The 902503-nt window shown below is 67.0% G+C and carries 824 protein-coding genes, 7 tRNA genes, 3 rRNA genes, 1 other RNA gene, 13 pseudogenes and 5 riboswitches (2 of these 853 only partly in view); of the genes and pseudogenes, 459 read left to right on the forward strand and 389 right to left on the reverse strand.

The window, feature by feature from the left end; translation table 11 throughout:
- Both PHLH3_RS01095 and PHLH3_RS01100 read left to right on the forward strand, forming a co-directional pair.
- Nucleotides 1–1100 carry the 3' portion of a uroporphyrinogen-III C-methyltransferase gene (locus tag PHLH3_RS01095; RefSeq protein ID WP_213627671.1) on the forward strand. Its footprint begins 61 nt before the window's first position, so only the last 1100 of its 1161 coding nucleotides appear in the window; its start codon lies off the left edge, out of view; it ends in the stop codon at nt 1098–1100.
- Entirely contained in the window at nt 1097–2329 is a 1233-nt protein-coding gene (locus PHLH3_RS01100; protein WP_213627673.1) for a heme biosynthesis HemY N-terminal domain-containing protein, read from the forward strand. The genes PHLH3_RS01095 and PHLH3_RS01100 overlap by 4 nt, the downstream gene beginning before the upstream one ends.
- Nucleotides 2330–2359: 30 nt before the next feature.
- Here the strand turns inward: PHLH3_RS01100 and PHLH3_RS01105 are convergent, their stop codons facing one another.
- Nucleotides 2360–3436: a sorbosone dehydrogenase family protein gene (locus tag PHLH3_RS01105; RefSeq protein WP_213627675.1), complete on the reverse strand. Its 1077-nt coding sequence runs from the start codon at nt 3434–3436 to the stop codon at nt 2360–2362.
- 105 nt (nt 3437–3541) lie between these two features.
- On the opposite strand from PHLH3_RS01105, the gene PHLH3_RS01110 reads away from it, so the two are divergent.
- Both PHLH3_RS01110 and rsd read left to right on the forward strand, forming a co-directional pair.
- A complete protein-coding gene (locus PHLH3_RS01110) occupies nt 3542–4033 on the forward strand; it encodes a disulfide bond formation protein B (protein ID WP_213627677.1) in 492 nt (163 codons plus the stop codon).
- 285 nt (nt 4034–4318) lie between these two features.
- Nucleotides 4319–4783 carry a sigma D regulator gene (rsd, locus tag PHLH3_RS01115; protein WP_213627679.1) on the forward strand — a complete coding sequence of 155 codons (465 nt, stop codon included), beginning with the start codon at nt 4319–4321 and terminating at the stop codon, nt 4781–4783.
- A 1-nt stretch (nt 4784) separates the two neighbouring features.
- On the opposite strand, the gene PHLH3_RS01120 is transcribed toward rsd, so the two are convergent.
- Entirely contained in the window at nt 4785–5426 is a 642-nt protein-coding gene (locus PHLH3_RS01120; RefSeq protein ID WP_213627681.1) for an FKBP-type peptidyl-prolyl cis-trans isomerase, read from the reverse strand.
- A 126-nt stretch (nt 5427–5552) separates the two neighbouring features.
- Between PHLH3_RS01120 and PHLH3_RS01125 the strand changes: the two genes are divergently transcribed.
- The gene (locus tag PHLH3_RS01125) at nt 5553–6602 is read left to right on the forward strand and encodes an AlgP family protein (RefSeq protein WP_213627683.1); all 1050 of its coding nucleotides are present in this window, start codon (nt 5553–5555) and stop codon (nt 6600–6602) included.
- Here PHLH3_RS01125 and PHLH3_RS01130 read toward each other — a convergent pair.
- Nucleotides 6599–7108 carry a TIGR02444 family protein gene (locus PHLH3_RS01130; RefSeq protein WP_244862964.1) on the reverse strand — a complete coding sequence of 170 codons (510 nt, stop codon included), beginning with the start codon at nt 7106–7108 and terminating at the stop codon, nt 6599–6601. The two genes, PHLH3_RS01125 and PHLH3_RS01130, sit on opposite strands and share 4 nt — an antisense overlap.
- A 1-nt stretch (nt 7109) precedes the next feature.
- On the opposite strand from PHLH3_RS01130, the gene PHLH3_RS01135 reads away from it, so the two are divergent.
- From PHLH3_RS01135 to PHLH3_RS01150, 4 genes are all read left to right on the forward strand, one after another.
- On the forward strand, nt 7110–9023 hold the full coding sequence (locus tag PHLH3_RS01135) for an ATP-binding cassette domain-containing protein (RefSeq protein ID WP_213627685.1): 1914 nt from the start codon (nt 7110–7112) through the stop codon (nt 9021–9023).
- Nucleotides 9023–9562, forward strand: a complete 540-nt coding sequence (locus tag PHLH3_RS01140) for a mechanosensitive ion channel family protein (RefSeq protein ID WP_111261152.1) — start codon at nt 9023–9025, stop codon at nt 9560–9562. The genes PHLH3_RS01135 and PHLH3_RS01140 overlap by 1 nt, the downstream gene beginning before the upstream one ends.
- A 79-nt stretch (nt 9563–9641) precedes the next feature.
- A complete protein-coding gene (gene rhtB, locus PHLH3_RS01145; RefSeq protein WP_173176701.1) occupies nt 9642–10274 on the forward strand; it encodes a homoserine/homoserine lactone efflux protein in 633 nt (210 codons plus the stop codon).
- Nucleotides 10275–10361: 87 nt separating this feature from the next.
- The gene (locus PHLH3_RS01150) at nt 10362–10700 is read left to right on the forward strand and encodes an enhanced serine sensitivity protein SseB C-terminal domain-containing protein (protein WP_213627687.1); all 339 of its coding nucleotides are present in this window, start codon (nt 10362–10364) and stop codon (nt 10698–10700) included.
- Between the two features lie 44 nt (nt 10701–10744).
- On the opposite strand, the gene PHLH3_RS01155 is transcribed toward PHLH3_RS01150, so the two are convergent.
- From PHLH3_RS01155 to PHLH3_RS01170, 4 genes are read right to left on the reverse strand one after another with little or no spacing between them, the layout of a single operon-like run.
- Nucleotides 10745–11482 carry a penicillin-binding protein activator LpoB gene (locus tag PHLH3_RS01155; RefSeq protein WP_213627689.1) on the reverse strand — a complete coding sequence of 246 codons (738 nt, stop codon included), beginning with the start codon at nt 11480–11482 and terminating at the stop codon, nt 10745–10747.
- Between the two features lies 1 nt (nt 11483).
- Nucleotides 11484–12077, reverse strand: coding sequence for a penicillin-binding protein activator LpoB (lpoB, locus tag PHLH3_RS01160; protein ID WP_213627691.1), 594 nt, complete (start codon nt 12075–12077; stop codon nt 11484–11486).
- Between the two features lie 20 nt (nt 12078–12097).
- Nucleotides 12098–12457, reverse strand: a complete 360-nt coding sequence (locus tag PHLH3_RS01165; protein WP_173176695.1) for a YcfL family protein — start codon at nt 12455–12457, stop codon at nt 12098–12100.
- A gap of 9 nt (nt 12458–12466) precedes the next feature.
- Nucleotides 12467–13861 (reverse strand): hypothetical protein, encoded by a 1395-nt coding sequence (locus PHLH3_RS01170; RefSeq protein ID WP_213627693.1) that lies wholly within the window; start codon nt 13859–13861, stop codon nt 12467–12469.
- Nucleotides 13862–14133: 272 nt separating this feature from the next.
- Here PHLH3_RS01170 and PHLH3_RS01175 point away from each other — a divergent pair, with 272 nt between their 5' ends.
- Entirely contained in the window at nt 14134–14586 is a 453-nt protein-coding gene (locus PHLH3_RS01175; protein WP_111261145.1) for a YaiI/YqxD family protein, read from the forward strand.
- Between the two features lie 6 nt (nt 14587–14592).
- Here the strand turns inward: PHLH3_RS01175 and PHLH3_RS01180 are convergent, their stop codons facing one another.
- From PHLH3_RS01180 to PHLH3_RS01190, 3 genes are all read right to left on the reverse strand, one after another.
- A complete protein-coding gene (locus PHLH3_RS01180) occupies nt 14593–15063 on the reverse strand; it encodes a thioesterase family protein (RefSeq protein WP_213627695.1) in 471 nt (156 codons plus the stop codon).
- 135 nt (nt 15064–15198) lie between these two features.
- Nucleotides 15199–15864 (reverse strand): isoprenoid biosynthesis glyoxalase ElbB, encoded by a 666-nt coding sequence (gene elbB, locus PHLH3_RS01185; protein ID WP_213627697.1) that lies wholly within the window; start codon nt 15862–15864, stop codon nt 15199–15201.
- 13 nt (nt 15865–15877) lie between these two features.
- Nucleotides 15878–16711 carry a dienelactone hydrolase family protein gene (locus tag PHLH3_RS01190; RefSeq protein ID WP_213627699.1) on the reverse strand — a complete coding sequence of 278 codons (834 nt, stop codon included), beginning with the start codon at nt 16709–16711 and terminating at the stop codon, nt 15878–15880.
- A gap of 118 nt (nt 16712–16829) precedes the next feature.
- Here PHLH3_RS01190 and PHLH3_RS01195 point away from each other — a divergent pair, with 118 nt between their 5' ends.
- On the forward strand, nt 16830–18065 hold the full coding sequence (locus PHLH3_RS01195; RefSeq protein ID WP_213627701.1) for a sterol desaturase family protein: 1236 nt from the start codon (nt 16830–16832) through the stop codon (nt 18063–18065).
- 15 nt (nt 18066–18080) lie between these two features.
- Here PHLH3_RS01195 and PHLH3_RS01200 read toward each other — a convergent pair whose 3' ends face one another.
- Nucleotides 18081–18671, reverse strand: coding sequence for a DedA family protein (locus tag PHLH3_RS01200; RefSeq protein ID WP_213630379.1), 591 nt, complete (start codon nt 18669–18671; stop codon nt 18081–18083).
- Between the two features lie 235 nt (nt 18672–18906).
- Here PHLH3_RS01200 and hemB point away from each other — a divergent pair, with 235 nt between their 5' ends.
- Both hemB and ppk1 read left to right on the forward strand, forming a co-directional pair.
- The gene (gene hemB / locus PHLH3_RS01205) at nt 18907–19920 is read left to right on the forward strand and encodes a porphobilinogen synthase (protein ID WP_213627703.1); all 1014 of its coding nucleotides are present in this window, start codon (nt 18907–18909) and stop codon (nt 19918–19920) included.
- 19 nt (nt 19921–19939) lie between these two features.
- Nucleotides 19940–22150 (forward strand): polyphosphate kinase 1, encoded by a 2211-nt coding sequence (gene ppk1, locus PHLH3_RS01210; RefSeq protein WP_213627705.1) that lies wholly within the window; start codon nt 19940–19942, stop codon nt 22148–22150.
- Between the two features lie 73 nt (nt 22151–22223).
- Here the strand turns inward: ppk1 and ppx are convergent, their stop codons facing one another.
- A complete protein-coding gene (gene ppx, locus PHLH3_RS01215; RefSeq protein WP_111261137.1) occupies nt 22224–23729 on the reverse strand; it encodes an exopolyphosphatase in 1506 nt (501 codons plus the stop codon).
- Nucleotides 23730–24091: 362 nt separating this feature from the next.
- Here ppx and trxA (PHLH3_RS01220) point away from each other — a divergent pair, with 362 nt between their 5' ends.
- From trxA (PHLH3_RS01220) to PHLH3_RS01240, 5 genes are all read left to right on the forward strand, one after another.
- A complete protein-coding gene (gene trxA, locus PHLH3_RS01220; protein WP_021218198.1) occupies nt 24092–24418 on the forward strand; it encodes a thioredoxin TrxA in 327 nt (108 codons plus the stop codon).
- A 260-nt stretch (nt 24419–24678) separates the two neighbouring features.
- Entirely contained in the window at nt 24679–25938 is a 1260-nt protein-coding gene (gene rho, locus PHLH3_RS01225) for a transcription termination factor Rho (protein WP_173176681.1), read from the forward strand.
- Nucleotides 25939–26070: 132 nt separating this feature from the next.
- Nucleotides 26071–27537, forward strand: coding sequence for a 4-hydroxy-3-polyprenylbenzoate decarboxylase (gene ubiD / locus PHLH3_RS01230; RefSeq protein WP_213627707.1), 1467 nt, complete (start codon nt 26071–26073; stop codon nt 27535–27537).
- On the forward strand, nt 27537–28505 hold the full coding sequence (locus tag PHLH3_RS01235) for a CDP-6-deoxy-delta-3,4-glucoseen reductase (RefSeq protein WP_213627709.1): 969 nt from the start codon (nt 27537–27539) through the stop codon (nt 28503–28505). The genes ubiD and PHLH3_RS01235 overlap by 1 nt, the downstream gene beginning before the upstream one ends.
- Before the next feature lie 302 nt (nt 28506–28807).
- Nucleotides 28808–31999, forward strand: coding sequence for a discoidin domain-containing protein (locus PHLH3_RS01240; RefSeq protein WP_244862965.1), 3192 nt, complete (start codon nt 28808–28810; stop codon nt 31997–31999).
- Between the two features lie 241 nt (nt 32000–32240).
- Here PHLH3_RS01240 and PHLH3_RS01245 read toward each other — a convergent pair whose 3' ends face one another.
- Complete coding sequence (locus tag PHLH3_RS01245) at nt 32241–33137, reverse strand: LysR substrate-binding domain-containing protein (RefSeq protein WP_213627711.1); 897 nt, start codon at nt 33135–33137, stop codon at nt 32241–32243.
- A gap of 213 nt (nt 33138–33350) precedes the next feature.
- Here PHLH3_RS01245 and PHLH3_RS01250 point away from each other — a divergent pair, with 213 nt between their 5' ends.
- The 5 genes from PHLH3_RS01250 (at nt 33351) to PHLH3_RS01270 (ending at nt 38787) form a co-directional block, all read left to right on the forward strand.
- Complete coding sequence (locus PHLH3_RS01250) at nt 33351–34469, forward strand: ABC transporter ATP-binding protein (protein WP_213627713.1); 1119 nt, start codon at nt 33351–33353, stop codon at nt 34467–34469.
- Nucleotides 34470–34483: 14 nt separating this feature from the next.
- The gene (locus tag PHLH3_RS01255; RefSeq protein ID WP_213627715.1) at nt 34484–35410 is read left to right on the forward strand and encodes an ABC transporter permease; all 927 of its coding nucleotides are present in this window, start codon (nt 34484–34486) and stop codon (nt 35408–35410) included.
- The gene (locus PHLH3_RS01260; protein ID WP_213627717.1) at nt 35410–36210 is read left to right on the forward strand and encodes an ABC transporter permease; all 801 of its coding nucleotides are present in this window, start codon (nt 35410–35412) and stop codon (nt 36208–36210) included. The genes PHLH3_RS01255 and PHLH3_RS01260 overlap by 1 nt, the downstream gene beginning before the upstream one ends.
- Nucleotides 36211–36227: 17 nt before the next feature.
- On the forward strand, nt 36228–37262 hold the full coding sequence (locus PHLH3_RS01265; protein WP_213627719.1) for an extracellular solute-binding protein: 1035 nt from the start codon (nt 36228–36230) through the stop codon (nt 37260–37262).
- 64 nt (nt 37263–37326) lie between these two features.
- Nucleotides 37327–38787, forward strand: a complete 1461-nt coding sequence (locus PHLH3_RS01270; RefSeq protein ID WP_213627721.1) for an amidase — start codon at nt 37327–37329, stop codon at nt 38785–38787.
- A 66-nt stretch (nt 38788–38853) separates the two neighbouring features.
- On the opposite strand, the gene PHLH3_RS01275 is transcribed toward PHLH3_RS01270, so the two are convergent.
- A complete protein-coding gene (locus PHLH3_RS01275) occupies nt 38854–39831 on the reverse strand; it encodes an NADPH:quinone oxidoreductase family protein (protein ID WP_213627723.1) in 978 nt (325 codons plus the stop codon).
- A gap of 190 nt (nt 39832–40021) precedes the next feature.
- Between PHLH3_RS01275 and PHLH3_RS01280 the strand changes: the two genes are divergently transcribed.
- Entirely contained in the window at nt 40022–40444 is a 423-nt protein-coding gene (locus PHLH3_RS01280) for a flagellar basal body-associated FliL family protein (protein WP_173176660.1), read from the forward strand.
- A 13-nt stretch (nt 40445–40457) separates the two neighbouring features.
- On the opposite strand, the gene PHLH3_RS01285 is transcribed toward PHLH3_RS01280, so the two are convergent.
- On the reverse strand, nt 40458–40907 hold the full coding sequence (locus PHLH3_RS01285; protein ID WP_173176658.1) for an EVE domain-containing protein: 450 nt from the start codon (nt 40905–40907) through the stop codon (nt 40458–40460).
- 201 nt (nt 40908–41108) lie between these two features.
- Between PHLH3_RS01285 and PHLH3_RS30600 the strand changes: the two genes are divergently transcribed.
- Complete coding sequence (locus PHLH3_RS30600; protein ID WP_021218212.1) at nt 41109–41237, forward strand: hypothetical protein; 129 nt, start codon at nt 41109–41111, stop codon at nt 41235–41237.
- A 35-nt stretch (nt 41238–41272) separates the two neighbouring features.
- On the opposite strand, the gene PHLH3_RS01290 is transcribed toward PHLH3_RS30600, so the two are convergent.
- The 4 genes from PHLH3_RS01290 to PHLH3_RS01305 form a co-directional block, all read right to left on the reverse strand.
- Nucleotides 41273–41878, reverse strand: a complete 606-nt coding sequence (locus tag PHLH3_RS01290) for a 5-formyltetrahydrofolate cyclo-ligase (protein WP_173176650.1) — start codon at nt 41876–41878, stop codon at nt 41273–41275.
- 8 nt (nt 41879–41886) lie between these two features.
- Nucleotides 41887–42065: non-coding RNA, 6S RNA (gene ssrS, locus PHLH3_RS01295), on the reverse strand.
- Nucleotides 42066–42099: 34 nt separating this feature from the next.
- Nucleotides 42100–42414, reverse strand: a complete 315-nt coding sequence (locus PHLH3_RS01300) for a cell division protein ZapA (RefSeq protein ID WP_111261123.1) — start codon at nt 42412–42414, stop codon at nt 42100–42102.
- Nucleotides 42411–42620 (reverse strand): TIGR02449 family protein, encoded by a 210-nt coding sequence (locus tag PHLH3_RS01305; RefSeq protein ID WP_111261122.1) that lies wholly within the window; start codon nt 42618–42620, stop codon nt 42411–42413. Before PHLH3_RS01305 ends, PHLH3_RS01300 begins: the two co-directional genes overlap by 4 nt.
- A gap of 157 nt (nt 42621–42777) precedes the next feature.
- Between PHLH3_RS01305 and PHLH3_RS01310 the strand changes: the two genes are divergently transcribed.
- From PHLH3_RS01310 to gcvP, 10 genes are all read left to right on the forward strand, one after another.
- Nucleotides 42778–43341 (forward strand): YecA family protein, encoded by a 564-nt coding sequence (locus tag PHLH3_RS01310; protein WP_111261121.1) that lies wholly within the window; start codon nt 42778–42780, stop codon nt 43339–43341.
- A gap of 43 nt (nt 43342–43384) precedes the next feature.
- Nucleotides 43385–44719 carry a Xaa-Pro aminopeptidase gene (gene pepP, locus PHLH3_RS01315; RefSeq protein WP_173176648.1) on the forward strand — a complete coding sequence of 445 codons (1335 nt, stop codon included), beginning with the start codon at nt 43385–43387 and terminating at the stop codon, nt 44717–44719.
- The gene (gene ubiH / locus PHLH3_RS01320; RefSeq protein WP_213627725.1) at nt 44719–45903 is read left to right on the forward strand and encodes a 2-octaprenyl-6-methoxyphenyl hydroxylase; all 1185 of its coding nucleotides are present in this window, start codon (nt 44719–44721) and stop codon (nt 45901–45903) included. Before pepP ends, ubiH begins: the two co-directional genes overlap by 1 nt.
- A gap of 8 nt (nt 45904–45911) precedes the next feature.
- A complete protein-coding gene (locus tag PHLH3_RS01325; RefSeq protein ID WP_213627727.1) occupies nt 45912–46394 on the forward strand; it encodes a DUF4442 domain-containing protein in 483 nt (160 codons plus the stop codon).
- Between the two features lie 9 nt (nt 46395–46403).
- Nucleotides 46404–47621: a 2-octaprenyl-3-methyl-6-methoxy-1,4-benzoquinol hydroxylase gene (locus PHLH3_RS01330; protein WP_213627729.1), complete on the forward strand. Its 1218-nt coding sequence runs from the start codon at nt 46404–46406 to the stop codon at nt 47619–47621.
- A 117-nt stretch (nt 47622–47738) separates the two neighbouring features.
- Nucleotides 47739–48740, forward strand: a complete 1002-nt coding sequence (locus PHLH3_RS01335; RefSeq protein WP_213627731.1) for an extracellular solute-binding protein — start codon at nt 47739–47741, stop codon at nt 48738–48740.
- 67 nt (nt 48741–48807) lie between these two features.
- Complete coding sequence (locus tag PHLH3_RS01340; protein WP_213627733.1) at nt 48808–50427, forward strand: iron ABC transporter permease; 1620 nt, start codon at nt 48808–48810, stop codon at nt 50425–50427.
- Between the two features lie 189 nt (nt 50428–50616).
- Complete coding sequence (gene gcvT, locus PHLH3_RS01345; RefSeq protein ID WP_111261114.1) at nt 50617–51699, forward strand: glycine cleavage system aminomethyltransferase GcvT; 1083 nt, start codon at nt 50617–50619, stop codon at nt 51697–51699.
- A 46-nt stretch (nt 51700–51745) separates the two neighbouring features.
- Nucleotides 51746–52135, forward strand: a complete 390-nt coding sequence (gene gcvH / locus PHLH3_RS01350) for a glycine cleavage system protein GcvH (protein ID WP_111261113.1) — start codon at nt 51746–51748, stop codon at nt 52133–52135.
- Between the two features lie 130 nt (nt 52136–52265).
- Nucleotides 52266–55142, forward strand: coding sequence for an aminomethyl-transferring glycine dehydrogenase (gcvP, locus tag PHLH3_RS01355; RefSeq protein ID WP_213627735.1), 2877 nt, complete (start codon nt 52266–52268; stop codon nt 55140–55142).
- A 160-nt stretch (nt 55143–55302) separates the two neighbouring features.
- Here gcvP and PHLH3_RS01360 read toward each other — a convergent pair whose 3' ends face one another.
- The 4 genes from PHLH3_RS01360 to PHLH3_RS01375 form a co-directional block, all read right to left on the reverse strand.
- Nucleotides 55303–55527: a hypothetical protein gene (locus PHLH3_RS01360; protein ID WP_213627736.1), complete on the reverse strand. Its 225-nt coding sequence runs from the start codon at nt 55525–55527 to the stop codon at nt 55303–55305.
- A gap of 228 nt (nt 55528–55755) precedes the next feature.
- Nucleotides 55756–56058: a DUF2388 domain-containing protein gene (locus PHLH3_RS01365; protein ID WP_213627738.1), complete on the reverse strand. Its 303-nt coding sequence runs from the start codon at nt 56056–56058 to the stop codon at nt 55756–55758.
- A gap of 130 nt (nt 56059–56188) precedes the next feature.
- Nucleotides 56189–58513 (reverse strand): multiheme c-type cytochrome, encoded by a 2325-nt coding sequence (locus PHLH3_RS01370; protein ID WP_213627740.1) that lies wholly within the window; start codon nt 58511–58513, stop codon nt 56189–56191.
- Nucleotides 58514–58618: 105 nt separating this feature from the next.
- A complete protein-coding gene (locus PHLH3_RS01375) occupies nt 58619–58891 on the reverse strand; it encodes a hypothetical protein (protein ID WP_173176630.1) in 273 nt (90 codons plus the stop codon).
- Nucleotides 58892–59154: 263 nt separating this feature from the next.
- Here PHLH3_RS01375 and PHLH3_RS01380 point away from each other — a divergent pair, with 263 nt between their 5' ends.
- Nucleotides 59155–59937: an XRE family transcriptional regulator gene (locus PHLH3_RS01380; RefSeq protein WP_213627742.1), complete on the forward strand. Its 783-nt coding sequence runs from the start codon at nt 59155–59157 to the stop codon at nt 59935–59937.
- Nucleotides 59938–60078: 141 nt separating this feature from the next.
- On the opposite strand, the gene PHLH3_RS01385 is transcribed toward PHLH3_RS01380, so the two are convergent.
- A complete protein-coding gene (locus PHLH3_RS01385; protein ID WP_213627744.1) occupies nt 60079–61008 on the reverse strand; it encodes a LysR substrate-binding domain-containing protein in 930 nt (309 codons plus the stop codon).
- A 179-nt stretch (nt 61009–61187) separates the two neighbouring features.
- On the opposite strand from PHLH3_RS01385, the gene PHLH3_RS01390 reads away from it, so the two are divergent.
- The 8 genes and pseudogenes from PHLH3_RS01390 (at nt 61188) to PHLH3_RS01425 (ending at nt 69844) form a co-directional block, all read left to right on the forward strand.
- Nucleotides 61188–62807 (forward strand): 5-guanidino-2-oxopentanoate decarboxylase, encoded by a 1620-nt coding sequence (locus PHLH3_RS01390; RefSeq protein WP_213627746.1) that lies wholly within the window; start codon nt 61188–61190, stop codon nt 62805–62807.
- 11 nt (nt 62808–62818) lie between these two features.
- Nucleotides 62819–63604: pseudogene (locus tag PHLH3_RS01395) on the forward strand (ATP-binding cassette domain-containing protein); the annotation flags it as partial.
- A gap of 48 nt (nt 63605–63652) precedes the next feature.
- Complete coding sequence (locus tag PHLH3_RS01400; RefSeq protein WP_213627750.1) at nt 63653–64429, forward strand: transporter substrate-binding domain-containing protein; 777 nt, start codon at nt 63653–63655, stop codon at nt 64427–64429.
- A 34-nt stretch (nt 64430–64463) separates the two neighbouring features.
- On the forward strand, nt 64464–65177 hold the full coding sequence (locus tag PHLH3_RS01405; RefSeq protein ID WP_213627752.1) for an ABC transporter permease subunit: 714 nt from the start codon (nt 64464–64466) through the stop codon (nt 65175–65177).
- 8 nt (nt 65178–65185) lie between these two features.
- Complete coding sequence (locus PHLH3_RS01410; RefSeq protein ID WP_213627754.1) at nt 65186–65875, forward strand: ABC transporter permease subunit; 690 nt, start codon at nt 65186–65188, stop codon at nt 65873–65875.
- A 31-nt stretch (nt 65876–65906) separates the two neighbouring features.
- Nucleotides 65907–67088: an aminotransferase class I/II-fold pyridoxal phosphate-dependent enzyme gene (locus tag PHLH3_RS01415; protein WP_213627756.1), complete on the forward strand. Its 1182-nt coding sequence runs from the start codon at nt 65907–65909 to the stop codon at nt 67086–67088.
- A gap of 86 nt (nt 67089–67174) precedes the next feature.
- Entirely contained in the window at nt 67175–68920 is a 1746-nt protein-coding gene (locus PHLH3_RS01420) for an amidohydrolase (protein WP_213627758.1), read from the forward strand.
- 3 nt (nt 68921–68923) lie between these two features.
- Nucleotides 68924–69844: a GTP-binding protein gene (locus tag PHLH3_RS01425; RefSeq protein WP_213627760.1), complete on the forward strand. Its 921-nt coding sequence runs from the start codon at nt 68924–68926 to the stop codon at nt 69842–69844.
- Nucleotides 69845–69848: 4 nt separating this feature from the next.
- Here the strand turns inward: PHLH3_RS01425 and PHLH3_RS01430 are convergent, their stop codons facing one another.
- Nucleotides 69849–70907 (reverse strand): polyamine ABC transporter substrate-binding protein, encoded by a 1059-nt coding sequence (locus PHLH3_RS01430; RefSeq protein WP_213627762.1) that lies wholly within the window; start codon nt 70905–70907, stop codon nt 69849–69851.
- A gap of 198 nt (nt 70908–71105) precedes the next feature.
- Nucleotides 71106–72482: a glutamine synthetase family protein gene (locus PHLH3_RS01435; RefSeq protein ID WP_111263696.1), complete on the reverse strand. Its 1377-nt coding sequence runs from the start codon at nt 72480–72482 to the stop codon at nt 71106–71108.
- Between the two features lie 276 nt (nt 72483–72758).
- Between PHLH3_RS01435 and PHLH3_RS01440 the strand changes: the two genes are divergently transcribed.
- From PHLH3_RS01440 to PHLH3_RS01480, 9 genes are all read left to right on the forward strand, one after another.
- Nucleotides 72759–73511 (forward strand): gamma-glutamyl-gamma-aminobutyrate hydrolase family protein, encoded by a 753-nt coding sequence (locus tag PHLH3_RS01440; RefSeq protein ID WP_213627764.1) that lies wholly within the window; start codon nt 72759–72761, stop codon nt 73509–73511.
- A gap of 42 nt (nt 73512–73553) precedes the next feature.
- Nucleotides 73554–74912, forward strand: a complete 1359-nt coding sequence (locus PHLH3_RS01445) for a glutamine synthetase family protein (RefSeq protein ID WP_111263694.1) — start codon at nt 73554–73556, stop codon at nt 74910–74912.
- A gap of 64 nt (nt 74913–74976) precedes the next feature.
- Nucleotides 74977–76347, forward strand: a complete 1371-nt coding sequence (locus tag PHLH3_RS01450; RefSeq protein ID WP_173176597.1) for an aspartate aminotransferase family protein — start codon at nt 74977–74979, stop codon at nt 76345–76347.
- A 148-nt stretch (nt 76348–76495) separates the two neighbouring features.
- On the forward strand, nt 76496–77596 hold the full coding sequence (locus PHLH3_RS01455) for a polyamine ABC transporter substrate-binding protein (RefSeq protein WP_213627766.1): 1101 nt from the start codon (nt 76496–76498) through the stop codon (nt 77594–77596).
- Nucleotides 77597–77710: 114 nt separating this feature from the next.
- The gene (locus PHLH3_RS01460) at nt 77711–78751 is read left to right on the forward strand and encodes a polyamine ABC transporter substrate-binding protein (RefSeq protein WP_244863046.1); all 1041 of its coding nucleotides are present in this window, start codon (nt 77711–77713) and stop codon (nt 78749–78751) included.
- A 74-nt stretch (nt 78752–78825) separates the two neighbouring features.
- On the forward strand, nt 78826–79917 hold the full coding sequence (locus PHLH3_RS01465; protein ID WP_213627770.1) for a polyamine ABC transporter substrate-binding protein: 1092 nt from the start codon (nt 78826–78828) through the stop codon (nt 79915–79917).
- Between the two features lie 145 nt (nt 79918–80062).
- A complete protein-coding gene (gene potA / locus PHLH3_RS01470) occupies nt 80063–81205 on the forward strand; it encodes a polyamine ABC transporter ATP-binding protein (protein ID WP_213627772.1) in 1143 nt (380 codons plus the stop codon).
- 23 nt (nt 81206–81228) lie between these two features.
- Nucleotides 81229–82110: an ABC transporter permease subunit gene (locus PHLH3_RS01475; protein WP_173176769.1), complete on the forward strand. Its 882-nt coding sequence runs from the start codon at nt 81229–81231 to the stop codon at nt 82108–82110.
- Nucleotides 82107–82991 (forward strand): ABC transporter permease subunit, encoded by an 885-nt coding sequence (locus PHLH3_RS01480; protein ID WP_213627774.1) that lies wholly within the window; start codon nt 82107–82109, stop codon nt 82989–82991. Before PHLH3_RS01475 ends, PHLH3_RS01480 begins: the two co-directional genes overlap by 4 nt.
- Nucleotides 82992–83102: 111 nt before the next feature.
- On the opposite strand, the gene PHLH3_RS01485 is transcribed toward PHLH3_RS01480, so the two are convergent.
- The 13 genes from PHLH3_RS01485 to PHLH3_RS01545 all read right to left on the reverse strand — a co-directional run bounded on the left by PHLH3_RS01485 (nt 83103) and on the right by PHLH3_RS01545 (nt 98000).
- Nucleotides 83103–84755, reverse strand: coding sequence for a GMC family oxidoreductase N-terminal domain-containing protein (locus PHLH3_RS01485; RefSeq protein WP_213627776.1), 1653 nt, complete (start codon nt 84753–84755; stop codon nt 83103–83105).
- A 48-nt stretch (nt 84756–84803) separates the two neighbouring features.
- A complete protein-coding gene (locus tag PHLH3_RS01490) occupies nt 84804–85640 on the reverse strand; it encodes an ABC transporter ATP-binding protein (protein WP_213627778.1) in 837 nt (278 codons plus the stop codon).
- A complete protein-coding gene (locus PHLH3_RS01495; protein ID WP_213627780.1) occupies nt 85628–86431 on the reverse strand; it encodes an ABC transporter permease in 804 nt (267 codons plus the stop codon). The genes PHLH3_RS01490 and PHLH3_RS01495 overlap by 13 nt, the downstream gene beginning before the upstream one ends.
- 10 nt (nt 86432–86441) lie before the next feature.
- Nucleotides 86442–87425 carry an ABC transporter substrate-binding protein gene (locus PHLH3_RS01500; protein ID WP_213627782.1) on the reverse strand — a complete coding sequence of 328 codons (984 nt, stop codon included), beginning with the start codon at nt 87423–87425 and terminating at the stop codon, nt 86442–86444.
- A 355-nt stretch (nt 87426–87780) separates the two neighbouring features.
- Entirely contained in the window at nt 87781–89163 is a 1383-nt protein-coding gene (locus tag PHLH3_RS01505; protein WP_213627784.1) for an aspartate aminotransferase family protein, read from the reverse strand.
- A gap of 16 nt (nt 89164–89179) precedes the next feature.
- On the reverse strand, nt 89180–90613 hold the full coding sequence (locus PHLH3_RS01510; protein WP_213627786.1) for an APC family permease: 1434 nt from the start codon (nt 90611–90613) through the stop codon (nt 89180–89182).
- A 122-nt stretch (nt 90614–90735) separates the two neighbouring features.
- Nucleotides 90736–91788 (reverse strand): ABC transporter substrate-binding protein, encoded by a 1053-nt coding sequence (locus PHLH3_RS01515; RefSeq protein ID WP_213627788.1) that lies wholly within the window; start codon nt 91786–91788, stop codon nt 90736–90738.
- Between the two features lie 146 nt (nt 91789–91934).
- A complete protein-coding gene (locus PHLH3_RS01520; protein ID WP_213627790.1) occupies nt 91935–93425 on the reverse strand; it encodes an aldehyde dehydrogenase in 1491 nt (496 codons plus the stop codon).
- A 425-nt stretch (nt 93426–93850) separates the two neighbouring features.
- Nucleotides 93851–94297: a GNAT family N-acetyltransferase gene (locus tag PHLH3_RS01525; protein ID WP_213627791.1), complete on the reverse strand. Its 447-nt coding sequence runs from the start codon at nt 94295–94297 to the stop codon at nt 93851–93853.
- Nucleotides 94298–94381: 84 nt separating this feature from the next.
- Nucleotides 94382–95545 carry an acetylornithine deacetylase gene (gene argE, locus PHLH3_RS01530; protein WP_213627792.1) on the reverse strand — a complete coding sequence of 388 codons (1164 nt, stop codon included), beginning with the start codon at nt 95543–95545 and terminating at the stop codon, nt 94382–94384.
- The gene (locus PHLH3_RS01535) at nt 95538–96215 is read right to left on the reverse strand and encodes a DUF1028 domain-containing protein (protein WP_213627793.1); all 678 of its coding nucleotides are present in this window, start codon (nt 96213–96215) and stop codon (nt 95538–95540) included. Before PHLH3_RS01535 ends, argE begins: the two co-directional genes overlap by 8 nt.
- Nucleotides 96216–96225: 10 nt before the next feature.
- Complete coding sequence (locus PHLH3_RS01540) at nt 96226–96654, reverse strand: RidA family protein (protein ID WP_173176567.1); 429 nt, start codon at nt 96652–96654, stop codon at nt 96226–96228.
- Nucleotides 96654–98000, reverse strand: coding sequence for an NAD(P)/FAD-dependent oxidoreductase (locus PHLH3_RS01545; protein ID WP_213627794.1), 1347 nt, complete (start codon nt 97998–98000; stop codon nt 96654–96656). Before PHLH3_RS01545 ends, PHLH3_RS01540 begins: the two co-directional genes overlap by 1 nt.
- A gap of 328 nt (nt 98001–98328) precedes the next feature.
- On the opposite strand from PHLH3_RS01545, the gene PHLH3_RS01550 reads away from it, so the two are divergent.
- Nucleotides 98329–99258 (forward strand): LysR substrate-binding domain-containing protein, encoded by a 930-nt coding sequence (locus tag PHLH3_RS01550; protein ID WP_213627795.1) that lies wholly within the window; start codon nt 98329–98331, stop codon nt 99256–99258.
- A 169-nt stretch (nt 99259–99427) separates the two neighbouring features.
- On the opposite strand, the gene PHLH3_RS01555 is transcribed toward PHLH3_RS01550, so the two are convergent.
- Genes PHLH3_RS01555 through PHLH3_RS01575 form a run of 5 tightly spaced genes read right to left on the reverse strand, consistent with a single transcriptional unit; the run spans nt 99428 to nt 104513 of the window.
- Nucleotides 99428–100525, reverse strand: coding sequence for a P1 family peptidase (locus PHLH3_RS01555; RefSeq protein WP_213627796.1), 1098 nt, complete (start codon nt 100523–100525; stop codon nt 99428–99430).
- A complete protein-coding gene (locus PHLH3_RS01560) occupies nt 100518–101381 on the reverse strand; it encodes an ABC transporter permease (protein ID WP_173175257.1) in 864 nt (287 codons plus the stop codon). The genes PHLH3_RS01555 and PHLH3_RS01560 overlap by 8 nt, the downstream gene beginning before the upstream one ends.
- Nucleotides 101378–102283, reverse strand: coding sequence for an ABC transporter permease (locus PHLH3_RS01565; RefSeq protein ID WP_244862966.1), 906 nt, complete (start codon nt 102281–102283; stop codon nt 101378–101380). Before PHLH3_RS01565 ends, PHLH3_RS01560 begins: the two co-directional genes overlap by 4 nt.
- Nucleotides 102280–103410, reverse strand: coding sequence for an ABC transporter ATP-binding protein (locus PHLH3_RS01570; protein WP_213627797.1), 1131 nt, complete (start codon nt 103408–103410; stop codon nt 102280–102282). The genes PHLH3_RS01565 and PHLH3_RS01570 overlap by 4 nt, the downstream gene beginning before the upstream one ends.
- A gap of 44 nt (nt 103411–103454) precedes the next feature.
- Entirely contained in the window at nt 103455–104513 is a 1059-nt protein-coding gene (locus PHLH3_RS01575) for a spermidine/putrescine ABC transporter substrate-binding protein (RefSeq protein WP_213627798.1), read from the reverse strand.
- A gap of 196 nt (nt 104514–104709) precedes the next feature.
- Between PHLH3_RS01575 and PHLH3_RS01580 the strand changes: the two genes are divergently transcribed.
- Nucleotides 104710–105543: a MurR/RpiR family transcriptional regulator gene (locus tag PHLH3_RS01580; protein WP_173175243.1), complete on the forward strand. Its 834-nt coding sequence runs from the start codon at nt 104710–104712 to the stop codon at nt 105541–105543.
- Nucleotides 105544–105809: 266 nt separating this feature from the next.
- Here PHLH3_RS01580 and PHLH3_RS01585 read toward each other — a convergent pair whose 3' ends face one another.
- Nucleotides 105810–108191: a penicillin acylase family protein gene (locus PHLH3_RS01585; RefSeq protein WP_213627800.1), complete on the reverse strand. Its 2382-nt coding sequence runs from the start codon at nt 108189–108191 to the stop codon at nt 105810–105812.
- Between the two features lie 107 nt (nt 108192–108298).
- Here PHLH3_RS01585 and PHLH3_RS01590 point away from each other — a divergent pair, with 107 nt between their 5' ends.
- Nucleotides 108299–109318, forward strand: a complete 1020-nt coding sequence (locus PHLH3_RS01590; protein WP_173175239.1) for an AraC family transcriptional regulator — start codon at nt 108299–108301, stop codon at nt 109316–109318.
- 115 nt (nt 109319–109433) lie between these two features.
- Nucleotides 109434–110225: a transporter substrate-binding domain-containing protein gene (locus tag PHLH3_RS01595; RefSeq protein WP_213627802.1), complete on the forward strand. Its 792-nt coding sequence runs from the start codon at nt 109434–109436 to the stop codon at nt 110223–110225.
- 7 nt (nt 110226–110232) lie between these two features.
- On the opposite strand, the gene PHLH3_RS01600 is transcribed toward PHLH3_RS01595, so the two are convergent.
- Nucleotides 110233–110814 (reverse strand): DUF6436 domain-containing protein, encoded by a 582-nt coding sequence (locus tag PHLH3_RS01600; RefSeq protein ID WP_213627804.1) that lies wholly within the window; start codon nt 110812–110814, stop codon nt 110233–110235.
- Nucleotides 110815–110947: 133 nt separating this feature from the next.
- Between PHLH3_RS01600 and PHLH3_RS01605 the strand changes: the two genes are divergently transcribed.
- On the forward strand, nt 110948–111892 hold the full coding sequence (locus tag PHLH3_RS01605) for an alpha/beta hydrolase (RefSeq protein WP_213627806.1): 945 nt from the start codon (nt 110948–110950) through the stop codon (nt 111890–111892).
- 63 nt (nt 111893–111955) lie between these two features.
- On the opposite strand, the gene PHLH3_RS01610 is transcribed toward PHLH3_RS01605, so the two are convergent.
- Complete coding sequence (locus PHLH3_RS01610) at nt 111956–112723, reverse strand: DUF2059 domain-containing protein (protein ID WP_111264507.1); 768 nt, start codon at nt 112721–112723, stop codon at nt 111956–111958.
- Between the two features lie 239 nt (nt 112724–112962).
- Between PHLH3_RS01610 and PHLH3_RS01615 the strand changes: the two genes are divergently transcribed.
- A complete protein-coding gene (locus PHLH3_RS01615; RefSeq protein ID WP_213627807.1) occupies nt 112963–113586 on the forward strand; it encodes a 2OG-Fe(II) oxygenase in 624 nt (207 codons plus the stop codon).
- Between the two features lie 12 nt (nt 113587–113598).
- On the opposite strand, the gene PHLH3_RS01620 is transcribed toward PHLH3_RS01615, so the two are convergent.
- Nucleotides 113599–114156: a DUF6160 family protein gene (locus PHLH3_RS01620; RefSeq protein ID WP_213627809.1), complete on the reverse strand. Its 558-nt coding sequence runs from the start codon at nt 114154–114156 to the stop codon at nt 113599–113601.
- A 192-nt stretch (nt 114157–114348) separates the two neighbouring features.
- Between PHLH3_RS01620 and PHLH3_RS01625 the strand changes: the two genes are divergently transcribed.
- Nucleotides 114349–114846 (forward strand): DUF523 domain-containing protein, encoded by a 498-nt coding sequence (locus PHLH3_RS01625; protein ID WP_213627811.1) that lies wholly within the window; start codon nt 114349–114351, stop codon nt 114844–114846.
- Here the strand turns inward: PHLH3_RS01625 and PHLH3_RS01630 are convergent.
- On the reverse strand, nt 114843–115505 hold the full coding sequence (locus tag PHLH3_RS01630; protein WP_213627813.1) for a transporter substrate-binding domain-containing protein: 663 nt from the start codon (nt 115503–115505) through the stop codon (nt 114843–114845). The two genes, PHLH3_RS01625 and PHLH3_RS01630, sit on opposite strands and share 4 nt — an antisense overlap.
- A gap of 137 nt (nt 115506–115642) precedes the next feature.
- On the opposite strand from PHLH3_RS01630, the gene PHLH3_RS01635 reads away from it, so the two are divergent.
- On the forward strand, nt 115643–116077 hold the full coding sequence (locus tag PHLH3_RS01635; RefSeq protein ID WP_173175223.1) for a DUF4399 domain-containing protein: 435 nt from the start codon (nt 115643–115645) through the stop codon (nt 116075–116077).
- Nucleotides 116078–116595: 518 nt separating this feature from the next.
- Here PHLH3_RS01635 and serA read toward each other — a convergent pair.
- Complete coding sequence (gene serA / locus PHLH3_RS01640; protein WP_111263505.1) at nt 116596–117825, reverse strand: phosphoglycerate dehydrogenase; 1230 nt, start codon at nt 117823–117825, stop codon at nt 116596–116598.
- A gap of 177 nt (nt 117826–118002) precedes the next feature.
- Between serA and PHLH3_RS01645 the strand changes: the two genes are divergently transcribed.
- From PHLH3_RS01645 to PHLH3_RS01660, 4 genes are all read left to right on the forward strand, one after another.
- Nucleotides 118003–119394: an FAD-binding oxidoreductase gene (locus PHLH3_RS01645; protein WP_213627816.1), complete on the forward strand. Its 1392-nt coding sequence runs from the start codon at nt 118003–118005 to the stop codon at nt 119392–119394.
- 146 nt (nt 119395–119540) lie between these two features.
- Nucleotides 119541–120206, forward strand: a complete 666-nt coding sequence (locus PHLH3_RS01650) for a fumarylacetoacetate hydrolase family protein (protein WP_213627818.1) — start codon at nt 119541–119543, stop codon at nt 120204–120206.
- 69 nt (nt 120207–120275) lie between these two features.
- The gene (locus tag PHLH3_RS01655) at nt 120276–121193 is read left to right on the forward strand and encodes an SdiA-regulated domain-containing protein (RefSeq protein ID WP_173175217.1); all 918 of its coding nucleotides are present in this window, start codon (nt 120276–120278) and stop codon (nt 121191–121193) included.
- A 93-nt stretch (nt 121194–121286) separates the two neighbouring features.
- Nucleotides 121287–121634, forward strand: a complete 348-nt coding sequence (locus PHLH3_RS01660; protein ID WP_213627820.1) for a NirD/YgiW/YdeI family stress tolerance protein — start codon at nt 121287–121289, stop codon at nt 121632–121634.
- Between the two features lie 178 nt (nt 121635–121812).
- Here the strand turns inward: PHLH3_RS01660 and PHLH3_RS01665 are convergent, their stop codons facing one another.
- From PHLH3_RS01665 to PHLH3_RS01695, 7 genes are all read right to left on the reverse strand, one after another.
- Nucleotides 121813–122844, reverse strand: coding sequence for a histone deacetylase family protein (locus PHLH3_RS01665; RefSeq protein WP_213627822.1), 1032 nt, complete (start codon nt 122842–122844; stop codon nt 121813–121815).
- 38 nt (nt 122845–122882) lie between these two features.
- On the reverse strand, nt 122883–124241 hold the full coding sequence (locus PHLH3_RS01670; RefSeq protein WP_213627824.1) for an APC family permease: 1359 nt from the start codon (nt 124239–124241) through the stop codon (nt 122883–122885).
- Between the two features lie 273 nt (nt 124242–124514).
- Nucleotides 124515–125558 carry an extracellular solute-binding protein gene (locus tag PHLH3_RS01675; protein WP_213627826.1) on the reverse strand — a complete coding sequence of 348 codons (1044 nt, stop codon included), beginning with the start codon at nt 125556–125558 and terminating at the stop codon, nt 124515–124517.
- Nucleotides 125559–125575: 17 nt separating this feature from the next.
- A complete protein-coding gene (locus tag PHLH3_RS01680; protein WP_213627828.1) occupies nt 125576–126364 on the reverse strand; it encodes an ABC transporter permease in 789 nt (262 codons plus the stop codon).
- Nucleotides 126361–127275, reverse strand: a complete 915-nt coding sequence (locus PHLH3_RS01685) for an ABC transporter permease (RefSeq protein WP_213627830.1) — start codon at nt 127273–127275, stop codon at nt 126361–126363. Before PHLH3_RS01685 ends, PHLH3_RS01680 begins: the two co-directional genes overlap by 4 nt.
- On the reverse strand, nt 127272–128321 hold the full coding sequence (locus tag PHLH3_RS01690) for an ABC transporter ATP-binding protein (protein WP_213627832.1): 1050 nt from the start codon (nt 128319–128321) through the stop codon (nt 127272–127274). Before PHLH3_RS01690 ends, PHLH3_RS01685 begins: the two co-directional genes overlap by 4 nt.
- A 345-nt stretch (nt 128322–128666) precedes the next feature.
- Nucleotides 128667–129647, reverse strand: coding sequence for an AraC family transcriptional regulator (locus PHLH3_RS01695; RefSeq protein ID WP_244862967.1), 981 nt, complete (start codon nt 129645–129647; stop codon nt 128667–128669).
- Nucleotides 129648–129807: 160 nt separating this feature from the next.
- Between PHLH3_RS01695 and PHLH3_RS01700 the strand changes: the two genes are divergently transcribed.
- Nucleotides 129808–130731 (forward strand): SdiA-regulated domain-containing protein, encoded by a 924-nt coding sequence (locus PHLH3_RS01700; RefSeq protein ID WP_213627836.1) that lies wholly within the window; start codon nt 129808–129810, stop codon nt 130729–130731.
- Nucleotides 130732–130783: 52 nt separating this feature from the next.
- Here PHLH3_RS01700 and PHLH3_RS01705 read toward each other — a convergent pair whose 3' ends face one another.
- The gene (locus PHLH3_RS01705) at nt 130784–132025 is read right to left on the reverse strand and encodes a tetratricopeptide repeat protein (protein WP_213627838.1); all 1242 of its coding nucleotides are present in this window, start codon (nt 132023–132025) and stop codon (nt 130784–130786) included.
- A gap of 146 nt (nt 132026–132171) precedes the next feature.
- Nucleotides 132172–132843, reverse strand: coding sequence for a ribose-5-phosphate isomerase RpiA (gene rpiA, locus PHLH3_RS01710; RefSeq protein WP_213627840.1), 672 nt, complete (start codon nt 132841–132843; stop codon nt 132172–132174).
- A 75-nt stretch (nt 132844–132918) separates the two neighbouring features.
- On the opposite strand from rpiA, the gene ilvA (PHLH3_RS01715) reads away from it, so the two are divergent.
- Genes ilvA (PHLH3_RS01715) through PHLH3_RS01730 form a run of 4 tightly spaced genes read left to right on the forward strand, consistent with a single transcriptional unit; the run spans nt 132919 to nt 136722 of the window.
- Nucleotides 132919–134499 carry a threonine ammonia-lyase, biosynthetic gene (gene ilvA / locus PHLH3_RS01715; RefSeq protein ID WP_213627842.1) on the forward strand — a complete coding sequence of 527 codons (1581 nt, stop codon included), beginning with the start codon at nt 132919–132921 and terminating at the stop codon, nt 134497–134499.
- Nucleotides 134500–134549: 50 nt separating this feature from the next.
- The gene (locus tag PHLH3_RS01720) at nt 134550–134993 is read left to right on the forward strand and encodes a DUF2269 family protein (RefSeq protein WP_213627844.1); all 444 of its coding nucleotides are present in this window, start codon (nt 134550–134552) and stop codon (nt 134991–134993) included.
- Nucleotides 134994–134995: 2 nt separating this feature from the next.
- Entirely contained in the window at nt 134996–136252 is a 1257-nt protein-coding gene (locus PHLH3_RS01725) for an SDR family oxidoreductase (RefSeq protein ID WP_213627846.1), read from the forward strand.
- Complete coding sequence (locus tag PHLH3_RS01730; RefSeq protein ID WP_213627848.1) at nt 136249–136722, forward strand: DUF2269 domain-containing protein; 474 nt, start codon at nt 136249–136251, stop codon at nt 136720–136722. Before PHLH3_RS01725 ends, PHLH3_RS01730 begins: the two co-directional genes overlap by 4 nt.
- 6 nt (nt 136723–136728) lie before the next feature.
- Here PHLH3_RS01730 and PHLH3_RS01735 read toward each other — a convergent pair whose 3' ends face one another.
- Nucleotides 136729–137382, reverse strand: coding sequence for an HAD family hydrolase (locus PHLH3_RS01735; RefSeq protein WP_213627850.1), 654 nt, complete (start codon nt 137380–137382; stop codon nt 136729–136731).
- Between the two features lie 144 nt (nt 137383–137526).
- On the opposite strand from PHLH3_RS01735, the gene PHLH3_RS01740 reads away from it, so the two are divergent.
- From PHLH3_RS01740 to PHLH3_RS01750, 3 genes and pseudogenes are all read left to right on the forward strand, one after another.
- The gene (locus PHLH3_RS01740) at nt 137527–138006 is read left to right on the forward strand and encodes an RNA pyrophosphohydrolase (RefSeq protein ID WP_111263513.1); all 480 of its coding nucleotides are present in this window, start codon (nt 137527–137529) and stop codon (nt 138004–138006) included.
- 22 nt (nt 138007–138028) lie between these two features.
- Complete coding sequence (ptsP, locus tag PHLH3_RS01745) at nt 138029–140308, forward strand: phosphoenolpyruvate--protein phosphotransferase (RefSeq protein WP_111263487.1); 2280 nt, start codon at nt 138029–138031, stop codon at nt 140306–140308.
- A gap of 73 nt (nt 140309–140381) precedes the next feature.
- A pseudogene (locus PHLH3_RS01750) lies at nt 140382–141415 on the forward strand (diguanylate cyclase).
- Here PHLH3_RS01750 and PHLH3_RS01755 read toward each other — a convergent pair.
- Nucleotides 141412–142158 (reverse strand): NRDE family protein, encoded by a 747-nt coding sequence (locus tag PHLH3_RS01755; RefSeq protein ID WP_173175173.1) that lies wholly within the window; start codon nt 142156–142158, stop codon nt 141412–141414. The pseudogene PHLH3_RS01750 and the gene PHLH3_RS01755 overlap by 4 nt on opposite strands.
- A 118-nt stretch (nt 142159–142276) precedes the next feature.
- Here PHLH3_RS01755 and PHLH3_RS01760 point away from each other — a divergent pair, with 118 nt between their 5' ends.
- Genes PHLH3_RS01760 through PHLH3_RS01770 form a run of 3 tightly spaced genes read left to right on the forward strand, consistent with a single transcriptional unit; the run spans nt 142277 to nt 144660 of the window.
- Complete coding sequence (locus PHLH3_RS01760) at nt 142277–143059, forward strand: sulfite exporter TauE/SafE family protein (RefSeq protein WP_173175165.1); 783 nt, start codon at nt 142277–142279, stop codon at nt 143057–143059.
- A gap of 9 nt (nt 143060–143068) precedes the next feature.
- Complete coding sequence (gene lgt / locus PHLH3_RS01765; protein ID WP_173175163.1) at nt 143069–143869, forward strand: prolipoprotein diacylglyceryl transferase; 801 nt, start codon at nt 143069–143071, stop codon at nt 143867–143869.
- Entirely contained in the window at nt 143866–144660 is a 795-nt protein-coding gene (locus tag PHLH3_RS01770; protein WP_213627852.1) for a thymidylate synthase, read from the forward strand. Before lgt ends, PHLH3_RS01770 begins: the two co-directional genes overlap by 4 nt.
- A 150-nt stretch (nt 144661–144810) precedes the next feature.
- On the opposite strand, the gene PHLH3_RS01775 is transcribed toward PHLH3_RS01770, so the two are convergent.
- The 3 genes from PHLH3_RS01775 to PHLH3_RS01785 all read right to left on the reverse strand — a co-directional run bounded on the left by PHLH3_RS01775 (nt 144811) and on the right by PHLH3_RS01785 (nt 148807).
- A complete protein-coding gene (locus PHLH3_RS01775; RefSeq protein WP_213627854.1) occupies nt 144811–146178 on the reverse strand; it encodes a GTPase/DUF3482 domain-containing protein in 1368 nt (455 codons plus the stop codon).
- Nucleotides 146171–147559, reverse strand: coding sequence for a DUF2868 domain-containing protein (locus PHLH3_RS01780; RefSeq protein WP_213627856.1), 1389 nt, complete (start codon nt 147557–147559; stop codon nt 146171–146173). The genes PHLH3_RS01775 and PHLH3_RS01780 overlap by 8 nt, the downstream gene beginning before the upstream one ends.
- A gap of 96 nt (nt 147560–147655) precedes the next feature.
- Nucleotides 147656–148807: a glycerophosphodiester phosphodiesterase gene (locus PHLH3_RS01785; RefSeq protein WP_213627858.1), complete on the reverse strand. Its 1152-nt coding sequence runs from the start codon at nt 148805–148807 to the stop codon at nt 147656–147658.
- Nucleotides 148808–148964: 157 nt separating this feature from the next.
- Here PHLH3_RS01785 and PHLH3_RS01790 point away from each other — a divergent pair, with 157 nt between their 5' ends.
- Nucleotides 148965–149477 carry a dihydrofolate reductase gene (locus PHLH3_RS01790; protein WP_173175153.1) on the forward strand — a complete coding sequence of 171 codons (513 nt, stop codon included), beginning with the start codon at nt 148965–148967 and terminating at the stop codon, nt 149475–149477.
- 88 nt (nt 149478–149565) lie between these two features.
- On the opposite strand, the gene PHLH3_RS01795 is transcribed toward PHLH3_RS01790, so the two are convergent.
- The 6 genes from PHLH3_RS01795 to PHLH3_RS01820 form a co-directional block, all read right to left on the reverse strand.
- Nucleotides 149566–150024: a metallophosphoesterase family protein gene (locus PHLH3_RS01795; protein ID WP_244863047.1), complete on the reverse strand. Its 459-nt coding sequence runs from the start codon at nt 150022–150024 to the stop codon at nt 149566–149568.
- A 43-nt stretch (nt 150025–150067) separates the two neighbouring features.
- On the reverse strand, nt 150068–151447 hold the full coding sequence (locus tag PHLH3_RS01800) for a uracil-xanthine permease family protein (protein WP_213627862.1): 1380 nt from the start codon (nt 151445–151447) through the stop codon (nt 150068–150070).
- Nucleotides 151448–151787: 340 nt separating this feature from the next.
- Nucleotides 151788–153629, reverse strand: a complete 1842-nt coding sequence (gene ilvD, locus PHLH3_RS01805) for a dihydroxy-acid dehydratase (protein WP_213627864.1) — start codon at nt 153627–153629, stop codon at nt 151788–151790.
- A gap of 245 nt (nt 153630–153874) precedes the next feature.
- On the reverse strand, nt 153875–155905 hold the full coding sequence (locus PHLH3_RS01810; protein ID WP_213627867.1) for a hemopexin repeat-containing protein: 2031 nt from the start codon (nt 155903–155905) through the stop codon (nt 153875–153877).
- Nucleotides 155906–156095: 190 nt separating this feature from the next.
- Complete coding sequence (locus PHLH3_RS01815; RefSeq protein WP_213627869.1) at nt 156096–157292, reverse strand: class I SAM-dependent rRNA methyltransferase; 1197 nt, start codon at nt 157290–157292, stop codon at nt 156096–156098.
- Nucleotides 157293–157367: 75 nt separating this feature from the next.
- Complete coding sequence (locus PHLH3_RS01820) at nt 157368–157907, reverse strand: type 1 glutamine amidotransferase domain-containing protein (protein ID WP_213627871.1); 540 nt, start codon at nt 157905–157907, stop codon at nt 157368–157370.
- 189 nt (nt 157908–158096) lie between these two features.
- Between PHLH3_RS01820 and PHLH3_RS01825 the strand changes: the two genes are divergently transcribed.
- The 5 genes from PHLH3_RS01825 (at nt 158097) to PHLH3_RS01845 (ending at nt 162738) form a co-directional block, all read left to right on the forward strand.
- Nucleotides 158097–158909 (forward strand): HDOD domain-containing protein, encoded by an 813-nt coding sequence (locus PHLH3_RS01825; protein ID WP_213630383.1) that lies wholly within the window; start codon nt 158097–158099, stop codon nt 158907–158909.
- Nucleotides 158910–158939: 30 nt separating this feature from the next.
- Complete coding sequence (gene mutM / locus PHLH3_RS01830) at nt 158940–159752, forward strand: bifunctional DNA-formamidopyrimidine glycosylase/DNA-(apurinic or apyrimidinic site) lyase (RefSeq protein ID WP_213627873.1); 813 nt, start codon at nt 158940–158942, stop codon at nt 159750–159752.
- A gap of 50 nt (nt 159753–159802) precedes the next feature.
- Entirely contained in the window at nt 159803–160381 is a 579-nt protein-coding gene (locus tag PHLH3_RS01835; protein ID WP_213627875.1) for a lysophospholipid acyltransferase family protein, read from the forward strand.
- Nucleotides 160382–160458: 77 nt separating this feature from the next.
- A complete protein-coding gene (locus PHLH3_RS01840; RefSeq protein ID WP_173175126.1) occupies nt 160459–160797 on the forward strand; it encodes a multidrug transporter in 339 nt (112 codons plus the stop codon).
- A 111-nt stretch (nt 160798–160908) separates the two neighbouring features.
- The gene (locus PHLH3_RS01845) at nt 160909–162738 is read left to right on the forward strand and encodes a Na/Pi symporter (RefSeq protein ID WP_244862969.1); all 1830 of its coding nucleotides are present in this window, start codon (nt 160909–160911) and stop codon (nt 162736–162738) included.
- Between the two features lie 10 nt (nt 162739–162748).
- Here the strand turns inward: PHLH3_RS01845 and ggt are convergent, their stop codons facing one another.
- The 6 genes from ggt to PHLH3_RS01875 form a co-directional block, all read right to left on the reverse strand.
- Nucleotides 162749–164455: a gamma-glutamyltransferase gene (gene ggt / locus PHLH3_RS01850; RefSeq protein WP_213627879.1), complete on the reverse strand. Its 1707-nt coding sequence runs from the start codon at nt 164453–164455 to the stop codon at nt 162749–162751.
- Between the two features lie 4 nt (nt 164456–164459).
- Nucleotides 164460–164711, reverse strand: coding sequence for a YfhL family 4Fe-4S dicluster ferredoxin (locus PHLH3_RS01855; RefSeq protein WP_111264445.1), 252 nt, complete (start codon nt 164709–164711; stop codon nt 164460–164462).
- A 116-nt stretch (nt 164712–164827) separates the two neighbouring features.
- Nucleotides 164828–165307, reverse strand: coding sequence for a pantetheine-phosphate adenylyltransferase (gene coaD, locus PHLH3_RS01860; RefSeq protein ID WP_213627881.1), 480 nt, complete (start codon nt 165305–165307; stop codon nt 164828–164830).
- A gap of 92 nt (nt 165308–165399) precedes the next feature.
- The gene (locus PHLH3_RS01865; RefSeq protein WP_213627883.1) at nt 165400–166995 is read right to left on the reverse strand and encodes a GMC family oxidoreductase; all 1596 of its coding nucleotides are present in this window, start codon (nt 166993–166995) and stop codon (nt 165400–165402) included.
- An 85-nt stretch (nt 166996–167080) separates the two neighbouring features.
- On the reverse strand, nt 167081–167626 hold the full coding sequence (locus tag PHLH3_RS01870; protein ID WP_173175119.1) for a twin-arginine translocation pathway signal protein: 546 nt from the start codon (nt 167624–167626) through the stop codon (nt 167081–167083).
- Nucleotides 167627–167661: 35 nt separating this feature from the next.
- Complete coding sequence (locus tag PHLH3_RS01875; RefSeq protein ID WP_213627885.1) at nt 167662–169092, reverse strand: coniferyl aldehyde dehydrogenase; 1431 nt, start codon at nt 169090–169092, stop codon at nt 167662–167664.
- A 274-nt stretch (nt 169093–169366) separates the two neighbouring features.
- On the opposite strand from PHLH3_RS01875, the gene PHLH3_RS01880 reads away from it, so the two are divergent.
- Nucleotides 169367–170032 carry a TetR/AcrR family transcriptional regulator gene (locus PHLH3_RS01880; RefSeq protein WP_111264450.1) on the forward strand — a complete coding sequence of 222 codons (666 nt, stop codon included), beginning with the start codon at nt 169367–169369 and terminating at the stop codon, nt 170030–170032.
- Here PHLH3_RS01880 and PHLH3_RS01885 read toward each other — a convergent pair.
- The 4 genes from PHLH3_RS01885 to PHLH3_RS01900 are packed head-to-tail and all read right to left on the reverse strand — an operon-like array spanning nt 170029 to nt 174437.
- Nucleotides 170029–171012, reverse strand: a complete 984-nt coding sequence (locus PHLH3_RS01885) for a hydrolase (RefSeq protein WP_213627887.1) — start codon at nt 171010–171012, stop codon at nt 170029–170031. The genes PHLH3_RS01880 and PHLH3_RS01885 overlap by 4 nt on opposite strands.
- The gene (gene rsmD / locus PHLH3_RS01890; protein WP_213627889.1) at nt 171009–171608 is read right to left on the reverse strand and encodes a 16S rRNA (guanine(966)-N(2))-methyltransferase RsmD; all 600 of its coding nucleotides are present in this window, start codon (nt 171606–171608) and stop codon (nt 171009–171011) included. Before rsmD ends, PHLH3_RS01885 begins: the two co-directional genes overlap by 4 nt.
- Nucleotides 171608–173089 (reverse strand): pitrilysin family protein, encoded by a 1482-nt coding sequence (locus PHLH3_RS01895; RefSeq protein ID WP_213627891.1) that lies wholly within the window; start codon nt 173087–173089, stop codon nt 171608–171610. The genes rsmD and PHLH3_RS01895 overlap by 1 nt, the downstream gene beginning before the upstream one ends.
- The gene (locus PHLH3_RS01900) at nt 173082–174437 is read right to left on the reverse strand and encodes a pitrilysin family protein (RefSeq protein WP_213627893.1); all 1356 of its coding nucleotides are present in this window, start codon (nt 174435–174437) and stop codon (nt 173082–173084) included. The genes PHLH3_RS01895 and PHLH3_RS01900 overlap by 8 nt, the downstream gene beginning before the upstream one ends.
- 141 nt (nt 174438–174578) lie before the next feature.
- On the opposite strand from PHLH3_RS01900, the gene ftsY reads away from it, so the two are divergent.
- The 5 genes from ftsY to PHLH3_RS01925 all read left to right on the forward strand — a co-directional run bounded on the left by ftsY (nt 174579) and on the right by PHLH3_RS01925 (nt 179339).
- Complete coding sequence (gene ftsY / locus PHLH3_RS01905) at nt 174579–176024, forward strand: signal recognition particle-docking protein FtsY (protein WP_213627895.1); 1446 nt, start codon at nt 174579–174581, stop codon at nt 176022–176024.
- The gene (gene ftsE / locus PHLH3_RS01910) at nt 176021–176689 is read left to right on the forward strand and encodes a cell division ATP-binding protein FtsE (protein ID WP_021218338.1); all 669 of its coding nucleotides are present in this window, start codon (nt 176021–176023) and stop codon (nt 176687–176689) included. The genes ftsY and ftsE overlap by 4 nt, the downstream gene beginning before the upstream one ends.
- Nucleotides 176689–177708, forward strand: coding sequence for a permease-like cell division protein FtsX (gene ftsX, locus PHLH3_RS01915; RefSeq protein ID WP_213627897.1), 1020 nt, complete (start codon nt 176689–176691; stop codon nt 177706–177708). The genes ftsE and ftsX overlap by 1 nt, the downstream gene beginning before the upstream one ends.
- A 112-nt stretch (nt 177709–177820) precedes the next feature.
- Nucleotides 177821–178675, forward strand: a complete 855-nt coding sequence (gene rpoH / locus PHLH3_RS01920; protein ID WP_213627899.1) for an RNA polymerase sigma factor RpoH — start codon at nt 177821–177823, stop codon at nt 178673–178675.
- A 58-nt stretch (nt 178676–178733) separates the two neighbouring features.
- Nucleotides 178734–179339 (forward strand): hypothetical protein, encoded by a 606-nt coding sequence (locus tag PHLH3_RS01925; RefSeq protein ID WP_213627901.1) that lies wholly within the window; start codon nt 178734–178736, stop codon nt 179337–179339.
- On the opposite strand, the gene mtgA is transcribed toward PHLH3_RS01925, so the two are convergent.
- Nucleotides 179340–180050, reverse strand: coding sequence for a monofunctional biosynthetic peptidoglycan transglycosylase (gene mtgA / locus PHLH3_RS01930; protein ID WP_213627902.1), 711 nt, complete (start codon nt 180048–180050; stop codon nt 179340–179342). It abuts the gene before it with no gap.
- A 69-nt stretch (nt 180051–180119) separates the two neighbouring features.
- On the opposite strand from mtgA, the gene PHLH3_RS01935 reads away from it, so the two are divergent.
- From PHLH3_RS01935 to PHLH3_RS01955, 5 genes are all read left to right on the forward strand, one after another.
- Entirely contained in the window at nt 180120–180497 is a 378-nt protein-coding gene (locus tag PHLH3_RS01935) for a DUF423 domain-containing protein (RefSeq protein WP_213627904.1), read from the forward strand.
- Nucleotides 180498–180611: 114 nt separating this feature from the next.
- Nucleotides 180612–180812: a sulfur carrier protein ThiS gene (gene thiS, locus PHLH3_RS01940; protein ID WP_111262615.1), complete on the forward strand. Its 201-nt coding sequence runs from the start codon at nt 180612–180614 to the stop codon at nt 180810–180812.
- Between the two features lie 20 nt (nt 180813–180832).
- A complete protein-coding gene (locus PHLH3_RS01945; protein ID WP_213627906.1) occupies nt 180833–181627 on the forward strand; it encodes a thiazole synthase in 795 nt (264 codons plus the stop codon).
- An 8-nt stretch (nt 181628–181635) separates the two neighbouring features.
- Nucleotides 181636–182352, forward strand: a complete 717-nt coding sequence (gene trmB, locus PHLH3_RS01950; RefSeq protein WP_213627908.1) for a tRNA (guanosine(46)-N7)-methyltransferase TrmB — start codon at nt 181636–181638, stop codon at nt 182350–182352.
- Nucleotides 182353–182528: 176 nt separating this feature from the next.
- Nucleotides 182529–183872: a DUF1329 domain-containing protein gene (locus tag PHLH3_RS01955; protein ID WP_213627910.1), complete on the forward strand. Its 1344-nt coding sequence runs from the start codon at nt 182529–182531 to the stop codon at nt 183870–183872.
- A gap of 102 nt (nt 183873–183974) precedes the next feature.
- Here the strand turns inward: PHLH3_RS01955 and PHLH3_RS01960 are convergent, their stop codons facing one another.
- The 13 genes from PHLH3_RS01960 to PHLH3_RS02020 all read right to left on the reverse strand — a co-directional run bounded on the left by PHLH3_RS01960 (nt 183975) and on the right by PHLH3_RS02020 (nt 194702).
- Nucleotides 183975–184229: a hypothetical protein gene (locus tag PHLH3_RS01960; protein ID WP_213627912.1), complete on the reverse strand. Its 255-nt coding sequence runs from the start codon at nt 184227–184229 to the stop codon at nt 183975–183977.
- 55 nt (nt 184230–184284) lie between these two features.
- Nucleotides 184285–184608, reverse strand: a complete 324-nt coding sequence (locus tag PHLH3_RS01965; RefSeq protein ID WP_213627914.1) for a DUF3392 domain-containing protein — start codon at nt 184606–184608, stop codon at nt 184285–184287.
- 17 nt (nt 184609–184625) lie between these two features.
- Nucleotides 184626–185783, reverse strand: a complete 1158-nt coding sequence (hemW, locus tag PHLH3_RS01970) for a radical SAM family heme chaperone HemW (protein WP_244862970.1) — start codon at nt 185781–185783, stop codon at nt 184626–184628.
- A 53-nt stretch (nt 185784–185836) separates the two neighbouring features.
- The gene (gene rdgB / locus PHLH3_RS01975; protein WP_213627918.1) at nt 185837–186430 is read right to left on the reverse strand and encodes an RdgB/HAM1 family non-canonical purine NTP pyrophosphatase; all 594 of its coding nucleotides are present in this window, start codon (nt 186428–186430) and stop codon (nt 185837–185839) included.
- Complete coding sequence (locus tag PHLH3_RS01980; RefSeq protein WP_213627920.1) at nt 186427–186846, reverse strand: DUF4426 domain-containing protein; 420 nt, start codon at nt 186844–186846, stop codon at nt 186427–186429. The genes rdgB and PHLH3_RS01980 overlap by 4 nt, the downstream gene beginning before the upstream one ends.
- A gap of 15 nt (nt 186847–186861) precedes the next feature.
- Nucleotides 186862–187482 carry a methionine biosynthesis protein MetW gene (gene metW, locus PHLH3_RS01985; protein ID WP_213627922.1) on the reverse strand — a complete coding sequence of 207 codons (621 nt, stop codon included), beginning with the start codon at nt 187480–187482 and terminating at the stop codon, nt 186862–186864.
- Between the two features lie 10 nt (nt 187483–187492).
- Nucleotides 187493–188632, reverse strand: coding sequence for a homoserine O-acetyltransferase (locus PHLH3_RS01990; protein WP_213627924.1), 1140 nt, complete (start codon nt 188630–188632; stop codon nt 187493–187495).
- Between the two features lie 100 nt (nt 188633–188732).
- A complete protein-coding gene (locus tag PHLH3_RS01995; RefSeq protein ID WP_213627926.1) occupies nt 188733–190712 on the reverse strand; it encodes a dynamin-like GTPase family protein in 1980 nt (659 codons plus the stop codon).
- 198 nt (nt 190713–190910) lie between these two features.
- Nucleotides 190911–191207: a DUF167 domain-containing protein gene (locus PHLH3_RS02000; protein WP_213627928.1), complete on the reverse strand. Its 297-nt coding sequence runs from the start codon at nt 191205–191207 to the stop codon at nt 190911–190913.
- Nucleotides 191207–191800 (reverse strand): YggT family protein, encoded by a 594-nt coding sequence (locus PHLH3_RS02005; protein ID WP_173175076.1) that lies wholly within the window; start codon nt 191798–191800, stop codon nt 191207–191209. Before PHLH3_RS02005 ends, PHLH3_RS02000 begins: the two co-directional genes overlap by 1 nt.
- A gap of 150 nt (nt 191801–191950) precedes the next feature.
- Nucleotides 191951–193168: a hypothetical protein gene (locus PHLH3_RS02010; RefSeq protein WP_213627930.1), complete on the reverse strand. Its 1218-nt coding sequence runs from the start codon at nt 193166–193168 to the stop codon at nt 191951–191953.
- Nucleotides 193169–193173: 5 nt separating this feature from the next.
- Nucleotides 193174–193992, reverse strand: a complete 819-nt coding sequence (gene proC / locus PHLH3_RS02015; protein WP_213627932.1) for a pyrroline-5-carboxylate reductase — start codon at nt 193990–193992, stop codon at nt 193174–193176.
- Between the two features lie 14 nt (nt 193993–194006).
- The gene (locus PHLH3_RS02020; protein WP_213627934.1) at nt 194007–194702 is read right to left on the reverse strand and encodes a YggS family pyridoxal phosphate-dependent enzyme; all 696 of its coding nucleotides are present in this window, start codon (nt 194700–194702) and stop codon (nt 194007–194009) included.
- Between the two features lie 68 nt (nt 194703–194770).
- On the opposite strand from PHLH3_RS02020, the gene pilT reads away from it, so the two are divergent.
- Together pilT and PHLH3_RS02030 are read left to right on the forward strand one after the other, a co-directional pair.
- Nucleotides 194771–195805, forward strand: coding sequence for a type IV pilus twitching motility protein PilT (gene pilT, locus PHLH3_RS02025; RefSeq protein ID WP_111262598.1), 1035 nt, complete (start codon nt 194771–194773; stop codon nt 195803–195805).
- A 129-nt stretch (nt 195806–195934) separates the two neighbouring features.
- On the forward strand, nt 195935–197080 hold the full coding sequence (locus PHLH3_RS02030; protein WP_111262597.1) for a PilT/PilU family type 4a pilus ATPase: 1146 nt from the start codon (nt 195935–195937) through the stop codon (nt 197078–197080).
- Here the strand turns inward: PHLH3_RS02030 and PHLH3_RS02035 are convergent.
- Together PHLH3_RS02035 and PHLH3_RS02040 are read right to left on the reverse strand one after the other, a co-directional pair.
- Nucleotides 197013–198506, reverse strand: a complete 1494-nt coding sequence (locus PHLH3_RS02035; RefSeq protein ID WP_213627936.1) for a UdgX family uracil-DNA binding protein — start codon at nt 198504–198506, stop codon at nt 197013–197015. The genes PHLH3_RS02030 and PHLH3_RS02035 overlap by 68 nt on opposite strands.
- Nucleotides 198506–199720, reverse strand: a complete 1215-nt coding sequence (locus PHLH3_RS02040; protein ID WP_213627938.1) for a putative DNA modification/repair radical SAM protein — start codon at nt 199718–199720, stop codon at nt 198506–198508. The genes PHLH3_RS02035 and PHLH3_RS02040 overlap by 1 nt, the downstream gene beginning before the upstream one ends.
- Nucleotides 199721–199821: 101 nt before the next feature.
- On the opposite strand from PHLH3_RS02040, the gene PHLH3_RS02045 reads away from it, so the two are divergent.
- The 3 genes from PHLH3_RS02045 to PHLH3_RS02055 all read left to right on the forward strand — a co-directional run bounded on the left by PHLH3_RS02045 (nt 199822) and on the right by PHLH3_RS02055 (nt 202890).
- Complete coding sequence (locus tag PHLH3_RS02045) at nt 199822–200217, forward strand: TM2 domain-containing protein (RefSeq protein WP_173175068.1); 396 nt, start codon at nt 199822–199824, stop codon at nt 200215–200217.
- A 112-nt stretch (nt 200218–200329) separates the two neighbouring features.
- Nucleotides 200330–201709 (forward strand): pyridoxal-phosphate dependent enzyme, encoded by a 1380-nt coding sequence (locus tag PHLH3_RS02050; RefSeq protein WP_213627940.1) that lies wholly within the window; start codon nt 200330–200332, stop codon nt 201707–201709.
- The gene (locus PHLH3_RS02055; RefSeq protein WP_213627942.1) at nt 201706–202890 is read left to right on the forward strand and encodes a PLP-dependent aspartate aminotransferase family protein; all 1185 of its coding nucleotides are present in this window, start codon (nt 201706–201708) and stop codon (nt 202888–202890) included. The genes PHLH3_RS02050 and PHLH3_RS02055 overlap by 4 nt, the downstream gene beginning before the upstream one ends.
- Nucleotides 202891–202943: 53 nt before the next feature.
- On the opposite strand, the gene PHLH3_RS02060 is transcribed toward PHLH3_RS02055, so the two are convergent.
- The 7 genes from PHLH3_RS02060 to gshB all read right to left on the reverse strand — a co-directional run bounded on the left by PHLH3_RS02060 (nt 202944) and on the right by gshB (nt 208794).
- Nucleotides 202944–204215: a dihydroorotase gene (locus tag PHLH3_RS02060; RefSeq protein ID WP_213627944.1), complete on the reverse strand. Its 1272-nt coding sequence runs from the start codon at nt 204213–204215 to the stop codon at nt 202944–202946.
- Nucleotides 204215–205222 (reverse strand): aspartate carbamoyltransferase catalytic subunit, encoded by a 1008-nt coding sequence (locus PHLH3_RS02065; RefSeq protein ID WP_173175060.1) that lies wholly within the window; start codon nt 205220–205222, stop codon nt 204215–204217. The genes PHLH3_RS02060 and PHLH3_RS02065 overlap by 1 nt, the downstream gene beginning before the upstream one ends.
- A gap of 26 nt (nt 205223–205248) precedes the next feature.
- Entirely contained in the window at nt 205249–205761 is a 513-nt protein-coding gene (gene pyrR, locus PHLH3_RS02070) for a bifunctional pyr operon transcriptional regulator/uracil phosphoribosyltransferase PyrR (protein WP_213627946.1), read from the reverse strand.
- A 12-nt stretch (nt 205762–205773) separates the two neighbouring features.
- The gene (ruvX, locus tag PHLH3_RS02075; protein ID WP_213630385.1) at nt 205774–206214 is read right to left on the reverse strand and encodes a Holliday junction resolvase RuvX; all 441 of its coding nucleotides are present in this window, start codon (nt 206212–206214) and stop codon (nt 205774–205776) included.
- The gene (locus PHLH3_RS02080) at nt 206211–206780 is read right to left on the reverse strand and encodes a YqgE/AlgH family protein (RefSeq protein ID WP_173175056.1); all 570 of its coding nucleotides are present in this window, start codon (nt 206778–206780) and stop codon (nt 206211–206213) included. Before PHLH3_RS02080 ends, ruvX begins: the two co-directional genes overlap by 4 nt.
- A 61-nt stretch (nt 206781–206841) precedes the next feature.
- Nucleotides 206842–207735 carry an energy transducer TonB gene (locus tag PHLH3_RS02085; protein ID WP_213627948.1) on the reverse strand — a complete coding sequence of 298 codons (894 nt, stop codon included), beginning with the start codon at nt 207733–207735 and terminating at the stop codon, nt 206842–206844.
- Nucleotides 207736–207822: 87 nt separating this feature from the next.
- Nucleotides 207823–208794 carry a glutathione synthase gene (gene gshB, locus PHLH3_RS02090; RefSeq protein ID WP_213627950.1) on the reverse strand — a complete coding sequence of 324 codons (972 nt, stop codon included), beginning with the start codon at nt 208792–208794 and terminating at the stop codon, nt 207823–207825.
- A 270-nt stretch (nt 208795–209064) separates the two neighbouring features.
- On the opposite strand from gshB, the gene pilG reads away from it, so the two are divergent.
- The 8 genes and pseudogenes from pilG (at nt 209065) to PHLH3_RS02130 (ending at nt 223077) form a co-directional block, all read left to right on the forward strand.
- Complete coding sequence (gene pilG / locus PHLH3_RS02095; protein WP_021218373.1) at nt 209065–209472, forward strand: twitching motility response regulator PilG; 408 nt, start codon at nt 209065–209067, stop codon at nt 209470–209472.
- A 48-nt stretch (nt 209473–209520) separates the two neighbouring features.
- A complete protein-coding gene (gene pilH / locus PHLH3_RS02100) occupies nt 209521–209886 on the forward strand; it encodes a twitching motility response regulator PilH (protein ID WP_003458790.1) in 366 nt (121 codons plus the stop codon).
- 48 nt (nt 209887–209934) lie between these two features.
- Nucleotides 209935–210471 (forward strand): chemotaxis protein CheW, encoded by a 537-nt coding sequence (locus tag PHLH3_RS02105; protein ID WP_173175050.1) that lies wholly within the window; start codon nt 209935–209937, stop codon nt 210469–210471.
- 191 nt (nt 210472–210662) lie between these two features.
- Nucleotides 210663–212711, forward strand: a complete 2049-nt coding sequence (locus PHLH3_RS02110; protein WP_111262586.1) for a methyl-accepting chemotaxis protein — start codon at nt 210663–210665, stop codon at nt 212709–212711.
- Between the two features lie 62 nt (nt 212712–212773).
- A pseudogene (locus PHLH3_RS02115) lies at nt 212774–213633 on the forward strand (CheR family methyltransferase).
- A 9-nt stretch (nt 213634–213642) separates the two neighbouring features.
- Nucleotides 213643–221538: an Hpt domain-containing protein gene (locus tag PHLH3_RS02120; protein ID WP_213627952.1), complete on the forward strand. Its 7896-nt coding sequence runs from the start codon at nt 213643–213645 to the stop codon at nt 221536–221538.
- The gene (locus PHLH3_RS02125) at nt 221531–222550 is read left to right on the forward strand and encodes a chemotaxis protein CheB (protein ID WP_213627954.1); all 1020 of its coding nucleotides are present in this window, start codon (nt 221531–221533) and stop codon (nt 222548–222550) included. Before PHLH3_RS02120 ends, PHLH3_RS02125 begins: the two co-directional genes overlap by 8 nt.
- A gap of 56 nt (nt 222551–222606) precedes the next feature.
- Nucleotides 222607–223077 carry a chemotaxis protein CheW gene (locus PHLH3_RS02130; protein WP_213627956.1) on the forward strand — a complete coding sequence of 157 codons (471 nt, stop codon included), beginning with the start codon at nt 222607–222609 and terminating at the stop codon, nt 223075–223077.
- An 87-nt stretch (nt 223078–223164) separates the two neighbouring features.
- Here the strand turns inward: PHLH3_RS02130 and PHLH3_RS02135 are convergent, their stop codons facing one another.
- The gene (locus tag PHLH3_RS02135) at nt 223165–223884 is read right to left on the reverse strand and encodes a 16S rRNA (uracil(1498)-N(3))-methyltransferase (protein WP_213627958.1); all 720 of its coding nucleotides are present in this window, start codon (nt 223882–223884) and stop codon (nt 223165–223167) included.
- 83 nt (nt 223885–223967) lie between these two features.
- Nucleotides 223968–225374, reverse strand: coding sequence for an adenosylmethionine--8-amino-7-oxononanoate transaminase (locus PHLH3_RS02140; RefSeq protein WP_213627960.1), 1407 nt, complete (start codon nt 225372–225374; stop codon nt 223968–223970).
- A gap of 169 nt (nt 225375–225543) precedes the next feature.
- On the opposite strand from PHLH3_RS02140, the gene PHLH3_RS02145 reads away from it, so the two are divergent.
- The 3 genes from PHLH3_RS02145 (at nt 225544) to PHLH3_RS02155 (ending at nt 228398) form a co-directional block, all read left to right on the forward strand.
- The gene (locus tag PHLH3_RS02145) at nt 225544–227022 is read left to right on the forward strand and encodes a flavin monoamine oxidase family protein (protein WP_173175038.1); all 1479 of its coding nucleotides are present in this window, start codon (nt 225544–225546) and stop codon (nt 227020–227022) included.
- Between the two features lie 218 nt (nt 227023–227240).
- Nucleotides 227241–227795: a cytochrome b gene (locus PHLH3_RS02150; protein WP_173175036.1), complete on the forward strand. Its 555-nt coding sequence runs from the start codon at nt 227241–227243 to the stop codon at nt 227793–227795.
- 27 nt (nt 227796–227822) lie between these two features.
- Nucleotides 227823–228398, forward strand: a complete 576-nt coding sequence (locus PHLH3_RS02155) for a YceI family protein (protein ID WP_021218384.1) — start codon at nt 227823–227825, stop codon at nt 228396–228398.
- Nucleotides 228399–228565: 167 nt separating this feature from the next.
- On the opposite strand, the gene PHLH3_RS02160 is transcribed toward PHLH3_RS02155, so the two are convergent.
- From PHLH3_RS02160 to ahcY, 6 genes are all read right to left on the reverse strand, one after another.
- Entirely contained in the window at nt 228566–230422 is a 1857-nt protein-coding gene (locus PHLH3_RS02160; RefSeq protein ID WP_213627962.1) for a DEAD/DEAH box helicase, read from the reverse strand.
- Nucleotides 230423–230589: 167 nt separating this feature from the next.
- A complete protein-coding gene (locus tag PHLH3_RS02165; RefSeq protein WP_213627964.1) occupies nt 230590–231369 on the reverse strand; it encodes a transporter substrate-binding domain-containing protein in 780 nt (259 codons plus the stop codon).
- A gap of 60 nt (nt 231370–231429) precedes the next feature.
- The gene (locus PHLH3_RS02170) at nt 231430–232146 is read right to left on the reverse strand and encodes a DUF3142 domain-containing protein (protein ID WP_213627966.1); all 717 of its coding nucleotides are present in this window, start codon (nt 232144–232146) and stop codon (nt 231430–231432) included.
- 7 nt (nt 232147–232153) lie between these two features.
- Entirely contained in the window at nt 232154–234379 is a 2226-nt protein-coding gene (locus PHLH3_RS02175) for a hypothetical protein (RefSeq protein WP_213627968.1), read from the reverse strand.
- A 52-nt stretch (nt 234380–234431) separates the two neighbouring features.
- Entirely contained in the window at nt 234432–235277 is an 846-nt protein-coding gene (metF, locus tag PHLH3_RS02180; protein WP_213627970.1) for a methylenetetrahydrofolate reductase [NAD(P)H], read from the reverse strand.
- 102 nt (nt 235278–235379) lie between these two features.
- The gene (gene ahcY / locus PHLH3_RS02185) at nt 235380–236789 is read right to left on the reverse strand and encodes an adenosylhomocysteinase (RefSeq protein WP_213627972.1); all 1410 of its coding nucleotides are present in this window, start codon (nt 236787–236789) and stop codon (nt 235380–235382) included.
- 21 nt (nt 236790–236810) lie between these two features.
- Nucleotides 236811–236904: riboswitch (S-adenosyl-L-homocysteine riboswitch) on the reverse strand.
- 178 nt (nt 236905–237082) lie between these two features.
- Here ahcY and PHLH3_RS02190 point away from each other — a divergent pair.
- Nucleotides 237083–237472, forward strand: a complete 390-nt coding sequence (locus PHLH3_RS02190) for a hotdog domain-containing protein (RefSeq protein ID WP_173175022.1) — start codon at nt 237083–237085, stop codon at nt 237470–237472.
- 3 nt (nt 237473–237475) lie between these two features.
- On the opposite strand, the gene PHLH3_RS30605 is transcribed toward PHLH3_RS02190, so the two are convergent.
- Nucleotides 237476–238384 carry a YgcG family protein gene (locus PHLH3_RS30605; RefSeq protein ID WP_213627974.1) on the reverse strand — a complete coding sequence of 303 codons (909 nt, stop codon included), beginning with the start codon at nt 238382–238384 and terminating at the stop codon, nt 237476–237478.
- A 2-nt stretch (nt 238385–238386) separates the two neighbouring features.
- The gene (locus PHLH3_RS02200) at nt 238387–238986 is read right to left on the reverse strand and encodes a LemA family protein (RefSeq protein WP_213627976.1); all 600 of its coding nucleotides are present in this window, start codon (nt 238984–238986) and stop codon (nt 238387–238389) included.
- A gap of 164 nt (nt 238987–239150) precedes the next feature.
- Here PHLH3_RS02200 and PHLH3_RS02205 point away from each other — a divergent pair, with 164 nt between their 5' ends.
- A complete protein-coding gene (locus tag PHLH3_RS02205) occupies nt 239151–239537 on the forward strand; it encodes an MAPEG family protein (protein ID WP_173175016.1) in 387 nt (128 codons plus the stop codon).
- A gap of 16 nt (nt 239538–239553) precedes the next feature.
- Here PHLH3_RS02205 and PHLH3_RS02210 read toward each other — a convergent pair whose 3' ends face one another.
- Nucleotides 239554–239940 carry a DUF1090 domain-containing protein gene (locus tag PHLH3_RS02210; protein WP_213627978.1) on the reverse strand — a complete coding sequence of 129 codons (387 nt, stop codon included), beginning with the start codon at nt 239938–239940 and terminating at the stop codon, nt 239554–239556.
- Between the two features lie 174 nt (nt 239941–240114).
- On the opposite strand from PHLH3_RS02210, the gene PHLH3_RS02215 reads away from it, so the two are divergent.
- Nucleotides 240115–240564 (forward strand): cytochrome c, encoded by a 450-nt coding sequence (locus tag PHLH3_RS02215; RefSeq protein WP_173175012.1) that lies wholly within the window; start codon nt 240115–240117, stop codon nt 240562–240564.
- Here the strand turns inward: PHLH3_RS02215 and ligB are convergent.
- From ligB to PHLH3_RS02240, 5 genes are all read right to left on the reverse strand, one after another.
- Nucleotides 240558–242261: an NAD-dependent DNA ligase LigB gene (ligB, locus tag PHLH3_RS02220; protein WP_213627980.1), complete on the reverse strand. Its 1704-nt coding sequence runs from the start codon at nt 242259–242261 to the stop codon at nt 240558–240560. The genes PHLH3_RS02215 and ligB overlap by 7 nt on opposite strands.
- Nucleotides 242262–242559: 298 nt before the next feature.
- Nucleotides 242560–242823 (reverse strand): hypothetical protein, encoded by a 264-nt coding sequence (locus PHLH3_RS02225; RefSeq protein WP_173175008.1) that lies wholly within the window; start codon nt 242821–242823, stop codon nt 242560–242562.
- A gap of 242 nt (nt 242824–243065) precedes the next feature.
- A complete protein-coding gene (gene metK / locus PHLH3_RS02230) occupies nt 243066–244256 on the reverse strand; it encodes a methionine adenosyltransferase (protein WP_173175006.1) in 1191 nt (396 codons plus the stop codon).
- Between the two features lie 12 nt (nt 244257–244268).
- A complete protein-coding gene (locus tag PHLH3_RS02235; RefSeq protein WP_213627982.1) occupies nt 244269–245273 on the reverse strand; it encodes a metalloregulator ArsR/SmtB family transcription factor in 1005 nt (334 codons plus the stop codon).
- Nucleotides 245274–245349: 76 nt separating this feature from the next.
- Nucleotides 245350–246231 carry a LysR family transcriptional regulator gene (locus PHLH3_RS02240; RefSeq protein WP_213627984.1) on the reverse strand — a complete coding sequence of 294 codons (882 nt, stop codon included), beginning with the start codon at nt 246229–246231 and terminating at the stop codon, nt 245350–245352.
- Between the two features lie 106 nt (nt 246232–246337).
- Between PHLH3_RS02240 and PHLH3_RS02245 the strand changes: the two genes are divergently transcribed.
- The 7 genes from PHLH3_RS02245 (at nt 246338) to fba (ending at nt 253749) form a co-directional block, all read left to right on the forward strand.
- Entirely contained in the window at nt 246338–247471 is a 1134-nt protein-coding gene (locus tag PHLH3_RS02245; RefSeq protein WP_213627986.1) for a TDT family transporter, read from the forward strand.
- 113 nt (nt 247472–247584) lie between these two features.
- On the forward strand, nt 247585–249582 hold the full coding sequence (gene tkt / locus PHLH3_RS02250) for a transketolase (protein WP_213627988.1): 1998 nt from the start codon (nt 247585–247587) through the stop codon (nt 249580–249582).
- A gap of 93 nt (nt 249583–249675) precedes the next feature.
- Nucleotides 249676–250743, forward strand: a complete 1068-nt coding sequence (gene epd / locus PHLH3_RS02255; protein ID WP_213627990.1) for an erythrose-4-phosphate dehydrogenase — start codon at nt 249676–249678, stop codon at nt 250741–250743.
- Nucleotides 250744–250747: 4 nt separating this feature from the next.
- The gene (locus tag PHLH3_RS02260) at nt 250748–251911 is read left to right on the forward strand and encodes a phosphoglycerate kinase (protein ID WP_213627992.1); all 1164 of its coding nucleotides are present in this window, start codon (nt 250748–250750) and stop codon (nt 251909–251911) included.
- 68 nt (nt 251912–251979) lie between these two features.
- Nucleotides 251980–252174, forward strand: coding sequence for a hypothetical protein (locus PHLH3_RS02265; protein WP_213627994.1), 195 nt, complete (start codon nt 251980–251982; stop codon nt 252172–252174).
- A 42-nt stretch (nt 252175–252216) separates the two neighbouring features.
- Nucleotides 252217–252534, forward strand: coding sequence for an MliC family protein (locus tag PHLH3_RS02270; RefSeq protein WP_173174991.1), 318 nt, complete (start codon nt 252217–252219; stop codon nt 252532–252534).
- 150 nt (nt 252535–252684) lie between these two features.
- Nucleotides 252685–253749: a class II fructose-bisphosphate aldolase gene (fba, locus tag PHLH3_RS02275; RefSeq protein ID WP_173174988.1), complete on the forward strand. Its 1065-nt coding sequence runs from the start codon at nt 252685–252687 to the stop codon at nt 253747–253749.
- A gap of 79 nt (nt 253750–253828) precedes the next feature.
- Here the strand turns inward: fba and PHLH3_RS02280 are convergent, their stop codons facing one another.
- Nucleotides 253829–254518, reverse strand: a complete 690-nt coding sequence (locus PHLH3_RS02280; RefSeq protein ID WP_213627996.1) for a polysaccharide lyase family 7 protein — start codon at nt 254516–254518, stop codon at nt 253829–253831.
- A gap of 508 nt (nt 254519–255026) precedes the next feature.
- Between PHLH3_RS02280 and PHLH3_RS02285 the strand changes: the two genes are divergently transcribed.
- Nucleotides 255027–255527, forward strand: coding sequence for a M48 family metallopeptidase (locus PHLH3_RS02285; RefSeq protein WP_213627998.1), 501 nt, complete (start codon nt 255027–255029; stop codon nt 255525–255527).
- Nucleotides 255528–255772: 245 nt separating this feature from the next.
- A complete protein-coding gene (locus tag PHLH3_RS02290) occupies nt 255773–256525 on the forward strand; it encodes a transporter substrate-binding domain-containing protein (protein WP_213628000.1) in 753 nt (250 codons plus the stop codon).
- A 6-nt stretch (nt 256526–256531) separates the two neighbouring features.
- On the opposite strand, the gene PHLH3_RS02295 is transcribed toward PHLH3_RS02290, so the two are convergent.
- The gene (locus tag PHLH3_RS02295) at nt 256532–256789 is read right to left on the reverse strand and encodes a DUF1652 domain-containing protein (RefSeq protein WP_213628002.1); all 258 of its coding nucleotides are present in this window, start codon (nt 256787–256789) and stop codon (nt 256532–256534) included.
- Nucleotides 256790–257019: 230 nt separating this feature from the next.
- Here PHLH3_RS02295 and PHLH3_RS02300 point away from each other — a divergent pair, with 230 nt between their 5' ends.
- Together PHLH3_RS02300 and PHLH3_RS02305 are read left to right on the forward strand one after the other, a co-directional pair.
- Nucleotides 257020–257826, forward strand: coding sequence for an HDOD domain-containing protein (locus tag PHLH3_RS02300; protein WP_244862971.1), 807 nt, complete (start codon nt 257020–257022; stop codon nt 257824–257826).
- Nucleotides 257827–258017: 191 nt separating this feature from the next.
- Entirely contained in the window at nt 258018–260045 is a 2028-nt protein-coding gene (locus tag PHLH3_RS02305) for a methyl-accepting chemotaxis protein (protein ID WP_213628004.1), read from the forward strand.
- Nucleotides 260046–260084: 39 nt separating this feature from the next.
- Here PHLH3_RS02305 and PHLH3_RS02310 read toward each other — a convergent pair whose 3' ends face one another.
- Nucleotides 260085–260318 carry a DUF1127 domain-containing protein gene (locus PHLH3_RS02310; RefSeq protein WP_213628012.1) on the reverse strand — a complete coding sequence of 78 codons (234 nt, stop codon included), beginning with the start codon at nt 260316–260318 and terminating at the stop codon, nt 260085–260087.
- A gap of 179 nt (nt 260319–260497) precedes the next feature.
- On the opposite strand from PHLH3_RS02310, the gene PHLH3_RS02315 reads away from it, so the two are divergent.
- Nucleotides 260498–261967 (forward strand): PLP-dependent aminotransferase family protein, encoded by a 1470-nt coding sequence (locus tag PHLH3_RS02315; protein WP_213628014.1) that lies wholly within the window; start codon nt 260498–260500, stop codon nt 261965–261967.
- Between the two features lie 112 nt (nt 261968–262079).
- The gene (locus PHLH3_RS02320) at nt 262080–262529 is read left to right on the forward strand and encodes a transposase (RefSeq protein WP_213628016.1); all 450 of its coding nucleotides are present in this window, start codon (nt 262080–262082) and stop codon (nt 262527–262529) included.
- 167 nt (nt 262530–262696) lie between these two features.
- Here the strand turns inward: PHLH3_RS02320 and yccS are convergent, their stop codons facing one another.
- Both yccS and PHLH3_RS02330 read right to left on the reverse strand, forming a co-directional pair.
- A complete protein-coding gene (gene yccS, locus PHLH3_RS02325) occupies nt 262697–264874 on the reverse strand; it encodes a YccS family putative transporter (protein WP_213628018.1) in 2178 nt (725 codons plus the stop codon).
- 155 nt (nt 264875–265029) lie between these two features.
- Nucleotides 265030–266208: an NAD(P)/FAD-dependent oxidoreductase gene (locus PHLH3_RS02330; protein ID WP_213628020.1), complete on the reverse strand. Its 1179-nt coding sequence runs from the start codon at nt 266206–266208 to the stop codon at nt 265030–265032.
- 153 nt (nt 266209–266361) lie between these two features.
- Here PHLH3_RS02330 and PHLH3_RS02335 point away from each other — a divergent pair, with 153 nt between their 5' ends.
- Nucleotides 266362–267096, forward strand: coding sequence for a transporter substrate-binding domain-containing protein (locus tag PHLH3_RS02335; RefSeq protein WP_173174964.1), 735 nt, complete (start codon nt 266362–266364; stop codon nt 267094–267096).
- Here the strand turns inward: PHLH3_RS02335 and PHLH3_RS02340 are convergent.
- The 3 genes from PHLH3_RS02340 to mdtD form a co-directional block, all read right to left on the reverse strand.
- Nucleotides 267093–268331: a diguanylate cyclase gene (locus PHLH3_RS02340; RefSeq protein ID WP_111259636.1), complete on the reverse strand. Its 1239-nt coding sequence runs from the start codon at nt 268329–268331 to the stop codon at nt 267093–267095. The two genes, PHLH3_RS02335 and PHLH3_RS02340, sit on opposite strands and share 4 nt — an antisense overlap.
- Nucleotides 268332–268401: 70 nt before the next feature.
- Complete coding sequence (dbpA, locus tag PHLH3_RS02345; RefSeq protein WP_213628023.1) at nt 268402–269784, reverse strand: ATP-dependent RNA helicase DbpA; 1383 nt, start codon at nt 269782–269784, stop codon at nt 268402–268404.
- 83 nt (nt 269785–269867) lie between these two features.
- Nucleotides 269868–271283: a multidrug transporter subunit MdtD gene (gene mdtD / locus PHLH3_RS02350; protein ID WP_173174951.1), complete on the reverse strand. Its 1416-nt coding sequence runs from the start codon at nt 271281–271283 to the stop codon at nt 269868–269870.
- 126 nt (nt 271284–271409) lie between these two features.
- Here mdtD and torT point away from each other — a divergent pair, with 126 nt between their 5' ends.
- Nucleotides 271410–272441, forward strand: a complete 1032-nt coding sequence (gene torT / locus PHLH3_RS02355) for a TMAO reductase system periplasmic protein TorT (RefSeq protein WP_213628025.1) — start codon at nt 271410–271412, stop codon at nt 272439–272441.
- A gap of 70 nt (nt 272442–272511) precedes the next feature.
- On the opposite strand, the gene betA is transcribed toward torT, so the two are convergent.
- Both betA and betB read right to left on the reverse strand, forming a co-directional pair.
- Nucleotides 272512–274203: a choline dehydrogenase gene (betA, locus tag PHLH3_RS02360; RefSeq protein WP_173174947.1), complete on the reverse strand. Its 1692-nt coding sequence runs from the start codon at nt 274201–274203 to the stop codon at nt 272512–272514.
- 77 nt (nt 274204–274280) lie between these two features.
- Nucleotides 274281–275753 (reverse strand): betaine-aldehyde dehydrogenase, encoded by a 1473-nt coding sequence (gene betB, locus PHLH3_RS02365; RefSeq protein ID WP_213628027.1) that lies wholly within the window; start codon nt 275751–275753, stop codon nt 274281–274283.
- A gap of 362 nt (nt 275754–276115) precedes the next feature.
- Here betB and PHLH3_RS02370 point away from each other — a divergent pair, with 362 nt between their 5' ends.
- Nucleotides 276116–277651 (forward strand): BCCT family transporter, encoded by a 1536-nt coding sequence (locus PHLH3_RS02370; protein ID WP_213630387.1) that lies wholly within the window; start codon nt 276116–276118, stop codon nt 277649–277651.
- Nucleotides 277652–277765: 114 nt separating this feature from the next.
- Here the strand turns inward: PHLH3_RS02370 and betI are convergent, their stop codons facing one another.
- From betI to PHLH3_RS02400, 6 genes are all read right to left on the reverse strand, one after another.
- Complete coding sequence (betI, locus tag PHLH3_RS02375) at nt 277766–278368, reverse strand: transcriptional regulator BetI (protein WP_173174936.1); 603 nt, start codon at nt 278366–278368, stop codon at nt 277766–277768.
- A gap of 204 nt (nt 278369–278572) precedes the next feature.
- Nucleotides 278573–279430, reverse strand: coding sequence for a glycine betaine ABC transporter substrate-binding protein (locus tag PHLH3_RS02380; protein WP_173174934.1), 858 nt, complete (start codon nt 279428–279430; stop codon nt 278573–278575).
- A 132-nt stretch (nt 279431–279562) separates the two neighbouring features.
- Nucleotides 279563–280507, reverse strand: a complete 945-nt coding sequence (locus PHLH3_RS02385) for a choline ABC transporter substrate-binding protein (protein WP_111259628.1) — start codon at nt 280505–280507, stop codon at nt 279563–279565.
- 50 nt (nt 280508–280557) lie between these two features.
- Complete coding sequence (locus tag PHLH3_RS02390) at nt 280558–281442, reverse strand: proline/glycine betaine ABC transporter permease (protein WP_213628029.1); 885 nt, start codon at nt 281440–281442, stop codon at nt 280558–280560.
- A 2-nt stretch (nt 281443–281444) separates the two neighbouring features.
- On the reverse strand, nt 281445–282641 hold the full coding sequence (locus PHLH3_RS02395) for a glycine betaine/L-proline ABC transporter ATP-binding protein (RefSeq protein ID WP_111259626.1): 1197 nt from the start codon (nt 282639–282641) through the stop codon (nt 281445–281447).
- A gap of 672 nt (nt 282642–283313) precedes the next feature.
- A complete protein-coding gene (locus PHLH3_RS02400; RefSeq protein WP_213628031.1) occupies nt 283314–284252 on the reverse strand; it encodes a choline ABC transporter substrate-binding protein in 939 nt (312 codons plus the stop codon).
- Between the two features lie 269 nt (nt 284253–284521).
- On the opposite strand from PHLH3_RS02400, the gene PHLH3_RS02405 reads away from it, so the two are divergent.
- Entirely contained in the window at nt 284522–285898 is a 1377-nt protein-coding gene (locus tag PHLH3_RS02405; RefSeq protein WP_173174929.1) for an L-serine ammonia-lyase, read from the forward strand.
- Between the two features lie 415 nt (nt 285899–286313).
- On the forward strand, nt 286314–287414 hold the full coding sequence (locus PHLH3_RS02410; RefSeq protein WP_111259623.1) for a GlxA family transcriptional regulator: 1101 nt from the start codon (nt 286314–286316) through the stop codon (nt 287412–287414).
- 295 nt (nt 287415–287709) lie between these two features.
- Here the strand turns inward: PHLH3_RS02410 and PHLH3_RS02415 are convergent, their stop codons facing one another.
- From PHLH3_RS02415 to PHLH3_RS02450, 8 genes and pseudogenes are all read right to left on the reverse strand, one after another.
- Nucleotides 287710–287955: a hypothetical protein gene (locus PHLH3_RS02415; RefSeq protein ID WP_111259622.1), complete on the reverse strand. Its 246-nt coding sequence runs from the start codon at nt 287953–287955 to the stop codon at nt 287710–287712.
- Between the two features lie 31 nt (nt 287956–287986).
- The gene (locus PHLH3_RS02420; RefSeq protein WP_213628033.1) at nt 287987–288766 is read right to left on the reverse strand and encodes an electron transfer flavoprotein subunit beta; all 780 of its coding nucleotides are present in this window, start codon (nt 288764–288766) and stop codon (nt 287987–287989) included.
- On the reverse strand, nt 288756–289988 hold the full coding sequence (locus PHLH3_RS02425) for an electron transfer flavoprotein subunit alpha/FixB family protein (RefSeq protein ID WP_213628035.1): 1233 nt from the start codon (nt 289986–289988) through the stop codon (nt 288756–288758). The genes PHLH3_RS02420 and PHLH3_RS02425 overlap by 11 nt, the downstream gene beginning before the upstream one ends.
- 46 nt (nt 289989–290034) lie before the next feature.
- Nucleotides 290035–291998 (reverse strand): annotated as a pseudogene (gene dgcB, locus PHLH3_RS02430) (dimethylglycine demethylation protein DgcB).
- A gap of 111 nt (nt 291999–292109) precedes the next feature.
- Nucleotides 292110–294170: a dimethylglycine demethylation protein DgcA gene (gene dgcA, locus PHLH3_RS02435; protein WP_173174921.1), complete on the reverse strand. Its 2061-nt coding sequence runs from the start codon at nt 294168–294170 to the stop codon at nt 292110–292112.
- 16 nt (nt 294171–294186) lie between these two features.
- Nucleotides 294187–294717, reverse strand: coding sequence for a 4-vinyl reductase (locus tag PHLH3_RS02440; RefSeq protein WP_213628037.1), 531 nt, complete (start codon nt 294715–294717; stop codon nt 294187–294189).
- A 147-nt stretch (nt 294718–294864) separates the two neighbouring features.
- Nucleotides 294865–295842 (reverse strand): dipeptidase, encoded by a 978-nt coding sequence (locus tag PHLH3_RS02445; protein ID WP_213628039.1) that lies wholly within the window; start codon nt 295840–295842, stop codon nt 294865–294867.
- Between the two features lie 217 nt (nt 295843–296059).
- Entirely contained in the window at nt 296060–297070 is a 1011-nt protein-coding gene (locus PHLH3_RS02450; RefSeq protein ID WP_213628041.1) for a GlxA family transcriptional regulator, read from the reverse strand.
- 240 nt (nt 297071–297310) lie between these two features.
- On the opposite strand from PHLH3_RS02450, the gene choX reads away from it, so the two are divergent.
- The 4 genes and pseudogenes from choX (at nt 297311) to PHLH3_RS02470 (ending at nt 300807) form a co-directional block, all read left to right on the forward strand.
- Entirely contained in the window at nt 297311–298249 is a 939-nt protein-coding gene (choX, locus tag PHLH3_RS02455) for a choline ABC transporter substrate-binding protein (protein WP_213628043.1), read from the forward strand.
- A gap of 91 nt (nt 298250–298340) precedes the next feature.
- Nucleotides 298341–299228, forward strand: coding sequence for a 3-keto-5-aminohexanoate cleavage protein (locus PHLH3_RS02460; protein WP_213628044.1), 888 nt, complete (start codon nt 298341–298343; stop codon nt 299226–299228).
- Nucleotides 299229–299291: 63 nt separating this feature from the next.
- Nucleotides 299292–300256 (forward strand): annotated as a pseudogene (locus PHLH3_RS02465) (L-carnitine dehydrogenase).
- Nucleotides 300257–300327: 71 nt separating this feature from the next.
- A complete protein-coding gene (locus PHLH3_RS02470) occupies nt 300328–300807 on the forward strand; it encodes a thioesterase family protein (protein WP_213628046.1) in 480 nt (159 codons plus the stop codon).
- A 15-nt stretch (nt 300808–300822) separates the two neighbouring features.
- On the opposite strand, the gene PHLH3_RS02475 is transcribed toward PHLH3_RS02470, so the two are convergent.
- Nucleotides 300823–301449, reverse strand: a complete 627-nt coding sequence (locus PHLH3_RS02475) for a response regulator transcription factor (protein WP_111259609.1) — start codon at nt 301447–301449, stop codon at nt 300823–300825.
- A 530-nt stretch (nt 301450–301979) separates the two neighbouring features.
- Here PHLH3_RS02475 and PHLH3_RS02480 point away from each other — a divergent pair.
- Nucleotides 301980–305564: a transporter substrate-binding domain-containing protein gene (locus tag PHLH3_RS02480; RefSeq protein ID WP_213628049.1), complete on the forward strand. Its 3585-nt coding sequence runs from the start codon at nt 301980–301982 to the stop codon at nt 305562–305564.
- A 13-nt stretch (nt 305565–305577) separates the two neighbouring features.
- Here the strand turns inward: PHLH3_RS02480 and PHLH3_RS02485 are convergent, their stop codons facing one another.
- Complete coding sequence (locus tag PHLH3_RS02485) at nt 305578–306786, reverse strand: EAL domain-containing response regulator (RefSeq protein ID WP_213628051.1); 1209 nt, start codon at nt 306784–306786, stop codon at nt 305578–305580.
- A 167-nt stretch (nt 306787–306953) separates the two neighbouring features.
- Between PHLH3_RS02485 and PHLH3_RS02490 the strand changes: the two genes are divergently transcribed.
- The 3 genes from PHLH3_RS02490 to PHLH3_RS02500 all read left to right on the forward strand — a co-directional run bounded on the left by PHLH3_RS02490 (nt 306954) and on the right by PHLH3_RS02500 (nt 311345).
- Entirely contained in the window at nt 306954–307589 is a 636-nt protein-coding gene (locus tag PHLH3_RS02490) for a response regulator (RefSeq protein WP_213628053.1), read from the forward strand.
- A gap of 301 nt (nt 307590–307890) precedes the next feature.
- Entirely contained in the window at nt 307891–308625 is a 735-nt protein-coding gene (locus PHLH3_RS02495) for a fimbria/pilus periplasmic chaperone (RefSeq protein ID WP_213628055.1), read from the forward strand.
- A 167-nt stretch (nt 308626–308792) separates the two neighbouring features.
- Nucleotides 308793–311345, forward strand: coding sequence for a fimbria/pilus outer membrane usher protein (locus PHLH3_RS02500; RefSeq protein ID WP_244862972.1), 2553 nt, complete (start codon nt 308793–308795; stop codon nt 311343–311345).
- Between the two features lie 351 nt (nt 311346–311696).
- On the opposite strand, the gene PHLH3_RS02505 is transcribed toward PHLH3_RS02500, so the two are convergent.
- Nucleotides 311697–312005: a hypothetical protein gene (locus tag PHLH3_RS02505; protein ID WP_213628059.1), complete on the reverse strand. Its 309-nt coding sequence runs from the start codon at nt 312003–312005 to the stop codon at nt 311697–311699.
- Nucleotides 312006–312537: 532 nt separating this feature from the next.
- Here PHLH3_RS02505 and PHLH3_RS02510 point away from each other — a divergent pair.
- The gene (locus PHLH3_RS02510) at nt 312538–312915 is read left to right on the forward strand and encodes an NUDIX domain-containing protein (protein WP_213628061.1); all 378 of its coding nucleotides are present in this window, start codon (nt 312538–312540) and stop codon (nt 312913–312915) included.
- Nucleotides 312916–313168: 253 nt separating this feature from the next.
- On the opposite strand, the gene gbcA is transcribed toward PHLH3_RS02510, so the two are convergent.
- On the reverse strand, nt 313169–314458 hold the full coding sequence (gene gbcA, locus PHLH3_RS02515) for a glycine-betaine demethylase subunit GbcA (protein WP_213628063.1): 1290 nt from the start codon (nt 314456–314458) through the stop codon (nt 313169–313171).
- Between the two features lie 348 nt (nt 314459–314806).
- Between gbcA and gbcB the strand changes: the two genes are divergently transcribed.
- The gene (gene gbcB, locus PHLH3_RS02520) at nt 314807–315910 is read left to right on the forward strand and encodes a glycine-betaine demethylase subunit GbcB (RefSeq protein ID WP_173174890.1); all 1104 of its coding nucleotides are present in this window, start codon (nt 314807–314809) and stop codon (nt 315908–315910) included.
- A gap of 808 nt (nt 315911–316718) precedes the next feature.
- Here the strand turns inward: gbcB and PHLH3_RS02525 are convergent.
- Complete coding sequence (locus tag PHLH3_RS02525; RefSeq protein ID WP_213628065.1) at nt 316719–317762, reverse strand: low specificity L-threonine aldolase; 1044 nt, start codon at nt 317760–317762, stop codon at nt 316719–316721.
- Nucleotides 317763–317995: 233 nt separating this feature from the next.
- Between PHLH3_RS02525 and PHLH3_RS02530 the strand changes: the two genes are divergently transcribed.
- Nucleotides 317996–318295, forward strand: coding sequence for a hypothetical protein (locus PHLH3_RS02530; RefSeq protein WP_173174886.1), 300 nt, complete (start codon nt 317996–317998; stop codon nt 318293–318295).
- A gap of 159 nt (nt 318296–318454) precedes the next feature.
- Here PHLH3_RS02530 and PHLH3_RS02535 read toward each other — a convergent pair whose 3' ends face one another.
- The gene (locus tag PHLH3_RS02535; RefSeq protein WP_173174884.1) at nt 318455–318760 is read right to left on the reverse strand and encodes an NIPSNAP family protein; all 306 of its coding nucleotides are present in this window, start codon (nt 318758–318760) and stop codon (nt 318455–318457) included.
- Nucleotides 318761–319263: 503 nt separating this feature from the next.
- Between PHLH3_RS02535 and glyA (PHLH3_RS02540) the strand changes: the two genes are divergently transcribed.
- From glyA (PHLH3_RS02540) to fdhA, 7 genes are all read left to right on the forward strand, one after another.
- Nucleotides 319264–320517: a serine hydroxymethyltransferase gene (gene glyA, locus PHLH3_RS02540; RefSeq protein ID WP_213628067.1), complete on the forward strand. Its 1254-nt coding sequence runs from the start codon at nt 319264–319266 to the stop codon at nt 320515–320517.
- Between the two features lie 15 nt (nt 320518–320532).
- Entirely contained in the window at nt 320533–321783 is a 1251-nt protein-coding gene (locus PHLH3_RS02545) for a sarcosine oxidase subunit beta family protein (protein WP_173177467.1), read from the forward strand.
- Nucleotides 321784–321794: 11 nt separating this feature from the next.
- Complete coding sequence (locus PHLH3_RS02550; protein WP_213628069.1) at nt 321795–322121, forward strand: sarcosine oxidase subunit delta; 327 nt, start codon at nt 321795–321797, stop codon at nt 322119–322121.
- Nucleotides 322118–325138 (forward strand): sarcosine oxidase subunit alpha, encoded by a 3021-nt coding sequence (locus PHLH3_RS02555; RefSeq protein ID WP_213628071.1) that lies wholly within the window; start codon nt 322118–322120, stop codon nt 325136–325138. The genes PHLH3_RS02550 and PHLH3_RS02555 overlap by 4 nt, the downstream gene beginning before the upstream one ends.
- Nucleotides 325139–325195: 57 nt before the next feature.
- On the forward strand, nt 325196–325837 hold the full coding sequence (gene soxG, locus PHLH3_RS02560; RefSeq protein ID WP_173177473.1) for a sarcosine oxidase subunit gamma family protein: 642 nt from the start codon (nt 325196–325198) through the stop codon (nt 325835–325837).
- Nucleotides 325838–325945: 108 nt separating this feature from the next.
- Complete coding sequence (gene purU / locus PHLH3_RS02565) at nt 325946–326803, forward strand: formyltetrahydrofolate deformylase (protein ID WP_213628073.1); 858 nt, start codon at nt 325946–325948, stop codon at nt 326801–326803.
- A 188-nt stretch (nt 326804–326991) separates the two neighbouring features.
- A complete protein-coding gene (gene fdhA / locus PHLH3_RS02570) occupies nt 326992–328191 on the forward strand; it encodes a formaldehyde dehydrogenase, glutathione-independent (RefSeq protein WP_173177477.1) in 1200 nt (399 codons plus the stop codon).
- A gap of 224 nt (nt 328192–328415) precedes the next feature.
- Here the strand turns inward: fdhA and betT are convergent.
- Nucleotides 328416–330373 (reverse strand): annotated as a pseudogene (gene betT / locus PHLH3_RS02575) (choline transporter BetT).
- Between the two features lie 304 nt (nt 330374–330677).
- The gene (locus PHLH3_RS02580) at nt 330678–331571 is read right to left on the reverse strand and encodes an acyltransferase (RefSeq protein ID WP_173177479.1); all 894 of its coding nucleotides are present in this window, start codon (nt 331569–331571) and stop codon (nt 330678–330680) included.
- Nucleotides 331572–331735: 164 nt separating this feature from the next.
- On the opposite strand from PHLH3_RS02580, the gene PHLH3_RS02585 reads away from it, so the two are divergent.
- The 4 genes from PHLH3_RS02585 to creC all read left to right on the forward strand — a co-directional run bounded on the left by PHLH3_RS02585 (nt 331736) and on the right by creC (nt 335794).
- On the forward strand, nt 331736–332992 hold the full coding sequence (locus tag PHLH3_RS02585) for an HD-GYP domain-containing protein (protein WP_213628075.1): 1257 nt from the start codon (nt 331736–331738) through the stop codon (nt 332990–332992).
- Nucleotides 332993–333052: 60 nt separating this feature from the next.
- Nucleotides 333053–333571, forward strand: coding sequence for an ATP-dependent zinc protease (locus PHLH3_RS02590; RefSeq protein WP_213628076.1), 519 nt, complete (start codon nt 333053–333055; stop codon nt 333569–333571).
- 92 nt (nt 333572–333663) lie between these two features.
- Nucleotides 333664–334356, forward strand: a complete 693-nt coding sequence (gene creB, locus PHLH3_RS02595) for a two-component system response regulator CreB (protein ID WP_213628078.1) — start codon at nt 333664–333666, stop codon at nt 334354–334356.
- Between the two features lie 13 nt (nt 334357–334369).
- The gene (gene creC, locus PHLH3_RS02600) at nt 334370–335794 is read left to right on the forward strand and encodes a two-component system sensor histidine kinase CreC (RefSeq protein WP_213628080.1); all 1425 of its coding nucleotides are present in this window, start codon (nt 334370–334372) and stop codon (nt 335792–335794) included.
- A 145-nt stretch (nt 335795–335939) separates the two neighbouring features.
- Here creC and PHLH3_RS02605 read toward each other — a convergent pair whose 3' ends face one another.
- On the reverse strand, nt 335940–336662 hold the full coding sequence (locus tag PHLH3_RS02605; protein WP_213628082.1) for a hypothetical protein: 723 nt from the start codon (nt 336660–336662) through the stop codon (nt 335940–335942).
- A gap of 143 nt (nt 336663–336805) precedes the next feature.
- Between PHLH3_RS02605 and PHLH3_RS02610 the strand changes: the two genes are divergently transcribed.
- From PHLH3_RS02610 to PHLH3_RS02630, 5 genes are all read left to right on the forward strand, one after another.
- Nucleotides 336806–337243, forward strand: coding sequence for a CBS domain-containing protein (locus PHLH3_RS02610; RefSeq protein ID WP_021217056.1), 438 nt, complete (start codon nt 336806–336808; stop codon nt 337241–337243).
- Nucleotides 337244–337593: 350 nt separating this feature from the next.
- Nucleotides 337594–338946 (forward strand): cell envelope integrity protein CreD, encoded by a 1353-nt coding sequence (gene creD, locus PHLH3_RS02615; protein WP_213628091.1) that lies wholly within the window; start codon nt 337594–337596, stop codon nt 338944–338946.
- A gap of 55 nt (nt 338947–339001) precedes the next feature.
- A complete protein-coding gene (locus tag PHLH3_RS02620) occupies nt 339002–339328 on the forward strand; it encodes a hypothetical protein (protein ID WP_244862973.1) in 327 nt (108 codons plus the stop codon).
- A complete protein-coding gene (locus PHLH3_RS02625) occupies nt 339318–339485 on the forward strand; it encodes a hypothetical protein (protein WP_173177495.1) in 168 nt (55 codons plus the stop codon). The genes PHLH3_RS02620 and PHLH3_RS02625 overlap by 11 nt, the downstream gene beginning before the upstream one ends.
- A 198-nt stretch (nt 339486–339683) precedes the next feature.
- Nucleotides 339684–341759, forward strand: a complete 2076-nt coding sequence (locus PHLH3_RS02630; RefSeq protein ID WP_213630389.1) for a TonB-dependent siderophore receptor — start codon at nt 339684–339686, stop codon at nt 341757–341759.
- Between the two features lie 175 nt (nt 341760–341934).
- On the opposite strand, the gene PHLH3_RS02635 is transcribed toward PHLH3_RS02630, so the two are convergent.
- The 8 genes from PHLH3_RS02635 to PHLH3_RS02670 form a co-directional block, all read right to left on the reverse strand.
- Complete coding sequence (locus PHLH3_RS02635) at nt 341935–342885, reverse strand: lyase (protein ID WP_213628095.1); 951 nt, start codon at nt 342883–342885, stop codon at nt 341935–341937.
- A gap of 77 nt (nt 342886–342962) precedes the next feature.
- A complete protein-coding gene (locus PHLH3_RS02640) occupies nt 342963–343127 on the reverse strand; it encodes a hypothetical protein (protein WP_213628097.1) in 165 nt (54 codons plus the stop codon).
- Complete coding sequence (locus PHLH3_RS02645) at nt 343124–344245, reverse strand: PepSY-associated TM helix domain-containing protein (RefSeq protein WP_213628099.1); 1122 nt, start codon at nt 344243–344245, stop codon at nt 343124–343126. Before PHLH3_RS02645 ends, PHLH3_RS02640 begins: the two co-directional genes overlap by 4 nt.
- A gap of 67 nt (nt 344246–344312) precedes the next feature.
- Complete coding sequence (locus PHLH3_RS02650) at nt 344313–346754, reverse strand: TonB-dependent siderophore receptor (protein ID WP_213628101.1); 2442 nt, start codon at nt 346752–346754, stop codon at nt 344313–344315.
- A gap of 155 nt (nt 346755–346909) precedes the next feature.
- Complete coding sequence (locus PHLH3_RS02655; protein ID WP_213628102.1) at nt 346910–347860, reverse strand: FecR family protein; 951 nt, start codon at nt 347858–347860, stop codon at nt 346910–346912.
- Entirely contained in the window at nt 347857–348375 is a 519-nt protein-coding gene (locus tag PHLH3_RS02660; RefSeq protein ID WP_173177506.1) for an RNA polymerase sigma factor, read from the reverse strand. Before PHLH3_RS02660 ends, PHLH3_RS02655 begins: the two co-directional genes overlap by 4 nt.
- 128 nt (nt 348376–348503) lie before the next feature.
- A complete protein-coding gene (locus PHLH3_RS02665) occupies nt 348504–349214 on the reverse strand; it encodes a 3'-5' exonuclease (RefSeq protein WP_213628104.1) in 711 nt (236 codons plus the stop codon).
- On the reverse strand, nt 349211–351145 hold the full coding sequence (locus PHLH3_RS02670) for a putative nucleotidyltransferase substrate binding domain-containing protein (protein ID WP_213628113.1): 1935 nt from the start codon (nt 351143–351145) through the stop codon (nt 349211–349213). The genes PHLH3_RS02665 and PHLH3_RS02670 overlap by 4 nt, the downstream gene beginning before the upstream one ends.
- Before the next feature lie 294 nt (nt 351146–351439).
- Here PHLH3_RS02670 and PHLH3_RS02675 point away from each other — a divergent pair, with 294 nt between their 5' ends.
- The 4 genes from PHLH3_RS02675 to PHLH3_RS02690 all read left to right on the forward strand — a co-directional run bounded on the left by PHLH3_RS02675 (nt 351440) and on the right by PHLH3_RS02690 (nt 353584).
- Nucleotides 351440–351943 (forward strand): response regulator, encoded by a 504-nt coding sequence (locus PHLH3_RS02675; protein ID WP_213628114.1) that lies wholly within the window; start codon nt 351440–351442, stop codon nt 351941–351943.
- A 172-nt stretch (nt 351944–352115) separates the two neighbouring features.
- Nucleotides 352116–352547 (forward strand): PaaI family thioesterase, encoded by a 432-nt coding sequence (locus PHLH3_RS02680; protein ID WP_213628115.1) that lies wholly within the window; start codon nt 352116–352118, stop codon nt 352545–352547.
- On the forward strand, nt 352547–352954 hold the full coding sequence (locus PHLH3_RS02685; protein WP_213628116.1) for a PaaI family thioesterase: 408 nt from the start codon (nt 352547–352549) through the stop codon (nt 352952–352954). The genes PHLH3_RS02680 and PHLH3_RS02685 overlap by 1 nt, the downstream gene beginning before the upstream one ends.
- A 63-nt stretch (nt 352955–353017) precedes the next feature.
- Complete coding sequence (locus tag PHLH3_RS02690) at nt 353018–353584, forward strand: TetR/AcrR family transcriptional regulator (RefSeq protein ID WP_213628117.1); 567 nt, start codon at nt 353018–353020, stop codon at nt 353582–353584.
- A gap of 63 nt (nt 353585–353647) precedes the next feature.
- Here PHLH3_RS02690 and PHLH3_RS02695 read toward each other — a convergent pair whose 3' ends face one another.
- The gene (locus tag PHLH3_RS02695) at nt 353648–355825 is read right to left on the reverse strand and encodes a malate synthase G (RefSeq protein WP_213628118.1); all 2178 of its coding nucleotides are present in this window, start codon (nt 355823–355825) and stop codon (nt 353648–353650) included.
- A gap of 314 nt (nt 355826–356139) precedes the next feature.
- Here PHLH3_RS02695 and PHLH3_RS02700 point away from each other — a divergent pair, with 314 nt between their 5' ends.
- Together PHLH3_RS02700 and PHLH3_RS02705 are read left to right on the forward strand one after the other, a co-directional pair.
- Nucleotides 356140–356586 carry a GNAT family N-acetyltransferase gene (locus PHLH3_RS02700; RefSeq protein WP_111259569.1) on the forward strand — a complete coding sequence of 149 codons (447 nt, stop codon included), beginning with the start codon at nt 356140–356142 and terminating at the stop codon, nt 356584–356586.
- Between the two features lie 29 nt (nt 356587–356615).
- Entirely contained in the window at nt 356616–357137 is a 522-nt protein-coding gene (locus tag PHLH3_RS02705) for a glycine cleavage system protein R (RefSeq protein ID WP_173177527.1), read from the forward strand.
- Between the two features lie 213 nt (nt 357138–357350).
- Here PHLH3_RS02705 and rarD read toward each other — a convergent pair whose 3' ends face one another.
- The 5 genes from rarD to PHLH3_RS02730 all read right to left on the reverse strand — a co-directional run bounded on the left by rarD (nt 357351) and on the right by PHLH3_RS02730 (nt 361333).
- Entirely contained in the window at nt 357351–358241 is an 891-nt protein-coding gene (gene rarD / locus PHLH3_RS02710) for an EamA family transporter RarD (protein WP_213628119.1), read from the reverse strand.
- A gap of 161 nt (nt 358242–358402) precedes the next feature.
- Nucleotides 358403–359377 carry a serine/threonine protein kinase gene (locus tag PHLH3_RS02715; protein WP_173177537.1) on the reverse strand — a complete coding sequence of 325 codons (975 nt, stop codon included), beginning with the start codon at nt 359375–359377 and terminating at the stop codon, nt 358403–358405.
- A gap of 73 nt (nt 359378–359450) precedes the next feature.
- Nucleotides 359451–360215 carry a TOBE domain-containing protein gene (locus PHLH3_RS02720; RefSeq protein ID WP_213630391.1) on the reverse strand — a complete coding sequence of 255 codons (765 nt, stop codon included), beginning with the start codon at nt 360213–360215 and terminating at the stop codon, nt 359451–359453.
- A gap of 68 nt (nt 360216–360283) precedes the next feature.
- Nucleotides 360284–361018, reverse strand: coding sequence for a ComF family protein (locus tag PHLH3_RS02725; RefSeq protein WP_213628120.1), 735 nt, complete (start codon nt 361016–361018; stop codon nt 360284–360286).
- Nucleotides 361019–361039: 21 nt separating this feature from the next.
- Nucleotides 361040–361333 carry a hypothetical protein gene (locus PHLH3_RS02730; protein WP_111259563.1) on the reverse strand — a complete coding sequence of 98 codons (294 nt, stop codon included), beginning with the start codon at nt 361331–361333 and terminating at the stop codon, nt 361040–361042.
- Nucleotides 361334–361551: 218 nt separating this feature from the next.
- Between PHLH3_RS02730 and bioB the strand changes: the two genes are divergently transcribed.
- The 11 genes from bioB (at nt 361552) to PHLH3_RS02785 (ending at nt 374569) form a co-directional block, all read left to right on the forward strand.
- Nucleotides 361552–362607 carry a biotin synthase BioB gene (bioB, locus tag PHLH3_RS02735; RefSeq protein ID WP_173177541.1) on the forward strand — a complete coding sequence of 352 codons (1056 nt, stop codon included), beginning with the start codon at nt 361552–361554 and terminating at the stop codon, nt 362605–362607.
- Nucleotides 362608–362700: 93 nt separating this feature from the next.
- Nucleotides 362701–363882: an 8-amino-7-oxononanoate synthase gene (gene bioF / locus PHLH3_RS02740; protein WP_213628121.1), complete on the forward strand. Its 1182-nt coding sequence runs from the start codon at nt 362701–362703 to the stop codon at nt 363880–363882.
- A complete protein-coding gene (locus PHLH3_RS02745; RefSeq protein WP_213628122.1) occupies nt 363875–364600 on the forward strand; it encodes an alpha/beta fold hydrolase in 726 nt (241 codons plus the stop codon). Before bioF ends, PHLH3_RS02745 begins: the two co-directional genes overlap by 8 nt.
- The gene (bioC, locus tag PHLH3_RS02750; protein WP_213628123.1) at nt 364593–365423 is read left to right on the forward strand and encodes a malonyl-ACP O-methyltransferase BioC; all 831 of its coding nucleotides are present in this window, start codon (nt 364593–364595) and stop codon (nt 365421–365423) included. Before PHLH3_RS02745 ends, bioC begins: the two co-directional genes overlap by 8 nt.
- Entirely contained in the window at nt 365424–366107 is a 684-nt protein-coding gene (bioD, locus tag PHLH3_RS02755; RefSeq protein WP_213628124.1) for a dethiobiotin synthase, read from the forward strand. It begins immediately after the preceding gene.
- 90 nt (nt 366108–366197) lie between these two features.
- Nucleotides 366198–366467 carry a pyrroloquinoline quinone biosynthesis protein PqqE gene (locus PHLH3_RS02760; RefSeq protein ID WP_111259557.1) on the forward strand — a complete coding sequence of 90 codons (270 nt, stop codon included), beginning with the start codon at nt 366198–366200 and terminating at the stop codon, nt 366465–366467.
- Between the two features lie 57 nt (nt 366468–366524).
- Complete coding sequence (locus tag PHLH3_RS02765) at nt 366525–367226, forward strand: putative metalloprotease CJM1_0395 family protein (RefSeq protein WP_213628125.1); 702 nt, start codon at nt 366525–366527, stop codon at nt 367224–367226.
- A gap of 166 nt (nt 367227–367392) precedes the next feature.
- Nucleotides 367393–369198 (forward strand): phenylacyl-CoA dehydrogenase, encoded by a 1806-nt coding sequence (locus tag PHLH3_RS02770; RefSeq protein WP_213628126.1) that lies wholly within the window; start codon nt 367393–367395, stop codon nt 369196–369198.
- 191 nt (nt 369199–369389) lie between these two features.
- The gene (locus PHLH3_RS02775; protein WP_213628127.1) at nt 369390–370682 is read left to right on the forward strand and encodes a GGDEF domain-containing protein; all 1293 of its coding nucleotides are present in this window, start codon (nt 369390–369392) and stop codon (nt 370680–370682) included.
- A gap of 117 nt (nt 370683–370799) precedes the next feature.
- Nucleotides 370800–372596, forward strand: a complete 1797-nt coding sequence (locus PHLH3_RS02780; RefSeq protein ID WP_213628128.1) for an acyl-CoA dehydrogenase C-terminal domain-containing protein — start codon at nt 370800–370802, stop codon at nt 372594–372596.
- 194 nt (nt 372597–372790) lie between these two features.
- Nucleotides 372791–374569 carry an acyl-CoA dehydrogenase C-terminal domain-containing protein gene (locus tag PHLH3_RS02785; RefSeq protein ID WP_173177559.1) on the forward strand — a complete coding sequence of 593 codons (1779 nt, stop codon included), beginning with the start codon at nt 372791–372793 and terminating at the stop codon, nt 374567–374569.
- Nucleotides 374570–374831: 262 nt separating this feature from the next.
- On the opposite strand, the gene PHLH3_RS02790 is transcribed toward PHLH3_RS02785, so the two are convergent.
- On the reverse strand, nt 374832–375485 hold the full coding sequence (locus PHLH3_RS02790; protein ID WP_213630393.1) for an endonuclease: 654 nt from the start codon (nt 375483–375485) through the stop codon (nt 374832–374834).
- Nucleotides 375486–375891: 406 nt separating this feature from the next.
- Nucleotides 375892–376782, reverse strand: coding sequence for a LysR substrate-binding domain-containing protein (locus PHLH3_RS02795; protein WP_111259551.1), 891 nt, complete (start codon nt 376780–376782; stop codon nt 375892–375894).
- Nucleotides 376783–376884: 102 nt separating this feature from the next.
- Here PHLH3_RS02795 and PHLH3_RS02800 point away from each other — a divergent pair, with 102 nt between their 5' ends.
- Genes PHLH3_RS02800 through PHLH3_RS02815 form a run of 4 tightly spaced genes read left to right on the forward strand, consistent with a single transcriptional unit; the run spans nt 376885 to nt 379714 of the window.
- Nucleotides 376885–377583 (forward strand): MOSC domain-containing protein, encoded by a 699-nt coding sequence (locus PHLH3_RS02800; RefSeq protein ID WP_213628130.1) that lies wholly within the window; start codon nt 376885–376887, stop codon nt 377581–377583.
- Nucleotides 377580–377819: a hypothetical protein gene (locus PHLH3_RS02805; RefSeq protein ID WP_213628132.1), complete on the forward strand. Its 240-nt coding sequence runs from the start codon at nt 377580–377582 to the stop codon at nt 377817–377819. Before PHLH3_RS02800 ends, PHLH3_RS02805 begins: the two co-directional genes overlap by 4 nt.
- Nucleotides 377812–379008: an acetylornithine transaminase gene (locus PHLH3_RS02810; RefSeq protein ID WP_213628134.1), complete on the forward strand. Its 1197-nt coding sequence runs from the start codon at nt 377812–377814 to the stop codon at nt 379006–379008. Before PHLH3_RS02805 ends, PHLH3_RS02810 begins: the two co-directional genes overlap by 8 nt.
- 1 nt (nt 379009) lies before the next feature.
- Complete coding sequence (locus tag PHLH3_RS02815) at nt 379010–379714, forward strand: type 1 glutamine amidotransferase (protein ID WP_213628136.1); 705 nt, start codon at nt 379010–379012, stop codon at nt 379712–379714.
- 214 nt (nt 379715–379928) lie between these two features.
- Here the strand turns inward: PHLH3_RS02815 and PHLH3_RS02820 are convergent, their stop codons facing one another.
- Both PHLH3_RS02820 and PHLH3_RS02825 read right to left on the reverse strand, forming a co-directional pair.
- Nucleotides 379929–380717: a carbon-nitrogen hydrolase family protein gene (locus PHLH3_RS02820; protein ID WP_213628138.1), complete on the reverse strand. Its 789-nt coding sequence runs from the start codon at nt 380715–380717 to the stop codon at nt 379929–379931.
- A 14-nt stretch (nt 380718–380731) separates the two neighbouring features.
- Nucleotides 380732–382414 (reverse strand): NAD(P)/FAD-dependent oxidoreductase, encoded by a 1683-nt coding sequence (locus PHLH3_RS02825; RefSeq protein ID WP_213628141.1) that lies wholly within the window; start codon nt 382412–382414, stop codon nt 380732–380734.
- 289 nt (nt 382415–382703) lie between these two features.
- On the opposite strand from PHLH3_RS02825, the gene PHLH3_RS02830 reads away from it, so the two are divergent.
- On the forward strand, nt 382704–383696 hold the full coding sequence (locus PHLH3_RS02830) for a fimbrial protein (protein WP_213628143.1): 993 nt from the start codon (nt 382704–382706) through the stop codon (nt 383694–383696).
- An 8-nt stretch (nt 383697–383704) separates the two neighbouring features.
- Here the strand turns inward: PHLH3_RS02830 and PHLH3_RS02835 are convergent, their stop codons facing one another.
- On the reverse strand, nt 383705–384178 hold the full coding sequence (locus tag PHLH3_RS02835; protein WP_213628145.1) for an Lrp/AsnC family transcriptional regulator: 474 nt from the start codon (nt 384176–384178) through the stop codon (nt 383705–383707).
- Nucleotides 384179–384389: 211 nt separating this feature from the next.
- On the opposite strand from PHLH3_RS02835, the gene PHLH3_RS02840 reads away from it, so the two are divergent.
- Nucleotides 384390–385358 carry a fimbrial protein gene (locus PHLH3_RS02840; RefSeq protein ID WP_213628147.1) on the forward strand — a complete coding sequence of 323 codons (969 nt, stop codon included), beginning with the start codon at nt 384390–384392 and terminating at the stop codon, nt 385356–385358.
- 6 nt (nt 385359–385364) lie between these two features.
- Here the strand turns inward: PHLH3_RS02840 and PHLH3_RS02845 are convergent, their stop codons facing one another.
- Nucleotides 385365–386399 (reverse strand): AraC family transcriptional regulator, encoded by a 1035-nt coding sequence (locus tag PHLH3_RS02845; protein WP_213628149.1) that lies wholly within the window; start codon nt 386397–386399, stop codon nt 385365–385367.
- Between the two features lie 8 nt (nt 386400–386407).
- Nucleotides 386408–387325 (reverse strand): GGDEF domain-containing protein, encoded by a 918-nt coding sequence (locus PHLH3_RS02850; protein WP_107329735.1) that lies wholly within the window; start codon nt 387323–387325, stop codon nt 386408–386410.
- A gap of 433 nt (nt 387326–387758) precedes the next feature.
- Between PHLH3_RS02850 and PHLH3_RS02855 the strand changes: the two genes are divergently transcribed.
- From PHLH3_RS02855 to PHLH3_RS02890, 8 genes are all read left to right on the forward strand, one after another.
- Nucleotides 387759–390287 carry a TonB-dependent receptor gene (locus tag PHLH3_RS02855; protein WP_213628151.1) on the forward strand — a complete coding sequence of 843 codons (2529 nt, stop codon included), beginning with the start codon at nt 387759–387761 and terminating at the stop codon, nt 390285–390287.
- A gap of 57 nt (nt 390288–390344) precedes the next feature.
- The gene (locus PHLH3_RS02860; protein WP_213628153.1) at nt 390345–392270 is read left to right on the forward strand and encodes a phytase; all 1926 of its coding nucleotides are present in this window, start codon (nt 390345–390347) and stop codon (nt 392268–392270) included.
- A gap of 74 nt (nt 392271–392344) precedes the next feature.
- On the forward strand, nt 392345–393049 hold the full coding sequence (gene tolQ / locus PHLH3_RS02865) for a protein TolQ (protein WP_213628155.1): 705 nt from the start codon (nt 392345–392347) through the stop codon (nt 393047–393049).
- Between the two features lie 8 nt (nt 393050–393057).
- A complete protein-coding gene (tolR, locus tag PHLH3_RS02870; protein ID WP_044412031.1) occupies nt 393058–393504 on the forward strand; it encodes a protein TolR in 447 nt (148 codons plus the stop codon).
- The gene (locus PHLH3_RS02875; RefSeq protein ID WP_213628157.1) at nt 393501–394325 is read left to right on the forward strand and encodes a TonB family protein; all 825 of its coding nucleotides are present in this window, start codon (nt 393501–393503) and stop codon (nt 394323–394325) included. The genes tolR and PHLH3_RS02875 overlap by 4 nt, the downstream gene beginning before the upstream one ends.
- Before the next feature lie 36 nt (nt 394326–394361).
- On the forward strand, nt 394362–396320 hold the full coding sequence (locus PHLH3_RS02880) for a PhoX family phosphatase (RefSeq protein ID WP_213628159.1): 1959 nt from the start codon (nt 394362–394364) through the stop codon (nt 396318–396320).
- A gap of 672 nt (nt 396321–396992) precedes the next feature.
- On the forward strand, nt 396993–398183 hold the full coding sequence (locus PHLH3_RS02885; protein WP_213628160.1) for a diguanylate cyclase: 1191 nt from the start codon (nt 396993–396995) through the stop codon (nt 398181–398183).
- Nucleotides 398184–398391: 208 nt separating this feature from the next.
- Nucleotides 398392–399162 (forward strand): hypothetical protein, encoded by a 771-nt coding sequence (locus tag PHLH3_RS02890; protein WP_213628161.1) that lies wholly within the window; start codon nt 398392–398394, stop codon nt 399160–399162.
- Here the strand turns inward: PHLH3_RS02890 and PHLH3_RS02895 are convergent.
- Both PHLH3_RS02895 and PHLH3_RS02900 read right to left on the reverse strand, forming a co-directional pair.
- Nucleotides 399153–399473 (reverse strand): DUF2388 domain-containing protein, encoded by a 321-nt coding sequence (locus PHLH3_RS02895; RefSeq protein ID WP_213628162.1) that lies wholly within the window; start codon nt 399471–399473, stop codon nt 399153–399155. The genes PHLH3_RS02890 and PHLH3_RS02895 overlap by 10 nt on opposite strands.
- A gap of 22 nt (nt 399474–399495) precedes the next feature.
- Complete coding sequence (locus tag PHLH3_RS02900) at nt 399496–400017, reverse strand: tetratricopeptide repeat protein (RefSeq protein ID WP_213628163.1); 522 nt, start codon at nt 400015–400017, stop codon at nt 399496–399498.
- 193 nt (nt 400018–400210) lie between these two features.
- On the opposite strand from PHLH3_RS02900, the gene PHLH3_RS02905 reads away from it, so the two are divergent.
- From PHLH3_RS02905 to PHLH3_RS02915, 3 genes are all read left to right on the forward strand, one after another.
- Nucleotides 400211–401500: an FAD-binding oxidoreductase gene (locus tag PHLH3_RS02905; protein WP_213628164.1), complete on the forward strand. Its 1290-nt coding sequence runs from the start codon at nt 400211–400213 to the stop codon at nt 401498–401500.
- A 24-nt stretch (nt 401501–401524) separates the two neighbouring features.
- Nucleotides 401525–402082: an XRE family transcriptional regulator gene (locus tag PHLH3_RS02910; RefSeq protein ID WP_213628165.1), complete on the forward strand. Its 558-nt coding sequence runs from the start codon at nt 401525–401527 to the stop codon at nt 402080–402082.
- Between the two features lie 165 nt (nt 402083–402247).
- On the forward strand, nt 402248–403600 hold the full coding sequence (locus tag PHLH3_RS02915; protein WP_213628166.1) for a glutamine synthetase family protein: 1353 nt from the start codon (nt 402248–402250) through the stop codon (nt 403598–403600).
- A 95-nt stretch (nt 403601–403695) separates the two neighbouring features.
- On the opposite strand, the gene PHLH3_RS02920 is transcribed toward PHLH3_RS02915, so the two are convergent.
- Together PHLH3_RS02920 and PHLH3_RS02925 are read right to left on the reverse strand one after the other, a co-directional pair.
- Nucleotides 403696–404667, reverse strand: a complete 972-nt coding sequence (locus PHLH3_RS02920; RefSeq protein ID WP_213624885.1) for an IS110 family transposase — start codon at nt 404665–404667, stop codon at nt 403696–403698.
- Between the two features lie 322 nt (nt 404668–404989).
- Nucleotides 404990–405889 carry a LysR family transcriptional regulator gene (locus PHLH3_RS02925; protein ID WP_213628167.1) on the reverse strand — a complete coding sequence of 300 codons (900 nt, stop codon included), beginning with the start codon at nt 405887–405889 and terminating at the stop codon, nt 404990–404992.
- Nucleotides 405890–405998: 109 nt separating this feature from the next.
- Between PHLH3_RS02925 and PHLH3_RS02930 the strand changes: the two genes are divergently transcribed.
- Together PHLH3_RS02930 and speB are read left to right on the forward strand one after the other, a co-directional pair.
- A complete protein-coding gene (locus tag PHLH3_RS02930; protein ID WP_213628168.1) occupies nt 405999–407081 on the forward strand; it encodes a polyamine ABC transporter substrate-binding protein in 1083 nt (360 codons plus the stop codon).
- A 43-nt stretch (nt 407082–407124) separates the two neighbouring features.
- On the forward strand, nt 407125–408087 hold the full coding sequence (speB, locus tag PHLH3_RS02935) for an agmatinase (protein ID WP_213628169.1): 963 nt from the start codon (nt 407125–407127) through the stop codon (nt 408085–408087).
- Nucleotides 408088–408418: 331 nt separating this feature from the next.
- Here speB and PHLH3_RS02940 read toward each other — a convergent pair whose 3' ends face one another.
- From PHLH3_RS02940 to PHLH3_RS02950, 3 genes and pseudogenes are all read right to left on the reverse strand, one after another.
- Nucleotides 408419–409981, reverse strand: coding sequence for an acyl CoA:acetate/3-ketoacid CoA transferase (locus tag PHLH3_RS02940; protein ID WP_213628170.1), 1563 nt, complete (start codon nt 409979–409981; stop codon nt 408419–408421).
- A 136-nt stretch (nt 409982–410117) separates the two neighbouring features.
- The gene (locus tag PHLH3_RS02945; RefSeq protein WP_213628171.1) at nt 410118–411503 is read right to left on the reverse strand and encodes a GntP family permease; all 1386 of its coding nucleotides are present in this window, start codon (nt 411501–411503) and stop codon (nt 410118–410120) included.
- 677 nt (nt 411504–412180) lie between these two features.
- Nucleotides 412181–413646, reverse strand: a pseudogene (locus PHLH3_RS02950) (sigma 54-interacting transcriptional regulator).
- Between the two features lie 129 nt (nt 413647–413775).
- Between PHLH3_RS02950 and PHLH3_RS02955 the strand changes: the two are divergent.
- Nucleotides 413776–413934 (forward strand): YqaE/Pmp3 family membrane protein, encoded by a 159-nt coding sequence (locus PHLH3_RS02955; protein ID WP_009615518.1) that lies wholly within the window; start codon nt 413776–413778, stop codon nt 413932–413934.
- A 92-nt stretch (nt 413935–414026) separates the two neighbouring features.
- Here PHLH3_RS02955 and PHLH3_RS02960 read toward each other — a convergent pair whose 3' ends face one another.
- The 10 genes and pseudogenes from PHLH3_RS02960 to rpsU all read right to left on the reverse strand — a co-directional run bounded on the left by PHLH3_RS02960 (nt 414027) and on the right by rpsU (nt 427818).
- Nucleotides 414027–414497 carry a phage antirepressor gene (locus PHLH3_RS02960; RefSeq protein ID WP_173177614.1) on the reverse strand — a complete coding sequence of 157 codons (471 nt, stop codon included), beginning with the start codon at nt 414495–414497 and terminating at the stop codon, nt 414027–414029.
- A 582-nt stretch (nt 414498–415079) separates the two neighbouring features.
- Nucleotides 415080–415925: a hypothetical protein gene (locus tag PHLH3_RS02965; protein ID WP_213628172.1), complete on the reverse strand. Its 846-nt coding sequence runs from the start codon at nt 415923–415925 to the stop codon at nt 415080–415082.
- Entirely contained in the window at nt 415925–418117 is a 2193-nt protein-coding gene (locus PHLH3_RS02970; RefSeq protein ID WP_213628173.1) for an AAA family ATPase, read from the reverse strand. Before PHLH3_RS02970 ends, PHLH3_RS02965 begins: the two co-directional genes overlap by 1 nt.
- Before the next feature lie 127 nt (nt 418118–418244).
- Nucleotides 418245–418628: a hypothetical protein gene (locus PHLH3_RS30610; protein ID WP_213628174.1), complete on the reverse strand. Its 384-nt coding sequence runs from the start codon at nt 418626–418628 to the stop codon at nt 418245–418247.
- Nucleotides 418609–419333, reverse strand: a pseudogene (locus PHLH3_RS02980) (nuclease-related domain-containing protein). The gene PHLH3_RS30610 and the pseudogene PHLH3_RS02980 overlap by 20 nt, the downstream one beginning before the upstream one ends.
- A gap of 250 nt (nt 419334–419583) precedes the next feature.
- Nucleotides 419584–419660: transfer RNA gene (locus PHLH3_RS02985), tRNA-Ile, on the reverse strand.
- 16 nt (nt 419661–419676) lie between these two features.
- On the reverse strand, nt 419677–423411 hold the full coding sequence (locus PHLH3_RS02990) for an EAL domain-containing protein (protein WP_213628175.1): 3735 nt from the start codon (nt 423409–423411) through the stop codon (nt 419677–419679).
- A 102-nt stretch (nt 423412–423513) separates the two neighbouring features.
- Nucleotides 423514–425364 (reverse strand): RNA polymerase sigma factor RpoD, encoded by a 1851-nt coding sequence (gene rpoD / locus PHLH3_RS02995; protein ID WP_111262271.1) that lies wholly within the window; start codon nt 425362–425364, stop codon nt 423514–423516.
- 67 nt (nt 425365–425431) lie between these two features.
- A complete protein-coding gene (gene dnaG / locus PHLH3_RS03000; protein WP_213628176.1) occupies nt 425432–427408 on the reverse strand; it encodes a DNA primase in 1977 nt (658 codons plus the stop codon).
- Nucleotides 427409–427602: 194 nt separating this feature from the next.
- Complete coding sequence (gene rpsU, locus PHLH3_RS03005; protein WP_003085057.1) at nt 427603–427818, reverse strand: 30S ribosomal protein S21; 216 nt, start codon at nt 427816–427818, stop codon at nt 427603–427605.
- A 204-nt stretch (nt 427819–428022) separates the two neighbouring features.
- On the opposite strand from rpsU, the gene tsaD reads away from it, so the two are divergent.
- Nucleotides 428023–429048: a tRNA (adenosine(37)-N6)-threonylcarbamoyltransferase complex transferase subunit TsaD gene (gene tsaD, locus PHLH3_RS03010; RefSeq protein ID WP_173177636.1), complete on the forward strand. Its 1026-nt coding sequence runs from the start codon at nt 428023–428025 to the stop codon at nt 429046–429048.
- A gap of 54 nt (nt 429049–429102) precedes the next feature.
- On the opposite strand, the gene plsY is transcribed toward tsaD, so the two are convergent.
- Nucleotides 429103–429672 carry a glycerol-3-phosphate 1-O-acyltransferase PlsY gene (gene plsY / locus PHLH3_RS03015; RefSeq protein ID WP_111262268.1) on the reverse strand — a complete coding sequence of 190 codons (570 nt, stop codon included), beginning with the start codon at nt 429670–429672 and terminating at the stop codon, nt 429103–429105.
- 52 nt (nt 429673–429724) lie between these two features.
- On the opposite strand from plsY, the gene folB reads away from it, so the two are divergent.
- Together folB and folK are read left to right on the forward strand one after the other, a co-directional pair.
- Complete coding sequence (gene folB / locus PHLH3_RS03020; RefSeq protein WP_213628177.1) at nt 429725–430078, forward strand: dihydroneopterin aldolase; 354 nt, start codon at nt 429725–429727, stop codon at nt 430076–430078.
- Complete coding sequence (gene folK, locus PHLH3_RS03025) at nt 430069–430611, forward strand: 2-amino-4-hydroxy-6-hydroxymethyldihydropteridine diphosphokinase (protein ID WP_213628178.1); 543 nt, start codon at nt 430069–430071, stop codon at nt 430609–430611. The genes folB and folK overlap by 10 nt, the downstream gene beginning before the upstream one ends.
- On the opposite strand, the gene PHLH3_RS03030 is transcribed toward folK, so the two are convergent.
- From PHLH3_RS03030 to PHLH3_RS03085, 12 genes are all read right to left on the reverse strand, one after another.
- Complete coding sequence (locus PHLH3_RS03030; protein ID WP_213628179.1) at nt 430584–431816, reverse strand: multifunctional CCA addition/repair protein; 1233 nt, start codon at nt 431814–431816, stop codon at nt 430584–430586. The genes folK and PHLH3_RS03030 overlap by 28 nt on opposite strands.
- On the reverse strand, nt 431782–432363 hold the full coding sequence (locus tag PHLH3_RS03035) for a hypothetical protein (RefSeq protein ID WP_236206260.1): 582 nt from the start codon (nt 432361–432363) through the stop codon (nt 431782–431784). Before PHLH3_RS03035 ends, PHLH3_RS03030 begins: the two co-directional genes overlap by 35 nt.
- A 59-nt stretch (nt 432364–432422) precedes the next feature.
- Nucleotides 432423–433988, reverse strand: a complete 1566-nt coding sequence (locus PHLH3_RS03040; RefSeq protein ID WP_111262263.1) for a SpoVR family protein — start codon at nt 433986–433988, stop codon at nt 432423–432425.
- A 10-nt stretch (nt 433989–433998) separates the two neighbouring features.
- Nucleotides 433999–435270, reverse strand: a complete 1272-nt coding sequence (locus tag PHLH3_RS03045; RefSeq protein WP_173177646.1) for a YeaH/YhbH family protein — start codon at nt 435268–435270, stop codon at nt 433999–434001.
- A 112-nt stretch (nt 435271–435382) separates the two neighbouring features.
- On the reverse strand, nt 435383–437305 hold the full coding sequence (locus PHLH3_RS03050; RefSeq protein WP_111262261.1) for a PrkA family serine protein kinase: 1923 nt from the start codon (nt 437303–437305) through the stop codon (nt 435383–435385).
- Between the two features lie 279 nt (nt 437306–437584).
- The gene (gene glpE / locus PHLH3_RS03055; RefSeq protein ID WP_213628180.1) at nt 437585–437914 is read right to left on the reverse strand and encodes a thiosulfate sulfurtransferase GlpE; all 330 of its coding nucleotides are present in this window, start codon (nt 437912–437914) and stop codon (nt 437585–437587) included.
- On the reverse strand, nt 437911–438735 hold the full coding sequence (locus PHLH3_RS03060; protein WP_213628181.1) for a symmetrical bis(5'-nucleosyl)-tetraphosphatase: 825 nt from the start codon (nt 438733–438735) through the stop codon (nt 437911–437913). Before PHLH3_RS03060 ends, glpE begins: the two co-directional genes overlap by 4 nt.
- A 12-nt stretch (nt 438736–438747) precedes the next feature.
- Nucleotides 438748–439128 (reverse strand): Co2+/Mg2+ efflux protein ApaG, encoded by a 381-nt coding sequence (gene apaG / locus PHLH3_RS03065; protein WP_111262258.1) that lies wholly within the window; start codon nt 439126–439128, stop codon nt 438748–438750.
- A 38-nt stretch (nt 439129–439166) separates the two neighbouring features.
- Nucleotides 439167–439970 carry a 16S rRNA (adenine(1518)-N(6)/adenine(1519)-N(6))-dimethyltransferase RsmA gene (gene rsmA, locus PHLH3_RS03070; protein WP_213628182.1) on the reverse strand — a complete coding sequence of 268 codons (804 nt, stop codon included), beginning with the start codon at nt 439968–439970 and terminating at the stop codon, nt 439167–439169.
- Nucleotides 439971–440088: 118 nt separating this feature from the next.
- Complete coding sequence (pdxA, locus tag PHLH3_RS03075; protein WP_213628183.1) at nt 440089–441078, reverse strand: 4-hydroxythreonine-4-phosphate dehydrogenase PdxA; 990 nt, start codon at nt 441076–441078, stop codon at nt 440089–440091.
- A gap of 78 nt (nt 441079–441156) precedes the next feature.
- The gene (locus PHLH3_RS03080) at nt 441157–442449 is read right to left on the reverse strand and encodes a peptidylprolyl isomerase (protein WP_213628184.1); all 1293 of its coding nucleotides are present in this window, start codon (nt 442447–442449) and stop codon (nt 441157–441159) included.
- Entirely contained in the window at nt 442430–445207 is a 2778-nt protein-coding gene (locus PHLH3_RS03085) for an LPS-assembly protein LptD (RefSeq protein ID WP_213628185.1), read from the reverse strand. Before PHLH3_RS03085 ends, PHLH3_RS03080 begins: the two co-directional genes overlap by 20 nt.
- Before the next feature lie 127 nt (nt 445208–445334).
- Here PHLH3_RS03085 and PHLH3_RS03090 point away from each other — a divergent pair, with 127 nt between their 5' ends.
- From PHLH3_RS03090 to PHLH3_RS03100, 3 genes and pseudogenes are all read left to right on the forward strand, one after another.
- On the forward strand, nt 445335–446360 hold the full coding sequence (locus PHLH3_RS03090; RefSeq protein ID WP_213628186.1) for a phosphotransferase: 1026 nt from the start codon (nt 445335–445337) through the stop codon (nt 446358–446360).
- Nucleotides 446357–447030, forward strand: a pseudogene (gene murU, locus PHLH3_RS03095) (N-acetylmuramate alpha-1-phosphate uridylyltransferase MurU). Before PHLH3_RS03090 ends, murU begins: the two are co-directional and overlap by 4 nt.
- Nucleotide 447031: 1 nt before the next feature.
- The gene (locus PHLH3_RS03100) at nt 447032–447799 is read left to right on the forward strand and encodes a TerB family tellurite resistance protein (RefSeq protein ID WP_213628187.1); all 768 of its coding nucleotides are present in this window, start codon (nt 447032–447034) and stop codon (nt 447797–447799) included.
- A 1-nt stretch (nt 447800) separates the two neighbouring features.
- Here the strand turns inward: PHLH3_RS03100 and PHLH3_RS03105 are convergent, their stop codons facing one another.
- Nucleotides 447801–448853, reverse strand: coding sequence for an alpha/beta hydrolase family protein (locus PHLH3_RS03105; RefSeq protein ID WP_213628188.1), 1053 nt, complete (start codon nt 448851–448853; stop codon nt 447801–447803).
- A gap of 144 nt (nt 448854–448997) precedes the next feature.
- Here PHLH3_RS03105 and PHLH3_RS03110 point away from each other — a divergent pair, with 144 nt between their 5' ends.
- From PHLH3_RS03110 to trpC, 12 genes are all read left to right on the forward strand, one after another.
- Nucleotides 448998–451397 (forward strand): sensor histidine kinase, encoded by a 2400-nt coding sequence (locus tag PHLH3_RS03110; RefSeq protein WP_213628189.1) that lies wholly within the window; start codon nt 448998–449000, stop codon nt 451395–451397.
- A complete protein-coding gene (locus PHLH3_RS03115) occupies nt 451394–452023 on the forward strand; it encodes a response regulator transcription factor (RefSeq protein ID WP_173179812.1) in 630 nt (209 codons plus the stop codon). The genes PHLH3_RS03110 and PHLH3_RS03115 overlap by 4 nt, the downstream gene beginning before the upstream one ends.
- 153 nt (nt 452024–452176) lie before the next feature.
- Nucleotides 452177–453286 (forward strand): ABC transporter ATP-binding protein, encoded by a 1110-nt coding sequence (locus PHLH3_RS03120; protein ID WP_173179814.1) that lies wholly within the window; start codon nt 452177–452179, stop codon nt 453284–453286.
- A 52-nt stretch (nt 453287–453338) separates the two neighbouring features.
- Entirely contained in the window at nt 453339–454370 is a 1032-nt protein-coding gene (locus tag PHLH3_RS03125; RefSeq protein ID WP_213628190.1) for an ABC transporter substrate-binding protein, read from the forward strand.
- Between the two features lie 69 nt (nt 454371–454439).
- The gene (locus tag PHLH3_RS03130) at nt 454440–455672 is read left to right on the forward strand and encodes an ABC transporter permease (protein ID WP_213628191.1); all 1233 of its coding nucleotides are present in this window, start codon (nt 454440–454442) and stop codon (nt 455670–455672) included.
- Between the two features lie 11 nt (nt 455673–455683).
- On the forward strand, nt 455684–456511 hold the full coding sequence (locus tag PHLH3_RS03135) for an ABC transporter permease (RefSeq protein ID WP_021221606.1): 828 nt from the start codon (nt 455684–455686) through the stop codon (nt 456509–456511).
- Nucleotides 456512–456647: 136 nt separating this feature from the next.
- Nucleotides 456648–457316 (forward strand): ribulose-phosphate 3-epimerase, encoded by a 669-nt coding sequence (gene rpe / locus PHLH3_RS03140; RefSeq protein ID WP_173179818.1) that lies wholly within the window; start codon nt 456648–456650, stop codon nt 457314–457316.
- Nucleotides 457316–458155 (forward strand): phosphoglycolate phosphatase, encoded by an 840-nt coding sequence (locus PHLH3_RS03145; protein ID WP_213628192.1) that lies wholly within the window; start codon nt 457316–457318, stop codon nt 458153–458155. Before rpe ends, PHLH3_RS03145 begins: the two co-directional genes overlap by 1 nt.
- A gap of 90 nt (nt 458156–458245) precedes the next feature.
- Entirely contained in the window at nt 458246–459733 is a 1488-nt protein-coding gene (gene trpE, locus PHLH3_RS03150) for an anthranilate synthase component I (protein ID WP_213628193.1), read from the forward strand.
- Nucleotides 459734–459743: 10 nt separating this feature from the next.
- The gene (locus tag PHLH3_RS03155; RefSeq protein WP_173179824.1) at nt 459744–460337 is read left to right on the forward strand and encodes an aminodeoxychorismate/anthranilate synthase component II; all 594 of its coding nucleotides are present in this window, start codon (nt 459744–459746) and stop codon (nt 460335–460337) included.
- A gap of 1 nt (nt 460338) precedes the next feature.
- On the forward strand, nt 460339–461388 hold the full coding sequence (gene trpD, locus PHLH3_RS03160) for an anthranilate phosphoribosyltransferase (protein ID WP_213628194.1): 1050 nt from the start codon (nt 460339–460341) through the stop codon (nt 461386–461388).
- The gene (gene trpC, locus PHLH3_RS03165; RefSeq protein ID WP_213628195.1) at nt 461385–462221 is read left to right on the forward strand and encodes an indole-3-glycerol phosphate synthase TrpC; all 837 of its coding nucleotides are present in this window, start codon (nt 461385–461387) and stop codon (nt 462219–462221) included. The genes trpD and trpC overlap by 4 nt, the downstream gene beginning before the upstream one ends.
- 53 nt (nt 462222–462274) lie before the next feature.
- Here trpC and crp read toward each other — a convergent pair whose 3' ends face one another.
- Nucleotides 462275–462919, reverse strand: coding sequence for a cAMP-activated global transcriptional regulator CRP (gene crp / locus PHLH3_RS03170; protein ID WP_021221613.1), 645 nt, complete (start codon nt 462917–462919; stop codon nt 462275–462277).
- A gap of 239 nt (nt 462920–463158) precedes the next feature.
- Between crp and PHLH3_RS03175 the strand changes: the two genes are divergently transcribed.
- Both PHLH3_RS03175 and speD read left to right on the forward strand, forming a co-directional pair.
- A complete protein-coding gene (locus tag PHLH3_RS03175; RefSeq protein WP_213628196.1) occupies nt 463159–463581 on the forward strand; it encodes an OsmC family protein in 423 nt (140 codons plus the stop codon).
- Nucleotides 463582–463807: 226 nt separating this feature from the next.
- Nucleotides 463808–464602 (forward strand): adenosylmethionine decarboxylase, encoded by a 795-nt coding sequence (gene speD, locus PHLH3_RS03180; protein ID WP_111262235.1) that lies wholly within the window; start codon nt 463808–463810, stop codon nt 464600–464602.
- Nucleotides 464603–464729: 127 nt separating this feature from the next.
- Here the strand turns inward: speD and coq7 are convergent, their stop codons facing one another.
- The 3 genes from coq7 to PHLH3_RS03195 form a co-directional block, all read right to left on the reverse strand.
- On the reverse strand, nt 464730–465377 hold the full coding sequence (gene coq7, locus PHLH3_RS03185; protein WP_111262234.1) for a 2-polyprenyl-3-methyl-6-methoxy-1,4-benzoquinone monooxygenase: 648 nt from the start codon (nt 465375–465377) through the stop codon (nt 464730–464732).
- Nucleotides 465378–465445: 68 nt separating this feature from the next.
- Nucleotides 465446–466255: a formylglycine-generating enzyme family protein gene (locus PHLH3_RS03190; RefSeq protein WP_213628197.1), complete on the reverse strand. Its 810-nt coding sequence runs from the start codon at nt 466253–466255 to the stop codon at nt 465446–465448.
- A complete protein-coding gene (locus tag PHLH3_RS03195) occupies nt 466255–466593 on the reverse strand; it encodes a histidine triad nucleotide-binding protein (protein ID WP_213628198.1) in 339 nt (112 codons plus the stop codon). The genes PHLH3_RS03190 and PHLH3_RS03195 overlap by 1 nt, the downstream gene beginning before the upstream one ends.
- An 89-nt stretch (nt 466594–466682) precedes the next feature.
- Between PHLH3_RS03195 and PHLH3_RS03200 the strand changes: the two genes are divergently transcribed.
- The gene (locus PHLH3_RS03200) at nt 466683–468164 is read left to right on the forward strand and encodes an AAA family ATPase (protein WP_213628199.1); all 1482 of its coding nucleotides are present in this window, start codon (nt 466683–466685) and stop codon (nt 468162–468164) included.
- A 40-nt stretch (nt 468165–468204) separates the two neighbouring features.
- Here PHLH3_RS03200 and PHLH3_RS03205 read toward each other — a convergent pair whose 3' ends face one another.
- The 5 genes from PHLH3_RS03205 to hemJ all read right to left on the reverse strand — a co-directional run bounded on the left by PHLH3_RS03205 (nt 468205) and on the right by hemJ (nt 472933).
- A complete protein-coding gene (locus tag PHLH3_RS03205; protein ID WP_213628200.1) occupies nt 468205–468993 on the reverse strand; it encodes an SDR family oxidoreductase in 789 nt (262 codons plus the stop codon).
- Between the two features lie 53 nt (nt 468994–469046).
- The gene (locus PHLH3_RS03210) at nt 469047–470159 is read right to left on the reverse strand and encodes a DUF805 domain-containing protein (RefSeq protein ID WP_213628201.1); all 1113 of its coding nucleotides are present in this window, start codon (nt 470157–470159) and stop codon (nt 469047–469049) included.
- 96 nt (nt 470160–470255) lie between these two features.
- The gene (locus tag PHLH3_RS03215) at nt 470256–471518 is read right to left on the reverse strand and encodes an alanine racemase (RefSeq protein WP_213628202.1); all 1263 of its coding nucleotides are present in this window, start codon (nt 471516–471518) and stop codon (nt 470256–470258) included.
- The gene (locus PHLH3_RS03220; RefSeq protein WP_213628203.1) at nt 471515–472477 is read right to left on the reverse strand and encodes a nitronate monooxygenase family protein; all 963 of its coding nucleotides are present in this window, start codon (nt 472475–472477) and stop codon (nt 471515–471517) included. Before PHLH3_RS03220 ends, PHLH3_RS03215 begins: the two co-directional genes overlap by 4 nt.
- A 30-nt stretch (nt 472478–472507) precedes the next feature.
- On the reverse strand, nt 472508–472933 hold the full coding sequence (hemJ, locus tag PHLH3_RS03225; RefSeq protein ID WP_213628204.1) for a protoporphyrinogen oxidase HemJ: 426 nt from the start codon (nt 472931–472933) through the stop codon (nt 472508–472510).
- Between the two features lie 50 nt (nt 472934–472983).
- Between hemJ and PHLH3_RS03230 the strand changes: the two genes are divergently transcribed.
- The 3 genes from PHLH3_RS03230 to erpA all read left to right on the forward strand — a co-directional run bounded on the left by PHLH3_RS03230 (nt 472984) and on the right by erpA (nt 474701).
- Nucleotides 472984–473850, forward strand: a complete 867-nt coding sequence (locus PHLH3_RS03230; protein ID WP_244862974.1) for a DUF6776 family protein — start codon at nt 472984–472986, stop codon at nt 473848–473850.
- 5 nt (nt 473851–473855) lie between these two features.
- On the forward strand, nt 473856–474269 hold the full coding sequence (locus tag PHLH3_RS03235; protein ID WP_173179845.1) for a polymer-forming cytoskeletal protein: 414 nt from the start codon (nt 473856–473858) through the stop codon (nt 474267–474269).
- Nucleotides 474270–474350: 81 nt separating this feature from the next.
- Nucleotides 474351–474701 carry an iron-sulfur cluster insertion protein ErpA gene (gene erpA / locus PHLH3_RS03240; RefSeq protein ID WP_111262226.1) on the forward strand — a complete coding sequence of 117 codons (351 nt, stop codon included), beginning with the start codon at nt 474351–474353 and terminating at the stop codon, nt 474699–474701.
- 63 nt (nt 474702–474764) lie between these two features.
- Here the strand turns inward: erpA and PHLH3_RS03245 are convergent, their stop codons facing one another.
- Together PHLH3_RS03245 and PHLH3_RS03250 are read right to left on the reverse strand one after the other, a co-directional pair.
- On the reverse strand, nt 474765–475856 hold the full coding sequence (locus PHLH3_RS03245) for an anhydro-N-acetylmuramic acid kinase (protein WP_213628205.1): 1092 nt from the start codon (nt 475854–475856) through the stop codon (nt 474765–474767).
- Nucleotides 475857–475860: 4 nt separating this feature from the next.
- Nucleotides 475861–477297, reverse strand: coding sequence for a peptidoglycan DD-metalloendopeptidase family protein (locus tag PHLH3_RS03250; RefSeq protein WP_213628206.1), 1437 nt, complete (start codon nt 477295–477297; stop codon nt 475861–475863).
- A 180-nt stretch (nt 477298–477477) separates the two neighbouring features.
- Between PHLH3_RS03250 and tyrS the strand changes: the two genes are divergently transcribed.
- From tyrS to PHLH3_RS03525, 55 genes are all read left to right on the forward strand, one after another.
- Nucleotides 477478–478677: a tyrosine--tRNA ligase gene (tyrS, locus tag PHLH3_RS03255; RefSeq protein ID WP_213628207.1), complete on the forward strand. Its 1200-nt coding sequence runs from the start codon at nt 477478–477480 to the stop codon at nt 478675–478677.
- Between the two features lie 551 nt (nt 478678–479228).
- Nucleotides 479229–480765 (forward strand): 16S ribosomal RNA (locus PHLH3_RS03260).
- Between the two features lie 95 nt (nt 480766–480860).
- A tRNA-Ile gene (locus PHLH3_RS03265) sits at nt 480861–480937 on the forward strand.
- Nucleotides 480938–480964: 27 nt separating this feature from the next.
- A tRNA-Ala gene (locus PHLH3_RS03270) sits at nt 480965–481040 on the forward strand.
- Nucleotides 481041–481274: 234 nt separating this feature from the next.
- Nucleotides 481275–484165 (forward strand): 23S ribosomal RNA (locus tag PHLH3_RS03275).
- 131 nt (nt 484166–484296) lie between these two features.
- Nucleotides 484297–484412: ribosomal RNA gene (gene rrf / locus PHLH3_RS03280) — 5S ribosomal RNA — on the forward strand.
- Together the 16S, 23S and 5S rRNA genes with 2 tRNA genes alongside form the textbook arrangement of a ribosomal RNA operon.
- 187 nt (nt 484413–484599) lie before the next feature.
- Nucleotides 484600–485556 carry a bifunctional biotin--[acetyl-CoA-carboxylase] ligase/biotin operon repressor BirA gene (gene birA, locus PHLH3_RS03285; protein ID WP_213628208.1) on the forward strand — a complete coding sequence of 319 codons (957 nt, stop codon included), beginning with the start codon at nt 484600–484602 and terminating at the stop codon, nt 485554–485556.
- A complete protein-coding gene (locus tag PHLH3_RS03290) occupies nt 485546–486292 on the forward strand; it encodes a pantothenate kinase (protein WP_213628209.1) in 747 nt (248 codons plus the stop codon). The genes birA and PHLH3_RS03290 overlap by 11 nt, the downstream gene beginning before the upstream one ends.
- 8 nt (nt 486293–486300) lie before the next feature.
- On the forward strand, nt 486301–486984 hold the full coding sequence (locus PHLH3_RS03295) for an SPOR domain-containing protein (RefSeq protein WP_213628210.1): 684 nt from the start codon (nt 486301–486303) through the stop codon (nt 486982–486984).
- 143 nt (nt 486985–487127) lie between these two features.
- A tRNA-Tyr gene (locus PHLH3_RS03300) sits at nt 487128–487212 on the forward strand.
- 25 nt (nt 487213–487237) lie between these two features.
- A tRNA-Gly gene (locus tag PHLH3_RS03305) sits at nt 487238–487311 on the forward strand.
- A 26-nt stretch (nt 487312–487337) separates the two neighbouring features.
- Nucleotides 487338–487413: transfer RNA gene (locus PHLH3_RS03310), tRNA-Thr, on the forward strand.
- A gap of 85 nt (nt 487414–487498) precedes the next feature.
- Nucleotides 487499–488692, forward strand: a complete 1194-nt coding sequence (gene tuf, locus PHLH3_RS03315) for an elongation factor Tu (protein ID WP_175384238.1) — start codon at nt 487499–487501, stop codon at nt 488690–488692.
- Nucleotides 488693–488745: 53 nt separating this feature from the next.
- Nucleotides 488746–488821: transfer RNA gene (locus PHLH3_RS03320), tRNA-Trp, on the forward strand.
- 46 nt (nt 488822–488867) lie between these two features.
- Nucleotides 488868–489236: a preprotein translocase subunit SecE gene (gene secE, locus PHLH3_RS03325; protein ID WP_021217006.1), complete on the forward strand. Its 369-nt coding sequence runs from the start codon at nt 488868–488870 to the stop codon at nt 489234–489236.
- Between the two features lie 9 nt (nt 489237–489245).
- Nucleotides 489246–489779: a transcription termination/antitermination protein NusG gene (gene nusG / locus PHLH3_RS03330; RefSeq protein WP_111261967.1), complete on the forward strand. Its 534-nt coding sequence runs from the start codon at nt 489246–489248 to the stop codon at nt 489777–489779.
- Between the two features lie 118 nt (nt 489780–489897).
- Nucleotides 489898–490329, forward strand: coding sequence for a 50S ribosomal protein L11 (gene rplK, locus PHLH3_RS03335; protein ID WP_173180337.1), 432 nt, complete (start codon nt 489898–489900; stop codon nt 490327–490329).
- The gene (rplA, locus tag PHLH3_RS03340; RefSeq protein WP_111261965.1) at nt 490330–491025 is read left to right on the forward strand and encodes a 50S ribosomal protein L1; all 696 of its coding nucleotides are present in this window, start codon (nt 490330–490332) and stop codon (nt 491023–491025) included.
- 210 nt (nt 491026–491235) lie between these two features.
- Nucleotides 491236–491736: a 50S ribosomal protein L10 gene (gene rplJ / locus PHLH3_RS03345; protein ID WP_021217010.1), complete on the forward strand. Its 501-nt coding sequence runs from the start codon at nt 491236–491238 to the stop codon at nt 491734–491736.
- An 82-nt stretch (nt 491737–491818) separates the two neighbouring features.
- Nucleotides 491819–492187 carry a 50S ribosomal protein L7/L12 gene (gene rplL, locus PHLH3_RS03350; protein ID WP_111261964.1) on the forward strand — a complete coding sequence of 123 codons (369 nt, stop codon included), beginning with the start codon at nt 491819–491821 and terminating at the stop codon, nt 492185–492187.
- Nucleotides 492188–492404: 217 nt separating this feature from the next.
- Nucleotides 492405–496478 (forward strand): DNA-directed RNA polymerase subunit beta, encoded by a 4074-nt coding sequence (gene rpoB / locus PHLH3_RS03355; RefSeq protein WP_173180336.1) that lies wholly within the window; start codon nt 492405–492407, stop codon nt 496476–496478.
- Nucleotides 496479–496544: 66 nt separating this feature from the next.
- Complete coding sequence (rpoC, locus tag PHLH3_RS03360; protein ID WP_111261962.1) at nt 496545–500744, forward strand: DNA-directed RNA polymerase subunit beta'; 4200 nt, start codon at nt 496545–496547, stop codon at nt 500742–500744.
- A 155-nt stretch (nt 500745–500899) separates the two neighbouring features.
- Nucleotides 500900–501271, forward strand: coding sequence for a 30S ribosomal protein S12 (rpsL, locus tag PHLH3_RS03365; RefSeq protein WP_021217014.1), 372 nt, complete (start codon nt 500900–500902; stop codon nt 501269–501271).
- A gap of 110 nt (nt 501272–501381) precedes the next feature.
- Complete coding sequence (rpsG, locus tag PHLH3_RS03370) at nt 501382–501852, forward strand: 30S ribosomal protein S7 (protein WP_111261961.1); 471 nt, start codon at nt 501382–501384, stop codon at nt 501850–501852.
- A gap of 30 nt (nt 501853–501882) precedes the next feature.
- Nucleotides 501883–504012, forward strand: a complete 2130-nt coding sequence (gene fusA / locus PHLH3_RS03375; protein ID WP_213628211.1) for an elongation factor G — start codon at nt 501883–501885, stop codon at nt 504010–504012.
- A 30-nt stretch (nt 504013–504042) separates the two neighbouring features.
- A complete protein-coding gene (gene tuf, locus PHLH3_RS03380; protein ID WP_175384238.1) occupies nt 504043–505236 on the forward strand; it encodes an elongation factor Tu in 1194 nt (397 codons plus the stop codon).
- Between the two features lie 154 nt (nt 505237–505390).
- Nucleotides 505391–505702 carry a 30S ribosomal protein S10 gene (rpsJ, locus tag PHLH3_RS03385; protein ID WP_003243886.1) on the forward strand — a complete coding sequence of 104 codons (312 nt, stop codon included), beginning with the start codon at nt 505391–505393 and terminating at the stop codon, nt 505700–505702.
- An 85-nt stretch (nt 505703–505787) separates the two neighbouring features.
- A complete protein-coding gene (gene rplC / locus PHLH3_RS03390) occupies nt 505788–506423 on the forward strand; it encodes a 50S ribosomal protein L3 (protein ID WP_213628212.1) in 636 nt (211 codons plus the stop codon).
- A 14-nt stretch (nt 506424–506437) separates the two neighbouring features.
- Entirely contained in the window at nt 506438–507040 is a 603-nt protein-coding gene (gene rplD / locus PHLH3_RS03395; RefSeq protein ID WP_111261958.1) for a 50S ribosomal protein L4, read from the forward strand.
- Nucleotides 507037–507336 (forward strand): 50S ribosomal protein L23, encoded by a 300-nt coding sequence (gene rplW / locus PHLH3_RS03400; protein ID WP_213628213.1) that lies wholly within the window; start codon nt 507037–507039, stop codon nt 507334–507336. Before rplD ends, rplW begins: the two co-directional genes overlap by 4 nt.
- 11 nt (nt 507337–507347) lie before the next feature.
- On the forward strand, nt 507348–508169 hold the full coding sequence (gene rplB / locus PHLH3_RS03405) for a 50S ribosomal protein L2 (protein ID WP_213628214.1): 822 nt from the start codon (nt 507348–507350) through the stop codon (nt 508167–508169).
- A 14-nt stretch (nt 508170–508183) separates the two neighbouring features.
- Nucleotides 508184–508459, forward strand: a complete 276-nt coding sequence (rpsS, locus tag PHLH3_RS03410; RefSeq protein ID WP_016490535.1) for a 30S ribosomal protein S19 — start codon at nt 508184–508186, stop codon at nt 508457–508459.
- Between the two features lie 13 nt (nt 508460–508472).
- The gene (rplV, locus tag PHLH3_RS03415) at nt 508473–508805 is read left to right on the forward strand and encodes a 50S ribosomal protein L22 (protein WP_007161246.1); all 333 of its coding nucleotides are present in this window, start codon (nt 508473–508475) and stop codon (nt 508803–508805) included.
- A gap of 13 nt (nt 508806–508818) precedes the next feature.
- Nucleotides 508819–509505: a 30S ribosomal protein S3 gene (gene rpsC, locus PHLH3_RS03420; RefSeq protein WP_016490536.1), complete on the forward strand. Its 687-nt coding sequence runs from the start codon at nt 508819–508821 to the stop codon at nt 509503–509505.
- Nucleotides 509506–509517: 12 nt separating this feature from the next.
- Nucleotides 509518–509931 (forward strand): 50S ribosomal protein L16, encoded by a 414-nt coding sequence (gene rplP / locus PHLH3_RS03425; protein ID WP_111261956.1) that lies wholly within the window; start codon nt 509518–509520, stop codon nt 509929–509931.
- The gene (rpmC, locus tag PHLH3_RS03430; RefSeq protein WP_016490538.1) at nt 509931–510122 is read left to right on the forward strand and encodes a 50S ribosomal protein L29; all 192 of its coding nucleotides are present in this window, start codon (nt 509931–509933) and stop codon (nt 510120–510122) included. Before rplP ends, rpmC begins: the two co-directional genes overlap by 1 nt.
- A gap of 2 nt (nt 510123–510124) precedes the next feature.
- Nucleotides 510125–510391, forward strand: a complete 267-nt coding sequence (gene rpsQ, locus PHLH3_RS03435) for a 30S ribosomal protein S17 (RefSeq protein WP_021219597.1) — start codon at nt 510125–510127, stop codon at nt 510389–510391.
- Nucleotides 510392–510413: 22 nt separating this feature from the next.
- A complete protein-coding gene (rplN, locus tag PHLH3_RS03440; protein WP_003448734.1) occupies nt 510414–510782 on the forward strand; it encodes a 50S ribosomal protein L14 in 369 nt (122 codons plus the stop codon).
- Between the two features lie 12 nt (nt 510783–510794).
- Nucleotides 510795–511109: a 50S ribosomal protein L24 gene (rplX, locus tag PHLH3_RS03445; protein ID WP_021219598.1), complete on the forward strand. Its 315-nt coding sequence runs from the start codon at nt 510795–510797 to the stop codon at nt 511107–511109.
- Between the two features lie 20 nt (nt 511110–511129).
- The gene (gene rplE / locus PHLH3_RS03450) at nt 511130–511669 is read left to right on the forward strand and encodes a 50S ribosomal protein L5 (protein WP_021219599.1); all 540 of its coding nucleotides are present in this window, start codon (nt 511130–511132) and stop codon (nt 511667–511669) included.
- A 13-nt stretch (nt 511670–511682) separates the two neighbouring features.
- Complete coding sequence (gene rpsN / locus PHLH3_RS03455; RefSeq protein WP_111261954.1) at nt 511683–511988, forward strand: 30S ribosomal protein S14; 306 nt, start codon at nt 511683–511685, stop codon at nt 511986–511988.
- Between the two features lie 194 nt (nt 511989–512182).
- Entirely contained in the window at nt 512183–512575 is a 393-nt protein-coding gene (rpsH, locus tag PHLH3_RS03460; protein ID WP_111261953.1) for a 30S ribosomal protein S8, read from the forward strand.
- Between the two features lie 12 nt (nt 512576–512587).
- Nucleotides 512588–513121, forward strand: a complete 534-nt coding sequence (rplF, locus tag PHLH3_RS03465) for a 50S ribosomal protein L6 (RefSeq protein WP_021219602.1) — start codon at nt 512588–512590, stop codon at nt 513119–513121.
- A 10-nt stretch (nt 513122–513131) separates the two neighbouring features.
- Nucleotides 513132–513482, forward strand: a complete 351-nt coding sequence (gene rplR / locus PHLH3_RS03470; protein WP_021219603.1) for a 50S ribosomal protein L18 — start codon at nt 513132–513134, stop codon at nt 513480–513482.
- A 3-nt stretch (nt 513483–513485) separates the two neighbouring features.
- Nucleotides 513486–513986: a 30S ribosomal protein S5 gene (rpsE, locus tag PHLH3_RS03475; RefSeq protein ID WP_111261952.1), complete on the forward strand. Its 501-nt coding sequence runs from the start codon at nt 513486–513488 to the stop codon at nt 513984–513986.
- Between the two features lie 2 nt (nt 513987–513988).
- A complete protein-coding gene (gene rpmD, locus PHLH3_RS03480; protein WP_016490545.1) occupies nt 513989–514165 on the forward strand; it encodes a 50S ribosomal protein L30 in 177 nt (58 codons plus the stop codon).
- Between the two features lie 3 nt (nt 514166–514168).
- Nucleotides 514169–514603, forward strand: a complete 435-nt coding sequence (gene rplO / locus PHLH3_RS03485; RefSeq protein ID WP_111261951.1) for a 50S ribosomal protein L15 — start codon at nt 514169–514171, stop codon at nt 514601–514603.
- Entirely contained in the window at nt 514604–515932 is a 1329-nt protein-coding gene (gene secY / locus PHLH3_RS03490) for a preprotein translocase subunit SecY (protein ID WP_111261950.1), read from the forward strand.
- A 30-nt stretch (nt 515933–515962) separates the two neighbouring features.
- Nucleotides 515963–516079, forward strand: coding sequence for a 50S ribosomal protein L36 (gene rpmJ, locus PHLH3_RS03495; protein ID WP_014854209.1), 117 nt, complete (start codon nt 515963–515965; stop codon nt 516077–516079).
- A 133-nt stretch (nt 516080–516212) separates the two neighbouring features.
- Complete coding sequence (rpsM, locus tag PHLH3_RS03500) at nt 516213–516569, forward strand: 30S ribosomal protein S13 (protein ID WP_111261949.1); 357 nt, start codon at nt 516213–516215, stop codon at nt 516567–516569.
- 30 nt (nt 516570–516599) lie between these two features.
- Nucleotides 516600–516989, forward strand: a complete 390-nt coding sequence (gene rpsK / locus PHLH3_RS03505) for a 30S ribosomal protein S11 (protein WP_003093689.1) — start codon at nt 516600–516602, stop codon at nt 516987–516989.
- A 16-nt stretch (nt 516990–517005) separates the two neighbouring features.
- Nucleotides 517006–517626, forward strand: a complete 621-nt coding sequence (rpsD, locus tag PHLH3_RS03510) for a 30S ribosomal protein S4 (protein ID WP_111261948.1) — start codon at nt 517006–517008, stop codon at nt 517624–517626.
- 22 nt (nt 517627–517648) lie between these two features.
- A complete protein-coding gene (rpoA, locus tag PHLH3_RS03515; RefSeq protein WP_021219610.1) occupies nt 517649–518650 on the forward strand; it encodes a DNA-directed RNA polymerase subunit alpha in 1002 nt (333 codons plus the stop codon).
- Nucleotides 518651–518692: 42 nt separating this feature from the next.
- Nucleotides 518693–519082 (forward strand): 50S ribosomal protein L17, encoded by a 390-nt coding sequence (gene rplQ, locus PHLH3_RS03520; RefSeq protein WP_021219611.1) that lies wholly within the window; start codon nt 518693–518695, stop codon nt 519080–519082.
- A 238-nt stretch (nt 519083–519320) separates the two neighbouring features.
- Nucleotides 519321–520769, forward strand: a complete 1449-nt coding sequence (locus tag PHLH3_RS03525) for a catalase (RefSeq protein ID WP_213628215.1) — start codon at nt 519321–519323, stop codon at nt 520767–520769.
- 99 nt (nt 520770–520868) lie between these two features.
- Here PHLH3_RS03525 and uvrA read toward each other — a convergent pair whose 3' ends face one another.
- Nucleotides 520869–523703, reverse strand: a complete 2835-nt coding sequence (uvrA, locus tag PHLH3_RS03530; RefSeq protein ID WP_213628216.1) for an excinuclease ABC subunit UvrA — start codon at nt 523701–523703, stop codon at nt 520869–520871.
- Nucleotides 523704–523911: 208 nt separating this feature from the next.
- Here uvrA and PHLH3_RS03535 point away from each other — a divergent pair, with 208 nt between their 5' ends.
- The 3 genes from PHLH3_RS03535 (at nt 523912) to PHLH3_RS03545 (ending at nt 527388) form a co-directional block, all read left to right on the forward strand.
- A complete protein-coding gene (locus tag PHLH3_RS03535; protein ID WP_173178834.1) occupies nt 523912–525306 on the forward strand; it encodes an MFS transporter in 1395 nt (464 codons plus the stop codon).
- A 9-nt stretch (nt 525307–525315) separates the two neighbouring features.
- Nucleotides 525316–525807, forward strand: a complete 492-nt coding sequence (locus PHLH3_RS03540; protein ID WP_173178835.1) for a single-stranded DNA-binding protein — start codon at nt 525316–525318, stop codon at nt 525805–525807.
- 246 nt (nt 525808–526053) lie between these two features.
- Nucleotides 526054–527388: a hypothetical protein gene (locus PHLH3_RS03545; RefSeq protein WP_213628217.1), complete on the forward strand. Its 1335-nt coding sequence runs from the start codon at nt 526054–526056 to the stop codon at nt 527386–527388.
- On the opposite strand, the gene PHLH3_RS03550 is transcribed toward PHLH3_RS03545, so the two are convergent.
- The 8 genes from PHLH3_RS03550 to cobG form a co-directional block, all read right to left on the reverse strand.
- Complete coding sequence (locus PHLH3_RS03550) at nt 527376–528587, reverse strand: PepSY domain-containing protein (RefSeq protein WP_213628218.1); 1212 nt, start codon at nt 528585–528587, stop codon at nt 527376–527378. The genes PHLH3_RS03545 and PHLH3_RS03550 overlap by 13 nt on opposite strands.
- 75 nt (nt 528588–528662) lie before the next feature.
- Nucleotides 528663–531071 (reverse strand): TonB-dependent siderophore receptor, encoded by a 2409-nt coding sequence (locus PHLH3_RS03555; protein WP_213628219.1) that lies wholly within the window; start codon nt 531069–531071, stop codon nt 528663–528665.
- Between the two features lie 153 nt (nt 531072–531224).
- Entirely contained in the window at nt 531225–532208 is a 984-nt protein-coding gene (locus tag PHLH3_RS03560) for a FecR family protein (protein ID WP_213628220.1), read from the reverse strand.
- Complete coding sequence (locus PHLH3_RS03565; RefSeq protein ID WP_213628221.1) at nt 532205–532705, reverse strand: sigma-70 family RNA polymerase sigma factor; 501 nt, start codon at nt 532703–532705, stop codon at nt 532205–532207. The genes PHLH3_RS03560 and PHLH3_RS03565 overlap by 4 nt, the downstream gene beginning before the upstream one ends.
- A 148-nt stretch (nt 532706–532853) precedes the next feature.
- Complete coding sequence (gene cobJ, locus PHLH3_RS03570; protein WP_213628222.1) at nt 532854–534509, reverse strand: precorrin-3B C(17)-methyltransferase; 1656 nt, start codon at nt 534507–534509, stop codon at nt 532854–532856.
- Nucleotides 534509–535270 carry a precorrin-2 C(20)-methyltransferase gene (locus PHLH3_RS03575; RefSeq protein ID WP_213628223.1) on the reverse strand — a complete coding sequence of 254 codons (762 nt, stop codon included), beginning with the start codon at nt 535268–535270 and terminating at the stop codon, nt 534509–534511. Before PHLH3_RS03575 ends, cobJ begins: the two co-directional genes overlap by 1 nt.
- Nucleotides 535270–535896: a precorrin-8X methylmutase gene (locus PHLH3_RS03580; RefSeq protein WP_213628224.1), complete on the reverse strand. Its 627-nt coding sequence runs from the start codon at nt 535894–535896 to the stop codon at nt 535270–535272. Before PHLH3_RS03580 ends, PHLH3_RS03575 begins: the two co-directional genes overlap by 1 nt.
- Entirely contained in the window at nt 535893–537233 is a 1341-nt protein-coding gene (gene cobG / locus PHLH3_RS03585) for a precorrin-3B synthase (protein ID WP_244862975.1), read from the reverse strand. The genes PHLH3_RS03580 and cobG overlap by 4 nt, the downstream gene beginning before the upstream one ends.
- 84 nt (nt 537234–537317) lie before the next feature.
- Nucleotides 537318–537508: riboswitch (cobalamin riboswitch) on the reverse strand.
- Between the two features lie 81 nt (nt 537509–537589).
- Between cobG and cbiE the strand changes: the two genes are divergently transcribed.
- The 5 genes from cbiE (at nt 537590) to PHLH3_RS03610 (ending at nt 541563) form a co-directional block, all read left to right on the forward strand.
- Nucleotides 537590–538795 (forward strand): precorrin-6y C5,15-methyltransferase (decarboxylating) subunit CbiE, encoded by a 1206-nt coding sequence (gene cbiE / locus PHLH3_RS03590; protein ID WP_213628226.1) that lies wholly within the window; start codon nt 537590–537592, stop codon nt 538793–538795.
- A gap of 59 nt (nt 538796–538854) precedes the next feature.
- Nucleotides 538855–539952 carry a cobalt-precorrin-5B (C(1))-methyltransferase gene (locus PHLH3_RS03595; protein ID WP_213628227.1) on the forward strand — a complete coding sequence of 366 codons (1098 nt, stop codon included), beginning with the start codon at nt 538855–538857 and terminating at the stop codon, nt 539950–539952.
- Nucleotides 539949–540680: a cobalt-precorrin-6A reductase gene (locus PHLH3_RS03600; RefSeq protein ID WP_213628228.1), complete on the forward strand. Its 732-nt coding sequence runs from the start codon at nt 539949–539951 to the stop codon at nt 540678–540680. The genes PHLH3_RS03595 and PHLH3_RS03600 overlap by 4 nt, the downstream gene beginning before the upstream one ends.
- On the forward strand, nt 540677–541393 hold the full coding sequence (locus PHLH3_RS03605) for a (2Fe-2S) ferredoxin domain-containing protein (protein WP_213628229.1): 717 nt from the start codon (nt 540677–540679) through the stop codon (nt 541391–541393). Before PHLH3_RS03600 ends, PHLH3_RS03605 begins: the two co-directional genes overlap by 4 nt.
- Nucleotides 541394–541455: 62 nt before the next feature.
- On the forward strand, nt 541456–541563 hold the full coding sequence (locus PHLH3_RS03610; RefSeq protein WP_213628230.1) for a type II toxin-antitoxin system CcdA family antitoxin: 108 nt from the start codon (nt 541456–541458) through the stop codon (nt 541561–541563).
- On the opposite strand, the gene PHLH3_RS03615 is transcribed toward PHLH3_RS03610, so the two are convergent.
- From PHLH3_RS03615 to PHLH3_RS03630, 4 genes are all read right to left on the reverse strand, one after another.
- Nucleotides 541564–542706: an MFS transporter gene (locus PHLH3_RS03615; protein WP_213628231.1), complete on the reverse strand. Its 1143-nt coding sequence runs from the start codon at nt 542704–542706 to the stop codon at nt 541564–541566. It lies immediately after the preceding gene.
- A gap of 120 nt (nt 542707–542826) precedes the next feature.
- Nucleotides 542827–543207 carry a hypothetical protein gene (locus PHLH3_RS03620; RefSeq protein WP_197970209.1) on the reverse strand — a complete coding sequence of 127 codons (381 nt, stop codon included), beginning with the start codon at nt 543205–543207 and terminating at the stop codon, nt 542827–542829.
- Nucleotides 543208–543404: 197 nt separating this feature from the next.
- Nucleotides 543405–544037: a VWA domain-containing protein gene (locus tag PHLH3_RS03625; RefSeq protein WP_213628232.1), complete on the reverse strand. Its 633-nt coding sequence runs from the start codon at nt 544035–544037 to the stop codon at nt 543405–543407.
- A gap of 20 nt (nt 544038–544057) precedes the next feature.
- On the reverse strand, nt 544058–545056 hold the full coding sequence (locus tag PHLH3_RS03630) for an AAA family ATPase (RefSeq protein ID WP_213628233.1): 999 nt from the start codon (nt 545054–545056) through the stop codon (nt 544058–544060).
- Nucleotides 545057–545578: 522 nt separating this feature from the next.
- Between PHLH3_RS03630 and PHLH3_RS03635 the strand changes: the two genes are divergently transcribed.
- Nucleotides 545579–546667, forward strand: coding sequence for a 3-deoxy-7-phosphoheptulonate synthase (locus tag PHLH3_RS03635; protein WP_213628234.1), 1089 nt, complete (start codon nt 545579–545581; stop codon nt 546665–546667).
- A 235-nt stretch (nt 546668–546902) separates the two neighbouring features.
- Here PHLH3_RS03635 and cobN read toward each other — a convergent pair whose 3' ends face one another.
- Nucleotides 546903–550637, reverse strand: coding sequence for a cobaltochelatase subunit CobN (gene cobN / locus PHLH3_RS03640; RefSeq protein WP_213628235.1), 3735 nt, complete (start codon nt 550635–550637; stop codon nt 546903–546905).
- Nucleotides 550638–550699: 62 nt separating this feature from the next.
- Nucleotides 550700–551752: a cobalamin biosynthesis protein CobW gene (cobW, locus tag PHLH3_RS03645; protein WP_213628236.1), complete on the reverse strand. Its 1053-nt coding sequence runs from the start codon at nt 551750–551752 to the stop codon at nt 550700–550702.
- Nucleotides 551753–551847: 95 nt separating this feature from the next.
- Nucleotides 551848–552042: riboswitch (cobalamin riboswitch) on the reverse strand.
- Between the two features lie 58 nt (nt 552043–552100).
- A riboswitch (cobalamin riboswitch) is annotated at nt 552101–552313 on the forward strand.
- Nucleotides 552314–552412: 99 nt separating this feature from the next.
- On the opposite strand from cobW, the gene PHLH3_RS03650 reads away from it, so the two are divergent.
- The 6 genes from PHLH3_RS03650 to PHLH3_RS03675 all read left to right on the forward strand — a co-directional run bounded on the left by PHLH3_RS03650 (nt 552413) and on the right by PHLH3_RS03675 (nt 556562).
- Entirely contained in the window at nt 552413–552595 is a 183-nt protein-coding gene (locus PHLH3_RS03650) for a CbtB-domain containing protein (protein ID WP_021219636.1), read from the forward strand.
- Between the two features lie 11 nt (nt 552596–552606).
- Nucleotides 552607–553314: a CbtA family protein gene (locus PHLH3_RS03655; RefSeq protein ID WP_213628237.1), complete on the forward strand. Its 708-nt coding sequence runs from the start codon at nt 552607–552609 to the stop codon at nt 553312–553314.
- A 73-nt stretch (nt 553315–553387) separates the two neighbouring features.
- Nucleotides 553388–553798: a cobalamin biosynthesis protein gene (locus tag PHLH3_RS03660; protein WP_213628238.1), complete on the forward strand. Its 411-nt coding sequence runs from the start codon at nt 553388–553390 to the stop codon at nt 553796–553798.
- Entirely contained in the window at nt 553795–554559 is a 765-nt protein-coding gene (gene cobM, locus PHLH3_RS03665; RefSeq protein ID WP_213628239.1) for a precorrin-4 C(11)-methyltransferase, read from the forward strand. Before PHLH3_RS03660 ends, cobM begins: the two co-directional genes overlap by 4 nt.
- A gap of 196 nt (nt 554560–554755) precedes the next feature.
- Entirely contained in the window at nt 554756–555640 is an 885-nt protein-coding gene (locus tag PHLH3_RS03670; RefSeq protein ID WP_173178859.1) for a sugar nucleotide-binding protein, read from the forward strand.
- Entirely contained in the window at nt 555633–556562 is a 930-nt protein-coding gene (locus PHLH3_RS03675) for an NAD-dependent epimerase/dehydratase family protein (RefSeq protein WP_213628240.1), read from the forward strand. Before PHLH3_RS03670 ends, PHLH3_RS03675 begins: the two co-directional genes overlap by 8 nt.
- Before the next feature lie 105 nt (nt 556563–556667).
- On the opposite strand, the gene PHLH3_RS03680 is transcribed toward PHLH3_RS03675, so the two are convergent.
- From PHLH3_RS03680 to PHLH3_RS03700, 5 genes are all read right to left on the reverse strand, one after another.
- A complete protein-coding gene (locus PHLH3_RS03680; protein ID WP_213628241.1) occupies nt 556668–557360 on the reverse strand; it encodes an OmpW family outer membrane protein in 693 nt (230 codons plus the stop codon).
- A gap of 114 nt (nt 557361–557474) precedes the next feature.
- A complete protein-coding gene (locus PHLH3_RS03685; protein ID WP_173178862.1) occupies nt 557475–558002 on the reverse strand; it encodes a DUF3299 domain-containing protein in 528 nt (175 codons plus the stop codon).
- Nucleotides 558003–558009: 7 nt separating this feature from the next.
- Complete coding sequence (locus PHLH3_RS03690; RefSeq protein WP_213628242.1) at nt 558010–559272, reverse strand: ABC transporter permease; 1263 nt, start codon at nt 559270–559272, stop codon at nt 558010–558012.
- Nucleotide 559273: 1 nt separating this feature from the next.
- Nucleotides 559274–559981, reverse strand: a complete 708-nt coding sequence (locus PHLH3_RS03695) for an ABC transporter ATP-binding protein (protein ID WP_213628243.1) — start codon at nt 559979–559981, stop codon at nt 559274–559276.
- Between the two features lie 38 nt (nt 559982–560019).
- Entirely contained in the window at nt 560020–560616 is a 597-nt protein-coding gene (locus tag PHLH3_RS03700) for a DUF2796 domain-containing protein (RefSeq protein WP_173178865.1), read from the reverse strand.
- 128 nt (nt 560617–560744) lie between these two features.
- Here PHLH3_RS03700 and PHLH3_RS03705 point away from each other — a divergent pair, with 128 nt between their 5' ends.
- Nucleotides 560745–561095, forward strand: coding sequence for a hypothetical protein (locus PHLH3_RS03705; RefSeq protein ID WP_213628244.1), 351 nt, complete (start codon nt 560745–560747; stop codon nt 561093–561095).
- Nucleotides 561096–561208: 113 nt separating this feature from the next.
- Here PHLH3_RS03705 and trxA (PHLH3_RS03710) read toward each other — a convergent pair whose 3' ends face one another.
- The 3 genes from trxA (PHLH3_RS03710) to PHLH3_RS03720 all read right to left on the reverse strand — a co-directional run bounded on the left by trxA (PHLH3_RS03710) (nt 561209) and on the right by PHLH3_RS03720 (nt 563240).
- Nucleotides 561209–562078: a thioredoxin gene (gene trxA / locus PHLH3_RS03710; protein ID WP_213628245.1), complete on the reverse strand. Its 870-nt coding sequence runs from the start codon at nt 562076–562078 to the stop codon at nt 561209–561211.
- A 74-nt stretch (nt 562079–562152) separates the two neighbouring features.
- Complete coding sequence (locus PHLH3_RS03715) at nt 562153–562806, reverse strand: 50S ribosomal protein L11 methyltransferase (protein WP_213628246.1); 654 nt, start codon at nt 562804–562806, stop codon at nt 562153–562155.
- Nucleotides 562803–563240 carry a YbaY family lipoprotein gene (locus PHLH3_RS03720; RefSeq protein ID WP_213628247.1) on the reverse strand — a complete coding sequence of 146 codons (438 nt, stop codon included), beginning with the start codon at nt 563238–563240 and terminating at the stop codon, nt 562803–562805. Before PHLH3_RS03720 ends, PHLH3_RS03715 begins: the two co-directional genes overlap by 4 nt.
- A gap of 123 nt (nt 563241–563363) precedes the next feature.
- Here PHLH3_RS03720 and nrdR point away from each other — a divergent pair, with 123 nt between their 5' ends.
- From nrdR to PHLH3_RS03785, 12 genes are all read left to right on the forward strand, one after another.
- Nucleotides 563364–563828 carry a transcriptional regulator NrdR gene (gene nrdR, locus PHLH3_RS03725; protein WP_031287756.1) on the forward strand — a complete coding sequence of 155 codons (465 nt, stop codon included), beginning with the start codon at nt 563364–563366 and terminating at the stop codon, nt 563826–563828.
- 3 nt (nt 563829–563831) lie between these two features.
- Nucleotides 563832–564941: a bifunctional diaminohydroxyphosphoribosylaminopyrimidine deaminase/5-amino-6-(5-phosphoribosylamino)uracil reductase RibD gene (ribD, locus tag PHLH3_RS03730; protein WP_213628248.1), complete on the forward strand. Its 1110-nt coding sequence runs from the start codon at nt 563832–563834 to the stop codon at nt 564939–564941.
- Between the two features lie 167 nt (nt 564942–565108).
- A riboswitch (FMN riboswitch) is annotated at nt 565109–565283 on the forward strand.
- 210 nt (nt 565284–565493) lie between these two features.
- Nucleotides 565494–566156: a riboflavin synthase gene (locus PHLH3_RS03735; protein WP_173178871.1), complete on the forward strand. Its 663-nt coding sequence runs from the start codon at nt 565494–565496 to the stop codon at nt 566154–566156.
- A gap of 18 nt (nt 566157–566174) precedes the next feature.
- Complete coding sequence (gene ribBA / locus PHLH3_RS03740; RefSeq protein WP_173178872.1) at nt 566175–567269, forward strand: bifunctional 3,4-dihydroxy-2-butanone-4-phosphate synthase/GTP cyclohydrolase II; 1095 nt, start codon at nt 566175–566177, stop codon at nt 567267–567269.
- 61 nt (nt 567270–567330) lie between these two features.
- Nucleotides 567331–567807, forward strand: a complete 477-nt coding sequence (ribE, locus tag PHLH3_RS03745) for a 6,7-dimethyl-8-ribityllumazine synthase (RefSeq protein ID WP_111260678.1) — start codon at nt 567331–567333, stop codon at nt 567805–567807.
- A gap of 14 nt (nt 567808–567821) precedes the next feature.
- Nucleotides 567822–568295: a transcription antitermination factor NusB gene (gene nusB / locus PHLH3_RS03750; protein WP_111260731.1), complete on the forward strand. Its 474-nt coding sequence runs from the start codon at nt 567822–567824 to the stop codon at nt 568293–568295.
- 19 nt (nt 568296–568314) lie between these two features.
- Nucleotides 568315–569283 carry a thiamine-phosphate kinase gene (thiL, locus tag PHLH3_RS03755; protein ID WP_213628249.1) on the forward strand — a complete coding sequence of 323 codons (969 nt, stop codon included), beginning with the start codon at nt 568315–568317 and terminating at the stop codon, nt 569281–569283.
- The gene (locus tag PHLH3_RS03760; protein WP_173178875.1) at nt 569276–569779 is read left to right on the forward strand and encodes a phosphatidylglycerophosphatase A; all 504 of its coding nucleotides are present in this window, start codon (nt 569276–569278) and stop codon (nt 569777–569779) included. The genes thiL and PHLH3_RS03760 overlap by 8 nt, the downstream gene beginning before the upstream one ends.
- A gap of 802 nt (nt 569780–570581) precedes the next feature.
- A complete protein-coding gene (locus PHLH3_RS03770; RefSeq protein WP_213628250.1) occupies nt 570582–571232 on the forward strand; it encodes a TIGR02281 family clan AA aspartic protease in 651 nt (216 codons plus the stop codon).
- A 130-nt stretch (nt 571233–571362) separates the two neighbouring features.
- Nucleotides 571363–571977 (forward strand): GTP cyclohydrolase II, encoded by a 615-nt coding sequence (ribA, locus tag PHLH3_RS03775; protein WP_111260683.1) that lies wholly within the window; start codon nt 571363–571365, stop codon nt 571975–571977.
- Complete coding sequence (locus tag PHLH3_RS03780) at nt 571974–572393, forward strand: MFS transporter (protein ID WP_173178878.1); 420 nt, start codon at nt 571974–571976, stop codon at nt 572391–572393. Before ribA ends, PHLH3_RS03780 begins: the two co-directional genes overlap by 4 nt.
- Nucleotides 572393–573190, forward strand: coding sequence for a cobalamin-binding protein (locus PHLH3_RS03785; RefSeq protein WP_213628251.1), 798 nt, complete (start codon nt 572393–572395; stop codon nt 573188–573190). Before PHLH3_RS03780 ends, PHLH3_RS03785 begins: the two co-directional genes overlap by 1 nt.
- 193 nt (nt 573191–573383) lie before the next feature.
- On the opposite strand, the gene PHLH3_RS03790 is transcribed toward PHLH3_RS03785, so the two are convergent.
- Entirely contained in the window at nt 573384–574043 is a 660-nt protein-coding gene (locus tag PHLH3_RS03790) for a response regulator (RefSeq protein ID WP_213628252.1), read from the reverse strand.
- 13 nt (nt 574044–574056) lie between these two features.
- Nucleotides 574057–577455 (reverse strand): ATP-binding protein, encoded by a 3399-nt coding sequence (locus tag PHLH3_RS03795; RefSeq protein ID WP_213628253.1) that lies wholly within the window; start codon nt 577453–577455, stop codon nt 574057–574059.
- 290 nt (nt 577456–577745) lie between these two features.
- On the opposite strand from PHLH3_RS03795, the gene urtA reads away from it, so the two are divergent.
- From urtA to PHLH3_RS03840, 9 genes are all read left to right on the forward strand, one after another.
- Entirely contained in the window at nt 577746–578993 is a 1248-nt protein-coding gene (urtA, locus tag PHLH3_RS03800; RefSeq protein ID WP_031287761.1) for an urea ABC transporter substrate-binding protein, read from the forward strand.
- Between the two features lie 151 nt (nt 578994–579144).
- Nucleotides 579145–580062: an urea ABC transporter permease subunit UrtB gene (gene urtB, locus PHLH3_RS03805; RefSeq protein WP_111260688.1), complete on the forward strand. Its 918-nt coding sequence runs from the start codon at nt 579145–579147 to the stop codon at nt 580060–580062.
- Nucleotides 580063–580072: 10 nt separating this feature from the next.
- Nucleotides 580073–581251 (forward strand): urea ABC transporter permease subunit UrtC, encoded by a 1179-nt coding sequence (urtC, locus tag PHLH3_RS03810; RefSeq protein ID WP_213628254.1) that lies wholly within the window; start codon nt 580073–580075, stop codon nt 581249–581251.
- The gene (urtD, locus tag PHLH3_RS03815) at nt 581248–582006 is read left to right on the forward strand and encodes an urea ABC transporter ATP-binding protein UrtD (RefSeq protein WP_173178883.1); all 759 of its coding nucleotides are present in this window, start codon (nt 581248–581250) and stop codon (nt 582004–582006) included. Before urtC ends, urtD begins: the two co-directional genes overlap by 4 nt.
- 33 nt (nt 582007–582039) lie before the next feature.
- Nucleotides 582040–582729, forward strand: a complete 690-nt coding sequence (urtE, locus tag PHLH3_RS03820; RefSeq protein ID WP_173178884.1) for an urea ABC transporter ATP-binding subunit UrtE — start codon at nt 582040–582042, stop codon at nt 582727–582729.
- Nucleotides 582730–582973: 244 nt separating this feature from the next.
- A complete protein-coding gene (gene fmdA, locus PHLH3_RS03825; protein WP_213628255.1) occupies nt 582974–584203 on the forward strand; it encodes a formamidase in 1230 nt (409 codons plus the stop codon).
- Between the two features lie 85 nt (nt 584204–584288).
- Nucleotides 584289–584636, forward strand: a complete 348-nt coding sequence (locus PHLH3_RS03830) for a zinc ribbon domain-containing protein (protein WP_213628256.1) — start codon at nt 584289–584291, stop codon at nt 584634–584636.
- 16 nt (nt 584637–584652) lie between these two features.
- Nucleotides 584653–585696 carry an aliphatic amidase gene (locus tag PHLH3_RS03835; RefSeq protein ID WP_213628257.1) on the forward strand — a complete coding sequence of 348 codons (1044 nt, stop codon included), beginning with the start codon at nt 584653–584655 and terminating at the stop codon, nt 585694–585696.
- Between the two features lie 63 nt (nt 585697–585759).
- Nucleotides 585760–586803: an AAA family ATPase gene (locus PHLH3_RS03840; RefSeq protein WP_213628258.1), complete on the forward strand. Its 1044-nt coding sequence runs from the start codon at nt 585760–585762 to the stop codon at nt 586801–586803.
- Here PHLH3_RS03840 and PHLH3_RS03845 read toward each other — a convergent pair whose 3' ends face one another.
- The 3 genes from PHLH3_RS03845 to PHLH3_RS03855 form a co-directional block, all read right to left on the reverse strand.
- A complete protein-coding gene (locus PHLH3_RS03845) occupies nt 586804–588771 on the reverse strand; it encodes a TonB-dependent receptor (RefSeq protein ID WP_213628259.1) in 1968 nt (655 codons plus the stop codon).
- 329 nt (nt 588772–589100) lie between these two features.
- A complete protein-coding gene (gene dxs / locus PHLH3_RS03850) occupies nt 589101–591005 on the reverse strand; it encodes a 1-deoxy-D-xylulose-5-phosphate synthase (RefSeq protein ID WP_213628260.1) in 1905 nt (634 codons plus the stop codon).
- 37 nt (nt 591006–591042) lie between these two features.
- The gene (locus tag PHLH3_RS03855; RefSeq protein ID WP_213628261.1) at nt 591043–592260 is read right to left on the reverse strand and encodes an MFS transporter; all 1218 of its coding nucleotides are present in this window, start codon (nt 592258–592260) and stop codon (nt 591043–591045) included.
- A gap of 93 nt (nt 592261–592353) precedes the next feature.
- On the opposite strand from PHLH3_RS03855, the gene PHLH3_RS03860 reads away from it, so the two are divergent.
- Nucleotides 592354–592803, forward strand: coding sequence for a helix-turn-helix domain-containing protein (locus tag PHLH3_RS03860; protein WP_213628262.1), 450 nt, complete (start codon nt 592354–592356; stop codon nt 592801–592803).
- Nucleotides 592804–592847: 44 nt separating this feature from the next.
- Here PHLH3_RS03860 and PHLH3_RS03865 read toward each other — a convergent pair whose 3' ends face one another.
- The 3 genes from PHLH3_RS03865 to PHLH3_RS03875 form a co-directional block, all read right to left on the reverse strand.
- Nucleotides 592848–593048 (reverse strand): hypothetical protein, encoded by a 201-nt coding sequence (locus tag PHLH3_RS03865; protein WP_213628263.1) that lies wholly within the window; start codon nt 593046–593048, stop codon nt 592848–592850.
- A gap of 223 nt (nt 593049–593271) precedes the next feature.
- Nucleotides 593272–593721, reverse strand: a complete 450-nt coding sequence (locus tag PHLH3_RS03870; RefSeq protein WP_213628264.1) for a BRO family protein — start codon at nt 593719–593721, stop codon at nt 593272–593274.
- Nucleotides 593722–594797: 1076 nt separating this feature from the next.
- On the reverse strand, nt 594798–598067 hold the full coding sequence (locus tag PHLH3_RS03875; RefSeq protein WP_213628265.1) for a carboxyl transferase domain-containing protein: 3270 nt from the start codon (nt 598065–598067) through the stop codon (nt 594798–594800).
- Nucleotides 598068–598297: 230 nt separating this feature from the next.
- On the opposite strand from PHLH3_RS03875, the gene PHLH3_RS03880 reads away from it, so the two are divergent.
- Nucleotides 598298–599194: a phosphatase PAP2 family protein gene (locus PHLH3_RS03880; protein WP_213628266.1), complete on the forward strand. Its 897-nt coding sequence runs from the start codon at nt 598298–598300 to the stop codon at nt 599192–599194.
- Nucleotides 599195–599269: 75 nt separating this feature from the next.
- Here PHLH3_RS03880 and PHLH3_RS03885 read toward each other — a convergent pair whose 3' ends face one another.
- From PHLH3_RS03885 to PHLH3_RS03905, 5 genes are all read right to left on the reverse strand, one after another.
- Nucleotides 599270–599659, reverse strand: a complete 390-nt coding sequence (locus tag PHLH3_RS03885; RefSeq protein ID WP_173180079.1) for a cupin domain-containing protein — start codon at nt 599657–599659, stop codon at nt 599270–599272.
- A 135-nt stretch (nt 599660–599794) separates the two neighbouring features.
- Nucleotides 599795–600682, reverse strand: a complete 888-nt coding sequence (ispA, locus tag PHLH3_RS03890; RefSeq protein WP_213628267.1) for a (2E,6E)-farnesyl diphosphate synthase — start codon at nt 600680–600682, stop codon at nt 599795–599797.
- Nucleotides 600679–600921, reverse strand: a complete 243-nt coding sequence (locus PHLH3_RS03895; RefSeq protein ID WP_173180093.1) for an exodeoxyribonuclease VII small subunit — start codon at nt 600919–600921, stop codon at nt 600679–600681. Before PHLH3_RS03895 ends, ispA begins: the two co-directional genes overlap by 4 nt.
- A gap of 308 nt (nt 600922–601229) precedes the next feature.
- Entirely contained in the window at nt 601230–601988 is a 759-nt protein-coding gene (locus tag PHLH3_RS03900) for a sulfite exporter TauE/SafE family protein (protein WP_213628268.1), read from the reverse strand.
- Nucleotides 601989–602068: 80 nt separating this feature from the next.
- Complete coding sequence (locus PHLH3_RS03905; protein WP_213628269.1) at nt 602069–602323, reverse strand: DUF2790 domain-containing protein; 255 nt, start codon at nt 602321–602323, stop codon at nt 602069–602071.
- A 270-nt stretch (nt 602324–602593) separates the two neighbouring features.
- Between PHLH3_RS03905 and PHLH3_RS03910 the strand changes: the two genes are divergently transcribed.
- From PHLH3_RS03910 to PHLH3_RS03945, 8 genes are read left to right on the forward strand one after another with little or no spacing between them, the layout of a single operon-like run.
- A complete protein-coding gene (locus PHLH3_RS03910; protein WP_213628270.1) occupies nt 602594–603613 on the forward strand; it encodes a 3-oxoacyl-[acyl-carrier-protein] synthase III C-terminal domain-containing protein in 1020 nt (339 codons plus the stop codon).
- A complete protein-coding gene (locus PHLH3_RS03915; RefSeq protein ID WP_213628271.1) occupies nt 603614–604621 on the forward strand; it encodes an NAD(P)-dependent oxidoreductase in 1008 nt (335 codons plus the stop codon).
- Nucleotides 604618–605472 (forward strand): MBL fold metallo-hydrolase, encoded by an 855-nt coding sequence (locus PHLH3_RS03920; protein WP_213628272.1) that lies wholly within the window; start codon nt 604618–604620, stop codon nt 605470–605472. Before PHLH3_RS03915 ends, PHLH3_RS03920 begins: the two co-directional genes overlap by 4 nt.
- Nucleotides 605462–606820 carry a F390 synthetase-related protein gene (locus PHLH3_RS03925; RefSeq protein ID WP_213628273.1) on the forward strand — a complete coding sequence of 453 codons (1359 nt, stop codon included), beginning with the start codon at nt 605462–605464 and terminating at the stop codon, nt 606818–606820. The genes PHLH3_RS03920 and PHLH3_RS03925 overlap by 11 nt, the downstream gene beginning before the upstream one ends.
- Nucleotides 606808–607962 carry an ATP-grasp domain-containing protein gene (locus PHLH3_RS03930; RefSeq protein ID WP_213628274.1) on the forward strand — a complete coding sequence of 385 codons (1155 nt, stop codon included), beginning with the start codon at nt 606808–606810 and terminating at the stop codon, nt 607960–607962. The genes PHLH3_RS03925 and PHLH3_RS03930 overlap by 13 nt, the downstream gene beginning before the upstream one ends.
- Nucleotides 607959–609095, forward strand: a complete 1137-nt coding sequence (locus PHLH3_RS03935; protein WP_213628275.1) for a hypothetical protein — start codon at nt 607959–607961, stop codon at nt 609093–609095. The genes PHLH3_RS03930 and PHLH3_RS03935 overlap by 4 nt, the downstream gene beginning before the upstream one ends.
- Entirely contained in the window at nt 609092–609913 is an 822-nt protein-coding gene (locus PHLH3_RS03940; protein ID WP_213628276.1) for a Rieske 2Fe-2S domain-containing protein, read from the forward strand. Before PHLH3_RS03935 ends, PHLH3_RS03940 begins: the two co-directional genes overlap by 4 nt.
- On the forward strand, nt 609889–610092 hold the full coding sequence (locus PHLH3_RS03945; RefSeq protein ID WP_213628277.1) for a hypothetical protein: 204 nt from the start codon (nt 609889–609891) through the stop codon (nt 610090–610092). Before PHLH3_RS03940 ends, PHLH3_RS03945 begins: the two co-directional genes overlap by 25 nt.
- Before the next feature lie 100 nt (nt 610093–610192).
- Here the strand turns inward: PHLH3_RS03945 and PHLH3_RS03950 are convergent, their stop codons facing one another.
- Nucleotides 610193–610564, reverse strand: coding sequence for a DUF3592 domain-containing protein (locus PHLH3_RS03950; RefSeq protein ID WP_213628278.1), 372 nt, complete (start codon nt 610562–610564; stop codon nt 610193–610195).
- Between the two features lie 457 nt (nt 610565–611021).
- Between PHLH3_RS03950 and PHLH3_RS03955 the strand changes: the two genes are divergently transcribed.
- A complete protein-coding gene (locus PHLH3_RS03955; protein WP_213628279.1) occupies nt 611022–612779 on the forward strand; it encodes a restriction endonuclease in 1758 nt (585 codons plus the stop codon).
- Nucleotides 612780–612835: 56 nt separating this feature from the next.
- Here the strand turns inward: PHLH3_RS03955 and PHLH3_RS03960 are convergent, their stop codons facing one another.
- The 12 genes from PHLH3_RS03960 to PHLH3_RS04010 form a co-directional block, all read right to left on the reverse strand.
- Entirely contained in the window at nt 612836–613951 is a 1116-nt protein-coding gene (locus PHLH3_RS03960) for a tyrosine-type recombinase/integrase (protein WP_244863048.1), read from the reverse strand.
- Complete coding sequence (locus PHLH3_RS30255; RefSeq protein WP_244862976.1) at nt 613852–614196, reverse strand: hypothetical protein; 345 nt, start codon at nt 614194–614196, stop codon at nt 613852–613854. The genes PHLH3_RS03960 and PHLH3_RS30255 overlap by 100 nt, the downstream gene beginning before the upstream one ends.
- Nucleotides 614193–615188 (reverse strand): phosphoadenosine phosphosulfate reductase family protein, encoded by a 996-nt coding sequence (locus tag PHLH3_RS03965; RefSeq protein WP_213628281.1) that lies wholly within the window; start codon nt 615186–615188, stop codon nt 614193–614195. The genes PHLH3_RS30255 and PHLH3_RS03965 overlap by 4 nt, the downstream gene beginning before the upstream one ends.
- Nucleotides 615185–616930 carry a DNA cytosine methyltransferase gene (locus tag PHLH3_RS03970; RefSeq protein ID WP_213628282.1) on the reverse strand — a complete coding sequence of 582 codons (1746 nt, stop codon included), beginning with the start codon at nt 616928–616930 and terminating at the stop codon, nt 615185–615187. Before PHLH3_RS03970 ends, PHLH3_RS03965 begins: the two co-directional genes overlap by 4 nt.
- A complete protein-coding gene (locus tag PHLH3_RS03975; RefSeq protein WP_213628283.1) occupies nt 616927–617472 on the reverse strand; it encodes a phosphohydrolase in 546 nt (181 codons plus the stop codon). The genes PHLH3_RS03970 and PHLH3_RS03975 overlap by 4 nt, the downstream gene beginning before the upstream one ends.
- Nucleotides 617469–618113 carry a hypothetical protein gene (locus PHLH3_RS03980; RefSeq protein ID WP_213628284.1) on the reverse strand — a complete coding sequence of 215 codons (645 nt, stop codon included), beginning with the start codon at nt 618111–618113 and terminating at the stop codon, nt 617469–617471. The genes PHLH3_RS03975 and PHLH3_RS03980 overlap by 4 nt, the downstream gene beginning before the upstream one ends.
- Nucleotides 618114–618299: 186 nt before the next feature.
- Complete coding sequence (locus PHLH3_RS03985) at nt 618300–618539, reverse strand: pyocin activator PrtN family protein (protein ID WP_213628285.1); 240 nt, start codon at nt 618537–618539, stop codon at nt 618300–618302.
- Nucleotides 618536–618781: a hypothetical protein gene (locus tag PHLH3_RS03990; protein ID WP_213628286.1), complete on the reverse strand. Its 246-nt coding sequence runs from the start codon at nt 618779–618781 to the stop codon at nt 618536–618538. Before PHLH3_RS03990 ends, PHLH3_RS03985 begins: the two co-directional genes overlap by 4 nt.
- Nucleotides 618778–619023: a hypothetical protein gene (locus tag PHLH3_RS03995; protein ID WP_213628287.1), complete on the reverse strand. Its 246-nt coding sequence runs from the start codon at nt 619021–619023 to the stop codon at nt 618778–618780. Before PHLH3_RS03995 ends, PHLH3_RS03990 begins: the two co-directional genes overlap by 4 nt.
- Nucleotides 619020–619289: a phage antirepressor KilAC domain-containing protein gene (locus tag PHLH3_RS04000; protein WP_213628288.1), complete on the reverse strand. Its 270-nt coding sequence runs from the start codon at nt 619287–619289 to the stop codon at nt 619020–619022. The genes PHLH3_RS03995 and PHLH3_RS04000 overlap by 4 nt, the downstream gene beginning before the upstream one ends.
- 9 nt (nt 619290–619298) lie before the next feature.
- Nucleotides 619299–619835, reverse strand: a complete 537-nt coding sequence (locus PHLH3_RS04005) for a hypothetical protein (protein WP_213628289.1) — start codon at nt 619833–619835, stop codon at nt 619299–619301.
- 319 nt (nt 619836–620154) lie between these two features.
- A complete protein-coding gene (locus PHLH3_RS04010) occupies nt 620155–620922 on the reverse strand; it encodes a helix-turn-helix transcriptional regulator (RefSeq protein WP_021222547.1) in 768 nt (255 codons plus the stop codon).
- A 116-nt stretch (nt 620923–621038) separates the two neighbouring features.
- On the opposite strand from PHLH3_RS04010, the gene PHLH3_RS04015 reads away from it, so the two are divergent.
- The 5 genes and pseudogenes from PHLH3_RS04015 (at nt 621039) to PHLH3_RS04035 (ending at nt 625719) form a co-directional block, all read left to right on the forward strand.
- On the forward strand, nt 621039–621242 hold the full coding sequence (locus PHLH3_RS04015) for a Cro/CI family transcriptional regulator (RefSeq protein ID WP_213628290.1): 204 nt from the start codon (nt 621039–621041) through the stop codon (nt 621240–621242).
- A 163-nt stretch (nt 621243–621405) separates the two neighbouring features.
- Nucleotides 621406–621893: pseudogene (locus tag PHLH3_RS04020) on the forward strand (phage regulatory CII family protein).
- The gene (locus tag PHLH3_RS04025; RefSeq protein ID WP_213628291.1) at nt 621886–622095 is read left to right on the forward strand and encodes a TraR/DksA C4-type zinc finger protein; all 210 of its coding nucleotides are present in this window, start codon (nt 621886–621888) and stop codon (nt 622093–622095) included. The pseudogene PHLH3_RS04020 and the gene PHLH3_RS04025 overlap by 8 nt, the downstream one beginning before the upstream one ends.
- Entirely contained in the window at nt 622086–624845 is a 2760-nt protein-coding gene (locus PHLH3_RS04030) for a bifunctional DNA primase/polymerase (protein ID WP_213628292.1), read from the forward strand. Before PHLH3_RS04025 ends, PHLH3_RS04030 begins: the two co-directional genes overlap by 10 nt.
- A gap of 325 nt (nt 624846–625170) precedes the next feature.
- Nucleotides 625171–625719, forward strand: coding sequence for a hypothetical protein (locus tag PHLH3_RS04035; protein ID WP_213628293.1), 549 nt, complete (start codon nt 625171–625173; stop codon nt 625717–625719).
- Between the two features lie 207 nt (nt 625720–625926).
- Here PHLH3_RS04035 and PHLH3_RS04040 read toward each other — a convergent pair whose 3' ends face one another.
- Nucleotides 625927–626292 (reverse strand): hypothetical protein, encoded by a 366-nt coding sequence (locus PHLH3_RS04040; protein WP_213628294.1) that lies wholly within the window; start codon nt 626290–626292, stop codon nt 625927–625929.
- A gap of 110 nt (nt 626293–626402) precedes the next feature.
- On the opposite strand from PHLH3_RS04040, the gene PHLH3_RS04045 reads away from it, so the two are divergent.
- Nucleotides 626403–626732: a phage holin family protein gene (locus tag PHLH3_RS04045; RefSeq protein WP_213628295.1), complete on the forward strand. Its 330-nt coding sequence runs from the start codon at nt 626403–626405 to the stop codon at nt 626730–626732.
- A gap of 79 nt (nt 626733–626811) precedes the next feature.
- On the opposite strand, the gene PHLH3_RS04050 is transcribed toward PHLH3_RS04045, so the two are convergent.
- The gene (locus PHLH3_RS04050; RefSeq protein ID WP_213628296.1) at nt 626812–627777 is read right to left on the reverse strand and encodes a hypothetical protein; all 966 of its coding nucleotides are present in this window, start codon (nt 627775–627777) and stop codon (nt 626812–626814) included.
- Between the two features lie 116 nt (nt 627778–627893).
- On the opposite strand from PHLH3_RS04050, the gene PHLH3_RS04055 reads away from it, so the two are divergent.
- From PHLH3_RS04055 to PHLH3_RS30260, 22 genes are all read left to right on the forward strand, one after another.
- Nucleotides 627894–628676, forward strand: a complete 783-nt coding sequence (locus PHLH3_RS04055; protein ID WP_213628297.1) for a hypothetical protein — start codon at nt 627894–627896, stop codon at nt 628674–628676.
- A gap of 164 nt (nt 628677–628840) precedes the next feature.
- On the forward strand, nt 628841–629431 hold the full coding sequence (locus tag PHLH3_RS04060) for a terminase small subunit (protein WP_213628298.1): 591 nt from the start codon (nt 628841–628843) through the stop codon (nt 629429–629431).
- A gap of 1 nt (nt 629432) precedes the next feature.
- Nucleotides 629433–631421, forward strand: coding sequence for a phage terminase large subunit family protein (locus PHLH3_RS04065; RefSeq protein ID WP_213628299.1), 1989 nt, complete (start codon nt 629433–629435; stop codon nt 631419–631421).
- 2 nt (nt 631422–631423) lie between these two features.
- Nucleotides 631424–631651, forward strand: coding sequence for a hypothetical protein (locus PHLH3_RS04070; RefSeq protein WP_021222559.1), 228 nt, complete (start codon nt 631424–631426; stop codon nt 631649–631651).
- Complete coding sequence (locus PHLH3_RS04075) at nt 631651–633105, forward strand: phage portal protein (RefSeq protein WP_213628300.1); 1455 nt, start codon at nt 631651–631653, stop codon at nt 633103–633105. Before PHLH3_RS04070 ends, PHLH3_RS04075 begins: the two co-directional genes overlap by 1 nt.
- Entirely contained in the window at nt 633102–634295 is a 1194-nt protein-coding gene (locus PHLH3_RS04080; protein WP_213628301.1) for a head maturation protease, ClpP-related, read from the forward strand. The genes PHLH3_RS04075 and PHLH3_RS04080 overlap by 4 nt, the downstream gene beginning before the upstream one ends.
- The gene (locus tag PHLH3_RS04085) at nt 634292–634927 is read left to right on the forward strand and encodes a head decoration protein (RefSeq protein ID WP_213628302.1); all 636 of its coding nucleotides are present in this window, start codon (nt 634292–634294) and stop codon (nt 634925–634927) included. The genes PHLH3_RS04080 and PHLH3_RS04085 overlap by 4 nt, the downstream gene beginning before the upstream one ends.
- Nucleotides 634928–634992: 65 nt before the next feature.
- On the forward strand, nt 634993–635982 hold the full coding sequence (locus PHLH3_RS04090) for a major capsid protein (protein WP_213628303.1): 990 nt from the start codon (nt 634993–634995) through the stop codon (nt 635980–635982).
- Nucleotides 635979–636290 (forward strand): hypothetical protein, encoded by a 312-nt coding sequence (locus PHLH3_RS04095; protein ID WP_213628304.1) that lies wholly within the window; start codon nt 635979–635981, stop codon nt 636288–636290. The genes PHLH3_RS04090 and PHLH3_RS04095 overlap by 4 nt, the downstream gene beginning before the upstream one ends.
- On the forward strand, nt 636290–636730 hold the full coding sequence (locus PHLH3_RS04100) for a hypothetical protein (RefSeq protein ID WP_213628305.1): 441 nt from the start codon (nt 636290–636292) through the stop codon (nt 636728–636730). The genes PHLH3_RS04095 and PHLH3_RS04100 overlap by 1 nt, the downstream gene beginning before the upstream one ends.
- Nucleotides 636731–636784: 54 nt before the next feature.
- Nucleotides 636785–636985: a hypothetical protein gene (locus tag PHLH3_RS04105; RefSeq protein WP_213628306.1), complete on the forward strand. Its 201-nt coding sequence runs from the start codon at nt 636785–636787 to the stop codon at nt 636983–636985.
- 24 nt (nt 636986–637009) lie between these two features.
- Nucleotides 637010–637762, forward strand: a complete 753-nt coding sequence (locus PHLH3_RS04110; RefSeq protein WP_213628307.1) for a hypothetical protein — start codon at nt 637010–637012, stop codon at nt 637760–637762.
- A gap of 679 nt (nt 637763–638441) precedes the next feature.
- Complete coding sequence (locus PHLH3_RS04115) at nt 638442–641708, forward strand: tape measure protein (protein ID WP_213628308.1); 3267 nt, start codon at nt 638442–638444, stop codon at nt 641706–641708.
- Nucleotides 641708–642109 carry a hypothetical protein gene (locus tag PHLH3_RS04120; RefSeq protein ID WP_213628309.1) on the forward strand — a complete coding sequence of 134 codons (402 nt, stop codon included), beginning with the start codon at nt 641708–641710 and terminating at the stop codon, nt 642107–642109. Before PHLH3_RS04115 ends, PHLH3_RS04120 begins: the two co-directional genes overlap by 1 nt.
- Nucleotides 642110–642879: 770 nt before the next feature.
- On the forward strand, nt 642880–646464 hold the full coding sequence (locus tag PHLH3_RS04125; protein ID WP_213628310.1) for a hypothetical protein: 3585 nt from the start codon (nt 642880–642882) through the stop codon (nt 646462–646464).
- Between the two features lie 211 nt (nt 646465–646675).
- Nucleotides 646676–647473 carry a hypothetical protein gene (locus PHLH3_RS04130; RefSeq protein WP_213628311.1) on the forward strand — a complete coding sequence of 266 codons (798 nt, stop codon included), beginning with the start codon at nt 646676–646678 and terminating at the stop codon, nt 647471–647473.
- 252 nt (nt 647474–647725) lie between these two features.
- Complete coding sequence (locus PHLH3_RS04135) at nt 647726–648244, forward strand: hypothetical protein (RefSeq protein WP_213628312.1); 519 nt, start codon at nt 647726–647728, stop codon at nt 648242–648244.
- Nucleotides 648245–650005 (forward strand): hypothetical protein, encoded by a 1761-nt coding sequence (locus PHLH3_RS04140; RefSeq protein ID WP_213628313.1) that lies wholly within the window; start codon nt 648245–648247, stop codon nt 650003–650005.
- Between the two features lies 1 nt (nt 650006).
- Nucleotides 650007–650243 carry a hypothetical protein gene (locus PHLH3_RS04145; RefSeq protein WP_213628314.1) on the forward strand — a complete coding sequence of 79 codons (237 nt, stop codon included), beginning with the start codon at nt 650007–650009 and terminating at the stop codon, nt 650241–650243.
- A gap of 294 nt (nt 650244–650537) precedes the next feature.
- On the forward strand, nt 650538–651083 hold the full coding sequence (locus PHLH3_RS04150) for a glycoside hydrolase family 19 protein (RefSeq protein WP_213628315.1): 546 nt from the start codon (nt 650538–650540) through the stop codon (nt 651081–651083).
- A complete protein-coding gene (locus tag PHLH3_RS04155) occupies nt 651080–651445 on the forward strand; it encodes a hypothetical protein (RefSeq protein ID WP_244862977.1) in 366 nt (121 codons plus the stop codon). Before PHLH3_RS04150 ends, PHLH3_RS04155 begins: the two co-directional genes overlap by 4 nt.
- A complete protein-coding gene (locus PHLH3_RS30260; RefSeq protein ID WP_244862978.1) occupies nt 651442–651705 on the forward strand; it encodes a hypothetical protein in 264 nt (87 codons plus the stop codon). Before PHLH3_RS04155 ends, PHLH3_RS30260 begins: the two co-directional genes overlap by 4 nt.
- A 143-nt stretch (nt 651706–651848) precedes the next feature.
- On the opposite strand, the gene PHLH3_RS30615 is transcribed toward PHLH3_RS30260, so the two are convergent.
- The 5 genes from PHLH3_RS30615 to PHLH3_RS04175 form a co-directional block, all read right to left on the reverse strand.
- On the reverse strand, nt 651849–651980 hold the full coding sequence (locus tag PHLH3_RS30615; RefSeq protein WP_280527451.1) for a hypothetical protein: 132 nt from the start codon (nt 651978–651980) through the stop codon (nt 651849–651851).
- A 191-nt stretch (nt 651981–652171) separates the two neighbouring features.
- The gene (locus PHLH3_RS04160) at nt 652172–653827 is read right to left on the reverse strand and encodes a methyl-accepting chemotaxis protein (RefSeq protein ID WP_213628316.1); all 1656 of its coding nucleotides are present in this window, start codon (nt 653825–653827) and stop codon (nt 652172–652174) included.
- Between the two features lie 402 nt (nt 653828–654229).
- Nucleotides 654230–655369, reverse strand: coding sequence for a calcium-binding protein (locus PHLH3_RS04165; protein ID WP_213628317.1), 1140 nt, complete (start codon nt 655367–655369; stop codon nt 654230–654232).
- Between the two features lie 101 nt (nt 655370–655470).
- On the reverse strand, nt 655471–656175 hold the full coding sequence (locus PHLH3_RS04170; RefSeq protein WP_213628318.1) for a hypothetical protein: 705 nt from the start codon (nt 656173–656175) through the stop codon (nt 655471–655473).
- 76 nt (nt 656176–656251) lie between these two features.
- Nucleotides 656252–656911 carry an SOS response-associated peptidase gene (locus PHLH3_RS04175; protein ID WP_213628319.1) on the reverse strand — a complete coding sequence of 220 codons (660 nt, stop codon included), beginning with the start codon at nt 656909–656911 and terminating at the stop codon, nt 656252–656254.
- A 102-nt stretch (nt 656912–657013) separates the two neighbouring features.
- On the opposite strand from PHLH3_RS04175, the gene PHLH3_RS04180 reads away from it, so the two are divergent.
- Complete coding sequence (locus PHLH3_RS04180) at nt 657014–657235, forward strand: hypothetical protein (RefSeq protein WP_213628320.1); 222 nt, start codon at nt 657014–657016, stop codon at nt 657233–657235.
- A 300-nt stretch (nt 657236–657535) separates the two neighbouring features.
- On the opposite strand, the gene PHLH3_RS04185 is transcribed toward PHLH3_RS04180, so the two are convergent.
- The 4 genes from PHLH3_RS04185 to PHLH3_RS04200 all read right to left on the reverse strand — a co-directional run bounded on the left by PHLH3_RS04185 (nt 657536) and on the right by PHLH3_RS04200 (nt 660689).
- Nucleotides 657536–657739, reverse strand: coding sequence for a hypothetical protein (locus tag PHLH3_RS04185; protein WP_213628321.1), 204 nt, complete (start codon nt 657737–657739; stop codon nt 657536–657538).
- An 856-nt stretch (nt 657740–658595) separates the two neighbouring features.
- Nucleotides 658596–659123, reverse strand: coding sequence for an inorganic diphosphatase (gene ppa, locus PHLH3_RS04190; RefSeq protein WP_173180098.1), 528 nt, complete (start codon nt 659121–659123; stop codon nt 658596–658598).
- A 77-nt stretch (nt 659124–659200) separates the two neighbouring features.
- Complete coding sequence (locus tag PHLH3_RS04195) at nt 659201–660019, reverse strand: M90 family metallopeptidase (RefSeq protein ID WP_213628322.1); 819 nt, start codon at nt 660017–660019, stop codon at nt 659201–659203.
- 4 nt (nt 660020–660023) lie between these two features.
- The gene (locus PHLH3_RS04200) at nt 660024–660689 is read right to left on the reverse strand and encodes a DedA family protein (RefSeq protein ID WP_173180102.1); all 666 of its coding nucleotides are present in this window, start codon (nt 660687–660689) and stop codon (nt 660024–660026) included.
- 152 nt (nt 660690–660841) lie between these two features.
- On the opposite strand from PHLH3_RS04200, the gene PHLH3_RS04205 reads away from it, so the two are divergent.
- A complete protein-coding gene (locus PHLH3_RS04205) occupies nt 660842–662434 on the forward strand; it encodes a protein kinase (protein WP_213628323.1) in 1593 nt (530 codons plus the stop codon).
- A 21-nt stretch (nt 662435–662455) separates the two neighbouring features.
- On the opposite strand, the gene PHLH3_RS04210 is transcribed toward PHLH3_RS04205, so the two are convergent.
- Nucleotides 662456–662914 carry a GNAT family N-acetyltransferase gene (locus tag PHLH3_RS04210; RefSeq protein ID WP_111260722.1) on the reverse strand — a complete coding sequence of 153 codons (459 nt, stop codon included), beginning with the start codon at nt 662912–662914 and terminating at the stop codon, nt 662456–662458.
- A 193-nt stretch (nt 662915–663107) separates the two neighbouring features.
- Here PHLH3_RS04210 and PHLH3_RS04215 point away from each other — a divergent pair, with 193 nt between their 5' ends.
- Nucleotides 663108–665240, forward strand: a complete 2133-nt coding sequence (locus PHLH3_RS04215) for an acetyl-CoA hydrolase/transferase C-terminal domain-containing protein (protein WP_213628324.1) — start codon at nt 663108–663110, stop codon at nt 665238–665240.
- An 8-nt stretch (nt 665241–665248) separates the two neighbouring features.
- Here the strand turns inward: PHLH3_RS04215 and PHLH3_RS04220 are convergent, their stop codons facing one another.
- Nucleotides 665249–666250, reverse strand: a complete 1002-nt coding sequence (locus PHLH3_RS04220; RefSeq protein WP_213628325.1) for a diaminopimelate epimerase — start codon at nt 666248–666250, stop codon at nt 665249–665251.
- A gap of 178 nt (nt 666251–666428) precedes the next feature.
- Between PHLH3_RS04220 and PHLH3_RS04225 the strand changes: the two genes are divergently transcribed.
- From PHLH3_RS04225 to PHLH3_RS04235, 3 genes are all read left to right on the forward strand, one after another.
- Nucleotides 666429–666812 carry a DUF2946 domain-containing protein gene (locus PHLH3_RS04225; protein ID WP_213628326.1) on the forward strand — a complete coding sequence of 128 codons (384 nt, stop codon included), beginning with the start codon at nt 666429–666431 and terminating at the stop codon, nt 666810–666812.
- 106 nt (nt 666813–666918) lie between these two features.
- Nucleotides 666919–669063, forward strand: coding sequence for a TonB-dependent copper receptor (locus tag PHLH3_RS04230; protein ID WP_213628327.1), 2145 nt, complete (start codon nt 666919–666921; stop codon nt 669061–669063).
- Nucleotides 669064–669119: 56 nt separating this feature from the next.
- Nucleotides 669120–669887 carry an alpha/beta fold hydrolase gene (locus PHLH3_RS04235; protein ID WP_213628328.1) on the forward strand — a complete coding sequence of 256 codons (768 nt, stop codon included), beginning with the start codon at nt 669120–669122 and terminating at the stop codon, nt 669885–669887.
- A gap of 3 nt (nt 669888–669890) precedes the next feature.
- On the opposite strand, the gene PHLH3_RS04240 is transcribed toward PHLH3_RS04235, so the two are convergent.
- A complete protein-coding gene (locus PHLH3_RS04240) occupies nt 669891–670361 on the reverse strand; it encodes a hypothetical protein (protein ID WP_213628329.1) in 471 nt (156 codons plus the stop codon).
- 231 nt (nt 670362–670592) lie between these two features.
- Here PHLH3_RS04240 and PHLH3_RS04245 point away from each other — a divergent pair, with 231 nt between their 5' ends.
- Complete coding sequence (locus PHLH3_RS04245) at nt 670593–672551, forward strand: UvrD-helicase domain-containing protein (RefSeq protein ID WP_213628330.1); 1959 nt, start codon at nt 670593–670595, stop codon at nt 672549–672551.
- Nucleotides 672552–672962: 411 nt separating this feature from the next.
- Nucleotides 672963–673856, forward strand: a complete 894-nt coding sequence (locus PHLH3_RS04250) for a LysR family transcriptional regulator (RefSeq protein ID WP_213628331.1) — start codon at nt 672963–672965, stop codon at nt 673854–673856.
- 16 nt (nt 673857–673872) lie between these two features.
- On the opposite strand, the gene PHLH3_RS04255 is transcribed toward PHLH3_RS04250, so the two are convergent.
- The 11 genes from PHLH3_RS04255 to PHLH3_RS04305 all read right to left on the reverse strand — a co-directional run bounded on the left by PHLH3_RS04255 (nt 673873) and on the right by PHLH3_RS04305 (nt 686189).
- Entirely contained in the window at nt 673873–674481 is a 609-nt protein-coding gene (locus PHLH3_RS04255) for an isochorismatase family protein (protein ID WP_213628332.1), read from the reverse strand.
- 67 nt (nt 674482–674548) lie between these two features.
- Nucleotides 674549–675565: an alpha/beta hydrolase gene (locus PHLH3_RS04260; protein ID WP_213628333.1), complete on the reverse strand. Its 1017-nt coding sequence runs from the start codon at nt 675563–675565 to the stop codon at nt 674549–674551.
- A 356-nt stretch (nt 675566–675921) separates the two neighbouring features.
- On the reverse strand, nt 675922–676344 hold the full coding sequence (locus tag PHLH3_RS04265; protein ID WP_213630399.1) for a hypothetical protein: 423 nt from the start codon (nt 676342–676344) through the stop codon (nt 675922–675924).
- 141 nt (nt 676345–676485) lie between these two features.
- Nucleotides 676486–676863 (reverse strand): response regulator, encoded by a 378-nt coding sequence (locus PHLH3_RS04270; RefSeq protein ID WP_213628334.1) that lies wholly within the window; start codon nt 676861–676863, stop codon nt 676486–676488.
- Nucleotides 676864–676887: 24 nt separating this feature from the next.
- Nucleotides 676888–678330 (reverse strand): ATPase domain-containing protein, encoded by a 1443-nt coding sequence (locus tag PHLH3_RS04275; protein ID WP_213628335.1) that lies wholly within the window; start codon nt 678328–678330, stop codon nt 676888–676890.
- 193 nt (nt 678331–678523) lie between these two features.
- A complete protein-coding gene (locus PHLH3_RS04280) occupies nt 678524–679669 on the reverse strand; it encodes an ATP-binding protein (RefSeq protein WP_213628336.1) in 1146 nt (381 codons plus the stop codon).
- A 92-nt stretch (nt 679670–679761) separates the two neighbouring features.
- Entirely contained in the window at nt 679762–680457 is a 696-nt protein-coding gene (locus PHLH3_RS04285) for a glutathione S-transferase N-terminal domain-containing protein (protein WP_213628337.1), read from the reverse strand.
- Between the two features lie 300 nt (nt 680458–680757).
- Nucleotides 680758–681573: an ethanolamine ammonia-lyase subunit EutC gene (gene eutC / locus PHLH3_RS04290; protein WP_213628338.1), complete on the reverse strand. Its 816-nt coding sequence runs from the start codon at nt 681571–681573 to the stop codon at nt 680758–680760.
- Between the two features lie 10 nt (nt 681574–681583).
- The gene (locus PHLH3_RS04295; RefSeq protein WP_213628339.1) at nt 681584–682978 is read right to left on the reverse strand and encodes an ethanolamine ammonia-lyase subunit EutB; all 1395 of its coding nucleotides are present in this window, start codon (nt 682976–682978) and stop codon (nt 681584–681586) included.
- A gap of 56 nt (nt 682979–683034) precedes the next feature.
- Nucleotides 683035–684405 carry an ethanolamine permease gene (gene eat / locus PHLH3_RS04300; protein ID WP_213628340.1) on the reverse strand — a complete coding sequence of 457 codons (1371 nt, stop codon included), beginning with the start codon at nt 684403–684405 and terminating at the stop codon, nt 683035–683037.
- A 263-nt stretch (nt 684406–684668) separates the two neighbouring features.
- Nucleotides 684669–686189 (reverse strand): aldehyde dehydrogenase family protein, encoded by a 1521-nt coding sequence (locus tag PHLH3_RS04305; RefSeq protein ID WP_213628341.1) that lies wholly within the window; start codon nt 686187–686189, stop codon nt 684669–684671.
- A gap of 317 nt (nt 686190–686506) precedes the next feature.
- Between PHLH3_RS04305 and PHLH3_RS04310 the strand changes: the two genes are divergently transcribed.
- Entirely contained in the window at nt 686507–688408 is a 1902-nt protein-coding gene (locus PHLH3_RS04310) for a sigma-54-dependent Fis family transcriptional regulator (RefSeq protein ID WP_213628342.1), read from the forward strand.
- 204 nt (nt 688409–688612) lie between these two features.
- Here PHLH3_RS04310 and phnX read toward each other — a convergent pair whose 3' ends face one another.
- From phnX to PHLH3_RS04325, 3 genes are all read right to left on the reverse strand, one after another.
- A complete protein-coding gene (gene phnX, locus PHLH3_RS04315) occupies nt 688613–689440 on the reverse strand; it encodes a phosphonoacetaldehyde hydrolase (protein ID WP_213628343.1) in 828 nt (275 codons plus the stop codon).
- Nucleotides 689441–689463: 23 nt separating this feature from the next.
- Complete coding sequence (locus tag PHLH3_RS04320) at nt 689464–690810, reverse strand: MFS transporter (protein ID WP_213628344.1); 1347 nt, start codon at nt 690808–690810, stop codon at nt 689464–689466.
- Between the two features lie 220 nt (nt 690811–691030).
- Nucleotides 691031–692200 (reverse strand): 2-aminoethylphosphonate--pyruvate transaminase, encoded by a 1170-nt coding sequence (locus PHLH3_RS04325; RefSeq protein ID WP_213628345.1) that lies wholly within the window; start codon nt 692198–692200, stop codon nt 691031–691033.
- Between the two features lie 120 nt (nt 692201–692320).
- On the opposite strand from PHLH3_RS04325, the gene PHLH3_RS04330 reads away from it, so the two are divergent.
- The 5 genes and pseudogenes from PHLH3_RS04330 to PHLH3_RS04350 form a co-directional block, all read left to right on the forward strand.
- Entirely contained in the window at nt 692321–693199 is an 879-nt protein-coding gene (locus PHLH3_RS04330) for a LysR substrate-binding domain-containing protein (protein ID WP_213628346.1), read from the forward strand.
- Between the two features lie 171 nt (nt 693200–693370).
- Entirely contained in the window at nt 693371–694588 is a 1218-nt protein-coding gene (locus tag PHLH3_RS04335) for a glycosyltransferase family 4 protein (RefSeq protein ID WP_213628347.1), read from the forward strand.
- Nucleotides 694589–694760: 172 nt separating this feature from the next.
- Entirely contained in the window at nt 694761–696113 is a 1353-nt protein-coding gene (gene mpl / locus PHLH3_RS04340; RefSeq protein ID WP_213628348.1) for a UDP-N-acetylmuramate:L-alanyl-gamma-D-glutamyl-meso-diaminopimelate ligase, read from the forward strand.
- Between the two features lie 10 nt (nt 696114–696123).
- On the forward strand, nt 696124–696756 hold the full coding sequence (gene ubiX / locus PHLH3_RS04345; RefSeq protein ID WP_173178464.1) for a flavin prenyltransferase UbiX: 633 nt from the start codon (nt 696124–696126) through the stop codon (nt 696754–696756).
- Nucleotides 696749–697045 (forward strand): annotated as a pseudogene (locus PHLH3_RS04350) (YceK/YidQ family lipoprotein); the annotation flags it as partial. The gene ubiX and the pseudogene PHLH3_RS04350, both read left to right, overlap by 8 nt.
- Nucleotides 697046–697179: 134 nt before the next feature.
- Here PHLH3_RS04350 and PHLH3_RS04355 read toward each other — a convergent pair.
- The 7 genes and pseudogenes from PHLH3_RS04355 to PHLH3_RS04385 all read right to left on the reverse strand — a co-directional run bounded on the left by PHLH3_RS04355 (nt 697180) and on the right by PHLH3_RS04385 (nt 702582).
- A complete protein-coding gene (locus PHLH3_RS04355) occupies nt 697180–697647 on the reverse strand; it encodes a YbaK/EbsC family protein (RefSeq protein ID WP_173178466.1) in 468 nt (155 codons plus the stop codon).
- 25 nt (nt 697648–697672) lie between these two features.
- Entirely contained in the window at nt 697673–698539 is an 867-nt protein-coding gene (locus PHLH3_RS04360; protein WP_213628349.1) for an MBL fold metallo-hydrolase, read from the reverse strand.
- A gap of 59 nt (nt 698540–698598) precedes the next feature.
- Complete coding sequence (locus PHLH3_RS04365) at nt 698599–699210, reverse strand: class I SAM-dependent methyltransferase (RefSeq protein WP_173178468.1); 612 nt, start codon at nt 699208–699210, stop codon at nt 698599–698601.
- A gap of 100 nt (nt 699211–699310) precedes the next feature.
- Nucleotides 699311–699952, reverse strand: a complete 642-nt coding sequence (locus PHLH3_RS04370; protein ID WP_213628350.1) for an oxidoreductase — start codon at nt 699950–699952, stop codon at nt 699311–699313.
- 28 nt (nt 699953–699980) lie between these two features.
- Complete coding sequence (locus PHLH3_RS04375) at nt 699981–701708, reverse strand: C13 family peptidase (protein ID WP_213628351.1); 1728 nt, start codon at nt 701706–701708, stop codon at nt 699981–699983.
- Between the two features lie 144 nt (nt 701709–701852).
- Nucleotides 701853–702011: pseudogene (locus PHLH3_RS30265) on the reverse strand (TM2 domain-containing protein); the annotation flags it as partial.
- A 115-nt stretch (nt 702012–702126) separates the two neighbouring features.
- Nucleotides 702127–702582, reverse strand: a complete 456-nt coding sequence (locus tag PHLH3_RS04385; RefSeq protein WP_111261524.1) for a MaoC family dehydratase — start codon at nt 702580–702582, stop codon at nt 702127–702129.
- Nucleotides 702583–702827: 245 nt separating this feature from the next.
- Between PHLH3_RS04385 and PHLH3_RS04390 the strand changes: the two genes are divergently transcribed.
- Genes PHLH3_RS04390 through PHLH3_RS04400 form a run of 3 tightly spaced genes read left to right on the forward strand, consistent with a single transcriptional unit; the run spans nt 702828 to nt 704504 of the window.
- On the forward strand, nt 702828–703190 hold the full coding sequence (locus tag PHLH3_RS04390; protein ID WP_111261523.1) for a CidA/LrgA family protein: 363 nt from the start codon (nt 702828–702830) through the stop codon (nt 703188–703190).
- The gene (locus tag PHLH3_RS04395) at nt 703187–703903 is read left to right on the forward strand and encodes an LrgB family protein (protein WP_213628352.1); all 717 of its coding nucleotides are present in this window, start codon (nt 703187–703189) and stop codon (nt 703901–703903) included. The genes PHLH3_RS04390 and PHLH3_RS04395 overlap by 4 nt, the downstream gene beginning before the upstream one ends.
- A 10-nt stretch (nt 703904–703913) precedes the next feature.
- Nucleotides 703914–704504, forward strand: a complete 591-nt coding sequence (locus tag PHLH3_RS04400) for an LON peptidase substrate-binding domain-containing protein (RefSeq protein ID WP_173178471.1) — start codon at nt 703914–703916, stop codon at nt 704502–704504.
- Between the two features lie 50 nt (nt 704505–704554).
- Here PHLH3_RS04400 and PHLH3_RS04405 read toward each other — a convergent pair whose 3' ends face one another.
- Both PHLH3_RS04405 and PHLH3_RS04410 read right to left on the reverse strand, forming a co-directional pair.
- On the reverse strand, nt 704555–705874 hold the full coding sequence (locus tag PHLH3_RS04405; protein WP_173178472.1) for a bifunctional DedA family/phosphatase PAP2 family protein: 1320 nt from the start codon (nt 705872–705874) through the stop codon (nt 704555–704557).
- Nucleotides 705871–706581, reverse strand: a complete 711-nt coding sequence (locus PHLH3_RS04410) for a DNA-3-methyladenine glycosylase (protein WP_213628353.1) — start codon at nt 706579–706581, stop codon at nt 705871–705873. Before PHLH3_RS04410 ends, PHLH3_RS04405 begins: the two co-directional genes overlap by 4 nt.
- 114 nt (nt 706582–706695) lie before the next feature.
- Here PHLH3_RS04410 and PHLH3_RS04415 point away from each other — a divergent pair, with 114 nt between their 5' ends.
- The gene (locus PHLH3_RS04415; RefSeq protein ID WP_213628354.1) at nt 706696–707547 is read left to right on the forward strand and encodes a class I SAM-dependent methyltransferase; all 852 of its coding nucleotides are present in this window, start codon (nt 706696–706698) and stop codon (nt 707545–707547) included.
- A gap of 238 nt (nt 707548–707785) precedes the next feature.
- On the opposite strand, the gene PHLH3_RS04420 is transcribed toward PHLH3_RS04415, so the two are convergent.
- Nucleotides 707786–709012 (reverse strand): alpha/beta hydrolase, encoded by a 1227-nt coding sequence (locus tag PHLH3_RS04420; RefSeq protein WP_213628355.1) that lies wholly within the window; start codon nt 709010–709012, stop codon nt 707786–707788.
- Nucleotides 709013–709311: 299 nt separating this feature from the next.
- Between PHLH3_RS04420 and PHLH3_RS04425 the strand changes: the two genes are divergently transcribed.
- The 11 genes from PHLH3_RS04425 to lipB all read left to right on the forward strand — a co-directional run bounded on the left by PHLH3_RS04425 (nt 709312) and on the right by lipB (nt 719374).
- Nucleotides 709312–710577, forward strand: a complete 1266-nt coding sequence (locus tag PHLH3_RS04425) for a glutamate-5-semialdehyde dehydrogenase (protein ID WP_173178476.1) — start codon at nt 709312–709314, stop codon at nt 710575–710577.
- Entirely contained in the window at nt 710577–711221 is a 645-nt protein-coding gene (gene nadD / locus PHLH3_RS04430; RefSeq protein WP_111261516.1) for a nicotinate-nucleotide adenylyltransferase, read from the forward strand. Before PHLH3_RS04425 ends, nadD begins: the two co-directional genes overlap by 1 nt.
- A 21-nt stretch (nt 711222–711242) precedes the next feature.
- Complete coding sequence (gene rsfS / locus PHLH3_RS04435; protein ID WP_111261536.1) at nt 711243–711596, forward strand: ribosome silencing factor; 354 nt, start codon at nt 711243–711245, stop codon at nt 711594–711596.
- Between the two features lie 12 nt (nt 711597–711608).
- Complete coding sequence (gene rlmH, locus PHLH3_RS04440; protein WP_173178477.1) at nt 711609–712076, forward strand: 23S rRNA (pseudouridine(1915)-N(3))-methyltransferase RlmH; 468 nt, start codon at nt 711609–711611, stop codon at nt 712074–712076.
- A gap of 9 nt (nt 712077–712085) precedes the next feature.
- Entirely contained in the window at nt 712086–713987 is a 1902-nt protein-coding gene (mrdA, locus tag PHLH3_RS04445; protein WP_213628356.1) for a penicillin-binding protein 2, read from the forward strand.
- A 38-nt stretch (nt 713988–714025) separates the two neighbouring features.
- Nucleotides 714026–715129: a rod shape-determining protein RodA gene (rodA, locus tag PHLH3_RS04450; RefSeq protein WP_173178514.1), complete on the forward strand. Its 1104-nt coding sequence runs from the start codon at nt 714026–714028 to the stop codon at nt 715127–715129.
- A gap of 14 nt (nt 715130–715143) precedes the next feature.
- Complete coding sequence (gene mltB / locus PHLH3_RS04455; protein WP_213628357.1) at nt 715144–716148, forward strand: lytic murein transglycosylase B; 1005 nt, start codon at nt 715144–715146, stop codon at nt 716146–716148.
- 3 nt (nt 716149–716151) lie between these two features.
- Nucleotides 716152–717156, forward strand: a complete 1005-nt coding sequence (locus PHLH3_RS04460) for a septal ring lytic transglycosylase RlpA family protein (RefSeq protein ID WP_111261511.1) — start codon at nt 716152–716154, stop codon at nt 717154–717156.
- A gap of 58 nt (nt 717157–717214) precedes the next feature.
- Nucleotides 717215–718378, forward strand: a complete 1164-nt coding sequence (locus PHLH3_RS04465) for a D-alanyl-D-alanine carboxypeptidase family protein (protein ID WP_173178480.1) — start codon at nt 717215–717217, stop codon at nt 718376–718378.
- A gap of 94 nt (nt 718379–718472) precedes the next feature.
- The gene (locus tag PHLH3_RS04470; RefSeq protein ID WP_111261509.1) at nt 718473–718754 is read left to right on the forward strand and encodes a DUF493 domain-containing protein; all 282 of its coding nucleotides are present in this window, start codon (nt 718473–718475) and stop codon (nt 718752–718754) included.
- A complete protein-coding gene (lipB, locus tag PHLH3_RS04475; RefSeq protein ID WP_213628358.1) occupies nt 718754–719374 on the forward strand; it encodes a lipoyl(octanoyl) transferase LipB in 621 nt (206 codons plus the stop codon). The genes PHLH3_RS04470 and lipB overlap by 1 nt, the downstream gene beginning before the upstream one ends.
- A gap of 101 nt (nt 719375–719475) precedes the next feature.
- Here lipB and lipA read toward each other — a convergent pair whose 3' ends face one another.
- The 6 genes from lipA to leuS form a co-directional block, all read right to left on the reverse strand.
- Entirely contained in the window at nt 719476–720528 is a 1053-nt protein-coding gene (gene lipA, locus PHLH3_RS04480; protein ID WP_111261507.1) for a lipoyl synthase, read from the reverse strand.
- A 182-nt stretch (nt 720529–720710) separates the two neighbouring features.
- On the reverse strand, nt 720711–722012 hold the full coding sequence (locus PHLH3_RS04485) for a lytic murein transglycosylase (protein ID WP_213628359.1): 1302 nt from the start codon (nt 722010–722012) through the stop codon (nt 720711–720713).
- A 56-nt stretch (nt 722013–722068) separates the two neighbouring features.
- Nucleotides 722069–722221, reverse strand: a complete 153-nt coding sequence (arfA, locus tag PHLH3_RS04490) for an alternative ribosome rescue factor ArfA (RefSeq protein ID WP_044410741.1) — start codon at nt 722219–722221, stop codon at nt 722069–722071.
- 75 nt (nt 722222–722296) lie between these two features.
- Nucleotides 722297–723334, reverse strand: coding sequence for a DNA polymerase III subunit delta (gene holA / locus PHLH3_RS04495; RefSeq protein WP_213628360.1), 1038 nt, complete (start codon nt 723332–723334; stop codon nt 722297–722299).
- A 44-nt stretch (nt 723335–723378) separates the two neighbouring features.
- Nucleotides 723379–723984, reverse strand: a complete 606-nt coding sequence (gene lptE / locus PHLH3_RS04500) for an LPS assembly lipoprotein LptE (protein WP_213628361.1) — start codon at nt 723982–723984, stop codon at nt 723379–723381.
- 60 nt (nt 723985–724044) lie between these two features.
- Nucleotides 724045–726666 (reverse strand): leucine--tRNA ligase, encoded by a 2622-nt coding sequence (gene leuS / locus PHLH3_RS04505; protein WP_213628362.1) that lies wholly within the window; start codon nt 726664–726666, stop codon nt 724045–724047.
- Nucleotides 726667–726907: 241 nt separating this feature from the next.
- Here leuS and PHLH3_RS04510 point away from each other — a divergent pair, with 241 nt between their 5' ends.
- Together PHLH3_RS04510 and PHLH3_RS04515 are read left to right on the forward strand one after the other, a co-directional pair.
- Entirely contained in the window at nt 726908–727351 is a 444-nt protein-coding gene (locus PHLH3_RS04510) for a hypothetical protein (protein WP_213628363.1), read from the forward strand.
- A gap of 28 nt (nt 727352–727379) precedes the next feature.
- Nucleotides 727380–728141 (forward strand): YdcF family protein, encoded by a 762-nt coding sequence (locus PHLH3_RS04515; RefSeq protein ID WP_213628364.1) that lies wholly within the window; start codon nt 727380–727382, stop codon nt 728139–728141.
- Between the two features lie 56 nt (nt 728142–728197).
- Here the strand turns inward: PHLH3_RS04515 and lnt are convergent, their stop codons facing one another.
- The 5 genes from lnt to miaB form a co-directional block, all read right to left on the reverse strand.
- Nucleotides 728198–729718 (reverse strand): apolipoprotein N-acyltransferase, encoded by a 1521-nt coding sequence (gene lnt, locus PHLH3_RS04520; protein WP_213628365.1) that lies wholly within the window; start codon nt 729716–729718, stop codon nt 728198–728200.
- A gap of 102 nt (nt 729719–729820) precedes the next feature.
- Nucleotides 729821–730660, reverse strand: a complete 840-nt coding sequence (locus PHLH3_RS04525) for an HlyC/CorC family transporter (RefSeq protein WP_173178490.1) — start codon at nt 730658–730660, stop codon at nt 729821–729823.
- Between the two features lie 22 nt (nt 730661–730682).
- Nucleotides 730683–731141 (reverse strand): rRNA maturation RNase YbeY, encoded by a 459-nt coding sequence (gene ybeY / locus PHLH3_RS04530; RefSeq protein ID WP_213628366.1) that lies wholly within the window; start codon nt 731139–731141, stop codon nt 730683–730685.
- Entirely contained in the window at nt 731134–732156 is a 1023-nt protein-coding gene (locus PHLH3_RS04535) for a PhoH family protein (RefSeq protein ID WP_213628367.1), read from the reverse strand. The genes ybeY and PHLH3_RS04535 overlap by 8 nt, the downstream gene beginning before the upstream one ends.
- A 90-nt stretch (nt 732157–732246) precedes the next feature.
- Nucleotides 732247–733587, reverse strand: coding sequence for a tRNA (N6-isopentenyl adenosine(37)-C2)-methylthiotransferase MiaB (gene miaB, locus PHLH3_RS04540; protein WP_213628368.1), 1341 nt, complete (start codon nt 733585–733587; stop codon nt 732247–732249).
- A gap of 128 nt (nt 733588–733715) precedes the next feature.
- Between miaB and PHLH3_RS04545 the strand changes: the two genes are divergently transcribed.
- Nucleotides 733716–734045 carry a DUF1820 family protein gene (locus tag PHLH3_RS04545; protein ID WP_111261495.1) on the forward strand — a complete coding sequence of 110 codons (330 nt, stop codon included), beginning with the start codon at nt 733716–733718 and terminating at the stop codon, nt 734043–734045.
- A gap of 312 nt (nt 734046–734357) precedes the next feature.
- Here the strand turns inward: PHLH3_RS04545 and PHLH3_RS04550 are convergent, their stop codons facing one another.
- The 4 genes from PHLH3_RS04550 to PHLH3_RS04565 form a co-directional block, all read right to left on the reverse strand.
- Nucleotides 734358–734906: a tetratricopeptide repeat protein gene (locus PHLH3_RS04550; protein ID WP_111261494.1), complete on the reverse strand. Its 549-nt coding sequence runs from the start codon at nt 734904–734906 to the stop codon at nt 734358–734360.
- 176 nt (nt 734907–735082) lie between these two features.
- Nucleotides 735083–736372: a glutamate-1-semialdehyde 2,1-aminomutase gene (gene hemL, locus PHLH3_RS04555; RefSeq protein ID WP_111261493.1), complete on the reverse strand. Its 1290-nt coding sequence runs from the start codon at nt 736370–736372 to the stop codon at nt 735083–735085.
- Nucleotides 736373–736410: 38 nt separating this feature from the next.
- Complete coding sequence (thiE, locus tag PHLH3_RS04560; protein ID WP_213628369.1) at nt 736411–737040, reverse strand: thiamine phosphate synthase; 630 nt, start codon at nt 737038–737040, stop codon at nt 736411–736413.
- Nucleotides 737037–737834 (reverse strand): hydroxymethylpyrimidine/phosphomethylpyrimidine kinase, encoded by a 798-nt coding sequence (locus tag PHLH3_RS04565; protein ID WP_213628370.1) that lies wholly within the window; start codon nt 737832–737834, stop codon nt 737037–737039. Before PHLH3_RS04565 ends, thiE begins: the two co-directional genes overlap by 4 nt.
- 299 nt (nt 737835–738133) lie before the next feature.
- Between PHLH3_RS04565 and PHLH3_RS04570 the strand changes: the two genes are divergently transcribed.
- The 3 genes from PHLH3_RS04570 to PHLH3_RS04580 all read left to right on the forward strand — a co-directional run bounded on the left by PHLH3_RS04570 (nt 738134) and on the right by PHLH3_RS04580 (nt 742929).
- A complete protein-coding gene (locus PHLH3_RS04570) occupies nt 738134–740527 on the forward strand; it encodes a hybrid sensor histidine kinase/response regulator (RefSeq protein ID WP_173178496.1) in 2394 nt (797 codons plus the stop codon).
- Between the two features lie 106 nt (nt 740528–740633).
- Nucleotides 740634–741269: a TetR/AcrR family transcriptional regulator gene (locus PHLH3_RS04575; RefSeq protein ID WP_213628371.1), complete on the forward strand. Its 636-nt coding sequence runs from the start codon at nt 740634–740636 to the stop codon at nt 741267–741269.
- Between the two features lie 10 nt (nt 741270–741279).
- Nucleotides 741280–742929, forward strand: a complete 1650-nt coding sequence (locus tag PHLH3_RS04580; protein WP_213628372.1) for an acyl-CoA dehydrogenase family protein — start codon at nt 741280–741282, stop codon at nt 742927–742929.
- Nucleotides 742930–742987: 58 nt separating this feature from the next.
- Here PHLH3_RS04580 and PHLH3_RS04585 read toward each other — a convergent pair whose 3' ends face one another.
- Nucleotides 742988–743713 (reverse strand): hypothetical protein, encoded by a 726-nt coding sequence (locus tag PHLH3_RS04585; protein WP_213628373.1) that lies wholly within the window; start codon nt 743711–743713, stop codon nt 742988–742990.
- A 144-nt stretch (nt 743714–743857) separates the two neighbouring features.
- Between PHLH3_RS04585 and amn the strand changes: the two genes are divergently transcribed.
- Nucleotides 743858–745339: an AMP nucleosidase gene (amn, locus tag PHLH3_RS04590; protein ID WP_213628374.1), complete on the forward strand. Its 1482-nt coding sequence runs from the start codon at nt 743858–743860 to the stop codon at nt 745337–745339.
- 230 nt (nt 745340–745569) lie between these two features.
- Here amn and PHLH3_RS04595 read toward each other — a convergent pair whose 3' ends face one another.
- Nucleotides 745570–746625 carry an MBL fold metallo-hydrolase gene (locus tag PHLH3_RS04595; protein WP_213628375.1) on the reverse strand — a complete coding sequence of 352 codons (1056 nt, stop codon included), beginning with the start codon at nt 746623–746625 and terminating at the stop codon, nt 745570–745572.
- 152 nt (nt 746626–746777) lie between these two features.
- On the opposite strand from PHLH3_RS04595, the gene PHLH3_RS04600 reads away from it, so the two are divergent.
- Nucleotides 746778–747347, forward strand: coding sequence for a pseudouridine synthase (locus PHLH3_RS04600; protein WP_213630401.1), 570 nt, complete (start codon nt 746778–746780; stop codon nt 747345–747347).
- A gap of 16 nt (nt 747348–747363) precedes the next feature.
- Here the strand turns inward: PHLH3_RS04600 and PHLH3_RS04605 are convergent, their stop codons facing one another.
- The 7 genes from PHLH3_RS04605 to PHLH3_RS04635 form a co-directional block, all read right to left on the reverse strand.
- Nucleotides 747364–747756 (reverse strand): globin, encoded by a 393-nt coding sequence (locus PHLH3_RS04605; protein WP_173178501.1) that lies wholly within the window; start codon nt 747754–747756, stop codon nt 747364–747366.
- 74 nt (nt 747757–747830) lie between these two features.
- On the reverse strand, nt 747831–748034 hold the full coding sequence (locus PHLH3_RS04610; protein ID WP_021221994.1) for a DUF2788 domain-containing protein: 204 nt from the start codon (nt 748032–748034) through the stop codon (nt 747831–747833).
- 189 nt (nt 748035–748223) lie between these two features.
- Entirely contained in the window at nt 748224–748703 is a 480-nt protein-coding gene (locus PHLH3_RS04615) for an Lrp/AsnC family transcriptional regulator (RefSeq protein WP_111261483.1), read from the reverse strand.
- Nucleotides 748704–749150: 447 nt separating this feature from the next.
- Nucleotides 749151–749570, reverse strand: coding sequence for an MAPEG family protein (locus PHLH3_RS04620; RefSeq protein WP_213628376.1), 420 nt, complete (start codon nt 749568–749570; stop codon nt 749151–749153).
- Between the two features lie 97 nt (nt 749571–749667).
- A complete protein-coding gene (locus tag PHLH3_RS04625) occupies nt 749668–750561 on the reverse strand; it encodes a cation diffusion facilitator family transporter (protein ID WP_213628377.1) in 894 nt (297 codons plus the stop codon).
- Nucleotides 750558–751061, reverse strand: a complete 504-nt coding sequence (locus tag PHLH3_RS04630) for a DinB family protein (RefSeq protein ID WP_244862979.1) — start codon at nt 751059–751061, stop codon at nt 750558–750560. Before PHLH3_RS04630 ends, PHLH3_RS04625 begins: the two co-directional genes overlap by 4 nt.
- The gene (locus PHLH3_RS04635) at nt 751061–751480 is read right to left on the reverse strand and encodes a polyribonucleotide nucleotidyltransferase (protein ID WP_111261479.1); all 420 of its coding nucleotides are present in this window, start codon (nt 751478–751480) and stop codon (nt 751061–751063) included. Before PHLH3_RS04635 ends, PHLH3_RS04630 begins: the two co-directional genes overlap by 1 nt.
- A gap of 129 nt (nt 751481–751609) precedes the next feature.
- On the opposite strand from PHLH3_RS04635, the gene hrpB reads away from it, so the two are divergent.
- Complete coding sequence (gene hrpB, locus PHLH3_RS04640) at nt 751610–754141, forward strand: ATP-dependent helicase HrpB (protein WP_213628378.1); 2532 nt, start codon at nt 751610–751612, stop codon at nt 754139–754141.
- Nucleotides 754142–754150: 9 nt separating this feature from the next.
- Here the strand turns inward: hrpB and PHLH3_RS04645 are convergent, their stop codons facing one another.
- Nucleotides 754151–754591, reverse strand: coding sequence for a hypothetical protein (locus tag PHLH3_RS04645; RefSeq protein ID WP_213628379.1), 441 nt, complete (start codon nt 754589–754591; stop codon nt 754151–754153).
- 268 nt (nt 754592–754859) lie between these two features.
- Nucleotides 754860–755941, reverse strand: a pseudogene (locus PHLH3_RS04650) (endonuclease/exonuclease/phosphatase family protein).
- 252 nt (nt 755942–756193) lie between these two features.
- Between PHLH3_RS04650 and PHLH3_RS04655 the strand changes: the two are divergent.
- Nucleotides 756194–756997: a transporter substrate-binding domain-containing protein gene (locus tag PHLH3_RS04655; RefSeq protein ID WP_213628380.1), complete on the forward strand. Its 804-nt coding sequence runs from the start codon at nt 756194–756196 to the stop codon at nt 756995–756997.
- Here the strand turns inward: PHLH3_RS04655 and PHLH3_RS04660 are convergent.
- The 4 genes from PHLH3_RS04660 to PHLH3_RS04675 all read right to left on the reverse strand — a co-directional run bounded on the left by PHLH3_RS04660 (nt 756991) and on the right by PHLH3_RS04675 (nt 759296).
- Nucleotides 756991–757422 carry a VOC family protein gene (locus tag PHLH3_RS04660; protein WP_213628381.1) on the reverse strand — a complete coding sequence of 144 codons (432 nt, stop codon included), beginning with the start codon at nt 757420–757422 and terminating at the stop codon, nt 756991–756993. The genes PHLH3_RS04655 and PHLH3_RS04660 overlap by 7 nt on opposite strands.
- Nucleotides 757423–757468: 46 nt before the next feature.
- Entirely contained in the window at nt 757469–758131 is a 663-nt protein-coding gene (locus PHLH3_RS04665) for a hypothetical protein (protein ID WP_213628382.1), read from the reverse strand.
- A 77-nt stretch (nt 758132–758208) separates the two neighbouring features.
- Nucleotides 758209–758727 (reverse strand): metal-dependent hydrolase, encoded by a 519-nt coding sequence (locus tag PHLH3_RS04670; protein WP_213628383.1) that lies wholly within the window; start codon nt 758725–758727, stop codon nt 758209–758211.
- Nucleotides 758724–759296 carry a cysteine hydrolase family protein gene (locus PHLH3_RS04675; RefSeq protein WP_213628384.1) on the reverse strand — a complete coding sequence of 191 codons (573 nt, stop codon included), beginning with the start codon at nt 759294–759296 and terminating at the stop codon, nt 758724–758726. Before PHLH3_RS04675 ends, PHLH3_RS04670 begins: the two co-directional genes overlap by 4 nt.
- Before the next feature lie 220 nt (nt 759297–759516).
- On the opposite strand from PHLH3_RS04675, the gene PHLH3_RS04680 reads away from it, so the two are divergent.
- The gene (locus PHLH3_RS04680) at nt 759517–759990 is read left to right on the forward strand and encodes an NYN domain-containing protein (RefSeq protein ID WP_213628385.1); all 474 of its coding nucleotides are present in this window, start codon (nt 759517–759519) and stop codon (nt 759988–759990) included.
- Between the two features lie 34 nt (nt 759991–760024).
- The gene (locus PHLH3_RS04685) at nt 760025–760627 is read left to right on the forward strand and encodes a 3'-5' exonuclease (RefSeq protein ID WP_213628386.1); all 603 of its coding nucleotides are present in this window, start codon (nt 760025–760027) and stop codon (nt 760625–760627) included.
- 352 nt (nt 760628–760979) lie between these two features.
- On the opposite strand, the gene PHLH3_RS04690 is transcribed toward PHLH3_RS04685, so the two are convergent.
- Nucleotides 760980–761453 (reverse strand): Lrp/AsnC family transcriptional regulator, encoded by a 474-nt coding sequence (locus PHLH3_RS04690; protein ID WP_111261469.1) that lies wholly within the window; start codon nt 761451–761453, stop codon nt 760980–760982.
- A gap of 159 nt (nt 761454–761612) precedes the next feature.
- Between PHLH3_RS04690 and yedA the strand changes: the two genes are divergently transcribed.
- From yedA to PHLH3_RS04730, 8 genes are all read left to right on the forward strand, one after another.
- Complete coding sequence (yedA, locus tag PHLH3_RS04695) at nt 761613–762518, forward strand: drug/metabolite exporter YedA (protein ID WP_213628387.1); 906 nt, start codon at nt 761613–761615, stop codon at nt 762516–762518.
- A gap of 88 nt (nt 762519–762606) precedes the next feature.
- Nucleotides 762607–763932 carry a DEAD/DEAH box helicase gene (locus PHLH3_RS04700; RefSeq protein WP_213628388.1) on the forward strand — a complete coding sequence of 442 codons (1326 nt, stop codon included), beginning with the start codon at nt 762607–762609 and terminating at the stop codon, nt 763930–763932.
- A 208-nt stretch (nt 763933–764140) separates the two neighbouring features.
- A complete protein-coding gene (locus PHLH3_RS04705) occupies nt 764141–764971 on the forward strand; it encodes a helix-turn-helix transcriptional regulator (RefSeq protein WP_213630405.1) in 831 nt (276 codons plus the stop codon).
- Nucleotides 764972–765632: 661 nt separating this feature from the next.
- Nucleotides 765633–766751, forward strand: a complete 1119-nt coding sequence (locus PHLH3_RS04710; RefSeq protein ID WP_213628389.1) for an ABC transporter ATP-binding protein — start codon at nt 765633–765635, stop codon at nt 766749–766751.
- 86 nt (nt 766752–766837) lie between these two features.
- Entirely contained in the window at nt 766838–767977 is a 1140-nt protein-coding gene (locus tag PHLH3_RS04715; RefSeq protein ID WP_213628390.1) for a spermidine/putrescine ABC transporter substrate-binding protein, read from the forward strand.
- 106 nt (nt 767978–768083) lie between these two features.
- Nucleotides 768084–768995, forward strand: a complete 912-nt coding sequence (locus PHLH3_RS04720) for an ABC transporter permease (protein WP_213628391.1) — start codon at nt 768084–768086, stop codon at nt 768993–768995.
- A 1-nt stretch (nt 768996) separates the two neighbouring features.
- Nucleotides 768997–769809 carry an ABC transporter permease gene (locus PHLH3_RS04725; RefSeq protein ID WP_213628392.1) on the forward strand — a complete coding sequence of 271 codons (813 nt, stop codon included), beginning with the start codon at nt 768997–768999 and terminating at the stop codon, nt 769807–769809.
- 18 nt (nt 769810–769827) lie between these two features.
- The gene (locus tag PHLH3_RS04730) at nt 769828–771297 is read left to right on the forward strand and encodes an aldehyde dehydrogenase family protein (RefSeq protein WP_213628393.1); all 1470 of its coding nucleotides are present in this window, start codon (nt 769828–769830) and stop codon (nt 771295–771297) included.
- Nucleotides 771298–771620: 323 nt separating this feature from the next.
- Here PHLH3_RS04730 and PHLH3_RS04735 read toward each other — a convergent pair whose 3' ends face one another.
- The 12 genes from PHLH3_RS04735 to PHLH3_RS04790 form a co-directional block, all read right to left on the reverse strand.
- On the reverse strand, nt 771621–772088 hold the full coding sequence (locus PHLH3_RS04735) for a PAS domain-containing protein (protein WP_213628394.1): 468 nt from the start codon (nt 772086–772088) through the stop codon (nt 771621–771623).
- 3 nt (nt 772089–772091) lie between these two features.
- Complete coding sequence (locus tag PHLH3_RS04740; RefSeq protein ID WP_111261460.1) at nt 772092–773099, reverse strand: response regulator; 1008 nt, start codon at nt 773097–773099, stop codon at nt 772092–772094.
- Nucleotides 773100–773186: 87 nt separating this feature from the next.
- On the reverse strand, nt 773187–773552 hold the full coding sequence (locus PHLH3_RS04745) for a VOC family protein (protein WP_173173563.1): 366 nt from the start codon (nt 773550–773552) through the stop codon (nt 773187–773189).
- A 245-nt stretch (nt 773553–773797) separates the two neighbouring features.
- Nucleotides 773798–774400 carry an N-acetyltransferase gene (locus PHLH3_RS04750; protein WP_213628395.1) on the reverse strand — a complete coding sequence of 201 codons (603 nt, stop codon included), beginning with the start codon at nt 774398–774400 and terminating at the stop codon, nt 773798–773800.
- A gap of 121 nt (nt 774401–774521) precedes the next feature.
- Nucleotides 774522–775898: an amidohydrolase family protein gene (locus PHLH3_RS04755; protein WP_213628396.1), complete on the reverse strand. Its 1377-nt coding sequence runs from the start codon at nt 775896–775898 to the stop codon at nt 774522–774524.
- Between the two features lie 21 nt (nt 775899–775919).
- Nucleotides 775920–777260: a nucleobase:cation symporter-2 family protein gene (locus PHLH3_RS04760; protein ID WP_213628397.1), complete on the reverse strand. Its 1341-nt coding sequence runs from the start codon at nt 777258–777260 to the stop codon at nt 775920–775922.
- A gap of 103 nt (nt 777261–777363) precedes the next feature.
- Nucleotides 777364–778398 (reverse strand): GTP-binding protein, encoded by a 1035-nt coding sequence (locus PHLH3_RS04765; RefSeq protein WP_213628398.1) that lies wholly within the window; start codon nt 778396–778398, stop codon nt 777364–777366.
- Complete coding sequence (locus PHLH3_RS04770; RefSeq protein ID WP_213628399.1) at nt 778395–779015, reverse strand: UbiX family flavin prenyltransferase; 621 nt, start codon at nt 779013–779015, stop codon at nt 778395–778397. The genes PHLH3_RS04765 and PHLH3_RS04770 overlap by 4 nt, the downstream gene beginning before the upstream one ends.
- Nucleotides 779012–780409, reverse strand: coding sequence for a UbiD family decarboxylase (locus PHLH3_RS04775; RefSeq protein ID WP_213628400.1), 1398 nt, complete (start codon nt 780407–780409; stop codon nt 779012–779014). Before PHLH3_RS04775 ends, PHLH3_RS04770 begins: the two co-directional genes overlap by 4 nt.
- A 118-nt stretch (nt 780410–780527) precedes the next feature.
- Nucleotides 780528–781433, reverse strand: a complete 906-nt coding sequence (locus PHLH3_RS04780) for an amidohydrolase family protein (protein ID WP_043245036.1) — start codon at nt 781431–781433, stop codon at nt 780528–780530.
- Between the two features lie 4 nt (nt 781434–781437).
- A complete protein-coding gene (locus PHLH3_RS04785) occupies nt 781438–782367 on the reverse strand; it encodes an amidohydrolase family protein (protein WP_021217540.1) in 930 nt (309 codons plus the stop codon).
- Between the two features lie 494 nt (nt 782368–782861).
- Nucleotides 782862–783761: a LysR substrate-binding domain-containing protein gene (locus PHLH3_RS04790; RefSeq protein ID WP_213628401.1), complete on the reverse strand. Its 900-nt coding sequence runs from the start codon at nt 783759–783761 to the stop codon at nt 782862–782864.
- Between the two features lie 122 nt (nt 783762–783883).
- Here PHLH3_RS04790 and PHLH3_RS04795 point away from each other — a divergent pair, with 122 nt between their 5' ends.
- Genes PHLH3_RS04795 through PHLH3_RS04805 form a run of 3 tightly spaced genes read left to right on the forward strand, consistent with a single transcriptional unit; the run spans nt 783884 to nt 787502 of the window.
- The gene (locus tag PHLH3_RS04795) at nt 783884–784351 is read left to right on the forward strand and encodes a (2Fe-2S)-binding protein (protein ID WP_213628402.1); all 468 of its coding nucleotides are present in this window, start codon (nt 783884–783886) and stop codon (nt 784349–784351) included.
- Complete coding sequence (locus PHLH3_RS04800) at nt 784348–786558, forward strand: molybdopterin cofactor-binding domain-containing protein (RefSeq protein ID WP_213628403.1); 2211 nt, start codon at nt 784348–784350, stop codon at nt 786556–786558. The genes PHLH3_RS04795 and PHLH3_RS04800 overlap by 4 nt, the downstream gene beginning before the upstream one ends.
- Nucleotides 786559–786590: 32 nt before the next feature.
- Nucleotides 786591–787502, forward strand: coding sequence for a LysR substrate-binding domain-containing protein (locus PHLH3_RS04805; protein WP_043245042.1), 912 nt, complete (start codon nt 786591–786593; stop codon nt 787500–787502).
- A 1-nt stretch (nt 787503) separates the two neighbouring features.
- On the opposite strand, the gene PHLH3_RS04810 is transcribed toward PHLH3_RS04805, so the two are convergent.
- The 3 genes from PHLH3_RS04810 to PHLH3_RS04820 all read right to left on the reverse strand — a co-directional run bounded on the left by PHLH3_RS04810 (nt 787504) and on the right by PHLH3_RS04820 (nt 790459).
- Entirely contained in the window at nt 787504–788736 is a 1233-nt protein-coding gene (locus PHLH3_RS04810) for a TIGR03862 family flavoprotein (RefSeq protein ID WP_213628404.1), read from the reverse strand.
- Nucleotides 788737–788825: 89 nt separating this feature from the next.
- Nucleotides 788826–789338 (reverse strand): NINE protein, encoded by a 513-nt coding sequence (locus PHLH3_RS04815; protein WP_213628405.1) that lies wholly within the window; start codon nt 789336–789338, stop codon nt 788826–788828.
- Nucleotides 789339–789538: 200 nt separating this feature from the next.
- The gene (locus tag PHLH3_RS04820) at nt 789539–790459 is read right to left on the reverse strand and encodes a histone deacetylase (RefSeq protein WP_213628406.1); all 921 of its coding nucleotides are present in this window, start codon (nt 790457–790459) and stop codon (nt 789539–789541) included.
- A 93-nt stretch (nt 790460–790552) separates the two neighbouring features.
- On the opposite strand from PHLH3_RS04820, the gene PHLH3_RS04825 reads away from it, so the two are divergent.
- From PHLH3_RS04825 to PHLH3_RS04835, 3 genes are all read left to right on the forward strand, one after another.
- Complete coding sequence (locus PHLH3_RS04825; RefSeq protein WP_213628407.1) at nt 790553–791110, forward strand: GNAT family N-acetyltransferase; 558 nt, start codon at nt 790553–790555, stop codon at nt 791108–791110.
- A 246-nt stretch (nt 791111–791356) separates the two neighbouring features.
- Complete coding sequence (gene tesB / locus PHLH3_RS04830) at nt 791357–792226, forward strand: acyl-CoA thioesterase II (protein ID WP_173173537.1); 870 nt, start codon at nt 791357–791359, stop codon at nt 792224–792226.
- Between the two features lie 341 nt (nt 792227–792567).
- Nucleotides 792568–793539, forward strand: coding sequence for an IS110 family transposase (locus PHLH3_RS04835; RefSeq protein WP_213627307.1), 972 nt, complete (start codon nt 792568–792570; stop codon nt 793537–793539).
- A gap of 133 nt (nt 793540–793672) precedes the next feature.
- Here the strand turns inward: PHLH3_RS04835 and PHLH3_RS04840 are convergent, their stop codons facing one another.
- Entirely contained in the window at nt 793673–794155 is a 483-nt protein-coding gene (locus PHLH3_RS04840; protein ID WP_213628408.1) for a Bro-N domain-containing protein, read from the reverse strand.
- Nucleotides 794156–794954: 799 nt separating this feature from the next.
- Between PHLH3_RS04840 and PHLH3_RS04845 the strand changes: the two genes are divergently transcribed.
- The 7 genes from PHLH3_RS04845 to PHLH3_RS04875 all read left to right on the forward strand — a co-directional run bounded on the left by PHLH3_RS04845 (nt 794955) and on the right by PHLH3_RS04875 (nt 801436).
- On the forward strand, nt 794955–795407 hold the full coding sequence (locus tag PHLH3_RS04845) for a spore coat U domain-containing protein (RefSeq protein WP_244862980.1): 453 nt from the start codon (nt 794955–794957) through the stop codon (nt 795405–795407).
- Between the two features lie 76 nt (nt 795408–795483).
- Nucleotides 795484–796011 carry a spore coat U domain-containing protein gene (locus PHLH3_RS04850; RefSeq protein ID WP_213628410.1) on the forward strand — a complete coding sequence of 176 codons (528 nt, stop codon included), beginning with the start codon at nt 795484–795486 and terminating at the stop codon, nt 796009–796011.
- Nucleotides 796011–796559 carry a spore coat U domain-containing protein gene (locus PHLH3_RS04855; protein ID WP_213628411.1) on the forward strand — a complete coding sequence of 183 codons (549 nt, stop codon included), beginning with the start codon at nt 796011–796013 and terminating at the stop codon, nt 796557–796559. The genes PHLH3_RS04850 and PHLH3_RS04855 overlap by 1 nt, the downstream gene beginning before the upstream one ends.
- 13 nt (nt 796560–796572) lie before the next feature.
- On the forward strand, nt 796573–797361 hold the full coding sequence (locus PHLH3_RS04860) for a molecular chaperone (RefSeq protein ID WP_244862981.1): 789 nt from the start codon (nt 796573–796575) through the stop codon (nt 797359–797361).
- A gap of 25 nt (nt 797362–797386) precedes the next feature.
- Nucleotides 797387–799795, forward strand: a complete 2409-nt coding sequence (locus tag PHLH3_RS04865) for a fimbria/pilus outer membrane usher protein (protein ID WP_213628412.1) — start codon at nt 797387–797389, stop codon at nt 799793–799795.
- 23 nt (nt 799796–799818) lie between these two features.
- Nucleotides 799819–800790, forward strand: coding sequence for a spore coat protein U domain-containing protein (locus PHLH3_RS04870; RefSeq protein ID WP_213628413.1), 972 nt, complete (start codon nt 799819–799821; stop codon nt 800788–800790).
- Nucleotides 800791–800845: 55 nt separating this feature from the next.
- Nucleotides 800846–801436, forward strand: coding sequence for an HAD family hydrolase (locus tag PHLH3_RS04875; protein WP_213628414.1), 591 nt, complete (start codon nt 800846–800848; stop codon nt 801434–801436).
- 136 nt (nt 801437–801572) lie between these two features.
- Here the strand turns inward: PHLH3_RS04875 and PHLH3_RS04880 are convergent, their stop codons facing one another.
- From PHLH3_RS04880 to PHLH3_RS04895, 4 genes are all read right to left on the reverse strand, one after another.
- A complete protein-coding gene (locus PHLH3_RS04880; protein ID WP_213628415.1) occupies nt 801573–802442 on the reverse strand; it encodes a neutral zinc metallopeptidase in 870 nt (289 codons plus the stop codon).
- A 68-nt stretch (nt 802443–802510) separates the two neighbouring features.
- On the reverse strand, nt 802511–803365 hold the full coding sequence (locus tag PHLH3_RS04885) for a PhzF family phenazine biosynthesis protein (RefSeq protein WP_213628416.1): 855 nt from the start codon (nt 803363–803365) through the stop codon (nt 802511–802513).
- A 59-nt stretch (nt 803366–803424) separates the two neighbouring features.
- Nucleotides 803425–803862: a DUF411 domain-containing protein gene (locus PHLH3_RS04890; RefSeq protein ID WP_173173515.1), complete on the reverse strand. Its 438-nt coding sequence runs from the start codon at nt 803860–803862 to the stop codon at nt 803425–803427.
- A gap of 320 nt (nt 803863–804182) precedes the next feature.
- Complete coding sequence (locus PHLH3_RS04895; RefSeq protein ID WP_173173513.1) at nt 804183–804692, reverse strand: DUF4136 domain-containing protein; 510 nt, start codon at nt 804690–804692, stop codon at nt 804183–804185.
- A gap of 139 nt (nt 804693–804831) precedes the next feature.
- Here PHLH3_RS04895 and PHLH3_RS04900 point away from each other — a divergent pair, with 139 nt between their 5' ends.
- The 4 genes from PHLH3_RS04900 (at nt 804832) to ilvA (PHLH3_RS04915) (ending at nt 808404) form a co-directional block, all read left to right on the forward strand.
- Entirely contained in the window at nt 804832–805353 is a 522-nt protein-coding gene (locus PHLH3_RS04900) for a DUF4345 domain-containing protein (RefSeq protein WP_213628417.1), read from the forward strand.
- Nucleotides 805354–805447: 94 nt separating this feature from the next.
- Nucleotides 805448–806269, forward strand: a complete 822-nt coding sequence (locus PHLH3_RS04905; RefSeq protein WP_213628418.1) for an HDOD domain-containing protein — start codon at nt 805448–805450, stop codon at nt 806267–806269.
- Nucleotides 806270–806464: 195 nt separating this feature from the next.
- The gene (locus tag PHLH3_RS04910; protein WP_213628419.1) at nt 806465–806881 is read left to right on the forward strand and encodes a DUF4440 domain-containing protein; all 417 of its coding nucleotides are present in this window, start codon (nt 806465–806467) and stop codon (nt 806879–806881) included.
- Nucleotides 806878–808404, forward strand: a complete 1527-nt coding sequence (gene ilvA, locus PHLH3_RS04915; RefSeq protein WP_213628420.1) for a threonine ammonia-lyase, biosynthetic — start codon at nt 806878–806880, stop codon at nt 808402–808404. Before PHLH3_RS04910 ends, ilvA (PHLH3_RS04915) begins: the two co-directional genes overlap by 4 nt.
- A 333-nt stretch (nt 808405–808737) precedes the next feature.
- Here ilvA (PHLH3_RS04915) and trmA read toward each other — a convergent pair whose 3' ends face one another.
- Nucleotides 808738–809832, reverse strand: coding sequence for a tRNA (uridine(54)-C5)-methyltransferase TrmA (trmA, locus tag PHLH3_RS04920; RefSeq protein WP_213628421.1), 1095 nt, complete (start codon nt 809830–809832; stop codon nt 808738–808740).
- Entirely contained in the window at nt 809832–811124 is a 1293-nt protein-coding gene (locus PHLH3_RS04925) for an NCS2 family permease (RefSeq protein WP_213628422.1), read from the reverse strand. Before PHLH3_RS04925 ends, trmA begins: the two co-directional genes overlap by 1 nt.
- A gap of 292 nt (nt 811125–811416) precedes the next feature.
- Between PHLH3_RS04925 and PHLH3_RS04930 the strand changes: the two genes are divergently transcribed.
- Genes PHLH3_RS04930 through PHLH3_RS04940 form a run of 3 tightly spaced genes read left to right on the forward strand, consistent with a single transcriptional unit; the run spans nt 811417 to nt 815137 of the window.
- A complete protein-coding gene (locus PHLH3_RS04930) occupies nt 811417–811947 on the forward strand; it encodes a (2Fe-2S)-binding protein (RefSeq protein WP_043244520.1) in 531 nt (176 codons plus the stop codon).
- Complete coding sequence (locus tag PHLH3_RS04935; protein WP_213628423.1) at nt 811944–812933, forward strand: xanthine dehydrogenase family protein subunit M; 990 nt, start codon at nt 811944–811946, stop codon at nt 812931–812933. Before PHLH3_RS04930 ends, PHLH3_RS04935 begins: the two co-directional genes overlap by 4 nt.
- Nucleotides 812930–815137, forward strand: a complete 2208-nt coding sequence (locus PHLH3_RS04940) for a xanthine dehydrogenase family protein molybdopterin-binding subunit (RefSeq protein ID WP_213628424.1) — start codon at nt 812930–812932, stop codon at nt 815135–815137. Before PHLH3_RS04935 ends, PHLH3_RS04940 begins: the two co-directional genes overlap by 4 nt.
- Here PHLH3_RS04940 and PHLH3_RS04945 read toward each other — a convergent pair whose 3' ends face one another.
- Nucleotides 815138–816355: an MFS transporter gene (locus PHLH3_RS04945; RefSeq protein ID WP_213628425.1), complete on the reverse strand. Its 1218-nt coding sequence runs from the start codon at nt 816353–816355 to the stop codon at nt 815138–815140.
- A 280-nt stretch (nt 816356–816635) separates the two neighbouring features.
- On the opposite strand from PHLH3_RS04945, the gene PHLH3_RS04950 reads away from it, so the two are divergent.
- From PHLH3_RS04950 to PHLH3_RS04985, 8 genes are all read left to right on the forward strand, one after another.
- Nucleotides 816636–819467: a xanthine dehydrogenase family protein molybdopterin-binding subunit gene (locus PHLH3_RS04950; RefSeq protein ID WP_213628426.1), complete on the forward strand. Its 2832-nt coding sequence runs from the start codon at nt 816636–816638 to the stop codon at nt 819465–819467.
- Nucleotides 819460–819999 carry a (2Fe-2S)-binding protein gene (locus PHLH3_RS04955; protein WP_173173490.1) on the forward strand — a complete coding sequence of 180 codons (540 nt, stop codon included), beginning with the start codon at nt 819460–819462 and terminating at the stop codon, nt 819997–819999. The genes PHLH3_RS04950 and PHLH3_RS04955 overlap by 8 nt, the downstream gene beginning before the upstream one ends.
- Before the next feature lies 1 nt (nt 820000).
- Entirely contained in the window at nt 820001–821224 is a 1224-nt protein-coding gene (locus PHLH3_RS04960) for a cytochrome c (protein WP_213628427.1), read from the forward strand.
- Nucleotides 821225–821226: 2 nt separating this feature from the next.
- A complete protein-coding gene (locus PHLH3_RS04965) occupies nt 821227–822198 on the forward strand; it encodes an XdhC family protein (RefSeq protein ID WP_213628428.1) in 972 nt (323 codons plus the stop codon).
- 129 nt (nt 822199–822327) lie between these two features.
- Nucleotides 822328–822915, forward strand: a complete 588-nt coding sequence (locus PHLH3_RS04970) for a nucleotidyltransferase family protein (protein ID WP_213628429.1) — start codon at nt 822328–822330, stop codon at nt 822913–822915.
- Between the two features lie 378 nt (nt 822916–823293).
- Nucleotides 823294–824739: a cytochrome ubiquinol oxidase subunit I gene (locus tag PHLH3_RS04975; protein ID WP_213628430.1), complete on the forward strand. Its 1446-nt coding sequence runs from the start codon at nt 823294–823296 to the stop codon at nt 824737–824739.
- Between the two features lie 2 nt (nt 824740–824741).
- Entirely contained in the window at nt 824742–825749 is a 1008-nt protein-coding gene (gene cydB / locus PHLH3_RS04980) for a cytochrome d ubiquinol oxidase subunit II (RefSeq protein WP_173173479.1), read from the forward strand.
- A gap of 17 nt (nt 825750–825766) precedes the next feature.
- On the forward strand, nt 825767–825913 hold the full coding sequence (locus PHLH3_RS04985; RefSeq protein ID WP_173173477.1) for a DUF2474 domain-containing protein: 147 nt from the start codon (nt 825767–825769) through the stop codon (nt 825911–825913).
- Nucleotides 825914–826178: 265 nt separating this feature from the next.
- On the opposite strand, the gene PHLH3_RS04990 is transcribed toward PHLH3_RS04985, so the two are convergent.
- Nucleotides 826179–827303, reverse strand: coding sequence for a class I SAM-dependent methyltransferase (locus tag PHLH3_RS04990; RefSeq protein ID WP_213628431.1), 1125 nt, complete (start codon nt 827301–827303; stop codon nt 826179–826181).
- A gap of 327 nt (nt 827304–827630) precedes the next feature.
- Between PHLH3_RS04990 and PHLH3_RS04995 the strand changes: the two genes are divergently transcribed.
- A complete protein-coding gene (locus tag PHLH3_RS04995) occupies nt 827631–828623 on the forward strand; it encodes a TRAP transporter substrate-binding protein (RefSeq protein WP_173173473.1) in 993 nt (330 codons plus the stop codon).
- Between the two features lie 84 nt (nt 828624–828707).
- A complete protein-coding gene (locus tag PHLH3_RS05000; protein WP_213628432.1) occupies nt 828708–829484 on the forward strand; it encodes a ferredoxin--NADP reductase in 777 nt (258 codons plus the stop codon).
- A 165-nt stretch (nt 829485–829649) separates the two neighbouring features.
- Here PHLH3_RS05000 and PHLH3_RS05005 read toward each other — a convergent pair whose 3' ends face one another.
- Nucleotides 829650–829895, reverse strand: a complete 246-nt coding sequence (locus tag PHLH3_RS05005; protein ID WP_173173469.1) for a cbb3-type cytochrome c oxidase subunit 3 — start codon at nt 829893–829895, stop codon at nt 829650–829652.
- A 10-nt stretch (nt 829896–829905) separates the two neighbouring features.
- Nucleotides 829906–831330, reverse strand: a complete 1425-nt coding sequence (gene ccoN / locus PHLH3_RS05010; protein ID WP_213628433.1) for a cytochrome-c oxidase, cbb3-type subunit I — start codon at nt 831328–831330, stop codon at nt 829906–829908.
- Nucleotides 831331–831618: 288 nt separating this feature from the next.
- Here ccoN and PHLH3_RS05015 point away from each other — a divergent pair, with 288 nt between their 5' ends.
- The 3 genes from PHLH3_RS05015 (at nt 831619) to PHLH3_RS05025 (ending at nt 835617) form a co-directional block, all read left to right on the forward strand.
- Complete coding sequence (locus PHLH3_RS05015; RefSeq protein ID WP_213628434.1) at nt 831619–833289, forward strand: nitrite/sulfite reductase; 1671 nt, start codon at nt 831619–831621, stop codon at nt 833287–833289.
- Nucleotides 833286–833768: a DUF934 domain-containing protein gene (locus tag PHLH3_RS05020; protein ID WP_213628435.1), complete on the forward strand. Its 483-nt coding sequence runs from the start codon at nt 833286–833288 to the stop codon at nt 833766–833768. The genes PHLH3_RS05015 and PHLH3_RS05020 overlap by 4 nt, the downstream gene beginning before the upstream one ends.
- A gap of 286 nt (nt 833769–834054) precedes the next feature.
- Complete coding sequence (locus tag PHLH3_RS05025) at nt 834055–835617, forward strand: TerC family protein (protein ID WP_213628436.1); 1563 nt, start codon at nt 834055–834057, stop codon at nt 835615–835617.
- A gap of 54 nt (nt 835618–835671) precedes the next feature.
- Here the strand turns inward: PHLH3_RS05025 and mscL are convergent, their stop codons facing one another.
- A complete protein-coding gene (gene mscL / locus PHLH3_RS05030; protein ID WP_173173459.1) occupies nt 835672–836094 on the reverse strand; it encodes a large-conductance mechanosensitive channel protein MscL in 423 nt (140 codons plus the stop codon).
- Between the two features lie 63 nt (nt 836095–836157).
- Nucleotides 836158–836445, reverse strand: a complete 288-nt coding sequence (locus PHLH3_RS05035) for a DUF1272 domain-containing protein (protein ID WP_173173458.1) — start codon at nt 836443–836445, stop codon at nt 836158–836160.
- Between the two features lie 155 nt (nt 836446–836600).
- Here PHLH3_RS05035 and PHLH3_RS05040 point away from each other — a divergent pair, with 155 nt between their 5' ends.
- Nucleotides 836601–836840: a DUF465 domain-containing protein gene (locus tag PHLH3_RS05040; protein WP_111259693.1), complete on the forward strand. Its 240-nt coding sequence runs from the start codon at nt 836601–836603 to the stop codon at nt 836838–836840.
- Nucleotides 836841–836951: 111 nt separating this feature from the next.
- Here the strand turns inward: PHLH3_RS05040 and PHLH3_RS05045 are convergent, their stop codons facing one another.
- Nucleotides 836952–837287 (reverse strand): hypothetical protein, encoded by a 336-nt coding sequence (locus PHLH3_RS05045; RefSeq protein ID WP_213628437.1) that lies wholly within the window; start codon nt 837285–837287, stop codon nt 836952–836954.
- On the opposite strand from PHLH3_RS05045, the gene radA reads away from it, so the two are divergent.
- Nucleotides 837268–838629 carry a DNA repair protein RadA gene (gene radA / locus PHLH3_RS05050; protein WP_021218793.1) on the forward strand — a complete coding sequence of 454 codons (1362 nt, stop codon included), beginning with the start codon at nt 837268–837270 and terminating at the stop codon, nt 838627–838629. The two genes, PHLH3_RS05045 and radA, sit on opposite strands and share 20 nt — an antisense overlap.
- A gap of 3 nt (nt 838630–838632) precedes the next feature.
- Here the strand turns inward: radA and PHLH3_RS05055 are convergent, their stop codons facing one another.
- From PHLH3_RS05055 to PHLH3_RS05065, 3 genes are read right to left on the reverse strand one after another with little or no spacing between them, the layout of a single operon-like run.
- A complete protein-coding gene (locus PHLH3_RS05055) occupies nt 838633–839001 on the reverse strand; it encodes a PilZ domain-containing protein (RefSeq protein ID WP_173173454.1) in 369 nt (122 codons plus the stop codon).
- A 53-nt stretch (nt 839002–839054) separates the two neighbouring features.
- Nucleotides 839055–841226: a hypothetical protein gene (locus PHLH3_RS05060; protein ID WP_213628438.1), complete on the reverse strand. Its 2172-nt coding sequence runs from the start codon at nt 841224–841226 to the stop codon at nt 839055–839057.
- A complete protein-coding gene (locus PHLH3_RS05065) occupies nt 841213–842421 on the reverse strand; it encodes a DUF3142 domain-containing protein (RefSeq protein ID WP_213628439.1) in 1209 nt (402 codons plus the stop codon). Before PHLH3_RS05065 ends, PHLH3_RS05060 begins: the two co-directional genes overlap by 14 nt.
- A 219-nt stretch (nt 842422–842640) precedes the next feature.
- Here PHLH3_RS05065 and PHLH3_RS05070 point away from each other — a divergent pair, with 219 nt between their 5' ends.
- From PHLH3_RS05070 to PHLH3_RS05100, 7 genes are all read left to right on the forward strand, one after another.
- Complete coding sequence (locus PHLH3_RS05070) at nt 842641–843147, forward strand: DUF3015 domain-containing protein (protein ID WP_213628440.1); 507 nt, start codon at nt 842641–842643, stop codon at nt 843145–843147.
- A gap of 357 nt (nt 843148–843504) precedes the next feature.
- On the forward strand, nt 843505–845571 hold the full coding sequence (locus PHLH3_RS05075; protein ID WP_173173448.1) for a carbon starvation CstA family protein: 2067 nt from the start codon (nt 843505–843507) through the stop codon (nt 845569–845571).
- 13 nt (nt 845572–845584) lie between these two features.
- Nucleotides 845585–845788 (forward strand): YbdD/YjiX family protein, encoded by a 204-nt coding sequence (locus PHLH3_RS05080; protein ID WP_021218787.1) that lies wholly within the window; start codon nt 845585–845587, stop codon nt 845786–845788.
- Nucleotides 845789–845952: 164 nt separating this feature from the next.
- The gene (yjiA, locus tag PHLH3_RS05085; protein ID WP_213628441.1) at nt 845953–846927 is read left to right on the forward strand and encodes a GTPase; all 975 of its coding nucleotides are present in this window, start codon (nt 845953–845955) and stop codon (nt 846925–846927) included.
- Between the two features lie 89 nt (nt 846928–847016).
- Complete coding sequence (locus tag PHLH3_RS05090) at nt 847017–847532, forward strand: sigma-70 family RNA polymerase sigma factor (protein WP_213628442.1); 516 nt, start codon at nt 847017–847019, stop codon at nt 847530–847532.
- Complete coding sequence (locus PHLH3_RS05095) at nt 847529–848476, forward strand: FecR domain-containing protein (RefSeq protein ID WP_213628443.1); 948 nt, start codon at nt 847529–847531, stop codon at nt 848474–848476. The genes PHLH3_RS05090 and PHLH3_RS05095 overlap by 4 nt, the downstream gene beginning before the upstream one ends.
- Before the next feature lie 65 nt (nt 848477–848541).
- The gene (locus PHLH3_RS05100) at nt 848542–850929 is read left to right on the forward strand and encodes a TonB-dependent receptor (RefSeq protein WP_213628444.1); all 2388 of its coding nucleotides are present in this window, start codon (nt 848542–848544) and stop codon (nt 850927–850929) included.
- 405 nt (nt 850930–851334) lie between these two features.
- On the opposite strand, the gene glyA (PHLH3_RS05105) is transcribed toward PHLH3_RS05100, so the two are convergent.
- The 3 genes from glyA (PHLH3_RS05105) to PHLH3_RS05115 form a co-directional block, all read right to left on the reverse strand.
- Nucleotides 851335–852588 carry a serine hydroxymethyltransferase gene (gene glyA, locus PHLH3_RS05105; protein ID WP_173173438.1) on the reverse strand — a complete coding sequence of 418 codons (1254 nt, stop codon included), beginning with the start codon at nt 852586–852588 and terminating at the stop codon, nt 851335–851337.
- 100 nt (nt 852589–852688) lie between these two features.
- A complete protein-coding gene (locus tag PHLH3_RS05110; protein ID WP_213628445.1) occupies nt 852689–854569 on the reverse strand; it encodes a hypothetical protein in 1881 nt (626 codons plus the stop codon).
- A 347-nt stretch (nt 854570–854916) separates the two neighbouring features.
- Nucleotides 854917–855612, reverse strand: coding sequence for a DUF4241 domain-containing protein (locus PHLH3_RS05115; RefSeq protein ID WP_213628446.1), 696 nt, complete (start codon nt 855610–855612; stop codon nt 854917–854919).
- A gap of 186 nt (nt 855613–855798) precedes the next feature.
- Here PHLH3_RS05115 and PHLH3_RS05120 point away from each other — a divergent pair, with 186 nt between their 5' ends.
- Complete coding sequence (locus PHLH3_RS05120; protein WP_213628447.1) at nt 855799–856443, forward strand: DUF6348 family protein; 645 nt, start codon at nt 855799–855801, stop codon at nt 856441–856443.
- A 74-nt stretch (nt 856444–856517) separates the two neighbouring features.
- On the opposite strand, the gene PHLH3_RS05125 is transcribed toward PHLH3_RS05120, so the two are convergent.
- The 3 genes from PHLH3_RS05125 to PHLH3_RS05135 form a co-directional block, all read right to left on the reverse strand.
- Nucleotides 856518–856889, reverse strand: coding sequence for a hypothetical protein (locus PHLH3_RS05125; RefSeq protein ID WP_111259707.1), 372 nt, complete (start codon nt 856887–856889; stop codon nt 856518–856520).
- Nucleotides 856890–856929: 40 nt separating this feature from the next.
- Entirely contained in the window at nt 856930–857307 is a 378-nt protein-coding gene (locus PHLH3_RS05130) for a hypothetical protein (protein WP_213628448.1), read from the reverse strand.
- A gap of 345 nt (nt 857308–857652) precedes the next feature.
- A complete protein-coding gene (locus PHLH3_RS05135) occupies nt 857653–861774 on the reverse strand; it encodes a bifunctional diguanylate cyclase/phosphodiesterase (protein ID WP_213630409.1) in 4122 nt (1373 codons plus the stop codon).
- A 329-nt stretch (nt 861775–862103) separates the two neighbouring features.
- Here PHLH3_RS05135 and ettA point away from each other — a divergent pair, with 329 nt between their 5' ends.
- Nucleotides 862104–863771 carry an energy-dependent translational throttle protein EttA gene (ettA, locus tag PHLH3_RS05140; RefSeq protein ID WP_213628449.1) on the forward strand — a complete coding sequence of 556 codons (1668 nt, stop codon included), beginning with the start codon at nt 862104–862106 and terminating at the stop codon, nt 863769–863771.
- 84 nt (nt 863772–863855) lie between these two features.
- On the opposite strand, the gene PHLH3_RS05145 is transcribed toward ettA, so the two are convergent.
- Nucleotides 863856–864260, reverse strand: coding sequence for a hypothetical protein (locus PHLH3_RS05145; RefSeq protein WP_173173426.1), 405 nt, complete (start codon nt 864258–864260; stop codon nt 863856–863858).
- Nucleotides 864261–864613: 353 nt separating this feature from the next.
- On the opposite strand from PHLH3_RS05145, the gene gdhA reads away from it, so the two are divergent.
- Complete coding sequence (gdhA, locus tag PHLH3_RS05150; protein WP_213628450.1) at nt 864614–865948, forward strand: NADP-specific glutamate dehydrogenase; 1335 nt, start codon at nt 864614–864616, stop codon at nt 865946–865948.
- Nucleotides 865949–866036: 88 nt separating this feature from the next.
- On the opposite strand, the gene PHLH3_RS05155 is transcribed toward gdhA, so the two are convergent.
- The 13 genes from PHLH3_RS05155 to PHLH3_RS05215 form a co-directional block, all read right to left on the reverse strand.
- Nucleotides 866037–867572 (reverse strand): amino acid ABC transporter permease/ATP-binding protein, encoded by a 1536-nt coding sequence (locus PHLH3_RS05155; RefSeq protein ID WP_213628451.1) that lies wholly within the window; start codon nt 867570–867572, stop codon nt 866037–866039.
- 84 nt (nt 867573–867656) lie between these two features.
- Complete coding sequence (locus PHLH3_RS05160; protein WP_213628452.1) at nt 867657–868457, reverse strand: ABC transporter substrate-binding protein; 801 nt, start codon at nt 868455–868457, stop codon at nt 867657–867659.
- Nucleotides 868458–868492: 35 nt separating this feature from the next.
- On the reverse strand, nt 868493–869545 hold the full coding sequence (locus tag PHLH3_RS05165) for an isopenicillin N synthase family oxygenase (protein ID WP_173173420.1): 1053 nt from the start codon (nt 869543–869545) through the stop codon (nt 868493–868495).
- 14 nt (nt 869546–869559) lie between these two features.
- A complete protein-coding gene (locus PHLH3_RS05170) occupies nt 869560–870399 on the reverse strand; it encodes a TIM barrel protein (RefSeq protein WP_213628453.1) in 840 nt (279 codons plus the stop codon).
- 732 nt (nt 870400–871131) lie between these two features.
- Complete coding sequence (locus tag PHLH3_RS05175) at nt 871132–871503, reverse strand: hypothetical protein (protein WP_213628454.1); 372 nt, start codon at nt 871501–871503, stop codon at nt 871132–871134.
- A 113-nt stretch (nt 871504–871616) separates the two neighbouring features.
- Entirely contained in the window at nt 871617–872642 is a 1026-nt protein-coding gene (rtcA, locus tag PHLH3_RS05180) for an RNA 3'-terminal phosphate cyclase (protein WP_213628455.1), read from the reverse strand.
- The gene (locus tag PHLH3_RS05185; RefSeq protein WP_213628456.1) at nt 872639–873520 is read right to left on the reverse strand and encodes a hypothetical protein; all 882 of its coding nucleotides are present in this window, start codon (nt 873518–873520) and stop codon (nt 872639–872641) included. The genes rtcA and PHLH3_RS05185 overlap by 4 nt, the downstream gene beginning before the upstream one ends.
- 29 nt (nt 873521–873549) lie before the next feature.
- Nucleotides 873550–874929 (reverse strand): hypothetical protein, encoded by a 1380-nt coding sequence (locus tag PHLH3_RS05190; protein WP_213628457.1) that lies wholly within the window; start codon nt 874927–874929, stop codon nt 873550–873552.
- A gap of 47 nt (nt 874930–874976) precedes the next feature.
- A complete protein-coding gene (locus tag PHLH3_RS05195) occupies nt 874977–875888 on the reverse strand; it encodes a hypothetical protein (RefSeq protein WP_213628458.1) in 912 nt (303 codons plus the stop codon).
- 29 nt (nt 875889–875917) lie between these two features.
- Nucleotides 875918–876715: a nucleotidyltransferase domain-containing protein gene (locus PHLH3_RS05200; protein ID WP_213628459.1), complete on the reverse strand. Its 798-nt coding sequence runs from the start codon at nt 876713–876715 to the stop codon at nt 875918–875920.
- Nucleotides 876716–876736: 21 nt separating this feature from the next.
- Nucleotides 876737–877315 carry a hypothetical protein gene (locus tag PHLH3_RS05205; protein ID WP_213628460.1) on the reverse strand — a complete coding sequence of 193 codons (579 nt, stop codon included), beginning with the start codon at nt 877313–877315 and terminating at the stop codon, nt 876737–876739.
- Between the two features lie 54 nt (nt 877316–877369).
- Nucleotides 877370–878593 carry an RtcB family protein gene (locus tag PHLH3_RS05210; RefSeq protein WP_213628461.1) on the reverse strand — a complete coding sequence of 408 codons (1224 nt, stop codon included), beginning with the start codon at nt 878591–878593 and terminating at the stop codon, nt 877370–877372.
- 660 nt (nt 878594–879253) lie between these two features.
- A complete protein-coding gene (locus PHLH3_RS05215) occupies nt 879254–880804 on the reverse strand; it encodes a TROVE domain-containing protein (RefSeq protein WP_213628462.1) in 1551 nt (516 codons plus the stop codon).
- 241 nt (nt 880805–881045) lie between these two features.
- On the opposite strand from PHLH3_RS05215, the gene PHLH3_RS05220 reads away from it, so the two are divergent.
- From PHLH3_RS05220 to PHLH3_RS05230, 3 genes are all read left to right on the forward strand, one after another.
- Nucleotides 881046–881654 carry a YiiX family permuted papain-like enzyme gene (locus PHLH3_RS05220; RefSeq protein WP_244862982.1) on the forward strand — a complete coding sequence of 203 codons (609 nt, stop codon included), beginning with the start codon at nt 881046–881048 and terminating at the stop codon, nt 881652–881654.
- 2 nt (nt 881655–881656) lie between these two features.
- Entirely contained in the window at nt 881657–883261 is a 1605-nt protein-coding gene (gene rtcR / locus PHLH3_RS05225; RefSeq protein ID WP_213628464.1) for an RNA repair transcriptional activator RtcR, read from the forward strand.
- Nucleotides 883262–883586: 325 nt separating this feature from the next.
- Complete coding sequence (locus tag PHLH3_RS05230) at nt 883587–884510, forward strand: SMI1/KNR4 family protein (RefSeq protein ID WP_213628465.1); 924 nt, start codon at nt 883587–883589, stop codon at nt 884508–884510.
- Here the strand turns inward: PHLH3_RS05230 and PHLH3_RS05235 are convergent.
- Nucleotides 884504–886309: a DUF4105 domain-containing protein gene (locus tag PHLH3_RS05235; protein ID WP_213630411.1), complete on the reverse strand. Its 1806-nt coding sequence runs from the start codon at nt 886307–886309 to the stop codon at nt 884504–884506. The two genes, PHLH3_RS05230 and PHLH3_RS05235, sit on opposite strands and share 7 nt — an antisense overlap.
- Nucleotides 886310–886574: 265 nt before the next feature.
- Between PHLH3_RS05235 and PHLH3_RS05240 the strand changes: the two genes are divergently transcribed.
- From PHLH3_RS05240 to PHLH3_RS05260, 5 genes are all read left to right on the forward strand, one after another.
- Nucleotides 886575–889088 (forward strand): ATP-binding protein, encoded by a 2514-nt coding sequence (locus PHLH3_RS05240; RefSeq protein ID WP_173173408.1) that lies wholly within the window; start codon nt 886575–886577, stop codon nt 889086–889088.
- A gap of 211 nt (nt 889089–889299) precedes the next feature.
- Nucleotides 889300–889641 (forward strand): hypothetical protein, encoded by a 342-nt coding sequence (locus PHLH3_RS05245; protein ID WP_213628466.1) that lies wholly within the window; start codon nt 889300–889302, stop codon nt 889639–889641.
- 195 nt (nt 889642–889836) lie between these two features.
- Nucleotides 889837–890331 carry a TIGR00645 family protein gene (locus PHLH3_RS05250; protein WP_173173406.1) on the forward strand — a complete coding sequence of 165 codons (495 nt, stop codon included), beginning with the start codon at nt 889837–889839 and terminating at the stop codon, nt 890329–890331.
- Between the two features lie 133 nt (nt 890332–890464).
- Nucleotides 890465–890770 carry a DUF6482 family protein gene (locus PHLH3_RS05255; protein WP_111259733.1) on the forward strand — a complete coding sequence of 102 codons (306 nt, stop codon included), beginning with the start codon at nt 890465–890467 and terminating at the stop codon, nt 890768–890770.
- Nucleotides 890771–890843: 73 nt separating this feature from the next.
- Nucleotides 890844–891461 (forward strand): FKBP-type peptidyl-prolyl cis-trans isomerase, encoded by a 618-nt coding sequence (locus tag PHLH3_RS05260; RefSeq protein WP_111259734.1) that lies wholly within the window; start codon nt 890844–890846, stop codon nt 891459–891461.
- A 135-nt stretch (nt 891462–891596) separates the two neighbouring features.
- Here PHLH3_RS05260 and PHLH3_RS05265 read toward each other — a convergent pair whose 3' ends face one another.
- On the reverse strand, nt 891597–891845 hold the full coding sequence (locus PHLH3_RS05265) for a hypothetical protein (RefSeq protein WP_213628467.1): 249 nt from the start codon (nt 891843–891845) through the stop codon (nt 891597–891599).
- 207 nt (nt 891846–892052) lie between these two features.
- On the reverse strand, nt 892053–893021 hold the full coding sequence (locus PHLH3_RS05270; protein ID WP_213628468.1) for a polyprenyl synthetase family protein: 969 nt from the start codon (nt 893019–893021) through the stop codon (nt 892053–892055).
- A gap of 244 nt (nt 893022–893265) precedes the next feature.
- Between PHLH3_RS05270 and rplU the strand changes: the two genes are divergently transcribed.
- The 5 genes from rplU (at nt 893266) to PHLH3_RS05295 (ending at nt 896892) form a co-directional block, all read left to right on the forward strand.
- Nucleotides 893266–893577: a 50S ribosomal protein L21 gene (rplU, locus tag PHLH3_RS05275; protein WP_021219380.1), complete on the forward strand. Its 312-nt coding sequence runs from the start codon at nt 893266–893268 to the stop codon at nt 893575–893577.
- Nucleotides 893578–893602: 25 nt separating this feature from the next.
- Nucleotides 893603–893860: a 50S ribosomal protein L27 gene (gene rpmA / locus PHLH3_RS05280; protein WP_111259737.1), complete on the forward strand. Its 258-nt coding sequence runs from the start codon at nt 893603–893605 to the stop codon at nt 893858–893860.
- 141 nt (nt 893861–894001) lie between these two features.
- A complete protein-coding gene (gene cgtA, locus PHLH3_RS05285) occupies nt 894002–895222 on the forward strand; it encodes an Obg family GTPase CgtA (RefSeq protein WP_213628469.1) in 1221 nt (406 codons plus the stop codon).
- Nucleotides 895223–895302: 80 nt separating this feature from the next.
- A complete protein-coding gene (proB, locus tag PHLH3_RS05290) occupies nt 895303–896421 on the forward strand; it encodes a glutamate 5-kinase (RefSeq protein WP_173173398.1) in 1119 nt (372 codons plus the stop codon).
- Between the two features lie 12 nt (nt 896422–896433).
- Nucleotides 896434–896892, forward strand: coding sequence for a CreA family protein (locus tag PHLH3_RS05295; RefSeq protein ID WP_111259740.1), 459 nt, complete (start codon nt 896434–896436; stop codon nt 896890–896892).
- A gap of 118 nt (nt 896893–897010) precedes the next feature.
- On the opposite strand, the gene rpsT is transcribed toward PHLH3_RS05295, so the two are convergent.
- Nucleotides 897011–897286, reverse strand: coding sequence for a 30S ribosomal protein S20 (gene rpsT, locus PHLH3_RS05300; protein ID WP_111259741.1), 276 nt, complete (start codon nt 897284–897286; stop codon nt 897011–897013).
- 252 nt (nt 897287–897538) lie between these two features.
- Here rpsT and murJ point away from each other — a divergent pair, with 252 nt between their 5' ends.
- The 3 genes from murJ to ileS form a co-directional block, all read left to right on the forward strand.
- Nucleotides 897539–899074 (forward strand): murein biosynthesis integral membrane protein MurJ, encoded by a 1536-nt coding sequence (murJ, locus tag PHLH3_RS05305; RefSeq protein WP_173173392.1) that lies wholly within the window; start codon nt 897539–897541, stop codon nt 899072–899074.
- Between the two features lie 117 nt (nt 899075–899191).
- On the forward strand, nt 899192–900130 hold the full coding sequence (gene ribF / locus PHLH3_RS05310; RefSeq protein ID WP_213628470.1) for a bifunctional riboflavin kinase/FAD synthetase: 939 nt from the start codon (nt 899192–899194) through the stop codon (nt 900128–900130).
- Nucleotides 900131–900145: 15 nt separating this feature from the next.
- On the forward strand, nt 900146–902503 hold the 5' portion of the coding sequence (gene ileS / locus PHLH3_RS05315; RefSeq protein ID WP_213628471.1) for an isoleucine--tRNA ligase. 477 nt of this gene lie beyond the right edge of the window; only the first 2358 of its 2835 coding nucleotides appear in the window; its start codon is at nt 900146–900148; its stop codon lies beyond the right edge, outside the window.

Raw genomic sequence — 902503 nt, forward strand, 5'->3', positions numbered from 1 at the left:
CTGCCACCGCCAAGCCGGCTTCCCGGGGCGGTGGCCTGGCCATCCTGGCATTGCTGGTGGGCGCCGCCGGCGTCGCCGTCGCCGGTTGGAGCCTGTGGCAGATACGCAGCCTCGAGGCTCGCGACCAGCAGCAGCTGAGCATGGTCGAGGACGCCCGTGGCCAGGCCCAGTCCCTGCAGCAGCGCGAGAAGAAGCTCACCGAGCGCCTCGACCAGCTGCCCAGCGCCGAAGAGCTGGACGAGCGCCGCCGCCTGCTGGCCGACCTGCAGGGCGACCAGCAACGCCTGAGCCAGCGCCTGGAGACCGTTCTCGGTGCCAGCCGCAAGGACTGGCGCCTGGCCGAGGCCGAGCACCTGTTGCGCCTGGCCAGCCTGCGTCTCTCAGCGCTGCAGGACATCACCAGCGCCAAGGCCCTGGTGGAAGCGGCCGACGACATCCTCCGCGAGCAGGACGACCCCGCCGCGTTCGCCGCCCGCGAGCAGCTTTCGCGCAGCCTCGAGGCGCTGCGTACCACGGCGCAACCGGACCGCACCGGGCTGTTCCTGCAACTCGGCGCGCTGCGCGAGCAGGCCATCCAGCTCAGCCCCCTGGCACCGGCCTTCGAGGACAAGGGCGGCGTGCTGCGCAACATGGCCGCCGACGGCGACGGTGGCAGCTGGTGGGCCGAGTGGCTGGAAAAGCTCTCCCACTACTTCCGCATCCAGTTCGACGCCGACCAGAACATCAAGCCGCTGCTCGCCGGGCAAGGGCTGTCCCAGGTGCGCCTGGCGCTGTCGCTCGCCCTGGAGCAGGCGCAGTGGGCGGCACTGCACGGCAAGACCCAGGTCTATCGCCAGTCGCTGAAGCAGGCGCGTGACGTGCTGGATTCGCAGTTCAACGCCGAGAACCCGGAGAGCCGTGCATTGCTGGCGCGCATCGACGAACTCGCCACCCAGCCGGTCGAAGTGAAGACGCCCGACCTCGGTGCTTCCCTCGAAGCGCTCCAGGCCTACCTGCAGCGCAGCCAGCGCCTGGCCGATCCGAAGGCCGCTGCGGCGCCCGAGGCCGACCCGTCGCAGGACCCCGAAGCGGCGCCGCCGGTGGAGGGCCAGGGCCAATGAGACGGATCATCCTCGTCCTGCTGCTCCTGGCCGCTGCGGGCACCCTGGTGGGCATGGCCGTGGTCCAGCATCCCGGCTACGTACTCTTCGCCTACAAGGGCTTCCGCTACGAGTCCAGCCTCTGGGCCTTCCTCGCCCTGGTCGCCGTGGTGGTGCTGCTGCTCTGGCTGGTGCGCGCGCTGCTGACCCTGGTGTTCGTCTCCGGCGGCGTGGTCAACCCCTGGTCCCGGCGCAATGCCCGCCGTCGGGTGCGCCTGGCCTCCGAGCAAGGCCTGCTGGACCTGGCCGAAGGCCGTTGGGCCCGCGCCCTGCGCCACCTGCGCCGTGCCGCCGAGGCCGATCCGCAGCCGTTGATGTACTACCTCGGTGCGGCCCGTGCGGCCAACCGCATCGGCCAGTACGAGGAGAGCGACCAGCTCCTCGAGCGCGCCCTGGAACGCCAGCCGCAGGCCGAACTGGCCATCGCCCTGGCCCATGCCGAACTGCAACAGGAGCGTGGCGAGACCGATGCCGCGCTGGAGACCCTCAAGGTCATGCAGGAGCGCCATCCGCGCCATCACCAGGTGCTGCGCCAGTTGCTCCAGCTGCATCGCCAGCGCGGTGACTCGGCGGCCCTGGTCGGCCTGCTGCCCGACCTGCGCAAGAACAAGGCGCTACCGGAATCCGAACTCAACCAGCTGGAGCTGAGCGTGTGGAGCGACCGCCTGGTGCACGCCGGGCAGGCCGGCCTCAACGAGGGCGAGACCGCGCTCAACCCGCTGATCCAGGCCTGGCAGCATCTTTCCGCCGCGCAGCGCGCCGAGCCACGCCTGGTGCTGGCGTTCGCGGACCAGCTGCGTCACCTGGGGGCCGAGCCCGAGGCCGAGGAGGCGGTGCGCATCGCCCTCAAGCGTGGCTATGACGACGCCCTGGTGCGCTTCTACGGACGCCTGCGTGGCGCCGATCCGGCGCGCCAGCTGCAGACCGCCGAAGCCTTCCTCAAGGACCACCCGACCGACCCGGCGCTGTTCCTCACCCTGGGCCGGCTGTGCCTGCAGAACAGCCTGTGGGGCAAGGCGCGGGAGTATTTCGATACCGGCCTGAGCTTCTCCCGCGAGCCGGAACTCTGCGCCGAGCAGGCACGCCTGCTGGCGCAGATGGGCGAGCTGGAACGCAGCAACCAGTTGTTCCAGGAAGGCCTGGTGCAGCACCTGCCCGCCCTGCCCCTGCCCGGCGAACGCGTCGCCTGATGTCGCGCCGCCGCCCTGGCGGCGCGTCTCTCACGAACCCTCGTAGCTGATGCGGTAGATGGCTCCGGCCTGGTCGTCACTGACCAGCAGCGAGCCATCCGGCGCCACCAGCACGTCCGCCGGGCGCCCCCAGACCTCGCCATCCTCCAGCCAGCCTTCGGCGAACACGCTCTGGCGCTTGAGGCTGCCGTCGTCGTTCAGTTCCACGCGCTTGATGCGGTAGCCGATCTTCTCGCTGCGGTTCCACGAGCCGTGCTCGGCGATGAACAGGTTGTCGCGGTACTCCGCCGGGAACTGGCCGCCGGTGTAGAAGCGCAGCCCGAGCGGCGCCACGTGCGGGCCGAGCCTGGCGACCGGGGCGACGAAATCCTCGCAGGGGCGTGTGCCGAACTCGGGGTCGGCGACGTTGCCGGCGTGGCAGTAGGGAAAGCCGAAGTGCTGGTTGGGTGCGGTGATGCGGTTGAGTTCGCAGTCCGGCATGTCATCGCCGAGCAGGTCGCGGCCGTTGTCGCTGAACCACAGCTCGCCGGTCTTCGGATGCCAGTCGAACCCCACGGTATTGCGGATGCCCCGGGCCACCCGTTCCAGGCCGCTGCCGTCGGGGTTCATGCGGTGCAGTGCGGCGTAGCGATCGGGGTCGCGTTCGCAGACGTTGCAGGGCGCACCCACCGGCACGTAGAGCTTGCCGTCGGGGCCGAAGGCGATGAACTTCCAGCCGTGATGGGTCTCGGCGGGGAAGGCCGGGCCGACCTGCTCGGGTTGCGGTGGCGCATCCAGATGCGTCTCGATGTCGCGCAGGCGCAGGATGCGGCTGATCGCCGAGACATACAGGTCACCCTTGTGGAAGGCTACGCCGACCGGCATCTGCAGCCCGCTGGCGAGGGTGCGTACGCGGCCGCTGGTGATGTCCAGCGCGTAGACCTTGCCGGCGGCATTGCTGCCCACGAACAGCGTGCCGTTGGCGCCCCAGGCCATCTCTCGGGCACTGGGCAACCGGTCGCTGAGGACTTCGATGCGAAACCCTGGCGGCAGGCGGATCCTGTCCAGGGGCAGTTGCGCCTGGGCCAGCAGGGACATGAAAAGCAGCAGGGCGAGTAACCGACGCATGGCGTTCTTCTCTGGATGGGTACCCGCTGCAGACTAGACGGTCGCCTTGAAAGGCCAATGGGCTTCCTCTACCGTATCGGCCTCTCATCACTCCTCGGAGCCGCCATGACCCTGGCCAGCCCCCGTTCCCTGTTCTTCGCCGCCTTCCTCGCCTGTGTCGCCGTCATGGGCGGTGCGCTCTACCTGGAACACGCGATGGGCCTGGAGCCCTGCCCCCTGTGCATCGTGCAGCGCATCTTCATCATTCTCTTCGGCGTGGTCTGCCTGATCGCCGCACTGCACGCGCCCCAGGCCCGAGGCCGTCGCGTCTACGCCGGGCTGGCATTGCTGTTCGCCGCCGGTGGCGCCGCGACCGCCGGCCGCCAGGTCTGGCTACAGGGCGTGCCCGCGGACCAGCTTCCGGCCTGCCTGCCGAGCCTGGAATACATGATGGATGCGCTGCCCTTCCAGGAAATCATCAAGCTGATGCTGCACGGCACGGCCGACTGCGCCGAAGTCACCTGGACCCTGTTCGGCATGAGTATTCCCGAGTGGAGCCTGCTGGCGTTCGCCGGCTGCATCCTCTTCTCGCTCTACCAGATGCTGCGTCGCGCCTGATCGCACCACCCGCCGCGCCTGGCTTGCAGCCGGGTGCGCGTTCTCGTCGCACCCTCCCGCCCCTGATGCACAAGCCGCGCCGGCTCTGGCGCGACGATTAAACGCTCGTATGAAATTTTCTCGACGAGGTGCCTTGCTGGCAGGCAGGCACGGGCATAATCTGGCCCGCACGCGACGCCGGAAAGTTGCCACTTCCGCGCCGTCTTCCCCGTTTTTGCGCCGATCGACAAAAAACCGTCTCGGAGCAGACGAACAAAGCATTACCGAAAGGGAAGCGAGGACATCATGCTCGAAAGTTGCCAGAACGCTCAGGAACGTTGGGGTGGGGTACACCAGTTGATCGACCGCTGGTTGCTGGAGCGCCAGGAACTGGTCAGGGTCTTCACCAGCGTCAGCGACAGACCCGAGGCACCTGCGGTGGAAGACCTGCAGGGGTTCTGCGAAGTACTGGTCGACTACGTGTCGGCGGGGCACTTCGAGGTCTACGAACAACTGCTCAACGAGGCCAAGGCCTTTGGCGACCAGCGCGGCCTGGATCTCGCCAAGCAGATCTACCCCCGTATCGAAGCCATCACCGAGGTCGCGTTGAGCTTCAACGACTGCTGCGACGGCAGTGCCAGCCGCGAAGTCTGCCTGGCCACCGAGCTCAAGCGCCTCGGTCCATTGCTGCACGAGCGCTTCGAACTGGAGGACTGCCTCATCGAGGTGCTGCACAACGCCCACCAGAACCAGGGCGCGCAGCTCGCGTGATTCAGCGGACCTCGAGCAGCTCGAGGTCGAACACCAGGGGCGCGTGGGGTGGAATCAGGTCCCCCGCGCCTTCCGCCCCATAGGCCTGGGCCGAGGGAATCACCAGGCGCCACTTCGCCCCTACCGGCATCTCCTGCAACGCATCCCGCCAGCCGGCGATCACGCTGTCGAGGCGGAACCATTGCGGCCCGTCGCTCTCGTCGAACACGCTGCCGTCGGCCAACTGCCCGCGATAGTTCACCCGCACCTGCGAATGCGCGCCCGGTTTCGCGCCGCTGCCGGCCCGCAGCTCGGTCACCAGCACGCCATCCTTCAACTCGCGCACACCGTACTTGCCGCGTTCCAGCGCGATGAAGCGCTTCTCCGCGGCGATGGCTTTCTGCGTGTCCTGGCCGTTGCGTTCGAGGGTCGTCTCATGGGCGTCGAGCAGCTGTTCCATGCGCTGCGCATCGAGCTCCGGCTTCTCGCCGCGATAGGCCTGGGCGAGCCCGCGCAGCAGTGAGTCCAACTGCAGGTCCGGTGCTTCCTGGCGCAACCGTTCCCCCAGTTTCACGCCCATGCTGTAGGCGAGATCCTTCTGCTCGTCGGCGGCTTGAAGAGGCAGAGCGAAGAGGCAGAAAAGCAGGGAGGCGAGGATGCGCATCGGGCGTTCTCCAGGAGCGGAATGCGGGCGATTATGCCAGCCATGCAGTTTGGAATAACGGGGAACTAGCGATGGCTCAAACAGGCGTCTAGTATGGGCGCAACCACGTCCGCCCGGAGGCGCACCATGTCGGCCAAGAAGAAGCCCGTAAGCACCCCGCTGCACCTGCTGCAGCAACTTTCCCACAGCCTGATCGAACACCTCGAAAACGCCTGTAGCCAAGCGTTGGTCGATGCCGAAAAACTGCTCACCAAACTGGAGAAGCAACGCGGCAAGGCCCAGGAAAAACTCCACGGTGCGCGGACCAAGCTGCAGGATGCTGCCAAGGCCGGCAAAGCGAAGGCGCAAGCCAAATCCAAGGAAGCCGTCGCGGAGCTGGAAAGCCTGCTCGACGCACTTAAGGCCCGCCAGGCCGAGACCCGCTCCTACATCGCCGACCTCAAGCGCGACTCCCAGGAAAGCCTGAAGATCGCCCAGGGCGTCGGCAAGGTGAAAGAGGCCGCTGCCAAGGCGCTGGTCGCTCGTGAAGCCAAGGCCAAGCCCGCTGCCGCCAAACCGGCCGCCAAGGCCGCGCCGAAAGCCGCCGCCAAACCCGCTGCCAAACCTGCCGCGAAAGCACCGGCCAAGGCTGCCGCAAGCAAACCCGCTGCTGCCAAGCCTGCCGCCAAACCTGCTGCGAAAGCCCCGGCCAAAGTGGCTGCTGCCAAGCCCGCCGCCGCCAAGGCTCCGGTGAAAGCCGCTGCCAAACCGGCGGCCAAGCCTGCCGCGAAAGCGCCGGCCAAGGCCGTCGCCAGCAAGCCTGCCGCTACCGCGAAACCCGCTGCCAAGCCGGCTGCTAAACCGGCCGCCAAGCCCGCTGCCAAGGCGCCGGCGAAAGCCGCAGCGAAACCCGCTGCTACCAAGCCCGCTGCCGCGGCGAAACCTGCAGCCAAGCCTGTCGCCGCCAAGCCGGCAGCTGCCAAGTCCGCCGCCAAGGCTCCGGCCAAGCCGGCTGCGAAGCCGGCACCCAAGGCCGCTGCCAAACCCGCTGCCAAGCCTGCCGCGAAGGCCCCGGCCAAGCCCGCCGCCCCGGCGAGCGCACCGGTCGCCAAGCCTGCCGCACCGGCTCCTACCGCTGCTGCCACGCCGGCTCCGTCGGCTGCCAACGGCGCAGCGCCGACCACGCCTTCGGCTTAAGCCTCGAGGGCCGCGACGCGCAGCGATTGCAGCGCGTCGCGGTCACTCCCCCCCGCCTTTCCGGCCAGTCCCTCCAGCCATTCCATGTCATGCCCAGCGGCCTCCGGCCAGGGCGCGGCAGCCTGCTCCAGGCGGGCCAGCAGACGACGCTCGGCATCCAGCTCCAGCCGTTTCACCGCCTCGCGCAACGTGCGCAGTTCCTCGTCCATGGCCGCCGCTTCGCGCCATCCACGCCTCAGCGCACGCAAGGGCTCCACGACCTCCCGTTGCCAGGGTTCGGCGATCAGGCGCAGCTGTTCCTCGCGGGCATCGTCGTGCCTGACGCCCCGGCGCGCGAGCCAGGCGCCGGCCAGCAGCAGGCAGACATCGGCACCCTGTTCCTGCAGGCGCAGGCAGGCATCTTCGACGCCCGGACGGGCGTAGAGATCAAGGGCGAAACTCCATAGATCGGGGGCATGGCGCATACCGGGCGGTGGGGGAATGAAGCTGATAAACTCCGCCGCCATTATGATCCGACTCCAGAACCTCACACTACAGCGTGGTCCTCAGCGCCTGCTCGAAGGCGCCGAACTGACCCTGCACACCGGCCAGAAGGTCGGCCTCATCGGCGCCAACGGTGCCGGCAAATCCAGCCTCTTCGCCCTGCTGCGCGGCGAGCTCGGCCCCGACGCGGGCGACTGCTTCGTGCCGGCCGACTGGCGCATCGCACACATGCGCCAGGAGGTGGACACCCTCGACCGCCTGGCGGTGGACTATGTCCTCGACGGCGACGCGCACCTGCGACGCGTGCAGGCCGAGCTGGCCGCCGCCGAGGCGGGCCATGACGGCACCGCCATCGCCCGCCTGCACATCGAGCTGGACAGTGCCGACGGCTACACCGCCGATGCCCGCGCGCGCAAGCTGCTGGCCGGCCTGGGCTTCACCAGCGAGCAGATGGACCGCCGCGTCGGCGACTTCTCCGGTGGTTGGCGCATGCGCCTGAACCTGGCCCAGGCGCTGATGTGCCCGTCCGAACTGCTGTTGCTCGACGAGCCCACCAACCACCTGGACCTCGACGCCATCCTCTGGCTGGAGGAGTGGCTCAAGGGCTACCCCGGCACCCTGCTGCTGATCTCCCACGACCGTGACTTCCTCGATGCGGTGGTGGACAACGTCGCCCACCTGGAACAGCAGAAGCTGACCCTCTACCGCGGCGGCTACTCGGCCTTCGAGCGCACCCGCGCCGAGCGCCTGGCGCAGCAGCAGCAGGCCTACGAGAAGCAGCAGGCCCAGCGTGCGCACATGGAGAAGTACATCGCCCGCTTCAAGGCCCAGGCCACCAAGGCCCGCCAGGCGCAGAGCCGGATCAAGGCCCTTGAGCGCCTGGAGGAACTGGCGCCTGCGCACGTCGACTCGCCCTTCGACTTCGTCTTCCGCGAGGCCGACAAGATCTCCAGCCCGCTGCTGGACGTCGCCGAAGGCCAGCTCGGCTACGGCGACAAGGTGGTGCTGCAGCAGGTCAAGCTGCAGCTCGTCCCCGGTGCGCGCATCGGCCTGCTCGGCCCCAACGGCGCGGGCAAGTCCACCCTGATCAAGACCCTTTCCGGTGAGCTGGCGCCTGTCGCCGGGCGCCTGGCACGGGGCGAGAACCTCGCCATCGGCTACTTCGCCCAGCACCAGCTGGACTCCCTCGATCCCAAGGCCAGCCCGCTGCTGCACCTGCAGCGCCTGGCACCGACCGAGCGCGAACAGACCCTGCGCGACTTCCTCGGCGGCTTCGACTTCCGTGGCGATCGCTGCGACGAGCCGGTGCTGAATTTCTCCGGTGGCGAGAAGGCGCGCCTGGCCCTGGCGCTGATCGCCTGGCAGAAACCCAACCTGCTGCTGCTCGACGAACCGACCAACCACCTGGACCTGGAGATGCGCCTCGCGCTGACCATGGCCCTGCAGGAGTTCGCCGGCGCGGTGCTGGTGGTCTCCCACGATCGCCACCTGCTCAAGAGCACCACCGACGAGTTCCTCCTGGTGGCCGACGGCCGCATCCAGCCCTTCGAGGGCGACCTCGACGACTACGCCCGCTGGCTGGTCGACTACCGCGCCCGCCAGGCCCCTGCCAGCACCCCCGCCGCCGGTGCCGGCACGGGCACCGACAAGCGCGCCCAGCGCCAGGCCGCCGCCGCGCTGCGCCAGCAACTGGCCCCGCACAAGCGCGAGGCCGAGAAGCTGGAGAAGGAGCTCGGCACCCTGCACGAGAAGCTCGCCGCCGTTGAGTCCCGCCTGGGCGACTCCGGCCTCTACGAGGCCTCGCGCAAGGACGAACTGCGCGACCTGCTCGCCGAACAGGCCAGGCTCAAGGCCCGCGAAGGCGAGCTGGAGGAGAAGTGGCTGGAGGCGCTGGAGCTCCTGGAAAACCTGCAGAGCCAACTGGAGGCGAGTGACTGATGGAAGACCTGGTGCTGTTGACGGCCTGGAGCGAACCCCTGATCCGAGCGGCGCAGGTGCTGCTCATCCTGATTCTCGCCTGGCTCGTGCAGCGCATCGTCACCCGTGGCATCACCCGCCTCGGCGCGCGTTATCCACAGCTGCCCCAGGAGCTCCTGCTGCCCCTGCGCGGCCTGCTGCGCTGGCTGATCCTGGGCAGCGCCTTCATGCTGGTGCTGGAGCGTCTCGGGGTTTCCGCCGAGGTGCTGTGGACGGCGCTGACCGGCTTCACCGCCGTCGCCGCGGTGGCCTTCTTCGCCATCTGGAGCGTGCTCTCGAACATGTTCTGCGCGGTGCTGATCTTCTCCCTCGGCCCGTTCCGCCTGGGCGATGTGGTGGAGGTCGTGGAGAGCGCCGACAAGCCCGGCGTGAAGGGCCGCGTGGTGGCCATCAACCTCTTCTACACCACCCTGCAGGACCTCGGTGAAAGCGCCGACGGCGCCCTGGTGCAGGTGCCCAACAGCCTGTTCTTCCAGAAGGCGGTGCGTCGCTGGCGCTGAGCCGCCGGCCGGGGCTGGGCAGCGCAAAGCGCAGCGGGTAGTCTGCTCGGCCCCCCTTCCGTTTTCCGAGGTTCACGCCATGGCCATGCACACCTGGCTCGCTTTCCTGGTCGCCTGCTGGGTGATCAGCCTCTCGCCCGGCGCGGGCGCCATCGCCTCCATGTCCTCCGGGCTGCAATACGGGTTCCTGCGCGGCTACTGGAACGCCATCGGCCTGCAGCTGGGCCTGGCCCTGCAGATCGCCATCGTCGCCGCCGGTGTCGGCGCCATCCTCGCCACCTCGGCCATGGCCTTCAGCGCGATCAAGTGGTTCGGCGTCGTGTACCTCGTCTACCTGGCCGTCCGCCAATGGCGCGCGCTGCCCAGCGACTTGTCCGCCGACTCCGCCGAACGGCCCCTTGGCCGGCCGCTGACCATGGTGCTGCGCGGCTTCCTGGTGAACGTCAGCAACCCCAAGGCGATCGTCTTCATGCTCGCCGTGCTGCCGCAGTTCATCGACCCCCATGCGCCGCTGGTGCAGCAGTACCTGGTGATGGGCGCGACCATGATCACCGTCGACCTGATCGTCATGGCCGGCTACACCGGGCTGGCCGCCAAGGTCCTGCGCGTGCTGCGCTCGCCGCGCCAGCAGCGGTCCATGAACCGCGGCTTCGCCGTGCTCTTCGTCGGCGCCGCCGCGCTGCTGGCCACCGTGCGTCGCGTCCCGGCGTGATCCAGTCGATGGCCTGAACGTGACCCGGCGCCGCGACAAGGTGGCGCACGGGCACTAGGCTGCCGGTCTTCCCAAAGGAGCATCGGCATGCCGCCATCCAACAGCCGGGACGGGGTCTATGGCGACTCGCCGGACCTCGCCATCGCCCCCCTGCGACACCCTCCGCTGGAGCAGGCCCTGAGCGCCGCCTGTGGCGAGCTCGACATCCACGAAGCCTTCCTCGCCGCCCTGCGCGACCCCGCGCTCGGCCCGCAGCCGCGCCTGCTGCTGGGCGTTTCCGGCACCGACCTGGCCGGGCGCCGCCGCCTCGCCGCGCTGGTGGCCGAGTTGCTGCCCGACGACATCGAACTCGACCTCATCGAGCTGGAGGACGACAACCTGTCCCAGGCCCTGCGCGAATGCTGCGAGGCGTTCTACCGGCGCTGAGCCTTGGCAGCGGCAAAAGAAAAGCGGCCCGCAGGCCGCTTGCCTCAATGCAGGATCTTCGCTGGTTCGTCCGGTGGCAGCGCCCCGTAGCGCCCGCTGTCGGTCACTGCCGCCGGGCCCACGCCGAGCTGCTCCTGCAGCTGCCGGGCGACATCTTCGCCCAGGGCCTTCGACACCTCGCGCACCACGCGCCCGCGGTTGGGGGTGACGCGCCTGTCGCCGCCCTTCACCAGCTTCACGTCCTGGGCTTCACCCATCGCGGTGAAGGCGGCCTTCACTTCGTGGGTGCGGGTGTCGATGAGGCTGAAGTCGGCCACCAGGGTCAGGCCCAGCACCGTGGAGTAGGTGTCGGTGTTGTCGATGGCGTTGACGTCCTGGCGGAAGTCGGCGTCCGAGAGCGAGCCGAACAGCACGTAGTCCGCGCCCTGGAACTGGCCCTGGGCGATACGCCCGATCACGTCGTGCAGGCCTTCGTTGTCGCTGCCGTAGGGGCGCCCCTGGACCAGCTGGAAGGTGCCGGACTTGAGGATCTCGCCCTTGATGTCGCCGGTGAATTTGCGCAGCTCGCCGCGCTCGATGTAGCTGTAGGTGCCTTCCTCTTCCGAGTAGCTGCTGGAGGCGCTGCCGGAGAAGCCGCTCACCTGCGAGGCACTCTGGGCGTTCACCGTGTGGATGTACTCGCGGACGCGTTCCTCGAAGGCGAGGTCGGTCACCGCCACCTTGGGTGCCGCGTGGCTGGCCAGTGCCAGGCTGGCGACGAACAGGCCGATCAATGCGCGCATATCAACGCTCCGTGGTCTTGCGGATTTCCTTCTCGTCCATCCATTCGGCCAGGCCGCTCTCGACGTCGACGAGCTGCAGGCTGAACTTGTAGAAGACGTCCTTGTAGTCGCTGCTGCGCTTGACGATGGAGCTGATGGAGCCCTCCAGGCGGTACTTGGCGGCGATCATGTTGCCGGTCTTGGCGATGGTGGAGTTCTTGTACAGGCCGCTCTGGTTCTGCAGCTTCAGCTGGTCGACCTGGCTCTGCATGTCGGTGTTGTCGCTGGCGAAGCGTGCGGTGCCGGACTTCAGCAGCTGGGTCTTGATCGAGGTGGTGATCTCGCGGGTGTCGATGTACTCGCTGGTCTTGTTCTTCACGTCGTAGACCTGGATCACCGGGCGGCCCTGGAGCACGCCGGACTGGGCCAGCGAGCGGGTCATGGACTCGGCGATCATCTGCAGGTCGGTGGAGCCGAACTCGTTGGTGATCAGCTCGACGGCCTTGCTGTCGCCATAGCTGATGTTGCCGCCGCCGAGTACCGGCGAGGGGTTGTTGGCGCAGCCGGCGGCGGCCAGGGCGAAGGCGGCGATGCAGGTGGTGCGGACAAGGCGCATGGGGATTCGCTCTCTCGTGATCAGTCGGGGGTGTTCATTTCAAGGCGGAAGTCGGTCGCCTTGGGTACGGGGGCAATGGCCGGCAGGACGGTGGTCTGGGTGCCGTAGATCGGCAAGGCCTTCCAGCTCTCCTCGTCGGCGACGGGGAAGCCGTCGCTGTCGAGCCAGGCGAAGCGGTAGTAGAGGGTGCGGTTGTGGCTGGAGGTATTGGTCAGCTTCACCTTGACGGTGAGGAAGCCGTTCTCGCGGGCCACCCGCATGGTGTCCACTTCGATGTCTTCGACATCGCCCATGGGCGCCACCTTGCTGGAGGCGGTTTCGCGGCCGGAGCAGCCGGCCAGCAGGGCCAGGGCGAGCCCGGCGACGAGCAGATTGCGCATGTGTGTTCCTCAGGGTGTCTGGTTGCTGGCCACGGCGCGGACGCCGGGTGTGGTCGGGGTGACGGCGCCCTGGGCGTAGACCTGGCCGGCCACCAGGCGCAGCGGGACCACCTGGTGGGGCCGATCGATCTTCAGGGTGAATTCGCGCACGCCATGGGCGGTGGGCAGGGCCAGGCGGTGCTCGCCCATGGCCAGGCGCAACCGTGCGACGCCGATGCTGCCGGGCAGGGTGCGCCAGGTGCGCTCGTCGGCCCCTTCGCTGGCCACCGACATGATGCCGACGGCCAGGCTGGCGAGGGCGTTGCCGTTGTCGTTGAGCTGCTTCTGCAGGGCGCCCCGGGTCACCGCGCGCACGGTGGTGCGCAGGATGATGCCGGGCATGTCGTCGCGCAGGGCGCGGTGCGACATGGCGCGCACGCTGCTGAGTTCGGTGAGGGCGGTGGGTGTGCCATCCACCTCGACGAAGGCCGGCGCCGGGGTGCTGGTGTCGTCGCGCAGCAGCGGGAAGGACACGGTGCTGATGATCATCCCGGACTCCAGGGGCACCGGCAGCGGGATGCGCAACGAGTCGCGGGCCGGCGCCAGGCCGCTCTGCAGCACCAGCAGCACGTCGCTGCCGGCGTCCGCCGCAGGCGTTGCGTCCAGGTCCAGGAGGGCCTGTTCCAGCAGCGGCGTGCCGGGGCGCAGTTCGGCGGCCTGGCGATAGCCGGGGGCGGCCAGGCCCTTTTCGCCCAGGGCCTCGTAGACGAACCCGGCGAGGTAGTGGCTGAAGGCGCTCTGGTAGCTGTTCTTCAGGTTGACCACGTCGGGGGCATCGAGCGAGGCCACCGGGTAGCCGCGCAGGTCTTCGAAGCGGGTGCTGATGCCCTGGCGCTCGGCCTCTTCCTCGCTGTCGAGGTACTGCCGGTCGCGCAGCTCGGCGATCAGTGCTTCGCGTTCGTGGGTCTTGCGGATCTCGGTACGGGCGGCGTCGAAGTCGCTGACGGCCAGGTCGTTGAGGGCCATCTGCGTGGTGAGCATGACCTTCTCGTAGTCGTAGCCCTCGTAGCGACGCACCCGGTCGTTGGCGAGGAAGGCGCCGGCCTGCCCCAGGTAGCGCGAAGGGTCGGCCTTCATCGCCTCTTCCCACTGGAAGACGATGCGGTCGGCCTGGCGCCAGGCGGCCTGGCTGCCGACGAGGTCGCCACGTGCACGCAGCAGCTCGCCCTTTTCGAAGTAGTAGAGGAGGTCCTTGTCCTCGCCGCCGTTGTTGGCTTCCAGCGTGCCGAGGGCGGCGTCCACGTCGCCACGGGCGAGGTGCTGGCTGGTGGCGGTGAGTTCGCTTTCGTAGCTGCGCAGGACCGAGCAGCCGGCAAGCTGCAGGGCGAAGCAGGCCGCCAGGGCGGTGAGGGCGCGGGATGCCATGGGTTCCTCGTCGAGTCCTTGATACTGCCAGCCGTTTCCAGCTGATCCAGGCGTGCAATGGCATGTGGCGGCTTCCTGCCAATCCCCGCATGGGCCTTCCCGGGGCACCGGAGGTGCGGGAAGGGCGGGCGATTATAGGGGAATATCGGCGAAAATAGATGGCTCAATGAGATCATTTTGATCTCGCAGGCGCTGCGGCATGGTGGCGCAGCGAGCATCCGCAGGGGGGGCTGGCATACTGCGCGCCCGCAACCTTTCCGGAGCCCAAGCCCATGCGTGTGTGGATCGACGCCGACGCCTGCCCCCGTGCTGCCAAGGACCAGGTCATCAAGTTCGCCCTCAAGCGCAAGTTCGAGGTGGTGCTGGTGGCCGGGCAGAGCCAGGTGAAGCCGGCCTTCGCCTGCGTGCGCCTGGTGGTGGTGCCGAGCGGGCCGGATGCGGCGGACGATCACCTGGTGGAGCAGGCCGAGCCGGGCGACCTGGTGATCTGCAGCGACGTGCCGCTGGCCGACCGGCTGGTGAAGAAGGGCGTCGCCGCGCTGGATCCGCGTGGCCGCGAATTCGACGAGCGCAACATGGGTGAGCGGCTGGCGGTGCGCAACCTGTTCACCGACCTGCGCGACCAGGGGCAGATGGGGGGTGGCCAGGCCGCTTACAGCGACAAGGACCGCCAGGCGTTCTCCAACTCGCTGGACCGGCTGCTGACCCGCCTCGCCCGGGGCTGAACGCCCTCAGCCGCAGAGGTAGGTGCCGGTGCCGACGGCCACCAGGGTGCCGTCGTCGGCGTGCAGTTCCGAGCGCACCACCGCGACCTTGTTGCCCGAGCGCAACAGCACCGCCGTGGCGGTGAAGGCGCGGCCGCGCCCCGGGCGCAGGTAGTCGATACGCAGGTCGATGGTGCCGAGCTTGGACAGCCGCTCCATGCGTTCGGCGGTGGACAGGCCCTGGTGGCGTTCGAAGGCGCCGATCAGCGCCATGGCGCCGCCGGTGACGTCCAGCAGCGAGGAGATCACCCCGCCATGGAGGATGCCGTGGACGAAGTTGCCGATCAGTTCGTCCTTCATCGGCAGGTGCATGGTCACCTGCTCCTGCGACAGCACGCCGAGCTGGATGCCGAGTACCTGGTTGAAGGGGATGCGTTCGAAGAAGCGCCGGACCGCCTGTTGCAGTTCCGGGGTCAGGACGAAGTCGTTGTCGCTCATGCTGCACCTGCGTCGGGGTCGAGAGTGCGACGCTGACGCAGCGCGGGGCGCTTGAACAGGGGCGCGGCCCAAATGGCACGCGGATTGGCGGGAGCGGCTTGCAGTGGCGGGCGGCCAGGGCCGCCCGCCTGGCCGTCAGTGGTCGGCGTGGGTCAGTTCGAGCACGCGGTCGACCAGCTTGTAGATGCCCGAGGCGGCTTCGCTGATGGACTGGGCGAGCATGTAGGCGGGGGTGGTGACCAGTTTGCGTGCCTTGTCCTCGACTATCTCGCTGACCACGCACTCGACGTGCTCGGCGCCCATCTTCTCCAGCGCACCGGCGGTGTCGGCGTCGGTGCCGATGGTGCAGGTGACGCCTGCGCCATAGATCTTCGCGGCCATGGCCGGGGCGATGCAGATCAGCCCCACCGGCTTGCCGGCGTCGGCGAAGCCCTGGGCGGCGGCCAGGACGTCGGGCTGCACGCTGCAGTCGGCGCCGCTGAGGGCGAAGTCGGAGAGGTTCTTCGCCGCGCCGAAGCCGCCGGGGATGATCAGGGCGTCGTAGTCCTCGGCCTTGAGTTCACGGACGTCCTTCACCGCGCCACGGGCGATGCGTGCGGACTCGGTGAGCACGTTGCGGCTCTCGGGCATCTCCTCGCCGGTGAGGTGGTTGATCACGTGGTGCTGGGCGATGTTGGGTGCGAAGCACTGCGCCAGTGCGCCGCGTTGGTCCAGGCGCAGCAGGGTGATCACGCTCTCGTGGATCTCCGCGCCGTCGTACACGCCGCAGCCGGAAAGAATCACAGCAACTTTCTTGTTCATAGCGTTCTCCGCTTCACTGGGCCGCCTTCAGGTTCTCCTGGAGGAACGCCTGGGCATGCTGGTGGGCATCCTCGGCCAGCCTGGGTTGGTAGGTATTCAGGTCGCTGCGCTGGTCGAACACGTGGTCGGCCCCGCCGTATTGCACCAGTTGCAGTTGTTCGAGTTCGAGCCCGTCTATAGCTGATAGACACTGAAGGTGGTCAGTGATTCTGTCCTTGCCACCGAGAAACATCAGCACCGGCAGGTCGCGCCCCTTGCCCTGGCGCAGGTGCGCGGGGAATCCACAGTAAGGGTAGAAGGCGATGACGCCGCGCACACCGTCCAGCGCCTGCTGGCCGATGCGGGGGAAGCCATGGCCGGCGCCGCCGTCGTAGGCGAGTGCATCGAGGATGCTCCAGCCGCCGTGGGAGTAGCCGAGCAGGGCCATGCGCCGGTGATCCAGGCGGGGCATCGAGCGGGCGAGGTCGAGGGCGGCGTAGACGTCCAGCGCACGCTCGTTGCCCCACAGCAGCTTGCCGTCGCAGACCGGATGCCAGTCATGGATGCCGCGTGCGCCCAGGCTGTCGACGAAGAGCAATGCGTAGCCCTGGGGCAGCAGCCATTTCTTCACGTTCTCGACGAAGCCCGGGCTTTGCCCGCTGCAGCCGTGGAACACCAGCACGGTGGGAAAGGGGCCTTCGCCTGCCGGGGTGAACAGGCTGAGGTGGGGCGCCAGGCGCTCGCGCGCGGACGCCAGGTCGTCGGCGGCCGGCAGCAGCGCGGCGCGATAGGGATAGAGTCCCAGGAGGGCGGCCGTGGCGATCAGGATCAGCAGGATGGAAAAGGTGCGTCGTGTGGTTATGCGCATGTGTCGTCATATGCCGGTTGGGCTGGCATGCGGCGCCAGGGGCCCCGGAGAGGCGCGGGCGTAGCATCGAGCCTGGCAATCCTAGTCCCTTGATCGGCATAACGATACGGCTGACATCATGAATTACGTCCTCTACGCGGTCCCCTTCTTCTTCCTGCTGATCGGCATCGAGCTGCTCGCCGATCGTTGGCGCGGGGTGCGCACCTACCGCACCGCCGATGCCATCAACAGCCTCAGCGCCGGGGTGCTGTCCACCACCAGCGGGCTGCTGACCAAGGCGGTGGGGGTGCTCACCTACACCTATGCCTGGCAGCACCTGGCGCTGTTCGAGTTGCGCGCGGACAGCCCCTGGGTCTGGCTGTTCGCCTTCGTCTTCTACGACTTCTGCTACTACTGGAACCACCGCCTGGGCCACGAGCGCAACGTGCTCTGGGCCGCGCACTCGGTGCACCACCAGAGCGAGGAGTACAACCTCTCGACGGCGCTGCGCCAGACCAGTACCGGCTTCCTCTTCGGCTGGATCTTCTACCTGCCGATGGCGGTGGCCGGCGTGCCGCCGCTGGTGTTCCTGACGGTGGCCGCGCTCAACCTGCTCTACCAGTTCTGGGTGCACACGCGCCATGTGCCGAAGCTCGGCTGGTTCGAGTGGTTCTTCATCAGCCCCTCGAACCACCGCGTCCACCATGCGCAGAACGCGGTCTACATGGACCGCAACTACGGTGGCGTCTTCATTCTCTGGGATCGCTTGTTCGGCACCTTCCAGGAGGAGCTGGACGAGGAACCGGTGGTGTTCGGCGTGACCACTCCCCTGGCCAGCTGGAACCCGATCTGGGCCAACCTGCAGTTCTACTCGGTGCTCTGGCGGGACGCGGTGCGCGCCGGGTCCTGGTGGGATCGCTTGCGCATCTGGTTCATGCGCACCGGCTGGCGACCCGCGGATGTGGCGCTCAAGTACCCGCAGGCCAAGCCGGACCTGAGCCGTTTCAGCAAGTTCGAGGTGCCGCTGTCGGGCGGGCGCACCCTGTATGCGGCGCTGCAGTTCGTCGGTTACCTGGTGGGTGGCAGCTACCTGCTGGGGGCGGGCGACGGCTTGCCGCTGGGCGCCGTGCTGCTGGGCTGGGGCTGGTTGGCGTTCGGCCTGTTCGTCATCGGTGCGTGGCTGGAAAACCGGCCCTGGGCATTGCGCCTGGAGTTGGCGCGGCTGGCGGCTAACGTGCCGGTGCTATGGCTGGCGGGGGGGCTTGGCATGCTGCCGGCCAGCCCGTCGGCCTGGCTGGTGCTGGGGGTGCACGGCCTGGCCAGCGTGCTGGCGCTGGTCGCGCTGGGGCGGCGCGAGGCGGCGCTGGCGGTCTGAGTCGGGAGTGATGGGCTACGGCTGCGGAGGCTGGTCGGCGTTCGCCTTGGCTTCGCGGCTGTTGCGCAGCCGGCGGCGCAGCCAGAGCAGGCCGCCGATCACCACCAGCACGCCGAGCACCATCAGCTCGTAGCGCTTGAGGTTGCCCAGCATGCCTTCGAGCACGGCACCGAAGTGGAAGGCGGCGAAGCCCAGGGCCAGGGCCCAGACGATGGCGCCGATGCCGTTGAGGATCAGGTAGCGCAGCGGCGGGTAGCCGGACAGGCCGATGGCCACTGGCATCACGGTGCGCAGGCCGTAGACGAAGCGGAAGCTCAGCACCCAGATGTCCGGGTGGCGACGGATGTGCTCCAGGGCCTTGTCGCCCATGGCCTGCCAGCGCGGGCGACGGGCGAGGATCTGCCGGCCCTTGTGGCGGCCGAGGTAGTACCACAGCTGGTCGCCGGCATAGCTGCCGAAGAACGCCGTCATCACCACCAGGTTGATATCCATGTAGCCGCGGAACGCGAGAAAGCCGGCCAGGACCAGGATGGTCTCGCCCTCGAAGAAGGTGCCGAGGAAGAGGGCGAAGTAGCCGAAATCCTGGAGGAATTGTTGCAGCATCAGTTAGGCAGCGCGGCAAAAATGAACGCGAAGCCTAACCGGGTTGGCGCTGCGGGAAAAGCTCTAAAGGGTGGCGAACCGCCAGTCGAGGGTCGACTGGTTCACGGCCAGCCCTCGTGGGGCCTCGGAAATTTCGTCGAACGCGACAGAGCGTCGCTGTCATGCATTGTTACCATTCGGTCATAATTGCCGCTTATAAATGTCGCACTGTGTCCTCCTTTGGACCCTGGAGTCTGTCGTGAGCTTTACCCCCGCCAATCGCCTGTTCCCCGCTACCCGCCTGCGCCGCAATCGCCGTGATGACTTCTCCCGCCGCCTGGTGCGTGAAAACACCCTGACCGTCGACGACCTGATCCTCCCGGTGTTCGTGCTGGACGGCGAGAACCGCCGTGAAGCGGTGCCCTCGATGCCGGGCGTCGAGCGCCTGTCCATCGACCTGCTGCTGGAAGCCGCGGCCGGCTGGGTGGCCCTGGGCATCCCCGCGCTGGCGCTGTTCCCGGTGACACCGCTGGAGCGCAAGTCGCTCGACGGCGCCGAGGCGTGGAACCCGGACGGCATCGCCCAGCGCGCCATCCGTGCCCTGCGCGAGCGCTTCCCGGAACTGGGCGTGATCAGCGACGTGGCCCTGGACCCCTTCACCACCCATGGCCAGGACGGCATCCTCGACGCCGACGGTTACGTGCAGAACGACATCACCGTGGACGCCCTGGTCAAGCAGGCGCTGTCCCACGCCGAGGCCGGCGCCCAGGTGGTCGCGCCCTCGGACATGATGGACGGCCGCATCCAGGCGATCCGCGAAGCGCTGGAGCTGGCCGACTTCCCCAACGTGCGGATCATGGCCTACTCGGCCAAGTACGCCAGTGCCTACTACGGGCCCTTCCGTGATGCCGTGGGCTCGGCCGCCAACCTCGGCAAGGCCAACAAGGCCAGCTACCAGATGGACCCGGCCAACGGCGACGAGGCCCTGCACGAAGTGGCGGCAGACCTCGCCGAAGGCGCCGACATGGTCATGGTCAAGCCGGGCATGCCTTACCTGGACATCGTCTGGCGCGTGAAGGATGCCTTCCGCGTACCGACCTTCGCCTACCATGTCAGCGGCGAGTACGCCATGCACATGGCGGCCATCCAGAACGGCTGGCTGAGCGAGGCGGTCATACTCGAATCGCTGACCGCATTCAAACGTGCGGGCGCTGATGGCATCCTTACCTACTTCGCCGTGCGTGCCGCAGAAATGCTCAAGGCGGGAGCCTGACTCCCCAGCAGGAAACCAGATGAACACCGATGGACTGAACCAAGCGTCGAACCCCGAACAAGAGCCCGTGCCGGAGCAGCCGGTCGCCGAGGCCCCCGCCCCGGCTCCCGTGGAGACTCCGCCGCCGGCCCCCGCGCCGGCTCCGGTGATCCCGGGCCTGGATGACAGCAGCCTGTACATCCACCGGGAGCTGTCGCAGCTGCAGTTCAACATCCGTGTCCTGGAGCAGGCGCTCGACGAGTCCTACCCGCTGCTCGAGCGCCTGAAGTTCCTGCTGATCTTCTCCAGCAACCTCGACGAGTTCTTCGAGATCCGTGCCGCCGGCCTGAAGAAGCAGATCACCTTCGCCCGCGAACAGGCGGGTGCCGACGGCCTGCTGCCGCACCAGGCGCTGGCCCGTATCAGCGAGCTGGTGCACGAACAGGTGGCGCGCCAGTACAGCATCCTCAACGACGTGCTGCTGCCGGAGCTGGCCAAGCACCAGGTCAGCTTCATCCGCCGGCGCTACTGGACGCCCAAGCTCAAGACCTGGGTGCGCCGCTACTTCCGCGACGAGATCGCGCCGATCATCAGCCCCATCGGCCTCGACCCGACGCACCCCTTCCCGCTGCTGGTGAACAAGAGCCTCAACTTCATCGTCGAGCTGGAGGGTGTCGATGCCTTCGGCCGTGACTCGGGCCTGGCGATCATCCCGGCGCCGCGCCTGCTGCCGCGCGTGATCCGCGTCCCCGAGGAGATCAGCGGCCCCGGCGACAACTTCGTGTTCCTGTCGTCGATGATCCACGCCCATGCCGACGACCTGTTCCCCGGCATGAAGGTGAAGGGTTGCTACCAGTTCCGCCTGACCCGTAACGCCGATCTTTCGGTGGACACCGAGGACGTCGAGGACCTGGCCCGCGCCCTGCGCGGCGAGCTGTTCTCGCGCCGCTACGGCGATGCGGTGCGCCTGGAGGTGGCCGACACCTGCCCGAAACACCTGTCCGACTACCTGCTCAAGCAGTTCGGCCTGGCCGAGAGCGAGCTGTACCAGGTCAACGGCCCGGTCAACCTGACCCGCCTGTTCAGCATCACAGGGCTGGACAGCCACCCCGAACTGCAGCACCCGAGCTTCACCCCGGTGATCCCCAAGCTGCTGCAGAAGGCCGAGAACCTGTTCAGCGTGGTGGGTAAGCAGGACATCCTGCTGCTGCACCCCTTCGAGTCCTTTACCCCGGTGGTGGACTTCCTGCGCCAGGCGGCCAAGGACCCCAACGTCCTGGCCATCAAGCAGACGCTGTACCGCGCCGGTGCCAACTCCGAGATCGTCGACGCCCTGGTGGAAGCGGCACGCAACGGCAAGGAGGTCACCGCGGTGATCGAGCTGCGCGCGCGCTTCGACGAGGAATCCAACCTGCAGCTGGCCAGCCGCCTGCAGGCTGCCGGCGCCGTGGTGATCTACGGCGTGGTCGGCTTCAAGACCCACGCCAAGATGATGCTCATCCTGCGCCGCGAGGATGGCGAGCTGCGCCGCTATGCCCACCTGGGCACCGGCAACTACCACGCCGGCAACGCGCGCCTGTACACCGACTACAGCATGCTCACCGCCGACGACGCGCTCTGCGAGGACTTGCACAAGCTGTTCAACCAGCTGATCGGCATGGGCAAGACGCTGCGCATGAAGAAGCTACTGCACGCGCCCTTCACCCTGAAGAAGTCGTTGCTGGACATGATCGCCAAGGAGGCCCTGCACGCCACCGAAGGTAAGCCGGCGCACATCATGGCCAAGGTCAACTCGCTGACCGACCCGAAGGTCATCCGCGCGCTGTACAAGGCCAGCCAGAGCGGCGTGAAGATCGACCTGGTGGTGCGTGGCATGTGCTGCCTGCGCCCGGGCATCCCCGGCGTCTCGCACAACATCCAGGTGCGCTCGATCATCGGCCGCTTCCTCGAACACAGCCGCATCTACTACTTCCTCAATGGTGGTGACGAGCTGCTCTATCTCTCCAGTGCCGACTGGATGGAGCGCAACCTCGACATGCGCGTGGAGACCTGCTTCCCGGTGGAGGGCAAGAAGCTCATCACCCGGGTCAAGAAGGAGCTGGAGACCTACCTCGCCGACAACACGCACAGCTGGGCCCTGCAGCCCGACGGTCGCTACCTGCGCAACAGCCCCAGCGGCAACCAGAACCCGCGCAGCGCCCAGGCCATCCTGCTGGACAAGCTGCTCAACCCGCCGGTCAGCGCGCGCTGACCGGCCACTGGACCGCACCAACGAAAACGGGGCCCCCTGGCCCCGTTTCGCTGTCCGCTTCCGGCGTCTCGCTTCAGCTCACCTGCAGGGTGAAGTCGATGCGTTTCAGCCAGGTGGCTTCCTGTTCGAAGTCCGCCTGGGTCAGCGGGTTGGCCGCCAGCCAGTTCTCGGGGAACTGCACGTCCAGGCTCTGCGGGCCCACCTTCAGGCGGACCTGGGGGGTCTCCTGGCTGGTGCGGATGTGGTGGAAGAGGATGGCGAAGCGCAGCAGCACGCAAAGGCGGATGAGCTTGACGCCCTCGTCGCCGAACTCGGCGAACTTGTCCTTGGGGATGTTGCGGCGATGGCCACGGACCAGCAGCGCGAGCATCTGCTGGTCCTGGCGGGAGAAGCCCGGCAGGTCCGAGTGCTCGATCAGGTAGGCGCCGTGCTTGTGGTACTGGTAGTGGGCGATGTCCATGCCGATCTCGTGGACACGGGCGCCCCAGACCAGCAGGTCGCGGTGCCACTCGTCGTCCAGCTCCCAGGCGTCCGCCACCTGCTCCAGCGCTTCCAGTGCCTTGGCCTCGACGCGGGCCGCCTGCTCGGCGTCGGCGTGGCAGCGCTCCATCAGCGCGCTGAGGGTGCGTTCGCGCACGTCCTCGTGGTGGTGGCGGCCCAGCAGGTCGTAGAGCACGCCTTCGCGCAGGGCGCCTTCGGAATGGGTCATGTGCTTGAGTTCGAGGGCATCGAAGATGGCCTCGAGGATCGCCAGCCCGGCCGGGAAGATGGCACGGCGATCGGGCTTGATGCCGTCGAGTTCGAGCTTCTCCACCTCGCCCAGCTTGAACAGCTTGCGCTTGAGCCAGGCCAGGCCTTCCGGGTTGACCTCGCCACTGCCCATGCCGGCCGCCTGGATCGCCAGGCCGACGGCGCGAATGGTGCCCGAGGCGCCCACCGCCTGTTGCCAGCCGAGGCGGCGCAGGCTGTATTCGATGCCCATCAGCTCCAGGCGCGCGGCGGTGTAGGCCTGGGCGTAGCGGGCGGGGGTGATCTTGCCATCGCGGAAATAGCGCTGCGTGTAGCTCACGCAGCCCATCTGCAGGCTCTCGCGCAGCTGCGACTCGAAGCGCTGGCCGATGATGAACTCGGTGCTGCCGCCGCCGATATCGGCGACCAGGCGCTTGCCGGGGGTGTCGGCGATGCTATGGGACACCCCCAGGTAGATGAGGCGGGCTTCCTCGCGGCCGGAGATCACTTCCACCGGGTGGCCGAGGATGGCCTCGGCGCGGCGGATGAACTCGGCGCGGTTGCGCGCCTCGCGCAGGGCGTTGGTGCCGACGATGCGCACCGCGCCCTCGGGCAGGCTGTTGGTCATCTGGGCGAAGCGGCGCAGGCAGTCGAGGCCGCGCTGCATGGCTTCCTCGCTGAGCATGCGCTCGTCATCCAGGCCGGCGGCGAGCTGCACCTTGTCGCCGAGGCGCTCGAGGATGCGGATCTCCCCGTGATCGGCCTTGGCCAGCACCATGTGGAAGCTGTTGGAGCCCAGGTCGATGGCTGCGATCAGGGAAGGGGTTTCGGCGCGACGGGTCGAGGGCATGGTCTTGGTGTCTCGTTTCTGAACGGCGCCATCCTGCCACGATCGTCACGTTGCGCCAACGCGAGTCGTGGAACGCTCGTGCAAGGGAATGGCAGGCGGCGTCACAGAATGCCACGGAGAAGTTTCCGCTTCATGACGGCCGCCTCCTTACTATAGGCGGCGCCCCGCCTCCCGGTGGCGGTGTTCGCGAAGGCTCCGGCACAGGGCGATAAATGGCCGCGGCGGATTGACGCGCAGGCGGTTATCCATCAGTTTTCCAACGCACCTCCATAGGAAGGCTCAATCGCCAGCGGCTTTCGGTCCGGGGAAAGCCGGGCTATGATGGCCGCCAATTTCCGCATCCGAATCCACGGAGAACATCCATGAGCGAACTCATCTCCCACGTTAGCGACGCCAGCTTCGAGCAGGACGTGCTCAAGGCCGAAGGCGCTGTGCTGGTCGATTACTGGGCCGAGTGGTGTGGCCCGTGCAAGATGATCGCCCCCGTCCTCGACGAGATTGCCAAGGACTACCAGGGCAAGCTGAAGATCTGCAAGCTGAACATCGACGAGAACCAGGACACCCCGCCGAAATACGGCGTACGCGGTATCCCGACCCTGATGCTGTTCAAGAACGGCAACGTCGAGGCGACCAAGGTCGGCGCCCTGTCCAAGTCCCAGCTGGCGGCCTTCCTCGACGCCAACATCTGAGTCCCGTCGGGTGCCCGGCGAGCCTTCGGACCGCAACGAGAAACCCCGCAATCTGCGGGGTTTTTTGTTGAATCGGTACTAGACGCCCCCGGATGCGGGTGTTAAATTCGGGTCCGCAGCGTCATTCCGTTGCCCTTCGCAAGCCGCCGCCGACGCATTCCAAATCGAATAAGCACAGCGATCCTGTCGCCTCTCCGCGGCGCGGCCTCTAAAGCTCAACGCTTTCCTTCCTTCTCAATTTTCGTACTTACGTCATTCCTATGAATCTGACCGAACTCAAGCAAAAGCCGATTGCCGAACTGCTGGAAATGGCCGAACAGATGGGCCTCGAGAACATGGCCCGTTCGCGCAAGCAGGACGTGATCTTCGCCCTGCTGAAGAAGCATTCCAAAGGCGGCGAGGAAATCTCCGGTGACGGCGTGCTGGAGATTCTCCAGGACGGTTTTGGCTTCCTGCGCTCCGCGGACTCCTCCTACCTGGCCGGCCCTGACGACATCTACGTCTCGCCCAGCCAGATCCGCCGCTTCAACCTGCGTACCGGCGACACCATCATCGGCAAGATCCGCCCGCCGAAAGAAGGCGAGCGCTACTTCGCCCTGCTGAAGGTTGACTCGATCAACTTCGACCGCCCGGAAAACGCCAAGAACAAGATCCTGTTCGAGAACCTGACGCCCCTGTTCCCCAACGAGCGCCTGAAGATGGAAGCCGGCAACGGTTCCACCGAAGACCTCACCGGCCGCGTGATCGACCTCTGCGCGCCGATCGGCAAGGGCCAGCGCGGCCTGATCGTCGCCCCGCCGAAAGCGGGCAAGACCATCATGCTGCAGAACATCGCGGCCAACATCACCCGCAACAACCCCGAGTGCCACCTGATCGTCCTGCTGATCGACGAGCGCCCGGAAGAAGTGACCGAGATGCAGCGCACCGTGCGCGGCGAAGTGGTCGCCTCCACCTTCGACGAACCGCCGACCCGCCACGTGCAGGTCGCCGAGATGGTGATCGAGAAGGCCAAGCGCCTGGTCGAGCACAAGAAGGACGTGGTCATCCTGCTGGACTCCATCACCCGCCTGGCGCGTGCCTACAACACCGTGATCCCCAGCTCCGGCAAGGTGCTCACCGGTGGTGTCGACGCCCATGCCCTGGAGAAGCCCAAGCGCTTCTTCGGTGCCGCCCGTAACATCGAGGAAGGCGGTTCGCTGACCATCATCGCCACCGCGCTGGTCGAGACCGGCTCGAAGATGGACGAGGTGATCTACGAGGAGTTCAAGGGCACCGGCAACATGGAGCTGCCGCTGGACCGCCGCATCGCCGAGAAGCGCGTGTTCCCCGCCATCAACATCAACAAGTCCGGTACCCGCCGCGAAGAGCTGCTGACCGCCGAGGACGAACTGCAGCGCATGTGGATCCTGCGCAAGCTGCTGCACCCGATGGACGAGATCGCCGCCATCGAGTTCCTGCTCGACAAGCTCAAGGACACCAAGACCAACGACGAATTCTTCATGTCCATGAAGCGCAAGTAAGGTCGGGTTGGTACCAGGAAGGCCGGGGAAACCCGGCCTTCGCGTTTCTGCGATTCGTCGTGGCCTTCTGAATAACCCAGTTCGGCGCTAAACTTTGCGCCCCGACCTGCACGCCCCATGCGAGGCTCAAGCATGCAGTATCGCGATCTGCGCGAATTCATCAGCGGCCTGGAACAGCGTGGCGAGCTCAAGCGCGTCACCGCCCCGGTCTCGCCGATCCTGGAAATGACCGAAATCTGCGACCGCACCCTGCGCAAGCAAGGCCCGGCGCTGCTCTTCGAGAACCCCACCGGCCATGACATCCCCGTGCTCGGCAACCTGTTCGGCACGCCCGGGCGCGTGGCCCTCGGCATGGGTGCGGACGACGTCTCCGAGCTGCGCGAGATCGGCAAGCTGCTGGCCTTCCTCAAGGAGCCCGAGCCGCCCAAGGGGCTGAAGGACGCCTGGTCCAAGCTGCCGATCTTCAAGAAGGTCATCAGCATGGCGCCCAAGGTCCTCAAGGATGCCCCCTGCCATGAAGTGATCGAGGAAGGCGACGACGTCGACCTCGGCAAGCTGCCGATCCAGCACTGCTGGCCGGGCGACGTGGCGCCGCTGATCACCTGGGGCCTGACCATCACCCGCGGCCCCAACAAGGAGCGGCAGAACCTCGGCATCTACCGCCAGCAGGTGATCGGCCGCAACAAGGTCATCATGCGCTGGCTCAGCCACCGGGGCGGCGCGCTGGACTACCGCGAGTGGTGCCAGAAGCACCCGGACACGCCCTACCCCGTCTGCGTCGCCCTCGGTGCCGACCCGGCGACCATCCTCGGCGCGGTGACCCCGGTGCCGGACACCCTCTCCGAGTACGCTTTCGCCGGCCTGCTGCGCGGCCACCGCACCGAGCTGGTCAAGGCCATCGGCTCCGACCTGCAGGTCCCGGCCAGTGCCGAGATCGTGCTGGAAGGCGTGATCCATCCCGGCGAGACGGCCCCGGAAGGCCCCTACGGCGACCACACCGGCTACTACAACGAGGTCGACACCTTCCCGGTGTTCACCGTCGAGCGCATCACCCGGCGCCGCAAGCCCATCTACCACAGCACCTACACCGGCCGCCCGCCGGACGAGCCGGCCATTCTAGGCGTGGCGCTGAACGAAGTCTTCGTGCCGATCCTGCAGAAGCAGTTCCCCGAGATCACCGACTTCTACCTGCCGCCCGAAGGCTGCTCCTACCGCATGGCGGTGGTGACCATGAAGAAGCAGTACCCCGGCCACGCCAAGCGCGTGATGCTCGGCGTCTGGTCCTTCCTGCGCCAGTTCATGTACACCAAGTTCGTCATCGTCACCGACGACGACATCGATGCCCGCGACTGGAACGACGTGATCTGGGCCATCACCACCCGCATGGACCCCAAGCGCGACACCGTGATGATCGACAACACCCCCATCGACTACCTGGACTTCGCCTCGCCCATCTCCGGCCTCGGCTCCAAGATGGGCCTGGACGCCACCCACAAGTGGCCGGGCGAGACCACCCGCGAATGGGGCCGGGCCATCGTCAAGGACGAGGCGGTGACCCGCCGCGTCGACGACATCTGGTCCAGCCTGGGTATCGACTGATGCGGGTCACGCTGCAACCCTCCGGCGCGGTCCTGGAGATCCAGGCCGGCGAGAACATCCTCGCGGCGGCCCGGCGCCTCGGCTACGAGTGCCCGCAGAGCTGCCGCAACGGCAACTGCCACATCTGCGCGGCCCTGCTGGTCGAGGGCCGCGTGCGCCAGGCCGGCGTCGAGCTCGACCACGGCGAACTCTTCACCTGCCTGGCCGAACCCCTGGAAGACTGCGTGCTGCATTGGGACGGCGTGCTCGCTCCCGGCGAGCTGCCGGTGCGCATGCTCAACTGCCAGGTCAGCGCCTGCATCGATGCCGGTGGCGACGTGTGGCGCGTGCGCCTGCGCGCCCCGGCCGGCAAGCCGCCGCGCTACCACGCCGGGCAATACCTGCTGATCGCGCGCGAGGATGGCGAATCCTCGGCCTTCTCCCTGGCCTCCGCGCCCAGCGAAGGGCGCGATATCGAGCTGCACATCCTCGCCCGCGAGCCCAGCGCCCAGGCCCTGCTGGCGCAGTTGCAGCGCACCGGCATCGCCCGGGTGCAGATGCCTTTCGGCGACACCCACCTCGCCGAGCTTCCCGAAGGCCCGCTGGTATTGATCGCCGCCGGCACCGGCATGGCGCAGATGCACAGCCTGATCGAGCATTGCCGCGCCACGGGATTCAGGCACCCGGTGCACCTGTACTGGGGCGCGCGACGGCCGGAGGACTTCTACGAACTGCCGCACTGGGCGCAATGGCAGGGCCTCGACAACCTGACCCTGCACCAGGTGGTCAGCGATGCCTGTGGCTGGCAGGGCCGTTGCGGGCTGCTGCACGAAGCGGTGCGCCAGGACTTCCCCGACCTCAAGCCGCTGCATGTCTACGCCAGCGGCTCGCCGGCCATGGTCTACGCCACCCTCGACGCCCTGGTGGCGGCGGGGATGGACGCCCACCAGATGCGTGCCGACGTCTTCGCCTACGCCCCCCGGCCGTGAGGCCCGCGCCAACCACCGTGCCGCGAGCCCCGTCACCCACGACGGGGCGATGAGACGCGCAGCGCCTCCTTACCTCTCCGTCGCGGCCCTGAGCCGCCAGGGCTGGCGCGATGCCAGCCCCGGCGTCCGCGCCTGGCCGGCCTAGGACAGGTACGAAAACACCGCCCGATCATGTACGGCCATACGCGCCCTGCCTATGATCGCGGCTGCCGGCAAAACTCCCTATCTCATCACTCGCGCGGCCGCTCCAGCGGTCCTGTTCGCCTGGCCTCGTGCCGCGCCGTGACTACCGAGGAACAGTTATGTCGAGCTTCCGATTGAACGCCCTTTCCCGCGCCACCCGACGATGGAGTGCCAGCCTGGGAGCGGCCCTGCTTCTGCCGGGCGGCATGGCGCTGGCCGATGACAGCCAGCACGGCATCGAGTCCGTCATCCAGGGTCATTTCATCAACCTCCAGTTGCCGGGCGCCAGGGCGACCCCGTTCAGCGTCGCCGAGGCCGGAACCGAGCAACTGGAGCGGGAAACCGGGATGCGCGTCCGCAGTCTCGCCCCGCAGCTCGGCGATGCATTCAAGGACCTGCGGGTCATGACCGGGCAACTGGAGGGACGTGCCCGCACCCTGAGCGCCCCTGGGGAAATGACGTTGGCCGCGCGGCCCGATGGCAGCTTCATCGCCCTGTTGCCGGACGCCAACGCCATCATCCGCGGCGACGCCAACGGCCAGCAGTCGTTGATCCACCTCGACCCCGGGGCGGCCTTTGACCCGTCGAGCATCGACTACATCGCCAATGACGGCAGCGAGCCGCCAGCCCAGAAGGAATCACGCAGCGGCCTGCGCAGTTTCCAGGTCGACCGCAACGTCCAGGGCGAAACCGTGATCGACCTGCTGGCCGGGTTCTCCCAGGCCGCCGCCGACTATATCGGTGACCACGAAGCCTACGCCCTGGTCCAGGTAGCCTCGGTCAACCGCGCCTTGCAACAGTCCAAGGTGCAGGGCGTGCGCCTGCGCCTGGTGGGCACTCAAGTTGTGCCAAAGGATGTCGCCATCACCAGCCCCAACGTGAATCAGGTGCGCAACGTCTTCGCCGAAGGCATGCGCCGCTACAGCCCGGACGTGGTCGCCAGCTTCGTCGTTGGCATCCCCGGGGAGAACACCGCTGTGGGTTGGGGCCAGCTACCCGGGCGCTACACCATCAACTCCATCAAATCGTCCACCGTGTTCCGCCACGAACTGGCCCACAACATCGGCGGTAGCCACTGCTCCGATGGCAGCCACTACCGCTTCGGTTACAACAACGGTCGGGTCGGCACTATCCTCTGCGGCAACCATGTGGGCTATTTCTCCAACCCGGACGTCAAGGACAGCCGCGGCGTGCCGCTGGGCAACGCGACAACCGCCAACATGGCCCGGGTCTGGCGGGAAAACGCGGCGCGGATGTCGGCCTACAGCCCGTCCGTGGTGCCCCTCGAAGAGGAACGAGGCACCTCGATCCTCAGCCAGAAGGTCAGCCTGAGCAGCGGCCAGACGCGCTACTTCCCGGTGGATGTCCCCGAAGGCACCCGGCGCCTGGTGTTCAGCGTGGTGGACGGCGAACTCACCGAGAAGGCCGGTCAGGTCCAGCTGCTGCTCAAGCGCGGCGCCCAGCCCAGTGGCACCAGCTACGACTACCGCTCGGTACGCAACCACAACGTCTCCCTGGGGGTGAACGACCCGCAGCCGGGGCGCTGGTACCTGGCGATCAACACCGACAACCGCGCCACCCAGGACCAGGTGCTCGAAGCCCACGCCTACGGCCTCACCCAGGACACCGCCCAGGGCCGCTACCTGAAATTCGTCGCCACCTCGGCGGTGGACGGCCAGGACAGCGCCAGCGTCGCCGAACTGCTGCTGGTGGATGCCAAGGGCAAGGCCCTGCCCCGCAATAGCTGGAAGGTCATGTCCACCAGCAGCGCGGTGCCTGGCGCAGCGGTCGGCAACCACGCCATCGACGGCAACCCCAACTCCTACTGGAGCACGGCGGCGGGGGCGCGCTACCCCCATGAAATACTGATCGACCTGGGAGCCGACAGCCGTTTCTCGCAACTGCACTACCTGCCGCGCCAGGACGCCGGCCTGAGCGGCAACATCAAGGGCTACCAGGTCTACGGCAGCAGCAGCTTCAACGGCGGCTGGACCCTGCTGGCCGACGGCGAATTCAGCGCCGACAACGAGGTCAAGGCTGCGTCCCTCAAGCCCGTGAATGCCGGTGAACCTCCGGTAGCGGTGATCAGCGGCAAGACCGAAGCCAACGCCGGGGACAGGATCGTCCTCGATGCCTCGGCCTCCAGCGATCCCCAGGGCAATGCCCTGAGCTTCGCCTGGGAAGCCTCGCCGCGCCTGGACTTCGACTACGACGGCGCGCGCATCAGCTTCACCGCGCCCGAGCTGCAGGAAGACACCCGCTACCGTTTCACCCTGACCCTGAGCAACGGCAAGCAGAGCAGCAGCCGGACCCACGAGGTGCTGGTCAAGGGCCAGGCCGCCATCGCCAGCTGCAAGCCGGAATGGACGCTCAGAGGCACTTACGTCGGCAACGATGTGGTGCAGTGGAAAGGTCGTCAGTACCAGGCTCGCTGGTGGACCTCCGGCGCCGAGCCGGGCCTGGCCAGCACCACCGGCCCGGACGGCGCCGGCAAGGTCTGGCGTGACCTGGGCCCCTGCCAGGGCGGCGGCGAGAAACCGGTCGAGCCACCGGTGGAGGAAGTCAAACCGCCGGTGGCCGTGATCGGCGGTACCAGCCAGGCCAAGCCGGGCGAAACGGTCTACCTCAACGCCAGCGGGTCCAGCGACCCGGCGGGCCTGAAGCTCAGCTACAGCTGGAGCGTCAACCCTAGCGTCGCCTTTGAAGCCGCTGGCGACCTGATGAAGTTCGTCGCCCCGAGGGCTGCCCAGGACGTGATCTACAACGTCAGCCTGACGGTGAACAACGGCAAGCACAGCGCTACCCGAGTGCATCAGGTCAAGGTGCTGGCCGAGACGCCGGAAACGGTCAAGCCGCCGGTGGCGAGCATCGCCGGCGTCAGCCAGGCCAAGGGAGGTGAAACGGTGACCCTGGATGCCGCGGGCTCCAGCGATCCGGCCGGCCTGGCGCTGAGCTACCAATGGACCGTGACGCCCAGCGTCGCCTTCCAGGCCTCGGGGTCGAAACTGACCTTTGTCGCGCCCAAGAGCGACAAGGACACCAGCTACCGCTTCACCCTGAACCTGGGCAACGGCAGCCACACGGTCAGCCGCGACCATAGCGTAACCGTGCTGGCCGACAGCGTGGAAACGCCAGCCGGTTGCCTGGGCGCCTGGAGCCGTCAAGGTACCTACCTGGCCAACGACAAGGTCAGCCACAACGGCCGCTACTACATCGCCCGCTGGTGGACCAAAGGCAACGAGCCGTCTGCTGCCACTGTCGGTGGCGAAGGCAGTGGCAAGGTCTGGAGGGATGTGGGCGCCTGCAACTGACGCGGGCCGGTGACCGGTCGCGCAGCCAGGCGCTGTGCGACCGGTCCATCCGGGCCCCGGGCCTGTGGCATCCATCGATGTCGCCGACCCGGGGCTCACCGAATCCGGCATAAGCCGGGCGGCCCGTAGGATGGGTAGAGCGAAGCGAAACCCATGCGGTAAGCACGGGCAGGGTGCTCGCCGGGAAGGCCGCTTGATGGGTTTCGTACCTCTACCCATCCTACGATCAACCGGCCGGGGATCACGCCAGCTCGGGGAATTCCGCGCGCAACTCGGCCGCGAGCCACCCCAGGAACCACTGGATATCGGCACTGACCTCTTCGGTCGGCAGCAGCGCCTGGTAGCTCTCCAGCGGCGCCAGCAGCGACACGGGGCGTACCAGCAGGCCGGCGGCCAGTTCCTGGCTCACCAGCACCTCATTGGCCAGGGCGATGCCGTGGCCCTTCTCGGCCATGCTCAGCGCGTGGTCGTTGCTCACGTAGAGCACGTCGGAACTGACCCGTACGGCGCAGCCGACGGCCGCCAGCCAGGCGTTCCACCATTCACCGTCGTCCACATGGATCAGCTTGTGCCGCGCCAGCTCGTCGGCTCCTGCGATCGGGCCGTGGGCGGCCAGGTACTGCGGCGAGCACACCGGGAACACATTGGGTTGCAGCAGGGTGGCCCGGCATTGCGGGTACTGTCCGGGCATGCCGTAGACGATGCCGAGGTCGGCGCCCTGGCCGTCCACGGCGGTGAAGGTGGGGTTGGGCTCGATGGCGATCTTCAGGCCCGGGCGCAGCTGCCGCAGCGACTCCATGCGCGGCATCAGCCAGCGCTTGGCGAAGGCCGGCACGGCGAGGATGCGCAACCAGCGCGGGGCGTCGCTGGCCGCCACCTCGGCGCCGGCCTCGGCGATCTGCCGCAGCGCCCGCGACACCTTGGCGTGGTAGCGCCGCCCGGCCTCGGTGAGCAGCACGCCGCGCGGCGTGCGTTCCAGCAACTGCACGCCGAGCCAGTCCTCCAGCAGGCGCACATGGCGGCCGATGGCCGGCTGGGTGACGTGCAGCGCCCGCGATGCGGCGACATAGCTGCCGAGGCGGGCAGCGGCCTCGAAGGCGCGCAGGGCGTTGAGCGGCGGCAGGCGTGGTTCGGCCATCACGGGGCTCCTGGCTGTTAATTTTATTAACAGCCAATGTAAGGAAATTGAAGTTTCCTGTCGCGGGTATTTGGCCGAGTATCCGGGCCAGGTAGCGCCGCAACGACAACAGGCGCGCCCGTTCCGCCCGCTCGCCACGAGCACTCAGTCCTGCCCAGAACAACTAGAAGTCCCGCCAGCGGACCCTCGCGGCGCGGACACGGAGGTAAGGCCATGAACGCCCTGCATGCAGTGCAGACCGCGGCGGTATCCATCCGCGCGGTACGCAAGGTCTACGGCGATCCCCAGTCCGGGCCCGTCGCCCTCAGGCACGTCGACCTGGAAATCCGTGACAACGAGTTCTTCACGCTGCTCGGCCCGTCCGGTTGCGGCAAGACCACCCTGCTGCGGATGATCGCCGGCTTCGAATACCCCAGCGCCGGCAGCATCCACCTCTATGGCGAGGACATCGCCGACCTGCCTCCCTACGCGCGCCCGGTCAACACGGTGTTCCAGCACTACGCGCTGTTCCCGCACATGACCATCGCCCAGAACCTCGCCTTCGGCCTGGAATCCCAGCCGCTGGGCCGGGCCATGAGCCGTGCCCAGGTCGCCGGGCGCGTGGCCGAGATGCTCGCCCTGGTGCAGATGGAGCGCTTCGCCGATCGTCGCCCGACGCAGCTGTCCGGCGGCCAGCAGCAACGCGTCGCCCTGGCCCGCGCCCTGGCGCCGCACCCCCGGGTTCTGCTGCTGGACGAGCCGCTCTCGGCCCTCGACCTCAAGCTGCGCCAGGCGATGCGCGAGGAACTTAAGGTGATCCAGGCGAAGACTGGCATCACCTTCATCTTCGTCACCCACGACCAGGAAGAGGCCCTGACCCTGTCCGACCGCATCGCGGTGTTCTCGGAGGGCCAGGTGCAACAGGTCGGCACCCCGCAGGAAATCTACGAGCGCCCGCGCAATCGCTTCGTCGCCGACTTCATCGGCGAGACCAACTTCCTCGATGCCCAGGTGCTGGGCCTCGAGGGCGACCAGGCGCTGTGCCAGGGGCCGGGCGGGCAACCGTTCCGGGCCGAGACCGTGGCAGGCGTGCTGCCGGGCAGCCGGGTCAGCCTGTCGATCCGCCCCGAGCGCGTGCACCTGGGGGCCGTCGATACCGCCGGCGCGTTGCCCTGCCGGGTGGAGGCGCAGGTCTACCTGGGCACCGACCTGCAGTACCAGGTGAGCCTCGACGACGGCACGCGCCTGACCGTGCGCATGCCCAACAGCCAGGTCCGCCACCGGCGCTTCGGTGTCGGCGAGCGCGCCGCGCTGCAGTTCGAGAACGGCAGCGCCAGCGTCCTGCTGGACTGAGCCCGGAGGCCTCCATGCATCGATCCACCCTCACCGGCGCCGCCCTCCACGAGCGCCGGCAATCCCTGCGCCACCTGCTCGGCGTGAGCCCGGCACTGCTCGCCATCGGCCTGTTCCTGATCGTCCCCATCCTGCTGGTGGTCGGTTACTCGCTGATGGAGGCCAACCCCTATGGCGGGGTCGAGCCGGTGTTCAGCACCGAGTCCTACCTGTCGCTGCTGTTCGAGCGGCAACTGGACGACAGCCTGGCCTTCGTCGACTCCTACCTGCTGATCGCCCTGCGCTCCATCGGCATCGCCGCGGCGACCACCCTGGTCACGCTGCTGATCGGCTTCCCGGTGGCGGTGTGGCTGGCCATGCAGCCACCCCACAAGCGCGGCCTGCTGATCTTCCTCATCACGGTGCCGTTCTGGGCCAACCTGCTGATCCGCACCTACGCCTGGATCCTGCTGCTGCGCGAGACCGGCGTGGTCAATGGCGCGCTGATGGGGCTCGGCGTGCTCGACCGGCCGCTGCAACTGCTGTACACCGACGGCGCGGTGCTGCTGGGGCTGGTGTACACCTATGCGCCCTTCGTGGTGCTGCCGATCTACGCGACCCTGGAGAAGATGGACATGCGCCTGCTGGAAGCGGCCCAGGACCTTTATGCGGGCCGCTGGCGCACGCTGCGCAAGGTGGTGCTGCCCATCGCGCGGCCGGGCATCCTCGCCGGCGCCATCCTCACCTTCGTGCCCTGCCTCGGCGCCATGGTGGCACCGGAGCTGCTCGGCGGCGGCACGCGGATGATGCTCGGCAACCTGATCTTCCGGCAGTTCAGTGACGCCCGTAACTGGCCCTTCGGCTCCGCCCTGGCCCTGGTGCTGATGGCCGCGGTGATGCTGGTGCTGACCCTCTACGCGCTGCGTGCCGAGCGCGTGCGCATCGCCCGGGGAGGTGTGTGATGAAGCTGTTCGAGCGTCGCCTCGGCGTGCACCACTTCCCCGGTTTCGGCGGCTTCAGCCTGCTGTTCTATCTCTACCTCTATGCGCCGATCCTGGTGCTGGTGGTGCTGTCGTTCAACGCCAACCAGTCGGCCACGGTGTGGAGCGGCTTCAGCCTCGACTGGTACCGCGCCGCCTTCGCCAACCAGGCGCTGCGCCAGGCCGCTGGCAACAGCCTGCTGATCGCCCTGTGCGCCAGCCTGATCGCCACCGTCATCGCCACCCTGGCGGCCCTGGCCACCTCGCGCGGCGCACGCTTCAAGGGGCTGCGGCTGTCGATGGGGGCGATCATGCTGCCGCTGGTGCTGCCCGAGATCGTGGTTGGCGTCGCCACCCTGGCGCTGTTCTCCACCCTCGGCCTGTCCCTGGGCTACGGCAACCTGATCATCGCCCACACGGTGTTCTGCATCCCCTTCGCCTACCTGCCGATCCGCGCCCGGCTCAACGACATGGACCTGTCCCTGGAGCAGGCCGCCGCGGACCTCTACGCCGGGCCCTGGCGCACCCTGCGCAAGGTCACCCTGCCGCTGCTGATGCCGGGGATCCTCTCCGGGCTGATGCTGGCCTTCATCGTCTCGCTGGATAACTTCGTGATCTCGATGATGGTCTCCCAGGCCGGCACCACCACCCTGCCGATCTTCATCTTCGGCCTGCTGCGCATGGGCGTGACGCCCGACGTGAACGCCGTGTCGACGCTGATCCTCGGCGTTTCCGTGCTCTTCGTGACCCTGTCCTGGCTGCTTGGCCGGACAAGAACCTGACCCTGGAGAATTGACGCATGAAAAAGCTGATCGCTGTTCTGGGTGCTTCGCTGGGCCTCGCCCTGGCTGCCGATGCGCAGGCCGCCGGTACGCTCAACGTCATCAGTTGGAGCGGCTATTTCTCGCCGCAGATCCTGGAGAAGTTCGAAAAGGAGAGCGGCATCAAGGTCACGGTGGACTCCTACGACTCCAACGAGACGCTGCTGGCCAAGCTCAAGCAGGGCGGTGCCGGCTACGACGTCGCCATTCCCTCGCACCAGTTCGTGCCGATCCTGATCCAGGAGCAGTTGCTGGAGCGCTTCGAACCCGGCCAGGAGGCCTACTACCAGGGCTTCACAGCCAACCTGCAGAAGCCCGCCTGGGACCCGCAGGGCGCCTATGCCGCGCCCTTCATCTGGGGCACCACCAGCGTGGTGGTCAACCGCGAGCGCTACCAGGGCGAGGCGGACAGCTACGCACTGCTGTTCAAGCCGCCGGCGGAGCTGCAGGGGCGCATCAACATGTTCGACTCGGTCAGCGAGGTGATCGACACCGCCAGCCTCTACCTGGGCATCCCGCTGTGCAGCGAGGACCCCAAGCAGATGCAGCAGGTGCTGGCGCTGCTCAAGGAACAGAAGCCCCATGTGCGCACCTACAGCTCAAAGGCCGGTGCCATCCGCGAGAGCCTGGCGGCCGGCGAGCTGGACATGTCCATGTTCTGGGGCGGCTCGTCGCTGCGCGCGCGGGAGATGAGGCCGAGCCTCGAGTACCTGTACCCGAAGGAAGGCGTGATGGCCTGGGTGGACAACCTGGTGATCCCCAAGGGCGCTCGCAACCTGGATAACGCCAAGGCCTTCATCGCCTTCCTCAGCCAGCCGGAGAACGCCGCGCTGACGCAGAACTTCCTCAAGCACCAGAGCCCGGTGCAAGGCGTCGAGCCCTTCCTCGAGCCCGGCCTCAAGGACGCCCCGGAGCTGCACATCCCCGAAGGCACCAAGGTGGTGTTCAGCCAGACCTGCGGTGCCGGTGCCATCCGCCTGGCCGATCGCCTGTGGACCAGCCTGATGCGTTGATGAACGACGCCCCCGCCGTCGTGGGGGCGCATAACGAAAACGAGACGGAACGAGATCACTGCCCATGAGTCATGCAAGCCCGATCAGCGAGCTGGTGCGCCTGCCGGCCGCCGAGCTGGCCGAGCGCATCCGCGCACGCGATGTGTCCTGCCGCGAGGTGATGCTGGATTACCTGGCCCAGATCGAACGCTTCAACCCGGCGGTCAATGCGCTGGTCAGCCTGCAACCGGCCGAGGCGTTGCTGGCCCAGGCCGATGAACGCGATGCCGAGCTGGCGCGGGGCCTCTACCGGGGCTGGATGCACGGTCTGCCCCATGCGGTGAAGGACCTGTCGGCGGTCAGGGGCATCACCACCACCTACGGCTCGCCCTTGTTCCGCGACCACGTGCCGGCACGTGACGGCATCATGGCCGAGCGCCTGCGCGCGGCCGGGGCGATCTTCATCGGCAAGAGCAACACGCCGGAATTCGGCCTCGGCTCGCAGAGCTACAACCCGCTGTTCGGCGCTACCGGCTGCGCCTTCGACCCCACCCGCACGGCCGGCGGCAGCAGCGGAGGCGCCGCCGCTGCGCTGGCGCTGCACCTGGTGCCGGTGGCCGATGGCAGCGACATGATGGGCTCGCTGCGCAACCCGGCGGCGTTCAATAACGTCATCGGCTTCCGCCCGTCCCAGGGTCGCGTGCCTTTCGACGACAGCGCCGACCTGTTCTTCGACCAGCTCGGCTACGAGGGGCCGATGGGCCGCACCGTGCGCGACGTGGCCCTGCTGCTCTCGGTGCAGGCCGGTGGCGATGCGCGCGCACCGCTGTCCATCGCCGCTGGCGGCGAGGTTTTCGCCGGTTCGCTGCAGCGCGACTTCAGGGGCGCTCGCCTGGGCTGGCTGGGCGATCTCGACGGCCAGTTGCCGATGCAGCGCGGCGTGCTGGAACTGTGCCGCACCGCCCTGAAGGACTTCGAGGCACTGGGCTGCGTGGTGGAGGAGACGAGCCTGGGCTTTTCCCGCGAGCGGCTCTGGGACACCTGGCTGACCCTGCGTCACTGGCTGGTGGCCGGCGGCCTGGCGGCGGCCTACGAGGACCCGGCGAAACGCGCATTGCTCAAGCCCGAAGCCTGCTGGGAGGTGGAAAACGGCCTGCGCCTGAGCGGCCAGCAGGTCTACCGCGCCTCGGCCGCCCGCAGCGACTGGTATCGCGTGGTGAGCCGGCTGTTCGAGCGTTTCGATTTCCTGTTGCTGCCCAGCGCCCAGGTCTTCCCCTTCGACAAGGCGCAGCACTGGCCTAAGGCGATCGAGGGCGTGGCGATGGATACCTATCACCGCTGGATGGAGGTGGTGATCCCCGGGACCCTGTCGGGCTGCCCGGTGGCCAACGTGCAGGCGGGGTTCAACACGGACGGCTTGCCGATGGGGCTGCAGATCATCGGCCCGCACCAGAAGGACCTGGCGGTGCTGCAACTGGCCCATGCCTACGAACAGGCCAGCGACTGGTTCCGCCGGCGTCCGTCGCCGTTGCTGGCGGCGGGCTGAGACGCCCGGAAAGAAAAGGGCCCGCTCCCGTTTCGTGGCGGGGCGGGCCCAGTACTGCCCGGTTGCCTAGCGGACCTTGACGACCACCTTGCCCACCGCCTTGCGCTGGCCGAGGGCATTGATGGCGTCGGCGGACTGCTCCAGCGGGAACACCTGGGAGACCAGCGGCTTGAGCTTGCCTTCGGCATGCCAGGCGAACAGTTGCTGGAAGTTGGCCAGGTTGTCCTGGGGCTGGCGCTGGGCGAAGGAGCCCCAGAACACGCCGACCACCGAGGCGCCCTTGAGCAGGGTCAGGTTCACCGGCAGCTCGGGGATGCGGCCGCTGGCGAAGCCGACCACCAGCAGGCGGCCGTTCCAGGCGATGGAGCGGATGGCCTCGTCGAACAGGTCGCCGCCGACCGGGTCGTAGATCACGTCCGCGCCCTGGCCGCCGGTCAGCTCCTTGACCTTCTCCTTGAGGCTGGACTCGCTGTAGTTGATCAGCAGGTCGGCGCCTGCGGCCTTGGCCACTTCCAGTTTCTCGGCGCTGCTGGCGGCGGCGATCACCCTGGCGCCCATGGCCTTGCCGATCTCCACCGCCGCCAGGCCGACGCCACCGGAGGCGCCCAGCACCAGCAGGGTCTCGCCCGGCTGCAGGTTGGCGCGCTGCTTGAGGGCGTGCATGGAGGTGCCGTAGGTCATGCCGAAGGCGGCGGCGGAATTGAAGTCGATGCCCTTGGGGATCGGCATCACGTTGTAGCCGGGCACGGCCACCTGCTCGGCGAAGCTGCCCCAGCCGGTCAGCGCCATGACCCGGTCACCGGGCTTGAGGTGGGTGATCTTCTCGCCGACGGCGGCGACGGTGCCGGCCGCTTCGCCACCCGGGGAGAAGGGGAACGGCGGCTTGAACTGGTACTTGCCTTCGATGATCAAGGTGTCGGGGAAGTTGACGCCGGCGGCATGCACGTCGATCAGCACTTCGTTCTTCTTCGGCTCGGGGCTGGCAACCTCTTCGAGCACCAGGGTTTCGGCTGGGCCGAAGGCTTTGCACAGGACGGCTTTCATGGACGCTTCCTCAACGTGGATGCCGGCGCGAAGGGCGCGGCAGGTTGGCCTGATGGCTTGGCAGTGTAGGTAGCCGGCCCGGTGGGTCAACGAGCATGGCCCGGCCTGATAGCCATGCATAAGCATCGGGCTTGGGCCGGCGCGCGGGTCTGGCTATGCTAGGCGGCATGCCTCCTCAGGAATGATCCCCGTGAAAACCACCCTCGCACTGCTGCTGGCCCTGCTCATCCCCTTCGCCGCCCTGGCCAACGAGGAGAAGGAAGAACCCAAGGAGGGCGAGGCTGCCGCCCCGAAGGTCGCCTATGTCGGCCTGACGCCGGCGCTGGTGGGCAACTACGGTGCGGGCCCCAAGCTCAAGTACTACAAGGCCGATATCTCCCTGCAGGTGGCCGGGGCGGACGCCGCCAAGTCGGTGGAGTACCACGAGCCGCTGATCCGCAATCAGCTGGTGATGCTGTTCGCCCAGCAGACCGACGAGAGCCTGGCCACGCCCGATAGCAAAGAGAAACTGCGCCAGGAGGCGCTCAAGCAGGTCCAGCAGGTGCTGCAGCAGGAAGAGGGCAAGCCGCTGGTGGACGACCTGCTGTTCAACAACCTGATCATCCAGCCCTGACCCGGGCTCGCGTTCAGCGCAGCGCGAGCACCGCCTGCCATTCCTCGTCGCGCACCGGCATCACCGAGAGGCGCGACCCCTTCTGCACCAGCGGCATCGCCTCCAGCGCGGCCTGGGCCCTCAGCGTCGCCAGCGGGATGACCGTCGGGAAGGCCTCGACGAACTCGACGTCCAGCGCGCTCCAGGGGTTCTTCTCGTGGCTGGCCTTGGCATCGAAGTAATGGCTGCCGGGGTCCAGCGCCGTCGGGTCCGGGTAAGTGGCGCCGACGATGCGGGCGATCCCGGCGATGCCCGGTTCCGGGCAGCTGGAGTGGTAGAAGAAGAACAGTTCGCCCTCTTGCATGGCACGCATGAAGTTGCGTGCCTGGTAGTTGCGCACGCCGTCCCAGCGCGCGCGGCCCAGCCGCTGCAGGTCGTGGATCGACAGTTCGTCGGGTTCTGATTTCATCAACCAGTAAGGCATGAACTTTGCTCCTGACGTCCGGTCCTTGTCGCGGACGAAAAATCATCAACTGGCCGACGGTCGGCTGGCGTCATAAATTGCGTGTTCCCCAGCGTTGCCGGAGAATGCCGCACTTTAAGCCGCAGACCACTCGCGGCCCATAACTAAAAGCAACCGCCGCAAGTCATCGCGGAACGTTTGCCTTGAAGGGGGAGGCAATCGATGAAACGCAAACCCGATCTTCTCTGGGTACTGGTCATACTCTTCGGCCTGGGCGTGGTTACCACGGGTTACACCCAGAGCCTGTGGGAGCAGCGCCAAGGCGCGCCTGTCAGCATCCAGCAGCCCTGATTCTCCGACGGCGCCGCAAGGAATGCGGTGCCGCCTCAGTTCCCGCGATACCAGCCCCCGTCCGTCACCGTCGCCTGCAGGCGCACGTCCCAGCTCGCCAAGGGCAACCGATCCACCTTCTGGCATTCATGGGCCAGGCCCAGCAGCGTCGGCTTCTGCCAATTTTTGCGCCGTGCGCGATAGGCCAGGCTGCGGTCGTAGAAACCGCCGCCCATCCCCAGGCGCCCGCCGTCCTCGTCGAATCCCACCAGCGGCAGCAGGACCAGGTCCAGCGTCCACACCGGGCGCTGCTGCGACCCATTGGCGCGGGGTTCGAGTATGCGGAAACGGTTGCGCACCAGTTTCTCGCCCGGACGCAGGCGCTGGAACACCATGCGCGTGGGCGGCCAGGCCTTGAGCACGGGCAGGTAGGTGGCCTTGCCGCGCTTCTGTGCCTCGCGCAGCAAGGGGCGCGGGTCGATCTCGCCGTCTTCCGGCAGGTATAGCGCCACATGGCGGGCACGGCGGAACAGCGGATGCTGGGCGAGCTGGCGGTAGAGGTCGCGGGCGGCGCGTTTCTGTTCGAGAGGGGACAGGGTGCGGCGTGTCTGCCTGAGCAGGCGCCGCAGGGCCGGGCGGGAGAGAGTGCCGGCGCTGATCATGAAGGGTACGACTCCCCGGTTATGCCGCTGTCGGTTTAGCCCTTGAACCCGAAAGTTCAAGGTGGAGGTTGCAGGAGGCGTTAAGGCTTTCCGTCAGGCGGACATGCACACCGGCCCCACTTACAACCCCCGTGGTTGTGCGTATCGGCTCAGGGACATCACCGACTGGCAAACACACCAGGGAGCTGCCGGCGAGTATACCCCAAGAGAAGGCTCTGGCGTCAGGCTTCGTGACCATCCGGATCAGCGGCCAGGGCATGGTCGACACGCTCGAGCAGGTCGCGCACGCGCTCGCGGGTCGAGGTGGCTTCCTGGTCCAGGCGCTCCTGCTTGTGCAGCAGTTCGTGGGTGATGTTGAGGGCGGCCATCACGGCGACGCGGTCGGCGCCTATGACTTTGCCGCTGGTGCGGATCTCGCGCATCTTGCCGTCGAGGTAGCGGGCGGCGCTTTCCAGGTTGGCGCGCTCGTCCGAGGGGCAGGCGATGCAGTATTCCTTGTCGAGGATGTGGACGGTGACGGTGTTCGGCTGGGTCATGAATCCTGCTCCAGGGCTTTCAGGCGCGAAATCATCGCTTCGACCTTCAGCCGGGCCATTTCGTTCTTTTCGATCAGATGAGCGCGTTCTTCTTTCCAGGCCTTTTCAGCCGCCTGCAGTTGCCGGTTTTGCGACTTGAGCTGCTCAACGCGCTGGATCAGGAGCTCCAGCTTGGCGGTGAGGGCTTGCAGTTCCGCGTCTTCCATGGGCTCTCTACTTGGGCGATGAATGGTCGGACTATATAGGATCGGCCCGATCCAGGGTCAAACCCGTCGGCGGCGGTCGATGGTCTTGGCGCGCGTGCCGATGCTAGGATACGAGGCCGTCATTCTAGTGATTGCGCCCTCTGGCGCCTAGCCACCCATGCCCAGTTCCAATTCCCCGTATTCCGCCTTCGCCACCCTGCTCGCCACCAGCGGTCAGCCCGTCTCTCCCGCCGAGCTTCACGGCCTCCTGCTGGGGCGCAGCTGCGCCGGCGCGGGCTTCGACGCCGAGCCCTGGCTGGAGGATGCCGCCGAGCTGCTCGGCAGCGCCCCGCAGGACAACCTGCGCCAGGCCCTGATCGGCCTGCAGGAGATGGTCAAGGACGAACTCACCGGCAGCGAGATGGCCGTCGTGCTGCTGCTGCCCGACGACGAAACGCCGCTGGCCGACCGCGCCGCCGCCCTCGGCCAGTGGTGCCAGGGCTTCCTCGGCGGCTTCGGCCTGACCGCACGCGAAGGCGCGCTGTCCGGCGAGGCGGTCGAAGTGCTCCAGGATCTTGCCTCCATCGCCCAGGTGCAGAGCGCCCTGGAAGACTCCGAGGACGGCGAGACCGACTATATGGAAGTGATGGAGTACCTGCGCGTGGCGCCCCTGCTGCTGTTCAGCGAGTGCGCCAGGAAGCCCGCGCCGGTGGCTCCGGCGCCGAAAACCTCTCTGCATTGAACCCGCGTCACGGGCGCATGGGCGCCCCTTGTAAGGAGCGCGCATGACCCGTATCCCGAAGTCCGAATTCGCCCGTCGTCGCAAGGCCCTCATGGCGCAGATGGTGCCCAACAGCATCGCCATCCTGCCTGCGGCGCCGGTGCACATCCGCAATCGCGACGTCGAGCACGTGTACCGCCAGGACAGCGACTTCCAGTACCTCAGCGGCTTCCCCGAGCCCGAAGCGGTGCTGGTGCTGATCCCCGGGCGCGAGCACGGCGAATACGTGCTCTTCTGCCGCGAGCGTGACCCCGAGCGCGAGCTGTGGGACGGCCTGCGTGCCGGCCAGGATGGCGCCATCAGCGAATACGGCGCCGACGACGCGTTCCCCATCGGCGACATCGACGACATCCTCCCCGGCCTCATCGAGGGGCGCGAGCGCGTCTACTACTCCATCGGCACCAATCCCGAGTTCGACCAGCACCTGATGGAGTGGGTCAACGTGATCCGTTCCAAGGCCCGCCAGGGCGCCCAGCCGCCGAACGAGTTCGTCGCCCTCGACCACCTGCTGCACGACATGCGCCTGTACAAGTCGGCGGCCGAGATCAAGGTCATGCGCGAGGCCGGCGAGGTCTCCGCCCGCGCCCACGTGCGCGCCATGCAGGCCGCCCGCGCCGGCCTCTACGAATACAGCCTGGAAGCCGAGCTGGAATACGAGTTCCGCAAGGGCGGCGCGAAGATGCCGGCCTACGGCTCCATCGTCGCTGCCGGCAAGAACGCCTGCATCCTCCACTACCGCGAGAACGACGCGCTGCTCAAGGACGGTGACCTGGTGCTGATCGACGCCGCCTGCGAGCTCGACTGCTACGCCAGCGACATCACCCGCACCTTCCCCGTCAGCGGCCGCTTCAGCCCCGAGCAGAAGGCCATCTACGAGCTGGTGCTGGCCTCCCAGGAAGCCGCCTTCCTCGAAATCGCCCCCGGCAAGCACTGGAACGAAGCCCATGAGGCCACCGTGCGCGTGATCACCGCGGGCCTGGTCGAGCTCGGCCTGCTGCAGGGCGATGTCGACGAGCTGATCGCCAGCGAAGCCTACAAGCCCTTCTACATGCACCGCGCCGGCCACTGGCTGGGCATGGACGTGCACGACGTCGGCGAATACAAGGTCGGTGGCGAATGGCGCGTGCTGGAACCCGGCATGGCCATGACCGTCGAGCCGGGCATCTACATCGCCGTCGACAACCAGGACGTGCCGAAGAAGTGGCGCGGCATCGGCGTGCGCATCGAGGACGACGTGGTGGTGACCAAGAAGGGCTGCGAGATCCTCACCGGTGGCGTACCCAAGACGGTCGCCGAAATCGAGGCCCTGATGGCCGCCGCACGAACCGAGGCCGCGTGATGCAACGTACCCAACTGGCGATCATCGGCGGCGGCCTCGTGGGCGCCAGCCTGGCCCTGGCCCTGCAGGAAGGCGCCAAGGCGCGCGGCTGGAAGATCACCCTGATCGAACCCTTCGCCCCCGGTGACAGTTACCAGCCCAGCTACGACGCGCGCTCCTCGGCGCTGTCGTTCGGCACCCGGCAGATCTACGAGCGCCTCGGCCTGTGGCAGGCCATCGCCCGCCGCGCCGAGCCCATCCTGCAGATCCACGTGTCCGACCGTGGCCGCTTCGGCGCCGCGCGCCTGGCCGCCATCGAGGAGGGCGTCCCGGCGCTTGGCTACGTGGTGGAGAACGCCTGGCTCGGCCAGTGCCTCTGGCAGGCGCTGGACGCCGAGGTGGTGAGCTGGCGCTGCCCCGCCGAAGTGGTGCGCATGGAGCCCCTGGCGGACGGCTATCGCCTCAGCCTCAACGATGAAACCCAGCTCGACTGCGACCTGGCGGTACTGGCCGACGGCGGCCGCTCCGGGCTGCGCGAGCAACTGGGCATCGGCGTCAAGCGCAACCCCTATGGGCAGACCGCGCTGATCGCCAACGTCAGCCCGATGGAAGCCCATCGCGGGCAGGCCTTCGAGCGCTTCACCGACGAAGGCCCGATGGCTCTGCTGCCGCTCGCGGAAAACCGCTGCGCGCTGGTCTGGACCCGTCCGGGCAAGGACGCCGAGCGTCTTTCCCGTCTCGACGACCGCGCCTTCCTCGCCGAACTGCAGGCAGCCTTCGGTTATCGCCTGGGCGCCTTCGGCCAGGTGGGCGCGCGGCACCTCTACCCGCTGACCCTGGTGGAAGCCGAGGAGCAGGTGCGCGCCAACCTCGTGGTGCTCGGCAACGCCGCCCACAGCCTGCACCCCATTGCCGGCCAGGGCTACAACCTGTCCCTGCGCGACACCGTGGCCCTGGCCGAGACGCTGCTGGCCAGCACGGCGCCCCTGGGCGATTTCGCCACCCTGCAGGGCTACCTCGACAGCCAGCGCCTGGACCAGGACCTCACCGTCGGCTTCTCCGACCAGGTGACGCGCCTGTTTTCCAACAAGGAGCCGCTGCTGGCCACCGGGCGCAACCTGGGCCTGCTGGGGCTCGACCTGCTGCCCCCGGCCAAGCGCTGGTTCGCCCGCCAGGCCATGGGCCTGGGCACCCGCCCCCTCTGAGCCGCGCGATGCAGGACCGTCGAATGGCGCGCAAGGCGCGCTTCCTGCGCTGGGCGCTGAACATCTACCCGCCCTACCTCGGTGCGGGTGTGCGCGTGCGGCAGATCAGCGCAGACTTCCGTCTGGTACGAGTCAAACTGGCGCTGGGCTGGTACAACCGCAACTACGTCGGCACCCAGTTCGGCGGTTCGCTCTACAGCATGACCGATCCCTTCTTCATGCTGATGCTGATGAACCTGCTCGGACGCGACTACATCGTCTGGGACAAGGCCGCCAGCATCGACTTCGTCTCCCCCGGCAAGGGCCCGGTCTACGCCGAGTTCCGCATCGACGACGCGCTGCTGGCGCGCATCCGCCAGCACACCGCCGATGGTGAAAAATACCTGCCCGAGCTGCACGTCGACGTGCGCGACGGTGAAGGCACCCTGGTCGCCAGGGTGCACAAGACCCTCTATGTGCGGCTCAAGCCGCGCGCGCGGCAAGCCGCCTAAGGAATGCACATGCAAGCGGATCTGATCATCGTCGGTGCCGGCATGGTGGGCAGTGCCCTCGGCCTGGCGCTCAAGGACAGCGGCCTGGAGATCATCCTGATCGACGGCAGCCCCCTGAGCATCAAGCCCTTCGACGCCGAGGCCGCCTTCGAGCCACGGGTCAGCGCCCTGTCCGCCGCCAGCCAGCGCATCCTCCAGCGCCTCGGTGCCTGGGACGGCGTCGCCGCGCGCCGCGCCAGCCCCTATGGCGAGATGCAGGTCTGGGACGGCTCCGGCACCGGCAACATCCACTTCTCCGCCGCCAGCGTGCATGCCGAGGTGCTTGGCCACATCGTCGAGAACCGGGTGATCCAGGAAGCCCTGCTGGAGCCGCTGCACGACAGCGGCGTCGGCCTGCTGCCCAACGCCCGCCTGGAGCGCCTGCGGCGTTCCGGAGACGACTGGCTGCTGACCCTGGTGGATGGCCGCGAGCTGCGCGCCCCGCTGGTGATCGCCGCCGATGGTGCCAATTCCGCCGTGCGCCGCCTGGCCGGCTGCGCCACCCGCGAGTGGGATTACCTGCACCACGCCATCGTCACCAGCGTGCGCTGCGAACAGCCGCACCACCGCACCGCCTGGCAGCGCTTCACCGACGACGGCCCGCTGGCCTTCCTGCCGCTGGATCGCCAGGGCGACGAACACTGGTGCTCCATCGTCTGGTCCACCACGCCCGAGCAGGCCACGCGCCTGATGGCCCTGGACGACGAGGCTTTCCGCGTCGAGCTGGGCAAGGCCTTCGAGCATCGCCTGGGCCGCATCGAGGCCGCCGATCCGCGCCTGTGCATCCCGCTGCGCCAGCGCCACGCCAAGCGCTACGTGGAGCCGGGCCTGGCCCTGGTCGGCGATGCCGCCCACACCATCCACCCGCTGGCCGGGCAGGGCGTCAACCTCGGCTTCCTCGACGCCGCGGTGCTGGCCGAGGTGCTGCTGCACGCCCATGGCCGTGGCGAGCGCCTGGCCGATGAGCGCGTGCTCAGCCGCTTCGAGCGCCGGCGCATGCCGCACAACCTGGGGATGATGGCGGCGATGGAAGGCTTCCAGCGCCTGTTCCAGGCCGACCCGCTGCCGCTGCGCTGGCTGCGCAACGCGGGGCTCGACCTGGTCGACGGCCTGCCCGAGGCCAAGGCCCTGTTCGTGCGCCAGGCCCTGGGCCTTTCCGGCGACCTGCCGGAGCTCGCCCGCGTCTGACCTCCCCGGGTCGCGCGCGCGGCCCGGGCGAAACACCTCGTCATACAAAGCGCCGTCGGATGCCAACTGAGGTTGATTATCATCTGGCTCCTTTTGTCCATCGCGAGGCATTCGCAAATGAAGGCGCGCAACTCCCTGCTCACGCTCCTGGCCGTCGGCCTGGGCGCTACCTCCGTCCAGGCAGCCGATGAAGTGGTGGTCTATTCGTCGCGAATCGACGAGTTGATCAAGCCGGTGTTCGATGCCTACACCGCGAAGACCGGCGTCCCCATCAGGTTCATCACCGACAAGGAAGCCCCGCTGATGCAGCGCATCAAGGCCGAGGGCGAGAACGGCGTGGCCGACCTGCTGCTCACCGTCGACGGCGGCAATCTCTGGCAGGCCGAGCAGATGGGCATCCTGCAGCCCTTCAGCTCCCCCACCATCAAGGCCAACATCCCCGCGCAGTACCGCTCCGGCACCGACAGCTGGACCGGCCTCTCGCTGCGCGCGCGCACCATCGTCTACTCCACCGAGCGGGTGAAGCAGGAGGAGCTCTCCACCTACGAGGCCCTGGCCGATTCCAAATGGGAAGGCCGCCTGTGCCTGCGCTCTTCGAAGAAGGTCTACAACCAGTCGCTGACCGCCACCCTGATCGAGGCGCGCGGCGCCACCGAGGCCGAGAAGGTGCTCAAGGGCTGGGTCGCCAACCTGGCCACCGACCCCTTCGCCGACGACAACGCGGTGATCCAGGCGGTGGACGCCGGCCAGTGTGACGTGGGCATCGTCAACACCTATTACTACGGGCGCCTGCATCAGCAGAATCCGCAGCTGCGCGCCAAGCTGTTCTGGCCCAACCAGGCCGACCGTGGCGTGCACGTCAATCTCTCCGGCATCGGCCTGACCCGCCACGCGCCTCATCCCGAGGCGGCCAAGGCACTGGTGGAGTGGATGACCACCCCCGAGGCGCAGAGCCTGTTCGCCGGGGTCAACCAGGAATTCCCGGCCAACCCGTCGGTGCAGCCGTCGGCCGAAGTGGCCGCCTGGGGCGCCTTCAAGGCCGACGACGTACCGGTGGAAATCACCGGCAAGCGCCAGGCCGAAGCCATCCGCATGATGGACCGGGTGTCCTGGAACTGACCCACGCCGGGGCGCTCCCCGGTGGGCGCCCCTCGCCACCCTACTCCCGCCCGGTCGAGAACCCCGCTTGAAGCGTCCCGCCCTGCGCCGCTGGTATCCCATCACCTTCGCCATCGCCGCCCTGGTGCTGCTGCCGCTGTGCGTGCTGCTGCTGTCCTGGCACGAGGTGGACCGGGAGATCTGGGCGCACCTGTGGGACACCCAGTTGCCACGCCTCCTGGGCAACAGCCTGGTGCTGGTACTCGGCGTCGGCTGCGGGGTGACGCTGCTGGGCGTCAGCCTGGCCTGGCTCACCAGCCTGTGCGAGTTCCCCGGCCGGCGCTGGCTGGACTGGGCGCTGATGCTGCCCTTCGCCATCCCCGCCTACGTGCTGGCCTTCGTCTTCATCGGCCTGTTCGACTTCGCCGGCCCGGTGCAGAGCCTGCTGCGCGAAGGGTTCGGCAGCGGCGTGCGCCTGCCCCGGGTGCGTTCCACCGGCGGGGTGATCACCGTACTGGTGCTGGTCTTCTACCCCTACGTCTACCTGCTGGCGCGCAGCGCCTTCCTGGCCCAGGGGCGGGGGCTGATGGAGGCCGCGCGCACCCTGGGGCTGACGCCCTGGCAGGCGTTCTGGCGCGTCGCCCTGCCCATGGCGCGACCGGCCATCGGCGCCGGGCTGGCCTTGGCGATCATGGAGACCCTGGCCGACTTCGGTGCGGTCTCGGTGTTCAACTTCGACACCTTCACCACCGCCATCTACAAGACCTGGTACGGCTTCTTCAGCCTCGGCAGCGCGGCCCAGCTGGCCAGCCTGCTGTTGCTCGGCGTGTGCCTGGTGCTCTATGGCGAGCGCCGCGCGCGGGGCGTCACCCGCCCGGCCAGCGAACGGCCCCGTGGCGCCGCCCTCTATCACCTGCGTGGCGCCCGGGCCTGGGCGGCCAGCGCCTGGTGCGGCCTGGTGTTCGCCTGCGCCTTCGTGATCCCCCTGCTGCAACTGCTCGTCTGGTGCTGGCAGCGCGGTCGCTTCGACCTCGACGAGCGCTACCTGGGGCTGATCCTGCACAGCCTCTACCTGGGCGCGATGGCGGCGCTGATCACCGTTGCGGTCGCCTTGCTGCTGGCCTTCGCCCGGCGCCAGGAGCCGACCCGGCCGATCCGCTTGGCGGTGGGCCTTGCCAACCTCGGCTACGCCCTGCCGGGCTCGGTGCTGGCGGTGGCCATCATGCTCGCCTTCAGCTGGCTCGACCGCGAACTGGTGGTGCCCGTGTCCGGGCTGCTCGGCGGGGCCGGCAAGCCGCTGCTGCTGGGCAGCCTGACCGCGCTGCTGCTGGCCTATCTGGTGCGTTTCATGGCGGTGGCCCATGGGCCGCTGGAGAGTGCCCTGTCACGCATCCGCCCGTCACTGCCGGAGGCCGCGCGCAGCCTCGGCGTCGGTGGCCCTCGCCTGTTCCTGCGGGTCTACCTGCCGCTGCTGGTACCCGGTGCCCTGAGCGCGGCGCTGCTGGTGTTCGTCGATGTGCTCAAGGAGATGCCCGCCACCCTACTGATGCGTCCGTTCGGCTGGGACACGCTCGCGGTGCGCATCTTCGAGATGACCAGCGAGGGCGAATGGGCCCGCGCTTCGCTGCCCGCCTTGAGCCTCGTGCTGGTGGGGCTGCTGCCGGTGGTCGGCCTGATCCGCCGTTCCGCCCGGGGTTTCGGGCGCTGAAACATGGCGTGACCGGTGGGTCGCCGGTCGGGTGTCCAGTCTTCCACCTTGCGGCTACAATGCGCGCCATTCGTTGCGGCGCGTCTGCATGAAAGGGTGCCGGGAGCCCCCGCCTGGGCCGCCCAAAGCCAGGCCCGGCAAGGGCTCCGCACCCGTCCGCATCTTCGCCAAGCCCGGAAGGAGAAACCCATGGGACAGCGTACCCCCCTCTACGATCTGCACCTGGCGTTGGGGGCCAAGATGGTCGATTTCGGCGGCTGGGACATGCCGCTGCACTACGGCTCGCAAGTCGATGAGCACCACCAGGTGCGCACCGATTGTGGCGTCTTCGATGTCTCCCACATGACCGTGGTCGACGTGTCCGGCAGCCAGGCCGCGGCCTACCTCCAGCGCCTGCTGGCCAATGACGTCGACCGCCTCGGGACCCCCGGCAAGGCGCTCTACAGCGCCATGCTCAACGAGCGTGGCGGCGTCATCGACGACCTCATCGTCTACCTCACCCACGACGGCTACCGCCTGGTGGTCAACGCCGCCACCCGCGACAAGGACCTGGCCTGGATGCACAAGCAGGCCGAAGGTTTCGCGGTACGCCTCGAGGAGCGCAGCGACCTGGCCTTGCTCGCCATCCAGGGCCCCGCCTCGCGCCACCGCACCGCCGAGCTGGTGAGCAGTGCCCGCGCCTCGCTGATCCATGAACTCAGGCCCTTCCAGGGCCTGCCCGAAGGCGACTGGTTCATCGCCCGCACCGGCTACACCGGTGAGGACGGCCTGGAGATCATGCTCCCGCGCGACCAGGCGGCCGGCTTTCTCAACGAACTGGTGGGCGCCGGTATCGCGCCCATCGGCCTCGGTGCCCGCGACACCCTGCGCCTGGAGGCGGGCCTGAACCTCTATGGCCAGGACATGGATGAGGACAACTCGCCCCTGGCCTCGAACCTGGCCTGGACCATCGCCTGGGAACCTGCTGGCCGCGACTTCATCGGCCGTGCCGCATTGGAAGCCCAGCGTGCCGCCGGCGAGCAGCCGAAGCTGGTGGGTCTGGTGCTGGAGGAGCGCGGCGTGCTGCGCGCCCATCAGGTTGTGCGGGTGGAGGGCGTGGGCGAGGGTGAGATCACCAGCGGCAGCTTCTCGCCCACCCTCGGCAAGTCCATCGCCCTGGCCCGCCTGCCGGCGGGGACATGTGATCGCGCCGAGGTGGAAATCCGTGGCAAGTGGTACCCGGTTCGTGTCGTCCAGCCGAACTTTGTTCGCAATGGCAAAGCCTTGATCTAAATTTTCCTGGCGGGCCGACCGCCGCCGTCCTTTAGGAGCCTGAACAATGAGCAACATCCCCGCCGATCTGCGTTACGCCCCCAGCCACGAGTGGGCCCGCCTGGAAGCCGATGGCAGCGTTACCGTGGGCATTTCCGACCATGCCCAGGAAGCCCTGGGCGACGTGGTCTTCGTCGAGTTGCCGGAAGTCGGCAAGACCCTGGCCGCCGGCCAGGAAGCCGGCGTGGTCGAGTCGGTGAAGGCCGCCTCGGACATCTACTCGCCGGTTTCCGGCGAGGTGATCGCCATCAACGAGCAACTGACCGAGTCCCCCGAAGACGTCAACAGCGACCCCTACGGCGCCTGGTTCTTCAAGCTCAAGCCGGCCAACACCGCCGAGCTGGACAAGCTGCTGGACGCCGCCGCCTACAAGGCCTCCGCCGACTCCGACGCCTGACCCCACCCGGCGCGCCGCTCCCCCTGGGGCGGCCGCCGGCGCCCCGCCCGGCGGGTCTCCCCGACCAGCCGGCCGGCCATCCTGGAAATGCTTGCCTAAGCTTATCGGGCCATTTCCAGAGGCCGATCCCATGTCGCACATCCCTCCGCTGTCCCAACTGCAACAGCCCGATGCGTTCCTCCGCCGCCACCTGGGCCCGGACCCGGCCGAGCAGCAGGCCATGCTCGAGACCCTGGGCCTCGCCGACCGCGACGAACTGGTGGTGCAGACGGTGCCGCCGGCGATCCGCCTCAACCGCCCGCTGGACCTGCCTCCCGCCCTCGACGAGGAAGGCGCCCTGGCGAAGCTGCGCGCCCATGCGCAGCGCAACGAGGTGTGGACCAGCCTGATCGGCATGGGCTACCACGGCACCCTGACCCCGGCGGTGATCCTGCGCAACGTGCTGGAGAACCCCGGCTGGTACACGGCCTACACCCCCTACCAGCCGGAGATCGCCCAGGGCCGCCTGGAAGCACTGCTGAATTTCCAGCAGATGACCATCGACCTCACCGGCCTGGAGCTCGCCAGCGCCTCGCTGCTGGACGAAGCCACCGCCGCCGCCGAGGCCATGGCCCTGGCCAGGCGCGTGGCCAAGGCCAGGAGCAACCTGTTCTTCGCCGACCAGAACTGCCACCCGCAGACCCTCTCCGTGGTGCGCACCCGCGCCGAAGCCTTCGGCTTCGAACTGGTGGTGGACGCGGTGGAGAACCTGCCTTCCTACCCGGTGTTCGGCGCGCTGCTGCAGTACCCCGACACCCATGGCGAGATCCGCGACCTGCGACCGCTGATCGAGCACCTGCACGGCCAGCAGGCGCTGGCCTGCGTCGCCGCCGACCTGCTCGGCCTGCTGCTGCTGACCCCGCCCGGCGAGCTGGGCGCCGACGTGGTGTTCGGCTCGGCCCAGCGCTTCGGCGTGCCCATGGGCTACGGCGGCCCCCATGCCGCCTTTTTCGCCACCCGCGACGAATTCAAGCGCGCCATGCCCGGGCGCATCATCGGCGTCTCCAAGGACGCACGGGGCAACCTCGCTCTGCGCATGGCCCTGCAGACCCGCGAACAGCACATCCGCCGCGAGAAGGCCAACTCCAACATCTGCACCGCCCAGGTGCTGCTGGCCAACATCGCCGGCTTCTACGCCGTCTACCACGGCCCCCAGGGCCTCAAGCGCATCGCCCAGCGCGTGCACCGGCTCACCGCCATCCTCGCCGAGGGGCTGGCGCGCAAGGGCATGCAGCGGGTCAACCAGCACTACTTCGACACCCTCACCCTGGAGGTGGGCGGCAGCCAGGCGGCGATCATCGAATCGGCGAAGGCCGCCCGCATCAACCTGCGCATCCTCGGGCGCGGCCGGCTCGGATTGAGCCTGGACGAGACCAGCAGCGCGGCCACCGTCGAGCAGTTGTGGAGCATCTTCCTCGGCGCCGACCACGGCCTCTCGGTGGACGAGCTGGACGCCGGGGTGCTGGTGCCGGGCATTCCCGCCGCCCTGGCGCGCGAGTCCGCCTACCTCGAACACCCGGTGTTCAACACCCACCACAGCGAGACCGAGATGCTGCGTTACCTCAAGCAGCTGGAGAACAAGGACCTGGCGCTCAACCAGTCGATGATCCCCCTGGGCTCCTGCACCATGAAGCTCAATGCCACCAGCGAGATGATCCCCATCACCTGGCCGGAGTTCGCCGCCATCCACCCCTTCGCTCCGCTGGAACAGGCCCAGGGCTACCAGGCGATGATCGCCGAGCTGGAGGAATGGCTGCGGGCGATCACCGGCTTCGACGCCATCTGCATGCAGCCCAACTCCGGGGCCCAGGGCGAGTACGCGGGGCTGCTGGCGATCCGCAAGTACCACGAGAGCCGGGGCGAGGCGCACCGCAACATCTGCCTGATCCCCGCCTCGGCCCACGGCACCAACCCGGCCTCGGCGCAGATGGCGAGCATGCGCGTGGTGATAGTCGAGTGCGACAAGGCCGGCAACGTCGACCTCGACGACCTCAAGGCCAAGGCGGCCGAGGCGGGCGCGCAGCTGTCCTGCCTGATGGCCACCTACCCCTCGACCCACGGCGTGTACGAGGAAGGCATCCGCGAGATCTGCGAAGTCGTCCACGCCCAGGGCGGGCAGGTCTACATGGATGGCGCCAACCTCAACGCCCAGGTCGGCCTGGCGCGCCCGGCCGACATCGGTGCCGACGTGTCGCACATGAACCTGCACAAGACCTTCTGCATCCCCCACGGCGGCGGTGGCCCGGGCATGGGGCCGATCGGTGTGCGCGCGCACCTGGCGCCCTTCGTCGCCAACCACCCGGTGATCGAACTCAAGGGACCGGACCCGGAGAACGGGGCGGTCAGCGCGGCGCCCTGGGGCAGCGCCAGCATCCTGCCGATCAGCTGGATGTACATCGCCATGATGGGCCCGCAGCTGGCGGATGCGACTGAGCTGGCCATCCTCAACGCCAACTACCTGGCCAAGCGTCTCGGCGAGGCCTACCCGGTGCTCTACACCGGGCGCAACGGACGGGTCGCCCACGAATGCATCCTCGACCTGCGCCCGCTCAAGGCCGAGACCGGGATCAGCGAGGAGGACGTGGCCAAGCGCCTGATGGACTACGGCTTCCACGCGCCGACCATGTCATTCCCGGTGCCCGGCACCCTGATGGTCGAGCCCACCGAGAGCGAGTCCAAGCACGAGCTGGACCGCTTCATCGAGGCCATGCTCGGCATCCGCGCGGAGATCGCCAAGGTGCAGGCCGGCGAATGGCCTGCCGAGGACAACCCGCTCAAGCGTGCGCCGCACACCCTGGCCGACGTGGTGGGCATCTGGGAGCGCCCCTACAGCATCGAGCAGGCCGTCACGCCCACCGCGCACACCCGGGCGCACAAGTACTGGCCGACGGTGAACCGCGTCGACAACGTCTATGGCGACCGCAACCTGTTCTGCGCCTGCGTGCCCCTGGAGGACTACCGCGAATAGGGCATCTCGAAAAACTGCCTGTGTTGCCATTGCTGCGTTGAAAACAGGCTCAAAGTGCTCATTCACACGGCGTGAACTGCGCTTCTAGCCTGCTTTTGCCTTGCACCGACGGCCTCGCCGACGTTCTTGCAGGTGCCCGGTAGCCGCTCCGGGGTCGGAATCACTCGGCCTTCAGCTGCAGGCGTCCGAGCAGGCCGATCAGCAGCACGTTGAAGACGATCAGAAGCAGGCTGCTGGCCAGGCCGACGAGGTTGATCAGCGTGCTCGGCATGAAATCGAAGAGGCTGAAGTCGAGCATCGAGAGCACGCGCTCGCCGAACCAGAACAGGTCGATCACGATCATCAGGACCAGCACGATCTTCAGCGTGGGAACGGGATTGCCCATGGGGTACGTCCTTGTGGGGAGGGAGTGGAGTGGCCGTTGCGCCGTGACGCCGGCCCGTTGCTTTTTGCCTGAGCCAAGCGCCGCCCGCAACCACCGGATGCGCAGGGTGCGCGCCGGGTAACGCTTCGGCGCGCGGCGCAGGGGCAATGAAAAGGGCCCTCAGCGGTGCTGAGGGCCCTCGGTGCATTCCTTGCCGCGCTGCATGCGCCCGCCTCGGCGGGCTTTCCCTTATTCGCTGGCGAGGATGGCGCTGGCCAGTTCCTCGTCGCTGGCCTGGATGCCGGGGTTGTCGGCACGGACCTGCTTCAGTGCGGCCTCCAGGAAGGGGCCGCGGATGGCGCCGTCGCTGGCGACGAAGCTGCTGGCGTCCTCGCGGGCCGCCACGATCAGCTTGTGATCCTTGAAGGTCACGTAGGTGGAGGCGGTCGTGGCGCCGGAAGAGATCACGTTGCGCCAGAAGGTATCCGCCATGGCCGAGCCAGCAGGAATGGCGGCCAGGGCGATGACAGCGGCAGCTACTGTGGTACGCATGGGATGACTCCAGGTTGTTGTGTGGGGACCTGGAACTGAGATTCCGGGCGGCCCCGGGGAGTTCCGTTGCGCCACCTGGCAGCCGCCGATCGGTCATGGCAGCTGGCCAGCGGGCATGACTGCGGCTCCGCTATTCGCGCTTCAATGCCGGGTCGTCCGGATTGAGCTGCTCCAACTCGGCGAGCAGCGCCTGCACCTTCTGGATCTGCCCCGCCTCGCGCCAGTAGCCGATCAGCGTCAGGCGCGCCTCGCGGTTGGCCGGGGCGTTCTCCAGCACCTCTTCCAGGCGCTGGCAGGCTTCCTCCAGCTTGCCGTCGTCGTGCAGCGCGGTCGCCAGCGCGTGGCCGTACTGGGCATTGCCGGGCTCCAGGCGCACCGCCTCGCGGAAGGCGACGATGGCGTCCTGGCGTTCCCCCTTGCGCAGCAGCGCCAGGCCGCGAGCATGGTGCAGCAGCGCCGACTGCGGATGGTCGCGCAGGGCCTCGGCCAGCAGCCGCTGGCCTTCCTCCCAGCGGTAGTTGGCGTCGAGCCATTGCACCAGCGCCACGCGGGCGGGGAGGAAATCGGGGTCGCGCTCGACGGCGGTGCGCAGGCGGCCCTCAACCTGGTCGGCGCGGCCGTTGCCCTGGTAGAGCGACGCGAGGTTGAGGTTGGCCTCGGCGCGCTCGGCCAGGTTCAGCTGGATGGCCTCGTACTCGCCGATGGCCTTGTTCCAGGCCTTCTCGTAATTGCCCAGGCCGGTGGTGCCCATGCCCAGCAGGCCGCGCGCGGCGATGGCGCGCACGGCCAGCACCGGGTCGTTGAGCAGCGGGCCCAGCAGGTCGCGGCGTTGCTCCGGCGGCAGCAGGGCATTGACCGCGCGCACCGCCGCCTCGCGCACCTGGGGCGCGGCGTGGTTGAGGTCGTTGGCGGCCAGGTTCAGGGCCCGCTCGCTGGGGTAGCCGGGCAGCTCGGCGAGCAGGGTGGCGCGACGGATTGCCGGCAGGTCGCCGCGCTCCAGTTGCTGGAACAGCGCGCGTGAGGCGCCGGGGCGGCCTTTGCGCACCAGGGCCAGGCTTTCGTCGTAGCGCGGCGCGGTGTCCCGGGCCTTGCCGTACCAGTGCTCGAACTGCTCGGCGACCGCCTGGCCGGCGACATCCTGGTGGCAGCCGAGGCAGGCGTCGGGCGTGCCGAGCTTCAGCGCGCGGCCCGGGTTGGGCAGGCTGAAGCCGTGGTCGTGGCGGTAGTCGACCCCCAAGAGCGTCTTGCCCGGCATGTGGCAGTCGATGCAATGCGAGCCGGGCTGCCCGGCGGTGTGGCGCAGGTGCTCGGGGGCTTCGTAGTCGCGCGCCTTCAGGCCCCGGTCGTCGATGCCGGCCACGGCACTCTTGCCGGCGGGGTTGTGGCATTGGGTGCAGAGGGCATTGCCCTGGACCTTGAGGCCGCCGCCGTGTGGATCGTGGCAGGTGCTGCAGCTCAGGCCCCGGGCGTACATGCGGCTCTGGGTGAAGGAGCCGTACTCGTAGACCTGCTCCTTGAAGGTGCCGTCCAGCTCATAGAGTTCACGGGTCAGCGCGCTGGGCAGGTAGTTGTCCATCAGCCGCTTGCCGAAGGCGTGGTCGTCGTTCAGCGGCACGCGCCGGGCGTGGCAGCGGGCGCAGGTCTCCACCTGCAGGCGGTTGCTGGCACGGGTGAGGTCGAGGGCGAAGCCGGCCTGGGAGTGCAGCCCCTTGAAGCGTGCCCATTCCAGGTGGCGCGAGGCCGGGCCGTGGCAGGCCTGGCAGCCGACGCCCAGGGCGTGCCACTGGCTGGCGTAGGTGCCGGTGCCGTCGTCGAAGCCACGGACGTAGCCGGTGGTATGGCAATCGATGCACTGGAAGTTGGCGTTCTGTGACGGCTTGCTCCAGTGCTGCGGGTTGCGCAAATCGACGCCCTGGCCGGGGGCGAGGTGGAACCAGGCCTTCTTGCGCGTATCCCAGGCCACGTCCAGGGCCTGCAGGCGGCCGCCGGGGAACTCCAGCAGGTATTGCTGCAGCGGCGCGACGCCGAAGGCATAGGCCACCTTGAAATCCGCCGGCTGGCCGTCGGGGCCCGTGGTGTTCACCCAGTAGCCACCGTCCTTGCGGAAGAAGCGGGTGCTCCCGCCTTCGCCGTCGAAGCGGGCGTCGTCGAAGTCGCCCTGCACCGAGCGTGGCGTGGCCTCCTGCATCGCCAACTGGTGGTGGGAGCCTTTCCAGGCCCTGGCCTGGGGGGCATGGCAGGTGCCGCACTGCTGCTCGTCGACCATCTGCGCCGGCCCCTGCTCCGCAAGCGTCGGCACCGTGGCCCGGGCCGGCACGTACGGCTTGCCGCCCTGCACCCACAGCCAGCCACCCAGGCCCACCAGCAGCAACAGGGCGGCGAGCACGGGAAGGACGTAACTGGGGCGGCTGGGCGTACTCGCGGGGGAATCGGGTGCGTTCGGGCGTTTCGGCATGCAGACGTCCGCTGTGGTGCATGGATTCACGGAAGCGCGCAGCTTCCGTGAATGCGCCCGAGGCTGTCAAACCAGCCTGAGACGGGCGGCACGCCACGGCGGTGCTCAGTGGCAGAGGCTGAGCAGATGCGGTCGATAATGGCCCCCCGGCTCCGCGCTGATGGTGCAGAGAAAGCTCAGCTCGGCAGGGGTATCCAGCCAGGCCATCTGCTCGAACAGGCGGGGCTCGGCGGTCACCTGCTGCACCAGGTAGCCACGGTGCTGGTCGCGCTCCTCGTCGGTCGCCGGCTGCCGGGCGATGACCGCGTAGCACTGGTCGTGGCCTTCGAGGCTGTGGCGATGGATGCCGAGGCACAGGACGGTGAGTTGAAATTGCATGTCGCATCTCCTTTCGCGATTGGGTGCCTTGCGGCACATGCCCATCCGGGCGCTGTAACTGAAAGCCTCCCTCCGCCCTGCGCGCCCATGCCTGGGGGCCACGGGCCCGTGCCGGCGACCGGCGTTCTTCCCGACGCCTGGTCCTGCCGGCTGGCGGGCCGCGAGTGGAACACGGGCACGCATCGGCGGGCGGAGGGAGGTTGAAAACCCGTGGCGTCCGGTCGCCGGATGCCAGAGGAACAACCCGCTTAGGGATAATACACATGGTAATTCGTGCTTCGAGGGTGTATTACACTGGGTCACTGGTCGCCGGCAATACGGCGCGTAATGTCGCGCCCATGAAGAAATGGAACCTGCTGGCCAAGGCCAGGATGAAAGATCTCGGCGTCACCCAGGAGCAATTGGCCGAACGCCTGCACGTGACCCAGGGCGCCGTCGCGCACTGGCTCGGCGGGCGTCGCGAGCCCGGGCTGACACGTATCAACCAGATACTCGGCGCGCTGCACATGCCTCCGCTGAGCATCGGCGGGCAGGCCGTGCAATCGTCCATGGCGCCCGACGACGGCAAGCAGGCCGCAGACGCCCCGGATGGCGTGGCCCCTATGACCATCGGAGAACCTGAGTCGTCCCGCTATGAATACGAAATCGAGCTTCCGCTGCTGCGCGAGGCCGAGGGCGATTCAGAGCGTCCCGCCGCGCTGGAGGAACTGGACTACTCCGGTATTCGCTTCAGCCGACATGCCTTGCAGCAGCGTCAGATAGAACCGGAAAACGTTGCCTGCGTCATCGTCAGCGGCGACAGCATGGAACCGCTCTTTCCCGACGGCGCGGTCCTCGGAATCGATCGTGGGCGCTGCGAGCTGGTGGATGGCAAGGTCTATGCCCTGGTCGACGAAGGCATGCTGCGGATCAAGGTCCTGCACCGCCTTCCGGCCGGCCAGATTCGCCTGCGCAGCTACAAGCGCGATGAGTACCCCGACGAGGAGCGTCCCCAGGCCGGCATCCAGATCATCGGGCAGGTGTTCTGGTCCTCGGTGCTCTGGTGAACCGCCTGCCTGCTCGGGCGGCGTAGCCCCTTCCCCGGCCGTTCCGGCCGGGCAGCCCTGAACCGCCTCCGCGTCATCCCCGGCCTGCCCAGGCCATCCCGCCCCGCTGCATCCCTGCCAGCCGCCCCGCCCGGGCGGGCCTCAGCGGGGGTGGTCCACCAGCGGTTCGTTGCGTTTGTTGAGCCCCGGGAGGCTGGCCTGCAACTGGTGCTTCACCCAGTTGCTGAAGGCGCGCACGGCTGGCCGCTCGGCTCTCAACGGGTCGGCCACCAGGTAATAGCCGCGGTGGGAGTCGATGCTGATCTCGAAGGGGCGTACCAGCAGGCCGCGCGCCAGGGCGTCGCCGCTGAGCAGGTTGTCGCCGATGGCCATGCCCTGGGCGGCGATGCAGGCCGACTGCGCGCAATGGGCATCGGAGAAGACGATTCCGGTGGACGCATCGATGTTGGAGGCGCCCGCGGTCGCCAGCCAGACGCGCCAGTCGGTGTGGTCGGTCATGTGCAACAGGGGGAAGCCGCCCAGCTCCTGGGGGCTCTTGAGCCCGCCGTGGGCGTTGATCAGGCGCGGGCTGCAGACCGGGAAGAAGCGCAAGGGGACGATCTGCTCCACCCACTGGTCCGGCCAGTCGCCGATGCCGTAGGCGATGAACAGGTCGGCGTTGCCGTTGCTGGTGTCGTCCGGGGCGCGGGGCGAGATCACCTGCAATTGCACCTGGGGGAACTGGCGGAGGAAGGCGCCGATGTGGTGGCACAGCCAGTAGGTGGCGAAGCCGGGGTTGCAGCTCACGCAGAGCCGCCCCGAGACCTGCTGCTCGTCGAGGCCCAGGGCGGCCTCCTGCAGCGTGGAGAGGACCTTGTGCACTTCCCGCGCATAGCGCTCGCCCTGGTAGGTGAGGCCGATGCCGCGCCCGATGCGCTCGGTGAGGGCGAAACCGAGGCTCTGCTCCAGGCTGCTGACCTGGTGGCTGATGGCGCTGCGGGTGAGGCTCAGTTCGCGGGCCGCGGCGGACACGCTGCCGAGCCGGGCGATGGCGTCCAGGGCGCGGATGGCGGTCATCGAGGGGTAGCGCATGGGGGCTCCGAGGGCTGTCATGGGGCGTCGAATGGTGAATCGGATTGAACAATACGGCAAAAACAATTCGATTGTTGTAGCGCACGACTCACCAATAATGGGGCCATTCCGCCGGGCCCTTCCCGGACTGCCCTCCGGCCCCGCGCCGGGAGCCCATACCAATAACAAAAGGTGCTCGCATGACCAGTTGCGCCCAGGCGCTCGTCCAGCTGCTCGAAGGCTATGGCGTCGAAACCGTCTTCGGCATCCCCGGCGTGCATACCGTCGAGCTCTATCGCGGCCTCGCCGGCAGCCGCCTGCGTCATGTCAGCCCCCGCCACGAGCAGGGGGCCGGCTTCATGGCCGACGGCTACGCCCGCGCCAGCGGCAAGCCGGGGGTGTGCTTCATCATCACCGGTCCGGGCATGACCAACATCCTCACCGCCATGGGCCAGGCCTACGCCGATTCGGTGCCCATGCTGGTGATCTCCACCACCAGCCGCCGCGAGCACCAGCGCCTGGGTCACGGCTTTCTCCATGAGCTGCCGGACCAGCGCGCCATGGTCGCCGGCGTCTGCGCCTTCAGCCATACGCTGCAACGGCCCCAGGAGCTGCCGGAGGTGCTGGCCCGCGCCTTCGCCCTGTTCCGCTGCGCGCGGCCCCGCCCGGTGCATATCGAAATCCCCTTGGATGTGCTGGAGCTGCCCGCCGACGGCCTCGACCTGCGCCCCCGTGCGCTGCCCCAGGCCGCCGCCCCGGCGCCGGCCGCGGTGGCCGAGGCTGCGGCCCTGCTGGCCGGGGCGCGCCAGCCGCTGATCCTCGCCGGTGGCGGTGCCCGGGGTGGCGCCGCCGCCCTGCGCGAGCTGGCCGAGCGCCTGCAGGCACCGGTGGCGCTGACCACCAACGCCCGTGGCCTGCTGCAACCGGACCACCCGCTGCTGCTCGACGGCGTGCAGTCATCGGCCCATGGCCGTGCGCTGTTCGCCGAGGCCGACGTGGTGCTGGCGGTGGGCACCGAACTGGGCGAGACCGACTACGACTTCTTCGGTCTCGGCCCCCTGTCGCTCGAGGTGCCGATGATCCGCCTGGATATCGACCCGCTGCAGATACTCGGCGTGCAGCGCGCCGAAGTCGGCCTGCTGGGCGACGCCGGGCTCGGCTTGCGGGCCCTGCTCGCGACCCTGCCCCGTGCCATGCGTGACGGCGGCTGGGCGCAGGCCGCCGTGCGCCGGGTGAACGCCGCCGAACGCGAGCTCTGGAGCCCCCGGCAACGGACGATGCAGGCGCTGCTCGACACCCTGCGTGACGCCCTGCCGGCGCCGGTGCTGGTGGGTGATTCGACCCAGCCGGTGTACCAGGGCGCCGTCGGCTATCGCGCGCCGCTTCCCGGCAGCTGGTTCAATGCCGGCACCGGCTACGGCACCCTCGGCTATGCCCTGCCGGCCGCCATCGGCGCCAAGCTGGCGCTCCCCGCGCGGCCGGTGCTGGCGCTGGCCGGCGACGGTGGCGTGCAGTTCTCCAGCGCCGAACTGATCGCCGCCCGCGAGGCGGGGATCGGGGTGATCCTGGTGCTGTGGAACAACCACTGCTACGGCGAGATCCGCGACTACATGGTGGCCCGCGAGGTGCCGCCCCTGGGCGTGGATATCCTCGCCCCTGACTTCGCGGCCCTGGCCCGTGCCTGCCACGTCAGCCACCACGCGGTGCGCAGCCTGGAAGCCCTGCGCGAGTTGCTCGGCAGCCTGGTCGAGACCCGCGAGCCGCACCTGATCGAACTCGACGCCGCCGACTTCCTGCCGACCAGGGGAGAAACCCGATGAACACGACACCCCCCGCCGCGGCGTCGACCACGCCCGTGGTCGCCCTCGACGCGCTGCACAAGAGCTACGCCGAGCACCACGTGCTCAAGGGGATTTCCCTGGAGGCCCGCGAGGGCGATGTGGTTTCGCTGATCGGTGCCAGCGGCTCGGGCAAGAGCACGCTGTTGCGCTGCATCAACCTGCTGGAGATCCCGGATGCCGGCAGCCTGCACATCAATGGCGAGAAGGTCGCGCTCAAGCGTGACCGCGCCGGCCACGGCCGCATCGGCGACCCGCGCCAGGTGGAGCGCCTGCGCACCCGCCTGAGCATGGTGTTCCAGAACTTCAACCTGTGGCCGCACCGCACGGTGCTGGAGAACGTCATCGAGGCGCCGGTGCATGTGCTCGGCGAGAAGCGTCAGGACGCCATCGGCCACGCCGAGCAGTTGCTGGAGCGGGTCGGCCTGGCGGACAAGCGCCATGCCTACCCGGCCTTCCTCTCCGGTGGCCAGCAGCAGCGCGTGGCCATCGCCCGGGCGCTGGCGGTACGGCCGCAGGTGCTGCTCTTCGACGAGCCGACCTCGGCGCTCGACCCCGAGCTGGTCGGCGATGTGCTGCGGGTGATCCGGGGCATCGCCGATGAGGGCCGCACCATGATCCTGGTGACCCACGAGATGGCCTTTGCCCGCGATGTGTCCAGCCGGGTGGTGTTCCTCCACCAGGGACGCATCGAGGAGCAGGGCCCGCCTTCCCAGGTGCTGCTGGACCCGCGCAGCGAGCGCTGCCGGCAGTTCGTGATGGCCCAGGACAACCGCTGATTCCCCCGGCAGCTTGCCGACAACAACGACCACAACGAGGGACACACCATGAAAAGAAGCCTCATCGCCCTGCTCCAGGCCGCCCTGCTGGCCGGCGTCGCCAGTGTCGCCGTGGCCCAGGAGAAGATCGTCTTCGGCATCGCCCAGGAAGCCTACCCACCCTTCTCCTTCAAGAGCGGCAAGGGCCAGTGGAGCGGCTTCGAGCCGGAGCTGATCGCCGCCCTGTGCATGCGCATGCAGGTGCAATGCCCGCTCAACGAGATGGCCTGGGACGGGTTGATCCCCGCGCTCAAGGCGCAGCAGGTGGACGTGGTGCTGAACTCGCTGTCGATCACCCCCGAGCGCCGCGAGGTGGTGGATTTCAGCGAGCCCTACTTCTTCACGCCCGCCCTCTGGGTCGCCGACCGCAGCCTGGACGTGCAGCCCACGCCCGAAGGCCTGAAGGGGCTGATCATCGGCGTGCAGGGCTCGACCACCCACTCCGCCTATGCCAAGAAGTACTTCGGCAAGGACTCCACCGTGCGCTACTACAACGCCCAGGACGACATCCTCGCCGACCTGCGCAGCGGACGCATCGACATCATGCTCGCCGACCAGCTGGCGGTGGAGCCGGTGCTCGAGCTGCCGGACAACGCGATGCTCGCCGGCAAGGGCGTGGCGCCGCAGGACCCGCTGTTCGGCGAAGGCGTGGGCGCGGCGGTGCGCAAGGGCAATGACGCCCTGCGCGAGCGCCTGAACCTGGCCTTGCAGGCGCTGCGCGACGACGGCACCTACGACACCCTCCGCGGGCACTATTTCAAGGCCGACATCTCGGCCCGGCAGTGATGTGCAATCGGCCATTTCCCTCGCAGGTGCATTCATGAGCGCTACCGATTTCCACCGGCTGATGTTCGCCGACGGCTGGCTGCAGGCCCTGGCCCAGGGGGCGATCAAGACCCTGGGCATCTCCATCGGGGCCTTCGTGCTCGGCCTTTCCGTGGGCCTGCTGGTCGCCCTGGTCAAGCTCTGGGGGCCGCGCTGGCTGGTGATCTGGGCCAATTGCTACACCACGCTGTACCGCGCGGTGCCCGAGCTGCTGCTGATCCTGTTGCTGTACTACGCGGGCTCCGACCTGCTCAACCTGCTGATGGCCGCCGCCGGCCAGCCGCCGGTGGAGGTCAACGGCTTCCTCGCCGGCATCGTGGTGCTGGGCATCGTCCAGGGCGCCTATTCGGCGGAGATCATCCGCGGCGCCATCGAGGCCATCCCCGTGGGCCAGATCGAGGCCGCGCGTGCCTACGGCATGAAGCCCGCCCTGGTGCTGCGCCGGGTGCTGGTGCCGAGCATGCTGCCCCATGTCGTCGCCGGCCTGTCCAACCTCTGGCTGGTGCTGGTCAAGGACAGCGCGCTGATCAGCGTGGTGGGCTACAGCGAGCTGCTGGGCGCCGGTCGCCAGGCGGCCGCCTCGACCCGGCACTACCTGATGTTCTACCTGGCCGTGGCGGCCTTCTACTACCTGATCACGCTGGTCTCCAGCCTGGTCTTCCGTCGTTTCGAGGCACGCTTCGAACGCTGGATGCCGAGGCTCGCCTAGGAGGGCTCATGGATTTCACCTGGCTGGATGGCTTCACCGGCGAACTGACGCGCGGCGCGCTGCTGACCCTGCAGCTGCTGCTGATCTCGGCCAGCTTCGGCTTCCTGCTGGCCGTCTCGGTGGCCTTGGCGCGCCTGTCGCGCAACCCGCTGCTGTCGGGCACTGCGCGCTTCTACACCAGCGTGCTGCGGGGCACGCCGCTGCTGGTGCAGATCTACATCCTCTACTACGGCGTGGGCAGCGTCTTCGCCAGCTTCCCGCTGATCCGCCACAGCCTGCTCTGGCCCTACCTGCGCGAGGGCTTCTGGTACGTCGCCTTCGCCCTGACCCTGAGCGTTGGCGCCTATGTCGGCGAGGTGCTGCGCGGCGGCCTGCGTGCGGTACCCCGTGGCGAGCTGGAGGCGGCGCGGGCCTACGGCATGCGCCCCGCTCAGGTGCTGCGGCGGGTGTGGATGCCCCGGGCGCTGCAGATGCTGCGCCCGACCCTGGCCGGCGAGAGCGTTATGCTGCTCAAGTCCACCGCCCTGGCGTCCACCGTGGCGGTCACCGACCTGCTCGGCGCGGCGAACCTGGTGCGTGCGCAGACGCTGAAGGTGTACGAGCCGCTGTTGGTGGTGGCGGTGGTCTACATCGTCCTGGCCTTCCTCATCGAACAGGGCTTCGCGCGCATCGGCCGTACGCCGCAGCGCCAGGCCTGAATCCATGGAACCGGATCCCAAGGAGCCGTGCATGAAGTATTCATCCCTGGTCGGGCGCATCAGCGGCGAGACCGTCAGCGCCTGGGACATCCACTACGCGGCCTGCGCGGCCCAGGAGCGTGGCGAGGACGCCATCGTCCTGAGCATCGGCGACCCGGACTTCGCCACCGCCGAGCCGATCCGCGCCGCTGCCATCGAGGCCCTGGACCAGGGCGACACCCACTACACCGCAGTGATCGGCCGCACGCCGCTGCGCGAGGCGATCGCGGCCAAGCAGCGCACGCTGCTGGGCATCCCGGTCGAGGTGGACAACGTCGCCGTGGTCGCCGGGGCGCAGAACGGCCTCTACGCCACCGCCATGTGCCTGTTCGAGAGCGGCGACGAGGTGCTGGTGCCGGAGCCGATGTACCTGACCTATGCCGCCAGCATCCAGGCGTCCGGCGCACGCCTGGTGAGCATCGCGCAGCCGGCGGAAGGGGATTTCCGCCTCACCGTCGAGGCGCTGGAGGCGGTGCTCACCGAGCGCACCCGGGGCATCGCCCTGGCCACGCCCAACAACCCTACCGGCAACGTCTACACCGACGAGGAGCTGCAGGCGGTCGCCGAGGTTGCGCGCCGTCACGACCTCTGGGTGCTGTCCGACGAGGTCTATGGCCAGCTCACCTACGACCGACCGCACCGCAGCATCGCCACCCTGGAAGGCATGGCCGGGCGCACCGTGGTGCTCAACAGCCTGTCGAAGAGCCACGCCATGACCGGCTGGCGCGTGGGCTGGGTGGTGGCGCCACCGGCGCTGATCGGCCACCTCGACAACCTGATGCTGTGCATGGTCTACGGCCTGCCGGGCTTCATCCAGGCGGCCGCGCTCAAGGCGCTGGAGCTGGACGAGGCGATCGTCGGCGCGGCGCGTGAGCTCTATCGCCGCCGCCGCGACCTGGTGGTGCGGGGGCTCGCCGATGTGCCGCTGCTGCGCTGCAAGGTGCCGGAGGCCGGCATGTTCATGCTGGTGGACGTGCGCGGCACCGGCCTCTCGGGGATGGACTTCGCCTGGCAGCTGTTCCGCGAGACCGGGGTCTCGGTGCTCGACGCCGAAGCCTTCGGCGCCAGTTGCCGGGGCTTCGTGCGGCTTTCGTTCACCGTCTCCGATGCCGAACTGGAAGAAGCCTGCCGGCGCATCGCCGGCTTTATCCAGCGCCTGCAACGCTCGCGCTGACCCACCGCAACCCCTGACCGAACCAGGCTCACGGCGCATTCCTGCGCCGGGCCTGGCCACGCCCAAAAAAATCACAAGGTGCCGCCATGACTGACGCCGACAACTTCACCTCGACCCATTCGGCCACTGGCCATTTCGCCGACCTGATCCTCGATAACGGTCGAATCTGCACCATGGACCCGGCGCAGCCCTGGGCCGAGGCGGTGGCGATCCGCGGAGGCTGCCTGCTGGCCGTGGGCGACCGCGCCGCCGTGCAGGCCTTCAAGGGCCCGGCCACCCGCGTGCATGACCTGGACGGGGCCTTCTGCATGCCCGGGCTGCACGACATGCACACCCACCCGGACCTGGCGCTGGCGCCGCGCTACAGCGATGACCTCGATGTCGGCATCGAGGACCCGACGCCCGCGCAGCTGGAGGCGGCGATCCGCGCCTATGCCGATGCCCACCTCGGCGAGGGCTGGATCCACGGCCAGTACTGGGTGCGCTACACCTTCCGCGAGGCGGGCCTGGTGCCCGGGCGCGCCTGGCTCGATGCGGTGATGCCGGACCGCCCGGTGGCCCTGCTCGATCGCATGTGGGGCACCATGATGGTCAACTCGAAGGCGCTGGAGCTGGCCGGCATCGACCGCCACACCCCCGACCCGCGCAATGGCTACCTGGAGCGCGACCCGCTGACCGGCGAGCCCACCGGGCTGATGATCGACGGCGCCTACGCGATGATCCACGCCGCCATGCCGCGGACCCCGGTGGCGGTGCTGCGCCGCGCCTACCGCGACGGCGTGCACTTCCAGAGTTCGCGCGGGGTCACGGCGAGCAAGTACGTGCACGTCTGCGAGCACCGCCTGCAGGCGCTGAAGGCGCTGGACGACGCGGGCGAGCTGACGGTACGCATCGAGGCGGCGATCAGCTGGCAGGACGACATCTTCCCGGTGCGCCGGCGTTGGGAGCTGCTCAGCGGCGAGCGCCACTACTACCGCAGCGCCCGCCTGAGCGCCAATGCGGTGAAATTCCACTTCGACGGCACCGTGGAGCCGCGTTCGTCCTACCTGCTCACGCCCTGGCCGAACGAGGCGGACTGGCGCGGCAAGCTCAACCTCACCCCCGAGCACATCACCGACATGCTGGTGGACATGGACCGCCGGGGCATCCGCGTCATCGCTCACTGCACCGGCGACGGCGCCTCCGACGTGTTCCTCGATGCGGTGGCCGAGGCGCGGCGGCGCAACGGCTTCAGCGGCGTTCGCCACCAGTGCGCCCACAGCACGCTGCTGCACCCGGGCAACCTCAAGCGCTTCCAGGAATTGCAGGTGATCGCCGAGTTCTCGCCCGCCGCCTGGTACCCGACTCCTTTCGCCAGCGGAGCGCGTTCGGGCTACGGCCAGGAGCGCCTCAAGCGCATCTACGACTTCAAGGGCGTGCTGGAGGCCGGCGGCACGGCGGTATTCGGCACCGACTGGCCGGTGGCGTCGATCGACCCCTGGCTGGCGCTGGAGACCATGGTCACCCGGCAAAACCCGTGGAACGACGACCCGGCCTGCTTCGGCGAGCCGATCACCCTGGAGCAGGCGCTGCGCGTGGCCACGCGCAATGGCGCCATCGCCATGGGCCTGGAGGCCGTTACCGGCAGCCTGGAGGTGGGCAAGGCGGCGGACCTGATCGTGCTCGACCGCGACCTGTTCGCCCTGCCGGCGCGCAACTACATCCACCGCACCCAGGTGTTGCTGACCTTCGTCGAGGGCCAGCTGGTCTACGACCGCCAGGGCGCGCTGGCCGGGCTCGGCCTGGAGGCGGTCTGGAAGGGCGAGCCACCGGTGATCGAGGCGCAGGGGTAGGCCATGGACGAGCGCATCGCGGTCACGGTGGTGGCGGGCTTCCTCGGGGCCGGCAAGACCACCTTGCTCAATCGCATGGTCCGGCGCGCGGGAGACAGCCGGCTGGCGGTGATCGTCAACGATTTCGGCGCGCTGAACATCGATGCGGCGCTGGTGGCCGAGGTCACCGACGCGGTGTACAGCCTGCAGAACGGCTGCATCTGCTGCACGGTGCAGGAGGACCTGCTGGCGCAGCTGGCCAGCCTGGCGCAGCTCTCGCCGCGCCTGGAGCGCATCGTCATCGAGTGCAGCGGCGTCTCCGACCCGCAGCGCATCGTGCAGACCCTGGGTTATCCACAGTTGCGTGGCCTGCTGCGGCTGGACCTTGTGATCACCCTGGTGGACGCCACCCGCCACCTGTCGCTGGAGGGCGAGTACGCACGGCTGGCCCGCGCCCAGGTTTCGGCGGCCGACGTGCTGCTGCTGAACAAGAGCGACCTGGTGGACGCTGACGAGCTGGCGCGCCTGCGCGAGGTGTTGCCGGGGCGTTCGCTGCTGCATGTCGGGGTGCAGGCCGACCTGCCGGATTCGCTGTGGCTGGATGCGGAGCCGCCATCCCGGGTGCCCGGAGTGCTGACGCCAGTGGCGGCGGCGGACCATGGGCAGCTGTTCGAGTCCTGGGTCTGGGAAGGCGAGGGGGTCTTCGATGCCGGGCGCCTGCGGGCCTGGCTGGCGGGCCTGCCGGATGCGCTGTTCCGCCTCAAGGGCTGGGTGCGCCTGGAGGCGGCCGGCGGGGCGCTCTGGTTGCAGCAGGTGGGGCGGCGCAGCCAGTTCGGCCCGGTGAGCGGGCCGGTGGGCGATGGCATGCGCCTGGTGTTCATCGTCCGGCGTGGGTTCGCCGGGCGGCAGGCGCTGGAAGGCGGGCTGCGCGCTTGCCTGCGCTGATGGCTCAGTGCCCGTCGCGGAATTCGGCCCAGACCTGGTCGCGGGTGGCGCCGAGCTTGTCCGGCAGGGATTCCAGGGCGAACAGGCGGCGCTTGGTTTCCTTGTCGGGGTAGAGGCCCGGCTGGTCGCGCAGGTCGGCGGCGAGGAATTCGCGGGCGTCGGCGTTGCCGTTGGGGTAGAGGGTTTCGCTGGTGATCTGCGCGGCGACCTTGGGCTGCATCATGAAGTCGATGAAGCGGTGGGCGAGGTCGGCGCGGTTGGCGCTGCTGGGGATGGCGAGGTTGTCGATGAACAGCACCGAGCCCTCGTCGGGCACCACGAAACGCACCGGCTGGCCGGCGGCCGCGGCGTTGAGGGCGTCGCCGACCCAGGCCATGGCGACGCACAGCCGCCCCTTGTTGAGGTCTTCGATGTAGCGCTCGCTGTCGATGTAGCGCAGGTTCGGGCGCAGGCCGCCGAGCAGCTCGGCGGAGCGCTTGAGCCGGCTGGGCGCGGTGCGGGCGAGGGTGCGGCCCTGGTAGGTCATGAGGATCGACAGGGCTTCGTCCGGGGCGTCGAGCACGCTCATGCCGCAGCTGGCCAGGCGCTTGCTCTGCTCGGGTTCGAAGAGGACGCTCCAGCTGGACGGCAGCGGGCCGCCGTAGGCCTTCTCGGCCTGGGGCGTGTTCACCGCGAGGCCGACGGCGCCCCAGAGGTAGGGCACGGCGTGCTGGTTGTTGGGGTCGACGGCGGCGAGCTTGCTGAGCAGCTGCTTGTCCAGGTGCTTGCGGTTTGGCAGGCGGCTGAAGTCCAGGGGCTGCAGGCGGCCGGCCTTGATCAGTTCGGGAAGGTTGTTGTGGGAGGGCACCACGATGTCGATGGCCTCGCCGCTCTCCATGGCCTTCTGCAGTTCCTCGGCGCTGGCGAAGGTGTGGTAGTCCACGCGGATGCCGGTCTGCTGCTCGAAGTCCTTGAGCACCTGAGGGGCGATGTAGTCGTTCCAGTTGTAGACGCGGATGGTGTCTTCGGCGCTGGCCAGTGTCGGCAACAACGCGAGCAGCAGCGGTGCGAGGAAGCGGGGCATGGAGTCCTCCCTGATGGTTGGCGGAGCATTATTGCTACGCGTATGTTTCAGCAGGTTGATGCATGTCAGCGACTGGGCCTCTCTGGATCGGGCCTTTGCGCGGTTCCACGGCGCCCTTCCAGCGTCGCGGATGAGGGGACGGGTGGACATGGCGGGCAAAAAAAACGCCGGCCCTGGGGCCGGCGTCTTTCGACTCGCTTACACGGTATGCAGGTACCAGTTGTACTCGAGGTCGGAGATGGAGTGTTCGAACTCCTCCAGCTCGCTTTCCTTGCACGCGACGAAGATGTCGATGTAGTCCGGGCTGATGTACTTGGCCAGGATCTCGCTGTCGTCCAGCTCGCGCAGCGCATCACGCAGGTTGTTCGGCAGGCTCTGCTCCAGCTGCTCGTACGAGTTGCCTTCGATGGGGGCGCCGGGCTCGATCTGGTTGGTCAGGCCGTGGTGCACGCCTGCCAGGATCGACGCCATCATCAGGTACGGGTTGGCATCGGCACCGGCGACGCGGTGTTCGATGCGCACCGCATCCGCGCTGCCGGTGGGCACGCGCAGGGCCACGGTACGGTTGTCCAGGCCCCAGCTCGGTGCGTTCGGCACGTAGAACTGCGCACCGAAGCGACGGTAGGAGTTCACGTTCGGGCAGAGGAAGGCCATGGAGGCGGGCAGGGTCTCGAGCACACCGCCGAGCGCATGGCGCAATGCGGCGTTCTGCTCGGGATCCTCGCTGGCGAAGATGTTCTTGCCATGCTTGTCCAGCAGCGAGATATGGACGTGCAGGCCGTTGCCGGCCTGGCCCGGGTAGGGCTTGGCCATGAAGGTGGTGTCCATCTCGTGGTCGTACGCGATGTTCTTCACCAGGCGCTTGAGCAGCACGGCGTAGTCGCAGGCCTTGATCGGGTCCGCCACGTGGTGGAGGTTGACCTCGAACTGGGCCGGAGCGCTTTCCTTGACGATGGCGTCGGCCGGGATGCCCTGGACCTTGGCGCCTTCGAGGATGTCCTGCAGGCAGTCGGCATACTCGTCGAGATCGTCGATCAGGTAGACCTGGGTGGACTGCGGACGCTTGCCGGAGATCGGGGAGCGCGGCGGCTGCGGACGGCCGTTCACGTTCTCCTGGTCGATCAGGTAGAACTCGAGCTCGAACGCGGCGCAGATGGTCAGGCCGAGATCGTCGAACTTCGCGACGACCTGGCGCAGCACTTCACGCGGGTCGGCGAAGAAGGGCTCGCCTTCCATCTCGTGCATGGTCATCAGCAGTTGCGCGGTGGGGCGCTTCTGCCAGGGCTCGTCGCACAGGGTGCCGGGGATCGGGTAGCAGATACGATCGGCGTCGCCGATGTCCAGGCCGAGGCCGGTGCTTTCAACGGTGGAGCCGTTGATATCGAGGGCGAATAAGGAAGCGGGGAGGTTGATGCCTTTTTCGTAAACTTTGTGGAGGCTGGCGCGTTCGATTCGCTTGCCTCGGACTACTCCATTCATATCTGCGATCAGGAGGTCGACGAACTGGACCTCAGGATGTTCCTTAAGGAACTCGTTCGCTTCTTGAAGCTGAACGGCACGCGGGGGTACCGACATGATGCAACACCTTTCTTGTTAAAAATATCAATCACACGTTCGCTAGGGTGAGAGTCAATCGGAATCCCCTAACGATGTCAATAGCGCCCCATTTTGCCCTAAAACAGGGCCATATGGCCAATTTTGGGGCGTTTGAGGGGCATCTGACCCCTCTCGGGGCCATGGCGCACGCGGCGCTCAGCGAGGTGTGTTCGATTTTTTACAGCCCTATTGTGTAAAAAAATGAACAACGCTAAGCTCGGTCGCAACCCATAACAGCAATAAAACGGGTGTCTCATGTCTCGCCTGCCGTTAATCGGCGTAACCGCTTGCACCAAGCAGATCGGTCTGCATCCTTACCATATAGCGGGTGACAAGTATCTTCGTGCGGTGGCCCTTGGCGCCGGCGGTGTTCCTCTGATTATTCCCGCTCTCGGCGAGCTCATCGAGACGACTTCCCTTCTGGCCAGTCTAGACGGCCTGCTGTTCACCGGTTCGCCTTCCAACGTCGAACCCCATCATTATTCCGGCCCGGCCAGCGAGCCCGGCACCCTCCACGACCCGCAGCGCGACGGCACCACGCTTTCGCTGATGCGTGCCGCCGTGGCCGCGGGCGTGCCCGTGCTCGGCATCTGCCGCGGCTTCCAGGAGATGAACGTGGCCTTCGGCGGCACGCTGCACCAGAAGGTGCACGAGGTCGAAGGCTTCATGGACCATCGCGAGCCGGCCGACGAGCCGCTCGAGGTGCAGTACGCACCCCGCCACCCCGTGCATGTGCAGCCGGGTGGCATCCTCGCCGGTATCGGCTTGCCGGCGGAGATCCTCGTCAATTCCATTCATGGCCAGGGCGTTGAACGTCTGGCGCCGGGCCTTCACGTAGAAGCGCTGGCGCCTGACGGGTTGGTCGAATCCTGCTCGGTCGTCGGCGCTGCGAGTTTCGCGCTCGGAGTACAGTGGCACCCCGAATGGCAGGTTCGTTCGAACCCCGATTATCTCGCCATCTTCCAGGCCTTTGGTGAGGCTTGCAGGAAGAGGGCGGGGCAACGCTGAGCTCAGCTATACCAGTTGCAGCTCTCACACCCTGAGGTCTTTATGACTACCAAGTTGGACCAGCTCACAAGCTGGTTGAAAGAACGCAAAATCACCGAAGTTGAATGCTTGATCAGCGACCTTACCGGCATTGCCCGGGGCAAGATCTCGCCGACCAACAAGTTCCTCGACGAGAAGGGCATGCGCCTCCCCGAGAGTGTGCTGCTGCAGACCGTCACCGGCGACTATGTCGAGGACGACGTTTATTACGAGCTGCTCGACCCTGCCGACATCGACATGGTCTGCCGCCCGGACGAGAACGCCGTGTTCCTCGTGCCCTGGGCGCTGGAACCCACCGCGATGGTGATCCACGACACCTTCGACAAGATGGGCAACCCCATCGAGCTGTCGCCGCGCAACATCCTCAAGAAAGTGCTCAAGCTCTACGCCGACAAGGGCTGGCGCCCGATCGTCGCGCCGGAGATGGAGTTCTACCTGACCAAGCGCAGCGACGACCCGGACTACCCGCTGCAGGCCCCGATCGGCCGCTCCGGTCGCCCTGAGACCGGCCGCCAGTCCTTCTCCATCGACGCGGCGAACGAATTCGACCCGCTGTTCGAGGACATGTACGACTGGTGCGAGGCGCAGGACCTGGACCTGGACACCCTCATCCACGAGGAAGGCCCGGCGCAGATGGAGATCAACTTCCGTCACGGCGAAGCCCTGTCCCTGGCCGACCAGATCACCGTGTTCAAGCGCACCATGCGCGAGGCCGCGCTGAAACATAATGTCGCCGCCACCTTCATGGCCAAGCCGATCACCGACCAGCCGGGCAGTGCCATGCACCTGCACCAGAGCGTGGTGGACATCAAGACCGGCAAGAACATCTTCTCCAACGAAGACGGCTCCATGAGCGAGCTGTTCCTCCACCACATCGGCGGCCTGCAGAAGTTCATCCCCGAGCTGCTGCCGCTGTTCGCGCCGAACGTGAACTCCTTCCGCCGTTTCCTGCCCGATACCTCGGCGCCGGTGAACGTGGAGTGGGGCGAGGAGAACCGCACCGTGGGCCTGCGCGTCCCGGATGCCACCCCGCAGAACCGCCGCGTGGAGAACCGCCTGGCCGGTGCCGACGCCAACCCCTACCTGGCCATCGCCGCCAGCCTGCTGTGCGGCTACATCGGCATGGTCGAGCAGATCAAGCCGAGCGCGCAGGTCAAGGGGCGTGGCTACGAGCGCCGCAACCTGCGCCTGCCGCTGACCCTCGAGGACGCCCTCGAGCGCCTGGAGAACTGCAAGCCCCTGGAGAAGTACCTGAGCACCAAGTTCATCAGTGCCTACGTCGCGGTGAAACGCGCCGAGCACGAGAACTTCAAGCGCGTCATCAGCTCCTGGGAGCGTGAGTTCCTGCTGCTTTCCGTCTGATCCAAACGGCGTGCCGCGTTCGTGGCGCGGCACGCCAACCCAGATTTGCATAGAGGTGTAGATAATGAAGAGCCAAGTGACCAACCCCCAGACCCTTGAATGGCAGGCACTCAGTCGCGACCACCACCTGCCGCCGTTCACCGACTACCAGGCGTTGAATGCCAAGGGCGCGCGGATCATCACCAAAGCCGACGGCGTCTACATCTGGGACAGCGAGGGCAACAAGATCCTCGACGCCATGGCCGGCCTGTGGTGCGTCAACGTCGGCTACGGCCGCGAGGAACTGGTGCAGGCGGCCACCCGCCAGATGCGCGAGCTGCCCTTCTACAACCTGTTCTTCCAGACCGCCCACCCGCCCGTCATCGAACTGGCCAAGGCCATCTCCGAGCTGGCGCCCGAGGGCATGAACCACGTGTTCTTCACCGGCTCCGGCTCCGAAGCCAACGACACCGTGCTGCGCATGGTCCGCCACTACTGGGCGACCAAGGGCCAGCCGAAGAAGAAAGTGGTCATCGGCCGCTGGAACGGCTACCACGGCTCCACCGTCGCCGGCGTCAGCCTCGGCGGCATGAAGGCGCTGCACGAGCAGGGCGACCTGCCGATCCCGGGCATCGTCCACATCGCCCAGCCCTACTGGTACGGCGAGGGTGGCGACATGGCCCCCGAGGAGTTCGGCGTCTGGGCTGCCGAGCAGCTGGAGAAGAAGATCCTCGAAGTCGGCGAGGAGAACGTCGCCGCCTTCATCGCCGAGCCCATCCAGGGCGCGGGCGGCGTGATCGTCCCGCCGGAAACCTACTGGCCGAAGATCCGCGAGATCCTCGCCCGCTACGACATCCTGTTCATCGCCGACGAAGTCATCTGCGGCTTCGGCCGCACCGGCGAGTGGTTCGGCAGCCAGTACTACGGCAACGCCCCGGACCTGATGCCCATCGCCAAGGGCCTGACCTCCGGCTACATCCCCATGGGCGGCGTGATCGTCCGTGACGAGGTGGTCGAGGTGCTCAACCAGGGCGGCGAGTTCTACCACGGCTTCACCTACTCCGGTCACCCGGTCGCCGCTGCGGTGGCGCTGGAGAACATCCGCATCCTGCGCGAAGAGAAGATCGTCGAGAAAGTGAAGGCGGAAACGGCACCGTATTTGCAACAACGCTGGCAGGAGCTGGCTGACCATCCCCTGGTCGGCGAAGCGCGCGGGGTCGGCATGGTCGGCGCCCTGGAACTGGTCAAGAACAAGAAGACCCGTGAGCGTTTCACCGATCTGGGCGTGGGCATGCAGTGCCGCGAGCACTGCTTCCGCAATGGCCTGATCATGCGTGCGGTAGGCGACACTATGATTGTTTCGCCGCCGCTGGTGATCAGCAAGGACGAGATCGACGAACTGGTGACCAAGGCCCGCAAGTGCCTCGATCTCACCGCGAGTGCGGTTCTGGGTTGAGCAAATGGGCGAGTTTGCAAACAATCGCATCCCGCGAGCTGTTGTAAGCGCGCCCCTGACCTTGCCAGACTGCGCCAGTGCGTTGGCCAGGCTCACCGGGCGGTGGCGACGCCGCTCGGACACTTAAACAACAAATGGAGCTACCCGCATGTTCAAAACCTTCGGCAAGACCCTGCTCGCCATGACGCTCGCCGGCGCTGTGGCCGGCGTGGCGCAGGCAGAAGACAAGGTGCTGCACGTCTACAACTGGTCTGACTACATCGCCCCGGACACCGTCGAGAAGTTCACCAAGGAAACCGGCATCAAGGTCGTCTACGACGTCTTCGACTCCAACGAGACCCTGGAAGCCAAGCTCCTGGCCGGCAAGTCCGGTTACGACATCGTGGTGCCGTCCAACAACTTCCTGGCCAAGCAGATCAAGGCCAAGGTCTATCAGCCGCTGGACAAGTCCAAGCTGCCGAACTGGAAGAACCTGGACCCGAACCTCCTGAAGACCGTCGAAGTGTCCGACCCGGGCAACCAGTACGCCTTCCCCTACATGTGGGGCTCCATCGGCATCGGCTACAACGTCGACAAGGTCAAGGCCGTGCTCGGCGACAAGGCCCCGGTGGATTCCTGGGACCTGCTGTTCAAGCCCGAGAACATCGAGAAGCTGAAGTCCTGTGGCGTCTCCTTCCTCGACTCGCCCACCGAGATCCTGCCGATCGCCCTGCACTACCTGGGCTACAGCCCGACCAGCCAGGACCCCAAGCAGCTCAAGGAAGCCGAGGCGCTGTTCCTCAAGATCCGTCCGCACGTGACCTACTTCCACTCCTCCAAGTACATCTCCGACCTGGCCAACGGCAACCTGTGCGTGGCCGTGGGCTACTCGGGTGACGTTTACCAGGCCAAGTCCCGCGCCGACGAGGCCAAGGCTGGCGTGAAGGTCGCCTACAACATTCCGAAGGAAGGTGCCGGCACCTTCTTCGACATGGTCGCGATCCCCGCCGACGCCGCCAACCCGGACGCCGCCTACGCCTTCATGAACTTCCTGATGAAGCCGGACGTGATGGCCGAGATCACCAACTTCGTGCAGTTCCCGAACGGTAACGCCGCCGCCACCCCGCTGGTTGACGAGGCGATCCGCACCGACCCGGGCATCTACCCGAGCAAGGAGACCATGGCCAAGCTCTACGCCTTCCCGGATCTGCCGGCCAAGGTGCAGCGCGCGATGACCCGTACCTGGACCACCATCAAGTCGGGCAAGTAACACCCAGACCCACCCTCCGGCGCCCCGCCGGAGGGTGAACCACCCCGAGAGGACCTCCTCATGCGCAATCGCCCCTGGCTGTATGGGTTGCTGGCCAGCTTCCTCGCCGTGTCCATGACACAGGCCGAGGAGCGTGTCGTGCATGTGTACAACTGGTCCGATTACATCGCCCCGGACACCCTGGAGAACTTCCAGAAGGAAACCGGGATCAAGGTGGTCTACGACGTCTTCGACTCCAACGAAACCCTCGACGGCAAGCTCGCCACCGGGCAATCCGGCTACGACGTGGTGGTCCCCACCAACCACTTCCTGGCCAAGCAGATCAAGGCCGGCACCTATCAGAAGCTGGACAAGTCCAAGCTGCCGAACCTCTCCCACCTGGACCCTGCCGTGCTGAAGAACCTCGCCGGCGGCGATCCGGGCAACGAATACTCCGTGCCCTACATGTGGGGCACCAACGGCATCGGCCTCAACGCCACCAAGGTGCGCGCCATCCTCGGCGCCGATGCCAAACTCGATTCCTGGTCGTTGCTGTTCGATCCCGACGTGGTCAGGCAACTCACCCAGTGCGGCGTGGCCCTGATCGATTCCGGCGACGAAGTCATGCCGCAGATGATCAACTACCTCGGCGGCTCGCCCCACACCCACGAGCGTGCCGACTACGACAAGGCCACCGCCCAGCTGCTCAAGGTGCGCCCGTACATCACCTACTTCCACTCCTCCAAGTCCATCGCCGACCTCGCCAACGGCGACATCTGCATCGCCTTCGGCTACTCCGGCGACATGCTCCAGGCCGCCAGCCGCGCGCGGGAAGCCGGGCGCACGGACGACATCGTCTATGTGATCCCCAAGGAAGGCACCGCCATGTGGGCGGACATGCTGGCCATCCCCCGCGACGCCAGGCACGTGGAAGAGGCGCATATCTTCATCAACTACCTGATGCGCCCTGATGTGATCGCCAAGATCAGCGACTACGTTTCCTATGCCAACGCCAACAAGGATGCGACCGCGCTGGTGGATGCCAGCGTGCGCGAGAACCCCGGCGTCTATCCCTCGCCGGAAGTGATGGCCAAGCTCTACGTGGCCCGGGAGCGCCCGCGCGATGTCCAGCGCTGGCTGACCCGTGACTGGACCCGGATAAAAAGCGGTCGTTGAGACGACAACCCGACAAGAAACTCCGCGGCGCGCCCCGGTGCGCCAGCGGCCCGGCCTATCAAGAGGATTAAAGTGTGCGAGTTTCCTTCTGCAAAACCCTGATCACCGCCGCCGTGCTGACCCTGGCTTCACAGGCCCAGGCCGAGCAGACGGTGCACATCTACAACTGGTCCGACTACATCGGCGAGACCACCCTGGCCGACTTCCAGAAGGAAACCGGCATCAAGCCCGTCTACGACGTCTTCGACTCCAACGAAACCCTCGAAGGCAAGCTCCTGGCCGGCCGCACCGGCTATGACGTGGTCGTCCCCTCCAACCACTTCCTCGGCAAGCAGATCAAGGCCGGCGCCTTCCAGAAGCTGGACCGCAGCCAGCTGAAGAACTGGGGCAACCTCGACCCCGCGCTGCTCGAGCGCCTGGAAGCCAACGACCCCGGCAACCAGTACGCCGTTCCCTACCTCTGGGGCACCAATGGCATCGGCTACAACGCCGAGAAGGTCAAGGCCGTGCTCGGCGTCGACAAGATCGACTCCTGGTCGGTGATCTTCGAGCCCGAGAACATCAAGAAGCTCAGCCAGTGCGGCGTGGCCTTCCTCGACTCGGCCGACGAGATGATCCCGGCCATGCTCAACTATCTGGGCCTGGACCCCAACAGCAAGAACCCGGACGACTACAAGAAGGCCGAGGCCAAGCTGATGGAGGTCCGCCCCTACGTGACCTATTTCCACTCCTCCAAGTACATCGGCGACCTGGCCAACGGCGACATCTGCGTCGCGGCGGGCTTCTCCGGCGACATCTTCCAGGCCGCCGCGCGCGCCGAGGAAGCCGGCAAGGGTGTCGAGATCGCCTACGCGATCCCCAAGGAGGGCGGCAACCTGTGGTTCGACATGGTCGCCGTGCCGGCCGACGCCGCCAACGTCAAGGAGGCCCATGCCTTCATCGACTACCTGCTGCGCCCCGACGTCATCGCCAAGGTCAGCGACTACGTGGGCTACGCCAACCCGAACACCAAGTCGGGCGAATTCATGAATCAGGACGTGCGTGACGACGAGTCCGTGTACCCGCCACAAGCGGTGCTGGACAAGCTGTATGTCTCGGAGGAACTGCCTCCGAAGGTGCAGCGGCTGATGACCCGGAGCTGGACCAAGGTCAAGTCGGGCAAGTGATCGGGGGCGAGCCGCGCGGGCAGGCCCCGCGCAGCTTGCGCCAGAGCGGGCGACGAGCGGACCAGGACGCGTGTCTCGCGCCTAACGAGCGATACTCAACGCAACCGGCCATAATGGCCGGCTAGCAAGAATTGGGAGTGTGGTAATGGCAATAGCCTCCGGTGCCTACAAGAAAGCCCTCGAGGGCAACCAGCAACCCAAAGAGGTGCTGGTCAAGATCGACCGGGTGACCAAGCAGTTCGACGAGACCCTTGCGGTGGACGACGTCTCGCTGACCATCAACAAGGGCGAGATCTTCGCCCTGCTGGGTGGCTCGGGCTCGGGCAAGTCGACCCTGCTGCGCATGCTGGCGGGTTTCGAGCGTCCGACCGAGGGTCGCATCTTCCTCGACGGCGTCGACATCACCGACATGCCGCCCTACGAGCGGCCGATCAACATGATGTTCCAGTCCTATGCGCTCTTCCCGCATATGACTGTTGCGCAGAACATCGCCTTCGGACTCAAACAAGACCGTCTGCCCGCTGCCGAGATCGACGAGCGCGTCACCGAGATGCTCAAGCTCGTGCAGATGACCCAGTACGCCAAGCGCAAACCGCACCAGCTCTCCGGTGGCCAGCGCCAGCGCGTGGCCCTGGCCCGCTCGCTGGCCAAGCGTCCCAAGCTGCTGCTGCTCGACGAGCCCATGGGCGCGCTGGACAAGAAGCTGCGTTCGCAGATGCAGCTGGAGCTGGTGGAGATCATCGAGCGCGTCGGCGTGACCTGCGTCATGGTGACCCACGACCAGGAAGAGGCCATGACCATGGCCCAGCGCATCGCCATCATGCACCTGGGCTGCATCGAGCAGATCGGCAGCCCGGTGGACATCTACGAGACCCCCATCAGCCGCCTGGTGTGCGAGTTCATCGGCAACGTCAACCTGTTCGACGGCGAAGTGGTGGAAGACCTCGAGGCCCACGCCCTGATCGCCTGCCCCGAACTGGAGCGGCCGATCTACGTCGGCCACGGCGTGACCACCTCGGTGCAGGACAAGCGCATCACCTACGCCCTGCGTCCCGAGAAGCTGCTGGTCACCACCGAGCAGCCCACCTGCGAGTACAACTGGTCGCGCGGCAAGATCCACGACATCGCCTACCTGGGTGGCCACTCGGTGTTCTACGTCAAGCTGCCAAGCGGCTCCATCGTCCAGTCCTTCGTCGCCAACGCCGAGCGTCGTGGCGCACGTCCGACCTGGGACGATGAAGTCTACGTGTGGTGGGAGGACGACAGCGGGGTGGTGCTGCGCTCATGAAAATCTCCAGACTGAAGAAACGCCTGCCCACGGGCCGGCACGCGGTGATCGGGATCCCGTTCCTCTGGCTGTTCCTGTTCTTCCTGCTGCCCTTCGCCATCGTGCTGAAGATCAGCTTCGCGGAAGCGGACGTCGCGATCCCGCCCTACACCGAGATCTACACCTGGGCCGACAACCAGCTGCAGATCGTCCTCAACCTCGGCAACTACTTCATGCTGAGCGAGGACGAACTCTACCTGGCCGCCTACCTCGGCTCGCTGAAGATGGCCTTCTTCAGCACCCTGCTGTGCCTGCTGATCGGCTACCCGATGGCCTACGCCATCGCCCGTGCCGGCAAGGAAGCGCAGACCGTGCTGCTGCTGCTGATCATGATGCCGACCTGGACCGCCATCCTCATCCGCGTCTACGCCTGGATGGGCATCCTCAGCAACAACGGCCTGCTCAACGGCTTCCTCATGGGCATCGGCCTGATCAGCGAACCGCTGCAGATCCTCAACACCAACACCGCGGTCTACATCGGCGTGGTCTATTCCTACCTGCCGTTCATGATCCTGCCGCTATACGCCAACCTGGTGAAGCACGACCAGAGCCTGCTGGAAGCCGCCTCGGACCTCGGTTCGAGCAACTTCAACAGCTTCTGGAAGATCACCGTGCCGCTGTCGAAGAACGGCATCATCGCCGGCTCCATGCTGGTGTTCATCCCGGTGGTGGGCGAGTTCGTGATCCCCGAACTGCTCGGCGGCCCGGAGACCCTGATGATCGGCAAGGTGCTGTGGCAGGAGTTCTTCAACAACCGCGACTGGCCGGTAGCGTCCGCGCTGGCAGTGGTGATGCTGGCGATCCTCATCGTCCCGATCATCCTGTTCAACCGTAACCAAGCCAAGGAACTGGAGGGCAAGGTATGAAGCGCTTCAGTTTCTCCAACGTGATGCTGTGGGTCGGCCTGCTGTTCATCTACCTGCCGATGCTGATCCTTGTGATCTACTCGTTCAACGCCTCCAAGCTGGTGACGGTCTGGGGCGGCTGGTCGGTGAAGTGGTACGTCGGCCTGCTCGACAACACCCAGCTGATGAACTCGGTGATGCGCTCCCTGGAGATCGCTTGCTACACCGCCATCGCGGCGGTGGCGCTGGGCACCCTGGCGGCCTTCGTCCTGACCCGCATCCCGCGCTTCCGTGGCCGTACGATGTTCGGCGGCCTGGTCACCGCGCCGCTGGTCATGCCCGAGGTCATCACCGGCCTGTCGCTGCTGCTGCTGTTCGTGGCCATGGCGCAACTGATCGGCTGGCCCCAGGAGCGTGGCATCGTCACCATCTGGATCGCCCACACCACCTTCTGCTCGGCCTACGTGGCCATCGTGGTGTCGGCGCGCCTGCGCGAGCTGGACCTGTCCATCGAGGAGGCCGCCATGGACCTCGGTGCGCGTCCATGGAAGGTGTTCCTGCTGATCACCATCCCGATGATCGCGCCGTCCCTGGCGGCAGGTGGCATGATGTCGTTCGCCCTGTCCCTGGACGACCTGGTGCTGGCGAGCTTCGTCTCCGGCCCCGGCTCCACCACCCTGCCGATGGAGGTCTTCTCCGCCGTGCGCCTGGGCGTGAAGCCGGAGATCAACGCCGTGGCCAGCCTGATCCTGCTGACCGTGTCGCTGTTCACCTTCTTCGCCTGGTACTTCAGTCGCCAGGCCGAGGAGCGCCGCAAGCGCGCCATCCAGGAAGCCATGGAATCCATGGCCGCCGAAGCCGCGTCCAGCAACAAGCGCCGCGCCGCCAGCCAACCGGCCTGACCGCGTGCCGCCAACGAGAAAGGCCACCTTCGGGTGGCCTTTTTCATTTCCGACAGGGTGGCGCGCCTCGCGTGGTGTGCGCACCGTCATCCCCGCGAACGCGGGGACCCACTAGACCGCTGCCACCGCCACCTCCTCCCGTGCATCGGCCTCGGCCGCCCCACCTTCCAGGATCAACTGCGCCGCCTTCTCGCCGATCATGATGCACGGCGCATTGGTGTTGCCGCTGACCAGGGTCGGCATGATCGACGCATCGGCCACGCGCAGGCCCTTCACCTCGCGCACCCGCAGTTGCGGGTCCACCACGCTCATGGCGTCCACGCCCATCTTGCAGGTGCCCACCGGGTGGAACACCGTGGCCGCGTGCTCGCGGATGTAGGCCATGAGCTGCTCGTCGCTCTGCACCTCGGCGCCGGGCAGCATCTCCCTGCCGCGCAGGCCATCGAAGGCGGCGTCGGCGAGGATGCGCCGCGCCAGGCGGATGCCCTCGATCAGCACCCGGGCGTCCTCTGGGTCGGCGAGGAAGTTGTAGTCGATCTCGATCGCCCCGCGCGCCTTCACCCGCAGCTCGCCGATGCTGCCGGGGCGCAGCACGCAGGTGTGCACCGCGTAGCCGTGGCCCCATTCGAACAGGCGGCCGCGATGGCTGCGGTAGCCCGGCACGAAGTGGAACTGCACGTCCGGCAGCGCGCCGGCCAGGGGCGTGCGGGCGAAGCCGCCGGCTTCCACGTAGTTGGTGGTCAGCCAGCCCTTGCGTTGCGCCAGGTACTTGAAGGGCGAGAGCAGCACGCTGGGCAGCGAGCCCCAGGAGAAGCCCAGGGTCAGCGGGCTCGGCGAGCGCACCGTGACCAGGCCGTCGAGGTGGTCCTGCAGGTTCTTGCCGACGCCGGGCAGGTCGACCTGCACCGCGATGCCCGCCGCCTCCAGCTCCGCCCGGGGGCCGATGCCGGAGGCCAGGAGCACCTGCGGCGAGCCGATGGCGCCGGCGGCGAGTATCACCTCGCGCCCGCACTCCAGGCGCAGTTCCGCGCCGTCGCGCTCGACCCGCACGCCCTGGGCGGCACCGTCCTCCAGCAGCAGCGACAGCACCGTGCAGCCGGTCAGCACCTCCAGGTTCGGCCGCTCGCGCACCGGCGCGACGAAGGCGCGGTAGCTGGACAGCCGCCGCGCGTCCTTCTGCGTCAGGTCGTAGATGCCGACGCCTTCGAGCTGGCCGCCGTTGAAGTCGTCGTTGCGCTTCAGGCCGATGGCCTCGGCGGCCTTGATGAACAGGTGCGACAGCGGATTGGGGTCGCGGGCGCGGTCCACCGCGAGCTCGCCGCGGGTGCCGTGGTAGGCCGGGTCCTGGCCCAGGCGGTTGCCCTCGGATTTCCTGAACAGCGGCAGCACCTCGCGCCAGCTCCAGCCGTCGCAGCCGAGTGCGGCCCAGCGGTCGTAGTCGGAGGCGTCGCCACGGATGTAGATCATCGAGTTCATCGAGCTGGAGCCGCCCAGCGCCTTGCCGCGCGGGCAGTGCAGCTGGCGGCCGTTGAGGCGCGTCTGGGGCGCGGAGAAGAAGTTCCAGCTGAAGCGCCGGCTCTTGTACAGGGTGATGGTGCCGGCCGGCGTCTGCACGCGGGGGCTGGCGTCACTGCCGCCGGCCTCGATCAGGCAGACGCGCACGGTGGGGTCGGCGCTGAGGCGGTTGGCCAGGACGCAGCCGGCCGATCCGGCGCCGACCACCAGGTAGTCGAAGCGCCGGGGCGATGGAGTCGAAGCGGGCATGGGGCCCTCCTTGCGGTGGTGCCGGGGCGGGCGCGCCGCCCCGGGCTGTCAGTGCATCTCTTCGAGGTCGTCGTGGAGCAGGCCGAGGATCTCGCGCTTCATCTCGATGAAGGCGCGGTCCATCACCATGTCCAGGTCGCGCGGGCGGGGGATGGGCACGTCGAGTTCGCGCTTGATGTGGCCGGGACGGGCGCCCATGACGTAGATGCGGTCGCCCAGCAGGATGGCTTCGTCGATGTCGTGGGTGACGAACACCACGGTCTTCTTGCTGTGCTCCCACACCCGCAGCAACAGCTTCTGCATCTGCATGCGGGTCTGGCTGTCGAGGGCGCCGAAGGGCTCGTCCATCAGCAGGATCTGCGGGTCGTTGGCCAGCGCGCGGGCGATCGCCACGCGTTGCATCATGCCGCCGGAGAGCTGCTTGGGGTAATGCCCGGCGAAGCTCGCCAGGCCCACCTCGGCCAGGTAGAAGTCGACGATCTCCTGGCGTTCGCCCTTGGGCATGCCCTTGCGCTTGAGGCCGAACTCGATGTTCTCGCGCACGCTGAGCCAGGGGAACAGGGTGTAGCCCTGGAACACCATGCCGCGGTCGGCACCCGGCCCCTCGACGAGCTTGCCGCCCACGTGGATCTCGCCTGAGGTGGGCTCGGCGAGGCCGGCGGTGAGGTACAGCAGGCTCGACTTGCCGCAGCCGGAGGGCCCCACCAGCACGGCGAACTGCTGGTCCGGCACGCTCAGGGAGACGTTCTCCAGCGCGGCGAAGGTCTGTCCGCCCGGGCTCTGGTAGCGCAGGCAGACGTTGTCCACGCGCAGGCGCTCGGCGGGGTTCGCGGGCAGCGCAGGCGCGGCCACGGATTGGTTGTGCATGGCTGCTACTGCGCCCATGAGGCCACCTTCAGTCGGAGGAGTCGGAACAGTTGGTCGGTCACCAGCCCGAGCAGGCCGATGATGGCGATGGCGAGGAAGATCACGTCCACCTGGAAGCCGCGCATGGCCTTCAGGCTGATGTAGCCCAGGCCGCTGCTGGCGGCGACCAGCTCGGCCACCACCAGGTAGGTCCAGGCCCAGCCCATGGTCACCCGCAGGGTGTCCAGCACGCCGGGCAGGGAGGCCGGGCCGAGCACGTGCAGCACCACGTCGCGGCGGCTCGAACCCAGGGTGTAGGAGGCGTTGATCAGGTCCCGCGAGACGCCCTTGGAAACGTCCGCGATCATCACCAGCTGCTGGAAGAACACGCCGAAGATGATCACCGTCACCCGCTGCTCCAGGCCGATGCCGATCCACAGGATGAACAGCGGCACGAAGGAGGTCACCGGCAGGTAGCGGACGAAGTTCACCAGCGGCTCGAGGAAGGCCTGGACGATGCGGAAGCTGCCCATCAGCAGCCCCAGCGGCACCGCCACCAGGGACGACACCGCGAAGCCGATGAGCACCACCTCGACACTCGCCAGCACGTGCTTGCCGAGGGTGCCGTCGCCGGCCAGGCGCGCGGCCGCCTCCAGCACCGCGCCCGGGGTGGGCAGGAACATCACCGGCACCACGCCGCCGTAGGAAAGCCCGGCCCAGAGGCCGAGCACCAGCAGCCAGCCGAGGCTGCCCGCACCGAGTATCAGCTTCGCCGGCAGCTCGACCTTGGGGGTCAGGCAGCGGTTCAGCCAGGAGTGTCGAGAGGCCATGGTCTTCCCCTTACTGGCTGACGAAGCGGGTGTCGACGAGATCGTCGTAGCTGACCTCGTAGCGCTTGCCCTGCAGGGCGCTCCAGGTCTCGTTGGCCAGGCGGATCACGCCCTTGATGTCACCGGGCTTGCCGGGCACGCCGAGCAGCCCCTCGCTCATGGCCTGGTCGTAGAAGCGCACGCCCTTGGCCGCGTTGGCCAGCTCCACCGGGTCGGCCAGGTAGCCGCCGACGCCCTTGGCCATGATCTCGTGGGCCTTCTCGGGGTTGTCCTTGGTGAACTGCACGGCCTTGTACAGGCCCTTGACCAGCGCCTTCACGTCCTCGGGCTGCTTGTCGATCACGTCGCAGGAGAGCGCCACCACGTCGACGATCACGCCGGGGGTCTTGCTGCTGTCGATGAGCACCTTGCCTTCCCCCTTCTGGCGCACCAGCGACAGGTGCGGCTCCCAGGTCACGGCGGCGGGCACGCGGCCGGCGATGAAGGCGGTGGCGGCGTCGTCGGCCGTCATGTTCTGGATATCCAGGTCGGCCATGGTCATGCCGTTGTGCTTGAGCAGGTAGGACAGCCAGAACTGCGAGACCGAGCCCTCGTTGACCGCCACCGACTGGCCCTTGAGCTCCTTCAGGCTGGTGACCCCGTTGCCCACCAGCACGCCGTCGCCGCCGTAGCTCTCGTCCAGCGCGGCGACCGCCTTGAAGCAGAAGTCCTTGGAGCGGTACTTGAGGATCTCGTCGATGGTCGAGGCCGAGCCGGAGAGCTTCCCGGAGGCCTGGGCGGCCATGTACATCGAGGCTTCCTCGATGGTGGTCAGCTCGACATCCAGGCCCTGCTCCTTGAAGTAGCCGAGATCGCGAGCCAGGTACAGCGTGCCGTAGCCGACCCAGGTGGTGTGGCCGATGGACAGGGTGCCCGCCTGCGCGCCGGCGGCGGAGAACGCCAGCGCGGTGCAGGCGAGGGGAAGGGTGAAGCGACGAAGCAAGGACTGGATCATTGGAACACTCCCGCAGCCTATGGGCTTAGTTGTTGGATTGCTGGGCAGTACCGGCCAGGGGCCAAATTCGTTCCGCGCCCCGGCCTGCGTGGGCCTGGGGTCCTGTTCTGCTGCGGCTCCCTCCATGGGCCGTGGGGCGGTCGGTGCGTCGTGCGGTGCCGCGCCGTGGAGCGGGACCGGGTCATCGCGGCGCCGGCCTAGAGGGCCGCCACCTGCACGCTGTTCTCCGCTTCGTAGGGTGGGCTTCAGCCCACCGTTTCCTCCTGCACCGGGGCCTGGAGGCGGCCCCGGTTCATCTGTTGTATCGCTGGTGGGCTGAAGCGGAGCGCCGCCCGGCCCACCCTACGGTTCTTGCTCAGCCGCGGCCGATCTCCTGCGCCGTGCGCTCCACCGCGCGGCGGGTCTTGTCCACCAGCTCGTCCAGCTCGGCGCGGGTGGCCACCAGGGCCGGCGCCATGATCATCCGGCCCAGGGTGGAGCGGATGATCACGCCCTCCTCGAAACCGAGGGTGCGGCAGCGCCAGGCGATGTCGTTCTCGTTGTCGAAGCGCTTGCGCGTGGCCTTGTCCTGGACGAACTGCAACGCCGCCACCAGGCCGGTGCCCTGCACCTCGCCGATCAGCGGATGGTCGGCGAAGACCTCGCGCAGGCACTGCTGCAGGTAGGGGCCGGTGTCGTTCTTCACCTGGGCGACCACGCCCTCGTCGCGCAGCGCCTTGAGGTTGGCGATGGCCACGGCGGCGGCCACCGGGTGCCCGGAGTAGGTCAGGCCGTGGGCGAACACGCCGCCCTGTTCCACCAGCACCTCGGCGATGCGCTTGCCCAGCACCAGGCCGCCCATGGGCACGTAGCCGGAGGTCAGGCCCTTGGCGATGGACAGGGTGTCGGGCTGGAAGCCGAAGTGCTGGTGGGCGAACCATTCGCCGGTGCGGCCGAAGCCGCCGATCACCTCGTCCGCGCACAGCAGCACGTCGTACTGGCGGCAGATGCGCTGGATCTCCGGCCAGTAGGACTCCGGCGGGAAGATCATCCCGCCCGCGCCCTGGAAGGGCTCGGCGATGAAGCCGGCGACGTTCTCGGCACCCAGTTCGAGGATCTTCTCCTCCAGCTGGCGGGCGCAGCGCAGGCCGAACTCGGCCGGCGTCAGGTCGCCGCCCTGGGCGAACCAGTAGGGCTCGTCGATGTGGGCGACGTCGGGGATCAGCCCGCCCATCTCGTGCATGAACTTCATCCCGCCCAGGGCGGTGGCCGCCAGGGTGGAGCCGTGGTAGCCGTTCCAGCGGCCGATCATCACCTTCTTCTGCGGCTGGCCGAGGATCTGCCAGTAACGACGCACGGTGCGGATCAGCACCTCGTTCGCCTCGGAACCGGAGTTGGTGTAGATCGCGTGGCTGTAGTGGCCGGGCAGCAGGCTGAAGAGCAGCTCGGAGAGTTCCACCACCGCCGGGTGGGTGGTGTGGAAGAACATGTTGTAGTAAGGCAGCTGCTCCAGCTGGCGGGCGGCGGCGGCGGCCAGGTCCTTGCGGCCATAGCCCAGGTTGGTGCACCACAGGCCCGACATGCCGTCGAGGTAGCGCTTGCCGTCGTTGTCCCACAGGTACAGGCCCTCGCCCCGGGTGATCACGCGCGGGCCTTCGGCATTCAGTGCCTTCTGGTCGAGAAAGGCATGGATGTGGTGCGCGGCATCGGCCGCCTGGTAGTCCTCGGTACTGCGCTGCGGGGTGATGGGAGCGTTCATGGTCTTCTCCTGCTCGTCAAAGTGGTTCGGGGGAAAGGGCGGCGCGGGTCAGCGGCGCCGGCTCGGAAGGGGTCAGCGGCTCGGGCACGAACAGCGGCTTGTCCATCACCAGCCTGATCCAGGCCACGGCGATCACCGAGATCAGGCCGAGCACCACGCCGGCGGTGGCGAAGATCTTCGCGGTCATCTCCGGGGTCGGCGAGACGTGGTAGATGGCAAAGAGCATGCCGGCGATGCCGAGCACCTGGGGCCAGGGATAGAAGGGCGAGCGGAACGGCCGCGCGATGTGCGGGTAGCGGCGGCGCAGGGCGATCACATCGATGTGCACGATGATGTAGGCCAGCAGCCAGGCCAGCGCGGCGGCCAGCAGCAACAGGCTGATGGCGTCCGGGTCCTGGCCGAGCAGCAGGATCGGCAGGCCGGTGATGGCGGCGATGAACAGCACCGCCACCCAGGGCGTGCGGGCGCGGCGGCTGAGGCGCTTGAACTGCGGGAAGGCCTGGCCGTTCTGCGCCATGCCGTAGAGCATGCGCGGCAGCGCGGCCAGGGAGGAGTTGACCGTGCTGCAGGTGGCGGTCACCGCGGCGGCCACCAGGAACAGCTTGCCGGCCTCGCCGAACACGGTGGTGGCGAAGAGGAAATGCGGCAGCGGGTCGGCCGCCAGTTGCTCGCGGGGGATGCACAGCAGCGCGCCGAGGCAGTAGAGGACGATGATGCCGAAGATCAGCGTGAGGCCGATGATCATCGAGCGCGGGATGTTGCGCTCCGGGCGGCGCGTCTCCTCCACCAGGGGGCAGACGAACTCGGCGCCGACGAAGCCCCAGATGGCCATGGCCGCCAGGGTCAGCGCGCCGGCTTGCAACGGGTTCCAGCCCTGGTCCAGGGGCGTCGTGGTGGAGGCCAGGTCGCTGCCGACGGCACCCAGCCCGAGGGCCAGCAGGCTCACCACCATCACCAGCGCCAGGGCGCTCTGCAGGCGGGCGAAGACGTCGATGCCCAGCAGGTTGAAGCCGGTGAACAGGGCGAGCACGCCATAGGCCACCAGCATCGGCGGCAACGCGCCGGGGTAGACCTTGCCGATGATCAGGTCGAGCAGCAGCAACTCGGCGGAGAGGGCGAACATCGCCACCACCATGTAGCCCGAGAAGGTGGCGAGGATGGCCGGGAAGTGGCCGATGGCGACTTCGGTGTAGCTGCTCAGGCTGCCGGCGCGGGGGATCATCAGCGAGAGTTCGGAGAACGACAGGGCATAGGTCAGCGCCAGCAGGTAGGCGATGCCCAGGGGAATGATGAAGCCCAGCCCGGCCAGGCCGGCGCCTTGCAGCATCAGCACCATCACACCCTGGGACACCACCAGGCCGACGGCGACCGCCACCAGCGGGCCCAGTCCGAGGACGCGGCGCAGGCCGCCCGATTGCCCCGTGGCAGGGATGGAAACACTCGCACTCATGACGCTCTCCCGATCTTCTTGTTATCCGCCTGCGGCTCAGGGGCCGCCGGCTGGTGTGACGGGTGCACCCGTCGTTCAGCCCCGCCCGCGCGGGGCTGAACCCGCGTGGGCTAAGCCATGGCTCAGCGTGCCGCCCAGGCGTTGAAACGTTCCTCCAGCTCCTCGCCGTGGTTGACCCAGAACTCCGCATCCACCAGCTGCGCCTCGGCGAGGTTCGCCGGCGCGGTGGGCAGTTGTGCCTGGGTGGCCGCGGGCAGCTGCGCCAGGGCCTCCCGGCTCACCGGCCCGTAGGGGATCTGGCTGGAGAACTGCTTCTGGGGCCCGGCCTGGCTGGCGAAGGCGATGAAGCGCTCGGCCAGTGCCTTGTTAGGGCTGCCGCGGACGATGGCCCAGTGGTCCGGGTCGTAGAGGTTGCCGTTCCACACGATGGCGAGCGCGGAGCCCTCCTTCTGCGCGGCGGCGATGCGACCGTTGTAGGCGGCGGACATCACCACGTCGCCGGCCGCCAGCCACTGCGGCGGTTGCGCACCGGCCTCCCACCACTGGATGTGCGGCTTGATCTGGTCGAGCTTGGCGAAGGCGCGGGTGACGCCTTCCGGGGTCGCCAGCACGCTGTACAGGTCCTCGCGCTTCACCCCGTCGGCCAGCAGCGCCGCTTCCAGGGTGTACTTGGCGCCCTTGCGCAGGCCGCGCTTGCCGGGGAAGCGCTCGAGGTCCCAGAAGTCGGCCCAGGAGGTGGGCGCCGCCGCCAGCTTGCCGGCGTCGTAGGCCAGCACCATGGACCACACGTAGCTCGCCACGCCGCACTCGCTCAGGGTGCCGGGCATGAAGCTCGCGGCATCGCCGAGCAGGGCCGGGTCGATGGGCTCGAACAGGCCTTCCTCGCAACCGCGCAGCAGCTCGGGGCTCTCCACCTCCACCACGTCCCAGCTGACCTGGCCGATATCGACCATGGCCTTCACCTTCGACAGCTCGCCGTTGTATTCGCCGGCCACCACCCTGGCCGCGCCGCTCTGCTCGAACGGCCTGAAGTAGGCGGCGTCCTGGGCGGCCTTGGTGGCGCCACCGAAGGAGATCACGGTTAGCTTCGCGGGCTGGGCCTGGGCGATGCCGAGGGTGGTGAGCAGGGCCAGCCCGAAGGCCGTGGACAGGGTGGGACGCAAGGATCTGGACATGAGAACTCCCTCACTACTTTTCAGTCGTGTTCAGTTGTCGAGGCAGTTGTGGCCCTGGGGCCGGGGCTCCGCGCGTGCACGGGCGCGGATGGTTTTCTTGTCATGGCGGCCGCGCGGCGAGGCGCGGCCGGGTCGTCGTCGCGACCTCAGCGCAGCTGGAACCAGGTGGTCTTCAGCTGGCTGTACTTGTCGAAGGAATGCAGCGAGAGGTCGCGCCCGAAACCCGATTGCCGGCCGCCGCCGAAGGGCACGGTGACGTCCAGCGCGTCCACGGTGTTCACCGACACGGTGCCCGCCTTGAGCGCGCGGGCGATGCGGTGGGCACGGTGCAGGTCGTCGCTCCACATCGAGGCGGCCAGGCCGTAGACGCTGTCGTTGGCGAGGCGGATGGCTTCCTCCTCGCTGTCGAAGGCGCTGATGGCCAGCACCGGGCCGAAGACCTCCTCGCGCGCCAGGGTCATGTCGCTGCGCACATCGGCGAAGACGGTGGGCTCGACGAAGTTGCTCGAGCCGTTGAAGCTCAGGCGCCGGCCACCGGCCAGCAGCCGCGCGCCCTGGCCCTGGGCGCCCTCGATGAAGCCCATGACGCGGCCGGTCTGCGCGGCATCGACGATGGCGCCGGCACGGCTGGCCGGGTCCAGCGGGTCGCCGGGCATCCAGTCGCGGGCCTTGGCCAGCAGGCGCTCGATGAATTCGTCCTGGATGGAGCGCTGCACGTAGAGGCGCGAGTTGGCCGAGCACACCTCGCCCTGGTTGAAGAAGATGCCGAAGGCGGCCTTCTCGGCGGCCAGGTCGAGGTCGCGGCAGTCCTCGAACACCAGGTTCGGGCTCTTGCCACCGCACTCCAGCCAGACCTGCTTGAGGTTGGACTGGGCCGAATAGCCCATGAAGTACTTGCCCACCTGGGTGGAACCGGTGAACACCAGGCAGTCCACGTCCGGGTGCAGGCCGAGGGCGCGGCCGGCGCTCTCGCCCAGGCCCGGCACCACGTTGAGCACGCCCTCGGGGATGCCGGCCTCCAGGGCCAGTTCGCCCAGGCGCAGGGCGGAGAAGGGCGACTGCTCGGCGGGCTTGAGCACCACGCTGTTGCCGGCGGCGAGCGCCGGGGCCAGCTTCCAGGCGGCCATGTCGAGGGGGAAGTTCCAGGGCACCACGGCGGCGACCACGCCCAGCGCTTCGCGGGTGATGGTGGCCAGGGTTCCGGGGGCGGTGGGCGCCACCTGGTCGTAGAGCTTGTCCAGCGCCTCGCCGTACCAGGCGAAGACGTTGGCGGCACCGGGCACGTCGATGCTGTAGGCGTCCATCACCGGCTTGCCCATGTCGAGGGAGTCCAGCAGGGCCAGCTCCTCGCGGTGGGCCAGCATCAGCTCGGCCAGGCGCAGCAGCACCTTCTTGCGCTCCACCGGCGCCATGCGTGCCCAGGGACCCTGCTCGAAGGCGCGGCGGGCGCTGCGCACGGCGAGGTCCACCTCGGCCTCGCCGCAGGCGGCGACGCGGGCCAGGAGCTGGTTGGTCGCGGGGTTGATGGAATCGAAGGTGGCGCCGGATGCGGCGGATACCAGGCGGCCGTCGATGAGCGCCTGGTCAATGAATGCTTGCCGGGCAGCTCGCTGCTGCCAATAGCCGAGATCGAACACGCTGCACTCCCACTCGACCGTCTTCGCGGTCTGGTTGTTATTCGTGACTGGGCCTGATGGTGCGACAGAGTTCGGCTGAGGAAAATTATTAAAAATATGCTCGGTGGATAAGAAAAAGCTCGGTAGCGCAAGCACGCGCGCAGCGCCCTCCCGCCCTTGGCTCCAGCCTGGGGCGGCGGGCCTGCAGGGTGCGCCATAGGGGTGCGAAAACACCGGAAAAAAGGGACGCCTGTACGGGCGAATTCATTCGCCCACCGTTCCACCCAGCGTGCAGGCCGCTTCTTGTTCGTGGGAGCGGATTCATCCGCGATGAGCTCACCGACGCATCGTCGGTGGGCTGAAGCCCACCCTACGGCCGTTGGCGAACAGCCGGTGGGCTGAAGCGGAGCGCCGCACGGCCCACCCTATGGCCGTGCCTGGCCCGGCTAGGTGACCCGCAACTCCATCGGCTGGTAGGTGAGCCCGGCGAATTCGCCTGTCTCACCGCTGCACTGGAAGCCGTAGCGCAGGTACGCGCCCACCGAGGTCAGCGAGGCCCGGACCGTGATCGCATCCACCCGGGCGTGTGCGGTCATCGCCTTCACCAGTGCCTGGCCGATGCCCTGGCGCTGGTGCTGGGGGTCGATGAACAACATGGCCAGGTGGCGACCTTCCTTGAGTTCGAGAATGCCGCGGAGCGAGCCGGCCACTTCGTAGACCAGCATCAGGTTGTCGCCCTGCAAGCGCTGCAGGAAGGCCTCGGCGGCGGCCACCTTGGCGAAGGTCTCGACACCTTGCGCGGGCAGCGTGGGCGCGACCGAAGCATTGAAGGCCGCCATGCACAGCGCGCTGACTGCATCGATGTCCGCCGGCGCCATCTTCCTGATCACCATTCTTCGCTCCTTCGTCCTTGTGGCATGGCCGGCCACGTTAGCACCGGGCGCCATCCGGGCTGAAGCGTTGTGTCGGGCGGTGGATCAGCCCGGGTTCTCCAGGTAGTCGGCCAGGCGCAGGAGCATGGCGTCGCAGGCGTGGAGCTGTTCGAGGCTGATGAACTCGTCGGGCTTGTGCCCCTGGTCCATGCTGCCGGGGCCGCAGACCACGGTGGGGATGCCGGCCTGGTCGAACAGCCCGCCCTCGGTGCCGAAAGCGACCGTGCCGAATTCGCTGGAGCCGGCGATCCGCGCCAGCAGCCGCGCGGCGTCGCTGTCGGGAGGAGTGGCGAGGCCGGGGTAGGCGCTCAGGCTCTGCAGCCGGATGGCCGTGTCGGGCTGCACCGCCTGCATCTTCGGCAGCAGCTCGGACTCGGCGTAGCGCTGCAGTTCATCCGCCACCTGCTGGGCATCGAAGCCGGGCAGGGCGCGGACCTCGAAGTCGAACTCGCATTCCGCCGGGACTATGTTCAGCGCCCGGCCGCCCTTGATCAGGCCGGTCTGCACCGTGGAGAAGGGCGGGTCGAAGCGCGGGTCGTGGTGCTCGATGCGGGCCAGCCGCGTGCCGATATCGCCCAGCTTTCCGATCAGCCGCGCGGCGTATTCGATGGCGTTGACGCCATGGGGGGCATAGGCGGAATGGCAGGCGGCGCCCTGCACCTGGCAGCGCATGGCCAGCTTGCCCTTGTGGCCAAGCACCGGCCTGAGTTCGGTGGGCTCGCCGATCAGGCACAACAGCGGCTTGTGCGGGCGCTTCTCCAGCTCGGCGAGCATGCTGCGCACGCCGAGGCAGCCGACTTCCTCGTCATAGGAGAAGGCCAGGTGCACCGGCACCTGGAGCGGGCGTTCGAGGAAGCGCGGCACCGCCGCCAGCACGGACGCGATGAAGCCCTTCATGTCGGCGGTGCCGCGCCCGTAGAGGCGGCCGTCGCGCTCGCTCAGGCGGAAGGGCGGAAGGGTCCAGGCCTGCCCGTCCACCGGCACCACGTCGGTGTGCCCGGACAGCACGACGCCACCCCGCTCGCGCGGGCCGAGGGTGGCGAAGAGGTTGGCCTTGGTGCCTTCCGGGTTGTGGAACAGCTCGCTGTCCACGCCGAAGCCGGCGAGGTAGTCGCGGATGAAGGCGATCAGCTCCAGGTTGGAGTCCCGGCTGACGGTGGCGAAGCCGATCAGCCGCTCCAGCAGGTCGCGGCTGCTCGCCTCACTCATCGCCGGGTACCCCGTAGCTGGGCGCTGCCGTCGGGTCCAGGGCGCGGGTGATGTAGTCCTGCATCTGCGGGCGGTAGGCTTGCCAGAGGCCGTCGAGGCGGCCGATGGGGTCCTCGTCCGCCCAGTCCACGCGCAGGTCGACGATGGGCCAGGTGAGGTCGTCCACCACCTTGAGCGCCGCCGAATGCACCGGGCCGGCCTCGCCCCCGGCGGCCATCGCCGCGTGCATGGCCGCCAGCAGCCGGTCGGCCAGGAGGCCCGGTGCGTTTTCGAAGGCCTGCACCATGGCGTCGATCACCCCGGTGCCCGAGAGCAGGTTGCCGGCCGCCACGCATTGCTCGCCGGCAACCGCGTTGTGCAGGCCCAGGGCTTCCTTGCCGCTGAACAGGGCGGTGCGGCCCTGGCCGTCGATCACCGTCACCTGGCGGTACTGGCTCCAGCCGTTGGCGTGCAGCGCCCGGTCCAGGGCGGCGGCGGGGTCGAGGTGCTGGTGCTCCAGCAGGTCGAGGATCTGCGGGCCGAGGGCCGGCAGGGTGACGTTCTGGGTGGCCACCGCGCCGACACCGGCGCGCAGCCAGGGGCAGCGGGCGCCGACGGCGATGCTGGAGGAGCTGATGGCGATGCCCAACTGCCCGGTTTCCGCGCAGCGGCCGATGATCGAGAAAGTCATGGGTCGCTCCTCAGCGCTGCGGCTGCCAGTCGTCCGGGATCACCGCGATCACGTCGATCTCCATCAGCCACTGGGGCTGCCCCAGGGCCGAGACCACCAGGCCGGTGGAGATGGGGAACACGCCCTTCAGCCACTTGCCCACTTCCTGGTAGACCGGTTCGCGGTAGCGCGGGTCGACCAGGTAGGTGGTGGTCTTGACGATGTGCGAGAGGTCGCTGCCGGCTTCCTCCAGCAGTTGCTTGAGGTTCTTCATGGCCTGCTCGGTCTGCGCGCGCGGGTCGCCCAGGCCCACCAGGTTGCCGTCGAAGTCGGTGCCGACCTGGCCGCGCACGTACACGGTATTGCCGGCGCGCACGGCCTGGCAGAGGTCGTTGTCCAGGGACTGGTTGGGGTAGGTGTCCTTGGTGTTGAACATGCGGATGCGGGTATGGGTGGGCATCAACTTACTCCCATGATGCTGGCTTTCTGGGCGGGCGAACCGGCCTGCGGGGCCCTGGGGCTGCCGTTCAGGCCGCCTTCCTGCTGGCGCTGCGAGGCGTCGCGGTAGGCGAGGTACTTGCGTTGGGTGGCGATGTGGTCGGCGATGTGCTTGGCGTCGTGCCATACGCCCCAGATGAAGGTGGAGCCCCGGCGTGACAGCCAGGGCAGCCCGACGAAATACACGCCCGGTTCGCTGGAGACGCCGCGCTGGTGGCGGGGCTTGCCCTGGTCGTCGAAGGCGTTCACCTGCAGCCAGCTGAAGTCCACGGAGTAGCCGGTGGCCCAGATGATCGAGGTGACGCCGGCGGCGGCCAGGTCCAGTTCGAGCAGCGGATGGGTGATGCATTCCGGGTCCGGCCGCTTGCGGCGCGCCTCGGGCTCCTCCGGCAGGTCGAGGCCGTTGCGGGCGATGTAGGCATCGGCGGCATCCAGCAGCGACAGGTAGTTCTCGTCGCCCCGGGCGATGTTCTCGGCCAGGTCGTCATTGAATTTCGCCACCCCGTTCTCGAAGGATTTCGTCAGCCCCACCAGGGTGATGCCCTGGCTGGCCAGGTCGCGGAAGTCCACGGTGTGGCCACCCCGGGCGCCGCTGACGGCGATGGTGACGTGCTCGCGGCCCGGTTGCGCGGCTTCCGCGTCCCACAGGCCGAGTACGCCCAGCCACCAGCAGAAGTCGCGGTTGCGGTAGCTGCGTGGCGGCCGGTCGTGGGCGCCCACCGAGAGGTAGACCTTGCGCCCGGCCCGCATCAGCTCGTCGGCGATCTGTACGCCGGAGGAGCCGCCCCCGACCACCAGCACGGCGCCTGCGGGCAATTGTTGCGGGTTGTGGTAGGCGGCGGAGTGGATCTGGTGGAGCGTGCCCTGCGTCGGGGCGATGGCCGGGATCACCGGGCGTTGGAAGGGGCCGGTGGCGGAGACCACGCGGTTGGCCTGGATCACGCCGATGGAGGTCTCGACGGTGAAGCCCGGGCGGTCGGGGTTGCGCACCACCTTCTTCACCTCGACGCCGGTGCGGATCGGCGCGTTGATCTGCCGGGCGTAGGCGACGAAGTAGTCCGCCACCTGCTCCTTGCCGGGGAACTCATCCGGGCCGACGTCGAATTCCATGCCCGGGAAGCGGTCGTGCCAGGCCGGGCCGTTGGCCACCAGCGAATCCCAGCGCCCGCTGCGCCAGGCTTCGGCGATGCGGCTGCGTTCCAGTACCAGGTGCGGTACGCCGAGCTTGCCCAGGTGTTCGCTCATGGCCACGCCGGCCTGTCCCGCGCCAACGACGAGCGTATCGATTTCTATGGTTTCAACGGTCATGTGTCTGTCCTTCTGCAAGGCGATTCGCGGTTGTCGGGCGGTGCTGCGGGGCGGGACGGGGGCGAGGCGCGAGGTGGCCGGGGGCGGACAGGCTGCACTTGCTCGCCGACCGTCTGCGCGGTCCGGGCTTCGTGAGTCGAGTGCAGCGGATGGTGCGATAGAGCTCGGCCGAGGAAAATTATTAAAAATATGCTCGGTGGATAAGAAAAAGCTCGGCAGCGCGGCAGCCCATGCCGCGATGCCTGGGGTATGTTTCGCAGGGACGATCCCCGCCCACAACAAGCTGCCCGGCCATGACCGCAGGTGGCACGCGACGCCGAGGTGCCCCGTGGCGAACTACACCCTGCGACAACTCAAGTACTTCGTGACGACCGTGGAGTGCGGCAGCGTGGCCGAGGCGTCGCGCAAGCTGTACATCGCGCAGCCGTCCATCTCCACCGCCATCAAGGGGCTGGAGGAGAGCTTCGGCGTGCAGTTGTTCATCCGCCATCACGCCCAGGGCGTGTCGCTCACCCCCAGCGGCTCGCGCTTCTACCGCAAGGCCCAGGACCTGCTGCGCATGGCCTGGGAATTCGAGCAGAACGCCCTGGCGGTGAACGACGTGGTGGCCGGGCAGATCGACATCGGCTGCTTCGAGACCGTGGCGCCGCTCTACCTGCCGGGGCTGATCGCGGGCTTTCGCGAGCGCTACCCGGGCGTGGAGATCCGCATCGGCGATGGCGAGCAGCAGGAGCTGGTGCAGGGCCTGACCGCCGGGCGCTTCGACCTGGCGATCCTCTACCAGCACGAGCTCGACGCCACCATCGAGACCGACCCGCTGATGCCGCCGCAGCGGCCCTACGCGCTGCTGCCGGAGAACCACCGCTTCGCTCGCCAGTCCCAGGTGTCGCTGCGCGACCTGGTGCTGGAACCGATGATCCTGCTCGACGTGCAGCCGAGCCGGACCTACTTCGTCAGCCTGTTCGAGGAGCTCGGCCTGAGCCCCAACATCGGCTTCAGCTCGCCCTCCATCGAGATGGTGCGCGGCATGGTGGGGCAGGGCTTCGGCTTCTCGGTGCTGGTCACCCGGCCGCACTCCGAGTGCACCTACGACGGCAAGAAGGTGGTGATGGTGGACATCGCCGAGCCCGTCACCGGCTCCGGCCTGGTGGCCGCGTGGCTCAAGCGCGCGCAGCTGACCAAGCCGGCGCAGCTGTTCGTCGACTACTGCAAGGAGCACCTGCCCGGCGGCAGCGCGCCAACAGTTTCCCCGGGCTGAAGCCCGGGCTACCGGTTGACCATCGGTGGGAGCGAATTCATTCGCGAAAGCGGCGTCCTGCGGTTTGTAGGATGGGTAGAGGTACGAAACCCATCGATGCGGAGCGACCCGTAACCGCATGGGTTTCGCTTCGCTCTACCCATCCTACGAAGAGCGCCGGTGCCTGGGGCTAGGCCTCAACCCGCCCCGCCTCCTTCAACAACGCCTTCAGCCGCTCGCCGTCCAGCGCCGGGCAGAGGCCGGCCGGCTTCTGCATCACGGCATCCTCGGCGGCGAGCATGGCGTTGAGGATGGCCTCGTCGGTGCTTTCCACCGCCGCCAGGTAGAGGGCGTCGATGTGTTCGTCGTTCAGGCACTCCAGGCTGAAGCGCCCGCCCGGGGTGAGCTGCGGCAGGGGGCGCGGGTTGGCCACGCTGAAGGCGAGGAAGATGTCCCCCGAGTTGTTGCCCCCCGGTGTGCCGCCCAGGCCGATACCGAGGCCGGCGCGCTGGGCCAGGCGGCGCAGCTGGTGGGGCAGCAACGGGGCGTCGGTGGCGAGGATGACGATGATCGAGCCGCGCTCGCGGTCGAGCCCGCCGGGTTGCTCGCCCAGGGCCTTGCCCACCGGTACGCCGAGCACCTTGAACCAGTCGCGCTGGCCATGGTTGGCCTGCACCAGGGCGCCCAGGGTGTAGGCCTGGCCGTCGATCTCCAGCACCCGCGAGGCGGTGCCGGTGCCGCCCTTGAAGCCGTAGCAGATCATGCCGTTGCCGCCGCCGACGTTGCCTTCGGCGATGGCGCCGTCGCGGGCGTCCGCCAGCGCCGCCAGGGCGTCGGCCTCGGTGACGTGCTGGCCGTTGATGTCGTTGATCACCCCGTCGTAGGTCTCGGCCACCACCGGCATCGCCCACAGGTGGCTGGCATCCCAGGCCTGCGCGTAGTGGTCGATGGTCCAGCGCGTGGCGGCGTGGTGGACGATGCCGACGCTGTGGGAGTTGGTGATGCACACCGGGCCGACGAAGTAGCCGCCGTGCTCGATCCAGTGGGTGCCGGTCATCTCGCCGTTGCCGTTGAGGGCGTGGAAGCCCGCCCACACCGGCTGCGGCTCGCGCTCCAGGCCCCGGGGGAGGATGGCGGTGACGCCGGTCTTGATGCGCTTGCCGTTGGCGGCGACGGCATCGAGGGTGCGGTAGCCGACGCGCACGCCGGGCACGTCGGTGATGGCGTTGTTGGGGCCGGGCCGGCCGGGGACGGCCAGCCCGAGTTCACGGGCGCGTGGTTTAGCCATGGGCATTCTCGGCAGGGGACGTGGCGGGCTTGCGGTTGCGCAGGTAGAGCCCGAGGGAGGCGATGAGCAGCGAGGCGATCAGCAGCAGGGTGGCGATGGCATTGATCTCGGGCTTGATGCCGCGACGGATCATCCCGTAGATGAACACCGGCAGCGTGGTGGCATCGACCCCGGAGATGAAGTAGGTGATCACCAGGTCATCCATCGAGATGATGAAGGCCAGCAGGGCGCCGCCGAGCACGCCGGGAAGGATCTGCGGCAGGGTGATGCGGCGGAAGGTGGTCCAGGGCGAGGCGCCGAGGTCCGCCGAGGCTTCCTCCAGGCGCGTGTCCATCCCCGCCAGGCGGGCGCTGACGATGAGGAACACGTAGCTGATGAGGAAGGTGCAGTGGCCGATGATGATCGACGTCTTGCCCAGGGGGATGCCGCTGCCGACGAAGAAGATCAGCAGGGCGATGCCGAGGACGATGTCCGGCATCAGCATCGGCAGGAACAGCAGCACCCGGTAGAAGCCCTGCAGGCGGAAGCGGTAGCGCGCCAGCGCCAGGGCGGTGAGGGTGCCGACCAGGGTGGCGATCAGCGTGGTGCTCAGGGCCACGATGAGGCTGGTGCGCAGGGCGGCCACCAACTGGTCGGTGGATTCCACGTAGAGCGCGTTCTCGTTCAGCGCGCTGGAGAAGCCGAACAGGGTGCGGTACCAGTCCAGGCTGGCGCCGCTCCAGATCATCATGTTCACCGGGTTGGCGTTGAACGAGTAGGCGACGATCAATGCGATGGGCAGGTACAGGAAGGCGAAGAAGGCCAGGCTGTAGCCGCCGAGCAGGCCGCGGCCGAGGCGGGCGAGGAGGGCGCTCATGCCAGGCCCTCCCTGGATTGCGAACGCGACTGCCAACGCACGTAGAGCAGCAGGAACACCAGCATCGCGGCCATGATCAGCATCGCCAGGGCGGCGCCGAAGGGCCAGTTGCGCGCGGCGAGGAATTGCTGCTCCACCAGGTTGCCGATCATCACCACCCGTGCGCCGCCCAGCAGCGAGGGCACGATGAAGTTACCCAGGCTTGGGATGAAGACGATGATCGAGCCGGCGGCGATGCCCGGCAGGGTCAGCGGGAAGACGATGCGCCAGAAGCTCTGCCAGCGGCTGGCGCCGAGGTCGGCGGAGGCTTCCAGCAGCTTGCGGTCGAGCTTCTCCACGCTGGCGTAGATGGGCATGAACATGAAGGGGATGAAGATGTAGGTCATGCCGATCAGCACGGCGGTTTCGCTGTAGATCAGGTTCAGCGGCCGGTCGGCCAGGCCCAGGGCCTGCAGGGCCAGGTTGAGGAAACCGGTGGGCCGCAGGATCAGCACCCAGGCGTAGAGCCGCACGATCAGGCTGGTGAAGAACGGCAGGGTGATCAGGAACAGGAAGAAGTTGCGCCGCCGCTCCGGCTGCCGCGCCACCCAGAAGGCCGCCGGGTAGCAGACCGCGAGCGTCAGCACCACGGTGATCGCCGCCAGCTTGAACGAGCGCAGCAGGATCTCCAGGTAGACGATGTCGAACTCTTCGTTGCTGCCGTCGGCCCATCCGAGGATGCGGCCGAAGTTGTCCGGGTAGAAAGACCATTCCACGCCGCCGTACAGGCCCGGCTCCAGCAGGCTGTAGAGCGCCATGATGGCCATGGGCACGAGGAAGAAGCCGACGATCACCAGGGTCGCCGGGCCGAGCAGGGCCACCAGGCGCAGGCGCGCACGGGCGGCGAGGGAGAGCGCGATCACGGGTGGGCCTCCTGCGCCAGCAGCAGGTGCGGGGCATCGGTGGCGTACCACAGCTGCACCCGCGCGCCGGCCTCGAGCGTGCTCATCAGCTCCCGCGAGGGGGCGCGCAGTACCGCCTTCACCGGGCTGCCGTGCAGGGTGCGCACGCTCAGCTCGAAGTCCTTGCCGATGAACACCTGCTGCAGCACGCGGCCCTCGATGAAGGCGTGACGGGCCGGGTCGCCCGGGCAGGCGAGGTGGAACTGCTCGGGACGCAACATGGCCTGGAGCTTCTGCCCCGGCACCAGGTCGGTGCGACGCAGGCGCAGGGTGTCGCCCTGGGCGGTGAGGAACTCCACGGCGTCGCCGTGGTGGCGGGTGACGCGGCCGTCGAACAGGTTGCTCTCGCCGATGAAGCCGGCGACGAAGGCGTTGGCCGGGCGGTCGTAGATGTCTTCCGGGCTGCCCAGCTGCTGCACGTGGCCGCCATTGAGCACGACGATACGGTCGGACATGGTCAGCGCTTCTTCCTGGTCGTGGGTGACGAAGACGAAGGCGATGCCCAGCTCGCTCTGCAGGTTCTTCAGCTCGCGCTGCATGCTCTGGCGCAACTGGCGGTCGAGGGCCGAGAGCGGCTCGTCGAGCAGCAGCAGGGCGGGCTTGTTGACGAGGGCGCGGGCCAGGGCGATGCGCTGCTGCTGGCCACCGGAGAGCTGGCCGGGCTTGCGTTTCTCCAGCCCCGCCATGCCCACCAGTTCGAGGGCGTCGGCCACCTGGTGGTTGCGCTGGGCCTTGGCCACGCCACGGATGTCCAGCGCGTAGCCGACGTTGTCGCCGACGCTGAGGTGGGGGAACAGGGCGTAGCTCTGGAACACGGTATGCACCGGGCGCAGGTGCGCGGGTACGTCGTTCATCAGCTGGCCCTGGATGCGCAGCTCGCCGCCGTCGAGGCCTTCGAAGCCGCTGATCACCCGTAGCAGGGTGGTCTTGCCGCAGCCGGAGGGGCCGAGCAGGGTGACGAACTCGTTGCCGCCGACGCACAGGTCGACGCCATCGAGGGCGCGGACGGCGTGGCCTTCCGGGGCGCGGTAGTGCTTCACCGCAGCGGTGATCTGGACCACCGGTGCACTGTTGACGATGCAGGTCATGGAGAACTCCGGCGGGCGCGTCGCGCACCCGCTCTCTTGCTGGCTCAGTTGGCGGTGCGCACGCGGGTCCAGGCGCGGTCGTACTTCTTCAGGTCCTTGCCCAGGTCGTTGAAGATCTGCAGCTTGGCCATGACATCGGCCGGCGGGTTGACCTGCGGGTTGTCGCGCAGCTCGGCGGGCAGCAGCTTGAGCGCCTCGCGGTTGGGCGTGCCGTTCATCTGCTGCCGGGTGTTGAGGGCGGCGATCTCGGGGGTGAGGAAGAACTCCATGAAGCGCTTGGCGTTGGCCTTGTTCGGCGCGCTCCTGAGCACGCACATGTCTTCCTGGTACATCGTCGCGCCTTCCCTGGGGATGACGTAGGCGAGGTTCTGCGGGTCCTGCTTCACGTACATCATGGCGCCGACGAAGTAGTGTGCGGCGGCCACGTCGCCCGACTGCACCATGGGCACGCTGTCGTAGGTGAAGGCCGAGACCAGCGGCTTGCGCTCCAGCAGCCACTGCTCGGAGACCTTGAGGTCGGCGGCATCGGTGGTGTTGACCGACTTGCCGTTGACGATCAGGCCGACGCCCAGGGTCTCGCGCATGTCGTCGAGCAGGATGACCTTCTTGCCGGATTCGGCCAGGGCGAAGAAATCCGCCCAGGATTCGATGGGGCGGTCCACCTTGGTCTTGTTGTAGAAGATGCCGACGGTGCCCCAGGCGTAGGGCAGGCACTGCTCGCCCCTGGGGTCGGACTTGGCGCGGAGGAAGGCCGGGTCGATGTTGGCGAAGGCCGGGCTGGCGCCGATGTCGGTCTTCTCCAGCAGGCCCAGGGCGGACAGGGTGTCGTGCATGTGCACGGAGGGGAACACGATGTCGTAGCCGGTGGCACCGGCCTGGAGCTTGGCGAGCATTTCCTCGTTGCTGCCGTAGGTGTCCAGTGACACCTTGATGCCGGTCTCGTCGGTGAAGCGCTTGAGCACCTCGGGGTTGATGTAGTCGCCCCAGTTGTACAGGTGCAGCTCCTCGGCGGCCTGTGCGGCGCCGAGGGTGAAGGCCAGGGTGGTGGCGAGCAGCGGCGCGGCGAGGCGGCGCAAAGGATGCAGCAGGGGGTGAGCGGGCATGTTCCTGTTCTCCGTTCTGAGCCCGGCGCGGCTGGCGCGGGCCTGGCTGGGGCAGCTCTTGCATGGCCGATGGGCCGAAGGGATAGCGGAAGAAACGGTGTTTTTATTTTTTGCCTCGCCGTGGAGCATAAAGTATCTTTCTTCCAATATTCAATACAGTGACATTAATCTTCCAATATTGGGCGGGAACCGAGGCATGCTGGACAGCAAAGTGGAGCAGATCGAAGGCAAGCTCACGCCGAACGAACGCACCCTGTGGGCCTATATCCAGGCCAACCTGGAGACCATCGCCTTCGAGAACGGCGCCAGCCTGGCGGAGAAGAGCGGGGTCAGCCCCAACACCGTCAGCCGCTTCCTGCGGCGCCTCGGCTACAAGGGGCTGAAGAGCCTGAAGGAGGAGCTGCGCGACGACATCCGCGTGCAGTCGCTGCTCAATACCACCCTGATCGAGCGGGTGGAGAAGCAGCCGGATGACCTGCTGGACCACCTCAACGAAGAGATCGACGCCCTCGTCAGCTTCGGCAACCAGCTCAACAGCCAGCACTGGCAGGACATCGTCACGCGCGTCGCCGAGGCCGAGCGTGTGTTCGTCTGCGGCTTCCAGACCATCCGCGGCCTGGCCGAGGACTTCGCCAGCCGCCTGTCGCTGGTGCGCTCGGGGGTGGAGTTCCTCGACCTCTACCGGGGTGTGCTCGGCCAGTGGGTGGACAGCCGCGACGAGCGCTGCTGCGTGGTGCTGATCGACATCGCCCCCTATGCCGATGTCGGCATCGCCTTCGCCAACACCCTCAAGGAGGACACGGACCTCGTGGTGTTCACCGACGAGTACGGCATCGCCCGGCACATCTCCACGCCCTGGATCGTCACCATGAAGACCAAGACCGGGCTCATCCTCGAATCCACCGGCGGCCTCACCAGCGCCCTCAACGTGCTGCTGCACTGCGTCGCCTCCAGGCGCAAGGGCGAACTCAAGGACCGCCTCGCCGCCTACCGGGCGCGGGTCGAGAGCCTGAAGCTGTATCGGAGTTGAGGGCCTTGTCCGCTGGATAGGTCTTAGTGGGCCTCCGCGTGCGCGGGGGTGACGGTGGTTGGGGGGGCGCTTCGCCTCACTCCGTCATGCTCGCGAATGCGGGGATCTTGTAGAGGCGCTGTTCAGTGGGCCCCCGCGTGCACGGGGTTGACGGTGGTGTGGGGACGTTCCGCTTCACTCCGTCACCCCCGCGAACGCGGGGAGCACCCAAAGCCCCAAGGAACGGGGCCCCGCATCCGCAGGGCCCCGTCATGCCTGGTTGCGACCTACCTGGCAGGCACCAGCTTCAGCGTTCCCTGGGTATTGGCCTTCACGTCCTCTTCGCTCATGTGCATCGGCACGTACTCGCCCTTGACGTAGCGCTCGGCCTGGTCGTCGTAGTGGCGGTCGAAGACCACGCCGCTCTGGCCCACCGGGTTGATGCCGATGGCGTGGGCCGGGTCGGCCATGTCGACCAGGCGGCGGGTGGAGGGGCCGTAGACCACTTCCCAGGGTGCCGGGCCGACGCGGTTGGACAGGTTGTTGGGCACCTCGTGGCCGCCGGGGGCGGCGAAGGGGCCGACGTTGAACAGCTTGTCCAGCGGCTTCTGCATGCCCAGCGGGTGGCCGTGGGTGAGGGTGTGGGCGCGGCCCCAGGCCCATTTCGAGCTGTCCGCGCCGAGGGTCTGCTCCAGGTGGGCGAGGCTGGCCTGCCAGGCGGCCTTCACCGTATCGGCGCGGGTCTCGCGGGCGTCGGTGCTGCGCACGTCCCACCAGGGCGAGTCGGCGTCGGCGGCCAGGCGCGGCAGGCCCACGTCGAGCACGCGGGTGGACAGCAGGTTGTCGAAGAAGGCGTCGCCCAGCTCGTCGTGGAAGGCGCCACGGGCCAGCTCGTAGACCAGTTGTTCGAAGACCGTCGCGGCGGTGGAGTCCAGCGGGTGGTCGCCCTGCCAGGCGGCCAGTTGCTCGACCAGGGCGCGCTCGGCGTCGTCGGCCGCGGCGGCGCGCAGGTCGCCCAGCAGCGGGGCGAGCAGGCGCGGGCCGTAGCCGGTGGCGGTCTCCAGCTGCAGGGCGCGGCTGTTGTCCTGGTCCCACTTCACGTCCTTCTGCGCGAGCAGCTGGTCCAGGCGCTGGCCGCGGTCCGGCAGGTTGTAGTAGCCGGGGATGGCGACTCCGGTGGGCGACTGCGGCTGGTAGTTGGCCGAGACGATGTAGCCGCGCTCGGGGTTCTCCTCATGGGGGTTGGCGCTGAAGGGCAGGTAGCCGGGCTTGTCCGCCTCGCCGCTGGCACCGTCGAGGATGAAATAGGGGTTCACCCCGTCCGGGCGCTGCGGCAGCTTGGCCGAAGCCCACCAGCCGATGTCGCCGGCGGCGTTGGCCCAGACGACGTTGAGGCCGGGGGCGTGGATCTTCTCGGCGGCGCTGCGGGCCTTGTCCAGGGTGTCGGCGCGATTGAGCTGGTAGAAGGCGTCGAGGATGGGGTTCTCGGTTTCTAGGAAGGCCCACCACATGGCGATCGGGGTCTTGCCGGGGGGCGCTCCGAGGGCGTCGTTGACGATGGGGCCGTGGGGCGAGCGGCGCAGGGTCAGCTTCACCGGCTCGGCGTCCTTGACCTGGATGGTCTCCTCGCGGCTCTGGAGGTCCACCCACTGGCCCTGGTACCAGACCTGGCCGGGGTTGTCCGGGTTGACCTTTTCGGCGATCAGGTCGAGGTCGTCGTTCTGGAACATGGTCAGGCTCCAGGCGAACTGCCCGTTGTGCCCCAGCGACGCGGTGGGGTTGAGCGCCTGGTAGTGGCCGTAGAGCTCGAAGCCGGGGTAGGAGGCCTGGGCTTCGTACCACACCGCCGGGACGGCGAAGCGGATGTGCGGGTCACCGGCCAGCAAGGGCTTGCCGCTGGCGGTGCGGCTGCCGGAGACGGCCCAGGCGTTGCTGCCCTCGAACTGCGGCAGTCCGGCTTCGACCAAGGCCTGGTGGCTGAGGCGGGCGAGGCCGTTGAGGGCCTGCCAGTCGCTGGCGGCGAGCTTCTGCCCGACCACGCCCTCGGGGTGCCAGTCGAGGTCGAAGGCCTTGAGGTAGTCGGCACCCAGTTCGTCACGCACGTAGGTCAGCACCGGCTCGGTGCGGAAGGCGGCGGCGAAGCTGTAGGCCATGTAGCCGGCGACGGAGAGGGTGTCTTCCACCGTGAAGGGGCGCTTGGGGATGCCCAGCAGGTCGAATTCCACCGGTGCCGGGCGGCTGGCCTGGTACTGGTTGATGCCGTCCAGGTAGGCGGTCAGCGCCTTGGCGGCGGGGCTGTCCATGTCCATCTTCTTCGCGTAGACGGCGGCGTGCTGGCGCAGCTCCAGGGTGCGGAACATGCGGTCGGTATCGACCAGGCGAGCACCCAGCACCTCGGCCAGTTCGCCACGGGCGAGGCGGCGCAGCATCTCCATCTGGAACAGGCGGTCCTGGGCATGGACGAAGCCCAGGGCGCGGTACATGTCGGCCTCGTTGGCGGCCTGGATATGGGGCACGCCGCGTTCGTCGTAGCGGACGCTGACCGGCGCCTGCAGGTGTTCCAGGGCCAGCTCGCCGTCGCGCAGTGGCTTCTTGCCCTGGGCGTACCAGGCGCCACCGGCGGCCACTGCGGCCACGATCACGGCAAGGGCTGTGAGAGTGCGTTTCATGGAGGGTTCTCCTTGTTGTAGTGGGCGCATTCTGCGCAGCCGGGAGCACCCTCGCATTGACCAAATGCAGCGAAGCGCAAAGCATAGGGTCAAAACCGGAGGCCCCCATGATCCCGCCCCTGCTGCCACGCACCGCGCTCACCCATTCCTCGACCCTGCGCCGCCTGCTCTACGAGGCGCTGGCCGAACTCGGCCTGGACCCGACCGATACCTACCGCCGGGTCTACGGCCAGCCGCCGTCGGTGCCCTGGCTGGACGGCCGCGAGGACCACGACAGCGCGCCGCGTTTCTGGCAGGCGCTGGCGGCCATCACCGGCGACGAGGACATCGGCCTGCACCTGGCCGAGGTGATGCGCCCGCGCCCCATGGACGTGATGGGCTACCTGCTGCAGTCGGCGCGTGACCTGCGCCAGGGCCTCGACGCCTTCGTGCGCTACCAGCACGTGGTTTCCGGGGGCTTCGCCGCGCGCCTGGAGGAGGACGGCGAGCAGGCGCGCCTGGTGATCGACCTGCACTACCGGGGCATCGGCCACCTGCGCCAGCAGGTCGAGTGCGTGGCGCTACTGATGCAACGGACCCTCGCCAGCATCATCGGCGGCCCGTTGCCGGTGCTCGGCGTGACCTTCCGCCACCCGCGCCCGCGACGCCTGGGGGAGCACCGGCGGCTGTTCGCCATGGAGCCCTCGTTCGGCCAGCCCCACGACGCCCTGGTGCTGCCCCGCGAGCTGCTCGGCCGGCCCCTGGGCAGCGCCAGCCCGCGGGTGTTCGAGGTGCTGCTGCAGGAGGCCGCGCTGCAGCTGGAGCAACTGGTGGAGAACCAGTTGCTGGAGCGGGTGCGCTATTGGCTGGCGCTGCACATGGAGCGTGGCGAATGCACACTGGCCGCCTGCGCCGCCGCGCTGGGGCTCGGCCGCAGCGCCCTGCAGCGCAGCCTGGCGGAGCAGGGCAGCAGTTTTCGGGCGCTGCACGACGAGGCACGGCGCATGCGCGCGCGGGAGCTGCTGGCCGAGGGGCAGGGCATCCGCGAGGTGGCCCGGGCCTGCGGCTTCGCCGAGCTGTCACCCTTCTACCGCGCCTTCCGCCGTTGGGAAGGGGGCACTCCGCGGGGCCTGGGTCGCGACGCCTGAGCGCCTGCGCTGGACTATGCTCGGTCGACCGCTCGCGCGGTGAACCGGCGTCTCAGGGAGGGAACGCCGCATGGGCAGGGAGGCGGTCGATGCCACCCGGACGAGGGTTGCTGGGATGTCCTACCGACTCATCGCAGGTTGCCTGCTGGCGGCCAGTCTCGGTCTCGAAGCTTCCGAGCCGGTGAAGATCTGCCTGGGCGACAGCAACGAATGGCCGCCCTACACCTTCTGGGAGCGCCGGGATGGCCAGGCGGACCGCGAGCGCCTCAGCGGCTCGGCGACGACCCTGGTGCTCACTGCCCTGGACCGACTCGGGCTGGCTTACCAGGTGACCTACTGGCCCTGGGCGCGGGTGCAGCAGGAGCTGGCCGGCTTCGCCGAGCGCGGCCGTTGCGAGATGACCTGGGACGCCAGCTACACCCGCGAGCGCGCCGCCTTCGCCCACTACAGCGAGCCGCTCTACCGCACCCGCCTGGGGCTGTTCTATTCGAAGCAGCGCTTCCCCCGCTCCCCCGGCATCAATGGCGCCGCTGCCCTGAGCAACTTCCGCCTGTGCGGGGTCATCGGCTACAACTACGAGCCCTACGGCCTGGTGCGCGAGCCCACGCGCTACGCCAGCGTGCAGCAGAACCTCGACCTGCTGCAGCACCTGCGCTGCGACTTCTTCCCCAGCGAGATCGAACCCCTCTACGGCGGCATCGCCTTGGGCGCGTACCAGGGGCACACCGACCTCGGCTTCGTCGAGCTGCCGGCCAGCAAGGCCTTCTACCTGCTGCTGAGCAAGGGCTCGCCCCGCGGCGAGCAGCTGCTGCAGGCACTGAACCGGGAATTGCAGGTGTTGCGCGAGAGCGGCGAGGCCGAGGCCATCTTCCAGCGCTTCCAGCCGGTGCAGTTGAAGGAGCGCTGAGTGCAGGTCAGTGCGCTGTTTCGTCGGCCCAGGCGCAGAAGCAGCCGACCGCCAGGGTATTGCTGGCTTCCACCGGGCGATCGGCCATCAGCGCTTCGAGCACCGGCTCGATGAAGCTGTTGGCGGAATTGCAGGTCAGCCCCTCGCTGTAGGGGCCGAAGTAGGCGAGGTGGCCCTGGCGGTCCCAGATCGCCACCGCAGGGCTGGCCGGCAGCTGCTCGCTGCCCGGCAGTGCCTCGATCTCGCGCAGGGCCTGGAGGTTGGCCGGCAGGTTCCCCTCGCTGCCGGGCTTGCGCACCCGGTAGAAGTCGACGCCACGTGGCCCATAGCGTTCCAGCAGTTCCGCCAGGTGCTGCTGGTTGCCGACGTTGCAGGGGCAGGCCGGGTCCCAGAAGTGCACCAGGCGGATGTGGCCCTCGCCGGCCAGCGCCGCCGGCAGCTGCAGGTTGGCGCCGGAGAACACCGCCGCGCGCTGGTCGAAGGGGCGCAGGTAGCGGCCTTCGAACCACCAGAAGGCGACGGCCATGGCCACCAGCCAGAGGGCGACGAGGATCAGGCCGAGCAGGGTCTTGCGGGTGGGGCGGCGCATGGGGGAACCGGTCAGGTGGGGGCCGATAGCTTGCCATGAGCGGCCGCTCAGCTGAATATCGGCAGCCTTCGCCGCCCGTGCTGCCGTGACCGCCCGGTCCGGCCGCGCCCCAGCACACCCCTTGGAAGTACTGATGCCAGACGCCCCGAACCCCGATCAGCTGCGCGCGCTCCTGCGACCCTTGGCCGCAGAGGGGGACGAGCCGGAAATGTTCAGGGCCTACCGTGCCTACTACGGGCTGGACTTCCCGGCGCGTGGGGACAGCGTGCGCAGCCGCCTGGGCTGCGTGCAGGTCGCCGGCTATTGCGTGGCCACCCAGGCCTGGTGGCCACGGGAGCCGCGCGGCACGCTGGTGTTGCTGCATGGCTACTACGACCACATGGGGCTTTACCGCCACCTGATCGACTGGGCGCTGGGGCTGGGCTTCGCGGTGATCGCCTGCGACCTGCCGGGCCATGGCCTGTCCAGCGGCGCGCCGGCGAGCATCGGCGACTTCGCCGAGTACCAGGCCACTCTCATGGCGCTGCTGGGCGAGGCCGGGCGCCTGCAGTTGCCCGCGCCCTGGCACCTGGCCGGGCAGAGCACCGGCGGGGCGATCGTCCTCGACTTCCTGCTCAACGGCGCGGTGCCCGACGGGCTCGGCCGCAGCCTGCTGTTCGCGCCCCTGGTGCGCCCCCGCGCCTGGGGCTGGTCGAAATTCAGCTACCGCATGCTGCGGCCCTTCGTGGAGTCCATCCCGCGGCGTTTCAGCGTCAACTCCAGCGACGCCGAGTTCATCGACTTCGTCCACAACCGCGACCCGCTGCAGCCGCGCAACCTGCCCACCGCCTGGGTCGGCGCACTGGCGCGCTGGGTGCCGCGCATCGAGGCGTCGGCGCCCTGTGGGCACAGCCCGCTGGTGATCCAGGGCGACGCCGACATGACGGTGGACTGGCGGCACAACCTCAGGGTGCTGGATGCAAAGTTCGCCAGCCCCGAGGTACTGATGCTGGAGGGGGCGGGGCACCACCTGGTGAACGAGGCGGCGCATTACCGGGAGCGCTATTTCGCCTTCCTGCGCGAGCGCCTGGGGCTCTAGGTCGGCGTCGAGCCGCCGCGAGGTGCGGCATGCGCACCGCGGCAGCTCGAGGAGAGGACGGGCTCAGTAACCCTGCTGCGCCGGCGCCAGGCTGGCGGCGTCCTGGCCCACGGCGAGCCCGGCACGCACGGCGGCCAGGGCGGCCTGGTAGTAGGCCTTGCCCTGTGCGGACTCGGCGAAGGTGACGAACTCCTCCAGCTCCGGATCGGACAGGTCGCGATAGACATAGAGCAGGGTGTTGTCGAGGTCGTTGCTGATCTGCTGCATCACCCGCTGGCGCTGGCTTTCCAGCAGGCCCTGGGCCTGGCCGCCGCCGAGCAGGCCGGGCAGCATCTGGCTCAGGCTGTCGGCGGCGACCCCGGCCAGGGCCAGGCTGACTTCGGCACCGGCTTCCTTGGCCGGCAGCGCCTGGGCCAGATGGCGCACCTGCAGGCGGCGGGTGGCGCTGGCGTCGATGCGCGGCAGGCCGTTGGCGTTCTTGGCCAACTGGTCGCGGCGGGTGGCGAGCACTTCGGCGGCGGTGATCTTGCGGCCCAGTTCGGACTGGAAGAAGGCCAGCGCGGGGCGTGGGTCCTGCAGCTGGCTGCGCAGGGCGGCCTGGGCGCGCTGGTCGATGGCCTGGGCCTGGAAGCGCTGGTTGCTGTTCTCCACCAGCGCCTGGTAGACGGCTGGCGGCAGGGTCTTCTGGTAGCGCTGCTGGGCGGCCGCCAGGGCGTCGTTGAAGTGCGCCCGCTGTTCCGGCCAGCCCGCCGCCTGGTACAGGCTGGCGTGGTCGTCGGCCAGCGCCGGCAGACCGATGAGCAGGAAGGTGACGGCAAGAAGCAGGCGCATGGTGACTCCTGGAGGCGCTATCCGGTGTTGTTCTAGGACCCCGGGGCTGCGGGTTCGGTTCGGCCGGGGGGATGGGCTGCATGACGGGAGGGGGCGGCTGCCGGGGCTCCGGCCATGATGGCGCGGGGGCTATTCTCCGTGCTGCTGCCGGGGCTTGTCGAGGCGCGCAGGGGGTGGAGTCAGAAATTTATCAGAACGCTGTAGGCGGCATTCTGCGGCCTGATTAGAATGCGCCGACCATGCCGAATCCCCACGCTTTCATCCCCTTCGAGCCCACCAGTGACGACATCGCCCAGCGAGGCTGGTCGTTGCAGCGGGGCGCCATCGACGCCGATCTGGTCGCCGCCCTGGCCCGTGAATGCCGTGCCAGGGCGGCGGCGGGCGAGCTGAGCCCGGCGGGGATCGGCCGTGGCGATGGCCAGCAGGTGCGCGAAGGCATCCGTGGCGACCGCATCGACTGGCTGGAGCCCGGCCAGGCCGAGCCCTGTGATCGCTACCTGGCGCTGATGGACGAGCTGCGGCTGCGCCTGAACCGCGAACTGTACCTGGGGCTGGAGGACTTCGAGGCGCACTTCGCCCTCTATCCGCCGGGCGCCTTCTACCAGAAGCACCTGGATCGCTTCCGCGACGATGATCGCCGCGCGGTTTCGGCGGTGCTCTACCTCAATCCCGAGTGGTTGCCCGGCGAGGGCGGCGAGCTGCGCCTGTACCTGGACGACGGCTCGACGCGCGACGTGCTGCCCGAGGCCGGCACCCTGGTGGTGTTCCTCTCTGGCGAGCTGCCCCACGAGGTGCTGCCGGCCAGCCGCGAGCGCCTCTCGCTCACCGGCTGGTTCCGCCGCCGTGGTGACGGTCCGCTCTGAAGCGCACGGGGCTCAGTGGCCCCAGACCTTGATGGTGCCGCGCAGGTCGACGATGTCGCGGATCTCGATATTGCCCAGGCTGCTGTCGCCCACGTACATGTCGGCGCCGACCCGCATGCGGATGCGCTGGGCGGGCAGGCCCGACTGGAGCAGCTGGTCGTTGATGGTGGTCAGGTCCGGCAGGGTGAGCACCAGTTGGTCCTTGCCGCTGGCGTTCTTGACCACGTCGATCATCAGGGTCGGCTGGTTGACGCCGAAGATCGGCAGGGTCAGGCCGAGCTGCGCCGGCCCCAGGGCGAAGCTGCCGCCGGCGCCATTGGGGCAGGCGCTGGGGCTGTCGCAGCCGTTGTCGATGCGGATGTTGCGCAGCGAGGCGCTGTTGCCGCTGTCCGTCCAGCTCAGCTTGTCGATGCGTGCCATCACGTCCAGGCGGATGCTGATCCCGGCCTGGCCGGTGACGTCGGCCATCTGCTGGTTGTCGAGGGATTCCATGGCGGCCTGGCCGGTGGTGCAGAACAGCAGGGCGGAGCAGGCGAGGAGCGGGTGCAGGATCGTTCTTGTTATGGGCATGACGGCTGTCCTTCGCGGGTTGGCCGGCGCAGTCTGGTGAGGCCCCCGCCGCTGCGCCAGTGCCCGCTGGCGCTTCCCGCCTAAGGATGGGCCAGCCAAAGGCTGGCGCCGGCCCGCGCAGCCGGTGGGTGTTACGTGCGGTGACCGTCGCGGCGTGGCGCGCTAGGCTGGCGCCCTTCGAGGAGTGATTTCATGCAGAAGATTCTGGTCAGCCGCTGCCTGCTGGGGCAGCGGGTGCGATATGACGGCGGCGCCCACGGGCCCTTCGATTTGCTGCAGCGCTGGCAGGACGAGGGGCGCATCGTGCCGGTGTGCCCGGAAGTCGCCGGCGGCCTGCCGACGCCCCGCGCGCCGGCCGAGGTGCCCGGCGGGCAGGGGGCGCAGGTGCTGGAGGGGCGGGTGCCGGTGCTGACCGATGGCGGCGAGGACGTCACCGCCGAGTTCGTCGCCGGGGCGCGCATCGCCCTGGAGCTGGTGCGCCGCCACGGCATCGGCGTCGCGGTGCTCAAGGCGCGCAGCCCTTCCTGCGGCAACGAGGAGGCCTATGACGGCACCTTCAGCGGCACCCGCGTGCCGGGAGAGGGGGTGACGGCCGCGCTGCTGCGTGCCGAGGGCGTGCGGGTGTTCAACGAGACGCAGCTGGACGCCGCCGCCCGCTACCTGGCCACGCTGGAGGGCGCGCCGGGCTAGTACTGCTCGGAATCCCCTGGCGGCTGGGGTTGCGACGCCGGCGGCGGTGCCGGCTGCTCCGTCGGGGCGCCTGCTTCGGTCGTGGGCGCCTGGCCTTCCAGCCATTTGCGCGAGAGTTCGTCGAGACGGCCGCTGCTCTTGAGCTTGCTCAGGGCGTTGTTCAGGGCGCTGCGGAAGGCCGGGTTGTCCTTGCGGAAGGGGATCGCCTGTTCCTCTTCGCTCTTTTCGGCTGGCTGCGCGGTGGGCTTGCCCGGCGCCAGGGACTGGGTCAGGCCGCCTGCATCGGCGCCGCCGGCGAGCTGCCGGCCGCCGCCCTTGCCATAGGGTTCGCTGAAGTCCAGTTGCTGGTCCTCGCGTGCGGCCTGGGCCTCGCGGCTCAGCACGATGTCGACGTTGCCGCTGCGCAGGCCATCGAGCAGCTTGTCCCGGGGCACGGGGATGAAGTCCGCCTTGACGTTGAGTTCGTCGGCCAGGGCGTGGCCCAGTTCGACCTCGTAGCCGGTCAGCTTGTCTTCCTGGCGGAAGCTGTAGGGCGGCGCGTCCTCCACCAGGGCGATTCGCAGGCTGCCGCGCTCCCAGACGTCGTCGATCAGGTCGGCGCGGGCCAGGGGCGCGACGACCAGGGGGAGCAGGGCGAGCAGGCAGTGCAACAGGCGCATTTTCAGGTAAACCTCTGGTTCTTCTCGATGGGTGACCCGGGCTGGTCAGTTTCAGCGTAGCCATTGCCGGCTAGGCTGCAGGTGAACCTCCGCCGCCGCGAAGGGTCAGTGTGTTGCTTACCAACAAGGAGTCAGTCATGAAGCTTGCGTTCGCTCCCCTGGGCCTTGCGGCCCTGCTGGCGGTGGTTTCCACCGCGACGTTCGCCGAGATGCCGCGCACACCGGCGCCCGAAGGCGCGAAGGTCTATTTCATCGAGCCCGCCGACGGCGCCACTGTGGACAAGACGTTCAGCGTCAAGTTCGGTTTGCAGGGCATGGGCGTCGCCCCGGCCGGGGTCGATTCGCCCGCCACGGGCCACCACCACCTGCTGATCGATGTCGACAAGGAACCGGCGATGAACATGCCGCTGCCGATGACCGACAACCTGAAACACTTCGGCAAGGGCCAGACCGAAACCCAGATCACCCTGCCGCCGGGCAAGCACACCCTGCAGCTGCTGGTGGGTGACAAGAACCACGTACCGCTGGACCCGCCGGTCATCTCCGAGAAGATCACCGTCACCGTGAAATGAACGTGAAATCGCGGGCATGAAAAGGGAGGCCGAGGCCTCCCTTTTCATTGTCCAGCTCTGTCGAGCACCGTGCGGCGGTGCGCGCGGCACACCCTGCGACACGAGACGCAGCGCCAATCGCCAATCGCAGGTGTGAAAAAGGGGAGACCGAGGTCTCCCCTTTTTATTTACCCAGCGCGCTCGTCAGGGCTCGCGAGCTAGAGCGAGACAAGGCGGGAATGGCCGAGAAGCGCGGAGTTCACATCTGTGAATGAGCACTTCGAGGCCGTTCCCAACGCCGTATTCGCCGACGCGCGAGGCAGGAACCTCAGATCGAATCGTTCAGATGAACCTGAAATCCCAAGCATGAAAAAGGGAGGCCAAAGCCTCCCTTTTCAATGCCCAGCTCCGTCGTCAGGGCTCGCGAGCTAGAGCGAGACAAGGCGGGAATGGCCGAGAAGCGCGGAGTTCACCTCTGTGAATGAGCACTTCGAGACCGTTCCCAACGCCGTATCGCCGACGCGCAGCAGCCCTGAGGGTCAGAACAGGACGCGGCTGCGGATGGTGCCGTTGACGTGCTGCAGTTTCTCCAGCGCCAGGTCCGAGTACTCGGCGTCGACGTCGATCACCACGTAGCCGACCTTGGCGTTGGTCTGCAGGTACTGGCCGGAGATGTTGATGCCATTGTCGGCGAACACCTTGTTGATCTCGCTCATCACGCCGGGAACGTTGGCGTGGATGTGCAGCAGGCGGTGCTTGCCGGGGTGCGACGGCAGGGCCACTTCGGGGAAGTTGACCGAGGACACGGAGGTGCCGTTGTCGCTGTACTTGACCAGCTTCTCGGCCACTTCCAGGCCGATGTTGGCCTGGGCCTCGGCGGTGGAGCCGCCGATGTGCGGGGTGAGGATCACGCGATCCAGGCCACGCAGCGGGCTTTCGAACTCCTCGTCGTTGGACTTGGGCTCGACCGGGAACACGTCGATGGCGGCGCCGATCAGGTGCTCGTCCTTGATGGCGGCGGCCAGGTGGTCCAGCTCGACCACGGTGCCGCGCGCGGCGTTGATCAGGATGCCGCCCTTCTTGATGGCGCGGATTTCCTTCTCGCCGATCATCCACTGGGTGGAGGGCAGCTCGGGAACGTGCAGGGAGACGATGTCGCTCATGCCCAGCAGCTCGTGCAGGTCGCCGATCTGCGTGGCGTTGCCCAGCGGCAGCTTGGTCAGGGTGTCGTAGAAGAACACCTGCATGCCCAGGGCCTCGGCCAGTACCGAGAGCTGGGTGCCGATGGAGCCGTAGCCGACGATGCCGAGCTTCTTGCCGCGGATCTCGAAGGAGTTGGCCGCCGACTTGATCCAGCCGCCACGGTGGCAGGAGGCGTTCTTCTCCGGGATGCCGCGCAGCAGCAGGATGGCTTCGGCCAGGACCAGCTCGGCGACCGAGCGGGTGTTGGAATAGGGGGCGTTGAACACGGCGATGCCGCGTTCGCGGGCGGCGTTCAGGTCGACCTGGTTGGTACCGATGCAGAAGCAGCCCACGGCGATCAGCTTCTTGGCGCAGTCGAACACTTCCTCGGTCAGCTGGGTGCGGGAGCGGATGCCGATGAAGTGGGCATCGGCGATCTTTTCCTTCAGCTCGTCATCGGAGAGCGCGCCCTTGAGGTACTCGATGTTGCTGTAGCCGGCGGCCTTCAGGGTGTCCACGGCGTTCTGGTGGACGCCTTCGAGGAGAAGGAACTTGATCTTGCTCTTGTCGAGGGAGGTCTTGCTCATCTGCGTACCTATTTGTCCCGGTAGAAAAGTTCAGAAGGCTGTGCGGCAGCTACCCCGGAAAAGGCCTGTGAGGCATGATTCACGGGGTGCGTATGCTAGCATGTTCTCCTTTTTCCTTGCTCGGTTGCGACCTGAAACGTTCTCAGGGCGACCATGAATGATTCGAGAGTTCCCTTGATGACCAACGTTGCCCTGATCGAAGAGCTGAAGACCCTGGTTGAGCCTGGCAAGGTGCTGACCGACGCCGATTCCCTGAACACCTATGGCAAGGACTGGACCAAGCATTTCGCCCCGGCGCCCACCGCCATCGTCTTCCCCAAGACCATCGAGCAGGTGCAGGCCATCGTCCGCTGGGCCAACCAGCACAAGGTCGCCCTGGTGCCGTCGGGCGGCCGCACCGGCCTTTCCGCCGCCGCCGTCGCCGCCCATGGCGAGGTGGTCGTGGCGTTCGACTACATGAACCAGATCCTCGAATTCAACGAATTCGACCGCACCGCCGTGTGCCAGCCGGGTGTCGTCACCGAGCAGCTGCAGAACTTCGCCGAGGACAAGGGCCTGTACTACCCGGTGGACTTCGCGTCTGCCGGTTCCAGCCAGATTGGCGGCAACATCGGCACCAATGCCGGCGGGATCAAGGTCATTCGCTACGGCATGACCCGTAACTGGGTCGCCGGCCTCAAGGTCGTCACCGGCACCGGCGAGCTGCTGGAGCTGAACAAGGACCTGATCAAGAACGCCACCGGCTATGACTTGCGCCAGCTGTTCATCGGCGCCGAAGGCACCCTGGGCTTCGTGGTCGAGGCCACCATGCGCCTGGATCGTGCGCCGAAGAACCTCACCGCGATGGTCCTCGGTACTCCGGACTTCGACTCGATCATGCCGGTGCTGCACGCGTTCCAGAGCAAGCTCGACCTCACCGCCTTCGAATTCTTCTCCGACAAGGCCCTGGCCAAGATCATGGCCCGTGGCGACGTGCCGGCGGCCTTCGAGACCGAATGCCCCTTCTATGCGCTGCTGGAGTTCGAGGCCACCACCGAGGAGGTGGCCAACGACGCCCTGGCCACCTTCGAGCATTGCGTCGAGCAGGGCTGGGTGCTGGACGGCGTGATGAGCCAGAGCGAGCAACAGCTGCAGAACCTGTGGAAGCTGCGCGAGTACATCTCCGAGACCATCTCCCACTGGACGCCCTACAAGAACGACATCTCGGTGACCGTTTCCAAGGTGCCGGCCTTCCTCAAGGACATCGACACCATCGTCGAAGCCAACTACCCGGACTTCGAAGTGGTCTGGTTCGGCCATATCGGCGACGGCAACCTGCACCTGAACATCCTCAAGCCGGACGCCCTGTCCAAGGACGAGTTTTTCGCCAAGTGCGCGACCGTCAACAAGTGGGTGTTCGAGACCGTGCAGAAGTACAACGGCTCGATCTCCGCCGAACACGGCGTGGGCATGACCAAGCGTGACTACCTCACCTACAGCCGCTCGGAGCCCGAGATCGCCGTGATGAAGGCCATCAAGGCGGTGTTTGATCCCAACGGGATCATGAACCCCGGCAAAATCTTCAACTGAGAGCTACTGCGCTCGGCCATGCTGCGTTGAAAACAGGTTCGGACTGCTCATTTACGGCTCGTAAACTCCGCTTCCTCACCTGTTTTCGCCTTGCCTGACCTTCGCTCGTGACGCTCTCAAGCCCGAATTTTTCAAGGAGTCGGTAAATGAGCTATCAGCACCAGTACGTCGACGGCACCCGCATCCACTTCCCCCTCGGCAAGGTCGTGTGCATCGGCCGCAACTACGCCGAGCACGCCAGGGAACTGAACAACCCGGTGCCCACCGAGCCACTGCTGTTCATCAAGCCGGCGTCCAGTGTGGTGGCCATCGAGGGCGGTTTCTCCATTCCCGAGGACCGCGGCGTGGTGCACTACGAAGCGGAGATTGCCGTGCTGATCGGCAAGCCGCTGTCGCGCAACCCCAGCCTGGAAGAGGCCCGCGATGCCATTTCCGGTTTCGCCCCGGCCCTGGACCTGACCCTGCGCGACGTGCAGGCCAAGCTGAAAGAGAAGGGCTGGCCCTGGGAAGTCGCCAAGGCCTTCGACGGCGCCTGCGTGCTGGCGCCCTTCGTGCCGGGCGATGCCATCGAGGCGCTCGACGACATCGGCATCCGCCTGACCATCAACGGCGACGTGCGCCAGGACGGCAACAGCCGCGACATGCTCAACCCGGTGCTGCCGCTGCTCCAGGCCATCAGCCAGCACTTCAGCCTGCAGCCGGGCGACGTGGTGCTGACCGGCACCCCCGTCGGCGTCGGTCCGCTGAGCAAGGGCGACGCCCTGACCCTGGAACTGGTCGGCCACTCCTCGTTCGACAGCGGCGTCATCTGAGGGGCGCCAGGGAACTTCGGCGGTGGCAGGCGATCTGACTGCCACCAGCCGAAGCCGTAGCCAATGGCCATGTCCTTTCCCCGCCCCAATTTCCGCACCTGCACCCTTCTGGTGCTGTTCGCGGCCTGCGTCGCCTCCATCCGCTACCTGCACCTCGATGACCGCGCCTCCCTCTGGCTCAGCGAACGCAACCTGAGCAAGGGCGAGCGTGCCGCCAGTATCTGGCTGCCGGGCTACAAGGCGGTGCTGCAGGGCAAGCCCCTGGCGGGCCTCGAGAACGACGAGACCTCCGATCTCGCCTACAACCCGGTCACCGGCACCCTGTTCACCGTCACCGGCAAGGTGCCGCAACTGGTGGAGCTGACCCGCGACGGCGACGTGCTGCGACGCATTCCGCTCAAGGGCTTCTCCAACCCCGAGGGCGTGGCGGTGCTGGAAAACGGCAACGTCGCGGTCACCGACGAGCGCCGCCGCAGCCTGTCGATCTTCCGCCTCGACCCGCTGACCCGCGAGCTGGACGTGAGCCAGGGCGACGAGTTCGACCTGGGCTTCCCGGATTCCGGCAACAAGGGCTTCGAGGGCATCGCCTGGGACCCCGCCCAGGGCCGCCTGCTGCTGGGCAAGGAGCGCACGCCGGAGATGTTCAGCCTGGCCAGCGACGGCAGCCGCCACCTGGAAGGCGCCCTGCGCCCGCTGCCGGGCTACGGACTGGGCATGCGCAACCTGTCGGCCCTCAGCGTCGACCCGCGCACCGGCCACCTGCTGGTGCTCTCCGCGCAATCGAACCTGCTGCTGGAGCTGGACGAGACCGGCGAGCCGGTGAGCTTCATCAGCCTGCTGGGCGGGCTCAATGGCCTGGCCAAGCGCATCCCCCGTGCCGAAGGCGTGGCCATGGACGAGCGCGGCGACATCTACATGGTCAGCGAGCCCAACCTCTTCTATGTATTCCGCAAGTCCGACGACATCGATGGCCCCGAGCGTGGCTGACGCGATTCAGCTTCGCTTAAGGCGCTTTTAAGCCTCGCTTCAGCGCGCGGCCCTAGCCTGATCCCGTCAACCACATCGAACGGGATCAAGCCCATGAACACCAAGTACCTCGCCCTGCTCCTCGCCCCGCTGTTCTCCACCGCCGCCCTGGCCTCCAGCTACACCGGCCCCGGCTCCACGCCCCAGGTCACCACCGTGGCCGCCGCCATGGAGGCCGCCGACGACGCCGCCGTGGTGCTGCAGGGCCAGATCGTCAAGCGCATCAAGGGCGATATCTACGAATTCAAGGACGCCACCGGCACCATCAAGGTCGAGATCGACGACGAGGACTGGCCGCCCCACGCCATCGACGACAAGGCCCAGGTCAAGCTCACCGGTGAAGTGGACCGCGACCTGATGGGCCGCGAGATCGACGTCGAGTTCGTCGAGCGGGTCAACTGATCCAGCCCCTCTCCACAAACGGCCCCATTACGGGGCCGTTTTTAGTTGGGGGATTTGCTGTTCCGAAAGAGAGGATGGCGCATGCCGGGTACGACCCGACGTGCCCGTACATGATGGGTTTCGCTTCGCTCTACGCCATCCTACGAAACCCGCCATCCGGGCCGTAACCGCGGTGACCTCACGCCACGCTCTCGAACCCCTGCAGCACGTTGATCGCGTTGATGCCGATCTCCTCCACCGCGTAACCCCCCTCCATCACGAACAGGGTCTGCAGGCCGAGCTGGCCGATGATCTCGCCCATGCGCAGGTAGTCCGGGCTGTCGAGCTTGAACTGCGAGATGGGGTCCTCCTTGAAAGTGTCCACACCCAGCGAGACCACCAGCGCATCCGGCGCGAAGGCCGCTATCTGCCGGCAGGCGTCGGCCAGGGCCTGGCTCCACACCGACCAGTCGCTGCCCTCGGCCAGCGGGTAGTTGAAGTTGAAGCCGGCCCCTGCGCCCACGCCCTTCTCGTCGGCGAAACCGAGGAAATAGGGGTACTCGAAGCGCGGGTCACCGTGGATCGAGGTGAAGAGCACGTCGGCGCGGTCGTAGAAGATGTCCTGGGTGCCGTTGCCGTGGTGGTAGTCGACGTCGAGCACCGCGACGCGCCGGGCGCCCTTGTCCAGCAGCGCCTGCACGGCGATGGCGGCGTTGTTCAGGTAGCAGTAGCCGCCCATGTAGTCGGCGGCGGCGTGGTGGCCCGGGGGGCGGCACAGGGAGAACACCCCGCGCGCGCCCCTGGCCAGTTCGGCCTGGCCGCTGAGGGCGACGTTGGCCGAGCTGGTGATGGCCTGCCAGGTGCCGGCGGTGATGGGCGCGCCGGCATCGAAGGAGTAGTAGCCCAGGCGGCCGTCGATGTCGGTGGGTTCCACCTGGCGCAGGCGCCGGGTCGGCCAGGCGATGGGCAGCATGTCGTGGCTGCGGCCCTTGGCCTGCCAGTCGGCCCAGGCGTTCTGCAGAAAGCGCACGAAGCCTTCGCCGTGCACCCGCAGGATCGGCGCGAGGCCGAAGTCCTGTGGCGCCTGGATGGCGCCGAGCTGAACGGCCTTGGCGCGGTCCAGCACCATGTCGGCGCGGCTGGGCTTCTCGAAGCAGGGGGTGAACTGGCCGCCGATGAGTTCGTGCTTGCCGTGGTGCAGGTGGTGGTCGTCGCTGTAGATGGTCAGCATGTCCGGCTCCTTGCGGGCTGGGTGGAGGGTCGGTTCGATCAGTGTTCGGAGAACTGCACCTGGGGTGCCGGCCGCCTGAAGCCGCCGGTGTGCCAGGACAGGTAGAGCAAGCCCGTGGCGAACCACGCCAGGCCAATGCCCAGGGTCAGCGCCGAGAGGCTGGTCCACAGCCAGGCGATCAGGCCGAAGCCGATCAGTGGCAGCAGGCCGTAGCGCAGCGTGTCGCCGAGGCCGTGGGGCTGGCCGTCCAGCAGGTGGCTGCGGATCACCGCCAGGTTGACCACGGAGAAGGCCACCAGGGCGCCGAAGCTGATCATCGAGGCCAGGGTGGTGAGGTCGATGACGATGGCCAGCAGCGAGACCAGGGACACCAGCAGGATCGACAGGGTCGGCGTCCGGTAGCGCGGCGAGAGGCGGCCGAAGAGGCGGCGCGGGAGAATGCCGTCGCGGCCCATGCTGAACAGGATGCGCGACACCGAGGCCTGTGACGCCAGGGCGGACCCGGCGGCGCCGGCCACGTAGGCGGCGGTGAAGAAGGCCTCCAGCAGGCCGCCGCCGGCCTTGAGCATCACCTCGGTGGCCGCGGCGTCCGGGTCCCTGAAGGCGCTGCCGGGGAACACCAGTTGCGCCACCAGGGCCAGGAGGATGAACAGCAGGCCGGCGGTGACCGTGGTCATGACGATGGCGCGGGGGATGTCGCGGCGCGGGTCGCGGGCCTCCTCGGCCAGGGTGGACACCGCGTCGAAGCCGAGGAAGGACAGGCACAGCACCGCCGCGCCGGCCATCAGCGGCGCCAGGCCCGGCTGGGTGCCGTCGCCCAGCAGCGGGGCCAGGAGATCGACTTCGCCGCCGGCCAGGGTGCGCGCCGACATCGCCAGGAACACCACGACGAACACCAGCTGCGCGCCGACGATGGCGTTGCTCATGCCCGACACCGAGCCGATGCCGCGCAGGTTGAGCAGGGTGACCAGGGCCACCGCCGCCACCACGAAGGCCCAGGCGGGCACGGCGGGGAAGGCGATGTTGAGGAACAGGCCGATCACCAGGTAGTTGATCATCGGCAGGAACAGGTAATCGAGCAGCAGCGACCAGCCGGCGAGGAAGCCCACCGCCGGGCCGAAGCTCAGGCTGGCGTAGGAGTACGCGGACCCGGCCACCGGGTACTTGCGCACCATGAAGCTGTAGGAGAAGGCGGTGAAGAGCATCGCCGCCAGGGTGGCGACATAGGCCAGCGCGGTGCGCCCGCCGGTCATCTCGGTGACCACGCCGTAGGTGGTGAACACCGTCAGCGGCACCATGTACACCAGGCCGAAGAACACCAGCGCCGGCAGGCCGAGGATGCGTCGCAGGTGGGTGCCCTGGGCGCTGTGGGTGAAGTCGTCGAAGGCTTTGCTCATGGGAATACCTCGCTGGCACCTGCCGGGCAGGCGCTGGGGTGGATCGTCGGGCGCGTCGTGCGTCGATGGGCGGGCCGGGTGGCCCGGTATCAGCTGGCGGGTGGTCGGCCGCTGCGGGGGATGGCGCTGTGGCGGGTGATGCGGGGCATGGCGGTCACTCTCTTGTTCTTGTCGGTGGGCGCGGCAGGGCGCGGGTCGCCGGCGCATCGCTCCCATCGACGCGCCTGCTGGCTCGGGGTCGTCCGGCCCGCCGGGCGACGGGCCGGATGGTGGTCATTTCTTCAGCTTGGTCCATACCTTGCTGCGCAGGTTCAGGGCCTTGGGCGAGCAGAGCTTGAAGCTCTTCAGGCGGTCCAGCTTGTCCGGCGGGGTGTTGATCGCCGGGTCGTCGAACAGCTCTTTCTCCATGAACTTCTCGGAGCCTTCGATGGCGTTGTTGTACTTGGCGAAGTTGGAGGCGGCGGCGATGTTCTCCGGCGCCATCATCCAGTTGATGAAGGCGTGGGCCTCCGCGACGTTGGCCGCGTCCTTGGGGATCACGAAGTTGTCGATGAACAGGTGGATGCCTTCCTTCGGATAGACGTACACCAGGCTGTCGCGCTGGGCGTGGGCGCGGTGGTAGGCGCCGTTCCACTGCATGTGCATGGCCACTTCGCCCGCGGCCATGCGCTCGATGGTGCCGTCGCTGTTGTACATGGCCAGCAGGGGCTTCTGGCCCAGCAGCAGGTCCTGGATCTTCTTCGCGTCCTTCGGGTCCTCGGTGCACTGGTCGATGGACAGGTAGTGGGACGCGGCGATGTACAGGTCTTCGATGGAGTTGAGCGCCACCACCTTGCCCTTGAGTTCGGCCGGCGGCTCGAAGAAGGGTTTCCAGCTTTCTTCCAGGGCGCCGCCTGGCACCTGCTTGCTGTCGTAGCTGTAGCCGGTGGTGCCCCACAGGTAGGGCACGCTGTAGTCGTGGCCGGGGTCGAAGTCGAGGCTCTGGAAGTTGGCCTTGAGGTTCTTCAGGTTCGGCAGCTGGGCCTTGTCGAACTTCTGCAGCAGGCCGTCGGTGGCCATGATCTGGATGAAGCTGTCCGACGGCACCACCACGTCGTAGGCGCCGCCACCGGCCTTGAGCTTGGCCAGCAGCGTCTCGTTGCTGTCGTAGGCGTCGAGGGTGGCCTTGATGCCGGTGTCCTTCTCGAACTTCTTCAGCAGCTCCGGTGGGAAGTAGTCCGACCAGTTGGCCAGGTGCAGGGTGCCGGCCGCCTGGGCGGTGCCGGACAGGCCCAGGGCGAGCAGCAGGGAGAGCGCGAGCGGTGTGGTGCGGGTCATGACGGGCTCCTTTGGGCTCAGCGCTTGCGCTGGCCGATGTAGTAGGACAACGCAACGAACGCTATGGAAATCACCAGGATGATCGAGGAAATCGCGTTGATCTTCGGCGATATGCCCATCCTGATGGAGCTGAAGATGTACACCGGCAGGGTGGTCGCGCCGGCCCCGGCGACGAAGTAGGTGATGACGAAATCGTCCATGGAAATGATGAAGGCGAGCATCGCCCCCGAAAGGATGCCGGGCGTCAGCAGCGGGAAGGTGATCTTCCAGAAGGCCTTCCAGGGCGAGGCGTAGAGATCGGCGGCGGCCTCGGCCAGGCGCGGGTCCATGCCCTCCAGCCGTGCGCGGATCGGCAGGTAGGCGAAGGGGATGCAGAACACCACATGGGCGATGAGGATGGTGAACAGCGACAGCTTCAGGCCGACGAAGGCGAAGAACATCAGCGTCGCCACGGCGGTGACGATCTCCGGCACCAGCAGCGGCAGGCCGAGCACGCCGCTCATGGCGGTCTGCCCACGGAAGGCGCGGCCGCGCATGCCCAAGGCCGCGAGGGTGGCCAGGGCGGTGGCGATCAGGGTGGCGAAGGTGGCCACCAGCAGCGAGTTCTTCGCCGCGCGGACGATCTCCGGGTCGTTGGCGACCACCGCGTACCACTTGAGGCTGAAGCTCTCCCAGATGGTCGCCGACTGGCCGCCGTTGAAGCTCAGCGCCACCAGCACCAGGATCGGCACGTAGAGGAAGGCGAAGAACAGCCAGGCGGTGGGGCGCACGCCGGTGAAGCGCCAGAGCGGGCCTTGCAGGTTCATGGGTGGCCTCCGGCGGTGCCCGGCTTGAAGCGCAGGCTGTAGAGCAGCATCGCCAGCAGCACGAAGCCGAGCAGGGCGAAGGACAGCGCCGCGCCCAGCGGCCAGTTGTGCGAGGCGCCGAACTGCAGCTGGATGAGGTTGCCGATCATCAGCGACTTACCGCCCCCCAGCAGCTCGGGAATGATGTAGTTGCCGAGCGAGGGGATGAATACCAGGATCACCCCGGCCATCACGCCCGGCATCGCCAGCGGCAGGATGATCCGCTTCAGGGCCTGGAAGCGGTTGGCGCCCAGGTCGAAGGCCGCCTCCACCAGGCGCCAGTCGAGTTTCTCCAGGCTGGTGTAGATGGGCAGCACCATGAACGGCAGGAAGGTATAGAGCAGGCCGATGATCACCGCGCCGTCGGTATAGAGGATGCCCAGCGCCTTGTCGGTGAGCCCCAGCCCGTGCAGGCCGCTGTCCACCAGCCCGCCATTGCGCAGCAGCAGGATCCACGCGTAGACCCGCACCAGCAGGTTGGTCCAGAAGGGCACCGTGACCAGGAACAGCAGCAGGTTGCGCTTGCGCTCGCTCTGCAGCGCCAGGTAGAGCGCGGTGGGGAAGCCGATCAGCAGGCAGCCGGCGGTGGTCATCACCGACAGCCAGAACGAGCGCTGGAAGATCTGCAGGTAGTCGGTGTTGAACACCAGGCTGTCGTCCAGGTCCCGCTCGTAGAGGAAGTTGACGTAGGCCTCCAGCGAGTACTCGCCCCACTTCACGCCGCCGTAGTCGCCCGGTTGCAGCAAGGACACCAGCAGCATGATGCCCAGGGGCAGCAGCAGGAACAGGCCGAGAGTGAGCATGGCCGGCGCGGCCAGCAGCAGGCGCCGACGCAGCTGGCGGGCCTCGGCCTGGGCGCGCAGGCTGCTCATCGCGGCAGTACCCGTACCGCGCTGGCGGGCACCTGCAGGCGCACGCGGGTGCCGGCCTCCAGGCAGCCACCGGCGCCGTCGCGGTTCTGCCGGCGTACGCGGAAGCCGCTCTGCCCGGCCACGCGCAGCAGGTAGAGGGTGTCGGTGCCGACGTAGACCACCGTTTCCACTTCGCCTTCGAGATTGCCGTCCAGGTCGATGGCGATGCGCTCCGGGCGGATGGCCAGGGTCACCGGGCCACGGCGTTCGCCGGGGGCATCGAGCATCTGGCCATCGGCCAGGCGCACGCCGGCGTCCAGCGCCTCGGCATCGAGGAAGTTGGTCTCGCCGATGAAGTCGGCCACGGTGCGGTCCACCGGCGCTTCGTAGATCTCGGTCGGGCTGCCGACCTGGAGGATGCGCCCCTTGTGCATCACCGCGATGCGGTCGGACATGGTCAGGGCTTCTTCCTGGTCGTGGGTGACGAAGATGAAGGTGATGCCGGTCTCGTGCTGCAGGCGCTTGAGCTCGATCTGCATGTCCTTGCGCAGCTTCTGGTCCAGCGCCGAGAGGGATTCGTCCAGCAGCAGCACCTTGGGCCGGCTGGCCAGGGCACGGGCCAGGGCGATGCGCTGCTGCTGGCCGCCGGAGAGCTGGTCGGCGCGGCGCCGGCCGACGTCCGGCAGTTTCACCAGCTCCAGCATGCGCTGCACCGTGGCCTCGATCTCGGCCTTGGGGCGGCCCTGCATCTCGAGGCCGAAGCCGATGTTCTGCGCCACCGTCATGTGCGGGAACAGCGCGTAGCTCTGGAACACGGTGTTGACCGGTCGGCGGAAGGGCGGCAGGCCCTGCATCTCCTCGCCGTAGAGGCGGATGGCACCGGCGCTGGGCTGTTCGAACCCGGCGATCAGGCGCAGGAGGGTGGTCTTGCCGCAGCCGGAAGGGCCGAGGAGGGTGAAGAACTCGTTGGCGCGGATCTCCAGGGAAACCTCGTCCAGGGCGCGGACGCCCTGCCCCGGATCGCCGAACTCCATGCAGACACGGTCGATGCTGATCGCACTGGACATGCTTATCGCAAGCTCTAAGGGATTGTTCTTATTGGGCTTTTTCGTATGACGCAAAGGCCCCTGGCGCCTTTGATTCTGTCAGCGGCGTGCGGGGCGAAGAACGATAGAAACGGTCAAAAGGGGATAATTTCGGACAATTTGCTGGCAGGTGCCGGTGGGGAGGATGGAGGCCCGGGCTCTTTCAGTGGGGCCCCGCGTTCGCGGGGATGACGGCCGGCGAAGGCACCCCGCGACAGTCGTTTTCGCGAATGCGGAAATCCGCTGGATTGCGCCAATAGGAGGCGTAGCCCGGGCTGCAGCCCGGGAATGCCTGGAGTGGGTGGTGCCGGCGAATGTGGAGCCTGATTAGCGCCGGTACTGGCTCGGCGGCTGGCCGCTCCAGCGCTGGAAGGCGTGGCGGAAGCTGGCGGTCTCGGCGTAGCCGAGCTGTTCGGCGATCAGGTAGATCGGCAGGTCGGTCTGCAACAGCAGCTGGCGGGCCTTGTCGTAGCGCACTTCGTCCAGCAGGCGCTGGTAGCTGGTGTTGAGGCGCTGCAAGTGGCGGCGCAGGGTGCGTTCGGAGCGGTGCAGGCTGCGGGCGACGCGGTCCAGGTTGCTGGCTTCGCTGAGGTGGCCGGCCAGGTGCTCGCGGATCTGGTCGAGCACGTCGTGGCGGCTGGTGAGCTGGGCGTCGAGCTTCTGGCACTGCTGCAGGCCGTGGTGGCAGGTCACCGGGTCGGCCAGGGGCAGGGTACGGTCGAGCAGCGCGGCGTTGAAGCAGAGCGCTGTGCGCGAATCGCCGAAGTCCACCGGGCAGCCGAGCTTCTCCGTGTAGGCGGCCGCATGCAGCGGCGGGCGGTAGGGCAGGCGCACCCGCCGCGGGCGCACGGCCTCGCCGAGCAGGTCCTGGATCACCGTGAGCAGCGAGGTGAGGCACAGCTCGCTGTTGAACACCATCAGCTCCGGCGCATAGCGGTAGCCGGTGGCGACCAGCCGGGCCTCGGCGCCGTCCTCCTCCAGGGCCAGGGTGAAGTAGCTGCCCAGCAGCGAGGCGTTGGCCAGGGCGATGTTCAGCGCATCGCGCAGGGTGCGGCTGGCGAGCATGGTGTAGCCGAGGATGCCGTAGGCGGAGACGTGCATGCGCAGGCCCAGGGACAGCCCCAGCGCCGGGTTGCGCGTGCAGCTCAGGGCGTTGGCGAAGACGCGCAGTTCCTGGGCGTGGGTGATCAGCTTGTCGGGGGTGTCGAGGTCGCTGCAGGCGACGCCGCTGCCTTCGAGCAGGCGCGGGCGCGGCACCTCCTCGGCGAGGGTCTCCACCGCCAGGGCGATGGTGTGCAGGGTGGTCATGACCCGTTCGGGTAGCAATGGCGCCGCCATGTTTCGTCCCCTTTGGTAACGGTGGGGGGCCGGGAGGGTGCATGGGCCTGTGCATTAAGTTTCGGTTCAGGCATCACAATGGCGCACTCTTGTATCCTCGGCGCGCCCCTGAACCCTAGAGTTTGTCCCGATGCGATCCTTCCTGACTCCCCGTTGGCTGGTTTCCGGCCTGTTGTTCTGTGTGCTGCTGGTGCTCGGCATCGCCGCCCAGGAGTTTCGCCTGTTCGAGCGCGGCTGGTTCATCGTGCAAGAATGGCGCCACGCTTCGGAGTGGCGCGAGCGCTCGATCTGGCTGCCGGACTACCGGGTGACCGTCGAGGCCCGGCCCATCGAGGGGCTGGACGACGATGTCTCCGCGCTTACCTACGACCCGGACCGCCACAGCCTGCTGACGGTCACCAACCAGCGCCCGCAGATCATCGAGATGTCCCTGGATGGCCACATCATCCGGCGCATCGACCTGCAAGGCTTCGGCGATCCGGAGGCCATCGAGTACATCAGCAAGGGCGTCTACGTCATCACCGACGAGCGCCTGCAACGCCTGGTCAAGGTGCGCCTGGACGAGGACACCACCCGCCTGGACGCCAGCGAGTCGCAGCAGCTCTCCCTGGGCATCGGCCTCAACGGCAACAAGGGCTTCGAGGGCCTGGCTTACGACCCCGCCGGGCAGCGCCTGTTCGTGGCCAAGGAGCGCGACCCGGTGCGCATCTACGAGGTCCACGGCTTCCCCCACACCAACCCGGACAAACCCTTCGCGGTGCACGTGGTGGACGACCCCAAGCGCGACGCCGGGCTCTTCGTCCGCGACCTTTCCAGCCTGCAATACGACGACCGCAGCGGCCACCTGCTGGCGCTGTCCGACGAGTCGCGGCTGGTGCTGGAGATCAACGCCGACGGCAAGCCCATCAGCAGCCTGTCGCTGCTGCGCGGCATGCACGGCCTGACCCGCGGCGTGCCGCAGGCGGAGGGCGTGGCGATGGATAACGAAGGGAATCTGTACCTGGTCAGCGAGCCGAACCTGTTCTACAGGTTCAGCAAGCCGGCGGGGGAGTGACGCTCGATGTTCCACGGGGCGCTTCGCACGCGACGCGCCCCGTGGGCTGGGCTCAATACCAGGGACGCTCTACCTGGGGCAGGCTGAGGGTCTTGTCGCGGTAGTTGGCCTGGGCGGCCTTGATGTCGGTGCGCAGGGCTTTGGCTTCCCGCAGCAGGTCGTTCACCTCGGCTTCCGGGGGGTTGAAGCCGGCCCCTGCGAGCCGCGTGATTACCAAGGTGCCGTCACGGTTACCTTCCACCAGGGCGATGGTCGCCCAGATGAATGCCTGCTTGTACTCACCCTTGAGCAGGTTGAGGGCGGCGACAGTGCTCTGGCCGAACGGTTCGCCCTTCCGGGCCTCGGCGTCGCACCAGGCGAGCACTTGCTGGGCTTGGGCCGGATCGCCGGCGCCATTGGCGCGTATCAGGCCCGGTGCGAAGATGCGGCAACCCAGGCTCGATGCCAGGCGATCGCCCTTGGCGGACGCGTCAGCGAGCAGCTTGCGGTAGTCCGCCTCGCTGATGAGCGCCCCCTCACCCTCACCGAAGGCCCCGGCCAGATAAAGCATCTTCACCTGGGCATTGCTCGGGCCGTATTGCTCGTAGACCGCCTTGCGCCGGGCCGGGTCCTCCAGCGCGGGGATGTGGCCGTCGAACAGCCCCATCAGCACCGACGGGTAGCCGGAAGGGCCGTGCTGAGCCAGGTACTCGTAGGCCTTCACGACCTTTTCCTGGTCGAGCTTGCCCAGGGTGGCATCGCCATACAGGGTGGCCAGGCCCTGCTGGGCATGCAGGCGATGGCCTTCGACGGCGGCTTTCTCGGCGACTTCCTGCAGCAGGCTCTCCGCCTTGTCGAGGTCCTGCTGGAAGGGGGCGTTGCCGTTGAGCAGGGCCAGGCCCAGCAGCAGCTTGGCGGTGTAGGAGCCTTGGGCGGCACCTTTCTCCAGGAAGCCCTTCGACTGCTGCAGGTCGACCTTCTGGCCGAACTGCTCGTCTTCCAGGTACCGGCTCAGCATGTAGGAGGCATCACCGTTGCCGTTGAGGGACGACTGGGTGTAGAGCGCGAAGGCCTTGTTGAAATCCTGTGCGACGCCGTCGCCGCGTTCGTACATCTTGGCCAGCATGTACTGGGCGCGGGGTTCCTTTTCCTCGGCGGCGCTTTCCAGCAGCTCATGGGCTTCCTGCATCTGCTGCGGTGCGGTGGTATCGGGGCGGTACAGGCCGATGGCCTTGTCGGTCTTCTCGACGGGGGTTTCGAAGCAGCCACTGAGCAGCAGGCACAGCGACAGCGTGATGAAGGCTTCCTTCTTCATGGCATTCCTTGATGGGAGGGGAGTGTTTCGCGGGGGCAGAGCCTATCAGAGGTGGAGGCTTGATGGCATTTTGATGCTGAGGTGCCGGACAGTGGTCGGTTGTCGCATTACAGGAGCCCGGCACGTTGCATGCCGGGCTCGGATTCTTACGCCTTCAGCGTCTTCACGCCTTCGGCTGTGCCGAGCAGCAGCAGGTCGGCGGGGCGGGCGGCGAAGAGGCCGTTGGTGACCACGCCGACGATGGCGTTGATCTGCGCTTCCAGGGTCACCGGGTCGGTGATCGAGAGGTTGTGCACGTCGAGGATGATGTTGCCGTTGTCGGTGAGCACGCCTTCGCGGTAGACCGGGTCGCCGCCCAGTTTCACCAGCTGGCGCGCCACGTGGCTGCGGGCCATGGGGATGACTTCCACCGGCAGCGGGAAGGCGCCGAGCACCGGCACCAGCTTGCTGCCGTCGGCGATGCAGATGAAGGTGCGCGCCACGGCGGCGACGATCTTCTCGCGGGTCAGTGCGGCGCCGCCGCCCTTGATCAGGTTCAGGTGTGCGTCGCTCTCGTCGGCGCCGTCGACGTAGAACTCCAGGGCGTCCACCGCGTTCAGGTCGTAGACCGGGATGCCGTGGCCCTTCAGGCGCTGGGCGGTGGCTTCGGAGCTGGCGACCGCGCCGTCGAAGGCCATCTTGTGCTGAGCCAGGGCGTCGATGAAGAAGTTGGCGGTCGATCCGGTGCCGACGCCGACGACGCTCTTGCTGTCGAGCAGCGGGAGGATATGGTCGACTGCGGCCTGGGCGACTGCCTGCTTGAGCTGGTCCTGGGTCATGCTGGTGGTCCACGTATGAAAGGAAATGCGGGCGCGGATTATAGCCGGTCGGCGCGGCAAAACCCCGCATTCTCTGTGGTCGGGCGACGAAGCCCTGGGGTAGACTCGCCCATCCCCGCATGCCCCGCCAGTGAAGCCGTGATGCTCGAAGACTACGTGAAGAAGACCCTCACCTCGCGCGTTTATGACGTGGCGGTGGAAACCCCCCTGCAACCCGCGCTGCGCCTGTCCGAACGCCTCGGCAACCAGGTGCTGCTCAAGCGCGAGGACCTGCAGCCGGTGTTCTCCTTCAAGATTCGCGGCGCCTACAACAAGCTGGCGCAGCTCACTGCCGAGGAGCTGGCGCGTGGCGTGGTCACCGCCTCGGCCGGCAACCACGCCCAGGGCCTGGCCCTGGCGGCCCGCGAGCTGGGCATCAAGGCGACCATCGTGATGCCGCGCACCACACCCGAGCTCAAGGTCCAGGGCGTGCGCGCCCGGGGCGGCAAGGTGGTGCTGCACGGCGATGCCTTCCCCGAGGCGCTGGCCTATTCGCTGAAGCTGGTGGACGAGAAGGGCTACGTCTACATCCACCCCTACGACGACCCGCACGTGATCGCCGGGCAGGGCACGGTGGCGATGGAGATCCTCCGCCAGCACCCCGGGCGCCTGGACGCCATCTTCGTGCCGGTGGGCGGCGGCGGCCTGATCGCCGGCATCGCCGCCTACGTCAAGTACCTGCGCCCCGAGGTGAAGGTGATCGGCGTCGAGCCGGACGACTCCAACTGCCTGCAGGCCGCCATGGCCGCCGGCGAGCGCGTGGTGCTGGGCCAGGTCGGGCTGTTCGCCGATGGCGTGGCCGTGGCGCAGATCGGCCAGCACACCTTCGACATCTGCCGCGAGCACGTGGACGAGGTGATCACCGTCAGCACCGACGAGATCTGCGCGGCGATCAAGGACATCTACGACGACACCCGCTCCATCACCGAGCCGGCCGGCGCCCTGGCCGTGGCCGGGATCAAGAAGTACGTGGAGCGCGAAGGCGGCACGGGGCAGACCCTGGTGGCCATCGACTCGGGCGCCAACATCAACTTCGACCGCCTGCGCCACGTGGCCGAGCGCGCCGAACTGGGCGAGAAGCGCGAGGCGATCATCGCGGTGACCATCCCCGAGCGCCCGGGCAGCTTCAAGGCCTTCTGCGAGGCCATCGGCAAGCGCCAGATCACCGAATTCAACTACCGCTACAACACCGAGGCCGAGGCGCACATCTTCGTCGGCGTGCAGACCCACCCGGAGAACGACCCGCGCGAGGCTCTGGTGCAGAGCCTGCGCGATCAGGGCTTCCCGGTGCTGGACCTGACCGAAAACGAACTGGCCAAGCTGCACATCCGCCACATGGTCGGCGGGCATGCGGCGCGGGTGGAGGACGAGTCGATCTTCCGCTTCGAATTCCCCGAGCGCCCCGGCGCGCTGTTCAACTTCCTCAACAAGCTGGGCGGGCGCTGGAACATCACCCTGTTCCACTACCGCAACCACGGCGCCGCCGACGGCCGTGTGGTGGCCGGGCTGCAGGTGCCGGCGGACGAGCGCCACCTGATCCCCGCGGCGCTGGAAGAGATCGGCTACCCCTATTGGGACGAGAGCGACAACCCGGCCTACCGGCTGTTCCTCGGCTGACGGCGGCGGCCATCTACACTTTGCTCGTCGCCCGGATGGAGTGAATGACAATGGATGACTACCTGATGCTGCAGATACTGCACGGTTTGCTGACCTTCCTGCTGTTCGCCGTCGCCGGCGGCCTGCTGTGGGGCGTGCTGCGAGCCTGGCACGGCGGCCTGGGGGGCTGGGCGCCGAACCTGCGCCAATCCGTGCTGTTCGGCGTGCCGGCGTTGCTGGCCCTGGGCGTGGCCCTGCCGATCACCGGCTGGTGGCTGCTGGCCCTGGCGCAGATCCCCTTCGGCCTGACCTGGGTGCTGGGAAGCTCCATCCTCTATCTGCTGGCCGGCATCGCCTGGCTGGCCTTCACCCGGCGCCTGCTGGTGCTGCACGCCGGCGACGCGCCGAATGCCGCCCCGCGCAGCCGTTTCCTCGGCTTCAGCCTGGGTTATGGCGCGGTCGGCTTCCTGCTGCTGCTGGCCATCCTCGTACTGATCCTGGCCAAGCCGGCCTGAGCTTGACCAGGCGCATCCTGCTGGTCGGTGCCAGCGGCTTCATCGGCCGTCATCTGCTGCGTGCCCTGTCCGCCGGTGGCCACGAGGTCGTCGCCACCTCCCGCTCGGGGGCGGGTGACGACCTGCCGGGCGTGGCCTGGCAGCCGCTCGATCTGCAACGCCTGGCTGACGAACCCCTTCAATTTCCCTGGCCTGCCGGCATCGACCTGGTGATCAATGCCGCCGGTGCGCTGGACCCTGACCTGGCGCGCCAGGCCCGCCTGCAGACCGACGGCGCCTGTGCCCTGTTCGACCTCGCCGCCCGCCATGGCGCGGCGGTGCTGCAGGTTTCCGCCCTCGGTGCCGGGGACTGCGAGGTGCCTTTCCTCGCCAGCAAGGCGCGCGCGGATGCGCACCTGCTGGCCCTGGGCATTCCCGCCGTGGTGCTGCGCCCCTCCCTGGTGCTGGGCGAGGGCGGGGCCAGCAGCGCCTGGCTGGAGCGCCTCGCGCCCCTGCCGCTGGCGCCCCTGCTGGACACCCGCGCGCGAAGCATGCCGCTGCATGTGGATGACCTGGTCGGTGCGGTGCTGGCGTTGCTGCGGCGCTGGCCGGAACAACCGCAGGTGCTGGAGCTGGTCGGGCCCGAGGCGCTGACCCAGGGCGAGCTGCTCGACCGCCTGCGTGGGCGCCTGCTCTGGAGCCCGGCGCGCTATCTCCAGCTACCGGGAGCGCTGGCGGGCATCGCCGCTCGCCTGCACCTGCTCGATCCGCAACTGCTGGAGCTGGCACGGCGGGACAACCTGGGCGACGCCGCGCCGCTGGAGCGGCTCGGTGGCTATCGCCCGGCGCGGCTCGACCAGCGCCTGGATTCGGCCTGGCCGCAGAAGGCCCGTGCCGTGAACGGCTGTCTGCGCCCGGCGATGATCATCGTCCTGGCCTTGATCTGGCTGGGCACCGCGCTGGTCTGCCTCGGCCCGGGTTTCGACTGGGGGCTGAGGATCATGGCGGAGATGGGCGTCACCGGCCTGCTGGCCAAGCTGGCGGTGGTCGGGGGCGCGACGCTGGATGGGCTGCTGGGCATCGGCATGCTGCTGCGTCGCTGGCGCCGCCACGCGCTGCTCGCGCAGCTCGGCCTGATGCTGGCCTATACGGCGCTGATCAGCCTGCTGCTTCCGCACTACTGGGCCGACCCTTATGCTGCGGTCGGCAAGAACCTCGTGCTCATGGTCGCCACCCTTTGGGTGCTGTGGCTGGAGCCCTCGCAACGGAAAACCGGATGAGCCTGTACCTGCTGCTGAAGACCCTGCACATCATGTCCTCGACCCTGCTGTTCGGCACCGGCCTGGGCTCGGCCTACTACGCCCTGCGCGCCTGGCGCAGCCAGCGGGTGGAGGTGATCGCCGTGACCTTCCGCCACCTGGTAACCGCCGACTGGCTGTTCATCGCCACCACGGCGGTGTTCCAGCCGCTGAGCGGCCTGGCCCTGGCCAAGCTGGCGGGCTGGCCGCTGAACCAGGTCTGGCTGCTGTGGAGCGTGGGGCTCTATGTGTTCGCCGGGCTCTGCTGGCTGCCGGTGGTGTGGCTGCAGATCCGCGTGCGCGACATGGCGCGCGATGCGCTGGCCGGAGGCCAGGAACTGCCGGCAAGGGCCCACCTTTATATGAAGGTCTGGTTCACCCTGGGCTGGCCAGCCTTCATCGCCTTCGTCGGCATCTTCTTCCTGATGGTGATCAAGCCGCTCTCGCTCTGAGGCGGCTCAGCGCAGGGAGATCACCGGCCAGCCGCGCCGCTCGGCCTCGGCGCGCAGCTTGGGGTCGGGGTCGACCGCCACCGGGCGGGTCACCCGCTCCAGCAGCGGCAGGTCGTTCAGCGAGTCGCTGTAGAAGCTGGCGCCTTCCAGGCTCAGGCCGGTCTCGGCGAGCCAGCGCTCGAGGCGGGTCACCTTGCCTTCGCGGAAGCAGGGCACGTCGGTGGTGCGCCCGGTGTAGCGGCCGTCCGCCATCTCGCACTCGGTGGCCAGCAGGGTCTCGACCCCCAGGCGCGCGGCGATGGGGCCGGTGACGAAGCGGTTGGTGGCGGTGATGATCACCAGCTTGTCGCCTGCCGCGCGGTGCTCGGCCAGCAATGCCTCGCCCTTGGCCAGGATGATCGGCTCGACGCAGTCGCGCATGAACTCGCGGTGCCACTGGTCCAGCTGGGCCATCTCGGTGCGGCCGAGGATCTCCAGGCTGAAGTTCAGGTAGTCGGTGATGTTCAGGCGGCCGGCCAGGTAGTCCTGGTAGAACGCGTCGTTGCGGGACTTGTAGGCATCGCCGTCGAGGATGCCGCGTTCGCACAGGTAGTCGCCCCAGGCGTGGTCGCTGTCGCCGCCGAGGAGGGTGTTGTCGAGATCGAAAAGGGCCAGGCGCACGTCAATTACCTTGGATCGAAACTACGGAGGGCGGCCAGAATAACCACTTTTCCCCGGCCTGCCCATTGCGCGAAAAGCCCGCATTGCCGCGTTTACGGGCTTTGTGGAACAATGCCGGAACATGCGTATGCGAGGTTGTTCGTCGTGATCGATCCCGATGGTTTCCGCCCCAATGTCGGCATCATTCTCGCCAATGATGCCGGGCAGGTGCTTTGGGCGCGGCGTATCAACCAGGATGCCTGGCAGTTCCCCCAGGGAGGCATCAACCCCCGCGAGACGCCGGAAGAGGCGCTGTTCCGCGAGCTGAACGAGGAAGTCGGGCTCGAGGAGCGGGATGTGAAAATACTTGCATGCACCCGGGGCTGGTTGCGCTATCGTCTGCCGCAGCGTCTGGTGCGGACCCACAGCCAACCCCTGTGCATCGGGCAGAAACAGAAATGGTTCCTGCTGCGCCTGCAGTCGGATGAGAACCGGGTACGCATGGACCTGACCGGCAAGCCCGAGTTCGATGGCTGGCGTTGGGTCAGCTACTGGTATCCGCTGGGGCAGGTCGTGACCTTCAAGCGAGAAGTCTACCGCCGTGCCCTCAAGGAATTAGCCCCGCGCCTGCTGGCGCAAGACTGACCCGGAGAAAGGCTACAAGGCCATGCTCAATACGCTGCGCAAGATCGTCCAGGAAGTGAACGCCGCCAAGGATCTGAAGGCGGCGTTGGCGATCATCGTGCTGCGGGTCAAGGAGGCCATGGGTAGCCAGGTCTGTTCCGTCTATCTGCTGGACCCCGAATCCAACCGTTTCGTGCTGATGGCCACCGAGGGCCTGAACAAGCGCTCCATCGGCAAGGTCAGCATGGCCCCCAACGAGGGCCTGGTCGGCCTGGTCGGCACCCGCGAGGAGCCGCTCAACCTCGAGCACGCCGCCGACCACCCCCGCTACCGCTACTTCGCCGAGACCGGCGAGGAGCGCTACGCCTCCTTCCTCGGCGCGCCGATCATCCACCACCGCCGGGTGATGGGCGTACTGGTCGTGCAGCAGAAGGAGCGTCGCCAGTTCGACGAGGGCGAGGAAGCCTTCCTCGTCACCATGAGCGCCCAGCTCGCGGGCGTCATCGCCCATGCCGAGGCCACCGGCTCGATCCGTGGCCTGGGTCGCCAGGGCAAGGGCATCCAGGAAGCCAAGTTCGTCGGTGTGCCCGGTGCCCCGGGCGCTGCCGTGGGCACCGCCGTGGTGGTGCTGCCGCCGGCCGACCTGGAAGTGGTGCCCGACCGCGCCGTCGATGACATCGAGGCCGAGGTCGAGCGCTTCAAGCAGGCCCTGGAGTCGGTGCGCGAGGACATGCGTCGCCTGTCGAGCAAGCTGGCCACCCAGCTGCGCCCCGAGGAGCGCGCGCTGTTCGACGTCTACCTGATGATGCTCGACGACGCCTCCATCGGCCTGGAAGTCAAGAAGGTCATCCGCTCCGGCCAGTGGGCCCAGGGTGCCCTGCGCCAGGTGGTGATGGAGCACGTCAAGCGCTTCGAGCTGATGGACGATGCCTACCTGCGCGAGCGCGCCTCCGACGTCAAGGACCTCGGTCGCCGCCTGCTCGCCTACCTGCAGGAGGAGCGCAAGCAGAACCTGGTGTACCAGGACAACACCATCCTGGTCAGCGAGGAGCTGTCCCCGGCCATGCTGGGCGAAGTGCCCGAGGGCAAGCTGGTGGGCCTGATCTCCGTGCTCGGCTCCGGCAACTCCCACGTCGCCATCCTAGCCCGCGCCATGGGTATTCCCACGGTCATGGGCGTGGTCGACCTGCCGTACTCGAAGGTCGACGGCATCGAACTGATCGTCGACGGCTACCACGGCGAAGTCTTCACCAACCCCTCCGCCGAGCTGCGCAAGCAGTACAGCGAAGTGGTCGAGGAGGAGCGCCAGCTGGTCAAGGGCCTCGACGCCCTGCGCAGCCTGCCGTGCGAGACCCTCGACGGCCACCGCATGCCGCTGTGGGTGAACACCGGCCTGCTGGCCGACGTGACCCGTGCCCAGGAGCGCGGCGCCGAAGGCGTCGGCCTGTACCGCACCGAAGTGCCGTTCATGATCAACGAGCGCTTCCCCAGCGAGAAGGAGCAGCTCGCCATCTACCGCGAGCAGCTCGCCGCCTTCCATCCGCTGCCGGTGACCATGCGCACCCTGGACATCGGTGGCGACAAGGCGCTGTCCTACTTCCCGATCAAGGAAAGCAACCCCTTCCTCGGCTGGCGCGGCATCCGCGTGACCCTGGACCACCCGGAAATCTTCCTGGTGCAGGTGCGCGCCATGCTCAAGGCCAGCGAAGGCCTGAACAACCTGCGCATCCTCCTGCCGATGATCTCCGGCGTGCAGGAGCTGGAAGAGTCCCTGCACCTGATCCACCGCGCCTGGGGCGAGGTGCGCGATGAGGGCGTCGACATCCCCATGCCGCCGGTCGGCGTGATGATCGAGATCCCCGCCGCTGTGTACCAGACCCGCGAGCTGGCGCGCCAGGTCGACTTCCTCTCGGTCGGTTCCAACGACCTGACCCAGTACCTGCTGGCCGTTGACCGCAACAACCCACGCGTCGCCGATCTCTACGACTACCTGCACCCGGCGGTGCTGCAGGCGCTGGTCAAGGTGGTCAACGATGCCCACACCGAAGGCAAGCCGGTGAGCATCTGCGGCGAGATGGCCGGTGATCCCGCCGCCGCCGTCCTGCTGCTGGCCATGGGCTTCGACAGCCTGTCGATGAACGCCACCAACCTGCCCAAGGTGAAGTGGCTGCTGCGCCAGGTCAGCCTGAGCAAGGCGCGCGAGCTCCTCGATCAGCTGATGGGCATCGACAACCCGCAGGTCATCCACAGCTCCCTGCACCTGGCCCTGCGCAACCTGGGCCTGGGCCGCGTGATCAACCCGGCCGCGACCATCCAGGCCTGAGCCCCCGCCGGCGGTCGCGTCCAGCCCAACCAGATGCCATGGGCCTGCGCTGGCATCGCCGGAAAGGTGGCTTATGGACGAGCTGGCATCCGAAGAACATCCCTACGGCACGACCCGCGAAGAAATAGAGCGGACCCTCCGCCACGCCCTGGAGATCGTCAGCGACGGCATCTGGGACTGGAACATGATCACCCACCATGTGCACCGCAGCCCCGGCTGGTACGCCATGCTCGGCTTCCCCCGCGACGGCCTGCCGGAGGACGTGGACACCTGGAAGAGCGTGATCCATCCCGATGACTTCGACGGCGTGATGCAGGGCTTCCAGGCCTACCTCGACGGCCACCGCGCCGAATACGCCGAGGAGTACCGTTGCCTCTGCCAGGACGGCAGCTACCTGTGGATAAGCGATCACGGCCGTTTCGTCGAGTTCGACGACCAGGGCCGGCCGACGCGGATGATCGGCGCCCATCGCAACATCCACGAGCGCAAGCTTGCCGAGCTGGCGCTGCAGCAGCGCAACGAGGAGCTGCAGCACATCAACCGTGATCTCGAGGTCCTGATCGAACTGCGCACCGAGGCCCTGGCCGAGGCCAATCGTGCGCTCGCGGACCAGGTCAGGGCCGCGATGCAGCTGGCCGAGACCGACCCGCTCACCTCGGTGTTCAACCGTCGCAAGTTCCAGGCCTGCCTGGAGCACGAGTGGCAGCGCTTCGTGCGCCATGGTCACCCCACCGGCCTGCTGATGTTCGACCTCGATCACTTCAAGCGCATCAACGACAGCCTGGGCCATGCCGTCGGCGACCAGGTGCTGGTGGCGGTCACCGCCTGCCTGGGCGCGGTGCTGCGCGAGGAGGATTGCCTGGCCCGCTGGGGCGGCGAGGAATTCATCGTGCTGTTGCCGGACACCGGCCCCGAAGCCCTGTTGCTGCTGGCCCAGCGGCTGCACGCACGGGTGCCGGAAGCCTGCCCGCAGTTGCCCTGGCGGCTCACGGCCAGTTTCGCGGTGGCCGGCATGCAGCCGGGGAGAGCGTCGAGGCGCTGTTGCGGCGCCTCGACGAGGGGCTCTACCGCGCCAAGGAACGGCGCGACTGCATCGAGCGCTGCTAGAGCTGAAGCGCCACATCCCCCAGGTGCCCGCCGTGGGGGCCGTAGCTGCGCTCCACCAGCTCGCGGCGCCCATCGGCATGGACGATCAGCGCGGTGCTGGCGCGGGTGCCGTAGGTGCGGGTGGCGATGAACACCGGTGAAAGCATGCGCTCGGTGTTCAGGCCCACACCGGTGTCGGGGAGGATCGCGTCCGGCGCGGCCTCGGGGTCGTGCATCAGGTTGAGCAGGGTGTCGGTGTTGACCTGTTCCAGGCATTCGGCGAGCGCCGCCTTGGCTCGCTCGACCTTCGGCCAGGGCGTGTCCAGGTCGGCGTTGGACAGCCCGTAGATGCCGGCGGCCAGCCTTCTCGGGCCGCCGCTGCGGGGGTTGAGGAAGCACAGCTCGCGGGCATCGCCCACCAGCAGATTGAAGCCGGCGTAGTCACCGGCGCGGCGCTGCGCGTCGGCGAGGAACTCGCCCGGGCCCATCTCGCCGCTGAGGAACTGCACGCACAGCTCGCCACGGGAGCGGCCCACCGGCGGCAGGCGCGGGTCGCGGATATTGGTCAGCGCGGCGAAGCGGCCATCCGGGCCGAGGCCCAGCCAGGTCCCCCCGGCTTCGAGGTCGCGTCCTGCGTACAGCCCCGGCGCGTCTTTCCATGCGGCCAGTGGCTGGGTGGGGCGGGCGTAGAACTCATCACGGTTTGCGGCGAGCACCAGGGGAGTCTGGTGACCCGGTCGCCAGGCGAATGCGATCAGGCACATCTGGAGTGGTCTCCTTGTTTGTCGGCGAGTCTAGCAGCCCGCTGCAGGACATCCATCGTCCCGATTGGAGCGCGACGCGGGCTTCCGTTACCATGCCGCTTTGCTCTCGGGGGTGTCGATGGAATTCCTGCTGTACCTGGTACTCGGCGCCTGCGCCGGCGTGCTCGCGGGGCTGTTCGGCGTCGGTGGCGGCATGATCATCGTGCCGGTTCTGGTGCTCAGCTTCACCGCCCAGGGATTCGACCCCAGCGTCCTCACCCACCTCGCCGTGGGCACCTCGCTGGCGACCATCATCTTCACGTCGGTCAACGCCGTGCGCGAGCACCATCGCAAGGGCGCCGTGCGCTGGCACATCTTCGCCTGGATGACCCTCGGCATCCTCCTCGGCGCCGCGCTGGGTTCGCTCACCGCCAAGGCGATCCAGGGGCCCATGCTGCAGAAGATCATCGGCTGTTTCGCCATCCTGGTTTCCATCCAGATGGCCCTGGACCTCAGGCCCAAGGCCAGCCGCGAGGTGCCCGGCAAACCCGGGCTGACCGGCGCCGGCGTCTTCATCGGCTGGGCCTCGGCGATCTTCGGCATCGGCGGCGGCTCGCTGACCGTGCCCTTCCTCACCTGGCGCAGCGTGCCCATGCAGCAGGCGGTAGCGACCTCCTCCGCCTGCGGGCTGCCCATCGCCCTGGCCAGTGCACTGTCGTTCATGGTGCTGGGCTGGAACGAGCCGCACCTGCCGCAGTGGAGCCTCGGCTTCGTCTATCTCCCCGCGCTGGCCGGCATCGCGCTGACCAGCATGTTCTTCGCCCGCTTCGGCGCGCGCCTGGCCCATCGCCTGTCGCCGCGTCTGCTCAAGCGCCTGTTCGCCCTGCTGCTGTTCGCGGTCGGGCTGAGTTTTCTGATCTAAGGAGTCGTGATGCTGGCTTATCCCCAGATCGATCCGGTGGCCCTGAGCCTCGGACCCCTGAAAATCCACTGGTACGGGTTGATGTACCTGATCGGCATCGGCGGTGCCTGGTGGCTGGCCTCGCGCCGGCTCAAGGCCTTCGACCCGACCTGGACCCGCGAGAAGCTCTCCGACCTGGTGTTCTGGGTCGCCCTCGGCGTGATCGCCGGCGGGCGCCTGGGCTACGTGCTGTTCTACGACCTGCCGGCCTACGTCGCCAACCCGCTGCTGATCCTCGAGGTGTGGAAGGGCGGCATGTCGTTCCACGGCGGTCTGATCGGCGTGATGCTGGCGACCCTGTGGTTCGGCCGGCGCAACGGCAAGAGCTTCTTCCAGCTGATGGACTTCATCGCCCCGCTGGTGCCGATCGGCCTGGGTGCCGGGCGCATCGGCAACTTCATCAACTCCGAACTCTGGGGCAAGGTCACCGACGTGCCCTGGGCGATGATCTTCCCCAACGGCGGCCCGCTGCCGCGCCACCCGTCGCAGCTGTACCAGTTCGCCCTGGAGGGCGTGGCGCTGTTCGCCATCCTCTGGTTCTACTCGCGCAAGCCGCGCCCGACCATGGCCGTTTCCGGCATGTTCGCGCTGTGCTACGGCATCTTCCGCTTCATCGTCGAGTTCGTCCGCGTGCCGGACGCCCAGCTCGGCTACCTAGCCTTCGGCTGGCTGACCATGGGCCAGGTCCTCTGCGTGCCGATGATCCTCGGCGGCATCGGCCTGATCGTCTGGGCCTACCGCCGCCAGCCCGTCCAAGGAGTCGCTTCGTGAAACAGTACCTCGACCTGATGCGCCTGGTGCGCGAGACCGGCACCTTCAAGAGCGACCGCACCGGCACCGGCACCTACAGCGTGTTCGGCCACCAGATGCGCTTCGACCTGGCCGACGGCTTCCCCTTGGTGACCACCAAGAAGTGCCACCTGAAATCCATCATTCACGAGCTGCTGTGGTTCCTGCAGGGCGACACCAACATCCGCTACCTGAAGGAAAACGGCGTCTCCATCTGGGACGAATGGGCCGACGAGAACGGCGACCTGGGCCCGGTCTACGGCTACCAGTGGCGCAGCTGGCCGGCGCCCAACGGCGAGTCGATCGACCAGATCGCCAAGCTGATCGAGATGATCCACAAGAATCCTGACTCGCGCCGCCTGATCGTCTCCGCCTGGAACCCGGCCCTGGTCGACCAGATGGCCCTGCCGCCCTGCCACGCGCTGTTCCAGTTCTACGTGGCCGACGGCAAGCTCAGCTGCCAGCTGTACCAGCGCTCGGCGGACATCTTCCTCGGCGTGCCCTTCAACATCGCCAGCTACGCCCTGCTGACGCTGATGGTGGCGCAGGTCTGCGGCCTGGCGCCCGGCGACTTCGTCTGGACCGGCGGCGACTGCCACCTCTACGCCAACCACATCGAGCAGGCCGACCTGCAGCTCACCCGCGAGCCGCTGCCGCTGCCGACCATGAAGCTCAATCCCGAGGTGAAGGACCTGCTGGCCTTCAAGTTCGAGGACTTCGAGCTGGTGGGCTACCAGGCGCACCCGCACATCAAGGCCCCGGTCGCGGTCTGACCCGCCCGCGCTTCCACAGGCACGGCTCCCTGGCTGGGAGCCCGCCTTGTGGGAGCGAATTCATTCGCGAAAGGGCACCCCGGGCTGGTACGAACAGGCTCGTGTAGGGGCGAATTCATTCGCCCAGGGCGGCGCAGCCGCCTCTCTCCATCACCCCAGCTCCGCCGCCAGCGCCTTCACCTGTTCCTGCCGCTCCGCCTGCTCCAGCTCCGCCCCGGGGTTCAGCGATGACCATTCCGGGTGCGCCCGCGCCTTGCCCAGGGCCGGGGGCAGCTTGCCCTGGCGCCATTGCTTCTCGTCCGGTGCCGCGACCCTTATGGCGTCTACGGCGGCGTGCCCGCGTGCGTCCAGGGCCTGCAGCAGCTGGCGCTGGCGCAGGGCGAGCAGGCGCAGGATGGCATCGTCCACGGTCAGCTCGCGCTGGCCCCTGATCTTGCCCAGCAGGCGTTCGCCGTAGTGGCCGACGGTCTGCCAGGCACCGCCGGCGATGGCGCCCAGGGCTGCCGCCGCGCCCAGGGTCAGGCCGCCCACCAGCAGGTCGACGCCGGCGCCGGCGGCCGCCCCCGCCGCCATGCCGCCCCCCAGGCGCACGCCGAGCTGCTTGAGGGTCTCGGGGTTGAACAGGTCGTCGCCCCAGCGCCCATCCAGCAAAGGGAGGTCTCCGGCGGCGGCATCTTCCGGGCGGAAGGCGTGCAGGCGCAGCAGGGCGTCGACGCAGGCCTGCTCGCGGGCGCGTACCTGCTGGCGCAGGGCCTCGGTGGCACGGGCCAGGCTGGCCTCGTCGGCCGCCACGCTGCGCCGGCAGGCGGCGACATCCAGCAGCAACTCGGCGATCAGTCGCGCCCCGGCCCGCTGGCGCAGGCCGCGCTGGGCCTCGTGGTCCTCGATCAGCCGTTGCAGTTGTGGCCGTGCCCGTTCCAGCAGCAGGGCCAGGCTCTCGTAGAGGCGGCGCTCGCCATCCAGCGGCGGCGCCACGCTGTCGAAGCGCACCAGCGCATGCAGGCCCAGGCGGGCCAGGGCTTCGCGCCATTCGGCCTCGCGGTGGTCGTCGACCGCGACGAAATTCAGCACCGGCAGCAGCGGCCGGCCGCACATGGCCAGCACCGCCAGCTCGTCGCGGTACTTGGCCAGCACCGGCTCGCGGGCGTCGATCACGTAGAGGCCGGCGTCGGAGGCCAGCAGCTGGCGCAGCACCTTGGCCTCCTGCTCGAAGCGCTGGCGCGCCTCGCTGCCGTCGAGGAAGCGTGCCAGCCGCGCCGGGCCGTCTAGGCGCTCGCCGGGGCGCTCCAGGCGTTCGAGGTAATCCAGCAGCGCGATGGCGTCTTCCAGGCCGGGGGTGTCGTAGAGCTCCAGCAGCGGCTGGCCGTCCACCGACAGGCGCGCGCCCTCGACATGGCGGGTGGTGCTGGGGCGGTGGGACACCTCGCCGAAGCCGCGGTCGCGCAGCAGGGTGCGCAGCAGCGAGGTCTTGCCGACGTTGGTGTGGCCGACCACGGCCAGTTTCAGTGCGTCAGTCATGGCCCTTCTCCAGCCAGGCGAGGGGCGAGCTGTCGGCATGCTCCAGCTCCAGGCGCGAGAGGGCCTGGTGCCATTCGCCCAGGCGCAGGCTGTCCAGCGCCGCGCCCGGTGGGGCCGGCAGCAGCCAGATGCGCGTGGCGGCGGCGCAGCGCGCCAGTTCGCCGATCAGCGCCAGGGTGCCGCGGTCCGGCGAGCGGCGCGGGTCGCAGGCGATGGCCAGGCGTTGCGGGGGGAAGCGGGTGAGCTGCTCCAGCAGGCGCTGGCGTTGCTCGCGGCTGTCGAGGATGCCGGCATCGCCCACGCCGCGCGGCAGGCTGGGCGGCCAGGGGCGGCTGTCGTCCAGCTCGATGGCCACCAGCAACGCACCACTGCCGCTCTCCGGCAGGGCGGATGTCGTTCCGGGCGGCGAAAGGCCCGGATCGGCATCCAGCACGCCGAGGCGTTCGCTGGCCGGCTGCAAGCGCTCGCGCAGCAGGCCGTAGCCGGGCAGGGTGAGGTCCAGGTCGAGCCGCTCGCGGCCGCTGCGCCAGCGCCACAGGCACAGCGCCGTCAGCAGCAGGCGGGGCAGCAGGCCGTAGACCAGGGTCACCCCCAGCAGCCAGCCGGACCAGGCCTGGCGCGCATCGGCGGCGGCCACCACGTCGCTGCTGGCGCGGATGGTGCCGGCGTCCGGCAGGGCGAAGCCGAGCAGGGCGGGCAGGGCGCCCAGGGCCTGGGTCAGGGTGACGAAGGTATCGCTGCCGAGGATGGTGGTTTCCCAGACGAAGCCGTAGCGCCGGGTGGCCAGCAGTGCCAGCAGGCACAGCAGGGCGGTGCCCAGGCTGAGGCTCCAGAGCCCGTTGACCAGTGTGCCCAGCCCCCAGCGGGCGAGGCGGCGGCGTTGCAGCAGCACCATCAGTGCCGGGCCCAGCTGCGCGGCGGCGGCATCCCGGGCGAGCTTGGTGCTGAGCCACCACCAGAGGCGGCCGAGGATGCTGGAGTGGCCGCCGAAGACCAGCCCCAACAACCAGCCGAGCAGCATCAGCAGGTGCAGGCCGAGCAGGCTGCCCAGGGCCCAGAACACATTGACCGGGCGCTGGCCGTCGCCCAGGGCGGCCACCGCCAGCGTGGCGCCGGTGGCAAGCGCCACCAGCAGCAGCGCGGCGAATGCCAGGCGTGCACCTTGCAGCCAGTGCAGCAGGGCAGCCAGTTGGCCGTCGCGTTCGGCGAGCCACAGGGCGCGGGTCTGGATGCGCTGGGCGAGGTCGCCGCCGGCGGCATTGGCGCGGCGGTTGGCTTCGCCGTCCTCCAGGGGGCCGGCATGTTCTTCGCGCAGGCGCACGGCTTCGGTCAGCCAGAGGCGTTGCAGGGGAGTGAGGTTGGGCGGCGGGCTCTCGGTCACGCGGGTTCTCTTCCGGTGGGACGAGGCAGAAGCATAACCGCTGAACGGCAGGAGGGTGGAACCCCGGCCGCTGGGCCGGGGCGTCGCTGGGGGCGGTCAGGGGGCGGCCCGTTGCGCCCTCACGCGCACGGCGATGTCCGGCTGGTCGATGAACAGGCCGTCGATGCCGGCATCGAGAAAGGCGTTGATCTCCGCCTCGATGTCGCCGCGCACCTGCGGGTCGCTGCCGTTGCGCAGGTTGGCGGGGAGGAAGGCGTTCTCCGCGCGGAAGGTGTAGGGGTGCACCTTGAGCCCGGCGGCGTGGGCATCGGCGACGAAGCGCGTGGGCTGGCCCAGGTTGCCGGCGGCATCGCGGGGGATCACGTAGCTCTTGTCCGGGCCCACGCCGGCGGCGTAGCGGGCCACGGCCTTGAGGCCGGCGGCGCTGGCCATCCGGGCGTAGGTCAGGCCGCTGCCCAGCACCTGCTGGTCATAGGGCTGGCCGGCGCCGTAGAGCTGGATCAGGCGGATGCTGCTCTGCCGGGCGATGCGCTGCAGGTTGTCCACCTCGAAGGACTGGATGTACACCGCCGAGCGGCGGTCGGTGTAGCCGTTGCGCTGCAGGGTGCGCAGCAGCGGCTTCTCCATGGCCAGGCCGAGCTGCTGGAAGTGGGTCGGGTGTTTGGTCTCGATGTACAGGCCGATACGGCGCTGCTGGCTGAGTTGCAGGCTTTTCACCAGGTCGATGATCTCCTGCAGCGTGGGGATCTCGAAGGCGCCGTCCAGACGCGCATTGCCCGGGCGTACCTGGGGGATGCGCTCGATGGCCTTGAGGGTCTTCAGCTCGGCCAGGGTGAAATCCTCGCTGAACCAGCCGGTGAGCGGTACGCCGTCGACGTTCCGGGTGCGCTTGCGGTCGGCGAACTCGGGGTGCTTGCCGACGTCGGTGGTCAGTCCCAGCTCGTTGTCGTGGCGGGCCACCAGCTGGCCGTCGCGGGTCATCACCAGGTCGGGCTCGACGAAGTCGGCGCCCTGCAGGGCGGCCAGGGCGTAGGAGGCCAGGGTGTGCTCCGGCACGTAGCCGCTGGCGCCGCGATGGCCGACCACCAGCGGCTTGCCCTCGCCCTGGGCGTGGCCCTGGGTGGCGCGGGGCTGCTGGGCGGCCCAGTCGATGGCGGATTGCACCGGGTCCGGTGCGGCGAACGAACAGAGGGGCAACGTCAGGCTGCAGACCGCCAGCCAATGCCGCAGGGTAGAAGTGGATGCCATGGGGCGTCTCCTTGCGGTGGGGAAAGCGCAAGCCTGCCGCAGGATAGATGACGGTTTGTGGTGCGCCGCGCGGCAAGTGTTGCCGGGCGTGACCGACACGACAGGCAGAAAGAAAGGCCGGCTGGCCTGGCTGCCGTGCTCTGGTATTCTCGCCGCCATGAAAAAGACCCTGCCCCTCGCCCTCATCGCCGCCCTCGCGCAGAACCGCGTGATCGGCCGCGACAACCAACTGCCCTGGCACCTGCCGGCGGACCTCAAGCACTTCAAGGCCCTGACCCTGGGCAAGCCGATCATCATGGGTCGCAAGACCTGGGATTCCCTCGGCCGCCCGCTGCCGGGTCGCCTCAACCTGGTGGTCAGCCGCCAGGCCGGCCTGCAGCTGGAGGGCGCCGAGGTGTTCGCCAGCCTGGAAGACGCCGTGGCCCGCGCCGAAGCCTGGGCCCGTGAGGAAGACGCCGAGGAAGTGATGCTGATCGGCGGTGCCCAGCTCTACACCCAGGGCCTGGAGCATGGCGATCGCCTGTACCTGACCCGCGTGGAACTGGCCCCGGAAGGCGATGCCTTCTTCCCCGAGGTGCCGGATGCCGATTGGCACCTGGCCTCCAGCATCGAGCACGAGGCCAGCGACACCACTCCCGCCTATGCCTTCCAGGTGTGGGAGCGGCGCTGAGCCGGCGGGAACATCCTTGGTGGACGTAAAAAGCGACGTCCACCCTACGCCCGGATCAACCCCGTAGGCGGGCCGGGCGAGACCCCGTTCAGACTTCCAGCTCGCGCAGCTCCGCGCGGATTCGCCCGTCCTCGATCAGCAGCAACCCCACCGATATCGGCAGCTTGAAGCGCCGTGGCCCGGCGCTGCCCGGGTTGATGTGGAGGATGCCGTCGCGGCGGGCGATCAATGGCTTGTGGGAGTGGCCGGTGATGATGGCGTCGACGCCGCGCGTGGCGAGGTCGGCGGGGATGTCCGCCTGGTCGTGGATCAGGTAGAGGCAGGTGCCGCCGGAGCGCAGGGTGGCGTCGTGAGGGATGCGTTGCGCCCAGTGCTCGGTGTCGTTGTTGCCGCGTACCACGGTCAAGGGTGCCAGGCGGCGCAGGGCGTCGAGGATCTCGGGCTTGCCGATGTCGCCGGCATGCAGGATGTGGTCGCAGCCTTCCAGGGCCGCCAGGGCCTGGGGCCGGAGCAGGCCGTGGGTGTCGGCGATCAGGCCGATGCGCAGGGTCATGGAAGGGGCCTCGTGGGAATGCGAGGCCCATTCTGCATCACTGGGGCGTGCGCGGGGATTCCGGCAGGAACCAGTTCAGCAGCAGTGCGCAGATGCCACCGGTGGCGACACCGGATTCCAGCACGTTGCGCAGCGCCGCCGGCATGTGCGCGAGGAACTCGGGCACCTGCGACACGCCCAGGCCCAGGGCCAGGGACACGGCGATGATCAGCAGCGCGCGGCGGTCCAGCTCGATGCCGGCAAGGATGTTGATGCCCGAGGCGGCCACCGCGCCGAACATCACCATGGCCGCGCCGCCGAGCACCGGCTCGGGCACGGCCTGGATCACGCCGGCCACCGCCGGGAACAGGCCGAGGATCACCAGTACCACGGCGATCCACAGGCCGACGTGGCGGCTGGCGATGCCGGTGAGCTGGATCACGCCGTTGTTCTGCGCGAACACCGAACTGGGGAAGGTGTTGAACACGCCGGCCAGCAGCGAGTTGGCGCCGTTCACCAGCACGCCGCCCTTGATGCGCTGCATCCACAGCGGGCCTTCCACCGGCTGGCGCGAGACCTTGCTGGTGGCGGTGACGTCGCCGATGGCTTCCAGCGAGGTGACCAGGTAGATCACCAGCATCGGGACGAACAGGCTCCATGAGAAGCCGAGGCCGAAGTGCAGCGGCATCGGCACCTGGAACAGTTCGGCCTGGTGCATGCCGGTGAAGTCCAGGCGGCCCAGGTAGCCGGCCAGGAGGTAACCCACGGCCAGGGCGATGACGATGGCGCAGCTGCGCATCCACACCACGGGGATGCGGTTGAGTACGACGATGATCGCCAGCACGGTGCCGGACAGCAGCAGGTTCTCGCCGTTGGCGAAGGTGCCGTTGGCCATGGCGCCGAAGCCGCCGCCCATGCTGATCAGGCCGACCTTGATCAGGGTCAGGCCGATCATCAGCACCACGATGCCGGTCACCAGCGGGGTGATCAGGCGTTTGACGAAGGGCAGGATGCGCGAGATGCCCATCTCCACGAAGGAGCCGGCGATCACCACGCCGAAGATGGCGGCCATCACCGCTTCCACCGGGGTGCCCTGCTTGACCATCAGCGCGCCGCCGGCGATCAGCGGGCCGACGAAGTTGAAGCTGGTGCCCTGGACGATCAGCAGCCCGGCGCCGAATGGGCCGAAGCGCTTGCACTGGACGAAGGTGGCGATGCCCGAGATCACCAGCGACATGGAGACGATCAGGTTGGTGTCGCGCGCCGAGACGCCGATGGCCTGGCAGATCAGCAGGCCGGGCGTGACGATGGGCACGATGATCGCCAGCAGGTGCTGCAGCGCGGCGAGCAGCGCCACCAGCGGGCGCGGCTTGTCGTCGAGGCCGTAGACCAGCTCGTTGCGGGACTCGGGGGCGGAGGGGTTTTCCAGTGTGGTCATGGTGGGGGCCGGCGAAAAAGCGGCGATTCTACCTGAATGGTCAAGTGCGGCGAGGGGCGTTGAGCGCTTCGTAGGAGCGAGCTCTGCTCGCGAATCGCCTGCTGCGGACGCGTTTGTGTAGGGGCGAATTCGTTCGCCCGCTTCTGGCCTCGCATGGGGCCGCTGCGCGGCCTTGGGCGACTGAAGTCGCCCCTACAGGTATACCGGGATGTGTTGTGCTGGTCAGCGATGGGTTTCGCTGCGCTCTACGCCATCCTACGGGGCGTGCGGGGCGTAGATACAGCCGACGAGCGCCCAATAAAAAGCCCGGCACGAGGCCGGGCTTTTCTATTCGCAGCGCTTACAGGTCTTCCAGCATCGCCTTGTTGCGCACGGCGCCCTTGTCGGCGCTGGTGGCGAGCAGGGCGTAGGCCTTGAGGGCGGTGGTCACCTTGCGCGCGCGGGGGGCGGCGGGCTTCCAGCCTTTCTTGTCCTGCGCGGCGCGGCGGGTGGCCAGCTCTTCATCGGAGACCAGCAGGTTGATGCTGCGGTTGGGGATGTCGATCAGCACCTTGTCGCCGTCCTGCACCAGGCCGATGGCGCCACCGGCGGCGGCTTCCGGGGACGCGTGGCCGATGGACAGGCCCGAGGTGCCGCCGGAGAAGCGGCCGTCGGTGAGCAGGGCGCATTGCTTGCCCAGGCCCTTGGACTTCAGGTAGCTGGTGGGGTACAGCATTTCCTGCATGCCCGGGCCGCCTTTCGGGCCCTCGTAGCGGATGATGACGATGTCGCCGGCCTTCACTTCGTCGGCGAGGATGCCCTTCACGGCGCTGTCCTGGCTTTCGAAGATCTTCGCGGTGCCTTCGAACACGTGGATGGACTCGTCCACGCCGGCGGTCTTCACCACGCAGCCGTCGAGGGCGATGTTGCCGTAGAGCACAGCCAGGCCGCCTTCCTGGGAGTAGGCGTGCTCGACGCTGCGGATGCAGCCTTCGGCGCGGTCGTCGTCCAGGGTGTCCCAGCGGGTGCTCTGGCTGAAGGCGACCTGGGTCGGGATGCCGGCCGGGCCCGCCTTGAAGAAGGTGTGGACCTTCTCGTCATCGGTCTGGGTGATGTCCCACTGGGCGATGGCATCGGCCATGCTCGGGCTGTGCACGGTGGGCACGTCGGTGTGCAGCAGGCCGCCACGGGCCAGCTCGCCGAGGATGCTGAAGATGCCGCCGGCGCGGTGCACGTCTTCCATGTGGTACTTCTGGATGTTCGGCGCCACCTTGCACAGCTGCGGCACCTTGCGCGACAGGCGATCGATGTCGCGCAGGTCGAAGGCGATCTCCGCCTCCTGGGCGGCGGCCAGCAGGTGCAGGATGGTGTTGGTGGAACCGCCCATGGCGATGTCCAGGGTCATGGCGTTCTCGAAGGCCTTGAAGCTGGCGACGTTGCGCGGCAGCACGGACTCGTCGCCCTCGCCGTAGTAGCGCTGGCACAGCTCGACGGCCAGGCGGCCGGCACGCAGGAACAGCTGCTCGCGATCGCTGTGGGTGGCCAGGGTGGAGCCGTTGCCGGGCAGCGACAGGCCCAGGGCCTCGGTCAGGCAGTTCATCGAGTTGGCGGTGAACATGCCGGAGCAGGAACCGCAGGTGGGGCAGGCGCTGCGCTCGTACTCGGCGACCTTCTCGTCGGAGCAGGAGTCGTCGGCGGCCACCACCATGGCGTCCACCAGGTCCAGGCCGTGGTTGGCCAGCTTGGTCTTGCCGGCTTCCATCGGGCCGCCGGAGACGAACACCACGGGGATGTTCAGGCGCAGGGCGGCCATCAGCATGCCGGGGGTGATCTTGTCGCAGTTGGAGATGCAGACGATGGCGTCGGCGCAGTGGGCGTTGACCATGTATTCCACGGAGTCGGCGATGATCTCGCGGCTCGGCAGGGAATAGAGCATGCCGTCGTGGCCCATGGCGATGCCGTCGTCGACGGCGATGGTGTTGAATTCCTTGGCCACGCCACCATGCTTCTCGATCTCGCGGGCGACCAGCTGGCCCAGGTCCTTCAGGTGCACGTGGCCGGGCACGAACTGGGTGAAGGAGTTGGCGATGGCGATGATCGGCTTCTTGAAGTCTTCGTCCTTCATCCCGGTGGCGCGCCAGAGGGCACGGGCGCCGGCCATGTTGCGGCCGTGGGTGGAGGTCTTCGAGCGGTAATCGGGCATGTCTTCTGTCCTGCAGGCTGATCAGGTTATAGGTCGTATCGTGAGCGCGGTGGGTGCCGTTGGCAAACGGATGTGGTCGTCGCGTCCGGAGGTGGCGTGAGGGCATCGCGGGATCACCGCGCGCTCGGCCGGGGCTCACTGGCCCGCCTGAGGGTGTGGCAGGGAAGCGGGGATTCTAATCCCAGGTGCGCTCCGGGCGGAAGGCCGGGGGCCGAGCGGTCGGCGCGCACCTGGGTGACGAGCGGTCAGTCGACGCGGAAGTTCAGCTCATCGGCGAAGGGGAAACCCGCGCCGCTGCCCTTCTCGAAGCGCAGCTCGACCTCGACCGACGTGGCCCCGGCCGGCACCGTGCCGTAGAGGTTGCGCGCCAGGGCCTGGCCGTTGCGCTCGGCGGCGCCCAGGGAGGGCGTGGCGAAGGCGCTGCCGGCCTCGACGAAGCCATCGAGCCCCGGCCAGGTGGCACCATCCACCGGGCGTGGGTAGCCGCTCTCGGCCTTGTCGGTGATCAGGTTGTAGCGCACGTACTCGCCGCCGTTGAACAGGTAGGCGATGGATGCGTTGCGCTTGACCGCCGCGTCCAGGCCCAGGGGCCACTGCTGCACGCCCGACCAGGTGGCGCCGGAGAGGTCCAGCGGGTAGTTCTTGTCCGCCTTGTCGCCGGTGGTCAGGTTGTAGCGGATGTACTGGCTGCCCTTGAAGAAGTAGAGCCTGGAGCCGCTGACTTCGAGCACGTCGTCGATGTCGCGGGCGCCGCCGGTGAAGCGCTCCAGGCCCGCCCAGTTGCTGGCGATGGGCTTGGGGTAGCCGGGGTCGACGCGGTCGCTGGCGATGTCGAAGCGCACGTACTGGGTGCCCTTGAAGAAGTACACCTTGCCGTTGCCGGCGTTGAAGCCGGCGTCGATGTCCCGCGCGCCGCCCTCGAAGCCTTCGAAGCCCATCCAGTTGCCGGCTATGGGCTGTGGATAACCGGCGTCGACCTTGTCGTCGCGGTAGTTGTAGCGGTAGTAGCGGTCGCCGGCGAAGAAGTAGCCGGTGTCGTCGTTCCAGTACACCGAGCTGCGCTTCTCGGCGGTGTGGAAGCGCACCAGCACGCGGGCGTCATGGCTGCTGCCGGCGCTGGCGCCGAGCAGGGCGTCGAGCTGGAAGGGGCGACCGGCGGCTTCGGGCGGCAGCGCGATGCGCTGGGTCAGCGAGCCCTTGCCCTGGCCGACGAAGAGTTGGCCCTGGCCGGCCGGCAGTTCGCTGCGGGCGCCGTAGCGCATCACCGTCTGCAGGCCGCCCTTGGTCCAGCCGGCGATGTCCGGGTCGTAGGCCAGGTCGGTATGGGCCGCGCCGTACTCGGCGCCGGGGTTGGCCAGGAGGTTCTGGCCGAAGGCGAAGGTGCGCGGCACGGGGTGCAGGCGCGAGCGGCCGTCCAGGGCCAGGCCCTGGGTGGAGACGCCCAGGTGCTCGAACAGGGTGGGCACCACGTCCACCTGGCGCAGCGGCGTGGCCAGTCGGTTACGGCCGAGGGCGGGGATGCCGGCGCCACTCATCACCACGGCCACCTTGCGATGCTCGGGGCGGTTGGCGCCGTGACCGGTGCTGGTGCCGCCGTGGTCGGTGCTGACCACGATCAGCCAGTTCTCCTGGGCGTAGGTCGGGCGCGACTTGATCGCTTGCAGCAGCCGGCCGAGGGCGGCGTCGGCCTGGCCCATGGCCTGGACGTATTGCGGGGTATCGGAATGGAAGCCATGGCTGTGGCCGGCTTCGTCGACGCCGTAGTAGTACGCGCTGAGCACATCGAGGTCGGCGCGGTTGCGCAGCCAGTCCTCGGCCTGGGCGATGAGAACCGGGTCGTTGGCCTCGGGGCCGTCGAACCTGAGGTCGGCCTGGGGCTTCATCTGCGCGTACAGCGGCGACCAGTTGTAGGCGTAGGCGGTGACCAGCTGGGGCTTGCGCTGCTCCAGCAGGGTGAGGAAGTGCGGGTACTGGGCGTAGTTCTGCCCGGTGAAGTTGTTGTCGCGCACGCCGTGCTTGTCGCGCTCGACGCCCATGAACAGGGTCGACCAGCCCGGGCCGCTCATGGAGGTGTCCGGCGACCAGCCGCCGTCGGTGTACACGCCGCTGGCGATCAGCTGTTCGAGGTTGACCATGTTGCCGGCGGGAATGGCATCGGCCTTGAAGCCGTCGATGCCGAAGAACAGCACCTTGTTGGCCCCGGCCTGGGCCTGCAAGGCGAGCAGCGAGGCGGTTGCGAAGGCGAGCAGGCGCCCCGCGCGTTTCATCGTTGTCATGACGCATCCTTGATTGTTGTGGTTGCAGCGATGCGATGCAGACGGCTGGCTTGCCTCGCGGTGGTCTATACCAGCGTGGCCGGATTGCGGGGGAATGACAGCGAAGCGGGAGGGGATGAAATTTTGGTGAAGGGAATGCGGCAGGCGGATGACGACGCCCCGGCACACGGGCCGGGGCGTGGTCGGATCATCAGCTGTTGGGCAGCAGGCGGCAGGTAATGCTCTTGATGTAGCGGGTTTCCGGGATGGCCGGGTGCACCGGGTGGTCCGGGCCCTGGCCGCCGCGTTCCAGCAACTGGATGTTGCGGTCCAGGTGGCGGGCGCTGCCGAGCAGGATGTTCTGCAGGTCGTCCTCGGGCAGGTGCATGGAGCAGGAGGCGCTGACCAGGATGCCGTCCTTGTTGAGCAGGCGCATGGCCTGTTCGTTGAGGCGGCGGTAGGCGGCCTCGCCGTTCTTCAGGTCCTTCTTGCGCTTGATGAAGGCGGGCGGGTCGGCCACGACCACGTCGAAGCGTTCTTCGGCGGCCTTCAGCTCCTTCAGGGCTTCGAAGACATCGCCTTCCACGCAGGTGACCTGCTCCGCCACGCCGTTGAGGGTGGCGTTGCGCTCGACGCCGTCGAGGGCGAAACCGGAGGCATCGACGCAGAACACTTCGCTGGCGCCGAAGGCCGCGGCCTGCACGCCCCAGCCGCCGATGTAGCTGAACAGGTCGAGCACGCGCTTGCCTTTGACATAGGGCGCCAGGCGCGCGCGGTTCATGCGGTGGTCGTAGAACCAGCCGGTCTTCTGGCCTTCCAGCACAGGGGCTTCGAATTTCACGCCGTTCTCTTCCAGGGCGACCCACTCGGGCACCACGCCGAAAGCGGTGTCGACGTAGCGCTCCAGGCCCTCGGCGTCACGGGCGGCGGAGTCGTTCTTCCACAGCACGCCACGGGGCTTGAGCACCTGCACCAGGGCATCCAGCACAGCGTCCCTGTTGCGCTCCATGGCGGCGGAGGCCAGCTGCACCACGACGTGATCGCCGAAACGGTCCACCACCAGGCCCGGCAGCAGGTCGGAGTCGCCGTATACGAGGCGGTAGAAGGGCTTGTCGAACAGGCGCTCGCGCAGGCTCAGGGCGACGTTGAGGCGGTGCACCAGCAGGGATTTGTCCAGCACGTGCTTGACGTCGCGGGACACCAGGCGGGCGCAGATCAGGTTGTTCGGGCTCAGCGCGACCACGCCCAGGGGCTTGCCGCCAGCGGCTTCGAGGATGGCCTGGTCGCCGGGCTGGAAGGCGTTCAGCGGAGTGGCGACCACGTCGATCTCGTTGCTGTAGACCCACAGGTGGCCGGCGCGCAGGCGTCGATCGGCGTTGGCTTTGAGGCGCAGGCTGGGCAGGGACATGGGTCGCTCTCCGGAAAAAGAGCGGGATTATAACCGAAGGCGCCCGCCGATCCTGCTACCGGCGGGCGCTCGTGCTCAGGCCGCGAGGGCCTCGATCAGCTTGCGGTTGAAGGCCGGGAGGTCGTCGGGCTTGCGGCTGCTGATCAGTTTGCCGTCGACCACCACTTCCTCGTCCACCCAGTTGGCACCGGCGTTCTTCAGGTCGTCGGTGAGGGAGGGCCAACTGGTCAGGGTCTTGCCCTTGACCAGGTCGGCGCTGGCCAGCAGCCAGGCGCCATGGCAGATCACAGCAATGGGCTTGTTGGCGCGAGCGGCGTCGCGCACCAGTTCCTGGGCCATTTCGTCCAGGCGGATGGTGTCGGCGTTGACCACGCCGCCGGGCAGCACCAGGGCGTCGTAGTCGTCGATGCGGGCGGTGTCGAAGGTGCGGTCGACGGCGAAGCTGTCGGCCGGGGTGGTGTGGTTCCAGCCGGTGACCTTGCCGGTGCTGGCGGACACGATCTCGGCGATGGCGCCGGCGTCTTCGAGGGCCTTCTTCGGCCCGGTCAGCTCGACCTGCTCGAATCCGTCGGTCACCAGCAGGGCCACGCGCTTGCCCTTGATGGACTGGCTCATTGGGGGTCTCCCGTCGTTGTGGGGTGTTCAGTTTCCGAGCCGACCGTTAGGCGAAAGTTCAGGTAAATCGATGGCCTCTTCACCAGCGGCTGGAGTTAGACTGTCACCCCAACTCCCCGCCTCAGTCTCGCTGTCATGGCCCAAGAACTCTCTGCAGAACAGATTCGCCATTTCCTCCAGGGCATCAGCGTGCCGCCCCAGCCGCAGATCATGGTCGACCTGCAGATGGAGCAGGTCATGCCCAGCCCGGACCTGCGCACCATCGCCAAGCTCATCAGCCAGGACCCGGGCCTGTCGGGCGCACTGCTGAAGATCGTCAACTCGCCGTTCTACGGGCTGACCAACCGCATCGCCTCGATCCAGCAGGCGGTCAACCTGCTGGGCTGCAACACGGTGATCAACCTGATCAACGCGCAGTCGATCAAGGGCGAGATGACCGACGAGACCATCGTCACCCTCAACCGTTTCTGGGACACCGCCCAGGACGTGGCCATGACCTGCCTGACCCTGGCCAAGCGCATCGGCCACCAGCAGGCGGACGAGGCCTACGCGCTGGGGCTGTTCCACAACTGCGGCATCCCGCTGATGCTCAAGCGCTTCCCGGACTACATGACGGTGCTGGAGGAGGCCTATGCCAGTGCCAACGCCGAGCGCCGCATCGTCGACACCGAGAACCGCCTGCTCAATACCAACCACGCGGTGGTGGGCTACTTCACCGCGCGCTCCTGGCGCCTGCCGGAGCACCTCTGCGAAGCCATCGCCAACCACCACAACGCGCTGTCGATCTTCAGCGACGACTCCGGGCGCGATGCGCCGCTGAAGACGCTGCTGGCGATCCTGAAGATGGCCGAGCACGTCTGCGCCTCGCACCTGGTGCTGGGCAACCAGGCCGATGACCACGAGTGGAACAGCGTCAGGGCGCTGGTGCTCGACTACGTCGGCCTCTCGGAGTACGACTTCGAGAACCTCAAGGAAAGCATTCGCGAACTGGGCGCCAACTGATCGCCCGCAACGCTGCACGTCGAGACATCCATGCCTGAACTACCTGAAGTCGAAACCACGCGGCGGGGCATCGCGCCCTACCTCGAGGGCCAGCGCGTGAGCCGCGTGGTGGTGCGTGAGCGCCGCCTGCGCTGGCCCATCCCGGAGGACCTCGACGTGCGCCTGTCCGGCCAGCGTTTCGTGGTCGTCGAGCGCCGCGCCAAGTACCTGCTGCTGCAGGCCGAGGCGGGCACGCTGATCAGCCACCTGGGTATGTCCGGCAACCTGCGCCTGGTGGAGACGGGGACGCTGGCGGCCAAGCACGAGCATGTGGATATCGAGCTGGAGTCGGGCCTGGCGCTGCGCTACACCGATCCGCGGCGCTTCGGCGCGCTGCTATGGAGCCCGGATCCGCACAACCACGAATTGCTGCGCAACCTCGGCCCCGAGCCGCTGACGGACCTGTTCGACGGTGACCGCCTGTACCAGCTCTCCCGCGGGCGCAGCATGGCGGTCAAGCCGTTCATCATGGACAACGCCGTAGTGGTGGGCGTGGGCAACATCTACGCCACCGAGGCGCTGTTCGCCGCCGGCATCGACCCGCGCCGCGAGGCGGGCAGCGTGTCGCGGGCGCGCTACCTGAGGCTCGCCGAGGAGATCAAGCGCATCCTCGCCCACGCCATCGAGCGCGGTGGCACCACGCTGCGCGACTTCGTCGGCGGCGACGGCCAGCCGGGTTATTTCCAGCAGGAGCTGTTCGCCTATGGGCGCGGCGGCGAGTTCTGCAAGGTCTGTGGTTCCACCCTGCGCGAGGTCAAGCTGGGGCAACGGGCGAGCGTCTACTGCCCGCGCTGCCAGCGTTAGCGGGGCGCACTCTCCCGTACCGTGCCGAGAACAATAAGAAGAGGTGAAGGATGTCCGGCAACTACCTGCCCCGCAACGCGGTTGCGGAGGCCATCGGCCATGGGGTCTTCCGGCTCCTGGGCTGGCGCATCGAGGGGCAGCTGCCGCCCCTCGACAAGTTCGTGGTGATCGGCGCGCACCACACGTCCAACTGGGATTTCGTGCTGTTCATCGCGGCCAAGTTCATCCTCCGCCTGAACGCCCGCTGGTTCGGCAAGCACAGCATCTTCCGCTGGCCGTTCGCCGGGCTGATGGAGCGCTGGGGCGGCATTCCCATCCAGCGCCACCTCAAGCTCAACCAGGTCGAGCAGGCCGTGCAGGCCTTCGCCGAGAACCGCGAATTCATCCTCGTGCTGTCGCCGGAAGGCACGCGCAAGCGGGTGGAGCGCTGGAAGATGGGCTTCTACCACATCGCCCGTGGCGCGCAGGTCCCGGTGGTGCCGGCGGCACTGGACTACCGCAACCGGCGCATCGTCATCGGCGAGCCGTTCTGGACCACCGGCGATGCCGCGGCCGATCTGCGCCGCCTGCTGGCGTTCTACCTGCCGTACGAGCCGAAAAAACCCGACTACGCTTTTAACGGCGATTGAAGGCCGTCACGCTGAAAAGCGCGCGGGCACTGTTATAGTTAGCCGCATTACTCCTCTAATAGCCGAAGGATTGCATCATGAACCTGTTCCGCACTTCCGCTGCTGTCTTGGCGCTGACCACTGGCCTCATGGCGCTGCAGGCGCAGGCTGAGGTGGTGCAGCAGAACGCCAGCGGCGACCCGATGTACACCGCCGACGCGCCGCCCGCCTATTCCATGGTCGGCGACCTGCTGATCGCCCGTCCGCTGCTCATCGGTGCGACCGTCGTCGGTGCCGGACTGTTCGTGGTGAGCCTGCCCTTCAGCGCCCTGGGCGGCAATGTCGGTGCCGCCGGCAAGGCCCTGGTAGTCGATCCGGGCAAGGAAGCCTTCGTGCGTTGCCTGGGCTGCACCAGCAGCGGTTACCAGAAAGACTGATCGCGCTATTCTCGGCTCCTCGAGCCGGAGACGGCCCCTTGCCCAGCGATGAGCAAGGGGCCGTTTGCATTTATGGCGCCCCGTTCGGCGCCTGCCAGGGAGGGGGATGAGGTGAAGGGTTTTCCAATTACCGCGCTGCTGGTGCTGGCGGCCGTCGGGCTTGCCGGCAGCTTCTGGATGAGTGCCGGCTGGCTGCAGCTTTGCGCGGGGCTGGCGCTGTTCCTCTTCGGCATGCAGTGCCTGGAGGAGGGGCTGCGTGACCTGGCCGGCGGCAAGCTCGAGCAGTTGCTGGGGCGTAGCACCTCGACGCCGTTCAAGGGCCTGATGTTCGGTGTCTGCGGGACGCTGCTGCTGCAGTCCAGCACCCTGGTTTCCCTGCTCACCATCGCCTTCATCAGTACCGGGCTGATCCAGCTGGCCGGCGGCATCGCCATCCTCTTCGGCGCCAACCTCGGGGCCACCAGCGGCATCTGGCTGCTGGCCATGGCTGGGCAGAACCTCAGCCTCAGCCCCATGGCCCTGCCGCTGCTGGTGTTCGGCGTGCTCGCCGGCTTCGTCGGCCCGCGCAGCAAGGCGGCCGGGCGCATCGTGCTGGGCATCGCCTTCATCTTCCTCGGCATCGACCAGATCAAGGATGGCTTCGCCAGCTTCGGCGGTGGCTTCGACATGAGCGGCCACCAGGTCGACGGGCTGGCCGGAAGCCTGATGTTCGCGGTCATCGGCCTGCTGGTCACCGTGGTGCTGCAATCGAGCCATGCGGCCCTGATGCTGACCCTCGCGGCCCTGGCCGGCGGCCAGCTGGAGCTGGGCCAGAGCCTGGCGATCGCCATCGGCTCCAACATTGGCAGCAGCGTCACCACCGCCTTCGTCGGCTCGCTCGGCGGCAACCGCAGCGGCCAGCGCCTGGCATTGGCCCATGTGCTGTTCAACGTCGTCACCGGCGTGCTCGCCTTCGCCCTGCTCGGCCCCCTGACCTGGCTGGTGCATGCCCTGGCGGAGCCGATGGGTCTGGGAGACAACCCGCTGATCCAGCTGGCGATGTTCCACACCCTGTTCAACGCGTTGGGCGTGATGCTGTTCTGGCCCGGGCAGGCGCTTCTTGCGACCCTGCTGGTGCGCTGGCTGCCCGAGCGCAGCGAGCCCCAGGTGCTGATCACCGAACTGGCGGTGGGGCCGGCGGAGCCGGAGCGGATCCGCGCGCGCTACCTCAGCGAACGCGCCCTGGATTCGGCCGACGCGGCTGCCAGTGCGGTGGTGCAGGAGCTGCGCCATCTCGGGCGCCTGAGCCTGGAGGTGATCTGCCATGCGCTGTTTTTGCCGGTGGACCTGCTGGGCAAGGACCGCCCCGACGAGGCCGCGTTGCAGGCACCGCCCGTGCGCCATCACCTGGATGCCGAGACGCTCTACCAGCGCCACATCAAGGGTGTGTACGGCGACCTGCTGAGCTTCATGGGGCGCCTGGAGGTGACGCTGGACGAGGCGCACCAGCAGTTCTGGGTCAGCTGCCAGGTGGCGGCGCTGCAACTGGTGGATGCGGTGAAGGATGCCAAGCACCTGCAGAAGAACCTCGGCCATTACCTGGAGGGCGGGCCGTCGGCGACGCGGGATGCCTACGTGGAGCTGCGCCGCCACCTGCTGGCGACCCTGCACCAGGTGCGCGAGCTGAGCCGTTCGGAGCTGCCGGACGAAGTCTGGTCGCAGCACCTGCAATGGCTCGACGAGAAGGCCGCGGACTTCGACGGCGACTTCCGCAACCGCCTGTTCGCCGCGGTGCGCAGTGGCCAGCTGGATGGCCTGCAGATGAGTTCGCTGATGAACGACCTGGGCTATGCCAGCCGCATCATCCAGAGCCTGCGCAACGTGCTGATGATCGGCCAGGGCCAGGGGCTGTTCCGCAAGGGCGCGGCTATGGAAGACGAAGGGGTGATCGAGCTGCCCTGAGCCGCGAGGCTCAGCGCCGCTCCTCCTCCAGCGTCTTGGCCAGGCCCACGCCGCGCGGGTCGCTGGCGGCTTCGATACGGCCGCCGTCCTTGTCCCAGAACAGCACTTGCTGGTTGCCGTAGCCGCGCTCGACGCGTTTCAGGCTGTAGCCACGCGACTGCAGTGCGGCGATCTCGGCGTCGCTGAAGGTGCTCGGCTCGTGCTCGATGACGTCGGGCAGGTACTGGTGGTGGTAGCGCGGCACCGCCGGCCAGCGGGCGACGGGCTGGCCGTCGAGGTATTCCAGTATCGACAGCAGCACCATGCTGGGGATGCGGCTGCCGCCCGGGGTGCCGAAGGCGGTGAATTCCTTCGCGCTCTCGATGAAGGTGGGGCTCATGCTCGACAGCGGGCGCTTGCCGGCGGCCACCGCGTTGGCCTGGCTGCCGGCCAGGCCGTAGGCGTTGGCGCCGTGGGTGTCGGCGGCGAAGTCGTCCATCTCGTCGTTGAGCAGCACGCCGGTGCCCGGGGCGACGAAGGCGGCGCCGAAGGGCAGGTTCACCGACAGCGTGGCGGCGACGGCGTTGCCGTCCTTGTCGATCACCGCGAAGTGGGTGGTGTGGTCGCCCTCGCGCCAGGCGGGGGCGGGCGGCAGGCTGGCGCTGGGGGTGGCGCGCTGCGGGTCGATGCCGGCGGCCAGGCGCTTCAGGTAGTCCGGCGCGAGCAGCTGGCTCACCGGGTTGGCGATGAAGTCGGGGTCGCCCAGCAGGCCACGGTCGCGGTAGGCACGGCGCAGCGCCTCGACCACGTAGTGGGTGCGCTGCAGCTTGTCGCCTTCACGCCAGGGCAGCTGCTGCAGCATCGCCAGGCTCTGGGCCAGGGCCACGCCGCCGGCCGAGGGCGGCGGTGCGCTGATCAGGTCGCGGCCGTCGGCCAGGGCGTAGCGCAGCGGTTGGCGTTCCACCACGCGGTAGCTGTCCAGGTCCTGCTGGGTCCAGATGCCACCGGCATCGCGCACGCCCTTCACCAGCTTTGCGGCGGTCTCGCCGGCATAGAAACCGGCCTTGCCGTAGCGGGCGATGCGCTCCAGGGTGTGGGCCAGGTCGGGTTGGCGCAGCAGGCTGAATTCATCGGGCACCTCGCCCTTGTCGTCGAGGAAGATGCGCGCCGTCTCGGGGTCGTCGCGCATCGCCGCGAGGCGGAAGCCGGCGCGCTCGATGTACACGCGATCGACGGAGATGCCGTCGCGGGCCAGGCGGATGGCCGGGGCGAGGGAATCACCGAGGGGCAGGCGACCGTGGTGCTGGGCCAGGTCCACCAGCGCGGCGGGCAGGCCGGGAATGGCGGCGGCCAGCGGGCCATTGATGGACAGCTGCGGCTGTACCTTGCCGTCGCGCATGTAGAGATCAGGGCGCGCGGCGAGGGGCGCGCGTTCGCGGGCGTCGAGGAACAGGTAGGTGGGTTGCTTGTCGCCGGCCTTGCGCAGGAGGAAGAAACCGCCGCCGCCGAGGCCGGAGCCGTGGGGCTCGGCTACCGCCAGGGCGGCGCTGATGGCCACCGCGGCGTCGAAGGCGTTGCCGCCCATGGCCAGGGTTTCCAGGCCGGCCACGGTGGCCGAGGGCTGGGCGCTGGCCACGGCCGCCTGGTCGGGAGGCGCCGCCCGCAGTGCGACGCTGAACAGCAGCAGCGCCGCGAGCAGGGCGGGGCGCCAGGCCGTGTCACGGAGCTGGCGGCCCATGGCGTCAGGCCTTGCCCGTGAGCTTCAGGTACTTGTCCATCAACTGCTCGCGGGTTTCGACACGGGCGTCGTCGAGGGGGATGCAGTCCACCGGGCAGACCTGCTGGCACTGCGGCTCGTCGTAGTGGCCGACGCACTCGGTGCACAGGTTCGGGTCGATGACATAGATCTCCTCGCCCTGGGAGATGGCGCCGTTGGGGCACTCGGGTTCGCAGACGTCGCAGTTGATGCAGTCGTCGGTGATCTTGAGGGACATGGAACAACTCCTACCGTCGCCGTGCGGCGGCGGTGTTCAGCAGACAATGGCGGAATTGTGCCGGAATGGCGCGGTCGGCGCACCTTTTGCGCGCGCCGACCGCCGTATCGCGGGGCTCAGCGCTTGAAGCGCTCGGCCAGGGCCTCGGCCACCGCGGGGTGGACGAACTTGGTGATGTCCCCGCCCAGGGCCGCTATTTCGCGCACCAGGGTGGAGGAGATGAAGGAGTACCGCTCCGACGGGGTGAGGAACATGCTCTCCACGTCCGGCGCCAACTGGCGGTTCATGTTGGCCAGCTGGAACTCGTACTCGAAATCGGAGACGGCGCGCAGGCCACGGAGGAAGACATTGGCCTTCTGCTCCTTGACGAAGTGCGCCAGCAGGGTGGAGAAGCCCACCACCTCGACGTTGGGCAGGTGCTTGGTGACTTCCCTGGCCAGCTCGACGCGTTGCTCCAGGGAGAACAGCGGGTTCTTCTTGGGGCTGGCGGCCACCGCGATGATCACGGTGTCGAACAGGCGGGAGGCACGTTCGATCAGATCGCCGTGGCCTTTGGTGATCGGGTCGAAGGTGCCCGGATACAACACTCGGTTCATCGCTACGTCCTGGCAGGGGTCCGTAAGGGAATCGGATGGTAGCGCAGCATGCCCCGGCGGCCAAGACGCCGGAGCATGCCGGTTTATCCCGCTCAGGCGCTCTTGAGGCGCTCGGCGAGGGCGGTGGATAGCTGTGCGGTCAGCCCGTAGACCGACAGCTGCGGGTTGGCGCCGATGCTGGTGGGGAACAGCGAGCCGTCGTGGATCGACAGGTTGGCCAGCTGGTGGTGACGGCCGAGGCTGTCGGTGACCGCCTGCTTCGGGTCCTCGCCCATGGCGCAACCGCCCATCACGTGTGCGCTGCCCAGGCGGGTGCGGTACAGCTCGAGCGACAGGCCGTCGATCAGCGTGCGCGCCTCGGCGGCGGTCTTCACGTAGCTGGCGTCGGCATGCAGCGGCAGCACGGCCTTGGCCCCGGCGGCGAACTGGATCTCGGCCATCACCTGGAAGGCGCGGCGCACGCCGTCCCAGGTGTAGTCGGTCATGCGGTAGTCGAGCACCGGGCTGCCGTCGCCGCGCAGTTCCACCGTGCCTTCGGCGCTGTCCGGGTGGAAGCCGTCGCGCAGCAGGGCGAGCATCACGTTGGTGTGCGGCAGCTGCTCCATGCGCAGGGCGTTGTCGATGCCGAAGCGGCCGAGCAGGGTGGCGGTGAGCGCAGGCTGCAGCGGCGGCACCTCGAGCTTGTAGGACATGCGCCCGGTGGTGCCGTCGTCCCACTGGTAGTGGTCGGAATAGATGGACTGCGGCGCGCCATAGAAGGGGTTGATGACCTGCTCGAACTGGGCGGCGGAGAAGTTCACCAGGTGCAGGAAGGTGCGCTTGCCGGTGCGGCCGTGCGGGTCGGGCGCGTCGGAGCGCAGCAGCAGGCCGGGGGTGTTGATGCCGCCACCGGAGAGCACGTAGTGCCGCGCCTTGACGGTGATGGTGCGGCCGGTGGGCGCCACGCAGCGCTCGTCCATGCCCTGGCATTCGATGCCGGTGACCTTGTCGCCGTCGATCAGCAGGCGATGGGCGCGGGCCAGGTAGAGCAGCTCGCCGCCCTTGTCGAGGGTCGCGGGGATGGTGGTGACCAGCATCGACTGCTTGGCGTTGGTCGGGCAGCCCATGCCGCAGTAGCCGAGGTTCCAGCAGCCGCGCACGTTGCGCGGGATGACCTTCCAGTGCAGGCCGAGCTTCTCGCAGCCGCTGCGCAGCACGTCGTTGTTGGGGTTCGGCGGAATGGCCCAGGGCGCGACGCCGAGGCGCTGCTCCATCTTCTCGAACCAGGGGGCCATCTCGGCCGGGCTGTGGCCCTTGACGCCGTGCTCCCTGGCCCAGTGTTCCAGGGTCGGGTCGGGGGTGCGGAAGCTGGAGGTCCAGTTGATCAGGGTGGTGCCGCCCACGGCGCGGCCCTGGAGGACGGTCACCGCGCCGTCCTTGGTCATGCGGCCGATGCCTTCCTGGTAGAGGCTCGGGTAGGCCTCGGCTTCCTGCATCTTGAAGTCGCTGCTGGTCTTCAGCGGGCCTTCCTCGATGATCAGCACCTTGTAGCCGGCGGCGCTGAGTATCTCGGCGGTGGTGCCGCCGCCCGCGCCGGAGCCGACGATGGCGACGTCGGCCTCCAGGGTCAGGTCCTGCTCGAGTCGCGAGCCATTGTGGGTCTTCCAGCCGCGGGCCATGCCGTCGGCGAACAGATCGGGTACGGGCATCAGTCAATCCTCGGTCTCGCCGAAAGCGGCCGGTCGTCGCCGGCGCCTGGTCGAGTGGTGCTTCTTGTCGTTGTGGTGGGCGCGGTCAGACGGTCGGCGGACCGGGATAACCGCAATGCGCCCAGGCTTCCTGCCTGCTGTACCAGGCCATCATCACCAGCTGCAGCAGGGAGGCGTGCCCCATCTTCAGCAGGCCGATGAAGCTGTTCTGCCAGCGGTCGAGGAAGTTGCGCACATCCTCGGCGCTGGCGTTCTCCCAGCTGCCCCAGACGCCGGTCAGCGGACCCCGGGTGATGGGCAGGGCGAGCACGTCGAAGAGCTGCACGGTGAGCTTGAGCATCTCCGGGGACAGCCGGTCCAGGGCGTAGTCCAGGCTCTGGATGGTGCCGGCCACGGCTTGCGGCATCTGCTCGGCACTGACCGCGCCATCGAGCATCACCGGGATCAGGGCGCGCAGGAAGGGCAAGTCGGAGTCGCGCAGGATCGCCAGGCCGTTGGCCGGGACGCTGGCGGAGCAGCCGGAGAGGGTGGCGGTGACGCCGGCCGTGGCGAGGAAGGCAGAGCCGAACAGGCCGACTTTGAGCAGGCTGCGCCGGGAAAGTCCCGGCGCGTTCAGGGTGGTCTCGGTCATTGTTGTTATGTACCCGTCTGATCCTTAGGGGGGCGTTAGCGGACGAACAGCTTGTAGACCAGCTTCTGGATCGATTTGCCGTAGGGCGGGTAGATCATCCGCGCGGCGTTGAAACGCTGCTTGATGAACACGCCCTTGGCCTTGCTGAAGGTGAGGAACCCTTCATGCCCGTGGTAGTGGCCCATGCCCGAGGGGCCGACGCCGCCGAAGGGCATGTCGTCCTGGGCCACGTGCAGCAGGGTGTCGTTCAGGCACACGCCGCCGGAGTGGGTTTCATGCAGCACGCGCTGCTGCTCGCGCTTGTCGTAGCCGAAGTAATAGAGCGCCAGCGGGCGCGGGCGCTGGTTGATATAGGCGAAGGCCTGGTCGAGGCGCTCGTAGGGGACGACGGGCAGCAGCGGGCCGAAGATCTCGTCCTGCATCAGCTTCATGTCGTCCTTCACATCGAGCACCAGGGTGTGCGGCAGGCGGCGGCCCTGGGCCTCGGGGAACAGCGGCACCAGGCGCGCGCCCTTGGCCTCGGCATCCTGCAGGTAGCCGTTGAGACGCTGCAGCTGGCGTTCGTTGATGATCGCGGTGTAGTCCGGGTTGTCCTTCAGTTGCGGGTAGAAGGATTTCACCGCGGTGCGGTAGGCCTCGACGAAGCCTTCGACGCGATCCCTGGGCACCAGCACGTAGTCGGGGGCGACGCAGGTCTGCCCGGCGTTCATGGTCTTGCCGAAGGCGATGCGTTCGGCGGCGTGGTCCAGCGGCACCTCGTGGGAGACGATGGCCGGCGACTTGCCGCCCAGCTCCAGGGTCACCGGGGTCAGGTTCTCGGCGGCGGCACGCATGACGTGGCGGCCGATGCTGGTGGCGCCGGTGAACAGCAGGTGGTCGAAGGGCAGCTTGGAGAAGGCGACACCGACATCGGCCTCGCCCAGGCAGACGGCGACGAGGTCCTCGGGGAAGATGCGCGCCATCAGCTCCTTGAACAGCTGGGAGGTGGCGGGGGTGGATTCGCTCATCTTCACCATCACGCGGTTGCCCGCGGCCAGGGCGCCGACCAGCGGGCCGATGGCGAGGAACAGCGGGTAGTTCCACGGCACGATCACGCCGACCACGCCCAGGGGCTGGTAGATGACCTTGGCCGATGCCGGCTGGAAGGCCATGCCGACGGCGCGGCGCGAGGGCTTCATCCAGCGGCGCACGCGGTTCTTGGCGTAGTGGATGCCGTGCAGGCTGGGCATGATCTCGGCCAGCAGGGTTTCATCCGCCGAGCGGTTGCTGAAGTCCTGGCTGATGGCGCGGATCAGCGCGTCCTGCTCGTCGAAGATCAGGTCGCGCAGGGATTTGAGCCACTGGATGCGCTGGTCGGCACTGGGCATCGGGTTGTCGCCATAGGCGGCACGTTGGCGGGCGAACAGCTCCTCGAGCTGGTTGATCTGCTGCTGGGCCTGCTGCAGATAGGCTACGTCGGCGACCATGAGCGACACCTCTCTAATTATTGTTGAAAACCGGTGCTGGATTTTTAGAGTAATTGCTCTAGTGTGTCAAATAGCATGGCGCGACAGGGCTCGCCCTGCCTACCGAACGAAAAGTTGGGCCGGCCTCCGGGCGGCCTGTAGATGGGGCAGGGAGGCCACACGAACAGGGTGCGATACGGAACGCGGAGCGCCGTGGAGGCACTCTCTGTTCCGGGACTCTGTGTAGTTTTGTTACCCTCGCCGGCTCCCCGGCAGCAGTGAGACCGATCCGCGCATGGCCCCACGTATCAAGACCCGCGAGCGAATCGTGCAATCCAGCCTGGAGCTGTTCAATGCCCAGGGGGAGCGCAACGTCACCACCAACCACATCGCCGCTCACCTGGGGATGTCGCCGGGCAACCTCTATTACCACTTCCGCAACAAGCAGGTGATCATCGCCGAGCTGTTCGCCGAGTACGAATCACGGGTCGACGCCTTCCTGCGCCTGCCTGGGGACCGCGCGCTGACGGTGGAGGACAAGACCTTCTACCTGGAGGCGTTGCTGGCGGCGATGTGGCACTACCGCTTCCTGCACCGCGACCTTGAGCACCTGCTGGAATCCGACGCCGAGCTGGCGGCGCGCTACCGGGTCTTCGCCCAGCGCTGCCTGGGGCATGCCCAGGCCATCTACCGGGGCTTCGTCGAGGTCGGCATCCTGCTGATGAACGATGCGCAGATCGAGGCCCTGGCCCTCAACAGCTGGATCATCATGACCTCCTGGGTGCGCTTCCTCTGCACCACCCGGGGCGACCCGGGCGACCTCAACGAGGAGATGCTGCGCCGTGGCATCTACCAGGTGCTGGCGCTGGAGGGGGGCTATATCGCCGCCGAGGCGCAGGAGGCGGTGGCGGCGCTCTACGAGAAGCTCTACGTGCCCCTCGACCTGGTGGTCCAGGGCTAGCGGGCGAGCCCCGCCAGCCACTGCGGTATGCGCCGTTCCAGGTAGTAGTCGGGCTTGCCCGGCGTACCGCCGATGAAGCCGACGTGACCGCCTTTCTCGTGCAGCTCCAGGCGCGTGCTGGCGGACAACTCGTGGGCCTCGGGGATGCTGTGGCGGAACACGAAGGGGTCGTCGGCGGCCTGGATCAGCAGCGCGGGCACGCGGATCTCACCGAGGAAGTAACGGCTGGAGGCGCGGCGGTAGTAATCGTCGGCGTCGGCGTAGCCGTGCAGGGGCGCGGTGATGCGGCCGTCGAAATCCCAGAAGGTGCGCATGCCGTCCAGCGGGCCTAGTTTTTCCAGCACCGAGAGGCGATCGGCCTGGCCCTGGTGGGCGAACAGGCGCTGCTTGTCGCGCACGTAGGCGACCATCTCGCGCATGAAATGGCGCTGGTAGACCCGCGAGAAGCCGGCGCCGATGCGGTCGGCGCACTGGTCCAGGCGGAAGGGCACCGAGACCGCGACGGCCCCGCGCAGGGCACAGGCCTCGCCGCTTTCACCCAGGTACTTGAGCAGCACGTTGCCGCCCAGCGAGTAACCGACGGCGAACAGCGGTGCCAGCGGGCGCACGCGGCGCAGGTGTTCGACGGTGGCGGCCAGGTCCTCGCTGGCGCCGGAGTGGTAGCCCCGGGGCAGCAGGTTGGGTTCGCCCGAGCAGCCGCGCCAGTTGATCGCCACGCTGGACCAGCCGCGCCCGGCCAGTTGCTGTTGCAGGCCGAGCACGTAGAGCGAGCTGGATGAGCCGGTGAGGCCGTGGAGCACCAGCACCAGCGGCGACTCGGCGTCGTGCGGGCCGTGCCAGTCGAGGTCGAGGAAGTCGCCATCCTCCAGCCAAAGGCGCTCGCGCCGACGCTCCAGCTGCGGTGGTTTGCGGCAGAAGGGCGACCAGAGGGTCTGCAGGTGCGGGCCCGGCAGCCACCAGGCGGGGTTGAAGTCGCTCACGCCTGGCGATGCCACAGGGCGTAGTGCACGGTGCTGGCCTTCTTCTCCCGGTGCAGGCGCCAGTTGCCCGGCAGGCCGAGGCTGGAAGGGGCGCTCTCGCTCTCGGTGTAGATCCAGGCGTCGGCGGCCAGCCAGCCATTCTCTTCCAGCAGTGCGCAGGCCGGCTGCAGCAGCGCGAGGTTGAAGGGCGGGTCGAGGAACACCAGGTCATAGGGGCGTGGCGTCTGGGTGGCCAGGTAGCGCAGCGCGTCGGCCTGCAGCAGTTGGCCAGCGCCGCAGCCGAGGGTGTCCAGGGTGCCGCGCAAGGCGGCGATCGAGTCGGGGTTCAGGTCCAGCGCCAGGGCTTCCTGGGCACCGCGGGACAGCGCCTCCAGGTACAGGGCGCCGCTGCCGGTGAAGGGGTCGAGCACCCGAGCGCCCTCCACGTAGGGCGCGAGCCAGTTGAACAGGGTTTCACGCACCCGGTCCGGCGTCGGGCGCAGGCCCGGGCCGTTGGGGAAGGCGAAGCGGCGCGAACGCCACTCGCCACCGATGATGCGCAACTGGCCCTGGCCCCCGTGGGGAGCCGGGGCTTTCTTCGGTGAACGTGCGGCCATCAGTGCTCCGGGATGCCAAAGCTGGGTTTGAAACGCTTCTCCGTCGGCGCCGGCAGTTCCTTCTGGGGAACGGTCGGGCCGGCGGTGACGATGACGAAGCTGTCCGGGTTCAGGTGCTTGTCCATGGCGGCCTTGACCTGTTCGACACTGAGCCCCTGCACCTGTTTCATGAAGTCTTCCAGGTAGGTCAGCGGCAGGCCGTAGAAGCCGATGGCGCCGAGCTGGCCGACGATGTCGGCGTTGCTCGCGGTGGACAGCGGGAAGCTGCCGGCCAGTTCGCGCTTGGCATCGTCCAGTTCCTTCTGCGTCGGGCCCTTGGCCAGGTAGTCGCGGACGATGTCCTTGACCAGCTTGAGGGTGCCGTCGCTCAGTTCGGCGCGGGTCTGCAGGCCGATCATGAAGGGGCCGGCGACCTGCATGGCGGTGAAGCCGGAGCTGACGCCGTAGGTCAGGCCGCGCTTCTCGCGCACCTCTTCCATCAACCGGGTGCCGAAGCCGCCGCCGCCGAGGATCTGGTTGCCCAGGTAGAGCGCGGCGTAGTCGGGTTCGTTGCGGTCGATGCCGAGCTGGGCCAGCAGCAGGTGGGTCTGCGCCGACGGGAACTCGATGTGGGTGGTGCCCGGCTTGGGCGTCTCGGGCGTCGCCACCTTGGCCAGCTTCGGCCCTTTCGGCAGGGCTTCGGAGACACGCTTGGCGATGGCCTCGGCTTCCTCGCGGGAAAGGTCGCCGACCAGCGCGATCACCACGTTGCCGGCGGCGTAGGCCTTCTTGTGGAAGGCCTGCAGCTGGGCGACGCCGATGGCGGGGATGGATTTCTCGTCACCCTCGCTGGAGTGGGCGTAGGGGTGTTTGCCGTAGAGCTTGTCGAACAGTGCCAGGCCGGCGAGCTTGCCGGGGTTCTGCTTCTGGTACTCGAAGCCGGCGAGCATCTGGTTCTTGATGCGTGCCAGGGAGTCCTCGGGGAAGGTCGGCGCGCCGATGACCTGGGTGAACAGGTCCAGGGCCGGGTCGCGCAGCTTCGGGTCGGTCAGGCTGCGCAGGCCGGCCACGGCCATGTCGCGGTAGGCGCCGTTGCTGAAGTCGGCCCCCAGGCCTTCGAAGCCCTGGGCGATGGCGGTGACGTCCTTGCCCTGCACGCCTTCGTTGAGCATGGCGTTGGTCAGGGTGGCAAGGCCGGGGGCGTCGCCGTCCTGGCTGCTGCCGGCGGCGAAGGTCAGGCGCAGGTCGAACATCGGCAGCTCGGGGGCGGCGACGAAGAGTACCTTGGCGCCTTCGGCCGTGTCCCAGGTCTGGATGTCCAGGTCGCGGCGGGCCGGGGCCTTGCCGTCCAGTTCGGTGATGGATTCGAGTTTCGGCGGCTCATCGGCCTCGGCGGCCTGGGCCGGCGGGGTGCGGTCGACGACGATGAACAGCAGGACGCCCAGCAGGGCGATCAGGGCCAGGCCGAGCAGGCCGTATCGCAGGCCGTTGCGCTCACTCATGGCTAGCCTCCTCGGGCAGGACGTGGGCGACGCTCAGGCGGTCGCGGGTGAAGAAGGTCTTGGCGGCGGCCTGGATGTCGGCCGGGGTCACGGCTTCCAGGGCGGCGAGGTCCTGGTCCATCAGCTTCCAGGACAGGCCGACGGTTTCCAGCTGGCCGATGGTGGTGGCCTGGCTGGTGATGGAGTCGCGTTCGTAGACCAGCCCGGCGATCACCTGGGCACGCACGCGCTTGAGTTCCTCGTCGCTCGGCGGGTTGTTCTTGAGGTCTTCCAGCTCCTTCCACAGGCCGGCTTCGGTCTGCTCCAGGGTCTTGCCCTTCTGCACGTTGGGCGTGGCGCTGAGCATGAACAGGCTGTCGCCGCGCGGGTAGCCGTCGTAGTTGGCCGAGGCGCCGCTGACCAGCTCCTCGCCACGCTCCAGGCGGCTGGGCAGGCGGGCGCTGTAGCCGCCATCGAGCAGGGCGGAGATCAGGCGCAGGGCGTGGACCTGGCGGGGCTCCTTGGCGGTGGCGAGGCCGGGGACGTTGAAGCCCATGATCAGGCTCGGCAGCTGGGTCTTCACGTGCAGGACGATGCGGCGCTCACCCGGTGCGGCGAGCTCCAGGGGCTTCTTCGAGGGCGGTACGGCGCGGCCGGGGATGCCGCCGAACCAGCGCTGGGCCAGGGCCTTGACCTCTTCGCCCTTGACGTCGCCGACCACCACCAGGGTGGCGTTGTTGGGCACGTACCAGGACTCGTACCAGTGGCGCAGTTCCTCGACCTTCATGCGGTCCAGGTCGGCCATCCAGCCGATGGTGGGGGTGTGGTAGCCGCTGGCGGGATAGGCCATGGCCTTGAAGCGCTCGAAGGCCTTGGCGGTGGGGCGGTCGTCGGTGCGCAGGCGGCGCTCTTCCTTGATCACCTCGATCTCGCGCTCGAACTCTTCCGGCGGCAGGCGCAGGCTGGCCATGCGGTCGGCCTCCAGCTCGAAGGCGACGCTCAGGCGGTCGCGCGCCAGGACCTGGTAATAGGCGGTGTAGTCGTCGCTGGTGAAGGCGTTCTCCTCGGCACCGAGGTCGCGCAGCACCAGGGAAGCCTCGCCCGGGCCGAGCTTGCGGCTGCCCTTGAACATCATGTGTTCGAGGGCGTGGGAGAGGCCGGTCTGGCCCGGGGTCTCGTAGCTGGAGCCGACCTTGTACCAGAGCTGGGAAACTACCACCGGGGCCCTGTGGTCTTCTCTGACGACGATTTTCAGGCCGTTTTCGAGGGTGTATTCATGGGTGGGTTGGGATTCTGCGGCATGGGCGGCTATCGGCAGACAAAGGGCGCCGAACAGCAAGCCGGCGGCGTGGCGGGCAATCGCTTTCATCGATGTTTTTGACCTTTCGGACGGCCCCGGCGGACGTACCGCCTGCGGGCGAAGAGGTGCTAGGATACTCCATCCCTTTCCGGCACGGCGACGCTACCGGGCCAGGCCCAGAGCGGCCGCTCCTTGAGATACAAGCTACCCATGTTTGGTTCCAACGACGACAAGAAGACGCCGGCCGAGGCCGCTGAGAAAAAATCACTGTTCGGCTGGCTGCGCAAGAAACCGCAGGAAGCGGCTCCCGTGCCGCCCGCAGAACCCGTCCCATCCGAGCTGCCTCCCGTCGAGGCGGAGCCCGTGGCACCCGCGCCCGTGGCGGAACCCGTTGCCGAGGTGGCGCCCGCCGCCCCGCCGGTCGAGCCGCAGCCCGAGCCCACCCCCGCTGCGCCGCAGCCGCCGGTGGACCTGGCGCCGGTCCCGGCCGAGCCTGTCGCACCTGCACCTGCACCTGCACCTGCACCTGCACCTGCACCTGCACCCGCACTTGCACCCGCACTTGCACCTGCAGCGCCGGTCGAGCCTGTCGTCAGTGCCCCCGCGCCGACCGCCGAGGCCGCCCCGGCGCCGGTTGTCGAGGCTCCTGTTCCGGCTGCCGAGCCCGCCGTCGACGCGCCCGCCGCCGCACCGGCCCAGCCGCAGCCCGTGGCCGAAGCCGCCAAGGCCGGTTTCTTTGCCCGCCTCAAGCAGGGCCTGTCGAAGACCAGCGCCAGCCTGGGCGAGGGCATGGCCAGCCTGTTCCTCGGGCGCAAGGCCATCGACGATGACCTGCTCGACGAGATCGAGACCCGCCTGCTGACCGCCGACGTCGGCGTCGAGGCCACCACCGCCATCGTCCAGAGCCTGACCCAGAAGGTCGCGCGCAAGCAGCTGGCCGACAGCGACGCCCTGTACCAGGCCCTGCAGGACGAACTCGCCGCGCTGCTCAAGCCGGTCGAACAGCCCCTGCGGATCGATGCCGGTAAGCGTCCCTACGTGATCCTCGTGGTCGGCGTGAACGGCGTCGGCAAGACCACCACCATCGGCAAGCTGGCCAAGAAGCTGCAGCTCGAAGGCAAGAAGGTCATGCTCGCCGCCGGCGACACCTTCCGCGCCGCGGCCGTTGAGCAACTGCAGGTCTGGGGCGAGCGCAACAACATCGCCGTCATCGCCCAGCACACCGGTGCCGATTCCGCCTCGGTGATCTTCGATGCCGTGCAGGCCGCGAAGGCCCGTGGCATCGACGTGCTGATCGCCGACACCGCCGGCCGCCTGCACACCAAGGACAACCTCATGGAGGAGCTTAAGAAGGTGCGCCGCGTGATCGGCAAGCAGGACGAGAGCGCCCCCCACGAGGTGCTGCTGGTGCTGGATGCCGGCACCGGCCAGAACGCCATCAACCAGGCCAAGCAGTTCCACCAGGCGGTCAGCCTTTCCGGCCTGGCGCTGACCAAGCTCGACGGCACCGCCAAGGGCGGGGTGATCTTCGCCCTGGCCAAGCAGTTCGGCCTGCCGATCCGCTACATCGGCGTCGGCGAAGGCATCGACGACCTGCGCGATTTCGAGGCCGAGTCCTTCGTTCGCGCGCTGTTCGCGGAGCGGGAGCGCGCATGATCCGTTTCGAGCAGGTGGGCAAGCGGTACCCCAACGGCCACGTCGGCCTGCATGAACTGAGCTTCCGCGTACGCCGTGGCGAGTTCCTCTTCGTCACCGGCCACTCCGGCGCCGGCAAGAGCACCCTGCTGCGCCTGCTGCTCGCCATGGAGCGTCCGACCACCGGCAAGCTCCTGCTGGCGGGCCAGGACCTGTCGCAGATCACCACCTCGCAGATCCCCTTCCTGCGCCGGCAGATAGGCGTGGTGTTCCAGAACCACCAGCTGCTGTTCGACCGCACCGTGTTCGACAACGTCGCCCTGCCGTTGCAGATCCTCGGCCTCGCCAAGCCGGAGATCGCCAAGCGCGTCGGTGTGGCGCTGGAGCGTGTCTCCCTGGCCGACAAGGCCGAGCTCTACCCGGCCGATCTTTCCACCGGCCAGCAACAGCGCGTCGGCATCGCCCGCGCCGTGGTGCACCGCCCGGCCCTGCTGTTGGCGGACGAGCCCACCGGCAACCTCGACCCGCGCCTGGCGGCCGAGATCATGGGCGTCTTCGAGGACATCAACCGCTTGGGCACCACGGTTCTGATCGCCAGCCACGACCTGGCGCTGATCGCCCGCATGCGCCACCGCATGCTCACCCTGCAACGTGGCCGCCTGATCGGCGATGGGGAGGCCGGCTGATGAGTGCGACCCGCATGCCGCCACCCAAGCCCGCCGAGCGGGTGGGCGCCACCGCCAAGCCAACCGAGCCGCAGAAGGGCGGCGACGACGGCCCTGATTTCAGCGCCCTGCTGCACGCCTGGCTGGAGGCGCATCGCGCAAGCCTGGTGGACAGCCTGCGTCGACTGGGCCGCCAGCCCATCGGCAGCTTCTTCACCAGCCTGGTGATGGCCATCGCCCTGAGCCTGCCCATGGGCCTGTCGCTGCTGCTCAACAACGTCGAGCGCCTGGGTGGTTCCTGGCAGCGCGCCGCGCAGATCTCGCTGTTCCTGCAGATGGACGCCGGCGAGGCCGACGGCCAGAAGCTGCGCGAGGAGATCAGCAGCATGGCGGATGTCGCCGAGGTCGAGTGGATCAGCCGCGAGCAGGCGCTGGACGAATTCCAGCAGCAGTCCGGCCTGGGCCAGGCGCTCAAGGAACTGCCGGAGAACCCGCTGCCCGGGGTGATCCTGGTCACCCCCAGGGAAGTCGACAAGACCACCCTCGAGGCCCTGCGCCTGCGCCTGGCCGAGCTGCCCAAGGTGCAACAGGCCCAGCTCGACCTGGTCTGGGTGGAGCGGCTGTCGGCGATCCTCAAGCTGGGCGAGCGCTTCGTCTTCGGCCTGACCCTGCTGCTGGTGTCGGCGCTGCTGCTGGTGATAGGCAACACCATCCGCCTGCACATCGAGAACCGCCGCACCGAGATCGAAGTCATCAAGCTGGTAGGTGGAACCGATGCCTATGTACGGCGTCCCTTCCTTTATATGGGCGCGCTCTATGGCATTGGCGCCGGGCTGCTGTCCTGGCTGGTGCTGGCCTTCGGCCTGGACTGGCTGAATGATGCGGTGGTCCGGCTCGCCGGCCTGTACGGCAGCGACTTCGCCCTTGGCGGCGTGCCATTGGCCGACGGTCTATCCCTGCTTCTGGGCGCGGTGCTGCTGGGGTACATTGGCGCCTGGCTGGCCGTGGCGCGCCATCTCAGCGAGCTGGCGCCGCGCTAGAAATCCCTTGAAAGGACTGCTAATGGATGGGGTGTAACGAAACTTTTACGCCCCCTTGCAGTCATAAAAGCCAGTGCTAAACTGCGCGAGCTTAGTGAATCGGAGGATTCGCATGACCACTTCCCTGCAACCTGTCTATGCCCTGGCTCCCGGTGCGAACCTGGATGCCTACGTGCATGCGGTCAATGGCATCCCGCTGCTGACTCCCGAGCAGGAGCGCGAACTGGCCGAACGCCTCTTCTACCAACAGGATCTGGAAGCGGCGCGGCAAATGGTGTTGGCGCACCTGCGCTTCGTTGTACACATCGCCAAGAGCTACTCCGGCTATGGTCTGGCCCAGGCCGACCTGATCCAGGAAGGCAACGTCGGCCTGATGAAGGCCGTGAAGCGCTTCAACCCGGAAATGGGCGTGCGTCTGGTGTCCTTCGCGGTGCACTGGATCAAGGCCGAGATCCACGAATTCATCCTGCGCAACTGGCGCATCGTCAAGGTCGCCACCACCAAGGCACAGCGCAAACTGTTCTTCAACCTGCGCAGCCAGAAGAAACGCCTGGCCTGGCTGAACAACGACGAAGTCCACGCCGTGGCCGAGAGCCTGGGCGTGGAGCCGCGTGAAGTGCGGGAGATGGAAAGCCGGCTGACCGGCCACGACATGGCGTTCGATCCGGCGGCGGATGCCGACGACGATGCCGCCTACCAGTCGCCGGCCCACTACCTTGAGGACCACCGCTACGATCCGGCCCGACAGCTGGAGGAAGCGGACTGGAGCGACAGCTCCACCGCCAGCCTGCACGAAGCGCTGGAAGGCCTGGACGAGCGCAGCCGTGACATCCTAAACCAGCGTTGGCTGGCCGAGGAGAAAGCGACCCTGCATGACCTGGCCGCGAAGTACAACGTCTCCGCCGAGCGTATCCGCCAGTTGGAGAAAAATGCGATGAACAAGCTCAAGGGCTTCATCCAGGCGTAAGCCAGCCACCCCATCCAAGCCGCCCCCTCGGGCGGCTTTTTTCTGCCCGGAGCGAACCATGCCGATGCCCCCACTCCGTCCGCGACACTGGCTGTTGTTCGTCCTGATCGCAGCGGCCTTCTTCTCCCTGGCGCTGTGGATGCAGCGCGGTGGCGAGTCCGGCACGCCGCTGGCCTGGGTGAGCGCCTGGCAGCAGCCGTTGCTGGAACCCATGGCCGAGGGCGAACTGACCCTGGGGGCGCTGAACCGCGAGTCACCGGGTGAATTGTGGTTGCAGCCCGGCAGCGACGGGCCGCGCCTGCTGTTCCGCAGCACCGGTGACGGTGCGGATGCCTGCAACCTGGAAGCGGAGCTGGCCCTGGACGCGGGCGAGCGCGAGAGCCTGCTCAAGGCCCTGGGGACCGGCGCTGGCCAGGGCGACCAACCATTGAGCCCGCAGATGCTGGAGCAACTGGCCGGGCACCGCCTGGCCGCGCTGGAGTTGCGTCCGCAGCAACCACCGGCGGCCTCGCGCCTTGCCGCCAGCATCGGCCAACCGCGCCTGCGCCTGCAGTTGGGGGAGGGCGAGGCCTGGGTCTATCCGGCCGAGGGGCTGACCGCCCATGTGCTCGACGAGCAGGTGCATCAGGTTCGCGTGGTGCCGCGCAGCACGCTCAGGCACTGATCAGATCGGTGTGGCCGGCTTGAGCTGCTCGAGGTAGTGGGTGCCGCCGAGCTGGGCCATCTGCCGGCGGATCCAGCCGGCGCGGCGCGCGACGTAGTTGCCTGGGCGCCCGGCATGCCACTCGCGCGGGTTGGGCAGCACGGCGGCCAGCAGGCTCGATTGCTGGCGTGACAGGTAGGGCGCGCCGATGCCGAAATGGTACCTGGCCGCCGCCTCGGCGCCGAACACGCCATCGCCCCATTCCACGCTGTTGAGGTAGACCTCGAGGATGCGCTGCTTCGACCAGAACAGCTCGATCAGCGCGGTGAACCAGGCCTCCAGCCCCTTGCGCAGCCAGCTGCGGCCGGACCAGAGGAAGACGTTCTTGGCCACCTGCTGGCTCAGGGTGCTGGCGCCGCGCAGCGAGCCGCCGCGCTCATTGTGGGCGAGGGCGGCGCGGATCGCCGGGACATCGAAGCCCCAGTGCTCGGCGAACTTCTGGTCCTCGGCGGCGATCACCGCGATCTTCAGGTCGTCCGGCAGCTCCTTCCAGGGACGCCAGCTGCGCTTGAGGTCGATGGGTTCGCCGTCGATCCAGGACTCTATCTTGCGCTCCACCATCAGCATGGTCCCGGGCGGCGGCACCCAGCGGAATAGCAGCACCAGCAGCACCGAGCCGGCGACGAACCAGAGCAGCAGTTTGAACAGGCGACGGCTGAGGGATCGGAACATGCGTGGCTTGGCCGGGGGATGGTTTGCGCGCCATTATAGCGACCGCTTCCTACTTGTCTGGAGTCTTCGATGGCCCGTCTGTTCCTGCTGCTTTCCGCCTTCGCCGGATTCACCGGCGTCGCCCTCGGCGCCTTCGCCGCCCACGGCCTCAGGGCCCGCCTCACGCCCGAGCACCTGGCGGTATTCCAGACCGGCACCCACTACCAACTGATCCACGCACTCGCCCTGTTCGGCGTCGGCCTGCTGTCCCTGCACCTGCCCGGGCGCCTGGTCAGTGCCGCCGGCGGCCTGTTCGCCCTCGGCATCCTGCTGTTCTCCGGGAGCCTCTACGCGCTCACCCTCAGCGGTGTCGGCAAGCTCGGCATCATCACGCCCTTCGGTGGCGTGGCCTTCCTCGGCGGCTGGCTGTGCCTGGGTCTGGCGGCCTGGCAACTGGCGGCACGCTGATCGTCCCAAGTCTGACCCTGGCGTCAAAAATGAGGACGAATGGCGCCATTCAGCCTTGGTCATCGGCATGGATCGGGCTAGAATGCCGACCCCTCAAGTTGTGACCGCATCGTCATGCACATTCAGTTGAACGGCGAACCTTTCGAGCTGCCCGACGGCCAGACCGTCGCGGACCTGATCGCGCGCCTGGACCTGACTGGCCGCCGTGTCGCGGTCGAACTCAACCTCGATATCGTGCCGCGCAGCCAGCATGCCGCCACCGCGCTCAGCGAAGGCGACCGGGTCGAAGTGGTACACGCCATCGGTGGCGGCTAGGCCGCCCGCTAGGAGTCCTCATGAGCCATACGCCGATCGACAAGCCATTCACCCTGGCTGGTCGTACCTATGAGTCGCGCCTGCTGGTCGGCACCGGCAAGTACAAGGACCTCGACGAAACCCGCCGCGCCATCGAGGCCTCGGGTGCCGAGATCGTCACCGTCGCGGTGCGCCGCACCAACATCGGCCAGAACCCCGGCGAGCCCAACCTGCTCGACGTGATCCCGCCGAGCCGCTACACCATCCTGCCGAACACCGCCGGCTGCTACGACGCGGTGGAAGCCGTGCGCACCTGCCGCCTGGCCCGCGAGCTGCTGGATGGGCACAACCTGGTCAAGCTGGAAGTCCTGGCCGACCAGAAGACCCTCTTCCCCAACGTGATCGAGACCCTCAAAGCCGCCGAAGTGCTGGTCAAGGAAGGTTTCGACGTGATGGTCTACACCAGCGACGACCCCATCATCGCCCGCCAGCTGGCCGAGATGGGCTGCATCGCGGTGATGCCTCTGGCCGGCCTGATCGGCTCGGGCCTGGGCATCTGCAACCCCTACAACCTGCGCATCATCCTCGAGGAAGCCAAGGTACCGGTGCTGGTGGATGCCGGCGTGGGCACCGCCTCCGATGCCACCATCGCCATGGAACTGGGTTGCGAGGCCGTGTTGATGAACACCGCCATCGCCCACGCCCAGGACCCGGTGATGATGGGCGAGGCCATGAAGCACGCCATCGTCGCCGGCCGCCTCGCCTACCTGGCCGGGCGCATGCCGCGCAAGCTCTACGCCAGCGCCTCGTCGCCGCTGGATGGTCTGATCCGCTGAGATAAACCATGACTGAACAGCAGGACTCGCCGGCAGAAGCCGGCGAAGTGCGTCACCGCACCATCAAGAGTTTCGTGATGCGCGCCGGGCGCATGACCGAAGGCCAGCAACGTGGCCTCGACCAGGGCTGGCCGAAATTCGGCCTGGACCTGGCCGACGGCCCGCGTGACTTCGACGCGGTATTCGGCCGCAGCGCCCCGCGCACCTTCGAGATAGGCTTCGGCATGGGCCACGCCACCCTGGAGATGGCCGCCGCCGCGCCGGACCAGGATTTCATCGGTGTCGAGGTTCACCGCCCCGGCGTCGGCGCGCTGCTCAACGGCGCCATGACCCAAGGCCTGACCAACATCCGCGTCTACAGCTGCGACGCCCTGGAAGTGCTGCGCGACTGCGTGGCCGATGACAGCCTCGAGCGCGTGCTGCTGTTCTTCCCGGACCCGTGGCACAAGTCGCGCCACCACAAGCGTCGCATCGTCCAGCCGGCCTTCGCCGAACTGGTACGCAGCAAGCTGCGCATCGGGGGCGTGCTGCACATGGCCACCGACTGGGAGCACTACGCGGAACACATGCTGGAGGTGATGAACGCCGCGCCCGGCTACCGCAACCTGGCGGAAGACGGTCGCTACGTACCGCGCCCGCAAGAGCGCCCGATCACCAAGTTCGAACGCCGCGGCGAGCGCCTCGGCCACGGCGTATGGGACCTCAAGTTCCAGCGCATCGACTGATACACCTTCGCGGCCCAGGCCGCGAACGCCACGGACGAGCACAACCCTAGACCGGGACCACCCGGCGCCAGGACGGCACCCTCACCTGATCCGACGTAGATAAAGAGCCCCGCCTATAGTGGTGGTGGCACAAGAACAATAGCGGTGCGACTCGAACGCACCGCGAGGAGAAGGCTGTGTTGAGAAAGTTTGCAATTCTGCTTCTGGCCTCCTGTGCCCTGCAGGCGCAGGCCAAGGTCGGTGCCGACGATGCCGCGCGGCTCGGTGGGGAGCTGACGCCGCTGGGCGGTCAGCGCGCGGGCAATGCCGAGGGCTCGATCCCGGCGTGGGACGGCGGCCTGTCGACGCCGCCGGCGGGCTACCAGCCCGGCATGCACCACCCCGACCCCTTCGGGGCCGAGGCCCCCAAGTACGTCATCAACAGCAAGAACGTCGGCCAGTACGCGGCGCAGCTGCCGGCCGGCCTCAAGGCGCTGGTGGAGACCTACCCGGACTACTCCGTGCGCGTGTTCCCCACCCATCGCAGTGCCGCGGCGCCGCAGCGCATCTATGACGCCACCCGCTTCAACGCCCTCAACGGCGAGCTGATCGCCGGCGGCAACGGTGTTCAGGGCGTGGCGGCGGGCATCCCCTTCCCGATCCCTTCCAGCGGCCTGGAAGTCATCTGGAACCACATCCTGCGTTACCGCGGCGACCAGATCCACTTCGTCACCAACCAGGCGGCGGTGCTGGCCAACGGCAGCTACAACCTGCTCAAGCTGGATCGCAACATCTACTTCGTGTACGGCCGTGACGGCGTGCAGCCGAAGGACCTGGAAAACACCATCTTCTATTACAAGTACGCCGTCGTAGCGCCGGCCAAGCTGGCAGGTTCCGCGCTGGTGGTGCAGGAGACCCTCGACCAGGTGCTGTCGATCCGCAAGGCGTGGCGCTTCAACCGTGGCGAACGCCGCGTGCGTCGCCTGCCGATGCTGGCCTACGACACCCTGCAGCCGGACACCAACGGCATGGCCACCGCCGACGTCGTCGACTCCTACAACGGTGCCCCGGAGCGCTACGAGTGGAAGCTGGTGGGCAAGCAGGAAACCCTGGTGCCCTACAACAGCTACGCCGTGCACCAGAAGGGCATCCCCTACGATCAGATCCTCAAGACCAAGTTCGTCAACCCGGACCTGCTGCGCTACGAGCTGCACCGCACCTGGGTGGTCGAGGCGACCCTGCGCAAGGGCTTCGCCCACCCCTACGCCAAGCGGCGCTTCTACATAGACGAGGACAGCTGGCAGATCCTCGCGGTCGACCTGTACGACAAGGACGGCCAGTTGATCGGCCTGCAGGAAAGCCACCCGATCAGCTACTACGATGTACCGATGTTCGGCAGCACCCTGGAGACCATCTACGACTTCAAGGGCGGCCGCTACTTCGCCGATGGCCTCGACAACAACGAGCCCATGTACGACTTCAACGCGCCACTGAGCCCGCGTGACTTCACGCCGCAGGCCCTGCGCCGCGAAGGCAACTGATATTCCGGCCTGCCTGGCCACTCCAGCCGCCCTTCGGGGCGGCTTTTTATTGGGCGCGAAAGTGTCGTCCGGGTGCGCGGGGCAGGCCGAGTCCGCGCGGCGCTAGTTGATCATCTCCGCGCCGATGATGGTCTGCTCCGGCAGGGCTGGCGGGGCAGGGCTGATCTGCATGTACTTGATGCTCTCGCGGGGGATGAGCAGCAGGTCGCCGTCCACTTCGATGCTGACGAAGGCCGATTCCATCTGCTTGCGCAGCCCGCGTGCGACCTCGACCGGGTCGCTGGACTGCTGGGGAAAGCGCAGCGCCAGGCGCTGGCCGTCCTGGAAGTGCATGTAGAGGTGCTTGATCGGCTTCATGGCGTGCTCCTTCGATGACATGGCGGCCAGTGGCCGCCGGAGCGTGCCCTGGGCCTCAGTTGCGGTCGGCGAGGACGCCGATCAGGAAGAAGACTAGTAGCAGGACGGGCGCCAGGGTGTAGTTGTTGAAATAACCCAGGCCCTTGGCCAGCCAGGGGGTGAGGAAGATCATCGCCAGGCCGTAGCCCAGCGCGCACAGGGCGACGAACAGCAGCGTGCGGAAGAGGAAGTTGAGACCGCCGATGCGTTGCTGGATCCAGGCGTTGATGCCGGGGCCGAGCAGCACCAGCAGGGTCGCCATGATGGCCAGGGAGATGTCGTAGAGGTGGCTGCGGCTCCAGCGGGAGAGTGTCGCGACCAGGTCCAGAAACAGGTCCATCCGTTGTCCTTAGCCCCTCAGGGCAGGAAGTGTTGCAGCAGGTCGTTGAGGAACAGCTGGCCTTCCCGGGTCGCCACCAGGCGTGCCGGGTCGGCGTCCAGCAGGCCACGAGCCTCGGCTTCGCGGCGTGCTTCGGCGAGGCCGGACAGCGGCAGGCCGGTGCGCGTGGGGAACAGCTCGGCCTGTACGCCATCGGTGAGGCGCAGCACGTTCATGAGGAACTCGAAGGGCAGCTCGCCGGCGTCCAGCACCCGCTCGCCAGCCTGGAAGGCCTTGGCCGGGTCCAGGTAGTCCTTGGGCAGGCGGGTCTTCCAGGTGCGCACGATGTGCCCGGCCGGATCGCTCAGCTTGGCATGGGCGCCGGCGCCAATGCCAAGGAAGTCGCCGAAGGTCCAGTAGTTGAGGTTGTGCCGCGCGCGCCGGCCTTCCCGGGCATAGGCGGAGACCTCGTACTGGGCGTAGCCGTGCTCGGCCAGTAGCGCCTGACCGGCCTCCTGGATGTCCCAGAGGATGTCGTCCTCGGGCAGCTCCGGTGGCTGGGTCCAGAACACCGTGTTCGGCTCCATGGTCAGCTGGTACCAGGACAGGTGCGTCGGTGCCTGCTCGATGGCGATGCGCAGGTCGTCCAGGGCGTCCTCGATGGATTGCTCCGGCAGGCCGTGCATCAGGTCGAGGTTGAAGTTGTCGAAGCCGGCCTTGCGCGCCATGTCGGCGGCGCGGATCGCCTCGCCGCCGTCGTGGATGCGCCCCAGGGCCTTGAGCTTGGCTTCCTGGAAGCTCTGCACACCGATGGACAGGCGATTGATGCCCAGCTGCCGGTAGGCGGAGAACTTGGCCTGCTCGAAGGTGCCCGGGTTGGCTTCCAGGGTGATCTCGATGTCGCGGGCGAAGGGCACGCGCCGCTCGACGCCATCCAGCAGGCGGCCAAGGGCACTGGCGCTGAACAGGCTGGGCGTGCCGCCACCGAAGAAGATCGAAGTCAGCTCGCGACCGTGGACGTGGCGCAGGTCCGCGTCCAGGTCCGCCAGCAGCGCGTCGACATAGGCCTCTTCGGGCAGCTCGGGGCCTGCGGCATGGGAGTTGAAGTCGCAGTACGGGCACTTGCGCACGCACCACGGGATGTGGATGTAGGCCGCCAGAGGCGGCAGCTGGAAGCTCGAAGCTGCAAGCGGCAAGTTTGGAGCTTCTTCGCTTGTGGCTTGCAGCTCGTGGCTTGCAGCTTCCTTCTTCATATCCCCAACCGCTGCTTCAACAGGGCCATGGCGCGGGCGCGATGGCTGAAGCGGTTCTTCTCGGCGGGCGGCATCTCGGCGCTGGAGCAGTCGCCCTCCGGCACCCAGAACAGCGGGTCGTAGCCGAAGCCGTGCTCGCCCCGGGCCTCGAAGAGGATGCGGCCGCGCCAGACGCCTTCGCAGAGGATCGGCAGCGGGTCGTCGGCGTGACGCATCAGCGCCAGGGAGCAGATGAACTGCGCGCCGCGCTCGGCTTCCGGCACGTCCTTCAGTGCGGCCAGCAGCTTGGCGTTGTTGGCCGCGTCACCCTGGCCGTCGGCGTAGCGTGCCGAGTAGATGCCGGGGGCGCCGCCGAGGAAGTCCACGGCCAGACCGGAGTCGTCTGCCAGGGCCGGCAGGCCGGACACGCGGGCGGCGTTGCGCGCCTTGAGGATGGCGTTCTCGACAAAGGTCAGGCCGGTTTCCTCGGGTTCGACGTCGCTGAATTCGCCGATCGAGCGCACGCGCACGCTGTCGCCGAGCATGGACTGGAGTTCCTTGAGCTTGCCGGCGTTGTGGCTGGCCAGCACCAGTTCTTTGAAGGGCATCATTCGTCTGGGAAGAATTCCTGGTCGAAGTTGAAGGTGTTCGGCGCGTTGTCGCCCTGCTGCACCGTCAGGGTGAAGTTGAGCATCTCGCGCTGGCTGAAGGGGAACTGCGCCAGGTAGTAGATGGCGCCGCCCTCGTTGACCTGCTTGAAGGTGAGCGGGGTGACCTTGCCGAGCAGGTCCTTGACCTGGCCGCTGACCTGGGCGGTGCTGGCCTTGCCGGCCTTGAGCACCGCGATGTTGACCACGCCCTGGGTCTTGCTGCGGATCAGGCCGACGGCGGCGGCGACATCGGGCTGCAGGAAGCTCGAGTTGAACGCGCTGTAATGCACGTCCAGGTCACCGAAGGTCTGCTTGCGTTCGGCTGCGGCCGGCAGGGCCAGGCACAGGGCGAGGAGGAAAAGGGTCAGGCGGCGCATGGTGGCGGTCTCCAGTCAGATCGCGATACGGCTTTCCAGCACGCTGGGGCCGCTGACGCGATAGATGCCGATCTCACCCAGGAGATTAGGCCATAGACGGCTTCCCAGGTTGTGGCGGTGCTCATGGTCGACCGCCAGGCGGTCGAGCACCTTCATTTTCATTTCACGGCACAGGGCCTCGAAGTCCTTGAAGGTGCAGAAGTGGATGTTCGGCGTGTTGTACCAGGTGTACGGCAGGAACTCGGACACCGGCATGCGGCCGTTGCGCGCGAGGTACCAGCGGCAGCGCCAGTGGCCGAAGTTGGGGAAGGTGATGATGCACTGGCGGCCGACGCGCAGCATCTCTTCGAGGATGCGGTCGGGGTAGTGCACGGCCTGCAGCGCCTGGGTCATCACCACCACGTCGAAGCTGTTGCTGGCGAAGTTGCCAAGGCCCTTGTCCAGGTCCTGCTCGATGACGTTGACGCCCTTGCCGATGCACTGGGCGATGTTGTCCGGGTCGATCTCCAGGCCGTAGCCGGTGACCTGCTTGTGGTCACGCAGCCAGGCCAGCAGTTCGCCGTCGCCGCAGCCGAGGTCGAGCACGCGGCTGCCGGCGGGGATCCAGTCCTGGATGATTTCGAGGTCGGCGCGCACGGTGGCTCCCTTAGACGGCGATGCGGTTCATGTAACCGCTGAAGGCTTGCAGGTAACGCGGGATCGGCATGAGGAAGGCGTCGTGGCCCTGCGGCGCGTCGATCTCCAGGTAGCAGACGTTCTTCCGCGCGGCGGTGAGGGCGTCGACGATCTCCCGCGAGCGGGCCGGAGAGAAGCGCCAGTCGGTGGTGAAGGACATCACGCAGAAGTCTGCCGTGGCGCCGGCCAGGGTCCTGGCCAGGTCACCGTCGTGGGCCGCAGCCGGGTCGTAGTAGTCCAGGGCCTTGGTCATCAGCAGGTAGGTGTTGGCGTCGAAGCGGCCGGAGAACTCCTCGCCCTGGTAGCGCAGGTAGCTCTCCACCTGGAACTCGACGCTGTGGAAGTCGTAGTTGAGCTTCTCGCTTTTCAGGCCGCGGCCGAATTTCTCACCCATGGCGTCATCGGAGAGGTAGGTGATGTGGCCGACCATGCGCGCCAGCATCAGGCCGCGCTTGGGGATCACGCCCTGGTCCTGGAAGTGGCCGCCGTGGAACTCCGGGTCGGTGAGGATGGCCTGGCGCGCCACCTCGTTGAAGGCGATGTTCTGCGCCGAGAGCTTGGGCGCCGAGGCGATGGCCAGGCAGTGGCGCACGCGCTCGGGGTAGCTGATGGTCCATTGCAGGGCCTGCATGCCGCCGAGGCTGCCGCCGACCACCGCGGCCCACTGGCTGATGCCCAGGGTGTCGGCCAGGCGTGCCTGGCTGTGCACCCAGTCCTCCACCGTCATCACCGGGAAGTCGGCGCCGAAGGGCTTGCCGGTGGCCGGGTTGATGCTGGAGGGACCGGTGGAGCCGTTGCAGCCGCCGAGGTTGTTCAGGCTGACGACGAAGAAGCGGCGGGTGTCGATGGCCTTGCCGGGGCCGATGCAGCTGTCCCACCAGCCCGGCTTGCGGTCTTCCATGCTGTGGTAGCCGGCGGCGTGGTGATGGCCCGAGAGGGCGTGGCAGATCAGCACGGCGTTGCTGCGGCTGGCGTTCAGCTCGCCGTAGGTCTCGTAGACCAGCTCGTACTCGGCCAGGCTGCGACCGCAAGCCAGCGGCAGCGGTTCGCTGAAACGCTGCACCTGGGGCGTGACCAGGCCGACGGAATCTTCGGGGATGACGGTGGGCATCGCAGCCGCTGCTCTTTATCTGGGAAGGGCGCCAGTCTAAAGAGCACCGTCCCACCCGGCAAGCAGGCGGAACGGCGGCCAAACCCTTGAATCGAAAGGCTCAGGCCTCGTGCTGCTGGCGCACCAGGCCGGGCAGGCTGACCACCTTGCCCTGGCGCTGGATGGGCGCCGGGCGACGCAGCGCGCGGAGCATGTCGTTGGCCTGGACCAGCTGCTTCTCCAGCTCGTCGGTGTAGCGCGACAGCTGCAGCACGCGCTGGCGCGCCTGCTGGGTGTCCTGGGCCAGGGCCTTGAGGCGCAGCATGTGGGTTTCCAGCAGCTGCTTGTGCTCCAGGGTGTTCTGCATCAGCGGCATCAGCGCCTCGTTGGCCCACTGCGCGGCGTCCTGGCGCAGGCGCTGGTGCATGCCGATCACTTCCTGGACCAGGGTGGCGAAGAAGCGGCGGGTGAGCAGGCGCTGCTCGGTGAGCAGGGTCTTGAGGTGCAGGCGGAACTGGTCGGCCTTGCCGCGCAGCTGGCGCAGCTCGCGCTGGTAGCGGAAGACATCGAACTGCGGAGCGTCGACGCCTTGCAGCGGGTTTTCCTCGTTGTGCCGGCGGTAGATGGCCAGGACCATCTTGTTGGCCATGTCGGCCTCGTGTTCGAGGCTGTGCAGGTCGGCCTCCACCGAACGGAAGAAATGCAGGATGGCCTGGTTGATGCCGACCGTCGTCCAGCTGCTGGTGAGGTTGCGCCGCACCTTGGCCAGGTGTTCCTCCAGGCGTTCGGGGCGCGCGGCGGCGCGCAGCGTGTCGCCCTGGCGCTTGAGCAGGCGCTGGTTGGTCTTCAGGCCGAGCAGCCGGCGGTGGTGGCGGGCATGGTCTTCCTTGGTGCGGGCGGTCAGCTCGAAGAGCATCTGGCCATTGTCCTGCTGGTGGTTGCTGAGCAGCTCCTGCTGCTCGCGCACCTTCTCCAGGCGCAGGCTCAGGACGTGCTGGCTGTTCTGCAGCAGGGCCAGCACCTGGTTGACCACGCGGGTTTCAAGCAGGCGCTCCTTCTGCGCGACGATGCGCTCGCAGAGCAGGGTCTCGAGGTTGGCCATCTGGCTGCGCTCGAGCAGTTCATGGTCCTTGCGCACCTTGGCCAGCAGCGCCTGCTTGGCCGACAGCGGCAACACGTCCTCGCGGCGGATGCCGAGCTGGCGGGCGGTGGACTCCTGGATCTGGCGGATCGCGTTCTGCACGAAGGTCTCGCCGGCCAGGTCGTCCCAGAGCACGTCGATCTTGTTCAGCACGGCGAACAGGCTGGTCTGGGTGTCCTCGTCGAGCTGGCGGATGTGCTGCTGCCAGATGTCCATGTCGCTGGCGGTGACGCCGGTGTCGGCGGCCAGCAGGAAGATGATCGCCTGGGCGCTGGGCAGCATCGACAGGGTCAGCTCCGGCTCGCTGCCCAGGGCGTTGAGGCCCGGGGTGTCGAGGATGCGCAGGCCCTGGCGCAGCAGCGGGTGGTCGAAGTTGACCATCGCGTGGCGCCACGCCGGCACCAGCACCATGCCGGGGCGGCCGGCGGATTCGAGGGCGTCGGGGTGGAAGCCAAGCTGGATCGCCTGCTCCACCGGCATCGGCTTGGTCTTGGCCACCTGGGTGAAGGCCTGGACCATGTTGTCCGGGTCGCTGGTGTCCAGCGGGATGTTCACCCAGTGCCGGGGGATGCGCTTGAACTGCGCGACGCTGGCCGAGGCGGTGCGCGTCTCGATCGGCAGCAGGCGGATATAGGAGCGTTCCGAGCGCGGGTCGAAGAACAGCTCGGTGGGGCACATGGTGGTGCGCCCGGCGTGGGACGGCAGCATGCGCTGGCCGAACTCGGAGAAGAACAGGCTGTTGATCAGCTCGGTCTTGCCGCGGGAGAACTCGCCGACGAAGGCCAGGGTGATGTGGTCGGTGCGCAGCAGGCGCAGGGCGCGCTCGAGCTTGTCCTGCACCGCTGCGGAGTTGAGGCGGTTGTGCTCCAGCCAGCTGCGGTAGCGAGTGATCTCGCGGACCAGCTCGCGTTTCCAGGCCACGTAGGCATCGACCTGTTGACTGAGACGTTCCATGCTCATCCTGGCTCTCCTTCCGGTAGCGCGTCCTGCGTACAGAAATGTGGGAACTCGATATCGATGCGACGGCGACCTGGCGGCTGCCGCTTGCCCTGGCCGGGCGGCCCGCCCCTGAATGGCGCGAGCGGAGGAATGTCTCGCATTATCCGGGGCCCGGCAGCGCCGTCAATCGGCTCGCCCCGCCTCCCGCCTTAAGGTCTGTCAGAGGGGGCGAGCGGTCAGTCCGGGCAGGTCCGGGAGCTTCTGCGGGTGGCGGATGCGCACGCGCTTCTGCCGGTTCAGCTCGCCGCTTTCCAGGCTCACCAGGCTCTTGGCGACGCCGAAGGCCTGGCCGAGGAAGGCCAGCAGGTGGGCGTTGGCCTTGCCTTCGACCGGCGGCGCGGTGAGGCGGATCTTCAAGCGTTCGCCATGCAGCCCGGCGAATTCGTCGCGGCTCGCCTTGGGCTGCAGGTGGACGTCGAGGAGCAGGTCCTCGCCGTCCCAGCGAAAGAAGCTCATCACATGAAGGGGCTGAGGATCTTCGGCATCCCGGTCATCACCGCCAGGTTGCCGATCACCAGCATGTCGATCAGGCGCAGGGCGATGAAGGCGAAGATCGGCGAGATGTCCAGGCCGCCCAGGTTGGGCAGCAGCTTGCGGAAGGGCGCCAGCAGCGGTTCGCAGATCTGGTTCACCAGCTGGGCGCCGGGGTTGTAGCTGTTGGGGGCGACCCAGGAGAGGATCACGCTGATGATCATGGCGAAGAAGAACACCTTGATGAACAGCGAGGTCACCGCGATCAGCGACCAGACCAGCAGTTGCAGGACGTAGCCGGCGACGCCGTAGCCCATCAGGACCAGGGTGACGATCATCAGCAGCAGCTGGATCAGGATGGCCAGCACCAGGGAGGCCAGGTCCAGCCCGCCGAAGCCGGGGATGACCTTGCGCAGGGGGTTCAGCAGCGGCTTGGTGGCGCGCACGATGAACTGGCTGAGGGGGTTGTAGAAGTCGGCGCGCACCAGTTGCAGGATGAAGCGCAGCAGGACGATCAGCAGGTACAGGCTGCCGAGGGTCTGGATGACGTAGATGGCGGCGGTGGAAAGTCCGGTCATTAGGCGTTCCTTGTGGGCGTTGGGACCCCATGGACGAGCACGGGGCGCATGGCGCGATCGGCGTGCCACGGGGTTGCGTGGGAATAATGTAGGGAATTCGTCGCCGGCAGTCGCGAAAATCTGTTGCGGGCTGTATGCATGGCGGTTTTCTCAGCGCCCCGCCATCAGGTCGGGCCCCTGGCAACCCGGGTCCGCCGCGTCGCTCACCGCCAGCAGGGTGAAGCCGCCGGGCTCCTGGCGGATCGTCAGGTAGCGGTGGTCGCCGTCCTCCAGGGGCTGCTCGCTGCTCAGCTCCACTTCCACCTGGAAGCGCTCCGGCGCGGCCTTGCAGCCACGCACGGCGCCGTAGTTGAGGGTCACGTCGCGCCGCGCTTCCAGGGCCAGCAGGCGCTCGCGGGCGGCGAGGGTGTCGCTGGCGGTGTCCGGGTCGCTCCATTCACGGGCGGTTTCCGCACCCACCTGCAGCCACTCGTCGACGAAGTCGCGGCCGCTCCTGGCGGCGGGCTGCACCCGGTGCAGCGCCCCGCCGTCCAGGCGGTAGCGGAGGATGCCGGGACGGGTGAGCAGGTCCACATCCAGCATGCCCACTTCGGTACGCAGCTCGAAGCCATCCGGGGTGGGCTTGAGGCGGGTCTCCACCTCGTCGCGCACATAGCCGTGCTCGAGGTGGTCGAGGGCGCGCTGGGGCTCACCGCCCTGGCGCGGCTGGACGACGTCGATGGCCAGGCGGCTCCAGCGCGAGGTGCACCAGGGCGTGCCGTGGGCGATCACCAGCTGCCCGCCGGAAAGGCGCAGGAAGCGGAAGAAGTCGCCATTGGCCCCGGAAATCTCGGTATAGCCCTTGCTGCGCCAGTCCAGGCTGCGCACCCAGCGGCCGTCCTCGCGGCTGTAGCCGAGCAGCAGGTTGTCGTCGCCGCAGGGGATGCCGAAGCCGGCGTTGACCAGCAGCATGGGATCGGGCGCGTCCTCGCGGCGCACCACGAAAACGGTGCCTTCGTCGTCCGTCCCGGTTTCGCCGTCGCCGGGTGCCAGGTGCGAGGCGAGTTGCGCCTGCAGGGCCGCAGGCTCGACGGCTTCGTCGCTGCAGGCCAGTTGCGCGTCGATCGCGCTGGCGAGCGCTTCCTTGTAGGCGTCCAGTGCCGCCACCAGGGGCGCGGCGAGGGCGTCGTCGAGTTCGCCGGTGCGCTCGTCGAGGCGGCGTTGCAGTTCCTGCTGGGCGGCGGCCACCGTCTGTTCCGATGCCACGGGGGCGGGGCAGTCGGCAGCCTGTGCGGCGTTGCCGGAAAAGAGGGCCAGGGCCAGCAAGGCTGCGCCCGCAGTGGCGCGCTCCAGCGGGGAGCGCAGGTGTCGCAGCGACGGCGGGCGCATGGCGGTCACTGGCCCAGTTGTTCCGCCAGCTCGGCGGAGCGCTGGTCGGCGGCTTGCAGCGCCTGCTCCACCAGGGACTCGAAGGCGTTGCCCTGGAAGGACTTGATGGCCGCCTCGGTGGTGCCGTTGGGCGAGGTCACGCGGCGGCGCAGTTCGGCCGGGCCGACATCGCTGGCCACCGCCATGCGCGCGGCGCCGAGGGCGGTCTGCAGGGTCAGGCGGGCGGCGACGTCCGGGCTCAGCCCGAGCTTCTCGCCGGCGGCGGTCATGGCTTCCATGAGCAGGAAGAAATAGGCCGGGCCGCTGCCGGAAACCGCGGTGACGGCGTCGATCTGCTTCTCTTCGTCCAGCCACAGGGCGATGCCCACGGCGTTGAGCAACTGCTCGGCCTGCTGGCGCTGTTCGGCGCTGACCGCGGCGGTGGCGTACAGGCCGCTGGCGCCCTCACCCAGCAGCGCCGGGGTGTTGGGCATGCAGCGCACGATGGAGTCGACGCCCAGCCAGCGCGCGAGGCTGGCGCAGGGGATGCCGGCGGCGATGGAAACGATCAGCTGCCCGGCGGACAGGCTCGGCGCGAGGGCTTCGCACACGGCCTTCATCACCTGGGGCTTGGTGGCCAGGACCACCACGTCGGCGTCACGCACCGCCTCGGCGTTGCTTTCCACCACCTCGATGCCGTGCTCGGCGGCCACCTTGGCGCGCTGCTCGGCGCCGGGATCGCTGGCGCGGATATGGCTGGCCGGGACGCCCTGGGCGCGCAGGCCGCCGATCAGGCTGGCGGCCATGTTGCCGGCGCCGATGAACGCGATGCGGGTAGTGCTCATGAATGCTTCCTTCCTTATTGCTGTGCGGGCTGGCCGTAGTCGCGGGCGCCGAACAGGGCCGTACCGATGCGGACCCAGGTGGCACCTTCGGCTATGGCCGCTTCGAGATCGTGGCTCATGCCCATGGACAGGGTGTCCAGTGGCAGGTCCAGTGAGTGTGCAAGCTGCCGGAGGCGGGCGAAGGCGGCGTGCTGCTCGGCCCGGTCCTCCGTGGGTTCGGGGATGGCCATCAGCCCGCGCAGGCGCAGGTTCGGCAGGGTCGAGACCGCCGCCGCCAGGGCCGGCAGCTCCTCGGGGGCGCAGCCGGACTTGCTCGCCTCGCCGCTGACGTTCACCTGCAGGCAGACGTTCAGCGGCGCGGAGCCGGCCGGGCGCTGCGCAGAGAGGCGTTCGGCGATCTTCAGGCGGTCCACCGAGTGCACCCAGTGGAAGTGCTCGGCGATGGGCTTGGTCTTGTTCGACTGGATGGGGCCGATGAAATGCCAGGTCAACGGCAGGTCGGTGAGTTCCTGCTGCTTGGCCAGGGCCTCCTGCAGGTAGTTCTCGCCGAAATCGACGACGCCACAGGCGTGCGCCTCGCGGATCGCGGCCGCCGGTTTGGTCTTGCTCACGGCCAGCAGGCCGATGGCGGAAAAATCACGCTCCGAGGCTTGCGCCGCCTCACGGATACGCGTGCGAACCTTTGCAATATTCTCTGCTATCGTGGACATTACCTGCGCTCTACAGCCCGGCCTGAGTGGGTCTGCGGCATTCTAACCGCTTGGAATTGGGGAGTCCCATGGATATTACTGAGCTGCTCGCCTTCAGCGCGAAGCAGGGCGCATCCGACCTGCATCTCTCTGCCGGCCTGCCGCCGATGATCCGCGTCGATGGTGACGTGCGCCGCATCAACCTGCCGGCCATGGACCACAAGCAGGTGCACGCGCTGATCTACGACATCATGAATGACAAGCAGCGCAAGGACTACGAGGAGTTCCTCGAGACCGACTTCTCCTTCGAAGTCCCTGGCGTGGCGCGTTTCCGGGTCAACGCCTTCAACCAGAACCGTGGCGCCGGCGCCGTGTTCCGTACCATTCCCTCGAAGGTACTGAGCATGGAGGACCTGGGCATGGGCGAGATCTTCAAGAAGATCTCCGACGTGCCGCGCGGGCTGGTGCTGGTGACCGGGCCGACCGGTTCGGGCAAGTCCACCACCCTGGCGGCGATGCTCGACTACCTCAACGGCACCAAGTACCACCACATCCTCACGGTCGAGGACCCCATCGAATTCGTCCACGAATCGAAGAAGTGCCTGATCAACCAGCGCGAGGTGCACCGCGACACCCTCGGCTTCAACGAAGCCCTGCGCTCGGCCCTGCGGGAAGACCCGGACATCATCCTGGTGGGCGAGATGCGCGACCTGGAGACCATCCGCCTGGCGCTGACCGCCGCGGAAACCGGCCACCTGGTGTTCGGCACCCTGCACACCACCTCCGCCGCCAAGACCATCGACCGGGTGGTCGACGTGTTCCCGGCCGAGGAGAAGTCGATGGTCCGCTCGATGCTTTCCGAATCCCTCCAGTCGGTCATTTCCCAGACCCTGCTGAAGAAGATCGGCGGCGGTCGCGTGGCGGCCCATGAAATCATGATCGGCACCCCGGCCATCCGTAACCTGATCCGCGAGGACAAGGTGGCGCAGATGTATTCCGCCATCCAGACCGGCGGTGGCCTCGGCATGCAGACCCTGGACAGCTGCCTCAAGGGGCTGGTGGCCAAGGGCCTGGTGAGCCGCGAAAGCGCTCGCGAGAAGGCCAAGAGCCCGGAAAACTTCTAACCAGCGGCGGGTACCCCGGTCGGGGCGCCCGTTTCGCCGTAGCGCGGCCCCGCGCCGCGACGGCAACCCCGGTCATCGGGGCTTTCGGCGTCGCCCCAGGCGACCGGCACGTTCACTGCGAGAAAGACCATGGAATTCGAGAAACTGTTGCGCCTGATGGTCGAGAAGGGCGGCTCCGACCTGTTCATCACCGCCGGCGTCCCCCCGTCGATGAAGGTCAACGGCAAGATCATGCCCGTGACCAAGAACGCCATGTCCCCGGAGCAGACCCGCGAGACCGTCCTCGCGGTGATGAACGAGCAGCAGCGCCGCGACTTCGCCGAGAACCACGAGTGCAACTTCGCCATCAGCGCCCGGGGCATCGGTCGTTTCCGCGTCAGTGCCTTCTACCAGCGCAACCTGGTGGGCATGGTGCTGCGCCGCATCGAGACCAACATCCCCACCCTGGATGACCTCAAGCTGCCGGAGATCCTCAAGAAGCTGGCGCTGACCAAGCGTGGCCTGGTGCTGTTCGTCGGCGCCACCGGCACCGGCAAGTCCACCTCGCTGGCGGCGATGATCGGCTACCGCAACAAGAACAGCAGCGGCCACATCATCTCCATCGAAGACCCGATCGAATACATCCACCAGCACCAGAACTGCATCGTCACCCAGCGCGAGGTGGGCATCGACACCGAGTCCTTCGAGGTGGCGCTGAAGAACACCCTGCGCCAGGCGCCGGACGTGATCCTCATCGGCGAGGTGCGGACCCGCGAGACCATGGACCACGCCGTGGCCTTCGCCGAGACCGGCCACCTGTGCCTGGCCACCCTGCACGCCAACAACGCCAACCAGGCGCTGGACCGGATCATCAACTTCTTCCCCGCCGACCGGCAGCAGCAGGTGTGGATGGACCTGTCCCTCAACCTCAAGGCCATCGTCGCCCAGCAACTGGTGCCGACCCCGGACGGCAAGGGCCGCCGCGCGGTGATCGAGGTGCTGATCAACACCCCGCTGGCCGCCGACCTGATCCGCAAGGGCGAGGTCCACGAGCTCAAGCCGCTGATGAAGCGTTCCACCGAGCAGGGTATGCAGACCTTCGACCAGGCGTTGTACACCCTCTACTCCCAGGGCGAGATCACCTACGAAGACGCACTGCTCTACGCCGACTCGGCGAACGACCTGCGCCTGATGATCAAGCTCGGTTCCGAGACCGACGGCGACCACCTCACGAGCATGAGCGGTGGCCTGTCGCTGGAAGTATCGGAGGAAGACCCGGGCCGTCGCTTCCGCTGACCGGCCCATCGCCCTGCCGCGCCTGCCGCAGGGCGTTCACCAACTCCTCGTACAGCTGCTGGCCGCCCTCGCGGCTGCGCAGCACCGCCGCAGGGTGCGGCGCCACCACTATCCACCGGTCTCCATGGCGCAGCGGCCTGCCGACGAAGTCCGCCAGGCGTACGCGCTGTGGGTCGTGCAGGCCCAGCAGCGAGGCCAGGGCGGTGCGCCCCAGCGCCACCACCCACTGCGGTTGCCGTTCGTCCAGCTCCTGGGCCAGCCAGTGATGGCAGGCGCGGATCTCCGCCGGCTTGGGCGTGGCGTGCCAGCGGGTCGCCGACCGGCCCAGCGCACCGCCCCGCGGCTCCCACTTGAAGTGCTTCACCGCGTTGGTCAGGTAGAGGTCCTGCCGTGACAGCCCGGCTTCGGCCAGGGCGCGTTGCAGCACCTGCCCTGCGGGGCCGATGAAGGGGCGCCCGGCCAGGTCCTCCTGGTCGCCGGGTTGTTCGCCCACCAGCATGATCCGCGCCTGCGCCGGCCCCTCGCCCGGTACCGCGCAGGTGGCGTTGCGCCAGATATCGCAACGCCGGCACTGGTCCAGGTTCGTGTCGGCCGCCCGTTCCGGCTGCGCGGCATCGCTGGCGATCAACACCTCCTTGCCCTGCCGGGCGCCGACCTCGGGGGCCTGTGCCAGGCGCTGCCGGCCGCTGCGCGCATCAGCCACCAGTTGCGGAATCAGCGGGCCTTCGGCCAGGTGCTTCCAGAAGCGCGCCGGCATATGGCTGCGCATCACTTCGGGATTCAGCCGGGCGGGGTTGAAGGTGCTGCGGTAGTAGGCCGTCCATAGTGCCTCGCTCGGGTCGTCGTGGCCTTCGATGGCCTCGCGCAGCCCGGGCGGGCAGGGCGACTGGTAGACCAGCCGTTCGCCATCGAAATGCGCCAGCCCCTCGGGGGTGCCGATCAGCCAGCTGTGGCGGCCCATGCGCGGCACGAAGTGTTCGGCGCCCAGGTCCAGCACGTCGTGGGCCGGTTCGTGCCAGGCCAGGTAGTCCGGTGCGCCCCGTGCCTTGTCACCCGGGCGGAAGCGCAGGAAGGCGTGCATGTGGTGGGCTTCGCGGCGCACCGCCTTGATCCGCCGCTGCAACTCCGAGCCGTCGCGGTCGCCGGCCAGCATGGCGCTGCGATCCCCCTGGGCCACGCGCCAGAGCACCTGGTAGAGCAATGCCCAACGGTCGCCCGCGCGAAAGCGCGCGGCATCGGCCAGCAACCCCGGCAGCTCGCGGGGAATGGACACCGTGGCGGTACCGGCGGGAGCGGGCATCGGCTCGGTGCCGTCGAACAACCCGGGCGTCCAGTCGACGGCCTGGGGCTCCACGCCTTCGAGCAGCAACTGCCGGGCCTGCTCGCGCCAGCCGGCGAAGCTGCCGTCGAAGCGGATGGCGCGCATCACCAGAGCGCCATCTGCCGTGCAGGCGCATCGCCCAGGCGCTGGCGCAGCACGGCGGACTCCAGGGTGGCGTCGCGGGGGCGGTAGTCCTGGGTGACGATGAAGGGCCGGGCCTTTTCCATGGCGCAACGCAGGCGGGCCACGTCGGCGTAGCGGATGCGCCGCTCGCGCCGCAGCTCCACCAGGCGGTTGGCGCTGAGCACGCCGATGCCGGGCACGCGGGCGATCATCGCGGGTTCCGCGCGATTCAGGTCGAGCGGGAACTGCGCGCGGTTGGCCAGGGCCCAGGCCAGCTTGGGGTCGATGTCCAGCGGCAGGTTGCCGGGGGTGGCGATCAGCTCGTTCACCGCGAAGCCGTAGCCGCGCAGGAGGAAGTCGGCCTGGTACAGGCGGTGCTCGCGCAGCAGCGGCGGTGCCTCGAAGGGCACGGTCTTCGGGCTCTGCGGGATGGGGCTGAAGGCGGAGTAGTAGACACGCTTGAGGCGATAGGCGCCGTACAGCGTCTGCGCCGTGTCGAGGATGGTGCGGTCGTCGGTGTCGTCGGCGCCGACGATCATCTGCGTGCTCTGCCCGGCGGGGGCGAAGGCCGGGGCGCGCTTCTCCGCGCTGGCCTCCTCGACGCCCAGGCGGATGCGCCCCATGGCGCGGCGGATCGGTGCGCCGCGTTTCTCCGGGGCCAGGCGGGTGAGGCCGTCCTCGGTGGGCAGCTCGATGTTGACGCTGAGGCGGTCGGCGTAGCGCCCGGCCTCGGCGATCAGCTCCGGCGCGGCGTCGGGGATGGTCTTGAGGTGGATGTAGCCGCGGAACTGGTGCTCCTCGCGCAGCAGGCGGGCGACGCGGATCAGTTGCTCCATGGTGTAGTCGGAGGAGCGGATGATCCCGGAGCTGAGGAACAGCCCGCTGATGCAGTTGCGCCGGTAGAAGTCCAGGGTCAGGGTCACCACCTCCTCGGGGGTGAAGCGCGCCCGGGGCACGTCGCTGGAGCGGCGGTTGACGCAGTACTGGCAGTCGTAGAGGCAGAAATTGGTCAGCAGGATCTTCAGCAGTGCCACGCAGCGCCCGTCGGGCGTGAAGCTGTGGCAGATGCCCATGCCGTTGGTGGCGCCGACGCCGGCCTTGCCTGCCGAGCTGCGTTTGGGGGCGGCGCTGCTGGCGCAGGAAACGTCGTACTTGGCGGCGTCGGCCAGCACGGTTAGCTTGTCGATGAGTTCCATGGAGGGGGCTATGGATGGCTGTATGTGCATACAGTATTTTCCGCCCCTGCAACCTGCGCAAGTCCGTCAACGACGGATGGTCGCGACCTTGAGGAGTAGACATGCAACGCCCAGACACGCACAGCACGTTCATCGGCTATCTGCTGTGGATTTTCGGCTTCCTCGGCGCTCACCGTTTCTACTACGGCAAGCCGGTGAGCGGCACGATCTGGTTCTTCACCTTCGGCCTGTTCTTCATCGGCTGGATCATCGACCTGTTCCTGATCCCGTCCATGGACCGTGAGGCTTCGCTGCGCTTCAACGCCGGCTCCTACGACTACACCGTGGCCTGGATCCTGCTCACCTTCCTCGGCGTCTTCGGCGTGCACCGCATGTACCAGGGCAAGTGGATCACCGGCATCCTCTACCTGTTCACCGGCGGCTTCTTCCTGCTCGGCGTGCTCTACGACTTCTGGACCCTGAACACCCAGGTCTCGGTGCTCAACGCCCGTCGCTGAACCTGCGCCCCGCTTTGCGGGGCTTCCTTCCGGCGTCTATGTTCAGCAATCCCTGAACCTGCGTGCGACCGCCTCGTCCAAACCGATGTGGCCGTCCCATGAGGAGACGAGAATGGCTGGGCAGAGCGCGACGCGTCCCGCAGTGCTGGACCTGATCGGCAACACACCGCTGGTGCGGGTCAGCCGGTTCGATACCGGCCCCTGCACCCTGTTCCTCAAGCTGGAATCGCAGAACCCCGGCGGCTCGATCAAGGACCGCGTCGGCATCGCCATGATCAACGCTGCCGAGCGCGACGGGCGGCTGAAGCCGGGCGGCACCATAGTCGAGGCCACCGCCGGCAACACCGGCCTGGGGCTGGCCCTGGTGGGGCGCGCCAAGGGCTACCGGGTGGTGCTGGTGGTGCCGGACAAGATGTCCACCGAGAAGGTGCTGCACCTCAAGGCCATGGGGGCCGAGGTGCACATCACCCGCTCCGACGTCGGCAAGGGCCACCCCGAGTACTACCAGGACCAGGCCGCGCGCCTGGCGGCGGAGATACCCGGCGCCTTCTTCGCCGACCAGTTCAACAACCCCGCCAACCCCCTGGCCCACGAGAGCACCACCGGGCCGGAGATCTGGCAGCAGACCGGCCAGGATGTCGACGCCATCGTGGTCGGGGTCGGCTCGGCGGGCACCCTTACCGGGCTCAGCCGCTACTTCCGCCGGGTGCAGCCGGCGCTGGAGATGGTGCTGGCGGACCCGCAAGGCTCGATCGTCGCCGAGTACAGCCGCAGCGGCGAGCTGGGCACGCCCGGCTCCTGGGCGGTGGAAGGCATAGGCGAGGATTTCATCCCGGCCATCGCCGATCTCTCCAGCGTGCGCCGTGCCTACACCGTGAGCGACGAGGAGAGCTTCGCCCACGCCCGCGAGCTGCTGCGCAACGAGGGCATCCTCGGCGGCTCCTCCACCGGCACGCTGCTGGCCGCCGCACTGCGCTACTGCCGCGAGCAGACGACGCCCAGGCGCGTGGTCAGCTTCGTCTGCGACACCGGCACCCGCTACCTGTCGAAGGTCTACAACGACCAGTGGATGAGCGACCAGGGGCTGCTGGCGCGCAAGCGCTACGGCGACCTGCGCGACCTGATCTCGCGGCGCTTCGAGGAGGGGCGGGTGGTCAGCGTCAGCCCGGGCGACACCCTGCTCACCGCCTTCCAGCGCATGCGCCTGGCCGATGTCTCGCAACTGCCGGTGCTGGAGGGCGCGCGCCTGGTGGGGGTGATCGACGAGTCAGACATCCTGCTCAGCGTGCACGCCGACGCCGAACGCTTTCGCGCACCGGTCGCCGATGCCATGACCGACGCGCCGCAGACCCTGGCGCCGGGCGCCAGCCTGGTGGAACTGGAGGCGGTGCTGGATCGCGGCCTGGTGGCGATCGTCGCCGATGCCGCCGGCTTCCACGGCCTCATTACCCGTTTCGACCTGCTCAACCACCTGCGAAGGACACTGCCATGAGCCACGACCACGAGGGCGCCGGGCGCGCCTTCGCCACCCGGGTGATCCATGCCGGGCAGGCACCGGACCCTTCCACCGGGGCCATCATGCCGCCGATCTACGCCAACTCCACCTTCATCCAGGAGAGCCCCGGCGTGCACAAGGGCCTGGACTACGGGCGCTCGCACAACCCCACGCGCTGGGCGCTGGAGCGCTGCGTGGCGGACCTGGAGGGCGGCGCCCAGGCCTTCGCCTTCGCCTCGGGGCTGGCGGCCATCTCCACGGTGCTGGAGCTGCTGGATGCCGGTTCGCACGTCGTCTCTGGCAACGACCTCTACGGCGGCACCTTCCGCCTCTTCGACAAGGTGCGCCAGCGCAGCGCCGGGCACCGCTTCGCCTTCGCCGACCTCACCGACATCGGTCGCCTGGAGGCGGCCCTGCGCGAGGACACGCGCATGGTGCTGATCGAGACACCGAGCAACCCGTTGCTGCGCCTGGCGGACCTGGAGGCCATCGCCGCGCTGTGCCGCGAGCGCGACATCATCAGCGTCGCCGACAACACCTTCGCCAGCCCCTGGGTGCAGCGCCCGCTGGAGCTGGGCTTCGACGTCGTGGTGCACTCCACCACCAAGTACCTCAACGGCCACTCGGACGTGATCGGCGGGGTGGCGGTGGTCAGTGGTGCTGCCCGCGCCGATGCGCTGCGCAAGCGGCTGGGCTTCCTGCAGAACGCGGTGGGTGCCATCGCCGGGCCCTTCGATGCCTTCCTCACCCTGCGTGGGGTCAAGACCCTGGCCCTGCGCATGGAGCGCCACTGCGCCAACGCCCTGGAGCTGGCGCGCTGGCTGGAGCGCCAGCCCCAGGTGGCGCGGGTGCACTACCCGGGCCTGGGGAGCCACCCGCAGCACGAACTGGCGCGGCGGCAGATGCGCGGCTTCGGCGGGATGATCTCCCTGGAGCTGGCCACCGACCTGGCCGGTGCACGGCGCTTCCTCGAGGCCGTCGAGCTGTTCGCCCTGGCCGAGAGCCTGGGGGGTGTGGAAAGCCTGATCGAGCATCCGGCGATCATGACCCACGCCACCATCCCTGCCGAGACCCGCGCCGAACTGGGCATCGGCGACAGCCTGGTGCGCCTCTCGGTGGGCGTGGAGGATGTCGAGGATCTGCGCGCCGACCTGGCCCGGGCGCTGGCACGGGTCTAGGGGCCAGGATCGAAGAAGCCCGCCGGATGGCGGGCTTCTTCATGCTCGGGCGGTCAGGCCTGGTGGGTCAGGTGCCCGTCCATCAGGGTGTAGCGCACCTTGCCCGGTAGGTCCTGGCCGATGAAGGGGCTGTTGCGGCCCCTGGACAGCCACTGCTCGCCGGCACGGGTGCGGGCGGCCGGGTCGAACAGCACCAGGTCGGCCGGGGCGCCCACGGCGAGGCGGCCCACCGGCAGGCGCAGGGCACGGGCCGGGCCGGCGGTGAGGCGGGCGAGCAGGGTGGGCAGGTCGAGCAGGCCGTCCTCCACCAGGCTCAGGGCCAGCGGCAGCAGCAGTTCGACGCTGCTGATGCCCGGTTCGGTGGCGGCGAAGGGCGCCAGCTTGGCGTCGGCTTCGTGGGGCTGGTGGTGGCTGGCGATGGCGCCGATCACGCCGCTCTTCACCGCTTCGCGCAGGCCGTCGCGGTCGGCGCGGGTGCGCAGCGGCGGTTGCACGTGGTAGAGGCTGGAGAAGTCGATCAGCGCCTCGTCGGTGAGCAGCAGCTGGTACAGCGCGACGTCGGCGGTCACCGGCAGGCCGCGGGCCTGGGCGTCGGCGATCATCTGCGCGCCACGGGCACTGGTGAGCTGGCTGAAGTGCGCACGCACGCCGCTCTGCTCCACCAGCAGCAGGTCCCGGGCCAGGGCCACGGTCTCCGCGCTCTCGGGGATGCCGGCCAGGCCGAGGAAGCCGGCGGTGGCGCCCTCGTGGGCCATGCCGCCGTCGGCAAGCGAGGCGTCCTGGGCGTGGAACACCAGGGTCAGGTTGAACGTGGCCGCGTATTCCATGGCGCGACGCAGGGTGCGGTTGCTGTCGAAGCTGGCCAGGCCGTTGGAGAAGGCGACGCAGCCGGTGTCGCGCAGGGCCACCAGTTCGGCCAGCTGTTCGCCGGCCAGGCCCTTGCTCAGTGCGCCGATGGGGAAGACCTTGGTGTGGCCTGCCTCGCGGGCGCGGTCGAGGATCAGCTCGGCCACGGCGGGGGTGTCCAGCACCGGGCGGGTCAGTGGCGGGCAGCACAGGCTGGTGACGCCACCGGCCGCGGCGGCGCGGGTCTCGCTGTCGATGTTGCCCTTGCGGCTGTAGCCCGGCTCGCGCAGGGCGGCGTTGAGGTCCACCAGGCCGGGCGCGGCGACCAGGCCCTTGGCGTCGATGCTGCGCTCGGCCTCGTAGCCGGCGGGCGCCTGGCCGATGCCGGCGACCTTGCCGGCCTCCAGGTAGAGGTCGGTGACCTGGTCGGTACCGCTGGCGGGATCGATGAGGCGGGCGCCGATGATGTGGGTACGCATCAGTTCTGCACCTCGGCTTCCTGGTTGATCTGGCGTTGGGTGTTCTGGCCGCTCATGGCCATGGACAGCACGGCCATGCGGATGGCGATGCCGTAGGTGACCTGGTTGAGGATCACCGAGTGGGCGCCGTCGGCCACCGCCGATTCGATCTCCACGCCACGGTTGATCGGGCCGGGGTGCATGACGATGGCGTCCGGCTTGGCCAGCGCCAGGCGCTGGGTGCTGAGGCCGTAGAGGCGGTAGAACTCGCCTTCGCTGGGCAGCAGGCCGCCCTGCATGCGTTCACGTTGCAGGCGCAGCATGATCACCACGTCGACGTCCTTGAGGCCTTCGGCCAGGTCGGTGTAGACGCTGACGCCGTACTGCTCGATGCCGATGGGCAGCAGGGTCTTGGGCGCGACCACGCGGATGTCCGGGCAGCCCAGGGCCTTGAGCGCGAGCATGTTCGAGCGCGCCACGCGCGAATGCAGGATGTCGCCGACGATGGCCACCGAGAGGTTCTCGAACCCGCCCTTGTGGCGGCGGATGGTGAGCATGTCGAGCATGCCCTGGGTCGGGTGCGCGTGGCGGCCGTCGCCGCCGTTGATGATGGCCACGTCCGGGCACACGTGCTCGGCGATGAAGTGGGCGGCGCCGGAGTCGGCGTGGCGCACCACGAACATGTCGGCGGCCATCGCCTCCAGGTTGCGCAGGGTGTCGAACAGCGTCTCGCCCTTGCTGGTGGAGGAGGTGGAGACGTTGAGGGTGATCACGTCCGCCGACAGCCGCTGGGCCGCCAGTTCGAAGGTGGTGCGGGTGCGCGTGGAGTTCTCGAAGAACACGTTGCACACGGTCTTGCCGCGCAGCAGCGGGACCTTCTTCACGGCACGGGCGCCGACTTCGAGGAAGGAGTCGGCGGTGTCGAGGATTTCCGTCAGCAGCTCGCGGGGCAGGCCGTCGAGCGAGAGGAAGTGGCGCAGCTGGCCCTGGTCGTTGAGCTGCAGCGGGCGCTTGGCGTCTGTCGGCATGGGGCAGGCCCTGGGGGTCGGGAGTTTCAGGAAGCGGGGGTGAGGACCTGGCGCTCGAGGGCGAGCGGCGCGGGGCCGAGCAATTTTACCCGTTCATCGGCGGCGAGCGACAGGGTGGCGCCGACCACGTCCGGGCGGATCGGCAGCTCGCGGGCGTTCAGGTCCAGCAGGCTGACCAGGGTCACGCTGGCCGGGCGGCCGTAGTCGAACAGCTCGTTCATGGCGGCGCGCACGGTGCGGCCGCTCATCAGCACGTCGTCGATGAGGATCAGGTGCTGGCCTTCGATCTCGAACGGCAGCTCGGAGGGGCGCACCTGCGGGTGCAGGCCGTTCTGGGTGAAGTCGTCGCGGTAGAAGGAGACGTCCAGAGTGCCCAGGGGCTCGTCGCTGCCCAGTTCCGCCAGCAGGGCCTGGGCGACCCAGACACCGCCGGTGCGGATGCCGATGAAACGGGGTGTGGCGATGCCGCGCGCGGCCAGGTGGGTGTTCAGCGCGCGGGCCATCTGCGGCAGCAGTTCGGCCGGGTTGGGCAGGGTCATGGGCGTTCCTCGCTATTCGTGTCCGGGGTGTTCCGCCAGCCAGCCTTCCAGCAGGAGGGCGGCGGCCAGGGCGTCGACGGGGTTCTCGCGGTAGCCGCCGCGTTGGCCCTGGGCGAGCCGCTGGCCCTTGGCTTCGAAGGTGGTCAGGCGTTCGTCATGGGTGAAGACCGGCAGGTTGAAGCGGCCGTTGAGGCGCCGCGCGAACTTCTGTGCGCGCTCGCTCATGTCGCTGGGGGTGCCGTCCATGTTCAGGGGCAGGCCGACGACGATGGCGTCCGGCTGCCATTCCTTGAGCAGGGCCTCGACCTTCTGCCAGTCCGGCACGCCGTTCTGCGCCTTGAGCACGCAGAGTTCGCGGGCCTGGCCGGTGACGGCCTGGCCGACGGCGACGCCGATCTGCTTGGTGCCGTAGTCGAAACCCAGCAGCAGGCGCAGGGGCTTGGCGGCCATCAGGCGTGCCCGGCCTGGGCGGTGAGCAGGTTGAGGTTGACGCCGAGGCGCGCCGCGGCAGCGGCCAGGCGCTGGTCGGCGGCGGTGTCGAAGAGGATGGCCGGGTCGGCGGGGCAGGTGAGCCAGGCGTTGTCGGCGAGCTCGGCTTCGAGCTGGCCGGCGTCCCAGCCCGCGTAGCCGAGGGTGATCAGGCTCTTTTCCGGGCCCTGGCCATCGGCGATGGCGAAGAGCACGTCCTGGGAGGTGGAGAGCGCCAGTTCGCCCAGTTCCAGGGTGGCCTGGAAGCTCAGGCCGCTGGGATGGAGGACGAAGCCGCGGTCGGTCTGCACCGGGCCGCCGGCGTAGATCGGCAGGGCCTGGCAGCGGGCGGGCGGGTCGACGTCCGGGCGCAGCTGTTCGAGCACGTCGCTGAGGCTGAGGCCGTTGGGACGATTGATCACCAGGCCCATGGCGCCTTGCTCGTTGTGTTCGACGAGGTAGGTGACGGTCTGGGCGAAGTTGGGATCGTCCATGTGCGGCATGGCGATCAGGAAATGGTGCTTGAGGTAGCTGGGCGCGGTGCTTTTCATGGGCGCTAGTTTCGACCTTCGCGCCGCAAGCTTCAAGGGCGGGTGAGCCCGCCCGGGCCTGTCAGTTGCTCGACAGGCGGTCGCCGCGCTCGAAGCGCCAGGTGCGGATGATTTCCAGGCGGTCGATATCGGCCAGATCGCCCGTGAAGGGGGCGAAGGGGGCGGCGAGGCGGACGATGCGCATGGCGGCCTGGTCCAGCACCGGCTGGCCGGATGACTCCAGGAGCTGCACTTCATAGAGGGTGCCGTCGCGGTTGATCGACACCAGCAGGCGCAGGCTGCCGTAGAGGCGCTGGCGACGGGCTTCCTCGGGGTAGTTGAGGTTGCCGACGCGTTCGATCTTCTTGCGCCAGTCGTCCTTGTACCAGGCACCCTTGTCACGCATGGTCGAGGCCGCGTTGAGGCGGTGGATGCGCGGGCGCTTGGCATAGAGCTGGCGCTCCTGGGACAACTCGGCCTCGAGGCTGGCGATCTCCGAGGACAGCTGGGTGCTGTCGAATACCGGCGCCGGGCGGGCCTCGGGCTCGGGCTTGGCTTCCTCGTGCTTGACCGGGGTCTTCTGCACCTTGGGCGCAGTGGTGGCGACGGCGGCCTTGGGGGCTTCCTGGCGTGCGGCCTGCTGCGGCGCGGCCGGTGGCGTGACCTTGTTGATCTCCTGGTCCTGGAACGGCGCCTGCTCGGTGGTCTTGGGCGTGTCCTTGTGCTCCAGGGTGCCGCTGCCCTGCTGGTTCATCTGCGCCAGGTAGTCGGCCTTCTCGGGCTTCTTGTCGCTCTTGAAGGTGGCGAGGGTGACTTCCAGCGTCTTGCTGATCTGGCTGGGGTCGGCAAAGGTGAAGCCGACCCCGAGGATAAGGGCGACGTGCAGGACGACCGCGAGGAACAGGGTGAAACCCAGCCGGTCCGCCGGGCGCACGCCGGAGGACGGGAAGTCGGGAAAGTCAGCGGCTGCGTTCATCGCACATCGGGTCTGCTCAGGATGGCGCGCAGTCTGCCGAACTGGGGCGGCAGGCTGCAAGTTGCATGTCCAAAGCTGTTAGCTGCATCAAGCTTGGGGCTTGCGCCCGTTCGCGGAGAGCTTGCTGGCGATGGCGTCCATCAGGCGTTCGCCGATGCGCGTGTCGTAGGCGGCGTCGATCTCGCGGATGCAGGTCGGGCTGGTGACGTTGATCTCGGTGAGGCTGTCGCCGATCACGTCCAGGCCGACGAACAGCAGGCCCTTCTCGCGCAAGACGGGCCCCACGGTGGCGGCGATCTCGCGGTCGCGCTCGGACAGCGGGCGGGCCTCGCCGCGGCCGCCGGCCGCCAGGTTGCCGCGGGTCTCGCCGGCGGCAGGGATGCGCGCCAGGCAGTAGGGCACCGGTTCACCGTCTATCATCAGGATGCGCTTGTCGCCGTCCTTGATCGCGGGCAGGTAGCGCTGCGCCATGATCTGCTCGGCGCCATGGCGGGTGAGGGTCTCGAGGATGACGGAAAGGTTCGGATCCCCTTCGCGGTGACGAAAGATCATCGATCCGCCCATGCCATCAAGGGGTTTGAGAATGATGTCACGCTGCTCTTTCGCAAACTCGCGCAGAATATCAGCCCTGCGACTGACCAGTGTCGGTGGGGTCAGTTGAGGGAACAGGGTGGCGAAGAACTTCTCGTTGCAGTCGCGAAGACTCTGCGGGCGGTTCACCACCAGCACGCCGGCTCGTTCGGCCTGTTCCAGCAGGTAGGTCGAATAGACGAACTCGTTGTCGAAGGGCGGGTCCTTGCGCATCAGGATGACGTCCAGTTTGCTCAGCGGAGCGTCGCTCTCGTCTTCCAGCTCGTACCAGTGTTGCGGATCGGCGAACACCTTCAGCGGCCGCATGCGGGCGCGGGCCTCGCCGGCTTTCTGGTACAGGTCCTGCTGCTCCATATAGTAGAGGGACCATCCGCGGGCCTGGGCTGCCAGCAGCATGGCCAGGGAGCTGTCCTTCTTGAAGGAGATGTGCGCAATGGGGTCCATGACGATCCCGAGGCGAACGCTCATGGGTGTGTTCTCCGCGACTGGTAATAGATGAGGGGCGCTGGAGAATTCCAGGCCCGGTAACGAGGCGCTCAGGTTGGCGCTGGAGGTTGTCGCGGTCAAGGGAAACCTCGCCGTATGAACTAGGATTCCCGGAGGCTGGCGCTTTGTAGCTTGCGTCCGGAGAGTGTGCTAAAAAGGCCCGACGATTGGGTCGTAGCCCGTCGCTGACAGGGCCTCAGGCGCACTGAACTAAGCAAAATAACGACTCACCGAGGCGATGGTAGGGCGAACATGGAACAGCATTCCGAGGGTTTGAAGGTCATGGTGATCGACGATTCGAAAACGATTCGTCGCACCGCTGAAACTCTGCTGAAGAAGGTGGGTTGTGAAGTCATCACGGCCGTCGACGGTTTCGACGCGCTGGCAAAGATCGCCGACACCCACCCCAATATCATCTTCGTCGACATCATGATGCCGCGGCTCGATGGCTATCAGACCTGCGCCCTGATCAAAAACAACAGTGCTTTCAAGTCCACCCCGGTGATCATGCTGTCCTCCAAGGACGGCCTGTTCGACAAGGCCAAGGGTCGCATCGTCGGTTCCGATCAATACCTCACCAAGCCTTTCAGCAAGGAAGAGTTGCTCGGCGCGATCAAGACTCACGTGCCTGATTTCACCCCGGTGGAACAAGCCTCCTGAAGTCCGGCCTCCCATGGCCGGTGATGCCTTTCCGTATTGGGGACAAACATGGCTCGTATTCTGATTGTTGATGACTCGCCGACCGAGATGTACAAACTGACCGCCATGCTCGAGAAGCACGGCCATCAGGTACTCAAGGCCGAGAATGGCGCCGACGGCGTAGCCCTGGCACGCCAGGAAAAACCCGATGCCGTGCTGATGGACATCGTCATGCCCGGCCTCAACGGCTTCCAGGCCACGCGTCAGCTGACCAAGGACGCCGAGACCAGCCACATCCCGGTGATCATCGTCACCACCAAGGATCAGGAAACCGACAAGGTCTGGGGCAAGCGCCAGGGCGCGAAGGATTACCTGACCAAGCCGATCGACGAAGACACCCTGCTGAAAACCCTCAATGCGGTGCTGGCCGGCTGATGCCGGCTCAGCCTGCTGATAACTAGAAGAAAGAAGGCCCTGGCCGGCATGTCGGACGCGCAGACCCCTTTCCAGCTTCTCCTCGAGATCGACCAGCGTTGCCGTGCGCTGGCGGCGGGCCTTCCTGCGCAGCAGGAAACCGTGCAGACCTGGAGTGGCATCGGCTTCCGCATGGGCGAGCGCCTGTTCGTGGCGCCCATGGGTGAAGTCGGCGAAGTGCTTCACGAGCCGCGGCACACGCTGTTGCCGGGTGTGAAGACCTGGGTCAAGGGCGTGGCCAACGTGCGGGGCCGACTGCTGCCGATCATGGACCTGTGCGGCTTCTTCGGCGGCGAGCTGTCGCCCCTGCGCAAGCAGCGCCGGGTGCTGGTGGTGGATCACCAGGAGATATTCGCCGGCCTGATCGTCGACGAAGTCTTCGGCATGCAGCATTTCCCGGTGGATGCCTTCTCCGAGGAGCTGCCTCCGCTGGAAGCGTCCATCCAGCCGTTCATCCATGGCGTGTTCCAGCGTGAACAACCCTGGCTGGTGTTCAGCCCACACGTGCTGGCGCAGCACCAGGTGTTCCTCGACGTGGCGGTATAGCTTCATCCGCGCCAGGCTCAACGGCCTGGCGCGGCGGATCGTTACCGGGAGGGGCGATCCAGCGTGGCGGGGCGACTCCCCGTTGCGTGCGGCACCGATGGTGCCGCTGATTCAAGGTTGGGCCGGTTCATGCCGGCCCTTTGGCGTTACATGGAAATCGTTGTGTTGTTGGTCCAGGCGGGGGCCCGATAATGAAAAAACTTAACGCAGGCAATCTACTTGCGGGAACGCGCAGTAGTACGTTGATCGCGGGGCTCTTCGTAGTCCTGATCGTGTCCATCGTGCTGCTGTTCGCCAACTTCGCATACCTGAACACCCAGGCGAACTACGACAAGGAATACCTCGGTCACTCCGGTGAACTGCGCGTACTGTCCCAGCGTATCGCCAAGAACGCCACCGAAGCGGCGGCGGGCAAGGCGGAAGCCTTCGCCCTGTTGAAGGACGCCCGGAACGACTTCGAGAAGCGCTGGAACATCCTCCTCAACGGCGACGAGAGCACGGGGCTGCCGCCCGCTCCCGAAGGCGTCAAGGCCGAGATGGATGCGGTGCAGGCCGACTGGAACAGCCTGCGCCAGAACTCCGACGCCATCCTCGCCAGCGAGCAGACCGTTCTGTCCCTGCACCAGGTAGCCGCCACCCTGGCGGAAACCATTCCGCAGCTGCAGGTCGAGTACGAGGAAGTGGTCGACATCCTGCTGGAAAGCGGCGCGCCCGCCGACCAGGTCTCGGTCGCCCAGCGCCAGTCGCTGCTGGCCGAACGTATCCTCGGCTCGGTGAACAAGGTGCTTGCCGGTGACGAAGACTCCGTCCAGGCCGCCGACATGTTCGGCCGCGACGCCAGCCTCTTCGGTCGCGTACTGAACGCGATGCTGGAAGGCAACGCGGCGATGGAAATCTCCAAGGTGACCGACAACGAGGCCCTGGAGCGTCTGCAGGAAATTTCCGAGCTGTTCGAGTTCGTCTCCGGCTCCGTGGACGAGATCCTCGAAACCTCGCCCGAACTGTTCCAGGTCCGTGAATCCGCCAACACCATCTTCACCGGCTCGCAGACCCTGCTGGACAAGGCTTCCACTCTGGCCGGCGGCTTCGAGAAGCAGGCCGAAGGCCGTAGCTTCAACACCCTCGCCGGTTACGTGCTGGGCGCCCTGGCCCTCGGCTCGATCATCCTGATCGGCCTGGTCATGGTTCAGACCACCCGCAGCCGACTGGCCGAGACCGCCGAGAAGAACGAACGCAACCAGGCGGCGATTCTGCGACTGCTCGACGAAATCGCCGACCTCGCGGACGGTGACCTGACGGTGGCCGCGACCGTGACCGAGGACTTCACCGGTGCGATCGCGGACTCGATCAACTACTCGATCGACCAGCTCCGCGACCTCGTGGAGACCATCAACCTGACCGCCGTGCAGGTAGCGGCGGCGGCCCAGGAAACCCAGGCCACCGCGATGCACCTCGCCGAAGCGTCCGAGCACCAGGCGCAGGAAATCGCCGGCGCCTCCGCGGCGATCAACGAGATGGCGGTGTCCATTGACCAGGTATCGGCGAACGCCTCGGAATCCTCCGCGGTAGCGGAACGTTCCGTAGCCATTGCCAACAAGGGCAACGAAGTGGTGCACAACACCATCACCGGCATGGATAACATCCGTGAGCAGATCCAGGACACCTCGAAGCGGATCAAGCGCCTCGGTGAATCGTCCCAGGAGATCGGTGACATCGTTAGCCTGATCAACGACATTGCCGACCAGACCAACATCCTCGCACTGAACGCCGCGATCCAGGCGTCCATGGCCGGTGATGCGGGCCGCGGCTTCGCAGTGGTAGCGGACGAGGTACAGCGACTCGCGGAACGTTCCTCCGCCGCGACCAAGCAGATCGAGGCCCTGGTAAAGACCATTCAGACCGACACCAACGAAGCGGTTATCTCCATGGAGCAGACCACTTCCGAAGTGGTCCGTGGTGCGCGCCTGGCGCAGGACGCCGGTGTGGCACTGGAAGAGATCGAGAAGGTATCCAAGACCCTCGCGGCCCTTATCCAGAACATCTCCAACGCCGCTCGTCAGCAAGCCTCCTCGGCGGGCCATATCTCCAACACCATGAACGTGATCCAGGAGATCACCTCGCAGACCTCCGCAGGTACCACTGCTACCGCCAAGAGCATTGGTAACCTGGCCAAGATGGCCAGCGAGATGCGCAAATCGGTATCCGGCTTCAACCTGCCGGACGCTCCGGAACAGGCCTGACCAAGGGAGGTGCCGCGGCTTGAAGCCGCGGCGCAGCGGCCATGAGCGAGAGGCACGACAGCATGCAGCCAAGCGGCGTGTGGGCCTTGAAACCCCTGGCCGACATGACGCCCGCGCAGTTCCACGACTGGCAATCGCTGCTCGAGGAACGCACGGGCGTGGTGATCAACGAACAGCGTCGCTCCTTCCTGCAGACCAATCTCACTGCACGGATGCGCGAGCTGGGCATGGATGACTACAGCAGCTACTACCGGCAGGTCACCGATGGCCCGCGTGGTGCTGTCGAGTGGTCGACCCTGCTGGATCGCCTCACCGTTCAGGAAACCCGGTTCTTTCGCCACCGCCCCTCCTTCGACCTGCTCGACGCCTACCTGCGTGAGCGGGTCGCTGCGGGCCTGGAAAACCCGCTGGCGCTCTGGAGCGTCGGCTGTTCCAGCGGCGAGGAACCCTATTCGCTGGCGATTGCCGCCGCCGAAGCGCTGCAGGGCAGCGACCGGCCGGAATTCTTCGGTGTGACCGGTACCGACATCAGCCTCAGCGCCCTCAACAAGGCGCGGCAGGGTGTCTTCGCCGCACGCCGCCTGGAACAGCTGGACGCTGACCAGGCCGAACGTTATTTCCAGGTCATGGACGATGGCCGCTTGAAAGTTGTTGAGAGCCTGGCCGCGCGCGTTTGCTGCGCCCGGCTCAATGTGCTGGAACTGGCGAAGGCGCCAATGTCCGGCATGGACGTAATCTTCTGTCAGAACCTGTTGATCTATTTTCGCCGCTGGCGTCGCCGTGAAATCCTCAATCGCCTGGCCGAGCGCCTGGCGCCGGGGGCCTGATGGTGGTGGGCGTGGGCGAAGTAGTGGGTTGGCATCACCCGGACCTGGTTCCGGTCGCCGACGATCAGGTTCTGGCATTCACCCGGAAGGGATAGCAGACGGCTATGAGTGATCGGCACGATTATGTCGCCCTTGAGTGGGTCAAGGGCGAGATCGCGGAAACCCTGAAGCAGGCGCGACAGGCCCTGGAGGCGTTCGTCGAGAACACCCAGGACCCGACGCGCATGCGTTTCTGCCTGACCTACGTGCACCAGGTCCACGGCACCCTGCAGATGGTCGAGTTCTACGGCGCGGCCCTGCTCGCCGAGGAAATGGAGCAGCTCGCCCAGGCGCTGATGGAAGGCCGCGTGACCAACCAGGGCGAAGCCCTGGAAGTGCTGATGCAGGCCATCCTGCAACTGCCGGTCTACCTCGACCGCATCCAGAGCGCGCGCCGCGACTTGCCCATGGTGGTGCTGCCGCTGCTCAACGACCTGCGCGCCGCGCGCGGCGAGAAGCTGCTGTCGGAAACCAGCCTGTTCTCCCCGGACCTCTCCGGTCGCCTGCCCGCGCTGTCCATGGACGCCCTGGCGCAGATGCGCACCGCCGAGCTGCCGGTGCTGCTGCGCAAGCTGCGGCAGATGCTGCAGCTGGCCCTGGTCGGGATCATCCGCAACCAGGACCTGGCCACCAACCTCGGCTACATGGCGCGCGTCTTCGCCCGCCTCGAGTCCCTGTGCAAGGAGGCGCCGCTCGGCCCGCTCTGGCCCATCGCCTCCGGCATGGTCGAAGGCCTGGCCAACGGCAGCGTGGTGAACGGCACCTCCGTGCGCACCCTGCTGCGGCAGATCGACAAGGAACTCAAGCGCCTGCTCGACCAGGGCGCCGACGGCATCAACCAGCCGGCTCCCGAGGAGCTGGTGAAGAACCTGCTGTTCTACATCGCCAAGGCTCCCGCGCAGTCGCCGCGCATCCGCGCGCTGAAGGAGCAGTACCGCCTCGACGAAGCGCTGCCCGACACCGACGTGGTGGACGAGGAGCGTGCACGGCTCGCCGGCCCCGACCGCGATGCCATGCGCTCCGTCGTCGCCGCCCTGTGCGAGGAACTGGTGCGGGTCAAGGACAGCCTGGACATCTTCGTGCGCAGCGACCGTCGCGGCGTCACCGAGTTGGACGGCCTGCTGGCCCCGCTCAAGCAGATCGCCGACACCCTCGCCGTGCTCGGCTTCGGCCAGCCGCGCCGGGTGATCCTCGACCAGATCGACGTGGTCCACAGCCTCTCCCTCGGCCAGCGCGAGCCCAATGACGCCGTCCTCATGGACGTCGCCGGCGCGCTGCTGTACGTCGAAGCCACGCTCAACGGCATGGTCGGCCCGGCCGATGATGGCCGCGCCGAAGAAAGCCACCTGCCCACCACCGACGTGGCGCAGATCCACCAGCTGGTGATCAAGGAAGCGCGCAATGGCCTGGAGCAGGCCAAGGACGCGATCATCGAGTTCATCGCCTCGCAGTGGAACCACGAGCACCTGGCTCGCGTCCCCGAGCTGCTGACCCAGGTCCGTGGTGGCCTGGCGATGATCCCGCTGAGCCGCGCGGCGACCCTGCTGGAAGCCTGCAACCGCTACATCCAGGAACAGCTCCTGGCGCGCAAGGCCGTGCCCAACTGGCAGAGCCTGGACACCCTCGCCGACGCCATCACCAGCGTCGAGTACTACCTCGAACGCCTCTCCGAGGACCATGCGACCCAGGGCGACCTGATTCTCGACGTGGCCGAGGAAAGCCTGGAGGCCCTGGGCTACCCGCTCAAGGAAAAGCCCTCGATCCTCGATCGCATCGAGCCGGAAGAAGAGCCGCTGCCCCTGGCCGACCCGCTGCAGGAAATCGAGGTGCTGGCCGCCGAGGAATCGGAGCTGGCGGAGCCGCTGGACCTGGAGCCCCTGGAACCGCACGAAGACGTGACGGTCGCTGCCGAGTTCGCCGAGCCGGTGGTCGCCGAAGAGGCGCCCCTGGCCAGCCTCGATGCGCTGCCGGAACTCGACCACCTCCCCGAGCTGGAGCCGGTCGCTGCCTTCGAGTCCCAGCCCGTTGCCGCTTCGATCCCGGCCGCCGACGAGCTGCCGGACCTCGAACCCTTGCCCGAGCTGGATGCCCTGGATGAGCCCGCTGCACTGGGCGATCTGGAATCCCTGCCGGCCCTCGACGAGCTCACCCTCGAAGAGACGGCTGCCGATGCCGGCGAGCTGCTGGTCTCGGACGACAACTGGAACCTCGGCGAGCTGCCGGCCGAGGCGCCCGAGGTCATCGACTTCAGTCTCGACGTGCCGCTGGAACTGCATGCTGCCCAGGAGCCCCAGGACAGCCTGGAGCCCCTGCAGAGCTTCGACCTCGACGACCTGGAGCCGCTGCCGGACGCCACGCCGCTGGAAAGCCTCGAACCTCTCGAAGGTGAAGTCCTCAGCCTGGAGCCGCTGCCCGAGTCCTCCCTGAGCTGGGACGACGTGGAGCTCGCCGGGCTCGACCTGCCGGAAGTCGAGCTGCCCGTCGCCCCCGTCGAGCAGCCGGCGCCCGCGGTCGAGGAAGACAAGCCGCTGTCCATGGCCGATGTCATGGCGGCGCCGACCCAGGCCATCAACCCGCCCGCCCGCGACGTGCCGCCCAGCCTGCTGCCGCCGCCCGCCGACGAAGAGCCGGTCGACGACGAACTGCTGGAAGTCTTCATCGAAGAGGCCGGCGAAGTCCTGGAGACCATCGGCGACTTCCTGCCCCAGTGGCTGGCCGACACCGAGAACAAGGACGCCCTGACCGAGATCCGCCGCGCCTTCCACACCCTCAAGGGCAGTGGTCGCATGGTGCGCGCGCTGGTCATCGGCGAACTGTCCTGGGCCATCGAGAACCTGCTCAACCGCGTGCTGGATCGCAGCATCCAGCCCGATGACGATGTCCGTGGCGTGATCCAGGACGTGGTCGCCCTGCTGCCGCAACTGGTGGACGAATTCGCCGCCAAGGCCCAGCGCCAACGCGACGATGTCGACCACCTCGCCGCCGAGGCCCATGCCCTGGCGAAGGGGCAGCGACTCCCAAAATCTGACGCCCCGGACTCAGCACAGCCAGTCGAGCCCGAGGGCGAGCCGGAAGCGCCGGTCGTCGAAGAGCCCGCCGTCGTCGCGCAAGCCCCCGTTGCCGTCGAAAGCGACGAGGAGCCGCTCGACCCGCAGTTGCTGGAGATCTTCCGCAACGAAGCCGAGACGCACCTCGACAGCCTGGTGGGCTTCCTCGCCGATTGCGCCCAGTCCCTGCCGCAGCCGGTGACCGACAGCCTCCAGCGCGCCCTGCACACCCTCAAGGGCAGTGCGCACATGGCGGGCATCCTGCCGATCGCCGAGATCGCCACGCCCCTGGAGAAGCTGGCCAAGGAATACAAGACCAACCTGGTGCAGATGGACCTGGCCGAGGCCGAGCTGCTGCGTGACGCCGAGCACCTGTTCCGTGCCGGCCTCGAACAGCTCGAGACCACGCCCCTGGTACGCATCCCCGGCACCGCCGAATTCCTCGAGCGCGTGCAGCAGCTGCACCTGGATCGCCTCGGCGCCGCCGAAGCGGCGCGCCTGGGCGAGCAGGGCGAGACGGTGCGCGACCCGCAGCTGATCTCCATCTTCCTCGCCGAGGGCATGGACATCCTGCTGGACGCCGAGGACCTGCTGCGCCGCTGGCGCGAGCACCCGTCCGAGCGCCAGGAGCTGGGCGCCCTGCTGGAAGAACTGAACACCCTCGGCCGTGGCGCCGAGATGGCCGAGCTGCCGCAGATCGAAGAGCTCTGCGAAGCCCTGCTGGACACCTATGGTGCGGTGGAAGAAGGCAGCCTCGCCGTCAGCGAGCGCTTCTTCGCCGAAGCCGAGCGTGCCCACGAGGCGCTGATCGGCATGATGGACCAGGTGGCCGCCGCCCTTCAGGTCACCCCCCAGCCCGAGCGCGTGCAGGCCCTGCGCGAGCTGCTGCAGGAGGTGGTCGACCCCGCCGCCCTGGCGCTGCTCGACCCCAAGCTGACCAGCGGCCTGACCGTTGAAGAGCTGGACGACGCCCCGCTGGCGGACCTGATCGACTGGAACGCCACCGACACCGAGCTGCCACCCCTGGCCGAGCTGGTGGAAGAGCCGCCGGTGTTCGACGAGGTCTCCCTGCCCGAGCTGACCGGTGCCGGCCTGGAGGACGACCTGTCCGCCCCGCCTGCCGAGCCGGCTCCCGTGGTGGTGGCGGACGCCCTCGCCGCGCCCAGCGTGTACGAATCCCTCGACGAGGAGATGGTCGCCATCTTCCTCGAGGAGGCCGTGGACATCCTGGAAAGCGCCGGCCAGTCCCTCGACCGCTGGCTGGGCGAGCCCGACAACCACACCTCGCTGCTCTCGCTGCAGCGTGACCTGCACACCCTCAAGGGTGGTGCGCGCATGGCCGAGATCGCCCCGATCGGTGATCTCGCCCATGAGCTCGAATCCCTCTACGAAGGCCTGGTGGATCGCCGCTTCAGCTATTCGCCGGCGCTCGGCGGCCTGCTGCAGCAGAGCCACGACAGCCTCGCGGTACTGCTCGACCAGTTGCAGGCGCGCCTGCCCCTGGACGATCCCCAGCAACTGATCCAGGCCATCCGCACCTTTCGCCAGAACGGTGGGCTGAGCCTGCCCGCCGCAGCGGCCGCGCTGCCGCCCGGGGACATCGAAGAGGTCGCCGAGGCCGAGGAGATCGATCTGGCCGGAGACGACGCCCCCGGTGCCGAGCTCGGCGAGAGCATCGTCATCGACGAAGAACAGCCGCCCCTGGCGCTGCTCGACGAAACCGACCCGCTGGACACCGTCGAGGCCCTGGAGGCCATCGAAACGGTGGTGGAGGATCTGCCGGCGCAAGCCGTGGCCGAACCGCTTGCCGAAGCGCCGCTGGATGTCGACCCCGAGCTGCACGTGTTGCATGCCGAACCGGTGCACGACGACGAGCCCGAACTCGACCAATGGCTGCTGGACGAGGCGCTGGAAAGCACGCCCGCTGCCCCTGAAGCCGAAGCCGAAGCCGAAGCCGAAGCCGAGCCGGAGGTGCTTGACCTGTCCGACATCGAAGCGCCCGCTGCCATCGAGCCCGAGCCCGAGCCCGAGCCCGAGCCCGAGCCGGTGGCCGCCTCGATGATCGAGCCGCCGCGTGCCGCCGAGCCCGCGACCAGTGCCTTCGACGATCGCGATCCGGAGCTGGTGGAGATCTTCCTCGAGGAAGGGTTCGACATCATCGACAGCGCCGGTGCGTCGCTGCAGCGCTGGATGGACGACGTCAACAACATCCTCGAAGTCGAAGCGCTGCAGCGCGACCTGCACACCCTCAAGGGTGGTGCGCGCATGGCCGAGATCCGCGAGATCGGCGACCTCGCCCATGAGCTGGAATTCCTCTACGAAGGCCTGTGCGGCGGGCGCCTGCGCGCCAGCCCCGGCCTGTTCACCCTGCTCCAGGCCTGCCATGACCGGCTCGCCGAAATGCTCGAGGCGGTGCGTGACAAGCGCGGCGTGCCCAGTGGCGACACGCTGATCGAGGCGATCAAGCGTTTCCGCGCCAACCCGGACGAGCAGCTGAGCATGCCCTCCAGCGTGCACCTGCAGCCGGCCGCCCAGGTCGTCGAGGATGACGCGGGCGAGAGCGACGACATCCTCGACATCTTCCTCGAGGAGGCCGACGACCTGCTCGAAGCCATGGAACGCACCATCGGCCGTTGGGAAGAGCGTCGCGAAGACGCTGCCCAGATCGACGAACTGCTGCGCCTGCTGCACACCCTCAAGGGCGGCGCGCGCCTGGCCGGGCAGAAGCGCCTGGGTGACCTCAGCCATGACCTGGAACAACACCTGACCGAGGCGCAGCAGCAAGGTTCGCCCTGGCCGGACAGCCTGTTCCTCGACGTGCAATCGGGCTTCGAAGGCCTGCAGGCCGAACTCGACCAGCTGCGCGAGCGTCTCGACGCCGTGCTCGCCGAAGAGACCCGGGAGCCCGAGGCCACCGAGCCGGCACCGGCCGCCCAGACGCCGGCGCCGAGCCTGGCCGCGCCCATAGTCGCCGCCAGCGCATTACCGCAGGCGGTCGCCGAGTACAAGGTCCTGCCCTTCGTCCGCAAGGCCCAGGAAGCCGCCCAGGACGCCGCGTCCCGTCGCGCGCCCCAGGAGCTGGTCAAGGTCCCGGCGGACCTGCTGGAAGGCCTGGTCAACCTGGCCGGTGAGACCTCGATCTTCCGTGGTCGGGTCGAACAGCAGGTGAGCGACTTCAGCTTCACCCTGAGCGAGATGGAAGCCACCATCGAGCGGGTCCGCGACCAGCTGCGCCGCCTCGACACCGAGACCCAGGCGCAGATCCTCAGCCGCTACCAGGCCGAGGCCGAGCGTGCCGGCTACGAGGACTTCGACCCGCTGGAGATGGACCGTCACTCGCAACTGCAGCAGCTTTCCCGTGCGCTGTTCGAGTCCGCGTCCGACTTGCTGGACCTCAAGGAAACCCTGGCGGCGCGTAACCGCGACGCCGAAACCCTGCTGCTGCAACAGGCACGGGTGAACACCGAGCTGCAGGAAGGCCTGATGCGCACGCGCATGGTGCCCTTCGACCGCCTGGTGCCGCGCCTGCGCCGGATCGTCCGCCAGGTGGCGAGCGAGCTGGGCAAACAGGTCGAATTCGTTGTCGGCAACGCCGAGGGCGAGATGGACCGTACCGTGCTCGAACGCATCGTCGCGCCGCTGGAGCACATGCTGCGCAACGCCGTCGACCATGGCATCGAGCCGGCCGAGGTGCGCCGCGCCGCCGGCAAGCCCGAGGCTGGCACCATCCGCCTGACCCTCGGCCGCGAGGGCGGCGACATCGTCCTCGCCCTGGCCGATGACGGCGGTGGCATCCGCCTCGACGCCGTGCGCCGCAAGGCCATCGAGCGCGGGATGATGGACGCCGATTCCGACCTCTCCGACTACGACGTGCTGCAGTTCATCCTCGAGGCCGGTTTCTCCACCGCCGAGAAGGTCACGCAGATCTCCGGTCGTGGCGTGGGCATGGACGTGGTGCACTCCGAGGTGAAACAGCTCGGCGGCTCCATGAGCATCGACTCGACGCCGGGCGAGGGCACCCGCTTCCTCATCCGCCTGCCGTTCACCGTGTCGGTGAACCGTGCGCTGATGGTGCTTTCCGGCGAGGACCTCTACGCCATCCCGCTGAACACCATCGAAGGTATCGTGCGGGTCTCCCCGTACGAGCTGGAGGCCTACTACCAGCCGGACGCACCGCGCTTCGAGTACGCCGGCCAGGCCTATGAACTGAAGTACCTGGGCGACCTGCTGAACAACGGCCAGCAACCCAAGCTGGTGGGCCAGAGCCTGCCGCTGCCGGTGATCCTGGTGCGCTCCACCGATCACGCCGTGGCGGTCCAGGTGGACTCTTTGGCGGGCTCCCGCGAGATCGTGGTGAAGAGCCTCGGCCCGCAGTTCGCCGGGGTGCATGGCATCTCCGGCGCGACCATCCTCGGCGACGGCCGCGTGGTGGTGATCCTCGACCTGCTGGCGACCATCCGCGCCATGCACGCGCACCTGGTGCAGATGCTCCCGCGTTCCGCGACCCAGGCCGCGCTGCCGGCGGAGCTCGACCACGACCGTCCGCCGCTGGTGATGGTGGTGGACGACTCGGTCACCGTGCGCAAGGTCACCAGCCGCCTGCTGGAACGCAACGGCATGAACGTGCTGACCGCCAAGGATGGGGTGGACGCGATCTCGCAACTGCAGGAGCACCGTCCGGACATCATGCTGCTGGACATCGAGATGCCGCGCATGGACGGTTTCGAGGTGGCCACCCTGGTGCGCCACGACGAGCGACTGAAGGACCTGCCGATCATCATGATCACCTCGCGTACCGGTGAGAAACACCGCGAGCGGGCCATGACCATCGGCGTCAACGACTACCTGGGCAAGCCGTACCAGGAGTCCCTGCTGCTTGAAACCATCCAGCGACTGGTCAAGGGAAATGACTGAGAAAACCTCTGCGCGTATCGCCGTCATCGCCGACACCTCGCTGCAGCGCCATGTGCTGCAGCAGGCGCTGGCGGGCAACGGCTACCAGGTGGTGCTCAACAGCGATCCGGCCCGGCTGGACGAGGAAACCCTGAGCGCCTGTGAAGTGGACCTCTGGCTGGTGGACCTGGCGCAGTCGGATGACTCGCCCCTGGTCGACAACCTGATGGAGCGCGCCAGCGCACCGGTGCTGTTCGGCGAGGGGCACGCCCCCGAGCGGCATTCGGAGAACTACCCGCGCTGGGAGCGCCGCCTGTTCGGCAAGCTCAAGCGCCTGGTCGGCGACCCGGCGGTGGCCGTCGGCCCCAGCCTCGAGGCGCTGCTCGCCGAGGCCCAGCGCCCGGCGCGCCTGGACCTGCCCCGGGCCCTGGCCGACACGCCCCTGGTGGCGGGCGAGCCGGCGCGCCAGGTGTGGCTGCTGGCCGCCTCCCTCGGTGGCCCGGCGGCGGTGAAGGCATTCCTCGATGCCCTGCCCGGTGGCCTGCCCATCGGCTTCATCTACGCCCAGCACATCGACCCGGCCTTCGAGACGGCGCTGCCCCAGGCCGTCGGCCGTCACAGCCAGTGGCCGGTCAACCTGGCCCGCCCCGGTGATGCGGTACGTGCTGGTGAAGTGGTGGTGGTGCCGATCAGCCACGAACTCAGCTTCGCCGAAGGCGGCGCCATGCAAGTCGGCGAGCGCCCCTGGCCGGAGCCCTACAGCCCGTCCATCGACCAGGTGATGCTCAACCTCGCCCAGCACTACGGTGCCCAGTGCGGCGTCATCGCCTTCAGCGGCATGGGCAGCGACGGCAGTGCCGCCGCCGCCTACGTGCGCCGCCAGGGCGCGCCGATCTGGACCCAGCGCGGCGACAGCTGCGCCTGCGCGAGCATGCCCGACAGCCTGCGCGAGGGCGGCTACAGCACGTTCAGCGCCGACCCCCGCGAACTGGCCCAGGCGCTGGTGAACCACCTGGCGGAGCAGTGCGCCTGAGCCCATGGGGCTCCGGGCGGTTGCGCCGGGAATGAAGAATCGTTGAAGGAAGAACCATGAGCCAAGCCGTCGCCAACCAGAACAGCGCCAACAGCCTCACCGGCCTGCTGGTGCCGCTGTCCGATCGCACCCTGCTGGTGCCCAACGTGGCGGTGGCCGAGCTGATCCCCTATCGCGCGCCGCAGGTGTCGGCGGGCATGCCGGCCTGGTTCCTCGGGCAGGTGGCCTGGCGCGACCTGCGCCTGCCGCTGCTGTCCTTCGAAGCCGCCTCCGACGGCCAGCCCCAGGTCGGCGCCGGCGCCCGCGTGGTGGTGCTCAACGCCCTCGGCGGGCGCGGCCACGTGAAATTCATCGCCCTGCTGGTGCAGGGCATCCCGCGCTCGCTGAAGGTCGACTCCGACCTGCCCCGCGCCGCCGTTCCCCTGGCTCCCCTGGAGCTGGACGCCGTGCAACTGGGCGAGGACGTCGCCCGCATCCCCGACCTGATTGCACTCGAGCAGATGCTCGAAGATGCTGGGATTATCTAGGGGCAGCTGCAAGCGGCAAGTCACAAGCTGCAAGATGGAGCACGTTCCACGGCTTGAGGCTTGCAGCTTGAAACTTGCCGCTGCTTCCTAGAAATCCCCCCACAACTGCTGCGCCACGCTCAGCGCCACCACCGGCGCTGTCTCCGTCCTCAACACCCTGGGTCCCAGGCGTGCCGAATGGAAGCCGGCGGCTTGCGCCTGGGCGACTTCGGCGTCGCTGAGGCCGCCTTCGGGGCCGATGAGGAAGGCCAGGGTCTGCGGCTTGGCGTGGCTGGCCAGGGGCTCGGCGACCGGGTGCAGCACCAGCTTGAGGTCGGCCTGGGCCTGGGCAAGCCAGTCGGCGAGGGTGATGGGCGCATGGATCACCGGCAGCACGGAGCGGCCGCACTGCTCGCAGGCGCTGATCGCCACCTGGCGCCAGTGGGCCAGGCGCTTGTCGGCGCGCTCGTCCTTCAGCCGTACTTCGCAGCGTTCGCTGACGATGGGGGTGATCTCGGCGGCGCCCAGCTCAGTGGCCTTCTGGATCGCCCAGTCCATGCGCTCGCCCCGCGACAGCCCCTGGCCCAGGTGCACCCGCAGCGGCGACTCGGCCTGGCCGGCGAAGGCCTCGCGCAACTCGACGCTCACGGTCTTCTTGCCCACTTCGACCAGCTCGCCCAGGTACTCCTGGCCGGAACCGTCGAACAGCTGAATGGCATCGCCCACGGCGAGGCGAAGCACGCGCCCGATGTAGTGGGCCTGGGCTTCGGGCAGCGCGTGCTGGCCGAGGGAAAGGGGAGCGTCGATGAAGAAGCGGGAGAGGCGCATAAGGGAGCTGGAAGCCTGAAGCTGAAAGCCGGAAGTTTAACTGTGCGGTGCTTCCAGCTTCCAGCTTCCAGCTTCCGGCTGCGTCAGCCTGGATCCCTGTGGTTCGGATGCAGGTCGTTGGCGACGCTGACGCTCACCGAGTCGCGGGTGGCGATGTCGATGCCTTCGCTGGCCACTTCGGCGAGGAAGTCGATCTGCTCCGGGGTGATCACGTAGGGCGGGAGGAAGTACACGACGTTGCCCAGCGGGCGCAGCAGGGCGCCGCGTTCCAGGGCGTGCTGGAAGACCTTGAGGCCGCGCCGCTCCTGCCAGGGGTAGGGCGCGCGGCTGGCCTTGTCCTGGACCATCTCGATGGCCAGCACCATGCCGGTCTGGCGCACTTCGGCGACGTGCGGGTGGTCGACGAGGTGGGCGGTGGATTGCGCCATGCGCACCGACAGCGCGCGGTTGGCCTCGATCACCCTGTCCTGCTCGAAGATGTCCAGGGTCGCCAGGGCGGCGGCGCAGGCCAGCGGGTTGCCGGTGTAGGTGTGCGAGTGGAGGAAGGCGCGCAGGGTCTGGTAGTCGTCGTAGAAGCCCTGGTAGATGGCCTCGCTGGTGAGCACCGCCGCCATCGGCAGGTAGCCGCCGGTGAGGGCCTTGGACAGGCAGAGGAAGTCCGGCGCGATACCGGCCTGCTCGCAGGCGAACATCGTGCCGGTGCGGCCGAAGCCGACGGCGATCTCGTCGTGGATCAGGTGCACGCCGTAGCGGTCGCAGGCCTCGCGCAGCAGCTTGAGGTAGACCGGGTGGTACATGCGCATGCCGCCGGCGCCCTGGATCAGCGGCTCGACGATCACCGCGGCCACCTCCGCGTGGTGTTCGGCGAGGGTGCGCTCCATGTGGGCGAACATGTTGCGCGAGTGCTCTTCCCAGCACATGCCTTCGGGGCGCAGGTAGCAATCGGGGCTGGGCACCTTGAGGGTGTCCATCAGCAGCGACTTGTAGGTCTCGGTGAACAGCGCCACGTCGCCCACGGACATCGCGGCGATGGTCTCGCCGTGGTAGCTGTTGGTCAGGGTGATGAAGCGCTTCTTGCCTTCGCGGCCCTGGTTGCGCCAGAAGTGGTAGCTCATCTTCAACGCCACCTCGATGCCCGAGGAGCCGTTGTCGGCGTAGAAGACGCGGTCCAGGCCCTGGGGCGTGATCTTCACCAGGCGCTCGGACAGTTCGATGACCGGCTGATGGCTGAAGCCCGCGAGGATCACGTGCTCGAGCTGGTCGACCTGGTCCTTGATGCGCTGGTTGATGCGCGGGTTGGCGTGGCCGAAGACGTTGACCCACCAGGAGCTGACCGCGTCGAGGTAGCGCTTGCCCTCGAAGTCTTCCAGCCAGACACCCTCGCCACGGCGGATCGGCACCACCGGCAGGCGTTCGTGGTCCTTCATCTGGGTGCAGGGATGCCAGAGCACGGCGAGGTCGCGCTGCATCCAGTCGGCGTTTTGGCCCATGGGGTGGTCTCCGGAAAGGGTCGGGGAAGACTATGCAATAGGGGTGAGATGGACAAGCGCGCCGCGCCGGCACAATGACGGGCGCCGACGGGCATCTCTGGTGGCTGCCGGGTGCCTGGCGTATCCTGCGCGCCATCCAAGAAACACGACCATTCCTCGGGGGGAATCCATGTCTGCTGCCTGGCTGCGCACCTGCGCGCTGATTCTGTTGGGAGTGCTCAGTGCGGTTGCGCAGGGCAAGGAAAAGCAACCGGCCGCCATCGTGGTCGGCGGTGGCATGGCCGGCCTCACCGCCGCCTACGAACTGCAGCAGCAGGGCTGGCAGGTGACCCTGCTGGAGGCCAAGCCGAGCATCGGCGGGCGCTCGGGCCTGGCCAGCACCGAGTGGATCGGCTCCGGCAAGCTGCAGCCGACCCTGCATGCCTACCTCAAGGACTTCAAGCTGGCGACCGTGGCCGCGCCGGACTACGTGCGCACCCCCGGCTACCTGATCGCCGGTCGCTACTTCAACGAGGCCGACCTGCTCAAGGAGGCGCCCACCACGATCGAGGGGCTCAAGCGCTTCGACAAGAGCCTGGACGACCTCGCGGCCTCCATCGAGGACCCGCTGCAACCGCTGGTCAACACCACCCTGAAGACCCTCGACTCCATCAGCGTGGCGCGCTGGCTGGACAAGCTGGCGCTGCCGCCGACCGCCCGCGCCCTGGTGGACCAGCGCATCCGCTCGCGCTACGACGAGCCTTCGCGCCTGTCGCTGCTCTACCTCGCCCAGCAGGGCCGGGTCTATCGCGGCCTGCCTGAAGGCGACCTGCGCGCCGCCCGCCTGCCTGGCGGCAGTGCGGCCCTGGCCCAGGCGTTCGCCAAGAAGATCAAGACCATCAAGACCAACGCGCGGGTCTCCGCCATCGTCCAGGACAAGGACAGCGTCACCGTGAAAGTGGGCGGCGCCGGCTACAGCGCCGACTACGTGGTGCTCGCCGTGCCGCTGCCGGCCCTGGACAAGATCAGCCTGACACCTTCCCTGTCGGCCCTTCAGCTGCGCTCGCTGAAGGACATCAACTACGGCTGGCGCGACCAGATGCTGCTCAAGTTCAAGAAGCCCGTGTGGGGCAAGTCGCGCCTCTCCGGCGAGGTCTACAGCGACCAGGGCCTGGGCATGATGTGGGTCGAACCCGCGCTCAAGGGCGGCGCCAACCTGCTGGTCAACATTTCCGGTGACAACGCCCGCCTGCTGCAGGCCTTTGGCGATCGGCAGATGGTCGACCAGGTGCTGATCCGCTTCGACAAGCTGTTCCCCGGCGCCCGCGAGCAGTTCTCCGGCTACGAGCTGCGCCGCTACGGCAAGGACTCCCTGGTGGGCGGTGCCTACCTGGCCTATGGTCCCGGCGAGATCAGCCTCTACTGGCGCATGTGGGAGAAGCCCCTGGGCCGGGTGATCTTCGCCGGCGAGCACACCGATGCGCTGTACCCGGGCACCCTCGAAGGCGCCCTGCGCAGCGGCCAGCGCGCCGCCGGCCAGGCCCGCGACCTGTTCGCCGGCAAGACGCTGGAGCCGGTCGAGCAGGTCGCCGTCGCCACGCCCGAGGCGCCGGCCAAGGCCGAAGCCAAGGACGAGAAGAAGGGTTTCTTCTCCCGCCTGTTCAACTGACGGGGACGCGGGCGCAACGCCCGTGACCTCCAGTCGCCTCCCGGGTGCCGTTCGTGCACCCGGGATCGAACTTCCCGCTCGTCACCCCGCCTAATTCGCGCTTAGCGCCGTTCGTTATATCTATCGTTTTACTCGATATTTCAAAGCGACATTTTCTACTTTTATTCGATATTTTTGCCGCTAGGCTTGGTCAATCCGATTTTCAAGGAACCCTCCTGATGCAGTGGCGCAATACCTCCAACCGCTTCGGCCTCGTCAGCATCGTCCTGCACTGGGGGGTCGCCCTGGTCGTCTTCGGCCTGTTCGGCCTGGGGCTGTGGATGGTCGGCCTCGACTACTACAGCGGCTGGTACAAGACCGCCCCGGACATCCACAAGGGCATCGGCATCCTGCTGTTCCTGGTGATGCTCGCGCGGGTCGGCTGGCGCTTCGTCAGCCCGCCGCCGCCGGCCCTGCCCAACCACGACCGCCTGACCCGCCTGGGCTCCAAGCTCGGCCACCTGGCGCTCTACCTGGGCCTGTTCGCCATCATGGTCTCGGGCTACCTGATCTCCACCGCCGACGGTCGCGGCATCGCCGTGTTCGGTCTGTTCGAGGTGCCGGCGACCCTGACCAGCATCCCCGACCAGGAAGACGTCGCCGGCGCCATTCACGAGTACCTCGCCTGGGGCCTGGTGATCTTCGCCGGCATCCATGCGCTCGCTGCGCTCAAGCACCACTTCATCGATCGCGACGCCACCCTGACCCGCATGTTCGGGCGCGCCGCCAAATAAGCCGCACCCTCACAAGGAGAAATACCGATGCTGAAGAAATCCATCGCCGCGCTGACCCTCGGTGCCGCCCTGTTCGCCGGCCAGGCCATGGCCGCCGACTACGCCATCGACAAGCAAGGCCAGCACGCCTTCGTCAACTTCAAGATCAGCCACCTGGGCTACAGCTGGCTGTACGGCACCTTCAAGGACTTCGACGGCTCCTTCAGCTTCGACGCCAAGGCGCCGGAAGCGAGCAAGATCAAGGTCACCCTGCAGACCGCCAGCGTCGACACCAACCACGCCGAGCGCGACAAGCACATCAAGAGCGGCGACTTCCTCAACGTGAGCAAGAACCCGACCGCCACCTTCGAGTCCACCGGCGTGAAATCCACCGGCAACGGCACCGCCGACGTGACCGGCAACCTGACCCTGAACGGCGTGACCAAGCCGGTCGTGGTCAAGGCCAAGTTCATCGGTGAAGGCGACGACCCGTGGGGCGGCTACCGCGCCGGCTTCGAGGGCACCACCACCCTGAAGCTGAAGGACTTCGACATCCAGAAGGACCTCGGCCCGGCTTCCCAGGAAGTCGAGCTGATCATCTCCTTCGAGGGTGTGCGCAAGTAACGCTGCGCGGATGACGAAGAACGCCGGCTGATGCCGGCGTTTTTCTTTTTGTGAGGCAGCGCCGTGTCGGAGCTGAGCCCTTCCCGGGCTGAAGCCTGCTTATGGCGCTCCGGGATCACAAATGAAAACGCCGGCCCTGGGGCCGGCGTTCTTCATCGTCTTGCAGCTCAGCGGTTGCGGGTCAGCAACGCCGGCTTCTCGCCACGGGGGCGGCTGTTGGACAGCTGGTCCAACTGCTCCGCGGTGGGGAAGCGATCACCCTTGGATTCCTTGTGGATGATCTTCGGTTGCGGCTTGCGCGGCTCCTGCACGGCGGGTTCTTCGCGGGAGCGGGAGGTACGTGGCTCGTCGCGACGGCCCTGGCCACCACCGGTGCCGCGGCCCTGGCCCTGACCATTGCGGCGCTGGCCGTTGCCGGCACCCTGGCCGGAACCACCGGCACCGCCGCTGCGGGCCTTGCCCTGGCCTGCACCCTGGCGCGCACCGGCGCCCTGGCCTTGGCCCTGGCTTCTGCCCTGGGGCTGGCCCTGAGCTTGGCCGCCACGGCGGTTACGGCTTTGGGATTTGTCCGGATAGGGGCTGACGTAGTCAGCGCGGTTGCCGAAGTTGTCCACCTCATCGTCGAGGAATTCTTCCGGATCGCGATCACGTGCGGGTTGCGGCGGGCGTACCGGACGCGCCTGCTGCTGGACGGCGGGTGGTTGGGCGTTCTCGCCTTCCTTGCCTTTGCCCTTGCCGCGGCGGTTGCGGCTCTTGCGCGGTTTGCCCTCGCCGTCGGCGGCGGGCGGGGTGGTTCCTTCGCGCTTCGGTCGATCGGCACGCGGCTGGCGAGCCGGTTGTGGCGGACGTACGTCAGGGCGTTCGGCTTCCACCGTGGAGGCGTCGAAGCCCTGCATGTCGCCATCGGGGATGCGTTGCTTGGTCAGGCGCTCGATGGCCTTGAGCAGCTTCTCTTCGTCGGGGGCGACCAGGGAGATGGCTTCGCCGCTACGACCGGCACGACCGGTACGGCCGATGCGGTGCACGTAGTCTTCCTCGACGTTGGGCAGCTCGTAGTTGACCACGTGGGGCAACTGGTCGATGTCCAGGCCGCGTGCGGCGATGTCGGTAGCGACCAGGATGCGTACGTTGTTGGCCTTGAAGTCGGCCAGGGCCTTGGTGCGCGCGTTCTGGCTCTTGTTGCCATGGATCGCGGCGGCCGGCAGGCCATGCTTGTCGAGGTACTCGGCCAGGCGGTTGGCGCCGTGCTTGGTGCGGGTGAACACCAGCACCTGCTCCCAGGCGCCGACGGTGACCAGGTGGGCGAGCAACGCGCGCTTGTGGTTGGCCGGGAGGCGGAACACCCGCTGCTCGATGCGCTCGACCGTGGTGTTCGGCGGTGTCACTTCGATGCGCTCGGGGTTGTGCAGGAGCTTGCCTGCGAGGTCGGTGATGTCCTTGGAGAAGGTCGCCGAGAACAGCAGGTTCTGGCGCTTGGCCGGGAGGCGCGCGAGGACCTTCTTCACATCGTGGATGAAGCCCATGTCGAGCATGCGGTCGGCTTCGTCCAGCACGAGGACTTCCACGTGGGATAGGTCGATGCTGCCCTGGCCCACGAGGTCCAGCAGGCGCCCGGGGCAGGCCACCAGGACGTCGACGCCCTTGGCTACGGCCTGGACCTGCGGGTTCATGCCGACACCGCCGAAGATGCAGGCGCTGGCCAGCGGCAGGTCACGTGCATAGACCTTGAAGCTGTCGTGCACCTGGGCGGCGAGTTCGCGCGTCGGGGTCAGGACCAGAACGCGAGCCTGGCGCGGGCCATGGCGGTGCGACTTGTCCGGGTGGCCGTTGGGGAAGAGGCGCTCGAGAACCGGGAGGGCGAAACCGCCGGTCTTGCCAGTGCCAGTCTGCGCCGCAACCATCAGGTCGCGACCTTGCAACACGGCGGGGATGGCCCGCTGTTGCACCGGAGTGGGCTGGTTGTAGCCGGCTGCTTCCACAGCACCGACTAAAGCCTCGGAGAGACCGAGGGAGGCAAAGGACATGGGAGATCCTGTCTAGTTAGGGCTTGGCCCGGGGGAGTGTCTGCCTGGCTAGAAAATCGCAGCGGGGAGGCGCGATTCCCGTCCGGTCCTGCTGGCCTGGGGGGCCAACATCCGGGCGTATGCCTGGCGGGAGCCGGGAGTATAACAGAGCATTTCCGGCGTGCAGCCTATCGACTGCTCAACGGCGTTCGCGCCGCGACGGCCTGGCCGGGCGCGAGGTAGCGGGCCTGCAGCGCGGCGTAGCCCGGCTCCTCTTTGAAACGGCGCAACTCCTCGGCGAAGCGCCGGGCCAGTTCCTGCAGTTCCGGAGCCCGGCGGAAGGCGATGTAGAGGGCGTCCTCGCCCACGGCCAGGGGATGGTGGGCGATCTGTCGCGACAGCCCCAGCCGCTCGGCGAGGTAGAGCCCGGCGCGGCGGTCGTTGACCACCAGGTCGACGCGGTCGCGCACCAGCTTGCCGAAGTTGGCCTCGTGGCTGGGGGCGGGCTCGCGGGTGAACAGCGGCGAGGTGCGGAAGGCCGTGTCGCCATACCAGTAGCCGGGCGAGACGCCGACCTTCAGGCCCTGCAGATCCTGCAGGCCCGTGAAGGGGTAGGGCCGCGAGCGGTCGTAGAAGAGCACGAACTCGGTCTGCGACAGCGGCTCCTCGGCGAAATGCATGCACGTGCGGCGTTCGGCGGTCATGAAGATGTCCAGGATCGCGTCGGCCTGGCCGTTCTCCATCTCGGTGAGGCAGCGCTTCCAGGGCATGAACTGCCACTGCACCTCCACGCCCAGGCGGCGAAACACTTCCTCGGCGGCGCCATGGTCCAGGCCGCGTGCCTGTCCGTCTTCCTCGAACACGTAGGGCGCCCAGGGGGCGGTGACGATGCGCAGCGGCTCCGCCTGGGCGAGGGGGCCAAGGCAGGTTATCAGCAGCAGGACGAGAAGGTGGCAGAGTGCTGGCATAGGGCCAGAATACGCGGCGCTTCCCGGGCTGGGAAGTGATTGCCGGTGCCGCTCGATGGCTCAGGGATTGAGCAGGAACACCACGTAGCCGCGGAACCAGGGGCTGTCTTCCAGATACTCCGGGGCCTTCCATTCGCCGCCCTGGACCAGGCCGATGCGGTAGGGCAGCTGCAGCCTGGCGACGCGGGGCAGGTAGCGGGCGTTGTCGGGGATGCTGTGGCGGCCCTGGTAGGTCTGCACCACCACCTCGTCGAGCACCTTGCCCAGGCGGTTGAGCACCGCCGGGTCGCCGTTGCTGCCCCAGTCGAGCAGCCCGGTGATGCCGAGGCGGTACTGGCGGGGCAGGCGCTGGCGCAGCTGCTCGAGGAAAGCGGCGTAGCCGTCCAGGTGCAGGGTGCGGGCGTCGAAGTCGATCTGCACGCCGACCACCGGGTTGCCCGCGCGGCGCCAGCGCTCGAGCTGGGCGAGGAGGGTGGCGTAGACGGGCTCGGTCCAGCGCAGGGTATGGGCGCGGTACACCACCCAGACCTCGCCTTGCGACAGGCGCGGCACTGCCATGCCCTGGGCGATGAAGCGCGCCTGCGGGTCGCCGCTCTGGCGCGGCCCGTCGATCTGGCCCTGAAGGATGTAGAGCGTGCGCGCCTCGGCCAGCACCGCCTGGGAACGCACGCCGCTCCAGACCCAGAAGGCATCGTAGTCGGCGGCATCCACCCGTTCCGCGGCGAGGCCGGGAAGGCTCGCCAGGGCCAGCAGCAGGGCCAGCGCCCTGGCGATCACGCGTCGCTTACCAGTAGTACTTGAGCTTCTGCGCCCAGGGGTTGCCCGGGTAGTTCTTCTTCAGGTCCTGGAACCACTGCTTGCGCTGGGACTTGGCGATGTCCTGGCCGTCGCAGGTGTTGTAGCCGGAGGGGGCGAAGCAGTTCACCGCGCGGAATAGCGCATAGGCCATTTCGTCGGCGCTGGCGTGGGGATCGTCGATGGTCCGCTGGTAGCCGGCCAGGCGCGACCAGGGCGAGCCGGGGAAGTCGGTGGTCGAGCCGCCCAGCTCGTCTTTCGGCGGCTGGTCATTGAGGCTGAAACCGTCCAGGCCGTTGGTGCGGATGAAATCGCCCAGGCAGTTGAGTGCCAGGCCGTCGCCGTCGTTCTCCTGCAGCCGCTCGGCGACCTTGGCCAGTGATGGGCAGGCGTACTCGCCGGCGCCGGACTGGCCGGCCCAGGCGAAGCGGCCGACGGCCCAGGTGGCGCCTTCCTCTACCTTGGGCGCCGGGTCCGGCAGCAGGGCCAGGTCTTGCTGGAAGTGGGCGTAGTCGCCGAACACCAGCTCCTTGTAGAGCAGGGTGAACAGGGCGGTGTCACGCTCGGCGGCAGGCGCGGCGCTGTCCTTGGCCTGCTGGCGCAGCAGGTCGGCGGAGGCGAGGTTGCGCAGGACGATCTCGCGGATCGGCGCGGTGCGGATCGGTGAGTCGGCGGCGAAGATCTCGGCTACCTTGCCAGTGCGCGAGAGGTTCAGTGCCAGGGCCAGTTCGAGCTGGCCGCGCTGCAGCGCGGACGGCTGGCGGGATAGCAGCTGCAGCCAGAGCTCGCGTGCCGCGTCGGGTTTGCCGGTGGCTTCCAGTGCCAGGCCACGCAGGGTTTCCTGGCTGAACACCAGCAGGCTCATGGGGGCCTGGGTGTCGCCGGCGGGCAGGGCCCCCAGGGCCTTGGCGGCATCGCCACCGCGGTAGAAGTGCCAGGCGGCGACGAGGTAGTCGTGCAGGCCGGGTTGGCTGGCGAAGCGCTGCTTCTGCGCCTGCAACTGTTCCAGGCTGATGCTCGGGCTGAGCTCGCTGCCGGGCTTGCGCAGGCGGATCAGGTCCATCACCGCGAGCAGGGTCGGGTCCTGCACGTCCTCGGGCTTGAGCGCCGGCAGCAGCTTGACATCGAGCTCCTCGATCAGCGCGCGGCCGTTCATGTTGCGCTGGGCGCTGTCCTCGTCCTGGGCGAACTGCCAGGCGTACTCGGCGGCGAACTTGCGCGGGTCGTCCAGCAGCCAGTAGACCTTGCGCAGCAGGCCGCGCGCGGAGGCGTGGTAGAGCCCTTCGGGGTAGGCCTGCAGGTAGGCCTTGAGGCCGGACTCGGCGCTGGCCATGGCGTTGCGGTCGATCTTGGCCAGGTCGGGGATGCCGTACTCGTCGAAGGCGTCCTGCTGGGCCTGGTTCAGTTCCACGCGCGCCTGCATGTACAGGGCGGTTTCCTTGAGCCAGGGCTGCTCGCTGCTGGCGAGGCCGGCGAACTGCTGGCGGGCGCCGGCGAAGTCGCCCCGGTAGAACGCGTCGGCACCGGCCAGGTAGCTGGCGAAGGCCTGGGCGACGGGGGAGGTGAGCAGGGTCGCGGCGGGCAGTACGTCTTCGGGTTGCGGGTCGCCCTCGCCGCAGACGGTGAGCAGGTTGACGCGGCTGTCGGCCAGCGCCTTGCGCTCGCCGGCCGAAAGCGCCTCGGTGCTGGCCAGTTGGTCGACGAAGGCATGGGCGCTGTCGAAGTCGTTGCTGCGGCAGCGATTGCCCTCGCCTTCGGCGAAGTAGTGCTCGGCCAGGTCGGTCTCGCCCAGTTCGACACCCAGCTGCTCGAGCGCCAGGGACAGGTTTTCCTTGCGCGGGTCTTCCTGTTCGGTCTCGGTGTTCTCGGTGTCGTTCTCCTGGCCTTCGCTGGCCTTTTCACGCTCGGCCGCCTCGGCCACGGCTGGGTCGAGCATCTCCAGGGTGAAGGGCACCTGGGCGTAGCCGTCCTCGTAGCCGCTGGTGGACTTCAGTGTCTGTGGCAGGCGCAGGCGGCCGGCGTCGGCCAGCAGCAACTGCAGGTTGGCGCGGCTGTCGTTGCCGGGGCTGAGGAAGGGCAGGTTGCTGCACCCCATCAGCTGGTCGCCGGCGATGGCCCAGGTCGGGCTGCAGACGAAGTCGAAGCTGGCGAAGGCGCTGGGGCTGGCACAGCCGATCAGGAGGGCGAGCGGGGCAAGGCGGAGGGTGGTCTTCATGGTGTCTTCCTTGAGTGAAGGGGCCGGCGCATCCTGCCGCCGGCCCTTCGCCTCAACGTGGCAGTTTGAGGTTGTTCCAGATGGCCAGGCTGGGTTCGGCCTGGTTCAGGGTGTAGAAGTGCAGCCCCGGTGCGCCACCCTGGAGCAGGCGCTCGCACATCTCGCTGACCACCTGTTCGCCGAAGGCCTGGATGCTTTCCAGGTCGTCGCCGTAGGCTTCCAGCTGCTTGCGGACCCAGCGCGGGATCTCGGCGCCGCAGGCATCGGAGAAGCGCGCCAGCTTGCTGTAGTTGGTGATCGGCATGATGCCCGGGACGATCGGCAGGTCCACGCCCAGCTTGCGCACGCGGTCGACGAAGTAGAAGTAGCAGTCGGCGCTGAAGAAGTACTGGGTGATGGCGCTGTCGGCACCGGCTTTCGCCTTGCGGGCGAAGTTGGCCAGGTCGTCTTCGAAGTTGCGTGCCTGGGGGTGTACTTCCGGGTAGGCGGCGACTTCGATGTGGAAGTGATCGCCCGTCTCGGCGCGGATGAACTCGACCAGTTCGTTGGCGTGGCGCAGCTCGCCGCTGGCCATGCCCATGCCCGAGGGCAGGTCGCCGCGCAGCGCGACGATGCGCTTGATGCCGGCGGCCTTGTACTGCTCGAGCAGGCTGCGCAGGTCGGCCTTGCTGTCGCCGACGCAGGAGAGGTGCGGCGCGGTCGGCACCTTCACGTCGCCATCGAGCTGCAGCACGGTGTTGAGGGTACGGTCGCGGGTCGAGCCACCGGCACCGTAGGTGCAGGAGAAGAAGTCCGGCTTGTAGGTGGCCAGCTGACGCGCGGTGTTCAGCAGTTTTTCATGCCCGGCTTCGGTCTTGGTGGGGAAGAACTCGAAGCTGTAGCGGCGTTCTTGAGACATGGAGAAGGGTTCCTTCTCAGCTGCAAGGTGCAAGCTGCAAGCTGCAAGAGGGCGTTGCCGGCCCTTTCTTGCCGCTTGCAGCCTGAAGCTTGCCGCTGCTGATTAGTAGCGATAGCTGTCCGGCTTGAACGGGCCGGAGGCGTCGACGCCGATGTAGTCGGCCTGCTGCTTGGTCAACTGGGTGACCACGCCACCGAAGCCCTTGACCATTTCCAGCGCCACTTCCTCGTCCAGTTTCTTCGGCAGGACTTCCACGGTCAGGCGCTCGGCTTTCTTCTCGGCGGGGAGGTCGGCGAACTTCTGTTCGAACAGGAAGATCTGCGCCAGCACCTGGTTGGCGAAGGAGCCGTCCATGATGCGGCTCGGGTGGCCGGTGGCGTTGCCCAGGTTCACCAGGCGGCCTTCGGCCAGCAGGATCAGGTAGTCGTCGTTGGCCGGATCGAAGCTGCCGGCGCCGGTGCGGTGGACCTTGTGCACCTGCGGCTTGACCTCTTCCCAGGCCCAGTTCTTGCGCATGAAGGCGGTGTCGATCTCGTTGTCGAAGTGACCGATGTTGCACACCACGGCGCGTTTCTTCAGGGCTTTGAGCATGCCGGCGTCGCAGACGTTGACGTTGCCGGTGGTGGTGACGATCAGGTCGATCTTGCCCAGCAGGGCGGCGTCGATGCTGGCTTCGGTGCCGTCATTTATGCCGTTCTTGTAGGGGGAGACCAGCTCGAAGCCGTCCATGCAGGCCTGCATGGCGCAGATCGGGTCGATCTCGGAGACCTTCACGATCATGCCTTCCTGGCGCAGGGACTGGGCGGAGCCCTTGCCCACGTCGCCGTAGCCGATCACCAGGGCCTGCTTGCCGGACAGCAGGTGGTCGGTGCCGCGCTTGATGGCGTCGTTCAGGCTGTGGCGGCAGCCGTACTTGTTGTCGTTCTTGCTCTTGGTCACGGCGTCGTTGACGTTGATCGCCGGGACTTTCAGGGTGCCGGCCTTGAGCATGTCGAGCAGGCGGTGCACGCCGGTGGTGGTCTCTTCGGTGACGCCGTGGATGCGCTCGAGCATCTGCGGGTATTTCTTGTGCAGGATCTCGGTCAGGTCACCGCCGTCGTCCAGCACCATGTTGGCGTCCCAGGGCTGGCCGTCCTTGAGGATGGTCTGCTCGATGCACCACTCGTACTCCTGCTCGGTCTCGCCCTTCCAGGCGAACACCGGGATGCCGGCGGCGGCGATGGCGGCAGCGGCCTGGTCCTGGGTGGAGAAGATGTTGCAGGACGACCAGCGCACTTCCGCGCCCAGGGCGGTCAGCGTCTCGATCAGCACGCCGGTCTGGATGGTCATGTGGATGCAGCCGAGGATCTTCGCGCCCTTGAGCGGTTGGCTGGCCGCGTACTTGCGACGCAGGCCCATCAGGGCGGGCATTTCGGACTCGGCGATGATCAGCTCGCGACGGCCCCAGGCGGCCAGGGAAATGTCGGCGACCTTGTAATCGTTGAAATCGGCAGGCGTGATGACAGCGCTCATGCGTACTCTCCATTCGTTGTGTGCGAATGGGCGCCGTTGATGCGTTTGGATAACGCCCCATCCGAGCCTGACAGACCCCTTGGAGAACAGGCCTGCTGCAGCGCCCCTCGGACAGGTGGCGGGCGCGGCCGGTGGCCGCGTGAAGCCGGGGGATTATAGCTGCGCGAGGCGATCTGCCCAAGGTTTTCCGTCGTCCGGCGCGCGAACTATCAGGGTGATCGATTTCGTTGCGGGGACAGCGCGTCGGGCCTCTGCCATCATCCCCGGCGTCATCGACGCAAGGAGAAGGACGCATGAATTTCCATACGCGCAAATGGGTCAAGCCCGAGGACCTCAACCCCAACGGCACCCTCTTCGGCGGCAGCCTGCTGAAGTGGATCGACGAGGAGGCGGCGATCTACGCCATCATCCAGCTCGGCAGCCAGCGCGTGGTGACCAAGATGATGTCGGAGATCAACTTCGTCAGCTCGGCCCGCCAGAGCGACATCATCGAGCTGGGCATCACCGCCACCGAGTTCGGCCGCACCTCCATGACCATGCGTTGCGAGGTGCGCAACAAGATCACCCGCAAGAGCATCCTCACCATCGACCGCATGGTCTTCGTCAACCTGGGCGAGGACGGCAAGCCCGCGCCGCACGGCAAGACGGAGATCACCTACATCCGCGACCAGTTCAAGGATTGACCGCTACCAGCGGCCGGAGGCTCCGCCACCGCCGCTGGAACCACCGCCACCGCTGAAGCCGCCGCCGGAGCTGCCGGACGAGCTGCTCGAGCTGCTGTCCGACGAACCGCCGGAGGAGCCCGAGCCGCTGCCGAACTGCCAGGTCGACAGTGGCGCGACGATGAAGATGAACGCGAACAGGCCGATGAAACCCGCCGTGAGGGTGAAGAACAGCAGCAGGTCGGTGGGCGTGAGGGTGACCAGGCAATACGCCAGGGTCGCCACCGTCACCAGGCCGACGCAGGCGAAGTAGCGCTGCCCGTTGGGCTGCCGCGCCCAGGGCCTGGGAATGCGTTTGACCAGGGCCGGTGCGATGAAGAACTGGGCGAAGAACAGTATCAGGCTGAACAGGTTGATGCTGTCCGCCTGGCGGTTGCCGCCAACCGGTTCCGGCAGCGCCTCGCCGCGCACCAGGCCCGATAGGGCATCGGTGCCAGCCTGGATGCCGCCAAAGAAATCGCCCTCGCGGAAGGCCGGGGTGATGCGCTCGCGGATGATGCGCGAGGCCAGCACGTCGGACACCGCGCCCTCCAGCCCGTAACCCACCTCGATGCGCAGCGCTCGGTCGTCCTTGGCCACCAGCAGCAGGATGTCGTCGTCCACGCCTTTGCGCCCCAGCTTCCACTGCTCGAACACGCGGATGGCATAGGCCTCGATGCTTTCCTCGCCGGTGCTGGGGATGATCAGCACCGCGAGCTGGGCACCTTTCTCCTTCTCCAGGGCAGCGAGCTGGTGTTCGAGGGCGGCACTCTGGCCGGCGTCCAGGGTGGCGGTGAGGTCGGTGACCCGCTGCGTGAGGGCCGGCACCGGCTGCGCGGCGCCGGCGCCGAGGCTGACCAGCACCAGCAGCAGGCTGAACAGTGAGGCGCGCATGGTCAGCCCTCGCGATGCGGCGTGGCGAAGTCGACCTTGGGTGCGACCGAGACCTCCGCCTCGTTGGCGACGCTGAAGTTGGCCTTGGGCTCGTAGCCGAACGCCATGGCGGTCAGGTTGCCGGGGAACTGGCGCACCAGCACGTTGTAGGCCTGCACGGCCTTGACGTAGCGCGAGCGCGCCACGGTGATGCGGTTCTCGGTGCCCTCCAGCTGCGCCAGCAGGTCCTGGAACAGCCCGTCGGCCTTCAGCTGCGGGTAGTTCTCGCTCACCGCGAGCAGGCGCGAGAGCGCGGAGCTGAGCTGGCCCTGGGCGTTCTGGAAGTTCTTCACCGCCTGCTCGTCCGTGAGCTGGCCGGCGTCGAGGTGGACGCTGCCGACCCGCGCGCGGGCCTCGCTGACCTGGGCGAGCACGGCCTGTTCGTGGGCCGCGTAGCCCTGCACGGTGCTGACCAGGTTGGGGATCAGGTCGGCGCGGCGCTGGTACTGGTTGAGCACCTCGGCCCAGTCGGCCTTGACCTGCTCGTCGGCGCTCTGCATGGCGTTGTAGCCACAGCCGCTGAGCAGCAACAGGGAAATCAGGAGGATGGCGAATCGAGGCATGGGAGTTTTCTCGTCCATGAAAAACACGCATTAGTACAGGCGATGCGCCCGACGGACAATCGTGGCCATTGGCCGATGTGCCGATTGCCACGTTTTTGGCGGCCATGGACGCCGAACGTCGGAATCACCAGGCTCTACGCTCACCCTTCGTCCTTGGAGCCCCCATGACCCTCGCCTACTGGTGCGTGCTGATCGCGCTGTTCCTGCCCTACCTGTCCACCGCTGCGGCGAAGTTCACCGGAGGCGACTTCGGCCCTCGGCAGAACCATGATCCGCGCACCTTCCTCGCCGGGCTCGAAGGCTGGCGCAAGCGTGCCAACAATGCCCAGCTCAACGCCTTCGAGGTCACCCCGGCATTCGCCATCGCCGTGGTCATCGGTCATCTCGCCGGGGGTGCCGAGCAGGGGACGCTGGATGCCCTGGCCATCGCCTTCGTGGCCAGCCGCATCGCCTACTTCATCTGCTACCTGGCAGACTGGGCGGCGTTGCGCTCGCTGGTCTGGTTCGCCGGCATGGGGCTGATCGCCAGCTTCTTCTTCGTCGCTGCCTGATCGGTCGCGCCGGGGCTCAGCGTTGCAGCTGCGCCTCGGCGGCGTTCAATTCGCGACGGGCCTCGTCCAGCTTGGCCTCGCGCTTGGCGATCTTCTCCACGTCGCCCTTGGCCCGGGCTTCGCGCAGGTCGGCTTCGCGCTCCCGGACCTCGGCGCGGTGCTTGGCGATGGCGTCCTCGCGCTGCTGGCGCAGGCCGGCGTCGGTGCAGTGGGCCGTCACTTCGTCCAGGGCCTTCTGCAGGCCCGCGACCTGTGCATCGTTGCCGTGGACGCGCGCCTGTTCGATGCGGGCTTCGAGGGCCTGGCGCTTCGCCGCGCAGCCGGTGGGCGGCGCCTCGGTCGCGTGGGCGATGCCCGCCAGGGCCAGGCCGGCGGTGAGCAGCAACAGCGTGGGAAGGTGCATGGGTTCGCCTCGTTCGGGTGGTTTCGGTCGTCGTCCAGTGTGGCCGTGAATGACTGCTCGTGCCTGGCTGATCGGGCTTTCAATGATCTGCGACAAACTGTCGCCACCCTTGGTATTTGCCGGGCATCTATCGATACTGTGCGCCCCGCCCGTCGCAGTACCCCGTGATCCGCCATGAAAAGAACGACCGTCCTGACCCTGCTTTGCGCCTGCCTGACTCTCGCCGCCTGCGGTGGCGTCGACCCCAATTCGCCGCTGGGCAAGCGCCAGGCGATCTTCAAGCAGATGCTGCACACCAGCGAGGATCTTGGCGGCATGCTGCGTGGCCGCGTCGAGTTCAACGAGCAGAAGTTCGCCGAGAACGCGGTGAAGCTCGACCAGCTGTCCCATGAGCCCTGGCAGCACTTCCCCAAGGTGCGTGACGAAGGCGACAGCGACGCCCGTGATGACGTCTGGCAGCGCCAGGAGCGTTTCCAGAGCCTGGCCCGCGAGCTGGAAGCCGCTACCGGCCAACTGGCCGCCGCCACGGCGAAGCGCCCCCTGGACCCGGACGCGATGGCTCCGCTGGTGCAGAAGGCCGAGGACGCCTGCGAGGCGTGCCACAAGGAATTCCGCGCCTACTGAGGCGCGGCCCCGAAGCCATCCACCTGCGCTTTCGCCAGGCGCTCTTGCAGCGCCTGGACTTCCGGGTGGTGGAAAAACGCCCGCAGCTGTCGCGCGCGCTCGGGCCCCAGGCCTGGCACGGCTTGCCATTGCGCCTCCGAACGGGCGGCCATTTTCTCCCAGCCGCCCTTCAGGTCGGCGTTGCCGCTGGGCGGCAGGCCGAGGGCTTTCAGCCAGCGGGCGAAGGGTTGCCGCCTGGCTTCGGCCGCCGCCTCCCGGAAGCGCCGGGCATTGCGTTGAGCGAAGCCCGGCAGCCTGGCCAACTCTTCTTCTTCCAGCTCCAGCCAGTCCAGCAGGCCGTCCATCCTGCCGGCCGTCAGCAGCCGCTCCCAGGTACCGGGGCCGACGCCGCGCATCGCCAGGCCACCGCTGCCGGACAGCCACTCCAGGCGTGCACGGAACTGCGCCTCGCAGCCGGGCGTCGGGTGCCAGCAGCTCAGGGCGTGCAGGGCGGTCGGGTCCGGCACCTCCAGTTCCACGCGCTCGCCCGCCCGCAGCACCACCGACTCCAGGCGCGGGATGGTCAGCCCGGCCAGGGCGACGGCGACCTGGTCGCCGGGGCGGATATCCAGCTCGCGCCAGTGCTCCAGGGAACCCAGGCTGACCCGCTGGATGCGTCGGTCCTCCAGGGTCACGGGCGAGAGCAGCAGGCGCGGGGTGATGCGCCCGGTGCGACCGACGAGGAATTCCACCCGCCGCACCTCGGCCAGGGCCTGGGCGAAGGGGTACTTCCAGGCGATGGCCCAGTGCGGCGGCCGTGCTTCCCAGTTGCGTGCGGCGGGCACCACACCCTGGCGGACCACCACGCCATCGCTGGCGAAAGGCAGGCCGCTGCGATACCAGTGCTCGCGCCAGTGCGCCACCTGGTCGGCGCTTCGCACCGGCAGGGTATGGCGCTGGGTGTCGGCGAAGCCCAGGCGGGTCAGCCCGTCCAGGCGTTGCAGCATGCCCCCGGGGCCGCCGGGCCAGTCCCAGACGAACAGCCCGATGCCGCGCGCCTCCTCATCCCCCAGGTGCTGCCTGGCCATCAGCCCGGCGACCCTGCCCCGGGCGCCGCGCCCTCCGGCCTGTGCCTGCACGTGCCCGGGCACTGACCAGTAGAGCTCGCCCTGCAGCACCAGGTCGCCCGGGTCGGCGAGGCGCTCGGGGATGGCCGGGATGCGCCGGGCGTTGGCCGTCCAGTCTTCGCCGCGCTCGCCATCACCGCGGCTGATGGCTTGCTGCAGGCGGCCGCCGCGGTAGACCAGGGTCACCGCCACGCCGTCCACCTTGGGCTGCACCCAGAGGTCGTCGCGGCCGCGCATCCAGGCGCGCAGCGCCTTGGCGTCCTCCAGCTTGTCGAGGCCGGTCTGGGCGACGGGGTGCGTGTGCTTGCCGCCTACCGTCGACAGGGGCTGCGTTTCCTGCGCCTCGGCCTGGGGGAAGCACTGGCGCAGTTCGGCGAAGCGCGAGCGCACCTGGTCGTAGATCTCGTCGGGGACCGGCGAGAGGCGGTCGCGGTGGTAGCTGTGCTCCCAGCCCGACAGCTGTTCATGCAGGGCATGCAGCTCGCGCTTGGCGCGGGCATCGCTCCAGGGCGGGCAATCGCCGGCGGCCAGGGCGAGGCCGGGCAGGCAGAGGGCCAGGGCGAGCAGGTGGGTAGACAGGGGGTTGGGCATGCGGGCCTCCGTGCGAACGATCCGGGCTCCATGCCCGGGGGACGCAGGAATACACCCTGGGCGGCGTCATCGCGCTCGCGAACCGCCGGGGCCCTGGGCGGGACCTTGGCAGGTGGGAGGGCGTTGCGGCGCCGGGGTGGGCAGGTGGCTGGCAGGGGCGGGGGCGGCTGCCCTGTGCTGCGACGGCAAGGGGGAATGCGCCAATGCGATGGATTCGACGGGCTGGTGCTGCGTGCGGGAAGGGGGGAGGGCGACGGCGTCCTACAGGAAGGGCCGACTCTCGCCGGCCCCCCTCTACTCAGCCCTTGTTGGCTTGGTCGAGCTTCTCGCAGCCTTCGGACAGCTGCTTCTCGGCCTTGTCGGCCACCGAGCCGAGCAGGCTGGCGCCCAGGCCGTTCTGTTCCTTCTTGGCCTCGTCCAGCTTGGCCTGTGCTTCCGCGCTCTTTTCCTCGCAGCCCTTGTTGAGCTTGTCGCCAAGGGGGTTGCCCAGGTCGACGGCCTGCGCCTGGACGGCGAACAGGGCTGCGAAGAGGGCGGCGGGAAGAATGGAGGTGATGCGCATGGGTATCTCCTTGGGCTCCAGCGCCAATGCTTGCTCGCCCCGGGCGCTCGAGTCATCCGTGAGGGAGGGGCGAGAGGGCGCGGATTCTAGCAGCGGCGCCCCTTTGGAGGGGCAGGGGAAAGCTCGACCGATTCACGAATGCGGCAAATGGCTATCGCGCCTCTGCCGGCAGGGGCGAGGAGGCTGAAGGCCGCCCATGAAAAAGCCCGGCACAGGGCCGGGCTTTCTCGTGTCGCGAAGCCTTACAGGCCGGCGGCTGCACGCAGGGCGTCGACCTTGTCGGTCTTCTCCCAGGTGAAGGTGCTGAAGGTGTCGTTGCCGACGGTCTTCTGCTCCGGAGTACGGCCGAAGTGGCCGTAGGCCGCGGTGTCGCGGTACATCGGGTGGAGCAGGTCGAGCATCTTGGTGATCGCGTAGGGACGCAGGTCGAACACGTCGCGCACCAGCTTGATGATCTTCTCTTCGGCGATCTTGTGGGTGCCGAAGGTGTTGATCGAGATGGAGGTGGGCTCGGCCACGCCGATGGCGTAGGAGACCTGGATCTCGCAACGCTCGGCCAGGCCGGCGGCGACGATGTTCTTGGCCACGTAGCGGCCGGCGTAGGCGGCGGAGCGGTCGACCTTGGACGGGTCCTTGCCGGAGAAGGCGCCGCCACCGTGGCGGGCCATGCCACCGTAGGAGTCGACGATGATCTTGCGGCCGGTCAGGCCGCAGTCGCCCACCGGGCCACCGATCACGAAGTTGCCGGTCGGGTTGATGTGGAACTGGGTGCCCTTGTGCAGCAGTTCGGCCGGCAGGGCGTGCTTGATGATCAGCTCCATCACCGCTTCGCGCAGGTCAGGCAGCGAGACCTCGGGGTTGTGCTGGGTGGACAGCACCACGGCGTCGATACCGACGACCTTGCCGTTCTCGTACTGGCAGGTGACCTGGGACTTGGCATCCGGGCGCAGCCACGGCAGCAGGCCGGACTTGCGGGCCTCGGCCTGGCGCTCGACCAGGGCGTGGGAGAAGCGGATCGGGGCCGGCATCAGCACGTCGGTCTCGTTGCTGGCGTAGCCGAACATCAGGCCCTGGTCGCCGGCGCCCTGGTCTTCCGGCTTGGCGCGGTCGACACCCTGGTTGATGTCGGGGGACTGCTTGCCAATGATGTTCATCACGCCGCAGGTGGCGCCGTCGAAGCCGACGTCGGAGCTGGTGTAGCCGATGTCGCAGATGACGTCGCGGACGATCTGCTCGAGGTCGACCCAGGCGCTGGTGGTGACTTCGCCGGCGACGATGGCGACGCCGGTCTTGACCAGGGTTTCCACGGCCACGCGGGCGTGCTTGTCCTGCTCGATGATGGCGTCGAGGACGGCATCGGAGATCTGGTCGGCGATCTTGTCCGGATGGCCTTCGGACACGGACTCGGAGGTAAAGAGGGAGTATTCGCTCATCTAACGGTTCCTTTAATACCGGTGGGTGAGGTCGCTTCGCGAATCCGGCTTGGCGAAGTGCCGTACCTGAATCTGAAAGCCGTTTCTTAAACCAATGTAGAGGCTCTCGCCGGGCGCAAGCCCTGCTGCGGCGGCCCACTGGGCCAGGTCGTCCTGTTCGAAGCCGAGCCAGAGATCGCCGCAGGCCTCCCTGGCCCAGCTCTGGTTGTGGCTGCACAACTCGGTGATCAGCAGGCTGCCACCCGGAAGGAGGTGGTGGGCCAGCTGCTTCAGGGCCTCGGCCGGGGCGGCGAAATGGTGCAGGACCATGTTCAGCACCACGCAGTCGGCGGCCTCGTGTTCGTCATCCAGGGCGTCGGCGAGCTTGAGCTCGACATTGCCCAGTCCTTCGGCAGCGCAGCGGTTGCGTGCCAGATCCAGCATCGCCGGGCTGTTGTCCAGCGCGGTGACGCGGGCGAAGCGCCGGGCCAGGTCGGGGAGGAAGCCCCCGTCGCCCGGGCCCACTTCCAGCGCGCAGGCGCTGGCCGGCAGGTTCAGCGCGTCCAGCAGGGCCAGCACGCTGTCGCGGTACTGCGGCAGGCCGGCGATCAGGTCCTGCTGGGCCTGGAACTTCTCCGCCGAGCGGGCGAAGAACTCGCGGCTCACCGCCTCGCGCTGGGCATGGACCTCGGCGATCCGCGCCTGCACCTCCAGCGGCAGATGCAGCGCATCGACCTCCTCCAGCAGCGCCCCGTGCAGGGTGCCGCCCAGGCGGTCGCCCTGGGCGATGGCGCGGCGATAGAAGATCGCGTTGCCTTCGCGGCGCGTGGCCACCAGCCCGGCCTGGGACAGCACCTTGAGGTGGTGGCTCATGCCGGACTGGCCGATGGCGAAGATCTGCGCCAGCTCCAGCACCCCGAACGAATCGTTGGCCAGGGCACGCAGCACGTTCAGGCGCAGCGGGTCGCCCCCGGCCTTGCACAGGGCGGCCAGCTCGTCGCAGTCGTCGTGGCGGATCTGGGGTACGCGCAGGTTCATAGGTGGCGCAGTCTAGTCCCCGCTACTGCGGCTCGCAACGGCAATATCAAAAAGTTTTGATATTGCCGATGGGTGGTTATTTTTTGTCCAGGATCATCGCGAGGAAGGCGGCCGGAGCGGGGCTCAGGGTGCGCGTGGGGTGCCAGAGCAGGTGCATCTCACGCTCGATACGCAGGTCGTGCACCTCGAGTGCCAGCAGGCGGCCGGCGGCGAGATCGTCCTCGATGACCCGCTGCGACAGCCAGGCAATGCCCTGGCCGTCGCGCACCAGGCGTTTCAGCGCCTCGGTGCTGGCGATGGCCATGCGCGGGCGTGCCTCCAGGCCCTGGCGGGCGTAGGCCTGCTCGATGCTGGCGCGGGTGCCGGAGCCTTCCTCGCGCAGGTACAGCGACTGGTCGGCCAGCTCGGCCGCGTGCAGGCGGCCCCGGGCCGCCAGGGGGTGGCCGGGACCGCAGACGGGCAGCAGGCGGTCGCGCTCCAGGAGGCTGAAGGCATGGCTCGCGCGATCGAAGTCGCCTTCGACGAAGCCCAGGGCGATGCGTTCGTCGGCCAGTGCCTGGGTGATCTCGCGGGTGTTGCTCACCTGCAGGTCGACGCGGATCTCCGGATGGCGGGCGTGGAAGCGGGCGATCAGGTCGGGCAGCAGGTAGCTGCCCAGGGTGGCGCTGGCGCCCAGGCGCAACTCACCGTCATCGAGCCCGGCGAAGCTGCGCAGGTCCGCTTCGGCCGCCTGTTCGAGGGCGAAGATGCGTTGTGCATAACGGTGCAGGCGCTGGCCGCCTTCGGTGAGGGTCACGCCGCGTGGCTGGCGATCGAAGAGGGTGATTCCCAGGCGCGCTTCCAGCTCGCGCACTTCGCGGGTGACCGCCGGCTGGCTGATGTGCAGGCGCTCGGCGCCGGCGCTGATGCTGCCGCTCTCGGCGACGGCGAGGAACACCTTGAGGTGATGGAGATTCATAAATGAAATGCATGCCTTGCATATCTAGGATGTATTTTTCGTATAGCACGCCCGGGGTTTACCGTGCAGTCATCTTCTGCAACGGGTCCACCCGACCGGAGCCATCATGCCTCGTCCCCTTTCCCGACTCGTCGAACCGCGCGCCCTGGTTCGCCACTTCATTCCCGGCTGGTTCGCCGTGACCATGGGCACCGGCGTACTGGCGCTGGTGCTGGGCGCCCTGCCCTGGCAGGTGCCGGCGCTGCACCGCCTCGGCGAGGTGCTGTGGCTGTTCAATGCCCTGCTGTTCGCGGCCTGCGCCGGGCTGTTCGTGGCCCGCCTGCTGCTGCACCCGGATACCGTCGCGCCGATGCTGGCGCACCCGGTGCAATCGATGTTCCTCGGCGCCATCCCCATGGGGCTGGCGACCCTGGTCAACGGCCTGGTGCTCTATGGCGGTCCGCGCTGGGGGGAGACCGCCCATGCCGTCGCCCACGCCCTCTGGTGGCTGGATGTGGCGCTGGCCCTGGGGGCGGCGCTGCTGGTGCCCTACCTGATGTTCACCCGCCAGGAGCACGCGCTGGAGAAGCTCACCGCCGTCTGGCTGCTGCCCATCGTCGCGCCCGAGGTGGCGGCCGCCAGTGCCGGCGTCATCGCCCCGCACCTGGAGGCCGGCGATGCCCGCCTGCTGCTGGTGATGGGCTACCTGCTGTGGGGCCTGTCGATGGCCCTGGCCTTTTCCCTGATCACCCTGGTGCTGCTGCGCCTGGCACTGCACAAGCTGCCCGATACCGATTTCGCCGCCACCAGCTGGTTGCCCCTGGGGCCGCTGGCCACCGGGTGCCTGGGGCTGCTGGCGCTGGGCCGCGCCGCGCCCGCTGCGTTCGCCGGCTCGCCCTTGCAGGGCGTGGCCGAGCTGCTGCCGGCCATCGGCCTGGTGGGCGGCCTGGTGCTCTGGGGGGCGGGCCTCTGGTGGCTGGTCACGGCCTGCCTGTTCACTCGTCGCTACATCCGCCAGCGCATGGCCTTCAACCTCGGCTGGTGGGGCTTCACCTTCCCGCTCGGGGTGTTCGCCCTGGCGACCTTCGAGTTGCAGCGCCAGACCGGCCTGGCGTTCTTCGGTGCCATCGGTGCCCTGCTGGCGCTGCAACTGGCCACCGTCTGGGTCCTGGTGATGCGTCGCACCCTGGCCGGTATCTGGCATGGCGAGCTGTTCCGCGCGCCCTGCCTGTGCGCCCTGGCGGGCCCGGCGCGGGGTTGAAAACGGGCGGCGGCGCATCTTCGACCATCTGTCATTGCCCGAAGCCTGCCCGCTGGGCGAAAATAGCCGCCTTTTTTCGTTCAGCGTCTTTTCAGACCCGCAGGAGATCAGCGATGCCCAGCCGTCGTGAGCGTGCCAATGCCATTCGTGCCCTCAGCATGGATGCGGTGCAGAAAGCCAACAGCGGCCACCCCGGCGCCCCGATGGGCATGGCCGATATCGCCGAAGTGCTGTGGCGGGATTACCTGCAGCACAACCCGAACAACCCGCAGTGGGCCGACCGCGACCGTTTCGTGCTGTCCAACGGCCACGGCTCGATGCTGATCTACTCGCTGCTGCACCTCACCGGCTATGACGTCACGGTCGATGACCTGAAGAACTTCCGCCAGTTGCACAGCCGCACCCCGGGCCACCCGGAATACGGCTACACCGCCGGCGTCGAGACCACCACCGGCCCGCTGGGCCAGGGCATCGCCAACGCCGTGGGCTTCGCTCTCGCCGAAAAGGTGCTGGGTGCGCAGTTCAACCGTGAAGGCCACGAGATCGTCGACCACTACACCTACGCCTTCCTGGGCGACGGCTGCATGATGGAAGGCATCTCCCACGAGGTCTGCTCCCTGGCCGGCACCCTGGGCCTGGGCAAGCTGATCGCCTTTTACGACGACAACGGCATCTCCATCGACGGCGAGGTCCATGGCTGGTTCACCGACGACACCCCGAAGCGCTTCGAAGCCTACGGCTGGCAGGTGATCCGCAATGTCGACGGCCATGACGCCGACGAGATCCGCACCGCCATCGAGACTGCCCGCAAGAGCGCGCAGCCGACCCTGATCTGCTGCAAGACCATCATCGGCTTCGGTTCGCCCAACAAGCAGGGCAAGGAAGAGTGCCACGGCGCTGCCCTGGGCAACGACGAGATCGCCCTGACCCGCGCCAACCTGGGCTGGAACCACGCGCCCTTCGAAATCCCGGCCGACATCTACGCCGAGTGGAGCGCCAAGGAAGCCGGCGCCGCCCGTGAAGCCGCGTGGAACGAGCGCTTTGCCGCCTACGCCGCAGCCCACCCCGAGCTGGCCGCCGAATTCCAGCGCCGCATCAAGGGCGAGCTGCCTGCCGACTTCGCCGAGCAGGCCGCCGCCTACATCGCCGAAGTCGCCGCCAAGGGCGAGACCATCGCCAGCCGCAAGGCCAGCCAGAACGCCCTGAACGCCTTCGGCCCGCTGCTGCCCGAGTTCCTCGGCGGCTCCGCCGACCTGGCCGGCTCCAACCTGACCCTGTGGAAAGGCTGCAAGGGCGTCTCCGCCGAGGATGCCGCCGGCAACTATCTGTTCTACGGCGTCCGCGAGTTCGGCATGAGCGCCATCATGAACGGCGTCGCCCTGCACGGCGGCTTCATCCCCTACGGCGCGACCTTCCTGATCTTCATGGAATACGCCCGCAACGCCGTGCGCATGTCCGCCCTGATGAAGCAGCGCGTGCTCTACGTCTTCACCCACGACTCCATCGGCCTGGGCGAGGACGGCCCGACCCACCAGCCCATCGAGCAACTGGCCAGCCTGCGTTCGACCCCGAACCTGGACACCTGGCGCCCCGCCGACGCGGTGGAATCCGCCGTGGCCTGGAAGGCTGCCATCGAGCGCAACGACGGCCCGAGCGCGCTGATCTTCTCCCGCCAGAACCTGCCCCACCAGGCGCGCGATGCGGCCCAGCTGGCCAACATCGCCCGTGGCGGCTACGTGCTCAAGGACTGCGACGGCGAGCCCGAGCTGATCCTCATCGCCACCGGCTCCGAAGTCGGCCTGGCGGTACAGGCCTTCGAGCAACTGAGCGCCGCCGGCCGCAAGGTGCGCGTCGTCTCCATGCCGTCCACCAGCCTGTTCGACCAGCAGGATGCCGCCTACAAGCAATCCGTGCTGCCGCTGGAAGTCGGTGCGCGCATCGCCATCGAAGCCGCCCACGCCGACTACTGGTACAAGTACGTGGGCCTGGAAGGCCGCGTGATCGGCATGACCAGCTTCGGCGAATCCGCCCCGGCCCCGGCCCTGTTCGAACACTTCGGCTTCACCGTCGAGAACATCGTCGCCACCGCTGAAGAATTGCTGGAGGACTGAGCCGGAAGCCGAGAGCCGGAAGCTGGAAGCTGGAGCGCCCCGTGCACCCTTCTTCCGGCTTCAGGCTTCCGGCTTCAAGCTCTTCGCGATCAGATGCCCAGCACTCGTTTCCGCGTTGCCCTGAACGGCTACGGCCGTATCGGTCGTTGCGTCCTGCGTGCGCTGCATGAGCGTGGCGGGCGTGATGGCTTCGAGATCGTCGCCCTCAATGACCTGGCCGACCAGGCCAGCATCGAGTACCTGACGCGCTTCGACTCCACCCATGGCCGCTTCCCGGGGGACGTGAAGGTCGACGGCGATTGCCTGCACATCAACGGCGACTGCGTGAAGGTGCTACGCAACCCGGCGCCCGAGGGCATCGACTGGGCGGCGCTGGGCGTCGACCTGGTGCTCGAGTGCTCCGGCCAGTACACCAACCGCGCCCAGGCCGAGCGCTTCCTGCGCGCCGGCGCGCCACGCGTGCTGTTCTCCCAGCCGATGGCCAGCGAGGCGGACATCGACGCCACCATCGTCTACGGCGTCAACCAGGACAGCCTGGTGGGCACCGAGACACTGGTCTCCAACGCCTCCTGCACCACCAACTGCGGCGTGCCCTTGCTGAAACTTCTCGACGAGTCCGTGGGTCTGGAATACGTCTCCATCACCACCATTCACTCCGCGATGAACGACCAGCCGGTAATCGACGCCTATCACCATGAGGACCTGCGCCGCACGCGCTCGGCCTTCCAGTCGGTGATCCCGGTCTTCACCGGCCTGGCCCGGGGCATCGAGCGGCTGCTTCCGGAACTGACCGGGCGCATCCAGGCCAAGGCCATCCGCGTGCCGACGGTGAACGTGTCCTGCCTGGACATCACCCTGCAGACCGCCCGCGACACCAGTGCCGCCGAGATCAACCGCGTGCTGCGCGAGGCCGCCGAAAGCGGCCCGCTCAAGGGCCTGCTGGCCTACACCGAGCTGCCCCACGCCAGCTGCGATTTCAATCACGATCCCCATTCCGCCATCGTCGACGGCAGCCAGACCCGCGTGTCCGGGCCGCGTCTGGTCAACCTGCTGGCCTGGTTCGACAACGAGTGGGGCTTCGCCAACCGCATGCTCGACACCGCAGGCCACTACCTGCGGGTTTCCGCTGTTTCCACAACATCCAGCCCCGTGAAGGACTGACCCCATGACCGTGTTGAAAATGACCGACCTCGACCTCCAGGGTAAGCGCGTACTGATCCGCGAAGACCTCAACGTCCCGGTGAAGGACGGTGTCGTGAAGAGCGATGCGCGCATCCTCGCCTCCCTGCCGACCATCAAGCTGGCACTGGAGAAGGGCGCGGCGGTGATGGTCTGCTCGCACCTGGGTCGTCCCACCGAAGGCGAGTTCTCCGACGAGAACAGCCTCAAGCCGGTCGCCGACTACCTGGCCAAGGCCCTGGGCCGCGACGTGCCGCTGGTGGCCGACTACCTGGACGGCGTCGACGTCGCCCCCGGCCAGGTGGTGCTGTTCGAGAACGTGCGCTTCAACAAGGGCGAGAAGAAGAACGCCGACGAGCTGGCGCAGAAGTACGCCGCGCTGTGCGACGTGTTCGTGATGGACGCCTTCGGCACCGCCCACCGCGCCGAGGGCTCGACCCACGGCGTGGCCAAGTTCGCCAAGGTCGCCGCCGCCGGCCCGCTGCTGGCCGCCGAACTGGACGCGCTGGGCAAGGCCCTGGGCAATCCGGCCCGCCCGATGGCCGCCATCGTCGCCGGCTCCAAGGTCTCCACCAAGCTCGACGTGCTCAACTCCCTGAGCCAGATCTGCGACCAACTGATCGTCGGTGGCGGCATCGCCAACACCTTCCTCGCCGCGGCCGGCTACAAGGTCGGCAAGTCGCTGCACGAGGCCGACCTGCTGGATACCGCCCGCGCCATCGCCGCCAAGGTCAGCGTGCCGCTGCCGGTGGACGTGGTGGTCGCCAAGGAGTTCGCCGAGACCGCCGAGGCCGCCGTCAAGCTCATCGCCGACGTGGCGGATGACGACATGATCCTCGACATCGGCCCGCAGACCGCCGCCCAGTTCGCCGAGCTGCTGAAGTCGTCGAAGACCATTCTCTGGAACGGCCCGGTCGGCGTCTTCGAGTTCGACCAGTTCGGCAACGGCACCCAGGTGCTGGCCCAGGCCATCGCCGAGAGCCCGGCCTTCTCCATCGCTGGCGGTGGCGACACCCTGGCGGCCATCGACAAGTACGGCGTCGGCGAGCGCATCTCCTATATTTCCACTGGCGGCGGCGCTTTCCTCGAGTTCGTCGAGGGCAAGGTCCTGCCGGCCGTGGACGTGCTGGAACAGCGCGCCAAGGCCTGAAATAGCGGCTAAACCATGGCGGCGGCCCGTGGTCCCTTGAACAGGACCCGAGAAAAGGAGTTGCCGCCATGCGTACCAACCTGATCCTGCTGTCGTTGTTCGCAATGCTCACCGGTTGTGCGGGTGGTTCTTCCCCCGCCACCTGCGAGGTGATGAGCCCGCCCCAGGTCGTCCTGCCGCAATCCCAGGACGACCAGCGCGTCGAGGCCCAGAGCAGCGGTGATCCGACCGTCAACGGCAGCCAGGAACGGCACTGTCCATGACCCTCGATGGGTGAACGGCCTTCTGGCCAAGGGAGTGAAAGGATGAAAGGCATGTTCGCCCTTGCGGCGCTGTTGGCGCTGGGCGGTTGTGCGGGCGCCCAGGCGCCGGCCGACGACTGGACCCGCTGGGTCTGCGACAGCCAGGCCGAGGTGCTGTGGCGCTTCGTCGACGCCGACCGGGAGCAGGTGGACCTGCGCCTGGGCGGCGGCGATATCGTCTACCGCCTCAAGCAAGAACCTTCGGGGTCCGGCGCGCTCTATAGCGACAGCCGCCTGGCCTTCCACACCAAGGGTGACGAGGGGCTGGTGTACTGGGTCGCCACCGATGACCTGATCGGTCGCGGCTGCAAGGCGCCCTGAACCGGCGCCGATGATTGCACCGGGCCGGCGTCATAGCCGGCCGGTTTTTACGGGAGGACGCTCGCCGTCCTTCATGGAACTTGAACCTGGCCTGCCCCTGCGGCAGGCTTCGCATTTCGAATGCCCACCCACTCGGGAGACTGAAACACCATGGCACTCATCAGCATGCGCCAGATGCTGGACCACGCCGCCGAATTCGGCTACGGCGTACCGGCCTTCAACGTCAACAACCTGGAACAGATGCGCGCCATCATGGAAGCGGCCGACAAGACCGATTCCCCGGTGATCGTCCAGGCTTCCGCCGGTGCCCGCAAATACGCCGGCGCGCCCTTCCTGCGCCACCTGATCCTGGCGGCCATCGAAGAATTCCCGCACATCCCGGTGTGCATGCACCAGGACCACGGCACCAGCCCGGACGTCTGCCAGCGCTCCATCCAGCTGGGCTTCTCCTCGGTGATGATGGACGGCTCCCTGCGTGAAGACGGCAAGACCCCGGCCGACTACGAGTACAACGTCCGCGTGACCCAGCAGACCGTGGCCTTCGCCCATGCCTGCGGCGTGTCGGTGGAAGGCGAGCTGGGCTGCCTGGGTAGCCTGGAAACCGGCATGGCCGGTGAAGAGGACGGCGTCGGTGCCGAGGGCGTGCTGGACCACAGCCAGCTGCTGACCGACCCGGAAGAGGCCGCGGACTTCGTCAAGAAGACCCAGGTCGACGCCCTGGCCATCGCCATCGGCACCAGCCACGGCGCCTATAAGTTCACCAAGCCGCCGACTGGCGACGTGCTCTCCATCGAGCGCATCAAGGAGATCCACAAGCGCATCCCCAACACCCACCTGGTGATGCACGGCTCCTCCTCGGTGCCGCAGGAGTGGCTGAAGGTGATCAACGAATTCGGCGGCGACATCAAGGAGACCTACGGCGTGCCGGTCGAGGAGATCGTCGAAGGCATCAAGCACGGCGTGCGCAAGGTCAACATCGACACCGACCTGCGCCTGGCCTCCACCGGTGCCATCCGCCGCATGATGGCCGAGCAGCCGAGCGAGTTCGACCCGCGCAAGTTCTTCGCCAAGACCATCGTCGCCATGCGTGATATCTGCATCGCCCGCTACGAAGCCTTCGGCACCGCCGGCAACGCCTCGAAGATCAAGCCGATCTCCCTCGAAGGCATGTACCAGCGCTACGCCAAGGGCGAGCTGACCGCCAAGGTCAACTGAGTTCTGGCGCTGTAAACGGAAAGCCCCGCATTCGCGGGGCTTTCTGCTTTCCGGGGCCTGGAACCCGCATGCGGCGTCCTTACTGGGCGGTGCTGGTCGCCAGGGCCCGGTGCTCGAGCTTCAGGTTGTAGAAGGTGGCGCTGCCGGCTTCGGTGGCCTCGCCGACGTTGTCCTGGGCATAGACCCCGGCCTTGAAGTACAGCGGCTTGGGCGCCCAGGTGGGGTCCAGTTGCTGGGTGAACATCGTGCTGTTGACCAGGATGCTCAGCTGCCCGGTGGGCGACATGTTGATGACGTAGGTGAAGCGCTGGTTGAGCTTCACGCCGCTGAGCAGGGTGACCACCGCACCGTCCGCGTCGCTCGGGGTGTTGCGCACCTTGGCGACGATGTTGCCGGTGCCGGTCTTGGTCTTGAACTGGTACTCCAGCTTGAGCAGCGGGCTGGTGCTGCCGTAGGCATGGATCTGACCGATCACGATCTTGCCCGTGGACGGGACCTGGCCGACCGCCAGGTTGGCGCTCATGTAGTTGTCGGCGGCGCCGTAGGTCCAGTTGCGCAGCTTGCCATCGGCGTAGGTTTCGCGCAGCTCGCTGCGCGGGTAGACGGCGTTGGCGGTGGCGCTGCCGTTCACCGGGGTCCAGAAGAACAGGGTGCCGTTGGCCGCCTTGAAGTAGTTGTCCTGATAGCCACCCATCAGGGCGGGGGTTTCGATGGTCACCGAGGGGCTGCCGACGGGGATGGTGAGGTTCCAGGTTCCAAGATCGATCATTTTGACTGAGTTCTCTAAGAGAACTTTCAGTCGGGTGCTATCTCATCCACGAGACGTAATCACTTACTTCGGCATCCGGCCAACTGCACACGAACTAAAAGTGAAAGCTAGGTAATGGCAGGGGGCTGCCGTGTCGTCCGAAGGCATTTACGCCGTCTCGCGGAACGCTTTATAGGGTTGCGCAAGCCCCTTGTTAATCACCGATCGTCGCCGTCGGACCTGTCAAAAAGCCGTCTGGAACGGGCTTTGCCATCAAGGTGCAATCGCCAAAACTAACCAGGTGGTTCATGTCCGGAATGCCGCCCTCAGGTGGAATGCGGCTTGCGCCGAATCATTGGCGTCATTTTTCCGTAAGCGCAGCGGCAGACCCGTTTCGCTGGGGGCGGGCAGGTGCTGGGAGGGCATCCGATGAACGGTCGCCGGGCGTCTGCCGCTGCGCTGACAGGCTGCGTCGCAAACTGTCACCGGCGGTAGAATGCGGACTTTCTCCCGGCCACATCGATCCCCCATGAACCCGCTCCGCTACATCCAGTCCTACCCCGCCCACCTGCAGGAGCAGATCCGCCTGCTGGTCGAGCAGCGCCGCCTGGGCGAATACCTCGCCAAGCGCTACCCGGATCGTCATGAGGTGCAAAGCGACAAGGCCCTCTATGGCTACACCAACGCCCTGCGCCAGGAGCACCTGCGCAATGCACCGGCCATCGACAAAGTGGTCTACGACAACAAGCTGGACGTCGTGCAGAAGGCGCTCGGGCTGCACACGGCGATCTCCCGGGTGCAGGGCGGCAAGCTGAAGGCGAAGAAGGAGATCCGCGTGGCCTCGCTGTTCAAGGAGGCGGCGCCGGAATTCCTGCGGATGATCGTGGTGCACGAGCTGGCGCACCTGCGCGAGCGCGACCACAACAAGGCGTTCTACCAGCTCTGCGAACACATGCTGCCGGGTTATCACCAGTTGGAGTTCGACCTGCGCCTGTACCTGATCCAGCGTGAGCTGGAGGCGGGGAACTGAAGGGGAATGGCGGGGGAGGGAAGGAGAGTGTCATGCCCAACCCCAGCTGTGGAGGGCTGCAGGATGAGCGCAGTCCTGAGGCGGGCATGACGGGACCGACTATACCCAGGCGCCCCGGGTGGTCGATGTAGGCCCCATCCCAAAGGCTCCGCCGAATGCTCCGGCGAGGCTCCCCGTACCTGCTCGCGTACGCCGGAAAAAGCCTGCTAGGCTCTCCCCATCCCTGTCGTCGAGTATTCGCGGGCATGAGCCGCTACCTACGGATGTTGTGTCCAGTGCTGCTGTGCCTGGCGTTCGCGCCATCCGCGCCGGCCCGCGAATGGCTGGCCGTGGGGGCCGAGTTCCCGCGCCTGTTCGGGCAGACGGTGGAAGGTCGTTTCATCGGCCTCGGCCCTGACGTGCTGCGCGAGGTGGTGCAGCGCATGGGCGACTCGGTGCGCTTCGAACTCTACCCCTGGGCACGGGCGCAGAAGATGGTGGCGCAGGGGCGCGCGGACATCCTCATAGGCCCCTATCGCACGCCGGAGCGCGAGGGACTGTTCCTCTTCAGCCAGCGCCCCTTCTACCGCGACCGCATCGTGTTCTTCGCCCGTTCCGGCCTTGCCGTAACCTGGCAGGGCGACTATGCCGCCCTGGCCGGCAGGCGCGTCGGGGTCATCCGGGGCTGGACCTACGGGCCGCGCTTCGACCGGGGCCGTCAGGCGATGGACCTGCACAGCATCGAGAGTGTCGACAACGCCCTGCGCATGCTGGTGATGGGGCGCATCGACCTGCTGGCGAGCAACGAGCGCAATACCCGGCCGCGCATCGACGCCCTCGAACACGGCACGGTCAGCCAGTTGCAACCGATCATCGACACCCAGGACGGCTACTTCGCCTTCCCCAGGACCGATGAACATGCCGCCTTGCGCGAGGATTTCGACCGCGCCTTCGCCAGCCTGATCGCCGAGGGTCGGCTGAACACGCTTGCCGTGCGCCAGGGGGTCACCATTCCCTGAGAGGTTTCACGGATCGTTGCGTGGCTGGGCCCGGAACTGCGCGTCGATGTCCCGCTTCAGGCGCTGGACCAGGTGCAACGCTTCGGCTTTGCCGCAGGTTGCTGAGAAGGGTATGCCGGCGGTTTCCAGGATGGTCTGGCGGGTGCGTTGATCGAAGATGAGCACATGCAGGCTGCGATCGCTGTCCATGTGCCCGGAGAACCCAAGTGGCAGCAACTGGGTACGCATGTAGTCCAGGGTTCTGGACAGTCGTTCGGTGTTCACGGGAATGGCCTCGGCGCTATGGATCGGGAAGGTGGACGGTATCCACCAACCGAGTGGAACCTGCCGGTAGGCGTTCGGTTCCCCGCGCCTGCGTGTCGCTCGTCGGCGGAGTGGTACGGCACTGTCTGCCGGCAGCGCCGATGGCTACACTGGCACAAGGCCATGTGGGGACTGTCGTGAGTACTGAAGAGTCGGGTTATTCGATCTATAGGCGTCTGGTTTCGCAATTGATGAACGGTGAAGAGCAGCTCCCCAGCCTGCCCATGATCACCATGGAGATCCGCCGGGCCCTGGCCAATCCGGATGCCAGCACCTCCTCCCTGGCGCGGGTCATCAACAAGGACCCGGCGCTCAGCGCAACGCTGGTCAAGCACGCGGCCAGCACGCGCCTGCGCACCGCCTTGCCGCCCAAGACCCTGGAGGACGTGATCCGCACCCTGGGCATGCTGGAGGTGGACCGCATCACCATGGTCCACAGCATCAAGAGCCTGTTCACCCTGCACAGCGCCTCGCACAAGAAGCTCTTCGTCGACACCTGGAGCCGCCTGGCCCGGCGCGGCAGCATCAGCGCCGTGCTCGCGCGCCTGCTCGGGCACGCCTCTTCCGAGCACGTGCTGCTGGCCAGCGTGCTCAGCGACATCGGTGCCCTGGCGATCCTTTCCGCGTTCAAGGACGCCCAGCAGATCCCCTCGCCCGAGCTCTACTCGCGCCTGTGCCGGGAGTACGGCAAGTCCCTCGGCGTCATCGTCCTGAAGAAGTGGGCGGTGGACGACAGCTATATTGCAGTGGTGCGCGGCCTGGGCGCCTGGGACGAATCCAGCGGCCCCGGCGTCGAGCTCGTCGACCTGATCAACCTCGGCCTGTTCCACGCGCTCCGCGAGGCCGGGCCCACCGCCCTGCTGCCGCCGCTGCGGGAGTTGGCTGCCTATCGCAAGTTGCAGCCGCCCCTCAACGCCCTGGACCCCAGCGGCAATGGCCTGGCCCTGGTAGCCAGCCAGCGTGCCGAGATCCAGCGGGTGGAGTCGCTGCTCCAGTAGTTGCACCGTTCGGGTGCGTTGCCTTCCCGTCGCAGGGCCGCTGCGGGGTTCCGCTGGCCGGAGAGCCTCGTGATGCGCCGTGCGCAGCCTTCCCGGCGGCATCGGCGTTCTTGGGTACCACCCCGGGTTCGGCTTTTGCATGATGCAGGCTTTCGGCCTACCCGCCGATCCGGGTCCAATGAGGTGTCGTCATGACAGCATTACTCACGCCGGGCGTGCGCCTGCTCGAAGGGTTCAGCTTCGCGCGCAAGTTCCAGCTGCTCTTCCTCCTGTTCATCCTGCCGCTGGGCTATGCCCTGTGGGTGATCACCGCGTCCTACCTGGACCGCCTCGGCCTGGTCGATGGCGAACTCAGCGGCATGCGGGTGATCGCCACCCTGGCCGACGCCCAGCACGAAGTGGGCGCCCAGCGCCTGCTGCTGGCCCGCTGGAAGGGCACCGAGGACGCCGCCAAGGCGCAACTCGAACAACGCGGCGGCCGCCTGCAGGAAGCCCTGGCCAAGGTCGAGGCGCAGTTGCAGGCGGAGGGGCTCGGCGAGCAGAGCCGCAAGCTGTTCGAGGAGGCCCGTTCACGCAGCGCGCGCATCAGCTTCCAGGCCCTGGCGCCGCTGGCCCTGCCCGACGCCCTGGAGCGCTTCCAGGACGTGTTGCAGAGCCTGCAATCCCTGCGCGAGCAGGTGGCCACCGAGACCGGCCTCATCCTCGACCCGGGGATGGACACCTACCTGATGATGGAGCAACTCACCTACGTGCAGCCGCGCGCCCAGGAGCTGCTCGGCAGCTTCGCCGCCAACGCCCATGGCGCCGTGGTGTCGCAGCACTTCACCCTGCAGAGCCGTGTCGCCGTGCGTGACCTGCGCCGCTCGCTGGACGACACCGCGCGGCAGCTGCGCAAGGCCCAGGACGCCATCGCCCAGGCGTCCGACGTCAATGCCGCGCTGGGCGGCCCGTTCCGCCAGGCCGACCAGGCCATGAGCGATTTCCTCGCCCGGGTCGACAAGGGCATGTTCGAGGCCAACCCCTTCACCCTCGGTACCGCCGAATTCGTCCAGCAGGTCGAGCGCCTCGATGGGCAACTGGTGGCGCTGCAGCAGGCGCTGACCGAGCGCTTCCAGGCGCGCCTCGGCGATTTCCGGACCCAGGCGCTGCGCAGCATGGTCCAGGTGATCGGCGCCTTCAGCCTGCTCACCCTGCTGGCCCTGTACATGCTGCTGTGCCTGAACGCCGCCATCCGCCGTGGTACTGCTGCCATCACCGAGGCCGCCGAAGGCCTGCGTGCCGGCGACCTGCGGGTGGCGGCCACCGTGCATGGCCGCGACGACCTGGCGCAGATCGCCGAGGCGCTCAACGCCGCCCTGGTGCAATTGCGCGGCTCGCTGGCCGGGGTCAACCAGGAGAGCAACCAGCTCGGCGGCACCGTGCTGCAGCTCAATGCCCAGGCCCAGGAGACCCTCACCTCGGTGGAGCAGCAACAGGGCCAGGTCAGCCAGATCGCCGCGGCCGCGCACGAGTTGGCGGCCACCGCCCAGAGCGTGGCGGAGAGCTGCGAGGGGGCGGCCCAAGATGCCCAGCAGACCCGGGAGATCGCCATGCAGAGCAACCAGCGCAGCGCCCGCACCGGAGCCAGCATGCGCGAACTGAGCACGCGCCTGGGCGACACCGTCTCCGCGTTGCAGCAGCTGCGTGACCAGGCGCAGCAGATCAACCGCGTGGTGGACGTGATCAAGGGCATCGCCGAGCAGACCAACCTGCTGGCGCTCAATGCCGCCATCGAGGCGGCGCGCGCCGGGGAGCAGGGCCGTGGCTTCGCCGTGGTGGCCGACGAGGTGCGCAGCCTGTCGCAGCGCACCCAGGACTCCACCAAGGAGATCGGCGACACCGTCGCCAGCCTGCAGGGCGTGGTCGGCCAGGCCGTCGCCCTGATGGAGGCCGCCTTCAAACAGGCCGAGGGCGACGTGGGCAGCGTGCTGAGCATGGGCGAGGACCTGTCCGGTATCGCCGATGCGGTGCAGCGGGTCAGCGACCGCCTGGCGCAGATCGCCACCGCCGCCGAGGAACAGGCCGCAACGGCGGACGAGGTCAGCGGCAATATCCAGCAGGTCGACCAGGCCGCCAGCCTGCTGTTGCAGGGGGCCCAGTCGGTCCAGGCCGCCGCCGAGCAGCTGCATCGCGGCAGCCAGGCACTGAACCAGAACACCTCGCGCTTCCGCCTGGCCTGATCGCCGGGCAACCGGCCGCCTGCTGGCGGCCGGCCTCGCTCAGAGCTTCCAGAACGGTTTCAGCGCCTCGTCGCGGGCCTGTTCGCGGGTCAGGCCGATGTCGCGCAGTGCCTGCTCGTCCAGGTCCAGCAACGCCTTGCGCGTCTGCAGGCGGCGCCAGAAGCGATGCCAGCGGCCATCTCCCGCGGAGCGGGTGCTCGCGCGGACGCGCAGGTGGTCCAGCTCCAGCTCTTTCGCGTGGAGGCTCAGCCGCGTATCGCTCAGGCCGTTCATGTCGATCTCCTCGTGCCGGGGTGTATGGAGGCCATGATGCGCGGCGGGCAAAAAGCATTACAGATTCAAGGCGTGGATATTTTTTTCATACAGATTGCGCGATGGATCTTCTGAATCCACAATTTGCCCGTCATCTGTACCGGTCCGTGCAAAGCGGGCTCCGCGCAAGGGGAACTGTCATGAAGCTCTACACCCAGCTCGCCGAAACCCTCGCCGCCCGCATCGAGCAGGGCTACTACCGGCCCGGCGACCGCCTGCCCTCGGTCCGCGCCCTGAGCCAGGAGCACGGCGTCAGCCTCAGCACCGTCCAGCAGGCCTACCGCCTGCTGGAGGATGGCGGCCTGGCCGTGCCCCGGCCCAAGTCCGGCTACTTCGTGCCGCCCCGTCGCGCGGCCCCGGCGCTGCCGGCCATGACCCGCGCGGCGCAGCGCCCGGTGGACGTGTCGCAATGGAGCGATGTGCTGGAGCTGGTCAAGCGCGGTGCCCGCGACGGCCTGGTGCAACTGGGCCGGGGCATGCCCGATGTCACCAGTCCGACCCTGCGACCGCTGCTGCGCAGCCTGGCGCAGGTCGCCCGGCGTCCGGACCTGGGCGGCCTGTACTACGACGCCATCCAGGGCTCGCTGCCCTTGCGCGAACAGATTTCCCGGCTGTTGGTGGATGCGGGCTGCCAGATACCCGCCAGCGACCTGATCATCACCACCGGCTGCCACGAGGCGCTGTCCGCCTCCATTCGCGCCATCTGCCAGCCGGGGGACATAGTCGCGGTGGACTCGCCGAGCTTCCATGGCGCCATGCAGGCGCTGAAGGGCTTCGGCATGAAGGCCCTGGAGCTGCCCACCGACCCGATCAACGGCATCAGCCTGGAGGCGCTGGAGATGGCCCTGGAGCAGTGGCCGATCAAGCTCATCCAGCTCACCCCCAACTGCAACAACCCGCTGGGCTACATCATGCCGGAGGCTCGCAAGCGCGCCCTGCTGACCCTGGCCCAGCGCTACGACGTGGCGATCATCGAAGACGACGTCTACGGCGACCTGGCCTACCGCTACCCGCGCCCGCGCACCATCAAGTCCTTCGACGAGGACGGCCGCGTGCTGCTGTGCAGCTCCTTCTCCAAGACCGTGGCGCCCGGTATCCGCATCGGCTGGATCGCCCCCGGCCGCTACTTCGACCGGCTGCTGCACATGAAGTACATCTCCACCGGCGCCACCGCCACCCAGCCGCAGATCGCCCTGGCCGAATTCCTCGCCAGCGGCGCCTACGAGCCCCACGTGCGGCGCATGCGCAGCCAGTACCAGAACGGCCGCGACCAGATGATCGACTGGGTGATGAAGTACTTCCCCGAAGGCACCCGCGCCAGCCGGCCCCAGGGCGGCTTCATGCTCTGGGTCGAGCTGGACGAGGGCTTCGACACCCTGCGCCTGAATCGCGCCCTGCTCGACAAGGGCGTACAGATCGCCTCCGGCAGCCTGTTCTCTGCCTCCGGCAAATACCGAAGCTGCCTGCGCATGAACTACTCGCGCAAACCCGACGCCGAACAGGAAGCCGCCGTGCGCAAGGTGGGCGAGACGGTGAAGGCGTTGATGGCGGAGATGGAGGGGAATCGCGAGCAGGACCCTGTGGGAGCGAATTCATTCGCGATGACCTGAGCCCGGTGGCGTCCAGCTACGCCGCTCCCGGATTTTTCCTGTGGTTGAGCGCGCGGTTGCATCTCGCCCCTCTGGTTAGAGTCGCTTCTTTCCATGGAGGGAGGGGCGGCCCATGGGCAGCCGCGATCTGCGCAAGGGACGTGTTTCTGAAGCTGGCAGGGTCTATCTCATCACCGCGACAACGGCCCAGAGGCGTCCGCTCTTCGCCGATTTCACGCACGCTCGGTTATTGATAAGTGAACTGAGGCGTCTGGAGCGGAGCAACCTGGCGCACTCTATGGCCTGGGTGGTGATGCCCGATCATTTCCACTGGCTGATGCGGCTCAACGGGCCAATGCCCTTGTCATCGGTGGTCAAGGCGCTGAAAGGGCGGACCGCCAGGCGACTGGGACCGTTGCTGGAGAATGGCGGCGAGGTCTGGCAGCCAGGCTTTCACGACCGTGCGCTGAGGCGCGAGGATGAATTGCTGCCGATTGCGCGCTATGTGGTTGCCAATCCGCTTAGGGCGGGGCTGGTGCGGCGTATTGGTGATTACCCGCATTGGGACGCGGTGTGGCTGTGAGGGGGTGGCAGTCCTGCGGACTGCTTCGCGAATGAATTCGCTCCCACGGTGCATCGTGCTCTTCTGTGGGAGCGAATTCATTCGCGATTGTCCGAGCGCAGGTTTCCTTGAACGGTAGGGGCGAATGTATTCGCCCCTACAGGTGTGCAGGTCCCGAACGGATTACCTCACCCCACCTTCTTCCCACTCGCCAGGTGCGCCGCCAGGGTACGCAGGGCGCCGAGCTGGCGGCAGATCAGGCCGAGCTCGGTCTGCACCAGGCGGGCGCGTTCGTCCATGTCCTCGGGGAGCTGTTCCAGCTCCTTGGCCAGGGCTTCCTCGCTGTCGCTGTGGATGGTCACCGGCTTGCGCGCGGCGAGGTCGGTGGCGATCTCTTCCAGGGTCGTGGCGATGCGTTCGGCGGCATCGCCCAGCAGGCTGCCTTCCAGCGCCATGGGTTCGCTTGCGCGATGCGCGCCGAGGGCGGAGAGGTAGCTGAGCAGGGTGTGGGAGAGCACCAGGAAGCGGAAGCCGATGTCCGCCTCCTTACGGAAGTGGCCGGGCTCCATGAGCATGTTGGCCAGCGTCGTGGACAGCGCCGCATCGGCGTTGTGGGCGTTGCGCCGGGCCAGGCGGTAGGCCAGGTCGTCGCGCTTGCCGGCGTTGTACTGCTGCACCAGCTGGCGCAGGTAGCGGGCGTTGCAGGTCAGGGTGTTGGCCACCACGCGGTGCAGGCCGCGGCCCTGCCAGTCGGGGAGGATGAAGATGACCGCCAGCGCGGCGATCAGGCTGCCCAGCAGGGTGTCCACCAGGCGCGGCACGAAGAGGCCGTAGCTGTCGCCGATCTGGTTGAAGCAGAACAGCACCATCAGGGTGATCGACGCCGTCGCCAGGGTGTAGCGGGTGGCCCGGTTGGCGAAGAAGATCACCCCGGCGACCACGGCGAACAGCGATTGCACCATGGCGCTGGGGAACAGGTCGAACAGCGCCCAGCCCAGGGCCAGGCCGATGACGGTGCCGATGATCCGCTGCACCAGCTTGCGCCTCGTGGCGCCGAAGTTCGGCTGGCAGACGAAGACCGTGGTGAGCAGGATCCAGTAGCCCTGGCTGGGGTGGATCAGGTGCAGCACGCCGTAGCCGACGCACAGGGCGATGGCCATGCGCAGGGCGTGGCGGAACACCAGGGAGGTCGGGGTGACGTTCTGCTTCAGGCGTTCCCAGACGTCCTTCAGGCCCTTGGGCGAGCGATCCAGCAGGCTGCTGTCCTGGGCTTCGGCGAGGGCGTCGGGGTTGCTGGCGTCGGTCAGCAGGCGATCGAGGGTGGAGAGGTTGCCGGCCAGCGCGTTGAGCGAACGCAGCAGGCCGCGCCAAGCCGGGTTGCTCTGGATGCGCAGGTGCTCCAGGGAACGGTGCAAATCGTCCAGGGCCTGGGTGCCGTCGTTGTAGTCGAATGGCTGGCGCATCTGGATGGCCTGGCCGAGCGCCTGGCAGGCGCCCCCCTGTTGGCGCAGCAGGCGCTGGCAGCGGAACAGCACGTCGCTGTGGAAGAACGCCTCGGCCAGCTGGTTGTACGGATAGTGGGAGGAGCTGGCGCGTTCGTGGATGTCCTGGGCGAGGAAGTACAGCTTCAGGTAGCGGCTCACCTTGGGACCGGGACGGGCGTTGCCGACGCGGTGCAGGATGATTTCCTTGGCCGCGTTCAGCGCCGCCACCACCTTGCCGTTCTGCTGTGCCAGCTCCAGTCGCTTGGCCTCCACGTCCAGCTCGCGCAGCGGCTCGAAGAGGTTGGCCTTGAGCTTGAGGTAGCGCCCCAGCTCACGGTACAGCCGGGCGAGGCTCTGCTGCACCGGCTGGTGGGTGAACAGCGCCTGCCAGATCACCGAGAGCAGGCCGTACCAGGCCGCGCCGCCCACCAGCAGCGCCGGCTCGCGCCAGAGGTCATGGCCGATGCCGTCGCGCTGGTCGACGCCGATCATGCTGTAGATCGACAGGATCAGGGTCGCCGAGGCGATGGTGGCGTAGCGCTCGCCGAGGGCGCCGAGCATGGTCAGGCCGAAGGCCGCCAGCGCCAGGGCGCAGACGAACAGCCAGGGATAGGGGAACAGCAGCTCCACCGAGAAGGAGGCGATGCTGAAGCAGCCCAGGGTGACCAGCAGCGCATTGAGGCGGCCCTGCCAGCTGTCGTCGGTCTCGGCCAGGGCGCTGGCGATGATGCCGAGGAACAGCGGGATCAGCAGTTCCATGCGGTCCTGCTGCCAGCAGAGCGCCATGCTGCCGGTGAGGGCGACAAACACCCGCAGGCTGTAGCTGAACTTGTCCTGGGCCCAGAGGCGGCGCAGGGAGTGACGGAGCGAGGTCGATGGCATAACGGCCTTGTGGGCGTGCGGTCCGGGGGCTCGGCCCGCGCGGGTGTGCGTGGGCCGATGGCGAAAGGTTACCGCTTGGATGCCGCCCGGGCGAGGCGGGTTACACCCGCTGGCGTGAATGCGCAGGCGCTGGCGCCGTCAGGCATGCCGGCGCCTCAGGCGAACTGCGCGGCGGCGTGCGCCGAGGCCCAGGCCCACTGGAAATTGAAGCCGCCGAGGTGGCCGGTGATGTCCAGCACTTCGCCGATGAAGTACAGCCCGGGGGACTTCTGCGACTCCATGGTCTTGGACGAGACCTCGTGGGTGCTGACGCCGCCCAGGGTGACTTCGGCGGTGCGATAGCCCTCGGTGCCGGACGGGGTCACCTGCCAGTCGCCGAGGGCTTCGGCGATGGCCTGCAGCTCGGCCAGGCTGTACTGCTTCATCGGCCGCGAGACGAACCAGCGCTCGGCCAGCAGGCCGGCGAACTTGCGGGTGAACAGCTCGCCCAGCAGGGTCTTCAGCTCGGCATTGGGGCGTTCGCCCTGCTGCTGTACCAGCCAGGCGGGCACGTCGAGATGGGGCAGCAGGTTGATCGACACCGTGTCGCCCGGGTTCCAGTAGGAGGAGATCTGCAGGATGGCAGGGCCGCTGAGGCCGCGATGGGTGAACAGGATGTTCTCGCGGAAGCTGGCGCCGTTGCAGCTCACCAGGGCGTCCACCGAGGTGCCGGAGAGCTCGGTGCACATCTCCTTGAGCTGGTCGGTGATGGTGAAGGGCACCAGGCCGGCGCGGGTCGGCAGCACTTCGTGGCCGAACTGGCGGGCGACCTGGTAGCCGAAGCCGGTGGCGCCCAGGGTGGGGATCGACAGGCCGCCGGTGGCGATCACAAGGGACTGGCAGCGCACCGGGCCGATGCCGGTCTGCAGCGCGTAGCCGGCGTCGTCGCGGGCGATGCCGGTGACGGCGGTGTCCAGGCGCAGGTCGACGCCGTGTTCGTCGCACTCGGCCAGGAGCATGGCGAGGATGTCGTTGGCCTTGTGGTCGCAGAACAGCTGGCCGAGCTTCTTCTCGTGGTAGGCGATGCCGTGCTTGTTGACCAGCTCGAGGAAGTCCCACTGGGTGTAGCGGGCCAGGGCCGACTTGCAGAAGTGCGCGTTGGCGGAGAGGAAGTTGGCCGGCTCGGTGTAGAGGTTGGTGAAATTACAGCGCCCGCCGCCGGACATGAGGATCTTCTTGCCGGCCTTGTTCGCATGGTCGAGCAGCAGCACCTTGCGTCCGCGCGCGGCGGTCTTGGAGGCGCACAACAGACCGGCGGCGCCGGCCCCGATAATCACCACGTCAGTCACGAACAAGAAACCACCCTCAGAAGTCGAATCGGCCAAGGCGCGCGCCGGTGGCGAAGTCTACCCTATGGAGGTGCCGCGACCAGCGCTCTCCGCTGGCTGGCAAGGGAAATGCGTGCAGTCCGGCGATGCCGACCGTCCCCGCCCCAGTGGAAGCCATGGATGAAAAAGACCTGCAGTGTCCTGTTGTTGCTCGTTCTGCTGTGCTCGGGCCCGCTGCGTGCCGAGCACCTGCGACTGGTGGCCAACACCTGGCCGCCGTTCACCGATGCGAGCCTGCCCGAGGGCGGCCTGGCGGTGGACCTGGTGGTCACGGCACTGAAGCGCGCCGGGCACAGCACCGAGTACGTCGAGGTTCCCTGGGCGCGGGCACTGCGCGGGCTGGAGGTGGGCGACTACGACGTGGTGATCAACGCCTGGTATGACCAGGCCCGCGCCGTCTATGGGCTCTATTCCAGGCCCTACCTGGTCAACCGCGTGCGCTTCCTGCGCCACCGCGGCGCCAAGGTCGACTTCCAGACCCTGGCCGACCTGCGCCCCTACAGCATCGCCGTGGTGCGCGGCTATGCCTATTCAGCGGAGTTCGACCAGGACCCGACCCTCGACCGGGTGCCGGTGATGGGCTTCGAGATGGGCGCGCGCATGCTCGCCGCCGGGCGCGTGCAGCTGACCCTCGAGGACGAGCTGGTGGCGCGCTATCACCTCAACCGCGAGCTGAAGGAGCTGAAGGGCCAGCTGGAGTTCCTGCCGCGCCCGCTCAGCGAGAACGACCTGGCGATCCTGGTGCGGCGCAGCCACCCGATGCATCGCCAGGTGGTGGAGGACTTCGACCGGGCGATGCAGTCGATGCGCGACGACGGGACCTACCAGCGCATCTTCGCCCGCCACGGTTTCTAGCGGTTGGCGATGGTCCGCCCGCGACCCTCGTGCTTGGCCTGGTAGAGGCGCTGGTCGGCCTCGTGCAGCAGGCTTTCCAGGTCTTCCGGTACGCCTTGATAGACGCCTGCGCTGAATGAGAGCGGTGGCGCGTCGGCGGCGTACTTCAATCGGGCGCAGTTGCGCCGCAGCTGGTCGAGCGCGGCCTTGACGGTGGGCGCGTCGCCCTTGCTGACCAGGGCGAACTCCTCGCCGCCGAGCCGGCCTAGCAGGGCGTCCGGGAAGGCGTGTGCCAGGACCCGCGAGAACATCACCAAAGCGGTGTCGCCGCTGGCGTGGCCGAACTTGTCGTTGATCTGCTTGAAGAAATCGAGGTCGAGCATCGCCACGCTCAGTTCCTGGCCGGCGCGCTGGGCCTGCTGGAACAGCTGCAGGCCCTGCTCGTAGAAGGCGCGGCGGTTGTAGAGGTTGGTCAGCGAGTCGAACAGCGCCGCCTGCTTCAGCGCGCGCATCAGGTCGCGGCGCTCCAGGGTCGACATCACCCGGCAGTTCAGTTCCTCGGTGCAGAAGGGCTTGCGCAGGAAGTCGTCGGCGCCGTGCTTGATGAACATGGCGCTGAGCGAGCCTTTCTGGTCCGCCGAAAGGCCGAGGATGATCAGCTCGGTGCGGTGCAGCTTCTGTCGCAGCATCTTCACCAGGTCGAAGCCGCTGATGCCGGGCATGCCGTGGTCCACCAGCAGCAGGTCGATGTCCGGCTGCTCCTGGAGGATGTGCAGGGCTTCGTCGCCGTCGCGGGCCTCGATGATCTGGTAGAGGTGCGGGGTCAGCACGCGGCGCACGAAGTTGCGCGTGGCCTCCGAGTCCTCGGCCACCAGGATCTTCACCCCGCAGTTGCGCACCAGGCGGTGCAGCAGGCGGAAGACGTATTCGTAGGAGTGCTGGCTTTCCTTGAGCACGTAGTCGACCACGCCCTTGAGCAGGAGCTCGTCGCGGCGCTGCTCCTTGTAGGAGCCGGAGAGCACCACGCAGGGCAGTTCGTAGCGCAGCACCAGGTCGACGATCTCGCCGTCGGGTGCGTCCGGCAGGTTGAGGTCGACGATGGCGGCGAAGAACAGGGCGGCGGAGGTTTCCAGCAGCACCTCGGCTTCGGCGCAGGAGGCGCAGAACACGGGCTGCAGGTCCGGCTCCTGACGGAACAGGTGCTCGAGGATCTTCAGGACCAGCGGGCTGTCTTCGACGACCAGAATATTGCGCACGACCTACTCCATTGCTGCGTGGCGGGTGTCCCCGCCTGCGCTGTCATACAGGGCGAACCTTTCCGGGGCGTTACTGGAGTGCCCGCACCTTGAACGAGCGACCCTTGATCTTGCCGTCGCTCAGGCGCTTGAGGGCCTGTTTGACGATACTCCTGTCCACGGCCACGAAGGCCTGGAAATCGAAGATGGCTATCTTGCCAACCTGCGCCCCCGGAATACCAGCATCACCGGTCAGGGCGCCGAGGATGTCGCCCGGGCGGACCTTCTCCTTGCGCCCGCCGCTGATGCATAGCGTAGCCATCGGTGGCATCAGCGGGTCGCGATTGCGCAGCACCAGTTCGTCCAGGCGCTGCCAGTTCAAGGGGGCCTTCTGCAGGTCCTCGATGGCCTGGGCGCGGCTGGCCTCGGCGGGGGCCACCAGGCTCAGGGCCAGGCCCTTCTCGCCGGCGCGGCCGCTGCGGCCGACACGGTGCACGTGGATTTCCGGATCGCGCGACAGCTCGACGTTGATCACCGCCTCCAGGCCGGCGATGTCCAGGCCGCGCGCCGCCACGTCGGTGGCCACCAGCACGCTGCAGCTGCGGTTGGCGAAGAGGGTCAGCACCTGGTCGCGCTCGCGTTGTTCCAGTTCGCCGTGCAGGGTCTGTGCCGAGATACGGTTGGCCTGCAGGTGCTCGACCAGTTCCTGGCACTGCTGGCGGGTGTGGCAGAAGGCGACGCTGGACTGCGGGCGGTAGTGCAGCAGCAGGTGGACCACGGCGTCCATGCGCTGGGCCGGGTCGATCTCGTAGAAGCGCTGTTCGATCTGGCTGTCGTCGTGCAAGGCCTCGACCTTCACCTGCTGCGGGTCGCGCAGGAAGCGCCCGGCCAGCTCGGCGATGCCCTTGGGGTAGGTGGCGGAGAACAGCAGGGTCTGCCGCTTGGCCGGGGTCTGCTCGATGATCTCGGCGATGCTGTCGTAGAAGCCCATGTCGAGCATGCGGTCGGCTTCGTCCAGTACCAGGGTGTTGAGCCCGTCGAGCTTCAGGGTGCCCTTGCGCAGGTGCTCCTGGATGCGTCCCGGGGTGCCGACGATGATGTGGGCGCCGTGCTCCAGCGAGCCGATCTGCGGGCCGAAGGGCACGCCGCCGCAGAGGGTCAGCACCTTGATGTTGTCGGCGGCGCGGGCCAGGCGGCGGATTTCCTTGGCCACCTGGTCGGCCAGTTCGCGGGTCGGGCACAGCACCAGTGCCTGGCAGCCGAAGAAGCGCGGGTTGAGCGGGTCGAGCAGGCCGATGCCGAAGGCCGCCGTCTTGCCGCTGCCGGTCTTGGCCTGGGCGATCAGGTCGCGGCCCTTGAGGATCACCGGCAGGCCAAGGGCCTGGATGGGGGTCATCTCGTGGTAGCCGAGGGCATCGAGGTTGGCCAGCATGGCGGCCGACAGGGGCAGGGTGGAGAAGGCGTTGGTGGTCACGGGTGGGGCCTGGCAATCGGATTGGCGCGCAGTTTAGCAGGATGGCGCGCGGCCACCCTGCCGTCCCGGTGTGGCAGCGACGGTTATTCCTCCATATCGCCGGGCACCCGACGCACGGCGCGCCCGCTGTCCGGGGGCAGCTGGAAGAAGATCGCCGCCGCCAGCAGGGTGAGGGTGCCGACGCACAGGTAGGTGGCCTGGAACGCCGCCAGCACGCTGGGCGTATCGGGCTTGCCGAAGCCGCCGAGCAGGGCGGCGGCCACCGCCACGCCCAGGCTCATAGACAGCTGCATGACCACCGAGAGCAGGCTGTTGCCGCTGCTGGCCTGGTGGTCGTCGAGGTCGAGCAGGGTGACGGTGTTCATCGCGGTGAACTGCATGGAGTTCACCGCCCCCAGGGCTGCCAGGTGCAGGAGCAGCAGCGGATAGGGCGTGTCGCCGTCGATCAGGCCGAGGCTGGCGATCATCGCGCCCAGCAGCAGCGTGTTGCCGAGCAGCAGGCGGCGGTAGCCGAGGCGGTCCAGCAGCGGCTTGGCCAGGGGCTTGGCGATCATCGCCGAGAGCGCGAGCGGGATCATGGTCATCCCCGCCTGGGCCGGCGGGAAGCCCAGGGCCACCTGCAGCAGCAGCGGCGTGAGGAAGGGCAGGGCACCGCTGCCCAGGCGCGAGAAGAGGTTGCCGAGGATGCCGGCGGCGAAGGTGCGGGTACGGAACAGCGAGGGCGCGAACAGGGGCTGCTCGACCTGCACGGCATGCAGCCAGTAGGCGGCGAGGCAGGCGAGGCCGCCGAGCAGCAGGAGCATCACCCGCACGTGGGGCAGGCGCAGCTCGCCCAGGCCTTCCAGGGCGATGGTGATCAGCACCATGGCGGTGCCGAACAGCAGGAAGCCGTAGACGTCCAGGCGAACCGGGCCGCTGCTGCGCAAGTCGGGCATGAAGCGCCAGGCGGCCCAGCCGCCGATCAGGCCGACGGGCAGGTTGATGAGGAAGATCCAGTGCCAGCTGGCGTATTCCACCAGCCAGCCGCCGAGGGTGGGGCCGATCAGCGGGCCGAACAGGCCGGGCAGGGTGATGAAGCTCATGATCCGCACCAGCTCGGTACGCGGGTAGGCGCGCAACACCACCAGGCGCCCCACCGGCATCATCAGCGCGCCGCCCAGGCCCTGCACCACGCGGGCGGCGACCAGTTGCGGCAGGGTGGCGGAGAGGGCGCAGAACAGCGAGCCCAGGCTGAACAGGACGATGGCGCCGAAGAATATGCGCCGAGTGCCGAAGCGATCGGCGATCCAGCCGGAGGCGGGGATCAGCAGGGCCACGGTGAGCATGTAGGCGATGATCACCGACTGCATGCGCAGCGGGTCTTCGGCCAGGTCGCGGGCCATGGCGGGCAGGGCGGTGTTGAGGATGGTGCCGTCGAGGGCCTGCATGAAGAAGGCGACGGCCACCAGCCAGGGCAGCAGGCGGGCGGTACGGGCGTCCAGGCTGGGCAGGTCGGGCATGGGATTCCTCGGGCGTCAGACCCTGCGGACTTTAGGCGTCGGCGGGCGGGCTGTCACCCCGCCGGCACCTGTCGCCGGCTGCTAGGCTGTGCTCACTCCCCTGCTCCTCGTTGCGGAATGGCCTCTATGCGGATCTGCTGTGCGCTGCTGCTCTCCCTGCTGGCCCTAGTGCCCTGCCATGCGACGGAGTGGTTCCCGGTGCCGGTGATCGCCGACGGGAAGGCCCGTGACTACGTGCCCCTCGCCCACGCCAGCCGCCCCTGGCGCATCTGCACGCTGCTGCCCCATGGCATCGACCGCTACTGGTGGGGCGTCGCCTGGGGGCTGGACGAGGAGGCCCGGCGCCAGGGCGTCCTGCTGGGCATCTACGAGGCCGGCGGCTACCAGTTCCCGGCGATGCAGCGCGCCCAGCTGGCCCGCTGCATCCAGCTCGGCGCCGACGCCTTCGTCATCGGCGCCATCGAGGCGCGGGGCCTCTGCCATGAGATCGACCAGTTGAAGCGGCGCGGCACGCCGGTGATCGACCTGGTCAACGGTATCGACTGCGCGGGCGTGACCGCACATTCACGGGTGGATTTCGCCGATATGGCGCGTGAGGCGCTGGGCTTCATTCGCGAGCGGGCCGGGGGCGGCCCGATCAACCTGGGCTGGTTGCCGGGCCCCAGGGACGCCGGCTGGGTGCTGGACGCCGAGCGCGGGTTGCGCACGGCCATGGACGGCGCGCCGGTGCGCCTCGCCGACGGTGGCTACGGGCCGGTGGATCGATCGACCCAGGCTGCCCTGGTACGCGCTCTGCTGGGGCGTGAGTCGCGACTGGACTTTCTCCTGGCCAATGCCGAGGCGGCGGCCTTCGCTGGACAGTTGGTCAGTGCCTCGCCGTCGCGCTTCCAGACGCAGGTGGTGTCGCTCTATGCCACCGAGCGGGTGGTGGAGGCGATCCGCCAGGGGCGGGTGCTGGCCGCGCCGACGGACTCGCCGGTGACCCAGGCGCGTATCGCCATCGACCTGGCGGTGCGGGCACTGGAGCAAAAGGTTGAGGCGCAGTGGGTCAGCCCGCGCATCCAGATGCTCGATCGGGAAAGCCTGGGGGCTTTCGATATCAGCCGGCTGATGCCGCCGAACGGGCACTGGATGATCCGCCAGGAGCTGCCGGAGTAGTTCGTGCGAGTCGCGGGCCGACGCCCGGGCCAGGAGGGAAGCGGGGGCGGTGCGAGCCGCCCCCGGGGGGTCAGCCGGCCTTGCGCTGCGGCTGGGTGCGTACCGGGGCGTCGCCGGCCACGTAGTAGCTGGCGGTGCTGCGGGGCAGCGGCTGGCGGCCACGGATCCGGTCGGCGATCTTCTCGGCGATCATGATGGTGGTGGCGTTGAGGTTGCCGGTGATGATCTCCGGCATGATCGACGCATCCACCACGCGCAGCCCCTGCATGCCGTGCACACGGCCCTGGCCATCGACCACCGCCATCTCGTCGCTGCCCATCTTGCAGGAGCAGGAGGGGTGGAAGGCGGTCTCGGCATGGGTGCGGATGAATTCGTCCAGCTCGGCATCGGTCTGCACGTGGGCGCCGGGGCTCAGCTCGCGGCCTCGGTACTTGTCCAGCGCCGGCTGCGCCATGATCTCGCGGGTGATGCGGATGCCGTCGCGGAACTCCTGCCAGTCCTGCTCGGACGCCATGTAGTTGAACAGGATGCTCGGGTGCTGGCGCGGGTCGCGGGACTTCAGGCGGATGCGGCCGCGGCTCGGCGAGCGCATGGAGCCCATGTGCGCCTGGAAGCCGTGCTCCTGCACGCCCTTGCTGCCGTTGTAGTTAATCGCCACCGGCAGGAAGTGGTACTGGATGTTGGGCCAGGCGAATTCGGGGCGGGTGCGGATGAAGCCGCCGGCCTCGAACTGGTTGCTGGCGCCCAGCCCCTTGCCGCGGAACAGCCAGTTGGCGCCGATGGCGGGCTGGTTCCACCACTTGGTGGCCGGGTAGATGGAGACCGGCTCCTTGCAGGCGTACTGCAGGTACAGCTCGAGGTGGTCCTGCAGGTTCTCGCCGACACCGGGCAGGTCGTGCACCACGGGGATGTCGAATTCGCGCAGCACGGCGCTAGGGCCGACGCCGGAGCGCTGCAGGATCTGCGGCGAGGCGATGGCGCCGGCGCACAGCAGCACTTCACGGCGGGCGTTGACGATGATCGGCTCGTTGCCGTCGCCGTGCAGGTAGGCGACGCCGCTGGCGCGCTTGCCGCTGAAGAGGATGCGGTCGGTGGTGGCGTGGGTGACGATGGTCAGGTTGGGCCGGCCGCGGGCCTGGTCCAGGTAGCCGCGACCGGTGGCGGCACGACGACCCTGCGGGGTCACGGTGCGGTCCATCGGGCCGAAGCCTTCCTGCTGGTAGCCGTTGAGGTCTTCGGTACGCGGGAAACCGGCCTGTACCCCGGCCTCGACCATGGCGTGGAACAGCGGGTTGTTGCCGTTCTTGGGCGTGGTGACGCTCACCGGGCCGTCGCCGCCGTGGTAGTCGTTGGGGCCGATGTCGCGGGTCTCGGCCTTGCGGAAGTAGGGCAGGCAGTCGAGGTAGGTCCAGTCTTCCAGGCCGGGCGCCTTGGCCCAGTTGTCGAAGTCCAGGGCGTTGCCGCGGATGTAGCACATGCCGTTGATCAGCGAGGAGCCGCCGATGCCCTTGCCGCGACCGCATTCCATGCGGCGGTTGTTCATGTGCGGCTCGGGGTCGGTCTCGTAGGCCCAGTTGTAGCGGCGGCCCTGCAACGGATAGGCGAGGGCGGCGGGCATCTGGGTGCGGAAGTCCAGGCGGTAGTCGGGGCCGCCGGCTTCGAGCAGCAGGACGCTGGTGCCGGCGTCCTCGGTCAGGCGGGTGGCCAGTACGTTACCGGCGGAGCCGGCACCGATGATGATGTAGTCGAATTCTTGAGACATGAGGCTCTCTCTTTAAATGGCTGGGGGCTGGAAGCCAGGGCGCTTAAGGCTCCTGGCTTCCCGCTTCGGGCTGCCGTTTAGAAGACGGAGAAGTAGTCGCCGAGCTCGACCTGCACCGACTTGATGCGGGTGTAGTGGGCGAGGGTGGTGAGGCCGTTCTCGCGGCCCACGCCGGACTGCTTGTAGCCACCGACGGGCATCTCGGCGGGCGACTCGCCCCAGGTGTTGATCCAGCAGATGCCGGCTTCCAGCTTGTGGATCACGCGGTGGGCGCGGGCCAGGTCGCGGGTGACGATGCCGGCGGCCAGGCCGTAGTCGGTGTCGTTGGCGCGGCGGATGGCTTCTTCCTCGGTGTCGTAGACGAGGATGCTCATCACCGGGCCGAAGATCTCCTCGCGGACGATGGTCATCTCGTCCGTGCAGTCGGTGAACACGGTCGGAGCCACGTAGGCGCCCTTGGCGTATTCGCCGTCGGTGACGCGCTCGCCGCCGATCAGCAGGCGCGCGCCTTCCTTGCGGCCGGACTCGATGTAGCCGAGCACGCTCTCCATGTGCGGGAAGCTGGTGAGCGGGCCGAAGTTGGTGTTCTCGTCCTGCGGGCTGCCCAGGCGGATGCGCTTGACGCGCTCGACCACCTTGGCCTCGAAGCGGGCCTGCAGCACGCGCGGGATGAACACGCGGGTGCCGTTGGTGCAGACCTGGCCGGAACTGAAGAAGTTGGCCATGACGGCGATGTCGGCGGCGCGATCGAGGTCGGCGTCCTCGAAGATGATCAGCGGCGACTTGCCGCCCAGCTCCATGGTCACTTCCTTGAGGGAGGAGCTGGAGGCGCTGGCCATCACCTTCTTGCCGGTGGCGGTGCCGCCGGTGAAGGAGATCTTCTCGATCTGCGGGTGCTCGGTCAGCCACTGGCCGACCTCACGGCCGCTGCCGGTGAGGACGTTGAACACGCCATCCGGCACGCCGGCCTCGGTGTAGATCTCGGCCAGCTTGAGGGCGGTCAGCGGGGTGACTTCGCTGGGCTTGAAGATCATCGCGTTGCCGGCGGCCAGGGCCGGGGCGGATTTCCACATGGCGATCTGGATCGGGTAGTTCCAGGCGCCGATGCCGGCGACCACGCCCAGGGGTTCGCGGCGGGTATAGACGAAGCTGGTTTCGCGCAGGGGGATCTGCTCGCCCTCGATGGCGGGCACGAGGCCTGCGTAGTACTCGATCACGTCGGCGCCGGTGACGATGTCCACGGCACGGGTCTCGGCCAGGGGCTTGCCGGTGTCCAGGGTCTCCAGGGCGGCCAGTTCGTCGTTGCGCTCGCGGAGGATCTCCACGGCACGGCGCAGGATGCGCGAGCGCTGCATGGCGGTCATCGCGGCCCAGATCTTCTGCCCTTCGATGGCGCTGGCGACGGCGCGCTCGACGTCTTCCTTGCCGGCGCGCTGGACGTTGGCGAGGACCTCACCGTTGGCCGGGTTGATGCTCTCGAAGGTGGCGCCGCTGGTGGAGTCGACGTAGCGACCGCCGATGTAGAGCTTCTGGTCTTCGAATCGGGCCATGGGGTTCGTCCTCTCAGGTCTCGTTTACGCAAGGCGGGCCGCGCTCGGGGCGGGCCCTTTGTCGGAGTCCCGGGCACGGTGGAGCCGCCCGGATGCATGAAAACGAGCCTACTTTATTTTTATTGAACGTTCAAACAACAAAGAATAAGCTGCGCTCCATGAACGGGGCTGCGGCACATCGCCGCACCTCTTCAGGCCGCATTGCAGAGGCTTCGCCGGGTTACATGAGCGGGTCGGCAGGGCGGCGCGGGTCTGTCGTTGCGCCGTCAGGCGCGTGCTTTCACTGCCCTGGAGCTCTTCTCCACATGAGTACCGCTTCCCTTGCGCTGCATCCCGAGTCGCGTGCGCGGCTCAACCCCGTGGTGTTCTTCGGTTCCACCGCGTTGATCCTGATCCTCACCGTCGCCCTGATCCTCTTCCCCGAGGGGGCCGGGCTCTGGCTGAACAAGGCGCAGACCTGGCTCTCGCGCAGCTTCGGCTGGTACTACATGCTGGCGATCGGGGCCTACCTGTTCTTCGTGCTCTACGTGGCCTTCTCCCGCTACGGCAACCTGCGCCTGGGCGCGGACGGCGACCGGCCGGACTTCAGCTACGGCGCCTGGGCGGGGATGCTGTTCTCCTCGGGCATCGGCATCTCGCTGCTGTATTTCGCCGCGTCCGAGCCCATCGACCACCTGTACAACCCGCCGGAGGGCGAGGCGGGCACCGAGCAGGCGGCGCGCCAGGCATTGCAGCTGACCTTCCTCCACTGGGGCGTGCACGGCTGGGCGATCTATGCGCTGGTCGGCCTGGCCGTGGGCTACTTCGCCTACCGCCACAAGCAGCCGCTGGCGCTGCGCTCGGCGCTCTACCCGCTGTTCGGCGAGCGCCTGATGAAGGGCTCGGTGGGCAACGCGGTGGATTGCTTCGGCATCTTCGTCACCCTGCTGGGCCTGGTGACCAACCTCGGCATCGGCTCGCTGCAGGTCTCCTCGGGCCTGGAGTACCTGTTCGGCTATCCCCACAGCCAGGGCGCGCTGCTGACGGTGATCCTGGTGATGAGCGCGGTGGCGACGCTGGCCGCCGTATCGGGGATCGAGAAGGGCATCCGCCGCCTGTCGAACCTCAACATCATCCTGTTCAGCGGCCTGCTGCTGTTCGTGCTGCTGGCCGGCGACACCCTGCACCTGCTCAATGGGCTGGTGCAGAACCTCGGCGACTACCTCAACGGCCTGGTGCTGAAGACCTTCGACCTCTACGTCTACACCGGCCAGTCCGGCAAGAGCGAGGCGTGGATGGGCCTGTGGACCCTGTTCTACTGGGCCTGGTGGATTTCCTGGGCGCCCTTCGTCGGCATGTTCATCGCCCGCATCTCCCGTGGGCGCACGGTGCGCGAGCTGGTGTGCGGCGTGCTGCTGATCCCGCTCGGCTTCACCCTGGCCTGGCTGTCGGTCTTCGGCAACAGCGCGCTGGACCTGGTGATGGACCAGAACGCGACCGAACTGGGCAAGGCCGCGCTGGAGCAGCCGGCGATGTCCATCTACCTGCTGCTGGAGCACTACCCCTGGGCCAAGGCGGTGATCGGCCTGTCGATCTGCGTGGGCTTCGTGCTGTTCCTGACGCCGGCTGATTCCGGCTCGGTGATGCTCGCCAACCTCTCGCGCAAGGGCGGCGAGCTGGACGAGGACGCGCCCAACTGGCTGCGCATCTTCTGGTCGGTGCTGATCACCCTGGTGACCATCGGCCTGCTGTTCGCCGGCAACTTCACGGCGATGCAGACGGTGGTGGTGCTCGCCGGCCTGCCGTTCTCGGTGGTGCTGCTGCTCTACATGTTCGCCCTGCTCAAGGCCATGCGCATCGACATGGAGGCGCAGGAGATGAACCGGCACTCACCGGTGATCGCCCCCGGGCCCGTCTGACTGGCCCGCAATGAACAACGCCCCGGGGGAAACCCCGGGGCGTTTTCGTTTGCGGCGGATGAAGGATGACTTGTAGGGGCGATTTCAATCGCCAAGCGGCGCGCAGCGCCGCCATTACGCCCGTGAGTCGGTAGCCTTGGCCAGTTGCAGGTCGAGGTAGTCGTAGGCGATCTGCAGGGCCTGCCTGGCGTTGAAGGCATCGCCGGAGAGGGCGCTGCGCAGCCACAGGCCGTCGATCAGGGCGGCGAGGCCACGGGCGGCGGCGCGGGCGGCTTCCAGGGGCAGTTCCCGGCGGAATTCGCAGCACAGGTTGGAGTAGAGGCGGTGGTCGTTGACCCGCTGCAGGCGGCGCAGGGCGGGCTGGTGCATGCTCGTGGCCCAGAACGCCAGCCAGGTCTTCATCGCCGGGCCATTGACCTGGCTGTCGTCGAAGTTGCCGTCGATGATGGCGCGCAGGTGGGCCCGGGCGGAGTCGTCGACCAGGGCGGCGCGACGCTCGCGCACGGCGGTGCTCAGGGCCTGCATCAGGTGGCGCATGGTGGCTTCGAGCAGGCCGTTCTTGTCCTGGAAGTAGTGGCTGATGATGCCGTTGGAGACGCCGGCGAGGCGGGCGATGTAGGCGATGCTGGCGTCGCCCATGCCGACCCGGTCGACGGCTTCGAGGGTCGCGTTGATCAGTTGCGAACGGCGGATCGGCTGCATTCCGACCTTGGGCATCAGTCACTCCAGATGGCGAATTCGAGCGAGGGAAAGCGCGCAGTCTAGGGCGTATCAAATTGATCGATCAATCAAGAAGGTCGCTTCAGGGATGACCTGTCGGTCAAAGGCATGCGCCGTGAAGCGCCGGGAAAGGCGGGATGCAGAACGAAAAACGGCGATGCGCACCGGGGGCACGCATCGCCGTGGCGGAGCCGCCAGCGCTTATTTAAGCCATTCGGCCACGCGCTCGGGGTTCTTGGCGATCCAGGCCTTGGCGGCCTCCTCGGGCTTGGCGCCCTCGCGGATGGCCAGCATCACGGCGCCCACTTCTTCGCCGCTCCAGGAGAATTTCTTGAGGAAGGCGGTGGCTTCCGGCGCCTTGGTTTCCAGGCCCGGGTTGGCCACGGTGTCGACGTGCTCGTCGTCGCCGAAGACCTTCTTCGGGTCCTCGAGGAAGCGCAGCTTCCACTTGGCGAACATCCAGTGCGGGATCCAGCCGGTGACGACGATGGGCTTCTGCGCCTTCTCGGCGCGGGTCAGCGCGGTGGCCATGGCCGGGCCGGAGCTGGGCATCAGCTTGATGTCGAGGTTGTACTGCTTGATGGCGTCCTCGGTACGGCGCATCACGCCGGCGCCGGCGTCGATGCCGGTGATCTTGCCGTCGAAGTCCTTGCTGTAGGTGTTCAGGTCCTCGATGGACTTGGCCTGGACGTAGTCGGGCACGATCAGGCCGATCTTGGCGCCCTTGTAGTTGGAGCCGAGGACCACGACCTTGTCCTTGAGCTTCTCGAAGTATTCGCCGTGGGTGGCGGGCAGCCAGGCGGAGAGGGTGGCATCCAGGTCACCGCGGGCGATGCCCTGCCACATGATGGCGGGCTCCACCGGCTTGAGCTCGACGCCGTAGCCGAGCTTCTCCTTGAGGATCTCGCCGGCGACGTGGGTGGCGGCGACGCTGTCGTCCCAGCCGTTGACGTAACCGATCTTCAGGGTGGGCTTGTCAGCGGCGTGGGCGCTGCCGAGGCCGATGGCCAGGGCGGCGATGCCGATGGATTGCAGACACAGGGACTTCAGCTTTCGCATACGTAATGCTCCATCAGGTGGGATTGGCAGCTAGCTACGTTGGATGCCACGGGCCCGTTCTCGGGCGGGCTGGGTGGCGCTGCACGCCATGGCCCGGCCGGGCCATGGCAGCAGGAGACGGGAAGCGGAAAATCAGAGGCCGACGTGTTTCTTCACGGCGGCGGCGCCGTCCTGGCCGTCGAGGGTGGTGACGCCTGCCAGCCACTTGTCGAGGATCGCCGGGTTGGCCTTGATCCAGTCCTTGGCGACCACCACCGGGTCTTCCTTCTTCAGGACGCGGTCCATCAGCTGGCTTTCGATCTCGACGCTGAACTGCAGGTTGTTCAGCAGCTTGCCGACGTTGCCGCAGCGCGCCTCGTAATCCGGCGGTACCACGGTGTAGACCTTGGCGGCGCCGAAGTCCGGGCCGAACACGTCATCGCCACCGGCGAGGTAGGTGATGTCGAACTGGGTGTTCATCGGGTGCGGGGCCCAGCCGAGGAAGACCACCGGCTCCTTCTTCTTCACCGCGCGCTGCACCTGGACCAGCATGCCGGCCTCGCTGGACTCGACCATGCGGAAGCCGCCGAGGCCGAACTGGTCGCCCTTGATCATCTTGTCGATCAGCAGGTTGCCATCGTTGCCCGGCTCGATGCCGTAGATCTTGCCGCCCAGCTGGTCCTTGAACTTGGCGATGTCCTGGAAGCTCTTCAGGCCCGCTTCGGCGGCATAGGTGGGCACGGCGAGGGTGTACTTGGCGCCTTCGAGGTTGGCGGTCGGCAGCACCTTCACACCGTTGTCCTTGGTGAAGGGCTCGATCACGGCGTCCATGGAGGGCGCCCAGTAGCCGAGGAACACGTCGATCTGCTTGTTCTTCACGCCGGTGAAGGCGATCGGCACCGAAGCCATGATCTTGCGCGGGGTGTATCCCAGGCCCTCGGTGAGGACCATCGCGACGCCGGTGGTGGCCGAGATGTCGGCCCAGCCGATCTCGGCGAAACGCACCTGTTTGCAGCTCTCCGGATCCTGTGCCCACGCGCCTTGCACCAGCGCGCAGGCCAGCAAGCCGGCACCCGCGATCTTCTTCATGTTCATCATCTGCAACTCCCTGCTACTGGAAAGTGATGGCTATCGTTTCTAGGTATACGTTACTGCCGTTGCAGCTTGGCCCGTGCGCTCAGCCAGCCGAACAGGCGGCCGCGGGAGGCGGTCTGCGGGGTACCGAAGCTCTCGGTGATGCGGTCGAGGATGATCGCCAGCAGCACCACGGCCATGCCGCTCTCGAAGCCCAGGCCGATGTCCAGGCGCTGGATGCTGGCGAGCACGTCGTTGCCCAGGCCACCGGCGCCGACCATCGAGGCGATGATCACCATCGACAGCGCCATCATGATGGTCTGGTTGACCCCGGCCATGATCGAGGGCATCGCGTTCGGCAGCTGCACCTTGTATAGCAGCTGCCAGCTGGTGCAGCCGAAGGATTGCCCGGCTTCGACGATTTCCTTGTTCACCTGGCGGATGCCGAGGCTGGTCAGGCGCACCGCCGGGGGCATGGCGAAGATCACCGTGGCGATGATCCCCGGCACGCGGCCGAGGCCGAAGAGCATGGCGGCGGGAATCAGGTAGACGAACGCCGGCATGGTCTGCATGAAGTCGAGGATGGGACGGATGATGTAGGCCACCCGCTCGCTCTTCGCCGCCCAGATGCCCAGGGGCACGCCGAGCAGCAGGCTGATCAGGGTCGAGGAGAAGGTCAGCCCGAGGGTCACCACCGTCTGTTCCCAGAAGCCGGTGAGCACGATGAGCACGAAGGCGGCGGCGGTGAACAGGGCGAACTTGACGCCGATGCGCCACAGCCCGAGGCCGGCGAACACGGCGATCACCAGCCAGGCCGGCGGCCACATGAGGAAGCGTTCGATCAGCTCGGAAAAGCCGCTGACCACGGCGCCGATGTTCTCGAAGGCGCCGCTGTAGTTGTCCAGCAGGTGCTGGACGACATCGTTGACCCAGCTGCCCAGATCCAGTTTCTCGCTCATGGTCATTCTCCCTGCAGGCGGCTAAGCAGGCGGCCCTTGCTGATGGCGCCGCAGTAATGGCCGTCCTGGTCGACGACTGGGATGGGACCTTCGTTGTCCACCAGGCGCTCGATCACCTGCTCCAGGGGGAGGTCCTCGGGCACCGGCACGATGTGCTTGAGCAGCTCGGGCTCCAGGCTCCTGGTCTGGCCTTCCTCCACCAGCAGGGCGATCTTCTCCAGGCTGATGGAGCCGCGGAACTTGTTGTCCTCGTCGACGATGAAGGCGTAGTGCTTGTCCAGCGCCTGCAGCTCCTGGCACACCTGCTGGGCGTCGGGCGCCTTGCCGTTGTGCACGTACAGCGGGACGCTGTCGGCCTTGAGCTGGCCGGCGGTGAGGTAGCGGCTGGTGTCGACGGTGTCGAAGAAGTTGCGCACGTAGTCGTTGGCGGGTTTCTCGATCAGCTCCTGCGGGGTGCCGACCTGGACCAGCTTGCCGCCTTCCATGATGCCGATGCGGGTGCCGATGCGCATGGCCTCCTCGATATCGTGGGAGACGAAGATGATGGTGCGGCGGTGGGTCTTCTGCAGCTGCAGGAGCACGTCCTGCATCTCGCGGCGCTTGAGCGGGTCGAGGGCCGAGAAGGCCTCGTCCATGATGATCATCGAAGGGTCGACCGCCAGGGCGCGCGCCAGGCCGACGCGCTGCTGCATGCCGCCGGACAGTTCGTGCGGGTACTTCTGGGCGAAGGGCGCCAGGCCCACCTGCTCCAGCACTTCCATGGCGCGGCGCTCGCGCTCCTTCTTGCTCTTGCCGGCCACTTCGAGGCCGAAGGCGGCGTTGTCCAGCACCGTGCGCGAGGGCATCAGGGCGAAGGACTGGAAGACCATGCTCATGTCGCGGCGACGCAGGTCGATCAATTGCGCCTTGGGCAGCTTGGCGACGTTCTGCCCGTCGATGAACACGTCACCGGCGGTGGGCTCGATCAGGCGGTTGATCAGGCGGATGAGGGTGGACTTGCCCGAGCCGGAGAGGCCCATGAGCACGAAGATCTCGCCCTCCTCGACGCTGAACGACACGTCGCTGACGCCGATCACCGCGCCACGTTCGGCGAGGATCCTCTCCTTGCTCCAGCCTTGCTTGAGCAAGTCGATGGCTTCTTGTGGCTGTTGGCCGAAAACCTTGTAGAGGTTCTGGACCACGATTTTTCCAGACTGCATGGGATGGTTCCCCTTCAGTAGACATCCAGATCAGCTACACGGGACCCGGCGGGCGCCACGGAGACGCGCCGACAGGCGATGCCGACTGTTATTGCCTGTGTGGGTTTACTGGTTCCAGGGTGTGGCAGGGAGATCGCGCAACGGGCGGTGGGGGCGCGGCACGACACGGGTTCGGCGGTCCGCCATGACACCTCGGGTGTATGGACGACCGTTCGATTCCTTGAGTTCCTGACCTTCATTCCGCTGTATTGCAAACCGCTTTCCAAACCCTCTGGCAGTGCTACGAAACCCGATCCTTGGGTCGTTCAACACCTCGACCGGAGGTGCGCGTACATCCGAAATTTCTTGTAGGGCGGAGGCCTGTGACAGGGGGCTCCGCCGTTTTCTGTTCTTCGGTCCGGGGCTGAGGGCCCCGGTCTGTCAGTTCTGGCTTGAAGCGACAGCGACGAAATCGGCTGAGTCAACGATATAGCCTCGGTGGCCGGGCAATTGTCGGTTTACGACTCTGACGTGTTGGGCGACGACACCAGGCCGGTTGCCGAAAAAAACCATAACAGAAATTTCTTACCGGATAGAAATGCTGGAACCCGCGCGGGGCGCGGGTTTCAGGGGTTGACATGGCCATAGGCAAGAGCTGCCGGGGGCTTCAGCGTAATCGCAAAAAGGCGAAATTCATGGCGCTGCGGCGAGCCCGAGCGCGGCATTCGCCATTTTCCCGTCACGGGTGGTGACGCCGTCGAGCCACTTCTGCAACTGCTCGGGGTGCGCCTTCAGCCAGGCCTTGGCTTCGCGCCGGCGGTTGGTGCTCTGGTTGAGGATCGCCCCCATCAGGTGGTTCTCCATTTCCAGGCTGAATTGCAGGTTGCCGAGCAGCCTCCCCAGGTTCGGGCATTCCTTGGCAAGGCCGGCGCGGGTGTTGGTGTAGACGGTGGCGCCGCCGAAATCGGGGCCGAAATAGTCGTCGCCTCCGGCCAGGTAGTGCATCTGGAACTGGTTGTTCATCGGGTGTGGCTCCCAGCCCAGGAACACCACCCACTGCTTGAGGTGCTCGGCACGCTTGACCTGGGACAGCATGCCGCTTTCGCTGGATTCCACCAGCTTGAAGTCGGCGAGGCCGAACGCCTTGTCGTCGATCATCTTCTGGATCAGCTTGTTGCCGTCGTTGCCGGGCTCGATCCCGTAGAGCTTCCCGCCCAGCTCGTTCTTGAACCGGGCCAGGTCGGCGAAGCTCTTCAGCCCCCCGTCATAGGCCGCCTGGTTCACCGCCAGGGTGTACTTGGCGCCCTTGAGGTTGGCGCCCAGGGTGTCCACCGAGCCGTTCTCGCGGTACGGCTTGATGTCGTTCTCCATGCTCGGCATCCAGTTGCCGAGGAACACGTCGATCTTCTTCTCCGACAGCGCCTTGTAGGTGTCGGGCACCGAGAGGCGCTTGACCTGCGTGCTGTAGCCCAGCTCGGTCAGCACGTAGCGGGTGACGGCGGTGGTGGCGGTGATGTCGGTCCAGCCGACATCGGCGAAACGGACGGTCTTGCAGGATTCCGGTTCTACGGCCTGGGCCAGCAGCGGGGTGCAGAGCGCTACGGCCAGGAACCGGTTGATCAATGGGTTCATGGGGACTTCCACAGCAGTGTCGAGGGTGGGCGATCGCCTGTCCGCGCGGCGAACGGACTGCTGCTGGCCGGTGCGGGTGCGCCCGGATCATGTGACGAAGTCGCGCCTGCTTCTACGAAGCAGGTCGCAAGCAGAAAGGTGCTGTCGCTTTTTTCGCCTGTGCGTCGCCGCGACGTATTTGGACACGAGCGGGTCGGTGTGGGACGTCGGGGGCGTCCGGAAATGCCGATCATGTGGCCGAAGCCCCACCACCTCTCGCGGAGACCATCGTGGCCATCAGCGTGTTCGACCTGTTCAAGATCGGGATCGGTCCCTCCAGCTCCCATACCGTCGGCCCCATGCGGGCGGCCGTGCTCTTCGTCGGCGCCTTGCGCGAGCGGCAGCTGCTGGAGCGGGTGACGCGCCTGGAGGTGAACCTCTACGGCTCGCTCTCCGCCACCGGCGTCGGCCACGGCACCGATCGCGCCGTGGTCATGGGGCTGATGGGCGAGTGGCCGGACCGCATCGACCCCAGGCAGATCGCCCCGCGCATCGCCGAACTGCTCGCCAGCGGGGTCCTGCCGCTCGACGGTCGCCTGCCGGTGCCCTTCGACTGGCAGCGCGACATGCGCCTGCTCGAGGAGAACCTGCCGTATCACCCCAACGCCATGACCCTGGTGGCCTTCGGTGAGAGCGGCGAGCTGCACCGCGATACCTACTATTCGGTCGGCGGCGGTTTCGTCGTCGACGCCGAGCAGGCCGCTGCCGGCCAGCTCGACCAGGACCACACCCGGCTGCCCTACGACTTCTCCAGTGCCGAGGAGCTGCTGCGCCTGTGCAAGCGCCATGGCCTGCGCGTCTCCGAACTGATGCTGGCCAACGAGAAGGCCTGGCGCAGCGAGGCGGACATCCGCAGCGGCCTGCTGCGCCTGTGGGCGGCCATGCGCGAATGCGTGGACAACGGCCTGAGCCAGGAAGGCATCCTGCCCGGCGGGCTCAATGTCCGGCGCCGCGCCGCGCGGCTGCATCGCAGCCTGCTGGAGCTGGGCAAGCCCAACGTCATCGGCTCGACCATGAGCGCCATGGAATGGGTCAACCTGTTCGCCCTGGCGGTGAACGAGGAGAACGCCGCCGGCGGGCGCATGGTCACCGCCCCCACCAATGGCGCCGCCGGCATCATCCCGGCGGTGTTGCACTACTACATGAAGTTCAATCCGGAAGCCTCCGACGACGACGTGGTGAACTACCTGCTCGGGGCCGCCGCGGTGGGCATCCTGTGCAAGAAGAACGCGTCCATCTCCGGCGCCGAGGTCGGCTGCCAGGGCGAGGTGGGCTCGGCGTGCGCCATGGCCGCCGCCGGCCTGGCCGAAGTGCTCGGCGCCACCCCGGAGCAGCTGGAGAACGCCGCCGAGATCGGCCTGGAACACAACCTCGGGCTGACCTGCGACCCGGTGGGCGGGCTGGTGCAGGTGCCCTGCATCGAGCGCAACGCCATCGCCGCGGTGAAGGCCATCAACGCCGCGCAGATGGCCCTGCGTGGCGATGGCGAGCATTTCATCTCCCTCGACCGGGTGATCCGCACCATGCGGGACACCGGCGCGGACATGCACGACAAGTACAAGGAAACCTCGCGCGGCGGCCTGGCCGTCAGCGCCATCGAATGCTGACCCGCTTTCGCTCCCCGGCGCGTCCGCCTGCCAGCTTTTGGTGCGACGCCCGGGGACGCGATGCGAACCCGGCGTGACCGTTCGGTCACCCGTCCTTCCGCTCGTCTGTTACGCCCGGTATTCCCGGATGTAGCGGGGTGACAACCGCACCGCCGACAGGTGCTACCTAATGCCCCAGAGCCCACGAACCACGCGGCCTGGCGGTCGCTAACAGAATGTTTCTGTCGCTCTCGCCTAGCCCCGCTGGCATGGGGTTTGGATGCGCTTATGCATTTTTATTGAACGCACGAACAATTTAGGCATGACCTTTGCCTCGTATCAGGGGCAACTCATCTGGGTCAGTCGCCGTACCAGAACCATAAGAAGAGAACCTCGCAACGAAGGTTCACAGCGTGTTTAGCGTGAGGGTTTTCAGATGTCACAGTCCAACCAGGGCTCCCAGCCCCAGAACCGCGCTCCCCAATCCATCGGCTTCCTGCTGCTGGACAACTTCACCCTGATCTCCCTGGCCTCTGCAGTGGAGCCGCTGCGCATGGCCAACCAGCTCTCCGGCAAGGAGCTGTACCGCTGGTTTACCCTGACCCAGAGCGGCCTGCCGGTGAGCGCCAGCGACGGCCTGCAGATCACCCCCGACGCCAGCCTGGAGAACGCCCCGGCACTGGACGCGGTGATCGTCTGCGGCGGTGTCGACATCCAGCACAGCGTCACCCGCGAACACCTGCAGTGGCTGCAATCGCAAGCCCGCCAGGGGCGCCAGCTCGGCGCCGTGTGCACCGGCAGCTGGGCGCTGGCCAAGGCCGGGCTGCTCGACGGCTACGACTGCAGCGTGCACTGGGAATGCCTGGCCGCGATGCAGGAGGCCTTCCCCCGCGCCGCCATCACCACCCGCCTGTTCTCCATCGACCGCAATCGCAACACCTCGTCCGGCGGCACCGCGCCGATGGACATGATGCTGCACCTGATCGCCCGCGAGCATGGCCGCGAACTGGCGGCGGCGATCTCCGAGATGTTCATCTACGAACGCATCCGCAACGAGCAGGACCACCAGCGCGTGCCGCTCAAGCACATGCTCGGCACCAACCAGCCGAAGCTGCAGGAAATCGTGGCGCTGATGGAGGCCAACCTGGAAGAGCCCATCGACCTCGACGAGCTGGCCTGCTACGTCGACGTGTCGCGCCGCCAGCTCGAGCGGCTGTTCCAGAAGTACCTGCACTGCTCGCCCTCGCGCTACTACCTGAAGCTGCGCCTGATCCGTGCACGCCAGCTGCTCAAGCAGACCGCCATGTCGATCATCGAAGTGGCCTCGGTATGCGGCTTCGTCTCCACGCCGCACTTCTCCAAGTGCTACCGCGAGTACTTCGGCATCCCGCCGCGTGACGAGCGCGCCAACCAGAACGCCAACGTGGTGGCGCTGGTGCCCATGCCCGAGGACCTGATGCGCCCCTCGTCCTCCACCGCCATGGCGGCCCTCACCCGCGCCCAGGGCGAGTCCACCTTCGCCAGCGTGCGTCTGTAACCCTTGCACCGGGGCCGCCTGGCGGCCCCGGTCATTTCAATCGAACCGCCTGCCTCGGCTCTTCGCGGTTGAAACCGCTCCCACAAGGTGACGCCAATGCAGGGTGGCGGACTCCAGTCTTGTGGGAGGGAATTCATTCGCGATGCTTTTCGAGCAGCCCGGCCGGCGCCAGGGTCATGTCCGTGCCTGGAATCGATGGGTTTCGCTTCGCTCTACGCCATCCTACGGGGCGTTGTGCAGCGCTTGACGGGCATGAAAAAAGGGCGCCATCGGCGCCCTTTTTTGTTGGGTGGAATCAGCGCGGTACCAGCGCCGGCAACAGGGTGCGGGAAATGGCCTCGCGCACGTTCGGCAGCAGGGTGGCGCTGCCGCCCAGCAGCTCCTCCACCAGGCGGCGCAGGGCCACGGCGCGTTCGGGGCTGAGGCCGCTCACGGCGTGCTCGCAGGCCTGCTCGGCGCTCACCCCCGAGGGAATGGCCAGCCCCAGCGCCACCAGGCGCTCGCGGAAATCTTCCTGGTCGATCAGATCGGCATGCATCATGGCCTGTCTCCTCCGGTCATCGGGCTGCGCGTCAGCGCAGCACTCCTTCTTCCATCAACAGCTTGAAGATAGCCTCGGCACCCTCGGCTGGCGACAGGTCCTTGAGCACCTTGCCGCCCCCGCCGGAAGCCTTGGCCGTGGCCGCCTTCATCCGCTCGGCGCCGGTCTTGGCCTTGATCACCTTGAGCCGCTTGGGCCTCGGCCGGGCCGGTTGCAAGCGTGCCTCGGCCAGCAGCGTGTCTTCAACCACCTCGACGTCGCAGGCCTCGAGCGTGCCGCGCCGCGCCGGGCCGAAGGCGCTCTGGCGCGCCACCGGGGCGGCGTTGTCGACGCTGGCGAGGAAGGGCAGGCGCACCCGCAGGCGGCGTCGCTGGCCACGGGGCAGAGCCTGCAGCACCTGGGCCACGCCGTTCTCCACCTTCTCCACTTCCGCGAGCCCGACCACCAGCGGCCAGCCGAGCTTCTCGGCCAGCAGGAAGGGCAGCATCCCCGAGCCTTCGCCGGTTTCCGCCTGGCTGCCGGTGAGCACCAGCTGCGCGCCGGCTTCGGCGAGGTACTCCGCCAGTGCCGGCAGGGCGTCTGCCTGGGCGGGCTGTTCGAGCACGGCGATTTCCGCCAGGCCCATGCCCAGGTAGGCGCGCAGGGCTTCCTCGCGCGGGTTGCCGGCGTGCAGCACCTGCAGGCGATCACCGCCCAGGCGCAGGCCCAGCTCGACGGCGCGGGCGTCCTGCTCCGCACGGCGGGCGCGACCGGAGGTCGGGTGAGCGCCGACGGAGACCAGGGTGATGATGTTCAGTTGGTCATGCGGCATCGCGTGCGCCCCCCTGACGGTATGCGGTGATCCGCTCGATCAGCGCCGCGAGGATGGCGCCGGAATCGCCGATCACCGAGAGGTCGGCGCGCTTGATCATGTCGCAGCCCGGGTCCATGTTCACCGCCACCACCTTGTCGCAGGCGCCGATGCCCTGCAGGTGCTGGATGGCGCCGGAGATACCCACGGCCAGGTACACCCGCGCGGTGACCCAGGTGCCGGTGGCACCGACCTGGCGGTTGCGCGGCATGTGGCCGTCGTCCACCGCCACGCGGGAGGCGCCTTCGGTGGCGCCCAGGACCCTGGCGGCCTCGTGGAACAGCGCCCAGTCCTTCACGCCGTTGCCGCCGGAGAGGATGAACTCGGCCTCGGCCATGGGGATCTGCGCCGGGTCCACGGCCACCGCACCGAGGTCCTCGATGCGCGGCAGGCTGCGGGCGATGTTGGCTTGCAGTTCGATGGGGCGGGCTTCGTGGCGGGTCTCGCTGACCGGCTCGGCGCATTCGGCGGCGGCCAGGATCAGCCGTGGCGTGGCGCGCACCAGGTCCTCGCGACCGGCACCGGCACGGCCGCTGCACTGCTCGCCGTCCACCTGCCAGACGCGTGTGGCCGGGCGTTCGCCGAGCTTGGCGGCCAGGCGCCGGCCCAGCTCGCCGCCCCCGCTACGGCTGTCGGGCAACAGCCAGTGGCGCGGGGCCAGCTGGCTTTCCACGGCGCTCAGGGCCAGCACCCGCGCTTCCGGCGCGTAGCCGTCGAAGGCCTCGCCCTGGATGCGCAGGATGCGGTCGACACCGGCGTTGTCGAAGGCGGTTTCCTTGTCCTCGCCGAACAGCACCACGACCACCGCGCCGGCCGATCCGGCGAGCCTGTTGGCCAGGCCGAGCAGGTCCTTGTCGTGGCTGCCGAGGCGGCCGCCGACCATGTCCGGTACCACGGCGATGTAGAAGGCCGGTTGCGCCACCACATGCAGCGGCAGTTGCACGGCCTCGCTGCTGCCACTGCGCTTGCCGGCGGTGCCCTGCTGGGCGCCGCTGCGATCGATGCGCTTGATGCCGGCAGGACCGATGAAGCCGGCGGCGATGGCATGGGGATTCTTGCGGATGACGCCGTTGGGCCCCATCCAGGTGGTCTGGCCCTGTTGCTGCAACGTGGCATGCAAGGGGTGCAGGCGGTTGCGGGCGATACGCTCGGCGCGCGGGTCGCGGCGGATGATGTCGCTCATCGTTGAGTCTCCGTGCGAGAGGGGCGCTGGTGGCGAAGGCACTTCATCAGTGCACCTCCGCCACGTCTTCACGCTTGGCCGCCGCCGGCTTCCTGGCCTCCACCGGTGCTTCGATGAGCACCTCGGCGACCAGCTCGGCGATGTCCTTGATCTCCGGGCGCGGGGCGACCACGCCTTCGAGCATCGCGGTGCACTGCGGGCAGCCCACGGCCACCACTTCGGCACCGGTCTCCTTGATGTCCACCATGCGCATGTCGGGGATGCGCTGCTTGCCGGGGATATCGGTGATCGGCGCGCCGCCACCGCCGCCGCAGCAGCGGGAACGGAAGCCGGAGCGCTGCATTTCCTTCACCTCGATGCCGATGGCCTTGAGCACGGCACGCGGGGCTTCGTACTCGCCGTTGTAGCGGCCGAGGTAGCAGGGATCGTGGTAGGTCACGCTGCCGGCCTTGCTCTGGCCGAGCTGCAGCGTGCCGCCGCGCACCAGTTCGTCGATGAAGGTGCTGTGGTGCAGGACCTGGTAGTTGCCGCCGAGCTCGCCGTATTCGTTCTTCAGCACATGGAAGCTGTGGGGATCGCAGCTGACGATGCGCTTGAAGCGGTACTGCGAAAGGGTGGCGATGTTGCGTCGGGCGAGCTGCTGGAAGGTGGCTTCGTCACCCAGGCGACGGGCCACGTCGCCGCTGTCGCGCTCTTCCAGGCCGAGCACGGCAAAGTCGACATTGGCGGCCTTGAGCACCTTCACGAAGGCGCGCAGGGTGCGCTGGTTGCGCATGTCGAAGGCGCCGTCGCCCACCCAGAACAGCACGTCGGCCTGTTGCTTGTCGCTCATCAGCGGCAGGTTCAGGTCGGCCGCCCAGTTCAGCCGGCCGCCGGGGCGAAGCCGCCGGGGTTGTCGGTGGCGATGAGGTTTTCCAGCACCTCGGCACCCTTGTTCGGGGTGGCGCCCTTCTCCAGGGTCAGGTGGCGGCGCATGTCGACGATGGCGTCGACGTGCTCGATCATCATCGGGCACTCCTCGACGCAGGCGCGGCAGGTGGTGCAGGACCACAGGGTCTCGGCATCCACCAGGGCCTTGCCCTCCAGGGACACGATGGGCTGGTGCGGGCCGCCGCTGTGCTCACCCAGGGCCTTGCCAGGGTATGGGCTGCCGGCGAAGGAGGCGTCGTTGCCGCCGGCCAGGCCGATGACCATGTCCTGGATCAGTTTCTTCGGGTTCAGCGGCTGGCCGGCGGCAAAGGCCGGGCACATGGCCTCGCACTTGCCGCACTGCACGCAGGCGTCGAAGCCGAGCAACTGGTTCCAGGTGAAGTCGGTGGGTTTCTCCACGCCCAGCGGCGCGCTCGGGTTAGCCAGGTCCAGGGCCTTGAGGCCGGTGGAGCGGCCGCCACCGAAGCGTTCGGCGCGGCGGTGCCAGGCCAGGTGCAGGGCCCCGGCGAAGGCGTGCTTCATCGGCCCGCCCCAGGTCATGCCGAAGAACAGCTCGGACACGCCCCAGGCCACGCCCACGGCGAGGATGGCCGCGAGGAACCAGCCGCCGAAGCCGGCCGGGAGGATGCCGGCCACCGGCAGGGTGGCGATGAAGAAGCTCGCGGAGAACATCAGCAGGCTTTTCGGCAGGCGCATCCATGGGCCCTTGGACAGCCGCGCCGGCGGGTTGCGCCGGCGCTTGGCGACGAACAGGGCGCCGACGAACATCAGCGCCGTGGCCGCCAGCAGGGCGAAGCCGAGGATGCGGCTGTGCAGCCCGAAGCCATGCACCAGGATGGCCAGCAGCGCCGCCAGGACGAAGCCACCGGCGGTGGCGACGTGGGTCTTGGACATGTACGTGTCGCGCTCGACCACGTGGTGCAGGTCCACCAGGTAGCGGCGCGGCATCTTTATCAGCCCGCCGAGCCAGTCGACCTGCGACGGACGGCCCCGGCGCCACATGAGGAAGCGCCTGGCGGCGCCCAGGGCGGCCAGTGCCAGGGTGGTGAAGAGAAGGATCGGAAGCAATGTGCTCAACATGGATAACCACCTTGGCCGCAGCGGCAAGCGCCAAGCTTCAAGCTGCAAGCAAGAGCCGAGTCCCGCTCCGGCGCCTGCTTGTGGCTTGCCACTTGCCGCTTGCGGCTGCTTTTAGAAGTCCTTGCACAACCGCAGGGCGTCGTAGATCGCCGCGTGCACGTTGCGCGGGGCGCCGCAGTCGCCGATGCGGAACAGCAGGTAGCCGTCGCCGGGTTCGGACAGGCAGGGTTGCGGCCTGATCTCGAACAGCGCGTCGACGTCGATCTGGCCCTTGTTGCGCGAGCCCTGCTTGAGTGCGTAGTACAGGCTCTCGTCGGGGCGCACGCCGTTCTCGATGACGATCTGGTCGACCACGCGCTCCTCGCGGGCGCCGGTGTATTCGTTCTCCAGCACGGCCACCACCTTGTCGCCCTCGCGGTAGACCTTCTCCAGCATCAGGTCGCCGGTCATGATCACGTCCTTCGGGTACATGCTGCGGTAGTAGGTGGGGAAGGTGGTGCCGCCCATGGCGACGCCGGGCTTGGTGTCGTCGGTGACGATCTCCACCTGGGCGCCCTTCTCGGAGAGGTAGTCCGCCGCCGACATGCCGCCGAACTCGCAGATGGTGTCGTAGACCAGCACGTTCTTGCCGGGCTCGACCTTGCCTTCGAGGATGTCCCAGGCGCTGACCACCAGGCCCTCTGCCGCCCCCCAGTGCTCGTTCTGCTCGATGAAGGGATGGCCGCCGTTGGCCAGCACCACGATGTCGGGCTTGAGGTCGAGGATGGTGTCGGTGTCGGCACCGGTGCCCAGGCGCAGGTCGACGCCGAGGCGGGCGATCTCCAGCTGGTACCAGCGGGTGATGCCGGCGATCTGGTCGCGTTGCGGGGCCTTGGCGGCGATGCTGATCTGGCCGCCGAGCTGGTCCTTCTTCTCGAACAGGGTCACGTCGTGGCCGCGCTCGGCCGCCACGCGGGCCGCTTCCATGCCGGCGGGGCCGCCGCCGACGATGACCACCTTGCGCTTGACGCCGGTGGTCTTCTCGATGATGTGCGGCAGGCCCATGTACTCGCGGGTGGTGGCGGCGTTCTGGATGCACAGCACGTCCAGGCCCTGGTACTGGCGGTCGATGCAGTAGTTGGCGCCGACGCACTGCTTGATCTGGTCCACCTGGCCCATCTTGATCTTGGCGATCAGGTGCGGGTCGGCGATGTGGGCGCGGGTCATGCCGACCATGTCCACGTAGCCGCCTTCGAGGATGCGCGTGGCCTGGTTCGGGTCCTTGATGTTCTGCGCATGCAGCACCGGGACGTTGACCACTTCCTTGATGCCGGCCGCCAGGTGCAGGAAGGGCTCCGGCGGGAAGCTCATGTTGGGGATGACGTTGGCCAGGGTGTTGTGGGTGTCGGCGCCCGAGCCGACCACGCCGATGAAGTCGAGCATGCCGGTGTCGCAGTAGTACTTGGCGATCTGCTTCATGTCCTCGTGGGACAGGCCGTCGGGGTGGAACTCGTCGCCGGAGATGCGCAGGCCCACGCAGAAGTCGGGGCCGACTTCCTCGCGCACCGCCTTGAGCACTTCCAGGCCGAACTTCATGCGGCCCTCGAAGGTGCCGCCCCATTCGTCGGTGCGCTTGTTGACGCGCGGGCTCCAGAACTGGTCGATCATGTGCTGGTGCACGGCGGAGAGCTCGACGCCGTCCAGCCCGCCGGCCTTGGCGCGGCGCGCGGCCTGGGCGAAGTCACCGATGACGCGCCAGATCTCTTCCACCTCGATGGTCTTGCAGGTCGCGCGGTGCACGGGCTCGCGGATGCCCGACGGCGACATCAGGGTCGGCCAGTTGAAGCCGTCCCAGCGCGAGCGCCGGCCCATGTGGGTTATCTGGATCATGATCTTGGCGCCGTGCTTGTGCATGGCGTCGGCGAGGTTCTGGAAGTGCGGGATGATGCGGTCGGTGGACAGGTTCACCGAGCTCCACCATTGCTGCGGGCTGTCGCTGGACACCACGGACGAGCCGCCGCAGATGGCCAGGCCGATGCCGCCCTTGGCCTTCTCCTCGTAGTACTTCACGTAGCGCTCGGTGGTCATGCCGCCATCGGTGGCGATGACCTCGGCGTGGGCGGTACTGAGCACGCGGTTGCGGATGGTCAGTTTGCCGATCTGGATCGGCTGGAACATTGCTTCGAACGCCATGATGCCGTGCCTCGCCTCAGAGGGGTTTCACGATGAACAGGCCATCGTCGTGGCCTTCTTCCGAGCCGCTGTAGACCTGCTCGGCGACGGTGCGGATGCTGCTGCCGCGGGCCTGTAGGATCTGGTCCATGGCCCCGGCGAACCAGCCGGTGAACATGTAGTCGACCTTGCGCCCGACCTTGCCGTAGACGTAGACGAAGGCGGAGTGCTCGAGCTTGACGCTGGCGGTGCCCTTGTCGAGGTCGATGTCCTGGATCTTGAACAGGCCCCAGCCGCGCTGGGACAGGCGCTTCATGTAGTGCTCGAACACCGCCACGCCTTCCAGGCCGTGGCATTCGGCTTCCTTCTCGCACCAGTGCCAGGCGGACTTGTAGCCGGCCTTGTAGAGGATATCGGCATAGGCGTCGGCACCCAGCACCTCTTCGATGCCGATGTGGTTGTTGACGAAGAAGTGGCGCGGCACATAGAGCATCGGCAGTGCGTCGGTGGTCCAGACGCCGGTCTCGCTGTCGACTTCGATGGGCAGTTCGGGGGCGTGTTTGGCCATGTGGATAACTCCGAATTCAGGTCAGATATCGGGCGGATGGCGCTTCAGTCATCCGCCGCAGAGATGAGCCACCGCGCGGTGGGATGGTGGATGAAAAGAGCGTCATCCACCCTATGATTCGTGTTCGGTCGGGGTTGGCGATCGGTGCTACTCGCCCCAGACGTCCTTGAGGACGTTTACCCAGTTCTCGCCCATGATCTTGCGCACCACGCGTTCGCTGTGGCCGCGCCCCAGCAGGGTCTCGGTGAGGTTGGGGAATTCGCCCACGGTGCGGATGCCCAGGGGGTTCACGATCTTGCCGAAGTTGGTCAGGCGCCGGGCGTAGCCCTTGTCGTGGGTCAGGTACTCGAAGAAGTCCTGGCCGTGGCCCTGGGTGAAGTCGGTGCCGATGCCGATGGCGTCCTCGCCGACGATGTTCATCACGTATTCGATGGCTTCGGCGTAGTCGTCGATGGTGGAGTCGATGCCCTTGGCCAGGAACGGCGCGAACATGGTCACGCCGACGAAGCCGCCGTGGTCGGCGATGAACTTCAGCTCTTCATCGGACTTGTTGCGCGGGTGTTGCTTCAGGCCGGACGGCAGGCAGTGGGAGTAGCAGACGGGCTTCTTCGATTCGAGGATGACTTCCTCGGAGGTCTTGGAACCGACGTGGGAGAGGTCGCACATGATGCCGACGCGGTTCATCTCGGCGACGATCTCGCGACCGAAGCCGGAGAGGCCGCCGTCGCGCTCGTAGCAGCCGGTGCCCACGAGGTTCTGGGTGTTGTAGCACATCTGCACGATGCCCACGCCGAGCTGCTTGAACACCTCGACGTAGCCGATCTGGTCCTCGAACGCGTGGGCGTTCTGGAAGCCGAAGAGGATGCCGGTCTTGCCCTGTTCCTTGGCCTTGCGGATGTCGGCCGTGGTACGCACGGGCATCACCAGGTCGCTGTTCTCGCGGATCAGCTTCTGGCTGGCGGCGATGTTGTTGACCGTGGCCTGGAAGCCCTCCCACACGGAGACGGTGCAGTTGGCCGCGGTGAGGCCGCCCTTGCGCATGTCCTCAAAGAGTTCACGGTTCCATTTGGCGATGATCAGGCCATCGATGACGATGCTGTCGGCGTGAAGTTCGGCTGGGCTCATCAGGCTGTCCCCTTTGATTCTTGGTGCGCCGAATCTTCTGCCGGCGCTTTGAACCGAGCATATCGCCGGGGCTTTCGGCGCTATCGCGCAAAAACGACGGGGGATTGCCGAAAGCGTCAATGCGGGGTCGTGGATGGGCAAGCCGGGTGGGCGGCACGGCCGGCCGACAGGTGCTGGTGTGTTGGGGAGATAGGGCGTAAATGGCGGCTATCTGCGCTCAAGCTCTTTGATCTGAAGGTGATCGTGCGTGAGACCGCGTGCGCGTGCTGGGCAGTGCCACGTCGCCGGTGGGGTGTTCGTGGCGGTCCTGGCTGGGACAGGCGGCGAAGCGGTTGCGGTAGCAGCGGGAGAAGTAGGAAGAGGATTCGAAGCCGCAGGCGAGGCCGATCTCCAGCACGCTCATGTCGGTCTGGCGCAGCAGCTGGCGGGCCTTTTCCAGGCGCAGGGCCAGGTAGAAGCCCGATGGCGTGTCGTCCAGGTGCAGGCGGAACAGGCGCTCCAGCTGGCGCGGGGTGACGCCCACCAGGGCGGCCAGATCACAGGAGCCAAGGGGTTGTTCGCAGTGGCGCTCCATCTCGCCGATCACCTGCACCAGCTTGCGATTGTGCACGCCGTAGCGGCGGGTGATCTGCATGCGCTGGTGGTCCTGGCGGGTGCGGATGCGACCGAGGACGAACTGCTCGGACACCTCCACCGCCAGCTCGTCGCCGTGGTCGCGGCCGATCAGGGTGAGCATCAGGTCGAGGGTGGCGGTGCCGCCGGCGCTGGTGATGCGGCGGCCGTCGATCTCGAACAATTCCTGGGTCGGCAGCAGGCCGGGGTAGCGCTCCTGGAAGGCTTCGATGGCTTCCCAGTGCAGGGTCAGGCGCTGGCGGGCGAAGAGGCCCGCCTCGGCGAGGACGAAGCTGCCGGTGTCGATGCCGCCCAGGGTGGCGCCGTCGAGGTCGGCGCGCTTGAGCCAGTGGGCCAGGCGTGGCGTGTAGCTGGCCAGCGGATCGAAGCCGGCGACCACGAACAGGCTGTCGCCGGCGCCGGGGCGTTCCAGCGCGGCGTCGACGTTCAGCGACATGCCGTTGCTGCCTTCCACAGGGCCGCCTTCCAGGCTCAGCAGGCGCCAGCGGTAGAGTTCGCCGCGAAAGCGGTTGGCCACGCGCAGGGGTTCGATGGCGGACATCAGCCCCATCATGGAGAAACCGGGCAGCAGGAGGAACCACAGGGTCTGGGGCATGGGCAGGCGTCCTCGCGAAGGCGTCGCCACACTAGAAGGCAGGACGCGGCGCAAGGCAATGCAGGTGGTCGTTCTCGTTCAACATTCGGTCGTTTTAGTTCGATTTGCCCCCGGGCGCGCTGCGTAATCTGGCTGCCACGGGTGCAGCAGGGCCCGCGAACGGCGGGGCGTGACTGGCCCCGGCACAACAACAGACGGGCCACGCGGCCCGATAACCGTATGGCTGTAGGGGAGCATTCGATGAAAGGTCTCAACGCATTCGCGGGTTGCTGTCTTCTCACCCTGTTCAGTTCCGCCCTGATGGCGGCGGACGACGCCAGTTGCCAGAAGATCCGCATCGGCGCGGTCGGCTGGACCGACGTGGTCGCGACCACCGCCGTGGCTTCCGAGCTGCTGGCCGGCCTCGGCTACGAAACCACCCAGACCCAAGCGTCGCAGCAGATCATCTTCGCCGGCATCCAGAAGAAGCAGGTGGACGTGTTCCTCGGCTACTGGAAGCCGATCATGGATGACAACATCCAGCCCTTCCTCGACAGCGGCTCGGTCAAGGTGGCGCCGCAGCCGTCCCTGGACGACGCCGTGGCGGTGCTGGCCGTGCCCACCTACACGGCGGAGGAGGGGCTCAGGACCTTCGCCGACATCGCCCGCTACAAGGACCAGCTGGGCGGCAAGATCTACGGCATCGAGTCGGGGTCCGGCGCCAACACGGCGATCAAGAAGATGATCGACGAGAACCAGTTCGGCCTCGGCGGCTTCAAGCTGGTGGAGTCCAGCGAGGCGGCGATGCTCACCGCCGTGTCGCGCGCGGTGAAGAACCACAAGCCGGTGGTGTTCTTCGGCTGGAAGCCGCACCCGATGAACATCCAGATGCCGATCACCTACCTCACCGGCAGCAATGACGTGTTCGGCCCCAACGACGGCGCCGCCACGGTCTCCACCGTCACCGCACCGGACTTCGCCCAGCGCTGCCCCAACGCCGATCGCCTGCTGACCAACCTGCGCTTTTCCAGCGAGCAGGAGAGCCGCCTGATGCAGCCGATCATGGAGCGCGAGGCGCCGGCCAAGGTCGCCCGCGACTGGCTCAAGGCCAACCCCGAGGTGGTCAAGGCCTGGCTAGCCGGGGTGACCACCTTCGACGGCAAGGACGGCGCCGAGACGGTCATCGCCTCGCTCAAGTAAGACCCGACGCATCACAACAGTCATCGACCCACGCCCGTGCGCGGCCCGCCGCGCACGGCACCCGATCGCCCCGAGAAAGGATGTTGCAACCGTGAACCATGAAGTCATCGTCACCTGTGCGGTAACCGGCGCCGGCGATACCGTCGGCAAGCACCCGGCCATCCCGGTCACCCCGAAGGAGATCGCCGCCTCCGCCATCGAGGCGGCCAAGGCCGGCGCCACGGTCGCCCACTGCCACGTGCGCGACCCGCGCACCGGCAAGCCCAGCCGCGACGTGGCGCTCTACCGCGAGGTGGTCGAGCGCATCCGCGAAAGCGACACCGACGTGATCATCAACCTCACCGCCGGCATGGGCGGGGACCTGGAGATCGGCAAGGGCGAGCAGCCCCTGGAGTTCGGCGCCGGCACCGACCTGGTGGGCCCGCTGGAGCGGCTCAAGCACGTCGAGGAGCTGTTGCCGGAGATCTGCACCCTGGACTGCGGCACGCTCAATTTCGGCGATGGCGACTTCATCTACGTCTCCACCCCGGCGCAGTTGCGTGCCGGGGCCAAGCGCATCACCGAGCTGGGCGTGAAGGCCGAACTGGAAATCTTCGACACCGGCCACCTGTGGTTCGCCAAGCAGATGCTCAAGGAAGGGTTGCTGGACGACCCGCTGTTCCAGATCTGCCTGGGCATCCCCTGGGGGGCACCGGCGGACACCACCACCATGAAGGCCATGGCCGACAACCTGCCGCCGGGCGCCACCTGGGCCGGCTTCGGCATCGGCCGCTCGCAGATGCCGATGGTGGCCCAGGCCATGTTGCTGGGCGGCAACGTGCGCGTCGGCCTGGAGGACAACATCTGGCTGGACCGTGGCGTGCACGCCAGCAACGGCCAGTTGGTGGAGCGCGCGGTGGAGATCATCGAACGCCTCGGCGGCCGCGCCCTGAGCCCGGCCGAGGGCCGCGAGAAGATGAACCTCAAGCGTCGCGGCTGACGTTTCCCCCGTAGCCGGGCTTCGGCCCGGGAACCCCATAGCGGACACAGACCAGGAGCCACCATGGCCTTCATCACCCACATCAAGACCTTCGCCGCCCTTGGCAGCGGCGTCATCGGCAGCGGCTGGGTCGCCCGTGCCCTGGCCCACGGCCTCGACGTCGTCGCCTGGGACCCGGCCCCGGCGCCGAGGCCGCCCTGCGTGCGCGCATCGCCAACGCCTGGCCGGCGCTGCAGAAGCAGGGGCTGGCGCCCGGCGCCTCCCCGGAGCGGCTGCGCTTCGTCGAGACGGTCGAGGAATGCGTGCGCGATGCCGATTTCATCCAGGAAAGCGCGCCCGAGCGGCTTGACCTGAAGCTCGACCTGCACGCCCGCATCAGCGCGGCGGCGCGCCCGGAGGCGATCATCGGCTCCAGCACGTCCGGGCTGCTGCCCAGCGAGTTCTACGCCGACGCCGTGCACCCGGAGCGCTGTGTGGTGGGGCACCCGTTCAACCCGGTCTACCTGTTGCCGCTGGTGGAGGTGGTGGGGGGCGAGAAGACCGCGCCCGAAGCCGTGCAGGCGGCGATCGAGGTCTACACCGCACTGGGCATGCGCCCGCTGCACGTGCGCAAGGAGGTGCCGGGCTTCATCGCCGACCGCCTGCTGGAGGCGCTGTGGCGCGAGGCGCTGCACCTGGTCAACGACGGCGTGGCCAGCACCGGCGAGATCGACGATGCGATCCGCTTCGGCGCGGGGTTGCGCTGGTCCTTCATGGGCACCTTCCTCACCTACACCCTGGCGGGCGGCAACGCGGGCATGCGCCATTTCATGGCGCAGTTCGGTCCGGCGCTGCAACTGCCCTGGACCTACCTGCCGGCCCCGGAGCTGACCGAGTCGCTGATCGACAGCGTGGTGGAGGGCACCCGCGAGCAGCAGGGTTCGCGCAGCATCGCCGAACTGGAGCGTTATCGTGATGACTGCCTGCTGGCGGTGCTGGACGCGGTGAAGGCGACCAAGGAAAAACACGGCTTCGCCTTCGCCGACTGAGGCGCCAACCGCTTCCCGCCCCTACCCAACGGCCCTTCCCTCACGGAGGGCCTATCGCCAGGAACCGCCCCATGAGCCACGCCTTGACCACCTATAGCACCCTCATCTCCGCCGAGTGGGTGGACTACAACGGCCACCTGCGCGACGCCTTCTACCTGCTGATCTTCAGCTACGCCACCGACGCGCTGATGGAGCGCATCGGCCTCGACGAGGCGGGGAGGGCTTCGACCGGGCATACGCTCTATACCCTGGAGTGCCACCTCAACTACCTCGCCGAGGTGAAGCTGGGTGCACGTGTGGAGGTGCGCACCCAGTTACTGGCCAGCGACGCCAAGCGCCTGCACATCCACCACGGGTTGTACTACCCCGGCGGCGATGAGCTGCTGGCGGCGAGTGAGCAGATGCTGATGAACGTGGACAGCGAGAGTGCGCGATCGGCGCCCTTCGCCGAAGCGGTGGCCGGGTGCGTGGCGGGGTTGGTGGAGGCGCACCGGCAGTTGCCACTGCCGGTGCATGTCGCGCGGGTCATCGGCCTGCCACCCGCGCGTTGAGCCCGGGCCGCCCGGTCAGGCCGTGGGAAGGGCGTAGCGGCGGGCGAAGTCGATGAGGTCGACCAGGTTGCGGGTCTTCAGCTTGTCCATCAGGCGGGACTTGTAGGTGCTCACCGTCTTGTGGCTGATGAACAGCTGCTCGGCGATCTCCTTGTTGTTCTTGCCGTTGGCGAGGTTCTGCAGCACTGCGAGCTCGCGGTCTGACAGGCTGTCGAGCAGCTGGGTGTCCTCGCCGGCCTGGGACGGCACGGGCAGGTGCACGGTGCTGGGGAACAGGCTGTAGCCGGAAAGCACCGACTTGGTCGCGGCGATCAGGCTGACGGCCTGTTCCTGCTTGGACAGGTAACCGGTGGCGCCGGCCTGCAGGCAACGGTTGGCATAGAGCGCCGCGGGCAGTGAAGTCAGCACCAGCAGCTTGAGGTTGACGTCCATCGCCGCCAGGCGGGTGAGTACCTCCATGCCGTCCAGCTTGGGCACGGCGATATCGAGGATGACCAGGTCCGGTCTGAGCGAACGGGCCAGGCTCAGGCCTTCCACGCCGTTCTCGGTCTCGCCGACGATGTCGTAGCCCTCACGCTCCAGCAGGACGCGTGTGGCGAAGCGGATCATGGGCTGGTTGTCGATAAGCAGGATCTTACTCATCCGTTCATTTCTCCTTGGTGAGTTTCCCGTTGCTCCACGGCACGCACACAAAGCCGTTCGAAACAGGGTTGGCACTTCTTCCGATTGGTTTTCTTGCTATTACCGGTAGAGGCGGCGCGAACAAGTTATCCATAGCCGGCGGTAGTCCGTATCGGACTGTCTTTGCATATGGGATATTTCTTCAGAAGTTATGTTGATGTCGTTCAGACAATTCCTAATGTTTATTGCGTACGCCAGACGAGGCGACACGAGCTGCCATAGGCTTTTAGGCTTGGCCGCTCATGGAATTGGCTGAATATGTGAGGCGAGAAGTATATTCGCGGTGCGCGCCGTGATCGGTTGTTTGGGAAGTTTCCTACAATTCATGTAGGCAAGTTTTTAGGCTTCCTCAGTCATTGAATATCAGTCACTTCCTGTAACGGGCATTGTTCCAATCCAGCAGGCAGAAGGAGGTCGCCACGTTGCGCCGCATTTCGTGGTTTTGCGTATCCGCCCGGGCGCTCCTGCTGGGTCTCTTTCTGCTGTCACCGATGGCGGTTGAATCCGCCCCCGTGGGAGCTGCGCCCCTGCATCTGTCGAGCCAGTTGCAGGTCGACCAGCAGGAGCTGGCCGTATCCGAGAGCGACTGGCACTGGTTGCGGCAGAAGCGCGACCTGGTGCTCGGGGTGGCCGGCGACGCCGAGGCGCCGATGGCGATGCTGCAGCGCGACGGCAGTTTCGAGGGCATCACGGCGGACACCACCGCGCTGGTCGGGCAAATGCTGGGCATGCGCATCGTCCTGCGCGAGCTGCCGGACCAGGCCGCCCTCGCGCGGGCGCTGGAGTCGGGCGAGATCGACATGACGACCGCGTCCAGCCACGGCCTGCGTGGTGCCAGCGTGGCGCGCAGCCAACCTTTCGCCATCGAGCACGCGGCGCTGTTCCGACGCCAGGAGGACACGCGCGAGTTTCCCGCCGACCTGGCCGGGCTGACCGTGGTCACCACCACCGAGTACCTGGGCGACCCGGCGCTGCACCGGGGATTTCCCGGCGCGCGCCTGGTGGCCGCGGATTCGGTGGACGGGGCGATGGCCGCGGTGGCCTTCGGCAAGGCCGACCTGTACCTCGGCGATGTGCTCGCCGCCTACTACCGGATCAACCGGGGCTTCCACGGGATGGTGCGCTTCGAGCGCTTCGCCGAACTCAAGGCCGATGGCGTGGCCTTCATCGTGCGCTCGGGCGATGCCCCGCTGCTGCGCGGCCTGGACGCCACGCTCCATGCCCTTGGCCGCTCGCGCCTGGATGAGATCACCCGGCGCTGGATCGGCAGCGGCGTGATACCGGCGCTGGAGCCCCTGCCCCTGACGCAGGAAGAGCGCCGCTGGGTGGAGCGTCACCCGGTGGTGCGCCTGGTGATCGACGACGACATGGCGCCCATGGCCTTCTTCGATGCCCAGGGCCAGTTCCGCGGTATCACCGCCGACCTGCTGGAAATGACCTCCCTTCGCACCGGCCTGCGCTTCGAGGCGATCAGCCGTCGTGGTGGCTTTACCGACCAGATCAGCAGCCTGCAGCAAGGCAGCGCCGACCTCGCGATCCTCAGCCAGGGGCGCGAACGCGAGGCGCTGCTGCGCTTCACCCGCCCGGTGATGACCAACCCCTTCGTGCTGGTGGCGCCTCGCGGCGACGACGGCCTCGCCGAACCGCTCGACGGCATGGAGGGCAAGCGGCTCGCCATCGCCAGGGGGCACGTGGCGTTGGCGGAGGTGCGGGACACCTACCCCGGTGCCGAAATCGTCGAGGCGGGCTCGACGCTGGATGCGATGAACCTGGTCTACGGCGGCGGCGCCGATGCGGCCCTGGTGTCGCTGCCCACGGCCCGCTACTACGTGGTCCGGCTGTTCCGCAATCGCCTGGCGGTGGCTGAGCTGGTGCCCATCGAGCCGGCCACGGCGAACTTCGCCATGCGCCGGGCCGATGTCGAGCTGCAGTCGATCCTCGACAAGGCCCTGGCGAGCCTGGCCCCGGACGAGCTGAACGCTGCCGCCAATCGCTGGCGCGGCAGCCCGGCCATGAGTGCGCAGACCTGGCGTGACTACAACCAGCTGATCCTGCAGATCGTGATCGGTGCGCTGGTGCTGCTGGCCCTGGCCCTGGCCTGGGGCCTGCGCCTGCGCCGCGAGGTGCGCAAGCGCATGACGGCGGAGCGGCAGCTGAACGACGAGCTGCGCTTCATCGAGACGCTGATCGATTGCATGCCGCAACCGGTCTTCGTGCGTGATGTCGAGGGCCGCCTGCTGTCGTGCAACCGCAGCTACCTGGACACCCTGGGGTTGGCACGCGAAGACATTCTGGGGACGACGGCCCCGGAGCTGCCCCTGGCCTTCGAGGCGGCGCCGCTCTTCCACCAGGGCTACCTGAAGGCGATGGTCGACGGGCAACTGGTGCGTGGCGTGCACGAGTTGGAACTGGGCGGGCGCAGGCTGTGGATCGAGCATTGGACCCAGCCCTTCCAGGACTCGACCGGCGCGGTCAAGGGCGTGATCTGCGGCTGGATCGACATCACCGAGCACCATCATCTGGTCCGTGAGCTGGAGGAGGCGAAGAACCTGGCCGACGACGCCAGCCGAGCCAAGACCGCCTTCCTCGCGACCATGAGCCACGAGATCCGCACCCCGCTGAACGCGGTGATCGGCATCCTCGAATTGGCCCTCAAGCGCGCGGAGCACGGCCCGATCGACCCGGCCGGCATCCAGGTGGCCTATGGGTCGGCCCGCAGCCTGCTGACCCTGATCGGCGACATCCTCGACATCGCCCGCATCGAGGCGGGACGCCTGAGCCTGGCCCCGGCGCGCGCCAACCTGCGCGAGCTGGTGGAGTCGGTGGCCCGGGTGTTCGACGGCCTGGCCCGGCAGAAGCGCCTGGAGCTGGTGCTGGAAATCGACTCGAGCATCCAGGGCGATGTCCTGGTCGATGCCATGCGCTTCAAGCAGATCCTCTCCAACCTGGTCAGCAATGCCATCAAGTTCACCCCTGAAGGGCGGGTCGGCGTGCGGGTCACGGGGGACCTCGCCGAGCCCGGGATGCTGCGGGTGGTGCTGGTGGTGGAGGACAGCGGCATCGGCATCGCGCCCGAGGACCAGGCGCGGCTGTTCCAACCTTTCTCCCGGATCGAGCAGGCCGATCAACTGGCCGAAGGCACTGGCCTGGGCCTGGTCATCTGCCGCTCGCTCTGCACGATGATGGGGGGGCGGCTGGCCCTGGACAGCGAGCCGGGGCGCGGTACGCGGGTCGAGGTGGAGTTGCGCCTGCACCGCCTCGACCCCGTTCCCGAGCCCGTGCCCACGCCGAGCCCCCTGGCCGGCCCGGCGCGGCGCCTGCGGGTGCTGGTGGTCGACGATCACCCGGTGAACCGGCAGATTCTCCAGCAGCAACTGGTTTTCCTCGGTCACGAGGCCGAGGAGGCGGCGGATGGCCAGGACGCCCTGCAACGCTGGCGCGCCCGGCACTTCGACGCGGTGGCCACCGATTGCCACATGCCCCGCATGAGTGGGGCAGAACTGACGGCGGCGATACGCCGCGAGGAGCGCGAAGGCGTTCGGCCTCGCACGCTGGTCCTCGGGCTCACCGCCGATGCACAGGCCGACGAGATCGAGCGGGGCCTGGCTGCCGGGATGGACGAGTGCCTGGCCAAGCCCATCGGGCTCGCCGCCCTGCAGCGGGTCTTCGGTGTCGGCGAAGGGGAGTTGCTCGAGGCGGAGGGCCCTTCGGTCACCGGCTTGTTCGACCTGTCCCCGTTGCAACCCCTGACCGGCGGCGACCCGCTGCTGGTGCGCAACCTGCTGGGCGAACTGATGGCGACCAACGGCAAGGACCTCGCCCTGCTCGGCATGTTGCTGGAGCGGGGTGATAGCGCGGGCCTGTCCGAGCTGGCGCATCGGTTGATTGGCGCGGCCCGCGTAGTACGGGCCGAGGAGGTCATCGCGGCGTGCCAGCGGCTGATGGCGGCCTGCGCGGTGCCCAGTACCCCTGATGGCCTGCGCCGGGGTGTCGAAGACCTGGTGCGCGCGCTGGAACGTCTGCAACTGGAGTTGAGTGATTACCTGACCGAAGGGGCTGCGGCACCCGCGCCCTGAGCCGTCGAGGGCGTCAGGACGAAAGCTGGGTGGTCGCCGGTGGGCGGGTATCGCCGATCCATCGACGGAAGGCCGACGCATCCATGGGCCGGGCGAAGTAGTAGCCCTGGGCCTGGACGCAACCCAGCTCCATCAACAGTGTCTTCTGCTCCAGGGTCTCCACGCCCTCGACCACCAGGGAAATACCCATCGCCTCGGCCAGGGTCACGCTGCTGCGGATGACCGCGCCGCAGCGGGGCTGGCTTTGCAGCTTGCGGATGAACGAGGCGTCGAGCTTGATCTGGCTGAAGGGCAGCGCACACAGCCGGTCGAGCGAGGAGTAGCCGGCACCGAAGTCGTCCATGGCCAGGCCGCAGCCCATCAGGCGCAGGCGCACGAGGTTCTCCAGGCTGGTCGCCGGCGCGCGCAGCAGGCCCGTCTCGGTCACCTCGAAGGTCAACCCCTCGCCGGGCAGGCCGCTGTCCATCAGTCGCCGGGCCACCCGCTCGACCATCTGCCGGTCGCCCAGCTGGATGGGCTGGATGTTGATGGCCAGCTCGACCTGGCGGCTCTCCAGCGCCAGTTCCTGCTGCACCGCGAGCCCCTGGTCCAGCAACCGCCAGAACAGGCGGTCCACCAGGCCGCTGGCTTCCATCTGCGGCAGGAACTGCGCGGGCGACAGGATGCCGTGCTGGGGATGGCGCCAGCGAGCGAGCATCTCGGCACCACGCAACGCACCATCGTTCATGTCGACCTTGGGCTGGAACCAGGCTTCGAACTCGTCGCGTTCGAAGCCTTCGGCTATTTCCGCCAGGGACGGCAGTTCGACTACCTCGGGTGATGCTGGCAACTGCTCCTGATCGGGCGCAAAGCCGCGCAGCAGGCGGGCGGCGCGGTTGATGTCGAACGGTTTGCCGAGGTCGCCGAGGAACTCTACGCCGAGACAGCGGATCATCGAGATCGTGGCCTGGCGCAGTACCGGCTCGACCGCGCTGGCGAGCATCACCGCGCGCAACAGGCCTCGCTGGCTGGCATGACGCAGGAAGGCCAGGCCATCCATGCCGGCCATGCGCAGGTCGCAGAGCACGATGTCGACACCGCCGCAGGCTTGTAGCATGGCCAGCGCCTGGTCGCCGTCCTCCGCTCCATGGATCCGGTCCAGACCCATTCTCTCCAGTGCGGCTATCGCCAGCAGGCGCTGGAAGGGTTCGTCTTCCAGCACCAGAATGCTTATGTTCTTCATCGGGTTTCGCTCGGCAGATTTGTGATGCCGGTCACGTTACTTAGGAGGCTTGGTAACGAGCTAGGCGAAGATTCCCGGAAATTTGTAGGAAATTTCATCAGTGCTTGGGCGTGGCCATGGTTGCCGTGCTTCGGCGTCGAGCCCGCGTCGCCCCGGAAGAGACCGACATGAGAAGTGCCCTGATAGTCGACGATCATCCCGTCATCCGCCTCGCCGTGCGCATGCTGCTGGAACGCAATGGCATGCAGGTGCTTGCGGAGACGGACAACGGTGTCGATGCGCTGCAACTGATCCGCCAGCATGAGCCCGACATCGTCATCCTCGATATCGGCATTCCGCGCCTGGATGGGCTCAAGGTGATCGCCCGCATCCGCGCCCTGGGGCTCGACAGCCATGTGCTGGTGCTCACCTCGCAACCCGCCGAGAGCTTCTGCCAGCGCTGCATGCAGGCGGGCGCCAAGGGATTCGTCAGCAAGGAAGAGGACCTGCAGAACCTCGTGATTGCGATCAACTCGATCAGCGCGGGGTTTTCCTTCTACCCGGCCGATGCATTGCAGGCGGGCCAGACCGCGCTGACCAGCGAGGCCGAGCTGGTCGCACGTCTGTCCAACCAGGAGCTGATGGTGCTGCAGTACCTGGCGGCGGGCCTCTCCAACAAGCAGATCGGCGACCTGATGCTGCTCAGCAACAAGACCGTCAGTACCTACAAGAGCCGCATCCAGCAGAAGCTCAACCTCGGCTCGTTGCTGGAACTGATCGAATTCGCCCGGCGCAACGACCTGGCCAACAGCACCGCTTCCTAGCCGGGCCCTCCCTGGCGAAGGGCCTCCCCTGCGTACTCCCGCGCCCTGACTTTGCGCATCCCCGGATCCGACCCCTGCCTCGTTTTTGGAGTTGACGGCCTTTTCCTGGCTTTTTGAGGATTTTTCCTACGGTTTTCCCTGGCGCTCGATGCCGGATTGCGGGTGTGTCGCTCGATATCATCCTCCCCCGGGAAAAGGCGCGCCGCCACTGCGGCCTTAGTTCCCGCCTTCCCCGCCACGAATCAGGACCAATCGCCACCCGCCCGGCCCCCCCCGGGCGGCGGCCATTCAGGAAAAACAGATGCATCCCACCGCAAGGATCACCCGATTGATCGCCGCACTCTTCATCGCCTCCTTCCTGCCGAGCGTGCAGGCCGGCATGGTGGTGAACGGCACCCGTTTCATCTATCCCGCCAAGCAGCAGGAAATCAGCGTACGGGTGAGCAACGACGGCAAGGAGCCGTCCCTGGTGCAGGCCTGGATCGATCGCGGGGACCCGTCGAGCAGGCCAGAGCAGGCCGACGCGCCCTTTTTGCTCACGCCGCCGATCTTCCGTCTCGACCCGGGCAAGGGACAGAGCCTGCGCCTGGCGTTCACGGGCGAGGCACTGCCCACTGACCGCGAGACGGTGTTCTGGCTCAACCTCCTGGATGTTCCGCCGCAACCCGCTGCGGACAGTGGCAACTCCATGCAGTTCGCCATTCGCACTCGTCTGAAACTGTTCTATCGGCCGTCCGGCTTGCCGGGCAGCGCGTCCGAAGCGGCGCAGCAGATCAGTTGGCGATTGGTGCAGAACGGAGCGGAAAGCGTGCTGCGAGCGAGCAACCCCAGCGCCTTCCATGTGTCGTTCAGCGATGTCTCGCTGAACGTCGGCGGGCGGGCGCACCAGGCCGGCGATGGGATGGTGCCGCCGCTCGGAAGCCGCGACTTCCCCCTGCCGGGCGCGGTGCAGCGGGGAGCGGCCGCCACGGTGGTGACGAAATGGATCAACGACTACGGCTCATCCATTGGGCACGAGGCGAGGCTGGAGCCGTGAGCAGGCGGCTCGTGCGCGCAAGGCGCTGACGCCCCTCGATCGTTCGCGCGCCATTCATCGATGCGCCAGGTACGACTATGAAAGCTCTTTCAGACAGGTATCCGGGATCGGCTACGCGTGGCACTCGCAGGGTGCGTCTCGCGCCCCGTGGCGGACGGCTCAAGGTCATGGCCGTGGTCCTTGCCTCCCTGGCGCTCAGCGACTGGAGCCAGGTGGACGCGGACGAAGGCGTTTCCCCGGCCCGTTATGCCGTGTTCAACCCGGCGTTCTTCGGTAGCGGTGCGGAAGAGGCCGTCGACCTGTCGCGCTTCGCCAACGCAAACGCCCTGCCTCCCGGCACCTATCTCCTGGATATCTATGTCAACCAGACCTGGAAGGGGCGGCACGAGTTGCGGGTTGTCAGCGAGGGCGAGGGCGCTGCGGTCATCCAGCGCTACTGCTTCAAGCCCGAGCACGTCGGCGCCTTCGGCATCGAGCTGGCGAACCTTCCGGACCCCCAGGCCGCTCGGCAGTCGATTACGGACAACGAGGATTGCGTCGAGCTGGATCGCCTGGTGCCCCAGGCGCAGGTCGAGGTCGATCTGTCCGAGCTGAGCGCCCACCTGAGCATCCCGCAGGCGTACCTGGGGCGACAGGCACGCGGGCATGTGGACCCCCGGGACTGGGATGCCGGCGTCACGGCCGCCTTCATCGGCTACAACGCCAGCGGCTACCGCAGCCACAGCGGCGGCGTCGGTTCGAACCAGCTGTCCCTGGGCCTCAACAACGGCCTCAATGTCGGTGACTGGCGCCTGCGCTCCAACGGCTACTACAACCGCTCCAGCCAGGATGGCGGCCCTACCCGCAGCCACTACAGCAACGCCAGCACCTATGCCCAGCGCGACCTAACCGGCCTGCGTTCGCAACTCACGGTCGGTGACTACTACACGCCTGGCGAGCTGTTCGACAGCGTGCCTTTCAGAGGCGTGCAGGTCAGTTCCGACGACCGCATGCTCCCCGACTCCCAGCGCGGTTTCGCCCCCGTGATCCGGGGCGTGGCGGAAACCAACGCCAAGGTCACCGTGCGCCAGGGGCAATCGGTGCTTTACGAGGCGACGGTGGCGCCCGGCCCCTTCAGCATCGACGACCTCTACGACTCGGGTTACTCCGGTGACATCGAGGTGACGGTGACCGAGGCCGATGGCCGCCAGCGCTCCTTCGTCGTGCCCTATGCCTCTGTGGCGCAGTTGCTGCGCCCCGGGGTTTCGCGCTTCAGCGTGACCGCAGGCGAGTACCGGGACCGCAGCCTGGACGCATCGCCAAAGTTCGTCATGGGTACCTACCAACGCGGCGTGACCAATGCCTTCACCGGCTATCTGGGCAGCATCGTGGCCGAGAAGTACATGGCCGCCCAGGGTGGTGTCGCGATCAGCAACGGGCTGGGGGCCGTCGCATTCGATGTCACCCGCTCGCATGTCGCCGAGCGTCCCGTCGCCGACTCTGCCCCCAGGAGCGGCCAGAGCTACCGGGTCACCTACAGCAAGCTGCTGGACAGCACCCAGACCAACTTCACCCTGGCTGCCTACCGCTTCTCCAGCGAGGGATATCTCGAGTTCGGCGACTACGCGCAGTCCGTCGGCAACCCCGAAAGCCGCCTCTACCGCCAGCGCAGCCGATTGCAGGCCAACATCAGCCAGCCCCTGGGTGCGAACTTCGGCAGTCTTTACCTGAGCGGGTCGGCGCAGAACTACTGGAACGCCGGGCAGCGCAGCGACATGACCTTCCAGGCCGGCTATTCCAACGGCTTCAACTGGGGAACCATGAGTACCTCGGCAGGCCGCACGCGTATGGGCTCGGGATACGAGAACCAGTACCTGCTGTCCTTCAGCGTGCCCCTGGGGCGCGATGTGCGCTCGCCCTTCCTCAGTACTTCCGTCAGCCACGCCGGCAAGCGCAGCAACACCCAGGCCAGCCTCAGCGGCGTAGCGGGCGAGCGCTCGCAGATGAACTACAGCCTCTACGGCTCGCGCAGCAGCGACCAGGGCGACCGCTCCAGCAGCGCCGGCGGCAGTGTCCATTATTTCGCTCCGGCTGCGGCACTCAACGCCAGCTACAGCGAGGGCACCGGTTACCGTCAGCAGAGCGTCGGCATCGGTGGCAGCCTGGTGGCACACCCGGGCGGGATCAACTTCACCCAAAGCCAAAGCGAAACCTTTGCTGTCGTCGAGGCCAAGGGGGCGGAAGGGGCCTATGTCAGCAACGACATGAACGCCCGTGTCGGCAGCAACGGTTACGCGGTGGTCGGCAGCCTCGCACCCTATCGCCACAACCAGGTGGTGATCGACCCGGTCGGCACCCTGCGCAATGTCGAGTTGCAGATCACCGAGCAGGCGGTGGCTCCGCGCCATGGTGCCGTGGTGATGCTCAGCTACCCGACCATCACCGGCGTGCCGGTGTTGCTGCGCATCCTTCGTGAAGATGGCCAGCTCCCGCCGCTGGGCTCCGACGTCATCGATGCTCAGGGCGTGTCCCTGGCCATGGTGGGGCAGGGGGGGCGGGCATTCCTGCGCGGGCTCCCCCGTGAGGGCGTGCTGATCGTCCGTTGGGGCGAAGGGCCGGACAAGGCCTGCCGGGTCGACTACCACCTGCCGGAGCAGGACCCGGACGACCCCAGCTACCAACAGGTCGAGGTGCGCTGCGTCACGCTCGGTGGGCGGACCGAGATCGCGCTAGCCGAATGATCCCGCCGGCCGTGCGGCTCGCCATGCCTATGCGCGGGCGCTCGGCCGGTGCTGTTGCAACCCTGGTCGGCAGGCGATCCCTCACCACTGGGTTCCGAGTCGGCGTCCCCGCCACTCGATCGCAGGCGCGCCAGCCTCATCCCGCCTCCTGGACCATCCCCGCTCGGTCTCGACCGGCGTGCAAGCAGGCGTGCCCCCGCAGGTCGATGGTCGCGGACTCCAGCTGTCGTGCCGGCTTGCTGGTCGGTCAAGCGAGTCTTTCCTGCCTTGCCGCCATGCACGACCCTGTGTGATGGCGGCTCGCAGTCCCGCGTACCGGATCGGCGTTCGCGGTGTGCTCGGCATGCGGCCTCAGTTGTAGACCACCGTGATGATCCCGGCGTCGCCCGTGCGGGACGCAATGGTGCTCATGCTGACGGAAGTGGTTTCACCCAGGCCGGCGCAGTTGCCACGCGCTCCGGGTTCCGATCGGCCGATGGGGCTGAGGCCGCTGCGGCGTCCTACATGCTCGAGCCAGGTGCTTGTAGGGGTATCGCAAAGGTCCTTGCAGATGCTTCCTACGAAAGTGATCTGTCCTAGGGCCGGTGACGCGTTTTCCGCTTGGGTCAGGCCGGCGCCGCAGATGAGGGCGAGGAGGGGAATATTCAGTAGTCGTTTCATCTCAGCACTCCTTACAGGCTGAACTGAGTAAAAATCAGATGGCTCCTACGATCCAGACTTTGGCGATCCGGATTTTTTGTAGGTTCTAACTGTAGGAGCCTGATGGTTTCGCATTATCCCCGTCCTTTGGCGCGAGGCTGTGAACCCGGTCCGGTTCGGTGGTGAGTCGGACTAATCCGACCTACAAACTTCCTTGTGGCACGTGGGATACTCGACCATCCGCTTTGCCGAAATTTCCGCCGGGCTTCCGGTCTTTCTGCACATCCACGCCTCGTTTCCTGCCGGCTTTTCGCGGGTGCCTTCACTTGAAGCACGGGCCGGGTTCGCCTGCCACGGTAAATAGACCGGGAATCTTCCCCGGAAGGCCCTGTTCCAAGCCTCTGCGCGAGGCAAATATCGCCAAGGGCGCCTAACGTTAGATACAGGCGCGTCCTCGTGTGGGGGCCAGCCTTGTCTGGCGCCCTTCTTGCTTTGGTTACGAGGGTTTTCGTGACCGTTCCGGTCTTTCGATGCAGTGGCAGGGGGTGAGCAGATGGGCAGGGCAATCAAAGAACGGGCGACCGTCATCTGCCGCATGGAAGACAAGATCCTCTTCGTGCGCAAACCCAAGTCGAAGTGGACGTTGCCAGGCGGCCGGATCGAGGCGGACGAAGCGCCCGGGCAGGCGGCGTTCCGCGAACTGGTGGAGGAGACCGGGCTCGCGGTCGAGACCCTCGACTACATCGCGCCCCTGGAGCTGTACACGACCCTTCACTACGTTTTCGAAGCGCCGATGCCGGAATCCCAGCAGCCCACGCCGCTGAACGAGATCGCCGACTGCCGCTGGTTCTCCGTCGAGGACCTGGGCAAGCGCAGCATCAACAAGGCCATCCGCCGCCTGCTCAAGACCTGCCAGCGCCCAGGCGCATAGGCTCACGCCATTTGGGAAGGCCGCTCGTGTCCTGCTCCGTGCCGGTTTCCCGGGCCGTCGGGGCCTGCTGGCCTGGCGTGGTGCGCGCGGGGCCTGTGCAAAAAAAGCCCCCGCCAGGGCCGACGACCTGGTGGGGGCGAGTGTGTCCCTTGCGGGACCTCAGTGTGTTGCCTCGTGGCGCCGTCCCTTGCGACAGGCCAGCGCCGTGTAGAGGGTGAGCAGCAGGACGAACCCGAGGCTCAGGCTCATCGCCTTATTCGCCGACCTGGCGCAGGCGGGTGGCGGGGACGTCGCCCAGGTTGTTGAGCAGGCGCTCGCTGTACCAGTCGAGGAAATTGATCACGCCGAACTCATAGGTCTTGGAGTAGGGCCCCGGCTGGTAGGCGGTGGAATTGATCCCGCGCTGGTTCTCCTCGGCGAGGCGGCGGTCCTGGTCGTTGGTCGCGTCCCACACCTCGCGCAGGCGCGCCACGTCGTAGTCCACGCCTTCCACCGCGTCCTTGTGCACCAGCCACTTGGTGGTGACCATGGTTTCCTGCGCGCTGATCGGCCACACGGTGAAGACGATCATGTGATCGCCCATGCAGTGGTTCCAGGAGTGCGGCAGGTGGAGGATGCGCATGGAGCCCAGGTCCGGGTTCTTGATGCGCCCCATGAGTTTCTTGCTGCCCTGCTTGCCGTCCATGGTCATTGACACGGTGCCCTGCAGCAGCGGCATGCGCACGATGCGGTTGCGCAGGCCGAAGCTGGCGTGGGCATAGGGGATCTTCTCGGCGTCCCAGGCGGTGGTGCAGGCGGCGACCTGGTCCTTGAAGGCCTGGCTGGCACGCGGGTCGGTGACGTCATCCCATTCCAGCAGGGTGTTGAGCAGCTCGGGGTGCGAGCCGTTGCAGTGGTAGCACTCGCGGTTGTTCTCGATCACCAGCTTCCAGTTGGCCTTCTCCATCAGGGTGGTCTGCACGGCCACCTTGGTGTTCTCCATGTCGTACGGCTCCATGTAATGGGCCAGGGTGGAGAGGAAGTCGTCGATGGCCGGCGGGTTCTCGGCCATGGAGATGAAGATGTAGCCGCCGGCGGTCTTCACCTTCACCGGCTTGAGGCTGTAGTCCTTCAGGTCGAAGTCGGCCCCCATCTCGGTGCCGGCGAACAGCAGGCGGCCGTCCAGCTCGTAGGTCCACTGGTGGTAGGGGCAGACCAGCTTGGCGACCTTGCCCTTGTCGCTGACGCACAGGCGCGAGCCCCGGTGGCGGCAGACGTTGTGGAAGGCATGCACCTGCCCCTCGGCGCCGCGCAGCACGATGATCGGGTTGTCGCCGATCTGCAGGGTCAGGTAGTTGCCCTTGGCTGGGATCTCGCAGGTCATGCCTGCGATCAGCCACTCCTTGTGGAAGATCTCCTGCATGTCGATCTGGAACAGGCGCTCGTCGTTGTAGAACGGCTGCGGCAGGGAAAAGCTGTGGTCGCGCTCGCGGAGCATCTCGGCGGTGGCCTTGCGCGCCGGGTCCAGCGGATCGCCCAGACTCAGGGTGGAAGTGATATCCATCGTTGACTCCTCAGTGGCGGGGCGCGCTGGGCGGCCTCCGCGAAAGTGGCTTTCGGTCGTGACGCAAGGCGGCTTCACCTCCCCTTCCGACGCTGCCGATAGCGCGCTGATAGAGGGGGGAATGTCGCTCGTTTGCTTGTGTTCGGCTGGGGCTGAGTGTGGCGTCGGGGACTGACCCGACCTTATCCATGGACGACACGGCCACATCCGTTTCCGACTCCGCAGCCCTTGGCGTTGCTGGCAGGTCGCGATAAGCATGTGAATGTCGCTGGCAGGTAAGTGGGCGCTTTTTCGCTTACGCAGAATCCGTTCCATTGGGGCCGATTTCCGGCCGCGCGGAGATGCGTTATGAGCAGCAACAGCTTCCTGAATCCGGTGACGACACAGACCTGGGCCAACGGCCGTCATCTGGTGCGCTGCGTGAAGGTCATCCAGGAGACCTGGGATGTCCGCACCTTCTGCTTCATGGCCGACCAGCCGATGGTGTTCTTCTTCAAGCCCGGGCAGTTCGTGACCCTGGAGCTGGAGATCGACGGCCTGCCGATCATGCGCTCCTACACCATCTCCAGCTCGCCGTCGGTGCCCTACAGCTTCTCCATCACCATCAAGCGCGTGCCGGGTGGCAAGGTCTCCAACTGGCTGCACGACAACCTCAAGGAAGGCGACGTCATCCCGGTGCACGGCCCGGTCGGCCTGTTCAACGCCATCGACTTCCCGGCCGACAAGGTGCTCTACCTCTCCGGCGGCGTCGGCATCACCCCGGTGATGTCCATGGCGCGCTGGTTCTTCGACACCAACGCCAACGTCGACATGGTCTTCGTCCACAGCGCGCGCACGCCGAAGGACATCATCTACCACCGCGAGCTGCGCCACATGGCCTCGCGCGTCGGCAACTTCAAGCTGCACCTGGTCTGCGAGAAGTACGACATCGGCGAGACCTGGTCCGGTTATCGCGGCTACCTCAGCCAGCCGATGCTGCAATTGATCGCACCGGATTTCATGGAGCGCGAGATCTTCTGCTGCGGCCCCACCCCCTACATGAGCGCGGTCAAGCGCCTGCTCGAAGCCAACGGCTTCGACATGCAGCGCTACCACGAGGAGGCCTTCGGCCCCACCCCGCCGGAAATCCGCGCCGAGGTGAAGGAGCATGCGGCCGAAGCGGCGGAGGCACCGGCGGTGCCGGCGGCCGACCTCAACCTGGTGGAGTTCACCAGCACCGGCAAGAGCATCCGCGTGGCGCCGGGCGAGACCGTGCACACTGCGGCCGCCAAGCTCGGCCTGCATATCCCCAAGGCCTGCGGCATGGGCATCTGCGGCACCTGCAAGGTCATGAAGACCGCGGGGGAGGTGGAGATGGAGCACAACGGCGGTATCACCGACGACGATGTCGCCGAGGGCTACATCCTCTCCTGCTGCAGCGTGCCCAAGGGTGATGTCGCCATCGACTATTGATCAGTAACTGACCGATCGCCCGCGGGCCCCGGCGCACGGGGCCCCTGGCGTTTGGCGAACAGCTTGTCCACAGGCTGGTGCACGGCTTCTGTGGGTTTGTCACCAGGCTGCGAGGCCCGGCTGGCAAGGGTTCGGCAGCGCGCGAGGCGTTGATCAAGGATTGACCGCTCGCTTGTATCCACCGTGGGCCGGGCGCTGCAGAGGGTTATGCACAGGCAGGCCACAGATCCTTGCACATAGGCTGTGCACAAGATCGCCGCCATCCCTCTGAAATCGTTCGATAAATAGCCTGTAAGCCACGCCCCACGGGGTGCAAGGCATGCAGGCGACGCTGCACAGCTTGTCCACAGAAGCCTCCACCGCAGCAGGGGACAAATTCAGGCATGGCGTTGCCAGGCTGCATGTGTCGCATCCGGGCTGCCCCAGGCGCCACGCGGCCTGCAGCGCTGCTCATTATCTGATCGATTCCCTGCAGCGGCCGTACCCCGTGGCCTGCAGCCTCTTATCCACAGGTTGCCTACAGATCGCCGCACAGAAATTGTGCGCCGAATATTCATAACGCTTTGAATACGCTCATAAAACGACCTGTTCTGCACAGGTGCCGTCCTGCCTGGCGCCTGGCCGTCGCTCTACAGCTTGTCCACAGGGTGATGCACCGAAATCGAGGATAAGCCGCGGCCTGAGGATATCTCTGGCGGAACCTCATCCAGGGTGTGGGGCGCGTATGTAGAAAGGCGCCCGCTTTCGCGGGGCGCCTCGGACGGAGGGAGGGGGAGTGCGGCCCAGGGCCCCGGGCCGGAGGGAGGTGTCAGGTGTTGGCCATGGCGGCGCGGATGTCGGCAGCGAGCTCGCGCACGCGCTCCTTCTCGGTATCCCAGGAGCACATGAAGCGCGCGCCGCCGGCCCCGATGAAGGTGTAGAAGCGCCAGTTCCGGGCGCGCAGGTAGTCCAGCGCCGGCTCGGACATCTGCAGGAACACGCCGTTGGCCTCAACCGGGAACATCAGGCTCACACCGGGCACGTCCGCCACCAGTTCGGCCAGCAGTTGGGCACAGCTGTTGGCGTGCCGGGAATAGTGCATCCAGGCATCGTCCTGCAGCAGGCCGACCCAGGGGGCGGAAAGGAAGCGCATCTTCGAGGCCAGCTGGCCGGCCTGCTTGCAGCGGTAGTCGAAGTCCTCGGCCAGCTCGTGGTTGAAGAACAGGATGGCCTCGCCCACCGCCATGCCGTTCTTGGTGCCGCCGAAGCAGAGCACGTCGACGCCGGCCTTCCAGGTCAGTTCCGCCGGGGTGCAGCCGAGGAAGGCGCAGGCGTTGGAGAAGCGCGCACCGTCCATGTGCAGGCGCAGGCCCAGCTCCTTGCACACGGTGCTGATCGCGCGCACTTCCTCCGGCCGGTACACGGTGCCCACTTCGGTGGCCTGGGTCAGCGTCACCACGCGCGGCTTGGGGTAATGGATGTCCTGGCGCTTGAGGGCGATCTCGCGTACCGCCTCGGGCGTCAGCTTGCCCTGCTCGGTGCGGGCCAGCAGCAGCTTGGAGCCGTTGGAGAAGAACTCCGGCGCGCCGCATTCGTCGGTCTCGACGTGGGCCGTCTCGGAGCAGATCACGCTGTGGTAGCTCTGGCACATCGAGGCGAGGGCCAGGGAGTTGGCGGCGGTGCCGTTGAAGGCGAAGAACACCTCGCAATCGGTCTCGAACAGCTGGCGGAAGTGATCGGCGGCGCGTGCCGTCCACTGGTCGTCGCCATAGGCGCGCTCGTGGCCGCGGTTGGCCTCGGCCATGGCGGCCCAGACTTCGGGGCAGATGCCGGAATAGTTGTCGCTGGCGAATTGCTGGGTCTGGTCGGTCATCTCGGGTCCTTGGTCCTGTCGCCCGGGTCCCCGGCAGGGGCAGGCGGATGGGAACTAACTTTACGACAGGATGGACGCCCGCAAATGACTCCAGGCGACATCCTTTTTAAACCAGGCGCTGTCCACGGTCCGGTGACGGGGATGCCTGGAGGAACTCGCCGGGGTCTTTGCCGCTCACAACATAACCGTGCCTGCACGGGGACGGACCTTGCCATCAATGAGGAGTGTCACAGATGCGCTATTCCTACCTGATCGCCCTTGCCGCGCCCTGGCTCGTGAGCCTTTCCGCACAGGCGGCCGAATGGCCCGCAGGCGAGCGTGATCATTTCGTCAAGGAGTGCATGGCGGGGGCCCAGGCCCAAGTCGGCGCGGACAAGTTGCAGAAATATTGCGGCTGCGCGGCCGACCGGGTCAGCGCCGAATTCAGCCAGGCCGAACTGGACGAACTGAAGGCCCAGAAGACGCCGTTGCCCAAGGCCACCCACGAGCGGCTGCTGAGCGTCACCAACAAGTGCCTCACCCAGCTGAACTGACCCACCGGGCCGCCAGGCCCTGAGCAAAAAAGAGCCAGGCGGCGCCAGCCGGCGCCGTGCCTGGCCCTGCGCGTTCGTCGCACAGCTTATCCACAGGGTGGTCCACGGTCTTTGTGGGCGGTTTCCCCTTGGGCGTGGCCCGGGCTTCAGCCCGGGTTCTCAGCTGAATACCGGACGGAAGAAGCTGCGCTCGTAGCTGAGGATGCAGCGGGTTTCCTCGGCATAGCCGAAGGCCGCGATGCACTCGGCGTCCGCCATGGAGCGGGTACGGTAGTCCTCGTAGGCCGCCAGGCTGGGGAAGCTGAACATCGCCAGCGCGACATTGTTCGCGCCTTCGGAGGGCAGGAAGTAGCCGTGGTGGGTGCCGCCGAATTTCTCCACCAGGGGAATCCAGAGTTTTCCGTAGTGCTCGAATTCGGCCAGCTTGTACGGATCGATGATGTAGCGCAGGTAGCAGGTGATCATGGAGTCGCTCGTCCAGGCGCATGCGAAATGCTGCGGGGAGTCGAAACTATCCACTGCCACCCTCGCTGTCCAGGCGCGTCGCTGTGGGCATCTTCGCCTGCCGACGGCTGATCGGTTCACGTACAGCCGGGCGAGAGCCCCGGCTTGCCTGGCGTTGCGCCATCCACGCACAGCTTGTCCACAGATTGCTGCACAACTTCTGTGCGTAAGAATTTCGCTAACCCTCTGATATCGCACAATAAATGCGCAATGGGCCGCAGCCTGCGCGGGCCCTGGCCGGTAGCGCGGGGTCTACAGCTTATCCACAGCTTGCTCCACGGAAACTGTGGGTTACCGGGTCTGCCGCATGGATGTTCGATTGCGACCCTTTGCATGTCGCAAACGCATTCTCCCGTGGCGTCCGTAGGCATCTGGCAAGGCAGGGCGAGTCATACCATCGCTGCAAACGGGAAGCCCCCGTACCAAACGATAGGCGCCACCGCAGGCGCGTCAGGAGATCAGCGATGTTCAGCAAGCACGACCAGATCCAGGGCTACGACGACGAACTGTTCAGCGCCATGCAGGAAGAGGAGCGCCGCCAGGAAGACCACATCGAGCTGATCGCCTCCGAGAACTACACCAGCCAGCGGGTGATGCAGGCCCAGGGCAGCGGCCTGACCAACAAGTACGCCGAGGGCTACCCGGGCAAGCGCTACTACGGTGGCTGCGAGTACGTCGACAAGGTCGAGCAACTGGCCATCGACCGCGCCAAGGCCCTGTTCGGCGCCGACTACGCCAACGTCCAGCCGCACTCCGGCTCCTCCGCCAACGCCGCCGTCTACCTGGCGCTGATCAATGCCGGCGACACCATCCTCGGCATGAGCCTGGCCCACGGCGGCCACCTGACCCACGGTGCCAAGGTGTCGTCCTCCGGCAAGCTCTACAACGCGGTGCAGTACGGCATCGACACCAGCACCGGGCTGATCGACTACGACGAGGTCGAGCGCCTGGCCGTCGAGCACAAGCCGAAGATGATCGTCGCCGGCTTCTCCGCCTATTCGAAGACCCTCGACTTCCCGCGCTTCCGCGCCATCGCCGACAAGGTCGGGGCACTGCTGTTCGTCGACATGGCCCACGTCGCCGGCCTGGTCGCCGCTGGCCTGTACCCCAACCCGCTGCCCTACGCCGACGTGGTCACCACCACCACCCACAAGACCCTGCGCGGCCCGCGCGGCGGCCTGATCCTGGCGCGCAAGAACGAGGAGATCGAGAAGAAGCTCAACTCCGCCGTCTTTCCCGGTGCCCAGGGCGGCCCGCTGATGCACGTCATCGCCGGCAAGGCGGTGTGCTTCAAGGAGGCTTTGGAGCCCGGCTTCAAGACCTACCAGGCGCAGGTGATCAAGAACGCCCAGGCCATGGCCAAGGTATTCATCGAGCGCGGCTTCGACGTGGTCTCCGGCGGCACCGACAACCACCTGTTCCTGGTCAGCCTGATCAAGCAGGGCCTGACCGGCAAGGACGCCGACGCCGCCCTGGGCCGCGCCGGCATCACCGTGAACAAGAACGCCGTGCCCAACGACCCGCAATCGCCCTTCGTCACCTCCGGCGTGCGCATCGGCACCCCGGCCATCACCACCCGTGGCTTCAAGGAAGAGCAGAGCGTCGCGCTGGCCGGCTGGATCTGCGACATCCTCGACCACCTCGGCGACGCCGATGTCGAGGCCCAGGTCGCCAGGCAGGTGGCTGGCCTCTGCGCCGATTTCCCCGTGTACCGCTGATCCAGGAGCACGCGCATGCAACGTTATTCCGGCTTCGGCCTGTTCAAGCATTCCCTGAGCCACCACGAGAACTGGCAGCGCATGTGGCGCAACCCCACGCCCAAGCCGGTCTATGACGTGATCGTGGTCGGCGGCGGCGGCCATGGCCTGGCCACGGCCTACTACCTGGCCAAGGAATTCGGCGTGAAGAACGTCGCAGTGGTCGAGAAGGGCTGGCTGGGCGGCGGCAACACCGCGCGCAACACCACCATCGTCCGCTCCAACTACCTGTGGGACGAGTCGGCGCACCTCTACGAGCATGCGATGAAGCTCTGGGAGAACCTCTCCCAGGACCTCAACTACAACGTCATGTATTCCGCCCGTGGCGTCTACAACCTCTGCCACACCCTGCAGGACCTGCGCGACTCCGAGCGCCGCGTGAGCGCCAACCGCCTCAACGGCATCGATGGCGAGCTGCTGGACGCCAGGCAGGTGGCCGAGGAGATCCCCTACCTCGACTGCAGCAAGAACACCCGCTACCCGGTCCTGGGCTCCACCGTGCAGCGCCGTGGCGGCGTGGCCCGCCATGACGCCGTGGCCTGGGGCTATGCCCGCGCCGCCGACGCCCTGGGCGTCGACCTGCTGCAGAACACCGAAGTGATCGGCTTCCGCAAGCAGGACGGCGTGGTGATCGGCGTCGAGACCAACCGCGGCTTCATCGGCGCCAAGCGCGTCGGCGTGGTCACCGCCGGCAACTCCGGGCACATGGCCAAGCTCGCCGGCTTCCGCCTGCCGCTGGAATCCCATCCGCTGCAGGCGCTGGTGTCCGAGCCGATCAAGCCGGTCATCCACAGCGTGATCATGTCCAACGCCGTGCATGGCTACATCAGCCAGTCCGACAAGGGCGACCTGGTCATCGGTGCCGGCATCGACGGCTACAACGGCTACGGCCAGCGCGGCTCCTACCCGACCATCGAGCACACCTTGCAGGCCATCGTCGAGATGTTCCCGGTGCTCTCGCGCGTGCGCATGAACCGCCAGTGGGGCGGCATCGTCGACACCACCCCCGACGCCTGCCCGATCATCGCCAAGACGCCGGTGAAGAACCTGTTCTTCAACTGCGGCTGGGGCACTGGCGGCTTCAAGGCCACCCCCGGTTCCGGCCACGTGTTCGCGGCGAGCCTGGCCAAGGGCGAGATGCACCCGCTGGCCAAGCCCTTCTCCATCGAACGTTTCCACAACGGCGCACTGATCGACGAGCACGGCGCCGCTGCCGTGGCTCACTAAGGAGACCCGCCATGCTGCACATCTTCTGCCCCCACTGTGGCGAGCTGCGCTCCGAAGAGGAATTCCACGCCAAGGGCCAGGCGCACATCCCGCGCCCGCTGGACCCCAACGCCTGCACCGACGAGCAGTGGGGCGACTACATCTTCTTCCGCGACAACCCGCGCGGCATCCACCACGAGCTGTGGGTGCACGCGGCCGGCTGCCGCAAGTACTTCAACGTCACCCGCCACACCGTGACCTACGAAATCCTCGAGACCTACAAGGTCGGTGAGCGCCCTGCCATCACCGAAGCCGGGCCCCAGGAGAAGAAAGCCGTGGACCAAGGAGTAACGGCATGAGCCAGCCCAACCGTCTTTCCAAGGGTGGCCGCATCGACCGCAGCCAGCCCCTGACCTTCACCTTCAACGGGCAGAGCTACCAGGGCTACGCCGGCGACAGCCTGGCCGCCGCGCTGCTGGCCAATGGCGTCGACATCGTCGGCCGCAGCTTCAAGTACTCCCGTCCGCGCGGCATCGTCGCCGCCGGTGCCGAAGAGCCCAACGCCATCCTGCAGATCGGCTCCACGCCCGCCACCCAGGTGCCCAACGTGCGCGCCACCCAGCAGGCGCTCTACGCCGGGCTGGTGGCCGGCAGCACCAACGGCTGGCCGAGCGTCAACACCGACCTGATGGGCATCCTCGGCAAGGTCGGCGGGCAGATGATGCCGCCCGGGTTCTACTACAAGACCTTCATGTACCCGCAGAACCTCTGGCTGACCTACGAGAAGTACATCCGCAAGGCCGCCGGCCTCGGTCGCGCGCCGACCGAGAACGACCCCGACATCTACGACCACATGAACCGCCACTGCGACGTGCTGGTGGTGGGTGCCGGCCCCGCCGGCCTGGCCGCCGCCCTGGCCGCTGGCCGCAGTGGTGCACGGGTGATCCTCGCCGACGAACAGGAAGAGTTCGGCGGCAGCCTGCTCGACACCCGCGAGACCCTCGACGGCAAGCCCGCCGCCGAATGGGTGGCGCAGGCCATCGCCGAACTCGAGACGCTGCCGGAAGTGACCCTGCTGCCGCGCGCCACGGTCAACGGCTACCACGACCACAACTTCCTCACCATCCACCAGCGCCTCACCGATCACCTCGGCGAGACCGCGCCCATGGGCCAGGCCCGCCATCGCGTGCACCGCGTCCGTGCCAAGCGCGTGGTGCTGGCCGCCGGTGCCCACGAGCGCCCGCTGGTGTATTCGAACAACGACGTGCCGGGCAACATGCTCGCCGGCGCCGTCTCCACCTACGTGCGCCGCTACGGCGTGGCGCCGGGCAAGGAGCTGGTGCTGTCCACCAACAACGACTACGCCTACCGCCTGGTGCTGGACTGGCTCGACGCCGGGCAGAAAGTGGTCGCCGTGGCCGATGCCCGCAGCAACCCCCGTGGCGCCTGGGTCGAAGAGGCCCGCGCCCGTGGCGTGCGCATCCTCACCGGCAGCGCCGTGATCGAGGCCCGTGGCAGCAAGCGCGTGACCGGTGCACGCATCTGCGCCATCGACGTCAAGGCGCACAAGGTCACCAGCCCCGGCGAGGTGGTCGACTGCGACCTGATCGCCAGCTCCGGCGGCTACAGCCCCGTGGTGCACCTGGCCTCCCACCTGGGCGGCAAGCCGACCTGGCGCGAGGACATCCTGGCCTTCGTGCCTGGCGAGGGCGGCTTCCAGAAGCGCATCTGCGCCGGTGCCGTGAACGGCGTGTTCGCCCTGGGCGACACCCTGGCCGACGGCTTCGAGGCGGGCGCCAAGGCGGCCGCCGAGGCCGGCTTCAAGGAAGTCACCGGCACCCTGCCGAAGGCCGAGAAGCGCCACGAGGAGGCCACCCTGGCGCTGTTCCAGGTGCCCCACGACAAGTCCACCGCGCGTGCGCCGAAGCAGTTCGTCGACCTGCAGAACGACGTCACTTCCGCCGGCATCGAGCTGGCGACCCGCGAGGGCTTCGAGTCGGTCGAGCACGTCAAGCGCTACACCGCGCTGGGCTTCGGCACCGACCAGGGCAAGCTGGGCAACATCAACGGCCTGGCCATCGCCGCCCGTTCGCTGGGCATCAGCATCCCGGAAATGGGCACCACCATGTTCCGCCCGAACTACACCCCCGTGGCCTTCGGCGCCGTCGCCGGCCGCCACTGCGGGCACCTGTTCGAGCCCAAGCGCTACACCGCCATGCAGCGCTGGCACCTGGCCAATGGCGCCGAGTTCGAGGACGTCGGCCAGTGGAAGCGCCCCTGGTACTTCCCCAGGAATGGCGAGGACCTGCACGCCGCCGTGGCCCGCGAGTGCAAGGCCGTGCGCGAGAGCGTGGGCATCCTCGACGCGTCCACCCTGGGCAAGATCGACATCCAGGGCCCGGACGCCCGCGAGTTCCTCAACCGCGTCTACACCAACGCCTGGACCAAGCTGGACGTGGGCAAGGCCCGCTACGGCCTGATGTGCAAGGAAGACGGCATGGTGATGGACGACGGCGTGACCGCCTGCCTCGCCGACAACCACTTCCTGATGACCACCACCACCGGCGGTGCCGCTCGCATCTTCGAATGGCTGGAGATCTACCACCAGACCGAATGGCCGGAGCTCAAGGTGTACTTCACCTCGGTCACCGACCACTGGGCCACCATGACCCTGTCCGGCCCCAACAGCCGCAAGCTGCTGGCCGAGGTCACCGACATCGACCTGGACAAGGACGCCTTCCCCTTCATGAGCTGGAAGGAAGGCCTGGTCGGCGGCGTGCCGGCGCGGGTGTTCCGCATCTCCTTCACCGGCGAGCTGTCCTACGAGGTCAACGTCCAGGCCGACTACGCGGCCGGCGTCTGGGAAAAACTCATCGAGGCCGGCAAGAAGTACAACCTCACCCCCTACGGCACCGAGACCATGCACGTGCTGCGGGCCGAGAAGGGTTTCATCATCGTCGGCCAGGACACCGATGGCTCCGTCACGCCGGATGACCTCGACATGGGCTGGGCGGTCGGGCGCAACAAGAGCTTCTCCTGGATCGGCTGGCGCGGCATGAACCGCGAGGACTGCCTGCGCGAAGACCGCAAGCAGCTGGTGGGCCTCAAGCCCCTGGACCCGAACAAGGTGCTGCCGGAAGGCTCGCAGCTGGTGTTCGACCCGAAGCAGTCGATCCCCATGACCATGGTCGGCCACGTCACCTCCAGCTACATGAGCGCGGCGATGGGGTATTCCTTCGCCCTCGCGGTGGTGCGGGGCGGCCTCAAACGCATGGGCCAGAAGGTCTTCGCCCCGCTGGCGGACGGCAGCGTGATCGAGGCGGAGATCGTCAGCTCGGTGTTCTACGACCCGAAAGGGGAGCGCCAGAATGTGTAAGCAGCAGGCCGAGACCATGGAATTCGACGGTGCCGGCGTGCACCAGGCAGGTGAGAAATGAGCGCAGTGAACGTGTACAAGCAGCGTCCGGACGAACTGGCCGGCGAGTCGCCGCTGTTCCATGCCGGGCTCGACGAGCTGGCCGGCAAGGGCGCCCTGGGCAAGCCCGGCGGTGCCGGCGTCACCCTGCGCGAGAAGAAGCTGCTCGGGCACCTGGTGCTGCGTGGCGATGCCCGTGACCCGGCCTTCGCCGGTGGCGTGCACAAGGCCCTGGGCCTGGAGCTGCCCGTGGCGCTGACCCTGGTGGCCAGCGGCGAGACGTCCCTGCAATGGCTGTCGCCGGACGAGTGGCTGCTGATCCTCCCCCGTGGCGAGGAGTTCGCCGCCGAGCAGCGCCTGCGTGAAGCCCTGGCGGGGCTGCACCACGCGGTGATCAACGTCAGCGGCGGGCAGACCGTGCTCGAGCTGAGCGGACCCAAGGTGCGCGAGGTGCTGATGAAGTCCACGCCCTACGACGTGCACCCGAGCAACTTCCCGGTGGGCAAGGCGGTGGGCACCACCTTCGCCAAGTCGCAACTGGTGATCCGCCACACCGGCGAGGAAACCTGGGAACTGCTGATCCGCCGCAGCTTCTCGGACTACTTCTGGCTCTGGCTGCAGGACGCCAGCGCCGAGTACGGGCTGGCGATCAAGGCCTGAAGGCAGGGTGGACGAGGCCGTTCTCGTCCACCGCAGGACAGCGAAGGTGGATGGGTGAAGCGTCATCCACCCTACGCCCCGGATAGCGTGGATTACCGAGGTCCCGACATGAGCCGCACCCCCGATACCTGGATTCTCACCGCCCACTGCCCCAGCGTGCTGGGCACCGTGGACGCGGTGACGCGCTTCCTCTACGAGCAGCGTTGCTACGTCACCGAGCACCATTCCTTCGATGACCGTCTCTCCGCGCGCTTCTTCATCCGCATCGAGTTCCGCCAGCCCGACGGCTTCGAGGAGCAGGGCTTCCGCGCCGCCCTGGCCGAGCGCGTGGCGCCCTTCGACATGCAGGTCGAGCTGACCCCGCCGAGCTACCGCGCCAAGGTGGTGCTGATGGTCAGCAAGGCCGACCACTGCCTGAACGACCTGCTCTACCGCCAGCGCATCGGCCAGCTGGCCATGGACGTGGTGGCGGTGGTGTCCAACCACCCCGACCTGGAGCCTCTGGCGCGCTGGCACGACATCCCCTACCACCATTTCCCCCTCGACCCCAACGACAAGCCCGCCCAGGAGCGGCGCGTCCTGCAGGTGATCGAGGAAACCGGCGCCGAACTGGTGGTGCTCGCCCGCTACATGCAGGTGCTGTCCCCCGAGCTGTGCCGCCGCCTGGACGGCTGGGCGATCAACATCCACCACTCGCTGCTGCCCGGCTTCAAGGGCGCCAAGCCCTACCACCAGGCGTACCAAAAGGGCGTGAAACTGGTGGGGGCCACGGCCCACTACATCAACAACGACCTCGACGAGGGCCCGATCATCGCCCAGGGCGTGGAGCCGGTGGACCACGCCCACTACCCCGAGGACCTGATCGCCAAGGGCCGCGACATCGAGTGCCTGACCCTGGCCAAGGCCGTGGGCCTGCACATCGAGCGCCGGGTGTTCCTCAACGCCAACCGCACCGTGGTGCTCTGAACCAACAGACGTCGCCCGGGCTCCAGCCCGGGCGCGTGCCCGACCCCGGACTCGAGTCCGGGCTACAGCTTGCGGAAACCGCCCTGCCAAGGTTCATCGGCGGCTCCGGCAACAGACACAAGCTCCAGTACAAGGCCGCGTGGCCCAGGCCGCGCCTTTGTATCCACAACAACAAAGGAGATTCATGCATGTCTGGTAATCGTGGTGTCGTCTATCTCGGCGCAGGCAAGGTCGAGGTACAGAAGATCGACTATCCCAAGATGCAGGACCCGCGCGGTCGCAAGATCGAGCACGGGGTCATCCTGCGCGTGGTATCCACCAATATCTGCGGCTCGGACCAGCACATGGTGCGCGGCCGTACCACCGCCCAGGTCGGCCTGGTGCTCGGCCACGAGATCACCGGCGAGGTGATCGAGAAGGGCAGCGATGTCGAGAATCTGAAGATCGGCGACCTGGTCTCCGTGCCCTTCAACGTCGCCTGCGGCCGCTGCCGTTCCTGCAAGGAGATGCACACCGGCGTCTGCCTCACCGTCAACCCGGCCCGCGCCGGTGGCGCCTACGGCTACGTCGACATGGGCGACTGGACCGGTGGCCAGGCCGAGTACGTGCTGGTGCCCTATGCCGACTTCAACCTGCTGAAGCTGCCGGACCGCGATAAGGCCATGGAGAAGATCCGCGACCTGACCTGCCTCTCCGACATCCTGCCCACCGGCTACCACGGCGCGGTCACCGCCGGCGTCGGCCCGGGCTCCACCGTCTACGTCGCCGGTGCCGGCCCGGTCGGCCTCGCCGCTGCCGCGTCCGCGCGCCTGCTGGGGGCTGCGGTGGTCATAGTCGGTGACGTCAACCCGGTACGCCTGGCCCATGCCAAGGCCCAGGGCTTCGAGATCGCCGACCTGTCCAAGGACACCCCGCTGCACGAGCAGATCGCCGCCCTGCTGGGCGAGCCGGAAGTGGATTGCGCGGTGGACGCCGTGGGCTTCGAAGCACGAGGCCATGGCCATGCCGGCGCCCAGCACGAAGCGCCGGCCACGGTGCTCAACTCGCTGATGGGGGTGGTGCGCGTCGCCGGCAAGATCGGCATCCCTGGCCTCTACGTCACCGAGGACCCGGGCGCGGTGGATGCTGCCGCCAAGCTGGGCAGCCTGAGCATCCGCTTCGGCCTCGGCTGGGCCAAGTCGCACAGCTTCCACACCGGCCAGACCCCGGTGATGAAGTACAACCGCCAACTCATGCAGGCGATCATGTGGGACCGCATCAACATCGCCGAAGTGGTCGGCGTGCAGGTGATCAGCCTGGACGACGCGCCCCGTGGCTACGGCGAGTTCGACGCCGGCGTGCCGAAGAAATTCGTCATCGACCCGCACAAGCTGTTCAGCGCCGCCTGACCCACCCGCCAACCCCCGGTACCGCGCCTGCTACGTTGCGGTACCTGTTTTCGAGGAGCCCTTGGGCTCCTCTTTTTTATGGGGGAAGGCGGGGGGCACCTGGCCTCGCACCCGAAGGCCGGACGCAGGATGGGTAGAGCGAAGCGAAACCCATCACCTCGGAGCGATGGGTTTCGCGGGGCTCTACCCATCCTACGGACTGCTCCGTAGCCCGGGCTTCCTAGCTAGCGCACCAGGTGCAGGAACTGCAGGTGACGTTCGTACTGGTCGAGCATGTCGTTGATGATCTGTTCGCGGCTGTAGCCCACCAGGTCATAGTCCTGGCTGCCTTCGGCCAGGTGCACCTCGGCGCGGTAGTAGCGGCGGTTGCGCAGGTTGCGCGCGTCCAGCCCGGCGACGGCGAAGGAGGGCGTGAAGTAGCCACGCATCACCACCCGGTAGAGGAAGGGCGTTTCCTCGCCGTGGCCGACTTCCAGGCTGAGGCTGGCGTTGGCCGGGTCCAGCTCGGTCTCCACCCGCAGCGACTTCTCGCGGAACTGCTCGGCGACCGCCTCCATGGCCGGGCGCACCTGCTGCTCCATGAAGCGGTACACCTCGTCCCGCGAGGGGAAGTGCACGGCCTGGCTGAGACGCTGGCGCCACCCGCCCTTGCGCGGTCGCTGGTCCAGCGGCGCCAGGGAGTGCAGGCGCGCACGCTGGCGCTGGGACTCCAGGTAGAAGGCCTTGTGCAGGCCCCACATCATCAGCAGGAGGATCAGCGAGAAGGGCAGGGAGGTCAGCACCACCGCCGACTTCAGGGCGTCGATGCTGCCGGCGAACAACAGCCCGCTGGTGATCAGGGCGGTCATCGCGCCCCAGAACACCCGCAGCCACTTGGGCCCGTCCTCGCCTTCCTCGCCCCGCGCGCGGAGAGGGTCGAGAGCACCACGGTGCCGGAATCGGCGGAGGTGACGAAGAACACGAAGCTGACGAACACCGTCACGGCGATCACCGTGCGGCTCCACGGGTAGGTTTCCAGCAGCTTGTAGATCACCATCGACGGGTCTTCGATGGCGCCGACGGCGAGCTCGGTCATGCCGTGGCCGAGCACCAGTTCCAGGGCGCTGTTGCCGAAGATCGACATCCACGCCAGGGTGAAGCCGAGGGGGATGAACAGCACGCCGAAGACGAACTCGCGGATGGTGCGCCCGCGCGAGATGCGCGCGATGAACAGCCCCACGAAGGGGGCCCAGGCGATCCACCAGGCCCAGTAGAACACCGTCCAGTCTCCCAGCCAGCCGGAGGGGCTGTTCCAGGCATAGAGGTCGAAGCTCTTGGCCGGCACGGCGCTGAGGTAGTCGCCGACGTTCTGCACCAGCATGTTCAGCAGGTGCTGGGTGGGCCCGGCGAAGAGCACGAACAGCAGCAGCGAGCAGGCCAGCAGCATGTTGACGTCGGACATCACCCGCACGCCCTTCTCCACGCCGCTCACCGCCACCAGCACCGCCGCGCCCATCATCAGGGCGATCAGCAGCACCTGGATCCACTGGTTGTGAGGGATGCCGAACAGGTAGTCGAGGCCGGCGTTCAGGTGCAGCACGCCGAAGCCCATGTCCGCGCCCAGGCCGAACACCGTGGCGATGATGCCGAAGGCGTCCACCGTGTAGCCGATGGGGCCGTTGATGCGCTTGCCGATCAGCGGGTAGAGCGCCGAGCGCAGCGCCAGCGGCAGGTTGTGGCGGTAGGCGAAATAGGCCAGGGCCATCGCCACCAGGGCGAACACGCCCCAGCCGTGCAGGCCCCAGTGCAGGAACAGCAACTGCATCGCCTGGCGCGCGGCCTCGGGCCCGCCGGCCTCGCCCTGCGGCGGTTGCAGCAGGTGGGTCAGCGGCTCGGAGACGCAGAAGAAGAACAGGGTGATGCTGATGCCGGCGGCGAACAGCATGCCGGCCCAGGACAGGTAGCTGAATTCCGGCTCGTCGTGGTCAGCGCCGAGCTTGATCTTGCCGTAGCCGGACAGCGCGGTGACGACCACGAACACCAGGTACAGGGTCATGGCCAGCAGGTAGTACCAGCCCACGCTGTTGGCGGCCCAGGCCTGGGCCTGCAGCAACCAGGCGCCGGCCTGCTCGGTGAAGATCGCGACCACCAGGCCGAAGATCAGGACGAAGCCCGCCGATCCCAGCAGGACGGGCGTGTTCATGCGCAGCGGCAGGCTGCCGGGGGGATTGGGCACGCTCATGGTTGGGCGGCCCCGTGGCGGAAGGGGGAGGGGGTCGGCAAGAAATGCTCCTTTGACGCAGGTTCAGGCACGCGCCTGATGAGAAACGGAAGAGGGCGTCGAGGTTCCTTTTAAATTGATCGAGCGTTCAATATAAACACGGTCGGCCCCTTCGCGGCCAATCCCATGGCCGTCTCGCGCGCGGCTGCGCCGCCCCCTGAGCCAGTGCTCAAGGGGGCTGTGCCGTTTCGTCGGAAAATGCCGAGGGAGGGCGGCGGTGGCCGGTTCAGCCCTGCAGTTCACCGCGCAGCTGTTCGATGCGCGCGTCCTTCTCGGCCCAGAGGCGGGTCACCCAGTCCTGGATGTGCTGGCGAAATTGCGGGTCGTTCTCGTAGTCGCCCTGCCACAGCGAGGGATCGATGTCGCGGGTCTGGATGTCGACGATGACCCGGGGCACCTGGCCGGACACCAGGGCCCAGAAGCCGGGCACCTCCTTGCCGGGGTAGATCAGGGTGACGTCGAGCATGGCATCGAGCTGCTCGCCCAGGGCGGCGAGCACGAAGGCGACGCCGCCGGCCTTGGGCTTGAGCAGGTGGCGATAGGGCGAGGATTGCTGGGCCTGCTTGGCCGGGGTGAAGCGCGTGCCCTCGAGGTAGTTCACCACGGTCACCGGCAGGCGCTTGAACTTCTCGCAGGCGGCCTTGGTGATCTCCAGGTCCTTGCCCTTCATCTCCGGATGCTTGTCGAGGAAGGCCTTGGAGTAGCGCTTCATGAAGGGGTAGTCCAGCGCCCAGAAGGCGAGGCCGATGAAGGGCACCCAGATCAGCTCCTTCTTGAGGAAGAACTTGAAGTAGGGCGTCTTGCGGTTGAAGGCCTGCACCAGCGCGGGGATGTCCACCCAGGACTGGTGGTTGGAGACCACCAGGTAGGAGGTGTCGCCGCGCAGGCCGTCGCCGCCACGGATGTCCCAGGCGGTGGGGGTGAGCAGGGCGAAGATGCGCTTGTCGTTCTCGGCCCAGGTCTCGGCGATCCACATCACCGCGCGGGAACAGGCGTCCTTGAGCGCCTGGCCCGGCAGCACGAGCTTCAGCAGGGCGATCAGCAGCATGGGGCCGATCAGCACCAGGGTGTTGATCAGGATGAGCAGGATGGTGGTGATACCGGTCAGCAGCGCCCGCATAGGTCCTCGGCTCCTTGGCCTGTGGGTGGCGTTGCCATGATACGCAGCGGGCTTCGCTTGCCAAGACGTGACGGGGTGCGAAAGTCCCGTTCGGGTGGCTGTCCTGGCAGCTGGCCATCAGGCATGATGGGGCCGCATTCGCGTATTTCCATCGAGTGGTCATCGTGCTCAAGAAGATCGCTGTGTCCGACCTGCGCCTGGGCATGTACGTCCAGGAATTATGCGGTTCATGGATGGACCACCCCTTCTGGAAGAGCAGCTTCCTGCTGAAATCCGAAAAGGACCTCGCCCGCATCCTCGACAGCGCCGTCACCGAGGTGTGGATAGACACGTCCAGGGGCCTGGACAGCGACGCGGGCTCCGCCAATGGCGGGAGCACCGCCGAACAGGTGCAGCAGGAAGCCCAGGCGCGCCTGCTGGAGGCCGCCAAGGCGCCACCTGTGGTGGTGAGCCCGGCGACCATGGAAGAGGAGCTGTCCCGCGCGGTGCAGCTCTGCGCCCGCTCCCGCGAGGCGGTGATGGAGATGTTCAAGGACGCCCGCCTCGGCCACGCCATCGAACTGGGCCACGCCGCCGAACTGGTGGAGTCCATCACCACCTCGGTGCTGCGTCACCCCAACGCGTTGATCAGCCTGGCGCGGCTGAAGCGCTCCGACGAATACACCTACATGCACTCGGTCGCCGTCTGCGCGTTGATGATCGCCCTGGCGCGCCAGCTGCAGCTCAGCGAAGCCCTGGTACGCGAGGCGGGCCTGGCCGGCCTGCTCCACGACATCGGCAAGATGGCCGTGCCGCTGGACCTGCTGAACAAACCCGGCGCCCTCACCGACGCCGAGTTCGCCACGGTGCGCTACCACCCCGAAGCCGGCGCGCGCATGCTCATCGACAGCCGCCAGGTCAGTGCGCTGGTTCTGGATGTCTGCCTGCACCACCACGAGAAGTTCGACGGCAGCGGCTACCCCCATCGCCTGGGCGGCGAGCAGATCAGCCTGCTGGCGCGCATGGGGGCGGTGTGCGACGTGTACGACGCCATCACCTCCGACCGCCCCTACAAGAAGGGTTGGGCCCCGGCCGAGGCCTTGCACAAGATGGCCGAGTGGACCAAGGGGCACTTCGACCCCCAGGTGTTCCAGGCATTCGTCAAGACCGTCGGCATCTACCCCACAGGCTCCCTGGTGCGCCTGGAGAGCGGCCGCCTCGGCGTGGTGATCGACCAGAACGCCCGCTCACTGTTGCTGCCCCGGGTCAAGGTGTTCTTCTCCGCGCGCTCCAAGGTGCCGATCCCCCAGGAGATCATCGACCTTTCGGCCCTCGACGGCCGCGACCGTATCATCGGCCGCGAAGCCCCGGAAGACTGGGGCTTCCGCAATCTCGACGCCCTCTGGGGCGGCGAGCGCCTGCCGCCCGCCAAGGCGAAGTGACGCGAACGAATGGGCGGCCATCCAGTCCTACTCCCTGCACCCTGATTCGAGGACAACCCGTTGAAACGCTTCCTAGCCCTGCTGACCCTGGTCGCCCTGCCGGCCTTCGCCGCCGAGGACCCCGAGCTCTATGGCCGCTACGAATACATCCGCCTGCCGGAGATCGGCCAGACCCTCAAGGCCAAGATGGACACCGGTGCCCTGACCGCCTCGCTGTCGGCCAAGGACATCGAGCGCTTCGAGCGCGACGGCGAGGACTGGGTGCGCTTCCGCCTGGCCACCAAGGACGCCGACGACACCCTCTACGAGCACCGCCTGGCGCGCATCAGCAAGATCAAGACGCGCGCCGAGGAAGCCGGCGACGAAGAGGACGACGAAGGCGAGAAGGCCGACCCGACCAAGCGCCCGGTGATCGAGATGGAGATGTGCCTGGGCGACACCAAGCGCACCGTCGAGGTCAACCTCACCGACCGCAGCAGCTTCAACTACCCGCTGCTGATCGGCGCCAAGGCCCTGCGCGAGTTCCGCGCCGCGATCTACCCGGGGCGCAAGTTCACCGCCGGCAAGCCCCAGTGCTGAGCCGCGCCGGCTGAGGTGACGGCCTCGGCGGGATTGACGCCGCCCGAGGCCTGCGGCACCGTGCCGGCTATTTCCCCGCCTGCACGGACGCCATGCCCAACATCCTGATTGTCGAAGACGAAGCGGCCATCGCCGATACCCTGGTCTATGCCCTGCAGGCCGACGGTTTCGGCGTCACCTGGTCGAGCCTGGCCGGCGAGGCCCTGGAGCTGCTGGCGCGCGAGCCCTTCGACCTGGTCATCCTCGATGTCGGCCTGCCCGACATCAGCGGCTTCGAAGCCTGCAAGCGCCTGCGGCGTTTCTCCGAGGTGCCGGTGATCTTCCTCACCGCCCGCGACGCCGAGATCGACCGCGTGGTCGGCCTGGAGATCGGCGCCGACGACTACGTGGTCAAGCCCTTCAGCCCGCGTGAGGTGGCCGCCCGGGTGCGCGCCATCCTCAAGCGCACCGCCCCGCGCGAGGCCGCGCCCGGCCCGGTCGCGGCGGCTGCCGAAGGCCCCTTCGTGGTCGACGTCGAGCGCTTCCGCATCCACTACCTGGGCCAGCTCCTGAGCCTTACCCGCCACGAGTTCCGCCTGCTGCAGACGCTCCTGGCGCAGCCCGAGCGGGTGTTCAGCCGCGAGCAGCTGCTGGATTCGGTGGGCGTGGCCAGCGATGCCGGCTACGAGCGCAGCATCGACAGCCACATCAAGAGCCTGCGCGCCAAACTGCGCCAGGTGAACGCCGAGGCCGAGCCGATCCAGACCCATCGCGGCCTCGGCTACAGCTACGACCCCAGCGCCTGACCGGAGCCCCGCCATGCCGCTCGGCGTCCGCATCTTCCTGGTGTACTTCCTCTTCGTCGGCCTGGCCGGCTACTTCGTGCTGAGCACGGTGATGGACGAGATCCGCCCCGGCGTGCGCCAGTCCACCGAAGAGACCCTGGTGGACACCGCCAACCTGCTGGCCGAGATCCTCCGCGACCCGGTGCGCGACGGCACCCTGGGCCAGAGCAACCTGCCCGAGCTGCTCAAGGCCTATGGCAAGCGCCAGCCCGGCGCCGAGATCTGGGGCGTGCGCAAGACCGAGGTGAACCACCGCATCTACGTCACCGACGCCAAAGGCCGCGTGCTGCTGGATTCCAGCGGCCTGGCCGTGGGCCAGGACTATTCCGGCTGGAACGACGTGCTGCTGACCCTGCGGGGCCAGTACGGCGCCCGCTCCACGCGCGAGGACCCGAGCGACCCGGACTCCTCGGTGATGTACGTGGCGGCGCCGATCCGCGACAACGGCCAGATCATAGGCGTGGTCTCGGTGGCCAAGCCCAACCGCTCGCTGCAGCCCTACATCTACCGCTCGCAGATGCGCCTGGCCTGGCTCGGTGCCGGGCTCATCGTCCTCGGCCTGCTGATCGGCGGGCTGCTGTCCTGGTGGCTCAGCGGCTCCCTGCGCCGCCTCACCCGCTACGCCCAGGCCGTCAGCGAGGGCCAGCGCGCCGAGCTGCCCACCCTGCGCGGCGGCGAGCTGGCACAACTGGCCCGGGCCGTCGAACGCATGCGCACCGAGCTGGAGGGCAAGGCCTATGTCGAGCGCTACGTGCACACCCTGACCCACGAGCTGAAGAGCCCCCTGGCGGCCATCCGCGGCGCGGCGGAACTGCTGGAGGGCGAGATGCCCCCGGCGCAGCGCCAGCGCTTCGTGGCCAATATCAGCGGCGAGAGCGCGCGCCTGCAGCAACTGATCGAACGCCTGCTGTACCTGGCCCAGGTCGAGCAGCGCCAGGGCCTGGAGGAGCGCGTGCCGGTGCCGCTGGCGCCCCTGGTGGAAGACCTGCTGCAGGCCCAGGCGGCACGCATCGAGGCCGCCGGGCTGCGCATCGAGAATGCGGTGAACATCGGTCTTGAGGCATCGGGCGAACGCTTCCTGCTGCGCCAGGCGCTGGCCAACCTGCTGGACAACGCCCTGGACTTCACCCCGGCGGGCGGCCTGATCCGCATCGCCGCGAGCCGCGACGGCCATGAGCTGGACCTGCGCCTGTACAACCAGGGGGAGGCCATTCCCGACTATGCCCTGCCGCGCCTCACCGAGCGCTTCTATTCCCTGCCGCGTCCCGGCAGCGGTCGCAAGAGCACCGGCCTGGGGCTCAACTTCGTCCAGGAAGTGGCGCAGCTGCACGGCGGCAGCCTGCAGGTCTGCAACCTCGACGGCGGCGTGGAAGTGCGGCTGCGCCTGCCGGCGGCCTGACTTCGCTCAGGCACCCTTGTGGTGCACCCGTTTCGGCACGGTGTGCGGCGGGATGCGGGGTGGATGGCGTTCCTCCATCCACCGGCGGAGCCCTCCAGGCGCTTCGCCGGGGCGACTCCGCGTGATCCACCTCAGTGCGGAGGAATCACTCCGCCGTGGCCGGTGCGCTCTTGGCGTACTTCGCGGTCACACCCTTCCAGAACGCCGGGAAGCCTTCGCTGAAGCGGGCGAACGCGGCCTTCTCGGCGCGGCTCTTCGACTCGGTCACCGCGTCTTCGGTGGACCAGGTGCTGGAGCGCTGTTCTTCCTGGGCGGTGGCCTCGGTGGAGCCGTAGATGTAGCCGCTGCGCACATCCACCAGGATGCCGGCGACGGTGGCGGTGACATGCGCCTGGTGGTTGGGCAGGAAGCCCAGCGAAACGGCGGTCAGCGGACCCAGCGGGGTGCTGTCGACATAGAAGGTGGTGTCCACGGTGTAGACCAGCAGCAGGTCCGAACGCATGCGCGCGGCGGGCAGGCGCAGGTCCTTCAGGCTCTTCATGTCGCTGGGAACCAGCAGGCGGCTCAGGGGCGCGGTCTGGCTGATCAGCGGCTGTTCGGCGATGCGCGCCAGATCGGCGTCGGACTCGATGTCGCGGGTTTGCACCACCTCGAACCCGTCCCGATAGGTACTCGTGACACGGACGATGCTCAACTGCGCCGGGAAGGGGCTGGCAGGTTTCTTGCTGAACAGCTCTTCGATATCGGCGTCGTCGATGCCGGCCAGGGGAACGCCATGGCTGGGCGTGACATAGCTCTTGCTGGAGCAACCGCCGAGCATGAGCAGCGAGAGGGCGGTGAGGGCAAAGAGGGTCTTGCGGGGGAGCATGGGAACGTCCTTTTCCAAAGGGCCGGGAGGCCCGACTGGCGGCGATTCTGCCGCTTCTTGCGGGTGCCCACAATTGACTATTCTCAAATCGTCGCCGTGCATGGAACGCGGTGCACATAACAACGAGAAACCGGGAGCAGCCAATGAAGAGCGTCGCCGAAATACTGCGGGGCAAGCCCCATACGACCATCTACCGGGTCGACCCCACCACCACCGTGCTGGAGGCGGCCGAGCTGATGGCCGAGAAAGGCATCGGCGCGGTGCTGGTGATGGAGCGTGACGAGCTGGTGGGGATCGTCACCGAGCGCGACTACGTGCGCCGCGTGGCCGCCAAGGACCGTTCCTCCTACGGCACCGAAGTGCAGGAGATCATGACCTCCAACCTCTTCGTGGTCGGCCCGAAGGACAGCAACCAGTTCTGCATGCAGCTGATGACCGAGAAGAACCTGCGCCACCTGCCTGTGCTGGACGACGGCAAGGTGATCGGGCTGCTGTCCATCCGCGACCTGGTACGCGACATCACCGCCGAGCAGGAAAGCCTGATCCACCACCTGGAGGACTACATCCGCGGGTCGTGCTGATCGGTTGATGTGGGCGCCGGCCCCTTGTGGGAGCGAATTCATTCGCGAATGTGGGCCGTAGGGTGGATGACGCTTCACCCATCCACCGGGCGGTGTTCCGTCTAGCGCATTACGCATTATCGGGCACCTCGTAGGGTGGGCCGGGCGGCGTTCTGCGAATGAAGCGAAACCCATGGGGCAACGCCCGACTCCGCTGATGGGTTTCGCTTCGCTCTACCCATCCTGCGATCCCCGCATGAGCGATCCCCCCTCTCCACCCAATCCCCACACAAACTCCACATTCTCCCCATAACCCCGCCTCGGGCATTCCCCAGACTTTCCCCATCGAGAACACATGAGGAGAGTCCGAGATGACCCGTACCCTGGGTTTCAAGCTGGGTGCCATCGCCCTGCTGATCCTGTTGCTGCTGATTCCGCTGCTGATGATCGACGGCCTGATCGACGAGCGTCAGCAGGCGCGCAACGGCGTGCTGGAGAACATCGCCCAGAGCTCCAGCTACAGCCAGCAGGTGACGGGGCCGATCCTGGTGGTGCCTTACCGCCGCGTGATCCGTGAGTGGAAGACCAACGAGAAGACCGGCCAGCGTTACCTCGACGAGAAAGAGGAACGCAGTCGCCTGTTCTTCCTGCCGGAGCGCCTGCGCCTGGCTGGCGAGGTGGACACCGAGCTGCGTGCCCGGGGCATCTACCAGGCGCGGTTGTACAAGAGCGATAGCCGCATCACCGGGCAGTTCCTGCTGCCGGCCAACTACGGCATCGGGGAAGGGCTGGCCGACTACCGCTTCGAGGCGCCCTTCCTGGCGGTGGGCATCAGCGACATCCGTGGCATCAGCAATGCGCTGAAGCTGGAGCTCAACGGCCGCAGCTTCGACTTCCAGCCCGGCAGCGGCGACCCGGTCCTGCCCGGCGGCGTGCATGTGCCGCTGCCGAACCTGCAGGCGGGCGAAGTGCAGAACCTCGACTTCGGCTTCGACCTCAAGCTGCAGGGCACCGAGTCGCTGAGCATCACCCCGGTGGGGCGCGACAGCCAGGTGGAGCTGAAGTCCGGCTGGCCGCATCCGAGCTTCGTCGGCGAGTTCCTGCCCGCCGAGCGCGAGGTGCGTGACGACGGCTTCAGCGCCCGCTGGCAAACCAGCTTCTTCGCCACCGACATGGAAGCGGCCCTGGCCAACTGTGCCTACGCCGAGCGGTGCGAGGCCTTCAACAGCAAGGTGTTCGGCGTCAGCTTCGTCGACCCCGTGGACCAGTACCTGAAGACCGACCGCGCCATCAAGTACGCCCTGCTGTTCATTTGCCTGACCTTCGCCGGCTTCTTCCTCGTGGAAGTACTCAAGCGCCTGGCGGTGCACCCGGTGCAGTACGCCCTGGTGGGCCTGGCCCTGGCGTTCTTCTACCTGCTGCTGCTGTCGCTGTCCGAGCACCTGGAGTTCGCCCTGGCCTACTCGCTTTCCGCAGCGGCCTGCGTGCTGCTGGTGGGCTTCTACGTCAGCCACGTGCTGCACAGCTGGGCGCGTGGCGCAGGCTTCACCGCCGGGCTGGCGGCGCTCTACGGGATGCTCTACGGCCTGCTCAGCGCCGAGGACTACGCGCTGCTGATGGGCTCGCTGCTGGTGTTCGGCCTGCTGGCCTGCGTGATGGTGCTGACCCGCAAGCTCGACTGGTACGGCGTCGGTGCCGTCAAACCCGCCCAGGTCCAGGGCTGATAACCCCGGGCGCGGCCACCGCCGCGCCCTTCAGGAGGAAGAAACGATGCGTGCAATGGTGCAATTCACAGCCTGCTTCGCCCTTGGCCTGGTGGTCTCGGTACTGATACTCGGCGGCCTGATGTTCGCCGGCAATTTCGGCTTCATCGACCTCTGGCTGATCACCGGCAAGCCGGTGGCCAACCTGGCGCTGATGGTGCTGCCCGAGTCCTTCTGGCATGCGCTGACCGGCGTCATCGACCCGCGCAACAACCCCTCGGTGAACTCCTTCCTGCAGCTGTGCGTGGCGCTCTCCCAGGGCGCCCTGTTGCTGGCGGCCGGGTTCTTCCGCCTGTGGTACCGGCGCCGTGACGAAGAGGAGGACAGCCGTGATGCGCGGTGAACTGCATGAAGAGCGTGCCGCCAGCCGACGCCTGGCGGCCCGGATCGCCGAACTGTTTCCCGGCTACCGGGCGGAAAGGCAGGGCGTGGTGATCGGTTTCGAGCCCTGGCCGGGCCGCCAGGAGCCCACCGGGCAAGCGCGGCGCCAGGCCCGATGAAGGACGCATGCCAGGGACGGCGCGGCCTGGAGCGGTGCGAGGGAACAGGAGGAGGAGAGAGGACGAGGGAATGTCAGCGTCTTGTAAATATTTAGATGCAAATGACTATAAAGATCAAATGAAAATAAATATCATCCGCAATCGATTCTTTTACTCTCCACCAGGATGCGGACCTGCCCCATGTCGACCCCTGCCAAACTGCCTGCCCTTTCACCCCTGGCCCTGAGCCTGGCCTCCCTGCTGCTGTCGCCGCTGGCCATGGCCGCCACCGAGCTGCCCGCCATCGAAGTCGACGGCAAGCGCAGCCAGGACTCGAGGGTGAAAGAGGTCTCCACCGCCACGCGCACCGCCACCCCGGTGCGCTACGTGCCCCAGGCGATCGACACGGTGCGCACCGAGGATGTGCTCAGCTACGGCACCCGCAACATCGCCCAGGCCCTCGCCGGCCTGCCCAACGTCAGCGACGCCAGTGACACCCGATTCGACGGCCTGCGCATCCGCGGCTTCGACGCCAGCAACGACTTCTACCTCGACGGCATCCGCGACGACAGCCAGTACACCCGCGACCTGCACAACATCGAGCGCATCGAGGTGCTCAAGGGCCCCGCGGCGGTGCTCTACGGCCGTGGCAGCCAGGGTGGCCTGGTCAACCGCATCAGCAAGCAGCCCCAGGCCGGGCTGGCCTCCACCCTGGAAGCGCAGCTGGGCAGCCAGGACTTCCGCAGCCTCTATGCCGACCTCAGCACCGACCCCAGCGAGAACATCTCCCTGCGCCTGAACATGGGCGAGCAGGACGCCAACAGCTTCCGCAAGGGCGTCGACTCCAGCCGCCAGCTGTTCGCGCCATCCATGAGCTGGCAGCTCAGCCCCGACCTCAACTGGCTGGTGCAATACGAATACAGCCGCCACCGCCGCACCCCGGATCGCGGCATCCCCGGGCTCAATGGGCACCCGGCGGACGTCGGCCGCGACGCCGTCTACAGCGACCTGCAGCGCGACTACATCGACGACAAGGCACAGTCCCTGCGCTCGCGCCTGACCTACGACATCAACGCCGACTGGCAACTGCGCCAGACCCTGGGCGTGTTCAAGCTCGACAGCGACTTCGACAACACCTACGTCACCAGCGTCAACGCCGCCGCCCGTACCGTGGGCCGCGCCCGCTGGCAGCAGGACCTGACCACCCGCAACATCTTCAGCAACCTGGAGCTGGAGGGGCTGTTCCACACTGCGGGCCTCGAGCACCGCCTGCTCACCGGCCTGGAGCTGGGCAACCAGCACCGCGACCCGAAGCTCTACACCAACGCCACCGGCGCCGCGAACGCCGCGCCCTCGCTGGACATCTTCAACCCCGACACCACCCGCCAGCAGACCGGGCGCATGGTCGCCAGCAGCGACGCCCAGCACCGCATCGACAGCCGCGCCCTGTACATCCAGGACCAGGTGACCCTGAACGAGCAGTGGCAGGTGCTGTTCGGCCTGCGCTACGACCACTTCGACGTGGACTCGCAGAACCGCCTCACCCGCCGCAGCGAGCAGCAGGTGGACGACAGCTTCAGCCCGCGCGTCGGCGTGGTCTGGACGCCCCTGCTCGACCACTCCTTCTACGCCTCCTACAGCAAGACCTACTCCCCGGTCGGCGGCGGCCTGATCGGCGTCACCGCCGGCGCGACCACCAACACCAACGACACCGGCCCTGAACACACCCGCCAGTACGAAGTGGGCGTGAAGAGCGACTGGCTGGAAGACAGCCTCAGCACCACCCTGGCCGTCTACGAGATCGAGCTGTACAACCGCCGCACCTCCGACCCGCTGAACCCGGGCAACTTCATCCTCTCCGGCCTGCAGCGCTCACGCGGCATCGAGCTGACCGCCAGCGGCCGCCTCTACAGCCACTGGTACCTGCGCGGCGGCATCGGCCTGCAGGACGCGGAGATCGTCAAGGACAACAACGGCCTGGAAGGCAAGCGCATCGGCGATGTGGCCGAACGCAACGGCAGCCTGTTCCTCAGCTGGAAGCCGGAGCAGGGCCTGTATGGCGAAACCGGCCTGACCCTGGTCGGCGACCGCTATGCCGACAACGCCAACACCGTCGCGCTACCGGGCTACGGCCGCTGGGACGCCATGCTCGGCTACCGCCTGGAGCAGTGGGACCTCAAGGCCGCGCTGACCAACATCGCCGACAAGACCTACTACGCCACCGCCACCAGCGCCGTGCAGATCATGCCCGGCGACCCGCGCACCCTGATGACCAGCGCGAGCTACCGGTTCTAATCGGGAAGACCCGTAGGATGGCGTAGAGCGAAGCGAAACCCATCGATGCCCGGCACGGAGATGCCTGTGGTGCTAGGACCCCAGCATGTGTTTCGCGGTGCTCTACCCATCCTACGGCGGCACTGCGTGCCGCTTGGCGAATGAATTCGCCCCTACAGGTTGGTTCGTGGGCTGCTCAATCCCTGATCATCACCAGCCGGTCGAGGCCCGATTCCGCGCCCCAGACTTCGCCGATGCGCCCGGAGAGCTGCAGCACCCGGGCGTTGGCCTGGTCGCTGGGGAAGGCCGTGAAGCGCTGGCTGAAGGGGTTGAAGCGGAGGATGGCATTGCTGGCGAAGTCGCTGATCCAGATGCGGTCCTGCTCGTCGACGAACATGGCGTGGGCATCGGCCTTGTCGCCGGGCAGGGCCCAGCTGTTCCAGGCATTGGCCAGGGGGTCGTAGCGGCTGAGCTTGCCACTGCCGCTTTCGCTGACCCAGAGGGTGCCCTTCGAATCGCTCCAGATGCGTTGCGGGCCCTGCTGCGCCTCGGGCGAGGCGATCACCTCGGCGTGCCCGGAGGCGGCGTCGATGCGGGCGATGTGCTTGCCGTCGAGGCTGGCGTACCAGATCTCGCCATTGGGCGTGGTGGTGATGCCGTAGGGCCCGGCGCCACCGGGGGCGGGCCAGACCTTGATGTCGCCGTTCTTCGGGTCCAGGCGTCCGTAGAAGCCGTTCTGCCCGGTGAACCAGAGCATCCCGGCCCGATCGAAGGTGGCGCTGTTGAGGCCGGCGTTGGCGGCGTTGCCCGGCAGCGGGTAGTGCTTGGTGGCGAGACGGTCCGGGTCGACCTTCACCAGGGCATTGAGCCCGGCGTCGGTGACCCAGGCCGCGCCGTCCTGGCCGACCACCACGCCGCGCGGGCTGGAGCCGGCGCCGAGGGCGACCTGCAGGCTCTGCCCGGTCATGGGATCGAGCAGCCCGAGCAGGCCGAGCTTCTGCGCGGTGTACCAGACACGGCCATCGGTGGCCGGCGCCACGTCGCGCGGGCCGCTGCCCGGCGGCAGGGGGAAGTACTTCACCTCGGCGGCGAGCGCTGTCGTGCTGAGCAGGGCGGCGAACAGGGCCGCTACGGCGATGCGGAGCATGGTGACCTCCAGATCTGGGACACAGACGTATGGACGCCGTCACGCTCCAAGGGTTCGCCGCGAATTTCCCCGGTGGCTCAGCGCCGCAGCAGCAAGGGGCGGATGCCGAGGATGGCGGGGATGCCCAGGCCGACCCAGGCCAGGGCATCCCAGATGCCGTCGCCGAGCAGGGCGCCCACCAGGCCGGTGGCGGTCAGCGCGGCCAGCAGCGCGGGCACGGCGAAGATGCGCATCAGGTTCATGCCGTGGTCTCCCGCCGGCGCGCCGGGACGCGGCGGCGCACCCACCACAGGTAGAGCCCGCTGCCGAGCACGATGATGGTCAGCACGTCCAGGGTCGCCCACAGCAGTTGCATGGGCCGGCCGCCGTAGTCGCCGAAGTGCAGCGGCTGGGACATGGCCAGGGCGTCCATGTACCAGGGGCGCTCGCCGACGGCCGTCACCTCCAGGGTGCGCGCGTCGATCAGCACCGGCGTCCACAGGTGCGAGGTGAGGTGGCTGCTGCCTTTCATGAACACCGAGTAGTGGTGCTCGCTGGAGAAGCGCGTGCCGGGGAAGGCGATGAAGTCCGCCGCCATGCCCGGCGTCGCCTTCGCGGCGATCTCCAGCAGGCGCGTGGCCGGGGCGCGGTCGGTGAGTGGCGGGGCGTCGCGGTAGGGCTCGACCATGGCGGCCAGGCTCTCGTTGCGCCAGGCGGCGATCACCAGGTCGGCGCAGGCGCTGATCACCCCGGTGACGCCCACCACCAGGGCCCAGGTGAGGGTGACGATGCCGATCAGGTTGTGCAGGTCCAGCCAGCGGGTACGGGAGGAACGGTCGCGGCGCACGGTGCCGAACTCCAGGCGACGCATGAAGGGCGCGTAGAGCACCACGCCGGAGACGATCGCCACCACGAACAGCAGGCCCATGAAGGCCAGCAGCAGCTTGCCCGGCAGCCCGGCGAACAGGTCCACGTGCAGGCGCAGCAGGGTCATCATGAAGCCGCCGTTGGCCGAAGGCATGGCCACCGGCTCGCCGCTGCGGGCGTCGAGCATGAAGGTGTGGGAGGCGTTGGGCTCGGTGCCGGCGGTGGCAGCGGTGATGGCCACCACGCCGTTGGGCTCGTCGTCCTCCCAGCCCAGGTACTGCACCACCTCGCCGGAGCGGTGGGCCTCGGCGGCCTGCACCAGCTGCTGCAGGTCGAGGCGCGGCGCATCCGCCGGCATCTCGCGCAGCACCGGGGCGTCGCCCAGCAGGTGGTCGATCTCGTGGTGGAAGATCAGCGGCAGGCCGGTCAGCGCCAGGAGCAGCAGGAAGGCCGTCGAGATCAGGCTGGTCCAGGTGTGGACGAAGGACCAGCGGCGGAGGGTGGTGGTTTTCATGATCCGTCCGGAAGCCCGAGGCCACCCAGCGGGCGGCCTCGGTGGTGCGTGGTTTGCGGAGAAGGGGTCACCACCGGTAGGTGGCCCTGGCGACGACGCTGCGCTCGTCACCGTAGTAGCAGTAGTAGCCGTCGCAGGTGGAGAGGTAGTCCTTGTCCAGCAGGTTGGTGGCGTTGAGCGCCAGCGACGCGCCGTTCAGGCTGCTGTCCAGGCGCCCGAGGTCGTAGTGCACGGCGGCATCGAACACGGTGTAGGACTTGGCGAAGCCGAGCTCGCTGTTGGCCTGGTCGCCGAAGGTGTTGCCGGTGTAGCGGGCGCCGGCGGCGATCCCGAAGCCGTCGAACACGCCGCTGTGCCAGGTGTAGTCGGCCCACAGCGAGGCCTGGCGGTTGGGCATCAGTTGCAGGCGCTTGCCCTTGTACTCGCCGTCCTGCACTTCGGATTTCGCCTGGGTGTAGGAGGCGATCAGCTTCAGGCTGTCGGTGACGTTGCCCACGGCTTCCAGCTCCAGGCCCTTGACCTTCACTTCGCCGTCCTGGCTGGTGACCGGCGTGCCGTTGATGCGGTTGGTGACCGAGACGTTCTGCTGCGTCAGGTCGTAGACGGCGGCGCTCAGCAGGATGTCGCTGCCGGGCGGCTGGTACTTCACACCCAGTTCCCACTGCTTGCCTTCGGTGGGCTTGAACGAGTCGGTCGGCGAGGCGGTGGCGTTGCTGGTGGGCTGGAAGGACTCGGCGTACGACAGGTAAGGCGTGAAGCCGGAGTCGAACACGTAGCTGAGGGCGGCGTTGCCGCTGAAGGCCTTGTCGCGCTCGGTGTTGGTGGCGTCGCCCTGGTTGAGGAAGGTGGTGCCGGTGTGCACCCAGTCCTCGCGACCGCCGAGGGTCAGGCGCCATTGGTCGAGGGCCATCTGGTCCTGGACGTAGAGGCCGGTCTGGATGGTCTTCTGGTTGTAGTCGTAGAACGCCAGGGAGCGCGGCGGACGGACGATCGGCTGGCCATATACGGGGTTGTTGACGTTGATGTCCGGCGGGGCGTAGCCGTTGAAGGCGGTGCCGAAGACCGACATGTAGTCGGTCTCGATGCGCTGGTGATCAAGGCCGAGCAGCAGGGTGTGATCGATGCCGCCGGTGGCGAAGTCGGCCTGGAAATTGTTGTCCACCGCGAACTGGCTGATGTCCTCATCGGTGTTGGTGCTGTTGCGACCGACGTTGCCATTGGCGTCGACCACATAGCCGAAACCGGCGAGCGACGGGATGTAGCTGTTGACGGTCACGGTCTGGAACGACAGCTCGGACTTGGTGTAGCGCAGGTTCTGGCGGAACTGCCAGACGTCGTTGAAGCGATGCTCGAAGGCGTAGCCCAGCGCGTAGTAGGTGCGGTCGTAGAAGTCGTAGTCCGGATCGCCCAGGTTCTTGTGGTGGGAGATCTTGCCGAACGGCATGTCGATCTTGGTGCCCTGGATCGGCCGGAACTGGCTGGTGGTGCCGGTATCGTCGCGGGTGAACTGCGAGAGCAGGGTCAGCGTGGTGTCGGGGTCGATATTCCAGGTCAGGCTGGGGGCGAGGTTGTAGCGCTTGTTGTCGACGTGGTCGATCTGCGTGCCGCTGTCGCGCACCACACCGCTCAGGCCGTAGAGGAACTGGCCCTGGTCATCGATCTGGCCGGTGCTGGCGAAGTTGATCTGGCGATGGTTGTCGCTGCCGTACTGCACCTCGATCTCATGGCGGGTCTCGGCGCTCGGGCGACGGCTGACCATGTCCAGCAGGCCGCCGGGTGGGGTCTGGCCGTACACGGAGGAGGCCGGGCCACGCAGCAGGGCCAGGCGGTCCAGGTTCCAGGTTTCCGGCTTCGGGTTGGCGTACACGCCACGGGGCAGCGGCAGGCCGTCGAGGAAGTGGGTCGGCTCGAAGCCGCGTACGCGCATCCAGTCGTAGCGGGTGTCGCTGCCGAAGCTGCTGGAGACGATGCCCGGCATGTACTTCACCGCGTCGTCGAGGCTGTGGACGCTGCGGTCCTGCATCTGCTCGCGGGTGGCCACGGAGATCGAGCGCGGGGTCTCGGCCAGGGCGGTGTCGGTCTTGGTGCCGGCGGCGGTGCGCTGGGCCAGGTAGCCGGTGGCGCCGCCCCAGGCGCTTTCGCCGACGCTGGCGGCATCGATGTTGGTTGCCGGCAGGGCCATGCCCGTTGCAGCCACGGGCTCCAGGCTGAAGGTGCCCGCCGGGCTCCTGACCAGTTGCAGGCCGCTGCCGTTGAGGGCGGCAGCGAGCGCGGCGACCGGCGAATACTCGCCCTGCACCGGTTGTGCTGTCTTGCCGGCTGTCAGGCTCGGGTCGATGCTCAGGACGATGCCCGCTTCGCTGGCGATGCGGCTGAGGGTGCTGGCCAGGGGCGCGGCGGGCAGCTTGTACTGCTGGGTGTCGGCGCTGGCCTGGGCGGACAGGCTGCCCAGGAGGATCGCGGCGGCGAGCAGGCCGGGGCGGAAACCGGGGCGGAAGGCGAAGGTCATTGCGAACGGCTCCTGTTAGGAAATAAGTCTCAATGACCTGTTGCCGGATCAGGATGGAAAAGTGATAGGGGCACCGCGAAATTTTTTTGAACGTCTGCCGGATGCCGGTTCTCCCGGGCTCAAACCCGGGCTAGCTGGGGGCGCTGGATGAGGCGCTAATGGTTGGCGGGCACCACGCGGGTCCACCAGCTGGTATGGCGTTCGATACGCACGGGCAGGCTGGGGGGCAGGGCGTCTAGGGCGAGATCGCTGTCATTCAGGGGGAAGCTGCCGCTGATGCGCAGGTCGGCGACTTCCGGGGCGACGCCCAGGTAGCCGCTGCGGTACTCGCCCAGGCGTTCCAGCAGGTCGGCCAGGCGCGCGTTCTCCACCACCAGCATGCCGCGCACCCAGGCGTCGGCGCCGACCGGCGCGTTCTGGCTGGCGTCCAGGCGGGTGCTGCTCATCAGCACCTGCTGGCCTTCCTCGATGATGCGCTCTTCATCGGCCCGCGCCGGGTGGGCGGCGACGGCCGACTGCAGGACGATCAGGCGCGTGCCGTCCTTCTCGGCGCGCACCAGGAAGCGCGTGCCGAGGGCGCGCAGGTCGCCGTCCCCGGTGCCGACCACGAAGGGGCGCGGGTCACCGTGTGCGGTCTCGACGAGGATCTCTCCGCGGCGCAGGTGGATGCGGCGCTGGGCCGGGTCGAACTCGATGTCCAGGGCGCTGCGGCTGTTGAGGCGCACATGGGTGCGGTCGGGCAGCAGCAGGTCACGTTGTTCGCCGCTGGCGGTGACTTCGTCGGCCAGCCAGTCGCTCAGTGGGCGTTGCTGGTTGGCCAGGCCCAGGGCGAGGGCACCGACCAGGACCAGGCCGAGCAGGCTGGCGCTGCGGCGCATGCGGCGCGGGGAGCGCAGCAGGGCGCGGCGGGCCGGGGCATTGCCGGCGGCGACGAACTGCTGGTCCAGGCCGGCCAGTTGCGCCCAGGCGCGGGCGTGTTCTGCATTGGCGGCGTGCCAGTGGAGGAATTCCGCCTGCTCGCCCGCGCTGGCTTCACCGGAGCCCAGGCAGAGTTGCCAGTGGATGGCTTCGTCGAGGACCTGCGAGGAGACCGGGGCGCGATTCACGTCGGTTCACCGTAGAGGGCGATGTAGCACTGGCGCAGGCCCTGGGCGAGGTACTGGCGCACGCGCGGCACGGAAACGCCCAGGCGCTCGGCGATCTCGGCGTGGCCGAGGCCGTCGACGCGGTTGTGGAGGAAGGCGGCGCGCGCCTTGCTGGAGAGCGTGCCCAGTAGGCGGTCGATCTCGCGCAGGGATTCGAGGATCAGCGCCTGTTCCTCCAGGCCCGGCTGCACGGCTTCGGGGACCCGGGCCAGTTCCTCGAGGTAGGCCCGTTCCAGGGCGCTGCGGCGGAAATGGTCCACCAGCAGGCCACGGGCGATGGTGGTGAGCAGCGCGCGGGGTTCGCGCACCTGGTGCAGGTCGGCTTTGCCGAGGATGCGCACGAAGGCGTCCTGGCTGAGGTCTTCCGCCCGATGGGGGCAGCTCAGGCTGCGGCGCAGCCAGCCGAGCAGCCAGTCGCGATGGTCGCGATAGAGCGCGCCCGCCAGCTCATGGTTCGTGGTTTCTCCAAGCGACACTGCAACCTCCGCCGCGCGAAGCAGGCTGGTAGGAAATGGAGCGAGAATGATTCGCAATTATGCCGATGCTGGCACCCGGCCGCAATCGCAGGCCGTCGGCTGCCGACGACCGTTCGCGTGGCGCTGGCTCAGAGACCGGGTTGTTGCTGGCGACGCTGCCTGCGGGTGAGGGCGGCGGCGAGGGCGGCGGGGCTGTCGAGGCCCTGCTGGCGGGCGCGGCTGAAGAGGATCAGGGCCATCTCGGCGGTGGCCAGGGCATCGGCGCTGGCGTGGTGGCGTTGCTGAACCTGCAGGCCGAAGTACTCGGCCCATGAGTCCAGCCCGCCGTTGCGGATGCCGGCGTCGGGGCACAGCAGCGGGGCCAGTTCGGCGACGTCGAGGAAGGGATGCTGCAGGCGATGGTCGAGGTCGCGCTTGAGGGCGCGGGCGAGCATGCGCTGGTCGAAGGGGGCGTGGAAGGCCAGCAGCGGGCTGTCGCCCAGGTATTCCATGAAGGCCAGCAGGGCTTCGGCGGGCTCCACGCCTCCGGCCGATTCGCTGGGGGCGATGCCGTGGATGAGCACGCTGGGGCTGACCCGTCCGGTTTCGCGGTGCAGGGTGGCCTCGAACTGGTGGCCGAGGTCGATGGCGCCGTTTTCGATGCTCACTGCGCCGATGGACAGCACCAGGTCGCGGCTCATGTTCAGCCCGCTGGTTTCCAGGTCGAGCACCACGAAGCGCTGTTCGCGCAGCGGCCGGTCGTCCAGGCCGAGCGGGGCGGCCAGGGCGTCGCGGCGGCGTTGCTGGGCCTCGCTGAGCGGCGGGCGATGGCGGCGGGTGAGCCAGGCGAGGGCGTTCATAGCTGGTAGCGCAGCGCGAGGCTGGCCTGCAGGCGCTGGGCCTGGCGGAAGGATTCGCGGAGGATACGCCGGTCCAGGTGGTTGAGGCTGTCCGGGTCGAGGCGGTTGGTGAAGGGCAGCCCTTGCCGGGCCTGTTGCTGGTGCTGCTGCATGCGGGTCTGCTGGATGAAGTGGTAGGCCTCTTCGAAGGCGGCACCGTCCTGGGCGTCGATCACCTCATGTGCCACCAGCTGGCGCAGGCGTTCAAGGGTGTTGCAGGCGTCGATGCCATGGGCGAGGGCCAGCAGGCGTGCGCCGTCGACGAAGGGGGTGAGGCCCTGGACCTTGAGGTCGAGGGTGTCCTTCTCGGCGCCCTTGCGGGCCACCACGAAGTCGCGGAAGCGGCCCACGGGCGGTCGCTGGCGCAAGGCGTTCTCGGCCATCAGGCGCTGGAACAGGCGGTTGTCGGCGACCTGCGCGAGCACCTCGCGGCGCAGTTGCTCGCAGCCCTCGCGCTCGCCCCAGACGGCCCGCAGGTCGAAGTATATGCTCGAGCCGAGCAGGCTTTCCGGCGTGGCCTCGCGGATGAAACCGGCGAAGCGGCGGCTCCATTCCTGGCGCGACAGGCACAGTTCGGGGTTGCCGGCCATGATGCGCCCGCGGCACAGCTCGAAGCCGCATCTGGCCAGGTCCTGGTTGATGCGCTCGGCCAGCGGCAGCAGGCGCCCGCGGATGGCGGCGGCCTCGGCGGCGTCGCGGGCCTCGAAGAGGATGCCGTTGTCCTGGTCGGTGTGCAGCGTCTGCTCGCGGCGCCCTTCGCTGCCGAAGCACAGCCAGGTGAAGGGTACGCCCGGGTCGCCCTGTTCTTCGATGGCGAGCTCGATCACCCGGCACACGGTGTGGTCGTTGAGCAGGGTGATGATGTGGGTGATCTGCGTGGAGCTGGCGCCGTGGGCGAGCATGCTGTCCACCAGGCGCTGGATGTCGCTGCGCAGGGCGGCGAGGGTCTCGACTCGGCCGGCATGGCGGATGGTGCGGGCCAGGTGCACCAGGTCGACGCGCTGCAGGGAGAACAGGTCGCGCTCGGAGACCACGCCGCGCAGGCGACCGTCCTCCACCACGCAGACATGGGCGATGTGGCGCTCGGTCATGGCGATGGCGGCATCGAAGGCGCTGGCATCCGGCGGCAGGTGGAAGGGCTGCTGGGTCATCAGCCCGGCGATGCTCTGGCCGAGGTCGGCGCAGGCGTCGGCGATCACCCGACGCAGGTCGCGCAGGGTGAAGATGCCCTGGGGCCGCTGCTGCTCGTCGACGATGACGATGCTGCCCACCTGGTTCTCGTGCATCAGCCGCACGGCATCGCGCAGGGGCATGTGCGGCGGGCAGGCGATGGGCTGGCGCACGGCGAGATCGATGAGGCGGGTGTCGAGCGAGTACTGGGCACCGAGGGTTTCCACCGCGCGCAGCTGCACCTGCTGGTTGACCTGGTCGAGCAGGCTGCTGACGCCGCGCAGGGCGAAGTCGCGGAACGGGCCGGAGATGGCGAACAGGCGCACGAAGGCGGGCTTGGCCAGGAGCAGGCAGAAGGTGTCTTCGCCGGCCAGGTGCTCGGTGCGGGTGGCGCGCTCGCCGAGCAGGGCGGCGAGGGGGAAGCATTCGCCGCCGGCGATCTCGAAGGTGGTCTCGGTGCCGCGCTTGGCCGAATGCGGGCGTTCGCCGACCACGCGGCCCTGCTTGACGATGTAGAAGTGTTCGACCGGCCCGTCGCTGGGCTTGATGATGGATTCCCCGCGCCCATAGAAGCGCAGCAGGCAGTTTTCCACCAGGTAGGCCAGGTGGGCGCTTTCCATCTGGTTGAAGGGTGGGAATTTCTGCAGGAACTCCATGGTGCCATGGACGTTCTGCATCACCGCCTGCTTGCCCGCCTGGGCGAAGGCGTCCGTCGTGCTCATGCTCTGTTTTCCACGGCGCTCTTGTTGTGGGTGCATGGTCGATGGCCGGGACGGCGCTGCACATTGGACGTAAGTATAGAGCGAGCTCGAACCCATTCCCGGCGCGGGTTGTCGGGGTGAGTTCCGCCTGGGAGGAGGAATTGCCGCCGCCCCCATTGTGCTGGTCAATTTTTGCACCGTTCGGCGGCGAAACGGGAACTCTTATGATTTTCCGCTATCACACACGCGTGATGCCGCGCACTCTGACTTTGCGCGGAGCAGCGTGCCTGCAATGGCCGCTACGAGGTGGAGCCCATGAATTACGGTGACTTGCTGAGCCAAGAGGAGATGAAGGCCCTGGATGAACTGGTGCGCGTGCCGAACGCCCAGCCCAGTGTGCTGCTGGTGGACGATGATGAAGCTGCCCGCGACTCCCTGGCCGATCGCCTGACCGCTCACGGCATCAGTTGCATCACTGCAGAAAGCGGCGAGCAGGCCTTGGCTCTGCTGCTGGCGCGGCCCTCCATCGACCTGCTGGTGACCGAACTGCACATGCAGTGTGGCAGTGGCCTGGAGCTGGTCCGCCAGGTGCGCCAGTCGGCGCGGGCGAGCCTGCCGGTGATCATCACCTCGGGTGATGCGGACGTTCAGGACGCCATCGAGGCCATGCACATGAAGGTGGTGGATTTCCTTCTCAAACCCGTGGATATCACCCGCCTGGTTACGTTGGTGCGCAACGAGCTGGGTACGCCGCCGAGCAAGCCTCCGGTGAGGGCGAGGCAAGCAAAGGCCGAAGTCCTGACGCTGAAAAGCGCCTGAAGCCGCCGCAAGGCGGTTTTTTCTTTTCTCCATTTACCCATCGATCCGCTGGCTGGCCCGGCATTCGCCGGCCTGATACGGGCTGCCGGCTGCTTGTAGCCGATCGATTTGTGATCAGAATAGTTAGACCGGTCTATATAAAAAGCCGGCCACTTTTTCAGGAGGAAGCGTCATGAACCACGATCCGCGTTTGCAGGAACGACTCGAAGCGGTGATCCGCGCTACCCCGTTCGCCGCGCTGATGGGGGCGCGCGTCAACGCCATTGGCGCGGGCGCTGTCGAGCTGGAGGTCGAGGTGAAGCCGGAGGTGATGCACCAGCATCATGGCTTCGTACATGGAGCGGTGGTCGGCTTCATGGCCGACAGCGCCTGTGCCTGGGCGGCGGCCTCGGTGGCGGGGGATGTGGTGACCTCGGAGTACACGCTCAACCTGCTGGCGCCGGCGGTGGGCGAGCGCCTGGTGGCCCGGGGGCGGGTGCTGAAGGCGTCGAGCCGGACACTGGCGACCTTCGCCGAGGTCTTCGCGATCAAGAACGGCGAGGAGAAGCTTGTGGCGGTGGCCCTGGCCACGGTGGCCAAGGTCGGCGGCGAGGGGGCGCGCTGATGGAGAGCGAAGTGCCTGACGGCTACGAGCCGCTGTTTCGCAGTAGCCCATTCCTCGATCTGCTGGGCCCGCTGTATTGCCGTCGCGACGAGAGTGGCGGCCTGGTGATCGCAGTACGTATCGGGGAGAAACACTGCAACCTGCGGGGCACGGCCCATGGCGGGCTGCTCTGCACCCTGGCGGATGTGGCGCTGGGCTATTCCACGGCCTTCTCCCAGGACCCGCCCCTGGCGATGGCGACGGTGAACCTGAGCCTGGATTTCTGCGGTGCGGCTCGGCTCGGGGACCTGGTGGAAGTCCGCACGACGATCCACAAGGTGGGCCAGCGCCTGGCATTCGCCAGTGCGGACCTGCGCTGCGGGGAACACGCCGTGGCCCGCGGCAGCGCCGTGTTTCATATTCCCTGAGGCTCGGGCATGCTTTGCGCGCGCCGGGGGACCGGCGCGCGTCACTGCCCTGGAGAGGTTCTCTTGCCGAAGAAATCCAACGCCGCCGATCGCGTCGTCCGCGCCACAGCTTCACTGCTGGCGAGCAAGGGCTATTTCGGAACGGCCCTGGGCGACATCATCGCCCGCTCGGAGACGCCCAAGGGCTCGCTCTACCACTACTTCCCCGATGGCAAGCCGGAGATCGTCGGCGCCGCCATCGATTTCGTCGCCACCGAGGTGCGTGCGCATCTCGAGCAGGCCGCGAACCGGGCGCCCCATGCACGCAACGCGCTGCTGGGCTTCACCGCGACGCTGCGCGGTTGGCTGGAGGCCTCGGACTACGCCGAGTCCTGCCCGATCTTCGCCACCACCTTGAGCATCGACGATGAGCTCGATGGTGTTCACCGGCGCTGTGGCGCCGCGCTGGGCGGCTGGCATGGCGTTTTCGAACAGGCACTGCTCGCCGACGGGCTTGCCGCCGCAGTGGCCGAACGTCGTGCCTGGCTGCTGATCGCCGCGCTGGAAGGGGCGCTGGGCGTGGCCCGGGTGCAGCGCTCGCTGCGGCCGCTGGAGCTGATCGAGGCGGAGCTGCTGCCGTTGCTGCCCTGATCGCCCGGCTTTCTACAGGCATGAAAAAACCGCCCCGAGGGGCGGTTTTTCTTGGAGCGGGGCTTACAGGCCGTTCTTAGCCTTGAATTCGCGACGACGACGGTGCAGGACCGGCTCGGTGTAGCCGTTGGGCTGCTTGGTGCCTTCGACCACCAGTTCGACGGCGGCCTGGAAAGCCACGTTGTCGTCGAAGTTGGGGGCCAGCGGGCGGTACAGCGGGTCGTTGGCGTTCTGGCGGTCGACCACCGGGGCCATGCGCTTGAGGCTGGCGAGGATCTGCTCCTCGGTCACCACCTTGTGGCGCAGCCAGTTGGCCAGCAGCTGGCTGGAGATGCGCAGGGTGGCACGGTCTTCCATCAGGCCGACGTCGTTGATGTCCGGCACCTTGGAGCAGCCGACGCCCTGGTCGATCCAGCGCACCACGTAGCCGAGGATGCCCTGGGCGTTGTTGTCCAGTTCGTTCTGGATCTCGTCGGCGCTCCAGTTGGTGTTCGGCGCCAGCGGGATGGTCAGGATGTCGTCCACCGAAGCCGGCGCGCGCTTGGCCAGCTCGGCCTGGCGGGCGAACACGTCGACCTTGTGGTAGTGCAGCGCGTGCAGGGTGGCGGCGGTCGGCGACGGAACCCAGGCGGTGTTGGCGCCGGCCAGCGGGTGGCCGATCTTCTGCTCGAGCATGCCGGCCATCAGGTCGGGCATGGCCCACATGCCCTTGCCGATCTGGGCGCGGCCCTGCAGGCCGGTGGCCAGGCCGATGTCGACGTTGTTGTTCTCGTAGGCGCCGATCCACTTCTCGCTCTTCATGGCGGCCTTGCGCACGACGGCGCCGGCTTCCATGGAGGTGTGGATTTCGTCACCGGTGCGGTCGAGGAAACCTGTGTTGATGAACACCACGCGCTCGCTGGCGGCCTTGATGCACGCCTTGAGGTTGATGGTGGTGCGGCGCTCCTCGTCCATGATGCCGACCTTGAGGGTGTTACGCGGCATACCGAGCACATCCTCTACGCGACCGAAGATCTCGGTGGTGAAGGCGACTTCTTCCGGGCCATGCATCTTCGGCTTGACGATGTAGACCGAGCCGGTGCGGGTGTTCTTGCGGCTGGTGTTGCCGTTGAGGTTGTGCAGGGCGATCAGGCTGGTGAACAGCGCGTCCTGGATGCCTTCCGGGATCTCGTTGCCGGCGGCGTCGAGGATGGCCGGGTTGGTCATCAGGTGACCGACGTTGCGCACGAACAGCAGGCTGCGGCCGTGCAGGGTCAGCTCGGAACCGTCGGGCCTGGTGTAGACGCGGTCGGGGTTCATGGTGCGGGTGAAGGTCTCGCCGCCCTTGGACACGCTCTCGGCCAGGTCGCCTTTCATCAGGCCCAGCCAGTTGCGGTAGACCACGGTCTTGTCGTCGGCATCGACGGCGGCGACGGAGTCCTCGCAGTCCATGATGGTGGTCAGGGCGGCTTCCATCAGCACGTCCTTGACGCCTGCGGCATCGGTCTTGCCGATGGGGCTGTTCGGGTCGATCTGGATCTCGAAGTGCAGGCCGTTGTGCTTGAGCAGCAGGGCTTGCGGGGCCGCGGCATCACCCTGGAAGGCGATGAACTGGGCGGTGTCCTTGAGGCCGGTCTCGGTGCCGTCCTTCAGGGTCACGGCGAAGGCGCCGTCCTTGATGGCGTAGGCGGTGGCGTCGACATGGGAGCCGTCGTGCAGCGGGGCGGCTTCGTCGAGGAAGGCGCGGGCGAAGGCGATGACCTTGTCACCGCGGACCTTGTTGTAGCCCTTGCCCTTCTCGGCGCCGTTCTCTTCGCTGATCACGTCGGTGCCGTAGAGCGCGTCGTACAGCGAGCCCCAGCGGGCGTTGGCGGCGTTCAGGGCGAAGCGGGCGTTCATCACCGGCACCACCAGCTGCGGGCCGGCCATGCGGGCGATCTCTTCGTCGACGTTGGCGGTGGTGGCCTGGAAGTCGGCCGGCTCGGGGAGCAGGTAGCCGATTTCCTGCAGGAAGGCCTTGTAGGCCACGGCATCGTGGGCCTGGCCGGCGCGGGCCTGGTGCCAGGCGTCGATCTGCGCCTGGAGTTCGTCGCGCTTGGCGAGCAGGGCTTTGTTCTTGGGCGCCAGGTCATTGATGACCGCTTCGGCGCCGGCCCAGAACTTCTCGGCGCTGATGCCGGTTCCGGGGATGGCTTCGTTGTTCACGAAGTCGAACAGGACTCTGGCGACCTGCAGGCCACCGACTTGAACGCGCTCAGTCATTGCTTGCCTCACTCTGCTCAATATCCGCTGCGGACCGTGCTCCAGTGCTTGTAGTCCGAGCCGCGGCATACTACATGAAGCCGTCGTAAAAATCATGGGCGTGCGTCGCTATGCGACCAGAAAACGCCTTGCAGTCACGGCGGGGGCAGAATGTTCTCAAGAAACAGGTGGATTGTTCCAGAAAAATCTTAAAAACGTACACGATTAATGAAAAATCGTGTCTGCGACCCAGTGCCGCAGCCTGGAAACGCATATTCCGGGACTACCTTCAGCTCTTTTCTATACTGCCCACACTACAAAAAATGGAGTTTCCCATGGCCGTGCATGCCGTAACCGCTGCCGATATCGATGAACTGGCCGAGCTCTTTTCCGGCTACCTGGATTTCTATGAAGTACCGCGGCCGCTGGGCGAGGTGCGCGATTTCCTCGGCGACCGCCTGGCGCGTGGCGACTCGGTGCTGTTCATCGCGCGTAGCCTGGAAGGCAGGGCGCAGGGCTTCGTGCAGCTCTATCCCTTCATCTCGTCCCTGGCCATGGCGCCCGCCTGGTTGCTCAGCGACCTCTACGTCGCCCCGCATGCCCGCCGCCAGGGCGTGGGCGAAGACCTGATGAACGCCGCTCGTGCCCACGGCGAGGCCACCGGCGCCTGTGGCCTGCAGCTGGAGACGGCGAAGACCAACCTGGCCGGCCAGGCGCTCTACGAGCGCCTGGGCTATGTGCGCGACCAGGTGTACCTGACCTACTGGCTGAGCCTCGCCTGAGGCGGCCCACTGAAGAGAAGGAGTCGAGCGTGGACCATCTGGTATTGACGGTGATCGCCCCGGACCAGCCCGGGCTGGTGGAACGAGTCGCCCAGTGCATCGCCGCCCATGGCGGCAACTGGCTGGAAAGCCGCATGTCGCGCATGGCCGGGCAGTTCGCCGGCATCCTGCGGGTGGCGGTGCCGGCGGAGGGGTATGACGAGCTGGTGGAAGGGCTGCAAGGCCTGGCGGCCCATGGCATCCGCGTGATGCTGGCGGAGAGCGGCATCGAGCCGTCCTGCACCTGGAAGCCGATCCTCCTGGACCTGGTGGGCAACGACCGCCCCGGCATCGTCCGCGACATCACCCGCTTGCTGTCCGAGCAGGGGGTGAACGTGGAGAGCCTGGTCACCGAGGTGAAGCCGGCGCCCATGAGCAGCGAGCCGCTGTTCCATGCCGAGGCGGTGCTGGCGGTGCCGCTGACCCTGTCCCTCGATGTGCTGCAGAAGCGGCTGGAGGCGCTCGCCGACGACCTGATGGTGGAGCTGGACCTGCAATCGCAGGCGTCGTGACGGCTATCCCCGGAAAACCTGGGCAAGCCTGTGGATAACCTGGGGAGCGCCGGCGCTGGAGCAGGGCCTGCGCGGCCCGGGGCGTTCTGGCTGAAAAACGAGCGGATTCAGCGGCTTGTGCACAAAGCACGGGGACGGAGCTGTGGATAAGCTCTGGAGCGTCGGCTGCAGGCCAGGCGTGGCGCTGCCTGCAGCCGATCGTACGTTTTCTGCTCAGCCGATGTTGCGGCGCAGGGTGATCCAGGCGTCGACGCTGTAGACCGCAAGGCCGGCCCAGATGAAGCAGAACGCCAGGAGCTTGCTCGGATCGAAGTGCTCGTCGAAGAGGAAGATCGCCTGCAGCATCACCAGGGTCGGCGCCAGGTACTGGAGGAAGCCCAGCGTGGTGTAGGGCAGGTGGCGGGCGGCGGCGTTGAAGCACACCAGCGGCACCAGGGTGATGGGGCCGGCGGCGATCAGCCAGAAGGCCTCGGAGGTGCCCCAAAAGGCCGCCTGGCTGGTCTGGGCCGCCGGGTGCAGGACCAGCCAGCCCAGCGCCAGGGGCAGCAGCAGCCAGGTTTCCACCACCAGGCCGGGCAGGGCGGCGACCGGTGCCTGCTTGCGGATCAGCCCATAGAAGCCGAAGGTCAGCGCCAGGGTCAGGGAGACCCAGGGCAGGCTGCCCACCTGCCAGATCTGTTGTGCCACGCCGACCGCCGCCAGGGCCACCGCGATCCATTGCAGGCGGCGCAGGCGTTCGCCGAGCAGGAGCATGCCCAGCAACACGTTCACCAGCGGGTTGATGTAGTAGCCGAGGCTGGCTTCGAGCATGCGCCCGTTGTTCACCGCCCAGACATAGACCAGCCAGTTGGAGGCGATCAGTACGCCGCTGGCGGCGAGGATGCCGAAGCGCCTGGGGTTCTCGCGCAGTTCGCGCAGCCAGCCGGGGTGCTTCCAGACCAGCAGCAGGAGGGCGCCGAACAGGGCGGACCAGATGGCGCGATGGACGATGATCTCCAGCGCCGGGACGGCCTGGATGGCTTTGAAGTAGATGGGGAAGAGGCCCCAGATGATGTAGGCGGTCAGGCCGAGGATGTACCCGCGACGCGGGTTGGCGGTGGCCATGTAAGGTCCTTGCTTAGGTCGCTAACGAAAGGTCCGACATTCTAGAGGCCGCCCGGCCGACTTGTCTGTCTGCCCAGGATCTTCCCGCATGGCCCGGGCCATTCCGGCGTAAGGATTACGTTACGCCGGACTTCCTGGGCCCCTGCCGCATCGTCCGCGTGTCAGAACAGGCGCAGCGGCTCCTCGTCCATCGCCGCCAGTTGCTCGCGCAGGATCAGCACCTGGTCGCCCCAGTAACGCTCGCTGCCGAACCAGGGGAAGCTCATGGGGAAGGCGGGATCGTCCCAGCGCCGCGCCAGCCAGGCGCTGTAGTGCATCAGGCGCAGGGCGCGCAGGGCTTCGATCAGCGGCAGTTCACGCGGGTCGAAGTCGTGGAACTCCTGGTAGCCGTCCACCAGTTCGGAGAGCTGCGTCAGGCGCTCGTGGCGCTCGCCGGCGAGCATCATCCACAGGTCCTGCACCGCCGGGCCCATGCGGCAGTCGTCGAGGTCGACCATGTGGAAGGTCTCGTCGCGGCACAGGAGGTTGCCGGGGTGGCAGTCGCCGTGCAGCCGGATGGCGGTGTAGCGCACTTCGCCGAAGCGCTGGTCGAGGCGCTTGAGCAGGTCGCGGGCCACCGACTCGTAGGCCGGGAGCAGGCTCCTGGGGATGAAGCCGCCCTCCAGCAGGGTGTGCAGCGAGTCATGGCCGAACGCCTGGACGGTCTGGGTTTCGCGGTGCTCGAAGGGGCGTACGGCACCGACCGCGTGCAGGCGGCCGAGCAACTGGCCGAGGCGGTAGAGCTGGTCCATGTTGCCGGGCTCGGGCGCGCGGCCGCCGCGGCGGGGGAACAGGGCGAAGCGGAAGCCGGCGTGTTCGAACAGGGTTTCGCCGTCACGGGAGAGAGGCGCGACCACCGGCACTTCGTGCTCGGCGAGCTCGGCGCTGAAGGCGTGCTCCTCGCGGATCGCGGCGTCGGTCCAGCGCTGCGGCCGGTAGAACTTGGCGATAAGCGGCTGTTCGTCTTCGATGCCGACCTGGTAGACGCGGTTCTCGTAGCTGTTGAGGGCCAGCACGCGGGCGTCGCTGAGGTAGCCCAGGCCCTCCACGGCGTCGAGCACGAGATCGGGCGTCAGTTCGGCGAAGGGATGGGACATGGGCGACTCCGGTGGTTGGGCGGCAAGTCTAGCGCCTATGGCACCGGCGGGGCGGTCTATCGTTCGGCGCTTCTCAGAGCGGGGTGCCGAGCAGCACCAGGCTGGGGGCGAACAGGGCGCGGGCCAGGCTGCCCGCTCGCAAGCCATCGGCTTCGAGCTGGGCGGGTTCGGCCAGGGCGCAGAGGGTCTGGCCGTTGGCCAGGGCGATGCGGACCTCGCTGGGGCCCTCGTCGTCGGGCAGGATCGCTTCGATGCGTCCTTCCAGGGCGTTCATCTGTGGATCGGGCTGCACGCCGAGGGGCTGCACGCTGAGCCAGCCGGCCTTCATCAGGGCGATCACGCCGCCGCCGGGGGTGAGTTCCAGCTTTTCGCTGCTGTCGTGGGTGATCTGCGCGCGCATGCGGGCGCCGCCAGGCAGCTCGACGTCCACCAGGTCGTTGCGGCCCTGGGCCTGCACGGCGACGACCTTGCCGCTGAGCTGGTTGCGGGCGCTGGTGCGCAGCATCAGGCGGCCCAGGCGTTCCAGGTCCTGCTCGCTCTCGGCGCTTTCCAGCAGGTGCGCCTGCAGGCTTTCCATGCGCTTGAACAGGGCCAGCAGGCGTTCGCCTTCGGCGGACAGGCGTGCGCCGCCACCGCCCTTGCCACCGACGCTGCGTTCGACCAGGGGCTTTTCCGAAAGGTTGTTGAGCTCGTCGATGGCGTCCCACGCAGCCTTGTAGCTGAGCCCGGCCGCCTTCGCCGCACGTGTGATCGAGCCCTGGACGGCGATCTGCTCCAGCAGGGCCATGCGCTGCGGGCGGCGGGTCAGTTGCTGGGTCAGGGGCGTGAGCTGGCTCATGGTCGATGACTGTTGCTGGACATGGCGCAGCAGGCTGAGTGAGTCGGGGGCGCCCGTCAAGCTATGCCTCAGGGCGGCGTGCCGGGCTTGGGCGTGCGCGCCAGGCAATAGATGTCGACCCGCTCGGCGCCTGCGCGCTTGAGCAGGTGGGCGAGGTATTGCGCGGTGGTTCCGGTGGTCAGCACGTCATCCACCAGCGCCAGGTGCAGTCCCTGCGGGCTGGCGTGCGGGGCCAGCTGGAAGGCGCCGCGCAGGTTGCGCTTGCGGGTGGCGGCGTCCAGGCCCTGCTGGGCGGGCGTGTCCCGTTGGCGCAGCAGCCAATCGTCGTGCGTCGGCACCCGCAGGCGGCGACCGAGCCAGCCCGCCAGCATCTGCGCCTGATTGAAGCCGCGCTGGCGCTGGCGGCGGGTTGCCAGCGGCACGGCCAGCAGGGCGTCGGGACGCGGCTCGCCGGTGCTTTGCGCGTGCTCGATGTGGCGCGCCAGGAGTTCCGCCAGCAAGCGGCCAAGGGGCCACTGGGCCTGGTGCTTGAAGCGGGTGATCAGGCTGTCCACCGGGAAGTCGTAGCGCCAGGGGATGCAGGCGGCATCGAAGGCGGGCGGGTGCTTCAGGCATTCGCCGCAGGTCAGGCCCCGGGCGGGCAGCGGCAGGGCGCAGACCCGGCAACGCCCGGCCAGCCAGGGCAGGTCCGCTTCGCAATCGGTGCAGATGGGCAGTTCGCAGCCTTGCGCCCGCGTGCCGCACAGTGCGCAGGTCGAGGCGGTTCGGACGAGGTGGCGCAGCAGGTGGGCGAGCCGGTCCATGGCGCCCCTCCCTGGGCGAGGTCAGTGGATCAGCCAGCTCATGACGATCAGGCCGAGGAAGATGAGGATCAGGCCGCTGATGATGCCTTTTCGCAGCAATGCGCGTATGCCGCCGAAGAGCAGGAGCAGGCCGAGAATGAGTACGACGAAGCTGAAGATCGAGGCATCCATCCCGATGGCCCGCGCCAGGCCCCGGAGGAAGTCGTCCATCGCCGCCCAGATGCCGCCGAGGACGGTTGAAAGCAGATCGACGATGAAGCGGATCACCTTGCCGATCGCCTCGCCCAGCCAACTGAAGAAACCGTCGTTACCCATGCTCGTTCCTTATGCGTCATGACCGTCTGGGTGTTTGATCCAGGCGGCGCCCAAGGGTTCTGTGTGGTTGAAAAATAACCAGATGTAAACCTGTGTCGAGTTTTTGGTTGACAGCGTCATACCCCAAAATCAAGATGCCCAACAGCCTGAATTCCCGCGCTCGCCGTCGGGATTTCCCCCTACAAGAGGCGCGATCCACGCGTCGAAGGAAGCTCCCCATGAGTGCAACCGTAGCCATCTCCACCCGCCACGATTGGTCCCTCGCCGAAGTGCGGGCACTGTTCGAGCAACCTTTCAACGACCTGCTGTTCCAGGCGCAGACCGTGCACCGCGCGCACTTCGACCCGAACCGCGTACAGGTCTCCACCCTGCTGTCGATCAAGACCGGCGCCTGCCCCGAAGACTGCAAGTACTGCCCCCAGTCCGGCCACTACAACACCGGACTGGACAAGGAAAAGCTGATGGAGGTGCAGAAGGTCCTGCAGGCAGCCGCCGAGGCCAAGGCCATCGGCTCGACGCGCTTCTGCATGGGGGCGGCCTGGAAGCACCCCTCCGCCAAGGACATGCCCTACGTGCTGGAGATGGTGAAGGGCGTGAAGAAGCTCGGCCTCGAGACCTGCATGACCCTCGGTCGCCTGGACCAGGAGCAGACCCGCGCGCTGGCCGATGCCGGCCTGGACTACTACAACCACAACCTCGATACCTCGCCGGAGTTCTACGGCAACATCATCACCACCCGCACCTACGGCGAGCGCCTGCAGACCCTGGCCTACGTGCGTGAGGCGGGGATGAAGATCTGCTCGGGCGGCATCCTCGGCATGGGCGAGTCGGTGGACGACCGCGCCGGCCTGCTGATCCAGCTGGCCAACCTGCCGGAGCACCCGGAGTCGGTGCCGATCAACATGCTGGTCAAGGTCAAGGGCACGCCGCTGGCCGAGGAGAAGGACGTCGACCCGTTCGACTTCATCCGTACCCTGGCGGTGGCGCGGATCATGATGCCCAAGTCCCACGTACGCCTCTCCGCCGGTCGCGAACAGATGAACGAGCAGATGCAGGCCCTGGCCTTCATGGCCGGCGCCAACTCGATCTTCTACGGCGAGAAACTGCTGACCACTGCCAACCCCCAGGCGGACAAGGACATGCAGCTCTTCGCCCGCCTCGGCATCAAGCCCGAGGAACGCGAGGAACACGCCGACGAAGTTCACCAGGCCGCCATCGAGCAGGCCCTGGTGGAGCAGCGCGACTCCAAGCTGTTCTATAACGCTGCCGTTTGAAGGCAGCTCCAAGCCACAGGCTGCAAGCCACAAGCCGGGATGCGCTTCCGGCTTTCACTTGCAGCTTGCGGCTTGCCGCTTGGAACTGACGTTATGCCCTTCGATCTCGCTTCCCGCCTCGCCGAGCGCCGCGCCGCCGATCTCCATCGCCAGCGTCCCCTGCTGGAAAGCCCCCAGGGGCCGTATGTGGTGGTGGACGGCCGGGCGATGCTGGCCTTCTGTTCGAACGACTACCTGGGCCTGGCCAACCACCCCGAGGTGATCGCCGCGCTGCGTGCCGGTGCCGAGCGCTGGGGTGCTGGCGGCGGTGCCTCGCACCTGGTCATCGGGCACAGCGGGCCGCACCACGAGCTGGAGCTGGCCCTGGCCGAGTTCACCGGGCGCCCGCGTGCGCTGCTGTTCTCCACCGGCTACATGGCCAACCTGGGTGCCGTCACCGCGCTGGTGGGCAAGGGCGGCAGCGTGCTGGAGGACCGCCTCAACCACGCGTCCCTGCTCGACGCCGGTCTGCTGTCGGGTGCGCGCTTCTCGCGCTACCTGCACAACGATGTGGCCAGCCTCGCCGCGCGCCTGGAGAAGGCCGAAGGCGACACGCTGGTCGTCACCGATGGGGTGTTCAGCATGGATGGCGATCTTGCCGACCTGCCCGCGCTCTGCGCCAAGGCGCGGGAGCAGGGCGCCTGGGTGATGGTCGACGACGCCCATGGCTTCGGCCCGTTGGGGGCCACCGGTGGCGGCATCGTCGAGCACTTCGGCCTCGGCCTGGAGGATGTGCCCGTGCTGGTCGGCACCCTGGGCAAGGCCTTCGGCACCGCCGGCGCCTTCGTCGCGGGCAGTGAAGAACTGATCGAGACGCTGATCCAGTTTGCCCGCCCCTACATCTACACCACCAGCCAGCCGCCCGCCGTGGCCTGCGCCACCCTCAAGAGCCTGGAGCTCCTGCAGAAGGAAAGTTGGCGCCGCGAGCACCTGAACAGGCTGATCCAGCGCTTCCGCGAGGGGGCCGCCGAGATCGGCCTGAGCCTGATGGACAGCCCTACGCCGATCCAGCCGATCCTGGTCGGCGACAGCGCCCGGGCCCTGCGTCTCGCCGCCCTGCTGCGCGAACGCGGCATCCTCGTCGGGGCCATCCGCCCGCCGACGGTGCCGGCCGGCAGCGCTCGCCTGCGGGTGACCTTCAGCGCCTCCCACAGCGAGGCCCAGCTGGAACTGTTGCTCCAGGCGTTGTCCGAAAGCTGGAACATTCTGGCTAAGGAAGGAAGAACCGATGCGTGACCGACTGATCCTGCTGCCCGGCTGGGCGCTCGGCCCGGGTGCCCTGGAGCCCCTGCGCGATGCGCTGTCCGAGCGTGCGCCGCACCTGAACATCGAGATCGAGCCGCTGCCCGACCTCGCGCAGCCTGAGGCCTGGCTCGACGAGCTCGATGCGCGCCTGCCGAGCGATTGCTGGCTGGCGGGCTGGTCCCTCGGCGGGATGCTGGCGGCGCAGCTGGCGGCACGGCGCGATGGGGCCTGCTTCGGGCTGATCGGGCTCGCCAGCAACCTGAGTTTCCGTGCCCGCGAGGATTGGCCGAGCGCGATGCCCGGCGATGTCTTCGCCGCATTCCACGAGGCCTTCGGTCTCGACCCCGAGCTGACCCTGAAGCGCTTCCGCCTGCTGGTGAGCCAGGGCGCCAAGGACCCGCGCACCCTGGTGCGGCAGCTGCAGGTCACCCAGCCGGCCACCCCGGTGGAGGTGCTCGAAGCCGGCCTGCAATTGCTGGCCGGGCTGGACACCCGTGGCGCCCTGCGCGCCTACAGCGGCCCGCAGTTGCACCTGTTCGCCGGGCGCGATGCGCTGGTGCCGGCCGGCGCCTGCCAGGCGTTGCTGGACTGGCTGCCGGACGTCGAGGCGACGGTGATCCGCGAAGCCAGCCACGGGCTGCCGGTGGAGTGCCCGGACGCGGTCGCCGAGGCCATGCTGGCGTTCATGTTCGAAGGTGAAGATGTCTGAATCCGTCGTCGTCCCGTTGCCCAGCCTATCGGTGGAGGCACCGCCCCTGCCGGACAAGCGCCAGGTCGCGGCCTCCTTTTCCCGTGCGGCGGCCAGCTACGACAGCGTCGCCGAGCTGCAGCGTGTCGTCGGCAGTGCCCTGCTCGACAGCCTGCCCGACGGCTTCGTCCCCGAACGCTGGCTCGACCTGGGCTGCGGCACCGGGCATTTCTCGCGCGTGCTGGCGGAGCGCTTCCCCACGGCCGATGGCCTGGCGCTGGATATCGCCGAAGGCATGCTGCAACACGCCCGCCCACTGGGTGGGGCCAGCCACTTCGCCGCTGGCGATGCCGAGCGCCTGCCTCTCGTGGACGGTTGCCTGGACCTGGTGTTCAGCAGCCTGGCGGTGCAGTGGTGCGGTGATTTCGCGGCGGTACTGAGCGAGGCGCGGCGGGTGTTGCGGCCGAACGGCCTGCTGGTCTTCAGCAGCCTGTGCGTCGGCACTCTGCAGGAATTGCGCGACAGCTGGCAGGAGGTGGACGGCTTCGTACACGTCAACCGCTTCCGCGAGTTCAGCCGCTATCAGGCGCTGTGCGCGGGCAGTGGCCTGCGTCCGTTGTTGCTGGAGCGACGTCCTCGCGTGCTGCATTTCCCCGACCTGCGCAGCCTGACCCATGAGCTCAAGGCGCTGGGCGCGCACAACCTCAATCCCGGTCGCCCCGGTGGCCTGACCGGCAGGGCGCGCATGCTCGCCCTGATCGAGGCCTACGAGCGTCGGCGCGATGCCGGCGGCCTGCCCGTCACCTACCAGGTCGTCCACGGCCTCTTGCGCAAGGAGCCCTGAATGAGCGCGGCCTTCTTCATCGCCGGCACCGACACCGAGATCGGCAAGACCACGGTGGCCGCGGGCTTGCTGCACGCCGCCCGCCTGGCCGGGCTGTCCACGGCGGCGAGCAAGCCGGTGGCGTCCGGCTGTGTTCCGACCCCCGCCGGCCTGCGCAACGAGGACGCCCTGGCACTGCTGGGCGAGTGCTCGCTGCCGCTGGCCTATGAGGAGGTCAACCCGCTGGCCTTCGCGCCCGCCATCGCGCCGCACCTGGCTGCGCGCGAGGTCGGCGTCGAGCTGGACCTGGCCGCGCTGGAGGGCCCGGTGCGGCGGATCATCGACAAGGGGGCGGACTTCACCCTGGTCGAGGGCGCCGGTGGCTGGAGGGTGCCGCTGGCCGGTGGCGCGAGTCTCTCGGACCTGCCGATCGCCCTGGGCCTGCCGGTGATCCTGGTGGTGGGCGTGCGCCTCGGCTGCATCAATCATGCGGTGCTCAGTGCCGAGGCGATCCTGCGTGATGGCCTGCCGTTGGCCGGCTGGGTGGCGAACCTGGTGGACCCGGCGACCTCACGCCTGGAAGAGAACCTCGCCACCCTGGCGGAGCGGCTTCCGGCTCCGTGCCTGGGTCGCATCCCCCGCCTGGTGACCCCGACGCCCGCAGCCGTCGCAGCCTGCCTGGACCTGGCCCCCCTGGCGCTATAAGCAGAACGGCGTCCATAGCCTTTTGTTTGTACGTTTTTTAGACGTTTTCTGCTTCAATTACGGCGTTGATCTCTTGTTTCGAGGTTGGTGATGGAAATCTCCGGTAGTGCCTTCAGCGCAGGATTGAGTGCTCTGCAATCGGGCCAGCGTCGTATCGACCAGGCCGGTGCGGATATTGCGGGCTCGTCCGTGCAGCGCAACCAGCAGGCCCCCAGCGCCCGAGTCCAGGAATTCAACGATGTCGACCAGGCGAGCAACCTGGTGGACCTCAACGTCGGCAAGTTCCAGGCGGAAGCCGGAGCCCAGGTGATCAAGACCGCTGACGATGTACTCGGAACCCTGATCGACACCCGCGCCTGACTGACGGCTCCCCGACTGCGATAGCGGCGGTGGCCTGGCGCGGGCAGGGAGGGCCCCATGCGGATCGGCAGTGCTGCATATCTCCCTTCGTCGGCGATGGCGCTCCAGCCCTCGCGCGGCGCGGTGAACGGCGCTGCATCCGATTCCTCTTCCTCCCTTCGTGATCCCGCCTCTTCCGGCGAACTGGCTTCGTCATCTGAAACTCGTGCTGCCGATGCGCGCGGCGCAGGTGCATCCTCCACGCGCCAGACCCGTCAGCAGGAACAGCAGGACCTGCAGGAAATCGCCGAGCTGGCCGCGCGGGACCGTGAAGTCCGCGCCCATGAGCAGGCCCATGCCTCGGTAGGTGCCGCCTACGCGGGCTCACCCAGCTACAGCTTCAAGCGCGGGCCGGACGGCCAGTCCTATGCCGTGGGCGGCGAGGTGGGGATCGACGTCAGCGCCGTGGCCGGCGATCCCGAAGCCACGTTGCGCAAGATGGAGGTGGTGCAGCGCGCGGCGCTGGCGCCGGCCGACCCCTCCGCACAGGACCGCCGCGTCGCCGCCGAGGCCGCCGCGCAGGCCGGCCAGGCGCTCGTCGAGCTCGCCCAGATGCGCCGCGAGGAAGCCGCCGAGGAAGCCGCTCGCAAGGCCGAGGCGCGTGCCGAAGCGGACGACGCCTCCGAATCATCCCCACCAGGCGCCAGCCAGGACCTCGGGCTCTATCTCCAGGTCGCTCGCTCCGACGCGCCCGGGCCCCTGCTGGATATCCGGGCCTGAGCCGCGACAGGCGGATGCTTGACAAGGGAATGGCGTAAACGTATGTTTCAAACACCTGTTTGATTGTCGGGCGGCCAGCGTGCAACCGACAGCGACTACCGTGATGTTGTAAGCGACCGATGTGCCGGTCACCTTAACTAGGAACCCACCGTAGAGGTTTACTGCTATGCCTGATTACAAGGCCCCCTTGCGTGATATCCGCTTCGTTCGTGACGAACTGCTCGGCTACGAAGCGCACTATCAGAGCCTGCCTGGCTGCCAGGACGCCACCCCGGACATGGTCGATGCCATTCTCGAGGAAGGTGCAAAGTTCTGTGAGCAGGTGATCGCTCCGCTGAACCGCGTGGGTGACACCGAGGGCTGCACCTGGAGCGAGTCCGGCGTGAAGACCCCGACCGGCTTCAAGGAAGCCTACAAGCAGTTCGTGGAAGGCGGCTGGCCGAGCCTGGCCCATGACGTCGACCACGGCGGCCAGGGCCTGCCCGAGTCGCTCGGCCTGGCCATCAGCGAAATGGTCGGCGAAGCCAACTGGTCCTGGGGCATGTACCCCGGCCTGTCCCACGGCGCGATGAACACCCTGTCCGCCCACGGCACCGAAGACCAGAAGCACACCTACCTGACCAAGCTGGTATCCGGCGAGTGGACCGGCACCATGTGCCTGACCGAACCGCACTGCGGTACCGACCTGGGCATGCTGCGCACCAAGGCCGAGCCCCAGGCCGATGGTTCCTACAAGGTCACCGGCACCAAGATCTTCATCTCCGCCGGTGAGCACGACATGGCCGACAACATCGTCCATATCGTCCTGGCCCGCCTGCCCGATGCACCGGCCGGCACCAAAGGCATCTCCCTGTTCATCGTGCCGAAGTTCCTGCCGACCGCCGAAGGCGGCGTGGGCAAGCGCAACGCCGTGGCCTGTGGCTCCATCGAACACAAGATGGGCATCCACGGCAACGCCACCTGCGTGATGAACTTCGACGGTGCCACCGGCTTCCTGATCGGTCCGGCGAACAAAGGCCTGAACTGCATGTTCACCTTCATGAACACCGCTCGCCTGGGTACCGCGCTGCAAGGCCTGGCCCATGCCGAGATCGGCTTCCAGGGTGGCCTGAAATACGCTCGCGAGCGTCTGCAGATGCGTGCCCTGACCGGCCCGAAAGCGCCCGAGAAGCCCGCTGACCCGATCATCGTCCACCCGGACGTGCGTCGCATGCTGCTGACCATGAAAGCCTTCGCCGAAGGCAACCGCGCGATGGTGTACTTCACCGCCAAGCAGGTCGACATCGTCAAGTACAGCCAGAACGAGGAAGAGAAGAAAGCTGCCGACGCGCTGCTGGCCTTCCTGACCCCGATCGCCAAGGCGTTCATGACCGAAGTCGGCTTCGAGTCGGCCAACCACGGCGTGCAGATCTATGGCGGCCACGGCTTCATCGCCGAGTGGGGCATGGAGCAGAACGTCCGCGACAGCCGTATCTCCATGCTGTACGAAGGCACCACCGGCATCCAGGCGTTGGACCTGCTGGGTCGCAAGATCCTCATGACCCAGGGCGAAGCGCTGAAGGGCTTCACCAAGATCGTCCACAAGTTCTGCCAGGCCAACGAAGGCAACGAAGCCGTCAAGGAATTCGTCGAGCCCCTGGCCAAGCTGAACAAGGAGTGGGGCGACGTCACCATGAAGGTCGGCATGGCCGCGATGAAAGATCGCGAAGAAGTCGGTGCCGCCTCCGTGGACTACCTGATGTACTCCGGTTACGCCTGCCTGGCCTACTTCTGGGCCGACATGGCCCGCCTGGCTGCCGAGAAACTGGCTGCCGGCGAAGGCGATGCCGCCTTCTACAAGGCCAAGCTGCAGACCGCGCGCTTCTACTTCAAGCGCATCCTGCCGCGTACCCGTACCCACGTCGAAACCATGCTGTCCGGCGCCAACAACCTGATGGACCTGGCCGAAGAAGACTTCGCCCTCGGTTACTAAGGTTCAGCGCTGTACGAAGGAGCCCGCCGCAAGGCGGGCTTTTTCTTTGGCGCGCGAATAGACCGGGAAAGGCTCGCGAAAGCACGACGATCGCGGCGTTTCGTCGCCTGGACGGATGCGTGGCCCTGGCAGAAATGCAATCATATGGCCAGCTCCCCATCCCCCTTCGACACCTGTCTGGATCAGCATCAGTGCGGTCTCTCTCGTCATTTCGCGTCAGCCATTTCGTCCCGCCCCTGGCCCTGATCCTGGCCGGCGGCGTGATGGGCGCGCTGCCGGGCATGACCGAGTTCTTCGTCTCGCTGTTCAACGTGCTGCCTACGCTCCTGCTGCTGCTCGGTGGCTCCTTCTGCGCCGCCTATGGCCGTCTGCGCCAGCTGTTCCTGCTGCTGATCCTCTACCTCGCCTACTACCTGCTCGACACACAGGTCGACTACTACCAGGCCGAGCGCGTGGTGCGCGAGGATGCGGCGCTGGTATTCCACCTCTGCAGCCTGCTGCTGCCGCTGCTGTTCGGCCTGTTCGGGTGCTGGCAGGAGCGCACCCACCTGCTCCAGGACTTCGTCGCCCGGGGGGCGGTGATCCTCGCCGTGGTGGGCGTTGCCGTCGCCCTCGGCCGCAGCTACCCCGAGTCCCTGCTGCCGGTGCTCACCGCCGTGCACTGGCCGCTGCTGCACGGCAGCTGGATGAGCCTGATCCAGCTGTCCTACTTCGCCTTCGTCGGCGCGCTGATCGCCCTCGCGGTCACCTATGCCCGCCAGCCCCGCCCGCAACACGCCGCGCAGCTGCTGGCCCTGCTCGGCGTCTGGTGGATGCTGCCCAAGGTCTTCGTCCTGCCCCATGCGCTGCACGCCATGAGCAGCCTGGCGATGCTCGCGCTGACCGCCTCGGTGGCCCACGAGGCCTACCAGATGGCCTTCCGCGACGAGCTGACCGGGCTGCCCGGCCGCCGCGCCCTCAACGAACGCCTGCAGCGCCTGGGGCGCAACTACGTGCTGGCGATGACCGACGTCGACCACTTCAAGAAATTCAACGACACCTACGGCCACGATGTCGGCGACCAGGTGCTGCGCATGGTCGCCGCGCGCCTGAAGAAGGTCACCGGCGGTGGCAAGGCATACCGCTATGGCGGCGAGGAATTCACCATCGTCTTCGCCGGCAAGACCATGGAGGAATGCCAGCCGCACCTGGAGGCGGTGCGCGAGGCGATCGAGAACTACGCCATGCAACTGCGCGACAAGGACAGCCGCCCCAAGAACGACGAGCAGGGCCGCAGCAAGCGCAGCGGCGCCGCCGGGCAGAGCGTCTCGGTCACCATCAGCATCGGCGTCGCCGAACGCGATGCCGAGCAGCGCACCCCCGAGGAAGTCATCAAGGTGGCCGACCAGGCGCTCTACAGCGCCAAGAGCGCCGGGCGCAACCGCGTGTTCCTCCATGGGCAGAACCGCCGTGGCGCGGTGCGAGTGCGCAAGGCCGACGCCTAGCGCAGCGGGTTATGGCGCTGCATTCAGCGCCGGCAGCTTCGTTGTCCGGGACCCGGGCGCGCAGTAGGGTCGGACGATTGGCGCCGACCCTGGCGCTCGCCCAAGGAGAACCCTGCCATGCCCGAGTACAAGGCCCCCCTGCGCGACATGCGCTTTTTGATCGACGAAGTCTTCGATTTCCCGGCGACCTACGCCGCCATCGGTGCCAGCGACGCCACCCCGGACATGGTCTCGGCGATCCTCGAGGAGGGCGCCAAGTTCTGCGAGCAGGTGCTCTCGCCCATCAACCGCTCCGGCGACGAGGAAGAGTGCCAGTGGAAGGATGGCGTGGTGACCACGCCCAAGGGCTTCAAGGAAGCCTTCGCCCAGTACGTCGAGGGTGGCTGGAACGGCCTGGCCGCCGACCCGGCCTACGGTGGCCAGGGCCTGCCCCATTCCCTCGGCCTGATCATCAGCGAGATGGTCGCCTCCAGTAACCAGTCCTGGGCGATGTACCCCGGCCTCACCCACGGCGCCATGTCGGCCATCCACGCCCACGGCACCGAGGAACAGAAGCAGACTTACCTGACCCGCATGACCGAAGGCCGCTGGACCGGCACCATGTGCCTCACCGAGCCCCACTGCGGCACCGACCTGGGCATCATCAAGACCCGCGCCGTGCCCCAGGCCGACGGCAGCTACGCGGTCAGCGGCACCAAGATCTTCATCTCCGCCGGCGAGCACGACATGAGCGAGAACATCGTCCACCTCGTCCTCGCCAAGCTGCCCGATGCGCCCGCCGGCACCAAGGGCATCTCCCTGTTCATCGTGCCCAAGTTCATGCCGGCCGCCGATGGCGCCGTCGGTGCGCGCAACGCCGTCTCCTGCGGGTCCATCGAACACAAGATGGGCATCAAGGCCTCCGCCACCTGCGTGATGAACTTCGACTCCGCCACCGGCTACCTGATCGGCGAGGCCAACAAGGGCCTCAACTGCATGTTCACCATGATGAACCACGCCCGCCTGGGCACCGGCATGCAGGGGCTCTGCCTCGGCGAAGCCAGCTACCAGGGCGCGGTGCGCTACGCCAACGACCGCCTGCAGATGCGCGCACTGACCGGGCCGAAAGCCCCGGAGAAGGCCGCCGACCCGATCATCGTGCACCCCGACGTGCGCCGCATGCTGCTGACCATGAAGGCGTTCAACGAAGGCAACCGCGCGCTCTCCTACTTCACCGCCCAGCTGCTCGACATCGCCCACGGCAGCCCGGATGCCGAGCAGCGCCAGGACGCCGACGACCTGCTGGCCTTCCTCACCCCCATCTGCAAGGCCTTCATGACCGAAACCGGGCTGGAAGCCACCAACCTCGGCATGCAGGTGTTCGGCGGCCACGGCTACATCCGCGAGTGGGGCATGGAGCAACTGGTGCGCGACTGCCGCATCGCCCCCATCTACGAAGGCACCAACGGCATCCAGGCCCTCGACCTGCTCGGCCGCAAGGTGCTCGGCAGCCAGGGCAAGCTGCTGCGCGGCTTCACCAAGCGCGTGCACAGGTTCTGCCAGGCCCAGGCCGAGCACCCGCAGTTCAAGGGGCAGGTCGCCGAACTGGCGCGCCTCAACCAGCAGTGGGGCGAACTGACCCAGAAAGTCGGCATGGCCGCCATGAAGAACCCGGACGAAGTGGGTGCCGCCTCCGTCGACTACCTCATGTACTCCGGCTACATCGTGCTCGCCTGGTTCTGGCTGCAGATGGCCGTGGTCGCCCAGGCCAAGCTCGATGCCGGCACCAGCGAAGCCGCCTACTACCAGACCAAGCTGGCCACCTTCGACTTCTACTTCAAGCGCCTGCTGCCGCGCACCACCGCCCATCAGGCGGGGGTCGAGGCCGGCAGCGACGGCCTGATGGCCCTGCCGGCCGAACAGTTCGCGCTCTGAGCGTCTAATCTCGGTGTATCCAGGGGCCCGCCACGTGCGGGCCCTTTTCATCGGGGTTGCGATTTGTGACCGTTTAATAACATATGGTCACGCAACGACCCTATGTGTCTCAAAAGTTGTTCGGGTACACTGCCGGCCTGTTCCGTGAAACCGGCCTTCCCGGCCACCTGTAGAGTTCCTGCGAGGTTTTGCACATGGCTGACTACAAAGCGCCCCTGCGCGATATGCGCTTCGTTCTCAATGAAGTTTTCGAGGTCGCCAAGCTCTGGGCTGAACTGCCCGCCCTGGCCGAGACCGTCGATGCGGAAACCGCCTCCGCGATCCTCGAAGAGGCTGGCAAGGTCACCGGCGGCGTCATCGCCCCGCTGAACCGTTCCGGCGACGAGGAAGGCTGCCAGTGGAACGACGGCGTGGTCAGCACCCCGGCCGGCTTCCCCGAGGCCTACAAGACCTACGCCGAAGGCGGCTGGGTCGGCGTCGGTGGCGATCCGGTCTTCGGCGGCATGGGCATGCCCAAGGCGATCTCCGCCCAGGTCGAGGAAATGGTCAACTCGGCCAACCTGTCCTTCGGCCTCTACCCCATGCTCACCGCCGGTGCCTGCCTGTCGATCAACGCGCACGCCAGCGAAGAGCTGAAGGAAAAGTACCTGCCGAACATGTACGCGGGCGTCTGGGCCGGCTCCATGTGCCTGACCGAACCCCACGCCGGCACCGACCTGGGCATCATCCGCACCAAGGCCGAACCCCAGGCCGACGGCAGCTACAAGCTCACCGGCACCAAGATCTTCATCACCGGTGGCGAGCACGACCTCACCGAGAACATCATCCACCTGGTCCTGGCCAAGCTGCCCGACGCGCCGGCCGGCCCGAAAGGCATCTCGCTGTTCCTGGTGCCCAAGTTCATGGTCAATGCCGACGGCTCCCTGGGTGAGAAGAACGCCCTGTCCTGCGGCTCCATCGAACACAAGATGGGCATCAAGGCCTCCGCCACCTGCGTCATGAACTTCGACGGCGCCACCGGCTGGATCGTCGACGCCCCGAACAAGGGCCTGGCCGCCATGTTCACCATGATGAACTACGAGCGCCTGGGCGTCGGCATCCAGGGCCTGGCCTCCGGCGAGCGTTCCTACCAGAGCGCCGTCGAATACGCCCGCGACCGCATCCAGAGCCGTGCCCCGACCGGCCCGGTCGCCAAGGACAAGGCCGCCGACCCGATCATCGTGCACCCCGATGTGCGTCGCATGCTGCTGACCATGAAGGCCGCCAACGAAGGTGGCCGTGCCTTCTCCACCTACGTCGCCATGCAGCTCGACACCGCCAAGTACAGCGAAGACCCCGTCGTGCGCAAGCGCGCCGAGGAAATGGTCGCCCTGCTGACCCCCGTGGCCAAGGCCTTCCTCACCGACCTCGGCCTGGAAACCACCGTCCACGGCCAGCAGATCTTCGGCGGCCACGGCTTCATCCGCGAGTGGGGCCAGGAGCAACTGGTGCGTGACGTGCGCATCACCCAGATCTACGAAGGCACCAACGGCATCCAGGCCCTGGACCTCGTCGGCCGCAAGGTCGTCGGCAGCGGTGGCGCGTTCTACAAGCACTTCTCCGACGAGATCAAGGCCTTCACCGGCAGCGCCTCCGCCGACCTGGCCGAGTTCGTCCAGCCGCTGAACGCCGCCGTCGCCAACCTCGACGACCTGACCGCCTGGCTGCTGGAACGCGCCAAGTCCAACCCCAACGAGATCGGCGCCGCCTCGGTCGAGTACCTGCACGCCTTCGGCTACACCGCCTACGCCTACATGTGGGCACTGATGGCCAAGGCTGCACTGGGCAAGGAAGGCCAGGACGAGTTCTACGCCAGCAAGCTCGGCACCGCGCGCTTCTACTTCGCCCGCCTGCTGCCGCGCATCCACTCCCTGACCGCCTCCGTGAAAGCCGGCAGCGAGTCGCTGTACCTGCTGGACGCCGCCCAGTTCTAAGCGGCCCCCGCAAACGAAGAAGCCCCGCCGATGCGGGGCTTTTTCATTTGAGCGTGGGAAATCGCGTCTTCAGGACCCGGTCATGAGTCATCGGCTCTGTGACTGTGACGGTTCGAGCCGAGGGCTGGCAGGGTGAGCCCGTGCCGCAGGGTGTGTCGTGCGCACCGCCGCTCGGTGCTTGCGGCGGGTCCCAGGTGCGCGCAGCACACCCTACGTCCGGAGCGCGCGGCGGTTGCGGGCTCCGAGGTCTGGTTGCGCCCCTTCAATCCGCGATCAGCCTGTCCACCAGGCCCGGGTCATCGATGAAGCGGTTGCGGGTGCCCTGCAGCGCGGCGATCTGCTCGTTGCGGGCGCGTTCCTCGGCGTCCACCGGGTCCAGGCGGTGCCACTCCTTGAACATCTGCACCTGGCCGACGATGGGCAGGCCGTACTCGATGTGCATGTAGAAGATCGCCCGGGCCACGTTGCCCTTGGCGGCATCGCGGGGCTCCACCAGCTGGAAGCTGGTCTTGAGATCGCACTCGGCGCCGAACTTGCTCGGCACATCGCCGACCATGCCGAACAGCGCATTGCGCCGCGCCAGTTCGACCCGCGCCAGCTCCGGGTAGAGGTTGTGCAGGTCGGCGAGCATGAAGGGATATTGCGCGTTGGCGCTCTTGCACTGGCTGTCGGTGACGCAGCGCAGCGCGCTCTTGATCTGCTTGATGGAATAGACCGGGCTGGCTGCCAGCAGTCCGCTCTCGCCGGTGAAGGCCTTGCCGCAATACAGCGTGGTACCGGCGCCCGCATAGAGCTGTGGCCAGAAGACCTGGCTCACGGCCGCCTTGTGATCGGGGAGCCTGTCCTGGCCGCCGGCAAGGGCGGTGGTGGCGATGATAGGGGTGAGGCAGCAAAGGGCAATCGCAACTACGCGCATGGTCATGACCCCAGTCGACCGCACCGAAAAGGCCGGCCATATCATTCTTGTAGGACAACCGAGTCTATCAAGCGACTATTCTGAAGACAAAGCCTACCGATCGCTTGCTTGGTTGCCGCATGGCCTCTGGAACGGGGCATTCCGCCGAAGTGGTGGCCTTTTGTGATCATGTCGTCAAACCGCTATTTTGTAAGATATTGCTTACATCTTCTGAAGGCGTTCGCTGCTTCCGCCTACATGGTTGCAGGACTAATCTTCACTCCATAGGGACGTAGCGCAGGAAGCGCACTGAAAAACAGGGACTACGCCGGATTTCCGCCAGGATGGTGGGTAGATCAGGGATGTCAGGGATACAAGTCTGCAAAAACCTCGCTTCGGCGGGGTTTTTCTTTTTCCGGGCCCGGCATCACGCGGCGGGGGGCACCAGGTTCTCCAGCAGGGCCTGCAGCAGCTCCAGCGTCGCCTGCTGGCGCTGGGCATCGCGGAATACCAACCCCACCTTCAACGGCACGCGGGGCTCGCTCAAGGGCTTCCACAGCAGCGCCTGGTTGGCATGCAACTGTCGCGCGCGGCCGGGCAGCACCGTGGCCAGGCGCGTATGCGGCAGGCTGTCGAGGATGCCGGCCATGTGGTTCAGTTCCGCCTGCACCTGCGGGCGGCGGCCGATCAGCGCCAACTGCTCCTGCCAGATCTGCCGTACGCGGAACTCCTCGCCCAGCAGCAGCATCGGCAACTCCGCGGCCTGGGCCAGCGAGACCTTGCGGAACTCCTTCAGCGGGTGCTCCTCGGGAATCACCAGCTGCAACTCGTCCTCGTACAGCAACTGGCTGTGCAGCCCCGGCTGGCGCGGCGGCAGGAAGCCGATGCCGATATCCAGGTTGCCGGTCAGCAGGCGCCGCTCGATGTCCAGGCCCGACAGCTCGTAGATCTGCACCACCAGGTGCGGCTGGGCCTCGCGCAGGCGCTCCAGCAGCAGCGGCACCAGGCTCGCGTTGACCGTCTGCAGCACGCCGATGGCCAGGCTGCGGGGTGATTGCCCGCGGAAGTTGCGCAACGCCTCGCGTGCCCGCTCCATGCCGTCGAGCAGCGGCAGCGCATGGTTGTAGAGCGTGTGCGCGGCGAGGGTCGGCAGCAGGCGCTTGCCGGTGCGCTGGAACAGGCTCACGTCCAGCCCCTGTTCCAACTGGCGGATTTGCTGGGAAAGCGCCGGCTGGGAAATGCTCAGGCGCTCGGCGGCGCGGCCGACATGGCCTTCCTCGTAGAGCGCGACGAAATAGCGGAGCTGGCGGAAATCCATAAGTCTTTCTTATCGAAGAACCTGAAAAATCGAAATGTCATGCGCAGCGGCAAGGTCCTAGTCTAGCGGCCATAGAACCTGGTTCAAGCGCTGGAGCACGACATGCAGGGCCTGGAAGTAAAAGGTGTATTCATAGGCAAAGCCGAAGATATCGGCGGGGGACTCAGCAGCGCCATCGACAAGCGCCCGGTGGAACACCGGCTCTGGCTCTGGCCCCAGGGCCTGGGCAGCGACGAGCAGGGTGACCCGCGATTCCACGGCGGCCCCGAGCGCGCCCTGCACCACTACCCGGCGGAGCACTACCGCTACTGGCGCAAGCACTACCGCCACCTCGCCTGGAAGGCCCCGTCCTTCGGCGAGAACCTCTCCACCTACGGCCTCACCGAAGAGCAGGTGTGCATCGGCGACAGCTTCCGCTGGGGCGAAGCCATCATCCAGGTCAGCCAGCCGCGCTCGCCCTGCTACCGCCTGAGCCGTCGCTGGGGCATCGAGGAATTGCCGCGCCTGGTGCAGGACACCGGCCGCTGCGGCTGGTTCTACCGCGTGTTGCGACCCGGCTTCGTCAGCACCGTGGATCGCCTCTCGCTGCTGGAGCGCCCGTACCCCGAACTCAGCGTCGCCCGTGCCGTGCGTGCCTACTTCCACGAACCCCTGGAGCGCGAGGGCCTGCAACTGCTGCAGGCCTGCGAAGCCCTGAGCGGCCGCTGGCGCGACGGTGCGGCGCGGCGCCTTTCCAGCGGCCAGGTCGAGGACTGGAGTGCACGCCTGCACGGCCTGCCGCTGGAGCGCATGCGCGCATGAGCGACTACCAGATCAACCTGGAACGCCACGGCGTGCTGCTCGCCACCCTGGAGGTGAGCCAGGCGCGCTACGTGGAGGTGACCGCCCTGCTGCGCGAGCGTTTCCCCCTCGCCGAGGGCTTCGCCCTGCGCATCCGCCGGCGCCGCGAGCTGCGCCGCATCCTCGAACAGGGCCCGCAAGGCCTGCGCCTGCTGGGCATCGAATACCGTCATGAAGAGGTCGCCGACCATGCGTGACCCCCTCGCCGGCCTGCGCCTGATGCGCACCGTCGAACGCCCGCCCCAGGTCTTCGTGCGTGGCCAGGGCTCCTGGCTGTGGGACGCCGATGGCCGCGCCTACCTGGACTTCACCCAGGGCTGGGCGGTCAACAGCCTCGGCCACAGCCCCGGTGTGGTGGTCGAGGCGCTCAAGCGCCAGGCGGAGGCCCTGATCAACCCGGGCCCGGCCTTCTACAACCGCGGCATGCTCAAGCTCGCCTCGCGCCTGTGCCAGGCCAGTGGCAGCGACCAGGTCTACTTCCTCAACAGCGGCGCCGAAGCCAATGAAGGGGCGATCAAGCTCGCGCGCAAATGGGGCCAGCTGCATCGTGGCGGCGCCTACGGCATCGTCACCGCCGGCAACAGCTTCCACGGCCGCACCCTCGCCACCATGTCCGCTTCCGGCAAGCCGGCCTTCCAGGCCCTGTTCGAGCCCAAGGTGCCCGGTTTCACCAAGGTGCCGTTCAACGACCTCGACGCCCTGCGCGCCGCCGTCGACGACAGCGTCGTCGCGGTGATGCTGGAACCGGTGCAGGGCGAGGCCGGGGTCATCCCCGCCACCCTCGAATACCTGCAGGGCGCCGAGCGCCTGTGCCGCGAGCGCGGGGTGTTGCTGATCCTCGACGAGGTGCAGACCGGCATCGGCCGCTGCGGTGCCCTGCTGGCCGAGGACCTCTACGGCGTGCGCGCCGACATCATCACCCTCGGCAAGGGCCTGGGCGGCGGCGTACCCCTGGCTGCGCTGCTCGCCCGGGGCAACGCCTGCTGCTTCGAGCCGGGCGAGCAGGGCGGCACCTACCACGGCAACGCGCTGATGACCGCCGCCGGCCTCGCCGTGCTGAATACCGTGCTGGAGCCGGGCTTTCTCGAACAGGTGCGCGATGTCGCCCAGCATCTGCGCGAAGGCCTCGCCCGCGTGGCCCGCCGCCATGGCCACGGCCCCCTGCGCGGCCATGGCCTGCTGATCGGCATGCCGCTGATCGAGCAGCGCGCCGACGCGGTGGTCCGCGCCGCACTCGACGAAGGCCTGCTGATCAACGGCCTGGCCAGCGACTGCCTGCGCTTTTCTCCCGCGCTCACGGTCAGCCACGCCAACGTCGATGAAATGCTCAAGCGCCTCAACCGCGCCTTCGCCCTGGCCAAGGGCAAACACAGGGAGCCCGCCTGATATGCGCGTCGCCATCCTCCAGCACGTCCCCTTCGAGGGCATCGGTCGTATCGCCCAATGGCTCGACCTGCGCTCGGCCCAGGTGCGCGTGCACTACCTGCATGCAGGTTGCCCGCTGCCGGAGCTGGATGCCTTCGAGCTGCTGATCGTCATGGGCGGGCCGATGAGCGTCCACGACGAGGCCGTGGTGCCCTGGCTCGCCGGCGAGAAGGCGCTGATCCGCGCGGCCCTGGCCGCTGAAAAGCGCGTGCTGGGCATCTGCCTGGGCGCCCAGCTGCTGGCCGAGGCCCTCGGCGCGCAAGTCCGCACGGGGCAGGTCGAGATCGGCTGGTGGCCCATGGAGAAACACGCCCACGCCGAGCACTCGCCGCTGGGCCGCATGCTGCCGCAGCGCCTCATGGCCATGCACTGGCACGGCGAGACCTTCGACCTGCCGGCCGGCTCCATCCCGCTCTACGGTTCGGCGGCCTGCGCCAACCAGGGCTTCGTCTGGAAGGAACGCGCCATCGGCCTGCAATGCCACCTGGAAAGCACGCCCGAAAGCATCCACGAACTGCTCGAAGCCTGCCCCGACGACCTGGCGCTGATGGGGTCGGTGGAAAGCGCCGCCGCCATCCGCGACGGCTTCCCCCACTGCAGCGCCCTGGCGCCGACACTGTTCCGCCTGCTCGACTACCTCACCGGGCCGCACGCCGTGCTGACCTGACCCTGTCCCCTCGAGTCTCTTTCTCAACCGCCCGGCGGCCCTGCCTTTTGCCCCGGGCGGTCTTTCATTCCAGGCACCGGTCAACGAGGCGCGCTGTTCCAGTGGGCCCCCGCGTTCGCGAGGGTGACGAGGGGGCGGGGAGCCTTGAGCGCGCCGTCATCCCCGCGAACGCGGGGAACCACTGAACCCGCCTCGCCAGCCGGGCCCGGGGCGGTCAGGGCCGGTAGAGTTCCGGCCTGCGGTCGTGCAGGTAGGTGATCGCGGCACGCGAGGTCTGCAGGGCTTCGTGGGCAAGGTCGGCCAGCAGCAGGGTCTCGTCGCGACCGGCGCGGGCGGTCTGTTCGCCGTCCGGGCCGTTGAGGCTGGAGAGGCCGCAATAGCGGATGGCCCCCTCGGCGCCGCAGTAGTTGGCATAGGCGAGGTAGCACTGGCTCTCGTAGGCGCGGGTGCGCACCAGCACGTCGCAGACGAAGTCGTACGGCACCATGTTGGCGGTGGGCACCAGCACCAGCTCGGCACCGGCCATGGCCAGGCGCCGTACGTTCTCGGGGAATTCCACGTCGTAGCAGATCAGCACGCCGAGCTTCCAGCCTTCCAGCTCGATGATCGGGCAGGGCGCCTCGCCAGGGCTGAACATGCCCCGGTCCAGCTCGCCGAACAGGTGGGTCTTGCGGTAGTTGCCCAGGCGCTCGCCACGCGCGTCGATCAGTTGCGCCGAGTTGTACAGCGCCCCGTCTTCACCGCGTTCCGGGTAGCCGTAGAGGAGGGCGATGCCCTGTTCGCGGGCGATGGCCGCCACCCGCTGGGCCCAGGGGCCGTCGCCGGGCTGGGCCAGGGACTGCGCCGCCTCGCGGCCGATGTTGTAGCCGCTCAGGTACATCTCCGGGCCCACCAGCAACCGTGCGCCGCGCCGCGCTGCCTCGGCCGCCTGGCGGTGCAGGCGCGCGAGGTTGGCCTCCGGGTCCAGCGGCAGGGGCGGGCACTGGTAGAGGGCGATGCGCATGGCGTCTCTCCTGGTCATTCCGGCAGGGCGATGGGGCCGAGCTCGGCGAACACATCGCCCGGGCCGGGGTTGTCGGCATGGGTGGCGCCGCCGTAGTGCCTCATGATCCCCCACACGGCGTTGAGCGAGGTCTGCACCGCGCCTTCCACCCAGGCCGGGGTCCAGGACACGTCGTCACCGGCGATGAACATGCCCTTGTGCTCGGCGGGCATGTCGTCCTGCATGAAGTGCGCGTACATGCGCTGGTTGTAGCGGTAGTGGCCCGGCAGCGCGCCCTTGAAGGCGCCGAGGAAGTGCGGGTCCGCCTCCCAGGAGACGGTGATCGGGTCGCCGATGATGTGGCTGGCGATGTCCACGTCCGGGTAGATCTTCTTCAGGGCGTCCAGCGCCAGCTTCACGCGCTTCTCGATGGGCTGCGGGAGCATCTTCAGCGCGTCGCTCATCCAGGAGTAGGAGAGGCAGATCACCCCCGGCTTGTCGTCGCCGTTGTCGAACAGGTAGGTACCTCGGGTGAGGCGGTCGGTGAGCGTCATGCTCATGGTGTCGCGGCCGGTGACCGGGTCCTTGTCCTTCCAGAAGGGCCGGTCGACCATCACGAAGGTCTTCGACGACTGCATGTAGCGGGTGCGGTCCAGGGCCATCCACATCTTCTGCGAGAACAGCGATTCCTCGCACTCGATCTGGGTGGTCAGCAGCCAGCTCTGGCAGGTGGTCAGCACCGCCGCGTAGTGGCGGGTGTCGCCCCAGGCGTCGGTCACCGCCAGCTGGCCGTCGGCGGCGCGGGCGATGCGCTTCACCCCCGGGCGCGGCGCGCCGTTGTGCAGCGACGCCAGGCTGGTGCCGGCCGGCCAGTGGGCCATGCGCTCGGGCACGTGGCGCCAGATGCCCAGCGGCACCTGCTGCACGCCGCCCACCACCAGGTGCTGGTGGTCGTCGCAGTTGGTCATCACCACGCGGAAGATCTCCAGCATGGAATTGGGGAAGTCCGAGTCCCAGCCACCGGTGCCGAAGCCCACCTGGCCGAACACCTCGCGGTGGTGGAACGACAGCTTGGCGAAGGCCTTGGAGGTGGCGACGAAGTCGTAGAAGGTGCGGTCGTCCCAGAGCGGCACCAGGCTGTTCCACAGCTCTTTCAGGCGCTTGGTGTCGCGGTCGCGGATGGCCTGCTGGATCTCGCTGAACTGCGCGCCGTCCTCCAGCGCGTCGGCCCAGGCATCGGCCACCTCGCGGAACAGCGCCGGCAGGTCGGCCATCTTCTCGGCGTAGTAGGTCTTGCCCTCCAGGTCGATCACCGTGCTGCCGGAGGCAGGCGTCAGCGGGTTGGGGAAGGGGCGGGTCTCGAGGCCCAGCTTGTCGACGTAGTGGTAGAAGGCCGTGGACGACACCGGGAAGCGCATGCCGCCCAGCTCCGCGATGATTCCTTCGGCGCCCTCGAACGCCTGCGAGCGCAGGCGCCCGCCCATCTTCGAGGCCTCGTACACCACCGGCTTGAGGCCCAGCTTCATCAGCTCGTAGGCCGCCACCAGCCCGGCGATGCCGGCGCCGACGATGGCCACTTCCTCGCCCTGGCGCTCGGCCGGGATGCTGCCCAGGCCGGCGGGGTGCCGGATCCAGTCATCGAAGGCGAAGGGGAAGTCGGGGCCGAAGATGGTGATCGGCTTCTTGCCGTCGGCGGGGTGGCGATTGGTGGTGTGCATGGCGACCTGAAGAATGAGAGGGCTGTCTGTGCAGCGTTGGCGTCATTCTAGGGAGGCTGTTTTTCGTCCATAAGACGTTTTGTGTCGTCAATACGTGAGTATTTATAGCAAATAGACGATGCGGATATTCGATATGACGAAAACTTCGCGACGCAGCCCGGCCCTCTTGGGAATATTCATCGCAGTGTAGAGACATGTCCTCCAGCAAGTCAGGAGGACGGCCCGCCCGCGTTCGGATATCGATAAGCCATCATCCAGGCCTTGTCACTCGGGCTCTGGGAGATGCCTCATGCGTGCTTGGCTCCGTCGTACGTTCATCCTTTTCTGTTCGCTGCTCGGGGTCCTTCAGCAGCAGGCGTGGGGGTTCCCCGCCACCTGCACCCGGGCCGCCGAGGCGCCCCCGACCCTGGCGCCCCTGCCGGCGGAGCTGGTGGTGCCGCGCGACGCGCCGGAGGGGCTCGTGCTGTTCGATACCCAGCGCTGGATCCAGGGCGGCACGGCGGATGTCACCTGCGGCGGGTTCCTGCAGCACGGCGACCTCTGGCTGCGCCGGGGCTTCATCAGCGGAGCGGGCGTTCCGGGGCATCCGAACGTCTACCCCAGTGGCGTGCCGGGTATCGGCATCCGCGTGGCCTGGTCGCGGGACTCGAAGTCGCTGCCGGCGCAGATGAGCGGCGGCGAGTTCATGAACTCTCCGCGCAAGACGGATGCGCTGGCCTGGGGCCGCTATACCCCCGCGAGCAACTGGTGGATCCAGCTGATCAAGACCGGGCCGATCTCCAGCGGCACCTACAGCATCCCGAACGTGGAGGTGCACTACCACGACGAGCGCACCAACACCCTGCGATTCCCCTCGCTCGCCATCACCTTCCAGGCGCGGAGTTGCAGGCTGGTCGATGGCCGGGACCGAACCCGCGACCTGCACAAGACCTGGCTCAAGGACTTCTCCGGCGTCGGCAGCACCGCCTGGCCGCTCGATGTGAGCATCAACCTCGATTGCGATCCCGGCCTGAACATCGCCTACCGCATCGATGGGCTTACCCATGACGAATCGACGCTGAAGAACAGCACGGGCCTGATGATGGCTAAAGGTGTGGGGGTGCAACTGACGGATATGCAGCACGTTCCGCTGCACACCGGCCGCGAGTACCCCCTCGGGCACAGCGGGGTGGCTGGAAAGATGATGCAAATCCCGTTGATGGCCCGCTACCGGCAGGTGGAGGAGCGGATCGTGCCGGGCCATGTCATCACCGTGGCCACGGTGACCCTGTTCTACCGCTGACCGACCCTTCAGCTCGGGTCGGGTTGCAGCGGCTGGCCGCGGTCGATCTTGCAGCTGAGGATGATCGAGGTGGTGGTGCGCTCCACGCCCTCGACATTGCCGATCTCGTCCAGCAGCAGGTCCAGCCGCTCCGGCGACTCGGCGCGCAGCCAGGCCACGTAGTCGAACTCCCCGCTCACGGTGCACAGCAACTGGACCTCGGCCATGCCGGTCAGCCGGCGCAGCACGTCCTTGCCGCTGCGCGGCCTGACGGTGATGCCCACGTAGGCCTGCAGGCCGCCCTCCGCAACCCGCTGGCCCAGGCGCACGCCATAGCCGCTGATGACCCCGCTGCGCTCCAGGCGCGCCAGGCGCGAGTTCACCGTGGTACGCGCGATGCCCAGGCGGCGGGCGAGGGTGGCGACGCTTTCCCGGGCGTTGATCTGCAGGGCGGCGATCAGTTGGCGGTCGGTATCGTCGAGAAAGACGGGTGCATCTGGCATGGCGAGGCTTCGAGCGGGTCAGGGAGTGACAAGGCTACCCGAATGCACGTGGAAGTCACGGTGCGCCGGTGAAGCCGCAGGCGGAGCCTTGCCATCCGGCTGCCGAGGGCAATGGCCTACAGACAGGGGCGGAGTCCTTGGTGCTTTTTCCTACGCGTCGCCACTTTTGGTGCCGCTAGGATTTTCGCCCGTACTCTGTTTGGGCGTTTCCATGACCCCTCTCATCTGCAGCAGGCTGGCAGGCGCCCTGGCGCTCCTTGTCTCCGGACTGGCCTTCGGAGCCAGTTGCACCGGCTCGGGCCACAAGACCCACTTCCCGCTTCCGACCTCACTCTCCCTGCAGCGCGATGCCCCGGTGGGCTCGGTGCTCTTCGACACCAATGGCTGGGTCGGCACGGGGGAGGCCAGCGCGTCCTGCTATGGGCCGGGCACCATCTGGCACGACCATGGCTACTACGGAGGTGCCACCCGGACCGACCAGGCCGATGTCTATGAAACGGGTGTGCCCGGCGTCGGCATCAAGGTGGCCTGGCACAACAACGCCAACCGGCCGCCCGCCACCATGAATGGTGGGGCCTTCATGAGCTACCCGCGGACGGAGATGCAGATATCGTCGAACAAGTACGTCCCCGCCCAGCGCTGGTGGATCCAGCTGATCAAGACCGGGCCCATCGAGACGGGCACCTTCAACATCCCGCCGATCCGCGTCTACTACCACAACCTGCTGACCAACGAACTGACCTTCCCGTCCTCCCAACTGGTGTTCACCAAGAAGGGCTGCCGCCTGCGCACCCCCACCACCACCGTGCAGTTGCCCATCGCCAACCTGCACCATTTCGGCGGGGTCGGCAGCAGCGCCAGGCCGAAGGCCTTCAACCTCGAGCTCGACTGCGACCCCGATATCCGCGTGTCCTATCGCGTGGACGGGCTGCAGGCCGCCGACTCGGTGCTCAAGAATGGAGAAGGCAGCGGCATGGCCAAGGGCGTGGGTGTGCAACTGCTCAAGGGCGCGGGTGGGGGGACGCCCCTGGTGCTGGGTGCCAAGGCCTACCACCTGAGCACCGGCGCGGCCGGCGGCCCCAGCGTGATCCCCCTGATCGCGCGCTACTACCAGGTCGCGCCCACGGTCAGCCCTGGTGCGGTGACCACCATCGCCACCCTCACGCTGTTCTACGAATGACGCCCCTCAAGCCCCGAACAGCTGGCGCAGCGCGCTGGGGGAGAGCCCCGTCCAGCGCCTGAGCGAGCGGCGGAAGTTGGTGCTGTCGTGGAAGCGCAGGTACGCCGCCACCTCGTCGTTGCCGTAGCCCTTGATGCGATAGAGGTACAACGCCACGTGCTTGCGCACCAGGTCGCGCTGCTCCTGGTAGTGCGTGCCGTGCTTGGCCAGCTTGCGCTTGAAGGTGGCCGGGCTCATGGCGAAGGCCTGGGCCGCATCCTCCAGCACCGGCGCCTCGCGCACCCGCTCCAGCAACCAGCCGTAGAGCCGGTCCAGCAGGCTGGCGCGATGGCCCAACGCCTCCAGCTGGCGCGCACATTCCTGGCGTGCCACCCGGCCGGCGGTCTGCGACGCCTCCGGCAGCGCCCGGGTCAGCCAGGCGCGCGGCACCTGCATGGCGTCCACGTGCTGGTCGAAGCGCACCTCCTCCCCCAGGTGCACCCAGTACTGCTCGATGCAGCGCGGCTGGCCATGGGCGAAGTGGTAGCGCCACGGCAGCCGCTCCCCGCCCAGGCGCCGGCACAGCGCCGCCACCGCCGTCATGCTCGCCTCCAGCAGGAAGCGCCGGTGTTCCCCCGCCCCGCAGGCGTCCACCCAGTACAGCCAGGCGTCCTGCTCGTCCAGCAACAGCCGGGGCGCCAGCAACGGGGTCAGCAGCGCCCGCTGGCGGATCAACTGGCCCAGCGCATCCTGCAGGTGCTCGGCGTGCAGCAGGGTGTGGCTGGCGGCGCCGTAGTGGCCGGGCAAAAGCCGCTGGCCGAAGAGAAAGGCCGTGTCGTCGGCGGCCAGCAGGCGCCGGGCATTGCCGATCAGCCCGAGGAACTGCTGCGGGCTGACCAGCTGCCCGCCGGCGAGGATGTCTTCGTAGAACAAACCCGTCCCCCGCAGCAGGCGGTGGCTGTCGATCCCCCGCGAGAGCGCCAGGTCGATCAGCACCGCCGGCTGGCCGTGGGCCGGGATGAAGCGGCTGTCGCACTCGTACCAGTCACCCCTGATGGTCATCGCGCACCTCAGGCACTGTGGGCCAGGCGCGGCGAGCGCGCCTTCGCCAGGGCCAGGTTGAGCCGTTGCAGCAGCGCCTCGGGGCTCTCGTCCAGGGCCATCGCCACCGCCGTGCTGGCGCGCAGTTGCAGGCGCTCGCCGTGCTGGCGGGTGCGGTGGGCGAAGTGCGCCACCGCCTCGCCCAGCTCCGTGGCCAGCTGGTGCGCCTGGCGCTCGCCGGTGTTCGGCAGCAGCACCACGAAGCGGTCGCCGGCCAGGCGGCAGAGCAGGTCCTGGCGGCGCAGGTTGAGCAGCAGCAACTGCGTCAGGGCCAGCAGCAGGTGGTCGCCCTCGGCGTGGCCGAAGCGGTCGTTGACCTGGCTGAAGTCATCGATGTCGAGGATCACCAGCGACAGCGGCTGGCCGTTCGCGGCGGCCTCGCCCAGGCCCAGCTCCAGCTGGCGGCGCAGGTAGTCGGCGTCGCCCAGCGGGGTGAGGGTGTCGAACTGGCGATGCTCGCGGAACAGCCGCTCGCGCTTCTCCATCTGCGCACTGATGGCCAGCTGCTCGCGGTGCCAGTGGTAGATGCCCAGGGTCAGCAGCACCAGGCCGATGGGCATCGGCACCGACTCCAGCCAGTGGTCCCAGTGCACCGTGTCGGGCATGCGGATGAATTCGTCGAGGCTGTCGATCCACCAGGAGAAGAACACCCCCGCCAGCCCCAGCACCAGCAGGTTGGTCACCCGCCCGGCGGGCCGGCTTTTCAACACCAGGCCGATCCACACCAGCGCCAGCAGCGCCGAGCCGCCCTCGCCGAGTATGTCCAGCCAGACCCACTCCGACGCCGCCTTCAGGTCGCCCACCGCCAGGTGCAGCAGCAACCCGGCATTGGCCGCCAGGAACAGCGCGGTGAGCTTGAGGCGGTGCAGCTTCAGCAGGGAGGTCATGGGCAGGTCCGCAGGGTTAGACCGGGCCAGCAGAGCAGATGATTGTGACGGCGAGGTTGCAGCGCCGGAGCGGGGTGGGAGGGTCGGATCGGCTCAGGGGACGTGGGGTGTTTTTCAGCATTTCGCGCTGCTTTGGTAGGGGCGAATTCATTCGCCAGGCAGCCCGCAGGGCTGCTTCTGCGGGGCTGTAGGTAGCGGCGGACCTGCGCTCCGCTGGGCGAATGAATTCGCCCCTACAGGAGGCTCCGGCCTGGCTTGCATCGCCGTGCTCGGGTCCTATCAGCTCAAAACCCCGGGGCTACCCCCGCAAAACCCCTCCATTCCCGCCCGGTGCCGTTGTCCTGTCACAGAAGCTTCATCCGCGCTGCCTAGCGTCCGCTCCCACATTGCCGGGCCATTTGCCTGGCCTGGAACAATCCTGGGGAGAGCATTCATGTACAAGCGCAGCACCGCCGCCCGGCTCGCGGGCTTCACCTTCAGCGCGCTGACCCTGGCCATGGCCGGCGTCGCGCTGGCCGCCGACGAGGGCGCCGCCGGCGCCACCGAGCACGTCGAGGTGGTCGGCCAGGCCGTGAGCATCGACAAGGCCCTGAAGGAGCAGCGCGCCTCCGACAGCGTCGAGAGCGTGGTGCATGCCGATGGCGTCGCCCAGCTGCCGGACCAGAACGCCGCCGAAGCGGTGCAGCGCCTGCCCGGCGTCTCGGTGGAGCGCGACCAGGGCGAAGGCCGCTTCGTCAGCGTGCGCGGCCTGGGCCCGGACCTGAACAGCGTCACCATCAACGGCACCCTGGTGCCCGCCCCGGAAAGCGACCGCCGCGCCGTGGCCCTGGACGTGCTGCCCGCCGAGCTGGTGCAGTCGCTCACCGTGATCAAGACCCTCACCCCGGACATGGACGCCAACTCCCTCGGCGGCACCATCGACGTGGAGAGCCTCTCCGCCTTCGACCACGAGGGCCTGTTCTACACCGGCAGCACCGAGGGCAGCTACGACGAGAACACCGACCAGACCAGCCCCAAGTTCTCCGGCGCCATCAGTGACCGCTTCAGCCTGGGCGAGGGCATCGACAACTTCGGCGTGGCCGCGGCCCTGAGCTGGCAGGAACGCAAGTTCGGCTCCGACAACGTCGAGACCGGCGGCGCCTGGGACTTCGAGGACGGCGCCCGCCTGGAGGAGCTGGAGCAGCGCGACTACGCCATCACCCGCGAGCGTGCCGGCGGCGGCCTCAACTTCGACTACAAGCCCGACGACGTCTCCAGCTACTACCTGCGCACCCTCTACAGCCGCTTCAAGGACAGCGAGACGCGCAACGCCGCCGGCATCGAGTTCGACGACGCGCGCCTGCCGGGCGAGACCGGCGACGGCGAGGGCTACCGCGAGCTGAAGGACCGCGAGGAAACCCAGGAGATCCAGTCCTACGTGTTCGGCGGCGAACGCATGATGGGCCTGTGGACCCTGAGCGGGCAGGCCGGCTACAGCCGCTCCAGCGAGGACAGCCCCGGCCACATCGCCGGTGCCACCTTCGAAGGCATCCGCGACTTCACCGGCACCGGCTTCGACGACAGCAAGAAGCCGCGCCTCAACGTCGAGGACGCGTTCTACGACCCGGCCAACTTCGCCCTCGACAAGATCGACTGGGAAAAGCAGAACACCGAGGACACCGAGAAGAACATCCGCCTCGACCTCGCCCGCGACTACGACCTCTCCGGCTACGCCGCCCAGGCCAAGTTCGGCGGCAAGCTCAGCCGCCGCGACAAGACCAACGACCTGGAAGCCTGGACCTACGAGGACCTGGACACCTTCTTCAGCGACGAGCAGCTCAACCTCGGCCGGTTCCAGAAGGGCACCGTGCACTACGCCCTCGACCGCTTCGGCCCCGGCATCAGCGCCAGCGCCATCAAGGGCCTGATCGGCCAGCTCGATGCCGCCGACTTCTACAACGAGGAAGAGTCGCGGGTGAACGACTTCGACATGAGCGAAGACATCAACGCCGCCTACCTCATGAACACCCTGGACGTGGACGACTGGCGCTTCATCGCCGGCCTGCGCTACGAGGGCACCGAGTTCGAGGCCAAGGGCACCGGCATCCGCGATGGCGCCTACGAAAGCATCGAGCGCAAGCGCGACTACCACCACTGGCTGCCCGGCCTGCACGCCCGCTACCAGCTGGACAAGGACACCCAGCTGCGCGCCGCCTGGACCAAGTCCGTGGTGCGCCCGACCTTCGGCCAGCTGGCCCCGGGCTTCGTCATCGACGGCGACGAGGCCAGCTTCGGCAACCCCGACCTGTCGCCGCTGGAGTCGAGCAACTTCGACCTGGGCATCGAGCACTACCTGGGCCGCGCCGGCGTGGTCTCCGCCTTCGTCTTCTACAAGGACATCGACAACTTCATCTACAACACCGACCTCGCCGGCACCGGCGCCTGGGCGACCTTCGACGAGGCCAACACCTACGCCAACGGCGACAACGCCAAGCTCTACGGCCTGGAACTGGCCTACTCGCAGAAATTCGACTGGCTGCCCGCGCCCTGGAACGGCCTGCTGCTGGGCGCCAACGCCACCTTCAGCCGCTCCGACGCCAGCATCGAAGGCTTCGACGCCGCCAGCGGCCGCACCCTTGAGCGCGACATCGACCTGCCCAACCAGTCCGACACCGTCGGCAACCTGATGCTCGGCTGGGAGAACGACAAACTCAGCCTGCGCCTCTCGGCCAACTACAAGTCCGACTACCTGTTCGAAGTGGCCCCGGTGGGCGACCGCCAGCACGACCTGCACGTGGATTCGCAGACCTTCGTCGACTTCAGCGCCCGCTACTTCCTGACGAAGGAGCTGCAGCTGTCCTTCGAGGCGCAGAACCTCACCGACGAGCACTACTACGTCTACACCGGGCGCCGCAGCTACAACGCCCAGTACGAGGAATACGGCCCCACCTACACGCTCGGCCTGACCTTCACCCACTTCTGATCGCCACGCCCTCCCCACCGGGGAGGGCGGCACCCCCGTATCGCCTGGAACCGCCCGATGACCGCTATCCGCCCCCGTACCGCCCTGCTGTTCGCCGCCCTGTTCGGCCTGGCCGCCTGCCAGCCGCGCCCGGCCGCCGAGTCCTCGTCTCCCCGGCTCGACCTCAGCCCATGGGGCGCCTCCGCCCTCAAGGCCGAAGACCTTCGCCCGCTGCCCGGCAGCGACGCCCGCCTGGCCGCCAGCGAGCGCGACGGCCTGCTCCTGCTCGACGGCGAAGGCCGCGAACGGGCGCGCCTGCCCGGCTCCTTCTCCGGCCTCGACCTGCGCAGCGCCGGGCCCCGGGGCGTGATCGTCGCCAGCCTCGACAACGCCACCCAGCAGGCCACCCTGGTGAGCCTGGACATCGGCGCCCAGCGCTGGGGCGCCCCACTGCAGCTGCCGGCCCGCGACTACGCCGTCGCCGGGCTCTGCCTGTACCGCGACGACGCGCGCAACCTCTACCTGTTCCTGGTGGGCGAGGACGGCCACGGCGAGCAGTGGCTGGTGGGCGCCGGCCCGCGCCTGAATGCCGAGGCCCGACGCGTACGCGGCCTGGCCCTGCCACCGGCGGCCGAGTACTGCCAGGTGGACGACGCTGCCAACCGCCTGTTCGTCAACGAAGAGAACGTCGGCCTCTGGGCCTACCCGGCCCACCCGGAAGCCGACAGCGCCCGCATGCCGGTGGACCTGTTGGCCCCCTTCGGCGGCCTGGCGAAACGCGCCGGGGCCATGGCCGTGGTGCCCGGCGGCCTGCTGGCGCTGGACCCGTCCGCCGCCCGCCTGCACCTCTACCAGCAGCAGGGCGAGGCCTGGCAGGCCGTGGCCAGCCTGGCGCTGCCGGGCCTGGACGAGCCCGAGCGCATCGCCGTCGCCGCCAGCGCCCGGGGCACCGAGCTGCTGCTGCAGGACGACGCCAGCGGGCGCTTCCACCAGGGCCGGCTGGACTGGCAGGCACAGCCCGTGGCCCTGCCGCCGGTGCTGCCCAGCGTCGCCGCCCTGCGCCAGAGCGAACCGGTGGGGCGCCAGGGCGATGCGGCGGATGACCCGGCCATCTGGGTCAACCCGAACGATACGGCCGCCAGCCGCGTGCTCGGCACCAACAAGAAGCAGGGCCTGCTGGTCTACGGCCTCGATGGCCAGTTGCTGCAGGAACTGCCGGTGGGCCGCCTGAACAATGTCGACGTGCGCCCCGGCTTCGCCCTCGGCGGCCAGCGGGTCGACCTGGCCGTGGCCAGCAACCGCGACCGCAACAGCCTCAGCCTGTTCGCCATCGACCGCGCCACGGGCGAGGTGAAGCCGGCCGGCGAGGTGCCCACCCCGCTCAAGGAGATCTACGGCATCTGCCTGTTCCAGCCGGCCTCCGGCGAGCTCTACGCCTTCGCCAACGGCAAGGACGGGCGCTTCCTGCAATACCGCCTGGACGGCGCCAGCGGCGCGGCGAGCGGGCAGCTGGTGCGCGAGTTCCGCGTCGACAGCCAGCCCGAGGGCTGTGTCGCCGACGACCAGCGCCAGCGCCTGTTCATCGGCGAGGAAGACGTCGGCGTCTGGGCCCTGGACGCCCGCGCCGACGCCCCCGCCGACCTGGCCTCGGTGATGAAGGTGGGCGACGCGCTGCACGCCGACGTCGAGGGCCTGGGCCTGTACCAGAGCGAGACCCGTGACTACCTGGTGATCTCCAGCCAGGGCAACGACAGCTACGTGGTGCTCGACGCCGAGCCGCCCTTCGCCCTGCGCGGCGCCTTCCGTGTCGGCCTCAACGCCGGGGCCGGCATCGACGGCGCCTCGGAGACCGACGGCCTGGAAGTCACCTCCGCCAACCTCGGCGGCCCCTGGAGCCAGGGCCTTTTGGTGGTGCAGGACGGCCGCAAGCGCATGCCCGAGCAAACCCAGAACTTCAAGTTCGTGCCCTGGGCCGAGGTGGCACGGACCCTGGGCCTGCACTGAAGCGCTGTCATCAATCCGTCACCACCGCGTAATCGAATAGGGCCAGCGGGCCCGGCAACACGAGGAACCGAACCATGCACGCAACACTGGAACAGATGACCGTCTGGGGCCTGATCAGCGACGCCAGCCTGCTGGTGAAAGGGGTGATGGCGATCCTGCTGCTCGCCTCCCTGTTCAGCTGGTACCTGATCGTCCAGCGCGGCGCCCTGCTGGCGCGCACCGAACGCCAGGCTCGTGCCTTCCTGGCGCGCCTGCGCGGCACCGCCGAGCTCGGCCAGCTGCAGCGCAAGGACGGCGAGCCGGACGAGGACGCCGCCCTGGAGCGTATCTTCCACGCCGGCTACCAGGCGTTCGCCCAGCTGCGCCGCGAGCCGGGCATCGCCCCGGACATGGTGGTGGACGGTGTCGAGCGCAGCCTCTATGTCGCCATCGCCGAAGAGGAGGAGCGCCTGGAGAAGGGCCTCACCTTCCTCGCCACCGTCGGCTCGGTCAGCCCCTACATCGGCCTGTTCGGCACCGTGTGGGGGATCATGAATTCCTTCATCGGCCTGTCCCAGGTGCAGCAGGCGACCCTCTCCACCGTGGCCCCGGGCATCGCCGAAGCGCTGATCGCCACCGCCATCGGCCTGTTCGCCGCCATCCCCGCGGTGATCGCCTACAACCGCTTCTCGGCCCGCGCCCAGGGCCTGGTGGCGCGCTACTACGCCTTCGGCAATGAGCTGCAGGGCCGCCTGCAACGCCGCCTTGTGGGCGCCAACCCCGTCGCCGCCGCGGCCTGAGGTGCAGCATGCTCGTCCGCCCCCAGCGCAAGCACGGCCCCAAGGCCGAAATGAACGTGGTGCCCTATATCGATGTGATGCTGGTGCTGCTGGTGATCTTCATGGTCACCGCGCCGATGCTCACCCAGGGCGTGAAGATCGAACTGCCCAAGGTGGCCAGCGAGGCGCTGCCCCGTGACAGCCAGCAGCGCATTCTCACCCTCTCGGTGCAGGCCGACGGCGGCTACTACTGGAACCTCGGCACCGAGCTGGACACCGAGAACCGGACCGACAGCGCCGTGGCCCTGGAGGAGATGACCGCCAAGGTGGGTGCGCTGATCGCCGAGCGCGGCGACACCCAGGTGTACATCCGCGCCGACCAGGACGCCGGCTACGGCAAGGTGGTGGCCGCCATGGCCGCGCTGCAGCAGGGCGGGGTGGCCAACCTCGGGCTGATCACCGAGGCGCCGCAATGAGCGTGATGGTCATGGGCGACACCCCGCTTTCCCGCCTGCGCCTGCCCGCTGCCGGGTTCTGGCGCCACGCCTTCGCCGCCGGCTGCGCCCTGGCCCTGCACCTGGCTGTGCTGGGGCTGCTGATGGCCGGCTGGGCCCCCGAGCGCCCCGCCGAGCCCGTGCAGCGCGTGCTCACCACCCAGCTCATCAGCCTGCCCGCGCCGGTGCCCGAACCGGCCCCCGCGCCCCCGGCGCCGGTGCAGCCGGCCGTGGCCGAGCCCGCCCCGGTGGCGCCGCCCCCGGTGCCGCTCGAGCCGCCGAAGCCGCAGGTCGACCCGCGCGTGGAGCAGCGCAAGCAGGAGCACGCCGCCCTGGCCCGCAAGCGCGTGGAGGAGCAGAAGCGCCAGGAGCAGATGCAGCGGGAAACCCAGCGCCGCGAGCAGCAGCGCCTGGAGGCCGAGCGCACCGCCGCCGAACAACAGCGCCAGCTCGACCTGGCCCGCCAGGCGGAACAGCAACGCCTGGCTGCCGAGCGCGCGCGCCAGGCCGCTGCCGAAGCCGCCGCCAACAGCCGGCAGTACCTGCCGATTGCCAAGGAGGCGCCGGACTACCCCCAGCGCGCCCTCGACAAGGGCATCCAGGGCGACTGCACGGTGGAGTACCGGGTCAACCCGCAGGGCCGTGTCGAGGACCCGCAGGTGGTGGGCGACTGTCACCCGCTGTTCATCCGCCCGTCACTGGCCGCGGCGCAGACTTTCCGCTACCAGCCGCGCCTGGAGAACGGCCAGCCCGTGGCCGTGCCCGGCGTACGCAACACCTTCCACTACCGCATCGAACGCTGAGCGCGCAGCGCCGGCGCAGACCAGAAGAGAGACGTGATGAACCAGGATTTCGCAGCCTTCCATGCCGCACTCGCCGCCCACGACGACGAGGCCATCAACCCCAGCGGCAACCGCAGCCTGGACCAGATGGTCGATGCCGGCCGCCGCAACGTGCTCAAGGGCGGCCTTGCGATGGCGGCCCTTGGCTTCTTCGGCGGCGGCATCAGCGCCTGCCGTGCGGTGGCCGACGACGGGTTGCTGGGCTTCAAGGGCGTGCCCCAGCAGTTCGATGCGACGTTCGACCAGGTCATCGTCGCCGAGGGCTACAGCGCCCGGCCGTTCTTCTCCTGGGGCGATGCCGTACTCGCCGATGCTCCGGCCTTCAAGGGCGACGCCAGCGAAACCTGGGAGGACCAGCTCAAGCAGGCCGGCGACAACCATGACGGCATGCACTTCTTCCCCTTCCCGGAGGCGCCCAACGACCACGGCCTGCTGGTGGTCAACCACGAATACATCAACCCCACCCTGCACGCCGCCGGCATCGTCTACCTCGACGGCAAGCGCAAGGCGGAGGACGTGAAGAAGGAGCAGGCGGCCCACGGCGTCAGCGTCATCGAGGTGAAGAAGGACGGCAGCGGCCACTGGCAGCGGGTCGCCGGCTCGCGCTACAACCGCCGCATCTCCACCCTCACGCCTATGCAGCTCAGCGGCCCGCTGGCCGGCCACCCGCTGATGAAGACCGCCTCCGATCCCAGCGGGCGGGAGGTGATCGGCACCCTCAACAACTGCTCCATGGGCGTCACCCCCTGGGGCACCTACCTCGCCTGCGAGGAGAACTGGCACAACTACTTCATCAACCGCGACGCGGCCGACCATGCCCAGCGCGTGTCCCACAAGCGCTACGGCATCGCCAGGGAAGGGTTGAGCAAGAACTACGGCTGGGAGACCGCCGACCCCCGCTTCGACGCCACGCCCTACCGCGACCAGCCCCACGACGGCCACGTGCAGGAGCCGCATCGCTTCGGCTGGGTGGTGGAGATCGACCCCTTCGACCCCGGCAGCACGCCGAAGAAGCGCACCGCCGTCGGCCGCTTCTGCCGCGAGTGCTCCACCCTGTCCCTCGGCAAGGACGGGCGCATGGCCTACTACTACGGCGACGACACCAAGGGCGAGTACATCTACAAGTTCGTGCCCAGCGGCCGCTTCGACGCCGCCAACCCCAGGGCCGCCCGCGACCTGCTGGACGAGGGCACCCTCTACGTGGCCCGCTTCGACGACGACGGCAAGGGCCAGTGGCTGGCCCTGGTGCACGGGCAGAACGGCCTCACCGCCGAGAACGGCTTCCCCAGCCAGGCCGAGGTGCTGCTCAATGCCCGTGCCGCCGGCGACGTTCTCGGCGCCACGCCCATGGACCGCCCCGAGTGGGTGGCCGCGCACCCGGAGACCCGCGAGGTCTACGTCACCCTCACCAACAACGACGAGCGCGGCGCCAAGAAGCCGCTGAACGCCGCCAACCCGCGCCCGCACAACCTGCACGGGCAGATCCTGCGCTGGAACGAGGCGGGCGGCGACCCCACCGCCACCACCTTCGAATGGGAGATCTTCCTGCTCGCCGGCGAACCCCAGGGCGCCAAGGACGACAAGGGCCAGCCGGTGCCGGCCAGCCTCATCGGCACCATCAACGGCGACGCCTTCTCCTCGCCGGACGGCCTGGCCTTCGACCCCGCCGGCCGCCTGTGGATCGAGACCGACTTCGACGACATCGAGCCGGCCATGGCGCGCATCGGCTGCAACCAGCTGCTCTGCGCCGACCCCAGGACCCGCGAGGTGCGCCGCTTCCTGGTCGGCCCGCGCGGCTGCGAGCTGACCGGCATCACCTTCACCCCGGACGGCCGCAGCATGTGGGTCAACATCCAGCACCCCGGCATCAGCTACCCCGCCAGCGACGGCAAGAGCCGCCCGCGCTCCACCACCGTGCTGATCACCAAGAACGACGGCGGCGTGATCGGCAGCTAATTCCATGCCCAATGCCGGGCCCAACGATGCCGGGTTCGACTCCGCGCGTTGGGCCTCGTACCTCGGCCCAACCTACGGCTGTGCTCGACGCCGGCTTTCGTAGGAGCGAGCTCTGCTCGCGAAGCTTGGCTACGCCGGGGAGCGCTCCCTGTAGGTTGGCGCCGAGCGCAGCGAGGCCCAACGATGCCGTGCTCGACTCCACGTGTTGGGCCTCGTACCTCGGCCCAACCTACGGCTGTGCACGACGCCGGCTCTCGTAGGAGCGAGCTCTGCTCGCGAAGCTTGGCTACGCCGGGGGAGCGCTCCCTGTAGGTTGGCGCCGAGCGCAGCGAGGCCCAACGATGCCGTGTTCGACTCCGCGCGTTGGGCCTCGTACCTCGGCCCAACCTACGGCTGTGCACGACGCCGGCTCCCGTAGGAGCGAGCTCTGCTCGCGAAGCTCGGCTGGCCATCGGATGCGGCATTCCGTCGCCCCTTCAAGCGTTTCAGCGGCATGTCGCCAGGGGTTGCGAGGCGGCGCCTGACGACCAGCGGTATGGCCTGAAACCCGTACAAGGATTGATGCAGGGACGGTTGGCGCTGGTGGCGCCATGCCATACTTTTGGCACGTCAGCTTCCATGGGCGATCCCCTGAAAGCTGTTTACCTGAGGGTGCGGGAGGTGAGGTCAGGGATGGATAAGGTCCAGCTGTTGCTCAGCCACTACGCCGAGAGCCGTTACACGCGGCAGCTCAACAAAGGCTTTGGATGGCTGCGTTTCGAGCCCGAACTGGAGGCGGAATACCGTATCTCCAACTACCGGGCCTTTCGCAATACGCGTATCGGCGCCCTCTGCACGCTGCTGCTGGCGCTGCTGTTCTTCCTCGGTTTCGACGTCTTCTACGCCCTGCGCCACTACGAGGCGGCGCTGACCCCGGCGATCTTCGGCATGCGCCTGATCGCCCTGGCCGGAATCATGCTCTCGGCGATCATGGTGCTCTACGGCAACGATCGCTCGGCGGGCGTCTTCTGGGTGCCCTGTACCGTGTTCTTCATCGGCACCACGACGCTGGTCAGCAACATCCTCTACATGCAGGTGCTGGAGCAGGTGGGGATGCCCTTCAACCTCGACGGCATGATCCTGGTGCTGATCGCCATCTTCTTCCCCGTCGGCTACAGCTACTGGGGTTCGGTGGTCTGCGCGGTGATCACCTTCATCGCCATGCTGGTGGCGATTCCGATCTACCTGCCGGAGGGGTATCTCGACGACTTCATCGCCCTGTCCATCTACCCCCTGGTCGCCATGGTCTTCGCCGGCATGTCGCGCTACTTCCAGGAATCCGCCACGCGCCGCCAGTTCCTCACCCGCGCGGCGCTCAAGGAACTGGCCGACAGCGACAGCCTCACCGGGCTGTTCAACCGACGCATGTTCGAGATACTCCTCGAGCGCGCCCTGCTCGAAAGCCAGCGCGAGCGCCATTGCCTGGGGCTGATGCTGGTGGATGTGGACTACTTCAAGGCCTACAACGACCGCTATGGCCACCCGATGGGCGACGCCGCCCTGCAGGCGGTGGCGGAGACCCTGGGCGCGCTGCCCCGGCGCTCCCTGGACATCGCCGCCCGCCTGGGGGGTGAGGAGTTCGCCCTGGTGTTCTGCGACCTGGTGCCGGACTTCGCCACCCGCACCGCCGAACGCGTGCGCCAGCGTGTCGAGGCCCTGGGCATCCCCCACGAGGGCTCGCAGGTTTCCGGCGTGCTGACGGTGAGCATCGGCGTGGCCCTGAGCGAGCCGGGCGACACCCGCGCCAGCCTCTACAAGCGCGCGGACGAGGCGCTCTACCGCTCCAAGGGCGAGGGCCGCAACCGCGTGACGGTGGCGGACTGAGGCTCGGGCTGCGGGCCCCGTTCAGTGGGCCCCCGCGTTCGCGGGGAGCCACTGAAAGGACACCCCGACATTCCCTTCATGCTTCCTTCACCGCATTTTCACTCCCGGGCCCGCAACCTTGCCTCGCGCTGGGGCAGACCGGGTCCGTGCCTCGCGTCGGCGGCCGCCTGCGGTGCGCCTTCTCTTCGGGCGGACCCCGGGAGTCGCGATGAACAAGTTGCCCCAGATCACCCTGGCCTTCTGGATCATGAAGATCTGCGCCACCACGCTCGGCGAGACGGCCGGGGACCTGCTGTCGATGACGCTGGACGTCGGCTATGCGATCAGCTCGCTGATCCTCATCAGCGCGTTCTTCGCCACCCTGCTGACGCAGCTGGCGAGCAAGCGCTACAACCCGCTGGTGTACTGGGCGGTGATCCTTTCCACCAGCACCGCCGGCACCACCATGTCCGACTTCATGGACCGCACCCTGGGCCTGGGCTACGCCACCGGCTCGGCGATCCTGATAGGCATCCTGCTGTGCATCTTCGCGCTGTGGCGGGTCACCGAGGGTTCGCTGTCGGTGGACCGCATCCGTTCGCGGCGCGGCGAGCTGTTCTACTGGGGCGCGATCCTCTTCTCCAACACCCTGGGTACGGCGCTGGGCGACTACCTCGCCGATGATTCCGGGCTCGGCTTCGCCGGTGGCGCTCTGCTGATCGGTGGTGCACTGGCCATCGTGGTCGCCGCGCACTACCTGACGCGCCTCTCCACCGTGCTGCTGTTCTGGCTGGCCTTCGTGCTCACCCGGCCCTTCGGCGCGACCCTGGGCGACGTGCTGACCAAGAGCCACGAGAGGGGCGGGCTGGACTTCGGCACCGTCGGCTCGTCCCTGGTGCTGGGCGGCGTGCTGCTGATGCTGGTGGTGTACGCGACCTGGGTGCAGCGCCAGCGCGCCGCCTATGCGGAGCTGCCGCTGGCGCGTTCGCCTCAGCGGTAGGCCGAGGCGGCGAGGGCGCGGGCGAGGCTCATGTCGTCGGTGCCCGCCGTCGCGGGTTGCTGGTGCAGGGCCTGCAGCGCCCGTTCCAGCTGCGCGCCGCGGATGCGCCCGTCACTGGCGACGAAGGCCGCCGCGTCGTCGCGGGCCAGCGCGTAGACGCCCGGCTCGCGCCGATCACGGCTGAGGTTGCTGGTGGTGGCGGGGGCGAAGGTGGTGGCCGCGCTGCTGCTGAGCAGCCAGGGGCCGGTGCCTTCGTCGGCCATGGCGGCTGCGGGCAGGGCCAGCAGCATCAGGCAGAGCGGGATGCGCATGGTTCGTCCTTGATCGCGGGGTTCAGGGCAGGCTCTTGAGGGCCGCGCAGCTGGCCTCGTAGCGCTGGCCGCAGGCGGCCTGGTAGAGGCGCCGGGCCTGGTCCGGGTCGCGTGGCACACCCTGTTCGCCCTTGAGGTAGAGGCTGCCGAGCACGTGCTGGGCCATCGGGTTGCCGGCGGCGGCGGACTGGTTGAGGTACTTCAGCATCGCCTGCTGGTTGGCGTAGGCCGGGTCGTTGCGCCCGGTGTAGAGGTAGGCGAGGCTCACCGCCGCCATGGCGTGGCCCTGGTCGGCGGCGCGCTTCCACCAGAACTCGGCCTGCTTGAGATCCGCCGGCTTGCCCACGAAGAAGTGGCTGCCGAGCTGGAACTGGCTTTCCAGGTCGCCACGCTCGGCGTTGCTGCGCAGCAGCTCCAGGGGCGTGGGCTGGTCCTGCACCTGGTTGGGCAGGCGCTGCGGCGGCGCCTCGGGCCTGGGCTGGTCATGGCTGCAGCCGGCCAGCAGCGCCAGGGCGCAGAGCGCCGCCAGGGATCGTGCTTTCATCCGTTCACTCCTGTGGCCGCGAGGTTTCGCGACTCGATGGTTCTTGGCGGCTTATCGGACAACAGCTTTCGCCCCGGGTGCAACGCCATCCTGTGAGCCGGTCGAGGTCATCGGCATCGAGTCGCTTGGCATCGTGAAATTCAGATGCTATATTTTCATGAAATTCATCAATTCAAATTTCATGAGGCCTCGCATGTTCAAGCAATCCGCCCAGCATGTCGGCACCTGGTACGCCGCCAGCTACCCCGGCTCCATCCCCCTGCGCCCACGCCTGCAGGGCAGCCTGGACAGCGAGGTGCTGATCATCGGCGCCGGCTTCAGCGGCCTGCACACAGCTCTGCGCCTGGCCCTGGCCGGCAAGCGCGTGGTGCTGCTGGAGGCCAGCCGCGTGGCCTGGGCGGCGTCCGGGCGCAATGGTGGACAGGCGCTGCTGGGCTGGTCGTGCGACATGCCGCCGCTGGAAAAGGCCCTGGGGCAGGAGCGCACCCGCCGCCTGTGGGACAGCATGCGCTGGGCCGCAGGCGAGATGCGCGAGCTGCCGCAGCGCCACGGCTTCGATGTCGACTACCGCGTCGGCAGCCTGTGGACGGCGGTGCTGGAGCGTCGCGTCGAACTGCTGCGCGAGGCCCAGCGCGACGCCGAGCAGAAGTGGGGCTACGACGCCATGCGCCTGATCGAGCGCGACGAGCTGCCGGAATGGATCGACAGCCCGCGCTACAAGGCCGCGCTCTATGACCCGGAAGCCGCCCACCTCAACCCGCTGAAGCTGGCCCAGGGCCTGGCCGGCGCCATCGAGGCGGCCGGCGGACGCATCTTCGAGCAGAGCCAGGTGCTGGAATACCGCGAGACGCCGGCCGGCTACGTGGCGCGCACGCCCGAGGGCGAAGTGCGTGGCGACGTGCTGGTGCTGGCCTGCAACGCCTACGTCGACGGCCTCGATCGGCAACTGTCCTCGCGCCTGCTGCCGGTGGGCTCCTACCAGGTGGCCACCGCGCCGCTGGACCCGGACCTGGCGCGCTCGCTGCTGCCGAAGAACAGCTGCGTGATCGACAACCAGTTCGTGCCCGACTACTTCCGCCTCACCCCCGACCATCGCCTGCTGTTCGGCGGCGGCTGCACCTACCTGGGCGGCCTGCCCAAGGACGTGCCTGCCGCCACCCGGCCCTACCTGGAGCGGGTGTTCCCGCAGCTCAAGGGCGTGCAGATCGACTATGGCTGGGGCGGCCACATCGACGTCACCATGAAGCGCACCCCCGATATCGGCCGCCAGGGCCAGCGCTACTGGCTGCAGGGCTTCTCCGGCCACGGCATCCTGCCGACCCTGGCCGGCGCCCGCGCGGTGGCCGACGCCATCCTCGGCGACGAGCAGCTGCTCGCGCTCTACCAGGGCCTGGACAACCCGCGCTTCCCCGGCGGCTCGCTGCTGGCCGCACCGCTGGAAGCCGCCGGCAAAGCCTGGTATCGCTTGCGCGACCTGGCCTGACGCCGGCACCGAAGGAGATCCGACATGGACATGCAAGACGAGATCGAAGGCCTCGCGATCCTCATCCGCGACCTGCGCAAGCACAAGAACCTGACCCTGGGCGAGCTGGCCGCGCGCATCGACCGCTCGGTGGGCTTCCTCTCCCAGGTGGAGCGCGGCCTGTCGCGCCCGACCGTGGCCGACCTCACCGCCATCAGCGAGGCGCTGGGCGTGCCCACTACCTATTTCTACAGCCTGAGCAAGCCCCGCGAGGTGCGCTGGGTGACCCGCCCCGGCGAGCGCCGCACGCTCTATTACGCCGGCGGCATCACCGACGTGCTCGCCTCGCCGAACATGTCGGCCGGCTTCTCCATGCTCGAAAGCCACCTCGAACCCGGCGCCACCAGTGGCGAGGGGCACCTGGACGACAGCTCCGAGCAGGGCGGCTTCGTGCTCGAAGGCGAACTCTGCATCTGGCTCGACGACGCCGAGGAACCGGTGGTGCTGCACCCCAACGACAGCTTCCAGCTGCCGGCCCATGCGCAGTTCCGCTACGCCAACCTTTCCGATAAGCCCACTCGAGTCCTATGGGTATTCACCTAGAGCCGGCTTATGGCCGGCTGCGCGTCGGCGATGCGGCGTTGAAAGCGATCTCAGAATGCTCATTTACCGCTCGTAGACTCCGCTTCCTCGATCGCTTTCGCCTTGCCTCGCTCTAGCTCGCTCAGCCCTAAACCGACTCTTATCTTTTCTTGCAGGACCACAGCGATGACAACAACAAACCCGCATCCCGACCTGCTCGCCGAAGTGCGTGCCTTCCGTGCCCGGTACCCGGAGGTCCGCTACGTGGACCTGATCTGCCTGGACATCCCCGGGCATTTCTACGGCAAGCGCTACCCGGTGGAGATGCTGGAGAAGGTCGCCGCCGGCGGCCCGCTGAAGCTGCCGCAGAACTGCGTGCTGCTGGGCACCCAGGGCGGGCTGTACCCCATCGGTGACTACTGCTTCGCCGACGGCGACCCGGACGCGCCACGGCGCCTGGTGCCGGGCACCCTCAAGCCGGTGTGCTGGGAGCGCCAGCCGCTGGGGCAGATGCTGATCACCTCCGACGGCACCGAGGCGCCCATCGAGTTCGAACCGCGCGAGGTACTGGCCCGCGTGCTGCAACGCCTGGCCCGTCGCGGCATCCGCCCGGTGGTGGCCTTCGAGCTGGAGTTCTACCTGTTCGACCGCACGCTCAAGAACGGCCTGCCGCAATACCCTCGCGATGCCCTGTGCGACGACGAGGACGACCAGCCGAACATGCACATCGAGCGCCTGTCGCGCTTCTCCACCGTGCTCCACGAGATGGTCGAGGCCGCCAACCAGCAGGGCGTGGCGGCCAACGTCATCACCGCCGAGCTGGGCCCGGGGCAGTTCGAGATCAACTTCGGCCACTGCGACGACGGCCTCAAGGCCGCCGACTGGGCCGCCCTGTTCTGCCGCAGCACCCGGGGCGTGGCGCTGAAGCACGGCCACCGCGCCAGCTTCATGAGCAAGCCCTACCTGGACGCGCCGGGCAGCGGCATGCACGTGCACGTCAGCCTCTACGACGATGCGGGCAACAACCTGCTCGACGCCGACGGCCAGCGCCCCCTGCGCCACGCCGTGGCCGGCTGCCTGGAGCTGCTGCCGCATTGCATGCCGATCTTCGCCGCCAACCACAACGCCTTCCGCCGCTACGGCGCCATGGTCAACGCCGCCAGCCGCGCAAGCTGGGGCTTCGAAGACCGCGACGCGTGCATCCGCATCCCCGAGTCCGACGGCCGCAACCTGCGCATCGAACACCGCCTGGCCGGCGCCGACGCCAACCCCTACCTGGTGCTGGCCGCCATCCTCACCGGCATGGAACACGGCCTCGACGCCGCGAAAGAGCCCATCCCTCCGCTCAACGAAGACCGCTCCAGCGGCATCGACTTCCCCACCGACATGCCCGCCGCCGTCGCCGCCATGCGCCAGAGCGCCCCGGTGAACGAAGGCCTGGGCAGCGAATTCGTGATGGTCTATTGCGAGAACAAGCGCCAGGAATACCTCGACTTCATCAACGAGGTCAGTGCGCGGGAATATCGGTGGTACATGTAGCGGCGGGGCCGCAGCGGCAAGCAGCAAGCTTCAAGCGGCAAGTCAGTGGCATCGAGGCCCGGGAGCTGATCGGGGCGTAGATACCGTCTTGATTCCTAGTGAGCAAGGGCCAGTTTTGCGTCAAATGGCCGGCCTGATTTCAAGACGCCGTAGGCGATGCTCAGCAGCTTGCGCATCGCTGCGCAGACGATCTGCTTGCCGGTCTTGCCCTTCGCCCTCAACCGTTCGCTCAGGGCCCTGATCGCCTCGTTGTACGTCAGGGCGCTGATCGCGGGCATGAACAGGCCGGCCCGCAGGCGCGATGAGCCCGTCTTGGAGATGCGCGTTTGTCCCCGGTGGTTCCCGGATTCCTGCAGCCGCGGATTGAGCCCGGCAAAGGCGGTGACGGCGCGGCTGTTGGCGAAGCGCAGTGGGTCGCCCAGCTCCGCCAGGAGCAGGGCAGCGGTCTTGTCGGCGATCCCGTCGATGCTGGTCAGCAGGTCGCGCTTGCCGCGCAGATCCGGGTCGTTGTCGATGTGGTCGTCGATCGCCTTGAGGGTCTCTTCGATCTCCTGCCCGACATGTTCCAGCACCGACTGGATCGAGGCCTGGACGCTGGCATCGGCCACTTCCAGGCGGTTGCGCTCCATCTGCTCGATTTCGCGCAGGTCCTCCAGGCGCCGTACCAGGGCTTTCAAGCGCCGCACGGCACGGGGCTCGGGTTGCCAGGGACGCAGACTGTCCTGATGGCGCTCGCCGTATTCGGCAATCAGCTTGGCGTCGACCTTGTCGGTCTTCACCCGCTGCAACTGGCTACGGGCGTAGTGGGCGATCTGCGCCGGGTTGAGGACACAGACCCGATAGCCGTGCTCCAACAGCCATTCGGCCAGGGCTTCATGGTAGATGCCGGTGGCCTCCATCACGACCCAGGCACCGGGTTCGCTGTGCTTGTTCAGCCAGTCGCGCAAGACGGCGAAACCCGCTTTGTCGTTGGCCAGCTTGGCCTTGGTGCGGTACTTGCCGTTGGGCTGCAGGGTGGCGAGGTCAAAGGTGTGTTTGGCGATGTCGAGGCCGATGACGCTGGGCATGAGTACTCCTTCCGATCCGTTCAGACGCGATCATCACTGCACCCGACCCAACCTTGTAGATGCGAGCTCGAGGCTCTGGATACCGTTCGGATTTTTCGAGTGAGTGTGGAGGGGCGGAGCACTATCTACGTTGCAGGCTCGAGGCCTAAGGGTGGACACGACTTCCAGCCCCTCCCCCGATGATCAGTCGGGGACTATTACCCCTGTGGAGGTATTTAGTCGAGATACAAGGGTGGATGGCGCTTTTTCCATCTACCAGCGGTGCTCCCGGGGGCACCAAGTCGGGGCAGCGCTGCGCACTGCTTGGCGAATGAATTCGCCCCTACAAGGCGCCGAAGGCGGCCACCAGATCTTCGACGAACGCCTGCTGCGCTTCGCTGGGTTCGCGGCCGCGGTGGTGGGTGAGGCGGAATTCCACGTCGAAGCCCAGGCGCTCGGGGAGCAGGGCGCGGAGTAGCCCGCGTGCCTCCCAGGGCGCGGCGATGTGGCGGGGGAGGTAGCCGATGTGGGCGCCGGAGAGGATCAGCGCCAGGGTGCCTTCCACCTGCTCGGTCACCGCGCTGCTGGCGGCGGACTGGAAGGGCTCGGCCTCGCCGATGAAGCGGTAGGGGTGGAGCACCCGGTCGCATTGGCGCAGGTCGCTCTCGGTCACGCGCGTGCGGTCGAACAGCGGGTGCCCGGCGCCGCAGAACAGCAGCTGCTCCTCGACGAACAGCGGCCGGTGTTCCAGCGCCTGCTGGTTGCCGGAGAAGTAGCCGATGGCCAGGTGCAGCTGGTCCTGCAGCAGGCGCCGCTCCAGTTCGGCGGGCATGGCGCTGAGCAGTTCGATGCGCACCGCCTGGCGGCGCGAGCGGAAGCGCCGGATGGCATCGGCCAGGCGTTGCATCACGGCATCGTCGAGGGACTCGGAGAGGCCGATGCGCAGCTCGCCCAGCAGCATGTCGGCCATGCCCCGCGCCTCGCCCTTGAAGGTCTCGATGGCGCCGAACAGCCGCCGCGTGGCCGCCAGCACCTGCTCGCCCTTGGGGGTCAGGCGGAAGCCGGCCTTGCCGCGCTCGCACAGGCGGAAGCCCAGGCGCGTCTCCAGCTTGGCCATCTGCGTGCTGATGGTGGACTGGCCCACCCCCAGCGCGCCCTGGGCGGCGCTGAAGCCGCCGCTTTCGACCACGGTGACGAACAGCCTGAGCAGTTGCAGGTCCAGGTCCTGGAGTTGGGCGAGCATGGAGTCTCCAAACATCGATGGCGAGCGATGCCAAAGTAGAACACTTCATATTTATCCGAAGCAAAGCCCGGCGCAGGATCGCCCCATCACCGCACCGGGAGCTTTCGCCATGCGCCTTTCCCTGTTGGTCGCCCTGCTCGCCGCCTGTGTCCTGCCCGCCCATGGGCAGGACCGGGAGCTGAACCTCTACAGCTGGTCCGCCTACATCCCGCCCCAGGCGCTGGAGCGCTTCAAGGCCGAGACCGGCATCCGGGTGAAGTACGACATCTTCGACAGCGCCGAGGCCCTCGACGCCAAGCTGATGACCGGCGGCAGCGGCTATGACGTGGTGTTCCCCGCCAGCAGCGGCCTGGCGCGGGCGATCAAGGCCAATGCGGTGCAGCCGGTGCAGCGCGAACAATTGCACCACTACGCCAACCTCGACCCGCAGCTGCTGGCCAAGCTCGCCAGCGTCGACCCCGGCAACCGCTTCGGCGTGCCCTACACCTGGGGCACCATCGGCCTGGGGCTGAACCGCGACGCGGTGCAGAAGCGCATCCCCGATGCGCCGCTGAACAGCCTCGACCTGCTGTTCAAGCCCGAATACGCCAGCCGCCTGAAGGACTGCGGCATCGCCGTGATCGACTCACCGCAGGAGGTCATCAGCGTGGCCCTGCACTACCTCGGCAAGGACCCGTACAGCACCGCCAGGGCCGACCTCGCAGCGGTCCAGGGCCTGCTCACCGCGTTGCAGCCGAACCTGCGCTACGTCGGCGCCGGCAAGCACATCAACGACCTGGCCAAGGGCGAGATCTGCCTGGCGCTGACCTACAACGGCGACGCCGCCATCGCCGCCGAGCAGGCCCGCGAGGCGAAGATGCCCTTCGAGGTGGTCTACCGCATCCCCCGCGAGGGCACGCTGATCTGGTTCGACACCCTGGCCATCCCCGCCGACGCGCCGCACCCCCAGGCGGCCCACGCCTTCATCGACTGGATGCTGCGCCCCGAGGCCATCGCCGAGCTGACCAACAGCCAGTTCTTCGCCAACGCCAACCAGGCCGCCACGCCCTTGCTGGACCCGGCGGTGGCCAACGACCCGGACATCTACCCGGACCAGGCCGTGCGCGACCGCCTGTTCGGCGAGCAGGCGCTGACCCTCAAGGAGCAGCGCGAGCGCACCCGCATCTGGACGCGCTTCCGCACCCAGTACTGACCCCGCGCAGACGCACACCCCACCCCCGACGGAGCCCGATGACATGGAACACGCCTTCGACAACGACCAGGCCATCACCCGGCCGAGCCTGCTGGGCACGGCCGCCGAGGCCACCTACGCCGGCATCACCAGCTTCATGCGCCGGCGCTACAGCCGCGACCTCGCTGGCGTCGACCTGGTGGTGAGCGGGGTGCCCTTCGACACCGCCACCACCAACCGCCCCGGCAGCCGCTTCGGGCCCCGCGCCATCCGCGCCGCCTCGGTGCAGATGGCCTGGGCGCGGCATTTTCCCTGGGAGTTCGACCCCTTCGACCACCTGGCGGCGATCGACTACGGCGACTGCGCCTTCGACCACGGCACGCCGCAGCACACGCCGGAGGCGATCCAGGCCCACGCCGCGCACATCCTCGAGGCCGGCGCGGCGATGCTCACCCTGGGCGGCGACCACTTCATCAGCTACCCGCTGCTCAAGGCCCACGCGTCCAAGCACGGGCCGCTGTCGCTGATCCACTTCGATGCCCACAGCGACACCTGGCCGGACGAAGAGGGCCAGCGCATCGACCACGGGACGATGTTCTTCCACGCCGCCCGCGAGGGCCTGGTGGACCCGGCGCGCTCGGTGCAGATCGGCCTGCGCACCACCAACGACGACGTGATGGGCTTCCAGGTGCTGGACGCCCGCGAGGTGCACCGCCACACGCCGGAGCAGATCGCCGAGCGCATCCGCGCGCGGGTGGGGGACAACCCGGTGTACCTGACCTTCGACATCGACTGCCTCGACCCGGCCTTCGCCCCCGGCACCGGCACCCCCGTGTGCGGCGGGCTCTCCAGCCACCAGGCGCTGGAAATCCTCCGCGGCCTGCGCGGCATCAACCTGGTGGGCATGGACGTAGTGGAAGTGGCACCGCCCTACGACAACGCCGAAGTCACCGCCCTGGCCGGCGCCACCTTGGCGATGGAGATGATCTGCCTGTATGCCGCGCGGCATAAGTTGGGGGAGCGGTAGACGCGGCTCTGTGGGAGATTCCATGTCAATTTGCCGTAGCGACGCGAGCTCAGATAGGGCTTCTGATTTCTCATCCTGGCAAAGGTGATCCTTGCCAGGGCGTAGGGTGGACCACGCTTCATCGGTCCACCATGTGGGCTCGCGACGAACGCCATTGGTGGATGGAAAAAGCGCCATCCACCCTACGCCCCGACTGGCGAAACGCCGGTCTGTGGGAGCGAATTCATTCGCGAACGAGGTAAAGCACGAGCATCGCGGCTGAAGCCGCTCCCACGGGGTGCTACGGGATGCACCTGAAAAAAGCCACGGGCCCAAGGGTGGGCCCGTGGTTTCACGCACAACCGTCGATCATCCCGCGCAGGCCCATGCGCGCCTCGCCGAACAGGCGCACGTCCATCAGCTTCGGCGCGCGGACGATGGGGCGGAAGTCCATGCGCTCAATGATGTCCCGCTCGATGTCCACCCCCGGCGCGACCTCGATCAGCTCCAGGCCCTCGGTGGTGAGGCGGAACACGCAGCGCTCGGTCACGTAGAGCACCGGCTTGCCGGCTTCGGCGGCGAGACGGCCGGCGAAGGTGCGGTGCTCCACCTCGCGGACGAACTTGCGCAGCTCGCCGTCCTGCACGATGCGCAGGGCGCCGTTCTCGATGCGGATGTCCTGCGGGCCGGCGCTGAAGGTGCCGACGAAGACCACCGCCTTGGCGTTCTGGCTGATGTTGATGAAGCCCCCGGCGCCGGCCAGGCGCGTGCCGAACTTCGACACGTTGAGGTTGCCCGCCGCATCCGCCTGGGCCAGGCCGAGGAAGGCGAGGTCCAGGCCGCCGCCGTCGTAGAAGTCGAACTGGTAGGGCTGGTCGATCAGCGCGCTGTGGTTGCAGGCCGCGCCGAAGTCCAGGCCCGAGGCCGGCACGCCGCCGATCACGCCGGGCTCGGCGGTGAGGGTGAGCAGGTCGATCACCCCTTCTTCCGCCGCCACCGCCGCCACGCCTTCGGGCATGCCGATGCCCAGGTTCACCACCGCGCCGGGCTTGAGTTCCAGTGCGGCGCGGCGGGCGATCAGCTTGCGCAGGTCCAGCGGCATCGGCGGCAGGCTGCCTTCGGGCACCCGCACCTCGGCGGCGAAGGCCGGGTTGTAGGCGGTGGCGAAGGTCTGCTGGTGGTGCTCCGGCGCGGCCACCACCACGCAGTCGACGAGGATGCCGGGGATCTTCACCTGGCGCGGGTTGAGCGAGCCACGGGCGACCACCCGTTCCACCTGGGCGATGACCAGGCCGCCGGAATTGCGCGCGGCCATGGCGATGGCCAGGCTCTCGATGGTCAGCGCCTCGCGCTCCATGGTCAGGTTGCCGTCCTCGTCGGCGCTGGTGGCGCGCACCACCCCGACGTGGATGGGGAAGGCCTTGTAGAAGAGGTAGTCCTCGCCGTCGAGGGGCATGCGGCGCACCAGCTCCTCGGTGGTGCGGGCATTGAGCTTGCCGCCGCCGTGCTCGGGGTCGACGAAGGTGCCCAGGCCCACCCGCGACAGCTGCCCCGGCTTGCCGGCGGCGATGTCGCGGAACAGCTGGGAGATCACCCCCTGGGGCAGGTTGTAGGCCTCGATGCGGTTTTCCACCGCCAGCTTCTGCAACCCGGGCACCAGGCCCCAGTGGCCGCCGATGACGCGGCGCACCAGCCCTTCGTGGGCCAGGTGGTTGAGGCCCCGGCCCTTGCCGTCGCCCTGGCCGGCGGCGTAGACCAGCGTCAGGTCGCGCGGCGCCTGCTCGGCCTGGAAGCGCTGCTCCAGGGCGATGGCGATGGCCTCGGCGAAACCGATGCCGACGAAGCCGCCGGTGGCCAGGTGGGCGTTGTCGGGGATACGCGCCACCGCCTCGGCGGCGCTCATCACTTTGCTCATGTCGTACCTCGAGCGTGGAATTGGGGGCTGCCTGCTTCTCCCGTGGGAGCGGCTTCAGCCGCGAAGGGCCGCGCAGCGGACCCGGGGCGTGCCTGCGGGCCGCATCGCGAATGAATTCGCTCCCACGGGCTACTCATCAGAAACTGCCGAACAGGCTGCCGAGGGTGATCACCACCACCAGGGCGGCGAGGGGGAAGATCACCGTGTTCATGAAGATGAATTTGTAGGAATCGCGGTGGGTCAGCTTGCAGATGGCCAGCAGCGAGATCACCGCGCCGTTGTGGGGCAGGGTGTCCATGCAGCCGGAGGCCATGGCGGCGACCCGGTGCAGCAGCTCGGGGCTGATGCCGGCGGCGTTTGCCATCTCCAGGTACTGCGCGCCGAGGGTCTTGAGGGCGATGGACATGCCGCCGGAGGCGGAGCCGGTGATGCCGGCGAGGATGTTCACCGCCACCGCCTCGGACACCAGCGGGTTGCCCGGCACGCTCAGTACCAGGTCGCGGATCACCACGAAGCCGGCGAGGGAGGCGATCACGGTGCCGTAGCCCACCTCGGAGGCGGTGTTGAGGATCGGCAGCATGGAGCCGAAGGTGCCGTCGTTGAGGCTCTGCTTCAGGTCCGCCCAGCGCCGCCAGTGCAGGCCGATGAGCAGCAGCACCGCCGCGCCGAGGGCGACGATGATCGACCAGATGCCGATCACCGACTTGGCGTCCTGCAGGCCGCCGAATTCGGGCTTGGCCAGGTAGCTGGTGTCGAGGTTGGGCAGCACCTGCTTGGCCATCAGGAAGTTCAGCGCGATCACCAGCAGGATCGGCAGCAGCGCCAGCCAGAAGCCGGTCACCGGCAGGCCGCCCTGCTCGGTGGGGTCGTCCTTATGGCTGCCGTAGCCTTCGCCGGCGGCCATCAGCGTGCGGGCCTGGGCGGCGAGCCACCAGCTGCCGAGGCCGAGCATGATCAGCCCGCCGATCAGCCCGAGGATGGGCGCGGCGAAGGCGTCGGTGCCGAAGAAGGGGCTGGGGATGGCGTTCTGGATCGCCGGTGTGCCGGGCAGGGCGGTCATGGTGAAGGTGAAGGCGCCCAGGGCGATGGCGCCGGGCAGCAGACGCTTGGGAATGCCCGCCTCGCGGAACAGCGCGGTGCCGATGGGGTACACGGCGAAGGCCACCACGAACAGCGACACGCCGCCGTAGGTCAGCAGCCCGCACGCCAGCACGATGGCGAGGATGGCCCGCTCGCGACCCAGCCGGGTGACGATGCCCTGGGCGATGGCGCGGGCCGAGCCGGAGTCGTCCATCAACTTGCCGAAGATGGCGCCGAGCAGGAACAGCGGGAAGAACTGGATCAGGTAGCCGCCCAGGGACTTCATGAACACCTGGGTGTAGGTGGGCAGCATCAACGCCGCATCACCGGCGAACAGCACCGCCAGCAGCGCCATCAGCGGCGCCAGGATCAACACGTTGTAGCCGCGGTAGGCCAGGAACATCAGCAGTGCGAGGGACAGCAGGATTCCGAGGGTACCCATGGGATTTCCTTCTTGTTGTTGTTTTGAACCGCCGCAGCGGCCGGGCCTGGGTCGGCCCTTTGCCGGTATAGAGCGAAAGCTGTGCCAAGTGGGCTGAAAAGCCCCGGGAAAGGCGCTGGTACTGGGTTTGAGCCATTAACGGGAAGGAGAGCGGAGCGATTGGAATGTCCATAAAAATGGACAGTGTCCTGTTTATTGGACGCCTATTGCACGAAATGTCCAAAAATATGGACAACCCATAACCCGAGCGCGATGCCCCGGGCTGTAGGGTGGATGGCGCTCTTTCCATCCACCAACGCGCTCGCCTCGAACACCGTAGCCGCAGGTAAATGCACGCCCTGCCCGGCGACCAACCCCGCACCGCGTGGATCGATAGAGCGCGATCCACCCTACGCCGCCTGGGAATTCCGTGGGGTGGATGCCACGTCTCCATCCCCCGACGTGCCGACCCGCAGTTTTGTAGGGTGGATGGCGCTTTTCCATCCACCAACGCGCACGCCCCCCAAACACCTTGGCCGCAGGTAAATGCGCGCCCTACCCGCGATCGAGCCTGCACCGCGTGGATCGATGAAGCGCGATCCACCCTACGCCGGCTGGGCGTTCCGTGGGGTGGATGCCACGTCTCCATCCCCCGGCGTTCCGGCCCGCAGCCCGGGGAAACGCGCCCGCAGGCCCGGCTACAACCCGTGCGCCTGGAGCTTGTTGTAGAGGCTGGCGCGGGCGATGCCGAGGCGTTCGGCGGCCTGGGTGCGGTTGCCGTCGCAGGCGGCGAGGGCGGTGAGGATGGCCGCGCGTTCCGCCTCGGCGAGGCTGTCTGCCAGCGGGCGCACGGCGGGCGATGCGGGCTCGGCAGCAACCGCTGCGGGCGGGGGGTAGGGGCGGCGGGTTGCGGGTCCACCAGCAGGGTGCGCAGGTCACGCGCCTCCAGCGGGCGGTTGCCATCGCCCAGCAGCTGCGCCCGTTCCAGCAGGTTGCGCAGCTCGCGCACGTTGCCCGGCCAGGGCTGGGCGCAGAGCAGGTCGAGGGCGCCCTGCTGCAGTTCCAGCGGCGGCTGGCCGGAGCGGGTGGCGATGTCGTCGAGCAGGTAGTCCACCAGCGCCGGCAGGTCTTCCCGGCGCTCGCGCAGGGGCGGCACGCGCAGGGCGAGGACGTTGAGGCGGTAGTAGAGGTCTTCGCGGAATTCGCCGGCGGCCACCTTGGCCTCCAGGTCCACATGGGTGGCGGCGATCACCCGCACGTTCAGGGTCTTCACCTGGTTGGAGCCCAGTGGCTCCACCTCCTGCTCCTGCAGCACACGCAGCAGCTTGGCCTGCAGCGGCAGGGGCAAATCCCCGATCTCGTCGAGGAACAGCGTGCCGCCGTCGGCCAGCTCGAACTTGCCGGCCCGCGCGCGGCGGTCGGCCCCGGTGAAGGCGCCCGGCGCGGTGCCGAACAGCTCCGCCTCCACCAGGGATTCCGGGATGGCCGCCACGTTCACCGCCACGAAGGGCCCGCTGGAGCGCAGCGACAAGTTGTGGATGCCCTGGGCGAGCAGCTCCTTGCCGGTGCCGGTCTCGCCGCGCAGCAGCACGGTGGCGTCCAGCTGGGCGGCGCGGCGGGCCTGGCGCTTCACCTCGCTGGCGGCGGCGCTGGTGCCGATGAAGCCGGCGATGGTGTAGCGCGCACGGCGGGCGCGGGCCAGTTCGTGCTGGGCGGCGGCCAGCTGGGTCTGCAACTGGTTGTACTTGGCCATGACCGGCTGCAGGTGGCGGGCGCGGTCGAACAGCACGAAGCCGAGGGCGCCGACCAGGGTGCCGTCCTCGTCGCGCAGGGGGATGCGGGTGACCACGAAGTGCTCGTCGCCGAAGGCCATCAGGTCGAGCATGCTCGGCAGCCCGTTACCCACCACCTCGCGCAGGCGGCTGGCCGGCAGCACCTCCTCCACCTCCTTGCCGAGCACGCTGCGCGGGTCGGCGATGCCGATCTTCTGCGCGTACTTGTCGTTGATCCAGACGATCCGCGCCTGACGGTTCACCGCGATGGTGCCCTCGCACTGGGCGTTGAGGTGATCGAACAGCAGGGGCATCGCCACGGCGCGGAAACGCTCGGGCGAGACGCCGATGATCAGGCCGTGTTCGTCGAGGTCGTCGCGGGAGATGGCCATGGGCGGTCGGGTCCGGAGGGGCGGGAGCGACGGATTATGGGCGGGGCGCCGAAACATCGGCAAGGAACCCTTTGCGCTCGCTGGCAGTCGATCAGGAGGTAGACGAATTTCCCTACAAGGAGCTTTTGCATGGACCTGATCCGCATCCTCATCGCCATCATCCTGCCGCCGCTAGGCGTGTTCCTGCAGGTGGGTTTCGGCGGCGCCTTCTGGCTGAACATCCTCCTCACCCTGCTGGGCTACATCCCCGGCATCGTGCATGCGGTGTACATCATCGCCAAGCGCTAGCCGGCTGCTGAAAAACTGACTGCGTTGCCGCTGCTGCGCTTCTCGGCGGACGGCTCAAGGGAACGGGGACGCCATGCGTCCCCGAATCCGTTCTATTGCAGCGTGGCCCGTTCGCCGCCTTCGAACAGCTCCGCCACATCCTTCACCCGCACCCATTGGCGGCCCTGCCACTCCATGACGCTGAACTCCCTGCCCTGCCAGGTCACCCGGCGCTGGCGGGGCAGGTGCGGCGTGGCCTGGGAGCGCAGCGCGGGGATCACCTCGCCGGTGATCCACTGGCGCAGGCCACGGTGCTCGGGGTGATAGAAGTTGACCTTGAGCAGCTCGCAGACGGCGCTCTCGCTGATCAGCAACAGGGTTTCCACCGCGCCCTGGTGGTTCTCCACGCGCTCGTTGCGCCACTGGTCCGGGTCCAGCTTGCGGGTCAGCTTGTCGTCGATATGGCGGTTGGTGAGCGGGCCGAGGTCGCCGGCGACGACCCAGGCCTGGTCATCGATGAGCAGCGCGCGCAACGCACGGTGGTGGCGGTGGAAGACGCTGGGAACGAAATAGTCGTGGGACATGATGAGACTCCTTCCTTGCAGGGGAGCCGCCACCTGATCCTGGTTGCGTGAGGGTGGCGGACCGTACGAGGTGTGGAATACCGGCTCGCAGAACGCCCGGTGGGCATGCGCCCCCCTCGCACGGTCCGCCATAGACTGCCAGGGTCGTTGAAAGGTGAGCCCTTTCTCTGACTCTGCTATGGCGCTGGTGGTGCTTCTGCTAGTTCGGGATTCCACTCCCGGCCATGCCGAGGCATGACGGTGGGAGACGCTACAGAGCGCCTTTGTAGGACGGCAATGGCGAGGGTGGGTAGGAAACTTCGGAGAGGGGCGAGGTGGTGATAAGGCGTGCCCCGCAGGAATGAAAAAGTCGCGCGATGCGCGGCTTTTTCACGGGGGATGGCGGGTCCAGAAGGACTTGAACTGTGGGCCTAACGATATGAGTTGTCTAGAAACGCAGCAGGCCTAGTAAAGCCGTGCGTCGCTCCGTGCAGGTACAGTTAGCTGAACGCTGCGTTGTCAAAGGTTTTGAGCGGAAGAGACAGAGGCTTGGCACTGTGGCGGTTTCGCGCCGTGCCGAACTCGCTACCTAGCGCTATGATTTTAAGTTAGCGGCGTTAGAAATCTGATTAGCGCTTGAACAGACTGCGATGATTCTAATTGTTCAGTGCCTAGTAACCCGCCTTGATCAACGATTACGCTCATTGATGAACCGGGTTTGACTCGTTGCCCCATTAAGCTTACTGCCGCTTTTGTTCTCTTCGATTGCTCCGCTGATGCGCGCTCTGCTTCTTCGCTATCCACATTCCATTTAAAGTGTCTATCTACAGCATCCAAAAAAGGTGACAAATCGACGCACTCTTCAATTATATTTTCTAGTGTGCCGCGGTCGTGTGCCGATTGCTTCCATATATATGCATAGATGTCCTTATCCGTATCCTGTGAGTAGCCCTCTGTCTCGTTGAAGCGAATCCAGTGTCCGGTTATCCAAGGGGATTCGGAAATTATGGCGAATTCGTTTGCTATTTTTTCTAACGTACGCTGAGAGCCGATACTGTCGGCGTCTGCCATAAATAAGTATTTTATCTCCGTGGTTTTAGATGTTCCTGAAAAAGCCTGGCCGGATCTTTGAAGTACTAATAATTTTTCTAGGAATGGCGTGATAGAAGCTTTCCTATTCGATCCGCCATAGTTGAAAATCAATACTAAATTATTATCTCGACCAAGTACGTGGTCAGGAAGAAAAAATTTTTTGGCCATGTCGAGGCGAAGGTCGTCAGCTACATGGTCTTGAACGCTTTTTCTAAAAAGAGCATTAAACGGGTATGGAAATTCTGAAAAGCAAAGGGTTCTGCGTTGATAGCTGAATGCTTTCTCAAGCGTTAGCCGTGTAAAGGCTGCGTCGTGAGGGCCTTCACAGAAAATTAAGAGCGCTCTGCTGTCGGCCATCAAGTTGCCTCCCTCAAGTCAACGTCGCCTGCGGCAAGAAGGCTCTTGAATTCAGGGCCGGAGAATTGTCTAGCTGCGATCATGCCGTCCTGCATAACTAAAGCGTGATATGCCATGTCCTTATCGGTTGCAACTCCCTCAGCAAAGGCGTCTATGCATTCCTTGCTGTGACTTGTTATGAAGACTTGGACATTAAAATTTTCTGCCATGCTGTGTATAAATTTAGAGAATGGCCCGATCAGTTGCGTATGGATAGCGTTCTCAAATTCATCTATTAGCAGTACTCCGTTCTGGGCTGATGCGAACAGTAACGAGAGGAAAAACATACGTTGCAATCCCTCTCCGTATGCGGATAGATCGACGCCTTGCTCAAAACGCTCGTCACTCACAACAAAGCGCTGCCTTTCATCAGTTAGGCGTATATCCTGTAGCGTTGGAAGTATTTTGTCTCTCAAAAAAGAGAATATTGTGGGAAGGGCTTTTGCTTGAGTGCTTCTATGGTAGTAGCTCGCATAGCGATGAGGCTCGTTAAGGAAGAAGGGGCTTGTGAAAATCACAGGGCAAAGATGTTTTATGCTGTCGCCATGAGTTTCTCGCTCTCTTCCTTTATACATTCGAGTGCATGAGATATTTTTGTGGGCTTCGTATTTTGCATCAATTTCTATTGAGGATAAATATCTGGATTTATCTATTGCAATATCTTCTTCTAAGCAAGCTTTGATGTTTGTGCTGGTTTCCGAGTTGTCGAATTTTCCGCTAATAGTATATTCGTCGCCATTGATTTGTTCTAGGATCCACTCGGGGTCTACTTGGTCTGCTGAGAATTTTCCGCGACGCCTCATGACCTCTAATATGCCATCAAAATCATTTTGTCTTGCGAGCAAATAAATAGCTTCGAGTAGCGTAGTTTTTCCTGAGTTGTTTAAACCGGCAAATAGATTTATTTTGGATAAAGTACCAATCTTTAGGTTTTTTAGTTTTTTATAAGAGCCTACTAAAATACTTTCGAAGTGCCGGTCTATACGGTCGTGGAATACTGACTTCTGATCAACGCCTACGAGGCTGGTGGCGCTGATAGCACGAGTCCTGTTTATGATGCTTTGAAGCTTTCCTTGGGCATGTTCAAGTTCGGAGAGGTTGGATGGGCGAATTGCTAGCTGGCTTAGAGTGTCGATATCAATGCTTATCGACTTTACTGCCGCCTCCTGTCGCTCTTTAAATACCAGATCGCTTGCTCTATAAGCTGAATTTAAGTCTCTTGTTATTTTAAGTTGATCTAATGCTTTCGGATCGGAAATAATTTTTGCTAAAAGGTCAATGTCGTCGCGCTTGTTAATTGCAGGATCTAAATAGCGCTCGGCCAGTCCTACCTCGTCGTCATCATCTGTATCTTCTGCGGGTTCGCGCGAAAGAAGCGAAAAGAACAAGTCTCTATTCGTGGGGTTGGTCGCAGACGCTTTGTCTTCATTCCATCCAAGCCACTCTTTAAGAGCTTGGCTCCTAACTGCTTGCCTGAAAATGGGGAAGCGTGTTTCGTTAAATTGGTCCCCATAGTCAGAAGCTCTATATTGAGCTACGAGAGATAGTGCGCGAAGACTTCTTCGCAGTTCAACCTTTGATATGCCTATCTTTTTGCATATCTCATCCTCGCTTATTTTGTAAGTAGAGTTCATTTTCTCCAGGAGTTTGGCCTGGTTCCACTCGCCCCATTTTTTATTGCCGCTGATGTGCTTTAAGGCCATCAGAGTTAAATGGTGCATTTCGTCGGCGTCGTTGTAAATTACAACGGGAACTTGGCTGAAGATTTCAGGGTCTAGCTTGCCAATATCGGCGCCTTTATTTTCGAGTTCGTGATGTAGGACTTTGAGTGCAGCTACTCGTCTGTTTCCTTCGACGACTATGTATCCCCCGTCTGCTATTAAGCGAACCTGAATTTGGTCGACGGGTAAATAACCATTTGTCTTGAAGCTATCGATTAGGTCTTGTATATGCTGGTTTCGATCGCCTGTTAGGAGGCGCAAGGTGCGCTGTGCTACTACCCGGTCTTTTGCCTGTTCGTCAGGTACGTCTATCTGTTCTTCTTCATGAATTATTCGGTAGTTATTTGGATCTAGATATAGGTTTCGGATGCTAAGGCGTTTTGTACTTGAAAATGCTTGTCCGGTATCTTTTGTGTCTTCTGTTTCGCTCATGACTCTGTGACCTGAAAGTTGTGTTGGGGCTATCTAGCTAGCCTTGGCCGTTTTCTTGGACGTCGGCTTTGGCTTTAATGATCTAGTGTAGATACCATTTAGGTTATACGGCTGCCAGTGGCTCTTGCTATTTCACATTCTTATCAAAATAGCCCTTAGCCAGTTTTGAAAATTTGACAAGGCGTAAGGCGCACCGATTTCTTGATATAGCATTGATCAGTCGATTTTCTTCTACCTGCATTTGGGGACGCAGCTGAATAGTTGATGCCGGCACTGATCGCTTCCGAGACCCGCTTTGCGCTGCTGGACGGGGCAACTCGTTTGTGTTGTCGCGTATCCTGCCCGCACACTTCTTGTACATTCTCTGGTCGCCGTCTTCGCACTGTACTTTCGAAAGGCTCAGCGCCTCAGCAGCGGCTTCATGGGCATCACGTGCTGTTGCGACTTCGGGCGTGGCTGCTAGGTAGCGCAGAATCGGCTTCATAAGCTGATCATAAATCGGGACAGGCATTGCGACTCCGGGCGCAGGTTTGTTGGGACAACTCGCTACCGCATTTCGGCGTGGCCGCTCGGTTGTGGGATTACTCTGGCGCTTAAGATTTTGCACATGCTTACGATGCGTAGCGAGGGTTGGTGCGCAGATGGTGATTTATAGGGCTCGCAGTATGGCGTCGATTTCAGCCTCGCCGAACAGCCACCGCTGGAGGGCCCCGACGTAGCGGATAAAGCCGATGCCCTGGGTGACGTTCGCGGGCATGGCGGTCTTTAAGGTGCTGCCGCCGACGAAGGTGATGACCGAATGCAGGTGCTCGGGAGCGATGCCGAGGGTGGCTTCGAGAGCCTTCAGATGTTTGTAGTTCTGCCGCAGCGGGTTCTGGAACTTGTAGCTGTGCTTGTAGAGCTTCTGCGTCCACTGGGCCTGCTGTTCGCTGCCGAATATCCAGCCGCTCATGTTCTTGGTCTCCAGCACGAAGATGCCGTAGCGGGAGAGGAAGACGTGGTCGATCTGGGTGGTGCCGTCGGGGTTGGCGAGGGTGATGTTGTGCAGGCGCTGGTAGGTCTGCCTGTCCAGTTGCCAGTGGGCGAAGAGCCGGACGAGGCATTCGCCGATATAGCCCTTGCCCAGGGGGGACTTGAGCAGGCCGATGAGGATCATCAGCGGGATGAACCAGGCGAAGGTGGACCAGGCTTGTGCAATGAGCGGTGTGAAATCCATTTCCGACACTCATGTTCCTTGAGTTACTGGAGAGTAGCGAAAAAGCCGCACTGGCACTATGGAATTGCGTTGATATCAATCAAAGGTCTTATGCGGGCCCGTGACGCTTGGCGCGGGTTCGATTACGGGCGGGCGTGGTGAGCCGAATAGAGGGGGCTATTCGGCTCATGGGGTCGCGGGGGGTGTGATCGAGGCCAGCCAGCAGAAACGAAAAAGCCGCGCAATGCGCGGCTTTTTCATGGGGTTTTGGTGGTGGGCCCACACGGACTCGAACCGTGGACCAAAGGATTATGAGTCCTCTGCTCTAACCGACTGAGCTATAGGCCCCCAGAAGGCCGGCGGATTATACCGGCGCCTTTTCCTGAGCGCCAACGGGTTGACACGGATCGAGGAATTGCCGGGCGAAAACGTCGGCGGGCAGGGGGCGGCTGACGACGTAGCCCTGGATCTGTTCGCAGCCTTCGGCGGTGAGGAAGGCTTCCTGGGCGTGGGTTTCGACGCCTTCGGCGATGACCGTGAGTTGCATGCTGCGGCCCAGGGCGATGATGGCGCGGGCGATGGCGGCGTCTTCGAGGTCGTCGGGCAGGCCACGGACGAAGGATTTGTCGATCTTGATGATGTCCAGCGGCAGGCGCTTGAGGTAGCTGAGGGAGGAGTAGCCGGTGCCGAAGTCGTCGATGGCCAGTTGCACGCCGAGTGCCTTGAGGGCGTGGAGCACGGCGAGGGCTTCTTCGGCCTGGCTCATGATGAAGCCTTCGGTGATTTCCAGTTGCAGGTGGCAGGGGACGACGCCTGTGTCCTGCAGCAGGCGGTCGATGCGCTCGACCAGTTGCGGCTGGCGCAGCTGGGCGCCGGCGAGGTTGACGGAGAGTGGGCCGAAGGGGGCGTGGCGGTCCTGCCATTCGCGCATCTGCCGGCAGGCTTCGGCGAGGACCCAGTCGCCCAGGGGAAGGATGAGGCCGTTCTCTTCGGCGAGGGGGATGAAGCGCTCGGGGGAGATTTCGCCGAACAGGGGGTGGTGCCAGCGGATCAGGGCTTCGGCGCCGATCAGGCTGCGGTTCTGCAGGCACAGCTTGGGTTGGTAGTAGAGGCTGAGTTCGCCGCGTTCGAGGGCGCGGCGCAGTTCGTTCTCCAGGGCCATGCGTTCGTTGGCCTGGAAGGTGAGGTCGCGGGTGTAGAACTCGATGCGGTTGCGGCCCTTGGATTTGGCGCGGTACATGGCGGCGTCGGCGTTCTTGACGACGGTGGCGACGTCGTTGCCGTGTTCGGGGTAGAGGCTGATGCCGATGCTGGCGCTGGTGAAGAATTCGTGGTCGTCGGCTTCGAAGGGGGCGCTGAAGCAGGCGAGCACTTTGCTGGCGACGTGTTCGGCGTCGGCGGCGTTGTGCAGGCCGGGCAGGAGGATGATGAATTCGTCGCCGCCGAGGCGGGCGACGGTGTCGATGTCGCGCAGCTGGTCCTTGAGGCGGGCGGCGATGCTTTTGAGCAGGAGGTCGCCGACCGGGTGGCCGAGGCTGTCGTTGATGTGTTTGAAGCGGTCGAGGTCGATGAACAGCACGGCGCCCTGCCGGGCGTCGGTGGTGGCGTCGAGCAGCGCGGCCTGGAGGCGGCTTTCGAAGAGGATGCGGTTGGGCAGCCCGGTGAGGGGGTCGTGGTGGGCCTGGTAGTCGAGGCGGGCCTGGGCGTGCTTGAGGGTGGAGATGTCGGCGAAGACGCCTACGAAGTGGGTGATCTGGTCGTCGCGGTTGCGCACGGCGCTGATGGTCAGCCACTCGGGATAGGGTTCGCCGTTCTTGCGGCGGTTCCAGATTTCGCCCTGCCAGTGGCCGTCGGCGGCGAGCTGGTGCCACATGGCGGCGTAGAAGGCGCTGTCGTGCTGGCCGGAGGCGAGCAGGCGCGGTGATTGGCCGAGGGCTTCGGATTCGCTGTAGCCGGTGATTTCGGTGAAGGCGCGGTTGACGGCGGTGATGCGTTGTTCGGTGTCGGTGATCATCACGCCTTCGGCGGTGCTTTCGAAGACGGTGGCGGCCTGCAGGAGCTTTTCCTGCATGTGCTGGCGCTCGGTGATGTCGCGGGCGATGGTGAGGACGCAGGCTTCGCCGTTGATGGGGATGGGCTGGGCGGTGAGTTCGCAGAGGCGGATGCTGCCGCCCTTGGTGCGCACCGGGGCGGTGAAGTTGCGCAGGCTGCCCTGGTCGCGGATGGCGCGGACCATTTGCTGGCGGTCTTCGGGGTTGGCCCAGATGCCGAGTTCGAGGGTGGAGCGGTCGGCGGCTTCGCGGGCGGTGTAGCCGGTGATGCGGGTGAAGCCTTCGTTGGCTTCGATGAGCCTGCCGTCGGCCAGGCGGGTGATGAGCAGGCCGTCGGGGGAGGCGTGGAAGGCGCGGGCGAATTTCTCTTCGGAGATCTTCAGTTGCTGCTGGGTTTCCTTGACGAGGGTGATGTCGCGCACGACGACGATGAGGGCGGGGACGCCGTCGAGGTCGATGGGTTGCGCGGAGATGAGGCCGGTGAAGCTTTCGCCGCTCTGCCGGCGGAAGGTCATTTCCAGGTTGTGCAGGCTTTCGCTCTGCAGGCGCTGGAGGAGGCCGGGACCCATGTCGGGGGTGCCCCAGATGCCCAGTTCGGTGGCGGTGCGGCCGATGGCCTGGGCGGCGCTGACGCCGGTCTGTTGCTCGAAGGTGCGGTTGACGTCGAGCAGGCGGCCGTCCTGGCGGCGGGCGAGGGCGATGACGTCGGGGCAGTTGTGGAACACGGAGGCGAATTTCTGCTGGGAGAGGCGCAGGGCGTGTTCGGTGTCCTTGGCTTCGGTGATGTCGATCATCAGGCCGCGGATGATCTGGCTGTCGCCCTGGGGGTCGAGGGTGACGATGTCGCGGATCCACAGGACGCGGCCGTCGGCGGCGAGCATGCGGTAGTCGAAGCTGTGGTCGCGCCCGGCGGCGACTTCTTCGTTGCAGAAGTATTCGGCGCGCTGGGCGTCCTCGGGGTGGAGGGTGCGCTGCCAGAAGCCGGGTTCGAGCCAGTCCGCCAGGGGGTAGCCGAGCAGGCGTTCGGCGTGGGGGGAGACGTAGGTGAAGCGGTGTTCGTCGAGGCGCATTTCCCAGGCGATGGCGTTGAGGCTTTCGACCAGGCCGCGGTAGTGCTGCTCGCTGGAGCGCAGTTCGTCTTCGAGCAGGGCGCGGCGTGACATTTCGCCGCTGAGGCGGCGGTTGATGCGCAGGACGAAGACCAGGGCGAGGCCGATCAGCAGCAGGGCGGGGAGGCCGTAGGCGATGAGGGTGGTCCAGACCGGGCGACGGTCGATGACGCCGCCCACCCAGCGGTCCTGGATGGCTTCGACCTGGGCGGTGCTGATGTCGGCGAAGACTTTGTCGAGGATGCCGACCAGGGGGGTGTCGCCACGCGGCGTGGCCATGGCGAGCTGGTAGCGGTAGGGCGTCTCGCCGCTGATGTAGAGGCCTTCGAGCCTGAGCTGGCGCAGGCTCCAGACGCTGGAGGCGAGGTCGCCGACGAAGGCGTCGGCCTGGCCAGTGGCGAGCGCCTGGAGGCTGGCGGCGACGCTGGGCAGGGGCAGGAGGTTGAGGTCGGGATTGCCGCTGCGCAGCAGTTCGTGGGGGGCGTAGTCCTCGACCACGGCTATCTTGAGGCCGTAGAGCTCGCCGAGCGATTTGGGCTGCGGGCCGCCGTCGCGGGCGAGGATGACGATGGGGAAGTCGAGGTAGGGGCGGGTGAAGCTGAGGTATTGCTGGCGTTCGGGGGTGGACATGACGCCGGGCAGCAGGTCGAGCTGGCCATTGCGGGCCTGTTCCAGCACTTCACCCCAGTTGCGGGGCTCCACCGGTTCGAGGCGCACGCCCAGGCGTTCCTGGATCAGCTTGACGTAGTCGGCGGCGAGGCCCTGGTGGCGGCCCTGGCTGTCGCGGAATTCGAAGGGGGGCCAGGAGGCGTCGATGCCCATGCGCAGGACGGGGTGGTCCTGAAGCCATGCCTGTTCTTCCTGCGTGAGGGTGAACGCTCCGGACGGGGCCGCCCAGAACGCCAGACACAGCAGGAGAATGGCAGGCAGACGCGCCATGACGGTCTCGTTCCACGAAGTGATAGGCGGAAGTGTAGACGTGGCAGCTGGCGCTTTGGTAGCAGAAAGAAAAACCCCCGGACTGGCCGGGGGGTTGTTCGATCACTCGTCGAGGAAGGAGCGCAGATGCTCGCTTCGCGACGGGTGGCGCAGCTTGCGCAGCGCCTTGGCTTCGATCTGGCGGATCCGCTCGCGGGTCACATCGAACTGCTTGCCGACTTCCTCGAGGGTGTGGTCGGTGTTCATGTCGATGCCGAAGCGCATGCGCAGGACCTTGGCTTCACGGGCGGTGAGGCCGGCCAGTACTTCGCGGGTCGCTTCCTTGAGGCTTTCTACCGTGGCCACGTCGATCGGGGACTGCATGGTGCTGTCCTCGATGAAGTCGCCCAGGTGGGAGTCCTCGTCGTCGCCGATCGGGGTTTCCATGGAGATCGGCTCTTTGGCGATCTTCAATACCTTGCGGATCTTGTCCTCGGGCATTTCCATGCGCTCGCCAAGCTCTTCCGGGGTGGGCTCGCGGCCCATTTCCTGGAGCATCTGGCGGGAGATGCGGTTGAGCTTGTTGATGGTCTCGATCATGTGCACCGGGATACGGATGGTGCGGGCCTGGTCGGCGATCGAGCGGGTGATCGCCTGGCGGATCCACCAGGTGGCGTAGGTCGAGAACTTGTAGCCGCGACGGTATTCGAACTTGTCCACCGCCTTCATCAGGCCGATGTTGCCTTCCTGGATCAGGTCGAGGAACTGCAGGCCGCGGTTGGTGTACTTCTTGGCGATGGAGATCACGAGACGCAGGTTGGCCTCGACCATCTCTTTCTTCGCCCGGCGGGCTTTCGCTTCGCCGATGGACATGCGGCGGTTGACGTCCTTGATCTCGGCGACCTTGAGGTCGACTTCCTTCTCGAGGTCGATCAGCTTCTGCTGGTTGCGCTTGACGTCGTCCACCAGCTTGCCGAGGGCTTCGGCGTACTTGGCCTTGCCCTTGGCGAGGCCTTCGACCCAGGTCAGGTCGACTTCGTTGCCCGGGAACAGGCGCAGGAAGTCGGCACGCGGCATGCGGGCATCACGCACGCAGAGCTGCATGATGGCGCGTTCCTGGGCACGGACGCGGTCGAGGGCGTCACGGACGCGGTCGACCAGGGCGTCGAACTGCTTCGGCACCAGCTTGATGGGCATGAAGAGTTCGGCCAGGCCTTGCAGCTCGTCGATCGCCTGCTTGCTGCTGCGGCCGTGCTTCTTCAGGGCCTTGCGGGCTTTCTCGAGCTGGTCGGATACGGCGGTGAAGCGACGCAGCGCTTCTTCCGGGTCCGGGCCGCCGTCACCTTCTTCCTCGGTGTCGTCGCCGTCGCCTTCCTCTTCTTCGTCCTCGTCCTTTTCCTTCGCGGCGCTGTCGTCCTTCAGGTCGACGGGCTCGACTTCCTCGGCCGGCAGGCTGCCGTCGTCAGGGTCGATGTAGCCGGCGAGGACGTCGGAGAGACGACCGCCTTCGGTGGTGACTCGGTGGTATTCGGCAAGGATGCTGTCGACGGTACCGGGGAAGTGGGCGATCGCGCTCATCACTTCGCGGATGCCTTCCTCGATGCGCTTGGCGATTTCGATCTCGCCTTCGCGGGTCAGCAGCTCCACGGTCCCCATTTCGCGCATGTACATGCGCACCGGGTCGGTGGTCCGGCCGATGTCGGTCTCGACCGCGGCGAGAGCGGCGGCGGCTTCTTCCGCTGCAGCTTCGTCGGTGTCGGCTTCGGCCAACAACAGGGCATCCGCATCCGGGGCACTCTCGAATACGTTGATCCCCATGTCGTTGATCATGCGGATGATGTCTTCCACCTGTTCCGGATCGGAAATATCCTCCGGCAGGTGGTCATTGACCTCCGCGTAAGTCAGGTAACCCTGCTCACGACCACGGGCGATCAACTCTTTGAGGCGAGACTGCTGTTGCGCTTTTCCGGACATAACACCCTATCCACTTAAGGTCTTGGCGGGCTAAAAACAAGCCGAGGATTATACCTGACCAGGTGCCTCACGCGCCAGTTGGGCTGGTGGAGGCTGGAGATGGACTGCGGCTGAGGAGGTCGCGCAGTTGGTCTTTTTCCTCTGCGCTGAGTTCGCTCTGCCTTGCTTTGCGTAGCAGTTGTTCGAGGCTGCGCTCACGTTGGCGGGCCGACAACCTAGTTATAGTGTCGAAAAACTGTTGTTCAAGGTTGTCGCTCGAAATCAACCATTCCTTTTCCGCCAGGGCCTGCAGCAGGCGGCCCTGTTCGGTGCCGTGCCAGCGGGCGATGAGTTGCAGCGAGCGCAGCTTGGGATTCTTCTGCAGGGCTTCGAGCAGGGACACCATCAGGCGGGCGTACGTGTCGTCTTCTGCCGCGAAATGGCTGGCATTTTCGACCTTCTGGGCAAGGTTCGGGTGATGCAGAAGGGTGCGCAGGGCGGTCAGCGTTGGTGACTCGACCTTGATCTCGGTGCGCGGCGGGCGCTTGAAGTCGTCGCGCCCGCCCTTCCTGTCCCAGGGCTTGCCGCCTTTCTTCCAGTCGCCCTTCTTGCGCTCACCCTTCTGCCAGTCACCCTGTTGTCGGGCGGGTGGCTCGAAGTAGTGCTCCTGGCTCGGCTCGCCGTAGCTTTCGTAGCTGGCGGGGGCGCCGTAGTGGTAGTCGTCGGGGTAGTGCGACGGCTCGCTGCTGGGGGGCGGTGCGTCGTGACTCAGTTGGCCGATCGCCTCACCGTTCAATCCGGTGATTTCCGACAGGCGCTGGCGCATGAGTGTACGCAGGTTGGCGCCGGGAACCTTGTCGATCAGCGGTGCCGCCAGGGTCACCAGGTGTGCCTTGCCTTCCAGGGAACTGGGGTCGGCTTCTTCCTTCAGTTGCTGGAAGAAGTAGTCGGCAAGGGGCTGTGCGTGCTGGGTTATGCGGGCGCGGAAGGCGTCGGTGCCTTCGGCGCGCACCAGGCTGTCCGGGTCCTCGCCTTCGGGAAGGAACAGGAAGCGCGCGCGGCGCCCGTCTTCCAGGCTCGGCAAGGTGGCTTCGAGTGCTCGCCAGGCAGCCTTGCGGCCGGCCTGGTCGCCGTCGAAGCAGAACAGGATGCTGGGCACGAGGCGGAACAGGCGCCTGACATGTTCCTCGCTGGTGGCGGTGCCCAGGGTGGCGACGGCATTGCGCAGGCCTTGCTGGGCGAGGGCGATGACGTCCATGTAGCCCTCGACGACCATGATTTCGTCGAGGTTGCGGTTGTTCTTGCGGGCCTCGTACAGGCCGTAGAGTTCCTGCCCCTTGTGAAAGACCGGTGTCTCGGGGGAGTTCAGGTACTTGGGCTTGTCGTCACCCAGCACCCGGCCGCCGAAGGCGATGATGCGGCCACGGTTGTCGCGGATGGGGAACATGACCCGGTCGCGGAAGCGGTCGTAGCGCTTGCCGCTCTCGGCGTTCTCGATCAGCAGGCCGGCGTCGATCATGGTCTTCTGCTGCAGGGCGTCGCCGGCCAGGTGCTTGAGTAGGTTGTCCCAGCCCGGCGGTGCGAAGCCCAGGCCGAAGTCGCGGGCGATCTCGCCGGACAGGCCGCGGCCTTTCAGGTAGTCCACTGCCGCCTTGCGCGTCGGGTGGCTTTTCAGGGCCTGGCGGTAGTAGTCCGAGGCGGCGCTGAGCAGTGTGTAGAGGGGGGAGTCCGTGGGTTGGCGCGGGCGGTTGCCGCGACCACTTTCTTCACGCGGGACGTCCATCCCGGCGCGCTTGGCGAGTTCCTCGACGGCCTGGGGGAAGTCCAGGTTGTCGTGGTCCATGACGAAGCCGAGGGCGTTGCCGCCGGCGCCGCAGCCGAAGCAGTAGTAGAACTGCTTGTCCGGGCTGACGCTGAAGGAGGGCGTCTTCTCGTTATGGAAGGGGCAGCGGGCGCTGTAGTTCTTGCCGGTCTTCTTCAGCTGGATGCGCGAACTCACCACTTCGACTATGTCGGTGCGGTTCAGCAGATCGTCGATGAAGCCTTGGGGGATCAGGCCGGCCATAGGGTGCTCAGGACTCGGGAGGGTCAAAGCATAGGCCTCCATCACCCTTGGGTGATAGCGGCATTACCAGGGGCTGCAAATGCAAAAAACTCCGGCGTTCGCCAGGGCGAAGCGGAGTGTCGCGTGCGGTGCCTGAATGCACTCGCCCGGCCGGAGCCGGGCGATGCTGAAAGCGTGCGGCGAAGCCTGTTAACTCAGTACAGGCGCTCGCGGCGGCGCTGTTCGCGCTGCACTTTCTTGGCGTGACGCTTAACTGCAGCAGCAGCTTTGCGCTTGCGCTCGGCAGTGGGCTTCTCGTAGAACTCGCGGCTACGTACTTCAGCCAGTACACCGGCTTTTTCGCAGGAGCGCTTGAAGCGACGCAGGGCTACGTCGAAGGGTTCGTTCTCTTTAACTTTGACGGCTGGCATCCAGGTCGTACCTTCACTAATTACCGTGGGTGAACGTGCTCCTGGCTAGGGTTGCGGGAGAACGTCGGTTTTCAAGGGTTGCGGATGTTAACGCCTCGCGCCCCGGAATGCAAAGCCTTCAGTCGAAAACCGCTGGCCGGGGCGGAGGGCGGCGATTATGATGCGCGCCTTCTTTATTGGCTAGGCCTCGAAGGCTCGATCCCAATGCTAGTGCTGGGTCTGGAAACCTCTTGCGACGAGACCGGCGTCGCCCTCTACGACAGCGAACGCGGCCTGCTGGCCGATGCGCTGTTCAGTCAGATCGACCTGCACCGCGTCTATGGCGGTGTGGTGCCTGAGCTGGCATCCCGCGATCACGTCAAGCGCATGCTGCCGCTGCTGCGGGAGGTGCTGGACGGCGCCGGCTGCAAGCCGACGGATATCGATGGCATCGCCTACACCTCGGGCCCCGGCCTGGTCGGCGCTCTGCTGGTCGGCGCCTCCTGTGCGCAAGCCCTGGCGTTCGCCTGGGGCGTGCCCGCATTGGGCGTGCACCATATGGAGGGCCATCTGCTGGCGCCCATGCTGGAAGAGCAGCCACCGGAGTTCCCGTTCGTCGCCTTGCTGGTTTCCGGTGGCCATACGCAGCTGGTGCGCGTCGATGGCATAGGCCGCTACGCGCTGCTCGGTGAGTCGGTGGATGACGCCGCCGGCGAGGCCTTCGACAAGACCGCCAAGCTGATCGGCCTGGGCTATCCGGGTGGCCCTGAGATCGCCCGCCTTGCGGAGTCCGGCGTGGCGGGGCGCTTCACCTTCCCGCGCCCGATGACCGATCGCCCAGGCCTGGATTTCAGTTTCAGCGGCCTGAAGACCTTCGCCCTCAACACCTGGCAGCAGTGCCGCGATGCTGGGGACGACGGTGAGCAAACCCGCTGCGACATCGCTCTGGCGTTCCAGCAGGCGGTGGTCGAGACTCTCGTCATCAAGTGCCGCAGGGCCCTGAAGCAGACCGGCCTGAAGCGCCTGGTGATCGCCGGTGGTGTCAGCGCCAACCAGGCCCTGCGCCAGGCTTTGGAGGCGATGCTGGCCGAGCTCCAGGGCAACGTCTTCTACGCGCGTCCGCGCTTCTGCACCGACAACGGCGCGATGATCGCCTACGCCGGTTGCCAGCGCCTGAAGGCCGGGCAGCAGGAAGGCCCTGCGATCGCCGTGCAGGCTCGTTGGCCGATGGAAAACCTGCCGGCCATCTGAACCCCGTGCGGTTTCCTGAAGCCTCAGGCGTGTAGCTTGAGGCTGTCTTCAGTTTCAGAAATGTCGTTCGCGTCCGGCGAAAAGGTCGCGTAGATTGCCGCGGTGTCGCCAGACGATCAGGCAGCAGAGCACGGCCATCGGCAGCAATGCGCCTGGCTTCTGCCAGGCCAGCAGCGGCAGGGTCAGCGGTGTCGCGATCAAGGCCGCGAGCGAGCTGGTACGGGTGAGGGCGAACGTCAGCGCCCAGGCCGCAACCGCCAGCAGGGCGGCCGGGGGATAGAGCCCGAGCAGCATGCCGGCGGCAGTGGCGACGCCCTTGCCGCCACGGAAGCGGAAGTACAGCGGGTATAGATGCCCGAGCACGGCGGCGAGGCCGATCCAGGCCTGTTTCTGGATGCCGAGCCCGATCAGGTAGGCGACCAGCACGGGCACGAGGCCTTTGAGCAGGTCGCCGAGCAGGGTGAGGATCGCGAGCTTCTTGCCCGCCACGCGCAGCATGTTGGTGGCGCCCGGGTTGCCTGAACCCAGTTCGCGCGGGTCGGCGGTGCCGAACACCCGGCTGAGCAGGATGGCGAAGGACAGCGAGCCGAGCAGGTAGGCGAGGATCGCCAGCAGCCAGAACATTGGTATCCATTCCAGGGCGAGGGAGCCCTGATTCTAACGGGGCAGAACTTACGTGGACACGGTTTTCATCGAGGGTCTTGAAGTCGATACCGTCATCGGTGCGTACGACTGGGAGCGGAGCATTCGCCAGTGCCTGCGCCTGGACCTGCAGATGGGCTGGGACAACCGCCCGGCCGCCGCAGGCGATGAACTGGCCCATGCGCTGGACTACGCCTCGGTGTCCCAGCGCATCCAGGCGTTCGCTGCCGAGTCCCAGTTCCAGTTGGTGGAGACCTTCGCCGAGCGGCTGGTCGCCCTGCTGATGGCTGAATTCCAGATTCCCTGGGTGCGCCTGAAGCTGCACAAGCCCGGCGCGGTTCCCGCTGCCAGCAGCGTTGGCGTGGAGATCGAACGCGGATGCCGCTGACTCCGGTTCTGCTGGGCCTGGGCAGCAACATCGGGCGCGAGGAACACCTGGCAGCCGGCCTCGACGCGCTGGCCGGTTTCCTCCAGGGCATCCAGTGCTCGCCGGTATTCGAAAGCCAGCCGGTGGGCATCAAGAGCGGCCCCTTCTACAACCTGGTGGTGGCCGCCGACACCGACCTGCCGCTGATGGAGCTGGACCGCCGCCTCAAGTTCATCGAGGCCGACAACGGTCGCTACGCGCCAGACCGCAAGGGCCTGCCGCTGGACATCGATGTGCTGCTCTATGGCGATCTGGTCGGCAGCTTCGATGGCTTGGTGCTGCCCCGTGCCGAGGTGCTGAAGAATGCATTCGTGCTCTGGCCCTTGGCACTGGTGGTGCCCGACCGCCTGCACCCGGGTGAGGGACGCAGCTTCGCGGAGTTGTGGGCGACGGCACAGATCCAGCAACAGCTGTGGCCGGTGCCCTTCGCGTGGCGGGGGCGCCCGTTGACCCCCGACGATCTGCTTCAGGCCTTCCCCGCGCCTTCCTTGTAGGCCTTCAGTGCTTTCAGGCGCTCTAGCTTGAGCGCCTCGCCCAGTTCGGCACCCTTGTAGCCCTTCTCCAGCAGGGGCTGGACCGCGACTGCGCGTGCAGCCGAGGCGGCGCCCCGCAGGTAGTCGGCTTGAGGGTATTCGCGCTGCTCGAGGCCGTGACGGCCACGGGCGTCCATCTCGCAGGCCGCGATGAATTCTTCGAAGCGCTGGGGACGGCGGTAGACGTCGAAGCGCGCCAGCAGCTCGGCCAGGGTCGATGCGCGGAGTTCCTGCGCGCGATGGGCGTGGGTATGGAACGCGCCCACCAGCATCGCCAGCTCCTGGCAGTCCCGGGGAACCTTGCAGCGTTCGTTTACCTGCTGGATCAGCTTCAGGCCGCGCTGTTCATGGGCGATGTGCCGGGGCCATTCCTCCTCCGGCGTCTCGCCCTTGCCCAGGTCATGCAGCAGGCAGGCCCAGCGCACGGCGAGGGGTTGCTCATGCTCGGCGCATTGTTGCAGGACGGCGAGCACGTGCAGGCCGGAATCCACTTCCGGGTGGTGCTGCTCGGGCTGGGGGACGCCGAACAGGGCGTCGAGCTCCGGCATCCAGGCCTTGAGCGCGCCACAGTCGCGCAGCACCTGGATGAATACGTCCGGGCGGGGCTCCATCAGGGCGCGGGAGATTTCCTTCCAGCTGCGTTCGGGTGTCAGGGCGTCCAGCTCGCCGGACTCGGCGATCTCACGCATCAGCGCCAGGGTTTCTTCGGCCACCGTGAAGCCCAGTGGCGCATAGCGTGCGGCGAAGCGGGCGACACGCAGTACGCGCAACGGGTCCTCGGCGAAGGCGGGGGAAACGTGGCGGAGGATGCGCCGCTCCAGGTCGCGCTGGCCGCCATAGGGGTCGACCAGCACGCCGTGTTCGTCTTCGGCAATGGCGTTGATGGTGAGGTCGCGGCGGATCAGGTCCTCTTCGAGGCTGACGTCCGGGCTGGCGAAGAAGGTGAAACCGCCATAGCCACGCCCGCTCTTGCGCTCGGTGCGCGCCAGTGCGTACTCCTCGCCACTTTGCGGGTGAAGGAACACCGGGAAATCCGCGCCCACGGGCTTGAAGCCCTGCTCGAGCATTTCTTCAGCGGTCGCGCCGACGACGACCCAGTCCACTTCCGTGACCGGGCGCTGCAACAGCCGGTCACGAACCGCGCCGCCCACCTTGTATATCTGCATGCTCACCTCCGAGGGTGCGGAGGATAGCAGCCCGCTCGTTGGCTGCGATGGGGATTTGCCGGGTCAGTGCCTCCACGGCGCTTTCCAGCAACTCGGCGCTGTCCCAGGAGGGGCTCAGGCCCGTACTGGCGACGCCTTCCCAGAGCACCAGGCCGTCGAGGTCGGTGATGCGCAGGCGCAGGGTGCCGGTTTCGTCACGCAGGCGGTGGATGGCCTGGTAGGGGCCGAGCGGGTTGGGCGGTGCCTGGTCGACCTTGAACTCCAGAGGCGCGTCCTGAAGGGCCAGCCAGTAGTAGACGCGCAGTTCGGGGCTCTGGCTTTCATGGTAGCCGCGCGCGGCAAGGCCCTGGCGAAGCAACGGGTCGAGGCGGATGTAGTGCTCGCGATAGGGCGCCGGGCTTTGCAAGGCCTGCTCCGGGGGAACCAGCTGGAAGCTGTGGCGGATGGCCAGGCCGCTGTCGGCCGGTCTGAGCACCTGGATGCTGGGGATGTGGGTGGAGCAGGTGGCCAGGACCAGGCACAGCAGCAGGACGAGGAACAGGCGCATCGACGCTCTCCATGGACGATGACCGCATGCTCGGGGTCGCCCGGCATGCGGTCAACCGATCAAATGGGCGGGATGACCAGGTCCAGTCGCGGGTATTCGCCGTCTTCGCTGCGCTCGCCCTTGGGCGGTACGTGGTGGGTGCCGGTGATCTGCTCGCCGTTCATGGTCTCCAGGTGGATGTCGAAGCCCCAGAGGCGGTGCAGGTGGCGCAGCACCTCCTCGGTGGACTCGCCCAGGGGTTTGCGGTCGTGTTGCTGGTGGCGCAGGGTCAGGGAGCGGTCGCCGCGGCGGTCGACGTTCCAGATCTGCACGTTCGGCTCGCGGTTGCCGAGGTTGTACTGGGCGGCGAGCGTCTCGCGGATCTGCCGGTAGCCGGGTTCGTCATGGATGGCGGGTACCAGCAACTCGTCCTTCTGGTCGTCGTCGAGGATGCTGAACAGCTTGAAGTCGCGGATCACCTTGGGCGAGAGGTACTGGAGGATGAAGCTCTCGTCCTTGAAGCTCTTCATGGCGAACTTGATGGTGGAGAGCCAGTCGCCGCCGGCGATATCGGGGAACCAGCGCTTGTCCTCCTCGGTGGGTTCTTCGCATATGCGGCGGATGTCGCGGTACATGGCGAAGCCCAGGGCATAGGGGTTTATGCCGCTGTAGTAGGGGCTGTCGAAGCCGGGCTGGAACACGACGCTGGTGTGGGACTGGAGGAACTCGAGCATGAAGCCCTCGGTAACCAGGCCTTCGTCGTAGAGGTCGTTCATCAGGGTGTAGTGCCAGAAGGTGGCCCAGCCTTCGTTCATGACCTGGGTCTGGCGTTGCGGATAGAAGTACTGGGCGATCTTGCGCACGATGCGCACGATCTCGCGCTGCCAGGGCTCCAGCAGTGGCGCGTGCTTCTCGATGAAGTAGAGGATGTTTTCCTGGGGTTCGGGCGGGAAGCGCCGGTTGTCCTTGTCGCCGCCCTTGCCGGCGCCCTTGGGGATGGTGCGCCAGAGGTCGTTGATCTGCTTCTGCAGGTGCTCCTCGCGCTCCTTCTGGCGGCGCCGTTCTTCTTCGGCGGAGATCGGGTAGGGGCGCTTGTAGCGGTCGACGCCGTAGTTCATCAGGGCATGGCAGGAGTCCAGCAGGTCTTCCACCGCGTCGATGCCGTGGCGCTCCTCGCACTGCATGATGTACTGCTTGGCGAACACCAGGTAGTCGATGATCGAGCTGGCATCGGTCCAGGTGCGGAACAGGTAGTTGCCCTTGAAGAAGCTGTTGTGGCCGTAGCAGGCGTGGGCGATCACCAGCGCCTGCATGGTGATGGTGTTCTCCTCCATCAGGTAGGCGATGCAGGGGTCTGAGTTGATCACGATCTCGTAGGCCAGGCCCATCTGTCCGCGGGAATAGCCTTTCTCCGTGGCCAGGAAGTGCTTGCCGTAGGACCAGTGGTGGTAGCCCAGCGGCATGCCCACGGACGCGTAGGCATCCATCATCTGCTCGGCGGTGATGACTTCGATCTGGTTGGGATAGGTGTCAAGCGCATAGCGCTCGGCCAGCCGGCCGATCTCGCGGTCGTAGGTGCGGATCAGGTCGAAGGTCCACTCGGACCCCGTGGAGATGGGCTGCCTCTTCTTTTCTGTGGCGGTCATGTCACGGCCCTCAGTTAACCAGTCGGCGCTGGAACAGTTCGCGGAACACCGGGTAGATGTCGCCAGCGGTGACGATCTGTTGCTGGGCGAAGGTGTCGGCGAAGGCGTCGCAGACCTGCTCGTACTCGAACCAGAGCGCCTGGTGCTCGCGTGGGGTGATCTCTACATAGGTGTAGTACTGCACGAAGGGCATGATCTGCTTGATCAGGATGTCCCGGCAGATGGGCGAGTCGTCGTTCCAGTTGTCGCCGTCCGAAGCCTGGGCTGCGTAGATGTTCCATTCGTTGACGGGGTAGCGCTCGGCCATGATCTCCTGCATCAGCTTGAGGGCGCTGGAGACGATGGTGCCGCCGGTCTCGCGGGAGTAGAAGAACTCCTCCTCGTCGACCTCGCGGGCGCTGGTGTGGTGGCGGATGAACACGACTTCGATCTTGTCGTAGTTCCGCTTGAGGAACAAGTACAGCAGGATGAAGAAGCGCTTGGCGATGTCCTTGGTCGCCTGGGTCATGGAGCCCGAGACGTCCATCAGGCAGAACATCACGGCCTTGGAGCTGGGGTTGGGCTGCTTGACCAGCAGGTTGTACTTGAGGTCGAAGGTGTCGAGGAACGGCACCCGCTCGATGCGTGCGCGCAGCTTGAGGATCTCGGCTTCCAGTTCCTGGATGTCGCCGAAGTTGTCCGGCTCCTCGCGCTTGAGGCGGGCAAGCTCTTCACGGGCGATGCGCAACTTGGCGCGGCTGGAGCCGGAAAGCGCGATACGCCGGGCGTGGGCCGAGCGCAGGGTACGGATGATGTTGATGCGCGAGGGGTTGCCCTCGTTGCTGATGCCGGCGCGTACGGTCTTGAAGGTGTCGCTGCCGGTGAGGTGGCGTTTCACCAGGTTGGGCAGTTCGAGGTCCTCGAACATGAAGTCGAGGAACTCCTCCTGGGTGATTTGGAAGACGAACTCGTCCATGCCTTCGCCGGAGTTGCTCGCCTTGCCGCTGCCACGCCCCGCGCCGCCGCCCTGGGGGCGCGGAATGCGTTCGCCGGTGGTGAATTCCTTATTGCCGGGATGGACGATGGTCTGGCGCCCGCCACGGCCATGGTGCAGCACCGGCTCGTCGATATCCCGGCCGGGGATGCTGATCTGCTCGCCATGCTCCATGTCGGTGATGGAGCGGCGGCTGACCGCTTCCTCCACCGCTTTCTTGATGTGGTCGCGGTACCGCCTGAGGAAGCGCTGGCGGTTAACCGTGCTCTTGTTCTTGCCATTCAGGCGTCGGTCGATCACGTAGCTCATGGATGCCCCTCCGGGGCAGCTTCAAGCCGCAAGCTGCAAGCTGCAAGTAGACGCGCAGAGCACCGGCCCCCGCCCCTACCTGCCGCTTGGAGCTCGTAGCTTGTGGCTGCTGTTACTGCGACTTGCGTACCCGCAGGTACCACTCGGACAGCAGGCGAACCTGTTTCTCGGTGTAGCCGCGCTCGACCATGCGTTTGACGAAATCGTTGTGCTTCTGCTGTTCGTCCTTGCTGCCCTTGGCGTTGAAGCTGATGACCGGCAGCAGGTCCTCGGTGTTGGAGAACATTTTCTTCTCGATCACCACCCGCAGCTTCTCGTAGCTGAGCCAGGTGGGGTTCTTGCCGTTGTTGTTGGCCCGGGCGCGCAGCACGAAGTTGACGATCTCGTTGCGGAAGTCCTTCGGGTTGCTGATGCCGGCCGGTTTCTCGATCTTCTCCAGCTCCTCGTTGAGGGCGACGCGGTTGAGGATTTCACCGGTCTCCGGATCGCGGTATTCCTGGTCCTGGATCCAGAAGTCGGCGTAGAGCACATAACGGTCGAAGATGTTCTGGCCGTACTCGCTGTACGACTCGAGGTAGGCGGTCTGGATTTCCTTGCCGATGAACTCGATGTAGCGCGGGGCGAGGTATTCCTTGATGTAGCGCAGGTAGCGCTCGCGCACTTCGGCGGGGAACTGTTCCTGCTCGATCTGCTGTTCGAGCACGTAGAGCAGGTGCACCGGGTTGGCGGCGACCTCATGCGGGTCGAAGTTGAACACCTTGGACAGGATCTTGAAGGCGAAGCGGGTCGACAGGCCGTTCATGCCTTCGTCGACGCCTGCGGCGTCGCGGTATTCCTGGATCGACTTGGCCTTGGGGTCGGTATCCTTGAGGTTCTCGCCGTCATAGACGCGCATCTTCGAGTAGATGTTGGAGTTCTCGGGTTCCTTCAGGCGTGACAGGGCGGAGAACTGGGCGAGCATCTTCAGGGTGTCGGGCGCGCAGTGGGCATGGGCCAGCGAGCTGTTGGCCAGCAGCTTGTCGTAGATCTTGATCTCGTCGGTGACGCGCAGGCAGTAGGGCACCTTGACGATGTAGATGCGGTCGATGAACGCCTCGTTGTTCTTGTTGTTGCGGAAGCTGTGCCATTCCGACTCGTTGGAGTGGGCCAGCAGGATGCCCTGGAAGGGGATGGCCCCCAGCCCCTCGGTGCTGTTGTAGTTGCCTTCCTGGGTGGCGGTCAGCAACGGGTGCAGCACCTTGATCGGTGCCTTGAACATCTCGACGAATTCCATCAGGCCCTGGTTGGCCCGGCACAGTGCGCCCGAATAGCTGTAGGCGTCGGCGTCGTTCTGCGGGAATTCCTCCAGCTTGCGGATATCCACCTTGCCCACCAGGGCGGAGATGTCCTGGTTGTTCTCGTCACCGGGCTCGGTCTTGGCCACGGCGATCTGGTTGAGGATCGAGGGATAGAGCTTGACCACGCGGAACTGGCTGATGTCGCCGCCGAACTCGGCGAGGCGCTTGGTGGCCCAGGGCGACATGATGGTGGAGAGGTAGCGGCGGGGGATGCCGTAGTCCTCTTCGAGGATGGCGCCGTCCTCGGTGGCGTTGAACAGCCCGAGGGGCGATTCGAACACCGGCGAGCCCTTGATGGCGTAGAAGGGCACTTTCTCGATCAGCTGCTTGAGCTTCTCGGCCAGGGACGACTTGCCGCCGCCGACCGGGCCCAGGAGGTAGAGGATCTGTTTCTTCTCTTCCAGGCCCTGCGCCGCATGGCGGAAGAAGGCGACGATCTGGTCGATGCAGTCTTCCATGCCGTGGAAGTCGGCGAAGGCCGGGTAACGGCGTATCACCTTGTTGGAGAAGATCCGCGAAAGCCGCGAGTCGGCGGAGGTATCCAGCAGCTCCGGTTCACCGATGGCCATGAGCATGCGCTCGGCTGCGGTGGCATAGGCGCTGCGGTCCTGCTTGCACAGGTCGAGGTATTCCTGAAGGGAATACTCCTCCTGGCGGGTCGCCTCGAAGCGTTGTTGGAAGTGGCTGAAAATGCTCATTACGTCACCTCGCTGGATACTGGGAGCCGGCGGGGTCGGTCACGCGGGTGTGGGCAGTCAGCCGACGAGTCGGCCGATGAGAATCCCCCAGAACACCTAAATGGTCGCCGCCGATGGCCCGGAACCGGTGTGCCGGCTCTCCCCTGTTGGATGGCCTGACCTAAGAGTAGTTCGGAATCCGGCAGGTCAAGGATGACGGAAGGATAACAAGAGATTGCCGTTCGTCAGGTCGCGGCGCGAGACCAGTGATGGCGCGGGGTTGCGCCATCGAGAATTTTTTTACTCGACGCTGCCCTGGGCGACTTCATCGGGGTAGGTGGCGCGCCAGAGCTCGAAGCCGCCGTCCAGGCTGTAGACATCGGAGAAGCCCTGGCCCACAAGGTAGGCCGCAGCTCCCTGGCTGGAATTGCCGTGGTAGCAGGTGACGATCAATGGCTTGTCGAGGTCGGCCCTGGCGATGAAGTCGGCCAGGGAGTAGTTGTCCAGGTGCTGCGACCCGGCGATGTGGCCGTTGGCGTAGCTCTGCGGGTCACGGATGTCGACCACCTGTGCACCCTGTTCGCGCAGCGCCTGGGCGCGCTCCGGGGGTATACGCTGGAATTCGCTCATGCTTTGTTCTCCTCGCAACTGCAGCTGATGCGTTCGCCGCTGTCGACGTTCAGCAGGGTCATGGCCCCGCCCCAGACACAACCGGTGTCCAGGGCGTAGAGGCCGGGTTCGTCGCACTTGCCTTCCAGTGCCGCCCAGTGGCCGAAGATGATCTTCTGGCCGCGGGTCTTTCGTCCCGGGTGGCTGAACCAGGGGGCGTAGCCGGGCGGGGCGGTGTCGACGCCTTCCTTGCTCTTGAGGTCCAGGGTGCCATCGGCCGTGCAGAAGCGCATGCGGGTGAAATAGTTAGTGATGACACGCAGGCGGGCAACGCCTTGCAGGTCACTGTCCCATTTCGCCGGCTCGTTGCCGTACATCCCGTCCAGGAAGAGCGGCAGGCGCGCATCGTCCAGCAGGACTTCCTCCACCTCGGCGGCGCGTTTCAGTGCCTTGGCCAGGGTCCAGTTGGGCGGGATCCCGGCGTGGACCATGGCGATGTCGCGCTGCTCGTCGTAGTGCACCAGCTTCTGCCGCCGCAGCCAGTCGAGTAGGTCCGCCGCATCGGGGGCCTCGACGATCTCGCGCAGGGTGTCGGACTTCTTCAGGCGTTCGGTGTTGTGTGCCACTGCCAGCAGGTGCAGGTCGTGGTTGCCGAGCACGCAGGTCAGGCTGTCGCGCATGGCGTACAGGAAGCGCAAGGTCTCCAGGGACTGCGGGCCGCGATTGACCAGGTCGCCGACCAGCCACAGGCGGTCGCGGGCGGGGTCGAAGGCGACGCGTTCGAGCAGGCACTCGAGCGGGGTGAGGCAGCCCTGGAGGTCGCCGACTGCGTAAACCGTCATCGAGCTCTCCTGTCAGTGCAGCGCGCCAGGAACGGCCAGGCGGAAGGGGGCGATCTCGGCATCGAAGCGCTTGCCGTCCTCGGCGACCATCTGGTAGCTGCCCTGCATGGTGCCGACGCGGGTCGCCATCACGGTGCCGCTGCTGTAGACGTGGCTCGCGCCCGGTTCGATCAGCGGCTGCTGGCCGACCACGCCGGCACCGCGCACTTCCTGCACATGGCCGTCGCCATCGGTGATCACCCAGTGGCGCGATACCAGCTTGGCCGGTAACTCGCCTTCATTGCGAATGGTCACGGTGTAGGAGAAGGCGAAGCGGCTCTGTTCGGGCTGCGACTGCTCCGGGAGGAAGCGGGTGGTGACGCTGACGGCGACCAGGTAGCGGGAATCGGGCACGGGTCTGTTCTCTGGAACCGGAATGGAAGTCTAGGGCGTCATGCGCCCGTTGTCTGTTCGGCCAGCTTGTCGGCCAGGCGCACGAAGGCCGCCAGGTCCAGCTGTTCGGGACGCAGGCCGCCCTCTACGCCGGCCGCCTCGATGGCGTTACTGTCGAGCAGGCCCTTGAGGGTGTTGCGCAGGGTCTTGCGGCGCTGATTGAAGGCTTCGCGCACCACGCGCTCCAGCAGGCGGTGGTCCTTGGCCGGATGCGGCAGCACGTCGTGGGGCACCAGGCGGACGATGGCCGAGTCCACCTTGGGCGGCGGATTGAAGGCGCCGGGGCCGACGTTGAACAGGTGCTCCACGCGGCAGTGGTACTGGACCATGATCGACAGGCGACCCCAGTCGCCACCGCCGGGCTCTGCGGCCAGGCGCTCGACCACCTCCTTCTGCAACATGAAATGCATGTCGCGTATCAGGTGGGCGTTATCCAGCAAGTGGAAGATCAGCGGGGTGGAGATGTTGTAGGGCAGGTTGCCCACCACGCGCAGGTTGTTGGGCGTGGTGTCGAGCTGGGCGAAGTCGAACTTGAGGGCATCGCCCTGGTTCAGGCGGAAGCGCGGCTCGGTATCGAACTTGTCCTGCAGGATGGGGATCAGGTCGAGGTCCAGCTCGATGACGTCGAGCTGTGCGCCACTGCCGAGCAGGCCCTCGGTGAGTGCGCCCTGGCCCGGGCCGATCTCCACGAGGTGTTCGCCTTCCTTCGCGTGGATGGCGCGCAGGATGCGGTGGATGACGCCGGCGTCATGCAGGAAGTTCTGGCCGAAGCGCTTGCGTGCGCGGTGTTGGTATTCGGACATTGCGGGCTCCAGGTGGAGCAGCTTGAAGCCGGTAGCTTGAAGCTGGAAGCGGGGAAAGGCGCGCAGTCTACAGCATTGCGCCGACCAGGCCGAAATGTGCTGATCGGCGCTTGCAGGCTCAGCTACGGCTGGCTGCCATCTCGTAGGCCGTCTCCAGTGCCACCTGCAGGCTGCCGCCGTCGATGCGCCCCGTTCCGGCCAGGTCGAGGGCGGTGCCGTGGTCGACCGAGGTGCGGATGATCGGCAGGCCGAGGGTGACGTTCACCGCCGCGCCGAAGCCCTTGTACTTCAGCACCGGCAGCCCCTGGTCGTGGTACATGGCCAGCACCGCATCGCAGTGCTCCAGGTGCTTGGGTGTGAACAGGGTGTCGGCGGGGAGCGGGCCGATCAGGTTCAGGCCCTCCTCGCGCAGGCGTTGCAGGCAGGGCTCGATGACTTCGATCTCCTCGCGTCCCAGGTGGCCGCCTTCCCCCGCATGGGGATTGAGGCCGCAGACCAGGATGCGGGGTGTGGGCAGGCCGAATTTCTCCACCAGGTCGGCGTGCAGGATGCGGGTGACCCTTTCCAGGCGCTCGGTCGTGATCGCGGCGGCAACGTCCTTGAGGGGCAGGTGGGTGGTCACCAGGGCGACGCGCAGGCCACGGGTGGCGAGCATCATCACCACCTGCTGGGTTTGGGTCAGTTCGGCGAGGAACTCCGTGTGGCCGGAGAAGGCGATTCCGGCCTCGTTGATCACACCCTTGTGCACGGGCGCCGTGATCATTCCGGCGAAGTGGCCATCCAGGCAGCCCTTGCCTGCACGGGTCAGGGTGTCGAGCACGTAGCTGGCATTGGCACGATCGAGCACGCCGGGATGGACGGGGGCTTGCAGCGGGGTGTCCCAGACATAGAGCGATCCCGCTTCTGCGGGGCTGTCGGGCCAGGCGTCGGGTGATACGGGGATGACGCCGATGTCGAGGCCGAGCTGGCTGGCGCGCTCTTGCAGCAGTGCCTGGCTGGCGATGGCGATCAGCGGGTAGGGCTGGCGTTCGCGGGACAGGAGCAGGCAGAGGTCCGGGCCGATGCCGGCGGGTTCACCAGGGGTGAGGGCGAAGCGGGGAAGGGGCATTGCGGGGCTCTCCGGCTGTGGCGCGTGGCGGCGATTGTACCGCCAGCGCGCCACCCTGCGTGGCAGGGTGCCGAAGAATCAGAGCTTGGTTTCGACGTACGCCTCGTCGCGGATCTGGCGCAGCCAGGCCTGCAGCTCTTCGTCGTACTTGCGGTTGCGCAGGACGTTGATCGCCTGCTGCTCGCGCATCTGGTCGGCGCTGTCGGTGGCGCGGCGACCGAGCACTTCCAGAACGTGCCAGCCGTAGGGGCTCTTGAACGGGCGGGACAGCTGGCCTGCCGGCGTCTTGGCCATGACTTCGCGGAACTCGGGCACCAGGGCGTTGGGGTCGATCCAGTTCAGGTCGCCACCGTTGAGCGCCGAACCCGGGTCCTCGGAGAAGTTCTTCGCCAGCTCGGCGAAGTCCTCGCCGGACTGGATGCGCTGGTAGAGGCGCTCGGCCAGGCGTTCGGTGTCGGCTTCGCTGCGGATCTCGCTTGGCTTGAGCAGGATGTGGCGCACATGCACCTCGTCACGCACCTGGGTGCTGCCACCGCGCTTTTCCAGGAGCTTGAGAATGATGAAGCCACCCGGCGTGCGCACCGGTTCGGTCACTTCACCCGGAGAGAGGGCGTTGACCATGCCGTCGAAGGGGGGCGGCAACTGGGCGGCCTTGCGCCAGCCGATCTCGCCGCCTTCCAGGGCGGTTTCGCCGGCGGAGCGGGAGATCGCCAGCTGGGCGAAGTCCGCGCCCTGTTGCAGTTGCTGGTAAAGATCCTTCGCCTGGCGGTCGGCGGCCTGGATGGTCTCGGGCGAGGAGCCGTCCGCGACCGGGATCAGGATATTGGCCAGGTGGAATTCCTCGGAGAGCTGCATCTTGCCCAGGTCGGAGGCAAGGAAGTTCTGCACTTCCTGGTCGGTGACCTGGATGCGCTCGGCGACGCGGCGCTGGCGCACGCGGCTGATGACCATCTCGCGGCGGACCTGGTCGCGGGCGTCCTCATAGGAGAGGCCGTCTTGAGCCAGGGCGCTGCGGAACTGATCGACGCTCATGCCGTTGCGCTGTGCGATGGCCTCGATGGCCTGGTTCAGCTCCTCATCGGTGATGCGGATGCCGGAACGGTCGCCGATCTGCAACTGGATGTTCTCGATGATCAGGCGTTCCAGCACCTGCTGGCCCAGCACGTGCTCGGGGGGCAGGGCAGACCCGCGCTTGGCGATGGTCTGCTGCACCTCGTGGATGCGCTGGTCGAGCTGGCTCTGCATGATCACGTCGTTGTCGACGATGGCCACGACGCGGTCGATCGACTGGACCTCGGCATGCACGGCACTACCCAGGAACAGGGCGCCCAACAGCAGCGGGCGGAGACAATCAGAAAGCTTGGTCTTCACGTTCACGGTAACCTTGGATGCCATTGTCGAGGAAACTTTCAACCTTGTTGCCGATCACGCCGCCAAGGCCCTTGAACACGATCTGCAGGAAGACGCCGCGGTCGGCCTTCTCGTTGAGCTCGGGCGAAAGGGTGGTCTCGTCGTAGTCGACCCAGTAGCGGTTGATCAGGCGCAGTTTCCAGCAGCAGCTGTCGTACTCGAAGCCACCGAAGGCTTCCAGGGTGCGGCTGCGGTTGTAGTCGTACTGCCAGCGGGCGATGGCGTTCCACTGCGGGACGATCGGCCAGATGACGGACGCGTCATGCTGCTCGATCTTGTAGTAGTCCTTGATCACGCGGCCGGTCACGTTGTCGATGTAGTCGCCGCCTTCCTGCCACTGGCCGGTGGTCTGGTTGTAGACCACGGCGTCGTTGCGGTAGCGGTAGCCGAAGTTGACCACCTTGTTGACGTCGTCTTCCGGCTGGTAGTGGAACATCATGCTGCCGGAGCGGGTGCGGCCGGCATCCGGGTCCCAGTTGAAGTCGGAGGACAGGCGCCAGTCGCGGTTGAAGCGGTACAGGTACTCCAGTGCGTAAGGCGAGACGCTGGCCTGGGCCGACTTGCGGTCGCGGTAGTCGATGCCGGGCAGCTGTACCTTGCGGTCTTCGAAGTAGAAGGCCTGGCCGATGCTGAAGCGCTGACGCTCGAAGCCGTTGGGCTGGATCCAGCGGTTGGTCAGGCCCAGGGACACCTGGTTGGCATCGCCCACGCGGTCACGGCCGGAGAAGCGGTTCTCGCGGAACAGCGAGGAATAGCTGAAGGCGCTTTCGCTGCTGTCGAAGACCGGGATGTTGTCCTGCTTCTCTTCGGGAACGTAGAGATAGAACAGGCGCGGTTCCAGGGTCTGCTTGTACTGGCTGCCGAACAGCTCGGTGTTGCGGTCGAAGTACAGGCCGCTGTCGAGGCTGAAGATCGGTACGCTGCGGTCTTCGCTGCTGTTGAACTCCTGGCCGGCCAGCAGGCTGTTCTTGCCCTGCTGGTCCAGGTCCAGGTCGTACTGGGTATAGAGGTACTTCACCGACGGCTTGATGAAACCGTAGCTCCAGTCCAGGGGCAGGCTGACGCCCGGCTCCACATGGATGCGGTTGCCGTTGGCGCGGGCCAGGCCCGGGATGCGGGTGTCGTACCAGGGGCTGGTCGCGCCATCCTCGTCGGTGAACAGGCCCTTGCGCAGATCACGCTCGAAGCGCACGAATTCGGTGGAGTAGGAGAGCTTCAGGCCGCCAGCGTCGACAGGCAGCACGCCGTCCAGGGTGATCTGGGGCAGGCGGTCGTACGGGGTGATCTCGGTGACCGTGGCCATTTCATAGGCATGGGCGTTGAGACGTGCGGTGTAGCTGTCGCCGCGCCAGGTGACGGCGCCCTGCTGGTTGACGTAGGTCGATTGCGCGATGCCCAGTTCGGTCTGCAGGTCCTGGAAGTAGTAGGGGTCGCTGATGTCGGTGTAGTCCACCTCGGTCATCAGGCGTTCGTCCAGGCCACCCTTGTGTTGCCAGTTGTAGAGCCAGCGCTTGTCCTTGTACTCGGACTGCAGCTTGCGCTCGTCTTCCTCGTCGTTCAGGTAGGCGCCGCCGAACTGGCCTTCGCTGCCCTTGGTCAGGTAGCGGAACTCGCCTTCCATCAGCAGGCCGCGCTTGGCCATGTAGCGCGGATAGAGGGTGGCGTCGTAGTTCGGCGCGAGGTTGAAGTAGTAGGGCGTCAGCAGGGAGAAACCGGTGTCGCTGCTGGTGCCGATGCTCGGTGGCAGGAAGCCGGACTGGCGACGGTCATCGATGGGGAAATAGATGTACGGGGTATAGAACACCGGAATGTCCTTGACCCGCAGCGTCACGTTGGTAGCGGTGCCGAAGCCGGTGGCCGGGTTCAGCTTGATGTTGTTGCCCTTCAGGTGCCAGGCGTTGTCGCCCGGTTCGCATCGGGTGTAGGTGCCGTCCTTCAGGCGGATGATCGCGTCTTCCTGGCGCTTGGCGTACAGGGCGCTACCGCGCGTATGGGACTTGTGCAGCACATACTCGGCGTTGTCGATCTTCGCTTCGCCGTTGTCCAGTTGCAGTTCGGCCTTGTCGCCGACCACCAGGGCACCGTTGTCGCGCAGCTTGACGTTGCCGACCAGCTCGCCACGGTTCTCGGCCTGCAGCAGGTTCGCCTCGTCGGCTTCAACCTGCATGCTGCCCTGGCGCAGGACCACGTCGCCGGCCAGGGTCGCGACCTGCTTTTCCTGCTCATAGCGTGAGGCCTTGGCGGAAACGTAGGTGGGCGAGTCTTCGGGCGGGGTCTTGTCGTTCATGCCCGGGCGGCGCGGCTCGATATAGGCGCCAGCGCAGTACGGGCCGGTCTCGGCCAGTTGTGCGGCGGTCAGCTTGTCGCGCGGAACCCAGTCCAGATGGCTGAAGTCTGCACTACGGGAAGCGAGTGCCCTGCCGCCTGCCTCGGTGACCAGCGTGGTCTTGGCTTCGGCCGACTCGCCCTGGCCGGAAGCGGCGGTGGTGCCCGCTACGCCGACCCTGGAACTCACCGCGCTATCGCTGTGGACCGGGCGTGGAGGCAGGCTTTCCGCCGTTGCCTTGGGTGCGCAGGCCCAGCCGCCGGAGGCGGACGCCTGGCAGTCGAACTGCTCGGCGGCGACTACGAACTGGGTGGCTACAGGCTGCATTGCCAGCAGGCTGCCGGTCACCAGCAGAGGGAATTTTTTACGAAACGCGGGAGATTTTACTGCCATCTTGTTAGTCCGGGCTTCCTGCGCGCCATCGGCCCGCTGGGGCCGCACGCCTCTCGATGGGCTGAAAAAGATGCTGGATAATAAAGCATGACCCGCGCAACGGCTAGCGCCGTCGGAGACCCTTGTAATGCCCCATGAAGATGTACGCCTTCAACAACTTAGCGCCTGGCTGGACCAGCAACTGCCCCTTCTATTCCACACGGAAGGCTGGGGTGACGTGCCGCCGGCGGAGCTGCTGCCGGCCAGCAGCGACGCGAGTTTCCGCCGTTATTTCCGCTGGCAGGCACAGGGCCGCAGCCTGATCCTGATGGATGCCCCGCCGCCCCAGGAAGATTGCCGCCCCTTCGTCAAGGTCGCGGGCATGCTCGCCGAGGCCGGCGTCCATGTGCCGCGGATCCTCGCGGCGGACCTTGAGCAGGGCTTCCTGTTGCTCGATGACCTCGGGCGCCAGACCTACCTGGAGGTGATCGACGCCGACAATGCCGATGCGCTGTTCGAGGATGCCATCCAGGCACTGCTGGCCCTGCAGCAGCGCAGTCTCGACGCGCCGATGCCCGCCTATGATGACGCGCTGCTACGCCGCGAGCTGCAGCTTTTCCCCGACTGGTATCTCACGCGTCACCTGGGTATCGAGCTGGCCGGCGAGCAGTTGGCGGCCTGGGAGCGGACCTGCGATCTGCTGGTCGCCAGTGCGCTCGCCCAGCCCCGCGTGCTGGTGCATCGTGACTACATGCCGCGCAACCTGATGCTCAGCACGCCCAATCCCGGCGTGCTGGATTTCCAGGATGCGGTCTACGGCCCGGTCACCTACGACGTCACCAGCCTGTTCAAGGACGCCTTCCTCAGCTGGCCCGAGGCGCGCGTGCGCAATTGGCTGGAGCGCTACTGGAGCCTGGCCCGCGAAGCGGGCGTCCCGGTGCAGCCGCAGTTCGACGACTTCCTCCGTGCCAGCGACCTGATGGGCGTGCAGCGCCACCTCAAGGTCATCGGCATCTTCGCGCGCATCTGCCACCGCGACGGCAAGCCCAAGTACCTGGGCGATGTGCCGCGCTTCTTCTCCTATATAGAGGCGGTGATCGCGCGTCGCCCCGAACTGGCCGACCTCAAGGCGCTGCTCGCCTCCCTGCCACAAGCCCAAACGGTGCACGCATGAGGGCGATGATCCTCGCGGCGGGCAAGGGCGAGCGCATGCGCCCGCTGACGCTGCACACCCCCAAGCCGCTGGTTCGTGCCGGCGGCACCCCGCTGATCGAGTTCCATATCCGCGCCCTCGCCGCTGCGGGGTTCAGTGAGTTGGTGATCAACCATGCCTGGCTCGGCCAGCAGATCGAGGATCACCTGGGCAGCGGCGAGCGCTTCGGCGTCAGCATCCGTTATTCCCCCGAGGGCGAGCCGCTGGAAACCGGCGGGGGCATCCACCGCGCATTGCCGCTGCTGGGCGACGAGCCCTTCCTGGTGGTCAACGGCGACATCTGGACCGACTACGATTTCGGCGCCCTGCGCGATCACCCGTTGCAGGGCCTCGCCCACCTGGTGCTGGTGGATAACCCCAGCCATCATCCGGGCGGTGATTTCCGGCTGGACGGGGGTATGGTCAGCGATGGCGTGCCTGGCGAGCCCGGGTTCACCTACAGCGGCATCGCCGTGCTCCACCCCGCGCTTTTCGACGGTTGCAGCGCCGGCGCCTTCAAGCTGGCGCCGTTGCTGCGCCGTGCCATGGGGAGGGGCGTGTCAGCGGCGAGCATTTCGCCGGACGCTGGGTGGATGTCGGCACCCACGAGCGCCTGGCGGAAGTCGAGCGCCTGATCGAGGCGGGGCGCTGAGATGTTCTGGCCCGTCACGCTGCTTGGCGTCATCGCCGGCCTGTTCATCGCCAGCATTCCCGGTGCGCTGCTCGGCGGCCTGCTCGGCCAGGTGGTGGATCGGCGGCTGAAGCTGGATTCCTGGGCCAGCCTGCGCGATCGGCTACGGCGCAGTGGTGCCGTCGCACACGAGGACCTGCTGTTCCTCATGCTGGGCCGCCTGGCCAAGAGCGAGGGCCGGGTGCTGGAGCTGCATATCCAGCAGGCGCGTGCCGAGATGCGCCGCCTGGGGCTGGACGACGCCGGGCAGCGTCGTGCCATCGCCGCGTTCACCCGCGGCAAGGCCGAGCAGGTCGAGCTGCGCGGCCCCCTGCGGGGCTTGCGCTACCAGCGCGCGCAAGGCGAGGCGCTGTTGCGCAGTTGCTGGCAGATGGCGGCGGCGGATGGCCGGGTGGGGCAACGCGAGCGCGAGCTGATCCTGCTGTGGGGCAAGTGGCTGGATTGGCCGGCGGACCAGGTTGAGGCGCTGTGCGCCGGCTTCGATGTGCCCGGCGGCGCGCCGGTGCGGCGTGGCAGTGCCTACCAGGATGCGTTGTCGCTTCTGGGCGTGAACGCCAACAGCGAGCCGGCGGCGATCAAGCGCGCCTACCGCCGCCTCATCAGCCAGAACCATCCGGACAAGCTGGCCGGTGCGGGGGCCAGCCCGCAGCGGGTGCGCGAGGCCACCGAGAAGACCCGCGAGCTGCACCACGCCTACAGCCTGATCCGCGAGCGTCACGGTTTCCGCTGAGTCAGATACCGGGCGACTGCGGGATGATGGGCGCCGGTGCGGCCGCCGGCGCCCGCTTGCCCGGAGCCTGCAGATGGGCGTCCAGCCAGCCGCGCACCCGCCGGAACAACTGCTCCTGGTCCGCGTCGCGATTGGGCAGGGACTTCAGGCCCACCTGCACATAGGCCGGGTGCTTGTCGCGCTTGCTCGCCTGCAGGCGCTTGAGGGCGGCGGCGCTGTCCAGCGGCTTGTCCTGGTAGAAGAAATCGCCGATCGCCTGCTTGAGCTTGGGCGCCGACTCCTCCAGTGGCGGGCCGTAGCCGGGGGGGACTTCGGCCTCCACCAGCACCAGGTTGTCGATGCCGCTGGAAGACGAATCGCTCAGCGCCTGCACCGCCCAGTAAGCGCCACTGCCGTGGCCCAGCAGGACGATGGTCTTCGGGCTCTGCTGGTTGACGAACACGATGGCCGCCTGGATGCGTGCCGCGATCCGCGTGGCCTGTGCCTTGCGTTCTTCCTCGGCGCTGAGAACGGGCCGACCCAGGTCGGTGGAGGGCTCGGCGCTGCCGGCCTGCTCGGGCGTGGGGGGTGGCGTGGCCGGGTCGGCCTTCTCGGTTTTCGCGTCGCCGGCGGCGGGCGGCTCGGCCTGCTCGACCGGACGGGGCGGCGGCTCATTGCCCCTGGGGTCGGGCAGGGTCAGGCTGAGGCTGTGCCAGCCGATGTCCGGCAGTTTGCTGCGCAACGGGGCGATCGCCCGTGGCCAGTCGGCACTCTCGCCGTCGCCGGGCAGCAGGATCACCACGCCGCTGGGCTCGGCCACGTTGGCCGGTTTCCACAGGGCCAGGAAACTGTCTTCGCCGGCCTTCAGTTGCTGCTGTTCCTTCTCCGGCAGCTGGCGTTCGAGGGCGGTGGCGTCCTCCTGGCTGCGCTCCTCCAGGGGCGCGCGCTCCACCGGGGTTTGCGCAGGGGCGGCCACGTCCTCGCCCGTGGCCGGCGGGTCTTCACCCCAGGCGGCGGCCGGCAGCAACAGGGCGAGGCAAAGGGCGGCGAGTGTCGGGCGGGGGACTCGGAGCATCTGAGGATTCCACGGGGTGGCCATAGGCAGGCAGCCTAATGGCTGGGCCGGTATTTGTCAGGCGCACCTTCGCCTTGGCGGGGCTGCTGGAGTAAGGTACGTCGGCTTCGTTCTCGGCAGCCTGGGCTGTGCGGTGTCTCCTGCATGATTCGTTCGTTGTGTCTCCTCCTTCTCGCCTGCTGCCTCGCCGCCTCCCTGGCCGCAGCCCCCGCGCCCGCCCCCGTCGCGCTGGACCCGGCCCTGCGCCAGTGGCTGGACCAGCACCCCCAGCTGCGCGCCGGTGTCGTCCTGCAGGCGCCCTACGCTCAACTGGACCGGCGCCTGCAGCAGCTGTCCGGGGTCAACGTCGAGCTGCTCGACTGGGTCGCCACGGCGCTCGGCGTGCCCCTGGTCTGGCGCACCTTCGCCGACAACGCCGAGCTGGAGAACGCCCTGCGTACCGGCCAGATCGACCTCGCACCCGGCCTCAGCCAGACCCCCGCGGGCCTGCGCCTGTGGCTGTTTTCCGATCCCTACATGCGCGTGCCGCAACTGGTGGTGGGCGAGCGGGGCAACGGTGGCGCCGTGGATATCGAGAAGCTCGGCAGCGACGAGCCGGTCGCGGTGCGCTCGCCCAGCGCGGTGGCGGACTACCTGCGCGCCACCTATTCCGGCGTCCTGGTACAGCCGGTCGGCAGTGAGCGCCAGGCCTTGCGCGCGGTGCTGGAACAGCAGGTGAAGTACGCGGTGATCGACGAGGCGCAGCTCAGCCGGCTGTCGCGCGAACAGGAGTTCTCCGGCCTTGCGGTGGTCGGCGACATCGGCTTCCCCCAGCTGCTGCGGGTCGCCACGCGGCGCGACTGGCCGCAGCTCTCCACGGCGGTGGACGCCGCCCTGCGCACCATCCCGCCGAAGGACCTGGACCAGCTCCACGAGCGCTGGCTGCAGCCGAAATACCCGCGCATCGGCGAGTCGCCCGGCTTCTGGCAGAACCTCGCCCTGCTCTTCGGCGTGCTGCTGCTCAGCGCGGCGGCGATCATCTACTGGCTGCGTCGCCAGCAGCGTGCGCTGGAGAAGCGCCTGCTCGAGGCGCGCCATGCCATCCAGCTGCGCGAGGCGGCGGAAGAGGCGCTGCGCCTGACCCAGTTCTCCATCGACCACAGCACCGTGGGCATCCTCTGGGTCAACTGGGACAGCCACGTGCGCTACGCCAATCGCGCGGTGGAACAGATGCTGGGCTACGCGGCCGGCGGTCTCACCGATCGCCCCCTGGCGCACATCCAGCCGCAGCTGGACATGGACCGCTGGCTCAGCCTCTGGCGCCGTGCGCGCAACCACGACGAGAGCGCCCAGGCGTTCGAGACCGCCTGCCGTCGCGCCGACGGCAGCGAGATGCCCGCCGATGTGTCGCTCAGCTTCCTGCGCTTCGGCACCTCGGAATACCTGGTGGTGTTCCTCACCGATGTCACCGAGCGGCGCCGTGCCCACGCCGCGCTGGAGGAGAGCGAGGCACGCCTCAAGGGCATCGCCTCCAACGTGCCGGGGCTGGTCTTCCGCCTCGAACGCCCGCGTGCCGGCGAAGATGCCGACTTCGCCTTCATCGGCGCCGGCAGCGAGGCCCTGGTGGGCTATGGCGCCCGTGAGCTGCTGGAGACCGGTCGCGGCATCCGCGGCCTGGTGCACCCGGACGATGGCGACGGCTACTGGGCCAGCCAGATGGCCGCCCTCGATGCCGACCGCGACTGGCACTGGCAGGGCCGCATCCTCACCCGCGACGGCCAGTTGCGCTGGGCCGACATCAAGGCCAGCGCGCGCCTCTTCGAGGACGGTAGGGCCACCTGGGACGGCGTGGTCTGGGACATCACCGACAACAAGCAGACCGAGCTCGAACTGGCCGCCTCCCGCGCCCAGCTGCGTGATCTCTCCGCGCACCTGGAAAGCGTGCGGGAAGAGGAGAAGGCACGTATCGCCCGCGAGGTGCACGACGAACTGGGCCAGGTGCTCACCGTGCTCAAGCTGGAGACCTCCATGTGCGAGCTGGCCTACGGCGAGCTGGACCCCGGCCTCGGCGAGCGGCTGAACAGCATGAAGCGCCTGATCGCCCAGCTGTTCCAGCTGGTGCGCGACGTGGCCACGGCGCTGCGCCCACCGATCCTCGACGCCGGCATCGCCTCGGCCATCGAATGGCAGGCGCGGCGCTTCGAGGCGCGCAGCGGCATTCCCTGCCTGGTGCGGGTGCCGGACTCACTGCCGCAACTGTCGGACGCCAAGGCCATCGGCCTGTTCCGCATCCTCCAGGAGGCGCTGACCAATGTGCTGCGCCACGCCCGGGCCCACAGCGTCGAGGTGGCGCTGGAGCGCGATGGCGACGACCTGCAATTGATCATCAGCGACGATGGCGCGGGCTTCGACCCGCGGGCCTGCCGCCCCGGCGCCTCGTTCGGACTGGTGGGCATGCGCGAACGGGTGCTGATGCTGGGCGGCGCGCTGTCGATCGACAGCGCGCCGGGAGAGGGCACCACGCTGGTGGTGCGCATCGCTTTGGACAAGGAGAAGAACGCGTGATCCGAGTACTGGTGGCCGAAGACCACACCATCGTCCGCGAGGGCATCAAGCAGTTGATCGGCCTGGCCAAGGACCTCTGCGTGGTGGGCGAGGCGAGCAACGGCGAGCAGTTGCTCGAAACCCTGCGCCAGACGCCCTGCGAGGTGGTGCTGCTGGATATCTCCATGCCCGGCGTCAACGGCCTTGAGGCCATTCCGCGCATCCGCGCGCTGACCAGCCCGCCGGCGGTGCTGGTGCTGTCGATGCACGACGAGGTGCAGATGGCGGCGCGCGCACTGAAGATCGGCGCCGCCGGCTACGCCACCAAGGACAGCGACCCGGCCCTGTTGCTGACGGCGATCCGCAAGGTCGCCTCAGGCGGGCGCTACATCGACCCGGAGCTGGCCGATCGCATGGTCTTCGAGGTCGGCCTGACCGATTCGCGCCCGCCCCACGCGTTGCTTTCCGAGCGTGAGTTCTCGGTGTTCGAGCGCCTGGTGAAGGGCGAGGGTGTCAACGAGATCGCCCAGCACCTGGCCGTCAGCGGCAAGACGGTGAGCACCCACAAGGCGCGGCTGATGCAGAAGCTCGGCGCCCATTCGGTGGCCGACCTGGTCAAGTACGCGGTGGAGCACAAGCTGGTCTGAATACCTGATCGGGTCGCTGGGAATTGTAGGGCTCGCCCTACACGCGATCCTCCGACGGCCTTATAGCAATCTCTCATAGCGCCCGATTTGCGTGGCTTGCCGGCTTCTCTAGTCTCTGGGGACGGCATAAACAAAAATCAAAAAGGTGCGGTGATGGCCTCCATTCCGGCGAACGATGTACTGGTCAGCTTCCGTGGCGTGCAGAAGAGCTACGACGGCGAGTCGCTCATCGTCAAAGACCTCAACCTGGACATTCGCAAAGGCGAGTTCCTGACCCTGCTGGGCCCCTCCGGCTCCGGCAAGACCACCAGCCTGATGATGCTCGCCGGGTTCGAGACCCCGACCAATGGCGAGATCCTCCTGGCCGGCCGCTCGATCAACAACGTGCCGCCGCATAAGCGCGACATCGGCATGGTGTTCCAGAACTACGCGCTGTTCCCGCACATGACGGTGGCCGAGAACCTGGCCTTCCCGCTCACCGTGCGCGGCATGAACAAGACCGATATCAGCGAGCGCGTGAAGCGTGCGCTGTCCATGGTCCAGCTCGACAGCTTCCGCAACCGCTACCCGGCGCAGCTCTCCGGCGGCCAGCAGCAGCGCGTGGCCCTGGCCCGTGCCCTGGTGTTCGAGCCGCAGCTGGTGCTGATGGACGAGCCGCTGGGCGCGCTCGACAAGCAGCTGCGCGAGCACATGCAGATGGAGATCAAGCACATCCACCAGCGCCTGGGCGTGACGGTGGTGTACGTGACGCACGACCAGGGCGAAGCGCTGACCATGTCCGACCGCGTGGCCGTGTTCCACCAGGGCGAGATCCAGCAGATCGCCCCCCCGCGCGAGCTCTACGAGTCCCCCAGCAACACCTTCGTGGCCAACTTCATCGGCGAGAACAACCGGCTCAACGGCCAGTTGGTCAGCCGTGACGGCGAGCGCTGCGTGGTCAGCCTGGCCCGTGGCGAGAAGGTCGAGGCGCTGGCGGTCAACGTCGGCCAGCCGGGCGAGCCGGTGACCCTGTCGATCCGTCCCGAGCGGATACGCCTGAACGGCGGCAGCGAGAGCTGCGCGAACCGTTTCTCCGGCCGCGTCGAGGAGTTCGTCTACCTGGGCGACCACGTGCGCATCCGCATGGAGGTCTGTGGCAAGCCCGACTTCTTCGTCAAGCAACCCATTGCCGAGCTCGACCCCGCATTGGCGGTAGGCGACGTGGTGTCCCTCGGTTGGCAAGTGGAGCACGTGCGCGCACTGGACCCGCTGATAGCGGACTGACGACGCGGCGGCACCCCGGCATTACCCACCCAGCACTATGGAGAAAACAACAATGTCCAAATCCTTGAAGCTCACTGCCCTTGCGTTGGGGCTGGCATGCGCCGCACAGGCCATGGCAGCCGACCTGACCGTCGTTTCATTCGGCGGCGCGAACAAGAACGCCCAGGTGAAGGCGTTCTACGAACCCTTCCAGGCGTCCACCAGCAACAAGATCATCGCCGGCGAGTACAACGGCGAGATGGCCAAGGTGAAAGCCATGGTCGATACCGGCAGCGTTTCCTGGAACCTGGTGGAGGTCGAATCCCCCGAGCTGTCCCGCGGCTGCGACGAGGGCCTGTTCGAGGAGCTGGACCCGGCCCAGTTCGGCAAGGCCGAGGACTTCGTTCCCGGGGCCATCCAGCCCTGCGGCGTCGGCTTCTTCGTCTGGTCCACCGTGCTGGCCTACAACGCCGACAAGCTGAAGACCGCGCCCGCCAGCTGGGCCGATTTCTGGGACACCAGCAAGTTCCCGGGCAAGCGCGGCCTGCGCAAGGGCGCCAAGTACACCCTGGAATTCGCCCTGATGGCCGACGGCGTCGCGCCCAAGGACGTCTACACCGTGCTCGCCACCAAGGAAGGCCAGGACCGCGCGTTCAAGAAGCTCGACCAGATCAAGCCGAGCATCCAGTGGTGGGAAGCCGGCGCCCAGCCGCCGCAGTTCCTCGCCTCGGGCGACGTGGTCATGAGCTCCGCCTACAACGGCCGCATCGCCGCCGTGCAGAAGGAGAGCAACCTGAAGGTGGTGTGGACCGGCGGCATCTATGACTTCGACGCCTGGGCCATCCCGAAAGGCGCCAAGGATCAGGAAGCCGCACTGAAGTTCATCGCCTTCTCGGTCAAGCCCGAGCAGCAGAAGATCTACTCCGAGAACATCGCCTACGGTCCGGCCAACAAGCAGGCGGTGCCGCTGCTGGACAAGGGCCTGCTCAAGGACATGCCGACCACGCCTGAGAACATCAAGGACCAGGTCGCCATGAACGTGACCTTCTGGGCCGACTACGGCGAGCAGCTGGAGCAACGCTTCAACTCCTGGGCCGCCAAGTAACCGGCCACCCAGCACATCCCCTCCTCCTCGCGGGGGAGGGGAGTACCCAGAGATCCACCGGAGTTCGCCATGGCCACCCTCGTCGCCGGCCCGACCCTCAAGCAACGCCTCGCGCGTGCCGAGCGGGTCAACCGCCTGAAGTCCCAGGCCCTGATCCTGCCGCTGCTGCTGTTCCTCCTGCTGACCTTCCTGGTCCCCATCGGCACCCTGCTCTACAAGAGCGTGAGCAACCCCGAGGTGGTCGGCGCGCTGCCGCGTACCGTCGAGGCGATCACCGCCTGGGACGGCAAGGCGCTGCCCGATGAGCCGGCCTACAAGGCCCTGGCCGAGGACCTCGCTGCCGCGCGCAAGAACCAGACCATCGGCGATCTTTCCAAGCGCCTGAACATGGAGCTGGCCGGCTATCGCAGCCTGATGGCCAAGACCGCCCGCGCCTTGCCGTTCAAGGAGACCCCCGCTTCCTACAAGGACGCGATGGAAGGCCTCGACGAGCGCTGGGGCGACCCGGCCTACTGGCAGGCGATCCGCCGCAACGCATCGAGCCTGACCCCCTATTACCTGCTGGCGGCCGTCGACCATCGCATCGACGACCTCGGCGAAGTCGCCCCGGCGACGCCGGACCAGGCCATCTACCTGGACATCTTCACCCGCACCTTCTGGATGGGCGCGGTGATCACCCTGATCTGCCTGGTGCTGGCCTACCCGCTGGCCTACCTGCTGGCCAACCTGCCGACGCGCAAGAGCAACCTGCTGATGATCCTGGTGCTGCTGCCGTTCTGGACCTCGATCCTGGTGCGCGTGGCGGCCTGGATCGTGCTGTTGCAATCCGGTGGCCTGATCAACGGCGCGCTGCTCAAGCTGGGCCTGATCGACCAGCCGCTGCAGCTGGTGTTCAACCGCACCGGCGTTTACGTGGCGATGGTGCACATCATGCTGCCGTTCATGATCCTGCCGATCTACAGCGTGATGAAGGGCATCTCGCCCACCTACATGCGTGCGGCGATCTCCCTCGGCTGCCACCCCTTCGCCAGCTTCTGGCGGGTGTACTTCCCGCAGACCGTGGCCGGTGTCGGCGCGGGCTGCCTGCTGGTGTTCATCCTGTCCATCGGCTACTACATCACCCCGGCGCTGCTGGGCAGCCCGAACGACCAGATGGTCAGCTACTTCGTCGCCTTCTTCACCAACACCACCATCAACTGGGGCATGGCCACGGCCCTGGGCGGCATGCTGCTGCTTGCCACCATGGTGCTCTACGTCGTCTACAGCTGGCTGGTGGGCGCCGGCCGCCTGCGCCTGGGTTGAGGAGATAAGAAATGCTGAGTCCCTACATGTCCCCGGTCGAGCGCCTGTGGTTCTACACCCTGCGCATCCTCTGCGGCCTGGTGCTGCTGTTCCTGATCCTGCCGGTGCTGGTGATCATCCCGCTGTCGTTCAACTCGGGCACCTTCCTGGTCTACCCGCTGCAAGGGTTCTCGCTGCGCTGGTACGCCGACTTCTTCGGCTCGGCCGAGTGGATGCGCGCGCTGACCAACAGCATCATCGTGGCGCCGGCCGCGACCTTGCTGGCGATGGTCTTCGGCACCCTGGCCTCCATCGGCCTGACCCGTGGCGAATTCCGCGGCAAGGCGCTGGTGATGAGCCTGCTGATCTCGCCGATGGTGGTGCCGGTGGTGATCATCGGCGTCGCCAGCTACCTGTTCTTCGCCCCGCTGGGCCTCGGCAACAGCTACCTGTCGCTGATCCTGGTGCATGCGGTGCTCGGCGTGCCCTTCGTCATCATCACCGTGTCGGCCACCCTGCAGGGCTTCAACCACAACCTGGTGCGCGCCGCCGCCAGCCTGGGCGCGCCGCCGCTGACCGCGTTCTTCCGCGTCACCCTGCCGCTGATCGCGCCGGGGGTGATCTCGGGGGCGCTGTTCGCCTTCGCCACCTCTTTCGATGAAGTGGTGGTGACGCTGTTCCTCGCCGGCCCCGAGCAGGCCACCCTGCCGAGGCAGATGTTCAGCGGCATCCGCGAGAACCTCAGCCCCACCATCGCGGCGGCGGCGACCCTGCTGATCGGTTTCTCCGTGGTGCTGTTGCTGGTGCTGGAATGGCTGCGCGGGCGCAGCGAGAAGCTGCGCACCTCGATGCCGGAATGACCGCCTGATGCGGTGCGAACGGGGAGTTCAGGCTCCCCGTTCGCATGTCGGCTGATCATCGCTGACGTATGACAAAGCCTTGGAAGCGGACTCAGGCTACAATCCGCGCCACCGTGATTCTGCTCCGAGGTCTGTCATGCAACCCTTCGCCATCGCACCGTCGATCCTTTCCGCCGATTTCGCCCGCCTGGGCGAGGAAGTCGACAACGTGCTCGCCGCTGGCGCCGATATCGTCCACTTCGACGTGATGGACAACCACTACGTGCCCAACCTGACCATCGGCCCGATGGTCTGCTCGGCACTGCGCAAGTACGGCGTCACCGCGCCCATCGACGTGCACCTGATGGTCTCCCCGGTGGATCGCATCATCGGCGACTTCATCGAGGCCGGCGCTACCTACATCACCTTCCACCCGGACGCTTCCCTGCACGTCGACCGCTCGCTGCAGCTGATCCGCGATGGCGGCTGCAAGGCCGGCCTGGTGTTCAACCCGGCGGCGGGCCTGGATGCGCTGAAGTACGTGATGGACAAGGTCGACATGATCCTGCTGATGAGCGTGAACCCCGGCTTCGGCGGGCAGAAGTTCATCCCCGGCACCCTCGACAAGCTGCGCGAGGCGCGCGCGCTGATCGACGCTTCCGGCCGCGACATCCGCCTGGAGATCGACGGCGGCGTCAACGTGAAGAACATCCGCGAGATCGCTGCCGCGGGCGCCGACACCTTCGTCGCCGGCTCGGCCATCTTCAACACGCCGGACTACGCCGAAGTCATCGCCGCCATGCGCGCCGAGCTGGCCCAGGCCTGATGAGCGCCCTGCAGCGGCTGTTCGACGGGCGCCTGCCGCGCCTGGTGATGTTCGACCTGGACGGCACCCTGGTGGACTCGGTCCCCGACCTCGCCGCCGCCATCGACCACATGCTCGTGACCCTCGGCCGACCGGCCGCGGGCATCGGGCGGGTGCGCGAATGGGTCGGCAACGGTGCCCGGGTTCTGGTGCGCCGCGCGCTGGCCGGCGGCCTCGATCATGCCGCCGTGCATGACGAGGATGCCGAGAAGGCGCTGGCGATCTTCATGGAGGCCTATGCCGACAGCCATTCACTGACGGTGGTCTACCCGGGCGTCGCCGAGACCCTCAAGTGGCTGAAGAAGAAGGGCGTCGAGCTGGCGCTGATCACCAACAAGCCGGAGCGCTTCGTCGCCCCCTTGCTGGACGAGATGAAGCTCGGGCGCTACTTCCCGCTGATCATCGCCGGCGACACCCTGCCCCAGCAGAAGCCGGACCCGGCGGCGCTGCTGCACGTGATGCACATGACCGGCACCAGCCGCAGCGAGTCGTTGTTCATCGGCGACTCGCGCAACGACGTGCTGGCGGCCAAGGCGGCCGGCGTGCAATGCGTGGCGCTGAGCTACGGCTACAACCACGGCCGGCCCATCAGCGAAGAGGAGCCGGCGCTGGTGGTGGACGACCTGCGCGAGCTGCTGCCTGGCGGTTGCGCGGCACACGGCGCTGCGCTAATGTCGCCCGACTCCCCAGATCATCTGCCTCACAGAGATAGAAACGTGCTGGTTCCCTGCAAGCGTTGGCTCGAACGAGCCGGAATGAAGATCATCAAGGCCGCGGCCCGTTGGCGCTGGCGCGCCTGATTCGATTCTGGCCGGATACCTGCTCCGGCGCGCTCGCACACCGACGTTTTTCTCCAGGAGCCTCCGGGCTCCTCGCCCACGAGGCTGATCATGACCCGCGATGAATTCCTGCGTTTGGCCGCCCAAGGCTACAACCGCATCCCGCTCGCCTTCGAAACGCTGGCGGATTTCGACACCCCCCTTTCCCTCTACCTGAAGCTGGCCGACACGCCCTTCTCCTACCTGCTCGAATCGGTGCAGGGCGGCGAGAAGTGGGGCCGCTATTCGATCATCGGCCTGCAAAGCCGCACCGTGCTGCGCGCCCACGGCCACCAGGTCAGCGTCAGCGTCGATGGCGAGGTGGTGGAGCGTGAGGAGAGCGAGGACCCGCTGGGCTTCGTCGAGGCCTTCAAGGACCGCTACCAGGTGGCGCCCATCGCCGGGCTGCCGCGCTTCAACGGCGGGCTGGTGGGCTACTTCGGCTACGACTGCGTGCGTTATGTCGAGAAGCGCCTGGCCAACTGCCCGAACCCCGATCCGCTGGGCACCCCGGACATCCTGCTGATGGTCTCCGACGCGGTGGTGGTGTTCGACAACCTGGCGGGCAAGCTGCACGCCATCGTGCTGGTCGACCCGGCCGCGCCCGATGCCTACGAACGTGGGCAGGCCGCGCTGGCCGAGCTGCGCGAGAAGCTGCGCCTGCCGATCACCCCGCGCCTGGGCGTGGACCCGGCGCTGCAGTTGACCGAGGACCTGCCCTACCGCTCCAGCTCGACCCGCGAGGACTACGAGCAGGCGGTGCGCGAGATCAAGGAGTACATCCTAGCCGGCGACTGCATGCAGGTGGTGATCTCCCAGCGCATGACCATCGACTTCAAGGCTGCGCCCATCGACCTGTACCGGGCGCTGCGCTGCTTCAACCCGACGCCCTACATGTACTTCTTCAACTTCGGCGACTTCCACGTGGTGGGCAGCTCGCCGGAGGTGCTGGTGCGCGTCGAGGACGGCCTGGTCACCGTGCGCCCGATCGCCGGCACCCGGCCGCGTGGCGCCACCGAGGAGGCCGACCTGGCGCTGGAGGAGGACCTGCTCTCCGACGCCAAGGAGATCGCCGAGCACCTGATGCTCATCGATCTGGGACGCAACGACGTCGGCCGCGTGTCCTCCACCGGCTCGGTGAAGGTCACCGAGAAGATGGTGATCGAGCGCTATTCCAACGTGATGCACATCGTCTCCAACGTCACCGGGCAGCTGAAGGAAGGCGTCTCGGCCATGGACGCGCTGCGCGCCATCCTGCCGGCCGGCACGCTCTCCGGGGCGCCGAAGATCCGCGCGATGGAAATCATCGACCAGCTCGAGCCGGTCAAGCGTGGCGTCTACGGCGGTGCCGTGGGCTACCTGGCCTGGAACGGCAACATGGACACCGCCATCGCGATCCGCACGGCGGTCATCAAGGACGGCCAACTGCACGTGCAGGCGGGCGCGGGGATCGTCGCCGACTCTGTTCCGGCACTGGAATGGGAAGAGACGCTGAACAAGCGCCGCGCCATGTTCCGTGCCGTGGCCCTCGCCGAACAGACCGCCAAGACCGACGCCTGAGGATCGCCCCATGTTGCTGATGATCGACAACTACGACTCTTTTACCTACAACGTGGTGCAGTACCTCGGTGAGCTGGGCGCGGACGTGCACGTGATCCGTAACGACGAGCTTTCCGTCGCCGAGATCGAGGCACTGAACCCCGAGCGCATCGTGGTCTCCCCCGGCCCCTGCACCCCCACCGAAGCGGGGGTCTCCCTCGAGGTGATCAAGCACTTCGCCGGCAAGCTGCCAATTCTTGGCGTATGCCTGGGCCACCAGAGCATCGGCCAGGCCTTCGGCGGTGATGTGGTGCGCGCGCGCCAGGCCATGCACGGCAAGACCAGCCCCGTGTTCCACGAGGACCAGGGCGTGTTCGAAGGGCTGAACAACCCGCTGACCGTGACCCGCTACCACTCGCTGATCGTGAAGCGCGAGACGCTGCCGGAGTGCCTGGAAATCACCGCCTGGACCCAGCACGCCGACGGCGCGGTGGACGAGATCATGGGCCTGCGCCACAAGACGCTGAACATCGAGGGTGTGCAATTCCATCCGGAATCCATACTCACCGAGCAAGGCCACGAGCTGTTGGCCAATTTCCTCAAGCAACAAGGCGGGGTGCGCTGAGATGGATATCAAGGAAGCCCTCAACCGCGTGGTCAACCAGCTGGACCTGACCACCGAGGAAATGCAGGACGTGATGCGCTTGATCATGACCGGGCAGTGCACCGACGCGCAGATCGGTGCCTTCCTCATGGGCATGCGCATGAAGAGCGAGACCATCGACGAGATCGTCGGGGCGGTCTCGGTGATGCGCGAGCTGGCCAGCCGCGTGGAGCTGGAGTCGATGGCGCGGGTGGTCGACGTGGTCGGCACCGGTGGCGACGGCGCCAACATCTTCAACGTCTCCTCGGCCGCCAGCTTCGTGGTCGCCGCGGCAGGCGGCAAGGTCGCCAAGCACGGCAACCGCGCGGTGTCCGGCAAGACCGGCAGCGCCGACGTGCTGGAAGCGGCCGGCATCTACCTGGACCTGAAGCCCGAGCAGGTGGCGCGCTGCATCCAGCACGTCGGCGTCGGCTTCATGTTCGCCCAGGTCCATCACAAGGCGATGAAATACGCCGCCGGCCCGCGCCGCGAGCTGGGCCTGCGCACCCTGTTCAACATGCTCGGCCCGCTTACGAATCCGGCCGGTGTGAAGCACCAGGTGGTCGGGGTGTTCAGCCAGGCGCTATGCCGCCCGCTGGCCGAGGTGCTCAAGCGCCTGGGCAGCGAGCACATCCTGGTGGTGCATTCGAAGGACGGCCTGGACGAGATCAGCCTCGCCGCGCCGACCCATGTCGCCGAGCTGAAGGACGGCGTGGTCACCGAGTACCAGGTGCAGCCCGAAGACTTCGGCATCAAGAGCCAGAGCCTGATCGGCCTCGCCGTGGACAGCCCGCAGCAGTCGCTGGAGCTGATCCGCGACGCGCTGGGGCGGCGCAAGACCGAGAATGGCCAGAAGGCCGCCGAGATGATCGTGCTCAACGCCGGTGCCGCGCTCTATGCGGCGGACCACGCGAGCACCTTCAAGGAAGGCGTGCAGCTCGCCCATGACGCCCTGCACACCGGCCTCGCCCGCGAGAAGCTGGACGAGCTGGCCTCCTTTACCGCGGTGTTCCGAGTGGAGAATGAAGCGTGAGCATCCCAACCGTTCTTGAAAAGATCCTGGCCCGCAAGGCCGAGGAAGTCGCCGAGCGCCGCCTGCGCGTGCCCTTCTCCGAGCTCGAGGCCCTGGCCCGCGCCGCCGATGCGCCCCGTGGCTTTGCCCGCGCCATGCTGGAGCAGGTCGCGCGCAAGCAGCCGGCGGTGATCGCCGAGATCAAGAAGGCGTCGCCGAGCAAAGGGGTGATTCGCGAGGATTTCGTCCCGGCGCAGATCGCCCGCAGCTACCAGGACGGCGGTGCGACCTGCCTATCGGTGCTGACCGACATCGATTTCTTCCAGGGCGGCGACGCCTACCTGCAGGAAGCCCGCGCCGCCTGTTCGCTGCCGGTGATCCGCAAGGATTTCCTCATCGACCCCTACCAGGTGGTCGAGGCACGGGCGCTGGGCGCCGACTGCGTGCTGCTGATCGTCTCGGCGCTTTCCGATGCGCAGATGGGCGAGCTGGCGAAGACCGCCAAGGACGTGGGGCTGGATGTACTGGTGGAGGTGCACGATGGCGATGAGCTGGAGCGTGCGCTGAATACGCTGGACACCCCGCTGGTGGGGATCAACAACCGTAACCTGCACACCTTCGAGGTCAGCCTGGAGGTCACCCTGGACCTGCTGCCGCGGATTCCGCGCGATCGTCTGGTGATCACCGAAAGCGGCATCCTCAATCGCGCCGACGTCGAGCTGATGGAAGTGAGTGAGGTGTTCGGCTTCCTCGTGGGCGAGGCGTTCATGCGGGCCGAGGAACCTGGCACCGAGTTGCGCCGGCTGTTCTTCCCCGAGCGTGGCGGGGTGAGCCGGGCGGTCGATCCTGACTGACGGAAGTGCACATGGAAAAGCCGGCGTCCTGCCGGCTTTTTCATGTGCGCGTCTCAGCGGGTACCGAATACCACCATGGTCTTGCCCTTGACGTGTACCAGGCCCTGTTCCTCCAGGCTCTTGAGTACGCGTCCGACCATCTCCCGCGAGCAGCCGACGATGCGACCGATTTCCTGGCGGGTGATCTTGATCTGCATGCCGTCCGGGTGAGTCATGGCGTCGGGCTGCTTGCAGAGGTCCAGCAGGGTACGAGCGACACGACCGGTGACGTCGAGGAATGCCAGGTCGCCGACCTTGCGCGTGGTGTTGCGCAGGCGATCCGCCATCTGGCTGCCCAGGGCGTAGAGGATCTCCGGGTCCTGCTGGGTCAGTTCACGGAACTTGGCGTAGCTGAGTTCAGCGACTTCGCATTCCGTCTTGGCCCGTACCCAGGCACTGCGTTCCTTCTCGGTTCCTTCCTTTTCGAACAACCCCATCTCGCCGAAGAAATCCCCGGAGTTGAGATAGGCGATGATCATTTCCCGGCCGTCGTCATCCTCGATGAGGATGGTGACCGAGCCCTTGATGATGAAGAAGAGCGTCTCGCAACGGTCACCCGCATAGATGATGGTGCTCTTTGCCGTGTAACGACGGCGGTGACAGTGCGCTAGCAGCTTGTCGAGGTTCTTGATTTTAGGTGTGAGGGTAATAGCTACCATGCCCGAGTCCCGAAATTTTGAAGGTAAGCCTTTGTCCAACAGGCACTTTCTTATTAGTTATCTGGCTAAGTGTGCCAGTTATCCGGCGTCAGCTTAACAGACGGACCGTGACCGGTGATCCGAAATTGAGACGCAGGTAACAACTGCCGGGGAACTAAACGACCAACGTATGTGACACGCGGCGCCTCCCAGGCGCTGTGATAAGCTGGCGACCCTTTTTTTCAGCCTGGAGTCTGGCGATGAAAGCGCGTATCCAGTGGGCGGGCGAAGCCCTCTTCCTCGGCGAGTCCGGCAGCGGCCATGCCGTGGTGATGGACGGTCCGCCGGAAAGCGGCGGTCGCAACCTCGGCGTGCGTCCGATGGAAATGCTGCTGATCGGCCTGGGCGGCTGCACCAACTTCGATGTGGTGAGCATCCTCAAGAAGTCCCGCCAGCCGGTGGAGAGCTGCGAAGCCTTCCTCGAGGCCGAGCGCGCCGACGAGGACCCCAAGGTGTTCACCCGGATCCACGTGCACTTCGTGGTCAAGGGCCGCGGCCTGAAGGAGGCGCAGGTCAAGCGCGCCGTCGAGCTTTCCGCCGAGAAATACTGCTCCGCCTCCATCATGCTCGGGCGCGCCGGCGTCGAGATCACCCACGATTACGAGCTCGTCGAGCTCGGCTGATCGGCATACACCCGATCATCATATTCGGGGCGCAGACTCTGGCAGGTGACGCCCGTCGACTGCATAATGCGCCCCCTCGTTTTTCCGGGGCACTCCGCCCCAGAACCGATAACCACAATCGCCATCGCGAAGAGGTGTAAACCGTCCTACGCAGAAGTCACTGTGCGCTTCTGACGGGCATGCTCAACAACGCGGCAGGGCCGCAATGAACAGAGAGTTCCCAACGGTGAAAAGCAAACTCAAGCTCCACGGGTTCAACAACCTGACGAAGACCTTGAGCTTCAACATCTATGACATCTGCTATGCAGAGACCCCCGAGGACCAGCAGGCCTACGTCCAGTACATCGACGAAGAGTACGACGCCGAGCGCCTGACCCAGATCCTCACCGACGTGGTCGACATCATAGGTGCGAACATCCTCAACATCGCCCGCCAGGATTACGATCCCCAGGGCGCCAGCGTGACCATCCTCATTTCCGAGCAGCCGGTGACGCCCACCGACAGCCAGATCGAGGAATCCCCCGGCCCGCTGCCCGAGACCATCCTGGCCCATCTGGACAAGAGCCACATCACCGTTCACACCTACCCGGAAATCCATCCGGTGTCGGGGATCGCGACCTTCCGCGTGGACATCGACGTTTCCACCTGCGGCGTGATTTCGCCCCTGAAGGCGCTCAACTACCTGATCCACCAGTTCGACTCGGACATCGTCACCGTCGACTATCGCGTGCGTGGCTTCACCCGCGATGTGGAAGGCCGTAAGCACTTCATCGACCACGAGATCAACTCGATCCAGAACTACCTCTCCGACGATACCCAGGACGCGTACCAGATGACGGACGTGAACGTGTACCAGGAGAACCTGTTTCACACCAAGATGCTGTTGAAGAACTTCGACCTGGACAACTACCTGTTCGGCGACGCGACCTCCAACCTGACCGCTGAGCAGCGCAAGCAGGTCGAAGAGCGCGTCCGGCATGAGATGCTGGAAATCTTCTACGCGCGCAATATGCCGCGCTGAAGCGCGGGGGCTGCAAGCGCGAAGCCGCAAGCTACAAGTGGAAAGCACAAAGGGCGCCCAGGCGCCCTTTGTCGTTTTTGCAGTCTGTCGTTTTCTTGCAGCTTGGGGTTTGCAGCTTGCCGCTGCGTCAGACCCTGTAGGTGCTCTTGGTCATCACCTTGGAAAGCAGCGTCATGCCGAACTTCACCGGAGCGGGGAAGCGCAGGCCGCCGGCCTCCAGCGCGGTAGTGGCGTGGTGCTCTTCGTCCGTGCGCATCTGCTCGAGGATGGCGCGGGACTTGGCGTCCTCGGCGGGGATCTGCTGCAGGTGGTCGTCCAGGTGCTTGCAGACCTGGTCCTCGGTGGCGGCGACGAAGCCGAGGCTGACCTTGTCGCTGATCAGGCCGGCGACGGCGCCGACACCGAAGGACAGGCCGTAGAACAGCGGGTTGAGCACGCTGGGGCGGCCCCCCAGCTCGCGGATGCGTTGCTCGCACCAGGCCAGGTGGTCGATCTCCTCTTCGGCGGCGTGCTCCATGGCCTTGCGCACTTCCGGCAGCTTGGCGGTCAGTGACTGACCCTGGTACAGGGCCTGGGCGCAGACTTCACCGGTGTGGTTGATACGCATCAGGCCGGTGACATGGCGGCTGTCCGCCTCGCTCATGGGCGCTTCGTCCTGCAGGTTCGCCGGGTTGGGGCGATAGGGCTGGCCCTTGAAGGGCAGCAGGGTCTTGAGGGCCGCATCGGCCTGGAGCAGGAAGCGGTCAACGGGGGAGTACTGGCGTTCGGTGGCCATGGGGCACCTCCGGTAGGCAAGAATGCCGGGCAGTTTAACCCATCGGGCCTGCCCGGGTTTGACCGGGATCACTGCAGCTCGCGCAGCACCCGGAAGCCCAGGGCGTAGTCGTCGTGCCCCGGCTGCTTGAGATCACGCAGGCTGGTTCGCAGGTAGGAAGGTCCGCTGTTCCAGGCGCCACCCCGCACCACGCGCGGGCTGCGGTCGAGCAGCGCCGCGGGCTGCGTCTCGCTGCCGTCGAAGGGGGCGACGAAGCGCGAGGCGGTCCATTCCCAGACGTTGCCGGCGGTGTCGTGCAGCCCGAAGGCGTTGGCCGGGTACTGGCCCACCTGCGCGGTCTTGCCGCGGATCGCATTGGGCGTGCCGCAGCCCCGGCAATGGGCGCGTGGTGCGCTCTCGCTGCTGTCCAGCTCGTCGCCCCACGCGTAATAGCCACGGCTACCGGCCCGCGCGGCGTATTCCCATTCCGCCTCGGTGGGCAGCCGATAGCGCTGGCCCGTGGCCTGGCTCAGCCAGTCGCAGTAGGCGCGGGCGTCGAACCAGCTCACGTGGATCACCGGGCGCTGCCCGGAAAGGCCCCAGCCTTCGTTGTCGGGCATCGGCTTGCCGGTGGCGCTCGCGTAGCGCTGCCAGTCGTCGAAGGTCAGCTCTACGCGACCGATGGCGAAGGGTTTCTCGATGACCACGCGATGGGGCGGGCGCTCGTTGTCGTTGCCGCGCCCGGTTGCATCGCCCATGAGGAATTCGCCCGCAGGGACCACCACCAGCTCGGGGCCCTGGGCGCCGCCCGGCAGTGCATCACGCAGGCGCTCGCCGGCCTGTTGGGCCAGGGCGGCGAGCGGTAGCAGCGAGAGGGCGAGGAGTAGCGTGCTGCGCATCAGCCCGGCGGCCAGTGCAGCTGGCGCTGACCGAGCACGTGCATGTGGATGTGGTAGACGGTCTGGCCGCCCAGCTCGTTGCAGTTCATCACCACGCGGAAGCCTTCGTCGCAGCCCTGTTCCTTCGCCAGGCGCTGGGCGGTGTGGACGATATGCCCGGTCAGCGCCTTGTCGTCCTCGGTGAGGTCGTTGAGGGTGGCGATGTGTTTTTTCGGGATCACCAGGAAGTGCACCGGGGCCTGGGGGGCGATGTCGTGGAAGGCGATCACGTGATCGTCTTCATAGAGCTTGCGCGCGGGGATGTCCCCAGCGACGATTTTGCAGAACAGACAGTCCACGGACATTCTCCGGCCTGTTATAAGAAGCCCCCGAGTTTAGCGGCGCGTGTTTATCCCGGCCAGCCTGCCTGGCCGCACAAGGAGCCTGTGTGAAGAACGACATCCACGATCTGGGGCTGGTGCTGGACTCCAAGGTCAAGCTCATCGTCATCGAGTCCTGGGACGAGCAGCGCGTGCTGGAGACCCTGACCACCCTGGCGGTCAAGCGCGGGCTCGGCCTGTTCACCTGGGCGGTGACCGAGGGCCTGCAGCGCCTCGGTTTCGGTGGCGAACCGGTAGGCGATGGCGCGAGCACCGATGCGGAAGCCGCGTTGCGCCTGATCAAGGCCGACCCGCAACCCAATCTCTACGTGATGTGCGACCTGCACCCCTTCTTCGACGACAACCCCAAGCTGGTGCGCCTGCTCAAGGAAGTCGCCATGGCCGAGGCCATTCACAAGCCGACCCTGGTGCTGGTCTCCCACGCGATGAAGCTGCCCGCCGAAGTGCAGCGCTACAGTGCGCGCTTCAGCCTGGCCCTGCCGAGCGAAGATGAGTTGCTGGCCATCGTCCGCGAAGAAGCCGCGCGCTGGAGCGAGCGCAACCGTGGCGCTCGCGTGCGCACCGACAACCGCACCCTGCAGCAGGTGGTGAAGAACCTGCGCGGGCTCAGCCATGGCGAGGCGCGTTCGCTGGCGCGCAACGTGATCTGCGATGACGGCGCCATCACCCAGGAAGACCTGCCGGAGCTGAACAAGACCAAGTTCCAGCTGCTCGACCTGGAAGGCGTGCTCAGCTTCGAATACGACACCGCGCGCTTCGCCGACGTCGGCGGGCTGGGCAACCTCAAGCGCTGGCTGGGCGAGCGACAGAGCGCCTTCATGGAGGCCAAGCCGGCCAACATGCCCAAGGGCGTGTTGCTGGTAGGGGTGCAGGGCGGCGGCAAGAGCCTGGCAGCCAAGGCGGTGGCCGGTCTCTGGGGGCTGCCGTTGCTGCGCCTGGACTTCGCCTGCCTGTATAACAAGTTCTTCGGCGAGACCGAGCGCAACCTGCGCGATGCCCTCAAGCTGGCCGAGCAGATGGCGCCCTGCGTGCTGTGGATGGATGAGCTGGAGAAGGGCCTGGCCAGCGGCGACCAGGACGGCGGCGTGAGCCAGCGCGTGCTGGGCACCCTGCTGACCTGGATGTCGGAGCGCAAGGCGCCGGTGTTCATGGTGGCCACCGCCAACGCCATACACCGCCTGCCGCCGGAGCTGGTGCGCAAGGGGCGCTTCGACGAGCTGTTCTTCGTGGACCTGCCCGGCGCCGAGGTGCGGGCCGAGATCTTCCGCATCCACCTGTCCCGCCGCGATATCGACCCCGCTCAGTTCGATCTGCCGGTCCTTGCGGCATCCAGCGACGGTTTTTCCGGCGCCGAGATCGAGCAGGCGGTGGTGGGGATGCTTTATGCCGCGCAGGCCGCCCAGGTCGGCGTGAGCCAGGCGCTGCTGCTGCAGCAGTTGCTGGGTACGGCGCCGCTGTCGGTGGTGATGGCCGAGGAGCAGGCCAAGTTGCGGGCCTGGGCGGACGGGCGTTGCGTGAAGGCCGATTGAAGCGGCCGGATATGAAGAAAGGCGCCTCGCGGCGCCTTTTCTATTTGGGGAGGTAAGCCTTGTTGATGCGCCCGGCCAGGCGCCGGACCAGCCAGCGCGGCGACAGGCGCGGGCTCATCGCCAGCAGGCGGTTGCGCCAGCCGGGGATGATGATGGCGCGGTTCTTCTCCAGCGCCTTCACGGTGATCAGGGCGACTTCCTCGGCACTCATCATCAGCTTGCTGCCTTCGAGCTTCTCGCCGGCCATCCGTGCACCACGGAAGAATGCGGTGCGGGTCGGGCCGGGGCAGAGCACCGAGACGCCGACGCCATGGACCTTGAGCTCTTCGCGCAGCCCTTCGGAGAAGTGGAGCACGTAGGCCTTGCTGGCGTAGTAGTTGCTCATCCAGGCGCCAGGCTGGAAGCCGGCGACCGAGGCGACATTGAGGATCTGGCCGGTGCCACGGCTGGCCATGGCGCCGCCGATTTCATGGCAGAGACGGGCGAGGGCGAGGACGTTGAGCTCGATGAGCTCCTGTTCGCGGCTCCAGTCCTGTTCGACGTAGAGGCCGGACGTGCCGATGCCGGCGTTGTTCACCAGCAGGTCGATTTCCCGCTCGCCCTGGTTCAGCTCATGCAGCAGCCCGGAGAGTTGCAGGGGTTCGGAGAGGTCGCAGGTGCGGTAGAGCACTTCCACGCCGAAGCGCTGGGTCAGTTCGTAGGCGATGCTCTCCAGTGCATCGCGTTGCCGGGCCACCAGGATCAGATGGCGGCCCCGGCGTGCCAGGGCTTCCGCCAGGGCGAGGCCGAGGCCGCTGGAGGCGCCGGTAATCAGGGCAAAACGAGGCATCGCGAATCTCCGTGTCGGGGCCGGGTTGGACAACGTCAGCCCCGGGAGGTTGCTCAGTTGGACTCGAACTCTTCCTGGTCGGCGGGTGCTTCCGCCTCAGCCGGGTCGGCGGACTCGGAGGGATCGACGTACTCGCCTTCCTCGGTGGGTTCCGCGTACTCGCCGTCGACCGGGGCTTCGTAGCTGCTCATCTCGGAGCGTTCCACGTAATCCTGGTAGGCCGGGATGCTGATGGCCGCGAGGATGCCGAAGACGACGGGGATGACCAGCCACATCCAGGCCAGGACCTTGACTGCGGTGGTGTTCGGCGGTGGCGGTGGGCCGAAGCGGTTGACGCCGGTGGTACCGGGGATGAACAGCAGCAGCAGGGGGAAGACGCTGCCGACGATGGGCACGAAGTTCAGCAGGTAGAGCCAGCCGGACCAGCCGATGTCGTGCAGGCGCTGGACGTTGATCTGCACGCTCACGACGATGGCGGCGATACCCAGCACGGCCGCGAGGAGGCCACCGACCACCGGGTGGATGGCGAAGCCGATGCCGGCGCCGACGCCGATCACCACCAGCAGCGCGACCATGAACACGAAGGACCAGGCCAGATAGCGCACGCGGCCGATACGGCCGGTGATGCCGAATGGACGCAGCTCGCAGTACTGCGGCAGCGCTTCGCCGACCTGCGCCTGCGGGGTGGCATAGGGCGAGGTCGCGGTGCCGGCCACGGCGGAGGCGGTTGCCGGTGCGCTTTCGGCCAGTTGGGCCTGACGCGCCAGGTACTTCTCGATGATGATGCCGCAGGCCTGGCATTCGACGGACTTGGCCTGCTCATGGCCGCATTTGGGGCAGGTCATGGTTCCGGTGTCCTGCTCGGCTTCGACGGCGGCCAGGGTCTCCGGGTTGGGATGGTCCTCGGTTTCCACCAGACTGAAGCCGGCGGCGAGGTCCTGCTCCTTGCGCACCTGGGCACCGGCGCGCTGCAGGGCGGCCAGGTACTTGTCCGCCTCGACTTCCTCGAGGTCGCGCTTTAGCGCAACGGGGCGTCCACCGAACAGGCTGTCGATCTTGCTGGCATCGCTCTTGAATAGCTTGGCCAGGTTCTCCTTCACGGTCTCCAATGCCACACCGGGCATCAGTTCTCCTTCGAAGACGATCTTGTAGCGGGCATCGGACATGCGGGCATCCTTGTCGGCGGCTGGTTAGGGATGGCACAGCGTAATGGTGGCGCACCCTGCGGCACAAGCGGCCTGCCGCACAAAAAGCGGAGCCGGTCAGGCGGCTGGTTGTGGCTTCCAGGTGCCGACCAGCTTGCCGTGGCGGAGCAGGCGCAGTTCGCCGAAGCGGTCGAACAAGCCTTCGCAGAGCAGGGGGCGCAGGAACACCCAGTCGTCCACGGCGAGTGCAGTGCCGGCGGAGCCGATCAGGCGCTCCTGGTTGGCGCTGCGCCCGTAGATGCCGTCATAGGCCAGACCCTCGGGCGAGACCGGCTGCGCCGGCCAGCGGCCGCCATACAGGTAGTAGGCGTTGTGCCGGTTGGGGTTCCAGGCTTCGAGCGCGCCCTGTGCCTGTTGCAGGTAGGGGAGGGTGCCGCTCTGCATCTTGAGCACCGGGGTGGCGATCCAGATCGCGCTCTGGTGGCTGGCCAGGAGGGGGGTATCGAACTCAAGGGGTTTGAGCAGGGCCGAGCCGATCGCGACTTCGTTCAGCGGCGTCTTGCCCTTGGCGTGCAAGGGGTAGGTGAGGCTGCCGGCGCCGTTGAGCAAGGGCTCCCGGGGCCAGATGGCGGGGAAGCCCCGTGCGGCCTCGATGAAGGTCGTGTAGCGCGCATTGGCGGCCTCGAACGCATCCTGGCTGCCGGTCCAGAAGGGAGCGTGGGCCACCTGGGCGTCATAGCCCATCAGGCCGCGCAGGTGCAGCAGCGGCTGGTTGCCTGCCAGCAATCGCAGGGTTTGCGCCAGGCTCGCGGCGTCCGGGTGGCCGCCGCGCTGCAGGCCGATGTCGATCTCCAGCGCGATGCTCATGGGTTTTTGCAGGGCTTGGGCCAGTTCGAGGTACTGGGCCAGGCGTTGCGGACTATCGACCAGCCAGGTGAGCTGGCGCGATGGGTCGAAGGGCTGGCCGTTGCCCAGCTGCTGGTAGAAAGCAAGCGCTGCCGCGACCGGTAGCGGCTTGCCCAGCAGCAGGTCGGCATCTGGGAAGGCTCGGGCCAGCTGGTTGATCTGGGGGTGGTGGAAGACCATGAAGCGGCGTGTATCCAGGCGCTTGGCGAGGTACTCGAGCAGCCCGTTGGAGGCCAGGGATTTGGCGACCAGGCGCACCGGCAGCGTGCCGAGGCGCTGGGCGAGCAGGTCGGCGTTGGCATCGAGCCGGTCCAGGTCGATGACCAGTTGCGGCACGCCACCGCCTTCCTGTTTCAACAGGTTCTGCAGGCTGGCGAAATAGGGCGCATGGGGACGGCCCTGGTCGCCGGGGCGCATGGCCCACAGCCCGAGCGCCCCGAGTGCACCCAGGCCGAGCAGGTGCCGACGCTTCATCCCGGCCAGCGCTGGCCGAGGCGGTTCGCCCGCTGGGTGGCGGCACGGTACTCGTGGTCGAGGCGTGTGATCAGCTCTTCCACCGTCGGCAGGTCGTCGATGTCGCCCACGCCCTGGCCGGCGGACCAGACGGTCTTCCAGGCCTTGGCCTCGTCGCTGATGGGCTTGAGCTTCTCGCCGTAGTTGATGTCGGCCTTGTCGGTCAGGCGCTTGAGGTCGTAGCCGGCGGCTTCGAGGCTCTGGCGCATGAAGCTGGCCGGGACGCCGGAGACGGCCGGGGTGTGGACGATGTCGGCGGCGCGGGCGTCGAGGATCATCTGCTTGTAGGGGCTGTCGGCGTTGCTCTGGCGGGTGGCGATGAAGCGGGTGCCGAGGTAGGCGAGATCGGCACCGAGCATCTGTGCGGCGAAGATCTCGTGGCCGTGGTTGAGGCAGCCGGCCAGGAGCAGCGTCTTGTCGAAGAACTGGCGGATTTCGGCGACCAGGGCGAAGGGGCTCCAGGTGCCGGCATGGCCACCGGCGCCGGCCGCCACGGCGATCAGTCCGTCGACGCCGGCTTGCGCGGCCTTCTCGGCATGACGGCGGGTGGTGACGTCATGGAACACCAGGCCGCCGTAGCTATGCACCGCATCGACCACCTCTTTCACCGCGCCCAGGCTGGTGATGACGATGGGGACCTTCTTCTCGACGCAGATGGCCAGGTCGGCCTGCAGGCGCGGGTTGCTGTGGTGGACGATGAGGTTGACCGCGAAGGGGGCGGCATCTGCCTGCAGGCCCGCTTCGATCTCGTCGAGCCAGGCGCGGAAGCCCGCACTGTCGCGCTGGTTGAGCGCGGGAAAGCTGCCGACGATGCCCGCATTGCTGCAGGCCAGGACCAGCTCCGGGCCGGAGACCAGGAACATGGGCGCGGCGACGACGGGCATGCGCAGGCGTTGTTCGAGCAGGGCGGGCAGTGACATCGGGCGTTCCTCGTGTGGGGCAGTCGGGAGTCAGAAGGGTTTGATCACCACCAGGATGACGATGGCGAGCAGGAACAGGACCGGGACTTCGTTGAACCAGCGGTAGAACACGTGGCTGCGGCCGTTCTCGCCACGGGCGAAGCGCTTGAGCATGGCACCGCAGATGTGGTGGTAGCCGATCAGCAGGAACACCAGGGTGAGCTTGGCGTGCAACCAGCCCTGTTTGAGCCAGGCGGGATTGAGGTAGAGCATGCCGGCGCCGAGCAGCAGGGTGAGGATCATGGACGGCTGCATGATGCCGCGGTAGAGCTTGCGCTCCATGATGCAGAAGCGCTCGCGGCTGGGCGTGTCTTCGGCCGAGGCGTGGTAGACGAACAGGCGAGGCAGGTAGAAGAGGCCGGCGAACCAGCATACGACGGCGATGATGTGGAAGGCCTTGAGCCAGAGATAGAGCATCGGATGTTCCCTGATGTGAGGTGGGTCCGATAGTAGAGGCTCCGGCGGTCATGCGTCACCTCGGCGGTTGGCCCTTGGCCGACGCGGCTTTATCATCGGCGGCTTTCCGGTCTCAGGGTGCGGTCGATGTCCAAGCTAGCCATTCGCGATGGCGTTCTGTCTCCCCGATCGCCCTCTGCCGTGCTTCGCTGATGTCGCGCTGGGAGGTCCGAATCAGTGACCCGCGCCGTGAACGGCTGGTGCGCTGGTTGGTAGTGGTGCTGCTGCTGGCGCTGCCGGTCGCGTTCTTCGTGGGTGGCTGGTTGCGTGCCGAAGGCTTGGCGGATGCCGTGGCCGAACGAGACAGCCTGCGCGCTCAGCTGGATGAGCGCACCCGTGCGCTCGATCAGCTGCAGCAGCGCCAGGCGGTGCTGGAAAGCGGCGAGCGACTGGGCCACCAGGCCAATGAGCAGAGCCGCCAGAGCATCAAGATGATGGAAGAGCAGGTTTTCAAGCTGCAGCAGGAGCTGGCGTTCTACCGGGGCGTGCTGGCGCCGGACAGCCGCCGGGAGGGATTGCGCATCCGTGCCTTCGAATTGCACGGCACGGACCAGCCGCAGCGCTTCCGTTTCCGGCTGATGCTCAGCCGGGTCGGCAAGGATGACCAGCCGATCAAGGGCACGCTGCGGGTTCGGGTGATCGGTCGCCAGGATGGCAAGGAGGCGAGCCTGGAGTTGGCTGCACTCTCCAGCGAGATGGCGCAGCAGGATGTCGTTTTTTCCTTCAAGCACTTCCAGGCGATTCCCGAGGCGGGACGTTTCGCCGAACTGGAGTTGCCCGAAGGCTTCAGTCCCCGTCAGGTAAAGGTGCGCGCGCAGGTGGACGGCCAGCAGAAACCGCTGGAGCGCACATTCGAGTGGATCGACGAGGAGTCATGACGATCATGTTCAACAAACAGAAACCCAAGGCCGATCTGCAGCGTTTCAGCGGCAAGACCAGCATCATCGCCATCGGCGCGGAACTGGAGGGCGATCTGCGCTTCCAGGGCGCTGTCCAGGTGGACGGTCGCCTCAAGGGCAATCTCAACGCCAGCGAAGGGCTGGTCAGGGTCAGCGTCGAAGGACTGGTGGAGGGGGAGATCCGCGCGCCCCACGTGATCATCGACGGCGAGGTGGTGGGCGATGTGTTCGCCGCCGAGCACTTGGAGCTGGGCGCCAAGGCACGAGTACGCGGCAATCTTTATTACGGGCTCATGGAGATGGCCATGGGGGCGCAGATAGAGGGGCGCCTCGGGCACATCAAGGAGGCACAGCGCCTGCTGGAGGCGCCGATCAGCCCGGAAAACACGGACGCTTAATAGTTGACCAGTTTTCTAGGGTAAGCGGATAATGCGTGGCCACAGCGCAGTAAGGCGGCGTCCAGCCGGGAGAGTTACAGCATGAGTGTCGAATCCTTCACCCCCACAGCCCTGATGTTTACGCATGGAGCGGCAAACAAGGTGAAGAACCTGATCGATGAGGAAGGCAATCCGCGGCTCAAGCTGCGTGTCTTCGTCACGGGCGGTGGCTGTTCGGGCTTCCAGTACGGCTTCACCTTCGATGAAGACGTGGCTGACGACGACACCATCGTCGAGCGCGACGGTGTGAGCCTGGTCGTCGATCCCATGAGCTTCCAGTACCTGGCCGGTGCGGAAGTGGACTATCAGGAAGGCCTCGAGGGTTCGCGCTTCGTGATCAAGAACCCGAATGCCACCACGACCTGCGGTTGCGGTTCGTCCTTCTCGATCTGATCGCTGTTCGCTGATGCAGAAACGCCGTGCTCATGCACGGCGTTTTCGTTTGTGCGGTTTGGTTCAGGCGGGATGGATGGCGCCGAGGATGCGCAAGCCCTTGGCCCCGGTCACGCTCGGGCGGTTGGCGGGGATGCCTTCGAGGCAGCAGTGGGCCAGCCAGGCGAAGGCCATGGCTTCGACCCAGTCCGCAGGCACGCCCCGGCTGTCGGTGGTGCTGACCTGGGTTCCCGGTAGCAGTTCGGCGAGGCGGCGCATCAGGGTGCCGTTGTGGGCACCGCCACCGCACACCAGCAGTTCGAGGGTTTCCGCCTGGGCGGTCTTGAGCGCATCCACCATGCTGCGGGCGCTGAGTTCGAGGAGGGTGGCTTGCACATCCTCGGGCTTGAGGGTCGGCAGCTTGGCGAGGTGTGCCTGGAGCCAGTTCAGGTTGAACAATTCACGACCGGTGCTTTTCGGGCCGCGCGTGCTGAAGAAGTCGTCCTCCAGCAGTGTGTCCAGCAACGACGGCTGCACCTGGCCGCTGGCCGCCCACGCTCCGTCACGGTCGTAGCCTTGGCCGAGGTTGAGGTGGATCCAGGCATCCATCAGCACATTACCGGGACCGCAGTCGAAGCCGCGCACCGCTTGGTCGAGCTCGATCAGTGACAGGTTGCTGAATCCACCGATATTGAGCACTGCGCGGTTGCCGTTGCGGTCGTCGAAGAGCGCTTCATGGAAGGCGGGCACCAGGGGGGCGCCTTGGCCGCCGGCGGCGACGTCGCGCCGGCGGAAGTCACCGACCACGGTGATGCCGGTAAGCTCGGCCAGCAGGGCGCAGTTGCCGATCTGGATGGTGAAGCCGCGCGCCGGTTCGTGGCGCACGGTCTGGCCGTGGCTGCCGATGGCGCGGATGTCGGTGGCTGCCAGGCCCTTTTCGCGAAGCAGGACGTCGATGCCTGAGGCGGCGAGTTCTACCCAGCGCCGCTCGGCCAGGGCTGCACGTGCGAGTTCGTCTTCGCCTGGCGCGCAGAGCGAGAGCAGCTCCTGGCGGAGCGAGTCGGGCATGGGGATGTAGTGTGAGGCGAGGAGGCGAGTGCGCTCTCCTTGGTCGATCAGGGCGATGTCCAGTCCGTCCAGGCTGGTTCCGGACATCACTCCGAGGTAGCGCGGCATCGGGTCAGCGCTTGTTCTGCGCGAGCATGGTGGCCTTTTCCTGGTCCATGCGTGCCATCAGCGGTTTGCTCATCTGCAGGAAGCGCTTCTTCTCGGCGCTGGCCAGCGGATCGGCCATGGGCAGCTTCACGCCAAGCGGGTCGACGTGCTGGCCGTTGACCTGGAACTCGTAATGCAGGTGGGGACCAGTGGAGAGACCGGTGGTGCCGATGTAGCCGATGATCTGCCCTTGCTTGACGGTGCCGCCGGTCTTGATGCCCTTGGCGAAGCCCTGCATGTGGCCGTAGAGGGTCCGGTACTTGCCGCTGTGCTGGATGATCACCGCGTTGCCGTAGCCACCACGACGACCGGCCAGGACGATCTTGCCGTCGCCGGTGGCCTTGATAGGCGTGCCGCGTGGGGCTGCGTAGTCGACACCTTTATGGGCGCGGATCTTGTTGAGGATCGGGTGGCGGCGGCCGATGGAGAAGCGGGAGCTGATGCGGGCGAAATCCACCGGGGTCCGGATGAAGGCCTTGCGCATGCTGGTGCCGTCGTCGCGGAAGTAGCTGGCGATGCCCTGGCTGCTGGTGAAGCGAACGGCGCTGTAGGTTTTGCCACGGTTGGTGAAGCGCGCGGCGAGGATGTTGCCGGTGCCTACCTGCTTGCCGTTGACCGACTTCTCTTCGTAGATGACTTCGAATTCGTCCCCTTCTCGGATGTCGAGGGCGAAGTCGATGTCGTAGTCGAAGATGTTCGCCAGGTCCATGGTCAGGTTATGCGAGAGACCGGCGCGCTTGGCGGAGAGGAACAGCGAGCTGTCGATCACGCCGTGGGCATAGGCGGGGTGGATGTCCGGCTTGGCCAGGTCACGCTTGAAGTCGTAGCCCTTGTCGGTCTTGGACAGGGTCACGGTCTCGAGGTCGCTGAGCTTGGAATGCAGGCTCTGCAACTCGCCTTCGGGAGAGAGGCGGAACTCGAACGCCTGGCCGATCTTCAGGCGGCTAAGGTCCTTGGCATCCTTGCTGCTATTGAGCACGTCATGCAGAACGGTGGCGGACAGGCCGACCTTGCTGAACAGGGTCGACAAGGTGTCGCCGTTGCCAACGGTCACGGTGTGCAGGCCGGGCTCTTCGGGTGGTTCGCTGGATGCTAGATCGGTTGAGGCTTCGTCCTTGTCCGCGTCTTTGTCGGCGCTGTTCTGGTCGTCCGCAGGGCGCTCGATGGATGCGAATGGCGAGCTGCCCTCTTCTCCGTTGACGGTGTCTGGTCGGAGGTCGTCCTTCTCCTGGAGGAGGGCTTCGGAGCCGTTCTCCATTTCCAGATTGATGTAGGTCTTCTTCGCCTCGACTTCACGAGACGGGAACACCAGCAAAGCCAGGCTGAGCAGCGCAGCTACACCGCTTGCGGCCAGCAAATGGCTTTTCGGGTAGCGCGGCGCTTTAGGAACGATATGCGTCATGGCGAGTGGTGTTTTTAGAATGTGAACTAACTGCCTAAAATATAACCAAAATACGGCGTAGGCAACCTCAAGATCCTGCCTTCCGCCGGTTGGTACCGACCCGGGCGCAAAACTTGTAATTAGTCAGCGATCTTGTATGTTTGGTTCCCTTTTGGTTTGTCGAGCGGTTACGGGGCTTTCATGAAGTCGGTTGAAGAGCAGCTGGCGCTTATCAAGCGCGGCGCAGAAGAGGTTCTGGTCGAGTCCGAGCTGGTAGAAAAGCTCAAGCGGGGGCAGCCCCTGCGCATCAAGGCGGGGTTCGATCCGACCGCGCCCGATCTGCACCTTGGACATACCGTCCTTATTAATAAGCTGCGTCAGTTCCAGGAGTTGGGTCATCAGGTGATCTTCCTGATCGGTGACTTCACTGGAATGATCGGCGACCCCAGCGGCAAGAGCGCCACCCGCCCGCCGCTTACTCGCGAGCAGGTCCTGGACAACGCCGAGACTTACAAAACCCAAGTGTTCAAGATTCTCGATCCTGCGAAGACGGAAGTGGCGTTCAACTCCACCTGGATGGATCAGCTGAGCCCGGCGGATTTCATTCGCCTTTCGTCCCAGTACACGGTGGCGCGGATGCTGGAGCGCGATGACTTCGACAAGCGCTACAGCAGCAATCAGCCGATCGCGATCCACGAGTTCCTCTATCCCTTGGTTCAGGGCTATGACTCTGTAGCGTTGCGTGCGGATGTCGAGCTGGGTGGTACCGATCAGAAGTTCAATCTGCTGATGGGGCGTGAGCTGCAGCGCGCCTACGGGCAGGAGTCCCAGTGCATCGTCACCATGCCGCTGCTCGAAGGCCTGGATGGTGTGAAGAAGATGTCCAAGTCTCTGGGTAACTACGTGGGTATCCAGGAAGCGCCGGGCGTAATGTATAGCAAGCTGGTGTCCATTCCCGATGCACTGATGTGGCGTTACTTCGAGCTGCTCAGCTTCCGCTCCATGGAAGAGATCGAGCAGTTCCGTCGCGATATCGAGCAGGGTGCGAACCCTCGCGACATCAAGATCAAACTGGCCGAAGAGATCGTGGCTCGCTTCCATGGGGAAGAGGCTGCGGCTTCTGCGCATCGTTCAGCTGGCAACCGTATGAAGGAAGGCGAGCTGCCTGAGGATCTTCCGGAAATCGAGTTGGTAGCAGAAGAGGACATGCCGATTGCATCCGTCCTTAATAAGGCGGGGTTGGTGAAGAACGCCGCTGTCGCTCGTGATCTGCTCGGCTCTGGTGGTGTTCGTGTAGATGGCGCGGTAGTCGATCGCGGCTTCATCTTCAAGCGTGGCGCCGTGCATGTTTGCCAGGCTGGTAAGAAGGCGTTTGCGCGTATCTCGTTGAAGGCTGAATGATTTTTTCATTTAAGTGTTGACGTGCCGTTTCGTATCCCTATAATGCGCACCACTTCCACAGCGGAATCCAAGAAAAACCTCTTGTAAATCAATAGGTTAAGTAACTGGAGGGTGGTCAAGCCAAGGTTTGATCGGTGCGGTGGAAGGGTGGTGCCGGGCTGGTTTCAGGTATCGCCGGTTTCGCTCGGGTGACTCCGAAAGAAACTGAAAAAGAGGTGTTGACAGCGAGTTTGAACGCTGTAGAATTCGCCTCCCGCTGATGTGAAGCGAAAGAATCACTGAAGCGCAAGTTGTTGAGTAGAATGAAAAATTCTTCGAAAAACAGCTTGACAGAAGGAAAGGCTGCTGTAGAATGCGCGGCCTCGGTTGAGACGAAAGACTTGATCGAAATTGCTCTTTAACAACTTGAATCAAGCAATTCGTGTGGGTGCTTGTGATGTAAGACTGGTAGTCGACTGATTATCAGCAACACAAGTAACACTCGTGAATTCGAGAGTTTATTTGCGATTGCTGAGCCAAGTTTAGGGTTTTCTCAAAACCCAAGCAGTATTGAACTGAAGAGTTTGATCATGGCTCAGATTGAACGCTGGCGGCAGGCCTAACACATGCAAGTCGAGCGGATGAGTGGAGCTTGCTCCATGATTCAGCGGCGGACGGGTGAGTAATGCCTAGGAATCTGCCTGGTAGTGGGGGACAACGTTTCGAAAGGAACGCTAATACCGCATACGTCCTACGGGAGAAAGCAGGGGACCTTCGGGCCTTGCGCTATCAGATGAGCCTAGGTCGGATTAGCTAGTTGGTGAGGTAAAGGCTCACCAAGGCGACGATCCGTAACTGGTCTGAGAGGATGATCAGTCACACTGGAACTGAGACACGGTCCAGACTCCTACGGGAGGCAGCAGTGGGGAATATTGGACAATGGGCGAAAGCCTGATCCAGCCATGCCGCGTGTGTGAAGAAGGTCTTCGGATTGTAAAGCACTTTAAGTTGGGAGGAAGGGCAGTAAGTTAATACCTTGCTGTTTTGACGTTACCGACAGAATAAGCACCGGCTAACTTCGTGCCAGCAGCCGCGGTAATACGAAGGGTGCAAGCGTTAATCGGAATTACTGGGCGTAAAGCGCGCGTAGGTGGTTCAGCAAGTTGGATGTGAAAGCCCCGGGCTCAACCTGGGAACTGCATCCAAAACTACTGAGCTAGAGTACGGTAGAGGGTGGTGGAATTTCCTGTGTAGCGGTGAAATGCGTAGATATAGGAAGGAACACCAGTGGCGAAGGCGACCACCTGGACTGATACTGACACTGAGGTGCGAAAGCGTGGGGAGCAAACAGGATTAGATACCCTGGTAGTCCACGCCGTAAACGATGTCGACTAGCCGTTGGGATCCTTGAGATCTTAGTGGCGAAGCTAACGCGATAAGTCGACCGCCTGGGGAGTACGGCCGCAAGGTTAAAACTCAAATGAATTGACGGGGGCCCGCACAAGCGGTGGAGCATGTGGTTTAATTCGAAGCAACGCGAAGAACCTTACCTGGCCTTGACATGCTGAGAACTTTCCAGAGATGGATTGGTGCCTTCGGGAACTCAGACACAGGTGCTGCATGGCTGTCGTCAGCTCGTGTCGTGAGATGTTGGGTTAAGTCCCGTAACGAGCGCAACCCTTGTCCTTAGTTACCAGCACGTTATGGTGGGCACTCTAAGGAGACTGCCGGTGACAAACCGGAGGAAGGTGGGGATGACGTCAAGTCATCATGGCCCTTACGGCCAGGGCTACACACGTGCTACAATGGTCGGTACAAAGGGTTGCCAAACCGCGAGGTGGAGCTAATCCCATAAAACCGATCGTAGTCCGGATCGCAGTCTGCAACTCGACTGCGTGAAGTCGGAATCGCTAGTAATCGTGAATCAGAATGTCACGGTGAATACGTTCCCGGGCCTTGTACACACCGCCCGTCACACCATGGGAGTGGGTTGCTCCAGAAGTAGCTAGTCTAACCGCAAGGGGGACGGTTACCACGGAGTGATTCATGACTGGGGTGAAGTCGTAACAAGGTAGCCGTAGGGGAACCTGCGGCTGGATCACCTCCTTAATCGAAGACATCAGCTTCTTCATAAGCTCCCACACGAATTGCTTGATTCACTTGCGAAAAGCGATTGGGTTGTTAGACCCGAGAGTAAGACGATTGGGTCTGTAGCTCAGTTGGTTAGAGCGCACCCCTGATAAGGGTGAGGTCGGCAGTTCGAATCTGCCCAGACCCACCAATTGTCATGGGCGTGGCAGGTCTTCGAGGGGCCATAGCTCAGCTGGGAGAGCGCCTGCTTTGCACGCAGGAGGTCAGGAGTTCGATCCTCCTTGGCTCCACCATCCACTCTTAAATCGCTGAAAGCTCAGAAATGAGTGCCTTGAGAATGGCATTGATTTCTGGTCTTTGCGCCAGAACCGTTCTTTAAAAATTTGGGTATGTGATAGAAGTAGACTGATTAATCTCTTTCACTGGTGATTAATCAAGTCAAGGTAAAATTTGCGAGTTCAAGCGCGAATTTTCGGCGAATGTCGTCTTCACGTTAGAGACAATAACCAGATTGCTTGGGGTTATATGGTCAAGTGAAGAAGCGCATACGGTGGATGCCTTGGCAGTCAGAGGCGATGAAAGACGTGGTAGCCTGCGATAAGCTTCGGGGAGTCGGCAAACAGACTTTGATCCGGAGATCTCTGAATGGGGGAACCCACCTAGGATAACCTAGGTATCTTGTACTGAATCCATAGGTGCAAGAGGCGAACCAGGGGAACTGAAACATCTAAGTACCCTGAGGAACAGAAATCAACCGAGATTCCCTTAGTAGTGGCGAGCGAACGGGGACTAGCCCTTAAGCTTCTTTGATTTTAGCGGAACGCTCTGGAAAGTGCGGCCATAGTGGGTGATAGCCCTGTACGCGAAAGGATCTTAGAAGTGAAATCGAGTAGGACGGAGCACGAGAAACTTTGTCTGAATATGGGGGACCATCCTCCAAGGCTAAATACTACTGACTGACCGATAGTGAACCAGTACCGTGAGGGAAAGGCGAAAAGAACCCCGGAGAGGGGAGTGAAATAGAACCTGAAACCGTATGCGTACAAGCAGTGGGAGCCCACTTTGTTGGGTGACTGCGTACCTTTTGTATAATGGGTCAGCGACTTATTTTCAGTGGCGAGCTTAACCGAATAGGGGAGGCGTAGCGAAAGCGAGTCTTAATAGGGCGTCTAGTCGCTGGGAATAGACCCGAAACCGGGCGATCTATCCATGGGCAGGTTGAAGGTTAGGTAACACTGACTGGAGGACCGAACCGACTACCGTTGAAAAGTTAGCGGATGACCTGTGGATCGGAGTGAAAGGCTAATCAAGCTCGGAGATAGCTGGTTCTCCTCGAAAGCTATTTAGGTAGCGCCTCATGTATCACTGTAGGGGGTAGAGCACTGTTTCGGCTAGGGGGTCATCCCGACTTACCAAACCGATGCAAACTCCGAATACCTACAAGTGCCGAGCATGGGAGACACACGGCGGGTGCTAACGTCCGTCGTGAAAAGGGAAACAACCCAGACCGTCAGCTAAGGTCCCAAAGTTATGGTTAAGTGGGAAACGATGTGGGAAGGCTTAGACAGCTAGGAGGTTGGCTTAGAAGCAGCCACCCTTTAAAGAAAGCGTAATAGCTCACTAGTCGAGTCGGCCTGCGCGGAAGATGTAACGGGGCTCAAACCATACACCGAAGCTACGGGTATCACGTAAGTGATGCGGTAGAGGAGCGTTCTGTAAGCCTGTGAAGGTGAGTTGAGAAGCTTGCTGGAGGTATCAGAAGTGCGAATGCTGACATGAGTAACGACAATGCGAGTGAAAAACTCGCACGCCGAAAGACCAAGGGTTCCTGCGCAACGTTAATCGACGCAGGGTTAGTCGGTCCCTAAGGCGAGGCTGAAGAGCGTAGTCGATGGGAAACAGGTTAATATTCCTGTACTTCTAGTTACTGCGATGGAGGGACGGAGAAGGCTAGGCCAGCTTGGCGTTGGTTGTCCAAGTTTAAGGTGGTAGGCAGAGTGCTTAGGTAAATCCGGGCGCTTAATGCTGAGAGCTGATGACGAGTCGTCTTTTAGACGATGAAGTGGTTGATGCCATGCTTCCAGGAAAAGCTTCTAAGCTTCAGGTAACTAGGAACCGTACCCCAAACCGACACAGGTGGTTGGGTAGAGAATACCAAGGCGCTTGAGAGAACTCGGGTGAAGGAACTAGGCAAAATGGCACCGTAACTTCGGGAGAAGGTGCGCCGGTGAGGGTGAAGGACTTGCTCCGTAAGCCCATGCCGGTCGAAGATACCAGGCCGCTGCGACTGTTTATTAAAAACACAGCACTCTGCAAACACGAAAGTGGACGTATAGGGTGTGACGCCTGCCCGGTGCCGGAAGGTTAATTGATGGGGTTAGCGCAAGCGAAGCTCTTGATCGAAGCCCCGGTAAACGGCGGCCGTAACTATAACGGTCCTAAGGTAGCGAAATTCCTTGTCGGGTAAGTTCCGACCTGCACGAATGGCGTAACGATGGCGGCGCTGTCTCCACCCGAGACTCAGTGAAATTGAAATCGCTGTGAAGATGCAGTGTATCCGCGGCTAGACGGAAAGACCCCGTGAACCTTTACTGTAGCTTTGCACTGGACTTTGAGCCTGCTTGTGTAGGATAGGTGGGAGGCTTTGAAGCGTGGACGCCAGTCTGCGTGGAGCCATCCTTGAAATACCACCCTGGCATGCTTGAGGTTCTAACTCTGGTCCGTCATCCGGATCGAGGACAGTGTATGGTGGGCAGTTTGACTGGGGCGGTCTCCTCCTAAAGAGTAACGGAGGAGTACGAAGGTGCGCTCAGACCGGTCGGAAATCGGTCGTAGAGTATAAAGGCAAAAGCGCGCTTGACTGCGAGACAGACACGTCGAGCAGGTACGAAAGTAGGTCTTAGTGATCCGGTGGTTCTGTATGGAAGGGCCATCGCTCAACGGATAAAAGGTACTCCGGGGATAACAGGCTGATACCGCCCAAGAGTTCATATCGACGGCGGTGTTTGGCACCTCGATGTCGGCTCATCACATCCTGGGGCTGAAGCCGGTCCCAAGGGTATGGCTGTTCGCCATTTAAAGTGGTACGCGAGCTGGGTTTAGAACGTCGTGAGACAGTTCGGTCCCTATCTGCCGTGGACGTTTGAGATTTGAGAGGGGCTGCTCCTAGTACGAGAGGACCGGAGTGGACGAACCTCTGGTGTTCCGGTTGTCACGCCAGTGGCATTGCCGGGTAGCTACGTTCGGAAGAGATAACCGCTGAAAGCATCTAAGCGGGAAACTCGCCTCAAGATGAGATCTCACTGGGATCTTGAATCCCCTAAAGGGCCGTCGAAGACTACGACGTTGATAGGTTGGGTGTGTAAGCGCTGTGAGGCGTTGAGCTAACCAATACTAATTGCCCGTGAGGCTTGACCATATAACACCCAAACAATCTGACGATTGTTGTTATAAGGTGAAGTCGACTTAGCCGAAAATTGGCCAGAACTTGCAAAGCCTTATCACATACCCATTCGGGGTCGCGTCCCAGACGATACCCCAACCGAATTGCTTGACGACCATAGAGCGTTGGAACCACCTGATCCCATCCCGAACTCAGTAGTGAAACGATGCATCGCCGATGGTAGTGTGGAGTTTCTCCATGTGAGAGTAGGTCATCGTCAAGCACCTATACCAAACCCCCGATCTTCGCAAGAAGGTCGGGGGTTTGACTTTGCGCTTAAGAAAATCGGCCACAGCGTCGAGATTTGTCGAATGTCCTTTCGACTATATGGCCTATTCCAATCTGTACTTTTCTATGCAATCCCAGCATGCATGGCTATGATGCGTGCCTCATTCTGAGGCGGTGCGCGCATGCTTACCTTATTGAAGCTCCTACAGGACGGCCAGTTTCACTCCGGTGAGGAGTTGGGGCGGGCGCTCGGTGTTAGTCGAAGTGCCGTCTGGAAGCAATTGCAATCTCTCGAGGCGAACTACGACGTCCGGTTTCATAAGCTGCGTGGCAAAGGCTACCGATTGGAAGCTCCGATGAGTCTTCTTGATCCCGCAAGGCTGAACGACGGCGTGCCGGGCTTTTCCTGTGCTGTTGTTGAAACCGTCGATTCCACTAATGCTGAAGTCATGCGGCGTATCGCCGCTGGAGCCGAGACTCCTTTTGCTGTCCTGGCAGAGCACCAGACCGGCGGTCGCGGCAGGCGCGGTCGGGAATGGGTCAGCCCCTATGGGCAGAATCTTTACTGCAGCGTGGGCTTGCGCGTCGAGGGGGGCGTGGGCCATCTAGAGGGCCTTAGTCTCATAGTAGGGCTGGCTGTCCTGCGAGCAATACGTTTGAGCGGGCTCTCTGGTCTTGGGCTCAAGTGGCCCAACGATATTCTGGTCAATGACCGCAAGATAGCGGGAATTCTTCTGGAGTTGATTGGGGATCCCGCAGACATCTGCAGTGTCATTATTGGTATCGGCATCAACGTCAATATGCGTGGGGCTAACGCGGAGATAAGTCAGCCCTGGACCTCCATTGTCCTCGAAAGTGGTGGTTTTTTTGATCGAACCGCGCTTGCCATAAATGTTCTTGAGCAGCTGAATTACTGTCTGGCGCAATGTCATCGCGAGGGCTTCAAGGTCCTGCGGGCTGAGTGGGAGGCTGACCATCTCTGGCGCGGGAGGCAGGCCTCGCTGATTGCGGGCAAACAGCGTGTCGATGGCGTCATTCTGGGGGTGGACGATAGTGGTGCCCTGCGAATGGATGTTGATGGTTCCGAGAAGATTTTCAGTGGCGGAGAGCTCAGTTTGAGGTTGCGTAATGATTCTTGAGCTTGATTGCGGTAACAGCTTCATCAAGTGGCGCGTGATCTCTACTACCGAGATGCGAGTTCTTGCCGGAGGTATCGTAGGTTCCGAGGATGAGCTGATCGCGGTGCTCTCGACATCCAAGATTGAGCTGAGCTGGTGTCGCCTCGTAAGCGTGCGTACCGACGATGAAACCCATCGGCTCATGGATAAATTGCGCGCGGCCTTTGCTATCGAATCTGCTTGTGCTCAGCCTTCCAGGGAGATGGCTGGGGTGCGCAACGGCTATGACGATTTTCAGCGCCTGGGGCTTGATCGATGGCTTGCTGTTCTTGGGGCTTATCATCTGTCGAATAGTGCATGTCTGGTCCTGGATCTTGGTACGGCGGTTACCTCAGACTTCGTTTCTGCAGCGGGGGAACATCTTGGCGGCTTCATCTGTCCAGGAATGCCGCTCATGCGTAATCAGTTGCGAACGCATACTCGACGTATCCGGTATGGCGATGACGCCGCAGAGCGAGCTCTGCAGGAAATGGTGCCGGGGCGCTCAACAGTCGAGGCTGTAGAGCGAGGCTGCCTGTTGATGTTGCAAGGTTTTGTGCACACCCAGGTTGTGCAGGCGAGGGACTGGCTGGGAGGTTGCTTCGAGCTCTATCTGACAGGTGGAGATGCCTTTCTGGTGAAGGATGAGTTTCCCCAGGCCAAAGTCCTTCCGGATCTTGTGTTCGTTGGATTGGCGATTGCCTGCCCGTTACCTTGAGGTTTGTCATGCGTTGGATGTTTCTGCTTTTGCTGGTTCTCAATCTTTTCTATTACGTGTGGCATCAACAGCAGGCGCCTCTGCGCGCTAAAGAAGTGGAAACGCTCTCTTTATATAGAGGAGGGCAGCAGGACATCCGGCTACTGAGTGAGTCGAAAGACGCCAGGCCCAGGCATGAAGAGCAATCGGTGCAGCAGGCTACGGCTGAGCAGAATGCATGCCTATACCTTGGAAGTTTTGAGCAGGAAGCCCAGGCAAGGGAGGTTGAGCAGCGCCTGGTCGCGCTTGATATTCAGGGGCAGGTTCAAGAAGTCGATGCGGCCGCCGGAGTGGATTATTGGGTCTATCTCGCTCCGCTGGCATCGCGGCAGGCATCGTTGCGTCAACTCAAGGAGCTTCAGGCGCGGAAAATAGACAGCTACATCATCAGTCAGGGTGACTTGCAGAACGGCATTTCGCTGGGGATTTTTCCGCGGATGGACTCCGCTGAAAGCGTGATGGCGCGTTTGACGGATGCGGGTTATGAACCTTCCATGCGCGAACTCGCGCGCTCTCATCGAGATTTCTGGGTTCGCATCGCCCCGGAAAGCCGACGTCTAGCTGATGATGCGTTGCTTGGGGAACTGGCTCGGGACTTCGCTGGGCTCCAACATAAAATAATGCCGTGCGAAAACGTTGCATCCTCCAGATAGTTTGAATAGAATGGCGCCCGCTTCGCAGCTAGGCTGAAAAAGTGGAACTGCGGAGCTGCTGTCAAAGTAAGCTAACCTCAAGATTTAAATGAGAAAATGCTTGACAGTAGGGTGGCAGAGAATGAAAATGCCGCCTCCCGATTGGAGGGATTCCCGAGCGGCCAAAGGGATCAGACTGTAAATCTGACGTCATAGACTTCGAAGGTTCGAATCCTTCTCCCTCCACCAGATTCAAGCGTGAGCACCGGGCTCCGCGGGTATAGTTCAGTGGTAGAACCTCAGCCTTCCAAGCTGATGATGCGGGTTCGATTCCCGCTACCCGCTCCAGGTTTGATGTTCATGCAATGTGTTTGGCTCATGTAGCTCAGCTGGTAGAGCACACCCTTGGTAAGGGTGAGGTCAGCGGTTCGATTCCGCTCATGAGCTCCATCTCAACAAAGGCAGATATGTAAATATCTGCCTTTGTTTTAATGGTGGCGTGACTCGCTCAATTCTTTGATGGGAGACGTTCTCGATGGCTAAAGAAAAATTCGAACGTAACAAACCGCACGTCAACGTCGGCACCATTGGTCACGTAGACCATGGCAAGACCACCCTGACTGCTGCTCTGACCAAAGTCTGCTCCGAGACCTGGGGTGGTTCTGCTCGCGCTTTCGACCAGATCGACAACGCGCCGGAAGAGAAAGCTCGCGGTATCACCATCAACACCTCCCACGTTGAGTACGACTCCGCTGTTCGTCACTACGCTCACGTTGACTGCCCCGGTCACGCTGACTACGTGAAGAACATGATCACCGGTGCTGCTCAGATGGACGGCGCTATCCTGGTTTGCTCCGCTGCTGACGGCCCCATGCCGCAGACTCGCGAGCACATCCTGCTGTCCCGTCAGGTAGGCGTTCCCTACATCGTCGTGTTCCTGAACAAGGCCGACATGGTTGACGACGCCGAGCTGCTGGAACTGGTCGAAATGGAAGTTCGCGATCTGCTGAACACCTACGACTTCCCGGGCGACGACACTCCGATCGTTATCGGTTCCGCGCTGATGGCGCTGGAAGGCAAAGACGACAACGAAATCGGCGTCTCCGCTGTTCGCAAGCTGGTAGAGACCCTGGACTCCTACATTCCGGAGCCGGTTCGTGCCATCGACCAGCCGTTCCTGATGCCGATCGAAGACGTGTTCTCCATCTCCGGCCGCGGCACCGTGGTTACCGGTCGTGTTGAGCGCGGTATCGTCAAGGTCCAGGAAGAAGTGGAAATCGTTGGTATCCGTGATACCAGCAAGACCATCTGCACCGGCGTTGAAATGTTCCGCAAGCTGCTCGACGAAGGTCGTGCTGGTGAGAACGTTGGTATCCTGCTGCGCGGCACCAAGCGTGACGACGTAGAGCGTGGCCAGGTTCTGGCCAAGCCGGGCACCATCAAGCCGCACACCAAGTTCGAGTGCGAAGTGTACGTTCTGTCCAAGGAAGAAGGTGGTCGTCACACCCCGTTCTTCAAGGGCTACCGTCCGCAGTTCTACTTCCGTACCACCGACGTGACCGGTAACTGCGAACTGCCGGAAGGCGTTGAGATGGTAATGCCGGGCGACAACATCAAGATGGTTGTCACCCTGATCGCTCCGATCGCCATGGAAGACGGTCTGCGTTTCGCGATTCGCGAAGGCGGCCGTACCGTTGGTGCCGGCGTGGTTGCCAAGATCATCGAGTAATCGGTTGATCTAACCCTGTCAGGCCGGCATAATGGTCGGCCTGACTTCGTTACAGGCCAGTAGCTCAATTGGCAGAGCGGCGGTCTCCAAAACCGCAGGTTGGGGGTTCGATTCCCTCCTGGCCTGCCAAATTTCCAAGAAGGAAGTTTGGCAAATATTCACAAGGTCCTAGCTGATGAATGCCAAGGCTGAAGCCAAAGAAACACGCTTCGACGTTCTGAAGTGGATCGTTGTGGCTGCTATCGTCGCGGTTGGTGTGGTTGGTAATCAGTATTTTTCTGCTGAGCCGATCATCTATCGCGTTCTTGTTCTGCTTGTTCTGGGTGCGGGTGCTGCCTTTGTAGCGCTGCAGACTGCCAAGGGGCAAGCATTCTTTGTTCTGGCTAAAGAGGCGCGTGCGGAGATCCGCAAGGTCGTTTGGCCGACTCGTCAGGAAACCACGCAGACCACGCTTATCGTTGTGGCTGTTGTTCTGGTAATGGCGCTGCTGCTGTGGGGGCTCGATTCCCTGCTCGGTTGGCTTGTTTCGATGATTGTAGGTTAAGGGTGCGCCGTGGCTAAGCGTTGGTACGTTGTGCATGCCTACTCCGGTTATGAAAAGCATGTAATGCGTTCGCTGGTGGAGCGCGTCAAGCTTGCCGGCATGGAAGATGGTTTTGGCGAGATTCTGGTCCCTACCGAAGAAGTGGTGGAGATGCGGAATGGCCAGAAGCGCAAAAGTGAGCGCAAGTTCTTCCCTGGTTACGTGCTTGTTCAGATGGAAATGAACGAGGGGACTTGGCACTTGGTCAAGGACACTCCTCGTGTAATGGGTTTCATTGGTGGTACCGCCGACAAGCCGGCGCCTATCACCGACAAAGAGGCTGAGGCGATCCTGCGTCGCGTCGCTGATAGCGGCGACAAGCCCAAGCCCAAGACATTGTTCGAGCCGGGCGAAACGGTTCGTGTCATTGATGGCCCGTTCGCGGACTTCAATGGTGTCGTTGAAGAGGTTAATTACGAGAAGAGCCGGATTCAGGTTGCCGTGCTCATCTTCGGCCGCTCCACGCCGGTGGAGCTGGAGTTCAGCCAGGTCGAGAAGGCATAGCTGAAAATAGGCATCCCATACCCCGCAGCCAATGGTTGCGGGGTTTTGTCGTCACTGGGATAAACGCGCAAGCAAACGGGGAGCCTCAGGGCGTTCGAACCCGCAATTGGAGTTATAGATGGCTAAGAAGATTCAGGCTTATATCAAGCTGCAAGTGAAGGCTGCTCAAGCCAACCCGTCCCCGCCGGTCGGCCCGGCTCTGGGTCAGCATGGCGTGAACATCATGGAATTCTGCAAGGCGTTCAACGCCAAGACCCAGGGCATGGAGCCCGGTCTGCCGACTCCCGTGATCATCACTGTCTACAGCGACCGCAGCTTCACTTTCGAAACCAAAAGCACCCCGGCTTCCGTGCTTCTGAAGAAAGCGGCTGGCATCACCAGCGGCTCTGCTCGCCCGAACAGCCAGAAAGTCGGCACCGTTACCCGTGCTCAGCTGGAAGATATCGCCAAGGCAAAACAGGCTGATCTGACTGCAGCTGACCTGGATGCGGCCGTGCGTACCATCGCCGGTTCCGCTCGTAGCATGGGCCTGAACGTGGAGGGTGTGTAAATGGCTAAGCTGACCAAGCGCCAGAAGGCTATCGCCGAGAAAATCGAAGCCGGCAAACAATACGGTTTCGAAGACGCCGCCAAACTGCTGGCTGAGCTGTCGACCATCAAGTTCAAAGAGTCCGTTGATATCTCCATCAACCTGGGCGTTGATCCGCGTAAATCCGACCAGGTCGTACGTGGCGCTACCGTGCTGCCGAACGGCACCGGCAAAAGCGTTCGCGTTGCCGTGTTCACCCAGGGTCCGGGCGCTGAAGCTGCTCTGGCTGCCGGCGCTGACCGCGTAGGCATGGACGAGCTGGCTGCCGAAATGAAGGGCGGCGACCTGAACTATGACGTCGTCATCGCCTCCCCGGACGCGATGCGTGTTGTCGGTCAGCTGGGCCAGATCCTCGGTCCGCGCGGCCTGATGCCGAACCCGAAGGTTGGTACCGTGACTCCCGACGTGGCCACCGCCGTGAAGAATGCCAAGGCTGGTCAGGTGCGTTTCCGTACCGACAAGAACGGCATCATCCACGCCTCCGTTGGCAAGATCGATTTCGAGCCGGTCAAACTGAAGCAGAACGTCGAAGCTCTGCTGGTTGACCTGAAGCGCCTGAAGCCCTCCACCTCCAAGGGTGTGTACGTTCAGCGCGTGACCCTGAGCACCACCATGGGCCCGGGTCTGCAGATCGATCAGGCTTCCCTGGAAGCCTAAGGAATGAAGTCGCAGCGGGTACGCCCGCTGCGCAGGTATTGGGGTCCCTGCCTGGCGGGGGCTATCCAAGACCGTAGGCGGTGAAAGCCTCAAACCGGGAAATCTTTCCCGAGCCTACGCAGATGGTGCTCCCGATTCGTTTACCGAATCAGACACCAAAACGCCGTCCGGCCCCGGCTGGACGAACCGGTAACATCCAGGAGTGAACCCGTGGCAATTAAACTCGAAGACAAGAAGGCCATCGTCGCTGAAGTCAACGAGGCTGCCAAAGCTGCCCTGTCCGCTGTCGTGGCCGATGCCCGTGGCGTGACCGTGGGAGCCATGACCGGACTCCGTAAAGAGGCCCGCGAGGCTGGTGTGTACGTGAAAGTCGTGCGTAACACCCTGGCTCGTCGCGCCGTTGAAGGTACTTCTTTCGAAGTCCTCGGCGACGTGTTCAAAGGCCCGACCCTGATCGCGTTCTCCAACGAACATCCGGGCGCTGCCGCTCGTATCTTCAAGGAGTTCTCGAAGGGTCAGGACAAGTTCGAGATCAAGGCTGCCGCGTTCGAAGGCAAGCTGATCGCAGCTAACCAGATCGACGTACTGGCAACTCTGCCGACCTACGACGAGGCCGTATCGCAGCTGATGAGCGTGATTCAAGGCGCTACCAGCAAGCTGGCTCGTACCCTGGCGGCAATTCGCGACCAGAAGGAAAGCGCTGCTGCCTGATCCAGGCGCGCTGCTTCTTCTACGTAAACTCGTTTAATTCGATGGCCGTTAAAGGCTGTCCATCTATACAGGAATTAGAGTCATGGCTCTGACCAACGAAGACATCATCAACGCCGTATCCGAAATGTCCGTGATGCAAGTTGTTGAACTGATCAAGGCAATGGAAGAGAAATTCGGCGTTACCGCCGCTGCTGCCGTTGCTGCTGGCCCGGCTGTTGCCGCTGCCGCTGCTGAAGAGCAAACCGAGTTCAACATCGTTCTGACCGAAGCCGGCGACAAGAAAGTGAACGTCATCAAAGTCGTTCGCGAACTGACCGGTCTGGGCCTGAAAGAAGCCAAGGCTGTTGTTGACGGCGCCCCGGGCGTTGTCAAAGAAGGCGCTTCGAAAGAAGAAGCCGAAGCTGCCAAGAAGGCTCTGGAAGAAGCTGGCGCCAAAGTCGAGCTCAAGTAAGCGACGACTTTGCGTCTACAGCCCGAGCGACTCGCGCGAGGCTGATGGCTGGTGGCTTATGCCACCGGCCTTTTTCCGTTCTAGGTGGCCGGCGCATGCCTCCACCGGAACGTGAAAAACCACCCGAGAGGTGGCGCAAACCAAGGGGTTTGCACGATTTTCTGGCTACTCCCGTCGGGGGAGCCAAACAAGCAGGTGACCAAGCTGGGGAACGCTGATGGCTTACTCATACACTGAGAAAAAACGTATCCGCAAAGACTTTAGCAAGTTGCCGGACGTCATGGATGTACCCTACCTCCTGGCCATCCAGCTGGATTCGTATCGCGAATTCCTGCAGGCGGGCGCGAGCAAGGACCAGTTTCGTGATATCGGCCTGCACGCGGCCTTCAAGTCTGTATTCCCGATTATCAGCTATTCCGGTAACGCCGCTCTGGAATACGTCGGCTATCGCCTGGGCGAGCCGGCTTTCGATGTCAAGGAATGCGTGCTGCGCGGCGTAACCTTCGCCGTGCCGCTGCGAGTCAAAGTCCGTCTGATCATTTTCGACAAAGAGTCGTCGAACAAGGCGATCAAGGACATCAAGGAGCAGGAAGTCTACATGGGGGAAATCCCCCTGATGACCGAGAACGGTACCTTCATCATCAACGGTACCGAGCGCGTCATCGTCTCCCAGCTGCACCGGTCTCCGGGCGTGTTCTTCGACCACGACCGCGGCAAGACCCACAGCTCGGGCAAGCTGCTGTACTCCGCTCGCATCATCCCCTACCGCGGCTCCTGGCTGGACTTCGAGTTCGACCCGAAGGACTGCGTATTCGTTCGTATCGACCGTCGCCGCAAGCTGCCGGCTTCGGTACTGCTGCGCGCGCTCGGCTACAGCACTGAAGAAGTGCTCGATGCCTTCTATGCGACCAACGTTTTCCACGTGAAAGGCGAGATCCTGCACCTGGAGCTCGTGCCTCACCGTCTGCGCGGCGAAATCGCCGTGTTCGACATCAAGGACGAGAACGGCAAGGTCATCGTTGAGCAAGGCCGCCGCATCACCGCGCGCCACATCAACCAGTTGGAAAAGGCCGGCATCAAGGAACTGGAAGTCCCGCTGGACTACGTTCTCGGCCGCACCACCGCCAAGGCGATCGTGCATCCGGCCACCGGCGAGATCATCGCCGAGTGCAACACCGAGCTGACCACCGACGTCCTGGTGAAGATCGCCAAGGCTCAGGTCGTTCGCATCGAGACCCTGTATACCAACGACATCGACTGCGGTCCGTTCATCTCCGATACCCTGAAGATCGACTCCACCGGCAACCAGCTGGAAGCCCTGGTCGAGATCTACCGCATGATGCGTCCCGGTGAGCCGCCGACCAAGGAAGCCGCCGAGACCCTGTTCAACAACCTGTTCTTCAGCGCCGAACGTTACGACCTGTCCGCCGTCGGCCGCATGAAGTTCAACCGCCGTATCGGTCGCACCGAGATCGAAGGTTCGGGCGTGCTGAGCAAGGAAGACATCGTCGAGGTCCTCAAGACCCTGGTCGACATCCGTAACGGCAAGGGTATCGTCGACGACATCGACCACCTGGGTAACCGTCGCGTACGTTGCGTCGGCGAGATGGCCGAGAACCAGTTCCGTGTCGGTCTCGTGCGCGTCGAGCGTGCGGTCAAGGAACGTCTGTCGATGGCCGAAAGCGAAGGCCTGATGCCGCAAGACCTGATCAACGCCAAGCCGGTGGCTGCCGCGATCAAGGAATTCTTCGGTTCCAGCCAGCTCTCGCAGTTCATGGACCAGAACAACCCGCTCTCCGAAATCACCCACAAGCGCCGTGTCTCCGCACTCGGCCCAGGTGGTCTGACCCGTGAGCGCGCCGGCTTCGAAGTCCGCGACGTACACCCGACCCACTACGGCCGCGTGTGCCCGATCGAGACCCCTGAAGGTCCGAACATCGGTCTGATCAACTCCCTTGCCACCTATGCCCGCACCAACCAGTACGGCTTCCTGGAAAGCCCGTACCGTGTTGTAAAAGGCACCCAGGTGACCGACGAGATCGTCTTCCTCTCCGCAATCGAAGAGGCCGACCACGTCATCGCCCAGGCGTCCGCGACCCTGAACGAGAAGGGCCAGCTGATCGACGAACTGGTGGCCGTGCGTCACCTGAACGAGTTCACCGTCAAGGCGCCGGAAGACGTCACCCTCATGGACGTTTCGCCGAAGCAGGTTGTTTCCGTCGCTGCCTCGCTGATTCCGTTCCTCGAGCACGACGACGCCAACCGTGCACTCATGGGTTCGAACATGCAGCGTCAGGCCGTGCCGACCCTGCGTGCCGACAAGCCCCTGGTCGGTACCGGCATGGAGCGCAATGTCGCCCGTGACTCCGGCGTCTGCGTCGTGGCCCGTCGTGGCGGCGTGATCGACTCCGTCGATGCCAGCCGTATCGTGGTCCGCGTCAATGACGACGAAGTCGAAACCGGTGAAGCCGGTGTCGACATCTACAACCTGACCAAATACACCCGTTCCAACCAGAACACCTGCATCAACCAGCGCCCGCTGGTGCAGAAGGGTGACCAGGTCTCCCGCAGCGACATCCTCGCCGACGGTCCGTCCACCGACATGGGTGAACTGGCTCTCGGTCAGAACATGCGCGTTGCGTTCATGCCCTGGAACGGCTTCAACTTCGAAGACTCCATCTGCCTCTCCGAGCGTGTGGTCCAGGAAGATCGCTTCACCACCATCCACATCCAGGAACTGACCTGTGTGGCGCGTGACACGAAGCTCGGCCCAGAAGAAATCACCGCTGACATCCCGAACGTGGGTGAAGCAGCGCTGAACAAGCTGGACGAAGCGGGCATCGTTTACGTGGGTGCCGAAGTCGGTGCTGGCGACATCCTGGTCGGCAAGGTCACCCCGAAAGGCGAGACCCAGCTGACTCCGGAAGAGAAGCTGCTGCGCGCCATCTTCGGTGAGAAGGCTTCCGACGTTAAGGACACCTCCCTGCGCGTGCCGACCGGCACCAAGGGCACCGTCATCGACGTCCAGGTCTTCACCCGTGACGGCGTGGAGCGCGATAGCCGTGCGCTGGCCATCGAGAAGATGCAGCTCGACGAGATCCGCAAGGACCTGAACGAAGAGTTCCGCATCGTCGAAGGCGCTACCTTCGAACGTCTGCGCTCCGCCCTGGTCGGTGCCAAGGCCGAAGGCGGCGCTGGCCTGAAGAAAGGTGCCGAGATCGATGACGCCTTCCTCGACGGCCTCGACCATGGTCAGTGGTTCAAGCTGCGCATGTCCGACGACGCACTGAACGAGCAGTTGGAAAAGGCCCAGGCCTATCTCTCCGATCGCCGCCAGCTGCTCGACGACAAGTTCGAAGACAAGAAGCGCAAGCTGCAGCAAGGCGACGACCTGGCTCCGGGCGTACTGAAGATCGTCAAGGTCTACCTGGCCATCAAGCGTCGCATCCAGCCGGGCGACAAGATGGCGGGCCGCCACGGTAACAAGGGTGTGGTCTCCGTGATCATGCCGGTCGAAGACATGCCCCACGATGCCAATGGCACCCCGGTGGACATCGTCCTCAACCCGCTGGGCGTACCGTCGCGTATGAACGTCGGCCAGATCCTCGAAACCCACCTGGGGCTCGCGGCCAAGGGCCTGGGCGAGAAGATCAACCGCATGCTCGAAGAGCAGCGCAAGGTCGCCGAGCTGCGCAAGTTCCTCCACGAGATCTACAACGAGATCGGTGGTCGTCAGGAAAACCTGGATGAACTGGGCGACCAGGAAATCCTCGACCTGGCCAAGAACCTGCGTGCTGGCGTGCCGATGGCTACCCCGGTGTTCGACGGTGCCAAGGAACGCGAGATCAAGGCCATGCTGAAGCTGGCCGATCTGCCGGAAAGTGGTCAGATGCGCCTGTTCGACGGTCGTACCGGCAACATGTTCGAGCGCCCGACCACCGTCGGCTACATGTACATGCTGAAGCTGAACCACCTGGTCGACGACAAGATGCACGCACGTTCCACCGGCTCTTACAGCCTGGTTACCCAGCAGCCGCTGGGTGGTAAGGCGCAGTTCGGTGGCCAGCGTTTCGGGGAGATGGAGGTCTGGGCGCTGGAAGCCTACGGCGCTGCCTACACCCTGCAGGAAATGCTGACCGTGAAGTCGGACGACGTGAACGGCCGTACCAAGATGTACAAGAACATCGTGGACGGGGATCACCGCATGGAGGCTGGCATGCCCGAGTCCTTCAACGTGTTGATCAAAGAGATCCGGTCGCTCGGCATCGACATCGAACTGGAAACCGAATAACACGAGACGCCCATACGCTGCGGCTGGTCAAGGCCGGTCGCAGCGGGTCCGTGAGGAGGAAAGGCCTTGAAAGACTTGCTGAATCTGTTGAAAAACCAGGGTCAAATCGAAGAGTTCGATGCCATCCGTATTGGCCTGGCCTCGCCCGAGATGATCCGTTCCTGGTCCTTCGGTGAAGTGAAGAAGCCGGAGACCATCAACTACCGTACCTTCAAGCCGGAGCGCGATGGCCTGTTCTGCGCCAAGATCTTCGGCCCGGTGAAGGACTACGAGTGCCTGTGCGGTAAGTACAAGCGCCTCAAGCATCGCGGCGTGATCTGCGAGAAGTGCGGTGTCGAAGTCGCCCTGGCCAAAGTGCGCCGTGAGCGCATGGGCCACATCGAGCTGGCTTCGCCGGTCGCCCACATCTGGTTCCTGAAGTCCCTGCCGTCCCGTATCGGCCTGCTGCTGGACATGACCCTGCGTGACATCGAACGCGTGCTCTATTTCGAGAGCTACGTGGTGATCGATCCGGGCATGACCACCCTGGAAAAGGGCCAGCTGCTCAACGACGAGCAGTACTTCGAAGCCCTCGAAGAGTTCGGCGACGACTTCGATGCCCGCATGGGTGCCGAGGCCGTTCGCGAGCTGCTGAACGCCATCGACCTGGAACACGAGATCGGCCGCCTGCGCGAAGAGATTCCGCAGACCAACTCGGAAACCAAGATCAAGAAGCTGTCCAAGCGCCTGAAGCTGATGGAGGCCTTCCAGGGCTCCGGCAACCATCCCGAGTGGATGGTGCTGACCGTCCTGCCGGTGCTCCCGCCGGACCTGCGTCCGCTGGTTCCGCTGGATGGCGGCCGCTTCGCGACCTCCGATCTCAACGATCTGTATCGCCGCGTGATCAACCGTAACAACCGCCTGAAGCGCCTGCTCGACCTGGCCGCTCCGGACATCATCGTGCGCAACGAAAAGCGCATGCTGCAGGAAGCTGTCGACGCTCTGCTGGACAACGGCCGTCGTGGTCGCGCCATCACCGGCTCGAACAAGCGCCCGCTGAAGTCCCTGGCCGACATGATCAAGGGTAAGCAAGGTCGCTTCCGTCAGAACCTGCTCGGTAAGCGCGTGGACTACTCCGGTCGTTCCGTGATCACCGTGGGTCCGACCCTGCGTCTGCACCAGTGCGGTCTGCCGAAGAAGATGGCCCTCGAGCTGTTCAAGCCGTTCATCTTCGGCAAGCTCGAAGCCCGCGGCATGGCCACCACCATCAAGGCGGCCAAGAAGATGGTCGAGCGCGAGCTGCCCGAGGTCTGGGACGTTCTCGCCGAAGTCATCCGTGAACATCCCGTACTGCTCAACCGCGCACCGACCCTCCACCGTCTGGGTATCCAGGCATTCGAGCCGGTGCTCATCGAAGGCAAGGCCATCCAGCTGCACCCGCTGGTCTGCGCGGCGTACAACGCCGACTTCGACGGTGACCAGATGGCCGTTCACGTCCCGCTGACCCTCGAGGCCCAGCTGGAAGCGCGCGCGCTGATGATGTCCACCAACAACATCCTGTCCCCCGCCAACGGCGAGCCGATCATCGTGCCGTCGCAGGACGTGGTACTGGGTCTGTACTACATGACCCGTGAGGCGGTGAACGCCAAGGGTGAAGGTCGCGTATTCGCCGACCTGCAGGAAGTCGACCGCGTATTCCGCGCCGGCGAAGCGTCCCTGCACGCCCGCGTGAAAGTCCGCATCAACGAGACCGTGAAGGACAAGGACGGCTCCATCACCAAGAACACCCGTATCGTCGACACCACTGTCGGCCGTGCGCTGCTGTTCCAGGTGGTTCCGGCTGGCCTCGCGTTCGACGTGGTCAACCAGCCGATGAAGAAGAAGGCGATCTCCAAGCTGATCAACCAGTGTTATCGCGTGGTTGGCCTCAAGGACACCGTCATCTTCGCCGACCAGCTGATGTACACCGGCTTCGCCTACTCCACCATCTCCGGTGTCTCGATCGGCGTTAACGACTTCGTGATCCCGGACGAGAAGGCCCGCATCATCGACGCGGCCACCGAGGAAGTGAAGGAGATCGAGTCCCAGTACGCCTCCGGCCTGGTAACCCAGGGCGAGAAGTACAACAAGGTGATCGACCTCTGGTCCAAGGCGAACGACGAAGTGTCCAAGGCGATGATGGCCAACCTCTCGAAAGAGAAAGTGGTCGATCGCGAGGGCAAGGAAGTCGATCAGGAGTCCTTCAACTCCATGTACATGATGGCTGACTCCGGTGCGCGGGGCTCCGCGGCACAGATCCGTCAGCTCGCCGGCATGCGTGGCCTGATGGCCAAGCCGGACGGCTCCATCATCGAGACCCCCATCACCGCGAACTTCCGTGAAGGCCTGAACGTACTCCAGTACTTCATCTCCACTCACGGTGCTCGTAAAGGTCTGGCGGACACCGCACTGAAGACCGCGAACTCCGGTTACCTGACCCGTCGTCTCGTCGACGTGGCCCAGGACCTGGTCGTGACCGAGATCGACTGCGGCACCGAACAGGGCCTGCTGATGACTCCGCACATCGAAGGCGGCGACGTGGTCGAGCCCCTGGGTGAGCGTGTACTGGGTCGAGTGATCGCCCGTGACGTGTTCAAGCCGGGCTCCGACGAGGTCATCGTTCCGGCCGGTACCCTGGTCGACGAGCAGTGGGTCGAGTTCATCGAGCGCGCCAGCATCGACGAAGTGATCGTGCGTTCGCCGATCAGCTGCGAAACCCGCTACGGCATCTGCGCCAAGTGCTACGGCCGCGATCTGGCCCGTGGTCACCAGGTGAACATCGGTGAAGCGGTCGGCGTCATCGCCGCCCAGTCCATCGGTGAGCCGGGTACCCAGCTGACCATGCGTACCTTCCACATCGGTGGTGCGGCCAGCCGTACTTCCGCAGCCGACAACGTCCAGGTCAAGAACGGCGGTACCATCCGCCTGCACAACCTGAAGCACGTCGAGAACCTCAACGGCCATCTGGTTGCCGTTTCCCGTTCCGGCGAGCTGGCCGTTGCCGACGACTTCGGTCGCGAGCGCGAGCGTTACAAGCTGCCCTATGGTGCTGTCATCAGCGTCAAGGAAGGTGACAAGGTCGATCCGGGCGCCATCGTCGCCAAGTGGGACCCGCACACCCACCCGATCGTGACCGAAATGAAGGGTACCGTTACCTTCGTCGGCATGGAGGAGGGCATCACCATCAAGCGTCAGACCGACGAACTGACCGGCCTGACGAACATCGAAGTCTTGGATCCGAAGGATCGCCCGGCAGCCGGCAAGGACATTCGTCCGGCCGTGAAGCTGGTCGACGCCAATGGCAAGGAGCTGCTGCTGCCGGGTACCGACGTACCGGCCCAGTACTTCCTGCCGGCGAACGCCCTGGTTGGCGTTGCCGACGGTGCTCAAGTGGGCGTGGGTGACGTTATCGCCCGTATCCCGCAAGAGACTTCGAAAACCCGCGACATCACCGGTGGTCTGCCGCGTGTTGCCGACCTGTTCGAAGCGCGTCGTCCGAAAGAGCCGTCGATCCTGGCGGAAATCAGCGGCACGATCTCCTTCGGCAAGGAAACCAAGGGCAAGCGTCGCCTGGTCATCACCCCGACCGACGGCAGCGATCCCTACGAAGAGCTGATTCCGAAGTGGCGCCACCTGAACGTCTTCGAAGGCGAACAGGTAAACCGCGGCGAAGTCATCTCCGACGGTCCGAGCAACCCGCACGACATCCTGCGTCTGCTGGGCGTCAGCGCACTGGCCAAGTACATCGTCAACGAGATCCAGGACGTGTACCGCCTCCAGGGCGTGAAGATCAACGACAAGCACATCGAGACCATCCTGCGTCAGATGCTGCGCAAGGTCGAGATCGCCGAGTCGGGTGACTCCAGCTTCATCAAGGGAGACCAGATGGAGCTGACCCAGGTACTGGAAGAGAACGAGCGTCTGGCGACCGAAGATCGCTTCATCGCCAAGTTCGAACGCGTCCTGCTGGGTATCACCAAGGCTTCGCTGTCGACCGAGTCGTTCATCTCCGCAGCGTCCTTCCAGGAAACCACCCGCGTTCTTACCGAGGCGGCGGTCACTGGCAAGCGCGACTACCTGCGTGGCCTGAAGGAAAACGTCGTGGTGGGTCGTCTGATCCCGGCCGGTACCGGCCTGGCCTACCACAGCGAGCGCAAGCGTCAGCGCGAAGCCGGCAAGCCGGTCCGTGTGAGCGCGAGCGAAGTGGAAGCGGCGCTGACCGAAGCGCTGAACTCCAGCGGCAATTGAGTGCAAAGCCCCGGCCGACTTCTGTCGCCCGGGGCTTTGTCTTGACTGGGGGAATTAGTCTCTTTAGACTCATGCACCCCTAAATTTGGCAGGGCATGCGCTCTGCCATTTTGCTTTAGGGCAATAGCGTCGAAAGACAACAGTGGAGCTTATAGATGGCAACTATCAACCAGCTGGTACGTCAGCCGCGCAAGCGTATCGTCGAAAAATCCGACGTTCCTGCGCTGCAGAACTGCCCGCAGCGTCGTGGCGTGTGCACTCGCGTGTACACCACCACGCCGAAAAAACCGAACTCCGCACTCCGTAAGGTTTGCCGTGTTCGCCTGACCAACGGTTTTGAAGTCACCTCCTACATCGGTGGTGAAGGTCACAACCTGCAGGAGCACAGCGTAGTGCTGATCCGTGGCGGTCGTGTAAAAGACCTTCCGGGTGTTCGCTACCACACCGTTCGCGGTTCTCTGGACACCACTGGTGTCAAAGACCGTAAGCAGGGCCGTTCCAAGTACGGTACCAAGCGTCCGAAGTAATTCGGTCCGCTCACTGATTTTCAATTTTATTGAGTCGATAAGAGTAAGGTCGGGCGTAACCGAATGGTTATGGTTCCGGGCTAACCTGAAGACCGTTTGAGGGCTTATCAATGCCAAGACGTCGTGTAGCAGCCAAGCGTGAGATCCTGGACGATCCGAAATACGGAAGCCAGATCCTCGCCAAGTTCATGAACCACGTGATGGAAAGCGGCAAGAAGGCCGTAGCCGAGCGCATCGTTTACGGTGCCCTGGATACCGTCAAATCCCGCAAGAACGCCGATCCCCTGGAGATCTTCGAGAAAGCTCTCGACGCCATCGCTCCGCTGGTCGAAGTCAAGTCCCGCCGTGTAGGCGGTGCTACCTACCAGGTTCCGGTCGAAGTTCGTCCGTCCCGTCGCAATGCGCTGGCCATGCGCTGGCTGGTGGACTCCGCGCGCAAGCGTGGCGAGAAGTCCATGGCCCTGCGCCTCGCTGGCGAGCTGCTGGATGCCTTCGATGGCAAAGGCGCTGCTGTCAAGAAGCGTGAAGACGTGCACCGTATGGCCGAAGCCAACAAGGCGTTCTCGCACTACCGCTTCTAATTACGGCATCCATTCTTTCGCGAGGGCTTTATGGCTCGTAATACAGCAATTAACCGCTACCGGAACATTGGTATCTGTGCCCACGTAGACGCGGGCAAGACCACCACTACCGAGCGGATCCTGTTCTACACAGGTCTCAGCCACAAGATGGGTGAGGTGCACGACGGTGCAGCCACTACCGACTGGATGGTGCAGGAGCAGGAGCGTGGTATCACCATTACCTCCGCTGCCATCACCACCTTCTGGGAAGGCTCCCGTGGTCAGTACGACAAGTACCGCGTAAACGTCATCGACACCCCCGGCCACGTAGACTTCACCATTGAAGTCGAGCGCTCCCTGCGCGTGCTGGACGGTGCTGTCGTGGTATTCTGCGGCACTTCCGGCGTTGAGCCGCAGTCCGAAACCGTATGGCGCCAGGCCAACAAGTACGGTGTTCCGCGTATCGTCTACGTGAACAAGATGGACCGCGCTGGCGCCAACTTCCTGCGTGTCGTCGGCCAGATCAAGAACCGCCTGGGTCACACCCCGGTTCCGGTTCAACTGGCCATCGGTGCTGAAGATGACTTCCAGGGTCAGATCGACCTCCTGAAAATGAAGGCCATCTACTGGAACGAAGACGACAAGGGCACCTCCTACCGCGAGGAAGAGATTCCTGCGGAGCTGGTGGACCTGGCCAACGAGTGGCGCAACAACATGGTCGAGGCTGCTGCCGAAGCCAACGAAGAGCTGATGAACAAGTACCTGGAAGAGGGTGAGCTGACGATCGAAGAGATCAAGGCCGGCCTGCGTCAGCGTACTATCGCCTGCGAAATCGTTCCGGCTGTCTGCGGTTCTTCCTTCAAGAACAAGGGTGTGCCTCTGGTTCTCGACGCCGTTATCGACTTCCTGCCGGCTCCGACCGAGATCCCTGCGATCAAGGGTGTGCATCCGGACAGCACCGATGACAACGAGATCCATGACGAGCGTCCTGCAGACGACGGCGCTCCGTTCTCCGCTCTTGCGTTCAAGATCGCTACCGACCCGTTCGTAGGTACCCTGACCTTCGTTCGCGTCTACTCGGGCGTTCTGGAGTCGGGCCAGTCGGTCATCAACTCCGTGAAAGGCAAGAAAGAGCGCGTTGGTCGTATGGTGCAGATGCACGCCAACCAGCGTGACGAGATCAAGGAAGTGCGCGCTGGCGACATCGCGGCCCTGATCGGCATGAAGGACGTCACCACCGGTGACACCCTGTGCGACATCGACAAGCCGATCATCCTCGAGCGCATGGACTTCCCGGAGCCGGTAATCTCGGTGGCCGTTGAGCCGAAGACCAAGGCTGACCAGGAAAAGATGGGTATCGCCCTCGGCAAGCTGGCCCAGGAAGACCCGTCGTTCCGCGTCAAGACCGACGAAGAGACCGGCCAGACCATCATCTCCGGTATGGGTGAGCTGCACCTGGACATCCTCGTCGACCGCATGAAGCGCGAGTTCGGCGTCGAGGCCAACATCGGCAAGCCGCAGGTTTCCTATCGTGAAACCATCACCAAGGACAACGTCGAGATCGAAGGCAAGTTCGTTCGTCAGTCCGGTGGTCGTGGTCAGTTCGGTCACTGCTGGATCCGTTTCTCGGCTGCCGATGTGGACGAGAAGGGCAACATCACCGAAGGTCTGGTGTTCACCAACGAAGTCGTGGGTGGTGTGGTTCCGAAGGAATACATCCCGGCGATCCAGAAGGGCATCGAAGAGCAGATGAAGAACGGCGTTGTCGCCGGCTACCCGCTCATCGGCCTGAAGGCTTCCGTGTTCGATGGTTCGTACCACGACGTCGACTCCAACGAGATGGCGTTCAAGATCGCTGCCTCCATGGCGACCAAGCAGCTGGCCCAGAAGGGCGGCGGTAAAGTGCTTGAGCCGATCATGAAGGTAGAGGTGGTAACTCCTGAGGATTACATGGGCGACGTGATGGGTGACCTGAACCGTCGTCGTGGCCTGATTCAGGGGATGGAAGACTCGGTTTCCGGTAAGGTTATCCGTGCAGAAGTTCCGCTGGGCGAGATGTTCGGTTATGCAACCGACGTACGTTCCATGTCTCAGGGTCGCGCTAGCTACTCCATGGAATTCGCAAAATACGCCGAAGCTCCGTCGAACGTCGTCGAAGCGCTGGTTAAAAAACAAGGTTGATTCAGCCCTTTAAGTAAGAGGTTTACTGTCGTGGCTAAGGAAAAATTCGAACGTAACAAACCGCACGTCAACGTCGGCACCATTGGTCACGTAGACCATGGCAAGACCACCCTGACTGCTGCTCTGACCAAAGTCTGCTCCGAGACCTGGGGTGGTTCTGCTCGCGCTTTCGACCAGATCGACAACGCGCCGGAAGAGAAAGCTCGCGGTATCACCATCAACACCTCCCACGTTGAGTACGACTCCGCTGTTCGTCACTACGCTCACGTTGACTGCCCCGGTCACGCTGACTACGTGAAGAACATGATCACCGGTGCTGCTCAGATGGACGGCGCTATCCTGGTTTGCTCCGCTGCTGACGGCCCCATGCCGCAGACTCGCGAGCACATCCTGCTGTCCCGTCAGGTAGGCGTTCCCTACATCGTCGTGTTCCTGAACAAGGCCGACATGGTTGACGACGCCGAGCTGCTGGAACTGGTCGAAATGGAAGTTCGCGATCTGCTGAACACCTACGACTTCCCGGGCGACGACACTCCGATCGTTATCGGTTCCGCGCTGATGGCGCTGGAAGGCAAAGACGACAACGAAATCGGCGTCTCCGCTGTTCGCAAGCTGGTAGAGACCCTGGACTCCTACATTCCGGAGCCGGTTCGTGCCATCGACCAGCCGTTCCTGATGCCGATCGAAGACGTGTTCTCCATCTCCGGCCGCGGCACCGTGGTTACCGGTCGTGTTGAGCGCGGTATCGTCAAGGTCCAGGAAGAAGTGGAAATCGTTGGTATCCGTGATACCAGCAAGACCATCTGCACCGGCGTTGAAATGTTCCGCAAGCTGCTCGACGAAGGTCGTGCTGGTGAGAACGTTGGTATCCTGCTGCGCGGCACCAAGCGTGACGACGTAGAGCGTGGCCAGGTTCTGGCCAAGCCGGGCACCATCAAGCCGCACACCAAGTTCGAGTGCGAAGTGTACGTTCTGTCCAAGGAAGAAGGTGGTCGTCACACCCCGTTCTTCAAGGGCTACCGTCCGCAGTTCTACTTCCGTACCACCGACGTGACCGGTAACTGCGAACTGCCGGAAGGCGTTGAGATGGTAATGCCGGGCGACAACATCAAGATGGTTGTCACCCTGATCGCTCCGATCGCCATGGAAGACGGTCTGCGTTTCGCGATTCGCGAAGGCGGCCGTACCGTTGGTGCCGGCGTGGTTGCCAAGATCATCGAGTAATCGAAGATCCTGACGAGAGAAGGGGCCCTTAGGGCCCCTTTTCTTTTGGTTGGTCAAAAGTTGACACCCTTCCGGTGCATCCGTACAATCACGCCTCCTTTTAACGGGCGTAGTCCGTCCGTTGGGGAAAGCAGAGATAGAGTCTGAGGTCAAAATGCAAAACCAACAAATCCGTATTCGGTTGAAGGCTTTTGACCATCGCCTGATCGATCAATCCACCCAGGAAATCGTGGAAACCGCGAAACGTACTGGTGCTCAGGTGCGTGGTCCTATTCCTCTGCCTACTCGCAAAGAGCGGTACACCGTTCTGATCTCCCCGCACGTCAACAAAGACGCGCGCGATCAGTACGAAATCCGTACCCATAAGCGTGTCCTGGACATCGTCCAGCCGACGGATAAAACCGTCGATGCGCTGATGAAGCTCGACCTTGCGGCAGGCGTGGAAGTGCAGATCAGCCTCGGCTAATAACCTTCGGGTTCTTAGTCGTGTAACGCTCTGAAATGGGCGGCCATAGCGGGTGAAAGCCCCGTACACTCATGAGGTTTACAACATGGCTATTGGTGTAGTCGGTCGTAAGTGCGGCATGACCCGCATTTTCACCGAAGAAGGTGTCTCCATTCCGGTCACGGTCATTGAGATCGAGCCGAATCGCGTCACCCAGTTCAAGACTGAAGAAAGCGATGGCTATCGTGCAGTGCAGGTCACTGTCGGTGAGCGTCGTGCTTCGCGCGTGACAGCTGCTCAGGCTGGTCACTTCGCCAAGGCTAACGTTGCCGCTGGTCGCAGCGTCTGGGAATTCCGTCTCGAAGACGGCGAATACCAGGCTGGCGATCAGATCACTGCCGAGGTTTTCCAGGCTGGTCAGCTGGTTGACGTTACCGGTCAGTCGAAAGGTAAAGGCTACGCCGGCACCATCAAGCGCTGGAATTTCCGTGGTCAAGACAATACCCACGGTAACTCCGTTTCCCACCGCGCCCCGGGCTCCATTGGCCAGTGCCAGACTCCTGGTCGTGTCTTCAAGGGCAAGAAAATGTCCGGTCACCTCGGCGCTGAGCGAGTGACTGTGCAGTCCCTGGAAGTTGTGCGTGTCGATGCAGAACGTAATCTGCTGCTGGTCAAAGGTGCCGTTCCCGGCGCTACCGGCGGTGATGTCGTTGTGCGTCCGGCTGCCAAGGCTCGTGGTTAAGAGGGGAAGCTGAGATGCAATTGAATGTAAATGGCGCTCAGGCTATCGAAGTCGACGAGCGTACCTTTGGTGGCGAGTTCAACGAGACCCTGGTTCACCAGGCTGTCGTCGCCTACATGGCTGGCGGTCGTCAGGGCACTCGTGCGCAGAAGACTCGCTCCGAAGTATCCGGTGGTGGCAAGAAGCCCTGGCGTCAGAAGGGCACCGGCCGTGCTCGTGCTGGCACCATTCGTAGCCCCATCTGGCGTTCCGGTGGTACCACTTTCGCCGCCAAGCCGCAGGATCACTCCCAGAAGCTCAATAAGAAGATGTATCGCGCTGCTCTGCGCTCCATCCTCTCCGAGCTGGTCCGTCAGGATCGTCTGGTCGTGGTTGCCGACTTCGCAGTCGAGGCGCCGAAAACCAAGGATCTGCTGGGCAAGCTGAACGGCCTGGGCCTGACCGACGTCCTCATCGTTTCCGATGATGTCGATCAGAACCTATACCTGGCTGCTCGCAACCTGCCGCATGTCGACGTCCGTGACGTGCAAGGTTCCGACCCGGTAAGCCTGATCGCCTACGACAAGGTGTTGATCACCGTGTCCGCCGTGAAGAAATTCGAGGAGCTGCTGGGATGAACCAGGAACGCGTATTCAAGGTGCTGGTTGGCCCGCACATCTCCGAGAAGGCTACCGTGCTGGCAGATGGCAAAAGCCAATTCGTTTTCAAGGTTGCCACCGATGCAACCAAGCTGGAAATCAAGAAGGCCGTAGAAAGCCTGTTCAGCGTGAAGGTAGACGCCGTCCGCACTGTCAACGTACAGGGCAAGACCAAGCGTACCGCTCGCGGCCTGGGCAAGCGCAACGACTGGAAAAAGGCGTACATTGCCCTCCAGCCGGGTCAAGATCTCGATTTCGCCAGCAGCGCTGAGTAAAGGGGTGCATCATGGCAATCGTTAAATGCAAACCGACTTCCGCTGGCCGCCGTTTCGTGGTCAAGGTCGTCAACCAGGAGCTGCACAAGGGTGCTCCCTACGCGCCGCTGGTTGAGAAGAAGTCGAAGTCCGGTGGTCGTAACAACAACGGCCGCATCACCACTCGCCACATCGGCGGTGGTCACAAGCAGCACTACCGTCTGGTCGATTTCCGTCGCAACAAGGATGGCATCCCTGCCACCGTCGAGCGTATCGAATATGACCCGAACCGCACTGCTCACATCGCTCTGCTGAAGTATGCCGACGGCGAACGTCGCTACATCATCGCGCCGAAAGGCGTGAGCGCTGGCGACCAGCTGATTTCCGGCGCTCACGCTCCGATCAAGGCCGGTAACGCTCTGCAGCTGCGCAACATCCCGGTTGGTAGCACCGTTCACGGTGTTGAGCTGAAGCCGGGCAAAGGTGCTCAGATCGCTCGTTCCGCTGGCGCTTCCGCCCAGCTGGTCGCTCGTGAAGGTGCCTACGTGACCCTGCGTCTTCGCTCCGGCGAAATGCGCAAAGTACTGGCTGAATGCCGTGCGACCCTGGGCGAAGTCTCGAACTCCGAGCACAGCCTGCGTTCGCTGGGTAAAGCCGGTGCCAAGCGCTGGCGTGGCGTTCGCCCGACCGTTCGTGGTGTTGCCATGAACCCGGTCGACCACCCGCATGGTGGTGGTGAAGGTCGTACCTCTGGTGGTCGTCATCCGGTGTCTCCGTGGGGCTTCCCGACCAAGGGCGCGAAGACCCGTGCGAACAAACGCACCGACAATATGATTGTCCGTCGCCGTAAATAATCGAGGATACGACAGTGCCGCGTTCTCTGAAAAAAGGTCCTTTTATCGATCTTCACCTACTGAAGAAGATCGAAGTGGCGGTGGAAAAGAACGATCGCAAGCCGGTGAAAACCTGGTCGCGCCGTTCCATCGTTCTGCCGCAGATGGTCGGTCTGACCATCGCTGTACACAATGGTCGTCAACACGTCCCCGTTCTCGTGAACGAAGACATGGTCGGTCACAAACTGGGCGAGTTCGCCGCTACCCGCACCTACCGCGGGCATGCTGCTGACAAGAAAGCCAAGCGTTAAGGGGTAAGGAACGATGGAAGTAGCCGCTAAGCTGTCGGGCGCTCGAATCTCCGCCCAGAAAGCCCGCTTGGTCGCCGACCAGATCCGCGGGAAGAAGGTGGGCGAAGCGCTCAACCTGTTGACCTTCAGCAGCAAGAAAGCCGCTGAGATCATGAAAAAAGTGCTCGAATCGGCCGTGGCCAACGCCGAGCACAACGAAGGCGCCGACGTGGATGATCTCAAGGTCTCCACCGTTTTCGTCAACGAAGGGCGTTCGCTGAAGCGCATCATGCCGCGTGCCAAAGGCCGTGCTGATCGCATCGTCAAGCGGTCTTGCCATATCACTGTCAAGGTTGCGGACAAGTAACGGAGTCGATCAGATGGGTCAGAAAGTACATCCCACTGGCATTCGCCTGGGAATCGTCAAGGAGCACACCTCCGTCTGGTACGCAGATAAGCGCACTTATGCCGATTATCTGTTTGCCGACCTGAAGGTTCGTGAGTACCTCCAAGACAAACTAAAAAGCGCGTCCGTAAGCCGTATCGATATTCATCGTCCGGCTCAAACCGCACGCATCACCATCCACACCGCTCGTCCCGGCATCGTGATCGGCAAGAAAGGTGAAGATGTTGAGAAGCTGCGTCAGGACCTGACCAAGCAAATGGGTGTGCCGGTGCACATCAACATCGAAGAGATCCGCAAGCCGGAGCTCGACGGTATGCTGGTTGCGCAGAGCGTAGCTCAGCAGCTGGAGCGTCGCGTTATGTTCCGTCGCGCCATGAAGCGCGCTGTACAGAACGCCATGCGCATTGGTGCCAAAGGCATCAAGATCCAGGTAAGCGGTCGTCTTGGCGGTGCTGAAATCGCCCGTACCGAATGGTACCGCGAAGGTCGTGTGCCCCTGCACACCCTGCGTGCCGACATCGACTATGCAACCTACGAAGCGCACACCACCTACGGTGTGATCGGTGTGAAGGTTTGGATCTTCAAAGGCGAGGTCATTGGTGGCCGCCAGGAAGAGCTGAAGCCCCAAGCGCCCGCTCCTCGTAAAAAAGCTGCTAAGTAAGGAGTACGCAAAATGCTGCAACCCAAGCGTACAAAATTCCGCAAGCAGATGACTGGTCACAACCGTGGCCTGGCTCAGCGCGGTAGCAAGGTCAGCTTCGGCGAATTCGCCCTGAAAGCTGTCGCTCGCGGTCGTCTCACCGCTCGCCAGATCGAGGCTGCACGTCGTGCCCTCACTCGTCACGTGAAGCGTGGCGGCAAGATCTGGATCCGTGTGTTCCCCGACAAGCCTGTCACCAAGAAGCCCCTCGAAGTTCGTATGGGTAAAGGGAAGGGCGGCGTCGAGTACTGGGTAGCCCAGATCCAGCCGGGCAAGGTCCTGTACGAGATCGAGGGTGTTTCCGAAGAGCTGGCGCGTGAGGCATTCGCCCTGGCTGCTGCAAAGCTGCCGCTCGCCACCTCCTTTGTTAAGCGGACGGTGATGTGATGAAAGCGAATGAACTTCGTGAAAAATCCGTACAGCAGCTGAACGAGCAACTGCTCGGCCTGCTGCGCGACCAGTTCAACCTGCGTATGCAGAAAGCAACTGGCCAGCTGGGGCAGTCTCACCTGCTCTCGCAAGTGAAGCGCGACATCGCTCGCGTCAAGACTGTGCTGAACCAGCAGGCAGGTAAGTAATCATGGCTGAAGCTCAGAAAACTGTCCGTACGCTGACCGGTCGTGTCGTCAGCGACAAGATGGACAAAACCATCACCGTCCTGATCGAGCGCCGCGTAAAGCACCCGATCTACGGTAAATACGTGAAGCGCTCGACCAAGCTGCATGCTCACGACGAAACCAACCAGTGCCGCATCGGCGACAAGGTCACCATCCGCGAGACCCGTCCGCTGGCCAAGACCAAGTCCTGGGCGCTGGTGGAAGTCGTAGAACGTGCCGTGGAAGTCTAAGGACTAAGGGTCGGAGAAAGATATGATTCAGACTCAATCCATGCTCGACGTCGCTGACAACAGCGGTGCTCGTCGCGTTATGTGCATCAAGGTCCTGGGTGGTTCGCACCGTCGTTATGCCGGTATCGGCGACATCATCAAGGTCACCGTCAAGGAAGCGATTCCGCGCGGTAAAGTGAAGAAAGGCCAGGTAATGACTGCTGTCGTGGTCCGTACCAAGCACGGCGTTCGCCGTCCTGATGGCTCGATCATCCGCTTCGATGGCAACGCTGCTGTTCTGCTGAACAACAAGCAAGAGCCGATCGGTACCCGCATCTTCGGGCCCGTGACCCGTGAACTTCGTTCCGAGAAGTTCATGAAGATCGTCTCGCTCGCCCCCGAAGTGCTGTAAGGAGAAGCCGTCATGCAAAAGATTCGTCGTGACGACGAGATCATCGTCATCGCCGGCAAAGACAAGGGCAAGCGTGGCAAGGTGCTCAAGGTTCTCACTGACGACCGTCTGGTCGTTGGTGGGATCAACCTGGTGAAGCGCCACACCAAGCCGAACCCCATGTCCGGTGTACAGGGCGGTATCGTCGAGAAGGAGGCGCCTCTGCACGTCTCCAACGTCGCCATCTTCAATGCTGAAACCAACAAGGCTGACCGCGTTGGTTTCAAAGTCGAAGACGGTAAGAAAATTCGTGTCTTCAAGTCGACCCAAAAAGCGGTTGATGCTTGAGCACTGCTAGGTAGAAGACCATGGCACGACTAAAAGAGATTTACCGGAAAGAAATCGCGCCCAAGCTGAAAGAAGAGCTTCAGCTTTCCAACGTGATGGAAGTTCCGCGCATTACCAAGATCACCCTGAACATGGGTCTGGGCGAAGCGATCGGTGACAAGAAAGTCATCGAACACGCTGTAGCTGATCTTGAGAAGATCACTGGTCAGAAGGTCGTCGTGACCTACGCCAAGAAATCCGTAGCGGGCTTCAAAGTCCGTGAAGGTTGGCCGATCGGTGTCAAGGTGACCCTGCGTCGCGATCGTATGTACGAGTTCCTGGATCGCCTGCTGGCTATCTCCCTGCCCCGCGTGCGTGACTTCCGCGGTCTGAATGCCAAGTCCTTCGATGGTCGTGGCAACTACAGCATGGGCGTGAAAGAGCAGATCATCTTCCCGGAAATCGATTACGACAAGATCGATGCGCTGCGTGGCCTGGATATCACCCTGACCACCACTGCCCGTAACGATGATGAAGGTCGTGCCCTGCTGCGCGCCTTCAACTTCCCGTTCCGCAACTGATTGGAGTAGGAACATGGCCAAACAGAGCATGAAAAACCGTGAGCTGAAGCGTCAGCAAACGGTTGCTAAGTTCGCTAAGAAGCGCGCTGAGCTGAAAGCTATCATTGCCAACCCCAACTCCACTCCGGAAGCGCGTTGGGAAGCTCAGGTAGCTCTGCAGAAGCAGCCTCGTGACGCCAGCGCCTCGCGCCTGCGTAACCGCTGCCGCATCACCGGTCGTCCGCACGGTGTGTACCGCAAGTTCGGCCTCGGCCGTAACAAGCTGCGCGAAGCCGCTATGCGCGGTGACGTTCCCGGCCTGGTCAAGGCCAGCTGGTAATGTCGCTGTGGGTGTCGGGGCACAAGCTCCGGCATCCGCCGAGTGGTATCAAATCAAGCCCCTTTTGGGGCTTGATTCGTTTTTGATCCGTCTCTAGAATATTCGGCTCGCCGGAGTCAGGCCTTAATTCGCCTGCGCTCTGTCGCGATTCTAGTCGCAAGGCTATTTCTTTTGTATTTAGGAGCAACTAGCCCATGAGTATGCAGGACCCGTTAGCGGACATGCTAACTCGTATCCGTAATGCCCAGATGGCTGAAAAGTCTGTCGTAAGCATGCCGTCCTCCAAACTGAAGGTGGCGGTAGCCAGCGTTCTCAAGAACGAAGGTTACATCTCGGGATACCAGATCAGCAGCGATATCAAACCTCTGCTGTCCATCGAGCTGAAGTACTTCGAAGGCCGTCCGGTCATCGAGGAACTCAAGCGCGTAAGTCGTCCTGGCCTGCGCCAGTACAAATCCGTCGATCAGCTGCCGAAAGTTCGTGGCGGCCTGGGCGTATCGATCGTTTCCACCAACAAAGGTGTGATGACTGATCGTGCTGCTCGCGCTGCTGGCGTTGGTGGCGAAGTGCTTTGCACTGTGTTCTAAGGGGGGATAAGCATGTCTCGCGTTGCTAAGAACCCCGTCAAGCTGCCCGCTGGCGTCGAAATCAAGATCGCCGGTCAGCAGCTCTCGGTGAAGGGTGCCAAGGGTGCTCTCGAACTGAACGTGCACCCGTCCGTGGAAGTGCTGCAGGAAGCTGGTGAGCTGCGTTTCGCTGCTCGCAACGGCGACCAGCAGAACCGTGCCATGGCCGGTACCACCCGTGCGCTGGTCAACAACATGGTAGTTGGCGTCAGCCAAGGCTTCGAGCGCAAGCTCCAGCTGGTAGGCGTTGGCTACAAGGCGCAAGCCAAAGGTCAAGTGCTGTCCCTGGCTCTCGGCTTCTCGCACCCGGTGGATTACGAACTGCCGCAAGGCGTCACCGCCGAAACCCCCAGCCAGACCGACATCCTGATCAAGGGTATCGACAAGCAGCTGGTTGGTCAGGTGGCGGCCGAAATTCGCGACTTCCGTCCGCCGGAGCCTTACAAAGGCAAAGGTGTGCGTTACGCCGACGAAGTCGTCCGTCGTAAAGAAGCTAAGAAGAAGTAGGGCATAGCAAATGAGCGTAAAGAAAGAAACTCGTCTGCGTCGCGCTCGCAAGGCACGCCTGAAAATGCGCGAGCTGGAAACCGTACGCCTCTGCGTGTATCGCTCTTCCCAGCACATCTACGCCCAGGTCATTTCGGCCGACGGCGCCAAGGTTCTGGCCACTGCCTCGACCCTGGACAAAGAACTGCGTGACGGCGCCACCGGCAACGTCGACGCCGCCAAGAAGGTTGGTCAGCTGGTTGCCGAGCGTGCGAAAGCAGCTGGTGTCACTCAGGTGGCGTTCGATCGTTCTGGCTTCAAGTACCACGGCCGCGTCAAGGCGCTGGCTGATGCTGCTCGTGAAGGCGGGCTGGAGTTCTAAGTTATGGCAAATAACGAGCAAAAGCGCGACGAAGGCTACATCGAGAAGCTGGTCCAGGTTAACCGTGTTGCCAAGACCGTAAAGGGCGGCCGTATCTTCACCTTCACCGCGCTGACCGTGGTGGGTGACGGTAAAGGTCGTGTTGGTTTCGGTCGTGGCAAGTCCCGCGAAGTGCCGGCTGCTATCCAGAAAGCGATGGAAGCCGCTCGCCGCAACATGATCCAGGTAGACCTGAACGGTTCGACCCTGCAGTACCCCGTCAAGTCCGCCCATGGCGCCTCCAAGGTGTACATGCAGCCGGCTTCCGAAGGTACCGGTATCATCGCCGGCGGCGCCATGCGTGCCGTTCTGGAAGTGGCTGGTGTGCAGAACGTTCTGGCCAAATGCTATGGCTCGACCAATCCGGTGAACGTGGTTTACGCCACCTTCAAGGGTCTGAAGAACATGCAGTCCCCGGAGTCCGTTGCAGCCAAGCGTGGTAAGAGCGTCGAGGAGATTCTCTAATCATGGCAACTGTCAAAGTAACGCTGATCAAGAGCGTTAACGGCCGTCTGGCTAACCACAAAGCTTGCGTCAAGGGCCTCGGCCTGCGTCGCATTGGTCACACCGTCGAAGTTCAGGACACCCCTGAAAATCGCGGCATGATCAACAAGGCTTACTACCTTCTGCGCGTCGAGGGTTAATCCATGAAACTGAACGATCTGCGTTCCGCGCCGGGTGCCCGTCGCGAGAAGCACCGTCCGGGCCGTGGTATCGGCAGCGGCTTGGGCAAGACTGGTGGCCGTGGTCACAAAGGTCAGACCTCCCGCTCCGGTGGCACCATCGCTCCGGGCTTCGAGGGCGGCCAGCAGCCGCTGCATCGTCGTCTGCCGAAGTTCGGCTTCGTTTCCCTGAAGGCCATGGATCGCGCAGAAGTGCGCACTTCCGAGCTGGCCAAGGTTGAAGGCGATGTCGTCACTCTGCAGTCGCTGAAGGATGCCAACGTGATTAACCAGAACGTACAGCGTGTGAAAATCATGCTGTCGGGCGACGTTACTCGCGCGGTCACCCTGAAAGGTATCGCCGCCACCAAGGGTGCGCGTGCGGCTATCGAAGCAGCTGGCGGTAAGTTCGAGGACTAAATGGCTAAGCAAGGTGCTCTCTCCGCGCTCAGCAATGGCGGGTTATCCGAGCTCTGGGCTCGACTGCGTTTCCTGTTCCTGGCGATCATCGTCTACCGGATTGGCGCGCACATTCCAGTGCCCGGGATAAACCCAGACCGGCTGGCCGAGCTGTTCCGGCAGAACGAGGGGACCATTCTTAGCCTGTTCAACATGTTTTCCGGCGGCGCGCTGGAGCGCATGAGCATTTTTGCACTGGGGATCATGCCGTACATCTCGGCGTCGATCATCATGCAGCTCATGACCGCTATCAGCCCGCAGCTGGAGCAGTTGAAGAAGGAAGGTGAAGCTGGCCGTCGCAAGATTAGCCAGTACACCCGCTACGGCACTGTAGTCCTGGCGCTGGTGCAGGCAGTCGGCATGTCCGTCGGCCTCGCCAGTCAGGGCGTCGCATTCTCGACTGATTTCGGCTTCTACTTCGTGGCCGTCACCACCTTCGTGGCTGGTGCGATGTTCATGATGTGGCTGGGCGAGCAGATCACGGAGCGCGGTGTTGGCAACGGTATCTCGATGCTGATCTTTGCAGGCATCGTTGCCGGTCTTCCGAGAGCGATCGGGCAGTCTTTCGAGTCTGCACGCCAGGGCGATATCAACATCTTCGCCCTCGTCGCCATCGGTTTGCTGGCGGTAGCGATCATCGGTTTCGTGGTGTTCATTGAGCGTGGCCAGCGTCGCATCGCGGTGCACTACGCCAAGCGTCAGCAGGGCCGCAAGGTCTTCGCTGCGCAGACCAGCCACCTGCCGCTCAAGGTGAACATGGCGGGCGTGATCCCGGCCATCTTCGCCAGCAGCATCCTGCTGTTCCCGGCGTCGCTGGGGGCATGGTTCGGTCAGTCCGATAAAATGGGCTGGCTCCAGGACCTTTCGCAGGCGATCGCCCCCGGTCAGCCTTTGAACATTCTGCTGTTTAGTGCAGGGATCGTTTTCTTCTGCTTCTTCTACACAGCGTTGATGTTCAATCCGAAAGACGTGGCGGAAAACCTGAAGAAGTCCGGTGCCTTTATTCCGGGTATCCGTCCTGGTGAGCAGTCCGCGCGCTATATCGATGGCGTACTGACCCGCTTGACCATGTTCGGTGCTCTGTACATGACGGCTGTTTGCCTGCTTCCGCAGTTCCTTGTGGTCGCAGCCAACGTTCCGTTCTACCTTGGCGGGACCTCGTTGCTGATCGTTGTTGTGGTTGTCATGGACTTTATGGCCCAAGTGCAATCCCACCTCGTTTCGCACCAGTACGAATCCCTGATGAAGAAAGCCAACCTGAAGGGCTACGGCGGCGGAATGCTCCGCTGACGCAGTTCCGTAAGGTTCTAGGAGTTACTGATGAAAGTTCGTGCATCGGTGAAAAAGCTGTGCCGCAACTGCAAGATCGTTCGCCGCGAAGGTGTTGTTCGCGTGATCTGCAGCGCGGAACCGCGTCACAAACAGCGCCAAGGCTGAGTGTGATTCACGCGTTATGAGCCCGGCAGCTAGTGCGCTGCCGGGTTGATTATTCGTTTCTACAGCGTTAATATCGCGCGCCCTATTTCTTGGCTTCCGGGGCGTAGGTAGCTGTCAACTGGAGTTTCACTGAATGGCCCGTATTGCAGGCGTCAACATTCCAGATAACAAGCACACTGTTATCTCGCTGACCTACATCTACGGTGTTGGTCGCACCACTGCACAGAACATCTGTGCAACCACCGGGGTCAACCCGGCGGCAAAGATCAAGGATCTCTCTGACGAGCAGATCGAACAGCTGCGTGGCGAAGTCGCGAAGCTCACCACTGAAGGTGACCTGCGTCGTGAAATCAACATGAACATCAAGCGTCTGATGGACCTGGGGTGCTACCGCGGCCTGCGTCATCGTCGTGGCCTGCCTGTTCATGGCCAACGTACCAAGACCAACGCGCGTACCCGTAAGGGCCCGCGTAAGCCGATCCGCAAGTAATTGCGCCCGCGAATCGACAGGAACTAAGTCATGGCTAAGCCTGCTGCTCGTCCCCGTAAGAAAGTCAAAAAGACAGTGGTTGATGGGATCGCCCACATCCACGCGTCTTTCAACAACACCATCGTGACCATCACTGACCGCCAAGGTAACGCCCTGTCCTGGGCCACCTCCGGTGGTTCCGGTTTCCGCGGCTCCCGTAAAAGCACTCCGTTCGCTGCCCAGGTAGCTGCTGAGCGTGCTGGTCAAGCTGCCCTGGAATACGGCCTGAAGAACCTCGACGTCAACGTCAAGGGCCCGGGCCCGGGTCGCGAATCCGCTGTGCGTGCTCTGAACGCCTGCGGCTACAAGATTGCCAGCATCACCGACGTGACGCCCATCCCGCATAACGGGTGCCGTCCGCCGAAGAAGCGTCGCGTGTAATAGGAGACAGTGAGAAATGGCTCGTTACATTGGTCCCAAATGCAAACTGTCCCGTCGTGAAGGCACCGACCTCTTCCTGAAGAGTGGTGCTCGCGCGCTCGAATCCAAGTGCAACATCGAATCGGCTCCCGGCCAGCACGGCGCTCGTCGTGGTCGCCTGTCCGACTACGGCACCCAGCTGCGCGAGAAGCAGAAAGTGCGCCGTATCTACGGTGTCCTGGAGCGTCAGTTCAGCGGTTACTACAAAGAAGCTGCCAGCCGTAAGGGCGCTACCGGCGAGAACCTGCTGCAACTCCTCGAGTGCCGCCTGGACAACGTCGTGTACCGCATGGGCTTCGGTGCTACCCGCTCCGAGTCCCGCCAGCTGGTATCGCACAAAGCCATCAGCGTGAATGGTCAGACCGTCAACGTACCGTCTTTCCAAGTCAAGGCTGGTGACGTTGTTGCCATCCGCGAGAAGTCGAAGAATCAGCTGCGTATCGTTCAAGCCCTTGAACTGTGCGCCCAACGCGGTCGCGTTGAGTGGGTTGAAGTCGACGTCGAGAAGAAGTCCGGCGTTTTCAAAAGCGTTCCGGCACGTACTGATCTGTCCGCCGACATCAACGAAAACCTGATTGTCGAGCTCTACTCCAAGTAAGGGCTAGAAAATAGGTGCATCCATGCAGAGTTCGGTAAATGAGTTCCTGACCCCCCGTCACATTGATGTGCAGGTGGTCAGTCCGACCCGCGCCAAGATCACGCTCGAGCCTCTCGAGCGCGGTTTTGGCCATACCCTGGGCAACGCGCTGCGTCGCATCCTGTTGTCCTCCATGCCTGGCTGTGCAGTAGTCGAGGCCGAAATCGATGGCGTACTCCATGAGTACAGCGCCATCGAAGGTGTTCAGGAAGATGTCATCGAAATCCTGCTCAACCTGAAAGGTCTGGCTGTCAAGCTGCACGGTCGTGACGAAGTAACGCTGAACCTGGTCAAGAAGGGTTCGGGCGTGGTCACTGCTGCCGATATTCAGCTGGATCATGATGTCGAGATCGTCAATGGCGACCACGTGATCGCTAACCTGGCGGAAAACGGTGCACTGAACATGAAGCTCAAGGTGGCTCGTGGTCGCGGCTATGAGCCGGCTGACGCGCGCCAGAGCGATGAAGACGAGAGCCGCAGCATCGGTCGCTTGCAGCTCGACTCCTCGTTCAGCCCGGTCCGTCGCGTTGCCTACGTCGTGGAAAACGCCCGTGTCGAGCAGCGTACCAACCTGGACAAGCTGGTTATTGACCTGGAAACCAACGGTACCCTGGACCCCGAAGAGGCCATCCGTCGTGCCGCTACCATCCTGCAACAGCAGCTGGCAGCGTTCGTCGACCTCAAAGGTGACAGCGAGCCCGTAGTAGTCGAGCAGGAAGACGAGATCGATCCGATCCTGCTGCGCCCGGTTGATGATCTTGAGCTGACCGTACGTTCGGCCAACTGCCTGAAGGCGGAGAACATTTACTACATCGGTGATCTGATCCAGCGCACCGAAGTGGAACTGTTGAAGACTCCGAACCTGGGCAAGAAGTCCCTGACCGAGATCAAGGACGTCCTGGCCTCCCGTGGTCTGTCCCTCGGCATGCGCCTCGACAACTGGCCGCCGGCAAGTCTTAAGAAGGACGACAAGGCGACTGCCTGATCGTCGTAATCACCGAACGTGAGTTTGGTAAGGAATTGAACCATGCGTCATCGTAAAAGTGGCCGTCACCTCAGCCGCACCAGCGCACACCGCAAGGCCATGTTCCAGAACATGGCGGTATCGCTGTTCGAGCACGAACTGATCAAAACCACCCTGCCGAAAGCCAAGGAACTGCGCCGCGTTGCCGAGCCGCTGATCACCCTGGCCAAGGAAGACAGCGTCGCCAACCGTCGTCTGGCCTTCGACCGTACTCGTTCGAAAGCCATCGTTGGCAAACTGTTCAACGATCTGGGCAAGCGCTACGCCAACCGTCAGGGCGGGTACCTCCGCATCCTGAAGTGCGGCTTCCGCGCTGGCGACAACGCTCCGATGGCCTACGTTGAGCTGATCGACCGTCCGGTCGGCGGCGCAGCGGTAGAAGCTGCCGAGTAAGTCGTACGCTACAAGAAGAAACCGGGCCCAGTGCCCGGTTTTTTCGTTCAGGAGTCCGTGGTTTTTCGTCCTGGGAGAGTCACCTGGTAGCGTCAGGTACTTCATCGTTTCCGGCCTACGTGATCGAAAGATATTATCTATCGACCGTTTCCTTTTAATGCATTGGCTCTGTTCTTCCTCGTCCCTCATCCTCTCCCTCGTTGGCTCGCCGCGAAACTATCTGTTGAGGACGTTATAGATGGACAAGAAGACCTACCTGACCACCGCATCCGGTGCCCCCGTCGCCGATAACCAGAATTCCCGTTCCGCCGGCCCCCGTGGCCCGTTGCTGCTCGACGACTTCCACATGATCGAGAAGCTTGCCCACTTCAACCGCGAGAACATCCCCGAGCGCCGCGTCCACGCCAAGGGATCGGGTGCCTATGGCACCTTCACCGTCACCCGCGACATCACCCGCTACACCCGCGCCAAGCTGTTCGAGGCCGTCGGCAAGCAGACCCCGACCTTCCTGCGCTTCTCGACCGTGGGTGGCGAGCGCGGCTCGGCGGATACCGAACGCGACCCCCGTGGCTTCGCCCTGAAGTTCTACACCGAGGAAGGCAACTGGGACATCGTAGGCAACAACACGCCGGTGTTCTTCATCCGCGATCCGCTCAAATTCCCCGACTTCATCCACACCCAGAAGCGCCTCCCGCAAAGCAACCTCAAGAGCGCGCAAATGATGTGGGACTTCTGGTCGCACTCGCCCGAGGCGCTGCACCAGATCACCATCCTGTTCTCCGACCGCGGCATTCCGGACGGCTACCGTCACATGCACGGCTTCGGCAGCCACACCTACAGCCTGATCAACGCCCAGGGCGAGCGTCACTGGGTCAAGTGGCACTACAAGACCAAGCAAGGGATCAAGAACCTGGCCCCGGCCGAAGCGGCCCGCCTGGCCGGGACCGACCCCGATTACGCCCAGCGCGACCTGTTCAACGCAATCGAGCGTGGCGAGTTCCCCAAGTGGAGCGTATGCGTCCAGATCATGAGCGAGGCCCAGGCCGAGGCTCATCATGAGAACCCCTTCGACGTCACCAAGACCTGGTCGCAGAAGGAATACCCGCTGATCGAAGTGGGCGAGCTCGAGCTCAACCGCAACCCGCTCAACTACTTCGCCGAGGTCGAGCAGGCCACCTTCGGCCCGAGCAACATGGTGCCCGGCGTCGGCCTGTCGCCGGACCGCATGCTGCAAGGGCGCGTATTCGCCTACGCCGATGCACACCGCTACCGCGTGGGCACCAACCACCAGCAACTGCCGGTGAACGCGCCGCGCTCGCCGGTGAACAGCTACCAGCGCGATGGCGCCATGGCGTTCGGCAGCAACGGTGGCGCGGCGCCCAACTACGAGCCCAACAGCTACGCGAATGCGCCCAAGCAGGCGCCCGAGTATGCCGAGCCGCCGTTGGCGCTGAGCGGTGCCGCTGCCCGTCACGACCACCGTGAGGACAGCGACTACTACAGCCATGCCGGTGCGCTGTTCCGCCTGATGAGTGCCGAGCAGAAGGCGTTGCTGATCAGCAACATCGCCGGCGCGATGGCCGGCGTCAGCGAGGATGTGGTGCAGCGCCAGCTGCAGTACTTCTTCAAGGCCGACGTGGCCTACGGCGAAGGCATCGCCAAGGCGCTGGGCGTCCAGCTCGGCTGACCGACGGCGGGCCTCCGATACGCAGGCCCGCTTGATCCCGGCATGAAAAAGCCCCGGCCACCTTCACGGTGCCGGGGCTCTTTCGTTGCTGCCGTACCCTCAGGCGCGATCACGCTCCAGCAGCGGCTTGAGGAAGTGCCCCGTGTGGGACTGCTTCATCTTCGCCACGTCTTCCGGCGTGCCGGTGGCGATGATCTGGCCCCCCTTGGAACCGCCCTCGGGGCCAAGGTCCACCAGCCAGTCGGCCGTCTTGATCACGTCCAGGTTGTGTTCGATCACCACCACCGTGTTGCCGTGGTCGCGCAGGCGGTGCAGCACGTCCAGCAGCTGCTGGATGTCCGCGAAGTGCAGGCCCGTGGTCGGCTCGTCGAGGATGTACAGCGTCTTGCCCGTGTCGCGCTTGGACAGCTCGCGGGACAGCTTCACCCGCTGCGCCTCGCCACCGGACAGCGTGGTCGCCGACTGCCCCAGGCGGATGTAGGAGAGCCCCACGTCCATCAGCGTCTGCAGCTTGCGGGCGATGGCCGGGACGGCGTCGAAGAACTCGCGCGCCTCCTCGATCGTCATGTCCAGCACCTCGGTGATGCTCTTGCCCTTGTAGCGGACTTCCAGGGTCTCGCGGTTGTAGCGCTTGCCCTTGCACACATCGCAGGGCACGTAGATGTCCGGCAGGAAGTGCATCTCCACCTTGATCACGCCGTCGCCCTGGCAGGCCTCGCAGCGGCCCCCCTTCACATTGAAGGAGAAGCGCCCCGGCCCGTAGCCTCGGGAGCGCGACTCCGCCACGCCGGCGAACAGCTCGCGGATCGGCGTGAACAGCCCGGTATAGGTCGCAGGGTTGGAACGCGGCGTCCGACCGATGGGGCTCTGGTCGATGTCCACCACCTTGTCCAGGTGCTGCAGCCCGTCGAAGCTGTCGTGCGGTGCCGCCTCCAGCGTCGTGGCACCGTTCAGCGCGGTGGCGGTGATGGGGAACAGGGTGTTGTTGATCAGCGTCGACTTGCCCGATCCCGACACGCCGGTGATGCAGGTCAGCAACCCGACCGGGATCTCCAGGTTGACGTTCTGCAGGTTGTTGCCACGCGCGCCCTTGAGCAGCAGCGACTTCTTCTTGTCGCGCGGGGTGCGCTTGGCCGGCACGGCGATCTTCACCCGGCCCGACAGGTACTTGCCGGTCAGCGAGTCGGGGTGCGACATCACCTCGTCCGGCGTGCCTTCGGCGACGATCCGGCCACCATGTACGCCGGCGCCCGGGCCGATGTCGACCACATAGTCGGCGAGGCGGATGGCGTCCTCGTCGTGCTCCACCACTATCACCGTATTGCCGATGTTGCGCAGGTGGGTGAGGGTGGCCAGCAGGCGCTCGTTGTCCCGCTGGTGCAGGCCGATCGAGGGCTCGTCGAGGATGTACATCACCCCCACCAGGCCGGCGCCGATCTGGCTGGCCAGGCGGATGCGCTGCGCCTCGCCACCGGAGAGGGTGTCGGCGCTGCGGTCCAGGGTCAGGTAGTCCAGGCCGACGTTGACCAGGAACTGCAGGCGCTCGCGGATCTCCTTGAGGATCTTGTCGGCGATCTCGCCCTTGCGCCCGGGCAGGCTCAGGTCGCCGAAATAATCGGCGGCATCGCCCACCGGCAGGCCGGTCACCGCCGGCAGCGTCTTCTCGCCCACCCACACGTGGCGCGCCTCGCGGCGCAGGCGGGTACCCCGGCAATCCGGGCAGGGCTGGGTGCTGAGGAACTTGGCCAGCTCCTCGCGCACGGTGTTCGACTCGGTCTCGCGGTAGCGGCGCTCCAGGTTGGGGATGATCCCCTCGAACGGGTGCGAGCGCTTGACGATGTCGCCACGGTCATTGAGGTAGCGGAAGTCCACGTCCTCGCGGCCGCTGCCGAAGAGGATCGCCTTCTGGTCCTCGGCCGGCAGCTCGTCGAAGGGCTTCTCCAGGCTGAAGCCGTAGTGCGCGGCCAGGGAGCCGAGCATCTGGAAGTAATAGACGTTGCGCCGGTCCCAGCCGCGGATCGCACCCTCGGCCAGGGTCAGCTCGCCATTGACCAGGCGCTTGGCGTCGAAGAACTGCTTCACGCCCAGGCCGTCGCAGGTGGGACAGGCGCCAGCCGGGTTGTTGAAGGAGAACAGCTTGGGTTCCAGCTCGCTGATGGAGTGGCCGCAATGGGGGCAGGCGAAGCGTGCGGAGAAGATCACCTCATCGCCCGGCTCGTCGTCCATCGGCGCCACCAGGGCGATGCCGTCGGCGAGGTTGATCGCCGTCTCGAAGGATTCCGCCAGGCGCTGCTGCAGGTCAGCGCGGACCTTGAAGCGGTCCACCACCACATCGATGGAGTGCTTCTTCTGCTTGTCCAGCTTGGGCAGTTCGTCCATCTCGTAGATGCGGCCGTTGACCCTTGCCCGCACGAAGCCCTGGGCGCGCAGCTCGTCGAACACGGCAAGGTGTTCGCCCTTGCGCTCGCGGATCACCGGCGCCAGGAGCATCAGCTTGCGGCCCTCGGGCAGCGCCAGCACCTGGTCGACCATCTGGCTGACGGTCTGCGCCTCCAGCGGCACGTCGTGGTCCGGGCAGCGCGGCGTACCGGCGCGGGCATAGAGCAGGCGCAGGTAGTCGTAGATCTCGGTGATGGTGCCCACGGTGGAGCGCGGGTTGTGCGAGGTGGACTTCTGCTCGATGGAGATGGCCGGTGACAGGCCCTCGATGGTGTCGACATCGGGCTTTTCCATCATCGACAGGAACTGCCGGGCATAGGCCGACAGCGACTCCACGTAGCGGCGCTGGCCCTCGGCGTAGAGCGTGTCGAAGGCCAGCGACGACTTGCCGGAACCGGACAGACCGGTGATCACGATCAGCTTGTCGCGTGGCAGGGTGAGATCGACATTCTTCAGGTTGTGGGTCCGTGCCCCACGGATCAGGATCTTGTCCACTGCAGCCTCGCTTGGCATGCGGAAACCCGCGATTATACGGCTCGCGCCCACTCTGCGGCAAAGGCGCGCGGCTGTGCTGTAGACCATCGGGGCTGTTAGAATGCGCGACATTTTTTGGCGCCGGCACAGGCCGGGCACCCAGGGTCGGGTGCGTGCGCCGCCGAGGGGCACGACGCATTTCCCCGTATCCGTTTCCCATGAGGAATCTATGCACGACTCCCATTCCGAACGCATGAGCGGTCGCGAGACCCGAGCGGCCAGTGGCCTCGCCCTGGTGTTCGCCTTCCGCATGCTCGGCATGTTCATGGTGCTGCCGGTCCTGGCCACCTACGGGCAGGACCTGGCCGGCGCCACGCCCGCGCTGATCGGCCTGGCCATCGGCGCCTACGGCCTGACCCAGGCGGTGCTGCAGATCCCCTTCGGCATCGTCTCCGACCGCATCGGCCGCCTGCCCGTCATCTATATCGGCCTGCTGATCTTCGCCGCCGGCGCGGTGCTCGCCGCCAACGCCGACTCCATCTGGGGCGTGATCGCCGGCCGCGTGTTGCAGGGTGCCGGTGCCATCTCCGCCGCCGTCATGGCGCTGCTCTCCGATCTCACCCGCGAGCAGCACCGCACCAAGGCCATGGCCATGATCGGCATGAGCATCGGCGTGTCCTTCGCCGTCGCCATGGTGGTCGGCCCCCTGGTCACCCGCGCCTTCGGCCTCTCCGGGCTGTTCTGGGTGACCGCCGTGATGGCCCTGGTGGGCATCGTCATCATCGCCCTGGTGGTGCCGCGTGCCGACCACCCGCTGCAGCACCGCGAATCCGGCGTCGCCCGGCAGGCGCTGCTGCCCACCCTCAGGCACCCCGACCTGCTGCGCCTGGACTTCGGCATCCTCGCGTTGCACGCCGTGCTCATGGCCAGCTTCGTCGCGCTGCCGCTGGCGCTGGTGGAGAAGGCCGGCCTGCCCAAGGAGCAGCACTGGTGGGTCTACCTGACCGCGCTGCTGGTGGGCTTCTTCGGCATGGTGCCCTTCATCATCTATGGCGAGAAAAAACGCCGGATGAAGAACGTGCTGCTCGGTGCCGTCAGCGTGCTGCTGGCCTGCGAACTGTTCTTCTGGGCCTTCGGCGACACCCTTCAGGCGCTGGTCATCGGCACCATCGTCTTCTTCACCGCCTTCAACCTGCTGGAAGCCTCGCTGCCGTCGCTGATCAGCAAGGTCGCCCCGGCCGGCGGCAAGGGCACCGCCATGGGCGTCTACTCCACCAGCCAGTTCCTCGGCGCGGCCCTTGGCGGCATCCTCGGCGGCTTCATGTTCCAGCATGGCGGCCTGTCCGTCGTGTTCATCGGATGCGCTGCCATCTGTGCGATTTGGCTCGCCATTGCTGTTACTATGCGCGAGCCTCCGTATGTCACCAGCCTGCGCCTGCCCTTGTCGGCAGCGGCCATCGGCGATGCCGGTCTGGTGGCGCGATTGCTGGCAACGCCCGGAGTGGCGGATGCCGTAGTGGTGGCCGAAGAAGGCGCCATCTATATCAAGTTGGATACCGAACAATTGGACCGCACGTCCCTGGAGCGCCTGATCAATGCGGCGCCCGAACGTGCTGAAGCCTAGGAGAACGTTATGGCCCGTGGGGTTAACAAAGTCATTCTGGTTGGCAACGTCGGCGGCGATCCCGAAGTCCGCTACATGCCCAACGGCAACGCCGTGACCAACGTCACCCTGGCCACCAGCGAAAGCTGGAAGGACAAGCAGACCGGCCAGCAACAGGAGCGTACCGAATGGCACCGCGTGGTGTTCTTCGGCCGCCTCGCCGAGATCGCCGGCGAGTACCTGCGCAAGGGCTCGCAAGTCTATGTCGAAGGCACCCTGCGCACCCGCGAATGGGAGAAGGACGGCGTCAAGCGCTACACCACCGAGATCGTCGTCGACATCAACGGCCAGATGCAGCTGCTTGGCGGCCGTCCCGGCAACGATGGCGATTCCGCTCCCCGTGCCCCGCGTCCGCAGCGCGAGCCGCAACAGTCCGCCCCGCGCGAACAGCGTCCGGCTCCCCAGCCCGCTGCCCAGCCGGCCCCGGACTACGACAGCTTCGACGACGACATCCCGTTCTGAGCCGAGCCGTCCGGCACAGACAAAGGCGCAGCCCCAGGCTGCGCCTTTTTCGTTTCCGGGAGATGAAATACAGCGCCCGGCTACCCACTCGTCCGCAGCCGGCCTGAGCTTGTCGAACCCGCCTGCAGCCCGCGTGGGGCGGGACTTTGTGAATGCAAAATCACATTCGGGCCGGGCTCTGGACGGTGGCAAACCGCCTCTATAGGCTTGCCCACCATTCCATCGACCGTCCTCCCGGAACCCACCATGAAACTCAACGGAATGACCGCCATTCTGCTTTTGGCCGGCCTGCCCCTGTGCAGCATCGCCAGCCCCTACCAGACCCTCGCCCGTGACGCGGAAAGCAGTGCCCGCTGGGGTTTGCTCGGCAGTGCCGCCGAGCAGTACCGCGCCATCCTCGCCGACCCGAGCCTGAGCGCCAGCCACCCCCGCGCGCGCCTGGCCCTGGCCAAGGTCTATGCCGACGCCCTCGACTACCCGGCCGCCAAGGCCGAACTGGCGCGGCTCAAGCAGGACGCCCCCGACTCCGCGGAGGCCAAGGAAGGCGCCAAGCTGGCCAAGCGCATCGCCAAGAAGCTCAAGGCCCACACCTTCGGCGGCCGCGTCGCCGTGGCCCGGGTGCATGACACCGACACCGCCAACGCCAGCGCCGGCATGACCCAGGACCCCTCGTTCGATGACGAGGACGACGAAGACGAGGACATGGACGACATGGCCTTCGAGGACGACGATGGCCTCGACGACCTGCTCGACGACATCGACCTGGACGAGGACGACCTGGCCGACGACGGCGAGGAAGACGACGACACCGCGCCCACCCCGGTCGCCAAGCCCAAGTCCACCGTCCACGACAACCGCTGGCAGGCCGCCGGCAGCCTGCGCTACGGCTACGGCTTCGACGACCGTGGCAGCCGCTGGAACCTCGGCGCCAACATCGCCCAGGCCCGCCAGGACGACCGCGACGAACTCAACCGGCAGACCTGGGCGGTCTCCACCGGCCCCACCTTCGTCATCCCGGCCTGGCGCCTGAAGATCAACGCCGCCGTCACCTACCTGCAGCTCTACAAGGACCACCGGTACGACCTCTCCAGCACCATCTGGTCCCTGGGCGCCAGCCACAAGCTGAACCGCGTGCTGGAGCTGTACACCCGCTACAACTACGAGAACCGTGGCCTGGAAAACGACAGCCCGCTGGACATCGACGTCGACACCTTCAAGGTCGGAACCCGCTTCAAGCCCACCGGCAAGGACAGCTTCGACCTCAGCTACTCGCCCAAGGTGGAAGACAACGACAAGCGCAACAAGGACAAGGAGCAGCAAGGCTGGAAGATCAGCTACGCCCGCAAGCTGCCCTGGGACAGCTTCGCCAGCGTCGCCTACAGCCGTCGTCACACCGACTTCCAGCACGACCCCTCCGGCAAGGAAGAGGACGAGACCAAGCACGTCGTCACCCTCGGTCACAAGCTCACCAAGGACCTGGTGATGACCGTCAGCTACGAGCACAAGGACAAGGACTCCAACCTGCCCGGTCGTGACAAGAACAACGAAAGCACGGCCCTCGGCCTGAGCTACAAATTCTGACCGAAAGCGGCTCGCCGCCCCTCGCGGGCGCGGGCCGCACTGGCGCGCCGGGCCTGCCGCTTGCGCCACCAGATGACCACGCCGGTGACGCTCAGCCCGGCGATGGCCAGCCCCAGCAGCGCGATCACGATGCGCCCCGGCAACCCCGCGATGCGCCCACCGTGGATGGGTGCCTGCAGCCGGTAGAAGCGTTCACCCGGCGTGCCGCGCCCGGCGACCTCCGCGCCGATCAGGCGGCCGTCGGTTCCATCGAAGAACAGCCAGGACTTGTCCAGCGGGTTGGCGTCGTGACCGCCGAACCCCGCCCCGAAGAAGTTGTACTCGACGCTGTAGTACAGCTCGCCGATGCCCCCCTCGATGCCCTGCCGCGCGCCTTCCGCCTGCGCCAGCCGGTACACCTGCTGGTAGTCCAGGCGCGTCTCCCCCAGTGCCTCGCGGGGCATCTGGCTGCGCTGCTGGTAGGTGCTCGGCGGCGCCTCGGAGAACAGCGACACCACCGGCTTGAACACCGGCTCCGGCAGGTTCATCGCCACGCTGCTCACCGCCACCGGCAGGAGCAGCAGCCATAGCCAGAGCCCGCCGGCGCGGTGCAGGTCGAGGTCGCGCCGGTAGCGTCCGGCACCGCGCTTCAGCGTCCAGGCCGTCCACCATTTCTTCAGGAAGGGCCGCCCACGGGGCAGGGTCAGCCAGGCGCCGGCGAAGCAGTCGATGACCCAGAGGATCGCCACCAGCCCCATCAGGATCAGCCCCCAGTTGCCCGGCAGCGCCAGGGTGTAGTGGAACTCCAGCAGGAAGGGGATGACGTTCTGCGCCTGCAGGCAGCACGCCCCCCACTGGCGCATGCCCAGCTCGGCGCCGCTCACCGGGTCCAGGTAGATCACCCGGTGGTGCAGGTCGTAGGGCGCGCCGGTGGCCGGGTCGGTACGGGGCGCCGCCGCCATCAGCGCCGAGTGGCCGGCTTCGTCCGGCACCTCCATGTACCAGACCTGCAGGCGCGGCTCGGCGCCCTCGATGCGCTGCACCAGCTCGCCCGGCGACAGCAGCGGCCCCTGCGCGGGCGCGTGGTAGAAGGCCGGGTTCAGCCATTCGTCGATCTCGTGCTGGAAGGCCAGCACGCTGCCGGTGAGCCCGGCGAGGGCGAGGAACAGCGCGGTGGCCAGGCCGAGGTAGCGGTGCAGCAGGACGATAACGGGGCGCATGGGCGCTTTCCTGTGGATAAGTCTGTCACGCACATGAACGGGGCCGCCCCGGTGGCGGGCCCGTCCAGGCGCCGGTCAGAACTGGTAGCTGAGGGTGGCGGTGACGTTGCGTTGCTCGCCGAAGTAGCAGAAATCCAGGCTGTAGCAGGAGGCGATGTAGTCCTCGTCCAGCAGGTTGTTGGCGTTCAGGCTGATGTCCATGCCCGCCAGCCCCACCTTGCCCAGGTCATAGCCGACCAGCGCGTCGATCAGGGTGTAGGAGGGCACGTGCAGGGTGTTGGCCCTGTCCGCCCAGCTCTGGCCGACGTAGCGCGCGCCGAAGCCGGTGCGCAGGCCGTCCAGGGCGCCGGCGTCGAAGCCGTACTCGCCCCAGATGGACGCCATGTGGCGCGGCGCCTGGTTCGGCGTGTTGCCCTGGGTGCCGTCCAGCGACCTGGAGTAGGTGATGTCGGTGAAGGTGTAGCTGGCCAGCACCTTGAGGTTCTGGGTCACCTGGGTGTTGGCCTCCAGCTCCAGGCCTTGGGAGCGCACTTCGCCCACCGGGGTGTACCAGTCCTGCTGCGGCAGCTTGGAGGCGACGTTCTGCTGGACGATATGGAACAGCGAGGCGGTGTACAGGCTGTCGCTGCCCACCGGCTGGAACTTCACCCCGGCCTCCCATTGCTTGCCCTCGGTGGGCTCCAGTGGCTTGCCGGCCTGGTCCGAATAGGCGTTGGGGTTGAAGGATTCGGAATAGCTGAGGTACGGCGCCACGCCGTTGTCGAACAGGTACAGCGCGCCGAGGCGCCCGGTGAACTTGCTGCGGCGCTCGTCCGACTTGCTGCCGGCGCTCAGGTTCTTGTCCGAGACCTCGACCCAGTCCTCGCGCAGGCCGATGGAGAAGCGCCACTGGCCGAGGTCGACCAGGTCCTGCAGGTAGAGGCCGGTCTGCTCCAGGCGGCGGTCGTGCTCCGTCTGGCCGTAGCCCACCAGGGCATCGTTGCCGTACACCGGGTTGAAGGCATCGATCGGTGCGAGGGCGGCGGAGCCCCAGGTCACGTCGGTCTTGCGCTTCTGGTAGTCCAGGCCCATCAGCAGCGTATGGCGCAGGGCGCCGGTGTCGAATTCGGCCTGGACCATGTTGTCGACGATGTAGGCCTTCAGGTCCTCGGTGGCATCGGTGTAGTAGCGGTTCAGCTCGGTGGGCGAGGCCCAGCCGTAGGCGTACGCCTGCTGCATGCTCACGTCGGAACTGAGGTAGCGGAAGCTCTGCCGCGCGGTCCACACCTCATCGAAGCGGTGCTCCAACTGGTAGCCGAACATGCGCTGGGTGCGGTCGAAGGCTTCCAGGCCCGGTTCGCCGTCGAAGAAGTCGCGGCCGATGCGCTGGCCGCCACGCTGGTACAGGGTGCCCTCGGCCGGTACGCCGCCGTGGTAGCCGCCGTTCGGGTCGTGTTGCAGGTAGCTCTGCAGGGTCAGGCTGGTGTCTTCGCTGAAGTCGATGGACAGGGTCGGCGCGATGGCATAGCGCTCCTCCTTGATGTGCTCGTACTGGGTGTCGGAGCCCTCGCCCAGGCCCACCAGGCGATAGGCGATGCGCTTGTCCTCGTCCAGCGGGCCGCTGAAATCGAAGCCCATGCCCCTCTGGCCCATGTTGCCCACGCTGGCCTGCACCTGGTGGTAGTCCTCGTAGAGCGGCTTCTTGCTGGTCAGCGCCACCAGGCCGCCCGGCAGGCTGCGGCCGTAGAGCACCGAGGACGGCCCCTTGAGCACGTCGATGCGTTCGAGGAAGTACGGGTCCACCTGCAGCGAGCTGTAGGTGCCGCTGTCGCCCATGGTCTTCAGGCCGTCCAGGAAGACGTTGTCCACGCTGTTGTCGGCGAAGCCGCGCATCACGATGTAGTCGTAGCGGTTCGAGGCGCCCACCTGGCCGGTGAAGATGCCGGGCGTGTAGCGCACCGCCTGCTGCACGCTCTTGGAGCCCTGGTCGTCGATCTGCTCGCGGGTCACCACCGAGACGGTCTGCGAGGTTTCCAGCAGCGCCTTGCTGGTCTTGGTGGCGATCTGGCTGTGAGTGGCCAGGTAGCCCTCCTCGCTGCCCAGCGCGTTGCCCAGGGCGAACACCTGGGTCGAGGGCACCTCCAGCGCGCCCTGGGTCTTCACCTCACGCAGCACGTAGCTGCCATCGCCCAGGTTCTCGGCCTGCAACGGCGTGTCGCCGAGCAGGCGGCCCAGCGCGCCGTCCACCGACCAGGCGCCGTTCAAGCCCGGGGATCGCAGGCCACGGGTCTGCTCCGGGGTGGCGGAGAGGTTGATCCCGGCTTCGCGGGCGAAGCGGTTGAGCACCTCGTCCAGCGGCCCGGCGGGGATCGCATAGCTGCGGCTGGCGGCGCTCGTGGCTTCCTCGGCGAAGGCCGGCGCGCCCAGCAGCGGGGCGGCCAGTGCGGCGGAGAGCAGGGCGCCGCGAACGGCAAGAGCGAGACGGGAGGCGCGAGGTGCGGTCATGAAGGCTTCCGTGAAAGGCAAAGGTTAATGGGATTCATTCCCCTTGCCGGACGTTGCGGAAAAACCCGCCAAAAAAGTTTCGAGCCCCTCGGCGCGCCTGCCACCTGTAGGGGCGAATTCATTCGCCCGCTTTTTGCACCAGGCTGCTTGCAGTCAAACCCTGGCCTGCACCGTCACCCACCAGCGCGTGCGGTAGTGCACCTCCACCGGCAGCGTGCGGGTCAGCAGTTCCAGCAGCTTGTCGGTGTCGTCCAGGCGGTACACGCCGGAGAGGCGCAGGTCGGCGATGGCCTCGCTGCAGGCCAGGCGGCCGTTGCGGTAGCGCGAGACCTCGGCGAGGAAGTCGGCCAGGCGCATGCCTCGGGTGACGATCAACCCGTCGGCCCAGGCGGCCGCGTCCATGTCCGGCGCCTCCAGCGCTCGGGCGGCGTATTCGCCGACTTCGAAGCGCTGGCCGGCACCGGCCACCGCAGCGCCGGTGCCGGCCAGCGGGGCGATGCTCACCGTGCCCTCGGCGACGCTCAGGCGGGTGGCGGCCTGCTCCTGGCGCACCACGAAGCGGCCGCCCAGGGTCTCGAACAGGCCGTGGCGGGTGCGCACGCGCAGGGGGCGCGGGACGCCCGTCGTGGCGTCATGGCTGCCGTCGACGAGGATCTCGCCACGCTCCAGGAGCACCAGGCGCTGGTGCTGGTCGAAGCGCAGGTCCACCGCGCTGTCGGTGTTCAGGTGCAGGCGCGTGCCGTCGGCCAGCGCCACGCGGCGGCGCTCGCCGACGGCGGTGCCGTAGTCGGCGGTCAGGTGCGTCCAGGGCGTCAGGTCGCGGGCCAGCCACAGGGCGGAACCGCTGACCATGGCCGCCGACAGCAGCTTCAGGGCCTGGCGCCGACGCAGGCGCTGCGTCGAGGTTTCCAGGGTCTGCATCACCGTGCCGGCGCCGGGCACCGCTTTCAGCGTGCTGGAGAGCTCATCGTCCAATACCTGCACGCGCTGCCAGGCCTGCTCGTGGTCCTGGTGGGCGGCACGCCAGTGGTCGCAGGCGCGCTGCAGCTCGGCATCGCCCGCGGCGGAACGCAGGCGCACCAGCCAGTGGATGGCCTGGCGCACCACCTGTGCATCGGCCTGGCGTGACGCGCTCATTCGGCGAACCGCAGCTGGTAGCAGTGGAACAGGGCATCGGCGACATGGCGTTCCACCGAGCGCAGGGAAATGCCCATGCGCTCGGCCACCTGGGCGTGGGTCAGGCCCTCGCACCGGGCCAGCAGGAAGGCGGTGCGCACGTTCGGCTTCAGGCCATCGAGCAGGCGCGCGATGTTCTCCAGCAGCTCGAGGATCAGCTCGCGCTCCTCCAGGCTCGGCGTCGCCGCTTCGGGCAGCAGGGCGAGGGACTCCCTGTAGGCGCGCTCCAGCTCCTCGCGGCGCCAGTGGTCGATCACCAGCCCCCGCGCGATGGTGCGCAGGAAGGCGCGCGGGGTGGCGATCTCCAGCTGCTCGCGGCGGGCGAGCAGGCGCAGGAAGGTGTCCTGGGCCAGGTCGGCGGCATCGGCGGCGTTGCCGAGGCGGCCGCGCAGCCAGTTCTTCAGCCAGCCGTGATGGTCGCTGTAGAGGCGTTGCACGCTGAGGTGGGAGGGCGGCATGGGGTCACCGAAGAATCGGTAGTAAATGAAAATTAGTCGCATTTTCTTGATGCGCGCGGGGATTTGCAACGTCGGCGTGCAGGAAAGGGGCGGCCGGTCATGCCGAACCGCACGTCCCCGTCGGCCCCTGCCAGGCGCGGGTGTCGCCTCAGCGATACCAGCGCGGCGTGTACACCCAGTCCTGGCCGTCGGGGCGGGGAATGCGCCGGGTGAGGGACGAGCCGATGATCACCAGGGTGCGCATGTCCACCTGCTCCGGGCGCAGTTCGCCGAGGCTGGTGAGGGTCAGCGCTTCTGCCGGGCGACCGATGTCACGGCCCAGCACGACCACGGTTTCCGGGCGGCGATGGCGCGCGACGATTTCCAGGGCGCGCGCCAGCTGCCAGGGGCGTGCCCTGGAGATGGGGTTGTAGAAGGCCATGGCCAGGTCGGCGGCGCCGGCGTGGTCCAGGCGCTGCTCGATCACCTCCCAGGGCTTGAGGTTGTCCGAGAGCGAGATCAGGCAGAAATCGTGGCCCAGGGGGGCGCCGGCCTTGGCGGCGGTGGCCAGGGCGGCGGAGACCCCGGGGAACACCTGCAGCTCCACCTGCAGCCAGCGCGGGTCACGGTTGTCGTCCAGGGCTTCGAGCACGGCGGCGGCCATGGCGAAGACGCCCGGGTCGCCCGAGGACACCACCACCACCCGGCGGCCGCTGGCGGCCAGCTCGAAGGCGTGGCGGGCGCGTTGCAGTTCCTCGCGGTTGTCGGTGCAGTGCAGCACCTGCTCCGGGCGGAAGGGCCCGGCCATGCGGATGTAGGTTTCGTAGCCCAGCAGGTCCTCGGCCTCGTCCAGGGCGCGGCGGGTGGCCGGGACCATGAACTCGGCGGCGCCCGGGCCCAGGCCCACCACCGTCAGGCGGCCACGGCGCCGGCCGATGCGCTCCACCTCCAGCGGCTGCGCGGCGCGGTACAGGCGGATGCCCGAGAGGTGCTGGTGCAGGGGCGGCAGCGCCGTCTCGTCGACCAGGAAGCGCAGCGGCACGCCGAGTTCGTCGGCGCAGCTGGCCAGCGCGGCATCGGTCATGCGTGCGGGGGCGGCCAGCAGGCAGGCGAGGGCGCCACTGGCCAGCCCGGCGGTCGCCAGGGCCTGGCGCACGCCGGCTGCATCCGCATCACCGTCGATGCGCGCGGCCACCACGCGGGGGTGGATCAGCAGCTCGTCGCGGGCCTCCACGCGTTGCTCGGCGGTGACATGGATGACCCGCCGGGCCTGTTCCGCCAGGGGCAGGTTGGCCGCCTCCAGCCAGGGCGCCTCGCCCTCGACGCGGACGGACTCGCCGCCCAGCAGGTCGGAGACGAAGCGCTTGCCCTGCTCGATATCGGCCAGGGCATAGCCCGCTGGCGGTTCCAGCAGGCAGGTGCCGAAGCGCAGTTCGCCGCTGGTGGTGATGGCCGGGGCCACTTCCAGCTGCGCGGCGATCTCGCGGGCCATGCGGTTGACCCCGCCGAGCCCGCCCAGCAGCGGCACCACGGCGCTGCCGTCCTCGGCCACCGCCAGCACCGGCGGCTCGGCGCCCTTGCTGGCCAGCTGCGCGGCGAGGCCGCGGATGAGGATGCCGGCCGCGCACAGGGCGATGATCGGCCTGTCGTCGCGGTAGAGCCCGCGCAAGGTCTCGCCGAACTCGGCGTAGGTCGCGTCGGCACCCTCGACGCGCCCGGCCAGGCCGAGCACGCGTGCCTGTGGATAAAGCGCCTGGATGCGCCGGGCGACGGGCAGGCCGCCGCTGCCGAGCAGCAGGATGGCCGGGGCCTTGCGTGGGTCCATCAGCCTCTCCACTTCTGGCCGGGGACCAGGATCATCGAGAAGTAGGGCGAGGCCATCGGGTCCACCTCATGCAGCGGCAGGATGCGCTGGTTGCTCATGGTGGCGCGCTCCACGTAATGGGCGCGGCCGTCCAGGCCCAGTTCGCCGAGCACCCGGCGCACCTTGTCGAAGTTGCGCCCGAGCTTCATCACCACCGCCGCCTCGGCGTCCGCCAGGCGCGTCTTCAGTTCATCCTCCGGCAGCACGCCGGAGAGCACCGACAGGCTCTGGTTGCGGTACACCAGCGGCAGGCCGAGCACCGCGGCGCTGCCCAGCATGGAGCACACGCCCGGCACCACCTCGGCTTCGTAGCGCCCGGCCAGGCGGTCGTGCAGGTACATGTAGGAGCCGTAGAAGAACGGGTCGCCCTCGCAGATCACCGCCACGTCGCGCCCGGCCTCCAGGTGCTGGGCCACCTGCTCGGCGGCGGTGTCGTAGAAGTCGCTGATCACATCCTCGTAGGACAGCGGCGGCTCCAGCTTCTCGGTGGTCACCGGGTAGACCAGCGGCATGCGCTGCTGCGACTCCACCAGGTGCTGCTCGATGATGCCGAAGGCATTGCCGCCCTGGCCCAGGTTGGCCTTCGCCTTGGCCACGAAGTAGCCGACCACCGGGGCCGACTGCAGCAGGCGCAAGGCCTTGAGGGTGATCAGCTCGGGGTCGCCGGGGCCGACACCCAGGCCGATCAGGCGGCCCTTGCCGGCGCGTTCCTGTGCACCCATCACTCCACCTCCGTGGCCAGGGCGTTGATCGCCGCTGCGGCCATCGCGCTACCGCCACGGCGCCCGCGCACGATCACGTAGGGCACGCCACGGCTGTCGGCGGCGAGCATGTCCTTGGATTCCGCCGCGCCGACGAAGCCCACCGGGAAGCCGAGGATCAGCGCCGGCTTCGGCGCGCCGGCGTCGAGCATCTCCAGCAGGTAGAACAGCGCGGTGGGGGCGTTGCCGATCACCACCACGCTGCCTTCCAGGCGTTCCCGCCAGTGTTCCAGGGCCACCGCCGAGCGGGTGTTGCCCAGCGTGCGGGCGAGCTCCGGCACGCCGGCATCGTTGAGGGTGCAGATCACCTCGTTGTTCGCCGGCAGGCGCGCACGGGTCACGCCCTCGGCCACCATGCGCGCGTCGCAGAGGATCGGTGCGCCGGCGGCGATGGCCGCGCGGCCGGCGGCACCGGCGCCGGGGGAGAAGCGCAGGTCCTGCACCACGTCGACCATGCCGCAGGCGTGGATCACGCGCACGGCGAGCTTCTCCAGGTCCGGCGGGATGGCGGAGAGGTCCGCCTCGGCGCGGATGATGGAGAAGGAATGGCGATAGATCTCCTGACCATCGCGGATGTAATCGATCATTCGGTGGAGCTCCAGCTGTCAGGCGCGGCGGCCAGCCAGGCGGCCGCCGCGTGTATGTCCAGGTCGCGCGCCAGCGGGCGGCCGAAGCCACCGGCGCCGTCGTCGCGTCGATAGAGGTCGTAGTGGCCGTCGCCCGTGGCCAGCAGGGTCAGCGGCGCCACATGGGCGGCGGCGCAGGAGCGCGGGCAGCCGCACAGGTGCACCCGCGCGCCGTCGGGCAGTGTGGCGGCGAGGGTCAGGGCGTCGGCCTTGGTGTCGGCCAGGCCCTTGGCGCAGCCGGCCGACCCGGTGCAGGCCTGGAGGCGCGCCAGTGGCGCGTCGGCCTCGGTGCACAGGCCCAGGGCGGCGAGCCCGGCCAGCAGCGGGGCGGTTTCCCGTTCCGGCACGTTGGGCAGCAGCACGGATTGCCAGGGCGTCATGTGCAGGTTGCCGTCGCCGTGGCGCCGGGCCAGTTCGGTGAGGGCCAGCAACTGGCCGGCCTGCAGGCGCCCCAGAGGCGGGAGTGCGCCGACCAGCCACAGCCCAGCCTGCGCCTGCGGCAGCACGCCGATGGGGCGCAGGTCGGTGGCGGCGCGGCGCCAGCCACCGGCGTCCTGCAGGGGGAAGGGCAGGCGCTGGCGCAGCTCGGCCAGCAGCTGATCGGCGCCGAGGCTGCCGAGCAGGTCGCGCATGCGCGCCTGCTGCGGCGCGGCCCGTTCGAGGAAGAGCTCGAGCAGCGCTTCCACCAGGGCCGGCACCCGGGCGCCGGGCACCGCCGCCAGGGCGGGTGCGTCGCTGGCCTCGCGGGGCGGACAGCCGGCCAGGCCGAAGGCGAACAGGCCGTCCTTGCCGGGCTCCATGGCGGCCAGCCAGATGTCGTTGGGGTGGTCGAGCATCGCCAGGGCCTCGCCGCCGTCCAGCAGCAGGGCGAACTTGGGCGAGAGCACATGGAAGCGCGGGTTGTCCTCCAGCAGGGCCAACAGGCGCGTGGCCAGCGGGCGGACGTCCTGCAGCGCGCTCGGGTCGAGCCCGGCGGCGGGGCTGACCATCAGGTTGCGCACATCGTCAGCACCCGGCGTCGCGGCGCCCAGGCCGATGGCCAGCAGCTCGGCGATCAGCGCCTGTTCGCGGCCCGGATGCACGCCACGGATCTGCAGGTTGGCGCGGTTGGTGGCCTCCAGCACGCCGCCGGAATACCCGTGGGCGGCCAGCGCCAGGGCCTCGGCGGCACCGGCTTGCAGACGGCCGCAGGGCAGCTTGATGCGGCAGATGCCGCCGTCCTTCGCCGGGACGATGCGCAGCAGCCCCGGGCAGGCCGAGGGGCGGACGGATGGAGCGCTGGAGGGAGCGTGGTTCACCGTGGTCACCGGGTCAGTTGCCGCGGCGACCGTGTCCCCCCGCAAGGGAACCCTGGCACCGAGACACCCCGCTCGATGCGTGCACACGCGACTGGTGTCACCGGCAGGTCTCCTGGCTGGCAGGTCGGTATCCGTCGCGGCCTTCCCGGTTTCCCAGTGGCACGGATCGCGAGGACTCGCTGCATACAGTTGCGGGGGCAGCCACGGCTTTGACCGTGTTCCCTCTTAGGCCGGGCGCAGTGGGCGCTCCGGCAACCGGTGAAGGGCGCTATTATGCCCGCTTTGCGCGGCTGTGGGATGCGGCTGGTTGTCGGATGCCCAATGGACGCGGCACGGTCGGATACGAGGAAAACTGCATGCAGCCCTGGCTGACGCTGGTGGGGATAGGCGAGGACGGCTACGCCGGCCTGGGCAAGGCCGCGCGCCATGCCCTGCTGGCCGCCGAGGAGGTGGTGGGCGCGCCGCGCCAGCTGGAATTGCTGCCCCGCTGCATCCGCGCCCGGCGCAGCGCCTGGCCCAGCCCCTTCTCCCTGGAGCCGTTGCTGCGGCGTCGTGGCGCGCCGGTGTGCGTGCTGGCCAGCGGCGACCCGATGCTGTTCGGCGTGGGGGCCAGCCTTGCGCGGCAGCTGCCCGCCGAGGAGCTGCGCGTACTGCCGGCCCCCTCGTCCGCCTCCCTCGCCGCCGCGCGCCTGGGCTGGCCGTTGCAGGACGCCACGCTGGTCTCCCTGGTGGCGCGTCCGTTGGCGGCGCTCAACCTGCATCTGCATGACGGCGCCCGCCTGTTGGTGCTGAGCAACGACGGCGACAGCCCCGCCGCCATCGCTGCGCTGCTGGACGAGCGGGGCTTCGGGCCCAGCGCCATGACCGTGCTGGAACACCTGGGCGGCCTGGCTGAACGGCGCATCGACGGCATCGCCGGCGAATGGTCCGCCACCCGGGTCGCGGCCCTCAACCTGGTCGCCATCGACTGCCGTGCCGGCGAGCAGGCCCGCCACCTGCCGCTGACCTGCGGCCTGCCGGACGACGCCTACCGCCACGACGGCCAACTGACCAAGCGCGACGTGCGCGCCATCACCCTCGCGCGCCTGGCGCCGCAACCGGGGCAACTGCTCTGGGACGTGGGCGCCGGCAGCGGCTCCATCGGCATCGAATGGATGCGTGCCCACCCGGGCTGCCGCGCCATCGCCGTCGAGGCCGACGAAGGCCGCCAGGTGCATATCCGCCACAACCGCGACGCCCTCGGCGTGCCCGGCCTGCAACTGGTGGCCGGCCAGGCCCCCGCCGCACTCGATGGCCTGCCCGCGCCCGATGCGGTGTTCATCGGCGGCGGCGTCACCGAGCCCGGCGTGCTGGAGCAGTGCTGGAGCCGGCTCAAGCCCGGCGGCCGCCTGGTGGCCAACGCCGTGACCCTGCAGAGCGAGGCGGTGCTGGTGGCCTTCCGCGACGCCCATGGTGGCGAGCTGACCCGCATCGCCATCGCCCAGGCCCAGCCCCTGGGTGGCTTCGACACCTGGCGCTCGGCATTGCCCATCACCCTCCTCGAGGTGGTGAAGCATGCGTAGCTGGGTGCCGAGCGCAGCGGGGCCCAGCGCTGCCGAGCCTTGCCCTGTGCGAGCCCGCCATGCGTGACGAAACCCCCGAGCAACCCGCGCCCCTGCGCAGCGGCTACACCACCGGCAGCTGCGCCACCGCCACCAGCCTGGCAGCGGCGCGCCTGCTGCTGGGCGGGGTGGCGAGCGACGCGGTGGAGATCGTCCTGCCCAAGGGCCAGCAGGTGCTGATGCGCCTGGAGTTCTGCCGCTCGATCGACGGCGGCGCCGAGGCCGGCACGCTCAAGGATGCCGGCGACGACCCGGACGTGACCCACGGTGCGCTGATCTACGCCCAGGTGCGCCTGGCCGACGAGCCCGGGGTGCGCTTCCACGCCGGCCCCGGCGTCGGCACCGTGACCAGGCCGGGCCTGACCCTGGCGGTGGGCGAGCCGGCGATCAACCCGGTGCCGCGGCAGATGATGACCGAGCACCTCACCCAACTCGCGCTGGAGCACGGCCACTCCGGTGGCTTCGAAGTCACCGTCTGCGTGCAGGGCGGCGCCGAGCTGGCGCTGAAGACCATGAACCCGCGCCTGGGCATCCTCGGTGGCCTGTCGATCCTCGGCACCACGGGTATCGTCCGGCCCTTCTCCTGCGCGGCCTACATTGCCTCCATCCACCAGGGCATCGACGTCGCCCGCGCCAACGGCTTCACCCACCTGGCCGCCTGCACCGGCAATGCCAGCGAGGACGCCATGCGCCGGCGCTACGGCTTCGACGACACCGCCCTGATCGAGATGGGCGACTTCGCCGGCGCCGTGCTCAAGCACCTGCGCAAGGCACCGGTGGAAAGACTCAGCCTGTGCGGCGGCTTCGGCAAGATCAGCAAGCTGGCCGCCGGGCACATGGACCTGCACAGCCGCAGCTCCAGCATCGACCTGCCCCTGCTCGCCGAATGGGCCGCCGGCCTGGGCGCCGATGCCGACCTGCAGGACGCCATGCGCGGCACCAACACCAGCCAGCAGGCGCTGGCGCTGGCGCATGCCGCCGGGGTGCCCCTGGGCGATGCGGTCTGCGCCCGCGCCCTGGCCTTCGCCCGCCGCACCGTGCCGGCCGGCGTGGTCCTGGAAGTCTTCGCCATCGATCGCCAGGGCAACCTGGTCGGCCAGGCGCTGGAGCGACCATGACGCGCATCCTCCTGCTGGGCGGCGTCACCGAGGCCCTGGCCCTGGCCCGGCGCCTCGGCCCCGAGCACGTCTACAGCCTCGCCGGCCTCGGCAAGGTGCCGGCCGACCTTGACTGCCAGGTACGCGTCGGCGGCTACGGCGGTGCCGAAGGGCTGGCGCGCTACATCGACGAAGCCGGTATCGGCCTGCTGCTCGACGCCACCCACCCCTATGCCGCGCAGATCAGCCACAACGCCGCCCGCGCTGCCGGGCTCGCCGGCATTCCCTGCTGGGCCCTGCGTCGCCCCGGCTGGTGCGCCGGCCCCGGTGACGACTGGCGCGAAGTCGCCGGCTGGGCCGAGCTGGTCGAGACCCTGGGCGCCTTCCGCCGGCCCTTCTTCACCCTGGGTCGCGAACCCCTGGAGCACCTCGGCGAGATTCCTGCCCACCAGCACTGGACCGTGCGCTGCCTGCAGGGGCACGCGCCGGGCGAGCGTTTCGAGGTCATCGGCTCTCGCGGGCCGTTCGACCTGGACGAGGAGCGTGCGCTGTTCGATCGCCTCGGCACCGATGTGCTTGTCAGCAAGAACAGCGGCAGCCAGTCCACCGAGCCCAAGCTGCAGGTCGCCCGCGAACGCGGCCTGCCGGTGCTGGTCCTCAAGCGCCCCGAACTGCCTCCTGTCACCCGCGAATTCGACTCGGTGGACGGCCTCTGGCAGGCCCTCGCCCCTCAACTGGAAACACCATGACCCCCACTGCCTATGCCCGCGTCCTGTTCGCCGGGCCCGACCTCGGCGAAGGCGCCTTCGCCGAGCTGTTCCGCCGCCAGTTGGCCGCCCTGCGCGGTGAAGCGGCGCTCGCCGATATCGTCGACACCGGCGCCGGCTTCGATGCGCTGACACGCGCCGTGCAGGCCAGCCCGCGCCCGCTGCTGGTGATCGACCTCGACCCGCAGTCGGGCCCGCAGCACCTCGACTGGCTGCGCGACGAGCTGGGCCGCCTCGACGCGCCCGGGGAACTCTTTGTCGCCAGCCTGCTGGGCCAGTACGACAGCGACCCGGCCGGCGCCGCCTGTGCCCTCGTCGAGCGCCACGAGCTGCATCTCGCCTGCGTCGGCGTGCCGGAACTGCCGGCCAGCCACGCCTGGTCCTGCATCCCGCCCCATGCCCGCCGCCTGCTGCTGTGCAACGGCCCTCGCTGCACCCGCCGTGGTGCGCTGCCGCTGTGGAAGAAACTGCGGGAAACCCTCAAGGCCGCCGGCAAGCTGGAGTGCGAGGGCGGCGTGCACATCACCCGCACCCAGTGCCAGTTCCCCTGCGACCTCGGCCCCACCGCCAGCCTCTACCCGGAAGGCGAGTGGTACCGCATCCGCGACGAGGCGGAGGTGCTGCGCTGGGTGCAGGAGCGGATAGTCGAAGAGCGGGCGGTGCCGGAGTTGCTGACCGGCCCCGCGGCTTTGTGATGGAGAGCGATGAAACGTGATGACAGCGTGAAGGTGTCCGGAGCAGGGCCGATACGACTCGAATGAGCAGGGCACAAGCCCGGCTTCCGGCCAACCGTGAAGCCATCGCAACCTACAACCGGCACGTGGACGAACGCGGCGTGTTCAGCGATGGCGTGCGCCGCTTCTGATCACCGTGTGAAACGCCCCGCCGTCAGCGGCGCCGAGAGCATCAGCAGCCCCAGCAGCGCGAATGCAGTCACCAGCCCCAGGCCCTGGGCGACGAAGCCCACCAGCGCCGGCCCCGCGAGCACGCCGGCGTAGCCGATGGTGGTCAGGGCGGCGACGGCGAGATTGGCCGGCATGGCCGTCTGCCGGCCCGCAGCGGTGAACAGCACCGGCACGACATTGGCCGCGCCCAGCCCCACCAGCGGGAATCCCGGCAGGGCCAGCAGCGGGTGGGGGGCCAGCAGCAGAAGCGCGAAGCCTGCGGTGGCCAGGAGGCCGCCCCCCACCAGGATGCGCCGCTCGCCCAGGCGGGCGATCAGCTTGTCGCCGCTCAGGCGGCCCACCAGCATCGCCAGGGAGAACAGCGCATAGCCGAGACCGGCGCGCGCCGGGTCGAAGCCGCGCTCCTCCACCAGCAGGATGGCGCCCCAGTCGAGCATCGCGCCTTCGGCGAGGAACATCGCGAACGCCAGCGCCCCGAGCAGCAGGACGATGCCCCGGGGCCGCACGAAGAAGGCGCCACCACCCCCGGAGCGAGTACGCAGCAGGCGGGGCGCCGCGAGCACCAGGCCCAGCACGACGATCGCCACGGCCACCAGGATCGCCGGCAGGGGCGCGAGGCCGGCCGCCAGCAGGGCGGTCATGCCCAGGGAACCGGCGAAGCCACCGACGCTGAACATGCCGTGGAAGCCGGACATCAGCGGCACCGGTGCGTCACGCGTCACCTCCACGGCGTGCACGCTCATCGCCACGTCCATGGCGCCAAGGGACGCGCCGAACAAGGCCAGGGCGAACGCCAGCAGCGGGCCCGAATCGGCCACCGCCAGCAGCGGCATGGCGCAGCACAGGCCGATGCCGCCGGCCAGGATCACCGGGCGGCTGCCGATCCGGCCCGCCAGCCCGCCGGCCAGCGGCATCGACAGCATCGACCCCGCGCCCAGGCACAGCAGCAACAGGCCCAGTACCGCCTCCTCGATGCCCAGGCGGGCCTTGGCGTAAGGCACCAGCGGCGCCCAGCAGGCCATGCCGAAACCGGAAACGAAGAACGCCAGGCGCGTGGCGAGGCGGGTGGCTGGGCTGTCGGCGCAGGGTACGGCTTGGTTCATCGGGCATTCCGGGAAGAAAAGGGGCGGACCTTAACACGTGCCCGGAGCGGGCGACGTTCGACCATCTGGTTGATGGACGATCCAGGGCGCGGGGGGTTCAGGGGATGTGAGGGAAGGCGTTCAATCCCGGAGGATGACGGGAGCCTCCCAGGCCAGGACGCTCAGGCATCTGTCAACGCCCGAGACCAGGTACTCCTTAAGTGCTCGGTCGCCGCTCAGAAAGCCCGGGCGCAGCCGCTCCTGATCGAACCAGCCGCCGGCGGTGATCGCGTGCAGCCAGCCATCGGAACAATGCGGCCAGAACTCCAGGAGGTCGCCTTCGTCCAGTAGCCGGAAGCCCTCCACGGCCGGGATGCGGACTCGTATCTCCGTGGATGTGCCCGGCGCTTGCAGTTGCAGTGTCAGGGTGTCGAGGTCGTAATCGAGGTGCAGCAATTCCATTCGTGATTCGCCGGCCAACCGGGTGGCGGTCACCATTCTCAACTGCCCGCTGACGCTCATGCTCATTCCTTGCTGTTGTGCCTTCCAGATGGATGACGGTTTTGGGTGGCGCTCGAGTGCGCCTGTAACTCCGCCCGGTGGACCGGTGAAGCGGGGTCCACCCTACAGGGCTGCGTGTTACACCGGGTTGCCCGCTGCGTAGGGTGGACATCGCTCTTCATGTCCACCAAGCGGGACCGATCCCGAGCGCATCCGGCTCAGTCCGACAGCGCCCGGTATTCCGCATCCAGTTCCGCTGCCAATTGGCGGGCGCGGCCGAGGCGGACGGGGCCGCCTTCGATGTCCACCAGCAGCGTGTCGCAACCCAGTGGCTCCAGGGCGGGCCAGTCCTTGAGGCGGCCGTCGGTGAGGATCAGCACGCGCTGGTGCTCCGAGGGCTTCTGTCGCTGGCGACGCCGCAACCAGTCACGGGCCTGGTGCAGGGCCTCGACCAGCGGGGTGCCGCCGCCGGCGCCGAGGCCATCGAGCCATTGCTGCAGCGACGCCGAGGCCTTGCTGCCCTGCCACAGCCAGCGGGGTTCGCGGCCGGTGGCGTGGAGCACGGCGAGGCGCGCGCGCTGGCGGTAGGCGGCCTCGAACAGCCCGGCCAGCAGGCCCTTGGCGCGGGACAGGGCGCCATGGCGGCGGGTGGACGCGGAGGCATCCACCAGCACCAGCCAGAGCGGGTCGTGTTGCTGGCTGCGGGGGCGGCGCACCAGGTCCCTGGCCTTGCGCGGGCGGCCGCGCAGCAGGGTGGGGAGCCACTGGATGGCGCCGTCGCGGCCGCTGCGGTTCGCGCCGCTGCGACCGTTGGCGAGTTCTCCCGGGCCTGGTCTGGCATCCGCGCCCATGACCCGGCGCGGGCGGATGCTCAGGGCTTTTTTGGCCAGCCCGGCAACTCGCGTCGGGAGTCGGTGGGCACCGGCTGGGCGGGCAGCTCGCCCCACTGGCCTTCGCCTGCGGATGCCTGGGGTTGCGCGCCACTGGGGGACGCCTGCGGGGGCTGTGTGGAGGAGGACGCCTGGGTTCGACGATGGGCCAGGGCGAAGTGTTCGACGGCGTCGATATCGATGTCCGCGATGGCCGTCGCGCCACGCCAGGCGGCATGGGCGCGAGCCGCGCGCAGCCACACCAGGTCGGCGCGCAGGCCGTCGACACCGGCGTCGAAGCAACGCTGGGCGATCGCGTCCAGGGCACCGTCATCGAGGGGAATGGCGGGAAGGCGCTCGCGGGCGTCCTGGCAACGACGGGCGAGGGCCTGCTGCTCGCCGCTCCACTGGGCGACGAAGCCCTGCGGATCGGCGTCGAAGGCCAGGCGGCGACGCAGGATCTCCGCGCGTTCGGCCGGTTGCGGCTGGCCGCCGAGGCTGACCTTGAGGCCGAAGCGGTCCAGCAGTTGCGGGCGCAGCTCGCCTTCCTCGGGGTTCATGGTGCCGATCAGTACGAAGCGCGCGGCGTGGCGGTGGGAGAGGCCGTCGCGCTCCACCAGGTTGACCCCGCTGGCGGCGACGTCCAGCAGCAGGTCCACCAGGTGGTCCGGCAACAGGTTCACCTCGTCGACGTAGAGCACGCCGCCGTGGGCCTTGGCCAGCACGCCGGGGGAGAACTGCGCACGGCCCTCGCCCAGGGCGGCATCGAGGTCGAGAGTGCCGACGATGCGCTCCTCGCTGGCGCCCAGCGGCAGGGTGACGAAGATGCCTTGCGGCAGCAGGTCGGCGATGCCCCGGGCCAGGGTGGACTTGGCCATGCCGCGCGGGCCTTCGATCAGCACGCCGCCGATGGCGGGATCGATGGCGGCCAGGTACAGCGCGAGCTTCAGCTCGTCGGCGGCGACCACGGCGCTCAAGGGGAAGTGGGGAAGCTCGGACATGACGGGTTCCTGAAAACGCATCGCGGCATGGTAGCGAAAGGCCGAACGCGCCGATAGAAATCAGTGATTGAACGGCGGCCGGCGATGCAGTAATTTGGCCGGCATTCGCTTTGGAGATCGTCATGCCGCACCTCGCTTCCACTCCGCTCACCGCTTGCCAGGCCCAAGGCCCGGCACGTGCGCGCGTGGCTGCTGCGGCCAGCTATTTCTACGGGTATTGGTTTAGCCACGGGCTGGCCTGATACCTGATCAGGCGGCCCACTCCAGCAGGGTCGCCCACCAAAGCTCCACGAAACCCCCGGTCGGCAACCCGACCGGGGGTTTTTGTTTTTCCAGGGTCCACAAGACCGAACGCACGTAATCCGAGGATCGCACCATGATCAGCTACCGCACCTACGCCACCTATTACCGCAACTCCGACTGGCGATTTAGCCGCTTCGCCGCCGCACTCACACCCCTGAATCGAACACCCAGTTAGAGCGCCGCGCGCGGACCGAACCGCGCCGGCCGAGGATGCCCGTCATGAATTCCGTTTCCGTATCGCCCATCGCCGCCCAGCCCCTCCATGCCCTGCCGCTGGAGACCCTGGCGTCCCCCTCGCGCAGCACCCAGCCGCTGCCCACCCCCGCCGAACTGCGCCAGCGCCTGCCGCTGCACGACGCCCTGGCCCGCCAGGTCCGCGCCCAGCGCGATGCCGTGCGCGCGGTGCTCGATGGCGACGACCCGCGCCTGCTGGTGGTGGTCGGCCCCTGTTCCATCCACGACCCCGAATCCGCCCTGGACTACGCCCGCCGCCTCGCCGCGCTGGCGCCGCAGGTGAGCGACCAGCTGCTGCTGGTGATGCGCGCCTACGTCGAGAAGCCGCGCACCACGGTGGGCTGGAAAGGGCTGGTCTACGACCCGCACCTGGATGGCAGCGGCGACATGGCGGCCGGCCTGGCGCTCAGCCGCCGGCTGATGCTGCAGATGATCGAGCTGGGCCTGCCGGTGGCCACCGAGCTGCTGCAACCCCTGGCCGCCGGCTACTTCGACGACCTGCTGGGCTGGGCCGCCATCGGTGCGCGCACCAGCGAGTCGCAGGTACACCGTGAACTGGTCAGCGGCCTCGACCTGCCGGTGGGCTTCAAGAACGGCACCGACGGCAGCCTCGGCATCGCCACCGACGCGATGCGCTCGGCGGCCCACGCGCACCAGCATTTCGGCATCGACGACCTGGGCCGCCCGGCGCTGGTGCAGACCGCCGGCAATGCGGATACGCACCTGGTGCTGCGTGGCGGCCACCAGGGCCCGAACCATGACGCGGCCAGCGTCGCGGCCGCCCGTGCGGGGCTGGAGAGGCTCGGCATCGCGCCGCGCATCATGGTCGATTGCAGCCACGCCAACAGCGGCAAGGACCCGCTGCGCCAGCCGGCGGTGCTGGCGGAGGTGATCGACCAGCGCCTGGCCGGCCAGGACGCCTTGCGCGGCGTGATGATCGAGAGCCACCTGTTCGACGGTGCCCAGTCGCTGTCGTGCGAGCTGCGCTACGGGGTGTCCATCACCGACGGTTGCCTGGGCTGGGACGGCACCGAGCGCATCCTGCGGGAGGCGGCGGCGCGGTTGCGCGGGTGATCATCGGCGGGCGGGGTGTTGCCCCGCTGGTTCGAGCGTAGGGTGGGTGAAACCCGCGTGTGCCAGGTGCGATCGGCATCGCGAATGAATTCGCTCCCACGGGGGAGACTTCGTGCCGGGGTTGTTCGCGAGCAGAGCTCGCTCCTACAGGAGAGCCGGGGGCGCTTTTGTGGGAGCGGATTCATCCGCGAAGGCGGCGGGGCGTAGTTGAAATACCCCACACGCACGTCGGGGGCTACTGCTCCTCGATATCCAGCAGCAGGTTCTCGATGGCCTCGCGGTGGTCGCCGGGGTGTTCCCAGAGGCCGCGTTGCTGGGCTTCGACCAGGCGCTCGGCGATGTCGCGCAGGGCCTCCGGGTTGTGCTGCCGGATGAAGTCGCGGGTGTCGGCGTCCAGCAGGTAGGCGTCGGCCAGCAACCGGTACTGGTGGTCGTCGACCAGCTCGCTGGTGGCGTCGAAGGCGAACAGGTAGTCCACCGTGGCGGCCAGTTCGAAGGCGCCCTTGTAGCCGTGGCGCTTCATGCCGGCGATCCACTTGGGATTGGCGGCGCGCGAGCGCACCACGCGGCCCAGCTCTTCCTTCAGCGAGCGGATGCGCGGCAGGTCCGGCTGGCTGTGGTCGCCGTGGTAGCTGGCGACCCTGTCGCCGCGCAGGGTTTCGGCGGCGGCGAGCATGCCGCCCTGGAACTGGTAGTAGTCGTTGGAGTCGAGGATGTCGTGCTCGCGGTTGTCCTGGTTCTGCAGCACCGCCTGCAATCGCTCCAGGCGCTGGGCGAAGCGGGCTCGCGCGGGCGTGCCGGCATCCTGCGCGCCGTAGGCGTAGCCGCCCCAGTTCAGGTACACCTCGGCCAGTTCGGCGCGGTCCTGCCACTGGCGCTCCTCGATGGCACCCTGCACGCCGGCACCGTAGGCACCGGGCTGGGCGCCGAAGATGCGCCAGCCGGCCTGCAGCCGGGCATCGTCCGTCCCCAGCCCCTCGGCGGCCAGGCGGGCGCTTTCCAGCCTCACCCGGGCGGCCAGGGGGTTCATGTCCTCCGGCTCGTCCAGCTCGGCGACCGCCTGCACGGCGGCGTCGAACAGGCGGATGAGGTTGGCGAAGGCGTCGCGGAAGAAGCCCGATACCCGCAGCGTCACGTCCACCCGGGGACGGTCGAGCAGGGACAGCGGCAGGATCTCGAAGTCTTCCACGCGCTGGCTGCCGGCCTGCCACACCGGGCGCACGCCCATCAGCGCCAGGGCCTGGGCGATGTCGTCGCCACCGGTGCGCATGGTGGCGGTGCCCCAGACGGAAAGGCCGAGCTGGCGCAGGTGGTCGCCGTGATCCTGCAGGTGGCGCTCCAGCAGCAGGCTGGCGGACTGGAAGCCCAGGCGCCAGGCGGTGGGCGTGGGCAGGTTGCGCACGTCCAGGGTGAAGAAGTTGCGCCCGGTGGGCAGGGTGTCGAGGCGCCCGCGACTGGGTGCGCCGCTGGGGCCGGGCAGCACGAAGCGGCCTTCCAGGGCGGCCAGCACGCCGCCGATCTCGGCGGGACCGCAGGCATCCAGGGTCGGGGCGACCACCTGGCGCAGGCTGTGGATGACCAGGTCGCTGGCGGGGCCCACCGACGGGTGATCGGTCGCCCGGATCATCGCCAGGGCCAGCAGCTCCAGGCGCTCGCGGGTGTCGCCATTGCTGCGCCAGGGATCGATGCTGACCGCTTCCAGCATTGCCGGGCGCGGGCCTTCCCAGGGCTCGGCCCAGTTGCAGTCCAGCGGGTCGCGCCCCAGCTCGAGGTCGGCGGCGAGCGCACGCAGCAGGCTGGCGTTGGCGCCCCTGCCATCGCCCCGGGGGATGCGCACCAGGGACAGCAGGGTGTCGTCGCGCAGGCTGCCGGCGGGGGATTCGCCGAACACGTGGAGGCCATCGCGGATCTGCGATTCCTTGAGGTCGCAGAGGTAGGCGTCCAGTTGCGGCAGCCAGCTTTCCGGGTCGTCGCTGATGACGAGGTTCAGCTCGCGGTCCAGTGCGGTGGCCTTCACCAGTTCCAGGATCTCGCCCCGAAGCTGCACGGCGCGGCGGGGGTCCAGCAGGGAGGCGTCGTAGTACTCGTCGGCCAGGCGTTCGAGGTCGCGCAGTGGGCCGTAGTTCTCGGCGCGGGTCAGCGGCGGCATCAGGTGGTCGATGATCACCGCCTGGGCGCGGCGCTTGGCCTGGGCGCCTTCGCCGGGGTCGTTGACGATGAAGGGGTAGATGTTCGGCAGCGGGCCCATGACCGCGTCCGGCCAGCATTCGGCGCAAAGGCCGACGCCCTTGCCCGGCAGCCATTCGAGGTTGCCGTGCTTGCCGACGTGCACCAGCGCGTCGGCGCCGAACACCTCGCGCAGCCAGAAATAGAAGGCCAGGTAGCCGTGGGGCGGCACCAGCGCCGCATCGTGGTAGATGGCGGCCGGGTCCAGCTGGTAGCCGCGCGCCGGCTGGATGCCGACGAAGGCGAGGCCGAAGCGCAGGCCGGCGATCATCATGCGCCCTGAGCGGAACATCGGGTCCTGCTGCGGTTCGCCCCAGCGCTCGCGCACGGCCCGCTGGTTGGCTTCGGGCAGGCGCGCGAAGCAGGCGAGGTAGTCGTCCAGCGCCAGGCTCTGGGCGCAGGGGCGCGCGTCGAGGCTGTCGAGGTCGTTGCTGACGCCGCCCAGCAGGCTGTGGATAAGTGCCGTGCCGTTCTCCGGCAGGCCGGCCAGCGGGTACCCCTCGGCTTCCAGGGTACGGAGGATGTTCAGCGCGGCGGCCGGGGTGTCCAGGCCCACGCCATTGCCGATGCGGCCGTCGCGGGTGGGGTAGTTGGCGAGGATCAGTGCCACGCGCTTGTCGGCGTTGGCCTTGCGCGCCAGCAGCAGCCAGCGGCGCGCCAGCTCGGCAACGAAGTCCATGCGTTCGAGGTGGGGCAGGTAGCAGACCACGTCGCTCTGACTGCGCTCGCTGCGCCAGGCCAGGCCCTTGAAGCTGATGGGGCGGGTGATGATGCGCCCGTCGAGCTCCGGCAAGGCGATATGCATGGCCAGGTCGCGCGGGCCGAGGCCTTGCGGGTTCTCTTCCCAGAGCAGCTGGTTATCCAGCGAGCAGATGGCCTGCAGCACCGGCACGTCGCGGCGGAAGGGGCGCTGGCCGGGCGTGTCGGGGTTGGACTGGGCGAAGCCGGTGGTGTTGATGATCAGCTCGGCATCGACGGCGTCCAGCCAGTCCTCGACCACGGCCAGGCACTCGGCTTCCTTGAGGCTGGCCACCGCGATGGGTAGCGGGTTGATGCCGACGGCGGCCAGGCGCTCGCAGAAGGCGTCGATGAAGGCGGTGTTCGCCGCCTGCAGATGGGTGCGGTAGAACAGCAGTGCCACCACCGGCTGGCCGTCCCGCCAGTCGGCGCGCCACTGCTCGAGGCGGGCGGGGCGCTGGCGCGGGTGGTGCACCGCGACCCGGGGCAGGGCGCTGGGCGCCTGCCAGGGGTAGTCGCGCCCCAGGCAGCGGCTGGCCAGGCAGGCGAACAGTTGCCGGGCGTTGTCCAGGCCGCCCTGGCGCAGGTACTGCCAGTAGCGCTCGGCGTCCTCCGTCGGGACCGTGCACAGGCGGGCCAGCTCCGGGTCGGGACGGTCGTCGCCGGGCACCAGGATCAGCTGCGTGCCGCGCTCGGCCAGGGCCACCAGTTGCTCGATGCCGTAGCGCCAGTAGCCGACGCCGCCGTGCACGGAGATGAGGATGACCCTGGCGTGCTGCAGCACCTCGTCGACGTAAAGGTCCACCGAGGCGTGGTTCTGCAGCTGCATGGGGTTGGCCAGGCGCAGGCTGGGGTAGTCCTGCGGCAGCTCGCGGGCGGCCTCGGCCAGCAGCGCCAGGTGCGAATCACCGCTGCAGAGGATCACCAGTTCGGCGGGCGTTTGGGCCAGGTGGGCGATGCCGTCGTCGGGGACGAAGCCGCCGGGCTGGGTGCGCAACAGGTGCATGGCTCGGACCTTGGCAGGGGGGAGCGGCCCTCTCCCGGTCGGGAGAGGAGCCGGTTCGGCGGTTACGCCAGGGCGGTGCGCAGTTCGTTGGCGATGGTGGCCTGGTCCAGCTCCTGGCCGATCACCACCAGGCGGGTGGCGCGGGTCTCGCCGGCCAGCCACTTGCGGTCGAAGTGCTTGTCGAAGCGCTTGCCGACGCCCTGCACCAGGAGGCGCATGGGCTTGCCGGGGATGGCGGCGAAGCCCTTGATGCGCAGCACCTCGTGGCGTTCCACCAGTTGGCCGAGGGCGGCCAGCAGCGCGGCTTCCTCCACTTCCGGCAGGTCGACGTGGAAGGAGTCGAACTCGTCGTGGTCGTGGTCCTCGTGCCCTTCGTGGTCGTGGTGGGTGGGGCGGCTGTCGATGTGCGCCTCGGCCTCGGCGTTCAGGCCCAGCAGCACGGAGAGCGGCAGCTTGCCGGCGCTGGCTTCGACGATCTTCACCGCCGGCGGCAGCTCTTCGGCCACTTCGGCGCGCACAGCGGCGAGGGCGTCGGCATCGAGCAGGTCGGCCTTGTTGAGGATCACCAGGTCGGCGCTGGCCAGCTGGTCTTCGAAGAGTTCGTGCAGGGGCGACTCGTGGTCGAGGTTCGGGTCCTGCTTGCGCTGCTCGTCCACCTGCTCGGGGTGGGCGGCGAAGGTGCCGGCGGCCACGGCCGGGCTGTCGACCACGGTGATCACCGCGTCCACCGTGCAGGCGCTGCGGATCTCGGGCCACTGGAAGGCCTGTACCAGGGGCTTGGGCAGGGCCAGGCCGGAGGTTTCGATGAGGATCTGGTCAAGGTCGCCACGGCGGGCCACCAGTTCGCGCATCACCGGGAAGAACTCCTCCTGCACGGTGCAGCACAGGCAGCCGTTGGCCAGTTCGAAGACGCGGCCCACGGCCTCTTCCTCGGTGCAGCCGATGGAGCATTGCTTGAGGATCTCGCCGTCGATGCCCAGTTCGCCGAACTCGTTGACGATCACCGCGATGCGGCGGCCTTCGGCGTTGTCGAGCATGTGGCGGAGCAGGGTGGTCTTACCGGCACCGAGGAAGCCGGTGACGATGGTGACGGGGAGTTTGGCCAGGGTTTTCATGCGCGGCAGCCCTTCGCTGGGAGTCGATCGGATCGGCGGGCGCGCGGGACGAGGGCACGAAAGGCCCGATTCGCCACCGGATCACCCCGCCCGGTTGTCTGGAAATTCGCCGAGGCAGGTCTCCTGGCTCACAGCCTGGCGCGATGCGCCGTCCCTCCGCCTTCCCGCCCGTCGGGCAGTGGCTGTGGATAGGACCTCAGCTGTTCACAGTTGCGGGGGCAGCCACGGCTTGGCCGTGTTCCCTCTTAGCTGCGGCGCGCGGCCGCAGAACCTCGAAGGGCCGAAGGCTACGCAGGCCGGGGGCGGCGGTCAATCGCGGCGGTTGACGGCCGATCGGACTCGTGATGTCCTTGTGCGGTTTTTTCAGGTGTCTCGCGCCGTCGCGCGCGAGGTGAAACGGGAAGTCGGTGTGCCCCAGGGCGAGTCCGACGCTGCCCCCGCAACGGTAAGCGCACGTAGGGATCTGTAGGCCACTGTGTCCGGCGGACATGGGAAGGCAAACCCGACCAGCCATGGCTGGCGTCGCAAGCCCGGAGACCGGCCTGATCACTTTTTGGCAACCCGCGGTGGGCGGGCGCACGCCGGAAATGCGGTGCCGTAGCGGCCGCTTTCTTCGCACGCGTTCCTCTTGCCGACTCACCCGCACGCAGAGGAAGCACCATGTCCAGCAGCACCCTGAGCCATTCGGCCGCCGCCGTCCCCCTGTCCAAACGCCTGGCCATCGCCATCGGTGCCAGCCTCCTGGGCCTGTCGCTCGTGTACTTCGCCGGCTTCTCGCACATCGAGGCGGTGCACAACGCTGCCCACGACACCCGCCACAGCTCCGCCTTCCCCTGCCACTGAGGGGCGCGACCGTGATCAAGCGCATCGCCCAGACCGCCGGGTTCGCCGGCCTGTTCGCCGCCATCGTGCTGACCCTGCTGCAGAGCCTGTGGGTCACCCCGCTGATCCTCCACGCGGAGACGTTCGAAAACTCGGCACCGGCCGAGCAGGCCGAGCACAGCCACGAGCACGCCGCCGGCACGCCCGCCCATGAACACGACGCCGAGGCCTGGGCGCCCGCCGATGGTTGGCAGCGCACGCTGTCCACCGGTGGCGCCAACCTGGTGGTCGCGGTGGGCTTCGCCCTGCTCCTGGCCGCACTGTTCAGCCTGCGCGGCCCGACCCGCGCCTGGCAGGGCCTGCTCTGGGGGCTGGCCGGTTTCGCCACCTTCGCCCTGGCGCCGTCCCTCGGCCTGCCGCCGGAGTTGCCGGGCACCGCGGCCGCCGACCTGGCCCAGCGCCAGGTCTGGTGGGTCGGCACCGCCGCCTCCACCGCTGCCGGCCTGGCGCTGATCGCCTTCGGCCGCAACTGGGTGCTGCGCCTCGTCGGGCTGGCGCTGCTGGTGATCCCCCACGTGGTGGGTGCGCCGCAGCCCGAGGTGCATTCGAGCCTGGCGCCGGAAGCCCTGGAGCACGAGTTCATCGCTGCCTCGCTGATCACCAACGCGCTGTTCTGGGGCGCCCTGGGCTGGGCCGCCGCCTGGCTGTACCAGCGTTCCGCGAGCCAAGACCTGGCGTGAGCCGGGCTTCAGTGCTGATCGACCCCGCGCAGGGCCCGGCCCTTCGCGGGGTCTTGCTTTACAGGGCTGGCCGATGATCCGCGTGGCCGGCCTCGGCTGCCGGCGCGGCTGTCCGGAACACGAACTGCGCGAGCTGCTGGTCACCACCCTGGCCGAGCGCGGCCTGGCGGTCGGCGACCTGAGTGCCCTGGCCAGCGTCGACAGCAAGGCCGACGAGCCCGGGCTGCGGGCACTGGCGCTGTCCCTTCAGCTGCCCCTGGCGCTGCTGCCGGCCACCGAGTTGGCGACCTGCGAGGGGCGGCTGTCCGGCGCCTCGGCCATCGCCCTGCGGGAAACCGGCAGCCCCGGCATCGCCGAAGCCGCGGCCCTGCTGCATGCCGAAACCCTGGCCGGCCGGCCTGCGCGATTGCTGGTGGAAAAGCGCCGCAGTGCCCGCGCCACCTGTGCGCTGGCCTGCATTCCCGAGGATGTGGATAACCCATGACGGTCTATTTCATCGGCGCCGGCCCCGGCGACCCGGAGCTCATCACGGTCAAGGGCCAGCGGTTGATCCGCAGCTGCGCGGTGATCCTCTACGCCGGTTCCCTGGTGCCGGAGGCAGTGCTCGACGGGCATCGCGCCGAGCAGGTGGTGAACACCGCCGAACTGCACCTGGACGAGATCGTCCGCCTGCTGGCCGAGGCCCACGGGCGCGGCCAGGACGTGGCCCGCGTGCACTCCGGCGACCCGTCGCTGTACGGCGCCATCGGCGAGCAGATCCGCCACCTGCGCGCGCTGGGCATTCCCTACGATGTGGTGCCCGGCGTCACCGCCACCGCTGCCTGCGCCGCGTTGCTGGGTACCGAGCTGACCCTGCCGGACATCTCGCAGACGCTGATCCTCACCCGCTTCGCCACCCGCACGCGCATGCCCGAGGGCGAGTCCCTGGCGGAGCTGGCGCAGCACCGCGCGACCCTGGCGGTGCACCTGGGCGTCAGCCACCTGCCGCGCATCGTCCAAGAACTGCTGCCGCACTACGGCGCCGACTGCCCGGTGGCCGTGGTGCACCGCGCCAGCTGGCCCGACCAGGACTGGGTGACCGGCACGCTGGCGGACATCGTCGAGCGTGTGGCGGGCAAGGACTTCCGCCGCACCGCGCTGATCCTCGTGGGGCGCGTGCTGGCCGCCGAAGGCTTCACTGACTCCTCGCTCTATCACCCCGATCACGCCCATCTCTATCGCCCCGCAGGGGGTGATGACGACTGATGCGGCGTGCCGCATGGCGCGCCGCTAGTGACGCAGCGCCGGGAAATAAGCAGAATGCGTGTTCCCCGGTCGGAAACGACCGCCGGCTTGCGTGCCTGATGCCCGTCTTGGCGAACCTCCTGGTCACAGGGATGGCGCCGGTGCGGGGTCATGGCCTGATCGATAACACCCACTGGCTTTAAGCGACCTTCTGTCTATGCGTATGCGCTTGATGCTCCTGGGCGGTGGCAATGCCCTTGGCCAGGCGCTTATCCGCCTGGGGGCCGAGGATGATGTAGGGTTCCTCGCCCCGCGCCCGCCCGAGCAGGGCTGGGATGCCGCCAGCCTGACCCAGCTGCTCGACGACACCCGCCCCGATGCGGTGATCAACCTCGCCTACTACTTCGACTGGTTCCAGGCCGAGGAGGCTAGCCCGGCCCGTTTCGCCGCGCAGGAACGCGCGGTCGAGCGCCTCGCCGAGCTCTGCCAGCACCATGGCATCGTCCTGCTGCAGCCTTCCAGCTACCGCGTCTTCGATGGTGCCCGGGCGACGGCCTACAACGAGAAGGACGAGACCATTCCCCTGAGCCTTCGCGGGCAGTCCCTGTGGCGCATCGAGCAGAGCGTGCGTGCCATGTGCCCCAAGCATGTGCTGCTGCGCTTCGGCTGGCTGCTGGACGACAGCAACGAGGGCATCCTCGGGCGCTTCCTCGCCCGTGCCGAGCGGGACGCCGAGCTGATGCTGGCCGATGACCGCCGCGGCAACCCGACGCCGGTGGACGACGCCGCGCGGGTGATGCTCGCCGTGCTCAAGCAGCTGGACTGCGCCGCGCCGCTCTGGGGCACCTACCACTACGGCGGCCATGAGGCGACCACCACCCTGGCGCTTGGCCAGGCAGTGCTCACCGAGGCCCGCAACCTGCGCGCGCTGAAGGTGCAGGAAATCACCCCCCAGGCCCACGCCGCCCGTCCCGATGCGGCGGACGAGCCCCAGCACGCGGTGCTGGCCTGCAAGAAGATCCTCCATACATTCGGCATCAAGCCCCGCGCCTGGCGCGCGGCGTTGCCCGCACTCCTGGACCGTTACTACCGCCATGGCTGATTCCCCCATCCTCGTTACCGGCGGCGCCGGCTTCATCGGCTCCAACCTTGTCGATGCGCTGCTGGCGCGCGGGCACGCCGTGCGCGTGCTCGACGATCTTTCCACCGGCAAGCGCAGCAACCTGCCGCTGGAGAACCCGCGCGTCGAATTCATCGAAGGCAATGTCGCCGACGCCGCGCGGGTGGCTCGCGCCATGGCCGGCTGCAAGGCGGTGGCGCACCTGGCCGCCGTGGCCTCGGTGCCGGCTTCGGTGGATGACCCGGTGTCGACCCACCAGGCCAACTTCGTCGGCACCCTCAACGTCTGCGAGGCCATGCGCCAGCACGGCGTGAAGCGCGTGACGTTCGCCTCCAGCGCCTCGGTCTACGGGCAGAACGGCGAAGGCCAGGCCATCGACGAGAACACCCCCGTCGCGCCGCTCACCCCCTACGCGGTGGACAAGCTGGCCAGCGAGCAGTACCTGGACTTCTACCGCCGCCAGCATGGCCTGGAGCCGGCGGTGTTCCGCTTCTTCAACATCTTCGGGCCGCGGCAGGACCCGTCCTCGCCCTATTCCGGGGTGATCAGCATCTTCACCGAGCGTGCGCTGGCCGGCACGCCCATCACCATCTTCGGTGATGGCGAGCAGACCCGTGACTTCGTCTATGTCGGCGACCTGGTGCAGGTGCTGGTGCAGGCGCTGGAGAACCCTGGCGTCGAGGCCGGCCCGGTGAACGTCGGCCTGCAGCGCTCCACCAGCCTGAAGGAGCTGCTCGCCGCCATCGGCAGCGTGGTGGGCGAACTGCCGACCATCAGCTACGCCGAGGCGCGCTCGGGCGATATCCGTCATTCCCTGGCGGACAACAGCCGTCTGCTGGAGCGTTTCGACTTCCCCGAGCCGACTCCCCTGGCGGTCGGCCTGGCCCGCTTGCTGGGCCGCTGAGTGACGACAGGAAAGGCGCCTTCGGGCGCCTTTTTGCATCCCGCTCCCATCCCGTGATGCCAATGAAAAAGGCGCCCGAAGGCGCCTTTTCTCGTTGCGGCGGGCTTAGAACTTGTAGCCCAGGCCGACCATGTAGACCCACGGGTCGACGTCCACGTCCACCTTGGCGCGTACGCCCAGGGCGGTGTTGTCGACGTAGGCGCGGGTGTCGATGTCGATGTAGCGCACCTGGGCGTTGAGCATGATGCTGTCGGTCAGCATGTAGTCGGCGCCGACCTGCCAGGCCAGGCCCCAGGAGTTCTTCACGCGGAAGTTGTCGAAGCCGGCCGCGGTCGCGCCGCTACCCACGTGCTCGTCGTAGATCCAGGTGTAGTTGATGCCGGCGCCCAGGTAGGGCTGGAAGGCAGACTGGGATTCCAGCGGGTAGTACACGACGCTCAGGGTCGGCGGCAGGTGCTTCAGCGAGCCCAGGCTGCCGTTGGCGGCGTCGAGGGCGGTGCCCTTGATCTTCACTTCGTGCTCGAAGGGAGTGGCGGCCAGCAGTTCCAGGCCGAAGTGGTCGGTCAGCATGTAGGCGAAGTTCAGGCCCAGCTGGGTGTCGCTGTCCATGGTCGCCTTGCCGCCCAGGTCGGCGCCGGCCAGGGGGCCGCGGTCTACCTTGACGGAAGAGCTGTCGGCTTTCGGGTTGACGGTGATGGCACCGGCACGGACGAGGATGTCACCCGCCTGGTGGGCATGGGCCATCGGGGCGGCCACAGCGAGAGCGAGGAGGGAGGCGGCTAGGAACTGCGTTTTCATTTAATGGCTCCGAGGTCTTGAGCTTGTGTTGGCTGGGCTCAGTTTCGGGGAGCACGAAACGCGGCACCTTGATCTAGCTCAATGCCGCGGCGAGTTCGTTAGCAGGCTTTCTTGTCAGCTCTCGGGCGTCTCGTAGGGGTAGATCTTGCTGGCTTCCATCTGGTAGCCGGCCTCGGCTAGTTCGCTGGTGCTGGACTTCACCTGCAGCGGCCCTTCGATCCAGAACGGCTGGTAGAGCGCGTCCATCAGCACGCCCAGCTCGCTGGTGACGTGGACGATCTGGTTCGAGGGGGGCGGTGGCACGTGGATGCAGGCGCCGAAGTAGGGGACCAGGAGGAAGTCGGTCACCCGGCCTTCCTCGGTCACGTCCAGCGGCACGATGTAGCCCGGCAGCTTCACTTCCTGGCCGTCCAGGCCCTGCACCACCGGCGCCGCCGGCGACTGCTGGCTGGCGGCGGGACCCGCTTCGGCGGCGAGCGAGTCGGCCAGCTGCGAAAGGTCGTGGATGGGCGCGGGAGGCGGGGGCGGCGGAGCGTCGGCGGGGATCAGCTCGGACCAGGTCAGTTCGCGGACCTCACCGGCCCAGAGGCCGGTGGCGGTCAGCAGGATCAGGGCCGGAAGGGCCAGCAGGGCGCGTTTCATCGTGGGCTCACAGGCGAATGGACAGGCCGTCGGCCAGGGACTGCCGATAAGCGCGCCAGGCCGGCACGGCGCCCATCAGCAGGGCGGCGGCCAGGATACCGCCCAGCAGCGTCCACTCATAGCGGCTCGGTAGTGCCAGCGGCAGGTAGAGGCCGTAGTTGGCCTGCACGTAGCCCTGGGCGAGGGCGATGCCGAGGTACAGCAGCACCAGCCCGAGCACCGCGCCGGCCAGTGCCAGGGCGAAGGCCTCCAGCACCAGCAGGCTGGCGATATGCCAGGGCCGCGCGCCCACCGAGCGCAGGATGGCCATTTCGCGACGGCGCTCGTTGAGGCTGGTGAGGATGGCGGTGAGCATGCCGATCAGCCCGGTGAGCACGACGAACAGCGAAACCACGAACAGCGCCTTCTCGGCCGTGCCCATCAGGCTCCAGAGCTCCTGCAGGGCGACGCCGGGGAGGATCGCCAGCAGCGGTTCGCCACGGTACTCGTTGATCTCCCGCTGCACGGCGAAGGTGGCGATCTTGCTGTTGAGGCCGAGCATGAAGGCGGTGATGGCCTTGGGTTGCAGGTCCATGGCCCGGGCCTGGTCGGCGTTGACCTTGCCGGCACCGCGCGCGGGCACGCCGTTCTGCCAGTCGACGTGCAGTGCCTCCATCCCCGCGAGGGAGATGTGCAGGGTGCGGTCCACCGGCGTACCGGTGCGTTCGAGGATGCCGACCACGGTGAAGGGCTTGTCGTCGTGCTGCACCAGGCTGACGGTGGCGACGCCGTGGGACAGCACCACCTTGTCACCCAGCTTGTACTTCAGCGCCTCGGCCACCTCGGCACCGAGCACCACGTCGAACATGTCGGCGAAGGGCTTGCCCTCGGCCAGCTTCAGCGCCTGGGCGCGGCCGTAGCGGTAGTGCTCGAAATAGGCCTCGCTGGTGCCCATTACCCGGTAGCCCTTGTGCGAATCACCCAGGGAGATGGGGATGGCCCATTTCACCTTGGGGTTGTGGGCGAGGGTTTCGAAGCTGTCCCAGCGGATGTTGTTGGTGGCGTTGCCGATGCGGAACACCGAATACAGCAGCAGGTTCACCGAGCCGGAGCGGGCGCCGACGATCAGGTCGGTGCCGCTGATGGTGCTGGCGAAACTGGCGCGTGCCTCGGTGCGCACCCGCTCGACCGCCAGCAGCAGGCAGACCGAGAGGGCGATGGCGAAGACGGTGAGCAGGGCGGTGAAGCGGCGGTTGGCGAGGCTCGCCAGGGCCAGGCGGAACAGGTACATCTCAGGCCTCCTGCGGGCGCGCGGCGCGGTTCAGTTCAAGCAGCGACAGGCTGCGATCGAAGAGCGCTGCCAGGCTCTGGTCGTGGCTGACGAACAGCAGGCTGGCACCCGCCTCGCGGCATTCGCCGAAGAGCAGCTGGAGGAAGCTTTCCCGGGCGTCGGCGTCCAGGGCCGAGGTGGGTTCGTCGGCGATCACCAGTTCCGGCTGGCCGATCAGCGCGCGGGCGGCGGCGACGCGCTGCTGCTGGCCGATGGACAGCGCGTCGGCGCGGCGCTCCAGCAGCCCGGCGGCCAGGCCCAGGTGGCCGAGCAGGGTGGTCGCGGCCTGGGCCACGCTGCCATGGCGCTGCCGGGCGCGCTGGGCGCGCAGGTGCGAGAAGTGGCAGGGCAGCTCGACGTTCTCACGCACGGAAAGGAAGGGCAGCAGGTTGAACTGCTGGAAGATGTAGCCGGTGTGGTCGACGCGGAAGCGGTCGCGGGCGCCCGAGGCCATCTTGCCCAGGTCGCGGCCCAGCAGGCTGACGCTGCCCCGGCCTGGCGTCTGCACGCCACCGAGCAGGCCCAGCAGGGTGGTCTTGCCACTGCCGCTGGGGCCCTTGAGGAAGAGGGTTTCCCCGCTTTGCAGGGCGAAGGCGGGGATGTCGAGCAGTTCGGCGTGGCCCGGCCAGGCGAAGCCCAGCTCGGAGATTTCGATCAGTGTCTGGCTCATGGGGTGCCGACCGGGTTGCCCCGGCCGGTTCATCGGATTCAGAAGCTCAGGGAGGGGTTGGCAGGGGTCAGCTCGGCGCCCTGCTGGCCCTGCGGGCCGATCAGTTGTACCTGAATTTTCTGGGTGGCGGGGAAGCGCTCGAACAGCTCCTTGAGGTCCAGGGTCTTGAGGTCACCGGGCTTGGCGCATTCCAGCTGGTAGTGGGCGTGGACCTCGCTGTGCTCGTGGTGGTGCTCGTGGCCTTTCTCTTCGTCGTGGTCGGCGTCTTCGTGCTCATGCTCGTGGTCCGCCGGGGCGTTGCCGAACAGCGGGCTTTCCAGCTCCTGGCCGGTGACCTTGCAACCGGCGACCAGGGGCAGGGCGAACAGGTCCAGCGGCTTCTCCAGCAGGGCGCGGGCGGCGGCGACCTTGGCCTTGTCGGCGTCGCTGCTGGCGGCGTGCTCGAAGCCGACCAGGTTCATGGCCGGGCTTTCCAGCTCCAGTTCCAGGCTGTTGCCGTCCAGGGCGACGTTCATCCGCGCCACGCCGTGCTCATGGGCGCCGAGGCTGCCGTGCTCCTCGTGTTCGTGTTCGTGGGCCTGGGCGGCGGCCAGGGGCAGCAGGGCGAAGGGCAGGGCGAGCAGCAGGCGGCGCATGAGGCACTCCGGAGTCGGGTGAAATGAGGTGTTACGTTATAACAACTTTCAGATCGCCTCGCCAGTGTCGCCTGGCGCCTGGTCGAGGCACGTGGGAGCATGGCCCGATTCAACCTGGGGAGCTGGACATGCTGCGTATTCGTGGACGGATCGGCGATTGGCCGGTCGACCTGACGGTGGAGATGGACGAGGAGGACTGGCAGCGCCTGGGCGCGCAGCTGCAGGTCGGTGTCGAGGCGCCAGCCGCGCCGCTCGCCGCTCCCGCCAAGGCTCCTAAGCGCAGCGATGCCCTGTGGGATACCGCGCTGGAGCTGCTGCGCAACGCCGGGCGTATCGAGGGGCCGCGCCTGCTGGGCGAACTGGAAGCCCTCGCTGGCGGAGCGGCGGCCGGCAAGCGCCTGCTGGTGCGCTTGCGCCATAGCGAGCGGGTGCAGCTGGAGATGGGGGGCGATGCGCCCGTCTATGTCTGGAAGGGGTGAGCGGCGCAGGTCCGTAGGTTGGGCTGAGGTACGAAGCCCAACGTGACCCTGTTGGGCATTGCATCGTTGGGCCTCGCTACGCTCGGCGCCAACCTACGGGAGCTTTTGCGCGATCAGTAGATCGCCTGGTAGAGCTTGCGGCGGTAGGTGGTGACCAGCGGGTGGTCGTTGCCCAGCAGGTCGAACACCTGCAGCAGGGTCTTGTGGGCGATGCCCTCGGCGTAGCTGCGGTTGCGCACGAAGAGCTTGAGCAGGCCCTCCAGCGCCGGCTCGTACTGCTGGCGGGCCAGTTGCTGGATGCAGAGCTGGTAGCTGGCCTCGTCGTCCTCGGCGTTCTGCGCCAGGCGTGACTTCAGGTCGGCGGCTTCCGGCAGGTCGGCGGCCTGGCGCAGGAAGGTCAGCTGCGCGCGGGCGCCGGCCAGGGCCTGCTTGTGCTCGTCGCTCTTCACCGCATCCAGTACCGCCTGGGCTTCGCCCAGTTCACCGCGTTCGGCCAGGCAGCGCGCATAGAGGATCAGCGCGGCGGCGTTGCCGTTGTCCTCGGTCAGCACGTCCTTGAGCAGGGCCTCGGCATCGCCGATGCGGCCATCGGCGAACAGCGCCTGGGCGGTTTCCAGCGGGTCGGCGGCGGCCGGCGCGGGCTGCTGCACATGGGGTTCGAGCATGGCGCGGATCTGCGACTCGGGCTGCGCGCCGGCGAAGCCGTCCACCGGCTGGCCGTCCTTGAACAGCACCACGGTGGGCAGGCTGCGGATGCCGAAGCGCATCACGATGTCCTGCTCGATGTCGCAGTTGACCTTGGCCAGCAGCAGCTCGCCGCGGTAGGACTCGGCGATCTGCGCCAGCAGCGGCATCAGCGCCTTGCACGGCGCGCACCACTCGGCCCAGAAGTCCACCAGGACCGGCTTGTGGAAGGAGTTCTGGATCACCGCCTGATCGAAGTCGGCGGCGGTGGTATCGAAGATGTAGGGCGTGTCGCTCATCGGAGGTTCTCGAGTGCGCAAGGGATGGGCGAATGATACGGCCGCCGCATGCAGCCGCCTACCGGGGCCCGCCGTTATCTCGCTGCGTGGTACAGGCTCACGTGGCGGAATTGCTCGGGCTCGGCCAGGTCCGGCCAGGTGCAGGCTTCGAGCATCGCCAGGCGGCGGTATTGTGGGTGGGCGAAGTCGCGGACGCGGGAGTCGGCCACCAGGGCTTCGCGGCCACGGCTGAGGAAGTGGTCGAGCAGGGGCAGGTTGGCGCGGTCATAGAGCACGTCGGCGACCACGACCAGGTCGAAGCGGTCGGCTTCGGCGAAGAAGTCCCCGGAGTAGCCCAGCTCCACGCCATTGAGCTCGGCGTTGGCGCGGCAGGACTCCAGGGCCAGCGGGTCGAGGTCGCAGGCCACCACTTCCGCGGCGCCCGCCCTGGCCGCAGCGATGGCGGCCACGCCCGAGCCCGCGCCGAAATCCAGCACGCGCTTGCCGGCCACCCATTCCGGGCGCTCGGCGAACCAGCGCGCCAGGGCCAGGCCGCTGGCCCAGCAGAAGCACCAGTAGGGCGGCTCCTCGAGGATGCGGCGGGTCTCATCGGGGTCGAAGGCGCGATCCATGTTGCCGCCGTCGATCAGCCACAGGCGCAGGTCGGTGCCGGGCAGTGTCTCGGCGTTCAGGCGGGCGTCGCCGAGCAGTTGGCCGAGGGCGCGTTGCAGCGCTGCGGGCGCCTTCACGGCGCGCGTTCCAGCTGCAGCTGGCCAAGGGCCTGGCTCTCGGGCTGGAGGATGCGTCGCGGCGCCAGGCGCTGCACCAGTTGGCCGGACTGGCTGACGCGGGCGCGCAGCTCCACGCGCTCGCCCTGGGGGAACACCTCGGGGTTGAAGGTCAGCTTGAACGGCAGCGCCTGGCCCGTGCCCGCGAGGCGCACGCTGCCGAGCAGGCGTTGTGGGCGGTCGCGGCCGTCGATCACCAGCAGCGCCATCTCCACTTCGCTGCCGGCCGGGGCCCCGAGCAACTGGCCCTTGAGCTCGCGCAGGTGCGCGGGTGTCGGCTCCTCGACCTGGACCCGCTGCTGTGCCGGCCTGGGGGCGGGCTTGGGCTCGGCGGGCGGTTCGCTGGAACAGGCGGCCAGCAGGGCTGCGAGGAAAAGGACGGAAAGGGCGCGCATCGGTGACTCCTGGCCTTTGTTGCGGAGGGCTCTGGGCGGCCTTATAACGCAAAGCCCGCGGCTTGTCTTGCCGGGGAGATGCGCTACCATGTGGCCTTCTTTTTCCGCAGTCACCTCCCCACCATGCACTGTCCCTTCTGTGGCGCCCATGACACCAAGGTGATCGATTCGCGACTGGTCGCTGAAGGCGATCAGGTCCGCCGCCGCCGCGAATGCCTGGCGTGCGAGGAACGCTTCACCACCTTCGAGACCGCCGAACTGGTCATGCCCCGGCTGATCAAGCAGGACGGCAGCCGCCAGCCCTTCGACGAGGAGAAGCTTCGCGCCGGCATGCAGCGAGCGCTGGAGAAGCGCCCGGTGAGCATCGAGCGCCTCGAAGAAGCCATCGCCCATATCAAGCACAAGCTGCGCGCCACCGGCGAGCGCGAGGTGAAGTCCCGCGTGCTCGGCGAGCTGGTGATGCTCGAGCTGCAGAAGCTCGACGAAGTGGCCTATATCCGATTCGCCTCGGTCTACCGTCGATTCCAGGACCTCAACGAGTTCCGCGAGGAGATCGAACGCCTGGCCCGAGAGCCCTCCAAAGACTAAGGCATGACCCAGAACGATCAGGCCTTCATGGCCCGCGCACTCGAGCTGGCCCGCAAGGGCCTGTACTCCACGCATCCCAACCCTCGCGTCGGCTGCGTGATCGTCCGGGACGGGCGCATCGTCGGCGAGGGCTGGCACGCCCGTGCCGGCGAGCCCCACGCCGAGGTCCATGCCCTGCGCCAGGCCGGCGACAAGGCCCGCGGCGCCACCGCCTACGTCACCCTCGAACCCTGCAGCCACCACGGCCGCACCCCGCCCTGTGCCGACGCCCTGGTGAATGCCGGGCTGGCCCGTGTGGTGGCCGCGATGCAGGACCCCAACCCCGAAGTCTCCGGCCGTGGCCTGCTGCGCCTGATGCAGGCCGGCATCGCCGTGCAGAGCGGCGTGCTGGAGGCCGAGGCGCGTGAACTCAATGCCGGCTTCATCAAGCGCATGGAGCAGGGGCTGCCCTTCGTCCGGGTCAAGCTGGCGATGAGCCTGGACGGTCGCACCGCCATGGCCAGCGGCGAGAGCCAGTGGATCACCGGCCCTGCCGCCCGCGCCGCCGTGCAGCGCCTGCGCGCACGTGCCAGCGTGGTGCTGACCGGTGCCGATACCGTGCTCGCCGACGATGCGCGCCTTACCGTGCGCCCCGACGAACTGGGCCTGAATGCCGAACTCACCGCGCTGGCGCTGGACCGCCCGCCGCTGCGCGTGCTGGTCGACGGCCGCCTGCGCGTGCCGCTGTCCGCCCCCTTCTTCCAGGCCGGGCCGGCGCTGGTGGCCACCTGTGCCGCTGCCGCTGCGCGCGACCGCTTCCAAGACGACGGCCACGAACTGCTGGCGGTGCCGGGCAGCAACGGCCACGTCGACCTCAAGCGCCTGCTGGGCGAGCTGGCCGCGCGCGGCGCCAACGAGGTGCTGGTCGAAGCCGGCCCCCGCCTGGCGGGCGCCTTCGCCCGTGCCGGGCTGGTGGACGAGTACCAGATCTTCATGGCCGGCCGCTTCCTCGGCTCCAGCGCCAGGCCCTTGCTGGACTGGCCCCTGGCGCGGATGGCCGAGGCGCCGCAGTTGAAGATCCTCGGCATTCGCCCGGTCGGGGATGACTGGCGGATCATTGCGGTGCCTTTGTGAAGGCAGCGGCAAGCTTCAAGCTAGAAGCTAGAAGCTAGAAGCTAGAAGCTAGAAGCCGGCACACTTGTCGCTTGCAGCTTGCAGCTTGCAGCTTGCAGCTTGCAGCTTGCAGCTTTCCCCTTTCCCCTCCTTGTGTTAAAAACTCGCCTCGGCCACGCAAGTGGCCGAATCGTTCTCAGGGCGGGGTGAAAGTCCCCACCGGCGGTAATTGCGCGTTGCGCATAGCCCGCGAGCGCTCATCCGGACAGCCGACTGCCAGCAGCGGATAGTCCCGGATGAGGTCAGCAGACCCGGTGTGATCCCGGGGCCGACGGTCATAGTCCGGATGAAGAGAGAACGGGATTGCCTGCCTGGGCGTGCGCCTGCACGCCTGCGAAGTCCCTTTCGATCCAACGTGCCCTGTTTTTCCATAAACAGGAGTCCAACGATGTCCCATACCTTTCTCCCGGCGCTCGCAGCATCGTCTGCGTGGATGTCCGCGGCGGTTTTCCGGGTGCCTATAATGCGTTCCCGGGCCTCGTGCCCCGGCCGTTCCCTTGCAGTGGAGGTCCCATGTTCACCGGCATAATCGAAGCGATCGGCAGCATCCGTGCGCTCACCCCGAAGGGCGGTGACGTGCGCGTCTACGTGGCCACCGGCAAGCTCGACCTGGGTGACGTCAAGCTCGGCGACAGCATCGCGGTCAACGGCGTCTGCCTCACCGCGGTGGAGCTGCCCGGCGACGGCTTCTGGGCCGATGTGAGTCGCGAGACCCTGGCCCGCACCGCCTTCATCGACCTGAAGACCGGTAGCAAGGTCAACCTCGAGAAGGCCCTGACCCCCACCAGCCGCCTCGGCGGGCACCTGGTCAGCGGTCATGTCGATGGCGTGGGCGAGGTCGTGGCACGGGAAGACAACGCCCGTGCCGTGCAATTTCGGATCCGTGCACCGCGTGAACTGGCGAAATACATAGCCCTGAAGGGGTCGATCACCGTCGACGGCACGAGCCTGACGGTGAACGCGGTCAATGGCGCCGAATTCGAGCTGACCATCGTCCCGCACACCCTGGACGAGACCATCATGGCCGACTACCGGCCGGGTCGGCAGGTCAACCTCGAGGTCGACCTCCTGGCGCGCTACCTGGAGCGCCTGCTGCTCGGCGACAAGGCCGCCGAGCCCGCCGCCTCGGGCCTGACCGAAAGCTTCCTCGCCGAACACGGCTACCTCAAACACTGAATCCATTAAGGAGGGCCCATGGCTCTCAATACCGTTGACGAACTGATCGAAGACATCCGCCAGGGCAAGATGGTCATCCTCATGGATGACGAGGACCGCGAGAACGAAGGCGACCTGATCATGGCCTCCGAGTGCGTGCAGGCCGAGCACATCAACTTCATGGCGCGCTTCGCCCGTGGCCTGATCTGCATGCCCATGACCCGCGAGCGCTGCGAGACCCTCAAGCTGCCGCTGATGGCGCCGCGCAACGGCTCCGGCTTCGGCACCAAGTTCACCGTCTCCATCGAGGCCGCCGAGGGCGTCACCACCGGCATCTCCGCCGCCGACCGCGCGCGCACCGTGCAGGCCGCCGCCGCCAAGAACGCCAAGGCCGACGACATCGTCAGCCCAGGCCACATCTTCCCGCTGATGGCCCAGCCCGGCGGCGTGCTGGCCCGCGCCGGCCACACCGAGGCGGCCTGCGACCTGGCGCGCATGGCCGGCTTCGAGCCGTCCGGGGTGATCTGCGAGGTGATGAACGACGACGGCACCATGTCCCGTCGTCCCGAGCTGGAGGCCTTCGCCGCCGAGCACGGGATCAAGATCGGCACCATCGCCGACCTCATCCACTACCGCCTCATCCACGAACGCACCGTCGAGCGCATCGCCGAGCAGCCGCTGGACAGCGAGCTGGGCCAGTTCAACCTGGTGACCTACCGCGACGCCGTCGAAGGCGACGTGCACATGGCCCTGACCCTGGGCACCATCAGCCCGGAAGAGCCGACCCTGGTGCGCGTGCACAACATGGACCCGCTGCGCGACCTGTTCATGGTCAACCAGGAAGGTCGCTGGAGCCTGCGCGCGGCGATGAAGGAAGTGGCCAAGGCCGGCAGCGGCGTCGTGCTGCTGCTGGGCAACCCGCTGACCGGCCCGCAGCTGCTGGCGCACCTGGAGCGCCAACTGGGCAGCGATGCCAAGGTCACCAACCCCGCGACCTACAGCACCGTCGGGGCCGGCTCGCAGATTCTTCGCGATCTCGGTGTGCGCAAGATGCGCCTGATGAGTTCGCCGATGAAGTTCAATGCGATATCCGGTTTCGACCTGGAAGTTGTAGAATACCTGCCCGCTGAATGACCCGTAGGGCGCGTCACCTGCCGTGAACGCGCCCTCGCTCTTTAATGAACGAGAACTCGCCATGACCCTGAAGACCATCGAAGGTACCTTCATCGCCCCCAAAGGCCGCTTCGCCCTGGTGGTCGGCCGCTTCAACAGCTTCGTCGTAGAAAGCCTGGTGAGCGGCGCCGTAGACGCCCTGGTACGCCACGGCGTGAATGAAAGCGACATCACCATCATCCGTGCACCGGGTGCCTTCGAGATCCCGCTGGTGGCGCAGAAAGTCGCCCAGCGCGGCGAATACGCAGCGATCATCGCCCTCGGCGCCGTGATCCGTGGTGGCACCCCGCACTTCGAATACGTCGCCGGTGAGTGCACCAAGGGCCTGGCCCAGGTGTCCATGGAGTTCGGCGTACCGGTCGCCTTCGGCGTGCTGACGGTCGACTCCATCGAGCAGGCCATCGAACGCTCCGGCACCAAGGCCGGCAACAAGGGCGCCGAAGCCGCCCTGTCCGCCCTCGAAATGGTCAGCCTGCTGGCGGCCTTGGAGGCCAAGTGAGTTTCAACAGCGACATCGACAACCCGGACGAAGGCAAGAAGCCCGTAGCCAAGGGCAAGACCGCCGCCCGTCGCCAGGCCCGCAGCCTGGCCGTCCAGGCCCTGTACCAGTGGCACATCGCCCGCCAGCCGCTCAACGAGATCGAGGCGCAGTTCCGCGTCGACAACGATTTCGCGGCCGTCGACGGTGCCTACTTCCACGAGATCCTCCACGGCGTACCGCGCCAGGTGACCGAGATCGACGAGGCCTTCACGCCTTGCCTGGACCGGCCCCTGGCGGAGGTCGACCCGGTCGAGCTCGCCGTGCTGCGCCTCTCCACCTACGAGCTGCGCAACCGCATCGACGTGCCCTACCGCGTGGTGATCAACGAAGGCATCGAGCTGGCCAAGGTCTTCGGCGCCACCGACGGGCACAAGTTCGTCAATGGCGTGCTGGACAAGCTGGCACCGCTGCTGCGTGCCGCCGAGGTCCGTGGCGCCAAGCGCTGAGCGCCCGCGCCCTCGATGAATGGGTGAGTTCGAGCTGATCCGTCGCTACTTCGCCACCGCTGCCTGCGCAGCGGCCGGCGAGGGCATCGCGCTCGGCATCGGCGACGACTGCGCCCTGCTGCAACTCCCCGCCGGCGAACAGCTGGCGGTCTCCACCGATACCCTGGTCGCCGGGGTGCATTTCCCCGTCCTGTGCGACCCCTTCCTGCTCGGCCAGCGCGCCCTGGCGGTTTCAGTCAGCGACCTGGCCGCGATGGGCGCCACGCCCGTCGGCTTCACCCTCGCCCTGACCCTGCCGACCGCCGATGCGGACTGGCTGCAGGGGCTCGCCCGTGGCCTCGACGCCATGGCCCGCGACTGCGCCATCGCCCTGATCGGCGGCGACACCACCCGTGGACCGCTGAGCCTGACCCTCACCGTGTTCGGCCGCGTGCCCGCCGGCCAGGCCCTGACCCGTGCCGGCGCCCGTCCCGGCGACCTGCTCTGCGTCGGCGGCAGCCTGGGCGACGGCGCCGGCGCCTTGCCCCTGGTGCTCGGCGAGCGCGACGACGACAGCCACGAGGCCCGTGCGCTGCTCGCTCACTACTGGTCGCCACCGCCGCAGATCGGCCTCGGCCTCGCCCTGCGCGGCAAGGCCAGCGCGGCGCTGGACATTTCCGATGGCCTGCTCGCCGATTGCGGGCACATCGCCGTCGCCTCCGCTGTCGCGCTGATGGTGGAGCGCGAGCGCCTGCCGCTATCTGCCGGGCTGCGCGCGCTCTACCCGCGCGAGCCCGCCCTGAACCATGCACTGGCCGGCGGCGACGACTACCGCCTGGTCTTCACCCTGCCGCCGCAACACCTGGCGAGCCTGCAGGCCGCCTGGCCCGGCGTAACCGTCATCGGCCGCGTCGAAACGGGCGAGGGCGTGCACCTGCTCGATGCCGACGGTGGGGAAATCCTGCCGCCGGCACGGGGCTTTCAACACTTCGGGAGTCAAGGTGACTGATCATCCGCAGCAAGCGCCGGCCCAGCCGGTCCCGCCCTCGGTCTGGCGCAACCCCTGGCATTTCCTCGCCTTCGGCTTCGGCTCCGGGACCCTGCCCAAGGCCCCCGGCACCTGGGGCTCGCTGGTGGCGCTGCCGTTCATTCCGCTCTGGCAGATGCTGCCCGACTGGGGCTACTGGCTGATGCTCGGGCTGACCATGCTGTTCGGCTTCTGGCTGTGCGGCAAGGTCGCCGACGACCTGCGCGTGCACGACCACGAGGGCATCGTCTGGGACGAGATGGTCGGCATGTGGATCACCCTCTGGCTGGTGCCCGAGGGATGGCAGTGGCTGCTGCTAGGCTTCCTGGTATTCAGGTTCATGGACATCCTCAAGCCCTGGCCGATCCGCTGGATCGACCGGCATGTCCATGGCGGCGTCGGCATCATGCTCGACGACGTGCTGGCCGGCGTCTTCGCCTGGCTGGCGATGCAACTGATCGTCTGGGGCCTGGGCTAGTCCGGCCAGGCGGGCATTTGGCAGGAGCGGAGCGGGAGTGATGATGCGCGGCTGGTTGATCGGTCTGCTGGCGATGATGGCGGCGCCCTGGGTGCTTGCCACGGACGGGCCGGGCGATGTGCCCGGGGCGAGCCCGGCGGAAGTCGTCATCGCCGCGGAGGTCTGGGCCGCGCACACCGACTCCGACGGTACCGGGCTCGGCTGGGACGTCTTGCGCAAGGTCTTCGAGCCGGTCGGCGTGCGCCTGCGCATCCGCTCCGTGCCCTATACCCGCTCCATCGGCCTGGTGAAGCGTGGCGAGGCGGACGCCTGGGTCGGCTCCTACCGCGACGAAGTGCCCTGGGCCCTCTACCCCCGCTGGAACTACGATGCCGATCGCATCAGCGCACTGGCCCTGCGCGGCTCGCCGGTGCCGAACCTGGCCGGGCTCGGGCAGTACCGCCTGGTATGGATGCGTGGCTATGGATACGAACGCTATCTGCCGAACCTGACCCACTTCAAGGAAATCGAGCGTCGGGGCGGTATCCTTTCGATGCTCGATCTCGAACACGCCGACTACTACATCGACGCGCGCACCGAGATCGACGATGTACTGCGCCAGAGCTCGACCCCCGATAAGTACCGCGTCACCTACCTGACCCAGCTCAAGCTGTACGTCGGCTTCGGCGACACGGCCCGGGGCGCGAGTTCGCCGCGCTGTTCGACGAGCGCATGGCGCGCCTGGTGCACAGCGGCGAACTGCGCGCCGTATTCGCCCACTGGGGTCAGCCCTATCCCTTCGACCCGGAACCGGAGAACACCCATGCGTCGCCTTGATCTGCTCTGCGCCGGCCTGCTGCTGGCGTACTGCGGCGCCCTCCACGCCGAACCCCAGGTGCAGGTGGTCGGCCTCTTCCCCAACGCCGCGGTGATCAGCGTCGACGGCCAGCGCAAGCTGGTGAAGGCCGGCCAGACCGGCCCCGGCGGCGTCGAGGTGGTCAGCGCCAGCAGCCGTGGCGCCGTGTTGCGCGTCGGCGGCATCGAGCGCACCTACGAACTGTCCCGCGAGTACAACCAGGCCGGCGCCAGCGCACCGCAGAAGACCCAGATGAGCATCGCCCGTGGCAATAACGGCCACTTCATGGTGGCCGGCGCCATCGAAGGCCATCCCGTGCAGTTCATGGTCGACACCGGTGCCTCCACCGTCGCCATGAGCGAGAACCAGGCGCGCATCCTCGGCATCGACTACCGCGTCACCGGCAAGCCGATGACCGCCAGCACCGCCTCCGGCACAGTGCGTGCCTGGCGGGTGGTCTTCGACCGGGTCAAGGTCGGGCCGCTGGAAGTGCTTGGCGTCGAAGGCGCCGTGGTCGAGGGCGACGCGCCCGTCGACGTGCTGCTGGGCATGAGCTTCCTCAACCGCGTGCGCTGGCGCGAGGACCAGGGCGTGCTGCTGCTGGAATCGAAGATCTAGGCGAGGTTCGGCGGGCCTCGCGGGCGCGATGGTCCTAGCGTTTCGATCCTTATCCCCAACTATTCAGTCTGACCGGCCGATTAATGCTGCTGATACAATGCCGGCCTTTCGAAACCCCAGGAGATCCGTGGTGTCCGTCGTCTTCGTCGCCGCCTCCCAACTGCCCACGCCCTTCGGCCTGTTCACCATGCACGGCTTCCTCGACCAGGCCAGCGGCAAGGAACACGTCGCCCTGACCATGGGCGAATTCGCCGACGGCGCCCCGGTGCTCGGCCGCCTGCATTCCGAATGCCTGACCGGCGACGCCCTGTTCAGCCTGCGCTGCGACTGCGGCTTCCAGCTCGAGGCCGCCCTGCGCGCCATCGCCGAGGAAGGCCGTGGCGTGCTGCTCTACCTGCGCCAGGAAGGCCGTGGCATCGGCCTCCTGAACAAGATCCGCGCCTACGAACTGCAGGACGGCGGCGCCGACACGGTCGAAGCCAACGAGCGCCTGGGCTTCGGTGCCGACCAGCGCGACTACGCCATCTGCCTGCCGATGCTCGACCACCTGGGCATCTCCGGCATCAAGCTGATGACCAACAACCCGCGCAAGGTGAAGGCCCTGGAGGGCTTCGGCATCCGCGTCGCCGAACGCGTGCCGCTGCAGACCGGCCTCAACCCGCACAACAGGAAGTACCTGGCGACCAAGGCCGGCAAGCTCGGCCACATGCTCGGCAGCCTGCACCAGGGTGAAGTCGAGCTATGACCCGCAACCAGGTGCGCCGCAAGCTGGGCCTGGAATGGTGGGCCTACCTCGCCATCGCCCTGGCCCCGCTGTTCGTGCTCAACCTGCTGTTCGGCTCCGGCGAGCCGGTGTTCCCCGCCCTGGAGATGCCGTTGTTCCTGGCGGCGATGATCTCCATGTTCATCAGCCTGCCGCTGTTCCGCGGCTACAAGCGCGCCCTGATCGCCACCGAGGAAGCCCTCGACAGCGAAGAAGAGCCCGCCGCCTGGATCGCCCTGGCCAGCGCCCGTCGCGTCGCCTTCCTCGGCGCCGGCCTGCCGGCCTGGATCGGTGCGGTGGCCGTGTTCGCCGGCCTCAACGCCGTGGCCCTGGTGCTGCTGGCCCTCGGCAGCGTGGTGATCTTCAGCCTCTACCGCATACCCCGCCAACTGGCCTGATGCGCGGCCTGCTCGGTGCTTTGCTGCTGTGCCTGGCCTTGTCGGCGACGGCGCAGCTGCGCATCGTCAGCCTCGCCCCCTCCCTGACCGAAATCATGCTCGAACTCGACGCCGGCGACCTGCTGGTGGGCGTGCTCGATGGCGGCGAGCGTCCGGCCTTGCTGGCCGACCTGCCCAGCGTCGGCCGCTACGGCCAGCTGGAGATCGAAAGCCTGCTGGCACTCGAGCCCGACCTCGTGCTGCTGTGGCCCGACAGCGTCGGTGCCGCCGGGCGTGAACAGCTGCGCCGCACCCCCATCGCACAGTTGCAGGTGGAACCGCGCGAACTCGACGAACTCGCCGGGCTGTTCGCCGAAGTCGGCGAGCGGGTAGGGCGAGCCGAACGCGGCCGGGAGCTCAGCCGGCGCTTCGCCGCCGGGCTCGCCGAGCTGCGCGGCACGTACCGCCGCGACGTGCCGCTGCCGGTGTTCTACCAGGTGTGGGACAAACCGCTGTACACCCTCGGCGGGCGGCAGATCGTCAGCGACGCCTTGCGCATCTGCGGCGCCGAGAACGTCTTCGCCGACCAGCGCCTGCCCGCGCCCCAGGTCAGCATCGAATCCGTCCTGCAGCGCCAGCCCCGCGTCATCCTCGTCAGCGAACCGGCCCAGGCCGCCGCCTGGCAGGCCTGGCCGCAGATCCCCGCCGTCGCCGCCGGCCAGGTGTGGCCGGTGCCCGACCGCGGCCTGGAGCGCCCCAGCTTCCAGATGCTCGACGCCACCCGGAAGCTCTGCGAGCGCCTCGCCAGCGCTCGTTGAGCGCCGCCCGACGCAGCCTACGAACGACGCCATCCGCAGCGAGCACCCAGCGGGCTGTAGGGTGGATGACGCTTCACCCATCCACCATGGGCAGGCAGGGATCGATGGGTTTGGCACCGAGGCTGGTCGGCACCTCGATGGCGGATGAAAAGAGCGTCACCCACCCTTGCATCGCCTGGCTTCAAAAGGAGCATCAACGTCCCGCCGACATCGCCACCGCCGCCGCGGCGGTGCGGGTTTCGACGCCCAGCTTCACGTAGACGTGCTCCAGGTGCTTGTTCACCGTGCGCGGGCTGAGGCCGAGGATGTCGCCGATGTCGCGGTTGGTCTTGCCGCAGGCCACCCAGTGCAGCACCTCCATTTCCCGGCCGGTGAGCTGGAAGCGCGAGGCCAGCGCCTCCTGGGTCTGCTCGTCGTCCAGGGCCGGGCGTGGCGCCGGGGCGTTGCGCACGGCCTGCAGGGCGCGGGCGGTGCGCAGGTGGGCGGCGACGCGGGCGAGCACCTCGTCGGGCTTGATCGGCTTGGTCACGTAGTCGATGCCGCCGGCAGCGAAGCCTTCCACCACGTGCTCGCTCTCGGTCAGCGCGGTCATGAACAGCACCGGGATGTCCGCCGTCTCGCCGCTGGCCTTGAGCCGGCGGCAGGTCTCGAAGCCGTCCATGCCCGGCATCATCGCGTCCAGCAGGATCACGTCCGGCTGGCTGCGCTGGGCACGCTCCAGGGCGCTGGCGCCGTCCAGCGCCACCAGCACCATGTAGCCGGCGGCGTCGAGGGCATCGCTGAGCAGGGCGAGGTTGTCCGGGGTGTCGTCGACGATCAGCACCACGGCGCTGTCACGGCTCGGGCTGTGCATGGTCTCCTCCTGTCTATTCGCGCGCCAGGTCGACGCGGGGGGTGGGGCTGCCGGCCGCTTTCAGCAGCGCATTGAACTCGTTGAGCTGGAAGCGCCGCGCGCGCTGGCGCAGGCCGGCGAGGAAGGCGGCGCTGCGAGGTTCCTCGCGCTCGATGGCGTCCAGGCGTTCGAGGATGCCCTTCACGTGGCCCAGCTCGCTCAGCTCGCGCAGCGCCTCCAGGGCGGCGGACGAGGGCCGCTCGCCGTCCCGTTCGGCGCGGGTGTCCTCGAGCGGGCGCTTGAGCCATTCCAGGCCCAGGTGCTCCTTGATCTTCTCCAGCAGGGCCGGGGTGTGCACCGGCTTGGCCAGGTAGTCGTTGCAGCCGGCCGCCACGCTGCGCTCGCGGTCGTCGGCGAAGGCGTTGGCGGAAATGACGATGATCGGCGCCCGCGATTGCACGTTGCGGCGGATCAGGCGGCTGGTCTCCCAGCCGTCCATGTGCGGCATCGACAGGTCCATGAGGATCAGGTCCGGGTGCAGCAGGGCCACCTGGCGCACCGCCTCCTGGCCATCGGCGGCCTGGACGATCTCGAAGCCCAGCGGCCCCAGCATGCCGGCCAGCACCCGGCGGTGCTCGATATGGTCGTCCACCAGCAGCACGCGGCGGCGCGCGCCCTGGTAGCCGATGATGTCGTGCTCGACATGCACCACCGCCTGCGGCACGCGCACCTCGGACAGGAACAGGCGCACCTGGAACGAGGTGCCCTGGCCCGGCCGGCTTTGCACGCGGATGTCGCCGCCCATCAGCGCGATGAGCATGCGGGTGATGGTCAGGCCGAGCCCGACGCCGTTGTCCTGGCGCAGCGGGTCGCCCCGTTCGAAGGGCTGGAAGATGCGCTCGATCTGGTCCGGCGCGATGCCGATGCCGGTGTCGATGATCTCGAAGGTGGCGGTCTCGCGCAGGTAGCTGACCCGCAGCCGCACCTCGCCGCTGTCGGTGAAGCGCACGGCATTGCCCAGCAGGTTGATGAGGATCTGGCGGATGCGCTTCTCGTCGCCGCGCACCACCACCGGCAGGCGCCCGCTGGGCTCGTAGCGGAAGGCCAGGCCCTTCTCCTCGGCCTGCGGGCTGAACATGTGCTGCAACTGCTGGAGGAATTCGGGGAAGGGGATCTCGCTCGGCTCCAGTTGCAGCTTGCCGGCCTCGATCTTGGCCACGTCGAGCAGCCCGTCGATCAGCGACAACAGGTGCGAGCCGCTGCGGAAGATGGTCGCCAGGGCCTCCTTGTGCGGCTCCGGGGTGAGGCCGTCGCGCTGCAGGATCTGGGTGTAGCCGAGGATGCTGTTGAGCGGCGTGCGCAACTCGTGGGAAAGCCCGGTGACGTAGCGGCTCTTCGCCGCGTTGGCCGCCTCCGAGGCTTCCTTGGCCTTCTGCAGCGCCTCGTCGGTCTTGCGGTGGGCCTCGATCTCCTGCATCAGCAGGGTGGTCTGGCGGTTCGACTCCTCCAGCGCCACATGGCGGCTCTCGCGGGTCAGCACCACCCACCAGGCGAGTATCGCGGCGAACAGCGAGAGGGTCAGGAAGGCCTTGAGGAAGGCCTGGTAGAGCGTTTGCGCGGCGTCCGCCGGGGCGTGTTCAAGGCCCTGGGAAACCTGGCTGTAGATCAGCGCCAGGGCGCAGAACAGCAGGATCACGATCACCGCCAGCACCCCCAGGTAATGGGCCAGGCGCGTGTGCAGGCGTGGCACCGAGGCGTTGGGCAGCAGCCAGCGCACCAGGTCGTCGAACTGCTCCGAGAGCCGCGCCCGGGGCTTGCAGGCATCGCCGCAGCGGGCGTCCAGCGAGCAGCACAGGGAGCAGATGGGCGCGCCGTAGGCCGGGCAGAAGGCGGTGTCCTCGCGCTCGAAATCGTTGCTGCACAGGGTGCAGGCGACCTTCTCCCGCAGCGGATGCAGCAGCGCCGGGTCGCTTTCCCGGGCGATGTAGTAGCGCCCGCCGGTGAGCCAGGCCAGCAGCGGCGCCACCGCCATCGCCGAGACCAGCGCCACCATGGGCGAGGCCGCCTGGGCGATGCTGCCGAGCAGCCCGGCATGGGCCAGCACCGAGAGCAGCGAGGCGATCAGCATGGCGCCGACGCCCACCGGGTTGATGTCGTAGAGGTGCGCGCGCTTGAACTCGATGTGGCGCGGCGACAGGCCCAGCGGCTTGTTGATCACCAGGTCCGCCACCAGGGCGCCGATCCAGGCGATGGCGATGTTGGCGTAGAGCCCCAGCACCTGCTCGATGGCCTCGAACACCCCCAGCTCCATCAGCATCAGCGCGATGGCCACGTTGAACACCAGCCAGACCACGCGGCCGGGGTGGCTGTGGGTGATGCGGGCGAAGAAGTTCGACCAGGCCAGGGAGCCGGCGTAGGCGTTGGTGACGTTGATCTTCACCTGGCTGACGATGACGAACAGCACCATCGCGCCGAGCGCCCACTGCGGCGAGGCGAACACGTAGTTGAAGGCCACCAGGTACATCTGCGTCGGCTCGGCGGCGCGATCCAGGGGGATCTCGTGCTGCAGGGCGAGGAAGGCGAGGAAGGCGCCGCCGAGCATCTTCAGCGCGCCGGGGATGATCCAGCCGGGGCCGGCCAGGAGCATCGCCGCCCACCAGCGCTTGCGGTTGGCGCGGGTCTTCTGTGGCAGGAAGCGCAGGTAGTCCACCTGCTCGCCGATCTGCGTCACCAGCGCCAGGGCCACGGTGCAGGCGGCGCCGAAGTGCAGCGGGTTGAAGACACCAGCCTCGCCGTCGCGCCCGGCGAAGCTGGCCAGGTCGCCGAGCGCCCCGGGATTCCTGGCGATGACGAAGACGTAGGGCAGCAACAGCAGCACCAGCCACACCGGCTGCGTCCACATCTGCAGGCGGTTGATCAGGGTGATGCCGAAGGCCACCAGGGGAATGATGATCACCGAGCAGATGACGTAGGCCAGCGCCAGCGGGATGCCGAAGTACAGCTCCAGGGCCAGCGCCATGATCGCCGCCTCCAGGGCGAAGAACAGGAAGGTGAAGCTGGCGTAGATCAGCGAGGTGATGGTCGAGCCGATGTAGCCGAAGCCGGCGCCCCGGGTGAGCAGGTCCATGTCCACGCCGTAGCGTGCGGCGTAGTAGCTGATGGGCAGGCCGGTGAGGAAGATCACCAGGCTCACCGCCAGCACCGCCCACAGGGTGTTGGTGAAGCCGTAGCTGATGGCCAGGGCGCCGCCGATGGCTTCCAGGGCGAGGAAGGACACGGCGCCGAGGGCGGTGTTGGCGATGCGCAGTTCCGACCATTTGCGGAAGGAGCGCGGCGTATAGCGCAGCGCGTAGTCCTCCAGCGTCTCGTCGGCGACCCAGCTGTTGTAGTCGCGGCGGATCTTGGCGATGCGTTGCGTACCGGTCTGTTGCACGGCGGCGCTCCTGGGCGGCGATGGGCGTGTGCAGCAACTTCCATGCCCCGCCCCGGCCCCGGGGGCGCACCGCTCTGGCACGGCCTTCCCGGGCGGTCGCGCGCGTCCTTGCGCCTGTCTGCGAGCGCAGCATGCCCCAAGCTGGCGCAGCGGCCACTACGTCAGATGACGTATGCCGCTACGTCAATGTGCGTATACCCCCGCCCCCTGGCCGAACGCATCCTTGCCCCGAACCGAGGCCGGTACCCGCAAGGCGAGCCGACCACGCCAACCACCAGAGGAGCAGGACCATGGATTCAAGCTTGATGACGGGTGCGAAACGCTTTCTTCCGCGCCGGCTGGCGCTGGGCGCCGCCGCGCTGTCGCTGATGGCCGCAGCGGTATTCGGCCAACTGGCGGTGGCCGCCGACGCCAACACCACCGGCCTGGCCGTGACCGACACCGAAGTGACCGTGGGCCAGCTGCACTCGGCCACCGGCACCATGGCCATCTCCGAGACCGGCTCGATCCAGGCCGAGCGCCTGGCCATCGAGCAGATCAACGCCTCCGGCGGCATCCTCGGGCGGCAGATCAAGATCATCCAGGAAGACGGCGCCTCCGACTGGCCGACCTTCGCCGAGAAGGCCAAGAAGCTGCTGGTGAACGACAAGGTCGCCACCGTCTTCGGCTGCTGGACCTCGGCCTCGCGCAAGGCCGTGCTGCCGGTGTTCGAGAAGGAGAACGGCCTGCTCTACTACCCGACCTTCTACGAAGGCCTGGAGCAGTCGAAGAACGTCATCTACACCGGCCAGGAGGCGACCCAGCAGATCCTCGCGGGCCTGGACTGGGTGGCCAAGGAGAAGGGCGCCAAGACCTTCTACCTGATCGGCTCGGACTACATCTGGCCGCGCACCTCGATGAAGATCGCCCGCAAGCACATCGAGAACGTGCTCGGCGGCAAGGTGGTGGGCGAGGAGTACTACCCGCTGGGCAACACCCAGTTCGGCTCGCTGATCAACAAGGTCAAGCTGAAGAAGCCCGACGTGGTCTTCGCCGCCGTGGTCGGGGGCTCCAACGTCGCCTTCTACAAGCAGATGAAGGCCGCCGGCGTCACCGCCGCCAAGCAGACCCTGCTGACCCTCTCGGTGACCGAGGATGAACTGCTCGGCATCGGTGGCGAGAACATGGCCGGCTTCTACGCCTCCATGAAGTACTTCCAGAGCCTGGACAACCCCAACAACAAGGCCTTCGTCGAAGCCTTCAAGGCCAAGTACGGCAAGGACGCGGTGATCGGCGACGTGACCCAGGCCGCCTACCTCGGCCCCTGGCTGTGGAAGGCCGCCGTGGAGAAGGCCGGCAGCTTCGATGTCGACAAGGTGGTCGCCGCCTCCCCGGGCATCGAGCTGACCACCGCGCCGGAAGGCTACGTGAAGGTCCACGACAACCACCACCTGTGGAGCAAGACCCGCATCGGCGAGGTCCAGGCCGACGGCCAGTTCAAGGTGGTCTACGAGTCCGGCCTGATCGAACCCAATCCCTTCCCCAAGGGGTATCAGTGAGCGGGGAGCTGCAAGCGGCAAGCTTCAAGCTGCAAGAGGCAAGCGAGAAGCAGCTTGAAGCCTGAAGGGCCCCCGGATACGGGGGCACGCCTCACCCTGAACCCAAACCCCGGCGGGCGGCGAAGGCCGTCGCCCGCTTCCGGAGAACCTTATGGAATGGCTATCTGAGTTCGGCGCCATTGCGGCCATGCAGGGCTTCAACGGGCTGTCGGTGTTCTGCGTCCTGCTGCTGATGGCCCTGGGGCTGGCGATCATCTTCGGCCAGATGGGCGTGATCAACATGGCCCACGGCGAGTTCCTCACCATCGGCGCCTACACCACCTACCTGCTGTCGGCACTGACCACCCACTACGCGCCGGCGATGCAGCCCTATTACTTCTTCTTCGCCATCGTGCTGTCGTTCTTCATCGCCGGGGCCATCGGCTGGCTGGTGGAGTGGGCGATGATCAGCAAGCTCTACCAGCGTCCGCTGGATACGCTGCTGGCCACCTGGGGCCTGTCCCTCGTGATGCAGCAGGCGTTCCGCTCGATCTTCGGCGCGCGCGAGGTCAGCGCCACCCTGCCGGAATGGCTGATGGGCTCGTTCAACCCCACCGAGAGCATCGACATCCCGCGCAACGGCCTGTTCGTCATGGGCCTCACGGTGCTGCTCACCGCCACGCTCTTCCTCATGCTCTACCGCTCGCGCTGGGGCCTGCAGGTGCGCGCCACCATGCTCAACCGGGTGATGAGCCGCGCGGTGGGCATCAACACCAAAAGGGTCGACCGCATGACCTTCGCCCTCGGCTGCGGTGTCGCCGGGGTGGCTGGCGCGGCCTTCACCACCATCGGCTCCACCGGCCCGACGGCCGGCTCGCTGTACATCGTCGACACCTTCCTGGTGGTGGTCTTCGGCGGCGCGCAGAGCCTGTTCGGCACCATCGCCTCGGCCTTCACCATCGCCCAGACGCAGTCCATCTCCGAGTTCTTCATGAGCGGCTCGATGGCCAAGGTGCTGACCCTGTCGGCGGTGATCCTGATCCTGATGCTGCGCCCCCAGGGGCTCTTCTCCATCAAAGTCCGTAAATGAGGGGCGGCAGATGAACGCAATCGACAAACTCCTCGGCGGGCGGCAGGGCACCATCGGCCTGCTGATCCTCGCCGCGCTGATCCTGGTGGTGTTCCCGCTGGTGCTGGATGCCTTCCGCCTGAACATGGTCGGCAAGTACCTCACCTACGCCTTCGTCGCCGTCGGCCTGGTGCTGTGCTGGGGCTACGGCGGCATCCTCAGCCTCGGCCAGGGGGTGTTCTTCGGCCTCGGCGGCTACTGCATGGCGATGTTCCTCAAGCTGGAGGCCTCCGACCCGGAGAGCACCAGGATCCAGTCCACCCCCGGCATCCCGGACTTCATGGACTGGAACCAGATCACCGAGCTGCCGCTGCTCTGGCAGCCCTTCCACAGCTTCGGCTTCACCCTCGTCGCGGTGCTGGCGGTGCCCATGCTGCTGGCGGCGGTGATCGGCCTGGCGATGTTCAAGCGGCGCGTGGGCGACGTGTACTTCTCCATCGTCACCCAGGCCATCGCGATGATCCTCACGGTGCTGATCATCGGCCAGCAGGGACTCACCGGCGGGGTCAACGGCATCACCGACCTGAAGACCCTGATGGGCTGGGACATCCGCACCGACGGCGCCAAGCTGATCCTCTACTTCATCAGCGCCTTCCTGCTGCTGGGCTGCATCGTCATCGGCAAGTTCATCCTCGCCTCCAAGCTCGGCCGCCTGCTCATGGCCATGCGCGACAAGGAGGAACGGGTGCGCTTCTCCGGCTACGACGTGGCCAGCTTCAAGATCTTCGTGTTCTGCGTGGCCGCCGGCTTCTCGGCCATAGGCGGGGCCATGTTCGCCCTGCAGGTGGGCTTCATGTCGCCGAGCTTCGTCGGCATCGTGCCGTCCATCGAGATGGTCATCTTCGCCGCCGTCGGCGGGCGCATGTCGCTGCTCGGCGCGGTGTACGGCGCGCTGCTGGTGAACTACGGCAAGACCTACTTCTCCGAGAGCTTCCCCGAGCTGTGGCTGTACCTGATGGGCGGCCTGTTCATCGCCGTGGTCATGTACTTCCCCAACGGCCTCGCCGGGCTCTGGCAGAGCCACGGCCGCCCGCGCCTGGAGCGCCTGCTGGCCAAGCGTGCCAAGGCGCCCGCAGCCCCTGTCGCCAAGCCTGCGGCGAGCGCCAGCCCGGCCCCGAGCCACACCCGTGAACTGGAGCGCACACCATGAGCCCGAGCGGATTCGAAAGCCCCAAGCCGGTGCTGGCCATCGAGGGCCTGACGGTGTCCTTCGACGGCTTCAAGGCGGTCAACGACCTCAACCTCTACCTGGACCGCAACGAGGTGCGGGTGGTGATCGGCCCCAACGGCGCCGGCAAGACCACGGTGCTCGACCTGATCTGCGGCAAGACCCGCGCCACCGCCGGCAGCATCCAGTTCGACGGCCGCGAACTGACCCGCATGCGCGAGTACGACATCGTCCGCGCCGGCGTCGGGCGCAAGTTCCAGAACCCCTCCATCTACGAGAACCTCACCGTGTTCGAGAACCTGGAGATGTCCTACCCGGCCGGGCGCAAGGTGCTCGGCGCGCTGTTCTTCAAGCGCAGTGCCGAGGTCATCGCCCGGGTCGAGGAGGTGGCCGGGGAAATCTTCCTCAGCGAGCACCTGCACCGCCAGGCCGACCTGCTCTCCCATGGGCAGAAGCAGTGGCTGGAGATCGGCATGCTGCTGATGCAGGACCCGGAGCTGCTGATGCTCGACGAGCCGGTGGCGGGCATGAGCGTCAGCGAGCGCGCGCAGACCGCCGAGCTGCTCAAGCGCATCAGCCAGGGGCGCTCGGTGCTGGTCATCGAGCACGACATGGAGTTCGTCAAGAGCATCGCCCACAAGGTCACCGTGCTGCACCAGGGCAAGGTCCTGGCCGAAGGCAGCATGGAGGCGGTGCAGAGCAACCCGAAGGTGATCGAGGTGTACCTGGGGCATTGAGCCCCGGGCCTCGCCATCAATCAGGAGTCCAGCATGTTCCAGATCAGCAAGCTCACCTCGGGCTACGGCCAGAGCCAGATCCTCCACGACCTCGACCTGAACGTGGCCAGGCAGGAGATCGTCGCCGTCATGGGGCGCAACGGCATGGGCAAGACCACCCTGTTCAAGAGCCTGATGGGCATCCTCCCGCAATGGGGCGGCGAGGTGCGCGTCGACGGCCAGGACGTGTCGGCCCTGGAGACCCACCAGCGCGTCGAGCGCGGCATCGCCTACGTGCCCCAGGGGCGGATGATCTTCTCCCACATGACGGTGCTGGAGAACATCCAGACCGGCCTGCCGGCCTCGGCCAACGGCCAGGTTCCGGACGATCTCTACGCCCTGTTCCCGGTGCTCCACGAAATGCGCGCGCGCAAGGGCGGCAACCTCTCCGGCGGCCAGCAGCAACAGCTGGCCATCGCCCGCGCCCTGGCCACCAACCCCAAGGTGCTGCTGCTGGACGAACCCACCGAGGGCATCCAGCCGTCGATCATCAAGGACATCGCCCGCAGCCTGAAGGAGATCCGCAACCTGCGCGACCTGACCATCGTCGTCTCCGAGCAGGTGCTGTCCTTCACCATGGAGATCGCCGACCGCTTCCTGGTGATCGAGAAGGGCCGCTTCGTGATCGAGGAAACCCGCGACCGGGTCGACGAGGCCACCATCAGCCGCTACCTCTCGGTGTAGTCCAGGGCACCCGTAGGATGGGTAGAGCGCAGCGAAACCCATCACCTGGCTCGTCGGATTCCAGCCCGGGAGTCCCCGCCACGCCGTCCCCGTGCCCGCGCACGGGCGACGGCTTTCGCGCGCCCGCCCGGCCGCTTCCCACCTACGTAATTCGACGTATTCCCGATCCCGGCCAGGCGGCCAAGACTAGCTCCCAGCGCGGCCCAGACCGCCCGTCCAACACCAGGAGCCAAGGAGCACCGTCATGACCGAAACGCTGATCAAGGTCGACCTCAACCAGGCCGCCACCGAGAACGAACAGATCCACAACCGCTGGCATCCCGACATCCCCATGGCCTGCTGGGTCAACCCGGGCGACGACTTCATCCTCGAGACCTACGACTGGACCGCCGGCGCGATCAAGAACGACGACGACGCCTCGGACGTGCGCGACGTCGACCTCTCCACCGTGCACTACCTCTCCGGCCCGGTGGGCGTGAAGGGCGCCGAGCCGGGCGACCTGCTGGTGGTGGACCTGCTGGACATCGGCGCCAAGCCAGATTCCCTGTGGGGCTTCAACGGCTTCTTCTCGCGGCAGAACGGCGGCGGCTTCCTCACCGACCACTTCCCCATGGCGCAGAAGGCCATCTGGGACTTCCACGGCATGTTCACCAGCTCCCGGCACATCCCCGGCGTGCAGTTCGCCGGGCTGATCCACCCCGGGCTGATCGGCTGCCTGCCGGACCACAAGATGCTCGCCGACTGGAACAGCCGCGAGCAGGCGCTGATCGACACCAACCCGACCCGCGTGCCGCCCCTGGCCAACCCGCCCATGGCGCCCACCGCGCACATGGGCAAGCTGCGCGGCGAGGCCCGCGACAAGGCGGCCATGACCGGCGCGCGCACCGTGCCGCCGCGCGAGCATGGCGGCAACTGCGACATCAAGGACCTGTCCCGCGGCTCGAAGATCTTCTTCCCGGTCTACGTCGACGGCGCCGGCCTCTCGGTGGGCGACCTGCACTTCAGCCAGGGCGACGGCGAGATCACCTTCTGCGGCGCCATCGAGATGGCCGGCTGGGTGCACATGAAGGTCGAGCTGATCAAGGGCGGCATGGCCAAGTACGGCATCAGGAACCCGGTGTTCAAGCCCAGCCCCATCGTGCCCAACTACAAGAACTACCTGATCTTCGAAGGCATCTCGGTGGACGAGTCCGGCAAGCAGCACTACCTGGACGTCAACATCGCCTACAAGCAGGCCTGCCTCAACGCCATCAACTACCTGACCAAGTTCGGCTACTCGCCCGCCCAGGGCTACGCGCTGCTCGGCTCGGCGCCGGTGCAGGGGCACATCAGCGGGGTGGTGGACATCCCCAACGCCTGCGCCACGCTGTGGCTGCCGACGGAAATCTTCGACTTCGACATCAACCCCAACGCCTCCGGCCCGACCCGCTTCCTCGATGGCAGCGTCGACCTGCCCATCGCGCCGGACAAGTGAGTTCCACCGCCCCGGCGGGAGGTTGCTCTGGACGGCGTACCTCCCGCCGGGACGGCGGACATCGAGCGAAGACGAGGAGCCCAGCATGCCCATCTACGAATACGACTGCGCCACCTGCGGCGACTTCACCGCCCTGCGCCCCATGGCCGAGCGCGAGGCCCCCTGCGCCTGCCCGCTGTGCGACGAGCCGGCGCCGAGGGTCATCCTCTCCGCGCCCGGCCTGGCCACCCTGGCCGGCAGCCAGCGCCGCGCCATCGCCGCCAACGAGCGCAGCGCCAACGCCCCGCAGACCGTCGAGGAGTACCGCGAGAACCGCAAGCACCCGAAAGGCTGCGGTTGCTGCACGCCGAACAAGCCCCTGGCACCGACCAGGGCCAACCCCCACGCGCTGAAGACCAAGCCCGGCGCGCGGCCCTGGATGATCAGCCACTGAACGGAAGGAGAAGCCCATGCGTCACGGTGACATTTCCAGCAGCCCGGATACCGTCGGCGTCGCCGTCGTCAACTACAGGATGCCGCGCCTGCACACCAAGGCCGAGGTGCTCGACAACGCCCGGCGCATCGCCGAGATGATCAAGGGCATGAAGCTCGGCCTGCCCGGCATGGACCTGGTGGTGTTCCCCGAGTACAGCACCATGGGGATCATGTACGACCACGACGAGATGATGGCCACCGCCGCCACCATCCCCGGCGAGGAGACGGCGATCTTCTCCGCCGCCTGCCGCGAGGCCGGGACCTGGGGCATCTTCTCCCTCACCGGCGAACGCCACGAGGAACACCCGCACAAGGCGCCCTACAACACCCTGGTGCTGATCGACGACCGTGGCGAGATCGTGCAGAAGTACCGCAAGTGCATCCCCTGGTGCCCCATCGAGGGCTGGTACCCGGGTGACCGCACCTACGTCAGCGAAGGGCCCAAGGGACTGAAGATCAGCCTGATCATCTGCGACGACGGCAACTACCCCGAGATCTGGCGCGACTGCGCGATGAAGGGCGCCGAGCTGATCGTGCGCTGCCAGGGCTACATGTACCCGGCCAAGGAACAGCAGGTGCTGATGGCCAAGACCATGGCCTGGGCCAACAACTGCTACGTGGCTGTGGCCAACGCCGCCGGATTCGATGGCGTCTACAGCTACTTCGGCCACTCCGCGATCATCGGCTTCGACGGCCGCACCCTGGGCGAATGCGGCGAAGAGGAGATGGGCATCCAGTACGCCCAGCTGTCGGTCTCGCAGATCCGCGACGCACGGGCCAACGACCAGTCGCAGAACCACCTGTTCAAGCTGCTGCACCGGGGCTACACCGGCGTCTACAACTCCGGCGATGGCGACCGTGGCGTGGCCGATTGCCCCTTCGAGTTCTACCGCACCTGGGTGCTGGATGCGGAGAAGGCCCGGGACGATGTGGAAAAGATCACCCGCCGCACCATCGGTGTCGCCGACTGCCCGGTGGGCGAGTTGCCCCACGGCGGGCGCGAGCAGGTCGCGGGCTAGCGCGACGGCGCTCCGTGAGCGGGGCGGCCCACCGACCGTGATTCCCTGAACCGAGGAGCCCGGATGCCCTTCGTCAACGACCTGATCGAGCACAACCGCGAGCACCTGGGGCGCGGCGAGGTGCCGGTGGCGCGCTTGCAGTCGCGCTTTCTCTTCGAGCCCGACACCGTCATGGCCCTCCTGCGCACGCGCATCGTCGGCCAGGACGCCGCGCTGGAGGCGGTGGAGGCCCTGCTCAAGGTGGTCAAGGCGGACATCGGCGACCGCGAGCGGCCCCTGGCGGTGAACCTGTTCATGGGCCCCACCGGCGTCGGCAAGACCGAGCTGGTGCGCCTGCTGGCGCTGGCCATCCACGGCCGCGCCGACGCCTTCTGCCGCATCGACATGCAGACCCTGGCCCAGGAACACTACGCCGCCGCGCTCACCGGCGCGCCGCCGGGCTACGTGGGCAGCAAGGAGGGCGCCACGCTGTTCGACGCCGAGGCCATCCAGGGCAGCTTCGGCCGCCCCGGCATCGTGCTCTTCGATGAGCTGGAGAAAGCCGGCAAGGAGGTGGTGCGCAGCCTGCTCGGCGTGCTGGAGAACGGCCAGCTGACCTTGAGCGCCGGCAGCCGGCGCATCGACTTCCGCAACAGCCTGATCTTCCTCACCAGCAATATCGGCGCCCAGGAGGCCTGGCAGTTCCGCGAGCGCTATTCGCGTGGCTGGCGGCGCCTGTTCGGGGTCTCCCCGCGCAATGAGGCGCGGGTGCTGGAGGCGGCGTTGCAACGCCACTTCGACCCGGAGTTCCTCAACCGGCTGGACCGCGTCGTCTGCTTCGAGCGCATCGGCGAGGACCACCTGGAGGCCTTGCTCGACATCGAACTGGCGCGCCTCAACCAGCGCCTGGCACGCCAGGGGCGGACGCTGGTGCTGGACGAGAGCGCCCGCGAGCTGCTTTGCCTCGGCCATGACCCGCGCTACGGCGCCCGTGACCTGGGGCGGCGCGTGCGGGTGCTGCTGGAGCCGGCGCTGGCCGAGTGCCTGCTGGCGTCCCCCGGCGCGACCCGCCTGGTGGCGGCGCGCCGGGAGGGCAGCCTGCGGGTGAGTGCGGGCGAGGCGGCCTGACTAGAACTGCGGCGACCACTTGAGGGTCATCACCACCTTGCGGCCTTCTTCCTGGAAGCCGGTGTTCTCCTCGATGGTCGGGTCGGGGATGTCCACGTCGTTGTCGACGTAAGGGACTCCGTCGCCGAAGGGGTTGGAGGAGAAGCTGGAGCCGCTGCCGTAGTACTTCTGCGAGTACTGCTTGTTGGCGATGTTCTCCACCCGCGTCTCCACCTTCAGGCCCTTGAGGAAGCCCCAGCCGGCGCGGATGTCGATGCGCCCGTAGCCCGGTGATTTCTGGGTATTGGCGGCGTCCACGTAGCGGCTGGAGACGCCCAGCCAGCTGAAGCCGAAGCTGTAGTCACCGAACTGCTTGTCCACGTCCAGGGCCAGGTTGCGCCGCGAGCGGCCAGGCAGGGTGTGGCCGGTGTCGCGGTCGCGCGGGTCGACCAGGCCCAGGTTGAGGCGGGTGGTCCAGCCCATGAAGTCCCGCGAGGCGCTGAGGTCCAGGCCATTGATGCGGGCCTTGCCGACGTTGCGCATCTCGTGGACGAAGACGGGGTCGAACTCCATCACGTCGGTGATCAGGTCTTGCACATCGGTGCGGTAGACGCCGAAGCTCCAGTCGGTGTCGTAGTGCGCACCGCGCAGCTGGGCTTCCCAGGTCTTGGAATGCTCGGGTTCGAGGTTCGGGTTGCCGCTGGGGAAGAACATGTCCGGCACATAGAGCTCGGTGAAGGTGGGTACGCGGAAGCCTTCGGCGTAGCTCAGCACCAGTTGGGTGTTCAGCGGCAGGTCGAAGTCCAGGGCAGCGTTGAGGCTGTCCTCGCTGCCGTATTGCTCGTTCTTGTCGTGGCGCCAGCCCAGCTCGGTGCCGAAGGGCGCGGCGCGGAAGCGATGCTGGGCGAACCAGGCCTGGTTGCGGCGCTCGGTTTCCTCGAAGGGCACGTTGGCGCGCAGGCGTTCCTCGTACCATTCGGCGCCCAGCAGCACCTGCTGGTGCTCGTCCAGGCGCAGGGTGTTCTGCCACTCCAGGGAGTCGCGGTAGGTGGCGTATTCCTCAAGGGCGGTGATGAAGTTGTAGACGGTGTCGAGGTGGCTCTTTTCCTCGGCGTGGCCGGCCTGCAGGCGGCTGGTCCAGCGCGGGTCGAGCTCCGCCTCCAGGTAGGCGGAGGTGCTGCTCAGGGTGAACTCGTCGGTGGGCTGGCCGGGGAACCAGACGGAGTCGCCGTCCATGTCGCTCTTGCCGCGCTGGTCGAGCACGTTGAGGCCGGTGCGCCACTGCTCGGTGATGCGGTGCTCCAGGCTCATGCTCAGGCCGCGGTTGCGGTAGGTGTCGTCGTCGGTGTTGGCGCCGTCGATGTCGTCGCTGCGATCCATGCGCAGCTCTTCGAGGCTGGCGTTGAGGTCGAAGCGGGTGCGTTCGTCACCGCCGGACAGGCCCACGCTGTTCTCGTTGGTGTCGCTGTCGCCGAGGCTGAAGTCGAAGCGCGGCTCCAGGCCGGCGCCCTCGCCACGGCGGGTGAAGACCTGGATGACGCCGCCCATCGCGCCCGAGCCGTACAGGCTGGAGCGCCCGCCCCGGGTGACCTCGACCCGCTCGATCTGCTCCATGCCCAGGTATTGCAGGCGTGGCAGGCCGTCCACCAGCGAGCCGATGCGCACGCCGTCGATCAGCACCAGCGTCTGGTTGGCATTGCTGCCGCGCAGGTAGAGGTTGGCAGAGCTGCCGCGCCCGCCGCTCTGCTCGACCGACATGCCCGGCACGCGGGCCAGCAGGTCCGGCACGCTCTTGACCTTCAGCCGGGAGATGTCCTTGCGGGTGAAGATGCTGGTGGCGGCGGTGGCCTGGGAGCGGGGCTCCAGCGCGTTGCCCGAAGTGGCCACCACATAGGGGCTCTTCAGCGCGTCGAGGCTGTCCAGGGGGATTTCTTCGGCTGCCGCGAGGCAGGGAGCCATGGCGATGGCCAGGGCCAGACGGGAACGCATGATCGATGTCTCCTCAAAAGATCCATGACTTTCGAGAAGGGCGGGACAAGAACGACTGCGCGACCGGTGATCGCCTGTGCTTGACGGTGCAGCCCCTCCGCAACACACGTCGTACGACGAGACACCGTTGCCACGCACCCCCGCACCGCGTCGACGACTCTCGGGCCGTTCGACGACATCCTGCACCTGGGGCCGGGAGCCGGCACCGCCTGTCGCGGGCTCCCCGTGGTGGGCTCGGCTGGTCGCTCTGCGGCGGCCTGGGACCGGGCCCGGGTGTCTCGGGCTAACAAGCGCCGCGCCCGGTGGCGCGGCGAAACACTTCTGGCAGTCTAGCCGGCGTTGCGATCCAGCAAGGCCAGGCGTTCGCGGATCGAGGCCTCGATGCCGCTGGCGTCCAGGCCGCACTCGGCGAGCATCTGCGCCGGCTTGGCGTGCTCGACGTAGTAATCCGGCAGGCCCAGGTGCAGCACGGGCAGCAGGATGTTCTCGCGGGCGAGGAACTCGCTGACGGCGGCGCCGGCACCACCCATCACGCTGTTCTCCTCGACCGTCACCAGCAGCGTGTGGCTGCCGGCCAGTTCACGCACCAGGGCCTCGTCCAGCGGCTTGACGAAGCGCATGTCGACCACGGTGGCGCCCAGCGTCTCGCCCACCTGCAGGGCCTCGGCCAGCTGCACGCCGAAGGCGAGGATGGCGACGCGGGCACCCTGGCGGCGAACCACGGCCTTGCCGATCTCCACCGGCACCAGCTCCTTGTCGATGCTGGCGTTGGGGCCGCTGCCGCGCGGGTAGCGCACCGCCGCCGGGCCCGGGAAGTGGTGCCCGGTGGTCAGCAGCAGACGCAGTTCGTTCTCGTCGCTCGGGGTCATCACCAGCATGCCGGGGATGCAGCGCAGGTAGGAGAGGTCGAAGCTGCCCGCGTGGGTCGGGCCGTCCTCGCCCACCAGGCCGGCGCGGTCGATGGCGAACAGCACGTCGAGGTTCTGCACCGCGACATCGTGGATCAGCTGGTCATAACCGCGCTGGAGGAAGGTGGAGTAGATCGCCACCACCGGCTTGGCGCCGTCGCAGGCCATGCCGGCCGCCAGGGTCACGGCGTGCTGCTCGGCGATGGCGACGTCGAAGTAGCGATCGGGGAAGCGCTCGGCGAAGGCCACCAGGTCCGAGCCTTCCTTCATCGCCGGGGTGATGCCCACCAGGCGCGGGTCCTGGGACGCCATGTCGCACAGCCACTGGCCGAAGACGTTGGAGTACTTGGGCCCGGAGGCTTTCTTCGGCGCGGCCGGCGCGTTGATCGGCTCCAGCTTGGTGATGGCGTGGTAGCCGATGGGGTCGGCCTCGGCCGGGGCGAAGCCCTTGCCCTTCTTGGTCACCACGTGGAGGAACTGCGGGCCCTTGAGGTCGCGCATGTTGCGCAGGGTGGCGACCAGGGTGGGCAGGTCGTGGCCGTCGATGGGGCCGATGTAGTTCCAGCCGAGTTCCTCGAACAGGGTGCCGGGAACCAGCATGCCCTTGGCGTACTCCTCGGTGCGGCGGGCGATCTCCCAGGCGCCGGGCAGGCGCGAGAGCACCTTCTTGCTGCCCTCGCGCATGCTCGCGTAGGTGCGGCTGGAGAGGATCTTGGCCAGGTAGTTGGACAGGCCCCCGACGTTGCGCGAGATCGACATGTCGTTGTCGTTGAGGATCACCAGCATGTCGGCCTGCACGTCGGAGGCGTGGTTCAGCGCCTCGAAGGCCATGCCGGCGGTGAGCGCGCCGTCGCCGATCACGGCGATGGACTTGCGCCCCGAGCCCTGCATGCGGGCGGCGATGGCCATGCCCAGCGCGGCGCTGATGGAGGTGCTGGAGTGGCCGACGCCGAAGGTGTCGTACTCGCTCTCGCTGCGGCGCGGGAAGGCGGCGACGCCGTCCTTCTGGCGCAGGCTGCTCATCTGCTCGCGGCGACCGGTGAGGATCTTGTGCGGGTAGGCCTGGTGGCCCACGTCCCAGACCAGCCGGTCATCGGGCGTATCGAAGACGTAGTGCAGGGCGATGGTCAGCTCGACCACGCCCAGACCGGCGCCGAAATGCCCGCCGGTCTGGCCGACGGTATAGAGCAGGTACTGGCGCAGTTCGTCGGCCAGGGTTTCCAGCTCGGCTTCGCCCAGCCGGCGCAGCTCGTCCGGCGTCGTCGCGCGGTCGAGCAGGGGCGTGAGCGGGCGCTCGCGGGGAATCTCGTGGAACGTCGTGGGCATCAGGCTAGTCGTTATGGGTGCAAAAAGATGCGGCAGTTTACCTGATGCCGCTTTGCCTGCCCAAGACATGGTGTCGGATGCCGTTGCGGCCCGGCAGGGTCGCCCACCAGAAGGCCAGGGCGAGCAGGCTGAGCGCCCCGCCGGCCAGGCACACGCCGTGCCAGCCGGCCCGGGCATGGAGGTAGGTGGCGGCGGACCCGCCGAGGGCGCTGCCGGCGGCGTAGAACAGCATGTAGAGGCTGATCAGGCGGGCGTGGGCGGGGTTGCCGCCGCCCAGCACCAGGCTCTGGTTGAGCACGTGCAGCGCCTGGCCGGCGGCGTCCAGCAGGAGGATGCCGAGCAGCAGCGCCCAGAGCGATTGCCCGGTGAAGGCCAGCGGCACCCAGGCCAGCGCCAGCAGCGCCAGGGCCAGGCCGCTGGCACGCTGCGCCTGGCCGCAATCGGCCCAGCGCCCGGCGCGTGCCGCCGCCAGCGCGCCCACCGCCCCGACCAGGCCGAAGGCGCCGATGGCCCCGGGGCTCAGCGACAGGGGCGGAGCGCTCAGCGGCATCACCAGCGCGGCCCAGAACAGGTTGAACACCGTGAACAGCAGCAGGGCCAGCACGCCGCGCACCTGCAGCACGCGGTCCTCGCGCAGCAGCACGAACATCGAGCGCAGCAGCGCCGGGTAGCCCAGGCCGGCGTCGCTGCGCAGCGCCGGCAGGCACCGCCAGAGCACCGGCAGCAACGCCGCCATCAGCAGCGCCGAGAGCAGGTACACCGCGCGCCAGCCGCCCAGGTCCGCCATCGCCCCGGACAGGCTGCGCGCCAGCAGCAGGCCGACCACCACGCCACCCTGCACCGTCCCCAGTACGCGCCCGCGCTCCGCATCGCCGGCCAGGCTGGCGGCGAAGGCCAAGAGGCCCTGGGTCATGGCCGTGCCGAGCAGGCCGAGGCCGAGCATGCCCAGCAGGATCAGCCACGGCTGGCGGGCGAGGGCGACCAGCAGCAGCGAGCCGACCAGCAGGAGCAACTGCGCGGCCATCAGCCGGCGCCGCTCCAGCAGGTCGCCCAGCGGCACCAGCACGAGGAGGGCCAGGGCGCTGCCCGCCTGGGTCACGCTGATCACCCCGCCGATGGCGGCACGGCTGATGCCCAGGTCGCTGGCCATCGCATCCAGCAGCGGGTGGGCGTAGTAGACATTGGCGACGCTGAGGCCGCAGGCGACGGCCAGCAGCCAGACCCGGGCTGGTGACAGGGAACCTTTGGTGGGCATGGTGCGATCCTTCTGGTTTCAAAATGAAACCATTTGAAGGCTAATGGCGGTGGTTTTAAACTGCAACCAGTTTTCGCGATGGGGAGAGGAGTGATGAACCACGACGCAACCGTCGAGCACTGCCCGGTGGCCCGGGCGCTGGAGCTCGTGGGTGACCGCTGGTCACTGATGATCGTGCGCGACCTGTTCGACGGCCTGCAGCGCTTCGGCGAGTTGCAGAAGAGCCTCGGCGTGGCCAAGAACATCCTCAGCGACCGCCTGCGCCGGCTGGTGGCCGAGGGCATCCTGTGCATCGAGCCGGCCGCCGACGGCAGCGCCTACCAGGCCTACGCCCTGACGCCCAAGGGGCGCGACCTGTTCACCCTGATCGTCAGCCTGCGCCAATGGGGCGAGGTGCATTGCTTCGCCCCCGGCGAGGTGCACTCCGAACTGCTCGATCCCGCTGGCCAGCCCCTGGCGCGGCTGGAAGTCCGCGACGCCAATGGCCGCCCCGTCAGCGCCGCCGACACCCGCGTGCACAAGGTCGAGGTCGCGGCGGGTTGACCGAGCAGCAGGACGTGGGAGCGAATTAATTGGCTCTGTTGGCGTTAAGTGTTGCTAGCAGATTTGTAGCCCGGTTGATTGCCGAGTTTTGCTGATGGTTTCTGTTTCGCCTTGCCGGGCGAGTCACTTTTCTCAATCGCCAGAAAAGTAACCAAAAGCGCTTGCCCCTCCATACGGGTCTGGCTGAAGCCAGACTTCCCTCGCTCCATCATCATTTCAGGGGCACGGCGTAACGGGCCATCCATGGCCCGGTACGCCTTTCGCGACATCCATGTCGCTCAACCCCTGAAACGACGATTGCGCTCGGCCTCCTGAAAGGGGCGTTTGGCGGCTGCTCCAACGTCGAGGCTCACGACTTCACATTGATGTGCGCATCACCACCGGGTGAACGCCGCGGCTGGCGGTTTTCGTAGGATGGTGTAGAGCGAAGCGAAACCCATGCTGGGGGCGGCACCCTGCCCGGGTGTTTCAGAGCCCCCGGTAGCGCGGCACCTTTTCCCACTGCATCCACAGCTCGCCTTGCCAATCCAGCAGCACCAGGCAGCGGGACTGCCAGTCGAGCATCACCCGCCGTGGCTGCAGGCGGGCGCTGATGTACTGGTCGCGCAGGGTGGGGATCACGTCGCGGGCAAGCCATTCCTCCAGGTGCCGGAGCTCGGGGTGGCCGAAGCGGAGCATGGCCTGGTACAGGCCCCCTTCGCTGACGAGCTGGACCTCCTCTTCGCTGCCCGTGGCGTAGGCGAAGCGGGCCTTGCGAACCTGATAGGGACGCAGGCGACGGTGCAGCGCCTGGGGATGGTGCAGCCCCAGCAGGCGGGCGAAGTCGTAGGCACAGAACCAGGGTTGGTCGTCGATCATCACGCCGCGCAGCGGGCGGCCGTGGCGGTGGAAGAAGGTGGGGGTGAGTGCGTCATGCATGATGTGTAACTCCCGTAGTTGGTCAGGGAGCTGCCGGCTTCGTCGTCATTCGAAGGGGTGGCAGACCGCAACGGGGTTGACGAACCGGATCATGCACCGGCAGACCGCTAAGGTCTCCCCGCGCGGTCTGCCATAGAGGGCGTGCAGTTTAAGAAACTGCACGCTAGACCGGTGCCACGGGAAGCGTCCGTCGTTTCCCGCCGGCACCGTAGGCATAGCGCGCGCATGATTCAGGTCGTCAAACCCGGCCGCGGGATTGACCGCGACCGGGCGAACTTAGGGAGCGGGTGGGAGGCGAACAAGGGGTTGCGGCGGGTTTGGGAAATTTCCGCGCGGCACGTGGGGCGCCCGTAGGATGGGTAGAGCTCCGCGAAACCCATGCTGCCGGTCCGGCGCCAGCGTCAGGTCGGAGCCTCGAATCGATGGGTTTCGCTTCGCTCTACGCCATCCTACGAAAGCCCCGCCACGTGCGCGCTGGGGCGGTGCGTACATCAATGTGAGGATTCGAACGAAGAAAGTTGGAGCAGCCGCCAAACGCCCCTTTCAGGAGGCCGAGCGCAATCGTCGTTTCAGGGGTTGAGCGACATGGATGTCGCGAGAGCCGCGATGGGCCAGGGATGGCCCTTCGCGGCGTACCCCTGAAACGATGATGGAGCGAGGGAAGTCTGGCGAAGCCAGACCCGTATGGAGGGGCAAGTTTTTTGGTTCCTTTTCAACGACTGGAAAAGGGACTCGCCCGGGTGGGCGAAACCAAAAGCATCAGCAAAGCTCGGCAATCAGCTGGGCTCAACTCTTCTAGCAACCTTTAACGCAGACAGAGCCAATTCATTCGCGATCGAGGGATCGCGGTGACACGTTGGATGGGGCGGGCGGCGTTCCGCGAGCCGTGCGAAACCATGCTGGGGGCGACACCGGTGTCAGGTCGGAGCCTCGAATCGATGGGTTTCGCTTCGCTCTACGCCATCCTACGGCTGCATTTGGGGCCGCGTGTGAGGGCTTTTCGCGGATGAATCCGCTCCCACAAAAGGCGGTGTGCATCTGTGGGAGCGAATTCATTCGCGATGGGTTGGCGCGGCCTACCAGGTATCCACGAACGGGCGCTTGCGGCCTTCCCGGGGGGCGGGTTTCGGGGCGGCGTTGAGGCCGCGCAGGAGCCAGGCGCGGGTCTGCTCCGGGTCGATGACGGCGTCGATCTCCAGGAAGCTGGCCATGTTGATGGCTTTGCCGTTCTGGTAGGCCTTGGCGACCATCTTGTCGAACAGCTTCTGCCGCTCTCCGAGGTTTTCCACGGCGGCCAGTTCCTTGGCGAAACCCAGGCGTACCGCGCCCTCCAGGCCCATGGCGCCGAACTCGCCGCTGGGCCAGGCGATGGTGAACATCGGCGAGTGGAAGCTGCCCGCCGCCATGGCCTGGGCGCCGAGGCCGTAGCCCTTGCGCAGCACCACGGTGAAGAAGGGCACCGAGAGGCTGGCGGCGGCGACGAACATGCGCGAGACATGGCGCACCGTGGCCTGTTTCTCCGACTCCGGGCCGACCATGAAGCCGGGGGTGTCGCAGAGCGAGAGCATGGGGATGTCGAAGGCGTCGCACAGCTGCATGAAGCGCGCGGCCTTGTCGCCGGCCTGGGCGTCGATGGCGCCACCCAGGTGCATGGGGTTGTTGGCCAGCAGGCCGAAGGGCTTGCCCTCGATGCGGACGAAGGCGGTGATCATCCCCGGGGCGAACTGGCGGCGCAGCTCCAGCACCGAGCCTTCGTCTGCCAGCAGGCCGATCACCGTGCGGATGTCGTAGACGCGCAGGCGGTTCTCGGGGATGGCATGGCGCAGTTCGCGCTGGTCGGCGCATCGCCAATCGCTGACCGTGCCCTGGAAGTAGGCCAGGTAGCGCTTGGCCACGGCCACCGCTTCGGCTTCGTCCTCCACCAGCACGTCGATCACGCCGTTGGGGCCCTGCACCGAGGTGGGGCCGACGTCCTCGGCCTTGAAGCTGCCCAGGCCGCCGCCCTCGATCATCGCCGGGCCGGCCATGCCGATGCTGGCGTTGCGGGTGGCGATGATCACGTCGCAGCAGCCCAGCAACGCGGCGTTGCCGGCGAAGCAGCGACCGGAGACGACGCCCACCAGCGGCACCAGGCCGGAGAGCCGGGCCATGGCGACGAAGGTGTGGCAGTCCAGCCCGGCCACGCCGACGAAGTCGGTATCCCCCGGCCGGCCGCCACCGCCTTCGGCGAACAGCACCAGCGGCAGGCGCCACTGTTCGGCGAGGCCGAGCATGCGGTCGGTCTTCTTGTGGTTCATCACGCCCTGGGTGCCGGCGAACACGGTGTAGTCGTAGGAGATGGCCATGCAGCGCGCGGCCTCGCTGCCGAAGTGTTCGGCGTTGACGGTGCCGAGCCCCGCCACCAGGCCATCGGCCGGGCTCTGCTGGATCAGCTCGTCCAGGGTGCGGCGACGGCGCTGGGCGGCCAAGGCCAGGGCGCCGTATTCGATGAAGCTGCCGGCGTCGAGCAGGTCGTCGAGGTTCTCGCGGGTGGTGCGCTGGCCGGTCTTGCGGCGGCGCGCCACGGCGTCGGGGCGGCGTTCGTCGCGGGTGATGGCGTGGCGCTCCAGCACCTCGGCGAGGTCGGCGCGGATGTGCGCCAGGTCGAGGCTTTCCTCGTTGGCCACGGCATCGCCGCTCACCTCGGCCGGTTCCAGGTAGAGCAGCGCGGCGCCTTCGAACAGGGCATCGCCAGGGGCCACGGGCAGCGCGCGGACGATGCCGCTGTGGCTGGCCTTGACCACGAATTCCATCTTCATCGCCTCCAGCACCGCCACTGCCTGGCCGACGGCGACGGCGTCGCCCTCGGCCACCTCCAGGCTGACCAGCACGCCCTGGCTGGGGGCGTTCAGGGCGATGCAGCCGGCCGGCACGTCGGCCACGGCGGCGTGCGCGGCCTGGCCGCCGGCGCCGCTGACGAACAGGTGCGGGTGGGCGGCCTGTTGCGGGGCCAGCAGCGCGGCGATGTGCTGTTCGATGAAGCGGGTGCTGACGCGGTTGTCCGCCAGCTCCGGGCGGCGCAGCAGGTTCTGCAGGAAGTGGATGTTGCTCGCCACGCCCTCCAGGCGGAATTCGCAGAGGGCGCGGTAGGCGCGGCGCAGGGCGGCGGGGAAGTCCTCGCCCTGGACGATGACCTTGGCCAGCAGCGAGTCGTAGCTGGGGCTGGTGGCGTAGCCGGCGTAGCCGTAGCCGTCGACGCGGATGCCGGCGCCACTGGGCGGCTCGTAGGCGCTGATGACGCCGCCGGCCGGGCGCGCGCTGCCGTCGGCCTGCATGGTTTCCAGGTTGATCCGCAGCTGCACGGCAAAGCCCCGGGGCGCGGCCGGTTGCGCCAGGCCCAGCTCGGCGAGGGTGGCGCCGGCGGCGATGCGCAGCTGCACCTGCACCAGGTCGATGCCGGTGACCGCTTCGGTGATGCAGTGCTCCACCTGGATGCGCGGGTTGGCCTCCATGAACACGAAGTCGCCGCGCGCATCGTCGACGAGGAATTCGAAGGTGCCGATGCCGCGATAGCGGGCCTCGGCTGCCAGGGTCAGGGCGGCGTCTAGGATGCGCTGGCGCAGCGCCGGGTCGAGCCCCGGTGCGGGGGCGATTTCGATGACCTTCTGGTTGCGCCGCTGCAGGCTGCAATCGCGTTCCCACAGGTGGCTGACCGCCTCGCCGTCACCGACCACCTGCACCTCGATGTGCCGGGCCTGCTCGATCAGCCGCTCGACGTAGAGCGCGTCGTTGCCGAAGGCGGTGCGCGCCTCCGATTGGCAGCGCGCGTAGGCCTCTTCCAGCTCGGCGGCATCGCGCACCGGGCGCATGCCCCGGCCGCCGCCCCCGGCCAGGGCCTTGAGCATGATGGGGCCGCTTTCGAGGAAGGCGCGGGCCTCCTCCAGGGTGGTGGCGCGGTTGCTGCCGGCGGCCAGGGGCACGCCGCAGCGTTCGGCCAGCTCGCGGGCGCGGGCCTTGTCGCCGAAGGTGTCCAGGGCCTCCGGCGCGGGGCCGATGAAGCGCACGCCGACCTCGTCGCAGAGGCGTGCGAAGGCGGCGTTCTCGCTGAGGAAGCCGTAGCCCGGGTGCACGGCGTCGCAGCCGCTGGCCAGGGCGGCGTCGAGCAGCTGCCGCATGTCCAGGTAGGCGGCCGCGCCCCGGCCCTTGAGCGCCACGGCCTGGTCGGCCTTGCGCAGGTGCAGGGAGGCGGCGTCGTCCTCGGCGTACACCGCGACGCTGGGGATATCCAGCTCGGCGGCGGCACGGGCGATGCGGATGGCGATCTCGCCACGGTTGGCGATCAGCAGGCGGGTGATGGGTCGGTTCACAGCAGCTCTTCCAGTGGGTTCTTCTTGGTCTTGTCGTTGTGCCGCAGGATGGCCTTCATCCTAGACAGTCCCGTTCGGCGCAGGACCGATGTTCGCCCTGCCGAATACCCCTTTCTCAGGGTGGCTGATGGAGCTTGCGCGGGAAGTGAGGACTTTTGTCCTGATCGGACCTTGCCGGCCGCCACGCCCTCAAGTATCTGTGGCGCCTTCTTCCGCCCCCAAGGACGACCATGAACGAATTGCTGCACAGCCTGGATTGGGTGCTGCCCCTGCGCAGCGACGCGCTGACGCCGCTGATGCGCTTCTTCACCCTGCTCGGGTACGAGAAATTCATCCTCTTCTTCCTGCCCCTGGGCTACTGGGCCTGGCACCGCGCGGTGTTCTTCCGCCTGCTGGTGCTGGTGGCGATCACTGCGCTGCTCAATGCCTGGCTCAAGGACTACTGGCAGGACCCGCGACCGGACATCGCCCTGCGCATGGACCACGAGGTGGGCGAGAGCTTCGGCCTGCCCAGCGGGCACGCGCAGATTTCGGTGGTGATCTGGTTCTGGCTGGCCCTCGAAGTCCGTCGTCTGTGGTTCTGGGCGCTGGCCTGCACCCTGGTGGCGGGCATCCTCTTCAGCCGCCTGTACCTGGGTGCCCACGACATCGAGGACCTGATCGGCGGCTCGCTGCTGGGCGCCGCGACCCTCGGCTGCTTCGCCCTGGCGCAGCGCTGGCAGGGCTGGCGCGAGGTGCCGGCGCTGGTGCTGCTGATGCTGATCATCGGTGCCACCGCGCTGGCGTACTTCACCTGGCGTGGCGAGCCGCCGAGCTACGTGCCGCTGTTGGCGGGGCTGATGGTCGCCGTGCTGTACGGCTATCGCCACCTGGACTTCTCCATGGAGGTCGCGGTGTGGCGGCGGGTGCTGGCGGCGACGCTCGGCGCGCTGGCGTTCATCGGCCTGCAATGGGCGCTCAAGCGCATCGGCTTCGCCTTCTCCCTCGATGGCCAGGCCTGGCAGGCGTTCCGCGGGTTGGTGATGGGCGGCTTCGTCGCCGCGCTGATGCCCTGGCTGCTGGTGCGCCTCGGCCTGCTCAAGGCGCGCCGCGAACCGGCGCCCCAGGCGCTGGCCCAGACGGCCTGAATGAATCGCCGCCGATGAGCGACTCATCGGCGGCGCATGTCTCGCTGCTTTACCGGGGCCGGTGGGCCCCCTTCTTCAGGCCGGCTGGCTGGCCAGGGCCGGCGGGTGCGCGCTGCTCTCGCCGTGCCGGGGCATCACCGCCAGGACTGCGGCCTCGCGCCCGTTGAGGCGGTGCCAGAGGCCACGCGGCACCACCAGGATGGAACCGGCGCGGACGGTTTCCTGCAGCACGCCGATGGCGGCCAGCAGGGTGATGTCCAGTTCGCCCTCGAGCACCTGCAGCAGCTTGTCGCCGTCCGGGTGGCGTTCCCAGGGCGACTCGCCGGTGAGGCGCCCCAGGTGGATGGCGCTGGCGCCGGGCTGGAAGGGCATCAGCTGGGTGAGCGGCTGGGTTTGCGGCTCCAGCGTCATGATCCGCCCGCTGCGGATACTGTCGAGAGCCGTGTGGATGTCGATCGCCTTCATGGGTGCCTCCAGGCTGGTTGACCAAGGTCGGGCAGGGCCAGGACGACGTTAACAGCGGAGGCGGGTAGGGCGTTGCTGAAGCTTGGGTAGGACGCCCGGCGGGCAGGCCCCGGCGTGGCCGGGGCCGGGGGCGTTTCAGCTACGCCGTTCGACGATGTAGCGGGCCAGGTCGCGCAGGGGCTCGGCGGCCTCGCCGAAGGGGCGCAGGGCGTGCAGGGCGATGTCGCGCAGTTCCAGGGCGTAGGCCTTGGCGTCGTCGAGGCCGAGCAGGGCCGGGTAGGTGGGCTTGTCGCTGGCCTGGTCCTTGCCCTGGGTCTTGCCGAGGGTGGCGGTGTCGCTCTCGACGTCGAGGATGTCGTCCTGCACCTGGAAGGCCAGGCCGATGGCCTGGGCGTAGGTCTGCAGGGACTTGAGCGAGGCGTCGTCGGCATTGCCGCTGGCCAGGGCGCCGAGGCGCACGCTGGCTTCGATCAGGGCGCCGGTCTTGTGCCGGTGCATCACTTCCAGGGCCTGCTGGTCGAGCTTCAGGCCCACCGAGCCGAGGTCGATGGCCTGGCCGCCGACCATGCCGGCGGGGCCGGCGGCGCGGGCCAGGGTGCCGACCATGGCCAGGCGCGTATCGGCGCTCTGCGGGTTGTGGCGTCGGTCCGCCAGCACTTCGAAGGCCAGGGTCTGCAGGCCGTCGCCGGCGAGGATGGCGCAGGCTTCGTCGAAGGCCTTGTGGGTGGTGGGCTTGCCCCGGCGCAGGTCGTCGTCGTCCATGGCCGGCAGGTCGTCGTGGACCAGGGAGTAGGCGTGGATCAGCTCCACCGCGCAGGCGGCGCCGTCGGCCCGGTCGATCTCGCCGGCCAGTGCCTCGCAGGCCGCGTAGACCAGCAGCGGACGCACGCGCTTGCCACCGTTGGTGACGCTGTAGCGCATGGCTTCATAAAGGCGTTGCAGTTCGGGGCGGGGCGCGTCGAACAGGGTTTCCAGGGCGGCGTCGACGCGCGCCTGGCAGCGGGACTGGTAGGCCGCGATCATGCCTGCTCGTCCGCTTCGAAGGGGGCCTCTTCCAGCTCGCCATCGCGCTCCAGGAGGATCTGCACCTTCTGCTCCGCCTGGCTCAGCGCCCCCTGGCATTCGCGGGTCAGGCGGATGCCCTGTTCGAAGGCGCTGAGCGAGTCTTCCAGCGACAGCTCGCCGCTTTCCAGGCGCTCGACCAACGCTTGCAGGTCGGCGAGGGACTGTTCGAAATCAGGGGTGGCTTTCTTGCGGGCCATGGCGGGCTTCTCGGGGGCAGTTCGGAACGGGCGGACACTAGCAGAGCCGCGCCCTTGCGGGCAAATGAGCAGGGTGGTTTCCGGGGTGTTTCCGTCGCCTCGAGAGGAGGTGAAATCCGCTGTGGCGATCCGAACCGATAGCCTGACAGGACTGGCTCGTGCCGTAGGGTGTGCCGTGCGGACCGCCTCACGGTGTTTCCGGCGAGCCCCTCGACTTCCTGGAAGGGGCGTTTGGCCGTTGCTCCAACCTCTTCGCCAGCATCTGCATCGATGCGCGCATCACGCTCCAGCTGCAAGGATGGCCCGCCCTACGCGGTGACGAAGTAGTAAGCCGTCATCCCCGCCCCCACCGCGATCACCAGCCAGCGCAACCAGCGGCTCGGCAGGCGCCTGGCCAGCGCGCCGCCGGCGTAGCCACCGCAACTGGCGGCGCCGAGCAGCACCGCCAGTTCGGCCCAGCTGACCCGGCCCGCGGCGACGAAGGTGACCACCGCGACGCTGTAGATGGTGCTGGAGAGCAGGTTCTTCAGCGCATTGGCGCGCAGCAGCGGGTGCCCCTCGATGGAGAAGGCCGCCAGCTGCAGGATGCCCATGCCCGCACCGAAGTAGCCGCCATAGACCGCCACCAGCGCGTGGGCGATGCCGCCGGCCGGGCCGTGGCGCGACAGGGCGCCGGCCTCGCGTTGGCGGTTGACCCGCCGGCTCAGCCAGGGGCTGGCGGCGAACAGCAGGGTGGCGGCCAGCAGCAGCCAGGGGATCAGCCGGCGGAACACCTCGTCGCCACCGGCCAGCAGGAGCAGCCCGCCACCCAGGCCGCCGATCAGCGAGATCGCCACCAGCGGCAGCAGCCAGCGTCCCAGGGGGCGCAACTGGTCCCACGCCGCCCAGCTCGCCGCCAGGCTGGCCGGCCACAGGGCCACGGCGTTGGTCGCGTTGGCGGTCACGGGAGGCAGGCCGGCGGCCAGCAGGGCGGGGAAGGAGAAGAAGGTGCCGCCGCCGGCGAGGGCGTTCATGCCGCCGGCAGCGAAGCCGGCGAGCAGCAGCAGGAGGATATCGGCGAGGGTCATGGCGACTGCGCAAAAGCACCGAGCTTACGCAGCGGGCAGCGCCGAGGCAAAGGCCTGGGGCTTGCCGGGTGCTGCGCGGATCAGCTGTTGGAGCAGGCGTCGGATTGCTTGATGTAGCTCACGGCGCGCGTCCGGCCCTGGGAGTCGACGTAGGTCATCTTCGCTTCCACCAACTCGCAGGTCAGCGGGTGGGGCTCGTCGATGGACACGACCTTGGCCACGTCCAGGTGCATGCCATAGACGAAGGGCTCGGCCCGGGCCGCTCCCTCGGCATGCGCGGCGCTGGCGAGGGTCACGAACAGCAGCGCCGTGGCGCCGCAGGCAAGGGCTTTCATGGGGTTCTCCTCATCGGGTGGTTCATGGCCCCTATGAGAAACCAGGGCGCTCCGGCGAAAAAGCGGGGCGCCGAAGAAGGGCTTTTCCGGATGGCGTAACAATCCGCCCGGACTCCGGGGGCGAGGCCTTCAGCCCGCCCCGGTGAAATTGTCCGCCTGGGGGCGTTGCCGTATGCTCGGCCGGTTTTCGCCAGGGCCCGGCCGACGCCGCGCTGTTGCTGCGGTGGCACCGCATCGCCGGCATGCCCGACTCATCCAAACGGAACTTGAATGCAGATTTCATCGTCCCTGCGCCTGCCCGCCAGGCCTGTGTCCATCCTTGGCTCCGGCCACGCCTTGCCCGGGCGCATCGTCACCAGCGCGGAGCTGGATACCCGGCTGGGCCTGCGCGCCGGCAGCGTGGCCCGCATCAGCGGCGTCATCCAGCGCCATGTCGCGGGCCCCCGGGAGACCGCCGCCAGTCTCGGTGCCCTGGCTGCCCGCCGCGCCCTGGCCGCGGCCGGCCTGGAGCCGCACCAGGTGGACCTGGTCGCCTGCGCCAGCGGCACCATGGACCAGGGCATGCCGAGCAATGCCGCACTGCTGCACCTCGAACTGGGGTTGGGGCCGTCGGGCATCCCGGCGCTGGATGTCAACGCCAGTTGCCTGGGCTTTCTCGCCGCCCTGGACACCCTGTCGTGGCCCCTCGTTGCCGGCCGCTATCGACGCATCGTGCTGGTGTGCTCGGACATCGCCTCCTGCGGGCTGGACTGGCAGCAGGTGGAGGTGTGCGGGATCTTCGGCGACGGTGCCGCCGCGGTGGTGCTGGGCCTCGGCGACGGCGGGCCGAAGATCATTGCCTCCAGCCTGCGCACCTATTCCGAAGGTGCGCACCTGTGCGAGATACCCGGCGGCGGCTCGCGCTATCACCCGCGCCGCATCGAGGTGCCCTTCGAGCCGCTGACCAGCTTCGCGATGCAGGGCAAGGGCGTGTTCCGCCTCGCGGCCAAGCACCTGCCGGCCCTGAAGGACGAGTTGCTCGACCAGGCCGGGCTGAGCCAGACGCAGATCGACTGGGTCATCCCCCACCAGGCCAGCCACCGCGCCATGCAGCACGCGGCCCGGCGCCTGGGATTCAAGCGCGACAAGGTCATCGACATCTTCGCCATGCACGGCAACCAGGTCGCCGCCTCGCTGCCCACGGCGCTGGATATCGCCATCCGCGACGGCCGCATCCAGCGCGGGCAGCGCCTGCTCCTGATCGGCACCGGCGCGGGCCTCTCCCTCGGCGGCATGGTCCTGGAGTACTAGATGAAGATCCTGGTTACCGGAGGCAGCGGCTTCGTCGGCCGGCACATCGCCTGGCGCCTGGCGGCGGAGGGCTGCGAGGTGGTCTTCAGCGGCCGCAACGCCGCAGCGGCGGCCGAGGTCATCCACCACGGCCCCGGGCCCTTGCGCTGGGTGCCGGTGGAACACGGCTCGCCGTCGGCCGCCGCCACCCTGCGGGAGGCCAGCCAGGGCTGCACGGCCATCGTCCATTGCGCGGCGCTGTCCTCGCCCTGGGGCTCGGTCCGGGCGTTCGCGGATGCCAACGTGGCCTCCACCGAGGAGGTGCTGCAGGCCTGCGAGGCCAACGGCGTGAAGCGCCTGGTGCACATCTCCACGCCCAGCCTGTACTTCGCCTTCCGTGATCGCCTCGGGGTGCGGGAGAGCGATCCATTGCCAGCGCCGGTCAACGAATACGCCCGCAGCAAGGCCCTGGCCGAAGCGCGGGTACGCGAGGCCGGGCTGCCCGAAGCGGTGATGCTGCGGCCCCGTGCGGTGTTCGGCCCCTGGGACGGAACGCTGATGCCGCGCCTGCTGAGGGTCATGCAGCGCGGGCCGATCCCGCTGATGCGCGGCGGTCGGGCACAACTGGACCTGACCTGCGTCGACAACCTGGTCCAGGCGGTCTGGCTGGGTCTCAACCAGCCGCTGCCCAGGGCCCTGTGCACCTACAACGTCAGCAACGGCACGCCGCTGGCCTTCGAGGACCTGCTGCACAAGGTCGCCGCCGCCTTCCAGCTGGAGCTGCGCACCCGCCGGCTGCCCTGGCCCCTGGTGGACCTCATCGCCCGGGGCCTGGAAGCCGGCGCGCGCCTGCGCGGCAGTGGCGAACCGCTGATCACCCGCTATGGCGCCGGTGTGCTCGCCTTCAGCCAGACCCTGGACCTGCGAGCCCTCCACGACGAACTGGGCTATCGCCCGGTGATCACCCAGGACGAAGGCATCCGCCTGCACGCGCAGTGGTGGCTGGCGCAACAAGGAGCACGCCCATGAGCCGCACCGTCAGCCTCAACATCCTGCGCGCCGGTTGGTGTCGGCATCTGGAGTGCATGGCCGATCGCGGCGGGCGCTGGGCGAAAACCGAATTCCCGGCGCTGTGCGGGTTGATCCGCCATCCCGACGAGGGCTGGCTGCTGTATGACACCGGTTATTCCGAGCACTTCTTCAAGGCCACCCAGGCACTGCCCGAGCGCCTGTTCCGCGAGGCGGTGCCCGTGGAGCTGCCGGTGCAGGAACACTTGCACGCGCAGTTGAAGGCCCTGGGCATCACCCCGGACGACATCCGCACGGTGATCGTTTCGCACTTCCACAGCGACCATGTCGCCGGCCTGCGGGACTTCCCCAAGGCCTCGTTCATCGCCCTGGACGCCGACCGCCGGCACATCGAGAGCCTGCGTGGCCGGCGCTGGCGCGCGACCCTGGGCGGCCACCTGCCGGCGCTGCTGCCCGATGACTTCGGTGCCCGCGTGCGCCTGGCCGATGATTGCCGGCCGTGCGCGCTGCCGGACTGGATGAAACCCTTCGACCGGGGCTTCGACCTGCTGGGCGATGGCAGCCTGGTGGGCGTGCCGCTGCCGGGGCACAGCGAGGGCCAGCTCGGCCTGTTCATCCCCGATGCCCAGGGCCGCCCGGTGTTCCTGGTGGCGGACGCCTGCTGGTCGGTGCCCGCCTGCCGCGCCGGGCGGCTGCCGGCGCCACCGGCCCTGTGGTTCGCCGGGCATGACGCCCGGCAATACCGCCAGACCTACGCAGGCCTGGGCGCGCTGATCCGCAACGAGCCCGCCGTCGCCGTGCTGCCGTCCCATTGCACCCAGGCCTGGGAGGCGTTCGAGGATGAGCGCTGAGCGCATCATCGGCGCCTTGCGCAGCGTCGCGAGTTTCATCCACAGCCGCTACCGCCTGCGCTTCACCCGGCGCGAGCGCCTCGAGGCCTGGCAGGCCCGGCAACTGAAGCACTTCCTGCGGCACGTGCTGCCCCGGGCCGGGCGCTTCAAGGGGCAGTCGATCACCAACCTTGCCAGCCTGCCGCTGATGGACAAGGCGACGCTGATGGGGGATTTCGCCGGCTTCAATACCCGGGGCCTGACCCTGGAGCAGGTGCTGCCGGTCGCCCGGCAGGCCGAGGCCTCGCGGGACTTCAGCCCGACCCTGGGCGATATCACCGTCGGCCTTTCGAGCGGCACCTCGGGCAACCAGGTGGTGTTCCTGGTCAGCAGCGAGGAGCGCCAGCGCTGGGCCGGCATCCTGCTGGCGCAGACCCTGCCCCGGCACCTGCTGCCGCGCCTGCTCAAGCCCTGGCAGCCGCCCCTGCGGATCGCCTTCTTCCTGCGCGCCAACAGCCGCCTGTACACCACGCTTTCCAGCCGCCGGATCGACTTCGGCTTCTATGACCTGACCCTGGGGCTGGACGCATCGCTGGCACGCCTCGATGCCCACGCCCCCGATGTGCTGGTGGCCCCCGCCACCGTGCTGCGCGGGCTCGCCGAGGCGGCCCGGGCCGGCCGCCTGGGCATTCGCCCGAGCCATATCCTCTCGGTTGCCGAGGTGCTCGAAGCGGAGGACGCCGACGCCGTGCGCGCGACGTTCGGCGTGGCGCCGCAGCAGATCTACCAGGCCAGCGAAGGCTTTCTCGGTTTCACCTGCGAGCGCGGCACCCTGCACCTGAACGAGTGCCACCTGCACATCGAGCCGGAGTGGCTGGACGCCGGGCGCACGCGGTTCCAGCCGATCATCACCGACTTCTCCCGGCGCACGCAGTTGATCGTGCGCTACCGCCTCAACGATGTGCTGCGGGTTGCAGCGGCGCCTTGTGCGTGCGGGCGCGTCGAGCGGGCCATCGCCGCCATCGAAGGCCGCGCCGACGACATCCTCTGGCTGCCCGACCTGGCAGGCCGCCAGCTGCTCGCGCTCTACCCCGATGTGCTGCGCCGCGCCCTGCTGATGCACGGGGCGACGCTGCAGGAGTACGAAATCCATCAGCGTGGGCTGGCGTGGCAGGTCAACCTGCGCGCCGCCGGCGACCACGACGGCGCCTGCGTGGCGCTCGGCGACAGCCTTCATGCGCTGTGTGCCGAGCAGGGCGTGCGACCACCGGCACTGAGTTTCGGGCACTGGCAACCGGCGCCACCCGAGGCCAAGCGCCGCCGACTGAAACTCCTGGAGATGCCCGAGGGCCTGCCATGCACGTACTGATTCTCGGCGCCCGCGCGCCGGCCTGCCTGGAATGGGCGCGTGCCTTCGACGAGGCCGGCTGGACCGTCAGCGTGGCCGACTCGCTGGGCCTGCCGCTCAGCCGCTTCAGCCGTTCGGCGCGGCATTTCGTGCGCTTGCCGGAGCCCCGGCAGGACCCGGCGGCCTGGGTCGAGGCGCTTGCGGAGGTGATCCAGGCGCAACGCATCGACCTGCTGCTGCCGACCTGCGAGGAGGTGTTCTACCTGTCCCATGGCCTGGAGCGGCTGGCGCCGTTGTGCCGGGTGCTGACCAGCGACTTCGCCCTGTTGCATCGCCTGCATCACAAGGGGCGCTTCGCGGCCATGACCCAGGGCTGGTCGGTGAGTGCGCCCGAAACCCACCTGTTGGCCGATGGCCAGGCACTCCAGGCGTTCAGCGCCGATGCGGCGCGCTGGGTGTTCAAGCCGGCCTATTCGCGCTTCGCCTCGCAGACCCTGATCCGCCCCAGCGCCGAGCGACTGGGCAAGGTCCAGCCCAGTGCGGCGGCGCCCTGGGTGGCGCAGCGCTTCATCGAGGGGCGCGAGCTCTGCAGCTTCAGCCTGCTGGTGGACGGCGAGCTGCGTGCCCACGGCTGCTATCACCCGCGCTACCGGGTGGGCCGGGGCTCGGGGATCTACTTCCAGCCCGAGCTGCCGCCACCGATCCGCGAGTTCCTCGAATGCTTCGGCCGTCAAACCGGCTACACCGGCCAGGTGGGCTTCGACTTCATCGAGGACCGGGCCGGGCGCTTCCATGTGCTGGAGTGCAACCCCCGGGCAACCAGCGGCGTGCACCTGTTCGACGACCAGCGGCGGCAGCTGGTGGCCAGCCTGGAGGCTGCGCCCGAGCACCTGCTGCAAGCCACCCCCGCGCCGCGCATGGTGGCCCTGGCGGTGCTGCTGCTGGCGGCGCCGCAGCGGGCGTTCAGTGCACCGTTCTGGCGTGACTACGGCGCCGCTCGCGATGTGGTGGTCCAGCAGGGCGACTACGGGCCGCTGGTCACGCAGTTGCTGGGGCTGTCGGAAATCATCGTCCGCGCCCTGACCCGGCGCTGCGGCCTGCTGGCCGCCTCCACGGCGGACATCGAATGGAACGGCCAGCCGCTGGGCGAGGCGCCGCGATGAGGTTGCTGAGCGCCGCACAGCTAGCGGGCGAGCCCGCTGCCGGCGAGAGCCTTGCCAGGAAGTACGTGAAGGCCTGCGCCGGCATGACCCTGATCGGCAATGTCAGTGCGGAGCTGGCCTTGCTCGACACGGGCACCCAGCAGTTCCCCGTCAGCATCACCGACGGCGGCGAGCCGGATGGCAATTGCTATGTGGTGTCCCCGCGCACCGCCTACAGCGGCTATGCCCGCGAGGAGATCAGGCGCCTCGGCAAGCCCTGGCTGACCTGGCCGCTGCAACTGCTGACCCTGGGCGTCGACCTGCTGCTGCGCGCGGCCAGGGTCGACAGGCTGGTGCAGGTCAACAACTGGCTGCTGTCGACGAATCTCTACCCGGCCGAGTGGGGGACGGCCGAGCTGCCCGCGATCACCGCCCTGCTCAGGGAAACCTTCCCCGACAGCGGGTTCGGCTTCCGCTCGCTCAATGACTTCAGCAACCGGGAAATGCGCCTGTGCCTGGAGTCCCTCGGCTACCTCAGCATCCCCAGCCGGCAGGTCTATCTGTTCGACGGGCGTGCAGGAGCAGAGGCGCCGTTCCTCAGGCACCACAACACCCGGATGGATGCCACGCTGCTGCGGCGCAGCCCCTACGAAGTGGTGCCGGGCAGCCAACTGGACGACGGCGATCTCCAGCGGATCGAGCAACTCTACAACCTGCTCTACCTGGACAAGTACTGCCGGCTCAACCCGCACTACAGCGCCCAGTGGCTTAAGCGCGGGCGCGACGAGGGATGGCTCGAACTGCGAGCCCTGCGCAACCTCGAGGGGCGTATCGACGGTGCGCTGGGCTGGTTCGCCAACGCGACGCTGATCAGCGCCCCGATCGTCGGCTACGACACCGCATTGCCCCAGCGCGCCGGGCTCTATCGGCAACTGACGCGCCTGTGCCTGCAGGAGGCCGTCGAGCGCAGGGTGGTCTTGAACTTCAGCTCGGGTGCCGCGCTCTTCAAGCGGCTGCGGGGCGGGCAGCCGGAGATCGAATACAGCCTGATCCATGTCGCCCACCTGAGCTGGCCCCGGCGCCTGGTGTGGACGCTGCTCAGCCGGCTGCTGCATGGCATCGCCGTGCCCCTGATGAAGAAGCTGAAGCTATGAATACACCCGTTCGATGGTGGCCGGTGGCGCTCAGCCGCGACCTCGGTGAACGGCCCCTGGCCGGCCAGCTGCACGACCTGCCACTGGTGCTGTTCCGCGCGGAGGAGGGTACGCCGGCCGCCCTGCCGGATCGCTGCCCGCACCGCTTCGCCCCGCTGAGCGCCGGCAGGGTCCGTGACGGCCAGATCGAATGCCCCTACCACGGCTGGCGCTTCGCCGCCGACGGGCGCTGCACCCGGGTGCCCGGCACCGAGCTCGAGCGTTGCGATAAACCGCTGATCGATAGCCTGCCCAGTTGCGAGGCCCACGGGCTGGTCTGGGTCTCCCCTCCGGGCGGTGCGCCTGCCATTCCACCCGCAGGGCCGGCCGAGCAGCGGCAGGCGCTCGACACCTTCTGGATCACCGACGAGGTGGAGTGTTCGCTGCTGGAGGCGGCGGAGAACTTCCTCGATGGCTTCCACACCCACTTCGTCCATGCCGGCTGGATCCGCCATGACCGGCAACGGCAGCGCATCAAGGCACGGGTCCGCGCGCTGGCCGATGGCGTCGAGGCCCTCTACAGCGAAGAGGGCAAGCAATCCGGGCTGATCTCGCGGCTGTTCGAAGGCGAGCGCGGCATCAGCATGGGGCGCTTCCGCCTGCCGGGTCTGGCGGAGATCGAATACCGCGACCGCAAGGGGGGCTCAACCTCTTGGTCAGCGCCTGGCTCGTGCCTGTCGGCAATGGTCGGCTGCGCCTGTTCGCCCGCATCGCCACGGCGCGCGGCTGGCTGCCCGCCGCGCTCAAGCGCCTGGTGCTGCGCCGCCTGTTCGGCGTGATCCTGCGCCAGGACCGGCAGATACTCGAACAGGTCAGCGCCAACCAGAAGCGCTTCGGGCACCTGCCCGCCACCCCGCTGGATGGGCGGCAGGACCTGCTCGGGCCGAGCATCCGGTTGTTGATCGAGGGCGGCGAGGCGCTGGATTTCGAGGAAAGGCAGGTGGATATACAGCTTTAGGCGATGGTCCACCTGGGCCATGGGAGATGTGGAAGTCCTCCATCAGGCGGAATTTCCCTGCTGCCGGCGGGATACCGCGTCACTCCGGCCAGCGGCACGTCTAGAGTTGAATGGCAGAGGAAAAGCCAGACTGGACGACATGGGAACGGTCGGGGCGATCCGGGTCGTAGGCGATCTCGAGTTTCGTGCCCACGGGGTAACGACGGGCTGCGTCTTCTGCGGAGCTTTCTCGCGAGAACGGAGTGCTCAGGTTGACGGCGGAATGGTGCGTTCCGTTCGCTTCATAGCTGTAGAGCAGCGTGGCCGTGTACTCGCGCCGATCTTTTCGGTCCGTCGAGCTGGTCACTTTCATGCCGGTGACCACCGCCTGCGTTCTGGGCCAGCTTTGCTCGATTTCCGTCTTCACCCTGGCGTAGTAGATGGAGGCAGCTGCAACGAGCAGAAATCCCATGACCTTCCATTTGTCGGACATGACTCTTCCTTCCTTGAGGGGTGACGATTTGCCTGATTTTCGTTGAGCAGGCAATAAAAAAGCCGGCTTGTGGCCGGCTTTCTATGAGAGGTCGGGGCTTACTTTTGGTAGGCCGCAACCACTTAATAATTTGTTTGCAGATCAGTCATTTAGCTCTGCGACGGGCGTGGACTGTACCAAATCTGTACCGCTTCCACCATACCAACGCGCGAATTGGATGCCCTGTTGAGCGCACTATACACGACTCAAAAGTAGCGGGGCGTCGAGTCGTAGTGAAATGCATCAGCAATCCGTAACAGAAGCCTTAGAAGCAGCAGCGTGACGGCTTGGGGATAGTTGGACGGAAGACGGATGGCATTTTGCCAGAGTCGCGGTATTGTCTTCGATAAACAAGGAGGTGCCTTCGTTTAAGAAAGGCACACCGGAACGTCACCCGCGCCACATGGAGACAAGAGCGATGCAGACGCGTATAGGCACTTTGTACGAAAAAGTTAGCCCCCGGGGAATTTCATCCTATAGCCTCGAGCTTTGGCACGACGGCCTAAACAAGCATCGGATGATTCGCGGTGAGTCCGTCGCTATTGTCAAAATGAAGGCATCCCTGCAGGTCGACGAATGGGATCAGCGCTGGCAAGTTCTGGAGGAGCGCCGTCGACAAAAGGCCGACAAGAGTGCTAGCCGCCTTCAGCAGGAGGAGAATAAGGCATTGGCGGCTGAGCAAACGCTGGAGGCGCAGCGGGAGCTCGAAGCACTTGCCAGAATCCTCCGCGCTACGATGGATGTCGACGATACTCTTGACTGGGATAGCCTTAAAGACAGGACTCCTTTCCCCGAAGCCAGGCCGGTTCTGGGCAGGCAGCCCCCGGAACCTAAGATGGCTCCGCTACCGCCGGAGCCCAACCAAAAAGATCCAAAGTACAACCCGCCGCTAGGTATCCTGGAATGGCTGATCCCCTCCCGTAAGGCGCGTTTGAAGGAGGCGGCTGCGTACGCTCTTGCCGAAGATCAAAAAAAATGGACTCAGCTGGTTGGGATTGCGCGGAGTTCATTTGCTACGGCGCTCCAAAGTCATGAGCAGGCCGTTGCCGAGAGTAAGCGAAATTACGATCAGTCAGTAAAGGAATGGGATGACCGTCGCAACAGCTACAACACTGCAAAACTAGAAGAACACTCAGAGGTCGATGCGAAACGGGCCTCCTACGAGGCAGGAGATCCTGAGGCCATCATCGAGTATTGCGATCTAGTCTTGTCGTCGTCCGAATACCCAGCCTACTTTCCCCAGGAGTTTGACCTGGACTACGACGCATCAGCCAAGACGCTGATCGTGGACTACAAACTGCCTGCGCCTGACGATTTGCCACGATTGAAAAGTGTCAAGTATGTCCCTAGTCGAGGCGAGTTCGAAGAGCTGTTCATTTCCGACCCACAAGCGGCCAAACTCTATGACGATGTGCTTTACCAAATCACATTGCGGACTATCCACGAGTTGCTGGAAGCAGACTACATCGAAGCCCTAAGCTCTGTAGTTTTCAATGGCATTGTTACCGCCGTTGATCGCGCCACAGGAAAAGAAGTCACGTCCTGCGTCCTTTCGCTTAGGGCCAATCGTGACGAGTTCATGGAGGTCAATCTGGAGCATGTAGACCCGAAAGCATGCTTCAAGTCTCTCAAGGGGGTGGGGAGCTCAAAGCTACACGGCCTTGCTGCCGTGGCTCCTATCATGCAACTGAATCGTGAAGACAGGCGCTTCGTCTCCAGCTATGAAGTAGTCAGCTCACTTGATGAGGGAGTAAACCTGGCAGCTATTGGCTGGGAAGACTTTGAGCACCTCATCCGCGAACTGTTCGAGAAGGAATTTTCCGCTGGCGGAGGGGAAGTAAAGGTGACTCAGGCCAGCCGTGACGGAGGGGTTGATGCAATCGCTTTTGATCCTGATCCGATCCGGGGCGGCAAGATCGTGATTCAGGCCAAACGCTATACCAACACTGTCGGAGTTGGAGCTGTCCGTGATCTCTACGGCACAGTCATGAATGAAGGGGCAAACAAAGGGATCTTGGTAACGACATCTGACTTTGGCCCCGACTCATACGCGTTTGCCACAGGGAAGCCACTCGTTCTGCTAAATGGTGGAAATCTACTCCACATGCTGCAGAAGCACGGCCACAAGGCCCGGATAGACCTGCGCGAGGCGAAGGTTTTGGCTTCTGGTGCCTGATTATGGGCGCTACCCAAGCGGCCCCGTTTGGGGCCGTTAGTGAGTATCGCTTCCGGCTAGTACACTTTTCCTAGCCGGCTTCCTGAACGTGCTGATGGCAGGTTCAGCTTTTCAAGCTCTAAGAAGTCAGAGTCGGAGTCTATCCACCTGGCGTAGATCTCAAGCAGCACCTGGAGGCTGTGGCCGAGCTGCTTTGCCACGAACATCGGCGTCATCCCGGCCATGAGGCAGGCGGTGGCGTAGGTGTGGCGCGTAGCATATTGACGCCGGCGTCGAATGCCCAGCGCCTCCATCGCCATATCCAGGTAACGCTTCGGTGTGTTCTCCGAGGCGATGAACTCGCCCCCGCCCTCCGTCGGCCGAAACACGTAGGTACTCGTCGTGCCTTGGATCTCGGCCGCCCTCTCCAGCGCATGCAGCGCCCTCTCGTTCAGCAGCACATCCCTCGCATACTTGGTCTTGACTCGCTCGTGGATCTCGCCGTCCACCATCACCCGCCGGACGCGGATCTTGCGCCGGTCGGTGTACGTCATGTCGCGCGCCAGGCCGAGTATTTCGCACGGCCGCATCCCAGTGAAGAACGCGAATTCGTAATAGGCGGCATAGATCTTCACCGCGCCTGTAAGGTTCCCGTAGAGCCAGTCAACGATCTGCTCGGCCTCCTCCAGGGTGAACGGGTCCGGTTCCTTGGCCTGGACCTTGCCACGCTGGATCGATGCAACTGGGTTCGTGGTGATCAGTTCGTCCGCGATGGCAGCTTTCATGATGCCGCTCAGGGTGTTGATCGCGAACCGGCGTTCTGTGACCGACGGCCAGGGGGTGTCTTTCACGATGCGCCGGATGGTTAGCGAGCGGATCTCGTTGATCGGGTCTGTGGCCAGGGCCGGCATCCAATAGGTGTTCAGCACCCGCTTGTAGTTGTCGCGCGTGCTTTTGACGATCTGACGACTGTCGAGCCAGATTTGCGAATACTCTCCGAAGGTCGGAATGAGCTGCTTCAGCACGTAGCGGGTATTCGGGAAGAGCTCCAGGTACTTCTCATCCGTGAGCAGGCCCAGCTCCTCCAATTTGACTACTTGATCACGTAGATGGGCTGCCGCTGCGAGCCCTTTTGGCGTTTGCTCGACGGGAAGCGTTTCGCACCGACGGACCTTGCGCCAGGTGAATCGGATGCGGACTCGTTTGCCGACCAGCTCGACGCCATCGGGGACTTCCACTGGCTTTCTAGCCATTCGTTGTACCTGCTGATGCTGTAGATAATGCGGCCGTCCAGCTTCTGCCAGACGCCCTCGGGGATGATCTTGCGTTCGCGCTTGCGCTCCAGGGCCTTCTGAGTGGTGCCGACCAGCTCGGCCAGCTTCCCCTCCAGGACCTTGTCTACGGGGTAGTTGCGCAGTTCCTCGACCGTGGCAGTCATGTCGCCTCTCCCTGGAGCCTGACGGGCTCCCACTCGCTGTCGCACAGGCCGTATGCGCTGGAGCACGCCGATGCATCGGCCAGGCCGGCTAGAAGGTCGTAGTGCACGCCGCCCCGGGTTGTCTTCGACCACTCCACGGCCTGCCGGATGTTGGCTATGCTGACGATCTCTACCGCGCTGAGATCGGCTATCGAACCGCTGTGGTGCTTCGCGTTGGCTCCGGCAAAGAACGTTGCGCCGCCACGCTTGCTGGCCTGCCTAGTGATGACCTCCCATTGCTCGATGCGGTCGATGACCTCGGGGAAGCGCAAGGCAATCTCGCGCAGCTCGTCTTTCCGGCAGTTGATGCAGGGCATGCAGCCCACCCGACCCATGCCCTGGGAGTAGAGCGGGTTTGGCTTCACGCCCATGTAGCGGTGTGCCTCGAACACCGCAGGCACATCCCACTTGAGGATCGGGCGATAGTTGAACAGTCCGCCGCCCACCTCGTCGCACTCGGGGAGGTAGCGCCGGGCCAGTGACTCGCCGGCCCGCACGCCCTGCCAGCTCAGAATCATGTCGCCTTGCCCCATCAGAGGGATGGTCACCTGTTCGAGCATCGGGTTGCGCTTCAGCTCCTCGGTGCAGAACTGGGCGCGACGGCTGGGGAAGCGCCCCTTCCAGACACAAAGGTCGAGAAAGGGGTTGCCAGTTGGCTGCAGCACCTCCAGCGCGGCCAGCACGATCTCCTCGGACACCCCTTGCTCGCGCCACTTCGTTTCGACGAAACGGCGCTTGCCGGCGATCTGCCGGGTGAAGTCGGCCTTCACTCGGCGGATCTGCGTGCGGGTCACTCGCTCCAGGTAGTTGAGGTATTCATAGGTCTGCTCGTGCTCGTTGCCGGTGTCCGCGAAGACGGCCTGCAGGTTCTCGGCTTCCAGGGCGATGGCCACCAGCAGGGTGGCGGTGGAGTCTTTACCGCCGGAGACGCTGACGATGTTGTGAGTGGTCATGCGGCGGACCTCGCATTGTTTGTCTCGGCCAGCTGTTCCAGCAATCGGCGACCGATCCAGCGCACGACCGGAACAGCCTTGCTGTTGCCGATGGCCTTGTAGCGCGGACCGTCAGGGCATTCGTCTGCCGGCTTCCCGCGCCAGGGGATCAGCGTGTAATCGTCCGGGAAGCCCTGCAGGCGCTCGCACTCACGCGGGGTGAGGCGGCGAACTTGTGATCCGGCCAAGGTCGGGGGGCGCGCGCCGCTGGCCAGGGTGTGGCAAGGGCCTCCGGGCTGCGGATTGCTCCCACAAGCGGGGCTGGTGATCTGGGTGGGATCGAACACGATAGGCTGGCCGCGTCCGGTGCCGTCCTCGCTGGCATCGAAGCCCTCAGCCTTCAGCGTGTGAGTGACGTCGCCAGTGATGCACACCGCCTGAACCTCGGCCCTCGCCTCCAGTGTGTAGGCGTGCTCGGTCTGAACTCCTACCCCATCCGGTCCGCTGACTGGGTTGGTGCGCAGAGCTCCAGCCTGAATGGCGAAAACTGCGTTCTCCTGGCCGTTATCCCGGCCAAGGGTGTGTGCCTGCTCAAGCTGCACGCATGGATCTTGGGTGCCGTGCACCACCAACAGACCAGACTCCGCATCCTGTTGGGTGGCGCTGCCGGCGGCCTTGCCGTTGGCATTGAGGGTTCCGGCGATCAGATTGACCGGGGTGTAGTCGTTCCCTGCCGGGATACCGCCATTCTTTCCATACTGAGCGGTCAGCGTGGCTGTCACGGCTGGGATGTCGTCGTAGCTGTAGCCGCCATCCTTACGGCCTCCGCCGGTTATGGTGGGTGCTACGCAGAACGTCTCTGTGGCGAAGTCGTTGCGTAGTCCGTGGGCGTTCAATGCGCCGGCCTGGAACAGGCTGCCGCCCTGGTTCTCGCCGCCGAATGCGGGAACTCCCGCCATCACCTCCACCGCGGGGCCTTCCTCGCCCTCGCAGTTGGGGCAGCCCCAGGGGCCCACACTTAGTTCGAGGATGCTTCCGCACCCGCACTGGAGCGCAGGGCCGAAAGGAGCGCGTCCGGCAAGGTCTTGCCCCTCACCGCGGCGCGGCGGAGTATCCCGGCGCACGCCTTCTGGCTCAAAAAGTACCGCGGCGGGATCGAATCCTCTTCGAGCACTTGCGACAACGAACACACGACGGCGTCGTTGGGCCACTCCGAAATATTGGGCATCCAGCACCCGCCATGCGGCTGTTCGCTTGGGTCCATACACACAACCAGCGTTCGTCCATTTTCCCCCTGACGGCTGGAGCGCATCGGATTCGCCCACCAGGGCGCCGAGGAAGCACCCGAACGCATTGGCTTTGTCCGAGAGGACCCCGGGGACGTTTTCCCAGACGGCGACGCACTCGTCTCCGCTGGGGCGAACATAGTCAATTGCATCTAGAAGCTCCACGTAGGTGATGGTGAGTGATCCTCGCTCGCCGGCCAGGCCGGCGCGCATGCCTGCAACACTGAAGTCCTGGCAGGGCGTTCCTCCAATCAAGAGGGGCGGCGCTGGAATCAGGCCGAGTAGCACCTGGCGCGCGAGCTGCGTCATGTCGCCGAGGTTCGGGACCTCCGGCCACCGGTGGGCCAAGACGCCGCAAGGGAACGGTTCAATCTCCGACAGCCATGCCGCGCGCATGCCCAGCGGATGCCAGGCAACGCTCGCAGCTTCAATGCCGCTGCACACTGAGCCGAAGGAAAGCTGAGAAGGGTCGGTCATGGCGCGTGCGCCCTCCGATGCGTGGTGCTCAGCTGCTCCATCAGGGCGTAGTGGAAGTTCCGCCGAGCTTCGGCCGCGCTCCACACGAGGATGTGCTTCGGCGCCGGCTCGATGCCCTGCAGGCATTCCCACTGATCAGCGTGGTGACGCATCAGGTCCCGGCGCTCGGTGGCCAGCGCCACCAGATCGGCCTGTTTCACGCAGGGCGGAAGCTCCGGGTCGATGTGGAAGTGCTCGCAGATGGCGAGCCAGACGTTGTGCTCGATCTCGCTGTAGGCCGGTAGCATCTTCTTCAGCGGGCCGGCCAGGTCGCCGACGTAGGCTTCGGTGGCGTCATGCAGCAGCGCCTGCAGGCGGTGCTCGTGCGGGACGAGCTCGGCGACGATGTAGCTGTGCTGCGCGACGCTGTAGTGGGTGCTGGTGTGGCCGGTGAAGCGGCAGAGCTGGGCGAGGGCGTGGCCGATGTCGACGAGGTCGACCATGGCCGCCTTGGGTTCCAGCAGGTCGAAGCGCTTGCCGGTGGAGGTGATGATCCACGTCATGCCGCTTCTCCCAGGTCGGCCTGCACCTGGCGGTCGCGGGCGTGGTCGATGATTTCGCGCACGGTGTCGGCACCCGGGTAGCCGCTGCCGACTTCGACCGACAGCTCGACGGTTTCAAGGCCGCTGGAGACGTGTGCGTAGCGCTCAATCCAGTCGAGGCGGGTGGTGTCGGGGAGGCATGGGGCGGGCCGCTCGGCGGCGTCCAGAGCGGCAGTGGTCTTGCTGGCCAGGACCTTCGCCAGGGCTGCGGCATCGGTGAACCACTTGGCGCGGTTCTCGAGGTTGAACTTGGTGGCCAGGTCGGCAGCGCTGGTGAGCTGGCCGGAGATCTTATGCAGCTCGCTGGCGTCACTGCGGGTCAGGGGGTTGGCGCGATGAGCGAAGGCGGCCACTCGGTCGTCGGCGTCACGGCTCACGCTGTCCATGTCGAGGCGGGCCTTGGCGATGGTGTTGGTGAGTCGCTCCTTCAGCTCGGCGCATTCGCTGGCCATGGCGGCGAGCTGGTCGCGGTAGCCGCGGCGGGCGTCGTCGTAACCGGCGTCGTAGCCGCGGGAGAAGGTGCCGTTGCGGGTAATCCATGCGCCGACCAGCGTGGCGAACATCGCCAGCGCGGTGGCGCCGAAAATTACGATGGGGTTCATTGCTGTGTCCTCGGTAGTTGTCCGGCGCCAGAGGAAGCGGTCAGAGTCTGGCGTGGGCTGAAAGAAGGGCCCGTCTCCGGGCCCGCTGGCGGTGTATGCCTCCATACGTCGCGCAGTTGCTGGCTGTGGTGCTACTTCATGGCGGCGTCCTCCCTGCTGTTCCCGGCGGTGGGCCGGTTGTTGTGATCAGGCGGCCTTGTTCGCGCGGGCGTCGAGGAAGTCGGCCAGGTCCAGCAGGCGCACGACGGGCTTTTCGAGCCGGGAGTCGGTGAGCTTGTGGGTCTTCAGGCCGACCTTCCCGTTGCGGATCAACGCGCGCAGTGCCTTCTCGGTGCGCAGGTGCGGGAAGTATTTCTGCCGCACCTGCTCAATGGTCAGGTGGGTGGTGCCCCACTCTTTCCAGAGGTCTTGGAGGGTGTTGGTCATGCGAGCGCTTGCCTCTTGGCTCGTTGCTCTGCGGCCAGCTCGTCGAAACGGTACTCGCGGGCGTTCACCGCCAGGTCGAGGTAACGCTGCCCCTCCGGCCGGCGGATCACTTCAAGTTCCATTGCCATGCTGGCGGCGCCGCGGGCGATGTTTGTGTGGAAATAGGCCAGGTCGATGCTGTCTGCGGTTCTGATCAGGCGAAGGGTGCGGCGCAGGTTGTCGAAGGCTGCAGATGTGTTCATTGGCGGACCTCCCCACACCCCACCGGGAGCCGAGCCTTGATTCGTGCCGTGAGCTCAATGGGAGTGCGCGCAAGGGCGCGGGCGATGACGGCGCCGCCCTGGTCGATCACAACGGCAGCCAGCAGCGGCTCCTCGTCGCGGGTCAGCGTGACGAAGGGCAGGGTCTGGATCGGCGTGGCGGCGATCAGCAGGCGGTAGGCGTCTGCGAGCTGTGATGCTTGCTGGTGTCGGGTCTGGTTCATGCGGCTTCTTCCTTGTATGGGATGTCCAGGCGCTCGGCGAGGTAAGCGATACCGCGTTCGGTGATCATCACCACGTGGTAAGGCACCTCCCTGCCCAGGCCTCGGTTCATGTAGTGCTTGGTCCGGGTGAAGAGGTAGCCGCTGCCCTCGTAGCGGCTCTCCAGCTGGCTGTCCTTGGTGAGCACGCCCAGGGCCTTGAGGCGATTGCGGAACTGCTGGGGCGGCTGGCGAAGCAGCTCGGCCGCCTGGTTGATGGTCCGGTTCATGACGGGCCCTCAAGCTGCGAGCTGCTCGACCAGCTCGGCGACCTGGCGGCGTACATCCGCCTGGCTGCCGCTGCAGATCTCGCTGCGGCTACCGTGCACCACAATCGCCGTGATGGCCGTGCTCCGGGGGCTGGCGTGCGTGGTCACCTGGCTGCCGGTGCTGAGCGTGGCGGTGCCGCCAAAACAGCACAGGTTCTGAATGCTTCGCTCGTCGTTTCGGGAGAGGTGGGCGTAGCGGATGTCGCTGGAGCTCAGCCCGGCCCGCCGAACCGTAGGCGCAGCACTCTCGACGTTGCCGTTGGCGGCGGCGTCGATGAAGTCGGCCAGGTGGTGGGGGTTGGCGGAGTCACCTGCCGGCATGGTCACGCTGTAGGTGTGGTCGCCGAAGTGCACGATGGCCTCCACGCTGTCGCGGTTGGGCGTGACGACGATGTCAGCGTGCAGATCGCTGACAGGCCGTTGCAGCTTGAGCCTGTCGCTGCCGCCGGTGGCGAGCAGGATGCGCAGGGCCGAGACCGAAGCGCGGGTGAGGGTGTAAGCGCTCATGCGGCGTCACCCCCAAACGGACCGTGGTCGTGGTGGCTGGCGGAGCGGGGCGGGGTTCTGACGAACTCGCATCCGGCGGCTTGAGCCGCCTGGCGTGCCTTGAAGACATCGTCAGGGGTGATGGAGCGAGCCGGGATCACGTGAACCTGGCAGGCGGTGCGTCGCTGTGTCGTTTTCATTCCGTACTCCAGGGGTCAGAGATGGGTACGGGATTAAAATTAGTATCACTAATTTATAAAGTCAACAGTATCGCTTATAGATTCTCGTGCGCGAACAAAAAAGGCCGCATGCGCGGCCTTCGTCACTGGGATGATGTCGGTCAGATCAGTACCGAGTACCAGAACACCTTGCCGATCACCTTTATATGCGAGGCAACGTAAGGACCCTCGTAACGCTCATCGGGCCATTCATCAACGTTGTAACTGCGCATGCGAATGCCGCCGGCAGGGAGTTTGTAAAGAACCTTCACGCGGAGTTGGCCGTCGTGGTCGATTGCATACATCTGGCCGTCCTGAATGGCGGTCATCGAGGTATCCACACCGACTGTGCTGCCTTCGGGCAGAACAGGTTCCATGCTATTTCCTGTCACGGTTACGCAGGCGGCGGACTCTGTGGAGATGTTCTTCTTTTGCAGTGTCCGCTTGCCGAAGCGGAGCTTCCTTCCATTGGTTTGCAGCATGACTTCGCTGCCTCTCCCTGCAGATAGCTCGACCTCGCTGAAAAACGGTAATTCAACCTCATCCGGTCCGAGCGGTGTCTCGTCGTCCCACGCCTCAATCGAATGCATTTCGTATGAGGGGGTGGTCACGGGCGTGAGCTCGTGCGATGCGGCGGCACCCAGCTCAGCCGCCAGGCGGGGGCTGATTTCTGCGGGGGACACTTTCAGAGCAGCAGCGAGCTTAAGAAGGGCTCCCAGGTTGAGCGGGATTCTGCCCCGCATGTACTGGCTGACCACGCTTTGTGATGACCACCCGCATGCATCGGCGATCTTGTCCTGATTCAGGCTGGGATCGGCGAGTTTCTTGGCCTTGTAGATGGCGGAAAGCCTTTCAGCTTCCTCGCGCAGAATGTCATTCGAAGTCGTCATGCTGACGAACTTATAAGGGGAGCTAATATTTCACAAAGAGTGAAACTTCTTTTTTGCTTGCCCTGAAAAAGAAGTGTCACTAATATCCAGGGCGCTGACCCATCGAGGAAACGTGGATGGAAGATGATTTTGGTATCCCCCTGGTGGATTTTGCTCAGGGAAAGAAGCAGCCGGAGATGGCCAAGCTGTTGGGTGTTACCCAGAGTGCCGTCTCACAAATGATCAACTCTAATCGGGAGATCCGTGTGAGGAAGAAGGCTGGTGGCGGCTATGAGCCTATCGAGATTCGCTTGGTAGGGCGTCGCCGGGCAGCTGCTTAAAAGATGCCGGCGCGGGACTCTGACCTCCCGCGCCGGCGGGTGCTTACCTCGGGCTCTGACCCCCTTGGTAGGCGTTACGACGACACAGCGATGCATCGGTCGTAGCCATAGGGTAGGGCGCGCCTTGCCCTTTGGCTACACCGTAAAAGGAGCTTTTACGGTTATGAGTCGACACGACTTGCTGCCGGACACCGGTCCGGTCCTTTCCCTTCGCCAGGCCCTTTACCGGGCCGCGCGTGACTTCAAGGGGGCGTTACGTCCCTCGCCCATGAAATGTGCTGCGACTACGACACCCTGCAGAAGAAGCTGCAAGTGAACGAGGAGCGCCGCTGGCTCAACCCCGACGAGTTGGAGGATGTGGTCCGCTTCACCGCGAGCCCGGTGTTGCTGGACGCCCTGGTGCGCCCGGCCGGTGCTGCGTGGTTCAAGCCGGTGCCGGTGCCTGCCACCCAGGATGCCCTGAAGGCGGTCGGCCACCTGCTGGAGGAGACCGGCGAGTTCGTCACCAGCATGCACGACGGTGCCGCCGATAACGTTTGGACCCGCGACGAGGTCCTGGCGCTGGAGGCCCGCGGCATGGATGTGATCCGCGCCGTGCTCGGCATCATGGCCGGTGCCCGCCAAGCGATGGAGGGCCGCCACGATGGATGAGCGCTTCCTCGAACTGGCTGAGGCCCACCAGGCCGAAATGCTTCAGCACCGAATCGACAACCGCGTGCGTTACACCGGCGTGAGCGCCGAGGAGTGCGACGACTGCGGCGACGACATCCCCAAGGCGCGTCAGCTGGCGGTACCGGGCTGCCGCTTCTGCGTGCAGTGCCAAGGGCGGGCGGAGCGCTTGGCATGCCGCTAAAACTCCCGGCCGCTGCTGCACCGATTTCCGACTGGGCTTCTCACTACATCACGCAATACGGCCTCGCCCTGGTCCCGATCCCTCCGGGGAAAAAGGGGCCGACGGGCGACGCCTGGAACCAGCCTGGCGGGTATTTCACCGATGCCGAGGAGGCGAAGGCCTTTTGGCTGAAGAACCCGAAACACAACATGGGCGCCGTGTTGGGCCCGGGCCGGGTGTGCTCGCTCGACGTGGATGACGTCCAGTGGACGCGGCACGTGCTGTACCACGAGCTGGGCCTCGATCTGGATGCGATGGCGCTGGTGTTCCCCACGGTGGTGGGCAACCCGGCGCGCTTCCGCATCCTGTTCCGCATGCCCCCCGGCCTGGAGCTGACTGCCCACAAGCTGACCTGGCCCAACGAGAAAGACCCCGACGGCTCCCTGTTCAGGGCCGCCACGGCGCGTGTCGTCGCGGCGAAGAAGGCCAAGGACAAGGTGGCCGAGGCGGCGGCAAGGGCGCTGGCCGACCCCTTCAAGAGGTTCACGGTGTTGGAGCTGCGCGCAGGCCTGGTGCAGGACGTGCTACCGCCTTCGATCCATCCCGAGACCGGGAAGCCCTACACCTGGCGCACGCCACCCGGCGATGAGTTGCCCGAGCTGACCCCGGAGCTGCTGGCGATCTGGCAGAACTGGGATGCCTTCAAGCGCGACGCGGAACTGAGCTGCCCCTGGCGGCCTGAGCCGAAGAGGCCTGCGAAGAAGGCGGCGCCGAAGCGCAAGCCAGCGGCGGCCGGTAGCGGGGCTTCGGTCATCGAGCAGTTCAACCAGGCGCACGATGTCGAGAACCTGCTGGAGGCCCACGGCTATGAGCGCAAGGGCAGCAAGTACCTCTGCCCGCACAGCTCGACCGGCCTGCCGGGAATCACGGTGAATGAGGGGCGGATGTACTCGCACCACGCCTCCGACCCGCTGGCCAACGGGCACCAGAACGATGCCTTCGACGTGTTCTGCATTCTTGAGCACAACGGCGACCAGGGCGCGGCGGTGAAGGCGGCGGCGCGCATCCTGGGCATCGAGCACAGCAGCGCGCCGCGCCAGCCTGAGCCACCGCCCCTGGGCGATCTGCCCCCGGTGGACGAGTACGAAGGCGAGCCCGGCCAGGATGACGGCCTTCCCCGCGCCCCATCTGGGGAGGCGGCCGAGGCTGACGCGGCTCCTCCTGAAGGGGGCGCGGGGGGATCGGTCGACCCGTTGAAGCGCCTTCTGCAGCGCTATGCATTGGTGGAAGGCGAGACCAAGGTCTACGACCGCCAAAAGCGGCTGCTGATGCGCAAGACGGCTTTCGAGAGCCTGGTGACGAAGCCGCTGGCGAAGGCCTGGTACGAGACCGAGGAGAAGATGTCCATCGCGGCGGATATGGCGAAGCGGCTCGTGGAGCAGGCGGAGCTGGACTCTAAGGGCAAGCGCGGCAAGGGCAAGGCGGGTGGGAGGGATATGAGCCCGACCGAGCGTTATGTGTACATCGACGGCACCCAGGACATCTGGGATGCGCAGAAGCGCAGGCGCATCCCGGTGGCGGCGCTGCGGGTCGCCCTGGGCGATATGTACACCTTGTGGCTGAACAGCGATGAGCGGCGGGTGGTGGATCAGGAACACCTCGTGTTCGACCCGAAGATGGAGAAGGACCCGTCGGTGTACATCAACACCTTCGAGGGGCTGCCCATGACGCCGACCGAGGACTTCACGAAGTGCGAGGCCATCCTTGAGATGGTGCGCTTCCTCGTCAACGGCGATGAGGCGGTGGTGCACTGGCTGATGTGCTGGTTGGCGCTGCCGTTGCAGCGTGTGGGCTCGAAGATGGCCACCGCGGTGCTGATGCACTCGACCATGGAGGGCTCGGGCAAGAGCCTGTTGTTGTCGGACATCGTGCGCGAGATCTACGGCGCCTACGGGGCGACGGTTGGGCAGACGCAGCTGGAGTCGCAGTGGTCGGCCTGGCAGTCGAACAAGCTCTATGGCGTGTTCGAGGAGGTGGTGTCGCGGGACCAGCGGTACAACCAAGTGGGCAAGATCAAGCACATGGTCACCGGCAAGACGATGCGCATCGAGTCGAAGTTCATCAGTGGCTGGGAAGAAGCCAACTACATGAACGCGGTGTTCCTCTCTAACGAAATCATCCCCTGGCCTATCGCCGAGGACGACCGCCGACTGCTGGTGGTGTGGCCCGAGCTGACGCTCCAGGGCCAACTGCTTGACCGGGTCATCGCCGAGATGCAGGGCGATGGCATACCGGCCTTCTACGGCTACCTGTTGCAGTACGACGTAGGAGACTTCCATGCGCACACCCGGCCACCCCGCACGGCAGCACGGCAGCGCCTGGTGGACCTGTCGAAGACAAGCTGGCAGTCCTTTCTGGGCGAGCTGAAAGCCGGCTACCTGGGCGACCTGTTCAAGACCTGCGTCAGTACCGATCTGTATTCGCTCTTCATCGAATGGTGCACGCGGAACAGGGAACACACCCTCAGCCACAAGAAGTTCGCGGAGTTCATCGGCACCAAGATCCCGAAGCAGCAGGGCGTGCCCTGGTATGACGGGAAGCGGCGCGCCTTCGCGACGTTCTACTTCCCCGTGAACACCGTCGATCCTTCCCCGCCCCCTTCCTTGGAGAGCAAGGCCTTGGGCCTGGCTGTCGAGGCGTGGCGCAAGTCCGCGCGCATGGCGGGCTGGAAGGTGGACAACTGGGATCACCTGAAGAAGGAGGCCGCATGACGCGCCGGGGTGTGTTGGATGTGTTGGATGTGTTTTGGATCGATTCAGGTGATCTGACACAGGCTCAACCCGCGCCGTTCGGGCTCTGCGGGGTGGTGTGTCAGGTGTGTTGGATCAATCGCGCGTGCGCGGGTGCGTGCACGCATTTTCTGTTGTCGAGCAGAGCTAACCCTTTTCTTTTTTCTTACGCGGGAAACCATCCAACACATCTGACACACCTAACACACCCTAAGTAATTGATTGTTTTTAAAGGGTTTTAATTGTGTTGGATGTGTGTTGGATAGAGGGAAATCCGTGTCAGATTCGATATTAACGGAGTGGGATGATGATTGAAGCCGTGGAGACGTTGATGCGGCATTGGGGAGAGCAGGTCAGCGCCCAGCTCGGCCCCGTTCTGGAGGGGGGAGGGGCCAGCCCCCTCGCCGCCCTCATCGAGTGGAAGGGCGCGCCCCCTCGTGGCGAGCCAGGGACGCGCGTTCCCGTTGGCGGGAGCCACCTTGATCACCGCTCTAGGGAAGTGGAGGCGTGCATCAGCGCGCTGGGTCGGGGCGATGAGGTGGCGCAGCGGCTGGCACGCCTCGCTCGACTTCGCTACCTGGGCGCGGTGCCGAGGACGGTGGCCCAGCAGATGGCGCTGCTGGAAATGGACCCGAAGGCAGACCGCACCTACCGCAACTGGGTGCAGAGCCTGCACGAGTGGGTGCTGGCCGAACTGTGCCGGCGGCAGGCGGCGAATCTGGAGGACGTGAAGCGCATTGCGAAGGCGGAGAAAGCCAGCCGAAAGCGCGCCGAGCGGCTTCGGGAGCACGACCGTTCGTCGGTTGTTCGGCGTCCGTCGGCGCCGGAGCGCCCCCGTCAGCTTCCGTCGGAATAACCGTTAATTGGGGGCTTCCGGTTTTTCCGGTCGGGGGTAAAAAGTCGCCACGCTGATCGACTTCCGCCTGACCGGTATCGACTGCACCACATGCACGTGCTGTGCACCGCCGGACTCTGACCCGGCACCCTCGAAAGCCTCGCCAACCCGGCGGGGCTTTCCCTTTTCTGAGCCGGCCTGGAGTTCGAGGCAGCGGCGCTTTTGCCTTCAGGCTGGAGTCGTGACTTCGGCGTCTGCATCGGGCTTCGGTTTGCGAAGCGATGTGAAGATCAGTGTCCCCAGGGCAACTGTGGCCATCGAGTAGAACGCCAGGTTGATGAAATTAAGGATCAACATGACGATTTCAATTCTGCTCGGTGCATCTGGCTTCGCAACGAAGTTGAGGATGTACGCGCCGCCCAGATACGCCACATAGATGGACAGAGCCAGGGCACAGATCAGCAGGGTGTATCCCGTCACGCGTTTCAGGAGCTTCACCAAGATCTTTCGATGGGCACGTTTGGTTTCAATGATCTTGATCGTGACAGTGATGACCGCACATATCACCCCGATGATGGTTAAAACGGTGCTCATTTTCAGCTCCTTCTGATTGAAAGCTTGATAGTACGAGCAGCAAAGCGCTTTTGCGTACCCCCCTTAACTTCAATTTCGAGCCCCGGCCACCGGGCTGCTCAGGGTGACCTATGACTCAGGAACAACAGCAAGCGCTGATCGAACTGCCTCTGTGGATGGTCGCGCTGATTGCCATCGCCGCTGGATTTAGTGGCGAGATGTGGCGGGCAGATAAAGCCGGGTTGCGCGGCTGGGCTCTGGTGCATCGTGTCGTACTGCGCGCAGGCGCATCCGTTGTGTTCGGGCTCAGCACCACGCTCCTCGGCTGGAGTATCGGCGCCAATCTCCTGGCTGCTGCTGCCGTCGGGTTCGTGGTGGCGACCATGGGCGCCGATGTGGCGAGCGGCCTGTATGAGCGCTGGCTAGCTAAGCGAGCTGGAGTCCGTGATGAACACGCTTAGAGGCCGGCCTATTGATTGGCACTAACCCACAGCGGCGCCTGTTTGAGCAGTGCGCCACTGTGGAGTGATCGACGCGTGATTAAGTTGGGCTCGGTTGAGCAGGAAGAGCCGTTATGCACGATTTATTCTGGTTGATGATCTCTGAGATTCTCGGGAGTCGGCTTCTTAGAAGTGCATCTTCTTTTTCATCTTCTGTTAGAGGCTTTTCAGTGCTCTTTTCCTCATCGCCATCTCCGCTCTTTTCGGTTTTAGGTTTCAATGCGTTTAGTAGATCTGTCGGATTAACCGAAAATGCCGCGATAGTTTTGAATGCTTCCTCACTTTTGAATGATGTTCGATAGATTTCATCAGTTAGCCATGTATAGATGGCTTTTCTTGTTTGGAAGTCCGAGTTGTCGAGGTCCATGATGAACTCAAGAGTTGCCTTCGTAGCTGTGGCATCTCGGTCAGCATTGACCGCTCCGTTGACTATGGCAGCTACTGCAAAGGGTGTCCGATCAGCCACTGCTTCTTCTAGTTTTTCCGAAGAGTAGAGATAGCTTTTAGCTTCCGCAGTATTGGCGTCGATGCTTCCATAGACCCTTTCCATTGAGTCATCTGTTATGCCTTTTAGCTCAGAAGATAATCTTGCGAAGGATAGCGATGTGCAGGCTGATGCTTCCGCACCTAGGAGATAGATTTTTCTTTGCCCGGATGCGTTGAAGTAAAGTTGATGACCCATGCTGAGGCCGAAGAGTGCTCCGAGTGATTTATATAGATCGGAGTGGGCAGTAGTTAAAGCACCAACACCAGCCCCTGCAAGCAAGCTGCCGCTGATCATGTCGTTGTAGAGTCTATTCTTGGCGCTTTCATCTGATCTGATTGCGTACTTATGAGCAATGTCTTTATGGATGGCACTGATGTTTTTAGCTTTCTCCTCAGCATTCGCTCCAGTGATTTTTTCTTTTATATAGAGATCTGCCGCCTCTTGGGGGACGTATGGAGCGTGGCTGCAGCCCGCTACTGATAGGGACAAAGCGAGTGGAATCAGCTGTGTGATTTTCATGCGACCATCCATGGAAGTGATTGAGGTGTCAAAATGCTAGCACTGGCAATGCACTTTGCCAGTTGCCCCTGACTTGAAAATGACGCTCGCGTCGCGCATTGATTGGAGCAAGTGAAATGAAAGCTTCAATCCATCACGCAGGTTTGGAGGGAGCAATTTCTTCTCTTTATGCGCTTACTGGCGACATGCCTGCCCGCGCCATGGCCGATGCCCTGAACCATACGGGCAACCAGGCACGCATAGCCCTGCAGGGCGAGATGGCCGATGTGTTCGACCGGCCGACGCCCTTCACCCTCAACGCCATCCGCGTCGAGAACGCCACGCCGACCAAGCTTGAAGCGGCGGTGTGGGTGAAAGACGACAAGGACAACAACTCGAAGGCGCAGGCGCCCGAGGATTGGGTGGCGCCCCAGGTCTACGGCGGCGACCGCGAGCTGAAGAAGTCGGAGCAGTTGCTGCGTGCCAAGGGCATCTTGCCGGGTGATCGCTTCATCGTTCCCGGCGCCGGCGCGAAGCTGGATCAGTACGGCAACCTGGCCCGTGGGCAGACGATCCAGATCCTCTCCGGCCTGTCGGCGTTCACGATGGCGGGCTTCACCGCCAACGCCTCGAACAACTGGCGCTCGTTCCGCAAGGGCCACGGCCGTGCGTTCTTCGTAATGCGCCGTGGCAAGACGGCCATCGGCATTGCCGAGCGGCGCGGCAAGCAGCTGGTCATCGTGCTGGCATTCGTTCGAACGCCGCACTACCAGCGGCGCCTTCAATTTCACGCGGTGGTCGAGCGAGTCGCTGAAGCGAACCTGACCACCAACATAGACAAGGCCGTTACCAAGGCCCTGACCGGCAACTTGCCGACCAACTTCCGGCGTCGCCCCCAGGCGTGGCCGAAGGGTTGGTGACGCCGGGGCAGGGTAGCCGGCACCCAGCCGGGGCCCCTGGGGCGGGCTGGGTGGCAAGGGTAATTCGAGCCACGTTTCTGAGTTAGCTGCAGGGCCTGGAGCTTAGTTAACTGGGTTAACCCGGTTAACTCGGGCGCCATGGCCGGTTAACTGGAGCACCCACCATGGAGTTCATCACCAAATCGGAATACGCCGCGCGCATCGGCGTATCGAAGGCGTACATCTCGAAGCTGGCCAAACAGGACCGGCTGGTCCTCGACGAGGCTGGCCGGGTCGATGTGCGGGCCACCGACGCGCTGTTGGCCGAAACCGCAGACCCAAGCAAGGCCGGTGTCGCGGAGCGCCACCAGCGTGACCGCGCCGACAAAGGCGTGCACGCGCATGTCACGCCATCCGCTCCGGCAACCCTGCCGGCGCCACCGCCCCAGTCCGGCACCAAGCAGCCCGACTTCCAAAAGGCCCGCGCCCACCGTGAGCACTTCCTGGCCCTGCTGGCCGAGGACGAGTTCCGCAAGGGGCGCGGTGATCTGGTCGAGCGAGAGGTGGTCGACCGTGAAGGCTTCGACATCGCCCGCACCGTGCGCGACCTGCTGCTGGGCTTGCCGGCGAAGGTCAGCGGCGAGCTGATCGCCATCAACGACGCCTGGGAGATGGAGCAGCGCCTGACCGCGCTGTTCCGTGCCGCGCTGGCCGAGGCCGCCGGTGAAGTCAGCGCGCGGAGCGCGGCAGCCGACCAGGCCGAGGAGGCCGCATAGCATGAATCAACCGTATGCCGACGGTGCCGCCGCGTACCGCTCGGCATACGTCAGGGGCCTGACCCCCGATCCCGATCTCTGGATCGATGAGTGGGCCGACGAGTTCCAGCGCATCCCGCGCGAGGCCGGTGCCGCCGAGCCCGGCAAGTACCGCACCGACCGCACGCCGTATGCACGGGAGCCGATGCGCTGCCTGTCGCCGGCCCACCCGTCCAAGCGCGTCGTCACCATGGTGGCGTCGCAGCTGATGAAGACCCAGATCGGGCTGAACTGGATCGGCGCCTGCATCCACCAGGCGCCGGCCAACATCCTGGCGCTGCTGCCCAGCCTGGGCCTGGCCAAGCGGGTGTCATCGCGGATCAGCAAGAACATCGACGTGGTGCCGGAGCTGAAGCGGCGTGTCGCGAAGGCACGCTCACGCGATGCCCGCAACACGATGGACACGAAGGAGTTCGAGGGCGGCACGCTGTACTGCACCACGGCAGGCTCCGCCGCCAACCTGGCCGAGCTGGCCGCACGGTACATCTATGGCGACGAGATCGACCGCTGGGAGATCGACCTCAACGGCGAGGGCGACCCCATCGAGATCGCCGAGGCCCGCGGCTCCACCTTCGGGCGGCGCGCGAAGTTCTATTACTCCAGCTCGCCCACCATCAAGGGCGTATCGAAGATCGCCGACCTGTTCGAGCAGAGCGACCAGCGCCACTTCTACGTGCCGTGCCCGCACTGCCGGCACATGCAGGTGCTGGAGTGGGAAAGCCTCAAGTACAACGACGACGCCTCTCGGGTCGACTACCTCTGCGCCAACGACGAATGCAATGCGCAGATCGAGGAGTCGAGCAAGGCCTGGATGCTCGCCAACGGCGAGTGGCGGGCCCATGCCGAGGGCGACGGCGAGACGGTCGGCTTCTACCTGAATGCGCTGTATGCGCCCCTGGGCTGGGTCAGCTGGGCGGGCATGGCCAAGCAGTACATGAAGGCCAAGCGCGCCCAGGACCGCGGCGACCTCGAACCCATGCAGGTGTTCTACAACACCCGCCTGGCCCGTGTGTGGGATAGCGCGCAGGAGATGACCAAGGCCAGCGAGCTGAAGGCCCGCGCCGAGGACTACCCGCTGGGCTTCGTGCCTCGCGGTGGGTTGATCCTTACCGTTGCCGTCGACACCCAGGGCGACCGCCTGGAGATGCTGGTGATCGCCTGGGGCGAGGGCATGGAGCGCTGGGTGGTGGATCACCAGGTGATCGTCGGCAACCCCTCCGAGCAGCGCACCTGGGACCTGCTGGACGAAAAGCTGAAGCAGCGTTACCGCCACGCCTCGGGCGTTGAGCTGGGCATCGCGGCGGTCGGCATCGACTCCGGCGGTCACCATACCGATGAGGTCTACCAGTTCGCCCGCATGCGGCGCTGGCGCAACGTCTTCGCGCTGAAGGGGCACAGCAAGCCGGGCCGCCCGGTGATCGCGCAGCGCCCCTCGAAGGTCGACGTGACCTGGCAGGGCAAGACGGAGAAGGGCGGCGTCGAGCTTTGGATGATCGGCACCGACACCGCCAAGGACTGGATCTACAACCGCTATCCGCTGGTGGATGGACCCGGCGCGCTGCACTTCTCGCGGGACCTGGCCGACGACTTCTACGACCAGTGCGTCGCGGAGCGGAAGATCACCCGCTACGTGCGGGGCCACAAGCGCACGGAGTACGTGAAGCCCAAGGCGGACCGCAACGAAGGCCTCGACCTGCTGGTTTACAACCTGTCCATGGCCCATTTCCTGGGCCTCAACCGCTATAGCGTCAACGACTGGGCCCGCCTCAAGCAGGCGGTGTCGCAGTCCAGCCTGTTCGCCGATCCGGTCGAGCAGACCTCAAGCCCGGCCCAGCCTGCCCCGGCGCCTGAGCGCACCGAGCAGCCAGCCGCGCGCCAACCCACACAGCCATCAAGCCCGTTCGGTCGCCGCTTCTCGCGAAGCAGCTACCTGACGCGGCCGCAGAGGTGACCATGAGCACAGCAGCGCAGCGCCTCGCCGAGGTGCGCCAGTCCATATCGGACATCCTGAAATTCGGCCAGAGCGTGCAGAAGGACGGGCGCAAGCTCGAACGCGCCGAGCTGGCCAGCCTGCGGATGCTCGAAAAAGAGTACATCGAGCAGGCCACACGCGAAGCGGGCGCCGCGCAGCCGCGCAGCAAGCAGATCCGCCTCAGCCACCGCGGCAAGGGGGTGCTCTGATGGCCCGCGCTCGGCTCACGCCGAAGCGCATCCGGGCCAGCTACGAAGGTGCCGGCACCGGCCGCCGCGCCGCCGGATGGGATGCGCCCGACGCCTCGTTCAACGCCGTGTCGGTGGCGGCGCTGCCGACCTTGCGCAAGCGTTCCCGGGCGGCGATCAAGAACGACCCCTACGCCTTCAGCGCGATCTCCAAGCGGGTCAGCAGCCTGATCGGAACCGGCATCGTGCCGCGGGCCAAGATCAAGGACGCGGCAATCCGCGGCGAGTTGCACCAACTGTGGGAGGACTGGACGGACGAGTCCGATGCCGACGGCCTGACCGATTTCTACGGGCAGCAGGCGATGGTGGCGCACATGGTCGAGTCGGCCGGCGAGTGCTTCGTGCGCCTGCGCTACCGCCGCGCCGAGGATGACCTGGCGGTGCCGTTGCAGCTGCAGCTGCTGCCGTCGGAGTTCGTGCCGACCGAGAAGAACTTCCGCACGCGCGCGGGCAACCTCGTGCGCGCCGGTATCGAGTTCGATCAGGTCGGTCGGCGTGTTGCCTACTGGATGTACCGCTTCCACCCGGGTGACCCATCGGCCAACCAGGCCGGTTACAACACGTTGTATCGGGTGCCGGCCAGCGAGGTGCTGCACATCTTCGAGCCCCTGGAGGCCGGTCAGCTGCGCGGTATCCCCCGGCTCACGCCGGTGCTGCTGCGGCTGAAGTCCCTGGACAACTACGACGACGCGGTGCTGTTCCGGCAGGAGGTGGCCAACCTGTTCGCCGGCTTCATCAAGCGAGCGGCCAGCGAAGGTGGGCCGAACCTCGACCCGCTGAGCGGCGAGGCGCCGCGACGTGATCGCGACGGCGCGTCGATGGTGGCCCTGGAGCCCGGCACCATGCAGGAGCTGGAGGAGGGCGAAGAGGTCATCTTCTCCGACCCGCCAGACGCCGGTAACTCCTACGTCGACTTCATGCGGCAGCAGCTGCAGGCCGCCGCCGTCGGTGTAGACCTGCCCTACGAGTTGCTGACCGGCGATATGGGTGACATCAGCGACCGCGTGCTGCGAGTGCTGATCAACGAGTTCCGGCGGCGCATCGAGCAGCAGCAACACGCCATCTACGTCTACCAGCTCTGTCGGCCGGTGCGCCGTGCCTGGCTCGACACCGCGGTACTGACCGGTGCCATCGACCTGCCCGACTACACCTCGCGCCGCCGCGAGTACCAGCGCACGCGCTGGGTGCCGCAGGGCTGGGCCTACATCCATCCCGTTCAGGACCCCCAGGGCAAGATTCTGGAGATCAAGGGCGGCTTGGCCAGCCGCACGGAGCATGTGCTGCGCACCGGCATGGATGCCGAGCAGGTGGACGAAGAGAACGCCCAGGACCAGCAGCGGGCCAAGAATCTTGGCCTTCAGTACACATCAGACCCCGTCGCCCCGGCGGCGACCCGAAGAGAGGAACCGGTATGAATTACTTCAGCTACCAGCTGGCCGTGGCGATGCTGCTGGCCAGCCTGGGACTGGGGGCGCCCGTGCGCCCCCGCATCCTGAACCGCGCGGGCCAGGTCGAGGTGCAGGACCAGCACTGGTACAGCATCAAGGCCCTGGGCGAAGGCCCCAAGCGCACCATCGAGGTCTTCGTGTTCGGCGAGATCGGCACCTGGGGCCTCAGCTCCGGTGACTTCATCGCTGCGCTCAAGGCCGAGGACGATGGCGTGTCGCCCGTGGTGGTGTACTTCGACACCATCGGTGGCGACTGCTTCGACGGCATCGCCATGCACAACATGCTCGCCAGCCTGGGCGAGCGCTGCACGGCCCGCGTGGTCGGGGCCTGCTTCAGCGCCGGCAGCGTGGCCGCCAGCGGCGCCCACCGGGTCGAGATGGCGGACAACGCCCTGTGGATGATCCACAACCCCTGGACGTGGATGGCCGGTGACAGCGAGGAGCTGCGCCGCACCGCCGACATGATGGACAAGGCCACCGACGCCATCGTCGCCAGCTACCAGCACCGGCCGCTGACCATCGACGAGACCGAGCTGCGCCGCCTGATCACCGCCCAGACCTACATGACGGCGGAGGAGGCGAAGGCGGCGGGCTTCGTCGACGAGGTGCTGACCGGCACCCAGCCGCTGGTGAGCAACGCCCAGCGCGGGCAGATCCTCAACCGCTTCCGCGATATGCCGGAGAAGGCGCGGGCGCTGCTGAATCAGGACCCTCCCGCTGACCCTGAGCCGAAGGACGATCCTGCATCGCAGGATGCCCCGTCGCCTGATCCCGCCCAGGTGGTTGCGCTGACGGCCACCTTGCTGGCCGAGTGCCGAACGGCCGGGCTGCTGGATCACGCTGACGCCCTGGTGAGGGCCTCGGGCCTGAAGGGGGAGCCCGAGATCCGCGCCGCCATCCAGCGTGGCAAGACCCTCAAGGCGCTGTGCGACCTGGCCAAGCTGCCCGGCGAGCTGGGCGGACTGCTCGCCAGCGGCGCCGACGAGACCGCGGCCAAGGCGCTGCTGTACGACAAGATCGCCGCGAGCAGCGGCAAGGTTGAGCTGCACAACCAGCCACCGCTCGAAACCCTGGAAACCCAACCCGAGACCCCCGCCCTCAACCCGGCCGAGATCCTGGCCCGTCGCAAGGGCCAAGCCACTGGAGCACGCAAATGACCGTCATCAAAGAACGCCCCCACGCGGGCGAGTTTCTCCTGTCCGAAGCCAACGGCACCCGCAGCCGCGACCGCGTGGTGATCACCGCCGGCTCCGGCATCCTCGACGCCGGCACCTTGCTGGCGCGCATCACTGGCTCCAACACCATCAACGCCGCCGCCACGGCGGGCAACGTGGGCAACGGCACGGTGTCTGGCGCCGCGGTCACCAGCGAGGCCATCACCGGGGTCTACGTACTGACCATCACCAAGGCGGTCGCCAATGCCGGCGACTTCGAGGTGCGTACCCCGGACGGGGATGTCCTGGCCAAGGGCAAGGTCGGTACTGCGTTCGCCGTCGGTGGCCTGTCCTTCACCCTGGGCGATGGCAGCACCGATTTCGCCAAGGGCGACAGCTTCAGCCTCACGGTCAAGGCCGGGCAGGGTGAATGGACGCGCTACGAGGATGGCGGTACCGACGATGGACGCCGCACCGCAGGCGGCATCCTCTTCGCCCCGGCGGATGCGAGCCTCAACGACATCCAGGCCGTTGCCGTGGTGCGCGATGCCGAGGTGGTCGAGCGCCTGCTGGTGGGGCTGGACGCACCTGGCCGGGCGGATCTGCTCGCCCTGGGCATCGTGATTCGCCCCTGACCCCCATCCCCCCCTGACCCCCTGAGCCCCGCTGATGCGGGGCTCGTCATTTCTAGGAGCCAACAATGGCCGAGATTTCGATTTTTGAAGACGATGCGTTCTCCGTCGCCAACCTGGCGGTAGTGATCAACGCCGACCACCGCGTGCCCGGGCAGATCGCTGCCGCTGGCCTGTTCAGCGAGTCCTCCAGCTCCACCATCACCCAGCAGATCGAGAAGGATGGCGACACCCTGGAGCTGGTCGAGGCGGTGCCGCGCGGCTCGGGTGGCCAGGTCGTGCTGGCCGGCAAGCGGGAGAAGCTGCCGGTCAACTGCGTGCACCTGCCGCAGGAGTTCACCATCTACGCGGACGAGATCCAGGGCATTCGTGCCTTCGGCACCCGCACCGAGCTGCAGTCGGCTCAGGCCGTCGTGGCGGCGCGCATCGAGAAGGCCCGCCTGCAGCTGGACCTGACCCACGAGTACCACCGTATCGGCGCCATCAAGGGGCAGATCCTCAACAAGAGCGGTGGCGTGCTGCTCGACCTGTACAAGCTGTTCGACATCGAACGCAACGAGGTCGAGATCGACTTCGAGCAGGATGTGAGCGCCCAGCTCACCGAGGTCACGGACCTGCAGGAGGATGCCCTGGGCGAGGTGCCCTCCACCGGCTCGATTGGCTGGGTTGGCAAGAACTTCTGGAAGAGCCTCATCGCCGCCGAGTCGGTACGCGACACCTACCTGGCCAGTGAGGCCGCGGCTGCTCTGCGCGGGGATCGTAGAGCCGCCTTCGAGTTCGGCGGTGTCCTCTGGATTCGCTACCGCGGCAAGGTCGCTGGTGTGCCGTTTGTGGGGGACGACGAGGCCTGGGTCGTACCCGATGGCGCTCCCGACCTGTTCAAGACCATCTTCGCGCCGGCGGACTACATGGAGACGGTGAACACCGAGGGTATCCCGTACTACGCCAAGCTGGAGCGGATGGACTTCGACAAGGGCGTGAAGGGCGAGGCGCAGTCCAACCCGCTGCAGCTCTGCACCCGTCCGCGCACCTGCATCAAGCTCACCCGCAAGGTATGAGCTTCGGTGCCCTGATCGACGCTGCCGACGAGATGATCGAGGCCTCGCTGTCCGACGGGCTCGCTACCTACCTCAGCCAGGCCGGGTCGGTTCTGGTTGAGGGGGTGCCCGTGGAGCTGAACCGCAGCGTCGAGCACCCGGACATCTCGGCGGGGGTGGTGGAACGCATCACCACCCTCAGTTGCCGCAAGGTGCGCCTGGTGCCCTACGACCGGCGCGGGTCGTTCGTCCTCGACGGTACCCGTTGGCACATCGAGAAACCGCTGGCCGATGACGGCCAGTGGATCACCTTCTACGTGAGGCCCTGATGAACACCGTCACCGATGTTCCATCGCTGCTGATGCAGCAGCTGCAGGCTCGGCTGGCCACAGTGCCGGGCTTCGGCGAGGAGGTCCGCGAGGACTCGGTGCTGCGCCTGATCGACGCCGAGGACGAGGAACTGCCCAACCAGTTGATCGTCCTGCAGGAGACCAGCACGGAGGAGGGCGAGCGGCAGACACCCACCAGCATCAAGGAAACGATGTACGTGAGCCTTGTGCTGATGTGCCGGCTGAAGGACTTCGGCCCGCCGCTTCGTGCAGGTCGACTTGCGGTCAAGCAGGCCCTGAAGGGAGTCAAGGCCGGGCTCGATGTGCCGGGGCTGATCAAGGTCAGTTGGCCGTCCGAGATCCCCAAGCCGCCCGAGGATGGCCGCCGCTGGGCCTGCCGCATCATCCCCCTCGCCATCACCTACACCCAGCAGCTCTGACCCTCACCTGCACAACCAGGCCGCCTCCGGGCGGCTTTTTCATTGGAGAACCCCATGCCTGAACACATCGTGAAAAAGGCCTTCGTCCACAGGGAGGGAGGCAAGACGACGCTCTACGAAGCGACCGAGAAAAAGCAGCCGCTGTCGGCCGCCGCCGCGGAGCATGCTGCCGCGCGCGGCTACATTGACGTACCCAAGGCCAAGGCGGAAGTCCCTGCCAAGCCCACCCAGCCCGACGGCCAGGCCAACGCCTGAGCCGTGCCCTGAAAGGACCCGACCATGTACCAGAAGATTGACCGTTCCTTCATCGGCGAGGGCATCATCCATGCGCGCCTGTACGGGTCGCAGGACCCCTTCCTGCAGCTCGGCAACTGCGATGCTTTCAGCGTCAGCTACGCCACCAACCGCAAGACCCTGCCCAACTTCATGGGCGGCGGTGGTAACCGTAACGTCAACGAGAAGCCCTCGGATGTGACCGCGTCCATTGGCATGTACGACATCACCGCGGCCAACGTGGCGCTCGTCACCCGAGGCACCGTGAAGGTGAACCCCGCCACGGCCATCCCGAACGAGGTACACACCTCGGCGGGCGTGCTGGGTGAGCTGATCCCGTTCGACTACATGCCGGACCCCACCAAGACCGTGACCGTGAAGACGGCTGGCGACGTTGCCTGCGATGGCGGTGTCGACTATCTCCTGACGCCGCACGGCATTCAGGTGCTGTCCAACAGCAAGATCGACGCCACCGGGGTGAAGGTGAGCTACACCCCGCGTGCGACCAAGTCGGTTCACATGCTCAACGGCGCACAGCGTGAGTTCGAGATGTACATCGCCGGCCTCAACGACGCCCAGTCGGGCGAGCCGTTCGCGCTGCGTCCGCGCCGCGCGAAGTTCGGCATGCTGCAGGAGTTCTCGGTGCTGGGTCAGGAGTACACCAAGCTCACCGGCCCCTGCGAACTACTGGCCGATCCGCTGGTGACGGCCGCCGATATCTCGAAGTTCTGTCAGATGGACCTGGCGGAAGCGGCCTAACAGCATGCGCCAGGGATGGCGCCTGAGTAGCCTAAAGTCTGCTAACCGCTAACCGCTAACCGCTAACCGCTAACCGCTAACCGCTAACCGCTAATCGTGATCAATACCGCGGGCTCTCCCTTTGGGCTTAACTCCTCAGCAAGCGTCATGTCTCCTTTCTCTTCATTGCAGGGAGGTTCTGCTTCTATGGGGTTACGGCACACCGGTTATGCCAAGTTCAATGCGGTAGAGGTTCGCGGGTTCGATAGGTCTCAAACCCCGTGGGATTCCAAGTTGACGGTGACTGACAAGCGCACGGGGAAAAGTCGCTGCTTCATTGGGGTAACTTCAGCTTTGACAGGGCACGGAGAACTCCATGCTTTGCACCAGTTCCTGGAGTCGATCGACTTCGATTTGACGGAGTTCCATCATTACGTACTGGAAATTTCTAATGATGTCAGCCCCTGTTGCAGGAACTGCGCAGCGCTGCTGGGAAGCATTGGAGTTAAAGCCTCCGCCGGTACGTTAAAAACACGATTCAGAGCTTCACAGCCGAGCTGGTTGCACCCTGAGGTGGTTCATTTTCTGATGCGTTATCACCAAGAGTCCGACGAGGGGTACATCCGGCATCACTTTGCATAGCCCGACGACATACACCTATAACCCGCCTCGGCGGGTTTTTTTATGCCCGGAGTAAACCATGGCCGGCCCCGTATCCCGCCTGATTCAATACATCCTGCGCGGCAAGGACGAGCTCTCGCCCGAGGCCGCCAAGGCCGCCGCCGCCCTGGAGGAGGTGCGTGCCGAAGGCGACCGCCTGACCGCGACCCTCGACAAGGCCAAGGCCGCCCAGGGCCTGGCCTCTCGCCTGGCCGACACCCGTCGTGCGGCTGATCAGGCCTCGACCACCATGGAGCGCGCCGAGGCTCGCGTGACCGAGCTGCAGAAGCTGCTCGCCGCCAGCCCAGGCAATGAAGCCTTCGCCATCTCGTTGAAGGAGGCCGAGCGCGAGGCTGGCCGTGCGCGGAGCCAGTTCGACAAGCTCAGCGCCCTGGCCCGCCAGTTGGAGGGCAACCTTCAGGCGGCAGGCGTCGACACCCGCGACATGGCCGAGGCCGAGAAGCTGCTGGCCGCCGAGCTTGCGCGTGCGCGCGACGCCTGTGCCAGCAACAGCGAGCAGGTAAAGGAGCTGGAGCGCGCGCTGGCCGCTGCGAACCGCGAGGCTGCCCAACACCAGTCCCGGCTCGCTGCTGTACGCGAGGGGCTGGACGGCGCAGGCCGCAAGGCCATTGCCTTCGCCGCCGCGTATGTCTCGGTGTCGGCTGCCCTGGGCCTGGTGCAGAAGGGCCTCAACCTCGTGCGCGACGGCATCTACTCGATGCTGAGCACGGGCGACGAGTTCGAGGGCCTGGAGACCCGGCTGACCTCGTTGATGGGCTCTATTGAAGGCGGCGAAAAGGCGACGGCCTGGATCAAGGACTTCGCCAAGAACACCCCGCTGCAGCTGACCGATGTCACCGAGGCCTTCGCCCTGATGAAGGCCTTCGGGCTCGACCCCATGGACGGGTCGCTGAAGAAGATCGAGGACCAATCGGAGAAGCTGGGCGGCGGCATGGAGCGCCTGGAGGGCATCGTCACTGCACTGGGCCAGGCCTGGTCGAAAGAGAAGCTGCAGACCGAGGAGGTGCTGCAGCTGATCGAGCGCGGCGTGCCGGCCTGGGAGCTGCTGGCCAAGGCCACTGGCAAGACCAGCGCCGAACTGCAGGACTTGGCCACCAAGGGCAAACTCGGCCGCGACGCGATCAAGCTGCTGATCGATCAGATGGGCTCGTCCTCGGCCGGTGCTGCCGAGGCGAACATGAGCCGGCTGTCGGGCCTGGTCAGTAACCTGCAGGACACCGCCACCAGCTTCCTCGACCGCATCGCCAAGGCCGGCGCCCTGGACTACGTGAAGGGCCGGCTAAAGGCGCTGGCCGACACCATCGACGAGATGGACCGCGACGGGCGCCTCGACAAGCTGGCGAAGTCGCTGTCGACGGCCTTCATCGAGGGCGCCCAGCGGGTCGAGCAGTTCACCAAGAAACTGTTCGGCGTCGACTTCAACAAGCTGACCGATGAAAGCACGGGCTGGCTGACGGGCTTCGGCAAGAAGCTCGACGAGACGGCCGAGCGGGTGCAGCTGTTCACGGCGCCCTTCATCACCCTGGGCGCCACCCTTTCCGGTGGCTTTGCGCAGATCGCGGCGATTGTCGTGGCCGGTGCCGCGCAGATTCTCGGCGTGGTGAAGTCACTCGGCGAAACATTGCCGGAGGCGTTCGGCGGCCCAGCCATGGTCGAGAAGGCATCGGCCGGCATCGAGACCCTGAATGGCTTGTACGAAGGCCTGGCGCAGCACGCCCAGGACAGCCTTGCCGTTATGGCTCGAGCTTGGGACACCAGTGCGAAGCAGACGGAGCAATCGGCCCAGGAACAGGCGGAGACGGTGAAGGAGGCCGTCGACGACCAGTTCGAGCACGTGGTGCAGCGCGTCGCCGACATGAACAACGCCCTGGCGCAGATCAGTGCTGCTGAGGGCGCCGCCCAGTTCAAGCAGCTGGGCGACGAGATCCTCAAGGCCTACCAGCGCGGCGACCTCAGCCAACAGGAGTTCGCCGCCAGCATGGGCGAGCTGAACCAGCGGCTGAAGGAAACCGGCGGCTCAGCCAAGGTCGGCAGTGACGGCGTCACCGAGCTGGTGGACAAGCTCGGCTCCCTGGAGAAGGTGCAGACCGCCATCAGCGGTGCGAAGACGGATGTCGACATCAACAACATCCGTGCCGCCCTGAAGAAGATGTACACCGACGGCAAGATCGACGCCTCGACGTACAACGCCGAGCTGGAGAAGACGACCGCCAAGCAGAAGGAGCTGAAGGCCGCCGTCGATGCCGGTAAGAAGAGCCAGCAGGACAGGACCGACGCCGACCGCGAGGCGATTAAGACCAGCGAGGAAGCACGCCGCGAAAGCGGCAAGCGCATGGAGGCGGAGCGCCAGGCCGGTGATCAGGCGATGCAGGACCGGCGTCGGGGTGTCGAGTCGGCCAAGCGCGATGTATCGAGCCTGGAGGGCTACTTCGGCGGCGTGGTCAGTCGGGCCCGGGAGCCCCTGGCAGAGATGAGCGAGGCCGCCCTGGAGGCCTTCGACAGGCTGCGCGGTATCAGCACCGTTAACCTGCAGCTCGACACCAGCAGCCTGGACGCCACCACCAAGTCGCTGGAGCGCGCCACCGATGCCCTCGGACAGATGCAGGCCGCCGCCAACACCGTCGGCATGACCTCCCTGGGGCGCTGGCAGGCGGATATGGCGGTGCAGAGCCAGCAGCTGCAGGTGCAGTTCCTCGGGCAGAAACGGGCCATGCAGGAGCTGATGGAGGGCTACGACGACGGCAGCATCTCGCTGCAATCGTTCGTCAGCCAGGCCGAGGCGGCGCGCAACACGATGGGTCTGCTCAATGATTCCGACCTGCGCACCCTGGAGGGGGCGATCAGCGCCGCGAAGGACCGCATGCAGCAGCTGCAGGACGGTACCCGCAATACCCTGGCCAGCCTGCAGGAGGAACTGATGGGCCTGCGTGGCGAGGCCGAAGCCCTGGAGCGCAGCCGCTTTGCCAGCCGCCGGACCGACCTGCAGACGCAGTATGCCGATGCGCAGAAAAGCGGCGACATGACCGCCATCGCCAACCTGCAACGCGCCCTCGGCGTGCTCGCCGAGATCGAGACGGAGTCGTTGCAGAAGACCCAGCGCGAGCAGCAAGAGAAGCGCATCGCCGAGCTGCAGCCTCCCGCCCCGCAGGCCGGCCAGCAGGAACCGACGAAGGTCATTCGCCTGCAGCCGCAGAACGGCAAGGCCGTGGACGTGGCGGTGCGCTCGACTGACGACGAAACCAACCTGCTGTCGGTGCTGGAAAGCGCCGGGCTGAGGAGCGTGTGATGCAACTGGCTGGAATCGACCTCGACCCCCAGCACGACTGGATCGACGAATACGAATGGGACCCGGTGGCGCAGACCCAGGACCGCACCCTGACTGGCAAGCTGGTGGTGCAGGAGGGAGCCAAGGTCCATGGCCGGCCGATCACCCTGGACGGCACCGGCTGCGCCTGGACGCCGTTGTCCGTGGTGCGGCAGCTGGAGGCGCTACGGGATCAGCCTGGCCTGGTCATGCCGCTGGTGTTGCCGGATGGGCGCACGTTCAGCGTGATCTTCAATCGCGCTGAGGGAGCGCCGCTGACGGCCAGGCCAGTGCATCGAGAGGTCAACCCTAGTCTCAGCGACCCTTACGAAGTAACGTTGCGCTTGATAAGCGTGAAGCCGGCTGAAGCCGGGGGCATGTAGTTTTTTCGACAGGGAGTTTGAAAATGCTAAGACTTGCGCTGTTAAACCCCTACCCACTTCATGACGGGGTAGTAAGTCAGCATGATCTTGCTATCCATGCAATGGCGGTGGCGCAGGGGTGGCCGGGGATATCGCTCAGACAGACCAACCACGCTCGGTCTCCTTGGGAGTTCGCGCGGTTTGCGGCTGAGAGCGGAGGGGCGAACAACGGTTTTACTATGGAGCTCGAACGGTTTCTGAGGTCGAGTTCCGTGTATAAAACTTGGCGTGATGCAATGCCGCCCTTGTACCGATCCCCTGCAATCAACCATTACAGAGATCATAGAATCAAGAGCACATTGCTCGAAGAGTTAGGCATTCTTCCTACTCTTTCACCTGGGCAGTACCTCTTTCATGGCGGCATGTGGCCTGGCTCGTTGTTCGCTGGCTCAAAAATTTGGGTAGACAGGCCGTTCTCCACAACCCTCAGTGCTAACCCTGCTGTCGTTCACGCTGCCAAGGACCAGGGTTTCGGGAAAGGCCATGTTTGGGTAATTGAGATAGGGCCCAGCTTCAACAAGCCTGTCTATGCTTACAACCTGAGTCAGCGCCGGTACAAGCAAGAGTTCGAAGTCCTCATTTCCCCTGGTTTTTCCGCAGAGTGCCTAGGTTTCGAGGACTGCGGAAATTACACGTTGATCTCAGTTCTTCTGAGTTAGCAATCACCCCCAATTAGTTTGTTCTCAAGAGACCCGCCCCGGCGGGTTTTTTTTCGCCCGTAGGAAACCCCGATGGCCATCACGACCAACGATGTGAAGCTGCTCAAGAGCCAGCGCCTGACCGACGAAGACGACGGCGGTGGCCGTGCCACTGGCCAGGCCGTGGCGGACGCCGAGATCAACAACCTGTTCCCCGACATCAGCCGGCTCGACCGCACCATGGGCCGGATCAACCTGCGCAAGGTCTTCGCCGGGGTGATCAGCACCAACCCCGACCCGTACCTGGGCGCGCACTCCATCGTCACCCAGGCGCCGGCCGACCCGCGCGTGTCGGTGCTGCTGTTCAACACCGGCAGCCAGACCGACGAGCGCAGCAACGCCCGCAACGCCATCGAGGCCTACGTGGTGCCGGCGGTGTCGGCCGCCTTCGAGCTGCTGGGCAACCAGTTGCTGGGCCAGCGCGCGATTGCGGCGGTGCAGCGGGAGGAGCAGCGAGTGCCCGAGATCGGCGAGGTGTACCAGCTCGTGCGCGGCGCCGCGCCGGCCTTCAGCCAGTATGTGCGCATCACCGAGGTGGAAACCCGCCTGGAGCAGTACACCTACGACTATGGCAACGGCAACTTCGTGACCTTCACCCGCCGTCGCTTGGACTTGAAGATCAGCGCCCCCTTGGGTGCGACCTTCCCCGGTGGGCAGCCAACCCCGGCCGGCACCACGGCCACCAGCTTCGAGGGCCTGGCCAAGGCGCAGGTGCTGACGACCCAGGTCGCCGACGCCGCGCGCTACTACGGCATCAGCAAGCTGGCCGAGGCCGTGGCCGAGGGCTCCATGAGCGTGAAGGTCAACAGCGTCTATTCCCAGCTCGTGCCCAGCAGCACCCGCGAGAGCGCGCTGGTGGACCAATTGGCCGGCTACCAGCGTCGTGTCGTGCTGGCTGCCGGGCCGGCGCGGACCCTGGCGCTGAGCTTCGGTGCAATGGCCTCGGGCGTCTCGCGTGCCTACCTGGGCACCGGCTGCACCCCGGGCACTCTGAACCTGTCCGCCAATGGCGGGGTGTTCGCCGATGATCGCAAGGGCGGCCTGCGCTTCATCAGCGGCTCCAACTGGATCTCGGCTGGCACCGTCGATTATGAGACCGGCGAGCTTGAGCTGACCCGCATCGGCATCGCCTGGTCGGGGGCCGCTTCGGCCAGCTACCAGCCCGGGGCACCGGCCACCGACGAGGCTGTGACCGGCGAGCTGCCGATCACCCTGGGCAACCGGGGCTTCGTCTACACCCTGTCGCTGGCGGAGGCCATCCCGCGCCCGGGGACGCTGACCGTCAGCTTCATGGCCCTGGGCAAGTGGCAGGAGATCAGGGACCCGGGTAACGGCGAGCTGACGGGGGAGGGCGCCGGGCTGATCGCCTTCGACACGGGGTCGGTGTCGCTGACCCTCAACGCGCTGCCGGACGTGGGCAGCTCGCTGATCTGGTCCTACCTGGGTCAGAACGCCGCCGCCATCACCCAGCGCACGGGCTCGGCCGTGGCGGCCAAGGCGAAGATCGTGCGCCAACTGCCCCACGATGGCATCCGCCCTGGCTCGCTGGTGGTGTCCTTCAAGGTGGGCGGGGTGACCAAGACCCTGACCGACAACGGCGCGGGTGTGCTGGCCGGCTCCGGTGGCAATGGCGTGATCGCCTACGCCAGCGGTCGGGTGCAGTTCATCCCAACGACCACGCCGGACGCCGGCGGCATCACCTACACCTACGAACAGGGCGAGGTGGTGAACACCCCGCTGGCGGCCAGCAGCGACGGCTCCGGGATGTCGATCTTCACCATCCCCGGCGCGCCGCTGAAGCCCGGCGGCATCCAGATCAACTGGCAGACCAAGCGCCGCCAGGCCGCCCCGGCGCTGAGCAGTGCGGCGACCCAGGCGGGCAACACCCTGCCGGTGTACGAGACCGATGTGACGGTCGACAACAGCGTGACCGACAACGGTGCGGGCGGCTGGATCGGCCGGACGGGGCAGATCAACTACACCACGGGGCAATGCACCCTGCAGGTGGCGACGGCCTACAGCTTCACGGAGTACGTCTACACGACCAGGAAATCCCATGGCACCTGGGGCGAGGACGAGGTGGTGCTGATTACCGTCAACACCAACCGGCAGGAGACCTTCCCGGGCACGCTGTCGATCATGGCGCAGGCGGCGGGGGCCAACTACGGCGAGGAGACCGACACCCAAACGGTGCCGGCGGTGTCCCTGGACCTGCTGCCGGGCATCGGCGAACCCATCGTGCCGGGCTCGCTGGTGTTCACCTGGGGCGGTGATGTGTACGTCGACCGCTCGGGCGTGCTGTTCAAGAACGTCAGCACCCTGACCAACGCCGGCACGTCGGTGGGCTCCATCGACTACGCCACCGGCACCGCCACCCTGGCGAGCTACACCGTGGGGGCGGCGTCGGGTGTGGCCGTCGAGGCGTGCCTGACGACGAACGCGGGCTTTCAGGTCAACGCGGTGACCTTCCGCACCGCAGGTGCGCCGCTGCGTGCGGGGAGCCTGCAGGTGACGGCAGTGCGGGCCGACACCGCCCAGGTCGTCACCGCCATCGCCGATGCCAACGGCAACTTCAACCACGCGGTGATCAAGGGCTCGGTGGATGTCAGCACCGGCATCGTGCGCCTGCAGTTCACCAGCAACCCGGCCGATGCCAGCGGGGCCAGCAACATCCCGGTTATCCCGGTGCTGACCCGCTTCAATGCCGTGGTGCTGTCGAGCCTGCCGCTCGATGCCGCGTTGATCGGCCTTGACCCGGTGCGACTGCCGGCCGATGGGCGCGTACCGGTGTACCGCGAGGGCGACGTGCTGGTGATCCATCACACCGGGGAGACCCTGGTGGCCAGCCCGTCAGCGGGTGGCACCGTCACGCTGGCTCGTGATCGGCAAGCGGAGATCGAGGTAGTCGACGAGAACGGCCTGGCCCTGCGCCCGGCCAGCTACAGCGCCGACCGCGAGGCCGGCACGGTCACCTGGGCGAATCCGCTCGTGCTGCAGGACGCATCCGGCAACCCGCTGGCCCTGCCGTTGGTGATCCGCGACCGCGTGGAGCACATGACGCTGTGCACCGAAGTGCAGATCAGTGGGCAGCTCGGGATCAGCTCGCCGCTGCCCTGGGCGCTGCCGGCCGGCGAGACGCGGGTGTCCAGCGCCGTGGCCTGGGGCGACTTGCAGGCGCGGATTCACCACTGGTTCACCCAGCAGACGTGGAACAGCAGCGCACCGAACTGGACAGACAGCCCCATCGGGGGCTCGACGACCGCCAACTACAACCAGCTGAGCTATCCGCCGATCATCACCAACCGCGGCGCCATCGATGGCAAGTGGGCCCTGGTGTTCACCAGCAATACCTCTTTTAACGTGGTCGAGGAATCGCTGGGCGTGATCACCACCGGCAGTACATCCAGCGACTGTGCGCCGGTCAACCCGCAGACCAACGAGCCCTATTTCACCCTCCGCAAGGAAGGCTGGGGCGCCGGCTGGGCGGCCGCCAACGCTGTGCGCTTCAACACTGACAGTGCCCTCGGGCCGCTGTGGGTGGTGCGCACCGTGCTGAGCGGGCAGGGCACGGTCGATGACGATCAGTTCAAGCTACAGATCAGAGGGGACGCAGACTGATGACACTGCGCATCTATCGTTCCACCGATACGGGGGCCCCCACGCGGGGAGCCTTGACGGGTTTGCCGGTCAACATGCTGCGGCAGATCCTGCGCGCGTGTCTGGTCGACGGCTATGGCACCCAGCCCTCCGCAGGCTGGTCCCTCGTGGACGAGGGGGGGCGGGCTTCTCCATCACCAATGGGCCGGGCACTGGGATCATAAATTTCGTCATGCCCGTTCTCTCCACGCACTACTACCCCATCGTCATCTACCTGGCGGAGTCATTCACTGGCAGTGCCAATGGCCGGATCACGGGTGACAACCTGCGGTCCGGGCCCTGGAGTGCCGCTAACCCCGTCAGTGCTCGGCACCTGATATTCCCGTCGTATGGGCCTTTCGCCACCGAGTTGGGTTCCATTCACTGGACGTTGATTGCGGATGAGCGCACGGCAATTTTCCTTCTGAACTCGCGAGTCGCGGCCAGCAACGACCGCAACAGCGACCTATTTCTGTATATGGGGGAAATCGACTCACCCCTGTCCGGGCCGGCCCGCTTTGTCGTCTCCGGTGGCTCCAACTCCTATGCAGAGACGGACACCATCAACAACTTTTCCGCTGGCGTATTCAGCCCGTTCGGGCGGGGCTACACCGCGTTGCGCAACCTCAACACGGGGCTGATTCAGCCGGGCCTGATCGAGCTATACCCGGTTGAGATGACCTTCGCGGGCACCAGCTTCTCGCCGGATATGCCGGTCGACTGCATGTTTGGCAACCGGCTCACCTTCGCTCAGGCCAAGATCTACACCGGGTCGGTCGCTGGTAACGGGTTTGCCGGGTTCTTCCGGGGCGTGCTGATCGAGCCATCGCTGATCTACTGGAATTGGCTGACTGCAATGAGTGCTCTTGGACTGCCGCGTGCGGATGACTCGGCCGGGACCTTCGTCGGGCCGCCTGGTGATGCGGTTGCGCTGTTCTGTGGGCGGGGGGTCAACACCTTCTTCGTGACTGATAACCCTGCCTACTGGTGACCTATGCCCTCTGTTCGCATGCCGAAAGTTTTTACTGTCCCTGACGCTGTTCCCCGGGCGGTGCGAGCGGTGACCTGTGTCGTAACACGTGATGGCCTGCCCTCGCCTGGGAGTGTGGTGCGGATCTACAAAGACCCTTCCAACCCGATCCCGGTGGCAGTCTTCACCTTGGCGGATGGCACGTCCGCGACACAGACCTTCCTGGCTACCGCGTTTACGGGGGAGTGGCTGGCTGTCGCTATCGATGACACCGTGCCCCGCCTGGGTGGGGTGAAGTTCGTCAACGTGAACCAAGACCTGACCATCACCTTCGACCTGTCCGAGGGCAGCGGCAGCAACCCGGGCTCGCCGGGCACGGTCGACGCGGTGGTGCGCGTGGCGGGGCAGCCTGCAGCGCGGCGACTGGTGGCGGTGGAGCTGGCCACCGATGGGCACTGGCGGCTGGTGGGCGAGGGCAGCACGGACGCTGCCGGCACCGGCGAGCTGGAGGTGAAGGTCACCGCCAGCGCCCAGGTGTTCGTGATGGCGGTGGACACCTGGGGCGTGCCGTTTCAGGCCAATCTCGCGGTGGCTCAGGGCGATGTGATCCGGCCAAGCCTATTCCGGGGTTGGGTCTACACCGTCACTCAGGCCGGCCAGCTGCCGGCGATTGAGCCCGTCTGGTGGGATGAAACCCTCACCGGCCCCCAGGCCCTGGGCACTGCTCGGGCCGAGGTGGCGCGCTATTTCCGGCCCCTGGCCCATGGCCCCATCCCTGTCGAGATGACCTGAATGCTGACCCTTGAAGTGGGCGCCGCCTGGCAACAGGCGCAGCGCCTGGATAACCGTGAGCGCGTGTTGCCTTGGAGCGCCCTGCAGGCGCAGCAGGTGCAGGCCGGCGCGAGCTGGCAGCGCGGCGAGATACGCGACAGCCGCCACGCTGCATCCTGGGACAAGGTTCCCGAGCGCGACCAGCTCGGCCGCCTGCCCTGGGGCTGGGGTGCGGACGAGGATCTGCAGGCTGCTGCGCGCTGGGATCGGGTGCCCGCTTGCGACAGCGCCCTGTGGCTCGCCTGGGACCGCTCCATCCGCGCCCAGGACGTGCGCCTGCGGCTGATCTACAACCCCAAGCCGGCCCGCAAGGACGTGGCGCCCGGGGTGCGCTACCAGCGCAGCGACGAGTTCGGTCCCCGGCGTGACGCCGCGCAGATCCGCCAGGCCAGCCTCTACGTGCCCGGCAGCGGGCCGCTGGTGTTCGTCTTCGACGGAGCCCGCTACAGCCCGTCCAGCTCGCCGCTGGTGTTCTTCGATTTCCGCTACGACCCACCCAACCCGCCAATCCAGCCGGTGGATGGCGGCATGGCGTCGGGCTGGGGCGCCGCCCGGGTGATCAATCGCCGGCTGAGCCTGCGCTGGGGATGGGGCATCCCCACCGACCCGGTGCCGACCGGCATCCGTTACCCCGACTACCCGGGCCCGGTGATCGTGATCGATTCACCGGAGGAGCCCGACCTGCTGGAGACCTACATGATTGCGAACACCGTCAGCCTGGTGGTGTTGCCCGACCGCACACCGGTCGACGCCACCAACATCCGGGTGGGCCTGGATATCGACTCGTTCAGCTGGAGCTTCAGCGCGGATCTGGTGGGCGAGGCCTCGCTGAACCTCGTCAAGCCCGGCAACGGCGGGCAGAAGTCCGTCGAGCTGAACATCAACGGCTGGACCTGGGTGCTGCTGGTCGAGCGCTACAGCCGGCAGAAGCAGTTTCCCGCCGTGCGCTACACCATCAGTGGCGCCACGCGCACCCAGCTGCTGGCTGAGCCCTACGCGCCTAAGCGCAGCGCGGTGAACACCCAGCCCATCACTGCGCGCCAGGCCGCCGAGGACCAACTGGCCAGCACCGGCTTCACGCTCAACTGGGACTCGGTGAACAACAACCCACCCGACTGGACCCTGCCGGCCGGTGCGCTGACCTATCAGGACCAGACGGCCATGCAGGTGATTGCCCGCATCGCCGAGGCGGTGGGCGGCGTGGTACGGCCCTCGCGTGATGGCGACGCGCTCACCGTGCTGCCGCGCTACCGGGAAGCGGTGTGGTTCTGGGAGCAGGCGGTGCCCGACTGCATTCTCGATGCGGACTTCGTCACAGGCCTGGGCGGCGAGTGGGCGCCCCAGCCGCGCTGGAACAGCTGCTACGTCAGCGGCATCAACTTCGGGGTGTCGGTCGACGTGCGCCGCTCCGGCAGCTCCGGCGACAGGCCGGCGCCGGACGTGTTCGACGACCTGCTGACGGACGCCACTGCCAACCGCTACCGGGGCATCTGCGAGATCTCCAAGGGCGGCGAGCAGGAGCTGGTCACCAAGAGCCTGCCGCTGTTCCCGGTCGGCGGCAGCGCCCCGGGTCTGGTCCTGCCGGCGATGCTCTGCGAGGTACGCGGCGACGGCGAGACGTGGAAGGGTCTGTGCCTGAGCGTCGAGATCTCCGCGACCGGCGTGGGCGCCTCGCGGGTCGAGCAGTCCGTGCGCCTGGAACGCCACACGGAGGACCTGTGACATGGCGACAGTGAATCCCTGGAAGCGCTTCATCGGGCTGCTGCCCGGCGGCGAGCGGGCGGTGGGGCGGGTGATCAGCATCGACCCCGCGACCGGGACCAGCTACTTGGAGCTACGCAACGGCGTGCAGATCCTCGCGCGCGGCAGCTCGGTGGCGGTGAACAGCAATGCCTTCATCGTGGATGGGCTGATCATCGCCGAGGCGCCGGGGCTGCCCCAGTTTGACGTTGAAGTGTGACCGTTGGTCTCCATGCTGTTCTTCCGTCAACCTTGACCTGCGTGTTTCCTAATACCCTGAGAATCGCCGTCATCCAGCCGAGGCGATGTTATGAAAGCAACCCCTTACGCAGTCCTGCTTGTCCTTCTGCTTAACAACGTGGTGACCGTAGGTACGGAGGTCTCGCTACGTTTTACAGTGAAGCCGCCGCCCGCTGCGGCGAGTCCACAAGAACCCGCCTTTCGAATCATCAGCCAGTAGTGGCTGATGCCATCAAGCCCGCCGAGTGCGGGCTTTTTTATGCCCGGAGGAAACATGCTGATCACCGAGCAGCAGCTGCTGCAGATACTCCCCAACGCCGGTCGCAACGCCGGCGTTTTTGTTCCACACATCAACGCTGCCGCCGAGCGCTGGCAGATCAACACTGCGAAACGGCTCGCCGCGTTCCTCGCCCAGGTCGGCCACGAGTCGGGCCAGCTGCGGCACGTCAAAGAGATCTGGGGCCCGACGGCGGCGCAGGATCGCTACGACGTGCGGCCGGACCTCGGCAACACCCCGATGCGTGACGGCGATGGCCGCCTTTACATGGGGCGCGGCCTCCTACAGATCACCGGCAAGGCCAATTACATCAAGTGCAGCGCGGCGCTGTTCGGCGATCAGCGCCTGGTCGCGGAGCCCCAGCTGCTGGAGGAGCCCGAGCACGCGGCGCAGTCGGCCGCCTGGTTCTGGTGGGTACGCGAGCTGAACGGCCTGGCTGACCGTGGCCAGTTCACCGAGATAACCCGTCGCATTAATGGCGGGCAGAACGGTGCTCAGGAACGACTGCAGATTTGGGTGCGGGCGAAGGCGGTGCTGTCATGATGGCTATCGTTCCCCTGCGCCTGCTACTGGCCGGCTCGGCACTCCTGGCCGCTGGCGCCCTCGGCGCCTGGCTGGCGGCTGGTCACTACCGGCCTCAGTTGGACGAGGCTCAGGACCTGGCCGCCCGGTGCCTTATCGCCCGGGACTCTCTGGAGAGCTCTGTCGGCGAGCAGAACGCGCGCGTGGCCCAGCTGCGCGCCGAGGCAGAACAGCGGCAGCAGGCCGCTGCCCAGGCACAGCAGCAGGCGCGCCAGGAAGCAGCGGGCGATTACGCGGCCGCCCAGCGGCTGCAGCAGGATCGGATCGGGGGCGACCAGTGTGCCGCGGCCATGACAGTGATAGACCAGGAGCTGGGGCTATGAGGCTGGGAATCGTGGTGGCGGGAGTGATCGCGCTGGCGGGATGCGCTGGCCGACAGGAAGCTGAGCCGCGCCTGGTGCGCGTAGAGGTGCCGGTGGCGGTGCCATGCCGGGTGGAGGAGGTAGCCGTACCGCCCTGGGCTGCGTCAACGCTGCGAGCGGGAGACTCGCTGGAGGTGAAGGTGCGGGCGCTGCTCGCCGAGCGACGGCAGCGGATCGGCTACGAGCGGGAGTTGTTGGCTGCACTCGATAGCTGTCGATAGATGCTACGCGCATCCGTTAGCTCAGGATTCTCAGAGTCTTGGAAGGTTATGCCGCTGCTACTGAGACCATCCAAGAAACTCCTTCGAATCCGTGGCTCCAGCCTGGCTTGCAATGCTGCCTCGTTAAGTTCCTTTACTAGAAATTAAAGCTTCGCGCGCTTGGACTCGTCATCCAGCACTACACTGGCGATCGCCTGAACAGCCATTGCCAATCCCGCCAAGAAGGCTTCAGGTTCACTTCCGTTGTTCAGTCCTTCGAGATGGTCGCCATTCATTTTCGTAATTCCTAGAGTTTGAAGGGGGAGCCAGATTTTTTAGGAGGTTCATAAGTAAAGAGATCATCTATCAGCTACGCTGGTGGTGTTTCTCCTGAAACTCCGTGAATACAGGAGCTCAACGTCGCTGGAAGCACCGGCGTTTTTTGCCTTACTCTGGCTCCCAGGGAAGTAGTGCCGTCGCGGACGAATTACAAGCGAAAGCGTGATATGTTTTGCTTCAACGCCTCGCTAGTACGAGCGAGATTTTCACTTTCCTGTCGCGCATTTTGAAATGCGTTAGCTGATCGCTCAGTGCTGTCTCGTACGGAAACCATGCCTCGGCTGATCTGTTCAGCTACCACGCTTTGCTGCTCCGAAGCAGTGGCGATTTGCTGGTTCATGCCATTGATGCGTTCAATCATCGCAACAATCCGCGCTACAGCCTCACCAGCTTCTGACACCCCTGATACCGACTGTTCACTAGAGCTTTGGCAACGCTGCATATGAGATGCGGTCTCGTCTGCGATTTTCTGAAGGCTGGCGATAAGCCCCTCGATTTCAGTAGTAGCCTCCTGAGTGCGCCTCGCGAGGCTACGTACCTCGTCTGCTACAACGGCAAAGCCGCGGCCGGCTTCGCCAGCTCGTGCGGCCTCGATAGCTGCGTTTAATGCCAGTAAGTTGGTCTGATCGGCTACCGATTTAATAACGTCGAGTACGCTTCCTATGTTGCTGCTTTCAGTCTTTAGACGTCCCATTGCTTCGCTGGAACTATTGATCACGGTGGCCAGCTCACTAATCAGGCTTACTGCATGACCAGCTTTGCTCTGGCTTTCTAAGGCAGCCTCATCAGCCTCACTGGCTGCTTGTGCCGCAGATTCTGCACTCCGTGCAACGTCCTGCACCGTCGCAGCCATTTCATGTACTGCGGTAACGATCTGCTCCACTTCACGCTGTGTATTAGCAACGCTAGTAGCGCTGTTCATGCTAGTTGCCCGTAGCTCTTGGCTGGAGTGCGCAACGGTGTGCGAGGAGTTACCTATCTCAGTAGTGATTTGACGCAGGTTCTGCTGCATCGACTCTAGGGCAGCGAGTACGCTGTTTTCTGCACTGCTCGCAGCGTGCTCAATCTTGCGAAGATCTCCTTCAGCCACTCGTTGGGCGATTCGATTGAGATCGCTGGGCTCGGCGCCGAGCGCTTTGAGGAGATAGCGGCTGATCATATGGCCGAGAATGGTGGCCAGTACAAAACTAAACGCGGCGATCAATAATAGGATATTGCGCTGACGATGGAACTGGGATTCGCTCTCCACCACCCTCTGATTCGCCACCTCCAAGGTGTGCTTCAGATACTTGTCAATCGTGCCCGTCAACTCCTCTAGCAAAGGGGTACATTGCTCGCGAACCATGCGCATGGCTTCTGCATCTTCACCTTTGAATAGGAGCTCGGCGATGGTATGAGCTACAGGGCTGTAACGCCCTTCAACCTGTTCGATGCGTGTGAGCATCTCACGTCCGGTAGGCGATACATCGCCGTGTGAGAGCATCGCCTCCCGCAACCGTGCGAGGCTGTCTACAACGTCCTTCTCGTGCTGAGCAATAGAGCCACGCTGTAGCTCTCGTGTGCTGGGATCGCCATTCAGAGCGAGGTTACGCAGAGCGATTGCCCTGCTTTTCACTGTATCGCTGACTTGACTCGCTAACCGTGCGCGCGCCTCGACTCCATTGATGTAGTCGGAGAATTCGCGAGCGGCTTTAGCAAGGTTGTATAGAGACGCGCCGGCAATCACTAGCAACAGCACTAGAAGGCAGGAGTAGCTGGCATAAAGGAGGGCGCGAGTGGAGATTCGACTGTTAACGGATTTCATATGGGCACCTGCCGGTTACAGCGTGGTACACAGGGATGATTCAGGCGCGTTGAGGACCAAGATTTTCTCTGTCCGTCGGTCTTCCTTGAACATCCTTCCAGGTCAGTCTTGAAAGGCCGCCTGCAACTGGCAAGCTTAGCCCCCGACCTACTTATCTATTGATAAAAATGTACCAAATGTTCTCAGCTTAAGGGGCCCGGGCTGAAACTGCTCGGGAGCCTAGATAACCTCGCAATTGTTTAACCATTTAGCGCGAGCAGTTGCGTCGAGATACCACAAATCTCGCATGCCATGGAACAAGCCTCTCCGGCCAGCTCTGGAGTGAGGGCCACGGTACCTCATTGGCACCTATCCCGCTGTCCGCCGGTGCGCTCCTCATTAAGCGCCGTCGGGCGTATGGGGTCATTGCAGTCCGGTGCGTGCCAATGCAGCTCCAGTAGCCAACACAAAGTCCAATAAGCCTTCGATTGCGGGCGCCGCTTTAGCGTCTACATAGAAATGCTCCGGGGTGCTCAGACTCGCATGTGGCGAGTTCGCTGGTGGCAGCCCTACGCGCTGACGAACCGCTGCCTCATCGAGCACTGAGCCGTCGTCGAAGCGAATCTTCTCGATCACAAACGCCTGATTTAGGAAATAGTTTTTGATGGTAATGCGCTGGTTGGTATTCAGCTCCAAAACCAGATCGCCACGTTCCTCTCCAGTGATCCGGGTGTAAACGGGGCTTTCATCGCCTCGAATATGCAGGGTGTCGATATTGCCTGGTGTGGTGTCGTAGTCCTGGATTTCGGTGAGGCTGATCTCGGCGTGGCGCCAGTCAGAGTCGACTAGGTAGTAATCGCCGCCCGGTCCGCCATACAGGCGGTCGCTACGGTGCGGGCTGATGGTAAACGACGGACTCTCACTATTGCCGGCGTTGAGCACATCGCTATAGTGGCTTCCGATAAGCAGATCGTGTCCCCAGTGCGACGAGATGTAAGTGGCCTGATCTCCCGCAGACAAATGATCCGGCTTCTCGCCGCCGCTCAAACGAATGCGCCCTTCTGTATAGCTCGGTGGTTCGTCGGCATGAGGCATAGGTGCCGGATCGAAATGGAATGCGCGTAGCATGTCCTTATCGGTCAGCACTTTGCCATTAAAACGAAAGCGCTCGATGCGAAAAGCCGGATCGAGAAAAAAGTTATGAAAGACAGCCACATCTTCATCACCGCCATACCCTCGTATATGTAAATCATCTCCATGGCGTTCGATGCCCGCGATATTTTCCGCAGACTCACCGAAGTCAAAAGTATCGATGTTGCCCGGTGTGGGATCGAAATCGAGGATTTCCTGAGTGCCGCCGGCGTACTGGCCCATGTAGTAATCGTTACCCAGACCGCCGTAAAGACGGTTGGCCCCCTCGCCCGGGTAGAGCGAGTCGGACCCAGGACTATCGATCAGAATGTCGTCACCAGCGCCACCAACGAGGCGGCTGGGTTGGAACGGAGCCACCAGAAAGTCATCATCCGGTGTGCCTTGCACGAGCAAGCGAGAGGGAGCGGTCATGATAGGGGCCTCATGTGTGGATAGAAGGCACGCCACTACAAGAAGGCCAGCCGGGACTGTTGAGCATAGGACAGCCATGAAGTGAACCGATTGTTGAATCCTCACCATGAAGGGGGAGTAGGGGGTGCTGGTACAGGGCCGTGGCCACTGCAGGTCTCGCAGTCGTCCACCAAGGCGAAATTCTCGTTGCAATCGAGGCATCGCATCCAGGCCGCCCAGTGCAGGCGCTCCAGCAGGAGGTCGGCGCGGGTCTGGTTGCCGGCGGCAATCGCCTCCCGGGCCAGGTCGCGCACCAGGCGGTAGTGGTCCGGATCGACGATCCTGGGAGTGCGACGGCCGAGCTGCAGGTGGCCCACCAGGTGGAAGCGATACGCGACGCCGCTCTCGCTGTCGGTCCAGGTGAGCCGGTCAATCGCCCCGCGATCGATGATTCGATCCTCCATCATCCGTAGCTGCCCGGTGGCGTCATGCCCAGCCCGCAGGGCGTCGATTTGCGGGTGCTGCTTCGCACTGAGGTTGCGCCGTTCCATCACCCCGACCACTGCGCCATTCCCTTCCTCGATTGCGTGGTAGACCCCAAGGGTGTGAACCCTGTCGGCGGCTACACGCTCCCGCGCATGCGCGGCGACGGCGAGCACCAGGTCCCGCATCTCAAAATACTCCATCTCATCCACTAGCCCCTTCTCCAGAGCCTCCCTGGCGAGGCTGAGTTGGCCCTTCGCCCAGAGATCGGTCATCCCGTAGATGTGTGGGTGGTAGTCCAGGGCGGACCTGAACCGGTCGCGGGCGGTGGGAACGCGGAACATGGATGGCTCATACAAGCTGTATGTACATACAGTATTTATCGGTCGGGGCGCTCTGCCAACTCCAGCAGACGAGCTGTCAGGCGAGGCGCTCGATCAGGTGCTCGCCCTGGTTGCGCACGTTGCCCACGGCGCGGTCTACCCGATACCACTCGAACGCGTCTGGCCCTTCGCCGGCGCCCAGCAGCTCCTCGGCGCGCTCGCGCGGCGTGGCCGGGTCCAGCCATTCCCGGGCGAGGTCAGGGGAGAACGCGACCGGCCGGCGGTCGTGCACATCGACCATGCCGCCCAGGGCGTCGGCGGTGATGATGACGAAGCCGTCGTCGTCCCGCGGCTCGTCGTGCACCTGGCCGATTGAGGCGCAGAGGGTAGGGGTGCCGTCCTTCCGCCTGATGAAGTAGGGCTGTTTCCGCTTCTCACCCTCATCGACCCACTCGAACCACCCTGACACAGGGCAGAGCATGCGGTGTGGCCAGATGGCCCGGAAGAAGGGACCGCTCGCCACCTTCTCGGCGCGGGCGTTGATCGGCGCCGCGCGATCCTGGGCCCAGTGCGGCCTCCATCCCCAGCGAACCGGCGCCACGCGCGCATCGTCCTCGAGCGGCAGCACGACCTGCACTTGAGTGGTGGGCGCGACGTTGTAGCGCGGCTCAAGCGGCGCGCCTGGCGGGAGGGTGTGGATGTTCAGCAGGTGGTAGATCTCGGCCCAGCTCATGTACTGGGCGACGCGTCCGCACATGGCGATCCCCTCGAAATGGTGCTGGAAGGGTAGACCGGCCGCTGGCCTGAACGTGCTGATGCTCTGCCGGTCTACCGGAAACCACGCTGAGCGGAGGGCAATATGAACGAGACCAGCAACGAGCGGCACCAGCGGCTGGCGATGGCGGCCGCAGCTGCCTGGAAGGAGGTGGCGGACCTGGTGGCGAAGAACCCAGACATGCGTCGAGTTGAAAACGTCGACCTACTATTCAGGCTTCAGTCAGCGGCGGAGCAGGCCGGATGGGCCTATTGGGAAAATGTCGAGGAGGAAGATGCGATGGCAGCCAAAGATGAGCTGGCTTGAGCTAGAAGAAGGGCTCCGTTAGGAGCCCTTCGGTTGGTTGACGTTAACGACGCGGCCAGCGACGGCAATGCCGGCACACGTGTTCCGGACGCCCGTTACGGATGCGAACATATTCGCAAACCGGTACCGGGCGGTGAATCGGACAGGAATGGGACATTTCCCAACCCTCCATTAAGCGAGCGGCAGTTGTTACTTACCTGTCCGTGTGCTAACGTCTTCGTGCCAACGTTGACTTGATAGCAGGGTGGGCAGGCAAGGCGAGAGGTCGCCAACCCTTCACACATCTCACAAGTCTTCAGATCATGGGGAGGATTCCTCCCCTTGGTCTTCTTCAAACAGATCGTCAATCACGACATCCTTAGTCGCGTATACACCTTTCCTCCCCTCCAGGCTCTTCACCAGATTCTTTTTGGCCATTCGATACAGTCGGCTGTTGAGCTTCGACCGCTCATGGATTTCGCCTGTCTTCCGGTACAGCGTGATGATCAGCTGGTCGAGGGTCATCACTCCGCCAGCCTCATCGATGTAGCGGGCAATTTCGAAATCGAAGAAATCAGACTTAGTAACGCTCAGCTCTTGTAGCAGCGCTTCGGGGAGGTCTTTGAGGTCGTCAGGAATGAGATTTAGACGGAAGCTGGGCTTCGAGCCCTGGGGGAGAGAAGATCAATTACCTGTTCGATTTTGGCGGCGCGCTCAAGGGCTCCAGCCGCACGAGCAGGGTGTTGGGCATGCTTAGCGGCTACCGAAGTTTGGTAGGCCTGCATTTCCTTGAGGAAAGAGATAGCTTCTGGTATATTCAATTACGCGTATTTCCTATTGCTTCGCCGCATTGGAATTGCATCAGACGGGTTGTCCTTACTATTAGGCGTAAAAGATCCCATCTACATGAGAGCCCGGTCCCACCCGGGCTTTTTTGTGTCTGGAGAAAGTATAGCCAGGATTTTAAGCGCAACGCAAGAGCAGATGACGACTTGCGAGCGAGTAGAGCGAAACTGGCGAGTGAGATGTATCGCGCAACGTTGCACGATACACGTGGCGCGCTACGAAACGAGTGAAAATGAAATGTAGCGGAGCGTGACTGTCACGCGTTTAAACGTAGTTGGCGCTGAGCGGAAACAGAGAGTATTGGCCGGGGTGACGCTGTAGAGAGCTAGAAAGGAAGGGTTGAGGTGTGGGTGAGGTGCCTTCAACAATCAGTTGACTTTCATGGTTCGAAAATGAATTGCACACAAAAAAAGCCCGGCTACTGCCGGGCTTTTTTTGTACCACTTTCTGTACCACGGGTGGGGTCCGTGGGGGATTCTAGCGGTGATTAAGGCCCGTAAAACCGTTACCTAACCCCCTGAAATCCCCGGAAAAACTACTTTTGGTAAGCCGCAACCGCTTTAGTGATCTCGGCGCGGGCAGCTTCGGCGTTGCCCCAGCCTTCGACCTTGACCCACTTGCCCTTCTCGAGATCCTTGTAGTTCTCGAAGAAGTGCTTGATCTGTTCCAGCAGCAGGGCCGGCAGGTCGGTGTATTCCTTGATGTCCACGTACAGTTGGGACAGCTTGTCGTGGGGGACGGCGATCAGCTTGGCGTCGCCGCCGGCTTCGTCGGTCATGTGCAGGACGCCGACCGGACGGGCGCGGATCACGGCGCCGGGGGCGACGGGATACGGGGTCACGACCAGCACGTCCAGCGGGTCGCCGTCGTCAGCCAGGGTGTTGGGGATGTAGCCGTAGTTGGCCGGGTAGAACATCGGGGTGGCCATGAAGCGGTCGACGAACAGGCAGTCGCTGTCCTTGTCGATTTCGTATTTGATCGGCGCATGGTTGGCCGGGATTTCGATCGCGACGTAGATGTCGTTCGGCAGGTCTTTGCCAGCCGGGATCTTGCTGTAGCTCATGGTCGACTCCCTGGAATGGGCCAAAAAAAGTGGGCGGATTATATGCACATTCATTGGGCGGCGCCACGCCGTCGTGCTCATCCGTTGGTCGTGTCCCGATACTCCGGGTGTTCGGCGATCAGGCGGGCCAGGCGCGCGCCCGGGTCCTGCCGGTAGAAGGCCGCGAGCTGCGTGTAGACGGCGGGATAGGCGGCCTGCAGCAGGTCGGGGGCGCTGAAGAAGTACTCGCTGGTGACGGCGAAGAACTCGGCCGGGTCTTCCGCCGCGTAGGGGTCGATGGGCAGTTCGGCGTCCTCGTCTTCGTCGAGGGCCGCGTTCATCTGGTCGTAGGCGGCCTGCATGGCCTCGGCCCAGTCCGACTGGCGCATGTCGCGGTGCAGGGGCGGCAGGCCGTTGGCGTCGCCGTTGAGCATGTCCAGCTTGTGGGCCAGCTCGTGGATCACCAGGTTGTAGCCCTCCCAGCCGCCGCTGGCCTGCACGCCGGGCCAGGCCAGCACCACCGGGCCGCGATGCCAGGCCTCGCCGCTGTGCTCGGCGTCCCACTCATGGACGACGCCGGCGTTGTCGCGGTGGCGCTGGGGGCTGAGGAAGTCGTCGGGGTAGATCACCAGCTCGTGGAAGCCCTGGTACCAGCCCAGCTCCGCCAGGTGCAGCAGCGGCAGCTGGGCCTGGGCGGCGAGGACGAGGCGGTCGCGGGGCTCGAGTTGCACGCCGCCCAGCAGGGTCAGGTGCTTGTCGTGGAGGAACAGCACGCTGCGCTCGCGCAGGCGCCGGTCTTCTTCGGCCGTGATGCCGTCGAGGATCGGCAGCGCCTGGCGGACTTCGGCCCAGAGCGCGTCGTCGACCGGGTTGCGCGCCAGGGTGCGGCGCCGGCGCCAGTTGCGCAGGGACCACATGGGCTCAGCTCGGGCGCTCGGCGTTGTCGCGGGCGGCGGCCGGGCGCAGATGGCGGTGCAGCACGCTGATGAACATGGGCAGCAGCGACAGCAGGATGATGGCGACCACGCCCACCGACAGGTTCTGCTTGATGAAGGGCACGTTGCCGAAGAAGTAGCCGAGGGTCACCAGGCCGCCGACCCAGAGCACGGTGCCGAAGGCACTGAAGGCGAAGAAGCGTGCGTAGGGCATGCGGCCGACGCCGGCGACGAAGGGCGCGAAGGTGCGCACGATGGGCAGGAAGCGCGCCAGGGTCACGGTCTTGCCGCCATGGCGGTCGTAGAACTCGTGGGTGCGCTGCAGGTAGTCGCGGCGGAAGATCTTCGAGTTCGGCTTGTTGAAGAGCCGCTCGCCGGTGGTCCGCCCGATCAGGTAGTTGGTGCTGTCGCCGAGGATCGCCGCGAGCATCAGCAGGGCGCCCAGCAGGACCGGGTCCATGGCGCCGTTGGCGCACACCGCGCCGGCGATGAACAGCAGGGAGTCGCCGGGCAGGAAGGGCATGACCACCAGGCCCGTCTCACAGAAGATGACCAGGAAGAGGATGGCGTAGATCCAGGTTCCGTAGTTGCTGACCAACAGGTTCAGGTATTCGTCGAGGTGGAGGATCAGGTCGATCAGATTGAAATCCATGGGGCGCCTTGTCGGTTCTGCGGCGGCGGCTCGGAGGCCGGGCGAGCGGCATTATAGGGGCAAGCCAGGTGGGCGCGGCGAGCATCCGTCGTCGGCTTTTCCGGCACAAAGGCTGCAACTGTTTCCATTGTTTTCCGATGGAGGCGCGCGCCGTGGCATTGCAACTGCTGGAACATCCCGCCATCAGCCTGGCCCAGGGCCATGGGCTGGACCTGCCCGGGCAGGCCGCCCGCGCACGGGCCACCTGGGTCGCCGGTCGTCAGGGGCGCTCGCCGCTGCTGCTGGTGATCCTGCTCTGGGCACGGCGCTGCCCCGATGTGGTGCGCACGCTCGAGCATCACCTCGATGCGCTGTTCGCCGACTACGCCTGCACGCCCGACGGCTGGAGCGAGACCCAGGCCGCGCGGCAGGTGCTGGCGGCACTCAACCTGCAGCTGTTCAAGCGCCGGAGTGCGGGCGAGGCGGCCCCCGAGCTGAGTGCCGGCCTGTTGTTGCTGCAGGATGGCCAGGCACACTTTCTCCAGGCCGGCGCCATCGGCCTGCTGCGCCTGCACAGGGACGGCCTGCACGGCCTGGTGGGGCGCGAAGGCGTGCTCGGTGCCCAGGCGGAGCTGGCGGTGGTGCAGCACAGCCTGTCGCTGGTCGCCCACGAGCCGTTGCTGCTGGCGCCCCAGCCGCTGCTGGAAGTGGCCGACCTGCAGCGCCTGCGCGAAGGCTGCATGACCCTGGTTCCCGGTGGCCTCGGTGCCCTGCTGGAGCCCCTGCTCGGCGCCCCGGGGGCTGCGGCGCTGCTACTGCCCGGCGCCGCAGATTGCCTGCCGCCCCCTGCGCCCGGGGGCAGTTGGCCGAAGGTCGGGCACGCCGAGCCGGGTGGCGAGGTGGATGGCTGGACGCTCCAGGCCGCCTGTCCCTTCGGCCCGCCGGGGCGGCTGTTCCAGGCGCTCGACGAGGAGGGCCGGGAGGCGCTTCTCTGGCTGGCCGAACGCGACGCCGACGAGGCCTTCTGGCAACGCGAGTGGGTGCTGCGGCGCAGCCCGGTGGCGAGCCTGCCCCAGGTGATCTCGCCCCATCGCCCACGGCGCCATGCGTTCCTGCTGTTCGCCCCGTTGCCGCGCGGCATGCGCAGCCTCGCCGACTGGATGGCGGCCCACGGGCCCCTGGATGGCGAGAGCCTGATGGCCCTGCTCGGGCAACTGATCGAGGCGGTGCGTGCCCTGCAGCGGCGGGGCATGCAAGGGTTGTGGCTGAGCCCCCGGCAGATCCTGGTCAGCGACGCGGGACGCCTGCTGTTGTTGCCCGAGTACGCGGCCATCCTCCCCGGTGTCGCGCGCCAGGCGGCGCCGGCCCAGGCCGTGCCCCTGGCACCCGAGCTGCGCCACGGGCGTGCGGTGGATGGCACGGCGGACCAGTTCGCCCTCGCCGCGCTGTGCTACTGGCTGCTCAGCGGGCAGTGGCCCGAGGTGGCGCGCCCCGAAGGCGGGCAGGCGAGCCGCTACGTGCCGCTGGCGAGTTTCAACGCGCAGTTGCCGACGGGCTGGGATGGTGTGCTGGCACGGGCGCTGGCGCCCCAGGCGCGGGCCCGTTTCGAGGCGTTGTCGGAGTTCCAGATGGCCCTGGAGCGGCCCCTGCAGCTGGCGCGTGCGCGGCCCGTCGAAGGGGCCTGGCCACGGCACCGGCGCCTGGCCCTGGCCGGGCTGCTGGCGGTGCCGCTGGTCATCGGCCTGTGGCTGGGCCTGGGCGCCTGACCGGCGCCCCGGGCGGGTGGATCAGTCTTCGTGGATCGGCAGGATGTAGTTGACGAACTCGCTGTCCTCGCGGAAGCCGATGGACTCGTAGACCTTCTTCGCCACTTCGTTGCCCGCGCTGGTGGAGACGCGCATGCGCACGGCGTTGGTTTCCTTGGCCATCTTCTTCGCGGTCTGCAGCAGGCGGTCGGCTACCAGCTGGCGACGGGCGTCCTCGGCGACATAGATGTCGTTGAGGATCCACACGCGCTTCAGCGACAGGGAGGAGAAGCTCGGGTAGAGCTGGCAGAAGCCCAGGATCTTGGTGTCGTCATCGTCGGCCAGGGCCAGGTAGATGATCGATTCCTTGCGGCTCAGGCGCTTCTCGAGGAACTTGCGCGAGGAGTCGGGGAAGGGCAGTTCGCCGTAGAACTCGCGGTATTTGACGAACAGCGGGTTCAGCAGGTCCAGGTGCTCCAGGGTGGCTTGGACGATGCGCATGGGTAGGCCTCGGCGTTGGTGGTTGGGGCTGGTAGGAATGCAGGTGCTATGCCAGCACCCGGTCGATGCTGCCTGAAAAATCCTGGAAAGCGCAATCCAAGCGAGCGTTTGAATCACACCGCGTCATGGGTTGAGCAAAAGCGCGGCCGGGCCGGTCCAAGCCAGCATCGTCGATGCCCAAGGGAGAGGACAGGTGCCCAACTGCTCGCTGGAACAGGCCGTGGATGAAGTGCTGCGCCGGATCGAGGGCCCCATCCGCCTCGGCATCCCCCTGGGGCTGGGCAAGCCCAACCGCTTCGTCAACGCGCTCTACCAGCGCGTCAAGACGCTGCCGGAGCGCCAGCTGACCATCTACACCGCGCTGTCCCTGGCCAAGCCGCAACCGGCCAGCGAACTGGAGCAGCGTTTCTCCGGCCCCTTCCTGCGTCGCCTCTATGGCGACTACATCGAGCTCGACTACCTCAGCGACCTGCGCTGCGGCGAGCTGCCGGCGCACATCCGCGTCGAGGAGTTCTACCTGCAGCCGGCCAGCCAGCTGGACAATCCCCAGGCCCAGCAGAGCTACGTCAGCCTCAACTACAGCCAGGTGGCCCGTGACCTGGACCGCAAGGGCCTGAACCTGGTGGCGCAGATGGTCGCCGCGCGGCCGCAGAGCCCCGGGCGCTTCAGCCTGAGCTGCAACCCCGACATCACCCTCGACCTGCTGCCGCGCCTGCGCCGTCGTCGCGCGGCGGGCGAGACCATCCTCGCCATCGCCCAGGTGCACGAGGCGCTTCCCTATATGCCGGGCGACGCCGAGCTCGACGCCGGCGAGTTCGACCTGGTGCTGGAGGCACCCGAGCGCAGCACCCTGTTTTCCACCCCCAACCTGCCGGTGAGCCTGCAGGACCACGCCATCGGCCTGCACGCCAGCGCCCTGGTGCGCGACGGCGGCACGCTGCAGGTGGGCATCGGCGCCATGGCCGACGGCCTGGCCGCCGCGCTGGTGGCGCGCCAGGGCGACAACGCCGGTTACCGCGCCGTGCTCGATGCCCTCGAAGTCCCGCAGCGCTGGGGCGGCCTGGTGGAGCGCGAAGGCGGCCTGGCGCCGTTCGCCCAGGGGCTCTACGCCAACAGCGAGATGTTCCTGCTGGGCCTGCTGGTGCTGTTGGAGGCCGGGGTGCTGCGCCGCCCCGTGTACCCCGATGTGCGCCTGCAGCGCCTGGCCAACGCCGGCGCACTGGACCCCCAGGGCACGCCGACCGACCTCGACGCGTTGTTCGATGAACTGCCGCGCGTGCTAGACGCCGATGGCCTCGCCTGGCTGCAGCGCCACGGCCTGCTCGATGAGGGCGTGCGCCTGGACGGCGACCACCTGCTGCTGGCCGATGGTCGCCGGCTCAGCGCCACGCTCGACGACGCCGCCACCCGCGCCGCCCTGGTCGAGCAGCTCGGCCAGGCGCGGGGCGGTGTGCTGATCCACGGCGGTTTCTTCCTCGGCCCCGAGGCCTTCTACCAGCGCCTGCGCGAGCTGGGCGAAGGGCCGCTGTCACGCATCGCAATGACCGCCATCAGCTACGTCAACCGCCTGCATGGCGACGAGGAGCTCAAGCGCCTGCAACGTCGCGATGCGCGCTTCGTCAACAGTTGCTTCACCATCACCCTGCTGGGCGCCAGCGCTGCCGACCAGCTGGAGGATGGCCGCGTGCTCAGTGGCGTCGGCGGGCAGTACGACTTCGTCGCCCAGGCCCACGAGCTGGAAGGCGCACGCTCGATCCTGATGCTGCGCAGCTGGCGCGAGTCCGGCGGCGAGGCCAGCTCCAACATCGTCTGGGAGTACGGCCACGCCACGATTCCACGGCACCTGCGCGACCTGGTGGTGACCGAGTACGGCATCGCCGACCTGCGCGGCAAGAACGACGCCGAGGTGATCGAAGCGCTGCTGCGCATCGCCGATTCGCGCTTTCAGGACGGCCTGATCGCCGAGGCGCAGAAGGCCGGCAAGTTGCCCGCCGATTTCGTCCTCGACCCCCGCTACCGGCAGAACACGCCCTGGCGCCTGCTTGCGCTGCAGGCCGAGCATCCAAGGTTGTTCGCCGAATACCCGCTGGGCTGTGATTTCACCCCTGAGGAACAGGACCTGTTGCGGGCCCTGCGCTGGTTGAAGAGCAAGCTCAAGCTCAGCGAAATCCTCGAACTGGGCATGGCCACCCTGTTCGACCTGCCGGAGCCTGCGGACTACACCCGCCACTTGCAGCGCATGGACCTGCACGCGCCCAGCGGCCTGCGCGAGCAGCTCTACCAGAAGCTGGTGCTGGCCGGGCTCAAGGCCACGGCGCCGAACTGAGCCCTGCCTCAACCCTCCAGGCGCGCGCCCACGCCGAACAGCCAGACGCCCACCAGGGCGTCGCCCTGCTGCTCCAGGCGCAGCGGCGCGGTGCCGCCGGGCATGCGCACGCGCACCTCGCCGGCCGCCACCAGCCCGGCCTTCCAGGCGGCGCAGGCCACCGCGCAGGCGCTGCTGCCGGAAGACTCGGTCGCCCCTTCGCCGCGCTCGAACACCCGGGCCTCGATGGCGCCATCCGCCGCACGCGCCGCCCATTGCAGGTTGACCCCGGCGGGGCAGGGATCGCCTGCGCCGAGGGGCGCGGCATAGGCGATGCGCTCCAGCGCCGCGTGGGTGTCGGCGGCGCGTAGCCAGGGCATGGCCGGCAGCGCGGCGGGCTCGTCCAGCAGGGTCACGCAGTGGGGATTGCCGATGCGCACGAACTGGCTGCGGCACCACCCGGCGTTCACCTGCGCCAGGGCGTCGACGCGGTTCAGGGGGCGGCCGTGTAAATCGGCGGCGGCCAGGTGTTCGCCACCGGCCCCCGCTGCCTCGGGACCGAATCCCGGTGCGCCCATCTGCAACCAGAATCCCGGGCGCCCGTCGCGCTCGGCGGGCTCGATCGACGTGACCACCGGCGAGCCGCCGCCGGGCTTGTCGTGGTGCACATGGAGGACAAAGGCCTGGCCCGGCGCGACGTGGCCGTCGTCGAGCAGGGCCTGGGCGAAGAGGGTCATGCCGTTGCCGCTGCGTTCGGTCAGGCTGCCGTCGGTGTTGACGATGAGCAGGTCCCAGGGCGAGGCGTTGCCGAAGGGGCCGACCAGCAGCCCGTCCGAGCGATGGCCCTTGGCGCCTTCCGGACGCATGCCGTCGGGCCAGCCGCACAGGGCCTCGATGGCCGTGGCGCTCCATTTCTCGCGGGCCTGCGCCGCGTCGGCGGCTTCCTGCGGGATGGCGATGCCCAGGCGGCGCAGCGCATCGGGCGTGGTGACGACATAGCGGTTGCCGCGTGCATCGTAGAGGCGGGACATGAAGGTTCTCGGCGCGATTCGGTGCTGCGACTCTACCGGGACTGCCCGCTCCGCCGCCAAGTGATTCGCAAGGCCATCCCGGGGTTCAGTCTGACGTCGATGCGCCCTGCGGCCTGCGGCAATCCACCACAAGGACCGGCTTTCTCGTCGAGAATTTTCGGTGCTAGAGTCGCCGCCCATGAAAATCACCCGCCACGACCGCTCGTTGATCGCCTGGATGCTGTACGCCTGCGTCCTGTTCAACCTGCTCGCCTGCGGGATTCATCACGGCCAGGCGATGGGCCTCGAACTCAGCGGCCTCGGCGGTGCCTTCTGCTCGGCCACCGGCAGCGACGGTCCATCCATCGACGGTGACCAGCCCGGCTCGCCCGCGCAGTTCTCCAGCGCCGGCTTCAACTGCCCGATGGGCAACGCCGTCACCCTCGGCATCCTGTTCTTCCTCGGCCTGTTCTGGCTCCAGCGCCGCCGCAGCGCCCCGCGCCCGGCACGGGAAAGCCGGCCGCGCACGCCGCCCCGCCATTGCTGGCCCTCGGCCAACCCCCGCGCCTCTCCCTGCATCTGAATTCACACGCCTGAGCCTGCGGCCGTCCTGGTGACGCCGCCGACCCGACTTGCCCGTCGCGCCGACCGCGACGTGGCCACCGATTTCAGATCATGGAATGAACACGATGCACCTGCCTGCCAACCGCACCACCCGTTTCGCCTTCCAGCCCGATGCCGCCCGCCTGCGCTGGCGCCACGCCTTCGCCCTGGCCGCCGGCCTCGCCTTCGCCGCGGGCGCCGTCGCCCACGAACACGAGCACGAGCCGCCCGTGGCACCCGTCGTGCCCGCCTCCGACGTGATCGAGGTCAGCGCCACCGTCATCACCGCCGTGCAGCAGAGCTCGCCGCTGACCATCGTCACCGACCCGAAACAGGCCCGCCAGCCGGTGCCCGCCAGCGACGGCACCGACTACCTGAAGACCATTCCCGGCTTCGCCGCCATCCGCAACGGCGGCACCAACGGCGACCCGGTGCTGCGCGGGATGTTCGGCTCGCGCCTCAACCTGCGCACCAACGGCGGCCTGATGCTCGGCGCCTGCCCGGGGCGGATGGACGCGCCGAGCTCCTACATCTCCCCCGAGACCTTCGACAAGCTCACCGTGATCAAGGGCCCGCAGACCGTGCTCTGGGGCCCCGGCGCCTCCGCCGGCACCGTGCTCTTCGAGCGCGAGCCGGAGCGCTTCGGCGAACTCGGCAGCCGCCTCCATGCCAGCCTGCTGGCCGGCTCCGATGGCCGCTTCGACCGCGTGCTGGATGGCGCCGTGGGCAACGAGACCGGCTACCTGCGCGCCACCGGTAACCACTCCCAGTCCGACGACTACGAGGATGGCAATGGCGACACCGTGCCCTCGCGCTGGGACAAGTGGAATGGCGATGTGGCCATCGGCTGGACCCCGGACGCCGACACCCTCGTCGAGCTCTCCGCCGGCCGTGGCAACGGAGAGTCCCGCTACGCCGGGCGCGGCATGGACGGCAGCCAGTTCCTGCGGGAAAGCCTCGGCCTGCGCTTCGAGCGCAGCAACCTGGGCGGTGTGCTCGACAAGCTGGAGGCGCAGGTCTACTACAACTACGCCGACCACGTGATGGACAACTTCCGCCTGCGCAACCCCGACCCCACCAGCTCGATGCCCATGCCGATGGCCTCGCAGGTGGACCGCCGCACCCTCGGCGCGCGCCTGGCCGCCACCTTCAAATGGACCGACGTGGAACTGGTGGCCGGCCTCGACGCCATGCGCAGCGAACACCGCAAGCGCGCCTCGCGCTACTCGATGATGACCGGCACCTTCACCGACGCCGACCAGTTCCCCCGTACCCGTGACGCGCTGATGCACAGCTACGGCGCCTTCGGCGAGCTGACCTGGTACGTGGAAGAGGGCGACCGCCTGGTGGCCGGGGCGCGCCTCGATCGTTCCGACGCCAAGGACTACCGCCGCACCCTGGGCATGATGGGCATGGCCAACCCGACCTTCGGCGAGACCCGCGCCGACACCCTGCCCAGCGGCTTCGCGCGTTACGAGCACGACCTGGACAGCGCCACCACCGTCTATGCCGGCCTCGGCCACGTGCAGCGCTTCCCCGACTACTGGGAGCTGTACTCGCCCAACCAGGGCCCGACCGGATCGCGCAATGCCTTCGATGGCGTGAAGCCGGAGAAGACCACCCAGCTCGACTTCGGCGTGCAGTACAGCGAGGGCGACCTGGAGGCCTGGGCGTCCGGCTACGTCGGCCAGGTGCGCGACTACATCCTCTTCACCTACACCCCGGGGATGATGGGCGACACCTCGCGGGCCGAGAACATCGACGCGCGCATCATGGGCGGCGAACTGGGCGCGGCCTACCGCCTGGATGGCAACTGGAAGACCGACGCCACCCTGGCCTACGCCTGGGGCAAGAACAGCTCCGACGGCCGCGCGCTGCCGCAGATGCCGCCGCTGGAGGCGCGCCTGGGCCTGACCTACGAGCGTGATGACTGGAGTGCCGGCGCCCTGTGGCGCGTGGCCGCCGCGCAGAACCGCGTGGCCGAAGGCCAGGGCAACGTGGTGGGGCAGGACTTCGGCAAGAGCGGCGGCTTCGCGGTCTTCTCCCTCAACGGTGCCTACCGCCTGAGCCGCGACATCAAGCTCAGCGCCGGGGTCGACAACCTCTTCGACAAGGCCTATGCCGAGCACCTCAACCTCGCGGGCGACGCCGGCTTCGGCTTCCCCGCCGAGCCCGAGGCGATCAAGGAGCCCGGCCGAACCCTGTGGACCAAGGTGGACTTCAGCTTCTGATAGGCTGAGCGCCCCCGCGCCCGGCGCGGGGGCCTTCCTTCCACGGGAAATCAGCCATGCCGCGCGCCCTGCTCTGGACCACCCTCGTTGCCGTCCTGCTCTACCTGGCGCTTTGCGCCGCGCTCTTCGTGTTCCAGCGGGCGTTGCTCTACTTCCCCCAGCCCCGTGCCGTGCAGGCGCCGGAAAGCACCCTGGAGCTGCCGGTGGCCGAGGGGCGCCTGGTGGTCACCGTGCGCCCGCGCCCGGGTGCCGACGCGCTGCTGTATTTCGGCGGCAACGCCGAGGACGTGTCGATGAATCTGGAGCAACTGGCCGGGGCTTTCCCCGACCACGCGCTCTACCTGATGCACTACCCCGGTTACGGCGGCAGTTCCGGCGAGCCCGGCGAGGCGCTGATCCTGGATGACGCGCAGCGGCTGTTCGACCATATCCACGCCGAGCATCCGCGCGTGGCGGTGGTGGGGCGCAGCCTGGGTTCCGGGGTCGCCGTGCAGCTGGCCAGCCAGCGGCCGGTGAGCCGGCTGGTGCTGATCACGCCCTACGACAGCATCGAGAACGTCGCCGCCGGGCGCTTCCCCTGGGCACCGGTGCGCTGGCTGCTGAAGGATCGCTACCGCTCGGCGGATGTCGCCGGCGCGCTGCGGGTGCCGACGCTGCTGATGCTGGCTGGCGACGACCAGGTGATCCCGCGTGATAGCAGCGAGCGCCTGGCGGCGGCCTTCGCCCCTGGCATGGCGCGGCTGGAGGTGTTGGCCGGCGCGGGCCACAACGACATCTCCCTGCACCCGCGCTACCTGGCGTTGCTGGGCGAGGCCCTGCGCTGAGGCTCAGGCGTAGATGCTGATGCCGCCCTTGGCCTGCAGCCAGTCGCGGTAGGTCTCCAGCGAGCTGGTCTGCTTGTCGCCATTCACGCCGACGAAGGAGAAGGCGCCTTCGAGGCCCTTGTCGAGCAGCTTCTGCACCTGGGTCAGCATCTTGGCGGCGTCGTCGCGGTCCATGGTCGAGACGTCCGGCAACTGCATCTGCGCGCCGTTGCCGCCGTTGAGGCCGGCCCGGGTCGCCGCGCTGGCGTTGCTCAGCACGTTGCTGGTGTTGCCGGCCATGGCGTTCATCAACCCGCCGCGCCCCTGGGCCACCAGGTTGGCGGCGAACTGGCGCAGTTCGGCGATGGGGTCGGCGGGCTTCTGCGGTGTCTTGTCCTCGGTGCCGGACGTGGAGCCGCTGGTGCCGGCGGTCGACGGCTTGGTGGCACTGGCGAGGTAGGTGGCCAGCGGCGAGCTGTTGGAGATGATGGTCATGGCCTTTCCCTGGATGCAGAGGATGCGCGGCTTAGGTGCAGGGATCGGGCCATAAACGCAGAAGCCCCGTTGCAGAGGGCTTCCAGCCCGGCGTCCCGATGTGGGCACGGCGCCGCCTTGCCGTCGTGGGGCAAGGCCTTGCCGCCGGTTGGCCAGGGGCCAGCAACTGACGCCGCGGTGGCAAAGCCCTTATCATCGCGCCCCGTTATTCGCTTTCCCCGGACCATTCGGATGTTCTCTGCCGTCAAGCGCTACAAGTCGCTGCTCTCCGGAGCGCTGGCGCGTTATTTCCCCCGTACCACCGCCTACCTGCGCGAAGAGCGCGAGGCCGCGCAGGCCATGGCCGCCCAGGCGCAGAAGAAGCCTCGTGGGCGCAGCCGCAAGGGCGCCACCAGCACCCCCAAGGGCCGTGCGAGCGGCAAGAAGTCCGCGCCAAAGGAGCCGGGCGGGGCCGTCGCGGCAACCGCGCAAGCGCCCGACAACGGCATCTATGGCGGCATCCTGCGGCAGAGCGCCGGCGCGGCCGAGGCCATGCGCGAGAAGGTCACCGAGGCGGTGGCCGCCGGCGTGGTTGCCGCGCCCTCGGACGAGCAGTGGGCGATGATCCTCGGCCGCGCGCCGGTCACCCGCATCTTCGCCGGTGCCGGCTCCGGCAAGTCCACCACCCTGGTGCTGCGCGTGGTGTTCATGCTCTGCCACCTGGGCATCGAGCCTGGCAGGCTCACCGTCATCTCCTTCACCAACGCCTCCTGCGCGCAGTTGCGCGACCAGTTGCAGCGGGTGCTCGGCTTCTGGGATTTCCCCCTCGACGCCGCCCAGGCACGCCAATGCGTGCGCACCTTCCACTCGGCCATGGGGGTACTGGCCAAGGCCGCCCTGGGCAACCCCGCCTGGTTCGAACAGCTGGACGACCGCGACCCCAGTGCCGAACCGGACAACCCCCTGGCCGCCGGCCGCCTGCGCCCGGCCCAGCAACGCCTGCTGGAGGAGGCCTACCAGGACTGCTACGCCGCCGATGCCTCCTTCCGCCAGCGGGTGCATCGCCTGCTCGGGCTGCCGGAGCCCGTGGAAGAGGAGGGCAGCACCATCGGCACGGCGCCCCGCGACCCGCTGCGCCTGGCCGGCGAACTGACCGCGCTGCCGCTGCCCGAGGCCTTCCATGGCCAGGCCGGGTTCATCGAAAGCATCGGCCTGCGCCTCGAGGCGCTGCAGCCGGAAAAGCTCAACTGCCCGCCCCAGGAGCGGCTCTTCATCGAGGCCCTGCAACCCTTCTGGGCGCGCTTCCAGGCGCTGCTGCGCGAGCGTGGCCTGATGACTTTCAACGACGCCTTCGCCGAACTCACTCGCCGCCTGGAGGCCGGCAGCGTCGATGCCGCGCTGCTGGAGCCGCTGACGCACCTGCTGATCGACGAGTTCCAGGACATCTCCCCGCAGATCGTCCAGTGGCTGCAGGCCGTGCACCGCCAGCTGGCGCGCTCGCGCCGGGCACCGAGCCTGATGGCCATCGGCGACGACTGGCAGTCCATCTACGGCTGGCGTGGCAGCTCCCCGGAACTGTTCATGGACTTCGATCGACACTTCCCCGGCAAGGGCAAGGCGAAGAAGAGCAAGGTGCTGCTGCTGGAAACCAACTACCGCTCCATCGATGCGGTGGTGCGCGATGGCGAGGCGGTGCTCGGCGGCGTCGCCTTCAAGCAGGAGAAGACCAGTCGTGCGGTGAAGCTCGCCCAGCCGGACGATGGCGTGCGCCTGGTGCAGGGTTTCGAGCTGGCCGCCGGCCTGGCGGACCTGATCGCCGACATCCAGGCCCAGTGCCGGCATGTCGAGGAGCGGGGCAGCGGCGAGCGCACCGCCGTGCTCCTGCTCGGCCGGCGCAACGAGGTGCTGCGCAGCATCCAGGCGCAGCTCGACCCGGCGCTGCCGGTGAAGGCCTACAGCATCCACCGCGCCAAGGGCCTGCAGGCGGAGGTGGCGGTGATCGTCGACGACTGCCTGCCCACCGAGGCGCACCCGCTGCGCAATGCCCTCTATGCGCGCTGCGGTTTCTTCCGCAACAGCTACGACCAGGCCATGCGCGACGAGAGCCTGCGCTTGGCCTACGTCGCCATCACCCGTGGCGTCAGTCGCGTCATCTGGTACTGCCGCAAGGCCCAGGGCGCCACTGCCGTGCTGGCCGGGCGCGGCCGCTGAACCGCTGAACCTGTAGGAGCGAGCTCTGCTCGCGAAGCGCCTGGGTGTGGGGCTTTTGTAGGGGCGACTTCAGTCGCCAAGCGGTGCGCAGCGCCGCCTCTCTTGCGGGCGCGAATTCATTCGCGATCGGAGTCCCGGACTGAAGTCCGGGCTACGGGCTCGCGAAGTGCTTGGCGGCGGGGTCAGTCAACACCCCATTGGTGGATGAAAAGAGCGTCATCCACCCTACACAACGGTCATGCTCGTGCACGGGCATGGCGCCCTCGTGGGAGCGAATTCATTCGCGATCGGAGCTCCCCGGACTGTCGTTGAAAATCTTGTCACACCGGTACAACCACGCCTCTTGCGGTACGCCGGGGGAGGCTTGCTATCGTGGGCGGCCGGCCATCCGCGGCCACCTCTGGAGCCCCCGTGAACTTCGACTGGAACGACATCCCCCTGCTGCTGGCGCTGGCCCGCCACGGCAGCATGAGTGCGGCCGGGCGGTCCCTCGGTATCGACCCTTCCACCATGAGCCGGCGCCTGGCGGCAGCGGAGCAGAGCCTGCAGACCCGGCTGTTCATCCGCGACACCACGCGCTACCACGCCACCGAGGCGGGGCAGGTGTTCCTGGCCTATGCCGAGCGGGTGCTGGGGGATGTGCAGAGCATGCTGCTGGATACCCGCAGCGAGGCCAGCGAAGTGGGCGGTGCGGTGCGCCTGACCTCCATCGACTTCCTGTTCAGCCACTGGCTGGTAGAGCACATGCCGGCCCTGGCCAGCACCTACCCGGAGCTGCAGTTGCAGCTGCTGGTGGCCAACCAGTCGCTGTCCTTCACCCGCCGCGAGGCGGATTTCGCCCTGCGCCTGGCGCGCCCCCAGGACGATGCCGCGCTGGTGATGCGCAAGGTCGGGGACCTGGGCTTCGCCGTGTACGGCGCCGAGTGCCATGTGGGCCTGACCCGCGAGCAATGGTGCGAGCAGCCCTGGCTGGCTTATGGCGAGGAGCTGGACGGCATGCCGGAGATGAAGTGGCTGGGCAACCTTTCGCCATCGTTGCGCTGCCCGCTGCGGGTGAGCAGCGTCAGCACCCTGGTGCAGGCCTGCGCCACCGGCATGGGGCTGGCGCTGCTGCCCTGCCTGCTGGGCGAGCGCCATGGCTTGCGTCGCCTGGGGGTGGGGCCCGAGTTGCATCGCGAGGTGTGGTTGCTGAGCCATCGTGATGCCGGGCGCATCGGCCGCTACCAGGCGGTGTCGCGCTGGCTGACGGAATGCTTCGAGCGGGATGCGGCGCGCTTGCGGGGCGATGCCATTTCCCCGGGCTGAAGCCCGGGCTACGTCATCACAGCCCCAGGGGGCCGGCGTGGGTGCGGGCGATGTCCAGCACCCGCGAGGCGCTGTCCGTGCGTGACCAGTCGCGTTGCAACTCCAGCAGGTACTGCAGGCTGGTGAGCGGCTGCACGCCCCGTTGCAGCAGGCGCTGCAAGGCCATCTCCTGTGCCTGGGGCGATACATCGCCGCCGGCGTCCACCACCAGATACACCGCGAAGCCCTGTCCCAGCGCGGAGAGCGCGGTGGCGGTGATACTCACCGATGTCCATAGCCCGGCCAGTACCAGGCGACGTTGGCCGCTGGCGTTGACCCGCTCGATGAAGAGGGCGTCTTCCCAGGCGTTGAAGGTGCGGCGGCGGAGCACCGGCTGCTCGGGGAACACCGCGGTGAGCTCTTCCAGCAGCTCACCGGCGAAGGCCGGCGCGTCGAGGCTGCTCAGCAGCGTCGGCACCTCGAACTGCCAGGCGGCCTTGGCCAGCAGGGCGAGGTTGTCGCGCAGGGTGATGGCGTCGATGGAGCGGGTGGCCAGGGCGGGCTGCGCCTGGTGGTCGAGCAGCACCAGCAGGTGGTTGTCGGGAGCCAGCAGGGCGGCGTCCGGCTGGGCGATGGCGGGGGTCATGGCGGTCTCCTGCTGCATGCGCGAGCGCCCCGGCAGCACAGGGCGGCCGGGGCGCAGGCGGGTGGGGTCACTGCAGGTGTTTCTTCAGCTCGGCGCCGGCCTGGAGCATGGCCGAGCGCACCGCCGGGACCTGGTTGACCACGTTGAGCAGGCCGTAGTCGTGGATCATGCCGTTGTAGCGCACGGCGGTGACCTCGACGCCGGCGGCGTCCAGCTTGCGGGCGTAGGCTTCGCCTTCGTCACGCAGCACGTCGAACTCGGCGGTCTGGATCAGGGTCGGCGGCAGGCCTTTCAGTTGCTCGGTGGTGGCGCGCAGGGGCGAGGCATGGATCTCGGCGCGCTGCTTCAGGTCGGTGGTGTAGCTGTCCCAGAACCACTGCATCATCGGCTTGGTGAGGAAGTGCCCCTGGGCGAACTGGTTGTAGGAGGCCGTCTCGAAGTTGGCGTCGGTCACCGGCCACAGCAACACCTGGGCGCGCAGTTTCGGGGTGCCCTGTTCCTTGGCCATCAGCGCCACCACCGCCGCCATGTTGCCGCCGACGCTGTTGCCGGCCACCGCCAGGCGCGAGCTGTCGACGCCGATGTCCTTGCCGTGCTCGGCCACCCATTTAGTGGCGGCGTAGGCCTGGTTGATGGCGGTGGGGTATTTGGCCTCCGGCGAGGGGGTGTAGTTCACGTAGACGGCGACCGCGCCGGAGTTCACCACCAGGTCATGGATCAGGCGTTCGTGGGTCGGGTAGTCGCCCAGCACCCAGCCGCCGCCATGGAAGAACATGAACACCGGCAGGTCGCCCTTGGCGCCTTCGGGGCGGACGAGGGTCAGCTCCAGGGGCTGGCCGTCGATCTCGATGCTCTTCTTCTCGATGCGGGTGCCGGAGAGGTCGACCTTGACGCCGGCCTGGGCGCCCACCAGCACGGCGCGGGCATCCTTCGGCGCCAGGGTTTCCAGGGGCTTGCCGTTGCCGGCTTCGAGGGCTTCGAGGAAGGCCTGGGTGGTGTGTTCCACGCCGGGGCTGCCGGCGGCGAAGGCGCTGCCGATGGACAGGGCGAGGGTGGCGGCGATCAGGTTGGTCTGCAGTTTCATGGCGGTGTCCTCGGAATTCTCTGATGGGTGTCGTGTCGGTTGTTCGGGGTTGTTCGAAAGCACGACGCCATGATTGCCGTGAACCGCCGCCAGCGGAACGGACAGCCCTGCAAGGTGGCTTTGCAGTTCTGCAAGGCGAGCCAGGAAGGCTCTGGGACGGGCGTTTGGGAAGGGGTGGGGCGAGCACCGCCCGGGCTTCAACGGCTGCGAATGCCCTGGAGGCGATGCGCGGCTTCAGCCAAGAGCGAGTGGGGCCTGGCTCCGCCTTCTGGAGGTAATGCGACCTCCATCAGGCGCGTCGTGCCCACATGGCCTTGTGGGCACGCATGCATTCGCGCAGGGAGCCCCCGGAAGCCTCAGATGAAGGCTTCGGTGTCGCGGATCAGCACGGCGTGGTGGCCGTCTTCGTCCTCGAAGATTTCGTAGAGGTAGTACATCTGGATGGCGCCTTCGGCTGTGCTGACGGCCACCTGGTCGCCGGCTTCGGCGGTGAAGTAGGCGCGGCTGGCGGGGGCGGCGATGCATTCGATCAGGGCGCTGAAGAATTCCTCGGGGTCGCTGCCGTCGTAGTAGTCGGCACGCTCCTCGGCGCTCCATTCGGTGGGTGGCTGGAAGGTGCCGGTGATCAGCACGCGGGCATCGCCCAGGTCTTCTTCCTCGGCGTCGGGGTCATCTTCGTCGCCGCGGTAGAGGGTGGCTTCGAGCGCGACGGGGCTGGTCAGCACGGCCTGGCGGGAAGCGAAGCGACGCTGCGGGTCGAGCGCGGCGGCCTGGCAGATCTGGACCCAGGTGGGGTCGTTGGCGAGTTCTTGGGTGGACACGGCGGTCTCCGCAGGGGCTGAAAAGCGGCAGTTTCCGGGAGGTGGGCGATGCGTGCAATGGGCCGCTGATGTGGCGCCGGTCGATGAGACAGATGGGTGTCAGTCGGCCTGGCCGTCGCTGGGGCCGATCAGTTGCGCGACCATCGCGATCACGGCGTTGATGTCGAAGGGTTTGTCGAAGACGGCGGCGAAGAGATCTCCCCGGTCACGGCCAATGCTGCCCTGGGCGCCGCTCATGAGGATGATCGGCAGGTCGGACGATTGTGCGCGGGCGCGGATCGCCTTGGCGAACTCGAGACCATCCATGATCGGCATCATGAAATCGGTGATGACCAGGGCGGGGCGCTCGCGATCGAGAACCTCGAGGCCACGGCGGCCGTTGCCGGCCTTGACGACCATGTAGCCCTCGTCCTCCAGGGCGAAGGCCAGGATGTCCGCAATCAGATACTCGTCATCGACTACCAGGATCGTTGTCATTAAGCGCTGACCGATGGGCGGGTTTCAGATGCCGGCATTTGGGGTCGCGACCCCGGACATGACGGCGGTCGCGTTCTTGAAAGCCTTGTCGAGTGCGATGCCGTGGTCATGGATTAGGACTTCCAGCAACGATGGGTCGTAGCGACTGTCCCTCATTTTCAGAATCGACAGCAGCCGTTTCAGTTCAGAGTTCATTTCCACGAAGCGCATCAGCACCAGGTTGTCGACGATGCTCGACAGCTCCGGCGCCGGGGCGTTGATGTCGGCGCTATACAGGTCGCGCATTTCCCAGGTGGCGAAAACGGTGACGTCCAGCGCGCGCAACTCGTTCATCAGGGCGCTGAAGAATTCCACCAGGCGCGCCTGGTTGGTGGCGACGCGCGCCATCCCGCCGAGGCTGTCGATGTGCACGCGCTTGATGCCTTTTTCTGTCACCGCCTTGATCAGGCGTGCGCCAAGGCCATCGAGCAGCCCTTCGGTAGTGGGTTGCCACATCAGGTGCAAGGCGCCGCTTTCCTCCAGGGCCTTGAGGTCGACTCCAATGCAGCGTGCCTTGAGGCGCAGGCGCTCGGGCGACTCATAGAAGCCGAAGTGCAGGCCCGGTTCCTCGGGGGTGGACTGGGCGAGGAAGCTGACGCCGAGGCTGGTCTTGCCGACGCCGGCTGGGCCCATCACCAGGGTGGCCGAGGAGCGTGGCAGGCCGCCGTCGATCAGCGCATCGAGGCCGTTGATGCCGCTGGACACACGGTGCAGTTCCGCGTTGTCGGCGCGCGAAGGGCGGCTGTACAGGGTTTCCAGGCGCGGGTAGACGACCAGGCCGTCGTCTGTGATCTCGCATTCATGCAGGCCGGAGAGCGCGCCGCTGCCGCGCGTCTTGCGCAACTGGATGCGCCGTACGGAGCGTGCGCCGAACAGCTCTTCACCCAGTTCGATCACGCCGTCGACCATGGTGTGCTCGGGGCTGCCGTCGTCGAGGCGGGCGCTGGTGAGGAAAAGCACTGTGCAGCCGGCGAACGCTGCGTGGCCCTGCAGCTCACCGATGAACTTCTTGGTGTCCAGCGGCGTATCCGCCTTGGAGCGGGCGTTGAGCAGGCCGTCGACGATCAGCACGGTGGCCTTCTGCCGGCTGATCTCGCGGCGCAGCAGCTTTACCACCTCATCCAGGCCTTCGTTCTCCAGGGTGTCGAAGGCGCTGACGAACTGGATCTGCGCACCGATCTGCGAGGCGTCGAAGAAGCTCAGGGTAGAGAGGAACTGGAAGAGCCGTTCATGGGTTTCGGCCAGCAGGGTGGCGACCAGCACCCGCCCGCCGTCGCGCACGTGGTTGAAGGCGATCTGGTTGGCGAGGATGGTCTTTCCCGATCCGGGACGGCCCTGGACGATGTAGGACGCACCGGCAACCAAGCCACCCTTCAACAGGGCATCCAACCCTTCGATGCCGCTCTGAAGGCGTTTTAGCTGTTCCAAGTTCTGGCCTGCCTCATTTGGAAGTTAGCTGGAAAGGGCCGACTGCACCTGATCTGGAGCCCGCTCCGCCGGCGTTGCGTACTGCGTCCGGATCTCGGGGTCGGCCTGAATCCCGGCGATTCTACGCTGCCGGGCTCCGGTCAGCGATAGAGTCGTGCGCCTTGAACTAGTTCCTGTGCGCTGCGCCTGCTTTTCAGCGGGATTGGCGTGGGCGCGCAGGCAGGTACAGGGTCACGCTGGTGCCCAGTCCGGGCGTGCTGTCCACCCGGATGGTGCCACCCTGTTGGCGGACGAAGCCATAGGCCTGGCTAAGTCCCAGACCGGTGCCCTTGCCCAGGCCCTTGGTGGTGAAGAAGGGCTCGAAGATGCGCGGCAGCACCTCGGGTGCGATGCCGACGCCGTCGTCACGAACCGTGAGCAGGACGAAGTCGCCATGCAGGTTCTCCCACTCCCCCTGCAGTCGGCGGTTCTCGGCGCGCAGTACGATGGTGCCGCTCTCCTGCATGGCGTCGCGGGCATTGAAGATGAGATTGAGCAGGGCCATTTCCAGCTGGCTCGGGTCCACCATGATCGGGTGCAGCGGTGGGCACAGTTGCAACTCCAGGCTCATGCCCTTGGGCAGCGCCTGGGTGAAGAACATCTGCGCCGAATGCAGGGTGTTTTCCAATTCCACGAGCTGTTGCTGCTGGTCACGGCGACGAGCGAATGAGAGCAGGTGCTGGGTCAGGTGGCTGCCGCGCAGGCCGGCCTCGTGGATGCTGCCCAGGAGTTCCTTGAGGCGCTTGGGGTCCTGGGTGCGGGCAGCCAGCGCCGAGGCGCCGATGATGACCGTGAGCAGGTTGTTGAAGTCGTGGGCCATGCCGCCGGTGAGCTGGCCCAGGGCTTCGAGCTTCTGCGCCTGGAACAACTGGGCGCGCAGCTCCTGAAGTTGCAGTTCGGAGTCGTGGCGTTCGGTCATGTCGCGGGTGATCTTGGCCAGGCCGATGACCCGGCCTTCCTCGTTGTGGACCACGTCCATCACCGCCAGGGCCCAGAAGCGTGTGCCGTCACGACGCACCCGCCAGCCCTCGTCCTGGGCGCGACCGGTGGCCAGCGCAGTGGCCAGCAGGTGGGCCGGGCGGCCGGCGGCGCGGTCTTCCTCGGTGAAGAACATCGACAGGTGCTGGCCGATGGCCTGTTCGGCGCTGTAGCCCTTGATCCTCTCCGCCCCGGCATTCCAGCTGACGATGCGGCCCTCGACGGAAACCATGTAGATGGCGTAGTCGATCACTGCCTTGACCAGAAGTTCGTAGCCACGTGCGCTCAGGTCTTCGTTGGGATTGGGGGAGACGGGGTCCATGCACACCTGCTCGGGCTGGCAACCTGCTGATGCTAGGCAGTGTAAATCCATCCGGCCAGCCTGCGATGGGCCGTCCGGCTCCTGCCTGGCGCTCATCCCGGAATCTTCAGGCCGCGTGCTACCGCAGGACGCGCGAGGAAGGCTTGCAGCGCGCGATTCACGTTGGAGAAGTCATCGAAGCCGACCAGCTCGCCCGCTTCGTAGAAACCGACCAGGTTGCGTATCCAGGGCAAGGTGGCGATGTCGGCGATGCCGTAGTCGTCCAGGAGCCAGTCGCGCCCCTGCAGCCGTCGGTCGAGCACCGCCAGCAGGCGCCTGGACTCGGCGACGTAACGGTCGCGCGGGCGCTTGTCCTCGTAGTCCCTGCCGGCGAATTTGTTGAAGAAGCCGAGCTGGCCGAACATCGGGCCGATCCCGCCCATCTGGAACATCAGCCACTGGATCGCCTCGTAGCGCCCGGCGGCGTCGTCGGGGATCAGGCGGCCGCTCTTCTCCGCGAGGTAGAGCAGGATGGCTCCGGATTCGAACAGCGCCAGCGGCTGGCCGCCGGGACCGTCCGGGTCGAGGATCGCGGGGATCTTGTTGTTCGGGTTTAGGGAGAGGAATTCGGGGGACAGCTGGTCATTGGTGTCGAAGCTGACCTTGTGCGCCTCGTAGGGCAGGCCGATCTCCTCGAGCATGATCGACACCTTCACCCCGTTGGGCGTGGGCAGCGAGTAGAGCTGCAGGCGGTCGGGATGCTGGGCGGGCCACTTGTGGGTGATGGGGAAGGCGGAAAGGTCGGTCATGGGGAGTCCTGTCGAATGGCTGCGGGACGAGCAGACAGCATGGCTGGGCCGCGGCGCTTGTCCAGTGGCGGCCACCCTGACCCGGCCGGATCGCGGGGCCCGTCACGTAAGTCGTGGTTTCCATCTCGACCGCTGGCGTTGCGTGCCGTTCAGTCACAGGGCAGGGAACCCCGCTGCCGAACCCGTGAATGCGCCTCCGCAGGATGGCTTGGAGCGAAGCGAAACCCATCGCGCCGGCCGCGCAGGGGAATGCCAGGGCCCGGTTTCCACGCCATCGCGATCGAATGCGCGCCTACAGGTTCAACTGCCCAGCAGGAAATTCCCCCGCACGGGTTGCTCGGCACCGTCGAGCAGCGGCACCTGGGAGTCGTCCTTGAGGTTGACCCCGGAGAGCTGGCGGCGGCTGGCTTCGCGCATCAGGTAGAGGAGGCGGTGGGCGGCCAGGCCGTAGGAGAGGCCTTCCAGGCGCACGTTGGAGATGCAATTGCGGCTGGCGTCGGTGAGGCCGACGCGGGGTGCCCAGGTGAAGTACAGGCCGAGGCTGTCGGGGGAGCTGAGGCCGGGGCGTTCGCCGATGAGGATCACCACCATCTTCGCCTCGAGCAGTTGGGCCACTTCGTCCGCCACCGCCACGCGGCCCTGTTCCACCAGGGCGATGGGGGCTGTGCGCCAGCCGTCTTCCGCCGCCTGTTCCTCGAAGCGCTGGAGGAAGGGCAGGGCATGGCGCTGCACGGCGAGGGACGACAGGCCGTCGGCGATCACCAGCGCCAGGTCGTAGCCACCGGGGTTGGCTTCGGCGTGCTGGCGCAGGCGCTGGGCCGAGTCGTCGTCCAGGCGTCGGCCCAGGTCCGGGCGTTGCAGGTAGGTGTGGCGGTCGGCCGCTGCGCTTTGCAGCAGCAGGCTGTCGCGGCCGCGCTCGGCCAGCTCGGCGGCCAGGGCGGCGCGGTCGAAGGGCAGGTGCACGGCGTCGCGGGCCTGGGCGTGGGCGAACTGGAAGTCCAGCTGGGCCTCGGTGGGCAGGCTGGTGCCGGCGCGGCCGAGGGCGATGCGCGCGGGGGTGAGGCGGCGCAGTTCGCGCCAGGGGTTGTCGAGGGCGGGGCGCTTGTCGTCGGTCATCGAGGGCTCCTCAGCCGAGCTGCGCCAGGGCCTGGCGGAAGGCGGGCGGCAGTTGCTCGCCCAGGCGCACGCGGCCGTCCCGCTGGTGGGCGATGCCCATGCGTTCCAGCCAGGCCTCGAATTCGGGGGCCGGGCGCAGGCCCAGGCTCTGGCGGGCGTAGAGGGCGTCGTGGAAGGAGGTGGTCTGGTAGTTGAGCATCACGTCGTCGGAGCCGGGGATGCCCATGATGAAGTTGATGCCGGCGACGCCGAGCAGGGTCAGCAGCATGTCCATGTCGTCCTGGTCGGCTTCGGCGTGGTTGGTGTAGCAGATGTCGCAACCCATGGGCACGCCGAGGAGCTTGCCGCAGAAGTGGTCCTCCAGCCCGGCGCGGATGATCTGCTTGCCGTTGTAGAGGTATTCGGGGCCGATGAAGCCGACCACGGTATTGACCAGGAAGGGGTCGAAGTGGCGTGCCACGGCGTAGGCGCGGGTCTCGCAGGTCTGCTGGTCGACGCCATGGTGGGCGTTGGCCGAGAGCGCGCTGCCCTGGCCGGTCTCGAAGTACATGAGGTTGTTGCCCAGGCTGCCGCGTTTCAGCGAGAGCCCGGCCTCGTGGCCTTCGCGGAGGATCTCCAGGCTGATGCCGAAGCTGGCGTTGGCCGCCTCGGTGCCGGCGATGGACTGGAACACCAGGTCCAGCGGTACACCACGGTTGATGGCTTCGATCGAGGTGGTGACGTGGGTGAGCACGCAGGCCTGGGTGGGGATTTCGTAGCGCTGGATGATGGCGTCGAGCATCTCCAGCATCGCGCAGATGGACGACAGGCTGTCGGTGGCCGGGTTGATGCCGAGCATGGCGTCGCCATTGCCGTAGAGCAGGCCGTCGAGGATGCTCGCGGCGATGCCGGCGGGCTCGTCGGTGGGGTGGTTGGGCTGCAGGCGCGTGGACATGCGCCCGCGCAGGCCCATGGTGTTGCGGAAGCGGGTGACGACGCGGATCTTCTGCGCCACCAGCACCAGGTCCTGCACGCGCATGATCTTCGACACCGCGGCGGCCATCTCCGGCGTCAGCCCGGGCGCCAGGGCGCGCAGTGAGGTCTCGTCGGCCATATCGCCCAGCAGCCAGTCGCGCAGCCCGCCGACCGTGAGGTGGCTGACCGGATCGAAGGCGGCGCGGTCGTGGCCGTCGATGATCAGGCGGGTGACTTCGTCGTCTTCGTAGGGGATCAGCGCTTCGTCGAGGAAGTGCTTGAGCGGGATGTCGGCCAGGGCCATCTGCGCGGCCACGCGCTCGCCGTCGCTGCTGGCGGCGACCCCGGCGAGGAAGTCGCCGGAGCGTGCCGGGCTGGCCTTGGCCATGACCTCCTTGAGGCTGTCGAAGCGCCAGGTCTGGCCGCCGACGCTATGGGAAAAAACTGCCATGTCGATCGTCCTGTCTGTGCCGGCCCCGCCATTGCGGCGGGGCCGGCCTGGGGGGCTCAGATGCGGGTCAGCATCGCGTCGGCGGGGGCGCTGGCGCGGTGGTGGGCGGTGAACTGGAACCAGACGAAGCCCACCGCCATGATCGCCAGGAAGATCAGCCCGATCAGGGTGTTGAACCAGGCCATGGCCACCAGGCACACCACCGCCAGCACCAGGGCGATGGCCGGGACTATCGGGTAGCCCGGCGCGCGGAAGGTGCGCTCCAGGTTCGGTTCGCTGGCGCGCAGCTTGAACAGCGCGAGCATGCTGATGATGTACATGACGATGGCGCCGAACACGCTCATGGTGATCATCGCGGCGGTCAGGCTCATGCCCTGCAGGTTGATCAGGCCGTCGCTGTAGATGGCGGCGATGCCGATCACGCCGCCGGCGATGATGGCGCGGTGCGGGGTCTGGAAGCGCGACAGCTTGGCCAGGCCGCGCGGCAGGTAGCCGGCTCGGGCGAGGGCGAAGAACTGCCGCGAGTAGCCGAGGATGATGCCGTGGAAGCTGGCCACCAGGCCGAACAGGCCGATCCACACCAGCATGTGCATCCAGCCGGAGTTCTCGCCGACCACCGCTTTCATCGCCTGGGGCAGCGGGTCGTTGATCCCCGACAGCTGGCGCCAGTCGCCGACGCCGCCGGCCATGATCATCACGCCGATGGCGAGGAACACCAGGGTGAGGATGCCGGCCACGTAGGCGTGCGGGATGGTGCGTTTCGGGTCCTTGGCTTCCTCGGCGGCCATGGCCGCGCCCTCGATGGCGAGGAAGAACCAGATGGCGAAGGGGATGGCGGCGAAGATGCCGGAGATCGAGGCGCTGCTGAAGGTGTCCGAGCCGGCCCAGCCGTTGAGCACGAAGTTGCTGAAGCTGAAGCCCGGTGCCACGACGCCCATGAACACCAGCAGCTCGGCCACGGCGAGCACGGTGACCACCAGCTCGAAAGTGGCGGCGATGCTGACGCCGAGGATGTTCAGGGTCATGAACACGAAGTAGGCACCGACCGCCGCGTGCTTGGGATCGAGTTCGGGGAACTGCACGTTGAGGTAGGCGCCGATGGCCATGGCGATGGCCGGCGGGGCGAAGACGAATTCGATCAGCGTGGCGATGCCGGCGATCAGGCCGCCGCGCTCACCGAAGGCTCGGCTGCTGTAGGCGAAGGGGCCACCGGCGTGGGGGATGGCGGTGGTCAGCTCGGTGAAGCTGAAGATGAAGCAGGTGTACATGGTCGCCACCAGCAGCGTGGTGACCAGGAAGCCGAGGGTGCCGGCGGCGCCCCAGCCGTAGCTCCAGCCGAAATACTCGCCGGAAATCACCAGGCCGACGGCGATGCCCCAGAGGTGCAGGGTGCCGAGGGTGGGCTTGAGTTGGTTAGTGGTTGTCATGCGCGTCTCCGAAGGTTGCCTTGAGGGAAATGGGGCGACGGAACGGAGCGGCGGGAGGCGGCGCATGGCCCGAGCGGGCACGGACCACCGACTGCGGGCAGCAGCGAGGCGTGATGCACATGGAGTTCACCGTTTCTTGTTGTTGTAGTCGGATGGAGCAAGGGTGGAGCGGAGCGGGCACCGCCTGACTGGCGCCCGCTCCCGGTTCTACAAGGGGCCTCTCCTGGCCATGCGAGCTGCGCAGCTGGCCAGGAGAGTTTTCCTCAGAAGAAGCCCAGGGGGTTGATGTCGTAGCTCACCAGCAGGTTCTTGGTCTGCTGGTAGTGGTCGAGCATCATCTTGTGGGTCTCGCGGCCGACGCCGGATTTCTTGTAGCCACCGAAGGCGGCGTGGGCCGGGTACAGGTGGTAGCAGTTGGTCCACACGCGGCCGGCCTTGATGCCACGGCCCATGCGGTAGGCGCGGTTGATGTCGCGGGTCCACAGGCCGGCGCCGAGGCCGAACTCGGTGTCGTTGGCGATCGCCAGGGCTTCCGCCTCGTCCTTGAAGGTGGTGACGCCGACCACCGGGCCGAAGATCTCTTCCTGGAACACGCGCATCTTGTTGTTGCCCTTGAGCAGCGTCGGCTGGATGTAGTAGCCGGTCGCCAGGTTGCCTTCGAGCTTCTCGACACCGCCGCCGGTGAGCACTTCCGCGCCTTCCTGCTGGGCGATGTCCAGGTAGCTGAGGATCTTGTCGTACTGCTGCTCGGAGGCCTGGGCGCCGACCATGGTGTCGGTGTCCAGCGGGTCGCCACGCTTGATGGCCTTCACCTTCTTCATCACCTCGGCCATGAACGCCGGGTAGATGGATTCCTGCACCAGGGCGCGGGACGGGCAGGTGCACACCTCGCCCTGGTTGAAGAAGGCCAGCACCAGGCCTTCGGCGGCCTTCTCGATGAAGGCCGGCTCGGCCTGCATGATGTCTTCGAAGTAGATGTTCGGGCTCTTGCCGCCCAGCTCCACGGTGGAGGGGATGATGTTGGCGGCGGCGCACTTGAGGATGTGCGAGCCCACCGGGGTGGAGCCGGTGAAGGCGATCTTGGCGATGCGCTTGCTGGTGGCCAGCGCCTCGCCCGCTTCCTTGCCGAAGCCCTGTACCACGTTGAGCACGCCGGGCGGCAGCAGGTCGCCGATCAGCTCCAGCAGCACGCTGATGCCCAGGGGCGTCTGTTCCGCCGGCTTGAGCACCACGCAGTTGCCGGCGGCCAGGGCCGGGGCCAGCTTCCAGGCGGCCATCAGCAGCGGGAAGTTCCACGGGATGATCTGCCCGACCACGCCCAGCGGCTCGTGGATGTGGTAGGCGACGGTGTTCTCGTTGATCTCGGCGGCGCCGCCTTCCTGGGCGCGGATGCAGCCGGCGAAGTAGCGGAAGTGGTCGGCGGCCAGGGGGATGTCGGCGTTCAGCGTCTCGCGCACGGCCTTGCCGTTGTCCCAGGTCTCGGTGACGGCGAGCAGTTCCAGGTTGGCTTCGATGCGGTCGGCGATCTTCAGCAGGATCAGCGAGCGCTCCTGCACGGAGGTCTTGCCCCAGGCGTCGGCGGCGGCGTGGGCGGCGTCGAGGGCCTTGTCGATGTCGGCGGCGTCGGAGCGGGGGAATTCGGCGATGGGCTGGCCGTTCACCGGCGAGGTGTTGGTGAAGTACTGGCCGTTGACCGGCGGGACGAACTCGCCACCGATGTAGTTGCCGTAGCGGGCCTTGAAGGAAACGATGGCGCCGGGGGTTCCGGGTTGGGCGTAACGCATGGTCTATCTCCTGGCTCTTGTGCTTATTGGGGAGTTGGCGCCGAAGCGCTTTGATCAGCATAGAGCAAGGGCCGGGCCAGGCCGGTGGAAGCCGCGTGGGACAAGGCTCCTGGCGTTGTGGGGAACGGCTGGCCGAAGGGCGCTGTCGCATGCCTGGTACGGGGCGGGTGACAGTCTGTCACGCATCCGGTACAGCCATTGACCGGTGGGTCATCCGGCGATTGCAAAGCCGCCTGCGCTGGTGGATGCTGCGGCGATGCGGGTGCCCACCAGGGCACGGGCTGCCTCCCGCAAGCCCGCAATGGAGAACGACAAGAATGCACGACCACCTGAGCCGCCACGCTCGGCAAGTGCTGACCGTGGCGCAAGGCAAGGCCCAGTCCAGCGGGCCCGCCGCCGATCCTTCCATCGCTCGCTCCTGGCTGCGTTGCCTGGAGGACTACCACCTCGACCCGGCCCTGCCCATGGCGCCGACCGTGCTGGAGCATGCGCGCATGCTCGAATGCCGCGAAGGCATGCAGCAGGTGCTGGAAATCGCCAGTGGCGAGATGAGCAGCCTCTACCACCAGCTCTCCGGTGCCGGCCATGCGGTGCTGCTCACCGACGCCCGGGGCGTGATCCTCAACTGCGTGACCGCCGCTGCCGAACGCCAGGCCTTCGAGCGTGCCGGCCTCTGGCTGGGCGCCGACTGGAGCGAGGCCCGCGAGGGCACCAACGGCATCGGCACCTGCGTGATCGAGCGCCAGGCGCTGACCATCCACCAGGACGAGCACTTCCGCAGCCGCCACACCGGCCTCACCTGTTCCGCCAGCCCGGTGTTCGACCCGCAGGGCGACCTGCTGGCGGTGCTCGACGTGTCGTCCGCGCGCCACGCCGTCTCGCGGCAGAGCCAGTTCCACACCATGGCGCTGGTCAACCTCTCGGCGAAGATGATCGAGAGCTGCTACTTCCTGCGCCGCTTCGAGGGTGAATGGCTGCTGCGCTTCCATTTGCAGGCCGAGTACGTCGGCCTGTTCAGCGAGGGGTTGATGGCCTTCGACGGTGAAGGGCGCATCCGTGCGGTGAACCAGAGCGCCATCAACCTGCTCGACAGCTCCCGCGAGCGCCTGCTGGGGCAGAGCGTGGAAGCCTTCTTCGACTGCCGCCTGGACGACCTGCTCGGCCGTGCCCAGCCGCAGCCCGCCGCCAGCTGGCCGCTGCGTGCACGCAATGGCCGCGCGCTGCATGCCGTGCTGCGTGGCCAGCCCCGCGTGCTGCCGCAGGTGGTGCCGCCCCGGGCGAAACCCGCCGTGCCCGGCCTGTGCCTGGGCGACCCGTTACTGGCCGCCGACTTCCGTCGCGCACTCAAGGTGTACGAGCGCGACGTGCCGTTGCTGGTCAACGGCGAGACCGGCTCCGGCAAGGAGGCCTTTGCCAAGGCCGTGCACCTGGCCAGCTCCCGCGCCGAACGGCCTTTCGTCGCGCTCAACTGCGCGGCCATCCCGGAATCCCTGATCGAGAGCGAGCTTTTCGGCTATCGCGGCGGCAGCTTCACCGGCGCGCGCAAGGAAGGCATGCGCGGCAAGCTGCAGCAGGCCGACGGCGGCACCCTGTTCCTCGATGAAATCGGCGACATGCCCCTGGCCTTGCAGACCCGCCTGTTGCGCGTGCTGGAGGAGCGCCAGGTGGTGCCCATCGGCGGCGAGGCCCAGGCCGTGGACGTGCGCATCATCAGCGCCACCCACCGTGAGCTGGGGGCTCGCGTGGCCGATGGCAGCTTCCGCGAAGACCTCTATTACCGCCTCAATGGCCTGGTGATCGACCTGCCGCCCCTGCGCGAGCGCAGCGACCGCCCCGAGCTGCTCGACCACCTGCTGGACGAGGAAGCGCGCGGCCAGGCCATCCGCCTGGAACAGGACGCGCGCCAGGCGCTGCTCGACTACGCCTGGCCGGGCAACGTGCGCCAGCTGCGCAATGTGCTGCGCACCCTGGCGGCGCTGTGCGAGGACGGCCGCATCCGCCTCGGCGACCTGCCTGCCGAGCTGCGCCGTGCCGCCGAGCCCGCCCCCATTGCCGAATGCATGGCGCACCCGCTGGAAGATGCCGAGCGCAGCGCCTTGCTCGCCGCCCTGGAAAGCCAGCGCTGGCACATGACCCGCACGGCGGAGCAACTCGGCATCAGCCGCAACACCCTGTACCGCAAGCTGCGCAAGCACTCGATCGAGACGCGCAGCCTGTAGGGGCGACTTCAGTCGCCCGCCGTACATGAAGAACCCGCCGATTGGCGGGTTCGTTCATTGCGCGATCCGACCGGGTGCAGGGTGGATAACGCTCTTTTCATCCACCAGGCGACGCTGTCTGTGGCACCGAGTCGGGGCAGCCCTGCGGGCTGCCTGGCGACTGAAGTCGCCCCTACAGCCCTACAGGGTGCCCCTCGGGTTTCGTCATGCGCCCTGGGGCATCTCCCCACGCTTGAGCCGCGCGTTGATGTCGTCGATCACCTTCGGCAGGTCGGCGATGGTGTCGATGAGGTAGTGCGGGCGGGCGCCTTCGAACTGCTGGGCGATGCGCGCGCGTTCCTGGTCCAGCTGGCCGGCAGGCAGCGCCTTGAACTGTTCCCAGGTCAGGCCCAGGGCGTTGCCGGAGCAGGTCAGGGCGACGGTCCACATGCCGGCGCTGCGGCCTTCGAGGATGCCCGGCCAGGTGTCGTCCACCTTCACGCAGGCGGCCACGTCGCTGATGCCCAGGGCGATGACGTTGGCCAGCGCCTGGGCCGGGTGCGGGCGGCCGTTGGGTACTTCGTCCGTGGCCACCACATGGTCGGCGACGTAGCCGTTCTTCTCCGCCAGCTCCACCACCTTGGCCATCACCGCTGCCGGGTAGCCGGAGCAGGAGCCGATCCTAAGCCCCTTGCCACGCAGGCTGGCGATGGCCTCCAGGGCGCCGGGGATCAGCGCCGAGTGCAGGGCGATCTTCTCGATCTGCAGGGGCATGAAGCGCTCGTAGATCGCGGTGACGTCCTCGTCCGTGGGCAGGCGGCCGAAGGCGGCGCGGTAGCGCTCGGCGATGGCGGGGATGTCGCACAGGGTGCGGATGTGGTCCCACTTGCCCATGCCCATCGGGCCCCGGGCTTCCTCCAGGCTGACGGCGACGCCGAACTCGGCGAAGGCCTCGACGAAGATCTGCGTCGGCGCGAAGGAGCCGAAGTCGACCACGGTGCCGGCCCAGTCGAGGATGGCGGCTTGCAGTTGGGTGGGGTGCTGGTAGTTCATGGGGTGTCTCCTTGGGGGGGAAGTCAGGTGCGGGTGCCGAGGGGCTGGCCGTCATGGGTGGGGGAGGGGATGAGCCCGTCGAGGACCTTCAGGGTCTTGGGCCGGCTGTTCCAGAACGGCACCAGCATCAGGCTGGCGAGCAGGGCCGCGACGGTGAAGCCGATGAACACGGTGGTGGTGTCGAAGTAGCCCGGCAGCAGGCCGCCGAGGATGGCGCCGACCGAGCCACAGCCGTTGACGAAGCCGGCGGCGGTGCCGGCCGCTTCGGTGGTGCCGAAGTCGATGGCGGCGGAGCTGCTGATCATCGAGTCGGGGCCGTAGAGGGTCAGGCCCATCATGAACAGCAGGCCGACCACCAGGTACAGGCTGCCGCTCTGCATCGCGGGCACGAACAGCCCCAGGCACAGGGTCAGCGCCACCAGGCTGATGACGCAGGCGGGCATGCGCCGCGCGCCGAACCAGCGGTCGGAGGCGATGCCGATGAGGATCGGCCCCACCAGCCCGGCCACCTCGAAGGCGGTGGGCACGATGGCGGAGGCGACCTTGCCCACGGCGGGCATGCGCTCGTAGACCATCATCGGGCCCCACAGCAGGATCGCGTAGCGCGCCGGCTTGAGCAGGAAGTAGGCGAGGCCGAGGACCAGCACCGTGCGGTTGCCCATGATCTTGCGCAGCGAGACCCAGTGGCTGTCGCGCTCGATCTTCAGCTCGCGCGAGGTCTTCACTTCCACCTCGACCGGCTCCAGCCCCACATCCTCGGGGCGGTTGCGCTGCAGCAGCCAGAACAGCACCGCCACCACCAGCACCACCGCCGCGCTGGAGACGAAGGCCGCGCGCCAGTCGCCGAACACCTGGTACGCCCACCAGCCGGCGAAAGGCGTGGAGACCAGGCCGCCGAAGGCGTAGCAGGTGCTCCAGTAGCCCAGCACCCGGCCGCGCTCGCGGGTGGCGAAGAAGCAGCCGATGTTCTTGCACAGCCCGCTCCAGCCGGTGGACTGCGCCAGGCCCTGGATCACCATGCAGGTGGCGAAGATCGGCAGGGTGGCGAAGGTGCCCATGGCCAGCGCGGCGAGCGCGGAGACCAGCAGGCCGCCGAAGACGATCACGCGGGGGCCGAAGCGGTCGGCGAAGATGCCCCAGGTGAACTGGCCGATGGCGTAGGCGGTGAGATAGAGCGCATCGAGGTTGGCCATCGCCGACTTGTCGAGCTCGAAATCGACGTCTTCGCCGATGCCCAGCTTGGCCACCGAGAAGGCCTTGCGGGTGAAGTAGAAGGCGGCATAGGCCAGCCAGGTGATGAGGAAGATCTGTACACGCCAGCGGTGGATGGATTTCCACCCGTGCTGGAAGACACCTGCAGCGTTGTTCATGGTTCTGACCCCTGTGGGTTGGCGACAGTGCGTGAGGGAGGCTGTTGTTGTTCTTGGTACTTCCTGGCTGTCTAAACGCCTGGCCTGGTCAGAAGGGCAGAGGCCGTGCGTCAGGCATGGTGCTGATCGTCTCGGGTGGGCGGGCTCCTCGCCGGCGTGGCCGGCTGACGCGGAAAAAGAGGCCGCCCGCTCGGGTAGGCGGGCGGCCCAAGGGGGCGGGTCAGGCCGCCGTTTTCTCGAGGGTCACGCCCATCGCCTGGAGGGACTCGGCGATGGCGCGCAGCAGCTGGCGGACGATGGGCTCGTCGATCTGGCCGATGCAGCCGATGCGGAAGCTCTCGGCCTGGGTCAGCTTGCCGGGGTAGATGACGAACTGGCGGGCCTTGAGCTCGTCGTAGAAGCGCTTGAACTCGAAGGCCGGGTGCTCGGGGCTGAAGAAGGTGGTGATGATGGGCGACAGCCAGCGGTCCTCCAGCAGCGTCTCGAAGCCCAGCTCGCGCATGCCGGCCACCAGCACGTCGCGGTTGCGCGTGTAGCGCGCCAGGCGGCCCTGCACGCCGCCCTCGGCCGCGTGCTGTTCCAGCGCCGCGTGGAAGGCCACCACGCTGTGGGTGGGCGGGGTGAAGCGCCACTGGCCGGTGCGCTCCATGTAGCGCCACTGCTCCAGCAGGTCGAGGCTCAGGGAGTGGGCGCGGCCGGCGGACTCCTCCAGCAGGTCGCGGCGGATGATCACGAAGCCGAAACCGGGGATGCCCTCGATGCATTTGTTGGCCGAGGACACCAGGACATCGAACGGCACCTCGTCCACTGTCAGCGGCACTGCGCCGAAGGAGCTCATGGCGTCGACGATCAGGCGCTTGCCATGGGCCTTCACCACGGCCGCCAGCTCACGCAGGGGGTTGAGGATGCCGGAGCTGGTCTCGCAATGGACCAGGAACACGGTGGTCACCTCGGGATGGGCGCGCAGCAGCGCATCGACCTCGTCCGGCTGCGGCGGCAGGTAGTCGCCCTTGTCCAGCGCGACATGGGCGCGGCCCAGGTAGTCCAGGGTCTTGGCGGCGCGCTGGCCGTAGGCGCCGTTCATCAGGATCAGCGCCTTGCCGTCGCGGGGGATGGCGGTGGCCAGGGCCGCTTCCACCGAGAAGGTTCCGCTGCCCTGCAGGGGCACGCAGACGTAGCTGTCGTCGGCCACCCCGGCCATGGCCAGCAGCTGCTGGCGGATCTCGGCGGTGACGCGGTTGAAGTCGGCGTCCCACGAGCCCCAGTCGCGCAGCATGGCCTCCTTGGTGGTGCGCGAGGTGGTCAGCGGGCCGGGGGTCAGCAGGTAGGGCTCGCCCTGTACCGGCGCGGCGAGGGGCGTATGCGATGCGGGGAATTCGGCGTGGCTCATGATCGTCTCCAGCAGATGCGGGTGGGCGGGGCTGGCGTCGATCAGACCAATTCGTGGTTAATAAATGAAATCGATTTATGGTATTTCACTGACAAGCAGAGCTTATTTATCGGAGGGGCGATGTCGGTTTCCCAGGCGCAACTCAAGGCCTTCCACGCCGTGGCGGTGCACGGCAACTTCACCCGCGCGGCGGAGCAGCTGTGCCTCAGCCAGCCGGCGGTTTCCGACCAGGTGCGCAAGCTGGAGGAACGCTTCGGCGTGCTGTTGTTCAACCGCAACAAGCGCTCGGTGCAGCTCACCGAACTGGGCGAGCGCCTGCTGGCCATCACCCAGCGGCTGTTCGCCGCCGAGCGCGAGGCCGAGGAACTGCTCACCAGCTCCCGCGCCCTGCAGAGCGGCAGCCTGATCCTGGCGGTGGACGCGCCCATGCACCTACTGCCCTACATCGCGCGCTTCTGCGAGCGCTACCCGGGCATCCGCGTCAGCCTGGTGACCGGCAACAGCGACGAATCCCTGCGCCGGCTGTTCGACTACCAGGCCGACTTCGCCGTGCTCGGCCGCCCGGTGGACGACGAACGCCTGATCGCCCACGTGCTCAGCAGCGGCCCGCTGGTGGCCTTCGTCGCCGACGCCCACCCCTGGGCAGGGCGCGACTCCATCCACCTCGCCGACCTGCACCAGACGCCGCTGGTGCTGCGCGAACAGGGCTCCATGACCCGGCAGATGCTGGAAGACGAGATGCACCGCCTGCACCTCGAAACCCGCACCGCCATCGAGGTGGAAGGCCGCGAAGCGGTGTTCGAGATGGTCGTCGCCGGCCTCGGCGTCGGCATCGTCTCCGCCGCCGAACTCGGTTCCAGCCGCGGCGTGCACGTGCTGCCGATCCTCGACTTCGAACCACGCATGACCGAGACGCTGGTGTGTTTGAAGGAGCAGGGGGCGAGGCGGGTGATGGGGGCGTTTTTGGAGGTGGTGGGGATCAAGGGCGCTACGTCCTGATTTCTATTGATCACCCATTCGTGAGCCGCATCACGCGGCCCGCTTTCCTTGCTCCCCTCTCCCGGTTCATCCTTCGCTTGTGGCGTAGTGCCATGATCTTCTGCCGCTTCTCGCCTGGGCAAACCCGAGGAGTGACAGCCATGGAAGACCTGCAAAAGGAGTTGCGGCGGGATGCGCGTGCTGTTCATTCACCAGAATTTCCCTGGCCAGTTCCGTCATCTCGCGGCTCACCTGGCGAAGCGGGACGATGTCGAGGTCCTGGCCATCGGTCGCGAGCAGGCGCCTGGCCTGCCGGGTGTGCGGTTGTTGCGCTACAAGCCGCACCGCAAGGCGAGTGCGCAGACGCACCCTTATGTGCGCACCTTCGAGGATGGCGTGCTGCATGGCCAGCAGGTGCTGCGCCTGCTGCTGGACCTGAAGGGCAAGGGCTACCGGCCGGATGTGGTGGTGGCCCATCCCGGCTGGGGAGAGAGCCTGTATGTGAAGGAGGCCTTCCCCTCGGCGCGGCTGGTCCATTTCTGCGAGTACTACTACCTGGCCCGCGGCGCCGATGCCGGCTTCGACCCGGAGTTTCCGCTCGACACCAACGGCGCCGCGAGCATCCGCAGCCGCAATGCGCTGCATCTGCTCAACCTGGAGAACTGCGACCTCGCCATAACGCCGACGCGCTGGCAGCGCAGCGTTCACCCTGCGGCTTACCGCGAGGGAATGCGGGTGATCCACGAGGGCATCGATATCGCCGGGCTGGGCGCCGATCCCGAGGCGAGCCTGCAACTGCCCGACGGCCGGGTGCTGAAGGCCGGGCAGCCGATCCTCACTTATGTGGCGCGCAACCTCGAGCCCTACCGGGGCTTCCATAGCTTCATGCGGGCCTTGCCGCGCATCCTCGCGGCGCACCCGACCTGCCAGGTGGTGGTGGTCGGGGGCGATGAGGTCAGCTACGGCAGCCGGCCCAGGGGCGCCGCCAACTGGCGCAGCAAGCTGCTGGCGGAGAACCCGGTCGACCTGCAGCGGGTGCACTTCCTCGGCAAGGTGCCCTATGCCATTTACAAGCGGGTGCTGCAGGTTTCCGCCGCGCACATCTACCTGACCTACCCCTTCGTCCTGTCCTGGTCCCTGCTGGAGGCCATGGCCAGCGGCTGCCTGGTCATCGGCTCGGACACGGCGCCGGTGCGCGAGGTGATCGAGGATGGGCGCAACGGCCTGCTGGTGGATTTCTTCGATACCGAGCGGATCGCCGAGAAGGCCCTGGCGGCCCTGGCCGAGCCCGAGCGCTTCCGGGCCCTGAGGCAGCAGGCGGCGGCCAGCGCACGGGGTTATTCGACCGACGACGGTGTCGCCGGCTACCTGAAGGTGCTGGGCCTTGACGAGGTCATGGCTCCCGCCTGAACAAGGGGGCCCACTTGCAGGGCATCGCCTCGAATTCTCCGTGCGTCCCGGGGAATGAAACCGCCGTCCGGCCCTCTACATATGCCGCAGGGCCGGGCTCCGGGCGGGGTCGCTGTGCTAACCTGCGACAAGTTTTTTTCGGGCTCCCCCAGCCCGTTTCCAGAGGTCATCCATGCATATCCATATCCTCGGCATCTGCGGCACCTTCATGGGTTCGCTCGCGGTGCTGGCCAAGGAACTCGGCCATCGCGTCACCGGCTCCGACGCCAACGTCTACCCGCCCATGAGCACCCAGTTGGAGGCCCAGGGCATCGAGCTGATGCAGGGCTACGACCCCGCGCACCTGGACCCTGCGCCGGACCTGGTGGTGGTGGGCAACGCCCTGTCGCGGGGCAACCCGGCGGTTGAGCATGTGCTGAACAAGGGGCTGCCCTATGTTTCCGGCCCGCAATGGCTGGCGGACCATGTGCTGCAGGGCCGCTGGGTGATGGCGGTGGCCGGCACCCACGGCAAGACCACCACCACCAGCATGCTGGCCTGGGTGCTGGAGCACGCGGGCATGAGCCCGGGCTTCCTCATCGGCGGGGTGCCGCAGAATTTCGGCATCTCCGCGCGCCTGGGCGGCACGCCGTTCTTCGTGGTGGAGGCGGACGAGTACGACAGCGCCTTCTTCGACAAGCGCTCGAAGTTCGTCCACTACCGCCCGCGCACGGCGATCCTCAACAACCTGGAATTCGACCACGCGGATATCTTCCCGGACCTCGCGGCCATCGAGCGGCAGTTCCACCACCTGGTGCGTACCATCCCCGGCGAGGGGCTGATCATCCATCCCACCACCGAGCCGGCACTGGAGCGGGTGCTGGAGATGGGCTGCTGGACGAAGGTCGAGACCACCGGCGAAGGCGGCCAGTGGCAGGTGCGCCTGCTCAGCGAGGACGGTTCGCGCTTCGAGGTGCGGTTCGACGGCAAGGTGCAGGGCACCGTGGAATGGAGCCTGACCGGCCAGCACAACGTGGCCAACGCCCTGGCGACCCTCGCCGCCGCGCGCCACGTCGGCGTGGTGCCGGAACTGGGCATCGCCGCGCTGAGCGCCTTCCGCAACGTGAAGCGGCGCATGGAGAAGGTCGCCGAGATCAATGGCGTGACGATCTACGACGACTTCGCCCACCATCCCACCGCCATCGCCACCACCCTCGACGGCCTGCGCAAGCGCGTGGGCGAGGCGCCGGTGATCGCCATCATCGAGCCGCGTTCCAACTCCATGAAGCTCGGCGCCCACCGCGACGGCCTGCCGGAGAGCGTGGCCCAGGCCGACCAGGTGATCTGGTACGCGCCGCCGAACCTGGGCTGGGACCTGGCCGCCACGGCCGCCGCCTGCCCGGTGCCGGCGGTGGTCTGCGATTCGCTGGAGGCGATCATCGAGCGGGTCAAGGGCCAGGCACGCCCGGGCACCGAGGTGGTGATCATGAGCAACGGCGGTTTCGGCGGCCTGCACGGCAAGCTGGCCAAGGCGCTGGAAGGCTGAGGACGACGACATGAGCGGACCCGAACGCGTCACCCTGGCGATGACCGGTGCTTCCGGCGCCCAGTACGGCCTGCGCCTGCTGGACTGCCTGGTGCAAGAGGATCGCGAGGTGCACTTCCTCATCTCCAAGGCCGCGCAACTGGTGATGGCCACCGAGACCGAGGTCACCCTGCCGCCCAAGCCGCAGTCGATGCAGGCCTTCCTCAACGAGTACACCGGCGCGGCACCGGGGCAGATCCGCGTCTACGGCAAGGAGGACTGGATGGCCCCGGCGGCTTCCGGGTCCGGCGCGCCGGGGGCGATGGTGGTGGTGCCCTGTTCCACCGGGACGCTTTCGGCCATCGCCACCGGTGCCTGCAACAACCTGATCGAGCGCGCCGCGGACGTGGCGTTGAAGGAGCGGCGCAAGCTGATCCTGGTGCCCCGCGAGGCGCCGTATTCCAGCATCCACCTGGAGAACATGCTCAAGCTCTCCAACCTCGGCGCGATCATCCTGCCGGCATCCCCTGGCTTCTATCACCAGCCGCAGACCATCGATGACCTGGTGGACTTCGTGGTGGCGCGCATCCTCAACCTGCTGGAAATTCCCCAGGACATGCTGCCGCGCTGGGGTGAGCACCACCTGCAGAGCAGCGATGACTGAGCGCCGGATTCTGCGCCTCGGCGTCGTTGCGTTGCTGCTGGCGCTCCAGGGCTGCGCCGCCGTGCGCACCCTGGACGCGGCCAAGCCCGGCGCGCCCATCATCTATTCCGGCACCCGGCTGGATTGGTACTCCCTCAATGGCGGCTGCTGCCCCATGGACCGTTTCGGCGCCGAGGCGCCGGGCTGGGCGGCGTTCGACCTGCCGTTCAGCGCGTTGCTGGAGACCTTGCTGCTGCCCTTCGCGGTGGCGGCGGAGCTGGGCGTCGGGTTGGGCGTGACCGGGGGAATTGAGGTGCTCTGTTGGGGCGAATTCATTCGCCCAAGGATGCGCAGCATCCGCAACACACAGGTCCGCAGGTCGGCCCTGCGGACCGATTGGCGAATAAATTCGCCCCTACAGGTGAGCCCACAGGGGGCTCGGTCTCAAGCCGGTTCCTGGCAGACGTCCACCCATTGCGCGGCGACCAGTTCGGCCATGTGCTGCGGGGCGATGCGCACGGCGCTGTGGATGGCGCCGGCGGCGGGGACCACTTCGTCGAAGGCCTGCAGCGACAGGTCGCAATAGACCGGCAGCGGGGTCGCCAGGCCGAAGGGGCAGACGCCGCCGACGGGGTGGCTGGTCAGTGCCTGCACGGTCTCGGCGTCGAGCATCTTGGCCTTGGCGCCGAAGGCTTCCTTGAACTTGCGGTTGTCGATGCGCGCATCCCCCCGTGCCACTACCAGCAGGTTCTGCTCGCCGACGCGGAAGGCCAGGGTCTTGGCGATGCGCCCCGGTTCGACACCGTGGGCCTCGGCGGCGAGGGCGACGGTGGCGGTGCTGGTTTCCAGTTCGATGATGGTGAGTTCGGGAGCCTTCTCGGCGAGGAAGGCGCGAACGGATTCGAGGCTCATGAAGTCTCCTTGGTTTCCTGTCGGCTCAGGCGGCCAGCTGGTGCACGGCGGCGAGGCTGTCGTCGAGGCCATAGCGGCCCTTGTCGTCGCGGGTCACGCGGCCCATGGCGACGTCCGGGTCGTGGGTGAAGAGCAGCCGGCCATTGCGTTCCAGCAGGCTGGCGAGCAGGGCTTCCTTCTCTTCGATCAGGCCTTCGGGGAAGCGGTCGTAGCCCATGGTGATGGGCAGGTGCACCCAGGGCGCGCCGGGAATCAGGTCGCCGCTGAACACCACCGGGCCTTCGGGCATGGCGATCTCCGGCAGGAGTTGGCCGGGCGTATGGCCGTCGCTCCAGTGCAGGCGCCAGTCAGGGCCGAGGATCTCGGCGCCAGGCTGCTCGTCGATCAGCACCAGGCGGCCGCTGGCCTCCAGCAGTTCGAGCATTTCCGGGATGTAGGAGGCGCGGTCGCGCGGGTGCGGGTTGCAGGCGCGTTGCCACTGGCGGCGGCCGGTGACGAAGCGCGCGTTGGGGAACAGCAGGCGTGCGGGCTGGCCTTGTTCCCAGGCGGCGAGCAGGCCGCCGGCGTGGTCGAAGTGCAGGTGGGTGAGCAGCACGATGTCGATGTCGGCATCGGACAGGCCGGCCTCGGCGAGGCTGTCGAGCAGCACGTGGCGGTCTTCCTGCACGCCGAAGCGGCGCTTGAGCTCGGGCGAGAAGAAGGCGCCGATGCCGGTCTCGACGAGGATGTTGCGCTCGTCTTCCTGCACCAGCAGCGCGCGGCAGCCGAGGTCGATGCGGTTTTGCGCGTCCGGCTGCATCCAGCGCTCCCAGAGGGCGCGCGGGGCGTTGCCGAACATGGCGCCGCCGTCGAGTTTCTGGCTGTTGCCGGTGAGCGAGGTGAGGGTACGCATGGGGCGGTTCCGGGCTGGCTTTCAAGCGGCCAAGGCTAACCCGGTTGCGGGGGCTCTGGTCAATCCGCCCAGCCGCGATAGACGAAGGTCATCGGGCGCGGGCCCTGCAGGTAGCCGGTGTGCAGTTCGCGGATGGCGAAGCCGCCGGCTTCGATCAGGCGCGGGATGTCGCGGTTGAGGTGGCAGCCGCCGGCCAGCGGCTTCCACAGGGGGGTGAGGCGGTGCTGCCAGCGCACCACCGGTGCGTCCGGGGCCAGGCCGTGTTCGGCGAACAGCAGGCGACCGCCGGGCTTCAGCACGCGGCGCATCTCTTTCAATGCCGCGGCGGCGTCGGGGATGGTGCAGAGGGTGAAGGTGCAGACGATGCTGTCGAAGCTGGCGTCGCCGGCCTGGATCTCGCCCAGCTCCAGCGCGATGGTTTCCACCGGAATGGCGATGGCGGCGGCGCGCTGGCGGGCCAGGGCCTGCATCTGCGCGGCGGGGTCGACACCGATCACCACCTGCACCCTGGCCGGGTCGTAGAAGCCGAGGTTGAGACCGGTGCCGATGCCGATCTCCAGCACCCGGCCTTCGGCCTGGGGCACGATCTTCGAGCGGGTCTTCATCACCTCGCCCATGCCGCAGGCGTAGTCGATCAGGCGGGGCAGGACGTGGCGATCGTAGAAACCCATGGTGGCGGCCCGTGGTGGTGGCGAGGCGTCCAAGGTAGCAGGGGGCATCCCCGCGTGGCGCGGGGATTTCGGCCAATGGCGGGAGGATTCCCGCCCGGGATCAGCGGCCCAGGCGGCGCAGTTCGTCCGACTCCACGACGCGCGTGCCCTGGTCGGTCTCCAGGGCCAGGCGCCACAGTGCGCGGGCCAGGGTGCAGGCGCCGATGCCGCGGTACTTGCCCGGCAGCCAGCGCATGAATGGCGCGGCCAGGCGTTCGCCGAGGCGGAATTCGCTGCGCGGGCCGAGCAGCAGGGACGGGCGCACCAGGGTCAGCTGCGGCCAGTCCTGGGCCTTGAGCGCTTCCTCCATCTCGCCCTTGGTGCGGTTGTAGAACACCGAGGAATTGGCGTCCGCGCCCAGTGCGCTGATCACCAGGTAGTGGCGGGCACCGAGCTCACGGGCGCGGGCGCCAACGGCGAGCACCAGGTCGAGGTCGACGGCGCGGAAGGCTTCCTGGGAGCCGGCCTGGCGGATGGTGCTGCCGAGGCAGCAGAAGGCGGTATCCACCGGCCCCTGGAGTTGCGGCAGGAGAGCGGCGAGCTCGCCCACCGGGTTGTCCAGGCGTGGGTGGTCGGCCAGGGGGCGACGGGTCGGTGCGAGCACACGCTCCACCGTGGGTTCGTTGAGCAGTCGGTCGAGCAGGTGTTCACCGGTCAGGCCCGTGGCGCCGGCGAGCAGGATGTGCTGGGGCGTCAGATGCATGCTGTTTCTCCGCTGTTACAGCTTGAGCTTAGTGGCTGGCGGCGGTTTTGCCGGCGGCCGTTGCAGGTTGTGCGGCGAGCGCTTGCCGGGCCTGCCCGGCGCGCAGCTTGCTCCAGTGGGCGAGCACCGGTTCGGGGGCCCAGATCTGTGGTTCGGACGGTTCGAAACCGTCGGCCTTCTCCCATTCGGCAACCTCGCTGCGGGCGAGTTCGAAAGCATGTTCCAGGTCGTCGGTCTGGTTCAGTGCGTCGGCCAGCAGGGCGCGACCGAAGTAGGTGAACTCGTTGTCGTCGGAGCAACCGAAGGACACCCGGTCGGCACGCGCGGCGGTCATCACCAGGGTCTTGTCGTCCTTGAGCGCGGGGATGAAGCCGCCGGAATAGCAGGCGGAGATCACCACCACCTTGTGGCGATCCTTCAGCGGGGCCAGCACCGAGGCCAGCTCGCTGGCGGGCAGGTCGGCGAGCTGCAGGCCGGGTTGCTCGAGGGCTAGTTGGTGGTCGGCGGAGCCGTGGCTGGTGAGGTAGATGAACACCAGGTCCTCCGGGCCGCTGCGCTGGGCGATGCCCTGGATCGCCCGGGACAGGCTCTCGCGGGTGGCCATGGGACGGTCGGCCATGTGGTCGCGGTGGTTGATCAGGGTGATGTGGCCATGGGCGCCGAAGCGCTGGTCGAGCAGGTTGGCGACGTAGTCGGCCTCGCGCAGGAACACGCCCTGGCGGCCGTCGCCCCCCAGGCTCAGGGAGTACAGCTCCACCGCCGGGGTGGAGGCGGGCAGGGCGTCGATGGCGGCGTCGAGCAGGCGGCCCTGTTCCAGCAGGCCGACTTCCAGCGGGTTGGGCAGTGCCTTGCCGGCTTCGTCACGCACGCGCCGGCCACCACGCCAGGTGCCCTTTTCCTGGCCCCCGTCGGCCAGGGCGAGGGTGCCTTCGCCACTGTAGCGGCCGCCTGCGAAGCCGCCCTGGTAGCGGCTGCCATCGGCGAGGGTCAGGGTGCCTTCGCCCTGGTAGCGCCAGTTGCGGAAGGCGCCGACGTAGCGCTCGCCATCCGCGCCCTTGTACTCACCCTTGCCGGTGAGGGCGCCGCTCTTGAACTCACCGCTCCACACCGAGCCTTCGGCGTTCTGGTAGCGGCCCTTGCCATCGAACAGGCCGTTCTTGAACCCGCCGCTGTAGAAGCCGCCGTCGGCGCCCTGGTAGTCGCCTTCGCCCTCGAGCTGGCCCTGTTTGAAGGGGCCGGAATAGCGCGAGCCGTCGGCGTCGGTGCGTACGCCCCGACCGGTCTGCTCGCCGCGCTTGAACTGGCCCTGGTAGCTGCTGCCATCGGGCAGTTCGAGCTTGCCCTGGCCGTGGTAGCGGTCGTCGCGGAAGGTGCCGCTGTAGACCATGCCTTCCCGGCTGAGCGTGCCTTCGCCGCTGAACTGGTTGGCCTTGAATGCGCCGTCGTAGGAGGTGCCGTCGCTGTAGGTGAGGCGGCCATTGCCTTCGAACAGGCCGTTGCGGAACTCGCCCTGGTAGTCGACGCCATTGGGCGCGTGCCAGGTGCCATGGCCGTTGGGCTGGCCGTCCTTGAATTCACCTTCGAACCAGGTGCCGTTGCTGTAGTCCAGGCGCCCCGGGCCTTGCAGCAGGCCGTCGACCACGGCGCCTCGGTAGCGAGAACCATCGGGCAGGCGGGCGTCCGGCGGGGTGAGGGGTTCTCCGTCTCCGCAGGCCGAGAGGAGCAGGGCGAGCGCGAGGGGCAGCAGCGGTTTCATCGACAGTCCCTTGAGGGTGGATACGGCTGTTGCAAGTGTGGCGTAAAAAAGCCCGCTATCGCGGGCTTTTCTTTTCATCCGTACCGGGGTTCAGGTCCACTGGGTGATCTTGTTGCCCTGTTTGTCGGTGAAGGCGCCGACGATGATCATGATGAAGTCGATCAGGGTCCAGATGCCCAGGCCGCCGAGGGTGAGGATCTGCAGGATGGCGGTGCCGATCTTGCCGGCGTAGAAGCGGTGCGCGCCGAAAGTGCCCAGGAAGAAGCACAGCAGGAAGGCCGGGAGGATGCGTTTTTCGGTCATGGAACTGTCCTTGTTGGGAGAAGAGGGTGCCGATTGGCGGGCGGCATTCTAGCGAACGTGGCGCTGCCGAGGCGAGTGGCGGGAGAGAGGCCGGCGGCGGGCCGCCGGCAGGCTTTCAGACGAAGCAGAGGCTCAGGGATTCGGCGATGTAGGCAGGCTTGGCCTGGCCTTCGATCTCCAGGGTGGCGCGGGCCTTGATCAGCCACTGGCCGGGGTTCTTTTCGGTGACGTCCATGATGGTGAGCGCCAGGCGGACGCGGGAGTCCACCTTCACCGGCTGGATGAAGCGCACGCTGTCCAGGCCGTAGTTGATGCCCATCTTCATGCCTTCGGGCAGTACCAGCAGGCCTTCGGTGAGGACCGGGATCAGCGACAGGGTGAGGAAACCGTGGGCGATGGTGGTGCCGAAGGGCGTGTGCTTGGCCTTCTCCGGGTCGACATGGATGAACTGGTGGTCGCCGGTGCATTCGGCGAACTGGTTGATGCGTTGCTGGTCGATGGTCAGCCACTCGGAGTGGCCCAGGTCCTTGCCTATGTAGTTCTTCAGTTCGGATACAGGTACGAACGGCATGCTTCATCCTCCGTGGACGTGGTTTGTTGTTCTTCTTGCCGGGTCTTTGGCCGACCCTGGGTTCATCGCCGCCTAGATCAGCATGGGCACGGGGCGGGGGTCAAGCAGGCATGGCCCCTGCGAATGGCGGGTTATAGCGAGGGTGGCGAGCGGGCCTATAATGGCGCGATCCTGGCAACGACCGCTCTGCAGCGGGCCTTGCACGCGTCTCGCCCAGGGCTTACCTGACCTATCCGGAGATTTTCATGCTTTTGCGCGGCCTGACCTGGCTGGTGCTGTTCCAGTTGCTCGGCACCGGGATCAACGCCCTTTTCCTGCACATGCTGCCCGGGCCCATCATCGGCCTGGTGCTGCTGTTCCTGTTCCTCGTCGCCCGTGGTGAGGTGGGCGAGCCGCTGTCGGTGGCCTCCAGCAGCCTGCTGCGCTACCTGCCGTTGCTGCTGGTGCCGCCGGCGGTGGGGGTGATGGTGTATGCCCAGGCGATCTGGGCCGACTTCTGGGCGGTGGTCGGCGCGCTGGCGCTGTCGGTGTTCTTCTCGATGCTGTTCGTGGGCTGGCTGATGCAGCACCTGATCGACCGCAAGGCTCGCCAGGAGGATCGCCCATGAGCGTCGATTGGCACGGGGCCTGGCAGGCCATCGCCCACCATCCGCTGTTCGGCGTCGGCCTGACGCTGGCGGCCTACCAGCTGTCCATCTCCCTGTACGAGAAGACCCGCCTGATGTTCCTGCAGCCGGTGCTGGTGTCCATGGCCCTGGTGATCGCGGTACTGGTGCCCCTGGGCATCGGCTACGAGGAGTACCGCCAGAGCACCACGCTGCTGACATTGCTGCTCGGGCCGGCCACCGTGGCGCTGGCGGTGCCGCTGTTCCTCAACCTCAAGCGCATCCGCCAGTTGTTCTGGCCGACGCTGATCACCCTGTCCATCGGCGGCCTGGTTGCTACGGTTATGGGTGTGGGCCTGGCCTGGGCCTTCGGTGCCGAGCACATGATGCTGATGACCATGGCGCCGAAGTCGGTGACCTCGCCCATCGCCATGCTGGTGGCCGAGCAGATCGGCGGGGTGGCGGCGCTGGCGGCGGTGTTCGTGCTGATCACCGGCGTCATCGGCGCGACCCTGGGGCCGGAGCTGCTGCGTCGTATCGGCGTGCGCCATCCGGCGGCGCAGGGCATGGCGCTGGGCATCACCGCTCACGCCGTGGGGACTGCGCGGGCGTTGCAGGAGGGCGAGGAATGCGGCGCCTTCGCGGCGCTGGCGATGAGCCTGATGGGTGTGGCCACCGCGGTGCTGTTGCCGCTGGCCGTTGCGATGGTCGTATGAGGTCGTGTCGATGAATCTGCCGCTGTTTCCGCTCAATACCGTGCTCTTCCCCGGCTGCGCGCTCGACCTGCAGCTGTTCGAGGCGCGCTACCTGGACATGATCGGCCGCTGCATGAAGCAGGGCACCGGTTTCGGCGTGGTCTGCATCCTCGAGGGCGAGGAGGTGGGCGAGGCGGCGAGCCGTTTCGCCGGCACGGGTTGCGAGGCGGTCATCCGTGATTTCCAGCAACTGCCCAACAGCCTGCTGGGTATCCGAGTGGAAGGCGGGCGACGCTTCCGGGTGACCCGCGCCGAAGTCCGGCCGGACCAGCTCACGGTCGCCGACGTCCAATGGCTGGACGAGGCCGAGGAGCGCCCGCTGCTGCCCGAGCACGCCGACCTCGCCGCGTTGCTCAACGCCCTGGCCGAGCACCCGCTGGTGCAGGGGCTGGGCATGGGCGGGCTGTCCAATGGGCAGCAGGAGCTGGCCAACCAGTTGTCCTACCTGCTGCCGTTTTCCCTCAAGGAGAAGCTGGAGCTGCTCACGCTGGGCGACCCCGAGCAGCGCCTGAGCCACCTGCAGGGGCTGCTGGACAAGCTGCAGGGCGACATGATCGCCTGAGCCGTGCGCATCTCCTTTCCCGGGCTGAAGCCCGGGCTACCGGCTCCCGGTCACTTGTAGCGGTACATGGCCAGGGCTTCGGGCAGCGCCCAGGTGGCGATGCCGCCGAGCAGGGCGATGCAGGCCGGCAGCACCAGCCACCAGACCCGCGCGCTCATCGCCGGCATCGGCTGGTCACGCTGCAGGATGGCCAGCCAGGCGGCGCAGATGCAGCCGGCCAGCAGGGCGCCGGCGAGGATATCGGTGGGCCAGTGCACCCCCAGGTAGACCCGCGACAGGGCGATCGCCAGCGCCGGCAGGCACGCCAGCAGCAGCCAGGTCAGGCGCATGCGCGCGGGCTGCGAGCGCCCGGCCAGTACACCGAGCACGAGGAAGAAGGCGAAGGCCGCCGAGCTGTGGCCGCTGGGGAAGCTGAAGGTGCCCAGCGGCTCGGCCAGCACCTCGGGGCGGGCACGGGCGAAGAGTTGCTTGAGGCCGCCGTTGGCCAGTGCGGTGCACAGCAGGGTGGCGCCGGCGAACACCGCGTGGCGCCATTGCCGGGCCACCAGCAGCACGCCGGTGAGCAGGGCGCCGACGATCAGCTGGGTGCGGAAGTCGCCGAGGCGGGTGACCAGCACCATGAAGCTGTCGAGGGTGTCGTTGCGCTGCTCCTGCACCAGCGCCATCAGGCCCTGGTCGAAGTCGTGCAGGTACGACCAGCCGAAGAACAGCCCCGCCAGCAGTACCAGGCTGAGGCCGGCGGCCAGGGGCGTCGCCCAGCGCTTCTCGCGCAGGCTGCCCTGGAGGATCAGCAGCAGCATCCCCAGCACCGCGACCACCACCACGGCGGCTTCCTTCCAGAAGCCTTCCGGCAACGGCAGGCGGAAGGCGGCGCCGGTGGCCCAGCCGGGCAGCAGGTAGGCCACCGACCAGCCCGCCGCAGCGACCAGGCTCACGGCGATGAAGCGCGGCAGCGGCATGTCGAGCATGCCGGCGACCATGGGCAGCATCGGTCGCAGCGGGCCGATGTAGCGGCCCACCAGCAGGCTGGCGACGCCGTAGCGGTTGAAGTAGCTCTCCGCCCCCGCCAGCCATTCCGGGTGGTGGCGCAGGCCCGGCAGGCGGCGGATGTTCTGGTGGAAGCGGCGGCCCAGCCCATAGGAAATGGCATCGCCCAGCAGGCCGCCGAAGTAGCCCAGCAGCAGCGTTTCCCAGAGGCCCAGCGCGCCGCTGCCGGCCATGGCGGCCACGGCGAACAGCAGCACGGTGCCGGGCACGATGATCCCGGCGATGGCCAGGCATTCGACGCAGGCGATGATGAAGATGGCCAGGCCCAGCCACTGGGGGTGGGCGCCGAGCCAGGTGGTGACGGCGTCGAGCCATTCGCTCATGGGGTCGTTCCTTCGATCAGGTGATAGTGCTGCCCTTGGACCTGCCCGCGCCGCAAAGGGTTGCGCGTGCAGTGGCGGGCGTAGCCGGCGTCGACGAAGCGGTAGGGGAGGTGCTCGTCGCGGCCATGGGGTATGCCGAGGCGGGTGGTCTGGATGATCTGCCCGGGGCGCTCGCCAACGTCCTCGACGAACAGCCGCGCCAGGTCGAAGCGTTGCGCGTCCCACTCCTTCACGCGCAGGGCGAGCGCCTTGCACAGCAGGGTCTGGCCGGCGCAGAGGCGCTCCGGCGGGCGGGGGATGCCGTTGGCGTCGGGGTTGTTGCGCTGCATGGCGAGCAGCGCCTCGGGGCCGCAGATCGCGTCCTGCCAGGGGTAGGCGGACTTGACCAGCACGGCGTTGCCGGGGCCCTGGGCGCTGAAGTTCAGCGAGTCGCCGCCGCGTGCGTAGTACATATAGATGTGGCCGCCATCGAGGAACAGCGCCCGGCGTTTCTCGGTGTAGCCAAGGGAGGCGTGGCTGCCTTTCTCTGCGCAGTAATAGGCTTCCGTCTCGATGATGCGGGCCGACAGCCAATGCTCGCCGACCCGATGGCGGATCACCTTGCCGAGCAGTTCGCGGGCCAGCAGTTGAGCGTCACGATCGAAGAATCCATCGCCCAGCGGGCGGGCGCCCGGCCAGGGCAAACTTAGGGTGGGAACGGTCGGCATGGGCTGTCTTGGGCGTCCTCGGCGGCTTAGGCTGGCGATTATACGTAAGCCTCGCCGGCCGGCAGCTGAACGGCTGGATGGGAAATACCAAGAAAAACAATAAAGAGTCCTGCCATGTCCAGAGCCGCCCGGGCCGACAGCGCCCACATCACGCCCAGCGCCCACTACACCGGCTACGTCTGGTACCGCCACCACCTGGCCGACCCGGCGTTCGCCACATCTTTCGGGCGCTGGGTGCATGGCCTGCTCAGCCCCATCACCTGGGGTGCGCGCGTGGGCTTCGGCCTGGACATCGAGAGCTTCCTGCTGCAACGCCATTTGCTGATCGACGCCCGCCTCGACGCGGCCATCGGCAACGGCACGCCGCAGGTGGTGGAGATCGCCTGCGGCCTGTCGCCCCGGGGCCGGCGCTTCTGCGAGCGCTACCCGGAGCTGCGCTATCTGGAGGCCGACCTGCCACCCATGGCCGCGCGCAAGCGCCTGCTGCTGCACAGCGAGGGCTGGCTCAACAGCCGCCACCAGGTGCGCGCGGTGGACATCCTCGCCAGTGAGGGCGGGCAGGGGCTGGAGGCCCTGTTCGCCGGGCTGGACCGGCAGCGACCGGTGGTGGTGATCACCGAGGGGCTGGTGAACTACTTCGAACTACCGGTGATCGAGGACTTCTGGCGGCGCCTGGCCGACCAGTTGCGCGCCTTCCCCGCCGCCACCTACCTCACCGACCTCTATCCCGACCTGCGCGAGCATCCGCGCTACCGCCAGCTGCGCTGGGGCGTGGACTTGGTGGGGCGCTTCACCCGCGGCAACTACCCGCTGCACTACCGCGACAGCGCCGCCATCACCGATGGCTTCAACCGCTGCGGCTTCCCCCGGGTGCAGGTGCTGGACCCGCAGGTGGACGGCGCCGAGCTGGGCCTGCGCATGGGGCGGTGGCCCACGTTGGTCCGCGTCGTCGAAGCCTCCATCTGAAACTACCTGCGTTGCCATCGCGGCGTTAAAAACAGGCTCAAGGTGCTCATTTACAGCACGTAAACTCCGCCCTTTCGCCTGTTTTTGCCTTGCGCTGGCTGCCTCGCCTACGTTTCGGGGCGTGAGTGGCAAGTGACAAGCGGCAAGCCACAAGTGACAAACCAGAAGCCAGAAGCCAGAAGCCAGAAGCTTCAAGCAGACTCCTGGCTTCCAGCTTCCAGCTTCCAGCTTCCAGCTTTCAGGCCGCTGCCGCCGCCATCTGCCAGGGGCCGACCTGAGCGGCGAGGGCGGCGCTGGCGTCGGCATCGACATGGGTGAAGACCAGCGACAGCGCATCGCCCTGGCGACGCAGGGGCAGCAGCTCCAGGTCCGGCAGCTCGCCGGCGCGCAGGCGCCAGCCCCGCGCGGGTAGGTCCGCCGGCAGGTCGCCATGCAGCAGGCCGCCGAAGAAGCCCAGCTCGCTGATCTCCACGGCCAGCTCGCCCAGTTGCGGGTGGAACAGGCGGCCGTTGCGATCCCGCGGGGCGAGCCGGGGTTCCTGGCGTTTTTCCAGGCTGCCGAGCATGCCGCGCGCGAGGCGGGTGGAGCCGGGGGCCAGTTGCGGCAGCGGGCGGCCCTCGAAGAAGGGGACGTAGAGGCGCGAGCAGGCGTCGCGGCGTTCGAACTGGGCCAGGTGGTCGCCGTGCTCGATCAGTGCGCAGTCGGCGTCGGCGCAGGCGGCGGCGAACTGTGCGTGCTCCCAGGGCTGGGTAAAGTGATCGTATTCGCCGGCCAGCACCAGGGTCGGGCAGTCCGGGTGCCGGGTGAAGCCGCCGAAGTCCAGCAGCCGCCGGCTGTTCTGCCGGTAGCGCTCCTGCTCCACCGGCGACAGGCGCTGCAACTGGCGCAGCATGGCCTTGCGAAAGCCCGGGGAGATGCCGGTGGCGTCCAGGCGCAGGGGGTTGATCAGGCCGATCAGCACGCCCTGGGCGAAGGCCGCGAGGTTGCCTTCGGCGAGCATCAGCAGGCCTTCCTCCAGCAGCGCGCGGGCACCGTCCCGGCCGAAGGCGGTGATGCCGGCCAGCAGCAGGCGCTCGCAACGCTGCGGGTGGCGGCTGGCGAACAGCGCGGCCAGGGCCGAGCCGTAGGACAGGCCGATGGGCATCAGGGGCGGGAGGGCCAGTTCCTCGGCGAAGTCGGCGATCAGGTCGGCGAGCTGCTCCAGCCCCAGTTCCGGGGCCAGCTGCAGGTTGCCGCCCTGGCCGGGCAGGTCGAGGAGGATGACCGGGTGTTCGTCCAGCAGCTCTTCCACCTCGGCGGCGAAGGAGCGGAAGCTCTGGAACGCTCCGCCGAGCATGAGCACGGGCGGGCGGGTGTCGTCGGGGTGGCGGGACCAGGCCTGGTAGTGCAGGCACCAGGGGCCTATGTGGAGCCTCTCGGGGGGCGAGGCGAGCAGGTCTGCGCTGTATCCGGTGCGATAGTGCATGGCGATCCTCCGGCGCTCGGGCGCCTTCTTGTTGTTCTCGCCGCGAGTCGGGGCGCGGTGGCACGAGCTCAAGGTAAACATCGGTGACGATTTTGTTTACCCAACCTTCGGGCGGCACAAGGCCAGTATTTTCCGCCGGGTGTCACCGTATCCCCTGCAAGCGCGGGCCCTGGCGGCTGTGGCGGTGCCGCGCCGGCACTGCGGGACGTGCTGTCTACCATCCGCCCGGCGCCGCTGGGCGTGGCGGGGCGCGCGGGCTATAATCGCCCACTTTTCCCAACTGCCAGACCGCCGAGACCATGACCGAGTCCGTTCTCGATTACATGACCCGCCTGGGCCGCGCCGCGCGCGCCGCCTCGCGCGTGGCCGCCCGTGCCAGCACCGCGCAGAAGAACCGCGCCCTGCTGGCCGCCGCCGATGCACTGGACGCCGCCCGCGCCGAGCTGTCCGCCGCCAACGAGCAGGACCTGGCCAACGGCCGGGCCAATGGCCTGGAGCCAGCCATGCTGGATCGCCTGGCGCTCACCCCGGCACGCATCGACGACATGATCGAGGGCCTGCGCCAGGTGGCCACCCTGCCGGACCCGATCGGCGAGATCCGCGACATGCGCTACCTGCCTTCGGGCATCCAGGTGGGCAAGATGCGCGTGCCGCTGGGCGTGATCGGCATCATCTACGAGTCGCGCCCGAACGTGACCATCGACGCGGCCAGCCTGTGCCTGAAGTCCGGCAACGCCACCATCCTGCGTGGCGGCTCCGAGGCTATCCATTCCAACCAGGCCATCGCCGCCTGCATCCAGAAGGGCCTGGCCGACGCCGGCCTGCCGGCCGAGCTGGTGCAGGTCGTCGAGACCACCGACCGCGCCGCCGTGGGCGCGCTGATCAGCATGCCGGAGTTCGTCGACGTGATAGTCCCGCGCGGCGGCAAGGGCCTGATCGAGCGCATCAGCCGCGAGGCCAAGGTGCCGGTGATCAAGCACCTGGACGGCATCTGCCATGTCTACATCGACATCGCCGCCGACCTGGACAAGGCGATCCGCGTCGCCGACAACGCCAAGACCCAACGCTACGCGCCCTGCAACACCATGGAGACGCTGCTGGTGCATGCCGGCATCGCCGAGCGCGTGCTGCCGCCGCTGGCCGCCATCTACCGCGACAAGCAGGTGGAACTGCGTGGCGACGCCGCCACCCGCGCGCTGCTGGGTGGCGACGTGCTGGAGGCGACCGAGGAAGACTGGCGCACCGAGTACAACGCGCCGATCCTGTCGATCCGCATCGTCGCGGGCCTGGATGAGGCGATCGAGCACATCAACACCTACGGCTCGCAGCACACCGACGCGATCATCACCGAGAACTTCAGCGACGCCCGTCGTTTCCTCACCGAAGTGGATTCCGCCTCGGTGATGGTCAACGCCTCGACGCGCTTCGCCGATGGCTTCGAGTACGGCCTGGGCGCGGAGATCGGCATCTCCACCGACAAGCTGCACGCCCGTGGACCGGTCGGCCTGGAAGGCCTGACCAGCGAGAAGTACGTGGTGTTCGGCGACGGTCACGTGCGCACCTGATGGGCAAACGCATCGGTCTGTTCGGCGGTACCTTCGATCCTGTGCACATCGGCCACTTGCGTGGTGCGCTGGAGGTCGCCGAGCTGATGGGGTTCGACGAGTTGCGCCTGATCCCCAGCGCCAGGCCGCCGCACCGCGAGACGCCGCAGGTCAGCGCGGCCGATCGCCTGGAAATGGTCCAGCGCGCGGTGGCCGACCTGCCGCCACTGGTGGTGGACGATCGTGAGCTCAAGCGCGACCGGCCGTCCTGGACCATCGACACCCTGGAGTCGCTGCACGCCGAACTCGGCGCCGACGACTCGCTGTACCTGCTGCTGGGCTGGGATGCCTTCTGCGGCCTGCCGGGCTGGCACCGTTGGGAGGAGCTCCTGGAGCACTGCCACATCCTGGTGCTGCAACGGCCGGACGCCGACAGTGAACCACCGGAAGCCCTGCGCGACCTGCTGGCGGCGCGCAGCATCGCCGATCCCCTGGCCCTGGCCGGGCGGGGCGGACAGATTTCCTTTGTATGGCAGGCGCCGCTGGCGGTTTCCGCCACGCAGATCCGCCAGCTGCTGGCCACCGGGCGCTCGGTACGCTTCCTCGTACCCGACGCGGTGCTGGCCTATATCCATGAGCACGGCCTGTACCGTGCGACGAACTGATTGATCGAGGTAGAAGAACCGATGCAAAACGAAGAACTGGTCAAGGTCGCCATCGCGGCCCTGGAAGACATGAAGGCCCAGGACATCACCACCATCGATGTGCGCGGCAAGACCAGCGTCACCGACTTCATGGTGATCGCCAGCGGCACCTCCAGCCGCCACGTCAAGTCGATCGCCGACAACGTGCTGGAGAAGGTCAAGGAACAGGGTCAGCGCCCGCTGGGCAGCGAAGGCCTGGACAGCGGCGAGTGGGCCCTGCTGGACCTGGGCGATGTGGTCGTGCACGTGATGCAGGTCGCCACCCGCCAGTTCTACGACCTCGAGCGCCTGTGGCAGGGTGCCGAGCAGAGCCGCGCCCAGCATCCCCAGGAATAACGGAGCACCGCCTTGCGTCTGCGTCTGATCGCCGTCGGCTCGCGCATGCCCCGCTGGGTGGAGGAGGGCTGGCACGAGTACGCCAAGCGCCTGCCTTCCGAGCTTTCCCTGGAACTGGTGGAGATCCCCCTGACCACGCGCGGCAAGAACGCCGACGTGGCGCGGATGATCCGCCAGGAAGGGGAAGCGATGCTGGCCAAGGTGCAGCCCGGGGAACGCATCGTCACCCTGGAAGTCGAAGGCCGCGCCTGGAGCACCGAGCAACTGGCGGTGGAGCTGGACCGCTGGCGCCTCGACGCGCGCACCGTGAACCTCATGGTCGGCGGCCCGGAAGGGCTGGCACCGGAGGTCTGCGCGCGCAGCGAACAGCGCTGGTCGCTGTCGCCGCTGACCCTGCCGCACCCGCTGGTGCGGATCCTGGTGGGCGAACAGATCTATCGAGCCTGGACCGTGCTGTCCGGCCACCCCTATCACAAGTAAGCCGTACCGATGCCGCAGCCGATCCGCCTGAAAGACCACGAGAAGGACGCCCGCCTGGTGCGTCGTCGCGTCGTCGTCGGCGCGGTGCTGGTGCTGTTGCTGACCTGCGTGCTGATCGCCCGCCTCTATTACCTGCAGGTGATCCAGTACGAGTACCACTCGACGCTCTCCGAGAACAACCGCGTCCACGTCCAGCCCATCCCGCCGACCCGTGGCCTGATCTACGACCGCAACGGGCTGATCATCGCCGACAACCGCCCGAGCTTCAGCCTGACGGTGACGCGTGAGCGCGCCGGCGACTGGGAGCAGACGCTGGACGTGATCGTCGAGGCGCTGCAGTTGACGCCGGATGACCGCACGCTGTTCGAGAAGCGCATGAAGCAGGGGCGTCGCCCGTTCGAGCCGGTGCCCATCCTCTTCGAGCTGTCGGAGGAGCAGATCGCCCGCGTGGCGGTGAACCAGTTCCGCCTGCCGGGCGTGGAGGTGGTCGCGCAACTGGTGCGCCACTACCCGCAGGGCGCGCACTTCGCCCATTCGGTGGGCTACGTCGGGCGCATCAACGAGAAGGAGCTCAAGGAGCTCGACCCGATCAACTACAGCGGCACCCACCACATCGGCAAGACCGGCATCGAGCGCTTCTACGAGGACACGCTGCACGGCGAGGTGGGTTACGAGGAAGTCGAGACCAATGCCCGTGGCCGTGTGCTGCGGGTGCTCAAACGCACCGATCCGAAGCCGGGCAAGGACCTGGTGCTGACCATCGATACGCGCCTGCAGGAGGCGGCGGAAGCGGCCCTTGGCGGGCGCCGGGGCGCCATCGTGGCAATCGAGCCGTCCAGCGGCGATGTGCTGGCGATGGTCAGCCAGCCGAGCTTCGACCCGAACCCCTTCGTCACCGGCATCAGCTTCAAGCAGTACGCCGAGCTGCGCGACTCCATCGACCGGCCGCTGTACAACCGCGTGCTGCGCGGGCTCTATCCGCCGGGGTCGACGGTCAAGCCGATGGTGGCGGTCTCGGGGCTGGAAGCCGGCGTGGTCACCCCCGAGTCGCGGGTGTTCGACCCGGGCTTCTACCAACTGCCCAACTACGATCACAAGTACCGCAACTGGAACCGCACCGGTGACGGCTGGGTGAGCCTGGAGACCGCGATCATGCGGTCCAACGACACCTACTTCTACGACCTTGCCCACAAGATGGGCATCGACCGCCTGCATGCCTCCATGAGCCGCTTCGGCTTCGGCCAGAAGGTGGCCCTGGACATGTTCGAGGAGACCACCGGGCTCATGCCGTCGCGTGACTGGAAGCGCGCCCGCTACCGCCAGGCCTGGTACCCGGGCGAGACGCTGATCCTCGGCATCGGCCAGGGCTACATGCAGGCCACGCCGCTGCAACTGGCCCAGGCCACCGCGCTGATGGCCAATCGGGGCAAGTGGATCCGCCCGCACCTGGCCAAGACCATCGAGGGCAAGCCGCCGGAAGATCCGAGCCCGATGCCGGACATCACGCTGCGCGACCCGAAGTTCTGGGACTACGCGCGCTCCGGCATGGAGCAGGTGATGCACGGCGCGCGGGGCACCGCCCGCAAGGTAGGCGATACCTCGGTCTACCGCATCGCCGGCAAGTCCGGTACCGCGCAGGTGGTGGCGATCAAGCAGGGCGAGAAGTACGACCGCTCGAAGGTCCAGGAGCGCCACCGCGACCACGCGCTGTTCATCGGCTTCGCCCCGGCCGACAACCCGAAGATCGCCGTCGCGGTCATGGTGGAGAACGGTGAGTCCGGCTCCGGTGTCGCCGCGCCCGTGGTCAAGCAGGTGATGGATGCCTGGCTGCTGGGCCCCGATGGGCAGCTCAAGCCCGAGTTCCAGTCGCCGCAGGCGCCCCTGACCGCCGAGAAGAGCCCGAGCCGATGAACAGCAACTTCGACCGCACCCTGTCCAACGAGGACGTGATGCGCCGCCGCGCCAGCCTGCTGCAGCGCCTGCACATCGATGGCCAGTTGCTGCTGCTCCTGCTGGTGCTGGCCGCCGGCAGCCTGTTCGTCCTCTATTCGGCCAGCGGCAAGCACTGGGACCTGCTGATGAAGCAGGCGTCGTCCTTCGGCCTGGGGCTGGTGGCGATGGTGGTCATCGCCCAGTTCGAGCCACGCTTCCTCGCCCGCTGGGTGCCCCTGGGCTACGTCGGCGGCGTGTCGCTGCTGATCGTGGTCGACATCATGGGCCACAACGCCATGGGCGCCACGCGCTGGATCAACATCCCGGGGGTGATCCGCTTCCAGCCAGCGGAGTTCATGAAGATCCTCATGCCGGCGACCATCGCCTGGTACCTGTCCAAGCGAACGCTGCCCCCCAAGCTCAAGCATGTGGTGGTGAGCCTGGCGCTGATCGTGGTGCCCTTCATCCTGGTGGTGCGCCAGCCGGACCTCGGCACCGCGCTGCTGATCCTCGCCTCGGGGGCCTTCGTGCTGTTCATGGCCGGGCTGCAGTGGCGCTGGATACTCGGCGCGGTCACGGCGGTGGTGCCGGTCGCGGTGGGGATGTGGTTCTTCGTCATGCACGACTACCAGAAGCAGCGGGTGCTGACCTTCCTCGACCCGGAAAGCGACCCGCTGGGCACCGGCTGGAACATCATCCAGTCGAAGGCGGCGATCGGCTCGGGCGGGGTGTTCGGCAAGGGCTGGCTGCTGGGCACCCAGTCGCACCTGGATTTTTTGCCCGAAAGCCACACGGACTTTATCATTGCCGTCCTCGGCGAAGAGTTCGGCCTGGTCGGCGTGTGCATCCTGCTGCTGGTCTACATGCTGTTGATCGGCCGCGGCCTGGTCATCACCGCGCAGGCACAGACCCTGTTCGGCAAGCTGCTGGCGGGCAGCCTGACCATGACCTTCTTCGTCTACGTGTTCGTCAACATCGGCATGGTCAGTGGCCTGCTGCCGGTGGTGGGAGTGCCCCTTCCCTTCATTAGCTACGGCGGAACTTCGCTGGTTACGCTGCTGTCAGGGTTTGGGGTTTTGATGGCCATCCATACCCATCGCAAGTGGATCGCCCAGGTTTGATACGAGTGAATAATTTGAAAATACTGCGCAGCTGGATGGTGCGGGGGACCCTGGGTCTCGGCGGCGTGCTGGGAGCCGCCGCGCCGGCCCTGGCGGGGGACTACGAAGGCAGCCCACAGGTCGCCGAGTTCGTTGCGGAGATGACCCGTGACTATGGCTTCGCCGGGGAGCAACTGGTCAGCCTGTTCCGCGAGGTGGAGCGCAAGCAGGCGATCCTCGATGCGATTTCGCGGCCGGCCGAGCGGGTCAAGCCTTGGAAGGAATACCGCCCGATCTTCATCACCGATGCGCGCATCCAGAAAGGCGTGGCCTTCTGGAACCAGCACGCCGACGCCCTGGCCCGTGCCGAGAAGGAGTACGGCGTGCCGGCCCAGGTGATCGTGGCGATCATCGGCGTCGAGACCTTCTATGGCGGCAACACCGGCAGCTACCGGGTGATCGATGCCCTGTCGACCCTGGGCTTCGACTACCCGCCGCGTGCCGAATTCTTCCGCAAGCAGTTGAAGGAGTTCCTGCTGCTGGCGCGCGAGGAGCAGGTCGACCCGCTCACCCTGAAGGGCTCCTACGCCGGCGCCATGGGGCTGCCGCAGTTCATGCCCAGCAGCTTCCGCGCCTATGCGGTGGACTTCGACGGCGATGGCCACATCGATATCTGGACCAACCCGGTGGACGCCATCGGCAGCGTGGCCAGCTACTTCAAGCGCCATGGCTGGGTGGCCGGCGAGCCGGTGGTCAGCCGCGCCCAGGTGCGTGGCGAGAATGCCGAGCAGGGCCTCACCGAAGGCCTGGACCCGGTGAAGAATGTCGGCGAACTGCGTGCCCTGGGCTGGGCAAGCGGGGATGCCTTGCGCGATGATCTCGCCGTCACGGCCTTCAGGCTGGATGGCGCGGACGGCATGGAGTACTGGATGGGCCTGCCCAACTTCTACGTGATCACCCGCTACAATCGCAGCGTGATGTATTCCATGGCGGTGCATCAGCTTTCAGAATCCTTGGTCAATGCGCGGGGCGGGCGTTAACACATGCGGCAGATGCCGATCAGATTCGCAGCTTACGGTGCCTTGGTGCTGCTGCTCGCCAGCTGCTCCAGCAGCCGTTCCCCGCAGCCGGTACAACAAGGCGGGCCGATCTCCGGTCCTGGCGACTACTCGCGTCCGCACAAGGACGGCGCGCCCTGGTGGGACGTCGACGTCTCGCGGATCCCCGACGCGGTGCCGATGCCGCACTACGGCTCGATCAAGGCCAACCCCTATACGGTGCTGGGCAAGACCTACTACCCGATGAGCGATGCGCGCCGCTACCAGGCCACCGGCACCGCTTCCTGGTATGGCACCAAGTTCCATGGGCAGGCCACCGCCAACGGCGAGGCCTACGACCTCTATGGCATGACCGCCGCGCACAAGACCCTGCCGCTGCCGAGCTACGTCAAGGTGACCAACCTGGACAACGGCCGCACGGTGATCCTGCGCGTGAACGACCGTGGCCCGTTCTACTCCGACCGCATCATCGACCTGTCCTTCGCCGCCGCGAAGAAGCTCGGCTATGCCGAGACCGGCACCGCGCGGGTCAAGGTCGAGGGCATCGACCCCAATGAGTGGTGGGCTGCCCAGGGCCGTCCGGTGCCGATGGTGCTGGCGCAGCCGCAGCAGGTGGCCAAGCCCCAGCCGGCGCCCGCGCCCGTGCAGGTCGCCAGCGCCCCGGTCGAGCAGTACACCCCGCCGCCCGCGCAGCACGCGGCCGCCGTGCTGCCAGTGCAGATCGACGCAAAAAAAAACGGTTCACTCGGAGCATCTGGCCTGTATCTCCAGGTGGGCGCCTTCGCCAATCCGGACGCTGCGGAGCTCCTCAAGGACAAGCTGAGCGGGATGGTGAGTGCCCCGGTATTCATCAGCTCGGTCGTGCGCAATCAGCAGATCCTGCACCGGGTGCGCCTGGGGCCGATCGACACGCAGGGTGAAGCGCAGCAATTGCAGGACAGCGTTCGCCTGGCCAACCTCGGCCAGCCGACCCTGGTGAAGCCGGACTGACGGCTTCGTTCTTTGCCCGCGAGGGCCTGTTAGACCATTAGCAACTTCAGAGAGACGGATGAACATCATCAGCTTTGCGAAACGCCTTCTACTGCCAGCAGCCCTGCTCATCGCCGCGCCGGTCGCCCTGGCCGCCGAGCAGATCGTCCCTTCGCCGCCGCAACTGGCTGCCAAGGCCTATGTGCTGATGGATGCCGCCAGTGGCCAGGTCCTGGTCGAGAACAACGGTGACGAGCGCCTGCCGCCCGCGAGCCTGACCAAGCTGATGACCGCGTACATCGCCACCCTGGAGATCCGCAAGGGCCAGATCGGCGAGAACGACCCGGTGACCATCAGCGAGCACGCCTGGCGCACCGGCGGTTCGCGCATGTTCGTCCAGGTCAACACCCAGGTGTCCCTGAGCGACCTGCTGCACGGCATCATCATCCAGTCCGGCAACGACGCCAGCGTCGCCGTGGCCGAGCACATCGCCGGCAGCGAAGACGCCTTCGCCGACATGATGAACACCACCGCCGAGAAGCTCGGCATGACCGGCAGCCACTTCATGAACGCCACCGGCCTGCCCAATCCGGAGCACTACTCCACCGCGCACGACATGGCCCGCCTGGCCCGCGCGATCATCTACGAGGACCCGGCGCACTACGCCATCTACTCGCAGAAGGAGTTCTTCTGGAACAACATCAAGCAGCCCAACCGCAACCTGCTGCTGTGGCGCGACAAGACCGTGGACGGCCTGAAGACCGGCCACACCGAGGAAGCCGGTTTCTGCCTGGTGGCCTCCGCCGTGCGTGACAACCAGCGCCTGATCGCCGTGGTGTTCGGCACCAACAGCGAGCAGGCCCGTGCCGCCGAGACCCAGAAGCTGCTGACCTACGGTTTCCGTTTCTTCGAGACCAAGACCTTCTACCAGAAGGGCGCCGAGCTGGCCAAAGCCCAGGTCTGGAAGGGCGCTTCGCGCGAAGTGAAGGCTGGCCTGGCCAGCGATCTGACCATGACCCTGCCCAAGGGCCAGCTGCAGAAACTGCAGGCCGCCATGACCCTGTCCCCGCAACTGGTCGCGCCCATCAAGCAGGGCGACGTGATCGGCAAGGTCGAGGTCAAGCTGGACGACAAGGTGGTGCACAGCGCCGACCTGGTCGCCCTGGAGGCCGTCGAAGAAGGTGGCTTCTTCCGCCGCCTGTGGGATAGCATCCGCCTGTTCTTCTACGGCCTGTTCAACTGAGCCGAGCCGTACCAACCGACCTACTGAGCCGACGCCCCGCACCCCACCCGGGTGGCGGGGCGTCCGCATCGCGGACCACGAGTCCGCCGCCGCCATGACCGACGAAACCGACGTACAAGCCCCAAAAATCGAATTCCCCTGCGAGCGCTACCCGATCAAGGTGATCGGCGATGCCGGCGAGGGCTTCTCCGACCTGGTCGTCGAGATCATTCAGCGCCATGCGCCGGACCTCGACGTCACCACCCTGGTGGCACGCGACAGCCGCAACGGCCGCTTCCTCTCCGTGCAGGTACTGATCACCGCCACCAGCGTCGACCAGTTGCAGGCGATTCACGTCGACCTGCGCGCTACCGGCCGCGTGCACATGGTGCTCTAGTGGCGCCCGAGCTCATCGTGCGTCACCTAGGGTTGGCCGAATACCTGCCGACCCTGGAGGCGATGCGCCGGCTCACCGCCGAGCGCGACGACACCACCCCCGACGAAATCTGGCTGCTGCAGCACCCCCGGGTATTCACCCAGGGGCAGGCCGGCAAGGCCGAGCACCTGCTGGCACCGGGCGATATCCCCGTGGTGCAGGTCGATCGTGGCGGCCAGGTGACCTACCACGGTCCCGGCCAACTGGTGGGCTACCTGATGCTCGACCTGCGCCGCCTGGGGCTGGGTGTGCGCGAGCTGGTGACGACCATGGAGCTGAGCCTGGTTGAGCTGCTGGCCGGCTACGGCATCGAGGCGGCGCCCAGGGCGGATGCGCCCGGGGTCTACGTGGCGGGCGACAAGATCGCCTCGCTGGGCCTGCGGGTCAGCCGCGGCTGTTCCTTCCACGGCCTGGCGCTCAACGTGGACATGGACATGTCGCCCTTCCAGCGCATCAACCCCTGCGGTTACGCCGGCCTGAAGATGGTGCAGCTCAAGGAACTGGTCGCGCCGGCGCCGTCCCTCGACGAGGTGGCGCAGCGCCTGGAGCGGATCCTGCGCGAGCGGCTGTACCCGCGCTAGGCGGGTACAAGAAAGGCGCCCGGTGGGCGCCTTTTTCATAAGCCTGGTCTTCCTTCATCGCAACCCGCCCCGGTTTCCCGGGGCGGCCTTGCCGTGGTCGCTCAACCCAGGTTGAGGGCAGGGATGAGGCTCGTGTCCTGGGGCTGGCCCGGCACCGGTACCGGCGCGGCGAGGCCCAGGTTGTTCTTCTCGAACACCCGGTCGGCGCGGTAGCTGGAGCGCACCAGCGGGCCGGCGGCGACTTCCATGAAGCCCTTCTCCAGGCCGATGTCGCGGAAGCGGTTGAACTCCTCGGGGCTGACCCAGCGCTGGACCTTGAGGTGGTTGCGGGTCGGTTGCAGGTACTGGCCGAGGGTCAGGATGTCGACGCCGATGGCGCGCAGGTCGTCCATGGCCTCGATGACTTCCTCGTCGGTCTCGCCCAGGCCGAGCATCAGGCTGGTCTTGGTCAGTACGGAAGGGCGGTGGCGCTTGGCGTGCGCCAGGGCATTCAGGGTCTTCTCGTAGCCGGCGCGGGGGTCGCGCACCTCGTGGGTCAGGCGCTTGACCGTCTCGACGTTCTGCGCGAACACCTCGAGGCCCGAGTCGACCACGCGCTCGATGGCCTGGAGGTCACCGTCGAAGTCGGGCGTGAGGGCTTCCACCACCACATTGGGGGTACGTTCCTTGATGGCGCGCACGCAGGCCGCGTAGTGGCTGGCGCCACCGTCGTCGAGGTCGTCGCGGTCCACCGAGGTCAGCACGATGTAGCGCAACGCCATCAGCTCGACGGACTTGGCAGTGTTCTGCGGCTCTTCCTGGTCCAGCCAGCCATTGGGGTTGCCGGTGTCCACGGCGCAGAAGCGGCAGGCGCGGGTGCACACCGAGCCCATCAGCATGATGGTGGCGGTGCCGTTGGACCAGCACTCGCCCATGTTCGGGCAATGGGATTCCTGGCACACGGTGCTCAGGCGGTGCTCGCCGACGTTGCGCTTGACCGCTTCGAAACGGCTGCCGCCGGGAGCCTTCACCCGCAACCAGCTGGGCTTGGGTTCGAATACCTGGGGTTCGGCCGAGGCGCGGCGCTTCTGGCCATCCTTGATCGCCGTGATGCCCTGGGCATTACGGAACTTCTCGCCACTGGCGACGGGTTTGGACGGGGCTGAATCGGACATCGGAACTGGCTCCGCTAGAGGCTCAGTTGGCTGCCACGGGGGCAAAAAGGGGTGGCGCAGTGTAACACAGCGGCCTGTGTCGGCTGGAGCGAAATGACCGGATGGTCAGCTGCCCGCCTGTACGGTCCGGAGGGGCCCCGGCTGTGGCCGGGCGACCCGTAGCTCCGTTCAGGCGGGGCGCTTCAGCGTGCGCTGCGCAATTGCTCGAGCAGCTGCTGGTTGGGGTAGCCGTCGGCCGGCCAGCCGAGCTGCTGCTGGTAGCCACGGATGGCCTTGCGGGTGTTGGCACCGATGATGCCGTCGGCGGCACCGGGGTTGTAGCCACCGCTGGCCAGGGCTTCCTGCAGTTCGATGCGCTCGGTGCGGCTCAGGGGCTTGTCGCCCTTGGGCCAGGTGCCGGCGATCAGCCCCTGGCCGTCGAAGCGCTGGGACAGCAGGCCGATGGCCAGGGCGTAGGAAGACGAGTTGTTGTACTTGAGGATGGCGCGGAAGTTGTCCAGCACCAGGAATGCCGGGCCGCGGTAGCCGGCCGGCAGCAGCAGGTAGCCGCGCTCCTGGGCCAGGTGCGCGGGCAACGGTACGCGCACGCCCAGCGCCTGCCACTCGGCCACGGTCTTGCGGGTGTCGGTGTCGGCCTGAGCGTAGTCGAAGCCGGCTGGCAGCTTCACTTCGGCGCCCCATGGCTTGCCCTTCTGCCAGCCCGAGGCCTGCAGGTAGTGGGCAGTGGAGGCCAGGGCGTCGGCGGTGGAGTTCCAGATGTCGCGGCGGCCGTCGCCGTCGAAGTCCACCGCATGGGTGTTGTAGGTGGTGGGGATGAACTGGGTCTGGCCCATGGCGCCGGCCCAGGAGCCACGCATGCCGGCGGGCTTGATGTCGCCGTGCTGGATGATCTCCAGGGCGGCGATCAGCTGGGCGTGGGCGAAGGCCGGGCGGCGACCTTCGTAGGCCAGGGTGGCGAGGGAGCGGATCACCGACTTGTCGCCCATGAACTGGCCGAAGCTGCTTTCCATGCCCCAGACGGCCACCAGGGTCTGGCGGTCGACGGCGTAGCGCTGCTCGATGGCGTCGAGTATCCGCGCGTGTTCCGCCAGCAGGGCCTGGCCCTTGCGCACGCGGTACGGCGACATGGCCCCTTCGAGGTATTCCCAGACCGGCCGGGTGAACTCGGGCTGGCTCTGGTCGGCGGTGACCACGGCGGGGTCCGGTTCGACGCCCTGGAGGGCCTGGTCGAAAATGGTGGCGCGGATGCCGGCGGCCAGCGCTTCCTGGCGGAAGCGGGCACGCCATTGCTCGAAGGTCTCCTCGGGCAGCACTTCGGGTGCGACCGGCGGCTGGGCAGGGGAGGCTTGGGCGGCGGGTTGCGCCGGGGCGCTGGCCAGGGGAGCGGAGGTGTTCGGGGTGTCGGCGCAGGCGCTGAGGACTGCGAGGGTGGTGGCCACTGCCAGGCTGCGGAGGATCAGGCCGGGTACGGGGGCGAGGAGCATGGGGCGGTCTCGACAGCTGCAAAAACAAGCCGCGACCTTAACACGGATGACTCTTTTCAGGCGGCCAGAAGCGAAGAAGCCTCCCAGTTACGGGAGGCTTCGCGGCGGTAGCTGCCTTTGCCTTTCAGTGGCTGTTCCTGGCGGCTGCGGAACAGGGGCTGGGCGACGATGCTCTTCGCCTTGTTGGGTTTCTTGCGTTGCTTGGCCATGGCCGACTCTCCACTGGGCGCCTGCGGGGTTGCAGGCGCGCGCATCTTGCTCCCGCATGCGGGCGATGTCCAGTGTCAGGCGGCGGGGATGGGCAGGCGCTGGCCGGCGAGGCTGAGCGCGAGGTGTGCGAGGCCGATCCACGGATCGCCGGCGGCCTGGCCCTTTATCTGTGCATCGATGCGCTGGGCATCGCTGAGCAGTTGGTTCCAGCGCGAGGCGGGATGACGTTGCAGGGCACGGCTGACCAGGGGGCGGCGCTTGTCCCACACCGGCGGGCGGGCGGAGGCGAAGGCTTTCTCCAGCGGCACGCCCTGGGCGTACTGCTGGGCGATGCCGGCCAGCTGGCGCAGTTCGCGGGCCAGCGCCCATAGGATCACGGGGGTTTCCACGCCTTCGCCGCGCAGGCCTTCGAGGGTGCGCAGGGTATGCGCGGCCTCGCCGTTGAGCGCAGCGTCGATCAGGCCGAAGACGTCGAAGCGGGCGCTGTCGGCCACTGCAGCCTGCACGGTGGCGGCGTCGATCTGGCCGCCTTCGGCGAGCAGCTTGAGCTTCTCGATCTCCTGGGCGGCGGCCAGCAGGTTGCCTTCGACCCGGGCGGCGATCAGGTCGACCGCCTCCTGGTTGGCGGCGAGACCGGCCTGGGCCAGGCGCTGGCGTATCCATTGCGGCAGCTGGTGGGCGTCCACTGGCCAGATCTGCAGGAACTGGGCGTTGGGACCGTCGATCAGGGCCTTGGCCCATTTGGTTTTCTGGGTGCTGCCGTCCAGCTTGGGCAGGCTTACCAGCAGCAGGGTGTCTTCCGGCGGACGCGAGAGGTATTCGAGCAGCGCGGCGGCGCCCTTGTCCCCGGGCTTGCCGTTGGGAATGCGCAATTCGATCAGGCGCTTGTCGGCGAACAGCGAGAGGCTGGCACCGGCTTCATGCAGCTGCCCCCAGTCGAAGCTGGCCTCGACGTTGAAGACCTGGCGTTCGTTGAAGTCGCGCTCGCGGCAGGCCGTGCGGATGGCATCGCAGGCTTCCTGGCACAGCAGCGGCTCGTCGCCGCTGACGATGTAGACAGGGGCGAGGTTGCCTTGCAGGTGCTTGCTGAGTTGGGCGGCGTTGAGCTTCATGGGCAGGGGAAATGACCGGGGCCGCAATAGCGGCCCCGTGCACCTTACTTGACGGGCAGTTGCAGCGGGGATTGCTGCGGCTTGGCTTCTTCGGCGCGACGCTCGGCTTCCAGGGCGTCGGCTTCGGCCTTGGCCTTGGCTTCGGCTTCGGTCTGCAGCTGATCCAGGCGCTCGGGCGTGATCAGTTGCAGGCGCATGGCCAGTTGCTGAACCAGCTCGCGGCGCATTTCCTCGCGCAGCTGGTTGGACTCCTGGTCGGAGCCGATCAGGTTGTTGCTGTCGTGGGTGTAGTAGCGCTGCACGTCCATGCGGTCGCTGAGCAGCAGCAGGTCCTTGTTGCCACGGATCTCGTAGTCGAGGGTGACGTTCAGCTCGTACTCGGCGCTACGCGCGGAGCCGGTGTAGGTGGCGGTGCGCTGGTCTTCCTTCTCGCGGGTGAGGACCAGGGTGTAGGGCGCGCCGGCGTGGACGTTGACGTCGCTGTTCTCCAGCAGCTCGCGGACCTGCTTGACGGTCTCGCCGTAGCTGTTGCGGCCGGTGACGTCGATTTCCTTCAGGGCGAACCGGGTGTCGCCGGTGCCGCGCAGTTGAAAGCCGCAGGCACTGAGCATCACGGCCAGACCCACGACCAGCAGATTCCGTTTCTTCATTTCTGTTTTCCCCTTGGCGAACGTACCGGTGCCGCGCTCCACACGCGGCCCCGGGCTCAATCAGTTGGCGACGATGTTGACCAGCTTGCCGGGCACCACGATGACCTTGCGGATGGTCAGGCCTTCGGTGAAGCGCAGCACGTTCTCGTTCTCCCGCGCGGTGGCCTCGACGGCTTCGCGGCTGGCGTCGGCCGGTACGTCGATGTGCCCGCGCAGCTTGCCGTTGACCTGCACCACCAGTTGCAGGCTGTCCTGCACCAGGGCTTCGGCGTCGACCTTGGGCCAGCTGGCGTCGATCACCGGGTCGGCATGGCCCAGCTCGCGCCACAGCTCGTGGCTGATGTGCGGGGTGATGGGCGCCAGCAGCAGGGCCACGGTCTCCAGGCCTTCGTGCAGCAGGGCGCGGTCCTGGTCGGTGTCCTGGGCGGCTTTCTCGAGCACGTTCATCAGGGTCATCACGGCGGCGATGGCGGTGTTGAACTTGTGGTGCTGGCCGACATCCTGGCTGGCCTGCTTGATGGCCAGGTGGATGGCGCGGCGCACCTCTTTCTGGGCGTCGTTCAGGCCGGCCTTGTCCAGGCTGCCCGGCAGGCCGGCGTTGACGTGGGCCTGGCCCAGGCGCCAGACGCGGCGCAGGAAGCGGCTGGCCCCTTCGACGCCGGAGTCGGACCACTCCAGGCTCATGTCCGGCGGCGAGGCGAACATCATGAACAGGCGGCAGGTGTCGGCGCCGTAGGCGTCGATCATGGCCTGCGGGTCCACGCCGTTGTTCTTCGACTTGGACATCTTCTCGGTGCCGCCGATTTCCACCGGCTGGCCGTCGCTCTTCAGGCGCGCCCCGATGACCTTGGCCTTGGCGTCGCGCTCGACCTCGACATCGGCCGGGTTGAACCAGTCTTTGCCGCCGTTGGCGGTGGTGCGGTAGTAGGTCTCGGCGACCACCATGCCCTGGGTCAGCAGGTTCTTGAACGGCTCGTCGGAGCTGACCAGGCCTTCGTCACGCATCAGCTTGTGGAAGAAGCGCGCGTAGAGCAGGTGCAGGATGGCGTGTTCGATGCCGCCGATGTATTGGTCCACCGGCAGCCAGTGGTTGGCGGCGGCGGGGTCGACCATGCCCTTGTCGTAGGTGGGCGAGGCGTAGCGGGCGAAGTACCAGGAGCTCTCCACGAAGGTGTCCATGGTGTCGGTTTCGCGCTTGGCCGCAGCGCCGCATTTCGGGCAGCTGCATTCGTAGAACTCGGGCATCTTGGCCAGCGGCGAACCGGCGCCGTCCGGCACCACGTCCTCCGGCAGGACGACGGGCAGCTGGTCCTCGGGGACCGGTACGTCGCCGCAGCTCGGGCAGTGGATGATCGGGATCGGGCAGCCCCAGTAGCGCTGGCGGCTGATGCCCCAGTCGCGCAGGCGGAACTGGGTGCGGGCCTGGCCGAGGGATTTCTTCTGCAGGGCCACTTCGATGGCGTCGAAGGCACCGGGGAAATCCAGGCCGTCGAATTCGCCGGAGTTGATCAACTGGCCATGCTCGCCATAGGCGGGCTGCCAGGGCGCGGGGGTTTCGTCGCCGGCGCTGGTGCGCACCACCGGCTTGACCGGCAGGCCGTACTTGGCGGCGAACTCGAAGTCGCGCTCGTCATGGGCGGGCACGGCCATCACGGCGCCTTCGCCGTAGTTCATCAGGACGTAGTTGGCGACCCACACCGGCAGCTTCTCGCCGGTCAGCGGGTGCTCGACGAGCAGCGGCGTCGGCAGGCCCTTCTTTTCCTGGGTGGCGATGTCGGCTTCGGCGACGCCACCGCGCTTGCACTCGTCGATGAAGGCTTGCAGTTCGGCGGCCTTGTCGGCCGGCAGCTTCTGCAGGGCGATCGCGGCCAGCGGGTGCTCGGCGGCCACGGCCACGTAGGTGGCGCCCATCAGGGTGTCCGGACGGGTGGTGAAGACCTTCATCGCCCCGGCCTGGCCGATGCTGGCCTGGTCGTAGGGGAAGCTGACTTCCATGCCGCGGGACTTGCCGATCCAGTTGCGCTGCATGGTCTTGACCTGCTCGGGCCAGCCCGGCAGTTCGTCGAGGCTGGAGAGCAGCTCATCGGCGTAGGCGGTGATCTTGAAGTAGTACATCGGGATTTCGCGCTTCTCGATCAGCGCGCCCGAACGCCAGCCACGGCCGTCGATGACCTGCTCGTTGGCCAGCACGGTCTGGTCCACCGGGTCCCAGTTCACGGTGCCGTTCTTGCGGTAGATCACGCCCTTCTCGAACAGGCGGGTGAACAGCCACTGCTCCCAGCGGTAGTAATCCGGCTTGCAGGTGGTGACCTCGCGGGACCAGTCGATCGCCAGGCCCAGGCTTTTCAGCTGGGACTTCATGTAGGCGATGTTCTCGTAGGTCCACTTGGCGGGGGCGACGTTGTTCTTCATGGCGGCGTTTTCCGCCGGCATGCCGAAGGCGTCCCAGCCCATGGGCTGCAGCACGTTCTTGCCCTGCATGCGCTGGTAGCGGGCGATCACGTCGCCGATGGTGTAGTTGCGCACGTGACCCATGTGCAGCTTGCCGCTCGGGTAGGGGAACATCGACAGGCAATAGAAGGTGTCCTTGCCGGGCTGTTCGCTGACTACAAAGGATTTCTGCGAATCCCAGTGGGATTGCGCGGCGGCTTCGATTTCGCGGGGCTGGTAGTTTTCGTGCATGGCTACTTGCGCTGAGAAATGGGCATTCAGAAGGGTCGCTGTCCGGGGACCGGTGGGCCTGATCTGAAAAGGAAATTCAAGCGCCGTAGCATACATGACCCCCCTTGGCTGAGGGAAACCCTGATTGACCGCCGCCAGGCCCCGGCCCACCGTTTGTCGCGGCACCCTGTAGGTTCGACGCCTGGCGCTAAGCTATTCATTAGCTTTGCAAAAGTCGGATGCGGTAACGAGGTGTCGTTGGATGGGCGAGATGCGGCGAGCGGAATCGGCGAGCGGGCTCTACGAGCGGCTGCTGCATCGCCTGGCGCTCGCGCTGGACGAAGCCGACACCGCCATCCGCCTGCGTGACGAAGACCCCCGCGAGCTGGAGCTGAAGGGGCTCAGCCCCGCCGAGCTCGAGCTGATCCGCGCCTACCTCGACAATGACCTGCACTGGCTGCGCGGCTGGCACGCGGCGGCCGAAGAGCTCGCGCTGATCGAGCAGCAACCGGCCAGGCCCAAGCTCACCCGCTCCGCTGCCAAGCCCCCGGCCACGCCTGTTCGCGTAGCCAAGCCCCTGTTCAAGCGTCGCCAGCAACTGGTCTGCGCCCTTTGCGGGGCAGCCGCCAGCTGGCAGCGTGGCCAGGGCGTGCAGGCCTGCCCGGCCTGCGGCTCGCAGCTTTTCCGTACCGGTAATCCCCGTTAGGCTTCGCGCACCTTCTGGAGGTGCTCGAATGCCCATTCGCTATTTCTTCAAGCAACTGCTGCTGCCGCCGGGTGGCCTGCTGCTGCTCCTGCTGGCCGGCTGGTGGCTGCGCCGCCGTAGCCCGCGCCTGGCGCTGTGCTGCTTCGTGCTTGGTTTCGGTGGCCTGTGGGCGATGAGCCTGCCGGTGGTGGTGCAATGGTCGGCACGCGCGCTGGAGACCGAAAAGCCCCTGGCCGAGAGCGAGCTCAAGGACCTGCCCGCCCGTGCCCAGGCCATCGTCGTGCTCGGCGCGGGGCGCATGCGCGGCGATCCCGCCTGGGGCGAGGACCAGCCCAGCCTGCTGGCCACCGAGCGTGTGCGCTATGCGGCGCGCCTGGCCAGGGCCAGCGGCCTGCCGGTGCTGACCTCCGGCGGGCTGCATTACGGCACCCCGCCCAGCGAGGCGGCGATCATGGCGCGGACCCTGGAGTCGGAGCTCTCGGTGCCGGTGCGCTGGCAGGAAGGCAGCAGCCGCACAACCTGGGAGAACGCCGTGGAGAGTGCGCGCATCCTCAAGGCCGAGGGAATCGACAAGGTGGTATTGGTGACCCAGGCCTTCCACATGCAGCGGGCGCGCTGGTGCTTCGAGAAAGTCGGCCTGGAGGTGGTGCCGGCGCCCATGGGCGCCTATGGGGTTCCCCCCGGCGACCCGTTCGGCGGCTGGCTGCCCGAGGCGCCGGCAGTGTGGAAGAACGGCATGCTGTTCAACGAATGGATCGGGCTGCTCGCCTATCCGCTGGCCTATCGCTGAAGTGGCGTCGTTCCCGGGCCGAAGCCCGGGCTACGCAGCCGCCATGATCTGCCGGGTCACACCGTCTTGGCGATGCGGCTGGCCAGCAGGGCCCAGCCGAACAGCAGGCCGCAAAGAATGACCAGCGGCCAGGCGCGCCATTTGAGGTAGGGCGTTAGCTCCTGCATCGGCACCACTTCACCGTAGAGGGTGGCTTTCTCGAACTGCGGGATGCGTTCGGTGATCTGGCCGAAGGGGTCGATCAGCGCGGTGACGCCGTTGTTGGTGGCGCGGATCATCCAGCGGCCGGCTTCCAGCGCGCGCATCTGTGCCATCTGCAGGTGCTGCAGCGGGCCGATGGAGGTGCCGAACCAGGTGTCGTTGCTCACGGTCAGCAGCAGCTCGCTGTTGGCGGAGAGCCCTGCGGCGAACTCGGGGTAGACCACCTCGTAGCAGATGAACGGCGCGATGCGGTAACCCTTGGCCAGCAGCGGCTCCTGGTCGGTCGGGCCGCGTGCGAAGTCGGACATGGGCAGGTCGAAGAAGGCGATCAGGCCGCGCAGCACGTCCTGCAGGGGCACGTATTCGCCGAAGGGCACCAGCTTCTGCTTGAGGTAGGTGCCTTCGCCTTCGCCGATCACGGTGATGCCGTTGTAGTAGCGCTTCTCGCCGCGCTCGTTGGCCTGGCGGATCGGCACCCCGGTGATCAGGGTGGCCTTGCGTTCGAAGGCGAAGCGGTTCATCACCGACAGGTAGCCCTCGGCGTATTCCTTGAGCACCGGCACGGCGGTTTCCGGCCAGATGATCAGGTCGGCCTGCTCGGCGCTGAAGGTCATGTCGCGGTACAGCGCAAGCTGGGCGTTGAGCTGGGCCGGGTCCCATTTCATGTTCTGTTCGACGTTGCCCTGCAGGGCCGCGACCTTCAGCGGTTCACCGGCGGGCCTGGTCCAGGCGTGGCCCTTCAGGGCCTGGCCGGCGATCCAGGGACCGACCAGCAGCACCACCCCGGCGGCGAGGAAGGCCGGGCGTGCGCGCAGGCGCACGAGGTTGACCAGCAAGGCGGCGGTCAGTGCCAGGACGAAGGACACCAGCCACATGCCGCCCACCGGGGCGAGCCCGGCCAGGGGCGCGTCGAGCTGGCTGTAGCCGGCGTAGAGCCAGGGGAAGCCGGTGAGGAACCAGCCGCGGAAGGCTTCCTGGGCCAGCCACAGGGCGGCGAAGGCCAGGGCGTCGGCCAGGGGCGCTTCGCTGCGGCGGAACCAGCGCGCCCAGACGATGGCGGGCAGGGCGAAGAACAGGGCCACGCCGGCGCTGAAGCCGCCGGTGAGGAAGGCTGCCAGCGGCACCGAGGCGGCGCCGTAGTCGTGGATGCTGACGTAGATCCAACTGGTGCCGGCGATGAACAGGCCGAAGCCGTAGCACCAGCCGCGGACGAAGGCCGCCTTGGGCGCGAGGTCGCGCAGGCCCAGGTAGAACAGTGCCAGGGACAGCAGCGAGATGGGCCAGATATCGAAGGGCGCGAGGGCCAGCGGGGTGAGCGCGCCGGCCGCCAGGGCCAGCAGGTTGCCCGGCCAGCCGGGGCGGGTGATCCAGTTCATGCACAGTCCTTGGGCTTGGTGGCGCGGGGCGCCCGGGAGTTCGTCGCGGCGCAGTCTAGCCGGGCCACGCCCGCGCCGGGAAGCGGCGGGCGTGGTGGCGCATCAGCGGGACAGCGGGGTGAGGCGCAGCAGGTGCAGGCGACGGCTGTCGGCGTTGAGCACGCGGAAGCGGAAGCCCCCGATCTCGGTGATCTCGTTGCGCTTGGGCAGGTGGCCGAAGGCGCCCATCACCAGGCCGCCGACGGTGTCGAACTCGTCTTCGGAGAAATCGGTCTCGAAGAACTCGTTGAAGGCGTCAACCGGGGTCAGCGCCTTGACGATGAAGTCACCGCTGGGCAGCGGCTTGATGTAGCTGTCTTCCTCGACGTCGTGCTCGTCCTCGATGTCGCCGACGATCTGCTCCAGCACGTCCTCGATGGTCACGAGGCCCGCCACGCCGCCGTATTCGTCGATGACCACGGCCATGTGGTTGTGGTTGGCGCGGAACTCCTTGAGCAGGACGTTGAGGCGCTTGGACTCGGGGACGAAGGTCGCCGGGCGCAGCATGTCCTTGATGTTGAAGGGGCGCTCCGGGTCCTGGAGGATCAGCGGCAGCAGGTCCTTGGCCAGGAGGATGCCCATCACGTCGTCCAGGCCTTCGCCGATCACCGGATAGCGCGAGTGCGCGGCGTCGATGATCGCCGGGAGGAATTCCTTGGGGCTCTGGTTGGCCTTGATGCTGATCATCTGCGAGCGCGGCACCATGATGTCGCGTACCTGAAGGTCGGCGACCTGGATCGCACCTTCGACGATCGACAGGGCTTCGCTGTCCAGCAGCTTGTTCTGGTGCGCTTCGCGCAGGAGCTCCAGCAGCTCCTGGCGGTTCTTCGGCTCATGGGCAAAGGCCTGGGTCAGCTTTTCCAGCCAGGACCTGTGCCCGTTGCTCGATCGATCTTCGCTCATATGTCCTTGCTCGGTGCCTTTCTCATTCGTCATCGCGATAGGGGTCGGGGTGGCCCAGTTCAGCCAGCAAATCCCGTTCCAGTGCTTCCATTTCCTCGGCTTCCTCGTCCTCGATGTGGTCGTAGCCGAGGAGATGCAGGCAGCCGTGGATGACCAGGTGCGCCCAGTGGGCTTCAGGCGACTTGCCCTGCTCGGCGGCTTCGCGTGCCACCACGGGGGCGCAGATCACCAGGTCGCCGAGCAGCGGGATGTCCAGCAACTCGTCGGGTACGTCGGCGGGGAAGGACAGCACGTTGGTGGCGTAGTCCTTGTGTCGCCAGGTGTGGTTCAGTTCGCGGCCTTCGGGCTCGTCCACCAGGCGGATGGTCAGCTCCGAGTCGGCGCTGCGCTGGCGCAGGGCCAGTTCGCACCAGCGGCGGAAGTCGGCTTCAGCGGGAAGCGCGGGGGCTTCGCTGGCCAGTTGCAGGTCGAGTTCAAGCATCGGCGTCGATCGCACCCGGGTCGTTGTCGGCAGGCTTGGGCTTGGGCTGGTTGCGACTGTCGTAGCGGTCGTAGGCTTCGACGATGCGCTGCACCAGCGGGTGGCGCACCACGTCCTGGGACTTGAAGTGGGTGAAGGCGATGCCCGGCACGTCCCGCAGCACGTCGATCACGTGGGTCAGGCCGGAGCGGGTGCCGCGCGGCAGGTCGACCTGGGTGATGTCGCCGGTGATCACGGCCGTGGAGCCGAAACCGATGCGGGTGAGGAACATCTTCATCTGCTCGAGGGTGGTGTTCTGACTCTCGTCGAGAATGATGAAGCTGTTGTTAAGGGTGCGGCCGCGCATGTAGGCCAGCGGAGCCACTTCGATCACCTGCTTCTCGATCAGCTTGGCCACCTGCTCGAAGCCGAGCATCTCGTACAGGGCGTCGTAGAGCGGGCGCAGGTAGGGGTCGATCTTCTGCGACAGGTCGCCGGGCAGGAAGCCGAGCTTCTCGCCCGCCTCGACCGCCGGGCGCACCAGCAGGATGCGGCGCACTTGCTCGCGCTCCAGCGCATCCACGGCGCAGGCGACGGCGAGGTAGGTCTTGCCGGTGCCGGCCGGGCCGATGCCGAAGTTGATGTCGTGGTCGAGGATCGACTTCACGTAGCGCTGCTGGTTGGCGCCGCGGGGACGGATCATGCCCTTGCGGGTGCGCAGGGCGACACCGGTGTCGGCCTTGGCGGGGGTGGCCAGCTGCTCCATGCCGGTTTCCTGGAGGAACAGGTGGACCATGTCCGGTGACAGCTCGGTGGCTTCGGTTTCGCGGTAGAGACGGCGAAGGAGGTTTTCCGTGGCCTGGGTACACTGCGGCTCGCCGACCAGTTCGAACTGGTTGCCACGGTTGCGTATCTCGATGGCCATGCGCTGTTCGATCAGCCGCAGGTGCTCGTCGAATTGGCCGCACAGGTTGGCGAAGCGACGGGCTTCAAAGGGGTCCAGGGTGAAACGGTGCAAATCCAGGGGTGCGTTCAATGTCGTCTGTATGTGGCCGCCGAACGGCAGGGATAGGAAAGGAAGAATAAACCCAGGTGCCCGACTGTGAAAGCTCGGGCACCTTGGAATTCAGTGCAGGGTCCCTTCGATCAGGGTGCCGCGCAGCGAGTGGGGCAGGGCGTCGTCGATATGGACGTCGACGAACTGGCCGATCAGGCGCGGGTTGGCGCTGCGGAAGTTGACGATGCGATTGTTCTCGGTGCGGCCCTGGAGCATGCCCGGGTCCTTCTTGGAGAAGTCGCTCACCAGGATGCGCTGGGTGCTGCCGACCATCCGTCGGCTGATCTCGAAGCCCTGCTGGTGGATGCGCCCCTGGAGGATCTGCAGGCGCTGCTTCTTCACTTCGTCCGGCGTGTCGTCCACCAGGTCGGCGGCCGGTGTGCCGGGGCGCGAGCTGTAGATGAAGGAGAAGGAGAAGTCGAAGCCGACGTCTTCCACCAGTTTCATCGTCGCTTCGAAGTCCTTCTCGGTCTCGCCGGGGAAGCCGACGATGAAGTCGGAGCTGATGCAGATGTCCGGCACCGCGGCCTTGAGCTTGCGGATGCGGGATTTGTACTCGAGTGCGGTGTGGTTGCGCTTCATCGCCGCGAGGATGCGGTCGGAGCCCGCCTGTACCGGCAGGTGGACGAACTTGACCAGTTCCGGCACCTCGGCGTGGGCCTGGATCAGCGCGTCGGAGAACTCCAGCGGGTGCGAAGTGGTGTAGCGGATGCGCTCGATACCGTCGACGGCGGCGACCACGCGGATCAGCTCGGCGAAATCGGCGATGCGCCCGTCATGGGTGGTGCCGCGGTAGCCGTTGACGTTCTGGCCGAGCAGCGTGACCTCGCGCACGCCGTTGTCGGCGAGGTGGATGACCTCGGCCAGCACGTCGTCGAAGGGGCGGCTGACTTCCTCGCCCCGGGTATAGGGCACGACGCAGAAGGTGCAGTACTTGCTGCAGCCTTCCATCACCGAGACGAAGGCGCTGGAGCCATCCACGCGCGGTTCCGGCAGGCGGTCGAACTTCTCGATCTCGGGGAAGCTGATGTCCACCTGGGGCGTGCGGGTGCTGCGTGCGGCGTCGATCATCTCCGGCAGGCGGTGCAGGGTCTGCGGGCCGAAGACCACGTCGACGTAGGGCGCGCGATCACGGATGGCCGCGCCTTCCTGGCTGGCGACGCAGCCGCCGACACCGATCACCAGGTGCGGATTCTGCTGCTTCAGGTCACGCCAGCGGCCGAGCTGCGAGAACACCTTGTCCTGCGCCTTCTCGCGGATGGAGCAGGTGTTGAGCAGGATGACATCGGCGTCTTCGGCGCGCTCGGTCACTTCCAGCGCCTGGTGTTCGCCCAGCAGGTCGACCATGCGCGAGGAGTCGTACTCGTTCATCTGGCAACCGTGGGTCTCGATGTAAAGCTTCTTGGCCATGCACGTTCGTCGGGTGGTTCGAAGAACCGCGCATTATAGTCGGCAGGGCCCCGGCTTCCTAGCGTTGACCGTCCGGAGCCGTGCTATGCTTCGCGCCCCTCGAACTTCCCCCTCCTGCCGCCTCCTCCATGACCAAGCGCGAACCCATCTACAAGGTGATCTTCCTCAACCAGGGCCAGGTGTACGAGATGTACGCCAAGCAGATCTACCAGAGCGATCTGTGGGGGTTCCTGGAGGTGGAGGAATTCGTCTTCGGCGAGCGCACCCAGGTGGTGGTCGACCCCAGCGAAGAAAAGCTCAAGGCCCAGTTCGAAGGCGTGGTACGCAGCTTCGTGCCCATGCACGCGATCATCCGCATCGACGAAGTCGAGCGCCTTGGCACGCCGAAGATCAGCGAAGCCAAGGTCACCGGCAACGTCATGCCGTTTCCCATGCCGATGCCAGACAAAAGCAGCTGAAAGTTGCAAGCGGCAAGCTTCAAGTAAAAGCATCCCGGCTTGGAGCTTGGAGCTTGGAGCTTGGAGCTTGGAGCTTGGAGCTGCGGCGTAGCTGCTAGTGCGTAGGATGGGTAGAGCGTAGCGAAACCCATGCTGCCGATGCTCGGCATGACTCCGAAGTGGTGGACCGGTAAACGTGGTCCAACCCTACATCCAGATTCCGAAAACATATAAGCCCGGGAGTTGACGATCTCCGTCGAGCCCTCAGGCTGCGCCGCTTGCCGCTTGCCGCTTGCCGCTTGCCGCTTGCCGCTTGCTGCTGCGGCGCAGCCGCTAAGGCAACGGCGCGAAAGGCGAGCCGCCGTCGGCGGTCTGCAGCTCGATCAGGTAGTTGCGGAAGATCTGGCCCAGCACCTGGGTGGCGATCTCCAGCTCGTCGGCACGCATCTGGCCGGAGACCATGTCGGCGGTGTCCATCGCTTCGTCCGAGCCGTTCACCGCAGCCATCTTCAGCACGATATAGGCCTGCACATTGCTGGCCGGTACGCCTTCGCCACGGAAGAACATGTTGCCGAGACGGAACTGCGCCTGGGCGTTGCCTTTCAGGGAGGCCTGCTCGAACCAGTTCAGCGCCTGGTGCAGGTCGCGGGGGGTGCGCTTGCCGTCGTAATAGAACTCGCCCAGCTCGTACTGCGCCTCGGTGTCGCCGGCCTTGGCGGCCTGCTGGCAGTTGGAGAGGGCTTCCTGCTGGTCTTCGGGTTGCGTATTCAGGCTGCAGCGCCCGGTGGCCGGGATCAGCAGGGAGTTGCCGCCGGCTTCGGCCAGCAGCGGGGAGAGGAGCAACAGGCTGCCCAGGGTCAGGATGCGGCCGGTGCGGTTCATGAAATCACAACGCCTCGAAAAGCAGTGCGGGCGACGGGCCCGGCCGGCGAAACGCGCCGACCGTCACATTATGAAATAAGCAAGGCGCTTCTTACAAAGTCTTTGCGCGGATTTCCTTGCATCCGGGCGCCCGCCCCTGGGCCGGGCTCCCGGGTGTAACGGCCGCGTAAAGGCGGTCAGGCCTTTTTCAGTTCGGCGAAGGCGCGCTCGGCGGCGTCCAGGGTGATGGCCAGTTCGGCGTTGCCGTGGGCGATCGAGGTGAAGCCCGCTTCGAAGGCGCTGGGCGCCAGGTACACGCCGCCCTGCAACATCAGGTGGAAGAAGCGCTTGAAGCGTTCGGCGTCGCTGGCCATCACATCGTCGAAGGTGACGATGTCGTCGGCACCGCTGAAGTACAGGCCGAACATGCCGCCCGCCTGGGTGGTGACGAAGGGGATGCCGGCGGCATCGGCGCGTTGCTGCAGGCCGTCGAGCATGCGGCTGGTGTAGTCGCTCAGCTCGGCGTGGAAGCCGGGACGGCTGATCAGCTTCAGGGTGGTCAGGCCGGCGGCCATGGCCAGCGGGTTACCCGACAGGGTGCCGGCCTGGTAGACCGGGCCCAGCGGGGCGATCTGCGACATGATCTCGCGCTTGCCGCCGAAGCAGCCCACCGGCATGCCGCCGCCGACGATCTTGCCGAAGGTGGAGAGGTCCGGCGTCACGCCGTAGTGGGCCTGGGCGCCGCCGAGGGCGACGCGGAAGCCGGTCATCACCTCGTCGAAGATCAGCACCACGCCGTGCTGGTCGCACAGGCGGCGCAGGCCTTCGAGGAAGCCGGGGGCGGGCGGTACGCAGTTCATGTTGCCGGCGACCGGCTCGACGATGATGCAGGCCACGTCGGCGCCAGCTTCGGCGAGCATCTTCTCGACCGCGCCGATGTCGTTGAAGGGCAGCGTCAGGGTGTGCTTGGCGAAGTCCGCCGGCACGCCGGCCGAGCTCGGTACGCCCTGGGTCAGCAGGCCGGAGCCGGCCTTGACCAGCAGGCTGTCGGAGTGGCCGTGGTAGCAGCCTTCGAACTTGATGATCGCATCGCGCCCGGTATAGCCCCGGGCCAGGCGGATGGCGCTCATGGTGGCCTCGGTACCGGAGCTGACCATGCGCACCATCTCCATGGACGGCACCAGGGAGCAGACCAGGTCGGCCATCTCGGTTTCCATGGCGGTCGGTGCGCCGTAGGAGAGGCCGTGCTGCAGCTGGCGACGCACGGCATCGAGCACGTCCGGGTGGCCGTGGCCGAGGATCATCGGGCCCCAGGAGCCGACGTAGTCCACATAGCGCTTGTCGTCCTCGTCCGTCACGTAGGCGCCTTCCGCGTGCTTGAAGAACAGCGGTGTGCCGCCGACGCTCCGGAAGGCGCGGACCGGCGAGTTGACGCCGCCGGGGATGTGTTTCTGGGCGTTGGCGAACAGGGTTTCGGAACGGGACATGTCGGGCTCTCTCTGGAAAACGGGTGTACGTACGGGGCTCAGGCCGGGTTGAACAGCGCGCTGAAGGCGCGCGCGCGGCGCTCGACTTCGGCGGGGCTGTCGGCAGCGAACAGGGCGTGGATCACGGCGACCAGGTCGGCACCACGGGCGATCAGCCCCGGGGCGTTGTCCTGGGTCACGCCGCCGATGGCGACCAGCGGCAGGTTGAAGCGGCGCTTGGCTTCCTCCAGCAGATCGGGCGTGGCGGCAGGCGCGCCGGGCTTGGTGTGGGAGTTGAAGAAGCGGCCGAAGGCGATGTAGCTGGCGCCTTCGCCGCTGGCGGCTGCGGCGAGCTCGAGGCTGGCGTGGCAGGTGCCGCCGATGATGGCGTTGCGGCCGAGCAGGGCGCGTGCGGCGGCGAGGGAGCCGTCGGTCTGGCCCAGGTGCACGCCGACGCTCAGGCGTGCGGCCAGCTCGGCGTCGTCGTTGATGATCAACTGCGCGCCGTGGCGTGCGCAGAGTTCGCGCAGGGCTTCGGCCTCACGCAGGCGACGGGCTTCGTCGGCGGATTTGTCGCGGTATTGCAGCAGTCGCGCGCCGCCTTTCAGCGCCGCCTCGACATAGGGAAGCAGGCGACCCTCGGCGAGCAGGGCGCTGTCGGTGATGGCGTAGAGGCCGCGCAGTTTCATGAGCAGAAATCCAGGGGCAGGCGACGCGGCACGAACTGGCCGTGACCGGGTTGCTCGGCGTCACGCAGGGTGCGCCAGGTGTAGTCGAGGGCCGTTTCCACCGCGCTGACCAGGTCCTGGCCCAGAGCCAGGCGACCGGCCAGGGTGCTGGCCAGGGTGCAGCCGGAGCCGTGGTAGCTGCCCGGCAGGCGCTGGCAGGTGAAGGTGTGCTGGGCGCCGTCGCGTGAGTAGAGGCGGTTGTGCACTTCGGTCTCGTCGCCGTGGCCGCCGGTGATCAGCAGGTGCTGGACGAACGGCAGCAGCTTCTCGGCGCACTGGTCGGCGCTGCCTTCGGGCAGCTCGGCGAGGATGCGCGCCTCCGGCAGGTTCGGGGTGGCCAGGGTGGCGACGGGCAGCAGGCGCTCGCGCAGGGCGAAGCCGACCTCGTCCTTGCCCAGGGCTCCGCCGCCGCCGGCGCGCAGCACCGGGTCGCAGACCAGCGGCACGCCCGGCAGGGCCTGCATGATCTCCAGCACGGTCTCGACCATCTCCACCGAGCCGAGCATGCCCAGCTTGACGGCCGATATGGGCAGGTCGGCGATCACGGCGTGGGCCTGGGCCAATACCCATTCGCGATCGAGCACGCGGAAGTCGGAGACGTTGACGGTGTCCTGCACGGTAAGGGCGGTCACGGCGGGAGCCGCGTGGCAACCTTGGGCGATCAGGGCTTCGATGTCCGCCTGGAGACCGGCGCCGCCACTGGGGTCGTGGCCGGAAAGACAGAGGACGATGGGGCGGGAGATGGGCTTTTTCATGGTGCGCGAGCTTATCACTTTTCCCGCTGCCGGAGCCGGCCCGGGCACCGCGCATTGTCGGACAAATCGCCTCGGTGGCCCCTTGCCCCGACGGAGCCTGCCCAAGTGCCGTTCCGTCGGTCTCGTGGTTTGCCTGTAATGGCCGTTCTAGAGCGGTTCGTTCGGGATGGCAGAGTGCCTCTTCGTCAGGCCTTCGGCTGTGCTAGAGTGAGCGAATTCGAACAACCAGGCCCCGCGTGGCGCGTCATCCCGGGAAGAAGGGACTTCCCGACGCGCGCGACAGGCCTTTGCGGGGCCTCATGCGGCGCGTCTTCCTTCTCTTCCTCCTCCTGTTTTCCACGTCCGTGCTGGCGGTCGAATTCGACGAGCACACCCGCCAGCTGCCTCTCGGCCGGCACATGGACGTGTTCGAGGACGTGCGCGGCGACGCCAGCCTGGCCGATATCACCTCGCCTGCCCTGGAAGACAGCTTCCGTCGCCATGACAAGCCCGTGCTCAATGCCGGCTATTCGCGCTCGGTGTTCTGGCTGCGGGTCGACCTGGACTATCGCCCGCGCTCGCTGGGCGGCCAGCAGCCCTGGTTGCTGGAGCTGGCCTATCCGCCGCTGGACCACCTCGAGCTCTACCTGCCCGACGGGCAGGGCGGCTATCGCCTGGCCCAGCGCACCGGTGATGCGCTGCCCTTCGCCAGCCGCGAGATCAAGCAGAACAACTACCTGTTCAGCCTCAACCTGCAGCCCAACCAGCCCCAGCGCCTCTACCTGAGGCTGCAGAGCCAGGGCTCGATCCAGGCGCCGCTGGCCCTGTGGTCGCCGCAGGCCTACCTGGAAGAGCAGCCCGGGCGCATCTACGTCCTCGGCATCATCTACGGCGTGTTGCTGGTGATGCTGATCTACAACCTGTTCATCTTCCTCAGCGTCCGCGACACCAGCTACCTCTACTACATCCTCTATATCGCCTCGTTCGGGCTCTACCAGATCTCGGTGAACGGGGCCGGCATCGAGTTCTTCTGGCCCGACAGCCCCTGGTGGGCTAACGCCGCGACCCCCTTCCTGATCGGCTCTGCGGCGCTGTTCGGCTGCCAGTTCGCCCGCAGCTTCCTGCACACCGCCGAGCACAGCCCGTGGATGGACCGGACCCTGCTCGGCCTGATGGCCATGGGCGGCCTGGTGATGGTCCTGTCGCTGGCGGCCAGCTACGGCGTCGCCCTGCGCCTGGCCACCTCGCTGGCGCTGATCTTCACCGTGGTCATCTTCACCGCCGGTGTCCTCGCCTGGCTGCGCGGCATGCGCGTGGCGCGCTACTTCATCTTCGCCTGGACCACCTTCCTCATCGGTGGCGCCATCAACACCCTGATGGTGCTGGGCTACCTGCCCAACATCTTCCTCACCATGTACGCCAGCCAGATCGGCTCCGCGCTGGAGGTCGGGCTGCTGTCCCTGGCCCTGGCCGACCGCATCAACGCCATGAAGGAGGAGCGCACGCGCATCCTCCAGGAAGCCGGTCGCAAGCTGGAGGCGCTCAACCAGGAGCTGGCCAACAGCAACCGCCTCAAGGACGAATTCCTCGCCACCGTGACCCACGAACTGCGCACCCCCATGAACGGCGTGATCGGTTCCCTGGAGCTGATGCAGACGGTCAAGCTCGACGTCGAGCTGGAGCAGTACCAGAAGACCGCCGCCAGCTCGGCGCGGGACATGATGCGCCTGGTCAACGACATCCTCGCCATGACCGAGCTCCAGGCCGGCAAGCTCTACCCCCGCCGCGAGACCTTCAGCCTGCGCGGCCTGTTCGACAGCCTGCGCGCCCAGTTCGCCCCGCGTGCCGAGGAAAAGGGCCTGAGCTTCGCCCTGGAGCTGGACGAGAGCCTGCCCGACATGCTCGAAGGTGATGCCGGCAAGCTCGCCCAGGCGCTCGGCTACCTGCTGGACAACGCCATCAAGTTCACCCACCAGGGCGGCGTGACATTGCGTGTAGCGCGCGAGAACGCCAGCGGCGACGACCTGGCGTTGCGCATCGAGGTGGAAGACACCGGCATCGGCTTCCAGACCCCCGCCGACGGCTCCCTCTACCGTCGCTTCCGCCAGATCGATGGCTCGATGACCCGCGAATATGGCGGCCTGGGCATCGGCCTGGCTCTCGCCCGGCAACTGGTCGAGCTGCTGGGCGGCGACCTTTCCCATGAATCCGAGCCAGGCCAGGGCAGCTGCTTCCGCCTGGACGTGCAACTGACCCGGCCGGCCCAGCCGCCATTGCAGGTGGCGCCGCCGCGTCGTGCTGCCGGCCAGGCCCAGCGACGGCCCGAGCAATGCACCGTGCTGGTGGTGGAGGACAACGCCATCAACCAGCTGGTGACCCGCGGCATGCTGCTCAAGCTCGGCTACCGCGTACGCACTGCCGACAACGGCGCCGAGGCGCTGGAGCTGCTGCGGCGCGAATCCGTGGACGGCGTGCTGATGGACTGCCAGATGCCCGTGATGGACGGCTTCGCCACCTGCCGGGCCCTGCGCGGCATGCCCACCTGCGCCGACCTGCCGGTGCTGGCGATCACCGCCCACAGCCACACCGGTGACCGCGAGCGCTGCCTCGCGGCGGGGATGAGCGACTACCTGGCCAAGCCGGTGAAATTCGAAGAGCTGCGCACCCTGCTGCATGACTGGTTGCTCTGCCGTCCGGTGGAAACCAACGCCTGATGCCCACCCGATTGCGGCGTTTTTCCCCTTTTTCTCGGCGCTAATCCCGCTTCCTGCAAAAACTGAATCCTGATTCACTGGGAAGAGATGAATCAGGATTCAGACCATGTACCGAGTCACCGCCACCCGTATCGACCGTGATCAGGAACTGCGCCGGCGCATTCTCGATTGCGCCCTGGCGCGCGTCGTCGAAGGCGGCTTCGCCGCCCTGACCATGCAGGCCCTTGCCGAGGACGCCGGGGTCGCCACCGGCAGCCTTTACCGGCATTTCCGCAACAAGGGCGACCTGGCCGCCGAAGTCTTTTCCCTCGCCAGCCAGATCGAGGTGGACACCCTGGCCCAGCTGCTGCGTGGCCCCGGTACCGCCACCTGGCGCCTCGCCGAGGGCCTACGCCAGTTCGCCGCGCGGGCCTGGAACAGCCGGCGCCTGGCCTTCGCCCTGATCGCCGAGCCGGTCGACCAGGAAGTGGACGAGCAGCGCCTGCTCTACCGCGAGTCCTATGCCGAGCTCTTCATCGAGCTGCTGGAGGAGGGCCGTGCCAGCGGCGAGTTCGACCTCCTGTCCACGCCCCTTACCGCCGCCTGCCTGGTGGGCGCCATCGCCGAAGCTCTGGTCGGCCCGCTGTCACCGCCCGCCCGAGCCGCCCGTGAGCCCGGGCAGTCCCAGGCCGACCTCGACCTGGTCAGCCGCAACCTCGTCTTCTTCTGCCTGCGCGCTGTGGGCGCCGCCACCCCTGCCTAGGAGAATCGCCATGAACCTGCACCAGTTCGCCGAGACCCATGACGTGCTCAACCAGGTGCCGTCCCTGGACGGCGCCAACCTCTACCGCCTCGACCTGCCGCTGCAGGAGTGGACCCGCCGCTACGACGGTGGCTGGGCCGAGGCGCAACTCGATCGCTATGGTGCTGCCGCCGGCGGCGCGCTGATGGCCGCGGGTTTCCTGGCCAACGAGAACAAGCCGGTGTTCAAGAGCCATGACCGCTACGGCAACCGCATCGACCTGGTGGAGTTCCACCCCGCCTACCACGAGCTGATGGCTTCGGCCATCGCCGCCGGCATCCCCTCGCTGCCCTGGACCGACCCGCGCCCCGGCGCCCAGGTGGCGCGCGCGGCCCTCAACTACCTGCACAACCAGCCCGAGGCCGGCAACGCCTGCCCGCTGACCATGACCTACGCCAGTGTTCCGGCCCTGAAGCTGCAGCCCGACATCGCCGAGAAATGGCTGCCGAAGATCCTCTCCACCCAGTACGACCCGCGCAACCTGCCCATGGAGCAGAAGAGCGGCGTCACCATCGGCATGGCCATGACCGAGAAGCAGGGCGGCACCGACGTGCGCGCCAACACCACCCGCGCCCATCCCGTCGGCATCCCCGGCCCGGGCCAGGCCTACGAGCTGGTCGGGCACAAGTGGTTCTGCTCGGCGCCCATGTGCGACGCCTTCCTGACCCTGGCCTACACCGACAAGGGGCTGTCCTGCTTCCTGCTGCCGCGCCATCGCCCGGACGGCACCCGCAACCAGTTCTACATCCAGCGCCTGAAGAACAAGCTGGGCAACTGGGCCAATGCCTCCAGCGAGGTGGAATACCGCGGCGCGCTGGCCTGGATGATCGGCGAGGAAGGGCGCGGCGTGCCCACCATCATCGAGATGGTTTCCCTGACCCGCTTCGACTGCATGATCGGCTCCAGCTCGCTGATGCGTCAGGCCCTCACCCAGGCCGCGCACCACTGCGCCCACCGCAAGGTCGGCGGTCGCGTGCTGGTCGAGCAGCCGCTGATGCAGAACGTACTCGCCGACCTGGCCCTGGAAAGCGAGGCCGCGCTGGCCCTGACCATGCGCATGGGCCGCGCCCTGGACCACGCCCACGACGAGCAGGAAGACAAGTTCGCCCGCCTGGTCACCGCCGTGGGCAAGTACTGGATCTGCAAGCGTGCCCCCGCCATGATCAACGAAGCCCAGGAATGCATGGGCGGTGCGGGCTACGTCGAGGAGACTATCCTCCCGCGCCTCTACCGCGAGGCACCGGTGAACTCCATCTGGGAAGGCTCCGGCAACGTCCAGTGCCTGGATGTGCTGCGCGCCCTGTCCAAGGAGCCGGGCGTGCTCGATGCGCTGTTCGCCGAATTGGGCGACGGCCACGGCGACGCCCGCCTGGCCGCCCATATCGGCAACCTCAAGGCCGCGTTCCATGACACCGCCGACATCCAGTACCGCGCCCGCCAGCTCACTGAAGACGTCGCCGTGGGCCTGCAGGCCAAGCTGTTGCTGGAAGCGGGCAACGCCACCGTCTCCGACGCCTTCATCGCCAGCCGCCTCGGCCACGGCGGCCGCGTCTACGGCACCCTGCCGCGCGGCGTGGATGTCGAGGCGCTGGTGGCGCGGAGTTCGCCGCATCTGGCGTAAGGTTCGATGCGTGATTGCTTGAGTCGGGTGAAGCCCGGCGATCTCTCTGGCCAGCGGTTCAACGCCGCTGCCAGATCATCTTCCCGCCCGTGCCCTCGGTGACCAGGTAGGGGTCGCTGAAGCGGTAGCGGGCGGCGGGCTGGTAGTCGGCGGCGCCTTGCTGGCGCACCAGCAGCACGCCGTTGTCGCTGCGCCACTGCCCGCTGTACTGGAGCTCGCCGGGGCTGTCGTAGCTCCAGTCGCCGCCACCGCCGGCGGAGCGGGTCCATTGCGCCACGCTGCCGTCGGCGCCCAGGCGCAGGGTCATCACGGTGTTGAAGGAGGCGAAGCCGGTGCCGCCGCCGCTGTTGATGATCTTCTCGTGCACCCAGTCGCCCACCAGGGCCGGGTCCAGGCCTCCGCCTGCCTGAGCCGGTGCGGTCGCCTGCCCGGCGCGCTGGAACAGCGCCTGGCGTTCCAGCACCTGGCCGTTGCGTGGGTCGCGGGCGGCGATGCGGGTGTTGAGCTGCGCGTCGGCGTAGCGGGCGGCGAGGGTGGCGACCACCTGCCCGGATTGCGGCACGCTGATCTGGGCCCTCAGCACCTGGCCGTCGAAGCTGCCCGCAAGGTCCAGTTGCAGGCTGCCGTTCTCCACGTACTGGCCCTGCACCGCCTGGCCATCCTGGCGCAGCACCAGTTCGGTGGGCTGGCCGTCGAGGTTGGCCTGGTAACGGCCATCCAGTTCGCCGGCCACCAGGGTGGTGCAGTACAGGGCGGGCAGCAGCAGGGCGATCGAAGGGCGCATGGCGGTGACTCGTCGGGTGGGTGGCTCAAGCCTAGTTGCAGGCCCGCAGCGGCGCCACGGGAGAACAATCGTCGTGCAATGCGTCGAAGGCTCTATGCCGCAGGCCCGGACAGCGGCAAGATAGAACCTGTTCGCACAGACAGGATGCCGACCGTGACCCAGGATTCCGCCGAGTTTCTCATCGCCAGCACCGCCGAAGAGGCCGTCGACCGTCTGGCCGAACTGCATGGCCGCGCCACCTCCGCGCTGAGCCAGGCCCTCAAGCTCTACCTCAAGGAGCGGGTCGAGCCGGACGCCAACCAACGGGCGCTGTTCCGCTACCCGGAGCTGCGCATCACCTACCGCTGCCAGGGCGAGGTGCCCTCCACCGTTCGCGCCTACGCCAAGATGCAGGTGCCGGGCACCTACAGCGTCACCGTCACCCACCCCGCCGCCTTCCGTAAGTACCTGCTGGAGCAACTGCGCCCGCTGATGAGCGACTTCACCGTGCAGGTGGAGGTGGGCGTCAGCCAGCAGAACATCCCCTACCCCTATGTGGTGGAGCAGGGCGATGAGCTGGCCGGCACCGACGTGACCGCCGCCGCCCTGGCGCGGGTGTTCCCCAGCACTGACCTGTCCGCCGCGACCGACGGTGTCGCCGACGGGCTCTACGACTGGGAGCAGGCCGACCCGCTGCCCCTGGCGCTGTTCGACGCCGCGCGGGTGGATTTCTCCCTGCGCCGCCTGGTGCACTACACCGGCAGCGACTGGCGCCATGTGCAGCCCTGGATCCTCCTGACCAACTACCACCGCTACGTCGACCAGTTCATCCAGCACGGGGTGACCCAGCTGCGCGAGGACCCGCGCTTCGTGCGCATGGTGCTGCCCGGCAACGTGCTGGTGGAGCGCGACATGAACGAGGAGACCATGCAGGCGGTGATCGACAGCGTGGTCTGGCACCGCTACCAGATGCCGGCCTACCACCTGATCGCCGCCGACGGCCACGGCGTGACCCTGGTGAACATCGGCGTCGGCCCTTCCAACGCCAAGAACATCACCGACCACCTGGCGGTGCTGCGTCCGCACTGCTGGCTGATGATCGGCCACTGCGGCGGGTTGCGGCAGTCGCAGACCATCGGCGACTACGTGCTGGCCCACGCCTACATGCGCCGCGATGGCATCCTCGACCGGGTGCTGCCGCCGCACATCCCGCTGCCGGCCCTGGCCGAGGTGCAGCAGGCGCTGCAGGACGCCGCGGCGCTGGTCACCGGCGAGCGCGGCGAAGACCTCAAGCGGCGCCTGCGCACCGGCACCGTGCTCACCTACGACGACCGCAACTGGGAGCTGCGCTGGGCCCAGGAGCGCCCGCTGATCAACCTCTCGCGGGCGGTGGCGGTGGACATGGAGAGCGGCACCATCGCCGCCCAGGGCTACCGCTTGCGGGTGCCCTACGGGACGCTGCTGTGCGTCTCCGACAAGCCGCTGCACAGCGAGATCAAGCTGCCGGGCTCGGCCAGCGCCTTCTACCAGCGTGCCGTCAGCCAGCACCTGCGCATCGGCATCGCCGCGCTGGACCTGCTGCGCAACCAGCTCAACTCGTTGCACTCGCGCAAGCTGCGCAGCTTCGACGAGCCACCGTTCCGTTGATCGGCTGTGGATAACGACAAGGGCCGCATGATGCGGCCCTTGTCGTTTATGGAAGCGGGGCGACCGGTCCCGGCCGTTCGTTGCACGTCGGGGGGGAGGCCGGGCTCGACTCCGCTTGGTGGAGGTGAGAGGCGACCTCCACCCTACGCAGCGGTCACGTCCGTGAGTGGGCCTGCCTTTGCGCGCGCAGCGTCGCTATCCCTGTGGAGCGAATTCGTTCGCGATGGGCCTCAGTCCGCCCCTGCCGGCGCCATCACCGGCACCTGCCACTGGTAGCCCGGCGTCGGCACGCGGAAGTTGTCGGCGTCGACGTTCCAGTCCACCAGCGCCTTGGCCAGGTCCCGGGGCGGTGCGTACTGGCCTTCGTCGGTGAGGTTGAAGGTGCCGAAGTGAATGGCCAGGCTGTTGCGCGAATCCAGCTGCTTGTGGGCCTGCACCGCATCATCCGGGTTCATGTGGTTGTCACGCATGAACCAGCGTGGCGCGTAGGCGCCGATGGGCAGCGCGGCGAAGCGCATGGGCCCGAAGCGCTCGCGGATCAGGCGGAACTCCGGCCCAAGCCCGGTATCGCCGGGGAACAGCAGCGAGCCGTCCGGCGAGGTGATCACGAAGCCCATCCACAGGGTCTGGTTAGTGTCGCTGCGGGTGCGTGCCGACCAGTGCTGCACCGGCACCGAGTGCAGGGTGAGTTCGTCGCTCAGCGGCAGTTCCTGCCACCAGTCCAGCTCCACCACGCGGGCGAAGCCGGTCTCGCGGATCAGCGGGCCGTTGCCCAGCCCGGTGGCGACGGTGGCCAGGGGGAAGCGTTCGGCCAGGCCGCGCAGGCTTTCCAGGTCCAGGTGGTCGTAGTGGTTGTGGCTGACCAGGATCAGGTCGATGGGCGGCAGCTGGTCGAGGCTCAGGCCCGGCTGCTGGTGGCGGCGCGGGCCGATGAAGCTGAAGGGGCTGACGCGTTGCGACCACACCGGGTCGGTGACGATGTTGAGTCCGCGGTGCTGGATCAGCACGGTGGCGTGGTTGATGTAGGTGACCCGCAGTTCGTCGCCCTGCACCCGCTCCACCACCTCGGGTGCCTCGGCGGCGGGTTCCTCCACCCAGGGCGCCTGCTTCTCGCGGTTGAACTGCCACTTCAGCACCGACCACAGGTCCTTGTGCGGCTTGGGGTCGATGTTGTGGAAACGCTGGCCGTCGAAATGGTCCGTGGCCGGCCCCTGGTAGGGCGTGCCCGCGCAGCCGGCCAGGGTCATCAGGCTGATCAGCCAGGTGGGGCGTAACGCACGGGGCATGGCGGTCCTCGCTCTTGCGGTGGTGGGGCGCTCAACCTAGCATGCGCTTCCGATACCCTGTCCACTGCCGCTCGTAACCAGCCATGTCGTCCCGCCCGCCGCGCCCTGCACGTCCTCCCGCCCGCCGTCCCCAGCCCGCCGCTCCACGCCGTGTGGCCAAGGCGCCGCCGGCCGAACCGCGCCTGGTGCTGTTCAACAAGCCGTTCGATGTGCTCACCCAGTTCAGCGACGGGGAAGGGCGCGCCACCCTCAAGGATTTCATCGACATCCCCGGCATCTACCCCGCCGGGCGCCTGGACCGCGACAGCGAGGGCCTGCTGCTGCTGACCAACGACGGCCGCCTGCAGGCGCGCATCGCCGACCCCCGGCACAAGCTGGCCAAGACCTACTGGGTGCAGGTGGAAGGGGAGCCGAGCGAGGAACAGCTGCAGCGCCTGCGGGACGGCGTCGAACTCAACGACGGCCCGACCCTGCCGGCCGAGGCGCGCCTGCTGGAGACTCCGCAACTGTGGGAGCGCGACCCGCCGGTGCGCTTTCGCAAGAGCGTGCCCACCGCCTGGCTGGAGCTGGTGATCCGCGAGGGGCGCAACCGCCAGGTGCGGCGCATGACGGCGGCCGTCGGCTTGCCGACCCTGCGCCTGGTACGCGTGCGCATCGGCCCCTTCGCCCTGGATGGGCTGGGGCTCGGGCAATGGAAGGAAGTGCCGGCGCGTCTGGACTGAGCGCCGGCGAGGTGGGTCAGTAGAAGGACTTGATCACTTCTATGCCCTTGTTCAGCACCTCGCGCCAGGCGCTGCGCACCTCGGTGCTGTGTTCCTTGTCGTGCTCGGCGATGGTCAGCAGCAGCGACTCCACCCACAGGTCGTACATCTCGGGGCGGATGTCGAAGCCCTCGCGGGAGTGCGTGGCGCCGAGCGCACGCAGCTTGGTATCGGGCATGCCGCGCGCGAACATCACCAGGTTGAGGATGCCCTGGCGCAGCAGCGCCTTCTGTGCCGGCATGTCGGTCTCGGTGAACTTGGCGCGGATCTGCGGCGAGCTGTCGAGGAAGCGCCGGTAGAAGGCATCGAAGAAGTCGGGATTGGCACAGCAGCGTCCATAGCTCTGCATGACGCGATCGGTGGCGTTCATGTTGTCTCCAGGCAGGAAAAACGAAGCCGCCCGCGCAGGCGACCTTGCCGGCACGGGAGGCGCGGGTGAGGTTTTTACATGCCTTCGAGGCCGCCGATCACCAGGGACTTGATGACGAAGCCGAGTACACCGAGACCCAGGGCGAGAAACAGGATGAAGGTGCCGAAGCGGCCGGCCTTGGACTTCTTAGCGAGGTCCCAGACGATGAACGCCATGAACAGCACGAGGCCGGCGATCATTGCGGTCATCATCCACTCTTCGAATTTCTCGGGGCTCATTCTCAACCTCTAGCAGCGAAACGAATCAGGCCTGGCGCGAGAGGGCGCCGGGCAGTGATGCCGTGAGGGCGGGGGCTGCGGTTGTTGTTCTGCGAGCCTGAGGCTCTTTATTGGCGAAACCACGCGGGGCACAGCAAAGGCGCGGCGATTATACGCCGCGCCCAGGGCCTCGCCACTACCACCTCCGTATTAGCCGCGCAGATGGGTCAGCGGCAGCTCCGTGGTGCTCAGCACCTGATTGAGCACGAAGCTCGAACGCACGCTGGTGACGCCTTCGATGCGGGTCAGCTGGCCCAGCAGGAACTGCTGGTAGTGGTCCATGTCCGGCACCACCACCTTGAGCTGGTAGTCCGCCTCCATGCCGGTGACCAGGCAGCACTCCAGCACCTCCGGGCACTGGCCGATCACCGACTGGAAATGTTCGAAGCGCTCGGGGGTGTGGCGATCCATGCCGATCAGCACATAGGCGGTCAGGCTCAGCCCCAGCTTCTTGCGGTCGAGCAGCGCCACCTGGCGCACGATGTAGCCGTCGTCCTCCAGCTGCTTCACCCGCCGCGAGCAGGGCGAAGGCGACAGGCCGATGCGCTCGGCCAGCTCCTGGTTGGAGATGCGCGCATCGCGTTGCAGTTCGGCGAGGATCTTCAGGTCGTAGCGGTCGAGTCTTTCCATCTTTGCACCTGGATTCCGTTTGTATTGCCAGGAATGATGCTTTATTAGTGAAAAATTGCGCAAGTGGCAATCTGAACAGCAATCTTTGCAATCATCTGTCGCGCCTGTCGACTTAAGATTGTTTCCAGTTTCACGGCCCGGACAGCATGTCCAACCGACCCGCCCAATCAGGTGCGTCGGCGCCGCCGAACCCACCGGTTCGAGCCGGCCCCCGGGTCCGCGCTGCCCAATCAGGCAGGCGATGAACGCGGCGACAAAATCGTCAGTACCGGACAGATTCCCCGAAGGGGGGGCCCGAAATTGGGGCCCCCCTTTTTTATTGCCCGAAAGAAGCCCGCGGTCGAAGGCGTGGCGCACGGGCTTGACGCGTCGCTTTGTAGGATGGGTAGAGCTCGGCGAAACCCATCGAGACCGCGCGCGGAAAACCATGGGTGCTTGTGGGATGCCTTAGACGAGGCCGGCCAGGCTCAGCAGCCACCAGGCCAGCACGGCCAGCTGCACGAAGAAGCCTGCGAAGCGCAGCCAGACGAACAGGGCGCTGGTACTGGTCAGGTGCACCAGGCTCTGGAAGACGCGCGCGCCCAGCAGCACCAGGGCCAGCGGGTCGGTGATCGCGGTCTGCGCGGTGGCCAGGGCGAACAGCAGCACCGCTGCCTGCATCGGCAGGTTCTCCAGGCAGTTGGCATGAGCGCGGACCAGGCGCTGGCCGAGAGTCCCGGGCGTGTTGCTGCCGTCGGGGGCGAAGGCGTTGACCTTCATGCGCCCGGCCATGACCAACAGGCCGCGCTGGTTCACCAGCAGGAAGACCAGCAGCAGGCTCCAGGCGACGAGCCCGAGCAGGGCGATGGCGGTGGGGGATTGCGACATGGAAAGGCTCCTCGACTTGTTGTTGTGGGATGGCGCGCGGCGATTCTAGAGCAATTGCTCTATTGCGCGAAGCCAACCGACGAGGAGGAAAGGGGCCTCAGTGGCGCGCTGCCTGGACGACCTCGATGGGGTCGGCGTGGACCAGCACCTCGGCCCGTGGGTAGGCCTCGATGATCGCCTGCTCCACGCGCTCGCTGAGCGCGTGGGCCTGGGACAGCGGCAGCTCGCCGGGCAACTCCAGGTGCAACTGCACGTACCAGTGGCTGCCGGAGATGCGCGTGCGCAGGTCGTGTACACCCAGCACCCCGGGCACGGCGCAGGCGAGCTGGTGCATGTGCTCGCCCACCTGTGGCGACACTTCCTGGTCCATCAGCACCGCCACCGATTCGCGGGCGATGCTGACGGCGCTCCAGAGTATGTAGAGGGCGATGCCCAGGCCGAAGAAGCCGTCCACGCGTTCCCAACCCTGGCTGGCCAGCGCCAGGGCCACGAGGATGCTGCCGTTGAGCAACAGGTCGGAGCGGTAGTGCAGCGAATCGGCGCGCACCGCCGTGGAGTGGGTGATCTTCACCACATGGTTCTGCAGCGCCAGCAGGGCCAGGGTCAGCGCCAGCGACAGGACCATCACCGCGATCCCCAGCCCCTGGGCACCCAGGGGGTGCGGCTGGCGCAGGTGCTCGACGGCCTGCACCCCCACCAGCACGGCGCTGGCGCCGATGAACATGGCTTGCGCCAGCCCGGCGAGGGACTCCGCCTTGCCGTGGCCGAAGCGATGGTCATCGTCCGCCGGCTTCAGCGCGAAGCGCACCGCCAGCAGGTTGAGCAGGGACGCGGCGCTGTCCAGCAGCGAGTCGGTGAGCCCCGCCAGCAGGCTGACCGAGCCGCTCAGCCACCAGGCGACGGCCTTGGCCAGCACCAGCGTGAGGGCGACGGACAGCGATGCATTGGTGGCCAGCCGCAGCAGGCGCGCATGCTGCTCCGAAGTGCTCATGGGCGGCTCGGCTGGTAGTAGATGAAGTCCAGTGCCGGGCTTTCCAGCCCCATCGCGGTCATCGCCGCAGTCACCTGGCCCCGGTGGTGGGTGCCATGGTTCACGAGGTGGGTGAGGATCTCGCCATGGGGGCGGCGGAAGGCGTCGCCGCGCATGTTCTGGTATTCCAGCGGCGCGGCCAGGGCGCTGTCGTCCTGCCCGGCCAGCCAGGCGCGCCACAGGCCGATGCCCTCGGCCAGCACGGCGGCCAGGGCGGCACGGTCGGGGGCCGCCTCGGCGTCCAGCTTCTCGAAGGGGCGGGGCAGGTGCAGGACCCGCGAGAACCAGATGCGATCCACCACCGCCAGGTGGTTCAGGGTGCCGTGGATGGAACCGAAGTAGAGGCCGCGATCGGCCCGGTAGCGGGTCTCGTCGAGCGACGCGAGGCTCGCCAGCAATTGCCGGTAGGCCCAGCCGTGGTAGGCCAGGAGCCGGTCGAAATGGCTGGCGAGCGCGCTCATCAGGCGGCGGGCTTCAGGCCGTAGGCGGCCAGTTGTTCGGCACTGCCGCTGTGCTGGATCAGGCGCGGGTCGTCCAGCGGCAGGTTGCGGCCGGTTTCACGCTCGATGATCGCCTTCAGGCGGGCGTTGTCGACCTTGCCGTCGGCGTCGATGGCGTCCTTGAGCAGTGCCGGGTCGACCTGGGCGGTCTCGTTGTCCGGCAGGTAGATGGCACCGGTGGCGAAGTCGATGCCGAAGGCGATCAGGCCGGGGATCACGTAGAAGAGGATGCCGACGGCGTTGAGCGCGGCCACCACGGGGTCGATCTTGCCTTCGATCTGGCCGCGGCGGTCAGGGAAGAACAGCGTGCCGCAAGCGGTCAGCTGGGTGAGCAGGGCGGCGGCGACGGCGCCACCGATCAAACGGGAAGACATGCGCATATGCGGCTCCAGGCGGGGAAATGGCGTCACTATACCAAGGCGTTCATTGCAAAACGCACGGCAGTGTTGAGACCACACGAAAGGGCTGGCAGTTCGCCGCTATAATCGCCACCCCGCGTTGGAGCCACCATGAATCCGCTACCCATCGATGCCGTCCTGCCCGCGCTGCGCGAAGCCCTCGCGCGGCGCCATGAAGCGGTGCTCGAAGCGCCTCCCGGCGCCGGCAAGACCACCCGCGTACCCCTGGCGCTGCTGGGCGAGCCCTGGCTCGCCGGGCAGACCATCCTCATGCTCGAACCCCGCCGCCTGGCCGCCCGCGCCGCCGCCGAAAGGCTGGCCGCCGAGCTGGGCGAGAAGGTCGGCGAGACCGTGGGCTATCGCATCCGCCTGGAGTCGAAGGTCGGCCCGCGCACGCGCATCGAGGTGGTGACCGAGGGCATCCTCGCCCGCCGCCTGCAGGACGACCCGGCGCTGGAGGGCGTCGGCCTGGTCATCTTCGACGAATTCCACGAGCGCAGCCTGGATGCCGACCTGGCCCTGGCGCTGACCCTCAACGGTCGTGCGCTTCTGCGTGACGAACCGCCGCTGAAGGTGTTGCTGATGTCCGCCACCCTGGAGGGCGAGCGCCTTTCCAGCCTGCTCGGCGAGGCCCCGGTGGTGCGCAGCGAAGGGCGCATGTTCCCTGTGGATATCCACTGGGGGCGGCCTCACCAGAGCGGCGAGTACATCGAGCCCCGCGTGCTGCAGACAGTGCTCCAGGCACTCGCCGAACAGCCCGGCAGCCTGCTCGTGTTCCTCCCTGGGCAGGCCGAGATCCGCCGCGTCGCCGAACAGCTCGGCGAGCAGCTGCTGGGGCGCGATGACGTCCTGCTCTGCCCGCTGCACGGTGAGCTCGACCTCGCCGCCCAGCGCGCCGCCATCGAGCCCGCGCCTGCCGGCAAGCGCAAGGTGGTGCTGGCCACCAACATCGCCGAGACCAGCCTGACCATCGACGGCGTGCGCGTGGTGGTGGATGCGGGCCTCGAACGCGTACCCCGTTTCGACCCCGCCAGCGGCATGACCCGCCTCGACACCCAGCGCATCTCCCGTGCCTCCGCCACCCAGCGCGCCGGCCGCGCCGGGCGCCTGGAGGCCGGCGTCTGCTATCGCCTGTGGTCCGAGGCACAGCACCAGCAGCTCGCCGCCCACGGCAGCGCCGAGATCCTCCAGGCCGACCTCGCCGGCCTGGCCCTGCAGTTGGCGCGCTGGGGCGTGGAGCCCGGCGAGCTGGCCTGGCTCGACCCGCCGCCCGCCGCCGCCCATGCCCAGGCCCGCGACCTGCTGCGTCGCCTGGGAGCCCTGGCCCCGCGCGGCGATGGCGGCCTGGCGCTCACTGCCCACGGGCAGGCCATGGCCGAGCTGCCGGCGCACCCGCGCATCGCCCACCTGTTGCTGCGCGGGCAGGCGCTCGGGCTCGGCGCCCTGGCTTGCGACCTGGCCGCGCTGCTCGGCGAGCGCGACATCCTCCGTGGCGGCGGCGCCGACCTGCACAGCCGCATCGCCCTGCTCAGCGGCGAGGCCGGAGCCGCCCGTGGCGCCAAGGGCGGTGTGCAACGGGCCCGCCAACTGGCCCGGCAGTTCCGTTCCTACCTGCGCGGCGGCGCCACCGAAGCGGTGGCCGATGCCGAGCACCCGCGCTGGCTCGGCTGCCTGCTGGCCTTCGCCTACCCCGACCGCATCGCCCAGCAGCGCCGCCCCGGTGGCGCCGAATACCGCCTGGCCAATGGCCGCGCGGCGCTGTTCGCCGAGCCCGATGCATTGATGAAGGAGCCCTGGCTGGTGGTCGCCGACCTGGGCAGCCGCCAGGGCCAGCGCGAGGAGCGCATCTACCTGGCCGCCGACCTCGACCCGACGCTGTTCGACGGCCCCCTCGCCGAACAGCTCAGCGTGCTGGACCTGCTGGACTGGGACGAACGCGAAGGCGTGCTGCGGGCCGAGCGGCAGCGGCGCATCGGCGAGCTGGTGCTGGACCGCGAGCCCCTGGCCAGCCTGGACGAAGACGCCCGCACCCGCGCACTGGTCGCCCTGGTGCGGCGCAAGGGCCTGGAATTGCTGAACTGGACGCCGGAGCTGCGCCAGTGGCAGGCCCGCGTGGCGCTGCTGCGGCGCCTCGACCTGGCGCGGCAGGGCAGCAGTGACTGGCCGGACCTGTCCGACGCCGCGCTGCTCGACTCCCTGGAAGACTGGCTCGCGCCCTGGCTGGGCAAGGTCAGCCGCCTCAGCCATTTCTCCGCCCTGGACCTGCCGGGCATCCTCGCCGGCCTGCTGCCCTGGCCGCTGCCCCAGCGCCTCGACGAACTGGCGCCGCGCGCGATCACCGTGCCGTCGGGCTCGGCCATCCGCCTCGACTACAGCGAAGACACGCCCGTGCTCGCGGTACGCCTGCAGGAGCTCTTCGGCCTGGCCGACACGCCCCGCATCGCCGAGGGCCGCCAGGTGGTCAAGCTGCACCTGCTGTCCCCGGCGCGCCGCCCGGTGCAGGTGACCCAGGACCTGGCCAGCTTCTGGGCCAATACCTATGTCGAGGTGAAGAAGGACCTCAAGGGCCGCTACCCGAAGCACTACTGGCCGGACGACCCGCTGATCGCCGAGCCCACCGCCCGGGCCAAGCCGCGTCGTTGAGTGCCGGGCTCACCAGCTGATCAGGAACATCGCCTTGGCGAGGAAGATCACGCCGAGCATGTGCAGCAGCACGCTGACGTGGATGCGCCGCGAGCGCTGTGGCGTCATCCGCCCGCTGCGCATCAGCACCACCACCAGCAGGAAGTGCCCGAGGATGCTCAGCGCCAGGATGATCTTCAGCATCAGCAAGGTGCCGAAGCTGCTGGCCAGGGGCGCGTGCAGCGCCGCGCGGTAGGGCCAGCCCAGCCCCAGCCCGGCGCCGAACAGCGCCAGTACCACCCAGTGCATCACCCGGCGCGCCCGCTGCCCCAACGCCTTGGAAAAGCGCTCGCGTGGCTCGGCCTCCAGCGCCGGGGTGGCGCGGCTGAGGATCATCACTTCGAAGAACACCCCGCCGATGAAGAACGCGGCGGCGGTCAGGTGGATGAACTTGAGCAGCAGGAAATGCATGGCGGGCTCCCGGGCGGCGGATGGCGAGGGGCACGAGGCCCGTCGCCGATCATGCCGCTTGCCGCGAAGCGGGCCCTGACCTGCGTCAGCTGTGGGTAAGGGAGGTGCGTGGCGGACCGCAGGAGGCGTTGGCGAGGCGCGAGGCACGTGGCTGAGCATCTGATCGCGAATGAATTCGCTCCCACAAAGCTGGCAGCGCTGCGCGCTGCCTGGCGACTGAAGTCGCCCCTACATCGCCCTACATTGCCCCTGCATCAGACGTGCCGGCTCAGTGCACCGGCGGCAGCAGGAACCGGCCGATCAATGGCAGGTGGTCGGAGATGCGCAACGTATCGCCCTGCCGCACCCGCGCATCGATCCGCGTCAGCCGTGGGCTGTGGAACAGGTAGTCGACGGTGCGATCCGGCCCCGACACCCGCGGGTCGTTGGGGAACTGGGTGAACCAGCGCGCGCGCTCGGTGCCGTCGGTTTCCTCGGCAGCGGGCACCCTCGGGTAGGTCGCCAGGGCCTCCAGCTCGCTGTCGCGGGCGAAGCGGCTGCGCTGCACGGCGTCCAGGCGCAGGTACTGGCCGGGCGGCAGCTGGTTGAAGTCGCCACCCAGCACCCAGGGCGTGCGGTCGCGTTCCAGCTCGTCGAGCAGGCTGCGGGTCATCGCCAGCTGGCGCTGCGCGGTGTCCTGGCCGGGCGTCCAGGGATCGAGGTGGGTGTTGATCGCCGCCAGGCGGCCGCCGTCGCGCACCGGCAGGTAGCTCACCAGCAGCGCCGGCTTGCGTTCGAAGGGGCGGTGCAGCACGTCACCTTCCGCCAGGGGCAGTTGCAGGCGCTCGGCACTGTCGATGCGCACGCGGCTGAGGGTGCCCAGCTTCATGCCGACGCTGCCGAGGATGTGCGCTCGCGGCACGAAGGCGGCCTTCCAGTAGAAGGCCTGGGTGCTGCACGGGTACACATCGGCGAGGCGCTCGCGCAGCAGCGCCAGCTGGTCCTGGTAGTCGGTGGCGCGGGCGCCTTCGTCCAGCTCCTGGAGGAACACCAGGTCCGGCTGCTCGTCGCGCAGCACGCGCACCACCTCGTCGAGGCTGTAGGCGATGTCCGCCGGCGTCGGGCGCTCGTCCGGGCCTTCGCGGTCGGGCAGGTCGTAGTAGAAGACGTAGCGCTTGCCGGCCAGGTACTGCACGTTCCAGGTCATCACCTTCAGCGCCTGGCCGGGTTGCAGCAGGGGGCCTCGGCGACGCAGGCCACGGGCTCCTCCTCGCGCGGGGCGGGGTGCCAGGTCAGGCTGTAGACCAGCGCGACCAGGGCGACGGAGACGATCAGCAGGCAGAGCAGGAGGCGGCGCAGTAGAAGGGGCATCGGCTGGAACGGTGCTTGGCTGGGTCGGGGAATGGGCGAGCATACCTGAGCGGGCGGCCCGGCCCAAACGCGTGCGCAAGCGAGGCGGCTGGATGCCGGCAGTGGCGCTATTCTTGTTCTGTCGCGACGGATCGCTATTGGGGCCCGGCACCCTGGTTTGCGCATCCTTCGGGTTGCCCTAACATGCCCGGCACCCAGATCGGCAAGGGTCTTGCAGGATCAACCCCTCGGTCCCGACTTCCAGGAGCAGGCATGCATCGCCAGTCGTTAGCCAGTCCCGCGGCATCGCCCGGCAGCGGTCGTGCCGGCGCGCTGCTGTCCGGGCTTCTGTGGCTGCTGCTCGGCATCACCTGCGCCAGCGCCGAGGAGCGCCCGCCGCTGCGGGTGATGACCGACTACTGGCCGCCGTTCCGCATGGAAGGCGAGGGCGGTGCACTGCACGGGCTGGACATCGACCTGCTGAACGAGATCGCGCGGCGCACGGGCCTGCGCTTCGACGTGCAACGGGCGCCCTGGGCGCGCGGTCTGGCCGCGTTGCAGAGCGGCTCGGCGGACCTGATGACCGGCCTGGCACGCACGCCCGAACGCGAGCGCTATATCGACTACCTGCCCACTCCCTACTACGCCTGCGCACCACGGTTGTACGGTACGCCGGAACTGGCCAGGCGCATCACCCGCTACGAGCAGCTGCGCGGGCCCACCATCGGCTACGTGCTGGAGTCGGCCTACTTCCAGCCCTTCGATTCCGATGCCGGCCTGCACAAGTCCGGGGTCAGCAACGAGCAGCAACTGCTGGAAATGCTCCTGCGCGGGCGCCTGCAGCTGGTGATCGGTACCGATTGCCAGGTGGACTACGAACTGCGCGATCCGCGCCTGGCCGGACGCATCGTGAGGACCGGCTACCAGCCCGATACCCGCACCGAGCTGTTCATCGGCTTCACCCAGCAGCAGTCGCTGGCCGAGGAGAAGGACAGGATCGCCAGCGCCCTGCAGCAGATGCTCGACGAGGGCTGGGTGAAAGAGGCGGCCAGGCGCTACCAGCCCGGGTCTCAGTGAGCGTGGGGCTCGACCACCAGTTCATAGTCCAGGGCCAGGTCCCAGAAGGCCGCTTCGATCTTGTGGCCGTCGGGGTCGCGGACGAAGCAGCCGAAGTAGGGCGCGCCGTATTCGGCACGCGGCCCGGGCTCGCCGTCCGAGGTGCCGCCTGCGTCCAGGGCAGCCTGGTAGAACGCTCGGACCGCGTCCTTGTCGGCCGCGAAGAAACCGACGTGGGTGCCGTTGCCGATGCTGGCGGGCCGGCCGTCGATGGGTTTCTGCACCCAGAACTCCGGGTAAAGGCGGCCATAGGCCACGGCGCCGGGGTGCTCCATGATGCGCCGGCAACCGAGGGCCGGCAGGACCTTGTCGTAGAAGGCCACGGCCCGCTCGAAGTCGTTGGTGCCGAGCGAGATATGGGACAGGATGCTGGGGTTTTCGGCCATGGAATGAATCTCCCTGTGCGATGGCCCCGACAAGACTAGCCGGCTTTCAGCGCTCCGCTGCGGGCTCCCCGAGCAGGCTGAACAGGCGGAATATCAAGACGCAGGTGAACAGCTGCAGGAAGCCGTCCAGGCAGTCGACGAAGACGCTGGCGACGCTGTCCGGGCGCTCGCCCAGCTCGCCATAGGCCCACCACTCGAAGGCCCATACCGGCCCCATCGCCAGCAGGATGCAGCAGAGGATGGTGAGGAAATGGCCATCGCTCATGCGGAAGCTCTCCTTCATCGCCTCCATCGGCGACAGGCCGTCCAGCACCAGCAGGTACTCGGCGAATACCAGCCGGCTCATGATCCACAGCCCCGGCAGGATCAGCAGCGAAGCCCCGAGCATGATCAGCAGCGTGCTGAAGGCCGCGAGCACCGCAAAGGACGGCCAGCGCAACAGGGCCAGGCTCCAGATCTGCTTCTTCTTCAGGTTGATGCGGCTGCTGCGGCTGTCGAGGAAGACGATCAGCGCGCCGGTATAGAGGGGGTAGAACACCAGGCGGATGAGCAGGTCGGAAGCCGACGACGAGGCCTCCCCCAGCCAGGCCGAGGCCACCTGCAGGGCCAGTGCCTCGAGCAGGATCACCGGCAGGCAGAGCGAGGCGATCGGGCCGAAGTGGCGGCTGAAGAAATACCAGGAGTCACGCAGCAGGAGCAGGGGATTCATTGACGGCGCCATAGGAATGCAGGGCTGTGAAGCAACTCTAGTCGATGCCGCGCGCCCTCTCCAAGGCGCCGCTCGACCTAGATCGCGACCTGCGCTGCCGTGTTGCGGCGTCTGCGCCGGGCAAGCCATAGCGCAGCCCCCAGCAAGGTGAGCTCGAGCAGAAAAGACCAATGCAGGAGGAAGTTCAGCCACCAGGGCTGGTAGCGCGGCGTGACGGTGGCCAAGGCGAAAGGCTGGTCGACCCAGGGCGCCAGCCACCAGATGTCGCCCACCACGCTGTCCAGAATCAGGTGCACGCAACCGTTGAGGGTGAACAGCGCGAGCATCACCGGCGCCAGCGCGCGGCGCGCCAGTTGGCGCCAGGTGAGGGCCAGCGCCAGGGTGCCGAACCACACCACCGGCCAGTGGCTCCAGTAGCTGTGGTGGTGATGCTGGCGGCCATCGACCAGGTGGAAATAGAGCATGTCCAGGTCCGGGGCGAAGGCACCGAGCAGCGCCACCGCCATCCACAGGCGCGAGCTGCAGGTGGCGGGGCGCAGGTGGCGTTCCAGCAGGCCACCGATCAGGTAGCCGGTGGGCAGGTGGGCGAGGATCACGACATCAGCCCGGCCAGCAGGGCCTCGCTCTCCAGCACCTCGGCGTACTCGCCGGCGAGGTTGGCCATGGCCATGTCGTGCACCTCCTCGGCGCTGCGCGGGCGGCCCGACCAGTCGGCCTTGGCGAAGGTGTAGCAGGCGTCGGCTATCACGGTGGTGGCGAAGCCCAGGTTGCTGGCGCTGCGCGCAGTGGCTTCCACCGAGTTCTCGCTGGCGACCCCGGTGATCACCACGCGGCGGATGCCGCGCACGTGCAGCCAGCGCTCCAGGGCACTGTGGGTGAAGGCGTCGGTGACGTTCTTCTCCAGTACCTGCTCGTCCGGCCTGGGGGCCAGCTCCGGCAGGAACAGCGCGCCGTCCTGCCCCGGGGCGAACACCGAACCCGGCTCGCGGGACATGTGGCGCACATGCACCAGCGGCCAGCCCTGCCCGCGCCAGTGGGCGAGCAGGGCGGCGATGCGCCCTTCGGCCTGGGGGTTGTTACGTGGCGTGGCGACGCGGGCGATGCCCTGCTGCATGTCGATGATGATCAGGGCGGGAGGCGAGTGGAGTGGGTCGTTCAGCGGCATGTCGAGTGTCCTTTCCTCGGGGCTGGCATACTGTGCGCCGACTCTAGCAGACCTTCGAAAAACTACCTGCGTTGCCATCGCTGCATTAGGAACAGGCTCAAAAATGCTCATCTACAGTGTGTAGACTCCGCTTTTTTCGCCTGTTCCTGCCTTGCGCTGGCGGCCTCGCCTACGTTTTTTCGCAGCCAGAAACCCACGCCCGCCACCCCGAGGAAACCCGGTGAAGAAGATCGCGGTGTTCGCCGATGTCCAGAACCTCTACTACACGGTGCGCCAGGCCTATGGCTGTCACTTCAACTACACCGCGCTGTGGAAGGACATCGCCGCCCGTGGCGAGATCGTCGAGGCCTATGCCTACGCCATCGACCGGGGCGACGCCCGCCAGCAGCAGTTCCAGCAGATCCTGCGCAACCTCGGCTTCACCGTGAAGCTCAAGCCCTTCATCCAGCGCGCCGATGGCTCGGCCAAGGGCGACTGGGACGTGGGCATCACCATCGACATCCTCGACGCCGCCGCGCGGGTGGACGAGATCGTCCTGGCCTCCGGCGATGGCGACTTCGACCTGCTGCTCGACCGCGTCCGCGACCGTGGCGTCGAGGCCGTCGCCTATGGCGTGCCGGGCCTCACCGCTCAATCGCTGGTGCGCGCCGCCAGCCGCTACATACCCATCGAGGGCGGCCTGCTGCTCAAGTGACAGCCCGCCGCCCCTGCAGAACAGTGGAAACCCCGTGGACCCCATCGCCGTCATCGACTTCGAAACCACCGGCGTCACGCCGGGGGACAACTGCCGCGCCACCGAGATAGGCGTCGTCATCCTCGACCAGGGCCGCATCGTCGACCGCTACCAGAGCCTGATGAACGCCGGCGTCTGGGTGCCGCCCTTCATCGAGAGCCTCACCGGCATCAGCAACGCCATGGTCCGTGCCGCCCCGCCGGCGGCGCAGGTGATGGGGGAGGTGGCGGACTTCGTCGGCGACATTCCCCTGCTGGCGCACAACGCCTCCTTCGACCAGAAGTTCTGGGACGCCGAACTGGCACGCCTGGGGCGTCGTCGCCGGCAGGCCTTCGCCTGCTCCCTGCTGCTGTCGCGCCGGTTGCTGCCGGAGGCGCCCAACCACAAGCTCGGCACCCTCAACCGCTGGGCGCGCCTGCCCGACACCGGCCAGGCCCACCGTGCCATGGCCGATGCCGAGATGGCGGCCAACCTCACCCTGCACATCGCCGACCGCCTGCGCGAACGCCACGGTGTGCGCCAGGTGAGCCACGAACTGTTCTGCCGCCTGCAGAAGGTCCCGGCGGCGAAGATCCTGGATGCGCTGAAGCGCCTGTAGATCAGGCGCGGTGAGCCCAGCGTAGGGATGACGCTCTTTTCATCCACCAGGCGATGCCGAGTCCCACACCGCCTGGTGGGAGCGAATTCATTCGCGATGGAGTGTCCGGCCACCCGTAGCTCAGTACCGGCGGCGGGTCTTTCGCGGCTAAAGCCGCTCCCACAGGTTGCCCACAGCGAGGCCGAATATCGCTGCGTTGGGCCTCGCTGTGCTCGGCGCCAACCTACGGAGCCGTGCGCGAACATGCGTGGTGGCAGCCCTGCGGCCTGCTTGGCGAATGAATTCGCCCCTACAGGGATCGCGCAGCCTGCAGGTCCGGTGCAACCCGCCGTTTACGGCGCCTGGAACCTCTTCACACCTTGCGCAACGCCTCGACCTTCCCGCCGTGCACCTGCAGTTCAGCCGGGATGCGCCGTTCGAAGGGGGTGGAGAGGATCAGCGAGGTCTTGCTCGCGCCGTACTGGCTGAGGCGGTCGATCAGGTCCTGCAGCTCCGGCATGGTCGCCACGGCGGCCTTCATCAGCACGCAGGCGTCGCCGGTGATGCGGTGGCAGAGGGAAATCTGCGGGATCTTCTCCAGGGCCTCCAGGGCGCGCTTGGAATCATGGTCGGCGAGGCGCAGCTCGATCACGCATTCGATCGGCAGGCCGATCTTCGCCGGGTCGACGGCGGCGTGGTAACCGGTGATCACGCCGCTGGCCTCCAGCTTGGCCACGCGGTCGGCCACGGCCGGGGGCGAGAGGTTGACCCGGCGCGCCAGTTCGGCGAACGAAGCGCGGCCGTTCTCCATCAGCGCCGAGAGCAGCAGGCGGTCGTATTTGTCCATCGGTGGTCTCCACGCAGGGTATTTGGGAAACAAGGCAAACAGCGCTTATTGGCGTTGATTCGAAAGTTAAGTGGCCATTGAAGCAGGTTTCATCGCTTATTTTCCCTATATGGCCTTGCATAGAATAAACACCCTGCCAACCGGATCGTCGAGCCCCCCATGCCTGCGCAACGTTTTCCCCTCCTGCTGATCGGCGCCTTCTTCGCCCTCTACATCATCTGGGGGTCCACCTACCTCGCGATCCGCATCGGCGTCGAATCCTGGCCGCCGCTGCTCATGGCCGGCGTGCGCTTCGTCATCGCCGGCAGCCTGATGTTCGCCTGGCTGCGCTGGCGCGGCGCGCCCATGCCGACCCTGCGCGAATGGAAGGCCGGCGCGATGGTCGGCGTGCTGCTGCTCAGCTGCGGCAACGGCGGCGTGACCCTGGCCGAGCACCTGGGCGTGGCCTCCGGCGTCGCCGCCCTGGCGGTGGCCACGGTGCCTTTGTTCGCCCTGCTGTTCGGCCTCATCTGGGGCCAGCGCACCACGCGCCTGGAATGGGCCGGCATCGTGCTCGGGCTGATCGGCATCGGCCTGCTCAACCTCGGCTCCAACCTCCAGGCCAGCCCGCTGGGCGCCGCCCTGATCATCTTCGCTGCCGCCAGCTGGTCCTTCGGCTCCATGTGGAGCAAGCACCTGCCGCTGCCCGCCGGCCCCATGGCCAGCGCCGTGGAGATGCTCGCCGGTGGCGTCGCTCTGCTGCTGGGCAGCGCCCTGAGCGGCGAGCGCATGGAGAGCCTGCCCACCCCCGCCGGCTGGGCGGCCCTGGCCTACCTGGTGGTGTTCGGTTCGATCATCGCCTTCAGTTCCTACCTCTACCTGTTGAAGAACGTGCGCCCGGCGGCGGCCACCAGCTACGCCTACGTCAACCCGGTGGTGGCGGTGCTGCTCGGCGTGCTCTTCGCCGGCGAGCACATCGGTGGCGAGGAAGGCCTGGCGATGCTGGTGATCATCAGCGCCGTGGTGCTGATCGGCCTGCCGCAGTGGCGCAAGCCCAAGGAGCCGGTGCTGCAGCAGACGAGCTGACGGGAGGCCGGAACCCGGGCGACGGCGACGCAGGTAGTTTTGCGGCGGCCTGATAGAATTGCGCCTTTTCCACCTCCGGTTCCGCCCCATGACCTTCGCTTCCCTTGGCCTGATCGACCCCCTGCTGCGCGCGCTCGACACGCTCGGCTACAAGACCCCATCGCCGGTGCAGGCCGAGGCGATCCCCGCCGTGCTCAAGGGCCGCGACCTGATGGCCGCGGCGCAGACCGGCACCGGCAAGACCGCCGGCTTCGCCCTGCCGCTGTTGCAGCGCCTGACGATGGAAGGCCCGCAGGTGGCCGCCAACTCGGTGCGCGCCCTGGTGCTGGTGCCCACCCGCGAGCTGGCCGAGCAGGTCCACGAGAGCTTCCGCGTCTACGGGCAGAACCTGCCGCTGCGCACCTACGCGGTGTACGGCGGGGTCAGCATCAACCCGCAGATGATGAAGCTGCGCAAGGGCATCGACGTGCTGGTGGCCACTCCCGGCCGCCTGCTCGACCTGTACCGGCAGAACGCGGTCAAGTTCAACCAGCTGCAGGCGCTGGTGCTGGACGAGGCCGACCGCATGCTCGACCTCGGCTTCTCCCGCGAGCTGGACGACGTCTTCTCCGCCCTGCCGCGCCGCCGCCAGACCCTGCTGTTCTCCGCCACCTTCTCCGACGCCATCCGCCAGATGGCCCGCGAACTGCTGCGCGACCCGCTGTCCATCGAGGTCAGCCCGCGCAACGCCGCCGCGCGCAGCGTCAGGCAGTGGCTGATCACCGTCGACAAGAAGCGCAAGTCCGAACTGTTCCTGCACCTGCTGCAGGAGCGGCGCTGGGGCCAGGTGCTGGTGTTCGTCAAGACGCGCAAGGGGGTCGACGAACTGGTGGACGACCTGCAGCGCGTGGGCGTCTCCGCCGACGCCATCCACGGCGACAAGCCGCAGCCCTCGCGCCTGCGCGCGCTGGAGCGCTTCAAGGCCGGCGAGGTGCAGATCCTCGTCGCCACCGATGTTGCGGCCCGTGGCCTGGACATCGACGACCTGCCGCTGGTGGTCAACTTCGACCTGCCCATCGTGGCCGAGGACTACGTGCACCGCATCGGCCGCACCGGGCGTGCCGGCGCCACCGGCGAGGCCATCTCCCTGGTCTGCGCCGACGAGGTGCAGCTGCTCTCGGCCATCGAGGTGCTGATCAAGCAGACCCTGCAGCGCCGCGACGAGCCCGGCTTCGTCCCCGACCACCGGGTGCCGCAGACCGACGCCACCGGCGCCATCCTGAAAAAACCCAAGAAGCCGAAGAAACCCAAGGAGCCCCAGGCCGGCGGCAAGGGTGGCAAGCCGTCGCGCCTGGGCAACTGGATCGACAGCGAGGCGCCGAAGACCAAGGCCGTGCGCAAGGGCCCGGGTTTCGGCAAGGCGAAGAAGGGCTGACTGCTACCGCCCGGTGTGGCATCGGGTGACGCAACGCGGGGCGTGACGAACCATCGAGGTGCAGCGCCCGTGTCGCCAGAGCCGGCGGCACGGGGCCCGGCGCGGGATTGGCGAGAGTTCGGAATAATGGCGCAGATCGTGCATTTCTGTGCGAAATGATGAACGCCTAGTGCGTTCGAAGCGCAGTCCCACGTCAGACGATTCCATGATGCGTCCCAAGGAACTCAAGCACTGGACCACCGGTGTCGCCCACCTGCTGTCACTGCCCGCCGGCCGCGCGCGCCTGCTCGGTCTCGCCCAATGGCTGCAGCAGATCTGCCACGTCGATCACTTCGTGCTCTTCGTCTACGAGGGCAACCACCGACCGCTGGCGCTGTTCGACACCTTCCCGGCGGACAAGCGCCATGTCTATGTCGAGGACTACCAGGTCGGCCCCTACCTGCTCGACCCCTTCTACCTCGCCTGCACCCGCAACCAGGCGCCCGGGCTGTGGCGCCTGCGCCAGTTCGCGCCGGACCACTTCTACCTGGGCGAGTACTACGTCACCTACTACCAGCAGACCGGCCTCACCGAGGAGATCGCCTTCTTCGTCGACCTCGCCGACGGCGCCAAGGCCGTGCTCTCGCTGATGCGCAGCGCCTGCAGCCCGGCCTACAGCCGCGACGAGATGCAGCTGCTCGACTGCGCCCAGGCGGTGGTCGAACAGGTGGTGGGGGAGGCCTGGGAACAGCGCCGCGCCCACCAGCCGCGTCCGGCCCAGGACCTGGACTACAAGATCCGCGAGACCTTCGAGCAATTCGGTGCCCACCTGCTCACCGCCCGGGAGCAGGAAGTGGTGCAGATGCTCCTGCGCGGGCACTCCAGTGCCTCGGTGGCCGAGCACCTGGCCATCAGCCCCGGCACGGTGAAGATCCACCGCAAGAACATCTACGCCAAGCTCGGTATCGGCAGCCAGTCGGAGTTGCTCGGCCTGCTGGTGCGTGACCTCGCCGGGCAGCGCGAGGCCTCCATCGATCCGGTATTGCGTACCGCGATCTGAGCGCAGGGCCTTATCGCCAACGGGAATTTAGCGGCGCTGATCAATAACCAACCATTGGTCTGCAACCCCCGTGGCTCAAGGTCCAGAGCCGCCTGTCCACGACTTATCCACAGTCCGCTCCACAGATAATGTGGGCGGGAAATCCCACCCCCTGCGACATTTCAGACCCTGCGGCAAGCCTTTTCATGCAGAAAAAAGGCTTGCCTTGGCGCAGCTCCGGTGGCAGGCGCTTTTCGTCGCCGGTGCGACGTGAAATCGCACTTTTGCACCGCTGTTCATTTTTTGTACATATTCGCAGGACTCCCGTCGTTGCTGGCCTGTGGGAGGTTATAGACGAGTTATCCACAGCTTCATCCACCGTTTCTGTGGGCACACGGACGCTTGCCCCGAGGGGGCTGATCTGCTAGCCGGAGGCGATCTTCGCCACCTCGTGTTTGATCAAAAAATGAACAGTTCGCGGCGGCCCCTGTCAGGAGCGGTGCGCACGCGCCCATCCACTCGCTGTCCACAAAGTTATCCACAGCTTCTGTGAATAGCTCCCCAGGAGTTCGACGGGCCGCCGGGCAGCGCCAGGCCCTATCCCCGGAGGGATATATACAGTCCGAAACAGCGGTTGATAGCGTGGCCCCACAAGCAGGAACACCTGGAAAAGGGGCTGGTCGTGAGCGATGCAGACGCTGTCTTCGATATCGAATTCCGCAACGTGGAAAAGAGCTACGGCTCGGTGCGCGCGGTCAGCGGGCTGAACTTCAAGGTCCGGCGGGGCGCCTTCCACTCCTTCCTCGGCAGCTCCGGCTGCGGCAAGACCACCACCCTGCGCATGATCGCCGGCTTCGAGCAGCCCAGCGCCGGCGAAGTCTGGCTCGGCGGCCGGCCCGTGGCGGGCATTCCGGCGCACCAGCGGCCGGTGAACATGGTGTTCCAGAGCTACGCCCTGTTCCCCCACCTCACGGTGGCGGAAAACATCGCCTATGGCCTGCGCTACCTGAACCCCCGGCCCGACCGCGAGGAGCAGCGCCGCCGCGCCGACGAGGCCCTGGAGATGGTGCGCCTCACCGGTTTCGGCCAGCGCAAGCCCCACGAGCTTTCCGGGGGCCAGCAGCAGCGCGTGGCCCTGGCCCGCGCCCTGGTCAACAAGCCCACCGTGCTGTTGCTGGACGAGCCCCTGGCGGCGCTGGACCGCAAGCTGCGCAAGGAGATGCAGTCCGAACTGCTGCGCCTGCAGCGCGAGGTCGGCATCACCTTCGTGCTGGTCACCCACGACCAGGAAGAGGCGCTGTCGATGAGCGACAGCATCAGCGTCATGCAGGACGGCGGCATCATCCAGACCGCCACCCCCGAGCAGCTCTACGAAACCCCCGCCAGCCGCTACGTGGCGGACTTCATCGGCGAATCCAACCTGTTCACCGGCACCGTGCGCCGGGTGGACGGCGACCGCGTGCTGCTGGACATGCCCCAGGGCCTGCAACTGGCCAGCCCGGCCACCCCCACCGGCCCGCGCCTGGCGGCCAGCGAGCCGGGCTGCATCGCCGTGCGCCCGGAGCAGATCGCCATCGGCAATGCCGCCGACGCCCTGGCCCGGGAGATCAGCCTGGCCGGGGAGGTGGTGGACCGCATCTACCTGGGCAACCTCACCGAATACCGCGTGCGCACCGAGCCCTTCGGCATCGTCTGCGTGCGCGTGCCGGGCCACACCGGGCGCGACAAGGCGGCCTTCGAGCATGGCGCGCCGGTGCGCATCGGCTGGGACCAGGCCGCCGGCCTGGCCATGGCGCTCTAGTTCATCCCCCCGGCAAGGCATCGCAGGGGCTTTTGCAGTGCAGGGCAGACAAGAAAACCAACACTCAACAGGCGGGGTAGCAGGCAATGGACCGTAAAGACTTCATCAAACAGATGCGCAGCTGGCAGAACGGCTCCATCACCCGACGTGAATTCCTTGGCCGCACCGGCCTGGGCCTGGCGGCGGCGGTGGTCGCGACCAACATGCCCGGCCTGCTCACCGGCAAGGCCTACGGCGCCGACAAGGCCATCGGTGATCGCGTGGTGCTGGCCACCTGGCCGAACTACCACAACGCCGAGAACTTCGCGGCCTTCGCCGAGAAGACCGGCGCCCATGTGCAGATGAACGTCTTCGGCTCCAACGAGGAGATGCTCGCCAAGCTCCAGGCCGGCGGCAGCGGCTGGGACCTCTTCGTGCCCACCAACTACACCATCAGCACCTACGTCGAGCTGGGCCTGATCGAGCCGCTGGATCTCTCGCGCCTGCCCAACTTCGATGCCGCCAGCTACGAGAAGCGCTTCATGGAGCAGGGCATCGTCGACGGCAAGCTCTACGCCGTGCCGAAGAACTGGGGCACCACCGGCTTCGTCTACGACAGCGACAGGATCAAATCCAAGCCCAGCAGCTGGAAGGAGTTCTGGGAGCTGGCCAAGGGCGAAGCCTCGGGCCGCGTGATGGTCCATGACTACCAGCTCACCGCCATCGGCAATGCGCTGAAGTCCTTCGGCTACAGCTTCAACTCGCTGGACCCGAAGGAGCTGGCCGACGCCGAGAAGCTCCTGCTGGAGGTCAAGCCGCACCTGTTCGCGATCAACTCCGACTACCAGCCCTCGATGCGCAACGGCGACGCCTGGATGTCCATGTGCTGGACCGGCGACGGCTCGCAGCTGCACCGCGACCTGCCGAACATGCAGTTCACCCTGGGCAAGGAAGGCGGCGAGCTGTGGAGCGACTTCTTCGCCATCCCCAAGGGCGCCGAACGCCCCGATGCCGCCTACGCGCTGATCAACTTCCTCCTCGACCCGCAGGTCAACAAGCTGGAAGTGGAAGCCCACGGCTACCCGAGCGGCGACAAGCGCGTGGACGCGCTGCTGCCCAAGGCGATGCTCGACGACCCGATCATGTACCCGGCCGCCGAGCTGCTCAGCGCCCTGGAGTTCGGCGCCGCCGCCACCCTCACCAGCCCGGAACGTGCCGAACTGATGGCGCGTTTCAAGGCTGCCTGACCCTCATCGGCCGCAGGGGCGAGCTCCGCCGTGAATCGCGACGCCGCATTCGCGAGCAGAGCTCGCTCCTACCCTGGTCGCCTCCATGAATCGTAGGGACTCTTCCATGAACGTCGCTCTCAGCGCTCCCGCAGCGGTCGATGCGGGCCAGGCCGCGCCGGTCGAAAGCCGCAGCCTCGGACGCCGCGTCACGCTGCTCCTGCTGCTGCCCTCCACCCTGTGGTTCCTGCTGATGCTGCTGATGCCGCTGGTGATCATCCTGGTCTTCAGCCTCGGCGAGCGCAGCCCGGTGGGTGGCTACGCCGCCGCGCTGACCCTGGACAACTACCTCAACCTCGGCTCGCGGGCCAAGGCCTTCGCCAACACCCTGTTCCTCGCCCCGCTGGGCACCCTGGTGTGCCTGCTGGCGGCCTACCCGCTGGCGTACTTCCTGGCGGTGAAGGTGCAGCGCAACCGCTCGCTGCTGCTGACCCTGGTGATCGTGCCGTTCTGGACCAGCTTCCTGATCCGCACCTACGCCTGGATCTTCATCCTCGGCGGCAAGGGCATCCCCGCCTTGCTGGCCAGCGTCGGCCTGGAGGAGGTGCGCCTGATCAACACCCCCACGGCGGTGCTGATCGGCATCGTCTACGGCTACCTGCCGCTGATGGTGTTCCCCATCTACGTGAGCCTGGAGAAGCTCGACAAGCGCCTGCTGGAGGCCTCCTCCGACCTCGGCGCCAGCGCCTTCGAGACCTTCCGCCGGGTGACCCTGCCGCTCTCCGCGCCGGGCGTGATCACCGGCGCCATGCTGGTGTTCATCCTGCTCATGGGCGAGTTCCTCATCCCCGCCATCCTCGGCGGCGGCAAGGTGTTCTTCGTCGGCAACGCCCTGGTCGACCTGTTCCTGCAATCGCGCAACTGGCCCTTCGGCAGCGCGGTGGCCATGACCCTGGTGGCGATGATGCTGGTGATCATCTTCATCTACCTCAAGCTCGTGGCGCGCTACGGCAAGCGTTCCACAGACGGGATGCTCTGACATGTGGCTGCGCAGCTATTCCACCTCGCTGTACCTGTTCCTCTATGCGCCCATCGCGCTGATCATCCTGTTCAGCTTCAATGCCGGGCGCAGCGGGCTGTCCTTCGAATGCTGCTCGGTGCAGTGGTTCGGTCGTGCCTTCGGCAACCCCTTCATCATGGAGGCCCTCGGCAACAGCGCGCTGATCGCCCTGTGCTCGGCGCTGATCGCCACGCTGTTCGGCACCCTCGCGGTGTTCGGCCTGCAGCGGGTCGGGCGGCGCGTGCGGATGGTCTTCGATGCCCTGACCTACTGCGCGATCATCATCCCCGGCATCGTCATCGGCATCGCCACGCTGATCGCCTTCATCAGCCTGTTCGAGGTGCTCAACCCGCTGCTGGACCTGCTCCTCGGCGCCGGCCTGCCGCGCCTGCGCATGGGCTTCGTCACCGTGGTCGCGGCCCACTCGCTGTTCACCATGGCGCTGGTGATGGTCATCGTCCGCACCCGCGTCGAGTCCCTGGACAAGGCCCTGCTGGAAGCCTCCGCCGACCTCTACGCGCCGCCGCTGGAGACCTTCCGCCGCGTGGTGCTGCCGCAGATCGCCCCGGCGATCATGGCCGGCTTCCTGCTGGCGTTCACCTTCAGCTTCGACGACTTCATCATCGCCTTCTTCGTCGCCGGCTCGGAAACCACGCTGCCGATCTACATCTTCTCGTCCATCCGCCGGGGCATCACCCCGGAGATCAACGCCATCTCGACCGTGATCATCTGCGCCTCCCTGGCGCTGCTGTTCACCTCCCGCTACCTGCAGAACCGCCGCACCGGCGCCTGACGACCCTGGAGAGCCACCATGCGTGACCAGCTGTATATCAACGGGCAATGGGTACGACCGGACCTGGGCGGCCATTTCGACGTGCTCGACCCGAGCAGTGGCGACCTGATCCAGCGCGTGCCGGCGGCCACCGAGGAAGACATCGACCACGCGGTGCGTGCTGCGCGCCAGGCCTTCAACCGCGGCTGGGGCCAGACCACGGGCGCCGAGCGCGCCGGCTGGCTGGAGGCTTTGGCGAGCGAACTGGAAGGGCGCCAGGACGCCCTGGCGGTGCTGGAGGTGCGCGACAACGGCAAGCCGCTGCCCGAGGCGCAATGGGACATCGCCGATGCCATCGGCTGCTTCCGCTACTACGCCGAGCTGGCCCGCGAGCTGGACGGCCGCCAGGACGAGGCGCTGGAGCTGCCGGACGCGCGCTTTCGCTGCCGCATCCGCCACGAGCCGGTGGGCGTGGCCGGGCAGATCATTCCCTGGAACTACCCGCTCCTGATGGCCGCCTGGAAAGTCGCCCCGGCCCTGGCGGCGGGCGCCACCTGCGTGCTCAAGCCGTCGGAGCTGACCCCGCTCACCGCCCTGGAACTGGCCAGCGCGGCGGACCGCATCGGCCTGCCGTCCGGTGTGCTCAACGTGGTCACCGGCCTTGGCGGCGATGCCGGCGGGCCGCTCAGCCAGCACCCGGGCGTGGACAAGCTGGCCTTCACCGGCAGCGTGCCGACGGGGTCGAAAATCATGTCGGCGGCAGCGGCCGACATCAAGAACATCAGCCTGGAGCTGGGCGGCAAGTCGGCCTTCATCGTCTTCGACGACGCCGATGTCGAGGCGGCGGTGGAATGGATCCTGTTCGGCATCTTCTGGAACCAGGGCCAGGTGTGCAGCGCCACCTCGCGCCTGCTGGTGCAGGAAGGCATCGCCCCGCGCCTGCTCGAGCGCCTGGTCGCCGAGGCGCGGCGCATCACCATCGGCCCCGGCCTGGAGCGCGGCGTGCTGCTGGGCCCGCTGGTCAGCGCCGGGCAGTACCAGAAGGTGCTGGGGATGATCGAACAGGGCACCCGCGAGGCCACCCTGATCAGCGGCGGCAAGCGCCCCGCGCACCTGTCCCACGGTTACTTCCTGGAGCCGACGATCTTCGACGAGCCGGCCGACAACGCCAGCATCTGGCGCGAGGAGATCTTCGGCCCGGTGCTCTGCGTCAAGCGCTTCAAGACCGAGGCCGACGCCCTGCGCATGGCCAACGACAGCCGCTTCGGCCTCGCCGCCGCCGTGATGAGCGCCGACCTCGACCGCGCCGCCCGGGTGGCCAACGGCCTGCGCGCCGGCATCGTCTGGGTCAACTGCTCGCAACCCACCTTCACCCAGGCGCCCTGGGGCGGCATGAAACAGAGCGGCATCGGCCGCGAGCTCGGCCGCTGGGGGCTGGACAACTACCTGGAGGTCAAGCAGGTCACCGAATACCGCAGCCAGGAACCCTGGGGGTGGTACCTCAAGTGACCTCCAGCGCCCGTAGGGTGGGCTTCAGCCCACCGAATGCCGATGCGCGAAGGTGCTGTGGGTGCATGCCCGATCGGCCGGTCGCGAATGAATTCGCTCCTACAAAAGCAGCCGGCCCCCGCCGCACAAGCGTGACCGTTGCGTAGGGTGGAGGTCGTTCTGTACCTCCACCATGCGGAGTCGGGCCCCGGCACGGCGTCATGCCTGAGGCTTCGCTGTGGGTGCACGGCCCGATCATCCGATCGCGAATGAATTCGCTCCCACGGGGACGGCGGAGCTGGGCGAATGAATCCGCCCCTACACGGGGCGTGCGTGGTTGGAGGCTATGCCGGGCCGCCGCCGCCGGCGCGCAGGGCTGCGACCTGCTTCTTGTAGCGCGCCACCTCGGTGACGTCGTAGATCACCACGCACAGGTGCTCCACGCTGCCGCTGGCACCCATCAGCGGCAGCAGGGTGACGTTCTGGTACATGAAGTCCTCCTCCCCGGTGATCGGCTGGTAGTTCTTGAAGCGCATCAGGAAGGGCCGCTGCTCCCACAGGCTGAAGGCGCGGGTGCCGAGCTGCACCACGCTGTCCACCTTGCGCCGCAGCCAGGTCTCGTCGATCTCCTCGAACAGCTCGAACAGCACCTTGCCGTGGACCTCGTCCGGGCCCAGGCCGGAGTGGTTCTCCATGAAGCTGTTCCACACCTCCACGCGGTACTGGCGATCGAGCACCACCACGCCGACGTCGATGCACTGCACGATGTCGAGCAGCCAGTGAACCTCTTTGATATCGATCTGTGCCGGCATGGGTCAGTCCATCAGGTAGCGGATCTTGTGGGTCAGGCGCGGGATCGAGTCCTCGGTGAACAGCAGCAGCAGGTCGAAGTGCACGTCGTGGGCCTCGACGCTGTAGCTGATCTCCACCGCCAGGGTCTTCTTCCAGCGGGTGCGGTTGAGGTGGATCAGCCGCTCGATGGACGCATGCTGCCCGAGCAGTTGCGGGTGGCCCTGGGAGAAGCGCACGTCGATCTGCTCGGCGATGCCGGCCAGGCAGGCGCCGATGATGATGCTGGCCAGGTCCAGCAGCATCTCCGAGGTCTCCTTGTCGTCGGCCGGCTGCCAGCGCAGCAGGTTGGCCATGTCGGCGATCTCGGAGTCGTGGAACAGCAGCAGCGCCTCGCCGGCGATGGCGTCGCCGATGAAGCCCTGGCACAGCGCGCTGAGCCGCTCGCCGCGCTGGGCGTCGGCCAGGGTCATGTGCAATTCGCTGACTTCGAAGATGTTCACCTGGGGCACCGGCAACTGCACGAAGACATCCAGCACCTTGGCCAGCAGCGCGGCGGCGCGGCCCATGGCGACGTTGCTCACCTCGCGCAGGGCATCGCGGAAGTTGACCTTGAGGACCAGGTCCTCGCGGGAGGGCACCGGCTCGGCGGGCACGCCCGGCGCCGGCACCTTGAGCAGGCCCAGGCGCACCAGCACGGCGCGCAGCTCGGCCGGGTCGGCGGGCTTCTTGATGAATGCCAGGGCGCCCAGCTCCATCACCCGGCGCTGGGCTTCCTCCTGGATGTCGCCGGACACCACCACCACCTGGGCCACCAGGCCTTCGGCGCGCAGCTGGGCGAGCACCTGGTAGCCATCCATCACCGGCATGGTCAGGTCCAGCAGCACCACCTGGCCCAGGCCCTGGCGGATGGCGACCATGGCTTCTTCGCCCTGGGTGGCCTGGGTGATGGACACCGGCCAGTCCTGGGGCAGGGCGCGGATCAATTGCTTGCGCGCCATCATCGAGTCATCGCAGACGAGGAGGGGGATCACTTAGCGGCACCGCCGTCACTTCAGGGTCAGAGCAAGCATAGACGCTGGCCCGGTGGCCGCCGACACCAGGTGCCGGCGGGGTTGCGCTCAGATGTTCTGGCCGATGCGCCAGAGCACGCCACTGGGGTCGAACAGCACGAAGTCGCGCATGCGCCAGGGCTGGTCCTGGGGCGCGATGGCGCGCACCCCGTAGCGCTCGATCACACCGCTGGCCTGCACGTGCTGCCACCAGGCCTCAACGTCCTTCACCAACAGGTGCATCATCAGGTTCTCGGCCAGGGCCGGCTCGTAGAAGTTCTGCAGCAGGAAGGCGCAGTCGCCATGGCTGAAGTAGGCGATCTCGTCGGAGACACCGCCGGGCCTGAAGCCCAGGTCCAGGTAGAAGGATTGGCTCTGCTCGTAGTCCTTCGCGGGGACGAAGGCCTTCAGTTCAACGGTTTCCAGCGTGCTCATGGGCTATCCCTATGGTCGGTGAACAGGCCGTCGCGGTCAGGTCGGCGCCTCTGCGGGCGCCTGCTGCCGCATCCTAAACCCAGCAATACCCGCTCCGGTAGCCCGTCGGGAGCACGACGGTCGCGTCTGCGCATGATCGGTAGGGGCGACTTCAGTCGCCAAGCGGCGCGCAGCGCCGCCGCCCTTGTGGGAGCGAATTAATTCGCGATCGGGCTTTCCTGATGACGCGACGACAACCGGCCTCCTCAAATCCCCCGCGCCATGAACCGATGGGCGGCGACGCCGGGGATAGTGGAGGGGCGCTCGTGCTCGACCACGAAGCCGAGGCGTTCGTAGAGCGCCTGGGCGCGGGGGTTGGTGGCGGAGACGTCGAGGGCGGCGCGTTGCAGGCCGGCGTGGCGGCCCTGTTGCAGGAGGTGGTCGATCAGTTGCCGGCCGATGCCCTGGCCGGTGAGGCCGTCTTCCACACCCAGGTGGGCGAGGTAGCAGGTGGCGGCCGGTGGCGGCTGGATGATGCGTTCCAGTTGCAGGCCACGGCGGATCACCGACGCGGCGCCGAGGCCGTAGAAGCCGATGATCTGCCCCAGCGCCGCGAGGCTGTTGCGCAGGTTGGCCTCGCCGCTGAAGGCGGTGCCGGTGGCGACGATGCGGCCGTCCTGCTCGCCCACCCAGTGCGCCTTGTAGCCGAACTCGCCGGCTTCCCGCGCCAGGGTCCAGCGCAGGAAATCCACCGCGCTGTGGCCGTTGCGGGCGAAGGCATGGTCGAAGGCGGCGGGGCCGGAGCGGTACACCAGCGGGGCGATGGCCGGGGCGTCGGCGGGGGTCGCGGGGCGGAAGGTCAGCGGCATGGGCGGGGCTCGGCTGGGCAGGGAAAGGCGAAATTAGCACTTGCGTACCATGTTTCGCGAGTGCCTTTCCGGGCGGGTAAGCCGCGCCGCCGGGAGTCCCGGGCGGCGCGGCCTCCGGGCCTCAGTCCCCCTGCAGCAGTTGCTGCACGCCGTCGAGTGCCTCGCGGCGCAGACGCTCAAGATCGAGCCCCGGGATCACCCCGTCGTCCACCACCAGGCGCCCGCCCACCAGGCTGTAGCGCACCGCCATCGGCTCGCCGGCCAGCACCGGGGCGAGGGCCGGGTCGTGGAAGCCGAAGAAGCGCGGGTGGTCCAGGCCGTAGAGCACCAGGTCGGCGGCCTGGCCCACTTCCAGGGTGCCCACCGCACCCAGGCCCAGCACCCTGGCGCCGCCGGCCGTGCCCCAGTGGATGACGTCCTCGGCGAGGGTGGCCGAGGCGCCCTGGTTCGCACGGTGGATCAGCCAGGCGGTGTTGGCCTCGCCCACCATGCTCCCGGACTCGTTGGAGGCGACGCCGTCCACCCCCAGCGAGATCGGCACGCCGGCTTCCGCCATCTGCGGCACCGGGGCGATGCCGCTGCCCAGGCGCGCGTTGCTCACCGGGCAGTGGGAGATGCCGCTGCCGGTCTGCGCCAGCAGGCGGATCTCCGAGGGCTGGGCGTGGACCATATGGGCGAACCACACGTCCGGCCCCAGCCACTCGTGCTCGGCGACGAACTCCACCGGCAGGCAGTTGTATTTCTCGCGGCAGAAGTTCACGTAGTTCTGCGTCTCCGACAGGTGCGTGTGCAGGCGCAGGCCCATGCGGCGTGCGCTCTGCGCCAGCTCGCGGAGCAGCGTCGGGGGCAGCGAGAAGGTCGGCGTGGTGGGCGCCACCACCACCCGGCGCAGGGCGTCCGGGGTCTCCTGGTGGTAGCGCGCCTTGAGCCGCTCGATGTCGCCGAGCATCTGTTCCAGGCTCTCCGGCTGCAGGGCCGTCTTGGAGAAGCCCGGGTGGGCGTTGGCCGACTCCAGCGCGCCGCCCCGGCAGAGCACGAAGCGCATGCCGAATTCCTCGGCTATGTCGAACAGCGCGTCGCCGCTCTCGGTGCTGCCGTTGGCGTGGTAGAGGTAGTGGTGGTCGGCGCAGGTGGTGACGCCCGACAGCAGCAGCTCGGCCATGCCCAGGCGCGCGGCGATGCGCACCAGTTCGGGGGTGAAGCGCGACAGGCGCGGGTAGGGCACGCTGGCCAGCCAGCCCTGCAGGTCCTGGTTGAGGCCGGCGGGCACGGCCTTGAGCAGGTTCTGCGCGAGGTGGTGGTGGGTGTTGATCCAGCCCGGGTAGACCAGGCAGCGGCGCGCGTCGATCACCCGCTCGCCGGCGCCCGGCTGCAGGCCCTTGGCCATTTCGGCGATGCGCCCGTCGCGGATGCGGATGTCGAGGCTGCCGGCGCGGGCGCGTTCGCCGCGCAGGCCGGTCATCACGGCCTGGGGATTCTTGATCAGGATGTCGTTCATGGAAGGTTCCCGTGGTTGCGGTCAGAGCACGTCGTGCAGGGTCTTGCCGTTCGCGGCGTCCGGCACGCCGACGCCGTTGAGGGCGGCGTTGAGGCCCACCGACACCAGGCAGGCGATCACCACGCTGCTGTGCAGGAAGGGCTGGCTCCACGCGGGCAGTTGATGGAACAGGGCGGGGGAGAGCACCGGCACCAGGGCGGCGGCGATGGTGAAGCCGACGATCAGCACGTTGTAGCGGTTGCGCTCGTAGTCGACCTTGGCCAGCGTCTGGATGCCGGCGGCGGCGACCACGCCGAACATCGCCACGGCGGCGCCGCCCAGGGCCGCGGTGGGCATCGAGGCGATGATGGCGCCGGCCTTGGGGATCAGAGCCACGGTGCACATCATCAGGCCGCTGACGGCCACCACCCAGCGGCTGCGCACGCCGGTGAGGATCACCAGGCCGACGTTCTCCATGAAGGCGATGAAGGGAAAGGCGGCGAACATCCCGGCGATGGCGCTGGACAGGCCGTTGGCGCGCAGCCCGGCGACCACCTGGCGGTCTTCCACCGGGCGCTCGACGATGTCCCCGATGGCCACGAACAGGCCCATGGACTCGACCATCTGCACGATCATCACCACCACCAGGGTGGCGATGGGGATCAGCGCGAAGGTGGGCACGCCGAAGTGGAAGGGCACCGGCACCGTCAGCCAGGGCGCCTCTTCCACGCCATGGAAGTTGCCCATGCCCAGCGCATAGGCCAGGCCGCCGCCCACCAGCATGCCGATCAGCACCGACATGTTGCGCAGCAGCGGGCTGCCGTAGCGTGTCACCAGCAGGATCACCGCCAGTACCACCAACGTCACCAGCAGGAAGCCGGGGGCGCCGAAGTCGCTGTGGTTGCGCCCGCCGCCGGCCCATTCGTAGGCGATGGGGAACAGCTGCAGGCCGATCACCGTGACGATGCAGCCGGTGACCACGGGCGGGAACAGCCGGCGCAGGCGACCCACCCAGGGCGCCACCAGCATGGTGAAGAGGCCGGCGCCGATCACCGCGCCGCAGATGCCGGCGACGCCGACATCGGGGTTGCTGCCGATGGCGATCACCGGCCCCACGCTGCTGAAGGCGGCGCCCTGGAGGATCGGCAGGCGCACGCCGAACTTCCAGAAGCCCAGGGTCTGCATCAGGGTGGCGATGCCGCAGCAGAACAGCGTGGTGCTGATCAGCAGCACGGTGTCCGGCTGGGACATCTTCAGGGCGCTGGCGACGATCAGCGGGACGGCGATGGCGCCGATGTAGGAGACGGCCATGTGTTGCAGGCCGAGGGTGAGCATCTGACGGAGCGGCAGAACCTGGTCTACCGGGTGCACGGCTGAATTCATGGTGCTAGTCCTCTGGCGAATTGTTCTTGTTGCTGAGGGAACCCGTTCAGTGTGCCCAGGGCCGTCGCCCGGCTCACGGGCGTAGCGGCAGCCCGGAGCGTGGTCAGCCTGCGAGGCAGGCGGCGAACCCCTGGTTGAGGGCGGCGCGGTCGAGGTCGCGGCCGATGAACACGATCTTGCTGGTACGCACCTCGTTGCCCCAGGGCGTGGAGGCGCGGAACTCCACCAGGCTGTGCACGCCCTGCAGCACGTAGCGCTGGTCCTCGCCCTGCACGGCGAGCACGCCCTTCATGCGGTAGAGGGTGTCGGCCTGGCGCTGGCGCAGGTCACTGATCCAGCGGTGGAAGGCCATCAGGTCGATCTCCCGGGTCACGGCGATGCCCACCGAGCTGACGCTGGGGTCGTGCTCGTGGCCGTCGTCCGCGCCGTGCCCGTGGTGGTCGTGGTGCTCCGCGCCGATCTCCATCAGCTTGCGGGTGGCCTCGAAGGCGCCGACGCCGAGGATGCCGTCCAGGTCGATGCGCGCGTAGCTGGAGGTCACCAGCTCGGCGGTGGCGTTGAGGCTGCGCACCTTGCCCTGCAGGTCGGCCAGTTCCTCGCCGCCCACCAGGTCCACCTTGTTGATGATGATGCGGTCGGCGCAGACGATCTGGTCCACCGCCTGGTTGTCGACGCCGTCCAGCTGCAGGTCTTCCAGGTGCTGGGCGACGTGCTTGGCGTCCACCAGGGTGACGATGGCGTCCAGTTCCACTTCCTCGGCGATCGGGTCGTCGATGAAGAAGCTCTGTGCCACCGGGTAGGGGTCGGCCAGGCCGCTGGTCTCGATGAGGATGCGGTCCAGTCGCACCGGGCGCTTCACCAGCTCGCGGATGATGCGCACCAGGTCCTCGCGGACCTCGGCGGTGCAGCACACGCAGCCGTTGACCATCTCGTAGATCTCCTCGCTCTCGGAGCTGAGCACCAGGTCGCCGTCGATGCCGACTTCGCCGAACTCGTTCTCGATCACGGCGATCCTGTGGCCGTGGTTCTCCTTGAGGATGTAGTTGAGCAGGGTGGTTTTGCCGGCCCCGAGGAAGCCGGTGAGGATGGTCACCGGGATCTTGCGGTTGGGCGTCGGGGCGTTGAATGCAGTGTTCATGCGAGCTCCTTCGGGGTTGCGGAATGGTCGCCGGCGGCGTTGGCGTCCGGGGCGGGTTCGCCCCAGCGCAGCGCGGTGCCGGCGTCGAGGCCGAACAGGTCGAGCACCCGGCCGAGGCTGTGGTCGACCATCTGTGAAAGCGATTGCGGGCGGGCGTAGAAGGCCGGCACCGGCGGGGCGATGATCCCGCCCATCTCGGTGACCGCCGTCATGTTGCGCAGGTGCGCCAGGGTCAGCGGCGTTTCCCGCGCCATCAGCACCAGCGGCCGGCGTTCCTTGAGGGTCACGTCGGCGGCGCGGGTCAGCAGGCTGGAGGAGGCGCCGCTGGCGATCTCCGCCAGGGTGCGCATGGAGCAGGGCGCCACCACCATGCCCAGGCAGCGGAACGAGCCGCTGGCGATGCCGGCGGCGACGTCCTCGGCGCGGTGGTGGTGGCTGGCGAGGGCGATGACGTCGGCCAGCTTGTAGTCGGTCTCGTGGGCCATGGTCAGCAGCGCTGCGCGGCTCAGCACCAGGTGGCTCTCGATGCCCAGCTGCTCCAGCAGCTCCAGCAGGCGCACGCCGTAGACGAAGCCCGAGGCGCCGCTGATGCCCACCACCAGGCGACGCGGCGTCATGACGGGCTCCCCGGCAGGTAGCCCTTCAGCAGCTGGCGCATGCGCCCCTGGATGCGCGGGTCGAGCTGCGCGCGGATGCCGTCGAAGCCCGCGCTGCGGGTGGCGTCCAGGCCCATGCGCGAGGTGGTGCCGTTGGCCGAGGAGGAGGGGTCCAGCGGGCTGCCCGGCAGGCCGTCGATGGTGAACAGGTCCTGGTGCGGCTGGAAGTGCGTGGCCAGCGCCCAGAGCACCTGGCTGTCGTCGCTGATGTCGATGTCGCTGTCCACCGCGATCACCGTCTTCAGGTACGGGTCCCAGCCGAGCAGGGCGAGCATGATCTGCCGCGCCTCGCCGTCGCGGCTCTGGTCCAGCGCCACGTAGCAATGGAAGTGGGTGCCCGAGTTGGGGTAGTGCACGGCGGTCACCGCCGGGAAGCGCGCCTTGAGCTTCTCGCTCATCTCCGCCTCGCGGGGCAGGCGTGCCAGGGTCAGGTGCTCGGCGTAGCGCCCGCCGACCACGTCCACCAGCCAGGCGTCGCGGCGGCGCAGCAGGGTGTCGACGCGCAGCACGTTGTTGGTGGAGCGGTCGGAGGAGTAGCCGCTGAACTCGCCGAAGGGGCCCTCCTCGGCATAGGCGGTGGGGTCGATGGCGCCCTCCAGCACGAACTCCGCGTGGGCCGGCACGCCGATGCCGTAGCGCGGCGTCTTCACCAGCTCCAGGGGCGCGCCGAACAGGCCGCCGGCCACCGCACGCTCGTCGGCGCCATAGGGCAGGCGCGCGGCGGCGGCGAGCATGAACAGCGGGTGGGCGCCGACCACCATGGCCACCGGCAGCTCCTCGCCGCGCTCGCGGGCGGCCTGCAGCATGCGCCACAGGTGGCCGCGCGAATGCAGGCTGGTGGCCAGGGCCTGGCGGGCATGGCGCATGGAGCGGTGGTAGCTCATGTTGGCCACGCCCGTGACCGGGTCCTGGGCGACGATGATGGCGTTGGTGATGTAGGGGCCGCGGTCGCTGTCGAAATGCTTGAGCATCGGCAGCAGTGCCAGGTCCAGCGCCTCGCCCTCGACCACCTCGTCGAGCACCGGGCCGCTGTCCAGGTAGACCGGCGGGATGGGCGCGTTGGCGCGGGCCTGGAACACCTCGTGGAGCTTCGCCGGGGTGGTGCCGAAGAGCCGGGCGATGCGGGTTCGCGAGGCGAACAGGTTGGTCGCCACCGGCACGCCGAGGTTGCCCACCCGCTCGCAGATCAGCAGCGGGTGGCGGCCCCGGGCGGCCAGGGCGTCGACCAGGGCGGTGACGTCCTGGTCGCTGGAAAGGGGTTCGGCGATGGTCAGCACGTCGTCGGCGAAGCGCTCGCGGTAGGCCTCGATGAACGCGTGGAAATCCTGGGCCGTGGCAAAGCTCGGCAGGGTCATGTCGCACCTCTCGAAAAGCAGGCGTCCCGGGGCGCGGGTGTCCGAGCCCTGCGCGCAGCCGGCCGGCTGGCCGACCGCGCGCGGTCCCCGGGAGCCTGTAAGTACCGCAGTGGAAACCCTAGAGGTAGGTGGTGGTCAGGCGGATCTCCGCCTCCGCCAGGTCCTTGGGCGGCGGCGTCGGGTCGATGCCCACCAGGCGCGCGATGTTGTTGCCCAGGTAGTCCTCCAGGTGGTCTTCGTCGATGCCCAGCCCTTGCGGGGCGGGGGAGCAGAGCACCTCCAGCTCGCGCAGCCACATGCCCGGCTCGTTCGGCGGCGAATCGGTGCCGAAGACGATCTTGTGGCGCGGCAGCTCCTTGGCGAACTCGACGATGCGCGACTGGAAGCACCAGCCCGACTCGCAGTACACGTTGGGCGTGTCCATCGCCATCCAGAAGGCCTCGAAGGAATAGTTGCCGCCGGTCTGGATGCCGAAGTGGCCGATGATGAAGTTCACCATCGGGAACTCGCGGATGATCGGGTAGAACATGGTCGGGATGGTGTAGGGCCCGTCACCGGTGTGGATCAGCACCACGATGTTGTACTTGGCGCAGACCTTCATCGCCGGGCGCAGCCAGTCCAGGGCGCGGTCGGGCCGGTAGCCGTGCATGTTGGCGTGCAGCTTGAGCATCTTGAAACCGTATTCCTTGACGTGGAATTCCAGCTCCGCCGCACCGTTCTCCGGGCCCCAGCGCGGATTGAAGGTGAAGTTGCCGATGAAGCGGTCCGGGTAGTTCACGCACAGCTCGGCGATGTACGACATGTAGTCGCGCACGCCCTCGCGGCCACGGCGGTTGCCGTCGCGGTAGCCGGTGTTGCCCGGCGGCGGCTGGATGAAGCCCATGTCGATGCGGCGCGGCTTGCCGTTGATCATGTAGGGGCCGTCCATCAGCTTGAGCATGCGCTCGCCGGTGAAGGGCGTGCCGGTGTGGCGCCAGGCCTCGTCGACCAGGTTGGTGGGGTGCAGGTGGGTGTCGATGATCATCGCGTCAGCTCCTGGCCAGTTGCGTGGTGACGGGGCTCTTCAGCAGCGCCTCGGCCTCGGCGAGGCTGCGCGGCGGCGGGGTCGGCTCCAGGCCGATCATCCGGGCGGTGTTGTTGCCGAGGTAGTCCTCGAGGGTGTCCTCGTCCAGGTCCAGCCCCTGGGGCGGCTCCATGCACAGCACCTCCAGCAGGCGCAGCCACATGCCCGGCTCGTTCGGCGGGGTGTCGGTGCCGAAGAGGATCTTGTGGGTCGGCAGCACCTTGGCGAACTCGACGATGCGCGACTGCAGGCACCAGCCGGACTCGCAATAGACGTTGGGCAGCTCCATGGCCCACTGCATGGGCTCGAAGACGTAGACGCCACCGGTCTGCACGCCGAAGTGCGCCATGATGAAGTCGACGTTGGGAAACTCCTTGATCATCGGCACCCACTCGGACGGGATGCTGTAGGGGCCGTCGCCGGTGTGCAGCTTCACCGGCACGCCCAGCTCGGCGCATTTCTCGAAGGCCGGGCGTACCCAGTCCAGGGCGCGGTCCGGGCGGTAGGCGTGCATGTTGGCCTGCATCTGGACCATCTTGAAGCCGTGCTCGGTGACGTAGCGCTCGATGGCCTCGACGCCGTTCTGCACGCCGCAGCGCGGGTTGTAGACGAAGCAGCCGATGAAGCGGTCCGGGTAGGTCTGGACCATCTTCAGGGTGTAGGCCATGTAGGCGTCGATGGATTCGCGGCCCGACAGCTCGCCGTCGGTCCAGGTGTAGATGGTGTTGCCCTGGGGCGGCTGGATGAAGGCCTTGTCGATGCGGCGCGGCTTGCCGTTGACCAGGTAGGGGCCATCCATCATCTCCAGCAGGCGCTCGCCGGTGAAGGGGTCACCGTCGTGCCTCCAGGCGAGATCCACCAGGTCGGTGGGGTAGCAACTGATATCGATGATCACAGTTCGATCTCCTGATAGTGCGGGGAAGGAAGACCTTCCGGTTCGCAACAGATCGACCTGTGCAATGGCCATTGCTAGGTGCCTCGCAGCACCTTCCCGCGCCTCTTGCAGGGCGCACAGGACCTGAGCTGTCGCTTGGTCCGCAGTATCGGGAGGGGCCTCGGAGCGCGACCAATACTATTTGGCCGCCGGGTTGATATGCGCTGGATATCGGCGCCGCAAGGGGATGATTTGCAAGGGGTTATCCACAATGCCACCGCCCGCAGTGGGCGCGAATTCATTCGCGATCGGACCTTCGTTGGATGGGTCGGGCGGCGTTCCGCGAGGTACGAAACCCATCAATGCGGAGCCTCAGGCATAACGACGTGCCCGGTCCGACTCCGCCCGGTGGAGGTAAAAAGCGACCTCCACCCTACACAGCGGTCATGTCTCTGCCGGTGTGTTGCCGCTTTTCCTGTGGGAGCGAATTCATTCGCGATCAGGCTTCCAGGTGCTCACCCGGTCGCCCCGAACGTCTGCGCCGCCATCTCGCGGATCGCATCGACCATGGGCGCGACCTTCTCGGCGCCGCCGTGGGGCCAGAGGGCGTAGAGGTTGTAGTGCGCGGGAATGCTGGTGCGGGTCAGGCGCACCAGGCGGCCTTCGCGCAGGGCGTCGGCGGAGAGCAGGCCGCGCACCAGCCCCACGCCGGTGCCGGCCTCGGCGGCGGCCAGCAGGTTGGCGACGTTGTCGAAGACCATGGTCGCCTGGGGCTCCATCGGTTCCAGCCCGGCGGCGTCCAGCCAGGGAATCCACGACCGGCGCGAGTAGCCCAGCAGCGGGAGTTTCAGCACCTCGGTCGGCTCGATGGGTGCGACCAGGCCGTGGCGACGCAGCAGCGCCGGGGAGGCGACCGGGGTGACGCGGTCGTCGCAGAGGGGGGCGAACTCGCAGTCCTGCCACTCGCCGTAGCCGTAGCGCAGGCTCAGGTCGACGCGCTCGAACGCCTGGCGCTCCAGGCGCGGCATGGAGAGGAAGAGGATCTCGCGGCCGGGGAACAGCGCCAGCAGCGCCGGCAACCGGGCGTTCAGCCAGCTCTGCGCCAGCTCGGCGTCGACATCCAGGGTCATGCGCCGGGGCAGCTCGCGGTTGCTCACCGAGGACAGCGCCTTGTCGATCTGCATCAGGCCGTCGGCGAGCATCCCGGCGAACAGCTGGCCGGCGTCTGTGAGGCTGCTGCGGCCCTTCTCGCGGAGGAACAGCGGCTGCCCGACGAACTCCTCCAGCGTGCGGATCTGCTGGCTCACGGCGCTGTGGCTGAGGTCCAGGTCGCGGGCGGCCTGGGAGAAGCTGCCGGTGCGGGCCGCCTGGAGGAACGCGCTCATCGACTGCAGCGACGGGTATCGCTTGTACATGGCTGTTAGTCCTGCTTACACGGGTTGGCGGAAATCGTCGCTGGCTGGCGCAACCGGTCGTACCCACTATGGGGCGGCACGACTACACGCGAATTCTCGCCTCAGTTCAAGGAGCGCCCGGCATGATCGAGATCGTGGTGAATGGCACGCGCCATCAGTTGGAAGAAACGCTGGCGTCCACGCCGTTGCTCTGGGTACTGCGCGACCGCCTGTACCTGACCGGCACCAAGTTCGGCTGCGGCGGAGGCTTTTGCGGCGCCTGCACGGTGCACCTGGACGGCACGCCGATCCGCTCCTGCCAGTTCCCCCTGGCGGCGGCGGCGGGGCATGCGATCACCACCATCGAAGGGCTTTGCGCCGAAGGCGACCACCCGCTGCAGCTCGCCTGGATCGCCGAGGACGTGCCGCAGTGCGGCTACTGCCAGTCCGGCCAGCTGATGTCAGCGGCGGCGCTGTTGGCCTCCGGCCGCGCCCTCGACGACGACGCCATCCGCTCGGCCATGGCCGGCAACATCTGCCGCTGCGGCACCTACCCACGCATCGCCAAGGCCATCAAGCGCGTCGCCGCCGAGCGCGGGGAGGCGTCATGAGCCTGGCCCGGCCGCTGGCGCGGCGCACCTTCCTCAAGCATTCGGCGACCCTGGCCTCGGGCCTGGCCATCGGCTTCCACCTGGGCGGTGCCCAGGCCGGGCGCGAGCTGGGCAGCGCCGCCGGGGCCACGGCGCCCTTCGAGCCCAACGCCTGGGTGCGGGTGCTGGCCGACGGCACGGTGAGGATCGTGGTGCACAAGCATGATTCCGGCACCGGTACCCACACGGCGCTGGCCGCCTGCGTCGCCGAGGAGCTGGACCTGGACCCGCTGGCGGTCGAGGTCATCACCCCCGAGAACCCCTTCTTCGAGGCCTACCGGCACCCGCTGTGGAAGGTGTTTTCCACCGGCGGCAGCACCAGCGTCGCCCTGGAATACGGGCGCCTGCGCGAGGCCGGCGCCACCGCGCGCACCCTGCTGGTCGAGGCCGCGGCGCTGCGCTGGGGCGTGGCGCCGGGTGATTGCAGTACCGGCGGCGGGCAGGTGCTGCACGGCGCCAGCGGGCGCCGCGCGGGGTATGGCGAGCTGGCCGACGCCGCCGCGCAGCTGCCGGCGCCCAGGGCGGTGAAGCTCAAGGACCCGGAGCAGTTCAGGTACATCGGCAAGCTGCGCCACAAGCGGCATGCGGCGGACAAGGTCAGTGGGCGCTTCGAGTACGGCATCGATGCCCGCGTGCCGGGCATGTGGGTGGCGGTGGTGCAGCGCAGCCCGGTGGTCAACGGCCGGGTGGCGCGTATCGACGACAGGGCGGCGCTGAAGGTGCCCGGCGTGCACCGGGTCATCCGCATCCCCGCGCAGGACAAGGTGCTCGGCGGCAACCAGGAAGGCGTGGCGGTGCTCGCCGACGACTACTGGGCCGCCAGGCTGGGGCGTGCCGCGCTGGTGGTGGAGTGGCAGGGCGGCGCCGTGGATTTCGACAGCGCGCAGCTGGCCGAGGTCCAGGCCAAGGCCCTGGAAGACGCCACCGCCAAGCTGGTGCCCACGCTGCAGGCCGGTGATGCCGCTGTGGCCCTGGGCGGCGCCGGGCGGGTGGTCAAGGCCGACTACCGCATGCCCGCCAAGATGCAGAACCCCCTGGAGCCGGTGTGCATCATCGCCTGGCTCGACGCGGGCGGGATCACCTTCAAGGGCGGCGTGCAGGTGCCGTCCTTCGCCATGGAGGCGGCCGAGGTGGTCTGCGGCCTGCCGGCGGAAAAGGTGCATATCGACGAGATGGTCTCCGGTGGCAGCTTCGGCGCGCGGGAGGCCAAGTACTGGCTGTTCGAGGTGGCCTACCTGGCCGCCCAGGCCAAGGTGCCGGTGAAGCTGATGAACAGCCGCGAGGACGAGATGCGCGCGCTGTATGGCCATCCGGCCACCTTCCACCGCCTGGAGGGCGCGCTGGACGGCGAGGGCGGCTTGCAGGCACTCAGGCTGCGCGCGGTGTCCCCGGCCTCGCCGGAGATGTGGGAGCCGGGCTACTTCGAGCGCCCGGACCACATGGACTACAGCACCACCGAGGCCATCTCCGCCTTCGACTTCGCCTACCGTGCGCCGCACCTGGACCTGGCCTGGCTGCGCCACGAGAGCGGCGTCCCCAGCGGCTGGTACCGCTCGGTGAGCTTCATCCCCAACGTCTTCGCGGTGGAGAGCTTCATGGACGAGCTGGCCCAGGCCGCCGGCCGCGACCCGCTGGACTTCCGCCTGGCGCACATGCACGAGCGCCCGCGCCACGTCGAGGTGCTGCGCAGCGCGGCCAAACGTGCCGGCTGGGGCAGCGCACCCGGCCCGGATTCGGCCCTGGGCATCGCCACCAACCAGGGCTACGGCAGCTTCATCGCGGTGATCGCCCAGGTGGCCCTGCGCAAGGGTGTGGTGCAGGTGGAGCGCCTCACCTGCGTGGTGGATTGCGGGCTGGCGGTCTCGCCCGGCGGCGTCGAGGAGCAGCTCCAGGGCGGGCTGATGTGGGGGCTCGGCCACGCGCTGTTCGACCGCCTCGACATCCGCCAGGGCCAGGTGCTGCAGAGCAACTTCCACGACTACCGGGTGGCGCGCATGTCGGACATGCCGGCGCTGGACATCCAGGTGCTCGAAGGCGCGCGGGACAAGCCCGGCGGCGTCGGCGAACTGGCCAGCCCGGCGGTGGCGCCGGCCATCGCCAACGCGGTGTTCCGGCTCACCGGCAAGCGCCTGCGGGACACGCCGCTGGCGCTGGATGGGCTGGGCTGAACGGGGTGATCTGAACGGGCTGCGGAGGCCGCATGGACTTACGACTGCTGCGTTACTTCTCGGTGCTCGCCGATGAACTGCACTTCGGCCGTGCGGCCACCCGGCTGCACATGTCGCAACCGCCCCTGAGCCAGCAGATACGCCTGCTGGAAGAGGCCCTGGGCACGCGCCTGTTCGAGCGCAGCCACCACCGGGTGGAGCTCACCGAGGCCGGCCGCACCCTCAAGCAGCAGGTGCCGCTGGTGTTCGAGCAACTGAACCGGGCGCTCGACCTCACCCGCCAGACCGCTCGCGGCCAGTTGGGCGAGCTGGAGATCGGCATGATCAGCTCGGTGATGGTCGGCGTGCTGCCCCGGGCGCTGAACCGCTTCCGCGTCCACTACCCGGACGTGCGCTGGCGCCTGCACGAGATGACCCCGGCGGCGCAGCTGATGGCGCTTAAGGAGCACCGCATCGATGTCTGCGTGTTCCGCGTCGGCCATGACGACCCCGGCCTGCGCAACGAACTGCTGCTCTACGAACCCCTGCGCGCCGTGCTGCCAGCGGAGCACCCGCTGGCCCAGCAAGCGTCCCTGGCGCCGGTCGACCTGGCCGGCGAGTTCTTCGTCACCCTGGAACTGAACCAGTCGAGCTTCGCCAACTTCCTCGTGCAGTGCTGCGTGCAGGTGGGCTTCAGCCCGCTGATCCGCCAGCAGGTGATCGAGGTGCAGACGCTGCTCGGGCTGGTCCAGGCGGGGTTCGGGGTGGCGCTGCTGCCGGCGTCGCTGGAGCAGCTGGCGCCGGCGGGGGTGGTGTTCCGCCGCCTGCAGCCGCCGTTGCCGGAGGTGCCGCTGTACGCCATCTACCGCGCGGGCGACGACTCGGCGGTGCTGCAGCGCTTTCTCGAAACCCTGCGCGAGCAGAGCGCCGCCGAGCGCGGCATGGCCCAGCCGCTGCCGGCCTGAATCAGCGGCCTGCGGCGGCCAGCCACGCCAGCATGCCGAGCCCGGCGCGGCGGCCGCTGGCGAAGCAGGCGGTGAGCAGGTAGCCGCCGGTGGGGGCTTCCCAGTCGAGCATCTCGCCGGCGCAGAACAGGCCGGGCAGGGCCTTGAGCATGAGGTTTTCGTCGAGCGCCTCGAAGGGCACGCCGCCGGCGGAGCTGATGGCCTCGTCCAGCGGGCGCGGGCGCACCAGGGTGATGGGCAGCGCCTTGATCGCAGCGGCCAGGCGTTCCGGGTCGGTGAACACCTCGGCGGGGGTGAGCTCGCGCAACAGGCCGGCCTTGACCCCGTCGATACCCAGCTGGCCGTGCAGGTGCCTGGCCATGGAGCGCGCGCCGCGTGGCTTGGCCAGGGCCTTGATGACCTTCTCCGGCGGGTGGTTGGGCAAGAGGTCCAGGTGCACGGTGGCGCTGCCGTCGCGGGCGATGCGCTGGCGGATGCGGGCGGAGAGCGCATAGACCAGGCTGCCCTCGATGCCGCCGGCGGTGAGCACGAACTCGCCCGGCCGGGGCGGCTCGTCGTCCAGGCGCAGGGCCACGGTCTTCAGCGGCGCGCCGGCGAATTTTTCCCTGAGCAGCGGGCTCCAGGCGTCCACCTCGAAGCCGCAGTTGGCCGGCTGCAAGGGGGCGATGGCCACGCCACGCCCTTCCAGCAAAGGCACCCAGGTGCCGTCCGAGCCCAGGCGCGCCCAACTGCCGCCGCCCAGGGCGAGCAGGGTGGCGCGGACCTCGATGCTGCGCTCGCCTTCCGGCGTGGCGATGCGCAGGTGGCCCTGCGCGTCCCAGCCCAGCCAGCGATGACGGGTGTGGATGGCCACGCCCGCCTCGCGCAGGCGCTTGAGCCAGGCGCGCAGCAGCGGCGCGGCCTTCATGTCGGTGGGGAACACACGCCCGGAGGTGCCGACGAAGGTGTCGATGCCCAGGCCGTGGATCCACGCGCGCAGCTCCTCGGCGCCGAAGCCGTGCAGCAGCGCGGCGACGTCGTCGCGGCGCTCGGCATAGCGGGAGAGGAAGGCTGCGCTGGGCTCGGAGTGGGTGATGTTCATCCCGCCGACACCGGCCAGGAGGAACTTGCGGCCCACCGAGGGCATGGCGTCGTAGAGGTCGACCCGCACGCCGGCGAGCGCCAGGGTTTCGGCGGCCATGAGGCCGGCGGGGCCGCCGCCGATGATGGCGACGCGGGAGGGGTTCTGGGTCATGGAGGGCTTGGCGAGGTTGGGCTGGCGCGCATTCTAGCGCAGGCCTCGCCGGGGGACATGGGCGCCGCGCGTGGCGGCGCCCGGCGGGCTCACTGTTGCTGGCGCAGTTGCGGCTCGGCTTGCGGCTGTTGCTGGTGCTGCAGTTCGGCGCGGGCCTTGGCCCGTTTCACGTATTCCTGGTAGGCGGGGATGGCGATGGAGGCGAGCATGCCGATCACGAAGATCAGCGCGAGGCCGCCGACGAGGCCGGCCACCCAGGCGCTGCCCTTGGTGCGGCCATACTTGGCGTTCCACTTCTGGTCACTGGTGCAGAAGAACACGATGGCCTCGATCAGCGAGACCAGGCTGGGTATGCCGGTGCCGATGAACAGCAGGTAGAACAGCCCCCACCACTGGCCCAGGTAGAAACGGTGGAAGCCGAGGCCGCCGAGGAACAGCGCGAGAAAGCCCGCGACGATCTTGTTCTTGGGGTTCAGGTTCTGGTCGGCGCCGCAGCGCGGGCAGGCCTGTGCGGTCGGGGTGATGGAGGAACCGCAGTTGCGGCAGAACACGCTTTCGACTTCGAGGTTGGCGCTGGGCGCCTGGTAGGCATGGACTTCCATGGAGACATCCTTGTGGGGGAAAGGGGCGACTCTAGCAGTGCCTCGAAACGGCTGCTAGCAGGTGGCCATGATTCTGTTAAGGCGGCGTGGATTGGGGGCTGTGGGGTGTTTGGGAAGGGATGAGGGAATGTATGGGAGGAGTTGTGGGTTAGGTGTACTCGGTGGGCTGAAGCCCACCCTACGCCCACCCTGTGCCTCACCTAAGCCAGGCCTTCGCTTTGCCAGACGCGGGCGGCGCTGTGGTGGAGGATGCCGTGGCGGCGGGCGAGGGCTTCGCGGTCCTTGCTGTAGCCGCCGCCGATCAGGCCGACCACGGGGATGTCGCGGCCCAGGCAGTGGCGCATCACGGCTTCGTCGCGGGCGGCGACGCCGGCATCGGTGAGTTGCAGGTAGCCCAGGGCGTCGTCCTGGTGCACGTCGACGCCGGCGTCGTAGAGCACGAGGTCGGGCTGGTAGAGCGGCAGCAGGTAGTTCAGGGCGTCGTCCACCACCTTGAGGTAGTCCCCATCGCCCATGCCCATCGGCAGGGGGATGTCCCAGTCGCTCTCGGCCTTGCGTGCGGGGAAGTTCTTCTCGCAGTGCAGAGAGACGGTGATGGCGTCGGGCGTGTCGGCGAGGATGCGCGCCGTGCCGTCGCCCTGGTGCACGTCGCAGTCGAAGATCAGCACGCGCCCGACCCGGCCGGCCGCCAGCAGGTAGCGGCTGATCACCGCCAGGTCGTTGAAGATGCAGAAGCCCGCCGGGAAGTCGTAGTGGGCGTGGTGGGTGCCGCCGGCCAGGTGGCAGGCGAGGCCGTGCTCCAGGGCGAGCTCGGCGGCCAGCAGGGAGCCGCCCACCGCGCGCACGGTGCGTCGGGCCAGGGCCTCGCTCCAGGGCAGGCCGAGGCGACGCTGGTCCTCGCGGGAGAGTTCGCCCTGCTGGTAGCGGGCGATGTAGTCGGGGCAGTGGGCGAGGGCGAGCACCTCCGGCGGGCACAGCTCGGGGCGCCGCAGCTGGTCGTCACGGGTCAGGCCGCTGGCCACCAGGTGATCGCGCAGCAGGCGGAACTTCTCCATGGGGAAGCGGTGTCCGTCGGGGAAGGGCGGGCTGTAGTCGTCGTGGTAGACCAGCGGCAAGGGCATAATGCGGAGCTGTTTTTTCGTCGGCCGGGTCGCAGAGAGTAACGCGGCGGCTGTCCATCTCGTAAGCACCGCCACCCTTGGGAGGAACCGGAAATGCCCCTCGAACTGCAGACCCCGCGCCTGCTGTTGCGCGCCTGGCGCGACGACGACCTCGACCCCTTCGCCGCGCTCTGCGCCGACCCCGAGGTGATGCGCTACTTCCCCGGCACCCTGAGCCGCGAGGAGGCCGCCGCGCTGATCCAGCGCGCGCGTGACCACGCCGCCGAGCACGGCTTCGGCCTCTGGGCCCTGGAGCGCCGGGACGACGGCGAGTTCATCGGCTTCACCGGGCTGGGCAAGGTCGGTTTCGAGGCGCCCTTCACCCCGGCCACCGAGATCGGCTGGCGGCTGGCCCGCGCGCACTGGGGCCAGGGCTACGCCAGCGAGGCCGCCCGCGCGGCCCTGGCCTGCGCCTTCGACACCCTGCAACTGGCCCAGGTCGTGGCCTTCACCGTGCCTGCCAACAGGAATTCCAGCGCAGTGATGGAACGCATCGGCATGACCCGTGACGAGGCCGGTGATTTCGAGCACCCGAAGGTCGCGGTCGGCCACCCGCTGCGCCAGCACATTCTCTACCGCATCCACCGCCAGGACTGGCTGGAGCGGCCATGAGCGACGGGCTCCGCGCCTGCCACGCACGCCAGGCTTCGCCCGGCGAGCGGGAGGGCGATGCTCCGCATCGGCTGCCATTTCGACGAAGCGGTGCATGAGCTGCCGACAGCCGCTGGCAAAATCTTTACCATTCCACCCCTGGCCGCGCCCGCCGGGACGAGCGCCTGACGACGGCACCGGCCTATCCTGAATGAACTCGACCCCGACCCTGAACGGGGCAGCCGCCTTGCAGAGGAGATAACCGCCATGACCCAGGTGCTGGACGATCTGGTCGCCTTGCTGAGCCTCGAATCCATCGAGGAGAACCTCTTCCGTGGCGTCAGCCAGGACCTGGGCTTCCGCCAGCTGTTCGGTGGCCAGGTGCTCGGCCAGTCGCTCTCGGCGGCCAGCCAGACGGTGGAGGACGAGCGCCACGTGCACTCCCTGCACGGCTACTTCCTGCGCCCGGGCGATGCCGGCCTGCCGGTGGTCTACACCGTTGACCGGGTACGCGATGGCGGCAGCTTCAGCACCCGGCGGGTGACGGCGATCCAGAAGGGCCAGCCGATCTTCACCTGCAGCGCGTCGTTCCAGTCCGACGAGGGCGGCTTCGAGCACCAGATCACCATGCCCGAGGTGCCCGGCCCGGAGAACCTGCCTTCGGAACTGGAGATCACCCGGCAGAACGCCCACCTGATCTCCGAACGCATGCGCGACAAGTTCCTCTGCGACAAGCCGATCGAGATCCGCCCGGTCACCGCCAACAATCCCTACGACCCGAAGCCGGGCGAGCCGGTGAAGCACGTCTGGTTCCGCGCCGACGGCAACCTCCCGGACATCCGCGCCATCCACAAGTACGTGCTGGCCTATGCCTCGGACTTCGGCCTGCTGACCACCTCGATGCTGCCCCACGGGGTTTCGGTCTGGCAGAAGTTCATGCAGGTGGCCAGCCTCGACCATTCGCTTTGGTTCCACCGTGACCTGCGCGCGGACGACTGGCTGCTGTATTCCATGGACAGCCCCTGGTCCGGCAATGCCCGCGGCTTCTCGCGCGGCAGCATCTTCAACCGCGCCGGCCAGCTGGTGGCCTCGGTGGCCCAGGAAGGGCTGACGCGGGTGCGCGAAGACTGGAAATGACCCCCCGGCCTATCCCGTAGGAGCGAGCTTTGCTCGCGAAGCGTCCAGCCAACCGGGGCACAGCGTATGGCCCGACTCCGCTCTGGTGGACATGAAAAGCGATGTCCACCCTTGTATCTCGACTAAATACCTCCACAGGGGTAATAGTCCCCGACTGATCATCGGGGGAGGGGCTGGAAGTCGTGTCCACCCTTAGGCCGCGAGCCTGCAACGTAGATAGTGCTCCGCCCCTCCACACTCACTCGAAAAATCCGAACGGTATCCAGAGCCTCGAGCTCGCATCTACAAGGTTGGGTCGGGTGCAGTGATGATCGCGTCTGAACGGATCGGAAGGAGTACTCATGCCCAGCGTCATTGGCCTCGACATCGCCAAACACACCTTTGACCTCGCCACCCTGCAGCCCAACGGCAAGTACCGCACCAAGGCCAAGCTGGCCAACGACAAAGCGGGTTTCGCCGTCTTGCGCGACTGGCTGAACAAGCACAGCGAACCCGGTGCCTGGGTCGTGATGGAGGCCACCGGCATCTACCATGAAGCCCTGGCCGAATGGCTGTTGGAGCACGGCTATCGGGTCTGTGTCCTCAACCCGGCACAAATCGCCCACTACGCCCGTAGCCAGTTGCAGCGGGTGAAGACCGACAAGGTCGACGCCAAGCTGATCGCCGAATACGGCGAGCGCCATCAGGACAGTCTGCGCCCCTGGCAACCCGAGCCCCGTGCCGTGCGGCGCTTGAAAGCCCTGGTACGGCGCCTGGAGGACCTGCGCGAAATCGAGCAGATGGAGCGCAACCGCCTGGAAGTGGCCGATGCCAGCGTCCAGGCCTCGATCCAGTCGGTGCTGGAACATGTCGGGCAGGAGATCGAAGAGACCCTCAAGGCGATCGACGACCACATCGACAACGACCCGGATCTGCGCGGCAAGCGCGACCTGCTGACCAGCATCGACGGGATCGCCGACAAGACCGCCGCCCTGCTCCTGGCGGAGCTGGGCGACCCACTGCGCTTTGCCAACAGCCGCGCCGTCACTGCCTTTGCCGGGCTCAATCCGCGGCTGCAGGAGTCCGGGAACCACCGGGGACAGACGCGCATCTCCAAGACGGGCTCATCGCGCCTGCGGGCCGGCCTGTTCATGCCCGCGATCAGCGCCCTGACGTACAACGAGGCGATCAGGGCCCTGAGCGAACGGTTGAGGGCGAAGGGCAAGACCGGCAAGCAGATCGTCTGCGCAGCGATGCGCAAGCTGCTGAACATCGCCTATGGCGTCTTGAAATCGGGCCGGCCATTTGACGCAAAACTGGCCCTTGCTCACTAGGAATCAAGACGGTATCTACGCCCGGAATGCCCAAGTGCCCCACGGCGGCCGGGCCTGCGTAGGGTGGATGGCGCTCTTCTCATCCACCGATCGGTGTTCCCGGCCTGCACCCCGGGTATCCCCAGGGCCAGCCTCAGGACAACTGCTGCTTCAACGCATCGCCCTGGCCGAGCACCCGGGGCATGTCGTCGTAGCGAATCCACCACTGGCCCTGCCACTCCATGAGGTTGACCTGGTGGTGGCCCTGCCATTTCAGCAGGTGGCGGCGTGGCTGGGTGTCGGGCGCGCGCTGGCCGTCGCGCAGGGCGGGTAGCACTTCCTGGGTTATCCACTGGCGCAGGCTGCTGTTTTCCGGGTGGTAGAAGTTGACCAGCAGCAGGGCGTGCAGGCCGCTTTCGTTCACCAGCAGCTCTTCGGTGAATTGCCCGGCCTCGTGATGCAGGGTTTCCTGGCGCCACTGGTCGGCGTCCAGCTTGGCGGTGATGCGCATGTCGAGGCGGCTGTTGGTGAGGCGGGCGAGGTCGCGGCAGCAGAACCAGGGCAGGCCGTCGATCAGCACGACGTGGAGGGGGCGGCGGAAGCGGATGAAGCGGGTGGCGGTGCGGTAGTCAGTCATGGCGCACCTCCGGGCGGGCGGTGCGTTGGGTGACGGGGTGTTGCGACTGGACGGCTCTCATATCCCAGGACTCCTTTCTGGAAGAGGAGCCGCCACCGGCATGAGGGTGGCGGACCGTACAGGGCTTGAGACACCGGCAACTAGACAAACCGGAGGGGCAGACGCCCGTCCTGTACGGTCCGCCATAGACGGCCAGGAAGCCGGAGCCCGGAGGTCCGTCTTTCTGCTATGGCGATTTTTATCCAGTTGGAGATCGGGGTCTCACTCCCGGTCATGACCAAGGCCACGACGGGGCGAGAAGCTACTCAGAGGTTTTGTAGGACGGCAATGCAGTTGCCCTGTAGGAATTCCCTCAGCCCGATATGCAATCCGCAGAGGCCTGGCAAGCAGGCTGTAGGAAACGATGAAGCGATTTATCGCCAATCGAAATTTCCAGGGGGGCTTTCATGGCGCGCCAGGTATAAGGATGCATGCTGGCTATTTGCTCTTTATTTCGTAAGAAAATCGCCATTATTCAATTGGGCGTATTTCTTACAAAACCCGGAAAATCCATTGTATTCAGCGGCTTGAACCAGTGGCGCCAGGGTGGTGGCAGGGTGTGAAGGACAGCTGGCATTCCCGGGCTTTTGAAGGGCGCAAAATTTCTACTACGGTCCCTTTCATTGGTACACAAGTACTCATGGAGTCTTGGGTGTTGTAGGAGTTTTCATAAATGAACCGCGCTCAGTTTTTGATTTCGTCCCTGGTGCTTCTGCCTCTGTCGTCGTCTCTGGAGGCCGCGGGGACGGTCCAGGGGCAGTTGGGCATACAACTCGTCATCGGCGCCGGCTGCACCGTGAACAACGGCAGCAACAACGGCAGTGCGAACACGTTCGGCAGCATCGCCTTCGGTACCTACCCCAGCCTGAACAGCATCATCGAGGCGCAGTCCGTGGGCTCCTCGGCGGGCAGTTCGTTCGGGGTCACCTGCAACATCGGCACCAACTATTCGGTAGCCCTGGACTCGGGCCTGCACGCCACCGGCAACCAGCGCAACATGAGCGCCGGCGCCACCGACGTGATCGCCTACAACCTCTACAAGGAGGCGGCGCGCACGACGCTCTGGGGCAACGGCAGCAACGGCGGCACGGCCCTGGCCGGCACCGGCACCGGCGCCAACCAGGAACTGGTCGTCTACGGCCGCGTCCCACCGCAGACGACACCCGCCACCGGCACCTACACCGATACCGTCCAGGTGACAATCACCTGGTAGCGGGCGCGCCGGAGCCGATGCTCCGCCGCCGATGATCATTGCGACAAGGAAGTAGGAATCAACACCAGGAACCGCCATGGTCTGCCGTTGCGACAGCAAGTGGATATGGCTGGTGCTGATAGTTTCGACGGCGGCCAGCCCGTCGATCCATGCCGCCAGCAAGAGCGCCACCGTAGGGATCACCGCCGAAGTGTTGCCGGCCTGCACTGCCGGAAGCACCGTCCCCGCGACCCTCGGCCAGTTCGGCACCCTGGATTTCGGCACCCACCTCGACCTCGCGGCCCAGGTCACCGTGGTCGGCCAGGCGGGGGCTGGTGCGCTGCGGGTCAACTGCCTCACCAACACCCCTTATCGCGTGCTGATCAGCGCCGGCGGCAGCGGCAACGTCAACGCACGGCGCATGACCGGGCCCTCTGCCGCCCAGGTCAGCTACAACCTCTACACCTCCGCCACCTACGCGACCGTCTGGGACAACAGCATCGGCGTCACCGGGACCGGCAACGGGCAGGACCAGCTGCTGCCGGTGTACGGCCGCGTGCCGGTGCAGGCGACGCCGCTGTCGGGCACCTACACCGACACGGTCACCGTCACGGTGAGCTGGTGATGGGGCGCCTGCCGGCGTTCACCTGCCTGGCGCTGCTGCCGGGCCTGCCGTGCCTCGCGGATACGGGCACCAACGAGTTGCAGATCACCCAGCTGTTCGAGATCAAGGCCGCGGTCACCGCCGGCTGCGTGCTGGGCAGCGGCAGCAGCGACGTGACCACCTACGGCAGCATCAACTTCGGCCAGGTCAGCACCCTGCCCAGCGACGTGACCCGCGTGAGCACCGTGGGCAACGGGTCGATCCAGCTGCAATGCACGCCCGGCACGGCGCTGACCATCGCCATCAATGCCGGGCTCAACACCGCCAGCGTCAGCGGCGGGCGCTACATGATCAAGGGCGCCGAGACCCTGCGCTACCAGCTGTACAAGGACGCCGGCTACAGCGCGGTGTGGGGCGACGGCAGCAACGGCGCCACGGCCCTGAGCGTGAACTACAGCGCCACCAGCGGCACCCAGTCCTACCCGATCTACGCGCGGCTGTTCGCCGTGGGCAGCATGCCCAGCGCCGGCATCTACAACGACACGGTGACGGTCACCGTCAGCTATTGAAGGGGGAACACCCATGCAGCGAACCGCCCATGGACATGGCCTGCGCACCGGCGCCCGCGCCGCCCTGCTGGGACTCGCCCTGACGGCGGCAAGCAATGCCGATGCGGCCAGCTCGGTGCTGATCTGGCCGATCAACCCGACCATCGAGGCCGAGCAGAAGGCCGCCGCGCTGTGGCTGGAGAACCGTGGCCAGCAGCCGGTGGGCCTGCAGGTGCGGGTGATGGCCTGGCGCCAGGGCGACTTCGACGACCGGCTCGATGCGCAACGCAGCGTGATCGGCAGCCCGCCGGTGGTGACCATCGCGCCGGGCAAGCGGCAGATGATCCGCCTGATCGCCACCCAGCCTGCGCCGGCCGGCACCGAGCAGGCCTACCGGGTGCTGGTGGACGAGATGCTGCAGCCCGATGCGGTGGCCGATCCGCAGTTGGGGGTCAAGTTCCAGATGCGCTATTCGGTGCCGCTGTTCGTCTTCGGCACGGGCGTGGCGCCGGCGCCGGTCCCGGGGGCCAAGCCCCGGGAGGGCGTGCAGGTGCTGCAGCCGAAACTCAGCTACCAGGTGCGCCAGGAAGGCGGGCGGCACTACCTGTTCCTGAGCAACCAGGGGGCGGCCCATGCGCGGTTGTCCAAGGTATCGGTGCGCCAGGGGAGCGCTCGCACGCTGATCGCCGACGGCCTGCTGGGCTACGTGCTGCCCGGCGCGCAGATGCGCTGGCAGCTGCCGGATACGGTGCCCGGCGGCAGTTTCGTGCTGGAGGCGCGGATCAACGAACAGGCCGAGCCCCAGCCGATCCCGTTGCAGTGATCCGCCGCAGGCCGGTCGTCGAGGGATGGCGCGCAACGGGGGGCTCGGGCGCAACACCAGCACGCGGGCCAGGTGCCCGTGGTGCGGACTCGTCTTCGTCCTGCTGCTCGGTGGCGCGCCCTGGGCGGCCGAGCCGAACCCGCCTCCGGTCGACGCCGCTCCGGCCGTACCCACGGCGATCGACCCCGGCGCGGTGCCCGGGGAATACACCCTCTACCTGGAGCTACTGGTCAACGAGATGGCCACCGACAGGGTGGTGCCGGTGATCGTCCGCGATGGTCGCTACTTCGTCGATGCCGAGGACCTGCGCGGCGCCGGCGTGCGCCTGCCCGAGGGCGCCAGCGGGCCGCAGGCGCTGGATGCCATCGAGGGCCTGGGCAGCGAGTACGACCAGGAGCTGCAACGCCTGAAGCTGACGCTGCCCAGCGAGTGGCTGCCGCGCCAGGAGGTGGGCGACACCAGCGTGTATGCGCGCACGCCGGCCCGCGCCGACTTCGGGGCGCTGTTCAACTACGACCTCTACTACACCGACAGCGATGCCGGGCAGCGCTACGCCAACACCTGGCTGGAGCAACGCCTGTTCGGCGGCTTCGGCACCCTGGGCAATACCGGCGTCTATCGCAAGAGCTTCGGCGACAGCGAGGGCGAGGGCGAGGGCTACGTGCGCTACGACACGCTGTGGACCTTCAATGACCAGGAAAGCCTGCGCAGCGTGCAGGTGGGCGACCTGGTCACCGGCGCGCTGACCTGGAACAGCGCGGTGCGGGTCGGTGGGGTGCAGGTCTCGCGCAACTTCGCCCTGCGCCCGGACCTGGTCACCTACCCGCTGCCACGCTTCAGCGGCGACGCCGCGGTGCCGAGCACGGTGGACCTGTTCATCAACAATGCGCGGGTCAGCAGCGACGACCTGCAGCCCGGGCCCTTCACCGTCAGCAACGTGCCGTACATCAGCGGCGCGGGCACCGCCACGGTGGTCACCACCGATGCCCTCGGCCGGCAGGTCTCCACCGACGTGCCCTTCTACGTGACCAACACGCTGCTGCAGAAGGGCCTCTACGACTATTCCCTGGGGGCGGGGAAGCTGCGCGAGGACTACGGGCTGGAGAGTTTCTCCTACGGCAGCAGCGTGGGCACCGGCACCTTCCGCTACGGCATCAGCGACGCCTTCACCCTGGAGACCCACGCCGAGCTGGGCGAGGCGCTGCGCCTGGGCGGGCTCGGCGGCACCTTCGGGCTGGGCAACTGGGGCACCCTCGGCACCTCGGTTTCCGAGAGCGTCTACGACGGCCTGCGCGGCCGCCAGGCCAGCCTCGGCTACAGCTACTACTCGCCGTGGTTCGGCTTCGCCTTCCAGCGCGTGCAGCGCAGCTCGGGCTTCGTCGACGTCAGCCAGGTCAGTGCCCTGGAGCTGGGGCGTGAGGAGCTGGGCCTGGCGCGGCGCACCGACCAGGTGACCTTCTCGGTGAGCCCCGAGGAGATCGGCAGCCTGGGTGTGGGCTACTTCTCCAGCGAGACCCACAGCGGCGAGCGCACCCGCGTGCTCAACCTGTCCTGGTCGCGCAGCCTGTGGGCCAACAGCAGCCTGTATGTCTCGATGAACCGCGAGCTGGGCACCTCGGGCTACTCGGCCCTGGTGCAGCTGATCATGCCGTTCGACATGCTCTCCACCTTCAGCGCCAGCGTGGAGCGCGACACCGGCGGCCAGTACCGCGAGCGCGTCCGCTACGGGCGCACCGCGCCCAGCCAGGGTGGCGTCGGCTACAACCTCAGCTACGCCGCCGGCGGTGGCAGCTACAAGCAGGCCGACCTGACCTGGCGCACGCCCTACACCCAGCTGCAGGTGGGCCTGTACGACAACGACGGCGAGCGCACCCAGTGGGGCGATCTCAGCGGCTCGCTGGTGTGGATGGACGGCGGGGTGTTCCCCAGCAACCGCATCAACGACGCCTTCGTCCTGGTCAGCACTTCGGGCTACGCCGACGTGCCGGTGAACTTCGAACACCAGTCGCTGGGCCGCACCGACAGCCGTGGCCACCTGCTGGTGCCCTGGGTGCCGTCCTATTACCGCGCCAACTACGAGATCGACCCGCTGGGGCTGCCGGGCAACGTGCGCATCGCCGAGGTTTCCCAGGAGATCGCCGTGCACCAGGGCAGCGGCGCGCTGCTGGAGTTCCCCATGGAGCGCGTGGTGGCGGCCAGCATCCTGCTCATCGACGTGCGCGGCGAGGTGCTGCCGCGCGGCAGCCTGGCGCGGGTCGAGGGGCGAGCCCTGGAGGCCTACGTGGGCTGGGATGGGCTGGTGTATTTCGAGGGGCTGGAACAACGCAACGCGCTGCGCGTGGAACTGCCCGATGGCAGCCGGTGCGCGGTGACGGTGGAACTGAAGACGCTGGACGAAGAGCTGTCGCAGGTCGGCCCGCTGACCTGCCGCTGATCCGTCCGAACGAGGAGCGAGCCATGGATGCGAAGCGCACGATCGTCCCCTTCCTGTTGCTGCTGGCGCTCTGGCTGGGGGCGGGCCGCGCCTGGGCGGCGTGCACCACGGTCAACCCGGCGGTGAGCCTGGGCAGCGTGAGCTCCTTCACCCTCAACGCTTCCGCGCAGGGCAACCTGGGAGGTGCGGGGCTGACCTGCGGTTCGTTCCTCGCCCTGCTGGCGGCCAACTACGTGCAGGTCACCCTGCAGTCCGCCGCGCCGGTGCTCAGCGACGGCAATGGCAACAGCATCCCGCTGAAGGTGTTCGTCACCAATGGCGGCGCCGAGATCACTCCGGGCTCGACGGTGCAGCTGAGCAGCCTCGCGGTGCTGGCGCTGCTGACCAACGCCACCACCGGCATCAATCTGTACTTCCAGGCCCAGGCCGCCAACGTGCCCGCCGGCACCTACACCGCCTCGGTGGTGTTCACCTGGCGCTATGCGATCTGCGAATCCGGCGTGCTCAACCTGTGCAGCTGGCAACGCAGCCCGGGCGTTACCCAGAACTGCCCGGCGGGCCTGTGCGGCGCGCCGACCAATTGGGGCACGGGGGTGACGGCCACCAGCACCGTGACCCTGGTGGTGACCAAGGCCTGTGCCCTGAACAGCTACCAGAACGTCGACCTCGGCAGCCAGGCGCTGGTCAGCCAGTTCACCTCGGTGACCCGCGCCATCACCCTGACCTGTACCAGCGACGAGGGTTACCTGGTCAGCTTCGACAACGGCCAGAACTACCAGGCGCCCTGGCGACGCATGGCCAGCGGCGCCAACCGACTGGGCTACAACATCTACTTCCCCAACACCACGACCGTGTGGAACACCACGCAGAACCTGTCGCAGAAAGGCACGGGCCTGCAGCAGACGGTGAACTTCCAGGTGACCGTCGACCCCACGCAGGCCAACGTGCCGGTGGGCACCTACATCGACAACGTGACCCTGATCATCAACTACTGACGGGCGGTGACGGTGTAACCTTGCGCGCTGTTCCCGAACCCAACGGAGTAGAGACATGGGCCTGGCGCAGTTCCGCCACTGGGTGTTCGACATGGACGGCACCCTCACCGTCGCCGTCCACGATTTCGCCGCGATCCGCCGTGAGCTGGCGATCCCGCCGGAAGACGACATCCTCCATCACCTGGCCGCGCTGCCCGCCGAGGTGGCGCGCGCCAAGCACGCCTGGTTGCTGGAGCACGAGCGCGAACTGGCTGTGAACGCCCGCCCGGCACCCGGCGCCGTCGAGTTGGTGCGCGAGCTGCACGAACGCGGCGTGCGCCTCGGCATCCTCACCCGCAACGCCCGCGAGCTGGCGCTGCTAACGCTCGCCGCCATCGGCCTGGACGACTGCTTCGCCACCGCCGACATCCTCGGTCGCGACGAGGCGCCACCCAAGCCGCACCCCGGCGGGCTGCAGCACCTGGCCGCGCGCTGGAGCGTGGCGGCGAGCGAGATGGTGATGGTGGGCGACTACCGCTTCGACCTCGATTGCGGACGCGCCGCCGGGACCGCCACGGTGCTGGTCAACCTGCCGGAGAACCCCTGGCCGGCGCTCACCGACTGGTACGCCGAGGACTGCGCGCAGTTGCTGCTGTTGGCGCGGTAGCGGGCGTCGTGCGGTGATCGATGGGTTTCGCACGGCTCTACCCATCCTACGAAGCACTTCTCCGTAGGATGGGTAGAGCGAAGCGAAACCCATCACTCGCGGGCAGGTAGCCAAAGGCCTCGCACGGAGCGGGTGGCTACAGGTTGCGCGCGGTGAAGGTGTCGCAGCGGTTGATGTCGCCGCGCTCGAAGCCTGTGCGGAACCATTTCACCCGCTGCGCCGAGGTGCCGTGGGTGAAGGAGTCGGGCACCACCTGGCCGCTTGCCTGCTTCTGCAGGCGGTCGTCGCCGATGGCGTTGGCGGCGTTGAGGGCTTCTTCGAGGTCGCCTGGCTCCAGCCAGTCGAGGCGCTGCTGGGCGTGGAAGGCCCAGACGCCGGCCAGGCAGTCGGCCTGGAGCTCCTGGCGCACCAGCAGGCCGTCCGCGCCTTCCACCTTCTCGCCCCGCTGGCGCGCGGCGTTCACCTTGGCCGAGACGCCGAGCAGGGTCTGCACGTGGTGGCCGACCTCGTGGGCGATCACGTAGGCCTGGGCGAAGTCGCCGGCGGCGGAGAAGCGCTGGGCCATCTCGCGGAAGAAGTCGAGGTCCAGGTAAACCTGGCGGTCGCCGGGGCAGTAGAAGGGGCCGACCGCCGAGGAGGCGAAGCCGCAGGCCGACTGCACGCCACCGTTGAACAGCACCAGCTTCGGGTCCTGATACTGGCGGCCGCCCTGCTGGAAGATCGCCTGCCAGGTGTCCTCGGTGTCGCCGAGCACGGCGCGGACGAACTCCGCTTCCTGGTCGTCGCCCGGCGGTGCACCGCTGTGCGGGGGCGCGGTGGACAGCCCGCCCTGGCCGACGATCTGGCCGAGGATGGTCAGCGGGTCCTCGCCCATCAGCATGCCGATCACCACGACCAGGGCGATGCCGCCGAGCCCGATGCTCTTGCCACCGCCCAGGCGCATGCCGCCGCCGCTGCCGCGCGCATGCACCACGTTGTCGCTGCGTCTCGCCCGTTGCCAGCGCATCTGCCGATCCTTGTCTTCGTCGAGGCCTTGAGTGTCGTAGCTGACGGCGGGAGGCGCCAGCCCGGTCGTCAGGCGAGCCGGGCGGGGGCCACCAGCAGGCGGGCCTGGGCCAGCAGCTGCACGGCCCCGCCGACATGCACCTGGCCGCGTTCGTCCACGCGCACGTCGAGCCGGCTGGGGCGGTCGAGGAAGCGCCCCTGGTTGAGGGCGAAGCCCGGGCCGCGCGGCTCCAGGCCCTTGTCCACCAGCCAGGCGGCGACCGGCCCGGCGGCGCTGCCGGTGGCGATGTCCTCGACCACGCCGAGGGGGTCCCAGGTGCGGCCTTCGCGGGCGTCGACGTCGAGGAGGAAGACGAAGGCGGCGCCGATGGCCGCGAGCTCCTCGTCCAGGCCGCGCTGCTGGCGTGCATGGGCCAGGCCGGCGGCGGTCACCGGCAGCAGCAGGTAGGGCAGCCCGGTGCTGACGACCCGGGGCGCATGGCGTCGGTCCCACTCGCTGGAGAAGGCGGCGGCGAAGGCCTCGGCGGCCTTCGCGTCGAGCTCGGCACCGAACTGGGCGACGCCCTGGTTCATCTCGGCGTAGAAGCCCTCGCCCTGGCGGCGGGTGGCCAGGGTCACGCGCTTCTCGGGCAGCTGCAGCGCCCATTCGGCGTGCTCGCCGGGGGCGTGCAGGTGGTGCAGCAGGGCGGCGGCACCGAGGATGGGGTGGCCGGCGAAGGGCAACTCCTCTTCCACGGTGAACACCCGTGCGGCGAATTCACCGGGCCGGGTGCCCGGCTCCAGGAAGATCGACTCGAACTGGCGCAGCTCGCGGGTCAGGCCCTGCATGGCCGCGCCCGAAAGGCCGCGGGCGTCGGGGAAGACCGCCAGGCCATTGCCTGCCAGTACGCGTTCGGCGAATACATCGACCTGCCAGTAATCCATTTTCGGCTCCGTGAAATGCACGCGGCCGCCCTGGGGCGGCCGCGCTGGGAAAGGGGCGCTCAGTGTGCCGGATATTCGGCCAGCACGCTCTCGCCGCCCTGGGCCGAGACGCCGATCACCTGGTAGGCGTCCTGCATGCCGTCCATTTCCATGCCCGGCGAGCCCATGGGCATGCCGGGCACGGCGGCGCCGACCAGATCCTGGCGCGCGCGCAGTGCCAGCACGTCCTTGGCCGGCACATGGCCCTCGACGAACTTGCCGTCGATCACGCCGGTGTGGCACGAGCCCAGGCGGTGGGGCACGCCGAGGCGGGCCTTGACCGAGGCCATGTCGTTCTCGACGTGGTCGTTGACCTGGATGCCGTTGTCACGCAGGTGGCTGATCCAGGCCTTGCAGCAACCGCAGTTGGGGTCGCGGTAGACGTCCATGGAGACGGTTTCCGCGGCCTGGGCGAACAGCGGGGCGAAGAACAGGGAGGCGAGAAGGGCACGGCGCATGGTGGGGGCTCCTGGAAAAGAATCGGCACAGCATATTCCCGTGCCCGGCGCGCTGCGCGGCGGGGCTGTTACGGGATGTACGTGGGTTGATGTGGGTCATTTTTTCCGGTTTCGGTCCGGTGTTTCCCAGGGGCCTGTACAGCATGGGTTTCGCTTCGCTCGCGGAACGCCGCCCGACCCATCCTACGGATCTGGCGACGTGCCGCTCCCGACTCCGCCTGGTGGAGGTGAAAAGCGACCTCCACCCTACGCAGCGGTCATGTCCACGCAGCGCTGCCGCTCTTGCGGGAGCGAATTCATTCGCGAAAAGGCTCGCCTGCTCAGGGCGCCGGCCGCGCGGGGAAGCCCTGCAGCAGCTCGGCCACGGCCTTGTCGAAGCCCTGCTGGGTCAGCTTGGGGTCTTGCAGCTGGCGGCTGATCTGGGCTTCGAACAGCACCCGTTCGTCGAAGCCGTCGAGGATGCGCAGGGCGAGGCGGGCGCGTTCGTCCTGGGTCAGTTCGGTCTGGTTGTAGACGGCGCCGCCGGGGGTGATCACCGGGCGCATGGTCACGCCGGGCTCGGGGGAGAGCCCCAGGGCGTAGATGATGGTCAGGTCGCTGCCCTTTTCCTGGTAACGGTAGCCCTTGGCTTCCATGGCCTTGTGCAGGGCGTTGTCGAAGCGTTCCTCCAGGTCCTGGCGGTGGCCCGGAGCGCGCACCGGCTGGATGGTGAAGGTCATGTAGTGGTTGTCGCGCGCGGCGGGGGCGATGGTCACCTGGTCGTCGTGCGGGGCGGCGCAGGCGCCCAGCAGCATGGCGAGCAGCGGCAGGCTGAGGCGGGGCGGCAGCATGGGGGAACTCCTTGGGATGGGTCTTTCCAGAGCCTAGCCGCGGTGTTGCCGGGGTGCCCCGACCTTGCGATGGGTTGGGCGAACGAAACGATCCGCGACGGGTCTTTTGCAGATCGCTGCCGATCGGAGGAGAAAGGCGATGCTACTTGCCCGGCTGATTCTGGTGGTCCAGATCCTGGTGTTCGCGGGTTTCGGCCTGGCCTACTGGTTCCGCCCCTACGAGATGGCCAATCTCAGCGGCATGCTGCTGATGGAGACCGCCTCGGTGAGCAACGTGCGCGTCTACTACGGCGGCCTGCAGGTCGGCCTGGCGCTGTTCCTGCTGTGGGCCCTGCGCGGGCGCGAGCTGATGCGGGCGGCGCTGATGATGCTGCTGCTGGTGCAGTCGGCCCTGGCCCTGGCGCGCATCGGTTCGCTGTGGCTGGACGACGGCACCCTGCAGAACTTCGATATCAGCTCCCTGGCCTACAAGGTGGCCACCGCGCTGCTGGCCGGCGTGGCCCTGGTGCAGCTGGCGCGCTACCGGGAACCGGAGCCGGACACCGCGCTGATCGGCGACCTGGACGACGAGGTCAACGAGCCGCTGCGCCGGGGCGGCGTGCGTGAAGGCCTGGTGGAACGCATCGACGAGCCTGCACCGCTGCCGCCTGAAAGGCCCTGAAACAGAGCCTTCGCCTGCGCGGCGACAGTCTACCGGGCAGGCTTGGGAAACTTGCCTATCCTTGGGTTTTCAAGCCGATGAAGGAGGTGGTCCCATGGATATAGACGCCCTATTTTCCAACCTGCACACCTTGCCCAGCATTCCCAAGGTGGCGCAGGACCTGATCCAGCAATTCGACAGCCCGACCTCCAGCCTGGATGGCGTGGCGCGCAATATCGCCCTCGACCCGGTGATCGCCGCCAAGGTGCTGCGCCTGGCCAACTCCGCGCGTTTTCGCGGGGCGCGGGAGTCCACCAGCATCGAGGATGCGGCCATGCGCCTGGGCTTCAACACCCTGCGCACCCTGGTGATGGCCTCGGCCGTGACCGGCGCCTTCAAGGCCTCGCCCAACTACGACCTGAAGGGCTTCTGGCTGCACAGCTTCCAGGTGGCGAGCATCAGCCGCCTGCTGGCCAAGCAGAAGGGCGTGGACGCGGACACGGCGTTCACCTGCGGGATGATGCACGACATCGGCGAGCTGCTGATCCAGACCGGTGCCCTGGAGTTCGCCGAGAAGCTCAACAGCGGCAAGGGCGGCGCCACCGGGCGTGCCGCCAGCGAGACGCTGCAACTGGGGTTCGGCTACCCGGAAGTGGGCGCGGAGCTGGCGCGTCGCTGGCAGCTGCCGGCGGTGATCCAGCAGGCCATCGCCTACCAGGCGCGACCGATGCAGGCGCCGGCCGATGCGTTGCTGCCGCGCATCCTGGCCCAGGCGGTGCTGGTCAGCGAAGCGTTGCAGGCCCATGGCGGTGCCACCGAGGAGGCGCGGCAATCCCTGGAGGGCCCGCTGGTGGAAGGCGTGGACCTGGACGCGCTGTTCGCCGCGCTGCCGGCCGTGCTGGAGGCGGACAAGGCCTTCGCCGAACTGCTCACCTGAAAACCGCCGCTTGACTTGGCGCAGCGGCAGGAATAATTTCCAGAACCATGAAATCGACCACCCAGATGCTGCGCCAACAGATTATTACCGCCATTCGATACTTGGCGGGTTGACCAGTACCTACACAGAAACCCGCCCTCGAGGCGGGTTTCTTCTTTCTGTCTCCTGGGCCCCAAGCGAACCTCAGGAGACGCCATGCAACCATCCCCTCTCGTCCAGGCCGTGCAACGGGCGGACCAGCTGATCAATGCCGGGCGCTTCGATGCGCTGATGGATTTCTACACCGACGATGCCGTGCTCGTCGTACGCCCGGGCCTCAATGTCCAGGGCCGTGACGGCATCCGCCGCGCCTTCGATGCCATCGCCGCGCATTTCCAGCACAGCCTCTGGGTCAGCCAGCGCGACCTGCAGGTGGTGGAGACCGGCGACACCGCGCTGGTCATGGGGCGTGCACGCATCCAGTGGCGGTCCGCCGACGGCTTCCTGTCCTTCCTCGAACGCAAGGCCACCTACGTGTTCCGCCGCCAGGCCGACGACAGCTGGCGCTGCGCCGTGGACAACTCCTACGGCACCGACCTGCTCGACGCCGTCACCGGGGAGGCCGTGGCATGACCGACGCCCTGCTCAAAGGCTATGTGCAGAAGATCCTCCGCGCGCCGGTCTACGACGTCGCCATCGAGACGCCCCTGCAGCCGGCGCCGCGCCTGGCCCAACGCCTCGGCAACGCCGTGCTGCTCAAGCGCGAGGACCTGCAGCCGGTGTTCTCCTTCAAGATCCGGGGTGCCTACAACCGCGTGTCCCAGCTCAGCGCCGAGCAGCGTGCACGTGGCGTGATCGCCGCCTCCGCCGGCAACCACGCCCAGGGCCTGGCCCTGGCGGCGCGGCACCTGGGGATCGAGGCGACCATCGTCATGCCGCGCACCACCCCCGAGCTCAAGGTCCAGGGAGTGCTCGCCCGGGGTGGCCGCGCGGTGTTGCACGGCGACGCCTTCCCCGAGGCCCTGGCCCATGCCCTGCAACTGGCCGAGGCGCGCGGGCTGACCTTCGTGCCGCCCTTCGACGACCCGGACGTGATCGCCGGGCAGGGCACGGTGGCGATGGAGATCCTTCGCCAGCATCCCGGGCGCCTGGACGCCGTCTTCGTGCCGGTGGGCGGCGGTTCGCTGATCGCCGGCATCGCCGCCTATGTGAAGTACCTGCGCCCCGAGGTGAAGGTGATCGGCGTCGAGCCGGACGACTCCAACTGCCTGCAGGCCGCCATGGCCGCCGGCGAGCGCGTGGTGCTGGAGCAGGTCGGGCTGTTCGCCGACGGCGTGGCCGTGGCGCAGATCGGCGTGCACAACTTCGAGGTCTGCCGCCAGTACGTGGACGAGGTGCTCACCGTCAGCGCCGACGAAATCTGCGCGGCGATCAAGGACATCTACGACGACACCCGTTCCATCACCGAGCCGGCCGGTGCGCTGGCCGTGGCCGGGATCAAGAAGTACGTGGCCCGCGAGCGCTGCGAGGGGCGCACCCTGGTGGCCATCGACTCGGGCGCCAACATCAACTTCGACCGCCTGCGCCACGTGGCCGAGCGCGCCGAGCTGGGCGAGCAGCGCGAGGCGATCATCGCGGTGACCATCCCCGAGCGGCCGGGCAGCTTCCGCACCTTCTGCGAGGCGCTGGGGCGGCGGCAGATCACCGAATTCAACTACCGCTACCACGGCGATGCCGAGGCGCACATCTTCGTCGGCGTGCAGACCCACCCGGAGAACGACCCGCGCGGGGCCCTGGTGCAGGGCCTGCGCGACCAGGGCTTCCCGGTGCTGGACCTGACCGACAACGAGCTGGCCAAGCTGCACATCCGCCACATGGTCGGCGGGCGCGCGGACGGCGCACTGCACGAGCGCCTGCTGCGCTTCGAATTCCCCGAGCGCCCCGGTGCGTTGCTGAACTTCCTCGACAAGCTGGGCGGGCGCTGGAACATCAGCCTGTTCCACTACCGCAACCACGGCGCCGCCGACGGCCGCGTGGTGGCCGGCCTGCAGGTGCCCGACCACGAACTGCACCTGCTGCCCGCGGCGCTGGACGCCATCGGCTACCCCTGGTGGGACGAGAGCGACAACCCGGCGTATCGGTTGTTCGTGGGGTGATGGGTGGAGGGGCCTGGCGCGGCGTCCTGTAGGGGCGACTTCAGTCGCCAAGCGGCGCGCAGCGCCGCCGGCTTGGTGGGAGCGAATTCATTCGCGATCGGGACCCCAGGCGGTCACCCCGGCCGGAGTCAGGCCGTAGGGTGGGCTTCAGCCCACCGCTCTTCCCCGGTCGGCTCGGTGTCCAGCCCGTTTCCGAGCGAGCCTCACCTCTGCCTTGGTGGAGGTAAAAAGCGACCTCCACCCTACACAGCGGTCATGCCCGCGCGGCGGCAGGTTTTTTGTGGGAGCGAATTCATTCGCGATCGGGGCACCAGGCGGTGACCCCGGCCGGAATCAGCGACGCACCAGCAGCACACCCGATTCCATGTGGTGGGTGTAGGGGAACTGGTCGAACAGGGCGCAGCGCTCGATGCGGTGGGTGTCGTGCAGCTGGGCGATGTTGGCGGCCAGGGTCTCCGGGTTGCAGGAGATGTAGAGGATGCGTTCGAAGCGGCGGGTCAGCTCGCAGGTGTCCGGGTCCATGCCGGCGCGGGGCGGGTCGACGAACACGGTGCCGAACGCGTAGCCCTTGAGGTCGATGCCGGCCAGGCGGCGGAATGGCCGCACTTCGTTTAGGGCCTCGGTCAGCTCCTCGGCGGAGAGGCGCACCAGGGTCACGTTGTCCACGCCGTTGTCGGCGAGGTTGGCCAGGGCGGCGTTGACCGAGGTCTTGCTGATCTCGGTGGCCAGCACCTGGCGGGCGCGGGTGGCCAGGGGCAGGGTGAAGTTGCCGTTGCCGCAGTACAGCTCCAGCAGGTCGTCCTGGCGCTCGCCCATGGCCTCGAAGGCCCAGGCCAGCATCTTCTGGCACACCTCGCCGTTGGGCTGGGTGAAGGCGCCTTCGGGCTGGCGGTAGCGGAAGGCGCGGCCGGCGACGGTCAGTTCCTCTTCCACGTAGTCGCGGCCGATGACGATGCGCTTGCCCTTGGAGCGGCCCACCAGGCTCACGCCCAGGTCGGCGGCGAGCGTCTCGGCCTCGGCCTTCCAGGCATCGTCCAGGGGGCGGTGGTAGCAGAGGGTGATCAGCGCATCGCCCGACAGGGTGGTGAGGAACTCCACCTGGAACAGCTTGAACGACAGCACCTGGCTCGCCTGCCAGCCGGCCTTCAGGCGCGGCATCAGCTCGTTGATGCGGCGGCTGGCGATGGGAAAGTCCTCGATCAGCACCGGGGTGAACTTGTCGCCGGCCTCGAACATCGCGTAGTGGCGGGTCTCGCCACCGGTCTCGCGCCACAGGCGGAACTCGGCGCGCAGGCGGTAGTGCTCGCGGGGGGAGTCGAACACCGCCGGTTGCGGCGCGTCGAAGGGTGCCAGCAGGGCCTTGAGGCGCTCGGTCTTCTCGGCGAGCTGGGCGGCGTAGCCGGCGGGATCGAACTGCGGGCGGCTCATCAGTGGAAGAACCCCATCTTGATCACGAACAGCACGGCGAGGATCACCAGCGCCGGGCTCAGCTCGCTGTAGCGGCCGGCCAGGGTCTTGATGGCGGCCCAGGCGATGAAGCCGAAGGCGATGCCGTCGGCGATGGAGTAGGTGAAGGGCATCGCCAGGGCGGTGATCAGCACCGGGGCGGCGGTGGTCAGGTCGTTCCAGTCGATCTCGGCCAGGCCCGAGGCCATCAGCACGGCGACGAAGAACAGCGCCGGTGCGGTGGCGAAGGCGGGCACGCTGCCGGCCAGCGGGGAGAGGAACAGCGCCAGCAGGAACAGGATGGCGACCACGATGGCGGTGAGGCCGGTGCGGCCACCGGCGCTGACGCCGGCGGCGGACTCGATGTAGCTGGTGGTGGTGGAGGTGCCCAGCAGCGAGCCGCCCATGGCCGCGGTGGAGTCGGCGATCAGCGCGCGGCCCATCTTCGGCATGTGGCCGTCGGCACGCATCAGGCCGGCCTTCTTGGCCACGGCGATGAGGGTGCCGGAGTTGTCGAACAGGTCGACGAAGAGGAAGGCGAAGATCACGCTGACCAGGCCGATCTCCAGCGCGCCCTTGATGTCCAGCTGCAGGAAGGTGGGCGCGAGGGACGGCGGCATGGAGACGATGCCGCCGAACTTCGACACGCCCAGGCCGATGCCGGCGAGGGTGACGGCGAGGATGCCGATCAGCACGGCGCCGGTCACCTTGCGCGCCTCCAGGGCGACGATCAGGAAGAAGCCGAGCACCGCCAGCACGGGCTCGGGCTTGGCCAGGTCGCCCAGGGTCAGCATGGTCACCGGGTGGGCGGCGACGATGCCGGCCTTCTGCAGGGCGATCAGCGCCAGGAACAGGCCGATGCCGGCGGCGATGGCCGAGCGCAGCTCCAGGGGAATGCTGTTGATGATCCATTCGCGGATGCGGAAGATCGACAGCACGAAGAACATGCACGCCGAGATGAACACAGCGCCCAGGGCCACCTGCCAGGTGTGGCCCATGTGCAGCACCACGGTGTAGGTGAAGAAGGCGTTCAGGCCCATGCCCGGGGCGAGGGCGATGGGGTAGTTGGCGATCAGGCCCATGATGGCCGAGCCGATGGCGGCCGCCAGGCAGGTGGCGACGAACACCGCGCCCTTGTCCATGCCGGTCTCGCCGAGGATGTCGGGGTTCACGAAGAGGATGTAGGCCATCGTCAGGAAGGTGGTGATCCCCGCCAGGACTTCGGTGCGTACGTTGGTGTCGTGCGCTCTGAGTTGGAACAGTTTTTCCAGCATGTGTGCTCCCCGTGACGTCTGCGCGTCGTGTTGGCCCGGACTGGATAGCAGTCAAGCACAGCGCCTGCGGTTGGGCGCCGTTTCTGCCAGCCCGGCAAAAAAGGCGCGCATCATACCAGCTCCCCCGGGGGCGGTGAATTTATGACCAGACGGGCAGCTTCGGTTTCGTCGGCACGCCCGCCGGGGCAGAAACCCTGAACCTCGGGAAGACCGGCCAGTCCACCTCAAAGATGCGGGTATCCACACCCGCGCACCGCCCTTCGGGGCCGGACGAGACGAGCCCGAGGTCGACATGAGTGCCCTATCCAGCCCAAGCCGAGGCCCCGCTGCCATCGGCCACCCGATCCAACTGGTCATCAACGGCGAACCCCATCGGCTGCAGGTGGAGCCCTGGACGACGCTGCTCGACCTGCTGCGCGAGCGCCTCGACCTGGTGGGCACCAAGAAGGGCTGCGACCACGGCCAGTGCGGCGCCTGCACGGTGCTGCGCAACGGCGTGCGTATCAACGCCTGCCTGGCCCTGGCGGTGATGCAGGACGGCGCCGAAATCACCACGGTGGAGGGCCTGGAGCGGGGCGGCGAGCTGCACCCCATGCAGGCCGCCTTCATCCGCCACGATGCCTTCCAGTGCGGCTACTGCACGCCTGGGCAGCTTTGCTCGGCGGTGGCCCTGGCCCGCGAGAACCGCGCCCACGACCGCGACGCCATCCGCGAGCAGATGAGCGGCAACCTGTGCCGCTGCGGTGCCTACGCCAACATCCTCGACGCCATCGAGGAGGCGCTGCCGGCCTGCCGTGGCGCCGCCGAGGGGGACGCCGCATGACGCCCTTCAGCTACGAACGCCCCGAGGAGCTGGACCAGGCCCTGGCGCTGGCCGGCCCCGGCGCGCGCTTCATCGCCGGGGGCACCAACCTGGTGGACCTGATGAAGGAGAACGTCGAGCGCCCCGAACGGCTGATCGACATCACCGCGCTGCCGCTGCACGGCGTGCTGGTCGGCGAGGACGGCGGGCTGCGCATCGGCGCCCTGGTGAGCAACGCCGACCTGGCCTGGCACCCGCGCGTGCAGAGCCATTTCCCGTTGCTGGCCGAGGCGCTGCTGGCCGGCGCTTCGCCGCAGTTGCGCAACATGGCCACGGTCGGCGGCAACCTGCTGCAGCGTACCCGCTGCCAGTACTTCTATGACGTGGCCACGCCCTGCAACAAGCGCGAGCCCGGCAGCGGCTGCCCGGCGCGGGCGGGGCTCAACCGCAACCACGCGATACTCGGCGCCAGCGAACACTGCGTGGCCACCCACCCTTCCGACATGTGCGTGGCCCTGGCGGCGCTGGAGGCCAATGTGCACGTCGCCGGCCCTGGCGGCACCCGGGTGATCGCCTTCGCCGACTTCCACCGCCTGCCCGGCGACGAACCGCAGCGCGACAATCACCTGGCGGCGGACGAGCTGATCACCGAGATCGAGCTGCCGCCGTCGCCCTTCGCCCGCCGCAGCGCCTACCTGAAGATCCGGGATCGCGCTTCCTACGCCTTCGCCCTGGTCTCGGTGGCGGCGGCCCTGCGACTGGATCACGGCGTCATCGCCGAAGCGCGCATCGCCCTGGGCGGTGTGGCGCACAAACCCTGGCGCCTGCCGGACGCCGAGGCGGCACTGGTGGGGCGCCCCTGCACACCGGCGGCCTTCCGCGTCGCCGCCGACCGGCTGCTGCAAGGGGCCGAGGGGCTGGGGCGCAACAATTTCAAGGTGGAACTGGCCCGCCGCGCGGTGATCCGCGCCCTGGCCGACGCCGCCAGGGGAGGGCCCCACGTATGAGCGCGTCGCCACTGGGCAAGGCCCTCGACCGGGTGGACGGTCGCGACAAGGTCACCGGCCGCGCCCGCTACGCGGCTGATTTCGCCGCGCCGGGCCTGCTGCATGGCTGGGTGGTCAACGCCGGCATCCCGCGCGGGCGCATCCTCGGCATCGACAGCCGTGCGGCGGAAGCGGCGCCCGGCGTGCAACTGGTGCTGACCCACGCCAACCGGCCGCCGATCGCCAGCTACGACGAGCCCTATGAGGACGCCGACGCCGCCGACGGTTCGCCGTTCCGTCCGCTGTTCAACGACCGCATCCTCTATGACAGCCAGCCGGTGGCGCTGGTGGTGGCCGAAACCCTGGAGCAGGCGCGCCACGCCGCCAGGCTGGTGCGGGTCGAGTACCAGGCCGAGCCGTACCAGACGGACCTGCTGGCCGCCCTCGACGACGCCCACCTGGCCCCGGCGTCCCTGCCCGAGCCGCGCGGCGATTGCGCCGGAGCCCTGGCGGGTGCGGCGCTGCGCATCGAGGTGCAGTACAGCTCGCCCATCGAGCATCACAACCCCATGGAGCCCCATGCCGCCACCGTGGTCATGCAGCCCGACGGCGCGCTGCTGGTCTATGACAAGACCCAGGGCACGCAGAACAGCCAGCAGTACATCGAGCGGGTGTTCGGCCTGGAGCCGGGCCGGGTGCGGGTGATGGCGCCCTTCGTCGGCGGCGCCTTCGGTTCCGGCCTGCGCCCGCAGTACCAACTGGTGCTGGCGGTGATGGCGGCGCTCAAGCTGGGGCGCTCGGTGCGGGTGACCCTGACCCGGCAGCAGATGTTCAGCTTCGGCTACCGCCCGCGCACCGTGCAGCGCCTGGCCCTGGGCGCCGCCGCCAACGGCGAGCTGCGCGCCTTGCGCCATGAGGCGGTGGCGCAGACCTCGCGCTTCGAGGACTTCACCGAGCACGTGGTGGAGTGGTCCGGGATGCTCTACCAGTGCGACAACGTCGAGCTGGGCTACCGCCTGGCGCCCCTGGACGTCTACACGCCGCTGGACATGCGCGCCCCGGGCGCGACCCTGGGGGTCTTCGCCCTGGAGTGCGCGATGGACGAGATGGCCGCCGCCGTGGCCATCGACCCGTTGCAGCTGCGCCTCGTCAACTACGCCGAGCGCAACCAGAACGAGGGCAAGCCCTTCTCCAGCAAGGCTCTGCGCGAGTGCTACGCCCAGGGTGCCGAGCGCTTCGGCTGGGCGGCGCGTGACCACCAGCCGCGCAGCATGCGCGAGGGCCGCGAGCTGATCGGCTGGGGCCTGGCCACCGGCGTCTGGGAGGCGATGCAGAACCCGGCCAGCGCCCGTGCGCTGATCGACGGCGACGGCCACCTGCACGTGAGCAGCGCGACCACCGACATCGGCACCGGCACCTACACGGTGATGACCCAGATCGCCGCCGCGAGCCTGGCTCTGGACATGGCACGGGTGACCTTCAGCCTGGGCGACTCGCACCTGCCCAAGGCCCCGCTGCAGGGTGGCTCCTTCACCGTCTCCTCGGTGGGCAGCGCGGTGCAGCAGGCCTGTATCGCGCTGCAGGACGAATTGCTGAAGGCCGCCGTGGCAATCGAGGACTCGCCCTTCGCGGGGCTTGCGCGCGATCAGGTGGAGTTCGTCGACGGCCAGTTGCGGGTCATCGGCGCGCCGGAGCTGGCGCTGGGCTATGGCGAGATCGTCCGCGCCAGCGGCAGCGCGGCGCTGGAGGCGCAGGTGGAGGCCAAGCCCGACGAGAAGCGCGAGGCCTATTCCTCCGCCACCCACTCGGCGGTGTTCGTCGAGGTGCGGGTGGACGAGGAACTGGGCGTGGTGCGCGTCGCCCGGGTGGTCAGCGCCATCGCCGCCGGGCGCGTGGTCAACCCGAAGACCGCGCGCAGCCAGATCCTCGGCGGCGTGGTGTGGGGCATCGGCATGGCCCTGCAGGAGGAGACCCAGACCGACCACGGCCTGGGCCGGCACATGAACCACAACCTGGCCGAGTACCACATCCCGGTGCACGCCGACATCGGCGAGGTCGAGGTGATCTTCGTCGAGGAGGAGGACCGCGTGGTCAACGCCCTGGGCTCCAAGGGCGTCGGCGAGATCGGCATCGTCGGGGTCGCGGCGGCCGTGGCCAACGCCATCTGGCATGCCACCGGCAAGCGCATCCGCGACCTGCCGATCACCCCCGACAAGCTGCTCTGATCAGTCGCCGCCGTGCAGGCGGTCGCGGTTGGCCAGGGTGGGGAAGAGCCTTATCCACAGGCCGGTGATGAGCAGCGTGCCGACGCCGCCCATCACCACCGCCGGCACGGTGCCGAACCAGGCGGCGGTGACCCCGGACTCGAACTCGCCCAACTGGTTGGAGGCGCCGATGAACAGGCCGTTGACCGCGCTGACGCGGCCGCGCATTTCGTCCGGGGTGTGCAGCTGCACGAAGGCGCCGCGGATCACCATGCTGATCATGTCCGCCGCGCCGAGCACCGCCAGCACCGCGAGGGAGAACCAGAACGAGGTGGACAGGCCGAAGGCGATGGTCGCCACGCCGAACACGCCGACGGCGGTGAACATGATCCGCCCCACGTTGCGCTCGATGGGGAAGCGCGCCAGCCAGAACGACATCGCCAGGGCACCCACCGCCGGCGCCGAGCGCAGCAGGCCGAGGCCCCAGGGGCCGGTGAGCAGGATGTCCTTGGCGAACACCGGCAGCAGGGCGGTGGCGCCGCCCAGCAGCACGGCGAAGAGGTCCAGGGAGATGGCGCCGAGGATGTCCGGGCGGCTGCGGATGAAGCGGATGCCGGCCAGCAGCGACTCCAGGGAGGCGGGCTCCTTGCGCAGCACCTGCTGGCGGCTGGCGAGGGTCAGCATCAGGCAGCAGGCGATGCCGTAGAGCACCGTCACCGGGCCGTAGACCCAGAGGCTGCCAAGCGCATAAAGCAGGCCGCCCAGGGCTGGCGCGACGATGGTCGCCGCCTGCATCGCCGACGCGGCGGCGGCCACGGCGCGGGGGAACAGCTGTGCCGGGACGATGTTCGGCAGCAGCGCCTGGGTCGCCGGCATCTCGAAGGCCCGCGCGGCGCCGAGGGCGAAGGCGAGGAGGAAGATCATCTCGCGGCTGACGTTGTCGGTGGCGCTGCCGAACACCAGGGCGGCGGCGATCAGGCCCTGGGCCGTCTGGCACAGCGCCGCGACCCGACGCCGGTCGTAACGGTCGGCGACATGCCCGGTATGCAGCATGAACAGCACGCGCGGGAGGAATTCCGCCAGGCCCACCAGGCCCAGGTCGAGCACGCTGCCGGTGAGGGCGTACAGGTGCCAGCCGATGGCCACGGTGAGCATCTGGAAGCCGCTGGCCGTGCACACCCGGGCGAGCCAGAACGCGAGGAACGGGCGGTGGTGACGCAGGAGCTGGGCCTGGGGCATGGGAAAATGCTTAGGGAGCTATCGGAAGCGCAGCCTATCACCTTGCCCGAGGGCGGGTGAATGGGGCTTCCGCGATTTCGTCGTCGACCCGACGCACTCGTTTCCTGACTGACCGGGCAAATTTTTCTTTTTCTGCCAGACCGCCTTGGTTAGAATTTGACTTCGAGGTCAAAAAATCCTTTCGACTACGCTTGAATCGACCACTCCCGAGAGTGGCCGACAACCGTTTTTACGCTCAGAAAACAGGGGTCGGCATCCGCCAAGGCTCCGAGGAACGGGTATGTCCAACCGTGAGTTATCCCGACGCGCCTTCCTGCAGGGCAGCGTCATCGCAGGTATCGGCATCACGCTGGCACCGCTGGGCAGCAAGGCCTTTGCTGCATTGTTCGAAGACCGGGTCACCGCCTCGCCGCAGCCCTGGTACACGCCGGGCGGCCAGGCGCGAGCGCGCATCGACGGCGTCTCCAAGGCCTGCGGGGCCAAGGTCTTCGCCCGTGACATCCGCGCCCAGGACATGCCCGGCTGGCCCCAGCGCCAGGGCCATGCGCTGCTGATCAAGGCGACCCGCGCCGATCACCTCTACGCCGGCCTGGACCTGTCCATGCTCGGCGACGAGCTCAAGCCCGATCGCCTGGTCACCGCGGCAGACCTCGCCCGTGACGGCATCGGCTTCCCCGAAGGCCACAACCTCGACCCCTTCCTGCCGGAAGGCCAGGTGCCGATGTTCATCGGCCACCCGGTGGCACTGCTGATCTGGACCGACTTCGACCGCTACCGCCGGGCGAAGAACATCCTCAAGTTCAACGAGAAGGTGGTGCGCTACGGCGCCAAGGCCGAGCTGTACCAGGCCGACCCCTACGGCAGCTTCCGCTTCGTGCGCGTCGGCGGCGAGACGCCCTTCGAGCCGGACGTGTTCTCCAGCCTCAAGGACAGCATGCTGTTCCCCATCATCCGCCAGCGCAAACCGGTGTGGAGCCAGCAGGCCAAGATCAACGGCGACCTGACCCAGCAGGGCCTGTACTACGCCGAGCGCATGGAGCAGCAGCTCAAGGCGCCGCCGGAGGACTGGCTGGTGTTCGACGAGCGCTTCACCACCCAGTCCATCGAGCCGGCGGCCCTGGAGGCCGACAACGGCAATGGCTGGTACGACGCCGAGAGCGGCACCCTGCACTTCGTGGTCGCCACCCAGTGCCCCTTCGAGGTGGCCGAGCAGACCGCGCACATGCTGGCGCCGTCGCGCTTCAAGGTGGCCAAGCTCAACCTGCACCCCGGCTACACCGTGGGCTACGGCTCCAAGGACAACAACATCTTCGTCTTCTACGCCGCGCTCGCCGCGATGTACGGCGAAGGCGTGCCGGTGCGCCTGGCCAACGACCGCTACGAGCAGTTCCAGAGCGGCATCAAGCGCCACCCCTTCGACATGCACTACCAGCTGGCGGTGAACAAGCAGGACCACAGCTTCCAGATCTTCCGCGCGCACATGGACGTCGATGGCGGCGGCCGCGCCAACTACAGCTCCTCGGTGGCGGCGGTCGGCGCCACGGCGGCGCAGTCCATCTACTACCTGCCGCAGAGCGACCTGGCCGCCACCGCGTACCATTCGCGCGGCGTCGAGGCCGGCTCCATGCGCGGCTACGGCACCCTGCAGACCATGGCCGCCACCGAGATGATGGTGGACGAGGTGGCCGGCCGCCTGGGCCTGGACGCCATCGAGTTGCGCAGGAAGAACGTCTTCAAGACCGGCATGAAGAACACCCAGGGCGCGATTCCCGCCGGTGCGCTGCGCCTCGACGAGATCCTCGACAAGGCCGCCCAGCACGAGATCTGGCGCACCCGCGCGGAGCGCAAGCAGCGCTTCGACGCCGAGGACCCGGACAACCTCTACGGCGTCGGCTTCGCCATGTGCCAGAAGGACTTCGGCACCGGCTCCGAAGCGCCCCTGGCGAGCCTGGAGATCACCGCCGACGGCCGCGTGCTGCTGCGCCACGTGGCCATCGACATGGGCACCGGCATGGCCACCTCCCAGGCGCTGCTGGCCGCCGACCACCTGGGCCAGCCGGCCCACGAGATCAAGACCGGCGAGACCGACTGGCACGAGCTGGGCCTGGTCACCAGCGGCAACCCCTACATCATCAGCCAGGCCGACCAGGACGCCGCGCTGAAGAACCCGCGCTGGGTGGGCAAGCTGGCCTCGCCGTCCTCGGCCACCAACTCCGCCTACTACTCCGGCCACGCCACCCGCGAGGCCGCGCGCATCCTCTTCAACCACGGCCTGTGGCCGGCGGCGCTGAGCATCTGGGGCCGCGGCGAGTACAACGGCTCGCTCAACCCCTACGTGGTGCGCCGCGAGGATGCCCACTGGAAGGACGGCGCCCTGAGCGCCGGCGGCATGCCGCCGATCCCCTTCGAGCTGCTGGCCAGGAAGGCCCACGACCTGGGCCTGGTCACGGGTGCCAGCGTGCACGGCTTCAACCGCTGGAAGTGGGCCTCGGCCGAGTTCGAGATCAACGGCGTGCGCGAGAGCCTGCCGCTGGACGCGGTGGCGGTGAAGTACGGCGCCGGTGCCGACGCCGGCAAGCGCGCCCTGATGACCCGCAACGGCTACCACCTGCTGGACCGCGTGTCGGTCAGCTACCCGGAGACCCAGCTCAACAACGCCATGGTCACCTACTACAGCCCGGTGGCCACCCTGGTGGAGATCAAGGTCAACAAGGGCAGTGGCGAGGCCCGGGTGATCAACCACCATTCCTGGATGGAGTGCGGCCGGGTGATCGTGCCCGAGCTGGTGCTCGGCCAGCTGGAAGGCGGCATCGCCATGGGCATCGGCCATGCGCTCATGGAGGAGATGCCGCTCTACGAAGGGGGGCCGGGCGAGGGCACCTGGAACTTCAACCGCTACCAGCTGCCCCGCGCGAAGGACGTCGCCGTGTGGTCGCAGACGGCGGAGATCCTGCCGCCGCTGTCGCCCAGCGACCCGGCCAAGGGCATCGCCGAAGTGGTGATGATCCCCGTGGTCGGCGCCATCGTGAACGCCGTGGCCCATGCCACCGGCAAGCGCCTGCGCGACCTTCCCCTGACTCCGGCCCGCATCAAGGAGGCCCTCCATGGCTAACCGCGCGCTCAGCATGAACATCAACGGCCAGGCCGTCGGCCCCATCGAGGTGGCGGACGACCTGATGATGATCGACTTCCTCCACGAGTACCTGAACCTCACCGGCTCGCGCCTGGGCTGCGGCCAGGGCGTGTGCCACGCCTGCGTGGCCATCCTCGACAAGCCCGACGGCACCAGCGAGGAGATCCGCACCTGCATCACCGGCGCGCATTTCTTCGCCGGCAAGAACGTGCGCACCATCGAAGGCCACGCCAAGCGCGACGCCAAGGGCGAGGTGAGCGAGCTCAACCCGATCCAGCAGAAGTTCGTCGACCAGTTCGCCTTCCAGTGCAGCTACTGCACCCCGGGCTACGTCAATGCCGCCACCGTGCTGGTGGAGAAGCTGCAGCGCCAGCCGGTGAAACGCAGCGAGCTGGAGACCGAGATCGACAACGCCCTCGGCAAGCACATCTGCCGCTGCACCGGTTACGTCCGCTACTACAGCGCCGCGCGCGATGTGGTCGAGGAACTGGGTCTGGTGAAGGAAGGTTGAGATGAAACGACTGCTGATCGCCGCCGCTCTGCTCCTGCCCCTGGCCGCCACCGGCGCCCCCGAAGCACCGGCCGACAAGGCCCTGATCGAGCGCGGCCGCTACATTTCCCGCGCCGCTGACTGCGTGGCCTGCCACAGCATCGAGGGCAGTGCCCCCTATGCCGGCGGCCTGCCGCTGGAGTCGCCCTTCGGCACCATCTACGGCACCAACATCAGCCCGGACAAGGAGCACGGCATCGGCAACTACACCGCCGATGACCTCTACCGCGCGCTGACCCAGGGCGAGAAGCCCGACGGCAGCAAGCTGTACCCGGCGATGCCCTACACCTCCTACCACCTCATCACCCGCGAGGACTCCGACGCCCTCTACGCCTACCTGATGAGCCGCGAGCCGATTCCCAAGGCGAGCCCGCAGACCAGCCTGACCTTCCCGTTCAACCTGCGCTTCGGCCTGGCCTTCTGGAACATGCTCTACAAGAACCGCGTGCAGATGCAGCCGGCGGAGGGCAAGAGCGAAGAGTGGCAGCGCGGCCAGTACCTGGTGGAAGCCCTCGGCCACTGCGGCGAGTGCCACACCCCGCGCAACGCGCTCGGTGCCCTGCAGCAGGACCAGCGCATGGAAGGCGGCGTGCTGCTGGGCTACCTGGCGCCGAGCCTGAAGGCCGAGGCGCTGGCCGCGCGCGGCTGGACCACCGACGACCTGGCGACCTTCCTCAAGCACGGCATCAGCGCCCAGGGCACGGTGTTCAACGAGATGTACCCGGTGCTGCACCACAGCCTGCAATACCTGCCGGAGGTGGATCACCAGGCCATGGCGGTGTTCCTCATGGGCGACCAGCCGCCGGCCCCGGCAACCGTCGTCACCCGCCCGCTGGCCGAGCTGACCGCCAGCGCCCAGGCCGGTCGCCAGGAGTACCTGAACCTCTGCGCCGGCTGCCACGGCGCACAAGGGCAGGGCACCCCCCACGTGGCGGTGGCCATGGCCGGCAACACCACCTTGCGCCAGGAGGATTCGCGCAACCTCCTGCGGGTGATCGACGACGGCATCCGCGAACAGCAGTTCACCGGCTTCGAGCGCATGCAGCCGATGCCGGGCTTCCAGCACGATCTTGATGACGAGCGGATGCGTGATCTGCTCAACTACCTGCGCCAGACCTGGGGAGGATCGCCCGGGGACATCGGTATGGAGAGCGTCTCCCAACTGCGAAGCGAAAAGGTTCACTGACCATGCAACACCTCGACCTCATCGTCGTGCGCAAGGCCCTCGAATGGTCCCGGGCCGGCCAGCGTGTCTGGCTCTGTACCGTGCTTTCCACCTACGGCTCGGCGCCCCGCGCGCCGGGTTCGCTGCTGGCCGCCAACGAGGCGGGGCAGTGGGTGGGGTCGTTGTCCGGCGGTTGCGTCGAGGATGATTTCCTCGAACGCGTCGCCGCAGGCGCCTTCCCCGAGCCGCTGGCGCTGGTGCGCTACGGCGACGGCAGCGATGAGCGTTCGAAGATCAGCCTGCCCTGCGGCGGGGTCCTGGATGTGCTGGTGGAGAACCTGCCGGCCGATTGCGAGGTGCAGGCGCACCTGCGCGAGCTGGAAAGCGCCCTGGCCGGGCAGCGCCGCCTGCTGCGGGAGATCCGCATCGATGACGGCAGCCGCTCCCTGCGAGAGGATCGCGAGCAGGGGGCCCGGGTGGAGCGCGACGAGCAGATGATCCGCCTGCGCGTGGGCGCCGCCCAGCGTCTGTTGCTGGCCGGCTATTCCTCGGTGGCGCAGGTGTGCGCCGAGTTCGCCCAGCCGCTGGGCTTCGAGGTGGTGCTCTGCGACCCCCGCGAGGAGGTGCTCGAGGGGGTCGAGCTGCCGGGCGTCGAGGTGCGTCGTGAACTGCCTTCCGAGGTGATCCGCAACGGCGGCTGCCACGCCGACACCGCCGTGGTGGCGCTGACCCACGACCCGCGCATCGACGACCTGGCGATGATCGAGGCGGTGCGCACCGAGGCCTTCTACATCGGCGTGATGGGCTCGATGGCCACCAGCGCCAAGCGCCGGGAGCGCCTGCGCCGCGTGGGCGGCCTGAGCGAAGCGGACATGGCCCGCATCATCGCCCCCATCGGCCTGAACCTGGGCAGCAAGACCCCGGCGGAGATCGCCCTGGCGGTGCTCGCCGACATCCTGCGGGTGCGCAATGCGATTCCGCGCGAGCGGGTCTAGTTTTCGGCTCCTGATGTAGGGGCGAATTCATTCGCCCAGCAGCCCGACGGATTGCTTCACCCAGGTAATTGGCACGAGGACCGCTGCGCGGTCCCGGGCGAATGAATTCGCCCCACAGGAGGTCCCCCGATGCCCCACGTCATCGCCCTGATCCTCGCCGCTGGCCGTGGCACCCGCTTCGGCAGCGACAAGCGCCAGGCGCGCCTGGCCGACGGGCGCACCCTGCTGGCGGCCAGCGTGGCGCGGGCACGAACGGTGTTCGACGAGGTGCGCGTGGTGCTGCGCCCCGAGGATGAACCGGCCGCACTGGGCCTGCCCGGCGATTGCCCGATCATCCGCTGCGCGGACGCCGACCAGGGCATGGGCCACAGCCTGGCTGCCGGCGCGCGCGGGTTATCCACAGCCCCGGGCGATGCCCTGGCGGTGTTGCTGGGCGACATGCCCTGGCTGGCCGAGGCCACCCTGCGCGAGCTGCTGGCGCGGGCCGACGCCCGGCGCATCCTGTTTCCGCTGCACCAGGGCCAGCGTGGCCACCCGGTGATCTTCGGCCGTGCCTTCTGGCCCGAGCTCGAACGCCTCCAGGGCGACGAGGGCGCCCGTGCGGTGCTCGCCGCCCATCGCGAGGCCTGGTTGGCGCTGGAGGTGGACGACCCCGGCGTGGTGCTGGACGTGGATACGCCCCGGGCCCTTGATACGGGACAGGTGGAAAGGCCGTAGGCGTGCACCGGCTGCCAGGGGGCTAGGGTGGACGACGCTTCATCCATCCACCGGGCGGGTTGGCGGGCTGCTCAGGACTGTCCAGTGACCTTGTAGCGGAGCTCCGGTCCGGCTCCGTGTTTGTCCAGGGTTATCCACTCGCTGCGGCAACCTGCCGCGTGGCAATCGACCACAGCATTTTCCCTCGAGCGAAGCGCTACTCTTTAGCTGCTGATTGATCTGCGTCAATGCCCGCCCCTTGGGCTTGCGCTTGCGGCTGAACGAGCCGCCATCTCCCTGAAACCTCACATAAAAAGAACGAATTCCCAGGGCCAGCGCTCCAATTGCCGGAGTGACCCGCCCAGGGCCGTGCCCGTGAACCAGCTAGAGGACGTCGTAATGTTCGGATTGGAGGCTCTTGATCTCGCCCGAATCCAGTTCGCCTTCACCATTTCCTTCCACATCATCTTTCCGGCCATCACCATCGGCCTGGCGAGTTACCTGGCGGTACTGGAAGGCTTGTGGCTGAAGACCAACCGGGAGGTCTACCGCGACCTCTATCACTTCTGGTCGAAGATTTTCGCCGTCAACTTCGGCATGGGCGTGGTGTCCGGCCTGGTGATGGCCTATCAGTTCGGCACCAACTGGAGCGCGTTCTCCGACTTCGCCGGCTCGGTCACCGGGCCGCTGCTGACCTACGAGGTGCTCACCGCGTTCTTCCTCGAAGCCGGCTTCCTCGGCGTGATGCTGTTCGGCTGGAACCGCGTCGGGCCGGGCCTGCACTTCTTCTCCACGGTGATGGTGGCCATCGGCACGCTGATCTCCACCTTCTGGATCCTGGCCTCCAACAGCTGGATGCAGACGCCCCAGGGCTTCGAGATCGTCGATGGCCGGGTGATTCCCACCGACTGGTTCGCGGTGATCTTCAACCCGTCCTTCCCCTATCGCCTGGCCCACATGGCCACCGCGGCCTTCCTCGCCACGGCGTTCTTCGTCGGCTCCTCGGCGGCCTGGCACCTGCTGCGCGGCCGGGACAACCCGGCGATCCGCCAGATGCTCTCCATGGCCATGTGGATGGCCCTGCTGGTGGCGCCGATACAGGCCTTCATCGGCGACATGCACGGCCTCAACACCCTGGAACACCAGCCGGCGAAGATCGCCGCCATCGAGGGCCACTGGGAGAACCCGCCCGGCGAGGCGACCCCGCTGATCCTCTTCGGCTGGCCGGACATGGAGCGCGAGGAAACCCGCTTCAAGGTGGAGATCCCCTACCTGGGCAGCCTCATCCTCACCCACAGCCTGGACAAGCAGGTGCCGGCGCTGAAGGAGTTCCCCAAGGAAGACCGGCCCAACTCCACCATCGTCTTCTGGTCGTTCCGCATCATGGTCGCCCTGGGCCTGCTGATGATCCTGGTCGGCGTCTGGAGCCTGTGGCTGCGCTGGCGCGGCGGGCTGTTCAGCTCGCGGCCGTTCCTCCACCTGTGCCTGTGGATGGGCCCGTCCGGGCTGATCGCGATCCTCGCCGGCTGGTTCACCACCGAGATCGGCCGCCAGCCCTGGGTCGTGTACGGCCTGATGCGCACCGCCGACGCCTCGTCGAACCACAGCTTCGCGCAGATGAGCCTCACCCTGATCATGTTCGTGGTGGTCTATTTCGCCGTGTTCGGCGCCGGTTTCAGCTACCTGCTGCGCCTGGTGCGCAAGGGACCGAAGACCGACGAGGGCAAGGAGCAGGGCATCGGTGGTCCCGGCCAGAAACGTACGCCGGCGCGGCCCATCTCGGCGGCCGACGAGAATATGGAAGACGACGACAACTCGGGTGACGACCTGGGCGCGAGGAACTGAACATGGGCATCGACCTTTCTCTGATCTGGGCGATCATCATCGTCTTCGGCGTGATGATGTACGTGGTGATGGACGGCTTCGACCTGGGCATCGGCATCCTCTTCCCCTTCGTCAAGGACGACTCCGAGCGCGACGTGATGATGAACACCGTCGCGCCGGTGTGGGACGGTAACGAGACCTGGCTGGTGCTGGGCGGGGCGGGCCTGTTCGCGGCCTTCCCGCTGGCCTACTCGGTGGTGCTCAGCGCGCTCTACCTGCCGCTGATCTTCATGCTCATCGGCCTGGTGTTCCGCGGCGTGGCCTTCGAGTTCCGCTTCAAGGCCAAGGAGCACAAGCGCCACATCTGGGACAAGGCCTTCATCGGCGGCTCCCTGGCGGCGACCTTCTTCCAGGGCGTGGCCCTGGGGGCCTTCATCGAGGGCATCCCCGTGGAGAACCGCCAGTTCGCCGGCGGCGGGCTGGACTGGCTGGCGCCGTTCCCGATCTTCAGCGGCCTGGGGCTGGTGGCGGCCTATGCGCTGCTCGGCTGCACCTGGCTGATCATGAAGACCGAAGGCCGCCTGCAGGAGCAGATGCACGACATGGCCCGGCCGCTGGCCCTGGTGCTGCTGGCGGTGATCGGCATCGTCAGCATCTGGACGCCCCTGTCCCACGGCGAGATCGCCCAGCGCTGGTTCAGCCTGCCCAACCTGTTCTGGTTCCTGCCGGTGCCGCTGCTGGTGCTGGTGACCTTCTTCTACCTGCTGCGATCGGTGGCGAACTACGACAACATCAAGCCCTTCGTGCTCACCCTGATCCTCATCTTCCTCGGCTACAGCGGCCTGGGCATCAGCCTCTGGCCGAACATCGTGCCGGGCTCGCTGAGCATCTGGCAGGCCGCCGCGCCGCCTCAGAGCCAGGGCTTCGCGCTGGTGGGGGCGCTGTTCATCATCCCCTTCATCCTCGTGTACACCGCCTGGAGCTACTACGTGTTCCGCGGCAAGGTCACCCCGGACCAGGGCTACCACTAGTGGACAGGAGAGCGACCATGGCTGTGGACAACCCCGAGAAGAAACCCCTGTGGCAGCGCCTGGGCTGGCTGCTGGCGATCTGGACCGGCAGCGTCCTGGCGCTGGGCGTGGTGTCGTACCTGCTGCGCCTGTTCATGAATGCGGCGGGGCTGAGCACGCCCTGAGCAGGGCTCGGACCCGCTCCTGCTCGTTCCCGTAGGAGCGAGCTCTGCTCGCGAAGCTCTTTGCAACGGGCAGGATGCCCGGCCCGGCTCCGATGGTGGACTGGTGAAGCGGGGTCCACCCTACGCGACTGAGCGAGTTCCCTCGGTATCAGGGAGCGCTGGGGCGGCAGGGTGGATGTCGCTTTTTACATCCACCGGCGATGCCCGGCTGGCTCCGAGGGTGGGCCCGCGAATCCCTGCGGCGTGCGCCCGATTGATCGCGCCCCTATTTGCTGGCCTTGAGGATCACGAACTTGGGCGTGGCGGCGATCTGTTCGACGCCGCGGTACAGGCGCTTGAGCTTGGCGTGGTAGCCCAGGTGGCGGTTGCCGACTATCCACAGCTCCCCGCCGGTGACCAGCGCATCGCGCGCCTGCACGAACATGCGCCAGGCGAGGAAGTCGCCCACCACCTGCTGCTGGTGGAAGGGCGGGTTGCACAGCACCAGGTCCAGCGAGCCGGCCGGCTGCTCGGCGAGGCCGTCGCCGGGGCGGATCTCCACCGGGCGCTCGCCCAGGGCCGCGCGCCAGTTATCCACAGCCGATTGCACGGCCATGTACGACTCATCCACCAGTGTCAGCTGCGCTTCCGGGTTGGCCAGGGCGTAGGCGATACCGAGCACGCCATTGCCGCAGCCGAGGTCGGCCACGCGGGTGGCGTCCAGGCGCCTGGGCAGGTGCGGGAGGAAGGCGCGGGTGCCGATGTCCAGGCCTTCGCGGCAGAACACGTTGGCGTGGTTGAGCAGCTCGAGGCGGGGTTCGTCGAGCTGGTAGCGGGTCGGGTAGGGCGAGCGGGCGGCCGGTCGGTCCGCCGCCGTGGCCACCAGCAGGCGGGCCTTCTTCACCGCCAGCGAGGCCTGCATCGGGCCGATGTACTTCTCCAGCAGGTCGCCGGCGGCATGGGGCAGGTGCTTGACCATGCCGGCGGCCACCACCGTGGCGCCAGGCGCCAGGCGGCCCTGCAGGCGGATCAATTGCTCTTCCATCAGCGCCAGGGTCTTGGGTACGCGGACCAGCACGCGGTCGAAGGTGCCGTCCATCGGTTCGCTGGCTGGCACGAAGCGCACCGCGTCGGCGGCCAGGCCGTTGCGCGCGAGGTTGCGTTGCAGGCCGAGGAAGCCCAGGTGCGAGTCGCCGCTGCTGGTGACCTGCACGTGCGGCGCCAGGCTGGCGGCCAGGGCGCCGAAGCTGTCGTTGAGCACCAGCACCCGGGTGGCGGCGTCGGGCGCCTGTTCGTGCAGGTGGCCGAGCAGGTACTCGTCGGCGGCGTCGAAGGCCTGCAGCGGGTCGTTCGGCTGGTCGGGAACGCGGACCAGGTCGAGCTGGCCGAAAGGGGTGAGCAGTTGGGGCATCGGGAACTCTGGAAAGGGCTGAGGGCGGAGATTGTGCTGGAAGTGAGAGCTGGTTGGGATTAGCGGTGCTTGTTTATTGATCAGTTTTGCCTAAGAATCCGCGCCTCTGATTTCGGCCCGCCATCCCATGGCGATTCTCTGCGCCGGAACAGCTCCAATAATAACCAGGCATCTGGCATTTCTCTGCCCTGAACGACCTGGTACGCCGTAAAAAACGGTGCGTACCCGCTGGTTGGGAGCGGGCGTTCCACCGAAAAAAACCTTATTCCAGACGGAGCCGACGCGCATGGCGCGGGCTTCGCCGTTGCCATTTGCACAGGTGCATACATGTACAAGTCTCTGTTCGGGGCGCTGTTCGCTTCGCTCATGGTCCTTTCCAGCTCCGCGCTGGCCGAGGAGCCGATCCTCATCAAGTTCTCCCACGTCGTGGCCGAGGACACGCCCAAGGGCAAGGGCGCGCTGCTGTTCAAGAAGCTGGTGGAAGAACGCCTGCCGGGCAAGGTGAAGGTCGAGGTCTACCCGAACTCCAGCCTCTTCGGCGACGCCGACGAGATCCAGGCGCTGCAGAGCGGCCAGGTGCAGATGCTGGCGCCCTCGCTGTCCAAGTTCGAGGCGTACACCAAGCAGTTGCAGGTATTCGACCTGCCGTTCCTGTTCGATGACCTCGAAGCCGTGAAGCGCTTCCAGAAGCGCGACAAGAGCCGCGAGCTGCTGCGCTCGATGTCCAAGCAGGGCATCTATGGCCTGGGCTACTGGAACAACGGCATGAAGGAGCTGACCTCCAGCCGCGAGTTGCGCAAGCCCGAGGACGCCAAGGGCCTGGCCTTCCGTATCCAGCCGTCCTCCGTGCTCGACGCGCAGTTCGGCCTGCTCGGCGCCAAGACCGTGAAGATGCCCTTCGCCGACGCCTTCAAGGCGCTGCAGGCCGGCACCATCCAGGGCACCGAAGGCCCCTGGTCGAACATCGCCAGCCAGAAGATCGACACCGTCCAGCCCTACGTCATCGAGACCAACCACGGTTCGCTGAACTACATGCTGATCACCAACCAGAAATTCTGGATCAGCATCCCGTACCAGACCCGCACCGAGCTGGAGGCGATCATCGAAGAGGTCACCTTCGCGGTGAACAAGGAAGCCGAGGCGATGAACCAGAAGGACCGCGAGCGCGTCATCGCCGCCGGCAAGACCAAGGTGATCACCCTCACCCCCGAGGAGCGTGACGCCTGGCGCCAGGCCCTGTTGCCGCTGTGGAAGACCTACGAGGCGGAGATCGGTGCCGACGTGCTGCGCGCGGCCCAGACCGTCAACCGCAAGCACTGATCGGTCTATAGCCACAACGCGCGCGGGTGTTTCCCGCGCGCGCTTTGCGGGACACTGGCGGGGTTCCAGCGACAGGAGTCCGCAATGAGCGCCAGCGAAGAGAAGTTCACCCGCCAGACCCTGCTCGACGTCCAGACCCTGACGCCGAGCCTGTTCACCCTGCGCACCACCCGTGACCCCGGCTTTCGCTTCCGCGCCGGCCAGTTCGCCCGCCTGGGCGTGACCAGGGCCGATGGCAGCACCGTGTGGCGCGCCTACTCCATGGTGTCGGCCCCCCATGACGAGCACCTTGAATTTTTTTCCATCGTGGTGCCCGGCGGCGAATTCACCAGCGAGCTGAGCCGCCTCGCCGTGGGTGACACGCTGCTGGTCGACAAGCAGGCCTTCGGTTTCCTCACCCTCGATCGCTTCAATGACGGCCGCGACCTCTGGCTGCTGGCCACCGGCACCGGTATCGCGCCTTTCCTGTCCATCCTCCAGGACCTGGAGGTGTGGCAACGCTTCGAGCGCATCGTGCTGGTGTACAGCGCGCGGCATGAGCGCGAGCTGGCCTACCAGCCGTTGATCGCGGGCCTGAAGGGCCTGGAGCATCTGGAAGGCGTCGCCGACAAGCTGACCTACGTCCCGGTGGTGACCCGCGAGCAGGTGCCGGGTGCGCTGAACGGGCGCATCACCACGCTGATCGAGAACGGCGAGCTGGAACGCGCCGCGGGCCTGGCGCTGGCCCCCGAGCATTCGCGGGTGATGCTCTGCGGCAACCCGCAGATGATCGAAGACACCCGTGCCGTGCTCAAGGCCCGCGACATGAACCTGGCCCTGACCCGCCGGCCCGGGCAGGTGGCGGTGGAGAATTACTGGTAGAAGACGCTGGCCCAGCGAGCCTTTGTATCTTTCGTAGGATAGGTAGAGCGAAGCGAAACCCATCGATGCGAGGTAGGGCATGGGTTCGGTGCCGGCCTGCCAGCATGGGTTTCGCACGGCTCTACCCATCCTACGACACAGGGTTTCGCACGGCCCGCGGACCCCTCACATCTCCACATCCCCACGACTCGCACAAGCGCCGTCGCAGCGCCCGGGGCAGCTGCAACCGGTGCTGCTGCGCCCGGTGGCGCGCTCCATGCGCCGGGCCACGGGTTCGTCGTCGGCGAAGGGGAGCATGGTGGCTTCGTCGATCTGCCGCTGGTCCTTGCCGCCCAGGCTGAGCTGGGTGGCGACGTAGAAGAACACCAGGGCGCCGAGGGACAGCAGCCCGTAGAAGCCATCCAGGTCCATGGCCGCCTCCTCAGGTGCGGGCCGCGATGGCGGCGGTTTCGCTGCGCGGCGCGCGGATGGTGACCCAGCTGTTCCAGGCCATCAGCAGCATGCCGGTGAGGAAGAAGGCGCCGCCGATGAAGCGCACCAGGAATCCCGGGTGGCTGGCTTCGAGGGCCTCGACGAAGGAGTAGGTGAGGGTGCCGTCGTCGTTGACCGCGCGCCACATCAGGCCCTGGGTGATGCCGTTGACCCACATCGAGGCGATGTAGAGCACGGTGCCGATGGTGGCCAGCCAGAAGTGCGCGTTGATCAGCCGGGTGCTGTACATCCGCTCGCGGCCGAAGATCTTCGGGATCAGGTGGTAGAGCGAGCCGAAGGTGATCATCGCCACCCAGCCGAGGGCGCCGGCGTGCACGTGGCCGATGGTCCAGTCGGTGTAGTGGGAGAGGGCGTTGACCGTCTTGATCGCCATCATCGGGCCTTCGAAGGTGGACATGCCGTAGAAGGCCAGCGATACGATGAGGAAGCGCAGGATCGGGTCGTCGCGCAACTTATGCCAGGCGCCGGAGAGGGTCATCATGCCGTTGATCATGCCGCCCCAGCTGGGCGCCAGGAGGATGATCGACATCGCCATGCCCAGGCTCTGCGCCCAGTCCGGCAGAGCGGTGTAGTGCAGGTGGTGCGGGCCGGCCCAGATGTACAGGGTGATCAGCGCCCAGAAGTGGACGATGGACAGGCGGTAGGAGTAGACCGGGCGCCCGGCCTGCTTGGGGATGAAGTAGTACATCATCCCGAGGAAGCCGGTGGTGAGGAAGAAGCCCACGGCGTTGTGCCCGTACCACCACTGCACCATGGCATCGGTGGCGCCGCTGTAGAGCGGATAGGACTTGAACCAGCTGACCGGGATGGCCATGTGGTTGACCACGTGGAGCATGGCCGTGACCAGGATGAAGGAGCCGAAGAACCAGTTGCCGACGTAGATGTGCCGGGTGCGGCGCTTCATCACGGTGCCGAAGAACACCACCGCGTAGGCGACCCAGACGATGCCCATCCACACGGCGCCGGTGAACTCCACCTCGGCGTATTCCTTGGTGGTGGTCAGGCCCTGGGGCAGGGTGACCAGCAGCATCACCACGAGGACCTGCCAGCCCCAGAAGGTGAAGGCGGCCAGGCCGTCGCCGAACAGTCGCGCCTGGCAGGTGCGCTGCACCGTGTAGTAGCTGGTGGCGAAAAGCGCGCTGCCGCCGAAGGCGAAGATCACCAGGTTGGTGTGCAGGGGGCGCAGGCGGCCGAAGCTGGTCCAGGGCAGGTCGAGGTTGAGCTGCGGCCAGACCAGCTGGGCGGCGATGAACACGCCCAGCCCCATGCCGACCACGCCCCAGACCAGGGTCATGATCGCGAACTGACGAACCACCCGGTAGTTGTAGGTGGGCTCCTGTAGTGCGGTGTTCATGGCGGAACCTTTTCGATTGCGGAAGAAGGCGCCAGCGCCGGGGCTGGCCAGGCCGCCACTCTAGGAAGCCGGGTCCGAACAAAACAGGCTCAGATCATTGAGGTTTTTAGAGATCAGATCCCAGGCGCGGGCATGCCAGTGAAACAGCGGCGAAGTTGAGCAGGCGCTCAATCTGATCCGCTTTTCGAGTTCACATCTGCGGCTGTTTATGAGGGGCATGGCCGCCCATAGTGGCACCTCGTTGTTCCGCTCCCGGTGCAGGGGCGGCGCCAGACCGAGGAGCCTTGCATGTATCGATACGACGACTATGACCACGCGCTGGTACGCGAGCGCGTGGCGCAGTTCCGCGACCAGGTGGCGCGGCGCATCAGCGACGAGCTGAGCGAGGAGGAGTTCCTCCCGCTGCGCCTGCAGAACGGCCTGTACATGCAGAAGCACGCCTACATGCTGCGCGTGGCCATCCCCTACGGCACCCTGTCGTCGCGGCAGCTGCGCACCCTGGCCGGCATCGCCCGCGACCACGACCGTTGCTACGGCCACTTCACCACGCGGCAGAACATCCAGTTCAACTGGATCGAACTGGCCGAGGTGCCGGACATCCTCGAACGCCTGGCCGAGGTGGAGATGCACGCCATCCAGACCTCCGGCAACTGCGTGCGCAACATCACCACCGAGGCCTTCGCCGGGGTGGCCGCCGACGAGCTGCTGGACCCGCGCCCGCTGGCCGAGATCCTGCGCCAGTGGTCCACCATCAACCCCGAATTCCTGTTCCTGCCGCGCAAGTTCAAGATCGCCATCTCCGCGTCCGGCGAGGACCGCGCGGCCATCCAGATGCACGACATCGGCCTCTACCTGTACCGCGACGAGGCGGGCGAGATGTGCCTGCGGGTACTGGTGGGCGGTGGCCTCGGGCGCACGCCCATCCTCGGCCTGCAGATTCGCGAGGGCCTGCCGTGGCAGCACCTGCTGTCTTACGTCGAGGCCATCCTGCGGGTGTACAACCGCCACGGCCGGCGCGACAACAAGTACAAGGCGCGGATCAAGATCCTGGTCAAGGCGCTGGGCATCGAGGCCTTCGCCCGCGAGGTGGAGGCCGAGTGGGAACACCTGCGCGACGGCCCGGCCCAGTTGACCCTGGCGGAGTACCAGCGCGTGGCCGCCGCCTTCGACGCGCCGAGCTACGAGACGCTCGACGACCTCGACCTGGCCTTCGGCAGCCAGTTGGCTGCCGATGCCGAGTTCGCCCGCTGGTGCTCGCGCAACCTGCAGCCGCACAAGGTGCCGGGGTACGTCGCCGTGGTGCTGTCCACCAAGCCCGGGGTCGACGCGCCGCCGGGCGACGTCACCGCCGCGCAGATGGAGGCGGTGGCCGACTGGGCCGAGCGCTTCGGCTTCGGCGAGATCCGCATCGCCCACGAACAGAATCTGGTGCTGCCCGACGTGCGCAAGCGTGACCTGTACGCGCTCTGGAACGCCGCCCGCGACACCGGCCTGGCCACGCCGAACATCGGCCTGCTGACCGATATCATCGCCTGCCCCGGTGGCGACTACTGCGCACTGGCCAACGCCAAGTCGATCCCCATCGCCCAGGCCATCCAGCAGCGTTTCGAGGACCTTGACTACCTCCACGACCTGGGCGAGCTGAGCCTGAACATCTCCGGCTGCATGAATGCCTGCGGCCATCACCACATCGGCAACATCGGCATCCTCGGCGTCGACAAGGGTGGCAGCGAGTGGTACCAGATCACCCTCGGCGGCGCCCAGGGCATGGCGGCGGCGCTGGGCAAGGTGATTGGCCCGTCCTTCAGCGCCGCCGAGGTGCCGGAGGTGATCGAGCGCATCGTCGCCACCTACCTCGACTATCGCGAGCTGGAGGAGCGCTTCGTCGATACGGTCGGGCGCATTGGCCTGGAGCCGTTCAAGGAACGGGTCTACGCGCGCGCGGAGGTGCCGGCATGAACAACCTCATCCGCCTGCTGGATGGAGAGCCGCACCTGGTACCGGACGACCCCTGGACCCTGGTGCGCGAGGTGGGCGAAGGCCTGCCGGACGGCCCGTTGATCCTGCCGCTGGCCCTGTGGCGCGAGCGAGATGGCCGCGACGGCCTGCTGCTGCAACCGGATGACGAGGTGGAGACGCTGGGGCCATTGCTGGGGGCCGAGGTGCCGCTCGTCGCCGTGGATTTCCCCAGCTTCCGCGACGGCCGTGGCTATAGCCAGGCCTACCTGCTGCGCAGCCGGCTCGGCTGGCACGGCGAGCTGCGCGCGGTGGGCGATGTGCTGCGCGACCAGCTCTCGCACATGCGCCAGTGCGGCTTCGATGCCTTCGCCGTGCGCGCGGACAAGTCCGTCGTCGATGCGCTCAAGGGGCTGGCCGGGGTCAGCGTGCTCTACGGGCGTTCGGTGATCGAGCCGAGGCCCTTGTTCCGCCGGCGCTAAGCGACTTCGTACACGATTGGTAAAAAATCCCTAGTTAAACGGCGTGCATTCATGTCCTAGGATGCACGTCCGTTTTTTCGATCCGGAACCCAATGGACAGCGACAGTAGCAAACCACCCCCCAGCAGCGTGGGCGTGGCCCCTTCCTTCCCCGGCGCCGCCGAGCGCCCGATCCGAGCGTGGCACCCCGCCGCGCGATCTTCCCGCATGCCGATCCGCCTGCAGCGCTCCCGTGGCGCCGATGCAGCCTTCGCGCCTGCCCGTCTTTCGCCCGGGAGTGCCTGAACATGGAATGGATAGCCGACCCCACCGCCTGGCTGGGACTGCTGACGCTGATCGTGCTGGAGATCGTCCTCGGCATCGACAACCTGGTGTTCATCGCCATCCTCGCCGACAAGCTGCCCCCCGAGCAGCGTGACCGCGCACGCCTGATCGGCCTGTCGCTGGCGCTGATCATGCGCCTGGGCCTGCTGGCCAGCATCTCCTGGCTGGTGACCCTGACCGAGCCGCTGTTCGAGGTGTTCGGCCAGGCCTTCTCCGGGCGAGACCTGATCATGCTCTTCGGCGGCGTGTTCCTGTTGTTCAAGGCCACCATGGAGCTGCACGAGCGCATCGAGGGGCGGGTCCACCACCAGGGCGGCAGCCGCACCTATGCGATGTTCTGGCCGGTGGTCGCGCAGATCGTGGTGCTGGATGCGGTGTTCTCCCTCGACGCGGTGATCACCGCCGTCGGCATGGTCGAGCACCTTGAGGTGATGATGATCGCCGTGGTGATCTCCATCGGCCTGATGATCGTCGCCAGCAAGCCGCTGACCGCCTTCGTCAACGCCCACCCCACGGTGATCATGCTGTGCCTGGGCTTCTTGATGATGATCGGCTTCAGCCTCACCGCCGAAGGCCTGGGCTTCCACATTCCCAAGGGCTACCTGTACGCGGCCATCGGCTTCTCGATCCTCATCGAGCTGGCCAACCAGACGGTGCGCTGGCGCCGCAAGCGCCAGCTGCAGGGCAGCCGTGGCCTGCGTGAGCGCACCGCCCACGCGGTGCTGCGCCTGCTCGGCGGGCGCGGCGTGGATGCGGGCGAGGTGGGCGACGACATCGCCGACATGCTCAAGGACGGCGAAGGCGATACCGCGGTGTTCGACCGCCGCGAGCGGGTGATGATCAGTGGCGTGCTGCACCTGGCCGAGCGTTCGATCCGCACCGTGATGACCGACCGCGCGCGGGTCAACCGCATCGACCTGGACGATTCCCGCGAGCAGGTCCACCAGGCCCTGCTGCAGGCGCCGCATTCGCGCCTGGTGGTGATCCGTGGCGGCGCGGTGGACGAGCCCCTGGGCTACCTGCACAAGAAGGAGTTGTTCAAGGAGCTGCTGCGCGGCGAGGAGCCGGACCTGGAATCGCTGCTGCGCTCGCCGGTCAACCTGCCGGAAAGCGTCTCGGTGCTGGGCGCCCTGGAGCAGATGCGCGAGGCCTCGACCCACATCGCCTTCGTGGTCAACGAGTTCGGCGGCTTCGAAGGCCTGGTGACCATGACCGATATCCTGGAGTCCATCGCCGGCCAGTTGCCCGACGCCAGCGAGAGCGAGGGCCTGGACATCGAGCCCAGTGGCGAGGGCTACAAGGTCAGCGGTGCGGTGAACCTGGCGGTGCTGCGCGAGCGCCTGGGCTTCCGCGCCCGCCCCACGGACGACTACCAGACCCTGGCGGGCCTGGCCATGAGCCTGCTGGACCGCCTGCCGATGGTCGGCGACCGCCTCGAGGTCGAAGGCTGGGAGCTGCGGGTGACCGAGGTGCGCGAGCGCCGGGTCAACCGCCTGCTGCTGAGGCCGGTCGAGGAGACGGGCTGAGCCTGAAAAAGAAAACGGCGCCTCAGGGCGCCGTTCTTCATGGCAGCAGTCCGTTCAGGGCTGCTGCTTGTCCTGCTGCTGCGACTTGAGCAGGTCGCGGATCTCGGTCAGCAGCACTTCCTCCGGCGTCGGTGCCGGCGGGACGGAAGGGGCCACGGCCTCTTCGCGCTTGAGTTTGTTGATGGCCTTCACGCCCATGAAGATGGCGAAGGCGACGATGATGAAGTCCAGCACCGTCTGGATGAACTTGCCGTAGCTCAGCACCACTGCCGGCACGTCGCCCTGGGCGGCCTTGAGGGTGATTGCCAGGTCTGTGAAGTCGACCCCGCCGATCAGCAGGCCGATCGGTGGCATGATCACGTCACCGACGAAGGACGAGACGATCTTGCCGAAGGCCGCGCCGACGATGATGCCCACCGCCATGTCGACCACATTGCCCTTCACTGCGAAGGCTTTGAATTCGTTCAGTAGGCTCATGTACCGCTCCCCGGGTTCTGGTTATGGGCTGAAAGTGTAACCGAGTGTTCTGACCGCGCCATCTCAGCGATGTTGCGGTTCCACATGGCGGTAGAGGCGGCAGAAGTCACCGTGGACGCTCGTGTCTACGGGCTTTTCCACCTTCACGCCGGTGGCCGGGTAGCGGGCCAGCAGGACCTTCGGGCGCACCGGGCGCGGGTAGAAGCCGCCGCCGCAGTTGGGGCAGACGTTCTCCAGGCGCTGTGCGCAGGCGGCGCAGAAGGTGCACTCGAACGAGCAGATGCGTGCATCGGTGCTCGAAGGGGGCAGGGGACGGGAACAGGCTTCGCAGCTAGGGCGCAGCTCCAGCATCGGGGTTCTCCTCGGTCAGGCGCACAATCCTAGAACTTCCCGTGGTCGGCGCACAGCCACGAGTGTTCACTGAACACGCCATCGGGCCGCCCGGCACCAACAACGGCCCCGCTTGGTCTAGCCTCAAGGAAGTTTCCGGAGAGAGGAGCCCGACCATGCCGCTCGAACATCACCCCCTCAATCGCGAGTTCCCCGAATATCGCGACACGATGCAGGAGATGCTGCAACACAACGTGCATTTTTCCCGCCTGGCGCAGGAGTACCAGCGCCTCGATGCACGCATCTATGAAGTGGAGGACGGCAAGCACGCCCTCGACGACCTTGCCCTGCACAGCCTGAAGATGCAGCGGGTGGCGCTGAAGGACGAGATCGCCCAGTTGCTCAAGAACCACTAGGGATTCGTTCCCGGTAGCCGGCGAGGCGGCTTGATCGGCGTCAACGCGGGGGAAGCCGGCGCTGGGTAGTCTGGCGCCCATTTCCCCTTCCGGAGCCGTCGCCATGACCGTCTACGACACCCTTCCCAGCACCGCCCCGAGCGTGACCGCAAGGCCCTGTACGAGGCGCGCCGCGCCGAGGAGCGCATCGCCCGCCTGCGCGAGCAGTACGAGCTTCTGGAGAAGCGCATCGGCCGCATCGAGCAGGGCAGCGAGCCGCTGGACGGCTCCAGCCTCCAGGCCCTGCGCATGCGCCGCGACGGCCTGCTGCAGAACCTGCAGGCGCTCAAGGCGCCGGAACGCAAGGAAGGCTGCTGCGGCTGCGGGCGCGCCTGCGGGGGTTGATCCGCTATCATGCGGGCTTCGTTTTTTCTGACGGAGTCCGCTGATGGCCAAGGCCAAGCGCATGTACGGCTGCACCGAGTGCGGCTCGACCTTCCCCAAATGGGCCGGCCAATGCGGTGACTGCGGGGCCTGGAACACCCTGGTGGAAACCGTGATCGACGGCGCCGCACCGCCCAGCGGGCGCGCCGGCTGGGCCGGCGGGCAGGCGCAGATCAAGACCCTGGCCGAGGTCAGCGTCGAGGAGATGCCGCGCTTCTCCACCGCCTCCGCCGAGCTGGATCGCGTGCTCGGCGGCGGCCTGGTCGACGGCTCGGTGGTGCTGATCGGCGGCGACCCGGGCATCGGCAAGTCCACCATCCTCCTGCAGACCCTGTGCAACATCGCCTCGCGCTTCCCCGCGCTCTACGTCACCGGTGAGGAGTCCCAGCAGCAGGTCGCCATGCGCGCCCGCCGCCTCGGGTTGCCCGAGGACAAGCTCAAGGTGATGACCGAGACCTGCATCGAAAGCATCATCGCCACCGCTCGGGTCGAGAAGCCCAAGGTGATGGTGATCGACTCCATCCAGACCATCTTCACCGAGCAGCTGCAGTCCGCCCCCGGCGGCGTGGCCCAGGTGCGCGAGAGCGCGGCGCTGCTGGTGCGCTACGCCAAGCAGAGCGGCACGGCGATCTTCCTGGTCGGCCACGTGACCAAGGAGGGCGCCCTGGCGGGGCCGCGCGTGCTGGAGCACATGGTCGACACGGTGCTGTATTTCGAGGGTGAGTCCGACGGCCGCCTGCGCCTGCTGCGGGCGGTGAAGAACCGCTTCGGCGCGGTCAACGAACTGGGCGTGTTCGGCATGACCGACAAGGGCCTCAAGGAGGTTTCCAACCCCTCGGCGATCTTCCTCACCCGCGCCCAGGAAGCGGTGCCCGGCAGCGTGGTCATGGCCACCTGGGAAGGCTCGCGGCCGATGCTGGTGGAGGTGCAGGCCCTGGTGGACACCAGCCACCTGGCCAACCCGCGCCGCGTGACCCTGGGCCTGGACCAGAACCGCCTGGCGATGCTGCTGGCGGTGCTGCACCGCCATGGCGGCATTCCCACCCACGACCAGGACGTGTTCCTCAACGTGGTGGGCGGGGTCAAGGTGCTGGAGACGGCCTCCGACCTGGCGCTGATCGCGGCGATCATGTCGAGCCTGCGCAACCGCCCGCTGGAGCATGACCTGCTGGTGTTCGGCGAAGTGGGGCTGTCGGGTGAGGTGCGTCCCGTGCCCAGCGGCCAGGAGCGTTTGAAGGAAGCGGGCAAGCACGGCTTCAAGCGGGCCATCGTGCCCAAGGGCAACGCCCCGAAAGAGGCGCCGCCCGGGTTGCGGGTGATCGCGGTGACACGCCTGGAGCAGGCGCTGGACGCGTTGTTCGAGTAGCGGCTACTTCTCCACCAGGGCGGCGAGGTCGCGCTCCAGCAGGCCTTCGTCGCCCAGGTTGAGTTCCACCAGGCGGCGCAGGTGGGCGATGGAATCCAGGTCGATGTGCTGGCAGACGAAGCCCAGTTGGTCCTTCTGGACGCGGGTCAGCACGACTTCCATGCGCACCTGGGTGTCGCCGCTGAGGCGGACGGTGGCGAGGAACGGCTGGTCCGGATCGCCGTTCCAGTTGCTCGGGCGTTCCACCAGCAGGCCCTTCAGGGAAATGTCCTGCAGCTCGACGTTCCAGCGACGCTCGTCCTGGGCGATCTCTGTGGCGGCATCGAACGCGATGCGGTGGAAGCGTCGGCGCTCGTTGTCTGTGTCACTCATGGCGTGGCTCCTGCTCAATTCACACAACTATAGACAAGGCTCGGGGCTGCCGCTCATCGGGAACGGCGGCGCCACAACCAGGCTCCGGCGGCACCCAGCAACAGCGCGGCGCCGGCGACGAGGCCGTACCTGATGGAGTAGAACCCGTCGCGCACGGCCTGTTCACGTTCTTCCCACAGGCGGCCGTGGGCGCTCTGGAAGTCCGGCTCCTCGCAGTTCATGCCGAAGTTGCCCGCCCATTCCACGAAGGGGCCGTGCTCGACATAGCGCCGGTAGATGGCCTGGGCACGGCCCAGGTCGGTGTACTGGATCCAGCCGCTGCCCTTGCACAGCACGGCGGCGAAGGCCTGGCTGGTGTGGGGCAGGTCGTCGGCGGCACGTTCGGTGAGGTCGGCGGCGACCCAGCGGTAGTGATAGCGCGCGTTGGGTTGTGCCATATGGGCGTTCTGTCGCTGCACCTCGCCCTCGGACAACAGGCCCTCCGCCTTCAGCGGGCCGACCTGGGTGAGGGCGAAGTAGCCGCCCAGCGCATGGAAGTCCGGTGACACCTCGTAGCCCAGCAGCTCCATGCCCTGCCAGCGGGCCAGGCGCGCGGCGGCGTAGTAGGCCTCGGCGCGGCCGATGCCGGTCCAGCGGCTCTGCGCCTGCTCGCGGGCCTGGCCGTATTCACGGGCAGCGGCGCGCAGTTCGTCGCTCTCGAAGTAGGCCGGGGCTTCGTCGTAGCGGCCTTCGCGCAGCAGGCGGCGGCCCAGCAGGTCGCGCAGGGAGGCGGCCACCGGGCGTGGGCGATAGGCGTCGCGGTCTTCCTGGGTCTGTGCCGGCGGCGCGTCCACCTTGGCGTCCACGTAGTCCTTGAGCTCGTCGAGGGTGAGCACGCGCTCGGCCACGGCGGCGGCGTCCAACCAGTAGAGATCGCCGCTGCGGTAGAGGTTGTCGAAAGCCTCCAGGTAGTCGCCGCGCTGCAGCGCGAGGATGGCGCTCTCGCCCTCCACCCGGCAGCGCGGCTTGACGGTTTCCCACTCCCAGTTCTCGGTGCGCCGGGCACCCCATTGCTCGTCCCCGGGAAAGGCCCTGGCGGCGCGGGCGTAGGCTTCGGTGGCGCGGGGGGTGTCGCCGGCGCGCATGGCCAGCTTGGCCCTCAGCCACCAGGCGAGGCCGCTGTCGCCGGCCTTCGCCAGGAAGCGCTCGGCGTTGTCGTAGCGGCCGAAGCGATAGGAGAGTGCGGCGAGGCGGTCTGCGTTGGGCAGCTCGGCGGCGTCGAGGGCCATCAGCATTTCGGCCAGGTGCTGCTCGCCGCTGGGCTGCTCGTCATAGAACCAGCCGATCCGGGTGACCAGGCGCACCGTCAGCAGTTGCTGGACCTCGGGCACCGCCAGCAGCGGCACCAGTTGCTCATCGGGCATGCGCGAAAGCTCCCCGCTCAACTGGCGCAGGGAGCTGTAGCCGGTGCTGGAGTGCAGGGCGGCCTGGCTGGCGTAGAGGCGGATCGCCTCGCCCCAGTCGCCGGCCTCCCTGGCCAGCAGGGCTTCCTCGCCCAGGCTGGCGGCGGCCAGTTCCAGCGGGTCGTCGAAGCCCTCGACGGCCAGCTTGCGGGTGAGGCGGAAGGCTTCCTTGGCGGCTTCGGCGTTGGCGTGCAGGCGCTGGGTGGCTTCCTCGTCGCTGAGCACCTCGTCGCTGGCGGGCAGGGCGCGGCTGCTGGCGGCCAGGGTGCGGCCCATGGAGTAGGCGGCCCAGGTGCTGCGGGTACGGCGCTCGGCTTCCGGCAGTGCGAGGACGCGGCGGAAGTAGTCGACGGCCAGCGGGGCGTCGCTGCCGAAGGCCACGGCGCCGGCGGTATAGAGACGGATCTCGGCGGGCAGGTCCATGCCCTGGGCCTCGGCCTGCTGGGCATCGTCGAGGGCGCGCAGGGCCTGGACGCGCTTCCAGGTCGCCTCGCCCAGTTCGCTCTGCTCGCGCTCGTCGCGCTGCTGCAGGTAGCTGCTGTTGTCCTCTTCCCAGCGTGGCACCAGGCTGGCCTCGGTGACCGGCTTGAGTCCGGGAATGGGCGGGGCCAGGCGGGTGATCTCGAAGGCGAAGTTGCCCTCGGGCAGCTCGGCCAGGCTGTTGGCCCGGTCGTCCAGCAGGCGCATCGAGAAGTCGGGGCCGCAGGCCAGGGCGCTGCCGAGCGGCAGGGCGAGGGCGATGGCCAGGGCCAGGCGGGCGGGCCGCCGTTCAGGGGCGTACATGGATTCCTCCTTGATCGAGTTCGGAGCAGCGCGCCCAGCCCAGCGCGCGGCGTTGGCCGGCGGCGAGGTCGGTGCTGGCCTGGCGTTCCAGCACCAGGCCCGTGTCGCTGCGTTGCATGCGGTAGCCGGGCAGGGCGTCGAAGGCCTGGCAGTCGCGGGCGGTGATCTCCACCCGACCCGGCAGTGGCGCGGGGATGTTGCCCGTGTTGGTGAGGCTGAATTCGTGCAGGGGGCCCGGGTTGACCGGCTGCCCGACGGTGACCCGGAGTTCGACGGCCAGGGGCTCGCCCAAGGCGACCGCGCGCAAGGTGGCGTAGGGCCAGGCGCGCCTGTCGCCGTCCAGCGGCAGGCGGAACCAGATGAGCCCGGCCAGGTGCTCGGGGCGATCCCCGCGCAGCGTGTCCAGCAGTCCGGCGACCTGGCGCGGGTCGGCGCTGAGTTCGCGGCGCTCGCCGGCCAGTCCCAGGGGCGCCTCGCTTTCCACCTGGGCGCCACCGGTGCTGGCTATCAGGCCCGCACCGTAGGCGGGCAGGGCGAGGAGGAAGGGGCGGTCGCTGCGTTCGTTCCAGCGGCGGGCCCAGTCCAGGGCCTTGTCGGCGTCGAACAACCCCTGTTCGGGCGCGCTGACGCCATGGACCTGCAGCACGCTGCCGTCCACCTGGGCCAGCAGCGCGTCGAGGTCGGGGCTGGAGAGCCAGGCGGGCAGGGCGGTTATACCCAGGTGCATGCCGGCCGGCAGGGCCTGGCGCAGCTCAGCGAGGAATCGGATGTAGCCGGGCAGGCGCGCGCTGGCGCAGTCGTGGTCGATCTCCAGCGCTTGCGGGGCCAGGCCGGCGGCCCGCCACTCGGCGAGCATCGCGGTGATCTCCTGGCGGGCCCGTTGCGCGTCCAGCTGCGGCAGCTGGCCGTCGAGGCGTACCACCGCCACCAACGGGCGGCCATCGCGGCGCAGCAGGGCGCTGTCCACCTTCACGCGGGACCAGCCGGCGCCGGGGTGTGCCTGCAGGGCGAGCACGCGCAGGGTGGAGAAGTCGCTGCGGCTGCGGGCCAGGGCATCGGCGTGGGCGGGCAACCATTGGCGTTGCCAGATATAGAGCTGCTGGTCGAGAGGCGGAGACACCTCTTCACGGCAACCGGCAGCCAGCGCGAGTAGGCATGAGAGGGCCGCGATCCTGCGGCGGGAGGAGCCGTACATGGTCGTCATCGGGAAGGACTGGGCGCCGCGGCCCGTTCGCGGCGGATTAGACTCCCAATCCCGATGCCCGGCAAGGGGCGCGCGTCAACCCGTTCACATCCGTGCAAGCGGCGTCACCATTGGGTGGTGCGTCGGTCCGTTGCGGTTTGACAGTTCGCCAAGTGTCGCCAAAGCTGCTTAGGCGATTTAACCCCTTTGTTGATTTCTGGAGTGCAGCTAATGGACAACCGACTGCTGGTCAAAGGCTTGATTGTGGGACTTCTGAGCGTGGGGAGCGTGGCGGCACATGCCGACGCTGCCGGTGGCAACGGATGCGGCTGGGGCAACATGCTCTTCGACGGCCAGCGAGGCTTCGCCCCGCACTTCCTGGCAACCACCACCAACGGCACCTCGGGTAACGCCACCTTCGGCATGACCTCCGGCACCAACGGCTGCGACGTGAACGCCAAGATCGGCTACGGCGGCCGCTCGATGCTGGCCATGAACGGCATGCTCGACAACATCGCCGAGGACATGGCCCAGGGCCAGGGCGAGGCGCTGGACGCCTACGCCACCCTGCTGGGGGTCGAGCAATCCGACCGCGCGCACTTCGCCAAGGTCGCCCAGGAGAACTTCTCCTCCATCTTCTCCGCCCCGGACGTGACCGGTGAGCAGGTACTGGCCAACACCCTGGAAGTGATGAGCCGTGACCAGCAGCTGGCGCGCTACGCCAAGCAGCCGGCCTGATCGGCAGCGGTAACGAGGAAGCCGGGCGATGCCCGGCTTTTTCATGCCCGTCGATCGAGACGGACATCGGGCCACGCTTTTTTTTAGGGGCGAATTCATTCGCCAAGCGGTGCGCAGCACCGCCGCCCTGGTGGGAGCGAATTCATTCGCGATCGGACCTCCGCCGAACACTGGCGCAGAGGGGAGAGCACCGCGAACCCCATCATGGAAAGACGCATCCTTCGGCTTGCATGCGGCGCTTTCCGACTGCTCTGGTGACAGCGGCCGAAGGCTCTAGACCAAGGTCTGACTTCAGTTTCGCCGGGGAGCGGCTAAGCTTGTGCGGCAGCTTGTCTGTCTATCCATTCGGAGTTCCCTATGAACAATAACAATAGCGTCACGCGCCACCTGCCCTGGGCAGTGCTGGCGGTGGTCGGCGCATGTGCCTTGGGTGTAGTCGCGCTACGCCGCGGTGAGGCGATCAACGCCTTGTGGATCGTGGTCGCGGCCGTTGCCCTCTACCTCGTCGCCTACCGCTACTACAGCCTGTTCATCGCCACCAAGGTGATGCAGCTGGACCCGACCCGCGCGACTCCCGCGCTGCTCAACAACGACGGCCTGGACTACGTCCCGACCAACAAGCACATCCTCTTCGGCCACCACTTCGCCGCCATCGCCGGCGCCGGCCCGCTGGTGGGCCCGGTGCTCGCGGCGCAGATGGGCTACCTGCCCGGCACGCTCTGGCTGATCGCCGGCGTGGTCCTCGCCGGTGCGGTGCAGGACTTCATGGTCCTGTTCATCTCCACCCGCCGCAACGGCCGTTCCCTGGGCGAGCTGGTGCGCGAGGAGATGGGCCAGATCCCCGGCACCATCGCGCTGTTCGGCGCCTTCCTGATCATGATCATCATCCTCGCGGTGCTCTCGCTGATCGTGGTCAAGGCCCTGGCCGAGAGCCCCTGGGGCATGTTCACCGTGATGGCGACCATTCCCATCGCGATGTTCATGGGCATCTACATGCGCTACATCCGCCCGGGCCGCATCGGCGAGATCTCGCTGGTGGGCGTGGTGCTGCTGCTGTTGTCGATCTGGCTGGGTGGCCAGGTCGCCGCCGATCCGGTCTGGGGGCCGGCCTTCACCTTCACCGGCGTGCAGATCACCTGGATGCTGATCGGCTACGGATTCGTCGCCGCCGTACTGCCCGTGTGGCTGGTGCTGGCGCCGCGCGACTACCTGTCGACCTTCCTCAAGATCGGCACCATCATCGCCCTGGCCATCGGCATCCTGGTGACCATGCCCGAGCTGAAGATGCCGGCGCTGACCCAGTTCGTCGACGGCACCGGCCCGGTGTGGAAGGGCGGCCTGTTCCCCTTCCTGTTCATCACCATCGCCTGTGGCGCGGTGTCCGGCTTCCATGCGCTGATCAGCTCCGGCACCACGCCCAAGCTGCTGGCCAACGAGTCCCACGCCCGCTACATCGGCTACGGCGGCATGCTGATGGAGTCCTTCGTCGCCATCATGGCCATGGTCGCCGCCTCGGTGATCGAGCCGGGCGTGTACTTCGCCATGAACAGCCCGCCGGCCGTGGTCGGCACCGACGTCACCGCCGTGGCGGCCGCCGTCAGCAACTGGGGCTTCACCATCACCCCGGAAGTGCTGGAAGCCACCGCCCGTGACATCGGCGAGCACACCATCCTGGCCCGTGCCGGTGGTGCGCCGACCCTCGCCGTGGGCATCGCGCAGATCCTCCACCAGGTGCTGCCGGGCGAGAACACCATGGCGTTCTGGTACCACTTCGCGATCCTCTTCGAGGCCCTGTTCATCCTCACTGCGGTGGACGCCGGCACCCGCGCCGGGCGCTTCATGCTGCAGGACCTGCTGGGCAACTTCGTGCCGGCGCTGAAACGCACCGAGTCCTGGACCGCCAACGTCATCGCCACCGCCGGTTGCGTGGCCATGTGGGGCTGGCTGCTGTACCAGGGCGTGATCGACCCGCTGGGCGGCATCAACACCCTGTGGCCGCTGTTCGGCATCTCCAACCAGATGCTCGCCGGCATCGCCCTGATGCTCGGCTGCGTGGTGCTGATCAAGATGAAGCGCCAGCGCTACGTGTGGGTGACGCTGATCCCGGCCACCTGGCTGCTGATCTGCACCACCACCGCGGGCCTGATCAAGCTGCTCGACCCGAACCCGGCGGTGGGCTTCCTCGCCCTGGCCAAGAAGTACAGCGATGCCGCGGACGCCGGCCAGATCCTGGCCCCGGCCAAGGACATGGCGCAGATGCAGCACGTGATCTTCAACGCCTACACCAACTCGACCCTGACCGTGCTCTTCCTCTTCGTGGTGCTCAGCATCCTGTTCTACGCCATCAAGGTGGGACGCGCGGCCTGGGCCAAGCCGGAGCGCACCGACAAGGAATCGCCCTTCCAGCCGATTCCGGACGCCTGAGGAGTGAACGCGCATGTTCAATGACCTGAGCCGCATGGGTAAGTACCTGGGGCAGGCCGCGCGCATGCTGGTCGGCATGCCCGACTACGACAACTACGTCGAGCACATGCGCGGCAAGCACCCGGACAAACCGGTGATGAGCTACGAGGAGTTCTTCCGCGAGCGCCAGGAAGCACGTTACGGGGGCGGCAAAGGACGCCCCATCCGCTGCTGTTAGACTTGCTTCGCCAGGCTGCTGCGCTCGCGGCGCCTGGCGAGACAGGTTGAGATTTATCCACGCGCCACGACTCGTCGTGGCGCTGCTCTTTCTGTTCAGCGAACCGCTGAAATCCCCATGACCCATTTCCCGGATGGGTCTCCGCCACATCGAGGAATGCCCTGATGTCCGCACACCTCCCCATCCCCGTCACCGTGCTCAGCGGCTTTCTCGGCGCCGGCAAGACCACCCTGCTCAAGCACATCCTCAAGGCCGAGCACGGCCTGAAGATCGCGGTGATCGAGAACGAATTCAGCGAGACGCCCATCGACGGCCAACTGCTGGGCGACGAGCCGGTGCAGGTGATGACCCTGGCCAACGGCTGCGTCTGCTGCTCCATCCACGTCGAGCTGGAAAAGGCCCTGTTCCTGTTGCTGGAACGCCTGGACGCCGGCGAGCTGGCCTTCGACCGCCTGGTGATCGAGTGCACCGGCCTGGCCGACCCGGCGCCAGTGGCGCAGACCTTCTTCGCTGACGAGGAACTCTGCGAGCGCTACGTGCTGGACGGCATCATCACCCTGGTGGACGCTGCCAACGCCGAGCGCCACCTGGCCGAGACCATCGCCCAGGCCCAGGTCGGGTTCGCCGATCGCATCCTGGTGAGCAAGCGCGACCTGGTGGACGACGCCCACTTCGAGGCCCTCAGCCAGCGGCTGTCGCGGATCAACCGCCGCGCGCCGATTCGTGTCGTCGACCACGGCCGCATCGACCTGGCCGAGCTGCTCGATGTGCGCGGCTTCAACCTCAACGCCGACATCGGCCCGGCCCTGGGCCTGCGCCCGCTGACCCCGGCCGGCTCCACCGACCGCATCGCCACCCTGGTGCTGAAGAGCGAGCAGGCGCTGGACCTCGACAAGCTCAGCAGTTTCATGGAGGGCCTGCTGGAGGAGCACGGCAACGCCCTGCTGCGCTACAAGGGCGTGCTCGACATCGCCGGTGAGGACCGGCGCATGGTGTTCCAGGGCGTGCTGCGCCTTTACGGCTTCGACTGGGACAAGGAGTGGGCGGAGGGCGAGGCCCGCGAGAGCGTGATCGTGTTCATCGGCGACAACCTGCCGGAAGCGCGCATCCGGGCCGGCTTCGCCGAGGTGCAGGCCTGAGGGAGCGGTGCGCCCGGCAGTTGGAATGTCAATGGAAAGTAAATAGAATCACTCGCATTTGATTCCATTTACCTTCCGGCGTGCCACCCATGAACGATGCAGCCGCGGCACCCGAACCCACCCTCAACACCCTCTATCGCGAACACCGCAGCTGGCTGGAAAGCTGGTTGCGACGCCGCCTGGGCAACGCCTGGGATGCCGCCGACCTGACCCAGGACACCTTCGTCCGCGTCCTCGCCGCCCACCAGGACAAGCCGCTGCCGCGCCTGCAGGAGCCCCGCGCCTACCTGCTCACCGTCGGCAAGCGCCTGCTCATCAACCACCACCAGCGGCGCAGCCTGGAGCGCGCCTACCTGGACGCCCTCGCCAGCCTGCCGCAGGAGCAGGTGCCCTCGCCTGAGCAGCGCTGGCTGCTACTGGAGACCCTGCAGGCGCTGGACGAGCTGCTCGACGGCCTGCCGCTGGCGGTGCGCCGGGCCTTCCTCTGGGCGCAGCTCGAAGGTCTCGACTACGCCAGCATCGCCCGGCGCCTGGAGGTGTCCGAACGCACGGTGAAGCGCTACATGGCCAAGGCCTACGAACACTGCCTGCTGGTGGACCTGTGAGCGGCCAGCCATCGCCCCTGGCGCGCCAGGTTGCGCGGGAAGCGGCGCACTGGCTGACCCTGCTGGAATCCGGCGGCGCCCGCGAGGCCGACCATGCCGAGTTGCAACGCTGGCGGGCCCGCAGCAGTGACCACGAGCAGGCCTGGCAGAAGGCCCAGGCGTTGCGCCAGCGCTTCGCCCAGCTTCCCGGCGCCCTGGCCCTGGCCAGCCTCGACCGGCCGGACCTCGCGCGGCGCAAGAGCCTCAAGCGCCTGCTCGCCCTCGGTGCCTTGGCTCCTGCCGGCTGGCTCGCCTGGCGGCAGATGCCCATCGCCAACTGGAGCGCCGACCTGCGCACCGCCACCGGCGAGCGTCGTTCGCTGGAGCTGCCCGACGGCACGCGGCTGCAGCTCAATACCGCCAGTGCGGTGAACCTCGACTTCGAGGAGGGCCGCCGCCGGCTCGCCCTGGTCGAAGGCGAGATCGCCGTGGACGGCGCGGGCGACCTGCGGGTGCGGACCCGTGACGGGCGCCTGCTGGCCTCCGGGGCGCGCTTCTGCGTGCGCCAGTTCGACCACGGCTGCCTGGTCTCGGTGGCGCGTGGCACGGTGCGGCTGGAGCCCGCCCAAGGCGGCCCGGTCACCCTGCAGGCGGGCCAGCGTGCCGGCATGAGCGCATCGGGCGTGGGCCGGGTGGAGGCGTTCGATACGCGCCAGCCCGACTGGCAGCAGGGGGTGCTGATCGTCGAGAACCGCGCCCTGGGCGCCGTGCTGCGCGAGCTGGATCGCTACCGCCCCGGCGTGCTGCGCTGGGACCCGGCGCTGGAGAGGCTCGCCGTGACCGGCACCTTCCGCCTCGAAGACACCGACAGGGCCCTGGCGTTGCTGGCCGCCAGCCTGCCCATCGAGGTGCACTACCGCACCCGCTACTGGGTGTCGCTGGTGCCGCAGCCCTCCGTTGGCTGAAGGCTGTCCCTTTTTTCCGGCTCGCCTGTCATCACAGGCAACAGAACGAAAAAAGAGAGCCTCCGATGTCCTCGTCCCCCTCCTTCCGTCCTTTCGCGATGCCCCTGCTCCTGGCCCTGGGCTGCGCCGGCCTTGCCGCGCCCGGCTGGGCCGATGACGGCCCGCGCCGCAGCTACGAGATCCCCGCCGGCAGCCTCGGCGCGGCGCTGACCCGTTTCGCCGGCGAGGCCGGCGTCAGCCTGTCCGTCGATCCGGTGCTGGTCTCAGGGCGCAGCAGCGCCGGGTTGAAAGGCGACTTCGGCGTGGAAGAGGGCTTCGCCCGCCTGCTCCAGGGCTCCGGCCTGATGTTGCAACCGGCTGGCGAGGGCAGTTACACCCTGCTGCCGGTGCCCGAGGAGGGGAGCCGCGTGCAGCAGTTGCAACCGATCGCCATCACCGGGCAGGGCAGCGGCGCCAGCGCCGATCACTATGCCGGCGGCCAGGTATCCCGGCGGGGCGGGCTGGGCATGCTGGGTGAGCGCGACTTCATGGAGACGCCCTTCAACCTCACCTCCTACACCCGCGAGGCGGTGAAGAACCAGCAGGCCCGTACCCTGGCCGACGTGGTCGCCAGCGACCCCTCGGTGCGCACCACCAACCCGTCGGCGGGGCGCTTCGAGCAGTTCTCCATCCGTGGCTACAGCCTCTACAACAGCGATGTCGCCTACGGTGGCCTCTACGGCGTGTTGCCGACCTATTCCATCGACATGGAAATGGCCGAGCGGGTCGACATCCTCAAGGGCCCCGGAGCCTTGCTCGGCGGCCTGGCGCCCAATGGCAGCGTTGGCGGCAGCGTCAACATCGAGCCCAAGCGCGCGGGCGACGAGCCGACCACCGAGTTCACCGCCATGCACGCCTCCTCCGGCCAGCTGGGTGGGCATGTGGACATCGGCCGGCGCTTCGGCGACGACCAGCGCTTCGGCCTGCGCTTCAACGGCGTCAAGCAGTCCGGCGACACCGAGTGGGACCACCAGAGCCTGGAGCGTGATTCCGCCGTGCTCGGGCTGGACCTGCGTACCGAGCGCGTGCGCCTGTCCCTCGACCTGGGCCGCCAGGAACGCGACGTCGACGGGCCGATGGAGCGCGTCGGCCTCAACGCCGGGGTCAAGGTGCCGGACGCCGAGGACATCCACCACAACTTCGCCCAGCCCTGGACCTACTCCCGTGCCAAGGACACCTTCGGCGCCCTGCGCGGCGAGTACGATCTGAGCGAGTCGCTGATGGTCTATGCCGCCGCCGGCGCGCGCCGGGGCGACTACGACTTCCTCCGCCACGCGGTGCAGCTGACCAACGACGCCGGGCGCTTCGTGATCAGCCCGCGCGCCTTCCAGCGCGAGGAGGAGGTACGCACCGCCACGGTCGGCCTGCGCAACTGGTTTTCCACGGGCTCGGTGGGGCACACCCTCAACCTCAGTCTCAACCGCTTCGACATGACCTTCGACAACAGCGGTGCGCGCTACGCCAATGGCGTGAGCAACCTGTTCGACCCGACGACCCTGCCAGTGCCGATCACGCCCACGGCCGCCGACAACCCGACCCACACCGAGAGCGTGCTCTCCAGCCTGGCGCTGGCCGACACCCTGAGCTTCGCCGGTGACAGCGTGCTGCTGACCCTCGGGGCGCGCCTGCAACGGGTGGAAGTGGACAGCTCCGAACCGGGCGAACCCGACCAGCGCTATGACGAGCGCGCCACCTCGCCGGCCCTGGGCGTGGTCTGGCGTACCACCGAGGCGCTGTCGCTCTACGCCAACTACATGGAAGGGCTGACCCAGGGCCAGACCGCGCCGGAGACGGCCAACAACGCCGGCCAGGTGTTCGCGCCCTACCGCAGCAAGCAGGTGGAGGCCGGCATCAAGTACGACATGGGCAGCCTCACCAGCACCCTCAGCGTCTTCCGCATCGAGAAGCCGGCCTACTACACCGAGAACGGCTACCTGCGGCCCGACGGCGAACAGCGCAACCAGGGCGTGGAGCTGAACCTGTTCGGCGAGCCGCTGGAGGGCGTGCGCCTCCTCGGCGGCGCCATGCTGCTGGACGCCGAGCTGACCCGTACCGCCAATGGCACCAACGACGGCAACCGCGCGGTCGGGGCGCCGATCCTCAATGCCAACCTGGGGGTCGAATGGGACTTGCCCCAGGTCCAGGGGCTGACCCTGACCGCACGGGCCATCCACACCGGCGCCCAGTACCTCGACCAGGCCAACACGCAGAAGGCCGATGCCTGGCAGCGCTACGACCTGGGCGCGCGCTACGCCTTCAGCGTCGGCGAGACGGACGTCACCCTGCGCGCCAGCGTGGAGAACGTCATGGACAAGGCCTACTGGGCCTCCGCCAACGTCCCCGACGGCACCGCCACCGGCCTCACCCTCTCCACCCCGCGCACCTGGCTGGTGTCGGCGACGTTCGGATTCTGAGGGGCGTTCCCGGGCTGAAGCCCGGGCTACGGGATGGAGTGTAGGGTGGGCTTCAGCCCATCATCGGAGCTGCCGGCAACACCGGTGGTGGATGGAAAAAGCGCCATCCACCCTACGCCCCGAAAACCCCGTGCCTGTAGGGGCTAACTCACTCACCATGGGCCGCGTTGCGCACCGGATATCGCCGGCACGTTGTATCCGGCAGGTGTAGGGTGGACCCCGCTTCACCGGTCCACCGTAGCGGCGCCCGGTTCGGCACCGTTGGTGGATGGAAAAGCGCCATCTACCCTACGACCTGTAGGGGCGAATTCATTCGCCAAGGGCTGCGTAGCGGCTCCAAGGCATGTACGACAGGCACAAAAAAGCCCGGCAGGTGCCGGGCTTTCTCGTTCAGCGCTCAGGCAATCAGTTGCCGTAGACCGGCAGCTTGGCGCAGATGGCCTTGACCTGTTCGCGAACGCGGTCGACCACGGACTCGTCGCCCATGTTCTCCAGGATGTCGCAGATCCAGGTGGCCAGCTCGCGGCATTCGACTTCCTTGAAGCCGCGGGTGGTCACGGCCGGGGTGCCGATGCGCAGGCCGGAGGTGACGAAGGGCGAGCGCGGGTCGTTCGGCACGCTGTTCTTGTTCACGGTGATGAAGGCGCGACCCAGGGCGGCGTCGGCATCCTTACCGGTGATGTCCTGCTTGATCAGGGACAGCAGGAACAGGTGGTTCTGGGTACCGCCGGAGACCACGTCGAAGCCACGGTCGATGAAGACCTGGGCCATGGCCTGGGCGTTCTTCACCACTTGCTGCTGGTAGGTCTTGAACTCGGGCTGCAGGGCTTCCTTGAAGCACACGGCCTTGGCGGCGATCACGTGCTCCAGCGGGCCACCCTGGGCGCCCGGGAAGACGGCGGAGTTGAGCTTCTTCTCGATCTCCTCGTTCTTGCGAGCGAGGATCAGGCCGCCACGCGGGCCGCGCAGGGTCTTGTGGGTGGTGGTGGTGACCACGTCGGCGAAGGGCACCGGGTTCGGGTACACACCGGCGGCGACCAGGCCGGCCACGTGGGCCATGTCGACGAACAGGTAGGCGCCTACCTTGTCGGCGATGGCGCGGAAGCGGGCGAAGTCCAGGACCTGCGAATAGGCGGAGAAGCCGGCGACGATCATCTTCGGCTTGTGCTCGACGGCCAGGCGCTCGACTTCGTCGTAGTCGATCAGGCCGGCGTCGGTGATGCCGTACTGCACGGCGTTGTACAGCTTGCCGGAGGAGGAGACGGAGGCGCCGTGGGTCAGGTGGCCGCCGTGGGCCAGGCTCATGCCGAGGATGGTGTCACCGGCCGACAGCAGGGCCAGGTAGACCGCGGCATTGGCCTGGGAGCCGGCATGCGGCTGGACGTTGGCGTAGTCGGCGCCGAACAGCTCCTTGGCGCGGTCGATGGCCAGTTGCTCGACCACGTCGACGTACTCGCAACCACCGTAGTAGCGCTTGCCCGGGTAACCCTCGGCGTACTTGTTGGTCAGTACCGAACCCTGGGCTTCCATCACCGCCGGGCTGGTGTAGTTCTCGGAGGCGATGAGCTCGATGTGCTCTTCCTGGCGCTGGGCTTCCTGCTCCATCGCGGCGAAGAGTTCGGCATCGTAGCGGGCGAGGGTCAAATCACGGCTGAACATGGCGGTCCTCTCGGGGATCGGTACGTGGAAAGGCGCGCATTCTAACTCATAGGTCGTTGGCTGACACATGAAGGTCGGTCATGCGACAGACAAGCGGCGCTCACGCGGACTCGTCATCGACTTCCTGCAGCTCGGCGAGCTTCTGGCGCAGGGTTTTGCGCTCGTGATCGAACAGCAGGGGCAGTTGTTGCCAGCTCTCGTAGAGCGGTTCCAGCCAGCAGCAGTAGCCGGAGTCGGGTCGCCGGCCCTCCAGGCGCTCGAAACAGGTGTGGATGTCCAGGGCATGGGCCGGCTCGTCGTGGGCGATGGCGGCCAGGACGCGGATGGCCGCCACCGTGGTCCAGTCGCTCGGCCCGAACAGGGCGCTGAGCAGCAGCGCGCGACGACGCGAACCTTCCCAGCCCTGATCGAGATGGGCCAGCACCTGGGCGGCGGCGCTCTGCACGCGGGTCAGCCAGACCAGCGCGGGGATCGAGCGGTCGGGCACCGCCGGCGGGTGCACCAGGGTCGCCAGCACCTGCAGCGGCTCGTCACCCGTGAGGCTGGCGGCCACCTGGCTGGCCTGGGCCCAGTTGGCGCGGGCATAGGGTCTGGCGGCGAGCCCGGCGATCAGCGCGCTGACCTTCTCGCCAGGCGGCGGCAGGGCCGGCAGCGCCTGGTCGCCCTCGTAGCGCCAGAGCAGGTGCTCGACGGGGCCGTGCGGCTGGCGCGGATCGGGCTGGGCGATGCTCTCGGCGGTGACTTCGACCTTGCAGCCGGCCAGGCCGTGGGCGGCGAGCTCCAGGGTGATGGCCAGGACGTTGCTCGGCGCCTCCAGGGACGAGGTGCGCAGGGTGATGCTGTCGCCGGGCGAGCCCTCGTAGCTGCCGTCGAGCAGGCTGTCGCGGATCTTGCGCAGGACGTTGGCGCTGGCGTCGTTGGGCTGGGGTGGCGCGCCGCTGGCGAGGAACCACAACTGGTAGGCGCGCTCGTTGTCGGCCTTGGCGGCGTCGATCACCCGTTGCAGCAGGGTGTCGTCGCCGCTGGCGCGCCATTGGCAGTAATCCCGTGACGGCGCGGCCCAGGGATGCTCGGGGTGCAGCGCCAGGGCCTGGTCGTACCAGCTGGTCGCCTGGGCCCAGCCCTGGTTCTCCAGCCAGGTGTCGCCGGCCTCCAGGTAGGTGCTGAGCTCTTCCGGTTGCTGCTGCATGGCCTGGCTGAAGGCGAGGTCGGCTTCGGCGGGGCGGCCTTGCTGGCGCAGCACCAGGCCCCGCGCGGTCGCCTGGTGCCAATCCTGGCGGGCCTGCACCGGCCCGGCCAGTTCCAGGGCCTGGTCGAAGAGGGCGGCACGGCGCAGCAGGCCGATGTGCAGCATCGTCCATTGCGCGGTGAAATCGTCCGCTGGGCGGATGCGCCCGGCCAGCACGGCCCAGCGCCGGGTGTTGGCCAGGTCGCGGGCAGTGGCTTCGCGGGCTTCCGGGGTGCGCTGGATGACGCGGCCGAACAGGCGCATCTGCAGGTCCGCATCCAGCTGTTCCAGGCTGCCGGCCGGCTCCAGCCAATCGAGGGCCCAGGCGTCGAGGTAGTCGCTCTCGGGGGCGGCGTCGATCACCTGCAGCAGCAGGTCGACCGCTGCGGCGACCCGGCCCTCGCGGGCCATGATCCAGCTGCGCAGCGCTTCGGTCGCCGCGTAGCGTTGCTCGCCGGGTGGCAGCAGCACCGCTTCGGCCGGAGTGCCGGCACGTTGCAGGTAGCGCTCGGCCAGGGCCAGCCACTCGGGGTTGGCCGGGGCGAACCTGAGCAGCTCCGCCAGGTGCTCGGCGCCGTGGGCGAGGTTGCCCTGCTCCAGCTCGGCTTCGGTGATGAACCGCTCGAACTCGGCGGTGCCCTGGCGCAGCTCGATGCCGGGCTTCCCGGGGGCGGCTTCCGGTGCGGCGGCCGGGGCGTCTTGGGTGGTCGGGGCGATTTCGGTATGGCGGGTAAAGCGTTTCCACCAGGACATGGCGGGCTCCTTGTCACATCGTCGCCGGTCAATGGCGGGCTGGTCGGGCGGTGGCGCTGGGCCGTGATGGCGCGATCTTACGACAAGGCCCCCGGTGCGGGCCTGCCGGGGATCACGAAACCGGTCGCGCGGCGATGGTGGAGCGGTGTTCGGCATGACCTCGAATGGTGGACCGGTGAAGCGTGGTCCACCCTACGCCCGGGCTGCGGAAACAAATAAGCCCAGATGTTGACGCTCCCCACCGATCCCCCAGGCTCTTGCAGCTTGCAGCTTGCAGCTTGCAGCTTGCAGCTTGCAGCTTGCAGCTTGCAGCTTGCAGCTTGCAGCTTGCAGCTTGCAGCTTGCAGTCAGCGCTCGGGCACCAGCAGGAAATCGGTCACCACCGCCACCAGCCGGCCGTCGGCGTCGTAGCCGAAGTAGCTGGGGTAGGCGCCGTCGCCGTAGCCGCTGGAGAAGAACGCCACATTGCCGGCGTCGGTCGGCAGCAGGTACCAGCTGCGGGTGTGCTGGTAGGTCTTGTCCAACTCGGCGAACAGGCGTTCGTCGAAGGCCTCGCCCTCCTGGTTTCGGCGGGCCTCGTAGCTGCGCAGGGCGGCAGCATCCATGAAACCGCCGGTGCCGCTGTCCACCCCGTAGCCGAAGAATTCGTCCGGGCCCAGGGTGGCCGGGTCCTGGCCTTTCACCAGCGCCATCTCCCAGCGGGTCGCCGGGCCGGGGGCGAACACGATACGGGCGAAGGCCACACGCTCGTCATCGCCGATCCTGGCGATGGCCAGCTGCAGCGGGTAGCGCCCCTTGGGCACGGCCTGGGTGAAGGGGCCGTCGCAGCTCACCAGGGGGTCGCAGGCCACCAGTTGCCCGGTGGGCAGTTCCAGTTCGCCGATGGTTCGGGCGTAGAAGCGGTAATCGGAGTCCTCCCCCCGTACCTGGTGACCTTCGGTGAAGGCGGCGTCGAACAGCGGGTGGTTCATCGGGGCGGCCTCTTCAGCGTGCAGCCAGGACAGGGGCAGCAGCAGGGCGAGCCCGGCGAGGTGTCGTTTCATGGGCGATGTTGCTCCCTCTCTGTGCCAGTGGTGGGGACGATCCCATGCCATTGCACGGGCGTATGCGGCGTACGGCACAACACGGCGATTGGATGTGAGGAAGGGCCGTTCCAGTGGCTGAAGCGCGGTAATCTAAGCGCCGTTTCGGCCCGCCTCGGGCGCGCCATCATTGCATAAGGATCGAAGATGGAACCGGTCTCCGTTTCGCAGCTCCTGGCTGCATTGTTCGAAGCCCATGGCGTCGAGTTCGTCGTGCACGAGGGCTGGGTCGCGCCGGGAGGCCGGCTGCCGGCGATCCGTGCCACCTGGTATCCCCGCGGCAAGACCGGTCGGCTCGACGTCGACGTATTGCTGGAGGACGACGACCGCCAGTTCCAGGAGGCTTTCGCCGGTGTGGGCGAGGGCGAGGCGGGCCTGCGCGACGCCTGGGAGAACTTCTGCCGCAACAGTTTCCACGTGCTGCTCTCGGCGCTGTGGGGCCAGGTCGATGAAGACCAGGTGACGGTGGAGACCTGGCAGGTGGGCGGGCAGCGCTTCGAGGCGCACCTGGGCAACGCCTGCACGCGGGGCGCCGATGGCAAGGTGGCGCAGCTGCCGGCCGACCTGTTCCCCAGCATCGAGGCGCAGATCCGCGCGCTGCCGCTGGATGGTCGCATCCACTGGTTCCGCCATTTCTTCTGCGCCTTCGACAACCAGCGCACGGTGGAGGCGCTGTTCGACAACGACCCCTGGCAGGCCGGCATGGACAGCTTCGCGCGCCTGGGCTGGCAGGATTCCCAGGCGTACTACAGCGTGCGGCACTTCCTGGTGGTGAAGCCGGTTTCGGGCTGATGCCGGGCGCCTGTAATTCCCCCCCATAAGACAAGAGCCCCGCATCAGCGGGGCTCTTGTCTTGAAGCGGCGGATCAACGGTTGTTGTAGCCGTCTTCGCTCGGGTCGTAGGTAATCTGGTAGACGTTGAAGTTGGCGCCACCTGCGCCCACGCCGGTGTAGGTGAGGCGACCCTGGCCCTTGTACAGCTCTTCCATGCGCATGGCGTCGCTGCCGAAGTAGAAGGGGATGAACATCTTGCCGGTCATGTGGTTGTAGCTGTCGGTGGGCTGGCCGATCAGGTCATGCACCTGTTTCATGGACATGCCGGGCTGCACCTTGGCGAAGGGGCTGCCTGCCGGGATCTGGCCGACGATCTGCTGTTGCGGGGCACGCGGCGAAGAGCCGCAGGCGGCCAGCAGGCCCATGGCGGCTATCAGGCCGATTTGCAGGAACTTGGTACGCATTGAACTTCTCCAGAGGGGTGACGTTGATTCAGTGGGCCGCTCAGCCCTTGTAGCCCTTGTCCAGCAGCTCCTGGGTCATTTCTTCACCCGCCGTGACGCACTCTTCATGGGAGCCCGGGAGGAAGTTCAGGAAGTGCCAGGTGCCGTCCTTCTTCATCACGAAGGCTTGCATGTCACCGGTTTCCCGGCCATCGGCCCTGACGCTGTTGACGGTCTGGCAAGCGCCAATGCCGTTTATTTCGGTGTATTCGCCGAACTTGTAGACGTCCTTCACCAGCAGGTTGTCGATCACTACCTTCTGGACTTCGGATTCGGCGGAGTTGCAGCCGCCGAGCATGGCGGCGAGCCCCAGTGCGACAGCGCAGCGGAGCAGGTTGGCAGGGGTGGGGCGGTGTTTCGGGGCGCGAGAAACGGTCATGACGCAATCATCCTTGTGCGGGGTTCTTGTTGGGTGCGTGGAACGCCTGGCTACCTGTGACGAGCGGCCGGAAAGGGATGGGCCCGAGGGGCCGCTACTCCGGGACGCTGTTTTCCGGCCACGAAAAAAAGCCACGACTTGGCGGCAGGGTCAGCTAATTCAGGGGTTTTTGCAGATACTGGCGAGGGTGTCTTGGAGTCGCTTCGTACTTGCAATCCTTTGCAACACTTAAATAGCGAAGCGAAATCTGGCAGGGCTGTAGGAAATATTCAACTTCATTTGTATGACAACCAGACGCCCATCACAGCGGCTGGCACGGCGGTCGATGTCGGCTCCGTGCGCCGGTCAACTGAGCATGAACAGCGCGGCGCCGCCGAACTGGGCTTCGAACTGCTCGGGGCTCATGGGGCGGCCGAATAGGTAGCCCTGCACCTCGTCGCAGCCGTGCTCGCGGAGGAACTCCAGCTGGGCGTGGGTTTCCACGCCTTCGGCGATCACCGCGAGGTTGAGGCTGTGGGACATGGCGATGATGGCGCGGGCGATCTGTGCGTCGCGTTCGCCGTCGGGCAGGCCGTCGACGAAGCTGCGGTCGATCTTCAGCACGTCGATGGGGAACTGCTTGAGGTAGTTGAGCGAGGAGTAGCCGGTGCCGAAGTCGTCGACCGCGATGCACAGGCCCAGGCGCTTGAGGCTGGCGAGGATCTGCATGGCTTCGCCGACGTCGCGCATCAGGATGGATTCGGTCAGCTCCAGTTCCAGGCACGCCGGCGGCAGGCCGCTCTCGGTGATGATCTCGGAGATACGCTCGACCAGCTGTCCGTCGGCGAACTGGCGGGCGGAGATGTTCACCGAGATCTTCGGCAGGCGCATCTTCTGCTGGTGCCAGTGCCTGAGCTGGCGACAGGCCTCGCGCAGCACCCAGTCGCCGACGTCCACCACCAGGCCGAGTTCTTCGAGCACCGGGATGAAGTCATTGGGCGGCACCAGGCCACGGGTCGGGTGGTTCCAGCGCAGCAGTGCCTCGACGCCGGTCAGGCGCTTGCCGTCGCCGGAGAACTGCGGCTGGTAATAGAGCATGAACTCGCGCTGCTCCAGGGCGTGGCGCAGGTCGCTCTCCAGCTCCAGGCGCTCCAGGGCACGGGCGTTCATCTCGGCCTGGTAGAACTGGAAGTTGTTCTTGCCGCGTTCCTTGGCGTGGTACATCGCGGTGTCGGCGTTCTTCATCAACTGGCTCAGCTCGCGGCCGTCCTGCGGGCTGAGGGCGATGCCGATGCTGGCGGTCACGAAGAATTCGCGGCCTTCGAGCACGAAGGGCCGGGCGAGGCTGGCGAGGATCTGTTCGGCCACGTTGATGGCGCGGTTGAGCGCACCCTCGCGGGTGGTGCGCGGTTGCAGCAGCAGGGTGAATTCGTCGCCGCCCATGCGCGCCACGGTGTCGTCGTCGTCGACGCAGGCGGCCAGGCGGATGGCCACGTCCTTGAGCATGCGGTCGCCGGCGGCGTGGCCGAGGGAGTCGTTGATCGGCTTGAAGCGGTCGAGGTCGAGGAACATCAGCACCACCCATTCCTGGTGCCGCTCGGCATGCTGCAGCGCGGTGTGCAGGCGGTCCTGGAACAGCGTGCGGTTGGGCAGGTGGGTGAGGGCGTCGTAGTAGGCCAGGCGGTGGATGCGCTGCTCGCTGGCCTTGCGCTCGCTGATGTCGCTGAAGAAGCAGACGTAGCTGACCAGGTCGCCTTCCTCGTCGTGCACCGCGGTGATGCCGATCCAGGAGGGATAGGTGTCGCCCTGGCGGCGCTTGAGCCAGACCTCGCCTTCCCAGCTGCCGCGCTGGTTGAGCTGGCCGAGGATGTAGTTGAGCTGGGTGGCCTGCTGGCGGTCGGCGGTGAGCACCGACGGCAGCTGGTCGAGGACTTCGGCGGATGAGTAGCCGGTGATGCGGCTGAAGGCCTCGTTGACCTGGACGATATAGCCGGCCGGGTCGGTGACCAGGATCGCCGAGGTGGAGTGCTCGAAGACCGTCGCCGCCATGCGCAGGTCCTTCTCGGCGCGGCGTTGCTGGCTGATGTCGCGGCCGACGCCGAGCAGCCCCTCGAAGCTGCCGTGCTCGTCCCACATGAGCATGATGCGCAGCTCCACGGGGATCTTGCGGCCGTCGGCGCGCAGGCAGTCGAAGAGGAACAACTGGGCGGGCAGGCGCGAGCGCAGCTCGGCCAGGCGCTGGGGATTGCCCAGGGCGTTGCTGACCTGGTCCAGCAGCACGTAGAGCGGGGCCATCTGGCGCGGGTCGGCGACGGCGTTGTTGAAGCCGTTGGCGATCACCGACTCGGCGCTCAGGCCCAGCACCGGCGTCACCGAGGGGCTGACGTAGTTGAGCTGCAACTGGCGGTCGCTGGTGAAGATCACGTCGCTGATGCTTTCGGCCAGCAGGCGGTAGCGCCGCTCGCTCTCGCGCATCAGCTCGCTGGCCTCGATCTGCTCGGTGATGTCCTTGGCCACGCCGATCAGGCGGCTGACCCGGCCGTTCTCATCGCGGGTCAGCGACTGCTCGCGGATGTCGAACCAGTGCCAGTTGCCGTCGCGGTGGCGCCAGCGCAGCTGGCACTGCAGCAGCAGGCCGTCGCCGACCACCTGCTGCAGGCTGCGCATGCGCCAGTACTGCTCTTCGTCGTCGGGGTGCAGCACCTGCTCCCAGAAGCGCTCGCCCATCGCCTTCAGCTCGCTGCGGCTGTAGCCCAGCTGCTGGCCGAGGCGATTGTTGCTGAGCATCACCTTGCGGTTGCCGATGTCGTGCACGTAGAGGGTGTCCGGCACGGCCAGCACCACGTCGGACCAGAAACGCTCGCGCTCGATCAGCGACAGCTCGATGCGCTTGCGGCTGGTGATGTCGCTGATGCTGAGGGTGACGGCGTGCAGGTCCTGGATCATTTCCGGCAGGCGCAGCACCACCCAGAGATGCCGCTCGGTGCCCTGGGGCGTGACGATGCGGGTCTCCAGTTCGATCTGCGACTGGCTGCCGAGCACGGCGCCGATGAGCTGGGCGCGGATGCCGCCGTTGCGCAGCGGGCCGTGGCCGATCAGTTGCTGCCAGGCCTGTTCGCTGCTGCCGACGCCGAGCAGGCGCAGGGCGAACTGGTTGACCTCGGTGATGCGCAGGCGCTGCAGCAGCTCGCCGTGGCGCCCGGGGTGGGTGTCGATCCACTGGGCGAGGGCCTGGGTATCGCGCAGGCCCAGCTGGAACAGGTGCTCGCGCAGGGTGGACAGGTCGAGCACGCAGAGGGCGACGCCGGTGCCTTCGAAGATGTCCTGGTAGCGCCGGCGGGTTTCCTGCAGCACGCGCAGGGCCTGCTGCTCCTCGGTGACGTCGCGCAGGACCCAGACGTAGCCGATCAGCTTGGCGCCGTCGTTGAGGTCGCTGCGGGTCACGGCGAACAGGCGCTGCTCGCCATCGACGCCGGCGGGCACCAGGTCCGGGCCGAGGTCGTTGGGGAAGGTGGTGGCGTGCAGCAGCAGCGGGTCCAGCCCGGGCAGCAGGGCCAGCAGGTGGTATTGCTGGGATTCTTCGCTGCTCATGCCGAACATCGCCTCGGCGCGGGCGTTGAGGTAGCAGACGACGCCGTCGGTCCAGGTCACCACCACGCGCTCCTCGATCACGCCGAGGGCGCTGGCGGCCTGGCGCAGGGAGCGCCGCGAGGCGTCGTTGAGTTCGCGCAGGTTGCGTTGCTCGCGCTGCAGGACGAGGAGCGCGAGGGTCGCCAGGGTGGCGCAGATGAGGAACAGCGCCAGCCGCCCGATCAGGCCCGGCAGCAGTTCGGCCTGCACCTGGCGTTCGTCGTAGAGGGCGCGCAGCTGCCAGTCGCTGTTGGCGAGCGGCGCGATGAACAGGGTCTGGGACTCTTCCAGCGCCGTCACCGGCATCACGATGGGGCTGTCCTTGGCGACCTTGCCGCTGTGCAGCAGCACGCGGTCGCTGAAACGGTCCTCCAGCAGCCAGCCGGACTGGTCGCGCTCCTGTTCGCGGATCCAGTTGCGCAACGCCTGCGGATCGAGGCGCAGCAGCCAGGCGTTGCCGGCCTCGATGTCCCGCAGGATCAGGTAGAGCTGGCCACCGTCCTGGGCGCTGAAGGAGAAGTGCACGGCCTGGCCGGCGGAGCGTTGCGCGAGGCTGGCGACGAACAGCGCGTCGGCGGCGGCGGGGTCGCTGTCGGCGAGGATGCCGCCACGCGGCGTCAGCCAGGCGACGCTGCGCATGGCTGGGTAGATGCGCTTGAGGTTGCCCAGCAGGTCGGGTTCGAGGGACGGCTGCCGGGCGCTCTGTGCAAGGAATGCGAGCCCGGCCTGGGCCTTGAAGTCCATGCTGCCTTCGAGGTGGCTGGTGATCTCGCGGGCCAGCTCCTGGCTGCGCTGGCGCTGGCCGTCCTTCAACTGGTGGTATTCCTGCTGCAGCTGCCAGAACAGCAGGCCGAGCATGGACAGCACGAGGACCAGTAGAAGCCCCTTGACCGAGCGGTGCAGTGGCGGGCCGTACGGCTCTCCGGGCGCACGCGGGGTTGTCGAGGGGCGAAGCTTGGGCACTGGACGAATCCTGCGATGACGACGAAATAGGCAGGTGATGCTGGCCGACTGAACTGTAGTCCGGCGCTTACAAGCGGGCTAGCATGCCTTGAAGTGAGGCAGAGTGCCAGCATGGCCGACGAGCGTCGTTTGCCCTGCTTCGCCCATTCCGGTAGCTTTGCCGCACGCGCGCGGGAGCGCATGCGTCCCCGCCTTTACCCCTGATCACAGAACCAAGGTCACCCATGGCTCAATACGTCTTCACCATGCATCGGCTGAGCAAGGTCGTTCCGCCGAAGCGGGAAATCCTCAAGAACATCTCCCTGTCGTTTTTCCCCGGCGCCAAGATCGGCGTGCTGGGCCTCAACGGCTCGGGCAAATCGACCCTGCTGAAGATCATGGCCGGTGTGGACACCGAGTTCGACGGCGAAGCACGGCCTATGCCCGAGCTGAACATCGGCTACCTGCCCCAGGAACCGCAGCTGGACCCGACCAAGAGCGTGCGTGAAGTGGTCGAGGAAGCGGTCAGCGTCGTGAAGGACGCCCAGGCCCGCCTGGACGAGGTCTACGCCGCCTACGCCGACCCGGACGCCGACTTCGACAAGCTGGCCGCCGAGCAGGCCAAGCTCGAGGCCATCCTCCAGGCCAGCGATGGCCACAACCTGGAGCGCCAGCTGGAAGTCGCCGCCGACGCGCTGCGCCTGCCGGCCTGGGACGCCCGCATCGAGCACCTCTCCGGTGGCGAGAAGCGCCGCGTGGCCCTGTGCCGCCTGCTGCTGTCGGCCCCCGACATGCTGCTGCTGGACGAACCGACCAACCACCTGGACGCCGACTCCGTCGCCTGGCTGGAGCACTTCCTCCACGACTTCCCGGGCACAGTGGTGGCCATCACCCACGACCGTTACTTCCTCGACAACGTCGCCGGCTGGATCCTCGAGCTCGACCGTGGCGCCGGCATTCCGTACGAGGGCAACTACTCCGGTTGGCTGGAGACCAAGTCGGCCCGCCTGGCCCAGGAATCCAAGCAGCAGTCGGCCCACGAGAAGGCCATGAAGGAAGAACTGGAGTGGGTGCGCAAGGGCGCCAAGGCCCGCCAGTCGAAATCCAAGGCCCGCCTGCAGCGCTTCGAGGAGATGCAGTCGCAGGAATTCCAGAAGCGCAGCGAGACCAACGAGATCTACATCCCGGCCGGTCCGCGCCTGGGCGACAAGGTCATCGAGTTCAAGAACGTCACCAAGGGCTACGGCGACCGCGTGCTGATCGACAATCTGTCGTTCTCCATGCCCAAGGGCGCCATCGTCGGCGTGATCGGCGGCAACGGCGCGGGCAAGTCGACCCTGTTCCGCATGATCATGGGCAAGGAAACCCCGGACTCCGGCAGCATCGAGATCGGCGAGACCGTGAAGCTCGCGTGCGTGGACCAGAGCCGCGATGACCTGGACGGCAACAAGACCGTGTTCCAGCAGATTTCCGACGGCTCCGACCAGATCCGCATCGGCAGCTACGAGATCCCGTCGCGCACCTATGTCGGCCGCTTCAACTTCAAGGGCGGCGACCAGCAGAAGTTCGTCAAGGACCTCTCCGGTGGTGAGCGTGGCCGCCTGCACCTGGCCCTGACCCTGAAGGAGGGTGGCAACGTCCTGCTGCTCGACGAACCGTCCAACGACCTCGACGTCGAGACCCTGCGTTCCCTGGAAGAAGCCCTGCTGGACTTCCCGGGCGCCGCCATCGTGATTTCCCACGATCGGTGGTTCCTGGACCGCGTGGCCACCCACATCCTGGCGTACGAGGACGACTCGCAAGCGGTGTTCTTCGAAGGCAACTACACCGAGTACGAAGCCGATCGCAAGAAGCGCCTGGGCGATGCCGCTGCCCAGCCGCACCGCGTGCGTCACAAGAAGCTGGCCCAGTGACCTGAGGTCATCCCCCGGTCGACACCGGGTGGGCCGGACATGAAAACGGAGCCGAAAGGCTCCGTTTTCGTTTCCGCTCCCGGCTCACTTCACCTTGCGGGCCAGGTCGTCCAGGCTGCGTTGCAGCTGGTCGGTCTTGCGTTCCTGCGCCTCCAGCCGGCGCTGGATGCCGGACAGTTCGCTGGCCGAGCCGCTGTCGCGCTTGAGGTCGTCCACCTGGCGCCTCAGGGCGCTGATGGTGTCGGCCTGATCGCTGGTCAGCTGGTTCAGCCTGTTGATGTGCTTCTGCATCTCCTTGACGTCGCCGACGCTGATGTTGCTCTCGGTCAGCCGGCCGCTGGAGGTGCGCTCCACGGCGGCAAGGTTGTCGTAGTTGCCGGCCGAGCCCGCCATCTCGACGCCTGCCCGCGCCTGGCCGATGCCGGCGAGCAGCAGGGCGGTGAGCGTGGTGGCGGCGAGGATGGAAGGACGCATGCGCGAGCTGTACATGGAAGGACTCCTGGGAGTGGGTGCCGAAATGGCACATCGCTATGACTGGTGCGAAGGTGCCGGGTTCTCCCCTGGACATGCGCGGATACAAAGGCTCTCGGCAGGCTCGCGGGGCACTCGCCGGAGCCCGTGTGGCCGGGATGCGCCATATGAGGGCTGCAACCGCTCCGACAAGGTGCAGTGGAAGCGTCGGTAATTCGCCGTTTCAGAGCGGTTTATCCCTTTAGCTTTCGGCGGCTTTTATAGAATTGCACCAAAAAGATTCAATAAAGCGTCATTTTGCACTTCTGTAGGGCGTGTTTTCCTTGTTAGAGTCAGCGCCCTTTTGAACAGAACGAGCAGGCCAGGACGCCATGACCGAATCCGTCGACAACTATCTTGCCCGCCTGAAACGGCGTGACCCCGACCAGCCCGAGTTCCACCAGGCCGTGGAAGAAGTGCTGCGCAGCCTCTGGCCCTTCCTCGAAGCCAACCCGCGCTACCTGCAGGCTGGCATCCTCGAGCGCCTGGTGGAGCCCGAGCGCGCCATCCTGTTCCGCGTGCCCTGGGTCGACGATGCCGGCCGCGTGCGGGTCAACCGTGGCTACCGCGTGCAGATGAGCAGCGCCATCGGTCCCTACAAGGGTGGCCTGCGCTTCCACCCCTCGGTGAACCTCGGCGTGCTCAAGTTCCTGGCCTTCGAGCAGGTGTTCAAGAACTCCCTGACCTCGCTGCCCATGGGCGGCGGCAAGGGTGGTTCGGACTTCGACCCCAAGGGCAAGAGCGACGCCGAAGTCATGCGCTTCTGCCAGTCCTTCATGAGCGAGCTGTACCGCCACATCGGCGCCGACCTCGACGTGCCCGCCGGTGACATCGGTGTCGGCGCCCGCGAGATCGGCTTCCTCTTCGGCCAGTACAAGCGCCTGTCCAACGAGTTCACCTCGGTGCTCACCGGCAAGGGCCTGGCCTACGGCGGCAGCCTGATCCGCCCGGAAGCCACCGGCTACGGCTGCGTGTACTTCGCCCAAGAGATGCTCAAGGGCCGCAACAGCGGTTTCGACGGCCAGCGCGTGGCCATCTCCGGCTCCGGCAACGTCGCCCAGTACGCGGCGCAGAAGGTCATGGAGCTGGGCGGCAAGGTGATTTCCCTGTCCGACTCCGAAGGCACCCTGTTCGCCGAGGGCGGCCTCACCCAAGAACAGTGGGAGGCGGTGATGGAGCTGAAGAACGTGCGTCGCGGGCGCCTCAGCGAACTGCAGGGCGCCGGGCTGCGCTTCATCGCCGGCCAGCGCCCCTGGAATCTGGCCTGCGACATCGCGCTGCCCTGCGCCACCCAGAACGAGCTGGATGCCGATGACGCCCGCACCCTGCTGGCGGGCGGCTGCATCTGCGTCGCCGAAGGCGCCAACATGCCCTCGACCCTGGAGGCTGTGGATATCTTCATCGAGGCCGGCATCCTCTACGCGCCGGGCAAGGCCTCCAACGCCGGCGGCGTCGCCACCAGCGGCCTGGAGATGAGCCAGAACGCCATGCGCCTGCACTGGAGCGCCGGCGAGGTGGACCAGCGCCTGCACGGCATCATGCAGAACATCCACCATGCCTGCGTCGCCCACGGCGAGGAGAACGGCCGGATCAACTACGTGAAGGGCGCCAACATCGCCGGCTTCGTCAAGGTGGCCGACGCCATGCTGGCGCAAGGCGTGGTCTGAGACGCGACCGCTCTCCTGGTGGGAGCGGGGTCAGCCGCGAAGAAAAGGGCAGCCGATGGCTGCCCTTTGCGTTTGCACCACAGGGCGATCAGGCGCTGGCCCGCTGGCTCTCTTCCTGCAACCCCATGAAGCGGCGTATGCGCTCGCCGGCACGGTTCTCGCGGATCGCCTGGGGGCTGGCGTCGACCTGGACCAGGCCGTCCTCCATGAGGATCACCCGGTCGGAGATCGACAGCGCGAATTCCATCTCGTGGGTGACGATCACCAGCGTCATGCCCTCGCTGGCGAGGTCGCGGATCACCTTCAGCACTTCCCCCACCAGCTCCGGGTCGAGGGCCGAGGTGGGCTCGTCGAACAGCATGATCTGCGGGTCCATCGCCAGCGCGCGGGCGATGGCGACACGCTGCTGCTGGCCGCCGGAGAGCTGGTGCGGGTACTTGTGCGCATGCGCCAGCAGGCCGACCTTGTCCAGCAGGGCGCAGGCGCGGGCCTCCGCCTCCTGGCGTGACAGGCGGCCGTGGTAGCGCGGTGCCAGGGTGACGTTGTCGAGCAGGGTGCGGTGGGGAAACAGGTTGAAGTTCTGGAACACCATGCCGATGTGCTGCACGCCCCGGCGCACGCGGGCGTTGCCGGGTTTGTCACCCGAGGCGATGTAGGTTTCGCCGAAGAGCACGATCTCGCCCTGGTCGATGCTCTCCAGGCCGTTGATGGTACGGATCAACGATGTCTTCCCCGAGCCCGACGGGCCGATGATCGACACCACCTCGCCCGCTCCCACCTTGAGCTCGATGCCCTTGAGCACTTCGTGGCGGCCGTAGCGCTTGTGGATGTTCTGCAGTTGCAGCGCCGGTGGCGTGCCCTTGCCGGTGGCGCGCGCCAGCCGGGCGGCGAGGCGCTGGCCCGTGCCGCGCAGGGCGGCTACGGCCTCGGCGGTCAGCGTCTGCGGGGCGCGACGGGAGAGGTCGAGACGGCGCTCCAGCGCGCCCAGCAGCCAGCCGAACAGGGTGACGATCAGCACGTAGTAGGCGGCCACGGCGCAGAGCGTCTCCATCACCAGGAAGTTCTGCGCGTAGAGGCGCTGGCCGACCATCAGCAACTCGGTGAGGGAGATCACCGAGACCAGCGAGGTCAGCTTCACCACCGTGATGTATTCGTTGATCAGTGTCGGCAGGGAGATGCGGAAGGCCTGCGGGATGACGATCAGGCGCTGGATGCCGATCCCGCCGATGGCCAGTGCGCGGCCGGCTTCCTTCTGCCCCTTGGCCACCGAGATCAGCCCGCCGCGGTGGATCTCGGCCATGTAGGCGGCCTCGGTCAGCACCAGGGCGAACAGGCCGGCGAGAAAGGGGTTGGACAGCAGCTTGCCGGTGACCGGGAACAGCTGCGGCAGGTTGTAGACGAACACCACCAGCACCAGCAGCGGCACGCTGCGGAAGAACCAGATGTAGAGGCCCACCGGCACCCGCAGCAGCGGATGCGTGGAGAGCCTGGCGCTGGCCAGGAGAAAGCCCAGGACCATGCCGATGAACCAGGCCAGGGTGCTCAGTTCGATCACCGTGACGCAGGCCTTCCAGAAATCGACCAGCGAGAACAGCGAGAAGAAATACGACCATTCGAATTGCATGGGCACCTCGGTCGACCCGCCCTGCGAGGGCGGGCCCGTATCGCGGGAAACGGGGCGGCGCCCGAAGCGGCGCCGCCGTCACGCTCAGTTGGCGGCGGGGGCTTCGAGGCTGTATTTGCTCAGCATGGCGGTGTACTCGCCGCTGGCCTTGGCGCCTTCCAGGGCCTCGAGCAGGGCGTCGTGCAGCGCCTTGTTGTCCTTCTGCACGTAGATGCCGAGGGTCTGCTTGTAGATCAGCCCCGGGGTGCTGACCACCACGCGCTGGCGCGAGCGCTCGGCGATCTGCTTCGCCGCACCGGCGATCTCCACCTGGGCCTGGATATGGCCGGAGATCATCGCCTGGGTGGCCTCGGGGGCGGAGGGGTACTCGCTGACGGTGATGGCGCCCTTGCCGTTGGCGGTGCAGTAGCTGGAGGACAGCTCCTGCAGCTGGGTGACCCAGGTGGTGCCCTGCTGCAGGCCGACCTTGAGGCCACACAGCTCTTCCGGGGTCTCTGGCCTGGCCTCGGCGTCGGCCTTGACCAGGATCGAGGCGCCGGTCTGCGCGTAGGGGATGGCCAGTGCCTGGGCGGTGCGTTCCGGGGTGATGTACATGCCGGAGATCACCGTGTCGAAGTGGCGGGCATTGAGGCCGAGGATCAGCCCGGCGAACTTGGTGTTGACGTAGGCGACGTCCAGTTTCAGCTGCTTGGCCAGGGCTTGCGCCAGGTCCGGGTCGGACCCCACCACCTTGTCGCCCTCGTAGGACTCGAAGGGGGGGTAGGTGATGTCCATGCCGACCTTGAGCTGGCCGGGGGTGGTGACGCCGACGTCGGCCTGGACAAGGCCGGTGGCCAGCAGCGCGGCGGCGAGGGCGGTGGAACGCAGGGCGGTGGAAGGCTTCATGGGTGGTGCTCCTCTGGTCAGCGGATGTGTGCGGCTCAGGACGGCTGCATCTGGTTCTTCAGGTGGCCGAAGCTGGAGGGCTTGCGTGCCCGCTCCGGCAAGGCGATCTCGCCGGCTTCAACGCGCCGGCGCAGGTACTGGTACGTCTGCAAGGCCTGGGCCCACATGTGCTCGCCGATGGCGATCTCCTCGTAGGCCTGGGCGCCGTCACCGGCGAACTGCGGCAGCGGGCGGATCTGGGTGTGGAAGTCGCAGGCGTAGAACAGCGGGAAGGAGTAGCGCTCCTCGCGCACGCTGCGCACCCGGTGCGAGGTGGCGACGAAGGCGCCGGCGGTCATCACCTCCAGCATGTCGCCGATGTTCACCACGAAGGCCCCATCCAGGGGCGGCGCATCGATCCAGGCACCGTCCTCGTTCATCACCTCCAGGCCCGGCTTGTCGGCGAGCAGGATGGTGAAGCACTCGTAGTCGGTGTGGGCGCCGATGCCCGGGGCGTCCTGGGCGGCGTCGTCGAAGGGGTAGTGGATCAGGCGCAGCTTGGACGGCGGGCGGCTGACCATGGCATCGAAGTAGTCCTCCGGCAGCCCGAGGGCCAGGGCGAAGCCCTGGAACAGCCTGCGGCCGAGGGCGAAGACGTCGGCGTAGTAGGCCTGCACCGCTTCCTTGAAGCCGGGAACGCCCGGCCAGTCGTTGGGCCCCAGCAGCGGGGTGCCGGCGAGGAACAGCGGGTCGTCGCGGCTGACCTCGTAGCCGATGTCGAAGGCTTCCTTGTGATCCGGCTTGCCCTTGGAATAGACCTCCTCGCCTTCGGGGACGAAGCCCTTGTGGCTCTCGGAGGTGCCGATGTAGTGGCGCATCTTCGCGTCCAGCGGCTGGGCGAAGTAGTCCCGTGCGGCCTGGCGCAGGCCGTCGATGCGTGCCGCGGCGATGCCGTGGTTGCGGATATAGAGGAAGCCCACCTCGCGGGCCGCCTTGCCCAGGGCCTGCGCCACCGCCTGGCGGTCCTCCAGGCGTTCGCTGAACAGCCCGGCGATGTCGATGACCGGGATCGAGGTGAAGGCACTGCTGGCCGTGTCCTGTGCGTGCATGTCGTGGCTCCGTGTCAGCCGAAGAGGCGGTGGAAGTGCTGGCGCTGGCGCTGGCCGATCCACTGGTTGAGGGGCCAGAGGTCGGCGACCGGCATGTCGGTGAAGGGCAGGTGATGCAGATAACCGTCCGGACCGAACTCCGGCGTCAGCGTGGTCACGGCGTAGCCGCGCGCCTGCTGCGATCGCCACACCGCTTCCCAGTGGCGCTCGTGGAAGTCCAGCGCGGCGGCGTGTTCGGGGGCGGCGGGATGGGGCACCTGCGGCCCCTGGTCGTAGCCGACCCGCGCCTGGATGTGATGCACACGCTCGACGAAGGGGGCGAGGTCGTCCTCGGGGTCGTCCAGCAGGCGCTCGCAGGTCACCACCCAGTGGCTGATGTCGCTGGTGAAGCGCAGCTCCGGCAGTTGGCGGATCAGCTCCAGGGTGACCCAGGGGTTGAACAGCGAGCGGGCGCGATGGGTCTCGAAGCAGCAGACCAGCCCCTGGTCGGCGGCGATCTCCAGGGCGCGACCGAAGAAGTCCACCTGCATCGCCAGCGGCCAGCGGTCGTTGCCCGCCAGCAGGTTGACGAAACGCGGCTGCAGCTCGGCGGCCAGGTCCAGCTTGCGGGCCAGGTCCTCCAGGTGCTCGTCGGGCTGTGCGGCCTGCTTCGGCAGCACGTCGTAGGCGGTGAACAGGGTGCAGATGTAGGCCAGCTGGTTGTCGCGCAGCAGGCCGGCGAAGGCGCGGCGCTCGGCAGCGTCCAGCGGCAGGCGCGCTTCCATGCCGTCGAAGCCGGCGGCGCGCAGTTCCTCGAGGGCCTGGGCACGGGGCGCGGTGTAGCCCCAGAGGGTACGGAAGAGTTCGAGTCGCATGGGCGTATCCCGGTCAGGGACGCACCCGGCACGCAGGCCGACGGGCGCGGCTGGCGTGCCGGGCGGTCAGGCGATTGTCGTCAGCGGAGCCGGAAGGGAGAGATGCAACGGGCGGGGGCGTGATGCACGGCGCATGGGCGGTCCTCTGACAAGCTCGGTCGGGGCGGCTGGGCCGACCCTTTCTTGTGGTTACGCCACGGCTGTGGCGGGCTTGGGCAGTCAAAGGAATCACGGGTGGCCCGGGGAGGGGCCGCGCGCTCTGCGGCGCGATGAGCGATTCTGTGGCGCGCGCGGACCGCGAAAGAATAGGAAAGGCCAAATACTTAGTTCAGGAAATCCGAAACTAACAGGGGGCCGAAAGGATGACGGCGTGCTGCGCGGACGGGGCGGTCTGCGCTAGCTGTTGTGCACTCGATGCGAAGCCTCAAGCGCGGTGCTTCCGGTTATTCATGGCTCCCTGTCACGCCCACCGCATGGGTTTCGCTTCGCTCTACACCATCCTACGAAAGCCGCCAGCCGCAGCGCGCACCCAGTAGTGATGCGCACATCAATGTGAAGTCGTGAGCCTCGACGTTGGAGCAGCCGCCAAATGCCCCTTTCAGGAGGCCGAGCGCAATCGTCGTTTCAGGGGTTGAGCGACATGGATGTCGCGAGAGCCGCGATGGGCCATGGACGGCCCGAAGGAATTGCCGCGTTGGCTGGCGGGCTCCCTTGGCGGGGCGATACGTCGGCTCAATGCCCGATCAAGGCACGATCCATGGCCCGGCGCTTGTCGCGCTCCCAGTCCTCGTCGCGGTCCTTGGAGATTTGCTCGTGGAACTCGCGCAGCTCTTCGCTGCGCACCTGTTCCTTGCACTGCTCGAAACCGTCGCCCCAGCCTTCGGCGTAGGTGCGCTCCTTGAGGTAGCGCGGCACGTCCTTGCGGAAGGCGCCGGTGATCACACCCGCCGCCTGGCGCCCGCTGCTGCAGCCGTCACTGAAACCGTCGGCGAAGGCGGGTGGGTAGCCCTCGGCTATCAGGTGCTGGTGGGTGCTCTCGCAGCCTGCCAGCAGGGCGCCGCCGAGGACGAGGGGGATGGCAAGGGCGGCGCGGAATGACGCCATGTTCGACTCCCGTGCGCCCGTTCGCTGGGCGTACATGCGCGGATTTCATTGCGGCGGCCACCCGGGTTGGGACGGCCTGGCGCAAGTATCGGCGGGAGGATGTCGTGGATTCGTCAAACCGCCGTGATGGCGATGTCGTGGAAATCCTGCCGCTCGCTCCTGATCTGACAACGCACGGGAAGGAATTGCTGGATCACCTCGATGTTGCTCATCAGGTGCTCGCTGAGCACCGGGGCGCTGAAGCTGCCGCCGCCGGCCAGCGCCATGGGCAGCAGCAACTGGTCCGAGAGGTGTTCACCCACGGCCGCGCCGCTGGCCAGCCAGGCGCGGGCCTCGTTCACCGCCAGGTCGGCGACCCGTTCGGCCCCGACGCGGGGCTGGCCGAAGGCGCAGAACACCTCGGTCAGCGTCTCGCAGGCGAGCTCCAGTAACAGCGCGTTGCCCGGCCCCTGGTCATTGTCGATGAACTGCAGGCTCAGCTCGTCGTCACGCCAGCCCAGGCGCTTGGCCACCCGTTGCAGCTCGCGCTCGCCGACATGCCCGGGCACCCCGGCCAGCAGCGCACGGGCCTGGCGTTTCAGTACGGCCCCTGGCGGCTCCAGGTGCAGCGGGCGCAGTTCGCCGGGCGCCATGCGCAACCGCACCACCCCGCCCCCGGCCTGCATGAAGCCATGGCGCAGCAGTTCCAGCTCCACCTCGGTGCCCATGCGGCGCAGCAATGGCAGCCAGGCGCGCTGGAGAAAGTCCACCGGCGGCGCCAGCGGGTTATGGGTGCCGCCGCTGACTTCCAGCGTGCTCGGCCCCTCGGCGAACAGCAGCGCCGGCAGCAGGGTCTGCAGCACCAGGGTGCAGCTGCCCGCGCTGCCGATGGCGAAGCGGTAGTCACCCGCGCGGATGGTGCCGGGCGTGAAGCGCAGCGTCTGCGAGCCCAGCTCCGCGCCTTCCACCTCGGCGCCGCTGACCTCGGCCGCTGCCAGCACGGCCGTCAGGTGCTGGCGCAACAGGCCCGGGCGGCTGCGCTTCGCGCGGATATTGCGGATGCGGAAGGCCCGCCCGCTGATCATCGACAGGCTCAGCGCGCTGCGCAGGATCTGGCCACCGCCGATGGCGCCGTCGAGTTCGAGGAAATCCGTTTTCATGGTTCGGTGTTCCAATCAGTTGTTCTTGCCTGGCTGTCTGGCCAGGTCATGGCCATTTCAGCCGGTTGTACGGGTTCCGGGTGCTCGCCGGAGAAGTCAGCCAGTTGCGTCCATTCGAGGCTTTCTATGGGGCGTGGACATACCAGTACCTGGGCCTTTCGTCCCATCAGCAGCCGGCCGCTGCTGTCGAAGTCGACGAAGTCGGCATCCTCGAGCGCGGTGGGCTCGCCGTTTCTCCACAAGGTGAAGTGATTCCGCCACTGATACCGAGGCGCCCGGTGTTTCTGCCAGACCAGCATCAGCTCGCTCTGCTTCTTGGTCAGGCGCGTTTGGGCCTGCCAATTGTGGTTGGCTTCCGCTCCGTCTGGTCGATCTGGAGCCTGCCAGCCCCTGCGTAGGCAGGCCTGTGCCCAACTGGAAAAGCGTCCGCTCGACTCCACCAACAACGGCAGTTCGGAGCCTGCTCGACGCTCACGAGGCTGGGCAATGTTGAGCGTTACCTGGCGAACATCTTTGAAAACGCCACCGCCCTCGTATCCGGAGTGAGTCCACAGCGCCAGTGCGGTGAAGTGCGGGGGGCGGCTGACTGCTGTCCAGACGGGGCCGTAATCCTCGGGCCAGTAGCGTCGTCCCTCGCGCCGCGCGAGATAGAGGAACAGCTCGCCATCTTCCGACAGGTCGCATTGCTCCGTGGCGATGGCGCCGTGGAACCACTGACCAGGCTCGAAGCTGTCGTCCTTCAGGTCCCAGCGGATCATCCGCACCCAATCGCTGGGGCCACGGCGCAGCAGCACCGCTACCGGTGCGCTGCGGGCGAACCAGGCCTGCAGGCTGCACTTGGCGGGTGTTCTTGCCGGGCCCTTGGTCTTGCTGGTCATGTGTCCTGGTCGTCCTTGTTCATGGTTCGTTACAGCGCCCTCATCAGCGCCGAGAGCTCTTCCTCCGGCATCAACTGCTGGCCACGCAGGCTCTCCAGCCGGGCCTTGAGGTGGGTCGTGCTGGTCCAGTTGACGAGTCTTTTCTGCCTGTGGCGCCAGACGCGGAGTGCCTGCAACCAGGGTTCGCGTGATGCTTGCGGCGCCTCGCAGAGCCCCTCCAGCAGTGCCTCCAACTGGGCGTGGGCGGGGAGCATCCGGCTGAGGCGAAGGCAGCCCGCCATGTCGGTTGCGGCAAGGCGTGTCATCGCTGCCCGGAGTGCCGGTTCGAACGCTGGATGGCACAGGCGCTCCAGGCCCTGCAGCGCTTCGACGAGTACACCCGGCGCGCGGTCATCCAGCAAGGCGAGGCAGGCATCGCCGGCCTGCTCCGGAACCCGATCCACCAGCACCTGCAAGCCTCTGCGGCGGACCGACGGCAAGGGCGAGGCGAGCGCCTGGCGGGCCAGGGGCACGGCCTCCTCCAGGCGCAGCTCGGCGGCCTGGCCGAGCACGCCGTGCCAGCGCCCCCTGTCCACCGGGTCCAGCACCAGCGCCCGGCGTACCACGGCCGCCGCATCGACACCGTGGCGCGGTGCGGCCCAGCGGGCCAGGTCGCGGACGGATGGCGAGACGTCCAGCAGGGCCGTTTCCAGCCAGCCGTGCAGTTCCGGTGCATTGGGCTCGGCCTTGATCACCGCGTACAGCGCCCTGGCGCGCAGGCGGCCGTTGCGGTCCGAGAGGGCCTGTCGCCAGAGCGGTGTGGCTGATTCCGTCGGCAGGTGGCCCAGCCTGTCCATGACCCGGGCACGCAGTGCCGGATCGGGGTGCACCAGGGCCTTGTCGATCAGCTCGGCATCCGGCTGTTCTTCGTTTGCCAGGGCGTCGAAGACGAAGCGGGCCTCCTGGCCGCGTAGGCCTGGCAATGCCGCCCGCACGTTGCTTCGCAGGGCGGGCTCGCGCAGGCGCGCGCGGATGCGCTCGAGGGCCACGCTGTGGTCGGCGCGCTGCTTGCGCTGCAGGTCCAGCAGCAGGTCGAGGTTGTCCAGCAGGCCTTCGGCCGTGGCGTTGGGTTGCCGGCGCTCCAGTTCGGCCCGCGCCAGTTCGCGCAGGTTCGCCACTGGGTCGTTCAGGCAGACGAGGCAGTGGGCGAGGGCGGTTTCATCCTCGCGCTCCAGCTGGCGACGCAGCACGCCCTCGCGGATGAAGCCGTTGCGTTGCAGCGGCAATTCGCGGGCCGTGATGACGGTCCCATTGGCGAGGGCGGTTTCGGCTTCGTCCAGCCGGTACCGCAGCCAGTCGGTGTACTCGCCCGCTGCCTGTTTTACGCGTAGCTGGTCCCGCCAATGGGCGAGCCATTGCGTGGTGTTCATTGGGGTCTCCTTGGAGGGGGATCAGGCCCCATCCGCCTCCCGCCGGCTTACTGCGTCGGTGCGGGCGTGGTCAATAGCTGTGCCAGCGGCACGGTCTCCGGGCGCAGGGTCGCTGCGCACGTGTGCAGGCGGGTGGTTTCCGCCCGGGCTTCGGCGTCGCTTTCCGCCACCTGTGCCAGGGCGTAGCGGGCCGCTCCCGATGCGCCGGTATCGATGACCGCATAGGCTGCCAGGCAGCCTTCCTGCTGGTCCCGGGCCGCCTGGGCGGCCATGGCGCTGGGGTGGCGCTCGGCGACCACGGCGCGCAGGGCCGGCGAGGGCGGTGCCATCGCCTCGATGAAAGCCGTGCGATCCGGGTGCCAGGTCAGGCGGCGCGTCTCCAGGCGGTCCGCTGCGTCGATCGCGGCGGCACGCTCGTGCACCAGCAGCACCGGGCCGTCGCCCGTGGGTGCCAGCACCCAGCTCTGGTTCGGCCCCGGGGCTTCGTCGTGGGACCAGGCCAGGTGCGGGCCCTGGGGCGTGGCGAGGTACAGGGCGTGATGGCGCTTGGGGTGCTCGAAGCCGCCCATCTGGCTGACCAGCAACGCGGGTGTGCCATCTGCCAGCCGCAGCAGGCGAGCGGCCGCGCTGACCTGCCCCTCTTCCTCGCCGGTTATCCACACCCTGGGCGCCGCGCCAGCCCCCAGGGGCGTGCCGGCGCCGTACAGGGGATCGGGCGCTGCCTGGCTGGCTGGTGCCGCTGTCGCTGCCCAGTGCAGCGCCACCGTGGTGCCGTGTGGGCGGCCGTCTTTCAACAGGCGCAGCTCGAACGGGCAGGGCGCGGTGGTGCAGGCGGGCAGTGACAGCTCGTAGGCCGTCGCCGAGTCCAGAGGCAGGGTGTCCAGCACCTGGCGCTCCTGGGCGGCGAGGCCGCTGGTCAGGCCCAGGAGCAGCAGGCCGGCGAAGGGTTTGAAGTCCATTTCAGCTGTTCTCCATTGATGCGATGGCCTCAGGTGGCGTGGGTGTGCACGCAGTGCCGCATGAATTCATCCAGCAAGGCGTCGTCCCCCTGGCCGCGTGGCAGTTGCGGGGCTTCGCCGGCGCTGGCCAGCTGGGCCTCGATGAAGGCGTGCAGCACCTCGCGGCGCGGGCCGTGGGTGGCTTCGGTGGCGGCGCGCTTGAGCTGCAGCAGCTCGTCGATTTCCGCCAGCAGCGCCGGGTCGTCCAGGGTCACCAGCAGGTCCTCGAAGGGCATCGGCGGGCGGCCACGGCCCTGGTCGAGCCAGCGTACCGCCAACAGTGGGCGCAGGACGTAGAGGTACTTCTTGAAACGCACCTCGTCGCCTTGCAGGTAGCTACGGAAGTTCTTCTTGGCCATGGACAGGTAGTGGTGGCGCACGGCCCGGGGCGACCAGAAGGCTTCGGCCAGTTCGCGCAGGCGCGCGGTGGCGGCGTCGTCCTGGCGGTAGACCAGGGGCGAGTCGAGCCACTCCAGCAGCGTGGGGTTGGAGTTGCGCAGCAGGCGCAGGGCCTTGCGCAGCTCCCAGCCGCTCACATCCAGTTCGTCGTCCAGCGGGCGCTCGATCACGTCGCGCGGCTCGCGTACCTGCAGGTACCAGTCGGGCTGCTCGACGTAGACGAAGCGCACGTCGTAGTCGCTGTCGCTGGAGGCGAAGCCCCAGGCGCGGCTGCCGGATTCGCAGGCGTAGAGCACGGTGACGTTGCGCTCGCGCTCGACCCGTTGCAGTTCCTCCAGCACCCGCTCGCGCATGGCGGCGGGGAGGGGATGGCGGTGGTCGCTGGTCATTTCGTTTGTTCCCTTACTGCTTCAATCGGTGGCGCTGGCGGCCAGCGCGCTGAGTGTTCGTCGTCTCGGGTTGTACAGGGTGAGGCACCAGATGCCCCACCATTCCTTGCCGTCATCGAAGTAGCTGCTCCAGGCGCTGCGCTGGGGTTCGTCGTCGGCGTTGCCGACCCAGTCCAGCACCTGCATCCCCTCATCGGCGTGCAGGCGCAGGACCTCGCGCCATTCGCGGAAGTCCTCCATCTGCAGCGCGGTGCCGTAGGGCGGGCCGACCAGGGCCCGGTACAGCGGCCCGTCGTCGCGGGCCAGTTCCTCGATGCGCGCGGCATCCAGGGCCTGCGGGCGGGCCTGCTCCAGGTCCGGGATCAGCTCCGGCCAGGGATGGTTGGCGTACTGCGGGTGTTGTTCCACCAGCTTGCGGCGCCATTCCTGGGCGCGTTCGCGGATGCCTTCGAACAGCACCCGCAGCGCATCCTTGTGCTCGGCCTCGCCGGGGCGGGCGGTCATATCCAGGCCCAGCACGACGAAGTCGAAGACGCTGCCGGCTTCGTCGAGGCGGGCCCGGAGTTCTTTCACCCGACGGCTTTCCAGTTTCTGCAACATCAGTCGCTCTCCCTCAGGGTCGAAAGGCGTTGGCGGGGCAACGCCGATCATTCTTCATCCTTTAACGCAGACCACCTGGCGCAGGGTGTGCACCACTTCCACCAGCTCGCGCTGGGCATGCATCACGGCGTCGATGTCCTTGTAGGCCATGGGGATCTCGTCGATCACGTCCTCGTCCTTGCGGCATTCCACATGGGCGGTGGCGCGGATCTGGTCGTCCACGGTGAACAGCTTCTTCGCCTTGGTGCGGCTCATGGTGCGGCCGGCGCCGTGGCTGCAGGAGCAGAACGCTTCCTCGTTACCCAGGCCGCGCACGATGAAGCTGCGCGCGCCCATGGACCCCGGGATGATGCCCAGCTGGCCCTTCTGCGCCGATACCGCGCCCTTGCGGGTCACCAGGACTTCCTGGCCGAAGTGCCGCTCCTTCTGCACGTAGTTGTGGTGGCAGTTCACCGCTTCCAGGTTGGCCTCGAAGGGTTTCTTGATCACCGTACGCGCCGCCGCGATCACGGCGTGCATCATCAGTGCGCGGTTCTGCTTGGCGAAGTCCTGGGCCCAGCCCACGGCCTCCACGTAGTCGTCGAAGTGCTGGCTGCCTTCTTCGAAGTAGGCCAGGTCGCGGTCCGGCAGGTTGGCGATGTGCTGGCGCATATCGGCCTGGGCCAGTTCGATGAACAGGCTGCCGATGGCGTTACCCACACCGCGCGATCCGCTGTGGAGCATGAACCAGACGCGCTGGGCCTCGTCCAGGCAGACCTCGATGAAGTGGTTGCCGGTTCCCAGGGTTCCCAGGTGCTTGCGGTTGTTGGTTTTCTCCAGGCGCGGGTACTTGTCGGTGATCACCTTGAAGCGCCCGGCCAGGGCCGACCAGGCGTGGTCCGCCAGCTCCGGCACGTCTTCCCAGGCGCCCTTGTCTCGACCACCGCGGGACACGCTGCGCCCATGGGGCACGGCCTTCTCGATGGCGCTACGCAGGCCGGCCAGGTTGTCCGGCAGGTCGGAGGCGGTCAGCGAGGTGCGCGCGGCGATCATTCCGCAACCGATGTCCACGCCCACGGCGGCCGGGATGATGGCGCCAACGGTGGGGATCACGCTGCCGATGGTCGACCCCTTGCCCAGGTGCACGTCCGGCATCACGGCCAGGTGCTTGAAGATGAAGGGCATCTTCGCGGTGTTGATCAGTTGCTTGCGCGCGTCGTCCTCCACCGGTACGCCCTGGGTCCAGAGCTTGATCGGTTTGCCGTTGGCGACTTCCAGCAGGTTGTAGTGCTTTTCCATGGTTCCTTCTTTCCTTTCAAAACGGCGACAAGTCGGGTGAAACGGCATCGCGCTCTATCCAATTGAGCTACGGCCCCGGAGAGCCGGCGGGAGTCGAACCCGCAACCACGACGTCCTGTAGTTCCACCGGCATTCGCCGGGCAAATCCGGTTGGCCGCCTGGGCGGCCGGGGTGCAGCGACAAGGGATGTGGACATGAATTGCTCTACCCGCTGAGCTACCCGTTGCCGGGGCGGGGCTCGAACCCGCGACACATGTAATGCCCATTGCATTCGCTGCCGACCCTTGCGGGCCGTTGTGAAACAGGTGCGACGACAAAAGGTGGTGAAACGTTTTCGTGTTCTACCGTTGAACTACGGCCCCGCAGTATTGGAGCCGACGGGATTCGAACCCGCATCTCGACCGTTGGAGGGTGTAGTTCCACCGGCATTCGTCGCAAAACTCAAGGTGGCACGACAAGGGAAGGTGACTGTTCCGCGTTGCCGCGGGCCGGAATCGAACCGGCTCAACCGATGTACAGCCATCTGCATTCGTGCCGCGCGTTACGGTGACAAGAGTGTGCAGGGACATCGGTGATGGAGTCCCGGCTGCATTCGCCGTCTCGCGCTTCAACGCATTGCGGGCCCCGCCCCATTGCGGGTCCCTTGATTACTCCGTATCGCTACAGCTCGGTCGCCTCGATCAGCTCGACCCAGTGCCGCGCGCCGTATTCGCCAATGGCGAACTGGGCGATCACATCGAATACCGCATCGCCGAAACCGCCGACGTTGAGGATGTCCTGCTGCTCCTGCGCCTGGGTGGTGCCGTAGGGCTGGATGTCGATGCAGACCATCTTCGCCTTCGGGTTCAGCCGCTTCAGCTGCTGCCACTGGAGCATGGTTTCGGTGGCGCCGCGCCGTTTGGCGTCGATCCAGGATTCGTTGTCCGAAACCAGGATCAGCGTGTCCACCTTGGCCTTCTCCTTCACCAACTGCGCCAGCGGTGCCGAGCAGTTGGTGCCACCGCCGCCGATCGAGGCCAGCTTCTGCGCGTTGCTCATCACGCTGTCACGCGGGTTGAGGCGCACGTCCACCACCTGGTTCTCGAACGGCATCACCCGCGCCGCCGGCTGCTTGCGCAGCACCGCTGCGGCCATCAGCGCCGCCACATCGATGCAGCGCACCGTGCTGGTGGCGCCCGGGCGGTAGCCGGTGGCCGGGCTCTGCATGGAGCCGGATACGTCCGGGCACACCACCACGTTGCCCCGCAGCGCCGGCACATTGGCCAGCGACAGTTCCAGTGCGTCCTGCAGCGACTCGCGCACCGGCTCCGGTACTTCGCTGCCGGCCATCTTGTAGGCAGTCAGCAACTGGTACGGGTAGACCCGTGCCTTGGCCACCGCTTCCCGGTCCGCCAGCCGCGCGGCAACCGTGTAGGCCGCGCCGTGCAACTGGAACACACCGTGGCGTGCCAGGGTGTTGAGGTTCATCCGCAGGGCCTGCCAGCCCATTCGCTGTGCCTGTACCAGCCACTGTTCAGCGCTCAGCTGACGGTCACCCAGCAATTGGAAGGGCACGTCCGGCAGCTCGTCGCTGGCGCCGCTGCGGTAAGCAAGCAGGGCGCGGGTCAGCGGCGGCAGCGCGTCGGCGTCCGCCGGCTTGCCGAGTACCCAGGCGAAGAAGGCTTCACGCCAGGCTTCGCTCGGTTTCGGGTGGACCATCTTCAGCACATCCGCCAGGGACGGCTGGTTGCCGATCGCCGCCTGCAGCAGTTGGCGCTCGCTGGCGCTGTTCAGCCAGTCCTGCACCAGGCGCTTGGGCTGCGTACCGAGCGACTTGCGACCGGTCACGCCGCTGCGCAGGATCTGCACGAAGTTGCGCAGCATCTTGCCGTTGTCTACTACCTGGCCGAAGACGGCCGGCAGCAGGGAGGAGCGTTGTGCCGCCAGGGCGGTCACCAGCAGGGCCGGCATGTCTTTCATATGGCCGGCACGGCGGGCGTACACGGCGGTCTTCGCCACGAAGGCTGCGTCCAGCTGGGCCACCAGCGCCAGCACCTCGGCCAGTTGCTCGGGGGCATCGGCGTAGAAGGTCTGGTTCAGGCAACCGGTCATCGCCAGTTGCGCCAGCTTGTGCTTCGGCTGCAGGGCATAGGCGCCGGCCTTGCTGCGGTTGTAGGTATCCACCTGCGGCAGGGTGGCTGCCTGGGTGTTGAAGAGGGCGGTGTTGGCCATCGTGGCGTCTCGCTCTGTTGTCCTTTCGTTGACAGGGATATAGCGAGCGGCGTGCCAGTTTCGTTGATGAGGATGAAAATATTTTTCAAGCAATTGATTTTTAAGGACTTTATTTTTACGGCGGGTGATTCAAGGATCTTGCCCAGCGGGCTTCGATAAAGATATCCATATTCGTGGATATACGAATTTATATTTTTGGATAAACTCGCCGCCACCGATGCGCCATCGACAAGGACATGCCATGCGCTTTCCACTTTTCCTCATCTCCAGCCTGTTCGCCTGCCTGGCCCAGGCCGCGCCACTGCCCGAGGTGCACGAGGGCGACATCATCTTCCACCAGTCGCGCTCGGCGCAGAGCTTGGCGGTGCAGCAGGCCACCCATTCGCGCTACAGCCACATGGGGCTGGTGCTGGCGCGCAACGGCACGCTGCAGGTGTTCGAGGCCGGGGCGACGGTGCAGTACGTGCCGCTGCAGCACTGGATCGCCCGGGGCGAGGGCGGTCATTACGTGGTCAAGCGCCTGGCCCGCGCGGATGAACTGCTGACCCACGATGCGCTGGTGCACATGCGCGAGCTGGCGGAGGGCATGCGCGGGCGTCGTTATGACCTGGCCTTCGAGTGGAACGACCAGCGGCTGTACTGCTCGGAGCTGGTGTGGAAGCTCTACGAGCGCACCCTCGGCCTGCGCCTGGGCGAGTTGCAGCGCATCCGCGACTTCGACCTCGGCTCGCCGGTGGTGAAGGCGAAGATGCGCGAGCGCTACGGCCAGGACATCCCGCTGGATGAGACCGTGATCTCGCCGGTGGCGATCTTCGAGTCGCCGCAGCTGATCACCGTGGCGCAGGAGTGAGCATGGCCCGCAAGACCGTCGCCATCGGCTTCGTCGGCGCCACCCTGGATCGCATGGGCAAGGGCGCCGAGCGCTGGAACAAGTGGCGCCCGAGCGTGGGCCTGTGCCAGCAACCGGACCTGCTGGTGGACCGCCTGGAGCTGATCCACGGCAGCGATGCCCGCGACCTGGGGCTGTCCCAGCGCATCAAGGGCGACGTTGAGCAGGTGTCGCCGCAGACCGAGGTGCGCCTGCACGAGATGCCGCTGCGCAACCCCTGGGACTTCGAGGAGGTGTATGGCGCGCTGCATGACTTCGTCAGCGCCTACCGCTTCGATACCGAGCACGAGGACTACCTGGTGCACATCACCACCGGTACCCACGTGGCGCAGATCTGCTGGTTCCTGCTTACCGAGGCGCGCTACCTGCCGGCGCGCCTGGTGCAGACCTCCCCGGCCCGTCGTCGCGACGAGGACCGCCACGCCATCGGCACCCACTCGCTGATCGACCTCGACCTGTCGCGCTACGACCGCATCGCCTCGCGCTTCCAGCGCGAACAGCTGGAAAGCCTGGCGTTGCTCAAGTCCGGCATCGCCACGCGCAACACGGCGTTCAACCGCAGCATCGAGCAGATCGAGCGGGTGGCACTGCGCTCCCGCGCACCCATGCTGCTGGTGGGGCCGACCGGGGCGGGCAAGTCGTTCCTGGCGCGGCGCATCTTCGAGCTGAAGGATGCGCGTCACCAGATCAAGGGCCGCTTCGTCGAGGTGAACTGCGCGACCCTGCGCGGCGACGGTGCGATGTCGGCGCTGTTCGGCCACATCAAGGGGGCCTTCACCGGGGCGCAGAACGCCCGCGATGGCCTGCTGCGCGCGGCGGATGGCGGCATGCTGTTCCTCGACGAGATCGGCGAGCTGGGCCTCGACGAGCAGGCCATGCTGCTCAAGGCCATCGAGGAGAAGCGCTTCTTCCCCATGGGCGCCGACCGCGAGGTGGAGAGCGACTTCCTGCTGATCGCCGGCACCCACCGTGACCTGCGTACGCGGGTGGCCGAGGGGCTGTTCCGTGAGGACCTGTACGCGCGCATCAACCTCTGGACCTTCGAGCTGCCGGGCCTGGCCGGGCGCCGCGAGGACATCGAGCCGAACATCGATTTCGAACTGGAGCGCCACGCCCGCGAGCAGGGGCGCATGGTGCGCTTCAACGCCGAGGCGCGGCGCCGTTACCTGGCCTTCGCCTGCTCGGCGGAGGCGCGCTGGGCGGGGAACTTCCGCGAGCTGTCGGCCTCCATCACGCGCATGGCGACCCTGGCCGACAGCGGTCGCATCGACGAGGCGCTGGTGCAGGAGGAGATCGACCGCCTGCGCTACGCCTGGGGCGCCCAGGGGCAGGCGGATGACGGCCTGGCGACGCTGCTCGGCGAGCGGCTGGTGGAACTGGACCGCTTCGACCGCCTGCAACTGGCGGCGGTGGTCGCGGTGTGCCGCGAGGCGAGCAGCCTGTCCGAAGCGGGGCGGCTGCTTTATGACGTATCACGGCAGGCCAAGGCGCAGCCCAATGACGCGGACCGGTTGCGCAAATACCTGGGGCGGTTCGGCTTGGAGTGGAAGGACCTGGCCGCCGGCTGAGGTGGCTTGATCGTCGTGCCAGCCTCGACTCCGCTTGGTGGAGGTAAAAAGCGACCTCCACCCTACGCAGCGGTCATGCCCATTCGGTGGGGACGCATGTGTAGGCGCGACTTCAGTTGGGCTCGGCTATCCTTTGCGCCTTTCGCAACCCCGCCGAGCAAGGACCGCCCATGAGCCTTACCCAATCCTCCGAGCCGCTGCGCACCTGTTGCGCGGTGGGAGAACCCTGCGTTTATCCCTCGCGCGCATTGGACCCGTTGCGGGGCATCGGCCCGGTTCCGGTTCCGGTTCCGGTTGCGCGCGAGCAGCTGGGAGGGCAGGCCTGATGTTCACCCACGACGAACTGCAACGCCTGCGCCAGCATGAACTGGCGCCCTTCGCCGGGCGGATCATCCACCAGGCGCGGCCGCCGATCACCGATGCAGAGCTGGCGGAGGTGGAGGCGCGCCTGGGTCGCGCGCTGCCGCCCTCCCTGGTGCGGCTGTGGCGTGTCGCCTATGGCGGCCGGCTCGATTACGACTTCCAGGTGGACTACCAGGGCCACCTGCACGCCTTCTCCCTGAGCGAGCTGTTCTTCCCCGGCAGCGATGGCTACAACGACCTCTGGGGCTGGATCGAGCACGAGGAGGAGGGGGCCCGGGCGTTCGCCGAGCACGAGGGCCGCGAGTGGGACGGGCGGCTGGCGTTCCTGCCCGTGGGCGGCTTCGAGTACCTGGAGCGCATCTACGTCCGTGTCGAGCCGGGCGAGGATTTCGGTGCCGTCTATGCCTGGAGCCAGGGCTTGCCGCCGGCCTGGTCCATGCGCCTGCACGAGGACTCCTTCACGCGGGTGGCGGATGATTTCGAAGGCTTGTTCGCCCAGCTGGTGTACTACCGCGACCCCTTCGAAGAGGGTGCCGATGGCACCGGCCTGGAGTTGGACGAGGCGCTGGACCCGCTGGCCATCGAGGACGCCGCTCTGGCGCAACGGCTGCGGGCGGGGATGAGTGCGCTGGTGCAGGACTGGCGCGGCGCCCTGGACGACGGCCGGCTATCGGTCGAGCCGGCCTTGCAGCGTCTGGCCCTGGAGCATGCGGTCGAGCACGACGACGAGGCGCTGTTGGCGCGCCTGGCGGGCGAGGGTGTCGACCTTGGGCAACTGATCCGGGGTGGGGTGAATGCGCCGGTCTACGCCCGCCTGCTCAAGCGCGAAGCGTTGCTGGCCTGGTTCGCCGGGCACGGCATCGCCGAGCGCCACCGGGATCAGTAGTGGTACCAGCGCAGTTGCAGCATCACCTGGTTGTCGTTGCCGCCGAGCTGGCTGAACGAGCGTTCGGCGGAAAGTCGCAGGCCCAGGTCGGTGCCCAGCTCCCATTGCTGGTTGAGTGACAGGCGCCGGCGCACCTCGCCGTTGTGGAAGTAGTCGCCGGCCGCCTCAATGCTGAGGGTGCCCAGGCCGTTGCGCCACAGCAGCCCGGTGTCGAAGCCGCCGGCCCCGGCGACGAAGGCGCCGAAGTCCGGGTTGTGTTCCACGCGGGCGGTGGCCAGAGCGTAGTAGAGGGTGTCGTCCCCCCATTGCCAGCTGCCGCCCACGCCACCGTTGAGATGGCTCACCAGCGTCTCGTCGCCATCCTTGCCGGGCACCCGTTCCAGGCCTCCGGCCACCTGCCAGGACCAGGGCTGCAGCAGTTGGGTGCGCGGGGTGAGCGAGCGGATGGTGGCGAAATCCAGCTGCTGCAGCTGCCAGTGGTTCTGCTCGTACTGGCGCAGCTTGAGCTGGAGGATCTCGATCTGTGCGCCGAGGGGGAAGCCGGCGAGGTTGTCGTTGAGGTCGTGGTAGGCCATGCGCAGGCCGTACTCGGCGAAGGCGCGGTCCTCGCGGCTGCCGAGCCCCAGTTGCCAGGTGCGTGATTCGTGGCCTTCCTCGGGCAGCGGCGGGCGCTCGGCCTGCAGTGCGGGGGGCGGGTTCTGGTTGATCGCCCGCAGCAGCTGGAAGCTGCGCTGCGCCCGTGCGCCGCTGCGTTCCTCGCCGGTGGAGCGGTAGCGCTCCAGGCGGAAGGCGGCGTCCTGGACCTGCGCGCGGCGCGGGGCGGGCATTGCGCGGAAGGCCGGGTCGTCCAGCAGGCTCTCGTCGTCGGCCAGGCGCAGGACCCAATCCTGCTCGTCGCTGTCCAGCGGCGCCGCGCGGGCCATCAGTTCCTTTTCCCGCGAGGGGCGGTAGTCGATCCGCTCCACCAGCCCGGCATGCTTGATGGCACGCACGGTGTCGGTGGGGATGGCGGTCAGCGGGAACTGCTCGGTGAGCTCGATGCCGGGGCGGGCGATCTCCAGCAATTCCAGCAGGCGGTAGGAGCAGTTCTCGTCGAAGAAGAAGTAGTCGAAGCGGACCTGGCGCAGCTCCCATACGTGCTCGACCATGCGCCCGGTTTCCTCGGCGCTGAGGTTGAGGCGGTACTCCCAGAGGTCGCGGTTCTCCAGGCGGCTGTATTCCTTGAGCTTGTCGCGGTAGGGCACCAGGGCGAAGAGCCCGGGGTAGCCGCCCATCAGGCCCTTCCAGGCATAGAGGATGCTGTTGTCGGCGCCCTCGATGAAGGCGCCGAAGTTGAGGGCGTAGCTGAGCAGGGCGGTGTTGTTCTCCTGTACGTCGGGCTGGTCGATGCGCAGCAGGGTGTGGCCGAACATGGACGAGGGGCTGTTGAGGTAGGCCGCCGGGAAGATCAGCACCGTGCTGTGGGGATTGATGTCGTGGTACCAACTGGCGAATTCGCTGCAGGCAGGGGCCGGCAGGTCGGTGAGCTGCAGCCGTTCGCGGAGCCAGCGCGTGCGCGCCGGGTAGCGGCATTGCGGGTGGCGGTCGCCGAGGCTGGCGTCCTGGTACAGGGCCGCGACCGTGGCGGTGAGTTCGGCCGTGGGGTCGCTGTCGCCCGTCTCGGCGAGGAAGAAGCGTTCGTCGTCGACGTAGCTGCGCCAGCCGCCGAGCTTGCCGGTTTCGTAGTGGCCGAGGGCGATCCAGTACGGGTCTTCGGCCAGGCGCTGCAGGGTTTGCGGGGGGATGGCGGGGGCCGCCATCAGGTGCGTGCAGGTACAGAGGGCCAGGAGGGAGAAGGTCCGTTTCAACAGCGCTGCTCGCTTTCGCCTTGGAGTGGGATGGGCGAGCTTTGGCGATGCCCGCCACGGGTGTCAAGCAAGGTCAGAAAGGACGATTGCGCAAGCCCTCGCACGCTTTTGCGAAGCGCCTCGCGCCGCGCTCCGCCAAGGGCGGAACGCCTTGCAACGCGGACGAAGGCGGCGCCAGAATGCGGCCATGTTTCCGCGTCGCCAATAAGGATTTCCGATGCCCGATCCTCTCGTCGCCTCCCTGCGCCTGGCGCCCGATGCGCTGACCCGCCCCTTCGACTCCAAGCAGTTCGCCTTTGCCACCACCGACGATCTCGAACCCTTCCGTGGCGTGCTCGGCCAGGAGCGCGCGGTGGAGGCCCTGCAGTTCGGCGTCGCCATGCCGCGCCCGGGCTACAACGTCTATGTGATGGGCGAGCCCGGCACCGGTCGCTTCTCCTTTGTGCAGCGCTACCTCAAGGCCGAGGGCAAGCGCCTGGCCACGCCGATGGACTGGGTCTACGTCAACAACTTCGACGAGCCGCGCGAGCCGCGCGCCCTGCAGTTGCCGCCCGGCGAGGCGAGCGCCTTCAGTACCGATATCGGCCAGCTTGTGGATAACCTCCTGGCCACCTTCCCGGCGGTGTTCGAGACGCCGACCTTCCAGCAGAAGAAGAGCGCCATCGACCGTGGCTTCAACCAGCGCTACGACCGCGCCCTGGATGTGATCGAGCGCCTGGCGCTGGAGAAGGACGTCGCGCTCTACCGGGACAGCGCCAACATCGCCTTCACTCCGATGAAGGATGGCAAGGCGCTGGACGAGGCCGACTTCGCCCAGCTGCCCGAAGCCGAGCGCGAGCGTTTCCACGAGGACATCTCCAGCCTGGAGGAGCGCCTCAACGAGGAGCTGGCCAGTCTGCCGCAGTGGAAGCGCGAGTCCAGCAACCTGCTGCGCCAGCTCAACGAGGAGACCATCACCCAGGCCCTGCAGCCGCTGCTGGCGCCGCTTTCCGAGAAGTACGCGGAGAACGCCGGGGTGATCGCCTACCTGCAGGCCATGCAGGTGAACCTGCTGAAGACCGTGGTCGACCAGATGCTCGACGACAAGCCGGACCTGCAGCGCCGCGAGATGCTCGAGGAGCAGTACTGCCCGAGCCTGGTGGTCGGCAACCCGGCCAGCGGCGGTGCGCCGGTGGTCTTCGAGTCGCACCCGACCTACGACAACCTGTTCGGCCGCATCGAGTACGGCACCGACCAGGGCGCGCTCTACACCAGCTACCGCCAGCTGCGCCCGGGGGCGCTGCACCGTGCCAACGGCGGTTTCCTGGTGCTGGAGGCGGAGAAGCTGCTGAGCGAGCCCTTCGTCTGGGACGCGCTCAAGCGCGCTTTGCATTCGCGCCAGTTGAAGATGGAGTCGCCGCTGGCCGAGCTGGGGCGCCTGGCCACCGTGACCCTGACGCCGCAGGTGATCCCGTTGCAGCTGAAGGTGGTGATCATCGGTTCGCGCCAGCTGTATTACACGCTGCAGGACCTGGATCCGGACTTCCAGGAGATGTTCCGCGTGCTGGTGGACTTCGACGAGGAGATCCCGCTGTCGGAGGAGACCCTCGAGCAGTTCGCCCAGTTGCTCAAGACCCGCACCTCGGAAGAGGGCATGGCGCCGCTCTCCGCCGCTGCCGTGGCGCGCCTGGCCACCTACAGCGCGCGCCTGGCGGAAAACCAGAAGCGCCTCTCGGCGAAGATCGGCGACCTGTTCCAGTTGCTCAGCGAAGCCGATTTCGTGCGCCAGCTGGCCGGCGAGAAGGTGACCGACGCCGAACACATCGAGCGTGCGCTCAAATCCAAGGCCACGCGCACCGGCCGGGTTTCGGCGCGCATCCTCGACGACATGCTGGCGGGGATCATCCTCATCGACACCGACGGCGCAGCGGTGGGCAAGTGCAACGGCCTCACGGTACTGGAGGTGGGCGACTCGGCATTCGGCGTGCCGGCGCGGATTTCCGCCACCGTGTACCCGGGGGGCTCGGGCATCGTCGACATCGAGCGCGAGGTCAACCTTGGCCAGCCGATCCACTCCAAGGGCGTGATGATCCTCACCGGCTACCTCGGCAGCCGCTACGCCCAGGAGTTTCCGCTGGAAATCTCGGCGAGCATCGCGCTGGAGCAGTCCTACGGCTACGTCGACGGCGACAGCGCGTCCCTGGGCGAGGTCTGCACCCTGATCTCGGCGCTGTCGCGCACGCCGCTCAAGCAGTGCTTCGCCATCACCGGTTCGATCAACCAGTTCGGCGAGGTGCAGGCGGTCGGCGGGGTCAACGAGAAGATCGAGGGCTTCTTCCGCCTCTGCGAAGCGCGCGGGCTGACCGGCGAGCAGGGGGTGATCATCCCGCAGGCCAACGTCGCCACGCTGATGCTCGATGAACGCGTGCTGCAGGCCGTGCGCAATGGCCAGTTCCATGTCTACGCGGTGCGTCAGGCCGATGAGGCGCTGAGCCTCTTGGTGGGCGAGGATGCCGGCAGCCCGGACGAGAAGGGCCGTTTCCCCAAGGGCAGCGTCAACGCCCGGGTGGTCGAGCGCCTGCGCGAGATCGCCGAGATGGGCATGGAGGAGGAAGAGAAGCCCGACGCCGCCAAGGAGGTGGCCGCCGCCCTGGAGAAGGCGCCGGCACCCGCCAAGCCGCCGCGCAAGGGCCCGAAGAAGGAACCCGGCAAGAAGACCCCGCCCGACGACAAGGTCCAGGGCCCGGCCTGACCAGGCGATGACCGGTCACGGCGCCGCGCGGGTGCCGTGGCTGGTCAGTCATTGAGCGGCGTAGAGCCGCTCAGCGCTGGCGCTGGTCCGACAGACTTTTCACCACGGCATCCACAGGCTTATCCACAGCTGGCGTGGATAAGATTTCCTCGCTTTCCCAGGGCCCCTGTCAGGTGTAGGCTGGCCCAAGGTCTTCGCGAGGAACGTCGTCATGTCCCGCAACCTCTGCCTCACCCGTCAATGCCTGGGCATGGTCACCCGCATCGAGTGCGTGATTCTGCCGCTGGCCGGAGGGAATGGACTCTGGACACTCATCTGCGCTGCCGGGATTTCGGGAGCGCAGCCGTCGGCGATCAAGGCGCAGGGCCCATTCCACGGGCCTTTCGTCGCTGAATCGGTGCTTTCGGCGATTGCTTCCTGCCTGGCCGAGCTGGGCTACTGCGCCTGCGAGGACCCGCTGATCTGGCGCCTCCATGTGCAGGGTGAACTGCGTCGGCTCAATGGTGAGCGCCCTCGCAGCCCGGGCTCGTTCCTGTCCCGGCCGGAGACCTGAGCGGGCATCGGCTGTGCAGCTTTTGCGCAGCCTGCGGCGAGCCCCGGCGAACGCTGGGCAGCGCCATCCTTCCCAAGACAATTCACAGGGTTATCCACAGCTCCTGGGGATATTTCGAGGCATTACGTGCCTGTTTTTCTGTAGGAATGTGCTCGCTATACTCGCCGCCAGTTTTGACTCTGGATGCGAGGCTTCATGGAACGCTTTTTGGAAAACTCGATGTATGCGGCGCGCTGGTTGCTGGCGCCCATCTACTTCGGCCTGTCCCTGGCGCTGCTGGCGCTGTCGCTGAAGTTCTTCCAGGAGGTCTATCACGTCCTTCCGCACGTCTTCGAGAAGACCGAGGCGGAGCTGATCCTGGTGCTCCTGTCGCTGATCGACATGTCGCTGGTGGGCGGGCTGCTGGTGATGGTGATGATCTCGGGCTACGAGAACTTCGTCTCCCAGCTGGACATCGACGAGGGCAAGGAGAAGCTCAGCTGGCTGGGCAAGATGGACTCCGGCTCGCTGAAGATGAAAGTGGCCGCGTCCATCGTGGCGATCTCCTCTATCCACCTGCTGCGGGTGTTCATGGATGCGCAGAACATCGATAACACCAAGATCATGTGGTACGTGGTCCTGCACATGACCTTCGTGATCTCGGCATTCGCCATGGGTTACCTGGACAAGATGACCAAGCACGATCACTGATCGCGCCGCCGCTCCACCATGACCGCCCGTCAGCGTCCCGCTCGCGGGCGGTCGTGTTTCTGCCCGGCGGTTTTGATCCTGTACGGAAACTGTATTTAACTTTTCCCTGTACAGATCCCGCCGAGGTGACGCCATGAACCTGCAGACACTTTCCAGCGAAGCCCGCGCCGGGCATGTCGATGGGCTCGACCTGATCTCCATGGAGGGGGGCATCTACCTGTTGCAGGCCCATATCGAGGGGCGTTGCCACACCCTGGACGATGGCCGTGGCCATGCGATGCAGCTGCGCTCGGTGGAGCATGCACGGGGGCTGCTGCATGAGTTGCCGCGCATGCCGTTCTACCTGGTGCACGCTTCCGTGCATGACGAGATGTGCGGTATCGCCCCGGATGATCGCGGTGCGCTGCGGGTGCCGTTGTCGATGGGCGCCCGGCACTGATGGCGGGGGGATAGGGCCGGGAAGGGGGCTGTGCTAGTCTGGCCGGCCTTTTTTCCGGAGCGGAGCCCCGGCCATGTCCGAACTCGAATTTTCCACCGATGAAACCCGCGTCAGCTACGGTATCGGCCGCCAACTGGGCGACCAGATCCGTGACAATCCCCCGCCCGGCGTGAGCATCGACGCTGTCGTCGCCGGCCTGCGCGATGCCTTCGCCGGCATCGAGAGCCGTGTCGACGGTGCCGCGTTGTCCGCCTCCTTCAAGGTCATCCGCGAGCGCATGCATGCCGAAGCCCAGGCCAAGGCCGATGCCGCCGCTGGCGAAGGTCGTGCCTACCTGGTGGAGAACGCCAAGCGCGAGGGCGTCACCCAGCTGCCGTCCGGCCTGCAGTACGAAGTGCTGGTCGCGGGCGAGGGTGCCAAGCCTTCCGCCGAAGACACCGTGCGCACCCATTACCACGGCACCCTGATCGACGGCACCGTGTTCGACAGCTCCTACAACCGTGGCGAGCCGGCCGAATTCCCGGTGGGCGGCGTGATCGCCGGCTGGGTCGAGGCCCTGCAACTGATGAACGCCGGCAGCAAATGGCGCCTGCACGTGCCCAGCGAGCTGGCTTACGGCGCCCAGGGCGTCGGCAGCATCCCGCCGCACAGCGTGCTGGTGTTCGACGTCGAGCTGCTGGAAATCCTCTGAGTCTTTCGGAGTGATCGCCGGGCGCGTCGTCCCTGACGGCCCGGGAGCCGGCGGAGGCGCCTCTGCCTCCGCATGCACGGCCGGAGCCCCGGGCGCCGGCCATGCAGATGACGCGTCCTGCGTCATCCGAACCCTTCAGTGCAGCTGGACCTCGTTGTGCGGACGCAGCGCCCGCGCATAGCAGAAGAGGAACAGGCTGCGCACCAGCTCCTTGAGTATCACGGGCTCGCTGGATGTCAGGCCGGCAAGGTCGAGATCCCCCTGATCACGCAACTCGTCGAGCGCGTCCTCTTCGAGGATGGCGCACACTTCGCCGGTTTCACGGTGGAGGATGCGCAGGTAGGGGTGCGGGCGATCCAGCCAGGCATCGATCAGGTAGGTCATGGCTCATCTCCTTGAAAAGCAGTGAGATGAGAATAATTCCTATTATCAAAATAACAAGAGGCAATCGCCGCCTTTCGTCGTCTGCTTGATCCAGGTCATGCCGTTGCCGGGCTCGAACCTGGCCTGGAGGCTGCTCCTGCTCAGCCTTTAGGGGCGCGCAACGAAAAAGCCCGTCGCAAGGACGGGCTTTCGGATACGGCGGGTGGATCAGTGCGTGCGGGCGACGGCGAAGCGGGTGAGTTCGATCAGGGCGTCGCGGTACTCGTTGTCCGGCAGTACGTCCAGGCAGGCGATGGCGCGCTCGGCGTAGTCGCGGGCGAGGCGGGCGGTGTAGTCCAGCGCACCGGCTGCCTCCACGGCGGCGCGGATGCTTTCCAGGTCCTGGCTCCCGCCCTGCTGGATGGCCTGGCGGACCAGGGCGGCCTGCTCGGCGGTGCCGTCGCGCATGGTGGCGATCAGCGGGAGGGTGGGCTTGCCTTCGGCCAGGTCGTCGCCGACGTTCTTGCCCAGGGTGGTGGCGTCGCCGCGGTAGTCGAGCAGGTCGTCCACCAGCTGGAAGGCGATGCCCAGGTAGTCACCGAAGGTGCGCAGGGCCTCGACCTGTTCGGCCGGTGCCTGGGCCAGTTCGGCGGCGCTGTGGGTGGAGGCCTCGAAGAGCATCGCGGTCTTGCCGCGGATGACTTCCATATAGGTCTCTTCGGTGGTGCTGGCGTCGCGGATCTTCGACAGCTGCAGCACCTCGCCCTCGGCGATCACCCGGGTGGCCTGGGAAATGATGCGCATCACCGGCATGGAGCCGAGCTCGACCATCATTTCGAAGGAGCGGGCATAGAGGAAGTCGCCGACCAGCACGCTCGGCGCGTTGCCCCACAGCGCGTTGGCGGTGGAGCGGCCGCGGCGCAGGCCGGAAGCGTCGACCACGTCGTCGTGCAGCAGGGTGGAGGTGTGCAGGAACTCGATGGTGGCGGCGAGCAGGCGCAGCTGGTCACCACCGAAGCCCAGTGCGTTGCCGCTGAGCAGGACCAGGAGCGGACGCAGGCGCTTGCCGCCGGCAGAGACGATGTAGTCGCCGATCTTTTCCACCAGGGGAACGCGGGAGGTGAGTTGCCGACGGATGATGTCGTCGACTGCGGTAAAATCGTCCGCCACCACGCGGTAGAAGGCCTGGGGTTGCATCAGCGAGGGGTGCTCCTTTGAGGTTGCGCGGCATGCTAGGGGGCAGGGTGGGGGCTGTCAAGGCAAGCGCCGACGGTGCTTGCGCGGCAATCACGGCTTGCGTACAATCGCGGCCCCTGAACTTCCTTGGGCATTTTCCTGCCTTACGCAATTGCACGGGTTCCAGTTCCGGCCCCATGCAGCCATGCCGACCCCTTCTTCTTCCTATAAAGCGTCGGGTGAGCAGGTTTAACGGAGAAAATCCATGTACGCAGTTATCGTTACCGGCGGCAAGCAATACAAAGTCGCTGAAGGTGAATTCCTGAAGATCGAGAAACTCGAGATCGCCACCGGCGAATCCGTGACCTTCGATCGCGTTCTGCTGATCGGCAATGGCGACGACGTGAAAATCGGCGCTCCGGTCGTTGATGGCGCCAAAGTAGTCGCTGAAGTGGTCGCTCAAGGCCGTCACGACAAAGTGCGCATCATCAAGTTCCGCCGTCGTAAGCACCACATGAAGCGCCAGGGCCACCGCCAGTGGTTCACTGAAATCAAGATCACCGGCATCCAGGCCTAAATTTCCTTTTTGGAGGATTTGACTCATGGCACACAAAAAAGCTGGCGGTTCTACCCGCAACGGCCGCGACTCAGAAAGTAAACGCCTTGGCGTGAAACTGTACGGCGGCCAGGCCATCAAGGCCGGCAACATCATCGTGCGTCAGCGCGGCACCAAGTTCCACGCCGGCTACGGCGTTGGCCTGGGCAAAGACCACACCCTGTTCGCGAAAGTGGATGGCGTGGTCAAGTTCGAGGTCAAAGGCGCTTTCGGTCGCAAGTACGTGAGCGTCGTCGCGGCCTGATCGCGACTCCGCTGCAAAAGCCCTGTCTTGCGACGGGGCTTTTTTGTTTCTGATAGATGGAAACTCCGATTTGCGCGGGCTTCCCTGTATCCTTGTGTTCTTTTTTCTTTCAACCCGTCCCGCGTGGCGGGAGGCGTCCTGATGAAATTCGTCGATGAAGTATCGATCTTTGTAAAAGCGGGTGATGGCGGCAATGGCCTGATGAGTTTCCGTCGCGAGAAATTCATCGAGAAGGGTGGCCCCAATGGTGGCGACGGCGGTGACGGTGGTTCCGTGTACATGGAAGCCGACCCGAACCTGAACACCCTGGTCGACTATCGCTATACCCGCCGTTTCGATGCTCAGCGTGGCCAGAACGGTGGCAGCAAGGATTGCACCGGGCACAAGGGTGAGGACCTGATTCTCCCCGTACCGGTGGGAACCACCGTCATCGATGCCGGCACCCAGGAGATCATCGGCGACCTGACCAAGCCCGGTCAGCGCCTGATGGTCGCCCAGGGTGGTTGGCACGGCCTGGGCAACGCCCGTTTCAAATCCAGTACCAACCGTGCGCCGCGCCAGACCACCAACGGCAAGCCGGGCGAGTCCCGCGATCTCAAGCTGGAGCTCAAGGTGTTGGCCGACGTCGGCCTGCTGGGCTTGCCGAATGCCGGCAAGAGCACGTTCATCCGCTCGGTCTCCGCCGCCAAGCCGAAAGTCGCCGACTACCCCTTCACCACGCTGGTGCCGAACCTGGGCGTGGTCAGTGTCGGTCGCTACAAGAGCTTCGTCGTGGCCGACATCCCTGGCCTGATCGAGGGGGCTGCGGAAGGCGCCGGCCTGGGTATCCGTTTCCTCAAGCACCTGGCGCGGACCCGCCTGCTGCTGCACATCGTCGACATGGCGCCGCTGGACGAGAGTGATCCGGCCGAGGCGGCCGCCACCATCATCGAGGAGCTGGGGCGCTTCAGTCCGGCGCTCACCGAGCGTGATCGCTGGCTGGTGCTGAACAAGGCCGACCAGTTGCTCGACGAGGATCGCGAGGCGCGCATGAAGGCGGTGATCGAGCGCCTGGGTTGGGAAGGCCCTGTCTATGTGATCTCCGCGCTGGAGCGCGAGGGCACCGAGGCGCTGTCCCAGGACATCATGCGCTACCTCGACGAGCGCGCCCTGCGCATCAGCGAGGAGCCGGCCTACGCCGAGGAGCTCGCGGAGCTCGACCAGCGCATCGAGGACGAGGCGCGTGCCCGTCTGCAGGCGCTGGACGATCAGCGGGCCCTGCGCCGCGCCGGGCTGAAGAGCGCCGGTGCGCAGGATGACGATGATGACTTCGAGGATGACGAAGACGACGGCGACGGTCCGGAAATCTTCTACGTACCCTGATGAGTGCGCCGCTCGGCGCAGATGATCGCCATAGGCTGTGCGCCATGGGCCGCACGGCTTTCTAGCTAAGGTTGGAAGATATGCGGGACAAGGTGACGGGCGCGCAGCGCTGGGTGGTGAAGATCGGCAGCGCCTTGCTGACGGCGGATGGTCGCGGCCTGGATCGCGACGCCATGGCGGTCTGGGTCGAGCAGATGGTTGCCCTGCGCAATGCGGGGGTCGAGCTGGTGCTGGTGTCTTCCGGCGCCGTGGCGGCGGGCATGAGTCGCCTGGGTTGGAGCGCCAGGCCCAAGGCGATGCATGAGCTGCAGGCGGCCGCCGCCGTAGGGCAGATGGGATTGGTGCAGGCCTGGGAGTCGAGTTTCGGCGAGCATGGCCGGCATACCGCGCAGATCCTCCTGACCCATGACGATCTTTCCGACCGCAAGCGTTACCTCAATGCGCGCAGCACGCTGCGCACGCTGGTCGAACTCGGCACCATCCCGGTGATCAACGAGAACGACACGGTGGTCACCGACGAGATCCGCTTCGGCGACAACGACACCCTGGCGGCCCTGGTGGCCAACCTGGTCGAGGCCGACCTGCTGGTGATCCTCACCGATCGCGACGGCATGTTCGATGCCGACCCGCGCCACAATCCCGATGCGCAACTGATATTCGAAGCCCGTGCGGATGATCCGAGCCTGGATGCGGTCGCGGGCGGCACTGGCGGTGCGCTGGGGCGCGGCGGCATGCAGACCAAGCTGCGCGCGGCACGCCTGGCTGCGCGTTCCGGTGCGCACACGGTGATCGTCGGTGGGCGTATCGAGCGCGTGCTGGACCGCCTCAAGGCCGGCGAGCGCCTGGGTACGCTGCTGGCGCCGGAGCGCGGCATGCTGGCGGCGCGCAAGCAGTGGCTGGCCGGCCATCTGCAGACCCGTGGCACCCTGGTGCTGGATGCGGGGGCGGTCAAGGCGCTGCGTGACGATCGCAAGAGTCTGCTGCCGGTCGGCGTGAAGGCGGTGCAGGGCAGTTTCCGCCGTGGCGAGATGGTGGTCTGCGTCGGCCCGGATGGGCGTGAAGTCGCCCGTGGGCTGGTCAACTACAGCGCTCTGGAAGCGCAGAAGATCATCGGGCAGTCCTCCGAGCAGGTGGAGAAGCTGCTCGGCTACGTCGACGAGCCCGAGCTGGTGCATCGGGACAACCTGGTTCTGGTCTGAAGGAGCGTTCGAATGCGCATGATAAAGGGATGGGTGGCGTTGGCTCTGTGCGCGCCTCTGCTGGCGTCCGCTGAGGAGATCGGCTCGGTTTCCACCGTGTTCAAGTGGGTGGGGCCGAACGACAAGATCGTCGTCGAGGCTTTCGATGACCCCAAGGTGGAGGGCGTGACCTGCTACCTGTCCCGGGCCAAGACCGGCGGCGTGAAGGGTGGGCTCGGGCTGGCCGAGGATCGTGCCGAGGCGTCCATCGCTTGCCGTCAGGTCGGTGCCATCCATTTCAAGGGTGAGCTGAAGGATGGCGAGGAGGTGTTCAAGGAGCGCACCTCGCTGGTGTTCAAGACCATGCAGGTGGTGCGTTTCTTCGATCAGAAGCGCAATACGCTGGTGTACCTGGTGTACAGCGATCGAGTGATCGAAGGCAGCCCGCAGAACGCGGTCACGGCGATCCCGATCCTGCCCTGGGCGAAATGAGCCCTGGCGCGCATCGAAGCCCGGTTCGCCGGGTTTTTTTGTGCCTGCCGATCGGCGTGGCTTTTTCGCAGACAATAAAAAACCGGCCCTGGGGCCGGTCTTTCATCAAAAGCAAAGCTTAGGCAGCAGCCTGGCCGAGCGCCTTGATGTGGGCGTTCAGGCGGCTCTTGTGACGAGCAGCTTTGTTCTTGTGGATGATGCCCTTGTCGGCCATGCGGTCGATTACCGGAACAGCCAGGGTGTAGGCGTTCTGGGCTTTGGGCAGGTCCTTGGCATCGAGCGCCTTGACGACGTTCTTGATGTAGGTGCGGACCATGGAGCGCAGGCTGGCGTTATGGCTACGACGCTTCTCAGCCTGTTTTGCGCGTTTTTTGGCAGAAGGTGTATTGGCCACCGTCAAGCTCCTCGAAAACTGGGGGGATACAAACAAATAAGGCCGCGAATCATGCCGATGCGATGAATCAATGTCAAGGGCAGGCGTGGCTTCCCTGCAAAGGGGCGACGAGCGTACCTCATACCGGACCGCGGCGTGATTTATTTTCGTGCCGGCTCTACACTCGCCGCCTTCGAAAGCAGGGCGCTTTCGGCCCGGCGGCATTGTTTTCCGCCTGGCGGGACTTCCAACGAGCACAAGCCTCCGACCTCCATGAATCTGCTCAAATCGCTGGCCGCCGTCAGTTCCATCACCATGCTTTCGCGGGTTCTCGGCTTCGTCCGTGACACCATCGTGGCGCGCATCTTCGGCGCCGGCGTGGCCACAGACGCCTTCTTCGTGGCCTTCAAGCTGCCCAACCTGCTGCGGCGGATCTTTGCCGAGGGTGCGTTCTCCCAGGCCTTCGTGCCGATCCTGGCCGAGTACAAGACCCAGCAGGGGGAGGAGGCGACCCGCACCTTCCTGGCCTACGTGTCAGGCCTGCTGACGCTGGTGCTGGCGGTGGTCACGGCCCTCGGCGTGCTCGCCGCGCCCTGGGTGATCTGGGCCACGGCGCCGGGCTTCGCCGATACGCCGGAAAAATTCGAGCTGACCACCTCGCTGCTGCGGGTGACCTTCCCCTACATCTTCCTCATTTCCCTGTCCTCCCTCGCCGGGGCGGTACTCAACACCTGGAACCGCTTCGCCGTGCCGGCCTTCGTGCCGACCCTGCTTAACGTGGCGATGATCGTCTTCGCCCTGTTCCTGACTCCTTACTTCGACCCGCCGGTGATGGCCCTGGGCTGGGCGACGCTGGCGGGTGGCCTGGCCCAGTTGCTCTACCAGCTGCCGCACCTGAAGCGCATCGGCATGCTCGTGCTGCCGCGCCTTAACCTGCGCGACAGCGGCGTCTGGCGGGTGCTCAAGCAGATGGGGCCGGCGATCTTCGGCGTCTCGGTCAGCCAGATCTCGCTGATCATCAACACCATCTTCGCGTCCTTCCTGGCCGCAGGCTCGGTGTCCTGGATGTACTACGCCGACCGCCTGATGGAGCTGCCGTCCGGAGTGCTCGGCGTCGCCCTGGGCACCATCCTCCTGCCGTCGCTCGCCAAGACCTACGCCAGCGATGACCGCCAGGCCTATTCGCAACTGCTGGACTGGGGGCTGCGCCTGTGTTTCCTGCTGGTGCTGCCTTGCGCGCTGGCGCTGGCGCTGATCGCCGAGCCGCTGACGGTCTCGCTGTTCCAGTACGGCAAGTTCAGCGCCCATGACGCCGAGATGACCCAGCGCGCGCTGATCGCCTATTCGGCCGGGCTGCTCGGGATCATCCTGGTCAAGGTGCTGGCGCCGGGCTTCTATGCGCGGCAGAACCTGCGCACGCCGGTGCGTATCGCGCTGTTCACCCTGGTCGCGACCCAGGCGATGAACCTCGTCTTCATCGGTCCGCTGCAGCATGCCGGCCTGGCGCTGGCCATCGGCCTGGCGGCGTGTCTCAATGCCGCGCTGCTGTATTGGCAGTTGCGCCGGCAGAAGCTGTTCGAGCCGCAGCCCGGCTGGCCGATGTTCCTCGCCAAGCTGCTGCTTGCGGTCGCGGTGATGACGGCGGTGCTGGTCGGTGGCATGTGGCTGCTGCCCGCCTGGGACCAGGGCGACATGCTGCTGCGCCTGCTGCGTCTCGGGGCGCTGGTCACAGCCGGCGCCCTCGGCTATTTCGCCACCCTGGCCTTGCTCGGCTTCCGCTTGCGTCACTTCGCCCGGCGCGCGCTCTGAGCCACGCCTGGCACCCGGAAGGCTCTCGTCACGGCCCGTCTGCGACACGTCAGCGACGCCTGTTGTCTGGTCGCGGGTGTGCGTATAATCGGCCACTTTGTGAACAAGACGTGTGCTATGCAGCTGGTCCGAGGCCTCCACAACCTGCGGCCCCAACTTGGGGGCTGCGTTGCCACTATCGGCAATTTCGACGGCGTACACCGTGGCCATCAGGCCATTCTCAAACGCCTGCGCGAGCGCGCAGGCGAGTTGGGCGTACCCAGCTGCGTGGTGATCTTCGAGCCGCAGCCCCGTGAATTCTTCGGCCCCGACACCGCGCCGGTGCGCCTGACCCGGCTGCGCGACAAGCTCGAGCTGCTGGCAGCCGAAGGCGTCGACCGGGTGCTCTGCCTGGCCTTCAACCGTCGTCTGCGCGAGCTCAGCGCCGCGGAGTTCGTGCACGCCGTGCTGGTCGAGGGGCTTGGGGTCAAGCATCTGGAAGTCGGTGATGACTTCCGCTTCGGCTGCGATCGCGCCGGTGACTTCGCCTTCCTGCAGATGGCCGGTGCGGCCGAGGGCTTCAGTGTCGAAGCGGCAGCCACCGTCGAGCTGGATGGTGTGCGGGTGAGCAGCACGCGGGTGCGCCAGGCCCTGGCCGCCGCCGACTTCCCGCTGGCCGAGCGCCTCCTCGGCCGGCCGTTCTCCATCACCGGCCGGGTGCTGCACGGGCAGAAGCTGGCGCGCCAGCTGGGTACGCCCACGGCCAACGTGCAGCTCAAGCGTCGGCGCGTTCCCCTTTCCGGGGTCTTCCTGGTCAGCGTCGAGCTGGATGGCGCGCGTCGTCCCGGCGTTGCCAACATCGGCGTGCGTCCCACCGTGAAGGGGGATGGCAAGGCCCACCTGGAAGTGCATCTGCTGGATTATTCCGCCGACCTGTATGACCGGCGCATCAGCGTGACCTTCCACCACAAGCTGCGTGAAGAGCAGCGTTTCGCTTCCCTGGAGGCGTTGAAGTCGGCGATCGACGCGGACGTCGCCGCCGCCCGTGCCTACTGGCAGGGCATCCCCATTCAATGATGAGCCTGGACTGACATGACCGATTACAAAGCGACCCTCAACCTGCCGGAAACGGCATTTCCGATGAAGGCCGGTCTTCCCCAGCGTGAGCCGGAGACCCTGCAGCGCTGGGACTCCATCGGGCTCTACCAGAAGCTGCGCCGGATCGGTGAGGGTCGTCCGAAGTTCGTCCTGCACGACGGCCCGCCCTACGCCAACGGCAGCATCCACATCGGTCACGCGGTCAACAAGATCCTCAAGGACATCATCGTCCGCTCCAAGACCCTGGCCGGCTTCGATGCCCCCTACGTGCCGGGCTGGGATTGCCACGGCCTGCCGATCGAGCACAAGGTCGAGACCACCCACGGCAAGAACCTGCCTGCCGACAAGACCCGCGAGCTGTGCCGCGCCTACGCCGCCGAGCAGATCGAGGGGCAGAAGGCCGACTTCATCCGCCTGGGCGTGCTGGGCGAGTGGGACAACCCCTACAAGACCATGGCCTTCGCCAACGAGGCCGGCGAGATCCGCGCGCTGGCCGAGATGGTCAAGCAGGGCTTCGTGTTCAAGGGCCTGAAGCCGGTCAACTGGTGCTTCGATTGCGGCTCCGCCCTGGCTGAGGCCGAGGTCGAGTACCAGGACAAGAAGTCCGATGCCATCGACGTCGCCTTCCTCGTCGAGGATGCCGACAAGCTCGCTGCCGCCTTCGGCCTGTCGAGCCTCGCCAAGCCCGCCGCCATCGTCATCTGGACCACCACTCCGTGGACCATCCCCGCCAACCAGGCGCTGAACGTCCATCCCGAATTCACCTACGCCCTGGTCGACACCGGGTCGCGCCTGCTGCTGCTGGCCGAGGAACTGGTGAAGTCCTGCCTGGCGCGCTTCGGCCTCGAAGGCCAGGTCGTCGCTACCGCCAAGGGCGAGGCGCTGGAGCACATCCGCTTCCGCCATCCGTTCTACGAGCGCCTCTCGCCCGTCTACCTGGCCGAGTACGTCGAGCTGGGCGCCGGCACGGGCGTCGTTCACTCCGCGCCGGCCTATGGCGAGGACGACTTCCGCTCCTGCAAGCACTACGGCATGAGCAACGACGACATCCTCAGCCCGGTGCAGAGCAACGGCGTCTATGTCCAAGACCTGCCTTTCTTCGGCGGCCAGTTCATCTGGAAGGCCAACCCGGCCATCGTCGCCAAGCTGGAAGAAGTGGGCGCGCTGCTCAAGCACGAGAGCATCAACCACAGCTACATGCACTGCTGGCGCCACAAGACCCCGCTGATCTACCGCGCCACCGCGCAGTGGTTCGTCGGCATGGACAAGCAGCCCAACGAAGGCGCCACCCTGCGCGAGCGCGCACTGGCGGGCATCCAGCAGACCGAGTTCATTCCCGCGTGGGGCCAGGCGCGCCTGCACAACATGATCGCCGGTCGCCCGGACTGGTGCATTTCGCGCCAGCGCAACTGGGGCGTGCCGATCCCGTTCTTCCTGCACAAGGCCACGGGCGAGCTGCACCCGCGCACCGTCGAGCTGATGGAAGAGGTGGCCAAGCGCGTCGAGCAGGAGGGCATCGAGGCCTGGTTCAGGCTGGACGCCGCCGAGTTGCTGGGCGACGAGGCTTCGCAATACGACAAGATCAGCGACACCCTGGACGTGTGGTTCGATTCCGGCACCACCCACTGGCACGTGCTGCGCGGCTCCCATGCGGAGCTGGCCCACGCCAGCGGCCCGGCCGCCGACCTGTACCTGGAGGGCTCCGACCAGCATCGTGGCTGGTTCCACTCGTCCCTGCTCACCGGTTGCGCCATCGACGGCCATGCGCCTTATCGCCAGCTGCTGACCCACGGCTTCACCGTCGACGAGTCCGGCCGCAAGATGTCCAAGTCCCTGGGCAACACCGTGGTGCCGCAGACCGTGATCGACACCCTGGGCGCCGATATCCTGCGGCTGTGGGTCGCGTCCACCGACTATTCCGGCGAGATCGCCGTGTCCCAGCAGATCCTGCAGCGCAGCGCCGATGCCTATCGCCGCATCCGCAACACCACGCGCTTCATGCTCTCCAACCTCACCGGCTTCGACCCGGCTCAGCACCTGGTGCCGGTCGAGGACATGCTGGCGCTTGACCGCTGGGCCGTCGACCGCACCCTGCAGCTGCAGCGCGAGCTGGAAGAGGCCTACGGCGAGTACCGCTTCTGGAACGTCTATTCCCGGGTGCACAACTTCTGCGTGCAGGAACTGGGCGGCTTCTACCTCGACATCATCAAGGACCGCCAGTACACCACCCAGGCCGACAGCCTGGCGCGTCGTTCCTGCCAGTCCGCGCTGTTCCACATCGTCGAGGCGCTGGTGCGCTGGGTCGCCCCGATCCTGGCCTTCACGGCCGAGGAAATCTGGCAGTTCATGCCG

This window comes from Pseudomonas sp. Pc102 (assembly GCF_018408275.1).
GTDB classification, from domain to species: domain Bacteria; phylum Pseudomonadota; class Gammaproteobacteria; order Pseudomonadales; family Pseudomonadaceae; genus Metapseudomonas; species Metapseudomonas tohonis.

Coding starts and splice junctions, on each gene's coding strand:
- PHLH3_RS01100 (WP_213627673.1), top strand. CDS start 1,097: ATGAGACGGATCATCCTCGTCCTGCTGCTCCTGGCCGCTGCGGGCACC.
- PHLH3_RS01105 (WP_213627675.1), bottom strand. CDS start 3,436: ATGCGTCGGTTACTCGCCCTGCTGCTTTTCATGTCCCTGCTGGCCCAG.
- PHLH3_RS01110 (WP_213627677.1), top strand. CDS start 3,542: ATGACCCTGGCCAGCCCCCGTTCCCTGTTCTTCGCCGCCTTCCTCGCC.
- rsd (WP_213627679.1), top strand. CDS start 4,319: ATGCTCGAAAGTTGCCAGAACGCTCAGGAACGTTGGGGTGGGGTACAC.
- PHLH3_RS01120 (WP_213627681.1), bottom strand. CDS start 5,426: ATGCGCATCCTCGCCTCCCTGCTTTTCTGCCTCTTCGCTCTGCCTCTT.
- PHLH3_RS01125 (WP_213627683.1), top strand. CDS start 5,553: ATGTCGGCCAAGAAGAAGCCCGTAAGCACCCCGCTGCACCTGCTGCAG.
- PHLH3_RS01130 (WP_244862964.1), bottom strand. CDS start 7,108: ATGGCGGCGGAGTTTATCAGCTTCATTCCCCCACCGCCCGGTATGCGC.
- PHLH3_RS01135 (WP_213627685.1), top strand. CDS start 7,110: ATGATCCGACTCCAGAACCTCACACTACAGCGTGGTCCTCAGCGCCTG.
- PHLH3_RS01140 (WP_111261152.1), top strand. CDS start 9,023: ATGGAAGACCTGGTGCTGTTGACGGCCTGGAGCGAACCCCTGATCCGA.
- rhtB (WP_173176701.1), top strand. CDS start 9,642: ATGGCCATGCACACCTGGCTCGCTTTCCTGGTCGCCTGCTGGGTGATC.
- PHLH3_RS01150 (WP_213627687.1), top strand. CDS start 10,362: ATGCCGCCATCCAACAGCCGGGACGGGGTCTATGGCGACTCGCCGGAC.
- PHLH3_RS01155 (WP_213627689.1), bottom strand. CDS start 11,482: ATGCGCGCATTGATCGGCCTGTTCGTCGCCAGCCTGGCACTGGCCAGC.
- lpoB (WP_213627691.1), bottom strand. CDS start 12,077: ATGCGCCTTGTCCGCACCACCTGCATCGCCGCCTTCGCCCTGGCCGCC.
- PHLH3_RS01165 (WP_173176695.1), bottom strand. CDS start 12,457: ATGCGCAATCTGCTCGTCGCCGGGCTCGCCCTGGCCCTGCTGGCCGGC.
- PHLH3_RS01170 (WP_213627693.1), bottom strand. CDS start 13,861: ATGGCATCCCGCGCCCTCACCGCCCTGGCGGCCTGCTTCGCCCTGCAG.
- PHLH3_RS01175 (WP_111261145.1), top strand. CDS start 14,134: ATGCGTGTGTGGATCGACGCCGACGCCTGCCCCCGTGCTGCCAAGGAC.
- PHLH3_RS01180 (WP_213627695.1), bottom strand. CDS start 15,063: ATGAGCGACAACGACTTCGTCCTGACCCCGGAACTGCAACAGGCGGTC.
- elbB (WP_213627697.1), bottom strand. CDS start 15,864: ATGAACAAGAAAGTTGCTGTGATTCTTTCCGGCTGCGGCGTGTACGAC.
- PHLH3_RS01190 (WP_213627699.1), bottom strand. CDS start 16,711: ATGCGCATAACCACACGACGCACCTTTTCCATCCTGCTGATCCTGATC.
- PHLH3_RS01195 (WP_213627701.1), top strand. CDS start 16,830: ATGAATTACGTCCTCTACGCGGTCCCCTTCTTCTTCCTGCTGATCGGC.
- ppk1 (WP_213627705.1), top strand. CDS start 19,940: ATGAACACCGATGGACTGAACCAAGCGTCGAACCCCGAACAAGAGCCC.
- ppx (WP_111261137.1), bottom strand. CDS start 23,729: ATGCCCTCGACCCGTCGCGCCGAAACCCCTTCCCTGATCGCAGCCATC.
- trxA (WP_021218198.1), top strand. CDS start 24,092: ATGAGCGAACTCATCTCCCACGTTAGCGACGCCAGCTTCGAGCAGGAC.
- rho (WP_173176681.1), top strand. CDS start 24,679: ATGAATCTGACCGAACTCAAGCAAAAGCCGATTGCCGAACTGCTGGAA.
- ubiD (WP_213627707.1), top strand. CDS start 26,071: ATGCAGTATCGCGATCTGCGCGAATTCATCAGCGGCCTGGAACAGCGT.
- PHLH3_RS01235 (WP_213627709.1), top strand. CDS start 27,537: ATGCGGGTCACGCTGCAACCCTCCGGCGCGGTCCTGGAGATCCAGGCC.
- PHLH3_RS01240 (WP_244862965.1), top strand. CDS start 28,808: ATGTCGAGCTTCCGATTGAACGCCCTTTCCCGCGCCACCCGACGATGG.
- PHLH3_RS01245 (WP_213627711.1), bottom strand. CDS start 33,137: ATGGCCGAACCACGCCTGCCGCCGCTCAACGCCCTGCGCGCCTTCGAG.
- PHLH3_RS01250 (WP_213627713.1), top strand. CDS start 33,351: ATGAACGCCCTGCATGCAGTGCAGACCGCGGCGGTATCCATCCGCGCG.
- PHLH3_RS01255 (WP_213627715.1), top strand. CDS start 34,484: ATGCATCGATCCACCCTCACCGGCGCCGCCCTCCACGAGCGCCGGCAA.
- PHLH3_RS01260 (WP_213627717.1), top strand. CDS start 35,410: ATGAAGCTGTTCGAGCGTCGCCTCGGCGTGCACCACTTCCCCGGTTTC.
- PHLH3_RS01265 (WP_213627719.1), top strand. CDS start 36,228: ATGAAAAAGCTGATCGCTGTTCTGGGTGCTTCGCTGGGCCTCGCCCTG.
- PHLH3_RS01270 (WP_213627721.1), top strand. CDS start 37,327: ATGAGTCATGCAAGCCCGATCAGCGAGCTGGTGCGCCTGCCGGCCGCC.
- PHLH3_RS01275 (WP_213627723.1), bottom strand. CDS start 39,831: ATGAAAGCCGTCCTGTGCAAAGCCTTCGGCCCAGCCGAAACCCTGGTG.
- PHLH3_RS01285 (WP_173176658.1), bottom strand. CDS start 40,907: ATGCCTTACTGGTTGATGAAATCAGAACCCGACGAACTGTCGATCCAC.
- PHLH3_RS30600 (WP_021218212.1), top strand. CDS start 41,109: ATGAAACGCAAACCCGATCTTCTCTGGGTACTGGTCATACTCTTCGGC.
- PHLH3_RS01290 (WP_173176650.1), bottom strand. CDS start 41,878: ATGATCAGCGCCGGCACTCTCTCCCGCCCGGCCCTGCGGCGCCTGCTC.
- PHLH3_RS01300 (WP_111261123.1), bottom strand. CDS start 42,414: ATGACCCAGCCGAACACCGTCACCGTCCACATCCTCGACAAGGAATAC.
- PHLH3_RS01305 (WP_111261122.1), bottom strand. CDS start 42,620: ATGGAAGACGCGGAACTGCAAGCCCTCACCGCCAAGCTGGAGCTCCTG.
- PHLH3_RS01310 (WP_111261121.1), top strand. CDS start 42,778: ATGCCCAGTTCCAATTCCCCGTATTCCGCCTTCGCCACCCTGCTCGCC.
- pepP (WP_173176648.1), top strand. CDS start 43,385: ATGACCCGTATCCCGAAGTCCGAATTCGCCCGTCGTCGCAAGGCCCTC.
- ubiH (WP_213627725.1), top strand. CDS start 44,719: ATGCAACGTACCCAACTGGCGATCATCGGCGGCGGCCTCGTGGGCGCC.
- PHLH3_RS01325 (WP_213627727.1), top strand. CDS start 45,912: ATGCAGGACCGTCGAATGGCGCGCAAGGCGCGCTTCCTGCGCTGGGCG.
- PHLH3_RS01330 (WP_213627729.1), top strand. CDS start 46,404: ATGCAAGCGGATCTGATCATCGTCGGTGCCGGCATGGTGGGCAGTGCC.
- PHLH3_RS01335 (WP_213627731.1), top strand. CDS start 47,739: ATGAAGGCGCGCAACTCCCTGCTCACGCTCCTGGCCGTCGGCCTGGGC.
- gcvT (WP_111261114.1), top strand. CDS start 50,617: ATGGGACAGCGTACCCCCCTCTACGATCTGCACCTGGCGTTGGGGGCC.
- gcvH (WP_111261113.1), top strand. CDS start 51,746: ATGAGCAACATCCCCGCCGATCTGCGTTACGCCCCCAGCCACGAGTGG.
- gcvP (WP_213627735.1), top strand. CDS start 52,266: ATGTCGCACATCCCTCCGCTGTCCCAACTGCAACAGCCCGATGCGTTC.
- PHLH3_RS01360 (WP_213627736.1), bottom strand. CDS start 55,527: ATGGGCAATCCCGTTCCCACGCTGAAGATCGTGCTGGTCCTGATGATC.
- PHLH3_RS01365 (WP_213627738.1), bottom strand. CDS start 56,058: ATGCGTACCACAGTAGCTGCCGCTGTCATCGCCCTGGCCGCCATTCCT.
- PHLH3_RS01370 (WP_213627740.1), bottom strand. CDS start 58,513: ATGCCGAAACGCCCGAACGCACCCGATTCCCCCGCGAGTACGCCCAGC.
- PHLH3_RS01375 (WP_173176630.1), bottom strand. CDS start 58,891: ATGCAATTTCAACTCACCGTCCTGTGCCTCGGCATCCATCGCCACAGC.
- PHLH3_RS01380 (WP_213627742.1), top strand. CDS start 59,155: ATGGTAATTCGTGCTTCGAGGGTGTATTACACTGGGTCACTGGTCGCC.
- PHLH3_RS01385 (WP_213627744.1), bottom strand. CDS start 61,008: ATGCGCTACCCCTCGATGACCGCCATCCGCGCCCTGGACGCCATCGCC.
- PHLH3_RS01390 (WP_213627746.1), top strand. CDS start 61,188: ATGACCAGTTGCGCCCAGGCGCTCGTCCAGCTGCTCGAAGGCTATGGC.
- PHLH3_RS01400 (WP_213627750.1), top strand. CDS start 63,653: ATGAAAAGAAGCCTCATCGCCCTGCTCCAGGCCGCCCTGCTGGCCGGC.
- PHLH3_RS01405 (WP_213627752.1), top strand. CDS start 64,464: ATGAGCGCTACCGATTTCCACCGGCTGATGTTCGCCGACGGCTGGCTG.
- PHLH3_RS01410 (WP_213627754.1), top strand. CDS start 65,186: ATGGATTTCACCTGGCTGGATGGCTTCACCGGCGAACTGACGCGCGGC.
- PHLH3_RS01415 (WP_213627756.1), top strand. CDS start 65,907: ATGAAGTATTCATCCCTGGTCGGGCGCATCAGCGGCGAGACCGTCAGC.
- PHLH3_RS01420 (WP_213627758.1), top strand. CDS start 67,175: ATGACTGACGCCGACAACTTCACCTCGACCCATTCGGCCACTGGCCAT.
- PHLH3_RS01425 (WP_213627760.1), top strand. CDS start 68,924: ATGGACGAGCGCATCGCGGTCACGGTGGTGGCGGGCTTCCTCGGGGCC.
- PHLH3_RS01430 (WP_213627762.1), bottom strand. CDS start 70,907: ATGCCCCGCTTCCTCGCACCGCTGCTGCTCGCGTTGTTGCCGACACTG.
- PHLH3_RS01435 (WP_111263696.1), bottom strand. CDS start 72,482: ATGTCGGTACCCCCGCGTGCCGTTCAGCTTCAAGAAGCGAACGAGTTC.
- PHLH3_RS01440 (WP_213627764.1), top strand. CDS start 72,759: ATGTCTCGCCTGCCGTTAATCGGCGTAACCGCTTGCACCAAGCAGATC.
- PHLH3_RS01445 (WP_111263694.1), top strand. CDS start 73,554: ATGACTACCAAGTTGGACCAGCTCACAAGCTGGTTGAAAGAACGCAAA.
- PHLH3_RS01450 (WP_173176597.1), top strand. CDS start 74,977: ATGAAGAGCCAAGTGACCAACCCCCAGACCCTTGAATGGCAGGCACTC.
- PHLH3_RS01455 (WP_213627766.1), top strand. CDS start 76,496: ATGTTCAAAACCTTCGGCAAGACCCTGCTCGCCATGACGCTCGCCGGC.
- PHLH3_RS01460 (WP_244863046.1), top strand. CDS start 77,711: ATGACACAGGCCGAGGAGCGTGTCGTGCATGTGTACAACTGGTCCGAT.
- potA (WP_213627772.1), top strand. CDS start 80,063: ATGGCAATAGCCTCCGGTGCCTACAAGAAAGCCCTCGAGGGCAACCAG.
- PHLH3_RS01480 (WP_213627774.1), top strand. CDS start 82,107: ATGAAGCGCTTCAGTTTCTCCAACGTGATGCTGTGGGTCGGCCTGCTG.
- PHLH3_RS01485 (WP_213627776.1), bottom strand. CDS start 84,755: ATGCCCGCTTCGACTCCATCGCCCCGGCGCTTCGACTACCTGGTGGTC.
- PHLH3_RS01490 (WP_213627778.1), bottom strand. CDS start 85,640: ATGGGCGCAGTAGCAGCCATGCACAACCAATCCGTGGCCGCGCCTGCG.
- PHLH3_RS01495 (WP_213627780.1), bottom strand. CDS start 86,431: ATGGCCTCTCGACACTCCTGGCTGAACCGCTGCCTGACCCCCAAGGTC.
- PHLH3_RS01500 (WP_213627782.1), bottom strand. CDS start 87,425: ATGATCCAGTCCTTGCTTCGTCGCTTCACCCTTCCCCTCGCCTGCACC.
- PHLH3_RS01505 (WP_213627784.1), bottom strand. CDS start 89,163: ATGAACGCTCCCATCACCCCGCAGCGCAGTACCGAGGACTACCAGGCG.
- PHLH3_RS01510 (WP_213627786.1), bottom strand. CDS start 90,613: ATGAGTGCGAGTGTTTCCATCCCTGCCACGGGGCAATCGGGCGGCCTG.
- PHLH3_RS01515 (WP_213627788.1), bottom strand. CDS start 91,788: ATGTCCAGATCCTTGCGTCCCACCCTGTCCACGGCCTTCGGGCTGGCC.
- PHLH3_RS01525 (WP_213627791.1), bottom strand. CDS start 94,297: ATGGTGATCAGGAAGATGGCGCCGGCGGACATCGATGCAGTCAGCGCG.
- argE (WP_213627792.1), bottom strand. CDS start 95,545: ATGAGTGAGGCGAGCAGCCGCGACCTGCTGGAGCGGCTGATCGGCTTC.
- PHLH3_RS01535 (WP_213627793.1), bottom strand. CDS start 96,215: ATGACTTTCTCGATCATCGGCCGCTGCGCGGAAACCGGGCAGTTGGGC.
- PHLH3_RS01540 (WP_173176567.1), bottom strand. CDS start 96,654: ATGCCCACCCATACCCGCATCCGCATGTTCAACACCAAGGACACCTAC.
- PHLH3_RS01545 (WP_213627794.1), bottom strand. CDS start 98,000: ATGACCGTTGAAACCATAGAAATCGATACGCTCGTCGTTGGCGCGGGA.
- PHLH3_RS01555 (WP_213627796.1), bottom strand. CDS start 100,525: ATGGCTAAACCACGCGCCCGTGAACTCGGGCTGGCCGTCCCCGGCCGG.
- PHLH3_RS01560 (WP_173175257.1), bottom strand. CDS start 101,381: ATGAGCGCCCTCCTCGCCCGCCTCGGCCGCGGCCTGCTCGGCGGCTAC.
- PHLH3_RS01570 (WP_213627797.1), bottom strand. CDS start 103,410: ATGACCTGCATCGTCAACAGTGCACCGGTGGTCCAGATCACCGCTGCG.
- PHLH3_RS01575 (WP_213627798.1), bottom strand. CDS start 104,513: ATGCCCGCTCACCCCCTGCTGCATCCTTTGCGCCGCCTCGCCGCGCCG.
- PHLH3_RS01580 (WP_173175243.1), top strand. CDS start 104,710: ATGCTGGACAGCAAAGTGGAGCAGATCGAAGGCAAGCTCACGCCGAAC.
- PHLH3_RS01585 (WP_213627800.1), bottom strand. CDS start 108,191: ATGAAACGCACTCTCACAGCCCTTGCCGTGATCGTGGCCGCAGTGGCC.
- PHLH3_RS01590 (WP_173175239.1), top strand. CDS start 108,299: ATGATCCCGCCCCTGCTGCCACGCACCGCGCTCACCCATTCCTCGACC.
- PHLH3_RS01595 (WP_213627802.1), top strand. CDS start 109,434: ATGTCCTACCGACTCATCGCAGGTTGCCTGCTGGCGGCCAGTCTCGGT.
- PHLH3_RS01600 (WP_213627804.1), bottom strand. CDS start 110,814: ATGCGCCGCCCCACCCGCAAGACCCTGCTCGGCCTGATCCTCGTCGCC.
- PHLH3_RS01605 (WP_213627806.1), top strand. CDS start 110,948: ATGCCAGACGCCCCGAACCCCGATCAGCTGCGCGCGCTCCTGCGACCC.
- PHLH3_RS01610 (WP_111264507.1), bottom strand. CDS start 112,723: ATGCGCCTGCTTCTTGCCGTCACCTTCCTGCTCATCGGTCTGCCGGCG.
- PHLH3_RS01615 (WP_213627807.1), top strand. CDS start 112,963: ATGCCGAATCCCCACGCTTTCATCCCCTTCGAGCCCACCAGTGACGAC.
- PHLH3_RS01620 (WP_213627809.1), bottom strand. CDS start 114,156: ATGCCCATAACAAGAACGATCCTGCACCCGCTCCTCGCCTGCTCCGCC.
- PHLH3_RS01625 (WP_213627811.1), top strand. CDS start 114,349: ATGCAGAAGATTCTGGTCAGCCGCTGCCTGCTGGGGCAGCGGGTGCGA.
- PHLH3_RS01630 (WP_213627813.1), bottom strand. CDS start 115,505: ATGCGCCTGTTGCACTGCCTGCTCGCCCTGCTCCCCCTGGTCGTCGCG.
- PHLH3_RS01635 (WP_173175223.1), top strand. CDS start 115,643: ATGAAGCTTGCGTTCGCTCCCCTGGGCCTTGCGGCCCTGCTGGCGGTG.
- serA (WP_111263505.1), bottom strand. CDS start 117,825: ATGAGCAAGACCTCCCTCGACAAGAGCAAGATCAAGTTCCTTCTCCTC.
- PHLH3_RS01645 (WP_213627816.1), top strand. CDS start 118,003: ATGACCAACGTTGCCCTGATCGAAGAGCTGAAGACCCTGGTTGAGCCT.
- PHLH3_RS01650 (WP_213627818.1), top strand. CDS start 119,541: ATGAGCTATCAGCACCAGTACGTCGACGGCACCCGCATCCACTTCCCC.
- PHLH3_RS01655 (WP_173175217.1), top strand. CDS start 120,276: ATGTCCTTTCCCCGCCCCAATTTCCGCACCTGCACCCTTCTGGTGCTG.
- PHLH3_RS01660 (WP_213627820.1), top strand. CDS start 121,287: ATGAACACCAAGTACCTCGCCCTGCTCCTCGCCCCGCTGTTCTCCACC.
- PHLH3_RS01665 (WP_213627822.1), bottom strand. CDS start 122,844: ATGCTGACCATCTACAGCGACGACCACCACCTGCACCACGGCAAGCAC.
- PHLH3_RS01670 (WP_213627824.1), bottom strand. CDS start 124,241: ATGAGCAAAGCCTTCGACGACTTCACCCACAGCGCCCAGGGCACCCAC.
- PHLH3_RS01675 (WP_213627826.1), bottom strand. CDS start 125,558: ATGACCCGCACCACACCGCTCGCGCTCTCCCTGCTGCTCGCCCTGGGC.
- PHLH3_RS01680 (WP_213627828.1), bottom strand. CDS start 126,364: ATGAACCTGCAAGGCCCGCTCTGGCGCTTCACCGGCGTGCGCCCCACC.
- PHLH3_RS01685 (WP_213627830.1), bottom strand. CDS start 127,275: ATGAGCAGCCTGCGCGCCCAGGCCGAGGCCCGCCAGCTGCGTCGGCGC.
- PHLH3_RS01690 (WP_213627832.1), bottom strand. CDS start 128,321: ATGTCCAGTGCGATCAGCATCGACCGTGTCTGCATGGAGTTCGGCGAT.
- PHLH3_RS01695 (WP_244862967.1), bottom strand. CDS start 129,647: ATGACCACCCTGCACACCATCGCCCTGGCGGTGGAGACCCTCGCCGAG.
- PHLH3_RS01700 (WP_213627836.1), top strand. CDS start 129,808: ATGCGATCCTTCCTGACTCCCCGTTGGCTGGTTTCCGGCCTGTTGTTC.
- PHLH3_RS01705 (WP_213627838.1), bottom strand. CDS start 132,025: ATGAAGAAGGAAGCCTTCATCACGCTGTCGCTGTGCCTGCTGCTCAGT.
- rpiA (WP_213627840.1), bottom strand. CDS start 132,843: ATGACCCAGGACCAGCTCAAGCAGGCAGTCGCCCAGGCCGCAGTCGAC.
- PHLH3_RS01720 (WP_213627844.1), top strand. CDS start 134,550: ATGGATGACTACCTGATGCTGCAGATACTGCACGGTTTGCTGACCTTC.
- PHLH3_RS01730 (WP_213627848.1), top strand. CDS start 136,249: ATGAGCCTGTACCTGCTGCTGAAGACCCTGCACATCATGTCCTCGACC.
- ptsP (WP_111263487.1), top strand. CDS start 138,029: ATGCTCAATACGCTGCGCAAGATCGTCCAGGAAGTGAACGCCGCCAAG.
- PHLH3_RS01755 (WP_173175173.1), bottom strand. CDS start 142,158: ATGTGCCTGATCGCATTCGCCTGGCGACCGGGTCACCAGACTCCCCTG.
- PHLH3_RS01760 (WP_173175165.1), top strand. CDS start 142,277: ATGGAATTCCTGCTGTACCTGGTACTCGGCGCCTGCGCCGGCGTGCTC.
- lgt (WP_173175163.1), top strand. CDS start 143,069: ATGCTGGCTTATCCCCAGATCGATCCGGTGGCCCTGAGCCTCGGACCC.
- PHLH3_RS01775 (WP_213627854.1), bottom strand. CDS start 146,178: ATGACTGACGCACTGAAACTGGCCGTGGTCGGCCACACCAACGTCGGC.
- PHLH3_RS01785 (WP_213627858.1), bottom strand. CDS start 148,807: ATGGCATCCACTTCTACCCTGCGGCATTGGCTGGCGGTCTGCAGCCTG.
- PHLH3_RS01790 (WP_173175153.1), top strand. CDS start 148,965: ATGAAAAAGACCCTGCCCCTCGCCCTCATCGCCGCCCTCGCGCAGAAC.
- PHLH3_RS01800 (WP_213627862.1), bottom strand. CDS start 151,447: ATGACCACACTGGAAAACCCCTCCGCCCCCGAGTCCCGCAACGAGCTG.
- ilvD (WP_213627864.1), bottom strand. CDS start 153,629: ATGCCCGATTACCGCTCGAAGACCTCCACCCACGGCCGCAACATGGCC.
- PHLH3_RS01810 (WP_213627867.1), bottom strand. CDS start 155,905: ATGACAACGATGAAACGCGCGGGGCGCCTGCTCGCCTTCGCAACCGCC.
- PHLH3_RS01815 (WP_213627869.1), bottom strand. CDS start 157,292: ATGTCCCTGCCCAGCCTGCGCCTCAAAGCCAACGCCGATCGACGCCTG.
- PHLH3_RS01820 (WP_213627871.1), bottom strand. CDS start 157,907: ATGAGCCAGTCCATCAAGGGCAAGCGCGTGGCCCTGCTGGTGACCGAC.
- mutM (WP_213627873.1), top strand. CDS start 158,940: ATGCCTGAACTACCTGAAGTCGAAACCACGCGGCGGGGCATCGCGCCC.
- PHLH3_RS01835 (WP_213627875.1), top strand. CDS start 159,803: ATGTCCGGCAACTACCTGCCCCGCAACGCGGTTGCGGAGGCCATCGGC.
- PHLH3_RS01840 (WP_173175126.1), top strand. CDS start 160,459: ATGAACCTGTTCCGCACTTCCGCTGCTGTCTTGGCGCTGACCACTGGC.
- ggt (WP_213627879.1), bottom strand. CDS start 164,455: ATGGGCCGCCAGCTCCGTGACACGGCCTGGCGCCCCGCCCTGCTCGCG.
- PHLH3_RS01855 (WP_111264445.1), bottom strand. CDS start 164,711: ATGTCCCTCAAGATCACCGACGACTGCATCAACTGCGACGTCTGCGAA.
- coaD (WP_213627881.1), bottom strand. CDS start 165,307: ATGAACCGAGTGTTGTATCCGGGCACCTTCGACCCGATCACCAAAGGC.
- PHLH3_RS01865 (WP_213627883.1), bottom strand. CDS start 166,995: ATGCCCGTACCCGATCTGTTCGCCGACGGCATGGCCCGCGGCTGGAAG.
- PHLH3_RS01870 (WP_173175119.1), bottom strand. CDS start 167,626: ATGACCGAGACCACCCTGAACGCGCCGGGACTTTCCCGGCGCAGCCTG.
- PHLH3_RS01875 (WP_213627885.1), bottom strand. CDS start 169,092: ATGGTCGCCGACGTAGCCTATCTGCAGCAGGCCCAGCAGCAGATCAAC.
- PHLH3_RS01880 (WP_111264450.1), top strand. CDS start 169,367: ATGGCCCCACGTATCAAGACCCGCGAGCGAATCGTGCAATCCAGCCTG.
- rsmD (WP_213627889.1), bottom strand. CDS start 171,608: ATGGCCGCACGTTCACCGAAGAAAGCCCCGGCTCCCCACGGGGGCCAG.
- PHLH3_RS01895 (WP_213627891.1), bottom strand. CDS start 173,089: ATGAGTGAGCGCAACGGCCTGCGATACGGCCTGCTCGGCCTGGCCCTG.
- PHLH3_RS01900 (WP_213627893.1), bottom strand. CDS start 174,437: ATGAAAGCGATTGCCCGCCACGCCGCCGGCTTGCTGTTCGGCGCCCTT.
- ftsY (WP_213627895.1), top strand. CDS start 174,579: ATGTTTGGTTCCAACGACGACAAGAAGACGCCGGCCGAGGCCGCTGAG.
- ftsE (WP_021218338.1), top strand. CDS start 176,021: ATGATCCGTTTCGAGCAGGTGGGCAAGCGGTACCCCAACGGCCACGTC.
- ftsX (WP_213627897.1), top strand. CDS start 176,689: ATGAGTGCGACCCGCATGCCGCCACCCAAGCCCGCCGAGCGGGTGGGC.
- rpoH (WP_213627899.1), top strand. CDS start 177,821: ATGACCACTTCCCTGCAACCTGTCTATGCCCTGGCTCCCGGTGCGAAC.
- PHLH3_RS01925 (WP_213627901.1), top strand. CDS start 178,734: ATGCCGATGCCCCCACTCCGTCCGCGACACTGGCTGTTGTTCGTCCTG.
- mtgA (WP_213627902.1), bottom strand. CDS start 180,050: ATGTTCCGATCCCTCAGCCGTCGCCTGTTCAAACTGCTGCTCTGGTTC.
- PHLH3_RS01935 (WP_213627904.1), top strand. CDS start 180,120: ATGGCCCGTCTGTTCCTGCTGCTTTCCGCCTTCGCCGGATTCACCGGC.
- thiS (WP_111262615.1), top strand. CDS start 180,612: ATGCACATTCAGTTGAACGGCGAACCTTTCGAGCTGCCCGACGGCCAG.
- PHLH3_RS01945 (WP_213627906.1), top strand. CDS start 180,833: ATGAGCCATACGCCGATCGACAAGCCATTCACCCTGGCTGGTCGTACC.
- trmB (WP_213627908.1), top strand. CDS start 181,636: ATGACTGAACAGCAGGACTCGCCGGCAGAAGCCGGCGAAGTGCGTCAC.
- PHLH3_RS01960 (WP_213627912.1), bottom strand. CDS start 184,229: ATGAAGCCGATCAAGCACCTCTACATGCACTTCCAGGACGGCCAGCGC.
- PHLH3_RS01965 (WP_213627914.1), bottom strand. CDS start 184,608: ATGGACCTGTTTCTGGACCTGGTCGCGACACTCTCCCGCTGGAGCCGC.
- rdgB (WP_213627918.1), bottom strand. CDS start 186,430: ATGATGCCCTTCAAAGAACTGGTGCTGGCCAGCCACAACGCCGGCAAG.
- PHLH3_RS01980 (WP_213627920.1), bottom strand. CDS start 186,846: ATGCGCCGCCTGACCCTTTTCCTCCTCGCCCTGTGCCTGGCCCTGCCG.
- PHLH3_RS01990 (WP_213627924.1), bottom strand. CDS start 188,632: ATGCCCACCGTCATCCCCGAAGATTCCGTCGGCCTGGTCACGCCCCAG.
- PHLH3_RS01995 (WP_213627926.1), bottom strand. CDS start 190,712: ATGAGCATGGAACGTCTCAGTCAACAGGTCGATGCCTACGTGGCCTGG.
- PHLH3_RS02000 (WP_213627928.1), bottom strand. CDS start 191,207: ATGAGCTTCTTTCGCTGGGACGGCGAGGACCTGCTCCTCGACGTCCAC.
- PHLH3_RS02005 (WP_173175076.1), bottom strand. CDS start 191,800: ATGACCGGACTTTCCACCGCCGCCATCTACGTCATCCAGACCCTCGGC.
- PHLH3_RS02010 (WP_213627930.1), bottom strand. CDS start 193,168: ATGCGCCCGCCGTCGCTGCGACACCTGCGCTCCCCGCTGGAGCGCGCC.
- proC (WP_213627932.1), bottom strand. CDS start 193,992: ATGAGCACTACCCGCATCGCGTTCATCGGCGCCGGCAACATGGCCGCC.
- PHLH3_RS02020 (WP_213627934.1), bottom strand. CDS start 194,702: ATGTCCACGATAGCAGAGAATATTGCAAAGGTTCGCACGCGTATCCGT.
- pilT (WP_111262598.1), top strand. CDS start 194,771: ATGGATATTACTGAGCTGCTCGCCTTCAGCGCGAAGCAGGGCGCATCC.
- PHLH3_RS02030 (WP_111262597.1), top strand. CDS start 195,935: ATGGAATTCGAGAAACTGTTGCGCCTGATGGTCGAGAAGGGCGGCTCC.
- PHLH3_RS02035 (WP_213627936.1), bottom strand. CDS start 198,506: ATGCGCGCCATCCGCTTCGACGGCAGCTTCGCCGGCTGGCGCGAGCAG.
- PHLH3_RS02040 (WP_213627938.1), bottom strand. CDS start 199,720: ATGGAACTCATCGACAAGCTAACCGTGCTGGCCGACGCCGCCAAGTAC.
- PHLH3_RS02045 (WP_173175068.1), top strand. CDS start 199,822: ATGCAACGCCCAGACACGCACAGCACGTTCATCGGCTATCTGCTGTGG.
- PHLH3_RS02050 (WP_213627940.1), top strand. CDS start 200,330: ATGGCTGGGCAGAGCGCGACGCGTCCCGCAGTGCTGGACCTGATCGGC.
- PHLH3_RS02055 (WP_213627942.1), top strand. CDS start 201,706: ATGAGCCACGACCACGAGGGCGCCGGGCGCGCCTTCGCCACCCGGGTG.
- PHLH3_RS02060 (WP_213627944.1), bottom strand. CDS start 204,215: ATGCGTACCCACATCATCGGCGCCCGCCTCATCGATCCCGCCAGCGGT.
- PHLH3_RS02065 (WP_173175060.1), bottom strand. CDS start 205,222: ATGCCGACAGACGCCAAGCGCCCGCTGCAGCTCAACGACCAGGGCCAG.
- pyrR (WP_213627946.1), bottom strand. CDS start 205,761: ATGACCCTGCCCAACCCGGCCGAACTGCTGCCGCAGATGGCCCGCGCG.
- PHLH3_RS02080 (WP_173175056.1), bottom strand. CDS start 206,780: ATGAAAAGCACCGCGCCCAGCTACCTCAAGCACCATTTCCTGATCGCC.
- PHLH3_RS02085 (WP_213627948.1), bottom strand. CDS start 207,735: ATGAACGCAGCCGCTGACTTTCCCGACTTCCCGTCCTCCGGCGTGCGC.
- gshB (WP_213627950.1), bottom strand. CDS start 208,794: ATGAGCGTTCGCCTCGGGATCGTCATGGACCCCATTGCGCACATCTCC.
- pilG (WP_021218373.1), top strand. CDS start 209,065: ATGGAACAGCATTCCGAGGGTTTGAAGGTCATGGTGATCGACGATTCG.
- pilH (WP_003458790.1), top strand. CDS start 209,521: ATGGCTCGTATTCTGATTGTTGATGACTCGCCGACCGAGATGTACAAA.
- PHLH3_RS02105 (WP_173175050.1), top strand. CDS start 209,935: ATGTCGGACGCGCAGACCCCTTTCCAGCTTCTCCTCGAGATCGACCAG.
- PHLH3_RS02110 (WP_111262586.1), top strand. CDS start 210,663: ATGAAAAAACTTAACGCAGGCAATCTACTTGCGGGAACGCGCAGTAGT.
- PHLH3_RS02120 (WP_213627952.1), top strand. CDS start 213,643: ATGAGTGATCGGCACGATTATGTCGCCCTTGAGTGGGTCAAGGGCGAG.
- PHLH3_RS02125 (WP_213627954.1), top strand. CDS start 221,531: ATGACTGAGAAAACCTCTGCGCGTATCGCCGTCATCGCCGACACCTCG.
- PHLH3_RS02130 (WP_213627956.1), top strand. CDS start 222,607: ATGAGCCAAGCCGTCGCCAACCAGAACAGCGCCAACAGCCTCACCGGC.
- PHLH3_RS02135 (WP_213627958.1), bottom strand. CDS start 223,884: ATGCGCCTCTCCCGCTTCTTCATCGACGCTCCCCTTTCCCTCGGCCAG.
- PHLH3_RS02140 (WP_213627960.1), bottom strand. CDS start 225,374: ATGGGCCAAAACGCCGACTGGATGCAGCGCGACCTCGCCGTGCTCTGG.
- PHLH3_RS02145 (WP_173175038.1), top strand. CDS start 225,544: ATGTCTGCTGCCTGGCTGCGCACCTGCGCGCTGATTCTGTTGGGAGTG.
- PHLH3_RS02150 (WP_173175036.1), top strand. CDS start 227,241: ATGCAGTGGCGCAATACCTCCAACCGCTTCGGCCTCGTCAGCATCGTC.
- PHLH3_RS02155 (WP_021218384.1), top strand. CDS start 227,823: ATGCTGAAGAAATCCATCGCCGCGCTGACCCTCGGTGCCGCCCTGTTC.
- PHLH3_RS02160 (WP_213627962.1), bottom strand. CDS start 230,422: ATGTCCTTTGCCTCCCTCGGTCTCTCCGAGGCTTTAGTCGGTGCTGTG.
- PHLH3_RS02165 (WP_213627964.1), bottom strand. CDS start 231,369: ATGCCAGCACTCTGCCACCTTCTCGTCCTGCTGCTGATAACCTGCCTT.
- PHLH3_RS02175 (WP_213627968.1), bottom strand. CDS start 234,379: ATGAAGACCACCCTCCGCCTTGCCCCGCTCGCCCTCCTGATCGGCTGT.
- metF (WP_213627970.1), bottom strand. CDS start 235,277: ATGTCTCAAGAACGCCGCTACAGCTTCGAGTTCTTCCCCACCAAGACC.
- ahcY (WP_213627972.1), bottom strand. CDS start 236,789: ATGAGCGCTGTCATCACGCCTGCCGATTTCAACGATTACAAGGTCGCC.
- PHLH3_RS02190 (WP_173175022.1), top strand. CDS start 237,083: ATGAATTTCCATACGCGCAAATGGGTCAAGCCCGAGGACCTCAACCCC.
- PHLH3_RS30605 (WP_213627974.1), bottom strand. CDS start 238,384: ATGCGCGCCTCACTGTTCAGCCTGCTGCTGGTGCTGGTCAGCCTCGGC.
- PHLH3_RS02200 (WP_213627976.1), bottom strand. CDS start 238,986: ATGCCTCGATTCGCCATCCTCCTGATTTCCCTGTTGCTGCTCAGCGGC.
- PHLH3_RS02205 (WP_173175016.1), top strand. CDS start 239,151: ATGACCCTCGCCTACTGGTGCGTGCTGATCGCGCTGTTCCTGCCCTAC.
- PHLH3_RS02210 (WP_213627978.1), bottom strand. CDS start 239,940: ATGCACCTTCCCACGCTGTTGCTGCTCACCGCCGGCCTGGCCCTGGCG.
- PHLH3_RS02215 (WP_173175012.1), top strand. CDS start 240,115: ATGAAAAGAACGACCGTCCTGACCCTGCTTTGCGCCTGCCTGACTCTC.
- ligB (WP_213627980.1), bottom strand. CDS start 242,261: ATGCCCAACCCCCTGTCTACCCACCTGCTCGCCCTGGCCCTCTGCCTG.
- PHLH3_RS02225 (WP_173175008.1), bottom strand. CDS start 242,823: ATGCGCATCACCTCCATTCTTCCCGCCGCCCTCTTCGCAGCCCTGTTC.
- metK (WP_173175006.1), bottom strand. CDS start 244,256: ATGAGCGAATACTCCCTCTTTACCTCCGAGTCCGTGTCCGAAGGCCAT.
- PHLH3_RS02235 (WP_213627982.1), bottom strand. CDS start 245,273: ATGAACCTGCGCGTACCCCAGATCCGCCACGACGACTGCGACGAGCTG.
- PHLH3_RS02240 (WP_213627984.1), bottom strand. CDS start 246,231: ATGAATCTCCATCACCTCAAGGTGTTCCTCGCCGTCGCCGAGAGCGGC.
- PHLH3_RS02245 (WP_213627986.1), top strand. CDS start 246,338: ATGCCTCGTCCCCTTTCCCGACTCGTCGAACCGCGCGCCCTGGTTCGC.
- tkt (WP_213627988.1), top strand. CDS start 247,585: ATGCCCAGCCGTCGTGAGCGTGCCAATGCCATTCGTGCCCTCAGCATG.
- epd (WP_213627990.1), top strand. CDS start 249,676: ATGCCCAGCACTCGTTTCCGCGTTGCCCTGAACGGCTACGGCCGTATC.
- PHLH3_RS02260 (WP_213627992.1), top strand. CDS start 250,748: ATGACCGTGTTGAAAATGACCGACCTCGACCTCCAGGGTAAGCGCGTA.
- PHLH3_RS02265 (WP_213627994.1), top strand. CDS start 251,980: ATGCGTACCAACCTGATCCTGCTGTCGTTGTTCGCAATGCTCACCGGT.
- PHLH3_RS02270 (WP_173174991.1), top strand. CDS start 252,217: ATGAAAGGCATGTTCGCCCTTGCGGCGCTGTTGGCGCTGGGCGGTTGT.
- fba (WP_173174988.1), top strand. CDS start 252,685: ATGGCACTCATCAGCATGCGCCAGATGCTGGACCACGCCGCCGAATTC.
- PHLH3_RS02280 (WP_213627996.1), bottom strand. CDS start 254,518: ATGATCGATCTTGGAACCTGGAACCTCACCATCCCCGTCGGCAGCCCC.
- PHLH3_RS02285 (WP_213627998.1), top strand. CDS start 255,027: ATGAACCCGCTCCGCTACATCCAGTCCTACCCCGCCCACCTGCAGGAG.
- PHLH3_RS02290 (WP_213628000.1), top strand. CDS start 255,773: ATGAGCCGCTACCTACGGATGTTGTGTCCAGTGCTGCTGTGCCTGGCG.
- PHLH3_RS02300 (WP_244862971.1), top strand. CDS start 257,020: ATGAACGGTGAAGAGCAGCTCCCCAGCCTGCCCATGATCACCATGGAG.
- PHLH3_RS02305 (WP_213628004.1), top strand. CDS start 258,018: ATGACAGCATTACTCACGCCGGGCGTGCGCCTGCTCGAAGGGTTCAGC.
- PHLH3_RS02310 (WP_213628012.1), bottom strand. CDS start 260,318: ATGAACGGCCTGAGCGATACGCGGCTGAGCCTCCACGCGAAAGAGCTG.
- PHLH3_RS02315 (WP_213628014.1), top strand. CDS start 260,498: ATGAAGCTCTACACCCAGCTCGCCGAAACCCTCGCCGCCCGCATCGAG.
- PHLH3_RS02320 (WP_213628016.1), top strand. CDS start 262,080: ATGGGCAGCCGCGATCTGCGCAAGGGACGTGTTTCTGAAGCTGGCAGG.
- yccS (WP_213628018.1), bottom strand. CDS start 264,874: ATGCCATCGACCTCGCTCCGTCACTCCCTGCGCCGCCTCTGGGCCCAG.
- PHLH3_RS02335 (WP_173174964.1), top strand. CDS start 266,362: ATGAAAAAGACCTGCAGTGTCCTGTTGTTGCTCGTTCTGCTGTGCTCG.
- mdtD (WP_173174951.1), bottom strand. CDS start 271,283: ATGCCCGACCTGCCCAGCCTGGACGCCCGTACCGCCCGCCTGCTGCCC.
- torT (WP_213628025.1), top strand. CDS start 271,410: ATGCGGATCTGCTGTGCGCTGCTGCTCTCCCTGCTGGCCCTAGTGCCC.
- betA (WP_173174947.1), bottom strand. CDS start 274,203: ATGTCTCAAGAATTCGACTACATCATCATCGGTGCCGGCTCCGCCGGT.
- betB (WP_213628027.1), bottom strand. CDS start 275,753: ATGGCCCGATTCGAAGACCAGAAGCTCTACATCGGCGGTCGCTACGTC.
- betI (WP_173174936.1), bottom strand. CDS start 278,368: ATGCCCAAGGTCGGAATGCAGCCGATCCGCCGTTCGCAACTGATCAAC.
- PHLH3_RS02380 (WP_173174934.1), bottom strand. CDS start 279,430: ATGCGAAAGCTGAAGTCCCTGTGTCTGCAATCCATCGGCATCGCCGCC.
- PHLH3_RS02385 (WP_111259628.1), bottom strand. CDS start 280,507: ATGATGAACATGAAGAAGATCGCGGGTGCCGGCTTGCTGGCCTGCGCG.
- PHLH3_RS02390 (WP_213628029.1), bottom strand. CDS start 281,442: ATGAGCGAGAAACTGGATCTGGGCAGCTGGGTCAACGATGTCGTCCAG.
- PHLH3_RS02395 (WP_111259626.1), bottom strand. CDS start 282,641: ATGCAGTCTGGAAAAATCGTGGTCCAGAACCTCTACAAGGTTTTCGGC.
- PHLH3_RS02400 (WP_213628031.1), bottom strand. CDS start 284,252: ATGAACCCATTGATCAACCGGTTCCTGGCCGTAGCGCTCTGCACCCCG.
- PHLH3_RS02410 (WP_111259623.1), top strand. CDS start 286,314: ATGTCACAGTCCAACCAGGGCTCCCAGCCCCAGAACCGCGCTCCCCAA.
- PHLH3_RS02415 (WP_111259622.1), bottom strand. CDS start 287,955: ATGATGCATGCCGATCTGATCGACCAGGAAGATTTCCGCGAGCGCCTG.
- PHLH3_RS02420 (WP_213628033.1), bottom strand. CDS start 288,766: ATGCCGCATGACCAACTGAACATCATCACCCTGGTCTCCGTCGGCGCT.
- PHLH3_RS02425 (WP_213628035.1), bottom strand. CDS start 289,988: ATGAGCGACATCATCCGCCGCGACCCGCGCGCCGAGCGTATCGCCCGC.
- dgcA (WP_173174921.1), bottom strand. CDS start 294,170: ATGGCGTTCGAAGCAATGTTCCAGCCGATCCAGATCGGCAAACTGACC.
- PHLH3_RS02440 (WP_213628037.1), bottom strand. CDS start 294,717: ATGGCCAAACACGCCCCCGAACTGCCCATCGAAGTCGACAGCGAGACC.
- PHLH3_RS02445 (WP_213628039.1), bottom strand. CDS start 295,842: ATGAGCCCAGCCGAACTTCACGCCGACAGCATCGTCATCGATGGCCTG.
- PHLH3_RS02450 (WP_213628041.1), bottom strand. CDS start 297,070: ATGCCCCAGACCCTGTGGTTCCTCCTGCTGCCCGGTTTCTCCATGATG.
- choX (WP_213628043.1), top strand. CDS start 297,311: ATGAAAGGTCTCAACGCATTCGCGGGTTGCTGTCTTCTCACCCTGTTC.
- PHLH3_RS02470 (WP_213628046.1), top strand. CDS start 300,328: ATGAGCCACGCCTTGACCACCTATAGCACCCTCATCTCCGCCGAGTGG.
- PHLH3_RS02475 (WP_111259609.1), bottom strand. CDS start 301,449: ATGAGTAAGATCCTGCTTATCGACAACCAGCCCATGATCCGCTTCGCC.
- PHLH3_RS02480 (WP_213628049.1), top strand. CDS start 301,980: ATGGCGGTTGAATCCGCCCCCGTGGGAGCTGCGCCCCTGCATCTGTCG.
- PHLH3_RS02485 (WP_213628051.1), bottom strand. CDS start 306,786: ATGAAGAACATAAGCATTCTGGTGCTGGAAGACGAACCCTTCCAGCGC.
- PHLH3_RS02490 (WP_213628053.1), top strand. CDS start 306,954: ATGAGAAGTGCCCTGATAGTCGACGATCATCCCGTCATCCGCCTCGCC.
- PHLH3_RS02495 (WP_213628055.1), top strand. CDS start 307,891: ATGCATCCCACCGCAAGGATCACCCGATTGATCGCCGCACTCTTCATC.
- PHLH3_RS02500 (WP_244862972.1), top strand. CDS start 308,793: ATGGCCGTGGTCCTTGCCTCCCTGGCGCTCAGCGACTGGAGCCAGGTG.
- PHLH3_RS02505 (WP_213628059.1), bottom strand. CDS start 312,005: ATGAAACGACTACTGAATATTCCCCTCCTCGCCCTCATCTGCGGCGCC.
- PHLH3_RS02510 (WP_213628061.1), top strand. CDS start 312,538: ATGGGCAGGGCAATCAAAGAACGGGCGACCGTCATCTGCCGCATGGAA.
- gbcA (WP_213628063.1), bottom strand. CDS start 314,458: ATGGATATCACTTCCACCCTGAGTCTGGGCGATCCGCTGGACCCGGCG.
- gbcB (WP_173174890.1), top strand. CDS start 314,807: ATGAGCAGCAACAGCTTCCTGAATCCGGTGACGACACAGACCTGGGCC.
- PHLH3_RS02525 (WP_213628065.1), bottom strand. CDS start 317,762: ATGACCGACCAGACCCAGCAATTCGCCAGCGACAACTATTCCGGCATC.
- PHLH3_RS02530 (WP_173174886.1), top strand. CDS start 317,996: ATGCGCTATTCCTACCTGATCGCCCTTGCCGCGCCCTGGCTCGTGAGC.
- PHLH3_RS02535 (WP_173174884.1), bottom strand. CDS start 318,760: ATGATCACCTGCTACCTGCGCTACATCATCGATCCGTACAAGCTGGCC.
- glyA (WP_213628067.1), top strand. CDS start 319,264: ATGTTCAGCAAGCACGACCAGATCCAGGGCTACGACGACGAACTGTTC.
- PHLH3_RS02545 (WP_173177467.1), top strand. CDS start 320,533: ATGCAACGTTATTCCGGCTTCGGCCTGTTCAAGCATTCCCTGAGCCAC.
- PHLH3_RS02550 (WP_213628069.1), top strand. CDS start 321,795: ATGCTGCACATCTTCTGCCCCCACTGTGGCGAGCTGCGCTCCGAAGAG.
- PHLH3_RS02555 (WP_213628071.1), top strand. CDS start 322,118: ATGAGCCAGCCCAACCGTCTTTCCAAGGGTGGCCGCATCGACCGCAGC.
- soxG (WP_173177473.1), top strand. CDS start 325,196: ATGAGCGCAGTGAACGTGTACAAGCAGCGTCCGGACGAACTGGCCGGC.
- purU (WP_213628073.1), top strand. CDS start 325,946: ATGAGCCGCACCCCCGATACCTGGATTCTCACCGCCCACTGCCCCAGC.
- fdhA (WP_173177477.1), top strand. CDS start 326,992: ATGTCTGGTAATCGTGGTGTCGTCTATCTCGGCGCAGGCAAGGTCGAG.
- PHLH3_RS02580 (WP_173177479.1), bottom strand. CDS start 331,571: ATGCGGGCGCTGCTGACCGGTATCACCACCATCCTGCTCATCCTGATC.
- creB (WP_213628078.1), top strand. CDS start 333,664: ATGCCCAACATCCTGATTGTCGAAGACGAAGCGGCCATCGCCGATACC.
- creC (WP_213628080.1), top strand. CDS start 334,370: ATGCCGCTCGGCGTCCGCATCTTCCTGGTGTACTTCCTCTTCGTCGGC.
- PHLH3_RS02605 (WP_213628082.1), bottom strand. CDS start 336,662: ATGCTCCCCCGCAAGACCCTCTTTGCCCTCACCGCCCTCTCGCTGCTC.
- PHLH3_RS02610 (WP_021217056.1), top strand. CDS start 336,806: ATGAAGAGCGTCGCCGAAATACTGCGGGGCAAGCCCCATACGACCATC.
- creD (WP_213628091.1), top strand. CDS start 337,594: ATGACCCGTACCCTGGGTTTCAAGCTGGGTGCCATCGCCCTGCTGATC.
- PHLH3_RS02620 (WP_244862973.1), top strand. CDS start 339,002: ATGGTGCAATTCACAGCCTGCTTCGCCCTTGGCCTGGTGGTCTCGGTA.
- PHLH3_RS02625 (WP_173177495.1), top strand. CDS start 339,318: ATGCGCGGTGAACTGCATGAAGAGCGTGCCGCCAGCCGACGCCTGGCG.
- PHLH3_RS02635 (WP_213628095.1), bottom strand. CDS start 342,885: ATGCTCCGCATCGCCGTAGCGGCCCTGTTCGCCGCCCTGCTCAGCACG.
- PHLH3_RS02640 (WP_213628097.1), bottom strand. CDS start 343,127: ATGAACCTGATGCGCATCTTCGCCGTGCCCGCGCTGCTGGCCGCGCTG.
- PHLH3_RS02645 (WP_213628099.1), bottom strand. CDS start 344,245: ATGAAAACCACCACCCTCCGCCGCTGGTCCTTCGTCCACACCTGGACC.
- PHLH3_RS02650 (WP_213628101.1), bottom strand. CDS start 346,754: ATGACCTTCGCCTTCCGCCCCGGTTTCCGCCCCGGCCTGCTCGCCGCC.
- PHLH3_RS02665 (WP_213628104.1), bottom strand. CDS start 349,214: ATGAACGCCCTCGCCTGGCTCACCCGCCGCCATCGCCCGCCGCTCAGC.
- PHLH3_RS02670 (WP_213628113.1), bottom strand. CDS start 351,145: ATGAGCACGACGGACGCCTTCGCCCAGGCGGGCAAGCAGGCGGTGATG.
- PHLH3_RS02675 (WP_213628114.1), top strand. CDS start 351,440: ATGAATTACGGTGACTTGCTGAGCCAAGAGGAGATGAAGGCCCTGGAT.
- PHLH3_RS02680 (WP_213628115.1), top strand. CDS start 352,116: ATGAACCACGATCCGCGTTTGCAGGAACGACTCGAAGCGGTGATCCGC.
- PHLH3_RS02685 (WP_213628116.1), top strand. CDS start 352,547: ATGGAGAGCGAAGTGCCTGACGGCTACGAGCCGCTGTTTCGCAGTAGC.
- PHLH3_RS02695 (WP_213628118.1), bottom strand. CDS start 355,825: ATGACTGAGCGCGTTCAAGTCGGTGGCCTGCAGGTCGCCAGAGTCCTG.
- PHLH3_RS02700 (WP_111259569.1), top strand. CDS start 356,140: ATGGCCGTGCATGCCGTAACCGCTGCCGATATCGATGAACTGGCCGAG.
- rarD (WP_213628119.1), bottom strand. CDS start 358,241: ATGGCCACCGCCAACCCGCGTCGCGGGTACATCCTCGGCCTGACCGCC.
- PHLH3_RS02715 (WP_173177537.1), bottom strand. CDS start 359,377: ATGTCCCATCCCTTCGCCGAACTGACGCCCGATCTCGTGCTCGACGCC.
- PHLH3_RS02720 (WP_213630391.1), bottom strand. CDS start 360,215: ATGAGCCAGCTCACGCCCCTGACCCAGCAACTGACCCGCCGCCCGCAG.
- PHLH3_RS02725 (WP_213628120.1), bottom strand. CDS start 361,018: ATGGACCGGCTCGCCCACCTGCTGCGCCACCTCGTCCGAACCGCCTCG.
- PHLH3_RS02730 (WP_111259563.1), bottom strand. CDS start 361,333: ATGGGTAACGACGGTTTCTTCAGTTGGCTGGGCGAGGCGATCGGCAAG.
- bioB (WP_173177541.1), top strand. CDS start 361,552: ATGAGTGCAACCGTAGCCATCTCCACCCGCCACGATTGGTCCCTCGCC.
- bioF (WP_213628121.1), top strand. CDS start 362,701: ATGCCCTTCGATCTCGCTTCCCGCCTCGCCGAGCGCCGCGCCGCCGAT.
- PHLH3_RS02745 (WP_213628122.1), top strand. CDS start 363,875: ATGCGTGACCGACTGATCCTGCTGCCCGGCTGGGCGCTCGGCCCGGGT.
- bioC (WP_213628123.1), top strand. CDS start 364,593: ATGTCTGAATCCGTCGTCGTCCCGTTGCCCAGCCTATCGGTGGAGGCA.
- bioD (WP_213628124.1), top strand. CDS start 365,424: ATGAGCGCGGCCTTCTTCATCGCCGGCACCGACACCGAGATCGGCAAG.
- PHLH3_RS02760 (WP_111259557.1), top strand. CDS start 366,198: ATGGAAATCTCCGGTAGTGCCTTCAGCGCAGGATTGAGTGCTCTGCAA.
- PHLH3_RS02765 (WP_213628125.1), top strand. CDS start 366,525: ATGCGGATCGGCAGTGCTGCATATCTCCCTTCGTCGGCGATGGCGCTC.
- PHLH3_RS02770 (WP_213628126.1), top strand. CDS start 367,393: ATGCCTGATTACAAGGCCCCCTTGCGTGATATCCGCTTCGTTCGTGAC.
- PHLH3_RS02780 (WP_213628128.1), top strand. CDS start 370,800: ATGCCCGAGTACAAGGCCCCCCTGCGCGACATGCGCTTTTTGATCGAC.
- PHLH3_RS02785 (WP_173177559.1), top strand. CDS start 372,791: ATGGCTGACTACAAAGCGCCCCTGCGCGATATGCGCTTCGTTCTCAAT.
- PHLH3_RS02790 (WP_213630393.1), bottom strand. CDS start 375,485: ATGCGCGTAGTTGCGATTGCCCTTTGCTGCCTCACCCCTATCATCGCC.
- PHLH3_RS02795 (WP_111259551.1), bottom strand. CDS start 376,782: ATGGATTTCCGCCAGCTCCGCTATTTCGTCGCGCTCTACGAGGAAGGC.
- PHLH3_RS02800 (WP_213628130.1), top strand. CDS start 376,885: ATGCAGGGCCTGGAAGTAAAAGGTGTATTCATAGGCAAAGCCGAAGAT.
- PHLH3_RS02805 (WP_213628132.1), top strand. CDS start 377,580: ATGAGCGACTACCAGATCAACCTGGAACGCCACGGCGTGCTGCTCGCC.
- PHLH3_RS02810 (WP_213628134.1), top strand. CDS start 377,812: ATGCGTGACCCCCTCGCCGGCCTGCGCCTGATGCGCACCGTCGAACGC.
- PHLH3_RS02815 (WP_213628136.1), top strand. CDS start 379,010: ATGCGCGTCGCCATCCTCCAGCACGTCCCCTTCGAGGGCATCGGTCGT.
- PHLH3_RS02820 (WP_213628138.1), bottom strand. CDS start 380,717: ATGCGCATCGCCCTCTACCAGTGCCCGCCCCTGCCGCTGGACCCGGAG.
- PHLH3_RS02825 (WP_213628141.1), bottom strand. CDS start 382,414: ATGCACACCACCAATCGCCACCCCGCCGACGGCAAGAAGCCGATCACC.
- PHLH3_RS02830 (WP_213628143.1), top strand. CDS start 382,704: ATGCGTGCTTGGCTCCGTCGTACGTTCATCCTTTTCTGTTCGCTGCTC.
- PHLH3_RS02835 (WP_213628145.1), bottom strand. CDS start 384,178: ATGCCAGATGCACCCGTCTTTCTCGACGATACCGACCGCCAACTGATC.
- PHLH3_RS02840 (WP_213628147.1), top strand. CDS start 384,390: ATGACCCCTCTCATCTGCAGCAGGCTGGCAGGCGCCCTGGCGCTCCTT.
- PHLH3_RS02845 (WP_213628149.1), bottom strand. CDS start 386,399: ATGACCATCAGGGGTGACTGGTACGAGTGCGACAGCCGCTTCATCCCG.
- PHLH3_RS02850 (WP_107329735.1), bottom strand. CDS start 387,325: ATGACCTCCCTGCTGAAGCTGCACCGCCTCAAGCTCACCGCGCTGTTC.
- PHLH3_RS02855 (WP_213628151.1), top strand. CDS start 387,759: ATGTACAAGCGCAGCACCGCCGCCCGGCTCGCGGGCTTCACCTTCAGC.
- PHLH3_RS02860 (WP_213628153.1), top strand. CDS start 390,345: ATGACCGCTATCCGCCCCCGTACCGCCCTGCTGTTCGCCGCCCTGTTC.
- tolQ (WP_213628155.1), top strand. CDS start 392,345: ATGCACGCAACACTGGAACAGATGACCGTCTGGGGCCTGATCAGCGAC.
- tolR (WP_044412031.1), top strand. CDS start 393,058: ATGCTCGTCCGCCCCCAGCGCAAGCACGGCCCCAAGGCCGAAATGAAC.
- PHLH3_RS02875 (WP_213628157.1), top strand. CDS start 393,501: ATGAGCGTGATGGTCATGGGCGACACCCCGCTTTCCCGCCTGCGCCTG.
- PHLH3_RS02880 (WP_213628159.1), top strand. CDS start 394,362: ATGAACCAGGATTTCGCAGCCTTCCATGCCGCACTCGCCGCCCACGAC.
- PHLH3_RS02885 (WP_213628160.1), top strand. CDS start 396,993: ATGGATAAGGTCCAGCTGTTGCTCAGCCACTACGCCGAGAGCCGTTAC.
- PHLH3_RS02890 (WP_213628161.1), top strand. CDS start 398,392: ATGAACAAGTTGCCCCAGATCACCCTGGCCTTCTGGATCATGAAGATC.
- PHLH3_RS02895 (WP_213628162.1), bottom strand. CDS start 399,473: ATGCGCATCCCGCTCTGCCTGATGCTGCTGGCCCTGCCCGCAGCCGCC.
- PHLH3_RS02900 (WP_213628163.1), bottom strand. CDS start 400,017: ATGAAAGCACGATCCCTGGCGGCGCTCTGCGCCCTGGCGCTGCTGGCC.
- PHLH3_RS02905 (WP_213628164.1), top strand. CDS start 400,211: ATGTTCAAGCAATCCGCCCAGCATGTCGGCACCTGGTACGCCGCCAGC.
- PHLH3_RS02910 (WP_213628165.1), top strand. CDS start 401,525: ATGGACATGCAAGACGAGATCGAAGGCCTCGCGATCCTCATCCGCGAC.
- PHLH3_RS02915 (WP_213628166.1), top strand. CDS start 402,248: ATGACAACAACAAACCCGCATCCCGACCTGCTCGCCGAAGTGCGTGCC.
- PHLH3_RS02920 (WP_213624885.1), bottom strand. CDS start 404,667: ATGCCCAGCGTCATCGGCCTCGACATCGCCAAACACACCTTTGACCTC.
- PHLH3_RS02925 (WP_213628167.1), bottom strand. CDS start 405,889: ATGCTCGCCCAACTCCAGGACCTGGACCTGCAACTGCTCAGGCTGTTC.
- PHLH3_RS02930 (WP_213628168.1), top strand. CDS start 405,999: ATGCGCCTTTCCCTGTTGGTCGCCCTGCTCGCCGCCTGTGTCCTGCCC.
- speB (WP_213628169.1), top strand. CDS start 407,125: ATGGAACACGCCTTCGACAACGACCAGGCCATCACCCGGCCGAGCCTG.
- PHLH3_RS02940 (WP_213628170.1), bottom strand. CDS start 409,981: ATGAGCAAAGTGATGAGCGCCGCCGAGGCGGTGGCGCGTATCCCCGAC.
- PHLH3_RS02945 (WP_213628171.1), bottom strand. CDS start 411,503: ATGGGTACCCTCGGAATCCTGCTGTCCCTCGCACTGCTGATGTTCCTG.
- PHLH3_RS02955 (WP_009615518.1), top strand. CDS start 413,776: ATGGACCTGATCCGCATCCTCATCGCCATCATCCTGCCGCCGCTAGGC.
- PHLH3_RS02960 (WP_173177614.1), bottom strand. CDS start 414,497: ATGTCCCACGACTATTTCGTTCCCAGCGTCTTCCACCGCCACCACCGT.
- PHLH3_RS02965 (WP_213628172.1), bottom strand. CDS start 415,925: ATGGCCGACAGCAGAGCGCTCTTAATTTTCTGTGAAGGCCCTCACGAC.
- PHLH3_RS02970 (WP_213628173.1), bottom strand. CDS start 418,117: ATGAGCGAAACAGAAGACACAAAAGATACCGGACAAGCATTTTCAAGT.
- PHLH3_RS30610 (WP_213628174.1), bottom strand. CDS start 418,628: ATGCCTGTCCCGATTTATGATCAGCTTATGAAGCCGATTCTGCGCTAC.
- PHLH3_RS02990 (WP_213628175.1), bottom strand. CDS start 423,411: ATGGCGCGTCTGCCTGCCATTCTCCTGCTGTGTCTGGCGTTCTGGGCG.
- rpoD (WP_111262271.1), bottom strand. CDS start 425,364: ATGTCCGGAAAAGCGCAACAGCAGTCTCGCCTCAAAGAGTTGATCGCC.
- dnaG (WP_213628176.1), bottom strand. CDS start 427,408: ATGGCCGGCCTGATCCCCCAAGGCTTCATCGACGATCTGCTGAACCGC.
- rpsU (WP_003085057.1), bottom strand. CDS start 427,818: ATGCCAGCCGTCAAAGTTAAAGAGAACGAACCCTTCGACGTAGCCCTG.
- tsaD (WP_173177636.1), top strand. CDS start 428,023: ATGCTAGTGCTGGGTCTGGAAACCTCTTGCGACGAGACCGGCGTCGCC.
- plsY (WP_111262268.1), bottom strand. CDS start 429,672: ATGTTCTGGCTGCTGGCGATCCTCGCCTACCTGCTCGGCTCGCTGTCC.
- folK (WP_213628178.1), top strand. CDS start 430,069: ATGCCGCTGACTCCGGTTCTGCTGGGCCTGGGCAGCAACATCGGGCGC.
- PHLH3_RS03030 (WP_213628179.1), bottom strand. CDS start 431,816: ATGCAGATATACAAGGTGGGCGGCGCGGTTCGTGACCGGCTGTTGCAG.
- PHLH3_RS03035 (WP_236206260.1), bottom strand. CDS start 432,363: ATGCGCCTGTTCCTCGTCCTGCTGCTGTGCCTGGTCCTGGCCACCTGC.
- PHLH3_RS03040 (WP_111262263.1), bottom strand. CDS start 433,988: ATGACCGCCACAGAAAAGAAGAGGCAGCCCATCTCCACGGGGTCCGAG.
- PHLH3_RS03045 (WP_173177646.1), bottom strand. CDS start 435,270: ATGAGCTACGTGATCGACCGACGCCTGAATGGCAAGAACAAGAGCACG.
- PHLH3_RS03050 (WP_111262261.1), bottom strand. CDS start 437,305: ATGAGCATTTTCAGCCACTTCCAACAACGCTTCGAGGCGACCCGCCAG.
- glpE (WP_213628180.1), bottom strand. CDS start 437,914: ATGAGCGAATTCCAGCGTATACCCCCGGAGCGCGCCCAGGCGCTGCGC.
- PHLH3_RS03060 (WP_213628181.1), bottom strand. CDS start 438,735: ATGACGGTTTACGCAGTCGGCGACCTCCAGGGCTGCCTCACCCCGCTC.
- rsmA (WP_213628182.1), bottom strand. CDS start 439,970: ATGTCCGAATACCAACACCGCGCACGCAAGCGCTTCGGCCAGAACTTC.
- pdxA (WP_213628183.1), bottom strand. CDS start 441,078: ATGCCCCTTCCCCGCTTCGCCCTCACCCCTGGTGAACCCGCCGGCATC.
- PHLH3_RS03085 (WP_213628185.1), bottom strand. CDS start 445,207: ATGGCAGTAAAATCTCCCGCGTTTCGTAAAAAATTCCCTCTGCTGGTG.
- PHLH3_RS03090 (WP_213628186.1), top strand. CDS start 445,335: ATGCCCCATGAAGATGTACGCCTTCAACAACTTAGCGCCTGGCTGGAC.
- PHLH3_RS03100 (WP_213628187.1), top strand. CDS start 447,032: ATGTTCTGGCCCGTCACGCTGCTTGGCGTCATCGCCGGCCTGTTCATC.
- PHLH3_RS03105 (WP_213628188.1), bottom strand. CDS start 448,853: ATGCTCCGAGTCCCCCGCCCGACACTCGCCGCCCTTTGCCTCGCCCTG.
- PHLH3_RS03110 (WP_213628189.1), top strand. CDS start 448,998: ATGATTCGTTCGTTGTGTCTCCTCCTTCTCGCCTGCTGCCTCGCCGCC.
- PHLH3_RS03120 (WP_173179814.1), top strand. CDS start 452,177: ATGGCCTCCATTCCGGCGAACGATGTACTGGTCAGCTTCCGTGGCGTG.
- PHLH3_RS03125 (WP_213628190.1), top strand. CDS start 453,339: ATGTCCAAATCCTTGAAGCTCACTGCCCTTGCGTTGGGGCTGGCATGC.
- PHLH3_RS03130 (WP_213628191.1), top strand. CDS start 454,440: ATGGCCACCCTCGTCGCCGGCCCGACCCTCAAGCAACGCCTCGCGCGT.
- PHLH3_RS03135 (WP_021221606.1), top strand. CDS start 455,684: ATGCTGAGTCCCTACATGTCCCCGGTCGAGCGCCTGTGGTTCTACACC.
- rpe (WP_173179818.1), top strand. CDS start 456,648: ATGCAACCCTTCGCCATCGCACCGTCGATCCTTTCCGCCGATTTCGCC.
- PHLH3_RS03145 (WP_213628192.1), top strand. CDS start 457,316: ATGAGCGCCCTGCAGCGGCTGTTCGACGGGCGCCTGCCGCGCCTGGTG.
- trpE (WP_213628193.1), top strand. CDS start 458,246: ATGACCCGCGATGAATTCCTGCGTTTGGCCGCCCAAGGCTACAACCGC.
- PHLH3_RS03155 (WP_173179824.1), top strand. CDS start 459,744: ATGTTGCTGATGATCGACAACTACGACTCTTTTACCTACAACGTGGTG.
- trpD (WP_213628194.1), top strand. CDS start 460,339: ATGGATATCAAGGAAGCCCTCAACCGCGTGGTCAACCAGCTGGACCTG.
- crp (WP_021221613.1), bottom strand. CDS start 462,919: ATGGTAGCTATTACCCTCACACCTAAAATCAAGAACCTCGACAAGCTG.
- PHLH3_RS03175 (WP_213628196.1), top strand. CDS start 463,159: ATGAAAGCGCGTATCCAGTGGGCGGGCGAAGCCCTCTTCCTCGGCGAG.
- coq7 (WP_111262234.1), bottom strand. CDS start 465,377: ATGGCCACCGAACGCCAGTACTCCCCCGTTGACCGCTTCCTGCTCCAG.
- PHLH3_RS03190 (WP_213628197.1), bottom strand. CDS start 466,255: ATGCGCAGCACGCTACTCCTCGCCCTCTCGCTGCTACCGCTCGCCGCC.
- PHLH3_RS03205 (WP_213628200.1), bottom strand. CDS start 468,993: ATGCCTCGTTTTGCCCTGATTACCGGCGCCTCCAGCGGCCTCGGCCTC.
- PHLH3_RS03210 (WP_213628201.1), bottom strand. CDS start 470,159: ATGTCCGATGCCCGCTACAAGATCGTCTTCGAAGGAGAACTGATGCCC.
- PHLH3_RS03215 (WP_213628202.1), bottom strand. CDS start 471,518: ATGAAGCGTCGGCACCTGCTCGGCCTGGGTGCACTCGGGGCGCTCGGG.
- PHLH3_RS03220 (WP_213628203.1), bottom strand. CDS start 472,477: ATGTCACTGCCCGCCCTGCTCGAACAACGCCTGCGCATGCCCGTCGTC.
- hemJ (WP_213628204.1), bottom strand. CDS start 472,933: ATGCTCTATCTCTGGCTCAAGGCCTTCCACATCATCGCCGTCGTATGC.
- PHLH3_RS03230 (WP_244862974.1), top strand. CDS start 472,984: ATGCGTCACCTCGGCGGTTGGCCCTTGGCCGACGCGGCTTTATCATCG.
- PHLH3_RS03235 (WP_173179845.1), top strand. CDS start 473,856: ATGTTCAACAAACAGAAACCCAAGGCCGATCTGCAGCGTTTCAGCGGC.
- erpA (WP_111262226.1), top strand. CDS start 474,351: ATGAGTGTCGAATCCTTCACCCCCACAGCCCTGATGTTTACGCATGGA.
- PHLH3_RS03245 (WP_213628205.1), bottom strand. CDS start 475,856: ATGCCGCGCTACCTCGGAGTGATGTCCGGAACCAGCCTGGACGGACTG.
- PHLH3_RS03250 (WP_213628206.1), bottom strand. CDS start 477,297: ATGACGCATATCGTTCCTAAAGCGCCGCGCTACCCGAAAAGCCATTTG.
- tyrS (WP_213628207.1), top strand. CDS start 477,478: ATGAAGTCGGTTGAAGAGCAGCTGGCGCTTATCAAGCGCGGCGCAGAA.
- birA (WP_213628208.1), top strand. CDS start 484,600: ATGCTTACCTTATTGAAGCTCCTACAGGACGGCCAGTTTCACTCCGGT.
- PHLH3_RS03290 (WP_213628209.1), top strand. CDS start 485,546: ATGATTCTTGAGCTTGATTGCGGTAACAGCTTCATCAAGTGGCGCGTG.
- PHLH3_RS03295 (WP_213628210.1), top strand. CDS start 486,301: ATGCGTTGGATGTTTCTGCTTTTGCTGGTTCTCAATCTTTTCTATTAC.
- tuf (WP_175384238.1), top strand. CDS start 487,499: ATGGCTAAAGAAAAATTCGAACGTAACAAACCGCACGTCAACGTCGGC.
- secE (WP_021217006.1), top strand. CDS start 488,868: ATGAATGCCAAGGCTGAAGCCAAAGAAACACGCTTCGACGTTCTGAAG.
- rplK (WP_173180337.1), top strand. CDS start 489,898: ATGGCTAAGAAGATTCAGGCTTATATCAAGCTGCAAGTGAAGGCTGCT.
- rplA (WP_111261965.1), top strand. CDS start 490,330: ATGGCTAAGCTGACCAAGCGCCAGAAGGCTATCGCCGAGAAAATCGAA.
- rplL (WP_111261964.1), top strand. CDS start 491,819: ATGGCTCTGACCAACGAAGACATCATCAACGCCGTATCCGAAATGTCC.
- rpoB (WP_173180336.1), top strand. CDS start 492,405: ATGGCTTACTCATACACTGAGAAAAAACGTATCCGCAAAGACTTTAGC.
- rpsL (WP_021217014.1), top strand. CDS start 500,900: ATGGCAACTATCAACCAGCTGGTACGTCAGCCGCGCAAGCGTATCGTC.
- rpsG (WP_111261961.1), top strand. CDS start 501,382: ATGCCAAGACGTCGTGTAGCAGCCAAGCGTGAGATCCTGGACGATCCG.
- fusA (WP_213628211.1), top strand. CDS start 501,883: ATGGCTCGTAATACAGCAATTAACCGCTACCGGAACATTGGTATCTGT.
- rpsJ (WP_003243886.1), top strand. CDS start 505,391: ATGCAAAACCAACAAATCCGTATTCGGTTGAAGGCTTTTGACCATCGC.
- rplC (WP_213628212.1), top strand. CDS start 505,788: ATGGCTATTGGTGTAGTCGGTCGTAAGTGCGGCATGACCCGCATTTTC.
- rplD (WP_111261958.1), top strand. CDS start 506,438: ATGCAATTGAATGTAAATGGCGCTCAGGCTATCGAAGTCGACGAGCGT.
- rplW (WP_213628213.1), top strand. CDS start 507,037: ATGAACCAGGAACGCGTATTCAAGGTGCTGGTTGGCCCGCACATCTCC.
- rplB (WP_213628214.1), top strand. CDS start 507,348: ATGGCAATCGTTAAATGCAAACCGACTTCCGCTGGCCGCCGTTTCGTG.
- rplV (WP_007161246.1), top strand. CDS start 508,473: ATGGAAGTAGCCGCTAAGCTGTCGGGCGCTCGAATCTCCGCCCAGAAA.
- rpsC (WP_016490536.1), top strand. CDS start 508,819: ATGGGTCAGAAAGTACATCCCACTGGCATTCGCCTGGGAATCGTCAAG.
- rplP (WP_111261956.1), top strand. CDS start 509,518: ATGCTGCAACCCAAGCGTACAAAATTCCGCAAGCAGATGACTGGTCAC.
- rpmC (WP_016490538.1), top strand. CDS start 509,931: ATGAAAGCGAATGAACTTCGTGAAAAATCCGTACAGCAGCTGAACGAG.
- rpsQ (WP_021219597.1), top strand. CDS start 510,125: ATGGCTGAAGCTCAGAAAACTGTCCGTACGCTGACCGGTCGTGTCGTC.
- rplN (WP_003448734.1), top strand. CDS start 510,414: ATGATTCAGACTCAATCCATGCTCGACGTCGCTGACAACAGCGGTGCT.
- rplX (WP_021219598.1), top strand. CDS start 510,795: ATGCAAAAGATTCGTCGTGACGACGAGATCATCGTCATCGCCGGCAAA.
- rplE (WP_021219599.1), top strand. CDS start 511,130: ATGGCACGACTAAAAGAGATTTACCGGAAAGAAATCGCGCCCAAGCTG.
- rpsN (WP_111261954.1), top strand. CDS start 511,683: ATGGCCAAACAGAGCATGAAAAACCGTGAGCTGAAGCGTCAGCAAACG.
- rpsH (WP_111261953.1), top strand. CDS start 512,183: ATGAGTATGCAGGACCCGTTAGCGGACATGCTAACTCGTATCCGTAAT.
- rplF (WP_021219602.1), top strand. CDS start 512,588: ATGTCTCGCGTTGCTAAGAACCCCGTCAAGCTGCCCGCTGGCGTCGAA.
- rplR (WP_021219603.1), top strand. CDS start 513,132: ATGAGCGTAAAGAAAGAAACTCGTCTGCGTCGCGCTCGCAAGGCACGC.
- rpsE (WP_111261952.1), top strand. CDS start 513,486: ATGGCAAATAACGAGCAAAAGCGCGACGAAGGCTACATCGAGAAGCTG.
- rpmD (WP_016490545.1), top strand. CDS start 513,989: ATGGCAACTGTCAAAGTAACGCTGATCAAGAGCGTTAACGGCCGTCTG.
- rplO (WP_111261951.1), top strand. CDS start 514,169: ATGAAACTGAACGATCTGCGTTCCGCGCCGGGTGCCCGTCGCGAGAAG.
- secY (WP_111261950.1), top strand. CDS start 514,604: ATGGCTAAGCAAGGTGCTCTCTCCGCGCTCAGCAATGGCGGGTTATCC.
- rpmJ (WP_014854209.1), top strand. CDS start 515,963: ATGAAAGTTCGTGCATCGGTGAAAAAGCTGTGCCGCAACTGCAAGATC.
- rpsM (WP_111261949.1), top strand. CDS start 516,213: ATGGCCCGTATTGCAGGCGTCAACATTCCAGATAACAAGCACACTGTT.
- rpsK (WP_003093689.1), top strand. CDS start 516,600: ATGGCTAAGCCTGCTGCTCGTCCCCGTAAGAAAGTCAAAAAGACAGTG.
- rpsD (WP_111261948.1), top strand. CDS start 517,006: ATGGCTCGTTACATTGGTCCCAAATGCAAACTGTCCCGTCGTGAAGGC.
- rpoA (WP_021219610.1), top strand. CDS start 517,649: ATGCAGAGTTCGGTAAATGAGTTCCTGACCCCCCGTCACATTGATGTG.
- rplQ (WP_021219611.1), top strand. CDS start 518,693: ATGCGTCATCGTAAAAGTGGCCGTCACCTCAGCCGCACCAGCGCACAC.
- PHLH3_RS03525 (WP_213628215.1), top strand. CDS start 519,321: ATGGACAAGAAGACCTACCTGACCACCGCATCCGGTGCCCCCGTCGCC.
- PHLH3_RS03535 (WP_173178834.1), top strand. CDS start 523,912: ATGCACGACTCCCATTCCGAACGCATGAGCGGTCGCGAGACCCGAGCG.
- PHLH3_RS03540 (WP_173178835.1), top strand. CDS start 525,316: ATGGCCCGTGGGGTTAACAAAGTCATTCTGGTTGGCAACGTCGGCGGC.
- PHLH3_RS03545 (WP_213628217.1), top strand. CDS start 526,054: ATGAAACTCAACGGAATGACCGCCATTCTGCTTTTGGCCGGCCTGCCC.
- PHLH3_RS03550 (WP_213628218.1), bottom strand. CDS start 528,587: ATGCGCCCCGTTATCGTCCTGCTGCACCGCTACCTCGGCCTGGCCACC.
- PHLH3_RS03555 (WP_213628219.1), bottom strand. CDS start 531,071: ATGACCGCACCTCGCGCCTCCCGTCTCGCTCTTGCCGTTCGCGGCGCC.
- PHLH3_RS03560 (WP_213628220.1), bottom strand. CDS start 532,208: ATGAGCGCGTCACGCCAGGCCGATGCACAGGTGGTGCGCCAGGCCATC.
- PHLH3_RS03565 (WP_213628221.1), bottom strand. CDS start 532,705: ATGCCGCCCTCCCACCTCAGCGTGCAACGCCTCTACAGCGACCATCAC.
- cobJ (WP_213628222.1), bottom strand. CDS start 534,509: ATGGACCCACGCAAGGCCCCGGCCATCCTGCTGCTCGGCAGCGGCGGC.
- PHLH3_RS03575 (WP_213628223.1), bottom strand. CDS start 535,270: ATGGGTGCACAGGAACGCGCCGGCAAGGGCCGCCTGATCGGCCTGGGT.
- PHLH3_RS03580 (WP_213628224.1), bottom strand. CDS start 535,896: ATGATCGATTACATCCGCGATGGTCAGGAGATCTATCGCCATTCCTTC.
- cbiE (WP_213628226.1), top strand. CDS start 537,590: ATGCAGCCCTGGCTGACGCTGGTGGGGATAGGCGAGGACGGCTACGCC.
- PHLH3_RS03595 (WP_213628227.1), top strand. CDS start 538,855: ATGCGTGACGAAACCCCCGAGCAACCCGCGCCCCTGCGCAGCGGCTAC.
- PHLH3_RS03600 (WP_213628228.1), top strand. CDS start 539,949: ATGACGCGCATCCTCCTGCTGGGCGGCGTCACCGAGGCCCTGGCCCTG.
- PHLH3_RS03605 (WP_213628229.1), top strand. CDS start 540,677: ATGACCCCCACTGCCTATGCCCGCGTCCTGTTCGCCGGGCCCGACCTC.
- PHLH3_RS03610 (WP_213628230.1), top strand. CDS start 541,456: ATGAGCAGGGCACAAGCCCGGCTTCCGGCCAACCGTGAAGCCATCGCA.
- PHLH3_RS03615 (WP_213628231.1), bottom strand. CDS start 542,706: ATGAACCAAGCCGTACCCTGCGCCGACAGCCCAGCCACCCGCCTCGCC.
- PHLH3_RS03620 (WP_197970209.1), bottom strand. CDS start 543,207: ATGAGCGTCAGCGGGCAGTTGAGAATGGTGACCGCCACCCGGTTGGCC.
- PHLH3_RS03625 (WP_213628232.1), bottom strand. CDS start 544,037: ATGGGCGCGGATGCCAGACCAGGCCCGGGAGAACTCGCCAACGGTCGC.
- PHLH3_RS03630 (WP_213628233.1), bottom strand. CDS start 545,056: ATGTCCGAGCTTCCCCACTTCCCCTTGAGCGCCGTGGTCGCCGCCGAC.
- PHLH3_RS03635 (WP_213628234.1), top strand. CDS start 545,579: ATGAATTCCGTTTCCGTATCGCCCATCGCCGCCCAGCCCCTCCATGCC.
- cobN (WP_213628235.1), bottom strand. CDS start 550,637: ATGCACCTGTTGCGCACCCAGCCCGGCGGCTTCGTCCCCGACGACGGC.
- cobW (WP_213628236.1), bottom strand. CDS start 551,752: ATGAAAACCCTGGCCAAACTCCCCGTCACCATCGTCACCGGCTTCCTC.
- PHLH3_RS03650 (WP_021219636.1), top strand. CDS start 552,413: ATGTCCAGCAGCACCCTGAGCCATTCGGCCGCCGCCGTCCCCCTGTCC.
- PHLH3_RS03660 (WP_213628238.1), top strand. CDS start 553,388: ATGATCCGCGTGGCCGGCCTCGGCTGCCGGCGCGGCTGTCCGGAACAC.
- cobM (WP_213628239.1), top strand. CDS start 553,795: ATGACGGTCTATTTCATCGGCGCCGGCCCCGGCGACCCGGAGCTCATC.
- PHLH3_RS03670 (WP_173178859.1), top strand. CDS start 554,756: ATGCGTATGCGCTTGATGCTCCTGGGCGGTGGCAATGCCCTTGGCCAG.
- PHLH3_RS03675 (WP_213628240.1), top strand. CDS start 555,633: ATGGCTGATTCCCCCATCCTCGTTACCGGCGGCGCCGGCTTCATCGGC.
- PHLH3_RS03680 (WP_213628241.1), bottom strand. CDS start 557,360: ATGAAAACGCAGTTCCTAGCCGCCTCCCTCCTCGCTCTCGCTGTGGCC.
- PHLH3_RS03685 (WP_173178862.1), bottom strand. CDS start 558,002: ATGAAACGCGCCCTGCTGGCCCTTCCGGCCCTGATCCTGCTGACCGCC.
- PHLH3_RS03690 (WP_213628242.1), bottom strand. CDS start 559,272: ATGTACCTGTTCCGCCTGGCCCTGGCGAGCCTCGCCAACCGCCGCTTC.
- PHLH3_RS03695 (WP_213628243.1), bottom strand. CDS start 559,981: ATGAGCCAGACACTGATCGAAATCTCCGAGCTGGGCTTCGCCTGGCCG.
- PHLH3_RS03700 (WP_173178865.1), bottom strand. CDS start 560,616: ATGCGCCGCCTGCTGCTCGCCCTGCCCTTCGCCCTGCTGCCCCTGGCC.
- PHLH3_RS03705 (WP_213628244.1), top strand. CDS start 560,745: ATGCTGCGTATTCGTGGACGGATCGGCGATTGGCCGGTCGACCTGACG.
- trxA (WP_213628245.1), bottom strand. CDS start 562,078: ATGAGCGACACGCCCTACATCTTCGATACCACCGCCGCCGACTTCGAT.
- PHLH3_RS03720 (WP_213628247.1), bottom strand. CDS start 563,240: ATGCGCGCCCTTTCCGTCCTTTTCCTCGCAGCCCTGCTGGCCGCCTGT.
- nrdR (WP_031287756.1), top strand. CDS start 563,364: ATGCACTGTCCCTTCTGTGGCGCCCATGACACCAAGGTGATCGATTCG.
- ribD (WP_213628248.1), top strand. CDS start 563,832: ATGACCCAGAACGATCAGGCCTTCATGGCCCGCGCACTCGAGCTGGCC.
- PHLH3_RS03735 (WP_173178871.1), top strand. CDS start 565,494: ATGTTCACCGGCATAATCGAAGCGATCGGCAGCATCCGTGCGCTCACC.
- ribBA (WP_173178872.1), top strand. CDS start 566,175: ATGGCTCTCAATACCGTTGACGAACTGATCGAAGACATCCGCCAGGGC.
- ribE (WP_111260678.1), top strand. CDS start 567,331: ATGACCCTGAAGACCATCGAAGGTACCTTCATCGCCCCCAAAGGCCGC.
- thiL (WP_213628249.1), top strand. CDS start 568,315: ATGGGTGAGTTCGAGCTGATCCGTCGCTACTTCGCCACCGCTGCCTGC.
- PHLH3_RS03770 (WP_213628250.1), top strand. CDS start 570,582: ATGCGTCGCCTTGATCTGCTCTGCGCCGGCCTGCTGCTGGCGTACTGC.
- PHLH3_RS03780 (WP_173178878.1), top strand. CDS start 571,974: ATGACCCGCAACCAGGTGCGCCGCAAGCTGGGCCTGGAATGGTGGGCC.
- PHLH3_RS03785 (WP_213628251.1), top strand. CDS start 572,393: ATGCGCGGCCTGCTCGGTGCTTTGCTGCTGTGCCTGGCCTTGTCGGCG.
- PHLH3_RS03790 (WP_213628252.1), bottom strand. CDS start 574,043: ATGCACAGCCCGAGCCGTGACAGCGCCGTGGTGCTGATCGTCGACGAC.
- urtA (WP_031287761.1), top strand. CDS start 577,746: ATGGATTCAAGCTTGATGACGGGTGCGAAACGCTTTCTTCCGCGCCGG.
- urtB (WP_111260688.1), top strand. CDS start 579,145: ATGGAATGGCTATCTGAGTTCGGCGCCATTGCGGCCATGCAGGGCTTC.
- urtC (WP_213628254.1), top strand. CDS start 580,073: ATGAACGCAATCGACAAACTCCTCGGCGGGCGGCAGGGCACCATCGGC.
- urtD (WP_173178883.1), top strand. CDS start 581,248: ATGAGCCCGAGCGGATTCGAAAGCCCCAAGCCGGTGCTGGCCATCGAG.
- urtE (WP_173178884.1), top strand. CDS start 582,040: ATGTTCCAGATCAGCAAGCTCACCTCGGGCTACGGCCAGAGCCAGATC.
- fmdA (WP_213628255.1), top strand. CDS start 582,974: ATGACCGAAACGCTGATCAAGGTCGACCTCAACCAGGCCGCCACCGAG.
- PHLH3_RS03830 (WP_213628256.1), top strand. CDS start 584,289: ATGCCCATCTACGAATACGACTGCGCCACCTGCGGCGACTTCACCGCC.
- PHLH3_RS03835 (WP_213628257.1), top strand. CDS start 584,653: ATGCGTCACGGTGACATTTCCAGCAGCCCGGATACCGTCGGCGTCGCC.
- PHLH3_RS03840 (WP_213628258.1), top strand. CDS start 585,760: ATGCCCTTCGTCAACGACCTGATCGAGCACAACCGCGAGCACCTGGGG.
- PHLH3_RS03845 (WP_213628259.1), bottom strand. CDS start 588,771: ATGCGTTCCCGTCTGGCCCTGGCCATCGCCATGGCTCCCTGCCTCGCG.
- dxs (WP_213628260.1), bottom strand. CDS start 591,005: ATGCCCACGACGTTCCACGAGATTCCCCGCGAGCGCCCGCTCACGCCC.
- PHLH3_RS03855 (WP_213628261.1), bottom strand. CDS start 592,260: ATGCCCACCAAAGGTTCCCTGTCACCAGCCCGGGTCTGGCTGCTGGCC.
- PHLH3_RS03860 (WP_213628262.1), top strand. CDS start 592,354: ATGAACCACGACGCAACCGTCGAGCACTGCCCGGTGGCCCGGGCGCTG.
- PHLH3_RS03865 (WP_213628263.1), bottom strand. CDS start 593,048: ATGGATGGCCCGTTACGCCGTGCCCCTGAAATGATGATGGAGCGAGGG.
- PHLH3_RS03870 (WP_213628264.1), bottom strand. CDS start 593,721: ATGCATGACGCACTCACCCCCACCTTCTTCCACCGCCACGGCCGCCCG.
- PHLH3_RS03880 (WP_213628266.1), top strand. CDS start 598,298: ATGAACGAATTGCTGCACAGCCTGGATTGGGTGCTGCCCCTGCGCAGC.
- PHLH3_RS03885 (WP_173180079.1), bottom strand. CDS start 599,659: ATGAAGGCGATCGACATCCACACGGCTCTCGACAGTATCCGCAGCGGG.
- ispA (WP_213628267.1), bottom strand. CDS start 600,682: ATGATCGCGGCCTACCAGTCCCGCTGCCAGGCGCGCGTCGACGCCGCC.
- PHLH3_RS03895 (WP_173180093.1), bottom strand. CDS start 600,921: ATGGCCCGCAAGAAAGCCACCCCTGATTTCGAACAGTCCCTCGCCGAC.
- PHLH3_RS03900 (WP_213628268.1), bottom strand. CDS start 601,988: ATGACCCTCGCCGATATCCTCCTGCTGCTGCTCGCCGGCTTCGCTGCC.
- PHLH3_RS03905 (WP_213628269.1), bottom strand. CDS start 602,323: ATGAAAGCCCTTGCCTGCGGCGCCACGGCGCTGCTGTTCGTGACCCTC.
- PHLH3_RS03910 (WP_213628270.1), top strand. CDS start 602,594: ATGCAGATTTCATCGTCCCTGCGCCTGCCCGCCAGGCCTGTGTCCATC.
- PHLH3_RS03915 (WP_213628271.1), top strand. CDS start 603,614: ATGAAGATCCTGGTTACCGGAGGCAGCGGCTTCGTCGGCCGGCACATC.
- PHLH3_RS03920 (WP_213628272.1), top strand. CDS start 604,618: ATGAGCCGCACCGTCAGCCTCAACATCCTGCGCGCCGGTTGGTGTCGG.
- PHLH3_RS03925 (WP_213628273.1), top strand. CDS start 605,462: ATGAGCGCTGAGCGCATCATCGGCGCCTTGCGCAGCGTCGCGAGTTTC.
- PHLH3_RS03930 (WP_213628274.1), top strand. CDS start 606,808: ATGCACGTACTGATTCTCGGCGCCCGCGCGCCGGCCTGCCTGGAATGG.
- PHLH3_RS03935 (WP_213628275.1), top strand. CDS start 607,959: ATGAGGTTGCTGAGCGCCGCACAGCTAGCGGGCGAGCCCGCTGCCGGC.
- PHLH3_RS03940 (WP_213628276.1), top strand. CDS start 609,092: ATGAATACACCCGTTCGATGGTGGCCGGTGGCGCTCAGCCGCGACCTC.
- PHLH3_RS03950 (WP_213628278.1), bottom strand. CDS start 610,564: ATGTCCGACAAATGGAAGGTCATGGGATTTCTGCTCGTTGCAGCTGCC.
- PHLH3_RS03955 (WP_213628279.1), top strand. CDS start 611,022: ATGCAGACGCGTATAGGCACTTTGTACGAAAAAGTTAGCCCCCGGGGA.
- PHLH3_RS30255 (WP_244862976.1), bottom strand. CDS start 614,196: ATGACTGCCACGGTCGAGGAACTGCGCAACTACCCCGTAGACAAGGTC.
- PHLH3_RS03965 (WP_213628281.1), bottom strand. CDS start 615,188: ATGACCACTCACAACATCGTCAGCGTCTCCGGCGGTAAAGACTCCACC.
- PHLH3_RS03970 (WP_213628282.1), bottom strand. CDS start 616,930: ATGACCGACCCTTCTCAGCTTTCCTTCGGCTCAGTGTGCAGCGGCATT.
- PHLH3_RS03975 (WP_213628283.1), bottom strand. CDS start 617,472: ATGACGTGGATCATCACCTCCACCGGCAAGCGCTTCGACCTGCTGGAA.
- PHLH3_RS03980 (WP_213628284.1), bottom strand. CDS start 618,113: ATGAACCCCATCGTAATTTTCGGCGCCACCGCGCTGGCGATGTTCGCC.
- PHLH3_RS03985 (WP_213628285.1), bottom strand. CDS start 618,539: ATGACCAACACCCTCCAAGACCTCTGGAAAGAGTGGGGCACCACCCAC.
- PHLH3_RS03990 (WP_213628286.1), bottom strand. CDS start 618,781: ATGAACACATCTGCAGCCTTCGACAACCTGCGCCGCACCCTTCGCCTG.
- PHLH3_RS03995 (WP_213628287.1), bottom strand. CDS start 619,023: ATGAACCAGACCCGACACCAGCAAGCATCACAGCTCGCAGACGCCTAC.
- PHLH3_RS04000 (WP_213628288.1), bottom strand. CDS start 619,289: ATGAACCGGACCATCAACCAGGCGGCCGAGCTGCTTCGCCAGCCGCCC.
- PHLH3_RS04005 (WP_213628289.1), bottom strand. CDS start 619,835: ATGAGCGCTTACACCCTCACCCGCGCTTCGGTCTCGGCCCTGCGCATC.
- PHLH3_RS04010 (WP_021222547.1), bottom strand. CDS start 620,922: ATGACGACTTCGAATGACATTCTGCGCGAGGAAGCTGAAAGGCTTTCC.
- PHLH3_RS04015 (WP_213628290.1), top strand. CDS start 621,039: ATGGAAGATGATTTTGGTATCCCCCTGGTGGATTTTGCTCAGGGAAAG.
- PHLH3_RS04025 (WP_213628291.1), top strand. CDS start 621,886: ATGGATGAGCGCTTCCTCGAACTGGCTGAGGCCCACCAGGCCGAAATG.
- PHLH3_RS04030 (WP_213628292.1), top strand. CDS start 622,086: ATGCCGCTAAAACTCCCGGCCGCTGCTGCACCGATTTCCGACTGGGCT.
- PHLH3_RS04035 (WP_213628293.1), top strand. CDS start 625,171: ATGATTGAAGCCGTGGAGACGTTGATGCGGCATTGGGGAGAGCAGGTC.
- PHLH3_RS04040 (WP_213628294.1), bottom strand. CDS start 626,292: ATGAGCACCGTTTTAACCATCATCGGGGTGATATGTGCGGTCATCACT.
- PHLH3_RS04045 (WP_213628295.1), top strand. CDS start 626,403: ATGACTCAGGAACAACAGCAAGCGCTGATCGAACTGCCTCTGTGGATG.
- PHLH3_RS04050 (WP_213628296.1), bottom strand. CDS start 627,777: ATGAAAATCACACAGCTGATTCCACTCGCTTTGTCCCTATCAGTAGCG.
- PHLH3_RS04055 (WP_213628297.1), top strand. CDS start 627,894: ATGAAAGCTTCAATCCATCACGCAGGTTTGGAGGGAGCAATTTCTTCT.
- PHLH3_RS04060 (WP_213628298.1), top strand. CDS start 628,841: ATGGAGTTCATCACCAAATCGGAATACGCCGCGCGCATCGGCGTATCG.
- PHLH3_RS04065 (WP_213628299.1), top strand. CDS start 629,433: ATGAATCAACCGTATGCCGACGGTGCCGCCGCGTACCGCTCGGCATAC.
- PHLH3_RS04070 (WP_021222559.1), top strand. CDS start 631,424: ATGAGCACAGCAGCGCAGCGCCTCGCCGAGGTGCGCCAGTCCATATCG.
- PHLH3_RS04075 (WP_213628300.1), top strand. CDS start 631,651: ATGGCCCGCGCTCGGCTCACGCCGAAGCGCATCCGGGCCAGCTACGAA.
- PHLH3_RS04080 (WP_213628301.1), top strand. CDS start 633,102: ATGAATTACTTCAGCTACCAGCTGGCCGTGGCGATGCTGCTGGCCAGC.
- PHLH3_RS04085 (WP_213628302.1), top strand. CDS start 634,292: ATGACCGTCATCAAAGAACGCCCCCACGCGGGCGAGTTTCTCCTGTCC.
- PHLH3_RS04090 (WP_213628303.1), top strand. CDS start 634,993: ATGGCCGAGATTTCGATTTTTGAAGACGATGCGTTCTCCGTCGCCAAC.
- PHLH3_RS04095 (WP_213628304.1), top strand. CDS start 635,979: ATGAGCTTCGGTGCCCTGATCGACGCTGCCGACGAGATGATCGAGGCC.
- PHLH3_RS04100 (WP_213628305.1), top strand. CDS start 636,290: ATGAACACCGTCACCGATGTTCCATCGCTGCTGATGCAGCAGCTGCAG.
- PHLH3_RS04105 (WP_213628306.1), top strand. CDS start 636,785: ATGCCTGAACACATCGTGAAAAAGGCCTTCGTCCACAGGGAGGGAGGC.
- PHLH3_RS04110 (WP_213628307.1), top strand. CDS start 637,010: ATGTACCAGAAGATTGACCGTTCCTTCATCGGCGAGGGCATCATCCAT.
- PHLH3_RS04115 (WP_213628308.1), top strand. CDS start 638,442: ATGGCCGGCCCCGTATCCCGCCTGATTCAATACATCCTGCGCGGCAAG.
- PHLH3_RS04120 (WP_213628309.1), top strand. CDS start 641,708: ATGCAACTGGCTGGAATCGACCTCGACCCCCAGCACGACTGGATCGAC.
- PHLH3_RS04125 (WP_213628310.1), top strand. CDS start 642,880: ATGGCCATCACGACCAACGATGTGAAGCTGCTCAAGAGCCAGCGCCTG.
- PHLH3_RS04130 (WP_213628311.1), top strand. CDS start 646,676: ATGCCCGTTCTCTCCACGCACTACTACCCCATCGTCATCTACCTGGCG.
- PHLH3_RS04140 (WP_213628313.1), top strand. CDS start 648,245: ATGCTGACCCTTGAAGTGGGCGCCGCCTGGCAACAGGCGCAGCGCCTG.
- PHLH3_RS04145 (WP_213628314.1), top strand. CDS start 650,007: ATGGCGACAGTGAATCCCTGGAAGCGCTTCATCGGGCTGCTGCCCGGC.
- PHLH3_RS04150 (WP_213628315.1), top strand. CDS start 650,538: ATGCTGATCACCGAGCAGCAGCTGCTGCAGATACTCCCCAACGCCGGT.
- PHLH3_RS04155 (WP_244862977.1), top strand. CDS start 651,080: ATGATGGCTATCGTTCCCCTGCGCCTGCTACTGGCCGGCTCGGCACTC.
- PHLH3_RS30260 (WP_244862978.1), top strand. CDS start 651,442: ATGAGGCTGGGAATCGTGGTGGCGGGAGTGATCGCGCTGGCGGGATGC.
- PHLH3_RS30615 (WP_280527451.1), bottom strand. CDS start 651,980: ATGAATGGCGACCATCTCGAAGGACTGAACAACGGAAGTGAACCTGAA.
- PHLH3_RS04160 (WP_213628316.1), bottom strand. CDS start 653,827: ATGAAATCCGTTAACAGTCGAATCTCCACTCGCGCCCTCCTTTATGCC.
- PHLH3_RS04165 (WP_213628317.1), bottom strand. CDS start 655,369: ATGACCGCTCCCTCTCGCTTGCTCGTGCAAGGCACACCGGATGATGAC.
- PHLH3_RS04170 (WP_213628318.1), bottom strand. CDS start 656,175: ATGTTCCGCGTTCCCACCGCCCGCGACCGGTTCAGGTCCGCCCTGGAC.
- PHLH3_RS04175 (WP_213628319.1), bottom strand. CDS start 656,911: ATGTGCGGACGCGTCGCCCAGTACATGAGCTGGGCCGAGATCTACCAC.
- PHLH3_RS04180 (WP_213628320.1), top strand. CDS start 657,014: ATGAACGAGACCAGCAACGAGCGGCACCAGCGGCTGGCGATGGCGGCC.
- PHLH3_RS04185 (WP_213628321.1), bottom strand. CDS start 657,739: ATGACCCTCGACCAGCTGATCATCACGCTGTACCGGAAGACAGGCGAA.
- ppa (WP_173180098.1), bottom strand. CDS start 659,123: ATGAGCTACAGCAAGATCCCGGCTGGCAAAGACCTGCCGAACGACATC.
- PHLH3_RS04195 (WP_213628322.1), bottom strand. CDS start 660,019: ATGTGGTCCCTGCGCAACTGGCGCCGGCGCCGCACCCTGGCGCGCAAC.
- PHLH3_RS04200 (WP_173180102.1), bottom strand. CDS start 660,689: ATGGATTTCAATCTGATCGACCTGATCCTCCACCTCGACGAATACCTG.
- PHLH3_RS04210 (WP_111260722.1), bottom strand. CDS start 662,914: ATGCGCATCGTCCAAGCCACCCTGGAGCACCTGGACCTGCTGAACCCG.
- PHLH3_RS04220 (WP_213628325.1), bottom strand. CDS start 666,250: ATGTCCCGCCTCTACGATGCACGCGGCAACCGCTATGTCGTCACCACG.
- PHLH3_RS04225 (WP_213628326.1), top strand. CDS start 666,429: ATGAAAATCACCCGCCACGACCGCTCGTTGATCGCCTGGATGCTGTAC.
- PHLH3_RS04230 (WP_213628327.1), top strand. CDS start 666,919: ATGCACCTGCCTGCCAACCGCACCACCCGTTTCGCCTTCCAGCCCGAT.
- PHLH3_RS04235 (WP_213628328.1), top strand. CDS start 669,120: ATGCCGCGCGCCCTGCTCTGGACCACCCTCGTTGCCGTCCTGCTCTAC.
- PHLH3_RS04240 (WP_213628329.1), bottom strand. CDS start 670,361: ATGACCATCATCTCCAACAGCTCGCCGCTGGCCACCTACCTCGCCAGT.
- PHLH3_RS04245 (WP_213628330.1), top strand. CDS start 670,593: ATGTTCTCTGCCGTCAAGCGCTACAAGTCGCTGCTCTCCGGAGCGCTG.
- PHLH3_RS04255 (WP_213628332.1), bottom strand. CDS start 674,481: ATGACCCCCGCCATCGCCCAGCCGGACGCCGCCCTGCTGGCTCCCGAC.
- PHLH3_RS04260 (WP_213628333.1), bottom strand. CDS start 675,565: ATGAAACTGCAGACCAACCTGATCGCCGCCACCCTCGCCCTGTCCATC.
- PHLH3_RS04270 (WP_213628334.1), bottom strand. CDS start 676,863: ATGACAACGATCCTGGTAGTCGATGACGAGTATCTGATTGCGGACATC.
- PHLH3_RS04280 (WP_213628336.1), bottom strand. CDS start 679,669: ATGGACCCCGTCTCCCCCAATCCCAACGAAGACCTGAGCGCACGTGGC.
- PHLH3_RS04285 (WP_213628337.1), bottom strand. CDS start 680,457: ATGACCGACCTTTCCGCCTTCCCCATCACCCACAAGTGGCCCGCCCAG.
- eutC (WP_213628338.1), bottom strand. CDS start 681,573: ATGACCGACGACAAGCGCCCCGCCCTCGACAACCCCTGGCGCGAACTG.
- PHLH3_RS04295 (WP_213628339.1), bottom strand. CDS start 682,978: ATGGCAGTTTTTTCCCATAGCGTCGGCGGCCAGACCTGGCGCTTCGAC.
- eat (WP_213628340.1), bottom strand. CDS start 684,405: ATGACAACCACTAACCAACTCAAGCCCACCCTCGGCACCCTGCACCTC.
- PHLH3_RS04305 (WP_213628341.1), bottom strand. CDS start 686,189: ATGCGTTACGCCCAACCCGGAACCCCCGGCGCCATCGTTTCCTTCAAG.
- PHLH3_RS04310 (WP_213628342.1), top strand. CDS start 686,507: ATGCACGACCACCTGAGCCGCCACGCTCGGCAAGTGCTGACCGTGGCG.
- phnX (WP_213628343.1), bottom strand. CDS start 689,440: ATGAACTACCAGCACCCCACCCAACTGCAAGCCGCCATCCTCGACTGG.
- PHLH3_RS04320 (WP_213628344.1), bottom strand. CDS start 690,810: ATGAACAACGCTGCAGGTGTCTTCCAGCACGGGTGGAAATCCATCCAC.
- PHLH3_RS04325 (WP_213628345.1), bottom strand. CDS start 692,200: ATGAGCCACGCCGAATTCCCCGCATCGCATACGCCCCTCGCCGCGCCG.
- PHLH3_RS04330 (WP_213628346.1), top strand. CDS start 692,321: ATGTCGGTTTCCCAGGCGCAACTCAAGGCCTTCCACGCCGTGGCGGTG.
- PHLH3_RS04335 (WP_213628347.1), top strand. CDS start 693,371: ATGCGCGTGCTGTTCATTCACCAGAATTTCCCTGGCCAGTTCCGTCAT.
- mpl (WP_213628348.1), top strand. CDS start 694,761: ATGCATATCCATATCCTCGGCATCTGCGGCACCTTCATGGGTTCGCTC.
- ubiX (WP_173178464.1), top strand. CDS start 696,124: ATGAGCGGACCCGAACGCGTCACCCTGGCGATGACCGGTGCTTCCGGC.
- PHLH3_RS04355 (WP_173178466.1), bottom strand. CDS start 697,647: ATGAGCCTCGAATCCGTTCGCGCCTTCCTCGCCGAGAAGGCTCCCGAA.
- PHLH3_RS04360 (WP_213628349.1), bottom strand. CDS start 698,539: ATGCGTACCCTCACCTCGCTCACCGGCAACAGCCAGAAACTCGACGGC.
- PHLH3_RS04365 (WP_173178468.1), bottom strand. CDS start 699,210: ATGGGTTTCTACGATCGCCACGTCCTGCCCCGCCTGATCGACTACGCC.
- PHLH3_RS04370 (WP_213628350.1), bottom strand. CDS start 699,952: ATGCATCTGACGCCCCAGCACATCCTGCTCGCCGGCGCCACGGGCCTG.
- PHLH3_RS04375 (WP_213628351.1), bottom strand. CDS start 701,708: ATGAAACCGCTGCTGCCCCTCGCGCTCGCCCTGCTCCTCTCGGCCTGC.
- PHLH3_RS04385 (WP_111261524.1), bottom strand. CDS start 702,582: ATGCCGTTCGTACCTGTATCCGAACTGAAGAACTACATAGGCAAGGAC.
- PHLH3_RS04390 (WP_111261523.1), top strand. CDS start 702,828: ATGCTTTTGCGCGGCCTGACCTGGCTGGTGCTGTTCCAGTTGCTCGGC.
- PHLH3_RS04395 (WP_213628352.1), top strand. CDS start 703,187: ATGAGCGTCGATTGGCACGGGGCCTGGCAGGCCATCGCCCACCATCCG.
- PHLH3_RS04400 (WP_173178471.1), top strand. CDS start 703,914: ATGAATCTGCCGCTGTTTCCGCTCAATACCGTGCTCTTCCCCGGCTGC.
- PHLH3_RS04405 (WP_173178472.1), bottom strand. CDS start 705,874: ATGAGCGAATGGCTCGACGCCGTCACCACCTGGCTCGGCGCCCACCCC.
- PHLH3_RS04410 (WP_213628353.1), bottom strand. CDS start 706,581: ATGCCGACCGTTCCCACCCTAAGTTTGCCCTGGCCGGGCGCCCGCCCG.
- PHLH3_RS04415 (WP_213628354.1), top strand. CDS start 706,696: ATGTCCAGAGCCGCCCGGGCCGACAGCGCCCACATCACGCCCAGCGCC.
- PHLH3_RS04420 (WP_213628355.1), bottom strand. CDS start 709,012: ATGCACTATCGCACCGGATACAGCGCAGACCTGCTCGCCTCGCCCCCC.
- PHLH3_RS04425 (WP_173178476.1), top strand. CDS start 709,312: ATGACCGAGTCCGTTCTCGATTACATGACCCGCCTGGGCCGCGCCGCG.
- nadD (WP_111261516.1), top strand. CDS start 710,577: ATGGGCAAACGCATCGGTCTGTTCGGCGGTACCTTCGATCCTGTGCAC.
- rsfS (WP_111261536.1), top strand. CDS start 711,243: ATGCAAAACGAAGAACTGGTCAAGGTCGCCATCGCGGCCCTGGAAGAC.
- mrdA (WP_213628356.1), top strand. CDS start 712,086: ATGCCGCAGCCGATCCGCCTGAAAGACCACGAGAAGGACGCCCGCCTG.
- rodA (WP_173178514.1), top strand. CDS start 714,026: ATGCGCCGCCGCGCCAGCCTGCTGCAGCGCCTGCACATCGATGGCCAG.
- PHLH3_RS04460 (WP_111261511.1), top strand. CDS start 716,152: ATGCGGCAGATGCCGATCAGATTCGCAGCTTACGGTGCCTTGGTGCTG.
- PHLH3_RS04465 (WP_173178480.1), top strand. CDS start 717,215: ATGAACATCATCAGCTTTGCGAAACGCCTTCTACTGCCAGCAGCCCTG.
- PHLH3_RS04470 (WP_111261509.1), top strand. CDS start 718,473: ATGACCGACGAAACCGACGTACAAGCCCCAAAAATCGAATTCCCCTGC.
- lipA (WP_111261507.1), bottom strand. CDS start 720,528: ATGTCCGATTCAGCCCCGTCCAAACCCGTCGCCAGTGGCGAGAAGTTC.
- PHLH3_RS04485 (WP_213628359.1), bottom strand. CDS start 722,012: ATGCTCCTCGCCCCCGTACCCGGCCTGATCCTCCGCAGCCTGGCAGTG.
- arfA (WP_044410741.1), bottom strand. CDS start 722,221: ATGGCCAAGCAACGCAAGAAACCCAACAAGGCGAAGAGCATCGTCGCC.
- holA (WP_213628360.1), bottom strand. CDS start 723,334: ATGAAGCTCAACGCCGCCCAACTCAGCAAGCACCTGCAAGGCAACCTC.
- lptE (WP_213628361.1), bottom strand. CDS start 723,984: ATGAAGAAACGGAATCTGCTGGTCGTGGGTCTGGCCGTGATGCTCAGT.
- leuS (WP_213628362.1), bottom strand. CDS start 726,666: ATGCACGAAAACTACCAGCCCCGCGAAATCGAAGCCGCCGCGCAATCC.
- PHLH3_RS04510 (WP_213628363.1), top strand. CDS start 726,908: ATGGGCGAGATGCGGCGAGCGGAATCGGCGAGCGGGCTCTACGAGCGG.
- PHLH3_RS04515 (WP_213628364.1), top strand. CDS start 727,380: ATGCCCATTCGCTATTTCTTCAAGCAACTGCTGCTGCCGCCGGGTGGC.
- lnt (WP_213628365.1), bottom strand. CDS start 729,718: ATGAACTGGATCACCCGCCCCGGCTGGCCGGGCAACCTGCTGGCCCTG.
- PHLH3_RS04525 (WP_173178490.1), bottom strand. CDS start 730,660: ATGAGCGAAGATCGATCGAGCAACGGGCACAGGTCCTGGCTGGAAAAG.
- ybeY (WP_213628366.1), bottom strand. CDS start 731,141: ATGCTTGAACTCGACCTGCAACTGGCCAGCGAAGCCCCCGCGCTTCCC.
- miaB (WP_213628368.1), bottom strand. CDS start 733,587: ATGGCCAAGAAGCTTTACATCGAGACCCACGGTTGCCAGATGAACGAG.
- PHLH3_RS04545 (WP_111261495.1), top strand. CDS start 733,716: ATGACCAAGCGCGAACCCATCTACAAGGTGATCTTCCTCAACCAGGGC.
- PHLH3_RS04550 (WP_111261494.1), bottom strand. CDS start 734,906: ATGAACCGCACCGGCCGCATCCTGACCCTGGGCAGCCTGTTGCTCCTC.
- hemL (WP_111261493.1), bottom strand. CDS start 736,372: ATGTCCCGTTCCGAAACCCTGTTCGCCAACGCCCAGAAACACATCCCC.
- thiE (WP_213628369.1), bottom strand. CDS start 737,040: ATGAAACTGCGCGGCCTCTACGCCATCACCGACAGCGCCCTGCTCGCC.
- PHLH3_RS04565 (WP_213628370.1), bottom strand. CDS start 737,834: ATGAAAAAGCCCATCTCCCGCCCCATCGTCCTCTGTCTTTCCGGCCAC.
- PHLH3_RS04570 (WP_173178496.1), top strand. CDS start 738,134: ATGCGGCGCGTCTTCCTTCTCTTCCTCCTCCTGTTTTCCACGTCCGTG.
- PHLH3_RS04575 (WP_213628371.1), top strand. CDS start 740,634: ATGTACCGAGTCACCGCCACCCGTATCGACCGTGATCAGGAACTGCGC.
- PHLH3_RS04580 (WP_213628372.1), top strand. CDS start 741,280: ATGAACCTGCACCAGTTCGCCGAGACCCATGACGTGCTCAACCAGGTG.
- PHLH3_RS04585 (WP_213628373.1), bottom strand. CDS start 743,713: ATGCGCCCTTCGATCGCCCTGCTGCTGCCCGCCCTGTACTGCACCACC.
- amn (WP_213628374.1), top strand. CDS start 743,858: ATGCCGACCGTGACCCAGGATTCCGCCGAGTTTCTCATCGCCAGCACC.
- PHLH3_RS04595 (WP_213628375.1), bottom strand. CDS start 746,625: ATGCCCCGTGCGTTACGCCCCACCTGGCTGATCAGCCTGATGACCCTG.
- PHLH3_RS04605 (WP_173178501.1), bottom strand. CDS start 747,756: ATGAACGCCACCGATCGCGTCATGCAGAGCTATGGACGCTGCTGTGCC.
- PHLH3_RS04610 (WP_021221994.1), bottom strand. CDS start 748,034: ATGAGCCCCGAGAAATTCGAAGAGTGGATGATGACCGCAATGATCGCC.
- PHLH3_RS04615 (WP_111261483.1), bottom strand. CDS start 748,703: ATGGAAAGACTCGACCGCTACGACCTGAAGATCCTCGCCGAACTGCAA.
- PHLH3_RS04620 (WP_213628376.1), bottom strand. CDS start 749,570: ATGTCGCAATCCCCCACCGCCATCGCCCTGCTCGGGCTCGTCGCCTGG.
- PHLH3_RS04625 (WP_213628377.1), bottom strand. CDS start 750,561: ATGAGCACTTCGGAGCAGCATGCGCGCCTGCTGCGGCTGGCCACCAAT.
- PHLH3_RS04630 (WP_244862979.1), bottom strand. CDS start 751,061: ATGAGCGCGCTCGCCAGCCATTTCGACCGGCTCCTGGCCTACCACGGC.
- PHLH3_RS04635 (WP_111261479.1), bottom strand. CDS start 751,480: ATGCGCATGTCTTCCCGTTTGATCGGTGGCGCCGTCGCCGCCGCCCTG.
- hrpB (WP_213628378.1), top strand. CDS start 751,610: ATGAATCCGCTACCCATCGATGCCGTCCTGCCCGCGCTGCGCGAAGCC.
- PHLH3_RS04645 (WP_213628379.1), bottom strand. CDS start 754,591: ATGCATTTCCTGCTGCTCAAGTTCATCCACCTGACCGCCGCCGCGTTC.
- PHLH3_RS04655 (WP_213628380.1), top strand. CDS start 756,194: ATGCATCGCCAGTCGTTAGCCAGTCCCGCGGCATCGCCCGGCAGCGGT.
- PHLH3_RS04660 (WP_213628381.1), bottom strand. CDS start 757,422: ATGGCCGAAAACCCCAGCATCCTGTCCCATATCTCGCTCGGCACCAAC.
- PHLH3_RS04665 (WP_213628382.1), bottom strand. CDS start 758,131: ATGAATCCCCTGCTCCTGCTGCGTGACTCCTGGTATTTCTTCAGCCGC.
- PHLH3_RS04675 (WP_213628384.1), bottom strand. CDS start 759,296: ATGCCGCTGAACGACCCACTCCACTCGCCTCCCGCCCTGATCATCATC.
- PHLH3_RS04690 (WP_111261469.1), bottom strand. CDS start 761,453: ATGGACAAATACGACCGCCTGCTGCTCTCGGCGCTGATGGAGAACGGC.
- yedA (WP_213628387.1), top strand. CDS start 761,613: ATGCCTGCGCAACGTTTTCCCCTCCTGCTGATCGGCGCCTTCTTCGCC.
- PHLH3_RS04700 (WP_213628388.1), top strand. CDS start 762,607: ATGACCTTCGCTTCCCTTGGCCTGATCGACCCCCTGCTGCGCGCGCTC.
- PHLH3_RS04705 (WP_213630405.1), top strand. CDS start 764,141: ATGCGTCCCAAGGAACTCAAGCACTGGACCACCGGTGTCGCCCACCTG.
- PHLH3_RS04715 (WP_213628390.1), top strand. CDS start 766,838: ATGGACCGTAAAGACTTCATCAAACAGATGCGCAGCTGGCAGAACGGC.
- PHLH3_RS04720 (WP_213628391.1), top strand. CDS start 768,084: ATGAACGTCGCTCTCAGCGCTCCCGCAGCGGTCGATGCGGGCCAGGCC.
- PHLH3_RS04725 (WP_213628392.1), top strand. CDS start 768,997: ATGTGGCTGCGCAGCTATTCCACCTCGCTGTACCTGTTCCTCTATGCG.
- PHLH3_RS04730 (WP_213628393.1), top strand. CDS start 769,828: ATGCGTGACCAGCTGTATATCAACGGGCAATGGGTACGACCGGACCTG.
- PHLH3_RS04735 (WP_213628394.1), bottom strand. CDS start 772,088: ATGCCGGCACAGATCGATATCAAAGAGGTTCACTGGCTGCTCGACATC.
- PHLH3_RS04745 (WP_173173563.1), bottom strand. CDS start 773,552: ATGAGCACGCTGGAAACCGTTGAACTGAAGGCCTTCGTCCCCGCGAAG.
- PHLH3_RS04750 (WP_213628395.1), bottom strand. CDS start 774,400: ATGCCGCTGACCTTCCGCCCCGCGACCCCCGCCGACGCCCCGGCCATC.
- PHLH3_RS04755 (WP_213628396.1), bottom strand. CDS start 775,898: ATGAACGACATCCTGATCAAGAATCCCCAGGCCGTGATGACCGGCCTG.
- PHLH3_RS04760 (WP_213628397.1), bottom strand. CDS start 777,260: ATGAATTCAGCCGTGCACCCGGTAGACCAGGTTCTGCCGCTCCGTCAG.
- PHLH3_RS04765 (WP_213628398.1), bottom strand. CDS start 778,398: ATGAACACTGCATTCAACGCCCCGACGCCCAACCGCAAGATCCCGGTG.
- PHLH3_RS04770 (WP_213628399.1), bottom strand. CDS start 779,015: ATGACGCCGCGTCGCCTGGTGGTGGGCATCAGCGGCGCCTCGGGCTTC.
- PHLH3_RS04775 (WP_213628400.1), bottom strand. CDS start 780,409: ATGACCCTGCCGAGCTTTGCCACGGCCCAGGATTTCCACGCGTTCATC.
- PHLH3_RS04780 (WP_043245036.1), bottom strand. CDS start 781,433: ATGATCATCGACACCCACCTGCACCCCACCAACCTGGTCGACGAGGCC.
- PHLH3_RS04790 (WP_213628401.1), bottom strand. CDS start 783,761: ATGTACAAGCGATACCCGTCGCTGCAGTCGATGAGCGCGTTCCTCCAG.
- PHLH3_RS04795 (WP_213628402.1), top strand. CDS start 783,884: ATGATCGAGATCGTGGTGAATGGCACGCGCCATCAGTTGGAAGAAACG.
- PHLH3_RS04800 (WP_213628403.1), top strand. CDS start 784,348: ATGAGCCTGGCCCGGCCGCTGGCGCGGCGCACCTTCCTCAAGCATTCG.
- PHLH3_RS04805 (WP_043245042.1), top strand. CDS start 786,591: ATGGACTTACGACTGCTGCGTTACTTCTCGGTGCTCGCCGATGAACTG.
- PHLH3_RS04810 (WP_213628404.1), bottom strand. CDS start 788,736: ATGACCCAGAACCCCTCCCGCGTCGCCATCATCGGCGGCGGCCCCGCC.
- PHLH3_RS04815 (WP_213628405.1), bottom strand. CDS start 789,338: ATGGAAGTCCATGCCTACCAGGCGCCCAGCGCCAACCTCGAAGTCGAA.
- PHLH3_RS04820 (WP_213628406.1), bottom strand. CDS start 790,459: ATGCCCTTGCCGCTGGTCTACCACGACGACTACAGCCCGCCCTTCCCC.
- PHLH3_RS04825 (WP_213628407.1), top strand. CDS start 790,553: ATGCCCCTCGAACTGCAGACCCCGCGCCTGCTGTTGCGCGCCTGGCGC.
- tesB (WP_173173537.1), top strand. CDS start 791,357: ATGACCCAGGTGCTGGACGATCTGGTCGCCTTGCTGAGCCTCGAATCC.
- PHLH3_RS04835 (WP_213627307.1), top strand. CDS start 792,568: ATGCCCAGCGTCATTGGCCTCGACATCGCCAAACACACCTTTGACCTC.
- PHLH3_RS04840 (WP_213628408.1), bottom strand. CDS start 794,155: ATGACTGACTACCGCACCGCCACCCGCTTCATCCGCTTCCGCCGCCCC.
- PHLH3_RS04850 (WP_213628410.1), top strand. CDS start 795,484: ATGGTCTGCCGTTGCGACAGCAAGTGGATATGGCTGGTGCTGATAGTT.
- PHLH3_RS04855 (WP_213628411.1), top strand. CDS start 796,011: ATGGGGCGCCTGCCGGCGTTCACCTGCCTGGCGCTGCTGCCGGGCCTG.
- PHLH3_RS04860 (WP_244862981.1), top strand. CDS start 796,573: ATGCAGCGAACCGCCCATGGACATGGCCTGCGCACCGGCGCCCGCGCC.
- PHLH3_RS04865 (WP_213628412.1), top strand. CDS start 797,387: ATGGCGCGCAACGGGGGGCTCGGGCGCAACACCAGCACGCGGGCCAGG.
- PHLH3_RS04870 (WP_213628413.1), top strand. CDS start 799,819: ATGGATGCGAAGCGCACGATCGTCCCCTTCCTGTTGCTGCTGGCGCTC.
- PHLH3_RS04875 (WP_213628414.1), top strand. CDS start 800,846: ATGGGCCTGGCGCAGTTCCGCCACTGGGTGTTCGACATGGACGGCACC.
- PHLH3_RS04880 (WP_213628415.1), bottom strand. CDS start 802,442: ATGCGCTGGCAACGGGCGAGACGCAGCGACAACGTGGTGCATGCGCGC.
- PHLH3_RS04885 (WP_213628416.1), bottom strand. CDS start 803,365: ATGGATTACTGGCAGGTCGATGTATTCGCCGAACGCGTACTGGCAGGC.
- PHLH3_RS04890 (WP_173173515.1), bottom strand. CDS start 803,862: ATGCGCCGTGCCCTTCTCGCCTCCCTGTTCTTCGCCCCGCTGTTCGCC.
- PHLH3_RS04895 (WP_173173513.1), bottom strand. CDS start 804,692: ATGCTGCCGCCCCGCCTCAGCCTGCCGCTGCTCGCCATGCTGCTGGGC.
- PHLH3_RS04900 (WP_213628417.1), top strand. CDS start 804,832: ATGCTACTTGCCCGGCTGATTCTGGTGGTCCAGATCCTGGTGTTCGCG.
- PHLH3_RS04905 (WP_213628418.1), top strand. CDS start 805,448: ATGGATATAGACGCCCTATTTTCCAACCTGCACACCTTGCCCAGCATT.
- PHLH3_RS04910 (WP_213628419.1), top strand. CDS start 806,465: ATGCAACCATCCCCTCTCGTCCAGGCCGTGCAACGGGCGGACCAGCTG.
- ilvA (WP_213628420.1), top strand. CDS start 806,878: ATGACCGACGCCCTGCTCAAAGGCTATGTGCAGAAGATCCTCCGCGCG.
- trmA (WP_213628421.1), bottom strand. CDS start 809,832: ATGAGCCGCCCGCAGTTCGATCCCGCCGGCTACGCCGCCCAGCTCGCC.
- PHLH3_RS04925 (WP_213628422.1), bottom strand. CDS start 811,124: ATGCTGGAAAAACTGTTCCAACTCAGAGCGCACGACACCAACGTACGC.
- PHLH3_RS04930 (WP_043244520.1), top strand. CDS start 811,417: ATGAGTGCCCTATCCAGCCCAAGCCGAGGCCCCGCTGCCATCGGCCAC.
- PHLH3_RS04935 (WP_213628423.1), top strand. CDS start 811,944: ATGACGCCCTTCAGCTACGAACGCCCCGAGGAGCTGGACCAGGCCCTG.
- PHLH3_RS04940 (WP_213628424.1), top strand. CDS start 812,930: ATGAGCGCGTCGCCACTGGGCAAGGCCCTCGACCGGGTGGACGGTCGC.
- PHLH3_RS04945 (WP_213628425.1), bottom strand. CDS start 816,355: ATGCCCCAGGCCCAGCTCCTGCGTCACCACCGCCCGTTCCTCGCGTTC.
- PHLH3_RS04950 (WP_213628426.1), top strand. CDS start 816,636: ATGTCCAACCGTGAGTTATCCCGACGCGCCTTCCTGCAGGGCAGCGTC.
- PHLH3_RS04955 (WP_173173490.1), top strand. CDS start 819,460: ATGGCTAACCGCGCGCTCAGCATGAACATCAACGGCCAGGCCGTCGGC.
- PHLH3_RS04960 (WP_213628427.1), top strand. CDS start 820,001: ATGAAACGACTGCTGATCGCCGCCGCTCTGCTCCTGCCCCTGGCCGCC.
- PHLH3_RS04965 (WP_213628428.1), top strand. CDS start 821,227: ATGCAACACCTCGACCTCATCGTCGTGCGCAAGGCCCTCGAATGGTCC.
- PHLH3_RS04970 (WP_213628429.1), top strand. CDS start 822,328: ATGCCCCACGTCATCGCCCTGATCCTCGCCGCTGGCCGTGGCACCCGC.
- PHLH3_RS04975 (WP_213628430.1), top strand. CDS start 823,294: ATGTTCGGATTGGAGGCTCTTGATCTCGCCCGAATCCAGTTCGCCTTC.
- cydB (WP_173173479.1), top strand. CDS start 824,742: ATGGGCATCGACCTTTCTCTGATCTGGGCGATCATCATCGTCTTCGGC.
- PHLH3_RS04985 (WP_173173477.1), top strand. CDS start 825,767: ATGGCTGTGGACAACCCCGAGAAGAAACCCCTGTGGCAGCGCCTGGGC.
- PHLH3_RS04990 (WP_213628431.1), bottom strand. CDS start 827,303: ATGCCCCAACTGCTCACCCCTTTCGGCCAGCTCGACCTGGTCCGCGTT.
- PHLH3_RS04995 (WP_173173473.1), top strand. CDS start 827,631: ATGTACAAGTCTCTGTTCGGGGCGCTGTTCGCTTCGCTCATGGTCCTT.
- PHLH3_RS05000 (WP_213628432.1), top strand. CDS start 828,708: ATGAGCGCCAGCGAAGAGAAGTTCACCCGCCAGACCCTGCTCGACGTC.
- PHLH3_RS05005 (WP_173173469.1), bottom strand. CDS start 829,895: ATGGACCTGGATGGCTTCTACGGGCTGCTGTCCCTCGGCGCCCTGGTG.
- ccoN (WP_213628433.1), bottom strand. CDS start 831,330: ATGAACACCGCACTACAGGAGCCCACCTACAACTACCGGGTGGTTCGT.
- PHLH3_RS05015 (WP_213628434.1), top strand. CDS start 831,619: ATGTATCGATACGACGACTATGACCACGCGCTGGTACGCGAGCGCGTG.
- PHLH3_RS05020 (WP_213628435.1), top strand. CDS start 833,286: ATGAACAACCTCATCCGCCTGCTGGATGGAGAGCCGCACCTGGTACCG.
- PHLH3_RS05025 (WP_213628436.1), top strand. CDS start 834,055: ATGGAATGGATAGCCGACCCCACCGCCTGGCTGGGACTGCTGACGCTG.
- mscL (WP_173173459.1), bottom strand. CDS start 836,094: ATGAGCCTACTGAACGAATTCAAAGCCTTCGCAGTGAAGGGCAATGTG.
- PHLH3_RS05035 (WP_173173458.1), bottom strand. CDS start 836,445: ATGCTGGAGCTGCGCCCTAGCTGCGAAGCCTGTTCCCGTCCCCTGCCC.
- PHLH3_RS05040 (WP_111259693.1), top strand. CDS start 836,601: ATGCCGCTCGAACATCACCCCCTCAATCGCGAGTTCCCCGAATATCGC.
- radA (WP_021218793.1), top strand. CDS start 837,268: ATGGCCAAGGCCAAGCGCATGTACGGCTGCACCGAGTGCGGCTCGACC.
- PHLH3_RS05045 (WP_213628437.1), bottom strand. CDS start 837,287: ATGCGCTTGGCCTTGGCCATCAGCGGACTCCGTCAGAAAAAACGAAGC.
- PHLH3_RS05055 (WP_173173454.1), bottom strand. CDS start 839,001: ATGAGTGACACAGACAACGAGCGCCGACGCTTCCACCGCATCGCGTTC.
- PHLH3_RS05060 (WP_213628438.1), bottom strand. CDS start 841,226: ATGTACGCCCCTGAACGGCGGCCCGCCCGCCTGGCCCTGGCCATCGCC.
- PHLH3_RS05065 (WP_213628439.1), bottom strand. CDS start 842,421: ATGTACGGCTCCTCCCGCCGCAGGATCGCGGCCCTCTCATGCCTACTC.
- PHLH3_RS05070 (WP_213628440.1), top strand. CDS start 842,641: ATGGACAACCGACTGCTGGTCAAAGGCTTGATTGTGGGACTTCTGAGC.
- PHLH3_RS05075 (WP_173173448.1), top strand. CDS start 843,505: ATGAACAATAACAATAGCGTCACGCGCCACCTGCCCTGGGCAGTGCTG.
- PHLH3_RS05080 (WP_021218787.1), top strand. CDS start 845,585: ATGTTCAATGACCTGAGCCGCATGGGTAAGTACCTGGGGCAGGCCGCG.
- yjiA (WP_213628441.1), top strand. CDS start 845,953: ATGTCCGCACACCTCCCCATCCCCGTCACCGTGCTCAGCGGCTTTCTC.
- PHLH3_RS05090 (WP_213628442.1), top strand. CDS start 847,017: ATGAACGATGCAGCCGCGGCACCCGAACCCACCCTCAACACCCTCTAT.
- PHLH3_RS05100 (WP_213628444.1), top strand. CDS start 848,542: ATGTCCTCGTCCCCCTCCTTCCGTCCTTTCGCGATGCCCCTGCTCCTG.
- glyA (WP_173173438.1), bottom strand. CDS start 852,588: ATGTTCAGCCGTGATTTGACCCTCGCCCGCTACGATGCCGAACTCTTC.
- PHLH3_RS05110 (WP_213628445.1), bottom strand. CDS start 854,569: ATGTCCTGGTGGAAACGCTTTACCCGCCATACCGAAATCGCCCCGACC.
- PHLH3_RS05115 (WP_213628446.1), bottom strand. CDS start 855,612: ATGAAACGACACCTCGCCGGGCTCGCCCTGCTGCTGCCCCTGTCCTGG.
- PHLH3_RS05120 (WP_213628447.1), top strand. CDS start 855,799: ATGGAACCGGTCTCCGTTTCGCAGCTCCTGGCTGCATTGTTCGAAGCC.
- PHLH3_RS05125 (WP_111259707.1), bottom strand. CDS start 856,889: ATGCGTACCAAGTTCCTGCAAATCGGCCTGATAGCCGCCATGGGCCTG.
- PHLH3_RS05130 (WP_213628448.1), bottom strand. CDS start 857,307: ATGACCGTTTCTCGCGCCCCGAAACACCGCCCCACCCCTGCCAACCTG.
- PHLH3_RS05135 (WP_213630409.1), bottom strand. CDS start 861,774: ATGCTCGGCCTGCTGTTCTGGCAGCTGCAGCAGGAATACCACCAGTTG.
- ettA (WP_213628449.1), top strand. CDS start 862,104: ATGGCTCAATACGTCTTCACCATGCATCGGCTGAGCAAGGTCGTTCCG.
- PHLH3_RS05145 (WP_173173426.1), bottom strand. CDS start 864,260: ATGTACAGCTCGCGCATGCGTCCTTCCATCCTCGCCGCCACCACGCTC.
- gdhA (WP_213628450.1), top strand. CDS start 864,614: ATGACCGAATCCGTCGACAACTATCTTGCCCGCCTGAAACGGCGTGAC.
- PHLH3_RS05155 (WP_213628451.1), bottom strand. CDS start 867,572: ATGCAATTCGAATGGTCGTATTTCTTCTCGCTGTTCTCGCTGGTCGAT.
- PHLH3_RS05160 (WP_213628452.1), bottom strand. CDS start 868,457: ATGAAGCCTTCCACCGCCCTGCGTTCCACCGCCCTCGCCGCCGCGCTG.
- PHLH3_RS05165 (WP_173173420.1), bottom strand. CDS start 869,545: ATGCACGCACAGGACACGGCCAGCAGTGCCTTCACCTCGATCCCGGTC.
- PHLH3_RS05170 (WP_213628453.1), bottom strand. CDS start 870,399: ATGCGACTCGAACTCTTCCGTACCCTCTGGGGCTACACCGCGCCCCGT.
- PHLH3_RS05175 (WP_213628454.1), bottom strand. CDS start 871,503: ATGGCGTCATTCCGCGCCGCCCTTGCCATCCCCCTCGTCCTCGGCGGC.
- rtcA (WP_213628455.1), bottom strand. CDS start 872,642: ATGAAAACGGATTTCCTCGAACTCGACGGCGCCATCGGCGGTGGCCAG.
- PHLH3_RS05185 (WP_213628456.1), bottom strand. CDS start 873,520: ATGACCAGCAAGACCAAGGGCCCGGCAAGAACACCCGCCAAGTGCAGC.
- PHLH3_RS05190 (WP_213628457.1), bottom strand. CDS start 874,929: ATGAACACCACGCAATGGCTCGCCCATTGGCGGGACCAGCTACGCGTA.
- PHLH3_RS05195 (WP_213628458.1), bottom strand. CDS start 875,888: ATGGACTTCAAACCCTTCGCCGGCCTGCTGCTCCTGGGCCTGACCAGC.
- PHLH3_RS05200 (WP_213628459.1), bottom strand. CDS start 876,715: ATGACCAGCGACCACCGCCATCCCCTCCCCGCCGCCATGCGCGAGCGG.
- PHLH3_RS05205 (WP_213628460.1), bottom strand. CDS start 877,315: ATGTTGCAGAAACTGGAAAGCCGTCGGGTGAAAGAACTCCGGGCCCGC.
- PHLH3_RS05210 (WP_213628461.1), bottom strand. CDS start 878,593: ATGGAAAAGCACTACAACCTGCTGGAAGTCGCCAACGGCAAACCGATC.
- PHLH3_RS05215 (WP_213628462.1), bottom strand. CDS start 880,804: ATGGCCAACACCGCCCTCTTCAACACCCAGGCAGCCACCCTGCCGCAG.
- PHLH3_RS05220 (WP_244862982.1), top strand. CDS start 881,046: ATGCGCTTTCCACTTTTCCTCATCTCCAGCCTGTTCGCCTGCCTGGCC.
- rtcR (WP_213628464.1), top strand. CDS start 881,657: ATGGCCCGCAAGACCGTCGCCATCGGCTTCGTCGGCGCCACCCTGGAT.
- PHLH3_RS05230 (WP_213628465.1), top strand. CDS start 883,587: ATGTTCACCCACGACGAACTGCAACGCCTGCGCCAGCATGAACTGGCG.
- PHLH3_RS05235 (WP_213630411.1), bottom strand. CDS start 886,309: ATGGCGGCCCCCGCCATCCCCCCGCAAACCCTGCAGCGCCTGGCCGAA.
- PHLH3_RS05240 (WP_173173408.1), top strand. CDS start 886,575: ATGCCCGATCCTCTCGTCGCCTCCCTGCGCCTGGCGCCCGATGCGCTG.
- PHLH3_RS05245 (WP_213628466.1), top strand. CDS start 889,300: ATGTCCCGCAACCTCTGCCTCACCCGTCAATGCCTGGGCATGGTCACC.
- PHLH3_RS05250 (WP_173173406.1), top strand. CDS start 889,837: ATGGAACGCTTTTTGGAAAACTCGATGTATGCGGCGCGCTGGTTGCTG.
- PHLH3_RS05255 (WP_111259733.1), top strand. CDS start 890,465: ATGAACCTGCAGACACTTTCCAGCGAAGCCCGCGCCGGGCATGTCGAT.
- PHLH3_RS05260 (WP_111259734.1), top strand. CDS start 890,844: ATGTCCGAACTCGAATTTTCCACCGATGAAACCCGCGTCAGCTACGGT.
- PHLH3_RS05265 (WP_213628467.1), bottom strand. CDS start 891,845: ATGACCTACCTGATCGATGCCTGGCTGGATCGCCCGCACCCCTACCTG.
- PHLH3_RS05270 (WP_213628468.1), bottom strand. CDS start 893,021: ATGCAACCCCAGGCCTTCTACCGCGTGGTGGCGGACGATTTTACCGCA.
- rplU (WP_021219380.1), top strand. CDS start 893,266: ATGTACGCAGTTATCGTTACCGGCGGCAAGCAATACAAAGTCGCTGAA.
- rpmA (WP_111259737.1), top strand. CDS start 893,603: ATGGCACACAAAAAAGCTGGCGGTTCTACCCGCAACGGCCGCGACTCA.
- cgtA (WP_213628469.1), top strand. CDS start 894,002: ATGAAATTCGTCGATGAAGTATCGATCTTTGTAAAAGCGGGTGATGGC.
- proB (WP_173173398.1), top strand. CDS start 895,303: ATGCGGGACAAGGTGACGGGCGCGCAGCGCTGGGTGGTGAAGATCGGC.
- PHLH3_RS05295 (WP_111259740.1), top strand. CDS start 896,434: ATGCGCATGATAAAGGGATGGGTGGCGTTGGCTCTGTGCGCGCCTCTG.
- murJ (WP_173173392.1), top strand. CDS start 897,539: ATGAATCTGCTCAAATCGCTGGCCGCCGTCAGTTCCATCACCATGCTT.
- ribF (WP_213628470.1), top strand. CDS start 899,192: ATGCAGCTGGTCCGAGGCCTCCACAACCTGCGGCCCCAACTTGGGGGC.